Source organism: Psychrobacter immobilis (assembly GCF_904846065.1).
Taxonomy (GTDB): Bacteria; Pseudomonadota; Gammaproteobacteria; order Pseudomonadales; family Moraxellaceae; genus Psychrobacter; species Psychrobacter immobilis_H.
The window spans coordinates 749,730-1,672,475 of the sequence record NZ_CAJGZV010000001.1 but is presented as its reverse complement, the minus strand read 5'-3'; the positions used below and the strand labels follow the sequence as shown (position 1 = coordinate 1,672,475).

Annotated in this window: 744 protein-coding genes, 12 tRNA genes, 3 rRNA genes, 2 other RNA genes and 6 pseudogenes (2 of these 767 running past the window's edge); 304 read left to right on the top strand and 463 right to left on the bottom strand. The window is 43.0% G+C overall.

The annotated features are described in order from the left end of the window. From JMW64_RS06970 to ffs, 9 genes are all read right to left on the bottom strand, one after another. Positions 1–355 carry the 5' portion of an ABC transporter permease gene (locus JMW64_RS06970; RefSeq protein WP_201555062.1) on the bottom strand. 677 nt of this gene lie to the left of the window's left edge, so 355 of the gene's 1,032 nt are visible here — the first part of the coding sequence; the start codon lies at positions 353–355; its stop codon lies beyond the left edge, outside the window. 50 nt (positions 356–405) lie between these two features. Then, positions 406–1,473, bottom strand: coding sequence for a microcin C ABC transporter permease YejB (locus JMW64_RS06965; RefSeq protein ID WP_201539648.1), 1,068 nt, complete (start codon positions 1,471–1,473; stop codon positions 406–408). A gap of 90 nt (positions 1,474–1,563) precedes the next feature. After that, positions 1,564–2,343: a hydroxyacylglutathione hydrolase gene (gene gloB / locus JMW64_RS06960; protein ID WP_201553807.1), complete on the bottom strand. Its 780-nt coding sequence runs from the start codon at positions 2,341–2,343 to the stop codon at positions 1,564–1,566. 105 nt (positions 2,344–2,448) lie between these two features. After that, the gene (locus JMW64_RS06955) at positions 2,449–4,281 is read right to left on the bottom strand and encodes an extracellular solute-binding protein (protein ID WP_201555061.1); all 1,833 of its coding nucleotides are present in this window, start codon (positions 4,279–4,281) and stop codon (positions 2,449–2,451) included. A gap of 292 nt (positions 4,282–4,573) precedes the next feature. Continuing rightward, positions 4,574–5,683, bottom strand: a complete 1,110-nt coding sequence (gene serC, locus JMW64_RS06950) for a 3-phosphoserine/phosphohydroxythreonine transaminase (RefSeq protein WP_201553806.1) — start codon at positions 5,681–5,683, stop codon at positions 4,574–4,576. A 107-nt stretch (positions 5,684–5,790) separates the two neighbouring features. Next, positions 5,791–6,663, bottom strand: a complete 873-nt coding sequence (locus JMW64_RS06945) for a hypothetical protein (protein WP_201553805.1) — start codon at positions 6,661–6,663, stop codon at positions 5,791–5,793. Between the two features lie 147 nt (positions 6,664–6,810). After that, on the bottom strand, positions 6,811–9,894 hold the full coding sequence (locus tag JMW64_RS06940) for a M48 family metalloprotease (protein ID WP_193836981.1): 3,084 nt from the start codon (positions 9,892–9,894) through the stop codon (positions 6,811–6,813). A 58-nt stretch (positions 9,895–9,952) separates the two neighbouring features. Further along, positions 9,953–10,549 carry a LemA family protein gene (locus tag JMW64_RS06935; protein WP_083475715.1) on the bottom strand — a complete coding sequence of 199 codons (597 nt, stop codon included), beginning with the start codon at positions 10,547–10,549 and terminating at the stop codon, positions 9,953–9,955. 197 nt (positions 10,550–10,746) lie between these two features. Beyond that, positions 10,747–10,843: signal recognition particle sRNA small type (gene ffs, locus JMW64_RS06930), an RNA gene on the bottom strand. Positions 10,844–11,171: 328 nt separating this feature from the next. Here ffs and JMW64_RS06925 point away from each other — a divergent pair. Continuing rightward, positions 11,172–11,825 (top strand): SIMPL domain-containing protein, encoded by a 654-nt coding sequence (locus JMW64_RS06925; RefSeq protein WP_406947502.1) that lies wholly within the window; start codon positions 11,172–11,174, stop codon positions 11,823–11,825. 160 nt (positions 11,826–11,985) lie between these two features. On the opposite strand, the gene JMW64_RS06920 is transcribed toward JMW64_RS06925, so the two are convergent. Next, entirely contained in the window at positions 11,986–12,783 is a 798-nt protein-coding gene (locus JMW64_RS06920) for a DUF4124 domain-containing protein (RefSeq protein ID WP_201553804.1), read from the bottom strand. 193 nt (positions 12,784–12,976) lie between these two features. After that, positions 12,977–14,386 carry a type I glutamate--ammonia ligase gene (gene glnA / locus JMW64_RS06915; protein ID WP_055124883.1) on the bottom strand — a complete coding sequence of 470 codons (1,410 nt, stop codon included), beginning with the start codon at positions 14,384–14,386 and terminating at the stop codon, positions 12,977–12,979. A 704-nt stretch (positions 14,387–15,090) separates the two neighbouring features. On the opposite strand from glnA, the gene JMW64_RS06910 reads away from it, so the two are divergent. The 5 genes from JMW64_RS06910 to JMW64_RS06890 all read left to right on the top strand — a co-directional run bounded on the left by JMW64_RS06910 (position 15,091) and on the right by JMW64_RS06890 (position 19,483). Then, complete coding sequence (locus JMW64_RS06910) at positions 15,091–15,714, top strand: anthranilate synthase component II (protein ID WP_201553803.1); 624 nt, start codon at positions 15,091–15,093, stop codon at positions 15,712–15,714. 108 nt (positions 15,715–15,822) lie between these two features. Further along, positions 15,823–16,944, top strand: a complete 1,122-nt coding sequence (gene trpD, locus JMW64_RS06905) for an anthranilate phosphoribosyltransferase (protein ID WP_201553802.1) — start codon at positions 15,823–15,825, stop codon at positions 16,942–16,944. 70 nt (positions 16,945–17,014) lie between these two features. Next, positions 17,015–17,893, top strand: a complete 879-nt coding sequence (gene trpC, locus JMW64_RS06900; protein ID WP_201553801.1) for an indole-3-glycerol phosphate synthase TrpC — start codon at positions 17,015–17,017, stop codon at positions 17,891–17,893. A gap of 68 nt (positions 17,894–17,961) precedes the next feature. After that, positions 17,962–18,693: a Smr/MutS family protein gene (locus tag JMW64_RS06895; RefSeq protein ID WP_055124887.1), complete on the top strand. Its 732-nt coding sequence runs from the start codon at positions 17,962–17,964 to the stop codon at positions 18,691–18,693. Positions 18,694–18,850: 157 nt separating this feature from the next. Next, positions 18,851–19,483, top strand: coding sequence for a DNA-3-methyladenine glycosylase family protein (locus JMW64_RS06890; RefSeq protein ID WP_201553800.1), 633 nt, complete (start codon positions 18,851–18,853; stop codon positions 19,481–19,483). A 158-nt stretch (positions 19,484–19,641) separates the two neighbouring features. Here the strand turns inward: JMW64_RS06890 and JMW64_RS06885 are convergent, their stop codons facing one another. After that, complete coding sequence (locus tag JMW64_RS06885) at positions 19,642–21,642, bottom strand: mechanosensitive ion channel family protein (RefSeq protein ID WP_227694109.1); 2,001 nt, start codon at positions 21,640–21,642, stop codon at positions 19,642–19,644. A 421-nt stretch (positions 21,643–22,063) separates the two neighbouring features. On the opposite strand from JMW64_RS06885, the gene JMW64_RS06880 reads away from it, so the two are divergent. The 8 genes from JMW64_RS06880 to JMW64_RS06845 all read left to right on the top strand — a co-directional run bounded on the left by JMW64_RS06880 (position 22,064) and on the right by JMW64_RS06845 (position 36,645). After that, positions 22,064–24,010, top strand: a complete 1,947-nt coding sequence (locus JMW64_RS06880; RefSeq protein WP_201553799.1) for a TonB-dependent receptor domain-containing protein — start codon at positions 22,064–22,066, stop codon at positions 24,008–24,010. A 351-nt stretch (positions 24,011–24,361) separates the two neighbouring features. Next, positions 24,362–25,786, top strand: coding sequence for an adenosylhomocysteinase (gene ahcY, locus JMW64_RS06875; RefSeq protein ID WP_201553798.1), 1,425 nt, complete (start codon positions 24,362–24,364; stop codon positions 25,784–25,786). Between the two features lie 13 nt (positions 25,787–25,799). Next, positions 25,800–26,645 carry a methylenetetrahydrofolate reductase gene (locus JMW64_RS06870; protein ID WP_201553797.1) on the top strand — a complete coding sequence of 282 codons (846 nt, stop codon included), beginning with the start codon at positions 25,800–25,802 and terminating at the stop codon, positions 26,643–26,645. 179 nt (positions 26,646–26,824) lie between these two features. Beyond that, positions 26,825–27,718 (top strand): 16S rRNA (uracil(1498)-N(3))-methyltransferase, encoded by an 894-nt coding sequence (locus tag JMW64_RS06865; RefSeq protein WP_201553796.1) that lies wholly within the window; start codon positions 26,825–26,827, stop codon positions 27,716–27,718. A gap of 54 nt (positions 27,719–27,772) precedes the next feature. Next, positions 27,773–29,485 (top strand): putative bifunctional diguanylate cyclase/phosphodiesterase, encoded by a 1,713-nt coding sequence (locus JMW64_RS06860; RefSeq protein ID WP_201553795.1) that lies wholly within the window; start codon positions 27,773–27,775, stop codon positions 29,483–29,485. A gap of 393 nt (positions 29,486–29,878) precedes the next feature. Beyond that, the gene (locus JMW64_RS06855) at positions 29,879–31,672 is read left to right on the top strand and encodes an acyl-CoA dehydrogenase C-terminal domain-containing protein (protein WP_201553794.1); all 1,794 of its coding nucleotides are present in this window, start codon (positions 29,879–29,881) and stop codon (positions 31,670–31,672) included. A 302-nt stretch (positions 31,673–31,974) separates the two neighbouring features. Then, complete coding sequence (locus tag JMW64_RS06850) at positions 31,975–33,759, top strand: acyl-CoA dehydrogenase C-terminal domain-containing protein (RefSeq protein ID WP_201553793.1); 1,785 nt, start codon at positions 31,975–31,977, stop codon at positions 33,757–33,759. 405 nt (positions 33,760–34,164) lie between these two features. Further along, positions 34,165–36,645, top strand: a complete 2,481-nt coding sequence (locus JMW64_RS06845; protein ID WP_201553792.1) for a site-specific recombinase — start codon at positions 34,165–34,167, stop codon at positions 36,643–36,645. 102 nt (positions 36,646–36,747) lie between these two features. Here JMW64_RS06845 and JMW64_RS06840 read toward each other — a convergent pair whose 3' ends face one another. The 5 genes from JMW64_RS06840 to pdxA all read right to left on the bottom strand — a co-directional run bounded on the left by JMW64_RS06840 (position 36,748) and on the right by pdxA (position 41,170). Beyond that, positions 36,748–37,590: a symmetrical bis(5'-nucleosyl)-tetraphosphatase gene (locus JMW64_RS06840; RefSeq protein ID WP_201553791.1), complete on the bottom strand. Its 843-nt coding sequence runs from the start codon at positions 37,588–37,590 to the stop codon at positions 36,748–36,750. 96 nt (positions 37,591–37,686) lie between these two features. After that, entirely contained in the window at positions 37,687–38,550 is an 864-nt protein-coding gene (gene rsmA / locus JMW64_RS06835) for a 16S rRNA (adenine(1518)-N(6)/adenine(1519)-N(6))-dimethyltransferase RsmA (protein ID WP_201553790.1), read from the bottom strand. A gap of 344 nt (positions 38,551–38,894) precedes the next feature. Further along, positions 38,895–39,113, bottom strand: coding sequence for a DUF4926 domain-containing protein (locus tag JMW64_RS06830; RefSeq protein WP_201553789.1), 219 nt, complete (start codon positions 39,111–39,113; stop codon positions 38,895–38,897). 112 nt (positions 39,114–39,225) lie between these two features. Next, the gene (locus JMW64_RS06825) at positions 39,226–39,834 is read right to left on the bottom strand and encodes a hypothetical protein (RefSeq protein ID WP_201553788.1); all 609 of its coding nucleotides are present in this window, start codon (positions 39,832–39,834) and stop codon (positions 39,226–39,228) included. 244 nt (positions 39,835–40,078) lie between these two features. Beyond that, complete coding sequence (gene pdxA / locus JMW64_RS06820; protein WP_201555059.1) at positions 40,079–41,170, bottom strand: 4-hydroxythreonine-4-phosphate dehydrogenase PdxA; 1,092 nt, start codon at positions 41,168–41,170, stop codon at positions 40,079–40,081. A gap of 347 nt (positions 41,171–41,517) precedes the next feature. Here pdxA and dnaB point away from each other — a divergent pair, with 347 nt between their 5' ends. The 3 genes from dnaB (at position 41,518) to argF (ending at position 45,299) form a co-directional block, all read left to right on the top strand. Then, on the top strand, positions 41,518–42,921 hold the full coding sequence (dnaB, locus tag JMW64_RS06815) for a replicative DNA helicase (RefSeq protein ID WP_087815967.1): 1,404 nt from the start codon (positions 41,518–41,520) through the stop codon (positions 42,919–42,921). A 164-nt stretch (positions 42,922–43,085) separates the two neighbouring features. Beyond that, entirely contained in the window at positions 43,086–44,192 is a 1,107-nt protein-coding gene (alr, locus tag JMW64_RS06810) for an alanine racemase (protein ID WP_201553787.1), read from the top strand. 189 nt (positions 44,193–44,381) lie between these two features. Further along, positions 44,382–45,299, top strand: coding sequence for an ornithine carbamoyltransferase (gene argF / locus JMW64_RS06805; protein ID WP_055124903.1), 918 nt, complete (start codon positions 44,382–44,384; stop codon positions 45,297–45,299). 132 nt (positions 45,300–45,431) lie between these two features. Here the strand turns inward: argF and rpiA are convergent, their stop codons facing one another. The 5 genes from rpiA to JMW64_RS06780 all read right to left on the bottom strand — a co-directional run bounded on the left by rpiA (position 45,432) and on the right by JMW64_RS06780 (position 49,263). Further along, the gene (rpiA, locus tag JMW64_RS06800; RefSeq protein ID WP_060491162.1) at positions 45,432–46,091 is read right to left on the bottom strand and encodes a ribose-5-phosphate isomerase RpiA; all 660 of its coding nucleotides are present in this window, start codon (positions 46,089–46,091) and stop codon (positions 45,432–45,434) included. A 139-nt stretch (positions 46,092–46,230) separates the two neighbouring features. Then, complete coding sequence (locus tag JMW64_RS06795; RefSeq protein WP_201553786.1) at positions 46,231–47,541, bottom strand: arsenic transporter; 1,311 nt, start codon at positions 47,539–47,541, stop codon at positions 46,231–46,233. A gap of 81 nt (positions 47,542–47,622) precedes the next feature. After that, entirely contained in the window at positions 47,623–48,369 is a 747-nt protein-coding gene (gene arsH / locus JMW64_RS06790) for an arsenical resistance protein ArsH (RefSeq protein WP_201553785.1), read from the bottom strand. Then, positions 48,359–48,763 (bottom strand): arsenate reductase (glutaredoxin), encoded by a 405-nt coding sequence (gene arsC, locus JMW64_RS06785; RefSeq protein ID WP_201553784.1) that lies wholly within the window; start codon positions 48,761–48,763, stop codon positions 48,359–48,361. The genes arsH and arsC overlap by 11 nt, the downstream gene beginning before the upstream one ends. 125 nt (positions 48,764–48,888) lie before the next feature. Then, positions 48,889–49,263 (bottom strand): ArsR/SmtB family transcription factor, encoded by a 375-nt coding sequence (locus JMW64_RS06780; RefSeq protein ID WP_201553783.1) that lies wholly within the window; start codon positions 49,261–49,263, stop codon positions 48,889–48,891. 194 nt (positions 49,264–49,457) lie between these two features. Here JMW64_RS06780 and ilvA point away from each other — a divergent pair, with 194 nt between their 5' ends. From ilvA to JMW64_RS06735, 9 genes and pseudogenes are all read left to right on the top strand, one after another. Beyond that, positions 49,458–51,011 (top strand): threonine ammonia-lyase, biosynthetic, encoded by a 1,554-nt coding sequence (gene ilvA, locus JMW64_RS06775; protein ID WP_201553782.1) that lies wholly within the window; start codon positions 49,458–49,460, stop codon positions 51,009–51,011. A gap of 347 nt (positions 51,012–51,358) precedes the next feature. Next, positions 51,359–51,520 (top strand): annotated as a pseudogene (locus JMW64_RS14140) (excalibur calcium-binding domain-containing protein); the annotation flags it as partial. 29 nt (positions 51,521–51,549) lie between these two features. Continuing rightward, positions 51,550–52,284 carry an FMN-binding negative transcriptional regulator gene (locus JMW64_RS06765; protein WP_201553780.1) on the top strand — a complete coding sequence of 245 codons (735 nt, stop codon included), beginning with the start codon at positions 51,550–51,552 and terminating at the stop codon, positions 52,282–52,284. A 125-nt stretch (positions 52,285–52,409) separates the two neighbouring features. Continuing rightward, positions 52,410–52,850, top strand: coding sequence for an RNA-binding S4 domain-containing protein (locus tag JMW64_RS06760; RefSeq protein WP_201501170.1), 441 nt, complete (start codon positions 52,410–52,412; stop codon positions 52,848–52,850). A gap of 206 nt (positions 52,851–53,056) precedes the next feature. Beyond that, positions 53,057–53,554 (top strand): low molecular weight protein-tyrosine-phosphatase, encoded by a 498-nt coding sequence (locus JMW64_RS06755; protein WP_201553779.1) that lies wholly within the window; start codon positions 53,057–53,059, stop codon positions 53,552–53,554. 134 nt (positions 53,555–53,688) lie between these two features. Further along, positions 53,689–54,795, top strand: coding sequence for a UDP-N-acetylmuramate dehydrogenase (gene murB, locus JMW64_RS06750; protein ID WP_201555058.1), 1,107 nt, complete (start codon positions 53,689–53,691; stop codon positions 54,793–54,795). Further along, positions 54,785–55,558: a YdcF family protein gene (locus JMW64_RS06745; protein WP_201553778.1), complete on the top strand. Its 774-nt coding sequence runs from the start codon at positions 54,785–54,787 to the stop codon at positions 55,556–55,558. Before murB ends, JMW64_RS06745 begins: the two co-directional genes overlap by 11 nt. 125 nt (positions 55,559–55,683) lie before the next feature. After that, on the top strand, positions 55,684–55,980 hold the full coding sequence (gene ccoS, locus JMW64_RS06740; protein WP_201553777.1) for a cbb3-type cytochrome oxidase assembly protein CcoS: 297 nt from the start codon (positions 55,684–55,686) through the stop codon (positions 55,978–55,980). A 207-nt stretch (positions 55,981–56,187) separates the two neighbouring features. Then, complete coding sequence (locus JMW64_RS06735) at positions 56,188–57,090, top strand: sulfite exporter TauE/SafE family protein (protein WP_201553776.1); 903 nt, start codon at positions 56,188–56,190, stop codon at positions 57,088–57,090. 149 nt (positions 57,091–57,239) lie between these two features. Here JMW64_RS06735 and JMW64_RS06730 read toward each other — a convergent pair whose 3' ends face one another. Beyond that, on the bottom strand, positions 57,240–58,394 hold the full coding sequence (locus tag JMW64_RS06730) for a DEAD/DEAH box helicase (RefSeq protein WP_201553775.1): 1,155 nt from the start codon (positions 58,392–58,394) through the stop codon (positions 57,240–57,242). 292 nt (positions 58,395–58,686) lie between these two features. Beyond that, positions 58,687–58,902, bottom strand: coding sequence for a cold-shock protein (locus tag JMW64_RS06725; RefSeq protein WP_011513806.1), 216 nt, complete (start codon positions 58,900–58,902; stop codon positions 58,687–58,689). Between the two features lie 477 nt (positions 58,903–59,379). On the opposite strand from JMW64_RS06725, the gene aroQ reads away from it, so the two are divergent. Further along, positions 59,380–59,916 (top strand): type II 3-dehydroquinate dehydratase, encoded by a 537-nt coding sequence (gene aroQ, locus JMW64_RS06720; protein ID WP_201553774.1) that lies wholly within the window; start codon positions 59,380–59,382, stop codon positions 59,914–59,916. 134 nt (positions 59,917–60,050) lie between these two features. After that, positions 60,051–61,352 (top strand): ABC1 kinase family protein, encoded by a 1,302-nt coding sequence (locus JMW64_RS06715; RefSeq protein ID WP_201553773.1) that lies wholly within the window; start codon positions 60,051–60,053, stop codon positions 61,350–61,352. A 48-nt stretch (positions 61,353–61,400) separates the two neighbouring features. Here the strand turns inward: JMW64_RS06715 and JMW64_RS06710 are convergent, their stop codons facing one another. Further along, positions 61,401–62,231 carry an ion transporter gene (locus tag JMW64_RS06710; protein WP_045446426.1) on the bottom strand — a complete coding sequence of 277 codons (831 nt, stop codon included), beginning with the start codon at positions 62,229–62,231 and terminating at the stop codon, positions 61,401–61,403. Between the two features lie 401 nt (positions 62,232–62,632). Between JMW64_RS06710 and JMW64_RS06705 the strand changes: the two genes are divergently transcribed. Then, positions 62,633–63,382: a YebC/PmpR family DNA-binding transcriptional regulator gene (locus tag JMW64_RS06705; protein WP_060491175.1), complete on the top strand. Its 750-nt coding sequence runs from the start codon at positions 62,633–62,635 to the stop codon at positions 63,380–63,382. A 101-nt stretch (positions 63,383–63,483) separates the two neighbouring features. Here the strand turns inward: JMW64_RS06705 and JMW64_RS06700 are convergent, their stop codons facing one another. Beyond that, positions 63,484–64,056 carry a methylated-DNA--[protein]-cysteine S-methyltransferase gene (locus JMW64_RS06700; protein WP_201553772.1) on the bottom strand — a complete coding sequence of 191 codons (573 nt, stop codon included), beginning with the start codon at positions 64,054–64,056 and terminating at the stop codon, positions 63,484–63,486. Positions 64,057–64,134: 78 nt separating this feature from the next. After that, entirely contained in the window at positions 64,135–65,046 is a 912-nt protein-coding gene (ftsY, locus tag JMW64_RS14260; RefSeq protein ID WP_226914676.1) for a signal recognition particle-docking protein FtsY, read from the bottom strand. A gap of 866 nt (positions 65,047–65,912) precedes the next feature. On the opposite strand from ftsY, the gene JMW64_RS06690 reads away from it, so the two are divergent. The 3 genes from JMW64_RS06690 (at position 65,913) to JMW64_RS06680 (ending at position 69,296) form a co-directional block, all read left to right on the top strand. Continuing rightward, positions 65,913–66,077 carry a hypothetical protein gene (locus JMW64_RS06690; RefSeq protein WP_157908393.1) on the top strand — a complete coding sequence of 55 codons (165 nt, stop codon included), beginning with the start codon at positions 65,913–65,915 and terminating at the stop codon, positions 66,075–66,077. Positions 66,078–66,161: 84 nt separating this feature from the next. Further along, on the top strand, positions 66,162–67,673 hold the full coding sequence (locus JMW64_RS06685; protein ID WP_201553771.1) for a M16 family metallopeptidase: 1,512 nt from the start codon (positions 66,162–66,164) through the stop codon (positions 67,671–67,673). A gap of 69 nt (positions 67,674–67,742) precedes the next feature. Further along, complete coding sequence (locus JMW64_RS06680) at positions 67,743–69,296, top strand: M16 family metallopeptidase (RefSeq protein ID WP_201553770.1); 1,554 nt, start codon at positions 67,743–67,745, stop codon at positions 69,294–69,296. A 169-nt stretch (positions 69,297–69,465) separates the two neighbouring features. Here the strand turns inward: JMW64_RS06680 and JMW64_RS06675 are convergent. From JMW64_RS06675 to JMW64_RS06665, 3 genes and pseudogenes are all read right to left on the bottom strand, one after another. Continuing rightward, positions 69,466–69,783: pseudogene (locus JMW64_RS06675) on the bottom strand (IS1595 family transposase); the annotation flags it as partial. Positions 69,784–69,948: 165 nt separating this feature from the next. Next, on the bottom strand, positions 69,949–70,446 hold the full coding sequence (locus JMW64_RS06670; RefSeq protein ID WP_201553769.1) for a hypothetical protein: 498 nt from the start codon (positions 70,444–70,446) through the stop codon (positions 69,949–69,951). A gap of 394 nt (positions 70,447–70,840) precedes the next feature. Beyond that, positions 70,841–71,491, bottom strand: a complete 651-nt coding sequence (locus JMW64_RS06665; protein WP_201553768.1) for a glutathione S-transferase — start codon at positions 71,489–71,491, stop codon at positions 70,841–70,843. A gap of 186 nt (positions 71,492–71,677) precedes the next feature. Between JMW64_RS06665 and JMW64_RS06660 the strand changes: the two genes are divergently transcribed. Beyond that, the gene (locus tag JMW64_RS06660) at positions 71,678–72,028 is read left to right on the top strand and encodes a DUF3817 domain-containing protein (RefSeq protein ID WP_060491008.1); all 351 of its coding nucleotides are present in this window, start codon (positions 71,678–71,680) and stop codon (positions 72,026–72,028) included. Positions 72,029–72,182: 154 nt separating this feature from the next. On the opposite strand, the gene fhuB is transcribed toward JMW64_RS06660, so the two are convergent. The 7 genes from fhuB to hppD all read right to left on the bottom strand — a co-directional run bounded on the left by fhuB (position 72,183) and on the right by hppD (position 81,128). Beyond that, positions 72,183–74,351, bottom strand: a complete 2,169-nt coding sequence (gene fhuB, locus JMW64_RS06655) for a Fe(3+)-hydroxamate ABC transporter permease FhuB (protein ID WP_227694103.1) — start codon at positions 74,349–74,351, stop codon at positions 72,183–72,185. After that, complete coding sequence (locus JMW64_RS06650) at positions 74,348–75,259, bottom strand: ABC transporter substrate-binding protein (RefSeq protein WP_227694101.1); 912 nt, start codon at positions 75,257–75,259, stop codon at positions 74,348–74,350. The genes fhuB and JMW64_RS06650 overlap by 4 nt, the downstream gene beginning before the upstream one ends. 259 nt (positions 75,260–75,518) lie before the next feature. Then, complete coding sequence (locus JMW64_RS06645) at positions 75,519–76,283, bottom strand: ABC transporter ATP-binding protein (protein ID WP_201553766.1); 765 nt, start codon at positions 76,281–76,283, stop codon at positions 75,519–75,521. 633 nt (positions 76,284–76,916) lie between these two features. After that, positions 76,917–78,305, bottom strand: a complete 1,389-nt coding sequence (locus tag JMW64_RS06640; protein WP_201553765.1) for a Na+/H+ antiporter NhaC family protein — start codon at positions 78,303–78,305, stop codon at positions 76,917–76,919. Between the two features lie 97 nt (positions 78,306–78,402). Then, positions 78,403–78,744, bottom strand: coding sequence for a 4a-hydroxytetrahydrobiopterin dehydratase (locus tag JMW64_RS06635; RefSeq protein WP_201553764.1), 342 nt, complete (start codon positions 78,742–78,744; stop codon positions 78,403–78,405). 126 nt (positions 78,745–78,870) lie between these two features. After that, positions 78,871–79,827: a phenylalanine 4-monooxygenase gene (gene phhA, locus JMW64_RS06630; RefSeq protein ID WP_227694099.1), complete on the bottom strand. Its 957-nt coding sequence runs from the start codon at positions 79,825–79,827 to the stop codon at positions 78,871–78,873. Between the two features lie 200 nt (positions 79,828–80,027). Further along, positions 80,028–81,128 carry a 4-hydroxyphenylpyruvate dioxygenase gene (gene hppD, locus JMW64_RS06625; RefSeq protein WP_045447873.1) on the bottom strand — a complete coding sequence of 367 codons (1,101 nt, stop codon included), beginning with the start codon at positions 81,126–81,128 and terminating at the stop codon, positions 80,028–80,030. 144 nt (positions 81,129–81,272) lie between these two features. On the opposite strand from hppD, the gene JMW64_RS06620 reads away from it, so the two are divergent. The 5 genes from JMW64_RS06620 to JMW64_RS06600 all read left to right on the top strand — a co-directional run bounded on the left by JMW64_RS06620 (position 81,273) and on the right by JMW64_RS06600 (position 87,007). After that, the gene (locus JMW64_RS06620) at positions 81,273–82,202 is read left to right on the top strand and encodes a LysR family transcriptional regulator (RefSeq protein ID WP_201553763.1); all 930 of its coding nucleotides are present in this window, start codon (positions 81,273–81,275) and stop codon (positions 82,200–82,202) included. Positions 82,203–82,367: 165 nt separating this feature from the next. Then, positions 82,368–83,564 carry an amino acid aminotransferase gene (locus JMW64_RS06615; RefSeq protein WP_201553762.1) on the top strand — a complete coding sequence of 399 codons (1,197 nt, stop codon included), beginning with the start codon at positions 82,368–82,370 and terminating at the stop codon, positions 83,562–83,564. A gap of 253 nt (positions 83,565–83,817) precedes the next feature. Further along, positions 83,818–85,119: a fumarylacetoacetase gene (gene fahA / locus JMW64_RS06610; protein WP_406947487.1), complete on the top strand. Its 1,302-nt coding sequence runs from the start codon at positions 83,818–83,820 to the stop codon at positions 85,117–85,119. Positions 85,120–85,232: 113 nt separating this feature from the next. Further along, the gene (locus tag JMW64_RS06605) at positions 85,233–85,808 is read left to right on the top strand and encodes a VOC family protein (protein ID WP_060491002.1); all 576 of its coding nucleotides are present in this window, start codon (positions 85,233–85,235) and stop codon (positions 85,806–85,808) included. 146 nt (positions 85,809–85,954) lie between these two features. Continuing rightward, positions 85,955–87,007: a TRAP transporter substrate-binding protein gene (locus tag JMW64_RS06600; protein ID WP_201553761.1), complete on the top strand. Its 1,053-nt coding sequence runs from the start codon at positions 85,955–85,957 to the stop codon at positions 87,005–87,007. An 81-nt stretch (positions 87,008–87,088) separates the two neighbouring features. On the opposite strand, the gene JMW64_RS06595 is transcribed toward JMW64_RS06600, so the two are convergent. Continuing rightward, positions 87,089–87,976 (bottom strand): IclR family transcriptional regulator, encoded by an 888-nt coding sequence (locus JMW64_RS06595; RefSeq protein ID WP_227694097.1) that lies wholly within the window; start codon positions 87,974–87,976, stop codon positions 87,089–87,091. Positions 87,977–88,118: 142 nt separating this feature from the next. Here JMW64_RS06595 and maiA point away from each other — a divergent pair, with 142 nt between their 5' ends. Beyond that, positions 88,119–88,766 carry a maleylacetoacetate isomerase gene (maiA, locus tag JMW64_RS06590; protein ID WP_201553760.1) on the top strand — a complete coding sequence of 216 codons (648 nt, stop codon included), beginning with the start codon at positions 88,119–88,121 and terminating at the stop codon, positions 88,764–88,766. A 369-nt stretch (positions 88,767–89,135) separates the two neighbouring features. Beyond that, the gene (locus tag JMW64_RS06585; RefSeq protein WP_201553759.1) at positions 89,136–90,317 is read left to right on the top strand and encodes an acyl-CoA dehydrogenase family protein; all 1,182 of its coding nucleotides are present in this window, start codon (positions 89,136–89,138) and stop codon (positions 90,315–90,317) included. Between the two features lie 249 nt (positions 90,318–90,566). Here the strand turns inward: JMW64_RS06585 and JMW64_RS06580 are convergent, their stop codons facing one another. The 3 genes from JMW64_RS06580 to JMW64_RS06570 form a co-directional block, all read right to left on the bottom strand. Continuing rightward, positions 90,567–96,635, bottom strand: a complete 6,069-nt coding sequence (locus tag JMW64_RS06580; protein WP_201553758.1) for a YadA-like family protein — start codon at positions 96,633–96,635, stop codon at positions 90,567–90,569. Between the two features lie 417 nt (positions 96,636–97,052). Beyond that, positions 97,053–98,744, bottom strand: a complete 1,692-nt coding sequence (locus JMW64_RS06575) for a sensor histidine kinase (RefSeq protein ID WP_227694095.1) — start codon at positions 98,742–98,744, stop codon at positions 97,053–97,055. A 14-nt stretch (positions 98,745–98,758) separates the two neighbouring features. Continuing rightward, the gene (locus JMW64_RS06570; RefSeq protein ID WP_201553756.1) at positions 98,759–99,457 is read right to left on the bottom strand and encodes a response regulator transcription factor; all 699 of its coding nucleotides are present in this window, start codon (positions 99,455–99,457) and stop codon (positions 98,759–98,761) included. A gap of 267 nt (positions 99,458–99,724) precedes the next feature. Between JMW64_RS06570 and JMW64_RS06565 the strand changes: the two genes are divergently transcribed. Further along, positions 99,725–100,246 (top strand): Spy/CpxP family protein refolding chaperone, encoded by a 522-nt coding sequence (locus JMW64_RS06565; protein WP_201553755.1) that lies wholly within the window; start codon positions 99,725–99,727, stop codon positions 100,244–100,246. Positions 100,247–100,382: 136 nt separating this feature from the next. Here JMW64_RS06565 and JMW64_RS06560 read toward each other — a convergent pair whose 3' ends face one another. The 3 genes from JMW64_RS06560 to JMW64_RS06550 are packed head-to-tail and all read right to left on the bottom strand — an operon-like array spanning position 100,383 to position 104,994. Continuing rightward, complete coding sequence (locus JMW64_RS06560; RefSeq protein WP_201553754.1) at positions 100,383–101,267, bottom strand: exonuclease domain-containing protein; 885 nt, start codon at positions 101,265–101,267, stop codon at positions 100,383–100,385. A gap of 44 nt (positions 101,268–101,311) precedes the next feature. Further along, positions 101,312–102,961 carry a hypothetical protein gene (locus JMW64_RS06555; protein ID WP_201553753.1) on the bottom strand — a complete coding sequence of 550 codons (1,650 nt, stop codon included), beginning with the start codon at positions 102,959–102,961 and terminating at the stop codon, positions 101,312–101,314. 44 nt (positions 102,962–103,005) lie between these two features. After that, positions 103,006–104,994: a hypothetical protein gene (locus JMW64_RS06550; protein WP_201553752.1), complete on the bottom strand. Its 1,989-nt coding sequence runs from the start codon at positions 104,992–104,994 to the stop codon at positions 103,006–103,008. A 180-nt stretch (positions 104,995–105,174) separates the two neighbouring features. Here JMW64_RS06550 and ggt point away from each other — a divergent pair, with 180 nt between their 5' ends. After that, positions 105,175–107,121 (top strand): gamma-glutamyltransferase, encoded by a 1,947-nt coding sequence (gene ggt / locus JMW64_RS06545; RefSeq protein WP_227694093.1) that lies wholly within the window; start codon positions 105,175–105,177, stop codon positions 107,119–107,121. 94 nt (positions 107,122–107,215) lie between these two features. Here the strand turns inward: ggt and JMW64_RS06540 are convergent, their stop codons facing one another. After that, positions 107,216–108,346: a restriction endonuclease gene (locus tag JMW64_RS06540; RefSeq protein ID WP_201553751.1), complete on the bottom strand. Its 1,131-nt coding sequence runs from the start codon at positions 108,344–108,346 to the stop codon at positions 107,216–107,218. A gap of 353 nt (positions 108,347–108,699) precedes the next feature. Here JMW64_RS06540 and dnaE point away from each other — a divergent pair, with 353 nt between their 5' ends. From dnaE to cysE, 5 genes are all read left to right on the top strand, one after another. Further along, positions 108,700–112,410 carry a DNA polymerase III subunit alpha gene (gene dnaE, locus JMW64_RS06535; RefSeq protein ID WP_201553750.1) on the top strand — a complete coding sequence of 1,237 codons (3,711 nt, stop codon included), beginning with the start codon at positions 108,700–108,702 and terminating at the stop codon, positions 112,408–112,410. Positions 112,411–112,653: 243 nt separating this feature from the next. Beyond that, on the top strand, positions 112,654–113,031 hold the full coding sequence (locus tag JMW64_RS06530; protein WP_201553749.1) for an Hpt domain-containing protein: 378 nt from the start codon (positions 112,654–112,656) through the stop codon (positions 113,029–113,031). Then, positions 113,031–113,924 (top strand): RNA methyltransferase, encoded by an 894-nt coding sequence (locus JMW64_RS06525; RefSeq protein WP_201553748.1) that lies wholly within the window; start codon positions 113,031–113,033, stop codon positions 113,922–113,924. The genes JMW64_RS06530 and JMW64_RS06525 overlap by 1 nt, the downstream gene beginning before the upstream one ends. A gap of 112 nt (positions 113,925–114,036) precedes the next feature. Then, complete coding sequence (locus JMW64_RS06520) at positions 114,037–114,483, top strand: YtoQ family protein (RefSeq protein ID WP_265089801.1); 447 nt, start codon at positions 114,037–114,039, stop codon at positions 114,481–114,483. Between the two features lie 188 nt (positions 114,484–114,671). Then, a complete protein-coding gene (cysE, locus tag JMW64_RS06515; RefSeq protein WP_406947501.1) occupies positions 114,672–115,619 on the top strand; it encodes a serine O-acetyltransferase in 948 nt (315 codons plus the stop codon). A 109-nt stretch (positions 115,620–115,728) separates the two neighbouring features. On the opposite strand, the gene JMW64_RS06510 is transcribed toward cysE, so the two are convergent. Further along, positions 115,729–116,274 (bottom strand): DUF924 family protein, encoded by a 546-nt coding sequence (locus tag JMW64_RS06510; protein WP_201553746.1) that lies wholly within the window; start codon positions 116,272–116,274, stop codon positions 115,729–115,731. 162 nt (positions 116,275–116,436) lie between these two features. Between JMW64_RS06510 and JMW64_RS06505 the strand changes: the two genes are divergently transcribed. Next, positions 116,437–117,171, top strand: coding sequence for a glucose 1-dehydrogenase (locus JMW64_RS06505; protein ID WP_201553745.1), 735 nt, complete (start codon positions 116,437–116,439; stop codon positions 117,169–117,171). A 138-nt stretch (positions 117,172–117,309) separates the two neighbouring features. Here the strand turns inward: JMW64_RS06505 and JMW64_RS06500 are convergent, their stop codons facing one another. The 6 genes from JMW64_RS06500 to pheA all read right to left on the bottom strand — a co-directional run bounded on the left by JMW64_RS06500 (position 117,310) and on the right by pheA (position 124,562). Beyond that, the gene (locus JMW64_RS06500) at positions 117,310–117,876 is read right to left on the bottom strand and encodes a 2-amino-4-hydroxy-6-hydroxymethyldihydropteridine diphosphokinase (RefSeq protein WP_227694091.1); all 567 of its coding nucleotides are present in this window, start codon (positions 117,874–117,876) and stop codon (positions 117,310–117,312) included. Further along, complete coding sequence (gene folB, locus JMW64_RS06495) at positions 117,866–118,276, bottom strand: dihydroneopterin aldolase (protein WP_055124101.1); 411 nt, start codon at positions 118,274–118,276, stop codon at positions 117,866–117,868. The genes JMW64_RS06500 and folB overlap by 11 nt, the downstream gene beginning before the upstream one ends. Positions 118,277–118,326: 50 nt before the next feature. Next, a complete protein-coding gene (rarD, locus tag JMW64_RS06490; protein ID WP_055124102.1) occupies positions 118,327–119,289 on the bottom strand; it encodes an EamA family transporter RarD in 963 nt (320 codons plus the stop codon). 307 nt (positions 119,290–119,596) lie between these two features. Further along, complete coding sequence (locus JMW64_RS06485; RefSeq protein WP_406947500.1) at positions 119,597–121,918, bottom strand: bifunctional prephenate dehydrogenase/3-phosphoshikimate 1-carboxyvinyltransferase; 2,322 nt, start codon at positions 121,916–121,918, stop codon at positions 119,597–119,599. A 156-nt stretch (positions 121,919–122,074) separates the two neighbouring features. Beyond that, the gene (gene hisC / locus JMW64_RS06480; protein ID WP_201553744.1) at positions 122,075–123,217 is read right to left on the bottom strand and encodes a histidinol-phosphate transaminase; all 1,143 of its coding nucleotides are present in this window, start codon (positions 123,215–123,217) and stop codon (positions 122,075–122,077) included. Between the two features lie 163 nt (positions 123,218–123,380). Continuing rightward, positions 123,381–124,562, bottom strand: coding sequence for a prephenate dehydratase (pheA, locus tag JMW64_RS06475; protein WP_045455471.1), 1,182 nt, complete (start codon positions 124,560–124,562; stop codon positions 123,381–123,383). A 520-nt stretch (positions 124,563–125,082) separates the two neighbouring features. On the opposite strand from pheA, the gene JMW64_RS06470 reads away from it, so the two are divergent. Both JMW64_RS06470 and JMW64_RS06465 read left to right on the top strand, forming a co-directional pair. Beyond that, positions 125,083–126,024 (top strand): transaldolase, encoded by a 942-nt coding sequence (locus JMW64_RS06470; RefSeq protein WP_201553743.1) that lies wholly within the window; start codon positions 125,083–125,085, stop codon positions 126,022–126,024. A 142-nt stretch (positions 126,025–126,166) separates the two neighbouring features. After that, on the top strand, positions 126,167–126,643 hold the full coding sequence (locus tag JMW64_RS06465; RefSeq protein ID WP_055124106.1) for a hypothetical protein: 477 nt from the start codon (positions 126,167–126,169) through the stop codon (positions 126,641–126,643). 98 nt (positions 126,644–126,741) lie between these two features. Here JMW64_RS06465 and JMW64_RS06460 read toward each other — a convergent pair whose 3' ends face one another. Next, the gene (locus tag JMW64_RS06460) at positions 126,742–127,311 is read right to left on the bottom strand and encodes an adenine phosphoribosyltransferase (RefSeq protein WP_055124107.1); all 570 of its coding nucleotides are present in this window, start codon (positions 127,309–127,311) and stop codon (positions 126,742–126,744) included. A gap of 355 nt (positions 127,312–127,666) precedes the next feature. Between JMW64_RS06460 and JMW64_RS06455 the strand changes: the two genes are divergently transcribed. Both JMW64_RS06455 and JMW64_RS06450 read left to right on the top strand, forming a co-directional pair. Next, on the top strand, positions 127,667–127,831 hold the full coding sequence (locus JMW64_RS06455; protein ID WP_011280463.1) for a rubredoxin: 165 nt from the start codon (positions 127,667–127,669) through the stop codon (positions 127,829–127,831). 27 nt (positions 127,832–127,858) lie between these two features. Next, complete coding sequence (locus JMW64_RS06450) at positions 127,859–128,887, top strand: alpha/beta fold hydrolase (RefSeq protein WP_201553742.1); 1,029 nt, start codon at positions 127,859–127,861, stop codon at positions 128,885–128,887. A 124-nt stretch (positions 128,888–129,011) separates the two neighbouring features. Here JMW64_RS06450 and JMW64_RS06445 read toward each other — a convergent pair whose 3' ends face one another. Continuing rightward, positions 129,012–130,013 carry a WG repeat-containing protein gene (locus JMW64_RS06445; RefSeq protein WP_201553741.1) on the bottom strand — a complete coding sequence of 334 codons (1,002 nt, stop codon included), beginning with the start codon at positions 130,011–130,013 and terminating at the stop codon, positions 129,012–129,014. Between the two features lie 404 nt (positions 130,014–130,417). On the opposite strand from JMW64_RS06445, the gene JMW64_RS06440 reads away from it, so the two are divergent. Further along, positions 130,418–131,350 (top strand): DMT family transporter, encoded by a 933-nt coding sequence (locus JMW64_RS06440; protein WP_055124111.1) that lies wholly within the window; start codon positions 130,418–130,420, stop codon positions 131,348–131,350. A 133-nt stretch (positions 131,351–131,483) separates the two neighbouring features. Here the strand turns inward: JMW64_RS06440 and JMW64_RS06435 are convergent, their stop codons facing one another. Beyond that, positions 131,484–132,917 (bottom strand): solute carrier family 23 protein, encoded by a 1,434-nt coding sequence (locus tag JMW64_RS06435; RefSeq protein ID WP_227694089.1) that lies wholly within the window; start codon positions 132,915–132,917, stop codon positions 131,484–131,486. A 539-nt stretch (positions 132,918–133,456) separates the two neighbouring features. Here JMW64_RS06435 and JMW64_RS06430 point away from each other — a divergent pair. Further along, the gene (locus tag JMW64_RS06430; protein ID WP_087815291.1) at positions 133,457–134,890 is read left to right on the top strand and encodes an L-serine ammonia-lyase; all 1,434 of its coding nucleotides are present in this window, start codon (positions 133,457–133,459) and stop codon (positions 134,888–134,890) included. Between the two features lie 141 nt (positions 134,891–135,031). Here the strand turns inward: JMW64_RS06430 and JMW64_RS06425 are convergent, their stop codons facing one another. The 3 genes from JMW64_RS06425 to xthA all read right to left on the bottom strand — a co-directional run bounded on the left by JMW64_RS06425 (position 135,032) and on the right by xthA (position 138,049). Next, positions 135,032–135,430 carry a DUF4377 domain-containing protein gene (locus JMW64_RS06425; protein ID WP_055124114.1) on the bottom strand — a complete coding sequence of 133 codons (399 nt, stop codon included), beginning with the start codon at positions 135,428–135,430 and terminating at the stop codon, positions 135,032–135,034. A 445-nt stretch (positions 135,431–135,875) separates the two neighbouring features. Then, positions 135,876–137,099 (bottom strand): bifunctional glutamate N-acetyltransferase/amino-acid acetyltransferase ArgJ, encoded by a 1,224-nt coding sequence (gene argJ, locus JMW64_RS06420; protein WP_201553740.1) that lies wholly within the window; start codon positions 137,097–137,099, stop codon positions 135,876–135,878. 125 nt (positions 137,100–137,224) lie between these two features. Continuing rightward, the gene (gene xthA, locus JMW64_RS06415) at positions 137,225–138,049 is read right to left on the bottom strand and encodes an exodeoxyribonuclease III (protein WP_201553739.1); all 825 of its coding nucleotides are present in this window, start codon (positions 138,047–138,049) and stop codon (positions 137,225–137,227) included. 221 nt (positions 138,050–138,270) lie between these two features. On the opposite strand from xthA, the gene JMW64_RS06410 reads away from it, so the two are divergent. The 5 genes and pseudogenes from JMW64_RS06410 to JMW64_RS06390 all read left to right on the top strand — a co-directional run bounded on the left by JMW64_RS06410 (position 138,271) and on the right by JMW64_RS06390 (position 145,353). Continuing rightward, positions 138,271–138,861 (top strand): hotdog family protein, encoded by a 591-nt coding sequence (locus JMW64_RS06410; RefSeq protein WP_201539207.1) that lies wholly within the window; start codon positions 138,271–138,273, stop codon positions 138,859–138,861. 72 nt (positions 138,862–138,933) lie between these two features. Next, the gene (locus JMW64_RS06405) at positions 138,934–139,812 is read left to right on the top strand and encodes an ABC transporter ATP-binding protein (RefSeq protein WP_201553738.1); all 879 of its coding nucleotides are present in this window, start codon (positions 138,934–138,936) and stop codon (positions 139,810–139,812) included. Positions 139,813–139,912: 100 nt separating this feature from the next. Continuing rightward, positions 139,913–140,704 (top strand): ABC transporter permease, encoded by a 792-nt coding sequence (locus JMW64_RS06400; RefSeq protein ID WP_201553737.1) that lies wholly within the window; start codon positions 139,913–139,915, stop codon positions 140,702–140,704. Positions 140,705–141,257: 553 nt separating this feature from the next. Further along, a pseudogene (locus JMW64_RS06395) lies at positions 141,258–143,016 on the top strand (AMP-binding protein). 636 nt (positions 143,017–143,652) lie between these two features. Further along, positions 143,653–145,353, top strand: a complete 1,701-nt coding sequence (locus tag JMW64_RS06390) for an AMP-binding protein (protein ID WP_087815274.1) — start codon at positions 143,653–143,655, stop codon at positions 145,351–145,353. Between the two features lie 126 nt (positions 145,354–145,479). Here the strand turns inward: JMW64_RS06390 and JMW64_RS06385 are convergent, their stop codons facing one another. From JMW64_RS06385 to sohB, 5 genes are all read right to left on the bottom strand, one after another. Continuing rightward, a complete protein-coding gene (locus JMW64_RS06385) occupies positions 145,480–146,349 on the bottom strand; it encodes an SDR family oxidoreductase (protein ID WP_087815272.1) in 870 nt (289 codons plus the stop codon). A gap of 198 nt (positions 146,350–146,547) precedes the next feature. Next, on the bottom strand, positions 146,548–147,309 hold the full coding sequence (locus tag JMW64_RS06380; protein WP_087815269.1) for a histidine phosphatase family protein: 762 nt from the start codon (positions 147,307–147,309) through the stop codon (positions 146,548–146,550). 68 nt (positions 147,310–147,377) lie between these two features. Next, positions 147,378–148,661, bottom strand: a complete 1,284-nt coding sequence (locus tag JMW64_RS06375; protein ID WP_201553736.1) for a phosphotransferase family protein — start codon at positions 148,659–148,661, stop codon at positions 147,378–147,380. Between the two features lie 153 nt (positions 148,662–148,814). Further along, on the bottom strand, positions 148,815–150,065 hold the full coding sequence (locus tag JMW64_RS06370) for an acyl-CoA dehydrogenase family protein (RefSeq protein ID WP_198330334.1): 1,251 nt from the start codon (positions 150,063–150,065) through the stop codon (positions 148,815–148,817). Positions 150,066–150,310: 245 nt separating this feature from the next. Next, a complete protein-coding gene (sohB, locus tag JMW64_RS06365; RefSeq protein WP_193008979.1) occupies positions 150,311–151,291 on the bottom strand; it encodes a protease SohB in 981 nt (326 codons plus the stop codon). Positions 151,292–151,659: 368 nt separating this feature from the next. Here sohB and aspS point away from each other — a divergent pair, with 368 nt between their 5' ends. The 5 genes and pseudogenes from aspS to JMW64_RS06340 all read left to right on the top strand — a co-directional run bounded on the left by aspS (position 151,660) and on the right by JMW64_RS06340 (position 157,184). After that, positions 151,660–153,486 carry an aspartate--tRNA ligase gene (aspS, locus tag JMW64_RS06360; RefSeq protein WP_193009000.1) on the top strand — a complete coding sequence of 609 codons (1,827 nt, stop codon included), beginning with the start codon at positions 151,660–151,662 and terminating at the stop codon, positions 153,484–153,486. A gap of 67 nt (positions 153,487–153,553) precedes the next feature. Continuing rightward, entirely contained in the window at positions 153,554–154,513 is a 960-nt protein-coding gene (locus tag JMW64_RS06355; protein WP_193008978.1) for a lysophospholipid acyltransferase family protein, read from the top strand. 380 nt (positions 154,514–154,893) lie between these two features. After that, complete coding sequence (locus tag JMW64_RS06350) at positions 154,894–155,610, top strand: glycosyltransferase (protein ID WP_406947499.1); 717 nt, start codon at positions 154,894–154,896, stop codon at positions 155,608–155,610. Between the two features lie 2 nt (positions 155,611–155,612). Then, entirely contained in the window at positions 155,613–156,482 is an 870-nt protein-coding gene (locus JMW64_RS06345) for a WlaTC/HtrL family glycosyltransferase (RefSeq protein ID WP_193008976.1), read from the top strand. Between the two features lie 46 nt (positions 156,483–156,528). Continuing rightward, positions 156,529–157,184: pseudogene (locus tag JMW64_RS06340) on the top strand (IS1595 family transposase). On the opposite strand, the gene JMW64_RS06335 reads toward JMW64_RS06340, so the two are convergent. From JMW64_RS06335 to glnE, 5 genes are all read right to left on the bottom strand, one after another. Further along, positions 157,181–158,185, bottom strand: coding sequence for a capsular polysaccharide synthesis protein (locus JMW64_RS06335; RefSeq protein WP_193008974.1), 1,005 nt, complete (start codon positions 158,183–158,185; stop codon positions 157,181–157,183). The pseudogene JMW64_RS06340 and the gene JMW64_RS06335 sit on opposite strands and share 4 nt — an antisense overlap. Before the next feature lie 3 nt (positions 158,186–158,188). After that, positions 158,189–159,151: a glycosyltransferase family 2 protein gene (locus JMW64_RS06330; RefSeq protein WP_201553735.1), complete on the bottom strand. Its 963-nt coding sequence runs from the start codon at positions 159,149–159,151 to the stop codon at positions 158,189–158,191. A 27-nt stretch (positions 159,152–159,178) separates the two neighbouring features. Further along, positions 159,179–160,267: a glycosyltransferase family 4 protein gene (locus JMW64_RS06325; RefSeq protein WP_201553734.1), complete on the bottom strand. Its 1,089-nt coding sequence runs from the start codon at positions 160,265–160,267 to the stop codon at positions 159,179–159,181. Between the two features lie 309 nt (positions 160,268–160,576). After that, positions 160,577–161,506 (bottom strand): branched-chain amino acid transaminase, encoded by a 930-nt coding sequence (locus JMW64_RS06320; RefSeq protein WP_055124135.1) that lies wholly within the window; start codon positions 161,504–161,506, stop codon positions 160,577–160,579. Between the two features lie 283 nt (positions 161,507–161,789). Next, on the bottom strand, positions 161,790–164,669 hold the full coding sequence (glnE, locus tag JMW64_RS06315; protein ID WP_201553733.1) for a bifunctional [glutamate--ammonia ligase]-adenylyl-L-tyrosine phosphorylase/[glutamate--ammonia-ligase] adenylyltransferase: 2,880 nt from the start codon (positions 164,667–164,669) through the stop codon (positions 161,790–161,792). 216 nt (positions 164,670–164,885) lie between these two features. Here glnE and tusD point away from each other — a divergent pair, with 216 nt between their 5' ends. The 4 genes from tusD to JMW64_RS06295 all read left to right on the top strand — a co-directional run bounded on the left by tusD (position 164,886) and on the right by JMW64_RS06295 (position 166,569). Then, complete coding sequence (tusD, locus tag JMW64_RS06310; protein ID WP_201501367.1) at positions 164,886–165,317, top strand: sulfurtransferase complex subunit TusD; 432 nt, start codon at positions 164,886–164,888, stop codon at positions 165,315–165,317. A gap of 71 nt (positions 165,318–165,388) precedes the next feature. Beyond that, entirely contained in the window at positions 165,389–165,712 is a 324-nt protein-coding gene (locus tag JMW64_RS06305; protein ID WP_201553732.1) for a hypothetical protein, read from the top strand. Between the two features lie 114 nt (positions 165,713–165,826). After that, on the top strand, positions 165,827–166,201 hold the full coding sequence (locus JMW64_RS06300; protein ID WP_227690009.1) for a hypothetical protein: 375 nt from the start codon (positions 165,827–165,829) through the stop codon (positions 166,199–166,201). Further along, complete coding sequence (locus JMW64_RS06295; RefSeq protein WP_374190031.1) at positions 166,198–166,569, top strand: TusE/DsrC/DsvC family sulfur relay protein; 372 nt, start codon at positions 166,198–166,200, stop codon at positions 166,567–166,569. The genes JMW64_RS06300 and JMW64_RS06295 overlap by 4 nt, the downstream gene beginning before the upstream one ends. Positions 166,570–166,661: 92 nt before the next feature. Here JMW64_RS06295 and JMW64_RS06290 read toward each other — a convergent pair whose 3' ends face one another. Then, positions 166,662–167,234, bottom strand: a complete 573-nt coding sequence (locus tag JMW64_RS06290) for a tRNA (cytidine(34)-2'-O)-methyltransferase (protein ID WP_201553731.1) — start codon at positions 167,232–167,234, stop codon at positions 166,662–166,664. Positions 167,235–167,536: 302 nt separating this feature from the next. On the opposite strand from JMW64_RS06290, the gene JMW64_RS06285 reads away from it, so the two are divergent. Continuing rightward, the gene (locus JMW64_RS06285) at positions 167,537–167,677 is read left to right on the top strand and encodes an entericidin A/B family lipoprotein (RefSeq protein ID WP_045447789.1); all 141 of its coding nucleotides are present in this window, start codon (positions 167,537–167,539) and stop codon (positions 167,675–167,677) included. A gap of 112 nt (positions 167,678–167,789) precedes the next feature. On the opposite strand, the gene hemW is transcribed toward JMW64_RS06285, so the two are convergent. Beyond that, complete coding sequence (gene hemW, locus JMW64_RS06280) at positions 167,790–169,088, bottom strand: radical SAM family heme chaperone HemW (protein ID WP_201553730.1); 1,299 nt, start codon at positions 169,086–169,088, stop codon at positions 167,790–167,792. A 276-nt stretch (positions 169,089–169,364) separates the two neighbouring features. On the opposite strand from hemW, the gene JMW64_RS06275 reads away from it, so the two are divergent. The 5 genes from JMW64_RS06275 (at position 169,365) to accC (ending at position 175,072) form a co-directional block, all read left to right on the top strand. Beyond that, complete coding sequence (locus JMW64_RS06275; RefSeq protein ID WP_087815241.1) at positions 169,365–169,859, top strand: EVE domain-containing protein; 495 nt, start codon at positions 169,365–169,367, stop codon at positions 169,857–169,859. Positions 169,860–170,007: 148 nt separating this feature from the next. Next, positions 170,008–171,048, top strand: a complete 1,041-nt coding sequence (locus tag JMW64_RS06270; protein ID WP_087815240.1) for a hypothetical protein — start codon at positions 170,008–170,010, stop codon at positions 171,046–171,048. A gap of 461 nt (positions 171,049–171,509) precedes the next feature. Continuing rightward, on the top strand, positions 171,510–172,877 hold the full coding sequence (locus JMW64_RS06265) for an MATE family efflux transporter (RefSeq protein WP_055124142.1): 1,368 nt from the start codon (positions 171,510–171,512) through the stop codon (positions 172,875–172,877). A gap of 250 nt (positions 172,878–173,127) precedes the next feature. Then, a complete protein-coding gene (accB, locus tag JMW64_RS06260; protein ID WP_045447773.1) occupies positions 173,128–173,556 on the top strand; it encodes an acetyl-CoA carboxylase biotin carboxyl carrier protein in 429 nt (142 codons plus the stop codon). 154 nt (positions 173,557–173,710) lie between these two features. Continuing rightward, a complete protein-coding gene (gene accC / locus JMW64_RS06255) occupies positions 173,711–175,072 on the top strand; it encodes an acetyl-CoA carboxylase biotin carboxylase subunit (protein WP_060490945.1) in 1,362 nt (453 codons plus the stop codon). Positions 175,073–175,184: 112 nt separating this feature from the next. Here the strand turns inward: accC and JMW64_RS06250 are convergent, their stop codons facing one another. Next, positions 175,185–175,805 carry a hypothetical protein gene (locus tag JMW64_RS06250; protein ID WP_087815239.1) on the bottom strand — a complete coding sequence of 207 codons (621 nt, stop codon included), beginning with the start codon at positions 175,803–175,805 and terminating at the stop codon, positions 175,185–175,187. Between the two features lie 259 nt (positions 175,806–176,064). Next, positions 176,065–177,849 carry a 2-isopropylmalate synthase gene (gene leuA / locus JMW64_RS06245; protein ID WP_087815238.1) on the bottom strand — a complete coding sequence of 595 codons (1,785 nt, stop codon included), beginning with the start codon at positions 177,847–177,849 and terminating at the stop codon, positions 176,065–176,067. Between the two features lie 217 nt (positions 177,850–178,066). Here leuA and JMW64_RS06240 point away from each other — a divergent pair, with 217 nt between their 5' ends. Then, positions 178,067–178,555, top strand: coding sequence for an Lrp/AsnC family transcriptional regulator (locus JMW64_RS06240; protein WP_087815237.1), 489 nt, complete (start codon positions 178,067–178,069; stop codon positions 178,553–178,555). Here the strand turns inward: JMW64_RS06240 and JMW64_RS06235 are convergent. The 5 genes from JMW64_RS06235 to JMW64_RS06215 all read right to left on the bottom strand — a co-directional run bounded on the left by JMW64_RS06235 (position 178,552) and on the right by JMW64_RS06215 (position 184,946). After that, positions 178,552–179,808: a YbfB/YjiJ family MFS transporter gene (locus tag JMW64_RS06235; protein ID WP_087815236.1), complete on the bottom strand. Its 1,257-nt coding sequence runs from the start codon at positions 179,806–179,808 to the stop codon at positions 178,552–178,554. The two genes, JMW64_RS06240 and JMW64_RS06235, sit on opposite strands and share 4 nt — an antisense overlap. Before the next feature lie 94 nt (positions 179,809–179,902). Then, a complete protein-coding gene (locus JMW64_RS06230) occupies positions 179,903–181,255 on the bottom strand; it encodes an ABC1 kinase family protein (protein ID WP_087815235.1) in 1,353 nt (450 codons plus the stop codon). Positions 181,256–181,341: 86 nt separating this feature from the next. Further along, positions 181,342–182,136, bottom strand: a complete 795-nt coding sequence (locus tag JMW64_RS06225) for a HesA/MoeB/ThiF family protein (RefSeq protein ID WP_087815234.1) — start codon at positions 182,134–182,136, stop codon at positions 181,342–181,344. Positions 182,137–182,171: 35 nt separating this feature from the next. Continuing rightward, positions 182,172–183,083, bottom strand: a complete 912-nt coding sequence (prmC, locus tag JMW64_RS06220) for a peptide chain release factor N(5)-glutamine methyltransferase (protein WP_087815233.1) — start codon at positions 183,081–183,083, stop codon at positions 182,172–182,174. Positions 183,084–183,110: 27 nt separating this feature from the next. Beyond that, entirely contained in the window at positions 183,111–184,946 is a 1,836-nt protein-coding gene (locus JMW64_RS06215) for an AmpG family muropeptide MFS transporter (RefSeq protein ID WP_201553729.1), read from the bottom strand. 739 nt (positions 184,947–185,685) lie between these two features. Here JMW64_RS06215 and katG point away from each other — a divergent pair. The 4 genes from katG to JMW64_RS06195 all read left to right on the top strand — a co-directional run bounded on the left by katG (position 185,686) and on the right by JMW64_RS06195 (position 190,604). Beyond that, complete coding sequence (katG, locus tag JMW64_RS06210) at positions 185,686–187,863, top strand: catalase/peroxidase HPI (RefSeq protein ID WP_201555040.1); 2,178 nt, start codon at positions 185,686–185,688, stop codon at positions 187,861–187,863. Between the two features lie 249 nt (positions 187,864–188,112). Next, a complete protein-coding gene (locus tag JMW64_RS06205; protein WP_201553728.1) occupies positions 188,113–189,042 on the top strand; it encodes a LysR substrate-binding domain-containing protein in 930 nt (309 codons plus the stop codon). 341 nt (positions 189,043–189,383) lie between these two features. Beyond that, a complete protein-coding gene (locus JMW64_RS06200; RefSeq protein WP_201553727.1) occupies positions 189,384–190,385 on the top strand; it encodes an LLM class flavin-dependent oxidoreductase in 1,002 nt (333 codons plus the stop codon). Between the two features lie 48 nt (positions 190,386–190,433). Continuing rightward, positions 190,434–190,604: a hypothetical protein gene (locus JMW64_RS06195; protein WP_157908376.1), complete on the top strand. Its 171-nt coding sequence runs from the start codon at positions 190,434–190,436 to the stop codon at positions 190,602–190,604. A gap of 148 nt (positions 190,605–190,752) precedes the next feature. Here the strand turns inward: JMW64_RS06195 and JMW64_RS06190 are convergent, their stop codons facing one another. The 6 genes from JMW64_RS06190 to ispF form a co-directional block, all read right to left on the bottom strand. Next, positions 190,753–191,784 carry an ornithine cyclodeaminase family protein gene (locus tag JMW64_RS06190; protein ID WP_087815227.1) on the bottom strand — a complete coding sequence of 344 codons (1,032 nt, stop codon included), beginning with the start codon at positions 191,782–191,784 and terminating at the stop codon, positions 190,753–190,755. Between the two features lie 61 nt (positions 191,785–191,845). Continuing rightward, positions 191,846–192,805: an AEC family transporter gene (locus JMW64_RS06185; RefSeq protein WP_087815225.1), complete on the bottom strand. Its 960-nt coding sequence runs from the start codon at positions 192,803–192,805 to the stop codon at positions 191,846–191,848. A 216-nt stretch (positions 192,806–193,021) separates the two neighbouring features. Beyond that, positions 193,022–194,917, bottom strand: a complete 1,896-nt coding sequence (gene mnmG, locus JMW64_RS06180; protein WP_087815223.1) for a tRNA uridine-5-carboxymethylaminomethyl(34) synthesis enzyme MnmG — start codon at positions 194,915–194,917, stop codon at positions 193,022–193,024. A gap of 264 nt (positions 194,918–195,181) precedes the next feature. Beyond that, on the bottom strand, positions 195,182–195,712 hold the full coding sequence (locus tag JMW64_RS06175; protein WP_087815221.1) for a hypothetical protein: 531 nt from the start codon (positions 195,710–195,712) through the stop codon (positions 195,182–195,184). A 171-nt stretch (positions 195,713–195,883) separates the two neighbouring features. Continuing rightward, positions 195,884–196,234, bottom strand: a complete 351-nt coding sequence (grxD, locus tag JMW64_RS06170) for a Grx4 family monothiol glutaredoxin (protein WP_045446215.1) — start codon at positions 196,232–196,234, stop codon at positions 195,884–195,886. Positions 196,235–196,450: 216 nt separating this feature from the next. Then, complete coding sequence (gene ispF / locus JMW64_RS06165) at positions 196,451–196,954, bottom strand: 2-C-methyl-D-erythritol 2,4-cyclodiphosphate synthase (RefSeq protein WP_045446213.1); 504 nt, start codon at positions 196,952–196,954, stop codon at positions 196,451–196,453. 260 nt (positions 196,955–197,214) lie between these two features. On the opposite strand from ispF, the gene mnmA reads away from it, so the two are divergent. The 3 genes from mnmA to purB all read left to right on the top strand — a co-directional run bounded on the left by mnmA (position 197,215) and on the right by purB (position 201,889). After that, the gene (mnmA, locus tag JMW64_RS06160; protein ID WP_087815219.1) at positions 197,215–198,441 is read left to right on the top strand and encodes a tRNA 2-thiouridine(34) synthase MnmA; all 1,227 of its coding nucleotides are present in this window, start codon (positions 197,215–197,217) and stop codon (positions 198,439–198,441) included. Positions 198,442–198,494: 53 nt separating this feature from the next. Then, positions 198,495–200,348: a hypothetical protein gene (locus JMW64_RS06155; protein WP_087815217.1), complete on the top strand. Its 1,854-nt coding sequence runs from the start codon at positions 198,495–198,497 to the stop codon at positions 200,346–200,348. Between the two features lie 149 nt (positions 200,349–200,497). Next, complete coding sequence (gene purB / locus JMW64_RS06150) at positions 200,498–201,889, top strand: adenylosuccinate lyase (protein WP_201553726.1); 1,392 nt, start codon at positions 200,498–200,500, stop codon at positions 201,887–201,889. A 124-nt stretch (positions 201,890–202,013) separates the two neighbouring features. Here the strand turns inward: purB and JMW64_RS06145 are convergent, their stop codons facing one another. Next, on the bottom strand, positions 202,014–202,208 hold the full coding sequence (locus JMW64_RS06145; protein ID WP_087815212.1) for an NF038104 family lipoprotein: 195 nt from the start codon (positions 202,206–202,208) through the stop codon (positions 202,014–202,016). A gap of 156 nt (positions 202,209–202,364) precedes the next feature. On the opposite strand from JMW64_RS06145, the gene JMW64_RS06140 reads away from it, so the two are divergent. Continuing rightward, complete coding sequence (locus tag JMW64_RS06140; RefSeq protein ID WP_201553725.1) at positions 202,365–203,537, top strand: cupin domain-containing protein; 1,173 nt, start codon at positions 202,365–202,367, stop codon at positions 203,535–203,537. Positions 203,538–203,712: 175 nt separating this feature from the next. Here JMW64_RS06140 and JMW64_RS06135 read toward each other — a convergent pair whose 3' ends face one another. The 3 genes from JMW64_RS06135 to JMW64_RS06125 all read right to left on the bottom strand — a co-directional run bounded on the left by JMW64_RS06135 (position 203,713) and on the right by JMW64_RS06125 (position 209,689). After that, on the bottom strand, positions 203,713–204,405 hold the full coding sequence (locus JMW64_RS06135; RefSeq protein WP_045446201.1) for a 1-pyrroline-5-carboxylate dehydrogenase: 693 nt from the start codon (positions 204,403–204,405) through the stop codon (positions 203,713–203,715). A gap of 11 nt (positions 204,406–204,416) precedes the next feature. Further along, the gene (gene putA / locus JMW64_RS06130; protein WP_201553724.1) at positions 204,417–207,671 is read right to left on the bottom strand and encodes a bifunctional proline dehydrogenase/L-glutamate gamma-semialdehyde dehydrogenase PutA; all 3,255 of its coding nucleotides are present in this window, start codon (positions 207,669–207,671) and stop codon (positions 204,417–204,419) included. Positions 207,672–208,393: 722 nt separating this feature from the next. After that, positions 208,394–209,689 carry an NCS2 family permease gene (locus JMW64_RS06125; RefSeq protein ID WP_055124161.1) on the bottom strand — a complete coding sequence of 432 codons (1,296 nt, stop codon included), beginning with the start codon at positions 209,687–209,689 and terminating at the stop codon, positions 208,394–208,396. A 445-nt stretch (positions 209,690–210,134) separates the two neighbouring features. On the opposite strand from JMW64_RS06125, the gene tolQ reads away from it, so the two are divergent. The 5 genes from tolQ to JMW64_RS06100 all read left to right on the top strand — a co-directional run bounded on the left by tolQ (position 210,135) and on the right by JMW64_RS06100 (position 214,220). Next, positions 210,135–210,875 (top strand): protein TolQ, encoded by a 741-nt coding sequence (gene tolQ, locus JMW64_RS06120; RefSeq protein WP_045452254.1) that lies wholly within the window; start codon positions 210,135–210,137, stop codon positions 210,873–210,875. 4 nt (positions 210,876–210,879) lie between these two features. Next, positions 210,880–211,338, top strand: a complete 459-nt coding sequence (gene tolR / locus JMW64_RS06115; RefSeq protein ID WP_045452251.1) for a protein TolR — start codon at positions 210,880–210,882, stop codon at positions 211,336–211,338. Positions 211,339–211,413: 75 nt separating this feature from the next. Then, positions 211,414–212,322: a cell envelope integrity protein TolA gene (locus JMW64_RS06110; protein ID WP_087815202.1), complete on the top strand. Its 909-nt coding sequence runs from the start codon at positions 211,414–211,416 to the stop codon at positions 212,320–212,322. 61 nt (positions 212,323–212,383) lie between these two features. Next, positions 212,384–212,827 carry a cell envelope integrity protein TolA gene (locus JMW64_RS06105; RefSeq protein ID WP_087815200.1) on the top strand — a complete coding sequence of 148 codons (444 nt, stop codon included), beginning with the start codon at positions 212,384–212,386 and terminating at the stop codon, positions 212,825–212,827. A gap of 91 nt (positions 212,828–212,918) precedes the next feature. Beyond that, positions 212,919–214,220, top strand: a complete 1,302-nt coding sequence (locus JMW64_RS06100) for a PD40 domain-containing protein (protein ID WP_176393080.1) — start codon at positions 212,919–212,921, stop codon at positions 214,218–214,220. 155 nt (positions 214,221–214,375) lie between these two features. On the opposite strand, the gene JMW64_RS06095 is transcribed toward JMW64_RS06100, so the two are convergent. From JMW64_RS06095 to JMW64_RS06070, 6 genes are all read right to left on the bottom strand, one after another. Further along, entirely contained in the window at positions 214,376–215,008 is a 633-nt protein-coding gene (locus tag JMW64_RS06095) for a c-type cytochrome (protein ID WP_201555039.1), read from the bottom strand. Positions 215,009–215,112: 104 nt separating this feature from the next. After that, positions 215,113–216,714, bottom strand: coding sequence for a flavin monoamine oxidase family protein (locus JMW64_RS06090; RefSeq protein WP_087815198.1), 1,602 nt, complete (start codon positions 216,712–216,714; stop codon positions 215,113–215,115). 165 nt (positions 216,715–216,879) lie between these two features. Further along, a complete protein-coding gene (locus JMW64_RS06085; RefSeq protein WP_201553723.1) occupies positions 216,880–218,364 on the bottom strand; it encodes a cytochrome c in 1,485 nt (494 codons plus the stop codon). A 942-nt stretch (positions 218,365–219,306) separates the two neighbouring features. Beyond that, positions 219,307–219,909 (bottom strand): flavodoxin family protein, encoded by a 603-nt coding sequence (locus JMW64_RS06080; RefSeq protein WP_087815192.1) that lies wholly within the window; start codon positions 219,907–219,909, stop codon positions 219,307–219,309. A gap of 86 nt (positions 219,910–219,995) precedes the next feature. Next, a complete protein-coding gene (locus JMW64_RS06075) occupies positions 219,996–220,958 on the bottom strand; it encodes a polyphenol oxidase family protein (RefSeq protein WP_201553722.1) in 963 nt (320 codons plus the stop codon). A 106-nt stretch (positions 220,959–221,064) separates the two neighbouring features. Then, the gene (locus JMW64_RS06070; RefSeq protein ID WP_201553721.1) at positions 221,065–222,318 is read right to left on the bottom strand and encodes an RluA family pseudouridine synthase; all 1,254 of its coding nucleotides are present in this window, start codon (positions 222,316–222,318) and stop codon (positions 221,065–221,067) included. A gap of 780 nt (positions 222,319–223,098) precedes the next feature. Here JMW64_RS06070 and JMW64_RS06065 point away from each other — a divergent pair. The 17 genes from JMW64_RS06065 (at position 223,099) to yfaE (ending at position 240,486) form a co-directional block, all read left to right on the top strand. Next, positions 223,099–224,298 (top strand): outer membrane protein assembly factor BamD, encoded by a 1,200-nt coding sequence (locus JMW64_RS06065; RefSeq protein WP_087815188.1) that lies wholly within the window; start codon positions 223,099–223,101, stop codon positions 224,296–224,298. Positions 224,299–224,506: 208 nt separating this feature from the next. After that, positions 224,507–226,669 (top strand): DNA primase, encoded by a 2,163-nt coding sequence (locus JMW64_RS06060; RefSeq protein ID WP_201553720.1) that lies wholly within the window; start codon positions 224,507–224,509, stop codon positions 226,667–226,669. Between the two features lie 532 nt (positions 226,670–227,201). Then, a complete protein-coding gene (gene rpoD, locus JMW64_RS06055) occupies positions 227,202–229,118 on the top strand; it encodes an RNA polymerase sigma factor RpoD (RefSeq protein ID WP_045452235.1) in 1,917 nt (638 codons plus the stop codon). A gap of 178 nt (positions 229,119–229,296) precedes the next feature. Then, positions 229,297–229,503 carry a ParD-like family protein gene (locus tag JMW64_RS06050; protein ID WP_045446174.1) on the top strand — a complete coding sequence of 69 codons (207 nt, stop codon included), beginning with the start codon at positions 229,297–229,299 and terminating at the stop codon, positions 229,501–229,503. Beyond that, positions 229,496–230,269 (top strand): type I methionyl aminopeptidase, encoded by a 774-nt coding sequence (gene map, locus JMW64_RS06045; RefSeq protein ID WP_087815184.1) that lies wholly within the window; start codon positions 229,496–229,498, stop codon positions 230,267–230,269. Before JMW64_RS06050 ends, map begins: the two co-directional genes overlap by 8 nt. A gap of 178 nt (positions 230,270–230,447) precedes the next feature. Beyond that, positions 230,448–231,374, top strand: coding sequence for a bestrophin family protein (locus tag JMW64_RS06040; protein WP_087815182.1), 927 nt, complete (start codon positions 230,448–230,450; stop codon positions 231,372–231,374). Positions 231,375–232,004: 630 nt separating this feature from the next. Continuing rightward, complete coding sequence (tenA, locus tag JMW64_RS06035; protein ID WP_087815180.1) at positions 232,005–232,652, top strand: thiaminase II; 648 nt, start codon at positions 232,005–232,007, stop codon at positions 232,650–232,652. 112 nt (positions 232,653–232,764) lie between these two features. Further along, a complete protein-coding gene (locus JMW64_RS06030) occupies positions 232,765–233,463 on the top strand; it encodes a class I SAM-dependent DNA methyltransferase (RefSeq protein WP_087815611.1) in 699 nt (232 codons plus the stop codon). Positions 233,464–233,719: 256 nt separating this feature from the next. Then, entirely contained in the window at positions 233,720–234,040 is a 321-nt protein-coding gene (locus tag JMW64_RS06025; RefSeq protein WP_045446256.1) for a YbeD family protein, read from the top strand. A 537-nt stretch (positions 234,041–234,577) separates the two neighbouring features. Continuing rightward, a complete protein-coding gene (nrdA, locus tag JMW64_RS06020; RefSeq protein ID WP_087815613.1) occupies positions 234,578–236,854 on the top strand; it encodes a class 1a ribonucleoside-diphosphate reductase subunit alpha in 2,277 nt (758 codons plus the stop codon). Between the two features lie 111 nt (positions 236,855–236,965). After that, entirely contained in the window at positions 236,966–237,433 is a 468-nt protein-coding gene (locus tag JMW64_RS06015) for a hypothetical protein (RefSeq protein WP_087815615.1), read from the top strand. Beyond that, positions 237,424–237,792 carry a hypothetical protein gene (locus JMW64_RS06010; RefSeq protein WP_087815617.1) on the top strand — a complete coding sequence of 123 codons (369 nt, stop codon included), beginning with the start codon at positions 237,424–237,426 and terminating at the stop codon, positions 237,790–237,792. Before JMW64_RS06015 ends, JMW64_RS06010 begins: the two co-directional genes overlap by 10 nt. A gap of 178 nt (positions 237,793–237,970) precedes the next feature. Continuing rightward, entirely contained in the window at positions 237,971–238,222 is a 252-nt protein-coding gene (locus JMW64_RS06005) for a type II toxin-antitoxin system Phd/YefM family antitoxin (protein ID WP_087815619.1), read from the top strand. Then, positions 238,212–238,499, top strand: a complete 288-nt coding sequence (locus JMW64_RS06000; protein WP_087815621.1) for a type II toxin-antitoxin system RelE family toxin — start codon at positions 238,212–238,214, stop codon at positions 238,497–238,499. The genes JMW64_RS06005 and JMW64_RS06000 overlap by 11 nt, the downstream gene beginning before the upstream one ends. 39 nt (positions 238,500–238,538) lie before the next feature. Beyond that, entirely contained in the window at positions 238,539–238,922 is a 384-nt protein-coding gene (locus JMW64_RS05995; protein ID WP_087815623.1) for a hypothetical protein, read from the top strand. 77 nt (positions 238,923–238,999) lie between these two features. Continuing rightward, positions 239,000–240,133, top strand: a complete 1,134-nt coding sequence (gene nrdB, locus JMW64_RS05990; RefSeq protein WP_045446160.1) for a class Ia ribonucleoside-diphosphate reductase subunit beta — start codon at positions 239,000–239,002, stop codon at positions 240,131–240,133. An 86-nt stretch (positions 240,134–240,219) separates the two neighbouring features. After that, a complete protein-coding gene (gene yfaE, locus JMW64_RS05985; RefSeq protein WP_045446158.1) occupies positions 240,220–240,486 on the top strand; it encodes a class I ribonucleotide reductase maintenance protein YfaE in 267 nt (88 codons plus the stop codon). Between the two features lie 141 nt (positions 240,487–240,627). On the opposite strand, the gene JMW64_RS05980 is transcribed toward yfaE, so the two are convergent. Next, a complete protein-coding gene (locus JMW64_RS05980; RefSeq protein ID WP_087815625.1) occupies positions 240,628–241,956 on the bottom strand; it encodes a S1C family serine protease in 1,329 nt (442 codons plus the stop codon). Positions 241,957–242,271: 315 nt separating this feature from the next. On the opposite strand from JMW64_RS05980, the gene JMW64_RS05975 reads away from it, so the two are divergent. Both JMW64_RS05975 and JMW64_RS05970 read left to right on the top strand, forming a co-directional pair. After that, on the top strand, positions 242,272–243,105 hold the full coding sequence (locus tag JMW64_RS05975; RefSeq protein WP_087815627.1) for a Nif3-like dinuclear metal center hexameric protein: 834 nt from the start codon (positions 242,272–242,274) through the stop codon (positions 243,103–243,105). A gap of 1,054 nt (positions 243,106–244,159) precedes the next feature. Beyond that, complete coding sequence (locus JMW64_RS05970) at positions 244,160–245,368, top strand: transglycosylase SLT domain-containing protein (RefSeq protein ID WP_087815630.1); 1,209 nt, start codon at positions 244,160–244,162, stop codon at positions 245,366–245,368. Positions 245,369–245,507: 139 nt separating this feature from the next. On the opposite strand, the gene JMW64_RS05965 is transcribed toward JMW64_RS05970, so the two are convergent. From JMW64_RS05965 to JMW64_RS05955, 3 genes are all read right to left on the bottom strand, one after another. Further along, positions 245,508–248,507: a LysM peptidoglycan-binding domain-containing protein gene (locus JMW64_RS05965; RefSeq protein WP_087815633.1), complete on the bottom strand. Its 3,000-nt coding sequence runs from the start codon at positions 248,505–248,507 to the stop codon at positions 245,508–245,510. A gap of 350 nt (positions 248,508–248,857) precedes the next feature. Then, entirely contained in the window at positions 248,858–249,355 is a 498-nt protein-coding gene (locus tag JMW64_RS05960; RefSeq protein WP_227678933.1) for a nuclear transport factor 2 family protein, read from the bottom strand. A gap of 442 nt (positions 249,356–249,797) precedes the next feature. Further along, positions 249,798–251,081 carry a CNNM domain-containing protein gene (locus JMW64_RS05955; protein WP_087815657.1) on the bottom strand — a complete coding sequence of 428 codons (1,284 nt, stop codon included), beginning with the start codon at positions 251,079–251,081 and terminating at the stop codon, positions 249,798–249,800. Between the two features lie 539 nt (positions 251,082–251,620). Here JMW64_RS05955 and yajC point away from each other — a divergent pair. The 6 genes from yajC (at position 251,621) to JMW64_RS05925 (ending at position 258,641) form a co-directional block, all read left to right on the top strand. Then, a complete protein-coding gene (gene yajC / locus JMW64_RS05950) occupies positions 251,621–251,950 on the top strand; it encodes a preprotein translocase subunit YajC (protein ID WP_045446152.1) in 330 nt (109 codons plus the stop codon). Positions 251,951–252,534: 584 nt separating this feature from the next. Beyond that, positions 252,535–254,412: a protein translocase subunit SecD gene (secD, locus tag JMW64_RS05945; protein ID WP_055124186.1), complete on the top strand. Its 1,878-nt coding sequence runs from the start codon at positions 252,535–252,537 to the stop codon at positions 254,410–254,412. Positions 254,413–254,421: 9 nt separating this feature from the next. Continuing rightward, positions 254,422–255,684 (top strand): protein translocase subunit SecF, encoded by a 1,263-nt coding sequence (gene secF, locus JMW64_RS05940; protein ID WP_201553719.1) that lies wholly within the window; start codon positions 254,422–254,424, stop codon positions 255,682–255,684. A gap of 313 nt (positions 255,685–255,997) precedes the next feature. Continuing rightward, on the top strand, positions 255,998–257,413 hold the full coding sequence (locus JMW64_RS05935; RefSeq protein ID WP_406947486.1) for an MATE family efflux transporter: 1,416 nt from the start codon (positions 255,998–256,000) through the stop codon (positions 257,411–257,413). 141 nt (positions 257,414–257,554) lie between these two features. Next, entirely contained in the window at positions 257,555–258,286 is a 732-nt protein-coding gene (locus JMW64_RS05930) for an AzlC family ABC transporter permease (protein WP_227675918.1), read from the top strand. Continuing rightward, positions 258,276–258,641, top strand: a complete 366-nt coding sequence (locus JMW64_RS05925) for an AzlD domain-containing protein (protein WP_087815638.1) — start codon at positions 258,276–258,278, stop codon at positions 258,639–258,641. Before JMW64_RS05930 ends, JMW64_RS05925 begins: the two co-directional genes overlap by 11 nt. Before the next feature lie 169 nt (positions 258,642–258,810). On the opposite strand, the gene purF is transcribed toward JMW64_RS05925, so the two are convergent. From purF to JMW64_RS05870, 11 genes are all read right to left on the bottom strand, one after another. Then, positions 258,811–260,346 carry an amidophosphoribosyltransferase gene (gene purF, locus JMW64_RS05920; protein WP_055124190.1) on the bottom strand — a complete coding sequence of 512 codons (1,536 nt, stop codon included), beginning with the start codon at positions 260,344–260,346 and terminating at the stop codon, positions 258,811–258,813. A 317-nt stretch (positions 260,347–260,663) separates the two neighbouring features. Then, the gene (locus tag JMW64_RS05915; protein ID WP_045446136.1) at positions 260,664–261,161 is read right to left on the bottom strand and encodes a CvpA family protein; all 498 of its coding nucleotides are present in this window, start codon (positions 261,159–261,161) and stop codon (positions 260,664–260,666) included. 136 nt (positions 261,162–261,297) lie between these two features. Further along, the gene (locus JMW64_RS05910) at positions 261,298–262,332 is read right to left on the bottom strand and encodes a quinone-dependent dihydroorotate dehydrogenase (protein WP_060490895.1); all 1,035 of its coding nucleotides are present in this window, start codon (positions 262,330–262,332) and stop codon (positions 261,298–261,300) included. A 182-nt stretch (positions 262,333–262,514) separates the two neighbouring features. Further along, a complete protein-coding gene (locus JMW64_RS05905; RefSeq protein ID WP_227694087.1) occupies positions 262,515–263,060 on the bottom strand; it encodes a DUF4870 family protein in 546 nt (181 codons plus the stop codon). Between the two features lie 165 nt (positions 263,061–263,225). Then, positions 263,226–263,801, bottom strand: a complete 576-nt coding sequence (gspM, locus tag JMW64_RS05900; protein WP_087815640.1) for a type II secretion system protein GspM — start codon at positions 263,799–263,801, stop codon at positions 263,226–263,228. Between the two features lie 65 nt (positions 263,802–263,866). Further along, complete coding sequence (gspL, locus tag JMW64_RS05895; RefSeq protein WP_087815642.1) at positions 263,867–265,123, bottom strand: type II secretion system protein GspL; 1,257 nt, start codon at positions 265,121–265,123, stop codon at positions 263,867–263,869. A 230-nt stretch (positions 265,124–265,353) separates the two neighbouring features. Then, the gene (locus tag JMW64_RS05890; protein WP_087815644.1) at positions 265,354–265,812 is read right to left on the bottom strand and encodes a SixA phosphatase family protein; all 459 of its coding nucleotides are present in this window, start codon (positions 265,810–265,812) and stop codon (positions 265,354–265,356) included. Positions 265,813–265,896: 84 nt separating this feature from the next. Beyond that, a complete protein-coding gene (locus JMW64_RS05885) occupies positions 265,897–267,192 on the bottom strand; it encodes an NAD(P)H-dependent glycerol-3-phosphate dehydrogenase (RefSeq protein WP_201553718.1) in 1,296 nt (431 codons plus the stop codon). A 177-nt stretch (positions 267,193–267,369) separates the two neighbouring features. Beyond that, positions 267,370–268,014, bottom strand: coding sequence for a nitroreductase family protein (locus tag JMW64_RS05880; protein WP_087815646.1), 645 nt, complete (start codon positions 268,012–268,014; stop codon positions 267,370–267,372). 189 nt (positions 268,015–268,203) lie between these two features. Further along, complete coding sequence (zapE, locus tag JMW64_RS05875; RefSeq protein ID WP_087815649.1) at positions 268,204–269,304, bottom strand: cell division protein ZapE; 1,101 nt, start codon at positions 269,302–269,304, stop codon at positions 268,204–268,206. Between the two features lie 128 nt (positions 269,305–269,432). Then, positions 269,433–270,092 carry an alpha/beta hydrolase gene (locus JMW64_RS05870; RefSeq protein ID WP_087815651.1) on the bottom strand — a complete coding sequence of 220 codons (660 nt, stop codon included), beginning with the start codon at positions 270,090–270,092 and terminating at the stop codon, positions 269,433–269,435. 314 nt (positions 270,093–270,406) lie between these two features. Here JMW64_RS05870 and JMW64_RS05865 point away from each other — a divergent pair, with 314 nt between their 5' ends. From JMW64_RS05865 to xseB, 3 genes are all read left to right on the top strand, one after another. Beyond that, complete coding sequence (locus JMW64_RS05865) at positions 270,407–270,775, top strand: hypothetical protein (protein WP_045446124.1); 369 nt, start codon at positions 270,407–270,409, stop codon at positions 270,773–270,775. Positions 270,776–271,008: 233 nt separating this feature from the next. After that, a complete protein-coding gene (xseA, locus tag JMW64_RS05860; protein ID WP_201553717.1) occupies positions 271,009–272,523 on the top strand; it encodes an exodeoxyribonuclease VII large subunit in 1,515 nt (504 codons plus the stop codon). A gap of 62 nt (positions 272,524–272,585) precedes the next feature. Beyond that, positions 272,586–272,834 (top strand): exodeoxyribonuclease VII small subunit, encoded by a 249-nt coding sequence (gene xseB / locus JMW64_RS05855; RefSeq protein WP_045446121.1) that lies wholly within the window; start codon positions 272,586–272,588, stop codon positions 272,832–272,834. 12 nt (positions 272,835–272,846) lie between these two features. Here the strand turns inward: xseB and pncB are convergent, their stop codons facing one another. From pncB to JMW64_RS05825, 6 genes and pseudogenes are all read right to left on the bottom strand, one after another. Continuing rightward, positions 272,847–274,088 (bottom strand): nicotinate phosphoribosyltransferase, encoded by a 1,242-nt coding sequence (gene pncB / locus JMW64_RS05850; RefSeq protein WP_087815655.1) that lies wholly within the window; start codon positions 274,086–274,088, stop codon positions 272,847–272,849. 87 nt (positions 274,089–274,175) lie between these two features. Then, positions 274,176–275,272, bottom strand: a pseudogene (locus JMW64_RS05845) (RNA-guided endonuclease InsQ/TnpB family protein). A 327-nt stretch (positions 275,273–275,599) separates the two neighbouring features. After that, the gene (msrAB, locus tag JMW64_RS05840) at positions 275,600–277,414 is read right to left on the bottom strand and encodes a bifunctional peptide-methionine (S)-S-oxide reductase MsrA/peptide-methionine (R)-S-oxide reductase MsrB (RefSeq protein ID WP_087814394.1); all 1,815 of its coding nucleotides are present in this window, start codon (positions 277,412–277,414) and stop codon (positions 275,600–275,602) included. A gap of 289 nt (positions 277,415–277,703) precedes the next feature. Then, positions 277,704–278,612, bottom strand: a complete 909-nt coding sequence (locus tag JMW64_RS05835) for an ATP-binding cassette domain-containing protein (RefSeq protein WP_087814393.1) — start codon at positions 278,610–278,612, stop codon at positions 277,704–277,706. Between the two features lie 75 nt (positions 278,613–278,687). Beyond that, positions 278,688–280,619, bottom strand: coding sequence for a glycine betaine ABC transporter substrate-binding protein (locus JMW64_RS05830; protein ID WP_176393037.1), 1,932 nt, complete (start codon positions 280,617–280,619; stop codon positions 278,688–278,690). Between the two features lie 349 nt (positions 280,620–280,968). Further along, positions 280,969–282,453: a coniferyl aldehyde dehydrogenase gene (locus JMW64_RS05825; protein ID WP_176393036.1), complete on the bottom strand. Its 1,485-nt coding sequence runs from the start codon at positions 282,451–282,453 to the stop codon at positions 280,969–280,971. A 602-nt stretch (positions 282,454–283,055) separates the two neighbouring features. On the opposite strand from JMW64_RS05825, the gene lipB reads away from it, so the two are divergent. From lipB to JMW64_RS05805, 4 genes are all read left to right on the top strand, one after another. Continuing rightward, positions 283,056–283,838: a lipoyl(octanoyl) transferase LipB gene (gene lipB, locus JMW64_RS05820; protein WP_087814392.1), complete on the top strand. Its 783-nt coding sequence runs from the start codon at positions 283,056–283,058 to the stop codon at positions 283,836–283,838. Between the two features lie 208 nt (positions 283,839–284,046). Further along, entirely contained in the window at positions 284,047–284,577 is a 531-nt protein-coding gene (locus JMW64_RS05815; RefSeq protein WP_010198287.1) for an inorganic diphosphatase, read from the top strand. A gap of 161 nt (positions 284,578–284,738) precedes the next feature. After that, positions 284,739–285,206 carry a hypothetical protein gene (locus tag JMW64_RS05810; RefSeq protein WP_087814391.1) on the top strand — a complete coding sequence of 156 codons (468 nt, stop codon included), beginning with the start codon at positions 284,739–284,741 and terminating at the stop codon, positions 285,204–285,206. Between the two features lie 175 nt (positions 285,207–285,381). Beyond that, on the top strand, positions 285,382–285,708 hold the full coding sequence (locus tag JMW64_RS05805) for a ribonuclease E inhibitor RraB (RefSeq protein WP_087814390.1): 327 nt from the start codon (positions 285,382–285,384) through the stop codon (positions 285,706–285,708). 369 nt (positions 285,709–286,077) lie between these two features. Here the strand turns inward: JMW64_RS05805 and cueR are convergent, their stop codons facing one another. Then, positions 286,078–286,470 carry a Cu(I)-responsive transcriptional regulator gene (cueR, locus tag JMW64_RS05800; RefSeq protein WP_087814389.1) on the bottom strand — a complete coding sequence of 131 codons (393 nt, stop codon included), beginning with the start codon at positions 286,468–286,470 and terminating at the stop codon, positions 286,078–286,080. A gap of 64 nt (positions 286,471–286,534) precedes the next feature. Further along, positions 286,535–289,012 carry a heavy metal translocating P-type ATPase gene (locus JMW64_RS05795; protein WP_109590098.1) on the bottom strand — a complete coding sequence of 826 codons (2,478 nt, stop codon included), beginning with the start codon at positions 289,010–289,012 and terminating at the stop codon, positions 286,535–286,537. A 150-nt stretch (positions 289,013–289,162) separates the two neighbouring features. On the opposite strand from JMW64_RS05795, the gene JMW64_RS05790 reads away from it, so the two are divergent. Continuing rightward, positions 289,163–289,357 carry a heavy-metal-associated domain-containing protein gene (locus JMW64_RS05790; protein WP_109590099.1) on the top strand — a complete coding sequence of 65 codons (195 nt, stop codon included), beginning with the start codon at positions 289,163–289,165 and terminating at the stop codon, positions 289,355–289,357. 141 nt (positions 289,358–289,498) lie between these two features. On the opposite strand, the gene cadR is transcribed toward JMW64_RS05790, so the two are convergent. Continuing rightward, on the bottom strand, positions 289,499–289,909 hold the full coding sequence (cadR, locus tag JMW64_RS05785) for a Cd(II)/Pb(II)-responsive transcriptional regulator (protein ID WP_045452168.1): 411 nt from the start codon (positions 289,907–289,909) through the stop codon (positions 289,499–289,501). Between the two features lie 152 nt (positions 289,910–290,061). Between cadR and JMW64_RS05780 the strand changes: the two genes are divergently transcribed. Beyond that, positions 290,062–292,215: a heavy metal translocating P-type ATPase gene (locus tag JMW64_RS05780; protein WP_109590101.1), complete on the top strand. Its 2,154-nt coding sequence runs from the start codon at positions 290,062–290,064 to the stop codon at positions 292,213–292,215. Between the two features lie 115 nt (positions 292,216–292,330). On the opposite strand, the gene JMW64_RS05775 is transcribed toward JMW64_RS05780, so the two are convergent. Then, complete coding sequence (locus tag JMW64_RS05775) at positions 292,331–293,311, bottom strand: GlxA family transcriptional regulator (RefSeq protein ID WP_109590103.1); 981 nt, start codon at positions 293,309–293,311, stop codon at positions 292,331–292,333. A gap of 108 nt (positions 293,312–293,419) precedes the next feature. On the opposite strand from JMW64_RS05775, the gene JMW64_RS05770 reads away from it, so the two are divergent. From JMW64_RS05770 to JMW64_RS05755, 5 genes are all read left to right on the top strand, one after another. Continuing rightward, positions 293,420–293,965: a cysteine hydrolase family protein gene (locus tag JMW64_RS05770; RefSeq protein ID WP_087814383.1), complete on the top strand. Its 546-nt coding sequence runs from the start codon at positions 293,420–293,422 to the stop codon at positions 293,963–293,965. A gap of 93 nt (positions 293,966–294,058) precedes the next feature. Continuing rightward, positions 294,059–294,580, top strand: coding sequence for an MBL fold metallo-hydrolase (locus tag JMW64_RS14080; RefSeq protein WP_227694085.1), 522 nt, complete (start codon positions 294,059–294,061; stop codon positions 294,578–294,580). Then, a complete protein-coding gene (locus JMW64_RS14075; RefSeq protein WP_227694083.1) occupies positions 294,581–294,973 on the top strand; it encodes an MBL fold metallo-hydrolase in 393 nt (130 codons plus the stop codon). 92 nt (positions 294,974–295,065) lie between these two features. Further along, a complete protein-coding gene (locus JMW64_RS05760; RefSeq protein ID WP_087814381.1) occupies positions 295,066–296,133 on the top strand; it encodes an LLM class flavin-dependent oxidoreductase in 1,068 nt (355 codons plus the stop codon). A gap of 262 nt (positions 296,134–296,395) precedes the next feature. Beyond that, a complete protein-coding gene (locus tag JMW64_RS05755; RefSeq protein ID WP_045446094.1) occupies positions 296,396–296,674 on the top strand; it encodes a peptidylprolyl isomerase in 279 nt (92 codons plus the stop codon). Positions 296,675–297,044: 370 nt separating this feature from the next. On the opposite strand, the gene JMW64_RS05750 is transcribed toward JMW64_RS05755, so the two are convergent. Further along, the gene (locus tag JMW64_RS05750; protein ID WP_087814380.1) at positions 297,045–297,932 is read right to left on the bottom strand and encodes an SDR family NAD(P)-dependent oxidoreductase; all 888 of its coding nucleotides are present in this window, start codon (positions 297,930–297,932) and stop codon (positions 297,045–297,047) included. Positions 297,933–298,121: 189 nt separating this feature from the next. Between JMW64_RS05750 and JMW64_RS05745 the strand changes: the two genes are divergently transcribed. Next, positions 298,122–298,511, top strand: coding sequence for a DUF1622 domain-containing protein (locus JMW64_RS05745; RefSeq protein WP_087814379.1), 390 nt, complete (start codon positions 298,122–298,124; stop codon positions 298,509–298,511). 50 nt (positions 298,512–298,561) lie between these two features. On the opposite strand, the gene dusB is transcribed toward JMW64_RS05745, so the two are convergent. The 3 genes from dusB to JMW64_RS05730 form a co-directional block, all read right to left on the bottom strand. Beyond that, positions 298,562–299,593, bottom strand: coding sequence for a tRNA dihydrouridine synthase DusB (dusB, locus tag JMW64_RS05740; RefSeq protein ID WP_087814378.1), 1,032 nt, complete (start codon positions 299,591–299,593; stop codon positions 298,562–298,564). Positions 299,594–299,725: 132 nt separating this feature from the next. Then, entirely contained in the window at positions 299,726–301,771 is a 2,046-nt protein-coding gene (locus tag JMW64_RS05735; protein ID WP_045452155.1) for a BCCT family transporter, read from the bottom strand. Between the two features lie 319 nt (positions 301,772–302,090). Further along, a complete protein-coding gene (locus tag JMW64_RS05730) occupies positions 302,091–302,531 on the bottom strand; it encodes an HIT family protein (RefSeq protein ID WP_087814376.1) in 441 nt (146 codons plus the stop codon). A gap of 258 nt (positions 302,532–302,789) precedes the next feature. On the opposite strand from JMW64_RS05730, the gene JMW64_RS05725 reads away from it, so the two are divergent. The 3 genes from JMW64_RS05725 (at position 302,790) to JMW64_RS05715 (ending at position 307,100) form a co-directional block, all read left to right on the top strand. Then, the gene (locus JMW64_RS05725) at positions 302,790–303,551 is read left to right on the top strand and encodes a hypothetical protein (protein ID WP_227694081.1); all 762 of its coding nucleotides are present in this window, start codon (positions 302,790–302,792) and stop codon (positions 303,549–303,551) included. Positions 303,552–303,756: 205 nt separating this feature from the next. Next, complete coding sequence (ilvD, locus tag JMW64_RS05720; RefSeq protein WP_201553714.1) at positions 303,757–305,643, top strand: dihydroxy-acid dehydratase; 1,887 nt, start codon at positions 303,757–303,759, stop codon at positions 305,641–305,643. Positions 305,644–305,852: 209 nt separating this feature from the next. Continuing rightward, a complete protein-coding gene (locus JMW64_RS05715; protein ID WP_201553713.1) occupies positions 305,853–307,100 on the top strand; it encodes a cation:proton antiporter in 1,248 nt (415 codons plus the stop codon). Positions 307,101–307,118: 18 nt separating this feature from the next. On the opposite strand, the gene JMW64_RS05710 is transcribed toward JMW64_RS05715, so the two are convergent. The 4 genes from JMW64_RS05710 to JMW64_RS05695 form a co-directional block, all read right to left on the bottom strand. Next, the gene (locus JMW64_RS05710) at positions 307,119–308,534 is read right to left on the bottom strand and encodes a serine hydrolase domain-containing protein (protein ID WP_201553712.1); all 1,416 of its coding nucleotides are present in this window, start codon (positions 308,532–308,534) and stop codon (positions 307,119–307,121) included. Between the two features lie 261 nt (positions 308,535–308,795). Next, on the bottom strand, positions 308,796–309,338 hold the full coding sequence (locus JMW64_RS05705) for a beta-lactamase hydrolase domain-containing protein (protein WP_201553711.1): 543 nt from the start codon (positions 309,336–309,338) through the stop codon (positions 308,796–308,798). A gap of 176 nt (positions 309,339–309,514) precedes the next feature. Next, positions 309,515–310,432, bottom strand: coding sequence for a MaoC family dehydratase (locus JMW64_RS05700; RefSeq protein WP_201553710.1), 918 nt, complete (start codon positions 310,430–310,432; stop codon positions 309,515–309,517). A 360-nt stretch (positions 310,433–310,792) separates the two neighbouring features. Next, positions 310,793–312,193 (bottom strand): 3-oxoacyl-ACP reductase, encoded by a 1,401-nt coding sequence (locus tag JMW64_RS05695; protein WP_201501441.1) that lies wholly within the window; start codon positions 312,191–312,193, stop codon positions 310,793–310,795. Positions 312,194–312,770: 577 nt separating this feature from the next. Between JMW64_RS05695 and JMW64_RS05690 the strand changes: the two genes are divergently transcribed. Together JMW64_RS05690 and ppk2 are read left to right on the top strand one after the other, a co-directional pair. Continuing rightward, complete coding sequence (locus JMW64_RS05690) at positions 312,771–314,312, top strand: acetyl-CoA C-acetyltransferase (protein WP_201553709.1); 1,542 nt, start codon at positions 312,771–312,773, stop codon at positions 314,310–314,312. Positions 314,313–314,560: 248 nt separating this feature from the next. Next, the gene (ppk2, locus tag JMW64_RS05685; protein ID WP_228139068.1) at positions 314,561–315,574 is read left to right on the top strand and encodes a polyphosphate kinase 2; all 1,014 of its coding nucleotides are present in this window, start codon (positions 314,561–314,563) and stop codon (positions 315,572–315,574) included. Positions 315,575–315,875: 301 nt separating this feature from the next. On the opposite strand, the gene JMW64_RS05680 is transcribed toward ppk2, so the two are convergent. The 10 genes from JMW64_RS05680 to rsmG form a co-directional block, all read right to left on the bottom strand. Beyond that, positions 315,876–316,223, bottom strand: a complete 348-nt coding sequence (locus JMW64_RS05680; RefSeq protein WP_201553708.1) for a PilZ domain-containing protein — start codon at positions 316,221–316,223, stop codon at positions 315,876–315,878. 55 nt (positions 316,224–316,278) lie between these two features. Further along, positions 316,279–317,415 carry a DNA polymerase III subunit delta' gene (locus tag JMW64_RS05675; RefSeq protein ID WP_201553707.1) on the bottom strand — a complete coding sequence of 379 codons (1,137 nt, stop codon included), beginning with the start codon at positions 317,413–317,415 and terminating at the stop codon, positions 316,279–316,281. 84 nt (positions 317,416–317,499) lie between these two features. Beyond that, positions 317,500–318,312 (bottom strand): 3-deoxy-manno-octulosonate cytidylyltransferase, encoded by an 813-nt coding sequence (kdsB, locus tag JMW64_RS05670; RefSeq protein ID WP_201553706.1) that lies wholly within the window; start codon positions 318,310–318,312, stop codon positions 317,500–317,502. A 37-nt stretch (positions 318,313–318,349) separates the two neighbouring features. Then, positions 318,350–319,483, bottom strand: coding sequence for a tetraacyldisaccharide 4'-kinase (gene lpxK, locus JMW64_RS05665; RefSeq protein ID WP_201553705.1), 1,134 nt, complete (start codon positions 319,481–319,483; stop codon positions 318,350–318,352). An 85-nt stretch (positions 319,484–319,568) separates the two neighbouring features. Beyond that, on the bottom strand, positions 319,569–321,356 hold the full coding sequence (gene msbA, locus JMW64_RS05660) for a lipid A export permease/ATP-binding protein MsbA (protein WP_227694079.1): 1,788 nt from the start codon (positions 321,354–321,356) through the stop codon (positions 319,569–319,571). Between the two features lie 109 nt (positions 321,357–321,465). After that, positions 321,466–321,882, bottom strand: coding sequence for an ExbD/TolR family protein (locus tag JMW64_RS05655; protein ID WP_201553704.1), 417 nt, complete (start codon positions 321,880–321,882; stop codon positions 321,466–321,468). Between the two features lie 86 nt (positions 321,883–321,968). Then, on the bottom strand, positions 321,969–322,703 hold the full coding sequence (locus JMW64_RS05650) for a MotA/TolQ/ExbB proton channel family protein (RefSeq protein WP_201553703.1): 735 nt from the start codon (positions 322,701–322,703) through the stop codon (positions 321,969–321,971). Between the two features lie 85 nt (positions 322,704–322,788). Then, positions 322,789–323,934, bottom strand: coding sequence for a ParB/RepB/Spo0J family partition protein (locus tag JMW64_RS05645; RefSeq protein WP_201553702.1), 1,146 nt, complete (start codon positions 323,932–323,934; stop codon positions 322,789–322,791). A 153-nt stretch (positions 323,935–324,087) separates the two neighbouring features. Continuing rightward, positions 324,088–324,867, bottom strand: a complete 780-nt coding sequence (locus JMW64_RS05640; protein ID WP_201553701.1) for a ParA family protein — start codon at positions 324,865–324,867, stop codon at positions 324,088–324,090. A 219-nt stretch (positions 324,868–325,086) separates the two neighbouring features. After that, positions 325,087–325,803: a 16S rRNA (guanine(527)-N(7))-methyltransferase RsmG gene (gene rsmG, locus JMW64_RS05635; protein ID WP_193836959.1), complete on the bottom strand. Its 717-nt coding sequence runs from the start codon at positions 325,801–325,803 to the stop codon at positions 325,087–325,089. A gap of 372 nt (positions 325,804–326,175) precedes the next feature. Between rsmG and JMW64_RS05630 the strand changes: the two genes are divergently transcribed. The 3 genes from JMW64_RS05630 to JMW64_RS05620 all read left to right on the top strand — a co-directional run bounded on the left by JMW64_RS05630 (position 326,176) and on the right by JMW64_RS05620 (position 331,060). After that, positions 326,176–329,022, top strand: a complete 2,847-nt coding sequence (locus JMW64_RS05630; protein ID WP_201553700.1) for an ATP-binding protein — start codon at positions 326,176–326,178, stop codon at positions 329,020–329,022. A gap of 165 nt (positions 329,023–329,187) precedes the next feature. Then, the gene (locus JMW64_RS05625) at positions 329,188–330,324 is read left to right on the top strand and encodes a helix-turn-helix transcriptional regulator (RefSeq protein ID WP_201553699.1); all 1,137 of its coding nucleotides are present in this window, start codon (positions 329,188–329,190) and stop codon (positions 330,322–330,324) included. 88 nt (positions 330,325–330,412) lie between these two features. After that, a complete protein-coding gene (locus JMW64_RS05620; RefSeq protein WP_201553698.1) occupies positions 330,413–331,060 on the top strand; it encodes a TerD family protein in 648 nt (215 codons plus the stop codon). A 113-nt stretch (positions 331,061–331,173) separates the two neighbouring features. Here the strand turns inward: JMW64_RS05620 and JMW64_RS05615 are convergent, their stop codons facing one another. Further along, positions 331,174–332,157 (bottom strand): ion transporter, encoded by a 984-nt coding sequence (locus JMW64_RS05615; RefSeq protein ID WP_087814355.1) that lies wholly within the window; start codon positions 332,155–332,157, stop codon positions 331,174–331,176. Between the two features lie 842 nt (positions 332,158–332,999). Here JMW64_RS05615 and JMW64_RS05610 point away from each other — a divergent pair. Further along, a complete protein-coding gene (locus JMW64_RS05610; protein WP_109590148.1) occupies positions 333,000–333,641 on the top strand; it encodes an OmpW/AlkL family protein in 642 nt (213 codons plus the stop codon). Positions 333,642–333,755: 114 nt separating this feature from the next. Here the strand turns inward: JMW64_RS05610 and JMW64_RS05605 are convergent, their stop codons facing one another. The 3 genes from JMW64_RS05605 to aceE form a co-directional block, all read right to left on the bottom strand. After that, the gene (locus tag JMW64_RS05605; RefSeq protein WP_201553697.1) at positions 333,756–334,412 is read right to left on the bottom strand and encodes an IS1595 family transposase; all 657 of its coding nucleotides are present in this window, start codon (positions 334,410–334,412) and stop codon (positions 333,756–333,758) included. Positions 334,413–334,592: 180 nt separating this feature from the next. Further along, the gene (locus JMW64_RS05600) at positions 334,593–336,326 is read right to left on the bottom strand and encodes a 2-oxo acid dehydrogenase subunit E2 (RefSeq protein ID WP_201553696.1); all 1,734 of its coding nucleotides are present in this window, start codon (positions 336,324–336,326) and stop codon (positions 334,593–334,595) included. A 25-nt stretch (positions 336,327–336,351) separates the two neighbouring features. Then, the gene (aceE, locus tag JMW64_RS05595) at positions 336,352–339,165 is read right to left on the bottom strand and encodes a pyruvate dehydrogenase (acetyl-transferring), homodimeric type (RefSeq protein ID WP_201553695.1); all 2,814 of its coding nucleotides are present in this window, start codon (positions 339,163–339,165) and stop codon (positions 336,352–336,354) included. A 630-nt stretch (positions 339,166–339,795) separates the two neighbouring features. On the opposite strand from aceE, the gene JMW64_RS05590 reads away from it, so the two are divergent. The 5 genes from JMW64_RS05590 to JMW64_RS05570 all read left to right on the top strand — a co-directional run bounded on the left by JMW64_RS05590 (position 339,796) and on the right by JMW64_RS05570 (position 351,255). Further along, on the top strand, positions 339,796–341,880 hold the full coding sequence (locus tag JMW64_RS05590) for a hypothetical protein (RefSeq protein WP_201553694.1): 2,085 nt from the start codon (positions 339,796–339,798) through the stop codon (positions 341,878–341,880). Between the two features lie 273 nt (positions 341,881–342,153). Further along, positions 342,154–342,618: a hypothetical protein gene (locus JMW64_RS05585; protein ID WP_201538970.1), complete on the top strand. Its 465-nt coding sequence runs from the start codon at positions 342,154–342,156 to the stop codon at positions 342,616–342,618. 51 nt (positions 342,619–342,669) lie between these two features. Next, the gene (locus JMW64_RS05580; RefSeq protein ID WP_201553693.1) at positions 342,670–344,817 is read left to right on the top strand and encodes a hypothetical protein; all 2,148 of its coding nucleotides are present in this window, start codon (positions 342,670–342,672) and stop codon (positions 344,815–344,817) included. Positions 344,818–344,981: 164 nt separating this feature from the next. Then, a complete protein-coding gene (locus JMW64_RS05575; protein WP_201553692.1) occupies positions 344,982–350,315 on the top strand; it encodes an SdrD B-like domain-containing protein in 5,334 nt (1,777 codons plus the stop codon). A 166-nt stretch (positions 350,316–350,481) separates the two neighbouring features. Further along, positions 350,482–351,255, top strand: a complete 774-nt coding sequence (locus JMW64_RS05570) for a hypothetical protein (RefSeq protein ID WP_201553691.1) — start codon at positions 350,482–350,484, stop codon at positions 351,253–351,255. Positions 351,256–351,396: 141 nt separating this feature from the next. Here JMW64_RS05570 and JMW64_RS05565 read toward each other — a convergent pair whose 3' ends face one another. The 4 genes from JMW64_RS05565 to glpK all read right to left on the bottom strand — a co-directional run bounded on the left by JMW64_RS05565 (position 351,397) and on the right by glpK (position 355,977). Further along, complete coding sequence (locus tag JMW64_RS05565; protein ID WP_055124242.1) at positions 351,397–352,089, bottom strand: TetR/AcrR family transcriptional regulator; 693 nt, start codon at positions 352,087–352,089, stop codon at positions 351,397–351,399. 238 nt (positions 352,090–352,327) lie between these two features. Continuing rightward, a complete protein-coding gene (locus JMW64_RS05560; RefSeq protein WP_201553690.1) occupies positions 352,328–353,356 on the bottom strand; it encodes an endonuclease/exonuclease/phosphatase family protein in 1,029 nt (342 codons plus the stop codon). Positions 353,357–353,604: 248 nt separating this feature from the next. Continuing rightward, the gene (locus JMW64_RS05555; protein WP_045446919.1) at positions 353,605–354,117 is read right to left on the bottom strand and encodes a hypothetical protein; all 513 of its coding nucleotides are present in this window, start codon (positions 354,115–354,117) and stop codon (positions 353,605–353,607) included. Between the two features lie 267 nt (positions 354,118–354,384). Further along, complete coding sequence (gene glpK, locus JMW64_RS05550; protein WP_201553689.1) at positions 354,385–355,977, bottom strand: glycerol kinase GlpK; 1,593 nt, start codon at positions 355,975–355,977, stop codon at positions 354,385–354,387. 613 nt (positions 355,978–356,590) lie between these two features. On the opposite strand from glpK, the gene JMW64_RS05545 reads away from it, so the two are divergent. From JMW64_RS05545 to JMW64_RS05525, 5 genes are all read left to right on the top strand, one after another. Continuing rightward, on the top strand, positions 356,591–358,300 hold the full coding sequence (locus JMW64_RS05545) for a TolC family protein (RefSeq protein ID WP_201553688.1): 1,710 nt from the start codon (positions 356,591–356,593) through the stop codon (positions 358,298–358,300). 210 nt (positions 358,301–358,510) lie between these two features. Further along, a complete protein-coding gene (locus JMW64_RS05540) occupies positions 358,511–359,377 on the top strand; it encodes a YihY/virulence factor BrkB family protein (protein ID WP_201538962.1) in 867 nt (288 codons plus the stop codon). A gap of 48 nt (positions 359,378–359,425) precedes the next feature. Further along, the gene (locus JMW64_RS05535) at positions 359,426–360,610 is read left to right on the top strand and encodes an HlyD family secretion protein (RefSeq protein WP_109590170.1); all 1,185 of its coding nucleotides are present in this window, start codon (positions 359,426–359,428) and stop codon (positions 360,608–360,610) included. A gap of 3 nt (positions 360,611–360,613) precedes the next feature. Then, positions 360,614–361,951, top strand: a complete 1,338-nt coding sequence (locus tag JMW64_RS05530) for an ABC transporter permease (RefSeq protein WP_201553687.1) — start codon at positions 360,614–360,616, stop codon at positions 361,949–361,951. Continuing rightward, a complete protein-coding gene (locus tag JMW64_RS05525) occupies positions 361,951–363,153 on the top strand; it encodes an ABC transporter permease (RefSeq protein WP_201553686.1) in 1,203 nt (400 codons plus the stop codon). The genes JMW64_RS05530 and JMW64_RS05525 overlap by 1 nt, the downstream gene beginning before the upstream one ends. A 130-nt stretch (positions 363,154–363,283) precedes the next feature. Here the strand turns inward: JMW64_RS05525 and sthA are convergent, their stop codons facing one another. The 3 genes from sthA to ppsR form a co-directional block, all read right to left on the bottom strand. Next, entirely contained in the window at positions 363,284–364,933 is a 1,650-nt protein-coding gene (gene sthA / locus JMW64_RS05520; RefSeq protein WP_045452107.1) for a Si-specific NAD(P)(+) transhydrogenase, read from the bottom strand. An 81-nt stretch (positions 364,934–365,014) separates the two neighbouring features. Beyond that, positions 365,015–365,419, bottom strand: coding sequence for a DUF4377 domain-containing protein (locus tag JMW64_RS05515; RefSeq protein ID WP_045446913.1), 405 nt, complete (start codon positions 365,417–365,419; stop codon positions 365,015–365,017). A 161-nt stretch (positions 365,420–365,580) separates the two neighbouring features. Further along, positions 365,581–366,477, bottom strand: a complete 897-nt coding sequence (gene ppsR, locus JMW64_RS05510; protein WP_045446910.1) for a posphoenolpyruvate synthetase regulatory kinase/phosphorylase PpsR — start codon at positions 366,475–366,477, stop codon at positions 365,581–365,583. Positions 366,478–367,071: 594 nt separating this feature from the next. Here ppsR and ppsA point away from each other — a divergent pair. The 6 genes from ppsA to JMW64_RS05480 all read left to right on the top strand — a co-directional run bounded on the left by ppsA (position 367,072) and on the right by JMW64_RS05480 (position 372,568). Then, positions 367,072–369,456 (top strand): phosphoenolpyruvate synthase, encoded by a 2,385-nt coding sequence (ppsA, locus tag JMW64_RS05505; protein ID WP_045452104.1) that lies wholly within the window; start codon positions 367,072–367,074, stop codon positions 369,454–369,456. 129 nt (positions 369,457–369,585) lie between these two features. Then, positions 369,586–370,581 carry an RDD family protein gene (locus JMW64_RS05500; RefSeq protein WP_201553685.1) on the top strand — a complete coding sequence of 332 codons (996 nt, stop codon included), beginning with the start codon at positions 369,586–369,588 and terminating at the stop codon, positions 370,579–370,581. 280 nt (positions 370,582–370,861) lie between these two features. Then, complete coding sequence (gene rpsF / locus JMW64_RS05495; RefSeq protein ID WP_045446907.1) at positions 370,862–371,266, top strand: 30S ribosomal protein S6; 405 nt, start codon at positions 370,862–370,864, stop codon at positions 371,264–371,266. Between the two features lie 16 nt (positions 371,267–371,282). Beyond that, a complete protein-coding gene (gene rpsR, locus JMW64_RS05490) occupies positions 371,283–371,513 on the top strand; it encodes a 30S ribosomal protein S18 (protein ID WP_010198808.1) in 231 nt (76 codons plus the stop codon). Positions 371,514–371,539: 26 nt separating this feature from the next. Then, positions 371,540–372,049, top strand: a complete 510-nt coding sequence (gene rplI / locus JMW64_RS05485) for a 50S ribosomal protein L9 (RefSeq protein ID WP_201553684.1) — start codon at positions 371,540–371,542, stop codon at positions 372,047–372,049. Positions 372,050–372,319: 270 nt separating this feature from the next. Further along, entirely contained in the window at positions 372,320–372,568 is a 249-nt protein-coding gene (locus JMW64_RS05480; protein ID WP_201553683.1) for a hypothetical protein, read from the top strand. Positions 372,569–372,645: 77 nt separating this feature from the next. On the opposite strand, the gene JMW64_RS05475 is transcribed toward JMW64_RS05480, so the two are convergent. The 3 genes from JMW64_RS05475 to cobT are packed head-to-tail and all read right to left on the bottom strand — an operon-like array spanning position 372,646 to position 375,141. Continuing rightward, a complete protein-coding gene (locus tag JMW64_RS05475; RefSeq protein WP_201553682.1) occupies positions 372,646–373,197 on the bottom strand; it encodes a histidine phosphatase family protein in 552 nt (183 codons plus the stop codon). Positions 373,198–373,228: 31 nt separating this feature from the next. Next, positions 373,229–374,089, bottom strand: coding sequence for an adenosylcobinamide-GDP ribazoletransferase (cobS, locus tag JMW64_RS05470; protein ID WP_201553681.1), 861 nt, complete (start codon positions 374,087–374,089; stop codon positions 373,229–373,231). Then, positions 374,089–375,141 (bottom strand): nicotinate-nucleotide--dimethylbenzimidazole phosphoribosyltransferase, encoded by a 1,053-nt coding sequence (gene cobT / locus JMW64_RS05465; RefSeq protein ID WP_227694076.1) that lies wholly within the window; start codon positions 375,139–375,141, stop codon positions 374,089–374,091. The genes cobS and cobT overlap by 1 nt, the downstream gene beginning before the upstream one ends. 226 nt (positions 375,142–375,367) lie before the next feature. Between cobT and JMW64_RS05460 the strand changes: the two genes are divergently transcribed. Both JMW64_RS05460 and JMW64_RS05455 read left to right on the top strand, forming a co-directional pair. Beyond that, positions 375,368–376,726, top strand: coding sequence for a GntP family permease (locus tag JMW64_RS05460; RefSeq protein WP_201553679.1), 1,359 nt, complete (start codon positions 375,368–375,370; stop codon positions 376,724–376,726). 20 nt (positions 376,727–376,746) lie between these two features. Next, positions 376,747–377,883, top strand: coding sequence for a glycerate kinase (locus JMW64_RS05455; protein WP_201553678.1), 1,137 nt, complete (start codon positions 376,747–376,749; stop codon positions 377,881–377,883). Between the two features lie 88 nt (positions 377,884–377,971). On the opposite strand, the gene JMW64_RS05450 is transcribed toward JMW64_RS05455, so the two are convergent. Beyond that, entirely contained in the window at positions 377,972–378,841 is an 870-nt protein-coding gene (locus JMW64_RS05450) for a LysR family transcriptional regulator (RefSeq protein ID WP_201553677.1), read from the bottom strand. Positions 378,842–378,948: 107 nt separating this feature from the next. On the opposite strand from JMW64_RS05450, the gene JMW64_RS05445 reads away from it, so the two are divergent. Beyond that, positions 378,949–379,449, top strand: coding sequence for a lactoylglutathione lyase family protein (locus tag JMW64_RS05445; RefSeq protein ID WP_201553676.1), 501 nt, complete (start codon positions 378,949–378,951; stop codon positions 379,447–379,449). Positions 379,450–379,651: 202 nt separating this feature from the next. Then, positions 379,652–380,464 carry an enoyl-CoA hydratase gene (locus tag JMW64_RS05440; protein ID WP_201553675.1) on the top strand — a complete coding sequence of 271 codons (813 nt, stop codon included), beginning with the start codon at positions 379,652–379,654 and terminating at the stop codon, positions 380,462–380,464. 623 nt (positions 380,465–381,087) lie between these two features. On the opposite strand, the gene JMW64_RS05435 is transcribed toward JMW64_RS05440, so the two are convergent. Next, positions 381,088–381,426, bottom strand: a complete 339-nt coding sequence (locus tag JMW64_RS05435) for a RidA family protein (RefSeq protein WP_055124581.1) — start codon at positions 381,424–381,426, stop codon at positions 381,088–381,090. Positions 381,427–381,485: 59 nt separating this feature from the next. Continuing rightward, the gene (locus JMW64_RS05430; protein WP_201553674.1) at positions 381,486–382,733 is read right to left on the bottom strand and encodes an NAD(P)/FAD-dependent oxidoreductase; all 1,248 of its coding nucleotides are present in this window, start codon (positions 382,731–382,733) and stop codon (positions 381,486–381,488) included. 391 nt (positions 382,734–383,124) lie between these two features. Here JMW64_RS05430 and JMW64_RS05425 point away from each other — a divergent pair, with 391 nt between their 5' ends. Then, positions 383,125–387,798, top strand: a complete 4,674-nt coding sequence (locus JMW64_RS05425; RefSeq protein ID WP_201553673.1) for an AAA domain-containing protein — start codon at positions 383,125–383,127, stop codon at positions 387,796–387,798. Between the two features lie 49 nt (positions 387,799–387,847). Here the strand turns inward: JMW64_RS05425 and JMW64_RS05420 are convergent, their stop codons facing one another. Further along, on the bottom strand, positions 387,848–390,040 hold the full coding sequence (locus JMW64_RS05420; protein ID WP_201553672.1) for an ATP-dependent helicase: 2,193 nt from the start codon (positions 390,038–390,040) through the stop codon (positions 387,848–387,850). A 362-nt stretch (positions 390,041–390,402) separates the two neighbouring features. Here JMW64_RS05420 and ychF point away from each other — a divergent pair, with 362 nt between their 5' ends. The 4 genes from ychF to JMW64_RS05400 all read left to right on the top strand — a co-directional run bounded on the left by ychF (position 390,403) and on the right by JMW64_RS05400 (position 394,485). Further along, positions 390,403–391,494, top strand: coding sequence for a redox-regulated ATPase YchF (gene ychF, locus JMW64_RS05415; protein WP_201553671.1), 1,092 nt, complete (start codon positions 390,403–390,405; stop codon positions 391,492–391,494). Positions 391,495–391,679: 185 nt separating this feature from the next. After that, positions 391,680–392,198, top strand: a complete 519-nt coding sequence (locus tag JMW64_RS05410; protein ID WP_201553670.1) for a hypothetical protein — start codon at positions 391,680–391,682, stop codon at positions 392,196–392,198. Positions 392,199–392,278: 80 nt separating this feature from the next. After that, positions 392,279–393,700 carry a deoxyguanosinetriphosphate triphosphohydrolase gene (locus JMW64_RS05405; RefSeq protein WP_201553669.1) on the top strand — a complete coding sequence of 474 codons (1,422 nt, stop codon included), beginning with the start codon at positions 392,279–392,281 and terminating at the stop codon, positions 393,698–393,700. 104 nt (positions 393,701–393,804) lie between these two features. Beyond that, on the top strand, positions 393,805–394,485 hold the full coding sequence (locus JMW64_RS05400; protein WP_045446867.1) for a TetR family transcriptional regulator: 681 nt from the start codon (positions 393,805–393,807) through the stop codon (positions 394,483–394,485). Positions 394,486–394,545: 60 nt separating this feature from the next. Here the strand turns inward: JMW64_RS05400 and gspK are convergent, their stop codons facing one another. The 8 genes from gspK to tsaA form a co-directional block, all read right to left on the bottom strand. Then, complete coding sequence (gene gspK, locus JMW64_RS05395) at positions 394,546–395,598, bottom strand: type II secretion system minor pseudopilin GspK (protein WP_201553668.1); 1,053 nt, start codon at positions 395,596–395,598, stop codon at positions 394,546–394,548. Between the two features lie 39 nt (positions 395,599–395,637). Beyond that, complete coding sequence (gene gspJ / locus JMW64_RS05390; RefSeq protein ID WP_201553667.1) at positions 395,638–396,504, bottom strand: type II secretion system minor pseudopilin GspJ; 867 nt, start codon at positions 396,502–396,504, stop codon at positions 395,638–395,640. Continuing rightward, entirely contained in the window at positions 396,501–396,995 is a 495-nt protein-coding gene (gene gspI, locus JMW64_RS05385) for a type II secretion system minor pseudopilin GspI (protein ID WP_201553666.1), read from the bottom strand. Before gspI ends, gspJ begins: the two co-directional genes overlap by 4 nt. Positions 396,996–396,998: 3 nt before the next feature. Beyond that, entirely contained in the window at positions 396,999–397,826 is an 828-nt protein-coding gene (locus JMW64_RS05380; RefSeq protein ID WP_227694074.1) for a prepilin-type N-terminal cleavage/methylation domain-containing protein, read from the bottom strand. A gap of 174 nt (positions 397,827–398,000) precedes the next feature. After that, entirely contained in the window at positions 398,001–398,684 is a 684-nt protein-coding gene (locus JMW64_RS05375) for a TetR/AcrR family transcriptional regulator (RefSeq protein WP_045446854.1), read from the bottom strand. Positions 398,685–398,917: 233 nt separating this feature from the next. Then, the gene (locus JMW64_RS05370) at positions 398,918–399,706 is read right to left on the bottom strand and encodes a TatD family hydrolase (protein ID WP_201553665.1); all 789 of its coding nucleotides are present in this window, start codon (positions 399,704–399,706) and stop codon (positions 398,918–398,920) included. Between the two features lie 318 nt (positions 399,707–400,024). Beyond that, positions 400,025–401,812: a GspE/PulE family protein gene (locus JMW64_RS05365; protein WP_201553664.1), complete on the bottom strand. Its 1,788-nt coding sequence runs from the start codon at positions 401,810–401,812 to the stop codon at positions 400,025–400,027. Between the two features lie 100 nt (positions 401,813–401,912). Beyond that, positions 401,913–402,815, bottom strand: a complete 903-nt coding sequence (tsaA, locus tag JMW64_RS05360; RefSeq protein WP_201555031.1) for a tRNA (N6-threonylcarbamoyladenosine(37)-N6)-methyltransferase TrmO — start codon at positions 402,813–402,815, stop codon at positions 401,913–401,915. 509 nt (positions 402,816–403,324) lie between these two features. On the opposite strand from tsaA, the gene JMW64_RS05355 reads away from it, so the two are divergent. After that, positions 403,325–404,098 carry a ferredoxin--NADP reductase gene (locus tag JMW64_RS05355; RefSeq protein WP_201553663.1) on the top strand — a complete coding sequence of 258 codons (774 nt, stop codon included), beginning with the start codon at positions 403,325–403,327 and terminating at the stop codon, positions 404,096–404,098. Positions 404,099–404,240: 142 nt separating this feature from the next. Continuing rightward, positions 404,241–404,327 (top strand) — tRNA-Leu (locus tag JMW64_RS05350). A gap of 65 nt (positions 404,328–404,392) precedes the next feature. Here the strand turns inward: JMW64_RS05350 and JMW64_RS05345 are convergent. Beyond that, positions 404,393–404,641, bottom strand: a complete 249-nt coding sequence (locus tag JMW64_RS05345) for a hypothetical protein (RefSeq protein ID WP_227694072.1) — start codon at positions 404,639–404,641, stop codon at positions 404,393–404,395. Between the two features lie 505 nt (positions 404,642–405,146). Here JMW64_RS05345 and dinB point away from each other — a divergent pair. The 7 genes from dinB to infA all read left to right on the top strand — a co-directional run bounded on the left by dinB (position 405,147) and on the right by infA (position 413,687). Next, complete coding sequence (gene dinB, locus JMW64_RS05340; protein WP_201553662.1) at positions 405,147–406,232, top strand: DNA polymerase IV; 1,086 nt, start codon at positions 405,147–405,149, stop codon at positions 406,230–406,232. Positions 406,233–406,398: 166 nt separating this feature from the next. Next, on the top strand, positions 406,399–407,619 hold the full coding sequence (queA, locus tag JMW64_RS05335) for a tRNA preQ1(34) S-adenosylmethionine ribosyltransferase-isomerase QueA (RefSeq protein WP_201553661.1): 1,221 nt from the start codon (positions 406,399–406,401) through the stop codon (positions 407,617–407,619). Positions 407,620–407,730: 111 nt separating this feature from the next. Beyond that, on the top strand, positions 407,731–409,485 hold the full coding sequence (locus JMW64_RS05330; RefSeq protein ID WP_201553660.1) for a type IV pilus assembly protein FimV: 1,755 nt from the start codon (positions 407,731–407,733) through the stop codon (positions 409,483–409,485). A gap of 51 nt (positions 409,486–409,536) precedes the next feature. Then, on the top strand, positions 409,537–411,168 hold the full coding sequence (locus JMW64_RS05325) for a FimV/HubP family polar landmark protein (RefSeq protein ID WP_201553659.1): 1,632 nt from the start codon (positions 409,537–409,539) through the stop codon (positions 411,166–411,168). Positions 411,169–411,345: 177 nt separating this feature from the next. Next, complete coding sequence (locus JMW64_RS05320; protein ID WP_201555030.1) at positions 411,346–412,431, top strand: asparaginase; 1,086 nt, start codon at positions 411,346–411,348, stop codon at positions 412,429–412,431. 73 nt (positions 412,432–412,504) lie between these two features. After that, positions 412,505–413,344: a tRNA pseudouridine(38-40) synthase TruA gene (truA, locus tag JMW64_RS05315; RefSeq protein ID WP_193009377.1), complete on the top strand. Its 840-nt coding sequence runs from the start codon at positions 412,505–412,507 to the stop codon at positions 413,342–413,344. Between the two features lie 121 nt (positions 413,345–413,465). Further along, entirely contained in the window at positions 413,466–413,687 is a 222-nt protein-coding gene (gene infA, locus JMW64_RS05310; protein ID WP_045446828.1) for a translation initiation factor IF-1, read from the top strand. 320 nt (positions 413,688–414,007) lie between these two features. Here infA and JMW64_RS05305 read toward each other — a convergent pair whose 3' ends face one another. The 6 genes from JMW64_RS05305 to leuC all read right to left on the bottom strand — a co-directional run bounded on the left by JMW64_RS05305 (position 414,008) and on the right by leuC (position 420,525). After that, entirely contained in the window at positions 414,008–415,177 is a 1,170-nt protein-coding gene (locus JMW64_RS05305; RefSeq protein ID WP_193009378.1) for a L,D-transpeptidase family protein, read from the bottom strand. A 433-nt stretch (positions 415,178–415,610) separates the two neighbouring features. Then, positions 415,611–416,714 (bottom strand): 3-isopropylmalate dehydrogenase, encoded by a 1,104-nt coding sequence (gene leuB, locus JMW64_RS05300; protein ID WP_193009379.1) that lies wholly within the window; start codon positions 416,712–416,714, stop codon positions 415,611–415,613. A 301-nt stretch (positions 416,715–417,015) separates the two neighbouring features. Next, entirely contained in the window at positions 417,016–417,777 is a 762-nt protein-coding gene (locus JMW64_RS05295; protein WP_193009380.1) for a hypothetical protein, read from the bottom strand. Positions 417,778–417,918: 141 nt separating this feature from the next. After that, a complete protein-coding gene (gene leuD, locus JMW64_RS05290) occupies positions 417,919–418,569 on the bottom strand; it encodes a 3-isopropylmalate dehydratase small subunit (protein ID WP_193009381.1) in 651 nt (216 codons plus the stop codon). A 47-nt stretch (positions 418,570–418,616) separates the two neighbouring features. Next, positions 418,617–419,081 carry a hypothetical protein gene (locus tag JMW64_RS05285; protein ID WP_060490801.1) on the bottom strand — a complete coding sequence of 155 codons (465 nt, stop codon included), beginning with the start codon at positions 419,079–419,081 and terminating at the stop codon, positions 418,617–418,619. Between the two features lie 25 nt (positions 419,082–419,106). Beyond that, positions 419,107–420,525, bottom strand: coding sequence for a 3-isopropylmalate dehydratase large subunit (leuC, locus tag JMW64_RS05280; RefSeq protein WP_201553658.1), 1,419 nt, complete (start codon positions 420,523–420,525; stop codon positions 419,107–419,109). A gap of 490 nt (positions 420,526–421,015) precedes the next feature. On the opposite strand from leuC, the gene JMW64_RS05275 reads away from it, so the two are divergent. After that, complete coding sequence (locus JMW64_RS05275; protein WP_045446822.1) at positions 421,016–421,888, top strand: LysR family transcriptional regulator; 873 nt, start codon at positions 421,016–421,018, stop codon at positions 421,886–421,888. A gap of 477 nt (positions 421,889–422,365) precedes the next feature. Next, the gene (gene putP / locus JMW64_RS05270; protein ID WP_201553657.1) at positions 422,366–423,865 is read left to right on the top strand and encodes a sodium/proline symporter PutP; all 1,500 of its coding nucleotides are present in this window, start codon (positions 422,366–422,368) and stop codon (positions 423,863–423,865) included. A 694-nt stretch (positions 423,866–424,559) separates the two neighbouring features. Here the strand turns inward: putP and JMW64_RS05265 are convergent. The 3 genes from JMW64_RS05265 to JMW64_RS05255 form a co-directional block, all read right to left on the bottom strand. Continuing rightward, the gene (locus JMW64_RS05265; protein ID WP_193009383.1) at positions 424,560–425,966 is read right to left on the bottom strand and encodes a hypothetical protein; all 1,407 of its coding nucleotides are present in this window, start codon (positions 425,964–425,966) and stop codon (positions 424,560–424,562) included. Between the two features lie 405 nt (positions 425,967–426,371). After that, entirely contained in the window at positions 426,372–427,766 is a 1,395-nt protein-coding gene (locus JMW64_RS05260; RefSeq protein WP_193009384.1) for an outer membrane protein transport protein, read from the bottom strand. Positions 427,767–427,981: 215 nt separating this feature from the next. After that, positions 427,982–428,254: a SlyX family protein gene (locus JMW64_RS05255; RefSeq protein ID WP_193009385.1), complete on the bottom strand. Its 273-nt coding sequence runs from the start codon at positions 428,252–428,254 to the stop codon at positions 427,982–427,984. A gap of 241 nt (positions 428,255–428,495) precedes the next feature. Between JMW64_RS05255 and JMW64_RS05250 the strand changes: the two genes are divergently transcribed. The 6 genes from JMW64_RS05250 to JMW64_RS05225 all read left to right on the top strand — a co-directional run bounded on the left by JMW64_RS05250 (position 428,496) and on the right by JMW64_RS05225 (position 434,941). Next, a complete protein-coding gene (locus JMW64_RS05250) occupies positions 428,496–430,439 on the top strand; it encodes an ATP-binding cassette domain-containing protein (RefSeq protein WP_201553656.1) in 1,944 nt (647 codons plus the stop codon). A 471-nt stretch (positions 430,440–430,910) separates the two neighbouring features. Further along, the gene (gene petA / locus JMW64_RS05245; protein ID WP_045446807.1) at positions 430,911–431,495 is read left to right on the top strand and encodes a ubiquinol-cytochrome c reductase iron-sulfur subunit; all 585 of its coding nucleotides are present in this window, start codon (positions 430,911–430,913) and stop codon (positions 431,493–431,495) included. Positions 431,496–431,517: 22 nt separating this feature from the next. Beyond that, positions 431,518–432,723 carry a cytochrome b gene (locus JMW64_RS05240; RefSeq protein ID WP_173936707.1) on the top strand — a complete coding sequence of 402 codons (1,206 nt, stop codon included), beginning with the start codon at positions 431,518–431,520 and terminating at the stop codon, positions 432,721–432,723. Continuing rightward, entirely contained in the window at positions 432,723–433,439 is a 717-nt protein-coding gene (locus JMW64_RS05235; protein WP_045446804.1) for a cytochrome c1, read from the top strand. Before JMW64_RS05240 ends, JMW64_RS05235 begins: the two co-directional genes overlap by 1 nt. Positions 433,440–433,634: 195 nt before the next feature. Further along, positions 433,635–434,249, top strand: a complete 615-nt coding sequence (locus JMW64_RS05230; protein ID WP_193009387.1) for a glutathione S-transferase N-terminal domain-containing protein — start codon at positions 433,635–433,637, stop codon at positions 434,247–434,249. A gap of 254 nt (positions 434,250–434,503) precedes the next feature. Continuing rightward, on the top strand, positions 434,504–434,941 hold the full coding sequence (locus tag JMW64_RS05225) for a ClpXP protease specificity-enhancing factor (protein ID WP_193009388.1): 438 nt from the start codon (positions 434,504–434,506) through the stop codon (positions 434,939–434,941). A 107-nt stretch (positions 434,942–435,048) separates the two neighbouring features. Here the strand turns inward: JMW64_RS05225 and dcd are convergent, their stop codons facing one another. From dcd to JMW64_RS05190, 7 genes are all read right to left on the bottom strand, one after another. Beyond that, positions 435,049–435,624: a dCTP deaminase gene (gene dcd, locus JMW64_RS05220; protein ID WP_045455197.1), complete on the bottom strand. Its 576-nt coding sequence runs from the start codon at positions 435,622–435,624 to the stop codon at positions 435,049–435,051. Positions 435,625–435,760: 136 nt separating this feature from the next. After that, the gene (locus tag JMW64_RS05215; RefSeq protein ID WP_193009389.1) at positions 435,761–436,903 is read right to left on the bottom strand and encodes a DUF2804 domain-containing protein; all 1,143 of its coding nucleotides are present in this window, start codon (positions 436,901–436,903) and stop codon (positions 435,761–435,763) included. Positions 436,904–437,305: 402 nt separating this feature from the next. Next, complete coding sequence (gene apbC / locus JMW64_RS05210) at positions 437,306–438,526, bottom strand: iron-sulfur cluster carrier protein ApbC (RefSeq protein WP_193009390.1); 1,221 nt, start codon at positions 438,524–438,526, stop codon at positions 437,306–437,308. 182 nt (positions 438,527–438,708) lie between these two features. Continuing rightward, positions 438,709–440,061, bottom strand: a complete 1,353-nt coding sequence (gene mgtE, locus JMW64_RS05205; RefSeq protein ID WP_193009391.1) for a magnesium transporter — start codon at positions 440,059–440,061, stop codon at positions 438,709–438,711. 171 nt (positions 440,062–440,232) lie between these two features. Further along, a complete protein-coding gene (locus JMW64_RS05200; protein WP_193009392.1) occupies positions 440,233–441,033 on the bottom strand; it encodes a 3-hydroxybutyrate dehydrogenase in 801 nt (266 codons plus the stop codon). Between the two features lie 60 nt (positions 441,034–441,093). Next, positions 441,094–441,723: a CoA transferase subunit B gene (locus JMW64_RS05195; RefSeq protein ID WP_193009393.1), complete on the bottom strand. Its 630-nt coding sequence runs from the start codon at positions 441,721–441,723 to the stop codon at positions 441,094–441,096. A gap of 176 nt (positions 441,724–441,899) precedes the next feature. Next, complete coding sequence (locus tag JMW64_RS05190) at positions 441,900–442,613, bottom strand: CoA transferase subunit A (protein ID WP_201553655.1); 714 nt, start codon at positions 442,611–442,613, stop codon at positions 441,900–441,902. Positions 442,614–442,960: 347 nt separating this feature from the next. Between JMW64_RS05190 and JMW64_RS05185 the strand changes: the two genes are divergently transcribed. From JMW64_RS05185 to JMW64_RS05160, 6 genes are all read left to right on the top strand, one after another. Beyond that, positions 442,961–444,376, top strand: coding sequence for a GntP family permease (locus JMW64_RS05185; protein WP_087815040.1), 1,416 nt, complete (start codon positions 442,961–442,963; stop codon positions 444,374–444,376). Positions 444,377–444,774: 398 nt separating this feature from the next. Further along, positions 444,775–446,886 carry a methionine--tRNA ligase gene (gene metG / locus JMW64_RS05180; protein ID WP_201553654.1) on the top strand — a complete coding sequence of 704 codons (2,112 nt, stop codon included), beginning with the start codon at positions 444,775–444,777 and terminating at the stop codon, positions 446,884–446,886. A gap of 313 nt (positions 446,887–447,199) precedes the next feature. Continuing rightward, positions 447,200–448,252: an ABC transporter substrate-binding protein gene (locus JMW64_RS05175; RefSeq protein ID WP_193009397.1), complete on the top strand. Its 1,053-nt coding sequence runs from the start codon at positions 447,200–447,202 to the stop codon at positions 448,250–448,252. 160 nt (positions 448,253–448,412) lie between these two features. Next, complete coding sequence (locus JMW64_RS05170; RefSeq protein WP_087815043.1) at positions 448,413–449,453, top strand: ABC transporter substrate-binding protein; 1,041 nt, start codon at positions 448,413–448,415, stop codon at positions 449,451–449,453. Between the two features lie 430 nt (positions 449,454–449,883). Further along, positions 449,884–450,783, top strand: coding sequence for an ABC transporter permease (locus JMW64_RS05165; RefSeq protein WP_045446789.1), 900 nt, complete (start codon positions 449,884–449,886; stop codon positions 450,781–450,783). A 31-nt stretch (positions 450,784–450,814) separates the two neighbouring features. Beyond that, positions 450,815–451,609 (top strand): ABC transporter ATP-binding protein, encoded by a 795-nt coding sequence (locus JMW64_RS05160; RefSeq protein ID WP_045446787.1) that lies wholly within the window; start codon positions 450,815–450,817, stop codon positions 451,607–451,609. A 100-nt stretch (positions 451,610–451,709) separates the two neighbouring features. Here the strand turns inward: JMW64_RS05160 and JMW64_RS05155 are convergent, their stop codons facing one another. Together JMW64_RS05155 and JMW64_RS05150 are read right to left on the bottom strand one after the other, a co-directional pair. Next, on the bottom strand, positions 451,710–452,387 hold the full coding sequence (locus JMW64_RS05155; RefSeq protein ID WP_176393072.1) for a response regulator transcription factor: 678 nt from the start codon (positions 452,385–452,387) through the stop codon (positions 451,710–451,712). Between the two features lie 36 nt (positions 452,388–452,423). Continuing rightward, positions 452,424–454,529 (bottom strand): PhnD/SsuA/transferrin family substrate-binding protein, encoded by a 2,106-nt coding sequence (locus JMW64_RS05150; RefSeq protein WP_087815045.1) that lies wholly within the window; start codon positions 454,527–454,529, stop codon positions 452,424–452,426. Between the two features lie 254 nt (positions 454,530–454,783). On the opposite strand from JMW64_RS05150, the gene JMW64_RS05145 reads away from it, so the two are divergent. From JMW64_RS05145 to JMW64_RS05115, 7 genes are all read left to right on the top strand, one after another. After that, positions 454,784–456,160, top strand: coding sequence for a cytochrome c (locus JMW64_RS05145; RefSeq protein WP_227675911.1), 1,377 nt, complete (start codon positions 454,784–454,786; stop codon positions 456,158–456,160). Beyond that, complete coding sequence (locus tag JMW64_RS05140) at positions 456,160–457,128, top strand: c-type cytochrome (protein ID WP_226950204.1); 969 nt, start codon at positions 456,160–456,162, stop codon at positions 457,126–457,128. The genes JMW64_RS05145 and JMW64_RS05140 overlap by 1 nt, the downstream gene beginning before the upstream one ends. A 287-nt stretch (positions 457,129–457,415) precedes the next feature. Beyond that, positions 457,416–458,723 carry an RNA-guided endonuclease InsQ/TnpB family protein gene (locus tag JMW64_RS05135; RefSeq protein WP_087815047.1) on the top strand — a complete coding sequence of 436 codons (1,308 nt, stop codon included), beginning with the start codon at positions 457,416–457,418 and terminating at the stop codon, positions 458,721–458,723. Positions 458,724–458,869: 146 nt separating this feature from the next. Continuing rightward, positions 458,870–461,242: an FdhF/YdeP family oxidoreductase gene (locus JMW64_RS05130; RefSeq protein ID WP_201553653.1), complete on the top strand. Its 2,373-nt coding sequence runs from the start codon at positions 458,870–458,872 to the stop codon at positions 461,240–461,242. A gap of 85 nt (positions 461,243–461,327) precedes the next feature. Next, positions 461,328–462,425 (top strand): formate dehydrogenase accessory sulfurtransferase FdhD, encoded by a 1,098-nt coding sequence (locus JMW64_RS05125; protein ID WP_193009401.1) that lies wholly within the window; start codon positions 461,328–461,330, stop codon positions 462,423–462,425. A 396-nt stretch (positions 462,426–462,821) separates the two neighbouring features. Next, positions 462,822–462,895, top strand: a tRNA-Cys gene (locus tag JMW64_RS05120). 123 nt (positions 462,896–463,018) lie between these two features. After that, a tRNA-Leu gene (locus JMW64_RS05115) sits at positions 463,019–463,105 on the top strand. Positions 463,106–463,283: 178 nt separating this feature from the next. Here the strand turns inward: JMW64_RS05115 and JMW64_RS05110 are convergent. The 26 genes from JMW64_RS05110 to JMW64_RS04985 all read right to left on the bottom strand — a co-directional run bounded on the left by JMW64_RS05110 (position 463,284) and on the right by JMW64_RS04985 (position 494,152). After that, positions 463,284–464,585, bottom strand: coding sequence for a hypothetical protein (locus tag JMW64_RS05110; protein ID WP_201553652.1), 1,302 nt, complete (start codon positions 464,583–464,585; stop codon positions 463,284–463,286). 51 nt (positions 464,586–464,636) lie between these two features. Next, positions 464,637–465,695 carry a hypothetical protein gene (locus tag JMW64_RS05105; RefSeq protein WP_201553651.1) on the bottom strand — a complete coding sequence of 353 codons (1,059 nt, stop codon included), beginning with the start codon at positions 465,693–465,695 and terminating at the stop codon, positions 464,637–464,639. 39 nt (positions 465,696–465,734) lie between these two features. Next, positions 465,735–466,322, bottom strand: a complete 588-nt coding sequence (locus tag JMW64_RS05100; RefSeq protein ID WP_201553650.1) for a hypothetical protein — start codon at positions 466,320–466,322, stop codon at positions 465,735–465,737. A gap of 111 nt (positions 466,323–466,433) precedes the next feature. Continuing rightward, positions 466,434–467,495, bottom strand: a complete 1,062-nt coding sequence (locus tag JMW64_RS05095; RefSeq protein WP_201553649.1) for a DUF6708 domain-containing protein — start codon at positions 467,493–467,495, stop codon at positions 466,434–466,436. A gap of 16 nt (positions 467,496–467,511) precedes the next feature. Next, a complete protein-coding gene (locus JMW64_RS05090) occupies positions 467,512–468,978 on the bottom strand; it encodes a hypothetical protein (RefSeq protein WP_201553648.1) in 1,467 nt (488 codons plus the stop codon). Between the two features lie 50 nt (positions 468,979–469,028). Beyond that, on the bottom strand, positions 469,029–470,090 hold the full coding sequence (locus tag JMW64_RS05085; RefSeq protein WP_201553647.1) for a hypothetical protein: 1,062 nt from the start codon (positions 470,088–470,090) through the stop codon (positions 469,029–469,031). A 30-nt stretch (positions 470,091–470,120) separates the two neighbouring features. Further along, positions 470,121–471,182: a hypothetical protein gene (locus JMW64_RS05080; protein WP_201553646.1), complete on the bottom strand. Its 1,062-nt coding sequence runs from the start codon at positions 471,180–471,182 to the stop codon at positions 470,121–470,123. Positions 471,183–471,249: 67 nt separating this feature from the next. Next, a complete protein-coding gene (locus JMW64_RS05075) occupies positions 471,250–472,452 on the bottom strand; it encodes a DUF6708 domain-containing protein (protein ID WP_201553645.1) in 1,203 nt (400 codons plus the stop codon). A 56-nt stretch (positions 472,453–472,508) separates the two neighbouring features. After that, complete coding sequence (locus JMW64_RS05070; RefSeq protein WP_201553644.1) at positions 472,509–473,066, bottom strand: hypothetical protein; 558 nt, start codon at positions 473,064–473,066, stop codon at positions 472,509–472,511. A 47-nt stretch (positions 473,067–473,113) separates the two neighbouring features. Next, the gene (locus tag JMW64_RS05065) at positions 473,114–474,037 is read right to left on the bottom strand and encodes a hypothetical protein (protein ID WP_201553643.1); all 924 of its coding nucleotides are present in this window, start codon (positions 474,035–474,037) and stop codon (positions 473,114–473,116) included. Between the two features lie 7 nt (positions 474,038–474,044). Continuing rightward, entirely contained in the window at positions 474,045–475,532 is a 1,488-nt protein-coding gene (locus tag JMW64_RS05060) for a hypothetical protein (protein WP_201553642.1), read from the bottom strand. 14 nt (positions 475,533–475,546) lie between these two features. Continuing rightward, on the bottom strand, positions 475,547–477,217 hold the full coding sequence (locus tag JMW64_RS05055) for a DUF2345 domain-containing protein (protein WP_201553641.1): 1,671 nt from the start codon (positions 477,215–477,217) through the stop codon (positions 475,547–475,549). A 1-nt stretch (position 477,218) separates the two neighbouring features. Beyond that, positions 477,219–477,542 carry a hypothetical protein gene (locus JMW64_RS05050; RefSeq protein WP_201553640.1) on the bottom strand — a complete coding sequence of 108 codons (324 nt, stop codon included), beginning with the start codon at positions 477,540–477,542 and terminating at the stop codon, positions 477,219–477,221. Between the two features lie 33 nt (positions 477,543–477,575). Next, positions 477,576–478,031: a hypothetical protein gene (locus JMW64_RS05045; protein ID WP_201553639.1), complete on the bottom strand. Its 456-nt coding sequence runs from the start codon at positions 478,029–478,031 to the stop codon at positions 477,576–477,578. 3 nt (positions 478,032–478,034) lie between these two features. Beyond that, positions 478,035–479,486 carry a hypothetical protein gene (locus tag JMW64_RS05040; RefSeq protein WP_201553638.1) on the bottom strand — a complete coding sequence of 484 codons (1,452 nt, stop codon included), beginning with the start codon at positions 479,484–479,486 and terminating at the stop codon, positions 478,035–478,037. 2 nt (positions 479,487–479,488) lie between these two features. Further along, positions 479,489–482,404 (bottom strand): type VI secretion system Vgr family protein, encoded by a 2,916-nt coding sequence (locus JMW64_RS05035; protein WP_201553637.1) that lies wholly within the window; start codon positions 482,402–482,404, stop codon positions 479,489–479,491. A gap of 106 nt (positions 482,405–482,510) precedes the next feature. Next, positions 482,511–483,659, bottom strand: a complete 1,149-nt coding sequence (gene tssA, locus JMW64_RS05030) for a type VI secretion system protein TssA (RefSeq protein WP_193009437.1) — start codon at positions 483,657–483,659, stop codon at positions 482,511–482,513. Beyond that, complete coding sequence (tssH, locus tag JMW64_RS05025; RefSeq protein ID WP_193009438.1) at positions 483,659–486,604, bottom strand: type VI secretion system ATPase TssH; 2,946 nt, start codon at positions 486,602–486,604, stop codon at positions 483,659–483,661. The genes tssA and tssH overlap by 1 nt, the downstream gene beginning before the upstream one ends. Before the next feature lie 221 nt (positions 486,605–486,825). Further along, on the bottom strand, positions 486,826–487,866 hold the full coding sequence (tssG, locus tag JMW64_RS05020) for a type VI secretion system baseplate subunit TssG (RefSeq protein ID WP_201553636.1): 1,041 nt from the start codon (positions 487,864–487,866) through the stop codon (positions 486,826–486,828). Continuing rightward, positions 487,830–489,653 (bottom strand): type VI secretion system baseplate subunit TssF, encoded by a 1,824-nt coding sequence (tssF, locus tag JMW64_RS05015; RefSeq protein WP_045448197.1) that lies wholly within the window; start codon positions 489,651–489,653, stop codon positions 487,830–487,832. The genes tssG and tssF overlap by 37 nt, the downstream gene beginning before the upstream one ends. A gap of 77 nt (positions 489,654–489,730) precedes the next feature. Then, on the bottom strand, positions 489,731–490,222 hold the full coding sequence (gene tssE / locus JMW64_RS05010) for a type VI secretion system baseplate subunit TssE (RefSeq protein ID WP_193009440.1): 492 nt from the start codon (positions 490,220–490,222) through the stop codon (positions 489,731–489,733). Between the two features lie 100 nt (positions 490,223–490,322). Then, entirely contained in the window at positions 490,323–490,826 is a 504-nt protein-coding gene (locus tag JMW64_RS05005; RefSeq protein WP_025651832.1) for an Hcp family type VI secretion system effector, read from the bottom strand. A gap of 52 nt (positions 490,827–490,878) precedes the next feature. Then, positions 490,879–492,369 (bottom strand): type VI secretion system contractile sheath large subunit, encoded by a 1,491-nt coding sequence (gene tssC / locus JMW64_RS05000; RefSeq protein WP_201553635.1) that lies wholly within the window; start codon positions 492,367–492,369, stop codon positions 490,879–490,881. 3 nt (positions 492,370–492,372) lie between these two features. Beyond that, entirely contained in the window at positions 492,373–492,885 is a 513-nt protein-coding gene (gene tssB / locus JMW64_RS04995; protein ID WP_045448203.1) for a type VI secretion system contractile sheath small subunit, read from the bottom strand. A gap of 21 nt (positions 492,886–492,906) precedes the next feature. Continuing rightward, entirely contained in the window at positions 492,907–493,644 is a 738-nt protein-coding gene (locus JMW64_RS04990; RefSeq protein WP_201553634.1) for a tetratricopeptide repeat protein, read from the bottom strand. Between the two features lie 61 nt (positions 493,645–493,705). Beyond that, positions 493,706–494,152, bottom strand: coding sequence for a hypothetical protein (locus tag JMW64_RS04985; protein WP_201553633.1), 447 nt, complete (start codon positions 494,150–494,152; stop codon positions 493,706–493,708). A gap of 215 nt (positions 494,153–494,367) precedes the next feature. On the opposite strand from JMW64_RS04985, the gene JMW64_RS04980 reads away from it, so the two are divergent. From JMW64_RS04980 to JMW64_RS04960, 5 genes are all read left to right on the top strand, one after another. Continuing rightward, on the top strand, positions 494,368–497,898 hold the full coding sequence (locus JMW64_RS04980; protein WP_201553632.1) for a contractile injection system protein, VgrG/Pvc8 family: 3,531 nt from the start codon (positions 494,368–494,370) through the stop codon (positions 497,896–497,898). Next, the gene (locus tag JMW64_RS04975; protein ID WP_201553631.1) at positions 497,899–498,642 is read left to right on the top strand and encodes a hypothetical protein; all 744 of its coding nucleotides are present in this window, start codon (positions 497,899–497,901) and stop codon (positions 498,640–498,642) included. A gap of 90 nt (positions 498,643–498,732) precedes the next feature. Next, positions 498,733–501,009: a DUF5675 family protein gene (locus JMW64_RS04970; RefSeq protein ID WP_201553630.1), complete on the top strand. Its 2,277-nt coding sequence runs from the start codon at positions 498,733–498,735 to the stop codon at positions 501,007–501,009. Beyond that, entirely contained in the window at positions 501,010–502,248 is a 1,239-nt protein-coding gene (locus JMW64_RS04965; protein WP_201553629.1) for an SH3 domain-containing protein, read from the top strand. A gap of 34 nt (positions 502,249–502,282) precedes the next feature. After that, positions 502,283–503,704, top strand: coding sequence for a GW dipeptide domain-containing protein (locus JMW64_RS04960; RefSeq protein WP_201553628.1), 1,422 nt, complete (start codon positions 502,283–502,285; stop codon positions 503,702–503,704). A gap of 325 nt (positions 503,705–504,029) precedes the next feature. Here JMW64_RS04960 and JMW64_RS04955 read toward each other — a convergent pair whose 3' ends face one another. Further along, positions 504,030–504,419: a hypothetical protein gene (locus tag JMW64_RS04955; RefSeq protein ID WP_201553627.1), complete on the bottom strand. Its 390-nt coding sequence runs from the start codon at positions 504,417–504,419 to the stop codon at positions 504,030–504,032. 372 nt (positions 504,420–504,791) lie between these two features. Here JMW64_RS04955 and JMW64_RS04950 point away from each other — a divergent pair, with 372 nt between their 5' ends. Beyond that, the gene (locus tag JMW64_RS04950; RefSeq protein ID WP_201553626.1) at positions 504,792–505,778 is read left to right on the top strand and encodes a GerMN domain-containing protein; all 987 of its coding nucleotides are present in this window, start codon (positions 504,792–504,794) and stop codon (positions 505,776–505,778) included. A 1,432-nt stretch (positions 505,779–507,210) separates the two neighbouring features. Here JMW64_RS04950 and JMW64_RS04945 read toward each other — a convergent pair. From JMW64_RS04945 to JMW64_RS04890, 12 genes are all read right to left on the bottom strand, one after another. Next, positions 507,211–507,510 (bottom strand): addiction module antidote protein, encoded by a 300-nt coding sequence (locus tag JMW64_RS04945; RefSeq protein ID WP_201553625.1) that lies wholly within the window; start codon positions 507,508–507,510, stop codon positions 507,211–507,213. Continuing rightward, a complete protein-coding gene (locus tag JMW64_RS04940; protein WP_201553624.1) occupies positions 507,503–507,829 on the bottom strand; it encodes a type II toxin-antitoxin system RelE/ParE family toxin in 327 nt (108 codons plus the stop codon). Before JMW64_RS04940 ends, JMW64_RS04945 begins: the two co-directional genes overlap by 8 nt. 385 nt (positions 507,830–508,214) lie before the next feature. Next, on the bottom strand, positions 508,215–510,338 hold the full coding sequence (locus tag JMW64_RS04935; protein WP_201553623.1) for a DUF3987 domain-containing protein: 2,124 nt from the start codon (positions 510,336–510,338) through the stop codon (positions 508,215–508,217). A gap of 111 nt (positions 510,339–510,449) precedes the next feature. Next, positions 510,450–511,031 carry a hypothetical protein gene (locus JMW64_RS04930; protein ID WP_201553622.1) on the bottom strand — a complete coding sequence of 194 codons (582 nt, stop codon included), beginning with the start codon at positions 511,029–511,031 and terminating at the stop codon, positions 510,450–510,452. Beyond that, complete coding sequence (locus JMW64_RS04925; RefSeq protein WP_201553621.1) at positions 511,024–511,554, bottom strand: hypothetical protein; 531 nt, start codon at positions 511,552–511,554, stop codon at positions 511,024–511,026. Before JMW64_RS04925 ends, JMW64_RS04930 begins: the two co-directional genes overlap by 8 nt. Further along, entirely contained in the window at positions 511,547–511,807 is a 261-nt protein-coding gene (locus tag JMW64_RS04920; protein WP_201553620.1) for a hypothetical protein, read from the bottom strand. The genes JMW64_RS04925 and JMW64_RS04920 overlap by 8 nt, the downstream gene beginning before the upstream one ends. Further along, complete coding sequence (locus JMW64_RS04915) at positions 511,804–512,058, bottom strand: helix-turn-helix domain-containing protein (protein WP_201553619.1); 255 nt, start codon at positions 512,056–512,058, stop codon at positions 511,804–511,806. The genes JMW64_RS04920 and JMW64_RS04915 overlap by 4 nt, the downstream gene beginning before the upstream one ends. Before the next feature lie 3 nt (positions 512,059–512,061). Then, positions 512,062–512,358 (bottom strand): helix-turn-helix transcriptional regulator, encoded by a 297-nt coding sequence (locus JMW64_RS04910; RefSeq protein ID WP_227694068.1) that lies wholly within the window; start codon positions 512,356–512,358, stop codon positions 512,062–512,064. Between the two features lie 146 nt (positions 512,359–512,504). Further along, on the bottom strand, positions 512,505–513,341 hold the full coding sequence (locus JMW64_RS04905) for a hypothetical protein (protein ID WP_201553618.1): 837 nt from the start codon (positions 513,339–513,341) through the stop codon (positions 512,505–512,507). A 118-nt stretch (positions 513,342–513,459) separates the two neighbouring features. After that, positions 513,460–514,701 carry a tyrosine-type recombinase/integrase gene (locus tag JMW64_RS04900; RefSeq protein ID WP_201553617.1) on the bottom strand — a complete coding sequence of 414 codons (1,242 nt, stop codon included), beginning with the start codon at positions 514,699–514,701 and terminating at the stop codon, positions 513,460–513,462. Positions 514,702–514,864: 163 nt separating this feature from the next. Next, positions 514,865–515,242: a transfer-messenger RNA gene (gene ssrA / locus JMW64_RS04895) on the bottom strand. A 90-nt stretch (positions 515,243–515,332) separates the two neighbouring features. Beyond that, positions 515,333–516,004, bottom strand: a complete 672-nt coding sequence (locus JMW64_RS04890; protein WP_201553616.1) for an alpha/beta hydrolase — start codon at positions 516,002–516,004, stop codon at positions 515,333–515,335. A gap of 361 nt (positions 516,005–516,365) precedes the next feature. On the opposite strand from JMW64_RS04890, the gene JMW64_RS04885 reads away from it, so the two are divergent. The 3 genes from JMW64_RS04885 (at position 516,366) to JMW64_RS04875 (ending at position 519,404) form a co-directional block, all read left to right on the top strand. Further along, complete coding sequence (locus JMW64_RS04885; protein ID WP_055124388.1) at positions 516,366–517,160, top strand: response regulator; 795 nt, start codon at positions 516,366–516,368, stop codon at positions 517,158–517,160. 69 nt (positions 517,161–517,229) lie between these two features. Beyond that, on the top strand, positions 517,230–519,041 hold the full coding sequence (creC, locus tag JMW64_RS04880; protein ID WP_201553615.1) for a two-component system sensor histidine kinase CreC: 1,812 nt from the start codon (positions 517,230–517,232) through the stop codon (positions 519,039–519,041). 162 nt (positions 519,042–519,203) lie between these two features. Further along, a complete protein-coding gene (locus JMW64_RS04875) occupies positions 519,204–519,404 on the top strand; it encodes a hypothetical protein (RefSeq protein ID WP_193009458.1) in 201 nt (66 codons plus the stop codon). Between the two features lie 152 nt (positions 519,405–519,556). Here JMW64_RS04875 and aroC read toward each other — a convergent pair whose 3' ends face one another. Then, the gene (gene aroC / locus JMW64_RS04870) at positions 519,557–520,660 is read right to left on the bottom strand and encodes a chorismate synthase (RefSeq protein WP_201501569.1); all 1,104 of its coding nucleotides are present in this window, start codon (positions 520,658–520,660) and stop codon (positions 519,557–519,559) included. 164 nt (positions 520,661–520,824) lie between these two features. Next, the gene (gene prmB / locus JMW64_RS04865; RefSeq protein ID WP_045451878.1) at positions 520,825–521,991 is read right to left on the bottom strand and encodes a 50S ribosomal protein L3 N(5)-glutamine methyltransferase; all 1,167 of its coding nucleotides are present in this window, start codon (positions 521,989–521,991) and stop codon (positions 520,825–520,827) included. Positions 521,992–522,281: 290 nt separating this feature from the next. On the opposite strand from prmB, the gene JMW64_RS04860 reads away from it, so the two are divergent. Then, the gene (locus JMW64_RS04860) at positions 522,282–523,721 is read left to right on the top strand and encodes a L,D-transpeptidase family protein (protein WP_060490730.1); all 1,440 of its coding nucleotides are present in this window, start codon (positions 522,282–522,284) and stop codon (positions 523,719–523,721) included. Between the two features lie 115 nt (positions 523,722–523,836). Here the strand turns inward: JMW64_RS04860 and JMW64_RS04855 are convergent, their stop codons facing one another. Further along, on the bottom strand, positions 523,837–524,049 hold the full coding sequence (locus JMW64_RS04855) for a hypothetical protein (protein ID WP_087814154.1): 213 nt from the start codon (positions 524,047–524,049) through the stop codon (positions 523,837–523,839). A gap of 290 nt (positions 524,050–524,339) precedes the next feature. Between JMW64_RS04855 and JMW64_RS04850 the strand changes: the two genes are divergently transcribed. From JMW64_RS04850 to JMW64_RS04830, 5 genes and pseudogenes are all read left to right on the top strand, one after another. Further along, on the top strand, positions 524,340–526,115 hold the full coding sequence (locus JMW64_RS04850) for a DUF389 domain-containing protein (protein WP_201553614.1): 1,776 nt from the start codon (positions 524,340–524,342) through the stop codon (positions 526,113–526,115). Positions 526,116–526,277: 162 nt separating this feature from the next. Then, positions 526,278–528,950, top strand: a complete 2,673-nt coding sequence (gene alaS / locus JMW64_RS04845) for an alanine--tRNA ligase (protein ID WP_201553613.1) — start codon at positions 526,278–526,280, stop codon at positions 528,948–528,950. Positions 528,951–529,275: 325 nt separating this feature from the next. Then, a complete protein-coding gene (locus tag JMW64_RS04840; RefSeq protein WP_055124395.1) occupies positions 529,276–530,562 on the top strand; it encodes an aspartate kinase in 1,287 nt (428 codons plus the stop codon). Positions 530,563–530,931: 369 nt separating this feature from the next. Beyond that, positions 530,932–531,099 (top strand): annotated as a pseudogene (gene csrA / locus JMW64_RS04835) (carbon storage regulator CsrA); the annotation flags it as partial. A gap of 122 nt (positions 531,100–531,221) precedes the next feature. Continuing rightward, complete coding sequence (locus tag JMW64_RS04830) at positions 531,222–531,596, top strand: HopJ type III effector protein (RefSeq protein ID WP_045445094.1); 375 nt, start codon at positions 531,222–531,224, stop codon at positions 531,594–531,596. An 86-nt stretch (positions 531,597–531,682) separates the two neighbouring features. On the opposite strand, the gene JMW64_RS04825 is transcribed toward JMW64_RS04830, so the two are convergent. Together JMW64_RS04825 and JMW64_RS04820 are read right to left on the bottom strand one after the other, a co-directional pair. Beyond that, positions 531,683–531,994, bottom strand: a complete 312-nt coding sequence (locus JMW64_RS04825; RefSeq protein WP_045451872.1) for a YeaC family protein — start codon at positions 531,992–531,994, stop codon at positions 531,683–531,685. A gap of 67 nt (positions 531,995–532,061) precedes the next feature. After that, positions 532,062–533,066 (bottom strand): NAD(+) kinase, encoded by a 1,005-nt coding sequence (locus JMW64_RS04820; RefSeq protein ID WP_226950210.1) that lies wholly within the window; start codon positions 533,064–533,066, stop codon positions 532,062–532,064. A 299-nt stretch (positions 533,067–533,365) separates the two neighbouring features. On the opposite strand from JMW64_RS04820, the gene JMW64_RS04815 reads away from it, so the two are divergent. Continuing rightward, on the top strand, positions 533,366–534,088 hold the full coding sequence (locus JMW64_RS04815; protein ID WP_045445091.1) for a Bax inhibitor-1/YccA family protein: 723 nt from the start codon (positions 533,366–533,368) through the stop codon (positions 534,086–534,088). Positions 534,089–534,292: 204 nt separating this feature from the next. Here the strand turns inward: JMW64_RS04815 and JMW64_RS04810 are convergent, their stop codons facing one another. After that, positions 534,293–537,073, bottom strand: coding sequence for a heavy metal translocating P-type ATPase (locus JMW64_RS04810; protein WP_193009462.1), 2,781 nt, complete (start codon positions 537,071–537,073; stop codon positions 534,293–534,295). A gap of 477 nt (positions 537,074–537,550) precedes the next feature. Between JMW64_RS04810 and mrcB the strand changes: the two genes are divergently transcribed. The 6 genes from mrcB to purH all read left to right on the top strand — a co-directional run bounded on the left by mrcB (position 537,551) and on the right by purH (position 545,780). Next, the gene (mrcB, locus tag JMW64_RS04805) at positions 537,551–540,028 is read left to right on the top strand and encodes a penicillin-binding protein 1B (protein WP_201553612.1); all 2,478 of its coding nucleotides are present in this window, start codon (positions 537,551–537,553) and stop codon (positions 540,026–540,028) included. Positions 540,029–540,063: 35 nt separating this feature from the next. After that, positions 540,064–540,873 carry a tetratricopeptide repeat protein gene (locus JMW64_RS04800; protein WP_193009463.1) on the top strand — a complete coding sequence of 270 codons (810 nt, stop codon included), beginning with the start codon at positions 540,064–540,066 and terminating at the stop codon, positions 540,871–540,873. Between the two features lie 122 nt (positions 540,874–540,995). Continuing rightward, positions 540,996–541,922, top strand: a complete 927-nt coding sequence (prmA, locus tag JMW64_RS04795) for a 50S ribosomal protein L11 methyltransferase (RefSeq protein WP_193009464.1) — start codon at positions 540,996–540,998, stop codon at positions 541,920–541,922. Between the two features lie 196 nt (positions 541,923–542,118). Further along, positions 542,119–543,411, top strand: coding sequence for a DUF3426 domain-containing protein (locus tag JMW64_RS04790; RefSeq protein WP_193009465.1), 1,293 nt, complete (start codon positions 542,119–542,121; stop codon positions 543,409–543,411). Between the two features lie 275 nt (positions 543,412–543,686). Then, positions 543,687–544,046: a DNA-binding transcriptional regulator Fis gene (gene fis, locus JMW64_RS04785; protein ID WP_193009466.1), complete on the top strand. Its 360-nt coding sequence runs from the start codon at positions 543,687–543,689 to the stop codon at positions 544,044–544,046. A gap of 153 nt (positions 544,047–544,199) precedes the next feature. Further along, positions 544,200–545,780 (top strand): bifunctional phosphoribosylaminoimidazolecarboxamide formyltransferase/IMP cyclohydrolase, encoded by a 1,581-nt coding sequence (gene purH / locus JMW64_RS04780; RefSeq protein WP_201553611.1) that lies wholly within the window; start codon positions 544,200–544,202, stop codon positions 545,778–545,780. Positions 545,781–545,982: 202 nt separating this feature from the next. On the opposite strand, the gene JMW64_RS04775 is transcribed toward purH, so the two are convergent. Beyond that, a complete protein-coding gene (locus JMW64_RS04775) occupies positions 545,983–547,857 on the bottom strand; it encodes a SurA N-terminal domain-containing protein (RefSeq protein WP_201553610.1) in 1,875 nt (624 codons plus the stop codon). Between the two features lie 383 nt (positions 547,858–548,240). Next, the gene (locus JMW64_RS04770) at positions 548,241–548,513 is read right to left on the bottom strand and encodes an HU family DNA-binding protein (protein ID WP_045445077.1); all 273 of its coding nucleotides are present in this window, start codon (positions 548,511–548,513) and stop codon (positions 548,241–548,243) included. A gap of 519 nt (positions 548,514–549,032) precedes the next feature. On the opposite strand from JMW64_RS04770, the gene JMW64_RS04765 reads away from it, so the two are divergent. From JMW64_RS04765 to fdx, 8 genes are all read left to right on the top strand, one after another. Next, positions 549,033–549,677: a hypothetical protein gene (locus tag JMW64_RS04765; RefSeq protein ID WP_087816159.1), complete on the top strand. Its 645-nt coding sequence runs from the start codon at positions 549,033–549,035 to the stop codon at positions 549,675–549,677. A gap of 546 nt (positions 549,678–550,223) precedes the next feature. Next, positions 550,224–550,733 carry an Rrf2 family transcriptional regulator gene (locus JMW64_RS04760; protein WP_198332834.1) on the top strand — a complete coding sequence of 170 codons (510 nt, stop codon included), beginning with the start codon at positions 550,224–550,226 and terminating at the stop codon, positions 550,731–550,733. Beyond that, entirely contained in the window at positions 550,730–551,956 is a 1,227-nt protein-coding gene (locus tag JMW64_RS04755) for an IscS subfamily cysteine desulfurase (RefSeq protein ID WP_045451862.1), read from the top strand. The genes JMW64_RS04760 and JMW64_RS04755 overlap by 4 nt, the downstream gene beginning before the upstream one ends. Positions 551,957–552,154: 198 nt before the next feature. Continuing rightward, positions 552,155–552,565: a Fe-S cluster assembly scaffold IscU gene (gene iscU / locus JMW64_RS04750; protein WP_055124404.1), complete on the top strand. Its 411-nt coding sequence runs from the start codon at positions 552,155–552,157 to the stop codon at positions 552,563–552,565. A 247-nt stretch (positions 552,566–552,812) separates the two neighbouring features. Next, the gene (gene iscA / locus JMW64_RS04745; protein ID WP_045445072.1) at positions 552,813–553,133 is read left to right on the top strand and encodes an iron-sulfur cluster assembly protein IscA; all 321 of its coding nucleotides are present in this window, start codon (positions 552,813–552,815) and stop codon (positions 553,131–553,133) included. 119 nt (positions 553,134–553,252) lie between these two features. Beyond that, positions 553,253–553,834, top strand: a complete 582-nt coding sequence (hscB, locus tag JMW64_RS04740) for a Fe-S protein assembly co-chaperone HscB (protein ID WP_193009472.1) — start codon at positions 553,253–553,255, stop codon at positions 553,832–553,834. Between the two features lie 274 nt (positions 553,835–554,108). After that, positions 554,109–555,989, top strand: a complete 1,881-nt coding sequence (hscA, locus tag JMW64_RS04735) for a Fe-S protein assembly chaperone HscA (RefSeq protein ID WP_201553609.1) — start codon at positions 554,109–554,111, stop codon at positions 555,987–555,989. Between the two features lie 91 nt (positions 555,990–556,080). Next, positions 556,081–556,419: an ISC system 2Fe-2S type ferredoxin gene (gene fdx / locus JMW64_RS04730; protein ID WP_201553608.1), complete on the top strand. Its 339-nt coding sequence runs from the start codon at positions 556,081–556,083 to the stop codon at positions 556,417–556,419. A gap of 128 nt (positions 556,420–556,547) precedes the next feature. Here the strand turns inward: fdx and JMW64_RS04725 are convergent, their stop codons facing one another. The 5 genes from JMW64_RS04725 to JMW64_RS04705 all read right to left on the bottom strand — a co-directional run bounded on the left by JMW64_RS04725 (position 556,548) and on the right by JMW64_RS04705 (position 564,480). After that, positions 556,548–557,963 carry an adenylate/guanylate cyclase domain-containing protein gene (locus JMW64_RS04725; protein WP_201553607.1) on the bottom strand — a complete coding sequence of 472 codons (1,416 nt, stop codon included), beginning with the start codon at positions 557,961–557,963 and terminating at the stop codon, positions 556,548–556,550. Between the two features lie 521 nt (positions 557,964–558,484). Further along, complete coding sequence (locus JMW64_RS04720; protein ID WP_045445060.1) at positions 558,485–558,916, bottom strand: HIT domain-containing protein; 432 nt, start codon at positions 558,914–558,916, stop codon at positions 558,485–558,487. A gap of 249 nt (positions 558,917–559,165) precedes the next feature. Continuing rightward, positions 559,166–562,921 carry a transcription-repair coupling factor gene (mfd, locus tag JMW64_RS04715; RefSeq protein WP_201553606.1) on the bottom strand — a complete coding sequence of 1,252 codons (3,756 nt, stop codon included), beginning with the start codon at positions 562,919–562,921 and terminating at the stop codon, positions 559,166–559,168. Between the two features lie 220 nt (positions 562,922–563,141). Beyond that, entirely contained in the window at positions 563,142–563,675 is a 534-nt protein-coding gene (gene rraA / locus JMW64_RS04710; RefSeq protein WP_201555029.1) for a ribonuclease E activity regulator RraA, read from the bottom strand. A 103-nt stretch (positions 563,676–563,778) separates the two neighbouring features. After that, positions 563,779–564,480 carry an NAD-dependent epimerase/dehydratase family protein gene (locus JMW64_RS04705; RefSeq protein WP_201553605.1) on the bottom strand — a complete coding sequence of 234 codons (702 nt, stop codon included), beginning with the start codon at positions 564,478–564,480 and terminating at the stop codon, positions 563,779–563,781. Positions 564,481–565,211: 731 nt separating this feature from the next. On the opposite strand from JMW64_RS04705, the gene rpsT reads away from it, so the two are divergent. Next, positions 565,212–565,478 (top strand): 30S ribosomal protein S20, encoded by a 267-nt coding sequence (gene rpsT, locus JMW64_RS04700; RefSeq protein ID WP_010200097.1) that lies wholly within the window; start codon positions 565,212–565,214, stop codon positions 565,476–565,478. 145 nt (positions 565,479–565,623) lie between these two features. Here the strand turns inward: rpsT and JMW64_RS04695 are convergent, their stop codons facing one another. The 19 genes from JMW64_RS04695 to JMW64_RS04605 all read right to left on the bottom strand — a co-directional run bounded on the left by JMW64_RS04695 (position 565,624) and on the right by JMW64_RS04605 (position 588,754). After that, positions 565,624–566,460 (bottom strand): histidine phosphatase family protein, encoded by an 837-nt coding sequence (locus JMW64_RS04695; RefSeq protein WP_201553604.1) that lies wholly within the window; start codon positions 566,458–566,460, stop codon positions 565,624–565,626. A 184-nt stretch (positions 566,461–566,644) separates the two neighbouring features. Further along, positions 566,645–567,442 (bottom strand): metallophosphoesterase, encoded by a 798-nt coding sequence (locus tag JMW64_RS04690; protein WP_227694065.1) that lies wholly within the window; start codon positions 567,440–567,442, stop codon positions 566,645–566,647. A gap of 155 nt (positions 567,443–567,597) precedes the next feature. Then, a complete protein-coding gene (gene pyrF, locus JMW64_RS04685; RefSeq protein WP_087816145.1) occupies positions 567,598–568,296 on the bottom strand; it encodes an orotidine-5'-phosphate decarboxylase in 699 nt (232 codons plus the stop codon). Positions 568,297–568,370: 74 nt separating this feature from the next. After that, the gene (locus tag JMW64_RS04680; RefSeq protein ID WP_201553602.1) at positions 568,371–568,784 is read right to left on the bottom strand and encodes a lipopolysaccharide assembly protein LapA domain-containing protein; all 414 of its coding nucleotides are present in this window, start codon (positions 568,782–568,784) and stop codon (positions 568,371–568,373) included. A gap of 172 nt (positions 568,785–568,956) precedes the next feature. After that, the gene (locus JMW64_RS04675; RefSeq protein WP_045445047.1) at positions 568,957–569,262 is read right to left on the bottom strand and encodes an integration host factor subunit beta; all 306 of its coding nucleotides are present in this window, start codon (positions 569,260–569,262) and stop codon (positions 568,957–568,959) included. Positions 569,263–569,588: 326 nt separating this feature from the next. Then, positions 569,589–571,280 carry a 30S ribosomal protein S1 gene (gene rpsA, locus JMW64_RS04670; RefSeq protein WP_055124414.1) on the bottom strand — a complete coding sequence of 564 codons (1,692 nt, stop codon included), beginning with the start codon at positions 571,278–571,280 and terminating at the stop codon, positions 569,589–569,591. Positions 571,281–571,590: 310 nt separating this feature from the next. Then, a complete protein-coding gene (cmk, locus tag JMW64_RS04665) occupies positions 571,591–572,373 on the bottom strand; it encodes a (d)CMP kinase (RefSeq protein ID WP_201553601.1) in 783 nt (260 codons plus the stop codon). 171 nt (positions 572,374–572,544) lie between these two features. Beyond that, positions 572,545–573,120, bottom strand: coding sequence for a tRNA adenosine(34) deaminase TadA (gene tadA, locus JMW64_RS04660; RefSeq protein WP_201553600.1), 576 nt, complete (start codon positions 573,118–573,120; stop codon positions 572,545–572,547). A gap of 12 nt (positions 573,121–573,132) precedes the next feature. Beyond that, positions 573,133–573,870 (bottom strand): uracil-DNA glycosylase, encoded by a 738-nt coding sequence (locus JMW64_RS04655; RefSeq protein WP_201553599.1) that lies wholly within the window; start codon positions 573,868–573,870, stop codon positions 573,133–573,135. Positions 573,871–574,045: 175 nt separating this feature from the next. After that, the gene (locus tag JMW64_RS04650) at positions 574,046–576,619 is read right to left on the bottom strand and encodes an AAA family ATPase (protein WP_201553598.1); all 2,574 of its coding nucleotides are present in this window, start codon (positions 576,617–576,619) and stop codon (positions 574,046–574,048) included. Between the two features lie 722 nt (positions 576,620–577,341). Beyond that, positions 577,342–577,749: an ATP-dependent Clp protease adaptor ClpS gene (locus tag JMW64_RS04645; RefSeq protein ID WP_087814601.1), complete on the bottom strand. Its 408-nt coding sequence runs from the start codon at positions 577,747–577,749 to the stop codon at positions 577,342–577,344. Positions 577,750–577,851: 102 nt separating this feature from the next. Beyond that, a complete protein-coding gene (locus tag JMW64_RS04640) occupies positions 577,852–578,718 on the bottom strand; it encodes a hypothetical protein (protein WP_201553597.1) in 867 nt (288 codons plus the stop codon). Between the two features lie 101 nt (positions 578,719–578,819). Further along, positions 578,820–579,887, bottom strand: a complete 1,068-nt coding sequence (gene argC, locus JMW64_RS04635; protein ID WP_201553596.1) for an N-acetyl-gamma-glutamyl-phosphate reductase — start codon at positions 579,885–579,887, stop codon at positions 578,820–578,822. Positions 579,888–579,997: 110 nt separating this feature from the next. Next, on the bottom strand, positions 579,998–581,134 hold the full coding sequence (gene hemE / locus JMW64_RS04630; RefSeq protein WP_201553595.1) for a uroporphyrinogen decarboxylase: 1,137 nt from the start codon (positions 581,132–581,134) through the stop codon (positions 579,998–580,000). A 293-nt stretch (positions 581,135–581,427) separates the two neighbouring features. Continuing rightward, positions 581,428–582,600, bottom strand: a complete 1,173-nt coding sequence (gene proB, locus JMW64_RS04625; RefSeq protein ID WP_045445028.1) for a glutamate 5-kinase — start codon at positions 582,598–582,600, stop codon at positions 581,428–581,430. 79 nt (positions 582,601–582,679) lie between these two features. Beyond that, positions 582,680–583,897 (bottom strand): Obg family GTPase CgtA, encoded by a 1,218-nt coding sequence (cgtA, locus tag JMW64_RS04620; RefSeq protein ID WP_055124422.1) that lies wholly within the window; start codon positions 583,895–583,897, stop codon positions 582,680–582,682. A 285-nt stretch (positions 583,898–584,182) separates the two neighbouring features. Next, a complete protein-coding gene (locus JMW64_RS04615; protein WP_201553594.1) occupies positions 584,183–585,628 on the bottom strand; it encodes a glyceraldehyde-3-phosphate dehydrogenase in 1,446 nt (481 codons plus the stop codon). A gap of 339 nt (positions 585,629–585,967) precedes the next feature. Then, on the bottom strand, positions 585,968–587,212 hold the full coding sequence (locus tag JMW64_RS04610) for a lipocalin family protein (protein ID WP_201553593.1): 1,245 nt from the start codon (positions 587,210–587,212) through the stop codon (positions 585,968–585,970). 438 nt (positions 587,213–587,650) lie between these two features. Then, on the bottom strand, positions 587,651–588,754 hold the full coding sequence (locus JMW64_RS04605; protein WP_201553592.1) for an NUDIX domain-containing protein: 1,104 nt from the start codon (positions 588,752–588,754) through the stop codon (positions 587,651–587,653). 296 nt (positions 588,755–589,050) lie between these two features. Here JMW64_RS04605 and hemP point away from each other — a divergent pair, with 296 nt between their 5' ends. Then, positions 589,051–589,209, top strand: coding sequence for a hemin uptake protein HemP (gene hemP / locus JMW64_RS04600; protein WP_227672156.1), 159 nt, complete (start codon positions 589,051–589,053; stop codon positions 589,207–589,209). 247 nt (positions 589,210–589,456) lie between these two features. Here the strand turns inward: hemP and JMW64_RS04595 are convergent, their stop codons facing one another. Beyond that, a complete protein-coding gene (locus JMW64_RS04595; protein ID WP_201553591.1) occupies positions 589,457–594,451 on the bottom strand; it encodes a translocation/assembly module TamB domain-containing protein in 4,995 nt (1,664 codons plus the stop codon). 165 nt (positions 594,452–594,616) lie between these two features. Then, the gene (locus JMW64_RS04590) at positions 594,617–598,165 is read right to left on the bottom strand and encodes an autotransporter assembly complex protein TamA (RefSeq protein ID WP_201553590.1); all 3,549 of its coding nucleotides are present in this window, start codon (positions 598,163–598,165) and stop codon (positions 594,617–594,619) included. 464 nt (positions 598,166–598,629) lie between these two features. On the opposite strand from JMW64_RS04590, the gene JMW64_RS04585 reads away from it, so the two are divergent. The 7 genes from JMW64_RS04585 (at position 598,630) to JMW64_RS14255 (ending at position 608,257) form a co-directional block, all read left to right on the top strand. Further along, the gene (locus JMW64_RS04585) at positions 598,630–599,961 is read left to right on the top strand and encodes an MFS transporter (protein WP_055124429.1); all 1,332 of its coding nucleotides are present in this window, start codon (positions 598,630–598,632) and stop codon (positions 599,959–599,961) included. A 198-nt stretch (positions 599,962–600,159) separates the two neighbouring features. Further along, complete coding sequence (gene coq7 / locus JMW64_RS04580) at positions 600,160–600,798, top strand: 2-polyprenyl-3-methyl-6-methoxy-1,4-benzoquinone monooxygenase (protein ID WP_201555028.1); 639 nt, start codon at positions 600,160–600,162, stop codon at positions 600,796–600,798. A gap of 279 nt (positions 600,799–601,077) precedes the next feature. After that, on the top strand, positions 601,078–602,238 hold the full coding sequence (locus JMW64_RS04575; protein ID WP_201553589.1) for a tetratricopeptide repeat protein: 1,161 nt from the start codon (positions 601,078–601,080) through the stop codon (positions 602,236–602,238). Positions 602,239–602,558: 320 nt separating this feature from the next. Further along, entirely contained in the window at positions 602,559–605,033 is a 2,475-nt protein-coding gene (locus JMW64_RS04570) for an esterase/lipase family protein (protein WP_201553588.1), read from the top strand. 503 nt (positions 605,034–605,536) lie between these two features. After that, a complete protein-coding gene (locus JMW64_RS04565) occupies positions 605,537–607,033 on the top strand; it encodes a cytochrome ubiquinol oxidase subunit I (protein WP_087814611.1) in 1,497 nt (498 codons plus the stop codon). Continuing rightward, positions 607,033–608,049 (top strand): cytochrome d ubiquinol oxidase subunit II, encoded by a 1,017-nt coding sequence (gene cydB / locus JMW64_RS04560; RefSeq protein ID WP_045445007.1) that lies wholly within the window; start codon positions 607,033–607,035, stop codon positions 608,047–608,049. The genes JMW64_RS04565 and cydB overlap by 1 nt, the downstream gene beginning before the upstream one ends. Before the next feature lie 91 nt (positions 608,050–608,140). Continuing rightward, positions 608,141–608,257 carry a DUF2474 domain-containing protein gene (locus JMW64_RS14255; protein ID WP_372815413.1) on the top strand — a complete coding sequence of 39 codons (117 nt, stop codon included), beginning with the start codon at positions 608,141–608,143 and terminating at the stop codon, positions 608,255–608,257. A 119-nt stretch (positions 608,258–608,376) separates the two neighbouring features. Here JMW64_RS14255 and murU read toward each other — a convergent pair whose 3' ends face one another. After that, the gene (murU, locus tag JMW64_RS04555) at positions 608,377–609,120 is read right to left on the bottom strand and encodes an N-acetylmuramate alpha-1-phosphate uridylyltransferase MurU (RefSeq protein WP_320158180.1); all 744 of its coding nucleotides are present in this window, start codon (positions 609,118–609,120) and stop codon (positions 608,377–608,379) included. Between the two features lie 115 nt (positions 609,121–609,235). Continuing rightward, positions 609,236–610,348: an aminoglycoside phosphotransferase family protein gene (locus tag JMW64_RS04550; protein ID WP_227694061.1), complete on the bottom strand. Its 1,113-nt coding sequence runs from the start codon at positions 610,346–610,348 to the stop codon at positions 609,236–609,238. 387 nt (positions 610,349–610,735) lie between these two features. Between JMW64_RS04550 and JMW64_RS04545 the strand changes: the two genes are divergently transcribed. Together JMW64_RS04545 and JMW64_RS04540 are read left to right on the top strand one after the other, a co-directional pair. Continuing rightward, the gene (locus tag JMW64_RS04545; RefSeq protein ID WP_201553586.1) at positions 610,736–613,885 is read left to right on the top strand and encodes an LPS-assembly protein LptD; all 3,150 of its coding nucleotides are present in this window, start codon (positions 610,736–610,738) and stop codon (positions 613,883–613,885) included. 150 nt (positions 613,886–614,035) lie between these two features. Then, a complete protein-coding gene (locus JMW64_RS04540; protein ID WP_201553585.1) occupies positions 614,036–615,439 on the top strand; it encodes a peptidylprolyl isomerase in 1,404 nt (467 codons plus the stop codon). 495 nt (positions 615,440–615,934) lie between these two features. On the opposite strand, the gene JMW64_RS04535 is transcribed toward JMW64_RS04540, so the two are convergent. Beyond that, positions 615,935–617,059 (bottom strand): endonuclease/exonuclease/phosphatase family protein, encoded by a 1,125-nt coding sequence (locus JMW64_RS04535; protein ID WP_201553584.1) that lies wholly within the window; start codon positions 617,057–617,059, stop codon positions 615,935–615,937. Positions 617,060–617,446: 387 nt separating this feature from the next. Here JMW64_RS04535 and asd point away from each other — a divergent pair, with 387 nt between their 5' ends. Next, a complete protein-coding gene (gene asd, locus JMW64_RS04530; protein ID WP_201553583.1) occupies positions 617,447–618,580 on the top strand; it encodes an aspartate-semialdehyde dehydrogenase in 1,134 nt (377 codons plus the stop codon). Between the two features lie 163 nt (positions 618,581–618,743). Here asd and JMW64_RS04525 read toward each other — a convergent pair whose 3' ends face one another. Then, positions 618,744–619,394, bottom strand: coding sequence for an SOUL family heme-binding protein (locus JMW64_RS04525; protein WP_201553582.1), 651 nt, complete (start codon positions 619,392–619,394; stop codon positions 618,744–618,746). A gap of 236 nt (positions 619,395–619,630) precedes the next feature. Between JMW64_RS04525 and tgt the strand changes: the two genes are divergently transcribed. After that, positions 619,631–620,782, top strand: a complete 1,152-nt coding sequence (tgt, locus tag JMW64_RS04520) for a tRNA guanosine(34) transglycosylase Tgt (protein ID WP_193009500.1) — start codon at positions 619,631–619,633, stop codon at positions 620,780–620,782. A gap of 96 nt (positions 620,783–620,878) precedes the next feature. Here the strand turns inward: tgt and JMW64_RS04515 are convergent, their stop codons facing one another. The 12 genes from JMW64_RS04515 to rimO form a co-directional block, all read right to left on the bottom strand. Beyond that, positions 620,879–622,231, bottom strand: coding sequence for a sodium-dependent transporter (locus tag JMW64_RS04515; protein ID WP_201553581.1), 1,353 nt, complete (start codon positions 622,229–622,231; stop codon positions 620,879–620,881). 310 nt (positions 622,232–622,541) lie between these two features. Beyond that, a complete protein-coding gene (gene lpxA / locus JMW64_RS04510) occupies positions 622,542–623,321 on the bottom strand; it encodes an acyl-ACP--UDP-N-acetylglucosamine O-acyltransferase (RefSeq protein WP_060490688.1) in 780 nt (259 codons plus the stop codon). A gap of 202 nt (positions 623,322–623,523) precedes the next feature. After that, positions 623,524–623,994, bottom strand: a complete 471-nt coding sequence (gene fabZ / locus JMW64_RS04505; RefSeq protein WP_198329829.1) for a 3-hydroxyacyl-ACP dehydratase FabZ — start codon at positions 623,992–623,994, stop codon at positions 623,524–623,526. A gap of 96 nt (positions 623,995–624,090) precedes the next feature. Beyond that, positions 624,091–625,107, bottom strand: coding sequence for a UDP-3-O-(3-hydroxymyristoyl)glucosamine N-acyltransferase (gene lpxD, locus JMW64_RS04500; RefSeq protein ID WP_201553580.1), 1,017 nt, complete (start codon positions 625,105–625,107; stop codon positions 624,091–624,093). Between the two features lie 146 nt (positions 625,108–625,253). After that, positions 625,254–627,677: an outer membrane protein assembly factor BamA gene (gene bamA / locus JMW64_RS04495; RefSeq protein ID WP_055124445.1), complete on the bottom strand. Its 2,424-nt coding sequence runs from the start codon at positions 627,675–627,677 to the stop codon at positions 625,254–625,256. Positions 627,678–627,939: 262 nt separating this feature from the next. Next, on the bottom strand, positions 627,940–629,316 hold the full coding sequence (gene rseP / locus JMW64_RS04490) for an RIP metalloprotease RseP (RefSeq protein WP_201553579.1): 1,377 nt from the start codon (positions 629,314–629,316) through the stop codon (positions 627,940–627,942). Positions 629,317–629,401: 85 nt separating this feature from the next. Then, the gene (ispC, locus tag JMW64_RS04485) at positions 629,402–630,610 is read right to left on the bottom strand and encodes a 1-deoxy-D-xylulose-5-phosphate reductoisomerase (protein ID WP_201553578.1); all 1,209 of its coding nucleotides are present in this window, start codon (positions 630,608–630,610) and stop codon (positions 629,402–629,404) included. Between the two features lie 153 nt (positions 630,611–630,763). Next, entirely contained in the window at positions 630,764–631,573 is an 810-nt protein-coding gene (locus JMW64_RS04480) for a phosphatidate cytidylyltransferase (RefSeq protein WP_201553577.1), read from the bottom strand. A 201-nt stretch (positions 631,574–631,774) separates the two neighbouring features. Further along, positions 631,775–632,533, bottom strand: coding sequence for a polyprenyl diphosphate synthase (gene uppS / locus JMW64_RS04475; protein ID WP_201553576.1), 759 nt, complete (start codon positions 632,531–632,533; stop codon positions 631,775–631,777). Between the two features lie 312 nt (positions 632,534–632,845). After that, positions 632,846–633,400 carry a ribosome recycling factor gene (gene frr / locus JMW64_RS04470; protein WP_045451790.1) on the bottom strand — a complete coding sequence of 185 codons (555 nt, stop codon included), beginning with the start codon at positions 633,398–633,400 and terminating at the stop codon, positions 632,846–632,848. A 172-nt stretch (positions 633,401–633,572) separates the two neighbouring features. After that, positions 633,573–634,298 (bottom strand): UMP kinase, encoded by a 726-nt coding sequence (gene pyrH, locus JMW64_RS04465; RefSeq protein ID WP_045444979.1) that lies wholly within the window; start codon positions 634,296–634,298, stop codon positions 633,573–633,575. Between the two features lie 228 nt (positions 634,299–634,526). Beyond that, the gene (gene rimO, locus JMW64_RS04460; protein ID WP_201553575.1) at positions 634,527–636,134 is read right to left on the bottom strand and encodes a 30S ribosomal protein S12 methylthiotransferase RimO; all 1,608 of its coding nucleotides are present in this window, start codon (positions 636,132–636,134) and stop codon (positions 634,527–634,529) included. A gap of 135 nt (positions 636,135–636,269) precedes the next feature. On the opposite strand from rimO, the gene JMW64_RS04455 reads away from it, so the two are divergent. The 6 genes from JMW64_RS04455 to JMW64_RS04430 all read left to right on the top strand — a co-directional run bounded on the left by JMW64_RS04455 (position 636,270) and on the right by JMW64_RS04430 (position 641,575). Next, complete coding sequence (locus tag JMW64_RS04455; RefSeq protein WP_201553574.1) at positions 636,270–637,685, top strand: two-component system sensor histidine kinase NtrB; 1,416 nt, start codon at positions 636,270–636,272, stop codon at positions 637,683–637,685. Positions 637,686–637,747: 62 nt separating this feature from the next. Then, positions 637,748–639,586 (top strand): sigma 54-interacting transcriptional regulator, encoded by a 1,839-nt coding sequence (locus JMW64_RS04450; RefSeq protein WP_201553573.1) that lies wholly within the window; start codon positions 637,748–637,750, stop codon positions 639,584–639,586. 214 nt (positions 639,587–639,800) lie between these two features. Continuing rightward, a tRNA-Leu gene (locus tag JMW64_RS04445) sits at positions 639,801–639,885 on the top strand. Positions 639,886–640,215: 330 nt separating this feature from the next. After that, entirely contained in the window at positions 640,216–640,611 is a 396-nt protein-coding gene (locus JMW64_RS04440) for an outer membrane protein assembly factor BamE (RefSeq protein WP_201539591.1), read from the top strand. Between the two features lie 11 nt (positions 640,612–640,622). Further along, entirely contained in the window at positions 640,623–641,153 is a 531-nt protein-coding gene (locus JMW64_RS04435; protein ID WP_060490679.1) for a hypothetical protein, read from the top strand. Then, a complete protein-coding gene (locus tag JMW64_RS04430; protein ID WP_060490678.1) occupies positions 641,150–641,575 on the top strand; it encodes a hypothetical protein in 426 nt (141 codons plus the stop codon). Before JMW64_RS04435 ends, JMW64_RS04430 begins: the two co-directional genes overlap by 4 nt. Positions 641,576–641,661: 86 nt before the next feature. Here the strand turns inward: JMW64_RS04430 and JMW64_RS04425 are convergent, their stop codons facing one another. Continuing rightward, positions 641,662–642,684: a serine/threonine-protein kinase gene (locus JMW64_RS04425; RefSeq protein ID WP_201553572.1), complete on the bottom strand. Its 1,023-nt coding sequence runs from the start codon at positions 642,682–642,684 to the stop codon at positions 641,662–641,664. A gap of 69 nt (positions 642,685–642,753) precedes the next feature. On the opposite strand from JMW64_RS04425, the gene JMW64_RS04420 reads away from it, so the two are divergent. Then, positions 642,754–643,716, top strand: a complete 963-nt coding sequence (locus JMW64_RS04420; protein ID WP_201553571.1) for an ATP-binding protein — start codon at positions 642,754–642,756, stop codon at positions 643,714–643,716. Positions 643,717–643,755: 39 nt separating this feature from the next. Here the strand turns inward: JMW64_RS04420 and JMW64_RS04415 are convergent, their stop codons facing one another. From JMW64_RS04415 to JMW64_RS04380, 8 genes are all read right to left on the bottom strand, one after another. Continuing rightward, a complete protein-coding gene (locus JMW64_RS04415; RefSeq protein WP_201553570.1) occupies positions 643,756–644,883 on the bottom strand; it encodes a ribonuclease Z in 1,128 nt (375 codons plus the stop codon). A gap of 32 nt (positions 644,884–644,915) precedes the next feature. Next, positions 644,916–645,185 carry a hypothetical protein gene (locus tag JMW64_RS04410; protein ID WP_045451779.1) on the bottom strand — a complete coding sequence of 90 codons (270 nt, stop codon included), beginning with the start codon at positions 645,183–645,185 and terminating at the stop codon, positions 644,916–644,918. Between the two features lie 93 nt (positions 645,186–645,278). Next, positions 645,279–645,947 (bottom strand): glutathione S-transferase, encoded by a 669-nt coding sequence (locus tag JMW64_RS04405; RefSeq protein ID WP_201553569.1) that lies wholly within the window; start codon positions 645,945–645,947, stop codon positions 645,279–645,281. A 215-nt stretch (positions 645,948–646,162) separates the two neighbouring features. After that, positions 646,163–647,233 carry an EamA family transporter RarD gene (gene rarD, locus JMW64_RS04400; RefSeq protein WP_201553568.1) on the bottom strand — a complete coding sequence of 357 codons (1,071 nt, stop codon included), beginning with the start codon at positions 647,231–647,233 and terminating at the stop codon, positions 646,163–646,165. 241 nt (positions 647,234–647,474) lie between these two features. Next, positions 647,475–648,545, bottom strand: a complete 1,071-nt coding sequence (gene rarD, locus JMW64_RS04395) for an EamA family transporter RarD (protein WP_201553567.1) — start codon at positions 648,543–648,545, stop codon at positions 647,475–647,477. A 187-nt stretch (positions 648,546–648,732) separates the two neighbouring features. Next, the gene (gene gyrA, locus JMW64_RS04390; RefSeq protein WP_201553566.1) at positions 648,733–651,552 is read right to left on the bottom strand and encodes a DNA gyrase subunit A; all 2,820 of its coding nucleotides are present in this window, start codon (positions 651,550–651,552) and stop codon (positions 648,733–648,735) included. Between the two features lie 305 nt (positions 651,553–651,857). Then, positions 651,858–652,037, bottom strand: coding sequence for a YdcA family protein (locus tag JMW64_RS04385; protein ID WP_201553565.1), 180 nt, complete (start codon positions 652,035–652,037; stop codon positions 651,858–651,860). A gap of 105 nt (positions 652,038–652,142) precedes the next feature. Further along, a complete protein-coding gene (locus JMW64_RS04380; RefSeq protein WP_201553564.1) occupies positions 652,143–653,834 on the bottom strand; it encodes an alpha/beta hydrolase family protein in 1,692 nt (563 codons plus the stop codon). Positions 653,835–654,156: 322 nt separating this feature from the next. Between JMW64_RS04380 and JMW64_RS04375 the strand changes: the two genes are divergently transcribed. Continuing rightward, positions 654,157–655,029, top strand: a complete 873-nt coding sequence (locus JMW64_RS04375) for a methyltransferase domain-containing protein (protein ID WP_201553563.1) — start codon at positions 654,157–654,159, stop codon at positions 655,027–655,029. Positions 655,030–655,186: 157 nt separating this feature from the next. Here JMW64_RS04375 and JMW64_RS04370 read toward each other — a convergent pair whose 3' ends face one another. The 7 genes from JMW64_RS04370 to JMW64_RS04340 form a co-directional block, all read right to left on the bottom strand. Further along, positions 655,187–656,539 carry an ABC transporter ATP-binding protein gene (locus JMW64_RS04370; RefSeq protein WP_201553562.1) on the bottom strand — a complete coding sequence of 451 codons (1,353 nt, stop codon included), beginning with the start codon at positions 656,537–656,539 and terminating at the stop codon, positions 655,187–655,189. 106 nt (positions 656,540–656,645) lie between these two features. Next, positions 656,646–658,352, bottom strand: a complete 1,707-nt coding sequence (locus tag JMW64_RS04365) for an ABC transporter permease (protein WP_201503112.1) — start codon at positions 658,350–658,352, stop codon at positions 656,646–656,648. 173 nt (positions 658,353–658,525) lie between these two features. Beyond that, on the bottom strand, positions 658,526–659,650 hold the full coding sequence (locus JMW64_RS04360; protein ID WP_201553561.1) for an extracellular solute-binding protein: 1,125 nt from the start codon (positions 659,648–659,650) through the stop codon (positions 658,526–658,528). Positions 659,651–659,941: 291 nt separating this feature from the next. Beyond that, positions 659,942–660,667 (bottom strand): 16S rRNA (uracil(1498)-N(3))-methyltransferase, encoded by a 726-nt coding sequence (locus JMW64_RS04355; RefSeq protein ID WP_201553560.1) that lies wholly within the window; start codon positions 660,665–660,667, stop codon positions 659,942–659,944. Continuing rightward, positions 660,664–662,250 (bottom strand): 3-deoxy-D-manno-octulosonic acid transferase, encoded by a 1,587-nt coding sequence (locus JMW64_RS04350; RefSeq protein ID WP_201553559.1) that lies wholly within the window; start codon positions 662,248–662,250, stop codon positions 660,664–660,666. The genes JMW64_RS04355 and JMW64_RS04350 overlap by 4 nt, the downstream gene beginning before the upstream one ends. Positions 662,251–662,472: 222 nt before the next feature. Beyond that, positions 662,473–663,930 (bottom strand): tetratricopeptide repeat protein, encoded by a 1,458-nt coding sequence (locus JMW64_RS04345; protein WP_201553558.1) that lies wholly within the window; start codon positions 663,928–663,930, stop codon positions 662,473–662,475. A gap of 104 nt (positions 663,931–664,034) precedes the next feature. Then, a complete protein-coding gene (locus tag JMW64_RS04340; RefSeq protein ID WP_201553557.1) occupies positions 664,035–665,672 on the bottom strand; it encodes a cardiolipin synthase in 1,638 nt (545 codons plus the stop codon). A 296-nt stretch (positions 665,673–665,968) separates the two neighbouring features. Here JMW64_RS04340 and JMW64_RS04335 point away from each other — a divergent pair. From JMW64_RS04335 to JMW64_RS04320, 4 genes are all read left to right on the top strand, one after another. After that, a tRNA-Val gene (locus JMW64_RS04335) sits at positions 665,969–666,044 on the top strand. 65 nt (positions 666,045–666,109) lie between these two features. Then, a tRNA-Asp gene (locus JMW64_RS04330) sits at positions 666,110–666,186 on the top strand. 592 nt (positions 666,187–666,778) lie between these two features. Beyond that, positions 666,779–667,582, top strand: a complete 804-nt coding sequence (locus tag JMW64_RS04325; RefSeq protein WP_227676300.1) for a DUF5020 family protein — start codon at positions 666,779–666,781, stop codon at positions 667,580–667,582. 317 nt (positions 667,583–667,899) lie between these two features. Continuing rightward, a complete protein-coding gene (locus JMW64_RS04320) occupies positions 667,900–668,904 on the top strand; it encodes a D-cysteine desulfhydrase family protein (RefSeq protein WP_201553556.1) in 1,005 nt (334 codons plus the stop codon). Positions 668,905–668,950: 46 nt separating this feature from the next. Here the strand turns inward: JMW64_RS04320 and modB are convergent, their stop codons facing one another. The 4 genes from modB to surE all read right to left on the bottom strand — a co-directional run bounded on the left by modB (position 668,951) and on the right by surE (position 673,339). Continuing rightward, positions 668,951–669,652 carry a molybdate ABC transporter permease subunit gene (modB, locus tag JMW64_RS04315; RefSeq protein ID WP_201553555.1) on the bottom strand — a complete coding sequence of 234 codons (702 nt, stop codon included), beginning with the start codon at positions 669,650–669,652 and terminating at the stop codon, positions 668,951–668,953. A gap of 386 nt (positions 669,653–670,038) precedes the next feature. Continuing rightward, positions 670,039–671,343, bottom strand: coding sequence for a lytic murein transglycosylase (locus JMW64_RS04310; protein WP_201553554.1), 1,305 nt, complete (start codon positions 671,341–671,343; stop codon positions 670,039–670,041). 139 nt (positions 671,344–671,482) lie between these two features. After that, positions 671,483–672,277: a M23 family metallopeptidase gene (locus tag JMW64_RS04305; protein WP_201553553.1), complete on the bottom strand. Its 795-nt coding sequence runs from the start codon at positions 672,275–672,277 to the stop codon at positions 671,483–671,485. Positions 672,278–672,526: 249 nt separating this feature from the next. Then, a complete protein-coding gene (gene surE, locus JMW64_RS04300; RefSeq protein WP_201553552.1) occupies positions 672,527–673,339 on the bottom strand; it encodes a 5'/3'-nucleotidase SurE in 813 nt (270 codons plus the stop codon). 628 nt (positions 673,340–673,967) lie between these two features. On the opposite strand from surE, the gene JMW64_RS04295 reads away from it, so the two are divergent. Beyond that, entirely contained in the window at positions 673,968–674,405 is a 438-nt protein-coding gene (locus JMW64_RS04295) for an MCR_0457 family protein (RefSeq protein ID WP_045444876.1), read from the top strand. Between the two features lie 576 nt (positions 674,406–674,981). After that, complete coding sequence (locus JMW64_RS04290) at positions 674,982–676,148, top strand: D-alanyl-D-alanine carboxypeptidase family protein (protein WP_045444873.1); 1,167 nt, start codon at positions 674,982–674,984, stop codon at positions 676,146–676,148. A gap of 318 nt (positions 676,149–676,466) precedes the next feature. Here JMW64_RS04290 and JMW64_RS04285 read toward each other — a convergent pair whose 3' ends face one another. From JMW64_RS04285 to JMW64_RS04225, 13 genes are all read right to left on the bottom strand, one after another. Then, positions 676,467–678,404: a sensor histidine kinase gene (locus JMW64_RS04285; RefSeq protein ID WP_201553551.1), complete on the bottom strand. Its 1,938-nt coding sequence runs from the start codon at positions 678,402–678,404 to the stop codon at positions 676,467–676,469. Between the two features lie 220 nt (positions 678,405–678,624). Further along, positions 678,625–680,067 carry a ribosome biogenesis GTPase Der gene (der, locus tag JMW64_RS04280; RefSeq protein WP_055124475.1) on the bottom strand — a complete coding sequence of 481 codons (1,443 nt, stop codon included), beginning with the start codon at positions 680,065–680,067 and terminating at the stop codon, positions 678,625–678,627. A gap of 381 nt (positions 680,068–680,448) precedes the next feature. Then, positions 680,449–681,657 carry an outer membrane protein assembly factor BamB gene (gene bamB / locus JMW64_RS04275; RefSeq protein WP_045451756.1) on the bottom strand — a complete coding sequence of 403 codons (1,209 nt, stop codon included), beginning with the start codon at positions 681,655–681,657 and terminating at the stop codon, positions 680,449–680,451. Positions 681,658–681,900: 243 nt separating this feature from the next. Further along, positions 681,901–682,686 carry a YfgM family protein gene (locus JMW64_RS04270; RefSeq protein WP_201553550.1) on the bottom strand — a complete coding sequence of 262 codons (786 nt, stop codon included), beginning with the start codon at positions 682,684–682,686 and terminating at the stop codon, positions 681,901–681,903. A 55-nt stretch (positions 682,687–682,741) separates the two neighbouring features. Beyond that, positions 682,742–684,031 carry a histidine--tRNA ligase gene (hisS, locus tag JMW64_RS04265; protein ID WP_201553549.1) on the bottom strand — a complete coding sequence of 430 codons (1,290 nt, stop codon included), beginning with the start codon at positions 684,029–684,031 and terminating at the stop codon, positions 682,742–682,744. Positions 684,032–684,095: 64 nt separating this feature from the next. Further along, positions 684,096–685,211, bottom strand: a complete 1,116-nt coding sequence (gene ispG / locus JMW64_RS04260) for a flavodoxin-dependent (E)-4-hydroxy-3-methylbut-2-enyl-diphosphate synthase (RefSeq protein WP_201553548.1) — start codon at positions 685,209–685,211, stop codon at positions 684,096–684,098. A 133-nt stretch (positions 685,212–685,344) separates the two neighbouring features. Beyond that, the gene (locus JMW64_RS04255) at positions 685,345–686,157 is read right to left on the bottom strand and encodes a helix-turn-helix domain-containing protein (protein WP_201553547.1); all 813 of its coding nucleotides are present in this window, start codon (positions 686,155–686,157) and stop codon (positions 685,345–685,347) included. Beyond that, entirely contained in the window at positions 686,154–687,104 is a 951-nt protein-coding gene (gene pilW, locus JMW64_RS04250; RefSeq protein ID WP_227694057.1) for a type IV pilus biogenesis/stability protein PilW, read from the bottom strand. Before pilW ends, JMW64_RS04255 begins: the two co-directional genes overlap by 4 nt. Positions 687,105–687,317: 213 nt before the next feature. Then, positions 687,318–688,559 (bottom strand): 23S rRNA (adenine(2503)-C(2))-methyltransferase RlmN, encoded by a 1,242-nt coding sequence (gene rlmN, locus JMW64_RS04245; RefSeq protein ID WP_201553546.1) that lies wholly within the window; start codon positions 688,557–688,559, stop codon positions 687,318–687,320. A 420-nt stretch (positions 688,560–688,979) separates the two neighbouring features. After that, positions 688,980–689,411 (bottom strand): nucleoside-diphosphate kinase, encoded by a 432-nt coding sequence (ndk, locus tag JMW64_RS04240; RefSeq protein ID WP_055124481.1) that lies wholly within the window; start codon positions 689,409–689,411, stop codon positions 688,980–688,982. 438 nt (positions 689,412–689,849) lie between these two features. Further along, on the bottom strand, positions 689,850–690,266 hold the full coding sequence (locus JMW64_RS04235) for a lysozyme inhibitor LprI family protein (RefSeq protein ID WP_060490620.1): 417 nt from the start codon (positions 690,264–690,266) through the stop codon (positions 689,850–689,852). Between the two features lie 321 nt (positions 690,267–690,587). After that, positions 690,588–691,877, bottom strand: a complete 1,290-nt coding sequence (locus JMW64_RS04230; protein WP_045444847.1) for an adenylosuccinate synthase — start codon at positions 691,875–691,877, stop codon at positions 690,588–690,590. Between the two features lie 125 nt (positions 691,878–692,002). Continuing rightward, the gene (locus JMW64_RS04225; RefSeq protein WP_201553545.1) at positions 692,003–693,310 is read right to left on the bottom strand and encodes an ATP phosphoribosyltransferase regulatory subunit; all 1,308 of its coding nucleotides are present in this window, start codon (positions 693,308–693,310) and stop codon (positions 692,003–692,005) included. 479 nt (positions 693,311–693,789) lie between these two features. Between JMW64_RS04225 and JMW64_RS04220 the strand changes: the two genes are divergently transcribed. The 4 genes from JMW64_RS04220 (at position 693,790) to JMW64_RS04205 (ending at position 699,170) form a co-directional block, all read left to right on the top strand. Further along, the gene (locus JMW64_RS04220; protein ID WP_045451983.1) at positions 693,790–694,179 is read left to right on the top strand and encodes a DUF2237 family protein; all 390 of its coding nucleotides are present in this window, start codon (positions 693,790–693,792) and stop codon (positions 694,177–694,179) included. A 74-nt stretch (positions 694,180–694,253) separates the two neighbouring features. Continuing rightward, a complete protein-coding gene (gene corA / locus JMW64_RS04215; protein ID WP_055124484.1) occupies positions 694,254–695,468 on the top strand; it encodes a magnesium/cobalt transporter CorA in 1,215 nt (404 codons plus the stop codon). A 291-nt stretch (positions 695,469–695,759) separates the two neighbouring features. Continuing rightward, positions 695,760–697,469, top strand: coding sequence for an RCC1 domain-containing protein (locus JMW64_RS04210; protein ID WP_201553544.1), 1,710 nt, complete (start codon positions 695,760–695,762; stop codon positions 697,467–697,469). 234 nt (positions 697,470–697,703) lie between these two features. Continuing rightward, on the top strand, positions 697,704–699,170 hold the full coding sequence (locus tag JMW64_RS04205; RefSeq protein WP_201553543.1) for a di-heme oxidoredictase family protein: 1,467 nt from the start codon (positions 697,704–697,706) through the stop codon (positions 699,168–699,170). Between the two features lie 82 nt (positions 699,171–699,252). Here JMW64_RS04205 and JMW64_RS04200 read toward each other — a convergent pair whose 3' ends face one another. The 17 genes from JMW64_RS04200 to JMW64_RS04120 form a co-directional block, all read right to left on the bottom strand. Next, a complete protein-coding gene (locus JMW64_RS04200; protein ID WP_045451736.1) occupies positions 699,253–699,771 on the bottom strand; it encodes a phosphate-starvation-inducible protein PsiE in 519 nt (172 codons plus the stop codon). A gap of 99 nt (positions 699,772–699,870) precedes the next feature. Continuing rightward, positions 699,871–700,749 carry a bifunctional methylenetetrahydrofolate dehydrogenase/methenyltetrahydrofolate cyclohydrolase FolD gene (folD, locus tag JMW64_RS04195; RefSeq protein WP_201553542.1) on the bottom strand — a complete coding sequence of 293 codons (879 nt, stop codon included), beginning with the start codon at positions 700,747–700,749 and terminating at the stop codon, positions 699,871–699,873. A gap of 310 nt (positions 700,750–701,059) precedes the next feature. Then, positions 701,060–702,259 carry a DegT/DnrJ/EryC1/StrS family aminotransferase gene (locus JMW64_RS04190; RefSeq protein ID WP_201553541.1) on the bottom strand — a complete coding sequence of 400 codons (1,200 nt, stop codon included), beginning with the start codon at positions 702,257–702,259 and terminating at the stop codon, positions 701,060–701,062. A 10-nt stretch (positions 702,260–702,269) separates the two neighbouring features. Then, the gene (locus JMW64_RS04185; RefSeq protein WP_201553540.1) at positions 702,270–702,881 is read right to left on the bottom strand and encodes a sugar transferase; all 612 of its coding nucleotides are present in this window, start codon (positions 702,879–702,881) and stop codon (positions 702,270–702,272) included. Continuing rightward, on the bottom strand, positions 702,878–704,047 hold the full coding sequence (locus tag JMW64_RS04180) for a glycosyltransferase (protein ID WP_201553539.1): 1,170 nt from the start codon (positions 704,045–704,047) through the stop codon (positions 702,878–702,880). The genes JMW64_RS04185 and JMW64_RS04180 overlap by 4 nt, the downstream gene beginning before the upstream one ends. Before the next feature lie 57 nt (positions 704,048–704,104). After that, positions 704,105–704,968, bottom strand: a complete 864-nt coding sequence (locus JMW64_RS04175; RefSeq protein ID WP_201553538.1) for a glycosyltransferase family 2 protein — start codon at positions 704,966–704,968, stop codon at positions 704,105–704,107. After that, entirely contained in the window at positions 704,968–706,008 is a 1,041-nt protein-coding gene (locus JMW64_RS04170) for an EpsG family protein (RefSeq protein ID WP_201553537.1), read from the bottom strand. Before JMW64_RS04170 ends, JMW64_RS04175 begins: the two co-directional genes overlap by 1 nt. Before the next feature lie 160 nt (positions 706,009–706,168). Continuing rightward, complete coding sequence (locus JMW64_RS04165) at positions 706,169–707,263, bottom strand: glycosyltransferase (RefSeq protein WP_227694055.1); 1,095 nt, start codon at positions 707,261–707,263, stop codon at positions 706,169–706,171. 46 nt (positions 707,264–707,309) lie between these two features. Beyond that, complete coding sequence (locus JMW64_RS04160; protein ID WP_201553536.1) at positions 707,310–708,323, bottom strand: glycosyltransferase family 2 protein; 1,014 nt, start codon at positions 708,321–708,323, stop codon at positions 707,310–707,312. Next, the gene (locus tag JMW64_RS04155; RefSeq protein ID WP_201553535.1) at positions 708,320–709,402 is read right to left on the bottom strand and encodes a polysaccharide pyruvyl transferase family protein; all 1,083 of its coding nucleotides are present in this window, start codon (positions 709,400–709,402) and stop codon (positions 708,320–708,322) included. Before JMW64_RS04155 ends, JMW64_RS04160 begins: the two co-directional genes overlap by 4 nt. Before the next feature lie 13 nt (positions 709,403–709,415). Continuing rightward, positions 709,416–710,606 (bottom strand): hypothetical protein, encoded by a 1,191-nt coding sequence (locus JMW64_RS04150; RefSeq protein WP_201553534.1) that lies wholly within the window; start codon positions 710,604–710,606, stop codon positions 709,416–709,418. Continuing rightward, a complete protein-coding gene (locus JMW64_RS04145) occupies positions 710,599–711,615 on the bottom strand; it encodes a glycosyltransferase family 2 protein (RefSeq protein ID WP_201553533.1) in 1,017 nt (338 codons plus the stop codon). The genes JMW64_RS04150 and JMW64_RS04145 overlap by 8 nt, the downstream gene beginning before the upstream one ends. 69 nt (positions 711,616–711,684) lie before the next feature. Continuing rightward, a complete protein-coding gene (locus tag JMW64_RS04140; RefSeq protein WP_201553532.1) occupies positions 711,685–713,001 on the bottom strand; it encodes an oligosaccharide flippase family protein in 1,317 nt (438 codons plus the stop codon). Between the two features lie 66 nt (positions 713,002–713,067). Then, positions 713,068–715,071 carry a nucleoside-diphosphate sugar epimerase/dehydratase gene (locus JMW64_RS04135; protein ID WP_201553531.1) on the bottom strand — a complete coding sequence of 668 codons (2,004 nt, stop codon included), beginning with the start codon at positions 715,069–715,071 and terminating at the stop codon, positions 713,068–713,070. A 49-nt stretch (positions 715,072–715,120) separates the two neighbouring features. Further along, positions 715,121–717,382 (bottom strand): polysaccharide biosynthesis tyrosine autokinase, encoded by a 2,262-nt coding sequence (locus JMW64_RS04130; protein ID WP_227694053.1) that lies wholly within the window; start codon positions 717,380–717,382, stop codon positions 715,121–715,123. Positions 717,383–717,413: 31 nt separating this feature from the next. Then, a complete protein-coding gene (locus JMW64_RS04125; RefSeq protein ID WP_201553529.1) occupies positions 717,414–717,890 on the bottom strand; it encodes a low molecular weight protein-tyrosine-phosphatase in 477 nt (158 codons plus the stop codon). Between the two features lie 9 nt (positions 717,891–717,899). Further along, on the bottom strand, positions 717,900–718,991 hold the full coding sequence (locus tag JMW64_RS04120) for a polysaccharide biosynthesis/export family protein (RefSeq protein ID WP_201553528.1): 1,092 nt from the start codon (positions 718,989–718,991) through the stop codon (positions 717,900–717,902). A gap of 588 nt (positions 718,992–719,579) precedes the next feature. Here JMW64_RS04120 and rluB point away from each other — a divergent pair. Continuing rightward, on the top strand, positions 719,580–720,509 hold the full coding sequence (gene rluB / locus JMW64_RS04115; protein WP_201553527.1) for a 23S rRNA pseudouridine(2605) synthase RluB: 930 nt from the start codon (positions 719,580–719,582) through the stop codon (positions 720,507–720,509). A gap of 137 nt (positions 720,510–720,646) precedes the next feature. Here the strand turns inward: rluB and JMW64_RS04110 are convergent, their stop codons facing one another. The 3 genes from JMW64_RS04110 to JMW64_RS04100 form a co-directional block, all read right to left on the bottom strand. Then, entirely contained in the window at positions 720,647–721,204 is a 558-nt protein-coding gene (locus tag JMW64_RS04110; protein ID WP_201553526.1) for a hypothetical protein, read from the bottom strand. A 40-nt stretch (positions 721,205–721,244) separates the two neighbouring features. Continuing rightward, the gene (locus tag JMW64_RS04105) at positions 721,245–721,928 is read right to left on the bottom strand and encodes a hypothetical protein (protein ID WP_201553525.1); all 684 of its coding nucleotides are present in this window, start codon (positions 721,926–721,928) and stop codon (positions 721,245–721,247) included. Positions 721,929–722,153: 225 nt separating this feature from the next. Next, positions 722,154–722,894, bottom strand: coding sequence for a hypothetical protein (locus JMW64_RS04100; protein ID WP_201553524.1), 741 nt, complete (start codon positions 722,892–722,894; stop codon positions 722,154–722,156). 167 nt (positions 722,895–723,061) lie between these two features. Between JMW64_RS04100 and JMW64_RS04095 the strand changes: the two genes are divergently transcribed. Beyond that, positions 723,062–723,664 (top strand): LysE/ArgO family amino acid transporter, encoded by a 603-nt coding sequence (locus tag JMW64_RS04095; RefSeq protein ID WP_201539543.1) that lies wholly within the window; start codon positions 723,062–723,064, stop codon positions 723,662–723,664. A gap of 133 nt (positions 723,665–723,797) precedes the next feature. On the opposite strand, the gene JMW64_RS04090 is transcribed toward JMW64_RS04095, so the two are convergent. From JMW64_RS04090 to JMW64_RS14070, 4 genes are all read right to left on the bottom strand, one after another. Then, the gene (locus tag JMW64_RS04090) at positions 723,798–725,180 is read right to left on the bottom strand and encodes an NAD(P)-binding domain-containing protein (RefSeq protein WP_201553523.1); all 1,383 of its coding nucleotides are present in this window, start codon (positions 725,178–725,180) and stop codon (positions 723,798–723,800) included. Between the two features lie 293 nt (positions 725,181–725,473). Further along, positions 725,474–726,115 (bottom strand): MarC family protein, encoded by a 642-nt coding sequence (locus JMW64_RS04085; protein WP_083475671.1) that lies wholly within the window; start codon positions 726,113–726,115, stop codon positions 725,474–725,476. A 277-nt stretch (positions 726,116–726,392) separates the two neighbouring features. Further along, positions 726,393–727,253, bottom strand: coding sequence for a carboxylating nicotinate-nucleotide diphosphorylase (gene nadC / locus JMW64_RS04080; protein ID WP_045451696.1), 861 nt, complete (start codon positions 727,251–727,253; stop codon positions 726,393–726,395). Positions 727,254–727,423: 170 nt separating this feature from the next. Further along, positions 727,424–728,512 carry an NUDIX hydrolase gene (locus JMW64_RS14070; RefSeq protein ID WP_227694051.1) on the bottom strand — a complete coding sequence of 363 codons (1,089 nt, stop codon included), beginning with the start codon at positions 728,510–728,512 and terminating at the stop codon, positions 727,424–727,426. A gap of 270 nt (positions 728,513–728,782) precedes the next feature. Here JMW64_RS14070 and nadA point away from each other — a divergent pair, with 270 nt between their 5' ends. The 3 genes from nadA (at position 728,783) to JMW64_RS04060 (ending at position 732,797) form a co-directional block, all read left to right on the top strand. Further along, complete coding sequence (gene nadA / locus JMW64_RS04070; RefSeq protein WP_201553522.1) at positions 728,783–729,922, top strand: quinolinate synthase NadA; 1,140 nt, start codon at positions 728,783–728,785, stop codon at positions 729,920–729,922. 1 nt (position 729,923) lies between these two features. After that, positions 729,924–731,831, top strand: a complete 1,908-nt coding sequence (gene nadB, locus JMW64_RS04065) for an L-aspartate oxidase (protein ID WP_201555023.1) — start codon at positions 729,924–729,926, stop codon at positions 731,829–731,831. A 72-nt stretch (positions 731,832–731,903) separates the two neighbouring features. Next, the gene (locus JMW64_RS04060; RefSeq protein WP_201553521.1) at positions 731,904–732,797 is read left to right on the top strand and encodes a phosphatidate cytidylyltransferase; all 894 of its coding nucleotides are present in this window, start codon (positions 731,904–731,906) and stop codon (positions 732,795–732,797) included. 7 nt (positions 732,798–732,804) lie between these two features. Here the strand turns inward: JMW64_RS04060 and JMW64_RS04055 are convergent, their stop codons facing one another. Genes JMW64_RS04055 through JMW64_RS04045 form a run of 3 tightly spaced genes read right to left on the bottom strand, consistent with a single transcriptional unit; the run spans position 732,805 to position 737,604 of the window. After that, positions 732,805–733,620 carry an SDR family NAD(P)-dependent oxidoreductase gene (locus tag JMW64_RS04055; protein WP_201553520.1) on the bottom strand — a complete coding sequence of 272 codons (816 nt, stop codon included), beginning with the start codon at positions 733,618–733,620 and terminating at the stop codon, positions 732,805–732,807. Between the two features lie 8 nt (positions 733,621–733,628). After that, positions 733,629–734,834, bottom strand: coding sequence for a patatin-like phospholipase family protein (locus tag JMW64_RS04050; RefSeq protein ID WP_201553519.1), 1,206 nt, complete (start codon positions 734,832–734,834; stop codon positions 733,629–733,631). Further along, positions 734,827–737,604, bottom strand: a complete 2,778-nt coding sequence (locus tag JMW64_RS04045) for an alpha/beta fold hydrolase (RefSeq protein ID WP_201553518.1) — start codon at positions 737,602–737,604, stop codon at positions 734,827–734,829. Before JMW64_RS04045 ends, JMW64_RS04050 begins: the two co-directional genes overlap by 8 nt. 269 nt (positions 737,605–737,873) lie before the next feature. Between JMW64_RS04045 and JMW64_RS04040 the strand changes: the two genes are divergently transcribed. Then, complete coding sequence (locus JMW64_RS04040; RefSeq protein WP_201553517.1) at positions 737,874–738,785, top strand: lysine exporter LysO family protein; 912 nt, start codon at positions 737,874–737,876, stop codon at positions 738,783–738,785. Positions 738,786–739,058: 273 nt separating this feature from the next. Here JMW64_RS04040 and JMW64_RS04035 read toward each other — a convergent pair whose 3' ends face one another. From JMW64_RS04035 to JMW64_RS04015, 5 genes are all read right to left on the bottom strand, one after another. Then, on the bottom strand, positions 739,059–739,529 hold the full coding sequence (locus JMW64_RS04035) for a hypothetical protein (protein WP_201553516.1): 471 nt from the start codon (positions 739,527–739,529) through the stop codon (positions 739,059–739,061). Between the two features lie 70 nt (positions 739,530–739,599). After that, entirely contained in the window at positions 739,600–740,799 is a 1,200-nt protein-coding gene (locus tag JMW64_RS04030) for a hypothetical protein (protein ID WP_201553515.1), read from the bottom strand. A 60-nt stretch (positions 740,800–740,859) separates the two neighbouring features. Next, entirely contained in the window at positions 740,860–741,495 is a 636-nt protein-coding gene (locus JMW64_RS04025) for an OmpA family protein (RefSeq protein ID WP_045451675.1), read from the bottom strand. A gap of 30 nt (positions 741,496–741,525) precedes the next feature. Then, on the bottom strand, positions 741,526–742,794 hold the full coding sequence (locus JMW64_RS04020) for an FAD-dependent monooxygenase (protein WP_201553514.1): 1,269 nt from the start codon (positions 742,792–742,794) through the stop codon (positions 741,526–741,528). A gap of 73 nt (positions 742,795–742,867) precedes the next feature. Further along, complete coding sequence (locus JMW64_RS04015) at positions 742,868–744,175, bottom strand: FAD-dependent monooxygenase (protein ID WP_227694048.1); 1,308 nt, start codon at positions 744,173–744,175, stop codon at positions 742,868–742,870. A 633-nt stretch (positions 744,176–744,808) separates the two neighbouring features. Between JMW64_RS04015 and JMW64_RS04010 the strand changes: the two genes are divergently transcribed. Further along, positions 744,809–745,903, top strand: coding sequence for a PhoH family protein (locus tag JMW64_RS04010; protein WP_045451672.1), 1,095 nt, complete (start codon positions 744,809–744,811; stop codon positions 745,901–745,903). Positions 745,904–746,055: 152 nt separating this feature from the next. After that, positions 746,056–746,670: an rRNA maturation RNase YbeY gene (ybeY, locus tag JMW64_RS04005; RefSeq protein WP_201553513.1), complete on the top strand. Its 615-nt coding sequence runs from the start codon at positions 746,056–746,058 to the stop codon at positions 746,668–746,670. Positions 746,671–746,687: 17 nt separating this feature from the next. Here ybeY and JMW64_RS04000 read toward each other — a convergent pair whose 3' ends face one another. Then, the gene (locus tag JMW64_RS04000) at positions 746,688–747,563 is read right to left on the bottom strand and encodes a mechanosensitive ion channel family protein (RefSeq protein WP_201553503.1); all 876 of its coding nucleotides are present in this window, start codon (positions 747,561–747,563) and stop codon (positions 746,688–746,690) included. A gap of 108 nt (positions 747,564–747,671) precedes the next feature. Continuing rightward, positions 747,672–748,559, bottom strand: coding sequence for an energy transducer TonB (locus tag JMW64_RS03995; RefSeq protein WP_201553494.1), 888 nt, complete (start codon positions 748,557–748,559; stop codon positions 747,672–747,674). 524 nt (positions 748,560–749,083) lie between these two features. On the opposite strand from JMW64_RS03995, the gene JMW64_RS03990 reads away from it, so the two are divergent. Continuing rightward, positions 749,084–749,863 carry a hypothetical protein gene (locus JMW64_RS03990; RefSeq protein ID WP_045451664.1) on the top strand — a complete coding sequence of 260 codons (780 nt, stop codon included), beginning with the start codon at positions 749,084–749,086 and terminating at the stop codon, positions 749,861–749,863. A 141-nt stretch (positions 749,864–750,004) separates the two neighbouring features. Here JMW64_RS03990 and JMW64_RS03985 read toward each other — a convergent pair whose 3' ends face one another. The 14 genes from JMW64_RS03985 to ndhC all read right to left on the bottom strand — a co-directional run bounded on the left by JMW64_RS03985 (position 750,005) and on the right by ndhC (position 767,448). Continuing rightward, positions 750,005–750,838: a ferredoxin--NADP reductase gene (locus JMW64_RS03985; protein WP_201553492.1), complete on the bottom strand. Its 834-nt coding sequence runs from the start codon at positions 750,836–750,838 to the stop codon at positions 750,005–750,007. A 167-nt stretch (positions 750,839–751,005) separates the two neighbouring features. Then, on the bottom strand, positions 751,006–752,484 hold the full coding sequence (gene nuoN / locus JMW64_RS03980; protein WP_201553490.1) for an NADH-quinone oxidoreductase subunit NuoN: 1,479 nt from the start codon (positions 752,482–752,484) through the stop codon (positions 751,006–751,008). 3 nt (positions 752,485–752,487) lie between these two features. Continuing rightward, positions 752,488–754,113 carry an NADH-quinone oxidoreductase subunit M gene (gene nuoM / locus JMW64_RS03975; protein WP_201553488.1) on the bottom strand — a complete coding sequence of 542 codons (1,626 nt, stop codon included), beginning with the start codon at positions 754,111–754,113 and terminating at the stop codon, positions 752,488–752,490. Position 754,114: 1 nt separating this feature from the next. Beyond that, positions 754,115–755,989, bottom strand: a complete 1,875-nt coding sequence (nuoL, locus tag JMW64_RS03970) for an NADH-quinone oxidoreductase subunit L (protein ID WP_201553486.1) — start codon at positions 755,987–755,989, stop codon at positions 754,115–754,117. A gap of 4 nt (positions 755,990–755,993) precedes the next feature. Beyond that, the gene (gene nuoK / locus JMW64_RS03965; RefSeq protein ID WP_045445153.1) at positions 755,994–756,302 is read right to left on the bottom strand and encodes an NADH-quinone oxidoreductase subunit NuoK; all 309 of its coding nucleotides are present in this window, start codon (positions 756,300–756,302) and stop codon (positions 755,994–755,996) included. A 98-nt stretch (positions 756,303–756,400) separates the two neighbouring features. After that, on the bottom strand, positions 756,401–757,147 hold the full coding sequence (nuoJ, locus tag JMW64_RS03960) for an NADH-quinone oxidoreductase subunit J (protein ID WP_201553484.1): 747 nt from the start codon (positions 757,145–757,147) through the stop codon (positions 756,401–756,403). Continuing rightward, entirely contained in the window at positions 757,144–757,692 is a 549-nt protein-coding gene (nuoI, locus tag JMW64_RS03955; protein WP_045444743.1) for an NADH-quinone oxidoreductase subunit NuoI, read from the bottom strand. Before nuoI ends, nuoJ begins: the two co-directional genes overlap by 4 nt. 68 nt (positions 757,693–757,760) lie before the next feature. Continuing rightward, positions 757,761–758,753 carry an NADH-quinone oxidoreductase subunit NuoH gene (gene nuoH / locus JMW64_RS03950; RefSeq protein ID WP_045445151.1) on the bottom strand — a complete coding sequence of 331 codons (993 nt, stop codon included), beginning with the start codon at positions 758,751–758,753 and terminating at the stop codon, positions 757,761–757,763. 52 nt (positions 758,754–758,805) lie between these two features. Further along, the gene (gene nuoG, locus JMW64_RS03945) at positions 758,806–761,886 is read right to left on the bottom strand and encodes an NADH-quinone oxidoreductase subunit NuoG (protein WP_201553482.1); all 3,081 of its coding nucleotides are present in this window, start codon (positions 761,884–761,886) and stop codon (positions 758,806–758,808) included. 10 nt (positions 761,887–761,896) lie between these two features. Continuing rightward, entirely contained in the window at positions 761,897–763,321 is a 1,425-nt protein-coding gene (gene nuoF / locus JMW64_RS03940) for an NADH-quinone oxidoreductase subunit NuoF (protein WP_201553480.1), read from the bottom strand. Next, positions 763,318–763,827 carry an NADH-quinone oxidoreductase subunit NuoE gene (gene nuoE / locus JMW64_RS03935; RefSeq protein ID WP_045444735.1) on the bottom strand — a complete coding sequence of 170 codons (510 nt, stop codon included), beginning with the start codon at positions 763,825–763,827 and terminating at the stop codon, positions 763,318–763,320. The genes nuoF and nuoE overlap by 4 nt, the downstream gene beginning before the upstream one ends. A gap of 187 nt (positions 763,828–764,014) precedes the next feature. Further along, positions 764,015–765,790 carry an NADH-quinone oxidoreductase subunit C/D gene (nuoC, locus tag JMW64_RS03930; protein WP_201553478.1) on the bottom strand — a complete coding sequence of 592 codons (1,776 nt, stop codon included), beginning with the start codon at positions 765,788–765,790 and terminating at the stop codon, positions 764,015–764,017. A gap of 245 nt (positions 765,791–766,035) precedes the next feature. Beyond that, a complete protein-coding gene (locus tag JMW64_RS03925; RefSeq protein ID WP_025653094.1) occupies positions 766,036–766,704 on the bottom strand; it encodes a NuoB/complex I 20 kDa subunit family protein in 669 nt (222 codons plus the stop codon). A 120-nt stretch (positions 766,705–766,824) separates the two neighbouring features. Then, the gene (gene ndhC / locus JMW64_RS03920) at positions 766,825–767,448 is read right to left on the bottom strand and encodes an NADH-quinone oxidoreductase subunit A (protein WP_055124534.1); all 624 of its coding nucleotides are present in this window, start codon (positions 767,446–767,448) and stop codon (positions 766,825–766,827) included. A gap of 901 nt (positions 767,449–768,349) precedes the next feature. Between ndhC and JMW64_RS03915 the strand changes: the two genes are divergently transcribed. The 6 genes from JMW64_RS03915 to JMW64_RS03890 all read left to right on the top strand — a co-directional run bounded on the left by JMW64_RS03915 (position 768,350) and on the right by JMW64_RS03890 (position 775,602). After that, positions 768,350–770,383 (top strand): UvrD-helicase domain-containing protein, encoded by a 2,034-nt coding sequence (locus JMW64_RS03915; protein WP_060490569.1) that lies wholly within the window; start codon positions 768,350–768,352, stop codon positions 770,381–770,383. A 112-nt stretch (positions 770,384–770,495) separates the two neighbouring features. Beyond that, complete coding sequence (gene mgtE / locus JMW64_RS03910; protein WP_083475673.1) at positions 770,496–771,899, top strand: magnesium transporter; 1,404 nt, start codon at positions 770,496–770,498, stop codon at positions 771,897–771,899. Positions 771,900–772,025: 126 nt separating this feature from the next. Then, positions 772,026–772,490, top strand: coding sequence for a dUTP diphosphatase (gene dut / locus JMW64_RS03905; RefSeq protein WP_045444733.1), 465 nt, complete (start codon positions 772,026–772,028; stop codon positions 772,488–772,490). Positions 772,491–772,580: 90 nt separating this feature from the next. Continuing rightward, positions 772,581–774,359, top strand: coding sequence for a phosphomannomutase/phosphoglucomutase (locus tag JMW64_RS03900; protein WP_201553476.1), 1,779 nt, complete (start codon positions 772,581–772,583; stop codon positions 774,357–774,359). An 82-nt stretch (positions 774,360–774,441) separates the two neighbouring features. Continuing rightward, positions 774,442–775,356 carry an acetylglutamate kinase gene (argB, locus tag JMW64_RS03895; RefSeq protein ID WP_055124537.1) on the top strand — a complete coding sequence of 305 codons (915 nt, stop codon included), beginning with the start codon at positions 774,442–774,444 and terminating at the stop codon, positions 775,354–775,356. A 12-nt stretch (positions 775,357–775,368) separates the two neighbouring features. Next, a complete protein-coding gene (locus tag JMW64_RS03890) occupies positions 775,369–775,602 on the top strand; it encodes a hypothetical protein (RefSeq protein WP_087815830.1) in 234 nt (77 codons plus the stop codon). A 31-nt stretch (positions 775,603–775,633) separates the two neighbouring features. Here the strand turns inward: JMW64_RS03890 and JMW64_RS03885 are convergent, their stop codons facing one another. Together JMW64_RS03885 and JMW64_RS03880 are read right to left on the bottom strand one after the other, a co-directional pair. Next, positions 775,634–776,005 carry a Spx/MgsR family RNA polymerase-binding regulatory protein gene (locus tag JMW64_RS03885; protein ID WP_201553474.1) on the bottom strand — a complete coding sequence of 124 codons (372 nt, stop codon included), beginning with the start codon at positions 776,003–776,005 and terminating at the stop codon, positions 775,634–775,636. A 38-nt stretch (positions 776,006–776,043) separates the two neighbouring features. After that, the gene (locus JMW64_RS03880; RefSeq protein WP_201553463.1) at positions 776,044–776,655 is read right to left on the bottom strand and encodes a hypothetical protein; all 612 of its coding nucleotides are present in this window, start codon (positions 776,653–776,655) and stop codon (positions 776,044–776,046) included. A 143-nt stretch (positions 776,656–776,798) separates the two neighbouring features. On the opposite strand from JMW64_RS03880, the gene leuS reads away from it, so the two are divergent. From leuS to holA, 3 genes are all read left to right on the top strand, one after another. Then, positions 776,799–779,486, top strand: coding sequence for a leucine--tRNA ligase (gene leuS, locus JMW64_RS03875; RefSeq protein ID WP_201553461.1), 2,688 nt, complete (start codon positions 776,799–776,801; stop codon positions 779,484–779,486). Between the two features lie 73 nt (positions 779,487–779,559). Continuing rightward, a complete protein-coding gene (locus JMW64_RS03870; RefSeq protein ID WP_227694046.1) occupies positions 779,560–780,279 on the top strand; it encodes an LPS-assembly lipoprotein LptE in 720 nt (239 codons plus the stop codon). 58 nt (positions 780,280–780,337) lie between these two features. Beyond that, positions 780,338–781,411 (top strand): DNA polymerase III subunit delta, encoded by a 1,074-nt coding sequence (gene holA, locus JMW64_RS03865; RefSeq protein WP_201553453.1) that lies wholly within the window; start codon positions 780,338–780,340, stop codon positions 781,409–781,411. Here holA and JMW64_RS03860 read toward each other — a convergent pair. After that, on the bottom strand, positions 781,385–781,858 hold the full coding sequence (locus JMW64_RS03860) for an Imm63 family immunity protein (RefSeq protein ID WP_201553451.1): 474 nt from the start codon (positions 781,856–781,858) through the stop codon (positions 781,385–781,387). The two genes, holA and JMW64_RS03860, sit on opposite strands and share 27 nt — an antisense overlap. Positions 781,859–782,025: 167 nt before the next feature. Between JMW64_RS03860 and JMW64_RS03855 the strand changes: the two genes are divergently transcribed. The 4 genes from JMW64_RS03855 (at position 782,026) to JMW64_RS03840 (ending at position 786,229) form a co-directional block, all read left to right on the top strand. Then, positions 782,026–783,369, top strand: coding sequence for an efflux RND transporter periplasmic adaptor subunit (locus JMW64_RS03855; RefSeq protein ID WP_201553449.1), 1,344 nt, complete (start codon positions 782,026–782,028; stop codon positions 783,367–783,369). Between the two features lie 198 nt (positions 783,370–783,567). Further along, entirely contained in the window at positions 783,568–785,517 is a 1,950-nt protein-coding gene (locus tag JMW64_RS03850) for a MacB family efflux pump subunit (protein WP_227675939.1), read from the top strand. Positions 785,518–785,918: 401 nt separating this feature from the next. Then, positions 785,919–785,994 (top strand) — tRNA-Lys (locus tag JMW64_RS03845). 159 nt (positions 785,995–786,153) lie between these two features. Then, positions 786,154–786,229, top strand: a tRNA-Lys gene (locus JMW64_RS03840). A 63-nt stretch (positions 786,230–786,292) separates the two neighbouring features. Here the strand turns inward: JMW64_RS03840 and JMW64_RS03835 are convergent. From JMW64_RS03835 to JMW64_RS03825, 3 genes are all read right to left on the bottom strand, one after another. Further along, positions 786,293–787,081, bottom strand: coding sequence for an MBL fold metallo-hydrolase (locus JMW64_RS03835; RefSeq protein WP_201553445.1), 789 nt, complete (start codon positions 787,079–787,081; stop codon positions 786,293–786,295). Positions 787,082–787,365: 284 nt separating this feature from the next. Then, a complete protein-coding gene (locus tag JMW64_RS03830; protein WP_201553436.1) occupies positions 787,366–788,589 on the bottom strand; it encodes a hypothetical protein in 1,224 nt (407 codons plus the stop codon). Between the two features lie 193 nt (positions 788,590–788,782). Continuing rightward, positions 788,783–790,870: a catalase gene (locus tag JMW64_RS03825; protein WP_201553435.1), complete on the bottom strand. Its 2,088-nt coding sequence runs from the start codon at positions 790,868–790,870 to the stop codon at positions 788,783–788,785. Between the two features lie 312 nt (positions 790,871–791,182). Here JMW64_RS03825 and JMW64_RS03820 point away from each other — a divergent pair, with 312 nt between their 5' ends. Continuing rightward, the gene (locus JMW64_RS03820; protein WP_201553433.1) at positions 791,183–791,974 is read left to right on the top strand and encodes a dienelactone hydrolase family protein; all 792 of its coding nucleotides are present in this window, start codon (positions 791,183–791,185) and stop codon (positions 791,972–791,974) included. Between the two features lie 94 nt (positions 791,975–792,068). Then, the gene (gene ppc, locus JMW64_RS03815; RefSeq protein ID WP_201553431.1) at positions 792,069–794,858 is read left to right on the top strand and encodes a phosphoenolpyruvate carboxylase; all 2,790 of its coding nucleotides are present in this window, start codon (positions 792,069–792,071) and stop codon (positions 794,856–794,858) included. Positions 794,859–794,952: 94 nt separating this feature from the next. Here ppc and JMW64_RS03810 read toward each other — a convergent pair whose 3' ends face one another. The 12 genes from JMW64_RS03810 to JMW64_RS03755 form a co-directional block, all read right to left on the bottom strand. Continuing rightward, positions 794,953–795,606, bottom strand: coding sequence for a DUF938 domain-containing protein (locus tag JMW64_RS03810; protein WP_201553429.1), 654 nt, complete (start codon positions 795,604–795,606; stop codon positions 794,953–794,955). A gap of 74 nt (positions 795,607–795,680) precedes the next feature. Beyond that, complete coding sequence (locus tag JMW64_RS03805; RefSeq protein WP_201553427.1) at positions 795,681–796,145, bottom strand: flavodoxin family protein; 465 nt, start codon at positions 796,143–796,145, stop codon at positions 795,681–795,683. A gap of 84 nt (positions 796,146–796,229) precedes the next feature. Further along, positions 796,230–796,640 carry an OsmC family protein gene (locus tag JMW64_RS03800; protein ID WP_201553425.1) on the bottom strand — a complete coding sequence of 137 codons (411 nt, stop codon included), beginning with the start codon at positions 796,638–796,640 and terminating at the stop codon, positions 796,230–796,232. 55 nt (positions 796,641–796,695) lie between these two features. Next, positions 796,696–797,805 (bottom strand): LPO_1073/Vpar_1526 family protein, encoded by a 1,110-nt coding sequence (locus JMW64_RS03795; RefSeq protein WP_201553423.1) that lies wholly within the window; start codon positions 797,803–797,805, stop codon positions 796,696–796,698. After that, positions 797,795–797,980 (bottom strand): hypothetical protein, encoded by a 186-nt coding sequence (locus JMW64_RS03790; RefSeq protein ID WP_201553421.1) that lies wholly within the window; start codon positions 797,978–797,980, stop codon positions 797,795–797,797. The genes JMW64_RS03795 and JMW64_RS03790 overlap by 11 nt, the downstream gene beginning before the upstream one ends. 165 nt (positions 797,981–798,145) lie before the next feature. After that, a 5S ribosomal RNA gene (gene rrf, locus JMW64_RS03785) occupies positions 798,146–798,260 on the bottom strand. A gap of 187 nt (positions 798,261–798,447) precedes the next feature. After that, positions 798,448–801,309 (bottom strand): 23S ribosomal RNA (locus JMW64_RS03780). Positions 801,310–801,653: 344 nt separating this feature from the next. Continuing rightward, positions 801,654–801,729: transfer RNA gene (locus JMW64_RS03775), tRNA-Ala, on the bottom strand. A 9-nt stretch (positions 801,730–801,738) separates the two neighbouring features. Beyond that, positions 801,739–801,815 (bottom strand) — tRNA-Ile (locus JMW64_RS03770). A 75-nt stretch (positions 801,816–801,890) separates the two neighbouring features. Beyond that, positions 801,891–803,429, bottom strand: a 16S ribosomal RNA gene (locus JMW64_RS03765). The 16S, 23S and 5S rRNA genes sit together here with 2 tRNA genes alongside, the layout of an rRNA operon. 794 nt (positions 803,430–804,223) lie before the next feature. Then, positions 804,224–805,126, bottom strand: coding sequence for a CDP-diacylglycerol--serine O-phosphatidyltransferase (pssA, locus tag JMW64_RS03760; RefSeq protein WP_227676798.1), 903 nt, complete (start codon positions 805,124–805,126; stop codon positions 804,224–804,226). A gap of 42 nt (positions 805,127–805,168) precedes the next feature. Next, positions 805,169–806,044, bottom strand: coding sequence for a 23S rRNA (adenine(2030)-N(6))-methyltransferase RlmJ (locus JMW64_RS03755; protein ID WP_045446718.1), 876 nt, complete (start codon positions 806,042–806,044; stop codon positions 805,169–805,171). Positions 806,045–806,173: 129 nt separating this feature from the next. Between JMW64_RS03755 and JMW64_RS03750 the strand changes: the two genes are divergently transcribed. Together JMW64_RS03750 and dapE are read left to right on the top strand one after the other, a co-directional pair. Further along, positions 806,174–806,929: a 2OG-Fe(II) oxygenase gene (locus JMW64_RS03750; protein ID WP_193007369.1), complete on the top strand. Its 756-nt coding sequence runs from the start codon at positions 806,174–806,176 to the stop codon at positions 806,927–806,929. Between the two features lie 98 nt (positions 806,930–807,027). After that, positions 807,028–808,242: a succinyl-diaminopimelate desuccinylase gene (gene dapE, locus JMW64_RS03745; RefSeq protein WP_201540911.1), complete on the top strand. Its 1,215-nt coding sequence runs from the start codon at positions 807,028–807,030 to the stop codon at positions 808,240–808,242. A 90-nt stretch (positions 808,243–808,332) separates the two neighbouring features. Here the strand turns inward: dapE and JMW64_RS03740 are convergent, their stop codons facing one another. From JMW64_RS03740 to JMW64_RS03715, 6 genes are all read right to left on the bottom strand, one after another. Next, on the bottom strand, positions 808,333–808,833 hold the full coding sequence (locus JMW64_RS03740; protein ID WP_201540912.1) for a GyrI-like domain-containing protein: 501 nt from the start codon (positions 808,831–808,833) through the stop codon (positions 808,333–808,335). A 74-nt stretch (positions 808,834–808,907) separates the two neighbouring features. After that, on the bottom strand, positions 808,908–809,117 hold the full coding sequence (gene iscX / locus JMW64_RS03735; protein WP_021812734.1) for a Fe-S cluster assembly protein IscX: 210 nt from the start codon (positions 809,115–809,117) through the stop codon (positions 808,908–808,910). Positions 809,118–809,247: 130 nt separating this feature from the next. Then, entirely contained in the window at positions 809,248–809,811 is a 564-nt protein-coding gene (locus JMW64_RS03730; protein ID WP_201553419.1) for an acyl-CoA thioesterase, read from the bottom strand. 174 nt (positions 809,812–809,985) lie between these two features. Continuing rightward, entirely contained in the window at positions 809,986–811,365 is a 1,380-nt protein-coding gene (locus JMW64_RS03725) for an NAD(P)(+) transhydrogenase (Re/Si-specific) subunit beta (RefSeq protein ID WP_173240432.1), read from the bottom strand. 14 nt (positions 811,366–811,379) lie between these two features. Continuing rightward, positions 811,380–811,760 carry a proton-translocating transhydrogenase family protein gene (locus JMW64_RS03720; RefSeq protein ID WP_025652231.1) on the bottom strand — a complete coding sequence of 127 codons (381 nt, stop codon included), beginning with the start codon at positions 811,758–811,760 and terminating at the stop codon, positions 811,380–811,382. 74 nt (positions 811,761–811,834) lie between these two features. Continuing rightward, on the bottom strand, positions 811,835–812,992 hold the full coding sequence (locus tag JMW64_RS03715; protein ID WP_201553417.1) for a Re/Si-specific NAD(P)(+) transhydrogenase subunit alpha: 1,158 nt from the start codon (positions 812,990–812,992) through the stop codon (positions 811,835–811,837). A 466-nt stretch (positions 812,993–813,458) separates the two neighbouring features. Here JMW64_RS03715 and yaaA point away from each other — a divergent pair, with 466 nt between their 5' ends. Next, positions 813,459–814,259: a peroxide stress protein YaaA gene (gene yaaA, locus JMW64_RS03710; protein WP_201553406.1), complete on the top strand. Its 801-nt coding sequence runs from the start codon at positions 813,459–813,461 to the stop codon at positions 814,257–814,259. Positions 814,260–814,363: 104 nt separating this feature from the next. Here the strand turns inward: yaaA and JMW64_RS03705 are convergent, their stop codons facing one another. From JMW64_RS03705 to JMW64_RS03695, 3 genes are all read right to left on the bottom strand, one after another. Further along, entirely contained in the window at positions 814,364–815,977 is a 1,614-nt protein-coding gene (locus JMW64_RS03705; RefSeq protein WP_201553404.1) for a glucosamine inositolphosphorylceramide transferase family protein, read from the bottom strand. A gap of 583 nt (positions 815,978–816,560) precedes the next feature. Next, positions 816,561–818,210, bottom strand: a complete 1,650-nt coding sequence (gene groL, locus JMW64_RS03700; RefSeq protein ID WP_109591437.1) for a chaperonin GroEL — start codon at positions 818,208–818,210, stop codon at positions 816,561–816,563. Between the two features lie 105 nt (positions 818,211–818,315). Continuing rightward, complete coding sequence (locus tag JMW64_RS03695; RefSeq protein WP_041757514.1) at positions 818,316–818,609, bottom strand: co-chaperone GroES; 294 nt, start codon at positions 818,607–818,609, stop codon at positions 818,316–818,318. Positions 818,610–819,158: 549 nt separating this feature from the next. Between JMW64_RS03695 and JMW64_RS03690 the strand changes: the two genes are divergently transcribed. Further along, positions 819,159–819,929 (top strand): DUF3108 domain-containing protein, encoded by a 771-nt coding sequence (locus JMW64_RS03690; protein WP_045446684.1) that lies wholly within the window; start codon positions 819,159–819,161, stop codon positions 819,927–819,929. A gap of 90 nt (positions 819,930–820,019) precedes the next feature. Here the strand turns inward: JMW64_RS03690 and JMW64_RS03685 are convergent, their stop codons facing one another. Both JMW64_RS03685 and wrbA read right to left on the bottom strand, forming a co-directional pair. Beyond that, on the bottom strand, positions 820,020–820,496 hold the full coding sequence (locus tag JMW64_RS03685; protein WP_201553402.1) for a hypothetical protein: 477 nt from the start codon (positions 820,494–820,496) through the stop codon (positions 820,020–820,022). 62 nt (positions 820,497–820,558) lie between these two features. Then, positions 820,559–821,176, bottom strand: a complete 618-nt coding sequence (gene wrbA, locus JMW64_RS03680; protein WP_060490546.1) for an NAD(P)H:quinone oxidoreductase — start codon at positions 821,174–821,176, stop codon at positions 820,559–820,561. 418 nt (positions 821,177–821,594) lie between these two features. Here wrbA and JMW64_RS03675 point away from each other — a divergent pair, with 418 nt between their 5' ends. The 4 genes from JMW64_RS03675 (at position 821,595) to JMW64_RS03660 (ending at position 829,433) form a co-directional block, all read left to right on the top strand. Further along, a complete protein-coding gene (locus tag JMW64_RS03675) occupies positions 821,595–823,136 on the top strand; it encodes a YihY family inner membrane protein (protein ID WP_201553401.1) in 1,542 nt (513 codons plus the stop codon). Between the two features lie 209 nt (positions 823,137–823,345). Next, a complete protein-coding gene (locus tag JMW64_RS03670) occupies positions 823,346–826,228 on the top strand; it encodes a M66 family metalloprotease (protein ID WP_201555019.1) in 2,883 nt (960 codons plus the stop codon). 185 nt (positions 826,229–826,413) lie between these two features. Then, complete coding sequence (locus tag JMW64_RS03665) at positions 826,414–828,027, top strand: DUF2254 domain-containing protein (protein WP_227676001.1); 1,614 nt, start codon at positions 826,414–826,416, stop codon at positions 828,025–828,027. Between the two features lie 131 nt (positions 828,028–828,158). Then, positions 828,159–829,433, top strand: a complete 1,275-nt coding sequence (locus JMW64_RS03660; protein ID WP_201553391.1) for a cation:proton antiporter — start codon at positions 828,159–828,161, stop codon at positions 829,431–829,433. Positions 829,434–829,550: 117 nt separating this feature from the next. Here the strand turns inward: JMW64_RS03660 and JMW64_RS03655 are convergent, their stop codons facing one another. The 3 genes from JMW64_RS03655 to JMW64_RS03645 form a co-directional block, all read right to left on the bottom strand. Beyond that, the gene (locus JMW64_RS03655) at positions 829,551–830,099 is read right to left on the bottom strand and encodes a DUF2127 domain-containing protein (RefSeq protein ID WP_227676002.1); all 549 of its coding nucleotides are present in this window, start codon (positions 830,097–830,099) and stop codon (positions 829,551–829,553) included. After that, complete coding sequence (locus JMW64_RS03650; RefSeq protein ID WP_227676005.1) at positions 830,092–831,186, bottom strand: dihydroorotase; 1,095 nt, start codon at positions 831,184–831,186, stop codon at positions 830,092–830,094. Before JMW64_RS03650 ends, JMW64_RS03655 begins: the two co-directional genes overlap by 8 nt. Positions 831,187–831,363: 177 nt before the next feature. Beyond that, positions 831,364–832,437, bottom strand: coding sequence for an aspartate carbamoyltransferase catalytic subunit (locus JMW64_RS03645; protein WP_201553379.1), 1,074 nt, complete (start codon positions 832,435–832,437; stop codon positions 831,364–831,366). 416 nt (positions 832,438–832,853) lie between these two features. On the opposite strand from JMW64_RS03645, the gene JMW64_RS03640 reads away from it, so the two are divergent. Together JMW64_RS03640 and JMW64_RS03635 are read left to right on the top strand one after the other, a co-directional pair. Further along, positions 832,854–833,837, top strand: a complete 984-nt coding sequence (locus JMW64_RS03640) for a class 1 fructose-bisphosphatase (RefSeq protein ID WP_045454425.1) — start codon at positions 832,854–832,856, stop codon at positions 833,835–833,837. A 104-nt stretch (positions 833,838–833,941) separates the two neighbouring features. After that, positions 833,942–834,736, top strand: a complete 795-nt coding sequence (locus JMW64_RS03635; protein WP_201553377.1) for a TrmH family RNA methyltransferase — start codon at positions 833,942–833,944, stop codon at positions 834,734–834,736. Positions 834,737–834,832: 96 nt separating this feature from the next. On the opposite strand, the gene JMW64_RS03630 is transcribed toward JMW64_RS03635, so the two are convergent. From JMW64_RS03630 to JMW64_RS03595, 8 genes are all read right to left on the bottom strand, one after another. After that, positions 834,833–835,765, bottom strand: a complete 933-nt coding sequence (locus JMW64_RS03630; RefSeq protein WP_045446673.1) for an electron transfer flavoprotein subunit alpha/FixB family protein — start codon at positions 835,763–835,765, stop codon at positions 834,833–834,835. A gap of 151 nt (positions 835,766–835,916) precedes the next feature. Beyond that, positions 835,917–836,666 (bottom strand): electron transfer flavoprotein subunit beta/FixA family protein, encoded by a 750-nt coding sequence (locus JMW64_RS03625; protein WP_201553375.1) that lies wholly within the window; start codon positions 836,664–836,666, stop codon positions 835,917–835,919. Between the two features lie 453 nt (positions 836,667–837,119). After that, complete coding sequence (locus JMW64_RS03620) at positions 837,120–837,683, bottom strand: DUF421 domain-containing protein (protein ID WP_201553372.1); 564 nt, start codon at positions 837,681–837,683, stop codon at positions 837,120–837,122. 253 nt (positions 837,684–837,936) lie between these two features. Next, on the bottom strand, positions 837,937–838,149 hold the full coding sequence (locus tag JMW64_RS03615; protein WP_010196799.1) for a cold-shock protein: 213 nt from the start codon (positions 838,147–838,149) through the stop codon (positions 837,937–837,939). A gap of 380 nt (positions 838,150–838,529) precedes the next feature. Further along, positions 838,530–838,955 (bottom strand): hypothetical protein, encoded by a 426-nt coding sequence (locus JMW64_RS03610; RefSeq protein ID WP_045454429.1) that lies wholly within the window; start codon positions 838,953–838,955, stop codon positions 838,530–838,532. Between the two features lie 271 nt (positions 838,956–839,226). Further along, positions 839,227–840,243: a ketol-acid reductoisomerase gene (ilvC, locus tag JMW64_RS03605; protein WP_045446660.1), complete on the bottom strand. Its 1,017-nt coding sequence runs from the start codon at positions 840,241–840,243 to the stop codon at positions 839,227–839,229. Positions 840,244–840,390: 147 nt separating this feature from the next. After that, positions 840,391–840,888 carry an acetolactate synthase small subunit gene (gene ilvN / locus JMW64_RS03600; protein WP_045454430.1) on the bottom strand — a complete coding sequence of 166 codons (498 nt, stop codon included), beginning with the start codon at positions 840,886–840,888 and terminating at the stop codon, positions 840,391–840,393. Beyond that, positions 840,888–842,600: an acetolactate synthase 3 large subunit gene (locus tag JMW64_RS03595; protein WP_201555017.1), complete on the bottom strand. Its 1,713-nt coding sequence runs from the start codon at positions 842,598–842,600 to the stop codon at positions 840,888–840,890. Before JMW64_RS03595 ends, ilvN begins: the two co-directional genes overlap by 1 nt. 982 nt (positions 842,601–843,582) lie before the next feature. Here JMW64_RS03595 and JMW64_RS03590 point away from each other — a divergent pair. Further along, entirely contained in the window at positions 843,583–844,080 is a 498-nt protein-coding gene (locus JMW64_RS03590) for a DUF4124 domain-containing protein (protein WP_045446657.1), read from the top strand. Between the two features lie 8 nt (positions 844,081–844,088). Here JMW64_RS03590 and JMW64_RS03585 read toward each other — a convergent pair whose 3' ends face one another. Next, the gene (locus tag JMW64_RS03585; RefSeq protein ID WP_201553364.1) at positions 844,089–845,828 is read right to left on the bottom strand and encodes an NAD(P)H-hydrate dehydratase; all 1,740 of its coding nucleotides are present in this window, start codon (positions 845,826–845,828) and stop codon (positions 844,089–844,091) included. A 192-nt stretch (positions 845,829–846,020) separates the two neighbouring features. Between JMW64_RS03585 and queG the strand changes: the two genes are divergently transcribed. Next, entirely contained in the window at positions 846,021–847,253 is a 1,233-nt protein-coding gene (gene queG / locus JMW64_RS03580) for a tRNA epoxyqueuosine(34) reductase QueG (RefSeq protein WP_201553361.1), read from the top strand. Positions 847,254–847,354: 101 nt separating this feature from the next. Here queG and lysM read toward each other — a convergent pair whose 3' ends face one another. From lysM to JMW64_RS03550, 6 genes are all read right to left on the bottom strand, one after another. Continuing rightward, the gene (gene lysM / locus JMW64_RS03575; protein ID WP_055125278.1) at positions 847,355–847,864 is read right to left on the bottom strand and encodes a peptidoglycan-binding protein LysM; all 510 of its coding nucleotides are present in this window, start codon (positions 847,862–847,864) and stop codon (positions 847,355–847,357) included. A gap of 302 nt (positions 847,865–848,166) precedes the next feature. Continuing rightward, positions 848,167–848,403, bottom strand: a complete 237-nt coding sequence (gene acpP, locus JMW64_RS03570) for an acyl carrier protein (protein WP_025652201.1) — start codon at positions 848,401–848,403, stop codon at positions 848,167–848,169. A gap of 281 nt (positions 848,404–848,684) precedes the next feature. Next, the gene (gene fabG, locus JMW64_RS03565; RefSeq protein ID WP_045454442.1) at positions 848,685–849,413 is read right to left on the bottom strand and encodes a 3-oxoacyl-ACP reductase FabG; all 729 of its coding nucleotides are present in this window, start codon (positions 849,411–849,413) and stop codon (positions 848,685–848,687) included. Further along, positions 849,410–850,378 (bottom strand): ACP S-malonyltransferase, encoded by a 969-nt coding sequence (gene fabD, locus JMW64_RS03560; protein WP_201553358.1) that lies wholly within the window; start codon positions 850,376–850,378, stop codon positions 849,410–849,412. The genes fabG and fabD overlap by 4 nt, the downstream gene beginning before the upstream one ends. A 437-nt stretch (positions 850,379–850,815) precedes the next feature. Then, a complete protein-coding gene (gene rpmF / locus JMW64_RS03555) occupies positions 850,816–850,998 on the bottom strand; it encodes a 50S ribosomal protein L32 (protein WP_011512869.1) in 183 nt (60 codons plus the stop codon). 337 nt (positions 850,999–851,335) lie between these two features. After that, entirely contained in the window at positions 851,336–851,929 is a 594-nt protein-coding gene (locus JMW64_RS03550) for a YceD family protein (RefSeq protein WP_201553341.1), read from the bottom strand. A 185-nt stretch (positions 851,930–852,114) separates the two neighbouring features. On the opposite strand from JMW64_RS03550, the gene JMW64_RS03545 reads away from it, so the two are divergent. After that, the gene (locus tag JMW64_RS03545) at positions 852,115–852,846 is read left to right on the top strand and encodes an elongation factor P hydroxylase (protein ID WP_201553337.1); all 732 of its coding nucleotides are present in this window, start codon (positions 852,115–852,117) and stop codon (positions 852,844–852,846) included. A gap of 218 nt (positions 852,847–853,064) precedes the next feature. Further along, positions 853,065–853,685 (top strand): L-threonylcarbamoyladenylate synthase, encoded by a 621-nt coding sequence (locus JMW64_RS03540; RefSeq protein WP_201553310.1) that lies wholly within the window; start codon positions 853,065–853,067, stop codon positions 853,683–853,685. Positions 853,686–853,763: 78 nt separating this feature from the next. Here JMW64_RS03540 and rplQ read toward each other — a convergent pair whose 3' ends face one another. The 33 genes from rplQ to JMW64_RS03375 form a co-directional block, all read right to left on the bottom strand. Further along, the gene (gene rplQ, locus JMW64_RS03535) at positions 853,764–854,123 is read right to left on the bottom strand and encodes a 50S ribosomal protein L17 (protein ID WP_021813387.1); all 360 of its coding nucleotides are present in this window, start codon (positions 854,121–854,123) and stop codon (positions 853,764–853,766) included. 19 nt (positions 854,124–854,142) lie between these two features. Then, complete coding sequence (locus JMW64_RS03530) at positions 854,143–855,150, bottom strand: DNA-directed RNA polymerase subunit alpha (RefSeq protein ID WP_045446643.1); 1,008 nt, start codon at positions 855,148–855,150, stop codon at positions 854,143–854,145. A gap of 80 nt (positions 855,151–855,230) precedes the next feature. Then, positions 855,231–855,872: a 30S ribosomal protein S4 gene (gene rpsD, locus JMW64_RS03525; RefSeq protein WP_010196731.1), complete on the bottom strand. Its 642-nt coding sequence runs from the start codon at positions 855,870–855,872 to the stop codon at positions 855,231–855,233. A 48-nt stretch (positions 855,873–855,920) separates the two neighbouring features. Continuing rightward, the gene (gene rpsK / locus JMW64_RS03520; RefSeq protein ID WP_045454458.1) at positions 855,921–856,310 is read right to left on the bottom strand and encodes a 30S ribosomal protein S11; all 390 of its coding nucleotides are present in this window, start codon (positions 856,308–856,310) and stop codon (positions 855,921–855,923) included. Between the two features lie 20 nt (positions 856,311–856,330). Beyond that, entirely contained in the window at positions 856,331–856,687 is a 357-nt protein-coding gene (gene rpsM, locus JMW64_RS03515; RefSeq protein WP_021813384.1) for a 30S ribosomal protein S13, read from the bottom strand. Positions 856,688–856,940: 253 nt separating this feature from the next. Further along, positions 856,941–857,057: a 50S ribosomal protein L36 gene (rpmJ, locus tag JMW64_RS03510; RefSeq protein WP_010196721.1), complete on the bottom strand. Its 117-nt coding sequence runs from the start codon at positions 857,055–857,057 to the stop codon at positions 856,941–856,943. Positions 857,058–857,089: 32 nt separating this feature from the next. Further along, complete coding sequence (gene secY, locus JMW64_RS03505; RefSeq protein ID WP_173936727.1) at positions 857,090–858,421, bottom strand: preprotein translocase subunit SecY; 1,332 nt, start codon at positions 858,419–858,421, stop codon at positions 857,090–857,092. A 19-nt stretch (positions 858,422–858,440) separates the two neighbouring features. Continuing rightward, positions 858,441–858,881, bottom strand: a complete 441-nt coding sequence (rplO, locus tag JMW64_RS03500; RefSeq protein WP_045446637.1) for a 50S ribosomal protein L15 — start codon at positions 858,879–858,881, stop codon at positions 858,441–858,443. Then, positions 858,881–859,060, bottom strand: a complete 180-nt coding sequence (gene rpmD / locus JMW64_RS03495) for a 50S ribosomal protein L30 (RefSeq protein WP_010196714.1) — start codon at positions 859,058–859,060, stop codon at positions 858,881–858,883. The genes rplO and rpmD overlap by 1 nt, the downstream gene beginning before the upstream one ends. A 20-nt stretch (positions 859,061–859,080) precedes the next feature. Next, entirely contained in the window at positions 859,081–859,596 is a 516-nt protein-coding gene (gene rpsE, locus JMW64_RS03490) for a 30S ribosomal protein S5 (RefSeq protein ID WP_010196711.1), read from the bottom strand. A gap of 2 nt (positions 859,597–859,598) precedes the next feature. Beyond that, on the bottom strand, positions 859,599–859,949 hold the full coding sequence (rplR, locus tag JMW64_RS03485; protein ID WP_021813381.1) for a 50S ribosomal protein L18: 351 nt from the start codon (positions 859,947–859,949) through the stop codon (positions 859,599–859,601). 11 nt (positions 859,950–859,960) lie between these two features. After that, on the bottom strand, positions 859,961–860,494 hold the full coding sequence (gene rplF, locus JMW64_RS03480) for a 50S ribosomal protein L6 (protein WP_045446634.1): 534 nt from the start codon (positions 860,492–860,494) through the stop codon (positions 859,961–859,963). A 175-nt stretch (positions 860,495–860,669) separates the two neighbouring features. After that, positions 860,670–861,068, bottom strand: a complete 399-nt coding sequence (rpsH, locus tag JMW64_RS03475; RefSeq protein WP_045446631.1) for a 30S ribosomal protein S8 — start codon at positions 861,066–861,068, stop codon at positions 860,670–860,672. Between the two features lie 11 nt (positions 861,069–861,079). Next, entirely contained in the window at positions 861,080–861,385 is a 306-nt protein-coding gene (rpsN, locus tag JMW64_RS03470) for a 30S ribosomal protein S14 (RefSeq protein WP_021813378.1), read from the bottom strand. Between the two features lie 12 nt (positions 861,386–861,397). Continuing rightward, the gene (gene rplE, locus JMW64_RS03465) at positions 861,398–861,934 is read right to left on the bottom strand and encodes a 50S ribosomal protein L5 (RefSeq protein WP_011512858.1); all 537 of its coding nucleotides are present in this window, start codon (positions 861,932–861,934) and stop codon (positions 861,398–861,400) included. A gap of 21 nt (positions 861,935–861,955) precedes the next feature. Further along, positions 861,956–862,273, bottom strand: coding sequence for a 50S ribosomal protein L24 (gene rplX, locus JMW64_RS03460; RefSeq protein WP_045446626.1), 318 nt, complete (start codon positions 862,271–862,273; stop codon positions 861,956–861,958). An 8-nt stretch (positions 862,274–862,281) separates the two neighbouring features. Beyond that, entirely contained in the window at positions 862,282–862,650 is a 369-nt protein-coding gene (rplN, locus tag JMW64_RS03455; RefSeq protein WP_010196702.1) for a 50S ribosomal protein L14, read from the bottom strand. A gap of 181 nt (positions 862,651–862,831) precedes the next feature. Next, positions 862,832–863,104 (bottom strand): 30S ribosomal protein S17, encoded by a 273-nt coding sequence (gene rpsQ, locus JMW64_RS03450; protein WP_045446623.1) that lies wholly within the window; start codon positions 863,102–863,104, stop codon positions 862,832–862,834. Continuing rightward, the gene (rpmC, locus tag JMW64_RS03445) at positions 863,101–863,298 is read right to left on the bottom strand and encodes a 50S ribosomal protein L29 (RefSeq protein WP_011279794.1); all 198 of its coding nucleotides are present in this window, start codon (positions 863,296–863,298) and stop codon (positions 863,101–863,103) included. The genes rpsQ and rpmC overlap by 4 nt, the downstream gene beginning before the upstream one ends. Then, entirely contained in the window at positions 863,298–863,711 is a 414-nt protein-coding gene (rplP, locus tag JMW64_RS03440) for a 50S ribosomal protein L16 (RefSeq protein ID WP_055125273.1), read from the bottom strand. Before rplP ends, rpmC begins: the two co-directional genes overlap by 1 nt. A gap of 3 nt (positions 863,712–863,714) precedes the next feature. Then, on the bottom strand, positions 863,715–864,443 hold the full coding sequence (rpsC, locus tag JMW64_RS03435; RefSeq protein WP_045446618.1) for a 30S ribosomal protein S3: 729 nt from the start codon (positions 864,441–864,443) through the stop codon (positions 863,715–863,717). Between the two features lie 3 nt (positions 864,444–864,446). After that, complete coding sequence (gene rplV / locus JMW64_RS03430) at positions 864,447–864,776, bottom strand: 50S ribosomal protein L22 (RefSeq protein WP_045446615.1); 330 nt, start codon at positions 864,774–864,776, stop codon at positions 864,447–864,449. A 10-nt stretch (positions 864,777–864,786) separates the two neighbouring features. Beyond that, on the bottom strand, positions 864,787–865,062 hold the full coding sequence (gene rpsS / locus JMW64_RS03425; RefSeq protein ID WP_010196682.1) for a 30S ribosomal protein S19: 276 nt from the start codon (positions 865,060–865,062) through the stop codon (positions 864,787–864,789). A gap of 12 nt (positions 865,063–865,074) precedes the next feature. After that, positions 865,075–865,902, bottom strand: coding sequence for a 50S ribosomal protein L2 (gene rplB / locus JMW64_RS03420; protein WP_055125272.1), 828 nt, complete (start codon positions 865,900–865,902; stop codon positions 865,075–865,077). Positions 865,903–865,913: 11 nt separating this feature from the next. Beyond that, the gene (rplW, locus tag JMW64_RS03415; protein WP_010196677.1) at positions 865,914–866,264 is read right to left on the bottom strand and encodes a 50S ribosomal protein L23; all 351 of its coding nucleotides are present in this window, start codon (positions 866,262–866,264) and stop codon (positions 865,914–865,916) included. Continuing rightward, positions 866,261–866,863 carry a 50S ribosomal protein L4 gene (gene rplD / locus JMW64_RS03410; RefSeq protein ID WP_045446611.1) on the bottom strand — a complete coding sequence of 201 codons (603 nt, stop codon included), beginning with the start codon at positions 866,861–866,863 and terminating at the stop codon, positions 866,261–866,263. The genes rplW and rplD overlap by 4 nt, the downstream gene beginning before the upstream one ends. Before the next feature lie 14 nt (positions 866,864–866,877). Then, the gene (gene rplC / locus JMW64_RS03405; protein WP_055125271.1) at positions 866,878–867,516 is read right to left on the bottom strand and encodes a 50S ribosomal protein L3; all 639 of its coding nucleotides are present in this window, start codon (positions 867,514–867,516) and stop codon (positions 866,878–866,880) included. Positions 867,517–867,564: 48 nt separating this feature from the next. Next, positions 867,565–867,876 carry a 30S ribosomal protein S10 gene (gene rpsJ / locus JMW64_RS03400; RefSeq protein WP_010196670.1) on the bottom strand — a complete coding sequence of 104 codons (312 nt, stop codon included), beginning with the start codon at positions 867,874–867,876 and terminating at the stop codon, positions 867,565–867,567. Between the two features lie 441 nt (positions 867,877–868,317). After that, positions 868,318–869,928, bottom strand: coding sequence for an Rne/Rng family ribonuclease (locus tag JMW64_RS03395; RefSeq protein WP_201553294.1), 1,611 nt, complete (start codon positions 869,926–869,928; stop codon positions 868,318–868,320). A gap of 178 nt (positions 869,929–870,106) precedes the next feature. Then, positions 870,107–870,772, bottom strand: coding sequence for a Maf family protein (locus JMW64_RS03390; RefSeq protein ID WP_201553290.1), 666 nt, complete (start codon positions 870,770–870,772; stop codon positions 870,107–870,109). Between the two features lie 131 nt (positions 870,773–870,903). Next, entirely contained in the window at positions 870,904–871,389 is a 486-nt protein-coding gene (mreD, locus tag JMW64_RS03385) for a rod shape-determining protein MreD (protein ID WP_045446600.1), read from the bottom strand. Between the two features lie 161 nt (positions 871,390–871,550). Next, on the bottom strand, positions 871,551–872,411 hold the full coding sequence (mreC, locus tag JMW64_RS03380) for a rod shape-determining protein MreC (protein WP_087814671.1): 861 nt from the start codon (positions 872,409–872,411) through the stop codon (positions 871,551–871,553). Positions 872,412–872,600: 189 nt separating this feature from the next. Beyond that, complete coding sequence (locus JMW64_RS03375) at positions 872,601–873,638, bottom strand: rod shape-determining protein (protein WP_055125266.1); 1,038 nt, start codon at positions 873,636–873,638, stop codon at positions 872,601–872,603. A 633-nt stretch (positions 873,639–874,271) separates the two neighbouring features. Between JMW64_RS03375 and gatC the strand changes: the two genes are divergently transcribed. The 4 genes from gatC to JMW64_RS03355 all read left to right on the top strand — a co-directional run bounded on the left by gatC (position 874,272) and on the right by JMW64_RS03355 (position 877,881). Further along, a complete protein-coding gene (gatC, locus tag JMW64_RS03370; RefSeq protein WP_201553288.1) occupies positions 874,272–874,586 on the top strand; it encodes an Asp-tRNA(Asn)/Glu-tRNA(Gln) amidotransferase subunit GatC in 315 nt (104 codons plus the stop codon). Positions 874,587–874,654: 68 nt separating this feature from the next. Beyond that, positions 874,655–876,151, top strand: coding sequence for an Asp-tRNA(Asn)/Glu-tRNA(Gln) amidotransferase subunit GatA (gatA, locus tag JMW64_RS03365; RefSeq protein ID WP_201553285.1), 1,497 nt, complete (start codon positions 874,655–874,657; stop codon positions 876,149–876,151). Beyond that, complete coding sequence (gene gatB / locus JMW64_RS03360; protein WP_201553282.1) at positions 876,151–877,677, top strand: Asp-tRNA(Asn)/Glu-tRNA(Gln) amidotransferase subunit GatB; 1,527 nt, start codon at positions 876,151–876,153, stop codon at positions 877,675–877,677. The genes gatA and gatB overlap by 1 nt, the downstream gene beginning before the upstream one ends. Positions 877,678–877,804: 127 nt before the next feature. Next, a tRNA-Pro gene (locus JMW64_RS03355) sits at positions 877,805–877,881 on the top strand. Positions 877,882–878,016: 135 nt separating this feature from the next. Here the strand turns inward: JMW64_RS03355 and JMW64_RS03350 are convergent. After that, positions 878,017–878,490, bottom strand: coding sequence for a hypothetical protein (locus tag JMW64_RS03350; protein WP_201540385.1), 474 nt, complete (start codon positions 878,488–878,490; stop codon positions 878,017–878,019). 635 nt (positions 878,491–879,125) lie between these two features. Between JMW64_RS03350 and JMW64_RS03345 the strand changes: the two genes are divergently transcribed. Next, positions 879,126–880,088: a DUF1853 family protein gene (locus JMW64_RS03345; protein WP_201553279.1), complete on the top strand. Its 963-nt coding sequence runs from the start codon at positions 879,126–879,128 to the stop codon at positions 880,086–880,088. A gap of 67 nt (positions 880,089–880,155) precedes the next feature. Here JMW64_RS03345 and JMW64_RS03340 read toward each other — a convergent pair whose 3' ends face one another. The 10 genes from JMW64_RS03340 to JMW64_RS03295 form a co-directional block, all read right to left on the bottom strand. Then, entirely contained in the window at positions 880,156–881,418 is a 1,263-nt protein-coding gene (locus tag JMW64_RS03340) for a DUF5723 family protein (RefSeq protein ID WP_157908401.1), read from the bottom strand. Positions 881,419–881,535: 117 nt separating this feature from the next. Next, complete coding sequence (locus tag JMW64_RS03335) at positions 881,536–882,993, bottom strand: hypothetical protein (RefSeq protein ID WP_201553276.1); 1,458 nt, start codon at positions 882,991–882,993, stop codon at positions 881,536–881,538. A 243-nt stretch (positions 882,994–883,236) separates the two neighbouring features. After that, positions 883,237–883,767, bottom strand: a complete 531-nt coding sequence (locus JMW64_RS03330; RefSeq protein ID WP_201553272.1) for a DUF2726 domain-containing protein — start codon at positions 883,765–883,767, stop codon at positions 883,237–883,239. A 298-nt stretch (positions 883,768–884,065) separates the two neighbouring features. Beyond that, entirely contained in the window at positions 884,066–885,262 is a 1,197-nt protein-coding gene (locus JMW64_RS03325) for an SPOR and LysM peptidoglycan-binding domain-containing protein (protein WP_201553269.1), read from the bottom strand. 258 nt (positions 885,263–885,520) lie between these two features. Next, the gene (folC, locus tag JMW64_RS03320; protein ID WP_201553267.1) at positions 885,521–886,924 is read right to left on the bottom strand and encodes a bifunctional tetrahydrofolate synthase/dihydrofolate synthase; all 1,404 of its coding nucleotides are present in this window, start codon (positions 886,922–886,924) and stop codon (positions 885,521–885,523) included. 234 nt (positions 886,925–887,158) lie between these two features. Beyond that, positions 887,159–888,121 (bottom strand): acetyl-CoA carboxylase, carboxyltransferase subunit beta, encoded by a 963-nt coding sequence (accD, locus tag JMW64_RS03315; protein ID WP_201555016.1) that lies wholly within the window; start codon positions 888,119–888,121, stop codon positions 887,159–887,161. A 269-nt stretch (positions 888,122–888,390) separates the two neighbouring features. Continuing rightward, positions 888,391–889,215 (bottom strand): tryptophan synthase subunit alpha, encoded by an 825-nt coding sequence (trpA, locus tag JMW64_RS03310; RefSeq protein ID WP_201553263.1) that lies wholly within the window; start codon positions 889,213–889,215, stop codon positions 888,391–888,393. A 67-nt stretch (positions 889,216–889,282) separates the two neighbouring features. Further along, positions 889,283–889,993: a hypothetical protein gene (locus JMW64_RS03305; RefSeq protein ID WP_201553260.1), complete on the bottom strand. Its 711-nt coding sequence runs from the start codon at positions 889,991–889,993 to the stop codon at positions 889,283–889,285. A gap of 84 nt (positions 889,994–890,077) precedes the next feature. After that, on the bottom strand, positions 890,078–891,352 hold the full coding sequence (gene trpB / locus JMW64_RS03300; RefSeq protein ID WP_227676003.1) for a tryptophan synthase subunit beta: 1,275 nt from the start codon (positions 891,350–891,352) through the stop codon (positions 890,078–890,080). Between the two features lie 137 nt (positions 891,353–891,489). Further along, complete coding sequence (locus JMW64_RS03295; RefSeq protein WP_201553257.1) at positions 891,490–892,173, bottom strand: phosphoribosylanthranilate isomerase; 684 nt, start codon at positions 892,171–892,173, stop codon at positions 891,490–891,492. A 190-nt stretch (positions 892,174–892,363) separates the two neighbouring features. Here JMW64_RS03295 and JMW64_RS03290 point away from each other — a divergent pair, with 190 nt between their 5' ends. Continuing rightward, a complete protein-coding gene (locus JMW64_RS03290) occupies positions 892,364–894,055 on the top strand; it encodes a cryptochrome/photolyase family protein (RefSeq protein ID WP_201553254.1) in 1,692 nt (563 codons plus the stop codon). A gap of 96 nt (positions 894,056–894,151) precedes the next feature. On the opposite strand, the gene JMW64_RS03285 is transcribed toward JMW64_RS03290, so the two are convergent. Together JMW64_RS03285 and JMW64_RS03280 are read right to left on the bottom strand one after the other, a co-directional pair. Next, complete coding sequence (locus JMW64_RS03285) at positions 894,152–894,313, bottom strand: hypothetical protein (RefSeq protein WP_201553238.1); 162 nt, start codon at positions 894,311–894,313, stop codon at positions 894,152–894,154. A 168-nt stretch (positions 894,314–894,481) separates the two neighbouring features. Further along, positions 894,482–895,219 (bottom strand): DUF4230 domain-containing protein, encoded by a 738-nt coding sequence (locus tag JMW64_RS03280; RefSeq protein ID WP_109591506.1) that lies wholly within the window; start codon positions 895,217–895,219, stop codon positions 894,482–894,484. 569 nt (positions 895,220–895,788) lie between these two features. Here JMW64_RS03280 and JMW64_RS03275 point away from each other — a divergent pair. Further along, entirely contained in the window at positions 895,789–897,507 is a 1,719-nt protein-coding gene (locus JMW64_RS03275; protein WP_201553235.1) for a proline--tRNA ligase, read from the top strand. A 78-nt stretch (positions 897,508–897,585) separates the two neighbouring features. On the opposite strand, the gene JMW64_RS03270 is transcribed toward JMW64_RS03275, so the two are convergent. From JMW64_RS03270 to JMW64_RS03235, 8 genes are all read right to left on the bottom strand, one after another. After that, the gene (locus JMW64_RS03270) at positions 897,586–897,987 is read right to left on the bottom strand and encodes a lysozyme inhibitor LprI family protein (RefSeq protein ID WP_201553232.1); all 402 of its coding nucleotides are present in this window, start codon (positions 897,985–897,987) and stop codon (positions 897,586–897,588) included. 106 nt (positions 897,988–898,093) lie between these two features. Next, entirely contained in the window at positions 898,094–898,978 is an 885-nt protein-coding gene (gene queF, locus JMW64_RS03265) for an NADPH-dependent 7-cyano-7-deazaguanine reductase QueF (protein ID WP_201553221.1), read from the bottom strand. Between the two features lie 63 nt (positions 898,979–899,041). After that, positions 899,042–899,872, bottom strand: coding sequence for a hypothetical protein (locus tag JMW64_RS03260; protein WP_201553208.1), 831 nt, complete (start codon positions 899,870–899,872; stop codon positions 899,042–899,044). Positions 899,873–899,899: 27 nt separating this feature from the next. After that, positions 899,900–900,766, bottom strand: a complete 867-nt coding sequence (locus JMW64_RS03255) for a hypothetical protein (protein WP_201553205.1) — start codon at positions 900,764–900,766, stop codon at positions 899,900–899,902. Then, on the bottom strand, positions 900,767–901,624 hold the full coding sequence (locus JMW64_RS03250; RefSeq protein ID WP_201553202.1) for a hypothetical protein: 858 nt from the start codon (positions 901,622–901,624) through the stop codon (positions 900,767–900,769). Between the two features lie 63 nt (positions 901,625–901,687). Further along, the gene (locus tag JMW64_RS03245) at positions 901,688–902,461 is read right to left on the bottom strand and encodes an ABC transporter permease (protein WP_045446727.1); all 774 of its coding nucleotides are present in this window, start codon (positions 902,459–902,461) and stop codon (positions 901,688–901,690) included. A 29-nt stretch (positions 902,462–902,490) separates the two neighbouring features. Further along, a complete protein-coding gene (locus JMW64_RS03240; protein ID WP_201540399.1) occupies positions 902,491–903,453 on the bottom strand; it encodes an ABC transporter ATP-binding protein in 963 nt (320 codons plus the stop codon). Between the two features lie 232 nt (positions 903,454–903,685). Next, entirely contained in the window at positions 903,686–904,318 is a 633-nt protein-coding gene (locus tag JMW64_RS03235) for a c-type cytochrome (protein ID WP_201540400.1), read from the bottom strand. Positions 904,319–904,676: 358 nt separating this feature from the next. Between JMW64_RS03235 and JMW64_RS03230 the strand changes: the two genes are divergently transcribed. Next, positions 904,677–904,753: transfer RNA gene (locus JMW64_RS03230), tRNA-Arg, on the top strand. 162 nt (positions 904,754–904,915) lie between these two features. Here the strand turns inward: JMW64_RS03230 and JMW64_RS03225 are convergent. Continuing rightward, positions 904,916–905,284 (bottom strand): hypothetical protein, encoded by a 369-nt coding sequence (locus tag JMW64_RS03225; protein ID WP_045454568.1) that lies wholly within the window; start codon positions 905,282–905,284, stop codon positions 904,916–904,918. A 35-nt stretch (positions 905,285–905,319) separates the two neighbouring features. Here JMW64_RS03225 and JMW64_RS03220 point away from each other — a divergent pair, with 35 nt between their 5' ends. Then, on the top strand, positions 905,320–906,120 hold the full coding sequence (locus JMW64_RS03220; protein ID WP_201553199.1) for an NAD-dependent deacylase: 801 nt from the start codon (positions 905,320–905,322) through the stop codon (positions 906,118–906,120). Positions 906,121–906,248: 128 nt separating this feature from the next. Here the strand turns inward: JMW64_RS03220 and JMW64_RS03215 are convergent, their stop codons facing one another. The 4 genes from JMW64_RS03215 to JMW64_RS03200 all read right to left on the bottom strand — a co-directional run bounded on the left by JMW64_RS03215 (position 906,249) and on the right by JMW64_RS03200 (position 910,142). Next, a complete protein-coding gene (locus tag JMW64_RS03215) occupies positions 906,249–907,247 on the bottom strand; it encodes an adenosine deaminase (RefSeq protein WP_201553196.1) in 999 nt (332 codons plus the stop codon). A 237-nt stretch (positions 907,248–907,484) separates the two neighbouring features. Next, positions 907,485–908,009 (bottom strand): TPM domain-containing protein, encoded by a 525-nt coding sequence (locus tag JMW64_RS03210; RefSeq protein ID WP_045456157.1) that lies wholly within the window; start codon positions 908,007–908,009, stop codon positions 907,485–907,487. A 74-nt stretch (positions 908,010–908,083) separates the two neighbouring features. After that, on the bottom strand, positions 908,084–909,247 hold the full coding sequence (locus JMW64_RS03205; RefSeq protein ID WP_201553193.1) for a TPM domain-containing protein: 1,164 nt from the start codon (positions 909,245–909,247) through the stop codon (positions 908,084–908,086). 262 nt (positions 909,248–909,509) lie between these two features. Continuing rightward, a complete protein-coding gene (locus JMW64_RS03200) occupies positions 909,510–910,142 on the bottom strand; it encodes a LemA family protein (RefSeq protein WP_045456163.1) in 633 nt (210 codons plus the stop codon). Between the two features lie 1,199 nt (positions 910,143–911,341). Here JMW64_RS03200 and JMW64_RS03195 point away from each other — a divergent pair. Then, on the top strand, positions 911,342–912,889 hold the full coding sequence (locus tag JMW64_RS03195) for an alanine/glycine:cation symporter family protein (protein WP_055125213.1): 1,548 nt from the start codon (positions 911,342–911,344) through the stop codon (positions 912,887–912,889). Between the two features lie 357 nt (positions 912,890–913,246). Here the strand turns inward: JMW64_RS03195 and JMW64_RS03190 are convergent, their stop codons facing one another. The 3 genes from JMW64_RS03190 to JMW64_RS03180 form a co-directional block, all read right to left on the bottom strand. After that, complete coding sequence (locus JMW64_RS03190; RefSeq protein WP_055125212.1) at positions 913,247–913,852, bottom strand: fasciclin domain-containing protein; 606 nt, start codon at positions 913,850–913,852, stop codon at positions 913,247–913,249. A gap of 183 nt (positions 913,853–914,035) precedes the next feature. Beyond that, positions 914,036–914,986 carry a fasciclin domain-containing protein gene (locus JMW64_RS03185; RefSeq protein ID WP_201553174.1) on the bottom strand — a complete coding sequence of 317 codons (951 nt, stop codon included), beginning with the start codon at positions 914,984–914,986 and terminating at the stop codon, positions 914,036–914,038. Positions 914,987–915,342: 356 nt separating this feature from the next. Then, positions 915,343–915,897, bottom strand: coding sequence for a fasciclin domain-containing protein (locus JMW64_RS03180; protein ID WP_201553171.1), 555 nt, complete (start codon positions 915,895–915,897; stop codon positions 915,343–915,345). Positions 915,898–916,464: 567 nt separating this feature from the next. Between JMW64_RS03180 and metH the strand changes: the two genes are divergently transcribed. After that, entirely contained in the window at positions 916,465–920,253 is a 3,789-nt protein-coding gene (metH, locus tag JMW64_RS03175; RefSeq protein ID WP_201553154.1) for a methionine synthase, read from the top strand. A gap of 96 nt (positions 920,254–920,349) precedes the next feature. On the opposite strand, the gene JMW64_RS03170 is transcribed toward metH, so the two are convergent. Then, positions 920,350–920,919, bottom strand: a complete 570-nt coding sequence (locus JMW64_RS03170) for a hypothetical protein (RefSeq protein ID WP_201553135.1) — start codon at positions 920,917–920,919, stop codon at positions 920,350–920,352. Positions 920,920–921,025: 106 nt separating this feature from the next. Between JMW64_RS03170 and JMW64_RS14065 the strand changes: the two genes are divergently transcribed. After that, positions 921,026–921,379, top strand: coding sequence for an IS630 transposase-related protein (locus JMW64_RS14065; RefSeq protein WP_045456530.1), 354 nt, complete (start codon positions 921,026–921,028; stop codon positions 921,377–921,379). Next, positions 921,351–921,872 (top strand): IS630 family transposase, encoded by a 522-nt coding sequence (locus tag JMW64_RS14060; protein WP_406947496.1) that lies wholly within the window; start codon positions 921,351–921,353, stop codon positions 921,870–921,872. The genes JMW64_RS14065 and JMW64_RS14060 overlap by 29 nt, the downstream gene beginning before the upstream one ends. Here JMW64_RS14060 and JMW64_RS03160 read toward each other — a convergent pair whose 3' ends face one another. Both JMW64_RS03160 and JMW64_RS03155 read right to left on the bottom strand, forming a co-directional pair. Beyond that, positions 921,873–922,589 (bottom strand): UvrD-helicase domain-containing protein, encoded by a 717-nt coding sequence (locus tag JMW64_RS03160; RefSeq protein WP_201553132.1) that lies wholly within the window; start codon positions 922,587–922,589, stop codon positions 921,873–921,875. It abuts the gene before it with no gap. A gap of 20 nt (positions 922,590–922,609) precedes the next feature. Further along, positions 922,610–922,746, bottom strand: partial view of a UvrD-helicase domain-containing protein gene (locus tag JMW64_RS03155; RefSeq protein ID WP_201553129.1) — the 3' end only. It continues 475 nt past the right edge of the window; only the last 137 of its 612 coding nucleotides appear in the window; its start codon lies off the right edge, out of view; the stop codon is at positions 922,610–922,612.

Genomic DNA, 922,746 nt, shown 5'->3' with positions numbered 1-922,746 from the left:
CTGCTGGATATGGAATACCCAGCTCAACGTTTGGTGTCTGATCGGCAAATGGAATCGGCGGCATAATGTAAAAACCCTGCTCATCAATCAGCGTCTGTACCGCAGGGTCTTTATAATTGGCTTCAGTCTCAAACACCCCACCAAAAGCCGTTTCAGGATAAGCTTTTAGGACAGGAAAGTAATAATCGCCTTGATACTGCACCAGTAGCGGCTTGTCATTGGCAATCACATTGGCTGCCATACAAATGACGAATATCAGCGCAAAAATGAATAATGATACGACGCCAAGACGATTTTGGCGAAAACGGTTTAGGCGTGCCTGCCAGATAGGATTTAGGCGACGTTTTTTTGGCATAGAGACAGGAGATGCAGATGAAGGCGTTGAAGGTAATGGATAACTTGACATTAGCGCCCCTCAAAATCAATACGAGGATCAATTAAGTGATAACTCAAATCACTGATTAACTGTAATAACAGTCCGACCAAGGTAAAAATAAACAATGTACCGAATATCACAGGATAATCGCGCTGTTGAATGGCTTCGAAGCCTAAGAGACCCAAACCATCAAGTTTAAAAATAATCTCGATTAAGAAGTTTCCGGCAAAGAAAATGCCAACGATAGCCGCTGGAATACCTGCAATAATAATCAGCATGGCATTACGAAACACATGCCCGTAAAGGACCTGACGCTCACCCAGCCCTTTAGCACGAGCAGTAAGTACATATTGCTTACCCAGCTCTTCTAAAAAGCTAAACTTGGTCAGATAGGTCAAACCCGCAAAACCGCCAATCGTACTTGCCAGCAGTGGTAGCGCCAAATGCCAAAAGTAATCTTTGATTTTACCCAGCGCGCTTAATTGATCGAAGTTCTCAGAGGTCAAGCCTTGCAGTGGAAAGATATTCCAGTAGCTACCACCGGCAAAGAACACCAGTAATATAACGGCAAATACGAAAACGGGTATTGCATGCCCGATAGCCAGTAGCATGGCAGTAACTTTATCAATCCCCGAGCCATGATGCATGGCTTTATAGATACCTAGTGGAATCGCTATCATATAAATCAGCAACGTGCTCCAGAGCCCAAGCGAGATAGAAACGGGTAATTTCTCGATAATCAAATCCGTTACCGACTGTCCTTTAAAAAAAGACTCGCCAAAATCTAGCTGAGCGTAATTCTTTAACATGAGCCAAAAGCGCTCAGGTGCCGATTTATCAAAGCCGTATTGGGCATTAATCGCTGCAACCATTTCCTCAGATAAGCCACGCGTACCTTGATAGGTACTGTTATTTCCCGCACTACCCGCGCCAATATTACCGCCAAGCGCATTGTCTTTTGCACCTTGCTCGATAAGCGCCAGCTGCTGCTCGACAGGACCACCAGGCGCTGCTTGTACAATCACAAAATTCGCCAATAATATCAAAAAAAGCGTCGGTAATATCAGCAGTAACCTTTTTAAGATATAACGACCCATAACGACGGCTTCCTAAGATAATAAACATAACAACAGAGAAAATCAGCAGCTAATAACTATCAAAACGTCAGTCGAAGCGCCCGTTATGGTTTAAAAGTTATTTTTAAGCTCACGTAGCGCAGCAAATACAGCCAAAGATTTATCATCATCGATGGTTGCTTTAGACTTCACCCCTGCTATCACACTCGGCTCTTGCGTCCGTAAAAACACATTGACTGCGCGCTCATGTTCTAGAGAGACTGGCAACGTCGGAATACCTTGGGTGGTTTTTTCTTCTGCTTGAACCAGAGTTTGCTGCATTGCTTCATTAGTAGGTTCAATAGATAGTCCAAAGCGCAGATTACTGGCAGTGTATTCATGCGCAGGATATAGTAGCGTCTCAGCTGGCAAACCATTTAAACGCTTAAAGCTGTTGTGTAATTGCTCAATCGTCCCCGTAAATACCCGTCCGCATCCAGCACTAAATAAAGTATCGCCACAAAAGCAATGTTTAAGCCCGTCAATATCCAAAATATAAGCCACGTGGCTAGCAGTATGACCGGACACATCCCATACTTGTGCTGCACAGCCCCACGCACTGACGGTACTACCATCTTTGATGGTTTGATCTTCATCGACATTATGCTCAGTATGCGCAACCAGATGCGTCATCGGATAAGACTCTTGCAGTTCTGCGACACCGCCGATATGGTCATGATGATGATGAGTCGTCCAGATAGACGTCAGCTCTAATTTATTTTCTTCCAAATAACTCATGACAGGCTCAGCTTGACCAGGATCAATAACGATCGCCTGTTTATTATTTTCATTAATCAATGTCCAAATATAATTATCATTGAACGCTTTGATTGGGTGAATGCGGATAGTCATATTAAATCCTTACCAGTAGTTATCTTTATTGCTGATGTCTTTTATGGTTTTTTTTAAACCAAATAAAATTTTAAGATGCAGCGTTATTTCCTTTATTGTTCTAAATTATTGCTTCAAGTATTTGTTAACACGTGCTTCTGCTTCTTTGTCCGTCCACCAGTAGTCAATACCGATGGCATTAGAGGGCAGTTTTTCAGTATGACGATATTGATCCCAATAGGCGACATTGGTCGCTGATTTGCCGTATAAGGGCACTAAATAATGACCAGCACGTAGTAGGCGATCGAGCACCTGAGTATATAATATAGTATCGTCGCGAGTTTTAGCATTACCAAGCTGCTCTATCACCGCGTCAATCTCTGGGTTTTTGATGCCGATAGTATTTCTATTGCCCGCTTGGTCAGCGGCTGAGCTACCCCAAAAACCAACTTGTTCCGCACCAGGTGATAAACTCTGAGCAAATTTATCAACTATCATGTCGTAGTCAAAACGGCGTACCCGCTCATAATATTGTGGTCCGTCGACTTGACGTAACGTGGCATCAAATCCTAAGCGCTGTAGATTTCGAATATATGGCAGAAGCACCCGACCCATAGTATCGCCCATCATTAAAACCTCAATCTGAGCAAGTTGTCCATTGGGCTGATATAGCTTCATATCGTTATAATAAAATCCAGCATCTAGCAACAGCTGCCGCGCTTCTAGTAACTCTTTACGGTTAAAGCCACTACCGTCACTGGTCGGCAATTGCCACTCCATTAATACGGCTTGACGTTGCAGCGGTTCAAGCTTAGGTAATAAAGGCGTAAGCACCTGCATCTCTTCAGCAGATGGCACTCCTGTTGCGGCAAGCTCGGAGCCATGAAAGAAACTTTGCAAACGTTCATACTGCCCATGAAACAAGGTCTTATTCATCCACTCAAAGTCGTAAGCCTTGCTTAGTGCTTGACGGACACGAATATCTTGAAAGATAGGACGGCGCATATTCATGACCAGACCTTGCATCGGTACTGGGTTTTCGCTGCTTATGGTTTCTTTATTGATAAGACCTGCTTTGACAGCTGGGAAGTTATAACCCGTTGCCCAGTTCGATGCTTTATTCTCAGGGCGAAAACGATATTGACCAGACTTAAAACCTTCGAAAGCAATCTCATCGCTTTGATAATAGACAAACTTAATCATATCGAAGTTATAACGACCACGATTGACCATCAAATCACGACCCCAATAATTGGGATCACGCACATAGCTGACCGAGCGCCCTGCATCGACACGTCCTAACTTATAAGGTCCACTGCCCATCAATGGCGTCAACGTTATTTTCTCAAAGTACGTATCGATAGAGGACTTAGCAAAAATAGGAAACTGTCCGACAGTTAGTAAGATTTCTTTATTATCATCAGAAGCAAAGATAAACTTCACTTGTTGCTTATTAATAATCTGAATGTCTTTAATATCACCCAAATAACTACGGATATACATCGGACCTTTATTTAACAGCGTATCATAAGTGGCTTTGACGTCACTACTGGTAACCGGTGTCCCGTCCCAAAAGCGCGCAGCAGGATTAATATGATAGATAATCCAACTGGTTTCATCAGGATCATAAGTTACTTTGGTTGCCAGCTGCGGATACATGGTAAAAGCTTCATTTAATGAGCCAGTCATCAAGGTGTCATATAGATAATCGGTGCCAACCATCGCCACACCTGTGGTCATCCATTTATTGGCCGCATTAAAGGTGCCGCGTGCATCCAGTGAAAGCGTACCACCTTTGGGCGCCTTTGGGTTGGCATAAGGCATAAAGGGCACATCGATATACTCAGTGGTACTATTATGACCAAGCGCAGTAGTGGTGATTGGCACCGCAATACTGGCTGGTATCCAGCTAATAGTAATGGCAAGCAAGACGGCTTTTAGCATGGTATTTTTTAGCATCATAAAGTTATAACAAACCCCTTTGCCAGACCGAATGAATATATTGAACATTTAACCAGTGACTAAAGGCTAATGACCGCTTATGAAATAAAATCTAAAAAAATATGTCGTATCTGACGTATCGTAAGTGCTGCAGAATTCTATCATAACAAACTTAGGTTTTTTAACCTAATGATTTGCAGCGTTAGAGTTGCTACATGATGCATCATTTATCTTAAAAGAATACTAACGCGTATAAAAAAAGACGCAGCTTATAAAAGTTGCGTCTTTTATTTTAAAGTCTATACATAATTTATGCGTGTTTTTTTTCAAACGCAATCATAAAGTCAACCAACTGCTGCACCCAATCTAATGACACTGCATTGTAAATGCTGGCACGCATACCGCCTACATCGCGGTGACCTTTTAGATTCATGAGGCCTGCCGCTTCCGACTCTTCTAAGAATACTTTATCAAGGCAGCTGTCGGCTAAGGTAAACGGCACGTTCATGATAGAGCGATATTTGGGTTCAACTGGATTGCTATAAAAACTGCTATCATCGATTGTTTTATACAGCAAATCGGCTTTTTGTTGGTTGATTTTGCCGATAGCAGCGACGCCGCCCTGCTCTTCTAACCAATCAAATACCAACCCTGCTAAATACCAAGAATACGTCGCTGGTGTGTTTGACATGGATTCTTTTTCAGCTTGGTGCTCATAGTTCATCAGCAGTGGGCACCATTCACTCGCTTGACCTAATAAGTCTTCACGGATAATCACGATAATCAGACCTGCTGGCCCGATGTTTTTTTGCGCGCCCGCGTAAATCATGCCAAATTTAGAGACGTCAATTGGCTGTGACAAAATGCAAGAAGACATATCGACGACAATCGGCGCATCGACTTGTGGCGGCTCAAATATTTGCAAACCATGAATGGTTTCGTTGGCACAGTAATGGAAATAGGCGGCATCTTTGCTAATAGTCCACTCGCTCTCGGCTGGTACATCAGTAAAGCTGCTACCTTTGCCTGTTGCAACTTCGTTAACTTCACCAAGACCTAGTTTGGCATAGCGCTGGGCTTCTTTGACCGCTTTACCAGACCATGCACCCGTCGTTAGATAGTCTGCGCGCCCATCATTTAACAGGTTTAATGGAATCGCTGAAAACTGTAAGCTGGCACCGCCTTGTAAAAACAGCACTTTATAGTTATCTGGAATGTCCATGAGCGAGCGCAATTTGGCTTCAGCTTTTTCGGTAATGGCGATGTATTCTTTACTACGGTGACTCACTTCCATGACCGACATGCCGCGTCCCTGCCAATCAAGCAACTCTTCTTGAGCGCGTGATAATACGGCCGTTGGTATAGTAGCAGGTCCCGCTGAAAAGTTGGGTACACGGTTAGGAGCGGCTTTAGTGGTCATAATTATTATCCTAAATATGATGAAATCATCGTGGTTATTAAAGGTTGAATGTTGAATGTGAATTTTATCGTTATTTTTTAATCTCTATCATAGTAAGTGGTAAACCTTTAACTCTGACTCGATAACTGCTCCCAAAGCTGACGTTTGAGATTACTATCAGTAAGCATTTCATCCAACGTGGGTGCAGTCGTCAGGTTAGGATGTTCCAAACCTTCAGGAAGTGCGGTCAATGTCACTACCTGTATCTCTTCGCTACGGCCAATTTTAAAGACGTATCCAGCAAGACTGGCATTGGCAAGCTCAGCCGTATCCATACCTTCACAGATAGGGAACGATGTCGTCTCACAACTGATGGATAACGCTTGGGTGATATTTTGCCACAGTTTTTGGCTGTCATGATTAAGTGCTTGGATATCCACCAAAATCACCCAATCACCATAACGACCACCTTGTAAATCAAAGGGTGCTACCTTTTTAAAGCTTTCCTCTTGAAAGCCCTCTTCTTTAAAACTGCCATTTTCAAAGCTCGAAGCTTTATTTATATCAGTAATAGAAGCTTGCTGTACAACAGTATCTACAAAGGAGGTAACGGCTGGCTTAGAGATATTAAGGGCATTAGGAGTAGTCGAGTCAAAACTATAAGTAACAGGGCTTTGCTGGTCAGAATAGCTTAAATCTGTATCATTAGCGTCATTATAATAATGGTTGATAGACTCATCATCTACCATATCTGATATGGCATTAATATTTGGGGATTCAATATTAGAAGATTCAATACTTGGCTGTTCAGTGGTAATCGCAGAAGAAATACTAGGATTAGCTAAAATTGGATTAGCTGTAGTCTGCTCGAGCAGAGCAGGCGCAGAAATACCTGCGATACTCAATGTCTTAGAGCTCGGCTGCACCCACTGATTGATACCCATCATCGCTAAAATCTGGCGCTGCTGCAATACAATTAGCGGGTCTTGGATATCACTCATGCTTATTTACTATCCTACTTATCTAAAATGGATTTACTGACTTTTAATGGCAAGGAACAATATTAGAGAACGATGTTAAAAAAAAGGATTAAAAATATAGTCCATTCAATTTAAAAAAGAATACTTAAATGCCGTCAATGATATTGTTCAAAAAAGCTGCCGAACGCCTAACCAATGATTGGCTAACATGGACAAGCAATCATATTCATCTTGACTGACTATCGTATCGTGTAACATCACCGTATGCAATGTGCTCAGCCATTGCTGGTAAGTATGATAAGCATAAGAATGGCGCAGACTATCATTGCCCGCCTTATCTACACTATCTGCATTGCCGTCTTGTCTATGAGCATTATAATCTATTTGATCGCTGCCCTGTTGCCTCTGTCGATAATTATCATTACGTTTGGCTTCTGATGCAGACGACTGACTGGCAGGCGCTATAAAAATAGGCACCGCTTCTATCACTGCCAATAACTGGATACTATTTATATTTTGCGCAGTCAATAGTAGCCATTGCAAATTTGCGTCACTAACAGCGGCTAAGTCAATATCAATCAAACGTGCATGACGCCGCAAATCCACAAGATAGTGAGCAACACTGTCATTATTATAGCCGAGTACTGAAGTAGGTGCTGAAATGTGTACTGAGCTATCTAGTGCTGATACGACCTGACCCTTGACATCTTTTGATAGGCGATAAGCCAATAAAATAAGCATTGCTTTCGCGGCAACATCGAGACCATCAAATACCTGTCCTGAAGGGTCAAGCTGGTCATAAATATCATCTCTACCCGCTTGCAATGTTTGCTGCCATAACCATAATAGCTGAGGCTGAGCATGCACGTGTTCCTCGTTCAATACAGTAGACAATATAGGTAATAATTGCTGCAACTGTAGCGCTTGCCATAATGATAAAATCGGTGGCAACCGAGAGTCGATTTTTCCTGAGTGCGTTGATACTGGCTTAATTTTATCCATAGCACCATCTTCACTGGCTATGTTATCAGCGAAATGTTGACTTAAATCCGCCGTTAGGTAGTGTTCAAATAGCTCAATGATACCCTGTTGATAGCGCATCAGCATTGTACGACACTTTTTTTGCTGCACATAATGTTGATGATCTTGATTGCTATGACTCGCTTCATATCTTAAGCGTGATTCATTGATAGCAGTTTCTGACAGGTTATGCTGACTCAATTGCTTTATTGCCAATGCAATCAATGCGTTGTCTAAACGCCTATCAAGATGTGCCACTGCTGCTAATAATCTATGATCTATCGTATGCGCTAAAAATTGGGGGTGGCTGCTAATATTAGCGCTAGCGTTATTATTGATTTCAGCAGCAGACGCTTTATCGTTAGCAATTCCAAGCCAGATATCAGTCAAGTCATAACTCTCAGTCGTTGCTAATATACGACCTTGATGGCACAACATAACTGCTTCAATCAAAGCTTGCGCCCCGAGCGGGTGATAACTGTGATTGAGTATATACTGCGGCAGTGAAACTTTTTGTCTATCGTCGATACCAATCAATGTATCCGATGGCAAATCGCTATCAGGTTTTGCTTGCCATGGCTTGAGCAACTGATGAATACCGGTATTTTGCGCTTGAACCTGTAAACGTCCTGCAACAACGACATCTTTCTCGATAACAAACTCTAGCCCCTTATCTTCGTCCAACTCATTCTTTATTTCATTTGCAGGAAAAGCAGTAGTTTCTTTGTCTATAACATCATTGCTGTTATTAGTAAGGCTTTTATCGTTATTGCTTTTATTGTTATCTAATCCTGATTGAGTTTCAAATATTGATGATTGGCTATTTTTTTCTTGTTTATTTTTGCTTAGGCTATTTGCTTTTATGACGCCCCAATCCCCTAATCGCCGCTGCTCATATATCTCTTTTATTTTCTGTTGATTTATGCGCTTTTCTTTAGCTACTTTTACCGCAAAATCATGATAAGCGTTGGCATTAATGGCACTCATTCGCTCAGCCAAGCTCGGATGGGTGGCAAACCAAGAGACGTCACCCAAATCAGCACCACTACTGGCAAAGAAGAAGTGACTAAGACCATTGATATCGGCGATACTGGTTAAGCGCGAACCAAGCGAATCTTGATGAATGGCTTGTAAGGTTTCCATAATAGCCGGCGAGCGTGTCAGCTGCACGCTGGTCGCATCGGCAAGCAATTCACGCTGGCGATTAAAGCTGTGTTTAATCAGTTGCGCACTGGCCATACTCGAAAAACTCAATCCATGTATTAACAACGTCCCAATATTGCGCGGTGCTTGACTATCGAACTTATTATTATTTTGTAGCCATCGTGACTGGCTCTTAGCTGACGACTGCTGGCTTTGTGATTGACTTTGCCAATAGCTTACCCATTCACTATGGGTGGTAAAGTTGGCGGTTTGAGCTTCAGTGCTACGCGCATGGCTATCGACGACTCTTTGTGACAGTCGATTGACCGCATCATCAAAATAATTGTGATGGCTATTCTGATGACTGCGTTGATTACCAGCGCCAAAATTATTAATAGAATCACTCCAGTCATAGAGTAATTGCAAGCCTGCCAGCACCACCATCAGTTGCAAATTAAACGTCGCATCGCCATGCAAGATATGACCATATTCATGCCCTATCAGCCCATACAGCCCCTCATCGGACAGCTTATCAAGCGCGCCTTGAGTGACGACCAATACCATATCTTGACTATGACGACCCGCAACGAAGCCATTAATACCTTGCTCATCAGGCAGTACATAGAGAATCGGCATACGTACACCCGAAGCAATAGCTAGCTGCTGGGCAATCTCGTAGTAACGACGGTAGACAGGCGGGAAGTCTCGCTCATCACGCACGGCGATATGGTGGGCGCTGAAACGAACCTTTGGTATAGCCTCATGCTGATGGGCAACCCCTTGACTATGCTCCCACGCGTCTTGGCTGTGGTCGATAAACAGCCGAACCCCGCCCACACGCTGAGCAATAGCGCGACCACCCGCTTCTAAACGTCTGTACTCTAAAAAACTACCGATCACAAAGCTACCGACTGTCCAGATAGCAACCAGTATCAATACCCAATGATAAATACCACCAGTAAATATCGTTAGCAGCAGCGCCATGATACCTAGCGCTACTGCCAGATGAGCAAAAACAATGAGAAAAAATAGCCCATAGAGCAACAGACTTCGCTGGGTACGGGTGCGTTGTTCACCAAAAAAATCCATCTATATGCCTGACTTAAAAATAGCTAAACGCATCTGAACATATGCATATAATTCAATATCAGCCCATATTGACGACAGGTGCTTGAGCGATCACTTTTCTATCTTCAAATACTAGCGGGCTTAACGGGCGAAAGCCAAAAGTCGTACTAATAAGATTGTTGGGAAATACCTCGCGGTCATTGTTGTAGAACATCACGCTGTCATTATAGTGCTGACGGGCGAAGCCAATGCGGTTCTCAGTATTGGTCAGCTCATCCATCAACTCTTTAATCATGCTGTCCGCCTTTAGCTCAGGGTAAGCTTCTACAACCGCTGAAAACTGCCCTAACGCTTTAGACAGCATACTCTCAGCTTTGGCAAATAGCGCCATATGCTCAAGCGAGTCTGGCTGATGTGTATTGGAGTCTTGCAAGCTCTGGGCATGATTACGTGCACTAATCACACGGGTCAGCGTCTCTTCTTCATGCGTTAGATAGCGTTTAGCAGTTTCAACCAAATTTGGAATCAAATCATGACGGCGCTTCAGTTGTACATCTATTTGGGCAAAACCATTTTTCGCTTGGTTGCGAGCGCGTACCAACTTATTAAATATAGATACGCCAAACACAATCACTAGTAGCACGAAGGCAATGAACAACCAAACAAACATCTTCATAAGAAAACCCTAAAGTGTCCAGAATGTTAATAAAAGTTAATACATTGTATTTTAACCCATCTTAATCAATCAAAGGTCAAAATCGGACAAAAAAAGGTCGAAAAAAAAGCCCTTTACAATGAAGGGCTTAATAGATCAAACGAGCATTTCTGATTAAATATCAAAACAGGTATCAAATTTTAGGCAAAAAAAAGCGACTCCAAAAGCAAATCCTCGGCACACACTGTGACTATTACCGTTGCTACCTTCCGGTCCTGGCGGGGTTCATAGAACAATGTTGCGAGGCTACCAATGGAGCCACCAGTTGCAAATTATACAAGAATTTTTAAATATTACAACCCCTATCGTAAAACTCTTTCTATTACCTCCAAACGCCCTGTAACTTAGGTGACAAAATTCTCACAGCAAGCCTGTTAAATTTTGCTATTTTAGTTGAGGAAGCTGAGCATACTCGGTATCAACTAATAACTAAAATGGACAGCTTCTCATATCAAGGCGAGTCTTACCTATTGTATGGCTCACCTAGATACTATTGATATAACTCACTCAGGAGATCATTGTGAAAACCACTTTACTTAATAAAGCCGCTCTAACGACTGGTACTGCATTTCTACTCACAGCCATGATGGGTAGCGCACATGCAGAACCAACAGGCTACGATCAGCTTACTTTTCAGACAGAAGTAAAAGAAGAAATCCAGAATGATGAAGTACGAGCCAGCTTATATAAAAAAGCGCAGGCAACGGATTCTAAAACTCTAGCGACAACGCTCAACACCTCAATTAATAATGCCATGAAAATTGCTAAGCGCTATCCAACGGTCACCGTGAGCACCGGACAACAGCGCACCTACCCTCGCTATGATAAAAATGACAAAATCATTGGCTGGACAGGACAAGCAAACATCGATTTAAAAAGTACCGACTTTGCAGCCACCAGCCAACTCATCGCTGACCTACAAGAAACGTTGGTGATGGACAATCTGAACTTTGGTGTCTCAGATACCAAAAAGGATGCGCTTGAGCAAAAGCTGATGACCAATGCGTCTCGTGCTTTTCAGCAACAAGCTAAAAACCTAACACGCGCTTGGGATGCTCGTGGCTATCGTGTCGTCAATGTGAATCTAAATACAGGTAGCAACTACCCACGTCCGATGTATAGTGCTATGAGTATGAAAGCAGGCGCAGCAGACGAATCAGTACCTAGCCAAAATTTTGAATCTGGCAATAGCACTATCTCAGTGACTGCTAATGGTACGATTGAATTGACTAAATAAGCTGTAAATACATAGAATTAATAAATATCCTTATAAACATAAAGGCAAGCGCTGCAATCAGCGCTTGCCTTTATGTTTATACAGAAGAAATTAACTTATAAAGTTACTCTACTTTGTATGGGTTCTTATACTTATCCATGATTGACACATTAACTACAAGTCAATTTGTCACTGGTTGCTCAAGCGTCATAGGTTTATCCACTATAGGCTTAGTAAATGATTGCATATTCGGTTGTTTGCCCTCTTGACGCATTTTTAACAGTACTTTTTGATACCAAGGTAGATTTTGATAAGCTAAAAGCTGTTGCGCGATTTTCTTATTATTTTGCAATGTTGTATTGTTTTGAATCACATACACCGTACGCTCTACTTGTTTGAGTGTTTGACCTTTCTCATTTTTTAACACGGCTTTTATCTTATGCGATCCTGGTAAAACATCTACCGTTGCAATCGAGGCGCTAAGACCTTGCGCGACTTCATTGCCATCCAAATAGATACTAACACTATCACCTGCTTGTAACTCCGGCTTCACTTGCACATTGACATCAATGCTTTGGGCTGGGCGACGATATGCACGTTCTGCGCTTGGTTCAGTAATATTAAGCTGATAATTGACGACTGGTTTGGCGTCAGGGCTATTTTTAGCAGCCGTATTTTGCGTAGTCGTATTAACATTACTAGAAGGAGGTGGACTACTCATGTTATCACTGTTACTTGAGCTGATGCGACTTTCTTTCGTCGTGACACCCGTTTGGCTGATTTTTTTACCCGCCTGCTGCTCATAATTTTGCGGGCGATCGGTAAAGGTGACTTGACCTGTTTTTTCGTCAATAACTTTATAAATAGGCGCAGCATTTGCCAAAGGGGCATAGAGAGTTGCCATACTAATCATCGTAGCAGCAATCAGTACCAACCCTAACTTACTGTTTGAAAAAACCGGTTTTGATAATGAAGTCATAGTCAGTCAACCTAATGAGTACCTAATATTATGAATATCTATTATGCGATACTTTGGGTGTTAAATCAGTAATAATTTCAAAGAGGACAGATCCGTTGATTTAGCAAATTATTATTGAGACGTAAAAAAAACCAGCTAAGAATAACTTAGCTGGTTTTTATCACTCAAAATAACTGAGTGTTTTAGCTATAAATTAGCAGCTGTAGTATAAGTCAAACTCAACTGGATGCACGGTTACATTGACACGTTGCACTTCTTCTTCTTTCAAAGCGATGAACGCCTCTAGCATGTCTTCAGTGAATACATCACCTTTTAATAAGAACTCATGATCATCACGCAAGGCTTGTAATGCAACTTCTAAGCTCTCCGCAACGGTTGGGATGAGTGCTTCTTCTTCTGGTGGTAAGTCATACAAGTTTTTGTCAGCAGCTTCACCCGGATGTATTTTATTTTGAATACCATCAAGACCTGCCATTAGTAACGCTGCAAACGTTAAATATGGGTTGGCCGCTGGATCAGGGAAACGTGCTTCAACACGTACCGCTTTTGGGCTGCTAACATGTGGAATACGGATAGATGCTGAGCGGTTAGATGCTGAGTACGCAAGTTTGATAGGCGCTTCATAATGCGGTACTAGGCGCTTATAGCTATTAGTCGATGGGTTGGTAATCGCATTCAACGCACGCGCATGCTTGATAATACCACCGATGAAATACAGTGCAGATTCAGAAAGACCCGCATATTCATCACCTGAGAAAGTATTGACACCATCTTTGGAGATTGACATATGCACGTGCATGCCTGAACCATTGTCACCAACGATTGGTTTTGGCATAAAGGTAGCCGTTTTACCAAACTGATGCGCAACATTATGCACAACATACTTTAGCTGCTGTACTTCATCAGCTTTTTTGACTAACGTATTGAAAGCGACACCAATTTCTGACTGGCAAGGCGCAACTTCATGGTGATGAACTTCGACACAGCCTTCACCGATGATTTCTTCTAAACGCTCACACATAACAGAGCGCATGTCTTGCGAGCTATCGATTGGTGGTACTGGGAAGTAAGCGCCTTTAACACGTGGACGATGTCCCATGTTGCCCCACTCATAGTCATTGTTAGTCGACCATGCCGCTTCTTCGGCTGTGATCTTGTGGCTAACGCCAGACATATCAATTGACCATTTCACATCATCAAATATAAAGAACTCAGGCTCAGGACCAAAATAAGCAGTATCACCAATGCCCGTTGACTTTAAGTACTCTTCGGCGCGGCGCGCAATAGAACGTGGGTCACGATCATAACCTTGTAGCGTTGATGGCTCGATAATATCGCAAGTAACAACTACGGTAAGTGAATCAAAGAACGGGTCAAGAAAAGCCGTCTCTGGATCAGGACGCAAGATCATATCTGACGCTTCGATACCTTTCCAACCAGCAATAGATGAGCCATCAAACATCTTGCCATCTTCCATCACTTCTTCGTCAACGCTATGCGCTGGAAAGCTGATATGTTGCTCTTTACCGCGTGTATCAGTGAAGCGAAAATCGACCCATTTAGCATTAGAGGATTGGATAAGATCTAGTAGTTTGTTCGACATAAATAGTCTCCGTTGTGTTGATTAGGTTATTGCGATTTGAAATTATAAGTACAATCTGTTGGTTAAAAATCTCTGGTTTGATAACAGTCAGTGCTTCGTTTATAGCTAAATATCCTGTTTAATATTATGCTTATTCTCAGCACTGTCAATATTATTAGTCAAGATAGTCATCTGAGTTATGCGCTTAATAAGACCCGCCAGTGTTTTGGTTCGATATTATTCTAACAACATATCACTCATTATGCTGAACTCTTCAGGCACTTGTTAATAATAATTATTGAACCACTTTATCACCAAAGATAATCATAACAGTAATACTGCAAAGGCTATGCCAGTTTTTTATAATAATAAAAATACAGAAGATGAAAATATTCTTTTTATAACAATTACAGTGATTTATAATGCCTTTGAAACTATTTCAGCCGTAGATTTATCGTCAGTGGTGTCATACAAATTATTTATCTAGAGTGATTAATAACGCATTAGCGCACTAAATTAGTGCATACTAAATGTATAAATAAAAATTGTGTACTTTTTTAGTGCGTTTGAGATATTAACGAATGTCATCCAATAAGCAAAATAGATTGTTATTCACCACTTATTTGGGTCGCCTGCACCCTACATTTGATAGTCTACAAAATAGTGGTAAGATAACGGCGTTATATAACCATCTCCATAAGTAGAACTCAATAAGTAGAACGCTAATGATTCTGATGATCGATAATTACGACAGCTTTACGTACAATATTGTACAGTACTTCGGTGAATTACAGCAGGACATCACCGTCTGGCGTAACGATCAAACCACTATTGAAAATATTAGAACCCTTGCGCCAGATGCGATCGTCATTGGCCCCGGTCCCTGCGATCCTGATCAGGCTGGTATCTCTCTAGAAGCTATCAAGACTTTTCAGGGCGTGATACCGATACTAGGTATTTGCCTAGGACATCAGGCAATTGGACAAGCATTTGGTGGACAAGTGGTCAAGGCTGGTGAAGTCATGCATGGCCGCTTATCCGCCGTTTATCATACTAACCAAGGTGTCTTTGAAGGCTTGCCTAATCCCGTACAAGTCACGCGCTATCATTCGCTTGTCATTGATAAAACCAGCCTGCCCGATTGTCTTGAGCTGACCGCATGGACACAAAACAGTGATAGCAGTATTGAAGAAATCATGGGTATCCGGCATAAAACATTTGCGATAGAAGGGGTACAATTCCATCCTGAGTCTATCTTAAGCGAAGCAGGTTATCAGCTGCTCAACAATTTCTTGCAAACGCATCATTTGTCAGCACTAACCTCAGATGAACTACCACAAGTCGGCTAACAATTTATTAAAGCATGTCCTAAAAAAGCCGTTAATAACAAAATTAAAATAAAACCTATTCTATTGATAATTTAAAATTAACGTATAAAAATATTAAGAGAGATCATAATGAGTACAACAAAAACAAATGAAAGCCCTACCCCAGCTAACATTGCTCAACTGTCTGATGAAGAGACACATACGCTACTGACGACAGCTTTGGGGCGAATTTTTCAGCACATTGATTTAACCTTTGATGAGATGTATCAGGTGATGCTGATTATCATGCAAGGCAGATGTAGCGACGCCATGATGGGTGCTATTTTGACTGGTCTGCGTATGAAAGGTGAGTCCATCGATGAGATTACTGCCTCTGCCAGTGCGATGCGTGCATTAGCAGCCAATATCGAACCACGGGGCTGTGATTACTTAGTCGATATCGTCGGAACTGGCGGTGATGGTGCCAATTTATTCAACGTTTCTACTGCATCAGCATTGGTTGCTGCCGCCGCTGGTGCTCAAGTGGCAAAACATGGTAATCGCGGCGTCTCCACCAACTCTGGCAGCTCAGATTTGCTTGAACAAGCAGGTATCAGTCTGGCACTTACCCCTGAGCAATCTAAAGAATGTATCGAAAACCAAGGTATCGGCTTTTTGTTTGCGCCCAATCATCACAGTGCGATGCGTTATGCCAATCCAGTACGCCGCGAGCTCAAAGCGCGCACTATCTTTAATATTTTAGGACCATTAACCAACCCTGCTGGCACACCCAATCTGGTAATCGGTGTCTTTACCGCTCAGCTGTGCGAGCCTATCGCTAAAGTCATGAAGAACTTAGGCGCACGTCATGTCATGGTTGTGGGCGCAAAAGACGGTTTGGATGAAATCAGTCTCGCTACCTCAACCACTGTCGCTGAATTAAAAGACGGTGAGATATCTGTTTATGAGATGATGCCAGAAGATGCAGGTATTGAGTCACAAACCCTTATCGGTCTCGATGTAGATTCCCCAGCGCAAAGTCTTGAGCTTATTCGCGCGGCTCTATCAGGAGAAAACTCTCAAGATCGTGCTGTACTTAAAGCACGTGATATGATTGCACTAAATGCAGGCGCGGCCATATATACCGCAGGACTTGCCAGCAACTACTCTAATGGTGTGAGCCGGGCACAAAAAGTCATTCAGAATGGTGATGCTCTACTCAAGCTTGAGTCTCTCGCCACATACACGCAGCAACTAGTGACTCCTGCTTAACGGCTAAGCACCATTACTGCGCACTCTAGCTATTTTGTCTATTTACATTTAACGATATTCGGATACCAGCATGACTCATACAGAAACCAAGACAGATGTTCCTTCCGTATTGCAACGCATTGTCGCCACTAAAGTGGAAGAAATAAATGCCGCACGCGAGGCATTATCTCTTGAAGATTTACAAGCGCAAGTCGCGGCGGATAACAAACCACGTCGTGGCTTCGCGGCGGCGCTGCGAGCGGCTAGCACTAAAGAGCATGGTATTGGTATCATCGCTGAGATTAAAAAAGCCTCTCCTTCTAAGGGCGTTATCAATCACAACTTCGCGCCTGCCCTATTTGCCAAGCAGTACGAGCAAGCGGGCGCCAGCTGTCTGTCTGTATTGACTGATCGCGATTATTTCCAAGGTGATGATAGCTATCTTATTCAAGCAGCTAATGCGGTAAGCCTACCGATACTGCGTAAAGATTTTATGATAGATGTGTACCAGATCTATCAATCTTATCTGATGGGAGCTGACTGTATTTTACTCATTATGGCCTGCCTTGACGACACCCAAGTACAAGAGCTGCATGCGCTAAGTATCGAATTGGGTATGGATGTATTGATAGAAGTCCATACTAAAGCCGAACTTGAACGTGCACTACAGCTACCGCGCTCAGCGCATAATATTTACGGTATTAATAATCGTGATTTGAATACTTTCGATGTCGACTTGCAAACCACGCTGGATCTAAAAAATATTTTAATCGACGCACTGGCGGCTGATGTGGATAGCACGCTTAAACCGCTTATCGTCACTGAAAGTGGCATTCATAATAGCGCTGATATTCGTTTGATGTTAGATAGTGACATTCAGCACTTTTTAATCGGTGAACAATTCATGAAGACTGATCATCCTGGACAAGCGTTACAATCCTTACTTGCGAGCGTCGCAGCAGACGGGTAAAGTGGCTTAAGTCTACTGAACAGTTTAAATCAAAAAATCATTCATCAACCAACGATACGTTAACTTCTATGTCAAACTCTCTATTTTCAAAAGAAATGCAAGACCAGCTCAAAGAGCTAAAAGGCCAACTTAGCAAAGGTCGCGATACCAATTCGCCTGAAGATGAAAACCAAAAGCCTACTGAGCCTGTATCATTGCCCACGCAAAAGCAAGTAAACAAGACCGTCAAGCAAATGGCTAGCGAGCATATTGACGATGACAAAGTGCTGTTTATGCAAGCAATGCATGGCGTCAATCAGCTTGAAGACAAAAACGTACGCTCACCTGCCAATGCTAGCAAAGCGGGCAAACCTGATGCGACCACCTTGTCTAAACGTGCTGCCGCGCAAGGTAGTGAAGCGAGTGATTTGGGAGCTGGCTTGTCAGATATGCAAGCACTACTCAACCCTGTCGCTGCTGAAGCCTATTTATCTTACAAACAGCCGACTTTGCAGAATAAAATCTTTGATCAGCTTAAAAAAGGCAAGCTACGTTGGTATGACGCCGTAGATATTCATGGTTGTACCATCGAAGAGGCGCGCGTGGCAATGACTCAACTCCTAAGCCAAGCAAAACAGAAAAATGAGACCATGGTAAAAATCGTCCATGGTAAAGGCAGTGAAGCCATTTTAAAAACCTGCGTCAACGGTTGGCTACGTCAATTACCAGAAGTATTGGCATTTTGCTCTGCGCCGCCAAAAGATGGTGGTAATGGCGCGGTATTGGTACTGCTCAAAAAATCTAAAGCTGATGGTGAATAGTTTTTAGTGTTAGAGTTAGTATGAAGAATCAAAAGGACTGCTTATTGGCAGTCCTTTTTGTTATGCTCATAAAATCATTATTTAATCTTTATCGACTATAGCCCCTACATTTAACATCGAGCGATAGCGATATTTGCATAAATCAGGATAAGCATTTATGAGCATACAGACCATTGAGAACACACAACAGCTACATGAACATATCATGGCTTTGATTGTTATCGAGCCAAGATTTTTGTCTATCTATGAACAAGTCGGTATGCCCAGTCTACGGCATAATGTCGGTGGGTTTGAGCAGTTGATGCGAGCAATGGTTGGTCAACAGCTGTCTGTGGCAGCAGCAGCCAGTATTTGGCAACGATTACTTGATGCCGCCTTGACGAATCCACAGGCAATTATCAAAGCAACAGATGAGGACTTAAGAGCGCAAGGGTTATCTAAACAAAAAACCCGTTACATTCGCTCATTAGTCGATCATGATATAGACTTTGCTGCGTTAGAAATTATGCTTGATGAAGAAGCAATAGAAGTGCTGACAGCCGTTACTGGTATTGGTCGCTGGACGGCTGAGATGTATTTATTATTCTCTCTAAAACGTGCAGACGTACTTGCGGTCGATGATCTAGCGATTAAAGTAGCGGCAATGGCGTTATTAGGCTTAACGGAACGCCCAACGCCGAAACAGTTAAAGAATCTAATACAAGATTGGTCACCACATCGCAGCGCTGCCAGTCTGTTGCTATGGTCATACTACGGCTTATTGCGTAATCAAACCGCTGTTCCTTTATAATGCCAAACATCAAAGTACGATTCACTGTGTCAAACTCGCGTAGCGTAGCTTAGTCTAGCACTCGTTTTCTTTGCTGCTCTAACTTTTGTGGATGGTATAAGATAAACGCTTGATACTTACCTCAAGTGCTTATCTTATACAGCTTTTAATCCATAATTTTATGGCTGATTCCATATAGAAAAGCCAGATTTTCTTTTTGCGTACTTGAACTTGATTTTCTTTATCATACGGCTTTTATTTCTCAATGCCTTTAACGCATTGTCTTTTTTACTCTCGACTGATTTAGAGGTTCGCTGACTGCCTTTTTCATCTGTCTTGACCTTATCTTTACCTTTACTCAAGTCCACGGCATGCTTATCATCGTTGCTGTTATCCTTATTGTCGCTAGCATCATCATCAGCATGGTCATCATTTGACATGTCTTTTGTCGTTTCGGCGACGTTACCTTCCTTATTGTTATCTTCAATTTCGTTTTCTATGTGATGCTCAAGCTCAGTTTGATTGACAATAAGCTGCTGCGTTGGCAAAGCATGCTCGACATCATATTTCGCCACTTGGTTCAATAAATCAACAAACAAAACGTTCTGTTTGTCATAGAACTCAGTCACGCCATTAGCATTAACATACGCCTGTAATTGAATGATATAGCAGTCTTGACGTAGCTCTAAAATATTGACCTGATTCCATTCTTGGTTGGTCAAATAATGCTCATCTATAAACTCATCCAAGTCCTTGACCATCTTAAAGACCACATCAATATCAGCAGTGCGTTTAATATATAACTGATGGAAGAAGCGAAACATATCGCGGGATGTAAAGTTTTCAATCTGCATCGATGAAAAATCACCATTTGGTACAGTCACAACAGTGCGCGTCAAGGTGCGCACACGCGATGAGCGAATACCAATATCAATGACTGTGCCTTCATAAGTGCCAAACTTACAATAATCACCAATACGTACGGGCGAATCCGCCACGACCACGACACTACCAACAAGGTTTTCGATGGTTTTTTGCGCACCCAGTGCTAATGCCAAACCACCCACACCCAAGGCGGCAATACCCGTGGTCAAATCAAAACCCAAATTGCCGAAGATAACAATCACGGCAAAGATCAGCAGCAACGCTTTGACCACTTTGCGTAGCAGCCCCAAGATAGAGACACGTTCAGTATAATTTTTCTTATAACTTAAATTTACCGCACGAGTGAATATGGCATCGATGACTCGTAACAGCAACCAAGTCAATGCAAGCCAAGATGCAATCTCGGTAAAACGATTGATCGGTTCACGTAGCGTCACCGACACGCCTGCATACACCATCACTTCTGACAATATCAGCGCCATAATGACCACTGCCAGTGGCAATACGACCTTATCAGGTAATGGCAATGGTACGCCGCGCACACGAGGATAAACGATTCGTAATAGATGGTACAGCAGCCATACCATGATATAAGTAAATACAAAGCTGCCGACAGTCATCATTAACGCTGCAGCTAAATCCGCCACTTGATAACCAAACAGCTTTTTGCCTTCTAAGGAATCAAAAGTATAGCGAGACACTAACGTTGGTTCGGTATTTTCTATGACTTCTGGTACTGAGCTGAGCGTATCCGTAGAAAACTGCCAGTACTGCTCTCCTTGCTTAGACACCACTCTTTCAAGTATCAGTGGCACACTTTTTTCACCCACATTAATCGCACCGACGTTTTCTTGGCTTGGCGGTAGCTGATCAGTTAGGTTGCCCTCAGGCGTATTATTAATCTGCAAATCAGGCTGAAAACGCCCGCCTGCATCCAGCGCTTGCTTGAATTGACGAACGATTGTGGTTGGATTGTCAGACTTTGATAAGTTTAAATAATTACTCGCCAGCAGATAGTCATTTTCACCTAACGCACTGATAAAGCCCTGTACAGTATGGCGCGGTGTATCGCGTCCGAATGAATCTGGTATCGGCGTACTCGCCGACTCCTCACTGGTACTGCTACCCATCCCCAATGCGCTGGCTTCAGCAGCAAATGCATTATTGGGCAACAACGCACTCAACAGCATCACAAGCAAAAACAAAATTGCCATTAGTGGCATTTTGATGATTGAGTATGGTGAAGACAACTCGGGACTGGGAATTATAGGAATCAGGCGATACTTAATAGACAAAACAAACCTCTTAGCATTATGAATGGTACAACGAAGAACAAATGAGTGCTTCCCTATAATAGCAATTATTTATAACAGCAGTGCTTTTGATTACACGTTTTTATGGTCATCTATGTGAATTATCTACTCTCACCTTTGCTTATGGCTTCTGATTTTTTATCACCTTTCACGACACTCCTTATCAATGTCTACTATGAATAAGAGTGATAATCATTAAATGAGTAAACCGCAATCTATCATGAAAACTCCTCAGCTTACCGTGAATAAACATTAGGTTAAAGTGGTTTATAAAGCAGTCTGTTTTGTAGATAATGAACGCAGTTTTGCTTGTCCACTGTTTTTTGTAATTTTTAGCCATATTAACGTCAGTATGGTTACTTTTTTCCCTGCATTTTTTAATATGATTATTTTGGAATTGACTATGTCTTTATCACGTTCATCTTCACGTACCTACCTTCGTTTGAGTATCTTAAGCGCACTAGGTTTACTTGCGGTTAACACAGCAATGGCAGTGACACCTGACGTTGCTACTATTAACGATAGCGAGCTACCACAAGTTGAGCTTGATGAAATCATCGTAACAGCAACTCGTACTCCCACTAAAACCAGCAATGTAATTGCGCAAACTCGGGTTGTAGATAAAGAAGATTTAGAACGCTTTCAAGGTCAGACGGTTTTAGAAGTACTTAGACGGCAGCCAGGATTTAGCATTAAACAAGATGGTGGTATGGGTCAAAGCAGTAATTTCTATCTTCGCGGCTATGATAGTAAGCGTGTATTAGTGCTAATAGATGGTGTTCGTTATGGCTCAATGTCAACAGGTCAGCCCGCTTTAGCCTTATTACCGACCGATCAAATTGATCGTATTGAAATTTTATACGGTGCTTCAGGCTCTAGTATTTATGGTTCAGATGCTATGGGCGGCGTCATTCAAATATTTACTAAAGGCAGTAACGTCAATCAAACTAACTTTTCTGTGACCGCAGGTGTTGGCTCACATGACCACTATGTTTATGGTGCGACAGCGCAGTTTGCAAATGCTCAAGGCGCAAAACTTAGTCTTTCCGCTAGTCGGAATCAAACCAAAGGTATCAGCGCGCTTGACAACCGAACAGGCAATGATAAAGATGATGATGGCTTTGAGAGCAATAACTTTGCCTTAAATGCTAGTATGCCTATTACTCAAAATATAAGCGTTGGCGCAACTGGACTTTTTTCTAAGTCAACGACAGAGTTTGATAACTTTAGTTTTGGACCAGGTCCCAATGCAGAGATTGATCAAGAGAATGGTGCCGTATCAGCATTTTCACAGTACGAAAACGATAAGCTGACAGTACGACTATCAGCAGGTCAGAGCTTGGATAAGATTGATAACAAAGTGGGCGATGCCTTTGAAACCAAACAGAAACAGGCGAATTTGATAAGCACTTATGAATTACCTGTAGGACAATTTCAAGCAGGTGCCGAATGGTTGCAGCAGGAAGTAGACCTTACAGATAACACTCCTAGTGCCGGCGGTAAAGACAGCTATAAAATAAATGACCGTGATATTAAGAGTGGCTTTGCTGGTTATCAAGTAAATGAGGATGCTTACGATTTTCAAGCCAATGTTCGTTTCGACGATAACTCACAATTTGGTCATGAAACTACATTTGGTCTTGGTTATGCTGTAAAGCTAGCGCCTAGCCTACGCCTAGGTACTAGCTTCGCTACTGGCTATAGAGCGCCTACTCTGAATGATTTATACATTGAGAGCGCTTACTATGTTCCAAATGAAGATTTAAAAGTCGAAAAGAGTAAAAACCTAGAAGTATTTATTGAATCTACCAATACGATACAAACTACTCGTTTGACTGGTTTTAATAGTGATGTCGACAATCTTATTGATAACAGATACGATGGTAGTATTGATAAATATCAAGCACTGAACATTGATGAAGCAAGCTTGTCAGGTTATAGCTTTACCTCAGACTGGCAGCTCAGTAATATTTTATTTGGTGGTCAATACACTCGCACCAATGCTGAAGAGGACTCCGGAGCTAACAAAGGCAAACAATTAGTGTATCGCCCTGAAAATACTGGCCTGGTATATATAGGTTACCAAGCTGCAGAGTTCGATATTCGTACTGAAGCAGAATATGTGGGTAAAACCTATAATGTTGCAGATAATAGCACTTTCATAGATGACTATACGTTATTCAATATCAGTGGTAATTATTACTTGAGTCCAAATCTGACATGGACAAGTCGTATTAACAACTTGACCAACGTAGATTACTCAACCAATGAGAGTTTTGGTCAATATGCTTCGCGTTACAATCAAGACGGCACCAACTTCTTCACATCTTTAACCTATAACTGGCTCTAATTTCTCTTAGTACTATTTGGACTGCCTGAACTGAGAATAAAAAAGGTCATCCATCGATGGCCTTTTTTATTGCTACATATTACTGCTCGCCTTCTTAGTGTCTATACCGTCAGCTATTTATGTTATCCAACAGGTGACAATTCATGACTCATCAATTACAATAACGACCTCCGAGAGGTGTTGCGCCATAATATCTGATAGTGCATTTAGGCTTTAAAGCCCTGCTAATCAGTCATCATGTTAGGCTCGGTAACTGTTAAACAATCATCTCATTGGTTGTTGACAGCGCAAATAACGACACCTGCGTTTTTATTCTTTTTATCATACCTTAACCACTGATAGGAGCATATTATGGACGCAGTGTCTAACACCCCATCTGCCCATACGATCGATCCCTCTTTTACTGACTATAAAGTCGCCGACATCAGCCTTGCTGACTACGGTCGCCGTGAAATCACCCTTGCCGAAGCTGAAATGCCTGCCCTAATGGGTTTGCGTCGTCGCTACGAAGCCGATCAGCCGCTTAAAGGCGCAAAAATCGCTGGCTGTATCCACATGACCATCCAGACTGCCGTTCTTATCGAGACACTCGTCGCGCTAGGTGCTGAAGTACGTTGGACCTCATGTAATATCTTCTCAACTCAAGACCACGCTGCTGCTGCGATTGCTGCTGCTGGTATCTCTGTTTATGCTTGGAAAGGTGAAACAGAAGAAGAGTACGAGTGGTGCTTGCGTCAACAAATTCACGTTGGCGGTGAAGCGTCAGGTCAGCTTTGGGATGCTAACTTAATCTTGGATGACGGCGGTGATTTAACTGCATTAATTCATAATGATTATGCAGAGCTGCTTGATAGCATCCATGGTATCTCAGAAGAGACTACTACTGGCGTCCATCGTTTAGTTGAAATGCTCAATAAAGGCACCCTAAAAGTACCAGCGATCAACGTCAACGATGCGGTTACCAAATCTAAAAACGACAATAAATACGGCTGCCGTCATAGCTTAAATGACGCCATCAAACGTGCTACCGATATGTTCCTTGCTGGTCGTCGTGCCTTAGTTATCGGTTATGGCGATGTAGGTAAAGGCTCTACGCAAAGCTTACGTCAAGAAGGCATGATTGTCCGTGTCTCAGAAGTTGACCCTATCTGTGCCATGCAGGCATGTATGGACGGCTTTGAAGTATTGTCACCGTACATCAATGGCGATAATACGGGCGGCGCAGACAACATCAACACTCGTCTGCTTGAAGACACTGACATGATCGTTACCACCACTGGTAACTACCATGTTTGTGATCGTCATATGCTAGCAGCCCTGAAACCTGGTGCGGTTGTTTGTAACATCGGTCACTTTGATACCGAAATCGACACTCAGTTTATGCGTGATAACTGGCGCTGGGTTGAGATTAAGCCACAAGTCCATCAAATCTTCCGCTCAGATGATGAAAATGATTACTTAATTTTGCTTGCTGAAGGTCGTTTGGTAAACTTGGGTAATGCGACTGGTCACCCATCACGCGTGATGGACGGCTCATTTGCTAACCAAGTATTGGCTCAAATGTACCTGTTCGAAGAAAAATTCGCTAACTTGCCAGCCGACGCACGTACTGACAGCTTATACGTCAAAGTATTGCCTAAGAAATTAGACGAAGAAGTGGCCGCTGCGATGGTTGCTGGCTTTAACGGTACGCTAACGAAGCTAACTGAAAAACAAGCAGAGTATTTGGGTGTGCCTGTCGAAGGTCCATTTAAGCCTGACGCTTACAAATACTAAAAGGAGCCAGACTGTGACTAAGCCTGCTTTCTCCTTTGAGTTTTTCCCTGCCAAAACCGAGCTAGGTCATGAAAAACTACTCAGTACTTATGATGAGCTGAATAAGCTATCACCTGCGTATTTTTCAGTGACCTACGGTGCTGGTGGTTCAACCCGAAATCGCACTTTAGATATCGTCCAAGCACTATGCGCACGCGGTGAGACTGACATTGCGCCGCATATATCTTGTATCGGTGATGATAAGGCGGAAATCGCTGAATTGCTCGATCTGTATAAAGGTTTGGGCATCAAGCGCTTAGTCGCTCTGCGTGGTGATTTACCATCAGGTCAAGTCGGTATGGGCGAGCTGCCGTTTGCGTTAGACTTGGTGAAGTTTATCCGTGAATATTCAGGCGATCATTTCCATATCGAGGTCGCAGCGTATCCTGAAATGCATCCACAAGCGCGTAGCTTTGCGTTTGATGTTGACAACTTGGTCAATAAATACCAAGCGGGTGCTAATGCATCGATTACTCAGTTTTTCTATAACGCTGATAGTTACTTATATTTGCGTGATACCTTAGAGAAGCGTGGTATCGATACGGTTGCTCAGCCTTTAATCGCTGGTATCATGCCAATTACTAACTCAAGTAATTTGGTACGCTTTGCCGATAGCTGTGGCGCTGATATTCCGCGTTATGTACGTAAGCAATTGTCTGACTTTGGCGATGACCGCAAAGCCATTCGTGAATTTGGTTTTGATGTCGTCTATCGTTTATGTGAGCGCTTAATTGCTGAGGACGTACCTGCCATGCATTTTTATAGCATGAATAAGGTCGAGCCAAACAAGCGCTTGGTTGAAGCACTCGGCTTAGCTTAATTGCTCATCGTATTTATTAAATGTATTTTTTAAAGACTGGCGTTCCTAGGAGCGCCAGTCTTTTTGGTATAAGAATTGCACTAATGCAAATTCTACTAAAGATAATCCCTTTACCCTCTCAAACGATATTCTGCTAAGATATTTGAAATATATTATTCAAACAATAGGACTAAGCAACTGTGCGACGTTTTTTTTATGACACCAGCAATGATATCAGTGATGAAAGAAGCTCACTCCATCCTCAACTTAGCACCTTGGCTATTGGGGATAGTGCCGAATTAACAGAGAGTATCGTTCATCATTGGTGCCGTGTATTGCGTGCCAATATTGGCGATCAAGGCATATTATTCGATGGCTTTGGCGGCGAGTATCAGGTGCAGCTCGATACCATCAGCAAAAAACACGCCACTGTGACATTATTAGCACATGTAGATACTGACCGAAGTGCCGCTGTCTTCACTAAAATCGGTCTAGTGATGAGCCGCGGTGAACGCATGGACTATGCGATTCAAAAATCCACCGAGCTTGGTGTCACTGCCATTCAATTGCTAAGTAGCCATCATGGCGAGGTCAATCTAAAGCCTGCCCAAGTAGAAAAAAAACTGATACATTGGCAGCAAGTTGCCATTGCCGCGTGTGAACAATGCGGTCTTAACCGTCCACCGCTTATTATTGCGCCTGTGTCCATAAATGACTGGTTACAAAAGTTAGTGACTCACTCTGCCGATGCGCAAATGGACGTTTGCCCTCCTACTACCAGCACTATTGTCACAACCCTTAGCCAAGACCCTTATTATCAAATATTACAACAACCAGCAGATTTGCGTCTGCAACTGAGCGTACCAGCGGCAGGACAGCCAGCAATGCCTAGGTCGCTACCAACAGTCTTAACGCAACAGTCTCCTTATATTGAGCTGCTAATAGGCCCTGAAGGTGGTCTGAGCGTTGATGAATGCCAGCAAGCAGCGAAGGCTGGTTTTGAACCTTGGCAAATTGGCTCAAGAGTCTTACGCACCGAGACCGCACCCGTGGTGGCGTTGGCGACTCTGCATGCTTTGAGCTATTATGAGTAAATACCATATGCGTAATCCTAATTGCTGTTCCATTTCGACGTGATGAGTCCAACTATGACGGCTTTCGCCCCTATTTCCATCGCAGACAAGCAGCAACTGCTGGCCGAGTTATGCGAGCAGCTTGATGATGCCATATTCATCTTAGATGCCAATTTACGCTATCTATCGGTCAATGCCAGTTATGAGATTATCATTGGCTACAGTGAGTCATTTTTGCTTGGCAGACCACTTGGTGTTTATGCAGCAGAATTTTTATCAGATGAAGAAAGGGCTGTCTTAGCAGATATCACTGACCATCTAGACTGCAATGGTTTTTATGAAAACGACTTTTCGATGCTGAACCGTTATGGACAAATACTTGACTGTCACATGACTTATCGCAAAATCTGTGTCAATCATAGAACTTACTATATCGGTATGGTGCGTGATATGTCCGCGGTCGTCAAAGATCAAAAGCAAGTGGCGCATTTGCTCAATTATGATCAATTGACTGGGTTACCAAACCGTAAGGTTTTCTTGAGTCAGACAAGCGACCTATTATTGGACAGCTATCAAGAAGTCGTGATTGTGCGCTTTAATATTGACCGTTATCGCAATCTAGCAAGCTTGCTTGGCCCTGACGGCATCAACACTTTGGTAAAAAACTTTGTCACACGCCTGAAGAACCTCAAGCTCGATAATTTAAATTGTTTTTCCCATTTTGGCGGCGATGATTTTGCGTTATTATTCGAATTTAATGACGCTAATATGGTACGTCATCAGCTAGATAGCTTGATGCAAATGTGTGAACGCCCCTTCTCCTTAGATGAAAACACTGCAACAGACGCCAAGATTTATTGTCATATTTCCGTCGGGGTCAGTTACTTTCCCACTAACGACGACGAAGTGACAGGATTATTGACCAAAGCTGAAAAAGCACTGCATTATGTCAAGCAGCAAGGCGGTGATGACATTTGCTGGTATGATACGGCCATTGACGAAGCCACTGCGGGTAGCTTGCAGTTAGAGGCGGAACTTAGAGCCGCTACCACTGAAAATCAGTTTGTTCCTTATTATCAACCAAAGTTTGAGCTGGCTACTGGCATCATTATTGGTTTTGAAGCGCTGGTACGTTGGCAACACCCGACTCGCGGACTGCTAAAGCCGATACATTTTATCAATGCCATTATCACTCATAAACTGTCGTTTGAGCTGTTCTCGCACATGGCGGTTCAAATTGCTAAGCAATTATCGACTTGGCAACAGCAAGGGTTTTGTCAACATATCTGTATCAATGCAGATGCCGCCGAATTTAGCCACCCTGAGTTTTCTGAGATGGTGAGCAGTTTACTGGTGCAACACCGTATTTCTGCGCATCAGCTACATATTGAAGTCACTGAATCATCGTTAATTCAGCGTCATGCAAATGTCAAAAAACAGCTTACTCTGCTCAAAGAGCTGGGAATTTGTCTGGCGTTGGATGACTTTGGCACCGGTTATGCTTCTTTGAGTTACTTACAAGAATATCCGTTTGATTTTATTAAAATTGACAAAAGTTTTATATCCAACATCGACACCGATCGTACCCAACATGCCATTGTAAAAGCTATTTTAGACTTGGCAATGGCACTTGATATGCAGGTAGTCGCCGAAGGTATCGAAACCGAACAACAGCGCGATGTGTTGCTAAAAATGGGCTGTCAACAAGGTCAAGGCTATTGGTTTGGCAAACCAGTGCCAGCAGAGGCTGCGACTGAGATGTTGATTCAGCAGTACGCCGCCAAATAAACCCCATTTAACGAATGTTTATTTATCCAGTATCATTAGTATTTTCATATGCTTATTCGCGTTTCCTCTTAACGCCTAACGTCGATTGTATAACCGATGCAAGATAGGTTCATGACTTATCAGTGCTGTCACCAAACTTGTATAATCCCCTCTGAAAGCCTATCTTTTATAGTGAATTTGTTAGAGCTTATTAAATTTCAAGCTTACTCTGACCATCGCCATTCTTTTCAATACTATTTTATATAGCCGACAACATCGTCAATCTGCATTATTGCCTAGCATTTATTTGGGCTCGTTAGATTAATATGGGCTGGACTTGTGCACTAAATAACAGTGCAGTCATGTGCCTACCCTTGATGATGATTGGTTATATTCTCAAAAGGACAGGAAGTTATGCAATACAAAGCGCCCTTACGTGACATTCAATTCGTGATGCATGAGTTACTCGACAGCGAAAGCCATTATAAAACCCTGCCAGCATTCCAAGAAGCGGATCGCGAGCTAATGGACAGCCTGTTTGAAATGGCGGCAAGCTTTGCTGAAAATGAGCTATCACCATTGAATCAAAGTGGTGACGCTGAAGGCTGCCAGTTTAACAATGGTCAAGTCACCACGCCAAAAGGCTTTAAAGAAGCATACAAAGCGTATTGTGAGCTTGGTTTCCCAGCCTTGTCTGCTGAAGAAGATTTTGGCGGTCAAAATATGCCGTTCTCATTATCGACCGTCATTAATGAAATGGTTGGTACGGCTAACTGGTCATTCTCTATGTACCCTGGTTTATCGCATGGTGCCATTCAAACCATCGAGCATCACGGTACGGACGAGCAAAAACAAACCTACCTAGAAAAAATGGTCAGCGGCGAATGGTCAGGCACCATGTGCTTGACTGAAGCACATGCAGGTTCTGATCTGGGTATTATCCGCACCAAAGCCGAGCCTAAAGAAGATGGTAGCTATAGCATCACTGGTCAAAAAATCTTCATTTCAGCTGGTGAGCATGACTTAACGGACAACATCATTCACATTGTATTGGCTCGTCTACCAGGCGCGCCTGCTGGTACAAAAGGCATCTCACTGTTTATCGTTCCTAAAGTAACGGTCAACGAAGATGGTAGCCTAGGTGAAAACAACAACGTCGTTTGTGGCTCTATCGAGCACAAAATGGGTATCAAAGCCTCAGCCACTTGCGTGATGAACTTTGATGGCGCAACAGGTTATCTAATTGGCCCAGAAAACCGTGGTCTACAGTGCATGTTTACCTTTATGAACGTGGCGCGTATTGGTACCGCAGTGCAAGGTTTAACAGCAGCAGAATATGCGTTCCAAGGCTCATTGACTTATGCCAAAGATCGTCTAGCAATGCGTTCATTATCTGGTGTTAAAGCGCCTGAAAAAGTCGCTGACCCTATCATTGTACATCCAGCGGTTCGTAACATGCTGTTGACTGAAAAAGCCTTTGCTGAAGGTGGTCGTGCTTTGGTTTATTACCTCTCACATTTTGCCGATACTGTTGCAAAAGGCGAAGGCGATGCGCTTAAATTTGCTGATCAAATGTTGTCACTATTGACACCGATCGCTAAAGCGTTCTTGACTGAAACTGGTCTAGAAGCGGCTAACCATGGCGTACAGGTTTATGGTGGTCATGGCTTTATCAGCGAATGGGGCATGGAGCAAAACGTGCGTGATACGCGCATTGCTTGCTTATACGAAGGTACCACTGAAATCCAAGCACTCGATCTACTAGGTCGTAAAGTATTGGGCTCACAAGGCAAACTGCTTGCAAACTTTGTAAAAATCATCCAGACATTCTGTGAAGAAAACAAAGAAAATGACGAGATGGGTCAATTTATTCGCCCACTTGCCAAACATCTAAAAGAATGGGGTGATTTGACTGCACGCATCGGCATGCAAGCCACTGAAAACCCAGATGCGGTTGGCGGCGCTGCGGTTGATTACATGTATTTCAGCGGTTATGTAACACTAGCCTACTTATGGGCACGCATGGCATTAGTAGCACAAACTGAACTTGCTAACGGTACTAGCGAACAAGCCTTCTACGACGCGAAAGTAAAAACCGCGCAGTTCTACTTTGCTAAGCTATTGCCACGTACCACCACTCACGTACAGCGTATCAGCACTGGTGTTGAACCATACATGAGCATGGACGTTGATCAGTTCGCTTTTTAATTAGACGTTAAATACTGCTAATACTGTATTTTTATCGGCAACATACTCAGGTGTGTTGCCGATTTTCTTAGCGCTATTAAAATTAATAACGAGTAGAGTCAACACTTTCAAGAAATCTATTCTTATTTTTATAAAGGCTATCTTTTATCAATACTTTTGGTGTACGCACAATTCACGAAGAAACACACCCGTGCGCAAGCTTATTTGCTAAACTTTGATTATTAACCGCTAAGGTTAGACCAAAAGAACAATTGATATCTTTAACAACTTTACTTTTATTTATTTGAACCAAAGGAATGTTTATGGCTGTTTATAATGCCCCTCTCAATGACATGCGCTTTATCTTAAATGATGTATTTAACGCGCCTAAATTTTGGCAAAACAACGAAAACTTAGCTCATGTCGATATGGAAACGGTCGATATGATTTTGGAAGAAATGGCAAAACTGACAAAAAACGTTTTGTTACCTATCAACCGTAGCGGTGATGAAGAAGGCGCAACCTTCCAAGGTGATGGCGTCGTTACGACTCCAACTGGCTTTAAAGAAGCTTATAAGCAGTATGCTGAATCTGGCTGGGTCGGCTTAAGTGGTAATTCTGAATACGGTGGTCAAGGTTTCCCAAAAATGGTGACCATGCTGACTGAAGAGATGGTATTCACTGCTAACCAATCATTTGCCCTCTACCCTAACCTAACCGTTGGCGCAACACTGTGCCTAAACGCAGCGGCTTCTGAAGAACAAAAGCAAACCTACCTAGAAAAAATGTACAACGGCGAGTGGGCGGGCACCATGTGCTTGACAGAGCCACATGCTGGTACTGACTTAGGTATCATCAAAACAAAAGCTATCCCTAATGATGACGGTAGCTATGATATCTCTGGTACCAAAATCTTTATTACTGGCGGTGAGCATGACCTGACTGACAATATCATTCATTTGGTATTGGCAAAAACCCCCAACGCGCCAGAAGGCTCAAAAGGGATCTCGCTATTTGTCGTACCAAAATTTTTGGTCAATGCAGATGGCAGCTTAGGCGAGCGTAACACTTTAGCAGTAGGCTCTATTGAGCACAAAATGGGTATCAAAGCCTCAGCCACATGTGTCATGAACTTTGACAGCGCTAAAGGCTGGATGGTTGGTGCCGAAAATACGGGTCTGTCATCAATGTTTATTATGATGAACTATGAGCGTGTCACCATGGGTCTGCAAGGCCTTGGTGGTTCTGAGCTTGCTTACCAAAACGCAGCGCTATACGCCAATGATCGTGGTCAAGGTCGTAGCGATACCCAACTGCAAAGCCCAGAAAAACCAGCAGATGCCATCATTCATCATGCCGATGTACGCCGTATGCTATTAAATGCCAAAGCCAATACTGAAGCGTCACGTTGCTTTGCGATGTACGTTGCCAAAAATCTTGATCAGGAGAAGTTTAGTACCGATCCAGAGGCCGCTCAAGCTGCTGCCGCGCGTGTTGCCCTATTGACGCCTGTTGCTAAAGCGTTCTTGACTGACAAAGCGTTAGAAGCCACCATTGATTGCCAGCAAGTATTTGGTGGTCACGGCTATATCCGCGAATGGGGTATGGAGCAAATCGTTCGTGATACCCGTATTGCCCAGATTTATGAAGGCACCAATGGTATTCAAGCGCTTGACCTACTAGGTCGTAAAGTGGCGAAAAATAACGGCAAATACGTCACTCATTTCTTAGGTGAAATTCGTGATTTTGTCAATAACATGCAAGCAGATCATGGTATCAAGCAAGCAACGCTAGATGCTGCTGACACGATTGAAGCATTGACTAACACTGTGCTTAGCAACATTGGCGAGCGTAAAAACGAAGTCAATGGCTGTGCCGTTGACTACATGCATGCCTTTGGTTACCTCGCTTATTCGTACATGTTTGCGTTGATGGTAGAAGCCGCTAACGGTAAAGAAGGTGAGTTTTATACCAATAAAGCCAAGCTTGCCGATTATTTCGTCGGGCGTATTTTGCCACGCATTGATGCTCATGCACAAATGGTTCAAGCTGGTAGTGATCCAATGATGAACTTTGATCTTAGCTACTTTGATGTACCTGCTAGCTAATTTCTTACTTTTATAATAAAGTAAGCCATACCGCACTACGATAAGGGGACAGTCACGCTACTGTCCCTTTTTTTGCCAAAAATATCATCACAGTGATGGTTTCCACAATCGATATAATGAGCGCCACAAAATAACTGCTAACAAAATAATTAACCGCTCAGGCATTGTTACGATTAAAATAACGCAAAGTCACAACATTAAGATTGGTACAAATATCTTTAACGCCGAAACCAATAAGCTCTGAACCAATAATTTCCAAATTAGTGAGCTGTAAATTAAAAACCTAACAATCAATCGTGGTAGATATCGCGACATTGATAGCCAATATAGCCATTCAAAGCACTTATATCTTTGCTCATACTCAATAATAACAATGATTGAAATAACCACCACAAGGGATGCAATGTGTCAGAAATAAAACACATTTTACAACAGATTACAGCCTTAAGTGATGTGCCAGATCCTGCGGTACTCAAGCGCCTAATCGATGAGCTACGAGTGAGTGATAAAGAGCCCACATTAGCCAATCAAAACATTCAAGAGCTGATTGATATTTTACGTCAACATCCAGAATATGCAGATGGACTGTCAAGTTTCGTCTTAAAACTGATTATTGAATATCGCCAAATTGCTTTATATACCGATACCGGCATCATGTCGGATCAGGGCTTTTTTAATAGTCTACGTCGCCTTATCGGGCACCGTTTTTTACCGCTACTGCCACAAGAAGATTCTGTCGTAGAATTGGTCGGTTATTTATTTGATAAACGCTATGATGAGCGCTGGCTTGCCAATATTAAAAAAGACAAATGGGATGAACTGGTTGAGCTACTCAAAGTCGATGAGCAGCATTTAAACTTAGTTGCGACAGCAAAAAACAGTATTTTGAACGCGATTATCATTTTGTCATACCGTATCAGCGGTATTGGCTTGCATCCAGATTTGATGGAATTTTATCCGCAAATGCTGAATTATTCAGCGTCATTTGTGGCACAAAATCAAGAGGCGGTCTTATACGTCAATCAGTACCGAGAAGCGCATGAGCTTGATACTTTAACGGATATTACGCCCGAAAAAGCGGTAGATCCTGCGCCGTTATTGGTCATGATTGAACAATGCGAAGATATCGTTGCCACGATACGCAAGCGCATTTATAAAACAGGAATCTCTATTCGCCTGACCAACATGATGCTGCGTTTAGACCAAAGCTTGCAACGTATGCGCATCCTAACTGAACTGGTAGCAGATAATTATGATAAGCGTGATCAGGCGCTCATTGAGTTGATTCAAGCGCTGATTACCACTGCGAGCCGCCGTTATAGTATCGGATACTTAATTGATAATAATACCAAGCTGCTGTCGCGCAAAGTCACTGAAAATGCCAGCCGCGTGGGTGAACATTATATTAGTACCGATAAATCGGGCTACCAAAAAATGTTCAAGAAAGCCTCTATCGGTGGTTTTATTATTGCGTTTATGGCAACGCTTAAGATATTAGCCTATAACCTAGCCCTCGCACCGATGGGACGCGCCTTTGTCAATAGTATGATTTATGGATTGGGTTTTGTTTTTATCCATATCGTTCATGGTACGGTTGCTACCAAACAGCCTGCTATGACGGCGGCGGCAATCGCCTCTACTATCTCGGACGGTTCTGGCAAAAAGTCACACCAGTTAAATAAATTATCAGAATTGGTGGTCGATATTTTACGTACCCAGTTTGTGGCGATTATGGGTAATATTATGCTAGCGATACCAGTCGCTCTGATTATCTCTTTTGCATGGCTACAATATACTGGTGCGCCGATGATCAATACCGACAAGGCTGCACACTTACTGCATGATCTTGACCCCTTTCACTCACTGGCATTGCCCCACGCGGCCATTGCTGGCGTCTATTTATTTTTATCGGGTCTTATTGCTGGTTACTACGATAACTTGGCAGTCTACAACCAAATCGGTGCCCGTATTCAGCGCCACAAACTACTTCAATACCTACTACCAAAAACTTGGTTACAGCGTTTAGGCGGTTTTATAGAAGCCAACCTTGGCGCCATTATGGGCAATTTCTTGTTCGGGGTGTTCTTAGGTAGTACTGCAACAATTGGCTATTTATTTGGCTTACCGATTGATATTCGCCACATTGCGTTTGCCTCGGCAAATTTGGCGCATGGACTGTTTAATATATCTGCCAACCAGTGGGATTGGCAGATTGTGTTTATTTCTATTTTAGGCGTTGCCCTTATCGGCATGGTGAACCTCATGGTCAGCTTCTCGCTCGCCTTATTTGTGGCACTGCGCTCTAAAGAAGTCAAATTCATGGAGTGGAGTCGTTTAACCAAGCAGCTTTTCAGCCATATGCTTACCCATCCTTCAGACTTTTTCTGGCCACGTGATAAGCCAATGAAGTATGCTCGTATCGACAGCCAAGGACATATGATTTTTGACGATACCAGCGCTCATAAAGGAGGACAAACTATTCCCAATAATTATGTAGTGCGCCGTTTGTCTGATGTAAAAATCCTACCTAAATCCAAGCAAAAAAGCATGCAAAATGAACAGGCTATCACAGACATAGATTACGATAATAACATCTCAAATGCTGACACTGACGCTGCGCTAAAAAGCCGGGAAACACACAGCACCACCAATCATATCAGTACCAAAAAAACCATTGAACTCGATGATGGGCTGATAGATGAGGAGCTCAATAGCGTCCCTTATAGTAGTGATATTCAATATGATAAAGCGCATAACGCCTTTACTGAGGGTAATGAGGCGATTGCCCATCCTGAAAGCGATAACAGCAACCCTGAAAACAAGGCTGCGAGCGATACTAAAACCTCACTACCTAAACCCAAAAAACCACCAAACCTACCCAGCTAATGGGAAGGTTTTGGTGGTTTAATAAATCGTTTGGATAAGCCAAATAGTTGCGACATGACCTCATTTTAAAAGCAGAGATAGAAATGAGTCCATGCCTTAATATTATGTATCTGGCTGTAAGCAATGCGCACTTGACCTGATGATTTTTCCATCACTTAAGCGATAAGCCAATAGATCATTTCCCCAAACGCAGCCGCCGTCAAGTGCACGCGCATACGGTAAGTCTACCTCACCTTTCAGCGCTGCCCAGTGCCCAAATAGTACCTTGCGAGTCCGCGGCACTTGCCATTCAAACCAAGGCAAAAAACCCTCTGGCATAGACGCTTCTAACCCTGCTGCAAAGCTAAATTCTAACGTGCCATCTTTTTTACACAGCCGCATACGAGTGAAATAATTGGCAATTGCGCGCATTTTGGTAAAGCCGCTAATATCTGGATGCCAGTCATCAGCAGTCTTACTATATAAATTCGGCAATAAACGATCCAGCTGCTTTAAACTGCTTTGCAATTGTGACTCTAACTGCTGCGCGTGATTTGCGGCCGCCTCAACCGTCCAATGCGGTGGAATGCCAGCATGAACCAATACCGTCTGCTCATCAGGAAAAGCCAATACTGGCTGATGACGTAGCCATTCAAGCAGTTCATCGCAATCATCGGCAGCAAAAATAGGCGCTGTCTGATCCTTTTTTTTAATCTTTGTCGCACCGCGCCAGACAGCGATCAAATTGATATCATGATTGCCGAGTACTGTCGCGGCTGCGCCTTGCTCGCAAAGTGCTTTGACATGACGCAAGGTACTTAGCGAGTCTTCACCACGTGCCACCAAGTCCCCTGCAAACCATAGCTTGTCTTGTGCAGGATTAAAATCCAATATTTCAAGTAAATGAAGGTACGCCGCATAGCAACCTTGCAGGTCACCGATGACATACTGATGGCGAAAGCTCATAAATCCTCAGTATTTTTACGTGATAGTTTTATGTGAAAATTTTATATCGTCATTTCCATATAAATGTCTTTGACGACGAATCGGCAGTAGCTCAATTTAAACCTCTACTTTACGCGCTTGATTACTCAAATTCACAAAATCCTTCACACTTAAGACTTCAGGACGTGCTTGTGGGTCGATGCTACACGCTGCAAAATCTTCTTCGCTCAATGTCGGTAGCAACGTTGATTTTTTAAAGATGGCACGTAGCGTCTTACGACGATGGTTAAAGGTTTCACGTACCACTAGCGCGAAATACTCTTCGTCCTCTGCGACGACTGGCTTAATGATATGCGGCGTCAAACGAAAAACCGCACTGGTTACTTTTGGTGGCGGATTAAAAGCACCACGTGGTACGGTCAGTAGATAATCGGTATGGCAGTGATACTGCATAATGACAGATAGGCGACCATAAGTTTTGCTACCAACGTCAGCTGTGATACGCTCGACCACTTCTTTTTGCAGCATAAAGTGCATGTCTTGAATCACATCGGCATAGCTGAGCAGATGAAATAAGATAGGCGTAGAAATATTATACGGCAGATTACCAACCACACGGAGCTTGCCATGCTCATCGCTATACAGCTCGCGATAGTCGACATGCATGGCATTGTCTTTGATGATCGTAAAGTTTGGATGGCTGTTGGCACCGATACGAATACGCAGACTGTCTGCCAAATCTCGATCCAGCTCGACCACAGTCATCGCATCCACCTCTGCCAATAATGGCTCAGTCAGTGCGCCCATCCCTGGTCCAATCTCAATCAAATTGTCATCGCGCTCTAAGCGAATGCTCTCAACAATCTCACGGATGACACTGCGATCATGTAAGAAGTTTTGACCAAAGCGCTTACGCGGTTGGTGTTTGGCAGCGCGTAGGCTGTTGGTAATAGACTGAGCATCAAACGAAATTTTGGACATAAAAAGGTCTTAATCGATAAAAGATAAATGGGCTATAGCGCTATGGCAGCAATATACTGGTTTTATAGGCGCTTTTATTGGCTCGTTTTGTAATACGAAATTATACCACAGCTCGTAAATTTGCTGTATTTTTGAGACATTTTATCGATAAACAGCTCATACCTTAGCGCAATCGACATAGTGCCTTATTTTTTTCTAAAATCGTTTATTATAAGAGTATTATGAGAGTAAGCATGGTTCCCAGTGAGGACTTGAATCTTAGGTTGTAGCTCAATTGATTTCAACATATATGGGATTTTAGATTGAATCAGTGTACATCTGAATGTACTTAATGATTGGGTTAACTAATTAAAATATTTTTTAGTGCTGGCAACCCAATAAAGGCTCATGTCTTCTTCTTTTAGAGATGCCATTTCAGTTGTACGGCCTTCATCATCTACAAACTCAATTAAGTACACAGGGGGATTTTGATCAAAAATATGTACTACAGTACCCAAATGACCTGCTCTGATATCGTCTTGAATATTTTTTGATACCTTAATAACATCGTTTATATTCAACATACTGCTAAGCCTTATATTTAATAACGTCTGTTATGGGAATGTGTTCGGTGCGCTATACAGGCATCGAACTATCGGCTATGAATAAGTTGTAGCAGATTCAAAGGATCATTGTCTATCTGGATTCATAATTTCTAGGAAAGTAGTTATTGATCTTGTCATTGTCAAGCACTCTATCTTTAGTAAAATCTAATGTATCTGAAACGGCAATACCGTACCATAGCTCTTTTGGGAAGTCATTAATAGAACCATATACTGTTGGCATAAGATGACGAAAATAATCTCCTATTTTAGTCTGACCTTCATATCCCACAGGATAATCTTCTCCTTCATTACTTCCTTCAACTGCTTCATAAATAAAGTAACCTTTAAAGGAAGGAACAGTCCAATCAGATATTTCATTTTCATCACGTAATCCGTGTTGAATGAAGTTTTCAACCTCTTTTTTAGACTTGTAGTCTCTGTACATTAGACTAGAATATAGATCTAAAGTAGCTTTACCATCCTTACGAACAGGATATTCAGAAAATTTCTGAGACTCTTCATAAGTAAATTCATTTAGATCATCTAATGATAACTCAGCGCCATTAATTCCTAGAATAGATTTTGGTATATCTCCCCACGAGTTGTTAAACATCATAGCAATTAAACCATTTTTATCCATTGCAAACCATGTATATACAATTCCAAAGTTTGGTTTCCATTTTTCATTTAAATAGCTCATTATTTTTCACCTGCAATGCCAGTATATTAGGAAACTGTATCTTTAGGGTGCGTTGAATATGTATTTTAGGCATACCTCTAGCAGAACCAGCTATTTCAGCTCTCTAAACCTATTAATAGACCACTTATAACAGACTGCTATGGTGGAACCAATTATATTAAACCCTATTTGATAATTCATAAATAGCCATTACTCACACTAAAGTTACCCAATACTGCGTGATAAATGTCGCTAAGGCACCGACTTATGCAAGAAGTCTATTAATAAGCGATTTGTCTGCCATTTCATTAGCCATATTCAACGCTTGATATAAGCTAGTCGCACTTGCGCCACCGCGTCCCGCTAAATCAAGCGCCGTACCGTGATCAACTGAGGTGCGAATATAAGGCAAACCTAAAGTCAGATTAACCGTATCACCAAAACCATGTGATTTAAGCACTGGCAAGCCTTGGTCGTGATACATAGCAATCACCGCATCACAGTTGGCTAGATGTCTGGGTGTAAATAAGGTATCCGCTGGCATCGCCTCTGATATATCGACGCCTGCTTTGATAAATTCTTGCAAGACTGGATTGATAATTTCAATCTCTTCTATACCTAAATGCCCACCCTCGCCTGCATGTGGATTGAGACCGCAGACCAATATACGTGGTTGCGTTAAGCCAAATTTTGCTTTCATCTCATCGACGACAATTTGTACGGTTTGGCGTACATTGTCAGACGTAATTGCAGCAGGGATATCTTTTAGTGGTAAATGAGTGGTGACAAGCGCGACTTTCATGGCTTGATTGGCGAGCATCATAACCACTTTATCACAGCCACTTTGCTGCATAAAAAACTCTGTATGACCACTAAACATCGTGCCATCTAATAGCTTAATACCGGCTTCTATCAATGCAGACTTTTGCAATGGTCCAGTGACGATAGCCGCCACTGTTTTATTGGTTGCCAACTGATGGGCAACGTCTAACTGCTTAGCAACCATTGCTGAATTGTGCGTGTTAATTTTCCCGCAGACAACTGGCTCAGCACAAGATATATTAAGCAGAATAAAAGAACTATCCACGTCAGTATCTGGCTGCAACATCTGCTCTACAACGTTAAAATTAAAGTCATCGGCATCGATATCAATAATTTGCCAGATTGGAGGGTTTTTCAATACATCAGCTGCAACCAACTCATCTGCGCGCTTTGTCATAGCAGTGCTATCGGCGGTGACCCAAATTGGGCGTTCAAAATCTTGCAATTTACCCTCAGCCGCTAATAGCAGCACGATATCCATCCCAATACCAGCAGGCTCACCAGTTGTGATTAATAATGGCAATTTTTTTTGTATATCTTGCATCGTAACTACGCCTTTATATTTATATTAAGTCGTGAATTTTATTGTATTTTTTATGGGAAAAATAAGTACTGACACTTATATTGTATAGATGATTTTTTACTTATTACAACCGTCATCTAGAATAGATAGTTGTCTATCGGTGACGAAAAAAGCCTATTATGTGTTAAACTTTCGCTTTTCATTATAGCATTTACCAGTCAACACCGAGCTCAGGTTTTGGTACTTCAATTATAGTGGCACGTGGCGTTTTATTTGCTGTATCAGCACCCAATGAAACTCTGATATCACATACCCATTTATACCCTCTTTTATATCGACTTTTGACACATTAGGCAATCATGGCAGACAACGAAAAAACCGACGACTTACTCAATCAGACACCGCCGCACAATATCGATATTGAAAAGGCATTGCTCGCGTCCTTAATGAGTATCGAAGAGGCGTACGACAAGATTGCTGATATCGTTACCAAAGATGATTTTTATGCAGGGCGACATCAGTATATTTTTGATGCTATTGCTCATTTAGCGGCAGTCAACGAACCCTATGATACGGTCATGGTACACGACTGGCTAGAAGCACAAAAACTCCTTAAAAGTGCAGGCGGCGATAGCTACTTGGCAGATATTTTGAGTCAAAGCCCTGCGACTTTGTTTAACCTGACCGCCTATGCTCAGCGCGTCCGTGAACTATCTACTCTACGCCAACTGATTACGACTGGCAATGAGATGCTCACGCTCGCCTATAATCCTAAAGACCAGAGCGTCAGTGATATTTTAGACAGTGTTGAGGGTAAGATATTTAGCATCAATGAGCAGCATAACAAACGCGCTGAACAGCGTGGACCTGTGGGCATTACTGCTGTTTTGACCAACGTTATTGATAAGATTCAAGAGCTAAAATCCAATCCCGATGGCATGATTGGTTTACAGACGCCGTTTGCTGAGTTGAATAATAAAACCCAAGGCTTGCAGGCAGGTGACTTAATCATCGTGGCTGCCCGTCCTTCTATGGGTAAAACCACCTTTGCCATGAACTTGGCAGAAGGGATTTTATTTAACGAAGATCTGCCTGTTGTGGTGTTTTCGATGGAGATGCCTGCTGAGTCTATCGTCATGCGTTTGCTGTCCTCATGGGGCGCGATTAATCAGACGCATCTGCGTTCTGGGCAAATGAATGAAGATGAATGGGCAAAAATGATGAACGCCATTCAACACTTGCAATCTAAACATCTCTATATTGATGATAGTACTGCTTTGCCACCGTCTGAGATGCGTTCACGCTGCCGCCGTATCGCCAAAAATCATGATGGCAAGCTTGGCGCTATCGTCGTCGATTATCTCCAGTTGATGAAAGTGCCAAACCTAGATGGCAACCGTGTTGGGGAAATCTCTGAGATTTCACGGAGTCTCAAGGCGCTAGCACGTGAGCTTGAATGCCCTGTTATCGCTTTGTCGCAGCTTAACCGTAGTCTAGAAAACCGCCCTAACAAGCGCCCTATCATGTCAGATTTGCGTGAATCGGGTGCGATTGAGCAGGATGCCGATTTGATTATGTTCATCTATCGTGATGAGGTTTATAATGAGAATACAGACCACAAAGGCGTGGCTGAAATCATTATTGGTAAGCAGCGTAACGGCCCTATCGGCACCATACGTTTGGGCTTTGAAGGGCAATTTACCCGCTTTATTAACCTAACGCCAGAATACTATCAAAACGTCAGTTTCGAAAACGACGAATGATTAATCTTATAAAACTTAAGCCTAATAAAAATCATCCTGATAAAGACTGAAGCTTAATCATAAGCGAACAAATAGTTTTTAATAAAATAGCCAGTGCTGCATCAGCCCAATTGATGCAGTACTGGCTTTATAATTTCATAATTCTACTTATAAAGAAGCCAATTATGCGTACTATCACAATCAAACCACAAGCCATTACTCACAACTTAAACCAAGTTAAGAAAATGGCAGCAAACTCTAAAGTCCTAGCCATGGTCAAGTCCAATGCTTACGGACATGGTGTGGCAGCGGTATTGCCTGCATTGCAACAAGCAGACGGTGTTGGTGTTGCAACCTTGACTGAGGCGCTAGAAGCTCGGCAGTTAGGCTGGGACAAAACGATTGGTTTGATTGAAGGGGCATTTACCGCTGATGAGTGGCAGCAAGCCATTGAGCATGATATTAGCTGCGTGATTCACCATGTGCCGCAATTGCAGTGGGCACTCGACAATATCCCACCAGCCAATAGTGCGACCAGAGTGGTTTGGCTTAAATATAATACTGGTATGAACCGTCTAGGCTTCAACGCTGAAGATATTATGGCAGCGGCTAAGCGCCTGCATGAAGCGGGATATCAGCTGATACTAGCCACGCATTTTGCTAATGCCGATGACAGCACTCATCCATTAAATGCGATGCAGATACAGCGTTTTTCAGATGTATTAAGCACTTTGCAAGAGACTGTTAGCAACGATATCAAAGGCTCATTATGCAATTCAGCCGGTATCGTTAATTTTCCAGAGCATCATTATGACTGGGTACGTCCCGGCATTATTTTATATGGTAGCGCCCCTGTCATTGATAAAAGCGCGCATGAGTTAGACTTACAGCCAGCGATGGATTTCAGCGCACAAATTATCGCCCTGCAAACAGTTCAGGCAGACAATGCTATTGGCTATGGCAGTCGTTGGACAGCGCAGAAAGACACTAGAACAGCGCTGGTGAGTGTCGGCTACGGTGATGGTTACCCTCGTGTCATCAGCGATGAAGCCTATGTCACTGTTATAGATACTACCAACCATCAAAGCTACCGATGCGCGGTCATTGGACGCGTGGCAATGGATATGATTGTCATTGATGTCAGTACCGCACCAGAAGACATTGCGGTAGACAGCAAAGTAATACTGTGGGGCGATGCTCCGCACGTTGATGAAGTCGCCGCACATGCAGGTACGATTAGCTATGAGCTACTATGCCGCCTAAGCATTCGCCCAAATCGCATACAAGTATAATTATACTGACCTCATCACTATTCATGTCATGTCTGTTTGCCAGACTTATAAATCACGGCAAATTGGACATTTACATTAAGCCTAATTGCGCTATACTAAAAGTTTGTTGTCACCCCAGTATACGCACTGACGCGATGCTATTAAAGACTGATGACGTTTCACTGACTGCGATCGACTGCTAGGATTACTATGAGTTTGCGCCATTTTTTGACCTTATCTGATTTAACCAAACAAGAACTAGAAAACCTTATAAAACGCGCTAGCGAATTGCGCAAGATGCAACACGCAGGCGAGATATATCAGCCGTTTGTTGGTCGTACGCTTGGCATGATATTTGAAAAATCCTCAACCCGTACGCGCATCTCATTTGAGACGGGTATGGGTCAGTTTGGTGGTAGTGCTATCTTTTTGTCGCCAAATGATACCCAGCTTGGGCGTGGTGAGCCGCTAGAAGACTCAGCACGTGTGATCTCTAGCATGGTTGATATCATCATGATTCGTACCTTTGGTCACGAAAAAGTTGAGACCTTTGCTGAATACTCAAGCGTGCCTATTATCAATGCTTTAACTGACGAATTTCATCCTTGCCAGCTACTGGCTGATATGCAAACCTATTATGAGCATCGCGGTAGTATCGAAAATAAAATTGTCACTTGGGTTGGTGATGGCAATAATATGTGTGCATCCTATATGCAAGCAGCCCATCAGTTTGGCTTTGAGCTACGCGTCGCTGCGCCTTATGGGTTTGAGCCTGACCCTGAGCTGATGAAACGCTTCTCGCATTGCGTCAGTATTGTCGAAAACGTACAAGAAGCCGCGAAAGATTCAAACTTAATTGTCACCGATGTATGGGCAAGCATGGGACAAGAGTCTGAACAAAACACTCGTGCGCGCCGTTTTGCCGCTTATCAAGTAACGCCATCGCTATTGGACAAAGCCGATCCTGAAGTGGTATTTATGCACTGTCTGCCCGCGCATCGTGGTGAGGAGATCTCTCATGATATGCTTGACGACCCACGCTCAGTGGTATGGGATGAAGCAGAAAATCGCTTACATGCGCAAAAAGCCTTGATGGAATTTTTGCTAAAAGATAAAATTAAACTTTAAACAATGTAGCCATAATCTATTTATGGAAGAGTAAGTACGAAAAAGGCAGACCACATTTAGTGTGATCTGCCTTTTTATTTTATGATGAACGATAAGCCACTGCTTAACCGATTTTTAACGAGTAAGCATTTTTTAACGAATAAGTGTCGTCACACCATTACTACCTGCTTTCAGCAATACATCAGCTTGATTGGCCGCAAAAATACCATTACACACGACACCCACAATATTATTCAGCTCTTTTTCAAGCGCTATCGGATTACTAACATCCAAATCATAAGTATCTAAGATGACGTTGCCATAATCAGTCACAAAATCTTCGCGGTAAACTGGCTCACCGCCCATACGGGCTAATTGCCGTGCGACATAAGAACGTGCTTGCGGCAGTACCTCAATAGGAACAGGAAACTCGCGACCTAGCACCTCAACGCTTTTGCTTTCATCAACCATACATATAAATTTGTTAGAAGCCGCTGCCACGATTTTCTCACGAGTGAGCGCGCCGCCGCCGCCTTTTATCAATTGCAAATGCTCATTGACCTCATCTGCCCCATCGATATAAATATCAAGCGTACCAGCAAAGTTCAAATCGACTATTTCAATACCAAGGGCACGAAGTTTGTCTTCAGTGACCTGTGAGCTAGCCACCGCGCCAGCAAGCTTTACAGTTGGCAATAATTCAATCAAACAGTTGACCGTACTGCCTGTGCCTACTCCAAGTATCATGTCATCTTCGATATAACTTAGAGCCGCTTTGGCTGCGGCTTGCTTTTGTGCTTGCTGATCACTCATCATAAATCCTTGGAAAAATAAACGTATCGCTTTAAAAAAAGTAAAGGGTAAAAAGGTAAAATACGCCGCCATTATACCCGATGAGCTTAATGGATGTCAGCGTAATAGCCACGCTAATCGCAAGACATTCACTCAAATTTTAAAATGAAGACAGATAAGGCAACCAAACAACCAAAGCCAGTAGCGTGACCAATAGTACGGGCGGGGTAATAAGCAGTCCAATCTTCATATACTGCCCCCAACTGATTTTATAGTCTTTTTCTGCCAATACATGGAGCCACAATAAAGTTGCAAGGCTACCTATAGGTGTGAATTTCGGCCCCAAATCATTACCAATCACGTTAGCATAAATCATCAGCTCTCGAGTGGCATCAGGTACTTGCGCACTATCAATCGCCAGTGCACCTACTAAAGTAGACGGCATATTATTCATGACAGAGGCTACAATAGCAGAGAGGAATCCCGTTCCTACTGTTGCGATGACCGTACCCTGCTGCCCTAGCCAATTCAAAACTTGAGCACCATAGGCAGTCAATCCTGCATTGCCCAAGCCATAAACCACCAAGTACATACCGATGGAAAATAATACTATTTGCCAAGGCGCTTGACGCAGGATATCAGATACAGAAACAACAGCATCACGCCCTCCTCGCCACCAGCGACCTGCAATTGCCATTAATATTAACGCCGCCACTCCTGTCACCAAGGAGATAGCAATGCCCAATGACTCAGTCGTAAAGTAGGCAATAAGTAGCAACGCGAGCAACGGAAAGGCCGCTTTAAAGACCAGCGGATCTTCAATCGCAGACTCGGGTGCACTCAAATCAGCAATGGAGTAGTGTTTTGGAATGTGCCGCGCATAGACTACCCATAATACGGCGAGCGTCGCCAATACAGAGACAATATTGACCGGTATCATCACTGCTGCATAACGACCAAACCCAATGTCAAAATAATTAGCACTAACAATATTGACCAGATTAGAAGTGACTAACGGTAGACTTGCGGTATCAGCAATGAAACCTGTTGCGATAATGAAAGCCAAAGCAGATGGTGGTGAGAATTTAAGACGTAGTAAGATAGCGATAACAATTGGGGTCAATAGCAATGCTGCCCCATCATTGGCAAACAATGCCGAGATAAACGCACCTAAAATCACAATCATAGGAAATAGCAAACGTCCTTGCCCATTGCCAAGCCTAGCCACATGCAGTGCTGCCCAGCCAAAAAATCCTGCTTTATCTAAGATAAGCGAGATGATGATAAGCGCCACAAAGGTAAAAGTCGCATCCCAAACGATGTCCCACACAATGCCAATATCGGAGAGCTGTACCACGCCAAAAGCCAAGGCGACCAATGCGCCGCCCATTGCACTCCAGCCAATACCCAGTCCTTTGGGCTGCCATATCACTAAAACCAAAGTCACGATAAATATCATCAATGCGATCATTGAGTAACCTTTTTAGGCTTAATTATTATAAGAACAATTATGTAAGAGCAAGTATTAGAAAATGAAGTATTAGAAAATAAATTAGAGTGATTTTTGATTGACGCGCTGCGACAGCTCCTCTGCGCTTTCTACTCGTTCAGAGTAACGGTCAGTCAGATAGGCTGAGCGTCCACGAGTCAGCCAAGTGAATTTTACCAACTCCTCACAAACATCCACGAGACGCAAATATAAAGGAGACTTATCCATACGATCATCGTCGTTAAATTCCAAAAAGGCTTTAGGAATAGAGGACTGATTGGGTATGGTAATCATCCGCATCCAACGCCCAAGAATGCGCAACTGGTTAACCGTATTGAAGCTTTGGCTGCCACCGCTGACTTGCATCACTGCCAAAGTTTTGCCTTGGGTTGGACGCACACCACCTAATGACAATGGAATCCAGTCAATTTGTGCTTTCATAATACTGGTCATACTGCCATGACGCTCTGGGCTCACCCAAAGCATACCTTCTGACCACAGCGCCAACTCTCGCAGCTCTTGTACTTTTGGATGATTGGCATCAACAGCATCAGGCAATGGTAAACCCGTCGGATCAAAGGTTCGAACCTCACAACCATACCAACGCAATAGACGGCTCGCTTCTTCACTGGCCAGTTTAGAGAATGAGCGCTGGCGTAGAGAGCCATATAGCACCAATATTCTTGGCGCATGGCGCGGGTCATGTGTACCAATTAAAGACTCAATATCGATAGGCTGTATACTGTCTACATCAATATTGGGCAAATCACCCAAATCGACTACATCTAAATCTGCTGTTTTATTTGCCATGATAAATCATTTCCCCATCTTCTTTAGTAAAGCTGCTCACGGGATTCTCTAATAATTCAAATACGCGTTCTGAGGGGCGGCATAATGCCGCGCCTTTATTGGTGACCACGATAGGGCGATTGATTAAAATGGGATGGGCAATCATCGCATCAATGATTTGATCGTCAGACAGTTCAGAACTGTCTAATCCTAGCTCATCATTGACAGGCTCTTTGCTTCGTAACAGCTCTCTTGGTGAAAGGTTTATCTTTGCCAACAGCTCAACTAAATAATCACGGCTTGGTGGGGTTTTAAGGTATTCAATCACTTCTGGATTTTCGCCTGATGCTTTCATGATGGCCAATGTATTGCGAGAAGTACCGCATTTTGGATTGTGAAAAATTATTGATGTCATAGTAATTTTACCTATATTTATGAATATGCTTAGGGTATGTCCCAAATCTTAAAAAAATTGGCTAAATGAGCTAAAAATGATGATACGCCCTAGTATTAAAGAGATTTATTGAACCCGTTATTGGCTTACTGATGGTTTGAAAGACTGTCTGCATCAGCAGGTTTAGCACGCTCACATCCGCTCAAACTGTCCATCAGAGACGCACATAATTCTGGATGTCCTGCACAACAATCTTGCAATAGAAACTGAATAACCTCCTCCATATGTGACAGTGAGGCGCGATAAATTATCTGCCGACTGTGCCGTTGAGACACCACCCACCCTGCACGAGCCAGCACCGATAAATGCGCTGACATCGTGTTATGTGGCACAGACAGTTGACGAGCAATTTCACCTGCTGGCAGACCAACGGGCTCTTGGCTGACAAGCAACCTAAAGGCCTTGAGACGAGTATCTTGAGAGAGCGCAGCAAAGCTTGCGATAGCATTTATTATTTCCATATGTCCAATAATACAGACATATGGAAATAATTCAATATTTTATTTAAAAAATATTGAGATAAAACCAACCCTATCTTTCATCAAAAATTGAAATCGCTGCAAAAACTGCAATAGGGTCTTGCAAGACCGTTAAAATCAGCATAGGCTAATCTATTTAATTTTCTATTCATCCACACTTTTTATTAGGGGACATTATGCTGTCACATTGGGTACGAGCCATCTTGCAAGCCACCGTCTATGACGTGGCAATTCAAACACCACTTGAAGCGGCACCCAAGCTGACCCAACGTTTTGCTAATGACATTCGTTTTAAACGCGAAGACTTGCAACCGGTCAAATCCTTTAAATTGCGTGGTGCCTATAATCGAATTAGTCAATTAAGTGATGAGCAAAAAGCCCACGGCGTCATTTGTGCCTCAGCAGGTAATCATGCCCAAGGGGTTGCTTATTCTGCGCGTAAACTTGTCCTAAACAATATCATCGTGATGCCGACCACCACCCCTGACATCAAAGTAGATGCCGTTAAAGCACTAGGCGGCAATGTCGATTTGTATGGTGATAGCTTCGATGAAGCCAACCGTTATGCAATCAATCGCGCTGAAACAGAAGGTCTGACCTTTATCCCACCTTACGATGATGAATTGGTCATTGCCGGGCAAGGCACCATTGGTCTTGAGCTCACCCAGCAATGGCGCAACATGGATTATGTGTTTGTTGCGGTTGGTGGTGGTGGTCTCATCTCAGGTGTCGCGGCATTTTTGGGCGAAGTTGCCCCGCATGTCAAAGTGATTGCGGTGGAAGCAGAGCAATCAGCTTCTCTTAAAGCGGCGCTTGAAGCCAATGAGCGCGTTAAGCTTGAGCAAGTTGGACTGTTCGTCGACGGCGTGGCAGTTGCTCAAATCGGCGAATTGCCATTTGAAATTATCCGTATGCAAAAGAGTGATAAATCAGGTCCTTTAGTCGAGCCTGAAGTGGTGACTTGTACCAATGACGAAGTATGTGCAGCGGTTAAAGACATCTTTGAAGAAAATCGCAGTATCGTTGAGCCTGCGGGTGCGTTACCCGTTGCTGGTATGAAAAAATATATCGAAGCCCATAATTTACAAGGTAAAAACTGCGTCGGTATTATTTGCGGTGCCAATATGAACTTTGACCGCCTACGCTATATCGCTGAGCGTACTGAGATTGGTGAGAAAAAAGAAGCCATCTTTGGTGTGACGATTCCTGAGCAGACAGGCGCTTTCTTAAATTTCTGTCGTAGCTTACATGGACGCAATATTACTGAGTTTAATTATCGCGCCGATAGTAAAAAATCACCTGACTCTATGGAACCTGCATCAATATTTGTCGGTATCGCGCTAAAAGAAGGCGACAAAGAGCGTAAAACCATTCGTACCCAATTGGCAGCTGATGGCTATACAGCTCATGATTTGACCGATGATGATATTGCCAAATCGCATATCCGCCATTTGATTGGTGGTCATGCGCATGTCGCAAACGAGCAATTATTAAGTGTGGTTTTCCCTGAACGTCCAGGGGCATTGCTGAAGTTTCTAGAAAAACTGGGTGATGACTTTAATATCACTTTGTTTCATTATCGCAATCATGGTGCCGCCGAAGGTCGCGTACTGGTCGGTTTGCAAGCGTCTGAAGGTAACTCTCGTCAATTACAAGACGCGTTACTCGATATCGGCTATGACTGCACCATGCTCAATGACAATATTGGTTATCAATTATTTTTGAAATAAAAATAAACTATTAATCCATCAATGGCTGTTTGTTAATTATCAAAAATCCGCCATTGATAAATGAACAGTGATTATGCATTGGTAGCTTTTATTAATTCATAGCGACCATGATGAGGTGGTAAACCGTGACTCAAAAGATATTGATCTTTGTATTATTACTGGTTTTAGCACTTTTGGGTTATAAGGTGCTGCAACCTAAAAACACGACCAGTAACCCTATCGCTGACGTTGCGACTGATACTCCAGTTGACGCTGCTTTTACCTCAACTGATCTGGATGATATACCGCCAACGTACGTCGACTCAGATGCAACGTCAACATCAGTCTCGGTAGTAAAACCAGTACTCACGTCGTCAGCATCAGCATCAAGCTTTACCTGTGATGGCAGGAAGCATTGCTCTCAGATGACGTCATGCGCAGAAGCCACTTACTTTGTACAACACTGCCCGAATACCAAAATGGATGGTAATAATGATGGTATCCCATGTGAGCAGCAATGGTGTCACTGATTTTATATCAAATATAAACTGAGAACAGCATGCATACTCCTGCTATTTTTGCCGAAGAAAACCTAGAAAACATTATTGGATTTATCGCAGCCAACCCCTTAGCGACCTTGGTTGCTCAAACCAAAGATGGCATCGAAGCCTGCCATATACCGCTCTTCTGGCATAACGATAACTTTATGCCTGATGCTAGTGTTGGTGTTGGTGTTGGTGTTGGTGTTGGTGTTGGTGTTGGTGTTGGTGTTGGTGTTGGTTCTGATATTAACTCTAATGCTCAGCACGGCTATCTTTACGGTCATTTCGGTCGTAAAAATCCTATTTATCAGAACACCTTACCAGATACTGCGTGGTTAATTATTTTTCAAGATTCTGGACACTATATCAGCCCCAACTGGTATCCTAGCAAAGCGAAAACCCATAAAGAAGTGCCCACTTGGAACTATCAAAGTGTCCATATTCAATCTAAAATTGAGCTGCTTGAAGACGCCGATACGCTGAAATGGATATTAGCAACCATGACTGCACGGCAAGAGGTGCTATCCGACCATCCTTGGTCATTAGATGAGGCACCTGCTACTTATATCGATGCTATGTGCCAAGGGATTATTGGCTTTAAGCTGCCCATCGATTCTATACAAGCCCAATTTAAATTAAGCCAAAATAAAACCGTAGAAAATATCACAGGTGTGATTAATGGTTTAGCGCAGTTAAAGACAAATGATGCGGCAGAAATGGCGATGAAAGTTGCCAATCAGAATAATGGCTAAGACGAGACTTTCTCTCTTTACCATAAAAATCTATTTTTAAACATTTTGATAGCGCAAGGCTCTTTCAATTTGCAAAAAAGCCACCATTATTATTATCTTACTTTATGGATATCGATGAGGTTTTGATGAGTAAACACAACAAAAACCACAATCAGCCTAACCATAGCCAACCTGATGTCGTGCGTATGCGTCTCGATAAGTGGTTGTGGGCAGCACGATTTTATCGCACTCGCAACCTTGCTAAAGAAGCCATCGAAAGCGGACGGGTACATTATGCGGGTAGCCGCGTAAAGACCAGTAAAGAGATTATGATTGGCGATGAACTACAGATTCGTCAAGGCTCAGCCACTGCCATGACTGAAAAGACCGTCGTCGTTGAAGCACTAACGGCGCAACGTGGTAATGCGCTCGCCGCTGAAGTCTTGTATTCAGAGACTGAAGAAAGCGAAGAGCGCCGCGCTTATCATGCTGAGCAGCGCAAACTTGCCAATCTTGCACGGCCTGATAATAAGCCCAACAAAAAAGAGCGCCGTGACCTTCAACGCTTTAAGCACAAACAAGAATAAGCTGGTCAAAGTACGACCTTAGATTATAAATAATATCATCGAAAATTCGTGAACAGATGACCGTATTGTTTAGCTTCTACTCTTGCCATTCAAGGCATTAAACGTTACGCTGACAGCCGATTTACTTAATTAATTGCATGCTAATAAAAGCCGCACCAACATGCCGGTCTCTTATAGCATGTTTTTTTGTTATACAAGGTCATATTATGCTGATGAAAACCTGTACCCCATCTTCTGTATTATTGGTTTGTTTGGGAAATATTTGCCGATCGCCAACGGCTGAAGAAGTCTTTCGTCAGCAAGCAGCGATTGCTGGATTGTCAATCAAAGTAGATTCAGCGGGAACGAGTGACTCGCATATTGGTCATGCGCCCGACACTCGCTCGCAACGCCATGCAAAAGCGCATGGTTATAAAATCAATAAACTGGTCGCACGCCAAGTCAGTGCCGATGACTTTCGTGATTTTGATTTAATTCTAGCGATGGATACACAGAATTTAGCTGATTTACAAGCCATCAAAGACAGCTTGATAGAGACAGAAGACAATTTGGCCAAGTTGGCTTTATTTAGTGAAGAAGATCCTACTTATGGCGGCGACGATGTGCCAGATCCTTATAAAGGCGATGGTGATGACTTTGAAGAAGTGATCGAGCGTATTGAGTCAAGCGCACAAGCGTGGATTGAAAGCTGGAAAGCTTGCTAACGATAAAGCTAACTTTCTGCCACCTTTTTATCTTTCATCCTTTATAATAAACACTGTGTAATCCATTATCTATCTGCCACATGGGCTATGTTATGACCTCAGTTTCACGCTTGGATTCTAGTACTCAATTTGCCATGACCACTGATTTGCCAGCAGGCTTATTGACCCGTGAATTAGTCGATTTGTCACATGGTAATACCATGGCCTTAGCATGTGTTGCGGATACTGTCGTGACACTGACGGCTGAAGCACAGCTTGACGATTTTATGGCAAATTATACAAAAGACATAGCGCAAAATAAGCCATTATTTGTGTTGTCTGGCGGTAGCAATGTATTATTACCAGCGCATCTGAATGCTATCGTATTGCAGCCCGAAATGCGCGGTATCAGCCTAACCGCTCAGACAGATAGCCACGTCGATATCGCAGTAATGGCAGGTGAAAACTGGCATGACTTGGTGGTATATACGGTCAGTCAAGGTTGGTATGGGCTAGAAAATCTGGCACTAATCCCGGGGCTAACTGGCGCAGCACCCGTACAAAATATCGGTGCCTATGGTGTCCAACTAGAAGACTGCTTACAGTATGTACGAGCCTATCACTTACCCACTCAAACTTGGCATCATCTCACAGCCGCCGACTGCAAGTTTGGCTATCGTGACAGCATTTTTAAACGTGCACCTAACACTTGGTTAATCAGCTGTGTTGGATTCAGATTACATACCGATGCAACCAAAATCCTAGCCAGCTATGGTGATGTGCAAACCGTTTCACAACGCTATGCCGAGCAAGACTATCGTACGCAGCCAGTGCCTGCGGATATCATGCAAGCGATTATCGATATTCGTCAACAAAAACTCCCTAATCCCAAGCAGCTGCCAAATTGTGGTAGCTTTTTTCAAAACCCCATTATTTCTCAATCGCACTTTACTGCTTTACAATCGACCTACCCTACTATCGTCGGCTACGCTATGCCTGATGCCATGGTAAAGGTTGCGGCAGGCTGGTTGATTGAACAGACAGGCTTGAAAGGTGGTGGTATTGCACCGATTGTCACCCATCAGCATCAAGCCTTGGTGCTGACCAATCATGCCCCTTATCACGCCACTCAAGATGATGTAGCAGATGCCCAACGACATATCGTCGATACGGTTTATGAAAAATTTGCAATTCAGTTAGCGCGTGAGCCAGTTTGGGTAAATACTGACGGCTCTATTGGGTATGATGAGCATGTGGTCTAAGCGGCTATTATCTAAGCGACTATGGCGTTATTACCTGCGTTCAGCTGAGCGTATGATAAAACTATTTCGCATTATTAATATTACCTTTTTACTTGGTTCAACGACTGTTATTTTAGTACTCATCAGTCTATTCACGCCGCTGTTCTCCCAAGCGATTGTTTATCTATTTACGCTTTTGCCATTGCCCAGCCTACCCTCTACTGCCTTGAGTTCACCGCCTACCGCTTATGTGGTGTTAGGCGGCGGACTAACCAATGATCATGACAATCAAATTATTCTTAATAGCTACAGCCTCAACCGTGCCCGTACCGCTGCCAGCGCTTATCACGACTTACCCCTACCTATTGTACTAAGCGGTGCTGAAGCGCCGTGGCTCGGTCAATGGCTCATTGAGCATGGTATTGATGGGCTGATAAGCGAAAATGCCAGTATGAATACCTGCGAAAATGCGCGTTTTACCGCCAAACGTATTCCATTGCGTCATGTGTATCTCATTACTGACAGCTACCATATGGCACGTGCTCGTAGACAGTTTGCCTTAAACGGTATCAATAGCACACCACTTAGCGCCCCTTTACCAGTGAGCCGTGACTGGATGAAACCTGCGCAAAACTTAAGTCATTCTCGACGCGCTGTTTATGAGGTTGCCGCTTATTTACGCGATGTGATACGTCCTCAAATGAATTGTCGTCATGCCAACGACGTGACCTCACAGCAGCTGTTAACCCCTAGAGGTAACGCAGCAAAAAAACCTGACGAATAAAGTTAAATACAAGCAGGTAGCCAGTTCAATATCTTCTGAGAACTAACCCTAATCTCTACCGGTCATCCACTATACTTATGATGAGTGTATAATAATAAAAGAAAATGCTATTTAAGAGAGTTACCATGCTCAGTATATTTTTGTTAATTCCATTGAGTCTCATGCTATTTGTGGTTGCCATCTGGGCGGTACGCTATGCGGTCAAATCAAACCAGTTTGAAGATTTGGACAATGCATCACAGCGCATCATATTGGATGATCGCCAAGAGCGACGGCAAACCATACAGGCTCATGATTACTCAGCGCCTATTTCACAGAATGACGATACCACAGCGACTGATATAGTCGCTGATGATAAGGTGAGCCATCCTGATATAGAGTCAATTGATCATGCTGACCTTGATAAACAGCCAAAAATCTAGCATTGAGCCACCTTATCTATAGTAGAAGATATTGAAAGTGTGAATATATGGCAACCGATCGCAAATAGTACGACTTAGTACATTGAACGAGGTGGATGCCATAACCACTTATCAAGGCTTGGACTATCTGCGCAGCCTACTGTTAAGTGTTGGTTAAATGCCGATTATATGCGTAGGTTTGCTTTTCATTTTTTAGGAGAATCGCCCATGACCACCGCTTTACTTATTGCGGCACTACTAATGGGATTTTTTGGTTCACCGCATTGCTTAGGCATGTGTGGCGGTCTGGTGACAGCATTTGGGCTATCGATGAAAGACGTCAGCCCGACCAAACGCCGTGCTCTTGTGGCAACTTACCATTTAGGTCGTTTGACCAGTTACGCATTTTTAGGTTTGATGGCAGGATTGATTGGCACCACTGTGCTAGAACCCTTAATGAAAGGTAACAGTACGCCACGTATCTTGCTAGGCTTGGTGTTAGTATTCGTTGGCGTGACCATGCTTGGCGCACCATTTTTAAAAAATCTTGAGCGTTTTGGTATGCGATTTTGGCAATATCTCAGCCCACTTCGTCAAAAAGTATTTCCACTCAATACCTTTCCGCGAGCATTAACGGCTGGACTGCTTTGGGGATTTTTGCCTTGCGGATTGGTTTACGGTGCATTATTGATTGCAGTAGTCGCTCACAATCCACTAAGCGGTGCAGCACTCATGTTTGTGTTTGGCTTAGGAACCGTACCGATGCTAGTCGCCACGCACGAAACCGTTGGCTGGTTACGTGACAAGATTGGACGTTTTCGCTTGAGACAGCTTAATGGCGCTGTCATGGTATTATCTGGCTTAGCCGTTGTGTTTGTCCCTATAGCAATGTCTAGCATGCATGGTGGGCATGATATGTCCAATATGCAAGGCGATCATATGCAAATGAGCGATTCAGAAATGACGGATATGCCGATGGATACAAATATGGATCACAGCAGCCATCATATGATGCCAACTGATAACAGCACAACTCCCCAAGATATGGATCATAGTATGCATGATATGAGTGATGGCGCGATCAACATGAACCACGATGAACATTCTGAAATGATGCAACAAGCTCAATAGAATCATCGACAATAGATATTGTTAAAATATAAAATCATTTAACATCAAAATCCATCATATAAAAAAGCCCTCAACATCATGATTGATGTTAAGGGCTTTTATGATTCCGATAGCTGTACACTATCGTAGAACTGACGGCTTATAAATCACTATTCTTGCCACTGCTCAAGGGTAAACTTAGTATCTAAATGCTTCTCTAGCGCTGGTATATTAAAAGCATCATCTTCACTCACAAAACTAATGCTGATGCCTGTTTGTCCAGCACGACCCGTACGACCAATACGATGCACGTAATCATCTGGCTGATCAGGCAAGGTATAATTAACCACGTGGCTAACATCATCGACATGGATACCGCGTCCTGCGACATCAGTTGCCACCAAGACAGAAGCATGACCATCTTTAAAACGCTGTAAATACTTTTCGCGTTTTTGTTGAATGACATCGCCTGACAACATCACAATTTTATGCGCTTGACGCAGCTTATGATAGAGACGCTTGACTTGGTCTTTACGATTGGCAAAGACAATCACTTTATCCACTGCCGTATCACTGATGATACGCTGCAACGCTTCTAATTTTTGATCTTCTGTCAGTAAGTAAAAGTGCTGATCGACTAACTCACTGGTTTTATGTTCTGGCTCGATTTCAACAAACTGCGGCTCATGCAACCAGCGATAGGCTAGATTCATCACATCTTGGTTAAAGGTGGCAGAAAACAGTAAGCTTTGACGGTCTGTATTGGCTGGCATCCGACCGACCAAACGCTTGATGTCAGGGATAAAACCCATATCTAGCATTCGATCTGCTTCATCTAACACCAGTACTTCCACTCGATCTAAATAGACCATGCCTTTATTGGCAAGATCAATCAAACGACCAGGTGTCGCGACCAAAATATCAACGTATTGACGCTCAAGCTCATGCTGCTGAGTCTCATAATTGGTGCCACCCATAATACAAACACTGTGTAGCGAAGTATATTTGGTCAAAGCGATACAATCATCAAATATTTGCTGAGCAAGCTCGCGAGTGGGCGCCATAACAACGGCACGTGGCTCACCCAAATAACGCTCTTCATCATTGCTGAAAGGACGTTTAAGCAAGGCTTCCATAATAGTCAATAGAAAGGTTGCCGTCTTACCAGTACCCGTCTGCGCCTGTCCAATAGCATCTTGATTTGCCAACGTATGCGGTAATATTTGTGCTTGTATGGGCGTTAATGCCGTAAAACCTAGATCGCTTACGGCACGTAAGGTCGGTGCTGAAAGTGGCAAATCAGTAAACGTGGTAAAATTACTCAAAAAAATATCCTTTTAAATTAATCACTTGTTCATTACTAATAATAAGTAGACTCATGATAAATAAGCTCATGATAACCCGTTATATTGCTGTCTAAATTAAGCAGCAACAATAATATGAAATCTATATATAGCTGACTGAGATACGGGCATAAAAAAAGCCAAGCCTAACGCTTAATCCCACCAAACATGCTGATTTTGACTCAACATGGGTAAGATAAAACGGGCTTGACTCAGTAGTATATCAGTAGTGTCTACAGACATTATAGCTAAACCGCTCTAATGACTGGATAGATTACTCTTCTACTTTTCTGACTTCTTCAGCTTGAAGGCCTTTATCACCTTCTACTACGCTGAATTCGACTTTTTCGCCATCTTTTAGAGAACGATAGCCATCACCTTGAATCGCGCGGAAATGGACAAAAATATCTTCTCCGCTGTCACGTTGAATGAAGCCAAAGCCTTTTGAGTCATTAAACCACTTAACGATACCTTGCTCACGAGCTGACATAATATTGCTTCCTAAAAAAGTCCGCTTAGCCCCAAATTCCTTTGCAACATTGCATATAAACGGGATCTAAGATGATGAAATCAAAAACTTAAGAGTACTATCCTCACTACTGTTATCTACATATCGCACCTATAGCAAATAACGGTATGTACCAACACAGTGAGTATTTACAAACATAACGACTGCCTTACTGATTGCTCTACTTCGGCAGTAGCAACAAACTTGCAATAATTATTGCATAAAAAATATCATAGCACGGGTTTTTAGCAACATAAAGACTTTTAACATGATTTTTTGGCTTTAGCTTTATTTTTCATGTAATTTTTTTATAACCTCGTCATCAAGCTGTTATCATAAAGAGAAAGGTTTGATTAAACTGTGCAATTTTACGCTTATGCCATTTCATGCTTATACAGTATCTAAACCTTATAACAAATAATAAATCCTCAACCTCGTTTCATCGTTATAGAGACCATTATGACCTCTCCTTCTCAGTCTATACCAACCGTCACGCCTTCAAAGCAAAATGCCGATAAAACACTCACTCATAAGTTATTGCTCGTTAATGGGGTCAATTTGAATTTATTGGGTAAGCGCGAACCTGAGATTTATGGTCATACGACACTAGCAGATATCGAGGAACGTCTGATCGCACGTGCAGCTCAGTACGGTATTGAATTGATATGTATACAATCCAATCATGAAGGTAATCTGATAGATGACATTCAATATCATGGACTTTTAGCGGATACCACGCTGCAAGTAGATGCCATTATCATTAACCCAGCCGCCTTTACTCATACCTCGGTTGCGTTACGTGATGCGCTCTTGGCCACACAAAAACCGTTTATCGAGGTACACTTATCCAATGTGCATGCGCGCGAGCCTTTTCGCCATCATTCTTATCTAAGCGATGTCGCCGTCGGTGTTATTTGTGGTTTGGGGCATCTGGGTTATCAAATGGCATTGTCCTACTGGCTTGATAGCCTCTACTCTGTCACAATCAGCGATTAATGCTTAATCCTGATTACCGAAAATCATGAATTGTATAACTATACTTTATCAATAGCACACGAGTTAAACAGCAATTGTTTGACTAAAATACTAAAATTATGACTGAGCAAACAATCCACTACATGGTGATATGAATGGCAAAATCGTCTGGAAAGCGCTTTATGAAATTGGCTGGCATGACAGCAAGCATTGCCGGCAAAGCAGCTAAAAACTCATTTAAGCACCTCTCAAGTGACGAAGAAAAACGTTTGCAAGCACGCTCAGAGCTGATGCAAGATGTGGGCATTCAGATAGCCGAAACGTTGGGTGAAATGAAAGGCGCGGTGATGAAAGTCGGACAAATTGCCTCGCAATATAAAGACGTGTTCCCACCAGAAGTGGCGACAGCATTAGAAAAGCTGCAAAAAGATGCGCCGCCCATGCCCTATGCGCAGATACGTGCACAAATCGAGCGCGAGCTTAAAGCGCCTGTTGCAGAATTATTTAGCGAATTTGAAGAAACACCGTTTGCGGCGGCTTCCATCGGTCAAGTGCATAAAGCCGTTTTGCCATCTGGTCAAAAAGTGGTGGTTAAAGTTCAATATCCTGATGTCGATGAAAACTGTGATAGTGATCTCAAACAAGTACGCATGGCACTGAAAATCGCGGGTGTGCTCAATATGAGCAAACAGTTGCAAGAGCAACTATTCAACGAGATTCGCCAAAGTTTACATGATGAATTGGACTATATTAAAGAAGCGCATAACTTACGAGTGTTTGGCGCATTTCATGCAGAAGACAAAGGTCTTATCATTCCTAAAGTCATTAGTAGCCACTCTTCTAAACGGATTTTAACCCTAACAGAAGAGATGGGAGAAACCCTAACCGTCGCGGCGACTTGGGACAATGATATCAAACAACACATAGCCAAGCGCCTGTTCCACTTTACCGCAGGACAACTATTTGGCTTATACCGTATGCACTGTGACCCACATCCTGGCAACTTTGCCTTTCGCAAAGATGGCAGTGTGGTGGCTTATGATTTTGGCGGTATTCGTAGCTATAGTGACAGCGAAGTTCAATTGTTCCGCCGTTTTGCTAAGCATGCCATTAAAGGAGATGTGACTGCCCTTGAGCAGGACCTCATCGCTCTTGATATTCGCCGTGTTGACGATAAAAATATCCCCGGAGAGTTTTATGAGAAATGGCTATCCATTGGGCTAAAGCCTCTGTCTATTCAACCTTATCAACAAGGCGCTTTTGATTTTGGTCAAAGTCAAGTTCATCACGAAGTCATTGCTCAAATGCGGACGTCGTTGAAGTACTTTGGTCAATTCCAACCTTCTGCAACCACCATGATGCTAGATCGCACAGTGTCAGGACAATACTGGAACTTAGTCAACCTCGGTGTTGAAATTGACTTATCACCGCTCGTTAGTGAATACATTGATGTATAACGATATAAAATATAAATATTTACGAAAGCAGACAACGCACAAACACTACTAAATATGCAAAGCGTGTCCACAACGATCACAGAATTCTGCTGCAATGGCATGACCGAACTTGCCACAATTAGGACAGGTGACGGGATTGAGTTGCGGACGCATATTACGTGCCAGCTCAGAAGTAAAAATCCCCGTTGGCACTGCAATAATCGAATAACCCGTAATCATGACCATGCTCGCAATCGCTTGACCTAACGGCGTTTTGGGTGACATATCACCGTAACCGACCGTGGTCATGGTGACGACTGCCCAGTAGATAGACAGCGGAATACTGGTAAAGCCATTTTCAGGGCCTTCTACCACGTAAATAATCGAGCCGAAAATCGTGACCAATAATACCAGCGACAAAAAGAATACCGTGATTTTTTGCTGACTGGTTTTAAGCGCCGAGGCCAAAAATCCCGCTTGTTGCATATAAGCTTTGAGCTTGAGTACGCGAAACACACGTAAAATACGCAAAACCCGTATCACTAATAGATACTGTACCCCCACAAACATAAGGCTTAGGTAACTTGGTAGCACAGACAATAAATCGACTACCCCAAAAAAACTAAAGACGTAACGCACCCGGTTAGGCGCTGAAAACAACCTGAGCGCATACTCTATCGTGAATAAAATGGTAAAAAACCATTCAGCATAGAAGAATATAGTGCCATATTGCAGGCGCATGTATAGCACACTGTCAAGCATGACCACAGCCACACTGGTCAAAATCGCAATCAATAATACAATATCAAAAAGTTTACCCAAACGGGTATCTGTGCCTTCAATAATAATATGAATGCGGTTGCGCAGGTGGGTAATGGCTTCAGCCGTCGGTTGCTTCATATAGTCAGTAGTATCGAGTCAGTAGCGATATAAAATTAATGGCTTGATGGCAACCAATGATTTAAAATACGCTGGATAAGGCCAAGTTAGTCAAAATAGATAAAATTGGTTTATAATATTGCTCACAGGTCACATGTGAATACAATCACTAAGTTGCCACAGTGTAGCAAAAAAGCACTCTCAACAAAATACAAATCGTTAACGTGTCGGTAGCTCTGTTACTTTAAAGAGATAGTGCAAGCTATATCATAGAAACAGGTGATCTGAGGTGTGTCATCATGCAGATTGAAAAATCTTAAAATGTATAAATACTCTTATTCATGACACACTCATAGTAAAAGATTGTTATTAAACACTTGTTTTAAGCACAATAAATAATACGCAAAACTTAAGGATGTTATATGGCAGGCCATTCAAAATGGGCAAATATTAAACACCGTAAAGCCCGTCAGGATGCGGTAAAAGGTAAAGTATTCACTAAAATTATTCGTGAAATTGTCTCTGCTGCCAAGCAAGGTGATCCTGACCCTAACAAGAATCCGCGCCTACGTGCTGTCATTGAAAAAGCCCTATCTGTCAATATGACACGAGACACCATCAACCGTGCAGTAGCTCGTGGTACAGGCGGTGATGACAATGACAATATGGACGAAGTAAGCTATGAAGGCTATGGTATCGGCGGCGTCGCAGTACTTGTCGAAACCTTGACTGACAATCTTAACCGAACAGTCAGTGAAGTACGCCACGCCTTTACCAAAAATGAAGGCAATCTGGGTACTACTGGCTCGGTCGCTTATCTATTTAATAAGCGTGGTGAAATCATCTTTAATGATACAAGCCTAGAAGATGAAGTCATGCTAGTGGCATTAGATGCAGGCGCGCTTGATATCGAGAATGATGGTGACAGCTTGCTCGTCATCACTGAATGGGAAAATTTCGGTCATGTTAAAGATGCGCTTAATGCTGCAGGTTTGGTCTCTGACAATGCTGAAGTGACCATGGCACCGTCTACCAGTGCTGAAATAGACAATGTCGATGATGCACTAAAAGTCATGAAAATGATTGATATGTTAGAAGATATCGATGATGTGCAAGAGGTTTATAGCAATGTGAACTTTTCTGCTGACGTAATGACCCAGCTCGAGCAATAGTTTTATCCAGCAAGCCTTTATGTCTCACACATCAAAAAGCCAAACGTTTAAAACGTTTGGCTTTTTTTGTTTAGCAATATGTGACGAACGCTTCGCTCCTACTAGGTTTTGCAAGTGACACCTTCGAGAGCTAGCAAGTATGTTTTCTTATCTAGTCCGCCTGTATAGCCACCAAGCTTACCATCGCTAGCAATGACACGATGACACGGAACGATAATGCTAAAAGGGTTTTTACTATTAGCATTAGCAACCGCGCGAAACCCTTTGGGACTAGCGACATTTTGTGCCAGTGTCGCGTAGCTTATTGTTTCGCCATAGCCAATATCTTGTAACGCTTCCCAAACTCGTTGCTGAAACTTGGTTCCTAAGCTTATATCTAATGGCAAATCGAATGCCTGACGATCACCTTTAAAATACGATTTTAATTGCGCTATAGTCTCTATGAGTAGCGCTTGGGCAGTTTCATTTTCGCTTAGGCTGTCCTCATTGATGAACGTAAAGCTCTGATCGACAAGCCCATAATGCTTTTTAAGTTTAGGAATAGATTTTGAACTGTGCCAAGAGTCACCCGCTTGCAGCCAGTTGACTTCAACCAGCTGAGGACGACTATGCTCATTGACACTCGCAATTAACGTTAGCTGGTGTGCCCCAAAAGCGGCTGTGGTGACTATCATGATACTTCCTTTCAAATGATGATATTTTCAAAAATCGTTAATCGACTAAAATGATCTATTAAAATGACCTATCGAGCGCTACTCTTTATCATCGGTCTCAAATAAGGCGGCGACAAATTGTTTTGGACTAAAGGCACGTAAATCATCGATCGATTCACCAACACCAATATAGCGAATCGGCACATCCGTGGTTTCAGCAATATTAAAGACCACACCACCTTTCGCAGTGCCATCTAGTTTGGTAATGGTGATACCCGTTAATGGTACGACTTTGTTAAAGAGTTCTACTTGATTAATCGCATTTTGACCCGTGCCAGCATCAAGCACAATCATACCTTCGTGCGGTGCGCTTGGATCAGCTTTACGCATGACGCGTACCACTTTTTCAAGCTCTGCCATCAGGTGGGTTTTATTCTGCAAGCGTCCAGCAGTATCAGCGATTAATACATCGATATTTTTTGCTTTGGCAGACTGCATGGCATCAAAGATAACAGAGGCGCTGTCAGAGCCATGACCTTGGGCGACGACTGGAATGTTATTACGCTCACCCCAAATTTGTAGCTGTTCAGTCGCGGCAGCGCGGAACGTATCACCAGCCGCCAACATGACGGATTTGCCTTCGCCTTGTAAGCGCTTGGCAAGTTTACCAATCGTCGTGGTTTTACCCACACCATTAACGCCTACGACCAAGATAACAAAAGGTTTTTTGCTGGTATCAATAATGAGTGGTGCGACTTTTGGGGTTAAAATATCAACCAATTCAGTTTGCAACGCTTTATATAATGAATGTGCATAAATCAAATCACCACGGTCTGTCTGCTCGGTCAGACTTTTGATAATACGATTGGTCGCGTTGACACCGATATCGGCGACCAGCAGTTGATCTTCAACTTCTTCCAATAGCTCATCATCAATCTCTTTGCCACCGATCAAAATACTGACCATACCTTCGGCAAGATTTTTACGCGACTTACTTAGCCCTGTTTTCATGCGGTTAAACCAGCTGCCTTTTTTCTTGTTTTCTTGCAGCTCTGTAGATTCGATTTCTGGCTGAGTGGTCGCTTGTATCGCACTACTTGCAGGACTGACGTTTGGGCTATCCCCAAGTTGCTCTTGTAATGGCATGGTTGGGGCAGTAGAAATAGTGCTAAGCTTAGTATCAATATTTTTATTATTATCGTTATCAGTTGAGGAAGCGCTTATAAAGCTTTCAGAGGCGTTTTTAGACGTGCTTTGCTCTTCTGTCCTCACAATTGGCGCACCCAAAGCAATGTTTTGTGCCGCATCAGCACTTGAGACATCTTTGTTTATTTTGCTGTCTTGTTGCTGACCTTCGATGCTTTTATCATTGGGCGCTTGGATAGAGCCTGCATCTTCTTTCTCATCGATAATAGGCACAGATTGCGAAGGCAGACTGGGTAAGGTAATATCATCGTCATCTAAGTCATCAAGATTGCCATCGAGATTAATGATTACACGACTGCTATTATTGGAGTTATTCATAAGCTTGCCCTAAAAGTTATCACGGTCAGTTATTTGATTATTTTAAATGGGTTGGTATGTCGTCATGTTTTTGTCATGGATCATGACCCACGACAGTCAATTTTTAGCCTAGTTTATCATAATTCGAGTTGTGCTCAGACCTTACCATCATAGCCTATCGTCAATTTTTGCAAATCTGGCAAGTCACACCATCTCTTTAGAAAGTTTCGCTTAAGATTTGGCAACAAAAATCTGACCTTACACATGCTAAACTTCGCCTACTCTACCAGAGTTTATTGTAGAACAAGCCTTATTCTAAAACTTAACAATTACTTCACTATCGCTCACTCAATCCTCATTTTTAGGAATTATCTATGCCATCACTATCTAACACTGACAAAACGTACGGTAAAAAAGCAATCAGCATCAGCGCAGCTTTATTAGTAGCGACACTGGTGCTATCTGCGACAGGATGCAATACCACCCAAGAATTTAAGCCAACAGCCAGTGTGATGGTTGGGGCACATAAATCTTTATAAAACCTGCTATCTATCGCTAGTATTTAGAGTGATCTAACCACTGATCAATTTACAAGTTGCCATTTTATATAAGTAGAATATACCATGCCACTGCCTTTATCACCGTCGCCCTTACCTACCGCCTCTCTACGTCTTGCCTGTGCCTTAGCAATAGCAACGACTCTTGCTGCTTGCCAAACCAGCACTATCAACGCCAACACATTGTCGACTGCTCAGAAGCCAGTCATTGAAAATACCTTGGGTAAAGATGAGCTAAACACAGCTAAATCAGGTCAAAACATTCAGCCCTCATCAGCATTGACCATGGATATGTCAGGTCGACACGAATATCAATTAGAAAACGGTCTAAAGGTAGTGGTAAAAGAAGACCATCGCGCACCTGTGGTAATGACTCAAATCTGGTATCGAGTTGGGTCAGCAGATGAGCCACTGGATAAAGGGGGCATCTCGCATTTGCTTGAGCATATGATGTTTAAAGGCACTACTAACGTTTCGAGCGACGACTATGAGCGCTTGATTGCTAAATTTGGCGGCGTCAATAATGCGTTTACCAGCTACGACTATACGGGCTATTACGAGCTATTCCCTGCCAACCGTTTTCCTTTGGCATTAGAGCTAGAAGCGGATCGTATGAAAAACCTACTTTTTAATGAGCAGGAATTTACCAAAGAGCACCAAGTGGTCATGGAGGAGCGCCGCCAACGCACTGATGATAATCCACTTGCTAAGGCTTATGAGTCATTTCGCTTATTGGCACTCCCGAATAGTCCAAAAGGCGAATCCGTTATTGGTCCGATGGATGAGCTTGAATCCATTACCCTTACAGATTTAAAAGACTGGTATAAAACATGGTACGCACCAAACAATGCAACGTTAGTCATCGTTGGCGACGTTAAGCCGCAAGAAGTGTTGGCTCAAGTCAAACGTTACTTTGGTGAGCTAACACCAAGCGATCTACCTAAACGTCCTGCCGTCAGTCAAAAAGGCTTCCGTGGCTATCAGAAAGTCGACTCCGAGCAAGCCGTACAAGTGCCAGTATTGTTAATGGGTTATAACGTACCCAGTCTCGTCACTGCTGGTGCAGCTAATGAAAAACAAGCTTATGCGCTCTCACTGGCTCAAGATGTATTAGACGGTGGTCTCTCTGCCCGCCTTGAGAGTCGACTGATACGCGAGCAAGGTCTACTTACCACGGTGGGCACTTCATATGACTTACTAGATCGTGGCGATGGACTGTTTTTAATACAAGCGACTCCACGTGAAGGTGTCAGCTTAGAGCAAGCACAACAAGCCATTATGGCTGAAATAGAAAAGCTCAAAACCGATCCCATCGCTGCCGATGAAATCGAGCGTGCCAAAACCAATACGGTCACAGGGCTCGTCTATGCGCAAGACAGTATGGAAGGTCAGGCGCAGATGATTGGCTCATTACAGTCTATCGGTCTCGACGATACGCTGCTTGCTGAATTGCCAACCAAACTCGATAACGTGACGATTGCTGACATACAAGCTGCTAGCAAAAAATATTTGGTAAAGGACAATTTAACAGTGATGCATGTCATCCCACCTAAAGACCAAGCAGCGACAGAGAAATAATCGTGCCGTGTTAGCTCTTTATTCGATACAAGCGCCAATCATAAAGACCTTATTTATAAGAAGAAAACCATGACTCAAAATAGTGATTTGTTGCAAAATAGAAAAAAAGTGTGCAGCTCAATACCCTCAGCAACCGCCACCATGCAAAAACTGTCGCATCTTAGTGTTGGCATCTTGCTAGGTCTAACAACGTTGACGATGACAGCACAAGCAAACACAACAGGTGCTGAAGAATATCGTGGCTCTGCGGCAGTGGATACCAGCGCACCGATTGCTGCATTATCAAAGCTAACCAGCCTTGACGATGATAAACCGTTAACCGTTACCATCCCAACGATTCAGCAGTTCAAAACCAAGGCAGGCGTTCCCGTACGTTTTGTACAAACAACAGCCTTACCGATTGTCGATATCGACTTGCGTTTTAACGCTGGTAGCGCCCGTGATGGCAGTATTAGTAACACAGGTTTTGGTATTGCTAATATGACTGCCACTATGTTGACGCAAGGCTCTAAACGCTTAGACGAAAATGAATTTACTCGTGCTGTCGAAACCTTGGGCATCAATCTAAACAGTAGTGCTTATAAAGACATGTTTATTGTCTCGCTACGTAGCTTATCTGATGATAAGCATTTACTTCCAGCCGTTGATTTAATGACTCAGATGCTCAGCGAACCCGCTTTTGACGACAGCATCCTAGCACGTAATAAAGCACGATTATTGGTTGGTTTGCAGCAGCAAAAACAAGATCCCAACAGCCTTGCTAGCATCGCATTTAGCGAAGCATTGTATGGCGAGCATCCTTACGCCCATCCATCAGCGGGTACACTTGAAAGCGTTCCTACTATCGAAAAGCAACAGCTAATAGATTTCAAAAACCGCTATTTGGTCGCAGCAAATGCCTCTGTTGCCATCACTGGTAATCTAACCTTAGAGCAAGCAAAAAAACTGGCTGAAGATATCACTAGCAAATTACCGAAGGGTCAGCCTGCAACTGAGCTGCCTGAACCAAAACCACTGAGCCAAGCAAAGCACATTCATATCCCCTTTCCAAGTACTCAAACCACCGTACTCATGGGACAATTGGGAGATAAGCGTGCCACCGATCCCCAGTCTCAGCAGAAGCAAACCAATTTTGCGGTTGGTAATGAGGTACTTGCGGGCGGTGATTTTAATGCGCGACTCATGACTGAGATTAGACAAAACTTGGGCTACACTTATGGCATATCAGGCTCTATGAATCCCATGCTGGCACGAGGACCATACCAAATCGGTTTTTCAACGCGCAATGATAAGGCGCGCGCGGCCATTGATGCCAGCTTAGACGTTATCAATGACACTTTAGAAAAAGGTATCACCAGCACTGAGATGCGCTTAACGACGGACAATCTTAAAAATAGCTTTCCGATGGGTTTTGCGAGCAATGCAGGAATTAATGGCTTACTTGGGATGATGAATTTTTATCAATTACCAAACAGCTATCTGACTGATTATGTCAAACGTGTTGATCAAGTAAAGCTATCAGAAGTCAATCAAACCATGCGTGATACCCTTAAACCTGATGATTTCCTGATTGTCACCGTTGGACAAGAGAATCCTTGGAAAGATAAAAAGACCAATAAATAGCCGCACAAAGAAATGCTGGGCAACACTATTTAGTATTGCCCAGCATTTCTTTATAGGTTGGCACTCTTTATGAGTCTTAATAAATTATGAGTAGCACTGTTTATGAGTGGTACTAAAAGTAGATAGTGGGTTGTCCATACAAAAAATAAGGGGCTGTAATAGATAAGGATTAAATATCACACCATATTCTTAGTATCTTAAGCTGATTAGACGGTGCGCCATAGTTAGCCCTAAACTCGCACTCTTTCAAAAATAAATGGAAATGCTTCTTATCGATCCCATTATGTTTTCTGAGTGTTCGTTTAGACTGATTCCAAAAGTTCTCAATGCCATTGATGTGATTGCTTTTACCGCAAGTAAACTCTTTAAAGTGATTGACTCTGAGGTGTTTAAACTCGCTCACATCCAATGCATGGTAAATTCGATAACTATCAGTATAAACAAAGCTGTCAGGCTTGATTTTACGCTTGATAACGGGCATTAGGGTAATCTGATTCTTGTAATACTTACAATACAGCTATTTCATATGATATGTCATATGAATAAGTCGCAAGTTAGAAAGCTAAAAACCCTTTATACTATTTTTCGCATAGCATAAAGGGTTTTTAGCTTTCTTAGATGACGTTGCCAATGTTCAACACGCCCTAATTTATTAGCTAGCGAGCTGAAGCTTTTTTACGTTACCCATAAGTGCGCTAAGATTTTTCTCAAGCTTACTTTTTTCTAGCTTCATTCTAACGACAACCTTAATAATCTCATCAGCTATCTCTTTATTGCCTTCAGCCACTGCCTGCTGCAATGCTAGACTTTCACGCATAATAGCAACCCTTAAAGGCTCGATCTTATAAATAATACGATTGATAGATTTATGCAGATCCGACTGTCTATAGCACTCTTTTACCTTAGATGATTTATATAAGAGACTGTTTTTATCACTTTTTGCGCGGGCTAACGTCTCGATATAATCAGCCGCTATCTTGTCAGCATAATCGTCTTGAATGCCGATCTCTAAAATATTTTTTACTAATATGATATCGATTTTTTCTAATTCAGTCTCTTTAATGGCACTTTTTAACATTTCAAACAGTCCTTCGTAAATGTTGGGATTAGGGGGAATTAAGTGGTTATCGCGTATAAAAAGCAAAGCCATCGGCGTCACTATAATTAGCACGTGGATTCGTTGTTTGCGCACTCTTATATTCACACTCGTATAAAAGTTACTTTCACAACCATGCCAATCAATTCGTAATTGAGGTCACTCAAGAATATTTATATAATGATATACTTATGTTCATTCTAACCTAAGAGTACAAGTGTACACAATAGACATTCAACCCTTTTGATACAAAGGTTATGAAAAGCAGCTATCAAACCGCCATAGATTGATATTTATTTTGAGAATAGTACTGTTGAGATCTATCAAAATGATGAGGGTAGACAACTCCCTCATTATTAGGGATTGTTTAATGATGCGTGGATTCTTGCTAGACATATCTAAAATAGATTGATGGAATATTTACAAAGAAATGAATGAGCTACTTTTACTAAGAAGGGAAAATCACTGGCTCATCGCCATCTTGCCAAGGTTGAAACTTGGTCATGGCTTGTATAAATAATGGATGCGCTAGCCAGTTTTTTAGCCATATTTGCAGTTTAGGATAAGGCAAACTGTAAAAAACGTCGCGATCTACATGAGCAAATTGGCGGACAAATGGCATAATGCCAATATCGGCAATGGTCACACTGTCTTCTAGCAAATAAGTATTTTTAGTAAGCAACTCTTCTAAAATCTGTAGAAATGCTTCTCCTTTTTGCCGATATTCTGTTTGGGTCATTTCAAGATGACGGTCAGCATATTTATAGCGATCTAGCCAATACTTAAACTCCTGATCGTTTTGCTCAATTAACGTATTACCTTGATGCAAAGTCTTAGGGTTCATCAGCTCTTGTGGATCTTGCTGTTCAAGCGCCCACTCCATTATTTCCCGACTCTCTTCAATCACAACACCATCAGCGAGCTGTAAAACTGGCACGGTGCCTTTTGGGCTAATCGCTAGCATGTGCACAGGCTTGTTTTTTAAGGTGATCTCCCGTAGCTCTACTGGCAACTCGGCAAACAACAGACCGAGACGCGCGCGCATGGCATAAGGACAGCGACGAAAAGAGTAAAGACAAGAAAGGGAGTAAGCAGTCATATATTTTTTCACAGTTAAAATGAGATCAGTAGCCTTAGAGTTACTGACATCAAGAGTCATTTAGTTTCGTTACTGATCTCTATTAAGGGTTGGTGAAATTAATACTTCAAAGCATTGAACAAAGCCAGTATCATAGCGGCATTGGAAAACCCTTACCTTATTTATTATAAACAAAAGGAAGATATAGTGTCGCAGGCTCAGACAACTATCACAGAAACACCTAATCTCACAAAAGATCAGAACTCTGTATTAAAGATTCTTACGATCATGGGTTACTTGGAAGGCACGTCCTTCTTATTATTACTTTGCATCGCCATGCCACTAAAGTACATGATGGGTATTGCAGAAGCGGTCACCTACATAGGGATGGCTCATGGCGGATTGTTCATCGCGTATATTTTAATGCTGTTGATAGCCACCACCAAAATCAAAATGCCGCTTTGGGCGATGCCAGCAGGGGTACTCGGATCTTTTTTACCCCTTGGTCCGTTTATATTCGATCATTTATTAAAAAAGAGCTTGAATAAAAAAGCTTAAAGCCCCTTAAAAGTAATGTCAAATAACTTACTGAACATGACGAACATTGGTGATTTTAAGGTATAGCGCTATTTAAGCGCTGGAAGGTATGTATTAATGACTGATCATGATGGCTGATTATAGTTATTCGTCAGTCATTAATTTCCCATAAAAACTATCCACTTACTGCGACTGGCACTTTACGAATCAGCCATAAAAAGTACGCCCCGCCAATGATAGCCGCAATCGTACCCGCAGGCAGCTCATAAGGGAAAATAACATAACGCCCAATCCAGTCTGCTATTACCATCACCCCTGCGCCTAACAAAGCCGCTAATGGCAATTGGCGCTCAAGCCTTACCGCACCAAGTGACGTCGCCAAATGTGGCACCATTAGACCAATGAAACTCAATGGCCCAACCGCAAGCGTACTGGCAGTACTTAGCGCCGCCACCAACGCCAATAACGCGAGTGTCACTGGTGTCACTGCCACCCCTAAATTACGAGCGACCCCTGTACCCAAACCAAGCACTCTTAAGGGTTTGATAAGCAATAAGCTGAGGGCAAATAAAATGAGGGCAATGCCGATAAGATACCACACGGTGCTAGGCTGAGCGCTATAAGTCGTTCCCGATAGCCAGCTAAGCATCGCTTCTAGGCGTGGATCGCCAGACAGCTTGACCATGTGCATCACCCCATCCATCATCGCGGCAATACCGATACCGACCAGTAGCAAATAGCCAGAACTTACCTTACGCGCTAGCCAAATCACCAGCAATAACACAGCCATCGCTCCTGATAGTCCTGAGATTAATAAAGTACCAGCTCCCGCAGATAGCCCTAAGCTTGGTAGCAGTATAAACCCTAAGATAACCCCAAGCGCCGCGCCCGAGCTTACACCCAATACTTCTGGACTTGCCATCGGGTTGCGGGTGAGCGTTTGCAATAATACACCAGCGATGGCCAACATCAGACCCGTTGCCGCAGCGCTCAAACTGCGCGGTAGCCGATACTGCTGGGTGATCGCCCAATCGGTACTTAGTCCCCAACCACTGACGTCTTGGACAAAAACACAGGCAACTATAATTATCATTACCACGCCAAGACCCCAGCGCCACCATGACACAGGTGCATGCTTGCCTGTTAGCATCGGGGTTACTGTTTCTATCCGCTCACGGCGCTGACGCAAAATCAGCCAAATAATCAGTGGTGCACCAAGAATACCCGTCATCGCCCCTGCTGGAATTTGCATATTTAGTATGGGTTCGAGCAATAAAGCAACATTGCTAGTCAGCCATAAAAGCAGCGCCCCTAAGACAAAGGCTGCAAGCAGACGTTTGCTAATAGAAGCAACTCCCAACGCATTGACCAGACTGGCAGCGCCAAGACCGATAAAACCGATTAGACCAACTTCGCTAACCACTAAAGCGGTAACGACCGCCACAATAAGCACTACCAATGCACGAATACCGTTAATCGGCACGCCCAAGCGCTTGGCTTGTGAGTCATCGAGACTCATCAAGGTTAATGGTTTTAACAAGGGTAGACAGACAACCGCCATCACGACGGCCGTTATCGCTAGCATCGTACTGGTATGCCAGCTATTCTGTGCCAAAAATCCCGCCGCCCACGACAGCATACCATTACTACGTTCAGCAAAAAACAATACCAAGACATTGGCCACGGCGGCAAGTAGAATGTTTACCACCAAGCCTGCCAATATTAAAATGAGCGGATTAAAACGACTGGGTGCTGACAATACAAAGACCAGTCCCATACTAATAAGCGCGCCGACAAAGGCCACATAAAGTCCGCCATAAATCGCTAAGCTTGGCAAAAACAAGGTCACAATGAGCATGGCCAATTGCGCACCAACACCGACGCCCAATGTGGTGTCTGACGCCAATGGGTTTTTGACCAATTGCTGTAGCAAAATACTGACAACCCCAAGCAGACCACCTGCCAATAGCGCCACTATGCTGGTCGCCACTATATGCAGCTGCGTCGCAAGACTGATAACATCCAATTGCGAGCTTGGAATAAACAAATCACTGATTGGGCGTGTCCACTCCTGAGCGATTAATGCCCACGTGCTCCATACTGACAACACCACCAGGATAATCATTACTGCCCAGATGCGCCATGTATCTGCAAATACCGAAGGTGGTTGCCGAGGTAATTTTGGTGCTGGATTGGGAGGTTTTTGCATGAGCTTGGAGTGTTGCTCTGATGGTGTTTTCAATGTGGGCGACTGAGACGCTGCAAGTGAAGTCATAGGCTTGACATAATCAGTAGTATTATTGGTATGAGAATGATGAGTCTGTGCGGCAGTATTAATAGTCATGATGCTGCCCCACCTTTTAATGTCACTATTGATAAATTATTTGCCAAACCGACCAGTGACGACATGCCACCATAAATCCATATGGGCGGCAGCTCACCCACGCAGCGCTCATCGCCATAGCCTAGACGCTGCCAAACCAAACTGTCTTTAATCTCAGCTCGGGTTATCGGACTCAGCGGGTCTATGATTAATAGGCAGGTCTCATTATCCAATTGAGCCAAGTCTCCCATTCGAATGGGGACAAACCCCCATTGATTGCCTTTGCCTAATACATCCAGCTTTTTGCCCATCTGACTTAGCACGGGCTGAAACAAACTATTTTTGACATACATGCGCATGTTATTAGCATCAGCAAACTGTACAACGGCAAATCTCTTTACTTTTGGATAGCGCTGCTGCAGACGCTCACTTGCCAGTTTGATGTCTTTCTGACTTTTTTTAATATAGCTTTCAGCCAAGGCTAGTTCATCAATTAGCTGTCCCAACTGACGAGTCGGCTCAGTATAATCTGCCCAAGTTGCGGTATCGCCTTTAGCGGCGAACATGACCGACTCAGAGGGCACATCTCCATAGAGATTGCGGGCATGCTCATAAAAAAAGTTATCGACGACCAAATCGACAGGCAATTGGGCAACCAATTCCGCATTAGGCTGATAGCGAATGCCCAAATCAATGATTGAGGTTGGCAATTCAGGCGTACCTACCCATCTGTCCCACACCCTCACATCACCCGTCGCTATCGGGGGGTAACCCATAGCGGTCAAGGTTGCCGCATTGCCCCAATCAGGTGAGACTATATTGATGTTAGCGTTATCTGCATTGCCCACTTGAGCGTCTTTTTGTGACGTTATTGGTTGGTGACAGGCCGTCAGCACGGTGGTCAGTGTTAAGCTTGCTATAAGCGGCAAACACTTATATTTACTAATAGTGAGATTTGAGCCAGCTTTTATGAAAGGTTTTATGAAAGATTTTATGGCTATTAAAGAGAACAGATATTTATAAAGAGCAGGAAACATAGCGGCCTATCTTTTGCGCGAATAAGAGAAAATAAGAAATGAAAAAGATGAGGCAAATACTAGGGCATGCCCTCATTTTAAAAACGGTTATAAAAATTTAACCATTTTTAGCCTACTTATTCATTTTCGTTCAGATTGATGATATGCCCTACTAGGCAACGGCGACTGGCTGCCCCGTTATAGGATGACTAAGCAGCTGCATATCGACGTTAAAAATCTTGTGCAATACTGTCGGTTGCATGGTGCTGCCGATATCACCATTATGGCAAATACGGCCGTTTTTTAAGGCGATAACTCGATCGGCATACTGCGCGGCCAAATTAATATCATGCAAAATAATAACCACACTCAAACCCTGCTCATCCACCAAACGACGTATAAGCTGGATAACTTCAAGCTGATAGTGCATATCAAGCGCGGCTAATGGCTCATCAAGTAATAAATATCTGGTGTCTTGTGCCAGACACATAGCAAGCCAAACGCGAGCACGCTCGCCACCTGAAAGCGTGGCCGTAATGCGGTCAGCGAACGCCTCTGTTTGGGTGATGCGCATGGCTTCTATTACTTTATCTTTATCAATTTGGTTGGGCTTTTGCAGCCATTTTTGGTGCGGATAACGTCCTAGCATGACCAACTCACGTACTGAAAACCCAGCGGCTTCTGGTAGTTGTTGTGGCAAATATGCCATTTGTCGCGCCAGCGCTTTGCTACTGTAATCACTGATACGGCGCTCATCCAAGCTGATACTACCGCCACTACTCATCATCTCGCCTGCCAACGCTTTGATTAAAGTCGATTTTCCTGAACCATTATGTCCAACCAAAGCGACCAATTGGTTGCTATCAATCTCACAGCTTACATTGTCTAGTAAGGTATTTCCTTGGCGACTGATGGTCAATTGGTTTACACGTAACATATCGGTACTCATCATTAATTTAAATCGTTGTGTTTATATTGGACAGCCAATAAAAACCGATTTTACTCGTAAACGATAATAAAAACAATTATCATTAACTTAAAATACCATTCTTTTTATTCCCGTTCGCCGTTGCTTGGAAGTATATATACGACCCATTTTTTTTATCTGTGACAAGTAACCCTTAAATACAAGCATAATTCTTTATCCCCTTTATCATTTTTGAACTCGCACAAACCATTACTCATACCAATCAAGAACACTTCGATGAGTTGAGATAAGCTGATTGGGTTTTTATTTGTTTTTATTCGTTTTTATTTCTTTAATCACCGAAGAGCTGTCGAATACTAACGTCAGTAACGGCTATCTATGCCGAAGCGAAGTCTGTACAAGTATTATTAAAAGACACAAAAAAACGTCTGCTCACTCTCTTGAACAAACGTTTTTAATCCCCTTTACAGCACCTACTACTCAACTTAGCAAGCTGCAAATCTGGTATATCATGCTCCACATCCATCAGCTTGTCTCAAATGATTACAAGGGTATAAATAAAAACTAGGGCTTGTTGTGTTGTCTTAGAAGACACAAGCCCTAGCGTTTTAATGCAGAATTTAGAGACAAAAGTTTTTCGGGTCACTGACTCTTGAGTCGGCTGATGGTAATTCCCGTAAAACCAAACAATATCGTCAGTAACAGCGATAAATAACAGAAGAACGCATAAGGCAGATAATCAAGCACGGGCACGCCTAATGCTTGGCTGATAAACACGCCGCACACACTCCAAGGCACTAGAGGATTGATGACCGTACCTGCATCTTCAATGGTACGAGACAGATTCTTAGGATGTAAATTCAAACGCTCAAACGTCGGACGAAAGGCAGTACCAGATAATAAAATACTCAAATACTGCTCGCCAATAAGCACGTTAATACTCAGAGCAGACATGGCAGCGGCAAATATGGCGCGCCCTGATGTGGTTAATGTGTCTTTAATCCCTGATAACAGTGCTGGCAAAATACCCAATGCTGTGAGCAAGCCACCCAGACTGAGTGCCAATATCACAATCGCTTGAGTGAAGAACATACTCTGCACACCGCCGCGCGATAGCATACCACCGACTTCACCCAGCTCTAACGATTCAGCTGGTGCATAGCCTGCAAATAAATAGCCGCCTAATTGTCCAAAACTCGGCGAGCTGTGCAAATAAGTAATAATCAATGCTGCCACAATGGTACAGATAATCGTATAGATGGCATTGACACGAAAAACCGCCAACCCAACCAGTACCACAAATGGCAATACCGCATAACCATGTACCAAGCCACTTTCAATCAACTGACCTTGCAATATGGTTACTTGACTCAAGTCAGAGCCTGCGGTCTGCCCAGAGAAAAACCAAAAAATAATGACCGTGAGTATCCACGCTGGTACCGTGGTATACATCATATTGCGAATATGCTCAAACAAATCAATACCCACCACCGATGAAGCAATGGTACAGGTGTCTGATAACGGCGACATTTTATCACCGAAAAACGCCCCTGAAACCACAGCACCAGCCGCAATCGCCACGTTGGCATCAAAGGCATTACTCATACCAATAAAAGCCACGCCCAATGTCGCCGCGGTGGTCAAACTACTGCCCAAGGCAATACCAATAATAGAGGTCAATACAAAGGCTGAAATGTAATAATACTCTGGTGAAATCAACTGAAAACCAAAATACATCAGCGTTGGAATAGCACCAGACATCATTAAAGCGGCGACCATCAAACCAATAAAGAAGAATAGATAGATCGCACCGATACCACGCATGACACCCGATGCCATTTGCGCTTGCATGTCATCAAAGGTCAAGCCTTTAAACAGACCAATGCCCAGCAAGACACAAATAGCGAGTATCAATGATAAATGCGGTACCCAGCCAAAACCTATCATGGTAACGCCCATAATAGCGATGACAATGGCAGAAATCATAAATGCCAGTTGAGGTGAAATTTGGGTTAATATTTTTGGAGGCATCACACATCCTTAGCTTGCCAGTCAAATCTGGCGTTAGGGTTGGGTTGGCTTTGAGTCGGACAAGTTTAATGAGTTGCAATAGCGATTGCTACCCTCATTATTGATCCAGCAGACTATCGGTCTTAGCTGCCATGACAAAATCATTGCGATGCAGACCTTTAATGCTGTGTGACCACCACGTAACCGTCACCTTGCCCCACTCTACCAATATGCCAGGATGATGCCCTTCTACTTCGGCGATGTCTGCTAATTGGTTGGCAAACTCCATCGCCTTGACGAAGTTTTTGAATTTATATTGACGTTGTAATTGCTTGATGCCATCAACCTCGATCAGTGACCAATCTGGAATTTGCTGTAATAGCTCTTGTGCTTCGATGTCGCTGACCGTTGGCGCGCCAATGCGGCAGGCGTCACAGCTGGCTTGTGATAATGTCGTCATTATAATGTCCTTTTATGTTAACTATTCATTTTTTTAATACTGTTATTATTAATACAGTTACGTCCATGTTGACGCTGTCATTTACGGCTACATCATTCAAATGATGCCGTGTTTCTCAACCATACGTTAGGAGTTTTTCGCCGCATAACTAGGCTCAAATAGACCTAGTGACATGGCTTGTTTGACCATTCCCATGATATCGCTATTGACGATATCAAATAATGTATCCAAATCATCAATGACATAATAAATCGGCTGGATATGATCGATACGATAAGGGGTACGTAACACATCAAGCAAGTCAAACGCTCGGTGCTCTGGTTGATTTTGCGGTTGATGCTGAGGTTCTGCTTGCTGCTCAGCACCAGCATTGAGCGCATAAACCGTCTCAGACGGTGAGCTTAAAATACCACCGCCATAGATACGGCGACTGCTCTGATTTTGTCCCACCAAACCAAACTCGATGGTAAACCAATAGAGCCGTGCCAAAAACCACCGTTCTTCTTTAGTGGCATTAAGACCTAACTTGCCATAAGTTTCATTGAACATCGCAAAGGCAGGATGGGTCAAAAGCGGACAATGTCCAACGATTTCATGAAAAATATCAGGCTCTTCGATATAGTCCATATCATCAAATCGACGGATAAAAGTTGCCACTGGAAAGGATTTATTGGCAAGCAATTTAAAAAACTTACCAAAACTGATTAATGCAGGGACAGCGGCAGTTTGCCAGCCAGTGGTGGCTTGCAATACCTCATCAATATCTTGCAGCTGCGGAATACGCGTAGCGGGCAAATTCAGCTTTTTTAAACCATCTAGATAGGCTGGGCAGGCACGGTTAGGTATTTGCTCGGCTTGACGCTCAAGCAATGCCTGCCACATACCATTTTCATCATCACTATAGTGAATATGACCATGGCTATCTGGCTGATGTGACACGTAAGGTTGTTTTTTAGGCATAGAATCCTGCTTTTTATGAGCAGAATCATCGTGACTGGCAGCATCAGTGCCTAGCGTTTTGCAAGCAACGCTGTTGGCACCGATAGCTTTATTAACAGAATTCGTATGTGGTAGGCGTTCCATGCCTGTATTCCTTTTATTGCCATTGGCACTCTAAATGGCACTCTGAATTTTTGCTAGTCGTTTGCAATCATGACTGAACCATAGCTCATTCATCGCATTGAACACATGGTATTACAGAGCGCAGTGGTTATTAGGGACAAGACAAACTCCTTTTGCCCTGCCCGTTTATTTTATGGATTTTCCCCTAAAGGTAGAGGCGCTTACGGTGTTTCAGTTTCTGGCTGACCAACCGTGCCACGACGGACTTGATCGCGCTCGATGGATTCAAATAGGGCTTTGAAATTACCTTCGCCAAAGCCATCTTCGTAATCACCTTTACGCTGGATAAACTCGAAGAAGACCGGGCTACCTAAGATAGTTTCAGAGAAAATTTGTAGCAGCAGACGCGGTGTGCCGCCTTCAGTGGTGCCATCTAACAAGATACCGCGCATCTGTAGCTCAGAGACATTTTCGCCATGATTTGGTAGACGCTCACTCAGCATTTCATAGTAAGTCGCGGTTGGAGCGGTCATAAGCGGGATACCCGCTGCTTTTAATTTATCGATGCTGGCAAACAAATCATCGCTGGCCAAAGCAATATGCTGAATACCTTCACCGTTGAAATGCATCAAGTATTCTTCAATTTGACCGCCGCCCTGCTTTGACTCTTCGTTCAATGGAATACGAATTTTGCCATCAGGCGCTGTCATGGCTTTACTGGTCAAACCCGTATATTCACCTTTGATGTCAAAAAAGCGGATTTCGCGGAAGTTAAAGATGCGCTCATAAAAGTTTGCCCAATAAGCCATACGACCACGGTAAACGTTATGCGTTAAATGGTCGATAACTTTGAAACCATGCCCGACAGGACGACGGTCTACATCAGCAAAAAACTCGAAATCGACGTCATAAATAGACTCACCATCTTTATAACGATCGATGAGATAAATCAGTGAGCCACCGATACCCTTGATAGCAGGCAGGCGCAGCTCCATCACACCAGTGGGTACGTCTACTGGCTGCGCGCCCATTTCGATGGCACGCTCATAAGCTTTTTTGGAATTCTGCACACGAAAGCCCATGCTACAAGCGCCAGCACCATGCTCTTCAACGAAATAGCTGGCTTCGCTTTTTGGTTCACGATTTAGAATCAGATTGATGTCACCTTGACGGTATAGCGCCACATCTTTTGAGCGATGGTTAGCGACATGAGCAAAGCCAAGCTGTTTGAACAATGCGTCGACCGCATCTGGTTGAGGTGAGGCGAATTCAACAAAATCAAACCCATTCAGGCTCATTGGGTTGTCAAATAAATCTGCCATTGTAATCATCCTTAATTTCAATTGGTGGTAAAAATGCGATAAAAAAGTCTTCAATCAATAATTCTTATTGACGATGTATTTATATTAGATTAGGTTTATTTATAAGACTAATTGTTTTTTATGATTTATTTATCAGGTTTACTTATGAATATTAGCATTCGCCAATTAACCGCTTTCATTCAAGTCGCTGACAATGGCAGTTTTACCCGTGCCAGCGATCAGATGCATTTGACCCAATCTGCCGTTAGCGGCTTGATTAAAGAATTGGAGTCCAGCCTTGGTATTGTGCTGTTCGACCGTACTACCCGCCAGCTGTCTTTATCAGCAGTAGGACGGCATTTATTGCCGCAAGCACGGCGCATTTTGAATGAGATGCAGCTGTTTGAAAATGAAGCGAGCAGCTTAACAAGCTTGGCGCAAGGTCAAGTACGGCTCGCCGTTTCGCAATTTGCAGCCTCTTCTATGCCAGCGGTCATCGCCCAATTTGCCAAACAATACCCCGATATTGGCGTGTCGCTATTAGATTGTTCGGCAGAAAACTTACTCAGACATATTCAGGACATTGAAGTAGATTTGGGTGTCGGTACTGAGCTTGGATTTATGGAGGCTGAGGACGACATCAATGCTGATTTGTTATATCAGCTGCCATTTTGTGTGGTGATGCCTGACAACCATGCGCTGGCACAAAAGCATGAAATAACGTGGCAGGATTTATTAGACATTCCGCTCATCACGCTGCAAGGCCCTTTCATTGAACAAGTAACAGCCGAGTTGGATGACCGGATCGCCAGCCATATCCAACAGGCACGTTACAAGGTCAATTTTATGTCCACCGCGCTTGAGATGACCCGTCAAGGTTTCGGCATTACCTTATGTTTGCCCTATATGCCCGAAGTCATCGACTGGGTTAGCGCCAATGGCTTACAAATGAGGCCGCTGGCACAACCCGTTAAAATGCGGCAGTTTTTTATCTATCAACGTTCTTCTCGTGCGTTATCGCCTGCTACCATTGCTTTCAAAGACTTTTTGCAGAGCTATTTTTCCAGTCATTTTAATAACTTACAGCATACTTAAGTGTCGCTGATACAGACATGCTCGGTGCTTAAAAAGCCTTGAAACACAATGGTCTCAATCAACTATTTTATTAATTATGCAAGATAATTGAATCTCATATTGAGTTAACCGTCAATTTGCTCTATGATTTTTGGCGGCTTGATTTATATTTTATAAGGAAACAACATGTTTGAACGTATCGACTATTACGCTGGTGATCCAATTTTAGGGCTGATGGAAAAATATACAGCAGATAACAATCCTAAAAAGGTCAATTTAGGCATTGGTATTTATTATGATGAAAGTGGTGTATTGCCTGTACTTGACTGTGTAAAAACAGCCGAAGAACGCATTGCCGATCCTATTGCGCCGCGTCCATATCTGCCGATGGCAGGCTTGCCAGGACATCGTAAAGGCTGTCAGGAATTACTGTTCGGTAAAGACGCGCAGATTTTAAAAGATGGTTTGGTCGCCACTATCGCTACGATCGGCGGTTCTGGCGCGTTAAAAGTTGGCGCTGAGTTCATCCATGAATGGTTCCCACAATCTAAATGCTATGTGAGTGACCCAACATGGGGCAACCACATTGCCATTTTTGAAGGCTCTGATGTCGAAGTGGGTAAATACCCGTACTACGACAAAGCCAACAGCAGCATCAAGTTCGATGAAATGATTGCGTTTTTTGAGACGTTGAACAAAAATGATGTGATCTTGCTGCATCCTTGTTGCCACAATCCAACAGGTCTAGATTTGACCCGTGAGCAATGGGATACCGTGCTGAACGTCATTCAAGCGCGCGAACTGATTCCATTTATGGATATTGCCTACCAAGGCTTTGGCGAAGACATGGACATCGATGCTTATGCGATTCGTAAAGCTGTCGATATGGGCTTGCCATTGTTTGTCAGCAACTCATTCTCTAAAAACTTATCGCTATATGGCGAGCGTGTTGGCGGTCTATCAGTTGTTTGTCCAACGGTTGACGAGACAGAGCGCGTCTTCGGTCAGCTAAATGCTACCGTACGCCGTATTTACTCAAGCCCGCCATCACATGGTGGTCGTGTGGTCGATATCGTTATGAACGACGAAGCACTACATAAGCAATGGGTTGGCGAAGTTTATGCGATGCGCGACCGCATCAAAGCCATGCGTTTACAGCTAAAATCAGTATTAGAAGCCAAAATCCCGAACCGCAACTTTGACTATATTACTCGTCAAAACGGCATGTTTAGCTTTACTGGTCTGACGCCTGAGCAAGTCGAACGCTTACAAAGCGAGTTTGGCATTTACATGGTTTCCAACTCACGTATGTGTGTGGCTGGACTGAACACCAGCAACATCGACTATGTGGCCAATGCCATGGCAGACGTCTTAAAAGACTGAGTGAGCACGCATTAAAACGGTGCGGTAGTCAGTAATAGCGATTCACAAAAAGGTTGAGCGAGTGCTCAGCCTTTTTTTATGTCCTGCGTTTTTCCTATTTGTTTTACCAAATAACATCAACGTCCCTACTATCACGTCTATTTTAAGAAAACACTGCACAAAAACCCTTGCAATCTCCACTTTGATAAATTACATTATGAGTAAGTAGTTAATTATAACGTAATTCATTATATGCTTTAGCAAGGAGCACCCTATGTCAAAGATTGACAATACCCTCACATCCTTTATCGATATCGCCGCTGATTCTGACTTCTCCATTCATAACCTACCTTATGGTATTTTTAGTGATGCCAAAGACGCTGTTGGTAATAACAAACGCCGCGCTGGTGTGGCTATCGGTGAGTACGTATTGGATTTGGCTGTGCTCGAAGCAGAAGGTTTACTGAGCTTAGAGGGCGGTCCATATTTTGATCAAGCAACGCTAAACGCTTTTATTGACTCAGGTCGAGACAATTGGACTCAAGCACGAAAAACCATCCAAACTCTCCTATCTAGTGCTAGCGACGCCTTGCGTGATAATCAAGACTTGCAGAAAAAAGCGCTATTTAATCAAGCAGACGTCACCATGCATCTGCCTGTTCACGTCCCAGGTTTTACCGATTTCTATTCGTCTAAAGAGCACGCTACCAACGTCGGCACTATGTTCCGTGATCCAAACAACGCCCTACTACCTAACTGGACTGAAATGCCAGTCGGCTATAACGGACGCGCCAGCACCGTCATCGTCAGTGGCACTGATGTGATACGCCCCTCTGGTCAATTAAAGCCAAACGCTGACGACCGCCCTATTTTCTCAGCCTGCAAGCGTTTAGATTTTGAGCTTGAGACTGCTTTTGTAGTTGGTAAAGGTAATAGCATTGGTCAACCAATTGCAGTAGACAATGCCTCTGAGCATATTTTTGGCATGGTTTTGCTCAACGACTGGTCAGCCCGTGACATTCAAAAATGGGAATACGTGCCTTTAGGTCCATTTAATGCTAAGACCTTTGCTTCTGAAGTCTCGCCTTGGATTGTGACTATGGATGCGTTGGCACCTTTTAAAACGGCATGCCCGATTCAAGAGCCAAAACCATTGGCATATCTAAACGAAAAAGACAGCAATAATAGCTATGACATCCATCTATCAGTTGAGTTATTGCCTGAAAACTCAGATAGCGCCACTGTGGTTTGTGAGACCAACTTCAAACATATGTATTGGTCAATGGCGCAGCAGCTCACGCATCACACCATCACTGGCTGTAAAGTGGAAGTTGGCGATATGATGGGCTCAGGGACGATTTCAGGACCAACGCCAGATTCTTATGGCTCAATGTTAGAGATTGCTTGGAATGCGACCAAACCTGTCACTTTAAAAGGCGGCGAGACCCGCAGTTTTATTGAAGATGGCGACACAGTGATCATGAAAGGCTATAGCGAAAAAGACGGCATTCGTGTCGGGTTTGGTGAAGTACGCGGCAAAGTACTGCCCGCGCTTAACTTTGATTTTGACAAATAGTCTAGAAAAAATGTGAGCACAGTTGTTTTGAGCTGCCAAGCAACCATCGACCTATATTCAATTGGTACTGGCAACCTATTACTCACTGCATTCCCTATCAAAAGGAGTTTGATATGAGCTTTAAAATTGAAAAAATCCATCATGTGGCTTATCGCTGCAAAGACGCTAAAGAAACCGTTGAATGGTATCAAAAATACCTAAACATGGATTTCATCCTTGCATTCGCTGAAGACCACGTGCCTTCGACCAAAGCCTTTGATCCTTATATGCATGTATTTTTAGATGCTGGTAATGGCAACGTATTGGCGTTTTTTGAAGTGCCCAATCAGCCTGAGATGGGTTTTGATCCGAATACCCCGAATTGGGTGCAACACTTAGCCATGAAAGTAAAAGACCGTGATGCCTTAATGGCAGCAAAAAAGCATTTAGAAGAAAATGGTATTGATGTGGTCGGCGTGACCAATCACGGTATCTTCCATTCTATCTATTTCTTTGATCCTAATGGCCATCGTATGGAACTCACCTACGATGATATTACCTCAGAAGAAAAAGTCTCGATGATTACTGAAGCCATGAAGTATGAGATGTTAGAAGAATGGTCACTTACCAAACGCGCACCAGCTCATACCCAGTTTTTACATGCAGAGGAACTGGCTGAAGCAAGAGAAGTCGCGCCTGTCGGTGAGTGATTGACCTGTTATTGTGTTCGTTATCTCTTTTTATATGACTAATTAGGGCGTGCCATCATTTTAAGACCACTAAATGCATCAATATACTAATTGATGACACGCCCTAGGTAGCGAACAATATCTAACCATCATGAAAGGATTCAATGATGAAAATAAAAACCCCTTTAGGAATACTCTTCGCTGCCTCGATTGCGATGACTGGCTGCTCCAATAACGATCAAGCGGTCAGCGCTGATGTAGATACAGGCGATGTAACTACTCTAAGATTCTCACACTTTATGACTGCCAATGACAACATAAACACCGAAGCATTGCAGCCATGGGCAAAGAAAATCGAAGAAGAATCAAAAGGCCGCTTAAAGATTGAGATCTACCCTTCGGCTACTCTTAGCAAACCGGGCGCTACCTATGATGCTACCGCGAAAGGTATTGTTGATATTGGTATGCAAGCGCAAGGATATACAGCAGGGCGATTTCCTTTAACTCAAATTGTAGAGCTGCCAGGTATCACCAATACTGCACAGCAGCAGAGCTGCATACTTCATAAACTGTATGACGAGGGTGTCATTAAAAATGAGTACGAAGATACTCACCTGCTAGCGCTGATAGGCACTGGACAAGGTGCGCTGCATACCGTAGATAAGCCTATTCGCACGCCAGCTGATATGAAAGGTTTGCGTATTCGCCAACCTTCTGCGGTTGCCAGTCATATTATCGAAGCGACTGGCGCTGCACCCGTTGGCATGCCTGCCAGTGATACTTATACTTCCCTTCAACGCGGTGTCATTGATGGACTTAGCTTTACTTGGCAGCCCATTCAAGCATTTCGTCTTGATGAGTTAATCAATACGCACACCAACATTCCTTTTTATAACTCTACTTTTGTTATCAGCATGAATAAAGAGAAATACGACAATTTGCCCGATGATCTCAAAAAAGTGATTGATGACAATTCAGGGCCGGAGATGGCAGCACGTGTCTCCAAAGTATTTGACGTCAGTAACGCCAAAGCAATGGCTGCCGCTAAAGAAAAAGGCGATATCATGATCGATATCCCTGACCCACTCAATGACCCAGACTGGAAAGGTCCATTAATGGAAGGCTCGCAGCACTATCTAGATGAAGTCAATGCCACTGGTCTAGATGCTAATAATGTATACGAAAAAGCAAAAGCTGCCAGTAGCGCCTGTCTCGTTTAAAGAAGTAAAATAATTACGCAGTGGTTTTCTACCAAAAAACAGTCGGTTTATATGGTGGAAATTATGTAGCAAAAGCACCAGTTACGCAATTTGATAACGCTGCGCGATTGCTAGAATTTGCTCAACCACGTTGTGTTGCTCACTCATGGGCAATTGCTCTGTCGTCCCAATGATAGTGATGGCGTATTCTAGTGGTAGTCCTTTGCTAGCAGTTTTGCCACTAACAGCAGATAGATTAACAGCGCTATTAGCAAGCTGCGGCAATATGACAGGAATCGTAATGGCATTAATACCCATGAGCATATCACCCGTCACTGTCGCATAGCCTTGGTTACGAATCTTGGCTTGCAAGTGACTGAAATTCTGCCATTTTTCTGTGATTATTGCTTCATTGTCTGTCTGCCATTCAGCTGTGACCAATGGCTGAATGACGGCATCTGGCTGATAACTGGCAAATAATTGCCCCGTCGCCGATGTCGTCAGCGGCATACGTGAACCGATACGAGTGATAATACTAATCGGGCTATCTGGTTCAACGGACTGAATAATAATAGGACCTTCGCTAAACCATTTGGCAATCTGCACACCGCAATTCAGGGTGTCTTTGATTTCATTAGCGATGTGCGTCAGCCGCTCTAAAATATTGTTTTGACTAAATCCAGAGTGCCCCAATGCTGCCAATGTATTAACCCTATCACCTAGCCCGTAGCGACCATCATCAAGCTTACGCGCATAGTTTTTACGAATAAGACTGACCAAATAGCGGTGACACTTTGCTGGATGCATTTGCATCACTTGCGCAATATCTTTTAGCATCATCGGCTCGTTATGATCGATAAGAACGTCTAATACCGACAAGCCAATCTCCAGTGACTGGACGCCACTTTGACTTTTATTGGTTGTCACAGGATTGTCTAAAGGGCTTTCAGCTGCTGGCATGTTTTGCTCAATGAGTAATTTACTTGGCATATTAATCTAATATATTCATAAAAAACTGAAATAAAGAGGTAACGTCATAAGAGTTTTTTAATTGTATAAGATACCTTTGGTATCACTAATTATAACCGCTTATCTCATTCACAACCTACCATAATAAAAGGAATTCACAATAATGACACTTTATGGCTACTTTCGCAGCAGCACCTCATATCGTACTCGTATCGCGATGAATCTCAAAGGCTTAGATTATGACTATATTTCGGTCAATTTAGCAAAAGATGAGCAGTTAGCAGATGCCTTTAAATCACTCAATCCACAAGGATTGGTGCCTGTTTTACAGACCGATGATTTATTACTATATCAAAGCCCAGCCATTTTAGAATGGTTAGAAGAGGTTCATCCTAAAAACCCGCTATTGCCTAAAGACGCGGCTGGACGTATGCAAGTACGAGCCATTAGCGCTATGATTGGTTGTGATATTCATCCTATTAATAACCGCCGTATCTTACAATACCTACGCAATGAGCTGGCAGTAGACGAAGAAAAAGTCATGGCGTGGTGCAACCGTTGGATGAGTGAGGGCTTTGCGGCGTTAGAGAAAATACTAGCAAAAGACAAAAGCCGTGGAAAATTTTGCTACGGTGACAGCCCTACTTTTGCAGATTGCTATTTGATTCCTCAGGTCTCTTCGGCGCGACGTTTTAACGTGGATTTAAGTGCTTATCCCAATATCGTCGAAATTGACACGCATTGCCGTATGCTCAAGGCCTTTGCCAACGCTGAGCCTAGCATGCAGCCTGATGCGCCCAAGTCTCAATAAACAATCAAACAGAGTGCTTTCAGTGAGGGTATTTTGCTATTAAATGATTAGAAAATTAAATGATTAGAGAATTTAATAACAAAACGCCCTTATAATTGCTGGGCTCAGAGCTCAGACAAAGCAATCAAAGCGAATGACTGCCTGAGAATAGACAAAGCATCGATACTCTTAAGCCAAATACAGCATTCAATATTTCATCGAATCATCACTTCCACTTTTTATCTCAATATAATATTTAATATATTCAAATTATTGGTTGTATAGCAGTCAACTGTTGGCTATTCTTGGTATAGGCGTTGTTATATCTAAAATTTAGAATTAATTTTAGATAAACATACTGTTTTATACATTAAAATAAGGTTGGATATTATGAGTTATACACCTTTATCAAATAACAAAGACGCTCTACCATCCCATGCCGCTCAAAATATTTATGATTTAGCCCTATCGGCTAGAGAAGAAATAGAAACCTGTAGAAAAATTGCACCGACAGTGGTCAAAAAACTGTCAGAGTTGTCGTTATTTAGGATGGGACTGCCAAAATCGTTGGGAGGATGGCAAGGCAATCCTGTGGAAACGTTAAAGGTTTATGAGACGCTAGCCAGTGCTGAAGCCTCAGTTGCTTGGATCGTTTGGAACAATCATTTGGCCTGCACATTTGGACGATTTTTAGACGAGCCTAGCATGAAGGAGATATACAGTGACCCCTCTCATGTCTATGCCAACTCAGCACGCCCTGAAGGGATTGCTAAACAAACCGCTGAAGGATATACGGTCTCAGGTCAATGGACATTAGTATCAGGTTGTGAATTGGCAGACTGGTTTGTGCTGCGCTGCTTGGTAATATCCGAAGGCTCGCCTACTACCCTTGGACCGGGTGCAAACTTAAAGCTGTTCTTTATTCCAAAAGAAGATGTGGAAGTGATTGATACTTGGCATGTTGGTGGACTAAATGGTACAGGCAGTCATGACATCGTCATCAAAGACGCGTTTGTGCAGGAACGTTATGCGGTCAATTTTGATAGCCCTGTCGCCATCGATAATGCGTATAGTCGCCTACCAATCGGCTGTATTAATGCCGCTGGCTGTGCAGCGATGGCACTGGGTGTCTTAAAAGCAGCGACAGATGAGTTAATCCAAATTTGCCTTGAGAAAGTAACACCCGGCAAAAGCCCAGATTTGCGTGATCGTGCAGCAGTACAAGCGACTATCGCTAGGAGCAAAACGCTCTTAGCCTCTAGGCGCGCACAACTACACAATAGTGTCGAGGTATTATGGAACGAAGCACAGCAACAGAATGCCTTTACCGATATACAGCTGGCTGATGTGTGGGCAGCAGCCTGTGAGGCAGCGAGAGAAGCCAGAGCCATGGTATCGGAGATTTATGCGGTCGCTGGTACGGTCTCGCTATATAAAAAACATAGAATAGAAAGAGCGCATCGAGACATTCATGCTATTTTACAACATGGTATCGTGCAACCACATTGGATGGAGCAAGCTGGCATGGCTTATGTCGGATTGATCCCAAATGCAGCCATGTTCAGAATATAGAATTGCTTTTGTAAAAATAAATAGGCCTTCATTGAATGAGGGCTTTTTATCGCTTGGCTATTGAGCCAAAGAAAGATAAATCATTATTAAAAATCATATAGTGATTACCAAATAGTGATTACCAAATCATCACGCTGAAAACGTCTTCATGCTCATGTCGCAAAAAAGCAAGGCATCCAATGCCTTGCTTTTTTATGACTAATTTTTATAACTAACAAATCACTTTACTTGATAGTAGGCTTGATTGCTTTAATCAAAATGGAAGCCTGCACCAATCGAGCCGCCAGCATTACCTTGGGTATCAGCGGTGCCGTTTACCTTCATGACCCAACGACCATCATTGGATAACTTCGAGAAGCCAATAGCAACTGCACTTTCCCCATTGTACGTTCCTATACCGCCACCGATTAAGGATTTACCAGCGATGTAAGCTTGCGGTAGTGAAGACATTGCCATGGCGGCTGAAATACCAGCATTTGCATCGTCTTCGACTTCACCAATTTTATAACCTAGCTCATTCATGTTGTTGCCAAGTCTTTGACTAACAGCATCCAATTGACCCATATTCACAGCGTCTCTGGGTGCCATGCCATCAGCCACATCAGTGATCTTGTTGCCAGCGGCGTTGATACCGCTTGCAGTCATACTAGGACCACCGACAATGCTGACACCATTATTATTGATTGTCGTATTGCCAGTTTTGACGCTATCGATATTAATATTACCGTTTAGATCAAACTTAATACTACTGCCTGCTGCTGTTGTTGTGATGTTATTACCACCTGTGAAGGTGAGGACACTGCCATCGCCTACTGGTTTGTTGATGGTAGCACCGCTATCAGCACCAAAATTGAGACCCGCATCTATTTTATCCTTGTTCACTTTGATATTGGTCGTATTGGTGTCGATGTTTGTTTTATTCGTGGCAATATTCGTGGTATTGGTTTGGATATTGGTAGTGTTGGCTTGGATGTTTTCATTGATAACGACTTCTCCTTGCTTAATAGAAGCAATCGCACCGTCGATACTATTTTGACCAGTACCACCAATATTATTATTGGTAAAGGTACCATCTACAGGATTGTAGACTGTCTCACCGCCAATGATACTACTAATGCCACTACCTTGTGCATAGAGCTGACCACCATTGATGGCATCTTTGCTACCTTCAGAGACATCGCCGTTCACAACGTTTGTAATCTTAGTGTCAGCAGCATTGATACCCGCTTTGGTGACACTAGGTCCACCTGTAATAGTCAGTCCATTATTATTCATAATGGTATCACCCGTCGTTACGCTATCTAAATTCAGGTCTGGATTTAAATCGAAGCTAATGTCATTGGCGCCTGCCAATGGTGCAGCAGCACGTAGGTCAGGGCTAACATTATTGTCCGCTGATCTAGACACTTTAATATTACCATCTGTACTGTTCAAATCGATGGCGCTGCCTTGTTTGATCATAGTGGCAACATCACCCTGAGCAGTTAGTCCCCAACCTTGATCAAGGGCAAACGTCGTGGCATTCAACTGTCCGACAGTCGCCGCATCTGTATCTGCAATACCAGCAGCTACATTGGTGATTCTGTTAAAACCATTGTCAAGACCACTACTGCTCAGTCTAACCGTTCTACCCGGACCATTATCGGTAAAGGTAAAGCCATTACTATTCATAATGCTATTACCAATCTGCATGCTACCCTCATTGCCTAAATTCAACTGGTTATTCAGTTTCACCTGAACACCCGTTGCTGAGGCCATCGTCGTAATGTTGCTATCACCAGTGACGTTGATGGTATCACCTAAAGCAAACTGCTGGTCGTTGGCACTATTGCCATCACCGATTTTGATGCCTTTGGCCACGAGACTATTGGTTTCTGACAATTGGTCGAAGTTTACCGCATCCTTACCTGTGGTCGCTTCTGCAACGTTAGTAATTTTATTGCCACCATTGTTCAGACCATTGGCTGAGATGCTGACACCGCTACCAAAGTTTGCGCTGTTAAGACCAGTTAAATCTTTCGCAAGTTTCACGGTCAATGTGCTGGTACCGTCAGCAACGACGCCAATGTTGTTGCCATTTGACAAGTCACTTGCCACGGTCGCGCCACCTTTGATTGTCAGCTTGTCACCAAGCTGACGATTAACGGTAGTACCCGTGTCACCATCGAAATCAAAACCTTTATCGATGGTCGTAGTCGTGGCTTGTAGTTGACCAAAGTTTACGGCATCGCTGGCTATTGTACCGTTAGCGACATTGGTAATTTGATTGCCACCATTGTCTAGCCCACTATTACTGATTCTGACCGTTTGATTAGTCCCACCCGTGAATGTGACACCATCAGCGTTGACGACTGTAGTTCCTGTGGTCAAGCTGGTTGAGACTAAATCGGCAGCAGTAGCAACTTTGATACCACCATTGTCAGCGGTCAAGACAATATTCTCACCAGTAATAAAGTTGGCTGTATTATTGTCTTTATCCAGAGTTTTGACTTCAGCACCATTGATTTGTGTCACTACCGTTTGCATCGCACTATCAGCTTTTACCAAGCTTGCCTTACTACCTTCGCTTAGATCAACTTGATAGTCGGTGATATTGGTATCAGGATCTTTGACACTAGTGCTAACTGTTAGTGCATTAGCATCTGCAGTAGAAACACTGGTGCCATTGGCATTGACAGTATAGACATCCTGTCCAGTATCGCTATCGGTTGAAAAGTCAACACTGGCAACATTCGTACCTTTAACTACTTTGGTTCTCGCTCCTGCGGCTGCCATCTGTACATCACCGATGTTTGCTGCATTGGTTACTGTATTACCACCGCTTTTTACTCCCTTGATCTGGGTGTCGTTGGCATTGATACCAGTAGATGAGATACTAACACCACCAAAATCTGCACTAGTGAGGCCCGTTAAAGTTGGAGACAGACCGAGAGCAATTCCATCGCCCGTTGATAAGCCAGTGGTGGTTAAATTGCTGTCTGTATCAAACTTAATTTCTTCACCCAAGGCGAAGGTTTTTTTGAGGGTACCACCGCTACTTGCATCATTCACGTTAAACTTGATGCCTTTAGCAATATTATCAGTGTTGGTGTCAATATTGGTGGTATTGGTCGTGACATTAGTATTAGTCGTTTCTAGCTGACTAAAATTCACCGCATCTTTTGCGTTAACCCCATCATCAACGTTAATAACTCTCTTATTACCCGCATTGACCCCGCTTTTGGTGATGCTTGGACCATTTAAAATGGTCAGACCATTGCTGGTTAACGTGGCATTGGTAGGGTTAAATATGCTGCCACCCGTTACCGTGACACCTGTACCACTAACGGTAGTGACGCCAGTAAGCACGCCGCCCGTGACAATACCTAAACCATTGACAGTCGTGCCGTTTAATAAGTTACCTGTGCTAACGCTGCCTGTTGTACCTAGGTTCAAATTGTCATTGAGCTCAACTTCGATTTTGCCATTTTTTACTCGGGTATCGATGTTGCTGTTAGAGCCAACCACTTCAACGGCTTGTCCCAATGGTTTCTGTACTGTATTACCATCAGCAGCTTTTAATGCAAAGCCTGAGGTGGATACACCAGTAATGGCACTATTCAAATCACCAATATTCGCCGCATTGGTTTCCGTTGTGCCACCGCTAGCCACGCCTGAGATGACTTTATCACCTGCGTTGATACCAGTAGATGAGATACTAACGCCGCTATTAAAGCTTGCGCTATCCAGACCTGTTAAGTTGTTGGCTAAGCCAAGTTTGATTCCATCACCCGTTGATAAGCCGGTAGTGGTTAAATTGCTATCCGTATCAAACTTAATTTCTTCACCCAAGGCAAAGGTTTTTTTAAGAGTGCCCCCGCTGCTTGCATCATTCACATTAAAATTGATGCCTTTAGCAATATTGTCAGTGTTGGTGCCAATATTGGTAGTATTGGTTGAGATGTTGCTAGTATTGGTCGTGACTTGTTGGTTGGTATTAAATAACTGACCACCATTGATGGCGTCTTTGCTATTTAGACTGACCGTACCATTAGAAACATTGACGACCTTCTTATTACCCGCATTGACCCCGCTTTTGGTGATGCTTGGACCATTTAAAATGGTCAGACCATTGCTGGTTAACGTGGCATTGGTAGGGTTAAATATGCTTCCACCCGTTACCGTGACACCTGTACCACTAACGGTAGTGACGCCAGTGAGCACGCCGCCAGTGACAATACCTAGACCATTAACAGTCGTGCCGTTTAGCAAGTTGCCTGTGCTAACGCTGCCTGTTGTACCTAGGTTTAAGTTGTCATTGAGCTCAACTTCGATTTTGCCATTTTTTACTCGGGTGTCGATGTTGCTGTTAGAGCCAACCACCTCAACGGCTTGTCCCAATGGTTTCTGTACTGTATTACCATCAGCAGCTTTTAATGCAAAGCCTTTGTTAATAGTTGTGGTATTATTTCCGACCGCTTCATTGGTCGCATATAATTGACTACCATTCACTGCATCTGTACTAGCCGCAGTGACAGCTCCACCAGCGACGTTTTTGATCTGACGTTCAGATCCTACTACGCCCACGGATACTTGCGCACCCTCTCGTAGCATACCCTTATCATCAATGACATTACCGGCGATATCATATACCACGCCACCAACTGTCATCGTCTTTTCAGAGCTTGCACTTGTTGCTGTTGTAGAGCCTGCACCTAAAGAAACTGAACCATCTTTGCTCGCTGATGCGCCAACACCGAACGCTGAAGAAGCCGTTCCCGAGGTATTGGAATGAACACCAACGGCTGTAGACAGATCACCTTTAGACAGCGATTTTGCACCAATGGCTATCGACGCAGCACCTCCAGCTTCGGTATTAACATCGTACTGATTGGTTTCTACCAAATCTTTACCTACGTAGGATTTGAAAACATCGTTAACTGTGCCACTATTTAATGGTGACAACGGACTACCATCGATATTAGTTTTCGATGCAAAATCTAGATCATCACCGCCTATTGCGATAGACGATGCCCCTCTAGACACGACATTAGCACCGATAGCAATCGATTGCTCACCACTTGCCATCGTCTGTTGCCCAAATTCTGAGCTGCCAATCGCAATAGTTTGGCTGCCTGTGGCTTTTGCATTTCCGCCCAGCGCCATGGCGTTATAACCTGTCGCTCCGTCGTTATTAGCATTACCGATAGCGGTTGAGTCTACGCTATAATACTTGGTTTTATTATTAGCGACAGTATTCGACAGCCCTGTTAGCTGAGACACATTGACAGCATCACTGTCACTGCTACCTGCTGCGACGTTTACAATCTGACGGTTGCCACCCGCTGCTCCTGTTCCTACAGAGACCGCGCCAAGTGTAACGCTATCCGTTGCTTGGATGACTGAGCTATCTGCTCCTACTGGCACAAAACCACTGGCACCACCAGCACGATTTGCAATAGAGTTTGAACCTAATGCGATGCCATTTACTGCGTTAGATCGAGAGCCGACACCAAAAGCAAGACTGTTATCAGCAGTCGCTTTTGCATTACTACCAAAGGCAATCGTATCACTGCCAACTGCTTGAGTTTGTCCATTCGCTCTATAACCTACATTTGCTTGATCAGCCACTGTACCTGCATTTTCAAAATCAGTTGAACCAATCGCAATGCCACGTTTGCCTGAGGCAAGTGCTGAATGACCAACAGCAAGAGAGCCTTGACCCGTTGCTGAGGAGACATTGCCAATAGCCTGAGCAAAGTCAGCAGTCGCTGCCGATTGACGTCCAAGCGCTAACGAGGTATTTCCATTAGAATACGCTGCCGCCCCAATTGCCACAGATGACCGACCAATAGCTTTTGCTTGAGTGCCTAGAGCAGTAGCGACGTCACCGGCTTCTGTCCCAGTGCCAATGGCGGTACTACCAGAATTGTTTTGTGAACCACCCGTCCAAGTAAATGACGGATTGCCTCTATCGACCAGATTGAAGTTTTGCCCAGCGTCCGCTTCACAGCCAATGGCAACCGAATAGCTACCTTCAGCATTCGCTTCAGTACTGTTTGTATTACAAGAAGAAATTGCCGTACCAGATCCCGTACCACCGCCGACATTCACTTGTGCAAAAGCTTGCGGTGACATTGTAAATCCAGCCGCCAGCATCCCTATGGCGATCGTGGATAGTCGGAAAAATTGGGTAGAAGAAAGATTAGAAGTCGTATTGATGGTCGCGTTTGCGCTCACGCTAGATTTGGAAGATTTGCCGCGCCCCTTTGCATATTCACCAACTGCGGTAAAACAGCTCAAGGCTTCATTCCATATTACTTTATAGATGCGGTTCATAGTGTGCACTCCCTTACAGACTGGTCAGATTTAAAAATCAGAGATAATATCCATCTTGCAGAGAGTCGATATCACAAAATAAAACACGTTATCGGCTGGCAATGAGTAAATGTTTTTTGTTCGTCATTTATCTTGTTAACCAACAACTAACACTTTTTATCTTGAAAAGCCCTAATCGCTCTCTCTATATATTAGTATTACCGAATATATAGAGAGAGACAATGCCGCTCATCGGGCATTTATTACCGTTCATCCAATTATATAACAAAAAATGAATATATAGATGTTTTTTGCTCCTTGCTTATATTGAATGCTCCCACTTTTTTGAAATAATCCGCTTTGAAACTTAATAAAACACACGCTTATACACACACTTTAGAGATGTTTTAAGCGCGTGTTCGCCACTTTATACTGCTCTTAGTCCCCTTCAGAGTTAACAGGCAATGTTATTTGCATCACCAGCCCTTGGATATCATCTTGGCGATTATAGACATGAATCTGACCCTTGTGTGCCATTACCACGGCATGAACGATTGCCAGCCCCAAACCATAGCCCCCCGTTTCACGATGGCGAGCCGAGTCAAGCCGTACAAAGGGCTGAAAAATACGCGCCAAGTCCTTATCCGCGATGCCGCCACCCTCGTCTGTGATGCTGATTTGAAGTGCAGGCTTATTGCCCTCCATCTCCACTTCCTTAATGTCAGCAATGACCGTCGAATCAGAGGCAGTATGCATAAAAGCATTACGAATGACATTTTCAAGCGCGCTATGCAGCTGTTCTTGATTGCCAAGCACTGTCCAAGGGGTTGTTGAATCAGTGGTAGATGAAGCGTCTGCCACCAATGCATGACTCGGCTGCCATTGCCAACGCACATTTTTATGCTGAAACTCAAAGCAAACGTCTTGTCCAATTTCACTAATGATGTCAGAAATATTAACCACTTCGTTTTCTATATTGTCGATCGTATATTGCTGCATTTGTAGAGATTGAATATGAATGATTTGCTCAATCAACTCATTCATCCGCGCCGACTCTTTATCGATACGGTCGAGATAACGACTGGCATTCGGTGCAAAGTCGCGGGTCAGCTCAGTCGCAACGTCTAGACGCGCCAGTGGCGATCGTAGCTCGTGCGAGATATCACTGAGCATCTGTTTGCGTGCCAGCTCACTCTCAGCCAACCGTTTTGATAGTTTAGCCACGTCTTTTGCGAGTAAACCAAGCTCATCATCTCCCATTTTTGATAGGTCTGGATGGGTCTGATAATCGCCATCAATCATACGGTGTACGGTATTTTGTACACGGCGGATACGCTGAGTCATTGTACGGCTCAGCCAAATACAAACCAAGACGCTAAAAACGAGAATAAATAGCAAACGTATGGGGAAATTGCCACGTTGCAGCGCCATAACATCAGCAAAACGCAAATGCGGACGTAATTGTATAATGACAGACTGCTCATCTGGTAAGACGACCGTCACATCAGCCAGCTCAGGGCGACTGTCGAAATCAGCTAGCGTAGCGCTATTTGGCATCATCGGTTGCAGAATATGGTTTAAGAATGACGACTTATCATTCGACATTTTATTATTATCATCGTGACTATTAACCCTGTTATTGTCCACGTTGGGCTGAGCTGCCATTGGTTGCATTGATGATTGCATTGATGATTGCATTGATGATTGCATTGATGATTGCATTGATGGTTGCCCTACTTCACGCCGACTACCCTGCATACCTTTTTGCCTACGCTCATCTCTATTGCGATAACGCGGAAATATAATCGCCCCTTCTTCATCGTAAACACTTATCTGATTCATGAGTTGACGGTCCTGACGATACATCTGCTTAACTGTACTTAAATCACCCGCTTTTAATGCCTCAACCATTTCTTGACGCTTAATCAATAAACTATCAATTTGTACGTTCATGCGAGCCGTTAGTGCTTTTTCGACCAGCCAGCGCTCAACCAAAACAGATAAGATGGAGGTGATGATAATCGTCAATAGCAGACTTAGAAACAAACGCCAAAATAGTGTGATTCGCACTTTAAACGTTGGTGTTTGCTTAAGCGTTTTATGGTTAATAGCTTTCTTGGAAGCGTTCATCGATGAGTCCATCATTACAATACCAGCTGATAGCCTTTACCACGAACCGCTTTGATCGGCTCATCATGAAAAGGTTGAAGTTTTTTGCGGAGTCGCGAGACATGCACATCAAGGCTACGGTCGAACGGCTGTAATTCACGTTGTAAGACATGCTCTGACAGCCATGCTTTGCTTACCACCTCACCTTTTTGTTTCAGTAGCGCAACCAACAAATCAAATTCTGTCCCCGTCACTTGTAGTTCTATGCCATCTATCTGACAGAGCCGCTGGTTTTGATCCAGATGCAAACGGCTCTCTGGTAGCGGCGTATGCTCTGATTTCGCTGCGCTGGTGCGTTTGATGACGGCATTGATACGTGCCAGCAGCTCTCTAGGATTGCAGGGTTTGGTAATATAATCATCAGCACCAAGTTCAAGCCCAATGATACGATCAATCTCCTCCCCTTTTGCGGTCAGCATGATGACAGGGATATCACTGATATTGGGTAATTGACGCAAGACACTCAATCCATCGATTTTTGGCATCATAATATCTAGCACCAGCAAATCATAAGCAGCAGCGCCATTAAGCACATTATTGCTCGCGGTTTTGAGTTTCTGTATGACAGCCTCACCATCGTGAACGCAGTCGCATGTCACCCCATGATTGTGCAAGTATTCTTGTAATAACTGGGTCAATTCTTCGTCATCATCGCCTAGTAGTATGTGTGGCACATCTTTCTCCTTAAGCGTTAAATCGCTTTATGAGCCATATTATCAGTCAATTGCTTATCGATTCGCTATAAACGTTACCTTTCTTAATACTTCATAAATGTTCGTAACCTCTAACTGTCGTAATATAGCGTCTATCAGCGACAAATACTGATAACAAGCTGTGATGGATAGTGGCTATCCGGGGCACTTACTGTTCATAAGCTGATCAGATAAAAACTGACTTTTTCGCAACCAATAACGTATGCACCATAAATTAAGGTAACGATGATGAAAAAATTATTAATGGGCTCAGTATTAGCAATGTCTAGCATTTTCACCGTAACAGCTTGTACTAGTGTTAATGCAACCACTGATACCACACCAACCACCAGCAAAATGCAGCATAAAGATGGCATGAAAAAAGGCGGCATGAGAGGTCCAATGTCGCAGCTAGATCTAACAGCAACGCAACAAGCGCAAATCAAAGCCATCATGCAAGCACAACACGGCGATCGTAAAGCTGACCGTACAAAAAACAAATTGGAACGGGCGCAAATGCAGCAACAGATGCAAGCATTGACTAATAGTAGCACTCTAAATACAGCGGCAGTCAATCGCTTAGCTGATCAGCAAGCGGCTAAAACCAAGCAGCGCTTCATTGAGCGAGTACAGACTCAACATGCTATCTCTCAAGTATTGACTGCTGAGCAACGCGCAAAACTTGCTACATTAAAAGCTGAAAAAATGGCGAAAGATCATAAAGGCTCAGAGCACGGCAAAATGCATGGCAAACAGCGCCAAGGCATGTAGTAAGTTAAAGCATATAAGCTTTTATCAATACAGAGACTTGTATTAATATTTAATGTCTTATAAGAGTTAATATGACAATATAAAAAAGCGCATCGTATAAACGGTGCGCTTTTTAGTTTTAATGTTGGAGCTCACATTACTTTGATATGTTAATTAACTGTAAAAAGGCGCGCTCTTCAAGAATTTTGATATCTAAACCATTCTGAATCAGCTCTTCTACTTTTCGATGCTTACTGCTTTTTTCATGACCAGCAAGCAACGTTAAATCTTGAACACCAACTACAAGATAATCTAATGTCTTCGAAGCACCTGCTTTGACATTAAAACCATTTTTGGCTGCTATCTCAGCAATATCTGTTCGACTGATACTAAGGTTGCCTGTAAAGCAAATATTGAGTCCGGCATATCGCCCCGACTCATCTCCAACTTTTGTGATATTACTGGGGTAGTTTCTACTATTTGCACGTTGTTGCTGAGGATAATTGCGACTGTATTTACTATCTTCTACCCAATCATGAATTGATAAACCATTTTCTCTAAGAATGGTTACAACTATAAAGCCACATGCTTTGGCATCTTCTAGCGCGTCATGATGGTCAAACTGATAACTCCATTCTCTACAGACATTCGCCAGATTATAACCTTTGACCGCAAAACGCTGACACGTCTTACGTACCAACACTGTAGCATCGACCCACTGTAGCTCTGGTATTGATAATTTGTGAAGCTCTAGACTTTTTGTCAACGCCCTTTGATCAAAGTCAGTATAGCTAACGACAACATTTTCACCGACAAATTTTAATATTTGCCCATAAATGTCATACATAGACGGCGCATCTTTTACCATATTACTGGTAATACCATGCACTTCTATATTTTGACGACTAAAAGAAGTCTGAGGACATACTAACGTACAGTAGGTATCAATTAACTTACCGTTCAAATATTTAGCCAAGCCTATTTGACAAATAGACCCTACGTCGCTGTTTGCAGTTTCAACATCAATGGTCACAAAATTCATTATCTCGTCCTCAATGTCGTAGATTTAGTCTGATTTAATTTTATTTAATCAATCGCCCCAAACTTCTCTTTAGCCATCGGCATGACACTAAACATCATCTTACCCATCGCAGTACCATTGCCATCACGATAATACTGCATCAACTCGCTGCCATACTCGCGCATATCAATACTATTACTGGCATTAGGCACTTGCACATCACTTGGTAAATTGGGAAATGCCATGTCTTTAGTGCTGATAGCGGAATACTGCTGCAAAACATCTATGACCATGTTCTTACCATCGGCGGTTTCGCTCGGAAGCTCACTGCGCAAATGCTGCCATTTGAGCTGACCACGCTTATCAAATCCATACAACTCTTGCGTCTCTGCATTTGATAGCATTGCACTTTCTGCCGTCTTTTCTTTTGCCTCTGCCATTGTTTCCTCTATTGTCTCACTGCCACTATCCACATCACTATCCATGTCACTTTTTATCATTGCTAGCATCTGCTGCACTAACGCTTTACTGGTAAATTTATCAGCATCTGTGTTGCCTACCTCGTAAGCCGCGCTTTCTTTCACCAGTTCTGGATATCGCTGACTCATCCGCTCGTAAATGATGCGCATATAATCTTGATAAAACTGCTCATAACTCTCAGCACTTTGTACACGGCGAATAACTTGTTTACTTGCTAGCATTGCTGGTAGCTGATGCGAGGGTAACTTGGGAGAGAGCGATGCTAGCGTATTAGGGGCGACATAATCAAACTGGCTAATAGGTGCAGCATCAAATGTGGCATCTAACGCGGCAAAGTGGCTTTTTATCAACTCACTACCAAAGCCTTTGGGTAAGGTGCCATCATCAATGGCTAGCTTTAACCACTTGTTGCGCCACTTTGTGCCGAGCTTGTCATCTAATAGCTCTGAATTAAACATCGCAAAATTATCTGCCCATAGATAAATATTACCGTTTTTCAAATCCAAATAAATCGGCTGATTCATGCTGCTTTGATGATTACGTGCTTGATACTGCACGCTCGCCAGCATCGTCGCCTTGCCAGCCATTGGCTGATAAACGCCTTGCGCATTGATAGACAGCGGCTTTAGCACATAAGCATCTAGCAACTTTGCTTTTTTGATATCTTGCGCTGTCGCTCGGTCGTCGTAATTGTCAAATAACTGTTGGTAAGATGCTGGCACAGTGATTTCACTATCATATTTACTCTCTACCCATGCCTCATAGGCATCCGTACACTCAAGATAAGTGTCTTTTAGCACCGTTCGCTGAGCATCATAATCTGCCGCCAAAATGTCTTTATTTTGCGCTTCTGCTTGGGTAATTAAGGCGGCATACGCTTGATCGTGTGTGTCTTCGCAGTATTCATCAATATAGCCTGAGGCGACTGGCGCTTTAGCATCTATTTTAGTATCAATATCGCTAAACTGCTGCTCGTTACTAACCTCAAGATTGCTATGATAGCTAAAAGACTGGCGGCGCTGTTTCTGTAACGCAGTCGCCAATGCTGTCTTTGCTGCTACTGGCGTTTGCTTAGCAGTCATAGCATTAAATTGGTCAAGACTGGTAGATTGGCAGCCCGTTAATAATAGTGCTCCTGTTACCAATGCACCAGCAAATAGGCGATTGCCATTAAGAACTGACGCAAGGCTCGCTGACGAAAGACGACTTGCAATGATTTGATGTGCTTTTTTCATTTTTTATCCTTAATAAATATGGGCTTGAACATGACAAGATAGCGTTATTGATCATCTACCCTGTTGTCAGCATCGTCTTCGATATCAGTATCATCTTGACTATCAGCACTGTCATATTCTGCTGCATCATAGCCGCTATCACCATCTGCATAATCGCTACCATAGTCATCATCATTGTAATCATCACTGCTCCCACTATAGTCATAGCGTGCATCACGTGCCGTTTGCAGTCTGTCTTTTTGTTGGCGTCGCTCTGCCATCCATGCATTGCCATCGATAGCGGCTTTAGCATTTGCGCCAAAAGACTCGGTCAATAAAGGCGTTAGTGCATGTTTACTAAAACTGCTTTTATCATAGCGTACTTGATTCAGCACGCTGGTTGTAGAACCCATCAAGTCACCACCGATATTTACCCGCTGCTGCTTAGCAAGCAGGCGATCGGCGCTATCTAAATAATAGTAATTTATCTGATTAAAAGAGATTGGACCTATGGCTTCAATTAGCTGCAAAAGCGAACCTACATCCACACTTTGGTAGCCTTTATTGTATAGCTGCACTTTCGCAAGCGCAGTTTTTAGCATAGCGCCATCAGGATATTTCTGTGGATTGGCATCGACATAATCCTGTAGCGACTTTGTCATGTATTTTAGGGTTTTGCCGATCATCTCACCGCTTTGCTTGCTGCCAAAATAGACTTTTACCGCTTGGCTCGCACCAACTTCTTTGGCAAAGGCATCACTGCGAATATCTACCGCACTAAAGTGTTCGGGCGCTAGCTCTGCCATGCTGCTCTGTATGGCAGCAATGGCGGCATCGTAAAGCACTGCTGGCGGCAGCTGCGCGGTAATACTCTCAGGCAACCCAAAACTAACGGTATGTGAGGTCATTTGGTTAGGTAAAGGGGTGTTTTCAGGATTAACCAATGCTACGATAGGCATGATTGCTGATGGGTCTACCGTAACTGTACTATGGTTAAAATCGAACGCTAGCGGTATCTGTATAGATGAGCTAATCGTTGGTGTCACATAATCATAGCTATAGACGCTCTGCAGTTGTCGTTGTTTGGGTTTGTACTGACTGACACTATTGAACGTTAAATTTTGATATTGATAAACATTTGACGCAGCTATCTGTTCAGGCGTGCGATGGAACATACTCAGCATTTGACCAATGACACCCGTAGATGTTACTGATTGGCTACCTTGTTCTACATCCTCTGGTTGTTGTTTTGCCATTTGTACGGCTTCATACTGCTCTATCATGCTTTTTGGGTTTAATTTTGATAACTTTGAAAAAGCACTGTCTGATTCATAATCATCGGTGTCATAGTTCCCTTCGCCGTAACTCTCTGATTGATAGTCACTGCGACTATAACCGTTTTCGTCATAGTTAACATCCTCTACAACACAGACTTCATAAGCGTCATCGTCCTCATTGTCATTGCATTTATTCGACTCTGCACTTACCGCTGCTAACTCTGCCATAGCCTCAGTTTGCCTGTCCTCATAATCACTTTCATCATAACTAACGTCAGGCTCATAAGCATAGGCTTCTATAATCGTTCTAAGTAAGCTACTAGAACCCGCATCAATGCTGTCTGGAGCAATAAAAGGAACGGCTTGATAATTGGCTTGCGAGACTGCTACGTGTTCTGTTGCCAAATGCTGACGAATAGCCGCCAGTAAATGTGACTTTGCTTGATTGTCAGTATTGGGGTATTTTTCTTGGTCAAATAATTGCTGATAACGCTCAGATTTGGCTGTGAGGCTGGCATTAAATGCGCGTCCTTGTGCTTGGCTCTGCGCGCTATCAGCGGTACTAAAATCAATCATATTTTTTGACACCACAGTCGATGATACCGCTGGGCTTGATTGACAGCCCAAAAGAGCCAAAGACGTAGTGCCAACCAGCAAGGCGATAGACGTCAATTTACCTACCTGATATACATGGTCGTTATTATTGATAGACGAATGATGACTCGTCATCTCAGAGTAGCGCTGTCGATTATGGTTATTAATATGATTTGATGACATAGTAATCTCTTTGTATAAATAGCCAGTCTATAATTAGTGTACATTAGTACCGTTATTTATATCACAATGCGTTACAATTTAGTAATATTAGAACCTATTTATTAAGAAAATACTTAGATTTTTTTATACAAAACAACTTTCTCACTACTGCTTTCTCGCCCAAGTAAAAAGGACTTTACAATGCCAACCTCGATATCAAAAAACAACATACGCACTGCTAACAATAATCCTCAAGGTAGAGCAAATATTAAAGCGGCTATTTTGTTAGTCAGTAGCACATTTTTAGTATCACTATCGGCTCATGCGCTTGAGCCGACAACCAATCAATCAAGTACTATCAACCAAACATCGATTAACACTAGCGCCATCAATCTCGCGATTACGGCTGATAATCCTACTGTAATATCTGAAACTCAGCGTGTGACAAGAGCCAAAATCAATGCCCTCACTTCCACGATTAACAATGCCAAGACCGATCAAGCCATCTATTCTGAAGATGCGATTCACCACCCTGTTTGGGCAAAGAACGGCATGGTCGCCACCCAAGAAGCCCTCGCCTCTGATATTGGACTCAAGATTTTAAAAGACGGTGGTAATGCGGTTGATGCTGGCGTCGCCGTTGGCTTTGCCTTAGCAGTGACCTTACCCCGCGCTGGGAATATCGGTGGTGGTGGATTTATGATGATTTATGATGCCAAGCAAGGCAAAACGGTGGCACTCGATTACCGTGAAAAAGCACCGAGTAGCGCCTCGCGTGATATGTATCTCGATGAGGATGGCAATGCGGTCAGCGACTTGTCTCGTTATCACGGTCTAGCAGTTGGCGTACCGGGAACAGTCGCAGGATTACTTAAAGCATTAGAAGATCATGGCACTATGAGCCGCGGACAAGTGATGGCACCAGCGATTGCACTGGCTGAGGACGGTATAGAAGTCACAGCAGGTCTGTCTGAGTCACTCACAGCATTAAGCGATCGCATGCAAAAATGGCCAAGCACCAAAAAGATATTTTTTAAACCTGATGGCAGCGCCTATCAACTCGGTGAGCGTTTAAAACAGCCTGAGCTTGCCCATTCGCTAAAACTCATTGCCGCAAAAGGGGCGGATGGATTCTATAAAGGGGAAACCGCAAGTAAGTTAGTCAAAGCGGTCAATGATGCGGGTGGTAATATGAGCTTGCAGGATTTGGCCAGCTATGAAGCCATCGCTCGCGTGCCCGTCAAAGGCGATTATCGTGGTTATGAGATTGTCTCCATGCCACCACCGTCTTCTGGTGGTATACATATCGTGCAAATCTTAAATATCTTAGAAGGTTATCCGCTAAAAGATTATGGTCAAAACAGTGCGCAAACCATTCATTTAATGGCTGAGGCGATGCAGTTAGCTTATGCAGATCGCGCAGAGTATTTGGGTGATTCTGACTTTATCGATGTGCCTGCCAGCGGTTTAGCTTCTCAGGCTTATGCGGATAAACTACGTACCTTAATCAATCCAGACAAAGCCACACCAGCGTCTACTATCAAAGCCAACAACCCTCTACCCTATGAGAGTGATCAGACCACGCATTTCTCCATTGTAGATAAAAATGGCAATGCGATAGCCAATACTTATACGCTAAACTTCTCTTACGGTACGGGTCTTGTCGCTGAAGGTACGGGTATTTTATTAAATAATGAGATGGATGATTTTTCTGCCAAACCGGGTGTGCCAAATGGTTATGGCTTATTAGGCGGTGAAGCAAATGCCGTTGAAGCCAATAAACGTCCATTATCGTCTATGAGTCCGACACTGGTATTTAAAGACAGTAAACCATATATCGTCACGGGTAGCCCTGGTGGTAGCCGCATCATTACCACTGTCACCCAAATAATCTCGAACGTCATTGATCATGATATGAATATTGCTGAGGCCACTCACGCACCGCGTATTCATGACCAATGGCTGCCTGATGAGATTCGGGTCGAAAAAGCACTGAATATTGATACCGTCAAAAAGCTTGAATCAATGGGTCATACGGTCAGTCCAAAATCTGCCATGGGTTCGACTCAGTCGATTATGATTACGCCAAATGGTGTCTACGGCTCGTCTGATCCACGTATCGTTGACGCAGCTGTGGTTGGTTATTGATTTAACTTTTACTTGATATGTATAAATAAAAAACGCTCTCTATCATAATAAAGAGCGTTTTTTTAATAGATATGAAAAGTATTGAAAGATACTATCAATACAACTTGATCTTGTTAAAAAAATCATTGTCTAATAATAATTTCGGTCTGGCATTGACCTCTTTTAAACCCACCTTATGTTGCATCATAAGCTCTATGAGATTCATTTGATCGATGAGTATCAGACTGTGCGAATCCGTTGCATTGGCATATTCCTGCGCAGGCTTGGTAAAGCTTGTTGTGGTAATAAACAAGCCATGATGATTGGTTTTTTGTGGTGGATAAGCCCCTATGAAGTTTCTCAAATCGCCATTAGATATATTATTACCGGCACTATATAATTTGGCTTGAATATAATAGTTATGCACCTCACCATCTGGGAAATCCTGAATAATCAGCCCATCAATGCCATTGTCATTCGAGCGTCCAGTATGACGCGAGGTCAAATTACTCTCAGGACTTTCAATCTCTAAAGATCGTTCAATCATTTTTAGACAAAACCACTCAAACTGCAAAGGTGACAAGCTTTCAAGCTGTGCCATAATCATATCAGGCGTTACTTTGACAAAATCATTGCCCACAGTAGCATCTGCATAATTGTTCATAAACATAGACGTTCGGCGCTGAGTTTCTTCTATCAAATGATTAATAAGTGCATCGCCATTTTTACCATAAGCCGCAATATTGACTTTTTGCAGATCAGCAAAGGCTTTATTATCAAAACGGGTCAAGTTAGCAATATAATCACTATTTGGAATGCCTTCGTTAATGTATTGAGTAAAATTGCTTCCTGCTAACCAAAAATAGACTTTGCCAAACGGGTCTAAACGTATGATATTTTTAGGCGTTACTTTTTCATCAAAAGTAATAAAATTAGCGAAATTCTGATTTAAATTGGGTACTAAGCTGAACTTGTCTTCTTTGACCAGCCCCATTGCGGACAAGCACAATAAAATTAGATCAACGATGTCATCATAACAAGGTGAGCCGTTATGACACTCATGGCGTATATCATAATTACTCATGTAATTGATTTCTTTATGATCATTGACAATTTGTGCCAACTTTTCAAACTCTCTATAAAATACCGTGCGACCAACGGTATTCCGCGTACTCAAATTTTTTATGGTTTGTATACCCGCATTTAACATGTCACCAAATGCGGGCAGCTTCGTAATGTTACTCATAATATTATCGTCTTTGTTTGATTACATGAACATTATTGTGTGAAATAAGGCGTCAAATAGGCTTTGTTTCGCAATAATTTAAGGACAAATGTTTATGCTACCAACTATTGAGACAAAACACAGCAAAATTTCACCTTTATAACTAAGAAAAACAAATCCTCTCACTCAGATTAAACCCTTTGAATCAGTGGCTGTCTACGGTAAATAATGCTATTATTGACGACCCCATTTGAAACGTATCAACATGGCTATCGAGGTCTTATTTACCTTTGAACATCCATATAAATAACGGATACACATCCTTTGTTTTATCGATAGCTTATTGCTTTTGATCGTACTAGTAAGAGTCTTCTATGGCATTTGTACACCTTGGCATCCACAGTGAATATTCAATTATTGATTCTATCGTGCGTATCAAGCCGCTAGTGAAAGCTGCGGCGGCTGACCATCAGCGCGCGCTGGCATTGACCGATTTGTCCAATTTGTATGCCACAGTGAAGTTTTATCGTGCCTGCCTAGGTGCGGGTATCAAGCCCATTATCGGCAGTGAAGTCATCATGGAAAATGAAGACACACGGCTCACCCTACTTGCGATGGACAACGAGGGCTATCAAAACATCACTCGTATCGTATCACTTGGCTTTACCGAAGGGCGCGCCGACGATGCCAATCATGGTGTACCAGTCGTCAAGCGCAGTCATATTTTAGCGCATGCGGCAGGCGTGATTGTCTTATTTACTGAAAAATCAGATGTCGGTCAGGCACTGGTCGGCTCGATGCCAGAAAAAGCCGATGAGCTGCTAATAGAATGGCAGGCGCAATTTGCTGATCGCTTATATTTTGCGATTAAGCGTACCAATCGCTCAGGTGAAGACGCCTTTATTAAAGCGGCTATTCACTCTGGCGCTAAACACAATATCCCCATCATTGCGCATAATGACGTGCGGTTTTTAGAGCAGGATGATTTCGATGCTCACGAAGCACGGGTTTGTATCGCTGGCTCTTACGTACTTGCCGACCAAAATCGCCCGCAAACTTATTCCGATGCACAATACCTTAAAACCCAAGCGCAAATGCAGCAGTTATTTGCTGATATTCCGCAGGTTATTGACAATACTTTGCGCTTAGCAAGCCGCTGTAATGTGACGTTGACGCTTGGTATCAACGTATTACCTGACTTTCCTGTGCCTGAAGGTGAGACGATTGAATCGTTTTTCCGTGCAGAATCAATCCGTGGGCTTAATAATCGACTAGATAAACTATTCCCCATCGAGAAACGTAGCGATAATTGGAGCGACTTTCGCCAAAGATATGATGACCGCTTAGAGTATGAACTAAAGGTCATTCTTTCAATGGGCTTTCCTGGTTACTTCCTCATCGTCATGGACTTTATCCGTTGGGCAAAAGCCAATGGCGTACCAGTCGGTCCTGGTCGTGGTTCTGGTGCAGGCTCACTCGTTGCTTATTCGCTCAATATTACCGACCTCGACCCTATTCATTACGACTTATTATTTGAGCGCTTTTTAAACCCTGAGCGTGTGTCCATGCCCGATTTCGATATTGACTTCTGTATCGAAGGTCGCGACCGCGTTATTGATTATGTAGCGCAAACCTATGGTCGTGAAGCGGTCTCGCAAATCATTACCTTTGGTACGATGGCAGCAAAAGCGGTAGTTCGAGATGTGGCACGTGCGCAAAGTAAATCGTACTTCCTTGCCAGCAAAATGTCGAAACTGATACCTAAAACACCGGGTATCACCCTCAGTCAAGCGCTTGAGCAAGAGCCGCAGCTCAAAGACTTAATCTCCAATCCTGATAATATGGATTATGAAGATGCCACTGAAGTGTGGGAAATGGCGATTAAGCTTGAAGGCATTTGCCGGAACGTGGGTAAACATGCTGGTGGTGTATTGATTGCGCCGCACAGAATCACAGATTTTAGCGCGATTTATTGTGATGATGAAGGTCACCGTGTCAGCCAATTTGATAAGGATGACGTTGAAGCCGTTGGGCTAGTAAAATTTGACTTTTTGGGTCTACGTAACTTGACGGTGATTGATGCTGCGGTCAGAAATATCAACCTGCGCCGTGCAAAAGAAGGCAAAGATGCGTTGGTGTTAGAAGACCTACCGTTAGATGATAAAAAAGCCTACAAGCTCTTACAAGATGCTAAGACCACTGCCGTTTTTCAGCTAGAAAGTATGGGCATGAAAAAGTATCTGGCGAAATTGCAACCGACCAACATCGAAGATGTGATCGCCATGTGTGCGCTTTATCGCCCAGGCCCACTGGACGCTGGCATGGTAGAGATGTATATCGACCGCAAACATGGTCGTGAGGAAGTCATCTATGACCATCCCAATCTTGAGCCGATTTTAGAAAATACCAATGGCGTTATTGTCTATCAAGAACAGGTCATGCAAATCTCGCAGGTCATGGCGGGCTATAGCTTGGGCGGCGCGGATATGTTACGCCGAGCCATGGGTAAAAAGAAACCTGAAGAAATGGCAAAACAGCGTGATATTTTCATTACTGGTGCAACTTCACAAGGTATTGATGAAGCGACGTCAGGTGGTGTGTTTGACTTGATGGAGAAGTTCGCCGGTTACGGCTTTAACCGCTCGCATTCTGCCGCATATGGCGTGCTCGCCTATCAGACCGCATATCTAAAACAATACTACCCTGCTGAGTTTATGGCAGCGGTATTGACCTCTGATATGAACAATACTGACAACGTCGTATTCTTTATCAATGATTGCCGTGAAAACTTTGATTTAACCGTCGTTAATCCATCGGTAAATCGCAGTGAGTGGCATTTTGTTGCCGATACCCCGACCAATATTATTTATGGTTTGGGTGCGATTAAAGGCGTTGGTGAAGGTGCGGTTGAGTCTATCGTTGATGCACGCCGCCGTGAAGGTCCATTTAAAGATCTATATGATTTTTGCCGCCGCGTTGATATCAAAAAGGTTAATAAACGCACTTTAGAGGGACTGATAAACGCCGGATGTTTTGATGACTTTGCAGCCACCTTGCGACCAGATTTACCAGCCGATCAAGCGTACGAGATTCGTGGCGCATTAATGAGCCAGCTGCCAAGTGCCGTACAAGCTGCTGAACAAGATCGTCAAAACCGCGAAATCGGCATGATGGATTTGTTTGGTGAAATGGATGGTGTCGTCGCCGCGCCGCCACTGGTCATGACACCAGAGCTGATTTGGGGTGATAAACATCGTTTAAAAGCAGAAAAGAACACTTTGGGATTGTATTTGACGGGTCATCCAATCAATGAATACTTGGATGAGTTAAAACGCTATACCTCAGGCGCTCGTCTCGACAAACTGACTGACACGGGCTATAACGGTAGCTGTTATTTCGCCGGATTGATTATTGATATTGCCAACTTTGGTAATCGCAATGTCATTATCTTAGATGACGGCACTTCAAGGCTGGAAGTAAGCTGCTATGCCGAGCGTTTCAATCGTGTCAAAGAACAGTTGAAAATTGATGAAGTCGTCATCATCAAAGGCAGCATTCGTGAGCGTGATGGGCGTTTATTTGCCCGTCTTGATAGTGCCATGAGCATGGTCGATGCGCGCCTAAGATGGATGAAAAAAATCAGTATTAAAATTCATGGCAGCGATATCAATCTGCTGACACGACTGCAACCATTACTCAAGTCTGCACAAGCCAGCATTATTCCGGCACCAAAAATGTCTCATGACAACGAGCAAGACGAGCAAAGTGGCAGCTTTAATGGCAATAGTGGCTACGATGCTGCGATGGGCGGAAGTCTGTATGATGAAAATGGTAATGATTTATTGGCACTAGAAAATGACATGAATCAAAATAGTGCTAGTCAAAGTTATGCCAATAATGCTTTGAGCAATATCGACACCTCCATTAATGATAATTGTCTGCCACTGGGACTGAGCATTTATGAGGAATTTGGCATCGCTAACGTAGGGCTATCTGAGCACTGGCGCATCTACCCCAACGATGACAACTTGCAGCAATTAAAAAATATGGTTAGTGAAGACAATTTACACTTCCATTATAGCTAGGGCGTGTCCTCATTTTAAAAATGGTGATAAAAATGAGATAAATTGCCGTCAAACAAGGAAGATAGCGACGTTAATATCGAGATATTGATAAGCTATTTGACGATGTTTAACAAAATTTAGCCATTTTTAGCCCATTTAGAGAGTAATTGATTGAATTGAGGACACGCCCTAATACTTAAAGAACATTGACGTATTTATAACAAACCCTTTACCGTTTTAACTTTTAGAATTGGACATAAAACCATGGATGAAACCCCAAATAAAAATATGGCTCACCAAGCTGAAGAAATCATTAATCATGAGCAATTTGAAGACATGCGTGATTTGTTAGAAGAAGACTTTGCTGATTTGATACAAGTGTATATCACTGACAGTCAGCAGCGAGTAAGTGCGCTGCGAGTCGCTCAGCAAGAAAATGACAATGCCAATGGTTTTGAGGTTGCTCATGCGCTAAAAGGGGCCAGCGCCAACTTGGGCACGACCCAATTAATGAACTTGAGCAGCCAGTTACAAGAGCGCTGCCGCGAGCGTCTTATCAGCGAGCAAGCGGCACTGATTGAAAATATCGCCGCCGCATTGCAACGCGCAGAACAAGAAATCAATCTAAGATTGGGGTTATAATGAGTAATGATTCTACCCCTATATTAGCAGCATCTACTGCCAATCATACAGTGAGCGACTACTTGTCTTGTGTGCAAATCGTCATGGTTAATACCACTTTGCCTGCCAATATTGGCTCAGCAGCGCGCGCCATGCACACAATGGGTTTGTCTCGTTTGACGGTTGTCGATCCTAAGCTACCAATTGATGAAACCAGTGTGTCTCATGCAGCAGGTGGCAGCGAGCTGCTATCATCAGCCATCATTGCACCTACTTTAGAATCTGCTATTGCGGATTGCCAGCTGGTATTTGCTGCCAGCAGTCGCAGTCGTCATTTGCCTCGACCTGTCGTGACACCCACGCAAGCTGCTAAGATTATGTTTGATTTTATCGATAAACAGTCGGCATTGAGCACAGACGATAGTAACGCTGATACCCGAGCGGCTGCTACTACTAATAAACCAAATATCGCTATCTTGTTTGGACGTGAAGATCGCGGATTGACCAATGAAGAATTGGCTTATGCAGATTATCATATCCAAATTGATGCCAACCCTGCTTATCCTGTACTCAATGTCGCGTCAGCCGTGCAAGTAATCGCTAGCTTTATTTTTGCTTACGCGCAATCACACACTCAGACAGCGGATAGTGTAGATACTGCTTTGAGTACTACTACTCAGCCAATGCTCGATGTACATTTACGTCAGCAATGGGATGAACCCGCCATTACCCAGCAGCAATTGCAACATCTGACTCATCGCACCACTGAACTGATGGTTCAACGAGGTTTAGCCGATAGCGAAAACTTGAAGTCATTACCATCGCGGCTGTCACGACTGGGATCACGCCTACAGCTTGATCAAAAAGAGTATCAGCTACTAAGTGCTTTGATTGCCAAACTTGCAAAAGACTAAAGCTTTTAATATGCAAATTTTCAGGCGTTGAGTTGCTATTGCATTAGCAGCCGTAGCATTTACAAATGCTATGATTTTAAAAATGATAGGATTCAATAATAAAAAGGAATTGATGATGAATTGGAACGTTTATTTGTCCGGAGAAATACACACCGACTGGCGACAAAAAATCATGCAAGGCGCGAAAGACAAAGGTTTAGATATTACCTTTACCTCCGCAGTGACTGAACATGAAGCCAGCGATGCAGCTGGTGATGTGCTTGGTAAAGAAGATATTGGGTTCTGGCGCGACCATAAATCATCAAAAGTTAATGCGATTCGCACCAAAAACATGATTCAAAAATGCGATATTGCTATCATTCGTTTTGGTGATAAATATAAGCAGTGGAACGCTGCATTCGATGCTGGCTACTGCGCGGCTTTAGGCAAGCCGTACATTACCCTTCATGCTGAAGATATTATCCATCCGCTAAAAGAAGTCGATGCGGCGGCAATGGGATGGGCGCAAACGCCAGAGCAAGTTGTTGAGCTGCTAAAATATGTTGTCAGTGATAGCTAAATCATAAATAATTGCCTATAGATAAATTGTCAATGACTGGTATTTCATCTGTCAGTCGTCTGTTTTTATTTATCGCTCATCGCTATATTTTGTGCTGCAAAGCTGCTATAACTAAATTGATTGTAATCAAAAATACGATAGGACAATTTATGTCATTGCCAACTGCCTTATTCAAATCACTTTCACGCATCAAAAAAGACCTAACAGAAGATATCGATGCGGTGTTTAACCGTGATCCAGCAGCACGTAATAGTCTGGAAGTCATCCTGACCTACCCTGGTATTCATGCACTTATTTTGCATCGCGGTGCACATTGTCTGTGGCAAAACGAGCAAAAACTGGCGGCGCGCGTTATCTCATATGGTTCACGCATCATTACTGGTATCGAGATTCACCCTGCTGCCAAAATCGGTCGACGATTTTTTATTGATCATGGTATGGGTATCGTTATTGGCGAAACGGCAGAGATTGGCAATGATGTGACGCTTTATCACGGGGTCACGCTTGGCGGCGTCTCTTGGAATAATGGCAAGCGCCACCCTACTTTGGAAGATGGGGTTATCGTTGGTGCTGGTGCTAAAGTATTGGGGCCATTTACTGTCGGTAAAGGCGCTAAAATTGGCTCAAATGCCGTCGTGGTAAAGGCAGTGCCAGCAGGTGCGACTATGGTCGGGAGTGCTGCGCGAATGATATCAGACCATCACGACGAAAAAGGCAATCCGATTGTTAAAAAGGTCGATGATGCCAAGCAACAAGAAAAAGTGGCGCAAGCTGCTTCTACGGATAATGGCATAGTTAAAAAGGCAGTAGATAAAAAGGCAGTAGATAAAAAATCAATAGATGAAAAATCAATAGATGAAAAATCAATAGATGAAAAATCCACCAATCATTCAGCACGCGAAACCGCGTTTCAAGCTTATGGCATCGATCCTATGTCACAAGACCCTGTCGCCGAAGCCTTTGCTAAAATGCTCGAACATATTCAGCAATCAGAAAATCGCTTAGATCAATTACAAGCAGCGATGTGCAAAATCGATCCTGACTTTTGTAAAAAAGAATATGATAAATTATGCTTAGAGGATATCGATGTGATTGGCCGTGCCGATATAGATGAGATAGGCGCTGAGCAGAAGTAATCTTCTAGCTATCGTCGATGATGAATACAAAAGAGGCTAAACAGCCTCTGTTTCTATTTTAACCAATTGATAAATAATATTTATCGACTAGCCATTTGACAAACAATATTTATAAAAAAGATGAGTCAGGCTGCGTCAAAAACGCTATTTTTGCGCTACTCGAGATTCGTCCCAAAATATCATTACGATGCGGATAACGACCAAAACGATCGATAATCACTTTATGTTTAAGCTCAGCATCCACGGTATCTGCATTGGTATACTGCTTAAATAGCTTTTCTGCTTGTTGATGAATCAGTTTTGATTCGCTGTGCATATAAGGCATCAAGAAAAACTTACGCTCATCCATCGTTTCAAGCGCCTCTAATGCACCGGCAGCAACCGCTTCTTGCGCGAGCGCGAGACTCATCGCATCTTGGGCAAAAGCCGCTGGCGTATCACGGTAAATATTGCGTGAAAATTGATCCAATATAATAATTTCTGCTAAACGCCCTTTTATGCTGCTTCGCCATGTATAAAATTCTACGGCGGCGGCTTGCTCAAGTATACCGCTGTATCGCTCTATTAATAATTGATCAAACGCTATGTCTTTCTCAAAAAACTTCTCACTACCCACCTCATCAAAACAGAAATCCAATATGTCGTTGTACATCATTTCCTCACTCCATTATTTAATAAAACCATCCAAAAACATTATTTGAAGCTATCATTTAAAAACATAAAGTATTCACTTTTGGTTTCATAATCACTAAGGAGTATTTAGCGATTGTGTCCTATACTCTTTCATTATTCATAACTAAAAAAAATAGGAAAACTCATGGCTCGTTTACAAGATAAAGTTATCATTATTACTGGTGCCGCTCAAGGCATGGGCGAGACTCATGCACGTTTGTGTATGCAAGAAGGCGCTAAGGTAGTCTTGACCGATATCAATAGTGAAAAAGGCGATGCATTAGCAAAAGAGCTTGGCGATAGCGCTCTATTTATTAAGCATGATGTCACTAGTGAAGAAGATTGGACGCAAGTCGCTAAAGAAACACAGGAAAAATTTGGTCGAATTGATGTACTGGTTAATAATGCAGGTATCACTACGCACAAATCTATTTTAGATACGTCAGTAGAAGCGTATCGCAAGATTCTAGAGATTAATCAGGTGTCGGTCTTTTTAGGTATGAAAGCAGTCATTCCAACGATGAAAGCCGCCAAACAAGGTTCTATCATCAATATCTCATCAATTAATGGCTTGGTTGGCGGCGCTATAGGCTATACCGATTCTAAGTTTGCGGTACGCGGTATGACCAAAGCGGCAGCATTAGAGTGTGCCCCTCATGGCATTCGCGTGAACTCCATTCACCCCGGCGTTATTGCTACACCGATGATTATGCAAGGCGATACCAAAGATGCGGTTGAAGCATTTGCCAAAACTATTCCGATGAGACGTGTGGCACAGCCCGAAGAAGTCAGCAGCATGGTGTTGTTCTTAGCGTCTGATGATTCAAGCTACTCGACAGGTTCAGAGTTTGTCGTTGATGGTGGTTTGACCGCACAGTAGGCGTAATAGTTAAACTTTTTAAATGTGATATAGGCTGGGCATTTTGCTCAGCTTTTATTTTGAGAGGTTTTAAGAAAAACACTAAGGCGTGTCCTCAATAACTTTTACTTATTTAGAATAGCATCTGGGCTGCTTCATTTAACCTTTTAAAAAATGACCTTTAATCAACTCCTCTATCCCTGCTCTTTCATGCGCTTTGAATGGGTAACGATCTGCCATTACAATCCAATTAGACTCTTCAAATTCCTTATTGCTGCTTAGGCTATTTTTATCAGAAACAACTTCTATTAATAGCGTTTCTATCAATAGAATATCGATATCCATCGTAACTTTTTTTATTGGCGTCTGAGCTTCTGTTAGACGCTGTCTATGACAGTCACCCTCAAGATCTTTAAAAACCTGCTGTAACTGTTGCAGTGTCATTGGCTCTCCCAAACGCAAATAAACGCACTGATTGGTATAATCGGGCTTTGGTTGCGCTTCGGTCGATGTAAAGTCAGGATTTTCAAATGCAGTAGATAACTGTATTCCCCCTAGCGCCGCTAGATCCTTTCGGACAAGCGGCAGATAATGTTCAGCTTGATAATTACTGCCTAAAGCCAATAATACTGCCGTCACAGATTGTGTTTTCAACAGTTCAGGCGTCTGCTTTTTTAGCGTTTCAAGACTCAAATCAGCCAAATTTTTATGCATATTATGCATCATCGTCCTTGCTTACAACTGGCTTATCTTCAATGGCCGTTGCATAACGCGTGATCTGTACCCCAACCGCATCGGCCTGCTTGATAGCAGTGGGCTTAGCAATGCTTAAAGTGATTTTATGACAGCTATATTTGGCCAGCAACTTATCAGCGATTTGCCCCGCTAAATGCTCTAGCAACTGCGCTTTAATGGCTTGGCACCACGCGCTCACATCATCGCAAACCGCTTTATAATTCAGCGCATCATTGACATCATCTGAGATAGCCGCACGGCTGATATCTGTTTCAAGTGCTATATCAATCAGCAGCGGCTGCGTGATTGCGCGCTCCCACGCGTAAACACCGATGACTGCTTCTACTGTCAAGCCTTTAACGAATACTACATCAGATTCGGTATGAAACATGCTCTCATCCTTGTTTGCTAAATTTTAATTAGATTTTGAACTCAGGTTTTTTAATTGGTTTTCTGCAACGCCTCTTCACGCAAACGCGCGGCTTTTAGCGCTTTACTAGGACGATGACGCCATAAGTCAATGCTGAATAATAACAGACCAAACCAAATCAGACCAAATACTGCAAGACGCTGTAAATCAAATGGCTCGTTATAATAGAACACCGCTAAAAAGAAAATAAAGGTCGGCGTCAGATAATTCATAAAACTTAAAATGCTATAAGCAACGAGCTTGGTAGATTTATTAAACAATAACAGCGGTATCAAGGTAATCGGCCCTGCGATCATTAGTAGCCAAATATTGGGACTAAACCAAAAACTCAATTGACTACTGACCACATCTGCTTGCCAGAACCACCATAAGCAAATCGGCACCAACATCGTTGTTTCGACAAACATGGCATCGACAGCCGTCAAAGGCGTCTGCCGTTGAATGGTACCGTAAGTACTAAAACTAAAGGCTAAAATCAGTGATATCCATGGCAAGCTACCAATCATAACTACTTGAATGACTACGGATAATAAGGCGAAACCGATGGCAACCCATTGCAGCGTACGTAAGCGCTCTTTGAATAAAATCATCGATAGCGCAACGCCCACCAATGGTCCGATAAAATACCCCAAACTGGCTTCGAGAATGCGGTCGTGATTGACGGCCCATACATAAGTGAGCCAGTTGGTGGCAATAATCAAACCCGATATAAATGAAAACGCGATCCATCTCGGATTTTTCTTTAAGGTATCGATCCATTGCCAGCGCTTGGTGACTACCAACACGATAAGCAAGCAAGCAAACGTCCAAATAATACGGTGACCGATAATCTCGGTCGCATCGTAGGCGGCCAATTGTTTAAAATATAATGGAAACCCACCCCAGATAAAAAAGGCAATGAGTGCGGTGATGATGCCACGTCTGGTTGTTTTAATGGGCGTAACTGGTTTTTTGATGACGTTTTGGGTGGTCATAGTACAGTACAACTTTTTAGAGCAAAGCGCACTCTTGCCCCATATTAATTTTTATATCAATTCAATGGCAAAAGCGCAGGGTCACTACAGATAGGATACAAGTTAAAAAGCAATGCGCTCATGCCAATATAGGCATCAACACATTGCTAACGATAACAACTTTAAAAACAACATTTACATCAAGGCTAATAAGCAACTTTTTAGACTTTATTGAATGCTGTAGCCAGCATTTTACAAGTCAGCACTTTAAAGCTCAGTGTTGCAAAAGCCAATAATACTATTCAGCAAGTTAATATAGTTTGTGGTATTAAACCGCAACATTATCAACTTTAATAGACATTCCAATGTGATTGGCAAGCTCTGCAAATCCTGGGAAACTGGTATTAACGGTTTCAACACCTTCAATAGTAATTTGCTTGGATGCACGTAAGCTGGCAATTGCAAAACTCATGGCAATGCGATGATCATGGTGCGAGGTAATGTGACCGCCACCAAAGACAGGCTGGCTATTATTGATATTGCTATTTTGAGCCTCAATACCTTCGCCTTCAATGCCTTTACCTTCGATGATTAGCCCATCTTCCGTCACTGTACAATCAATACCCAGTGTTTGTAATCCTTCTGCCATGACTGCAATACGATCAGACTCTTTTACGCGCAGCTCTTTGGCACCAGTCAACACCGTACGACCTTGCGCACAGCTGGCAGCAATGAACAATACTGGGAATTCATCAATCGCTAATGGCACTAAATGCTCTGGGATTTCAATACCTTTTAGGCTTGAGCTACGAATAGTGATATCTGCGACTGGTTCGCCGCCCACATGTGTCTCATTACTTAGGCTAATATTTGCTTGCATTAATTTTAAGATATCGATAATGCCTGTGCGTGTCGGATTAATACCTACTTGCGTCAAAGTCAGCTCACTATTTTGGCTGATCGCAGCAGCGACCATAAAAAATGCCGCAGACGAGATGTCAGCAGGGACAGCGATATCACCACCTGTGAGTTGCCCGCCACCGGTTACACTGATACGGTTGCCATCGACTGTTACTGGATAACCAAAAGCTGAAAGCATACGCTCGGTATGGTCACGACTGACTTCTGGTTGGGTAACGGTTGTGGTGCCTTCTGCCCAAAGACCAGCCAGCAACAAGCAGGATTTAATCTGCGCAGAAGCCACAGGCATCTCATAATCGATGCCTTGTAATGGCTTACCGATAGTCGCTCGACCAGTGATACTAAGTGGTGCCGTACCACTATGACCCGTACTTTGAATGACTGCACCCATCTCGCGTAAAGGTGCGGCCACACGCTCCATTGGGCGTTTATTTAGGCTGGTATCACCAGTTAATACACTATCAAATGATTGCGCCGCTAAAATACCAGCCAGCAGGCGCATGCTAGTACCTGAGTTGCCCATATACAATGGTGTCTTGCTTGGCTTTAGCCCATTCATACCAACACCATGAATGGTCAATTTTCCGTTATCAGGCCCTTCAATGGTCACGCCCATATCACGGAATGCTTGCAAGGTGGCAAGCGCATCTTCCCCTTCCAAAAATCCAGTGACATTGGTCACGCCTGTCGCAAGGCTGCCCAGCATAATGCTGCGATGCGAGATAGACTTGTCACCAGGAATGGCAATAGTGCCCAATACAGTATTGCTAGGAGTAATATTATAAGAAGCTGACATGGCAGAAGTATCCGTATAAGGGGTGCTGGCTAACATATGGCCAAAATGTCGCCGTGCGGCTTGCGCGCGGCCCAAAAGTCCCATCAGGGCGGTTGAATCTTTATCGATGATAAGCTGACGCATGGTCTGTAGGTAAACGCCATACTCATCAAGGGCGCTAACAATCGCGCTTTCGTTGGCAAAAAATATATCATGCCACATTTTAGGGTCACTGGCAGCGATACGGCTAAAGTCACGAAAGCCGCCCGCTGCATAGCGGAACATATCTAAATTGTCATCATGGCTCGCCAATTGCTCAACCAAATTAAAGGCAAGCAGATGTGGCAAATGACTGGTGTGCGCCAATATGCGATCATGGTGTTCCGCATCCATTGACATAACGTTTGCACCCACCGCTTCCCATAACTGCCGCAGCTTGGTAATCGCTACATTGCTTGTAGTAGGTAGCTCACAAATAATGACACTATGATTCACAAACAATGTGGCGCGTCTGGCATGATATCCTGAATTCTCAGCACCCGCAATTGGATGTGCAGGCACCAATCCTGTCGGTAGCGAGCCGAACACCGCTTGAGCCGCATCAATGATATTGACCTTGGTGCTACAAACATCAGTAATGATGCAATCAGTAGCAAGTTGTCCATTATCCATCGCTGCTTTGATATCAATAAATACGGCTTGCACCGCTTGTACTGGTACGGCGATAACAATCAAATCACTACCAAACACTACCTTACTTAAGACAGCACTACCAGCGTCTAATAAGCCGTGCTGAATGGCTTCGTCGATGCTTGGTGTATGTCTATCAACCGCCACCAAACGCTCACTCAAACCATTGTCTTTAATGGCTTGGGCAAGGCTCGCACCGATAAGCCCTAGACCAATCACACAAATCTGTTTAAATAACGGCGGCTGAGTATTCATAGACTGCATATTATTGTTTTGATTGCTTATATTGTTTTGCTGGCGACTCACGGCTTTTCTCGTTAAACAAACTAGCGTCAGAATGACTAAAACAAGCCGACACTAGTGTCATAAAAATGATTAATAAATTATTTACTTATCCAAAACGACCTAACATACTTATTATCAATTATCAGTCAAGATTGAGCGCAGTGTATCAATCAGGCGCATATTTTCTTCTGCTACCCCTACTGTGATACGCAGCCAATGAGGTAAGCCATAGCTCTCTAATGGACGGACGATAACACCCTGCTCTAGCAATGCTTGATGAATAGAAGCAGCGGTGATGTCTTCCATCTCAACGGCTATTTCTACCATAATAAAGTTGGCATGCGACTTAATGAAACCCAACCCTAATGCGTCAAACTGCTTTTCTAACCAGCGCATTTGCTCATCATTCATCAGACGAGTTTTTTCGATAAAGTCTGAGTCAGCAAGTGCCGCCGCCGCCGCCGCTAAAGCCACCCTACTCACGTTAAATGGCTGACGGATTCGGTTGAGTAAGTCCGCGACAGCCACTGAGCTAAGCGCATAACCGACACGTAAACCCGCCAGTCCATAAGCTTTGGAAAAAGTGCGCACGATGACGACATTATCAAATTCATCTAACAACGCCCTATTATTACTTTCAGGGCTATATTCGATATACGCTTCATCTAATACCACCAATACCGAGCTTGGTATACTAGCCATAAATGCTCGTAACTCTTGAGGCTCAAGCTGCGTGCCAGTTGGATTATTAGGATTGGCGATAAAGACTATTTTAGTATTGGGGTTGTCTTGAACCGCTTGACTCATTGCTTTTAGATCATGCCCAAAGCGATGGGCAGGCACTTCTATACCTGTGGCCCCTTGTATTTTAGCCAACATCGCATAAACGATAAAGGCATATTGACTGTAAACGATAGCATCGTCAGCACCAGCAAAACTACGCGCTAAAATATCAAGCAAATCGTCAGAGCCATTACCCAAAGTAATCTGCTCCACACTGACATCATTGAAGTCAGCCAGCGCTTGTTTTAGATAGTAACCGTTGCCATCAGGATAACGTGCCAACTGACCCAATTGCTCAGTAATCGCTAGCGTGACGTGCGGTGAGCAGCCTCTTGGGTTTTCATTACTGGCAAGTTTTACCACATCTGAGACGCCATACTCACGCGTTAACTCTTCAATCGGCTTGCCCGTTTGATAAGGCACTAGCTCTAAAATACTATCGTAGGCAGGTACAAGCGGTGATAAATTTGACTCTACTGAATGAGATGACGGCATGATTTATCCTTAGATATGATTTTGGCAAGTGATGTGAGCCATTCGGCGCTATATCGTTGGTTCAATTTCAAAGCGAGTCAAGGGCAACCAAGGCAACCGAGTGCAGATGATTATGTGATACTTCACGCAAGGTAAACGCCATGACTCTTTTACAGTAGAGGGACTATAGCACTGCTTTTGGATAAGAACCTAGAACACGCACATCTTTTACCAATGGACGGATATCAGCGATAGCAGCGCTGACGTTTGGCTCGTCAATATGACCATTCATGTCGATGAAGAATACGTATGCCCACTTATTCGGACGCTCAGGACGGGTTTCGATACTGGTCATCGACACGCCATGATAAGACAAAGGCTTCAAAATCTCGATCAATGCGCCCGCTTTGTCATGTGCTGATACGACGATAGACGTTTTATCCTGACCTGATGGCGCAATCGCTTCATGACCGATGATAAGGAATCGCGTGGTATTGCTCGGGTTGTCTTCGATATTTGAATATAGCTTATGTAAGCCATATTCTGCAGCAGCCACATCACCGGCGATTGCCGCTGAATGCCATTCATTTTTCAAGCGGCGGGCAGCTTCGCCGTTGCTCGATACCGCCACGCGCTCGACATTAGGATAATTGACATCGAGCCAATGACGACACTGCGCTAGTGACTGCTGATGCGAGTAAATACGGCTTAAACCATCAAGTTTGGTATGTTCTGCGACCAAGAAATTCTGATGAATCGGCAGCTCAACTTCTCCAATTATCTTTAAGGTAGAAGAAAGAAAACCATCTAACGTATGGTTAACCACACCCTCAGACGAGTTTTCGACTGGCACCACACCATACATCGCTGTGCCTGCTTCAACTTCACGGAATACATCAGTGATGGTGGTCATTGGCACGGTATCAGCGGCTTTACCGAAATGCTTGAGCGCAGCAGCATGAGTAAAAGTGCCTACTGGTCCCAAGAAAGCAATGCGCTGCGGTGCTTCTAAGTCGAGACAGACCGACATGATTTCACGGAACAACCGCGCCATTTTGTCATCAGCGATCGGACCTGTGTTGCGTTCCATCACCGCTTTTAGCACTTGCGCTTCACGCTCAGGGCGATAAAAAATAGGATTGCTATTGTCGGCAGTCGGGTTATTGACAATGTGCTGTTTCTTTACTGCGGCCACTTGCTGAGCCAACTTGGCACGGTTATTAATCAGTGTCTGGATTTCGCAGTCTACTGTATCAATACTTTGGCGAATATCGTCCAAAAATGCTTTTTCAGTTGCAGTATCGTTAGCCCCTGCGATGGCTTGATTTAGCTTATCCATGTTTTGCTCTGATGACTGCTCACTCATTACCGCCTATCCTTTTTCTAAAATTATTACTGAGTTTTTTACTAGTTAGGTACTGCTTTTTTAACTTTGAAGGCTTCAAGTATTTCTAATTATCGACAACCAATCATTTCATTATTGAATCAGCACTCAATGACGGTCAAAGGTATCAAGCATACTAGCAATGATATTCGATAGAAATCACACTAAATAGCAGGCAGCCTCTCAAAAGCACCCTGCACGGCGAGCGCTATCGTCTACTATTGCCGTATGTTAGTCACACACACCAGCATGCAAATGTAGCAGCCAGATCGCTGACCCGCTCTACTATAACAAAAACTATCGACAGTGCCCATGTGTAAATGCGCGTAAATTCGTCAATATTGGCAAACAGAGGCAATATGGCAGCGACGTACGGTAAAACTATGGGGGAACATCCACTCAAAACTATGTTACAGTCTAAAACTGATAGCAAATAGCACTATAAACAAGAAAATTACCACGTAACTGAACACAATCTGTTTTTGATCAAAAAGGATATATGATGAGCGCATTACAACAGCTTCGTACCATGACCACCATTGTCGCTGATACTGGCGACCTTGCCGCCATTGCGCGCTTAAAACCTATCGATGCGACCACCAATCCAAGCCTCATTACTAAAGCACTCCTCCATCCTGACAACCAAGGCATGCTGTCAGAAACCATGAGTCGTCATAGTGGCAATATAGATGCAGTGATTGACGCGCTGACCATTCAGGTTGGCTGTGATATTTTAGAGCTTATCCAAGGCCGCGTCTCTACCGAAGTGGATGCTCGTTTGTCTTATGACACTCAAGCAACGATTGATAAAGCATTAGCGTTTATGGAAGCTTACCAAAAAGCAGGGGTTAACTCAGAGCGCGTATTAATTAAGATGGCCGCGACATGGCAGGGTATTGAGGCAGCACGCTATCTTGAAACTCAAAATATTCACTGCAATTTAACGTTGTTATTTGGACAACATCAAGCGATTGCCTGTGCGGATGCTGGCGTGACATTGATATCGCCTTTCGTTGGTCGTATTTTAGACTGGCAAAAACGCCAACAAAATCGTCAAAACGTGCCCGATTCTGATGATATGGGCGTGCAGTCTGTGAAGCGCATTTATCAATACTACAAGCAGCATAACTATAATACGCAAGTGATGGGCGCAAGCTTCCGCTCGACTGAACAGATATTGGCGCTAGCAGGGTGTGATCTATTGACCATTGCGCCTGACCTTATCGACGCGCTGGCAGCGATGGATACTGAGGTGATACAGCAACTGTCACCTAGCATGTCATTAGATGTGGCTGACATGAAACGCGTGAGTCTAACGCGAGAGGAATATAGTAGCGCCTATCAACAAGACACGGTTACACAAGATTTATTACCAAAAGGTATCGATGGCTTTATTGGTGCTCGTGATGAGCTTGCTCAGATGTTAGCAGCGATGCGTCATTGATATGAGCGTCGAGCGTTATAAACAGTGATGAGTATGATCAACACTTTACAAACCTCAGTCGCAGGTCATAAAAGAAATTTGCCTGCTAATAGTAAGTTGGCTATCATGGCTCACTTCTCACAACAAGAAGCAAGGCTTGATTATGAAACGGCTATCAGTGTTATTAGTGGGTGGTGTTCTAGCAGTCAGCACGCATGCAGTGAACTGGTCAAAAATATCAGAAAGTCCTACTGGATCAATTTTTAGCTTAGACTTAGACTCTATTGAAAGCTCCGACATCAATATCATAGACGAAAAAAGTGTCGAAAACATCACCGTATCTATCCGCAGAACATACCCTGCACAAAAAGATGAAACAAAAGTAGATAAGGAAGGTAAAGAAAAAGCGATTCATCATAGCGATCAGCAATTGCTCATCTCTTGTAAAGACGCCAGTTACTATAGACGCGCTTACGTTAACTATGATGCCAATAACAAGGTATTAGAATCTTGGCAATCAGAAAAACCCATATTAACCACCAAAGATTTTAAGATAACCAAGCCAAAAACGATTAGTCGCATGCTAATAGAACAGGCGTGTAAAACTTACCTTACCAGCAAGACAAGCAACGTACGTTAAGACAAACCAAATACAGGCAATCAAAAAAGCGCGCTAAACTCATTCAGCGCGCTTTTTTGATTGCTTCATTTCACGCTATTCACTAAGCGTTGCCAGTTTTAAGCCTTTAAGACCGTATAGACAGGCACTGGAAATTCGCCATGCAAATCAACCAAATCTAGCAATACTAACGCCCCCACTACAGTATGATCTGCCGATTTACACAACTCATAAGCGGTGGTTAAAGTACCGCCTGTGGCTAAAATATCATCGACCAATAGCACGCGCTCAGGCGGTAGATTGTTTTGCATCTCAAGCGTGTCTTTACCATATTCTAGAGCATACGCTTTATTGGCAACGGGCGGTGGCAGCTTACCGGGTTTACGTAGCAAAATCATCCCTTTGCCCAATCGACCTGCAAGCAAACTTGCAAAGACAAAACCACGCGCTTCAACTGCCCCTAGACAATCTACCTCATCCATCACGCCTTCAGGCAGTGCGGCGAGCAATGCATCTATCACCTCATTAATATGACTGCGCAGTAACGGCGTAATATCATAAAAATCAATGCCGACTTTCGGGAAGTCTGGTACTGTGCGAATCACTTGCCAAAAGGGATGATCCGTATTGAGCTTATTAGACGACTCATTTTCGACATTTTTAGATGTAGCGGCAGCATTAATGCTCATGGTAACCCTTAGCTTATATGACTTAGATAATGTAATTTAGATAATAATATATCAACGATAAATGATGGCGAATACTGTGAATTTAGCGGCGCTTATTATAACATAATTGATAGAAATATCGCAGTTGCGCACGTAAGCGTACAGGTGCTTACTGACAGACAGAAGACCTAAACCCCTTGATAAAAACCAATCAATCTCAATATACAAGTGTAAACTTAACGACGAAAATCACGGTTATATGCTAAACTATGTGCGCTTTTACAGTCTCATCTAACGGCTATGATTGTAAATATGAACGTCAAAAACACCCTGTAACACGGATTATAAACACTGATAATGCTCGATAGGACTATTTATGAAACGTTATGAATGTATCGTCTGCGGCTGGATATATGATGAAGCACTCGGCTGTCCCGAAGAAGGGATTGCCCCAGGCACCAAATGGGATGACATCCCTGATGATTGGACCTGCCCAGAGTGCGGTGTGGGCAAGCTTGATTTTGAGATGCTTGAGCTGTAATAGACGACCCTCTAATTAGGACACTTCATGACAACATCGAATGACATCAAACCATCGGCAACCCTACCAGAAGACTTAGGTGGCTACCCTACTCCTGAGTGGCAAAAGTTTGGCGCGCACCAATGGCGAGACTCTGACCTTAGCAAGCATCTGTATCAATCAATGATTGATATCGGCGATGGCATTGAGCTGTGTGTTGAGGCAGGTGGCAATCCTAATAATCCACCACTGCTCATGATTATGGGACTTGGCTCACAGATGATATTTTGGCCAGATAATTTTATCAAGCGCCTTATTGATGCCGGGTTTTTTGTCATTCGTTTTGATAATCGTGATATTGGTCTGTCTTCTAAAGTGCAGATTGATGGACTACCGCGTATCAGTCAGCTAAAAATGATGATGCGCCTGCAAACCGGGTTGTCCAATAAAGGTACGCAAGTTGCTTATAATTTAACGGATATGGCAGAAGATACCGCTCGTTTGATTAAAGCATTGCAGTTGGGCAAAACCCATCTGATTGGCGCTTCGATGGGCGGCATGATTGCGCAAATCGTAGCGGCACGTTATCCAAGTCTAGTGCAGCGTATGGCGTTGATGTTTACCACGACCAACCGTGCATTTTTAAAACCACCAAAACCTAAGCAGCTATATACCCTGATCAACCGCCCTGAAAGTCATTCTGAGCGCGATATCGTGCGTCATAGTGTGTGGTTTATGAAGACAGTCGGTACGCCTGGGCATGTCAACGTACGTATGGTGCGTGAAATTGCCAAATTGCGTTATCAGCGCAACTTTCATCCGCTCGGCACGGTACAACAGCTCAATGCTATCTTGGCGTCAGGCTCTATTAGCCGGTTTAGCAAGCAAGTCAAAGCACCGACTATCGTACTGCATGGTAGCGCAGATGGACTACTGCCCGCCTCACAAGGTCGCGTGGTTGCCAAGACCATTCCGAATGCCAAGTTTCATTTAATCGAAGGCATGGCGCATGATATTCCTGAATACTATCAACCTTATATGGTTGATTTAATCAGCAATCATTTATTAGACGAATAGTTTTAGTTGTCACACAATCCATAAAAAAGAGCGTAAATCCTACTATTGATTCATAGGGTTTACGCTCTTTTTTATGCTGGTATTTTACCTAGATCATGTAAGTCTTTAGATTTGGACGCGCCGCTTAATCACAGCCTACTCCTGTGCCCTCCTTATCGATACACATTTTATTGCCGTTTTTTAGATTACCAATCCACGCTTTACCACCAGTAAAGGTAAAGGCGGGTTTGCCTTGATAAAGATCACCAGCCGACACACCGCTATTGGCAAAGCGAAAAGGAATCACCAACTCGCCACCAAGATTAACAAAGCCCCAGTTTTCATCGATACGTACGCCCGCCAAGCTTTCGGCAAAGGGACGCACCTCGTCAAAAGAATAGGTAATCATGGTCACATTATTATCATCGATAAACCCCCATTTGCCATCTTGCTGACGCGGTTGTAGCATCGTAAAGCGATTGGGAAGTGTCTGGTTGGATGAGGATGCATTGCCATTAGCGCTGGCAGGTGCTCGTGGCGTCGTGGATTGCTCGTTGTTATTACCACTTGGGTCACTGGTCGTTTTGCCGTTTTCATCAATCCAACTGATCGCTTGATTTTTACGTACACGGGCGATACCATTTTGGTAATCATCAATATCACTAATCGCGGACGAAAACGGCACGATGGTTTTATTACTAGTAGTAATGACCCCATATTTACCATCCTGCTTTACCACGATACGCCCATTAGAGACGGGACGCGCCCAACCCTGTCCTTCTTTAAGCACATCATACATCGCAGGCACTACTTCACGACCTTGCATATTAAGATAACCGACATGACCATTGCGCAGTACAGGCAGTAAACCTGCCGATATCTTACTGGCATCGACTTTTTGATAACGTGATAAATCAACGACGCTTTTGCCCTTACTATTAATCAGAGCAACTGGCGCGCCGAAATCTTTTGTTGCCAAAAAATAGCCGCTATTTGCCGTACAAGCCACGTTTTTATAATAACTTTTTGGAATTTTGCAACTGGCCGCTTGTACGTTTGGCGCCATAAATAGCGTACTAGCAAAGATGGCGATAGCAAAACCAGATATCAATGGTCGTTGTTGTAGGGATAATGAACGTCGCAACATAGATGAACCTAGGCTAATGGGATTTAAGTACTTGAGGTAAAGACTAATAAGAAACTATCCTGTTTTATTGTGCCACTACAGTGATTATAAACCACTAGATTAGCAAATAGTGATATCCACGCCAACATCGTTCCTGTAAGGATGTCTCCACCATATATTCGTATTGTTATAGAGATTTTCTTATATGAGTGAAGCTTAAGGTCATCATTGATTTTATACCTAGCATATACAGAGATAAAACCTGATACAGCAATAATAAATCAAACAATAAGCATAAATGATGGTTTGACCATTTCATTTTAGCGTCAAAACCTAGACAATACGGCTTGTATTAGCGTCAGTATTCATTGGCGTCATCGTTGATACAGTAAGATAAAATAATAATACGGATATAAGGACATTGTATGGCGATTGCTTCTTCACGCTCTGCCTCTACTGGGTTGGTCATTGGTTGTATTATCTTTGGTTTAGGTAGTTTGATTGTCGCTCACGTTGATATTGGCGGTTGGGCAATGGCATTTTGGCGCTTGGCTATTTCAGGTGTCGTATTCGCTGTATTGGCCAAAATCATGGGACAGCGTCTACCCCGCTCAAGGCGCGCTATTTTTTATGGTTTATTATCAGGTGTCTTTTTAGGCTTAGATCTGGCGCTCTGGCACGAGAGTATTTATGCGGTTGGTCCTGGCATCTCAACGTTACTGAATAGCCTACAGATTTTCTTTTTAGCCGCCATTGGGTTCTTATATTTTAACGAACGCCAATCTATATTGCAGCTTATCAGTTTATTTTTAGCCATGTTTGGTGTGGCCATGATAGGCAGTCCTGAGTTTGCGCATAACAGCGCCGCCACTTGGGGGTTCATCACTGGTATCGTCTCAGGGGCAATGCTAGCGGCATCGATGACCTTTATCCGTAAGACCCATGATACTGAACCCACACCCATATTTATGCTGATGCAGCTGATTAGTATCGGTGGTGTATTGGCGATGATTATTCCTATGTTTGTGTTTGATATGGGTCATATTTTGCCAAACACTTGGTCTGAAATTGGCTGGGTGCTTATCTACGGCACAGTGATGCAATGCTTGGCGTGGGGTTTAATTGCTTATTCCATTCCTAAGCTGTCTTTGGCGTTAACTGGGTTATTATTATTATCAGAACCGATTGCCGCATTGGTCATTGATTATAGCTGGCTGGACAAACCGATTAATAGCTTACAGTGGAGTGGTGCTCTGTTGACCATGTTTGCAATCTATTTGGGTTCACTGAAACCTAAGCCGCGCGCCCTACGACGTTATCGGTTTTTCTCAAAATTTTACAAGCGAGACTACAAGTAGCTTTTATTCTGCACTTGTTGCCACTCCATAAAAAGCGCCCATGCTATCGGTAGCATGGGCGCTTTTTATGGAATGAATATGCTGTTACCATCATTATCTGATAGGTATAAAACCTCAGCAGCATAAAAGCGGGTTACTTAGCCAATGATTGATGAGCGGCCTTCGCTTCAGATCCTTGATTAAATAACGCATTTAAGACAATCGCTGCCAAAGTCGCCGTACCGATACCGCCCAAATCAAAGCCGCCTAAATGCAAACTAAAGTTACCCGTACCCATAATAACGGTCACGGCTGCGATAATTAGGTTACTGTTTTTACTAAAGTCGATACGACTGTCTATCCAAATTTTGACCCCTGCAATAGCAATCAAACCAAACACCACGATGGACGCACCGCCCAATAAAGCGGCTGGTATCGTCTGAATTATGGCACCAAATTTTGGTGATAGCCCCAATAAAATAGCTACCACACCTGCCACGACAAATATTGTTGTGCTATATACCTTAGTCACCGCCATCACACCGATGTTTTCAGCATAAGTCGTCACACCAGTGCCACCAAATCCTGCTGAAAAAGTGGTTGCCAAACCATCAGCAAAAAATGCTCGACCCATATAAGGCGTGACACGAGCTTTGGTCATACCTTCAACAGCCTTAAAATGCCCTAAGTTTTCAGCCACCAAAATAAAGGCCACAGGCGCAATCAGAATAATAGCACTCATCTCAAAGCGAGGCGTATGGATACTAGGTAAGCCAAACCACGAAGCAGCTGCCACGCTACTAAAGTCAATCGCTGCGCCAAAACCCATGACGTTGGTCATGATAAAATAGGCAAAATAGGATAATATTAAACCAACCAATAATAACAGACGACGCAGCATACCGCGTGTAAAAACAGCCACACCACTGATGAGTAATACGGTCAAGGTAGCCATCCAAGCATCAAACTGATTGGCAGACACCCCTTGAATGGTCACTGGCGCTAAGTTGAGACCAATAATCATCACGATAGCACCAGTAACGATAGGCGGCATCAAACGCTCAATCCAGCCAGTACCCGTTTTCATCACCAGCAGCCCAATTAACGCATAAATGATACCGCAAGCCATGATGCCGCCCAAAGCGACATTCAAATTACCATTGAACCCTGCGCCTGCATAAGCTGTCACAGCGATAACGGGACCAATGAAAGCAAAACTTGAGCCCAAATAGCTCGGCATGCGCCCACCAGTGATCATAAAGAACATCACCGTACAGATACCTGACATCAAAATGGCCAAGTTGGGATCAAAGCCCATTAACAGCGGCGCAAGCACGGTCGCACCAAACATCGCAAAAGTATGCTGTACACCTAATAGCACGCTTTTTGACGGTGGCAGATATTCATTGATACCGACTGGATCACGATCTAAATCGCCTTGATATGGACGCCATGTCGGAAACCAGCGTCCATTTTCAAAGTCTGGATTATACGGAGGACTGATCGCCGCAGCCTCTAATCCAGGTTCAGCAGATGGTGCTTGAGCGCTGTTTTCTAAAGGCGAGGAAGGGTCTTTTTGAGAGGGCATACACGCTTGTCCTATGTAAACTGGGCTAAAATAATAGACAACAGTAAATGAAAAATAAAAATTGAGTTAAATCAGGGCATCAATCGGCAAGAATATGTGGCTAGAAATTACGATAACGAGTAAAATCCGCATCTTTTCATTTATAATATGTCGCCCTGATTCATTCATTTATGTTGCAATATGGCAAACCAAAAGTATTATTTGGTATGATGACCATGTTTTGGTAGATGTATGTGGTCGGATATGTTTAACTAAAAAATGGTTATGGTCGCTTATGACTCAGTGTATTCTGCAGCGACAATAAACTTACAGGATGTTACATAGCCATTAGCTCCGAGCATGATAGCGGAGTTTCAAAACAAATAAAAGTTATTATTCAATCACCATTTTTCCTCTTTTGCGTTAATACTTCCATGGGCGGTGCTTCCTCTACACCTTTGTCGGTGCTATAAGCGAGAGCTGCCTGTTATATTCTCAATGAAAGTGCCTAAAGCAGCTATATAACATGTTAGTGCACTTAAAAAACTTGGTAAGTTATTATGATTAGTGTTTTTGATTTATTTAAAATTGGTATTGGCCCATCAAGCTCACACACGGTAGGACCCATGGTCGCCGCCAATCTTTTTTTGGGCTCATTAACCAAGCAAACAGAGCTGACGGCTATTACAGGCGTTGAAATTGAGCTTTATGGCTCTTTGGCAGCCACAGGCAAAGGGCATGCAACCGATACTGCTATATTGTTAGGGCTGCTTGGGCATGCTCCTAGTACGATCGATACCCGTTTGACCAGTCAATATTTGTCGCCGATTTTTTCAGACAAACAGCTCAATATAGCAGGCACGCATGTTATTGCCTTTGAGACAGAGCGCGATATTCACTGGTATGACGAAACCGTTTTGCCCTACCATCCTAATGCCTTGACTATCCGTGCATTATTGACCGACGGCAGTCATTATCAACAAACCTATTATTCGGTAGGTGGCGGCTTTGTTATCAATGAAGAAGATGCCACCAATCCGGATGAAGATAACGCCACACCGACCATTGACGCCATTCCTTACCCCTTTAATAGCGCCGCAGAATTGCTGGAGCAATGTCGTCAACACCACTTAAGCGTTAGTGAATTGGTATTAGCAAATGAATGTCATTACCGCAATCAATCAGAAGTTTTTGCTTATTTAGACTCTATTTGGGAGTCAATGCAGGACTGCGTGACGCGAGGCTGTCAAAACAGTGGCATATTGCCTGGAGGCTTGGATGTAAAGCGCCGTGCCCAAGCATTACATCTACAGCTGTGCGCCGAGAAAAACCAACCCATTACCAAAAATGACAAACTCGCTGCCATGGATTGGATTGATTTATATGCCTTAGCGGTCAATGAAGAAAATGCCAATGGCGGAAATGTCGTCACTGCCCCCACCAACGGTGCAGCAGGTATTATTCCTGCGGTGATGCATTACTATCGTGACTTTTTATCAAGCTATAGCCAAGATGGTGCACGCAAGTTTTTGTTAAATGCGACTGCTATTGGCAGTTTAATCAAACAAAATGCCTCCATCTCTGGCGCTGAAGTTGGTTGCCAAGGTGAAGTTGGTTCTGCTTGTGCCATGGCAGCTTCTGCCTTGGCAGAAATTTTAGGCGGTGATCCAGCTAAATGCCTTAATGCGGCCGAAATTGGTATCGAACATAACTTAGGTCTGACATGCGACCCTGTAGGCGGTCTAGTGCAAGTGCCTTGTATCGAGCGCAATGCCATGGGCGCCGTCAAAGCTGTCAATGCGGCGCGACTTGCTTGCCGTGGTAATGGACAGCACTTTGTCTCTTTAGATAAAGTGATTGAAACCATGAAAGTCACTGGTGCGGATATGCTAGATAAATACAAAGAAACCTCACGAGGCGGTCTTGCCGTTTATGCAGACAATCGCATCCCTACTGCCACTCATGGCGTCAGTGTAAAATATAGTCAGTGCTAACATAACGATTGTTTAATATAGCTTATCCTGACATCACATTCCCAAGTATTTGCTGAAATAAAAAAGACCCCTAATACAGAATTAGAGGTCTTTTTTATTTTGGTTAAATATGCTCGTTAACTAGACATACTCAATGATTCATTACTCAGCTGTTTTTGAAACCACTTCGTTTAGAATCCAAACTGGCTTAGCCATGTTAGTATTTTCATCCATCATTACTTCTTGGCGAACGTCTAGAACATAACGATAGTTTGGCTCATAAGTGAAGCCCTGAATATTGCCGTTTAAAGGTGTGTAGTTTTTCTGATAAGTCTGGCGATACTGTAGGCATTCTGCTTCAACCTTAGTACCCTCAGCTGTTGACAGCTCACAGACAGCTTTCAGTGGTGCTACTTCTATTTCAAAACTTGGAATGTTAACCACTTTAACATTCATAGGTTGCCCATCGACAACCATCGTACGTTCGTTATCCATACCCATGGTAGAGCAACCTGACAGGGCAAAGGCGGTCATTACTGCTGCAAGTACTAATTTTTTCATTATTAAATCCTCAGTTAATTGTTATAAATACATTATTGATGGTTTGAGATTATTATTTTGGACACATCATGCTGGTAAATATATTTTAAAAATATCAGTCAATTTTTGCGATGGGTGTAATACTACTGTCAATATTGAGCCGAGCAAGAATATTCGCTTCGTTTAGCTTTTTCACTTCATTTAGCTTTAGCGAATAAACCTATTACGTCTCAATAATGTCGTCTATTGTTCGTTTACTGAGACCAGTATAGAGCGCAACTCGTCTTCTGCTCTATAACTGCTTTGTAAAGTAACGTCAGCTTTTGCAACTGTTGTTAATCGCGCGTATTGAATAGTAGAGTAAATTGATACTGAGAAAAATTTACACATCAAAAAGCCAGAGTGATAGTCACTCTGGCTCAGTTATTCATTAAAAAGTATTTTACTTAGCTGACAGTGATAACCCTTAACTACGATAATCCGCATTAATTTTGACGTAGTCATAGGACAAATCACAAGTATAAACCGTATCGCTAGCATCGCCGCGAGCAAGATCGATATGAATGGTAATCTCAGGGCGACTCATGACGGTCTTACCTGCCGCTTCCGTATAACTAGGGGCGACACCACCATTCTGGCAAATCATGACTTCATCTAGATAAACATCCACTTGTTCCGTATCCAAGTCTTCGATACCAGCATAACCCACTGCCGCTAAGATACGACCCCAATTGGCATCGCTAGCGAAAAATGCGGTTTTGACCAACGGTGAATGCGCGACCGCATATGCCACATCGCAGCACTCTTGCGTTGTTTTGCCACCAGTGACGTTGACGGTCATAAACTTGGTAGCACCCTCGCCATCACGTACGATTAATTGCGCCAGACGGACAAACACCTCGGTCAAAGCCGAAAATATAGCCTGATAATGCGGATGTTCTGGACTATCAATGATATCTGAGCTGGCAGCACCCGTGGCGATCAACACACAGCAATCATTGGTTGAAGTGTCGCCATCGACAGTGATGCGGTTAAAAGACTGCTCATTAATGGCACTTAGCATCTCTTGTAATAGGTCAGCAGCGATATTGGCATCAGTTGCCACATAACCCAGCATGGTTGCCATATTAGGGCGTATCATGCCTGAGCCTTTCGACATACCCGTTATATGATAGCTAACACCCGCCACGTCGATTTTTTGGCTAGCGAGCTTCGGAATCGTATCTGTGGTGCGAATACCATTCGCCGCGGCAAGCCAATTATCAGCCCCCAAATTGGCAAGTGCATTATCTAAGCCCGCGATGACCGCATCGCTATTTAATGGCTCGCCAATGACACCAGTCGAGAATGGCAATATTGCATTACTATCCACGCCAGCCTTACTCGCCAGAGCGGCACAGATATCAACGGCGCGACGTTTGCCATCAGCACCCGTCCCAGCATTAGCATTACCTGTGTTAGTGACCAAATAACGCGGACTCATCTTGGCAAAATGCTCACGCAACACCCGTACAGGCGCAGCACAAAAGGTGTTTTTGGTGGTCACAACCGCAGTGGTCGCGGTATCAGCGATCTCAATCACTACTAAATCATCTCGGTCTTTATAGCGTACGCCTGCGGCAGTGGCGCTTAGCTTGATTCCTTCGATAGGATAAATAATATCAGGTACTGCAACATTTCCGACTGCCATGGTTTAATCCTTATTGTAAAATTTTATCATTATTTATAACAGATGATGCGGTAAATACTAAGATGCGTTGAGCGTTCACCATGACGCTACTGCTGGTGAAGTATCAAACGCGACCTATATAAATATTACCGTTTTTTTAAATCAAATGCCGACCAAATTGGCGCATGATCAGACGGTTTTTCCATCGCCCGTAGCTCATAACTAATCCCAGCATCAACACAGGCCTCAACAAGATCCGAGCTGCACAAAATATGATCGATACGCAAGCCACGTTTCGGCTCATCATTGAACCCACGGCTGCGATAATCAAACCAGCTATATAGCTCTGTGCTCTCTGGATAATGTAAGCGATAGGTATCTGTCAGCTCGCGTGACATCAGCGCCGCATACCACTCGCGTTCTTCTGGTAAAAACGAGGTCTTTCTATTTTTCAACCAGCGCTTAGCATTGACGTCGCCAATGCCAATATCAGTATCTTCTGGAGCAATATTCATATCACCCATGATTATGAGCGAGCGACCTTCTGCTTTTAGGGTATCGATATACGCCATTAAATCTGCATAATAAGCCCGCTTCATCGGAAATTTAGTCGGATGGTCTTGGCTCTCTCCTTGTGGAAAATAGCCATTAAGCACATCAATTTCACGACCGTCAAATTCATATCGTGCATGAATAAAACGCTTCTGTGCCTCGACCTCTTCACCAGGAAAACCCTTTTGCACAAATATAGGTGCAACCTTGGATAGTAGCGCCACACCATAATGGGCTTTTTGCCCAAAGTACTCTACGTGATAGCCCAGACTCTCTATGTTTTCTAGGGGGAATTGCTCATCATGTACTTTGGTTTCCTGTAGACCCATCACATCAGGATCGATCACTTCTCGCACGGCCTCAAGCTGATGTTGACGAGCGCGAATACCATTGATATTAAAACTGACAAAACGGGTCATAAATTATCCTATACTAATTGATGAAAATACGGTGCTAATATAAAGAAATGGGCCATGAAAATGCATAATCCACTATCATAACAGACGTCGACCGACCTAACTGTTGCGCGCCCTGATATCTTAAGCTAGAGTAGTTGTGGTTAATATGGCTACTATCAAATTTTGGCCATCGAATCATGAACATCGAACAATATTTATTAAAACAATGACCGAGCATCTTTATGATAAAAAATAACAGCAAAAATACAAACACAGTGGCAAGTGTAGACGGCGAATATACGCCATTGTTTACCAAAAATTATAATGTCTATATTAACCATACTGATGCAGGCGGTATAGTCTACCATGCCAATCATTTGGTGTTTTTTGAAAACTGCCGCCGTGATTGGTTTGGGGAACTGAATTTAAACGGGTATTTTTTGCAGACTGACGATGGAGAAATCCAGCATTTTGTTGTCAGTCAAGCAGACTTGCAATACAAAAGAGCTATTTTGTTAGATGAAGTCATCAGTGTGCGCATCGATAAAGTCGAGTTAAAACCTGCCAGCATTATCTTTTACCAGAGTATTTATCGTAACAGCCCAGACAGCCTTTCTTCTGATTATGCTAATAGCAATGCTAATGCTAGCAGCTTATTAAGTAGTGGCAAAATTGTCATTGCTTGTGTGCAAAACCAAGTCAAAACCAAACCGCTATCCAATAGTAAGGCAGATACTGCGGTTGCTAGTGCCACGCCCATGCGCCCTATTCGTGTTCCAAAGCATTTACGCGATGCCATTGAGCAAGCGATCCACGAGCAGTTGAATGCTTAGTGGTTGGATAATTAGTAGTTAGATACTTAATGATTGGATACTTAGTGGCTGAATAATTAGCGATAATGACTTATGCATCTCCATAATAACAAACCGATACTGATATTAGAGAATATTCAGGTACACAGTAAACGTACAGCCAGCATACCTGCCTATAATGAGAATAAGGTTGGCGATAAAAATATTAATGACAAAAATATGGAGGCCACAGAAGCCACAACATCTGCGCTATCTACCATTTGTCAAAGATGGATCGGCAAACTAAGACCAAACCCTGTCTCTCAGCCAATCATACCTGCACATCAACGATTATTAATCGATGGCGCCACAGGCAAGCTGTTAGCAGGTCAAGTAACCGTGTTGACAGGCGCTTCTGGCAGTGGTAAATCGGTATTATTACGGGTATTGGCTGGACTATTGCCCATGAGCGGTGGCAATGTTCGTTTGCGCTCTGATGACCAATCAACCAGTAGTGCTTATTATAGTATCCATGATACTGCACCGATACAGTGGCGCACGCACGTTGCCCTACTCGCCCAGCACCCACAATTATTAGAAGGCAGTGTGCTTGAGAACTTGCAAATGCCTTATCAGCTACAAGCGCATCAGCATCGCAGGTTTGATATCGACTGGCATATCGCACAGCTTGAGCAATTGCAACGCAGCGCTGACTTTTTGCAGCAAGAAATCTATCATCTATCGGGCGGCGAGCGGCAACTGGTCAACACGTTACGCCTCTTACAATTGAACCCACGGGTGTTATTACTAGATGAGCCTACCGCTGCCCTAGACAGTGACACATCAGCCCAGCTCGTCAATCTACTCATGAACTGGTTAGAGGCAGATAGTCAGCGTACACTACTGTGGGTAACTCACGATACAAAAGACATCATGCCATTAGCCGATCAGCATTGGCAGATGCAAGCAGGGGTATTAACTGAGATATTCTAACGTTGAGCTAAGCCTGTCATGTCACTCTTTAAAATGACTTTTTTTAACAAATTCGTATTAACGTCTATCTTATATTCGTCATTTTATATAGTGAGCCACTATGAGCGGTACAGATGACATACAAGTATTTTTAACTTACGGTGATATTGCGCTTGCCAGCAGCTTAATTATCATCGTTCTTATTATCTCTTGGCGGCTACGCTTACAGCTGACCAAAACGCTGTTAATCGCAGCTATCCGCACGGTACTCCAGCTTAGTTTTATTGGTTTGATATTGGCATGGATTTTTGCTCGTGAACAGTGGTATGAAGTCCTGTTAATTTTGACCATCATGACCTTGATTGCAGGCGCTGCTGCCAAAAATCGCGTCAAACGTAGCTATAAAGGTTTGTTAACTGACACTTTGCTGGCAGTAAGCGCTTCGGCTATATTAGTCACTGCGATAGCCATCATGATTATTTTAAAGGTACAGCCTTGGTACACACCGCAATTCGTTATTCCTATATTGGGGCTAATATTGGGCAATTCGCTCACCGCTATCTCATTGACCAGCAACCAGTTGATTGAATCCTTTCATGAGCAGCAAGGACGTATAGAGATGATGCTCAGCCTATCTGCTCGCCCATTTGAAGCAGTGCATGAACCAATACGCGCCGCCATTGTCAATGGCATGACTCCAACGCTGAACTCTATGCTAGTCGTCGGTATCGTTAGCTTGCCCGGAATGATGACGGGTCAAATATTGGCTGGCGCTGACCCCACTCAAGCGATTCGCTATCAGATACTCACTATGTTTTTGATATGTGTGAGCAGTACGCTCGGCTGTACGATCAGCGCTTTACTCATTTATCGACGCTTTTTTAATAAAAACAAGCAGCTGATATTACCTTAATAATTGAGCATAACTACATTCAGTTGGAGTGCTGACAAATCTCTAGTTGATATATTGATGTTGGCTATGATATTTTTTTTGCTTAACTCATTCATTTCTATACTTATTAAGCGGCGAATAGCGTATCTTAAGTGACAAACAGCGCATCTATCTAATCACGTGATGTTCCATAAAAATCATATTTTTCAGCTTTATTTATGCACTGCTCAGTATTTCATACTAGTATAGTATTTGATGATATTCATGCTACTGTATTGCTTAAATGTATCGTTATTTTCTGATACCTTAGTGTTAGATAACAGGTAGAGCTAATTTAAGAGCAAAAATGCTTTTACAATTAAGCGATCTGTTCGTTCAATTGACGTCATTATCCTTTAATAATGATTAAGTCGTTTTGTACGATAGTAATAAAACCTAGCAGCCAGTCAATAGATAAGGATATTATCACGCTCAGCGGCAAACGGTTTACGTCAGCGCTGATGTGTTTTATTGACACGGATATGACTGCTTTACGACAGAATTCACCCTATTTTAAACTTCAAGGACGCTGACTATGACGCCGAATAAACCTTGGCTTGCCCATTATCCTAATGGTGTACCAAAAACTATCAACCCCGATAGATATAGCAGCATCATGGAGCTGTACGAAGAATGTTTTGAGCGCTTTCGTCTGCACCCTATGAGTATCTGTATGGGCGTGACCCATACCTACGATGATGTTGATAAAGCTTCACTTGCTGTTGCTGCATGGTTGCAGGCGCAGGGGCTGCCTCAAGGCAGTGTAGTCGCACTCATGATGCCAAACGTGCCGCAATATCTGCCAACGATGATTGGTATTTTGCGAGCGGGCTACGTTTGTACTCCTGTTAACCCACTGTATACTGGTCGTGAATTACGCCATCAATTAAATGATTCTGGCGCTCAGGTTATTTTTGTGGTTGATAACTTTGCTCAAGCACTCGAACAAGTCATTGATGAGACCAATATTAAGCGTATTGTCCTATCAAAAATGGGCGACATGATGGGCTTAAAAGGTATCTTAGTGAATACCATCATTCGTCAGGTCAAACGCTTAGTGCCTAAGTACAAGTTAAATGACCCTAAGCACGAAGTGACCAAGTTTCCTGATGTACTGAAGAAAGGCAAAAGCCTTCCTTTCCATAAACCAAAAATGCAATTAGATCAAAAAGCATTTTTACAGTATACAGGTGGCACAACAGGACTATCTAAAGGGGCTATCTTAACGCAGCGTAATATCGTCGCCGCGGCGATGCAATCAGAAGCATGGACCAAACCGATTACGTCAGAGATTAATGAGGTCTATATCAATATGGTGATGGCGTTACCGCTCTATCATATTTTTGCCTTTATGCTCAGTCTACTCGGCATGCGCTCAGGCTACACCTTTATCTTGATACCTAATCCACGTGATATACCAGGATTTATTAAAACCTTATCAAAACAGCCGTTCCATATATTGCCAGCGGTTAATACCTTATTTAAAGGCCTACTTGATCATCCAAACTTTAAAGAGTTAGATTTTAGCTCACTACGTATCTCGCAAGCGGGTGGTATGGCAGCAACTGAGCAGACAGCTGCTCGCTGGTTAGAAGTCACTGGTTGCGCTATGATTGAGGGTTGGGGTATGACAGAAGGTGTCGCTGTAGGTACCGCTAACGTCATCACTGATCGCAAGTTTAACGGTACGAACAGAAGGTGTCGCTGTAGGTACCGCTAACGTCATCACTGATCGCAAGTTTAACGGTACGATTGGCGTCCCTGTTCCTAGTGTCGATGTCATTGTCATCGATGATGAAGGCAATCGCGTTGGTGTAAACGAAGCTGGTGAGATGTGTGTAAAAGGTCCTAACGTAACCTCAGGCTATCTTAACAGAGACAGTAGTGATGACTTTACGGCAGATGGCTACTTTCGCACTGGCGATATCGTCAGCATGGATGAAAAAGGATACTTTAGATTATTAGACCGTAAAAAAGACATGATTTTGGTTTCCGGCTTCAATGTCTTCCCAAATGAGGTTGAATCAGTGATGCTAGATTGTGATGGTATTATTGATTGTGCGGTGATCGGCATTCCCGATGAGCATCAAGGTGAAGCGGTCAAAATTTATATCGTTCCTGCCGATAACAATGTCACCAAGGACGTCATTAAAGAATTTGCATTGGACAATATGACTGGCTATAAATGCCCGCGTCATATCGAATTTGTCAGTGAGTTGCCAAAGAGTAATGTGGGTAAAGTACTACGTCAAAAACTGCGTGAAAAGCATATGTCTGACAACCCACAATTGTAAATAAAGAAATCATTATCAAAAGCGTTTTACATCATATGTAGAGCGCTTTTTTTATGTGAATCTATCATTCTTATACAGAAAGTCATTGATTTGTAACTATAATGTTAATGCTTTTACATAACAACTTTTTCTACAAACTAGATGATTCGTATAATGATTCACAAATTTCCGAGGAAAGTGCCGTTCGCACCTTTCTAATAACCGCTTATCCTCTATACGGTTACAACATATATTTTTTGCTTTATCAAACTTAATTATAAACTATCAAGTTCTTGTATAAAAATAACAATATCAATTGTAGTTATGTTAATGTGTTGCCAAAATAAGTCACGCTATTTTTTATTAATGTGAGCCGATAGTCGTTCAATTCAGATCAGTTTATGAGCAAGTGGTGCTTTTCTTAGTAAGGATAATAGTAACCAGCTGTTTACTGTATTTAGACCACTGCTTTTTATAGTGAAATGAGCTTGTAGTTAAATAATTTATATAGAGGTCACCGTATTTTAGCAGTCTGTGAATCGATAGGATAGCACGCGACAATCCATTGCTCTCAAGGCGATGATTTATATTGTTGACAAGGATGTGACTACTCTTTTATAGAACCTTAACGTATCACAACATTTAAGGACGCTAAGTATGACAGTAGATAAGCCTTGGCTGGCGCAATATCCAGAAAACGTACCCAAGACCATTAATCCTGATCAATATGAGAGCCTCATAGAGCTGTATGAGGAATGTTTCAATCGTTTTCGTATGCATCCTATGACTATTTGTATGGGTGTCACTCATACTTATGGTGATGTGGATAAAGCCTCACTTGCCGTTGCTGCATGGTTACAAGCGCAAGGCATTCCTAAAGGCAGTGTCGTTGCACTCATGATGCCCAACGTGCCACAATATCTGCCAACGATGATTGGTATTTTGCGGGCGGGCTACGTTTGTACCCCAGTTAACCCACTGTATACCGGTCGTGAGCTGCGCCATCAGTTGAACGACTCGGGTGCTCAAGTTATTTTTGTGGTTGATAACTTTGCTCAAGCACTCGAACAAGTCATTGAAGAAACCGACATCAAACGTATTGTCCTCTCGAAAATGGGCGATATGATGGGGCTAAAGGGTATTTTGGTTAATACGGTTATCCGTCAGGTCAAACGCTTAGTGCCTAAATATAACCTGAATGACCCTAAATACGATGTGACCAAGTTTCCTGATGTGCTGAAAAAAGGCAAAAACTTGCCTATCCAAGCACCAAAAACCACACTGCAACAAAAAGCAATTTTGCAATATACCGGTGGAACGACTGGTTTGTCGAAAGGCGCTGTTTTGACTCAGCGTAACGTCGTCGCCGCTGCGATGCAGTCAGAAGCTTGGTACCGCCCTATCACCTCAGATATTAATGAGGTCTATATCAATATGGTCATGGCGTTACCGCTGTATCATATTTTTGCCTTTATGCTGACCCTGTTAGGCATGCGCTCAGGTTACACCTTTATCTTGATTCCTAACCCACGCGATATGCCAGGCTTTGTTAAAACGCTGTCAAAACAGCCGTTCCATATATTGCCAGCGGTGAATACTTTGTTTAAAGGCTTACTTGATCAACCAACCTTTAAAGACTTGGACTTTAGCTCACTGCGCATCTCACAAGCAGGTGGTATGGCAGCAACTGAACAAACAGCTGCTCGCTGGTTAGAAGTCACTGGTTGCCCAATGGTCGAAGGTTGGGGTATGACTGAAGGGGTTGCAGCTGGTACCGCTAACGTCATCACTGATCGCAAGTTTAACGGTACGATTGGTATACCAGTCCCTAGCGTAGATATCATTGTCGTTGATGATGAAGGTAATCGTGTCGGCTTACATCAAGCTGGCGAGATGTGCATTAAAGGCCCAAACATCACTTCAGGCTATTTTAATAAAGACAATAGCAATGACTTTACCAGCGATGGTTACTTCCGTACTGGCGATATCATCAGTATGGATGAACGGGGCTATATCACTTTACTTGATCGCAAAAAAGATATGATTTTGGTTTCAGGCTTTAACGTTTTCCCAAATGAAATCGAGTCAGTCATGCTAGATTATAAAGGCATCATTGATTGTGCGGTGATCGGTATTCCTGATGACCACCAAGGCGAAGCAGTCAAAATTTATATCGTCCCTGCTGATAACAATGTTACCAAGAGTGATATTAAAGAATTTGCTTTGGACAATTTGACTGGCTATAAATGCCCACGTCATATCGAATTCGTCAGTGAGTTGCCAAAGAGTAATGTGGGTAAAATATTGCGTCAAAAGCTACGTGAAAAGCATATGTCGGATAATCCTCAAACCCTGTAGTGCATAGATTTTATATTTTTAAAAAGAAGACAATAAAAAACCCTCAACTTTAATGCTGAGGGTTTTTTATTGTCTTCTTTTTGACTTCATTGCTGTTGATACCAAAGCAATGAAGTCAAATAGTTACTAATTGACTTTATTGACCACTTGCAATGGCAAATGCTTCATTGCTTGACCGACAATAGACCACGGTAGACTTGGTACACAAGCTTCATCGACTCCAGCCTCAATCGCTGCAACGATGGATTTGGTGCCCGTATCTGCATCCACTTCAAACGGTAGTGGTTTGGCATTTTCATTAATTTCAGTACGGATATAACCCGGATAAATGGTCGAGACTTTAATAGGCAATTTGGTTAATAACATATCAGCACGAATGCCTTCTGCCAGATGAGCCAGACCTGCCTTACTTGCGCCATAAGCGGTCAAATGCTTAGGCAGTCCACGCATTGCTGACATGCTTGATATCACCACCAGATGACCGCTGTTTTGTGCGCGGAATATATTCATCGCCGCTTCACATTGCGCGAGCGCAGAGACAAAGTTAATTTCAACGGTGCGGCGGTTGGTATCGAAGCGCCCTTTACCAATACGGCGACTATCCCCGACGCCCGCATTGACCACCACACGATCGATATGACCAAAGTCAGTTGCGAACGCACCAAATACATCGAATATGGCATCATAGTCGCTGACATCTAATGCTCGATATTCAACACGAATATCAGGATACGCTGCCATTAACTCTGATTGTAGACTTTCTAGACGATCGGTACGACGCGCGCAAATCGCCAAATTATAGCCAAGCTTAGCAAATAATCTTGCCATACCTTCGCCCAGTCCTGAGCTGGCACCCGTGATTAATACTGTTTTACCACGACCAATCTGCTGTTTATTTAAACCTTTTAGGTATCGTGCGGGCACAATCGCGCTAAATAGCTGATTTTTACTTTGTTTAGCGCTTTTGGTGACTAAATTGATCAATTTATTTTGCATAGAACGTCCTGTTTACATCCATATTATATGAAGTTGACAGTCTATAATATCGCAAATTGATAAGTGCGGCTTGTCTGTTATAAAAATACACAAAAAGTACTCAACAATTATCATAGCCGATTTTAATAACATAAAAATCGGCTACGTGTTTAGAGTAGCCATTTTATCCTGATGTCCCACCAGCCATCACATGCTATGTTATCGCCACGTCACGAAGCGTTTGCCATCAGCAAATAAGTGACTGTATTCATTTAAAGACAATAGCCGTGTACTCTGCGCTTTTAAAGTAATAGACGTTACGCCCGTATTAACCAAGCTTTTATTAATTTGATACGCAGTCTGACTGCCTTGCTGCAATAACTGCGCGGTAATAGCCGCAATAATGCCGCCCGAAGTAAACACCAGCACCGTACTATCACGCTCTAAATTCAGATTAGCCACTTGCAAACGCACTTGCTCAAGCGCTTGTTTTGCCCGCTCATTAAATTGTGACCAGCTCTCAATATAATCACCGTCATTCTCACCTGCATGCCAGCGCTGCATTGCGGCATCAAACAACTCCGCTAAACGCATAGACGGCACTTCTGCTTGCGCAATCTCAGCCGCAATAGCACCTTTACTCATAAAAGCAGGATTAGACTTTATCAACACGTCCTTATGATTAAATTCATCAAATTGTGGCAGTACATAGCTATCCGGTGCTGCACTCATATCGATCGCAGGCTTACTAGAGATATTACTATCGCTATCAAAAAATGACTGATAACGCTGCCAAAAATGATGTGCAGAGTCTTGCTGCCTAACCAAACTACCAGTAAAAATCGCATCAATTCGACGCTGAGTCGTCGCGTAATGCTGACCTAGCATCTGCGCTTGCTTGCCACCCAGCTCTGAGAGTTGATCGTAATTCTCTTGTCCAAATGACGCTTGACCATGACGGGCCAAAAGTATGGTTGTCATAAAATATTGCCTTATTAATCGCACTCTTATAATTTTTAAAAGCCCTAGATTTTCAATTTTTAATTTGCTTACTCTTCAGCTTTAGGTGCGCTTTGTCCAAAATAGCTCTTTGGCAAAATACCTTTAATAACAGCCTGTATAGGACTTGGCAACTGCTCAATCGTCGCAGCATCAACACCTATATCTTGCAAATGCGGCTGTACTCGGCTAGTAAACAAAATCTCACCTTCATATTGAGCAATTAGTTTAAGACATTTGGCATGTAATACGTGCACAATAATCCAGAAATTTTTAAAGGCGGGATTGGTCGTTTGTTTATGATAGTAGCGATAATAAATTTGCTGAACGATACCCGCTAGACGGAACAGACCAAACACTTCATAAAATGTCCAGTTGTCTATCTTTAGACCTGTCTGCTCAAGATAATAAGCAACCACCTCATCGCGAGTCATCATGCCTTTTAAATGGGTGGGCTGACGGCGTGACTGCTGCATAATGATGTTGTCATCTTCTTCAATCCAATACGCCAATGCGCTGCCCAAATCCATCAAAGGATCGCCCAAGGTCGCCATTTCCCAATCAAGTACGCCGATCACCTTGGTCGGATCTGCTGCATCCAAAATCACATTATCAAAGCGCCAATCGTTATGAATGAGGCAAGTCTTACTGTCAGCAGGCGTATGTTTACCAAGCCATTGTCTTACCAAGGCAAAGCTTGGCACATTGGGCGTTTTGGCTTTGACATAACGCTTGTCCCAACCTGTCACTTGGCGCTCACAGTAACCTTCACCGCGTCCAAGATTGACCAAATCAGGATGCGCTTTATAATCGACTTGATGCAATTCAATCAAAGCGTCGATGACATTGGTACATAATGCACGCGTTTGCTCTTCATTTAAATCGATGCCTTTTGGCAAATTGGCACGAGGAATGATACCTTCCATACGCTCCATGACATAAAAGTCTGCACCGATGACGGACTCATCCGTACATAACGCGACCATTTTAGGTACATAAGGATAAGCATCTTTTAAGGATTTTTGAACCGTATATTCGCGCACCATGTCGTGTGCTGATTTGGCTTTAGTGCCTTTTGGTGGACGGCGTAAAATTAAATCTTGGCTTTTACTTTTACCTTCGCCTTCATATTGCAAACGATAGGTCCAGTTTGATGCACCACCTGAAAATTGAGTAACGGTAGGCTCGCCTTCTATATCGACGCCTTGAGCACGTAGCCATGAGCTGACCGCTTTGGCATCAAGCTCTTCACCCTCACGAACCTCACCGCCTTTATCTAAGATTTTATTAGCTACTTCTTCAATGGTAGTTTTGCTTTGATTAGCAGTTGCCATATGACATTCCTTATCCTGTGGTCAATTATGTTTTATCAGTGAGTATAGGGCTGAAAATTCACTATTAACGGTGTAATAGTGAATTTCAATGAGAAATTAAGTTAAACAGATGGTTATTTAAATCAGTTTCTATAAATTTATGAATAACTAAACTTAGGATTTACCAGGTTTAGAAGGGCGAATAAAACCCTGACGCTTTAATTCTAACTTAGCAATCATCGTTTTATGCACTTCATCAGGACCATCGGCTAAGCGCAGCGCTCGTGCTTGCGCAAAGAATGCAGGTAGCATCGTATCTTGGCAAACGCCCATGCCACCATGAATCTGAATCGCCATATCGACCACTTCTTGTAGCACGGTTGGCGCAACCACTTTAATAGCAGAGATTTCAGTCAATGCCGCTTTTGTGCCTTGCGCGTCCATTTTTTGCGCTGCATATAATGTCAATAAACGCGCTTGGTCAATCTTAATACGCGCCTCAGCGATACGCTCAAAATTACCACCCAGTTGTAATAACGGCTTACCAAAAGCCGTACGCTCCATGCCGCGCTTAACAGCCAGCTCTAGCGACTTTTCGGCAGCGCCAATACAGCGCATGCAATGGTGAATACGACCTGGTCCTAGGCGACCTTGTGCAATCTCAAAGCCCATACCTGCACCACCGATAAAGTGACTGACGGGCACACGTACTTTATCAAAGCTGACTTCACCATGGCCATGCGGCGCATCATAATCGCCAAAGACTTTGAGCATGCGCTCGATGTTGACACCCGCTGTCTTTGCTGGGACCAATACCATCGAATGTTGATGATGACGGTCTTTATTCTCATCAGGCGTGTACGCCATCACAATCAAAATGTCGACCGCAGGGTCACCCAGACCCGATGACCACCATTTACTGCCATTGATAATAATCTCATCGCCATCAACCACAGCTGTCGCTTGCATATTGGTCGCATCACTGGAGGCGACATCAGGCTCAGTCATACAAAATACCGAACGCGTTCTACCTTCTAAGATTGGTGTGAGCCATTTGTCTTGCTGCTCCTCTGAACCATAGCGCCATAATAGCTCCATGTTGCCACTATCGGGGGCATTACAGTTAAACACATAAGGCGCTAATAAACTACGTCCAGTGAGCTCGGCAATCGGTGCATAATCGGTCACCGACAGCCCTGCCCCTAGCGTGTCATCTGGCAAAAATAAATTCCATAGACCGGCTTCGCGTGCTTGTTTACGCAAACTCTCATATTTTTCTGGCCATTGCCAGTTTTTCCAATTACCGTCTGGGTTTTGCGCATGACAATCCGCCCAAAACTGTGCTTCTATTGGTTCAATATGAGTTTCGATAAATGCTTTGACTTTGGCATACATGGCTTGACCATGTTCGGTGGCGGTAAACATCAATGTATTTTCAGACATAGCTGGCATCCTTTTCCTTGCTGATGGTTAATGATTTTCATCACGTTCACATAAAGCTTTTATAAAAAGCCCAATACTAATCTTATAGTGTACGTGCGTATACTCTGTTCTGTATGCCACATTTATAACACAGCATTTATGAATAAACAGCAAAAAGGCGCGACCCGCTAGGACACGCCTTTTACAAAATACAAACAATGCTTCTATTTAGAGTGGAAAACTGAAAACTACTTTAGGATATTTAAACGGCTATTAAAATCAAAGCGTGCTAGCGCATCTGGCAGCTTATCAATCGCAATATTCACCGTTGCTTCGGCAGCTTGTGACAATCCCAACTTCTCGGCGAGCGTTGGCTTTTGACGTGAATGCAGTGCATAGACTTCATTGTCGTCCATACGCTCTAAAATATAGCTGTCTGAGGTTTGTAGGCTGTCAATTAAATTCAATTTTAGTGCGTCTTCACCATACCAATGCTCGCCTGTTGCTACTTTTGCGACATCCAATGCTGGACGATAGGTGTTAACGAAATGTTTGAATAACTCATGCGTTTGCTCAAGCTCTTCTTGGTACTTGGCACGGTCGTCAGCATCATTTTCACCAAACATAGTAACGGTACGTTTATAGTCACCAGCGGTAAACATCTCATAATCGACGTCATGATTTTTTAGCCATTTATGAAAGTTTGGCAACTGTGATACCACACCGATTGAGCCAATAATAGCAAAGGGCGCAGCCACTACGTTATCTGCCACACAAGCCATCATATAACCGCCACTGGCCGCGACTTTATCGACACAGACTGTCAATTTTAAACCAGCCTCTTTTAGACGTGCCAATTGCGCTGCTGCCAAACCATAACCATGAACCAACCCGCCGCCTGATTCAAGACGTACCACGACTTCATCGCCTTTATTTGCACTGCTGATTAATGTGCTGATTTCTTCGCGTAAATGCTTGACTGCCGTGGCTTTGATATCACCGTCAAAGTCGAGAACGAACACTTGTGATTTATTATCACTGTTTTTTTTCTTATTTTTGCTTTTTGCCTTCAATGCTTGCTTGGCTTTTTTAGCCATTACTTTTTTGAATTGCTTAAGCGCGGCTTTACCTTGAGTTGCCTCCATTAAGTCTTCACGGCGTTGTTCTTGGCTTTTATTTAGATGAACAACTTGTAGCTCAACAGGGTTCTTAGCAGGGTGAAAAAGCATGAGTAGCATTCCTTACATGATTAGAATAATTTTAATAAGATTTTATAAGTGAGCCTGATATGTGCACAGTGGCTGATATTTTCAAGCAAAATGACAATATTTAACCCGATGCAAATGTTACTGAATAAATACGCCCATTACTGATACTTTCCTACGCTTTGATTGGACGCCACTGGTTGTATAACAAGGGCAGATTAGGCATAATATGCGTTTACACCAAATTTTCTGTAGCCAACGTGATGACCATTTGTCTTAATCGCGTTATTTGTGCGTTTTTAGCGGATAGCTTGAATCGTACAGCAATGGCTGCATTATTGTATTTCGAATTGGGCTGACAACTGGATAATTATATTATGACGCAAAGCACTATGACGCATAGCGAATATCGAGACGAATATTGCGGAGCCGTAACCGAAAGCTTCATCGATCAAACCATCAGTATCGTAGGCTGGGTACATCGTCGTCGCGATCACGGTGGCGTGATTTTTTTAGACATGCGTGACCGCGCTGGTATCTTGCAGGTCGTCGTTGACCCTGATACGCCAGAAGCCTTTGCAATGGCTGATGCGGTACGTCCTGAATATGTGCTAAAAATCACTGGTCGCGTACGTCAACGCTACGCGGGTACTGAAAACAATAATATGACCAGTGGTCAGATTGAGCTGCTGGGCAAAGAAATTGAAGTATTGGCAAAATCTGAAACACCGCCTTTCCCATTAAATGATGAGAAAACCACGGTATCAGAAGACTTGCGTTTGAAATACCGCTATCTTGATATGCGTCGTCCGCAAATGCAAGAGCGTATGGTTTTCCGTGCTAAAGCCACGTCCGCCATTCGTCGTTACTTAGATGACCATGGTTTCTTAGACGTTGAGACCCCTATCTTGACTCGTGCGACACCAGAAGGCGCGCGCGATTATCTTGTGCCATCACGCACACGCCCAGGTAACTTTTTCGCCTTGCCACAATCACCACAACTATTTAAACAGTTGCTGATGGTGTCAGGTTTTGATCGTTATTATCAAATCGCTAAATGTTTCCGTGATGAAGACTTACGTGCTGACCGTCAGCCTGAATTTACCCAAGTCGATATTGAAACTTCTTTCTTAAATGAAGAAGAAATCATGAACATCAACGAAGGTTTGATTAAGCATTTATTTAAAACCATGATGGATGTTGAGTTTGAGCAATTCCCACGCATGACTTACGCTGAAGCAATGCGTGACTATGCCTCAGACAAGCCTGACTTACGTATTCCATTAAAACTCATCGACGTTGCTGATTTAATGAAAGACGTTGATTTTAAAGTATTTGCCGGTCCTGCTAACGATCCTAAAGGTCGTGTTGCTGCCCTACGCATCCCTGGTGGCGCGTCATTAAGCCGTAAGCAAATCGATGCTTATACCAAATTCGTTAGCATTTATGGTGCACGTGGTTTGGCTTATATCAAAGTCAATGATGCGAGCAACATCAACAACGGCGTTGACCAAGAATCTGGTCTTCAGTCTCCTATCATCAAAAATATGACTGATGACGTCTTGGTAAGCTTGATTGAGCGTACTGGTGCAGAAAGCAACGATATTATTTTCTTTGGTGCGGATAAAGCCAGTGTCGTCAATGACGCAATCGGCGCACTACGTCAAAAAATTGGTCTAGACCTTGAAATGACTACTTGTCTGTGGGCACCACTTTGGGTCACCGATTTCCCAATGTTTGAGCAAACGGACGATGGTCGTTGGACGTCAATGCATCACCCGTTTACTAAACCTAAAGGTTCTGTTGATGAATTGAAAAACAACCCAGAATCTGCCCTTTCTATCGCTTATGATATGGTACTAAATGGTACAGAAGTTGGTGGTGGTAGCTTACGTATCAATACCTATGATATGCAGCAAGCCGTACTTGAAGCGTTAGGTATCGGCGAGCAAGAAGCTCAAGATAAGTTTGGCTTCTTACTTGACGCCTTAAAATTCGGTGCGCCGCCGCATGGTGGCTTGGCCTTTGGTTTAGATCGCTTAATTATGCTCATGGTAGGCGCAGACTCTATCCGTGATGTTATCGCTTTCCCGAAAACCAAAACTGCTGAGTGCCCACTAACTCAAGCACCTGCTGAAGTTGATAGCAAGCAGCTACGTGATCTTGGTATCCGTGTGCGCGAAAAAGCACAGGCTGACACCAACAAACCTGCGCAATAAATGGTCTAACGATGTCCGGATATTTTTTTCAGTACTTATTACGTGATTCATCACCGTGTGAATGGTTATGAATCCGTATCACATTTTTAAAATCGTGCCATTGTCTGTCTTGCAGATACTGGCACGTTTTGTTGCGTGGGTGATTATCAAGATACCCAATTTTAGTATCATGCGTACAGTCAGTATCAATTTGGCGTTAATTGCGCCTAAGCTGACTGATGTGCAAAAACAAGTGTTAACCAAAGAGATTATTTATCACCAGTGTTTGACCAGTATTGAATCGATTAAAAGCTGGGCCATGCCACCTGAGTGGAGTATCGCTCAGATTCGCGACGTTCATAATAAAGACATTTTATTAGAAGGACTTGCGAGTGCCAACGGCATGCTCGCTATCGTGCCGCATCTCGGTACATGGGAGATGATGAACGCTTGGCTCAATCAATTTGGTTCCCCAACCATTATGTACAAACCTGTCAAAGGTGACATTACCAACAACTTTGTGCTGCAAGGGCGTTCAAGGCTTAATGCGACCTTAGTACCAACCGATGGTAGCGGTGTCAAAGCCATATTTAAAACCCTCAAACAAGGTGGCTTTAGTATCGTCTTACCCGATCATGTTCCTGATCCTTCGGGCGGCGTGGTTGTGCCCTTTTTTGGTATTAAAACGCTAACCAGTACTCTTGCTTCTAAACTTGCTAGTAAAACCAGATGTGCCTTGGTCGGCTTATCTTGTATTCGCCGTGACGATGGTCGTGGATTTGACATTTATTGTTATAAGCTCGATGATCCAGCACTTTATGATCGTCATGCCGAGACCGCCGCTTATGCACTTAACCAAGCCATGCAACAGATGATTGAAGAAAAATGCAGTCACTATATGTGGGGCTATCGACGTTTCAAACACATTCCCACATTAGGGAATCCTTACAACGTTGATGAAAAAACTTTGGCCAAATTCATTCGTGATAACAAGCGGGCTGATCAAAACGTTCATGATACAATCACGCGCGCTGGCCATGAACAATGAACAATGACCTTACAATTAGCCAAACGTTTAGAGATATCGTGAATCATAGCTGTGATAATATCGGCTTACTTTTGTACCTTTGAACGTTACTAGGGCGTGTCCTCAGTTCAATCGATCGTCTTATAAATGGATTAGAGATGACTAAATTTTGCCAAATAGCGTCAAATAGTCCGTCAATAACTCAATATTGTCTGCGCTACTTTCTTGTTTGGCGACAATTTATCTCATTTTTATCACCATGTTAAAAATGAGAACACGCCCTAAATATTTTTTATTTATATTAATATGAGTGCATTATGGCAACTGACGTAACCAATACCTCATCGAAAGACCACACGCACGCACGCAGCAGCACTGCTGAGCAGCGTTATGTTATCTGTATGAAATGGGGTAACAAATACGGCGCTGAGTACGTCAACCGTCTTTATAATATGGTCAGTCGCCATTTGACCTTAGACTTTCAAATGATCTGCCTCACTGATGATAGCAGCGGTATCGACCCTGCTGTGACTTGCCATCCTATTCCAAAGATGGATTTGCCTGCTGGACCTGAGCGTGGTTGGAAAAAACTCACGACTTTCAAACCTGAACTATATGGTCTTAAAGGTGTGGCTTTATTTTTAGATATCGACATTGTTATTGTTGATAACATAGACGCCTTTTTTACCTATCAAGCTCAGCACAAGGACAGCGTGGTGATTATCCGTGATTGGAAAAAACCGTGGCGAATGATTGGTAATAGCTCTGTTTATCGTTTCAACATTGGCATGAACACCTATCCTGATTTGCTCGCAAACTTTGAGCGTAACTTTGCTACCATTCGTACCCAAGTGCGCCATGAGCAGGCTTATCTGTCTAACTATTTACGTGAGCATCATCATTTAGAGTATTGGGATAAAACATGGTGTGTCAGCTTCAAGTACCAATGCATCGCCCCTATTCCCTTTAACTTTGTGCGCGCACCTACTCTGCTGGATGGTGCAAAGATTGTCATCTTTCATGGTGAGATTAATCCGCCAGATGCCATCAATGGTAGCGGAGGCAAGTGGTATCGTCATGTTAAGCCAAGCCCTTGGCTAAAAGATTATTGGCGGTAGTAATGGATAATTCAATATCAACAACTGAAAAGTCAATCACAATTGTTACTGCCTATTTTGATATTGGTAGAGGTGATTGGTCCACTGAAAAAGGACACCCTTCTCATCTACTTAGGGATAATCAAACATACCTATCATATTTTGAGAACTTAGCAAAACTCGATAATGAAATGGTTGTATTTACCTTTGAGGAAATGAAGCCTTATATCAGAAAATTAAGAGGTAACAAACCAACCAAGATCATCATTATTGATTTAGAAAAAAAGTTTAGAAACTTACTAGATGAAATTAAATCGATAATTAACAGCAATAATTTCAAGAGTAAAATACCCGATAAACACAAGCTCAACCCTGAGTATTGGTCTGAAAAGTATGTCCTAGTAACTAATCTAAAAACTTACTTTGTAAACAAAGCTATTGAAGATTTTAACTTGTCTAATGATCTGGTTGCTTGGGTAGACTTCGGATATTGTAGAGATAATACTACTCTGCTAGGTATTAATAATTGGTACTACCCTTTTGATGACTTACATGTTCATTTTTTCACATTAACAAAAGACAAGTTTTTTTTATTTTTTAACAATCCCAACTTCCCTCATACAAAAAACAAAGTTTTATCTGCTATTTTAAATAATAGAGCAGTTATCATAGGTGGCGTAACAGTAGCTAATCAAAATATTTGGAGAGAGTTCTTTAATGTTGTAAAAAATTGTCAAGAAGAATTATTTCAAAAAAACATTGTGGACGATGATCAAGGTGTTTATTTAATGTGTCATCTTAAGCAATCCAATCTATTTAAATTTCACTATCTTGGTAAAAATAGCAATGGTGAGCAAAATTGGTTTGGAACCATGCAAAAATTTCATGCTTAATTTATTTAGAGGCTGTAGTAGATAAGCACTATGCTAGACTACTTTTATAAAGATAACCCGTTGTAAACTAAGTAAAAAAGTACAGCGAAGGCTCTTAGAGTTTTCACGGCTGAAGTGACTGCAAGAACAGCCGCAGATTTGCTCGACATTCAACCTAACACTGCTGCACTTTTTTATCATAAAATAAGACTTGTGATAGATTACCATCTCTCATTAGAAGCTGATGAGCTCTTTTAGGTGTAAGTCAAATTAGATGAAAGTTACTTTGGCGGCGTACGTAAAGGCAAAAGAGGTCGCGGGGCTGCTGGTAAGACAGCTGTATTTGGTATACTAAAACGAAATGGTAAGGTTTATACCATTGTCGTAGCAGACACCAAACAAAGCACATTAATGCCTGTCATCAAGCGTAAAATCAAGCCTGACAGCTTTGTTTATACTGATAGTTATCGAAGTTACAATGCGTTAGATGTGAGCGAGTTTAAACATTTCAGAGTCAATCACTCTAAAGAGTTTACTTGCGGTAAAAACAATCACATCAATGGCATTGAGAACTTTTGGAATCAGTCTAAAAGAACACTCAGAAAATATAATGGGATCGATAAGAAGAACTTCCATTTATTTTTAAAAGAGTGCGAGTTTAGATTCAACTATGGATCACCGTCTACTCAGCTTAAAACGCTGAGAAAATGGTGTGATATTTAATCCTTATCTACTACAGCCCCTTTATTTATATATATATATCTATTTTTTAGATAGCCATAATAGGTTTGTTTTTCGAAATACTCTTCCTTGAAAGCCTCATGAATAGTCAACTTATGAATACTAGCTTGTGAAACTATTTTTTTGTATTCGTCTTCATTAAATTGCTTTTTTATCTCAGATTGTAATAAATGTGGAAAAGTATCATCAATAACAGGAAATTCAAAATCTATAATTTTTGACTCCTTTAATTCATTAATCATTACTTGAAAGAAAAAGTAATACTCAATTTTACTTTCATTTTCCCAATAATAAAGCAGCAAGTCAACCAAGGTCTTTGTAATCATTGAGTTTGGCTTAGAAAACATAATACTACTAAGATGTTTTACTTTAAATTCATCTCTCCAATTAAAGTAAAAATGTGTATCATTTGTACCCCAATTTTTATTAAGAGAGTTAGGATCACGGCTATACATAAAAAAATTACAGTTTGCATATTCCTTGGGTAGCCTATCTGTTAATAAAACGGAAGCATCTAGCCAAACCCCACCATAGATTGACAACAATGCAACACGCAGCAAATCAGAAAAGAATACTGGTCTAAAAACTCCATTTTTACGTTTTTCATCAACAAACTCTGGAAGCTTTATATATTCATTTATGTTTTCATCAGTAATTCTGATAACCTGATAATCGTGAGCATGACTGTCTACTGAAGAAAAACATATTTCCACCATTTCCGGTAAATTTTCTAATCCCTGTCCCCAATATTGCCAAATAATTTTTTTGCCTACCAGTTCTTTTTTGATTGGTGGAGTATCATACTTTTCTATTTTTTTGTCAGCGTATTGATCAAGAACCATCCTCCAGTAAGAGGCTACTTTTTCTTGCTTAATTTTATCATCATACTGATAATTCCAGCGCTTCCTTACATTTCTAGGCACTAGGCCATTATAGAAAACCTTAAAGGGCTTATTACGGATAACGTTAAAGATCTTTTGCATGGTCTACATACCTTTCAGAATTTTGTCTAATTTGGAACGTTTAATATTCAGAGTTATTCTTTGATGTATTCGCAGCTCTTTATTAGCAACAAGATAAAGCTCTGAGAAGTACTTATTGTATTGAGCATAGGTGTCTTTTAACAAATCTTCCTGATGGTTTTTAGCGATTTTATTTAACAGCCCTATATAACGTTTATATACTTTATACAGCAAATAATGATAGCCATCTTTTTCACCATCTCTCTGATAGTTTTCAACGCGATAAGTGAAAGCATATAAATAATCATCTACGTATTTTTTGTCGATATTCTTTAAAATAGACCCTTCACGCTCACGATACTTTATTACAGGCTGTTTTAAATAGCTATATTGAAAACTCTTTAATGAGATATCAGTCATATACAAAATATCTTCAAAATTCAATCCTTCTTTAAACCTTATGTCTTGTATTATCTGTCTTCTAAAAACCTTATTCCAAACATGATTACTATTATTTTCAATAATATTATCTAAGAAGCTATTGCTCTTATTGATATAATTTTTATTAGACGTGCCTATAAACCCTTTTTTATTTACCTCTTTTTTTCCTCGTAATGATACATAATCGGCACATAGCACATCCGAGTTCAATTTTTCTATTTGAGACATGACAGCTTTATAAGCACCTTCGTACATAACATCATCAGAATCAATAAACCAGATATACTCTGTTTGGCCCATATCGAAAAGCGCATTGCGTGTGTCTGACAAACCTCTATTATAAGGCGCATCGAAGATTTGCACTTGAGGGTAATTTTCAAAACGCTTGATAATAGCTGCACTATTATCTGTCGAAGCATCGTTCATTATTAAAATAGATGCTCTAGTATCGATTTGAGTGAGTATTGATTCTATACACTCTTCTACATAATCCGCTACATTATAAACAGGTATTAAAATACCAATTGTTAGATCTTCTTTATTCATACAACACTCACATTAAAAACTTTATAATTAACAGCTTGTTAATAAATTCTGAAATAATTGATAATACGCTTGAGTGACCTGTTTTTTATCATAATGAACTAAAACTTTCTCTCTAGCTGCCGTTGCTAGTGCTTGGTAGTTTGATGGATTAGATAGTACAGTCGCGATGATATTCGCCAGCTCTGTTACTGCCCCGACTGAAAACAAGAAGCCATCCTTGTTGTCTTCAATCAACTCCTTTACTCCCATTGCAGTACTTCCCATAACGACACAGCCACTTGCCATCGCTTCTAGCACCGCTAGGTTCAGCCCTTCAAAACGGCTCGACATGATAAATACTTTATGTTGTAGCAATAGCTTTTCAACTTCGCTACTGTACTCTATAAAGGTCACTTGTTCATGCAGCTCATAGCGAGCAACCAAATCATGTACTTCTCTTTGGTAACGCTTGCGCCCACTACCAACTAAGGTAAGAGTGGGATTGATGCCTTTTTGCTTTAACTGATTCAGTGCTTCAATTAAAGTAACGTGATCCTTACTTTTAGCATATCTTCCCACCATAATCAGATCATGCGACCTTTCATTAACAGGTGCAAGATTCACACCGCCAAATCGAGTGGTATCAATACCATTTGGGATGGCTTGAATGGGTGCGTGAAGACCCTGCTCAGATAAGACTTGGGCTACGCCTTCAGAGACAGCCACAATTCTAGCAGTTGATTTACTTAGTTTACGCGTTTGGTATATCTTCCAAGGTGTATAGCGCTCTTTAGAGTTGTGTTCCACTTGTACCAAGCAAGGTACTTGTGCCAATAGCCCTGCCCGTCTTCCCAGTAAATGCTCAGGAAACCCATGCGCAACCAATATATCAGGTCGCCATTGCACACATAGTTTTTTTAATTCGTGAAGGGTCGCAAGATGGTTAGTACCTGTGACAACCTTGTAATCGATATCTTTACCTTCAAGTTCAGCAAGCTTTTCTGGTACGGTCGTTTTTTTGCGACGCAGTACTAACAGGTTTTCAGTCGATTCTATTTGATTGTGTGCCTCAACCAAATCAATAGCAACTTTCGTGGCTCCTGAAAAGCCACCAGTGACAAAATGTAAGACTCTCAACGGCTTCTCCATTAATCTATTCAAAGTAAAGCCAGACTTAGCTAAAAATAATGTTTTGTGACGCTCTCAATTTGAACGCACCTGCTTTAAGAATCGATATGCTAAGCAGCCGTGTTTGTAGATGGACACCATAGCTAGATATAGCTTGAAACTAAGCGACGTTATGATACCGCATCCATAAATTATGTGCGAGCGTATAGTTATAGTGTATGAACTTTACTTTAGAATACCGATTAATACCACTCAACAAAAAAGCTAAGACTTAAAACAGTCTTAGCTTTTTTATCTCATACAACATAATTCTAAATATTAATCAATAAAACTTAACCAATCCATATATTGCTCATTGCGACCATGTACTACATCAAAGTACAAGGTTTGTAGCTGCTCAGTCAAAGGTCCACGTCCACCATTGCCGATAGTACGGTCATCATATTCACGAATAGGTGTGACTTCAGCCGCCGTACCCGTCATGAATATCTCATCCGCCAAATAAAACTCATCACGAGTGATACGGCGTTCAACGACTTTGATGCCTAGATCATCGGCAAATTGAATGATAGTACGACGCGTGATTCCGTCAAGTGCACCACCTGCTAAGTCCGGTGTATGCAATACACCATCTTTTACTAAGAATAAGTTTTCGCCTGCACCTTGGCAAACGTAACCCTGCGGATCCATCAAGATAGCTTCGTCATAGCCATTACGAGTGACTTCTTGGTTTGCCATGATGGACACTGGATAGTTGCTCGAGGCTTTTGCCTTACACATGGTCACATTGGTCATATGATGAGTAAATGAAGAGGTTTTTACACGGATGCCGTTCTTGATACCCTCTTCACCCAGATAAGCGCCCCAATGCCAAGCAGCAACCATCGCATTGATACTATTATCACGTGACGATAAACCAAGCTTTTCTGCACCGACCCAAATGAGCGGACGAATATAGGCTTCTGCCAAGTTGTTTTGCTTGACCACATCTTTGTGCGCCTGCTCCAGAGTCGCTGCATCAAACGGTACATTCATTTGAAAGATTTTTGCAGAGCCTAACAGACGCTCTGTGTGTTCTTTCAGACGAAAAATAGCGGTGCGATTGTCAGCCGTCTGATACGCGCGCACACCTTCAAACACTGCCATGCCATAATGCAGGCTATGTGTGAGCACATGTACCTTGGCATCTGGCTGCTCAATCATTGTGCCATTCATCCAAAGCTTACCATCTTGTGTTGCCATATTCATTTTATAATCCTTATGTTAGCACTAACGGCTATTTTTTTAGGTATAGTCGACGCACGTATAAATGCTTCGACTAGAGGTTTTGTTTAATCGTATTTATCAACATCATATGATAACACCGCAGCGTCAAGTTTTATTGCTAAAATATAGTGTTATCCTTACTAAGAAATAACCAACAACTGACAGCTTTATCGTAATGTGTCGCCGATTATATCACTGGCGGTGCTAGCAAATGAAATCTTTTAGTTTGAGTATCACAGGCTATTATTTATAAGCAAAAACCTTCTTAAGAATTGGCCGAATCGTCATCTGCCAAATTAACACCCATCAAATGTTTCCATTGCGCTTGTACTAATGCTCGTGTTTCTTTCCACAGTGACTCATCTACCAATAGCGATTGCTCTGATAGTGCCAATTGATGAGTAGCAGCACGAATTCTGAGGTAGGCATCCGTTAAATCTTGGCAGACTTGCTCCTCCCAAATACCCAGTGATGCCACTTCTTCGAAAATACGAACGTTGTCGCTCCATTTGGTCAGGCTCGGATGCTCATGCGAATAAGCCAATACTGCAAATTGCGCTAAGAACTCAATGTCGATGATCCCGCCTGCATCTTGTTTAAGATGAAACTTACCTGCTTGTTGTTGCCATTGACTGGTGCCCAGATGTTTTTGCATCTTAATACGCATACTGGTGACTTCTGTACGCACCTGCTCTATCGTGCGCGGTAATGATAATACGTCTCGGCGAATATCACAAAAGCGTGCCGTCACTCGCTTGTCACCGCAAATCGCTCGCGCCCGTACCAAGGCTTGATGCTCCCACGACCATGCCTTTTCTAGCTGATAGGTTTCAAAAGCATGACAAGACACCACCATCATGCCAGCATTACCTGAAGGGCGCAGACGCATATCAATCTCATAAGCGCGGCCATCTCGAGTTTGGGTATTGAGATAGTTCATCAGCTTTTGTACCAAACGGGCAGCAAACTTCATACCGCTGACTGATTTTTCACCCGTAGTCATACCCTGCTCTTTTATCTTATGCAAAAACACCAAATCCAAATCTGAAGAATACGACAGCTCTAGCCCGCCAAGCTTGCCATAACCAATGATGGCAAAACCGCAGTCTGCCTCGGTCACTGGATCGCCATCTTGACCAATAGGATAGCCGTAGCGTTTGACAATTTCTGCAAAAGCCCGTTCTAATGCGGCTTCTAGTACCACCGCTGCGATATACGTAAGAGAATCCGACACCTTCATAATCGGACGCTCAGCCAATACATCACTAGCGGCAACCGCCAACACTTGGTTCTTCTTAAATAGTCTTAATACGCTGAGCAGCTCTTCTTCGTCATTAGGCTCTACGCGCAATAGCTGTTGACGCAAAATATCACGCAACTCTGGCTTGTCCGGCAAGTGGCGATAGCGCTGCTGTAAAAAAGTATCTAAGAGCACAGGATAATGTGCCAACTCTTTGGCAATCCAAGGACTGGCCGACAGCATGGGTATCAGCTCAATCGTTGCATTGGGGTTTTCTGCAATCATCACCAAATAGATAGAGCGACGACAAATCGCTTCGAGCAATGTAATGAGACGCGGCAAAGCGGTATTGGCCAATTGCTGCTGCTCTTGATGAGCGAGTAACGCATGGATAATCACAGGATAAGCGTCATCCAACCGCTCGCGAGCCTCATCGCTTAAGTTAGCGACCATCTTTGACTGCCAAAAATCTTGTAATAGCACTCGGTTTTCTGCCGTCAGCACATCATTCAATCGTGCAATCTGTTCATCAAGATGTTCGGGCTCAAGATCTGTGTCTTCATGATCCGGTACCTGACGTTCGGTCACCATACGCTCAAAGGGAACATTGACATTGTCTCGGTGGTGGTTAAGGGTATCTAACAGTGCATTCCAATCGTCAAACCCAAGGGTAACCGCCAAGTTATACTGCCACTGCGGATCATGTGGCAAACGCTGAGTCTGTTGATCATTAATCGCTTGAATGGCGTGTTCAAGCCGACGTAAAAAACGATACGCGGCTTGGAGCTCTTGATAAGTAGTCCTCTCTAGATACTCAAGCTTATGTAATACCTGCATTGCTTGTAAACAAGATTTCACCTGTAATTGAGGATGCCTGCCACCATAAATCAACTGAAAGGCCTGCACAATAAATTCAATGTCTCTGATACCACCAGCACCCAGCTTGATGTTATCCAAATCTTCCCGCTGAGCGACTTGGTTTTGAATAAGCGATTTCATCTCCCTGAGCGCTGAAAAAGCACTGTAATCCACGTAATAACGGAAAACAAAGGGCTTGATGAGCGCTTGTATCTCATCATAAAACGGCTGTTCTAGCTGCCCGACTACTCGCGCTTTTAGCCATGCAAAACGCTCCCATGCACGTCCATGTTGAGAGAAGTACTTCTGTAATGCAGATAGATGAATGGCCAAATCACTACCATCACCCCAAGGGCGCAGACGCATATCGACCCGAAAAACAAAGCCATCAGCCGTCTTTTGATCCAATAATTTAATAATACCTTGACCAAGCCTTGTCATAAACCGCTTATTATCTATGCTGCGCGTGCCTTTTGATTTATCACCGCTGGTTACACCACGAGCCTGATGGACAAAGATAAGGTCTATATCACTCGATAGATTCAGCTCATGAGCGCCAAGCTTACCCATCGCCATAATCGCCATGTCATCAATTTGCACGTTACCTTTGGCATTGACAAACGTTGGTTCGCCGTACTGTTTAATCAAATGCTGGTAGGTATAATCTTTGGCAAATGAGATACAGCCGTCTGCAAACTCAGACAGCTCGTCGGTCAATTGCTCAAGTGCTATCAGTTGTAAGGCATCTTGCCAAATCCAGCGCATCATCAGCAGTGTACGTAGATGACGCAGGCCACTCATTACCTTCACTTCATCAGCAAGTTGGTAATTATCATCTAACGTATAATCTTGAATCAAATCATCGATTTGCTGCCGAGTTAAGGTTCGATCTAACGGGTAGCTACGTAAAAACGTTTGGCATGAAACCGTTCGACTCTCCCAAATCTGATAAGCGAACTCGCTTGCCGTCTGCAATATTTGCAGCTGTTCGGTTGTATACTGACAATCTGTACCATGGGTCGCACGTGAAGGCATAGCGGATGACATAGGGAACATAACTCCTTGCATAGAGTGATAAGACTACGTGAACTTAGCGCATAAGTTTATCGTTTTTTCTTACGAAGTAGTCACAGCATCAACTAACGATACGCAATATGTCGGTATTTAATATAAAACTACGTTTAATGACAGTGACCCTATTTGCTTTTGAGCGCTTTATGGTAGCATAAACAACTTTAGCGCAGATGATTGAAAAGAGCTCTTATGACAACCATGACCCCATTGCTTCTGATTACTGCTGATCCTAGCCACCCACTTGCCCATTTAGCGCTACGTTATGCACGCGCTTATCTCAAAAATGCCGCCAATAGTAAAGATACCAATGACAATGCCACCTTAGATAATATCACCTTAAACGTATTTTTTTATGGCGATGCGGCTAATACTGCCAATGATCTACGCTGGCAGTCGGCGGATCAAATTAATTTGACCAAAGAGTGGCAAACGCTCGCTGAGCAGTTCCAGTTAGCGCTGCCTGTCTGTGTCAGTACTGCACTCAGTCGCGGCATTAGCGACACGGATAACAGCAAACGCCATCAACTTAATGGTGACAACCTTGCCACTGGCTTTTCACTGATCGGACTGAGTGAGCTGGCGATGATGATGCAAGGCGACTGTCGTTTGATGCAGTTTTGATGACTTGCCGTGCAGACAGATTACATCTTATGATAATAACTGTCAGCGACCAATTAGATTAGGAATTAACCATGAAATTATTAGTTCAGCTGCTCACGCCGACTGAAATGGCGAGTTATGAAGGCTGTGCGCTTGCATTAACGCTAGCGACCTTTGGTCATGAAGTACAGCTGTATTTGGATGCGCCTGTTTTTGGCTTGTTGATGCAGCCTGCGTCGCGTTTGCATGGCATGATTCAGTCGCTTGAGCTATATGACATGCCAGCCGCTTGGCTACCTGACGATGTTTTTAGCGGGTGGGTAACAGGTATGCTACCTATTGATTTGGCTTCACAATTGACATTGATACCTGAAGTGGTGAACGCTTCAGACTTTGAGCAAATACTACGCTTTTAGCCTCGCAATTTTATTTGTAATACTTTAAATACTAGGCCATGTCCTCATTTTAAAAATAGAGATGAGAATGAGGACACGCCTTATCCTAAATCTAGCAAAAAATCGGACACTGTTATGGCAACTTTATATCAAATACACAGCACAATGGATATGCTCAGGCGCAGTGTCGATGAGATGTCACGGACATGGCGCACCGGTGACAGTATTCTCTTGCTTGGTAGCACCGTGGCTTTTATCAGTTGGCTTGATGCGTATTTGAGTGACAATGAAATACAAGGCATCGCAAATATTTATGCCTTAGCCGATGATGTGGCGCAGCTGAGTACCAATACCAGTGCTAAGCTCAATCTAGAAGCCAAGTTGAGTGGGCTGTTAACCGATGAAGAATGGGTCAATCTAACTCAGAATACCAATGCTAGTAATACCAGTGCTAATAATACCGATGCTAATAATGCGGGGTTTGACAAAGTAGTGACCATCGCCCTATGAATAACGATAATACGATTAATCATGATATAACCAATCATGATATAACAGCGGCAATCAACGTTGAATTGGATCAAGACGGTCATTTATGTGACCATAATATCTGGACCCCTGATGTCGCTCAGCAATTGGCCGACACTCTAGAGGTGCATCTAGAAACTGAGCATTTACAAATTTTACAACAGGTACGGGCATTTTTTACTCAGTTTAATCACGCACCAGCCACGCGCCCACTGATTAAATGGTTACAGAAAACCTTGCCAGAGCATGATATCAGCAATCAGAAACTACAGCAGTTATTCAACACTGGCTTGGTTGCCCGCCATGTCAATCGCCTTGCCGGTCTGCCCAAACCACCCAACTGCTTATAAGATATATGGCATATATGATTGATAAGGTGTTATGAATGGCGATGAATACCTAAATGTTGGATCATCGCCTGCAATCAGTAAAAAATGCATGGCTATTTTGGATCATATACCGTTAAGGTTTCATAACCGATACTACGACCTTCATCACCAGTGAAGCCTTGCTGACGCCAGACCTCATACAGACATATCGCCACACTATTCGATAAGTTTAAACTGCGTGAATCAGCCAGCATTGGTAGCCTCAGCCAATTATCAGCACCTATATCTTCACGAATATCATCTGCCAAACCTGCTGTTTCAGAGCCAAATACTAAGGCGACATTAGGTATCTGCTCAGGCATCAAAGCACGATCAGATTCGGCAGCCATCTGTTGCCCACCAAAGTCATAGTCATAGAAAGGCTTGCTCAGTTTGGTGGTCAATGCTGTGACAATATGACAATCCGCTGCCTGTAGCGCCAGTTTTGCTGCTGCCCAATCATCATGTACTTGTAGGTGCGCGTATTCATGATAATCCAAACCTGCACGCCGTAGCTTTTTATCATCAAGCTCAAACCCTAATGGCCTGACCAAGTGTAGCTGCGCGCCCGTGTTGGCACATAAGCGGATAATATTGCCCGTGTTACTAGGCATTTTTGGCGCTACCAACACAATATGGGTGGTCATATCGACTCCTTAAGTCGTCAAATCTGCGTATTATCGTCGATCCGAGATAACGTGGACAGACTCTACTAAAATGATGTTTATTTGAATTTCTGAGCAAAAGGTAATTAAAAGTTACAGTTTACTGCCAATAATTACATTTTGATACTTTGCACAGTTTTTAACTTTCACTATGATGTCTCTAACGGATATCGAGATAGTATTTATCAATTATTATCTTATCCAATAACCCCTCAGTGAGGCTCAAGCCTAATGCTTAGCATCACTGTTATTATTTATAACGACCCATTTTTGAGGATTCTATTATGAAAAAATTAATCATCGCATCTTTAACTGCTATGTTTGTTCTAACTGGTTGCAACACTTTTAAAGGTTTGGGCCAAGACGTATCAAGCGCTGGCGAAGCTGTTACTGGCGGCGCACAAGACGTACAAAATAAAATCTAAGTATTGATTTTTTTGCGTATTTGAAAGGCTTATCATTTATGTGATAAGCCTTTTTTATGACTTTATTTTTCGATAGTAAAGACTGACATTAAAGAACAGTAAATATCTCTAATTATAAGAAAGCTCGCAATATCTGATTGAGATAACGTTGACCCAATAGCGTTGGCTGTAGCCGCTCGGTATTGTCTACTAGCAATCCCTGAGTAATCAATTGCGCCACTTGTACAGCAATATCATCGTAACTCAGCCCTGTCCTTGCAGTAAACATAGACCAAGCGACGCCATCATGTAGACGTAGCGCATTCAGCATAAACTCACTGACCAATTCATCACTGTCAATTTCCTGCCAACCCACCATTTTTGGTGAATTTCGTTTAACAGAAGAGTCAGTGTTATCTTGATAATCCACATAATCTTTAGGCAGTCGTGACTTACTAAAACGATAAATACCAGAGTCTGCTAGCAAGTCATTCTTTAAGCCATTCTCTGTTAATGCTGATACTTCATGAGCAATAGTTACTTTACCATGCGCACCCGCACCAATCGCTAGGTAGTCACCAAATTGCCAGTAATTAACATTGTGACGGCATGCCTTATCTGACGCGCCTGCCCACGCGGATACTTCGTAATTGCAGTAGCCCAATTGCTGCAACAACGCTTGACCTGCCTGCTCAATATCTGCCAAGTTATCCTCATCTGGTAAAATCGGCTGGCTACGGTAAAATACAGTATTAGGCTCAATCGTTAATTGATACCAAGAGATATGCGTCGCCCCAGCATCATGCGCCATCTGGATATCGTTCAGCGCCTCATTCATCGTTTGCTGCGGCAGCCCATGCATCAAATCGACATTGACTCGCTCAAACCCAGCCGCGCGCGCCGCACGAATCGCTGACAATGCTTGTGCAGGGTCATGTATACGACCAAGGGTTTTGAGCTTATCAGCAGCAAAGCTTTGTACACCTATCGACAAACGATTGATACCCACCTCTAAATATTGAGCAAAAGGCGCATGCTCAAGCGTGCCCGGATTGGCTTCCATCGTTACTTCAATGCCATCAGCAAACTTAAAAATGTTGCGTAAGCCAGTAAACAATCGCTGGTATTGCGCAATGGGTAGCAGTGAAGGCGTACCACCACCGATAAAAATAGAACTGATTTCACGCGCTTGGGTTAACGACTGCTGCATGGCGGCATCTGACAGCAGCGCATCCACATATTCGTCATACATAGATAGCTGCATATCCATCGGCAGCTCATGCGAATTAAAATCACAATAAGGGCATTTTTTGACACACCACGGGATATGAATATAAAGCGCCAGTGGAATGGCGCTTACCTGTATCCCACTCGCAGTATTATTAGAGATGCTGAGATTATCAGAAAAATGAGCAGGTGTAATATTTGACATAAACGAAGGTATCTATAAAAAAGGTTACATAAATGGATGACTGCTGTCACTAGCAGAAAGTAGCGCTAGGATAACGGCTAATGTAATTAAAAAAAAGGCTATCTTAAAGAAAAGCCGATCAATAACAAAACCAGTCACAAATATCCATATTAACCCAGTACTTTTATAGGCAAAATAGTGAAGAGTGATGGCATAAAATGACATTGTATTAAATGACATTGCATACAGTGATATTGCAAATAATGAATGGCTGATAATGATAAATAGGATAAAGATATGGCTTATTGGTTAATGAAGTCCAACCCCAAGTTTTTTGGTATTGATGATTTGCAACGCCTAGAGACAGACAGTTGGGATGGTGTGCGCAATTACCGCGCTCGTAACTTCATGCGTGATGAGATGCAGGTCGGCGACAAGGTATTCTTTTATCACTCTAGCGCTAAGCCGTCTGGCGTCGCTGGCATCATGATGGTAAGCAAAGCAGGCTACCCTGACCCTTGCCAGTTCCATCCTGAGCACCGTCATTACGATCCTATTGCCACCGAAGATGAGCCACGCTGGTATATGGTAGATGTCACTTTTGAGCAAGCATTTACTGATATTCTACCACTATCAGCCCTTAAATTTTTACCCGCACTTGAGGATTCACTATTAATGAGAAAAGGCTGTGAGCAACTTACCGTAATTCCACTAGACGCCAAACACTGGTACGCCATTATGGATATGGCAGAAACCCTTCATCTACTATCTGAGCAACCAGTGGTGAGATAGTAACGATTGAGTAAGGTTTTTAGTGTTATCAACGAACACTTATTGATGCGCTGCCTGCAAAAAATTTGCTATATTTGCGATTTATGCTCAACAATTCATTTCTCGACCTTCTTTATCACACCTTTATCTCCATTATCAGGACCCGCTTATGAGCGCACCCAAACTACTATTATCTGTATTAACCGTCAGTATATTAAGTCTGACCCTTAGCGCCTGTGGCAGTGACGGGGACAAGGTCAAAGAGGAATATGACCGAATAGAAGATCAGGTGAAAGATGAATATGATCGTGTGGAAGACAAGGTCAAAGAGAAGTATAAAGAAGTCGAAGATAAGCTGAGCGATGATGAAAAATCCATGGCCGAGATTCTGGAGTCAGTATTTTTACCAGAAGAATCACTCGATAATTTCTTGGACAAAATAACCCCAGAAGGCGGTCGCGGCGGTTTATATGTCGGACACTTTATTGAGATTGAAGATGGTGACAACGACGATATCGATATCGGTGCTGTTTACTTTGACATCAGCAAAGATGGCGCTGGCAGCGTCGATGGTAGCGTTAGTTATCAGCAGCAAGCCTGCCAAGAAAATAACACTTTGGGTATCAACTCAGCCATTAAGGTTGACAACTATATCGCGGGTAAAATAACAGGCAGTCTCGATACGTTAGCGTTTTTAGACATTAAATATGTCAATGATTTGGGCATAGAAACACCAAACTTATTAACCACCTTTGCGGGGAGCTTTGAGGAAAAAGAAGCAGGATCACCTTGGAGAGGTAGCTTTGAGTATCAGGATGGCCTCGGCGGTAAAAAGCTAACCAGTAGCGAAAAAAATTGCAGCGTCACTTACACCATCAGCGATCGCTCTAATTTTAAGACGTACCCACTTGATTATAGTCTGGGCAAAATGACTCTTGATGTCATCGGTAATGGCAGTCAAAAGACCGTCACTTGGCAAAATCCTGCCAATACCAAGTATTTACTGGTTAGCCAAATTGATGTCAACAAAGCCGAGTCTGGTGCCAACGGCTATGTGCAGAATGTGATATTAAGTAATCTTGAAACGCAGTTTACCCCTGTCATTCCAGCCATGTTCACCAATTACGTGATTGTCGTGCAAGCATTTGATGCCAATAATACCTTGATTGGCTATCAAGCGGTGGTGCAAGATTTGCCTGAGTCCCTATAAATGCCTGCTGATGTGCCTATAAGTTAGAATGGTTATCTTCAAGTGCTCACTCTCTTGAATCGATTACCTTTCACAGTCAGTTTTTAAGATCGATACAACGCTTTTAAAGCGTTGACATCATAGCGTGGCTTCTTTACCATTCTATTTATTTATGACCTGTCAATCCACTGCTTGGATTGACGGGTTATTTTTATTTTTGTGCCTGACTTTTTTTGCATACTCTGTCTATATAGGCTTGCTCATATTATTTATCGGAGTATTATCGTCGGCACGACTCCCCCTTTTACATCCAGCCAAAAAACTGGATTGGCTTGGTTAAACTTGCTTAGGGCGTGTCCTCATTCTCATTTGCTTTTCTGCTCAAATTTTTGGTTATGGTATGACCGTCTCGCTATTGTTTTGTTGATGGCAATATTTGCTCATCTATCATAATTACCGCAAAGAATAAAAAGTTGCTCACTATGGTTTTCCCATTATCTTTTAGAGATTTTAAAAGCTACAGCTTACGCTTAGGCGTGCTCGCGCTTCCTATTTTAATTACTCAGTTTTGCCAAGCAGCACTTGGTGTGGTCGATGCTATCATGGCAGGTCAAGTCTCCGCGCTTGATTTGGCTGCCGTCGCCGTTGGCTCTGGTATTTGGCTGCCGCTGTTTTTATTAGCCACTGGTATTTTAATCGCCACCACCCCTCTTATTGGTGAGGCGATTGGTCAAAATAAGCACCATCAAGTACCGCATATCACGCAGCAGTCTTTATGGACCGCCAGTGTCATTGGTATTATGGGCTTTATCATCGTTAATTTAGCACCCAATGTACTTGGGGTCATGGGTGTGCCTGAAAACATCCAACCGATAGCAACGCAGTATTTGCATGGCGTGTCGTTTGGTTTTCCCGCACTGGCTGTCTATGCGGTGCTACGCAGTTATTGCGAAGCACTTGGGCGACCTGAGCCGGTGACAGTGATTAGTATTATCGGGCTACTTGCCGATATTCCCCTTAACTATATATTTATCCACGGTCTGTTTGGCATGCCCGAAATGGGCGGCGCAGGCTGCGGGGTCGCAACAGCCATTGTGTTATGGATAAATGTTTTATTACTGGCGGCTTATACCAGCTTTACTAAGCGACAGCAGTTTGCCAGCACGCGCTTCTTTTATGCCTTTGCCAGTCCTAATCGTGCACAGATTAAAAAGCTCCTTAAACTTGGTATTCCGATTGGTATCTCTATCTTTTTTGAAGCCAGTTTGTTCAGCTTGGGCGCTCTTGTTATCAGTCCATTAGGTGAGCTAGCAACCGCATCGCATCAGGTGGCATTAGCGGTGACTTCCCAGCTGTTTATGATTCCGATATCGGTCGCTATGGCACTGACAATCATGGTATCCAATCGTTTTGGCGAAAAAAACCTCATGGCGTTACGTCAAGTGCAAGCCACTGGTCTTATCTGGACAGTATTGATTGCGCTCACTTGTATGATTGGTATTTGGCTATTTAGGCCGCAATTGGCAGCCGCATTCTCTGATAACCCAGCCGTTATCACGCAATCTATGCATTTACTTATTTTTGCCCTTGGTTATCAGCTGTTCGATGGCTGGCAAGTCAACGTCGCTGGTATATTGCGCGGCATGCAAGACACCACGATCCCAATGTGGGTCACGTTGTTCTGTTACTGGCTGGTGGCATTGCCACTCGGTGTTTATTTGGTTCGCTTCACCGATATAGGCGCACAAGGGTTTTGGATGGCATTAATCACAGGTTTATTCTTATCCTCTATTCTACTCACCCTACGCCTGCGCTACCAACAAAAGCGTCTGACGGCGATGTGGGGTTAATGCATCAGCTATACTGATGTAAATGCAGTATCTACTAACCATGACTAGCGCTACATGGTCACATAGACTATGATAAACCATTAAGCATTTCTTACTCGTAAGAAATGCTTACGTCATAATATGTAAAAAAACTCAGTTAACAACTGTACATCGATTGCTCATTGCCATGAATATAGGTATCATTAGCAATTACCTACACAATATTTAGTTACACTATTTCTTGAAATTAGTAGAAGGCAAAATTAAAACTATGGATATTGAAAAAATACGCACCCTAATCGCCCTCATGGAAGAAAGTGAACTGGTTAATTTAGAAATCAGCTCAGATGATGAACACATCAGCTTAACTCGTCACTATGATGCGCCTGCACCGACCATGATGGCCGCACCTGCTGCTGGCATTGCCCCTATCACTGCTGAAGCAAAGCCAGCGGTAAAAGCGGGTAGTGTTGAGACATCGCCGATGGTTGGTGTTTATTACTCAGCTCCTAGCCCTAATGATCCACCATTCGTAAAGGTCGGACAAAAGGTACAAGCTGGTGACACATTGGGCATCATCGAAGCCATGAAAATTATGAATCCTCTTGAGGCAACGCAAAGTGGTGTCGTTGACGAAATCTTAGTCGATAACTCCGAAGTGGTACAGTTTGGTCAACCCGTCATACGCTATAGAGCTTAACGACACTGTTTACCAACCTTTACCTCATTATGATAGAGATTTCGTTATCATTTGGCATTTTAGCTTGAGTTATTTTATCTTTATCGTAGCTCGATTTAATGGTGCCTAAAATAACGACTCTATCAATGACCGCCGCTTCGACAAGGATGACCCCATGATAAAAAAACTGCTCATCGCCAATAGAGGTGAGATTGCCCTACGTATCGTTCGAGCCTGCAAAGCCCTTGGCATAGAGACCGTCGGTGTCTACTCCACAGCTGATGCAAACTTGATGCACCTGCGCTTTGTTGATGAGGCAATCTGTATTGGCAAACCCAATGCCAATCAAAGCTATCTTGATATCAATACTATTTTAACCGCAGCTGAAATCACTGGTGCCGACGCTATCCATCCGGGTTATGGTTTTTTGGCTGAAAATGCTGAATTCGCTGAACGCGTCGAAGAAGCAGGTCTCACTTTCGTTGGTCCTAATGCTGACCATATTCGATTAATGGGCAATAAAGTCTCTGCCATTAATGCAATGAAAAAAGCGGGCGTACCGACCGTCCCTGGTTCAGTGGGCGCGGTAACGTTGCATAATGCTGAAGAGCAAGCACGCCATATCGGCTTTCCGTTATTGATTAAAGCCGCTTCTGGCGGCGGCGGTCGCGGTATGCGCGTGGTTGAGCGCTTCGAAGAAGTCATTGGTCAAGTACAGGCTGCTAAGCAAGAAGCTGAACTGTGGTTTGGTGATGATACCGTGTATATGGAACGCTACCTACAAAATCCGCGCCACGTAGAGATACAAGTGCTTGGCGATGGTAATGGTAATGCCATTCACTTATACGATCGAGATTGTTCATTGCAACGTCGCCACCAAAAAGTATTAGAAGAAGCCCCTGCGCCTGATATCCCTGATGATGTACGTCAGCCAATCTTAGACGCTTGCGTCAAAGCATGTGAGTTGGTGAAATATCGCGGTGCTGGTACTTTTGAGTTTTTATTTGAAAATAATGAATACTTTTTTATTGAGATGAATACTCGTGTGCAAGTTGAGCATCCGGTAACTGAGATGATTACTGGCATCGACGTGGTCGTCGAGCAGCTAAAAATCGCAGCAGGCTACGGTTTGTCTTATCGTCAAAGCGAGATTGAGATTCAAGGTCATGCCATTGAATGTCGTATCAATGCTGAAGATCCAGCCACCTTTATGCCTTGTCCTGGTACAGTCACTCAGTTATTTGCCCCCAGTGGTGCTGGTGTACGCTTTGACTCGCACCTCTACCCGGGCTACGAGATTCCAAGCTATTATGACTCATTGATTGGCAAGCTTATCTGCCATGGTCAAACGCGCCAGCAAGCCGTCTCTAAGACGCTGCATGCACTCGATGAATTGGTGATTGAAGGTATTAAAACCAATATCCCGCTGCATCGCGATGTCATTTTGGCAGATGACAATTTTATTCACGAAGCACAAAATATTCATTACCTTGAAAGAGAGCTTCTAACTGGCAATAAAAAGAAGGCGGATGTATAACCTACTTTGATTTATTGTTAAACATAAAAAAACCGCTATCTATTTAGATAGCGGTTTTTATGTTTTTATTGTAGAAAAAATGGTCTTAAGTCTTATGATTAACGATAAAGTGCTATGGCAACACTCTATTAAAATTCATAAAGCATTCATTACCATCAGGATCCGCACACCATTGCATTTGGTTGCCATCGTGGTTTAAAAACGCAATCAACGCTTCGTCAGTTTGGTCGATTTGGTTACCTGAACAATCTACCTCATTGTTGTCATAGACTGTTTTTAGCGCAATAATGGGCAGCCCTTCTTCGCGGTGCGTGATTAGGTAACGACCATATGTCCACTCTTTGCCACTCACTGCCCACATCTCATTATCGGCCGCAAAATTGTATAGCTCTCGGCACTGGTTTGCTTTTTTGGCAGAAGCCGTTAACTGGTTGTTGGTATTGGGCTTAATATTAAGGACGCGCTTTTCACTTTGCACAAGGACACCGCCTTCTGTGCCAGCAGTCACTTCTGGCTCATCACTTTTTGTCTGTTTCAGCTCTTTTGCTACAGCTTGTCTGGCTTTGGCTTCTTTGGTCATCGTGATACTACTGTCTAAGTCGATTTCCCATTGTCCCGCGATAGCTGGGCTGATATGAGTGGTAATAGTCGGTTTAGTGACCACTTCGCCATTTACTGGCAATGACGCCAAAATAGCAGCCAATGAAAATGAAGCAAGTGAGATAGGTTCCATAATTAACCTTTTGTTTATAATAATATAATAATATGAGTTATGTACATTAGCGTAAGTCTTAGACATCAAAAACACAAGTAACATTATGCTATTAGTCGCGATGCTTTAGCCAACTGCAAGATAGGCGATAGTCATAAATGTCTACTTTCTGCATATAGACTGTCGTTTTTCATGCAAAAAATAACGCCATCGCTTTACTTGCCAAAGACAAGAAGCGACAGCGTTATAGCTACAAGTTATTAAGACGATCATAAAAAAATTAAGCAGTGGCAGTAATAACTGCTTGAGCAAACGCTGACAATGCGCCTTTAAGCATCGCTGATACAGTACTGCTGCAAGTGCCAATGCCAGAATAAACCTCACCATCTACATTTAGTTGGATATAAGCCGCCGCATTCGCATTAGTTTTGTTGTCATTATTGGTATCATCATCGATGCCATCACCGCTATTGTGCTGCGGATTAATCGCATGCTCAGCGTAGTTGATGACATGTATCGATTTACCAGTGTGCTGGGCAAGGCCGTCAATAAACGATGATAATGGACCATTACCAGTGCCATCAATATTAATGATGTCCCCATTCATTTGTACTTGACCAGTAAAGTAGACTTCACCGCCTTTATTATTGACCGTATAATCTAATAGCTCAAAACTGCCTTGCTGTAGATACGTGTCTTCAAAGGTTTGTAAGATTTCATCATTCTGCAATTCGCGAGCAGCTGATTCAGCTTGCTTCTGTACCACGCGGCTGAAGTCAATTTGCATCCAGCGCGGCAAATTAAAGCCATAGTTGCGCTGCAAGATATAAGCCACACCGCCTTTTCCAGACTGGCTATTGATACGTACCACATCCTGATAACTACGACCGATATGTGCCGGATCAATTGGCAAGTAAGCCACATCCCAAACGTTATCCGTCTCGTTTTGATGCTTTTCGTTATAATCGAGAGATTTTTTGATGGCATCTTGATGTGAGCCGCTAAAGGCCGTAAAGACCAATTCGCCGACATATGGATGACGCGGATGTAAGGGCAAATTGTTACATTCGCTGACCACTTGTACAATTTCGCTCATATTACTAAAATCAAGCTCTGGATCGATACCTTGACTAAACAAGTTCATCGCCATGACCATGATATCCATATTACCCGTACGCTCACCATTACCCAATAGCGTACCTTCGATACGATCGGCACCCGCTAATACCCCAAGCTCTGCTGCTGCAACCGCGCAGCCACGGTCATTATGCGTATGCAAGCTGATAATGACATGCTCACGCTGGGCAAGATGACGGCAGAAATACTCGACTTGGTCGGCAAAAACATTGGGCATAGACGCTTCAACCGTCGCTGGCAAGTTTAAAATAACTTCCTGCCCATTTTGTGGCTGCCATACTTCACAGACCGCATCACAGACTTCTACGGCATATTCAGTTTCTGTTTGACTAAAGCTCTCTGGTGAATACTGGAATACCCACTCTGTTTCTGGGTATTTAGCCGCATATTCAACCAATAATTTAGCACCAGTAACAGCAATTTCTTTAATCTCAGCTTTGTCTTTACCGTAGACCTTTTCACGTTGGATACGGCAGGTTGAATTATAAACATGGACAATCGCACGCTTCGCGCCTTTCAATGACTCAAACGTACGGGCGATCAAATGCTCACGAGCCTGCACCAATACCTGCAAAGTCACATCATCCGGGACGTGATTTTCTTCGATAAGTTTACGAGCAAAATCAAACTCAACCTGCGCCGCTGATGGAAAACCAATTTCAATCTCTTTAAAACCAACCTCAACCAACGTTTTAAAAAAACGCATTTTTTGTTCGATCGTCATCGGATCAATCAGTGCTTGGTTGCCATCACGCAGATCTACACTTGTCCAGATTGGTGACTTTTCAATCGTTTTGCTCGGCCAAGTACGATCTGACAGCGATGGCGCAAAAGCAAATGGACGATACTTTTTATAATCAAAAGCGGCATTTTTGGGTGTAATCTTTGCAGTCGTTGAGGCTACAGTGCGTTTGGCTTGGTCAGACATAATCAATCCTTAGATGATATGGGAATTTATGTTTTAGCTGGACGGCTGGTGATTAGATTCATGTTTATCATACGAGATAACCAATGTTTATACCATAATAATATCAGAGTTTATGCAATAGAAATCAGCTTTCTTTGATAATATATGACACTATTTTAGTGAAAAAATACAATTTACTCAGTATAATTAGCTGAATTCACTAATAAAGCAACAGGTCATGCCAAACAGTCATCTGGATAGTCCACATTTAGCCGATATTGATGAGATCGATCGACAGCTCTTGCGCGTATTGCAAACTCAGGCACGTATGAGTATCACCGAGCTTGCCGAACGCGTCAACCTGTCAGCCACGCCTTGTGCACGCCGTATTAAACGCTTAGAAGATGCTGGTATTATCACGGGTTATCACACCAAAACAGATGCGCAAAAACTTGGCTACCCGCTCGCCGTCTTTATCGCGATTAGCATGGATCGCCATACGGCTGAGCGCTTTGAACAATTTGAGCATAAGATTCAGAGCTTTGATGAAGTCATTAGCTGTAGCATTGTCACGGGTCGTACAGAAGACTACCTTATCAAGGTAAGGGTACGCGATATGGCACATTATGAGGAGTTTTTATTACATAGGCTCAATCGTATCGAAGGTGTCGCTCAAGTACATACCAGTTTTGAGTTGCGAGAAATATTTAATCGTAGTGTGGTTTAAATAGTAGTCGGTGGCTGTCGACGAAACAATAGCAATAGCACCAGTCCAACCATCAATCCAGCGGCGGCAACGAGTAACCCTGCATTGAAATTGTCGTCCTGCCCTGCCAATGCTACCGTCACCAATGGTCCCAAAAACTGACCCAATGCATAAGCCAAAGTTGCCAATCCTATCAGCAAATTTGAGTAATCAGGATTGATGTTTTTAATCAAAGTGAGCGTCATCGACACCATCCCCACAAAGGTCAAACCTAAAATAGCAGCATTGCCGTACAAACCAATAGCGCCGTCGAACCATATGGGCAGGCACATCCCAAATGCTTGTAATATCGTTAAGCCTATTAACGTTTTAATTTCACCAATTCGCTTGGCAAGTGCGCCCCACAGTGGATTTGATAACATCGCAAACACACCAACGACTAGCCAAATGAGCAATCCAGCATACGTCTGCGTCGTGAGGCGCTGTGCTGCCATGACTGGCAAAAAAGTCGCAGAGGTAATATAACCAAAGCCCGCCAGTACATAGCTCGCTGACAGCAAAGCAATAGCCTTACGATGACCAGCAATGGCCTCATACAAAGCGCGCTTAAAGCTCAAATAGGTTTGATGCACTGACACGTGCTGTGTAGGATCAGTCCGCAGCAAGTCGGAACCGTGTGCTTGTCTTGGTTTTACCGCATAGAGTAGCCATACCAGAGGTAAGCTTGTAAAGCCTGCTACCAACCAAATGACATCAAAATGATAGCCTAATACTAACAACCACCACGTCAGTATGGCAGAGGCACTGATGCCCACACCAATACCTGCGTAGTGTACTGCCGACAGTACAGAACGGCGTTCAGGACTTAAGCTTTGAATCACAAACGATGAGCTTAAAATCATCGCTACCCCGCTTGCAATACCTGCGATTAGACGAATGAGATACCATACAGTTAATGACATATCAGGTACGACAAGTAGCATCGTTGTGACGACACTTATCATTGCCCACAGTGTCAGCGCTTGCCACGTCGAGCGCTGAGGCACAAACATGGCGATGAGGGCACCGATAAAATAACCGATGTAATTGATAGAGGCAAGCCAGCCTGCAATCGTCGTTGAAATCGACAGTTGCACCATAATATCGGGCAAGGTGGCAGTAAACAAAAAACGCCCATAGCCCATGACGACTGCCATGCAGTACATACCGATACAGGCAATGGCAGCTTCATTAGTAATATGAGGAAAAGCACGGCTTTTGAGAGCAGTCATCATGACAGAGCCATTTTTGCGGCAATTAGCACACAATCCTTTGTGTTAGAGCATTCAAGAGCAGCGGCGGATTAATAATCAAACATACAAGCGAAAACTACGATACGTTTACTGTTGGCGGCATGGTCACATTTGTTTCTGTGTGTCCTAGCATTTGTACGCGTTGATCACTAAACATATCCATATCAGGCGCAAGTGTACGCATAAAGCGGTCAAAATATAGCATCTGTTTGGTCAATAAAGCAAAGTCACGTGGGAAATGAATACCATGACGCTTACCGACTTCTACAATCTCAAGCATCATTTTATTTAACTCATCGGCTTGCTCTTTACTATTAAAAGGCACACCACTGGTAAAGGATTTGTCCTCCGCCATAATAGTCTTCATCATACGCTGCAAATCATTACCCAACGCCACTACATCGACTTTATTGCCACCATGGGTCATTTCCATATCAATCATATGGCGCGCCATCGCTTGATAGTCACTGTCCTGCATGGCTTGCATCATACCCATGCATGCACGCCAACTCTCAGCTTTTAGCTTACCGACAATACCAAAATCCAAGAAGCCAATACGACCATCGGTTAATAGCATCAAATTGCCCGCATGCAGGTCAGCATGAAAACTGTTGCACAGCATGAGACTGGCAAACCACGTATTTAAGGTATCCGCCATGACTTGCGCAGGATCAGCACAATACTGACGCATGAGCGACTCATCGACCATAGATACGCCGTACAAGCGGCTCATGGTTAGTACACGCTTGGTAGTCAGCTCTTCATATACGTTGGGTGCTACCACGCGCGTATTACCTGATACGGCTAAGAACTGCTGAAAATCGCGGATGTTTTGTGCCTCAGCGATAAAGTCTGTCTCGGCAAGCATGCGCAGGCGAATCTCATCGATAATCGGCGCAATACTGGCAAACTTCATCGACGGCATCAGAATCTCAAGTAACTTAGTCACCCCATGCAATACGCCCAAATCCGTTTGCATAATGGTCTCGACGTCAGGCTTTTGCACCTTTAATACGACTTCATCGCCATTATGCAACCGTGCCGCATGCACTTGCGCAATAGAAGCTGATGCTAGTGGCTTTGAGTCGATATGGGCGAACTTATCATCAAGCGTCATGCCATCAACGGCCAACTCTTCTTTCAATACCTGCTCAATATAAGCATAAGATAATGGCGTGGTTTGATCCAAACAGCTCTGAAAAGCTTTTACATATTCACGTGGAAACAGTGACGGCGTACTGGCGATAAACTGACCAATCTTGATATAAGTCGTGCCCAATTGCTCAAACGTTTCTTTTAATAATGTGGCATCAGGCTTTTCACCTTTTGCCACTCTCAGCGCAGATAAACCTGCCACGCTGGCTGTTTGGCGAACACGGTTCATGACATTGAAGGTATGCTTTAATAAATGCGGACGATGAATTTTCATAAAAAACAACTATGGTCATAAGGAAGGTTTTTGAGAATAGGCGATCATAAATAATAACAAGCAACACAACCACTAATGAACAATCACTAATGACTACTACAGACAGGACACGCGGCATCTTGGCGATAGCCCATCAGCCGTTGCTGCATCTGGCTACCATCCCATACTAATAGCTTATTTGTCAGTGGATTTTTGGTTAATCCCAAATACTGCAGGGCAGCATTCGCTTGCAAATTACCCATGATAGCAGTGGTACTCGCTAGCACACCTGAGTTGGCACACGTACGCTCATCAGCCGCTGCATCAAGTACTACCGAACCAAACACGCAATGATAACAACCAGTGTTTAGTTGCGGCTCATATAAGGCTAACTGACCTTGCATCGCAATCGCTGAGGCAGATAATAGCGGGATTTTATAGTGCACGCTAATACGATTGATGACATCACGCGTAGCAAAATTATCGGTGCAATCTAAAAGCAAATCAGGCTTGCCTGTCGCCATATCGAGCAATTCATAAGCATTATCTTCACTCAATCTTGCAACTGTACCGCGAGCGGTAATGAAAGGGTTAATACGCTCTAACATGTGCGCCGCTGTTAGCGCCTTAGTTTGACCGATATCCTCAGGTAAAAACAGCGTTTGGCGCTGCAAGTTGCTGGCTTCAATAATGTCATCATCTATCAGATGAATTTGCCCAAGTCCTGCACGCACCAGCGTCTCAGAAGCAGGACAACCAAGCCCGCCTGCCCCTATCATAACCACCCGAGCTGATTTTAAGCGTAGTTGAGCGTCAATATCCCAACCGTCTAATAATATCTGCCTTGCATAACGCAGCAGCTCTTCATCCAACAACTGCCCTTCATCTGATGTGTGCGCCATATTTATTACCAATAACCTATTATTAAAAAAGTCTACTAACAAAAATCTGATGACTTAATTTGACCCAGCGTAACACGATCATTACCACCATAATCTTGTACTGTACGCACAGATTCGAAGTCACTGTCTACAAACAACTTGCGAACGGCATCACCTTGGTCAAAACCATGTTCGATAGCCAGTAGCCCACCGACACGCAAGTATTTCGGTGACTGTCCTACGATATGCTCTATATCGGCAAGCCCATGATTGGAAGCACTTAAGGCACTAATAGGTTCGGCTACAAGGCGTGCTAAATGCTCATCTTCCTCATCGATATAAGGAGGATTGGACACAATCACATCAAATAATAGCTCGCCATGACTGGGCAGCTCGTCATACCAACTGCTTTGTATAAACTCAATATCAGCAACATCATTGATAACTGCATTGTGCTGAGCAACCTTGAGCGCTTCTGGCGACATATCCACCGCAACGACTTGCCAACTTTCTGCCTCACTGTCTGAACGCTGCGTATTTAACTCATGTGCAAGACTAATCGCAATACAACCTGAACCCGTCCCTAAATCCAATAACCGTTTTGGGCTGCTGACACTGTTTGGCTGATATTTTATCCAAGTTAATACTTGCTCAATCAGTATCTCAGTATCAGGTCGCGGAATTAAAGTGTGCTCATTAACAGTAAATATCAGCGACCAGAACTCTTGCTGACCAGTCAAATACGCAAGTGGCATTCCTTGCTGCATCTTTTTTACACCTGCATTGAATTGCTCAAATTCACTATCAGTTAATTGGTAATCTTCATCCGTTATTAAAAATATCGCAGGCTTCTCGACGACATACAACAGCCAATCTGTTAGCCAAAATGACGGTAGCTTGCTATTTGCAGTCTCATTCGTCAATTGCTGAATGTGCTGCTTTATTTGACGAATACTTGATGCTGTCATATATAGTTCATCACCTATTAAAATTGATTACTCAAGTTTGGTAGAAAGTTCAACTGGATCGTCATTGCTACCAATAACCACATGCTTGTCTACCAAATAAATAAGTATCAAGACAGGTATCCCAATCAAGAATGTGATTAAGAAAAAGTTGGCAAATCCAATGTTGTCTGAAATGCCACCTGAATACCCACCCAGTACTTTTGGAAACAAAGTCATGAGTGATGAAAATATAGCGTACTGTACAGCGGTAAACTTAACTGAAGTAAGCGCTGATAAAAATGCAATAAAAACAGCAGTCGCAAAACCTGCTGCCAAATTATCAACAACCACTGCTAGGTACATATAATTCATATCACCAGGATGATAGGTCAATAGAATAAATAGAAGATTGGTTGTACTCGATGCTATAGCACCAATCAACATGACATGCATCATCTTCATTTTTTGAGCAACAAGGCCACCTAAAAATCCACCTGCAATCGTCATAAACAATCCCAGAAATTTGACCGCGTCAGCAATCTGAATTTTAGTAAAACCCATCTTAGCGTAGAAAACGTTTGATAGATTGCCTGCGACAATATCTGACACACGATAAAAACCTATCAACAATAGCAACAGTATTGCCTGCTTACCATAGCGACGGAAAAAATCAGCAATAGGCTCTACCCACAATCTTTTTGCCACCTCTTTTTTTGCCAGCCCGACTGATATAAGCGCATATCCCACAACCATAGCCACAGCCACACTACCCAACAATCTCACTACTTCTATCAAAAACTTTAGAAAAACACTGTCATCAGGAGCTTGGAATATTTTACCTATAAATACAAAAGCGCCTATAAACGCAAAAACTGACAAGATAAATAAGAATAATATTCTAATATTGTCATCACGAGACTGTACAACTGAGTCAATTTTGTTCACTATTTTGGGTTGATTTAAAATAAAAAATATCATTAAGAAAGGTGCGCATGCCATTACCATCAAGAAATACATATTAATCGCTGGCAAGTACTCAATAGGTATTAACGTTAAAGGCCTACTCAATACTCTGGTTGCAAAGGTGCTGACGAATACTGGCAATCCATAAATCACACCAGGGATAAGGAGAAAAGCCGCGTATATGGAAAATATTTTTAAATTTCTTTTTTGTTTATATATTTCTAATGACTGTGCTGCTGGCTCATAAATAGCAAACGTCGTTAATAAACCGACTGACATGACACCCATCATCGTATAGTAAGTATTGCGCCATGCTTCATAATTATAAAGCTCTTCAGAAGAGCCAAAATAACTTGCTAAATAAAGTGCGCCTGCGCCTGCGACAATCATGCCAATACGATAACCAGCGACATATACTGAAGACAACGTAGGTTGCAATTCAAACCCTGCCAACTCAATACGATAAGAATCAACAACGATATCCTGAGTAGCTGATGAAAAACCAAGCAAAACAGCACCAAGCGCCATAACCCAAAGGACGTTTTCAGCAACAGGGTTAACACTAGCCATCGTAAAAATAGCAACCAGTATCATCAGTTGTGACATAAACATCCATGCCCGACGCCTACCTAGCCATTTAGTTAAGAAAGGAAGTGGCATTGAGTCAATCAACGGCGCCCAAATAAACTTAAACGAATAACCAAGACCTGCCCAACCAAACATTGTTATCACACCGGTTTCTAAACCCGCTTCACTAAGCCATAGTGATAGACTTGAAAAAACCAACAGAATAGGTACACCTGCTGAAAATCCAAGAAATAACATAATCATCACACGAATATCTGAAAAAGATTTCAATGCATCAGACCATGATTTTTTGACAGCTGATTGATTGGGTGGCACAGATTTGACAGCAGACATAATCGCTCACTAGCACTTAAGAAAAAGAACACAACCGCGCACAATTTTTATCAATCATTAGTATCATCTATCGGTAACTGATACTGATAAATAGCACTGATAAACGGGATCGATAAAAATTGCTTAACGTTGCACAAATACAGCCATTACAACAAAATTGAATTATGGTACTTGAGAACGCTGACCTTGACTAGACATTCTAACGATATTTTTGCATTAACCTTTCTTTCTACTAGTGAATAAAACCTAACTTATAGACTAGGGTTTACTTTCATATTAAGAATGGGTATAAAAATAAGGAAAATATCGCATTTTGCATCACAACCCTTTTATATAAACCCCTTTCTCTTGTGATTAGCCAATCATTATCCTGATAAGTTATTAATAATTCATGCTTTAATAACCAGAAATTCTTGCTACATTCTTACTTTTATATATTCATAAATTAAAACATTATTTGATATACCATTTATTTTATAAAACAATATGTTTGTATAAATTAGTTCCCTGAATCAATCATTCTTCTATATGCTAGAGATGACAAATGATTTTTGCAAACAATAGTAAATAACACACTCGATTGCCATTTATCTGATTACTGCCTAGGAGCCACATGATGACTAACTCAAACTCAACATCAGATGCTGCAAGTAACACCACTTATGATAAAGGAGATGGTCATGGACCAACCATTCATAGTGAAAATGTAGATACTTCGCACGAGCCACAACGTCCAAGCATGGGTGGCTGTCCTGTCATGCACCAAGCGCATACTACGAACGCCTCGGCAGCAACCGACTGGTGGCCGAATAGCTTAAATTTAGATATCTTGCATCAGCAGGATCACAAAACCAATCCAATGGATCCTGACTTTGATTATGCAGAAGCCTTTAAGCAATTAGATTTAGAAGCCGTCAAGCAAGATTTAAAAAATCTAATGACTGAGTCACAACCATGGTGGCCAGCAGATTGGGGTCATTATGGTGGGTTGATGATTCGTATGGCTTGGCATTCTGCTGGTACTTATCGACGCTCTGACGGCCGCGGTGGTTCTAACACTGGTAATCAACGCTTTGCGCCATTAAGCAGTTGGCCAGACAATGTCAACTTGGACAAAGCACGTCGTCTATTATGGCCAATCAAGAAAAAGTATGGTAACAAACTTTCTTGGGCAGATTTGATGATACTAGCGGGTAATATGGCTTATGAATCTATGGGCTTTAAGACGTTAGGTTTCGCTGGTGGACGTACCGATATTTGGCATCCAGAAAAGGATATCTATTGGGGTTCCGAGCGTGAATGGCTGGCGGCTACCAAAAATCGTTATGAAGATGATAATCAGCGTGAATCACTAGAAAACCCTTTAGCAGCGGTACAGATGGGCTTGATTTATGTCAACCCTGAAGGCGTCGACGGCAACCCCGATCCTATTAAAACGGCACAAGATATTCGTACAACTTTTGCTCGTATGTCAATGAATGATGAAGAAACGGTCGCCTTGACTGCTGGCGGTCACACGGTTGGTAAATGTCATGGTAATGGTGACGCTACCTTATTAGAAGATGAGCCAGAAGCGGCTGACATCAAAGAGCAAGGTCTAGGTTGGCGCAACCCTAAAGGTACAGGCAATGCTGGCGACACCGTCTCAAGTGGTATCGAAGGTGCATGGACGACGCATCCAACCCAATGGGATTATGAGTATTTTGAGTTATTGCTAAATCATGAGTGGGCACTGACTAAGAGTCCTGCTGGTGCTTGGCAGTGGGAGCCTATCGATATCAAGGAAGAGGATCGGCCTTTAGATGCACATGATCCAAGTGTACGCCGCAACCCAATCATGACCGATGCTGATATGGCAATGATTAAAGACCCTGCTTATCGTAAAATTTCAGAGAACTTTCATCAAAATCCAGAATATTTCGATGAAGTATTTGCAAAAGCTTGGTTTAAGCTTACCCATCGTGATTTGGGGCCAAAATCTCGCTATTTAGGGGCGGATGTGCCAAGCGAGGACTTCACTTGGCAGGATCCAATTCCACAAGGCAATGTTAATCTGAGCGCTGATGATATTGCAATCTTAAAAGCACAGATACTAGGCAGTGGTATCGACCATCGCGAATTTATTATTACCGCTTGGGATAGCGCTCGTACATTCCGCGCCTCAGACTATCGCGGCGGCGCCAATGGTGCACGCATTCGTTTAGCCCCGCAAAAAGACTGGCTAGGTAATGAGCCTGAGCAATTGGCTCGCGTACTTGAGGCGCTCACTGCCATTCAAACGAACTTTGATAAAGACGTCAGCATCGCAGATTTAGTGGTACTCGCTGGTAACACCGCCATTGAAAAAGCAGCAGCTAATGCAGATGTTCAAATTGAAGTGCCATTCGATGCGGGTCGTGGCGATGCGAGCGATGAGATGACTGAAACAGAGAGCTTCTCTGATTTAGAGCCACGACATGATGGCTACCGTAACTGGATCAAAGGCAGCTATGCCATATCACCTGAAGAGATGCTATTAGATCGTACTCAGCTGATGGGCTTGACTGCACCTGAAATGGTCGTTTTAATCGGTGGTATGCGTGTCTTGGATACCAACTACGCTCAGAGCCAACAAGGGGTCTTTACTGAGCGTGCTGGAACACTTAGCAATGACTTCTTTGTGAACTTGACAGACATGAGCTATTCTTGGCATCCCGTTAAGACAGACAATAATAACGCCTCTGCTCTCTATGAAGTACGTGAACGTGCTACTGGCAATCTGAAATGGCAAGCCAGCCGTGTAGACCTCGTGTTTGGGTCTAACTCTATCCTACGCGCTTATGCTGAGCTCTACGCACAAGATGACAACTTAGAGAAATTCGTTAAAGACTTTGTGAATGCTTGGAATAAAGTCATGAATGCGGATCGTTTTCGCTAAAACCCACTGAAATAGATACGCCTTTATCTTAAAAAAGCCCTCTTTAATCGAGGGTTTTTTTATTGTAATGGTTTACTTCTAGCAACGGACAAACGACTTATTCTATATTCCAAATAAACATAAATAGATAACCATTAAGTATATACAAGAATAAACACTTTGTTTTACACTACCTGCTTACTGCATATTTGTACATTTTCACTTTTGTATACAGACAGGGTTTGTATATTTATACAATAGGATTTAGTTATGGCAATCGACGTAGTGGTCAATCAGCGGCATTTACAGATTCAGCTCAAGCAGTTGGAGACAGTATGGCATACGGTGATTAATGGCTATAACTTAAGTCAGGCGGCGACCGTACTGCACACCAGCCAATCTAGCCTATCAAAACATATTGCGGCACTTGAAAATCAGCTCAAAACGGAAGTATTCGTCCGTCAAGGCAAACGCCTAACGGGTCTTACGACCATGGGTACAGCACTAATGCCGCATATCGAATCTATCTTCGCCGAGATCCGTACGATTGAAAACCTAAGTCTCGATTTTAATAATCCGAATATTGGCACGTTGACGATTGCCACCACTCACACGCAAGCGCGATATGTATTGCCGCAAGTCGTCAAAGAGTTTAAAGAGCGCTTCCCCAAAGTCAACCTAATACTACAACAAGCGGATCCAGAGACCATCGCGCAGATGGTCATTCGCGGGCAGGCAGATATTGGCATTGCAACCGAGTCTTTACTTCATAACAATTATTTACGCTGCTATCGCTATTATGACTGGACGCATCGCGTCATTGTGCCAAGCGATCACGAACTGGCCAATCACGAGTCTGTGGATTTGCCGACCCTCGCCAGCTATCCGATTGTGACCTATCACGGTGGCTTTACGGGGCGCGGTGCAATTGACAAAACTTTTGAAGAAGCAGGATTGGAACCAGATATCGTGCTAGCAGCACTCGATGCTGATGTAATCAGTACTTACGTAGGTCTGGGCTTGGGTATCGGCATTATCGCAGAGATGGCGTTTGAACCAAGTCACTATCAGAACTTGACCGCCATTCCAGTGGATCATTTCGGCCGCTTTACCAGTTGGATGGCAGTACGTGATGATGCAGAGATTCGTCAGTATGGTCGCGCCTTTATGGAATTGTGCCAAAAGCAGTTTAACCATTAGAATAAAGACGCTATCGTTCTCACTTATCCATAATTAGCAAAACAGTTAAAACGTCAAATTTAGTCGCTTTGTATTATTAGCATTACCACTTTATCCCTAGCCAATCAAAAAGCAGGTAACTTAGGTTGCCTGCTTTTTTTAGTACAGTAATATTGCTTGTGCTGTATTCATCATAGGCACGACTTTATATCTATAAACGCACACTGATAATTGTTAAGTGGATTTAAATACAGAGTTAGCTGACTTTGTTATCATTCATTAACGGTGTTTACAACTACTTGAAACTGGCAATGACCATAAGCATATCAGTGGAAAGTAATTCACACACTACTGGATAATTTATGAGTAACAAAATTCCTTTATCTTTTTTAGATCTTGCACCTGTTCCCGAAGGCAAAACCATCTCTGAAGGCATTGCTCAAACGGTTGAGACAGCACAGCAAGCAGAAAAAGTCGGTTTAAACCGTTATTGGATGGCAGAGCATCACAATATGCCGGGCATCGCCAGTGCAGCGACGTCAGTACTACTAGCGCATATCGGTAGCCAAACCAAGCATATACGTATTGGTGCTGGTGGTGTGATGCTTCCGAACCATGCACCGCTCGTCATCGCTGAGCAATTCGGTACTTTGCAGGCATTATATGGTGATCGCGTAGATTTAGGGCTGGGTCGTGCGCCGGGTACTGATGGCGCAACCTTTCAGGCACTACGCCGTCAGATGCAAGATGCTGATCGCTTTCCGCAAGATGTCCAAGAATTGATGTACTTTTTAGGGAACGGTACAGATAATAGCCCAGTACAGGCATTTCCTGGGGCAAAATCAAACGTTCCTATCTGGATATTAGGCTCTTCTCTTTTTGGGGCTACGTTAGCGGCGCATCTAGGACTTCCTTATGTGTTTGCCTCACACTTTGCACCGCAAATGCTTGGGCAAGCGATTACAGCTTATCGAGAACAGTTCAGACCATCAGCCTATTTAGATAAGCCTTATGTCATGCTGGCAGCCAATTTATTACTCGCCGATGACGATGCTACTGCACAGTATCATTTTACCTCTGCGCAGCAAAGCTTCATACGCTTGCGCCGTGGTGAGACAGGTCAAATGCCGAAACCTACTCACGATATGGACAGCATCTGGAGCCCTGCTGAAAAAATGATGGTGGATAGCGCATTGTCAGTGTCATTCATAGGTTCTGTGGAAACTGTCAAGCCGAGACTGGCAGCATTCCTTGCTCAGTATGAGCCAGACGAGCTGATTGTGACGGCTAACGTTTACGATCAGGCAGCGCGCATGCGTTCACTGGAACTTACACCTGAGTTAAATTTATTTACTTTACAATGAAATCAGACACTTGCATAATTATTGATAAACCTTAGCTGGATGTTTGACATGGATGCAACTCCTATTATCGGTGCCTCACTGCTTATTGGCTCATCAATATTTATGTACATTGTTGCCTTTCTGGCGGTGATGGCTGTTGGTGGTTATTTGACCTACCGCACCAGCCCAAAACGTAAGCAGCGGCGCGAAGACAAACGCAATAAAGACAATCCAAATTAATAACCGCTCTCGAAACATGCTGGGTCGTATTAATTTAACGTTTAAAGCAATGTAAAAAGCCCTCTTTTCTTATTTAGAAAGAGGGCTTTTTTTGGCTTGCTACATAATAAAAATACAGCAATCTTTACGTACTGTTATTCAGACGGCCTTACCATTCAATTGACGAGCCAAGATTTTTTTGTGCGGCTTGTTGTGCGACATATAGAGCGACTGCTGCATCAAAACTGGCTGCACCAACCGATTTAAATAACGTAACACCATGATTAGACTTAGCGGTTTTTTCTTGTAGCGCCCCTGTGACTAGCGCTTGTAAGTCACCACTGAGGTCGTCCCATGTCCATGCACAATCGACACTATCGTGAGCTTGGATTAAATCGCCCGCTTCATGACGACTGCCAACCAAATCATCGACAACGACCATGCGACTGTTTGCAATGACATCATTGCTTATCTCTTTCATTGAAGGCTGATAGGCGCCGACTGCGTTGATGTGTGCATCAGATTTAATATGGTTGAGATCAAACAAACCTTCTGTTGCACGGGTTGCGACATTGATAACATCTGCATCACGGATAGCATCATTGATATTTTCGCAAACCGTTATAGTAACGTCCCATTGCGGATACTCACGAGTAAATTTCACTTTGAAAATCTCAGCGCCTTCCCTGCTTCTATTCCATAAATATACTGTTTTAATCTCAGGACGTACCGTCAAAACCGCATGTAATTGCTCATAAGCCATGCCACCACAACCGACCACCGCCACACTTTGACAGTCAGCGCTTGCCATATATTTGGTCGCAATGCCTGACAATGCCGCCGTACGCACTTGAGTAATATAAATCCCATCCATAATTGCCAATATCTCACCAGTATCATTGTTTGACACGGTAATAATCGCCGTTGTGGTTGGTAAATTTCGGCTCGGATTATCAGGACAAATGGTGACCAATTTTACCGCGGTATACTCATTCTTACCATCATAAATCGTCGCGGGCATTGATAAATGCGAACCTGAGCGATGAGTGTCATCTTCACTAAAAGTTTCAATGACCAAACGTTCAGGCGCTTTGATCCAGTTGGGGTGCGCTGCCTGTTGATGTAACAATGCTTCTATCGCCCCAATGGCAGATTGCATATTGAGATGTTCGGTCACGATTGCTTTGTTTAGTAATTGCAATTTGAGTACTCCTATTTATAGATTTATTATTAGAACATGTTTTATCACGCCAAAACGGCTACTACATTAATCCCAACCCGCGTAATATTGCCGCACCAATCGCCATTCCAAACATACCTACGACGGTGGTAAAAGCCAAAATATTAGCAGCTAACACATCATTGCCACCCATGGCTTTTGCCATTACATAGCTGGCGGCGGCTGTTGGTGAGGCTGCCATCAAAAACAACACACCCATATGCACACCTGATAGACCAAATCCCAATCCAATAGCGATGGCAATCAATGGCGCAACAATAATACGTCCGATACTCGCCTGCATGGACAGCCCTGAAGGGTGCAACATCGACTTCAAATCAATACTGGCACCGGCGCAAATCAATGCTAAGGGCAATGCCACCGCGGCCAGTAAATCGCCAGTCGTATGAATCACACCTGTAATAGGCGGCAGCGGTGACGCCTTATAAGCAAATGCTGCTACCAATGCGATAATCAGTGGGTTGGTAAATAGTTTTTTGATAATCATGGTACTGCGACTGAGCCAAGTATCATCCACACTTTTGGAAACACGGCTGAGAGTGATAACCGCTAAGATATTAAACAGTATCGTCACCACACCCATATAGACAGCACCGATGCTTAAGCCACGTTCTCCGTAGGCATTAGCAACCGTTGCCAGTCCAATAATAGCCATGTTACTCCGAAATATCCCTTGTACAAACACCCCTTGATCAGCCGGTTTGCTCACAAAATATTTGGCGTAAATCTCTGCACCTATAAACAAGATGAATGTCACCAGAATACCAGCCACTATCAGCGTGATTTGTTTGCTGTAATCGACATCACTATCAACGACGCTAAAAAAAAGCAAACAGGGTAAACAGTAATTAAAGACAAAGCTCGATGCTTGGTCAATAAAAGTCTGGCTCGCCTCACCGCGTCTCTGCATAAAAAAACCCAACCACATTAAGGCAAGGTTGGGCAAGACAATGGTAATAGCAAAGACAATAGCATCAATCATAAATAGGCTCAGTTCGTTGACAAGCCCATCATGATATGGACATCAGCGAGATAAATTAACAAGTAATCATTAAGTTTTATAACCTAGTATAGAGACAAAATAGCAAGTAAGACAAGCGCCTGCTCTATTTTCTTTTAACAGCGGCTGTATTTTTAACAAACAAAAGCCCATAACGATATATCGCTATGGGCTTTTGTTATACTAGTTATACTACTATTACGAATCTAGCGCGGCCTTCGCTTTTTTATGTTTCTTCACTGTCATAGCTAATAATTGAACGGCTGCAGGCGTCACACCGCTCACGCGTCCTGCTTGAGCAAGCGTCGCAGGACGTATTTGCGTCAATTTCTGTACAATTTCATTCGATAATCCCGATACCACGCTATAATCAAAGTCCAGTGGTAGCGCTGTATTTTCTAGGCGTTTCATCTGATCAATGTCTTCTTGCTGACGATCAATATAGCCTGCGTATTTGACAGAAATCTCTATCTGCTCGCCTACTTGTGTATCGACCTGCGAATCAGTGATGGCAGCGATATCAGCAAAATGAATCTGCGGACGCTTGAGCAAATCAAAAGCAGTTGATTCTTTTGACAGCACCTCGCCCGTTTGCTCTGTGACTTTTTTGCCCAACGTATTAGCAGGGGTTGCCCACATATCTTTGAGACGTGAGGTCTCCGTTGTGATCGCCTCCATTTTTTCTTGATACGCTTGCCAGCGCACATCATCTACTAGACCAAGCTTGCGACCCGTCTCAGTTAGGCGTTGATCTGCATTGTCTTCACGTAATAGTAGACGATATTCTGCGCGGCTCGTAAACATACGATATGGCTCAGTCGTACCATGGGTAATCAAATCATCAACGAGCACGCCAAGATAGGCTTCATCACGGCGCGGTGTCCACGTTTCAAACTCACTATTATTAGTAGTAACCAATGCCGCATTGGTACCTGCTAGCAAACCCTGTACACCAGCTTCTTCGTAGCCAGTCGTACCATTGATTTGCCCAGCGAAGTAAAGACGATCGATAGATTTGGTCTCAAGCGTTGGTTTCAAATTTTGCGGATCAAAATAATCATACTCAATCGCGTAGCCTGGACGGGTGATATGCGCGTTTTCTAAGCCTTTCATACTATGAATAAACTCTAACTGCACATCAAACGGCAAACTTGTTGATATACCATTTGGATATAGCTCATGTGTCGTCAAACCTTCTGGCTCGATAAATATCTGATGGCTGTCTTTATCTGCAAAGCGATGAATCTTGTCTTCAATTGACGGACAATAACGTGGACCCACACCTTCGATTTTGCCAGAGAACATCGGCGAACGGTCTAAATTTTCACGGATGATGTCATGGGTGCGCGCATTGGTATGGGTGATGTAGCAATTGACCTGCTCTGGATGCATCGACACATCACCCATATAACTCATGACTGGCAGTGGCGTATCGCCCGGCTGTACGGTCATCACACTAAAATCAACGCTACGTGCATCAATACGTGCTGGCGTACCTGTCTTTAGACGACCGACTGGCAGCTTAAGCTCACGTAAACGATCAGCCAACTTGATAGAAGGTTGATCCCCTGCACGACCACCTTTTGAGCTTTCGAGACCAATATGAATCACCCCGCCCAAGAACGTTCCTGAAGTCAGTACCACCGTTTGCGTATTAAAGATAATACCCGTTGCAGTAACCACTGCCGTCGCACGACCATTTTCAACTAAGATATCATCAGCTGCTTGCTGGAATATATCAAGATTTGGCTGATTTTCAAGCGTATGGCGAATGGCGGCTTTATATAAAATACGATCTGCTTGCGCACGCGTAGCACGAACGGCAGCACCTTTACGACTGTTAAGCACACGAAACTGAATGCCTGACTTATCCGTTGCCAATGCCATTGCACCGCCAAGCGCATCAATCTCACGTACCAGATGGGATTTGCCGATACCACCAATTGCAGGGTTACAACTCATCTGCCCGAGCGTCTCAATATTATGTGTCAACAGCAAGGTCTGCGCGCCCATACGTGCGGCTGCCAAAGCAGCTTCTGTGCCAGCATGACCACCACCGATCACTACCACGTCGTAATTTTTTGGGTATTGCATATACGCCTCACTTGACTCATAACGCTGCTTTTAGCCAAAAACTATCATTACCAGAATTTTATGGCTAAATAGCATGGTCATCAGCAAATAAACGTCAGTCGGATTTAAAAAGTTAACGACTTGGAAAAGCCGCTAGATATTGGATTGCTAACCCATCATTATAACAATTTTTTGATGCTTAAAAAACGCCGCAGTAGAAACTATTTACATTAAGTGTTAAGCATCATTTTTAAACTTAGTAACTAGTAACTTAATAATTAGCGCCTAGTTACCAGGGCTCAGCGGTACGATTTGATCTGATTGACCACTGCTCAGCATATGCTGACTGCCATAACCTTCTGGATTGATCTGCAAATAAGCATTCATCAAGCCAATAGCATCGCCATCATTACTCGCCAAAATTTGCTCTTTAATCATGTCCACTGGCGGTAGCAGCAAGTTTTTTAGCAATGCCAAACGCTGCTGGTTATTACCTTTATTAACGACCATCTCGATAAGTTGACGCGCATCGATAGGTAAATCTGGCGTATTCTGTGCCAATAATGCCAAATGATAAGCGCCCGCAGAATCTTGATCCGCAACGATACGCTGCTCAATCGCAATATAAGTGGCTTCTGTTGCGCCGCCTGCCACGCTAAGCTGATGAATACATTTCAGGGCTGAATGTGGCTCATTGCCAGCAATTTCAATGATGCGCGTGGATTCATTTTTTAAATGCTCACGGCGTTTCTCTATGGTCGCTTGCTCAGCAGATACCGGTTCAGGTGTTTGTTGTTCTATTAGTTGATTGCTCATAATACTCTCTCATTATTTATGTTTTTATAATGCTTGCTGTTGAGCCATATATGGGGTCAATACTGACAAAAACAATAAAAGCCCGAGCGCCCATCTAAGGACTGGCTCGAGCTTTTATTGTTAAAACTTATCAGCTTGATAATAAAAAAGCTTAGATAAGTGTTTTCAGCATTATGCAGCAGGGCTGTTTGCTTCAACCAATGGCTTAAGCTCGCCTGATTGATACATTTGCAAAATAATGTCTGATCCGCCCATCAATTCGCCGTCAATCCACAACTGTGGAAAAGTCGGCCAATTAGCCACTTTAGGTAACGTCGCACGGATTTCTGGGTTTTCTAAAATATTTACAAACGCAAATGGACGACCGATTTGAGTAAGAACTTCAATCGATTTAGCAGAAAAACCGCACTGCGGAAATTGCGGCGTGCCTTTCATATAAATAATAACTTTATTGTCACGGATTTGATCACGGATCAATTGTTCAACGTCGTTTGCAGCAGTATTTGGGGTTTGTTCACTCATAAAAGCTCCTATTGATAAAGCGGTTCATTGAAAACAGTGATTGATATTACAAAATGATTGAGAAAAGAGATGGCTGATACATGGGGCAAGCGCCACGGTATTACAAGTACAACTCTATAGACTATATATATAAAATCTACATAGATAAAATCTGCGCGCAACTGACCCAGTCAATATGACTCGGAGTGCTCAAACAGCGATGACACCCGATCCAAGCTATCTAGATTCGACAACATTAGGCACTAATAATACCACGGCATTGGCCATAATGCCCTCTTGCCGACCTGTAAAGCCTAACTTTTCAGTGGTGGTGGCTTTAACGCTGATATTATTGACCGCAGTCTGCAAATCACTGGCAATATTATCACGCATGGCTTGGCTGTGCGGTGCCAGCTTTGGACGCTCACACATCACAGTGATATCAGCGTTGCCTAGACTATAACCAGCCTCTTGCACTTTACTGTAGACATAACGTAGCAGCACCCGCGAGTCCAACCCTGCATGGGCAGCATCTGTATCAGGGAAATGCTGACCGATATCGCCAAGCGCCAATGCACCAAGCAGTGCATCAGCAAGCGCATGCAGCACCACATCTCCATCAGAGTGTGCAAGCAAGCTGTGCGTGTGTTCAATAGGCACACCTGCTAGCACCACATATTGCTGCTGCTGACCATTATTGTGAAAAGCGTGAACGTCGATACCTTGACCAATTTTTATCATTATTATTCCAAGATGAGTGAAACGTGATTAAAATAATTCAAAACCACTATCTAAATTTCTAAAGCGATTTTACCAATGCCTAGACACCATCGGTCGCCACCAGTTTCAATTAACTGGTATAATATGACGTTTATTTTATCATAATACCAGATCCAAAAGATAAGCTGACGTCGTTCTGCTGAGACTACCTATTGTAGCAATGGCATAATTTTTGGCGTCAATATCTATTTTGGAGAACGTACAAATAGTTGAGCCGCTTTATGTCAGCCATACAAGATACCTCAAGCATAGCCGTTTCCGAGTCTTTTACGACTCATCGTCCATTAACACTTGCCGATATCGAAAATCCTAGCGCCAAGCACGTGATTGTCGGTATGTCAGGTGGCGTTGATTCTTCTGTATCAGCCGTTTTACTTCAACAAGCAGGCTTTAAAGTCGAAGGTCTGTTTATGAAGAACTGGGAAGAAGATGACGGCACCGAATACTGTACGGCAATGGACGACCTAGCGGACGCACAAGCGGTATGTGACAAAATCGGTATGAAGCTACACACAGCCAATTTTGCCATGGAATATTGGGATCGGGTTTTTGAGCATTTTTTGGCCGAATACAAAGCGGGTCGTACGCCCAACCCAGATATTTTGTGCAACAAAGAAATCAAGTTCAAAGCATTTTTAGACTATGCTTTGACGTTGGGCGCAGATTATATCGCCACCGGTCACTACACGCGCCGTAGTATGAACTATACGAATGCTAATGGCACTGAGGTTGCGCAGCTATTACGCGGGCTTGATAACAATAAAGACCAAAGTTACTTTTTACATGCGGTTGGCGGCGATAAAATCGCTAAGACACTGTTCCCAGTCGGTGAGCTTGAAAAACCAGTGGTTCGTCAAATCGCTGAAGAACATGATCTTATTACTGCCAATAAAAAGGATTCAACGGGTATTTGCTTTATTGGTGAGCGCCGCTTTAAAGACTTTTTACAACAGTACTTGCCGGCACAAAAAGGCGATATCGTCACTGACGATGGTCACATTATCGGTCAACACGATGGTTTAATGTATTATACGTTAGGTCAGCGCGGTGGTATTGGCATTGGCGGTGTCAAAGATCGCCCAGAAGAGCCTTGGTTCGTATTGGCAAAAGACTTGGACAACAACCGTTTGATCGTTGGACAAGGTCATGAGCATCCCATGATGCTGAGTAATGAGCTGCAAGCTTATAAGCTCGATTGGGTCGATGGTTTACCGCCTGCAGATATATTTACCGATGAAGGTTTACGTTGTATGGCAAAATCGCGCTACCGTCAGCCAGACCAAGCGTGCCGAGTGTTTTCTGTTGATGATAAAGGTTTAGAAGTACGAGTGATATTTGATGCGCCGCAACGGGCAGTGACGCCAGGTCAATCAGCAGTATTTTATATCGATGAGGTTTGTTTGGGCGGCGGTGTCATTGCCTCTATTGACGCGCCTTGCGGGATTTGACATCTCATTTAACATTAATTAATACAATGATTTGTCTTTTTTTAGGATACTGAATGACCGCTCGCCTTTTCGCCTTGCTGAATATCTCATTTTCTTGTTCGATATGGGTAAAGAGAGGTCTTACGCTTACTTTCATTGCTGCGTCATTTAGTGCACAGTCAGCACCATCAGAGCTGGGTAGTATTACGGTTACCAGCTCTAATGCTTCGACTGGTACTGCTTCTGGCACCTATATCGCAGCAGGTTCTGGTGCTACTGGTCGTTTTACTTTAGTGCGCAATGAAAATATTGGTTATAACAGTAATGCTGAGATAACACCGTCTAGTGGTACGCGTACCAATGGTATTGAGATCAGGAATGATTCTAATACTAGTATTGATAGAGATAAATTTGAGTACACTTTCACTATTACGCCTAATGATAACGCCTCTATACATACCATAAAAATTGGTCAAGCCAGCTATTCAATGGGTGGTAACTCAGAAATTGCACGTCAAACGTTAAGTTTTACCCAAAATAGTCAAATTAGTCTACCTGTGCAAGCCACTATCAAAAACAACCCAGATGTCCCCTATTACTATAATGCAATGGGTGATTATTTTATGGGGACCAAACTTAATGCGACTCAATTGAATTCACAAAATGCTGTGTTCAACCCGCAGCTGCGTACCGATAGCTCAAATGTGAATGGTAGTGGTTTATATTATTATAATATTACTAATCTAGCGGGTGCTACTGGTAGCCAAAATCCATATAGCCCTACTTTAACTAACAATCTAGTCGCCCTTAGCTCAAATAACGGGGTTTTACCACCGACGCCAACTTTTGAAAATATTATTAAAAGTATCAATAATGGCAGCACGTATTCTGCACTCTCATCTAATACGGCTATTTCCAATGGTGGTACTTATGTCAGTTATGGCATTGAAAATAGTCAAAGCAATTACGTTGTCGCGGTAAGAAATGCGAACGCTGTGACTTTGACCTATGAAGGTATTATGAATGGTAATATCGGCATTGCGCGTAACGTAGTCGGTGAAACTTTTAATGAATGGATCAGCTTTGGGGTAGAAAGTGAACCATTGAATTACGTCTTTTCAGGCACTGTATTCAATGATAATGGCGGTATAAACGATAGCGACATCAATGTCAAAAAAGATAACGCTACGATAGACAGCGGTATATATAACAATACCAACTTCTTCAATGGTACTTTTGACTCTGCTGAAAGTGGTATTGCAGGTAGCACAGTCAAGCTGGTTGACTGTACAACCAATGCTCCTTTTGAAACTATCAATATTCCTACTAATATTGTCGGTAAATATGAGATTAAAATACCTATCGCTTCTCTAACTGGCAAAAGTACTGTCTGCCTGATTGAAGAAAATAGTGGTAGCACTTATCCCATTCGTACTACTAATGAAAAAACTGTTATTTCCTTAACTACTAACAAGTATAACTATGAAAATAATAACTTTGGCAGAGTGATTGATAAGAACACAGCTTTAGTCCTTGAAAAAGAACAAGCACTTAACGATTGCAAAATCTCCTCATTGTTACCAAATCTAGAAAACAAGCTTGCCTATAGTCAAGCCGCCCTATCTGAAGTAACTCCAGGACAATGTATTGCTTACAAAATCACTGCGACCAATCGAGCCAACCTTAGTATCAATCACTTTGTTCTACAAGATGTCTTGCAAGAAAAAAATGTGAATCGCGCGATAGTGACATCAAAACTTGCGAATCCAATTCATCAAGCAAGCGAATATGCCGCAGACAGTGTCGTTATCGGCAATAACGGTACTGTTAAAACGGTAACCTCAATTTTAGATCCAAGGACAAAACGTAGTTTTTACTTTAATACTAAGTATGGCACGACATACTCTAATACACCCGATGCCCCTTAATAATGGCGTTATATGCATATTTTGATTTTATCAACGGCTACATTTGCTACACTACCCGTATTTTTTTGACCACAGTCTTATATGATGTGTTCATTTGTGTGATTTCACAGTTTTCATCACTTTTACTTTTTTAATTTAAAGGCATTATTATGAACTTACTTACCGCACTCTCCCCAATCGATGGTCGTTACGCCTCCAAAGCTGACAGCTTGCGTCCTTATTTATCTGAATTTGGTCTCATTAAGGCCCGCGTCACTGTCGAGATTCGCTGGTTACAGTCATTGGCTGATAACAGCGCTATTGGTGAATTGGCAGCATTTGATACCGATACCAATGCCTTTTTAAACAGTATCGTTGATGACTTTAGTGAAGCAGATGCCCAAGCTATCAAAGACATCGAAGCGACGACCAATCATGATGTAAAAGCCGTTGAGTACTTTATCAAAGACAAGTTCCGTGGTCAGGCAGCACTTGAAGATTCATTAGAATTTATTCATTTTGCGTGTACTAGTGAAGATATCAACAACTTGTCTTATGCATTAATGCTAAAAGACAGCCGCGAGATTGTGGTTGCTAAAATGCAAGAAGTGACTGATAGCATCGTTGATTTAGCGATTACCCATGCTGACCAACCCATGCTATCACGTACTCATGGTCAAACCGCTAGCCCAACGACGCTAGGCAAAGAAATGGCAAACGTCGCTTATCGCTTAGCCCGTCAAATCAAACAAGTCGGTCAAGTAGAGCTATTAGGTAAAATCAATGGCGCGGTTGGTAACTATAACGCTCATTACGCCTCATACCCTGACGTCGATTGGCAAGCACATGCAGAACGTTTCATCGATGAAAGTCTTGAGCTGACTTTTAACCCTTATACCACGCAAATTGAGCCGCATGATTATATCGCCGAGCTATTTGATGCTGTCAAACGTTTTAATACCATCCTAATCGATTTTAACCGTGATATTTGGCAATATATTAGCTTAGGCTATTTTAAACAGCGCCTAAAAGATGGTGAAGTTGGTTCTTCTACCATGCCGCACAAAGTGAACCCGATTGATTTTGAAAACTCAGAAGGTAACTTGGGCGTTGCTAATGCCATGCTGGCTCATTTGGGTGAAAAACTGCCAATTTCACGTATGCAGCGTGATTTATCAGACTCTACCGTACTTCGTAATATCGGTGTTGGTCTGGCACAAAGCATGATTGCTTATGATGCTTGTTTAAAAGGTGTCAGCAAACTTGAATTGAATGCCCAGCGCTTAAACGACGATTTGGATAATGCACAAGAAGTATTGGCAGAGCCGATTCAAACGGTTATGCGTCGCTACCGTGTTGAAAACCCATATGAGAAGCTTAAAGCTCTGACTCGTGGTAATGCGATGACTCGCGAAGCCATGCTGACATTCGTTGAAAGTGATGAGCTATCTGCGGTGAGCGATGCGGATAAAGCGCGCCTACGTGAGATGACGCCAGCCACTTATATCGGTAATGCGGCGGAGCAAGCGCGCACGATTAAAGAGTGGATTGCTAAGATTTAACTGGCAACAAACTTATCTTTATAAAATGTAAAAAAGATATAAATGAGCTCATTTATATCTTTTTTCAAAAAACCTTACTCTAAACACTATGATTTTTTTAAATACATAGTTAATGGGTGAGGTTTTATTCTTTATCGTCTTCATCTTTTTTATCACTGCTATCACCCGGTATGATGGCTTTGGTCACAGCAACAGTACCTTTGACGACGCCTTTAGTAGTTTTGTAGGCGACTTTTACAGGTACAGTGACGATTTTATGCACACAAGCTTGCAGCATAAATATACTGGCGATGATGACGATAAATTGTAATTTTTTCATAAATTTCCTACGGATAATGAGAGGCATTGATGGCTATAATTTCACCATCAGCTAGACGCTAATCATAAACCAATACATGTCAGCTATAAAGCACTGTTCTAGTTTTATATTCTGTCTACCTTGATATCCTTTCTACTTAAACACACGGATCTACCCATGACTTCTATACCGCTTTGTTTACCCGACTCTATCACGCCTGAGCAATTTTTAAGCGAATACTGGCAAAAAAAGCCACTCTTAATTAAACAAGGCTTACCACAGCTAATTGGCATGTTTGAACCTGACGACATGCTTGGTCTAGCACTAGAAGAAGATGCCGCAGTGCGCCTGCTGACTCAAGCAGCAAGTAAAAAAGAAGGTCAGGCGCAGTGGCAACTCAAAAAAAGCCCATTGACTGAAACTGATTTCGATAACTTACCTGAGCAATGGACTGTACTGGTGCAGAATATGGAACAGTGGTCGCCTGAGCTTGGTCAATTGTGGCAAGCCTTTGACTTTATTCCACAATGGCAACGTGATGACATCATGGTTTCTTATGCGCCAAAAGGTGGTTCAGTCGGCAAACACTATGATGATTATGATGTGTTTTTAGCGCAAGGGTTTGGGTCTAGACGTTGGCAACTGGGCAAATTCTGTGATAAAAATACCGAGTTTGTCGCTGATGAGCCGATTCGCCTCTTTGATGATATGGGTGAGATTATTTTTGATGAGATATTAGAAGCGGGTGACGTGCTTTACGTACCGCCGAAGCTGTCACATTTTGGTGTGGCACAAGACGATTGCTTAACCTTTTCATTTGGCTGCCGTCGTCCTAACTTGATGCAAATCATCGACAGCTTGGCTGATATCGCCACCAACGATAGCGATTTATTTATCCCAATGCTGCTGCCACAAGCGCTGCAAGCGTCAGGTGAATTGCAAGCGAGCAGCATCAATGCGATCAAAGATCAGCTATTACAAATGCTACAGTCTGAGCGTGGTAGTGATATCATTCGTCAAGCAGTTTCTGAAGTCGTCAGCAAACGCCAGTATGATGCGCTGATGCCAGAGGATACATTAGATACAGATGAGCTCATGCAAGCTCTAGCAGAAGGTGCTACCTTGCAAGCGGATTATAGCAATCGTTTGTTATACACCCAGGCGGATAATGACATCGTTTTATATGCCAATGGGCAACGCATTGACGGGCTTGACGAGACCGCAGTAGCGGTATTGGTGCGTTTGGCTAATGGCGAACACCTAAATAGTCAAGATGTCGCCGATGTTGACTCAGACGATTTGAGCGAATGGCTAGAGAACGGCTGGGTGTGGATTGATATTGCTGAATAATATCTATTAATCAGACATTAATCAAATAACGTAAATAAAAAAAACCGCTATCCGACAATTACTCAGATAGCGGTTTTTTCTTATAAATCGTATTCGGTATTTATAGCTATACCAAACACTGCTTCGCACTTATCAAAACGGATATAAGAGCGAAGTGGGTTTGTAATTAATACGGTTATTCTGTACCAAGTTCAAGCAAGCTAGCATTACCACCGATCGCTGTGGTATTGATTGTTTTGACGCGCTCAGTGACAAAACGATGCAAATAATCAGGCGTTAGCATCTCTGACAAGCCTTCCATATCAGTGACGCTGATGACTTGCGTTAAGATACCGTCTGTATTGGCAAGCTCTTGACTGATAGTCTGTACTTCGCTTCGATTGCCAGAGACTGCAACCTGTGCCAGACGATCGATATATAAAAGCGTGACGGTTTGCGAGTCATTCGCCACACTCAATACATCTTCGCTGATACCTGTATCATATAGTATCTTGGCAGCTTCATTGCACATCTCATCTTGGCTTGGGCAATGCAGGATGACTTCATTACCTGTCAATAGTGCGGCTACCAGCTGTCCTAATACTGCCATGGCTCTAGCAGATTCACCACCAATAACCATGGTCTTACCACGACCAGTGACATATAGATCGTTGGACTCACCAGTTGCACCAGTCATGCGATGCACCTCATCCAAGCTAGGCGCGGCGCTCAATAGATGATTGAACAAACGCTTTGCTTTATTGGCGTCACCAGTCAGCAGCGCCAACTTTGGAATAGCCGCTTGTAGATATGTTGCGCGATTCACTGCGCCAAGTAATCGCCAAGATTCACAAACCTGGGCATGATTTTTTTTGAATTCAGTCGCCATGTTGCTACTCCTTATGCGAGTTCTGTTTGAGTGGTGGTTTGGGTAGTGGTATTAGCAGTTGTTTGGTTACTGCTATTTGACTCTGAGCTAAGCTGCATCAAACGTGCGACATAATGCGGGCCACCAGCTTTAGGACCCGTGCCAGACAGACCACAACCACCGAATGGTTGTACGTTTACGACGGCACCGATTTGGTTGCGGTTGATATAAGTATTACCTACAAACGCACGGCGCTCGATGTGCTCAACGGTATTTTCGATACGACTATGAATACCTAGGGTCAAACCAAAGCCTGTCGCGTTGATGGCATCAATCAGCTTATTCAGATCACGTGCTTGATAACGCAGTACGTGCAAAATCGGACCAAAATGCTCGCCACCGATCACGTCGATACTTTTCACTTCGATCGCTGTTGGCAATACAAAGGTAGACTGTTCTTGACTGACAACTGAGCTTGAGCTCATTGGTGTCTGTGCCAAGATAGTCGCTGTTGGCTCAGCGTCCATACGCTCGATATGCGCTTCAAGACTACGTTTGGCATCCGCATCAATCACTGGGCCCACATCTGTAGCAGCATATAAAGGATTGCCGACCGATAGCTCAGCCATATTACCTTGTAATAGCTCAATTAAATTATCAGCCATTTCTTCTTGCACGCACAATATACGACAAGCTGAGCAACGCTGACCTGCTGAACCAAATGCAGATAAGACAGCGTCTCTAACCACTTGTTCTGGCAATGCCGTTGAATCGACAATCATAGCATTCTGACCACCAGTTTCAGCGATAAAGACAGGTAGCTCACCACTGGCTTGTGCATGATCATTTAGGCTTTGGTTAATACGTTGAGCCGTTTGGGTTGAACCCGTAAATATCACACCTGCTATATTGTCAGCCGCTGTCAATGCACCACCAACATCGCCAGCACCGATCACTAACTGTAAGGCTTGTGTTGGTACGCCTGCTTGGTACATTAGCTGAGCACCAAAATGGGCAATCAAGCTGGTTTGTTCGGCAGGTTTCGCCACAACCGTATTGCCTGCTGCTAGTGCCGCTACGATTTGACCAGTGTAGATAGCCAATGGAAAGTTCCATGGGCTAATACAGACAAAGGTGCCACGTGCTTTATAAACTTGACGAGATTGCTTGCCAGCCAAATCGGTGAATTCATGCACGACGTCGTTTAAACGCTCTGCTTCATCGGCATAAAAACGGCAGAAATCAACCGCTTCTTTGATTTCATCAATACCGTCTTGAAGGGTTTTTCCCGCTTCGATTTGGCATAGCGCCATTAGCTCAGCGTAGTTTTCTTCATAGAGATCCGCTATCTTACGCAATATTTCAGCACGCTTATCAGCTGATACTGCTTGCCAGACACGTTGCCCTGCCACTGCCGCATCGATTGCTTGATCAGCTATTTCAGCATTGGCATAAGTGACTTCACCAGCACTTACTTCGTGGTTCCAAGGTGCACGTACGGTTTGAGTCTCAAGCTTGTGCGTTACGCCCTCTACTTCATATTCATCAACTGCTTTGCCATTGACGATGGACGTCGCTGACCAAGTTTTATGCAAATGGCTATCGATAGCAGATTTAAAGGGCAGCCATTGTGACTCTACGAATATATTAGGACCAAAACTGGCACGGCGCGCACCATAAATCTCTAACGGCAACGGAATCTCTGGATTGTGTAACGTCGCATTGGCCAGCAGCTTGTCATAGGGATGTACTGTCAGCTTCTCAATCGGATAAGACTTGTCTAGCAGCTGATGGACAAACGAGCTGTTGGCGCCGTTTTCGAGCAAGCGACGTACCAAATACGGCAGCAAGTCTTTATGCGCGCCAACTGGGGCATAAATACGTACCGGAATTTGATACGCTTGTAAGATATGATCATAAAGAGCATCGCCCATACCGTGCAAACGCTGAAACTCAAACTCTCTATGCTTACTCATGGTCATAATTGACGCTAGGGTGTGCGCATTGTGTGTCGCAAACTGTGGCCAAATCAAGCCGCGCAGATGATCTGACAATAAGAAACGCGCACAGGCAAGGTAAGCAGTATCCGTGCCTTCTTTGCGTGTCCAGACAGGATAGCCTGACAGACCTTTTTGCTGGGCAAGCTTGATCTCAGTATCCCAGTAGGCACCCTTTACCAGACGTACTGGAATACGATCTCCCACCTCAGTCGATAGACGAGCCAGCCACACTAAAATAGCAATGGCGCGCTTAGAGTAACCTTGCACGACCAAGCCAAGACCATCCCAGTCAGCCGTCAAATTGTCACGGTACAAAGACTCAAACAGTTTTAAAGAAATTTCAAGGCGGTCGGCTTCTTCGGCATCGATACTAAGATCCACATTGACTTCACGTGCCGCTTCGATGAGCAGCAAGCAGCGTTGACGTAATAAACCCATGACTTGGGCTTCTTGCGTGGCTTCATAGCGAGGGTGCAATGCTGACAACTTGATAGATACTGATGGCTTAGGCATGCCTTCTTTGACTTTGATACTGGCAGTGGCTCTGATCGCATGCAGGTAGTCATTGAAGTATTTTTCAGCGTCTTTATGCGCAATAGCCGCTTCACCGAGCATATCAAACGAATAGGTATAGCCTTTATTACGATAAGGTTGGCTATTTTTATTGGCGTCCTCGATGGTCTCGCCCAATACAAACTGATGACCCATGATACGCATGGCTTTTTGCATGGCACTACGAATAACAGGCTCGCCCATCTTTTTAGTCATGCGATCCAAAAAGCCTGATGCTGTGGTGCTACTATCAATACTGACGACACGACCTGTCATCATCATGCCCCATGTTGAGGCATTGACCATAAAACCGTTGTCATTTTTGATGTGCTTTTTCCAATCAGCCACACTCATTTTGTCATGAATCAAGGCATCAGCAGTATAATTGTCTGGCACTCGAATCAAGGCTTCTGCCAAGCTCATCAGCAAGATACCTTCTTGGGTGTCAAGACTATACTCAAGCAGTAACGAGTCGACCATCTTGACCGCTTTGCCATCATTACGTACATGCTCAACCAGCTGGCGCGTTTGCTCAGCAGCGGCGTCACGTTCTTCTGTGCTGGGTTTAGCAAGTGGCAATAATTTGGACAACCAGCGCTCTTCATCAACGCTATACAACGGCGAAATACGGGCGTGCAGAGTTTCTGCCGACTGGGCAATGTAATCTGGCGATAGCAAATCGACAGGATTAAACAAAATCGGCTCTTGCGGGGTAAACTGGTCTACTGGGTTCATAACAACTCCATAACTATCGTTTAAAAACCATCATAAATAGTGCTTTAGGAAGTCTGATCGTCTGGTATAACTAGCCATCACCATCATTCATTTAGATGATGGCTATCGATAGATACTTATAACAATAATCAAAAGTCCAAACGGCGCCATCACAAAACGAGAAAATCCAGCGTAGGCTGGAAGCGGTTAAGTAGGTCGTTCGACTGTTAAACGGGCTACGTTAACAATACAAAGGCAACAACGAACAGCTAAGCGGCATTAGTGCCTTCTTCTTGTTTGTAGTGAAAGGAGTGTGATGATCAGATATCGCTATTAAAACGAAAAAATCGCTTTAGCAAAAAAATCTGCCATCTTGAGTGCTGCTAATTCACTGTAAGAAAAACCTCTACGGCGTTGATTGAGGTGATGCGCTTAACTCGGCTATAATATCATGAAAAAAATTTTCAAACTAACGATATTGCTTATTTACACAAATTAATATATTTCTAAAAAACAATTAGTTAACAGCACTTTATCCCTTATGACGCACTGGTTATACTTTTCTATTTACTATTGGCGATTAATTGTTTTTTTAAATCAAACACTTGAATAAATTTAGGGAAATTTGAGCCATTTTAAATCAAAAAAAACCCCTTTATCGTTTCCGAATAAAGAGGAATTTAACGTAACAAAACTCGAAAGCAGTAAAGTAATATCGAACGCTCACTGCATCCTAGTAAAACTTATAAAACCACCAATTTGGTCAGCAAAATAACGGTCAATACCCAAACTGGGATCGTAATTTCAGAGAATTTACCAGTCATCAGTTTTACCGCGGTAAAGGTGATGAAACCAAGCGCAATACCATCAGCGATAGAGTACGTCAGCGGGGTCAATAACAGAACAACCGCTACAGGAGCCGCTTCTGTCAAATCTTCCCAATTGATTTCTTTTAGGGTAAATAACATCAGTACCGACACATAAAAAATCGCGCCAGCTGTGGCGTAAGCAGGAATCATACCAGCCAATGGTGCAAAGAAAATACTCAGTACAAACAATACGCCAACCGTCACTGCCATCAGACCTGTACGACCACCTGATGCCACTCCAGAAGCACTCTCAATATAACTGGTGGTCGATGACGTACCCAACATTGCACCAGCGACCGTAGCAGTAGAATCGGCCAGTAGCGCTTTGTCCATATTAGGAATATTGCCGTCTTTATCAATCAAACCCGCTTTATTGGCAATACCAACCAAACTACCTGTCGTATCAAATAAATCGACGAATAAGAAGGCAAAAATAACGCTGATCATACCAACGTCAAACGCACCCGCAATATCAAGCTCCATCAATGTTGGTGTGATAGATGGCGGCGCAGACATGATGCCAGCAAACTGTGTATGGCCTGTCAACAAGCTAATCACGGTGATAACCAAGATACCAATCGTCACGGCACCTGGGACTTTTTTATAGACCAAACCAATAATAATAAAGAAACCCAAAGCAGCCATCATAGGTGCAAATGAGGTCATATCACCCAGCATCACCAATGTCGCATCACGACCGACAATGATACCTGAGCTCTGTAGCGCAATAAATGCTAAGAAAGCACCGATACCTGCCACAATACCCTGCTTAAGGCTGTTTGGAATGGCATTGATAACCCATTCGCGAATCTTAAACAAACTCAAAATGATAAACAAGCAACCCGATAAGAAAACAGCACCTAGCGCAGTTTGCCAAGCGTAGCCCATACCCAATACAACGCCGTAAGTAAAAAAAGCGTTCAAACCCATACCTGGTGCGAGTGCCACCGGCAGTCTGGCATAGATACCCATAATAAAGCAGCCTATTGCCGCTGCTAAACAGGTGGCAACAAATACCGCCCCTTTATCCATACCAGCTTCCGCCAATACGTTGGGGTTGACAAAGATGATATAAGCCATGGTCAAAAAGGTGGTTATACCGGCAAGGATTTCCGTTTTGACTGTGGTGTTTTCACCATTAATCCCAAAATAGCGTTCAATTGCATTCATAAGTGTCGCGCCCAGCTTGCTAGTGAAAGAACAAATTTATTGATGCCTAAAATAAATATGACGTCAGCCAATGGATGGCGACGTCATTATCAAAAGACAGCGGTAACAAGGTGCAACATTTTAGAGAAGTTGCGGTACAAATTCAATCATTACCAGTGCCTTATGGGTACAAACCCACCTTTTCAGTCGATTGAGACATAACAGCCAGACAATATTTCAGATATCCACATATAAATTAACCTTATACTATGGATTGTACAAACAGCTGTTAATTATTTGGTATTTAACACTTTAACAAATGACCTTTTCGACATTTAGCAGTACACTAGGCGGCTGATAGCAATATGCATCATGACTGTCATATTATATTTTCGTTATTAAAGATCCTATCTGGTCTGCGTGTCGCGCCATACCAGCTATTATTAATTACCCATGAGTCCCATACATGCCTGAATCATTAAATATTATCGACCTTATTACCCAAGCCAGTCTCTTGGTGCAGATTGTGATGGCATTATTGTTATTGGCGTCTTTAGTCAGTTGGGTAATTATCTTTCGTATGAGCGCGCGGCTTGGTACGGCCAAAAATTTCGATCAACAGTTTGAAACTTGGTTTTGGTCAGGTGAAGATTTAGCCAAGCTTTACCAAGGCGTACAAGGCTCGCCTGAACGCCAAGGACTTGAACAAATATTTTATGTGGGATTTTCTGAATACTTAAGAATGCATAAAAAGCGCCAACCCAAAGATGACATCATCGATGGTGTTGAGCGCAAGCTACGAGTCGGTTTAGGACGTCAGCAGCAACTATTAGAATCAGGACTGACTACGCTAGCGAGTATTGGCTCAGTCGCGCCTTATGTTGGATTGTTCGGTACAGTTTGGGGCATCATGAACGCCTTTTTAGGGTTGTCACAAACGGAGCAAGCAACCCTAGCGTCTGTCGCACCTGGTATTGCCGAAGCATTAATCGCAACCGCTATGGGCTTGTTTGCAGCGATTCCTGCCGTACTGGCGTATAACCACTTTACCGCCAAATCTAGTCGCTTGTACGATTCACGTGCTTTATTTTGCGATGAAATGACGGGCATGCTCCAGCGCGAGACCAGTGCAGAAAGCACTGTTGGTAGAGACAATATCGCTACGAGAGAAACGCAATCTACGGCCAATCAGGCACAAGGACTATGAAATCATGAAACAGAGTCCCTATCGCCGTGAAAAAAAAGCGCTAAATGCGGAGATGAATGTCGTTCCTTATATCGATGTGATGTTGGTGCTGCTTGTCATATTTATGGTCACAGCGCCCATGCTGATTACGGGCGTCGATGTTGATTTGCCAAAAGAGCAAACCAATACCATGAGCCAAAGCCAACTACCCGTCATTGTGTCCTTGACCGATAGTGGCGATATTTTTATCAGTTATGAAGACAATGTTGACCTGCCGATTAGTGAACCAGAGCTGATTGATACCCTATCTAACTTACAAAATCAAAGTAGCGATGCTGGGGCGCAGCCTTTACAAGTCATGATTAATGCCGATCAAAACAATCAATATGGCGCTATCATGACACTCATGGCCACCTTACAACAAGCAGGCATTCAAAAGGTGGGATTATTAACAGGCGCACCCTTGCCCACACCATCATTGTAATAAATCCTATTCCTCGCTCAGCTTGCTATAATAAAGTAGATAATTTGATGAACCTCGTCCTTGAGTATCTTTACCATGCATAATGCTCCTGTCGTTTATGTACCGACCCAACCTGAAGGCAATGGGCTAACATTGCCTACGCTACTTAGCGTGCTGGCACATGGTCTCGTGATTGGGATACTCGTTTATACTTATCAACATACTAAAACCGACACTGTGGAAAGTATTGAGACGGTCATGGTCTCCCCTGAGCAATTGGCTGAAATGCAAGGTCAAATCCTTGCCAATCGTGCAGCGGCAGCTAGCGCGATGCAAGCTGCAAATAGCACAAGCAGTGCATCGAGCACCTCATCATCAGAAAGCTTTAGCGATAGCGCCAGTCAGCCAATGCTGATGAGCGAGGAACAAAATCAGCGTCTGCTTGAGCAAAATCAAGAATACGAGCGCAATATGGCTGAGTTTGCAGCACAATTGGATGAGTCGGTGACAGAAGAGCATAGTCAGGTGGAGCAAAACAAAAATGAAAAGCTGATAGAAGAACAAAATCAGCTGGGCGATTTCCGTAATAAACAAAATAACCCGCCAAAGATTACACGCCCGACTGCGACTGATAAAAATTTAAAGATTAATACAGGTGATTCTGGTAGCGCAGGTCAGAGATATGATCTAGAAGCAGACGGCAACTCAACAACATCTAATGGTGGTAGTGGCAGTACCTCTCGTTCTACTGGTGAGTTCAAAAGTGCTATATTAAGTAAAATACAAAGCAAACTTGATACCCCAATCGAAACACAGGGTCTAACCACGTCATTGTCGCTCAAATTAGATACCAGAGGCAACGTGAAATCTGCAAAGGCTAGTGGTCCAAATGCTGTCGTCAACCAAGCAGTTGAACAAGCTGCACGCGCTGCTAGCCCATTGCCAATTGATTTAGACAATCCTGAAAGTTTTGCAAATTTGACAATCAACGTTACTATTAATTGATTTTGTATAGCCTCTAATCCTATATCATTAATGGTTTTCTACTATCTTAAGGTTCTTGTTTATGAGTTTAAGCAAGTGTCATATATTACGTAATACCTCAACTTTACTGCTATTGCTGTCTTTTTTTCTATTATCTAGCTACTCTGTCGCTGGCACATTACCAGAAAGCCATAATGTCAAAAATGAGTTTATGGATCAAAAAGCCTTGTTTGCCGCTATTACTACTAGAAAAAATGATTTAAGTAATGAGAGTCATGTAACAACAGCTATATTAGAAAAAATTAAACGTAATATTACTCTACCCACTGCTACCCCAGAATCAACAACTACTTTATACTTTAAGTTGGATGAAAAAGGTAATGTGTTATCTGTTAAAGCTCAAGGTACAAATCCTGCTGTAAATCAAGTAGTAAAAAGAGCAGCCTTATCTGCTAGTCCATTACCCATTGGCTTAAATAAACCTGAAAACTTTAAAGACTTGATAATTAAAATTAACGTTCAATAAAAAACACCTAACGTTGTACAGTTAATCTCACTATAAATAATAATTAAGCCTGTATGATGAACCAATTATTTCTATTTTAGGATATTACTTCATGAAGCTATCTACACATTCTATCCTTCGTGCCACTTCAAGCCTGTTGTTAATCACTCCCTTGTTATCAGTGCCTGCTTATGCCGCTGAATCAATGGTGCTTGATATGACTGTTACTGCGCCAAGACAACAAAACCAAGTCGCGTTTGTACCCTTTGCTGGTGATTCTGTGTTGTCACCCATTATCGTCAACGACTTAAGCAAAGAAGGTCTAAAAATTACTAGCCAAAACCTACCGCAGCAGCCACGCAGTAGTAGCGAGCTGGCGGGTACTTTGCCAGTATGGCAAAATTTAGGTATTCCGTACTTAGTAATCGGTAGCACGCGTACCAACCGAGGTAAAATTATCACAGATTATGAAGTGATTGATGTCAAATCGGGGCGAATTCTTGAGGGTAAGCAAACCTCGACAACAAATAAAGATCCTGACAGTATGCGTCGTGCTGGACACGTCATTGCCAATAAAATCTACGCATTGATTACTGGTACGCCAGGTGACTTTTCAGGGCGTATTGCTTATATTGAAGAGACTGGTGCTGGTAAAGAAAAAGTCTCACGTTTAAAAGTGATGGATGCCGATGGCGAAAATGCCAAAACCATTACTGAAGTAACTGGTTCTATCTTTTCACCAACATGGTCGCCAGATGGCAATCGCATTGCTTATTCCTTACAACGCGATAAATCTTATCCCGTTATTTATGTACAAAGTGTGAGCGGTGGCGGTGCAACCCCGTTAACGCCCTTCCCTGGCAGCAATCTCAGTCCATCATTCTCTCCTGATGGCAGCAAGATATTATTCTCTAGCAGCTTTGAAGGTAGCGCAGATATTTATGAGATGAATGCCAGTGGTGGTCAACCTAGAAGGCTTATCAATTGGCCAAGCAGCGAAGTGCAACCAAGTTATGCGCCTGATGGCAAATCCTTTGTTTTTGTATCAGACAAAACTGGATTTAACAAACCACAGATTTATCGTTATGAGTTTGGTTCAGGACGTACGACTAAGGTATCAAGTAGCGGTTATGCCACTAGTCCGCAATTTAGTAACGATGGCTCACAAATTGCCTTTTTAAGTGGTCGCTCAGCGGCGATCATGAATAGCGGCGGCGCTGTTACTACTAACTTGGGCAATACCGGTATCGATGAAGCGCCAAGCTTTTCACCCAGTGGCAGAAATGTAATTTATGCTTCAAAACAAGGCGGCAAAGGTAAATTAACAATTAAATCTTTGAGTAGTGGTCAATCGTTTGACATACCTGTACAAGGCATTGCTCGCTCACCAATTTGGTCATCTAGCCCTAAATAAACCATATTTATCATTATCTTTCTTAATTCATAAAGTCTTGCTCATAAAAAAGCGCCTAATAAATAATTAGGCGCTTTTTTATATTGCGAAGCACGGTTAAATAATTTTGCCACTAGCATGTATTGGACAATTATTGACTAAAGTAGTGAATACTATTAATCATCACTCGGATCACCTGCTGATGGATTGGGATGCCGCAGTTTTGCCACATCTTCAGCAGTCACGGTATCGGTAAAACCATTTAGGTCACTGACCACATATTGAGTAACCGCCGCTATCTGCGCATCGTTCATCATTCCATGGAATGAGGGCATGCCACGAAAGCCATTAATCAAGATATCGATGATGTAATACTTTGATTGCATCTTACTGTTATTCGCCAGTGGCGGATAATAGCCTGCACCGTAAGCACCCTCGCCTTTGTGCATATGACAAGCCGCACAAGAGTCGTGATACAGCTTTTTGCCATCTGTCGTTACAAAGCCATTTGTGCCTTCAAACTTTGCGTCCCATTCAGTAATAATTGGGTCGTCTTCCATATTGGGCAATGAGCTGTCGTCTACAATATTGATAGCAGGTGCAGTAAGCTCCTCACGGCTCATATAAACGCCGCCCCACGCATCCGTATTTCGGCTTGCTTGATAGTCATTGGTTGTTAGGGAATCCTGATCTTGTACACTGGAAACCGTCACTTCATCATCTGACTGTTGACTACAGCCCAACAGTGCTGTACTGCTGATCCCACTCAGCAGCACTACCGTCAGCAGTTTGAGTGTCATGTTTTTCATGACTTTTTTCTTCAAGATTGCTTTCTCCACGATTGCCTTCTTCACAATTGCATTGTCCATGATAGCCTCTGAATCTTATAGTTATTTATATAACCCAAGCGTTATTAAACCAGCATTTTTGCTTTTTTATGTAGGCGCTTTGCGGCATCCATACCAGATAAAATAGCGCCTTCTTGCCATGCTGGAATGTGTGAGCAATGCTCGCCTGTCAGCACAATACGATTATCAATACTGCACAAGGTGTCGTAATGCTGACGACGGGTCGACTCATTCCAAATACCGTAACAGCCGAGCGTCCATGGGATGCGGTGCCAGACAACTGATGTCCCTGCGCGGAATTCTTTTGGATACTGAGGATGGATGTATTTACCATAAGCAAGCGCAACATTAATACGTTCTTGCGGCGTTAAGCTATTAAACTTATAAGACGTCGGACCATAACCATACGCACCGAGTAGCACGCCCGTACCATCTTTAAACATATTTTGTGACGGGTAGGCAATCTGAGCAATGGGCATGTCGGTATAAGTCAGACCACCAAATATCCATTCATCTTCTTCCCAAAAGCGGCGGTTGAACTCTAGACCGACTTTATAAGAGGTCTCATAAGGCACGGCGGCCATCGCCTGCTTCATTGGTTTGGAGACATTGATATCCATCTGCGTTAATACAGTTAATGGAATATTGCACACGCACCAGTCTGCACGAATGGTCTTGGTGGCACCATCTGGGCTGTTGCTGTCTACATAATCGACAGTGACGCCACTGTCATCTTGATGAATTTTAATAACCTTTGCATTAAACTCAATCATATCGCGGCATTCACGGGTGAACGCATCACCAATTTTCCCCATACCACCTACTGGCTGAAACATCGTCGGTTGATGACCATAAGTCATATGGTTGCCATAAATATCTGCCCACATACCTGAATCTAGTATCTCACTAATCGGCAAAGGTTTTGATGGCGTCGCATCAGGCATCAAGCCACCACCTGGAAACACACTAAAGCCGCGATGTTTACTGGTCTCATTACTGGCGCGGTAACGATAATCTTTATCCAGCACCCCCCAGCCTTTTAAACCTTCTAATAGCTTTTCTTTGTCCTCAGTATTGACCGAGCGATCAAGACCACCGACGTTAACTGATTTCGATAGCAGCTCGGCGACATGACCTTGGATATCGTTTTTCACATCACCCAAACGCTGCGGCACGCCGTCGAAATGAGTACTGCGATGCAAATAAGCACGATCATTGGTTTGAATAAAGGGCTGCATTTCAACGCCAAACTGTTTGCAATAATGGAAGACGGCATAATGATGGCTTGGCAGACGCCACGGTCCACCATTAAAATAATTGCCCTCTTCAAAATCACAAGTGACTTCTTCGCCGCCAAGCTCGGTATATTTGTCCCCACTGTTCAATGTCCAGCTACGACCGCCGCCACGATTTTGATATTCGAGCACTTTGACATCGTAACCCGCTTTACGTAACTCATAAGCTGCAGTCAGCCCGCCAAGACCCGCACCAAGAATGACGACACTAGCGCCAGGAGGTGCACCTTTAAGATCCATGGTCTCTTTAAAACTCGACTCTGACGCAAATCCTAATGTCGTCATCGCCTGATACATCGCAGTCGCGCCCGCTGTTTTACCAATCATCGAGAGCAGTTGGCGCCGCGTTGGTGATTGAAGTATGTCTTTCATAATAATGTCCTTAAAGTAGACGTTCCTGCAAGACGGTAGGCATATGTATTATTAATCAGCTCGACTTAGTTCTACGTCTGTTTTTCGAGCTGTTGTGCCTTACCATGTTGCCTGTAGATCTTGTCCTATAATAAATATGTGAATCGTCTTTATAGAATCAATGAATTAACGACGGCGCCTAGACCGCAAGATGGCTCGTATAATAAACACAATGATAATAATGGCCACGATGATACCGATTACTGCCAGTAAGCCCGCGTATTTGATTAAGAAGGGCTTGTCAGTACCTGTCGTTGCGATACGGTCAACATCACTAGCACTCACCTCACTACTGTTGAGACCACCAAAATTCACACGCACATAATTGGTAATACCAGCGATTTGCTCGCTATTTAGCTCATCTGAGAACCCTGGCATGATAGGTGATGTGTTAGTCGCACCTTCTACCCCATGAAGGATCATATTGACCAGCGCATCAGGTTTCTCACGGCGAATACTGCTGAGTCCAACGATAGGGGCGTAACGCGCATCAGGCTGACCATAACCATCAACGCCGTGACAGCTACCACAGGCTGCCAAATATAGCGATTCTGGTGAATTGCTGCCATTACTCACCTGTGCTTTGGCTTGGGCTAAATAATCTTTTTGCGCCAGTAAATCATGAGTGATAGATTCGCTAATGGGTGTTGGTAAACGCGAGACATCAACGGCTGCGACCTTATCATCTGTTTGGATAGCAGGCACCGCTTTTAGATAAGAAGCAATGGCATTCAAATCTTCATTTTTTAAGTAGCGCGTACTATGTGCAACCGCCTCGCCCATAGGACCACCCGCATAGGCACGCTGGTCAAGCTCACCAGTACGCAGATAAGTGACGATATCTTGTTCACTCCAACTACCGATACCGCTCGAATCGTCAGGCGTGATATTTGGTGCATGCCAATGACCAAGCTGAGCACCTGATAGATACATTTTTTTATCGAAACCCATAGTACTATTACGCGGGGTATGGCAAGTACCACAGTGCTCTAAGTTATTGACAATATATTCACCACGTTGCTGCGTCTCAGTGAGACCATCACGGTTTTCAGTAGACGGGACATTAAGAAAATTCCAGCCAATCATTAAGCTGCGAATGTTAAAGGGAAACGGCAGGTCAGTTTTATATTTTGGTGCTTCATCGACAGCAGGTACGGTTTGCAGATAAGCAAACAACGCACTGATATCTTCTTCTTTCATGCCACTATAAGAAGGATATGGCATGGCAGGGTAAAGCATATGGCTTGGCGTACGACCTTTTTGCAACGCGTTCTTTAGGTCCGCTTCGGTATAATCACCGATACCATAACGTTTAGACGGGGTAATATTGGTTGAATAGATATCTCCCATCGGCGTTTCGATCGCTGTACCGCCAGTATAATCTTCGCCATGACATGCCATGCAATCGGCTGCACGGGCAATGTAAGCACCGCGATTGACAAGCTCACTATTGGCTGGACTAATATTAGGTAAACTGGCATTAGGCAAGCTAGCATTAGGCAAGCTAGCATTCGCTAGGCTGGTATTGACGACGCTTGCGCCTTCAGCCATCGCAGCGCTGGAGGTCATACCAATGACGAGCATCGATAACATCACAGAAAGTGGCTTCATAATATCCTCATATAGCTGGCACCTAGGGTGTTGTAATTATTATTAGGATGAATGATTGAGATGAAACATTTAGTATTGAGCAAGCCTTAATGAGTGACGACTTGTTATACTCAATTGATAGTCCATTAAATGAGGTAGCAAATCATCCAGTAAATGCTTAATACAGTAGCGTGGTAAAAGTAATTTCATAAGCGTAGTTACTAAGCATAGTTACTAAATGATGTCTACTCACTCTACTAATGTAAGACTATTTCGCTACTATTACTTAATGAGTAACGTATTGGTCTCAAATTTTTACAAAACGTAAAGAACCGCATTGTCATTATCAGTTTTTGATAACGTAATATGTTTTTTTATATTGTAATAATAGGTCATTTAAATAATACCTTTAAAATCAGTAACTAAAGTTCTATTTTTTTGGTGCATATCTTTTATAAAAAACCTATCATTGTAGATAGCTGTCAAAAATTTGCTTCATTTTTTGTCATCATCGATTTTAGTTGTACATAATAGATACATAGACTTAAGTTAGCACTCGCTTTTTTATCAGTCATATTTTTATAATGCTATGAAACAAGCTATTGCAACGCACCATATTTTGTTTATGATAGGCGCTATTTCCACATTGCCGATCGCCGCCTGAGACACCACTATGAAGTTACCGATTCTTGCTTATATACTTACATCAGCCCTGTTAATGACAGGCTGCCAATCATTTCAATTTGTCGACAGCCCTATCCCTGTGAATACCACCCCTACCAATAATATCTTGGTCAAAAATACGCTTGCTACCACTGTGCAGGTTCAAAATAATACCAGTACAAAAAATCAAAAATAGTGCCATCACACTCATAAAATAAGCAAAAAAAAAGGCAGATATCGGTTTGATATCTGCCTTTAATGTTTAATAAATTACCTTAAATGATTCAATAGCCATTCATTTCAAGGGCGTGCCGCTGGCTGATGTTTGACAATTGTCTTGGCCAAATGATCGCCGAACCAAATAGCTGTATCAATATCTCCCCGTCCTGGCGTTTCCTCAGGGGGACCATCAAGCGACTGGGTCATCAAGCCCAAAAAGCTAGATAAACGGTTTAAATCGTGAGCCTCATGACCTGTCGGCATCAGCGGTAATCCAATCCAGTTCATACCATGCTGCATCGCATACAAAGAAATCTGCTGCAATACCGCCAGCTTATCACCACTCAGCCCACCAGAGTTGGCAAAAGCGGCTGCCCACTTGCCTTCCCATTTACGATGATACCAGCGCTTTGAGGTTTCATCCATAAAAGTCTTAAATTCAGCAGTGACACTACCCATATATACGGCACTACCGAAAACCAGCAAATCCGCCTGATCCAAATAATCCCAGTCAACCTTGTGGACATCAACGGCTTTGGCCTGTGCTGCTGGCAATTGCTGATGCGCCCCTTTAACGATCGCTTCAGCGACGCGCTTGGTATGACCGTAGTTGCTATGATAAATAACAGCAATAGATACAGTCGGTATGCTATCAGTAGTGGACGATTTGGCAGGTGTATTCATACAAACTCTAATAATGGCTATAAATGGTTAAATAAAAACAATATAAGTTCAACAGTTAATTGCGCGCAACAGCAAATAGCGTAATCCTACGCAGCGCCACGTACAATGACCAGCGCCATTCGACCTGTAGCAGGCTGTTGCAAATGCGTTTGACGCCGATAAGAATAATAGTGGTCATCAGTATAACTACAGCTGCTAGATAAGGTGTCATCTACTATAACGCCCGCCGCACTAAGCTGATCCGCTGCCAACTTTGGTAAGTTTATCTTGATTTTTCTCGTGTCAACTGTGTTACAGCTTGACAGCTTATCAACCGTATCCTGTACATGTTGATTATTGCTATCGCCTTTAATAGTAGCCACAGAATCTATGACATATAACGAATCAAAATGTTCAATACTGGCTGTGTTCAATAACTTATTTTCTGTGCAACCTTTCAATAATTGATTGCGAACTTGAGCGCCAACTTCATAGCTGTCTTGACTGATACAAACACCAATCCAAGCTTTGATTTGTCCCGATTGCGTAAAGCATTGCACAGTCGCTTGAATAATCCCGCAAGCCAGACCTTGCCAACCCGCGTGAATCGCTGCTATTTGACCACTAGCTGGCTGATATAAGACTATCGGTACGCAGTCAGCCGTCATTATCGCAAGCCCAAGCCCTTGTTGCCGACTGACCATCGCGTCAGCAGACATTGGCGTCATACCTAGCGCCGTGCCATCAACATCATGAATTTGCTTACCATGAACTTGGTTAACCCAGTGTAAGCGTTTGATGGGTACGTGTTGGCATGTCGACGATAAGGGTGCAAGCTGCTCATTGATGGCAGATAATAAACGCATGCGATTGCTCAGTACTTTTGCAGCATCATCATTGACATGCAAACCTAAATTTAGCTCACCATAATTCGCTTGATGTTGCTGTCGTACCAGCTGTTCTGTAGGCTGGTCTTGTGATTCAACATCATCGCTTGAAAAGGCAGCCGTTTGAAAAACAGCCACATCATCAATCTGTGCAAGCAATGTCATAGGAAACTGACGAGTCATGGCTGATTTACCGTCTTAATGAGTCATTTTTATGTCACGGATCGCTATTTACTACTAGGCTCTGTTTTTTACAAGCGACTTTACGCTCTCGCCTACAAGGAGCGGTCTACTCGTCATCATAGCCATCACTTAGCACAGCCATTAACTGCTGCATATCTTCAGGCAGTGGTGTGGTGACTTCGATATCTTCACCAGTCGTTGGATGCACGAAACCCAGTGTGTAGGCATGCAAGGCTTGACGTGGAAAATTATTAATCGCTTGACGCTGGGCTTCTGTCAGTCCTGCCCGCAATTGACGACGACCACCATAGACACGATCACCCACTATCGGATAAGTAACATGACTTAAATGCACACGAATTTGGTGCGTACGTCCCGTTTCAAGACCTACATCCAACAAGCAATAATTGCCGTTAAGCGCGGTCACATTCAGTAAATGTGTCACAGCTTCACGTCCTGCCGTCATTACCGTCATTTTAGTACGCTGATTACGGTGACGACCGATTGGGGCGTCAATACGGCGATGGCGCGATAGACTCGCTGCATCCCCTGCTACCACACATTGATAGTGACGATAGACCGACTTGTCCTTTAGTTGCTCCATCAGCGCAAGCTGTGCTGGCTTGGTTTTACCAATCAACAATAGCCCTGAGGTATCTTTATCAATACGGTGCACCAGACCTGCACGCGGCAGATGGTGCTGCTGCGGATAGTGATACAGCAGTGCATTGACCAAGGTGCCGGTTTGGTTACCCGCACCAGGATGCACTACCATGCCAACAGGTTTATTGATGACCAATACGTCATCATCTTCATAGACCACATCGATGTCTATATTTTCTGGTTGATCTTCACTATGCTGCTCTAATGTGGTGGTTAACTGCAGCACATCACCCGCTCTGACACGAATTTTCGGTTTTTGCACGCCATCGTTATACAGCAGGCTGCCATCACTGATCCAACCTTGTAATTGAACACGTGAGAAATCGGTAAATATTTTTGAAGCCAATTTATCAATACGTAAACCAGCTTCGTCTTCTATAACCGTATGCGTCATATTAATAATTACTGGCACCACTTGACCGGCGGCTGACGCTTCATCATCGTCGCTATCATCAATGTCGTCAGCATCTTCATCGCTGCTATCTATCATATCGTCGTCAAGCTCATCACTATCTTTTAACATAGCTTCTTCTGACACAGCGTCTTCTAAAACATGATCGCTATGGCTTTGCTCATCAAGCATCGACTGATTATCGTCAGGTAATTCACTATTATTTAAAACGTCATTTGGCATCGGTGACTCTTGTGCTGATGAATCAGTCTGTCGTGATTGATTCGGTGGTAAATGGGTAGTCATAGCATTATTATTCATAGCAGATTTATATATGGCAAAGCGCCTGACATGGTTTTGAAAGGTAGCTTTTGAGAAATTTCTAATAAAGTGTTAAGCGTAACGCTATAAAAAACAAAAGGCCATTCGCTATCAATCGCTTATCATAAAAGCGATCGTCGTCGAAAAAAGCGGAGGCAATACCATGCTAGTGTAGCATGCCAAGCGCCTAAGCCCTATAGAAGCTGTGTGTTATCTGTCATTTTTTGATTATACCGCAGCGAGCGTCAGCGCCGTACTTAACTCTCTAAAATATGACATTGCTGTAATTTACTGTATATTTATCAGTGTCAGCGACATTCGATATCGCTCGTGACAGCAGCTCATGTTAAAATGTCAAACTGACATGCGTTGGTGTACAGCTCATTGCGAGCAGCAGCATATCGCACCTGTGTTGCAGTAGACTAATAACTGTACGATACTGACTCAAATTCGATGAGCACGATTGGATTAAGTACAATATAGATGGCGAAAAAATAGACGAAGCAAACGTTATTCTATAAAGTATAGCCATATTTTGCTGTATGCTATGCCACTGTACGCTTATCGAATTTTTATTAAAAGCATTTGGTTTGATATAAACCCTATGCCATCAAGCGTTTTTTAATAACGATAACTGGTATGTCCGATGATTGACATAGTAGATGACAGACCACTATTGATGCCTACGCATCGTTTTTTATCATTAACCTAATATCTAGTATGATAGCGTCGCTGCTATTATACGTCTTGTGTCGGAGAAGAAGTATGCAAGCTGTTGGCAATACGTTTATCAAACTGTCCTCAATAACCCTACTTGCGCTAAGCGTAAACTTAGTGGGCTGTCAGACTTTCAAAAACCTGACTGGCGGTAAAGACGTCGATGCAGTAGAAACTGCCGAAAAATCAGAGCAGAACTATTATAACGACGCCATTACCCAGATTGATAAAGGCCGCTATACACAAGCCATCGAAGATTTGACCAATCTGCGCACTTTTTATCCTACTGGACAATACGCTGAGCAAGCATTACTCGACATGATGTACGCACAATATGCCAGTGGTAAGTATGAAATGGCAGCTGCCAGCGCTGAGCAATTCATTAACCTATATCCTTCTAATCCGCAAGTCAGCTACGCTTACTATGTGCGCGGCGTCGCCAATATGCAAGGCTCATCAGAAGGCCTGAAACTGTTTAAGCTCAATCAAGCTGAGCGTGATACCGCCTATTTACGTATTGCCTTCGCTAACTTTCAAGAGCTTATTAACAAGTACCCTAACAGCCCTTACGCGCCAGATGCCGCTCAGCGCATGACTTTCATTTACAATCAGTTTGCTGAAAGTGAGATGAGTGCAGCCAACTGGTATATCGAGCGCGAAGCTTATGTCGCTGCTGTTAACCGTGCCAAATGGGTGTTTCAATACTATCCACTTAGTGAATCCATCCCAGACGCAATCGCGGTCTTAGCTTATAGCTATGATAAATTGGGTATGTCTGATTTGGCAGCAGAATACAAAACTCTATTGCAGATTAATTATCCCAACATGTTAAGTGCCGATGGACGCGTTAAACTCGACACCAAACGTGAGCGTTCTTTCATCAACAAATTGACTTTTGGACAGTTAAGTCGTTTTAACAAAGATACTTCATCAGTTGCGACAGGCGACTATAACGGCGCGACCAAAACTCAGGTTATTCGTAACGCCAGTCAATTAAGACTGCCAAGCGATAATGCAGCAGCCAGTGCAGCGCAAGGTACTTCACCTGTGCGCGCTAATACTGGCATCAATGTCGGCTTAGGTCTGCCTGAAGCATCCGCTGAGCGCATTACTAGCCAATCGAGCACTGGCTCTACGGCAAGAGAAGCCAATGTCGATCCGCAAAACACCAATCCTGTACGCCGTACGACATTGCCTGTTCAAGGGATTGATATCCTGCCAGCAGATGTCGATATGAATGATGAATAAATGCGCTAAATTTGAGGCAACGTCTCTCTTTTAATTAAGAGAACGTCTCTTCTTTTTAGTACATCAACGCACATCATGAAAAAAATAAGGTCAACAACAGAGTTGGCCTTATTTTTTCTGTTTCTGTTTCATTATCTATGCCCAATATTGTTTGTGCCCAATATTGCCTATGCTTAAGATAATACACCTATGGTAAACTGTTTTTTGCATGAGTATTCCAAATCACATTCTCGACCAATTAAATAGCCAAGCTGACTTAATCAGTATCATTGGGCGTCATACGACGCTTAAACGTGCTGGTAGTGAGTTTAAAGGCTGCTGTCCATTTCATGGCGAAAAGTCGCCCTCTTTTTATGTCAATCCACAAAAAAACATCTATCACTGCTTTGGCTGTAGCGTCGGCGGTAATGCCATCAGTTTTTTACGCGATTATGAAAACTTAACTTTTATTGAAGCGGTTAATGAGCTATCAAAGCAGACGGGTATCGAAGTTCCAAAAGAAGAACAACAAAACGTCAGCTATCAGCGCCGTGCACCAAAACCGATTGCACCACCGTCAATACCTAGTCCGACTATCGACGCTAAAAGTCCTGCTCAAACAATTGATGTACCTTCTATTAACGCTACTTCGGCTATTCAGCAACAAAACCAGTACGGCGATACCGATCAACCCGTTTATCACGATAGTAGCAACGGCTACGATGAGTATCCACCGCTAAATGCTTACGACTCAGCGTCTTATCCAGAAGATTCTTATGGCACAGACTACCAAGATGATAATAGCTATCCGCCAGCATGGTTGACAGGTGGCGATACTGACGCTGCGGCATTGTACGATGATCATAGCGTTTCCGATAAAGACGGTAACCTGTATGAGCTGTTAGAGCAAATCCAGCAGTTTTATCAGCATAATCTCACCATTCATCCGCATGCTAAGCACTATTTTTTATCGCGTGGTATTACAGAAGACATCTTTGAGACCTTTGGCTTAGGCTATGCGCCCTTTGGGTGGCAGCATCTTGAGCATCAGTTTCCACAAGATATTGAAGGCTTAAAGGCGCTTGGTTTGGTGCGCCAATCAGAGTCAGGGCGCGATTATGATCTACTCCGTGATCGGGTCATTTTCCCGATTCGAGACAATCAAGGACGCACCATTGGTTTTGGTGGGCGGGCGCTCGATGATGAAGTCAAACCTAAATATATCAACTCATCTGACTCGCCCGTTTTTCATAAACAGCATGTGCTGTATGGCTATTACGAATCACGCCAACAACGTGCCGACAGCTGGCTAGTGGTCGAAGGCTATATGGATGTGATTGCCCTCTATCAAGCGGGTATTTATGGTGCTATCGCTTCGATGGGTACGGCGATCAATGAAAGCCAAATCTCGCGGCTATTGACACTCAATCCAACGCTAACTTTAAGCTTTGATGGCGATAGCGCAGGACAAAAAGCGGCTTGGCGTACCCTTGAAGTGGCTTTGCCAGTACTGGCCGATGATAAAGAACTGCGGTTTTTAACCTTACCTAATAATCATGATCCTGATACTTTTATTAAAAGTCAGGGCGGCGATGCCATGCGTGAGCAAATCGCGAATGCCATGCCATTGTCACAGTATATTTTTGCCTATTTAAGCGAGCGTTACGATTTAACCTTGGCAGAAGGCAAAGCCAAGCTCATGTCGCAAGTGCGCGCTCTGACCACTGCCTTGCCTAAAGGCAGTAGCTTTCGCTATTTGCTGAACAATGACGTCTATCAGAAGCTGGGTGGTAAACGTAGCCAAAATATCGAAGCCAAAGATGCGCTGCTAGATTTTGATGGTGACATGACCATCAGTCAGCAATTGCAACTTTGTTTTTTGTTTCAGCCACGCGCCTTAATTGAAGACCCTATCGAAGCCATTTGGCAGCAGGCAGGTATTAATGATTTACAGCTGCCAGCACACATCAAGCAAAAGGCCGCGCCTGACATCTTGCGTCCGCTTGCTTGGGAAGATTTGCAAGATATCGCCTTGCTGGATATCGTTAGCACCATCAAACGCTGCCTGAATCATTTACCCACAGATGCCAACGCCGCCGCACACTTTATATTGTCTAATGTCAAACCAATCACCCAAGAAACACTTAGCCGTAGCTGGGGCGGATTTTATAAGACATTAATTGGCAGAAATATTTTGAGCTTGGATGAGTTGATCGAAAACTTGGTGATGCAGTTGCTCAAGTTACATCTGCAAAAAAAGATGCAAGAGCTCATCAAAAATCCTGATCATATCAAGCTGGCGATTGTCCGTAAGCAGTCGCAATTATTAAATGATTGGTTACGCGCGCAGCAAGCTGAGCAGTCAGCGCAGATGGTTACCGTCAAATCTTAATGTTTGCCATTATTTTTGCTAAAAAATCTCCAACCCTTTAAAAGTATAGCGGCTGCCCCCACTACTAATGATTATGCCCAATAGCATGTATTGCTATTTAATCATTCAACTGACAGCAAATAATCAGTAAAAAACGGTCGGTAGATATCACTACCTCGTGCTTGATTACGCTGGTGTGTGTTAAACTATGTCGCTATATATTTATAGCCCGACTTAATAGATGGCGATAAATCCGCCTCATTAAGCACAAATTTTAGATATTATTTTGAAGTATCCGTTTTTAGGTACCGTTATTTTTATATATTATTTTTTAGATAATGTTATCTTGAAGACTTTTTAGCGTTACTAATTTCTAGCAGTTTTTTAGCATTGTAATTGTAGTATTTTGAGCCTTTATTCATATCAACTCATTTTTGATATTATTGACAACCTCTACGCCATATTTTGATGAATCGATTGATTATATCAACGCACTGAGCGAGCGATAGCGCGTCACAATATAAAAATGTCCGATGCAAGTAAGCGAGTATTTATGAACGATAAGTCAGTTTCTAAGTCCACATCTCAACTGGCCACCTTAATCCAAATGGGTAAAGAGCAAGGGTATCTCACCTATGCTGAGGTGAATGACCAACTGCCCGACTCTATTACCGAAAGCGATCAGATCGAAGATATTGTGCAAATGCTGACCGACGTTGGTATCAAAATCTTTGAATCTGCGCCTGATGCCGATGATATCTTGATGAACGACGATTCAAGCGATGATGACATGGCAGCGGATGAGGCAGCGGCGGTATTGGCCTCTGTTGAGACTGAGCCGGGTCGCACCACTGACCCTGTGCGTATGTATATGCGTGAAATGGGTACGGTTGATCTATTGACCCGTGAAGGTGAGATCGCCATTGCCAAACGTATCGAAGAAGGTATTCGTGACGTACAGCATGCGATGTCTTACTGGCCGGGTACCGTACAGTTCGTCCTTGATGAGTATCAAAAAGTACAAGATGGCGAAAAAAAGCTTTCTGACGTCATTACTGGCTTTTTAGATCCTGAGACCGAAGCAGACAAAATCGCTGCCCAAGAAGCAAAAGAGGCAGCAAAAGAAGAACGTGAACGCATCAAAGAAGAAAAAGAAAATCCACCTGTGATCAAAGCAAAAGCCAAAGCAGCGGCGCTTGATGATGAGGACGAGGATGAAGACGACGTTGAAGAGGAAGCTGAAGAAGAAACCAGCGGTATCGATCCTGAAGAAGTACGTCTGCGTCTAGAAGAAATCGAACACTTATTTATTAAAGCCAAGCAAGCCTTGCTAGATTATGGCCGTGGTAGCACAGAAGCAGATACTGCTTATGCTCTACTTGCCGAACGCTTTATGATGCTAAAGCTGAACAATCGCTTGTCAGACCAAGTGATGGCTATCATGCATGACGTCTATGACGACGTGCGTAAGCAAGAGCGTCAAATCATGCGTTTGGTCATTCGCCGTGGTCGTATGCCGCGCGAAGAATTCCGTAAGACTTTCCCTAGCAACGAGACCAATGTTGATTGGTTGATTGAACGTATTAAAGGTAAGCCTGCGTTTGCTGGTACGCTAGAAAAAGTCACTGATGATGTTATTTTATTGCAACGTCGCATTCGTGACTACGAGCAACAGCTCGACATGAAAATCCACGATATGAAAGACGTGGCACGCCGTATGGCAGTCGGTGAAGCAAAAGCTCGCCGCGCCAAAAAAGAAATGGTCGAAGCTAACCTGCGTTTGGTTATTTCTATCGCGAAGAAATATACCAACCGTGGTTTACAGTTCTTGGATCTAATCCAAGAAGGTAACATCGGTCTGATGAAAGCGGTTGATAAATTTGAATACCGCCGTGGTTATAAGTTCTCGACCTATGCAACATGGTGGATTCGTCAGGCAATTACCCGCTCTATCGCTGACCAAGCGCGTACCATTCGTATTCCTGTACACATGATCGAGACGATTAATAAAATAAACCGTGTCTCACGTCAGTTGCTACAAGAAATGGGACGCGAGCCAACGCCTGAGGAGTTAGGTGAACGCTTAGAGATGGACGAAGTTAAAGTCCGTAAAGTACTGAAAATCGCCAAAGAGCCTATCTCTATGGAAACGCCAATCGGTGATGATGAAGACTCACATCTAGGTGATTTCATCGAAGATGGTACTATCTCAAGCCCTGTTGATGATGCGACCGCAGCTGGTCTGCGTGAAGCGACTCGTGATGTATTGGGCAATCTGACTGAGCGTGAAGCACGCGTACTAAAAATGCGCTTTGGTATCGACATGCCAACTGACCATACCTTGGAAGAAGTAGGTAAGCAGTTTGACGTAACACGTGAGCGTATTCGTCAGATTGAGGCAAAAGCACTGCGTAAATTGCGTCATCCGTCACGCTCTGAGCATCTGCGTTCGTTCTTAGAGAATGATTAATCATAAAGCAAACTAAGCACCAATAAAAAAGCCGAGTTTATCTCGGCTTTTTTGGGTCATCGATTTGATGGCTCGAGTGCTATAACTACATGTCTTCATCAAGGAATACAAGAACGAGCTTGCAATGGCACTATACAATATATATGATTCGTATACATTTCATATACTAGGTAAAATAATGGGTATTGTTAAGATTGATGATGCGCTACACGAAGAGCTTCGTAAAGCCAGTGCGGTAATGGTACGTTCGATTAACGCGCAGGCAGAGTATTGGATAAAGATAGGTATGTTGGCCGAGGCCAATCCTCACGCATCTTATACCGATATCATCAGCGAGCAGTTAAAACGAGCAGATGTTAATATAGGAAATCTTATCGATGGCTAAAATCGCGCTAAAAACACCTGAAGAATTGGCCATCATGCGCGAGTCTGGACGCTTATTGGCATCGGTTTTTGCTTACCTAGATACGCACATGGTCGCTGGCATCTCCACAATGACTGTCAATGATTTAGTCGAGCGCTATATTGTGGATGTTTTGCAGGCGCGACCTGCCAGCAAAGGTCAATACGGCTACCAATACGTGCTCAATACTTCTGTCAATCAAGTGGTTTGTCATGGTGTACCCTCAAGCAATCAAGTCCTAAAATCAGGCGACATCATCAATGTAGACATTACTTTAGAAAAAGGCAGCTTTATTGCCGATTCTAGCAAAATGTATATGATTGGCGATGTGATGCCCTTAACAAAACGCCTCGTCGATAACACTTATGAGGCCATGTGGGCAGGTATCCGTGTGGTCAAGCCGGGCGCAACGCTCGGCGATGTTGGGCATGCCATTCAAAGCCATGCCGAACAGCACGGTTACTCTGTCGTTAGAGAATACTGCGGGCATGGTATCGGTCGCGAAATGCACGAACAGCCTGAAGTTTTACATTATGGTCGCGCTGGTGCAGGCTTGGTTCTAGAACAAGGCATGACCTTTACTATTGAGCCAATGATTAATCAAGGCAAAGCCAAAGTAAAAATGAAAAAAGACGGCTGGACGGTGGTGACTGCAGACAAAAAGCTTTCTGCCCAATGGGAGCATACCATCGCGGTGACTGCCGATGGTTATGAAGTGCTGACGCTGCGTGAAGAAGAGACCCTTTAAAGCGTGCTTACCGTTCCCCTTGCTGCTGCGCAATACAAAAGTGATTTGAGTATTTAAGTATCATCTTATTATTGCCATATTGGTAACTACTGATATGATAGGTCGCGATGATTTGAGTATACGCTGATTGATACCTCTGTCATCGCTTTTTTATACATGCCATCGATAGGAAACCGACATGATTGTCCGGCAAACCCCAAACGCCCTCAAGATACTTTTTACCCTGCACGGCTCTGTCATTCCAAAAATTTATCCGCAAATTTTGCTGATCGCGCTTCTCAGCACACTTATAACAATTATTCAGCACTGGCTTCCTGACTCTTTTCCTTATTATGGTATGGCTCCTTTTACCTTGCTAGGAATCGCGTTGTCGCTATTTCTTGGATTTCGCAACAATGCCAGTTATCAACGCTGGTGGGAAGCTCGAGGGCTTTGGGGTCAGTTGGTATATGATGCGCGTAGCTTAACCCGTCAAGTGCTTTCTTTTATAGATACTGATACCGAGAATGGGCACGAGACTGGGCGAACGATGGTTTACCTGACCATTGCTTTTGCGCATGCTGTGCGCCATCGCCTGCGCGGCTCGTCACCTTGGCATGATGTCGAGCCTTTTGTCGCATCGAAACACCATGATAGTATGCGCCAAGCGCGCAACCTACCTGATTACATCATGCGCCTCATGGGTAAGCAGCTCGGCGACATTCGGCGTCAAGGACTGGTGTCAGAGCAAGTCATACAGAACATGGACGAGCGCCTGACGTCTATGACCATTGTATTGGCGGCCTGCGAGCGCATTCATAATACACCGCTGCCGTTTGCTTATATGCTGCTGGTCCATCGCACGACCTATCTGTATTGCATCATGTTGCCTTTTGGCTTGGTGGCCTCGCTCGGTTGGGTGACCCCACTGATTTGTGCCGTGATCGCTTATACCTTTTTTGGTTTGGATGCCCTCAGTGAAGAGCTAGAAGAGCCTTTCGGCTTAGCCGCCAACAAACTACCCCTGACTGCATTGTCGCGTACTATCGAGATTAATCTGCGAGAAGCACTAGAAGAGGCAGATATTCCGCCTGAGATCACTCCTATCAATGGCTATTTGCCATAGCCTCTTAGCTGAATGATTATAAAGCATAAATTAATCAATGCTAAATGAGACAGTGTCCCATAAACATGTTGCCTTAATTTATAAGATATTTTTTAATATCCTACCGTCGGGTAGCTAAATAATATAGGCAATCGTAGAGCGTTTATGAATAAAAAATACATTTGAAAATAGTGATTTCTTTCACCATTCTCGTGGTACTTGATCAGCTTAATAAAAGGTAAAAACTTGCCTATTTACGCTTGTAAGACAACCTTTATTCATGGTTTTTTGCGCATCACTTGCTAATGATAACTGAATTCGTCTACCATAGAGCCGATTGCTTAAGTACGAGCAGTTTAAACTTATATAAACTTTATATTTATTTCTGAAAAATAAACCTTGTCGGGGTGCTTTGATTTTTGATGCTTTAACTACAATTCAAAATCATGGCTGAGAGTTACCCGCGAACCTGATGCAGTTAGCACTGACGTAGGAAACAAGCGTGACATTTTATAGCACACCTCTTAAGCATACATTGCTAAGCAAGCCTTGCCAGTTTATTCATATAATCTGGTAAGGTTTTTTTGTGCCTGCTCACTGATCACCTCCTACTCTTTGCTTACTCGCATTTTATAACAGTAAGTGAACACTATGAACTACCAAACATTACGCCACCATTGCCCCACATGGGATGACTACATTCAGCATGATTTTGTCAAACAGCTAACAGCAGGTACGCTCGCCCCTGACAGCTTTCGTCACTATCTTGTGCAAGACTATTTATATCTTATTCACTATACCCGTGTGATGGCGTTGAGCGTGTATAGGAGTGATACGCTGGCACAAATGCGAGTCGGTCAAGCAGGCATCAATGCCATGCTAGATATGGAAATTGGCATGTATCTCGATTTATGTCATGAGTGGGACATCCCACTTAAAGAAGTAGAAAGCGCTTCTGAATCTGCCGTGACTATTGCCTATAGCCGCTACCTATTGGACGCTGCCATGTCAGGCTCATTAGCTGAGCTTTATGCGGCAATTGCTCCTTGTTTGATGGGCTATGGCGAAATTGGCAAACGCATTAAAGAACAAGGTTTTGTCGCGGACAATCCTTACCAGCCATGGATTGATGTCTTTGCCAGTGACGAATTTCAAGCGATTACCGCGCAGAATGAAGCGCAGATTAATACGCTACTAGCACAGGCTAACCCCGCTCAGGCAGACAAATTCCAACAGTTATTTAATACTGCTTCACGTATGGAAGTGAATTTTTGGCAACAAGCGCTTGATCTGTCCTAGCCCTATGCAAAGTGCTAGCTTTATGGCAAATACTTTTATATACCATATTTATTATAAATAAAATTTAACTTAACCCTAAACATAATAATGGACACACTCAAGGAGAAACATCATGGCAGCATTTGATGAACATGCAAGCGCGTATGACAGCTGGTTTTTTGACAACCAAAACTTACTGACCAGTGAGCTAAAGCTGGTCGCGCATTTCTTAGATAAGGATAGTGAGATATTGTCTATCGGCTGCGGTAGTGGACTGTTTGAGTCACTATTGGCGCAGGATTATGATATCCATATCAGGCACGGCATTGAGCCTTCTAAAGACATGGCTGAAATCGCTAAAAAGCGCGGCTTACAAGTGGATATTAGTCCTGCCGAGACTTGCGATATTGAGCCAAATAAGTTTGATATCATCATGTTTAACGGCAGTGTCAGCTACATCAACGATTTGGATATCTGTATTAAAAAGGCATTTGATGCCTTAAAAACCGGCGGCAAATTGATTGTTATCGATGTGCCAAAAGAAAGCGGTTTTGCCAGCTTATATAATTTGGCCAGCTCATTAAATACTTGGGAGCATCCGCTACTTGCGCATATCTCTCCTGCTGATCCCTATCCTATTGAGCTGGTTAAATCAGCAAATTGGCGCACCTCTGATGAAAAAATCGCGCTGATGCAAGCCAATGGTTTCGTCGATTTTGAGTATGCGCAGACCTTACTGACCCATCCTATGTATGCCAATGACAAGGTGCAAGAAGTCATCGAAGGCTATGACCGTGGGGATTATGTCGCTGTTTGTGCTTATAAAAAATGAGCTGATATGTGTATTAACATTTGATTATCATGGATGACTGAGCAAAATTTATGACAGATCACAGTGATCCATAGCATACTGTCATTGCCATTTTAGCACTTGAATTATAAGTTTAGTGCCACTATAAATGGTGAATAAAGCTCTTATGCTAATAGCTAACATTTAATAAAGCGAGGCACACATCATGACTGACGATCCAAAAGACAGCACCAATCAAAACAACAACCAAGCACCAGCAAATGAAAAATCAGTAAAAATGACCAACCTAACGCCCAATCAAGGTGTGATCACAGGCAAAAGGACGGATATTCAAAATCCTGAGCTCTGGGACTTTCCAATGAACTATCCACTTAGCATCATTGGTCATGAAGGCGAGCGTGAGAACTTACTCAATGAAGTGAAGCTTATTTTGGGCAGTCAGTTCCCTGATTTCGATTTGGCCTCGATAGAAGTGAAACCGTCTAAAACGGGTCGCTTCCATTCAGCACGGGTCAATCTATATCTTACAGCAGCCGATCAGGTCAATGTACTGTATGCCTCACTCGACGCTGCCAAAACAGTCCGTTTGGTCGTATAAACAGATAATTGTCGTTTAAAAAAAGCCAGCTGCTTTTCCGTCGAAATCGTCACTCGCTATTAATCACATACGGGTGGCGATTTTTTGTGGTTTGCTGTACAATCTGCGCCCTCATGATTATTGTTCTATATCCCCTTATTGGTGGGTCATTTACTCGCGAATGAAAAGCAAATGATCCTACGATTTTTACAAAAAACTTATTATTTGAGTCAATCGCGTCTAACCCTTACCCCATCGTCCTTTGCTAAAATTCGGACACAGCACAACCTCACAGCAACATAGTTTGATGCTAAAATCAATATAGTATTTTCAAAATTTTCCCGCTATATTGTGCCTACCTACTAACAAACACGCTATATGTAGTACTCAGTGAATTTAATTGTCACTATGAGTAGCGGTAGATTTTTGCCTAAAAAAACACCTATCGCGGCGCAAGCATCGTAGCATTATAAAGAATGCCTGCCGTTTACTGACTGTGCAGCATCACTATAAGCAACATTATAAATAATTACCAAGTTATCAACTTAAGAGGGCAACATGACACACATCGACAAAATCAAAGTGACCAAACGTGACGGACGATTAGAGCTTATTGATTTGGATAAAATTCATAAGGTAATCGAGTGGGCAGCTCACAATTTGGATAATGTGTCTGTGTCGCAAGTTGAGCTAAAGTCGCACATTCAGTTTTATGAAGGTATCAAGACTCGCGATATTCACGAGACCATCATCAAGTCAGCAGCAGATCTTATCTCTGAAGATACGCCTGATTATCAGTATTTGGCTGCGCGTTTGGCGATTTTCCATCTGCGTAAAATTGCTTACAATAAATTCACCCCGCCGCACCTTTATGATCATGTCAAAAAACTGACCGACGCTGGTAAATACGATCAGCATATCCTAGCTGATTATAGCCGTGCTGAGTTTGATGAATTAGAAGCATATCTTGATCACTGGCGCGATATGAACCTTGCTTATGCCGCTGTTGAGCAAATGGCAGGTAAATACCTCGTCCAAGACCGTGTCAACAAGACCGTCTTTGAAAGCCCGCAGTTCTTGTACATGCTGGTTGGTATGTGTTTGTTTAGCCGTTATGACAAATCAGATCGTTTGGACTACGTAAAGCGTTTTTACGATGCGACGTCGCAATTCAAAATCTCGCTACCAACACCTATTATGGCAGGAGTGCGTACCCCATCGCGTCAGTTTAGCTCATGCGTATTGATCGAATGTGGTGATAGCCTAGATTCTATCAACGCGACCACCAGCGCCATCGTACGCTATGTGTCACAGCGTGCTGGTATCGGCATCAACGCGGGTCGCATCCGCGCCCTTGGTAGCCCTATTCGTGGCGGCGAAGCACAGCATACCGGTTGTATCCCATTCTATAAACTGTTTCAGACAGCTGTTAAATGCTGCTCACAAGGCGGCGTCCGTGGCGGTGCAGCGACGTTGTTTTACCCATTGTGGCATTTAGAAGTTGAGTCATTATTGGTACTTAAAAACAACCGCGGCGTGGAAGACAACCGTGTGCGTCATATGGATTACGGCGTACAGCTAAATAAAACGATGTACACGCGCCTCATCAAAGGTCAAGACATCTCGCTATTCTCACCAGGTGACACGCCGGGCTTGTATGATGCGTTCTTTGAAGATCAAGACAAATTCGAAGAGCTATACACCAAGTACGAAAATGACCCAAGCATTCGTAGCCGTCAAATCCCAGCCGCTGATTTGTTCAGCCTAATGATGCAAGAACGTGCGAGCACGGGTCGTATCTACATCCAAAACGTCGATCATTGCAATACGCATAGCCCATTTGACCCAACGGTTGCGCCGATTCGTCAGTCAAACCTATGTATGGAAATTGCCCTACCGACCAAGCCACTTGATAATATCAATGACGAAGAAGGCGAAATCGCGCTTTGTACGCTATCAGCGGTCAACTTGGGTAAAGTCGACAACGTCAGCGACATCGAAGAACCAGCTGAGCTAATCGTCCGTGCGCTTGATGCCCTGCTTGATTATCAAGACTATCCAGTTAAAGCGGCTCAAAATGGCAGCATGCGTCGTCGTACACTCGGTGTGGGCGTTATTAACTATGCGTATTACCTTGCTAAGAATGGCGTGCGCTATTCAGACGACTCAGCATTGGGTCTCACCCATCAAACATTTGAAGCGTTGCAATTTTATCTCTTGAAAGCGTCAAACAAATTGGCAAAAGAGCAAGGCGCTTGCCCTGCGTTCAATGAGACGACGTACTCGCAAGGTATCTTGCCGATTGATACGTACAAAAAAGATTTGGATAAAATCTGCCAAGAGCCGCTACATCTCGATTGGGAAACCCTACGTACTGAAATCACCACTCACGGTCTGCGCAACTCTACCCTAACCGCCTTGATGCCGTCTGAGACCTCTAGTCAGATCGCCAACGCGACCAACGGTATCGAGCCACCACGTGGTTTGGTGTCTATCAAAGCGTCAAAGGACGGCATCCTAAAGCAAGTCGTGCCTGAGATTGATAAGCTAAAAAATCAGTATGAGCTACTATGGCAAATGCCAAACAATGACGGTTACCTACGGCTGGTCGCTGTCATGCAGAAATTCGTCGATCAAAGTATCTCTGCCAATACCAACTACGATCCCGTTCGTTATGAAGGCGGTCGTGTACCAATGAAGATATTGCTTAAGGATTTACTAAACGCGTATAAGCTTGGCGTGAAGACGTTGTATTATCACAACACCCGTGATGGTGCGAACGATGCCCAAGCGGATATGGAAGATGATTGTGCTGGCGGTGCATGTAAGATTTAGGCTAGAAATATTGGAAATACTATCCTGTTACTTTTAAAAACTATAGGTGACAGGATATTTACTATACCGATCTTAGCTTTTTAGCCAGTTTTAATAGTATGGAGTATTATTTTGGACATTCGGATCATTCCGAGCAACTATGTAGCTCTAGCTTCAGATATCTCCGTAATTATGTCTTTTATTAGCTTAGCTATTTCTATATTCTTATTTCTTGAAGCTAGGAAGATATATAAACTATTTATCGGAAAGGCTAGGATTCCAGAAATCAATAAATCTTTAAAAAAGATCTATCCAGACGTATCAGAAAAAATGAATGATTTTGAAAACAACAAAGAATATATATTTACAGAGTTTTTAAATGCTAAAAGCCTTGTTGAGAGTCTGGAAAAAAAGCTCACTGAGGATTCACACAAAAAAAAGTGTAGAAATTTTGTACTTATGTTTACTACTAAAAAATATTTTTTCTATTATCGCAAAAAAATAGAATTTACAGACAAAGAATCTTGGTTGTTGTTGAGAGAACTATCTGCCCTAGTTGTTACTCTTTCAGAATTAGAGAAAGATTTAAAATGGAAATGAATACTATGGATACTGTATCTAAATTTGAAAATCTAATTAATATTTTAATACAACAAACTAACTCTAATACAATTAGATGGAATATAGGAATACCCCCTAAAAATTTATCTTATGGCACAGATGATTTCTTCCCATTATTTCTTTATACAGAATACCAATCTCAATCCCTAGGCTTATATTTAAGAAGATATAGATACTATCATGATGAATCTGAATATAGCTGGTGTGAAGATACAGTGTTTTGTATCATTAAAGATGATTACATTGTATACAAATATGAAAAGAACTCTCCAGCACTATTAGATTTATTCGATAAAGCAAGTCAGCAAGTATCTGGTATTGACAATTTGTTTAAATAAATATGCTTGTTTAAACATTATTTATATTTTTTGTAGGATATTCCCAGCGCAGTGATAGCATGGAAATTACGTTTGGCGCACCCTACAAAATACGCGTAAATAGATTAACAATTAAGACCTAATTTTCGTGCTAATATTGTCTCTATATTTAGAGCTTAATATTAGCGGAGAATGAATCATGCAACCAATATTTGCGACACAGACAGCCAGTATCTCAGAGCTGAAAAACAACCCTTCGGCACTGATTAAACAGTCAGACGGTGAGTCTATTGCTATCTTAAACCACAATAAACCAGTGGCTTATTTAGTCTCAACAGACGTCTTTGAACGCATGATGGAAGCAATGGACGACATGGCATTAAGCCAAACTATTAGCTCACGGATGAATGACGGGCAAAAACCTGTAAAGGTAACGTTGGATGACCTATAATCTTGAGTTTCACCCTTTAGCGTTAAAAGAATGGAAAAAGTTAGCACCCAGTATTCAGCAGCAGTTTAAGAAAAAGTTACAGCAGCGCTTATTAAATCCTCGTGTTCCTGCTTCACAGTTATCAGGTCATAATGATACTTATAAAATCAAACTACGCACCATAGGCTATCGTTTGGTGTATACCGTTAAAGATGATGTGGTCGTGGTTTATGTATTAGCAGTAGGCAAAAGAGAGAATAACAAAGTATATGATGCGCTTGCGACACGCCACCCCTAATTAAAACACAGACAGAATAAAAATAACGGAGGTCATAGAGTGCAATATACCGCAATCATCAAAGACGGTGGTTTGTTTATCCCTAACGTATTTTCAGACCTAAACGATGGTGACTCGCATATCGTACAAGTGGAAGTCGACATCGCAGACGTCCGTGAGCAATTAGGCGAAGGCACAGCAGCAAAACCAGAAGCATTAAAGAAAGTCACCACAAAAGTATTGAAAAAACCAATAAAGAGAACGACTAAAAAAGACGTACAGAAAGAAATGCATCAACTATCAGATGATGATGGCTTGAGTGCGCTGCGTAAGAGTGCGATCGATGAATTGGAAGGTTTGGACGATAGTGAGCTAAGTGAGATATTTAAAGCGTATATGAATGATGGACAGACGCCAGAACAGATATCTTTAGAGCACTTGTAATACAATCCCATCCAATCAAACCAAATCTAGTCAAAACCCTATAACTTAATAACCATATCAATGATAAAGGCAGTCTCATGACTTATTCGATTTTTTCCCAAACGCCAAACAATGCGCTAACAGAGCCGATGTTTTTTGGTAATCCGGTCAACGTGGCGCGTTACGACCAACAAAAGCACCCTATCTTTGAGCAATTGATTGAAAAGCAACTGTCGTTCTTTTGGCGTCCAGAAGAAGTCGATGTATCACGTGATCGTATGGACTATGGCAATTTGTCCTCACACGAACAGCATATTTTTATCAGTAACCTAAAGTATCAAACGCTACTCGACTCTATCCAAGGTCGCAGCCCAAACGTCGTACTACTGCCATTGGTATCGATTCCTGAGCTTGAGACGTGGATTGAGACGTGGACGTTTTCTGAGACCATTCACTCGCGCAGCTATACCCATATCATTCGCAATATTATCAATGACCCTGCTATCGTCTTTGATGACATCATGCAAAACGATCATATCCTAGAGCGCGCCGCAGACATCGCCAAGTACTACGATGACTTATATTATAACTCATCGCTATATAACCTATACGGTGCAGGCACGCACACGATCAATGGTAAGCAAATTACTGTCGATTTAAAATCGCTGAAAAAGCAGCTTTACTTGTGCTTGATGGCAGTCAACGTCTTAGAAGCCATTCGCTTTTATGTGTCATTCGCTTGCTCATTTGCCTTTGCTGAGCGTAAGCTAATGGAAGGTAATGCCAAGATTATTAAATTGATTGCTCGTGATGAGGCGCTACATTTAACGGGCACTCAGCATATTCTTAACCTCATGCGCATCGGTCGTGATGATCCTGAGATGGTCGACATTGCCAAAGAGTGCTATGAAGAAAGCATCGAGATATTCCGTAAAGCGGCTGAGCAAGAAAAAGAATGGGCAGGCTATCTATTCAAAGACGGCTCAATGATTGGTCTCAATAAAGACATTCTTTGCCAATATATTGAATACATCACCAATTTACGTATGGAAGCGGTTGGCTTGCCAGTCGCATTCCCGAATTCTAAATCAAACCCAATCCCGTGGATTAACACATGGTTGTCATCTGACAACGTACAAGTTGCCCCGCAAGAGACGGAAATCAGCTCATACTTGGTTGGTCAAATTGATTCAGATTTATCAGACAGTGATTTTGATGATTTTGAACTTTAGAGCTTATGTGTTCATTTAAAAAATAGTTTTTGAAAGATTATTGTTTAGAAAGTACAGAATGATAGGGAAACAAACAGGATAAGACTATGACTTGGGTAATGACGAGTAAAAAGCAATTTTACTTGCATGATGACGAAAGCTTGCTTGATGGATTGCTACGCACCGGACATGATATCAATTATCAATGTAAGGAAGGCTATTGTGGCAGTTGCCGCATCAAGCGTATCGCCAGCTCACACGTCATTGACTATCCGTTTGCGCCCCTTGCCATGATTGATGAAGACGAGATCCTACCCTGCTGTTGTCGTGTGCAGGGGGTGATTTACATTAATCACGAGCCTACTATAGAGTAATATTAACCAAAATAGTGCTAAAAAAGTCGAAACAAAAAGCGCGTTATCTTCAAGATAACGCGCTTTTTTACTGTCTATAAATTGTTCAAGCCATTTTGATTAAGCTTATTTTGCTTAAGTTTTAGGTGATGAAGAGTGACCTTATAAGGGTGCACCATCTCTTTCAAACAGCTGCAACAGCTCTTCACGCATACGGTCACGCTCGGCTTCTGACATCATCGGTACGTCTTGTCTCTCACCTTGTAGATTTGGATCTTCTATACCACCAACATTTTCATCAAGAATCACAACCGGACGTTCCATCGGCTCTTGTGCTGGACGCTCTTCTAACAGTATTTTGACTTGCGCATTTTTACCACGGCGTAATATTTGCGCATTCAGCGTGGTATTCGGTGCTTTACGAGCGACATACTGAATCAAGGTATTGGCATCCGTCATCTCAACGCCGTCAATCGTCAAAATAATATCGCCGATACGCAGACCACTCTTAGCAGCAGGACTCTTAGGAACGACATTAAGCACTTCTACCCCAGTCGAGGTTTCAAGCTGCGTTGGGTCACGTAGCTGTGACTGTATCTCAATCCCCAACCAACCACGGCTCACCTTACCATCTTTGATAATGGCGTTCATCACTTGCTCAACGATAGCGGTAGGAATAGCAAAACCGATACCCATAGAGCCGCCAGAGCGTGAGTAAATGGCCGTATTAATACCAATTAATTCACCAAAAGCGTCAACGAGTGCGCCGCCCGAATTACCTGGGTTAATCGCTGCATCGGTCTGAATAAAGTCTTCAAACTTGTTGACCCCAAGCCCAGTACGTCCTGTCGCCGAGATAATCCCTTGCGTTACCGTTTGACCGACACCGAAAGGATTACCAATCGCTAATGCGACATCGCCAACTCGGATAGGTTCTTTACGGAAACCAAGTGGTGCCAAACCGGTCATATCTACTTTAATCACTGCCAAATCACTGTCTGGATCTGTACCAACGATTCTAGCGCGGCTCTTACGACCATCATTAAAGGCGACCGTAATTTCATCAGCTTTTTCGATCACATGGGCATTGGTCACGATATAGCCATCTTCTGAGACAATCACCCCAGAGCCTAAATTGGTATTGCCCTGCTCTTCTGACGGTGCACCATGGAACTCAAAAAAGCGGCGCAACACAGGATCATTCATATAAGGATGCTCTGCCATCGTTTGCGTGGTGTAGATATTCACGACTGATTGTGAGGCGCGAGCAACCGCATTATGATAAGAAGAAATCGCTGCGGGTGTATCAGAAACAGGTGCTGACGCTTGCTGCTCAGCAGGTGTGGTTCTGGGCGGCTCCCATGCTTGCTCTGATGCCGTCTTCATACTCGCAAACAACCAAATAAATGCGGCAATCACGACTAGCAATAAAACCCAAGGTAACCATTTTAATACAGACGCCTTGCTGCTGGTGTTCCGAGATGACGACATATAAAACCTCTATAAATTTGATACAAACAGACGAAGATAAATAAGGTAAGAAGCATGGTGTATATTAGGATGCATTGAGCGGCATTTATCAAACGTTCACAGCCCACTAGATGGTTGTTTTTTTGCACTATCTATACGGCAAGCTTACATGTATAAATTATAACCGCCAATACTACCCAGTTGTAACGTATCGTGTACCATTTCAGTGAGTAGGATTGTCTATCCTACTGTAGCTACATGTTAAAATACTCATTATCAAAAGCCACATGTTAGCCATAAATGCTTGCCCCACTGAATCAATTATAAGGGAATACCATGACCACACACAATATCTCAAGCGAGCCCTCAAACACCGCCATTACCGTTCAAGCGCTGACCACATTCTGTGATGACTATTTATTAGCAGATGCTTTTAAAGATTATGCCCCTAATGGTTTACAAGTAGATGGGGGTCGACCTATCAAACGAATCATCACTGGTGTGACGGCTTGTGAGGCGTTGATTGATGCGGCGATTGCTGACAATGCAGACGCCATTATGGTGCATCATGGTTATTTTTGGAAAGGCGAACCTGCCCCCATCACTGGTATGAAAGGTCAGCGTATCCGTAAACTTATGCAGCATGGTATCTCTTTGATTGGTTATCATCTGCCGCTCGATGCCCATCCTGTCATTGGTAATAATGCCAAGTTGGCTGACGCATTAAACATGACCGTTATCGGCGCTTTATACCCTAGTGAGTCGCATCCAGTGGGTAATATCGCCACTTGTACCCCGCAGAATGCTCAAAGCCTCATTGCTCACATTACTCAGACACTAGGACGATTGCCATTGCATATCTCTGCCAATTATAGCGCACCGAATAGTACAAGCGCTCATATCGATAATAACAGAATTATCGAACACGTGGGCATTTGTACGGGCGGCGCACAGGATATGATCGAGCAAGCTGCATTGATGGGCTGTGACGCCTTTATCTCTGGCGAAATATCAGAACGTACCACCCATATTGCCCGTGAGCTGGGCATTGATTATTTCGCTTGTGGACATCACGCGACAGAACGCGGCGGTATTCAAGCACTCGGTCACATAGTTTCTCAAGCATTTAGTATACCCGTGACCTTTGTAGATATTGATAATCCTGCTTAAACTGTGTCCTCAACTCTACTCATAGCTATCTAAATTTAGAATAATTTTCGGAAAACAAGGCTAATAACAATCAGTATTGTCGTCCAGTATGCACAATTTTTGCTGCTGCAATTTTCAATAGTGTATCAATAACAATGGCCTTTTTAACCGTCTATAGCCCAATTGTTAAGTTTTATCGCTAATTTCTTAACCACACTTGAATAATCCAAGGAATATCCGCATATTAATATCCGAAGAAAGAATGTCTTGTCATGAGGCTTCCCATTTATTACAGCTTCCGGTTATGGTACTTAAATGAGTATAACCGCCTAAAATCTTACTATGTTGTATAGCTATTGAGGTCATATAGATAGCGAGGTTTTGGACGGTTTACTAATAGACACACTGTGCGTGATATATTTTCAGCAGCATGGTATGTCTTGATTTAAGTGTCGCGATACTGGGTTAGCAACCGCTGATTGGTAGTAAATTTTCTATCATTTTTTTATTAGTAATGAAAATAGCGACTTGCTTACCCTTATTGCTGGACAAAAAATTAATCACTGTTGACTCTATTACAAATGATTTAAAGAGGACATGGTCATTAATATCAGCATAGAAAAGCTGAGTGCATAAGCACCCCGCTCATTTTATGTTTTGTCTCAATAACTTAGTTCATGACCTTACCTATGTTTAATATATAGTTGTTTTATTCTTAGCCCTATCTATGCATCGATGAAGGAATCATCCGATTTATATCCTTCGCGGTGTTGTGCGTTCATCATTTTGTATTGATACTTTATATCGATGTTTTATATTGATATTTTGAGAGATTTTTTAGCCCTCTTACCTGATACACTGAATACGCCAGTAGATAACCAGCTAATTAAAAACTGCACCGCTACATCTGATAAAAATTCATTAGCGGCACTATTATTAAACAAGATGACGACGCACTTATCTTATTAAGAAGTGCGTGGTTGTCTAAAATGCAACATCGATGTATGACTACTTTATAAGCATACATTCATAAGCGTTTTACGGTAAGCAGGATGGCTAAAATCAGGAGACATCCATGCAGCGTATTACTTATCGTGTGAAAGTATCTGCGCAAGGGGCTAGACGCCGTATTTCTTATTTACTGCGTCCATCTAAACGCCTACCGAACACTAAAAGTAACATCGTTTCATCCGTTACCCCGACGACATCGAGTCGTTTTTCTAGAACCAAAAAGCTTGCGCAAGTTTCTAGTATCGCCCTTCTCTCTTTACCTGCTGAGAGTCTGACGACGATGCGTGCGCCAGTGCCAGCCTATGATAACGTTATGCTAGAAAGCACGTTAACTATCGCTGCCGTCCCCGGTGACAGCACTTATTTTGCGACTGACGGTTTTCAACATGGCTTTGGTTTTGATTTGGTGCGTACTTATGCTGACGAGCTTGGCGTTGATATCGACCTAAAAGCGTATGCCAATGAAGAAACTGCCCTAAAGGCGCTGAGATCGGGCGAGGTAGACATGGCATTAACAACGGCCAGTACACAGTTAAAGAGCAAGTTTAACTTATCGTCTATCAACATCAGTTGCGGCTATGACGCCAGCTTAACAAAGAATGGTTTACATCCAAAAGTCAGTTGGACGTTCAATTCATCCAATGACCCATTATCACAAAAAGCCAGTTACTTTTTATGTGACAGCATTAAGCTGAAAAACACACAAAAACTTGCTGCCTTTTACAATCAAAACTTGCTAAAAGACGCCTATAGCCAAGATCATTTCCAAAAAACGTTGACCGAAAAACTGCCTGATTATCAATCGTCTTTTGAAGAGCAAGCACGCAATTATAATCATGATTGGGAATTATTAGTGGCCATGGGTTATCAAGAATCACACCTTGATGCCAATGCCGTATCGCCAACGGGCGTGCGTGGGCTTATGATGTTGACCAATAATACAGCCAAAGCAATGGGGGTCTCAGATCGCGTCGATCCCTACCAAAGTATCGGCGGCGGCGCACGTTATTTAGAGCAAATGAAAGATGACTTTGCTGATGTGCCAAAGACAGATCGTATTTGGTTTGCGCTTGCCGGCTACAACATGGGACCAAATGCAGTAAAGAGTATTCAGCGTAAACTGCGAGATCAGGGTATTGATGATAAAAGCTGGGCGAACGTTTATGCGTACTTAGGTGACAATAAAGCTACCAATAGTCGTTATGGCCAAGCCATGCATTATGTTAGCAATATTAGAAGTTATCTTGAGACTATCAAAACTCAAACTGTCTAGTTGATAAGTGCTATTAGATATTTTGAGAATTGAATTTTATAGATAAAAAAAGCTGCTCTTATAAAGAGCAGCTTTTTTGTGCAGAATGATCTGTCTTAATCGTATTTACTTGGCTATTATTCCACTAAGCCGCTTACTCTTAACGATTAGGTACGGTCAGGCGCTGACCACGCTGTAGCATCGTATCCGCCGCGATATTATTCATTTCAGCCAATTCTTGCGTAGAGACGCCATATTTACGTGCTAAGCCAATCAAACTGTCTCCTGACCCAACGGTGTAGCTCACTGTGAGCTTTGGTACTTTAAGCGTTTGTCCACGCTGTAATTGGGCATTGGTCGCGAGATCGTTGGTCGCAGCCAAGTCGTCTATCGAAACACCAAATTGACGTGCTAAAGCAATCAAACCATCACCTGATTTAACTTTATAGCTCTCGGTGTTGCCCAATTTTTTGCCACTACTCGCTGTGCTAGTCGCGGCAGTGCTGCTAGCCGTACTACTGCTTTGGGTATTGCTACTAGAGGTCGCTACAACGCTGCCACTGGCAGGAATCGTAATCGTACGACCGAGTATCAAATTAGAGTTGGTTTTCAGGTTGTTCGCTGTTGCCAAGTCACTAAGACCGATATTATAACGTTGAGCCACGCCTGTTAACGTATCGCCTGATTTTACTTTATAACTGACAGTTTTATCATTTAGCTGACGATCAACCAATCCTTTAGACACGGGTACTTTGATGGTTTGACCACGTTGTAAGCGTGCTTTTGCATCAAAGTTGCTATTCACCGCCGCAAGCTCAGCTGGACTGATACCTACGCTATTGGCAATGCCGATCAAAGTATCGCCAGATTTTACTTTATAGTTGGTGGTTGCCACCGAACTTGAGCTGCTGTTACGGCTACTAGAGCTTGAGGTGTTTGCTGCATCGAAATCGACACTTGCAGGTACTTTTAGAGTTTGACCAACATATAGTGAGCTTGTAGTGCTCATATTATTGAGGCTGGCAAGTGTATCAGTTGATACATCGAACTGACGTGCGAGAGCAATCAAGCCATCGCCCGATTTTATTTTATAGTTCTTAGTAGCCGTGCTTGATTTACTTGGTTTGGTCGAGGGAGCAGCAGGCGTGGTCACTGGCGCAGTCACCTTACCTGGTATCAGCCATAGCTTTTGACCGCGTAGTAAATCCGCTCTACTACTCAAATTATTGTAGGTTGCCAACTGAGTCACCGATAGACCAAAGCGGTTAGCAGTACCAATCAGCGTATCGCCGCTTTGTACTACATAGCTCTCTGGTTGGCTTGCCGCGGTATTGTTAGCTGTGCTCAACGGTTCGATAGTTTTTGCATTGTATAAGTACAAGGTACTGCCTGATAGCAACTTAGAGCTGGCATCTATTTGATTCCATTCAGCGATATCGCGCCAACTGACACCCGCACGGCTGGCGATATTAGATAAGGTATCACCACGCTTGACGGTATAAGTGGTACGTGCACCTTGGGGTTTTGGCTTGCTTACTGATGTTTTTGCAAAGCTAAGCTTTTTCTCTTCGCCACTGGCTTCTAGAATAGACTGCTGCGTCTGTACTGCGGATAAATTAATATTACCATCAGCATTGATTACATTGGTTTCAGGCGTGTTACTACGAATTTGATTGGCAATAAAATCACGCTCTTCTTTGCTCAGTGGTGGTTCTTGAACAATCGTATTATTCTGTGTAATTTGAGCAGAGGTGGTCGGTAAACTGTTGCTGCTTTTTAGCTCAGCATTGATCTTGTTGGTTTCTGCCGTACTCAATGGTGGCTCAGTACGCACCGAGGCATTATTACTGTAGACAGAGCTGCTAGTAGGTGTGGCTGACGGTGATATATAACTGGTCGTTTGCTGCGGCACACTAGCGCTTGCAGCATAATCAGCCAAGGCGCTACCTGTCGATGGTAGTGAAGAGCCAGTATAGGGCTTATTATTATAGCTCGGCGTCGTGGTCGTGCTACTTGGTGTGCTTGTATTACTCGATGCCAGTATATTGCCCGTACCATTGCCTCTCAATGAGCTCAATTTAACGTCGGTATTAAGACTCACATCATTAGGAATAATAATACGTTGGGGACCAGAAGAATCAACACGCCCTGACGTTAAGGCCGTATTTAACCTTTCTAATTCGTCGTAACTAACGCCTGTCATTTGTGCGACTTCAGCTAAGCTAACACCGTAATTCACTGGCACACTACGGAAATGCTGACGGTTGGCAATAGCAGGCAAGTAGACACCATATTGCTCAGGCTTGGCAACAATTTCCGCTACCGCCAAGAAACGCGGCACGTAGTTCATCGTTTCAGTAGGCAATCTCAGAGACCAATAATCTGTCGGTAAACCCTGAGCTCTATTAGCATCAATGGCCTTTTGCACGCGACCAGGACCCGCATTATAAGCGGCTAATGCTAACTCCCAACTGCCAAACTGGTTATGTAGTGCGGTCAAGAAGTCATAAGCGGCGCGAGTTGATTCGATGACATCACGGCGACCATCATAGGTACTGCTTTGATTCAAACCATAAATACGACCCGTGCTTGGAATGAACTGCCATAAGCCTGCTGCTGCCGCACTACTGGTACCGCTTGGATCGTAAGAGCTCTCAATAACAGGTAACAAAGCCAGCTCTGTCGGGATATTACGACGCTCAGCTTCTCGTACGGTGTGATAGATATAGCGACTAGCACGTGCAGTCAAACGGTTTAAATAGTCTTGTCGACTGGTAAACCAGCTTTTTTGCCCTTCGATACGCTGATTATAAGTCGGCTGACCGCCATTCATACGATAGCCAGCACGTAAGCGACTCCATAAATCACCATACTGCTGAATAGCAAGTTTGTTGCCTTCCACCATAGTCATGTCAGTGGCTTCGAGTAAATCGGCTAACTCATCCAAGCTATCTGCATCTAAATATGCCGTTGAATAGTCCGTACTGCTGCTTGCTGCAGGCGCTTTAGTAGCTGGGCGTTTAGTAATAACAGATGAGCTATTGGTCGCACCCTTTTTTACCGCTGACGTATTGCTACAAGCACTGATAAGTAAAGTTGATACCGCAAGCGTCAATGGCAACGCAATAAATGAGCGAGATTTTGATAGCACAGTAGACATGATATTGGAAGTTTCCTAACGACAGAAAGTGATAAGATAAAGTTGCTTGCTAGTATAGTATGCAATGTGAAGCAAAGACCAGTCTAATATAAAAAGATAATCATCATAAGTTGAGTCAATTTTTAGACCTCTCACGAAATGCAATCAACCATTTAGTTGTTCAACCCTGTGAATTTGTATGGCTATTTATGATGGAATGCTTAGCTTTCGAAGAGCCTGATTAATGCACTATTGTCTTTGATTATCCACTGATAAAGACGTTTCTTAATCAATGCTTATCCATTAATACCTAATTGTTGATAATGTCTAATTGCTGACTAGCCAGTACTGAGTTATTAGTCGAGTAACGATTAATTAATCGTTACTTGTGATACGGCACGTAGCAGCACCGCATTACCAGTCGATAACGTCAGCGTCACTCTTGAGGTAGTGACAAATGAGACATTTTTACCATCTTTTACCCAGCTCTCATTGGTCGTGACATTGGCTTTGGCCTGATCGCCCGTAATAACGATGTTATCCACAGAAATATCATAACGGTAATTAGAGGTGTTATTCCAACTATTTTGCAACAACTTTAAATAAGCATCTTTATCTAAACTGGTAGACTTACCTTTTCTAGATAATGAAATCAGTGCATCGTCAGAGACAAGACGCGCGACCTGATTGACATTTTGGCTATTCGCTGATGACTTCATTGCTGCTATATAGTTCTGCACCAAAGCTTCGGTCATGGCTGCCGCTTGTGCACTGATACTCACAGTACTTACAACGGTCACTACCGCCGCCACGCTGGCACTTTTTAGCAATAATGCCAAAAGCCCTTTTCCCCATAATCGTTTCATCATAATCCTTAGCAATGCTGTTATCGTTGTTACCATCTTTTGATGACTAACGTTTTTTATTGATTAAATATAGTAGTCGTTTATTACTCATTAACATCATGATAAATGAAGCGAGCACTGGCTAGCGTGTGCCCTCTTCATTCTACTTGTGAAAAATATCTGTTTAATCATCACCTACTTATTAATGATGACAGCGTACTTTTACCATAGAGTGAGACTATCATTCAATTCTCACAGCTATGTGACACCCTGTGTAATTATTGCGAATACTAAAATACCAACCATATGGCACAATTATTTCTGGAAATATGAGTCACTGCCCATCGTTATCATAAATACTAGATATATTAACTGAACCACTTACGCAGTACACAGCTCAGTTTTCGCTCTAATTTTAGGTCGCTTTCTGTCAATCCAATCTCAATTTAATAAGCCAAATGGAAGCTTACTTAGCGTCCGTACTATTATCTTCGTATTGTTGTTCATCATCACTAAGCTTCATGCCCAATCGCTCTACTCGTCTGTCCATCATTTGTCGAGCCAGTGCTTGCATGTCTTCGACGCGGTCTATTTCATCCACAATCTCAAGTCCCAATAGCGTCTCAAACACATCTTCTAAAGTAACCAAACCTTTGACTTCACCATACTCACCGACTGTAATCGCAATATGTATACGGTTTTTTAGCATCAGCTCTAACAAATCAAACAGTTTCATTTTTGAAAAAACAAAAGTAATGTCACGTTTAAACTGAGTCAACGGCTTGTGCATCGCATGGTTTACTTTTGCTAATAACATGTCTGTTTTTAATACAAAACCTGTGATGTTATCCAAGTCACCATCATAAATTGGCAGTCGTGAAAACGTCAATTTTGGGCGATCAACCAATAATTCAGCGACTGTTTTGTTTTCTTCAAACGCCAACATCACCGAACGCGGGGTCATGATATCTTCGACTTTGATCGCACCAAATGCTAGTAAATTGCGAATAATGCGCGATTCTAATGGGTCAATCTGTCCTGACTCTTCACCGATACTGGCAAGTGCCGCAAATTCACGACGACTGAATGCTTGGGGTTCTTTGCCACGTACTAGCAATTTGGTTAACTTTTCTGAGATCCAAATAAGTGGATACAACAGCAGGATAATGCCTCGCACGAAGTAAGCGACCATACCGCTTAGTTGACGCCAGTATAGTGTCCCAAGCGTTTTTGGAATAATTTCAGATAAAAACAAAATCGCCAAGGTCATAATGGCAGAAAACAGTCCAAACCAAGCACTACCAAACACAATCGTGGCTTGGGCACCAGCACCGATAGAACCTAATGTATGAGCCACTGTATTCAAAGTCAAAATAGCCGCCAATGACTGATCGATATTATCAACCTTTAAGCGTCTTAGCATATTTGCTTTTTTCGGATTGCTTTCTTGAACATCAGCGATATAAGACGGCGTCATGCTCAGTAATGCAGACTCAGCCAATGAACAGACAAACGAGATACCGATAGCGACAACCACAAAAAGTATGAGTAATAGCACACTGATCGCGGTCGGCTCTGCTAAAGCATCAGCGGCAAAAGCTGGATATGGCAATAGCAGCATCGCCGTCAGTGCTGATAATCCAGCAATTGAATTGGTACGACTAAGACGCTTTGAATAGCGTGATGTCGGAGGAGGTTTAGCAGACGCTTCTTTACAAGCGCGCGGACGACACAAACGAGGTACAAACATAAAAGTGGTAAACAAGTTAGGTAACCTAAACAGAAAAAAGTAAAAGGGATAATAATATAATGAGCAAACGATACTAAATCATTAAAAACAAACATGATTAATTAGCTATTAGTTATCTGCTAAAACGATGGTAACTCGCTGCTCAAAACTGATTTAGCAGCAGATAATAGGATATATTATATACTAATAAACTGTGCGCTAAATGCAGGGAATTATTGCCATTTGATAGTAGCATTGATGATGTCATTTCACAATAAGACGCTATTGTTAAGTCTTTGTTTTTTGGTATCCTTGATCATACCTTTTGCTACGCTACTACTACCTAGCATCCATTCGCTGCTTGAATTTTGTTATACTCTCAGCGCTTTGGCGTCACTTATATGAGGTGGCAAAAATATTGCCGCAAAAAGTAATGACCGCTAGCATGCCATTACCTTAAGAAAAACATACTCAGCCTATGATTAACAGTTACCAAGTCTGGGATTTTTTGTTACTATGCGTTTAATTTTATTATTATCTATGACTTACTGAGAGAAATTATGTTGTTATTTATCCAAGCTGCCCATGCTGCACCAGAAGCTGCTGGTGCGATGTCACTATTTAGTCAAATACTATTGCCTGTTGCTTTTTTTGCGATTTTTTACTTCTTAGTCATTCGTCCACAGTCTAAGCGTACCAAAGAACATCGTGCCATGGTCAATGCATTGACTGTCGGTAGCGAAATCATTTTTGCTGGTGGTTTGATGGGTCGTATCAAAGCCATTGAAGGTGACTATGCAGTGGTCAGCCTAAACAATAATACTGATGTCAAAGTACAACGTGCTTCTGTTATTTCAGTGTTACCTGCTGGCACAATCGAAAGCGTTTAATGATTGATTGAAATATTAGTCGCGTTTTATTAATGATTACTAGGGCGTGTCCTCATTTTAAAAATAGGGGTAAAAATGAAATAAATTGCCGTCAAACAAGGAAAGTAGCGCAAATAATATCGAGATATTAATAAGCTATTTGACGATGTTTGGCAAAATTTAGCCATTTTTAGCCCATTTAGAGGATAATCGATTGAATTGAGGACACGCCCTCATCTGTCATTAATAAATATAGTGATTAATACAGTGCCTAAGAATGACCGTACCTTATTTACGGTCATTTTTCGCTATAGAGCAATGATGTAAAAACAGTCTCATAGAGTATAGACAATTTATGTTTATGCTTTTGACCATGCTGTCTTTATTGATTTTATCAGTGATATTTTGCTGACTATATATTTTTGATGACTATATAAAGATACGTCTGTATTATTTGCTCTACTGTTTTACTATCATCGCGGATGATCGCAATGGTGCATGATGACGACTGCTAGATACAGCACTCAACCATTGCTATCGCTAACTTCCCATCTGCTAACTTGTGGCCTACGTCGCCAGTCGTTTATCAACCTAAAGAAGTGATTATGCAATATCCCGCTTGGAAATACTTACTTATTGCCGTCGTGCTAATCATTGCCGGTCTATATGCTGCTCCTAACCTCTATCCTGATGAACCTGCCGTGCAGATTACAAGCGCCGCTGCAGGTACACAGCTGTCTGAAGGTATCTTGACTGAGTCTCAAAGCTTGCTTGAAGAGGCTGGCATCAATAACCACGATGGAACCTTTGAGGGCAACAGTGCACTGGTACGTCTTGACAATCCAGTCGATCAGCTCAAAGCTCAGGAAGTGCTGCGTCAAAACTTGGGCGAAGACTATGTCGTCGCGCTTAACTTGGCGCAAACGACGCCGCAGTGGCTACGTGATATCGGTGCAAAACCGATGAAGCTCGGCCTTGATTTACGTGGCGGTGTGCGTTTTGTACTAGAAGTCGATATGGACAAGGCGCTTGAACAGCGTTTGACCAGTGCCAGTCGTGACATGCGTCGCGAGCTACGTGCTGAGCGAATTGCGATCAAAGGCATTAAGACCGAAGATCGAAGTGTGGTATTACATTTCGCTGATACAGATGCTCGTAACCGTGCACAGAATGTTTTGCAAGGCTCAATGGGCAATACGTTTAGCTTGCAATCCTCTATTGATGAGCAAGGTCCTGCACTGATTTTAGCGTACAACGATGCAACGCTTGATGAAATCAATAGCTATGCGGTTAATCAAAACTTGACCACCCTTCGCAATCGTATTGCTGAGCTTGGTGTGACTGAAGCTTTAGTACAGTCTCAAGGTGCTAGCCGTATCGTCGTCGAGCTTCCTGGCGTACAAGATACTGCTGAGGCAAAACGTGTCTTAGGGCGCACCGCAAACCTTGAGTTCCGTATGGTTGCTGAAGACAGCGAAAACTATACGGGCGGCATCCCTCCAGCGGGTACCGAAGCTTTCCCGTTTGAGACACTTGATGGTCCGCCGGTACTGCTTGAACGTCAAGCGATTGTCACGGGTGATAAAGTCACCAATGCTCAAACTGGTGTGGATGAAAGCGGCTCTCCTGAAGTGAGCATTACTTTAGATAGTGCTGGTGGTAAGCTCATGCAAAATGCCACTCGTACCGCCGTTGGCAAACAGATGGCCGTGTTGTTCATAGAAAACAAGCAAAGAATCACTTACGAAGAAGATCCAGAAACTGGCGAAACTGTCGAAGTTAGAACGCCTTATGCTGAGACCAAAGTCATTAACCGTGCCAATATTCAAGCGGTCCTTGGCTCCTCTTTCCGTATTACTGGGCTAGATAGTAGCGCGGAAGCTGCCGAGCTTGCACTACTGCTACGCTCAGGCGCACTTGCCGCACCGATGTACTTTGTAGAAGAACGCACTATTGGCCCATCATTAGGTCAAGACAATATTGATAAAGGTCTATTCTCTACGCAAGTCGGTTATCTATTAGTGTTTGCGTTTATGATTATCTTCTATCGTCTATTTGGCGTGATTGCCAACGTGGCGCTGGCCGTGAACGTTATTATCATCATTGCTATTATGTCAATCTTAGGCTCTTCACTTACCTTGCCTGGTATTGCTGGTATCGTTTTGACCATCGGTATGGCCGTCGATGCCAATGTACTGATCTTTGAGCGAATACGTGAAGAGCTAGCAAACGGGGTACGACCCAAATCCGCCATCGTGGCAGGTTTTGATCGAGCCTTTAGTAGTATTTTCGATGCCAACATCACCACCCTATTGATTGCTTTTATTCTATTTGCAATTGGCACGGGTCCGATTAAAGGCTTTGCGGTTACATTGGCTATTGGTATTGTCAGCTCACTATTTACCGCTATTATGGTGACACGTGCGCTGGTACAGATTGCTTATGGTAAGCGTAAATCTATCAAACGTTTGAGCATCGGTTAGGAGAACATTATGACGATTGATAAGAACAATCCTTTAGAACAGCAGAATAATCCAGATCGAGATGGTTCAAGTGGCTCAAATGTTGAGGCAAGCACACACCGCCGTAAAAAACCACGCCGTGATGGGAAAGGTAGTAATACCAAAGCCAATAACCCAACTACCGCTAAATCAAAAAAAGGCAAAGCTCTGAGCGGTAGTAAGGATGCGGGTAAAGACAGTCAAGCACTGACCACCCAAGCAGCCAATCCTGAGATAGAATCAGGTGATGCCGCTGATGATGCGGCTGCAATCGCTGAAGGCGGTATCAAAGCCGTTGGCAACCAACGTATTATTCCGTTTATGAAGATAGAAAAGCCAATGGCACTTTTATCTCTATTGATGGTTATTGGTAGTATCATTGCAATTGCAGTAAACGGTCTAAACTTAGGACTTGATTTTACGGGTGGTGTGTCCGCAGATGTGCGTTACGAGCAGCCTGTTGAGCAAGTTGAAGTCGTACAAGCATTGGCCGATAATGGCTTTGATGATGCCGTGGTACAGTATCTTGGTACGCGAGAAGAACTCCTCGTACGCTTGCCACCACAGTCTGATAACGTAGACGGCCTAAATAGTAGCCTGACTAAAGCATTAACCCTGCCTAATAATAATGTTGAAATCAGTAACGTTAATATTATTGGCAGCCAAGTTGGTAATGAAATTTATCTAAACTCAGTCATGTCACTGGTATTAGCATTGGTCTGTATGTTGGGCTATGTTGCCTTACGTTTCCAATTTAAACTCGCTCTTGGTGCGGTATTATCGCTGTTTCATGATGCTATCGTGACCATTGGTGTTTTTGCGTTATTTGGCTTTCCTTTCGACTTAACCGTCTTGGCGGCCGTCTTGGCACTGGTTGGTTATTCTATCAATGATACAATTGTTGTGTATGACCGTATTCGTGAGAATTTTCGTCGTGTCCGTGGTATCACACCTCGCCAGACCGTTGACCTGTCTTTGACCGAAACGTTGCGCCGTACCATTATGACCATTTCCACTGTTTTACTGGTTGTACTTGCCATGCTATTCTTAGGCGGCGATGGACTGTTCTGGTTCTCAGTAGCGCTCTTCATTGGTCTGCTTGCTGGTACTTACTCATCAACGTATATTGCAAGCTCGATTCCATTACGTATGGGTCTATCACGCGATGACTTTATTGTGAAAGTAAAGCCTGAGTTTGAAGAAGAAATTGTCACTTTCAATGATCCAAAAATGTTTGAACAAGACAATGCTTAATAAATTTTATACTTTCTAAAGCTAATCGCTAGCTAAGATAGTATTTAAGCAAGCATCAAAAAAAGCACCTGACTCGTGAATAATGAGTCTAGGTGCTTTTGTCTTTGTAGCTATTTTTGCCTTGAATATCACACCTACTAGAGCTAACTCCATTTAAAACGGAGTCAAGGCAACAAAGTACAAATATATAAGTCATACTTCAAGTAAGGTTAATGCCGTAATGCTTTTATAGTGAATTGACTATACGGTAATGTCATAGCGTTAATGACATTAACTCTGTCCTTCTTGTTTTTCATCGATAAACGAGCCAAAAATGTCAATGACCACCTCGCCACCTAGTGCTATGCCACCGATTGATACTCGCTATACACGTATCATTGCTATTGCGTTGCCCGTGTTATTAGCCAACCTAGCAATGCCACTACAAAGCGTCATCGATACCGCGATTGTGGGTAATATGAATGACACGGCTAAACTTGCCGGGATGGGCTTGGCGATACAATTATTGTCTTTATTGCTCGTGAGTTTTAACTTTTTGCAATATGCGTCTTCTGGGCTATCGGCTCAAGCGCTCGGACAATCGGTCAATCATGTTGATAATTCTACTCATACCACAAAATCGTCAACCCCATCACCCCTACTATCAATCTTGCAACGTGCCTTGTTATTAGCGTTTGCTATCGGTAGCATTCTGTTACTGGCAAAGCCTTGGTTGATAGATTTTGGCTTGCAAGCCCTATCGGCTAACCCTGAAAGTGGGCAAGCGGCAAAGACTTATTTGGATGTACGCTTTTGGGGCGTCATCGCTGAGCTAATGAACTTTGCCTTTATTGGCTGGTTTGCTGGTCAAGGTAAGACTCGCTACATGCTTTACCAGCAAGGCTTTATCGCTATGCTAAATATCATTCTAACCTTGTTTTTTGTCTACGGCATGCAGATGGGCTTGGTTGGGGTGGCGTTAGGAACCACTATTGCCTTTTGGCTAGGCGTGATACTAGCATTGTGGCTCAGCCGTCAGCATTTGCAAATATCTTGGCAAGCCTTATTCACTGCCGACAAGCAACATTTTTCTAAAGAAAAAATGCTTAGGCTATTTTCATTAAATAAAGATATTTTTATCCGTACTCTAATCTTGACGTTGAGTTTCGCTTGGATTACCCGCTTGTCGGCTCAAAGTGGTGACGTCATCCTAGCCGCCAATGCTATTTTGCTTCAAGTATTAAGTATCTCAGCCTTTGCTCTTGATGGCGTGGCAGTATCGGCTGAGACGTTAAGCGGTCAAGCAGCAGGACGACGGGATTGGCCACGTTTTCGTATTATCGTCAAGCGCACCGGTATCGTCAGTTATGGTCTAGCGATAACGTTGAGTGCAATATGGTGGCTGGCAATGCCAACATATTTGCAATTTATGACCAATATCGAGTCCGTTTTTACGTTGGCATATGAGTACCATCTTTATGCGGTATTACTACCTCTCGTTGGCGTTGGTGCCTATTGGCTAGATGGTATATTTTTTGGCTTAACTGCCGGTAATGTGATTCGTAACGCAGCATTGATACTCGCCGCTATCTTTTTTCCACTTAGCTGGGTGCTCTACCAACAGTGGGATATGACTGGTATTTGGCTAAGCGTGTGGTGTTTGTTATTACTTCGGCTGATTATTTTGGGTGGCTTCTTGTACCGGGCTCATCAAACAGCCAGCTATGAAAAGCTCCAGCCGTCTGTGTAATGTTCTTCGATTAAGTGTATTTTTTCTAGGGTGTTTTTGCCATTGCTCGCACTAGGCTTCATTTTAAAACCAGTTTTCTAACATTAATCTTTCAGTAAAATATTAATAATAACCAAAAAACAGCAAAAATTAGGATGTCATGTGACTACTCATTCAAAAGAATTACATCAACAGCATGAGACCAGCTACGACTGGGCGGCGGGGTTCAAAAAAAGCCTACCTGTGGCGATGGGCTATTTACCTGCGGGTATCGCCTTTGGTGTGCTGGCACAAGTTGCCGGTATCCCTGTGTGGGCAACGATTATGTTGAGTGTTGTACTGTATGCGGGCGCCGCTCAATATGCTTGTTTGCCGATGCTGAGCGCTGGTTTACCGATTGGTAGCATCGCAACCAATATTGCCGCTATTAATCTACGTCATGTATTTTATGGTATGCCATTATTGCAATACCTACCAGAACATAAGCTTGCCAAAACCTATTGCCTATTTGCCCTGACTGATGAAACTTTCTCTGTTATGACCAGTTTACCTAATGAGTCAAGACAAGCGTTGATACTACCATTGAGCTTATTTAATCAAAGCTGGTGGGTACTGGCGAGCACGGTTGGTGTCATGATCGGCAGTACTCTGAGCGATTTGGTACCACATTTGGATTTTGCCTTAGTCTGTCTGTTTGCAATCTTAGCTTATGAGCAGTTCCAAAGTATCAAACGTTATTTCCCCATTGCTATTGCTATCATTTCTTTAGCGGTGGCCTCCTTATTTACTAGCAATTGGTTGTTATTGGTAGCTATCACCATTTGTATGCTATTGATTTTAGCTCGTGGGTTTTGGACGCAGCGCAATATGACAGGAGCCAACAATGACCAGTAGTTACCTTATTTTCGCAACCTTTGCGATGGCCGCCGTGACCTTTATTACCCGTGCGCTACCCGCCTTAATACCCAGAAAGTTGTTAGACACACCTTGGCTGCATCGGCTCAATGAGAGCTTGCCGCTATCAGTCATGGTATTACTTATTTTGACCAGCCTTTCTTATCAAAATTTATCAGCAACGACTGGGCTAGATAGTGCTGAACTGCATTTATTGATGGCGCAAATTGGTGCCCTTATTTTGGTGTTGTTCGTTTATCATATCAGCCGTCAGCTGTTGGTCAGTATGGTCGTTGGCATCGCCGCCATTAATGGCTTACTATGGGTATTTACTAATTTTTTAAGTGGCTACTAGAAAATTGATAAACACGTGAATGGATAACAGCTTATAGTTCATATGAATAATTTTAAACCCTGTAATTGAACTATATTTAAAATAAAAAAAGGCTGGATTCTTATGAGAATCCAGCCTTTTACTTTCTAAAAGTGCTGCAAAAAACTGATACTTTTAAGAAATTGATAGCTTAAAGCTCTTCGACGCCCATCATATCAACTGGGGTATCAGCCACTATCTGTACGCCTTTTTTGCCCGTCTTGGCAGTGTCATTGCGCTGCTCTTGTAGATGCTCAAGATACGCTTCATTGATCTGCCCAGTGATGTAGCAACCATTAAATACGGCACAATCAAAACCTTCAACTTTGCTGTACTTGGTATCTTTTACCGCATCAATCAAGTCGTCCAAATCTTGGAAAATCAATCTATCCGCACCGATGATATCGCGTACTTCTTCTACCGTATGACCTGAGGCAATAAGCTCACTGCGTACTGGCATATCGATACCATAGACGTTTGGATATTTAACCGGTGGCGCGGCACTAGCAAAAAACACTTTATTCGCACCAGCATCGCGTGCCATTTGGATGATTTCATGGCAAGTGGTACCACGAACGATAGAATCATCAACCAACAGGACGTTTTTACCTTTGAACTCAAGTGGTACGGCGCTGAGTTTTTGACGAACTGATTTTTTACGTTGTTGTTGACCTGGCATAATAAAGGTACGACCGATATAGCGGTTTTTCATAAACCCTTCACGGTACTTAATATTCATTTTTAGTGCCAGCTCCATCGCTGACGTACGCGAGGTATCTGGAATAGGAATCACCACATCGATATCGTGATCTTCACCCCATTCAGCAAGGATTTTATCAGCCAGCTTTTCACCCATACGTAAGCGTGCTTTGTAAACTGAGATGTTGTCCATGATAGAATCTGGACGGGCAAAATACACATATTCAAAGATACAAGGCGTGTATTCTTGCTGCTCAACACACTGATGGGTATGTAATTTATGATCTAAATCAATGAATATGGCTTCGCCAGGTTTGACATCACGGATAATACTAAATCCTGATCCTGTCAGTGCAACTGACTCTGAGGCAACCATGTACTCGGTGCCGCCATTCGGTGCCATGCGCTTACCGAAAATAAGCGGACGAATACCGTTTGGATCACGAAATGCGAGCAAACCATGACCAGTAATCAGAGCGACCACGCCATAAGCGCCTTCGACGCGACCATATACAGCCGTGACTGCTTCAAAGATATCAGCAGGCGTTGCTTTGGTTTTACCCAAGTTTTGCATTTCATGGGCAAGTACGTTTAGCAATACTTCTGAATCTGAATCGGTATTAAGATGTCGGCGATCTTCGATGTATAAAGACTTGGCTAAGCTCTCAGCATTGGTCAAGTTACCATTGTGTGCAAGGGTAATACCATAAGGTGAGTTGACATAAAATGGTTGCGCTTCGGCACTGCTTGACGTGCCTGCTGTTGGGTAGCGGACGTGACCGATACCAAACTTACCAACCAGTTTCATCATATGACGATTCATAAATACGTCACGTACCATGCCATTTTCTTTACGTAGATAGAGTCGTCCATCTTGCAAAGTGACAATACCCGCTGCATCTTGCCCACGATGCTGTAGCATCGTCAAACCGTCATAAAGAATCTGATTGACTGGTTCGTGAGCTGCAACTCCAATGACTCCACACATAATAGCTATATCCTATTTTGACTCATTAATTAGTACTACAATAGTGGCAAGACTGCTAACAGTAGATTATAAAAAATGCGTACTGTCACTCACCGACGACATGATGATTGTTGTTCAGAATTTAACGAATATTTATCTTTTGACTATTAGCAAAATGCACTATTTGTTGGCATTTGTGGTCTCTAAATGCGATTAAATAATTTTTTATCAAGGATGACTTACACAGAGGATATGATAGAAGCGATAACCTCTAGCACCATAAATCCAAGCTATCAGCATCGAAGCGTTGAGACATTAAAGGCTAACCGTAAAAATACTTACGACTGATTGACTTGATCCCAAGCCATACCTAATACATCTGAGACCAACGCTTTACCCATCGGGGCATAAGGCAATAGCTCAGGCGCGAGCACTGACGTTTGCCATTGTGGCATTTGCACCAGTAACGGCGCGCTGACGCTAAGCACAACTAAAACCATCAGTACATTTTTAGCAGCACCAAGAACACCACCTGCCATTTTGTCAACGACACCCAAGCGTAAGGTTTTAAGCACGCCTGAGAATACAAATGCCACTAAGTGCATGATGGCCAATATGATTATCACCACCAATAAAAATGCCATTGCCATTTGTAAAACAGGGTTTTGTACCATGCCTGATAGTTGCGGCGAAACCACTCCTGCCAAACGTGTGGCAGCAATCAGGGCAATAAACCAACCGACTAGACCAACGGCTGTTTTAATCAATCCGACTTGAAAGCCGCGCCATAAGCCGATCAAAACAACAATAGCAATCACGATATCCAGACCACTCATGTTCTACGCCTCATACCTTATCGATTTTTATCAGATGTTTACTTTCTTTTTTGTGACACATTAATCTTTGATGACTCAGCTCAAAATACAGTCATCTTGTGCATATGATAGGTAATGAGCTAAGGATATTGATCCGCTATAGCTCCATCGCGTCGTAATAGCCACCGATTGCTTGAATACAAGACTGTACCAGCCCAGGACCACGATAAATGAGCCCCGTATAGAGCTGCACCATATCTGCACCCGCTTCGATTTTTTTGACGGCTTTTGCACCACTGTCAATACCGCCGACGCCTATTAAAGCGACTTTACCATCTAGCTGATCGGAGAACTGTTGTAAAATTTGGGTACTAATGTGGCTGACTGGGCGACCGGATAGACCACCTGCTTGCTCACCATCAGGTAAATCTTCAACACCAACACGGCTCAACGTTGTATTGGTCGCAATCAACCCATCTATCTCAAAATCGAGCAATTGCTGCGAGATATAATCCACTTGTAGCGGCTCTAGATCAGGCGCAACTTTCAATACCAGTGGCACATAAAAACCATATTCAGTGGCTAATTGGCTGTGACGATTTTTAATCGTATCCAAAAGCTGAGTCAAGGCCTCGCCACTTTGTAAATCACGCAGATTCTTAGTATTTGGTGAGGAGATATTAACGGTGATATAGGAGGCATGCGGATAAGCACGCTCTAAACAATAGACATAATCATCGGCGGCTTGCTCTACTGGCGTATCGGCATTTTTGCCAATATTAATCCCAATATTGCCTTTATATTGACAGCGCTTGACGTTTTCGATCAAATAATCGATACCTTGGTTATTGAAACCCATTCGATTGATGATAGCATCCGCTTGCTTGATTCTAAACAACCTTGGCTTATCATTGCCTATTTGCGGTCTTGGCGTGACCGTGCCCACTTCTATAAAACCAAAGCCCAGCTCAGCCAACGCATCGATATAATCACCATTTTTATCCAGTCCTGCCGCTAGGCCGACCGGATTGGTGAATTGCAAGCCCATACAGTCTGTTGGCTGCATTGACTGACCGTATACCAAACCTAAAACACGTGCTTTATGAGCTTTATCTAATAAAGATAAGGTCATCTCGTGGGCGTGCTCTGGATCCATCTTAAACAAAAAAGGGCGAAGTAAGGCATAAGACATAGTAATGGCAGACCCTGCTCGAAAGAAATAGTGAGTGAATAGTGCGAATAAAATCAAGCGCTGCGATTATATCAGCTTAACAGAAATAAGAGCAAAGTTTCATGCGCTAAATTTCTGTATTAGAGTACTAATAGCTATACCTACATATTGGCTAAGGAGCTGACAGATGTATTCTAAAGTCCCTAAGGTACAGGACGACCATCCGTCAGGGCTATCCAACCACGGACGATACGATAAAGATGCCATATGAAGGTAAAAATCATGATTAGCAGGCCAAATACCGCTAATAATACCGAACCAATGGCAATATTATTGCTATCAGCCAGCATACTGATGCCAAAACCCCCTAATGCAAAGGTAATGATAATGATGCCTAAGAAGAAAAACACGATGCTATACCAAAAGGTCTTAATCTGCCAATCGAAATGCGTGGACAACCACGAACCCTCTGCGTCATGGCGCTTCGCATAGTTCATCACAATTGGTACAACCCACAGTAATCCAGCGGTAAAATAGCTGATTACGTATAAAAAATAAGTAATATGATTATAAGTGATTAAAGAACGGCGCTTACCAGTGCTCATATTGTCACTCGCCCCATAGCTCTGCCTTTGCTGAGTCATTTCATGATCAAATGCAGCTTCAACTGACGCATTACTCTGGTGTTCAGCAGTTCTGGTCTGCTGATGGCTACGTGTGGCAGGTTTGCGATCAGAAGATTGATTCATCTTAAATATCCATCTCTGGCTGTGTGATAGTTAATCAATTGTGTCAAACGTGCAATTTTTCAATGATGCTAATGATAAATGGCTATTTTAGAAATTGATGATTAGTTAATTTGGGGCAATAGTAGATAAAGAGTAAAATATTTCCAGTTTCCACAGCATATCGATTTATGAGGTGACAGTCGCTTGTACTTGAATGGCTTTGGTAACCAAGTCTTGCTGTATCGATAGCTGACTGAACTGCCAGCCTTGCTGTTCCAGCTTTCCAAGTGCTGTGCTGACCACCGCTTGACTGGCATGATTGAAGCTCAGTTGCACAGCATCACCCGTCGCAACGACTTGAGCGTTGGCAATACCTGAGTTGTTTAACAATGCACTGATACTATTGGCAGGTGGCATGGCGGCTTCACCATCCGCCGTGTTTGCCGCATTGATCGCATTACTATCGATATTGCCAGCTTGGGCACGCAACCAAAAGTAATCAGCCACTTGCTCTTGATAGTCGCGCTTACTATCGTTTGCCGCTTGATGAATACTATAACCACCATAGCCCCCAATGAACAATAATAAGAACATAGACAATACGGCCAATGCCAACTGATCACGTGGCGAAAGTGCCTGCCAACGTAACGATAGCATCTGTTGAAAATTATTTACACGCGTTGACAGCACATTGGTTCCAATACTGTTACTGGTCTCTGGCGTGATGTTATTACGTTTAGTGCGGCGCTGCAATCGTTTCATTTTCCAACCTTTTTGACTTTTATTACCACTGCCTATTTATTACCGTTGCCTAGTTGGCAAATAAATTATGATGCCGCTACATTGGTTTGCGTAGTGTCATTATTTTCTACGACATTCACCGTAACTTGACCACTAAACTGCCCTTGCTCATTACTGTTTACCTGTGCAAGCTTGGCATTTAAACCCTGCGCAACAAGTGTGCTCGTAAACTTATCAAGACTATTACGATCAGGGGCAATCAAGGTAAAGCTGAGTGCTGATGGCTGCATCACTAATGCTTGCGCCCGCAGTGAAGACTGTTTGATTAACGGGGATATACGAGTCAATGCTGCCATATGAGAGGCTGGTGCTTGGCTGTCACTGCGCAGCTTTGGTTGCAATTGCACTTGCAGTTTGGTGCGCGAGCTTAATGGCTCATTTGGAAACCAAGCTTGATACTGCGCCGCAATCTCAGCTTTGGTCGCTACCGTCGCCTTACTATACTGATACCACTGCAGGCCATCGGTCGCCATCTGTAATACCAGTGCCGATAACGCGACCATCGCTGCCACACGCAAATACGGTGAGAGCTTTGAGTCCGTTGATTTAATAAAGAAGTTAAGCGCGTGACGCTCAGGGCTGTCAACAGGCTTGGGCGGCGTGGTCAATGTGGTTAATAATAACTGATGATCTGCAACAAGCGCGGCCGTTTGTGCCATAAAGCTCGTGGGCATTGCCGAATTTGTTGGCTTTGAAAGATCATCTAAAGCCGTTATGGGCGGTAATATATTCACTTCACTTAAATGCGGGAAACGTTCAAAGATCAAGGGCAAATAACTGACAGCCATACCTTGTCGCAATGACTGACGCAGTAGCATGGTTTGCTCATCTTGATACAGTGTTACTTGCTGACCTGCCCCTTCATCTGGCGTTGGCAGCAATAAAAAATCAGGCAGTAACGCCGTTATGCTCATGCCAGCGAGCTTAGCACTCTGCTGCCATGACTCGATATCGCTTTGCGCCAGTGCATACAGTTGGTGATTATCAGCTTCACTGATTTGCCGAATCGCCAATTGCTCAACAGGGGTCAAGGATGTCTCTTCAAACAAGTATTGCTTGCCGCTATTGCCCAGCTGTTTAAGCTGAGTCGCATTCAGCTCAGTATCTACCTGCAATATATGGCTTGATGGAAAGTATAGACACAAAGTCTTCTGTGCATTGGTTTTATAATTACCATAGATTGCTTGTAGCTGTTGCCAACCATCGACCGTTTGCCATTGCTGAATATCTTCATGCCAGACAGCTAGCGGGCTATGCTGCGCTCGTAACCAAACATGTAACACTAAGCGTGTCCTTAATTATTAAAGCTGCTTTAAATGTAGGATAAGATAGGATTCAGACAATCTCATGCTGATGCAGGTTGGTTTGTTATCATCATTGTTCTCCTGTAATAGCTAAAACCTGATGCATTGGCGACTGAAATTTTAGTAGCCAACCCTTACTTAGCCAGTTTAACACCACTAAGCATCAATAGACTAAGTGTCAACAATATCACTGACGATTCGACCTAATCTCAATACGGCTGCTCAGGCACAAAACGATCAATCTCTTTTGCCATACCTGCCATTACAAATTCCATCTCAAACACCCTTGCTTCTGCAAGAGAAAATGATTCAGGATAATCACCGGTTAATAAACCAGCGATATAAGCAACGATAGACATATGACACACCACTACCAGACACTCAGCGTCAATATTCGCAATATCTATTAAGGCTTGACGCGCATCATCAGAAGGCGTGATATTTTGCTGTACGATTACTGGAACCTTGGGCGCGCGCGTCTGAAATGCTGCTAGCGTCTGCTGTGCTCTATCATAGGGACTGACGACAAAATAATCAGGATGATAGTGAGTCATCACATACTCTGCCGTCTGCATTGCTTGCTGTTGACCAAAGTCAGTTAACTGGCGCGCGCTGTCTGGGCGCGACTCATCTTCTGCTTGACCATGACGTACTAGTATAATTTTCATAACCTTCCTTTATGCATTGTCATGATGACGTTGTTTGCAGAATAATCATTCTTAGAACAACGTCATCATTTAACATTGGGGTTTTTACTTACTGTCAGTATCGCCACTTTCATCATCAGTGCTATCGCTTGACGTCTTCATCTGCGCAGTTAGCGCCGCATTACTATGATCATGTGCCATTACAAATTCAACATCACTACGGAAGCCCGCTTCCATGAGATGTAACGCCACACCTAATGCTGCTTTATCTTCATAAATGACCGCATACAATGCATGGGTAATAGGCATGTAGATGCCTTCTTTGGTAGCTTTCTCATGCACTTGCTGAATGGTATTGACCCCTTCAGCTGTTTGACCGAGTTTTTTCACCGCGGCCTCAATACTCATACCGCGACCGAGCATGTTGCCGATACGATAGTTACGACTGAGCTCTGAGCTACAAGTGGCGTATAAATCACCCACACCAGACAATCCTAAGAAGGTAAGCGGATTCGCACCCGCCTCAACCCCAAAGCGGCTCATCTCTGCCAAAGCACGAGTCAATATCATTGCCTTGGTATTTTCACCGACATCATAGGCCGCCGCCATTCCCATGGCAATCGCATAGATATTCTTTAGCGCACCGCCAAGCTCCACACCTTTGACATCATCACTGGCAAACACTCGAAAAAACGCACTATGTAATGCGGCTTGTACGGCATGGCGCAAGGGCTCAGACTCACTGGCGATAACGGTCGCCGATGGCATGTTTTTCATGATCTCTATCGCAAGGTTTGGCCCCGACATGACACCAAAATTCACTTCAGGTAGCTCATCTTTAATAATGTCGCTCATCATGGCAAAAGTATCTTTCTCCATACCTTTGGTCAATGACACAATAGACTGACCACTGATAAATGGTGCAATATTCTTTAGGGTCTCACGAAAAGCTAAGCCAGGCACAGCGATGAAAACGATATCTTTGTCTTTGACGGCTGCTGCCAAGTCATGGCTGTACTTAAGGCTGTCATCAAGCTTATAACCTGGTAAATATTTTTTATTGGTCTGCGTTTTTATCATCGCTTTTACCGTACGCTTGTTACGTACCCATAGCGTGGTATCACAGCCATTGCGTGCAGCCAAGTTTGCCATTGCTGTACCAAAACTACCACCGCCTAGAAACGCCAAACGTAGCTTGGTAGGATTGCTGTGAATATCCGCCATGTTTTTTGCCACTGCTGATTCTACCGCGCTAGGATTGAGTTTTTTACGACCAATACCCGATTTGGTAGCACGTTCGATGATACCTGCCAGCAGACTGTTTTGCTTTTCAGGGGCATTCGTATTCACCTCAGTATTATCGCTACTTATGTCTTTATTGCTCTCATTAGGGCTGGTCATTTGCTGTTATCCGTATTGGCTGATTTATTATTAATAGAATTTATCATGGGTTATTTATCATGACTTATGACGCTTTGGAGTATTGAGGCTATCTATCTTTTTGCTACACGACCGACTGTCTTCTTAGAGAGCGGTATTCGTCAAGAGAAAAGCGCCACTAAACAGCGCTTAGATATATTATGACTCAAATCGCACTAAAGACTCGATATCAATCGGTTTACGGGCGGGTTCATTTTTGGGACTGGTGCCAGTATAAACAAAAGCCGTCACATAATCATCTGGACCAACGTCAAAATATAATTTAACAGCAGCTTCATTACATAGCAGTCCCGTACGCCACACTGTACTAAAACCTTGGGCTTTTAGCGCCAAAATCAGGTTTTGTACAGCTGCACCCGCACTTAGCATTTGTTCAAAAGGAGGAACTTTTTTGTGCGCTTGTATTTTTGTGACAACTGTGATGATGACGGGCGCTCTTAATGGCATGGCCTGAGTTTTTACGATGTCCTTTTCGGACAGCGTTTCGCCCTCTTGCACCGCTTTAGCTTGAGCCGCTGCGACCAAGGCATTGCCCAATTCATGACGGGCGTCCCCCTGTGTCACTATAAAACGCCATGGGCGCAGTTTTTTATGATCTGGCGCTGTCGCCGCACACTCAATCGCTGTTTCGATTTGGGCATGTGTGGGTGCTGGCGTATCCAAATTGCCCATACTGCGCCTTGAATTGATCCAGCCAATCATTTCTTCACTGCTAATCGGCATACTGTTAGTGGTGATGTCTTTGGTCGACAGTTTTTTATCATTTTCGTCGGATGTAGTCATTACCGCTCCTTATTTATTATTATCTTTTTATGCAAAAAACCAATGCTTTGGTTGGCTCTCAATACTGTCAAAAAACACGTTATGTCAAACGAATATATATCAATATTGAGTGTGAATGACTTGAATGGAAAACCATGAGTGTTTTAATCGACAACTTGTAGATTATCATCGGCTATGAAGAGGCTTTAATTATGCCGCATCATCGACCCGATGCTCCATGCGCAGATAATCCTCTGACTGCATCTCAAGTAAGCGCGAGCGTGTCCGTTCAATCTCAAACGCCAATTTCTCTCCTTGATATAGGTCCAAAATCGACTGCTGCGCTCTAACCAGCAATTTAACACGGCGATCATAAAACTCATCAACCAGATAAATAAACCGACGGGTCGGATCACGTAAGTCATCATCTAAGGCAGGCACGGCATTGACCAATACTGTGCTGAACTGCTTGGCGATTTCGATGAAATCAGATGCTGATCGTGGCTCCATACATAAATGACGGAAATCACAGAATAAAATATCCTCAGTGCGAGCATTAATTCTAATTTCGCGACCATTAATCGTAATTGGCTCATTACTGATTTTTTGGTTATTGGATAAACTGGCAAAACGGTTGGCTAACCAATGATGATTCGCTTTCGTCATAGGCGACTCATATAGCTCTGCCTGCTGCAATACGCGCAAACGATAGTCGATACCAGAATCGATATTCATCACCGTAGTATGACGCTCTACTTCAGCGATAGCGGGCATAAAACGGTCACGATGTAAGCCGTCTTTATACAATCCTGATGGCTCAATATTTGAGGTGGCGACCAATGTAATACCACGATTGAACAGCATGGTAAATAAATCACCCAAAATCATGGCATCAGAAACGTTAGAAACAAAGAACTCATCGAAACAGATAATAACCGCTTCTGCATAAATGATGTCGGCGACTTTTTCTAATGGGTCACTCTCACCTTGCAGCTTGTTTAGCTCTTGATGAACGCGCTGCATGAAATGATGAAAATGCAGACGCATCTTGCGATCAATGGTCAATGAATCATAAAACATGTCCATCATCCATGTTTTACCACGACCTACCCCGCCCCACATATACAACCCCGTTGGTGCTGTCGGCTTGGACTTTAAAAAGCCAAAAAAGCTTTTCTTCTGTGGCGCACTATTGATGAGCTGATGATGTATCTCATCAAGATAGCTCATGGCCTTAAATTGCTGCTCATCTCGAGTAAACTCATCTGTACTGACGGCTTGCTCGTAACGTTGCAATGGAGATAAACTCATAATACGACTCATCATTAGACAAAATAAATAGTAAGGTAATGGTTGATTCTGCATGAACTCGTCAAAGTAAAGCGATCAGAGCTCATGACTTGATAGCGGTTCTCTATCCTAATATTACTAGGTAACAACTAAGCGTCGCTACCAAAGGTATGCTTTTCTAATAAGCCTTTCAACTCTGACAGACGTCCATGAAAAAAGTGCCCTGCGCCCTCTACAACGCTGACAGCAATTCCTAATCGCTCCGCAAATGCTTGCATATTATCAGGGTCAATCACTTCATCAGCATTGCCATAAATCTCAAAAGTTTTATCGGCTGGCAAGCTTATATCACTGCTGTTATTTTTTTCAACGGATGGAGCAATAAGGGCGATTTTAGTAATCTCAAAATCGCCTAGCCCCCAAATATGAGGGGCTTCAAGTACCTGCTCAGCCACCCGTGCTGTCACATAACCGCCAAAAGAAAAACCACCCAACCATAACTTGCGCGCATTGGTTTGCTCTGCAATCCATTGTAGCACGGTCATTGCATCTACGACTTCACCATCCGCATAATCGTGCTCGCCAGTCGACTGCCCGACACCGCGAAAGTTAAAGCGTACCACGTGCATACCATTATCACGAGCAAAGCGATACATCGTCGTTACCACTTTATTATTCATCGTGCCGTCGAATAACGGATTGGGATGACACAGTAACGCCACTGTATCGGTATTTGGATTGTTAGGATTATCTTGTTGCCAAAGCGCGTCGACTTCGAGCACGCCAGCAGGAGCAGGAATTAATGGCATAAAATTACTTATTGATTAAAAATGAATAGGTCAATTATCCTAGATATGGTTTATATTTCAAGTGATTTGCTGTGTCATAGTACCGCTTATTTTCATTTTCGCTCATCATAAGTAAACGTCGCCTATGAATATATGATGAATATGTGCGGTCTCTGCAATACCGCACACAATAACCGACTAGACACCCCAGAGCCGAATAGGGTAGATTCATCATAGTTGTTGAGCCACCTATGGACGGATACGTGCATGGCGTATCCTCAACTTTGCTGTGATATTCAACTTTATATATGACTGACAGACATTAGGAATCGTTTATGAATACTATTAATAAAACCGCTGCACTGACTGCTACTTTGGCGGCAGCACTCGCCCTAAGTGCTTGCCAAACTACGCCTTCATCACCAGTTATCCAGCGTGCAAACTCTATTTATGAGACGACTGGCATCGCCGATAGCAAAGTAAAAGCACAGCAAAATGCGATAGACAGCGCACAAAAGACTTGCAGAGGTAAGCAAGTTATTATCGTCGATGACAAAGTCACTTATAACGGTATTTTAGATGAAAATACCGGTCGGATGATTGGGCAAGCCAGTGCCGTCCTCGGTACGATCCTTGGTACGGGCTCGCCGAACTTATCACGTGATGACGATTACGAGTATAAAATCAACTTTCGTTGCCAATAAAATAATTATTATTTCATAAAGCACTTATTTGGCGGCTCGTTATTTAATAAAGTATCTTGTTATTTAACAAAGTATTTAGCGAACCAATCAGCGATAAGAATATATTAGTCGCTGACTGGTTGGCTTCTCTTTTTGTGTGCTCGCTTTTGGGGTAAACTATCCTTTCTGATTTTTTATGACTCTTATTCTATAAACAGCTCGTTTTTAAGCTCCCTCACTTTTGGTCTATTATTATGCGCAAACCCAACCTGTCAAATATGAAACCAGCTAAGGTATTAGCGCCTGCTAAAGATTTAGCGACCTTGGAAGCCGAGTTAGCTGAGCAAGAAAACAATATAGAAGTCAATTTAGAAGATACCGTTCTGCGGTTGAGTGACTATTTATCAGCCGTTGATATGGTTATCAAACAGACCTTTAACCACCGTGTATGGGTAAAAGCAGAGATTCGCAATCTATCTAGTAAAGGCGGGCATTATTACTTTGAATTGGCAGAAAAAGATGATGACGGTAAGGTCATTGCTAGTTGCCGCGGCAATCTTTGGCGCTTTAAAGCAGCACGCGTCTTAGCAAAATTTGAGCGCGCAACTGGCATGCCCCTTGATCGTGATTTGACAGTATTGCTCAAAGTATCCGCAGGCTTCCATGCGCAATATGGCTTCTCTCTCACTATTGAAGATATTGACCCTAGCTACACGTTAGGCGACTTGGCGCGGCAGTATGCAGAGATGGTCGACCGCTTGACGGGAGAAGGCTTATTAAACCTGAATCAACAGCTGCCTGTTCCATTTGATATTGAGCATGTGCTGGTCATTGCCCCTGAAAAAGCCGCTGGATTAGGCGATTTTCAAGCCGACGCTGATCGCTTAGCGCGCACAGGTGCCTGTCATTTCCATTATCATAATGCGACCTTTCAGGGTAATCATGCGCCAAGCGAGATCCGCCAAGCAATCGTTAACGCCCAGCAGCAGTTTTTTGATACTTATAAGCACCTGCCAGACTTATTAGTCATTATTCGTGGCGGCGGTGCGGTCGGTGATTTAGCCTATCTAAATGATTATGAATTGGCAGCATTGGTTGCCGAGCAGCCTATCCCTGTCTGGGTTGGCATTGGTCACGAGCGTGATAAAGTGATCTTAGATGAAGTCGCGCATACTAGCTTTGATACCCCATCAAAGGTGATTGCCGCTATCATGACGCATTTAGCCCAGCTCGTCACTCAAACGCTGCAATACCAAGCGCAAATAAAACAAGCTGCTCAGCGTCAATTAAGCACCGCTGCACAACAAACGACACGCCAGTTGAGCCAAATACAATCACAAACAATTGGTCAATTAACCGCTCTGCAAAAAGACAGTGATTATGCGTGGCGTAGTATTCAGCAAAGCGCTCAGCGCCAAGTCAAGCAAGCCGCCAGACTCACCAGCGAGCTACGCACACAGACTCAAGCGGCTGCCTATCAGCAGTTAACAGTGGCTGCTAGCGCCAGTCAAAATAACCAAAAAACGATTATGCATTCCGCACAGCAGCAGTTAATACAAGCACAGCGTGATAGCGAACATCTGCGTGATATTGTGCTCCTGCACCGTCCTTCTCGGGTGCTCAAGCAAGGCTATACCATGCTTACTGATGCAAAAGACAAGCAAATACTGACCAGCGGTACGCAGCTCCATCCAGAACAAACGGTGCACATTCTCTTAAAAGACGGTAAAGCAAAAGCACAGATTATTGACGTAAATATTAATAAATAAGAAGTACAACCTACCGTCGATTCAACTTAATCAAAGACTTTATTTTAAAATTAGGAAACCTTATGACAACCCCTACTCGCAAACGCAAAAAAGCCGCCCCAAAAACCTTTAAAGCGGCTTATGATATTCTAAAAACCAATGCCGCTGAATTACAGCAACAAGATGAGCCAGATATTGATAATCTGATGACGACTGTTGAAGAGTCGATTGCTGCTTATCGCGTTTGCGAAACCCGTATCAATGCGGTACAGCAAGCACTAGATGCCGCTTTTGCTGAAGAAGAAGATAAAACAGAGAATAGCGACAGTTAAGTTAAGTCAATTCTATTCAGGCTCGTCGACTTCAAATACTTGGCGCAAATAGGCAAGATACGTGTCGTTATTAATCATGGTCTTGCCTGGACTGTCTGACAGTTTAGCGACTGGCTGCCCATTGCATTCCACCAATTTTAAGACAATATTTATCGGGGTGATACCCATATCATTGGTGAGGTTGGTACCAATACCAAAGCTGGTCTTTATTTGACCTTTAAAATACTGATGTAAATCCCAAGCTTTATCCAAATCTAAGCCATCACTAAAGGTTAAAATCTTGGTTCTTGGGTCTATTTTAAGATTTTTATAATGAGCAATCGCCTTATCACCCCAGATATACGGGTCACCGCTATCGTGACGTAAACCATCAAACAGCTTAGCGAAATACAAATCAAAGTCACGTAAAAACGCATCCATCCCAACGACATCGGTCAGCGCAATACCCAAATCGCCTCGATACTCATGCACCCACGCTTCAAGCGCCGCTTTTTGTGAATCACGTAAACGCACATCCAAAGCCTGAAATGCCTGCATAAATTCATGTGCCATCGTACCGATTGGCGTCATTCCCAGCTTTTTTGCTAAATACACGTTGGAAGTACCGCTCACTATTTTTGGTTCCGCTTTATGCAAAGTCTCAACCACATGGGCTTGCCAAGCTTTGCTAAAACGTCTACGAGTACCAAAATCAGCGATAATTAATGGCGGGGTATTAGCATCACATTTTGCCTGCTCTGTCGCATATTGATGCAACAATGTGACTTTTTCATCCAATCTGCGCTGCCCTTCTTCAATCACACTGGCATTCGATAGCGCATCAAAATACAGCTCATTAACGATGGCGAGTACAAACACTTCAAAGAACATCGCTTGAATCATCGGTCCTTCGATATCGATAAATAAGCGACCTTTATCATCCGTACTGACGGTAATAAAACGACGTTTCAACTTAAACAATTCTAGATAGTCAACGAAGTCTGAGCGCATAAAGCGCAAACCACGTAAGTACTCTAGTTCATCCTCTAAAAATCGTAATTCACATAAATTGTCTAACTGCTGCTCTAGATCATCTTTAATATCAGCCAATGGATACAGCGTGTCTTTATTATTACGGCAGCGAAAGCGATACACACCATGTGTCTGTGGAAACTGATGCAGCATGGCTTGCAGCATCGTAAATTTATATAAATCATTATCGAGTAAAGAGGTAATAATAGGTTCGAAAGGTTTAGAGGTATGAGTAACGGTCATGTTACAGCCTTAAATACAAAAATGAAAAGCCGCCAAACAAATCCAGCGACGAAATAGGTATACATAACTTTGACTTCCTCCCCGCCCTCAAAGGAGGGGGATTCCTACTAAAGACGGCCAAGCCCGACCGCGAGAATGTTTTTTGCTCCATTAACATCTCTGTTATGGGTCGTTTTACAAGAACGACAAAACCATACTCTTATACCAAGCGCTGATCTACCTTTCGGACTGTCTTGGCGAGAGCCGCAACACGAGCAGGTTTGGGTGGTGTACGCTTCATTCACTTCGATATAGTGGCAACCTGCGTTCGCGCATTTATAATCCAGTTGCCGCTTAATTTCAAACCAACCTGCGTCATAGACGGATTTGGCAAGTTTGCCCTTAGTGAATGATGTTGATTTTATTTTACCAACAACAATTAGGCTGTTGGCTTTGACAAGCTTTGATGTGAATTTATGAATAAGGTCTTGACGGGTATTTTTAATCTTGGCGTGAATGGCCTTGACCCGCTTTTTATTCTTAGCTCTTTGAGCAATGGCCAGTTTTTCAGCATATTGATGAGTGACTTTGGTTTGTAGTTTGTCGCCATCACTACTGACTGCTGAATCTTTGCAACCTAAATCAATACCGACTTGACCAGTGCCACACGCTGTTTTTGGAAATTCTTTAACCGTCACACAGACGTACCAGTGACCGCGATGGTCCTGTACCAATTCGCAAGTATTGATGGTGTAGAGCGCTAAGTTATAGCTGTCCCATAGGTCAATAGTGAGTTTTTTACCTTTAGCTAAGCTGAATTGCAGGGTGCTTTTTAGACACTTTTTACCACTTTGGCGGGTGCTGATATGCTTAATAGCGGTCTTTTTAAACGGAATCCAACCAAGAGAACTACGTTTGGCTTTAAGATTATTGGTGCGCCAGTTGAGTTTGGCTTTTTTAAACTGTTTACGAGCCTTGGCATGGGTTTCGGTCACTGCTTGTAAGGTTTGGCTGTGTAGGTTTAGATATTCACCCGCACCTTTGGTGTAAGTAGCCAAATCATAAGCCGAAAAGAATTGACCAGTACGCTTGAGGTGTTTAAAACTTAGCTCATTGACGTAATTCCAGACAAAGTTAACCGACCCCGCTAAGATATTTAGCTGAGTGGCATGTTTGTCTTTGATGCGTAGTTTGAGCGTTTTCATGGGGTAATTATGATCTCAATGTATTTGGTTATCAAGGTATGTTCAATCCTAGGTGACAACGGTTGACGCCTGATATCCATGCCCTAGAAGGACGTGGTTTTACGGCGCTAGATGATAAAAGTATTAATAATAGAAAACGCTCAGCTTTTGAGTATAACGAAGTTTGGTTGGTTTTTCATAATTCAACGGCTATAACAGCAAAAATACAACGATAATAAAACGAACCATCATGCTGTGATAGTAATTATGCTCAAGGCATCAATCATAAAAAAGACGCTAAGAATTATCTTAACGTCTCTATATAAAGTCGATTATCAGTATTAATAATTAAGGTTTTGCAGGCTTAACCAACTTCACTAATGGCGCATAGCCTGACTGCGGCATCACATCGACTGGAATAAACTGTAGCGCCCCGCCATTGATACAATAGCGCAGCCCGCCACGATCTTTTGGCCCATCAGGGAATACATGACCCAGATGTGAGTCTGCTACTCGCGAGCGAACTTCAGTGCGTACCATATTAAAAGCGGTGTCTTCATGCTGGGTAATGACTTGCATGTCAATCGGCTTGGTAAAGCTTGGCCAACCACAGCCAGATTGGTATTTATCAGTTGATAAAAATAAAGGCTCACCGCTCACCACATCGACATAGATACCCGGCGCAAATAAATTATCATATTCATGGCTAAAGGCGCGCTCAGTACCGGCATCTTGCGTGATATTGTATTGTGCTTTGGTCAAGGTGTTTTTGAGCGCGCCTTTATCAAATCCTGCGTAACGCTTAGGATTTAAAGTCTCAGCAACGGTACTTACAGGTGCAAGCTTGGTACGCGCAGTACCTTCTGGTTTATCATCGGCAAGGCTTAAATCAACATGACAATAGCCGTTTGGATTTTTTGCCAGATAATCCTGATGGTACATTTCAGCTAAGTAGAAATTGTCTAGCGGCTCATTTTCTACTACAATTTTTTGTTTATACTGGCTTTGCACACGTTGGAGGGCAGCATCAATCACTGCTTTATCTTCTTTATCGGTGTAATAAACGCCTGAGCGGTACTGCACACCGTGATCATTGCCTTGTTTGTTGAGGCTGGTTGGATCTATCACGCGGAAGTAGTATTTTAAGATAGTATCAAGGTCTGTTTTATCCGCATCGTAAGTGACTTTGACGGCTTCGGCATGACCTGAACCACGAATCACTTGCTCGTAACTTGGATTGGCGGTATCACCGTTGGCATAGCCTGATACAGCGTCGACCACACCCTCGACGCGCTCCATGTAAGCTTCTACGCCCCAAAAGCAGCCGCCCGCCAAGTAGATTGAGCGCGTATTAATCGCTTTGCCTTTATCGTTATAATAAACGCCCTCTTTTTGTTTGATGGTTTCAATCTTGCTGTTGTTGTCTAAGGTTTGCGCGTTTGCTGGTTTAGCACTCCCTGCTTTAAGCTCAGCAAAATCATTATTGGCATTTTCAGCAAGGGCATAGGCTTGCTCTGCCGATATATTGCCTTTCACCAAATGCACCAAGTTGCCGCTTTTATCGAGTATCGCCCAGCTTGGATAAACTTGCACACCAAGTTTATTAATCAGCTCGCCTGAAGCGTCAGACAATACTGGTAGCTTTGGATAGTCTGCTTGGACGCCTGCATACCAAGTGCTAAAGTCGCTATCGGCTTTTTCGTTTAGATGACCGGGACTGACAACAGTCACGACATTTAAATCAGCGAACTTGGGATCGGTGCGCCATTCTTCGGTTTCTGCCAACGTACCCAAACATAATGGGCACCAGCTTGCCCAAAATTTAATCAATGTCGGTTTATTAGGGTCAATGACTGCTGTGCCCGTGTCACCTAAGCCTTTTGTCAATTGCGGCAGCGCTCGCATTTGTCCAAGCATATCGGAAGGCAGCATGTCACGTGAGCTAGTCACTCCACTGTTTTGCTTGGCTGATTTAGTCGTGCTACTTGCATTGCTCTCCGCACTACTCATTTGTCCACAAGCGACCAATATGCCAGCACTCAGTACTGTCGTGACACCAACGGCACTAATGTTTTTTAGCCAACGTGATGAATCACATGGTGAGTCTGTCGCTAACTTATTAGTATGACTATGATCATTATGGCGAATTTTCTTATGCGGCATGCGAGGTCCTTTTTACGAAGTCTTACGATCATAAACTGAGTTTTTATGCTCGCTCATGATCTTCTTACGTAATCAATGAGAGTGGATAAATCAAGATTTTAGCAAAGCTAATACACTATTAGAGTATCTTAATAGTATACATCGATGATGGAGTTTACTTTAATAGTAACTAAGGGGTTGCTACACTTTTTTAACACCAGTGTAAGAATAATGATATAGACAGAAATCTATCATTTTGCAGGTGTAATTTATAAAACAGCATTTAAAAAAACGTCGTATTATTTTTAAATTAAATTTTGGCACGCATAAATTGCGCCACATACTCATCAGCTGGGTTGTGGCGTAATTCACTGGGTGTATCCGTTTGTACCAAACGCCCGCCATTTAAAATACTAATCCGCTGACCGACCTTAATCGCTTCATCGATATCATGAGTGATAAAGACGATGGTTTTGTTTAGCCGTGCTTGTAGCTCAAGTAGTTGGTCTTGTAATTGGGCACGAATAAGGGGATCAAGGGCAGAGAAAGCCTCGTCCATCAGCAATATTTGATTGTCGGTTGCTAAGGCACGCGCAAGCCCTACTCGCTGCTGCATCCCTCCTGACAGCTCATCAGGGTAACTTTTCTCCAAATTTGCTAGCCCAACTTCATTAAGCCAATGCCGAGCAACCTCGTGGCGTTCTTTGATACTCATTTTTCGCACTCGCAAGCCGTAAGCGACGTTTTGCAGCACCGTCATATGTGGCACCAAACCAAAATGCTGAAAAACCATACTGAGTGTCTGCTGGCGATAATGCTGTAGCGCTTTATCATTTAGCTCTAAAATATTAATAGCAGACGATGATCTTCCATTTTCTAATACATCAGCAGAGGGTTTGGCATTAGTGGAGGGCTTAGCAATAGTAGACGGCTTAGCATTAATAGAAGTATCAACCCATATTTTACCGCTGGTTGGGTCAATCAAACGATTGATATGGCGTATCAAGGTTGATTTTCCTGAACCTGACAAGCCCATAATACAATGCAGCTCACCTGCTTTAACGCTTAAATTGATGTCATAAAGCCCGACCGAATAGCCTGTTTGTTCCTTTACCTGAATACTATCCATACCTTCTGCTAGTAATGCCAATGCAGACTTTGCTTGCGAGCTATTGGCATTATAAATCTTGCTGATATTTTCCAATTGAATATGATTCATGATGGCTCTCATTTTTATTTTTCTAGTTATCATTATGATTAGGGCGTGTTGAACATTCGACCAGGGCACTGATAATTAACCAATGGGATGCCTGCCAGCATCGATGGTTTTTTGCCGAGCACGCTTGCCTTGACCGAACGCTTGGGTGATACGGTCAATGATAATGGCAACGATGACAATCGCCGTACCTGCTTGCAAGCCCTGACCGATATTAAGCGTTTGAATCGATTGCAACACATCTTCACCAAGCCCCGGTGCGCCAATCATAGACGCGAGCACCACCATAGAGAGCGACATCATCACCGCTTGATTCACGCCCGCCATAATACTGGGTAATGCTTGCGGCAATTTAATCCAAATGAGCAGCTGCAAGTGTGTGCTACCGAACGAGCGCCCTGCTTCGACCATCTCATGATTGACTTGGGTAATCCCCAATGTCGTCAGCCGAATCAGTGGTGGCAAGGCATAAATAATAGTGGCAAATAACGCAGGCACTTTGCCAATCCCAAATAACATTAATACGGGTATCAAATAGACAAAACTTGGCATGGTCTGCATCACATCCAGTATTGGCGTCACAACCTTGCGAAGAATTTTACTGCCCGACATAGCAATGCCTATAGGAATACCAATCACGACGGTCACCAACACTGATACGATGAGCAGTGCCAAGGTATCAATCAATGCGCCCCATAGTCCAAATGCACCAATGAGAAAAAGTCCTGCGCCGCATGCCAGTGCAAACCAGATTTTACGGACACCAAACCATGCCAATACGCTCACAAGCGCAATGATAAGCCAAGGCGGCATAGTGGTTAATAGACGCTCAATCGGTAGCAATAGATAGGTTAACGCCATGGTACTGACAGTACGAAACACATCGCCATAATTTTGGACAACGCTTGCTAATGTATTATTAAGCGGCGTCTCAAGTGACCAAGAAGGAAAGCTCGATAATGAGGTCGCTCGATTAGTGCTAGAGACGGTTGCATCTGAAGTGATAGCCTCGCCCGTTAAGCTGATGCCTAGCTTAGCCGCAAGGTTACTGGCTGCTTCATCAGACAACCATGCTTGCCAGACGCTCGGATATTTACGCAAAAATGCTAGTGCTTGCTCATCGCCACTGCGTTTATTTTCACTCATCTCCAAGATAGCACCATTGAGCTCATCGGAGCTAAACTGAACTTTTTTAAAGACATCAGCAAGCTCTGGATTGGATTCAATAAAGGGGGTAGATACTGCGATACCTAAAGGTGAGACAGGGAAGCCAGACACACAATCGGCGGTGCCATCCGCTCGTAACAAATCTTGCCAACAAGCGTCATCATGGGCAGGGAACTCTAATGGCGCAAAGTCATATTTTGCCATCAAGCCCGTAGGCTGCCAGTAATAAAACAGTAGTGGCTTATGTTGCTCAAAAGCAGAGGCAATCTCAGCGTCGAGCGCTGCCCCAGTGCCGGGATGGGCATTATTAAAGATACTGTCCAAACCTGTATTCTTCAGCAAGCGAGTATTGAAAATCTCACACGTCCAACCAGACGGACAATTCATAAAGCGTGATTTGCTAGGGTCTTCAGGATCTTTAAACAGCTCAGCATATTTAGGCAAATCTTGATAACTGCGTAGACCTGGGTTTTCTTCTAATACATATTTGGGTACATACCAACCTTGAGTTGCGCCGCCTTTGAGCGTATCACCGATGACTGCCACTTTATTCTGCTCGATGGCTTGTTCCATAATTGGCGAGCGTCCAACCCACTGCTCCCCAATCACTTGAATGTCGTTTTGTGACAATGCCGTTTCGAGTGCAGGACCAGCACCCGGCACCTCTTCAATTGTACAATCATAGCCATCTTCAGCGATGTACTTAAGCACCCCAGAGATAAACTGACCGCTCTCCCATGTCAGAGCGCCAAATTTGATTGGTGAGTCGCAGGCTGCTGATGCCGATACTGGCAGTAACAGCACGCTCATGCATAGTAAACTTAACGCAATCCATTGGCGCATAAGATGTCCTATTTATAATTTTTATTATGGAAATGAACGCCCAAGTCAATAACATTATTGCTTTACGCCAAGCGTGTATTGCTTTTGACTCATTCAGTCGTTGAAGACTAGACAACGTCTTCATCTAAAACTAATACTACTATCGTTTAGGCTCACTACAAAGTGTAGCGATTTATAGACAAGATGACAAATGCTCATTAATTTTTTATCGCTTACTTTTATACAAAAAAATAGCACCTATTGAGATAGATGCTGTTTTTTAAAGTTGCTTATATGATTGCTCACAATGATTAGGTATTTTTGTTTACTTGAACGAAAGTTATGTCAACTTTGCTCACTTTAGCATTTGTTATTTTAAAAACATTGCCATGGCTTTTTTAAACAACCCGCCATAAGGTGGCAACAACAAATTCAACCCATTTAACTTGGATTGTACAAATACTGGTTTCATATGGCTAAGACGCTCGAATCCCGCTTTACCATGGTAAGCCCCCGTTCCTGAATCGCCAACCCCGCCAAACGGTAAGTCATGCTGGGCAACATGTATCAGCACTTCATTAATACATAGGCCACCAGAGACCGTATTGTTACGTACTTTCTCTAGGGCGTTATAGTTATCACCAAAAACGTATAACGCCAGTGGGCGTGGTCGCTCGTTGACAAAATGAATGGCATCATCAAGCGTATCGTAATGCATCAATGGCAAAATCGGCGCAAAAATCTCTTCCTGCATCACATCACTATCGGGGGCAGGCTCACTCACGATGACAGGCGGCATTAGACGCGTTTCGATATTAGACTCAGCATCAGTGAGCTTATGGATCCCATCGCTCGATAATGCATCTAGATAGCCTTTGACACGCTTAAATTGCTCGCCATTGATAATACGTGAGTAATCTGGATTGCTCTCAATATTTGGATAGTGCTTTTCCATCCACTCTTTTGCTAAACGGATAAACTCTTCATGATATTGGCGCTGAATCAGTACATAATCAGGGGCAATACAGGTCTGACCCGCATTTAGTGTTTTGCCCATCATCACACGATTGACGGCGTTTTCTAAGTTTGCGCCCTCTAACACGACGACCGGTGATTTACCGCCCAGCTCGAGCGTGACGGGTGTTAAGTTAGGAGCCGCCGCCGCCATGACTTTTTTGCCCACAGCCGTAGAGCCCGTATAAAGCAGATGATCAAAAGGCAGCTCACTAAAAGCAACCGCAATGTCTACCTCACCCAGTACTACACAAATCATGTCTGGTGAAAAATAACGAGCAATCGCACTGGCAAATGCTTGGGCAAATTGCGGTGCCGCTTCACTCATCTTGATCATAACTCTGTTGCCAGCAGTGAGTGCATCAATCATCGGTCCTACTGCTAAAAATAACGGATAGTTCCAAGGCACCATGATACCAACCACGCCCAATGGCTGAGGCTGGATTTCATTATGAGCTGGCATATACAGCGCTGAAATAGAAGCCCGCTGAACTTTCATCCATTTTTTACCGTGCTTTTTGGCATGACTGATACCAGTAAAGCTAGGAAACAACTCGGCAAACTGGGTCTCTGATTCGCTACGATAACCAAAGTCGGCACTGATCGCTTTGGCGAAACTGGCTTGGTTATCGCTAAGCATGACTTCTAGACTGTCTAGTTGGGTTTCACGAGTGGCCCAGTCATTGATTGGCTGCGTGCGACTGAGTGTTTGTAAGCGTAAAAATTGCGCTCGCATCTCATCAACCGTATTAGCAATACTAGGCGATTTTGGCGCAGGTTGCTGCAACATATCCGTGTCGATTGAGGTCTGCTCATTCATGTTTTGATTATTATCTGTCATTTATCTTCCTTGTCATCTGCGTTGGAGTCAATATACTCTATTGGGTTAGAGACTCTGTATTTCTAGGGCTTATCCTCATTTTAAAAATGGTGATAAACATGAGATAAATTGCCGTCAAACAAGGAAAGTAGCGCAAATAATATCGAGATATTAAGAAGCTATTTGACGATGTTTGGCAAAATTTAGCCATTTTCAGCCCATTTAGAAAGTAATCTATTGAATTAAGGACACGCCCTAATCAGCGGGTTGCATTGATGGCAACCCCTGAACATAAGTAATGCGATTCCATTCATTGCACTTTAATGTAGCGCATCAACGAATCAATGAACAGCACATTAAGTTGACTCCTGCGTCTGTATGAAATAAGTGTCTATAAACACGCATCACAATGCTAGAAATTTCATATTAAGCACTGAGAACTTTTGCTTATTATGGCTACTCCGTTAGGGCATTTATCAGTGTTTTGATTGTTGAGTTTTACAGCGTGACCAGAGATAATCTTGGGTACCAATCGCAAAAACTGCTACACTCACTATCGATATCACGACTAAATATCAGTGATACACCTCTTCGAACCAGACCACAATAAGACTGCGACTCTCATGCAAAACACCACGCAACAGCTTAATGACACACTGATCAGCAAATCTCTAACAACAGCCGATTACGTTCCCACTCTCGATGCGATGCTAGCACGTACACTTGCACGTATTGACTTAAAAAAACAGCAAGGACTGCGCACACCTGACGAATTATGGATTGTCGATCACAATGATGTGTATACTTTAGGGCAAGCAGGTAAAGAAGAGCACATCTTGCAACGTACCAATACGCCTATTATAAAAACGGATCGCGGCGGTCAAGTGACATGGCATGGTCACGGGCAGCTGGTTATTTATTGGTTGTTCGATTTGAATAGCTTGGGCTGGAGTGTGCGCAACTTGGTCTCGCATGCCGAGCAAGCAATCGAAGACGTCATCAATGACTGTTTGCAAAATCCTGCTTCATCAGACACAACAGCCATCAGCGCCCATGCGCGCCGTGACGCACCCGGTGTTTATCTATATGCTGATACATCTGTAGCGGATGATAAAATGATGCTTGGAAAAATGGCATCGTTAGGCTTCAAAATTAAACATGGATTTAGCTATCACGGTATCGCGCTTAATTTAAATTGTGACTTATCCGCATTTAATGCGATTAATCCGTGCGGCTATGCGGGGATGCAAATGTTACGGTTATCCGACTTTACGGCTATGCAAAAAGAGTCAGATGAACAAACTGGTGAAGCCTTAAGCTATGAACAAGTGACCCAAAAACTTATTGATAACATTGCTAAGCGTCATGCTGGACTCATTGAGCTACGCGCACTCGCACCCAAGTGAGGTCTTTAGGTCCGTTTTTGCATAATCTTTTTTTGCATAATATCGTGCACGCTTAGACTTAAGCATTGTGAGAAAATTTGAGTCAAACTTGTTATAATCGCAGGCGGCACATATTGGGCACAGTGATAATATCGCAGTGCCGCAACGTTATTCTTTTATCATCACTTATTATTCAAGCACTTAAAACAAAAGCAAATTGGAGTACTTTATGGCAGATTTTAACAAAATTTTGGACGCAGGCGATGTAGACGGCGGCATTATCAACGTAGTAGTAGAAATCCCAGCTGGTAGCAGCCATAAAATTGAGTGGAATCGTGAACTGGCGGTATTTGAGCTTGATCGTATTGATCCACAGATTTTTGCCAAGCCTTGTAACTATGGTTTTATACCGCAAACGCTTGACGAAGATGGTGATGAGCTTGACGTGTTATTGCTGACTGAGCAGCCGCTACCAACTGGTATTTTCTTAAAAGCCAAAGTCATTGGTGTGATGAAGTTCGTTGATGATGGCGAAGTCGATGACAAGATCGTCGTCGTACCTGCTGACGACCGTGATACAGGCAACGCTTATAACAGCCTAGCGGATCTACCAAAGCAGCTAATCAACCAGTTAGAGTTCCATTTCAGCCACTATAAAGATCTGAAAAAACCAGGCACTACGGTCGTTGAATCTTGGGGCGACGTTGCAGAAGCAAAAGAAGTCATCAAAGAGTCTATCCAACGCTGGAAAGACCTATAGGCTATCAAAAATTGGCAGAAATGCTAATAAAGGATAGCTATTAAAATGCCGCAGTCATTATCGTGATTGCGGTATTTTTTTGATTGAATATTACTGCTATAAAATGGTTATAATAATCAACACTATCGATGCCTATTTTTCATATCGCCATAAGGACAGTCATGTTTAACCCCGACCCTAGCTCAAAACCAGTCAACCCAAAGCTGCCAAGAGACGTCATCATGATGATCGAAAAAAACAATTTAGTGATGGCGATCAAAACTTTGGCGGCAGATGAAGACATTAGTATGGATGACGCCAAGAATAGGATTGATGCCTATGAGACACAACTAAAGGTGAAGCAGCAGCAAAAACTCAACACTATCGCCAGCAAGCAAGGCATTCCTAACCATGCTATTAGCTTTGATAGAGAGCAAGGTGCTGAGGATGAAGCTGGACATCTGATAAAAAATCGCGTCAAAACGACTAAGCAAAGTCGAGGATTCAAGAGTCTACAAAATGGTGTGGACAGCCAGCTTAATGATTTAGGCTATAAAAAACCGCTGATACCCTATTGGCTGAAACGGCTATTGGTGATTGCCATCATTATGGCTGGATTATTTTGGATATTATGGCGAGTATTTGGTTAAATAGGACAGGATATCGTCGTGTTAATTTTTTTATAGTCTGTTATAAGTGGTTCTGTTATATCAGTCTGTTTTAAGTAGTCTACTAATACGCATGAGGGCTGAAATAACTGGTTTCTTTGAGGTATAGCCTTTTCTAATATCTCTATTACTTTAAATATGAACAAAGGACATCAAGATGAATAAGGAACTACCGAATGATAATACTGGAAATGCATTGCAAAGATTAAAAGATGATGGAACAGATTTGACAAAAATGATCGAAATAGATTTTTTTATCTCAGTACCATCTGAGAGTTTTGGAATCTTAGTAGTAGAAAAAATTAAGGAAGCTTTACCAAATACTACTTTCAGCATTGAAGAGGAAGAAGATGATTTTACATGCTATTGTAAAATATCCATGATTCCTAACTATTATGATGTAGTAGAAACTGAATCATTACTGAATGCTATAGCAGAGCCGTATGGTGGTTATATAGATGGTTTTGGATCTTTTGGTAATTAAATCAAAAACCAACCTTTGAGTTATATTGAACAAACTGTAGAGATAAACCTTATAGATTTTAATCAAACAGCTCAGTAGTCATAACCTATACTGTAAATTTCATAGTCATGAAAGTCATATCTAAAACTAGTAGTTCGACTCCTGTATAGCGCACCGATCACAGATAGAATATATATGGTAAGTACACCATGAAGTATACTGCGACTATTTCAGTGGGCAAAACCATTGATACTATTAGCTTACAGCCGAGTGTTCAAGTCCTCACTAGGAAACCATAGCCTTAATTTTTTCTGAAAGTATTCTTTTAGACACATGTTTTTTTAGACTGAAATATGCATAAAAAACAGATGAGATTACATGTAATTTACTTTATTTATTCTGTTCAAGATCTTTTAGTATGGCACAATCGGCGTTTGCATCACCTGAGCAATGATCAGCTGAAATCTGTAGTGAGCTCACCATATCTTGCAATTGAGCTATTTTTTGGTTCAAAGTTGCGATATGTTGCAGTGTCAATTGTTTAACATCAGCACTCTGCCGATCTGTATTTTTCCGCAAATCAAGCAACTCTTTCATCTGTTTGGACGAAAAACCTAAATCACGAGCCTGTCTTAAAAAGCATAAGTCTTTTATATCTTGTTTAGAATAGATTCGATATCCTGAATTTGAGCGTTTTGCGGCATCAAGTAACCCAATCTGTTCATAATAGCGGATCATTTTGGGAGAGATTCCTGATTGCTCTGACGCTTGACCGATATTCATAACTTTCCTCCTGATATAAAAAGGGTTAAAGCCAAACGGGTACTTTAACCCTATATTAACAGTTCTACGCTTTAATCACGGGCACCTGAAAGTACTTTAAGCGTAAGGCATTACCTAGTACAAAAACAGAGGATAGCGCCATTGCGCCTGCTGCAAAAATAGGTGACAACAAAATTCCAAATGCTGGATATAAAACCCCTGCGGCAATTGGAATTAAAGCAATGTTATAGAAAAATGCCCAAAATAGATTTTGTCGAATATTTTTGATGGTAGCCTGACTTAAAGCAATCGCATTAGGAACCCCTTGTAAACTACCTGACATTAACACTACATCTGCGGCTTCAATTGCCACATCTGTCCCTGTGCCAATTGCCAGTCCGACATCAGCTTGAGCAAGAGCGGGTGCATCATTAATACCATCACCAACAAAAGCCACTCGTCCATATTGTTGTTGCAGTTGACGTATTGCATCTACTTTTCCATCAGGCAACACTTCTGCGATCACTTGATCAATATGTAATTTTGCTGCAATAGCTTGCGCAGTATGCCGATTGTCCCCTGTAATCATTGCTACTTTTAAGCCCAGTTGATGTAAACCTGCAATCGCGGCATAAGTGGTGTCTTTAATGGGATCTGCAACGGCAATAATAGCAACCAATTTCTGATCAATCGCGACATATATGGGGGTTTTAGCTTCTTGTCCTAAGTGCGCGGCTTCGTCTTTAAAGGGAGTAACATCAAGTCCTAATTGCTGCATATAACGATCAGCACCAATATGAACGGCTTGACCTTCAACTCCTGCTTTGATTCCAAATCCCGTCACAGAGTCAAAAGTGGTAATCGGCAATAAGCTAATATTCTGTTGCTCTGCGGCCTGAACAATGGCTAAGGCAATGGGATGTTCAGATTTTGCTTCAACCGATGCCACAATACGCAAGACTTGCTCACGTTCGAACCCTGGTTGGACATAAAAATCTGTTAAGGTTGGTTTGCCTTCAGTCAATGTGCCAGTTTTATCGACAGCAATGACTTTTACTTCCTGTAAAGCTTGTAACGCTTCACCTTTGCGGAATAAGACGCCCATTTCTGCGCCGCGACCTGTACCAACCATTATGGATGTAGGGGTTGCCAATCCCATTGCACAGGGACAAGCAATGATTAGGACGGCAACGGCGTTGACGAGACTAAACGTCAACGCAGGGTCAGGACCAAAGATAAACCAGACTATAAAAGTGAGCATTGCTAAGAGCATGACCATGGGGACAAACCACATAGTGACTTTATCAACCAATGCCTGAATCGGTAATTTAGACCCTTGAGCCTGTTCAACCATGCGAATGATTTGTGCCAATACCGACGATTCTCCGATAGCAGTCACCCGAAAATTTAAGGTTCCATTCTGATTGACTGTTCCTCCGACCACTTGATCACCGACTTGTTTTTTGACAGGAACGGGTTCACCTGTAATCATGGATTCATCAATATAACTTTGACCTTCAATTACTTCACCATCGACTGGAACACGCTCACCGGGACGAATCTCAACAATCGTTTCTGTGGTCACCTCTGCAATCGGTACTTCAGTCACTTGCCCATTGTGGTGAACACGTGCTGTTTTTGCTTGCATACCCACTAGATGTTGAATGGCTTGAGAGGTACGCCCTTTGGCTTTTGCCTCGAAATAACGCCCTAATAAAATTAAGCTCACAATCACAGCCGCCGCTTCGTAATACACATTCACAGTACCCTCAGGTAGAACTTGTGGAATAAATGTTGCGACTAGCGAAAAACTATAAGCCGCCAGTGTTCCAACAGCCACCAATGAATTCATATCTGGAGCCAAGCGCCATAATGCTGGAATACCTTTTTGATAAAAACGTCGGCCTGGAAAGATGAGTACCAGCGTGGTCAAAACAAATTGAATCAGCCAGCTTTGTTGCGTGCCGATATTGTCCATGACCCACATATGAAAAGCTGGAATCATATGTGACCCCATTTCTAGAATAAAAACAGGCACGGCTAGAATTAAAGAGATCATCAAATCTCGTTTCAGCTGTTGCTGCTCCGTGGCTTTTTTATCCTGTCGAACACGTGCATTCTGCTCAATCTGCTTAGCCGTGTACCCCGCTTTTTTAACGGCTTGAATCAAATCGCTGCTCTGTACTTGAGCGTTGCCTTGTACCCATGCGCGTTCAGTAGCAAGGTTGACGTTTGCTTGTTGTACGCCTTCAACTTTTTTTAAGGCTTTTTCTACCCGTCCAACGCAGGAAGCACAAGTCATACCTTCTATCGACAGCTCAATCGGCTGAGAGGCCAAGACCTTATAACCGGCTCGTTCTACGGCTTTGGTTGCTGCGATAAGATCTAAAGGTTGAGACGAGGAAATCATGGCGTTTTCAGTCGCAAGATTCACCTCAGCATTTTCAACACCTTCAACTTTTTTTAATGCTTTTTCCACCCGCCCCACACAGGAAGCACAGGTCATACCTTCAATGGGTAATGTTTCATTGTAAAGATAAGACTTACTATTTTCTGAGTTCATAACATCCTCTATCATGTTCAATCTGTTATCAACAGCATAGAGGTTGACATGATGGTAAGGTCAAGCGTGTTTTTTTAAAATATGTTTGACATTACCATCAAGACAAGGCTTAAGCTTAGTGATGAAATAAAACTTATTTGGAGAAAGGCTATGAAACTATGGATTGGAAACATGAAATATGGCGGCTGTGCTCGTGGTGTGACAGCAATTATTCACGATATCGACTCAAACGCCAAGGTTGACATGGATTTAGCAGCCAAAGTGGTCAGTATTGAAACCATCGCAAGTGTTGAGCAGATGACGGCTGCTTTAGCAAAGGCTGGCTTCCCTGCACAAGTGCAATGAGTCAGTCTGATAGACGCGCAGTCTATACGATTAACAGAAAGGATTATGGGCTGAATCATTTTGAATTTATTGACCACGCGCGTTTGGTGATAGGTCTACTTTTACGTATGAAAAGTGGATAATGTTACCAAAATGAATACTTTATTTATGACAGGAGTTATCGGCAAGCGCATGCAATATTCCGCAGGATTCAGCCAGCGCTTCACTTGCGCATTTTTGCCGCAACGCTAGTAGATGTTGCTTTAACTGAACCAATTCTTCCATACGTGTTTCTACCGCATCGATATGCTCATCCAATAGCACATTGACCTCACCGCAGTTTTCCTCAGGTTTATCTCTATACTGAAGCAGGGTTCGTACTTCATCCAAAGTCATATCGAGCGTACGGCAGTGCAGGATAAATTGTAGACGCTCAAAATGCGCCTCATTGTACAAACGATAGTTGCCTTGGCTACGCGCAGGCTCTGGTAATAACATCTCTTTCTCATAATAACGAATGGTTTCGACCGTCGCACCGGTGCGCGTGGCAAGCTCGCCAATTTTGATAAGCATGTGTATCTCCTTAAATAGTATTTTCTATTATCTAAAACAATAAAGTAACTATAAGGTTTGCTGATAAAAAATCAAACCCCTTTATCGTTAAAAGCCTTGACCCTGAAGCTACTATAGGGTTCATAATATCTTCAATAAGAGGATAAATAACTATGCAATATCATATTGAAGGTATGGACTGTGCCAGTTGTGTTGGCAAAATTGAGCGGGCGCTCATACGTATGCCAGGCGTCTCTGGTGTTCAGTTAAACTTTGCGACCCAAAAGCTAGAGCTAATCTTGGCGTCTGATGCAGCGACTGATGTTAAAGATATCGAAAAAACCATTAAGCGTCTCGGGTTCGGTATATCAGCGTTAAATGGTCAACAAGAGAAGAGTAGCACTGATGAAAGTCAATCAGCGATAGAGAATCAGCGCTGGTGGCAAACCATAAAGGGTAAGCAGGTTATTGGTACTGGGATTTTGATGAGTGCCGCATATATGTTGTCCTTAATTTTCCCTGAATATGGCGCATGGGTTTTTATTGCCGCTGTGGCTATCGGAGTCCTACCATTTGCTCGTAAAGCTTTTGCACTGGCGTTAGTAGGTTCGCCTTTTTCAATTGAAATGCTCATGTCTGTTGCGGCTATCGGCGCCCTTATCATTGGAGAGGCAGAAGAAGCTGCCGCCGTGGTATTTTTATTCTCAGTTGGTGAGCTGCTAGAAAGTGTCGCAGCTGATCGTGCGCGCGCTGGCATCAGAGCGTTATCATCGCTAGTGCCAAAGACAGCTATCTTGTTAGACACGCAAGGACAACAACGTCAGGTGGCAGCGACTGCATTACAGATTAACGATAAGGTGCTTGTGCGTCCCGGTGATAGAGTTTCTGCTGATGGGGTGATTATTCAAGGAATATCTAGCCTTGATGAGTCACCTGTGACAGGAGAATCTGTTCCTGTTGCCAAAACCATAGGTGCTGAGGTCTTTGCTGGATCTATCAACGTTGATGGGGTACTACAAATACGCGTAGAAAAGACAGCAGCAGATAATACGATTGCGCGTATTATTGAACTTGTGGAGCAGGCGCAATCGTCCAAAGCACCGACTGCACGCTTTATTGAAACCTTTAGCCGTTACTATACGCCTATCGTGATGGCGATTGCAGCGCTGGTCATTATTATCCCACCTCTACTGATGGGAGCAGAATGGGGAATATGGTTATATCGCGGTTTGGCGCTATTACTGATAGCTTGTCCTTGTGCTCTTGTGCTGTCAACACCTGCCGCTATTGCCTCAGGTTTGGCGGTCGGCACGCGCCATGGACTGCTTATCAAAGGCGGTAATGTCATGGAGTTGGTTGGTCAGGTCAGCACCGTCGCTTTTGATAAAACGGGTACTTTGACTGAAGGAAAACCACGGGTAACCGATGTCATTGATTTTAAAACAGTACATGGCGATGCTGAGGGTCACGATAAACTACTGTCACTGTTTGCGAGTGTCGACTCCGTCTCTAGTCATCCGCTTGCTATCGCTATTGTGGATCATGCCAAAGCCGCTAAGGTAGTCATACCTAGATCCTCCAACGCCTTTGCGACTGCCGGTAAAGCCGTTCATGCAACGGTTGCTGGACGCTCTTTGGCCATCGGCTCACCAGTCTACGTCGCTGAGAAAGTGAGGTTGCCAGCTGAGCAGCAGATTCAAATTGAGATGCTACAAAATGATGGTAAAACGGTTTCTATTTTGTTTGATGAGCACACGAGGGAGGCGCTCGGATTGGTCGCTCTACGTGATGAGTTACGAGAAGATGCACAGCAAGCCATTGCCCAGCTCAATAAAATGAACGTGCGCTCTGTCATGCTCACAGGTGACAATAGCCGTACGGCAAAAGCACTTGCTAGTCAATTAGATATAGAGTGGCAGGCTGAGCTGTTACCTGAAGACAAGCTACGTCTACTCAGCGAGATGCAAAGCAATAGTAAAATAGCGATGATTGGTGATGGTATCAATGATGCACCCGCTTTGGCAGCGGCAGATATTGGCATTGCGATGGGCAGTGGCACGGATGTGGCTATCGAAACGGCTGATATTGCCCTATTAAAAAGCCGCGTGATGGACGTTGCTAACCTTATTGCCTTATCCCGCGCCACCATGAGAAATATCCATCAAAATGTCATATTTGCACTTGGGTTAAAAGGCATATTTCTGATAACCACTGTGCTCGGCGTGACAGGACTTTGGATTGCTGTGCTAGCGGATACTGGTGCTACGGTACTGGTGACGCTGAATGCATTGCGTTTACTGCGTTTTAAAGGAATGTCTTCCCGTTAATGACAGTTAAAGAATAAAACGGTTATGGCTACATCAGTGGCCGTTTTATTACATCCACCTCTTACCTAGAAGCAGTCAATGAGCCTACCTTTAAAAAAATCATTACCTAAACCTATCACACCTTATTCGAATTAAATCTACGTCGATACTCACTTGGTGTCAACCCAACAATGCGCTTAAATATTTTACGAAATGCACTGGCATCACTATAACCAACTTTCCACGCTATTTGCTCAACAGGAGATGACGAGAACTGTAAAAAGTCTTTTGCCTCTCCGATGCGTAATCGCTGACAATATTCTGTGGATGTCATGCCCGTCGCCTTATGAAAACGACGCAGAAAAGTACGCTCTTCTAACTGTGCGCAATCGGCTAAGGTAGATAAATCGATATCTTGTGCATTGGTTCTTTGTAGCCAATGCTGCACTTTTAATATGGCTGTGTCTCCATGGGTGAGGTTGGGTGAGAAAGCACTGTAATAACATTGTTCACGCCTTGAAGGGTCAATTAATAACATACGAGCGGTCTCATTCATCACCTGAGAACCAAGAAAGCGATCCACCATTCTCAATCCCAAATCCGTCCAAGCCATCGCGCCACCAGCGGTCACAATATCACCGTCTTCGATAATAATGCGATCGACATCGAGCTCCACATCAGGGAAACGCTGCTTAAAATCCTCTGCATAACCCCAATGCGTGGTTGCCTTTCGCTTGGAGAGTAGTCCTGTTTCGCCCAATAAAAAAGCACCGGCGCAGACGGACGACAGTATCACCCCTGTCGAATGCTGCTCTTTTAGCCATTCTAGCCAAGGTTCTGCCGCTTGCTTTGCAATCGGTGCTTCTAACGTGGGTGGAATGATGACGGCTGTTAATCTTCCTACGCTATCAGGATTGCTCGAAAAAGTGCGCTTAGGCTGCTGCTTAACGCCGCAAATCTCCCAGTGACTGACCTGTAAAGGCAGATCGGTTGTATCTTGACGTTTAGCGGCGAGTTTACTGGCCACCACGAATAAATCAGTCAGTCCAAGGACAGCCGCCGTTTGTGCTTTCTCATAAACGATCAAGCCAATTTCAATAGCATGTTTTTGATTCATATATCGTTATTAACCTCTTATGTGTCGATGTAGCCACTCGTTAGTGTAGCACAGTGCTTGTAAAATATACGCCTATACAGTCACTTCCATAAACAAAGAGGCATTATCATGAACACACAAGCATTGATCGTTGTCGACATTCAAAATGAGTATTTCCCACAAGGTAACTTATCACTTGTAGGTATTAACGAAGCCGCTGATAATGCAGCTTTGGTGATTGCGTCTGCGAGAGAAAAAGGTCATACCGTCATTCATATCCGTCATGAAATGCCTGCTGACGCACCGATCTTTACGCCTGGTACCGATGGTGTAGCAATCAATGAAAAGGTAAAACCAATAGAGAATGAAGCCGTCATCACTAAGCATTACCCCAATTCGTTCCGTGAGACCAATCTGAAAGAGCTATTAGATAAAGAAGGTATCAAAGAAGTGACTGTGATTGGCGCCATGAGCCACATGTGTGTGGATGCCACAGTTCGTGCTGCAGTGGACTTTGGTTATACAACCACTACGGTTCATGATGCCTGTGCCACGCTTGATCTTGAATTTAATGGTACGAAAGTACCTGCTGTTCAGGCTCATGCCACCATCATGGCAGCGATTGAGTTTCTATATGGCGAAGTGATTGATACCCAAACTTGGATTGCCCGTTAATCCAGAGTTGTTAGCCAAACCATGATTTAGTCATGAAATAGACTCTTAAACCCTAGTCCCATTAAGAAGAATTTCCTCAATAAGGTAACTATTATGAATATCGCAAAATCACTGACCGGCACCACACTGTTAAGTGGCGTCATGTTGTTAACGGCATGTACCACCTTTGCCAGTCCAGCAGCAAATTCTAACGCGGTAAAACAGACAGCTACCAATACCGTTCAATTTCAGCAAATCCGTAATGCCACGATCAAGCTTGATTATGCTGGCACCACGTTTTTAGTGGATCCGATGCTAGCAGCTAAAAACGCTTATCCAGGGTTTGATGGCACAGTAAATAGCCAAATACGCTATCCAATGGTGGATTTGCCGATGACTGTTGCCGAAGTGCTTAGGGCTGATGCCATTATCTTGACGCATCTTCATGCTGACCATTGGGATGATGCCGCACGCAACCTCGTGCCGCGTGACATGCCAATTTTTACCCAAGATGAAGCGGATACGGCAATCGTACGTAAAGATGGTTTTACCAATGTTATAGCATTAACAGAGCAAGGCTTTGTGTTTAAAGGCGTTACAATTCATAAAACCATCGGACAGCATGGTACTGATTAGATGTACAAAGTGGCACCATTAGCTGAACTACTGGGCAAAACGATGGGGATTGTATTCCAGAAACCAAACTACAAGACCGTTTATGTCGCAGGGGATACCGTTTGGAATAAGGAAGTGGAAGATGCATTCACTCGCTATAAGCCTGATGCGGTCATCCTTAATACAGGCTATGCGAAGTTAACTACCTTTGTTGATGACTCTATCATTATGGGTAAAGAGGATGTATACCGTGCGTATAAATTCTCTCCTAATGCTCAGATCGTGAGCGTGCACATGGATACGGTCAATCATGCCACCCTCACCAAGGCAGAGCTGCGCCGCTTTATCGAAGAAAAGCACTTAGACAAGCAGCGTGCGCTTGTCCCTAATGATGGTCAAACCTATAAATTCTAGTGCTTGATGGTTGGGTCTTTAAATCTTCCCTGTGTGGCAATACCCAAAGTGTGTTGCTATGCATCGTTAATACGGTAAAAATGAGATCGTTTATGAATATGCCAAATCATTCAGGTAGCGCCCCTTTCGTTCTTTCGGTGCTCGACAATGCCTTCACCGGCGTTAGTCACACGGCAGAGGACACCTTTCAAGAGATGATTGCGCTTGCGAAATTGGCTGACAAAAGAGGCTTTCAGCGGTTTTGGATGTCTGAACATCATGCCATGCCTGGTGCTTCGGTGCCTTCACCGCAGATGATGGTGGCTCGGCTTACTGGGGAAACTGAGCGAATTAGGCTTGGTGCAGGCGGCATCATGCTACCGAATCATGTGCCTTTGGTCATTGCTGAACAATTTGGCATGCTCGATGCGATGGCGCCAGGACGAATTGATCTTGGTTTGGGACGGGCACTGGGTACGGATGGTGCAACGGCTTCCGCTTTGCGTCGGCATAAGGCAGCAAACGATGAATTTCCTCAGCAAGTCGCAGAGTTGTTGGGCTTTTTAGAAAACAGTTTTCCAAAAGACCATCCTTATCATGCGGTTCATGCGGTGCCAGGCCCATGGCAAGCCGAGCAAAACCGAGTACCCCCATCGAAGACCGCTGCTGATGTTTGGATCTTAGGGTCATCGACTTACTCCGCGCATCTGGCAGCAAAGCTGGGTAGACCTTATGCATTTGCTCTACAGTTTGGCAATGCTGATGTCTTAAGTGCCATGCGCATTTACCGAGAGAATTTCCGTCCTTCAAAAATTCTAGCCAAGCCATACTGCTTAGTCAGCATTGGCGCGATTGCGGACGAAGATCCTGTAGAGGCACGTCGCCAGTCAACATCGTCTGCCATGGCAATGTTGAGAATGTTTCAGCGCAAGCCTTTTGCTTTACTGCCTCCTGATGAAGTAGCCGCTTTTCAAGGCAATATGCAAGAGCGCCAGATTATTGAACAGTATACCGATCAAACCCTGCATGGCACTGCTGCCGAGGTCGCAAAAGGTTTAGAGGATCTTCAGGAGCAGACAGGTGTCGATGAGGTAATGATGGTGGTTCAGGGCTATTCGCGCCGCGCCCAATCGCGCACTGTTGAGCTAATCGCAGATCATTATGGTATGCCAAATCACTAGATCCTGTTGGGAATAACGATATTAAAAAGTTAGCAAAGCGCTTAATGCCTAACCATTAGGCTTGATTGGGCTCGTAAGCTACCCAAATGCATTGCACCGATGTAATGACAGCGACACTCAAAAGACACTGATTCTCATCCAAATAGTAGTCCCTGTGTAGATAATGGCTTTTGAAGAAGTAGCGCATACAAGTGAAGTTAGCAACCAAGATAAGCCGTGATATAATGCCCCGATAATTGATATTTTATGAAAGGTTTACATTATGGCTCGTACAGCTAGCGCATTACACATTTTAGTAAAACACAAAGAGCAGGCTGAAGACATTATTGCCAAGCTTCAAAAAGGCGCTAAGTTCGATGTGCTGGCGAAACGACATTCAACCTGCCCATCAGGTAAAAAAGGCGGCAGCTTAGGTGAGTTTCAACAAGGCGACATGGTACCGCCATTTGACAAAATCTGCTTCAGCGGCAAACTCTTCACCCCACATTTGGTAAAAACCAAATTTGGCTGGCATGTGGTCAAAGTACTCTACAGGACATAAGCATTAGGAGCGGAGCTTTAATTATAAGCCGACTGACATATGCCTTAAACATTATCCTGACTCATACAGGATCTAACATCATGGCAATCACGATTTGAGCTGCCATGATTGACTCATTTATGACCCAAAACGACTTATGATCTAATGTCCGTGTCATATCTAAATTTGAGTTGAAGACACTTTAGTTCCCATAAAAGTGATGATGATAGACATTTATAAATAGGTTTTGATCATAATAAAGCGTTAAGAACAAAAGGCTGCTACTGCCCTCTCTCCTATTTTATATCAACAATAATAATTTTTAAGGCATTAAAAAAGGACACCGCAGCGTCCTTTTTTATTCTAAATCAAGGCTCATATACAGCCTATTCTAATGATGCTCACCAGGCAGTATTCTGGCAAAAGCACGCTGAGCAAGGTTTGGCTTCTTATCGGTAGTCAGTCCAGCGCGGGTGCTTGGAAAAATACGATAACCCATCGACTGAATACCAACGTTGATTGCTGGTGCCAGTGAATAAGTAGCTGACGCAAATTTACCCATGTTGCTGGCAATACTGTTTGGTTTATGGACAATCGCTTTGGCAACCATCATCGCGGCTTCATCAGGCATTAATGCAGGCATGTAACGGTATAACTTAGTAGGCTCAATCATAGGCGTACGCACCAATGGCATAAAAATATTGGTAATCGTCACATTATCGCCCTTCACTTCAGCAGCTAAGCAGCGGCTAAAAGCGTCCAATGCCGATTTTGAGGCAACATAAGCGGCAAAACGCGGACTGTTTGCCAATACGCCAATCGATGAGATATTCACAATTTGACCAGTCTGACGTTCAATCATCCTCGGCAAAAACCCAAGAACTATTTTAACCGCGCCAAAGTAATTGATATCCATAGTACGCTCAAAATCATGGAAACGATCAATAGACTCGTGAACCGAACGCCGAATTGAACGACCAGCGTTATTGACCAAGACATCAACATGTCCGAAATCTGCCAAAATTTGCGTGCTAACTTTTTCGATATCATCCATATTGGTCAAATCACAAGGGTAATAACTGGCATTGCCACCAAGCTCCTCGATACTTTCTTTAACGGCTTTTAGTTTGTCTTCGGTACGTGCTAATAAGATAACATGCGCACCGCATTCACTAAGTAAATATGCTGTACGCTCACCAATACCGCTTGATGCCCCTGTGATAATGATATGCTTATCTTTGACCGCTTTGTTGATTGCTTTTTTTGAGGGATTGGCCATAAAAAATCCTTTTTGTTGTTTCTATGCCTATGAATGTTCGATTACAGCATAGCAAAAAATTATGGCTTAAAGTGAACAAAACCGCCGTCTCAGCCAGATAATTTGCCGATCATAAGGATCGATAAACGTATAATCGCAGTATTTTTCAGACTTACGCTTTTCACCGAGCATCGATAAGGAGTATCTATTTTGATTGCAACTCTAGCTCATTACATTGATTTAATTGCTAAGATAGTCGAGGTCATTGGCGTACTTATTATGTTTTTTGGACTGTTTTTTGCTTTTTATCGAGGGATTCGCCTAACCAGTGGGTTTAACCATGAGACCTATATCGAAGTCAGACAAACCGTCGGTAAATCTATTTTGTTAGGATTAGAAGTCCTCATCGCCGCTGATATTATGGCGACTGTCGTCACAGAACCGACGTTACGCAGCGTCCTAGTACTAGGTTTTATCGTACTCATTCGGACTTTTTTGAGCTTGTCACTACAAGTAGAATTAGAAGGCAAATTCCCTTGGCAAAAAGAAAATACCGCACTCAAAAAAGAACCAAGTACCGCTAAAGTGGACGAGCCTTAAAGCTTTTTTATTATTTAACAAACGCTTAGCATGAACCCTCTGCTCACTTACTATCCGTGCGCCTGCAAAAAATCTTCGACCACGCGAAACTGTCCAGCGGTACTTTCTTCACCATACATTGCTTGGCGAAAAGCATTAGAATTAGGAATGCCTGTGGTATACCAAGCAATGTGCTTGCGAGCGATACGGCAGCCAGAGTACTCACCATAAAAGTCATATAGCTCTTGCAAATGCGCCAATACGATCTCTTTTATCTCACTGACGCTCGGTGCATCAAGACTCTCACCAGTGCGTAAGAAGTGCTCGATATCACGGAATATCCATGGTTGTCCTTGGGCAGCACGCCCAATCATCACAGCATCACAACCTGTCAACTCATAGACACGCTGGGCTTTTTGCGCGCTATCGATATCGCCATTGGCAATGACGGGAATGTTGATGCTTTCTTTAACTTCGCGTATCAGCTCATAACGCGCCTCGCCAGTGTACATATCCTCGCGCGTGCGCCCATGAATGGCAATCGCCGCAATACCTGCTTGCTCAGCACGCTTCGCCACACGCAAGATATTCTCACGACCGTTTTCATAACCCAATCGCGTTTTTAAGGTCACGGGGGCATTTACGCTATTTACCGCCGCATCTAACAAGCGCGCAACCAAATCTTCGTCTTGCAACAGTGCAGAACCTGCCAGCCTACGGCAAACTTTTTTGGCAGGGCAGCCCATATTGATATCAATAATTTGCGCGCCATTATCAATCTGATAACGTGCCGCTTCTGCCAATTTATCAGGCTCAGCCCCTGCAATTTGCGCTGATATAGGCGCAATTTCATTGTCAAAATTGGCACGATACAAGGACTTTTTGCGCGCGTAAAGCGCCGTGTCAGCGATAATCATTTCACTCACCGCATGACCGGCACCAAATGATTTACACAATCGCCGAAAAGGATTGTCTGTCACGCCCGCCATAGGAGCAACCATGAGGCGGTTTTCAATCGTCAAGCCACCAATATTCAATGGTTGCAATAATGGATGGTCAGATACTGGCAAAGACGACGGTAAAGCAGGAGAATCAGTAGACATAAAAAACGGCTTGCCATTAATTAAAATAAGATAATAAAAACAAGCCGTTATTCTAAGGAATCGTACACATAATGCAAGCTATTAACGTGAATAACTTGCATTAAGAAACACTACGCTTTCAACAGTGCACCCTTACTTATCAAACACACTGCCCTGCTCTAGTGTGATGTCCTCATCATGCTCCTGCATACGCCACGGCAAACTATCTGGCGACACATTTAAGAAGTGTAGGTATTTTTCGAACTGATCAATAATATCGTTAATCACTGACTCTGATTGATAGCCATATAAATCATAGGTTTGACCACCACGGCGCAAATACACCTCAGCACGATGATGGTGCTCTTGTGGTAATTCATTGGCCATATCTTCCGTATAATAGTCAGGAATTTCATGCTCTGACAAACGAACTTCATACCAGAACTCTACATTGTCACCGCGTCTTAATTCCAATACAGCACGGTTATTGACCTCATCATAATTTACATCAGGCAACCAGCCTGTTTCGGCAAACTTCTCTGCCACCTCATGCATCGATGATAAAACCGTACCTTTGATATAACCCAGCACTTTATCTCGCGTTGGTTGATTGGTGATATAGTCAATACGATCACGCCATGCGTCAAGCTTAAGTAGATGCGGCGGCAAATGATTGTCATTGGCTAGGCTTTGATTGCGATGTCCTTCAATACGTAGTGCGCGCCACATACCAAATGTCGAAATCAATATAATGATCGCAAACGGTAAAGCACTAACGATAGCCGCTGTTTGTAGTGCACTTAGACCGCCTGCGATAAGTAGAACCGCTGCGACCGCCCCTTCAGTTACCACCCAAAACGAGCGCTGCCACCAAGGCGTATCACTGCGTCCACCCGCAGCGAGCGAGTCAATCACTAATGACCCTGAATCCGATGACGTCACAAAAAAAGTAATAATTAACAGTACTGTCAATGATGAGACAATCTGTGTAAATGGTAAATTCTCTAGCAATTTAAATAACGCAATTGCTTGGTTGTTTTGCACCTCGCTAATCAGCGCGTCGTAGCCATCAACCATAATCATATGCAGTGCTGTATCACCAAACACCGAAAACCAAAAGAAGGTAAATAACGTTGGCACTAACATGACGCCCAATACAAACTCACGAATGGTGCGACCGCGACTGATTTTGGCAATGAACAGACCCACAAAAGGCGCCCAAGCAATCGTCCATGCGAAAATAAATAGTGTCCAACTACCGATCCAATCACTCGATTGGTATGCTTGCAAGCTAAAAGTACGCTCAACGATATTGCCCAGATAGCTGCCCGTGTTTTCCATAAAAGCATTGAGAATAAAGATCGACGGACCAACGATAAAGACAAATAACATGAGTGCCGTTGCCAATACCATGTTTAAGATAGACAAGCGCTTGACGCCTTTGTCCATACCTGCCAGCACGGATACCAAGGCAGCTGCTGTTACTAAAGCAATGATAATAACCTGCACCGTCGTATTAACTGGCACCATCTCTGGTAGCAAATAATTTAGACCCGCGTTAATTTGCGCCACCGATAGACCCAAGCTGGTGGCGATACCAAACATCGTGCCCACGATCGCAAACACATCAACGGTATGTCCAATAGGGCCATAGATTTTGTCACCGATTAATGGATATAGCGTTGAGCGTACCGACAATGGCAAGCCATGACGAAAAGAGAAATACGCCAGCGACAAACCTACTACGCCATAAATCGCCCAAATATGAAAACCCCAATGAAAATAGGCAATTTGCATAGCTTCTTTGGCAGCTTCAATCGTCTGCGGCGTGGAAAGTGGCGGACTGGCAAAATGCAATACTGGCTCTGCTACGCCATAAAACAGCAAGGCTATGCCATAGCCTGCGGAAAAAAGCATGGCAAACCATTCCAGAAACTTATACTCAGCCTCCGCATGGTCAGGGCCCAATTTAATACTGCCATAAGGCGAAAATGCCAAGGCGATAATAAACATCAAAAATATGGCGACTGCCAACATATAAAACCAGCCGAAAGTGTCGGTGGTAAATGCCAGCACTTTGCTGAACAGCTCGCCAGCAGCGTCAGGGTTGATGGCTGTGCCAATCACCAATAACAGCATAATCGCTGCTGCCGGTACAAAAACCGGCAACAAAATAGTGGAGCGAGGTAATTTACTCATAGAAAGTGATATCCCCAAAAAGTAGCAATGAAAAATAATCTTCGATATCAAGATTAATAATCAGAAGGAGCAGTGCCTTTTTTATAAAAAGTGACTCACAAAGGCGAAAATGCATCAGTTATTATTAAACAAATACAATTTTTATCACACTATGCTCAAAAACCCCAGACAAGCGCCCAACTTGTAACATGACTTTAACGATTGTTACATGACTATTACCAAGTAATAAAAAAGGCCGCTTGTTAGCGACTTTTTTATTTTATTCTGGAACAATTTACGTTTTGCTTGTTAATTCGACAGCTATCTCGTTTTTTTATTACTAAACAGTAATGGTAGCAGCAAGTTGCTTAGCCGTTTCAGCCAGTTCTGTGTGATCAGCTTGGGTCACTGCATGTCGACCGAGCTGATGAATACTCGATGGAATGAGATGCACGTGATAATGAAAAACGGTTTGACCCGCCTCGCTACCATTTAATTGCATCTGAATAATGCCTTCACGCGCAAACACTTGACGCTGTGCTTGCATGACTTTTTTAGCGGTCATTAACACCGCTGCGGCATACTCTGGTTCAAGATCCGCCAAATCAACGGCTTTTTGCTTAGGAATCACCAGCACATGCCCCTCTGCTTGTGGCATGATATCCATAAAAGCAAGGGTTTTATCATCTTCATAAACTTTGTGATAGGGAATGTCACCGTTTAGCATTTTGGCAAAGATATTGTTATCGTCATACGCGGCTTGCTCATTGGCTTGGGTCATTATTTTTTCCTTTACTTGTTTGATTATTGGTTGCTCAACAGCTTTTAGAGGGGGTGGGACAACCTGTAATATAGTGGACGAAATGTCGTTTAAGCACAAGTTGCGATAGCACTCGTTATTAAAAATTCGCAATACGTAAGCTAATCGCGGTAGCTCACTAATTTGGTTGGCGAGTCAGGCGCTTTAAATGTTATATTAACCCTCTACTTTAACAACACTACGTTTATGGATTCGTCTACTTTGCCGACTCAATCAAATATGAGTAACATTTACACAGAACCTGCTCAAGCAGCGCAAACGTCTGTCACAGCTGGCTCTGTATTCAATAATGGAAAACAACCAAGCAGCGCTGAGACTGAAAATGAGACTCAAGCCCCCACTCAAAGCATTGAGCCTAACGCGCTCATTCTGGCCGAAGCACTGAGCGACAAGACGATTGGTTGGAAGATACACAATTGCAAAATCACTAAAAAGACGGTCACACAGGATTTACCACTACCGTTCTTATATCATTACGACAGTTTAAATGATGCGATTAAGCAAGCGAATCCGCTCACACCCGCCCTCCTGTCACAGTTCAATACGCCCATGAGCGCTCATGAAGCAGCCAAGCTGATTGGTATTAGCGAAGCACTAATAAGCAGCCCTTGGCATGTCAAAATCATCGGGTCATTGGTGATTTTTAGCGAAGCGCTGCAGTTAGCCGTACGCTTGCATTGGACCAATACGGGCAAAGACACCCAACAACTTTATACCCAGAATGAAGCAGATGCTATTACAGCCGCTTTTAAAGATTGGCAGTTTTTTGGTCGTATCGATGTACTCTACAAAAATAATAAGCAAACCTTAATCAGTATAGATGAACAAGCTGAAGGCAATGAGCAACTACTTCGTATTGAAGCAAACGCTGATTATCAATGCTTGCCAGCGACTCATGCGTTAGTGGTTATCGCTAAATTGGAAGCGGACAAAACAGAGCTACCTTGGTTTGAGGCGGCGATAGTAGAGCGCGTCGAATAACACCTTATCTTCCAAATACTTACGATGTTATGACTACTATTGACTTGGCATTATCAATGAATAGTTTTCAGTGATTCATATCTAATGGTATGGTAACGACCTAGTATTATTCACTAGTCCTCGCATTTTATAAAAAGCACACTATCAATATTAAAATTGAGGGTGCACATTTTCACAAACCTCGCCTATTTGTAAGGAATATCACATGGATTATCGCTCAAAAACCTCTACTGGCGGCCGTAATATGGCAGGCGCGCGCGCATTATGGCGTGCGACTGGCATGACTGATGGCGACTTTGGTAAACCAATCATTGCGATTGCCAACTCGTTTACCCAGTTCGTACCCGGCCATGTTCATCTAAAAGACTTGGGGCAACTGGTCGCACGTGAGATTGAACAAGCAGGCGGCGTGGCTAAAGAGTTCAATACCATTGCGGTCGATGATGGTATTGCGATGGGTCATAGCGGTATGTTGTACTCGCTACCCAGCCGCGACCTAATTGCTGACTCTGTAGAATACATGGTCAATGCTCACTGTGCGGATGCACTAGTGTGTATCTCCAACTGCGATAAAATAACGCCGGGTATGTTGATGGCAGCCATGCGCCTCAATATTCCAGTAGTGTTTATTTCAGGTGGCCCAATGGAAGCGGGCAAGATTTTAGCCAGTACCGTTGGTAAAAGCCATAATACCGATGGTAGTGACAGTAGTGCGATTCGTAAGCTTGATCTTGTCGATGCGATGATGGATGCCGCTGATGACAGCATTAGTGATGAAGATGTAGCCACTATTGAAGCCTCTGCCTGCCCAACTTGTGGTTCGTGCTCCGGTATGTTTACGGCCAACTCAATGAACTGCTTAACTGAAGCATTGGGCTTGGCATTACCGGGTAATGGCTCGCTACTCGCCACCCATTCGCTACGCCGCGAGTTGTTTTTAGAAGCAGGACGCACCATTGTCTCGCTTGCCAAACGTCGCTATGAGCAAGATGATGATTCAGTATTGCCACGCTCCATCGCTAGCAAAGCGGCTTTTGAAAACGCAATGACCTTAGATATCGCGATGGGTGGCTCAACCAATACTATTTTGCATCTGTTAGCGGCTGCTAACGAAGCAGAAGTCGATTTCAAAATGTCAGATATCGATCGTCTAAGTCGCGGTGTACCTTGCCTTGCAAAAGTCGCCCCTGCCTCACAAAAATACCATATGGAAGATGTGCATCGTGCTGGCGGTGTCTTTGCCTTATTGGCCGAGCTTGATCGTGCAGGCTTACTCAAAACTGACGTACCGACCATCCATAGTCCAACGATGAAAGCCGCGATTGATAAGTGGGATATCATGAATCCTGATAATCAAGAGGCTCGCGCACGCTTCCTTGCAGCACCGGGTGGCATACGTACCACTGAGGCATTTTCACAATCAAAAGAATGGTCAAACCTTGACGTCAACCGTGAGTCAGGTTGCATCCGTAGTGCCCTACATGCCTATTCTACAGATGGTGGTTTGGCCGTATTGTATGGCAATATCGCCGAGCGTGGCTGTGTGGTCAAAACCGCAGGTGTGGATGACAGCATCCTAGTATTTACTGGTCGTGCTCGTCTATTTGAGTCACAAGATGATGCTGTCGCGGCAGTATTAGCTGACAATATCGTCGCAGGTGATGTGGTTATCATCCGCTACGAAGGCCCTAAAGGCGGCCCTGGTATGCAAGAGATGCTATATCCGACCACTTACCTTAAGTCTAAAGGCTTGGGTAAAGAATGCGCCTTACTAACTGACGGTCGTTTCTCTGGTGGAACATCAGGTTTATCCATTGGTCATGCCAGCCCAGAAGCAGCGGAAGGTGGCGCCATTGGTCTGGTTGAAGAAGGCGATACCATCCATATCGACATTCCTAATCGTACGATTAACATGCAAGTCAGTGATGCCGATTTGTCCACTCGCCGCGAAGCGATGGAAGCTCGTGGCCGCGATGCGTGGAAGCCTGTAAGCCGTGACCGTCATGTGACCCCTGCGCTACGTGCCTATGCTGCCATGACTACCAGTGCCGATACCGGTGCGGTACGTGACGTGAGTCAAGTTGAGCGCTGAGCCTTAAACTATTAATTGTTAAAGTATATTGGTAAAAATCTATTAAGCCTGCGCTATGCAGGCTTTTTTTTCACCAAAAAACAACGCATATGTCGTTTTGATAACGATTTTTTGCGGTAATCATTATTTTTTAGCGTCATTATAATGGACTAGTAAATATGGCCTTATTCTAACTTTTTAAGATAAACATAACAGCGTGCACCTACCTTATGATTGAAAACTACAATTTATTTTTATTGGTCTGCGGTATCGCTTTTTTACTGGGGGCGTTATTCCCCATTATATTTAAGCGCACGCCTATCTCTTTGCCTATGTTGCAGGTCAGCTTTGGGCTGCTGATGGGCTACTGGTGGACGACCTTATCATTTTTAGACCCTATGAATAACGGCTTAATTATCGAAAAATTAACCGAAATTGTGGTGCTCGTATCCTTGGTTGGTGCTGGTATTAAAATTGATACGAAGCTGTCTTGGCAATTGTGGCGACCGACCGTGCGTCTGTTGCTTATTACCATGCCGATTGGCATCTTTGCGATGGCGGTACTGGGCTACTATGCATTTGGTCTCAGTCTGGGAGCCGCTATATTGCTGGGCGCAGTACTAGCTCCAACCGATCCCGTCTTAGCTTCTAGTATTCAAGTAGGGCCACCCAACACAGGTCGCGAAGATACACCGCGCTTTACTTTGACCTCAGAAGCAGGATTGAATGACGGACTGGCTTTCCCATTTGTTTATTTGGCCATAAAAATAGCGGAAGCCTTTAGCCAAGGCAATTCCTTTACCCTCGAGATGCTCTGGTCATGGTTCACTCATGATGTCTTATGGAAAATTGGTGCTGGGCTGGTGGTGGGGATTGTCGTTGGTAAAATTATGGCCAAGCTGGTATTTTCAAAATACAGCCAAAACACCACTATTTCTCAAGGCTATGTGGTCATTGCACTAACGTTAGTGGCTTATGGACTTGCCGAATTTGTACATAGTTATGGCTTTATCGCCGTGTTTATCGCGGCATTTGCCTTTCGCCGCTCAGAGCATGAGCATAGCTATCACCACAAGCTCCATGATTTTGCAGAACAATCAGAAGGCTTACTCATGTCTCTAGTGCTGGTCACTTTCGGCATGTTTCTTGGTCAAGGATTGCAGTCGGGTGTTGAGCTGACATGGCGTGTTTACATCGTCAGCTTCACTTTCCTCTTGTTGATACGTCCCATTGGTGGGTTTATTGCTTTATCAGGACTAAACATGCCACACACTGAAAAGTATGCCATTTCTGCTTTGGGCATCCGTGGCATTGGTACGCTATATTATTTATCTTATGCGCTCAACCAAGGTTTTTTCGGTGATGAAGATGCGCTTAAGCTATGGGTCGTCTGTTCAATTGTCATTTTGGCGTCAATCTTTATTCATGGTCTTAGCGCCACAAAATTGCTTAAAATGACGCCGAATAAATCACATTAACCTTATCGATAGAGCTATCTAGCGCTTTGAAAGCTCTGAATCGACTAAGTTAAGTACCGCTTCCGTTAGTGCAAATTGACGGACATCATTCAGCATCGTGGTGTCAAAATTATGGATAAAGGCAAATGACAACTGACGCTCTGTGTCACACCAAGCCACTGAACCGTTATAGCCCATATGCCCAAATCCTTGCTTGTTTGCATCAAATTTTTCACTGTCTATATGCTGACAAAGACTAAATAACCGATGATAACCCAAGCGCCAATCCATGTTTGCTGGCATGACGGCATCTAGCCCTGTGACTTGCGGTTTGGATAGTTGCTCAAAAGTGGCGCTATTAATAAACGTGTGTCCTTGCCATGTTCCGCCGTTGGCTAACATCGCATAGATGGTGGCCAATGCCTGAGCTGAAGCGACACCATTTGCTGCTGGAATAATCGCCTGTAATGTCTCACGACTGTGATAATCGATTGCTTGTTTGCCAGCAGGTATGAGTGCCGCCTTATAATTTTTTAGATTAAGCTGACTGGTATTGAAGTACAAACGATTAATATGAGCCGTGTCTAGTATCGGTAAAGTATTTTGCTCATCATCTGAACTTAGGTCTGCCGCTTGTATATCAACTAAGGCGAGCTGCTGCCAACAAGTGTAGCTAGGCAGACTAGCATAAGTACGTAAAGTACTTTGTGAGTCAGCTTTTAGCGTTGGTTTATGACGTTTATGACGCAGTTGTGAGCCAGCCTCATTTGATGCTTCGAAGTCTTTGGCGAGTCTTGCTACTTGGTTGACTTTATTCTCTGGTACACCAAAATAGCAACTATCAGCAATACCTAAAGGCTCAGTAAGATAATGGCGCAATGCCTCAGCTAAAGACATTTCCGTAACGGCTTCTATCAGACCGCCCAACACCCAACCATAGACCAGAGCACTATAAGCGCTGTCATATAGCTCGCCATGGTCTGATGCTGTGATTGGCATGGCAGCAACTTTATTGAGCATTTGATCCCAATCAAGCAAAGTTTCGCTATCCGCATCGATACTCTGAATTGAGAATAAGTTGGCTTGATGCGACATCACGCTACGTAGCGTAATATTCCCTTTATTCTGTGCAGAAAATGCACGCCAATAATGGGCAATAGGCTGGTCATAATCAAGCATCTGCTGCGAAACCAATATATGTACGAGCGTCGCCAATACACCTTTACCCGTCGAAAAGTTAATCGCCAAAGTATCAGGCTGCCACGACATCTCTGGACGTGCCATCCCCACACTCGCCTGTGCAATGCATTCTCCTGCCTGATAGACAACCACGGCACCCCCTGCTGGTGCATCATCAAGCTGTAAATCGGTGAGTATTTGCTGCAAACGTTGTTGCAACGTTATATTTATCTGATGATCAAAAATCTGCGTGGTTTTATTATTATTGTCGATCATGGCTACCCTGCTCCATTTCTATAAAACAGCTAAACGGTAAAAAACTATTTAGCCCTTAATATTAAGTGTTCATATGATAAAAAATACATTATTTGCTAAGGCGTAACTGTTCAGTATCTCAATACTAACTCGTTATTTTTTCGTTTGCTTAGGGCGTGTCCTCATTTTTAAAATAACAACGCGCCTTAATAAAAAAGGCAACCTAGTGGTCGCCTCTCAGTCATACAATGCTGCTCAATAATACGTTGTCATCTTTATGTCTTAACGCGGTACCAACAGACGATTATGAACTTCTTGCTCAAGCTTCGTTAAACCATGACTGCGCCCACGTTCCATAGCGGTGTCCATTTTACGTCCACGTAGCCATCCTGCGCGTAGCGCCATTGCGGCACCCACTCTATTGCCTGAGCCACAATGCACTGCCGTTTTTTTGCCATGATGTTGGCGCAATATATTATCAAATGCCAATATATTAAGCTGCTTTAAGTCTGCAGCACCGTTAATAGGCAGATGCTCATAGTGCATGCCAGCTCGCTCGACCGCTGCGGCTTCATCAAAGCTCAATTCATCATCTGGCTGTAAGTTAATCACTAACTCAACCCCAGCTTTCGCTAAGGCAACCACTTTTTCGTCATTGAGTGCACCGCATACAATGGTAGTGTCATCAGGACGAAAATAAGGCTCAAGAATAGTACTAAGATCAACATCATTGTCTAAAACGCTATTGCCAGCATTCGATACTGTGTCAATAGCTACTGAATGATTCAGTTGATCTGGGTCTGGTACGGCGGTATGTGAAGTCATAATTATAAATTTGTTCATTATATTTACTATGATCAATTCCAGTTAAAATAAGTACAAAGCAACCGCGTGTCGATGTATAAGCAATACTTCAAGCGAGGTTAACGCTATCACTTTTCTATCAAGAATCGACCATATTGAGATATTTTTTAGTTAAATGACAGTCGTTCTACTGGCTTTTACTCATGGCCACTCTGTAATTTAACCGTACCTGCCAAATGCGGCTTGTCATTTTTAGAGCTAAATAAGCCAAACTCACAGGTATCGTCTGTGTCTTTAAGTGCAGCTACCGGATCAGCGATCAGCTCTACTTCGGCTGGCAAAAAGATAGGCAGTTTAAATGACACATCAACCGTACACGCATCTGGCAACTCGTCCATCATAGCAAGGCATTTGGCCTTTGACCACATGCCGTGAGCAATCGCTTTAGGAAAGCCAAACGCACGCGCAGATAATGGATGGAGATGAATAAGGTTAAAGTCACCTGAAACAAAAGCATAACGACGACCGATATCTTCTGGCACTTCAAAGATACTATGCACGCCTTCTGGGTTGACTGATGGCTTGACCGTTATTGGACGTGGAGTGCTTTTTTTGTCTTTGCTGCTGATTGGTTTTTTGCTACGTGATAGATACGTCGAAGTACCTTCCCAAATCACCTTATCTTCTGACTTGACCGTCGTCACAAAATCAAACTGCTGACCCTGAGCATGGTCACGCAAATTATCAAAGGTGACTGACATAGCAACCGTTTCACGCTCACCGATAGGACGATACTGAGTCACACTATTATCGACGTGCACTAGACCCAACATAGCAAATGGAAATGGCTCTTTGACCATCATATTCATTTGCAGCGTTTGAGACAGCACTGAAAAGTAAGTAATAGGTACTTTGCCATTATCTGCAAAACCACAAATTTTACGATAATCGTTTAAGTTACTTTGGTCAATGTGCAAATCGTCCACATAGTAAGTCGCTTGCGGCAATTGGTCTTTACTGATTTTGCCATTATTACCAATAGGCAATAAACTTTTAACGATATTGGCATAGGTCGTATGCGCTTTCGGCAACGCATCATAATGTTTGTCTGACATAATAAATCCTAAGTGGGGCTTGAGCAAATTTTCTTGGTGTATCTAAAGATGCTATGACATTATTGGTTACAGCCTATCATTGAGCAATGCCACCAGTATTATGCCTAAATTAGGCACAATTCATAGGCGTGGTTTTAGACAATGTAAGCAACTCTCACAGCAAAAAACAATTTGGCTACTGGTTCTCTGTGTTTTTATCATAAAAAAGCCACCCTTGGGCAGCTTTATTACGATTCATGAGCAATTTTTTCGTAAGCATATGTGAGGAAAATTAAAAATACTGATTAATATCATGTATTTACCATCATCTAAATCATCATTTATACTTACTTATAATTGACACTTACTTATAAAGTGATATTAAGCACCCAATAAGCTTTGACCACAAACGCGAACGATGTTGCCATTTAAGCCACCAGAAGCAGGTGATGCAAACCATGCGATGGTCTCAGCCACGTCTACTGGCAAGCCGCCTTGGCTCATAGAGTTCATACGGCGACCCGCTTCACGAATAGCAAATGGAATGGCTTCTGTCATTTGCGTTTCAATAAACCCTGGAGCAACGGCGTTGATTGTCATGCCTTTGGCGTTGTCTTCTAACTGCTTGGCAGTGGCATTCACCAAACCAATCACCCCTGCTTTAGAGGTGGCATAGTTGGTTTGACCCAAGTTGCCAGCGATACCTGAAATCGATGACACACAAACGATACGTGCATTGTCTTTTAATACGTCGTTGTCTAGTAAATAGCGGTTCAGCCTAGCAATACTACCTAGGTTGATATTAATAACCATGTCCCACTTTTTCTCGTCCATGTTTGCCAATGTCTTATCACGAGTCACGCCAGCATTATGGATGATTGAGTCTAATCCACCACGCTTTTGTGCAGCTTCGGCGATTTGTTTGCCAGCGTCATCACTGGTGATGTCGACGGTCAATACTGAGCCACTAATTTCGCTAGCGACTTTTTGTAGGTCTGCTTGTTGCTGCGGTACATCGAGGCAGATAACGTGAGCGCCTTCTCGAGCCAATACACGAGCAATTGCTTCACCAATACCGCGACTTGCGCCGGTTACCAGCATGGTTTTACCGCCAAGAGGCTGTGTCCAATCCACATCAACATTACTGCCTTTACTAACGCGTACGACTTGTCCTGAGACATAAGCTGAACGAGCTGAGGTGAAAAAGCGTAAAGTCGAATCTAGATTTTGCTCTGCGCCGTCTTCCACATAAATAAGCTGTGCCGTAATACCGCGTTTGAACTCTTTACCGACAGACTTCACAAATCCTTCAAGCGCACGCTGAGCCAAAGCTGTATCAATGTCAGTGATATTTTCTGGTGGGCGACCAATAATAATGACGCGACCAGATTTTTCTACACGACGAGCGACAGTATGGAAGAACTCATACACTTCTTTTAATTGATCGGCATTGCTAATATTGCTGGCATCAAACAACAAAACTTTAAATTTATCATCGCCGCCCGTATTGGCTTTTGCTTCCACGCCTGCATCAGCAAGGGCATCTTTGATATCATCACTGCTGTTTACATAAACATCAGCATGTACGTCTGACAAAATTCGCGCAACAGACTCACTGACGCTTTTATCATCGCCATTAGCACGACCAACCAATACGCTACCACGTACTAAAGGCTCACCGCTTTCGAAGCGATCAAGAGTAACAGGTAACGGTAAACCCAAATTTTTGGCCACTTTTTTGCCAATAGAAGACTGAACAAAATCACCATAACGGTCTGACATAATATAATCCCTATAACGAACGGTTAGAATAATAGTAATAAATGTAATGTGCCTATTATATAGACTCAATAACCTCATAATCATTGATATTTAGTAAATGAGTCTAAAGCTGGCCTAACTATACACTGCCATCTTAAACAAGTCCAAAAACCGATAATGTCTACAACAATCTGTAAACAAGTCAGTATACAAGACGGTCACTTTTTCTGGATTTAAAAATCACCACATTGTGCTAAAATCAGACCTATAAGTTATAGCAAATGCAATTATCGATAACAATATATTATCAAATCTATCGTTATGCAATGCCAATAATCGATACTAGCCAGTCTACGAAAGTCATATTGATGTCTTTCAAAGCTGATACCGACCTTAGATAAGCGTCACATAGTTTGCCAAAGATATACAGTAAGGTCGTAAAAACGTCTTATCATAAACAGTTATGCTGCGTAATAAGTGATAATATTTGCTTCTTGTTTATTTTCGATTATTGAATTTTTTAATGTAATCATTTTTATTATTAGCTTTACTATTGTTACCCTCTTTTCTTCTGCCCATATTTTTTAAGGATAATATTATGAGTAATAAAAACAATCACTCTGATAGCCCTGTTGTTGAAAGCACAGTGGTAAAAGCCAGTGCGTCAAAATCTACTGATAATAAATCAGACAGTGCCAAAACAGAAACGGCTGTTAAAAAAGCTAAAAGCACGACAGCTACAGACACGTCTAATAAAGAGTCTTCTAGCAACACAGAAGCAAATGATAAATCACCAGCTTCTACTACGAAAAAGCCAGCATCTGCTGCTAAAAAAACCAGCAAAACCAAAGCCGTTGCTGGTCAAAATCGTGTGGCTATCTTAGGTGGCAACCGTATTCCGTTTGCACGCTCGAACGGTTCATACGCTGACGTTAGCAACACCGACATGTTGACAGCTGCATTAGATGGCTTGATTGAACGCTATAATCTACAAGACGAAGTGTTGGGTGAAGTGGTGTCTGGTGCCGTCATGAAACTAAGCCGTGACATCAACCTAACTCGCGAAGCCACGCTTAACACAGCGCTCAACCCACATACGCCAACTTACGATATCTCACAAGCTTGCGGTACTGGCTTGCAAGCGACTTTTGCTTCTGCCAATAAAATCGCACTGGGTATTATCGATTCAGCAATTACTGGCGGCGTAGACACGACCTCTGATGCACCGATCGCGATTGGTGATGGTCTACGTAAAGTACTGATCAAACTGGGTGCGGCTAAAGACAACAAACAACGCCTAAAAGCGCTAATGGGTCTAAATCCAAAAGACTTAATCGATTCGCCACAAAACGGTGAACCACGCACTGGTCTATCAATGGGCGACCATCAAGCCATCACCACACTTGAGTGGAATATCAGCCGCGAAGCACAAGATGAGCTTGCTTTTAACAGTCATCAAAACCTAGCGCGCGCTTATGATGAAGGATTCTTTGACGACCTAATCACTCCATACAAAGGTCTGACGCGCGATAACAACTTGCGCCCTGATACCACTTTGGAAAAACTGGCTAAATTAAAGCCTGTGTTTGGTAAAAAGAACGCCAAGCCAACGATGACAGCAGCCAACTCTACACCGTTAACGGATGGTGCCTCTTGTGTCCTATTAGGAACCGATGAGTGGGCAAAAGAGCGTGGTCTTAAGCCATTGGCTTATATCGTTCATCAAGAAACGGCCGCCGTTGATTTCATTGGTAAATCTGGCACCACAGAAGGCCTATTAATGGCACCTGCTTATGCCGTACCGCGTATGCTTGAGCGTGCAGGTCTAACACTACAAGATTTCGATTTTTATGAAATCCATGAAGCCTTTGCATCACAAGTGTTATCAACACTAGCTGCTTGGGAAGATGAAAAATTCTGTGCAGAGCGTCTAGGACTAGATGCACCACTAGGCTCTATCGATCGTAGCAAGCTAAACGTGAATGGCTCGTCGTTAGCTGCGGGTCATCCTTTTGCCGCAACGGGCGGTCGTATCCTAGCCACTGCAGCGAAGCTATTGGATCAAAAAGGCTCAGGTCGTGCACTAATCTCTATCTGTGCAGCTGGTGGTCAGGGCGTGACTTGTATCTTAGAGAAATAACTCTTTGACTGCTGTTATTTGATTGCTATTATCAGTCAATAGTTGGCATTAATACTTTAAAGCACTCTTTAATCGATGGATTAGAGGGTGCTTTTTTATGCCCATTCACTACTCAACACTGGATGATAGTCAAGGTTTTGCTAACAACACAATAATGAAACGTAGCCAACGCATAGCTCTATCGATAGTTATGCTAAAGTAAGAGGATAACCAATAAAAATCATAACAACACTGATTAGGAGTTTTTTATGGGTAAGATACCTTCGTCCATCAATCCCAAATCCCTCACGCCACAAGAGCGTCAGGAACTTAGCTCACCTGAGCAACACAGTTTTATCGAGCGTATGGATAAGGAGGTTTTTAATGATCAGTTGCGTCGTAAGATGCACGAAGACCTCATCGATACTTATGATGAAGAGTTAGAAAACGAGATAGATGATTATGTGCGTGACTTTCGTTTTGATGGGCGCGAAATGAGTGAGCAAGAAAGACTTGATCGTCGTATGTACTTTCAAGAGTTGGTAAGGCTACAGCGCGAGCTTATTAAGTTGCAAGACTGGGTCGTTGATCGCGGTGAGCGTATCGTCGTCATATTTGAGGGTCGTGACTCGGCGGGTAAAGGTGGCGCTATCAAGCGTATCACGCAGCGCTTAAACCCTCGTGTGTGTCGAGTGGCAGCCCTACCTGCACCGACGGAACGTGAGCAATCACAATGGTATTTTCAGCGTTATGTCGCCCATTTGCCTGCTGCTGGTGAGATTGTTCTGTTTGACCGCAGTTGGTATAATCGTGTGGGGGTTGAGCGTGTGATGGGTTTTTGTACCGATGCACAGTATGAAGAATTTTTTCAGTCGGTGCCTGAGTTTGAACGTATGCTAGTACGCTCAGGTATTCGCCTGGTGAAGTACTGGTTTTCGATCACTGATGATGAGCAGCATTCACGCTTTATGAGCCGTATTCATGACCCGCTCAAGCAATGGAAGCTCTCAGCCATGGACTTACAGTCACGCCGCCGTTGGGAAGACTATACCAAGGCTAAAGAGACCATGTTTGAGCGAACGCATATCCCTGAAGCACCTTGGTGGGTGGTTGAAGGTAACAATAAAAAACGCGCAAGGCTAAACTGTATTGCTCATCTACTCGAACAAATTCCTTATAAAGAAGTGCCACGTGATGAGGTAGAATTACCCGATCGTAAACGTGATGACGAATACTACCGTGAGCCTATTCCAGATGATATGTATGTGCCACCGCGTTATTAAAAGATATGCTGGTTTTACATAGGCTGTGTCCTCAATTCAATCGATTGTCCTCTAAAGTGGCTAAAAATGGCTACATTTTGCCAAGGATAGTCAAATAGCTTATTGATATTTCGATATTATTGGCATTGCCTTTATTGTTTGACGGCAATTTTTATCACCATTTTTAAAATGAAGACACGCCCTAGTCTTATACTCATAAAAAAAAGCCGCCTTATCGATATATAAGGTGGCTTTTTTTATACTATTTATTTAATAATAGTCGTCTAACACTTATCAAAACCATTATAAGTACAATAAATAATTACATGGTATACGTGGACTGCAAACTATCTATTTTACCCGCCAATAATCGCTCAACTTCGTTTTTAATTCTTTGACCTGCAATATCAGTTCCAATCTGTACCGCAAAACCTGCCGGTCGACCACCTTGCGTTTTGGCGTTAATCCAAACCACTTTGCCATTCATAGGCAAACGTTCGCTAGAATTGGGTAAAGTGATGGCGATAAATACTTCGTTACCTAGCTGCTGAGCGTCATTGGATGGCACAAATAATGCGCCATTACTGACAAAGGACAAGTAGCTGGCATATAACATTTCGATATTTTCAATGTGGCAGGTTAATATCCCGCCGCGTCCTGGCATGGCCATAGTCAGCTTCCTTCATTAAGTTTGGTATTTTTATTTGCTATCGAGGCAGATTTTCTTATAAACAAGCCAATTCTTGCATTAGCTTATCATAGGCAAATTTTTCTTGCACATTTTGTTGCAGAGCGATTTTTGTCTGCTGTAAGCTATTAGAAAAAAGTGCTAGGCCATTATTATCAGGTGGAAACTTTTCTAAGGCAGCGGATAGATTGACGTCTTTTTGAAGCTCATTAAGCCCTAAGCAAACACGGCGCATATCAAGTAGCATCAGCTCAGACAGCTGAATAAATTCTGTGATACTCAGTTGGTTTTGCCAATAGTCACTGGCTGCCACACTACTACGTTTACCGCTCCGCAATGCCTGCCACGTCGTCAACCATAGCGCACGTTTGCTATACCATGGCGCTTGTGCCATGGCTATCGCGGCCAAAGGTGCGCCATTTGCCAATTGAATAAGCTGCTCAATCGCAGCCGTTCCGACCGCTTCACGATTGACCATAGAGCCAAGTGCCTGTGTCACATAGTCAACGGCGATCACAGGCTGAATGGTCTGTAATGGCAACTGCTGCACCCGACTTTTAATAGTGGGCAGTAGTTGTGCTGGAGTATCGCTGATCAAAAATAAATGGACTTTAGCTTGTGGTTCTTCTAAGGTTTTGAGTAGCGCGTTGGCCGCGGCAATCGTCATTTGCTCTGCATGGTCTAACACACAGATACGCATCCCTTGACCACCTTGGTAGATAAAAGGCTGCAAGTTGCGGATATCATCCACTTTAATCTTAAGAGCACTGTTATTGGCTGTTTTGGATGATTTTTTATCCTTTGCAGCGTTACTTAATTTCTCTTTATTATCAACATTGTCTGCACTGATTGGCATACTGATCAGTGGCAATACCTGTAAGCTTGGATGCGTGCCAGATCTTAGCCATTGGCAACTTTCACACACGCCGCAAGCCCCTGTGGGATGACTATCACGCTCACGGCATAATAGCCAAGCAACCAAACGCCATACAAAAGCTCGCTTGCCCATACCCTGCATACCAGCAGCTAATAGTGCATGTGGCAAAGATTGCTGTGATGTCAAAACTCGCTTGGTCAATTGCGACCACAGATTTTGCTGCCATGGCAATAACGCGGCGAAATAAATGTGGTCTGTAGTATCCATTGTGCCTGTATTTTGCGTCTTATCACTCATAGCTAACGTCCTATAACTTCGCTTGATTATTCAGGATATAGCGTGTTCATGACGCTTTAGATGAAATATTTTTGCTTAGGCTATTTATCCAATGGGGTTCTGAAATTCAGTCAAACTCATGGCATTTAAGCGGTCTAAATCTTCTTGGGTATCGACCCCTGCAGGTAGCTGACAAGCGGCAACTGCAATAGCAATCTGCGCTCCATTTTCTAAAACGCGTAACTGCTCTAGGCTTTCAAGTGTCTCAAGTGGCGTTTGCGGCCAACGCACAAATTGCTGTAATAAACGGACGCGATAAGCATATAACCCTAAATGACGATAAGCATTTTTTGGTGGGTTTCTATGACCATCATTGGACAATACGACATCACGATCACAAGGAATGGGTGCTCGGCTAAAATAAAGCGCACGTTGCAAGTCATTAGCGTGTTGACTGACAACCTTGACCACTGATGGACGCATAAAGGTCTCATAGTCGTCGATAGGCTCGCACAAAGTCGCCATCACGCTATCACTGTCTGCGACCAAAAGCGCCTTTACCTGCTCCAATAATAACGGTGGCACTAACGGTTCATCGCCTTGCATGTTGACCACGATATCATGGTCAGCCCACCCTTTGATGGCGGCAACTTCTGCCAAACGGTCAGTGCCTGAAGCATGCTCGCTACTGGTCATCACCACATCAAACCCTGCATCTATGCATATCTTGGCAATATCGTCATCATCCGTGGCAATACACATATCATCAGCGAAGTGCGCTGTTTGCGCCTTTTCAGCAACCCAAAGAATCATCGGCTTACCATGTATCTCTAGTAATGGCTTGCCGGGCAGCCGCGTGCTCTTAAAACGAGCAGGGATAACAATGTGAGTTTTGGCGGGTATAATTACTGACGACATGGGGTTTCCTATAGCAATTTTTATACGGTTTAAAGCATCATCTATTATTTGCTTTGGTACTGTTATTGTCATTGTTTGCGATATCAATACCTAGCTTTTTTAGCTGCTGCTGCAGATTATCATAACAGCTGTTAGAGAGTTCGGCAGTTACTGACAGTACCCATAGTCTGTTTATCAGCGTTTGATATTCATTATTCAGCGCTTTATCAGTAGTGGCTTTCGATAGCAACGCTCTTATTTTTACCGCATCTTTACTGGTGACTACGATTGGATATTCGGTATACTGCAATAATTCCGCCAACTCAAAATCATAATGATCAGGATAAGCATGTCCAACGACATCGAAGCCAAGCGAATTTAAAGTATCAAAAAACCGCTGCGGATAACCAATACCGCTCACCGCATGCACTCTACAACCCTTTGTAGGCGCATCAATTTGAGAATAAGATAAAGTAGGTTGCCATAAGAGTTGCAGAGCATCCGCTTCTAAGTGCATTGTCAAACGATGGGCTCGGTACAGATTGCTATTATCTTTTTTATTGTCCACTGCATCTGTTGTTAGTGGCTCATGGTAGATGACAGTTGCACCCTGCAATCGCGACATGGGTTCACGTAAAAACCCTGTTGGCAGCAGTTGCTGATTACCAAAGCCCCGTGCTGAATCGACCACAATCCATTCAATGTCACGTTGCAGTGCATAATGCTGCAAGCCATCGTCGGCAATAATGAATTGCAAGTCAGGATGGGCAGCTAACAAGGTTATAATCGCTTGCTTACGATCAGGACATACTGCCATGGGTGCCTTTGTCATATTTACAATTAAACAGGGCTCATCCCCTACCACGTTAGGCAAACTGGCGGCATCGACCAAAGCGGGCATTTGACTGATATCGCCACCGTAACCACGGCTGATAACCCCTACCTTTATTCCGCGTTCTTGTAGATAATCAACCAAAGCAATAATCAATGGCGTTTTGCCACTACCGCCCACGCTAATATTGCCGATCACCATAACGGGAACAGGCGCACGATAACTTGCTAACAGCCCAGCTTTATAAGCTTGACGACGCAGCGTGGTGATAAGTCCGTACAACCAACTAATAGGTAGCAATAGCCATAGCCAAGCGGCTTGACGTTGCCAGGCACGCGTCACTGTCGTTTCAATACTCATGATAATTGACCACTTACCTATTCAGCTAAACTTTAACTTAGCACGATTTGAACGTCAAAGCTGCTCAAAGAATAGTCCAATAATTTTATTCAAAGTCACGTTCATACATTTGCGCATAATGACCTTGCAATTGTATAAGCTCATCGTGCGTGCCTAACTCGACGATTTGACCGCTGTCTAACACGGCGATACGATCGGCTGATTCAATGGTGGTCAGTCGATGTGCAATGACTAATGTGGTACGATCTTTCATCACATTATCAAGCGCTTGCTGAATGTAATACTCTGATTCATTGTCTAACGCACTGGTTGCTTCATCTAAAATTAAAATCGGCGCATCTTTTAATAGCGCACGAGCAATCGATAAGCGCTGACGCTGCCCGCCAGACAGCTGCAAACCTTCAGCACCGATTTCACTTTGATAGCCGTTTGGCATTTTCATAATAAAATCATGAGCAAAGGCATCTTTTGCGGCGCGCTCAACCTCAGCTTGGGTTTTATTGGCTAAGCCACCATAAGCAATATTGTTAAATACCGTGGTATTGAACAGGACGACTTGTTGATTGACCATCGCAATCTGCGCCCGTAAGCTCTCAAGCTTAATGTCTTCAATCGGTATACCATCCAAGGTAATTTGCCCAGAAGAGGTCGATAAGGTGCGCGTCAGTAAATTTACTAAAGATGACTTACCAGCACCACTTCGCCCTACCAATGCAACCGTCTCACCCGCTCTTACCTCTAACGTAAAGTCACGCAAAGCGACCGTTGAGTCAGGATAAACCAGACTGACATTGTCCAGCTTGATTTCGCCCGTCAGAGCAGGGCTAAGCACACCAGTGTCTTTTTCTTCTGGCTCATCTAACAAGGCAAAAATAGACTCACCTGCCGCGATACCTTTTTGCAGTTTTTGATTGATATCAGTCAATGAGCGTACCGGCTTGCTGAGCAAGCCTGCAGCGGCGATATATGAGATAAACTCACCCGCTGAGATATTGTCTATCACCGATGGGCGTAGTGCGAGCCACACCACAACTGACATGGCGACAGCCATTAGCAGCTGTACTGCTGGCGTATTGATACTGTTGGTCACCACGACCTTCATGCCTTGGCGTAAGTTCTTTTTTGATGTTTTATCGAAGCGTGCGGCTTCGTATGCTTGACCGCCATAGTTTTTGACAACCTGATAGCCACCAATCACTTCATTGGTAATATGGCTGACATCACCCATCGTCTCTTGAATACCCTTAGACAACTTTAGATAACGCTTTGAGGCGATGCGAATAAGCCACAATATTGGCGGTAGTACAACGAATAAAATCAACGTCAAACGCCAATTGCTATAAAGCAAGAAACCTATCAAAGCGACGACTGTCAGACCATCACGCAATAGCGTCTTCATAGAGTCTGTACTAGCTGCGGTGACTTGCTCAACATCAAATATCAGCTTGGATGAAATGGTACCAGCAGGATTGGCTAGGTAAAAAGAGCTTGGCAGACGAAGCAATTTATTAAAGACTTCCACTCGCAGCTCATATACCAAATTACGTGAGACCAGAGCAGAATAGTAATTACCCAAAAAGCTACCAACACCGCGGACAAAAAACAGACCAATGATCAATAATGGAAATAAATCCTGTTTGCTTTGATCGTTCTGATTAATGGCATCGGTGATATATTGAAGTAATTTGGCAATCCAAATCTCTGTCGCCGCATTAATCGCAAAGCCCAACACAGTAAGCATTAATGCCCACCAGTATGGTTTTAGATAACTCAGCAAACGCAGCAAGGTCTTATGCTTAGGTATGTTTGACGGCTCTGCTGATAGTTTTTTAGCAGCAGTTTTTGCAGAGTCCGGTTGATGTGCTTGGCTCATAAAAGCCTCAATTTGGGGATCATAATATGAATGGACTGCGTTAAAATCACAGTTTTATAAGAGCATCTATCAATGTTACTTAAGTAGCTATAGGCTACTGCGGTAACGGCTAACCAAGTGGCACGACCGTACTGATATTAAGATTCAAAAATCCCAGTTTACCCGCAATGTCCATCACTCGCACAACCGATTGGTGGGTGGCATTGGCATCCGCAGCAATAACAAATAGCATGTCACGATTACTACCAGCTTCTTGTTGTAGCATACTTGTCAACTCTGCCTCATTGCTACTAGCAAGCGTAATACCGTTCACCAGATAACTGCCATCTTCTTGTACCGCCACTTCGATACTGTTTTTCTCTTCTGTCAGCGCGACACCTTCAGCTTCAGGAAGAATAATATTTAAACGACTAAAATGATTAAACGACGTTGCTAATAGTAAAAACACAATCAAAAACAATAAACAGTCAATCATCGGGGTCAAGTTAATTTCGAGCGGCTCAACAGTCGGTTTTCTAAAGCGCATATCACTCTCTTTAATTTACTGAATACTCATGTGCTTGATGGATTATTATAGCGTGCTGAACAGTCACAGATACTAAGAAATAAATACTAAGAAGTGACGGCAACACCATTATTTGAGCTTAACCCATCCACTGCATCCTCATTATCTACAACGTCAGCCGATGGCGCACGATGTGCAGGCACATTCAAGCCAGCAGTAGACGTATTTTCCAGCAAATGATAATCATACAACTCTTGAATCATGAGCCCCGCTTGCGTCTCAAACTGGGCATTAATATCGATAATACGGCGCTGAAAATAACGATAGGCAACCAGTGCTGGGATAGCCACGATCATACCAGCAGCAGTCGTAATCAACGCTTGTGACACACCAGCAGCAAGCATCGTTGGGTCTTGCATCGCCCCATCGGTAATCGCCAAAAACGACGAAATAATGCCTAACACCGTGCCTAACAAACCGAGTAGTGGCGTAATCGCCCCTATGGTCCCAAGCATATTGATGTTTTTTTCTAACTGATGCACTTGTACGCTAGCGCGGTTTTGCATATGCATCGTCATCGAGTCTAAGCCATATTGACGATACAGCAGCCCTGTCGCTAAAATATCTCCCAAAGGTGTTTTTTCTTTGACATTCATCAACTGTGTACGACCAATATCCCCATTCTCACGTAAGCGCGTGATTAGCTGTTCGCGCAATCTACTCGGAGCAACTTTATTAAACTGTAAAGTATGACTACGCTCGATGATGATAACCAATGCCAATATTGAGCACACCACGATAGGTGTCATCAACCAACCACCCGCTTTTACCAACTCCCACATATTGACTCTCTTTTATATTTTTATAAAAATAGCGGTTATCAAAATATCTCAAGTTCAAAGCATCATGACAAACTCATTAGCGATATCAAGCCTGTGCTTCTATGTGCTTAATTAAAGCTGCTAATTGATCTTGGTTATGGAAAAATATCTCAACACTACCTTGACCATCTTTTTTGTGTTTGAGTTTGACTTCAGCCCCTAACATATCTGTCAGTCTTTGCGTCAAGCGCTCAACCTCACGAGATTGCGTTTGCTCAGCACGATTGGCTTTCGGTGCAGGCTGCAAGATCGATTTAACCAACTTTTCAGCGTCGCGTACCGTCATACCGCCGTCGATAATTTTTTGCGCGATAATCGGCTGCTGCTCAGAGGATAATGCCAAAAGCGTGCGCGCATGACCCATATCTAGGGCGCTATTTGCCAAATGATCTTTGACGGTATCATGCAGCTGATTGAGACGCAGCAGGTTCGATACGGTGGTGCGCGCCTTGCCAACGACTTCGGCAATCATCGCATGACTCATACCAAATTCAGTATGAAAGCGTTGTAATGCAGCGGCCTGCTCAATCACAGACAAGTCCTCACGCTGGATATTTTCAATCAAGGCCAGTGCGATGGCAAGCTCATCAGATAAAGCACGTTCAATCGCTGGAATAACGGCTTTACCTGCCATTTTTGCCGCACGCCAGCGGCGCTCACCAGCAATGATCTCATGGGTAACGAATGCTTCACTCTTGTCTTCATTGGCCAACAACGGACGGATAACAATCGGTTGCATAACGCCATGCTGTTCAATCGAAGACGCCAGCTCTGCAAGCGCCGTTTCACTCATATCACGGCGTGGCTGATACTTACCCGCTTGCAAACGCGTGACATCTATTTGCACCAAGCTTATCTGGTCTTCAGAGGCACTAGTATCTGTTCCATTAACACGACTCTTATTAGCCGTACCTTTATTTATCGTGCGCGGCGACCGTGTGGTTCGACTGCTGGCAGTGGTGTCAGAGGCAATAGCTTTGGTCGTTGGTTTTTCACTGGTCTCATTACTATCAGATTGAGCAGTCTTGCTAATATTTAATCTATCAGCGTTTAGCGTTTCAGCTGGCAAAGTACTCTCACGCGCCGCCATATCGTCTTGCAAGGCAGAGGCGGTGATTTGCTTTTCTTTTTTGATTGACCCCAATAAGGCATCTAAGCCTCGATTGGCAGCCAACCCTCTTTTCTTCGCCATGATTACCTATCCTCTAACGCTAAAATAAAAGCCAAATAATTATTAATACAGCTTACTCATTACTCATAAATACGACATTCAATGTTCAATATCTGTTTAGTCGCTTGTGCTGACATTCTATCACTGGTGCTAAAAAACATGCATACATGCGTATTAATCACTTTGTTTCATGACTTCAGCCGCCAATTTTTGATAAGCGCGCGCACCTTTTGACCATCTCTCATAAGCGATGACTGGCAAACCATGTGCTGGCGCTTCTGCCAAGCGAATATTTCTTGGAATATGGGTCTTATACATAATATCGCCAAAGTGAGCTTCCAGCTCGGCAGACACGTCGCGAGCCAGTGTATTGCGTGCATCAAATAATGTTCTCACCACGCCGCGGATATATAGCTTTGGATTCAATTCCGTCAAGCGCTCAATCGTCTGCGACAAATCAGCCAAGCCTTCTAGTGCATAGTATTCACACTGCATCGGAATAATAACGCTATCTGTAGCAACTAACGCATTAATCGTCAACAAATTCAAACTGGGTGCACAGTCTATAACCACATAATCGTAAGCAGGTTTTTTAGCAGCTATCTGATCATTGACCAATGCCACCATTGCTGTTTTAAGCAGCTCATGACTATTGGTTTTATTCATTAGGGTGATATCCATGCCAGCCAAATCACGATTGGCACCGATCACATCAAACCCTGCTGGACTGGTAATAATAGCATCAGATAGCGATATTCCATCAAGCAACACATCTGCTATCGTCAGGGCTAGCTCGTTTTTGTCCACACCTGTACCACTTGTCGCATTACCCTGTGGGTCTAAGTCAATCAGCAGTACATGCTTGCGCTTCGCAGCCAAGCTGGCGGTCAAATTTACTGCCGTCGTGGTTTTGCCCACGCCGCCTTTTTGATTCGCAATTGCTATGATTTCCATACACTCACTCAATTTAATTAGGGTCTATTACTGTTATTTTACTTTTGGCTTACACAATCAATTTTTCGCTAAACTTTGCATAGCATCATACTCATAAACAATATGAGTATCTCTATATAATTAGCACGATTTATATCACCATATTTTGAATATCTTGCCATTCAAATATCAACAAAATCATGTGATACCGACATGTATCACTTAAAAGGTGTTCATAGCTTAGACATTTTTATAGGACAATTCAATTAAATGACGACTATCATGTAAACGAGGCACTTTAAGCTTAATCGTCTTAATATGCCAGTCATTGTCTAGTGCTTGTAGCTCTTCATCGCTTGGCGCTTTGCCTTTCATCGCGCATAGGTAACCGTTATCTGCTAAGCGCGGCTGAGCCACTTCAACAAAATCAATCAAACTGGCAAAGGCTCTAGAAGTCACAACGTCATAGCTGGCTTCATGCGCCTCGATACGAGAAGCAATTGGCTGCATATTATTCAAGCCAAGCTCGCTGCTGATTTGCTTAATAAAGCGAATTTTTTTCTGATTACTATCAAGTGCGGTGCATTGACGCTCTGGCTGACAAATCGCAATAATAACCGCTGGCATCCCTGCTCCTGTGCCAATATCTAACAGTGACCCTGACGGTAAATGCGTTATAATAGCCAAACAATCAATTATATGTTTGATCAAAGCCTCTTCTGGATCAGTGATGGCGGTCAGATTATACGCTTTATTCCACAACAAAAGCTGGTCTAAGTACAATAATAATGTGCGCTGCTGTGTTTCACTCAAGGATAACTTGAGCTCATTGACCGCTTGTGCCAAGGTATTCGCCAGCGCTGGCAGCTGTGCGCCAAGCTTTACAAAGCCAGTCGGATCAATACGGATATTGCCCGTGTTAGCAGAGGATGAAGATGTTTTAGTAAAGTCTGACATACAACGAGTTATCCAGTTTTGACATGTGAACCGTCTATTTTATCATGCAGTCTGCCCATTGAATAGTTGCAGATTGCGCCAATGTGAGACATCTTATACTATCTGAGCCTATATTGAGGCGTTATTGTTCTTTAATCGCCTTAAATGGATGATGAATGATTGCTTATATATGCGTTTTTAACAGAGCCTGCTAATGATACAAAACTGCTTTTAATGATTTATTTAAAACACCGTTTTATCTTGTAAGATGTTTTTATGAACGATGCAAATTAACTGGAAAAAGCCAAGTATTAGCACTCATTAGTAAACTTAATAACACTTAATAACACTTAATAACTACGCCACTTTCTACAAACGATATAATTTATACCTATGACCAAACAGCCACACATCCCTACCTCTCAATTATCAAGAGATGCTAATAAAAAAGACGCTAATAATATGGCAACACCCATCATTGAATTAAAAAGCACCAAATCAGCAACAGCGGATGCACCGCATCCATGCTTTATTGATATCAAGCAGCGCTGCCTTGTCACCGCTGAGCAATTAAAACGCTATAGCGACCCTGATGAATTACCCTCGGATACCCGTACGGCACCAGATCTAGACGTGGGCTTTGGTCAGCAGCGTGCCCTAAAAGCCTTACAAACAGCTTTGGATATCAAAGCCAGTGGCTATCATGTGTTTGCTGCTGGTGAAAATGGCTTGGGCAAACGCACCGTCATCAGCCGCTTGCTAACGCGTATTGCCGCCGATGCACCCACACCTGACGACTGGGTATATGTGCATAATTTCACCGATCCACGCACCCCTTTAGCGCTGCGACTACCTGCGGGGCAAGCCTCTTTATTGCAGCAGCAAGTCAATCAATTATGGCAACAAGCCAAAAAACGATTGAGCCAACGCTTTCGTAGTGACCAATATCAAAGCAAAATCGAAGCCATCAAAAATGACACGCATCAAAAAGAAAGTCAGGCTTATGATGTGCTCAATGCGGAAGGCAAACAATATGATTTGGCGTTGACGTTTCGCTCCTTTGATAATAAAGCGGTGTTTGTCCATCCCAGTCAACTCGCGATAGAAACTAGTGGTGGTGATGATAAATTATCTGCTAGCCATAAAAATAAATCCGTGAGCGATAATAGTAGCAAAGCGAGCATTTCTAGCACCGAGTATAACGATCCTATTAATGCAGAGCGGAATGAAAACAATACTGAATACGGCAATAGTGAATACGGCAATAGTGAATACGAAGCGGAGTTAAATAACTTTGTCCAAAAAAACCATATGCAAAAACGCTTAAGTCAGTTGACCATCGCGTTAGAGCAGTTAGAGGACGAAGCCAATGATGCGATAGAAGCCCTGCATCGCAATATTGCACGTCGTGCATTACAACCGTTATTTGCCCCTGTTTATGAGCAATTTGCCAGTCACCCACTGGTCGTTGATTATCTCAAGACCGTATTTGCCGACATGGTTACGCATGTCGAGCGCATCGTCAATGGCGATGACGAAGAATTTGTGACAGCAGTTTTGGCCACGACCCCAAGTCGCTATGCGGTCAACGTCATTGTCAATCACACCCCAGAAGATGGCGCACCTGTCATCTTTGAGGACTTACCGACGCACTTGAACTTGTTGGGTCATGTCGAGCAAATCACCCAATTGGGCACGGTCACCACTGATGTCAGTATGATTAGAGCAGGTGCTCTACACCGTGCCAATGGTGGTTATTTACTATTAGAAGCGAGTCACTTACTTGAGCATCCGTATGCTTGGCAGGGTCTCAAGCGCGCACTACAATCACGCAAAATCAAACTCTCAAGCCTTGAACAAATGCTGACCCTAACAGGCAGCTTATCGTTAGCACCTGCCCCCATTGACCTTGATGTTAAAGTGATTTTGCTTGGTGAAGCAGACTTATATTATGAGCTGTTAGAGCTTGAGCCTGAGTTTGATGCGGTATTTAAAGTACGTGCAGATTTTCACGATGATGTGCCTCGCAGCAGTGAGCACGAATTGGCGTTAGTCGCGAAAATGGCTGACATCATTGACTATGCCAATCTCTATCCGTTTGATCGTAGCGCGCAAGCTGCCCTACTTGAGCATTTAAGCTTACAAGCAGAAGACCAAGACCGCTTAAGCTTGCACAGTGATTTATTAATCAAGCTGTTGCATGAGTCTAACCGCCACGCGCATTTAAGCGGAAAAAACATTGTTAATGCATATCATGTCACACAAGCCATCGATGATATGGACGAGCGTTCAGGATACCTGCGTGACCTCTATTGGGATGAGCTCAAAAATGGTCAGCAGCTTATTCAAACCCAAGGTAGCGCTGTCGGACAAGTCAATGCGCTGACAGTGGTCAGCTATGCCGATAGCGAGTTTGGCATGCCCGCCCGCTTGACTGCCGTCATTCAACCAAATATCGGTACGGGTGAAATTCTCGATATCGAGCGTGATGTAGATTTGGGCGGTAGTTTACACGCCAAAGGCATGCTGATTATGACCAGCTATTTGCGCGCCTTATTCAGCCAACATCATGCGCTCAACTTTAGCGCCTCGCTCGCTTTTGAACAAAGCTACGCCCATATCGATGGCGATAGTGCCACCGTCAGCGAAGGCTGTGCGCTGCTATCTGCCTTGGCAAACGTTCCAATCGATCAATCATTTGCCATTACTGGCTCTATGAACCAATTGGGTGAAGTGCAAGCGGTTGGTGGCATCAATTCTAAAATCGCTGGATTCTTTGATGCATGCCGCGAGCAAGAATTGACTGGGCAGCAAGGCGTGGTCATTCCAATGGCCAATGTCAAACAGCTCATGCTGCGTGACGACATCATTGCTGCCGTCAAAGCGAACGAATTTCATATTTATGGTGTCTATACACTGAGCGAAGCATTGACGCTGATGACTGGTTTGCCTATCGATACCATGAACAAAAAAGGTCGCTATCGTAAAGACACGTTGTTTGGTAAAGTCTTAAGTCGTCTGATGTTATGGGATGAAAATCAAGATAACAATGACGATGGTATTGATGATAAAAAGTCCAAAAAGAAGCAGAAAACAAAACGTCAAAAAAAACGGGACAAGAGAAAAAAAGAAAAACACAAAGACAAGGCGGAGCACAACGAAGTCGTTATAAATGATGATCAAGGCATCAATCAGGGTATTGATAACAATGCCACTAAAACACCCATCGACGCCATATAAGCTGATTTATAGTGAAATTTAGCTGTACCAAAACCAATCAATAAATCAATGTAGTAATTGAAGAGATATCCTAGACGCTACGATGCTTTTCTGCGATGATGAATGGTTAATACTCCGCTAAGCTATACAAAAGCCAACTCGTAATTTCATAAAGGTTATTGCTTAATGACTGTACATTCGACTGACGCCGACCACTCCCATGCTCAAATAAACTCTGTTGAGCAAGCTAATACTGTAGCGGCAGCGGACAGTCATGTCTCAGGAGATAGCCACGTCTCAGGAGATAATAACGATAATCGCCATGGCGCGGCGACGACGGCGCGCCAGTGGCAAGTACTATCGCAACTACAGCGCAACCGCTGGGTGGGCACAACCCATATCTACGAGCAGCTGATGATGGCAGGCTTTGACATCAGCTTGCGTACTGTTCAACGCGACTTAAATGCGCTGGCAAAACGCTTTCCCATAGAAAAAAATAACGCCAACCCACAAGGCTGGCGCTGGCGTGATGACGCGCCACTCCAAAGCTTACCGCACATGAATCTATCGCAAGCAGTCGCCTTTAATATGGTTGAAGCCAATCTAACTCAGCTACTACCACCCGTTATTTTAGATGAATTATTTCCATGGTTTGACTTGGCAAGGCGGCAGCTAAAAAACAGTAAAGTCACCCATTCATGGATCGACAGAGTGCGTATTGAGCCTGCCACTCAGCCACTAATCGCGCCGCATATTGACTTGGATAGCAAAGACAATATTTACCATGCGCTATTTTATCAATTACAAATCAAAGCCTGCTATACCCGCAGCAATAAATCACAGGCCAGTGAATACCTTTTGAATCCCATCGCTATTATCCAGCGCGGTGTGATTATTTATCTGCTGGCAACTCGTACTGATGATCCAAACTTTACCATTCGTACCTTTGCCCTACATCGATTTGCTAGCGTTGATATTCTCGAAAGCGCCGCACAAACACCTGAGAGTTTCCAACTCGATACTTATTTGGATGCTGGTGGTATGGGCTTTAGCCACCCCTTATTCGGTGAGCTGCCTAATCATGGAAAAAACACCGCTATTGAGCTACAATTCACCAAACAAGCGGGCAAAAGCCTGACTGAAAGCAAGCTCAGTGACGATCAAACTGTTACGTTGGATGATGACACGCTGACCATTCAAGCCACCGTTAACCTAACTTCACAACTGGTTTGGTGGTTACGTGGTTTTGGCAATGGTTTATTGAATGCCAAACCAGCATTGTTACATCAAGCCGTATTGGATAAGTTTTTTGATCATAAATAACAACTGCGGGTAATGATGCTCAAATTTAACCGTATTCAGACGATTACCACTATTTAAAAATAAAGAACGAAAATAGATAAGGAATGTTATGCCGACCACTGCCTCATTGCCATTACTGTCAAACAGTTTAAGAGGACTGGGCTTAGACGCGGGAACCTTATTTTTTGCGCTAAACTATGAATTTACCAAGATTGAGCCAAAAGGCATGTTTAAGCGCTTTAAAAAAAACCAGAGCGCTATTGATATTGATTTGGCTTGCGTACTATATGACGACAATTGCACCATCAGTGATATCGTTTGGTTCAAACAATTGCGCGATAAAGTGGAATCAGTGAAACATCAAGGCGACAGTCTCAATGGCAAAGATCGCGGCGAACAAGCGATGTATTTGGCGCCTCTTGACCAAGAGCAAATCAGGCTTTACTTAGATAAAATCCCAGCACATATCACCCACATTGCTATGATAGCCAACTCTTACCACGGTCATCCGTTTTCAAGAGTCAAAAAAGGCGAGATTCATCTAAGCGATGATGAAGGCAATCGATGCTTTGAAGTCAATCTAAAGCAACTGCCACGTGATTGCACGACGCTGTGGGTGGCACATTTACGCCGAGAAGTGGATGATTGGCATCTCACACTGCAAAACTTACCCCTTTCTGCCGAAGATTTAGCAACGACGGCGCAGCAAGTCGCCCATGAATTGGCACGTGCGCTACCCATTCCACAAGCTATCTAAATACCATAAAATATCCGTTTATTGCTAATAAAAAGGGTGCAACGTTCTGATAACGTTGCACCCTTTTCTTACATATCCATTTTTTGAAACCTAAAGTAACCACTATATAAGACTTACAGTGGCTCACCGCAATGTGGGCAAAAGTTCTTTTGTCTTTCTTCCACTTCTCTTTCGCGGCGCTCAAGCTCTTGTTCGCGTAATACCTGCAATACGATATTTTGCGCCTGCTCTTTATCCAGTCCCAGCTCACGGCGAATCTTATCGATCATCATCTGATTTTTTACCAAATCAAAATCGCTATCAATCAACTGTGCTCGAAAGTCCTGTTCAAGCTCTTCACGGCGCTGAGCAAGCTCATTTGCCAAACCAGTCGCTAAAATACCTGCAGGTAATGCCGCCAGACCCACACCTAATATGGTAATAACCGCACCCAATATTTTACCCGCATTGGTAATCGGCGTAACATCGCCATAGCCCACCGTCGTTAGCGTCACCACCGCCCACCACATCGCTTTAGGTATCGACTCAAATTCTTCTGGCTGGGCGTGGTTTTCAACCAAGTAAATGCCGCTAGATGCCGTCACAATCATAATTATTAAAATAAAAATAACCGCTTGGAACGAGCCTTTTTCTTTGCTAATGACCACCAATAAGATGCGTAACGAAGCAAAATAGCGTGTCAGTTTGAGAATTCGGAATAAACGTAAAATACGTAAGAAGCGTAAATCAATCGTAACAAAGAAATTCAAGAAAGCTGGCGCAATGGCGACTAAATCAATCAACGCAGAAGGACTTTTCAACCACTCCCAACGCTGACGCCAAGTGGTGTCATCTGGTTTTTCCTCGGCCACACTCCACAAACGCAGCAAATACTCAATAGAAAACACTACGATAGAGAAATTTTCAAACCAAGTAAAATACTCCTGATAAGGGTAATACCAACTGTCAACCGACTCAGCAATGACCGCTGCTACATTGGTCATGATTAAAAATATTAAAAAGTAGTCAACGCAACGGCTAAACAGCGTATCGTGCTCATCATTTTGCAAAATATCGTAAACGAAAAGACGCAAGCGCCGTATAGATTGGAATAGCATGCCGTCCCTATGCGGTGAAACACCGGTCTTATATTAGTATAATAAAGCAATCATCACAGAATATGACATTAATGCTCGGTCACCATCAGTATTTCATACTCATCACTACTTAGCGATATAGTGCTCTTAGAGTATTACTAGTGATAGGACTGTCTTATTTAGTATGAATCATGATCGATGATTATACTAAATTTAAATAATACATGTAGGCAAACAAAATTAGTACCAGCACAATGGCGATGATAGCGAAGCGTAAGAATCGTTCATCAGCACGTAATTGCTCACTGATATCTTGAGCAGGCAGCAAAAATAAGTTGCATTCAGGACAGCAAGAGTCCATCCGATCCAATATCGTTACAGAACGTGCGTTTGTGCAGCGTAGAGGAGAATTACTACAATAGCCAAGCATAATATATTACCCCTCTTTTCCCACTCTCGTTATTCATTCGAAAAGTAATGAGACCATCATTACCGACTCTAAGCTTTTGACATTTTAACATTCTAAAAATATCAGCGAGAGTTTAACATCATTGACTATCGACCAAATTCTAGCGCAATATCTCCGTATAACATCGGTATGACAGAATCTAAGTCCTGCCTCACAAACACTAACTGTCCTAAGTAATTTTTAATTACCTCGACAAATATACCTTTTACGGTAAATTTATGCCATAAAAGCCATTAATATGCGTTTAAAACCTTACAGTAAATATGGTTTTGTATTATAATGGCGTTGTAATGTTACAGGTTAGTCAACAATCATAACATTGTGTATCGGTACCTAATGTCATCCCTCGTTAGATAGCCACCGATAATCTTCTATCACGTTAAGGAATCAAATGATGAAACTACAATCCCTAGTTTTAGCCACTGCTGCTGCACTTACTATGACCACAGCATTTGCTGTACCAGCTGGTACTTGGTCTGTCGCTGCTGGTGCTCACATGGTTGACCCAAAGAGCGATAACGGTACTCTGGCAGATGGCACTATTGGTGTCGACGTAGACAGTGATGTCCAACCAACCATTAGCGGCGAATATTTCGTTGCCAATAACATTGGTATTGAATTACTAGCGGCTACACCATTCCATCACGACATTACCTTAACTGCTGGCGATGCTACTATCGATGCTAAAACTCAGCATTTACCACCGACTCTATCGGTACAGTATCACTTTGATGGCTACAACATGCCTATGAATGTGAAGCCATTTGTTGGTGTTGGTGTGAACTATACGACTTTCTTTAAAGAAAAAATCTATAGCGATGCTTTCGAAAAATTAGAACTTGATGACAGCGTTGGCGTTGCTGGTCACATCGGTCTTGACATACCTTTTGCCCCAACTGAATACTTCCGTATTGATGCTCGCTATATGGACATCAAAACAGACGCCAGCGTAAAAGCTAATGGTGAGACCATTGAACTTGGTGAAGTTGACATCAGCCCTTGGGTATATGGCGTTGCTTTTGTTAAAACTTTCTAATATAACATAAAGTAATGTGAATAAAAAAAGCTGGCTTAATCGCCGGCTTTTTTGTGCTTAAAGTTTAAGCGGCAATGATTATAGATAAAAAGATGGGGCTGTAGTAGATAAGGATTAAACATCACACCATATTCTCAGAGTTTTAAGCTGAGTAGACGGTGATCCATAGTTGAATCTAAACTCACACTCTTTTAAAAATAAATGGAAGTTCTTCTTATCGATCCCATTATATTTTCTGAGTATTCGTTTAGACTGGTTCCAAAAGTTCTCAATGCCATTGATGTGATTGTTTTTACCGCAAGTAAACTCTTTAGAGTGATTGACTCTGAGGTGTTTAAACTCGCTCACATCTAACGCATTGTAACTTCGATAACTATCAGTATAAACAAAGCTGTCAGGCTTGATTTTACGTTTGATGACAGGCATTAGAGTCGTCTGTTTGGTGTCTGCTACGACAATGGTATAAACCTTACCATTTCGTTTTAGAATACCAAATACAGCTGTCTTACCAGCAGCCCCGCGACCTCTTTTGCCTTTGCGTACGCCGCCAAAGTAACTTTCATCTAATTCGACTTCACCATCAAAGAGCTCATCAGCTTCTAATGAGAGATGGTCGTCTATTACAAGTCTAATTTTATGATAAAAAAGTGCCGCAGTGTTAGGTTGAATGTCGAGCAAATCTGCGGCTGTTCTAGCGGTTACTTCAGCTGCAAAAAACTCTAACAGTCTTCGCTGTACTTTTTTACTTAGTTTACAACGGGTTATCTTCATAAAAGTAGTCTAGCATAGTGCTTATCTACTACAGCCCCAAAAAGATTATAGATAGAAACGATTGTGCTAAAGTCATTAACCGCTAAAAATCTGGCAACCATGGATTAACAAATTTTAAGCATAAAAAAAAGACCATCCTAAGACAGTCTTTTTTTCAGATCCTTTTAGTACAAACGATTCTTACAGCAAAATACGGCGCGGATCAGCCAGCAATGTTGCGATATAGCGGGTAAATACGGCAGCATCCGCGCCATTAATCACACGGTGATCATAAGACAGTGACAATGGCAACATGAGGCGCGGCTCAAAGCTTTGCTTTTTAGCATCCCAACGTGGCTGCATGCTTGCCTCAGACACGCCTAAAATACCCACTTGAGGCCAATTTACTAATGGCGTAAAGGCAGTGCCACCCAAGTTGCCTTGGCTTGATATGGTAAAGCTTGCGCCTTGCAAATCTTTAGTAGTGAGTTTTTTGTCACGCGCTTTTACCGCAAGCTCACCAATTTCAATGGCGATTTGCTTCAAGCCTTTATCCTGCACATTCTTGATAACAGGTACGATGAGACCATCATCCGTTGCCACCGCGATGCCCATATTTACGCTTTTACGTAAGATAACTTGGGTATTGTCGTCGCTTAAATGACTGTTAAAGCGTGGATGCTGCGTTAAGGCATAGGCCGTCGCTTTGACCACGAACGCTAAAATCGTGAAGCCGATACCTTCTGCTTTCATGCTACCTTTTAGCTCGCCACGCAGTTTTTCTGTCTCAGTGATATCAGACAAATCAAACTGGGTCACTTGTGGCAACAAGGTATTGTAGTTGAGCTGCGGTATTGAGACTTTTTGTAGACGGCTAAGGTCTTGGGTTGTTGTTTCACCCCAAATCTCAACGTTACTCATGTCAGGTAAGCTTGGCAGGCTAGCGCTGGCTACATTGCCACTGGCAGGTGCCGCTTTTTGAGTGCTTAGGCTTTCTTTAACATGCGCAAACAAGTCTTCTTTTAGAATGCGATCATTTAGTGCCGAACCATTCACTTGGGTGATATCGACACCTAACTGACGCGCCAGCTTACGTACGGCTGGACCTGCATATACGTCAACCAACTTTTCATTGACCTGTGCTTCAGTCAGCTTATCAGCTTGCTTACTAGCGACCGCATTAGGCGTTGTAGATTTTTCTGCCTGTTTTGGCTCACCCGTTGTTTTAGCAGCAGCTTTCTCTTCTGATTTGGCTGGTGCTGAAGGCTTTGGCTCAGCGCTATCTGATGTAGACTCACTTGTATCAGCAGCATCTGCACCACTACTCATGATAACGATAAAGTCTTGACCATTGGCAACCATATCACCAGTCTGAACTAAGATTTTTTCAATCTTACCAGCGACTGGTGCGGGTACTTCTACCGATGCTTTGTCAGATTCAATCAATAGGATTGATTGTTCCGCAGTCACGATGTCACCAACACTGACCATGATTTCAGAAACTTGCGCTTCATCAACACCTAAATCTGGCAATGCATGAGTGGTCGATTTACCAGCGTTAGACGCAGGCTCGTCACTAGGCTCTAATGGCTTTGATTCAGTTGCAGCAGGCTCGACTTTTGCTTCTGCCTTAGCAGCAGCGGCTTCTGTATCACTCGCTTGTTGGTTGTCATCAGCAGCGCTACCGTCATCACTTTCCGTACTGTCTCCTGCACTTTCAAGCTCGATAAGCACCATACCTTCACTGACCTGATCACCAACAGCAACGCTGATTTTGGTGACTTTGCCAGCAGCAGAACTTGGTACTTCAACCGAGGCTTTGTCAGATTCTAATAGAATGATGTTGTCATCTTTTGCGATGACATCACCCACTTCTACCATAATTTCGCTGACTTCGGCGCTATCAACACCCAAATCGGGGGCTTTAATATCCATGATTTATCTCCTAGTCTTATAATTATTATTCTTTGACATCACCGTTATTAAGTAAAGTCGCATCCGCTTGATCTTCAGCCCGACCCTCATTGCTGATTTCATCATCATCTTCAGCGACAAATTCAGGGACAGGATTGGGATTGACATTACCAGGTGCTGGTGCATCGGGAGAATGATCATAATAAGGCTGTTGTTGCCAAGCAGGTGGCTGATCCACATCGATGCCTAAACTTGAGATAGCATCTTTCACCAAACGCATCTCGACTTCACCCTCATCCGCTAGGCGTTTGAGCGTCGCAACCACGATATGAGCCGCATCAACGTTAAAGAAGCTACGCAAATTTTCACGAGTATCAGAACGACCATAGCCATCTGTTCCTAAAGTCGTATAAGGACGATTATCTGGTAACCAAGCACGGATTTGCTCTGAATAATTGCGCATATAATCTGTCGCGGCGACGACGATACCTTCATGCGGCGCTAACTGCTCAGTGACCCAAGGCACTCTCTCTTCATCCATTGGATGCAAGCGGTTGTAATCATCACAAACCATGCCGTCACGAGTCAACTCGTTAAAGCTGGTCACACTCCAGACGTTGGAGGTGATATTGAACTCATCTTTTAGAATCTGCGCCGCTTTTTGTACTTCACGTAAAATAACGCCCGAGCCTAATAGTTGCACTTGAGTTGAACCATTGTCTTCGAGCAAATACATACCACGCTTGATGCCTTCTTCCGCGCCTTCTGGCATCGCAGGTTGCTCGTAATTCTCATTCATTAGCGTTAGATAATAATAAACACGCTCGCCTTCACCATACATACGGCGTAGGCCATCATGCATAACTACTGCTAACTCATAACCAAAGCATGGATCATATGTCACACAGTTAGGCACGACATTGAACAAGATTTGTGAATGTCCATCTTGATGCTGCAAGCCTTCACCGTTCAAGGTAGTACGACCAGCTGTTGCACCGAGTAAGAAACCCTGTGCTTGACAGTCGCCTGCCGCCCAAGCCAAATCACCCACACGTTGGAAACCAAACATTGAGTAGTAGATATACATCGGAATCATCGGTAATGCGTTGACAGAATAACTGGTTGCAAGCGCAATCCACGTACTCATTGCGCCCGCTTCGTTGATACCTTCTTCTAACATGTGACCGTCGATGGCTTCTTTGTAGCCCATCAAAGCCTCACTATCTTCTGGCGTATATTTTTGACCAACTGCAGAGTAGATACCCAACTGACGGAACATACCTTCTAAACCAAAAGTACGCGCTTCATCAGGTACAATCGGCACGACGCGATCTTGGATGTCTTTATTTTTTAGCATGGCTGACAATAAGCGTACGAACACCATCGTTGTCGATTGCTCTTTACCATTGCTGCCTTTTAGCACTCGATCAAACATTGACAGTTCAGGGATATTCAATGGAATATGTCCACTGCGGCGATTTGGCAAATGACCACCTAGCGCTTCGCGGCGACCTTTAAGGTACTTCATCTCCGCTGAACCTTCTTCAGCGCGATAGAATGGTAGCGTCTCTAGCTGCTCGTCAGTAAATGGCAAATCAAAGCGATCACGGAAATACATCAACGCTTCTTGATCGAGTTTCTTAATCTGATGTGATTTATTGACCGCTTGTGTTTGAGCCGATAAGCCATAGCCTTTAACGGTTTTAACTAAAATAACGGTTGGCTGACCTTTGGTTTTCATCGCTTCACTGAATGCAGCATACACTTTCATTGGATCATGACCACCACGATTCAAGCGCGAGATATCCTCATCAGATAGCGCATCAGCCATCTCTTCTAACTCAGGATATTTACCAAAGAACTCTTTGCGAGTGAACTCAGCTGTACGGGCTTCGTATAGCTGATACTCACCATCGACCACTTCTTCCATACGATGTTTGAGCACGCCCGTTTTATCATTGGCAAGCAAGCTGTCCCATTTACCACCCCAGATAACTTTAATCACCCGCCAGCCAGCGCCGCGGAATACAGACTCTAGCTCTTGGATAATTTTACCGTTACCACGGACTGGACCATCAAGACGCTGTAAATTACAGTTGACGACCCAGATTAGGTTATCTAGCTTTTCACGACCAGCGAGAGAAATAGCCCCCAAGCTTTCTGGCTCATCCGTTTCACCATCACCCAAGAATGTCCAAATCTTACGACCTTCTTTCTCTAGCAGACCGCGGTTTTCCATATAGCGATGTACATGGGCATGGTAAATCGACATGATCGGACCAAGTCCCATCGATACGGTTGGGAACTGCCAATAATCTGGCATGAGATATGGATGCGGATAGCTTGATAAGCCTTTGCCGCCGACTTCACGACGGAAATTATCCAGCTGATCTTCGGTCAATCGACCTTCTAAATAAGAACGTGCATAAATACCAGGCGCTGAGTGACCTTGATAATAAATCATGTCACCACCGAAATGATCGCTGGCAGCACGGAAAAAATGGTTAAAACCTGTCTCATATAGCGTGGCACTAGAAGCGAATGTTGCTAAGTGACCACCCAAATCGTCGTCATTTTTGTTCGCGCGCATGACCATGGCCAATGCGTTATAGCGAATCAAAGCACGGATTTTTCGCTCAATGGTTAGGTCGCCAGGGTACATCGGTTCATCTTCAACGGCGATGGTATTGATATAAGCGGTATCAAGACGATTGAACGGCAAATCTTCTTGAACTGCCATATTGTATAAAGCTTTTAGCAGAAACTGAGCACGATCTTTGTCTGCATGTTTGATAACAGATTCAAACGCTTCCAGCCACTCTTGGGTTTCGGTGCTATCAGCATCCTTATAATAATTCATCACTATTGTCCTTTTTTATCAGTCAGTCCTGCCCGAAGACAGGATATTATTAAATCAAAGTGTTACTTCAATATTGTCGTGCGGGAATAATTTTCTCAATGACTTCCTTGTTAATTTTAAGAAGCGAGATTTATAGTAGGGTGCGGTTATGCAGCAGTATTTGACCGACTCATCATCTGGAGCAGCCTCACATAGCCAAAATAAAAACAGCGCTACTATCCATCGCATATGAACTGAGTATTTAAAAGTGGTTAAATAATAAAATACTAACCCAACTTTTATAGTCAATTATCAAATGATAATAACTCTTTATTATAGGCTTTTATGCTGCAGTTGTTTATAGCTGTAAAGAAATGGTGATATGACAAGTATTTTTGAAATAAATAATCATTAGTTTTTTTAGAAATGTTTCAAAGAAATATAAGGATTGTTTGCTAACAAGCTAACATCTATAACCAGATACTGTAGCTGGTCATGAAATATCTGCCATTCATCCATTTCGTAGGACTTTTACGAAATTATTGCTTAATATGTTAAGTTACGTAATATATACATTAGTTTAGTTAGTGAAATAATTGAGAACTAGTTAAACGCTTATAGCAAGTTTTAGCTTCTTATAGGAATAATCATATGCATAAAATGCCATACGTTCTAAATTCAATAATTTCACAACTATTCAGTGAACATATATATCGGGTGCTGACATTGATAGCCGCGATTATTATGCTTTTAATAAATAGTTCAGCCTTAGCTGCAGTTGAGTGTCCTGTTGGTTATATTTCTGATAATTTTGATAGCAAGGATTATAATAGCTTAGCTCCAGTTGCCTCATCCCCAAATCCTAAAATAGATCAAGATATAGTTGGTATAGGCAATGAGAGTTACCTGATCGCTTCTAATGTTCTAACTACCGCTGGGATCTTAGATGCGGGAGGAGTAAATACATATCAATCAACATTCATTGCAGCTACTACCACTAGTACAGCGGCTCAAGTTTTTAGGTTTTATCAAGATTTTGCTAATAAAACAACAACAAGAACTGTCTCATATACCTTTAAGAATAAGTTTGATAAAAAGCCCCAAGCGCTTAGTAATGTGAGCTTAAGTATATTTGATATAGATACAAACTATGTAGGGTTTACATCAAGCCCTACACGTAAAGATTACTTTGAATTTTTTGATCAAGTAATTATTGAAGGTGTTACTAGCTCAAATCAAGTAGTCGAGCCAACTATACAGTCTAAAGGCACAGGAATATCTAGCTCATCACCTTATCGCCAAACCAACACTACTAGTAGCATTAGTTGTGGTGGTCTAGATAACAATTGTAAAGTGTCAGTGTTGTTTAGTCAGCCTATTGTCAGAGTAGATGTAACATACGGCAACAATACAGACTTGAATTATTATGATCAGAGCGATGATGATAAGGATGATGTCTTTTTTGATGATCCTGGCGATCAACTAGTTGATATTAGATTTGATAGTTATTGCTATCAGCCACAGCCGCGCTTAACATATTCAAAAGTGCTTTCGACTTATCGTAAAACGAATACTGATCAATTCACTGTGCAAATCAAAGATAATGCCGATAGCTCAGTCGTCACTAATGGCATCGCTTCAACTACAACAAGGGGTTCAGGTAATACTGTCACTACTGGTACGGGCACTACAGGGACTTTTAAAGTTAACCCTACTAAAACTTACACATTAACAGAAGCGTTAGCTGGAACGACTAACTTAGCAGACTATGCTGCTTCATATGTATGTAAAAATTCAGGTAATAATGAAGTCGTAACCATTTTAGACCCAAAGAACATAAAAATGACTTACGGAGATAACTGGACTTGCACAATCACGAACGGCAGGCCTAATTACGTATTCTCAGGCATTGTGTTTAACGACAATGGTAAAATCACAAACCCCACTAAAGATGATGTATCCGATAAATATTTAAATAACAATCTTTACTTCAACGGTAAATACGATTCACCAACTGAATCTGGTATTCCTTTTACTATAGGTCATACTATCACCCTAAACAAATGCGCAGGTGATACGGGCACGTTTACATCTCAAACTATGAACATCAATCCTGATGGAACCTATAGTTTCACTCTGACACCTGCACAGCTTGGAAGCAATACGAGGCTCTGTGCTACTCAGAATGAACCTAATAATTACACATACTCTGTGGACACTACGAGCAATGTGCGACAAATAAACATTACAAATAATACATTTAATTATCCTGATAACAACTTCGGTGATGTTATTCAAGATAATGCAGCTCTAGTACTGTTCAAGAGTCAATATGTCCATAATTGCAGCTTGACTGACCTGACGACCATTAGTGTTAATTATACGGGTAGCGCCAGTACTGTTTATAGTACAAACCCAATATCTAACATCATACCAGGCCAGTGTATCGCTTATAGGATTGAAGCTGTTAACCGTGGTAATGTGCCTTTGACAGATATCATTATTAGAGACCCCTTACAGAAAAAAGGAGAAAATGGTGCTCTTGTAACGTCTACTTTAGCCACGCCTACACCTATCGGAGAAAACAGCGGTGTACCTTCTTTTTCTAATAGTTCAGTATCGATTGGTAATAATGGTCAAGTGCTAACTAATGGCTTCCCGCTAGGAATTACTAGCTCCGATCGCCGTCGAGCTATTCGCTTCAACACCAAATACGGCACTACTGTGAATCCTTAGTAACTATTCCCCCTTGCTATATTATCAACTCTAAAAAATATTTTTTACTGACAAAAGCCCTATCTCTATAGATAGGGCTTTTACCGTTTGTGTACTCCAAAATACCATTTGTCGTTTTTGTGGTGAATATTTGTATTGTTTGCGTGACAATCACATTAAGGAACAATTCTAACTTTATCAGCATCTCTTATTCATAGTTGATTGCAGTTTTTACATTGCATGGGACGAAGTCAAGATTGACTTGATAATAATGGTTTAAGCAAGGAATACGATATGAAAGGTTTTAATTTTTTACGCAGTGCCATATTAGCAAGCTTAGCGTCGGTAATAGCACTAAGTGCTGCTCACGCCAATGATGCCTTAAAAATGGATTTAACAGCCAATCAAGTCACCAAAAACGCCGAAGGTAAGATCTCTTATCTACCAGTTCGTAATGCTCCAGCGGGTACGGTCATTCAGTACAAAGCAACCTATAGCAATATTATTAACAAAGATATCCAAGATCTGGCGGTCGTATTGCCTATCCCTGCCAATATGGCTTTCACTGGTGAAGCTAATCCTACCAGTGCTCAAGCCAGTATCGATGGCAAGAACTATGCCGATATGCCACTGATGCGTAAAGTCAATGGCAAAATGGTCAAAATTCCGTTTTCTGAATACCGTACCCTGCGCTGGAATATCAAGTTATTACCAGCACAGAAGTCTGCCGCCGTGGCACTTAATACAATCGTCAACTAGACCTCTCCTTCAACTCACAAAATCTTGCTCTTCTAATTTTAGGATATCTATATGAAATCAAATAATTTTAATTATAGCCTGTTAGCCGTTGGTGTTGCTGCGGTAATGGGTATCTCTACTGGGGCTATGGCAAAAACCACACAGTCTCTTGGCGGTGAAGCAACTATCAATAACGTAGCAAGCGCAACATACAAAGTAGGCGAAATTGATCAAAAAGAAGTAAAATCTAATCAAGTTACTATAACAGTAACAGAAACAGCTGCTTTTTCTCTTGTAGCTACTATTAAAGATGCTGCCTTAGCAACCGGAGCAGTGAATGATGATGATAAAAACGAAGGCTTAAAAGTAACGCCTAATGGCTTTGTAGCTTTCAACCATACTTTGACTAACTCAGGTAACTTTACAGATAAATATACTATGACCTTAGCTCAAAATGGGGCTACAGGAGATATTCCAGCTACACCTACTGACGATAAAAATTATGACTTTAGTAAAACAACAGTAAGTTACAAGATATTCAATACGGGTGGTGGCACAGCTGTTACAACAGTAACAGACCAACCTTTTTCAACCTTTAACGCTAACAAGATTGAGCTACAAGCTGGTCAGTATGCGGAAATCGTCGTTAATGCTAAAACGAAAGATAACAAAGGCGCAGATAAGCAAAACTTAACATTAACTGCTGTTAGTGATTACTTAGCTACTGCTGCTCCAACTAAGAAATCTTTAACCAACTTTGACTATTCTAATACCGTATTACCAGTCTTTAGCATTGTAAAGTCAGTAACAGGTACGATTAATAAGCAAGACAATACTTCTAAAGCCACTTATAAAATCGTTGTTACTAACAGTCAAACAGCCTATTCTGCGGCTGCAACTAATGCAACTATCATTGATAACCTACCTTTAGGTCTTAAACTTGTACCAGGCACAGTTAAATCAGATGTTGGCACAGTAGTAGAGAATACTCAAGGCGCTGGTACAGTAGGGTCTGGTGTTCTAGATGGCTTTGTGGTCACTGGTGTGAACTTAGCAGTTAATGCCAAAGTTACTATTACATTTGAGGTACAACAAGATACTACTGAGACTCTAGCTAAAAGTACCGTTAACCATGCGAGTGTTAAAGATGACTTAGATGAAGATGCAAGTACTATTGATGATATCGTAACTGATAGTACAGACTCTGAAGTTGGTGCACAGAACACTGGTACTTTCTATCCTACAGCAGGTGATTCTGAAGTTCAGGATGGCAGTACTCCAGCTACAGCTGGCGGCGATTCAACAGCACCGTTGACATCTAACGAGCGTGGGCTAACCTTAACTGGAGCAACGACTAAAGAAGTCCCAAACACTACGTCTGCTAGTCCAACTAATACGCAAGCCAAGCATGAAACTATCATTACCAACACTGGTAAAGAGACTGAAGGTGATACTGCTGGCGAAGTGAAATTTAAAATTGTGGACAATGCTGGTAGTGCTGCTGTAAACCTTACAACACCTGTCACTATAACTTACAAACCAAAAAATGGTACCGCTCAGGATTTTACATTCCCTAACGCTCCTGCAGATGGCATATATGATCTTAAGAATGCTGTAAATGGAACTACTCCGTTCCCAGGTATGGCTTCTGAAAGTACTGTAACTATAAAATATGAAGTTTCATCAACAAATGCGCCAAGTGCTTCAAATGAAGCTAATTCTCCAGCAGCTGCGAGCGAAACTACTACAGTAACCTTGATTCCAGGTGGTACTGATGCGCCTACAACAGGTGGTTTCGTAATTACTGATACAACCAACGTTAAAGGCTTAAAGCTACTAAAACAGCAAGCCATAGATACAAACTGTAATGGTACTCTAGATGGTAGTGAATCAATGGGTATTGCTACTCTGTTAGCTACCCCTAATCAATGTGTTATCTATCGTATAACAGCTGAAAACACTTTCTCAGCTAAACCAGTAGGTTTTGATATCACAGATGTTACCATTTCAGATTTGTTATCTAGATTCTCAAATAGTGCTGACTACAAAAATGACGGTACCATTTCGGTTTCTAGTACAAACTCTACAGCAGGCAGCGTAACTAACACTGGTACTGCTATCGAAGCTGGAGTAACTAAACTTGCCCCTACTGACACTGCAACCCTGCAATTCTCAGTTAAAATCAAGGCTAATGCTACAACAGTAACGCCAAAACCTTAAAAGTTAATGAGGAAAGTAAAGATACTACTTTACCTATATTCAAAACTTACAAGCAGCAAAAGTTGCTTATAGATCCCCTCTAGCTTGACCTAATTCTTTTATATTAGCCAAGCTAGAGAATCTCTACCCTTACCCTCACTAATATTTTATTGGATAAGCGACATATGACTCTATCTACCATGACACCGTCTAATCGTACTGCATTGTGTTCAGCGAAGATCTCTGCGCTGTCATTGGCAATGTTGCTTATGCAATCAAATATCGCGATTGCAGCTGATGCAGCAAACCCTAATCTGCAAATCATTAACAATATTGCAAACGCTAGCTATAACCTTGGCAATCAAAATGAGGTCGCAATATCTAGCACCTCAAACCAAGTACAAGTCAAAGCTTCAGACCTTCCTGAATACGGTATTGAACTCACTCAACAGCCGTTACTTACCGTTATGCCTAACGCCTTGGTCAACTGGGTAAATGTCCTCAGCAATACCAGCTATAGCAACCAGACTGTTGAGCTAACATTAGCTGTATCGCCAACGCTCTCAAACTTAAAAGTCTATCAAGATCTAAATAAAAACGGCGTCGTTGATAGTGGTGATACTGAAGTTATTTTCGATAATTTAAGCGCACAAATCAAACTTGGACACAGTGAAAGTATCCAGTTTATCGTGCAAGCTTTATCAGATGTTAACGGCAAAAGTGGCGATACTGCAGATATTAAAATTGGCGCTGTCGTTCTAGAAGACCCATCCGTATCGAGTGTCAACGCGATTGATAGACTGATCATCGTTGAGCCTGAAATCAAATTTACAACGCCTAAGTTTGATGAAAACAAAACCACCTCGCAAATCGAGGAAAACATCTATATCGATGCCAGCTATGCGCAGTGTAACGTTCAGCTAGATAAGCCAGATCAAGTATGGGTCACGATTACCTCTTTGTTGACGGGTGACAAATACGCATTGAAAGCGATTGAGACGGGCAATAGTACTGGTAAATATCAGCTATCAGCACCAACACAAAACAATGCCAACGCTATCAACGACAAATTTATTCAGACTCTAGCAAATGATACGTTGACTGCAAGTCTAGATGCCTGTATCGCGCCTTCTGTCGGCACTGGCGCTGAGCAGCTACCAAGCGAAGGTGACTTCACCGTACGTATCGATGACTTAGATACACAAATCAATATCGTCGATGATACCCCAAGCTTAGTCGTCACCAAAGAAAGCGATGTTAAAAGCGCTGAATTTGGTGATTATGTTAGCTACACCATCAATATCACCAATAGTGGCAACTCTACCGCTTATGATGTGCAACTAAAAGATGCCCTACCACGTGGTTTTGCTTATGTAGATGGTAGTGTACGTATCAACCAAACTGCTGATATCAGTATCGACCAAGCGCAAACCACTGAGTTTAAAGCTGATGGTAAATATCAGGTGCTAAGTTTAGGTAATATGGCAAATGGCGAAAGTAAAAAAATTACTTACCGTGTCTTAATCGGTGCCTCATCATTAGGCGGTGATGGCATCAACCGCGCGACTGCCGTTGCTAGCAATGAACAAGGTAAAAGCTTAGTTTCAAGAGAAGCACAGTGGAAGATTGAAGTAGAGCGCGGCGTCATGAATACTGATGGCATCATCATCGGCAAGGTCTACCACGATATCAACCGTGATGGCATTCAACAAAAAGAAGATGGCGAACTTGGCGTTGCAGGCGTGCGTATCTACATGGAAAATGGTAACTTTGTCGTGACTGATCCTGAAGGTAAGTATAACTTCTATGGTGTCAGTGCCAAAACTCACGTCTTAAAAGTTGACCGCACCACCATCCCTCACTCAACCGAGATGGTCACTCAAAGTAATCGCAATGCGGGCGATGCTGGCAGCCGTTTCGTTGACTTAAAATATGGCGAATTACATCGTGCCGATTTCGGTATCGTGGTCGGTATGGGCGATAGCACTGAGCGTTTGAATACAGAGCTTGTCGCTCGTAGCAAATCAGTAAGCGCTAAGAATGATAGCCTTGAGCAAGCAGTAAAAACCGAGCTAACCCTAGATCCTGACTACAATCGTGACTACGATGATAATGTAGACGCCAGTGGCTGCAACATCAATGGCGACTTAGATCTGGGCAGCAACTGTGACTCTGCTATCGTCAATGAGATGATCAATCCAGCCGCCAATCGTGTTGATATGACCGTCACTACGGTAGCACCGCCAGTAGAAAAAGAGCTGGAAGAATATCTCAAAGAAGTGGCTAACAATGACGTGGCTTTTATCAATTTAAACGAAGGTCAACAGCTCAGCACTTATAAACAAATGGTACAAGTGCAAGCGCCACTAGGTTCAATATTTACACTATATGCTAATGGAAAAGCAGTATCAGAACAACAAATCGGCAAAACTGCTGAGCAAGAAAAACAGAATGTGACTGCCTTTGATTACTATGCCGTCGACTTAAATCGCGGTAACAATATCTTGCGCGGTGTCGCTACTGACGTGAATGGCAAAATTATCTCTGAGCAAACCATTAAAGTATCAACGCCAGACAGTTTACAAGCCATTGACTACCGTACTCAAGCGCTGCTAGTACCGGCAGATGGTGTTAGCGATTATCAAGTCGTTATTAGCCTAAAAGACCGTGATGGCCGTCCTTATATCGCCTCAACACCTATCACTATCGATACCAATATCGGCCGTATCAATCTTAATGACAGCAGTAAAGATCAAGCTGGTACGCAAGTTATTGTCTCAGGTGGTGAGCTACTCATACCCGTGACTGCACCAAGTGTGCCGGGTAAAGGTGAGTTGGTCATCGACACTGGTAGCAGTAAACAGATTATCCCGTTACAATTTACCGCGCAATTACGTCCTCTCATTGCCGTCGGCATCGTCGAAGGCGCAATCTCACTTAAAGACTTTGATGGCAGCAGCATTACTGACGCCCAAGGCGCTTTTGAGCAAGAGCTCAATGATTTCGCTGGTAACGATGACTATACCGCTTCTGGTCGCGCCGCGATGTTCCTTAAAGGCAAAGTACGTGGCGATTATTTGCTCACTTTGGCTTATGACAGCGACAAAAAAGGCGAGCGTCTGTTCCGTGATATCGAGCCTGGCGAATACTATCCTGTCTATGGTGATTCATCAGCCAAAGGCTTTGATGCGCAATCTACCAGCAAACTCTATGTGCGCTTGGACAAGGGCCGCTCATTTGCTATGTATGGCGACTTAAAAACTCAAATCGATAACGATGAAGGTATTAAATTAGGTCAATATAACCGTACGTTGACTGGCCTAAAAGCCCAGTATGAAGATAGCAATACTCGTATTACCGCCTTTGTCGCGGAGACCAGTACCAGCCAGCGCGTCAATGAGACTCGTGGTCTTGGTATCTCAGGCCCTTATCCATTGGCTGAAAACTTTGACGCCGTATTAGAAAACTCAGAAACTGTCGAAGTGATCACTCGTGATGCCAACAATCCAGGCTTGATCATTAGCCGTGAGACCCTTACCCGCTTTGCCGATTATGAAATTGACCCTATCAGCCGCAGCTTATTTTTAAAAGCCCCTATCGCTAGCCAAGACATCGATGGCAACCCTATTTATCTACGAGTCACTGTAGAAGTAGACGAAGGCGGCGAAAAATACTTGGTCGGTGGCATTGCTGCCAAGCAGCAGTTGACTGATAAAGTCGCCATCGGTGGTAGCTATGTCAACAGTGATGACCCTCTTAACAAAGAAGAGCTGGCTAGCGTCAACAGCGTTATCAAGTTTAACGATAAGCTAAAACTGGTCGCTGAATACGCTATGAATAAAGCTGAGAATCCAAATTTTCAGCCAAGCAATCAAATCAATGCGACAGAATTAGACGGTCAGGACGCAGAAGGTAATGCCTTGCGTATCGAGCTTGACTTTGATAACAAGAAAAACACTCGTGCCAAAGCTTATTATAACGATACTGACGAAGGTTTCGTGACTGGTGCCTCGCCGCAGACTGCTGGGCGCGCTGAATCGGGCGTCGAAGTCACTCATTTAATTAATGACAAAAAGACCGCGCTAAAACTAGAAGGCGTACGTACTAAAGATCATACCACTGATGCTAGCCGCCAAGGTGTCTTAGCCAGTATTGAACAGCGTTTGAGCACCAACATCGTTGGCGAGATTGGCTTACGTTATTATAAGCAAGATGCGACGGCAGCTTCACGCAATATCCAAGCGGTAACAGACGTCGTAGATGTGACTGATAACACTCTCTTTAATGACGATATTATCAATCAATCAGCGCTAAATAATGTCAGTGATTCTGAAAAAGATATTGAAGGTACTACCGCCCGCGCTCGTATCACGGCACGGTTGCCCAAGCTCAATGACTCTTTAGTATTTGCAGAATATGAGCAAGATATCGAGAACAGTAATCGTAATGCCACCTCCATCGGAGGCGAGACGCTGCTAGGTGGTTTAGGTCGCCTATACGCCCGTCATGACTTGATCAACAGTCTATCTGGTAGCTATGGTCTTGATGATACTGAAGAACGCCAGCGTACCGTATTTGGTTTTGACGCCAACTACATGAAAGACGGCAAAGTCTATAGCGAATACCGCATGCGCGATGCTATCAGTGCCCGCGAAGCGGAAGCGGCCATTGGTCTAAAAAACAAGTGGTATGTTCAAGAAGGTCTGACTTTAAACACCTTATTTGAGCGTGTTGAATCATTAGAGGGCGATACCGAAAACACCGCAACGGCAGCTGGCATTGGTGTAGAGTATCTTGCGAAAGAAAATTATAAAGCCTCGGCGCGTTTTGAGAAGCGTTGGGGTGAGACCAGTGACACATTGCTAGGTAGCGCTGGTATTGCTTATCGCTATACTGATGATGTGACTCTGTTGGCCAAAGACATCTATTCACGCGTCGATTATGACGATGGCAATCGCACGATTAATCGTTTCCAGCTAGGAGCTGCTTATCGTGATTATGATAGCAATCAGTTAGACATGTTAGCCAAACTTGAGTATCGCTTAGATGATAACAGTACTGGCGATGACGCCTATCAAAAAGACGCCGTTATCTGGTCATTGAGTGGTAACTATCATCCAACGCGTCCGTTGACGTTATCAGGCCGTTACGCAGGTAAATATACTCAGTTTGATGCTGATAATATCAGTAGCGACAATACAGCCCATGCGCTTTATGCTCGTGGTCTATATGACATCAGTGAGCGCTGGGATGTAGGCTTGCAAGCAGGCACTTATTGGAACAAACAAGCAGATGATATGTCTTATATGCTCGGTGCGGAAGTAGGCTATAGCCCGATGACCAATCTTTGGTTGTCACTAGGTTATAACTTCATGGGCTTTGAGGATGAAGACATCGCTTATGACGATAGCACTATGGAAGGCGCTTACTTTAGATTACGTTTCAAGTTTGACGAAGACCTATTCAAACGTGATGATCCACGTAAGAACCAGCGTTTGACGACTCACTCTACATTGTAATTTATCCCCATTGTCGTGTTATCATCTGACGACAATGCGGGCGTTATCGCGCTGTTCATCATATTATATGACAGATATATTTTAATAAGCGATGAGATCAGCGCCGAAAACCGCAAGTACCAATACCAATATTGATACTGATCCGCTTAATATGAGGTTTTGCATCATGCCTAATCCTGCCAACAAAGCAGCCTATTATAAACAGCCTATAAAGGCTTTATTATCAGCCGTTTTTTTCCTGACAATGACCTCGGTTGCATCGGCGAGCCATCATACTCCTGAAGTGGCAGTAACCCATGACGCTACTCACTGTGCCAATGATGTTCAAACTCAGTCTCACCACCCAAAATACCAAAGTACGCGCCAACGTGCTATGAACTGTATGTTGACAGAGTTACAAGCATATCAACAAGAAAATATGAGCGCGCGTCAGCAGTACTTTGCCTATAAAGCTCAGGCTTGGCTTAACTATGCCCTCCATCAAGACAGCATGAATAGTCGTTCACCTGCTGGGCAGCAAGCCGCACAGGCAGCAGAGACGATTTTGACCACCTTAAAAAATGGCAAGGAACAAGATCTCAACCTTATTCAAGACATACCATCAAACTCTGCTCTCATGCGCCCCGATCTATGGGCAACCTTAAGCGCGCTAAAAGATAGTGGTGGTATCGAGTCAGCACCACGAGAGATAGCTTTCAGCGAGGTCGCTTTAATTTGGGCAGCTACGAACCAATGCGAGCGCGGCTGGCGGGAATCAGGCATCCATTTCCGCATGGCAGATCGTTGGCTTGAACAAGCCCGCGAAGCATACGTCAATACCCATGATTCACAGACCAATGTCGCTTTAGAAGAGCTGATCGTCAGCTATTATAAGCAATATGAGACATTAGATGCGAGTACTGATAGTTGCCGTGGGCAAGTATTGACGCCTATCCGTTAAGTTCATTATTACCACTACTCATCAAGGCAGTAAATACAAAAAAGCCGACATCATATGTCGGCTTTTTTGTATTTACTTAGCAGATATTAGAGCATGTTAATTACACTCTAATGTCTATACATCATCTAAATAGCGAAAAAACTAGCGATTCTTACGCGGTAGCTTTTCTGGTAAATAGCAACGCAAATAAGCGATAAACGCAGTGTTTGCTTCTTGAATATATTCATTGGTAATGCTTTGATGACGGCGATAAGACAATGTAAATATCGCATTAATAATGCTATAAGCAATCAATAGCGTGTCTTGAATATCGTGGAAACTCGGCATCTCATAGCGCTCTGATAAACGCTTATAAACCAAATCGACGATTTGATGATCGATATCTTCACCAAAACTATCACCTTCAAAATCAGGCGTGTTCGTGTCATAAATGAGCTTGGCTTTGGTTTCGTCGTTATGGAATATCGTCACACAATTATCAATAAGCGCCGTCAAATAGCCCTGCCATCTGTCATAATTACCAATATCGACTGTTTCTACTATTTCTAATATTTCGATAGCATTCAAAAAACGCAATGCTAAAAATATCGCTTCTATGTTAGGAAAAAAGTGATAAGCAGAAGCTCTTGGAATGCCTGCTTCTTCACATACAGCCGCCAAAGTAATGTCATTGATAGGTTGTGTTTCACTTAACTTCTTGGCACCAGCCAAAAGTTTTTGACGGCGCGCGCGGCCTTGTTGGCTGGTAAACTTAAACTTATTCGGGACCAGTTTTTTTGCCAGTTCCGAATCTACCAACACATCTTCAATCTTTTCGTCTTTATTTTCGCTCATCATAAGTCTCTTAATGTTACACCCTATTTTATAAATATAATCTTCAATAGATAGTATTCGCCCTAAATTGAAGAATTACATCCTATTAGCTAATAATGTAGCACTGATATTAGCACTACTATGTCTAATGGAGAGGCATCATAAACGCTTGTACACTATCAAGCAAGGGAGATAAATGGGTTAAAAAATAATGTATAGGTCAACCATTTAATAGCGTTAACCACGTAATGTAAAAAATTTAATCATTGAGTTTAATTTTCGCTCTTATAATACCATGATCGATGACTCTATCTGCATAGTCCCACTTTAAATGGTCATTGAAATAGTCTACTCTTTCAACCTGACCCAGTGAAAACTTACTCTCAGGAAGAAACTCTTCTGAAACAAATAATTGATCAATCACTTCTGGCATACCTTGATATATATGGGTATATGCCACATCTTTCATCCAACCATAGCGTGCTTGGATACGCGCAGCATCGAATAATGCAACATCGCGCATGCCTTTATCGTAATTAACTTCACCAGTCTCAGCCATCAATTGGGTGGTGACGCTACCGGTGACATCATTCATATCGCCTAACAAAATCAATGGCTCACGAGTATGACGTAAGCGCTCTATAATAGACATGCGAATAGAGGCTGCTTCTGCGGCGCGCATACATAAGCTACGGAGCTTGGCACGGACTCGAATATTTGGATCGTCCATGTCTTCTAACAAATTGCCACTTTCATCACGCAAGAAAAATGCCCGTTTGCTTTTTAGATGCGCCGTAATAATCGTTAACGGTTGACCAAAGGCATTGACCCGCACTACCAATGGTGGACGATTAAAGCGCTGGTAAGGACCAATATCAGGGATATCAATCACCGCTTTTGGTGCAATATCTGCAAGCAAGCGGCTTTCTAATTGCTCAAAGCGACTAATGATACCAACGGCAGGAGTATTTTGTGCCCCTTTGCCATGGGTATAAGGGTTTGAGCGGTCGTTACTTGCCAACGGAACAACAACATGCTCGGGCTTAAATCCCAACGACACCGCCAACGCTTCAAGCGCATTACTATCCCAGACTTCTTGCACCGCAATAATATCAGCATGAGCTTTTGCTAATAAATCGGTGATGCCGCTTAGCTTGTGCTCGTATTCGTCTTTACTGTAAGCTGGCGCATTGTCATAATAAATTCGGTTAGGGTTGGCAAAATTGAGCAAGTTGGCAGTGGCGATATAGAATTGTCTGGCGCTTTTAGCTTCCGCATTATTGTTCATAGATTACCTATTATTTTTATTCTAGAATATTGCTTCCAAAGATGATTGGCTGTTTAATATATTCATACTTAGTAATATACAGCAAAAAAGCCTCCAAAGAAATCTTTGAAGACTTTAAAATAGCATAAATTGAAAGTATTTAGTCTATCAGCAGACCCAAGTCTACAATCAGACTAAGCCCAGTGATAAGGTAGTAAGCTTATATACTGTCTACTTACTTAAATCAAATGTGCTGTTAGTTTCGCTTATTACGATACACGATTCCATGCGTCATACGATGCTTTGCGTGCTTCTTCCCACTCCATGCGTGATTCACCTTTTACTTCATGCCATGAGCGCTCTAATTCAGCTTCATGGTCTTCAAAACGTGCATCCGCAGGATAACGAGCACGGTTGGCGTACCCTACTGCATAAGCTGGATGTAGATCACGGTCGAAGTCATAACCTTCTTTGTAATAATCAACATTTGCATATTCTGCACGCCAGTAAGCTTCTTCACGTGTTGGATCAATCGCTTCTGCTGCTGCATGTCCTGCACCGCCACCAACGATAGCACCAATCGCACCACCAATGAGTGTGCCAAGTGGTCCTGCCATTGTACCGATTGCTGCACCCGCTGCTGCGCCGCCAAGACCACCAATAGCTGTACCTACTGGATGCGAACCTGGCTCACCTGTGATGATATCAGCATTCAGATCCTGCTTAGCTTCTTTTGACATATGCTTTACTTCACTGCGATCAATACCGTCATAGTTACTCATAATTTTATCCTTAAATTAATTTGTTATATTTTAGATTTATTAAGTGCTAAAAATTAGCGGTCTTACTCGAATCATGTGTTACTTGAGTCGCCTAAAGTATAGAAATTTATGGATAACAACAGATAGATAGGTTGTGTAAATTGTGTCCAGATTGCGATTGCCTTACGTTACAGCCTGTATCTTTATAATGATTTTGTAGGACAGTGAAGCTGTTTTAAGTAATTTTTCATTGAGTTGTTACAATATTTTAATGTGTCTGTTCAATACTTATAAGGATGTCAGTGCTCTATCGATGGCTCGTTGCCACTTATTAAGATGTTGCTCACGGATATCACTGGACATCTGGGGTTCAAAAACACGATCGACTTGCCATGATGCTTGCATCGTCCCTTCATCATATAGCCCTGTTTTTAAACCTGCGAGTAATGCTGCACCTTTGGCAGTGATTTCTGTATCTCTCGGACGCAGGACAGGCACATCGAGTAAATCAGCTTGAAACTGCATCAATAAGTCATTATTAGCCGCGCCGCCATCTACTCTTAGCTCAGTTAATGGATGAGGGCTGTCTTTTTGCATGGCAATGAGCACATCATAAGTTTGATAGGCAACCGCCTCTAACGCAGCACGAGCAATATGGGCTTTAGTCGTGCCGCGGCTCATACCAGTAATACTGGCGCTGATATCGGAGCGCCAATAGGGTGCTCCTAGCCCTGTGAATGCAGGCAGTAACACCACCTCTTCACTACTATCAACTTGGCGAGCTAAATCTTCGACTTCACTGCTCTGTTGAATCATACCCAGATTGTCCCGTAACCATTGGACAATAGCACCTGCCATAAACACACTACCCTCCAAGGCATAAGTGACTTCCTTTCTGGGTGGCTGCAACATGCGTTTGCCTGACTGTACAATTTGATCGAAAGATAAATTGTCTGGGCGAGTCGGTGTGGATTTTCGTTGCCAAGCGATTGTCGTTAGTAATTTATGCTCGCTCAGTTTGGGTTTTTGACCAATATTCATCAGCATAAAACACCCAGTGCCATAAGTGTTTTTAGCCATGCCAGCATCGAGGCAGCCTTGTCCAAAAAGTGCCGCTTGCTGATCGCCCAATACCGCTTGAATAGGAATTTGTTTGGCAAATAGTCCTTTTTTGGTTTTGCCAAAGTCACTATCAGATGGTAGGACTTTAGGCAAAATATTCATAGGTATCGAAAAACGGGCGCACAGCTCTTCTGACCACTCAAGCTTGTGGATATCATATAATAAAGTACGGGAAGCGTTGGTCACATCAATGACATGCTCGCCACCGGTTAGCTTATATATGAGCCAACTGTCTATAGTACCAACCGCTATTTCTCCTCTGCTGGCTCGTACGCTCAATTTCGGATTGTGCTCTAGTAACCAAGCGATTTTGCTGGCACTGAAATATGGATCTAAACGTAGGCCTGTAATACGTTGCACTTCGCTTGTCACATCATCATGGCTGCCATTCATCATGCTACTGGTACTCTCAGCTGCGAGTGTTTTACAGTAGTTCGCCGTACGGCGATCTTGCCAAATGATGGCAGGGGCTAAAGGTTTACCCGTTTGCTTATCCCACATGACAATAGATTCACGCTGATTGGTGATCGCGATACTGGTGACGTCGGTAGCAAGCAGCCCTGCTTGATTAATTACATCATGGGCACAGCTAATCTGCGTTTGCCAAATTTGTTGCGCGTCTTGCTCGACAAAGCCCGCTTTTGGGGTTTGTAAAGTGGTTGGCTGCTGTGCCATTTTTATCGGACGCGCACGATCATCGTACAATATCGCTCGACTCGATGTCGTCCCTTGATCCAAAGCCAAAATATATCCTGCCATTACTCACATCCTATTTTGTCGCATTCATTTTTTACATTTATATTTTATAGCCGAGTCTTTATTGATAGCACGTACTTTTTTCGAGTAACGCCTATCGCAATAGCCAGTTTTATTTACATTAGCACTGCGCCAATGAGCAATTGCCGACGGTTAAAATAAATGCCGTTCATTTTAATCTTGCTCAACGCTATAAGGTGCTGAAATATAGCACACACCACTATTATGTATAGTTTATAAGCTGCTTTGTAATACAACAATCATCACTAACCATCATTTTCGCTAAAAGCTTTTAAAAGTGATCTAAAATCGATTTAAGTGCTAATGACTTGATAAACCTTTTATTATTAATTAACAAATGATGTTATTATTTGTCTTAACATCCGACCTCTAACATAAAATCATGGCTTATTCAACGCACAGTAAGCAAATACTGAGCATTGACCCGTCACTATTGTGCCACTACAGTGTAGCGCTTGTTATCCATAACAAAATATTGGCTTCTGTTAATGGTTGACCATATTGAACTGTTTGGACAGGGTTTGACCACAACAGTTGATACTTTTTTGCCTGACTCTAAAATACTTTGCATTCTAATTAATGGCTTATGTGACTTATGAAATTTGCTTTATCGACTCTGTCTACTGCGGTGATGACGATTACGTTCATGGGTTTAGCGGCGCCTGTTTTTGCAAGCGCTACTGATCATAATATCGAATCACCGAATGAGGTCACAGCCGTTGCAGTGACGCAAATTGTCGACGCTGACACTCACTACAGTACTCAAAGCAGCATTCAAGACATCGCTCAAAACAACGCTCATAAAAATGAGATTAAAAACAAAAGGTCAACAACAGATACAGACATGGGTCAAGCTGAGCAAAAAACTGGCTTAACAACGCTTATCGATCCCATTACCCATAAAAGTATTGATAATAGTTATCCATTAGCAGTATCTAGCCTGTTAAGCCTTGAGCAAGCTCAAAATATTTTATTACAAGTGTCACCGAAACTGGCCGCCAATCAAGCGGCGATTGCAGCTAGTGAATATCAAACGGATGCGCTCAAAACCTTGGACAATCCATTGGTGTTTGCCCAATTATCAGCCAACGCTTACAACTTAGACGCGGATCTTGACTTATCATCATTGAAAAACGGTATTGTTAATGACGTTAATAATGGTATCGATAATGTGATTCCGCCTATTCCACCGCTACCAGATTTGCCAAATTTTGGTGAATTGGTCGGTGAGCGTATCCCAGACTCTTATGAGTTAAAGCGCTCAGGCTCAACGGCTGGTGCAGGTCTGGGCGTGGTTTGGCCCATCTATACTGCTGGACGTACCAACGCTTTGACAGGTGCTTCCAATGCCCGTACCCAAGAAGCCGTCGCAGACAGTCTATTGGATAAAAACGAGCTTTATAACACCCTGATTGAGCGTTACTTTAAGGCACAGCTGGCCATCATTGCCGCTTATTTACGCGAAGATGCTTATGATACCTTGCAGCAGACTGACCATATGGCGCAGCGGCTTTTTGAAGAAGGTTTTATCTCGCGTGTTGATCGCTTAGAAGCACAATCTGCGCTTGCCGATGCAAAAAGTGAGTCCGTCAATGCCAATAACGATGCTCGTCTTGCGATGATGGCTTTACAGCGGCTATTGCGCACCGACTATCGTATCAAACCCACGACACCGTTATTTGTCTCTAGCCGTCCTTTACCCGATGTAAACTATTTTCAAAATTTATCACTCACCAATCACCCAGGTCTACAAAAAGTCGCCGCCAAACGCGCACAAGCTGAGCAGCTACATGCGCTATCAGATACTGGTCACAAGCCTACCGTTATGCTCTATGGCTACGGGCAAATTGAAAAAGACCCCAGTTGGGTAGCCGGTATATCAGCCAGCTGGAAGCTGTGGGGTGGTCTTGATAAAAATGCATCACTCGCATCGAGCAATGCCAAAATACGCCAAGCAGATCTGTCTGAAATCGAAGTCAGTGACAATTTATTATTACTGGTCGAAAAAAACTGGCACGATGTTAATAATGCCCAATCTCGTTATCAGGCATTACAAAGCAATGTAGATCTGGCCGCAGAAGTATTGCGTTTGCGCCAGTTGGGGCTACAAGAAGGTGTAAATACACCGATTGAGGTAGTCCAAGCACAAACGCAGTCGCTCAAAGCACGTACTGAACAAGCGCAAGCGGCGAACAGCTATGTACAATCGCTGGCCGCACTCATGCAAAGCTGTGGTACGCCTCTTGCCTTTAATGCCTATCTTAATGCTGCTGATATTCGATTACCGACTTTGTATACTGAGTAATGATTTAATTTGAAAAATATAGATAGTGTGGATAAGCGTTTATATAGTTGATTCGATTTGAAAGTATGACAAGGCAGCTGAGCGAAGATATATATTTGATACCTCAAGCGAGGTTAACGCCGCAATACTATTACAGTAGCCTGACCATACTAACTATCATGAAGCTGCCATTAACCATACTATTGCTAACTCTATTGTGAATACTGTTTTATGAAAAACCCGACTTCTAAATTAATAAGTAACTGGCTGCAGCCTTCATTAAAGACGTGGCGTATTGCGAACAACTCTAATGTTTGGGCACACTGCGCGAGCGTGGGATTTTTTGGTTTCTTATCAATTTTTCCAGTAATGGCGGTGTTTGTGCTGCTTTATGGTCTCGCGTTTTCACCAGCTGAGATGCAAGAGCAAATCTCGATTTTGCGTCCGTTTATACCTGATACGGTGTATGAAGTCCTCAATTCACGCCTAAGCGCATTGGTCTCTAATACCACATCCGCACTCACGTTCAGTCTTGTCTTATCGACCTTACTCGCCCTTTATGCTGGCTCTAAAGGTGTTAAATCTTTAATTATTCTTATCAATCTTGCCTTTCATATCACTCAAGAGCGTAACTTCATACAAGGTAATATTTTAGCAGTCAGCTTAACCTTTGGCGCGGTAGTAATCTTGATTATAGCGGTCTCTTCTATTGCTATTATTCCTGTAGGGGCAGCCTATTTCCCCTTCCCGCAAATAGCTAAAACGATTGCGCTTTGGAGCAGGTGGCCTATATTGGCTGGTATCATATTTTTGAGCTTTTTAAGCCTCTATCGCCTAGCCCCAAACCGTGACGCCGTCGCGCTAAAAAAACTGGTGCCAGGAGCAGCTCTGGCGACCATTCTTTGGATTGTATTGTCTGTGCTATTTTCGATTTATGTGCAAAACTTTAATAACTATAGCGCTGAGTTTGGCGCGCTTTCAGCTGCCGTGGTCATTATGCTTTGGCTTTATTATTCAGCATTTATCGTCGCCTTTGGTGCGATTTTTAATTCTGAAGCCTTAGAAAGCGCCAAACCTTATGCTGTACGAATGTACTAATAACATACCCTTTATCCTCAATTTTGCTGCTTTAGGAATCTCACTGTCATGACTGAATCTACCAACGAATCAGACGACTCGCGCAAGTTAAACGACTCAGAGCAATCTACTGACTCAGTCAATAACCATAACGATCAAGCAACTGATGCTGAAAATGAGCAAGCAGTGCCTACTTATAAGCGCCATGCAGAAAAAGCGGATAAATCTGCCATGATAAAAAAGGCACTTCTGGCGCTATTGATTCTGATTGTATTAGGCGTTATTGCCTATGGTCTATATAAAAGCAATCAGCATAGCGAACCTGAAATCGTGACTTTGCAAGGGCAGATGCAGATGCAGCAAACCTCCATCGCTGCAAAAGTGCCGGGACGTATTGCCAAAATTCTGGTCACAGAAGGTGATGCAGTGACAGTCGGGCAACAGCTGATTGAAATGGACTCGCCTGAGATTAACGCAAAGATCAATCAGGCGCTGGCTGGCAAGCAAATGGCACAAAGTCAGTTAGATAAAGCCGAAAATGGCGCCCGTCCACAAGAGATCGCTCAAGCAAAAGCGGCATGGCAAGCCAACAAAGCTGCTTCTGATTTGGCAGAGAACACTTACCAGCGTGTCAACCGCCTTTATGAAGAAGGTCTTATGGCACGGCAAAAACGCGATGAGGCGTATGCGCAATATCTGGCTACTCAAGATCAAACTGAAGCGGCGCGCTTGCAATACGATTTGGCAAAAGAAGGCGCACGCAGTGAAGATAAATCAGCGGCGACAGCGCAAGTAGCACAAGTCGATGCGCAACTAGAAGAAGCACTGGTGGCAAAAGAAGAAGCCAATTTAAAAAGCCCTATTGCAGGTATTGTGGACAATGTCATTGTCAGCGCGGGTGAAGTCATCGGACAAGGCGTGCCTATCTTGACTTTGGTCAATACCGATGAGCAATGGGTCGTACTTAATGTCACCGAATCCTACTTAAACCAGTTTGCGATTGGTCAGCAATTTACTGGTACGATTCCTGCGCTGTCATCAGCAAATAAGCCTTATACCAAACAGTTCACCGTTTATGCTACGTCAACATTGTCTGACTTTGCCACTTGGCGCCCGACTAATAATGATGATGGATTCGATGTACGTACCTTTGAAGTAAAGGCACGTCCGACGACTCCCGATGCACGTATTCGCTCAGGTATGAGCGTTATTGTACGCGTCAATCCAGCACTTACTAATGCAAGCCAAGAGTAAGCCATGCACCTGATGAAGTTAAGTAAGGCTTTTTTACGTAGTGCTGCCTATGAACGACGGTTTTTGACCAAAAATCCGTGGGACTTTAGTATGGTGGTCTGGATACCACTGGCAACCGTTTTACTGATTTGGTGGATATTTTCACAAACACAGATTACGGATTTGCCCATTGGGGTGATAGACCAAGACAATAGCCCGATTGCCAATACCGCGGTACGCTATTTGGAAGCCAGCCCTACTCTAACGGTTAGACAGCTTTATTACTCAGAGGCTGAGGCAAAAGCGGCTATTTTGCAGCGTGATATTTACGCTATTGTCATTATCCCTGAAGATTTTTCTCGGCATATTTTATCTGGTAAGCCCGCTCCATTGATTTTACAAGTAAATGCTCAGTACGGCACACATTCGGGTATTATCCAAACCAGCGTTCAAGCGGTCGCTGGGACGTTATCGGCAGGCGTTGAGATACAGCGTTTAGTCAAACAAGGCATGGCACCGTCGCAAGCTGCGATTGCTTACTCACCGATTGGTATACAGCGCATCAGCCTATTTAACGCAGCCACCGATTATCAGCAGTTTTTGGCTTCAACCGTCATACCCGCACTGCTGCATATTTTAGCAATGGTGATCGGTGCAACGACGATTGGTCGTGAGCTGCGTGATAAACGACTCGGCCACTGGTATCGCTTTATCAGTACAGGTCATCCTGATTTGACTCTAACCACACAAAACGAGTCAACATCAGGGCAAGTATTAAATGCCGTAGAAAATAACCAATACTTGAGCAAAAACGATCAAATCTCCGTCTCTAGCCATGCGAATGAAGATATGACGGAAAGGGTAAACGTTTTAGTCTTATTGTTTGGTCTGTTAGGCAAATACTTTTGGCCGACATTGGCCTTTAGCATTTGGGCGATGTTGGCTCTATGGCTTGCCACGCCGCAAGAATCCGTTGCCATGAGCTCAGTGCTTGCAACTTATGCTGGTTTGATATTATTAATAATGCTATCGTTTTGGCTGGGTGCTATCTTTACCTTAGGCTCATTTTCATTACGCATGGGCTTGTCTGCTACTGGTTTTATTTCAGCACCTTCTTATGCCTTTGCTGGTGTGACCTTCCCTTATATTGCTATCAGTGACAGTGCTCGGCATTGGTCAGATGCACTGCCACTCACTCACTATCTAAAACTGCACATTGCACAATTACAGATGCAAGCGCCTGTTGCTGTGTCATTGCCGATCGTCTATGGTCTGGCTATTGCCACGACGATTGCGATGACCTTGACTACTTTATTAACCAAACGCGCGCTGGCGCATCCTGAACGTTGGGGGGCGCGCTAATGTCATTACCACCAAAAGACCATTTATCTTCGACAACGTCAGATTCAACCAAGCAGTCCTCAACACCTAGTTTCTTAGGTAGTTTTTTACAGACCATTAAGGACATCTTTTCTGATAAAGGTGTGCTATTACTCTTACTGATTGCCCCGATTATTTATGGCTTCTTTTATCCTTGGCCGTATTCGACAGAAGTGGTCAACCATGTACCTGTTGGTATCATTGATAACGACAATAGTAATCTATCACGAACCATCGTTCGCTATGCCAGTGCCAGTCCGCAGTTAGACACACAGCTTTTTCTCAACGAGCAGCAGGCTAAAGAGGCCATGTGGTCAGATGAAATCGCTGGGTACATGGTCATTCCAAGTGGGCTTGAGCAGCAAGTACTATCGGGAAAAGCGGCGAGCGTCAGCGTATTGGGTAATGGCGGCTACTTTCTATTAAATAAAAACGTGCAGATGGGCTTTTTAAAAGCAGTCAGTACGGTATCAGCAGGGATTGAAGTCAAAAAAAATGTGGCACAAGGTGCTTATTCAGCAACAGCGGCTGCTAATACTCAAGCAGTACCATTAGTGATTGTCCCTCTATACAATCAAACAGAAGGTTATGGCGCTTACGTAGTGCCAGCGGTCTCTATTCTGATTTTGCAACAAACCTTATTAATCGCCACAGCGATGCTGATTGGTACGTGGTATGAGCAGCGGCGACATGCGACGAGTATCCGTGGTTGGCTTGGGCGAATTGCTGCGCTCAGTATGTTTAGCTTCATTATTGGCTGCTTTTATTATGGTTGGACATTTGAGCTACACCACTATCCGCGTGGGCAAAACATGCTTGGCAGTTTACTGTTCCTTCTGTTATTTTGTCCAACCGTAGCGACACTTGGCTGTGTGCTTGGACTCTGGTTTCGCCAGCGCGAACGTAGTATGCAAATCCTAATTTTTAGCTCACTACCGATGTTTTTTGTCAGTGGTTATCCGTGGCCAGCAGATCAGCTGCCCACAGTTTTACAAATCATACGTTGGTTCATACCCACGACACCGGGTATCAACACCTCCGTTCAGCTTAATCAAATGGGAGCTAGTATCTCCCAAGTTTCTACTGGATTTTATGCACTAGCCGCCTTATGGGTATTTTACTTTGCGCTACTTATGTGGGTGCGCTGGCATGATACGAATAAAGCACTTAAAACAGTGTCCTAAAGCAAAAGACGATTGCATGTCATTAGCGCCTACTATCAATAAAAGCCAAATCAATAATCCTGAATCAAAAAAAAGCGCCTGCTAACATAGCAGACGCTTTTTTATTTATAACGTTTCAATATTCTATCACTTAAAAAACACGATTAAGACCATTTAGTGCCGCCACGCGATACGCTTCTGCCATCGTTGGATAGTTAAAAGTAGTATTCACAAAGTACTCAAGTGTATTATTGCTCTTACACTTCATCACGGCTTGTCCAATATGGATAATCTCTGATGCATGGTTACCGTAGCAATGGATGCCTAAAATCTCTAACGTATCACGATGGAACAAAATCTTTAGTACGCCTGAGCGTTCACCAATGATTTGTGCACGTGCCAAATGCTTGAAGAATGCTTGACCCACTTCGTATGGGACTTTTTCGTCGGTTAGCTCTTGCTCAGTTTTACCGATACAAGAAATTTCAGGAATCGTATAGATACCAGTTGGCACGCTTGACACTGGTTCCGCATCGCTATCACCAACCATAAAGGCCGCCGCACAGCGTCCTTGGTCATAAGCGGCAGAAGCCAAAGATGGCCAGCCAATCACATCGCCTGCGGCATAGATATTTTCGATTTCAGTACAATAGGTATCATCAACTTTTAATTGACCACGGCTGTTTGCTTTTAGACCAATCGCTTCTAAGTTTAAACCTTCCGTATTACCTGAGCGACCATTTGACCAAAGAATGGCATCAGATTTGATGCGCTTACCACTCTTTAGATGCAAGACGACATAATCGTCATGCGTTTCAAGATGATCAATCTCTTCGTTACTACGAATCAGTACGCCAAATTGTCTAAAGTCATGCGCGATAGCATCGCTAATCTCGCTATCGAGATAACTGAGCAATTGATTTTGGTTATTAATCAAATCAACCTTATAACCAAGACCCGTAAAGATAGAGGCATATTCACAACCGATCACGCCCGCACCATAGATGATAATTTTTTTGACCACATAATCCATTTGCAAAATTTTATCAGAATCAAAAACGCGCGGATGGTTAAAGTCTAAAATTTCAGGGCGATAAGGACGACTACCAACCGTTACGATGGCTTTATTAAAGGTAATGGTTTCAAAGACATTGTCATCGGTTTCAACACGCAAAGTATGAGCATCAATGAAACTTGCCCAACCTTGAATCACTTCAATGCGATTGCGTTCATAGAATCGTGTGTGCGTACTAACCTGATTGCGAATGACTTTTCGGGCATTGGCAAGCACTCTATTTAGAGGAACTTGCTTGTACTCCATCGCCTTGGTAAACATAGGATCACGGCGAAAGTTAATGAGGTTAAATACCGATTGGCGCAGTGCTTTACTTGGAATCGTACCCACATGGGTAGAGTTACCACCTACCTGATCACGTGGATCAATAACCACCACTTTTTTGCCAGATTTAGTCAGCTTCATAGCTGCCGCTTCGCCAGCAGGACCTGCTCCTAAAACGACCGCATCATACTCATACTCGTGGTTATCGCCTTTTAAGCGACGTGAATCTTTCGTATAACCAGACTTGATATCGATTCGCGTATCATCGAGCGGATTAATAAGATCAGGATGGTGCATGACATCATCAGTGACCTGCTCATGGGTTTGTTCAATATTTTGTTTTTTATTTTTGCCTTCAGTATGTTCAGGATTCGGCACGCGACCGCTTTCTTTATTCGATACTTCGGTATGAATGTCTTTACCAATATCATTGGTCGCGTCGCTTGGTTTTTTAGTTCCCATCGTGTCCTCTTTACATTTACTTATTTATTTGATTTTTAGACTGTGTATGAATCAACAATTGCTTGAGTCAAAACCACACGACTAAGGCGTGCCCACCATACGTTGTGACACAATATTTTGCAGTGTCCAATGCCCAGTCGCGCTTTTCTGTCCCTCATCAATCTGCGGACGCGCACTAATCACATATTCTGTGCCAAGGCTTGGTTTAAAGTCATCAATCCAATCATAAGGTACCTGAAACACGCTGCCATCTTTACTTGATTTGGCCAGTAAACACTGCATCGGTAATGCCGAGGCACAGGCCACACGATTGGGCATAATTGTTAGCGTTTGCGCTTCACCCAATACAATGGTTGGGATATAACGTGGCTCAGGCACTGGCTCACGTGAAAAAGGTGACGTTTGGCAAGCACTCAGTAAACTGACCGCACTCAGCAAGCTGGCCAATAACAAAGGGGTCTTGCTAGACTTATAAGATGAACTCATAATATTCTCTATGTGATAATGAGATGGTATTAAATGATGGTTATTAATAATGATGCTTTAAATACTGGTTCTTTTTTGAGCAATCGTTATTGCTAAACCGTTATTACTAAATAATTAATTGATTGATTGATTCAAGCAATTAATTGATAGCTTATATTTTATTAGCCGATACGGCGTTTGAGACCCGTCATCTGCAAGATGCGCGTAGCGATTTCTTCAACGGACATCTCAGAGACATCAAGGCTTGGAATACCATGCGTGATGTAAATCCCCTGTATCGCCCGCTGCTCTTGCTGACATTGCTGATAGCTCGAATAACGACTGCCCGCACGGCGCTCTTGACGGATTTTCACCAAGCGATCAGTATCGATCAATAGACCGAACAGCTTGTCTTTGTGCTCGCGCAATGCTTTTGGTAATTGATTATCGTACAAGTCATCTTCGGTCAAAGGATAATTTGCTGCTCGAATACCGAACTGTAAGGCTAAGTATAAAGAAGTCGGTGTTTTTCCTGAACGCGATACGCCCACCAAAATAATATCCGCCGCATCGTAATGACGCGTACGCGCACCATCATCATTGTCTAAAGCGAAATGCACCGCGTCGATACGTTCTTTATAAGTCTCAGAATCCACATCGTCGTGTGCATGACCCGAATGTCCGTCTGGCTCCACACCCGTTTCTTCAGCGACGCGACCTATCAAACCCTCATACATATCCAAGTTACAGCTTTGGGCAGAATTAATCTTTTCACGAATATCAGGGTTAACAATCGTATCAAAGACTAATGGCAACAAACCATCTCGTTGATACGCCATGTTGATTTGCTCAACAGCGTCTTCTGCACGCTCTAAGCTATCGACATATGGCAACACTCGTGTTTCAAAAGGTACTGAAGCAAACTGACTCAAGATAGCGCGGCCAAGCGTCTCCGCCGTAATCGCTGTGCCATCTGAGATAAAAAACGCGGTTCGAACGGCTTGAGAGCTGTCTAAGTTTAATGCGTTGCGATTTTGAATAGTGGGATTCAGTTGTTCAGCTGGATTACTTGAGTACATAACGTTGGCACCTCGATTGAAAACACAATGGTAATTTTCATTTGGCTTTTATTTTTGATCGGCTTTAGACTTGATTTTCAGACGTAATTTTCGTTTTGTATAAGCGCTAATATTGCACATTTATATCAGGATAAACTGCTACTATTTATGCTCTACATTATACGCATAATAGCGGCCTAATAGAAATCAATGTTACAGGCGTACACTTAGAAAGCCACAGTGCCCTTAATCTTATCATACCGATTAATAACCATTATTGTGCTGACTGGTTACTCATACTAGCGCAGCATTACCTGATATATATAAAGGCAAATATTATAAGAATATCCTAAAGCTCTTCTGTTATTTATTTTAAACCCTCTATTTATCAATCAATTTATAAACATATCTTGATAATTAGAGTGGTCTTTACTCGCATTTTTACGTCATCTCAAAAATAGAAAAATGAATAACCTTCTACTAATTATGTAGCAAAGCCCACAATTTGTATCTTTTTGACAAAAATATTGGTTCAACCCCTCGAAATTCTCCAAATATAGCGGTATAATTCACCGTTATAATCTTTACTAAATAACCTTATTTTCTGGAGTTATCATGGCAGCGCAATCTACAGCACTTGTAATCAATCTTGATCAGCTAGGAAAAGACGACATTGAAATGGTCGGCGGCAAGAACGCCTCATTAGGTGAAATGATCAGCCATTTGTCTGATTTGGGTGTTAGTGTACCAGGCGGCTTTGCCACCACGTCAAATGCATTTAACCGTTTTTTGAATGAAACTGGCCTGCTTGACAAAATCAACAGCGAACTAAAAACATTAGATGTTGATGACGTCAAAAAACTTGCAGAAACGGGTAAAAAGATTCGTACTTGGATTATTGAGCAAGAGCTGCCAAGTGATCTTGAGCAAGAAGTGCGTCAATCGTTTGAAACGATGAGCGGCGGCGAAGACATCGCTGTTGCTGTGCGTTCTTCTGCGACTGCCGAAGATTTGCCAGATGCCTCGTTTGCTGGTCAGCAAGAGACTTTCTTGAACATTCGCGGCATTGATAACGTCCTAATTGCAATTAAAGAAGTATTTGCATCTCTTTATAACGACCGTGCCATCTCTTATCGTGTCCATAAAGGTTTTGAGCATGAAGGCGTTGCCTTATCTGCTGCTGTACAGCGTATGGTTCGCTCAGAAACTGGCGCGGCGGGTGTGATGTTCACGCTAGATACCGAAAGCGGTTTTGATCAAGTGGTATTCATCACGTCAAGCTATGGTCTAGGTGAAATGGTTGTACAGGGCGCGGTTAACCCAGATGAATTCTATATTTCTAAGCAATTGCTAGCCAATGGCAAACCATCGGTAATTCGCCGTAACCTAGGCAGCAAGCATAAGAAAATGATTTACGGTGATGAAGGTAGCACCACTAAATCAGTAAAAACTGTCGATGTTGAAAAACAAGATCGTATGCAGTTCTCATTATCAACTGAAGAGCTAACCTCTCTTGCCAAGCAAGCCGTGACGATCGAAAAGCATTACGGTCAAGCAATGGACATCGAATGGGCAAAAGACGGCGATACCAATGAAATCTTTATCGTTCAGGCGCGTCCTGAAACGGTTAAGAGCCGCCAAGACAGCAATGTCATGGAACGCTATATCATCGACACTACTAACGCTAAAGTATTGTGTGAAGGTCGTTCAATCGGTCAGCGTATCGGTTCAGGTAAAGTCCGTATCGTTAGCAATTTAAACGAGATGGACAAAGTACAAGAAGGTGATGTACTGGTATCAGACATGACGGATCCGGATTGGGAACCAGTCATGAAGCGTGCTTCTGCTATCATCACTAACCGTGGTGGTCGTACTTGTCACGCAGCGATTATTGCTCGTGAGCTAGGCGTCCCTGCTATCGTTGGTTGTGGTAATGCGACTGAGCTATTGGTTGATGGTCAAGACGTAACTGCTTCTTGTGCCGAAGGTGATACTGGCTTCATTTATGAAAGCCAAATCGACTTTGAAGTACAGACCAACTCTGTTGAGTCTATGCCAGAGCTTGCATTCAAAGTAATGATGAACGTTGGTAATCCAGATCGTGCCTTCTCATTCACGCAAATGCCAAACGAAGGTATTGGTCTTGCGCGTTTAGAATTCATCATCAACCGTATGATTGGTGTGCATCCAAAAGCACTACTGAATATGAACAGCTTGCCACGCGAAATTGCACAAGCCATCCAAGAGCGTATCGCTGGTTATGCCTCACCGGTAGATTTCTACGTGGATAAGTTGGTCGAAGGTATCTCAACCCTAGCCGTTGCCTTTATGGATCAGCCAGTTATCGTTCGTATGTCAGATTTTAAATCGAACGAATATGCTAACTTGCTTGGTGGTAAATTATACGAGCCATCAGAAGAAAACCCAATGCTTGGTTTCCGCGGTGCCAGTCGTTATGTATCTGACAACTTCCGTGACTGCTTTGAGCTTGAGTGTAAAGCACTAAAACGCGTACGTGATGAGATGGGCTTGACCAACGTCGAGATTATGATTCCATTCGTTCGCACCGTTGGCGAAGCCAAAGAAGTCATCGAATTACTTGAGAAAAACGGTCTAAAACGTGGTGAAAACGGTTTGCGCGTTATCATGATGTGTGAGCTACCAACCAACGCCCTATTGGCAGATGAATTCCTAGAGCACTTCGATGGTTTTTCAATCGGCTCTAACGACTTGACTCAGTTGACACTTGGTCTTGACCGTGACTCAGGTATCGTCTCACATCTATTTGATGAGCGTGATCCTGCGGTTAAGAAACTATTGACCATGGCGATTGATGCGTGCCGTAAAGCAAACAAATATGTCGGCATCTGTGGTCAGGGTCCATCAGACCATCCAGATCTCGCGTTCTGGCTCATGGAACAAGGTATCAGCTCAGTGTCATTGAACCCTGATTCTGTACTAGATACTTGGTTCTTCTTAGCTGGTGAAGAAGCGAAGTAAGCCCTAACGTTCAGTCACAGCAATAATTCACACAGTCATTAAAGAAACAATTATTAGGGTCTATTTGAAAAATGTTAAATAGACCCTAATATTATGTATCATATATAGTGACTTAAGATATGACTAACTATGCAGGCAATTATGCAGATTTTCCTTGCTCGAAATAACGTACAAGCTGGTCCTTACAATTTGGAGCAGCTGAATATCATGTTGGCATCTGGTGAAGTACTGCTGGATGATTTGATGTGGCATGAAGGCTTAGACCAATGGCAGCGTGTCGGTAACTTGACCAATAATCAAACGGTTTATCGACCTACAAACCTTAGCAAGCCTGAGGTTAATGACTCTATTATCAATAATGTAACTGTTTTTCCTGAAGATAACGCTAGCAATAGCTCGGATAGCAAATCAGTTTCATTAGATAGATTGTATGGCAAGCCTGAACGTCCAAAAGACACGGATAAAAATGTGAAAGCTGACATGACCACCAATCGTCAGCAAACACCGCACAATAATGTGTCGCTAAACAAGTCTAATAGCAATAAGGCTGCGTCTAGCAAAGACAAAGTCGTCGGCAATGTGGTACTTGCACCGATTATGTCGCGAGTATTAGCAACAGCCATCAATGGACTACTCTATCTACTCGCTATCTTTCCGCTAGTGATGGCATTGACAAAAATGGATGTGGATTATACCAAATTCCAAAATATCCAAGACATGGATGCGGCTTATCAGTATTCAATGACACTGATGGAGAGTCTTCCTAGTAGCACATTGATGATGTCGCAAGTGATGGTATTTGGCTTATTTGCGCTGCAATTGGTATTTATCACACTGCGTGGTCAGTCACTCGGTAAGCTGATTACGGGTATTCGCGTGGTGGATCAAACCACGCACCGTCTGCCCTCTTTTACCAAGCTTATTGGTGTGCGTACTTTGTTATTGTTTATAATCTATAACTTATTGTTCTCGTTTACCAGCTTCTTAGGGTTCGTGATTATTGCTATTCACTATTACATGGCATCAAAAAGCCCTGAAAATATCGGCTGGCATGACAAATTGGCCAAAACTTTGGTGGTAAAAGCAGATAGCAGTCAGCTAGTGAAAGAACCAAAAATAAAATAGCTTTTTTATTAACAATCCATCTTATTGTTTTGATAAAAAAGCAGCGTGATATCGCTGCTTTTTTATTAGCCGAGCATTTCTAATTATTGTTATAACTTATTAACGGTGGCTTAGTGATTAACCTTTGTGTTAGTTGCTAACTACTGTTATAATACGGCGCTTTATAAACTAAGCTTATTTCTTATTATTTTTCATAATAATAGCTAGAAATCGGGCTTACCTTATAAATCTCCTTGCTATTAACATAGGGTTAATAGCTACTAATCCGTAAGGAGTCATAATGCGACATTACGAACTGGTGTTACTTGTACACCCAGACCAAAGCGACCAAGTGGTCGGCATGGTTGAGCGCTACATCAAGTTAGTTCAAGACAACAACGGTGTTATCCATCGTTTAGAAGATTGGGGCCGCCGTCAATTGGCATATCCAATCAACAAGATTCACAAAGCTCATTACGTTCTTTTCAACATTGAAACTGACGGTGAAACTTTAGCTGAACTTGAAGAATTATTCCGTTATAACGACGCGATCATTCGTAGTCTAGTTATGCGCCGTGACGACGCTGTCACTGAAGAGTCGCAGTTAGCCAAGAATGCCGATGAAAAACGCGCACGCAAAGCAACTACTCGTCGTCCAGACAGTCGTGAAAACGATAATGACGACAACGACAACAGTGAAGACTAATTAAAGGAGAATACTCATGGCACGTTTCTATCGCCGTCGCAAATTCTGCCGTTTCACTGCTGAAGGCATCACTCACATCGATTATAAAGATGTTGAATTGCTAAAACAGTACATCAGTGATAATGGTAAAATCGTACCAAGCCGCATTACCGGTACATCTACTAAGTATCAGCGTCAACTAGCTACTGCTATCAAGCAAGCTCGTTATTTATCGCTACTCCCATACACTGATAACCATCAGGGTTAACCGTTAACTTTAACTAGGAATGACTCATGCAAATTATTTTGTTACAGCGTATCGTCAACCTTGGTAAACTCGGTGAAACTGTCGATGTGAAACCAGGTTACGGACGTAACTTTCTTATCCCTTTGGGTAAAGCACTACCTGCTACTGCAGCTAACATTGAAAAGTTCGAAGCACGTCGTGCCGAGCTTGAAGCTGAAGAAGCGAAAGAAGTAGCTGTTGCTCAAGAACGTGCTGATGCGCTAACTGACGTTAATGTCATCATGCGTGCTAAATCAGGCGACGAAGGCAAGCTATTCGGTTCTATCGGTACTCGCGATATTGCTGAAGCATTGACTAACTCAGGTCTAGAAGTAGACCGTGCTGAAATCAAGCTTCCTGAAGGCACTTTACGTCAAGTTGGCGAATACAATGTTGATATTCAGCTACATCATGACGTTACCGCTACTATTCTAGTTACCATTCTTTCTGAAGATGGCGACAATGAAGAGTCAGCAACAGAAGTTGAAGACGATAACGAAGATTATTCAGAAGAGTAATTTTTTGAATATCTAGATCTAGTCTAAAAAAGCCAGTAACGTCATGTTGCTGGCTTTTTTGCGTTTTGCTGTCGCGTTTAATTTATGATTTTATCAGGTATCTTGTGCAGTGATATATTCTAGCAACTATTTGTAATAAATAGCTTGGAAAGCCTATACTTAACAATAAGATACTACCTATAAAGTCATCTTTATTATTGTCACCTGAGTTGATATGCTCGTCGTATTTAATTGATAGATTTTATTTAGATAACGATAGGCTGCAATGACATGATAAATACTGACGACAAATTACGCTGCACCCAAGGCAATCACTTTTATAGCGAAGGTGAAATTTATAAGGTGGGTAGAATCGTTAATAATAAATACTTTCAAATCCTAACCGATAATGATGCAGACCATTGGTACGCAACACTGGATGATAAAGGCATTTATGTGAGCTTTGATTCTAACCTAGGATTAGCAGAAAACGAGAGAGCCTATTTTGAAAAAATGGATGAGCTACAAGCTGAAAGCTAGCAGCCTCCTGAATTATTCAAAAGCACTCAAAAGCATTCAAAATTTAAAAACGGTCAATATAATGGCCGTTTTTTTAATTAAATATCAATACGATTACAGGACAGATATGCGACAGAGCGCGGCCACTCAGCGGCTGTTTTCGGCACTTCTTGGTCAGCAGCCATTATCTTGGCCGCATTTATCCAGCCTGCATGACCGATGACTAATACTGGGCTATCTTTTTGTTCAGCTGAAACTTTAACCAACCAACCTCCAACACGCTCAAATAGCTGCTGCAAGCTCTCTCCATGACTGGGCGCAAAATGGGCAAAATTATGACACCACTCATCAATCTCTTGCTTGGTGATTTGCTCCCACCGACATCCATCCCATTCGCCAAAATGAATCTCAGCCAATTCAGGCGCGACGCGACACTCAAAACCACGTTGTGCTAATATTTGCCCGACTTTTAGTGAACGTTGTAAGGGGCTGACCCAAATTATTTTTGGTAATTGATGCAAACGCACAAAGCGCTCGATTTTATTGGCAAGACGTTTCAACTTACGTTTATCGACGCCGATATCAGTTTGTCCAATACAAATTCCTTCAGTATTCATCGGTTTGGGATGACGCCAAATATAGAGAATCATGAATAAGTATGGTCCTTGGTGAAGATTTAATTTAAATGAAGGGTATAGAAGCAGCCAGTCCGATATAAATAGCAATTTCACTAAGCTGCTGCGTCGCGCCGAGCCCATCGCCCGTGTAACCATCCAAGCGCCTGCGCAATAAACGTCGCATGTAATCAGTGGCTATCAGCGCCAATATAAATGCTAACAACCATCGACCAAGCCCAATCTGCTGCATCGTATTGGGAAATATAAGGGCGACTAAAATAATAGCCAATATTAGCCAGCCACTGCTATATAGCCCTTGTATTGGCGTCAACTGCTGCGCCATCGGTTTGGCTTTTGCGTGTTCTATCTCTCCACCATAAGGCAGTAAAGACAGCAGGCTAATGCAAAGTAAACGCGACGCGGTATGTCCTATGATAAGCGCGATGACAGCTATCGGTATGGGCATCGAGGCAAGTAAGCTAATTTTGAGTAATAGCGCCGACACCAAACCTAATACACCATAAGTACCTAGGCGCGAGTCTTTCATAATAGTCAGTGTGCGCTCGCGAGTCAGACCACCGCCGAGACCGTCACAGCTATCCGCAAGACCATCTTCATGAAAAGCCCCAGTGAGCTTAATTCCAAAAGCTGTGCTCAGCACTGCTGCAACTAGCGGCGTAAATAACAGACTGCCCAGCCAAAACACGCCAGCACAGAGTAAGCCCACCAGTAAACCGACTGCGGGAAAATGGCGACTGCTCTGATGCAACCATTGCGGATCATAATGCTTAAATGATGGTACAGGTATTCGGGTTAAAAATTGAACGGCGACCAGTAACAATATCCATTCATGCTTTATAAATTGAGTAAGATTTCGTCTAGGCAAGGATGGCTGATTTGATGGTTTGTTTAATGATTGTGACATCAGTTGTTTTGCTCACTGATACCGGCGTCACTAAAGCTTGCCATCTCATTGATAATGGCGCAAGCGGATTGCAACAATGGATACGCGAGCGCAGCCCCGCTACCCTCGCCTAAGCGCATGCCCATATTAAGTAAAGGCTCAGCATTTAGTGATTTCAATAAATGCGTGTGTCCCGGCTCAACAGAATGATGAGCAAAGACCGCGTATTGGGCAACACCGGGTGCTAGGCGTTCAGCCACCAATAATGCGCTACTGGCAATAAAACCATCAATCAGGAGAATACGCCGTTCACTAGCAGCCTGAATCAGTGCACCCGCCATCATGGCAATTTCAAGCCCGCCCAATGCAGCGAGTACATCAAACGGTGCTTGTGCCTGTTGATGACGCTCTAATACTTGCGTCAAAATATCCGTCTTATGCTCTAATCCTGCATCATCAAGTCCTGTACCGCGACCAATACAATCAGCAATAGACAAGTCTCCCAGTCTCGCGAGCAAAAGACTCGCTGCTGAAGTATTGCCTATGCCCATTTCACCAACAATCAACAGATTACCCGCTAGATTCTTGACGACTTTCATGCCGTTTTCTAGCGCTGCTAAACACTCTGTTTCTGTCATTGCAGGCTCTGTTAGCGCGTCTCGGCTACCATGGCGAACCTTGTAATCTAGCAATTTTGGATGAGGAGCAAAGTCGGCATCCACCCCAGCGTCAACAACCTTTAACTCAATATTATGCTGGCGTGCCAGTACGTTGATGGCGGCACCGCCTTGCAAAAAGTTATGAACCATTTGCGCAGTGACAGCACTAGGAAACGCTGATGTACCATGCTTAGTTAAACCATGGTCTGCCGCAAACACTCGTATTTGCGCTTGCTCAATATGCGGTGTGATCGTTCCTTGAATCATACCCAACTGCACAGCGAGTGCCTCTATTCGCCCAAGCGCGCCCAGCGGCTTGGTTTTTAGGTCTATAATCTGCTGTAGCTGCTGACGTAATTCATCATTTTCTATATTGGCTATAGTAGGCGCAGTAAATATGGTCAAGGTAGGCATCCTGATAATGGTACGTGTGAAGCAAAAAGCACATACTAGCAGAGTATCTAAGCTTTACCATGAATAAAATCAAATATGAGCCGAATAGATTCCCTAGCAGCTTGGATTTACTATAGAATATGCCCCTTTAAAAATCCATATACCTATTGATGCTGCTATTAATGAAATAATAGCTCAGTAGCAGCATCCACAATTATCGCTATCAACCCTACATGTAGAGACAGTAATGATCGTATTTTGGCTTGTGCTGACCATTCTTTTTATTATTTTTGCCACAGCAAAGTTAAAGTGGCATCCTTTTTTAGTATTGATATTATCAGCCTTTTTAGTAGCGCTATTTTACCAAGTGCCGCTTAATACCGTTGCTAAAACCATCTCTGATGGCTTTGGCGGTATTTTAGGTTACATTGGCCTTGTGATTGTATTTGGTACTATTATTGGCTTGATACTGGAAAAAACTGGGGCTGCTATCGTGATGGCAGAATCAGTCATCAAAGTATTGGGCCCTCGCTTCCCTACTTTGACCATGTCTATCGTCGGTGCGGTGGTATCAATACCCGTATTTTGTGACTCAGGCTATATCATCCTAAACTCTCTTAAAGAGTCGTTGGCTGAGCGTTTAAATGTCTCTAGCGTGGCAATGAGTATCGCTCTAGCGACTGGTCTGTATGCCACTCATACCTTTGTACCGCCGACGCCAGGTCCGATTGCCGCCGCAGGCAATTTAGGACTAGAGTCAAATCTAGGTCTGGTCATCATGGTCGGTGTGGTGGTGACTGCTGTGGCAGTATTGGCTGGCTGGTGGTGGTCTAATCGTTTCCTCAATGCGACTCCTGACAATATAAATGCAGCAGACGCACCGGCAGCAGCAATGCCTGAAGGCATGAAAACTCGCGACGAGTATAGCCATTTGCCGTCAGCGACCATGGCATTTTTACCTATCATTGTGCCTATCATATTAATCTGCCTGTCCTCTGTTGCCAATTTCCCAAGCGCGCCGTTTGGCAGTGGAACATTGACAGATATTCTTGTATTTATCGGTAATCCGCTCACCGCATTACTTATTGGTCTATTTTTGTCTTTCTTACTGATTAACAGCGAGCAAAAAACCCAGCAAATCAGCGATAGTATCTCACAAGGCTTAGTAGTTGCGGCCCCTATTCTACTGATTACGGGTGCAGGTGGTGCGTTTGGTGCGATGTTAAAAGTCACACCGATTGGCGACTATTTGGGTACGACTTTATCCGCACTAGGACTGGGTATTTTTATGCCATTTATCGTTTCTGCTGCATTAAAGACAGCTCAAGGCTCGACCACAGTTGCACTGGTCACCACTTCTGCAATGGTAGCGCCTCTACTTGATCAAATTGGTCTAGACAGTGAGCTGGGCCGTGTATTCTGTGTCATGGCAATCGGTGCGGGCGCAATGACAATCTCTCATGCTAATGACAGCTTCTTTTGGATTGTCAGTCAGTTCAGCCGTATGAGTGTGGCACAAGCGTACAAAGCTCATTCGATGGCCACTGGTATTCAAGGTGTGACCAGTATTGTATTTATCTGGTTATTGACGTTGGTATTTATTTAAAGAGATTCAAAGAGACATTCATGAAAATTTTAATTGCTCCCGACTCATTTAAAGAAAGCTTAGACGCACTGGATGTTTGCCGCGCCATTCAATCTGGCTTCAGCCAAGTGTTTCCAGAGGCTGATTATAAGCTACTGCCGATGGCTGATGGCGGCGAAGGCACGTCTGCGGTACTGTCTTATGTATTGGGTGGACGCTGGAAAGAAGTGGTGGTCAATGATCCACTGATGAGACCGATAACGGCAAAGTATTTGTTATTGCCCGACGCTACGGCCGTCATCGAAGTTGCTCAAGCTTGCGGGTTACATCTATTGACAAGCGGTGAACGCAATCCTGTGATTGCTAGCAGTTACGGTGTCGGCGAGCTGATTGCTGATGCGTTAGAAGAAAGGGCTAAACGTATCGTGATTGGTCTAGGTGGTAGTGCAACCAATGATGCAGGTCTTGGCATGCTAATGGCATTAGGCATCACATTTCACGATATCGATGACACTCTACTCACTCATGGTGGTGGCGCACTTGCCAGCCTACATAGGCTTGATAATATAAATCTTCATGCAAAGGTATTAGACACAGTATTTGAAGTCGCTTGTGATGTGACCAATCCATTATGTGGTCTTTTGGGTGCGAGCGCAGTATTTGGTCCACAAAAAGGCGCTTGTGCAGAGCAAGTAAAAGCTTTAGATAAAGCACTCAGTCACTTTGCCACCATGTGCGGTCATCACGGTTATGAGGACTGCCAACATGTCGAAGGCGCTGGAGCAGCTGGTGGTCTTGGCTACGCGATGATGACGTTCTTTCAAGCTCAGCTAAAATCAGGCTTTGACACAGTTGCTGAGGTGGCTCACCTGCCACAGCATATCGCAGAGGCTGATCTCGTCATCACTGGTGAAGGTAAGCTCGATGCGCAAACAGCCATGGGTAAAGTGGCAGGTGGCATCAGTCAGCTTGCCAAAGCCAGCCATACGCCAGTCATTGCTATTTGCGGTAGTGTTGACGGACTCAAACCTGCGCAAACTAGCCAGTTCGAGGTCATCATGCCCAGTATTCAAAAAGTAGATACCATCGAAAACGTACTGAGTCAGGCTTATGACAATATTGAAACAACTGCTGTCAATATCGCTGCAAGTATCAAACTTGGGCAAAACTTGAAATAACGATAGTTTATTAAATAAGCGACTTCTATTAAATGCACAGCTATTTAACCTTTGATAGCTTTGCATTTATCATTTATTCTCAAAATATCTATAGCCATTTCGTTACTTCATCAATGACAGTATGCATTCTATTAGAGAGTGCATGCTGTCGTCTTACCGCAAGATATAGCGTCTCGCTAACGGCAACAGGCAGATGATGGCTTTTAATCAGCTCAGGCTTTGGATAAGCAGCCACTGCATGTGCAGGTAATACGGTAAAGCCTATTCCTCTGCTGACTGGCTCTAAGATTAAACCTATCTGATTAGAAAAGCCTTTTTTCTCAAAATCATTGATGTGTTGAAATTGCTCATAATTGGCAGTCAGTAGCATGCCTGCATGATGGGCACCATTTGGATGATCAATAAAGCCAAGCTCGGTGAGATGCTCCCAGCTCGGCTCTACCGTAGTTGCAGGTGTCACTAATATTAGCGCTTCTTGCGCCATAGGTTTGCAACTAACCGTTTCATCATCTGAGACATCCGTCATAAAACCAATGTCAATCTCGTGATTAGCCAGTGCCCGCTCAATATCAGAATTTGGGGCAAAGCGATAATCAATCACTAGCTTTGGGTGCTGCTGTTGTAAGGTCAAAAGCTGCGGATATAGCTTGAGTCCCACACTACCAGGCGACATCAAACGCACCAATCCTTCATAAGGAGGATCTTCACCGATGCGCTGCTCCAGATTTGATAAGCGCTGCAATATCTCGCCTGCTTCTTTATAGAGCCGCTCACCTGCATTGGTCAGTGAGAACTGTTTTCCTTGACGAATCAGTAAGTCTGTATCCAACTGATCTTCTAGCTTACGTATGTGCTGACTCACGCCTGATTGCGTCATGTGTAAGCGCTCAGCGGTACGAGTAAAGTGCCCGAACTCGGCAAGCGCACAAAAAGTGCGCAACCATGTGATATTTATCATTACGATACATAATTATTTATATAATATTTGATAATTTTACATAATAATCGTATGTTTGTATACTGGCCTCACGTTAAATAAGAGTACAACTAACAGGAGCAAAAGCTATGAACAACGTTTATCCAAGGAGTTTTTCGCACATCGGCCTTTCAGTTCCCGACCTAGAAGCCGCCGTAAAATTTTATACTGAAGTAATGGGTTGGTACACCATCATGGAGCCAACAGAGATTGTTGAAGATAATAGCCCGATTGGTGAAATGTGTACTGAAGTATTCGGTGCTGGTTGGGGCAGCTTCCGTATCGCTCACCTATCGACTGGTGACCGTATCGGTGTTGAGATTTTTGAATTTAAAAATCAAGAAAACCCTGAAAATAACTTTGAATATTGGAAAACAGGTATCTTTCACTTTTGTGTTCAAGATCCAAATGTTGAAGAACTGGCTGAGCGTATGGTTGCAGCAGGCGGTAAAAAGCGTATGGCAAAACCACGTTACTACTACCCTGGCGAAAAACCTTACCGCATGATTTATATGGAAGACCCGTTCGGCAACATCGTTGAAATATACAGCCACAGCTACGAGCTTATCTATAGCGAAGGCGCATACTAAATTCAGTGTAAATACAGCTTAATCCAGCCTTGACTTGTATCTAACTGATAAACAAGTAGCGACCTCAGAATATGAGATCGCTATTTTTATTTGTCTGCTTTCTACATGAGCAACCTATTATATAAGAGGTAAGCCATGCTACTATTTAGGTAGCTATACATAGCATCTACCAAACGAAACAACCCATTATCAAGGATGATAAATGACAAACTCTGACGTTGCCTTAAACATGGACGACTTTCTCGTTATTAGAAAAGACGATAGAAAAAGTGGCGTGGTCACTCTCACCTTAAACCGACCAAAGCAATTCAATGCCTTATCCGTTGAGCTACTCTCTGCGCTACAAGCGGAGCTGGACAGTATCGCTCAAGATGACAATATCCGTGTAGTCGTCATTGCAGCAAATGGTAAAGCGTTTTGTGCCGGTCACAATCTAAAAGAGATGCGCGCACATTTAGATGAAGCCTTTCAGCGCGCCCTATTCCAACAATGCAGTCACATGATGCTAACTATTAATCGTATACCGCAAGTCGTCATTGCAAAGGTGCAAGGCATTGCGACAGCAGCAGGATGCCAACTGGTCGCAGCTTGTGATTTGGCCGTTGCCGCTGATAAAGCCAAATTTGCCACTTCAGGGATAAACGTTGGGCTTTTTTGCTCTACGCCTGCCGTTGCAGTCAGTCGCAATCTACCTCGTAAGCAAGCGTTTGAGATGCTGATTACTGGTGAGTTTATCGATGCACATACTGCCTTGCAATATAAATTGATCAATCGAGTAGCCCCAGCAGAGCAATTAGAACAAGTCTTGCAATCGTTGATAACGGCAATCACCGCCAAATCTCCAGTAGCGGTCAGAACTGGCAAAGATATGTTTTATAAGCAATTGAATATGAGCGTCGAAGATGCTTATGACTATGCCAGTGAAGTGATGACTTGTAATATGATGGCAGACGATGTGAGTGAAGGTATTGACGCCTTTGTTGAAAAGCGTCAAGCCGTATGGAAAGGATGTTAACTGTTTGACGAAAATACTCTGACTAAAGAAAGATGGCGTTGCTATTATTATGAAGCCATCAAAGCGCCCACAATCATAAATGCAACGGCTATGAGTGATCTCAAAAATGGTGAACTGCACTCTGCCCAGCGAGTGATAATAAAGTATAAATTGGCAAATGGAAGAAATAGATATAACAGTCCCCAGAGTACCGACTCTTGGAAGGCTATAATAATTAACTTAATGCTATAAATAATGCACATGATGCTTGCGATGACAAGTAAAATAACACCTATGAATTCCACGTGAATTTCCTCAAAATGTTTAATAAGAAACAAACTATTATTAATTTAAAAAGACATTGAAAATATAACTACCAGCAGTTTGCTTAGCCATCAATGCTAAAAAATGATGGTTTTGAGAGGCTGTTTATTATCTCAGAACTGTTGCTGGTGTATAATAACAGGTAACGTGAGAAACACATAATATTATAAAACATAAGTTGAATAAATATGACTTAATCTACTTTGATCGCTTATAAAAATATACTCACAACCAATCTATGAGAAAATAGAAAAACAAAAAAAGGCCATGATAGCGATATCATGGCCTTTTTTAAACAACTACTACAATTAATCTGTTACTTACTCAGCGGCGATGGCAATCATCTCAACCAACAGCTCAGGACGTGCCAATGCAGACTCGCCACAAGCACGAGCTGGCGGCTGAATGCCTTCAAACCACTGGTCATAGACTTCATTCATAGCAGCAAAGTCTGCCATGTCTTTTATCCAAACCGTGACTGACAGTAGTTTTGATTTATCGCTACCCACTTCTTCTAACAACGTTTGAATTTTTTCCAAACAAGTCAATGTTTGCGCTTTGATATCGTCTTCTGCATTACCTACCTGACCACACAAATAGATAGTCTGGTTATGGATTACAGTTTTGCTCATACGTTGATTGCTATGTAGCTTCTTAATCATGTTATATACCTTCAATTTATTAATTTAAGTCTGTGCTAAATCTGGCAAATGCGCTGTTAATTAGAAAAACGCTGAGCACTGAATGGCGCAACATCTACTAATAATGGCTTGTCATGAATCATTTCTTCAACCAGACGCCCTGTCATAGGCCCTAACGTGAAACCTTGATGGCTATGACCAAATGCGAACCATAATTTTTCATGTTTGTCTGCAGGACCAATAACTGGCTTCATATCAGGCATACAAGGACGTGATCCTGCCCATGCTTCGCTCTCAACCGCATCTTCTAATGGTAAGATTTTTCTTGCCAGCTTCAGGACTGTTTTTAATTGGCCAAAGTTCTTTGGTGCATCCATCGTAGTCATCTCAGCACCAGTCGTGATACGGATACCCTGCTGCATTGGACCCATCACAAAGCCTTTGTCCATATCAAACATACTGTGGTTGATGGTGTTTTTTTCCGTCACTTTGAAATGCTGATGGTAGCCACGCATTGGGAACAATGGCAGATTATAGCCAAGTGGCTTGATCAAATCATTAGACCATGGACCTGCTGCGATAACCAACTTATCACTATAATAAGTGTCATTATCAGTAATGATTTTCCAACCTTCACTATCTTGTACGATTTCTTTTACATCGCTCTCTTTAATTGTACCGCCCATCTCTTGGAAATTTTTCGCATAGGCTTTTACGAGGGAGCTTGGGTTTGACACTTGCCAAGAGTTTTTCCAATGAATCGCACCAACGAAACCTTCAAAATTAGCGCTAGGCTCCATGGCTTTTAGCGCTTCAAGGTTCAATACGTTATGCTCAACGCCTTGATTGCGCGCATCAATGGCTGATGCTTGTGCTTCTTTGAACGTTTCTTCCGAACGATGCAATTGCAACCAACCATCACGAGTAATTAGCTCGTCAGCACCAGAGGCTGAAATCATTGTCTGATGCTCACTGGTACAATGCGCGATCAGTGTCTGCCATTCTGATTCTATTTTTTTGACCGAAGCTGGCGTAGAGTATTTCCAGTACTGTAGCAGCGCTTGGTGATAACGCAAAATTGCTGGAATACGATAGCGAATATCCGTCCCTTGGTTCGGTAATACTCTGATCATCTCAGTCAATTGACGAGGAAAAGGATGGGTATGAATGGCTTCGCGCTGAATCAATCCTGCATTGCCATACGAGGTTTCTGAGCCTGGCAACTTCTTGTCTAACATTAGTACTTTTGAATTATTTTTTTGTAAATGCCACGCGACTGACGTGCCAACCATACCTGCACCGATAACGATCACTTCATAGCGCATAACCTATCCTTTTCTTATGGTGTTAATACAAAGTATCAAATATGAGGGTCTAACGGAATAAGGTGGTAATAGTAACGCATTGAGCTGAATATTAAACCCCAATCTCATAAATATTTTTGCTATTAAATACTTTTGGTTATGGGATTTTTAAAAAGGTATTTTTGATAGGAATAATGAGAATTTGGTTGATAAAATAGTAATGATTAGCCATCATTTTTAAAAATACTAGATGCGACTTAGTGCTATCAATTTCTGTGCTATAGTTTGGTCTTTTTTTAATTTATAAATGATCAGCCACCTAAGCATTTTAATTATAAAATCTGATAAACAGTATTTATGATGTTCCAGTAAGGTCAGGGCTAATATTTTGATGATTTGGAAGGTTTAACAAATGAGTATTTACGCACAAAGACTGGCCTCTCAAATTGAGTTCATCAAGCAGTGTGCTTTGATGAAAAAAGCGCCTACTCAAGATTTTGCTAAACACAGTGATTTCACTTGTACTGAGGAGCAATTATTAGGCTTGCCGGGTATCAACCTTAACAGCGCCGATGATACCTCAGAGGACGTTTGGCTTCGTTTAGAGCGATTGCGTGAAAACTCAGCACCTAAATCCAACAGCGCACTGTTAGCACATTGGTTAAAGTTTCCAGTTAATTTTAACGAACCACCGTCATTAAAAGAAAAAACATCTGTGCAATCATTCATAGATGATGGTCTGTTGTCCTCGGGCGCTACAGAGGTATTCACTCCGTTTGAAGTTGAAAATAATTATACAAATGAATCATTAGAGGTAGAGGAGCCATTACAAGCAGAGGTTTACTTAAAAGACTTTCTTGCAAAAGACACTGTACGAGATGAATTCAATACATACCTCAAAGACGTTTGGAAACCTTGGCTAACGGAAGAGAAACTCGTTCGCCAAAGCATTGCTTTGTATTCCAGTCTATTCATGCTGAATCAACAGCTTCAGGGCAATCTCGCTGATGCACAGTTAGAGTTGGTGTGGGGTGTGGGTATTGCCACACGAAAAAGCACGGACGATGAGCAGAGTAGCAAGCAGATAAAGTATCCACTATTGACGCAATCTGTTGAAATCACCTTAGATCAAAAGACAATGGCATTACTCATCAAGCCTACCCTATCTGCTCCCACGCTTGAAACGGAGCCTTTTTCTATAGAAGAAAATCAGGGTTTAGCGAAGTTATTAAAGAACAGCAAAGATTTTTATGATTCAGAAGATGCGTCCTTAAGTCCTTTTTTACCGAGTAGCTATGAGCCTATCTTAAAATCAGCTGTTACTTTGCTTGACTCCTCTGGCGTTTATCAACCAGATCATACCATTGCAGATGATCGAAAAATCCCTAAAGCGCAAAACAACCTGATTGTTACTGACACATGGGTCATTATGGCGCGTCCTAGAAGTAACAATATCTTTTTGCAAGACTTAAACAACTTATCCATTCAGCTAGAATCGGTCACTGGCATTGATTTACCGAGCGCCCTTAAGGCAATGCTGACAGAGCCTGCTACAGAAAACAAAGAAACCATACTGCCTGCTTATCGTGGTTTGTCTATGGTGAGTGGCAGTGATAGCTATATCGGCACGCCAGCCGAGCTATACTTCCCCAAAGCATTTAATGATGAACAGGTGCAAATCATACAACAGCTAGATGTCCATGAAGGAGTCGTCGTTCAAGGCCCGCCCGGCACAGGAAAAACCCACACTATTGCCAATGTCATTTGTCATTACTTAGCACTTGGCAAGCGGGTACTGGTCACGTCGATGAAAGACCCTGCGTTAAAGGTGCTGCAAGGACAACTACCTGAATCTATTCGCCCGCTCGCCGTTAGTCTACTGACCAGTGAAAACGAGGGTCTAAAGCAGTTTGAACATACCATCAAAAAAATATCGAGCGAAGTGTCTAGTATCAATCGCGAGGCCTACAAAAAAGACATTATCATGTTTGACAATCAAATTGATACCATCCATGCACAGTTGGCCAGCACTGATCATAAAATTACGGCTTGGGCACGGTTGAACCTTGATGATATCACCATCGATAATGAAACTATCAAGCCCATAGATGCCGCGACTGAGGTTGCTCAAAACAGGCAGCTTATCGAAAGCTTTCACGATAAATTGGGCATAGAAGAGATATTTAAGCCTCGATTTACTCATGCTGATATCACAGCACTAAAAGACGCAAGAGTAAATCTCGGCAATGATTTGAGTTATCTTAATAAAAAAATTCCTGCCGTTGCAGACATGCCTCCTACCAACGCTATCAAGCAACTTCATAAGGATTTGAGCTATCTCAATGAGTCGCGAGCAGCTGAGCAGCAAGGAGAATTGCCAAGCTTAATCAATGACAGTGCTACTACAATAAATATTGCTCAGGAAATCACTGCTAATACATATCGTCTAACTGACCTACTACAAAAAATTGTCGCGGCTGGGCAGCGCTGGACGACGGATATTCAGCAGCATCTATCTAATGAGACTAAACAAGACATCATCGGCCATCTCACTATACTAAACGATGAGATCAAAGCCATTTTTGACGAGAGAACCGTTTATTTAACCAGACCTATTACGATGACTGATGATTTTGATAAAAATCTAGAGCTCGTTGATGCGGTTAAGAATTTATCTGAAGGCAGAAAGCCATTTGGTCTCGCTGGGATTTTTGGTAAATCTACTGAAAAGAAAAGCCTTGAGTCTATTACGATAGTCTCGTCAGCGCCATCAAGTACGGCAGACTGGCAGTATATATCCAGCTTTATAACGTTTAGAAAAAAATCTCAAGCGCTTATCATTCGCTGGAATGCTTTATCAAATGAGCTGTCCTTACCGATATTTGAGGTATCGCCCAATAATCTGTCTGCGTTACATGCAGCCGTTCATCTATACGATGAAATCGTTGCTAGTAAACACTTGCAGCACAGTATTAAGCAGGCGTTAAGCGCTATCTTTGTAGATTGGGATGTTATCTCTACAGCACCTTATGACAAAGATATTTTGATTGAAATTGAGAGTGTTCTTAAACAACATTTAAAAAGACATAATCTGGCTGAAAGTCTCACGTTAAAAGAAACATTACTTACTAATTTAGCTGACTGTAAAGGCGCTATTAGTGAAAAAATGACAGCCTTTGTCACTCAAAATATTGGTGATCCGAGTTTATCTGATGAACAATTACAAACAGACTATCAAGAACTGTTGAGTGAGCTGCAACGAGTAAATAACCTTGCAACAGACTTACAGACAGTCGCTGACGTTACCCAACTCATTGAAAATAACGGTGCACCACTTTGGGCGAAGAAATTGCGTTATGAACCTCATAATAATTCTCAAGACACCTTGGCATCAGATAACTGGCAGCAGATTTGGCGAATTGCTAGATTGACCAGCTTTATAGACAGCATCGATGGTCGCAAGGAATTGGTTCAACTGGCCAAAACCCGTGGCAATTTAGAAGTAAACTTAGCCAGACTCTATCAAGAAGCCATCACCAAAAGAGCCTGGCTAAAGGTCGCAGAAAATGCGACACCAAACGTGAGAGCCTCTTTAGAAAAATACCGCTCTGCCATTATGCGTATTGGTAAAGGAACAGGCAAAGGTGCGCACTATTATCGCCGTGAAGCGAGAGAAGCCTCTGCGGGAGCAAGTGCTGCTATCCCGTGTTGGATTATGCCGCATTATCGCATTTCTGAATCCTTGCCAGCAGAGTTCGGCAGTTTTGACTTGGTTATCATCGATGAAGCCTCTCAATCTGATTTAACGGCATTGCCAGCCATCATGAGAGCCAAAAAAGTGTTAATCGTTGGTGACGATAAGCAAGTGTCACCAGAAGGCGTCGGTCTCGATATCGAGAAAATCCGTAACCTGATGGCACAGTATTTGAGCAATCAAATCCCTGTCTATCGCTCACAAATGTCGCCTGATCGTTCAATCTATGATTTATTCAAAGTCGTTTTTGCAGATAGCAGTGTGATGCTAAAAGAACATTTTCGTAGTGTGGCACCTATTATTGAGTTCTCAAAACGTGAGTTTTACAATCATGAGCTGATACCTTTGCGTAAAGCAAAACCCTCAGAGCGCTTAGACCCTCCATTGATTGATATTTATGTCACCGATGGCTATCGGATTAAAGGCTCTGATATTAACCCATCAGAAGTCAGATTTATTGTCGATGAAATCAAAACCCTCGTTTCTGATCCAGCTTACAAAGGTAAAACCATCGGTGTTGTCTCATTGCTAGGCAATAAGCAAGCACATAATATTATGGAGATACTCAACAAAGAACTAGATGAAACGGTAATGACTGCTTTTGACATTGCTTGCGGTGATGCCCGAACCTTCCAAGGTAAAGAGCGCGATATCATGTTTTTGTCATTGGTAGTGGTACCTGGAGCTGCCCATGCACAAACAAGAGATACCTTCGCCCAGCGGATGAATGTCGCGGCCTCAAGAGCGCGCGATAGAATGTATTTAGTACGTAGTATTGAGCTAGACGAGCTTAGCCAAGCTGATTACTACCGAGCAGAGCTTATTAAACACTTTCAAGCACCATTCATGCAAGATGAGGAAGAAGTCTCTGATTTGCGTCAAAAATGTGAGTCTCCCTTTGAAACAGAAGTCTTTGACCTTCTGGTTGAGAGAGGCTATCGAGTGGTTCCGCAGGTTAAGGCTGGTGCCTACCGAATCGATATGGTTGTCGAAGGTGAAAACGATAACAGTCTAGCCATTGAATGTGATGGCGATAGATATCATGGGCCTGACAAATGGGACAGCGATATGCAACGTCAGCGTATTTTAGAGCGTGCGGGCTGGAAATTTTGGCGCTGCTTTGCCTCTACTTTTGTCACTCGTAAAAAAGAAGTCATCCAAGATTTATTGGCGGAATTGGAACGCTTAGAGATTTATCCAATCACTACCGACACAGCACATAGCAGCTCGTATGTTGAATCTAGAATCGTCAATACTGTTGAAGAACCCATACTCGATATTGAAACTGACATTGATACCAACATAGATAGCGAAACGGAGACTGACGCTTAAATATATAAGAGTCAGTCAATGCCAGTGCGGTGGTAATATACTCACAATATCACCACCACACTGGATCATCACTCTCCTCTCTCACCTGTTTAGAAGCTTCGACAGTGACCTCATTCGCAGACAGCTCAGCGATAAACCGCGATGGCTTGTCAAAATACCCTGAATAACTGGCGAAGTAATCAGGTGCCGTTAGATACAGTCTGGTCTTGGCTCGACTACAAGCAACATAGAATAATTTTCGTTCTTCTTCTAGCTCTTCAAAGTCATCCAAAGAGCGATAGTGCGGCGTGATACCATCAACCAATGAGTTAACAAACACCACTGGCCACTCCAGCCCCTTCGCACTGTGAATGGTCGAAATCGTCACTTTATCTGTGTCATTATCTTCTGGTTTCTCCATGGCTGCGACCGAATCATTAGGCGGATCGAGTGCCAAATTTTCTAAGAAGTTATCAAGGCTACTGTGTTCTATTGCCAAATTTTTGAGCACACGAAAGTCCTCCTTGCGCTCTCGCCAATTTTCCTCAATCGTTTTTAGGACAGGAATATAGAACTCTAAAATCAGCTCAATGACCGTCTCGACGGATTCAGCTTGATTTGCTTTAGTGAGCGTATTGTATAAAGGTTCAAGCTGTATACTTTTTTTAGCAAACTTCGCCGTAAGTAATGGCTCAAAGGAGTTGTTATCGGCATTAATCGCTTGGGTCAAACGCGTCGCGGTGACTGTTCCCACGCCTTGGAATAAGGTTAAAATACGATGCCATGCAATCGTATCATTCGGGTTATAGAGGACTTTAACAAAGGCCAAAACGTCTTTGATATGTCGCCTTTCAATGAACTTGATACCGCCCACCACAATGAATGGAATATGACGCTCCATAAACTCTAGCTGGACATAGTTAGATTGAAAGGATGTGCGACACAGTACCGCAAAATCATCATAATCATGATCTGACTTTAGCTCGATGATTTTATCGGCGATATACTTGGCTTCTTTTGTCTCATTACTTAGGCGGCTAAACACTGGCTTATGCCCACTTATCGATGCACCAGAGTACAATTGTTTTTGATAACCTAGCGTGATTTGCACGGACAAAGCATTGATATAATCTAAAACAGCAGGCGTACTGCGATAGTTTTGCTCAAGTTTAATCAGGCTTGCTTCTGGATAGGTCTCACCGAAGAGCAAGATGTTCTCATAATTAGCACCGCGAAACGCATAGATACTTTGATTATCATCGCCAACGACCATCAGCGAGACCGACGCAGGTACGCAAATCAGATCGATAAGCTGCTTTTGCGGAATATTGGTGTCTTGATATTCATCGACCATGATGTAGCGATATTGGTTTTGTAGCATTTGGCGAAAGGTATCATTGGTTTTTAAATGCCGTACGACCTGACTGATAATATCGTCAAAGTCGTAAAGGTGATTGGCACGCTTATACTCATGAAAATCGACTGCCAATTGTTCGATAATCGGAATATGTACGGCGATATCAGGATAACTGCTTTCGATTAAATCGCGGATGTGAATACGTCTATTCCGAGAGCTAGAGATGATATTTTGCAGTGTCTTTTTGCGCGGGAATGCTTGGCTCTTATTTTGCGCGGGATACTTTTTTTCTTTGTGAATTAAGTCGATGGCATCTTCGCTATCGCCCGTGTCTAAAATCGTAAATCGCGGATTAATGCCCAATAAACCTGAATACTGACGCAGCAGCATATTGCAGAATGAGTGAAAAGTACCACTGGTGATATCGTTGAGCCGTTTATCCGTTGGCAGCTTATCCTTTACCAAGTCTTCATCAGACTGTTTATCAAACAAGGTATTCGCAAGTAAGGTTTTGGCGCGGCTTTTTATTTCATTTGCAGCTTTACGCGTAAAGGTCAGTAGCAAGATACTTTTGGGCGTGACCCCACTCTCTAATAAATAACTGGTACGGTACGTGAGCGTTTTGGTCTTGCCGGAGCCCGCACCCGCAATCACCAACACTTTGCCGTCGATAGTTGTGGCTGCTAATAATTGGTCGGGATTTAGTTCCCGAGCGTAGTCTACTTTGAATCCTAATGCACCATTCAGCCTTTCATTTAACAGCTTAATATTTGCAGCATTATTAGCATCGATTAAATTTGCCTCTAGCTTTTTAATTGCCTGCTCAAGTCGTGCCAGCTTAGGCTTAATCTCGATGAAATTCTGGGGATAATTGTAGTGGCGCGTATCAAAAATCGTGTTAGTCATTATAGGGTTTTGCCTTTCGTTTTATTTTAGCGGCCTTTATCAATACGGCGCATTTATACATAGTGTTTTGCAGATTTGACTGAGAGCGCTTGGTGTTCATAATGAAGATTACTCGTACAGTGTAACGAGTCGTAGGCGCTTACCTGTCATACGCCTACAAGCCAAACTATCCTTTTATAGCACAGCTTACCATAATCGATAAAACAGCAAAATTACCAGTCATGACCAAACGCAAAATCTCAGTATACAACACAACAACCTCACCCCTATTCAGGTAAATTTGCTACAATGTGCCCAATTTTGATTTATCATTTAACCAATCTTTATACCAACTGATTTTATTACTATATTGAGAGAATGTTATGGGTTTTAATTGCGGCATCGTCGGCCTACCAAACGTGGGTAAATCCACCTTGTTTAATGCGTTGACCAAAGCGGGAATCGCCGCTGAAAACTTTCCGTTTTGTACCAAAGATCCCAACACAGGTATCGTACCAGTACCTGACCCACGCCTTAAAAAACTGGCTGATATCGTTAAGCCTGAGCGCGTATTGCCAACGACGATGGAGTTTGTGGATATCGCAGGTTTGGTCGCTGGCGCGTCAAAAGGCGAAGGCATGGGCAACCAGTTCCTAGCCAACATTCGTGAGACTGATGCGATTGCGCACGTCGTACGCTGTTTTGATGATGACAACGTCGTCCACGTTGATGGTCGCGTCAGCCCGATTGATGATATCGAAACCATTAATACTGAATTGGCATTGGCAGATTTAGAGGCCGTTGAGCGTGCCATTCACAACCAAACCAAGAAGGCTAAAGGTGGCGACAAAGACGCGCAAGCATTGCTTGATATCTTTAAAAAAGTTGAGCCTTTATTAGCAGAAGGTCAGGCAGCACGCGCCGCTAATCTTGATGCAGATGAGAAAAAGCTCATCAGAAGTTATGGTTTAATCACCCTAAAACCAACCATGTATATCGCTAACGTCAGTGAAGATGGCTTTGAAAACAACCCTTACCTTGATGCGGTACGCAACTATGCGACTGGCGAAGATTCTATCGTTATCGCTCTATGTAACCAAATCGAATCTGAAATCGCTCAGCTTGATGAAGACGACAAAAAAGACTTCCTAGCTGAGATGGATATGGAAGAAGCTGGTCTTGATCAAGTGATTCGCGGTGGTTATGACTTGCTAGATATGCAGACTTACTTTACTGCTGGTGTTAAAGAAGTGCGTGCTTGGACGGTTGCAGTTGGCGCAACGGCTCCACAAGCTGCTGGCGTGATTCATACTGATTTTGAGCGCGGCTTCATTCGTGCCGAAGTTATTGCGTATGATGACTTTATCGAGTATGGCGGTGAAAAAGGCGCCGCTGCCGCTGGCAAATCACGTTTAGAAGGCAAAACCTATATCGTACAAGATGGCGATATCATGCACTTTAGATTTAACGTGTAGTTTTAAGCAGTACATCCTGTCTGATAGTTAATAAGCCGATGTTGGAAATTCTCCATCATCGGCTTTATTTTATCTTAACATTGTTATATTATAACATATCTTTACTTTATTATTTGAGGACTTATACTGTGACTGACTATTTCTCTTTTTCTAGATTTGCCAGTGTTGCGCTTGTAGGAAGTATCATGACAGGCTCTCTATTGGGCTGTCAGCCTAATACAGAAGGTGATACGGTAGTATCCGAAGAAGTAACGCCCGTAGACGATCACGCTGAACATGCTCATGAAGAGCACGAAGAGCACGAAGGGCACGATGCTATGGAACAAGGTCATGAAGGACACAATCATGAAAGTCATAGCCACGAAGAAAGCGCGCATGAAGGACACGATCATGCAGAACATGCCAGCAACAGCACACCATTCTCTTGTGAGCCTACTGCTACTATCGGCGTGTCCTACCATGATGATGCTCCATTGCAGACAGTGCACCTACTCATCGATGGTATCGAATACGATTTGACCGCTACCTCTGATAGCGACGCCAGTACTGAAAAAACCATCTATACCAGTGATATCGGATTGGATAATACCCATGGCATTATATGGCAAGTAAATGGTGACAAGGCAACGTTGCGAAATAAAACATTGGGCAGCAATGTGGCTATCGAAAAGGAAGAAGTGCTTTTTAACTGCCAAAAATCTTAATGTAGTTCTCTGACTATATATCTGTACCAAGGGCGCTATTTTGCTATGCTAGAGGCTCCCTTGGTTTCGGATGTTTCAATATGCTAAGTACACCAACCTCTTTGCCGTCTCCTACCACGCAATGGTCTCACCTTCTCAACTCACAGCGCCTTGGTGCTTCCAAGAAGTTCAACGCTAATAAGAGCACTCGCTCTCAGTTTCATAAAGACTATGACAGACTGGTGTTTTCGCACTCCTTTCGACAGCTCAATCAAAAAACCCAAGTCCATCCATTGACCAATCAGCTTGGCATCCATACTCGCTTAACTCATTCGCTTGAGGTCTCCTGTATTGGACGCTCTTTGGCAATGATGGCAGCAGAAAAGCTTCATGATAAATTAGCCAGCGGTCTACCAGCAGGCGTATCGCCAGCCGATGTCGGTGTCATTGTACAAGCAGCGTGCCTCGCTCACGATATTGGCAATCCGCCTTTTGGTCATGCGGGAGAGTACGCCATTCGAGATTGGTTTAGGCAGCCTGAACCTCAAGCGATATTACAAAAGTTAAGTAGCAACGAGCGCTTGGACTTGCTGGCCTACGAAGGTAATGCACAAGGGTTTCGACTGTTGGCGCGTAATGAGCACCATCCCGATAAAGGTGGTATGCGTCTCACTTGTGCAACGCTAGGCGCTTTTATGAAGTATCCGTGGCTTGCCTCTCACAGCAACGATGTCAATGATAAACACCACCATCAAAATGTACAAAAATTTGGCTGCTTTTATAGTGAGTCAGCACAATTAGAAGAGCTGTCAGCTTGCTTAAATTTGCCGCGCTCAGAGCAACACGAAGGTTTTGCGCGTCATCCGCTGGCTTATTTACTAGAAGCGGCAGATGATATTTGCTATGCCTTGATCGATTTAGAAGATGGTATCAATCTCAATATGCTGACCTATAGTGAGGTTGCCGCCATATTTTATGAGCTGATTGGTGAGCGCCCTAGCAGTATCAATCTGCCCATACACATGTCTGTGAGGCAGAGCTTAGCGTCATTGCGAGCACGTGCGATGATGCGTTTGGTAAACACGGTGACCGATGCCTTTGTTGCCAACAGTGATGCATTGCTGGCTGGTACACTACAAGGCAGTTTATTTGACCACTGTGATATCAGTGTGCAAAGTGGCATCTTGCAGGCCAAGCAGTTGGCACGTGAGAAAATATTCAATCACCCAAGTAAAGTACGTATGGAATTGATGGCCAATCAATGCCTGCATCGTTTATTAGATGCTTTTATGCCATTGGCTTGGACAAGTAGTAGAGCAACATCTGATCCTGAATCCATCTCCTTTGAGCAGCAGCGCCTACTAATGTTGTTACAGCCACATCTCGATGAGCATCGGCGGCTATTATCAGATAATGTCTATCACAATATCTTAAATATATTGGACTTTATCACTGGGATGAATGATCATGAGGCGTATCGATTGGCACAAGAGTTACAAGGCCATTGGGGTACAATGGTTTAAAAGACCCGTGCCGGTCTAGTAAATTAATACAAGTTGCGTATTTCAGTCGTATTTTTACGCTGAAATGAGTATGATAAACCCTTATCGGACAATTTTGAAATATTATGAGCAGTCGCGAACAAAAGAAACTTCAAACTCGGCACGCCTTTTTTAACGCCGTGCTTGATTTATGTATGACAGGGCAGTCTTTTAGCTCAATTAGCCTCCGGCAAGTAACGCGTGAGGTTGGTGTGGTGCCGACCGCATTTTATCGGCATTTTGATGACATGGAATCGCTTGGTCGAGCATTGGTGGTGGAAGAGCTAGGCGGTACGCTGGCAATCCTAAGCGATAGCTTACAGATTGGGCGTAAACGTAGCTTTGATCGCCAAATTGCTAAGAGCATTCAGCTGTTCTTGTATATGGTCAGTGATCAGCCTTATTACTGGCAATTTTTAGTCAGTGAGCGCTACGGTGGCTCAGAAGCGGTTCGAAAAGCCATTAATGAACTTGTCAAAAAACATGCTCAAAGCTTGGCTGATGATTTAGCGCTACAGCCTGCTTTTACTCATATCAATGCCTATGACCGTCGCCTACTGGCTGAAGCTGGGGTAAATATGTTCTTTTCTTGGATTATCGATTGGTTGGAGCTGACTTATACTGAAGACCATGATGATGAAATCGATTTGAATGAGATTGAAGAAAATAAACAGCTGATGCTCCATAATTGCACTCGCCAAGCACAGATGCTGTTCTATGGGGCTTATAACTGGAAATCTACGGAAGAGACGCACTTAGGAGATTAGGTGACGTCAGCTATTCTACTACCTCGGTATTAAGCAAGACTCTTTTTAGGTGGCTCAACGTTAGAAACTGGGTCTAAATGCCCATAAACGCTGTGTCACCACTTTAATTTCTTTGGCTTTTTTATTATTGCCATTATTATTGTTAGGCGTGCTGTTATTCGCATTACTCCCTGCTGCCGCGCTAGCGTCAGTCGCAACCTTGCTAATCAATACGGTTGCAAACCGTTGTCTTTGTTGACCAAGGCTTGCACTATCCGTTGCGGTAATAAGCGCCATAAAGGCTTGGCTATCGACTGCGAGCAGTGGTTTTAACGCCTTTCGCTGATCATCATTCAAGCTGCTCAACATCGGCAATTTCCACACATCATCGATAGAGGCTAACGCCTGCTTTGCCCGCATATCGACCAACCCCTGCATCTGTTGGCTGGTTGCGCCATCTATCAGTGCAGCCAGCAAAACTGGACTGGCCGTATTGACATTAATAGGCACATAATAAGGAACCGCCGTAATATAAGGACGTAGTGCCGCTAGTACTTCAGCATTTACCCCTCGAATCTCTTGCAACTGATCGACACTGACCAATGCTTGATTGGGCAAAGTCTTACTCGCTGAGCCACTTGATTGCTGAGAATAAACCACATTCTCATCACCACCATCTTGATAAACGTCGCTATCCGTATCTTGATAATCAAGAACAGCAATGGCAATATCAGGTTCCAAATTTAATTGTGTCAACAGTCTTTGAAATATGGCTACAGCGGCGCTATCAACCGCGCCATTCTGATATAAATTATTAATATTAAAACGACTGGCTTCATCGCGCACTTCAATACTGATGCTATGATTGGCTAAAAGATAAGGCGGTAGTGGCTGCGCCCAAATGTCTTGCTCACTATCTGTGTCATTCAGCTTATCGTCAGCACGAATCATCGTGATGGCCAATTGCTGACCAGCATTGATATCTTGTGACAGCTGATTTTGATCAAACAATAAGCCGCTACGCCTAATAGCAATCTTTTGACTGGCAAGCATCGCCCCCGCCACCACGGTAATACTGACCACCAATAGTAAGATAGTGAGCAGCGCTACTCCGCGCTGAGAGTTTGCTGTCATTGACTTAAGCCGCCTTTATTATTGACCCAGTGGTACATTTTAAATATTACTTCCTGCATTGTTATTTACATTGTTATTTACATTGCTATTCGGATTGTCATTATTAGTCTTATCACTACTATCGTTATTGCTACCATTGCCATTATTAGCAGCATTGTTATTGCTTTTGTTGGTATTGTTAATTGGTATTGGTTGGGGAGCAAGCGCCCACTGCCAAGTGATGGGCATATCCTGATAAGTAAAATTGACAGCAATGCCTTTGGGCAATAAAACCACTGCTGGCTTGGCGCTTACGGCATTGGCTGTTTGCCCAGAGGTTGTATTTGTACTGCTATTGCCGTTATTACTGCTGTCTGCATTAGGAAATTTGGTGCTCAGTTCAGGTAAATATGCTTGCCAACGCCCTGCGGTGACGCCTTCTAGCAATACACTGTCTAGGCTGATGCTATCGCGCCCACCATCGATGCTGGTATATTGGCGGCGAATTAAACGCTCATCGGCAAAAATGTATTCGATATGTTGGACACTCATGCTACTTTGATAACGTGGATCGGGGTCGGCAAAACGAACAAAGCTGACATGCTCACCATCCAAGCTCATGAAAGGCTCAGGCACTGTTTCATTGGCTTGGGCGCTATTATTTGTGCTATCACTGGCATTTGTACTGTTATTTGTCACACTGTTATTTTGAGTATTTGGTATTTGATAAGGGATAATTTGACCCATGTCTTGCTGTAGCTGCAAATAAGCATATTGCAAAACAGCTAAGTTATCAGCATGAAATTGTGCACGTTCTCGGGCGCGGTTGACGCTATCAAACACCTGCCAGCCAGCCACCGCCAGCATCGCAAATATTGCCATGGCAACCATCAATTCAAGTAGCGTAAATCCACGCTGCGACCTCACGGATTGCCTCCAGACTGCCCTGCAATATCAGCGCCCAAACTGCTTAAGTCCAAACTACCAATGTCTTGCTCCGCATTGCTCAATATTACGTTGATATCAGTCACGGCGGTGCGCGTCTGTCCATCTATAATAGGTGCGACAGCGATATTCACCTCTTTTAAAGCAGGCGTAATGGCATCACTGACCGTCATCACTACTTGCCAATCACGCCCTTGAGCATTGATTGTTTGTGTGCGATTGGCCGTCAGCCATGTCTCTTGAATACGCAAATCAGCGGCTGCATTCTGTGCAATAAAATGTGCGAGTGTACGTGTGCGTAAGACATCCACTGAGCTGAGATAGGCACTACTGGCACGGCTAGCAGCCACAGCAACAACCGCTAAAATCGCTAACGCCACCATTACCTCAATCAGAGTAAAGCCGCTTTCATGCTTTGATAGCATTGGCTTTTTGTTTATATCAGCAGATAGAATGCCATCCTTATCTATCATCAGCTACAGTCCTTGTCCGATCGTCATACTACCATCAGGCATAATGGTAATGACCTCGCCCACCAGACGCGAATTGTGCAGCACCTCAATGGTGACAGGCGTTGCTTGCCCTGTACCAAACCATAATATTTGTGGGACTGCTTGATTGGCAAACCAAGGCTGCAATGTTTGTCCCTGTTCAGGCATTGATAGATTGCCAGCCTCCAAGCTTTGCACCCTTAAACTAACCCCAGCAGGTAACTCTGGCAAACTGACTTCTGGCTCAATCTCCCAGCTAGGTACTGGCTGTTGCTTTCTCATCGCCCCCGACATATTTGTCAGGTCAGCAGACAATTCCATCGAATTTTTAGGCGTGCTGTCCATGCTATTTGACGGGGTATCATTGGTCTGATAGGCAATATAAGGATTTGATAAAGTAACAATCACAGGAGCTACTTGACCTTGTTTATCTGCTTGCAAGCTTAAACCCATCGGCTGCATACGCTCAGCAGACAACAACCTTACATAGCTCAGCGAATCCGTTAAATGCTCATAAAACGCACGGTTTTTACGCGATTCACTACTGCCCACCGACAAGCTCATCATGCCAGCAAAGATAGATAGAATAACGACCACCACTACAATTTCGACAAGGGTAAAGCCCTGCTGTGCCTGAGCAAGGTTTGAGGATTTATAAGGGGAAACGTAAGCGTTTTGTAATGGAAAGGATTTATGCTGATAAACAAGAGGTAAGAGATATCTATCCGTGTTTTTATACTGCAAATATTGATGACTTAAGTATGAATAGCAAGTGACCGCTGAGCTGGACGGAGTCTTGGCAGTGACCGGCATATTGCACCTATGAACCTATAAGTAGGTTGTGGTATAAAGAATAAAACTATGATTGGGCGGTAAAGCTGATAACCATGTATCCATTTTTAGCATGGATACACCGTGCTGCGATAACGAATATAGCAACACGAATTTAAAAAATTGGGTTAAAAGACCATAAGTTAAACAAAGATATTAATAACTGGTATTACGGTGCTCTTCTGACTCAGTATCGATTTGCTCGACCAACTCCTGCATATCTTCATCCATCACCTCATCGTCAGCCGCAGGATAATGACTCGGCAACTCAAGCATTTGCTGAACGAAGGCATAACGTAGGGTATCACGGCGACCCAAATACCGCTGGTAAAAGCTTGAATTTAATAGTCCAGCACCGCCCTGACCCATCGCCCAAATCGAGGACAAATAGTCGCGCGTGCTCAAACTACTGTGCTGCTCTTGTAAATACGCACTGATAATGTCAATCAAGCGTTTCATACGCTGACGGCGAATATCATATAGCTCACCAAATAAACGATTAAGACCCGTCACTGATGCAGCCAAACGCTCTTCGATTTGATTGAGCAACATAGCTTTTTGTGGATTAAATAACTGCTGAAAGATCATACGAGCAACGCCTGCTGATGGACAATCATCAATACGATTAATCTCAAACAGTTGTTCTTCATAGCGGATAATAATACGCAAATAGAGTTCATCTTTACTGGAGAAATGCTTATACAGTGTACCTTTAGCCAGATCAAGCTGGTCTGCCAAACTGTCTAAAGTAATATCACCATCGCCTGACTCAAGTAGCAATTGCTCTGCCATCGCTAAGATATTTTCTTCTCGTGCCTTGAACTGATGCTGACGACTCATAATCTCTCCTAAAACCTGACAAGATTAAGCATATGACCATCGTGTGGATGAATGCATCGGCGACAAGCGTATAACGTCATACAAAGTCTGCTCGAAAACCACCAAAGGAGATATGCTTATGTTTGCTAAATAGTCATTGATAATCATAGGCTTACGCTCCACATTATAAGTACAAATAACGTAAAGCAACAGGACTGTATCATAAATGACTGAGTGGTCATAGCATAACCATTTTAGTGATACTGTGCCAGTAAATTCTCAAAGTTTTTTGCAGTTAATGCCCCAACATCATCGCTACTACAGCCATACATCTCTGCCAGACAACTGGCGACATACGGTACGTAGGCAGGCTCATTCGGTCTACCACGCTTGGGCACCGGTGCTAGATAAGGACTGTCAGTTTCGATAAGCAGTCTGTCTCTAGGCATGTTTTTTGCTGCATCTTGAATCATTTGAGCACTCTTAAAGCTAACAATGCCCGAAAATGAAATATAAAACCCTAAGTCAAGTGCACGTTTGGCCGTCTCCCAATCTTCGGTAAAGCAATGAATAATACCGTGTTCAGCGCCTTCTGATTTTAGGATATCAATCGTATCCTCTTTGGCATCACGCATATGAATGACGAGTGGTTTCTTCAGGCTTTGACTGGCATGAATATGGCGAGCAAGACTGGCTTGCTGCTCTTTTTTATTTTCCGTTGACCAGTAATAATCTAATCCTGTCTCCCCAATCGCCCATACATGGTCGGCATCAGCCGTTTCGATCAAACGCTCAACTGTCGCTGATTGCAAGACACTGATATCTTCACAAGGATGAATACCGACGCTCATGCCAAGACTTAGCGCCTCATCGCTATAGGTGCTGACAATATGAGCAATCTCATCATATTCGGCAAAATCACACATAATCGCCATTGCCCGAGTGACATTGGCAGCTTTCATCGCGTCAATCGCGCCAGACAATTTACCATCATACTTGGTTAAATCTAAGCGATTAAGATGGCAATGGCTATCAGTAAACATAAGTAATCTCGTTAATAAACATAAATGAATAAAAAATATTAGGGCGTATCCTCATTTTGAAAATAGCGATAAAAATGCGATAAACGGTAGGTAAAATAATGAAAATAATACAGATAATATCAGGATATTGACCCGCTATTTGACGCAGCTTGGCAAAATTTAGCCATTTTTAACCCATTTAGTTGTTTCCGTTCAGAGTGAGGACACACTTTAGTAATAAGTCTTTAAACAGCTAACCCTATTGATTGCCCCAAAGGCAGCTGTTTTCAAGTAGCGCAAATGTGACCATCTTGAAGGCTGGGTCATAAATGCCTAAAATTAATGAAGCGGCACCACTCGCATTACTTCTTCTATGGTCGTCACCCCTTCACTAATACGCTTTGCGCCCGATAATCGCAGCGGCTGCACACCTTCGCGATACGCTTGCTGCTTAAGCACATCTAAATTGGCATCGGCGGCGACCAGTTTTTTTAGCTCATTTGACAACGGCATGATCTCGTACAGACCAACGCGACCTTGATAGCCCGTATGGCGACAATGCTCGCAGCCTTGCGCCGTATAAATTTGCGCTGGAGCGGGCGCACGCCAAGGCTGAACCAGTTCCTGCCACTGCACAGCAATTTCACTGTCTGGAATTACGTCTAGGGCTTTTTTGCAATGCGGACATAACGTGCGTAGCAAACGCTGCGCCATGACGCCTAATATCGTTGCTGAGGTCAAAAACGGCTGAATGCCCAAATCATGCAAGCGAGTAAGTGAGCTTGGTGCATCATTGGTATGCAACGTCGAGAGTACCAAATGTCCAGTGAGCGATGCTTGTACTGCCATATTGGCGGTTTCGGCATCGCGAATCTCACCGACCATAATGATATCTGGGTCTTGACGCATCAAAGAGCGAATACCATCTGCAAAATGCAAATCAACGCCTGGATTGACCTGCATTTGGTTAAAAGCTGGTTCAATCATCTCGATGGGATCTTCAATCGTACAAACGTTAACTTGCTCGGTGGCGAGCTCCTTAAGCGTACTGTACAACGTCGTAGTCTTACCTGAGCCAGTCGGACCCGTAACCAAGATAATGCCATTTGGATGCGCGGTCAGCTCATGCCAAGTATCGAGCTGCTTACCTGACAAACCAAGCTGAGCAAACGAGCGCACCAGCACTTCAGGATCAAATACCCGCATCACCAGCTTTTCGCCAAAGGCTGTCGGCATCGTCGATAAGCGCAGCTCAGTTTCCAGACCCTTTGGCGTACGGGTTTTCAACCTGCCATCTTGTGGTTTGCGTTTTTCTGCCACATTCAGTCGTCCTAATATTTTAATCCGTGCCGTCACCGCGACAATGATTGCCAAAGGCATCTCGTAGACAGTATGTAGCACACCATCGATACGGAAACGGACTTTACCCGTCTCACGGCGAGGCTCTAAATGGATATCACTGGCTCGCTGCTCAAAAGCATATTGCAACAGCCAGTCAACGACTCTGACAATATGTTGATCGTTGGCATCAGGGTTGGTATTGTCGCCCAGTTGCAATAATGCCTCAACATTGGTGACATCAGCCGCCGCCCGCTTATGGACACTATTTGCTCCTGCAATCGCTTGGGTGACTTGGTAAAACTCTTGACGGTAGCGATTGATTTGCTCAGGATTGATATAAACCGTACGATAGCTTTTAGACTTGATTAATTTTTCGATACTTGTCTGCCACTCAGTACAAAACGGCTGGTCTGTACCGATGACGACTTCATCATTCGTCACTTCAATGGGCAAAATATGCTGTGAGCGGGCATATTCAAAGGACATCAACTGAGTGACGGCTGGGACATCGACTTTTAACGGGTCAATACGGACAAGTGCCATGCCTGCTTTGGCCGCCAACCATTGATTCAACCATACCAAAGTCAATTTATGCTCAACATTTTTATCCAGTGCATGACCGTTTGGCAGACCAAATTCACTGATGGTCAGGAGTGGATGCTGCGCTTTATCACGGCGGCTCGTCATCACTAAATTGTAGCCACGCTGATCAATCACTTTATCTGCCAATAGTTCATCTAAGCACCAACGTAAATCAATCACGATTGAATATTCCTGAGCAGACATATTTTTCTTCTTTTATTATTGATGCGTTATTTATTGAGGAGTGATTTATTGAGGAGTGATTTATGGATAATTCATGCGGCAGTAATGGCGTCACTGGGCATTACAAGCTCACTTTGACAACAGCCGTTATCTGCAATTGCCCTGATTCTATCAACTGGAAGCTCACATCGACAGACTTATAACGCATGACAAACGGCGTATTGATCTCCGCGCGACGATAAGCTGGACGCGGGTCTTGCGCAATTAATGCTTTAATAATCTCGATATCGGCAATAAGCAATTGCTCTTGCGTTTGTTGAATAAGCGTCTCTACACTATTATTTTTTGCATGAATAGCTTTCTCATTATTTTTATTTTCAGTCTCAGTCCCATTGTCATTGTCATTGTCATTGTCATTGTCATTTTTATCGCATCGTCCAGCGTCAACCAACGTCATAAATTGCTCGTAAGCAGACTCCGTAATAATTATCTCTAATAAGTCTGGCGCAGTTGGCGCAAACCCGCTTTTTGCATTACTGAGCGCATCGCTATAAGCGACATAGGGCTTAATATCGATAATCGGCGTACCATCTATCATATCTGCACCGCTAATAATAAGTAACACGCGCCCTTCTACAACCTCGATACTTTCAAGCTTAACGACAGATAACCCAAGCGCTGAGGGTCGATACATACTGCGACTGGCGAATACCCCTATTTTTTGATTGCCACCGAGCCTTGGTGGGCGGACTTGCGCACGAAAGCCAGTGCCGCCTTTGCCAATATGAGTGTCTTTATTGGTATAGTTATGATGAAACTGCCAACTGATCCAGATATGGCTGAACGCGTCTAAACCGGCAAATGCTGCTGGCGAGTCATAAGGCGCTATCATCTCAATGATACTGGTGAGCGCAACCAAATTCGGCTGGCGTGGCGCACCAAATTTCTGTGATAGCGGCGCACGATGGTAGCCAATCATTGGCGCATGGTGGTAACCCGCCAAAGAGATATTATCATCGGACATCATGTTTCTCCAAAAAGCCGTTCAATAGTAAGCATCTGCTTTTATGAGAACGTTTAGCGCATATTATCCAGTGATACAAAATTACTCACTAACGATATTCCATTTTATCATGCCGCATCGCCGCTGCTAGACGGATTTTTATTTTAAATTTTGGTATTATGAGCCATAAATTCGATGAGAGCCTTTATTTTTCAAACCTTATAAGCCATCTACAGCAACAGCCATTGTCGTGGTTTGACAGGAGACAGATTAAATCATATCTATCCTTAGACTTTATCAGTCCCTCTCCTGATTTTAAATGCTTAATAAGATGTTAGAATATTGCCCCACAACATTGATTAAAACATCGGCTATGCTACTTATTTTGCGTGACAGAGGTTTTAAACGATTGACTGTTCCAATAGTGATTGAAAATTTACTACCCTTCTATACCCTTTTTCATTGAAAATTTTAATTTAACACTCATTTAAACTTAATAAAACCGATAGCAACTTATTAACGAGGACTTTATGTCAAAACTTCGCACCGAAACGGTCACAGAGGTTCATCACTGGAATGACGCTCTATTTAGCATCAAGACAACTCGCGACGATGGCCTGCGCTTTCGTAATGGCGAATTTGCGATGATCGGAATCGTTGTCGATGGCAGACCGCTATTGCGTGCTTATTCGATTGCTAGCCCGAACTACGAAGATCACTTAGAATTCTTTTCTATCAAGGTTCAAGATGGTCCATTAACCTCGCGCTTGCAGCATATTAAAGTTGGTGACGAGCTGTTGGTGAGCAAAAAACCAACGGGCACTTTGGTACTAGATGATTTACTGCCTGGCAAAAACCTTTATATGCTCTCTACAGGCACTGGACTGGCACCATTTTTATCGTTGGCACGTGATCCTGAAGTCTATGAACGCTTTGAAAAAATCATCTTAGTACATGGTGTGCGCCATGTCGATGATTTGGCGTATCGTGATATGTTTGAAAACGAGTTACCTAACGACGAGATCTTTGGTGAATGGTACCGTGAAAAATTCATCTACTACCCAACAGTGACTCGTGAGGATTTCAAAAATCAAGGTCGCGTGACTGACTTAATGACCTCAGGAAAGCTCTTTGAAGACATTGGCTTACCACCGATAAATAAAGAAGACGACCGTGTCATGATCTGCGGTAGCATGCCATTTAATGCTGAAGTTTCAGCGATTTTGGACGATTTTGGTTTGACCGTTTCACCACGCATGGGTGTCCAAGCAGATTATGCCGTTGAACGTGCTTTTGTAGGCTAAACCATTTTTTTGATTTAATTGAAAATTATATCAAATAATTCTTGACGGATAAAAATAGGCTGCTATAATACGCAGCCTATACAGAGTTAACCCTGTAGCCCAATTCGATAATCTCTATCTAATAGACCTTATCTTCTAACATGCCAGTGTGATGGAATTGGTAGACATGACGGATTCAAAATCCGTTGCCTTTATAAGCGTGTCGGTTCGAGTCCGACCACTGGTACCAATATTAGTAACAAATCAGCCTCCTCATTAGGAGGTTTTTTTGTGCCGGTAATATTATTGCTATACTTACTTCTCTATTTCAGATTGCAGCACCGCAATTATCTTAATGGGCACGGCAAACTCCCAAGGCATGCCAGCATTGCAATAAAAATGTCCGTCACGAAATGACACGATATAAGCCGTAAAATCATTACCACAATGATCCATCATTGCTTGCTCATCACTATCATCACAAACCGCACACCATACTTTTTTATCGCCGCGTGCTAGCATCGCCCTTGTTAAATCGCTCCCTTTTAGTTCATTATTCATCATCAGCTCCTTAGTCATTCTAAACTCTCTAACATCAAGCTCTTAAAGAGTTAATTTTACCAAAACTCCATTTTCGATCTTGGCATGAGCGATAAGCAATGTCTTTTTTAAATGGTCATAGAGGCGCACAAGGCATTACTTATTGTTTTACAGTCATCCATTAGCGCGGATACTATATTGTAAAACACCAGAATCAAAACTGTAACATCTAAATATGAGATTTATGACAAACGGTGAGGTGGATACGACAGATGGTGCAAGAGTACAAATGAGTTTGATTTACAGTAGACCTAGATCATTCAAGAGCAAAAATATGTTTGCTAAATACGATTTTTTTGAATTAACATCACTGTTTATCATTAACTAACTCTATGATATATAAGATTTATGACATATAAAATTATTCATATATCATTGCTAGCGTCCTGCTAACCTAGCAAAGCTGTCTATCGATAAATCCAAATTTTGATACTCAATCAAAGCGCTTGAATCAGGTAAAATAGTGAGTATGACAACTTCTATAAATGCTAGCCCTCGTAAAATCATTCATATAGACATGGATGCTTTTTATACCAGTGTGGAGCAGCGTGACTTTCCTGAACTGCGCGGTAAGCCATTGGTGGTTGGTGGCGATCCAAGTGGTCGCGGTGTGGTCGCGGCAGCCAGCTATGAGGTACGTAAATTTGGTGTACGCTCTGCCATGTCTTGTTATGAGGCGCGTAAACGTTGCCCAGAAGTCATTTTTGTAAGGCCACGTTTTGAGGTTTATCGCGCAGTTAGTAGCGATATTCGTCAGATTATGTACCGCTTAACGCCACATGTTGAACCATTGTCTCTAGATGAGGCGTATCTCGATGTTACAGGGCTACAAGTCCATAAAGGCTCAGCGACCTTGATGGCGAACTGGCTAAGGGCACAAATACTAGCGCATACTGGATTAACGGCCTCAGCAGGTGTGTCGTTTAACAAGATGCTGGCTAAAATTGCCTCTGATATCAATAAGCCCAATGGTACGGCTATCATCACGCCAGCGGACGCTGATGCCTTTATCAGTACGCTACCTATCGAGCGCTTTCATGGTATTGGTAAAGCCACTGCCAAGCGCCTACATGCGATGGGTGTAAGTACTGGCGCGGATCTCAAGCGAATGCAAGCGGCTGTATTGGTGCAGGAGTTCGGCAAGCGTGGGCAGTTTTATCACGATATCGCCCATGGGCGTGATGAGCGTGCTGTCAAATCTGAGCGCGCGCATAAATCTGTGGGTTCTGAGACCACGTTCAAAGACAATCTAAGTGATAACCATGAATTACGTATACAAATTTATGAACAGAATGCCGATGCCTTTCATCAACTGCAACAAAAACAGCTGGTCGCCTATACCATTACTCTAAAAGTTAAATACGCAGACTTCACTCAAATCACCCGCTCACACACGCTATCGACTGCCTTTAACAGTGCTGATTCTGCCCATTATTGGTTAGACAAACTGTTTTTAGACATTCCTCGTGAGCTACCTATCCGCTTAGTCGGTGTTACTTTCTCTTCATTGGCACCTGCCGCCCAATTGTTTCCGCAGTTAAATTTATTTGACTAACATACTGACGCTCATTGCTTTTGTTGATGATTCATTCTAACAATTAATGCTTAGGCTATTTAATATACAAGCCGTTTTGTGCGCATGAGTCCTTACTAAACTGTCCTTTCATAACATCGTTTCTGCTACAATTACGCCAAAATTTACATTCATTTAAAGATTGATTATGACCGATTTTCACACTATAGACTCTACTACTGCCGCCTCAATTGATGCCGGAAAAAACAACAATGATTTGAATTATTTGAGCATTGATGACTATGATTATGAGCTGCCAGATAGCCTGATTGCACGCTATCCTCTCTCACAGCGTTCTGCCTCAAAACTTTTATATTTGCCCGCCAATAATCAAAAAGACTCTACGCTTGTAGAAGATCGCTTATTCACTGAGTTACCTGAGTTATTAAATGAAGGTGATTTGATTGTATTTAATGATACAAAGGTGATGAAAGCACGCCTCTTCGGACAAAAGGATACTGGTGGTAAGCTTGAAGTATTGATTGAACGTTTGGTTGATATCTCAGATTTAGAGACAGCGACTTTATATGTAGAGGCTGAAAAATCTGTAGAAGCTGCAAATAACAAACCCGTGAATCAAGAACATATTGCACTTTGCCATGTTAAAGCCAGTAAAGCGCTCAAACTTGGACAACACTTGCAGCTTGCTGACGGTCATATGAAGGCGGTGATGATTGGTCGTCAAGACAACTTATTTATTTTAGCGTTTGATGCGCCGATCTTGCCGCATTTAGAGCTTTATGGTGAGCTGCCTATTCCCCCCTACTTTGAACGCCATGCGGATGAGACAGACAATACTCGTTATCAAACGGTCTTTCATGATCCAACCAAGCTTGCAAGTGTGGCTGCACCGACTGCAAGCTTACACTTTGATGAATCGGTACTGAGCAAACTTGCGGCAAAAGGTATTCGTACTGCTTTTGTGACTTTGCACGTTGGCGCTGGTACATTTGCGCCAGTAAAAACGGACAACTTGCTCAATCACACCATGCATAGTGAATATGCACATTTACCACAAGCAACAGCCGAACTCATCAACCAAACCCATGCGAATGGTAAACAAGTCATCGCTATTGGCACCACGGTCACACGCGTGCTCGAAACGGCTTATCAAAAAATAGCCGTTAACGGGCAGCCTCTCTCCAGCTGGTCAGGTGATACCGATATATTCATTTACCCAGGGTTTAAGTTTGGTGTGATAGATCGACTATTGACCAATTTCCATTTACCCAAATCAACGTTGTTAATGCTGGTGTCGGCATTTTCGGGTAAAGATGCCATTGAGCATGCTTATCAACATGCGATTAAAGAACACTATCGCTTCTTTAGTTATGGCGATGCAATGCTGCTCGACAGAAAGCGAGATTAAACAATACTTAAACATTTTTTGCATTGTCCACAACAGTTGTGAAATAAACTGGTAAACTAAATGGTATTTTGTTATAACAGCACAGATAACTTATATCTTAAAGGTCTGCACATGTCTTGTCATTTATCTCATCGGTTGACTACGGTACATCGCGCGGTCTCGATGGCACTACTTTGTTCCGTAGGCTATGCGGCTCTCGTATCGAGTGCACAAGCTGCAACGATTGGCAAGACTGTTGTGACCTCTGCCCAGCATGAGCCGCTAGCTGCGAGCATTGTGGTCAGTGATATTCGAGCCGCTGACTTTTCAGCAAGTTTGGCAAACTCTACTATTTATCAGCAAATGGGCTTAGCCCAAACTGATTCGATGACCGTACGCTTTAAACCTACCTCAGCGACCAGCGGTCAAGTATTTATTACTACCTCAAAACCTGTATCTACACCTTTTGCTGATGTGGTTTTAAACATAAATGATAAGGGTCAACGCAACGTCATTCCCAAGACATTGTTGATGCCGCTCAATAGCCGTTTGCCCATTGACACGCCTAAAAACATCGTTACTGGCGCAAAAAAACCGAATCTACCCAGCGTGTCCTCTAATACGGCTAAACCATTGACTGTTAGAGAAGGTGCACCGCCGCCATTAACATTATCGCCCATACTAGCGACTACTCACTCGTCAACGAGCGAGTTGGTGGCGTCTAAATTGCCAGCACCTAATATCCAAGCACCTACAACGACTCCTACCTCGCAAGGCAACAATCTTGCTTATGCGCCTAGCCGGCTAGATAATGGTCGTTTAAACAACGTTAACAATACTCTTAACGCTAACGACAATGATCGTAATCCAACCAGTCGATTAGACAATGGTCGCTTGAGTGCAAATGGCAACGTTACCACAATGGGTAACAGCAATATCGACCTCAATTCTGCTAAGAATGTAGCGAATGATACAGCCCTAGTCAATAACAAGACCATGCCAATAGATAATAGTATATCAGCTACAGCTGTCACTGATAAACAGCTCGATATTTTGAATATCCAAGTCACTCGCCAGATACAGCCGAGTAGCAAATCAGAAGCTGGCATGATGACTGCTTCTCCTATTATGCCAACGCCGAGTGACAACAAAGCGAGTACACCAAAAGCCAGTCTTGACACTAGCAATACAGCTGTCGCCACTGTCCCATCTAGTGTTACCAACAACGCCTCTATCAGTACGGCAGCCAGCACTACTACTGCGTCTCAATATCAAGTACAGCGCAACGACAGTCTATGGGTTATTGCACAGCAAATTGCGCAAGAAAATGACTTAGACATTCAAACAGTAATGAAGCAGATTCAGACACAAAACCCTGATGCCTTTATTAATAAAGACGCGGGTCAACTCAAAGCGGATGCCAAGCTTAGCTTGCCCAGTTACGATGTTGTACCATCACAACAAAAACTAGAAACGGCTATTAAAGCGCAAAGACAATATAGCCGCAGAGCAAACACACCTGTGGTAAAAAAGGCCGCCAAAGCACCCTCTAAAAAACCGTCTGAAACAAATCAAGTCGCTAAACAGCGTAAAAAACCCATGATTACTAAAACACAAACGCTGCCAAAAGCACAATTTTCAGTGCTCGCACCTGGTCGTAATGGCAACGCAGATGGCACCCAAGCAACATCAGCAACGACAACAGGTAATGGTCTCAGCACAGATATATTAGCCACGCTCAAGGCCTCAAGACAAAGTACGGCAGCTCAAGCTCAGCAACTGTCAAAAACCAGCAGTGCACTTGATAGCTATACAAGAAAAATTCAATTACAAAACCAAAAACTGGCTGAGCTCCAAGCTCGTCTCAAAAAACTACGCAATCAATAATTGCCTAACTGATCAACGCAGTGTGCTGTGATCATAGGCGTGGGAGTAACTATGGACAATATGCTATATATCATCGCCGGAGTGGTACTTATTCTAATAGTAGCCGGTTTACTATTGTACAAAAAGAAAGCGCAAAAGCCCTCAGCGCAGCCGGGAATGAGTACCACTACGCCAGCTCCGATGCCAAAAACGGATCACAAAACTCCTGCCCAAAGCCACAAAGATGATGACAATAAGTTTGATCATATTACGATTGCCCAGCGCTTCATGGATCAGCAGCGTTATGACAAAGCCATTGAAACCCTCAGTCGCGGCCTAAGCGAAAAACCGAATGATGGTCAATTGTCTGTTAAATTACTCAGTATATACGCGACTATTAATCAGCCAGAGAACTTTAACAAAGTTTATGATGCCATCAAGACGCAAAGCGACCCAAAAAGTCTTGCGCTAGCTGATGAGTTAAAAACTTTATTTTCAGAAGAGCAGAATCAAGTCGCAGCAAAAGAGGCACCCGTAGAAGATAATAGCCATTTTGAAAGCATAGATTTTGACTTACCGATTAATCAAATCGATAGTAAGAACGCGCTATCTGATCAGCCAGCAACCTCTGAAGATAACCGTAGTACGCTGATAGATGACAGCATGTCTAATTCGGCAGTAACAAACACATCTTATGAGTCCAGTCTTACTAGCGACAATGTAGAGGATAACTTTGATCTTACGCTGAGTGATTTAGAGAGTAATATTAGCGCATCTGAGGCGACTGATACGACGGCACCAGTCACGTCATCATTAGAGATGACAGATGATGAAATCTTGAACACTGCCAATATCGACATAACTGATAATGATGTCGCGGTGTCCGCAGAAGATAATGATCTCAATGATCTTAGTGATTTTGACTTCAGCTTTGATTCATCTGAAGAAACTGATGCGCAGGCAACGGATTCTGTCATTCCAGACCGCCCTGATAATATCAACGATGAAATGACGCTAGAAGATGACGCGTTCATTTTAGACTTTGATCATCTAGCAACTGATGTCGATAAAGATATTGACGAGACTGTTGAAGCATTGTCTATCAACACTGTCCAGAATGACGAAGAAAATGATTTCACTTTGTCTTTAGACAGTCTCGATGCGCCAAACGATATAGAAACATTAACAGAAAGCGAAGCGCCTGTACTTGAAGAAAATAGTGATACTGATAACTTCATTATTGAAGAAGATCGTTTCGAAACTGAGAGCTTTGAAACTGAAAGCTTTGAAAATATTAATCTCGAAGCACAATCGCTTGATAATAATGATTCAGAATATGCTCTTGCTGAAGAATCTAGTGTCACACCGACAGCCCCGTTGCTGTTCGATGATAATTCTTTATTAGACAATGAATTCGATACTCACTCTTCAACAGCACTCAGCCCAGTTGCTCCAATTGAGGACGAGTCTACCCTTACCGCCGAAGATGCTGCTGAAACAGCAGAAGACTTTTCCTCACGCTTTGCGGCCGACTTTGACTTTGTCAAATCATTAGATAGCACTCAAGTTACGCTAGATTTGGCAGGCCAATATTTACAATTAGGTGAATACGACAGTGCCAAACGCTTATTGAATGAGGTATTAATTCAGGGCACTAGTGAGCAACAGAACCAAGCAAAAGTATTACTAGATCGTACTGCGTAAAAGCCCCATCGTTCTTTTGTCAGCAAGTATTCTATAACACTAAGAATACTTGCTGATTTTTTTTGCATTTAACCTTTATACTATTTATTATTACTGAGCGCTATTAGCATCCAACCTTAAACTCTCTTTTTTATCACATACTTCTTTATTACGGCTCATACTATGCCATTTTCTGCTATGACAAATACATTATCCAATCCTGTCCAACTCATTTATGCTGGCGGTACTTTTGGTAGCTATGGACGACCCTTAGCACCGTTATCAGCAGAAATATTCTTACCAACTTTACAAAAGCTATTGACTGACCAAGATAACGCTAACCACTTGCCTCAAATCTCATGGCTGGATAATGCCTTAATTAAAGACAGTAGCCAACTTACCCCTAACGACTTTGTACATTTTTATCAGCTTTTGCTAGCAGCCTATGCACAAGGCGACAGGCGTTTTGTGCTCATCACTGGTACAGATACTTTGAGTTATTTGGGTGCGTTTTTAGCAGAAGCATTTGCTGGCAGTGATATTTGTATAGTCGTCACTGGTAGTATGCGCCCATTGTTAGACAGCGAGGTGATACATTCCTATGATATCGATGACCATAGCGACGCATGGGATAACCTCAGCGATTCATTAAAACTGGCTGCTGCTGGTGAGTCGGGTGTGAAGATTGCTTTTGGCGGTGAGTCTTGGCCTGCGCAAACGGTACAAAAAATTCATAGCCATGATCTGATGGCATTTACGGGTCACTTCAGAGCCGCCTACCCTGCCAATAGTTATATCAAAAACTTACCGGATACCCGCCGCCAGCATTGGCTCGATGATCAGCAAGCAATGATTGACCATATCGAATCTCGGGCTGAGCAAGCACGCATTCATGCTTTATATTGCTTGCCAAACGACACTGAGGTAATGACTAGCCAGCTACAGGCATTATTATCACAGCCGCCATGTGGCATTATCCTGTTAGGATTTGGCGCAGGTAATGTTCCTTATTCGCAAGCGCTAGCAGAGGCACTAGAGCTTGCTTATAAAAACGGCCACATGGTGATATGCGCTAGCCAGTCTCCATTTGGCGGTGTCAGTGACAGCTATGCGGCTGGTAGTTGGCAATATGAGTATCATGTTATTGCTGGCGGACGCTTAACGATTCCCGCTATCTATGCACGATTATTATGGCTATTGCTGCGTTATGACAATCCCACTCGGCGCAGACAACGTTGGTTGAACAATGTCAATCAGGCGGGCACCACTATCAAAAAACGTTAGACTATCGTTAAATATATTTACTTTATAAGCGCCAATACGAAAATGTCCAATACCAACCATGTCCGAGATTAACATGTCCGAGATTAACAGCATCAACGCTGAAATGCCCCCAACCTATACATTAGCCATTGCAATTGAGTTCTTGGGCACGCGCTATCATGGCTGGCAGCGACAACGAGAAGTATTAGGCGTACAAGAAGCATTAGAAACCGCTATCGGTAAAGTCGCAAATGAGACGGTAGAGGTCGTCGCGGCTGGTCGTACCGATGCAAGCGTTCATGCCAGCAATATGATTGCCCACTTTACGACACGTGCCTATCGTCCTACTCATAACTGGCTGCGCGGGGTAAACAGTCTATTGCCTGATGATATCGCCTTGCGCTGGATTCAACCAATGCCTGACGACTTTCATGCGCGTTTTGGTGCCATTGCCCGTCGCTATCGCTACATCACGCTGAATCAAGCACAGCGCCCTGCTATTTTGAATCACCAAGTTACTCACATCTATGAACCGCTCGATTTAGCAGCGATGCAACTGGTGGCGGCTGAGATCGTCGGTACTCACGATTTTAGTAGCTACCGCGCCGCTGCTTGCCAGTCTAATCAGCCGGTACGCTCAGTCAGTCATGCAAGACTCTTTGCTCATGGTCAGTTTATTGTTTTTGATATTCAAGCAGATGGATTTTTGCATCATATGGTTCGTAACTTAATGGGTACCTTGTATGCCATCGGTCGACACGAATTGCAGCCAGAAGCCTTTTTAGATATTTTAGCCAAAAAAGATCGTACTATCGCACCGCCTACTGCCTCTGGTGATGGTCTATACTTTATCAATGCTTACTATCCTGAGCATTTTCAACAACGACTGCCAAATGCTCCTTTAACCCCTATTTGGCTAAATTTACCTGACTGAATAAATAGAAGTTGGCATACATAACGGTTACAGGCTGTCAAGTAAAAACCTAGTGCTGTATTGCTTTAATCCGCTAACTTACGTATAATATGGGCTTATTTTTAATTGATTGATACCAACTATGGCAAAAGACGATATTATTGAATTTGAAGGCGAAGTCATTGACACCCTTCCAAATACCCTGTTTAGAGTTCGTTTAGAAAACGGACACGAAATCATTGCTCATATCTCAGGTAAGATGCGTAAGCATTATATCCGTATCTTGACAGGTGATAAAGTTAAGGTCGAAATGACACCTTATGACCTATCAAAAGGTCGTATTACTTATCGTGGCAAAAACTAATTTCTTATACACTAAAATGGTTATAAAAGCATTTATATATATACAGCTGGTTGCTAAATGGCTTCTTTTCGCTGATAGCTGATATAGACGCTTGGGTGGTTTAACTGATAATAATAATGAAAATGCTAACCTGCTCATTATTGCCTATCAATATTTTAGTTATTCAGTCTTAGTTATTTGTTTTTATCATAAAAAATACCGCTAAATTTCAGCGGTATTTTTTTGTCTAAATTTTATGAGTTGACTTCCTTTCAAACTTTTAAATCATGATTAATAAGTAGCATGGTTAAGAATTAGCATGATTAAGAAGTAGTGAGGCACTATTTAAACTCGACCGTCGCACCATTTTGAATCACCCCTAGCAAAGCAAGTGCATCCCAATTTGTCAGGCGTATACAACCCGCTGAGGCTTGACGACTAATACGATCAGGATCTGGTGAGCCATGAATACCATAAGAAGGCTTACTAAGCCCAATCCATACTGAGCCCACTGGATTATTGGGGCCAGGTGGAAGAATAGACTTGCTACCGTCTTTAGCAGTATAAGTATAATTAGGCTCATGTACCTTCACCTCTACCGTATGTGTCCCTGTTGGTGACGGTGTTGCCGTACTACCTACTGTGGTCGGATAGCTGGCAACTAAGTTGTCTTTATCATCATAGGCATATAGCGTTTCAGTGGCTTTATCAGCAACGACTCGACTAACAGGCTTGATATTTGGATTGCCAGGATTATAAACTGTGATGGTTTCGCCTGCCGTAAAGCTAGCCTTAGGGTTTAACGCTTTGAGATAGCTTTCACTGATATGGAATTTTTCTGCTAGCCCTTCTATGATGCTCTCGTAATACAATCCCTCAAGTTTGGATTTGGCTTCAGCACCAGCTGGTATTTCTGTCGTCTTAATATTAACATCCGCATCAGTTATCTGATAACTGACTAGCACTGGCTGCACCGTGAGTTTTTCATTCTTTGTCAGCGCTTGCCATGTTTCGTTGTTTAGCGTGTCAGTAACTGCCAAACCATTTGCTTGTTGAAACGCTTGCATGGCCTTGCGGGTATTTTTGCCCCAATAACCATCAACAGGGCCTACACCATTGTGATGCCAATTTAATAAGGCTTGCAATTTAGTACCGATGATACGGTCGATACTCATCCCCTCTTTCCAAGTAGCATTATTCACCTTTTGCGCAGCAACTGATAAATTGTCTGTCGTATACTTGATAGTAGGTAAAAATTTGTTCGAAGCATTTGCGGTTTTGCTATCACGTGCTAGCTTTTGGCTAACGCCATTGGTCACAGGGCTGACCTCTTCAGCAGCATTCGCTTTATTAGCATTATTTTTGCTAATACTGGCTTCATCGTTATTGGTCGGTGCTTGATTGTTAGCATTTACACTATCCAGTGGTGCTGCAATGCTCTGCCCCATGAAAACTGCCGTAGAAAAACCAATCATCGCTACTGCTGTGCTGATTTTTTTTAATTGATACACCTCATGCTCCTAATTTTTTATAAAAATAATAAGTTTTATTTTGTTATGTTGTCATCAAGGCTTGTTATTTTGAGTTGTAACGCCTTCATAACCAACTTTACTCAAACGCCTTTTTATCAGCTCTCTTCTAACGTGAAAGTCTGAGATTCTAGTGGTTTGTAAGCTGTTAATAGTGTCATATTACCTTGTGAGCATATAACAGCTTTATGTTAATAAAGCCCTTGTCCTGCGGTGTCTGTGTTAAAACAAGTACTTTTTTACAACTATCTGGTTTAGTGTGTTACCGCTAGAAAGCGATTAATAATAAACATAAAAAAACCCATAATTTGCTGAGCAAACTATGGGTTTAGAACGACGATAAACGATAAAGATGAGAATTTTTCCCTATCAAAATAAAACAGGGGAAAATTCAATCTATATCACTATAGTGGGACTAGAGTAATTTAGCCAATACTGCTTGACCCATCTCTTGGCACCCTACTTGCTTCAATCCAGCTTCACTACTGTCTAAGATATCAAGCGTACGCAAACCGTCATCAAGGACATCACTCACTGCTTGCTCAATCGCTTGTGCCGCTGCTTCTTGCTTAAAGGTATAACGCAGCATCATCGCAACCGATAAAATAGTCGCCAATGGGTTGGCTTTGTCCTGCCCAGCAATATCAGGCGCTGAACCATGACACGGCTCATACATCCCTTTGCCTGCTTCATCAAGACTGGCTGATGGCAGCATACCGATAGATCCAGTGAGCATAGCAGCCTCATCAGACAAGATATCACCGAACATATTGCCTGTCACCATGACATCAAACTGCTTAGGATTCTTGATCAATTGCATACAAGCATTGTCAGCATACATGTGCGATAACGCCACGTCGCTATAATCTGCTTGCTGCATTTGGGTCATCGTTTGCTTCCACAGCTCGGTGACTTCTAATACGTTTGCCTTGTCCACTGAGCAAACTTTAGCTGCTGTGTCTGCTGCTTGCGCACGCGTTTTTGCCAATTCAAAAGCAACTTTGCCGATACGCTGAATCTCGCTTGTGCTATAGACCATGGTGTTGTAGCCTTGCTGTTCACCATTCTCTAGTGTGCGGATTCCACGTGGCTCACCAAAATAGATACCACCAGTCAACTCACGAACGATAAGCAAATCCAAGCCTGAAATAATCTCAGGTTTGATACTAGACGCATTGACCAACTGCGGGTAAAGCTTTGCCACACGTAGATTAGCGAACAAACCAAGCTCACCACGTATTTTAAGTAAACCACGTTCAGGGCGCTTGCTGCGTTCAATACCATCCCATTTAGGGCCACCGACCGCTCCTAACAATACCGCATCTGCTGCACGAGCACGGTCTAGCGTCTCATCTGGCAAAGGCTCACCCGTTGCATCAATGGCCACCCCGCCAATCAATCCAGATTCAAGTGTCAAATCTAACGCAAATTTCTTATTGACCGCATTCAGTACGTCAATGGCTTGAGTCATGATTTCGGGACCGATACCATCGCCCGCTAATGTTAAAATCGTTGCCATACTAATCCTTGTGGGTAGGTAGTTTTTTATTTATGTTAGGGCGTGTCCTCATTTTAAAAATGGTGATAAAAATTGCCGTCAAACAAGGAAAGTAGCGCAAATAATATCGAGATATTGATAAGCTATTTAACGATGTTTGGCAAAATTTAGCCATTTTTAACTCATTTAGAGGATAATCGATTGAATTGAGGACACGCCCTAATACTATAAATTTACGATATTTTCCTAAAAACGATTTTTAGTGCCTTCAATAGCACAAAAAATCGTGGTCAATTTACTATTTTTGAAACTCAAATAGGCTTTAAGCTTTGGCTTTTACTTTCGATGATGCAGGCAATGCTTTCACGATACGAGTTTCTACAAACTCTCCTTGATGCTCAGCAGACAGCTCTTTACAAAAGCGGCGCTGTACGGTGTTGCCTTGATACAGATCAACACATAGCGGCTGTGGTGAAGCGGTGTCTAATAAACTGCCAGAATTATCGTTAGATTTTTTCTGATAAGCCCGTAATTGATAAGTATCAGCGTCAATAAAATCGTGAATTAAAGTAAAACGCTCAACATAGCCCAGATTGTTTTCTGGATAGAAATTCACCTGTACTTCGCGTTTTGCAGGTTTTACCCGCGCATAATAATTGGTTAGACCCTGCATGCCTGAGGCAGACAAAGGTACAATTTTAATCTCATTTTTATGAGCGAGTGGTGTCATATCTATGTTTGCATGCATTAATGTTTGTGCATGCTTATTGTTGGTATGACTGCTGGTATGACTTTTGCCCTTTGCACTCATATCTTTCATCGCGACCAGCATGGCAGGATTGATAGGCTCATGCGTATCAGCCCCTATCACTCGTGTCTTATCTATCCTTGCAATTTCACAATGATAAGTTCCTATACAGGCAATATTAACTTCACCCGCAATCGGTTGAATCTTACCTGCCCATGCTTTGGCGTTTTCTGCCTCATCTATTTTCTGATACCCAGTCAATAGCTGACAGCCTGACAACAATAAGCTTGCGGCAACAACCGTACTTGTCCATAAAGCATAACGTTTTTTATTCATAATGGCGGCTACTATTTATGAGAGAAATAATAAAATATCGTAAAAAAACTACCCTTCATTTTAGCCAGTTCACCGCCATAACTCAACGTTACATTATTACTGTTCAGCAGTTTTATAAGTAATGGCTTGCAGATTCATTATTTATGCTCGTACATCGTTAAATATCCATGGTGTTTTTTGCATTATATTATGCTCATAATCTTTAATGGCATCGCTTTGCTGCAAGGTTAAACCAATATCATCAAGGCCATTTAACAAGCAATGTTTGCGAAAAGCATCCACGTCAAATGCATATTCTTTACCTGTTGAGGTGATGACGACTTGGCGTTCAAGATCTGCGGTTAGCTCATAGCCTTCATTAGCAAGCGTGTCTTTCATTAATGTATCTACAATTGCCTCGTCCAAGACAATTGGTAGCATGCCATTTTTAAAGCAATTGTTATAAAAAATATCGGCAAAGCTTGGTGCAATCACCGTACGAAAACCATATTCAGACAACGCCCATGGCGCATGCTCACGACTAGAACCACAACCAAAGTTGCGGCGTGCCAGCAAAATCGTCGCGCCTTGATAACGTGGCTTATTTAGCACAAATTCTGGATTGATAACGCGTGTGCTATTGTCTTGACCAGGATACCCTTCGTCAAGATAACGCCAATCATCAAACAAATTGACGCCAAAACCTGTGCGTTTAATAGACTTTAAAAACTGTTTTGCAATAATTTGATCGGTATCGACGTTTGCGCGATCTAATGGGCAAACGATACCCGTTTGAGTGTTATAAGCTTGCATGAGTTTTCCTTAAAATATCGATTACTAACGTAAATTTTTTTGACGGTCTAATGAATCTTAAAAGAGCGTGCCATTTGTTTAACAATACTTGTCATTTTAGTTTTTTCACTTTCAGGATAATTCAGATGTAATACTGCTTCCTGACCATCCTTAACTTTAATAACATGATAAAAAACTTGACCGTCTTTTCTATAGCCGCTTGCTGTATAGGTTTTATCTTTTAACAGCTCGTAAGTAACTGTCATGCCTGTTTTATATCGATGCTGCTTCTCTTTTAGATAATCACTATCTGTATAAAAGAAAACAGTTGGTGTATTACTCCCAAAGACCAAAATAGTGGCATTAGAATTGGGTAACTTAAAATGACGACCATCACCATTATCTGCCTCAGGCAACCATGCCAATTGATTTGGCACATCGACACAATAGGCAAATCTTCCATTACAGTAATCACGAGCCATTGCTAGCTGAGAGCTACCCAATAAGCAAAATAAAACAAACAGCATTTTCATTTTTATGCTCTATAGAAATGCAAAGTTAAAACGTCCGCACATCGACAAAGTGACCCGCCAATGCGGCGGCAGCGGCCATTGCTGGGCTTACCAAATGGGTACGACCACCATTGCCCTGACGACCTTCAAAGTTACGGTTAGACGTTGAAGCGCAGTGTTCTTGTGGCTCAAGCTTATCCGCATTCATGGCAAGACACATCGAACAACCCGGCTCACGCCACTCAAAACCCGCCGCAGTAAACAAGGCATCTAAGCCTTCTGCTTCAGCCTGCAACTTCACTTGCCCAGAACCTGCCACAACGATGGCTTCTTTGATATTGTCCGCGACTTTACGACCTTTAATGACTGCGGCGGCATCACGCAAATCTTCGATACGCGAATTGGTACATGAACCAATAAAAATGCGATCAAGCTGGATATCGGTAATCTTTTGCCCAGCGTCTAAACCCATATAGGTATAAGCACGTAACCAGCCTTCTTCTTGTGCTTCATCTGCCGCTTGATCAGGTGTTGGTACAGATTGAGTGATATCGACAACCATTTCAGGAGAGGTTCCCCAAGAGACTTGTGGCGCTATTTGGCTACCATCCAACTCAACCACGGTATCAAATACCGCGTCATCATCTGAATATAAGGTACGCCAGTAAGCTTCCGCTTGTGCCCATTGCTCAGAGGTTGGCGCATAAGGACGACCTTTGACATACTCGATGGTTGTGTCATCGACCGCAACCATACCCACGCGAGCACCCGCTTCGATTGCCATGTTACAGACGGTCATGCGACCTTCCAAGCTCATCTCTTCAAATACTTGCCCAGCAAATTCGATAGCATGACCTGTCCCGCCAGCCGTGCCAATTTTGGCAATGATAGCCAATACCACGTCTTTTGAGGTCACGCCAGCACCAAGCTTACCAGTGACACGAATTTGCATATTTTTTGATTTCTTTTGAATCAAGCACTGCGTTGCCAATACATGCTCAACCTCTGATGTGCCGATACCGTGCGCTAAGCAGCCCAGCGCGCCATGAGTAGCGGTATGAGAATCACCACAAACAACCGTCATACCCGGTAACACCAAACCCTGCTCAGGGCCAACGACGTGTAAAATACCTTGACGAGCATCATTAATCATAAACTCAGCGATATCGAATTTGGCGCAATTTTCATCCAATGTCACTACCTGCAAGCGTGATACCTTGTCCTTGATACCAGGCACGCCTTCTAAACGCTCTTTAGTGACTGTGGGTACGTTATGGTCAGGACTGGCGATATTAGCCGACAGGCGCCACGGTGCTCTATTGGTTAACTCCAAACCTTCAAATGCTTGCGGACTGGTCACTTCATGCAACAGATGGCGGTCGATATAAATCAGGCTCGAACCATCGTCACGCTTGGTGACTTCGTGAGCATTCCAAAGTTTGTCATATAACGTTTGACCGGCCATGTTGCTATCCTTTATTGGTTGCTAATTACTGTTTTTTTACTTGCTTATAGTCATTCCACTATAAAAGTATTACATACAGCGTTAACCTCGCTTGAAGTATTAAATATACATCTACACTCGGTTGCCTTGTACTACTTTTAAATTGACTCGACTATAGCCTATGGTAAAAATTTTCTTTGAATTTTATACGTCACGATACTTTATCATCAGCGGCATCGTCAGCGGCGCTTGTATCAAAATCGATATTTTTATATTGGCGATTTTACATTGATGACCATTATCAGCGCTTAAAACGTGCGATGAGCTGCAAATAGTCAATTTAATAGAATAAATATGTCACAATACGCCTTGATGTCTTGTGATTATAGCAGGCTAATCCTATAATAATAATTGATGATTTTTGCCCAGACGCAAACTTTTATTTCTAATACATTGTGATTGGGTCAGCCAACTTTTATTTATAGCTCGCAAAGTAGCTAAGGACATCCGTTTGAACACCACAAACTTGACGACATTCGTTACCGTTATGCACACTGGCAGCATCTCAGGTGCCGCAGAAAAACTGTTTATCACACAGCCTGCCGTCAGTAAACGCATCAAAAATTTGGAAGATGAATTCAACATTACTTTGTTTGATACGGTGGGACGCGGCATTGTACCGACCCAAGCAGCCAATGAAATGCTACCGCATGCCAAGCGGTGGCTAGAAGATTATGAGAATTTTAAGATTAATCTGCAACACTCTCAGCATATCGTATCTGGTAAATTAGTGATCGGCACCAGTCATCATATTGGCTTGCACCATTTAGCGCCTGTACTTAAGCATTTTATCCAAGCTTATCCTGCCGTACAACTAGAAGTACATTTCGTCGATTCAGAAAAAGCGCACAAAGCCGTACTCGATGGCGATTTATCATTAGCATTTTTAACACTGCCGCCCGTTTATGATAAGCGCTTGACCTATCATACGCTATGGTCAGACCCTCTTTACTTTATGACAGGTACGCTATCGCCTTTAGCGACCAAATCTAATGTGACACTAGAGCAATTGGCACGCTATCCTGCTATTTTACCGTCTGCCAACACCTTTACCAGTCAAATTACCTTGGCTGAATTCGCCAAGCACAATCTGAAACCTTATGCCACGATGAGCACCAATCCTCTTGAGTCTATCCGCATGCTGGTTTCTGTTGGTCTGGGATGGTCTGTATTACCGCAAACCATGATTAGTCAGGATTTAGAACGTATCGATATGGCAGACAATATAGAGTTACAACGCTATTTGGGTGTGGTTATCAATCCGAAATTGACGCAATCTAGCAGCGTTACAGCTTTGTTAGACTTGTTAGCGCCTATTGAATAAGACTCCCGCTAAATGAGGATTAGAGCGTGCTATGGAATCTAAAAAGCACGCTATTCGCATTTATGACCCTCATGCGTTATAATACGCTTGACGTTGTTTTTATAACAAAAATTTACTATAAGAACACTGATAGTCATATATTGAACACTTCGAGTAATATATGATGGTTAACAGTAGGTTTAATGGTTTTAAATGATTGGTTATATAGGTGGCCGATACTGATAAATGAGTCGCAAATGCGAGCAGTCGATATTATTTAATATGACATTCTTATTGATCTCTAAGCACTGCGAATTCATATTAGCCCTAGAACAGCATCAATCATATAAAACTAACAGCAGATATTGAATAAAAGCCATTATGTCCTACTTAATGGCTTTTTTCGTCTTTAGATATTGTTTGGGACATCGTCTTATAACACTTAATCTTTATAGTTAAAATAATTACCGCCAACCATGTTGGTTAAGGACAATTTATATGAACGGAGTTTCTAGTGGCGTGCTGGTATCACTTGGCGCCTATTTTTTAGTGATGATTGGTATTGGCATTTACGCTTACTTTAAGCAAGCCAATAATACTGAAGGCTATATGTTAGGAGGACGCAGTTTAGGTCCAGCAGTTACTGCACTATCGGCAGGTGCATCAGATATGTCAGGTTGGTTACTACTTGGCTTGCCCGGCTATATGTATGCTGACGGTGTCGTAAGTATATGGATCGCACTTGGTTTGACACTTGGTGCATTTTTAAACTACCTTATCGTGGCACCGCGCCTTCGCGTTTATACCGAAGTGGCTGACAATGCCATCACTCTACCCGATTATTTCGCCAACCGCTTCGAAGATAAGTCGCACATGCTGCGTGTTATCTCAGCCGTGGTTATCATTTTATTCTTCACGGTTTATACTGCTGCAAGCCTAGTAGGCGGTGGTAAACTCTTCGAAAGCTCGCTCAATCTTTCTTATAGCACTGGTCTATGGGTCACCGCTGGCGTTGTCGTTGCTTATACGTTATTCGGTGGTTTCTTAGCCGTTTCAATGACTGACTTTGTACAGGGTATCATCATGCTATTTGCGATGGTCATTGTTCCTGTCGTCGCTTTCACTGATTTGGGTGGTATTTCAGCCACCACTCAAGCGGTTAGAAATATCGATCCGAGCTTGCTTAACATTACTAATGGTATGAGTATCCTTGGTATTGTGTCATTGATGGCATGGGGTTTAGGTTATTTTGGTCAGCCACACATCATTGTACGTTTTATGGCCATTCGCTCAGTCAAAGATGTCCCTACTGCTCGTAACATCGGTATGAGCTGGATGATTGTCAGCCTTATCGGGGCACTGATGACAGGTTTTGCTGGTCGTGCTTATGTGCAAAAGACAGCGATGACTTTAGATGATCCTGAAACCATCTTTTTAGTATTTACGCAGTTTTTATTCCATCCATTGGTTTCAGGCTTCTTATTAGCGGCAATTTTAGCTGCGATTATGAGTACCATCTCATCACAGCTATTGGTAGTATCAAGCTCATTGACTAAAGATGTCTATAAGTTATTTTTTGATCAAGATGCACCTGAGGCGCGTCAAGTATTGGTCGGCCGCATTTCCGTAATCATTGTCGCCGTTGTTGCCATTTTACTGGCGTCTAATCCAGAAAGCTCAGTATTGAATTTGGTTTCTAACGCTTGGGCAGGGTTTGGTGCCGCATTTGGACCGTTGGTTATTTTCAGCCTAATCTGGCGCGGTATGAACCGTAATGGTGCAGTTGCTGGTATGGTCGTTGGTGCATTGACGGTTATTCTATGGATTTATGGTCCTTTCCAGATGAATGGCATGGCACTCAATAGCTGGTTATATGCTATCGTTCCAGGCTTTATCTTAAGTACAATCGCCATTTTTGCGGTAAGTATCATGACAGGCGGTCCAAAAGCCTCTGTTACTGCGAAATTTAAAGAAATGGAACTTAATTTAAATAAATAAGCTTATCGATATAATTATCACTATAAAAAAACCTCGCCATTATTGGCGAGGTTTTTTATTGATGACTATTAAATATAATACCTAGGACATTGGTACATAAGTAAGCTATGGTTATTTCTATTAGAGATCTCATACTTAGCTAATAGCGCTATAACATTTCATAATTCAGGTGTTAACTTTTCACTCAATCATCACGCTTGTAGCCACTTATGCTATGTCATTAATCATCTAACTTGTTAGTGTAAGATATACTACTGAATAAATTTATAATGCACCTCAAATATCAAAGATAAATGGATAAGCAGAACTACCTCAGCGAGGCTAAAAAGTTAGAGATATGGCAGTTATGATATCTATTAGCGCTGAGAGGTCAATGAGTCTTGGATTTAAGTGTGTTTCAAGAAGCGTATATTTCAGCTGAAATATACTTATGATCATCATAACTCAATGATGTTGTGGCTTATGTTTGAGGCAAATATCGTTTCATTGCAGGCAAGAAACCAATCACCGCCTTCTTAGACATCGCCTAAAAAAGGCTGTCAAATAAATTTATTATTTTGCTAAAAACCTTTATGCACACTTTAAAGTCGTTGATTTAATGTTCTTTTATATCAATTTCTATTTCGAACACCGATAAAAAAGCGACCCATCACGGATCGCTTTTTTTATGTATTGATACTGCTAAATATACGTATTATTTAGTGTCTTGGTAAGACAATTTTACACCGAATATGTATCCATCATTGTCTTGAAAATCACCAACAATTTTGTCACTTGGCAACACACCTTGGGCATCGCCAAACCATAGGTATTTGCCACCTGCTGATACTGCCCAGTTTTCTGTCACGTTATACTTTGCACCCAAACCAGCGCTGTAATAGCCTTCGATAGGACCTAACGACGTGACAGGGTTACCAGCACCACTATCCCAACCAACGGTACCACTAATTGCAAGTGCTGGCGCAACACGCTTGGCTAGACCAAGCTCTACTTGCCATTGATCCTCTTCGTACTCAACCAAGTTTAAACCATCAGGTCCATAAGATCTTTTACTAACCTCATTATATAGTGGCGGCGTAATCTTAAAGTCACCCCAAGGTACCCAGCGCACTTTTGCAGTTGCTAACGTCGTTGGGTTAATACCGGTTTGAAAATCAAAGTTTACGGATTTAGGAGTAGTAATTTCCATATTACTGGTGCGATTGGCTGCAGCTGGATCACCAGCTAAAGCACCTGCAATCGGGTAATTTTCAGCAATCTTCATGTTGTGGTCGATTTCAGAGCGATAGGTCAGCGCTGCTTTTAAGGCAATTTCAGGTTTGCTATAGGCAATACCAGCTATATAACCATAATCCATATCAGGGCTGTTACGTGAGGTATAGCCAGTAGCAGGACCATAAGCCAAACCTCGTAATTTCACTTCAGACTCAATACGCTGAGCGACTGGACCACCGTATACTTGAAACTCTTTATTGGCACCAAATTTTGCCCCAAGAATAGCTGTCAGGCTGTTACTACGTACTTCAACATTAGTACCTTCCCCTGCATTAGCTGCTTCAGCATTTGCGATACCTACTGCTCCACGCAAACCATCTAACTGCGCTTGCTGTTCATCTGTCAAGACTCCAGCCGTTTCTCCTGGCGTGAGCGCACCTATTCCAGCCAAAGCTGCGGCATAAGTGGGAGCTTGATTGTTAGTAATGGCAGCGACAGAAGCATCAAGATCGCCTTTCGACACAAAATTGTTGTCGCCAGTGTATTGCGCTGCTGCGCCAAAGGGCTCATCATATAAGATACCAACACTAAAGGTTTCATTGATATCTGTTTTTACACCATAACGAAAAAAGTCATAATACTCAGCGATATCGCCAGTCTTATCACCTCTAACATAGGTATTGTTGCTAGGAACGTTATTGGCACTATCATAACCACTAACGTCAGCATCGATATAGGTGTAAACAGCTTCAGCATAGGTGCCATCTTGGAGGAAGGCTGTGACATCCTGACCTGAACGGTCAAGACCAGCAGCATTGGTTACGCTAGCTACAGAAAAAGCGGCAATCGCTACTGCAAGAGTTTTTAAATGAAAAGTATTGCGCATTGTGTATCTCCAAACGTCCTTGTTGTTTTACTACTTAAATAATCAATATGTAGCATTGCTGCGCATAACTTTATGATTATAAAAGTCGTGTCCTGAGATGAATACTAATGCCTTTTTGACACTAAAACAACAATTAAAGTGCTTTATTTCCCGAATATGACTGGACAGTACAAATAAGATACAGGTACAAAACTAATATCTAGTTTTTCATTCTGATATTTTTTAAATTGCTCTCAGTATTTTTTAGAGATAGCAGGCAGATACTTATCTGTTATAACTTAATAATTCTAAAATACTCCAATCCTTTATTAAACTTAAATACACTGGCATAAAAAAGCGACCCAATCAGGATCGCTTTTTATTATTTAGACTATGGATTTATAAGTTAGCAAATTACAACTTATATTAGTTTGCTTGGTAAGAAAGCTTCACGCCAAGTGCAAAACCATCGTTGTCTTCAAAGTTACTAACCACGGCTTTAGTCGGAATTTGGCCTTTAGCATCACCGAACCATAGATATTTACCACCAGCTGATACTGCCCAGTTTTCAGTCACATTGTACTTGGCACCCAAACCAGCACTGTAGTAGCCTTCGATAGGACCTAGCGAGGTTACAGGGTTACCAGCACCACTATCCCAACCGACAGTACCTGTCACTGCTAATGCTGGCGTCATGCGCTTAGCGAGACCTAGCTCAATTTGCCATTGATCTTCATCGTAACTAACTAATGCCAAGCCTTCATCATCTTTTGTCGATACTTTACTGACATCATTGTATAGTGACGGTACGATAGCAAAATCACTCCAAGGCACCCAACGGACTTTCGCAGTAGCTAGCATGGTAGGATTGATACCCGTCTGGAAATCAAAGTTGACTGATTCTGGCGTGTTGATTTCAATATCAGAATGTCTGGTAGTCGGCAACGCTAGGCCAGCGGTAGCACCTGCAGCCGTAGCAATTGGAAAAGTCTCAAAAGCTTTTGCATTGTGCTTGATTTCAGAGCGATACGTCAAAGCAGCTTTAAGTGCAATTTCAGGCTTGCTATAAGCCATACCAGCGATCCAGCCATAGTCTTGGTCATTACTGATGTGAGTGGTATAACCCTTGGCTGAACTGTATGCATCACCGCGCAATTTTACATCTGCCTTTACGCGCTGAGCAACTGGACCACCATAAGCTTGAAACTCTTTGTTAGCACCAAATTTAGCACCAAGAATACCAGTAATACTCTCAGTACGTACTTCTACTTGCGTCGCTTCGCCCGCTACTGCTGCTAGACCTTTAGCGGCTTCAAGACCAATAAGCTGACCTTGAGCGGCTTGTAATTCTTCAGCAGTTAGACCACCTGGATTACCTGGAGCAAGCGCCCCTTGCAATTGTGGTATTAATACGTTATCGACATAAGCTTCGGTAATATTAGGGTTTTTTGTAAAGTCTTGAATGATAGCGTCACGATCACTGTCGGTAACGAAATCGTTTTGACCGTTATAATCCGCAGCTGCACCAAAAGGCTCATCATATAAAATACCGATGCTAAACGTGTCGTTAATATCTGCTTTTACACCATAACGGAAAAAATCATAAGACTCTGCGATATCATTGAGCTTATTGCCTGACAAGTCGTTACCACTCACATCGGCATCGATATAAGTATAAACAGATTCGGCGTAGGTGCCATCTTGTAAGAATGCAGTGATATCTTGACCTGAACGATCAAGACCAGCAGCACTAGCAACGCTAGCAATAGAAAGAGCAGCAACAGCTACTGTGAGAGTTTTCAAATGAAAATTTGCGCGCATTATGTATCTCCAAACGTCCGCATTGTTTTACTACTTTACTTAATTTTAATAAGCAAGCAGCATCCGAGGTGGAGGATAGTAATGATTTTCGAACATTAAAACAACTGCAAAAACACATTATTTCCCGATTATGACTGAACAGTATCTGTATTTCATAATGCGGATATAGTGGATATTATAGTCATAAATTTTCAACCATTTAGTTTTTGCAGATATTAATAATGAGGGGGTCTTTCTGCCATTACATCAAAAGGTGCAATGCCGCCTTCAGGATCCTGACTTTCCACTTGTTTATAAATCAGCTGCAACTGTCGTTGTAATGTCTGAATATCTTTATCTTGCCGCGCAATCACCTCATCGAGTCGCTCTACTGTCATCTCTAGATGCGCCATACTCATCTGTAAATCAATGACTTGTTGCGTTTGTAAGTCAACATGCATAGCTAAAGCCTCGTTCTGAGCTTTATCTTGAGAATTAAATTGATTCATATTTTTCTCTGAATTATCATAAACATAAGACTGGTAGGATTCATTAATGAAATGGCTCGATGACCGATAAAAAGTAGCAATTAGACGACGATGCTCTTTATAAAATAGCAGCCTTGAACAAAAGTCATAAATAGTGCGGATAAAATCATTTACGCTCACTACAGTCACGTGATGGCATGTTATACTGCTCGCAATTTTGCAGCAACCCCTACCTCACTATTATATAAGCTTAAGATATTCTATGGCTCTGATACATTTAAAAGATATCCACCTCGCTTTTGGCGTCGCTCCTGTTCTTGATGGCATTGATTTTGCTATTGAAGCAGGTGAACGTGTCTGTTTAATTGGCCGTAATGGCGAAGGCAAATCCACCTTATTTAAGCTAATTAACGGCACCTTACAACCTGATAGCGGCGAAGTCATTATCAATAGCAGCGTGCGCGTGGCGATGCTAGAACAAGATGTTCCCGAGACAAGCGGACGTATCCTAGACATCGTTATGGGTGGTAGCAGCCGCACGGCTGAGCTGCTTATCAACTACAATGCCCAAACAGATTTATGTGCCAATGGCGACATGGATGCTTGTGAGCGTATGGCAGACTTGCAGCATGATATCGATGCGGTACACGGTTGGGATTTAGAACGAGAAGCCACCCGCCTGATCAAAACCATGGGGCTGGATCCAGATGATGATTTATCTTCATTATCAGGTGGTCGTAAGCGCCGTGTACTACTAGCACGCTCATTGGTCACCAAACCTGATGTACTGCTGCTCGATGAACCAACCAACCATTTAGACGTTGATAGTATTGAGTGGCTAGAGCGCTTCTTATTGGATTGGCAAGGCCTGACATTATTATTTGTCACCCATGATAGAGCATTCGTTAACAAACTATCGACGCGCATCATTGAGCTAGATCGTGGTCAATTAACCAGCTATGACGTCACTCAAGGCGAAGGTGGCTATGCACGCTATCAAGAGCTAAAAGAACTACAGTTACTCGCTGAAGAAAAAAATAACGCCAACTTTGATAAAAAACTGGCGCAAGAAGAAGTATGGATTCGCCAAGGTATCAAAGCCCGTCGTACCCGTAACGAAGGCCGTGTCCGCGAGCTAAAAGCATTGCGTGAAGAGCGTAGCGATCGCCGTGAGCAAGTCGGTAATGTGAACATTACGATGGGTCAAGGTGAGAAAAGCGGTAAGCTGGTCTGTAAAGTTAAAAACTTACATCTTGAATATGATGGCAACGTATTGGTTGATAATTTTACAACCACTATTATGCGCGGTGATAAAATCGGCATTGTCGGACCCAACGGTGCGGGTAAAACCACACTGATTAAAGCCCTACTCGATATGTCTGATGATGAAGTCACAAAGACTGGTAGTGTTGAATTAGGCACTAACTTAAAAATCGCTTTCTTTGACCAGTTGCGCGATCAGTTAGACCTTGAAGCCAGTGTGGCGCAAAACGTCTCTGAAGGCTCAGACTTTGTAGAAGTGGGTGGTCGTAAGACACACATCATGAGCTATCTACAAGATTTCTTATTTGCCCCAGAGCGTGCGCGTACCCCTGTCAAAGCACTATCAGGTGGTGAGCGTAACCGCGTGCTACTTGCAAAACAGCTATTAAAGCCTGCCAACATTCTGGTACTTGATGAGCCAACCAACGACTTGGATATGGCGACACTTGAGCTACTAGAAGAGTCCGTCGCCAGCTTTGGCGGTACGATTTTGCTAATCAGCCATGACCGCTCATTTATGGACAATGTCGTTACCTCTACTTGGGTATTTGACCAAGATGAAGACGGCAAAGGTATCGTCAAAGAGTATGTCGGTGGTTATCAAGAATACTTGGTACAGAAAAACCGTGAGCAAGCCGCACACGCGGCTAGAGCACCAGCCAATAATGCAAATACTGCCAGTAAAGTTACCAATAAGACAACTGCAGCAAAACCTAACAAATCTGCTAAAAAGCTCAATTTCAATGAACAGCGTGAACTGGATAATTTGCCAAAAGAAATCGCTGCATTAGAAGCTGAACAAGCGCAATTGCAAGAGAAACTAGCAGATGGCTCATGGTTCACCACTGACGTTAATGCAGCGACTGCCGCAAGTGAGCGCCTACTGACGATTGAAGATGAGATGATGAATAAGCTTGAGCGTTGGAGTGCGCTTGAGAGCTAACGTTAGCGACTGAAGCGATGTTTTATAAAACTTCGAGTTTTATAAGATATGAAAAATAATGAAATAATCACCGTTTTGTTCTTATAAAGCGGTGATTATTGGTTTACGACTACTTACATAGTAGTTAGGTACTGAAAGTTAGTGAACATTACCTTAATTTCGAGTATCATTCGCTATTGCAAAATATCCTTATTAATTATAAGGTCATCACGCTTATAATCCTTGCCAAAAAATCTATGTGAGACATTGATAATGCAGCTATTTTGCATCAATTCTCCTATTCAACCTTAGAGTATGTTCTATCAAGGTTGCTTTATTTTTAACGCAATAATTTATTTTATCACCGAAATAGCTTAGAATAGCAACAATTAGCAAAATTAGGCACAGCCAAAGTGGCTTGATATTGTACATTTTCTAAGCCACAAACCCAGTGTGGGATAATCCCATTTCATTCACCTGGAGGAAGTATTAATGAGCCAAGCCGAAGGCGTTAACGTACAACGCCGTAGAGTTCTTATTGCCTCGACTGCCGCGATTGGTGCAGCTGGGGTAGCTGCTGTGGCAACACCTTTTGTCCGTTCTTGGTACCCAAGCGCTAAAGCTGAGGCTGCAGGGGCTGCAGTGACCCAAGATATTGGTTCTATCGAAGCAGGACAGATGATCGTTGTCAAATATCGTGGTAAACCCATTTTTGTGGTCAAACGCACAGAAGATATGCTAGCGACTTTAGCGTCAGTAAAACCTTTACTGTCTGACCCTGAATCTGATGCATCATTACAACCTGAATACTGTAAAAATCCAGAACGCTCTATCTCGCCAGAAGTCTTGGTAGTAGAAGGCGTCTGTACACATTTAGGTTGTGCACCAAACTACCGTCCTGATGTTGGCGCGGCTGACTTGGGTGGTAATGATTGGTATGGCGGATTTTTCTGCCCATGCCACGGGTCTAAATATGACTTGGCGGGTCGCGTTTATAGTGGCGTTCCTGCACCGCTTAACTTACCTGTCCCAGATTACAACATGGATGGTACCATCTTGACGATTGGGGAGGCTTAATATGAGCATGGGTAAAAAGTTAATGCATTGGGTGGACGCACGCTTTCCAGCGACCGAAACCTATGAATACCATATGTCAAAGTACTATGCACCAAAAAACTTTAACTTTTGGTACTTTTTTGGCGTGTTATCAATGGTGGTATTGGTTAACCAATTGGTAACAGGTATTTGGCTGACCATGATGTACAACCCAAGTGCCGAAGGGGCATTTGCATCTGTTGAATACATCATGCGCGATGTCAAAGGTGGTTGGCTTATCCGTTACATGCACTCAACTGGCGCATCTGCGTTCTTTGTGGTCGTATATCTGCATATGTTCAGAGCACTGCTATATGGTTCATACCAGAAACCACGTGAGCTTATTTGGCTCATCGGTATGGGTATTTACTTAGCATTGATGGCAGAAGGTTTCTTCGGTTACCTACTTCCTTGGGGCAATATGTCATTTTGGGGTGCACAGGTTATCTTGAACCTTCCTGCTGCTCTACCTGTGATTGGTGATGGGCTTGCAGAATGGGTACGTGGTGATTATATTATCTCAGGTATCACCCTAAACCGCTTCTTTGCTCTACATGTGGTTGCTATCCCGCTTGTACTTGTGGGCTTAGTATTCATGCATATTGTAGCGCTACACCATGTGGGTTCGAACAACCCTGATGGTATTGATATCAAGAAGCTAAAAGATAAAAATGGTGTGCCGTTAGATGGTATTGAATTCCATCCGTACTACACAGTGCATGATATGATTGGTATCGTGGTCTTCTTTATCTTGTTCTTTGCAGTGGTATTCTTCTTCCCAGAAGGCGGCGGATTCTTCCTTGAGCCACCAAACTTTGAGACAGCGAATTCATTGAAAACGCCAGCACACATTGCACCAGTATGGTATTACACGCCATTCTATGCCATTTTACGTGCGGTTCCTGACAAGTTGGGTGGTGTGATTGCGATGGGTGGTGCGATTGCCGTACTATTCTTGATTCCATGGCTAGACAGATCGCCTGTACGCTCTATACGTTATAAAGGCATTTTATCTAAAATTGCTTTAACCGTGTTTGCGATTAGTTTCTTAGTTTTAGGTTACTTAGGCGCGACGCCAACGACACCAACAGCAACATTGATGGCTCGTATCTTCACTGTCTTGTATTTCTTGTTTTTCTTACTGATGCCAATTTATACCTCTATTGAGAAGTGTAAACAGCCACCAGAACGCGTTACCGGAGGTCACTAATGAACACGCTAATTAAATCCCTAGCGGGTCTAGGCTTAGGCGCGGCATTAACCTTGACGGCTGGTACTGCACTGGCAGCTGGTGGCGGTGGATGTGGTACATTCACCAATGCTGAGGGTGTTGAAGAACACTTAGCTTGTAGTACTGCTCCTATTGATTTTACCAATAAGGGCTCGCTACAAAACGGTGCGAAAATCTTTATGAACTACTGTGCTGGTTGTCACTCTGCACAGTATGTTCGTCACTCGCGCATTGCTAAAGATTTAGAGATACCACCTGAGTTGGTCGAAAAGTATTTGATGGTCACCACCGATCAAATCGGTGATCATATTAATGCTGAAATTGATCCTGAAGTACAAGCATCATGGTTTGGCGCAGCGCCTCCTGATCTATCACTTGAAACCAGACTACGTGGCGATGACTGGGTATATACTTACCTGTTATCGTTTTATGAAGACCCAAGCCGTCCTTGGGGTGCCAATAACTTAGTACTTGCCAATGCGGCGATGCCTCATGTATTGCATAATATGCAAGAAGAGCTAAGTGCTGAAGAGTTTGAATCCGAAGTGGGTGATTTGGTTAACTTTATGGCGTGGATGGCAGAGCCTAACCGTCATGACCGTCAAGTGATTGGCTTCTTTGTGATTTTATTCTTATTAGTATTACTCATTCCAGTTTACTTATTGAACAAAGAATTCTGGAAAGATGTAAAGTAATTGAGTATTAAAAAATATATTTTTATCGAAAAAAAGGCACTACTCTGGTAGTGCCTTTTTTTGTCTCTTAAAAGACCATAAAACACTGAACCATAATTTAAAACAAGGCTCACCCGCAATGTTTACGTACCTTGCCTTGATAATCAGGGCAACTTTGTTTACGATGATAGGCTTTACTATTAACATTAGGCTTTCATGATTGATGCGAACGACATTCCAAGTAGTCAGCTGATTTTATACGCTGATGACGGCTACGACAGTCATGTAGTGCGCCTATTACTTGAGGAAAAAAAGCTTGCCTATTATCTATCACGCTTGCACTCTGAACGGCCTGAAGATTTAACCGAGCTGAATCCCTATCACACCTTACCTGTTCTGCAACAACGTGAAATCGCACTGTATGAGATCAACGTTATCTTTGAGTATCTTGAAGAACGTTACCATACAAACAAGCTACTACCAGATACCCCGCAAGAGCGTGCCCAATTTCGCCAACTGGCTTGGCGTATTCAGCATGATTGGCTGGTACTCGGTAAGCGTCTACTCATGCACCCTAATAGCTTTAATAAAACACAAGCTGCTATTGCGAAAAAACAGTTAAGCGATTCTTTGATTACTCTATCACCACTGTTTGCTCATAAACCTTATTTTATGGCAGACGATTTTGGCTGGTGTGATGTATTGTTAGCACCTTTGTTATGGCGACTTGAAGAAATGGGAATTGAGCTGCCACGCGCAATTAGTCGCCCCTTATTTGATTATCAACAGCGGGTCTTTGAGCGTACTAGCTTTCAAAAAAGTGTGCGTTAATTAGGGTGTATCCTCAATCTGAGCATTAAACCTTAAATGGGTCAAAAATGACTAAATCTTTGTCAAACTGTGTCAAATAGCTTGCTTATATTTCGATATTATCAGTACTATTTTATTTGTTTGGCTGCAATTTTTATTACCATTTGCAAGAGCAGGACACACCCTAGACAATGCTTAACCGCTGTCTTAAAATAGAAAACAACAAAATACCTTTAAGTTATTATCTTCAAATTATCAGTATAGGAAACCCTTAGATGAGCGAAACCACCTCTATTACCCCAACACGTCCTTATATGGTGCGCGCGCTTTATCAGTGGATAGAAGACAATCAACTAACGCCTTACCTGATGGTTGATGCCACTGCCGAAAACGTACAGATTCCAAGGGAACACGTGCAAGATGGTCGTATCGTATTGAATATCGCCAGCCGTGCGACTGGTAATATGAGTATGGAAAATGATTATATTCATTTTAGTGCGCGTTTTGGCGGCGTGTCACAAGAGATTTGGGTACCAATGACGTCGGTGTTAGGTATTTATGCGAAAGAAAACTCGCAAGGGATGTTTTTTGACCCCAATGAATATGACAACTATCAACCTGAAGATGATGCGATAGTAAGCTCACAGAAGAGCCCTACTGCGGCACCTAAAGCCAAACGTGATAATAAAGCAGGTTTAAAAGTGTTGAAATAGTCAATTTTTCGGTATAAAAAAGGCTGGTCGTATTATATACGGTCAGCCTTTTTGTGATTAATCTAAAAGATTTATCATTGTGCACTTTCAGTTAGCATATAAGATTACTAGGTTCTTGGCAATGTCACGCCGCGTTGACCTTGATACTTACCGCCGCGATCTTTATAGCTGGTTTCACATACGTCATCAGCATCGCTTTGGAAAAATAGCATTTGTGCCACTCCTTCGCCTGCATAAATACGCGCTGGTAGATTGGTGGTGTTGCTAAATTCCAAAGTGACATGCCCTTCCCATTCAGGCTCCAGCGGCGTCACATTGACGATAATTCCGCAACGGGCATACGTTGATTTACCAAGACAGATCGTCAATACATCGCGTGGAATACGGAAATATTCCATGGTGCGTGCTAGCGCAAACGAGTTTGGTGGAATAATGCACTCGTCACCGATGACATCAATAAAGCTTTTTTCATCAAAGTTTTTTGGATCTACAATCACTGAATGAACATTGGTAAAAACTTTAAATTCAGGCGCGCAGCGTACATCATAACCATAGCTTGACGTACCGTAGCTAACCAAACGCTCGCCTGTATCATTAAAACGTACTTGACCCGCTTCAAACGGCTCAATCATGCCGTGTTCTTCAGCCATTTTACGAATCCAGCGGTCAGACTTGATAGACATTGTTGTTCCTTAGCAGCTATAAAATAAAATTTACGATATGAACGGTATTTTGATAGCGACGATTATACGGAATTGAGCGCTCAATTTATAGGCTTGCCTGCGTTTAATATAAATCTACAATCAATACGACAACCGCCTACCATTTTGCGAAATGATCTTCTGCTAAGCCCATTATCTTATCGATTTCAATCACGTCATCTTTTAGACGAATCTCACCACTATAAAAGCCAAGCCATTGCTCAAATATACTGGCAAGCACACCAAAGTTATCTGTCTTTTTATAAACGGTTATCGGCGTGAAAGTTAAGTCAATATCAACATTGCTCCAGCCTAGGTTTTGATGATAGATGCGCCAAGGCTGTCGCGTATTATCTATGGTTTTAGCATTATCATCCTGCTCATTAGCTGGCAACTTTAAACCATCACGGACAAACATCACAGGCGGTAAATAATAAATCTGCCCATCCAGCCAGCACGCATTTTCGCTAACCCCTGTTTCATTGACGCCCATCGCTAGATTTAGGGCAAAATGACGACCGTCTGGCAAATAACTATTGATACAACTCCAAAACCAATTGGTCTTGTGACGCATATAGCCAAGCGTCCAATCGAGATTGGCGATAGTCGTTTCGGAAAAGTGGATTTGTTTGGCTTGAGCATCAGTGTTAAATTTTGAATGGGCTTTAATAAGCAAATGACCAGCTAGAGCAGTTAACGGTTCTTTTTGAGTAAAGGTCCAGCCACGCCTGCCCGTTGGTGTGCAGACTGCTAATGGCGCTGCTTGCCGCTGTAGCGTCGCATCAAGCGTAATGTGTTTACTGTCCAATGCTACTGCGATTTTTGATGGCGTAAAATCCAATGTTAATGTGAGATTACTATGGGTAAATGCCATTTGCCCTTGATAGCAATCGCCTTCTAACTGTGTGTGATGCATCAACGGCTGCAATGCTTCACAAACCTCTAACTGCTTAGTCTCATCATTATAAAGATAAACAAAGGCACTGGTTGCCAACTTAATCGTTGCCAATGCCAAACAAATCCGATAAGGCGGCTGGATAATTTGAATAAAGCAGAATTGATTGGCTTTTAACTCTTTGCGCCAGTTTGGCAGCGCCTTTTGCGAAATAAGATGACTGTGATAGTCCAAATAATTGATATTTTTAACGTGAGCAAAAACACCAAAAATAGGCTGACCATTTTGAATAAGCTCGTTAAGAACAGCTGGCTTAATGCTGGTAGATAAGTGTTGCTGATCTTGCTCATTACGATTTTGATTCATGATTGAGGCATCCTAGCCAAATTTTTCTAAAGGTACTATTTTTCCTTGATAACTCACGGCAGTATGTACAGTTTTTCTTTTTGCCTTCGCAGAACCCACAAAAAACGCTGCCGTTATCACCTTAACTTCAATGCTGGTCAATCCATCTGCCAACCTTTCCGTCACATTTGCTGATGGCGTTTGCTACTCCCGTCTTTAGAGTAGCAAACGGCCATCAGTTGATTGTTTGAGAGCTCAATCGCATATATCGGCGAACGGAATAATTTCAGTCACCTATACTGTTTGGGAATATTATCTAAATGTCGTTGATAAATTGATAAGCTCGCAATATTCCCTGTTTAAAAATATAAGTTCTTTAACGATTTTCTACTTAAGCTGTTCTACTATCACTAAGAACTACTATTAAAAAATACGTTTATCATCGACAGGCTTGGCGAATTTATTAATATTGGCTTCGATATTTTTGGCAATGCTAAGATAGTACGGCGCAAACTCATCATCGGCTAATACGCTCGGCTCACCTTTATCCACTTGTGCACGAATACCTCTGGCCAATGGCAACTGACCTAACAGCGGCACCTGATATTGCTCAGCGATTTTTTCGCCGCCGCCTGTGCCAAAGATAGCTTCTGTATGATTACAGTTACTACAGGTATGCAGCGCCATGTTTTCGACTACGCCAAGTACTGGGATGTTGGTTTTGTTAAACATCTCAATGCCTTTTTGCGCATCAAGCAAGGCAATATGCTGCGGCGTCGTGACAATCACCGCGCCCGTTACGGGAATACGCTGCGCTAGTGTTAACTGAATATCGCCCGTACCCGGTGGCATATCAATGACTAAGTAATCTAGCTGCGGCCAGTTGGTTTGGTTATACAGCTGCATCAGCGCACCAGTGGCTTTTGGTCCACGCCATGCGACAGGCGTATTGTCACCATCGAGCAAGCTACCAATCGATAACATCGCCATGCCATGCGCATTGATAGGAACGAACTGCTCATTTTCTAGCTCAGGTCTGACATTATTGACGCCCAGCATGGTTGGCATACTAGGGCCGTAGATATCGGCATCGAGCACGCCAACACGGTTGCCGAGCTTTTGTAATGCCAAGGCGATATTGACAGTAGTGGTTGATTTACCAACACCGCCTTTACCTGACGCCACCACGATAATATGACGAATGCGCGGATGCGCTGTCAATGATGCTTGTGTCGGTGCGGCTTTGGTAATCGGCGGTTCGGCATCAGTTGTCTTATTATTAACTGAAGACTGACTTTGGCTGTCCATTGCATTGGTGGTCTTGGGCATTGCCTTCGGTAAGCTTGATCCTGTCCCTTTCGCTGGCGCTGGTAGACGGACATTCATGTGAATCGCTTTGATACCGTGCGGATGTAGCAGCTGCCCAAGCTCTTGTTGGATGATTTCAGGGTTACTATTTACGGGAAGACGCAAATCTAAGGTAAGCTGATCGCCATCGCGCTCAAGTCCTGTGACCATGGTGGCAATGCTAATGGTACCTACTTCGTAACCAAGCAGCACCTTGTCCACAGCACTATCGCGCTCTGCCCGCTGCTCTGGTGTTTCTGGTTTTTTGGTGGAGGTTTTCTTCATAAAGTTAAACATAGCGACCGTTACTGCCTATACAAGTGGGTAGGTATGGTAAAACAACTCAATTGATACTGTCGTAAATAGCGTAAATAACATAGCCCATAAGCTTTTTAGCCAAACCTTTTACAGTGATAGTGTAGCTGAATTGGATAAATAAAAAAACCACAACGCTAGTGGGACTAGGCTTTATAGCAGCGTTAACCGATAGACAAAAACTGTGAAGCAATAAACAAATAAATAAGTACACCCGAGGCATCACAGACAGAGGTAATCAAAGGCGCACTGGCAGTGGCAGGGTCAAAACCCAATTTATTAAGCACAAAAGGTAAGCTCATACCAATCACACAACCAATCATTACCACCGACATCATACTCAGTGCCAGCACTAACGACACCACTGCATCACCACGTACATAACCGATGATTGAGATAGCCACCGCCATCGTCGCCCCAAGCATCAACGCAACCACTGCCTCTCGACCCAATAATGAAAACCAGTCACGCATGACCACATCGCCAGTCGCCAAAGCTCGCACCATCAAGGTCGCTGACTGCGAGCCAGCGTTACCGCCACTGTCGACCAATAAAGGTAAAAAGAACACCAATACCAAATTGGCGGCAATCACATCTTCAAAACTGGAAATACTAAAGCCTGAGAGCAAGTTGCCAAATACCAAAAACACTAGCCAGAATACGCGCTTACGGTATAACACTCGAACGCTGACGTCTTTTAATTTGCCAACCATGGTCGAGACACCGCCCGACTTATGGAAATCATCGGTTGCCTCATCACTCGCCACATCCATCGCATCATCGTGGGTAACAATACCGACCAAGGCACCACTATCATCGGTAATAGGCAGCGCAATTAAATCATAGCGAGCCACGACTTTCGCAACGTCTTTTTGATCATCATTGACATTACAAGACACTACTGTGCTCATCATAATGTCATTAATCAGCTGCTCAGGAGCCGCTAAAATAAGTACTCGTAAAGAGACAACGCCTAATAACTTACGCTCATCATCAATCACATAAGCATGATAAATAGTCTCGGCATCAGGTGCTTCTAGGCGCAGTGCTGCCAATGCCTCAGAGACAGTCATATGAGCAGCTAAAGTCGCATAATCAGACGTCATCAACGCACCAGCAGTGCGCTCCTCATAGGCAGATAACTTACGAATATCTTCACGTTGTGCCTGTGCCAAGGCGGGTAACAAAGCATCCCGCTGCTCCTGATTGAGGTGCTTATATAAGTCGGTACGCTCATCCGCAGGCATCTCGCCTACTATTTTCGCTAACACAGCCCGAGGAAATACATAGGCAAGTGCAACCTGAATATCCGTTTCTAAATAGGAGAACACGGTAGAACGATTGGGCAGATGCTCAAGTAGCTGCCATGCAAGATTTGGCTCCATGAGTGCTAGAACATCGGCAATATCAATCGGGCGCAAATTTTGAAGTTGATTGATTGATTGCTCAAACTGCTGTTGCTCGATAGCACGGCTTAATTTTGCTGCAAGCGTTTTTGCAAAATTCTTATCATTCATTATACTTACTCCGTGCAACCCGAAACGCTATTCAAGCGCTCATAAAAAAGAGCCAATCTAATTGGCTCAAATTAATATAAAACTAGATGCTAATGGATTGGTCTTTTATTAGCAAGCCCATGATTCTTAAACCAATCAAACAGCCCGCAAACCCATTAATTCACCACTCAGTTAATTCATAAACCACCCATGACTGGCAACGATAGACTGACCTGTGAAGACATTGCTCGGGAATGCTGCTAAAAATAGCGCTAACTGAGCAATATCATCGACGGTCGTGAATTCTTTATCTACCGTATTCACCAGCATAATATCATTGACTACAGATTCTTCACTGATACCTTTTTCGGCCGCTTGTTGCGGAATTTGCTTTTCGACCAATGGCGTTTTGACAAATCCTGGGCAAATTACATGCGTGCGTACATTATGCTCAGCGCCTTCTTTAGCCAATACACGGCACAGCCCAAGTAACCCATGTTTCGCTGTGACGTAAGGCGCCTTAAACATGGATGCTTCATGCGAATGGACTGAACCCATACAGATGACCGTACCGCCTTTGTCATCTTTATACATGTGCTGTATCGCCGCTTTAGTGGTCAAAAACGCCCCATCTAAATGAATGGCAAGCATTTTTTTCCAATCCTCAAACGCCATTTTATGGATCGGATCGATGATCTGAATACCAGCATTGGAGACGAGAATATCAATAGCACCAAAGGTATCGACAAGCTGCTGCACACCAGCGTTTACCGCCTCCTCTGAAGTCACATCCATGGCAATGGCCAGTGCGCGTCCGCCTGCCGCTTCAATAGCATCAACGGTTTTCTGAGCGGCTTCAAGATTAATATCAGCAATACCAACCGCTGCGCCTGCCTTCGCATAAGTCTCAGCGATATCACGTCCGATACCGCTGGCAGCGCCGGTGACCAATGCCACCTTGCCAGTCAAATCTTGTTGTAATGTGGTCGCCATATTTTATAGTCCATTATAAATAGGTTTTTTAGAGGTTTGTGCCAAATATATCTAACAAGCTTATTGAGCAATGCTCACTGGCGTTTTTTCTTGTAGCTCATCAAAGCTAACACCTTCTGCCAGCTCAACTAGCTTTAGACCGTTGTCAGTAACATCTAGTACAGCAAGTTCGGTAATAATCCGATCAACCACCCCTTTGCCCGTCAATGGTAGCTCGCAACTGGCAAGGATTTTTGGCTCGCCGTGTTTATTGACTTGTTCCATCAAGACAATCACGCGCTGCACGCCAGCGACTAAATCCATCGCACCGCCCATGCCTTTAACCATTTTTTTGGGAATCATCCAGTTGGCCAAATCACCTTTTTCTGACACTTCCATCGCACCCAATATCGCAAGATTAACATGACCACCGCGAATCATCGCAAACGACTCTGAGCTACTAAAATAACTGGCACCCGCTTCGGCAGTGACGGTTTGTTTACCCGCATTAATCAAATCTGCATCGACATTTTCTGCCGTTGGAAACTCGCCGATACCTAATAGACCATTTTCAGACTGTAGCCAAACATCGACATCTTTAGGGATATAATTGGCGACTAGGGTTGGTAGTCCAATGCCTAAGTTGACATAATAGCCGTCTTGTAGCTCTTGTGCGGCACGCTGTGCCATCTGCTCTCTTGTCCATGCCATGATAACTTCCTTATTTTTATAACGACCCCAAAAAATATGATGAGCGGTGTCAAACTCACTTAGTCTACTAGATGTAGCACTTTCACTCGTTTTCCTTGCCACTCAAATCTTTAGGAATAGTATGACAATATTCTATTATTAATTTAACATTTTAAAAAAATCTATAAAGCCTTTAACTAAGGGCCTTCAACGGCCTTAGTCGTGGTTTTTTCAATACGCTTTTCAGGATTGCTATTCAAGACGATACGCTGCACAAAGATACCCGGTAGGTGCACGTCATCAGGATCAAAGGTGCCCGTCTCTACGATTTCTTCGACTTCAACAATGGTGATTTTTCCTGCCATAGCGCAATCTGGATTAAAGTTACGCGCCGTTTTATTGAATATTAAATTACCTGCTTTGTCCGCTTTTTGCGCTTTGATTAATGACACATCAGCGCGCAATGAATGCTCAAGTATATAAGTACGACCGTCAAAATCACGGGTTTCTTTGCCTTCAGCGACCAGTGTGCCAACGCCAGTGGCGGTGTAAAACGCAGGAATACCAGCACCGCCCGAACGTAGTTTTTCCGCTAACGTCCCTTGCGGCGTTAATTCAACTTCTAACTCGCCTGCCAAGTATTGACGCTCAAATTCTTTATTTTCACCGACATAGGATGAAATCATTTTTTTAATCTGGCGCGTTTGTAATAGCAACCCTAAGCCAAAATCATCGACGCCTGCGTTATTACTGATGCAAGTTAACCCTTTAACACCACTATCACGTAACGCTTCGATGAGCGCTTCAGGAATACCGCACAGACCAAAACCACCAATAGCGAGGGTTTGTCCATCGCTGACGATACCTTTTAGCGCTTCTTCGGCACTGCTATATACTTTTGATTGACTCATGCTTATCTCCTTGCAAGTCTATTTTTTGTTATTAACTTCTATCATCAATGATTATGAGTGGGTGACATCACTCAATATTTCCATATTTATATTAATACAGTTTCTATCGATATATCATAATTAAAAATCTTGTGCTAACTTACCATATTATTCTCGTAGCGAGAAGAGAATAACCATAGGAATATACAAGCCAGCGCAGTAGCGGTATATATGATGGGGCAATATCTCATTAAGACAGAATTTATGTTTAATAAAATATCAAATATTGCCTATTTTAAATAATTTTATTGACCGATATCACTATGCTCTGCATACTCGCTGATTGAACTTTGCCAAGGAGGGCGATCATGTTTAGTACCTTTGCTATTGTCATTACTTTATTATTACTGATGTTTTTTGCTTATCGCGGTTATTCAGTGTTGATATTAGCACCGATTATGGCGACATTAGCCGTACTATTATCAGGTGATTTTTTAAGCACGATTCCTGCTTATACCGATGTGTTTATGGGCGCATTGAGTGGATTTTTACTTAAGTTTTTCCCTATATTCTTGCTGGGTGCACTATTTGGGCGTTTGATGGCAGACTCTGGTGCGGCGACCGCGATTGCCAAAACCGTGGTCGAAAAGCTTGGTGCCAGCAAAGCCATCTTAGCAGTTATCTTAGTTTGTGCCATTTTAACCTATGGTGGCGTTTCGTTATTTGTGGTGGCATTTGCTATTTACCCAATCGCCAAAGACTTGTTTAAAGCCGCTGATATTCCTAAGCGCTTGATTCCGGCAGCGATTGCCTTAGGCTCATTCACCTTTACGATGACGGCATTGCCAGGTACGCCTGCCATTCAAAACGCCATTCCGATTCCTTACTATAATACCAACGTTTTTGCCGCGCCTATCTTGGGTATTATCGGCGGCACCATCATGTTTATTTGCGGTTGGTTATGGCTACAATCACGCGCCAGAAAAGCCAATGCAGCAGGCGAAGGCTATGGTCAGCATGACGAAGAGGATGTGGGCGGCGTTGGCGCAGCCAAAAAAGAAACTGAGGTATTAAATACGCATCACACCTCATTTACTATTGCTATGATTCCACTGGTGTTGGTCATTGGCTTGAATGCTCTATTAACTTACACTGTCTTTCCATCAGTGGATTTTAGCGGCTTACAAGCTCAGTTTCCTGATCTAAATATCGCAGGCTCACTGGGTTTATGGTCAATAATCATCTCGTTAGTCGTGGCCTGTGCGGTGTTAATTTTGCTACGTATCGGTCATTGGAATAATCTGCAAAAAACCATCAACCGTGGTACTTATGATTCGATGCTGCCGATTTTTAATACTGCCTCAGAAGTTGGCTACGGCGCGGTTATCGCCTCGCTAGCAGGCTTCCTCATCATTCGTGATAGTATTTTAAATCTAACACCTGACAATCCTTTAATCTCAGAAGCGGTGGCGATGACTACGCTGGCTGGTATTACTGGCTCATCGTCTGGTGGTTTGAGTATCGCGTTATCGACGTTGGGTGAAGACTATTTAAGAATGGCGGTCGCAGCGGGTATTGACCCAGAATTGATGCACCGTGTTGCTGTGATGGCAGCAGGTGGTTTGGATACGCTACCGCATAGTGGTGCGGTCATCACCTTACTTGCGATTTGTGGTTTGACCCATAAGCAGTCCTATCTAAACGTCGCCATGGTAACGATGGTGATTCCACTTATTGCTGTGGTCGCCGTTATCATTTTAGGGACGATATTTGGCTCGTTCTAATATCCTAGAATGAGGCATTTATTAAACCTTAAAGATAATTAAATTTAACGATTATTGCTTGATACCAAAGAGCCCACTGAGCGATTGCTTGGTGGGTTTTTTATGCATGCTTTCTCATTACTACCTCTAAATACAACCGACTATTTATCTCTCATAATTGATTGACACTCTATATACCGTATAGAGTTAATCGCTTTATTAGCGACTATATTAATTACTCAGGTAATGTCACAAATTTGGCCGAATTACGGTATCATAGGCACACTTTTTTAAATTTTTATTTGCTTAATACGTTTTAGCATTGATAGTTTGATATTAATAGTATCGCGTCTAATAGCTCAAAACCGCTTAAGACGTTTGATAACCAACCCGTTTATATAAAAATATAGGTGATAAAAGTGCGTGAGATTCTAGTAACCAGTGCGCTGCCCTACGCCAATGGCCATATCCATTTGGGGCATCTTGTAGAATATATTCAGACCGACATTTGGGCACGTGCCATGAAAGCGCAAGGCCATCAGGTCACTTATGTCTGCGCAGACGATGCACACGGTACGGCAATCATGCTCAAAGCAGAAGCCAATGGCGTCACACCGGAGGAACAAATTGCCGCGGTGAAAGCGTCGCATGAAGCAGATTTTGCCAAATTTTTGATTAACTTTGACAATTATCACTCCACGCACTCAGAAGAAAACAAGCATTTTTCTGAGCTGATTTATCGTCGCTTGAATGATGCTGGGCATATCAGTACAAAAGATGTCGAACAATTATTTGACCCTGAAAAACAGCTATTTTTAGCCGATCGTTTTGTCAAGGGTACTTGCCCTGAATGCGCAGCGGCAGACCAATACGGCGATAACTGTGAAGTTTGCGGTACGACCTATGATGCAACGGATCTTAAAGACCCGCATTCAACGTTATCAGATGCCACGCCTATTCTAAAAACCTCCAAGCACTACTTCTTTAATTTGCCTGAATTTGAGCAATTCTTAAAAGATTGGACGCGTAGTGACAATCGCTTGCAAACATCGGTCGCCAATAAACTACAAGAATGGTTTGAAGCAGGTCTGGCAACGTGGGACATTTCCCGTGATGCGCCCTACTTTGGTTTTCAGATTCCAAATACCCCAAGCGATGAGCCAGACAAATATTTTTATGTATGGCTAGATGCGCCAGTCGGTTACATGGCGAGTTTCAAAAACCTATGCGATAAGCGCGCAGGTACAGACGAGGCGCTTGATTTCGACCGTTATTGGATGCAAGAAAACGAGCATAAAACCGAGGTGTATCACTTCATCGGTAAAGACATCGTTTATTTCCATGCGCTATTTTGGCCTGCTATGCTTGCTGGTAGTGAGTTCCGTACACCAACGGGTGTTTTTGCTCATGGCTTCTTGATGGTCAATGGCGAAAAAATGAGTAAGTCACGCGGTACTTTTATTAAAGCCGAAACGTATGCTGATCACTTACATCCTGAATACCTGCGTTATTATTTTGCTAGTAAATTGTCTGATAAAGTCGAAGATATCAACCTTGATTTAGAAGATTTCATGCAAAAGGTTAACTCTGACTTGGTTGGTAAAGTGGTCAATATCGCTAGCCGCAGTGCTGGATTCTTGGTCAAAAAGTACGACGGCATGCTCACAGAAGTCTGCGCTGAGCCAAGTTTATTAGAAGATATTACCAAAACGGGCGATGAGATTGCTGCCGCTTACGAGAACCGTGAGTTTTCGCGTGCCATGCGTTTGATTATGCAATGTGCTGATAAAGCCAATGAATATATCGATGAGAAAAAACCATGGGCACTTGCTAAGGTTGAAGGCGCAGAGCAAGAAGTTCAAGATGTTTGCTCGGTCGCGATTAATATCTTCCGTCAATTGATGGTCTACCTTGCGCCAGTATTGCCTGAGCTAACCGCCAATGCCAAAGCGTTTTTGAACATTGACGACTTAAGCTTTGCCAGCCGTAATGAGTGGCTACTGGGGCACAAGATCAATAAGTTCAAGCCTTTGATGCAGCGTATAGAAGAAAAAGACGTTGCCGCGATGGTTGAGGCCTCAAAAGAATCTTTGGCTCAAGCTGCTGCTCCTGTGGCTAGCAAAGCCGTTGCTAAAAAAGATAATAAGCCAGCAAAAGAAGCTGCTACTGATATAGATGCTGAGACAAATACTGAGCAAACTGACTATATCGGCATCGAAGACTTTGCCAAAGTTGAGATGAAAGTCGCTCACGTTCTAGCCTGCAATCATGTCGAAGGCGCAGATAAGCTTTTACAATTTACCTTGGACGTTGGCGAAGACAAACCGCGCAATGTGTTTAGCGGCATCCGTAAGTTCTATGAGCCTGAGCAATTGCTAGATAAAAAGGTCATTTGCGTGACCAATCTTGCCCCGCGTAAGATGAAGTTTGGTGTCTCAGAAGGTATGGTGCTATCAACTGGCAATCCAAAAACTCAGCTGACAGTGGTTACTTTACCTGACAACTGCGTGATTGGCGATGTGCTTGCTTAATAGTTAGGCTTACTCAACAAACAAAAAAGATGTCCAGCTGGGCATCTTTTTTATTGTCCCAAAACTATCGCTGGTCAATCGCCAAAATCAGTGCTTATATAGAAGATAATATCGATGAATATTGATTCAGTACGTTCTTTACAGAGGTAATGACAAACGCGTTTTAATTTCTTATTGCCATAAGTTACATTACTGTCATAATATGGACGTAATGATCAATGGATTGATTACTTTGATGTTAGCCCGTTATCTCAGCATGCACATAACATTGACTCGGGTAACCTGCACTCTCTAACCTATGAGCCCCAATAAAATGACCTTTGCTACTACTTTACGCTTCAGCCTATTCGGTGCTGCTATGAGCGCCGCGCTTGGATTAATTGGCTGCTCAAACACGACCGACACTGCTGCAACGACAGATACAAGTGCCGCCGCAGATTCTGACAAGCCTGCCAAGACATTAGCCATCACTCAAATCGTCGAACATCCTTCGTTAGATGCGATGCGTCGCGGCATTATTGATGAGTTGGCAGATAATGGCTATGTTGAAGGCCAAAATCTAACCATTAATTTTCAAAGTGCTCAAGGCAATACAGCGACAGCAGGTCAGATTGCGAAGCAGTTTGCAGGAGACAATCCAGATGCCATCGTGGCAATCTCGACGCCATCAGCTCAGTCTATCGTTGCGTCAACTAAGACGATTCCGGTTATTTATACGGCTATTTCAGACCCTGTCGCGGCAAAGCTCATTAATGAGAACAATACGCCTATCCAATCTAATGTGACAGGACTGTCTAGTGAGCTACCTATCGAGCCGCAACTGGACAATATTCAAAAAATTGCGCCTAATGCAAAAACCATTGGCTATGTTTATAGTCCAGGTGAGGTCAATTCGGTGGTGGTACTCAATCAACTAAAAAAAGCTGCGCCTGCGCGTGGGCTTAAGATATTAGACGTAACCGCCAATCGCCCAACGGATGTGGCGATGGCGACTCGTAGCCTTGCTGGTCGTGTTGATGTGATTTATACCTCACTAGATAATAATGTGGTATCCGCCTTTGAAGCGATGGCAGGTGCTGCCAATGAGCTTGATATTCCTGTCATTGCCTCAGACGAGTTCAGTGTGCGACGTGGTGCAACTGCGGCACTTGGTGTCAATGATTATGACTTTGGTCGTACCACAGGCAAAATGGTGTATCGTGTTTTAAATGGCGAAGCAGTTAGTAGCGTTAAGCCTGAAGTGATGAATACTTTAACCTTATATGCAAGCCCGAAACATGCGGCTGAGCAAGGCTTCAGCCTGACTGATGAGCTGCTAAAAAATGCCATTAATATCGACAAACAAGCGCAGAGTGCGGATAAATAATACGGATAAATAATACGGATAAATAGTTTTGACAAGTAGCACTGAAAAATAACATTTAGCCTTCTATATAGATGGCTCGCTTTACCCTTTATCCATCTATACCTTTTATCTATAAATTAAATAATGTACGGACACATTATTATTTTCAGGAGTGAGACCCATGTTGTATCAAAATCGTTTTGGTCATTTTAACTTTAGTAAAGCACTATTATTAGGTGGCGTTTGTACTGCCATCTTGACTGGCTGTAATCAATCAGCACAAGATACCAGCACCACTGATACAGCTGCGACTGGCGATGCAGCCACGGCTATGAAGACTGTCGCAATCACAGCTATCGTCGAACATCCAGCGCTTGATGACGTCCGTAAGGGCGTTATCGACGAGCTTAATGAAGCAGGCTTTAAGGATGGTGAAAATTTAAAGGTTAATTTCCAAAGCGCACAGGGTAACACTGCCACTGCTGGACAGATTGCTAAGCAATTCGTCGCAGACAATTCAGACGTTATCGTTGCGATTGGTACTCCATCAGCGCAGTCAGTAGCTGCTGCTACTAGCAGTATCCCTTTAGTATTCTCAGCAGTCACTGACCCAGTTGCCGCCAAACTAGTGACCAAACTAGATGGCTCTGGCACCAATGTCACTGGCGGCTCTGATGCCCTGCCTTATGAGCCACAAATTGAATTGATGCGTCAAATCATCCCGAGCCTGAAGAATGTCGGCTATGTTTATAGCCCAGGCGAAGTCAACTCAACGATTATCTTGAAAAACTTAAAAGAAAAACTGACACCACTAGGTATCAATGTACTCGAAGCGCCTGCCCAGCGTAGTACTGATATTGCGATGGCAGCACGTAGCCTCGAAGGTAAGGTCGATATGATCTATACCTCAACCGATAATAACGTCGTATCGGCTTACGAATCACTATATCAAGTCGCTAAAGAGAGCAAAATCCCACTGATTGCGTCTGACACTAGCTCAGTTGAGCGTGGTGCCGTTGCTGCATTGGGCGTGAATTACTACGAGCTTGGTCGCGAAACAGGCAAAATCGTGGTACGTATTTTAAATGGTGAAAAAGCAGGCGCTATTCCTGTCTACACCCCGCAAATGTTGGATCTATACGTTAGTCCAAAGCATGCCAAAGAAGAAGGCATTACTTTGTCACAAGCGGTTATCGATAAAGCAAAAGAAGTGGTAGAATAACGCACTTTTATAGCTAGCTCATTACAGCTATCATAAGGTAGATATCGAGTTTGATGGATTTGGTGTCAGCCGTCATCTACCTTTATGCGATGAGGCTAAATGTTTAACATCAGAAACCCAGCTATGAATCAGTAGGCTGGGCTTCTTATTTAAACCACATTGATTAAATATAAAGTATTTGCGTCATTTCTAAATTTGCCCTTTTTTTAATCAAAGCTTTGAACCTAGGTAGCTTATGATAGCTGTTGATCGTGACATGTTTTGGTTTACCCTAACCGCAGATTGTTTAATCTGTTAAATTCACCGCTTAGTCGTTTAGCTAAAATTGACGTATAGATGAGACAGCGCTGATCTATATCACGCACTCATTCTATGAATCGATATTAGAACGTTAGTTGCTAAACGCTTGGTTATGACTTACTGATCTCTTATGTCTTTAATTGCTTTTTTTGGTGCACTTGAAAGCGGTCTGATTTATGGCCTAGTAGCACTTGGTGTGCTGATCTCATTTCGCACCCTCGACTTCCCCGACTTGACCGCTGACGGTAGTTTTCCACTAGGTGGCGCTGTCGCTGGTATTTCTATCATCGCTGGTGTCAACCCATGGCTTGCCTGTGCTTTTGGTATGTTGGCAGGTTCAGTCGCTGGTATTGTTACGGCATGGCTACACGTCAAACTTGGCATCCTGCAACTACTTGCCAGTATCTTGGTGATGGTCGCACTATATTCTATCAATTTACGGATTATGGGTGCGCCGAACTTGCCATTATTGGGTGAAACCACGGTCTTTAGCACCTTGGTCACTGATGGCAACGGTTATTGGATGCGCTGTCTAATTATTGGTGTCGTGGTGATAGCTGCCATGTTATTTTTAAACTGGTTCTATAGTACCGAAACGGGTCTTTCGATGCGGGCGACGGGTTCCAACCTCCGCATGGCACAGGCGCAAGGCATCAATACCTCATGGATGACCATCATTGGTATGGCGATTTCTAATGGTTTGATTGCTCTAGCAGGTGCATTGTTTGTGCAGACTCAAGGTGGCGCAGATATCTCGATCGGTATTGGTACCATTGTCATCGGTTTGGCAGCGGTCATCATCGGTGAAACCATCATTCCTGCCAAGCGAATTTGGCTGATTACCTTTGCCGTGGTCGTCGGTGCGGTGCTGTACAAGCTATTTATTCAGGTGGCGCTATCGAGCGATACGCTCCGTAGTATTGGTTTTGGTCCGCAAGATTTAAACTTGATTACAGCGCTACTCGTCGTATTTGCCTTGGTATTGCCAAAAGCTAAAAATAAATTTTTAAGTCGTAAAGTTCGGGCTTAATGTCAATGTGCAACCATAAGGAATAATTATTATGATGCAAGCTACAGATTTGCGGTTGACCTTTAATCCTGGAACGCCCATTGAAAACCCTGCCCTACGCGGTATCAATCTCAACATCGCTGATGGTGAATTTGTCACTGTCATCGGTACCAATGGCGCGGGTAAATCAACCTTTTTAAATGCGGTCAGTGGTACCACGCGCGTCGATAGCGGTTCAATCTTATTAAATGGTATCGATGTCACCAAAAAGACCGCGCACCAACGCGCCCATTGGGTGGCTCGTGTCTTCCAAGACCCGATGGCGGGGACTTGTGAAGCATTAACCATCGAAGAAAACATGGCGCTGGCTTATAAGCGCGGCGGCAAACGTGGTTTGAGCTTTGCACTCAACCAAAATAACCGTGATTTATTTCGCGAAAAATTATCAGTATTAAAATTGGGGCTAGAAAATCGTCTGACCGACCGTATGGGTCTGTTATCCGGTGGTCAACGTCAAGCTGTTAGCCTATTGATGGCTTCATTGCAACCTTCCAAAATTTTATTGCTTGATGAGCATACTGCTGCCCTCGACCCTAAGACTGCTGCTTTCGTTTTAGAATTGACCGATAAAATTGTAACGGACAATCAGCTTACAACGATGATGGTTACCCACTCGATGCAGCAGGCATTGGCGCATGGCACCAGAACAGTGATGTTACATCAAGGACAAGTGGTATTAGATGTGGCTGGCGATAAACGTCAAGGCATGACTGTACATGACTTACTTGATATGTTTGAGCAAACTCGCGGCGAAAAAGTCGAAGATGATAGCTTGATATTGAGTTAAATAACTTAGCAAAATTCTTCAACTCTTGAAAAAATAGAACGTCTGTTTAATATCAGGCGTTTTTTTATGACTGCTTTAATTGATACGACTGTCTTAATTTTTAAGCATCAAGCAATACTAACTTTTGAATCAACTCACTGACATGTTGTGACTGCATTTTTTTCATCACTTGTGAGCGATGCACCTCTACCGTGCGGACCGATATATCTAAATGGTTGGCGATATTTTTATTCAGATTGCCTTGCAGTAACTCATTGGCGACCTGCTTTTCTTTATCGGTCAGCTGCGCATAAAGATTTTTAATATCATAAAGCGTGGCGCGTTTTAGAGTGAGGTCTTGCGCACGCGCAAGCGCTTCTTGTAGCCGGCGGCTATTAATCGGTTTTTCCAGATAGTCAGCCGCACCTTGCTTCAGCATATTGACAGCATCAGCAATCTCGCCATTTCCCGTTAGCGCTATCAATGCCATAGGGCTGTCCTGTTGACTAAGGTGCACTTGTAGCGCTTGACCACTCATCTCTGGCATCATCAAATCACTCACAATCACTGCTGGACGATAGATATTGACTTGCTGTAAAAATATCAGAGCACTTGCCCACACTTGGGTCGATAGCCCTAAGCTGCTAATCAAAAAATCACAGGACATGCGCACACTTTCTTCGTCGTCAATGATATGAATGATAAGCGATTCTGGCGTAATGCCTGATAAATCGTCAGACAGATGACTGCTTTCATCTTGCCAGCACGTAGGCTCATTTGAGAGTTGATTAGACGTCATATGTGACCTTATGGCTAAATACATTATTGATATTCATTAGAGTTTTTCGTCATTATTCGCTAAAGATAATGACAGATAAAAAGATATTTGTGCGCCCACCGTGTTTGACAGCTGATAGTTAGCATTGGTTTGTAGCAGTTGGATTTTACCGTTTAAGCTACGTTTAAAGCGGTGCTGCTCGCTGCTCATTACTTGGTAAACTTGCTCAATTTCATGCTCGACATCAATATTGTTTAGCTGCATCATACCGCCCAGCGACTTGCATAAGCGCTGACATATCATCAGTCCTAATCCTAGACCGTCTGTTTTCGTAGACTGGGTAGCATATTGACTGGGTAGGCTCTCTGGTAGGTGCTGCCTATTCAGCTGAGTTTGATCAAAGCCGCCAGCGTCATCGCTTAGATGCAATACCAACCATTGCTTATTATTATACCTCTCTGCCTGACAGCGTAGCATGATATTGGTCGCCCCTTGCTGTGCAGCATTGGTCATGCTATTTATCAGTAACTGATCTAATAATAAATTTGGCAAGGTTAAATGCTGATAATCACTTGCCAGCCAAAAATTGACACCTACTGCTTGCTCACCCAATAATAAGATGCACTGTTGATAGATAGCTGCGATATCGACACGAGTTTCATTCGCTTGCGACCGTCCAGCCCAGCGGCGGATATTAGTCACCACAGCAGCGACGCGTTCTGTTTCATTGACAATCTGCTGTAGAGCATTCTCTGTTGCCGCATTGTCAAGTGGCGTTATGTCGATAGCATTTTTAGACAACCTTGCATGTTGACTGCGTATCAATAATCCTTGCGCATAATTTTGAATGGTTGCCAGCGGCTGATTGATTTCATGAGCGATAGCACCGCTCATCTCACCGATGACCGCAAAGCGCTCTGATTGGTGTAACTGCTGATCATAATCACGGATTAGTCTATTTTGCCGCACTATCTTTTTTTGCCGCCGCCATGCCAGCCAGCTCATCCAAGCATAATTTACTGTCGATATCAGGACAACCAAAATAATCACAGCCATCCATAATCGATGCGCCTTTATCCAGTCGATCATATGCGCGCTCAGCTGCTTTTGGGCGGGATGGCGATTCATCTCATAAAGGATGCGCTCAGCATCGCTACTTGATTCTGCTGGTAACCAGCGCTGCTCTAATTGACGCTTGCCAAATAGATGTTGATTGATCTGGCGCACCAAAGCATCTGGCGCTTGCTCGGTCGCTGCCAGTGTCCAATTTGGATATATTTTCGTTGAAGAGTGGCAGCTGGATACAGTGGCGACTGGATGAATGAGACGGTATTGCTTGTCATTGATTTGACCGCGCCTTGCCATATCCTCCATCAAACAAAGCGGCGTAATGGCAGCGTCTACTTTGCCACTAGCCAAGGCATGCAAAGTGCGCTCTATCGGATAACCGACAAACTGTGTTTGATAGTGATTTGGCGTAATGCCATTTTTCTGTAATAAATGTGCGCCCAATAAATAACCGCCAAATGCGTCAGTGTCGACGGCAGCAATATGACGTTGCTCCAAATCCTGCAAACGATAAATATCACTGTCGGCAGCGACCCATAAAGCACTGGCGACCTCTTCCATCGCACTCGGCTGTTTTAATGGCGTATATTCATTTAGCTTATTAAATTCATTGGCGAGGGTGACTGTCGTCGATAGCTGATTTTGCGATTGTTGCCCATTAATACCCTCAGCATCAAATCCTTGATTGCTAAAAATTTTATCACGAGAACTTTTATCACGAGCGTTTTGCGCATTGCTATTTAATTGAGCCGTCTCTGTTTGTAAGGTAGCCAGCCAGCGCCATCTGATAGTATTCATTTTTATAAACTGCACTTGCGGGCCAAGCACTAGCGCAAACTGCTGTGCTTCTATTTGCTGTTGCCAATTTTCCAGCGCCAAAGGTACCAATATCACGGTGTCATCTGATAACTGATCATTAAGCTCGTCAAGCCACGGCTGCCAGCGATTTTGTGCGGCTGTCTCGCCTTGCGGTGCCAGCACACCCAAATAGTAAGTCTGGGCGGTGGCATTAGATAGCGGCAACCAAGCAGCCCATGCTACCACGGTAATAAAACAAGCCTTTAAGATAGTCCAAATTTTAGACTTTTTATGCATACACCTAGCCTTATATTTGACCTACCAAACGTACATTATAATTAAAAACCTTAATCATAATGTGGTTTTCCACAATATCACAATATTACCCGCTACCCTATACTAGATGACAGTCGTGTAACTTTTAATTCGCTGAGCTTAAGTCACAAATATTCGATTTCAATTTTGATTTCAATAAGAATGATTAATACACCTCATGAAATATGGGTGATGAATTATAAGCTTGGTAAAAATATCTTATGGAGGGCGGGCTTATGAAAAAATGGCCACTGATTATAATAATAGCAGCCATCATCGGGCTGGTGGTTGCCTTTATTATTGGGAAATTACTGCCAAATATGCGCACCAGCAGTAACGATATCGAGGTCAATATCACTGATCCTGCTCTCATCAAGCAGGGCGAATATATCGCTCGCACTGCTGACTGTATTGCGTGTCATACCACGCTCGATGGCGAGACTTATGCAGGCGGTCTGCCTATGCTAACGCCACTTGGGGCAATTTACTCGACCAATATCACACCCGATCAAGAAACTGGCATCGGCAACTACAGTTTCGCCGACTTTAAAAATGCCGTTAAGCATGGGGTACGCAGTGATAATAAAGCCTTATATCCTGCTATGCCGTATCCCTCTTACCAGCTCATGCCAGAAGAAGACTTAGCCGCGATGTACGCCTTCTTTATGTCCGATGTCACAGCCGTCAAGCAAGCCAATCTAAAAAGCGAGCTACCTCCGATAGCAAACTGGCGCTGGCCCTTGGCATACTGGCAGGTCTTATTTGATCGCAAGCGTGACTTTGTCCCTGAGACAGACGACGCACTATTGACTCGTGGTCAATACTTAGTCGAAGGTCCTGGGCACTGCGGCTCTTGTCATACTGGGCGCGGTATTGGCTTTCAAGAAATCGCTCTAAGTAATGCAGATTCTAACAAGTATTTGAGCGGTGCCATCATCGATGGTTGGCGCGCCAAAAGTATCCGCGGTGAGCATCGCGGACTTGGCACTTGGACGGTTGCAGAATTAAATGACTTCTTCAAAACTGGTCGTACTGATACCACTGCTGCCTTTGGTGCCATGGCCGAAGTGGTTGAGCATAGCACCCAGTATATGACCGACTACGACATCAACGCCATGTCATCTTATCTAAAAACATTAACGCCAGCACCAAACAAAGAAGCCACACTGCCTGCGAAAAAAGACATCACTACGCAAAAATTACTAGATGGTGACTATGATTCGCGCGGTTCGATTTTGTACGCCGAATATTGCCAAATTTGTCACCGTGTCGATGGTAAAGGAGTCGCGCGTATTTTCCCAGCGCTTGATGGCAATAGTGCGGTTTATTCTAACAATGCCGATTCGGTCTTACAGATTACCTTGAGCGGTGGTCGTATGCCTGAAACTCCACATGACCGTATGGCATTTACTATGCCTGAATTCAGCAATCTTAGCGATGCAGATGTGGCAGAAGTGGTCAATTATGTCCGCAATAGCTGGACCAACCAAGCGCCTGAAATCGATGTCAATGACGTGGTAAAAATGCGGGCTTTCCTCGCCAAAAAACCAAAAACCAGTACGGATATTGCTCCAGACTTAAGTATTGACGCGCAAACAAAAGGAGCAAAATAATGAAAAAATCTCCACTCAACTTGCCTACTATTGCTCGCGTTATCTCTCAAAAAATGACCATAGGCAACTTAACCACCGCTATCCTTACTGCTTCAGCGCTTAGTATCGCCGCTATCAGTAGTGGTTGCTCGCAGCCCGAGCCTATCGAGCAGAATGCACCTGAGTACGGCTTAGTCACCACTGATGATGCCAACGAAGATATCGGCACTTATGTGCTGCCGCAAGATACGGCTATCTTGGATGAACCAAATGCTGATGAGATATTTTATGGTAAACGCTTATTAAACGAAACTAAGCGCTTACTGCCAGAGCATGTGGGCGCGCAAATGAACTGTAACAGCTGCCATATTTCACAAGGTAAAATTCCACTGGGTGATCCGTACATCAATAGTTATAACTTCTATCCGCGCGTGATGCCACGATCTGGTAAGGAAGTTGATTTAACCAAACGTATTAATGGCTGCTTCCAGCGCTCAATGAATGGCAAACCGTTGAAACCTGAATCCCCTGAAATGCTGGCAATGTTGGCTTATATGAAGTGGCTATCGCAAAACACCCCAAAAGAGCAAAAAGTCGATATCCAAAATACGGGTAAAGTGGATGAATCATTAACCCCAGACCCTGTCCGCGGCGAACAAATTTATAAAGCTCAATGTGCAACTTGTCATGGTGATAATGGCGAAGGCATCAAAGACAGTCGCGGCGATATCGTGTTCCCGCCACTGTGGGGCGATGAATCCTTTAATATCGGTGCTGGTATGGCACGTACTTACAAGGCGGCAGCCTTTGTAAAATACAACATGCCCATGGGTATTCAGACCAAAGGCTTATGGGGTCACGGAAATGTGCTGAGCGATCAAGATGCCGTCGATGTGGCGCACTTCTTTACTCATCAGCCGCGCCCTGACTTTGCTGGTAAGGTCAATGATTGGCCAAATGGTAAAAAACCTAAAGACGCGCGTTACTAATATCTTAAGAAGACGGTATTTATAAAGACTTTACTTAAGAGGACTTCACTTAGCAGACATCATTCTATGCTCGCTTGTGAGTGAGCATTGACACGATAAACCTTTAAGAAAATGCATTTTTCTTAAAGGTTTTTTTGTTATCTATCAAACCCGCGAAAGAGGACGCCATCCGACATTAGGGTGGCGGTGAATTTCGCATCATTTTCAATGTTTAAATTACATAATATGCGCCTGAATCCAGTATAATAATTAATTATTGTAATACTTATAACTCACCACGAGCATTTATGAAAATCAACAAAGCGTATAAATTTAGGCTTGAGCCTAATACGGAGCAAGAGGTTATTTTAAATAATCTTGTCGGCTCTGCACGTTTTGTTTGGAATCAAATGCTGGCAATCTCATTTGAGATGTTTGCTAAAGATGAGTTTATTAATGCCACCAATCTGGTTAATAAAATTATAGATTTAAAAAGTAATCCTGATTTTAACTTCCTAAAAAGCAGCTCAAACGCTGTGTCTTTACAACAAAAAGTACGCGATCTGGCATCGGCTTGGTCGCGGTTCTTTGATCCTAAAGTACATGCCAGATTAAAAGACAATAAAAAGAAACCTCGCAAACCCAAGTTCTTTAAACTGGCTGACGGCACAGAAATCCAGCTACGCTCGTTGATGCCAAGATTTAAGCGCAAATCCGATGGCTGCGACTCAATTCGCTTGGTTCAGTTTGATAAATATTGCCGTGTTGAAGGTAATCGAGTAAAACTGCCTAATGGCATTGGCCTGGTGAAGTTTAGGAAGTCGCAAGACATCATTGGTACAATTAAAAATGTCACCATCAGCAAGAAATCAGGGCACTGGTACGTGTCTTTTGGTACGGAGCGAGAACTGGATGAGAACCCTCGTCACCCTGCCACAAGCGCCATTGGCTTGGACATGGGTATCAGCAAACTACTCACCACTTCAAACGGTCAGTACATCAAACCGAAAAACAGTTTTAAAACCAATCAACTCAAACTTGCCAAATTGCAACGAGGGTTAGCAAAGAAAGTAAAATTCAGTGAAAACTGGAAAAAGCAAAACCGCAAGATTCAAAAGCTACACAGCCACATTGCTAATATTCGCCATGACTACTTGCATAAAGTCACCACCCGCATCAGCAAAAACCACGCCATGATTGCTTGTGAGGATTTAAAGGTCGCTAATATGTCGAAATCAGCCAGCGGGTCGGTGGAGAACAAAGGTCGTCATGTTAAAGCCAAGTCGGGATTAAACAAATCAATCCTAGATCAAGGCTGGGGCATGATGGTTAATATGCTTGAGTACAAACAGCAATGGCGCGGTGGGTTACTGATCAAGGTAAACCCACACTACACCAGTCAAACCTGTTCTCAATGTCAGCATATTGCTAAAGAGAATAGACAAACTCAGTCTAAATTTGAGTGCGTCAAATGTAGGTATGTTGCGAACGCTGATTTTAATGCGGCTCGTAATATATTAGCGGCAGGACATGCCGTTTTGTCTGCGGAGGGAGGATGCAGTAAGGGTCGCCCGTTGAAACAGAAAACAAGCGACCTTCGTGAGAAAGTCGCCTAAGAGCATCTGCTTTTAGAATCCCCCACTTGAGCTTGGCGAAAGTGGTGGGAGTATGTCAAAGTTAATGCTTCTACAAACTTCTCGCTCGTCACTATATAGTTGCTGTATATCAAAGTTCGCTACCGCCATTTACTATGAGGTCTGTCATGCGCAAAATTCCTGTCTACTCCCACCCTGCTGCCGGTTGGCCTGCGCTGATTTCCTCTACTCGTAAGCTGATGGATTATCAGACTTTTTTACGGGGTAGCGTAAGTGTGCTAAAAAGCAACCAACCTAAAGGCGGATTCGACTGTCCGGGCTGCGCTTGGCCTGACCACAAATCACATAAAGCCATCGACGTCTGTGAAAATGGTATCAAAGTCATTGCTAGTGAGACCATGACAAAAAAAGCCGATGCGCAGTTTTTTGCGCGACATAGCGTCACTGAATTACAAGGCTGGTCGGGCTATGAGCTTGAGCATAGTGGTCGTTTATCAGAGCCTGTATATTATGATGCCGCGCAAGACCGCTACTTACCAATCTCTTGGGAAGCTGCTTATCAATGTATCGCTGAGCAGTTAGGACAGCTTGATTCGCCAGATGAGGCGCTATTTTATACCTCAGGCCGTGTGACCAACGAGCCCGCCTTTATGTATCAGCTGTTTGTGCGCTGTTTTGGCACCAATAATTTACCAGATTGCTCCAATATGTGTCACGAACCAACGTCGGTAATGCTCGGTAGACAGTTGGGTATTGGCAAAGCGACCGTGAAATTGGAAGACTTTGAGCAAGCCAAACTGATATTGATGTTTGGACAAAATCCTGCGACCAATCATCCACGCATGCTTGAAATGCTTGCTCATGCTCACGAGCAAGGCTGTCGAATCCTCTCAATCAACCCTATGCGCGAACAAGGCTTACGTAAATTTAGAAATCCGCAAAAGCCCACGCATATGGCAGCTGGTCAAAGTGATGAGATGGTCGATGAGGTCATTCAAATTCAGATCGGCGGCGATGCAGCACTCTTGACCGGTATCGCTAAGTGGCTGACTAAAAACAATAAAATCGATCAAAGCTTTATCGATGAGCATACGTCAGGATATGAGGCACTCGACGCATGGCTGCGCCAACAATCATGGCCTGATGTGGAACGCGGGTCTGGTATCAGTAAAGAGGAAATCATTATTATAGCAAAACTGGTAGCGGCGAGTCCTGCGACCATTTGCACCTGGGGCATGGGCATCACTCAGCACGTCCAAGGCGATGACAATGTAGCGATGATTACCAACCTATTATTATTAATGGGTATGATTGGTATTGATGGCGCAGGCGCGTCTCCCGTCCGTGGTCACTCTAACGTACAGGGCGACCGTACCATGGGCATCCATGAGCGCCCTGCACAAAAGCTACTAGACAGCCTTGAGCGTGTGTTTGAACGTCCGATGCCGCAAGAAAATGGCTTTGATGTGGTCTCTGGTGCAAAAGCATTGATTGCCGGTAAGCTAAAAGTATTTATGAGTATGGGCGGTAATTATGCCGTGGCAGCACCTGATACCAGTGCAATTCAGCAAGCTTTAACCACCACTCAGCTCAATATTTTTGTCGGTACTAAACTTAATGAAACTATGCTGTATCCGGGCGCGAACAATCTTATTCTGCCTTGCTTAGGTCGTACCGAACGTATTATTACTGCCAAAGGTGAGCAATTTGCCACTATCGAAGATTCCATGTGTCAGATTGTACCCACTCGAGGCAACCTGAAACCCGTCAGCGATACGTTGAAATCTGAAGCACAAATTGTGGCAGATATCGCCACTCATTTGCTTGGTGCTGATTCGTCCATTCCTTGGCAAGCAATGAGTGAAGACTTTGACATCGTTCGTGATTATATCGCCCAAGCGATTGACGGTTTTGAAGACTTTAATCAGCGTATTCGCGAAACCGAGCGTGGCTTTCATTTGTACCATTCTGCGCGGCATCGTGTGTGGAATACTGACAGTGGCAAAGCGCAATTTGAAGTACCACAATACCCTATCACCTACGTCGCAGCACAAATGGCAGAGACCTCTTTAGCCTTTCACCATGACAAAAAACCCAATGATAATACTAATAGTGCGCCAAACAATGAACAAAAAATTTGGCAATTGACCAGTGTCCGTAGCCATGACCAATTTAATACCATGATTTTCGGATTTGAAGATCGCTATCGCCAAACCACTCGCCGTGATGTGTTGTTTATGCACCCAGATGAAATGACTCGTTTGGGTTGGCAAGCAGGTGACCGAGTAATGGTATCTCGCCATGCCAGCTCAAATGGTTCAAATAACACAGACGGTACCGCTCAGCCACGCACGCTAGGGCCGTTAGTATTGACTGAGATGGATATCGCCGCTAACGCTGTCGCAACTTATTATCCTGAATGTAATGATTTATTTGATTTAGACACGCATGCACCAGACTCTCACATACCAGCGTATAAATCGACGACCGTTGTTTTGCAACGCGTTGAGGCAAATGCTGTTACGACCGATCATGCATAGTCAGCAACGGGCGAATCATTGAATGATGCATATATTTAAAGGAGATGATAATTTTGGTAATGACCATACGATATAACGAGGTATTATGATTGCCCAAAGTGATACTGAAACTGACGCAAAATATAGCGATAATTTTTCGGTAAACACCCTAACAGATAAGACGTCAGAAACTATAGAGTCATCTGCAACGCCGCTTGCACGTAATCATTGGGCGCAAAAGCATCATTATCCGACAGATAAGTATAACTCTAACAACATTATTGAGACCCGTGTTGCTAAGACTAATATTGCACAGACCCATATGCAGCAAATCAGTATCGACTGCCAATCAGCGAGCTTAGCAGTGGAAGCTGCGGTTGCTATCGTTATCAATGGTATTCACTATGCGGTACTGATGGCAAGCCCTCACCAGCTAGAGTATTTAGCCGTCGGCTTTTTGTCTAGCGAAGGCTTAATTCAGCATAGTCATGAGCTGCTTGATTGGGAAGTTACCCAACTGAATGATATTGCAGATTATCAAAATCTCACGCAAGATTCATTTATAAAGGAACGATTTATAAGAGATGCTACGGATGAAAGTTTAGAATCTGCAGCATTTGAACAAAGCTTATCGTCACTGCAAGATTATGACATTTATGTGGTGGAGCTAGTACTAAACCAGCGTTGTCATCAGCGTATCCAAGCGCAAAAACGTCAGCTAGCAGGGCGTACAGGTTGTGGTATATGCGGCATCACAGGGCTAACACAAGCACTGCCTGACTTGAGTATCTATCGTCAAAACAGACAAAAGGCAGATACACCAAGTCTTGACTGTCTATTAGCAATACGCCAGCAAGTCGATGCGATGCAGCATACTCACCAATTGACTGGTGCCGTACACGCCGCTGCGACGATGTATAATCAGCAGCTATACCTATTCGAAGATGTAGGACGCCATAATGCGCTTGATAAGCTGATCGGTTGGCAACTGCGCAATAAAATAGAGATTAGCTGCGTCCTTATGACCTCGCGCCTATCGATTGAACTGATACAAAAATCGATTCGTGGGCGCATCCCTTGGCTAGTCGGTATGTCTGCACCTACCAGTACCGCAGTGCGTGTCGCTGAGCGTTATGGCTTAGGATTAGCGGGTTTTTTGCGTGATAACAGAGTCACTTACTATTCAAATTATTCAGACCTATAAAGTTTTATGCTCGACTCTCTCATTAAGCGCACTTATTCATAAACTCTCATTTGCAGCGCTTTAATGACAGACATATAACGCTGATTTTTCGATAATAAACGGTCTCCTTTTTAGCTCAAACAAGACCTTTTTAAAACACTATCTATTCCCTATCTCGTTTTATCAAACACACAACGAAATAATAAAGATATTATTTCGTTGTGTGTTTGATAATTATGATGTTTTTTGACGAACCATTCCTAATTTTAAGCTTGATAATAGCTTAATTTGACCTCTTAATACTTTGAATAGCCATTAATTTATGGTCAAATAAGGAGAATTGAGTAGATAATTCGCATTTAGCTAAAAAATAACTTGTAATTTAAATTATATTTGCTAATATAGGCGTCCTTGATTGGCTGGGTGGCAGAGTGGTCATGCAGCGGACTGCAACTCCGTTAACGCCGGTTCGATTCCGACCTCAGCCTCCAATTATTTAGGTTAAAATTTTATTCATATTATATTAATTTTAGCTTGCTTTATTAATATAAATGCTTATAATAGCGACCACTATCTAACAAGTAGAAAGCTTACTTTTAGATAATACAAGTTTTGCCCGGGTGGTGAAATTGGTAGACACAAGGGATTTAAAATCCCTCGCTAGTAATAGCGTGCCGGTTCAAGTCCGGCTCCGGGTACCATTATATTAAAAGGCTTCCAAGCAATTGGAAGCCTTTTTCTTATTGTGCATTTTCTCTTATTAAACTAATTTTTTTCCACTATTTAGACAATTTGCTAGTAATCAACTGCTAGCTTTACTGTTAAACGTCCTTCTCACGTTTAGGGTAATAAGCTATATCAATTGTATATAATCAATAGTTAGCCACATCCTATTATCCCATTCTGAAAAGGCAAACCTTGTGTCGTAATAAAAAATAGATAGAACGATCCTAACATGATAAAAAAAGCAGCCACTTTCATAGTACTTAACGGCCTATTGGTGACACTAGCCAGCGCAAGCATTAATTTGGAATCCGTGAGCATAAATAAACACAGTGCCTGCATAAAGATAGCCTTTAATAATTGCTCATAGATTAAAGGACCGCGAGTTTGTTCAACAAACAGCAGAATCGATATATCTACGATGATCATAGTGAAAAAGGCATGTTTAACAGAGCTATTTAAATACGCATTTCCATTGTGTCGTTGGTAAACTTTGGGTCGCCTAGCTCTTTTCCTTTTTATATAACTCGTGGTAGGTTGAATAGTCATCGGGTTGGTTGCGTTAAAATACCAAATGGTTTCCCACCTTCCTTTAGTCATGTCTGGCATGATGTCTTCTGCTTGAAAATGTTGCAACTCCTGACTGGCAGGTGACCACCAATATCCTGTCTGCGGACAAGGCTGATTTGCCTCACAACGTGAAGATTCCAGTACTACACTACTGCCACCACCACTATCCGCGATACGCTCAACGAGCATCCAAGTAACAGGAGCTCTACCGACAGCGTGTGTCGTATCAGGGTCATAACCGACATTAGCTTCATTTGCTAACATGCCATCCAATAGCACTTGAGCACTGGCATCTGCTCGATTTGGTACATAAATGCCAGCGACAGGGACGACTTCATCTACCTTAACGCTATATTGTTGGTTGAGACTATAGATAGGCCATGATTCAGGCGCATTGAGCGCTCCTCTTGATTCAATGCTATAATTTTCTATTAAGTCGTATAAACACCAACCAAAATAACTGGTTATTCCCATGTTAAAAGCGCATAAGCTTGCCTCTCTTTCCCATTTCTCATAATTCAGCTGTTGCTGCTCTGGCATCCAGTCGGTATCATAATCCATACTGATAGCGCGAAAATCACTCTCAACATTACCACCATATCTTATTGCTATTAAATCGCCATTTAACAGCTCTTGATAGCCAACATTTAAGCTGTCTAGAGTATCACGCAGGTTTGGCAATACCCGCTCGCCCCAGACGATATCAGGTTGTCTGTTAATAGGACGCGTTCGGTAATCAAAGGGCAAATCATTGACGAACAGTTCTAATGCGTATTCAGCAGCTTCTAACATATTCGCAAAGGCATCGCGCATCTCTTTAAAGTAAGCAGGTGAGCTATAGCGCTCTAATAAGTAAATCTCTTGCGGTCTTATGATGTAGTTATTCATTTTTTATTGATTCTCGTACTGTCTAATCGACGTTGGCTAATCAGTTTTCATCTAAGCAATCACCAGCATCACATACAATATAGAGCCAATAAACCAAGTCGCATTAATAGCCATTCCTGAATACCATTTCCGCTTAACGGCTTGATTTTGGTTTGCAAAAGCTGCTTGGCGCTCTGCGGTGACAGGCAGAATATTATATGGGTTGTTTTGCCCATCCCACATGAGCCGACGTTGCACTTCCGGATGTAGAGCAGGATTAGCGCTCGACTGGTATATATTACCCTCGGCTAAATCTAAGTAGCTAACCGTACAAGCGCGCAACCAACCCATAAAAGTCACCTCGTGGCGTAGTCCTGTTAAGCCTTTGTTTTTCTTCTCTTGAGCAATATCAGCACAGGCAAAGAGTGAGGTACTGATGTCTGTCGGACAAGCATGAGCATATCGGGGATCAAGCGGTAGCTCTTCAGCGGGACGTTCCATATAGGTGCGAATAAACGCCCACTGGTCGTAAGGGTTTAGTTGCATGTCTTCAAAGTTAATAGATAAGCTTGGTTCTCTTGTTGACTCATCGATGACATGCAGATTCAGTACTTCATACACCAAACCTTCATTGCGTCTTACGGAGGCTGTGATGTCTTTATAATTAATCAGATGAAAGATAGGGGCTTGCTTACGGTTATGCTCGTAGTAAGCAATCTGCTGGGTATTTTTTAGTAGTAAGATTTTGTGGTATCGAGATTTTTTAGTTTTAAGTTGTTTTAAAGTTAGAAAAGGAGCAGTGAAAAAACTAATGAGGATAAATATTAGACATATAATCGCATAAAGATAGTAGATTAATACTCCTTCCTTTATTACTGAATTGAACATAGCGTAAATTAAGAAAAAAAACTGTCCAAGCAACCATAGTGAGGCATAAGATGCCAATAAAACTAAGTTTTGAATAGAGTTAATAATAGGATGAAATAGCAGATAGTCTGGATTCACATCATGAATAAGTGTACTTATTCTATCAATACTGGCTTTTTTTTCTTGGAAATTACCAATCTCTCCTTCATAAGGGCGACTGAGTATTTTACCGACAGGAGGTATAGGAGGAACAGGTAAGATCATAGTAGCATTCAACTCAAATGTATTGTTTCATCAGATTTTTTAATATTTATTATTATCTAGATAGCTTACGTTTTTTAAGGGGTATGACGGATTGCGGCTACTATCAGGCGTATAAGTAACGATCACTTTTGCCTTGCTAATATTATGGGGTTCAAACTTTAGTAACTGCGTATCAATGATAAAGTGAGTTTCCGACTCTTTTTCAGTCACTTTTTTTGTCACTATCGGTATTAATTTCTCAATGGCTAATGACGTAATATTACTAGCAACGGGTTCATCGCTGGTAGAGTTATAGAATGTCGCTTTATATAGGTTTTGTGCTCTGCCGTTTTTATCAGCGACGACTTCTATCGTCAACTGGCTTGCTTTGTCCCAATTGCCAATGTGAACCTGACTTTCAAATAAGGTCAGATGCTCTCGCACACTGCCGAATACTGGCGGTAGCCTTATTTCACTGGTTGAGTCAACTTTATGCTCTACAGGCATTCTACCTTGAAAGGTTTGCAAACGATTATTGGCTAAGAATAAGGTGCTCGCAGTGATAAAGCCACTAATGTCATCTGCTAAACTGTTAAAAGCGGGCTGTGTCTGAAACGGGTTTATCAGGTAGTAGTCTTGTCCTCGCATAGCTTTATGACCAAACACGCTGTTGTCTAGCCAATACTCTATTAATACGTTTCGTTTATTATCATACTTATAAGCTAAACGCTGAAAGCTATAGATTATTAGTCAATCATCCTAAGCAATCACCAGCATTACATACAGTATTGACCCAATAAACCATGTCGCATTCACGGCGATACCTGAATACCATTTCCGCTTAACGGCTTGATTTTGGTTTGCAAAAGCTGCTTGGCGCTCTGCTGTGACAGGCAAGATGTTATATGGGTTGTTTTGACCATCCCACATAAGCCGACGCTGAACTTCCGGATGTAGTGCAGGATTAGCGCTCGACTGGTATATATTACCCTCAGCGAGATCTAAGTAGCTAACGGTACAGGCTCGTAACCAACCCATAAAAGTCACTTCATGACGCAGCCCTGTTAAGCCCTTGTTTTTCTTCTCTTGGGCGATATCAGCACAAGCAAGGAGCGAAGTACTGATATCGGTGGGACAGGCGTGGGCATATCTTGGGTCAAGCGGTAGCTCATCTGCTGGACGTTCCATATAGGTACGGATAAACGTCCACTGGTCGTAAGGGCTGAGTTGCATGTCTTCAAGGTTGATATTTTGAATGGCTTGGTTAGTGTTAGGGTCAATCACATGCAGGTTTAGGGCTTCAAAGACAACACCCTTGTTACGTCTGACTGAGGCGACAATATCCTTGTAATTAATCAGATGAAAGATAGGGTCTTGTTTGCGATTGTGCTCATAATAAGCAATTTGTTGGGTCTGTTTTAATAATACGACTTTGTTTGAATAAGACTTTTTATTTTTAAATTGCTTGTATGCTATGTACGGTAATAATCCAAACATTAAAAAGTTTAAAATAATAATAAAAAAAGCTAAGAAATAATAAAATATAGACCCATCTTTAATAACTGCCATAACCATAGCTGTCATCAAAAAGAACGACTGCCCAAACAACCAACTAAAACAATAGGCCATTAAAAAGCCAACCAATTGATATGAGTTAATAATGGGATGGAACAGTAGATAATCTGGATTTACCTCATGCACATCACGGCTCAGCTTTTCTATACTCGCTACTTTTTCTCGATACGCAGGTATGCTTTCTTCCCAAGGTCGACTCAGGAGCTTTTCGATAGGATGAGTATTGTTTGGAGGATTATAAATCATTATTTTCTCGTAATCTTTAATACTTGTTGTTATCTAGATAGCCAACGTCTTTTAAAGGATATGGCAGATTGCTGCTAGTATCAGGCGTATAAGTCACAATCACTTTTGCATTATTGATACTATGCGGTTCAAACTTTAATAACTGCGTTCTAATAACAAACTGATCGTCTAACTTCTCTTTTGTCACTATAGGTAGCAATTTCTCAATAGCTAATGACGTAATATTACTAGCAACTGGCTCATCGCTGGTAGAGTTATAGAATGTCGCTTTATATAGGTTTTGTTCTATGCCGTTTTTGTCAGCGATGACTTCTATCGTCAACTGGCTTGCTTTGTCCCAATTGCCAATATGAACCTGACTTTCAAATAAGGTCAAATGCTCTTTTACAATCTCAAGGATTGGCGGAAGTCTTATCTCACTGTTTGTGCTTATTTCGTGCTCCACAGGTACATTACCTTGAAAGGTTTGCAAACGATTATTAGCTAAGAAAAAGGTACAAGCCGTGATAAAGCCACTAATGTCTTGCTCCAAACTATTGAAAGGCGACTTTGACTGAAACGGATTAATTAAATAATAATCTTGTCCTCGCATAGCTTTATGACCAAACACGCTGTTGTCTAACCAGTATTCTATCAATGTATTGTTTTTATCATCAAACTTATAGGCTAGGCGCTGAAAAGTATAGCTTAGAGTCATACCGACAAACATAATCGCTAATAGTGGTAGCGCAGGTAATGCGGCGGCTGGCGATGCTATCGCTAATAAGCCTAGATTAAATCCGGCATAAGCTGAAGCACCTATCGAGACGGCTGAACCTATTGTTAACGCTGAAGATGTTAAATTCCCATCATTAAATTTACGATAGCCATAAATTGCTAAGCTTCCTACCTCAAACGTCGCGCCAACCACACCTAGCCACCCTGCGCGATAGACAAGCCTGTTTGCAAAGCTGGTTCTGCCAAGCACGCTAGCTCCCGATGCTGCCACATCCATACTCGCCGTGACTAATGCAAGTCCAGAGCTGATAGTACCTAATTGCTCTTGCGTTAGCCGTAGCGGGTCGCCTGCGTATTTTAATCTGGCGATCGCTGGTACACTGGCGATCACTGCATTTAACTGGAAATATGCGATAAAAACAGACACGACACCCATACTTCCATTCGCTATTTTTTGGGCACTATTGTGCCATTCAATGCCTTTAGCTGCTAAGTCGCCATTTAACAGCTCTTGATAGCCAATATTAAGACTATCTAAAGTATCACGTAAGTTCGGTAATACGCGCTCGCCCCAAACGATATCAGGTTGTTGGTTTAAGGAGCGCGTACGGTAATCAAAGGGTAAATCGTTGACGAATAGTTCTAGAGCGTATTCAGCAGCGTCTAGCATATTCGCAAAAGCATCGCGCATCTCTTTAAAATAAACGGGTGAACTGTAACGTTCTAATAAATAGATTGCTTGAGGTCTGATGATGTAGTTGTTCATTTTTAGCGGTTCTCGTACTGTTTAATAGAGGTTGGCTGATAAGTTTTTATCTAAGCAATTACCAACATCACATACAATATCGAGCCAATAAACCATGTCGCATTCACGGCGATACCTGAATACCATTTCCGCTTTACCGCTTGGTTTTGGTTTGCAAAAGCGGCTTGACGCTCTGCTGTGACAGGCAGAATGTTATACGGATTGTTTTGCCCATCCCACATAAGCCGTCGCTGAACTTCTGGATGTAGTGCAGGATTGGCACTCGATTGATAGATATTGCCTTCGGCCAAGTCTAAGTAACTGACGGTACAAGCGCGCAACCAACCCATAAAGGTCACTTCATGTTGTAGTCCAGTCAGACCCTTGTCTTTTTTCTCTTGAGCAATATCGGCACAGGCGAGTAGCGATGTGCTGATATCTGTTGGACACGCGTGGGCATATCGTGGGTCAAGCGGTAGCTCTTCAGCGGGACGTTCCATATAGGTGCGAATAAACGCCCACTGATCATAAGGGTTTAGTTGCATGTCTTCACAGTTAATAGATAAGCTTGGTTCTCCTGTTGATTCATCGATGATGTGCAGATTCAGTACTTCATACACCAAACCTTCATTACGCCTTATGGAGGCTGTGATATCTTTATAATTAATCAGATGAAAGATAGGGGCTTGCTTACCGTTATGTTCGTAGTAAGCAATCTGCTGGGTATTTTTTAGTAGTAGAATTTTATGGTATCGAGATTGCTTTCTTTTTAGTTGCTTTAGAGTTAAATATGGTGAAAAGCCAAGCATTGTTAGGAATATTATAAGCATAATAATTGGAAATAAAACTATTAGCTCAAACTCTTCAATAAAAAAATATTTAAGAACTACATATAAAAATAAAAATAAAAACTGTCCAAACAACCATGCACCACAATATGACGCTAAAAGCCATACATTTTGAATAGAGTTAATGATAGGATGAAATAGCAGATAGTCTGGATTCACATCATGAATAAGTGTACTTATTCTATCAATACTGGCTTTTTTTTCTTGGAAATTACCAATCTCTCCTTCATAAGGGCGACTGAGTATTTTACCGACAGGAGGTATAGGAGGAACAGGTAAGATCATAGTTATACAATATGTAGTTAGCAATTTTTGCTAGCTATTATAAGCCACCACTGCCCATACAAATAAGCCAACGTTGATGAGTATGATACATACCCATCTGACATTAACCTCCCAATTTCTACCTTCAAACGCTAGTTTGGCTTCATAAGTTATGGGCTGTATTGGATACGGGTTATCTTGACCGTCCCATGTGAGTAGCTTTTGCACGTCGGGATGCAAGATGGCGCGTTTGGTACATTGGTAATGATTAGCCTGAAATAGATTACCTAAGGCTATTATTGAGCCTATTATAAAGACCATGATTTGACCACCGCCAGAATGATCACTAGGCAGTATGCTGTTTTTACGATAGATAATATCAGCACAAGCAAACAGTGATTTACTAGTGTCAGCTGGGTAAGCTTCGCAGAACTCAGGATTTATCGGTAAGTCATCGGCTTCATTTTCCATATAGGTACGGATAAATGCCCATTGTACACGCGGGTTGACTCTATAATCTTCTAGCTTTAGATGATGGGTGATATCGCCTGTCTCAGGATCAGCGACATACAGATTAAGCGGTGTGTAGGCTCGATTATATGGGTCTTGATGTAAGTCTGGATGCACATCTTTATAGTCGACTATCTTAAGCGCATAAGGCTGTCTAAAATTCCATAATGGACGGTAATAATAAGCTATTTTCTGTTCTTTTTTTAAAAAGTAGTACTGGGTACGAATGAAGCGCTTTCTGATGAGTTGATAGAGAAATAAAATTAGTGGCGTACCAAATACAACAATCCATAAGAAGCTGAATACTATATCAAAAATACTAAATTCACCATCTATAAAGACAACCTCTCCAATATCTTGAAGAAAATAATTACCTAACCAAAATGAAGAAAAATAAACCCAGCCAACAGCAAAATAAAACACCCAGAAGTATGCGGGTAGGAAGGTTAAGTAATCAGGATTAACATCATGAATTTCTTTGTTAAGATGTTCAATCTCTTCAGTGCTCTTTAATAAGCTTTTGTCTATACTGGCGGTATAAGGACGGTCAATAGGATTGTGAAGCTTACTAAGGTGGGTAGCGAAATCATCGCGTAGTTGCATGTTATTATCCCTAATTACTTTTATCTAAGCAATCACATACAGTAATAAAAAGGTAGCCAATGATTTATTAAGACAACCACCCCAAACCAATCACATACCAGAGTTTATCGACCATGCTCGGATAGTCACCATGTGGTCTTGCCGCGCCTATCATGTCTATAATAAATGCACCGATAAACAGCATGATAATAGTAGCAATAATAATACCTACACTGTAAACAATGGTCTTCCAAATAGGCTGGTTATTCTGTTCAAGGTTGCCCTCTGGTAAATGTTTGTTTAAATCATAAGGGTCATTGGGATCAATCTGACATTCCGCTTCAATAGCTTTGCTAAACTGATGGCGGTAGCTGGTCAGCATTGAGATCACACGGCCAACATAACGCAGAGCTAATAAAGGTAGAATAACTATTGTCACTGGGTAAAACCTAAAAGTTCGTTCAGGGTACTCCATGTTTTCGTGAGAGTAATGTACTACGTTCAATATCAAACGCTTAAATGACATCAGCGGGGTTTCACGTTTCTTATGTATGGGATAGATGTAACGTATGGCCTCTTTGACTTCTTTTAGTTGCTGATCGTCACCTTCCATATAACGACGGATAAACTCAAAATAACTGATTAAACTTTTATCAAAGACATTGTTTTGAAAGGCAAGTGCAAACATACCCGTAATGGTTTCGCCGTTTTTATCAAAGGTCACGGCTCTGATGTCTCTATCTTCATTGATATAGGCAATAAAAAAAGTTAAGTCATCCCAGTTATATACTTCTACTTTACGATTGTATTGACGGACATAGACCTTACGGGTTTTACGATTAAAACGGATGGGATAATGCCATGTGGTAAATAGTTCGGTTGAGAGCACATTGATTAATGGAGCGAAGAATAGAATCATAGAAAAAGCGAGAATAAGACCAATACTAAGAAATACGATGTCAAAATCTATTGTGGATTTTACAATCAGATAGAGGATACCATTACTCACAGATAGCCCCACAAACCCTAAACATAATCCCCATCCTACCGCATCACCACGTCGTCTTTCATTGCGCCCTGTAGTCTCAAGATAAGTCGAGTTAAACTGTACCACCGTTTGTTGAGGGTGCAATGGCACATCATAGTTTTTATATTTATCCAAAGGCACTGTCTCATGGATGCCTTTAACGTCTACAAGCTTCTGCCCTACCGCTTGATAACCTGGGGTCAAAAATGGCGGTTTCTTTGTCAGTCGAAACCGCCCTTCCATGTCTACAACGAATCCACTCATTTTTAGTTGTCCTTAATGTCGTGGCAGTTTGAGCAGACTCTTATCAAGTACAAACCTCATTCCTGATCATTAATTGTGCTAAGCATCTTAAAAAGATTATGAGTGGCGTTAGCTTTTAAATTATTGTAATTCACAAGAACCAATTCATCCAAATCCTCTGTCGTTGGCTCACTATCTACATTTATCAAACCTTGTATGCCAACATTAACTGACACATCGCTATGCTCTGATACAAACTGTATAAGTTGCTGTCTAAGCTGTTCTTGACGCTCGTTTCTGGTGATAATAAGTAGCTCACCACCTGAAATTTCTAATATAAGCTCATCACCTTCAACTCTTAAATCGCCAAAGTATCGATCTGTCCCTCCTTCATACTCACTGATCGGAATGTCATCAGGATTGGTTGCAAAGTTTTCAAAATATAGCTTGTTCTGCTCTTCTTCAAGCGCTTCGAGATACTCTAATCTCAACTCTTCTGCGGTCTTGGACGTATTATCAGCATAAGAAGTGTCAGCTGCCATAGCAAGTTGCGACTGACTAACTCCTATCGTAAATAGTAGGGACACACACAGCCACATTTTAAATAAGGTCTTTGGAATTGAATGATTTACCATATGTAAAACTCATTTATTATAAGTTGATTGATAAAATATTGATTAACTTAATCGTCTAACTGATTGGTCTCGTTGAAATACCAGATAGTTTGCCATTCAAGTCGCTTCATCTTTGGCATGATGTCGCCTGCTTTGAAGTGTTTGACATCTTTACTTGATGGTGACCACCAGTAGCCTGTGAATGGACAAGGTTTACCCGACTCACAACGTAAACGTTTTGGCTCGACATTATGGTTACCGCCGCCAGTATCCGCGATACGCTCAACCAACATCCAAGTGACTGGTGCATCACCAACCGCTTGCATGGTTTCAGGATCATAACCGACGTAAGCTTCATTTGCTAACATGCCATCCAATAACACTTGAGCACTGGCATCTGCTCTACTAGGTACATAAATACCTGCGACAGGGACGACTTCATCTAACTCAACGCTATATTTTGGATTAAGACGATAAATAGGCCACGATTCGGGTGGGTTAAGTGGTCCTCGCGATTCAGTAGTATAGCGTTCAATTAAACTACCAATTTTCCAGCCAAAATAACTGGTTATTTCTAAGTTAAAAGCGCGCGTGCTTGCCTCTCTCCGCCATTTTTCATAATCAAGTTGTTGCTGCTCAGGCATCCAATCGATATCATAATCCATACTGATAGCCCGAAAATCACTCTCAACATTACCGCCATATCTTATTGCCGCTAGATCCCCTTTTAACAGCTCTTGATAACCAACATTTAAGCTGTCTAGAGTATCACGCAGGTTTGGCAATACCCGTTCGCCCCAGACGATATCAGGCTGTCTATTGATAGGACGTGTACGGTAATCAAACGGTAAATCATTGACAAACAGCTCAAGCGCCTGCTCAGCAGCTTCTAACATAGTTGCAAAGGCATCGCGCATCTCTTTAAAATAAGCGGGTGAGCTGTAGCGTTCTAATAAATAGATTTCTTGAGGTCTTATTATATAGTTTTCCATTGTTTGCTCACTTATACCAGTTTTGTTTGAGGGTTGGCACGCCAACCATATCTGTATTTTCTAAACCCTTTAGATCACTACCATAGCCCCATCCTGTTTTTCTGCGTGGTTTTACTCTGCTTTTAATTAATTGTGCTGGATCAAGTACAATTTGTTTGCCACCACCCTCTAACACATACATAGCACCGCGTCCATTAGCCGTTTGGATTTGACCTTTACTATTTTCAAGTATTTGACTGGCGGCTTTACCTTCCCAAACTTTCATACCACCTTTAGGAACAATGTAATGGACGACTTCTCCATTACTATTCCAGCTTGCCCATACTGCAAAACGTCTGCGCCAATCTTCTCGTTTTTTAAGTTTCAAATACTCCGAAGCTCGCATCCAACATATACTATTATCATTACTAGTAGGGTCAACAACGCGATATAAACTCGTCCCCTGTTTTAGTTCTACTGCCTTCATATCATGAAATGTGTTAAACTTTTTCCATAATGGTCCTTTACCTTTATCAGAAATATTGGGATAACCTTTAGGTATTTTGGGACATTCTTCTACTTTAGGATATTTAATTCTTCTGGTCACATCTACCCATTTAGGCGAACTGATTTTTATAAGTTGCACCTCACCATCAGTATGGACTTTTCTAAAATTCGCAACGTTTGTCAAGTTGGTTACTGCTTTATAGCCTCCTTCAGCATCTAAACGTATTGCTAGCCGCTCTAAAAAGTCTTGCACAGGCGCTAAAAATTCACCAAGACGTCTGTTAGCACGATTTCGTATGTCTACTACTACTTTAAGTATATCAGCTGCTTTTTTACCTATACCTGAGCTGCCATACTTTTGTACAAATTCAACAGTCTCCTTTAGATAGCCAATATGCTCGTCAAATACTGTTAAAATCTGCGTCTTATTGACTTTAGCTTTTAAACTCCTTAGTTGCTTAGCTGACCACCTGTATACGTTCCCAGAGGCTTCTTTGCGTATTAGCTTTTTTACGGCAGGACGTCCTAAAAACTTATTAAGCTCTTTTATACCTTGCTCAATAGCTGGTTCAACTGCTTTATATATCAGGCTACCTGAAAATTTGCCAGCTTTAGATAAAGGTCTCATCATGAAGCGTCTAATAGGGGCAAGTAGTACTTTAAATATTCCTTTAAATAGCGATCCTAAAACTGGAAACAGACCGATCAAGGTCAAAATTAGACCCACCCATGCCCAAGGATTACTGTCATCTTCATTTATTTTTTTACAGTTAGCGCAGATATCTCGAACATCACAAATCTGGTCTACCAACGGAATCATAGAAACGACAGTACCAGTAACGACTTGAGCAGTAGATGGTTCCGTTGCAAAATCACCTTGTATGACTACCCAAAGCCAATCGGCAATATCATTTGCTGTTTCTTTACCCTTTTGCACAGCGCCATTAACAGGTACCATAAACCATGCAAGCGCATTTGAAAGTTCTTCTTTTTTCGGTAAAAAGCTCATAGTTGCACCTTCTATTATTTAATAAAGCTTTTAGCAGCTTCTAAAACTTTAAGAAATGAATCAGGAGTAGCGTCTTCAAAATCTTTTTCTTCATATTCAACACGGTTAGCCTGCTCAGGCACATTTTCATGATGTGCTTCACCTTTTCTATCGAGTCTTCCTTTAATAACTTGTCCGCTATCAAAAAATATCTTGTAGCCAACATCAGGTATACCTTCACCATCAACTCCTAAAAGCTTAAGACCAATCCAATTTTTCATTTCTGCCGACGGCAAGAAGGGTAATTCAGTTTTAACTCCACCCCCACTGCCCCAATCCACCTTACTTGCCTTATAGCCCACCTGACTTGGCGTGATAAACGTCACATTACCACCCGATATCTCAATGCCACTACCTGCGGCTTTCAGCGTTAGCGTATCAGGCGCGATAATCTCAATACTATCTCGGCTATGGAGTCGCAGTACTTGCTCGCTATCTAAACGCATCTCGTTCTGATGTGCTTGTATGGTCACATCGCCATGAGCAGCGGTATGGGTTTGGGCTTTATTACTGTAGTAATGGATATCGCCCGCTACTAGCTGATTCATTTGCGTTTGACTGTGATGATGAGTATTGTCTGTCGCGTGGCTATGCGTGCTTTGGGTACTGGTATGCTGGCTGTGTTGTCCACTTAGCATCGCGAGATGACGCTGAGAGTCGATCAGTAGATTAGGTTGTTGCCATTGTCCTGACTCGCTTAAACTTGAGTCATTGGTATCTTCGCTAAATTGGGCAAAAGGTGTTTGCGCATCTTCTTTACTACTGCTTTGCTTGTTATTGCTGCTGCTTTCTAATCCCACGGGCTGATGGATGTCAGCTAGCTGAGCGTAAGCTTGTTGATGTTGGTCAGCAGTTTGCAGTTTGCTATGACTGTCATGACTCATGTGGCTATTCGATGCACTGTTAATATTGTGGCTACTGATATGAATACCTGTACTGCCTTGCACATTGGCGGCGGCTTGGGTCTCGATGCTGATGCCTTTGCCCCGTGCTTGACCGCGAGTATGGTCGGTATGCTGGTATAGATGACCAATGGTTAGGCTAGACTGGAAGCTGCTGCTATAAACATTAATCTGTGGGCTGTCAGGATGGGCGTCAAACATTAGCTGGTTATAGCCGTTGATAAGGCTGTCTTTGGTCGCCTCGCCTGTTCGACTGCTATCGATACTTTGAGTCTTGATACCGTCTATGGGATAAGCATGGCTTTGGTTGATAAACCAAGCTGGACTGGTGGCATCAATGCTACCTGAGTCACTGACGATACTGTTGTGCTGAGCATCAGAATTGCCTTGGCCATTATGGGTGCTACCAATGATGATGGGATGAGTGATGTCGCCACCGATAAAGTCGATAAGCACGTGTTGCCCATGGCGTAGCGGATGGGTTTGTCCCATGTGATCAGCGACTAAGTGGCTGGCAATGGGTATCCAATGCGCGCTGTCGCCGCCTTCGCTTTGCCAGTGGTATCTAATATGGGCACGGTGGTTACGGTCATGAGTGATAGCGCTGCTGTCTGTGTCTATGATGCTGGCGCTCATAAGTCCTGTTAGACTCGGATGCGGTTGCCCAAGTGTAGCAAGCTGCTCTCCATAAGGAATATGGTGATGGTGCGGAAATGGCAGGTAGCAGGCGCTGATGTGATGCACGTTATTGTCGTTGATCTCCCAATATGGTTTGATAGCTATTTGAAATCAACACTGATATAGCAGTTGCTGTATCTTGAGATAACTTATTGCCGCTTAATTGGCCAAACAACTTGCCGTATTTACTTTCGTTCTTTCCAATGAACTCTGATAGCACAGTGAACGAAGCTTGTATATCTCCTTTCAATGAGTCATAAAGTCTGTCAGTGTTGACGCTCTTTTGTTCTTGTTGTTTGATTAAAGAGATTAGGTCAGGCTGCAAATTACATAGGGTATTAATAATCCAGTCACCCACCTGTATATCAGTATTGGTACTGTTATTACCCATTCCACAAGCTCAATACTATTCTATCGATACATCTCAAATAAAGAAGAAACTACTGAATAATAAAATAGTTATCAATAATTGAATAGTTAGAATAATGAGTAAAATCCTTTTCCTATCTATAATTTCATTGACTAGCTCTATGTGTCTTATATCTGTTTTTCTATATTCTTTTTTTAAAATTTTTTTTCTCATCTGAATACCAGCGTAAGCTCCCAAATTATAGAGAAGCAGAAAAGATATGCGCAGATAATCGTTCATTTTAAAAACTTTAGTAGTGCTACTTGTAAAGTTGTTGAAAAACTCCTTATCTTTAATAACTTCGTATTGTAAAGCTAGGCTTAGTAAAGGAGCTACTGCGAACATTAGATATACAACCGGTACTGCATAAATCTCACTATCTGATTTGCTATCAATAAAAAATAACCAGTAAACAAATAGAAATGTGAAGAATACAAATGATAATAAGTGTAGGATTGATTTTTTTTTCACAATTTAATTCCTAGTATTTTCATAAACAATATTACCTGCTATCTCTCCTAAACTGCCCCCAAGTAACCCACCCCCAAAACCCCCAATCACTGCACTGAGACCTACAATGACGACACCTCCTATACCTCCTGTTCCTACAGTAAAACCTACAATTATAGCGCCAACTACCGCACCTTGTGCAGCTCCATATTCAGCGCCTATTACAGATCCTGATAGCTTTAATGGCTCAATGGCTACAGCTTTATGAAGTTTATCTGAGTTTTTAGATTTGTATGCGTCATGAATCTCTTTACTACCTTTAAATGCGTTGTATCCAACAACTAGATTACCACCAAGTTTCAAAGTCTTTGTTACTTTTCCATTTTTCTCCATATTATTTACGTAAGCATCCAAGCCTCCATTAAATGATGTCGATCTTTTCATTTCGGACTTGATCGACTTACTCAATTTATCAGTTCTTACCCCTTGATCCCATTTTAAAAACCGTAATGATAATTTATTGTTCAAAGCTTTATATATTTTTGCGTTGTCCGTTCTAAATTGAGAGAAATGTTTTGAATTACCAGATTTCGTACCTTGTGCTTCATTATAGTTACTCACTAGTGTTCCAAAATTCTTTAATGTATCTTTATTAGTTTGACTTGAGAATGTTATTACAGCACTAGAACCATCTGCAAAATAGTCAAGAAGGGTTTTATCACTATCCTTATTATCATTTGTTATTTCAGTTGGCACAGGGTTTGAAGATACGCCAACAAAATCAGCATCAGATAAAGTACTTGTGGTCAAATCTGACAAATAAACAAAAAGCTCTGGATTAAAACCTTTCTCTCTCTTCATTTTTTCAATTTTATTTTTGGCATCTTTTGCATATTTTTTCATCTTTTGAAGTTCAGTATTACTGCTATGAGATGAGTTGGATAAAATCACAACGTCACCAGGTTGTAAAGTAAGAACAGGCGTACCGATTAAATGTGGATTATTAGCTCGAAAGATGTTCTCTTCTAATTTGGTTGGTGTGTATTTATAAGCTCTTGTTAAAAAACTTTCAATAGATTCTTGTTTTTTAACTAAATACCAAGCAACTTCAGTATTATCTACACCTACTATTTTATTATTCTTCGGGTCTCTTTTGAGTGATGCTGGCGTTGTTTTGAGCTTATATCTACTAGCTCGCCCTTCCTTAGATAGTGGATTTGCCGTAATATCTTTTATAGGCTTACCTTTTATATCTTTGATGTAATATCTGACTTCTTCGACACCACGGTTAGAGAGATTATGTTTTTCAGATAGACCATTGTTACTGAACCTTCTATTTTTACCTAATGAATGTGGCTTACTACTTGTGGGTTTTGCCGAAAGACTCTTATAAGTGACTGTAACATCATATCTAATTAAGCTAATATCGACCATGTCTGATACTTCTAATTTAAGTTTTGTATAATATTTAGCCATATCTAGTCTTCTCCCTCTACATCCACTTCATCATCCTCTACTGCTTCCTCCACTTCATGAACAATCACATGCAACTCATAGTCCTTCGATTCTTCATCAACTAATAGTTTTAACTTACCTTCATAGTCAGTAATATGAATTTCTGTCGAACCATCAGGTTTAATAAGCATACATTTGGTAAAAGCAAGCGGGTTATCATCTTGGTCATGTACTATATAGCGTAGATAATAGTCTAAGTTTTCAGGTAGTTTGGCTGTCGGTAAGTGTACAGCAGGAGATCCTGCTCCACCCCCACTACCCCAATCCACTTTACTGGCCTTATAGCCCACCTGACTTGGTGTGATAAACGTCACATTACCACCCGATATCTCGATGCCACTGCCCGCCGCTTTTAGGGTTAGCGTATCAGGCGCGATAATCTCAATACTGTCTCGACTATGAATACGTAGGACTTGCTCACTATCAAGTCGCATTTGCGCTTGGTGCGCTTGTATAGTCACATCACCATGAGCGGCGGTATGGGTTTGGGCTTTGTTTGAATAGTAGTGAATGTCTCCTGCCACCAGCTGATTCATTTGCGTCTGGCTGTGATGATGAGTATTGTCTGTCGCGTGGCTATGTGTATTCTTGGTGCTGGTATGCTGACTGTGTTGTCCGCTTAGCATCGCGAGATGACGCTGAGAGTCGATCAGTAGATTAGGTTGTTGCCATTGTCCTGACTCGCTTAAACTTGAGTCATTGGTATCTTCGCTAAATTGGGCAAAAGGTGTTTGCGCATCTTCTTTACTACTGCTTTGCTTGTTATTGCTGCTGCTTTCTAATCCCACGGGCTGATGGATGTCAGCTAGCTGAGCGTAAGCTTTTTGGTGCTGGTCAGCAGTTTGCAGTTTGCTATGACTGTCATGACCCATGTGGCTATTCGATGCATTATTCATATTGTGACTGCTAATATGAATACCGCTGCTGCCTTGTATAGTACTAGCTGCTTGGGTTTCGATGCTAATACCGCGTCCTCTAGCTTTACCACGTGTATGGTCGGTTTGCTGATACAGATGTCCAATGGTCAGGCTAGACTGGAAGCTGCTGCTATAGACATTAATTTGCGGACTGTCAGGATGGGCATCAAACATTAGCTGATTGTAGCCATTAATGAGGCTGTCTTTGGTCGCCTCTCCGCTGCGACTGCTATCGATGCTTTGAGTTTTGATACCGTCTATAGGATGAGCATGGCTTTGATTGATAAACCATGCGGGGCTAGTGGCGTCTATGTGGTCAGAATCGCTAGTCAGACTATTGTGCTGAGCATCAGAATTACCCTGGCCGTTATGGGTGCTACCGATGATGATAGGATGAGTAATGTCGCCACCGATGAAGTCGATAAGGACGTGCTGTCCATGACGCAAAGGATGGGTCTGTCCCATGTGGTCAGCGACGAGGTGACTGGCGATGGGTATCCAATGCGCGCTGTCACTATTGTTATCCTGCCCATCTTCTTCTTGCTGCCAGTGATATCTAATATGGGCACGATGGTTACGGTCATGAGTAATGGCGCTGCTGTCTGTATCAATAATACTGGCACTCATCAGACCTGTCAGGCTCGGATGCGGTTGTCCAAGTTTGTCCAGCTGTTCCCCATAGGGAATATGGTGATGGTGCGGAAATGGCAGGTAGCAGGCGCTGATATGATGGACGTTATTATCATTGTCGTCATCATTATCATGGTTCGTATTGGACTGCAAGGTAATAGGATCAAAGGGTGCTGCCCCCAACCAATCCGTAGGAATATGATTATTAATGTGCTGATGAATAGACACTAAACTGATGGGATCGGTTAAATAAGGGTTGCCATCGATATAGTGGCTACTTGGCAAACTCAGATGACGGATATTACCAGTGAGGCTGCCTAGATTGGCACGCTGCTGCTGGTTCTGCTGGTAGCGGGTGGCGAGCTTATCGAGACTGTCATCATCAAAACGGCTATGACTGTGCATAAAGCGCTGATGCGTGCTGTTTGATGAGTCGATAGGTTGCTCGCTACTGCTACTGCCAGTATAGATACTCATCAAGCGACTGTCATAACGATGTAAGTCGCTTTGCTGAGTATGCTGCGCAATACGGGGACGAATGGCAGTGATGCGGTCTTGTCTATCAGCAAGGTTGGCAGGGTTTTGACTGAGGATGCTTTGGATATCATTGACATCAGGACGCAATTCTTCTCCATCACTAGGTAGTAAGATTAGAGTGTGCTTGTCGATGTCGTGACGGTAATAGCCTGTGATGCCATAGAGAGCAAGGTATTGGGTTAGATAAGCAAGATCGGTTTGGTTGTATTGGACGCTGTGCTGAATATGATAGTTGCTGTCATCACTGAGGCGCTCGTCAATCTCAACGTTCATATCGTATGGACTGATAATATCGGTAATTAGCTCACTGAGACTGAGATGATGATGACGGCGATTATGACTGTTCAGGCGTAATTGACCTAAGTTAGGTTCACAGATGATGCGGTAGGCGGCCATACCACTGTTACTACCGAGAGCAACGACTTCGGTGATGATACCGTGACGGGTTTGGCTTGGCAGTAGCGTGTCGCCCGTATGCCAATGTATCGAGAGACTTTGCCCTAGCCATTGCTTTATATCCAGTCCTGCCCGTGGATGCAGTAGAGTAATGCTAATACGGTAGCCGCAATAGAGGGCGAGCTGGCGCTGCTGATAAGACTGCTGTCGTTGATCTTGATGATAAGGGCTTGGGTAGGAAGTAGGCACTGGCATAAGCGCGGGCTTACTCCAAACGCTGTCGGGCAAAGGCATGCCAAGTAAGCTTTCAATCAAGTCAGCCTGTTGAATGAGACTGGTAGCAATATCAAGATGGGCACTACTCAGTTGCACATGCCGCTTTGTTTGAGTCCATACCATGGTAAGCCCTTTTTTATCAGTCCAAAGGTGGAAAGTTTAATATTGCAAGATTATAATTTGTGCACAGATTGCCCGTTAACTAAGTATTCATTTGTCGTTGATTCAATTAATAGCCATCGTCAGATGAATCACGTTTGGGTTTGATTCCAATCATGTCAGAGAGTATCGCTAACTGATCTTCGTTTTTGATGATATGAGTGAGCCATTGGTCGAGCGGCATATCCGCCCAATCAATCGCCCGACCGAGTAAAAACGTCACCGGGCTGTGCGGCTCATTGGTCGAAAAATAATCTTGAATTTGACCTAATAGTTTAAGCGCTTGCTGACGATTGCTTTGATGATCTCGGTTACTAGGATTAAAACTGGTTGAGCTAATATTTTTTGTGCTAGCAGCTTGTCCACTACTATCAGACATTGCACTTTCACCAATACTGTCCATAGTATCGGCTACGCTTTCTTGAGCAGAAACACTACTAGTATCAGAATATTCTGGTATCAACGGTCGCAAATGTTGGGTCAGGGCAACCAATAAATCCGTGACTGGTGCGAAGACTGGCGCATCCATGCCCATCAAATCATTTAACTGATCAGTCAGGGCCTGCCACTGCTCAGTAACTTTTTTAAGATTACTCATCAGTGCTTGTTGCCAAGTCTCACTACTGGTCTTGATGGCGTGGTTATAGTCACTTAGCGTTAATTGATTGGACGTTTCGCTATCGGGATTTTGCTGACGCTGCTTATCATGATCACGCGCGGTTAGATAGTAATTGTAGTTATATTTTTCTGTCTTTGTATCAGAAAGTGATAGCTGCTTAATATCATCGGATAGCGCTTTGACGAACCATGACAACAGCCCTGCTCTGATGTCCATACTGTCTTCTTCACCATCTAGCGGCGGATACATAGTGAGCCAATACTCGTCATTGAGTGTCTGTAGCAGACTTAACCCCTGACTAATACCTGCTAAATGGTCGGTGTGACTCAACGCATCGACATACCAAAGTGCCAGCTTCATATCTTTACTAGTATGGCTGAGCAAATCGGCACATTGGTTTTTGACAAAATCCCAGTCAGCCACTTTTAGTTCAGTGACCCAATTGCCTTGTGCCAGTAATGGGTCATCTTCTTGACGAGCAGCAACGATGGCATTAATACGTGGATCGAATATTAAGTCTTCACCGACCCCATGACGACTGCCTTCAATCGGCGCAATAAGAGTGTCAATATTATTTACTAAAGAGTTATCGTTACTCATTATAATGACTCCTCTTTAATAGCCTTTTTAGTAGGTTTTTTGCTGGCGACTTTTTTCACTGTCGGCTTTTTAGCTGAAAGGGGTTTTCTTGGTGGTTCTTTAACTTGATCCTCAACTTGATATTCAGTTTCATCTTCGCTGTGTTGCGCCATTTGATTGAGCGCCACAACGGCATCAGTATCCAGACGGTAGGCAAAATTATCGTCCGCATCGACGAATACGGTAATTTTCTTTAACACACTTTGACTGTCATCATGAGCCAGTAGCTGACCCGCCATCTGCGGCAGCAAGGTATGACTGATAATCGCATCGGCGTTACGTGCACCAGAATCGACCTCATGACAACGCGATAAAATCAGCTCAATCACCTCATCATCAATGACACAAGGCACATCATAATTGTTATGAATACGGCCAGTGATTTTGTCCAGCTTAAGGCGAATAATTTCTGCGAGCGCATCATCCGTTAATGGATAATAAGGAATGACCGTTAAACGACCCAAAAACGCGGGCTTAAAGGCTTTATACAAATGCGGATTAATGACTTGTTTTAGGCTATCACTGTCTGGCAGGCTAAAGTCAGTAACACTCGGATCTGTATTGATACATGCCTGCATAATCGCAGACGAACCAACATTACTTGTCAATAAAATAAGCGTGTTTTTGAAATCAATTAAACGCCCTTCGCTGTCTTCCATCACCCCTTTATCAAAGACCTGATAAAACAAATCCAATACGTCTGGATGGGCTTTTTCTACTTCATCAAGTAAGAGTACGCTATAAGGACGACGGCGAATCGCTTCGGTTAATACACCACCTTCACCATAGCCAACATAACCTGGAGGCGAGCCTTTTAACGAAGCAACGCTATGGGCTTCTTGATACTCTGACAGGTTAATCGTAATAAGGTTACGCTCACCGCCGTACAGCACCTCTGATAGCGCCAGCGCGGTTTCGGTCTTGCCTACACCACTTGGCCCGACGAGCATAAACACACCTTGCGGACGATTGGGATCATCTAAGCGGGCTTTTGCGGTATGAATCCGCTTGACGATAGCGGCCACCGAATGATCTTGGCCGATGACCCGGGCTTGCAAGGTATCAGCCAAACCCAAGATATGGTCTTTTTCATTACCTGCCATATCATTCAGCGGTATTCCAGTCCAATCTGAGATGATCTGCTTGATGACCTGACGATCCAATACGGGATGAATAAGGCGCTGCGTCTCTTGTACTTGTTTTAACGATTGCTCGATACTTTGATATTCAGCTTGTTTGTCTAAGCGCTCTTTTGCACTAAGCGCATCAGAACCATCTGTCTTGTCATTCAACTGCTGATTCAAGGAATCAAGCTGATCATTAAGCTCGCGCTGTTCGTGCCAACGACTGGTCATATCAGCAATGCTTTGCTGATTGGTTTGGCGCTGCTCATCTAATACGGCAATTTTTTGGCTGACTTTTTCTTTTTCGTCCACACCGCCGATACGCTCGAGCTGCTGACTGAGATTATTGATATGCTGCTCTAACTGCACCCCTTTGGCGTTTAATCTGTCAAGTTGATTGGGTATGGCGGTCTTGGATAAGCTCACCCGTGCCGCCGCCGTGTCTAATACACTGACCGCTTTATCAGGCAGCTGCCTATCGCTGATATAACGTGCGGATAACTCAACCGCCGCTTGTAGCGCATCGTCATCGATTAATATACCAAAATGATTCTGCATCTTGGCACTTAGACCACGAATCATCGCTACTGCTGTCTCTATATCAGGCTCATCGACTTTGACGACTTGGAAGCGACGTGACAATGCTGCGTCTTTTTCGAAGTACTTTTTATATTCTGACCATGTCGTCGCCGCAATGGTTCTGAGCTCACCACGAGCCAGCGCAGGCTTCAGTAAGTTCGCCGCGTCATTTTGACCCGCTTGCCCACCAGCACCAATCAAAGTATGCGCTTCATCAATGAATAATATAATAGGCTGTAGCGAGGCTTGTACTTCTTCAATGACTTGCTTGAGACGGTTCTCAAACTCCCCTTTGACGCTTGCCCCTGCTTGCAGCAAGCCCATGTCAAGACTACGTATCGTCACATCTTTGAGCTGATCAGGCACTTGACCGGCGACTATCTTTTGCGCCAATCCTTCTACCACTGCTGTTTTACCTACCCCTGCCTCACCCGTCAAAATAGGGTTATTTTGGCGGCGACGAATCAAAATATCGATCAACTGATGAATTTCAAACTCACGGCCAATGACAGGGTCTATTTGCTCTGAACTGGCTTTAGCAGTCAAGTCATAAGTATATTTATCCAACGCAGGGGTTGGCTTAGCTTCAGTTTTCTTAGTGTCTAAAGATTCTTGATTGTTAGCATCATTGTCTGCACTATTCGCACCATCATCAGCACCCTTATTGACGCCTTTACTATTGGTAATTTTATTACTGCTTGATCCACTGCCCTCAGTACTACCGAGACATTGACGCTCATAATCATCTTTTAGGGTAAAGCGGTCGATATACTGTAGTGGCTCAGGAAGAGTTTTGAGTAGCGACTGATAACGCTCATACGCCAATAGCACGAGCAATATATGACCAGAGCGAATTTCTAGCGGGCTATTTTTATCAGCACTTTGATTATATTGGCTACTGGCTAGCTCCCACGCATCTTCTAGTAACGCCATCAAACCTTGACTAAATACTGGCGTTGAGCCTGTTGCCTGACCAAAGGTGTTTAGCAAATCAGTTATATCTGCTAGTAATGACTGCTGATGAATCTTATTAAATTTAAGTATTTGAGCCACATCATTGTGCGGCGTGGCAATCAGTTCATGCAATAGATGGACAGTATCGACTTCACGATGCCCATTATTAATACAAAGCCTAGCTGCCTGCTGCAAACACTGTCGACAGCTTGGGCTTAAGCGGGTAATCACAGCTTTTAACTGGCTCATAATCTTTTCCTTTAACATTCTTATTAGACTTAATACCAAACCCAAAAAGTAAGATTAGCTGTGTCAAACTCGCTTAGCCTACAAGACGTAGTACTTTCACTCGTTTTCCTTGCCACTCTAATTTCTGTGAATGGTATAAAATTATTTTTATTAAACAGCAATATAAAATTGATGCATGGCTCTTCATAATAGGTAAAATCTGTCTATTAACCATGAAATACTTACTGAATCGGCAGCGCATAGCGAGTGTCATCATGATGCTGCGTCGCAGGCTGCGATATCAAAAACCCACCCTGACCCAAACCACCAAAACTGCTCTCTGATAATGACAACGGGGTGATGTATTGCTTGTCTAACTCGAGTTGCATCTCGACCGCCAAGCAAACACCGCACCATTTACGGATAAAATCAATAATGACTTGATACATATCCCCTGCTGGTAACAGTCTTAAATAGCGTTTGGCATCCAACTGATGAAACACAATTCTAATCTTGCTATCAAACTGTACGACGCGCGCACCGCAAAATGCGGACAACCCAAGGGCAGCATGCTGACCACCAAGTGCTGTCTGTTCACTGGCTGGTAGATCAAACCACTCCGGTACGAATTGCTCGACACTGACGGTGCTATCTAAAAAATGCGACAGTACATGTGACAACTGATCGGCTGTCAGGCGTCCTGGGGCGATCATGCCAGCATAAGCAATCAAGCTATCGATGGCGGTTAGCTTCTTCGGCTGACGCGCCAATGCCCGCAAGCTCAGTAGATAGTTGTCTTTTTTATTATTTATCTCATACTGTAATGGCAAGTTATAAAACCAACTCGCTTGCACGTACAAATCCGTCAATCGATGGTTAAATAAATCTAAAAATGCTGGTGCCGCTTTATCTTTTGCATGATTGACTCGCGAGGCTAGATGGTCGGTATACATCGCTGGCAAGGCTGACAACGGGCCAGTTAATCCAATAATTGCGGGGCAAACCTCTATCCGTCTGATTTTTAATGAACTAGCCTTTACTTGACCATCCTTTAATGAGCTGCCACTGTCTTCCATATTATCCTGAGCAATGAGCGCCATCGACTCAATTTCAGCTTGCGGATAGGCCAATGACAACGAGGCACGGTAACGTACCTCAATAGGTGTATACCCCATACTGACTTCATGCCGAACCAAACGTAGTGCTTGTAATAACTCATAAGATTGCGGCGCCGCCATTAAAGCCGTTAAATAAGAGGACTGAGACCGCTGCGTGGCTGACATCTGTATATCTCCTCTTTGGTTACGGCATCACTGATGGCCAACTCGACGAAGCTATTTAAGCTAGCGTGATAGCCAAACACATGCGCCAATAAATGGGCAAACTGGCGGATACTCACTCCAGCAAAATTCTTTTGGTTGATTTGAATATTGATCAGTGTACCGCGCACAAAACCAGGCTGTGGCAAGCGCTGAATACGTCGAGCTTCGATACTGGTTTCGACAGACACAATACCTTCGACCAACAGTTTGTTAGAAGCAGACTGGGTAATGTCGTATAGCGATAAATACTCTTTCATCAGCTCCGCATCTTGGGCGGCAAGCGATAAAAAATTCAGACTAATCAGCGATATCAAGCGCCAACGTTCCTCACCTGTATAGTCGAAGCGTGCCGTTCTGGTCGGCTGCTTTAGCAACGATAAGCTGCTAAAGCCAGTCATCCCTTCGCTAAACAAATCGCCACGGCTTTGACCGAATACCACTTGAGCCGGCAAATCTCTATTGGTACACAATAAAGACGCACTCATGCTCACCGCACCTGATAAATCTTCGCGATTTTTTTCTACAAACATAATCTGATATTCAAAACCCTGTTTGAACTCAGCCATATCCTTATCACGTTTGATATGGTAATAACGACCATCATCTTGCTGCTCATAATGATTGAGCGCATAAAATGGATGATATTCACGTTGTATCAAACGATTGTCACTTTGCTTGGACTCTATGACTTTATTAACCTCATAGATTTCATGTTGAAACAGCGCACGAGTATCGGGCACTAAATCGTAATAGATCGAACGATGGGTCACTTGAATAGGCTTGGCAGCCGCCTTGAATAAATTGACAACGGGCGTACAAAACAGCTTGATACTGCTGGCACTGAGCTGCTGCAAGTTTTTTAGGCGGATGGTATTTTTTTTATCAAATCTAAAGTAACAGCGAATCTCAAAGCCATTGCTATCGATCTTTAAATTTGGACAAACCTTACCAAGATTAAGGCGCAAGAAATTGAATTTTTCAGGGAAATAGAAGTATTCCTTTAATAAGGCAGAGGCAGCATTACTCACTCGATGACTCGGAAGAATTTGCTGCTCAGGATCGAAGCCTATAATCTCAAACGGACTACCCGTAATCTTATTGACCTGCCTACCATGCAGATGCGTTTGCTTGACATCACACCCTAGTAAATCCCATAGACTAGTACCCTGACTGGCGTCCTCGTCTATATACAAATCTAACGAGTGGTTTAATAAGGCTTGATAGTCAAAGCTTGAATTAAGCCCCTTAAATTTGATACTGATACAGCCATTCAGCAGTCCATGCTGATTGTCATACACCTCTTGACGAGTTTCAAAGTCGACGCTATCTATCTGTAGCGGCAGCAAGGTCACATCTTGGGTTGACTGAAACTGGCAAGGCGTGCCATTTATTTTTTGGCTGGCGAAAGGGCTGTTTTTAGGGACTAAGACTGCCTCGCTCATCGCATTGCCCTGTACGCCTAGATTAAACTGTGCAATAGAGACCGATGGAAAAGGTTTGAGATAATCGGGATAAACGACTTCTAATAGAGATTCGGTAAAATCAGCGTATGAATCGTCCAATTTTTTATTGATGCGCGCACTGATGAGCGAAAAAGCCTGTATCAACCGCTCTATATGCGGATCATCGACGGTATCGTGCCCCATCAACAACCGATTGGCTATTTTGGGATATTTTTTGGCAAATTCTTTTGACTGTTTATTAAACAGGCTAAGCTCATGCTCAAAGTAAGGAAGTAAACTGTCCATGACGCCTCAATATATTGATCGCTGCTAACTGTATAAATTGAGCGGTAGTAGTAGTTATTTCATTAATGGGATAATGATTATTTTATTAAGTAACGCTGAGAGCTTGGCTCAAAGAACGCATCGAAGCTGACCAGCTCTTGTGCTGGATAAACCTTTAATAATGCTTCAATAGAAAAACACAGTTGATTGACATCAACAGCGCCAATATCTAGCGATACGCGAACGTTTTTTAGCCGGGTATCTTGTTGCTCGACTGTTTGGGCTATTTGGCGACAGATATAATCACAGTCAGTAGGATTGGCACTGCTGAGTCCCACAAAATCTAATATGCCAAAATTCAATATCGATGAGCGCACGTGTTGATAGGCCTGAAGCTTACTTGACACCACACAACGCGTATTTAATAAAGCTTCAAGGTCTCGTGCGACCGAAGACTTTAGCTCATCGATATTAAGACGACGAACCACGAGCTCATGCGACAAATGACGGGGCTGATCATCAAATAACTGCTCGAACAAATTTGGACGAAAGCCAATTTCTTTGTTAGAGGCGTTAGTGGCGTAATTCATTGATATAATCATTCCTATTTAACAAACAAAAAAGAAAGGCCTAGATATAAACCTTTCTTTTTCGGTACGACACAATAGATGACACCTGATACAACCTAAATTAGGCGGTATAAGTAGCAGTGTTGTTGGCTAGTGACCATTTTTTAGTCACAGCGCCTTTAGCAGTACCATCGATATCTTGCTGGGTGTAAGTCCACTCAACAGCAGCATATTTGATACCGACTTTTTCGATTGGTACGCCTTCAGAACGTACCGTTGGCTCGACACTTGCGATCAGCGCATGCTTAAGTTTTACTTCAAGATATTTAACGCGTTTGTCACCGTTGGCACGATAAAAATCAATTTGAATCTCATCAAAAGTATAACCAGCAGAACACGCTTCCCATAGTTTAGGACTGGTTGAGTCCAAATCTTTCATAAACGTCATGTCAGCATGCTCACAACGCTCAGAAGTATGGCCACCAACGCTACTTGCTGTCGCTGATTTTGGCTGACGGATCAAGTGATCCCAAGTATTTACTTCAAGCCAACCTTTATGCTCGCTATCACGAGACTCGCCATCAATTTTATATTTACCGCGGAACTGAATATAAATATCTTTCATATCACATACCTTTTTTTAAAATTTAAATTTCACGTTAGTTTTTAATAAACGATTAGCTGTTGCTAGATTGCGGCAGTTGAGTGACCAGACGCAAAGAAACAGACAATTCGTCAAGTTGAAAGTGTGGTCTCAAAAAGACCACGGACTTGTAGACACCAGGCTTACCCGGCACTTCTACAACTTGTACAGAAGCTTCGCGCAGTGGGTACTGGGCTTTTGCTTCTTGTGAGGCGCCGTCATCTAGCAAGACATAACGAGAAATCCAGTCATTTAAAAACGACTCAACATTACCAGGTGCTAAGAAGCTACCTACCTTATCGCGCATCATTGCTTTTAGGTAATGGGCAATACGTGACACCGCCATAATGTATTGGATCTGCGTCGATAGCGCAGCATTGGCATTGGCATCATCGTTTTGATAAGTTTTGGCTTTTTGCACGGATTGCGCGCCAAAAAAAGCAGCGTAATTGGTATTTTTGCAATGGACTAACGGGATAAATCCTAAGTCGCTCAACTCTTTTTCTCGGCGATCGGTGATAGAGATTTCCGTTGGACATTTAAGCGCCAAATCCCCTTCATCAGTCTTAAAAGTATGAACAGGCAACCCTTCAACCAAGCCACCACCCTCAACGCCACGAATGGCAGCACACCAACGATAGTCAGAGAAAGCAGCCGTCAAGCGTGAAGCGAACGCATAAGCCGCGTTCACCCATAGATAATCGTCATGATTATTACCAGAAACTTCTTCCGTAAAGTTAAACCCTTCGACTACTGTGCCATCTTTAGGATCGTAAGGCAGACGACCTAAAAAGCTGGGCACGGTTAACGCAACATATCGCGCATCTTCTGACTGTCTGAACGCGCGCCAGCGTATATATTCAGCGGTTTCAAATATCTTTGATAAATCTCGCGGGCGACCAATATCGGTAAAGGAGTCGAGACCAAACATTTCAGCGGAAGCAGCCGACACAAAAGGTGCATGAGAAGCGGCCGCAACATGAGACAATTGCTCAAGCAGATACATGTCTGAGTTTTGGCGAGTAAATTCAAAGTCACCAACGATAGCGGCATAAGGCTCACCACCGAAGCTACCGAACTCTTCTTCATATATTTTCTTAAACAGCGTGCTTTGATCAAAATCAATTGACGATTGAAAATCTTTAGTCAGTTCGCGCTTCGTAGTATTCATCATACGAATCTTTAGCATGGATTCCGACGGAGTCTGGCTACATAAATAATGCAAGCCACGCCAGCTGGACTCTAGCTTTTGAAACTCGGGCGCGTGCATGACGGTGGTCAGCTGCTTGGAGATCAACGCGTCAATTTGGGCAATACGCGCGTCAATCGATGCGGCCAAATTATCTGACAACGTTACGGTGCCTTGCATGACTTCATTGGCAAGCTCTGCAATTTGCGACTTGGCACGATTTTTTTCGTCATCAGACTTGGCAACGTTACTTTTATTGACGATTTCTTCGAGTAAGTCGTAACTGTCATTATTTAACGCATCAGGTGCTAGATTTTGCTGGGCTTCGGCACTCATCGTTTAATCCTCACCGTCGGTTTGATTTTGTTCCGCCATTTTTTTGACTTGCTCAGTGTTCTTAAGCACGTCATCTAATAGGTCTTCAAGTTTTTCGTTGGCCGATATTTTGTTGCGTAAATCTGCTAAGCGATCTCGTGCTTGTACCAATTGCTTTAGTGGCTCAATCTGATCAGCAACCGCTTCAGGACGAAAATCGTTGATACTATTGAATGCCAAATCAACCGCGAATTCGCCGCCTTTATCACTCAAGTCATTGCTTACTCGAAAGGTCGCACGCGGTGCTAGACCTGACATCACCTCATCAAAGGTATCTAAATCTACTTCGACAAACTTTTTGTCTTTAAAGCGTGGTTGTTCAAGGGTTGAATCTCCTGAAAACTCTCCCAAAACGCCAACGACAAAAGGAATTTCTTTGGTTTCGATCGCATCGCCTACTTCAACGTCATAAGTCAGATGCACCCGAGGCGCACGTACTTTTGCGAGTTTCTTTTGTACACTGTCTTGCTTTGCCATAATAAGTTACCTCAGCAATGTCTAGTTTGAACGCAATATACTGAATGGATCAGTCGATTTGGCGTTACTTTTTTTGGTAGGTGAAGGTTTAGTAACAGGCTTAACTTTTGGTGGTCGTGGCGGTTTTTTTACGGCTGGTTTTTTCATAGACTTCGATGCTTTTTTTACAGACACCTGGGGCTGAGGTTTTGATTTAGTGCCTGATTTACCGCTTCTAGGCTTGACGACTGGCGCTGGTGGTTTCGGCAAAGACTCATCGTAATTGAAAACATAGATATCACCATATATTTTACTTAAAGCGTACTGATACTCCTTCAAAAACGCTGCGTCCACTTCATCAGTGAGATAATCTGACTGCAGTTGGCTTTGGGAGACGATAGCGCTGCTATTGAGTAGTATCTTTTTTAGCTTAGCAGTGCTTTGACCCAGATCAATGGCTTCACTGGCTGCATAAACAGCATAAGCATGATAGCCATTGTTAGAATAAATCTGCGCCAAAATCTCCCATGCTAGCGAGTCATTAGGATTGCGAGATACTCTTTGATTCAAATCCGTAACCAGTTGATGCAGTTGCGGTGATTTTGCATCAGCATTTTTGAGTGCCGAAAATTGATTTATGATGCTAGAACCGGGGTCTTTCTCTTGTATGACAAGCTCACTATGAGCGGTAGTCATTGCTGAACCCATGATGAACAGACCTGCCAAAAACGCTTTGGATAGCGTAAAACTGACTCTAATATTGCTTCTGATACTGGTCATTGTAAGTCGGTGCTCGCCATTATTGGTGTGAGATAAATACATGTGCCTGCTCAAAATTATTTTAATTAGACGCGTTAACTAAAGTGGTGATATTGGTGAGCGCTTCATTCAGTGTTGCCTTATCACCACTATTCATCAAACTATTATCGTGATAAGCATCAATATTACTTTCCATTACTTTAACTGCTGAGAGCATGGCAAGCTGACGTGCATCAAGCCTTTCATTATCAACGCTTAGAGCTTCATTAGCTGCTCTCAATGCCCGTGCATAGCGTTTTTTTTCATAGTTATTTTTGGCAATAGTCATCCACGCTTCACTGCTAAGTTTATTGCCGTTTGACAAATAGGCAAGCGAAGGTTCACTCAACTGCTTCACTATTGGTTTGCTGACCGTGGTTTGTACATTTTTCTGAGCAGTGGTGCCACAACCCGCTGTCAATAAAGACGCGCTAAGTAAGACTGATAGCAGACCTGCGGTGGCAAGTTTAGTACGATAAATAGGATTCATAACAACAGTATCATCACTAAAAATATAAAAGGATAGATTTTTAAAAGAAATAAATATAACTAAAGTTCATTAATTATAAAAAATCAATGAGGTTGATTATACATATACTTGACAATATTTCAATAAACTCTATACTTTTCTTAATAAATAATTTAGTAAGTCACCCATTCAAGCCATTTTCTTGGTATAAAATAAGCAGTAACGGTACCCTTCTTATGCCTTCTAAGACCAATCGTCTACATAATATTACCGTTCATACTGATAATTCAACGATAAACACCTTTTACCCTGTTGCGTTTTGCGGTGCAAGTAGTATTAATCGAACCGATATTATTGACATACTAGTGTTTGGTTATAATTTTATCGAATCGAACGCTTGTTTATCATTAATCAATACTCCGATATGCTTAACCACGTTTTCCGCTGATCGTACCGCTAGCTGTCGTACTGGGCTGATACGAAGCATCCGTTATCAGCAATCTGATGGCGCGATGCACTTTTATACTTTAGAAGTTGTTAGCCCCGATTGGCAGTTGGCACAGTCGATACATACCCGCAGCTTTATCAATCAATCGACGCTCGATATTATTACCACCATCCTTAGTGATTACGATTTAAATTGGCAAATATCTGCGTCTCTTTTGTCATCAGATGATGAATCGTCAGCGCGTTTATCGGCACCTTTATCCATGCGCACCCAGTCGGACGTCAGCGACTATGAATTCATCACTGGACTGCTCGCTGATATTGGTATATCGACTTTATGGGTGTCAGGGAATTCCGTCGATGAGCTTGGCACGTGGTGGTTGGTTGATGGTTTAGATACAGGCGAGCTCATACCGCTGACCTATAGTTATGCCCAATCATCCGTACAATCAGGTCAAGATAGTGTCCATACGCTACAAATGAGGTCGCAGCAACTTGGTAGTGATAGGGTAATAGTACGAGCAGATGGGTTGGCGGCAGATACTATTTATGAAGGTCAAGCAGTAGATGAGTCACTGCTTGCGATAGATGACACGACGGTATTAATTGGTGCGCCGTCTCGCGTGCACAGCAATGATGCCGCTGCTCATCTTGCACAGCAATGGATATCTGCGAATCGCTGTCAGCGCGAAACTTATCAAGCGACGGGTGCCCTGCGTGGTCTGAGCGTCAGTAGTCCAGTGAGTATCAATAACCTACCCTCTATTGGCAGCTTATCGACGCATTGTATCGCGGTTACCTTAATCGGTATTGAGCCTGACAACGATAGCGTTTCATACCATCATCAAATATTTATCAAACAGTGGTTACAGCGCACTGCTCAGCATATGCGCTGTCATGCAATGAATCACAATCACTTTTCAATACCCGATCATGGTTTTGACATCGCCCGCGATACTGGGGTTTGGTTATCAGCGACGTTACTTGACGCTGCTATTCCTTATTGCCCTTATCCCAGTTCTTTATCATTTGCCAGTAGCACTTACACGGGTCTCGCCCAAGCTCGTACTGGTGACACAGGTTTATCAGCTTCCCCCAGCTATGACTCAAGTGTCAGCACTGACAATCTACAGCAAACTATTACTACGCCTGTCTACTCAGGTATCAGCCCTCACGATGACGGCACTACCCCGCCACTGCGCTCATTGCAGCTGTCATCGGGTAGCACTCATGGTTGGCAGTTTGCGCCAAGGCTGGGACAGTCGGTACTGCTTAACCATTGGTACGGTGATATAGACAGTCCTGTGATTAGTAGATCGTTTTATGACGGTATCGGTATGGGCGATGTCGATGACAAAGACATCACCACTCGTGATGCAGGCTTATCTAATCGACATAACTTACAAGGCGGCGCGTCCCCTAGATGGCATGGTGGTGGTTTGGGTCATTCGCAAATTAGTGAAGATGATACTCACAGTGGTTGGATCTCTGGTATTGCTCAATATGGGCTGACGTCTGATTCTGAAGTGACCCTAAGCTTTGATGATACGCCCAACCAGATAGGAATGCAGTGGTCGGTGAATACAGGATCACGTGCCAATGCTGAGACACCAACCATCACTTCTAGCGCCACCTTTGCCCCTGATGAGCACGTGCTTGAGCTTGGCGTACTGCGTCATCGTTATAGTAATCATCAATCATCAACCAGTGGTCAAGGGATTAATCTGGCAAGCGATCATGGCTTGCAAATCACTGGTGATACCGGTGTACTGCTATCCACCTTTGATATCAGACATAGTCAAAGCGAGCACGAGTCTGCTTGGGTCAATGATGCAGGACAGCGGCAATTAGGCTTAGGAGCTGAGCTGAGTGAGACCTTTCAAGAGACCAAGCAGGCACATTTGCAATCCACGACAGCCATGCAGACCGCCAATCAATCGATAAAAGCGTTTAAAACCAGCGCACAAATCATCGATGAGACGCTAAATACGGAAGTATTGGGCGCTGCTGATGTGATGCTGGTCAGTAAAGACAGTATCTTAGCGTCAGCAAGTAATACCCTATGGACGGCGAAAACAATCGTCAGACAATCAGGCAGCACCCAGTCGGATGTGGTGGCATGCAATTATACGCTGACGGCAAATACGATTGACTCGCTCTCTGGGGTTGGTGGTCAAGTTGATCTATCAGGCTTACATATCAGCGCCAATAGAGAGCCACTGGCGGTACAGGCACAAGGCGGTGAGTTGCAATTGCACTCTCAGCAAGGTATGACGATTGGTAGCGCGTCAGGACAGGTGAATGTGTCGAGTCCTAAGCGGATCAAGCTGCAAACGTCAGCAGGAGCGTCGATTACGATCGATGACAGCGGGATTAAGCTGGTGTGTCCGGGGACGATTAAGATCAAAGCGGTGAAGAAGGGTTTGGTGGGTGGGGCAAGAGCTAATTATTCATTACCGATGATGCCTGAAACTGTTCCACTGTTTAGTAATAAGCTAGATGTTTATGATTTGTTTTATCAGCACAATTTTGAAGATATCGAGTTCCAGATGCTACGACCTGATGGGCAACTGATAGAAGGTGCATTAGATGAGCATGGACGTACCGCACCAGTTATTAGTGATAAAGAAGAAGAGGTTGAAGCCTATGTGGGCTTTAGAGATACCGACTGGGGCGTATCGTATATTTCTGAAGAGGAAGATGTGAATGATTTAGCTTTAGAGCAGGCTGACGACCTAGACTTAAACAAAGTCTTTGAAGCAATTGTAAAAGAGGAAGGCTTCTACAATCACATGTATCTTGATAGCGCCGAACCTAAAAGCCTTGTAACCGTAGGCTATGGCAAAATGCTGTCGTCTGCGGATGAAGCGACAAAATATCCTTTTTATATCGGAAATGTATCAGCAACCGATGTTCAAATAAAACAAGCGTGGCGTATAGTTTACAATTCGGTTCACGGTAGAAACAATAGTCGAGCATCTTATTTTGAATCTTTGACAACAATTCGTATGACAGAAGAAGATGCAAAAGCAATAACACTCGCTCATATTCAGGGTAATCTCGATTCTGCTCGAGAAGCATTTTCAGAGTTTGATAATTATCCAGTCCCAGCTCAAGAAGCTATTTTAGATATGGCTTATAACTTAGGGATATCTAGCACAGGTATTTCGAAATTTCCTAGTTTTAATAGACATCTTAAGAATAAAGATTTCGCATCTGCTGCTACTGAATCAAATAGACCACAACTTCGTAATTCTAGAAATGTGCACGTAAGAGAGCTTTTATTGCTAGCCGATCAACAACAGAAATTGAGACAGTAAATGAAACCTTTTTTAATTTTGGTTGCCTCATCGTTTGTACTAGCTTTTGGATCAGGATGTATGAAAATACTACCTGATAGTATTGAGCCTATTCCTAATACTTTTACAAGCATAGAAGATTCTTTATCTTCAAATTTAGATAGTGGCAATTCAATCGAAAATACTTCTATTTATAATATTAATGAACTTACGGCAGGATTCATAAAACCAATAAAAAAAGATAATCAATTAACTTTTATTGACAAGTTCATTGATGGCGAATTCAAAGATATTGATTATTTAGACCGAAAGATTGAAATCAGCAATTGTAACGATCTAATAACCTATGATCTAAGAGAGACATCAAACATTGCAAATAGTGATCGAAATATATTATTAACAAGAAAAAGAGCTTGTATTCTAATCAAAGATATCACTAATGACTCAAATATTATTGCATTGAATGACAAATATAAAAATAGCAAATTTATACCTATAGCAGATAAGCATTTAAAAAAAATAGTAGATAGTATTCCTTCTAGAATTTCTGAAAATCGAAACGTCGACTGTTCTATTGATCAGTACGACAATGTTGCTTGTGTGGACGAATACGAGCCTAAAGAGTATTCCATGTATATTAATCAAGTAGCTATTCATAATAATAAAAACTACTACTTCATCACGGTCAATACCTCAGTACCAACTTACTATTACTTGACAACCATTGACGGTGATAAAGTAGATAGTCAGTGGATTTACTATTAATAATCTGATAGTAGTGCTACTGATTTAAAAAATTTATCCACTATAGATTTACTAATTAATTTTCTATAAAAAATCGCAGGAGTCTAATGCGTGAGTAATACTAAAATTATAAAATTCAGAATAAAGTTTGTAGATTTGTATAAAATGCCACTGGAAGGCTTGTACCATATAGTAACGATAAATGGACGAACCGCTTGTTCAGGAACGTCTATAGCTGGAGGATATACGGTATGGATAACCAGACCAGCAGGTACACTCGTTAATATATCTATAAAAGATCCTCGTAATGGTTCAATGGTAAGTATCATAAAAGACCTTATCGTACCTATTAGGGAAATGACATTCGAAGCGCAAGCTCCTTTTGCAAAGCACAAATTTAAACTTAAAATGTTCGAAGGGTCTGCAGGAGACTATTTAAGAAAAACTCACGAAGTTGAAGCTGAAGAAACTTTATCCTCTATTGCCAAAATATATGGAGTAAAGTGGCAGCAAATAGCCCAACTTAATAATTTAAAAGAGCCTTACAAAATACGACCAAAGGACTTTTTAAAATTACCACCCACAAAAGCAAGGCAAAAAACCTCCACAGATTCAAGTCCCCAAAATAGTTCTAAAGATGGTGACTTATCACTAAAAAATGAACATACCGTAGGAAAAAATGAAACCCTTTCAGGTATATCAGCAAGAAGTGGAGTATCGGTTGCAGATTTAAAACGACTCAATGGCATAACAGACCCTAAGAAACTAAAATCTGGGCAGACGATTAAGCTGCGTGATATTAGTTCAGCCCGCCCTTCTACTGCTGAACCGACAGCGAAGCCCTCGACTCCTCCAAATTCATCTAGTAACTCTAATTCTAATAGCCCTAATAATGAAGAAAAAGGACTGATCGATAGAGGGCAAGAAGCCCTTAAAGAAGCAGCTGACAGTCTTAAAGAAGGGTTTGAAGATTTCAATGATGCCGTTAGTGGTACTAAAGAGGGAGAATCAGCAGATAGTCCTCGTTCTTTTCCAAGTAAGCCAACCCAAAGAAAGAACAATGAAGAATCAGATAACTCTGACTCTGCTAATTCATCACAATCTAAGCAACCATCAAATCCTATTAAAACACAAGCAAGTGAAGATAGAGGTCAGACTGGAACGCCGAAGTTTGATGTGACCACGGATGGTTGCCCAAGATGTCAAACACTGACTCTTGATGAGCTGCATTTTATATTTTCACAGGACCCTGATACAGCGAAAAAATTAAAGATATGTATTGATGCCTTTAATAGTGTAAATTCAAATTTTCTGATGGATAACTGTTTAAATAAAGCTTTTTTCTTTGCTCACATAATGGAAGAAGTCGGAAATAAATTTAATATAAAAAATGGAGAAAGTTTAAATTATAGTTGGGAAAATCTGTATAGAACTGCAACTATTACGAGTAATGGCAAAAAACTTTTGAAAAGCCCATTTAAAGCTTTTAGGGGTAATGAATCTTTATCTAAAATTTATGGAAGATATAATGGAAAACCTGCAAACCAAGAGATGATAGCAAATATCGCGTATGCAAACCGCTTAGGTAATGGGAATGTAGAGTCTGGTGATGGATGGAAGTATAGAGGTAGAGGAATTATACAGATTACTGGAAGAGACAAATATGATCCAATAAATGTAGCTATTAGAGAAAGAGTTCCAGACTTTAATAGAGAAATTACTGCTATCAATATAAATGATATTGAAGAGGGAACAGTGGCTTCTATGGCTTACTGGTATAACAATAAAATTTATAAGATTGCTAATAAAGGCCCGACAGTATCAAATTTTGAAGAGACGGTTGATATTGTTAATGAAAATACTCCATCTCGAAAAGATAGAATAGATCACTTTAAAAAATGCTTAAAGGTGTTCCGAGTTAATGAATGTCAAAAAATACAACCTCCTACTTCATCATTAGAGGGCTCTACGGTTGAGATAATTATTAATAGAACTAGTCAAAACTCCCAATCAACAGTAGGCACCCTTTCCATTCCAAATTATAACTTCGACGGCTTTGTACTAGAAAGACCAGGTCCTGATACTACTACTAGGAATATGCGCAAAAGAGTTCCTACAGGAGTTTATAAAGTGAAATGGCATGAAACAAAGCTAAATCGTTCTTTGGGGAAAGCTTTTGTTCTTTTCAATGATGATGTTCCTGCTGACAGGTATATATTAATACATATTGGAAATTACCCAAAGGATACCGACGGCTGTATTTTACTAGGAAGCTCAAAGGGTAAAGACTTTGTGGGTAATAGCACCAATACTGTATTTGCTTTTTATAAACTATTCGAGAATTCTAACCTTACTAAAATCCGAGTTAAGATAACTGAGAGCTATTAAATGAAAGCATTTACATCTGTATTATTAGTAACTACCCTCGCCTTAGTATCCTGTGACAGTACGGGTAATACAAATAAACCTGAGACTAAGGATGCAGACGGTAGCATTACTACACCAAAACAGTCAGTATCTGATATCCCATTACATTTTAAAGACGCTCATGAATTTAGGCTATTTCTTGATACCAATCAGTATGGTGATGAAGAAAAAATAGACATGATTAATAATTTTTTCGATAGTATTTCTGATTACTCTACTAGTGAGTTAACTCACTCGTTTGCAAGCATAGGCGCTAATATTGAATGGGACGTTGATTTAATTTCTCAGTTCAAACACAACATGCAAAAAACAATCATTAATAATCCTAACTTATTGATAATTATTAGTGACAATCTGAATAATGATGAACTTAAACGCTTTGCAAAATTTTACTTTGGTAACGTTATTTGGAACGATGAATTTCCCAGCGAGCTATATTACCTCAAGACAAATAACTCACAGTCTTTTGAAGTATTTATTGAAACTTTTTATGGGCTCTATCAAGCAATGTCGCCTCGCATACTTAATACAAGCTATATCGTAGCAGATAAAGATGGCAATACTAATATTAGAGAATTACCTAGCTCTAATTCTAAACGTGTAGGTAAGTTTAATAATGGTAGTAAAGCTACTGCTTTATGGATAGAAGGCGATTGGCTTTTTGTTCATAACAAGTCCAATGTTGGTTACGTTCATGTAAGTAATTTAAATGCAGTTGATTCAGCCATAGACAAGTTACAATCTAGTGATAACCCTACTAATGTCATTTTAGAAAAAGAAGCTGACTTAGATATGGACGGTGATAGCGATGTCATAAGCGTTGCAAAGCCTAAAGAACAAGACGATAGAAACTTTGATCTTGAAATTTCCGTATATCGAACGGTCAACGGGAAAAGTCATTTGTGGCAACAAAACACGTTAATGTTCAAGGATCCAATCAATGGCTGCATGATGGACGGTTTGGAAGATATCAGTACAAGCTCAGGTAAGTTTACTATTGAATATATGTCTTGCTACGATAACAAGTATGGTAAAAGGTTTGTGAGCTTTTCCTATGACATTCAGTCAGATGATTTTAAGGTGATTAAAAATATAATAAGCTTTTTTAACTCTGAATCGAATGAGATGAACCAAACGTTTAATTGCAAAGATAATGGATATTTGTTTTCATCTTACAATGATGATTGTGAGTGGTTGTAGCAATTTTTTTGAATTTCTAGTAAGAGCAAATTAAATGAAAAATACGCTGAAAACACTTCTTTTGCTAATAGCCCCAATCTCTATCGTTGCTTGTAATGCACAATCAACTTCTTCAGAACATCAACCAAGCAATGAAGGAACGATAACCACGGCTAAAGTGGCTAACGTTAACAGCGACATTAACGCTAAGAGAAATATCGTTCTGTATATGGAAGCTCATGATTTATCCGGTCTTGAACAATCCTCTAAGTCAGACGCGCATTATTATCGAGTTCTCATTAAGAAATTATCTAATAATCGTTATTTAGTGCAGGATTTCTTTATCTTGGGAGATAAGTTTACAGATCCGTATATATTGACAGAGGGAAAGCTTGATTATACCGATAACGAGGACGTAGCCCATCCCAATAATTATTATCCAAGGGAAGGAATAAGAACCGTATTGTTTGAGTCTGGTAGTAAAAAAATACAATCCTATTATAAAAATAATTTGCCAACAGGGACTTGGATTGAGTATTTTGAAAATGGACAAAAAAAGAGTGAAGATACTTACAAAGATGGGGTTTTGCATGGTATATCTAAGAAATGGAATGAGCAAGGTGACCTAACAGGTGAATGCACTTATGACCATGGTGTCAAAAATGGTCGCTGTTATTCAAAATTCACGTTATATCCTAATATCTATCACTCTGACAGTAAATATAAGAATGGTAAAAGATTTGGTATTTCTAAATCATGGAATATAGATGGTACCATTGAAGAATTCATATTTAATGGGCCACTATCTCTGCAGGAAATCGAAAAGGATTTGACAAAAAATCAGTTTAAAATATTTACTCTTGATGTTACTGCAGATGGCATAGATGATTTAGTGATTAGTCGTATCAATGATAATGCTAATCTATATCAAGGTGACGAACTTTATGTTCTTATTGGAGACAAAGGTGGTAAATACAAATTGAGCTTGAGTACGTCAAATTATGCCAGCGATGGAGGTTACTTTTTATACGATATATTACCTCGACCGAACTATAATGGTTTTATTCTTGGCACATATTTTTCAAGTAAAGGTCAACCAAACATTAATTACTATTTTACCTTTAAAAATAAAGATTGGTATGTTTCAACCACTACGATGGGAGGGTCTATGCCTAGTGGAGAATATTATTATTGTATTGATAATAATCAAAAACACATAAAAGAATATACTAATAGTATGCCGCCTGCTGATGATACTAAGCCCTGTACCCCACCACCCACCAAGTACGTCGTCACGTCAGATAAGGCAGAAATATTGTCTGACACCTTTGAATCTAGATCACCACCAAATTACTATATCCAAAAAGATACTATTGAAGCTATTGATCAAAATGAAGACTGGGTACAAGTATCTTATAAAAATGGTACTAAATTTGGTTGGATCGATAAGCGTGATTTGACGCCTATACCAAACTAACTCGAGGCAAAGACATTCATTACAAGCTTTACCGATGATAGTAGCTAGAAAAGCTAATAAAAAAACCAAAAAAATCCGACTGCATTAAGCGATCGGATTTTTAATATTTGGTGGAGAGGTAATCATCCCAACCATAAGACACTTATCAAATAGAATTAAGCTGTATGGTTTAGTTTCTGTATTGGCGTAAAGCCACCATTGCCCATGCTCGGGCGCTCATAATTGCATTTGATCTTTAATAGTTCGATGTCATAGTGGCACGCCTTTCTGGCCCTTGTATTGATAGGTCATTGCTACGCTGTGGACTTTATTATCTTACAATTACTTATGGTAGGTTGTAGTGCTTAACTGTGGATAGTCGCTCAATCCTCTTTTCTGGTTTTACCCTAGCTGATTCTGCATTGGACTCTGCCCAAGCTGCGTATGCTTTAGCCCTAGCTATTTTCTCTTCTGCCCTAACTGCTTTTTCTGCTGCCCTAGCAGATTCTACTTTTGCAATGGCTGCGTTCGCTTTTGCAATGGCTACGTCTGCTTTCGCAATGGCTTCTGCCCTAGCTACTTTTTCTGCTGCGTGTGCTTTTGTGTATGCTTCTACACTAGGTTGTTTGGCTGCAGCCATGGCATATTCATTATGGGCATTTGCTACTCCAAAAGTAAAAACAGTCAAAGTTATTACACCTGATAGAAATGTAAATAATTGGTTTAATGCTTTCATTGTATTGTTTACTCTCAGTTTTATTCAAATGTACCTACAATACACGATGTCTAAATCATTAGGCAAGCTTGCTTCCTCCTACTTCATCAAACGTTAAAAAGTCCTTAAAGTTGAATAAAATACTTCTCCTTTATAGCCTATATTTTATAGGGTATTAATAAAGGCGTTTTGACTGTATAGCTTACGTGTTAAAGTATTAAAGAAAACGTAATGATCGAAAAATCCTAGCGCCTTGATTTGCTCTAAGATCACCATTACTTACTGGTGGCTTTAATGAAAAAATACTTACCAAATTCTCCTTCTGGAAACAAACCCACACCTTATCATAATAGTAAGCTTATACTTGATCCAAGATTTCCTGAGGGATGAGAAATGAAAAAAAATATTTATAGGATTTTACTGACAATATTATCTATTACATTAGCAGGTTGCAGTAATGCGGAGAATAAAAATCAATCAGTGCTACCTCAGACTAATAAAGAAGATATTTTTTTAGATAAACCAAAAATGCAATCATCAAAAACATCCGAACCTCAATTAAAATGCGCACAGTTTAATCTAGATAATACTGTATGTACCTACTGGAAAAACTCTGAGAAATTTAAGGAAGAGATAAAAATCCAAGAATATGAAATTTACCCTTCGCTTATAGAAGTCCATGAATTATCTCCGACTGAATATAATTTTTTTACAACTACAAATATGTATTATAAAAACAAGAGTTATGAGGCTAATATTTTTCCAAATTCTAGAGTCCAACTATCAAATGGAAATGAAGTTATCAACTTAATCTGTAATAAAGATAGTTGTTCTAAGCCATTTTTATGGGGTTTTGCTACAGAGTCAACTATAAGAGATAATCCTAAATTAGCTGATGCGATGATGACTAAGATATCATTTATATATACCAAAAACTATAAAAGCTATCTTAATAAAATTAGCAAGCAGTCAATTAAAGACAAATTAGCTGTGAAAGTTTATTTTGAAAACCCAAATCTAGATGACTCAGACTATGTCATTAGATTTGTGAATAAAGAATCGCCACTTAAGAATGCGATTCAAGAATACTTAAACGGTCTAACACCAGAGGAGAAAAAGCTAGGGTTTGAGTCTAGTAATTTCGGCAATGAAAATTTTACAGTGAAAATTGAGAACCACATCGCTAAGATTCATTTTACTGCTAATGACTTAACTAAAGATTTGAGATCGCCACAGCAAGTGATCGATTTTACAATGGCTATCACTTTAACAGCCGAGCAATTTGATGCTGTTAATGATGCACAGATTTGCGTCAATAATACTTATAATTACGAAATAACTTTTTTTGCTAATGAAGAATCAGTTGATTGTCCCTTTTAACTTTTATTTCAACTATCTACATTTAAAATTAAACCAAAAAAAAATCCGACCACATTAAGTGATCGGATTTTTAATATTTGGTGGAGATGGCGGAAACTAAACTATAGATATAAGTCATTGATAATAAACATTATTAATAATTTTAAAATAGACGATACCAACCATAATACCAACAATCGTTTTTTATTTTGCTGTTATTCAATACTTACTCTATCGGCTAAAGATTATTTTGTAATTATTAACACTGCTTGCCAGCTCAACATGATGTGAGATATTTACTACTAGGTTTATTCTATATATTCGTTTATCCAGTTATTACTTAATCAATACTATTATGATCTTGCTACTTTCTTACATGGGGTTGAATTGCTAATCACTGCACGCGCTCAGTAATGGCGCTTAAATGCGTGCGTTTTTCGTGCGTTTCTATGCGTTTAGCTCGCATCAATTCGCATTGCCTCGCGATACCTGTCCGAAAAGTCCCTTATGCTGCCTCGCGAAACTACCCAGCATGGGCAAAATGTGCCCCGTGCGCGTACTGTTCCATAAACTACCCCTAACGTGTCCAACAATTCATTTTTAACCGCTGCTTAAGATGTCCGAAAAGTCCCTTACGATACCTGTGCATAAAGTCCCTTTTATGGACTCGCAAAATTACCCTCTACGATGTCCAAAAACCTGCTCAAGTCCTTTTAAGACAGTCCGAAAAACTACCCCTTTATGGACTCCGAAAACTCCTTTTTTATATTGCTCAAAAACCCCTGTCATTGGTGCTTGCCTCGCGTGCGCGCGCGATACTTGTCCATTAATTAGCTAAGCCCTTATGCTGCATAGCTTTGTGATATTGGCAATGATGATTGATTGCCTTGCAAAATGTTAGCATTTGTTAACATGGGGCGGCGTGTGATTTGGTTTTGAATGTAAGGTTTTGTCAGGTTTTGAATAACAAGTTTTGACAAGTCGGCGGCTGTATTAATCGGTTTTGAATGTACGGTTTTATACGGTTCTAACCTTGTGGTAATCATGGGGTGGTAGGTGCTGCCAGTAATGAAATGAATGTGAGGTTCTAACGTGTCCGAAAACTAGCCGTAATCTTGCCGTTGTTCCCATGCTCGTACTTGTTAAGAAATTACCCTTTGCATGAGATAGGCGCAAAACTGCTCACATCTAAAACCTTATGGAAACCTTAGTTTCTTTACACTATAAAAAGGGCTTGATCTGTCCATTGAGTACCACTCATTTAGTTTTAAACCTTAACATAACTTAACATGCTGGCAGTCGGCAAACTGTTTTGAATGTCAACAAAAGGCAACATGCTGCCCATGATTTGCAAGTGAGTATTGAGCGCCTAACCTCATGGTTTCCTCAGGTTTTTGCAGTCCATAAAAAAGGCAGACGATAAACGGCTGCCCTTGGTGTCAATAATAAACATTTAAGCTTCTAGTTCTGCCTTAGGGGTTAGGGTAACTTGCAAGCCCATACCGTCAATAATCTTTAACATGGTGTCAAAACGTGGCTTCTCTGATCGCAATGTCTTATAAAGACTTTCACGTCTTATGCCTGTCTTTTCTGCCAACTCATTCATACCCTTTGCTTTTGCAACATCATTCAATGCTTCTATAAATTCATTAGGTGCGCCATCGGTCAATACTTCGTTCAAGTAAGCATTGATAAGGGTTTCATCTGTCAGGTATTCCGCTACATCAAATCGGCTAGTTTTAATATTAGTCATTGGGGTGTTCCTTTTCTTGATCCTTAACTTGCTGCCATAAGGTGCAAGCCTTAGAAATATCGTTTGTTTGGCTGTCTTTACTGCCACCTATCAACAATAGATAGAGGGTATCGCCTTGCTGGGCATAATAGACACGGTAACCATTGCCTTTGAATATTCGCATCTCATAGATACCGTTCGTATTGGCTAATGGCTTATGGTCACCAAAGTTACCGCCTTGCGCTCGCTTAATACGTGTCAATATGCCTACTTTGCCTAACGGGTCTTTTAGCTTATGCAACCAACGTTCAAACTGTTCTGTTTGGTCAATATTAATCATAGGGATAGATTATTAGTAAACTTATAATTTATTGTAAACTTTTGGATAATATATAACAAGCTATGACTGTGCTTGCTGTGTTGTTTATTGTTGATCCATAAAAAAAGGCAGACGATAAGCGCCTGCCAATTTCACTTTATACCTAAGAAAACGTGCCTAAACTGCCTAAATAGCTTGTAAGCCTTACCGCGCATAGCATTAAGTTAGTAATGTCCCCGTCCTAAGCGTGCCTAAATTGCCTTTATTGTGCCTAAATGGGCATGTTTTTAGTATGATTTAGGCAAAAAAGGCACGGTTAGGCAAACGGCTTTACTAAGTAAAAGCCCCTAGCTGTATGGGCTAAGGGCTGTTTAGGCAAAAAAGGCACGTTTTCAGGTACGCACGCTTATATAAATAACTTAGGGTTAATATAAATCACTTTCTTTTTACCGTCCTCCATCTGTCTTATGTGCCCCATACTTTCTAAATTATCTAATTCATTTTGCAGCACTTTGTTATTTTTCCGCATTGGCTTAGGTGCGCCATTGTAAGCATCGGTACGGTTTAGCATTGGCGGATTTTTACCCCTTACTTTATCCACTAGCCAGCTGCTTAACTTCTCACTGTCGTTCTGCTCACCTGTGGGGGTTGCATCAAGGTAGCGCAAGCGTTCGGCTGTGGAATACTCTACCAACATAAAAGCCCGTTTAATATCATCAGTAGTGATTGCCTTGCGCCCATCAAAGAATGCCATTAATGAAGCTATGCGGCTGGCGTTTTCTGCCATTCGTGAGGCATACGCTTTTAGATACTCTAATGGCTGCCCGTGTGCTTGTCTGTCCTCTATTGCTTGTCTAAAATCACTAAAGACTTGCTTCGTCTGTTGGTCTGCCCATTGCATCTTAATGCGCTGGGGTGCGCCTGTGCTGTCATTGGGTAGATTGGCTGGTAATGGGTCAAGTAAGGCGTGACAGCGTACCCAGTAGTCTATTAAATGCGGATTATCATACGGGCTATCATTATTGCGCTGTTCATCGTTCCATACTCTTTGACCGCGCAAGTCCTCTGGGCAAGCAATCAATGCCCTTGCTAAAAACCCTTGCCCATTCATCACGGGGTCGGCTAGTGCTGGCTCTAAGATAACGCGCTGCCCTTGTAGTAATAGCGTCATACGCACGTTGTAAGCGTCCGTATGGGGTGTGGCATAGGCAGACTTTTGCGAGCGTAAACGGGACACTTCACCATCACTGTATAGCGTTGTTAATGATGATAGGGCATTGCCAGCGGTATCACCTTTCATGGTATGCCCGTTAAAGAATTGGGCGGCTTCGTCTGTTGTCCATGATGCGTTACCAATGCTGCCATCAATAAACTTATCGAGTATCGGCTCAATGGTCGCTTCTTTAAACATGGTCTTAGGATTTTGGGGCTTTGGACTGGCTTCTAAGAAGTCGGCTAACTCCTTACCCTTTAGGCTTACCCTGTCATTCTCCCATGATGACAGCTCAATAAGATAATCAGCATATAGCTGCTTTTCATACTCACGTATTTTGAAGTGAGTTAAGCCCATTGCTTGTGACTTGCCGCTACCGCTTTCCCCCTCTGTGATTAATATTAGGCTCGCTGGCATGTGCCCGTTTCCCATCGGCGCATCTATGAAGCGTTGCCCCATGTGTGCCAGTGCCCCTAAAACACATTGACCTGCGATTGCAGTCGGTGCTTGCGTGTAGTGTGCCACTGCCTTAACAACATGTTTTAACAAGCCTGTAAACGCATCTATAGGGTATGGCGTGGGCTGATTTGGGTTGTTGGCTAATGGTTCAGGTTCTCCCCATATTTCAGCTTGTAGGTCAATGATGCTTGTATCGTCATCGGCTAGAATATCGGCATAGGTAGAATGGTTGTCTAACTGTAGCAGTACATCAAAAACAGTAATAACCGCCTTGACGTTTGCACCTGCCAGCGGCTTACAAACTTTGTCTTTTTTGTCTATGGTGGTAAAGATAGTTACGGGGTAGGCTTCGGCAAAGTGCTTTACCATGCCATTGAATAGCAGACTATCAAGGCTTACCAGTACCGTAACATTGTCATTTATTAAGCATTGAGCAAGCATTACAGCGTTTTCAAGCGTGTCATCAATCGCTATTAGCTCATTACCACTGTCTAGGCTGCCTATGATTAAGGCAGACGGCTGCATACGATCAATGATTAACGGCTTTTGACTGCCATTAGGGGTTATGCTGGCAAGGGTTACGGGTTCATCTTGGTTATTGCTCTTTACTAGCCCTATCGTGCCAGCGGTGGGCGCTATATCGCTTTTATCACTGCCTGTCATTATGGTAATATCACTATCAATGCTCAATAGCTTGCGCTGTATGCCTAACTGCTCACATAGGTCATATAAAATTAGTAGGGTATTGTCATCTGCTAGCCCTTGCCGTGTGGCTGCATCAAAACTATTCAATAACTCTAAAAAGCCTGTGCTAAATGCACGGGCTTTTTCATGGGTGGCTGTTTGTGTGGTGGTCATCTAGTCCCCCTTACTTGCGACTGGTTCGGCTTGCGCTGCTCTCTATACTTTTTGTAGTAGCTTTTGCGCTTGGCGTGCTTACGGCTTTGCTTTGGTTGCGGATAGCTCTTATTAGTAGGCACAAGCATCTACCTTACCAAAGCCAGTTTGGGCTAAGGGTTCGTTGATAGTGTCCAGTTGGCTATAAAGCAGATTAATCCAAGTATCGGCGGCATCTTGTGACAGACGCGCTAATGCTATGGCTGCATGGGGTTCTATTTGACGGGTAGCGATAAGATGGAATAACTGCCCCATGTCATGCAAGGTAGTAGCGGCGGCATTAATATCACATGCAATATCGGATAGCATGATAGACGGCATTAAGATCACTTCGTCATCATCGGCGGCGGTGCAATCTATTATCTTGATTTGGTGTTTGCTGCCATACAGGGCGTTAATGGCTTGGCGGTTTGCTGGCATGTCATGGAATAATGACGGGGCGGCATCATCGCGGCTTACCTTGCCGTCATTGCGGTAATGGTATGTTTTACCGTTGGTGGTAAAGCCTAAACAATTATATTCTTTATCATTGAATAGCTGATAAATGCTATTGCCTACAGATGGGCATAGCACGCTGTCACCTGCCTTGAATGTGGCTAGTGTGCTGTTGGTAGTGGTTTGAGTGTTTGAGGTCGTACGGATTGATTTAGGCATGATAGCCTCCTAACGTTTTTTGAGTTAATGCCACGCTATACGGTAAAAGTATAGGGTGACGGGTCTTACTCTCGGTAACGTTAGTAACCGCCCTGCATATTCGCCTTACGGCTCTTTTATTTTGCAGCGTCAACCCGTCATAGTCGGTTAGCAAGTGACTTGCTATAGATATGATGGTTTGCCCCCTTGATGCGCTTAAATGCGCTTGTGGGGCTATGCTTGAATAGATAGTGACAGCTTGAGAGGCTGCGCTATTATCAGGCACAAAAAAAGCCAATGAGTAACGGCTGGCTTGTCCGCTAACGTTTTTTGAGAGGTCTATATAGTAACCATTGTTGGTATTGGTTGCAATCTGTTTTGCATCGACTGGCTGGCACGCGATTAATGATAGTGCTAAGCCAATACCAGCAACCCATGCCATGAATATGATAAAGCTAAGTAGTAAGCCTCGTTTATGTGGCTCATTGCGATTGTGTGCCCCGTCACGGGCTTTTAGATTGGTTTTGGTATGTTTATCACTCATAGCGCGTTACCTCCATTTCAGGCATTGATAGAACGCTGTCCATCTGTTCGCTTGCATCAGTGGCAAACAATGAGTCCCTAAACAATGCAGCAATGACGGCTTGAATAACGCCTTTAGATATTGGGTCGTCTGTCTGCACGGCTTGCAATGCCATTGCGTAATGTTCGGTGTCAATCGCTAATAAGACTAGCTGCTCGTTGATATGCTCGAGCATGTCCGCTATCTGTAATAGCCTGTCGTTTGATTGGCTCATAATTGCACCCCTGTAGCGTCATGGTTGCCATCGGCTGGCGTGTCTATCCAATATTGTTTAAACGTCTTACCGTTGCGTTTTACGGTCTTATCTTGAATTACTACGCCTTGCGCTCTTAGCTCACTGATCCGCTGTAAAAAGCATGTGATTTGCCATAGATCAAAGGCTTCATAAGTGGATAGGCTATTACCTGCCAGTAGGTGATTATGGATAATCTGCTTATAGCTCTTTTTTGGTTGCCGTGTATTCATGGGTTACACCTCGCTAGTGGTTGAGGTGTGAGAATTAAGCCATTCGTGAATGTCTGCATAGCTCCACGCTGTCATAGTAGGTGATAGCTTTCTGCCAGCTGGAAACCTCCCGTCCTTACTCCATTCAAACAAAGTGGTCTTGCTAAAAGGTAGAAACGGCAAAATATCCTTTGCTCTGCCCATGCCTGTAGTAGGCAGTTGCATAGCTGGACTATTTGCGGTGGTTGGTTCGGTGTCGTTTGAGGTGTCACCAGTAAAGGGAATAACTGGCGTGTTTTGGGTGGCTTGTTGCTTGTCCATGTGTGTAGCTCCACTAAATGACGCTACGGTATGTAACGTCCAGTGGTTGCTACTTTACGGGCTGGGTAATTGACAGGGAATATCTATACAGCGTAAACGGTAATGGCTGCGATGCAAATAGTAGTGTATGCAATGCAAACTACATTTTAATTGTTAGTAAACTCTCCTTTACGTGCTTTGCTAAGGTGATCTCTAATAGTTTCATACTCTAAATTGTTCTGATTATGATGCTCATATATCCATGTTGCTACAGACTTAATAGTTAGTTTTTTACCTAAATCACTTTGGCGCTGTTTATCCAACTCTAAATATTTTCGCCTTTGCTGCTCTACATGACCTTGCCACCTTGCTTCATTGGCTTTTTGTACTCGTTTACTAATATCAATTTCAATCAAGCTCTGTGCTTGCTGTTCTGTCACTGGCGCACTAAATTGTATTTCTGCACCATAAAAATATGAAGCATTCATCAAGCTACTAAGAGCATCATCTTCCCTTTCAGCTAAGGTATAAAGCTGGGCTAATATCGAGGTGTATAAGGCTTTGAATATAATAACAGGGTGAAAGTTAGTGTTTTTATTTTCGGCTAAAACTGCTAAAAAACCCTTATCTTGATTGATAAAATATAGCTGTTCACCTAGTGAAACCCTATCCATTGTTTTGTAGTTCTCTATAAAAAACCTTGTGACAAACAATCTTGCTTCACTAAAACCTAACAATCGTGGTTGAGAGTATGTGAACCCGTAATCATGCGCTATACAAGTATAAAATATCGCTGCTTCTACCTGTAACGCTTTTGCTAATAAGGTGGCTATTTCATTTGGATAGCCTGTAGATATTTGGGATATTCCCATAATATTAATTTTAGTACTAACCTCAAGTGCTCTTAAATAGAAATCTAATCTTTCATCTACACTCAAAATATTATGAGTGTTTTTTTCAGCGTATTGTATTACTTTGCTAAATTCTGCATCTAATAAGTCCATAACACACACCCCTACACCCTTAAATCAAAGTAGGTGCAAGGCAGTGACAGCATAAGGGTGTGAATAGCTGTCGTTCGGGTAATTAGTCCTAGCCTTGCATAGTCGTTACAGCATGATGTTAGCCATGCTTTTGTTTTTGTTGTCTAAAGTTGGTATGTATGACGTTATCCAATTTGCCAGCATAAGCATCATCAATGAAGTTTGCCCATTGGTGCATCATGTCTATTCTATATGGTAAGTGCTGCGCCCCGTTATAAGCTGCACTGATCTTGTTTTCTCTATCATGTGCCAGCTGTAGCTCTATAGCTTCGTGCATAAACTCTTTTTCATGCAGTGTGGTACTGGCAAGCCCTCTAAACCCGTGCCCTGTCATCTTGCCTTTATAACCCATATTCCATAGGGCATTAATAAATGCGCTTTGACTGTACGGCTTACGGGTTGAGGTATTAAAGAAAACATACTGATCCGAAAAGCCTAGCTCTTTGATCTGCTTTAATATCGCTACTGCTTGCGGTGCTAGTGGCACGATATGCAAACGCCTAGCTTTCATCTTTTCAGCTGGGACAGTCCATAAGCCGCGATTAAAATCTATGTCCTGCCATTCCATAAATCTAATCTCATTAGTGCGTACAAACGTATAGCATAAAAACCATAAGCCTAGTTTCACCAATACATCACCTTGATAAGCATCAATGTCTTTTAATAACTTGGGTAATTGCTGGCTAGTGATACGGCTATGATTGACGGTTTTGTGTGGCTTGATCGCTTCGGCTAGGTCGGTGGCTGGGTTGTGTGTGGCTAGTCCATTGCGTATGGCGTGTTTGAATATCTGCCCTACTTCTCTAATGGTACGCCTTGCCATTTCATTAGCGCCGCGACTCTCTACTGCTTTACCAATAGCCAATATGTCAGGTGCGGTAATGTCGTTTATGTTCTTTTGACCAATAGAGGGCTTAACATCGCGCATATAAGCGGAATAGTTACGGGAAAAGGTGCTTTCTGCTAGGTAGGTTTTACGCTCGCTATACCATGACTGGGCTATGTTATCGAAAACATTTAAACCATCTTGGCTGGCTTGCTGCTCTCTCCTATGGTCTTTGGGGTTCACACCATCAGCTATTAAGCGTTTGATCTCAATATTGCGCTGGCGTGCATTTTGTAGGCTCATTACTGGATAAGTGCCAATAGTGAGGGTTTGCTGTTTGCCTTGCCATCTGTAGGCGCTGATCCATGACTTAACGCCCGTGTAACGCACCCATAATTGCAGCCCGTTACCATCGCTATGTTTGTCAGGTCGCTTTGTATCAATCGAGGTGCTACTGGGCTGTAGCTTATTGATAACGGTATGAGTTAAGGGCATTGGACTATCCTTTGTTGGTATTGAGCGCGTGTATAAACTCTAATACCAACAATAATACCAACATTCTATATGGTTCGCCATACCCCTATATAACACTCAATCCTTGAAAAACGCCCAAAATAAAGGGCTAACAGTCTATGACGGTCAGCCCTATATCGTTGTTTGGTGGAGATGGCGGGAGTTGAACCCGCGTCCGCCAGCATTACGCTCATGAATCTACATGTTTAGTTTCTGTCTTTAGATTTAATCCGCACCGATCCGACAGTCAGGATGGATTGGACGATTCTCTACTTTTGAACCCAAGCGATTGAGACAATCACTTGTGGCGAGCCTACATGCGGACGCTTCAACTTAGTTGACCAACTGTAGGTGATCAGCAACTAAGTAAACAGGTTTAAACCATGTAAACAGGGTTTAAGCTGCTAGAGCGTAATTTTCGTCGTTTGCGACTATAACAATATATGTTTGATTAACGAGAGGACATATACTCTCGACATGCATCATTGAGTTTCATTACCAGCGTCGAAGCCAGAACATCCCCAATAAGGTCATCAATTATATAGGACTTATAGGTCGACTTTCAACATATATAATATCTATATTACATTACGTTACGTTACAGCTGCGCGCTCTAAGCCAGTACTTTATTGAACCACTTACCAATATTTTGAATCTGCGGCATGCAAACTTGATGTGCCATCGGATAAGTATGATAAGCAACATTATAGCCTTTAGCGGATAATAACTGCTGCGCCTGCTCGCCCAAAATTACAGGAACAACTGGATCATGCGTACCATGCTCAATCAATATTGGCATATCTTTATTAGCAGCGCTATAGCTAATATTATCATTAGTCGCTAGATAAGTAGAGAGTGTCATCAAGCCAGCTAAACGCTGCGGGTAGCCAAGTGCCACATGATATGCCACTGCCCCACCTTGCGAAAATCCTGCGATCACAATGTGTTCAGGCTTAACGCCACCCTCTATCTCACGGCTGATCAAATCACGGATTTGCTGCGCAGACTCTTCAATCTGAGCGACATCGACTTTACGCTCTAGGCTCATCTCTAAGATGTCGTACCATGCTGGCATTACCATACCACCATTCACCGTCACTGGGCGCTTTGGTGCATGCGGGAAAATAAAACGCACTGCCATATTATCCGCTAAACCTAGCTGTGGTACCACTGGCTCAAAATCATGACCACTCGCGCCCAAACCATGTAGCCAAATAACGGCTCTATCTATCTTTTTTTGCGTTGGATTATGCTCAACGATGACCGCATCTAAATAGTCACTCATATTTTTAAATTCCTTTAAATAAAAATGGTAGGTACATCAAACTTATTTTTAGTAAAACTGATATTCGCACTATATTTCAATATTTTTTATAATAATACTGATTATTTTACAGCCTTTCATCAAAACCGCCAGTCAAAAAAGTCTTCGCTAATAATGCCAATTTCCATCAACTTTTCACATCTTTTAAGGCCTGATAGCAAAAGCGAGTGCGACTTTTGTGCTACGATAAATTTATTAACATAGCTACTGACTCTAGCTACTGTATGATGCCCTACACTCATTTTTCAATGTTCCTATCTCATTAGATATTAATAACCCCTTTATCTTAAACAGTTTTTCTTTATATAGCGATATAGAGCTTATGACCCATATTTTATTGGTAGAAGACGATCCTGCTATCGCGATGTCACTGAAAGTCACTTGCAAGCGTGAAGGCTGGCAAATCACTTGGCTTGATAACGCCAGTAGCGTGTTGCCTTTTCTGCGCAATTTACATAATAGTGCTGAAGCGCAAGATCTATCGGCAATTATTTTGGATGTTGGGCTGCCAGATGGTGATGGTCTCAGTCTCTGTCAACAAATACGCCACACCCCTGATATTGCTGGCTTAAAGGACATTCCTATCATCTTCTTGACGGCTCGTAGCGATGAGGTCGATCGTATTTTGGGTTTGGAAATGGGCGGCGATGACTATTGTGCCAAGCCATTTAGCCCGCGCGAGTTGGTTGCTCGCCTAAAAGCCATTTGGCGACGTGAGCAATTATTGTCCCAGCAGTCTACTAATCATACAACAGCAGCAGATAATACCGTTAATGACAATTCTTCTAGCAATATGTCGGGGCAAGCCTTAACGTTTGAATGTCAGTCTGGCATCTGGCACTACCAACCACTTAATTATTCGTTAATGTGGCAAGAGCAGAAGCTTGAGCTGAGTAACACCGAACGCAAAATCTTATTGACCCTGTTAAAAGCGCCCAATCAAGTCTTTAGCCGTGAGCAACTGCTGAGCGCGGTGAGCGATTACCCTGATCATCGCTTGGCGAGAACTATAGACAGTCATATCAAGTCCATTCGTAAGCAACTAGCGACCGTCGATGCCAGCATTGATGTTATCCATACCCATCGCGGCTTGGGTTACGCCTTGTGTCCCGCCTAGCTGCACTACCCATAGCCATATTTTGATTAAAACCGACCTTCTATAACGTCAAATAATACACCTAAAAATATGAATCATAAAACCAACGATAGTGCTAACAGCCATCCTAATACTCATATTAATAAGGCTGATAACAGCGCGCATGCCAGCCAAAGCAATTGGTATGCAAAACTGCATCCTATCGGCACCGCGCAGCAAACGACTAAACCAAAACGACTGCTGAATTTAAGTATATTTTTTAGGATTTGGCTCGCGTTGGCGTTAGTGCTGATTATCTGCGGTGTGGTCGCATTTACTCAGCTGTTTGGTTATGTCAAACCGACGGCGCAGCAAGTGATCGAAGATACGTTGTTAGATACCAGCAAATTGCTGGCAGCAAGTTTGCAGATGCCGCTATCTTCAGGACAGCTATACGATGAGCAGTATCAAACGAAACTCGATGCGGCATTTATCGGCACGCCCACGATAAGTAAAACAACAGATCCAGAATATAAAAATAAAAGCCCTAGCAGCTTTCGGATATATGTCACCGATGATAAAGGCGTTGTCATATACGACTCACTACCCGAACCTGACAATGATGAAGGACAAGATTACAGCCGCTGGAATGATGTCTATCTAACGTTAAATGGTCAATATGGCGCGAGAAGTACAACGCTAGATCATAATCAGCGAGATGGTACGGTGATGTATGTGGCACAGCCGATAAAGGATGAAACTGGCAACTTGATTGGTATCATCAGCGTTGGCAAACCTGTCGCTAGCGTGTTGCCTTATTTGGACGATACGCGCAATCGCATGCTTATCACAGCACTGCTCATGAGTATTGCTGCCCTTATATTAGCAGGACTGGTCGCATGGTGGCTCAAGCAAAGCATCAGTTTGGTGACCCAATATACCAGTGCACTGGCAGAAGACACCAAAAAGCCCTATTTTTACTTAGGTCATGAACTTAATAGCCTAACGGATACCATTGAGTCTATGAAACATCGATTGGAAAATCGCGCCTATGTTACTGACTATGTTCATACCCTGACCCATGAGCTCAAAAGTCCGTTAACCGCCATTCGTGCCAGTAGTGAGTTGCTAGAAGACGACGGGCTTGATAAAGAAGATCAACAGATGCTCATCCAGTCCATTGGTGAACAAAGTATCAAAATGCAGCAATTGATTGATCGGCTGCTATTACTTGCCAAAGTTGAGCAACCGACTTTTAAGCTGAATCGCCAGCTGACCCCTCTACTACCGTTGTTGCAAACCCTTGCAAAAAACAATAGCGCTAAATTGCAACAGCAGCACCTAGCGCCTATCGACATCTATCTTAATGATAAATGGGTGACTGAAACAGCGACTTTATCACCAAATGCCTTGGCAAATACCAGCGTTTTCGCTGACCAGTTTTGGTTGGTACAAGTGCTGCAAAATGTATTGGACAATGCCATTCATTTTGCCGATAGCATTGTCAGTATTCATATTCATAACACAGCGCAAACTGTCACTATTGATATCTTTAATAATGGTAAATTACTCCCTGAGTATGCCGTTGATAAAGCGTTTGACCGTTATTTTAGCTTATCGCATCAGAGTCAAGCTGCTGAAAAAACCTCAGAGCATCTATCAGACTTTTCAGTAGAGAATCACTCAACATTCGATACTACGCAGATACAGCCTAGCATGGCTAGCAATACCCTAAAAAAAGGCACTGGCCTTGGCTTAACTCTTGTGAAGCAAGTTATTGAGCATCATGGCGGTCATGTTGCCATTACTAATATTCAAGAAAATAGCGATGACAGTAATCAAAATAGTAATGAAAAAAACGCTGCTATTAAGCGATATTCAGGCGTGATGGTTAGTATTACCTTGCCTTTGACTAAAGAATAGAGGCTTAGATAAAATAGACAGTTACTCAAATTCATTAAATTATTTTCGATTGGCAATAATGCCAGTTCATGGATTTTCCATCATTCCTACACAGGTTTTCTATCTGCTTGTTTTACGATAGCGTTATTCAAATTCGTAACCCCTATTAAGGATAGAAAGACCATGAAAGACGCTATTGAACAAAACCAAATTATAGAAAACTGTTTAGGCGGTAGTCGCCATTTTTGCCTACAAGCGCTGTCAGATGAAGGGATTGATAGTATCGCTTTTGGGCATTGGTTAGCCATTCCCAGTCAACAACTACTATTGGTATTTCGCCACCAGCAATGTGTGGCAGTTGACCACTATCAAGTAGCAGCTTAAGAATTCATTCAATTTAATGATTAAATCTTATTAACTGAATTGCTGGCTTGTTAATTATTTATAAAAAATCAGTCAAAAAAAAACCTCTATCATATCTAGTTAGAAACGCTAGTTAGAAATGATAGAGGGTTTATAATTTTACGGTAAACAATCTAAGTAATAGATGCTACTGGCGGCTTCACATCCGCATTTTGGCCGCGATGGCGCAAATAGTGATCGAGTAAAACAATGGCCAGCATGGCTTCTGCGATAGGCGTGGCACGTACCCCTACACAAGGATCATGACGACCTTTAGTCAACATATCAACCGACTCGCCTTGTGTATTGATACTCTTGCCAGCCGTCGTAATACTAGAGGTTGGCTTCAGGGCAATACTGACACGGATGTCTTGCCCTGAAGAGATACCGCCCAAAATACCACCAGCATGATTGGCAGTAAAACCGTCTGGTGTCAGCTCATCACGAGAGCTATGACCGAACTGTCCTGCCACTGCCATGCCGTCGCCGACCTCAACGCCTTTAACAGCATTGATGCTCATCATCGCATGGGCAATATCTGCATCCAAACGATCAAATACTGGCTCGCCAAGTCCGACTGGCACACCGCTAGCGATAATCTCTAGGCGTGCCCCGCAGCTAGTGCCTTCACGGCGTAAACTATCTATCAAGGTCTCAAAACGACTGACAGCATCGGCATCGGCGCAAAAAAACGGATTGCTATTCACAAAGTCCCAATCAATTTGGCTTGAGTCTAGGACATTGCTGTACTCACTGCCAATTTGGGTGACATGACCACGGACTTGCACACCTAAGCGCTCTTGTAGATATTTTTTAGCGATAGCACCTGCCGCCACGCGCATCGCAGTCTCGCGCGCTGAGGAACGCCCGCCGCCACGATAATCACGAAAGCCATATTTCATGCTATAGGTATAGTCGGCATGACCGGGGCGAAACGTGTCTTTAATCTCGCCATAGTCTTTGGACTTTTGATTGGTATTACGAATCAGCAGGCCAATAGAGGTGCCGGTCGTCTTACCCTCAAACACACCAGAAATAATCTCAACTTCATCGGACTCACGGCGCTGGGTAGAGTATTTAGACGTGCCCGGTTTGCGGCGATCTAAATCGATTTGCAAATCATCTGCGGATAAGGCTAAGCCAGGCGGCACGCCATCGACGATTGCCATAAGACCTGCACCATGCGACTCACCACAAGTCGTGACTGTAAAAACCTGTCCAATGCTATTGCCTGCCATATTTATCCTTAAACAAATGAAGTCGATTTTTAAGTAATGAAGTCGATTTTTAAGTAATGAAGTCGATTTTTAAGTAATGAAGTCGATTTTTAAGTATCGCGTAAATCTCGATGGTTTTATTGCTCAATAGTTCTCTTGCTTGATAGCTTTGTTACTTTATAGCTCTATTGAATGCTATCTAACAGTTGTACGTAAGCATTGAACAGCTCACGATGTGCCATAAGCTCATCATAAGTAATCGCAAAGACACCGTGACCACCGTGGGCAAATTTCAACCAATCAAACTGAATTTCAGGATAGGCTTGCTTTAATGCCCACTCACTATCACCTACTTCACAAACTAACAAGCCTTCAGGGCTCAGATAATCTGGCGCTTCAAACAAAATACGATGCACCAAATCCAGCCCATCTTGACCCGCGGCTAGCGCATGCTCTGGCTCATATAAAAATTCAGGTGGCAGCTCTGCCATAATAGCCGCATCAACATACGGCGGATTGGTGACTATCAACTCATACTGGTGTTCAGCAGGAATCTTAGCAAACAGATCGGACTCAATCACATTAACCTGATGCCCAAGATCATGATGATCGACGTTAACCATGGCTACTTCAAGCGCACTTTTATCGATATCAACAGCATCAACCAGCGCATCAACAAAACGCGTCGCAAGTGCAATAGCAATACAACCAGAGCCAGTGCATAAATCTAAAATACGCTCAGGCTGCGACAGCTGCTTGACCTCTAAACCGTGATCATAAAATGCAGCAGCCTGCTCGTTGACGCTCTTACCAAGTGGTTTGGCAAGCTCATTGACATCAAAATATGGATGGAACTGCTGACGAATCAATTCTGCGATAGGCGATCTTGGAATTAGCACCCGCTCATCGACATAAAAAGGCAAATCACAGAAGTATGATAAGTTGATCAAATAGCTTAATGGTTTACGCTCAGCGATACGCTCTTCTAACAAACTCAGTACCAACTGCTTCTCTGATGTGGTCAAGCGACAATCGAGAATCTGCTCATTGGCTGACCAGTCTAAAGCCAGAGAATGCAAAACAATGGCGGATGCTTCAGCAAACTCATCGGTGGTGCCTTGTGCAACGACCACATCATAATTACGAAGCTGGGTGACCGAAAAGCGAATAAAATCACGAATACTGACCAGTTGCTCGCGAGCCTCTTCTAATTCTGCAGGCAAATTGGCAAATTGATCGTCTTCACCCAGAATCCCACTCTCTAAATCAAACACCATTTCACTCTCTAGACCATCGTCATTGAAGTATTGATTTTGAAACTCTTCTGCGCTCATTGTTTGGTCTTCTGACATATCGCACCTTGCTGATTACATGTTCACTGACTACATGCGGATGGGTTAAAACGCCTTTTATTAAAAGCCGATCTATTAAATAAAAATTTATTCACCATTATAGACATAAACGCTAAGTTGCGCCAATTTTTGCAGTTTTATATTCATAAAAATGGTTCTAAAAACAACGTGAATAATGAGGATTGTAAGTAATAATAGCGCGTCATCTTATGCATACCCTCGCTCAGTTATTGCCCAACTGTAGTGAATACGTCAACGGTTGACGTTTGGCAAGACTTTAATGAAAAAAGATGTGTCAAAAGTTTGCGAAGCATTCAAATTATGCGCATAATAGCCCCATTAGTTATAACCATAAGTATCCCAATATGATGAAAATGAAGCCTCTTATTACCGCTATATCAATTGCTATCGTTACTGCCAGTGTCAGCGCCGTTGCCGCACCTGCTGATAATACGCGCACCTTGCCAGTACGAACCGCTGACTCAATGCCTAGCATTGCCAAAAAAGTTAGCCTTGATGTACAAGAGAATCGCAGTAGCTCAATCGATGGTCGTGCTCCTGTCGTAGCCACGCCTGCTTTAAAGCCTAATACGCCTGACCGTATGACTCAGCTGATTGACGAAAAGCAGGAAGTCGATGTAGAGACAGCGCAACAAGCAGTCAGTGCTGATAATATGACGGTAGAAGAGCTGGCTCGTAAAGATGTGCAGTCTGATAGCACTGACGATATTAGTGAAGGTCAAGCCGTCGCTGCCCCTACCGCAGCCATATCTGATGCTAGCCCAGCAGATACTTCTATCAAAAGCATCGAAGATGTTAATGGTAAAAAACATACCACGCTGAATTTGTCGAATTACGCCAAACAGGTAAACGGTGCCACATGGACACCGAATATGAAAGTTAACTCAGCAATGACGATCAAAATGCAGGCACTGCTTGATTGGAACCATGCTTCTCCTGGTGCCATCGATGGCGGCTGGGGCATGAACAGTAAAAAAGCGCTGATCAACTTCCAAACCATGAAAGGCTTGCCAGCCACAGGTAAAATGGATCAAAAAACGTGGGATGCGTTAAATAAAAATATCCCAGCGAATAAACCAGTGCTCGTGACTTACACCATCACTGAAGATGATATTAAGACCAACTTTGCCAGCACACCTGCAGGTTCAGAAGCTAAGTCAAAAATGAAAGGCTTATACTATCAAGACATTAAAGAGATGTTTGGTGAGCGCTTCCATATGGATGTACGTTATTTAGATAAGCTTAATAAAAATAAGCAGTATAAAGCGGGCGAAACCATCACTGTTTTAAATACCCGTGCACCACTTAAGCAGCGCATTAACCGTGTGGTTGCCAATAAAGCCGATAAGACATTATATGCTTATAACGGCGATAAACTGGTGGCTACTTACCCAACGACAATCGGTAGCGATGCCACACCATCGCCACAAGGTTCGTTTAAAATTATTAACAAGGTGAAAATGCCTTGGTATAAAGCAACCGTTGGTAAAGGCGCAGACAAACAAATACATATGCTACCACCAGGACCAAATAGCCCTGTTGGCGTCGTATGGATGGGCTTGTCTAAACCTTCATATGGTATTCATGGTTCACCAAAGCCTGAAGGCATCAGTCGCCAAGCCTCTGCAGGTTGTGTGCGTTTGACCAACTGGGATGTATTAGAGGTTTATGCCAATATTGAAAATGGCGCAACCGTTGAGCTTAAGTAAATTTGGCTTAACTAATAAGTCATAAACGATGAATAAAAAAAGACCTTGCTATCAAGGTCTTTTTTTATGGCTGATAATCGGATTTATTCATTTAAATTGACAACATTATTCGCTTTTATGCTTTATAGCCTTCTTCATTACCAGTGATGCTACCAACTTTTTTGGTAAAAAACATGCCTGCAGGGATAGACACCAAAACGCCTAATGCTACTGCTATTTGGATATGAGGTATTTCATTAAAACCTGTGACTAAAGCGCCAATCATAAAAACGCCAATGGTAACGGTTGCTGCGATTGAATAGATAACAGAGAATAATGGCCAGTTCATAACTTATTCCTCATTTTTATTGTGGATATAGTACCTTTATACACTAAACCCACAAAGAAAGTAAGTATTTCCTATAAACCTGCGAGCCAGCTATAGTAGGTGACTAAGCATGAAAACCCTGTTAGAGTTAAGGTTTTTATTGTTATTAGTTAATGATGCATAATTTTACTATTTTAAGTATTACTATTTAATGACACTGCGCTCTATTTAGTCGTAAAAAAACCATACGTTGTCCTGTTTTTATCATTACAATAATGTCTTTCTTTTACTTTTTAAGAAAGCCATCCGCCATGACCTCATCTGAAAACGAACTCTCTAATGATTCTTCAGTTATAAAAGATGCTTCAAGCACAGCCAATCATCCAGACAAAAAAGCGGCGCTAACTGACGCAGATGGTAGCTCTGTACTAGATAGCACTGTCGAACATACTGAGCCTTCAAAAAGCTCAGAGACTCATGATGACAATGACTGTGGCGAGGATATGGCTTGTGCACAGCCTCCTGAAACAACGATAGCGATAAAGTCCATTGGTGCTGACGAGGTAGTAGCAACGTTAGAAACCGCCAAGCCCAACAATGAGTCTGAAATAACTAAACGTGAAATCACTGGGCTTGAGACACCACTATTCAATGAATCGTTGAGATTGACAACAGCGCCCAATCATCAAAATCTAGAAAATGCATCAGCAGAACATGCTCAAGCAAAAGAAGATAACGCTTACGAGCAAACGTCTCAAAAAGATGCTGACGCTGAGGTAACGGTAGAGGCAGAGGGTATTGCCCCAGCTGATGCACAGGGCACTTATCCTATCTCTGATAACCCTCAGCAAGAAAGCAAAGCAAATAGTGACAACACAAAACCGTCCTCAATTGATAAACAGCCAGACACACCGAAAAATAATGACACTATCGTAAAAAATACTGTGAAAGATAAAGTCGATAATCAGGAAGAGCTAGAAGACGAGATTAAAGAAAAAAAAGAAGCCAAGCTCGAATCTTATAAGCAATTTGTTGCCGAGCAATTTAGCAATCAAAAGGTAGACTATCCAGAGGTACGGGTCAGAATCGAGGCCAACGCTCTGCCTAGCAAAATGTATTTCATTATGAATATACTTTCTGCCATCATCGCCAGTTATGGGTTAGTGACCAATTCAGCTGCCGTCGTCATTGGCGCCATGTTGGTTGCCATGATGTTAGGTCCCATTACTGGCATAGCGTTAGCGATTATTGATCATCGTATGCCATTACTACGTAAATCACTGATTACGGTTATCGTCGGCGTATCATTGGTGGTATTGGTTGGTTTTATCGTCGGCTGGTTACACAAAGACCAGCCACTGACCGCAGAGATATTATCGCGCACTCAGCCAACCTCGATGGATTTAATGATTGCTCTAGCGGGTGGTACTGCTGGTGCTTATGCGATGGTTTCACCGCACCTATCAGTGGCAGTGGTCGGCGTGGCGGTAGCCACTGCATTGGTGCCACCTCTTGCCGCGAGTGGGATATTATTTGCCAATGGCGAGACGCAGCTTGGACTTGGGGCACTGCTACTGGCGCTAACCAATATTATTGCTATCCAGTTTACCAATGCTTTAGTACTCTGGTTATTAGGCTTTCGCCGTTTGGTCGATGACGATTATAAATCAAGCACCTATTTGACTTTTTTACGCCGTAATGCGGTGACGTTATTATTGTTAGGTGGATTGGGGACGTATTTGACCATCAACCTACAGACCAATGCCAAACAACAGGTTTTTGAGAGTAGCGTCAAAGAAGCCATCAATAGCTACTTTATCGACAAAGGCAACGTGCTGACCAATACTCAGTTTGATACCTCAGAAGAAAATAAAGTCGTACGTGCGGTCATTCGCGGAGAGACGACGCCTACTTCATACGATGTACGGCAAATCGAAACCGTCATTGCTCAAGATATGGCAGAGAATTTCCCTGAGTATCTACCCATTAAGCTACAGCTACGCTACTTGCCAGTACAAGTCATTGAGTCCAATCCATTGAGTCAAGATAAACTGGACGAGACTGATGCGGCGATTTTAACCAATTAGTTTTTTTGACCAACTGGCTTTGATGCGCTACAAATCCATCGAGCATCTGCATGCGCAGAATAACCTAGCCGTTGTAACTCTTGTACCAAGAGCTTGGGCGTTTGTGCTAAAATCGTTTGCAAAATTATTTTACTCAATTCTATTCGCCAGTAAGGAGCCGCTGTGAGCCAGCCATTTCGCTCAGCCGATATTCGTCAAGCTTTTATCGATTTTTTCATAAGCAAGCAGCACACCCCCGTCGCCTCATCGAGTTTGATTCCACACAATGACCCGACATTGCTATTTACCAATGCCGGTATGAATCAGTTTAAAGAAACGTTTTTGGGTATGGAGCCACGTGATTATACCCGTGCGGTGACCTCGCAGAAGTGCGTACGTGCTGGCGGCAAGCATAATGATTTGGATAATGTCGGTTATACGGCGCGCCATCATACGTTCTTTGAAATGCTTGGCAACTTCTCGTTTGGCGATTATTTTAAGCAAGCCGGTATTGGCTATATTTGGGAGTTTTTAACCTCGGACGAATGGCTTGCGATTGATAAAAATCGCTTGTATGTGACCATTTATGAGACCGATGACGAAGCCTTTGATATTTGGCATAAAGACATCGGTATTCCTAGCGAGCGCATTATTCGTATTGGCGATAATAAAGGCGCGCCTTACGCCTCAGACAACTTTTGGACGATGGGCGATACCGGTCCTTGTGGTCCTTGTACTGAAGTCTTTTATGATCATGGTGCCGATATCGAAGGCGGTCTACCGGGCACACCTGAAGAAGATGGCGACCGTTATATCGAGATTTGGAACTGCGTCTTTATGCAGTTTAATCGTCAAAAAGACGGCTCTATGCTACCGCTACCAGCGCCAAGCGTAGATACTGGCATGGGACTTGAGCGTATCAGCGCCATCATGCAAGGCGTCCATGGCAACTACGAGATAGATTTATTTGTACATTTGATGGATGCGGCGGCTGAGATTTTAGAGATTGAAAACCAGCAACAATCGTCATTAAAAGTCATCGCTGACCATATTCGCGCTGTTTCATTTTTGATTGCTGATGGCGTGACACCAAGCAACGAAGGTCGTGGTTATGTACTGCGCCGTATCATTCGTCGTGCGGTACGTCATGGCAATAAACTTGGTGCTGACAGTGAGTTTTTCTATAAAATGGTCGCGCCTTTGGTTGCTGAAATGGGTACGGCGTATCCTGAGCTAAAAGATAAGCAAAGCGTCATTGAAAATGCCATTCAAAAGGAAGAAGCACAGTTTGCCAAAACTTTGGCACAAGGCTTACGTCTACTTGCCAGCGAGCTGGAAGGTCTAAAAGATGGCGACACGTTATCTGGGGAAGCCGCATTTAAACTGTACGATACTTATGGTTTCCCGGTCGATTTGACTGCGGATATCACTCGTGAGCGCGGTATTGTTATTGATGAAGCTGAATTTGATGAGCATATGCAAGCGCAACGTGAGCGTGCTCGTGATGCTGGCAAATTCGACGTTGATTATAGCAGTGTCATTCAAGTAGAAAACCCAACCACCTTTATCGGTTATGAGCAGCTTGCAGAAGATGGCGTGACGATTGATGCGCTGTATCAAGATGGCAATCCAGCAGATAGCTTAGCTGAGGGCATGGAAGGCGTCGTGGTACTTGACCGTACACCGTTTTATGCTGAAGGTGGTGGTCAAGTTGGTGAGCTTGGCGAAATCCGCACTGCAACTGGCGTTTTTGAAGTGCAAGATACCAAAAAATCTGGTCAAGCCATCATCCATTACGGTGTCGTGACCATGGGTGACATTAACACCAAACAAACAGCCGATGCGCAAGTCTTGTCCAGCATCCGTGCGGCTAGTGCCAAAAACCACTCTGCCACGCATTTATTGCATGCCGCATTAAGAGAAGTATTGGGTGATGAAGTCACACAGAAAGGCTCATTAGTATCAAGCGAAGTCTTACGTTTTGATTTCTCGTATGACAAGCCTGTCAGCACTGCTGAAATTACGCGTATCGAACGCTTAGTCAATGAGCAAATTCAAGCCAACACCCCTGCTCGCATCGAGAATATGTCTATTGACGAAGCGATGAAACAAGGCGCTATGGCATTGTTTGGTGAAAAATATGGCAGTGACGTTCGTGTCTTAACCATGGGCACTGACAGTATCGTCGATGGTCAGCGCAAGCCCTTCTCTATTGAGCTTTGTGGTGGTTTGCACGTTAAACGTACTGGTGATATCGGTGTGCTAAAAATTACCAGCGAATCAGGTATTGCTGCTGGCATCCGCCGTATTGAAGCTGTCACTGGCATGAATGCGATTAAAAACATTCAGCAAAGTGAGCAGCAGCTGAGCGAGCTTGCCAGTCAGCTAAAAGTGAAACGTCCTGAAGTGGCACAGCGCGTACGTACCATGGCGGATAAGCAGCGCGAACTTGAGAAACAACTGGAGCGCTTAGAGCAAAAAATTGCCAGCGCCCAAGCAGCCAATTTACTCGATGAAGTGCAGACCATCGCAGGCACGCCGGTGCTTATCAGTACCTTAAGCGGTATCGACGGCAAATCTATCCGCACCCTGATGGACGATATTAAATCTAAACTTCCTGATGGCGTGATTGTATTGATTGGTGATAAAGACGAACAGTTAGCCCTAGCTGCAAGCGTGGCAAAATCAGTCACCGCTAAAGTAAAAGCTGGTGATATCATTCGTCATTTGGCAGGTGAGCTGGGCGGTAAAGGTGGTGGTAAGCCAGATTACGCACAAGGCGGCGCGCCAAAGTCTGGCAACAGTACCGCGGTTATCAACGCCCTACCTGCTTGGATTGAAACTCAGCTTAGCTAGTCCTGAAAAAAACATGAATACAGCGCATCACTTGGGTCTACTACGCATAAGATACGCGATTGGTTATAACGGTTATAACCAATCGCCATGTATCTAAGCGCTACGGGCACTTAACGTTGTGACGTAGATATGATATAAAGGTCAACGTTTATATGCATCGTGCGTGCATTACCTAGTCAGCACTACTGAATACATAAACGAAAAGCATGGGCGCAATTCTTATAATACGGCTTTATCTATACAAGCATTGATTGAGCGTCACATCCGCATATTGGCTCTCATTGATGATAATAAAAGGCCATTAATGAATAATAGGTAGATTTTTATGGCGTTAATAGTACAGAAATACGGCGGCACCTCGATGGGCAGTATCGACCGCATCAAAAACGTCGCCAAACGAGTCAAACGCTGGCATGACAACGGTCATCAAATAGTTGTTGTCGTCTCTGCTATGAGCGGCGAAACCAACCGTTTGATTGATCTAGCACGCCAAATTAGCACTCAGCCTGATCCCCGTGAATACGACCAAATGGTCTCAACCGGTGAGCAAGTATCGATTTCATTGCTTGCTATGGCGATTAAAGAGCTTGGTGTAGGCGCTCGTTCATTTACTGGTCGTCAAGTCGCGATTAAAACGGACAATGCCCACAATAAAGCCCGTATCGAAAGCATCGATGACAAAAATATCCGTGAGCAACTTGATGCAGGCAATGTCGTCATCGTCGCAGGCTTTCAAGGTATTGATGACGAAGGCAACGCGACCACATTAGGGCGCGGCGGCTCTGATACCACAGGTGTCGCTATTGCTGCTGCCTTGGGTGCTGATGAATGTCAGATTTATACCGATGTTGATGGCGTTTATACCACTGACCCTCGTGTAACCTCAAAAGCCAAAAAACTTGAAAAAATTACCTTTGAAGAAATGCTGGAGATGGCAAGTCTTGGCTCTAAGATTTTACAGATTCGTTCGGTAGAATTCGCGGGTAAATATGGTGTACCACTGCGCGTATTATCTAGCTTTGATGAAAACAACGATGGTAGCTTCGACCAAGAATTTCAAGACAATGTCGGCACCTTAATTACGATAGACGAAGGAGACAATATGGAACAGGCAATCATCTCAGGTATCGCTTTTAATCGAGACGAAGCAAAAATAGTCGTGCGCGGTGTACCTGATCATCCTGGTATTGCCTCTGCTATCCTAAGCCCGATTGGTCGTGCCAATATTGAAATTGATATGATAGTGCAAAACCTCTCTACCAATGGCACCACCGACTTTACTTTTACTGTCAACCGTACTGACATGGACAAAACCATGAAAGTACTGGAAAATGAAGTCAAAGATGAGATCGGTGCTAAAGAGATATTGGCTAATGATGAAGTCGTTAAAGTCTCTTTAGTCGGCGTCGGCATGCGCTCTCATGCTGGTGTTGCGAGCCTCATGTTCCAAACGCTTGCTGAAAACAATATCAATATTCAAATGATATCAACCAGCGAAATCAAAGTGTCTGTCCTTATCCAAGAACAGTATTTAGAAAAAGCCGTTAAATCACTACATACCGCATTTGGTCTGGATCGTGAAGATGGCGAAAGTAAAATCGCTGGGCTATAACTTATTTTAAAACGCTTAGAATAATCGATTTAGCATTAACAGTTATGCATTAAGTCAGTATCAATTACTTTCAACAATGTATTAATTTAAATAGGGTCTTTTTAGATCCTATTTTTATTTTTTATTATTGCTAGGGTGAGTATTTACCCAATAGTTTTGTGAAAACCCGTGACAGTCTCTGTTATGCCCCCTATAATGGGGCTTTCATTTGGGCTAAATGAATCTACCTATCATTACCGCTATTGGCACAATAGTAAGCATTGTGGTTGTCATTGATACATTGTCTTTCTAGTGCTGCGGTAATGTCCTGCAATTGAGAAGTAATCTGATGAGTAATAATTTGTTGATGCGACATAAGGAGTGTGACGCATGTTAATTTTGACACGCCGCGTGGGCGAAACGCTAATGATTGGTGATGAGGTCAGTGTGACGGTCCTAGGTGTCAAAGGCAATCAAGTACGTATCGGTGTCAATGCACCGAAAGATATTGCCGTACACCGCGAAGAGATTTACCAACGTATTCAGCATGAGCGTTCTGTACAGTCGCAAATGCAACATCTTGAGCAGGGCAATTTTGCGCCTTCATTTGATGACGAAGACTATTTCAATCGCTAAGTTACATACTTTCACTTTTTAATCTGCTCTGAGGTCATTTATTTATGAGTATCCGCCAATCAGATGTATCGGCTCTACTTAATGGTTTGGATAAAAAAGCCATTGGATTCAATGATGTCATCAGTTTTATTGATGATTTTTATCGCTACGCACCTGCCCCGTTTGTGAACGGTATGGTACACAATGCAGCTGGTGAAAATGAAGGTAGTGCGAAAATTTTTGGCTTTGCCAAGCACCATGGTCTGAATCAATTGGACACGCTAAAACTGTTTGGCGAGCATTATGCCAAAGTTCAAGCAACTCCTAACGGTACTGACCATGCCAATATCCGCAATTTTTTACATTGGGGCTGGCAAGGGTTTTTGATGCAAAAAAACCCATTAACGGTTCGCCCTAGTGTTGATACGACGGCGCTTTAAAAAATTATTAAATAAGAAAAGGCCACGCTGATTAGCGTGGCCTTTTTTATGTGCTTCATTTTTTATTAGAAAATTTAGCCATCAGTCTATTTATCACGAAACTTGACGGGTTGGACTGCGCCTTTCGGATTAGGCATGTTTGGATAATGATGCTCATGCTCGACATCACATTCTGCCCCGACGATAGAACCATCGTCTTTGACTGGCTTATGAATATAGCCTGTGCGCTCAGCAGGTGGTAGATGCTCGTGCTCCCACACCATCACCGCTTGCATACAGGTCTCGCGCTGCTCAGCGGTCAGCTTGCGACCATCAGGCCACTTACCCAACTCAATCGCCATGCGGAATTTATCCACCACTTCTGGCGTTAAACTTGCTAATATCGTTTGCTTATCCATCCTGCCTATTCTCCACTACTATTTTTTATAACATATTTTTTATAACGTTTTTATATAAAAGAGACACTTATTCGTCGTCCATAATATCATCATCCACGTCAAGACTGAATTCCTCAGCATGGACGTTCCAGTGCAATTTAGTGCGACAAGCTTCATAAAAATCAAACCCTGGCGGGTGCAATAAAGTAAGCTTATCTGGATGCTTACGAATATAGAGCCGTTGCTCCTGCTCAAGTGGCACGCTTGGCTTGCCGTCGGCACTGACCATCGGCTGAGTGCGATTGTCTTCATGAATGCGAATGCATACTTCGCTATTACCGCTCACCACAATCGGTCTGCTAGACAGCGTATGGGGATGCATGGGCACCAAACAGATAGCATCCATACTCGGATGAATAATGGGACCGCCGCCAGAGAGTGCATAGGCCGTTGAACCGGTAGGCGTTGCTGCAATCAAACCATCACTATGCTGACGATAGACATCTTGACCATCGATTTTCATCTGAAAATCAATCATATGAACCGATTTTCCCGCATGCAATACGATATCATTGAGCGCCATGTCTTCATGAATGATAGTACGCCCTTCTCGTATCTCCATCGTTAATAGAAAACGATGATCCAACTGATAATCACCCATCAGGACTTGGCGCAATTTAAACGCCGCTTCATCAGGTTTTACATCCGCCAAAAAACCAAGCCGACCACGGTTGACGCCAAATACAGGCACACGGTAGCGTGCCAACGCTTCAGCCGCGTGCAATATCGAGCCATCACCGCCAACAACGATGACCAAATCACAAATCTCACCAATCAAACTACGCTTAACGATTTTGACCTTTTCAATCTCAGTAAGGTTCAAAGTGGGCAAGTTCGCCGTTTGCACATCCATAATCAATGTGAGATTCATCTCATTGATAGTCTGGGCAATTTGTACCAAACTTTGAGTGACACTACGTTTACCAGCGCGGCCCATAAGCCCAATACGCCTAAAAGCAGGGTTTTTGATAGCGTGGAACAGCTCTGATTCATGTAAGTGCGGCAATCTTGCGGATTGCGCTGAGTTTTCCATAAAACGACTCGGCATAACGGTAAATTACTCGCCAATGATAGCGATAAACGAGCGTTTAGACTAGCATGTTTATGAATTATCGTTGTTAACTGTCGTAATCAACCCCATATAAAAGCCATCGCACGTTACTCTTAAACGTGTTTGTTTAGCTAGGCAATACGCCAAAATACATCAACTAATAATAGCTCTATAAGGTCGTGAAGCCTTGATGGCTGTCACGTAAACACAGTTGACAATAATGGCGGTTTTGCTAAAGTAGCTAGCATCATTATTATTTATATTTTATTAAGGACAACTTTATGGCCAATCCTATTGTCAGTCGCGCAGAACTTGCGATCGGCGGTAAGCCAATGACGGTCAAGGGCGTGATTCAAAAGACCAGTCTATTACTTGGATTATCTGCGATCACTGGTGTGGGCTTTTTCTTTTATGCCCTTATGGCAGGTTTGTCGCAAGGCTTTATCACGATGGCTGCCTTCGGCAGTATGTTTGCTGCTTTTGGTCTCGCGCTTTTTATCACTTTTAAACCTCATAAGGCCAAAACCTTTGCGGTGCCTTATGCACTGTTAGAAGGCATATTTTTAGGCGGCATCTCGCTGTTCTTTATGCGGATGTATCCGAGTGTACCAGTGACCGCTATGTGTGCCACTTTTGTGACGGCAGCCGTTATGCTAGGGCTATATCGCTCAGGTCTGGTCAAGGTGACTGAAAAGTTCCGCTCAATTGTGACTTCAGCATTGATTGCAATTATGCTGGTTTATGTGGCGCAATGGGTACTTTCTTTAGCGTTTGGTTCAAGCTTACCGTTCTTATTTGAAGGTGGTGCTATCGCTATCGGCTTTAGCTTATTTGTGATTATCATCGCTTCTTTCACGCTGTTATTAGACTTCGATAATATCGATCGCGGTGTGGCAATGGGTGTCTCTGAAGACTACGAATGGTTATTCAGTATTGGTATTCTTGCCACGCTCGTATGGATGTACATTGAATTTATGCGTTTGCTAAGCTACTTGCAAGACTAATCTAAATATTATTTAACAGTCATTTAAATAAAAAAACCGCCTTGGCTATTCATATAGTTAAAGGCGGTTTTTTTATGGGTAAAGTTAAATACTTATGATAGACATACTGTTTGGAAAAATGTGAGCAGCAAGGAAGATGAGTCTCAGTACTACATTAGTAGGCTAAGTAAGTATGGCGCAGCTAATCGTTTTTTTGAATAGGTATTAAGCACGCTTTAAGCGCAGCGCATTTAAGACCACAAACAATGAACTTAATGACATACCAATAGCAGCCAGCCAAGGTGGCACATAGCCTAACGCTGCTGGTATTAGCACACTGCCATTATAAATCAGTGCCCAGCGGAAGTTTTGTTTGATAATACGTTCCGTTTTATCAGAGATACGCTTAGCCGCAGTAATAGCGTCGATTTGACCATTTAAGATAATACTGTCACTCGATACTTGTGCCAAATCTGCCGCCCCCGCAATAGAAGTCGAGACATCTGCTGCGGCTAGCACTGGCGCATCATTAATACCGTCTCCCACCATCAACACTACGCCACCTTCCGCCTGTAGTTTTTGAATGTGAGTAACCTTGTCTGTTGGCGATAGACCATTGTAAGCAGAATGCATCCCTAAGCTTTCAGCCAATACCAGCGCTTGCGGGCTTGGGTCACCAGTCAACATAACTGTCTCAATACCCAACTCTTTAAGCGTATCGAGCATGGCTTTGGCACTATCACGCACCTTATCATTGAAATAGAAGCATGCCAGCGCTTGCCAAGTGACCGAGTCATTTTGTTGACAAGATAAAACCACTGCTGAGCTGGCGCGCTGTGATACTAAATCAATGACCATATCATTATCAGCATCGTTTAACGCAAAATCCACATGACCAATTCGATATAATACGCCATCAATCATTGCCTCGACACCGCCTGCTGGATAATGCTGTAAGGCCTGCGTCGATGGCAAATGCAACTGATAGGCAGCGGTAAGCAGCGCGTGTGCAATAGGATGACGGCTCCCTACTTCTAGAGCCGCAGCGATGGCTAATACCGTATCTTTTTGCTCATCTGTAGCCGTTGCAATATCATTATCTTTAAGCAGCTCAATATTTAATAAATTCGGCTTACCATAAGTTAAAGTGCCTGTTTTATCAAAGGCGACATGAGTGATTTCCGCTAAAGTTTGTAGCGTATGTCCACGCGTCGTCAAAAAGCCATAGCTTGCCAGTCGATTGGTCGCGACCGTCAGCGCAATCGGTGTCGCTAAAGACAGCGCACAAGGGCAAGTCGCGACCAATACCGCGACCGTAGCCCAAATCGCTTGACTTGGGTCAACGATATACCAACCAATGAATACCAAGACAGACAATACCAAAATACGCGCCACAAACCATCGTGCCAGCTTGTCTGCTTGCTGTGCCAGTTTGGGCTTTTCACTCATGGCACGGTTCATCAGCCGATCAATTAAGCCAATTTGGCTGTCTGCTGGCAATGCTGTGACCAGCATCTCAAACGGTTGGCTATCGTTTTGTGCACCGCCGACGATATAGTCACCTTGGCTCTTGATAATCAAGTCGCCCTCACCCGTCAATAGGCTTTGCGACACGGTAGCAGTCTGGCTCAGCAAAATACCATCGCTGATGATTTCAGAGCCAGCCTCAACTAAAATGATATCACCCACTTGCAAACTATGGGCGGTGACCATTTGTTTTTCTTTTGCCTCATCTGCTGTTGTTGATATGGCTGATTTTTGAGTACGCGTGCGTTGCCAGTCTTGTGCAATTTTTGATGTGAGCTGATGAACATTGGCATCCATGCTTTGCATAAAATTAGGCGTTGGATTAGCTGATGTGCTCGCCTCATTTGTATCCAAATTACTGACTTGATTGCTCACGTCTTCATTTATAGCTGTTTTCTTGAGCTCATTTTTCTTTAACTGCTGTAATATAAGCTCGGCGGCTTCTTTATCTTCCGCAATTTTTTGTACCAGTACTGGCTCAACCACAACCAAGTCATTGGCCATGGTGGCGGCTTTTAGGCGGGCATTATGCTCAATGTAACGCCCTGCCAGTAAAAAGAAAATAAACATACTGACCGAATCGTAATAGGTTTCCCCTTGACCAGTGATGGTGGCATATAGGCTCGCGAAAAAAGTCACAATCAGCGCGATGCTGACGGGCACGTCCATATTGACTTGACGGGCACGAATTGCCGACCACGCTGAGGTAAAGAACGGGACACCCGCATAGAAGAAAACGGGCGTACTGACAAATAAAGACACCCAGCGCAAAAAATCACGCTGAAATATTAGCATATCGCTGTATTCACCAAAATAGATGGCAACGGCATACATCATCGCTTGCATCGAGCCCAACGCGGCAATGCCAAGACGTATCAGCATTTGGTTGTTATGACGCGCCAGCATCGCCTCATGCGTATCTTGACGATAAGGCTTGGCTTCATAGCCGATTTCATTAATGGTGGCAAGAATACGGCTGATCGGCAGCTTATCCTCGTTCCAAATCACACGCATACGCTGATTGGTCAAATTCACCTGACATTTACTGATACCCTCTAACTCATCGAGACGCGACTCAATTAGCCAAGTACATGCCGCGCAGCGTAGGTTATTGACGGACAGCTCTGCAACCGACAGTCCGTCTTGAGCATAGACGAATTGTGATTTGATCTCGTCATGGTCATACGCCTCAAGGCGAGTCAACTGCGTCGGTAGACTTGCCGTACGATTAATCTCTGAGCGGTCCAAGTAATACTGCTCAAGCCCTGCCTCTACGATGCTTTGAGAGGCTAACTGACAGCCCATACAGCACATCTCACGCGGCTTACCCAATATCTTGGCATGGAACGGCGGCTGCGGTACAGGATCACCGCAGTGGAAACAGTGACCTGCGAGTGGCAGTACTAAACCTTCGATGATAGAGTTATCTTCATAATGCTGGCTGGTGGTCGATGCCATTGATGATGGGACATTGGACATAATCGCGCTTACTTCCTTTAGACAGGTTTGCTCGAACCTTATTCGCTTTAAGTAAACTTACTATCACTAACGAGACTCAACGCCTATGCAGAAGACTTATCTAAAACAGCTATTTTAAATAACTTTCAGCACGGCTCACAAAAAATAAAACAATAACAGTAGCGGTTAATTCATAAAAAACACATCGTTGGCGCGTCTCTAAACTGCTATCGTGCATGGCTATGTGACATGGTTACATGGTGACATGAAGCTAATATGACACTTATATAACAATGATACTGCCAATCTAAAGCTTTTAATGCTTTGTTAGCAATGACCGTGTTTTAACAGAGATTATACTATAAGCAAGTGCTGTGAAGAGCATAACGACTCACAGCTTAAAATCAATGAATGCCTGCGTTGACGATGATAGATTGAAAAATTTGTCAATTTGCGTCATTATGAGGCAGTTTTTTATACCAAAATGGTGCGACATCAGTGCAAACATCCAATTCCAAGTTACCAAATACCAAGTTAACACAGTCCTCTAAATCTGTTAACCACACGCTCCCTTCACAGCAGCGTGGGTTGGTATTTAGTAGTCTTATCTTAATTGTCATTATTGCTGGCATGGTGCTCTTGGCGCTATATTTAATCAAACTTGATCGCACCATTACTCATAAGTTTGAGGGTAAGCGCTGGGATATTCCTGCTAAAGTGTATTCGCAGCCGCTTGAATTGTATCAAGGCGCGAGTGTCGACAAAGATACGATGAAGACATGGCTGGAGTTGCTGAACTATCAAAGCAACAAAGCTTATGATCGCACAGGAACCTATCATAGATCAGGTAATACCTACTTTATTCATACTCGCGGTTTTACTTATAGCGCCAACGATGTGGATAAAGAGCAAGTCATAAAAATGACCATTGCTGGTAACAAGATTGAGTCCGTACAAAGCACTTTGCCTGCCAAAAGCGGCATCATTCGCTTAGAGCCGGTGAGTATCGGTGGTATTTATCCTGACAGTAATGAAGATCGTTTGGTCGTCTCGTTAGATGAAGTACCACAACCACTCATTGATGCGTTAATAGCCACGGAAGACCGTGCGTTTTATGAGCACAAAGGCGTCTCTATACGAGGCATTGCACGTGCCGTACTGAACAACTTCTCTGGTGGCTCTAGACAAGGCGGCTCGACCATCACTCAGCAGCTGATTAAAAACTTCTATCTCAATTCAGACCGTACGCTGAAGCGCAAAGCCAACGAAGCGTTAATGGCAGTATTGCTCGAGCTACATTATAGCAAAGATGAAATTCTACAAACGTACCTCAACGAGATTTATTTGGGTCAAAACGGCAACCGCTCTATTAATGGTTTTGGCTTGGCATCACAGTTTTACTTTGATAAACCACTGAATGAGCTGCGCTTGGATCAGCAAGCCCTGCTAGTCGGTATGGCAAAAGGCCCGAGTATCTACAACCCACGTCGCCATCCAAACGACTCAAAAGCGCGCCGTGACGTCGTGCTGGGCAACATGCTGGCCGTTGGCTCACTCAGTCAAGAAGACTATGAAAAAGCGCTAAAGCAGCCACTTGGTGTTGTGGACAAACCTGTCGAAGGCAAAAGTCAATTCCCTGACTTTTTGGATATCGTCAAGCGCGAGCTGAATACCGTGTACTATTCTGATGACCTCAAAAATGAAGGTCTTATCATTATCAGTACTTTAGACCCTATTGCACAATTAGCCGCAGACAAAGCGGTTGATAGAAAATTGGGTGAGCTGCGTCGTAATAGTAGCAAAACCAAAGACTTGCAAGGTGCCTTAGTGAGTGCCAATCCTGAGACTGGTGAGCTGGTATCTGTAGTGGGCAGTGGCAGTGAATTTACCGGCTTTAACCGTGCGGTCGATGCCAAGCGCCAAGTGGGTTCGTTATTGAAGCCTATTATTTATATGACAGCGCTTGAAAGTGGGCGCTATAATCTTGCAAGCTCAGTCGATGACTCACCGATTACCGTCAATCTAAGCGATGGTACTAAATGGAACCCCAAGAACTATGACAATCGTGACCATGGTTATGTGACATTTACCACTGCTTTATCAAAGTCTTATAACCAAGCAACGGTACGCTTAGGTATGGAGTTTGGGGTCGATACCTTTGCCAAGCAGTTACAGCGCATGGGAATCAAAGAAAAAATACCACCTTATCCATCAGCATTGTTAGGTTCTGTTAATCTTAGCCCAATGGACATGCTTGGTGTCTATCAAGTCTTTGCAACTGGTGGCTTCCGTACGCCTATCCATAGTATTCGCACCGTCATTGATGACCGTGGTCGTATTTTACAACGTACTGGACTCAACACTCAGCGTAGTATTCCGCCTGAGACCAATTTCTTAATTAACTATGCTTTACAAGATGTGGTCAAAAACGGTACTGCCAAACGCGTGCAATCACTTGGTAGCAATCTAAATCTTGCTGGCAAAACAGGTACCACAAATGATTACCGCGACGCTTGGTTTGCAGGCTACAGTGGCAACTATGTCAGTGTGGTTTGGGTTGGCCGTGATGATAACAAGCCAATTGGTTTAAGCGGCGGTACTGGCGCATTGCCAGTTTGGGTTGACTATATGAATCGCTTGAAACTGACGCCTGTGGCACTACCAGAGCCTGAAGGTATTGAATGGTTGTGGTTAGAGAACAACTCAGGCAAGTTGTCTAATGAGCGCTGTGCAGATGCACGCTATCTGCCTGTCCTGTCGGCATATTTACCAGAAGAAGCCAGCAGTTGCGCTGTCGGCTTATATCAACAAGATCGTGCTCGTGAACAAAACCAGCAGCGCCGTAGTGAAGGTTTAGAGATTCCAAATGGCGAAGCTGTTGATAGCGACAACCAGGAAAACAGTGATGGGTCAAATGGTAATGATGCAGAAAGTCGTGCCGATACTTGGTATGATCGTGCCGTTGAATGGTTCTAAAGTTATTTGTGAAACTTAAAAAAGGTCTCAATCTAATGTTATTTCTCAAGCGAACTGTATCAGCTAGGTCAGCCGTCATAACGTGGTCTATCAAAATCAAGCCAGCCAATAAGATGCTGGCAGTCAGCGCTCTAGCTGGCATGTTGAGTTTGAGCGCTTGCCAGACTGCGCCGACTGCATCTACCGCGATCAAAACGGTACCGACTCAAACGCTGCCATCATCGCAAACAGCTAAAGCCCCCATAGCGACTGTGACGCAAGCGCCCATTGTCAGAACAGAGGACGAGGACGACTACCCCATTGAGCCTTATAACTCCTATGAACCAGCCGAATCAACCAATCCATTGACTCAAGAGACGCCTGTATTTACACCATCTAATCCTGTGTTGACCCAACCTGATCCAGTTATTATCATCCCTTCGCGTGATGACTACATCATCTCTGAGCCGTCAGCACCGTCACACAACGAATTGCTAGAACAGGCAAGAAAAAACTCGCAGCAACGAACACAGCAAGCTACCACCAACAATAGCAACCTGCCAGCATTTCGCAATTTGATGCAAGCAGGTATCAGTCAACTAAAAGCTGGCAAACTGACCAATGCTGAAAACAGCTTTACCCGTGCACAGCGCCTAGCACCTAAATCTTCTGCGGTATATTTCTATTTGGCGCAAGTAGCATTAAAAAAGAACCAGCCGCGCAAGGCAGAAGCCATGGCACGCCGTGGTCTGAGTGTTTCTCAAGATACCAGTCGTCGTCGCGCGCTGTGGCAAATTATTTTGCAATCAGGACAAGCCCAAGGCAACGCTCGCGTCATCAGTGAAGCGAAGCAAGCCTTACGCTAATATCAAGACATACCGAAGTGAATAGATACCAAGTTTATCACTTGGTATCTATTCACTTTTTATATTCTGTACCCGCATCATTTATCCAAAATAGACATTCATTTTTAATTAAGGTTATCGTTATGGCATGGCAACAACTGCATTTACAATGTGAAAAAGCAAACGTCGATTTGGCTGAGGCACTGCTCCTAGAAGCAGGTGCATTATCCATCGCCTTAGACGACGCAGGTGACCAACCTCTATTTGAGCCCTTACCTGGTGAATCACCGCTATGGGATGAAGTTATTTTGACAGGGCTATTTGATGCGACCACCGATGCTGGCAGTCGTCAGGCAGTCGAGCAGCTCAGTCATGAAATCGCAGCACAAGTGCAAGCCACTCGTATCTGGCTCACGGCTGTCGATGATAAAGATTGGGAGCGCGAATGGATGAGCAATTACCATCCTATCGAATGTGCTAATAATTTATGGATTGTGCCCAACTGGCTGACGCCGCCCAATCCTGAGGCGACTAATATTATTATGGATCCTGGCCTAGCTTTTGGTACAGGCTATCATGCCACTACCCGCTTATGTCTTGACTGGTTAACAGAACAAGATCTAAAAGACAAAGTGGTGATTGATTATGGTTGCGGTTCAGGTATTTTAGGCATTGCTGCTTTGTTATTAGGTGCACGCCACGTGTATGCCGTCGATATCGACCCACAAGCAGTGCTGGCAACCAATCAAAATGCCGCACGCAATCACGTTGGGGATCGCCTGCAAGCGTTTTTACCAGAAGACTTCACTGACTACTGCGCACAAAATAATGTGTTACCTGTAGACGTAATCGTTGCAAACATTCTAGCCAAGCCGCTTATTGGCTTAGCGCCTTACTTCGCCACCTTAATCGCACCAAAAGGTCGCATTGTATTAGCCGGTCTAATAGAGTCACAAACCGAACAGGTAACGGCGGCTTATCAACCTTATTTTGCGCTTGATGCAAAGCATGCTTTTACAGCGCAAGAAGACCAACATTGGCAGCGTTTATCTGGTACATTTACAGGCTAGCAACATTTAATTACATCTGTTACGATAGAGGGCAGTCAAATGTCATGCATTTGACGCCACTCTGTCCTTACTCATCATTTATGGACATTTACAGCTAATATTTAAAGCTGATACAAAAGGCAGTATTAGCACTATAGGCAACTATTAGCGAGTGGCTAAGCGGTATTGATAACCATAATTTTTTGGATTCGACCCTATGACCACGCCCATAAAAACTCAGTGCCCTCATTGCCAATCTTGCTTTAAAATACAGCAAACACAGTTGAATAAAGTAAACGCCACTGTTAGCTGTGATCAATGCCAACAGAGTTTTTTGGTCAATAAACATCTTATCCTCACTGCCGATGCTGTCAGTACTTCCGCGATTCAAGAAAATACAACGACTGACACCAATACGCTAGCCGATTCAAATGGACATCCTGCACAAACCGCTGACAATCATAATAAAAATCAACATGCAGTAGGTGCTGCTAAGTCACCACTCACTCCTCCATACTCAAAAAATGCTTCATCTGATACTTTAATTGAGGATGATTTGATTCATGACGGCTTAATCTATGATGATATGGATAGCGATGAACCAGAAGAAAGCGTTTTGGAGTATGATTCTCTAGATAGTATGGATGCTTGGCTGACTCAAGCAAGTAATATGAACAATAGCAGTTATACTTCTACAGCAGACAACCAACCACCAAGTAACCTCTCTAAAAAAACAGATAAAAACAACGCGTCATCAGCGAAAGTATCATCTGATGCTACAACAGAAAATTCCTCATCAGCACAAATGGCGCTCAGTTCAGCAGCCGCTAATGATATTCATGCCAATGTGGATGATACTGCGGACAATTCTTGGCTCGAAAAACTCCTAAAAGAACAAAATAAAAGCGAAGAGGTTCGACAAGACGATACCGATTTATCACAACTATTGCTCGATATGGGTGTACCACTGAAAGATGAAGCGCCAACCTCCGAAGAGCGTGTGAGAAAAGCACAAGCAAAGTTTACACCTACGCCGCAGAGACGTTCTATCGCATCCTTACTATGGACACTAGGATGCTTAGTATTAGCACTGCTGCTTTTTGCTCAATACGTCATTTTTAACCTAGAAACTTTGATGAAAAACCCAGTGCATGCAGAGCGCTTACAATCAGTATGTGCAGTCGCTGCCTGTAGTTTACCTAGTGCCGATCTAACAGCATTCACGATTACCAACCTTAATCATAAATCGAGTAAGATTAAGATGGATGGAAAGTCGAGCGATGTCAGTGCCACATTAAACAATCAAAGTGCCAAAGCACAGCTGTATCCGAATGTTAAAGTCAGCGTATACGGCGCACATGATATGATTGGAGAATTCATCGCCACGCCAGCTGATTATCTATTAAGCAAGCAAAGCCAATTAGCGGCGAACAGTAGTCGAAACATATTATTTACCATCCCTGTTGCTAATAGACAAATTCGAGAAGTGACTATAAGTCCTTTGTATTGAATGGATAATTACCAACAAAATACTGTCTATCTATAAACAACCTCGTCTCTTAAAACTTCAGCCGTCAGAAAAACGTAGGCAGGTCGCAAGTTCAGTAGTGATGCAAGTGCGACACAGCCAGTTATATTTTGTGGCAATGTTATAATAGTAAGCATATACCCTAGTCATACTGCTGCCAATATAAGGTTAATCTGTCAGCGCTAAACGATATTAATTTGATATAATACCCTGATATCTTATGGTTTGACTCTTTCCAATCCCAAGGACATTATCTTATGGCACCTCATGCACAGCATAATGCCAGTCATTTTGCCACAAGCTCTGAGCATCCTGCCGATTATAGTACAGCTAACCATCATTCAAATCGTCATGTTGACTCCTCATTAGACAGCGATGCAAGCCACCGGCATGAACCACTGCGCGTACATGTGGAGCGTGTGGTACGACAGTACTTCGCGATGCTAGGTGATGAGACGCCGACCGACTTGTATGAGCTTATTTTAAAACAAGTTGAAGAGCCGCTATTGTCGGTTGTCCTTGAAAAAACGCGAGGCAATCAAACCAAGTGTGCACAAATCTTAGGTCTGAATCGTGGCACTTTACGCAAAAAACTCAAAACTTATGACTTAATGTAGCATCTGCTATATGCATTTCTCTGTCTTTATTACCAATCATTATGTATGGCAATTTAACGTTATTGATGCTATCCACCATGATATTGTCTGCAAAAATTGTCATTGTCACCTTGCCAGACGTTTACGTCAGGCTTTTTTTATGGAACTTTTCTTATGAGTACAACCCCACTTGCTCTATTGTCAGTCTCTGATAAATCTAATATCGTTGAATTTGCGCAAGGCCTTATTAAGTCAGGCTTTGGCTTACTATCTACTGGCGGTACTTATCGTTTACTCACAGAAAACAATGTCGCTGTGACCGAAGTATCCGATTACACAGGTTTTCCTGAAATGATGGATGGCCGTGTCAAAACACTACATCCTAAAATTCATGGTGGCATCCTGGGACGCCGTGGTACAGACGATGCCGTCATGAGTGAGCACGCGATTGAGCGTATTGATTTGGTTGTCGTGAATTTATATCCGTTTGCTGAAACCATTGCTCGTGCGGATGTCACCATGAACGATGCTATCGAAAACATCGACATCGGTGGTCCTACGATGGTGCGTTCTGCGGCGAAAAACCACGCTCATGTGGGTATCGTGACTGATCCAGCAGATTATGAGCGCATACTTGCCGCTTTAGGTGATGGCACCAAGCTGATACCTGCTTTGCGCTATGACTTAGCGGTTAAGGCTTTTGAGCATACTGCACAGTACGACGGAATGATTGCCAATTTCTTAGGTAGCCGTGTCAATGAAAACCAGCAACCTGAGAATTTCTCACGTACTTTTAATGTGCAGCTCGAAAAAGCACAGGATCTACGCTACGGCGAAAACCCACATCAAAACGCTGCTTTTTATACAGAAAACCATCCGCTAAAAAGCCAACAAGCCTCTATAGCGACTGCTAAGCAACTACAAGGTAAGGCACTGTCTTATAACAATATCGCCGATACTGACGCTGCCCTTGAGTGCGTCAAAGCCTTTAGTGCACCTGCTTGCGTTATCGTTAAGCATGCCAATCCTTGCGGTGTCGCTGTGGATAACGATCAGGTAACCGCTTATAACACTGCCTTCAGTACTGATCCTGAGTCTTCTTTTGGCGGCATCATTGCTTTTAACCGCCCATTGACGTTGGCAGCTGCTAAAGCCATTATCGACAACCAGTTTGTAGAAGTTATTATTGCACCAAGCATCGAAGATGGTGTGCTTGAAGCGACAGCTGCTAAGAAAAATGTCCGTGTCTTGGTGTGCGGCGAACTGCCAGCGCCAGATCAACGCGATAGTCAGCTTGACTACAAGCGCGTCAACGGTGGCCTGCTAGTACAAGAGCAAGATCTTGGTTTGATTACAGCCAATGACTTAAAGATTGTCACTGATGTACAACCAATGGAAGCGCAAATCGCCGATCTATTATTCAGCTGGAATGTAGCAAAATACGTCAAATCCAATGCGATTGTTTATGCCAAAGGTCAGCGTACTATCGGTGTTGGTGCTGGTCAGATGAGCCGTGTCAACTCAGCGCGTATCGCTGCTATCAAAGCTGAGCACGCTGGATTGGCTACTGAAGGTGCTGTTATGGCGTCAGATGCCTTCTTCCCGTTCCGTGATGGCATCGATAACGCTGCCCAAGTCGGTATTGCTGCTATTATCCAGCCAGGTGGGTCTATGCGTGATGATGAAACCATCGCTGCGGCAAATGAGCATGGCATCGCGATGGTATTCACTGGTATGCGTCATTTCCGCCATTAAATTGTTCCGTATTACTTTGAATAGTAGCATTGATAGCAGTATTAAATTTTGTATCGCTATTAATGCTAAATCTTTATGATAAAAGTAATGCTCATTAAAAAAGCCACTGTAGACAGTGGCTTTTTTATGCTTCAAACTTGAGAAGATTATTTAGAACGAATGACTAAGTAAGTATCTCACGTTTTCCTTAATAGCTTTATTTCTAACGCCCTTGCGCGTTTGCTATATTGGCGTCATTAACTTCAACTTTATATACCAAGCGGAGATAATCCAAGTAATCTTGTAGCTGATCTTGCCCCAAGTTATCACGAATGATGGCAGCCGTTTGTGCTCTTTGCACATCAGATAATGGCGACTGCTCCTCCGTTTTAATACGATCACCGACCAACAAAGTCGCGCCCATCTCAGTCTCACTGGCAATAGCAACGACGCCATTATTAGCTGCTTGCTGACTAAAGGCCAGTCCGCGTTCTTTCTCTGTCAATAGAGTGGTTTGGCGATTCACTTCACCTAATGATTGAAAACGTACTGGCTGTTTATTGATATCAGCAGGCGTTTTAATACCAGCGGCTAGTTTCTTCGCCTCTTTTAACGCCAATGCCGTGGCCCTTTCTTGACGTAATATCTGAGAGATTTTTGGTGTAGCAGCAGCTAAGCTAAGCGTTTTCGTAGGACGATAGTTGCTTGGTTGCACCCATACTGTCCCGTTACCAACTTCGATACCTGCGGTTACTGCCTGATCTTGAATGGTAAATTCATCAAAAGCCTGCTTAATCACTGCTGGTTGTGATAACTCCGATTTGTTGTTTTCTTTACGATAATCCTTGATACGTTTTAGCGTTACGTTCTCTTGCTGAGCGATGTCTTCGATACTAAAGCCATCTGCTGCCAAGTCATTAATCGCTGTCACTTTATCTGCATAGATTTCTTGACGCTTATATTCTTTGGCTTTTGCTGTCAACTCTGCACGCATGCTTTCTAGGCTTGGGATTTTACTACCGTTATCTTCGGTTACAGTAAATATCTGATAGCCAAAGCTGGTCTTAATAGGTGCTGTTACATCACCCACGCTTAAGCCCTCTAAAGCTTGCTCAACCGCTGCAGCATCATTACCAAATACAGAGGGATTAAAGGTACCAATATCGCCGCCTGTTGCTCCTGATGGATCATCTGACTCGGTTTTAGCCAATGCCGCAAAAGACTCACCTTTATCCAAGCGGGCTTTGATTTTAGTCGCTCTGGTCTTCGCGTCTTTACCCGTTAATAGGATTTGACTGATTTTACGTTCATCGACGACCGCTAGCCCTTGCTTATAAGCTTCATATTGCTGCTGCAAATCTTCTTCCGTAACCTCATTCACTTGAATTGTTTTAGGACTTAATTGCAAATATGCCAAATCTACCATCGCCGCACTTTTTAGCGTGTCTTTATTGGCATCATAATAGGCTTGTATATCGCCTTTGCTTAACTTGACCTGATCTGCATAGTCTTGCCAATTAAATCGATGCAGCCAGATATTGCGCGACTCAAGTTGTAAGTCAATCAATTGACTTACCGCTTGCATCGGATATACTGCCGTGCCAACAATACTGGCATTGAGTTGGTCGAGGCTTAACTGGTTACGAAACTCAGCAAATAGCTGATCTTTAGTCATGCCGCGCTGGCGCAAGAAGTTTGAGAATTGGTCGTTAGAAAAATTACCTTCTGCGTCCTTAAAAATTTCTTCTTCACGCAACAAACGATTAATCGTGTCATCAGAGACTGTCATACCAAGCTTGCCCGCTTGCTGCTCCAATAGCGTACGATCAATGAGACCTTTGAGCACCTGCTCGTGCAACACATCTTCATTTAATAGACTGGCATCATCAACTTGTTCTAGTATTTCAGTACGACGGTTATTTACGGCAGTCTGATACTCGGACAACCCTACGCTTGCTTCACCCACCTGAGCGACTTGGTTGGGATCGACCCCGCCTCCAAAATAGCTTTCGACACCCAATAGAGCGAGCGGCGATAGGCATAAAATCAATAAAATGCGACCTGGCCAGCTTTTTAAGAAATCGCGCAATTTATCCATAGTTATCTCTGCTTTATAAACCTATATTGATGAAAAACCATTGTAATATTACTATTAATATCAATGCTATCTAAGCAGGCAATGGTAAGAATAAGAACGTGTGAATTTGATATAGAACAACAAGACTGAGTAAAACGGCCTTATTTAAACAACGCATCTATCGCGCGCCCTATGATACGTGATTTTTGATGCAGACTCAAAATATTCACGTGGTATGATACAAACTATAGCGATAAAAAAAGCACCTAATATCTAGGTGCTTTTTTATGATTCATATTATGACTTTTCAGCCATGCTATAAACCATATAGTGCTTTACTAAGTAAATGCTGTGTTGATTCGTATATCACGTCGTTATACAGCATCCATTTTTAATAAAACGGCTTAGTTTAAACGCTCTTTTAAGTTTTTACCCGCTTTAAAGCTTGGTACTTTACTTGCTGGAATGCTAAGCTCTTCACCCGTCTTAGGGTTACGGCCAGTACGTGCTTTACGGTCTTTTACGCTGAAAGTACCAAAACCAACCAATGAGATGCTATCGCCAGCTTCTAGCGCTTCACCAACACTTTCCATAACAGCATTCAATGCATCGCCAGCTTGGGTTTTGTTTAGGCCACTTTTGTCTGCGATGCTATCAATTAATTCTGACTTATTCATAAAATTTCCTTCAAGTTTAAGGGGGATAATAAACGCTCACGCCAAGCATTGTAACGCTCTCATAGCATTTAAGCAATAAAAACTGCCTGACTGGCGTATTAACAGGTTTCGCTTTGTTATCGTCTTTATATCAAGGCAGCATAAGGAGCGCAAGCGATTTTACATATTTTTGCCTACTGTACTACGTATTTGACACTCAATGTTACGCAAAGCCTCTGCAATGGTCATAACCGCTAGTGACCTTGGCTTTTCCTAACTTCGACTTAGCGAGTCAACCTCTATACTGCCTTATCGTTCAAAGAGATGTTATCTCGTACTGAGGCATCGCCAGTCATAAATATCTGTGTCCTTGTTGATTACCAAATTGTAAAGTAATAATTTCCCAACTGACAGAAACTAGCGTTACTTTTTATTATAAAGGCGTTACTATAAGCAAAATATCACTGCACCTTTTGGGTCAATTTTGACTCTTGTTTGTCTTTTGCCTCTAATTTGCCAAATATAAAACGGATTATTTACATGAAGCGTTCTACGTTGTCTCACTCTTTTCTTAATATCATTCTGGTGTTCATCGAGTCGGCGCTGACACTATTGTTACGTTTAGATCCCGAACTACGTAAAGCCGCTTACCCACTTGCCAAGCAAGGTACTGTCGTGGCGCTACGCTTGTATCTACCGCATGTTGAGGTTTTTGCCACTTTTAGCACCAAAGGCGTATTATTAGACGCAGAGTTACCTATTGACCGCAGCGAACCTGACGTCATTATTAATGCTTATAGCATCCAAGTGATCAATGCGATCACCACTCATGACAGCGAAACCACCGAAAAACTACAAATGCGCGGCGAGTCTGTTCAAGTACAGTTGGTCAAGCAGTTTATTATGCAGCTCGGTCTTGGCAGCTTAATTCAAGGTCTTATTAAAAAGATAAAAGGTGGCAAAGGTAAGACCAAGCCTACTGAAGCTGAAATGGCTGACAAAAAAGACAGCTATAAATTACGCATCAAAGAGCAACAAACCCAAATAAACACCTTAACTATTAAAAACCGTGAGCTTGAAATCACGGTTAAAGAGTTACAGAGCAAACAAAAAACCCTGATAATCGTCACCGTGGCTGCTCTCGTCATTATGATCGCAGCCATTATCACGCTATTGATGAATTAATGTCGCCAACAACGACTTACCAATGTCAGCTTAATAATGAAAGGCTGCTTGCTTTACCAAACGCGTTTGATGCCGATTAAGGCATATTAAGCGCTTAATATACTAAGCGCTTAGATGACTGGGGCGTATTGAACATTCAGCACGCCCTAATATAATTGATAGTCGTTAAAGAAAAAACTTAGAACTCAAACCTCAAGACTGTATTTTAGTATTTCAAAATTTTAGTATTTCAAAAATGCTAGGAATCAATGTTCTCAATCTTATAGTCCCTCCTTTTAATACCATTGTTTTTATCAATCATAGTGATAAGCTCGATTAACCATTCAACCACACTTTAATCTTGACTAAATTACTCAGGATTAAGTATAATTGGCTTAATCGTTGCACACATCGGGTTCATCATCTGCTGTTTAATAACGATAAGACACAACTTAGCGGTTATGTGATTCCATCAGTAGCTTTCATATTGCGCTACAAGCTGCCACCACTATCATTTTGCTAAGGTCGTTGTTAAATAAAAATGACTTAAAAGTTTGGAGATAACACATGCGTTTGACTACTCGAGGCAGATATGCCGTTACTGCGTTACTGGATTTGGCACTACAAACCAGCCAACAAGACACTGCAGTCTCCTTATCTGATATCGCCAAGCGGCAATCGATTTCTATCTCTTACCTTGAACAACTGTTTTCCAAACTTCGTAAACGTGGTCTGGTCACTAGCATCCGAGGTGCAGCAGGTGGCTATCACCTAGCCAAACCATTGCATGAGATAGATGTCATGAGCATCATATCTGCCGTCGATGAGTCGGTCAATGCGATGCAGTGCGAAGGACGTGGCGACTGTCAAGGTGGTACAATGTGCTTAACCCATGATTTATGGTGTGCACTGTCCAATCATATCGAACAGTACTTGAAAAATATAACATTAGCGCAATTATTAGACATGGAAAATGTGCAGTCAGTGTCAGAGCGTCAGCACAACTCTACCAAAGAGATTTCCATAAAAGATATCAACACTATTACCCTATCGAACAGCGAGGCAAACCCAGCATGAGCCAACATAACAACCTTATATACTTAGATTATGCCGCCACCACACCAGTTGCAAAATCAGTAGCTGCTAAGATGAGTGAGTATCTGACAGTAGATGGCATCTTTGGTAACCCAGCCTCGCGCTCGCATGGCTATGGCTGGCAAGCAGAAGAAGCGGTAGAAACAGCGCGTCAACAAGTGGCTGAAGTCATTAATGCTGATCCACGCGAAATCGTCTTTACCTCTGGTGCAACAGAATCAGACAACCTAGCGATTAAAGGTGCAGCGCATTTTTATCAGTCTCGTGGTAAGCACATCATTACCAGCAAAATCGAACATAAAGCGGTCTTAGATACGTGCCGTGAGCTTGAGCAAGAAGGTTTTGAGATTACTTATCTTGAGCCACAGCCAAGCACTGGGCTAATCTTACCAGAGCAAGTTAAAGAAGCATTACGTGACGATACTATCTTAGTATCACTCATGATGGTAAATAATGAGCTTGGTACGATTACTGATGTCGCTGCCATTGGTGAAATCACTCGTGAAGCAGGTGTGGTCTTCCACGTCGATGGCGCACAATCTGTTGGTAAAGTATTGATTGACCTTGAAACCACGAAGATCGATTTGATGAGCTTCTCAGGTCACAAAGCCTACGGTCCTAAAGGTATTGGTGCATTATTTGTTCGCCGTAAGCCACGTATCCGCTTGAAAGCAGAGCAGCATGGTGGTGGTCATGAGCGCGGTATGCGTTCAGGTACATTACCGACGCATCAAATCGTTGGTCTTGGGGCAGCATTTGCTTTAGCCAATGAGCGTTATGAAGAAGACCATGCACATGCAGCCAAGCTACGCCAAAAACTGTGGGACGGTCTACAAGATATCGAAGAGATTTACCTAAATGGTGATCTTGAGCACAGCGTACCTAACATTGTAAACATCAGCTTCAACTTCGTTGAGGGCGAATCTCTCATGATGTCGCTCAAAGATTTAGCTGTATCATCAGGTTCAGCCTGTACATCAGCGACGCTTGAGCCATCATATGTATTACGCGCTATTGGTCGCCCAGATGAATTAGCACACAGCTCCATTCGTTTCAGCTTCGGTCGTTATACCACTGAAGCAGACATCGATACTGTCATCAAACAAATGCATGAAGCGGTCGATAAATTACGTGCCTTATCACCACTTTGGGATATGTACCAAGAAGGTGTTGATTTAGATTCAGTCGAATGGGCTGAGCACTAAAATTACCGAAAGCAACGATATAGTTATCAAACAGAACCATTAAACGATTGATCAGACACTTATAAATCCAGTTTTTATAAATACCGTTTTTATAAATACCGTTTCTATTAACTAAATGTTTGACCCCAATTATCGATGAGTAGTTAGACATTTAAAGTCAGTAATTAACTACTCATCATCTAACTAGGAGAAAACCCCATGGCCTATAGTGACCAAGTTATTGATCATTACGAAAATCCACGCAACGTCGGCAATCTTGATAAAAATGCCAAAAACGTTGGTACTGGTATGGTTGGTGCCCCAGCTTGTGGCGATGTAATGCGCCTACAGATTCAAGTTGATGATAACGGCATCATTGAAGATGCACGCTTTAAAACTTATGGCTGTGGTTCGGCAATCGCTTCAAGCTCGCTCGTTACTGAGTGGCTAAAAGGCAAAAGCTTGGATCAAGCGGGCGAAATCAAAAACAACGATATCGCGAAAGAGTTGGCCTTACCACCAGTAAAAGTGCATTGCTCTGTACTTGCTGAAGACGCCATTAAAGCCGCTATTAGCGACTATAAAGGTAAGCATAGCGCAGCAGTAGAAACAGAAGAAGCGGCTAGCTAAACCTATTAGCGTAAGTATTGTACTTCTAAGTACACGGTCTTAATGACCGTACTTTAGTAGTCGATGTATTGAACAGCTACTAACGCTAAAAAGGTGACAATAACGCTAATGTAATTGTCACCTTTTATTTTCTAGTGATTCTTAACTGGTCGTTATTAAGATTTTTTGGCAAGTGCGCTATTTTCATTGCCAGTTTATACAGATTTTTTTGATTGATATTTATCATTGATAGTCAATGGGAGTTGGCATGATTGAAATGACAGAACGCGCCGCTCAGCATGTTCGAGACTTTTTGGACAATCGCGGCAAAGGTGAAGGTATTCGAGTGGGTATCCGTACCGCGGGTTGCTCAGGCTTAGCTTACGTTTTAGAGTTTGTAGATACCCCTGATGAAAATGACACGCGTTACGAAAGCCGCGGCGTTAACATCTTTATTGATCCTAAAAGTTTGGTCTATTTAGATGGTTTGTTGATGGACTACGAAAAAGAAGGCCTTAACGAAGGCTTTAAGTTCACCAATCCCAATCAAAAAGGCGAATGTGGTTGCGGCGAGTCTTTTACCGTTTAATGAGCCAAAGGTTAAAAAACCCTTGAGCTTAGAGTTTCCTGACTCTATATTTAAGACATAATAAATATGTTCTCAGCTAAAGAAAACTTTCAAAATAAACAACAAGCAAGGCGTATGATATGACAGACATTACTGCAGAAGCCCAGTTTGATAATTTCTTTGCCCTATTTGAGCAGCCTGTACAGTTTGAAGTCAATCAAGAGAGTCTCGATCAGCATCTACGTCTGCTACAAAAACGCTATCATCCTGATAATGTCACCAAGAATCTGGCCAATACTACGCAAGCGCAACAGCAGTCTGAGCAGGCCTCAGCGTTAATCAACCAAGCCTACCAAGCGCTAAGTGCGCCTGATAGTCGTGCTAGCTATCTACTAGACATGGCAGATCAAGCACAGAATCTAGAGCATTCAATTGCAGACTTGGACTTTTTAGAAGATGCGATGCAGATGCGCATGGATTTAGATGACGCTATCGAGGGTAAGGATCGTGCGACATTGCAACAACTACACCCTCAAATCACCGAACGACTGGCAAAACAGTCTAAGCGTTTTAATGATGCTTACCAAAGCCAAGATTGGCAAACGGCGATTGATGCGACACAAAAACTAAAATTCTTAGTCAAATTAAATGCTGACGTGACTACTGGTATCGATGAGTTAGCAACTGCTGAGCATTCAGATGATGATGATTTATACGTCTAACTAACTGACGTATAAGCTTGTTAATTTATTTTATATGCCAAATTTATTTATAAATACTATTCGCTTATAACGCTTATTTGAAAACTATATTATAAGCGATGGTTAAAATAGTCATAGCGATGCCGTATAATCCCTTATTTTAAGCACTTTTAATCGCTAAGTATCTTCGTTTTCACGTGCATACAAAGCAGTTAAACTACAATAGTGCGCTTATCATATTTGTTTCATTTCACTTATTAATTTTATCTCTTTCATTTTATCTTTGAGTTATCTTATGTCTTTATTGCAAATTGCCGAACCCAATCAAAGCGCCCAACCCCATCAGCATCGTTTTGGCCTAGGAATTGATCTTGGTACTACGCGCTCATTGGTCGCGGTAGTACGCTCAGGCAAGGCGCAAGTCTTAGAGGCAAGCGCAGCTACCGATACCTTATTACCTTCTGTGGTCTATTATCCAAGTATAGGTAAGCCGTTGGTTGGCTCTGATGCATTAGCCCACTTAGCGGATGATCCAAAAAATACGATCGTCTCGGCTAAACGTTTTATGGGTCGTAGTCAAGCTGATATCAAATTCTCTCATCCTTATGAGTTAAGCGGCAGCAAAGATGACATGCCAGCATTTGTGACGGCTCAGGGTGAAGTATCACCTGTTGAAGTATCAGCACGTATTTTAGCAGCGCTTGAGCTACGGGCAGCGAGCGCATTGCCTGCAGACAGTATCGAGGGTGCGGTCATTACTGTCCCTGCTTATTTTGATGAAGCACAGCGTCAAGCGACCAAAGATGCAGCCCAAGCGGCTGGTATTAATGTGTTACGTCTGCTAAATGAGCCTACTGCTGCTGCCGTCGCCTATGGTCTCGACCAGTCAACGCAAAACGGCGATAAAGAAAGTTATTATTTAATTTACGATCTGGGTGGTGGTACTTTTGACGTTTCTATCTTAAAGCTGACTGATGGCGTCTTTGAAGTATTGGCAACTGGCGGTAATAGTGCATTAGGCGGTGATGACATCGATCGTCTAATGACCAATTGGCTTATCAAACAATTAGCTATCGATCCTAAAGATGTGAGTCGTCATGATAAATCGATACTCGCCCAACAAGCCAAGGCTTATAAACAAGCCCTGACGGATGCTGAACAAGTTGATATCGATATCACGGTGAATGAGCAATCTTATCAAGGTGTGCTTCGCCGTACAGATTTGCTGGCTATTGCAGAGCCAGTGAGCCGCCGTACATTGAGCGTATGCGAACAAGTCCTGCGTGATGCCAAGCTTTTGAGTGCTGATCTAGACGAAGTAATTTTGGTCGGTGGCTCTACTCGTATGCCTGCTATACAACAAGTCGTGACAGAGTTTTTTGCCAAGCAACCACTTTGTCGTCTAAATCCCGATGAAGTCGTGGCTTTGGGTGCTGCCCAAACGGCGCATCAATTGGTCAATGGCGATAGTAATAACAACCTATTATTGTTAGACGTAACGCCGCTATCGCTTGGTCTTGAGACCATGGGCGGCTTAGTTGAAGTACTGATTCCACGTAATACGCCTATTCCAGTCAAAAAACGCCAAGTGTTTACCACCTATCAAGATGGTCAAACAGGCATGGTGATTCATGTGGTACAGGGCGAGCGCGAGACAGTAGATAACTGCCGTTCATTGGGTCGTTTTGAGCTATATGGTATCCCGCCGATGAAAGCTGGATTTGCTCGTATTGAAGTGACCTTTAGTATCGATGCGAATGGACAGCTAACCGTCAGCGCCCAAGAAACCACAACCAAGACAGAAAGTAAGATTGAGATTGTGCCTTCTTATGGGTTATCAGATGAGCAAAAAGAGCAGTTGCTCGTTGCAGGATTCAAGCATGCAGAAGAAGATAAAAATACACGTTCTTTAATCGAGACCAAAGTAGAAGCGGAGCGTGAAGTATTAGCGCTACAATCTGCCCTTAAAGAATTTGCAGCCTTATTGTCTTCTGAGGAGCAGCACTCATTGGCTGAGCAAATACAAGTGTTGCAAACAACGCTCAGTACTGATGATTTGGCACTTATCGAGGCACAGCAAGCAAAGCTCAAGCCTCACAGTGATGCCTTTGCTGCCCGTATTATGAATCAAAGCGTCAAAGCCAGCATGGCAGGCACGAATGCCCAAGATTGGTAGCAGATACATTTAAAATGTGACTTAGTCACCATACTAAGCTCATTTCTTATATTTTTATTCTTTTAATTGATTAGCACTGGAAAGACGATTTATGCCAAAAATTACCGTACTACCGCATCATGAAATTTGCCCTGAAGGCGCCGAAGTCGAGCTAGAAGCTGGCAGCAACTTATGTAAAGCGCTATTGGAAAAAGGCATTAAAATTGAACATGCATGTGAGATGTCAAAAGCCTGCACCACATGCCATGTGGTCATCCGTAAAGGTTTTAATAGTTTAGATGAAATGGATGATATTGAAGCCGATTTATTAGATCGTGCTTGGGGATTAGAGCCTGACTCACGCCTATCTTGTCAGGTCATGCTCGATGATGAAGATTTAACCATCGAGATTCCTAAGTATACGCTCAACCATGCAAAAGAAAACCACTAAACGCTAGAACACGTCCTAATATTAAAGTTTACTTCATTAGATAAAAAAGCCAGCTATCATAATAATAGCTGGCTTTTTTGCGCTTGATTTTATAAACATTATTTTTGGATGATTATTTATGACGATTGTCATTGATTGTCATTACGTTTGCTTGCTGCCGCTATGTCAGTTGCCACTTTTTCTTGCTCCTGCTCGACACGTTCAAGGGCAAAATTTAAGCGTGCTCTGATATCTTGATAATCATTATCCTTCATATCTTTAAAATTTAGATGCAAATTGAAACCTGGTAGTGTGTGATCAACCCACTTTGATAAATGACCTTTATACGTATCTGGATCCAGAACTTGCCATGCATTTACCTTGCTATCAAAACCCTTTAACTTGAACGCACCCGCATGCTGACAGTCATAATTATGACAGATATAATCGTAGGTACTCTCACTGACCAGTATCTCATCTTTACCAGCGCTCGACTCAAGTCTTGCCGCGAGATTGGCCTCTTTACCAATAAGAGTATAGCTTAGACGGTTATTACTACCAAAATTACCAACATGGCAATAACCTGTGCTGATGCCGATACGGATGTACAACCCCTCAAAGCCCATCAAGCGCCATTTCTGCCTCAAAGTTCGCATCTCGCGACGCATATCTATTGCCATTGCAATACAGTCTAAAGCATCTTGGCGCGCACCGCGACTATTTGGCTCACCGAAAAAACACACCATGCCGTCACCAATAAATTTATCCAGTACGGCGCCATGCTTGTTTGCTATCAATGTCATACAATGCATATAAGTATTTAAGATATCAGCCAAATTGTCAGCGCTCAAACTATCTGACAACTCCGTAAAGCCAACGATATCTGAGAACATAATCGTCAGCTTAGCGCGCTTATTAGCAACGGTAACTGGGCTATCAGATTTTACGATAGGCTCCCAGACTTGTGGAGGTATGAAGCGCGTCAACTTATTAATGACGGAGACCATCGTGCTTAAGCGCCCAACGGCCTGATGAGCACGAGTTTCATAACCAACATACTCTTGGTACACATGCCAAAACTGATACAGTATGACGATCATACTGGCTAATAATATTATTGGTGTGGTCCAGCCTTCGTGGCAATCTATGTCAGCATTGCTTAGGGTAACGCTAACATAATAGAAGACAATGACGGTTATTACAGAGACGGCAATCAGTTTTAAATGATTTTCAGGGCTACTAATAATAATTCTGAGTGCTATGAGCGCGGCTAAGCTAAGCGAAATAACCGTGCAAAACTGTATCGACCCAATAACTACCGATAGTAAAATGATAACAATGTTAGATGTCCAAAAGCTTTTTTGGCGGCGATAGTTATAAATCAAAATCATTAAACTTGGCAGACAAACAATAACGAGCAGTGCCATTGAAGTAGGTCTAAAATCAAAATGTACAGCAAGGAGTATTACGGTAAGCATTAAAACGAAGACTTCTGGATAGTCAAATCGATAAATCCCTTCATTTTTTGAAGAGTGATTTGGTCTCAGCGTGTCTAAAAAAGGCATATGAAGTATTCGCTTACGTAAAACAGGCTATGTAAAAAACTAAAAGGCTTGAGGATAGCACACGCGTACTACCTACCTCTATGCCAAGTTATGTATAAAATTGATCAATGATTACATTATACTTTTTAAATGCAACAAAACCCATGTCACTGATAGCCAAAAGCCTACCACTCATCACTCATCTTGTCTTAATATGCTACTAAATCGGGATTATAAGACATATCGTTTGAGCAAAACACAAAAAATCCAGATAATATTTATCTGGATTTCAAATACTTAAAACCTATTAATATATAAAAATTAGGGGCTGTAATAACTGAGCATAACGTTGGCACATAACCGTAAAACGACTAAGACACCAAAATAAGGCTTAACTTTAAACGTTTGGCCATTTTTCCAGTTATTTTGATGGGTCAATCGATGCCTAGTTAATCGATACCTAGTTAATCGATACCTCGCCAATAAAGTATCATTATCAATTTGCCAATCAAATTACCGACCTATTACTACTCAGGTATTTATTACATTTGCCAATCAAATGGCATTTGATGATGACCACGTAGCGCCATCATTAACGTTTGCTGCATCTGAGCCAACACTTCTTTAGTATAAGGAATAGCAGGGACGCCCCATACTGGATTTGGCCATTGCATGTCATTTTGATAGCGAACGATATGATGAAAATGAAGTTGCGGTACTTGATTACCGAGTGCAGCTACATTCATTTTATCAGCTTGAAAGGTCTTGGCTAGCTGACTCGACAACCAGCTTGACTCACGTAAAAACTGTGTTTGATCGGCTTCAGATAACTCATATAACTCTTTGATACCTGATACGCGCGGCACTAATATTAACCAAGGAAACTGGCAATCATTGATTAAACGACAAGTCGATAATGGGAAGTCACCCACTAAAAAGCTATCGGCAGCAAGTTTATGATGAAGTTGGAACATAATGACGGTTCTCTTGTTATGACACTCAGATAAAAGGAATATAAATCTAGAAAAGCAAAATTTAATTTACTAAAAAACAATAGGCTAAATATAGGATGTCGCTATTTTATCAGTTATCCGACCGATAAAATAGCGCTATGACTCATTGTCTTGACGTCCTACTTGAGCACTGGCTAGCTGACTTATTGAGCTGATTGAATCTACCGAAAATTATTGCCAAGCTCTCAAAATGCCGAAATGCCAAAACAACTACGCTGACTCTGCCACCATATGCTCGCTAAAATAGCGTAATAACTCTTGTATCGCGGTGACGCGCTGTTGCGGCGTTGCCAGCTTATCAGCATCTTGATAACGAATACCAGAAGCACCGTTCATACGATAACGCTGACCATTGCTCTGAATCAACTTAATAATTGCCAAGGCATCGACTGGCGTATCAGGTGCAAACTCTAATGTCATGCTATTACTATTGGCATCAATCTTATTAATCTTGAGCGGCTCAGCTTGTATACGCAGTCCGTGGATGGCGAATAACTGCTTAGTTTGCTCTGGTAATGTACCAAAACGGTCAATCATTTCAGTACGAATATCAATCAATGCTTCTTTATCATCGGCATTACTGATGCGTTTATAAAATAACAAACGCTGATGGACATCATGCAGATATTCTTCTGGTATCAATGCTGAGCTATGCAGATTAATCTCACTAGTCAGCGACAACGGTGTGCTTAAATCAGGCTCTTTACCCGCTTTAATCGCCTTAGTTGCTCGCTCTAGCATGTCCATATATAAGCTAAAACCAATCGCCTGCATATTACCACTTTGCTGCTTACCAAGTATTTCGCCAGCACCGCGAATTTCTAAGTCTTCGCTAGCCAGCATAAAACCTGCACCCAGCGTATTGGCGCGTTCAATCGCATGCAACCGGCGTTTAGCATCGCCTTTTAGACCTTTGATAGAAGGCACAAGTAGATAACAGTACGCTTGATGATGACTACGACCGACACGACCACGCAGCTGATGTAATTGTGCCAAGCCAAACTTATCGGCGCGCTCAATGATAATGGTATTAGCATTTGGTACATCAATACCAGTCTCGATAATGGTGGAGCATATCAGTACGTTGAATTTTTTATGATAAAACTGCTGCATCACTTGCTCAAGTTGGCGCTCTTGCATTTGCCCGTGAGCAACCCCTACTCTCGCCTCAGGCACCAATTCACGTATGGTTTCTGCCATACGCTCAATGCTCGCCACATCATTATGTAATAAATAAACCTGCCCACCGCGCAATAACTCACGCAAGATGGCCTCTTTCATTAGAGCATCCGTTTTTTGCATGACAAAGGTTTTAATCGCCAAACGACGTGCTGGAGGTGTCGCGATAATTGACATGTCACGCATACCTGAGAGCGCCATATTGAGCGTTCTAGGGATGGGGGTTGCTGTCATCGACATACTATCCACATCAGTCTGAATCGCCTTGATACGCTCTTTATGGCGCACCCCGAAGCGATGTTCTTCGTCGACAATCATCAAACCTAAATTAGAGAATTTCACATCAGGTTGTAACAGTTTATGGGTGCCGATGACAATATCGACTTTACCTGCTGCTAAATCTGTCAACACCGTTTCTTGATGCTTTTTGCCGCCAAAGCGTGAGAGCGTCTCGATACGCACTGGCCAATCAGCAAAACGGTCGCGGAAATTGTCTTCATGCTGACCGGCCAGCAAGGTCGTCGGCACTAGCACCGCTACCTGATAACCGGCGCTGACAGCAATGAATGCTGCCCGCATAGCCACTTCTGTTTTACCAAAACCCACATCACCGCAGATGAGCCGATCCATTGGTTGGTTTTGTCGCATGTCTTCCATCACCGCATGAATGGCATTGGCTTGATCCGGCGTTTCTTCAAAGGCAAATTGACTGGCAAAGAGCTCATACTGTGACGCATCTATTTTAAAATGAATACCGACTTTAGCTTCACGACGCGCTTGCATATTAAGCAGCTCGGCCGCTACGTCATGGATTTGCTCAAGCGCTTTTTGCTTGGCTTTATCCCATTTTCCGCTACCGATTTTGTGCAATGGCGCAAGCGCTGGATCACCGCCACTATAACGGTTAATCATTTGCAAATTAGCAACGGGCACATAAATACTGGCATCATCGGCATATTTTAAGTGAATAAACTCTTGCTCGCCATCACCCACATCTAACGTAATCAGCCCATTGTAACGCCCAATACCATGCTCGATATGAACAACTGGGCTACCTTCGGTTATTTCAGTAACACTCTTAACCAAGAACTCTTCAGACACGCCACTTTGACGACGACGGCGTGTTTGCAATACTTGGCGACCAAATAATTGCGTCTCACTAATCAGCACCAAACGCTCAGGAACATATACCCCACGTTCAATGGGCGCAACGGTTAAACCAACCTGCGGCAGCTTATTACCTTCAACATTGTTGGTCTTGTCCGCTGCTAAAAACGCCTCAAAGCTGTCATAAGCCTTAATGTCAATCTTGCCTTTAAACAACTCGATGAGAATTTCGCGGCGACCCGCTGTTTCAGCAACGATCAATATTGGCGTCGCTGTTTGCGCTTGTAACGCTAAAAATTCTAATAGCTGGGTAAGAGGCTCAGCCTTTTGGTGGTTAACGGTCAATTGTGGCGGCTCTTGCGCACTGAGCGTCACCAAGCCTTGTTGCTTACTCGGCGCAAGCGGCAGTTGTGGCTGTGAATCTGACTGCTCTTCAACTTCCAGCAATGAACCATCTGCTAACAATGAGTCATCGCTGTCAATCGCAGCAACATCCGTCATGCTAGCCAGCTCATTGCGTGCACTGAGAATCACCCGTGGATAATGATTAAGATGTTCGTTAAGAGTATTTGACAATAAATACAGCAACTCAGGCGCGACAATAGGTTTATCGATATCATGACGGCGCTCTTCATAACGGCGCTGAATTTGTGACCAGTAATCTACCTGTTTTTCATTAATCAATTCATCAGTGATAAACAGCGCATCGCTTGGTAAGTAAGCAAACAAGCTACTCTCTGCTGTCCACGCTTTTAAATCAAAAAATAGCGGCTGATAATATTCAAGTCCGCTACTAGCGATACCTGCCATTACGTCTTTATGTAGCTCAAACTTACGACTGCTCGCATTAGGGAACATTGTGGCGAAGTTGGTACGAAACATCTCACGCCCTTCATCAAGCGGAAATTCTTTGGCGGGTAGTATTTGGAATTGTTCGATAGGTTTTGAGATATCTGGCAACTTGTGTAGCAGTGATAGTGACTCTTTGCCCATGCTACTATCGTTGCCACTCATCATGGTTTTGAGGTCATCAACGGTCAATGTCCGCTGGGTTTGCGGATTAAAAAAACGAATGGTCTCAATCTCATCATCAAACAAATCTAAACGTAGTGGAAACGGCTGACCCATGGCAAAGATATCAATGATACTGCCACGTACCGCGAATTCACCCGGCTCAAATACATTCTCAACGGCGCGGTAGCCTGCCTTTGCCAGCAATCCGCGCTGGGTATTGATATCAAATCGATCACCAACGCTCAAATCAAAATGCTGCCCTATCAGCCAGCTTGGCGGTGCGACACGATGCATCAATGCCTGAACCGAGATGAGCAGCACGCCTGACGTTGGCATATCGGTTAATAGATTGATACGCTCACTAACAATGTCTTGATGCGGTGACAGCTCATCATAGGTCAACGTCTCCCAATCGGGGAACACATAAGCATCGACGCCGCAAAATGCCAATTCCGTCTCTATTTGATTGAGCTGGTTTTGGTCACGCGTCACCACAACTTTTAATCGGTCGGCAACATTCCATAGCGGTGTTTGCACCAGACTTGCTAGCCACAAACTGCTGACTGCACCATGCACAGGTGCCAGCCAACGCCGCTCGGCATTCTGGATAGGAAACAACTGCTGGTTAATTGGTTCAAAGGCGTCAGTCAAAGCAGTGATAGGCATAAAGAGTAGGATCAATGTTAAGAGTCAGAGAGCTATTATACGAATATTTCAGCAATTACCAAAATTTATGCCGTAACGGTTTGTCACTTAGCATTTTTATTAAAAAACCAATAGCCAAATAGTTGATAAAGATTATATTCGTATATAAAGACAGGATGATTAAATGTAAAAACCTCAACGGCTAAGCTGAGGTTTTTGAGTGCTATTTATTAAGCTGGTGTTAAATTAATGGCTTGTCGCTAGCGATAATACCGTTATTGTCTGCGTAGACAAACATACCAGAATTTAGTGTTAAATCACCAAAGCTAATTTCAATATCCGTTTGACCTTCATCGCGGCGATTGGATTTACGCGGAATGCAACCAAGTGCCATCACACCGATGTCCATTGCTGCCATATCATCAACATCACGGACGCAGCCGTATACGATAACCCCCGCCCAATCATTATCAATCGCTGACTGCGCAATCATGTCGCCTAGCAGCGCACAACGCATTGAACCACCACCGTCAACCACCAACACCTTACCGTTACCATCCTTGTCTTTACCATCGCTATTTAGTAATGATTTGACGCGACTATTGTCTTCGAAGCATTTCACCGTCACAATTTCACCGCAGAACTTGTCCTTGCCACCAAAGCTATGAAAAGACTTACCTTCGATATTAGGCAAACACACCTGCGACTCAGGATTGGCATCCAATAAATCACAGGTCACAAAGTTCTCTTTATCCATCGTTATTGATTCTGGCATGCCTGACATAGTGACGCTCCTTGTTATGTATGATTGGTTATTCATGACTGATTATTTATGACTGGGGCTTAATTTTAATCGTTCCCTTAACTTAATACTTAGGCTATTTTTTAACTTTAGTCATCGCTAGCATTTGCTTATTTTCGATGATATCAGTGGTTTGGATAGCAGGTTCAGTACGGTATTTATTACGCTGATAAACATCATGCGCACTCATCGCCATGGCAATGGCAACGCGTTTGGCGGAAATGGGATGCAGTGACAATGATTCTGAAACTAAGGGCGATATCAGCTGAAAGGCTTTTTGACCAATACTTTCAAGCGGACGACCTTTATGCTTGCCAAGTAACAAGGACGGACGGAAAATGACTAGCTGCGTAAAACCTAGCGCCATAATAGACTGCTCAGTTTCCGCCTTGACCCGATTGTATAAAAACCGACTATGAATATCAGCATTCATGGATGATAACAAAAAGAAGTTTTCAACACCTTTGTCTTGGCACAGTTTGGCAAAATTGACATTATAATCATGATCAACCTTTCGAAAGGCCTCATCGCTACCAGCCTGCTTCTTAGTCGTACCAAGACAGCTAAAAGCGTCCGTCTTTCGATCAACGCCAACGCTGGCAAATATTTCAGCCAAATTATCAAAATCATTAACCTGATAAAAACGCATGCTGGTATTGATATAGCGTGGCGGACGCCTTGCAATCACAATTAACGTGTCATAAAGCTCACTAAGCTGTTTGACAAGATGCTGTCCGACCAATCCTGTCGCGCCAATTACAATTGCTTTTCGCTGCATAGCCTATCCATTTATAGTGTGTTGAAAAATAGATGATAATGAAAAATCTGATTTTAAAGCCTATCACCAAAGCTTTTCATCTTAGGGCGTATCCTCATTTTAAAAATGGTGATAAAAATAAGATAAATTGCCACCAAACAAAGAAAATAGCGTAGATGCTATCGGAATAGTAAATAGTATCGGAATATTAACCAGCTATTTGACATTTCTTTTAACATTGTTTGGGAAGATTCAGCCCATTTAGATGTCCATCGATTGAATTGAGGACATGCCCTAGTATCATACCTAAATTAACGCACAACTGAGGGTATTCTATAGAATTTATTGTAAGAGATTTTATCGGCTAAGCGATTTATTCACTCATAAGCGGTTTTTAGTGCAACAATATTGATAAATATTTCAAGAAACAGTTGAGCGGAGACACAAAAAACTGTCGTATATATGATCACACAACTTCTTTAAGCATTAATCATCAAATATATTGTTCTAAGGGCGATAATTTGCTAAGATAACCGGCTTTACACGTTAACGCTGTTTAATTATTCCAAACAGTTTTGGCGCTTGCGATGCTCTATTGCTCATTTAGGTGCCTTTAATAATAGATAGGTACTTTAATGTTAGACATCGACATCATGTTTGGCGAGACGGCTGCTCGTTACCGATGATGGTTAAACCCTTTTTTATTGTAATCCACATTCATATTTTTATCTGTCTTTATCAAGGAGATTCGCGTGGCTAATACTGCACAAGCTCGTAAACGCGCCCGTCAAAACACCAAACGTCGTCAGAACTCTGCGTCACAACGCTCTATGGTTCGTACTTACTTAAAACGTGTTGATGCGGCTATCGCAGCTAAAGATTATGACGCGGCTACCGAAGCTTACAAAAAAGCGGTACCAGTTCTTGATCGTATGGCTGACAAAGGTATTATTCATAAGAATAAAGCTGCTCGTCGTAAGAGCCGCCTAAACAAAACCATCAAAGGCCTACAAGCTTAAGATTGGTTACGTTTAGACCACATCTTGCCTTTATAGCGTGATGACTAAAACCTTGTTACTGGTTCTAATACTGGGGCAAGGTTTTTTTATGTCTGATCGAAAAATGAGTAATAATTTTTTAAACAGTATTTAGATTAAATAGTATTTAGATCCATTTCACTTCTGGTGGTAAGAGCAATGTATTAGGATGAAAGCCGGCAGCACGGTAGTCTTCTAATAAAGTATGAATCGGGCGCACATACAATTCACCGCGCCAAACGAAGTGTGCTCTGGCTTGTTCAAACGGCTTATCATCAAACCACAAAAACACGCCTTCCATCATCTTTGGCCAATCATTCCAATCAATCTCGACCACATCAAACATCACTGCTAAAAAAGCAGACAACAAAGTATCATGACTAACAGCAAGCATGAGATGCCCTTGCTGCGGCTGATGCTGATAAAACAACGATAAAATATCGAGACCGCCTTGGTAAGCGTTTTTAGTCCCCTCTAAATTACCTTGCAAAAATCGATTGATAAAGTTGAGCACGCCAATTTCTTTAAATACTGGATTTGCTATTTCAGGCTCAGTCACTAGGCTACCAGGCTCGACCAACAATGACTGATGCGTAATATCACGTTGTAGTCCCGCACCTGCTTGCATCAGCTGCGCCGTGTCAATACAGCGTCCAATCGGACTTGAGATACTGTCTACATCGAGCGAGTACGGTAAATGCCCTGCCAACCAACGCCCCCAAGACTTTGCTAGTACTCGACCTTTAGGTGTTAGGGGTAATTGATAACTGGCAAAACCATTGCCATCAGAGCGTTCACGTAAGGAATGTCTGGTAAATAAAATCAGCCGTTTATCTTCAGGCAATAAGCTGACTGAGGAAATCATACTATCAGGCAAGTGCGAAGGCGCCGGAGCACTTGGAGTATGACTCGCAAGCTTTTCAGCAGACAGTTTTGAGGGAGTGTTATTGAGATATTTGCTCATGGTAGCAAGCGTAGCAGATTTTTTGATATGAATGAACAAAATATCAGTTCGATTGTAATATTGCTTACGAGTCTAGGCGGTTAGACTTCAAAATAAGCACTATTTTATATTCACTATTTTAAAAAATACGAATCAAGGTGACAAATAACTAAAAAGATATTTACTTTCAAGAGGCTAAAATTACTTAGCCGATATCAATGACTTTGTCCCACGCAAACGCTAATGCAGTGCTGCTCACTTCGTTTGGATACGCACGTGGATTGACAATGATTCGTGTATTACCAATACGGTAATCAAATGCTTCGTGTGTATGTCCATGTACCCATAGTATTGGCGCCCAATCTTCATGCATCCAGCCAGACAAATCACTGACAAAGGCGGCATTACTCGGTAGGTTGGCAAATTTTTCAGACACCGATAATGGGCTAATACTATGATGACTCATGACCACCGTTTTTTTACCCAATGCTTGCGCCATTATCAGTGCTTGCTGTAGCCACTGACGATGCTCAGTATGGATTTGCATCGATACTTCAGGTGAAAAAAGCTCTCCTCCAGCATAGATTTTTTTATAGTCACGCATAAAGCGCATAGCAGCAGCTATAGTGTCTTCATTGGCCTGATATTGGTAATCTGTCCATAAGGTACAACCTAGGATACGTATGTCACCAATATCAATATGTTGACACTGTAGAAAACGGACGCCTTGCTGCGACTGGGCATTATAATTGTCCCAAGTCGCCAGCTTTTTATCAAAATGTAGCACATCTTCATTAAAGTATTCATGATTACCAGCTATCGTAATTACAGGCACTTGCAAACGTGCTGCCTGCTCTTGTAGCCATGGCATACCACTATCGCTGTTGGCAGTATCGCCCGCAACTAATACCACGTCTGCATCAGTTTTGGGAATATGCCCTAGCGGATGTGACTGACGCGCATAACTGTCAATATGTAAGTCACTTAAAATCTGTAATTTCATAAGTTCTAATATCATTAAATAAACGTAAATAGTTTAGCACTTTTTGATATACCCGCAAAAATTAAAAAAAGACAGCGGATTAGGCTGTCTTTTTTATCATGCTGACACTATAAAATGCTAAACACTTTGTAAATATCCAAATATTTTATAAGTATCTAAATACCTCGGAGTATCTTTTGTAATTTAGCCGCAGGATCTGCTGCCTGAGTAATTGAACGACCAATCACCAAATAATCAGAACCATCGTCTAACGCCTGTTTTGGCGTGCAAATACGTTTTTGATCATCTGCATTGTCGTCTAGCAAGCGAATACCAGGGGTAATCAATTTAAAATCTTGACCACATAGTGTCTTGAGCGTTTTAGCTTCTTGCGCTGAACAGACCACGCCATCAAGACCTGCTTGCTTGGTTAATTGTGCCAATCGACTCACTTGCGCATCTAGACCATCGGTAATACCTGTTTGCATCAATGCTTGATTATCCATAGAGGTCAGCACGGTGACGGCTATCAGCAAGGTATCAAAATTACCGTCTAACAAGCGCTGTTTAGCCAATGACATCGCCTCTAAGCCCGCGCTGGCATGCACATTCACCATCCATACGCCAAGCTCAGCTGCCGCTAGTACCGCTTGAGCGGTAGTATTAGGAATATCATGGAATTTCAAGTCTAGAAATACGTCAAAATTACGCTGATGTAGCGCCTTAACTATCTCAGGACCACAGCGAGTAAATAGCTCTTTACCCACTTTTAAGCGGCATGATGTTGGATCTAACTGATCAGCTAATGCTATCGATGCCTCCATCGTCATATTATCTAAGGCAACGATGACTGGGGAGTTCATTGTATTATTCATGGTTTTACCATATCTATATCAGAATTATCAAAACACTATATATGGACTGCTCATAGATCAGTACAAAATATAATTTATTCTCGCTTTTGTTTGGTAAGTGTCGCGCCTTCATCTACAGTAAGTACTTCTGCGTCTTGCACTTGCACATTGGTTGCTGTCGAACCATAAACAGCTTCTTCCACCGTTGGCGCACTTGCTTGGCGATCAATGACAGCATTGGCTTGTGTCAGTTGCGCTTGCAAGTTCACATTCGCTTTTTGCAAACGCGAGATTTCCCACTTATTCTGTAAGACACGGAAGATAAGCAGTGCCAACAAGATGCCAATAACAATACCAAGCATAAGGCATAAAATCAGCAGCAATCCTAGATTCATCGTCGGTGCTTGCGAGAATAATAAATTTACGCCAACTTCGGTATTATTTGCCAACACCAAACCAAGTGAATAAGCAAAGCTCAAAAACAGCAATACAAATAGTAAAAAGCGCATGAGACGTCTACCTCGATTTGGAATGTCGTTAGTGTTTTAAAAATAGCACTCTAAAACCTTCATCAACCCACACATTTATATGCTTATAAACTCACTAGTGATAAGTTCTAGCAAAAATGGCTGGCAAGCACTCTTGTTGGCAATTTTACCCAATAAATACTTTATAACACACTTAACTATTTGCTACTGTATCATTGACTGCTTCACGTAATGCTTTACCTGGTTTAAAGTGCGGTATCGCTTTGGCAGGTACAGGTACGCTTTCTCCTGTTTTAGGATTTCGACCCATACGGGCACGACGATGGTGCAGACAAAAACTGCCAAAACCACGAACTTCTACGCGTCCATCATTGGCTAACGTATCGGTCATCAAGTTTAATATTTCACGTACTGCATCATCGACTACAGTATCAGTCATATTGTCACAGTTCGCACTTAAATTACTAATAAATTCGGACTTGTTAATCGCTTGCTGCATTATTACGCTTGCCTTGTTGATTAATGGATAAGATGACTGTGAATTGAACCATCATTTTCGATAGTTGGTTACTTTTAAGACAAGCTATACATCAAGATCATAAGGATAAATAGCCATTCACTAAAACAATATCAGTGTCTTAAATAAGTAATAATTCACATCTCGTTACTCAATGTTGCAAATGATAGCGGATATTACGGTAAATGGAAATAAGAGTTTGCCTGTTTGAGCAAAAACCTCATTGATTAATAGTACACTTAAAATTTAAGCAAAAAAAAAGCGACCATAGTCGCTTCTTTTATAATCTTATATCATTAACGTGCAGCTTACTGCATTTGCTCTTTGATCAAGTCACCAATTGTTTTTGGCTGTGCATCAGAACTGGCAGTAGTACTAGTCGTGCTAGTGCTGCTTAGCTCTTTAATCGCTTGACGCTCTTCAGCTTCGTCTTTCGCTTTGATAGACAAGTTGATGTTGCGAGTTTTACGATCAACACTGATGATTTTCGCTTCAACGTCATCACCAACGCTCAAATGCTTAGTCGCATCTTCAACGCGATCACGTTGAATTTCAGAGGCACGTAGATACGCTTCAACTTCGTCAGCAAGCTCGATAGTAGCGCCTTTAGCATCTACTTCTTTTACTTTACCATTAACGATAGCACCGCGGTCATTGTTGACTAGGTATTCGTTGAATGGATCAGAGCTTAACTGCTTCACGCCTAGACTGATACGGTTTGCTTCTGCATCTACTGACAATACCATTGCTTCAACGGTGTCGCCTTTATTGTAGTTACGGATAGCGTCTTCGCCTGTTTCGTTCCAAGAGATATCAGATAGATGAACAAGACCATCAATACCACCGTCTAGACCGATAAAGATACCGAAGTCAGTGATTGATTTGATCGTACCAGTGATTTTATCACCGCGCTCATGTTTCTTATCAAACTCATCCCATGGGTTAGCAAGAGTTTGTTTGATACCTAAGCTGATACGACGACGTTCTTCATCGATATCAAGAATCATTACTTCAACTTCATCACCCACTTGAACAACTTTTGATGGGTGGATGTTTTTGTTGGTATGATCCATTTCTGACACGTGTACTAGACCTTCAATACCTTCAGAAATCTCAGCGAAACAACCATAATCAGTTAAGTTGGTTACGCGTGCTTTAACCACACTACCTACTGGGTATGTGCCGCCAACGTTATCCCAAGGATCAGTACCAAGTTGTTTTAGACCTAGGCTAACGCGATTGCGCTCACGGTCAAACTTCAATACTTTAACTTTTAGGTCTTGACCAACTTCAACAACTTCAGATGGATGCTTGATACGGCGCCATGCCATGTCAGTGATGTGCAATAGACCATCGATACCACCTAGATCAACGAATGCGCCGTAATCAGTAAGGTTCTTAACGATACCTTCGATCTCGATGCCTTCTTCAAGCTTGTTCAATAGCTCTTCGCGCTCAGCTGAATTTTCAGCTTCCATAACTGCACGACGGCTAACAACAACGTTGTTGCGTTTTTGATCAAGTTTGATAACTTTGAATTCTAGCTCTTTACCTTCAAGATGCGTGGTGTCACGGATAGGACGTACATCTACCAATGAACCTGGTAGGAACGCGCGTACTGAACCGATATCTACAGTGAAACCGCCTTTCACTTTGCTTGAGATGATACCTTTTACGATTTCATCATTGTCAGCGATTTTTTCAAGGAAGTTCCAAGTTTCAACACGTTTGGCTTTTTCACGTGAAAGCAAGGTTTGACCCATGCCGTTATCAACCGCTTCAACCACGACATCAACGCTATCGCCAACTTCAACTTCAAGTTCGCCTTCTTCGCTTAAAAACTCTTCACGAGCGACGATACCTTCAGATTTCAGACCAGTATCAACAGTGATCCAGTCGTTATCAATGGCCACAACAGTACCAGTGATAACCGAGCCACGCTCGATATCCAGACCTGTTTCTTCGATGCTCGCTTCAAATAGTTCAGCAAATGATTCCATTATGTCTACCTTTGTATAGCCGTATCCTGTCCAGCACAGTACGGATCAAATTTATGATTGCATAAAACGAGAATACTGGTTTTATATCTCATACAATCATATATAAAAACGTTTGTTGTTAGTAAGCACATAACTTATTAAACTTACTAGCAACAACTGTCTTATATTGCAATGCCTTATACTTTTAAATCTCTATGATTTAGAAAGAATATTTTTATCACTCTCTAGAGATTATTAGCGTCTACTACTGTGATTTTATACTAAAATCAAGCGTATAGGAAACTTTTTCATACTTACTAACTTGTTTTTATTAACTATTAAAGAAAATACCTTTATCCTGACAATGTCTTTTCACTTGTGCATAAACTTCATCAGCATCTAAGTTAGAGCTATCTAGTAGTAGAGCATCTTCTGCAGGCTTTGATGGTGCAGTCGACCGATTCTCATCACGATCATCACGAGCTTTAATTGTCGCTAAAATCGCGTCAAAATCTGCCGTCTGACCAGCATTTATTAACTGTGTTACGCGGCGCTCGGCACGCGCTTCAGCACTGGCAGTCAAATATACTTTTACATCCGCATCTGGGAACACCACCGTTCCCATATCGCGACCATCAGCGACCAATCCAGAACGAGTTGCCATATCTTGTTGCAACTTTAGTAATGCTTGACGAACTTTTGGAAATACTGCTATTTGTGATGCATAGCCGCCCACGGTCTCATTACGAACCTGCTCACCAACCGCTTCACCATTCACTAAAATATCAACACGTCCTGATGCATTGTTAGGTACAAAAGCAATCTCTAGGCGCTGCGTTAATGCTAATACAGCCATCTCGTCAATGGCATGGCTTCCGTCTGCCGCAACTAATCCCGCTTCAAATGCTTTGAGTCCAACGATACGATACAAAGCACCTGAATCCAGCAGTTGATAATTCAATGCTTGGGCTAAACGCCACGTGACCGTACCTTTACCTGCCCCACTTGGTCCATCAATGCAGATAACTGGATAACGCAACACTGGCGCTTGGTTATCATTACTACCAGAACTAAAGTTATCAAGTATAGCGTTAGCAGCTGTAGAAACGGTCATAATACTCACTTAATAGTAGACGATACTGATACGGCTTAGTACATGCTAGCTGCAGAACAATATTTACTTATTTATCAAACGCTTGACAATTAATTTATCATTTCGTCATCAAATAGGGCGATATTATAGCAAAGAAACCTACCCATCACTAGCAGCAAGTCCGTTATCTTGTTAACAGCTTATATTGTCTTTCCTTTTTGCCGCTTTTCGTCGTTCACGGAAAAAGGTCTTAAGCATCTGGCTGCTATGCTCACGACATAAGCCATTATGTACTTCGATAGCATGATTATAAAAAGGCTGTATCGGTAAATTTATCTGACTACCAACCATACCCGCTCGTGGCTCGCTTGCTGCATAAACCAATCTATCGACCCGCGCATGAATGAGCGCTCCGATACACATCGTACAAGGCTCTAAGGTAACATATAACGTTGTCTGTAATGGTAAACGATAGTTTTTTAAGCGCGCACACGCTTCTCTTAATGCGACAATCTCGGCATGAGCGGTCGCATCGTAACGCCCAATTGGTTCATTAAATCCTTGACCAATAATCTGCTGGTCGTGTACCAGTATCGCTCCTACCGGCACTTCTCCACGCTCAGCACCTTGCCTAGCAAGTTTAAGAGCTATGTTCATCCAGCTCATATCTTGAAGTGACCAAAATGTGCTGGCTTGCATATCTTCAATAACTAACTGGCTATTTGCGGTTGGATATGGCTTCAAGCTTATATTTTGTTTATGTTTCATTTATTTTGACAACTATTGCGGTAATTGCCAATCGATAGGCGTTTGCCCATACTGTACCAGATAATCATTGGTCTTAGAAAACGGCTTGGAACCAAAGAATCCACCACGATTGGCAGCAAGTGGTGATGGGTGCACAGCGGTGAGAATAAGATGCTTATCAGTATTGATATATTTGCCTTTTTTCTGTGCTTTACTGCCCCACAATATAAATACGGTATGTTCTGTTTGTTCATTAACCACATCAATCACCGCATCGGTAAACTGCTCCCAACCTTTATTTTGATGGCTATTTGGCTCACTTTCTCGCACGGTCAGAGAGCTATTTAATAGCAAAACTCCTTGCTGCGCCCAGTAAGTCAGGTCGCCATGTTTTGAGGGTGCGATACCAACGTCACTTGCCATCTCTTTTAACAAATTATTGAGTGAGGGTGGCTTTGGAATGGCTTTGGGCACTGAAAACGATAAGCCCATTGCCTGCCCTGGTCCATGATAAGGATCTTGACCTAGTATCACGACTTTAACCTGTGATAAAGGGGTCAGGTTTAACGCGTTAAATATTAAAGGTGCTGGCGGATAGATACTGTTTTCTGATTGATAGGCTTCTTTTAAAAACGCACGCAAGTCGTCCATATTATTAGAAGTTAACTCGTTTGCTAACGCCTTTTTCCAATCTTCTGGCAAGCGTACATTATCTAAAATCGCCTGCTTTTGCGCTGGCGTTTTTGGCGTTTGTTCATCGAATAATTCCATAGTATGTCCTGTTATATTTGTTATCGATTAGATAAATATTGAATGGGGGGCGTGAACCAATCTCGCACATGAGAGCTCGTGATTTCATACGTTGGTTTTGTTATGAATTATAGCAATAAAAAAACGGCTACCACAGTAACATGGTAACCGTTGTTATTACATTAGTAGCAAAAACTTAGCTGGCGAGTGACTCAGAGTCTGGATGTGGCTCATGAGTCTCAACGACCGTCAAGATAATACGACTATCTGCTGATCCTTTATCTGTAGACTTATAATCCGTCTTACCACTGTACTTATCAAGCTTAACAGAATCACCATCTTGCTCATCATTAGCTTCAGGCTCTAAGGTAAGATGTACTACCCCACCATTGACCAAATCACCAAACAAAATCATACTTGCCAATGACTTTTTGATCTCATCTTGAATCAGACGCTGCATTGGGCGTGCACCCATTAGGCGATCATAGCCTTTGTTAGCCAAGTAATCGCGTACTTCGTCATCAATCTCTAAGGTGACTTGTTTATCATCAAGCTGAACTTGTAGCTCAACCAAAAATTTATCAACCACAGATACCACCACGGAGGTATCTAATGGGTTAAATTGGATGATGGCATCTAAACGGTTACGGAACTCTGGCGTAAAGACACGTTTGAGCGACTCCGTATTATCACGGCTATGGTCTTGCTGAGTAAAGCCCATTGAAGAGCGGCTAATACTATCAGCACCGACGTTGGTCGTCATAATCACAATGACTTGCTTAAAGATAGCCACACGACCATTGTTATCAGTCAACGTACCATGATCCATGACTTGCAGTAACAAGTTGAAGACATCAGGGTGCGCTTTTTCAATCTCATCAAGCAATAAAACACAATGTGGATGTTGATTGATTTTTTCAGTCAACAAACCACCTTGATCATAACCGACATAGCCAGGAGGCGCACCAATCAAACGCGATGCGGTATGGGCTTCCATATATTCTGACATATCAAAACGAACTAACTCGACACCCAATAAGTTTGCTAGCTGACGCGAGACCTCTGTTTTACCAACCCCGGTAGGACCGGCAAACATGAAGGAACCAATTGGCTTATCTGGTGCTTTGAGACCGGCACGTGATAGCTTAATGGCGTCGGCTAATGTTTCAATGGCCTCATCTTGACCAAACACTAAGTGTTTAAGATCACGATCTAAGTGCTGAAGAATACTCTTATCATCACTTGATACTGACTTGGGGGGAATACGTGCAAGCTTGGCAACAATCGCCTCAATATCCGCCACATCGATTTTCATCGGTGGTTTTTTCTTAGCTTTGGCACTTTTTGACTCACTGAACGATTTGGCACGATCATTGACTTTTGCAGTTTCCGCTTCATCCTGCATTTCGCTATCGCTATACGTATCGCCATCGAGACCCTCAACATCGGCATCAATCTGAGCATCAAAGTCTTGCTCTATATCCGCAATGAAGCTTTCTTCTGCATCAATATCATCAGCATCAGGAATTACGCCTAAACGCTTATAGGCACCTGCTTCGTCAATCACATCAATCGCTTTATCTGGTAAGAAACGCTCGTGAATATGCTTAGCAGATAATTGAACGGCGGTGACCAACGCTTCATCGGTATATTCGACGTTATGAAATTCCTCATAACGAGGCTTCAGACCGCGTAAAATATCAATTGTATCGTCAACACTCGGCTCTTTGACATCAATCTTCTGGAAACGACGTGACAGTGCATGGTCTTTTTCAAACACTTGACGGTATTCGGTAAAGGTAGTTGAGCCGATACAGCGCAGCTCACCATTAGCAAGTGCTGGCTTAATCAAGTTTGATACGTCCATATTGCTACTCATTGACGACCCTGCGCCAATAATCATATGAATCTCATCAATAAATAAGATTGCATTGGGCTTTTTCTTTAGCGCATCAAGCAGTGACTTCATGCGTTTTTCAAAATCACCGCGATATTTAGTACCAGCAATTAATGAGCCAATATCAAGGCTATAAATCACACAGCCGTTCAATGGTTTCGGTGCTTTATCATTAATAATCAACCACGCCAAGCCTTCAGCAATCGAGGTTTTACCAACGCCTGGCTCGCCCACCAATAACGGGTTATTTTTACGGCGGCGGCATAGCACTTGAGCGGCGCGCTCAATTTCAGGGCCACGTCCAATCAATGGATCAGTCTTACCTTCGGCAGCCCGCTGGTTTAGGTTGGTCGCAAACTCAACCAAGGGATCCTTACTGGTTTTTTCTGAGGCACTACGGCGTTCACCCGTCATAGAAGCACGTGGCTCGGATGGCTCGTCTTTATCTTGACCATGTGATAAGTACTGGGTCAGCTCAAGACGACTAATACCCTGCTTTTTGAGCAAATAAACGGCATAAGTATCGTGCTCTGAAAACATAGACACTAAAATATCTGAGCCTTCAACAAGGCGACCACCACCAATAGATTGTACATGGAAAATAGCACGCTGTAGAATACGATCAAAGCTTTGGGTCGGCTGCGGTGACTGCTCGGTGTCTGCGTCTACCGTTGGTGTATGCTTATTGATATAAGCTTCTAACTCGGTACGCAACGTTGAAACATTGGCATTACAGGCAGTTAATGTATTGGCAGCGTGAGTATTCTCTAATAACGCCAATAACAGATGCTCAACAGTGAGGTACTCATGCGATTTTTGGCGCGCAAGTGTCATTGCTAAACGCAAAGAAACTTCAAGATGACGACTTAACATAACGACTTCCTACGGTTATACCTATCTTTATGATTGATAGCTTTATGAATGAGTTAGTAAGTAAATCAGGGCGACAGATGGATTGTTCAAGGGCTAAATCTGTATTATCAAAAGACAGCGCTAAATGATATTGACCATGTATTACTCAAGTAGCAGTGCTATCTACTTATCACCAATTAAGCGTTTTGATCACTCATACTTGCTTTTCTTTATCTCAACACGATACTTAAGAAGAGTCAATCTATTAACACAGACTAAAATGTATCAAGGCGTACTGCGCATCAATATTTATAGTAACGAAATAGTATGAAAGCTTCAAAAGCTGAGCAAATAAAGGAGAAATCGGTAATAGAATAATAAATGAGAGAATGAAAGATACAAATGACTTTTTTAAGCCATCAGCTGATTAAATTATAGAAAAATTCAAGTTAATAGGATGACTAGAAAATGATACGAGTGCAGCAATAATTTCTATAAAATTTAGACAGCTGTTTGATGTGATGACTTAATATAGATAAGGGTATATTAAAGAAAAATCAAGGTTAGGAAATTTTTATAATAAGGAATTTATGAGTGACTGCTTGGATACAGAGTACCTATCAAGCTCAAAATGAGCGGTTTTTAGAGCTTGACAGGGTTTCTAAACGATAAGACCATTGGAAATAATAAGATAAAAACACGAAAAGAAGATAAAACTTTAAATTCATATTTACGCTATTTTCTTATTCACCTTGATGTGGCTCAATCTGGGTCAATAATGGATAGCCTTCACGATGTGCCAGACTGTTTACTTTTTTGGCTTTGGTCTCAGCGATATCTTTAGGATAGATACCAGCAATACCTTTGCTACTGTTATGAATCGTCAGCATAACTTCGACTGCCGAATCCATACTATGACGAAATTCAGACTGTAAAATATAAACAACGAACTCCATCGGCGTATAATTATCATTATACATAACGACGGCATACATAGGCGGCTTAGCCACTTCTGGCTCTGCTACCAGTACATCTGCTTGTGGCGAGGTCTCGCCGTCCGTATCGCCATCTTGTGCACGATGAGCAGGTATGGTTGGAAAGTGCCAATCAGCAACAGTTGGCAACGCTTGCAATAGGGTTTGTTTTATCATAATTGGCATACAAATTAATGGTTATATTTATAACAGAATAAAGAGCGCTAACAGAGGTTGGCAAATGCAATGCTTATTATAGCGCTCTTAAATATGAATAGATTAAGGCTTAATCGGGCTTTCGTCGACTTCGGGTAAATCTAAAAGTGATAGCGGCATATTATCCACTCGGTCGCCAAGCTTCCAATCATAGAGCTGCTCCACTTGTTGCCCGCCAGCTTGTAAGCTGAGTTTGACTTGTAACGGTTTAAAGCCTGATGGCATCATGAAACGACCACGAATACGAACGATACCTTCAATAGTATAAACTGGAGGATCTAGCGGCACCTCTACAAAATCATCGTCATTGAACAACGTCAACGTTGGCTTTAGGCGTTTGGCTTTGCCATCGCTAGCAAGCATGCCTATATCGAAACCATATTCGAAGGCATTTTCAGGTAATGGCTCAATCTTTGCCGCTATTACCTGTAGAGGCATGCCGCCTTTGTCACGAAGGACATCAGCATATAATTCATTCAGTTGAGAGACTTGTCTATTCTCAACCGTTAATTCTTGCTGGTTTTCACGCAACTCTTTGATGTTTGCCAAGCTAATCGCCAGCTCCTGCTTAGCAGTAGCGGCTTGATTGGCCGCTATTTTATGACTAAGACGTAAATCTTCCAGCGCTTCTGTTGCCTCAGTGCTATTGATTATCGCTTGCTTGGTTTCAGTTTGCATAGAATGAAAGCCACGCTGATATCCTAATTTATGACCGAATATCAATCCAACAATGGCAGTCACCAATATGACAACGACAAAGAGAGCCAACACCAATGTGGATGCCCCTTGTTGGGTACCACCTACCTTAGTTACTGAACTAGCATTGGTTTTAAGAGAATGCGGACTACGCTCTAAATGATAAAAATCAGAGTCTTTGCACGATGAAGGTGCGGGCTGTGAGCAAAAGCGTCGTACAAGCTTGACACGCATTTAGACAATATCTCTTAACAGTAATGGCAATATTATAGCGGAATTTATAATCAATACCTAGCACCATAAATGTGAATGATTTGACCACAGCTAAACATCTGCTACGGAACAATAGGTGCAAAGTTTAGACCCATTGTTTCATCGAATCCGAACATGACATTCATGTTTTGTATCGCTTGTCCTGCAGCGCCTTTTACCAAATTGTCTTGTACGACAATCACTGTTAATTCAGCCCGTTCATTGTCTTGATGCACAGCAATGCGTAAACGGTTGCTGGCGCGGACACTACGGGTATCTGGATAAATACCTTTTGGCATGACATCAATAAACGCTTCTGATTCATAGCATGTTTCAAATATCTGCTGCCAATCAATAGCAGCACCCGCATCCGTCAGCTCAAGATGAATAGAGCTCAGCATGCCACGTATCATCGGCACAAGATGCGGTAAAAAACGAATGCGATGGGTGAACTGGCTGTCTAATAACTGCGCCACGCCTTGCTCAATCTCGGGCAGGTGACGATGTCCTTCAACGCTATAAGCTTTAAAGTTATCAGTAGTTTCAGCATAATTAAGCGCAAGTGAAGCTTGGCGGCCAGCACCAGAAACACCAGACTTTGCATCGATAACGATGCGTGATTCCACCAGTCTTTCTGCTTGCTTATTTTGCATATCAATTATTGGTTTCAAACCCAAAATAGCAGTGGTCGGATAACAACCCGGATTACCGACGACTAAAGCAGTGGCAAGTTTATCGCGATTCACTTCAGGTAAACCATAAACAGCTGTCTTTAGCAGCTCAGGACAAGCATGCGACTGTTGATACCAGTGCTCAAAATCGGACAGCGACTGCAAACGAAAATCAGCAGCCAAATCAATGACTTTCACACCAGCTTGCGTTAGCGCCTCTGCTTGCTTCATCGCTACGCCATGTGGGGTAGCAAAAAAGACCACATCACACTTTTGCAGCGTTGCAAGCGTTTCATCGCCCAAGTCACTAAAAACAATATCTGATATACCGCGTAAGCTTGGAAATATCTCATCAGCTCGTGTACCAGCTTCGCTACGCGAGGTTAGTAAATCAATAGATACTTCAGGATGCGCAGATAACAAGCGAATCAGCTCAATACCCGTATAACCTGTACCACCAACAATCGCTGCTGAAATCATAAGATATTCCTTTTTATTTTACTTGGTAAATATCAGTGTTTGTTAAACAAATCTTAGATAGAAAGCTCGCTTATATACCTGAACTTTGTCATTTTTAGATTCTAGCAGCTTTAGATTTTATAATCGTGCACCGCATCGATAAATACTTTGGCATTGTCAGGATTGACCCACTGCGTAATACCATGACCTAAGTTTGCTATATAACCCGTTTTTTCGCCGCTTGCATAAGCACTATCAAGCATTGCATTTACTTCAGCACGAATCGTCGCAGGTGAACCATACAATGTTGCTGGATCCAAGTTGCCTTGAATGGCTTTACTACTCTGTAGTTTTTTATGCTGTTTGGTCAATTGACGCTGACTTTCAGCCAATACTTGGCGTGCACGATCAATGGGCATCGTCCAATCTAACCCTAAAACATCAGCTTGACTATCTGCTTGCACATCCAACCATAACCCACCGCCTTTGGTAAATAATACCACTGGTATCTGCGGATGGCGTACTTTTAATTCAGCAACAATACGCTTATTATAAGCATGAGAAAAATCGATAAACTGACGATGGCCAAGCGCCCCGCCCCAACTATCAAAAATCTGTAGGATTTGAGCGCCAGCGACCACCTGTGCATCTAGATAATCAATGACAGAAGTGGCTAATTTATCTAATAATTGATGCAAAAAATCAGGGTTGCTATACAAAAAGCCTTTAGTATAACGATAGTCTTTTGAGCTGCCGCCTTCAATCATGTAGGTGGCCAATGTCCATGGACTACCAGAGAAACCAAATAACGGCACTTGACCATTTAATGCTTTGCGGATGCTCGTCACCGCACGCATGACATAATCAAGAGAATCATTGGGTTCAAGTACTGGCAATCTATCTAAGTCTGCTTGCGTACGAATAGGATATTTAAACTTAGGACCTTCGCCCGCCTCAAAGTATAAGCCTAGACCCATAGCGTCAGGTATGGTCAAAATATCACTAAATAAGATAGCAGCATCTAAATCATAGCGGCGTAGTGGCTGTAAAGTGACTTCAGTGGCACGGTCCGTATCTTTGCACAGACTCATAAAGTCGCCCGCCTCTGCACGAGTGGCCTTATATTCTGGTAAATAACGACCAGCTTGACGCATCATCCAGACTGGCGTGGTGTCTATTGATTCAAAGCGTAATGCCCGTAACAATCTGTCGTTCTTTAAAGGCGCAAATTCTTGCTGAATCGAGTTACTATTGTCTGAAGCACTCATGTACAAATCTCCAAAACAACACCGCATTCATGATCATCAATGAATACGGTGCTGGATAAAATAAGTTGAATAAAAGAATATTAAAACGTTTAGATAGCGACAATCTATTCTAAAAAACCACAAATAATGAGATATTCGCTAATAACAATTTATTGGTTAATATCTCTCGTGTTAACAATCATAAAAACAATAATCATTAAAAGTATTTGTGTTTTTTAGAGCGTCATTTGCCGTTAATTTTTAATCAATAATATCGTGCTCATATTTGAAATTGGATGAATACCATAAATGGTCTACATGGTCAGCGCTAAATTATCACGGTGTACCATGACCACACGCTCTTCATTATTACCAAGAATCCTATCAAACTGCTCAGTACGCTCACGAGCCACTCGGCAAGCATCCCGAGATGAGAAGTTCACTTGTCCAACCGCTAAACGCTCGCCCGTATCTTGATGCACCACCTCAACCACGTCACCTTCATCGAAATCACCGCGTACTTCCACAACGCCGACCGGTAGCAAGCTCTTGTGATGCTCAACTACAGCTTTTGCTGCGCCTGCATCGACTATTAGAGTGCCTGACATACGCAAATGTGCGGCAAGCCATTGTTTACGTGCAATGATTTTGTCTTGATCATTGGTGGTCAACAAAGTACCGACCGCTTCGCCTGACACCACACGAGTGATAACATCATCGATAGCACCGCTCACGATAACGGTTGGACAGCCACCCATTGCAGCGAGACGACCAGCACGAATTTTGGTCAGCATACCGCCGCGACCAAGCTTGCCACCATCTCCTGCAATATCAAATAAGTAATCCGCCATCGCACGCTCTTGGCGAATCATTTTTGCATTAGGATTGTCACGTGGGTTGTCCGTAAACACCCCATCTTGATCAGTTAAAATGATATATAAATCGGCATTGACCATCGCCGCCGCCATCGCGCCCAAAGTATCATTATCACCAAATTTAATTTCATCAATGGTAATAGTGTCGTTTTCATTGATGACTGGTAGCACGCGCCACTCTAGTAATTGTGTCAACGCGCCCGTCGTATTGAGATAACGGCTACGATTAGACAAATCATCATGCGTCAGTAGCAGCTGCGAGCTTTGAATACCATGTTGGATTAATGCTGACCACCACGTTTCAATCAAACCCATTTGACCAATAGAAGCACAGGCCTGTAGTGCTGCTAATTTCTTCGGTCGCTCCTCAAGGTTCATTCGTACCACACCTTCAGCAACAGCACCTGACGATACCAATAGCACTTCGACGCCCTGCTTATGCAGCTTGGCAATCTGTTTGGCCCACTCGTATATGGCAGTTCGATCCAGCCCTCGACCGTTATTGGTTAACAACGATGAGCCAATCTTGACAATAACGCGCTGAATATCAAAGTTGCGAGTTTGTTTAATAAACCTTGCTTCTTCGGTCGTGTTTTCTATGTCACCTGCCATATAAACTCCTGTCTCTCATGTGAATTGATTACGGGGATTGATCTAAAAAATTCAAGTATATCAGCTCAAGCCTGTTAGCTTAAGGAACATAAATGACCTCAACACCATCTTCGTCGTCATCGTCAAAATCAGCATCGTCGTCGCTTAAATCTACACCTTCGCGAGCCGCTTTACGAGCCGCACGATAGGCTTCACGCTGCGCCTCAGTGTTTAGACGCACTTCTACTTCTAAGCGCTCAAAACGGGTTCTTTGTGCTTCAGCGAAGATAGGATCTTCTAGTTCACGCTCACGCTCTAGTTCAATCTCATTCATTAAATGATATTTAACTGCATCAGTCCCTTCACCCATTAAGGTTGACGTGCGAAATACATCGCCTGTCCAATCAAGCTCAGCGACAATATGAGTACAAAGCTCATCTAACTCTTCGTCAGGCACCTGATCAATTTTGTTTAATATCAAAATCTGGGGCAAGTTGGATAACTCAGGCGAAAAACGCTCAAGTTCATTCAAGATAACACGAGCGTTGGCTACCGGATCGCTGCCATCAATTGGTTTTACATCAACCACATGTAACAGACGACGAGTACGAGCCACATGTTTTAAGAAACGAATGCCAAGTCCAGCACCTTCTGAAGCACCTTCGATCAAACCTGGAATATCTGCCATCACAAATGAGCGATGACGACCGATATCAACCACACCTAGATTCGGAACGAGGGTGGTAAACGGATAGTCAGCAACTTTTGGTCTAGCAGCAGAGACTTGACGAATAAAGGTAGATTTGCCAGCATTAGGCAAACCAATCAAGCCAACATCAGCCACAACTTTTAGCTCAAATTTAAGAACTTTTAACTCACCTTCAAAACCAGACGTCGATTTACGTGGTGCTTGGTTGGTAGAGCTCTTAAAATGGGTATTGCCCAAACCACCATCACCACCTTTGGCAATCAGTAACGTCTGACCAAGTTCAATCAAGTCACCCAACACTTCGTCAGTTTCGGTATCAACTACCGTGGTACCGATAGGTACTGGTAAAAACAAATCATCAGAGCCCTTGCCTGAACAGTTTCTACTGTGGCCATTCTCTGCTCGCATAGCATCGTGACGACGGGTATAACGATAGTCCACTAGGGTGTTGGTGTTATCCTCTGCAATGACGTAAATATCTCCGCCCTTGCCACCATCTCCACCATCAGGTCCACCACGTGGGACATACTTTTCTCGGCGAAAACTGGCGATTCCGTTACCACCGTCACCTGCTTTTACCGTTACGACGGCTTCATCAATAAATCGCATCTTACGTTCCTTTATTTACACTCTAGTTTATAGACTCAATAGCAGTCATATACTGCTTCTTTTGCCTATAGGTATCTTTTAAAAAATAGGAGACTTACGTCTATGTTGCTATATATCATTGCTTTATTTATGACAATAACACCCGATAACCAATTGGACTATCGGGTGCGGTATATATTAACTTAAAAAATCACATCTATTTGTCCATGCTAAAAGTGACTATTGAAATACTTTCTTATAAAGAGTACCTCAATATTAAAAACTCACTACTGCTGTACAAATGTATTAAGCTGGAATCTGTGTATAACTGATGCCTGCCATTTGTGTGGCTAAACGTAATACTTGCGTACTATAGCCAACTTCATTGTCATACCAGATATAAACAATGGCATGATTGTCGGTCAAAATAGTCGCTTGGGCATCAACGATACCTACATGGGTATCACCAACAAAATCCGTCGATACCGCTTCGGTAGAATCTGTATAAGCAATCTGTGTTTGCCACTGACTGCTATTAGATACTTTACGCATAAACTCGTTTAATGCATCAGCATTTTCTGGTGCTGTTTTAAGATTCAAGTTTAAAATCGCTAAGCTGACGTTTGGCGTTGGTACACGGATGGCATTACCCGTTAGTTTACCACTAAGCTCTGGCAGTGCTTTACCAACCGCTTTAGCAGCACCCGTACTGGTAATAACCATATTTAATACAGCACTACGACCACGGCGATCCGCTTTATGATAATTATCAATCAAGTTTTGATCGTTAGTGAATGAGTGAATCGTTTCAACGTGACCGTTTTCGATACCGTATTCATCGTTCAATACTTTTAACGTTGGGGTGATTGCGTTGGTGGTACAGCTCGCCGCACTGACGATGGTATCTTCACCGACTGTATCGTTATTTACACCATAAACAACGTTTTTAATCTCACCGCCAGCTGGGGCTGTTAATAGGACTTTTTTCACACCAGTCGATTGCAAATGCTTACCAAGACCCGCTTCATCTTTCCAAATGCCCGTATTGTCAATCACTAACGCATCATTAATACCGTAAGTCGTATAATCAATCTCGCTTGGATCTTTAGCGTAGATGACCTGAACAAAGCGACCATTGATAATCAAGCCATTGTTTTCATCATCAACCACCACGCCACCAGCAAAGCTACCATGAATCGAATCACGCTCTAGCAATGATGCGCGCTTGGCCAAATCGCCCGCTGCCGCAGGACGGACGACGATGGCTTTTAACTGCATACCTTTAGCGCTTGACGCTTGTGATAATAGCAGGCGAGTTAAGATACGACCGATACGACCAAAACCGTATAGCACGACATCAGTCGCCGGATTAACAGTAGTGTCATCACTATTAACGGCTTGAAGTGCTGCTTGCAAATCACTGTCATTAGCGATTAATTGACCAACATCAACCTGTGCAGACTGAAGCTTATCATTAGCCGCTAGCGCTTTAACCATGGCTAAAGTGTCAGCGATATCAATAGATTTAGCCTCTTGGTTACGCAAGGCTACTTTTTGATGCAATGCCAATATTTGACCAACTGACGTCGTATTTAACGTGTCACCGAACAAGGTTACTTGTACGTCTTGCTCATTATAGAGCTTATTCAATAGCCCCATCAGCTCAATCGCTTGTTGCTCTTGATTGTTGTAGTTGCTTAAGTGGTCTTGATGTAATTGGCGTAAGGTATCAGCGTTGCTCACGAGAAACATCCTTATGGTCAGTAATGTGTGATCAGTAAATGATAGAGAATACAGATTAGATAGATTATGTGTGGTCTACGCAATCACTCTAGTATGGCAACCGCACGATATCGGTGTCAGTTATTGATATAGAGTATTGAGATCGCCTAGATTTTAGCCTAAAACGGCCTATTTTGCCAGTGATAACCGATCTGCTAGCGCTTATAAAGCATTTTATTGAGTTATGCAGGTTATTATGAAAATAAAGGCAGCCAATTATGCTGCCTTATTGTTCATTATTGCCAATATCGAATAGTGGATGATAAAGTACCACTACCATTTAACCCAGTATCTAGTAAGTGATGCTTGTTATGGAACGAGGCTAACCGTTTGATTGGTCTGCGAGGTTAACTTAAATTCTTTTAAGTCATAGCCTTGCTGTTGAGCGATTTGACGATATTTGGCATAGGTTTCTTGAGTGACGTTTGGCGAACGCGCCAATAACCATAAATATTTTTTATCAGGCGTTCCTACTAAGGCAGTCTTGTAATCAGCATCACGTGCTAGTACCCAATAGTCGGCACGACCAACTGGCAACCAACGAATCCACGATGGCAAAAAGGTGACCTTTAACTTACTGCCTGACTCATCAACAGGCTTAGCGATACCCTCAGAAGTAATGCCAGAACCGTCTTTCTGTACGCATTTATTAGTGACTATGATACCTGAACCATCGGTTTTTTCCGTATAATTGGCGGTGACATCACTGGCACAATTGCGCTGAAAATACATGGGCAAACGACCTATCTCATACCATGTTCCTGTATACTTTTTTAGATCAACGCTATCCACTGTGGTCGGTGTACTTGCAGACTTATGAATGATGGCGCTTGGCTTAATTGACAACGTCTCTGTGGTGGTTCTATCCGTAGTGGCGTTAGCAGTTATATCAGCTGTAGCATTGACCGGTGGCGTCGCCGCATACGCTGAAAATGCGGCTAATGGTATGATAATAGCTAGGGCTATACCCGTATGCTTGATAAGTCCATTCATAAATATACGCTCCGGTATTTCTTTGTATGATGAGTAAGTAGAGGTTGATGATGAATCAGTATTTTGCGTTGAATGGCGGTTCTGTCCAGATTCTTTTTGCACAGGAGAATTTATTGAACCATTTATCTTATCCCCTAAAAAATCTGATATTAACGGTTCTTTTTCGCTCAACTCTTGTGACCATTTATAATCGTTAGTGCAGTGACCACTATCCTTGGTACAGTAATCACTAACGAAATTACTGCTTTCGCTATATTTTGAATCGCCGTCTTTGTTATTATTGCTGTTAGTCATAGTAGACTCTTTTGCCCGTAGTGGGCTCTTATCAGCGCTTTTATATCCAAAATAGTGATCTTTCGAAGACGTTTTTTTTGCCAAATGGGTAGAATATCGGTCATTTAGATTATCATGGTTGTAGCTAGCATCGTTGCTGGCGTGACCTGTCTGCCGTGTACTATCCTCATTCAGATGATAGTGGCGCGACTGGGTAGTCTGCTTAGATTGAGAACCAGCTTCCTTTGTATCAGACCATGCTGATTGAGGTAACTTATTGGTTTTCATAGAGGTACCATTATTGATAGTGACTGTTAACTATTCTTCTTATATGCCCTATATGTACTCTCATCTTCTGTGCGTCTTCAACTTTTAAAAATATAGAATGTAAAAGCTGGCGCTGCAAGAACTAAATATTATGAGAGCAGTTAAGAGATATGTTGATAAGCAATTCGCTTATAAGAATATAGAGTAAGTACTCTTTGTTTAGGTGATATATATTAATGGCAGCTCAGCTATTAAAACAGTGTCGCAATGTAGGAAAAAGCAACGGTTTGTAAGTAACTATGCGTTTATGCAGCAGAATAAATACCGAGTAAACACATAGTTACTGATTGGATAAATATATTAAAAATCAATTATTTGCACTGATAGATGCCAATTAATGGCAATTCTGGTTCAGAACTGATCAGCATTGGTGCCAACACTCCCTCTATTAGTTTTTTACTATTCAAAGAACTGTCGAATACCAGCAACACTGATACCACCATGCTCTGATACTTGATGTATTATCACAGGTGATAAACCACCCAAACCGATAATCGGCATATCAGCCAATTGTGCCAATGCTGACCATGATTCCCAACCAAGTGGCACAGTGTCAGGATGTGTATGGGTGACTAGTACAGGAGACAAAAAGGCGCCAATGACGGGCGGTAATTGCTGCTGTAACCGAGCATGAGCCAGTTTATTAGCAGCATCAATACTGGCAGCATCATGACAACTGACTATTAACGGATAATTTTTAGACAGCACTCTATCTTGTGTATCCTCCGACCATTGCAACAATGCGGTATGAGACAGCTGATTGGCAACGATTGAATTGGCAGTGGTTGTATCTTTCATTGCTAGCAGCGCTTCAGTGGTTAGGGTCTGCCCATTGACATCACAAGGGACAATCGCCTTAATATCTGGACGCATATGCATCAACTGCGCTGCTATACTTTCTGAGCCAGCTGCCTTTATTCGAATATATACCCAAGCATTGGCTGTTAGCTTGTTTTGATGAAAAGTCAGCCATGCGGCCATTGGATCAGGTGAGGCATCAAAATGCGTCAATGGATAGGTAATTGCTATCGTTGTTGGCACACTGAGCCATTCGAGGATCGTCTGGTTAGCAGCCGGTAAATGATACTTTCCTGCTAATAAATCTGCCTTATTTACCCACGTTAGCGCCTGACCTTCTAGCCCATATTGGCGATGCTTATGCTGCTCATACTGCTGCGCAGTCAGCTCAACCTTATAAATCTGTAAACTGATCTGTTTATCACCATAATCATGATGCAGACGTCCAAGCTTGACCATCGTATTGTCACAAATTTCAATGCCTGTCTCTTCAGCAACTTCCCGAATTAACGCCTGCTCGGCGTTTTCATTGGCTTCTATTTTGCCACCTACAAATTCATAGCGATTGCCTTGATGCTGGGCGGCGTTTCTAAATCCAAGTAAATATTGGGCTTTATGATGAATGACCGCAACTGCCACGTTTACGATAAGTACTTTTTCGCTGTTAAATGAGCTATCAACGTGGTTGTCTGCTTCATTTGGCATCGGCGTCTCCTTTATTACTGTTTTTTTAAAGTGCTATTTGATTAGTTTATACCTTCAAAAAACCAAGTCGATCTAAAACCAACCTATTGATTTATAACAATAATTAGCTAATTTTTATTTATTTAAATCTCATTTTCGGAAATTGTTTTAGATAAGTTTACACAATGACTGCATTTTATTTTATCAATTACCTTGCAAAATCTTCCAATGTAAATGATAATTATTATCGTTAAAGATAGTTACTGTATCGCCATTACTATTCAGCCATTTTTTATCAAAAGGAATTTACTATGAGCATGGTTATCTCTCGTTACTTGAATTGCCGTGAAAACCGTTTACCAACTTTGCAATCACAACACTTATTTGCACTCACTAAAGAAGTGCGTATTGAGCATGAGGGTGAAGAGTATCGACTACGTTTGACACGTAATAATCGCTTAATCCTGACCAAATAGATTAATATCATTCATCATCAATATTAAGGCATGTCCTCATTCTAAAAATGAGATAAATTGCAATCAAACAAGGAAAATAGCGCCGATAATATCGAGATATTAGTCAGATATTTGATGCCGTTTGGCAAGATTTAGCCATTTTCAACCCATTTAGATGACTATCGATTGAATTGAGGACACGCCCTGGCCTACCTATAAAAAAACGCCTTCATTCAAAGGCGTTTTTTATTGCATAAAACAATGCGATTTAGAACTGCCAGCTGTAAACCACATCCACCGCGTTTTCTGCCGCTGAGGTTGCCTCTACATAAATACGTCGAGTTAACTGATAACGAATGGATAAGCTATTTTGAGCATTAAACACCCCTACTCCGTAGCGTATATACAAGTCAGGCGTCACATAACCGGTGACGTTGACGTTGGTGTCTTCACTACTGCCTGAGGCATCAACGGTCAAACTCTGAAAACCAAAAATCTGACCGATCTGATTGGTTAGATTGCGCGTGCCACTCAGTCCAAAGCTTAAGCCCGCGGCGGCTAGGTTATTCGTCACTTGCGATTTAAAGCCTTGCTCACTGATTTGGGTGGCGCCCTTGTTATTAATTCGACCTGTCACCAAAGCATTCATCGCCTGCTGCTGGGTCAAGCCTGCATTATTAAAGACAATAATATTGGGACTTTCTGTATTGCCTTTGACACGTACACCTACCGTTTTGCCACTGATCGTTTTAACCGCCTCAATACTGAGGTTAGGTTTCATCACATCACCGTTGAAGCGCACTTGTCCGTAGTTAAGCTCTAGATTCTGACCAAAAGCGTTGATATTGGTACGACGTGATACTTGCACCACCCCTTTCGCACGCATGACACCCGTGCCATTTTGAGTGATATTAATCGCACCAGCTAAAGGAATAACGGCACCAAAACCACGGAAGTTGATATCATCACCCAAGTCGACACCGATATCCGCATTGATTGACCAAGGTTTCGATATTGCCAATACCTCGTCAATATTACCAATGAGACGACGATCAAGAACCACAGCATCCTCGGTTTGAGTAATGATATCTTCGCTGGCTTCTGGCGGCCGAATGGTCGCTGACGGTACGCTGACCGCCCCTTTAATATCGACATAACGATCGCTTGGACGCACGATGATATCAATATCAGGATTGATTTCTGCCACTAACAATGGTGGCTGAGTAATCACCAAACGCTCGCCGCTGACGCTAAGCTTGGCTTGGAGTTTTTGTTGCCAATTAACGGTACCAGTCAAAACCCCTTTACCCGTACCACTGCTAAAGGTTCCATCAATAGTCGCTTGAGTACCACGAATTTTGGCGTCAGTATTTACATTGGTTAAATTAATGGGCAAATCAAGCATCGCAATACGGCCATTAGCAAGTTTCACATCGCCATAGAATTGCGGCTTATCCAATGTACCGCCCAATCCTCCTGCCATCGTGACATTGCCCTCTAGCACTCGCATACCTGGGAAGAAAGGCTTGAATATCGCAAGGTTGAGCTCATTCAATACCAAAGCGCCCGAAATTGGCTTAGGCGTCTTATAAGGATCAACGACCACTTCAGCATAGCCACGCGCACCGCCACCAGTATTAATATCGGTACGTAGTTTGATGCCCTCAGGGACGGACAGTGCAATCAATGAGACCCGCTTATAAGGCAGAGTGACGGGTAAACTATCACCATCTTGAATCAAGCCGATTTTGCCGTTGTCTGAATACAGTGTGGTATTAATAGTCGGTGGACGACCACGTTGCCAGCCAACAATCGCCTTACCATTAATTTTGCCATGCCAGTCAATATCTTTGGGTAAAAAGACCGATAGTAATGACGTATCTAGATTTTGTAAGGCAATATTCACCTCACCTTTATCAGGTGACGCGATTAAGTTTTCACGTAAGCATACCTTGCCCGTTTGATCGGTGGCTTGCCAGCAATGCGCTGCCAACTGTACTTTTAAATCGTTATTATTGCCATTTTGATTGTTGGGTAAATCAACAATTAACTGCGCTGGCTGTAACTGATTTAAGGTCGCATATTTAGATTGAACACGGCCCTTACCGATGACGCCAGACCAGCTCAGTTTATCCCGATTGAAGCCGCCTTTAAGCCTTGCGCCAATCGTAAGCTGCTCATTGGCAACGTCAAGATTGACCACATGCGCCTGCTCAGTACCATTAAATGTTGCTTTAACGCTTTTAAAACTCTGTCCAGCTGCATCTAAACCTTCAGCGGTGATAATCAGCTGACTTGGGCTGTTTGCCAAATTTACCAGCTTACCGCGCACGCGACCTTGGCGCAAAATAAAGCCTGGCAGCGCAATTCGCTCACCAACCAAATCGATATAAATAGTTGGCAGCGCTTGTCCTACTGGCTGTGATAAGGTCGCACCGCCAGTGACTTTGCCAGCCAATTTATCTGACAACTGATCCAGACTGGTGATATTAATTTTGGTTTGTAATTGCTTAGCATTGCCATTAGCAGTGACATAGTTATCACCCCAACGTAGCACTAAATTATCCGCGTTTAAGCTGTCTATCAAGGCATTTACTTGCTTATATTGCGCCTGTGCATCTTGCGTTTGTAGACGCTTGAAATAGCTTGCCAAATCTTTTGGCAGACGCATCTTCGCTGCTAAGCTACCTTTGGCACTAAGCGGTTGACCCTTTAGCATACCTCTTAAATCAATTTTTTTGATATTAATGATTTGCTGCGAGTCACTCCAGCGCCCATCCGTATCGATAGTGCCGGTGATGAGGCTTGGAGTATCTTTGAGGAAATAACCAATATTAAAACGATCCATCACTGCGTCAATATCCCACGCAATGCCTTGACGTACATCAACCGTCCCTTTGGCATCAATACTGCCTGCCGCGCCCACATGACGGAAACGCTTGATACGAATCAGCTGGTCATCGCCACTGGCATCAATGGTTAGCTTGCCCGCTGGCAGTTGCTCAGCATCTAGCACTCCATCGAAATTCACCGCAAAACGTTGCAGTTTGCCTGCGGCATTTTTACTATTCTTAGGCGCAGTTTGCCACTCGCCACTGGTTTTTAGATCACCTGTGATAATCGCTGGATTATTGGGCAAGAAATAACCCAAATTAAACTTATCGAAGCGACCATCTATCGTCCAGCCGATATTTTTACGCAAATCGATGACGCCCTTGGCATTCACTGCGCCCGCTTCACCATTGTAATTGAGCTTACGAATACTGATAAACTTTGGCGTGCCAGCCGCATCAATAGATAGGCGTCCTTTTGGTACATCTGCAGTATCGACTTGACCATTGAAGCGCGCATCGAACATAGATAGCTCGCCACCAACGATATCGATTTTGGCATCACCCGCACCCGTTATGCCAATAGCACGGCCATCTTGAGTCGCATCAAGTTGCGCCTGCAAGTCGGTCTTGTTTAAGGTAATAATATGACGCTGACCACTAACGCCACCTTTAGTAATAGTCAATAAACGACCACGCGCGCTGACACTACCTGTTAGGCGCTCAAGCGGCAAATCACTGCGATACTGTTTGGGTAATAATCCATTGGTACGCGCATCTATCTGCCATGTGAGCGGACGCTTTTTATTTGCCAATTGAATCTGCCCAGTACCTGATAAGTCGCCCACGACCCCTTTATAGTTCAGGCGATTGATGTCGATGACATCCCCAGCTTTGCGCACGCTCACGTCATAGTTGCCTTTAGGAGCGGCATTCAATTCATTAATGACCGCATTGGCATCTACTGATAACCGTGAGCCACGAATGATGACATCCGCCTGTCCACGCGGACTATCAATATTACCGATATTAGGTACATCGCGGCGGATTAGGTTTTGCCATTTGGCATCGATATACCAAGGCGCTACCTGTGTCGACTTCGCTGACGTTTTGCCTTGGACGATATTAGCATTCACATGCTCGCCATCACGTTGACGCAAATCTGCATCAAGCGCTATGCTACCAGCGCTGTTTTGCTGCTGATAATGTAGTGACAATCGACCATTCAGCTTTTGCGGTGCATATGCTTTGAAATCAGCATAGTCATTAGGAATAACGCGGCGAATATCAAAATTGCTACCTGTCGCTCGTACTTTTGCATCAAAACTGTCTTGCCAATCTAAAATACCTTGCAGAATTAAATTTCCAGCTGGCACCTGAGCATCTAAGCGATCAATACGCATCTGACTGTTTGCAATAACGGCGCGACCTTGATAGTGACCAGACGGAATGTCTTTAGCCGTCAGCTCAGTATTGATACGCAGACGTATTTCAGAGATAACCCCTGTCGCGGTAGCAGTACCACTTTTTAAACGAATTTTTTGGCTTTCAGCATAAGGGATCAAAATATCATCCCATTGCAATTTTGCCTGAAATGGCGAATCCTGATCCAATCCTTGGACAACAAAATCACCGCTCACATCGCTGTCATTGTAGCGACTACGAACCTTACCAACCGTACGTTTTAGCGTCCCTGTTGCCGTGATATTCAATGGGTCAACATAGGCTTTTTCTAGCGCACTGACTTCTGCAATCGCGCTTAAATCTAGCGGATAGTCGCCTTGTAAATCAATTTCACCTTGTAAGGCACTGATTTTGACGATATCAGCATATTGTAAATCGCCGCGACCAACCGTTACCGTGCTACCGACCCATGTTAAATCACGGGCAACAATATCCTGCACAACAATGGGCTCTTTGGTCACTTGTTTATAAGTAATATTTTTTATTTTAGCGTGATCAAAGCGTAAGTTCACTGGTAGCTGTAACGTTTTATAATCGAACGGCTCACCCGTTGGTGGCTTGTTATTGATAATCTCAATGGTTTGTATGTCTGCATCACGCAGATGCACTTCTTTGGCAAATATGGCACGCCAGCCTATCTTGACGTAAGCTTTATCAACCAATACTTCAAGGTCTTCAGTCGCCTTGATATCGATATCAGTGACCCAGATTCCATCACGTAAATTACCGCGACCATATTTAAAATCAATGCCCGTCTCAGCACTGACTTTCTCTAATATAAACTTCGTACCCGACTCTGTACCCATTGCGTAAAAAAACACAGCAAACATGATGGCCAGCACAATTAAAATAAGCACCAGTAATTTGAGCAAAAATGACAGCGGATACCAACGTCTGACGGCACGAGCATCGCGCTGTGCTGGATCTTCATCTGGGGAATTATTAGGCGGGGTATTTTTTGTCAGCATGACACTCAACTACGTTAAAGAATGGTCACCGGCAATCGGCACGATAAATAAGGAATACAACGGATATTGCTAATAGCGCGTGTTGAACCTGTCTCAACTTCACTAACTGAGACGACTTAATAATGTTAAATACGCGCTAAATGATGTCACTACTGGATTACATGGCTATAAAGGCGAGCCAATAAAGAAATGCAGCCTAACGGGTATGCTTTCTTCTGTTACGCCAGCCGCCACATCAACTCGTACCACACCGACTGGCGATGCCCAGCGGATACCAACACCGACGCCGACCTTTGTCTCAGTCTCGAAGTTTTTGTCGTAAGCATTACCCACATCAGTGAAGAATGCCCCGCGGAATCCTGGTTTAAATTCATAATTATACTCTGCACTACCAACCGCAAGCACTTGCCCACCAGTCAAATAGCCCTTGTCGAGCGGTGACAAGCTCTCATAGTCATAACCACGAATACTTTGGTCACCACCCGCAAAGAAGCGTAATTTATAAGGCACATCATAAAAATCATCTGCCCAGATGTAGCCTGTATTCAGACTGCCCAGCACTTGATGCTTTTGCTCATCGCCAAAACTATAAATGCCGCTGACACCCGCGCGAATGATTGCCATATTAGTGTCGCTAAGGGCTTTATCAGCCCCTGCTTCAAGCGAGTAATACTGACGCATACCGCGAGTCGGATTGGTCACGCTGTCTACGTCGGTTTTGTTCATACCATAACCAAATAGCAGCGCTTGCTGCTTAGGCTTAGAGGAAGTAAAGCGAATAGGTAGATCGTCCAACTCTGTTTCATCGACCCCAGTCTCTAGCTCATCTAAACGGTAATTCACAGAGTAGCTGCGATTCCAGCCACTGTCACGGCGAATATTACGCGCCAATGCTGCTTTTAGCGTCGTAGTAGATAAGTCGAAGTTGCCTTCACCTTGGTCGATGACCTCTTCTTCATAGGTAAGACGCGCATCTAATTTATCGTTAAGTGGATGTTTCCAAGGTCGACTGGCATAAACAGCGACGTTTTTAGTAATTCTGGAAACTTCGGTCTCTGCACCAGCTTGATAGCCTTTACGATTGAGCAAATTATAGTCTATTTTTGCCGTCGCTCGCACACCCGTATCTGTGCCGTAACCAAGACCTACTTGGGCATCGCGCGGCTTACTTGAAGAGACAAAAACATACAACGGTACTTTTTTACTTTCTGCCACTTGTCGCGGCGTTTTTCGACCAGCCAGCGTTGGTGGTACAAAGTTTTCATCAGTGATTAAGCTTTCTTCATCAGGGAATATTTTTTGCGCAATATTACTGATGCCGTCGCTTATTTTACCCAAAATATTGTCCGCTTCTTGGTCTTTTTCATCCAATACACGGTCATTTGGTAAGCGGCTCAAGCGCTCTGCTTTTTGTTTGATAGCTTGTAGCTTATCAAGTGTTGCTGCATCAGCTTCAAAATCGATCGCCGCAATGTCGGCGGGATTGACTGTTTCACCGCTATTGGCAGTCGTATTGCCCTCACTCTCTGCGTTATTTTCATCACCATCATCAGCGTTATTGTCTTTATTAACACGGCTACTATTAGAAGCAGCTGAACTTTCAGCACCATTATTGCCCGCAATGTCTAAGGCGCCATCACTATTAATATCGTCGTCGAGTGTGCCGCTATTATTGGTAGGTGTGTTATCAAAAGCCAAAGTACTGGCTTCACTGCGTTCATCTGGCGGCAATATCGACTCAACGTTAACCGTATTAAAATAACGAGTCGCTGATAAGTCATTGCTAAACTCGGTCACCGCTGGTCGATAAAAAGGATCACCGGGCTTAAAGTCAAACAACTGTTGTAATAGTGACAACTCAACAGGTAGCTTGTCAGGATCTTGGGTTAAGGTATTGGTTTCTTCATCGTATGTAAAAAACACAACGTCATCAAACTCATAACGATCACCAGTGTTGTAGACCAGCGACACATCTGCTGTATTATCTGGCAAGATAATATCAACGGATTTGTTGAGCCAATATTGATCAAAATAGCCATAAGTATTACTCAGCGACTCAAGGGCCGCCTTGCTATCTTTATAAACACGGTGATTGAAGATATCATCCACTTGTGGCGGCAAGTCTTTTTCAAGTGCTATATATTCTGGTTGTTCACTGCCTTCACCGCGAATCTCAACAATACGGCTGTCCACACGTACCGGCTCGCCCAGCTCTTCGATAATGACATCGATCGTGTCAGCATTGCGCTGACGTAGGCGTAACGTAATATCATAGTAACCCACTGCTTGGGCTGCCTCTAATGCTGTTTGGCGTAGGCGTGGCAAGGCGGCCGTAAAGTCGGTAACTGACTGAACCGTCGTATCATCAAGGGCAGCCTTGATGTTTTTCATGGGCTGAACGTCATTATCCGCTTTGGTGAGCTTTGGCTTACCATCGACAGCACCTTCAGCGGTCGCCTGCCGTAGATAAATTGTAGTATCTACATGTGGTAATGCCATCACACCTGCATTGAATAAACGATTATAAAGGCGTTTCACGATATTGCCTTTATTACGTGCCATTGGCTTGGGCTTACTGGCTTGTTCGATACTCTGGTTTATTCCCTGAGAGTCTGCTTGATAGTCTGGCAAGTAGTCATCAGGATTGATGATATCTGACGTTGTACCATCTTCATTGGTCTCATCACTGGCATTGGCGACAATCTCATTATCGAAAGTACCGGTTCCATCCACGCGCCCACTACTGACAGAGTCGCTAACATCGATCGGACGCGACATAACTTCAGCCGTCTGTGCGCGTTCAGCGGCGCTCTCATTCCTACCCAATGTCTCAAGGTTGTTAGGAGTTGGCAGATTGGTTGCATCCAAATCCACATCTAAACCAATAGGCGGAGTTGCATCATCTAATGTAGCAATTGGCGCATCAAAATCGCGATCGTTATTGCTGATATCATTATTATTGTTATTGTTATTAACGTTGGTACTATTATTGATGTCATCAATATCTTGGGTATTCTGCATGTCCATCGCAGCTAGCTCACGATCAATCTCCTCGGGCGTCATCATCTGATAACCCTGCTGCTGTATCGCTGCGGCTTGTTGCAACAAGTCATCATTGGCGTTATTGGAAAGATCGAGCTGAGCATCATTTGCGCCAGCCATATTATCCATGGCATTTGCCTGAGCATTAGCCGTACTCTGAGGCTGAGCAGCTGGTTTTTTAGCGCTTTTATCTTGAGCATCAGACTTCTTAATGCCTAGGCTTTGTTCGCTGTACTCATCCAATACTGACTGATCGATAATGCCCTGCTCTACTGCCTTTTTTAGGCGCAATGCATCCAAAGCGATATCGAGCTGAGTATCATCATCTGACAGTGTGGTCGATTGAGTATTGGTTGGTTGATTGTTTGATTGATCGACAGCTATTTGATTGCTCGTAGGTGGTTTAGGAGAACTGACATTATTTGTGGTATCAGCCAATGCAGCAGGTGCCATACCGAAACCCACTAGGCTGGTCGCTAGCGCAGTGAAAAGTGCTGAACGCGTAAAATAAATGCGCGGCGCATTGCCATGAGTTGTCACAGCTGCTGAACGACGTGTTTTTTGAAAACGGTTACTCTGAAAATCTTGAATTTTAATATCCTCTCGAACATTATCCGTATCACACTGCATCATCGATACATTGCGCGCGAGCGTTGAAGGCTGGTGTTTCATGTGTATTTCCTATCACCTCACGCGGCACAATATTATGAACGATAACAATCGCCTAGTCTTACCGGTGAATAAACTTATAGCAGTTGGCTGAATTATGGTTTACTGTCTTGCTTTGGATAATGACCGTTTATAACGCAAACCTTGGTGTCAGATTAGCACCATGTTTTTATCAAAAAATAGACATGCGTGAGTGGTAGCAAGCCTTTGCCATCACTCACACCTCGCGACGCAACCATGCAAAATTTACAAATCATAACTTAGATAATTATGAAATCATAGCGTCGAGCGCATGTATTTTTACCAAAGCCTTGCTATTATACGGCTTAATATTGATAAAACCTATGCTATATTTCGATAAGTTTTTGATACTGTTAATAATTATATCGATAATTACTTTCACTTTAAAAGCGGTATTCAACGCTTTTCTTTGATCTAGCAACCGCGACCCGTCTGTAGGAATTTTCATGGCCAATCAGTTTCAATTATTTAAGCACCGCCGTTTTAGTGCCATGTTTTTTACCCAGTTTTTGGGCGCGTTTAATGACAATATTTTTAAGCAAGCACTCATACTGGTTTTGACTTACACCGCTGCGAGTCAGTTGGGTATGGAAGTCAGTATTTTGAATAACTTGGCCGCGATGTTGTTTATTTTGCCTTATTTTTTGTTTTCTGCACTGGCAGGACAAATCGCGGATAAATTCGAAAAATCAAAACTCACAAGATTGATTAAGCTGCTTGAGTTCGTAATTATGGTAATTGCGGCAGTAGGGTTCGTGTTTGAGTGGTACGCATTGTTATTTGTTGCGTTGTTTCTCATGGGCACTCAATCTACTTTTTTCGGGCCTATTAAATACGCCTACTTACCACAAGCAATGAAAGAAGATGAATTGGTTGGTGCTAATGGTTTGTTTCAAATGGGGACGTCGTTAGCGATCTTGCTCGGTATGATTATCGCGGGTGTTTTAACCCAGATAGCGCAGCCGCTCTATTGGATAAGTGTGACCGTATTGGTCATCGCCGTCTTGGGTTATTTTGTCGCACGATTGATACCCCACATGCCAGCGATGCAGCCAAACCTAAAAATCAACTGGAACATTGTGACCACTAGTGTGGCGACGGTGCGCTACTTATATTCATTGCCTTTTTTGTTCTTTGTCATCCTTGGTAATAGCTGGTTTTGGTTTTATGGCGCGACGTTTTTGACCCAAACGCCAGAATTCAGCAAGGTCATCTTACATGGTGATGAATCAGTGGTTATTTTCCTATTAACCTTGTTTTCTGTTGGTGTGTCGATTGGCTCATTATTATGCAAATCACTAACCAAAAACCAAGTCAGCTTACGTCTTTTGCCCTTTGGTATCGCCGGCTTAAGTATTTTTGCGATTGATTTGTATTTTTCACTGTCAAGTCTCAACATCAATGTGAATAATGCAACTCTGTTTGGCATCAGTGAGCTATTTGCGGTGAGTGGCAGCTGGCGCGTGTTTGCTGATTTATTCTTTTTGGGCTTTAGCGGCGGTTTATACATCGTACCATTATATGCCTCTATGCAAGCCTATGCACCCAAGAGCCACCGCGCGCGCGTCGTTGGTGCCAACAATATCTTTAACGCGATATTTATGGTCACCTCAGCGATTTTCTCTATCGTTATCTTGAACGCTTTGGGATTCAATTTACCTCAGCTATTTTTAGTGACAGGACTCATAAACATTGCCTTCGGTGCCTTTTTATACAGTAAACTCAATAAACATATTAAAAATGCGGTCATCCAAACGCACGATGAAGTGGCTCCATAAGTAAGATTGACATGCTGCTATAGCAATCGGTGTGTTATCAAATGGATAATATTGGTGCTGATAATTTAGATTGTTTGCTATAGTAATACCTATGCGTTAATCACTATCATTATTTTAGAAAAACAGATGATGTTTTTAGAAGAACAGATAAGTTTAATTTTATGATCGTATTTAAGCCATCAGGAGTGAATCATGGCCCTGCGTCCCTTATCCAAAGTCGACCAATTGTTACTTGGGGTCGATAAGGCATTACGAGCTGTCGTACCACATTCAAACCCTAGCACTCGTCCACTACCAGTCAGCAGTGACGAGATTCCTGAGCTCACTATCACCGAGGCGCGACATGTCGCCGGATTGATGCGTATCAATCATACTGGTGAAGTATGCGCGCAAGGTCTGTATCATGGTCAAGCATTTGCCGCCAAAGACAGTGGCGTCAAGCAAGCCATGCAGCAATCAGCCGAAGAAGAGGTCGATCATCTGGTCTGGTGCGAGACGCGATTAGACGAGCTTGGCAGTCATGCCAGTGTCTTTACGCCATTATGGTATGGCATGTCTTTCGGTCTTGGCGCAGTCGCGGGTGCCATCTCTAATGAATTTAGCTTGGGATTCGTCGCAGAGACAGAAGCTCAAGTCAGCGAACATTTACAAGAGCATATCACCCAATTACCAGAGCACGATAAACGCTCAAAAGAGATACTGGCACAAATGGATATTGAAGAGTTGCATCATCGTGAGCTGGCATTAGCAAGTGGCGGCGCAGCGTTATCACCGCCTGTACGTCATACTATGCGCTGGATGGCCAATCGCATGAAAGCCACGGCATATCACTTGTAATTGCCATCTGTGATAGCAGATTTTGAGCAATAGGTTGTGATGGTAAATGCGTTGTGATGATAAGAGCAGTGCGCTTTATTATTGATATTGCGCTCATTTACCCTGCTGTCGCTGGCATAACGTACACGCTATCGCGTTACTATTAACAATCCTACTACTGATAGCGCTCAGTTGAATTTGTTAGGGTATTAAAAATTTGTATGATTTTGCCGCAAAGACATGAGCTAATAACCATTCAATTGCTAAATAACAACTAAATAAATTAAGGTAACGATTTTTATGAAAGCCATCAACCAATCGACTCTCTCTGCCCGTTCGTCTAGCAAGTCGCCTAAACTGGCAACTCTGACAGCACTGGCAACAGCTTGTGCCATGCTATTATCAGCGCCTGTCAATGCGGCAGAAACCAATGCGGCAACAGATGCTGCAAAGACCGATACTACTGCCACATCGGTGCCTAGCGCTATGGATTCTAGCAAACGTGTGATTCGTCTTGCTCGACCGACTGCGGCTAGTACAGCACAAGAGGGTACTTTACCGACTGCGGCGGTGACAGCCAATACTCAACCAACTGACCTTCAAAGCAATAGCGTTCCACAAAGCGCTCCTTTGCCAAATAATGCTCAGCCGTATCGTGCGCCAATGAGTACATTGCAACCACAAGATGTTGTACCAGCACCAAAAATACCTGAGTTCACTGGCACCACTCGAGTTTATGAGCCTGGTCCATTGACCGCTACTGGTGTCGACCTGCGTAGTGGTCAGCTTGCCAATATACCAACGCCGCAAGTGCAATTGTCGGACGTAAGCTTTGTACCGACTGTGTTGATTCCTCAGCAAAACGGTAATAACAACGATCAGCTAGACGTGAGCTTGCTTGATGATTTCATCGAAGACGTCTCACCTAATGCCCGTCATTACCCACCAAACTTCCCTAACCGCTCACAGCGCCATTATACGCGTGAAAAAATCAAAGTATTGGCTGAATGGATACAGCCTTATGCTGAATCACCAAATGCCTCTTATGATGTATTGATTCGTGCCGCTAAACTCAATGGCATGGGACGTAACTTAGATTTGGGATCAGACTATACGATACGTGGTGGAAAATATGTTGACCGTGCCATTAAACTGCAACCTGATAGCGGCGAAGCCAACTTCTTATATGGCATGATGTTGTCAGAAGGCGGCGGCTTCAAAGAAGGTCAAAAATACCTAGACCGCGCAGTGTCTCTTGGCTATACCGAAGCAGAGCAAAGCTTGGCACAGTCAGACTTGTTAAGTGATCGCCGCGATAATGCACTAGAGCGCTTGCGTCGTCTTGAACAGAAAAACCCTAACAATGACATCATTCGTCAGCAAATCAAACTTATTGAAGAGGGTAAATTCTACATTTGGGATATACCTGCGCCTGACATCAATGTTAAGCCTAGTGCTTAACATCGATTGGGTGTTTCAATGTCATTAAGTGAATTTACCAAATACTATGATTGCTCCATAAGCTAGATTGACTCGACTAAGCCCCTGACTTTATATAGAAATTACTTCAATATAGAGTCAGGGGCTTTTTTATGTCTAGCAAAACTCCATTGAATCCAACTTGCTGTCTACCTTATTTAAATGCGTGTTCGATTCAATTATCGAAGTTTAAATCGTGTTTTTGAAATTTAAATAAAATAGTTTAATGCGAAAAGTTACGCTACACTTCTTATTATAAATTACTGACTCAATCATGCTTTTACGACTAACTGGACTCACCTATGACTTTCGCTAACCCTATCAAAAATATGGTGACGCATGCTAAGAAAACCCCATTTTCGATCACATCAGTCGCCTTGATAGCCGCGGTAGCATTACTACCTGCGTGCAGTACGGTATCAGTGAATAAGCAAGCGTCAGCGAAGACGATTACTGCGCAGCGCGGTAATATCGTCACCACCAAGAAACTAAGCAGTGATACGGCATCAGCGCTCTTATCGGCAGGGCTCAATGAGCAAGCCTGTATGCAGCAGTTTGATTTATGCCTCACTCAGCTGACTGACAGTATTTTGAATGAACACTACCGTCCTGCTTTGGCAGTTTTTGCAGAGTTACACTACGCAAAAGCGCGACAGCTTTCTGCCTCTCAAGACTGCCGCAATGCGCTGGCTCGCCCGCCACTTGATCCTTATTATGCCAATGCACCTTTAGAAGATACAGAAGCTAAAGTCCAGCAAGAAAACACCAATCGCTGTCTAACAGGTTATCAAGAGCGATTATTCGATGCTATCAAATCCAGTTATACCTATTTATTTTATGACAGTTTGACGCATGATTTTGAGGGCGCAGATCAAGACAAAAGCCCCTCTCAGGCACAGAACCGTATTCCAAATGACACCGATATTCAGACCCAAGACATCTATAATGCCGCCAGTAATGATGTGATAACCCAGCTTTATAGATCAACCAACGGCTCAAATAAGTTGATGGGCGGCACCAAAGTAGATTATTTGCCCACATCCGCTAGCACTCTTAATGACAGTAGCCAAGCCGCGATTGCCAATTACTCACCGCTCAAGGGCAAACCGACTGATCAAGTCAACGTCATGAAAATACAAATTGATGATTATGATCTTGGTGTTTATTTGCCTAATGAAAATAACTATTTGCAAAATGCACATAAGCAGACCTCTGCACTAGCAGACTTGGTTTCCACTTACGAATTACGCCTCTCTGGGCTTAACTCAATCAGCAAACGCCCAGGCTTAGGTATTAGCTTGGTGGCCTCACTGGATGACCGCTATACCACCACGATTCGCCAATTATTAGTGTCATCATTGTCAGGTCGATTGACCAATGAGAAAGATGGAGACACAGATGAGAGCAAGCCAAGTTCGCGTATCTATCCTACTGGACATTTGCTGCTAACAGGATTGATTGAACCAAGCGGCGATAGCGTATTGGATGTACTAAGCAGTCGCAAACTCGATATTCATTTATACAACCCATACCAAAGCGAAAGCGTTAACATCCTTAATAGTGACTATCCACTGGCGGCTAACTTTTCTGCAGGTTATGGCTTATGGCTGTCTGAGAACCAGCTAGATGGCGTCGGTTATCTCAATTTGATCACTCGCCAGCCAGAGGCCAGACTGCCCAAATTATTCATGCTTGAGCCTTATGATCCCAATAAGCGCGTCCTGATTATGCTGCATGGTTTGGCTTCTAGCCCTGCCACTTGGGTCAATTTAACCAACGATATTCTCAACGACGATAAGTTGCGTGATAACTATCAAGTGTGGCAGATATTCTATCCAACCAATTTGCCTATTTTAGAAAATCGTTATCAAATACAACAGTTAATCAACAGCACCTATGAGCAAACTGATCCTAAAGGACAAAATCGCGCCAGCAAAAACAGCGTGATTATCAGTCATAGTATGGGTGCCATTATCGCTCGCATGATGCTATCTGATGAAAACTTGGTCGATGACCTAGATCGACTAGACGATCAAAATGTGCTGTCTGATAGTGAAAAACGTAAGATTCGTGACGCACTTAAAGCATCATTTGGCGAAGATCAGCTAAAAGAACGCTTTGAGCTAAACGCCTTACCACAAGTAGATACGGCTGTCTTTTTATCAGCGCCTTTTCGTGGAACTGACTATGCAGATCGCTGGTTCACTCGGGCACTGCGCCGTATTGTCTATTTGCCAGTTGGTTTGGTAAAAACTGTCACGGACAACTTAGCCACCATTGCCACGCAAGGTGATTTGGCACAAAATCCTTTGGGTGCGTTATATTTACAAAATGGCGCAAGTCAGCTGAGCGACAAATCCTCTTTTATACAGCTGACGAAAGACATCACCATCAATGATCGTGTGACCTATCACTCTATCATTGCCAATAATGATGCCGATATTACTAAAGGACTGGCGCAAATGCAGCCAGCTGGTGCAAAGGTTGATTTGTCGCAAGCAGTAGAAGAAGACACCAAAGATGAGACAGTCGGTACCAGTAGCTCTTCTGATAACTCAAAGCTCTCTGCCCAACCACTGGTTGCAGCCGTCACCGTCAATGAAGATATCAGCCAAGCGCTAACTGAACGTCTCTCAGATGGTATTGTTCCTTATACTAGCGCTCATCTTGATGGCGCGGCCTCTGAGACGATTATCAGCGGTGGTCATAGCATTCAAACTAACCCGCAAACTATTTTGACATTGCGCCAGATTTTACACAAACAATTGCAGGAATGATGATTGCTTGTATCATATAGCACTGCACTGGTCTTTGCACTTTAAAATTAAGAGTAAAGCAGATGGCTTTGCACCTTTGTACTCTGTTGGATATTTGTGCCTATACTAGGACAAAAATAAAACATTACTGTTATTAAGGTAAACTTGATAACACCTTGTTTTCCCAAGCGATTAGTCTGATATATCTGGGTTTATCTCAGCAGTTTTTAATGACTATCAGGTATGCGACCAATCTGTTGCGCAGCTTGCGTGTGTATCGAGGGAAGCGCATAATATATTGACAGCACCTGACAGTAATGTATTAATTTATAGGGATATAAATTACTTAATTCAGCTAAACAGTCGTTAGCTTAGCCGCACTCTATCCCTAAGATTGCTCGCTAATCAACACTGAGCCATTGCCCGTACTACTTTTTACCTTAATCTATAGACGATTGCGGGCAGTTACTTGAGCGTTTTATGGAAGCCAGCGCTATTCAGCTAACAGATAAGGGTAACCGTTTATGTTCGCTACGTTTATGATTGACCAGCTCGATGCGCTGATGCTCGCGCGTATCCAATTCGCTTTTGTTATCTCGTTTCATATTGTTTTTCCCGCCTTTTCTATCGGACTTGCCAGCTGGTTAACGGTGCTTGAATTCCGTTGGCTCAAAACAGGCGAGCCTATCTATGCTGAAGTCTACAAGCATTGGGTCAAAATATTTGCCGTGGTATTCGGTATGGGCGTGGTATCCGGTGTAGTAATGTCCTACCAGTTCGGTACTAATTGGGCGGTCTTTTCTGACAAAGCCGGTAACGTCTTGGGCCCCCTACTCGCCTACGAAGTATTGACCGCGTTTTTCTTAGAAGCGTCTTTTTTAGGTATTATGCTGTTTGGTTGGGGGCGCGTGAGCAAACGTATGCACTTTGCTTCCACTGCCATTGTCGCCATTGGTACACTGATTTCAGGCTTTTGGATTTTAGCCGCCAACAGCTTTATGCAGACGCCGCAAGGCTTTATGATGGGCGCAGATGGTCTTTTATATCCTACCAATTGGCTTGAGATCATCTTTAGCCCTTCATTCCCTTACCGCTATGCTCATATGATGACAGCGGCATTCTTGACGACAGCCTTTGTCATTGGCGGGGTTGGTGCTTATTATATTCAATCTAAAAAGCATACCGAACACCGTCAACATGGTCGTGTCATGCTAGGTATGGCCATGATTATGGCTATATTTGTCGCACCTGCTCAAGTATTGATTGGCGATGAGCATGGTCTAAATACTTTAGAGCATCAGCCAGCCAAAGTCGCAGCGATGGAAGGTATTTGGGAGGATGAGCGCGGCGCAGCGTTACGCCTATTTGCTATTCCTGACCAAGAAAACCAAACCAATAAATATGAAATAAGCATCCCCTATGTTTCAGGTTTGATTCTTACCCATTCGTTAGATGGGGAAGTAAAAGGTCTAAAAAACTGGGCACCTGAAGACCAACCACCGGTGATGATTGTATTCTGGGCATTTCGTATCATGGTTGGTATTGGCATGTTAATGGTGCTAGTCGGCTTATTTAGTCTCTATAAATACTTTAAAAAACAGCAATATAATCCCGAAAGTGTCTGGTTCCACCGTGCTTGGATGATGATGACGCCACTTGGCTTTATCGCATTATTGGCGGGCTGGTTTGTGACCGAGACAGGACGTCAACCATGGACCGTATACGGTGTGATACGCACCGCAGAAAGTATGTCACCGCTCGCAGCACAGCAAGTGGCAACCACGTTGATTGGTTTTATTGTCCTCTATATATTTGTCTTCGGTGCAGGCAGTTTTTATATTCTACGCTTGATCGCTCAAGGGCCAAAACCGTACGAAGACCCTGCCGATGATAATTTCTATGAGCACTCAGTGACCGAAAGCCAAGGTCGTGCGCTCAGTGGCGATAGCAATCCTGCTAAGAGCACTGAAGAAGATATAGATACTCCTGCAAACGACGTCGATGATGGAGGGTTACGCTAATGTTTAACTACGGTGATGTATTAGACTTACCTTTAATTTGGGGCGGACTGATCGCTCTATCCGTCTTTATATATGTATTGCTTGATGGCTTTGATTTGGGCTGCGGCATCTTGTTTCCCTTTGCTGGCTCAGACAAAAACCGTAGCCGCATTATGAACTCTATAGCCCCGTTTTGGGATGGTAACGAGACTTGGCTAGTATTGGGCGGTGGCGGCTTGTTCGCTGCTTTCCCAGTGGCTTATGGCATCATTATGACGGGGCTTTATCTGCCTGTTACTTTTATGCTATTCGGTCTAATAATGCGCGGTGTGGCATTTGAATTTCGCTTCAAAGCATCGTCACGTCGTCACGTATGGGACACTTTCTTTTTTGTTGGTTCAGTCGTTGCTACATTCTCTCAAGGTATTATGCTTGGGGCGCTTGTACAAGGTCTTGAGGCAAGCAACCGTCTCTATACTGGTGGGCCATTTGATTGGTTAACACCTTTCTCGATTGTGTGCGGCTTTGCCATGATTATCGGTTACGCCTTGCTTGGCTCTACATGGCTCATTATCAAAACTGAGCATACCCTACAAGTCTGGGCACGCAAAGTGTCTGGCTGGATGCTGTCTGCTTTAGTAGTGGCAATGATCGTCGTCACAGCGTTTATGTATTTTTCAGACATTAATGCCCTCGAAGGCTGGTTTGGCTTTCCAGGTCTATTATATCTAGCACCTATGCCAATTATAGTTTTACTATTATTTTTCTTGATGCGTAAAGACTTAAGTGGCGAGCGCGAATATCGTCCTTTCTTATTGACTGTGGCACTGTTTTTGATGGGCTATATCGGGGTTTGTTTCGCCATGTTCCCATATATCGTGCCGTATCAGATGACGATTTATGAGGCAGCCGCAGCTGACACCTCACTATCCTTTATGTTAGTTGGTGCCGTCATAATGCTACCGATTATCCTGAGTTATACCGCTTTTGCCTACTACACCTTTAAAGGTAAAACTGGACATGAGCATATGTACTAAGGGTAAACAAAGGATATAAAAATGTGGCTACTGCAAATATGAGCAGTGGCTACACTTTTTAAAGCGTATTAACACGTAGTAGGAGGCGAGCATGAAGAAGCTCAGTAAGAAACAGTCACAATGGGCATGGTTCATTGGGCTATATATAGCAGGGTTTGCAGTTATTTTTACGATTGCTCAATTGATCAAGTTGGCTATGGGCATCTAGCAATCATTTGCAGCCCACTTAGCCATGGCTATATCACATAAAAAAGCAGCGCCGATTCATCGACGCTGTTTTTTTATGTGATTACTTATATAAGATTAATAAGAATTAGGCATCTTAATCTAAGCGCCTTGATGGTGATCAACACCGTTACTTTTGATAAATTCATTTACCTGCGCCAAGCGTTCAGGCGTGCCCACATCTATCCAATTATCAGAAATGATTTCAGCCGTGATTTGGAACTTTATCATCGCTTGCTTGAGCAATGGTGCCAACGCCGCTGACTGACCTGATACCAACCCATCGACCAATCGTGGTGACATCACACTAATGCCAGCAAAGGTGTATTTGTCTGCATCACCAATTGGCTGCTCGCTGGCTAAACCATTATTGATCGCAAAATCACCGCCGTTATTATGCTCTGGATTGTCAATCAATAACAGATGTGCGCGCTGATCTGCGCCAAGCTTATAATCTCGCAACTGCGCAAAATCATAAGTCGTCCATACATCTGAGTTCACTAAGATAAATGGCTCATCGCGCAGCTTGCCAGTTTGTAACGCTTGAAAAATACCACCTGCGGTCTCTAGAGGCTCATCATCCTCTACTGACCAATGTAATTTAACACCGTATTGACTGCCATCACCCAGTGTATCCATCAGCTTATCAGCCAGCCATGACGCATTAATGGTGATATCAGTGATACCAGCTGCTTGTAGCGCTTTAATGTGCCAGACGATAAGCGGTTGCCCACCCACCTCGACCAGAGGCTTGGGTGTATCAAGTGTCAATGGACGCAGACGCGTGCCCTTACCAGCAGCCAAAATCATTGCTTGGGTAATCATTGCTCGGTCAATCTCAGACATGTGCGCTCCTTTTCTTATTTTATTGGATTATACATTCAGATTAAAACTTGCTAATGTTTTAACGTAACTTATCAAATGAGCATTCGCGTCAAATGAAACTCGCAAGTGGTTCACCCTAAATATATTGCTGTACAAACTTAATCTGATAAGCTGGCAGTATATTATCCCTGAAACTCTCATTAAACGGCGCTACTGCTCGTTGCATATGCGGTCTACCGTGCGCCTCTAACCATTCTAACTCGAACATTAAATCACGCATCACCTTAGGAATATCCGCCAAATAGCGGTCTTTGCCATCTCGCTCAGACAAGCGAATAAAAATTCCCAACACTTTTAAATGTCGCTGTACACCCATGACATTCATATCGTTTTCGAGCTGCTCTATGCTATCTGCCGTAGTCAAGCCTGCCTGCTTTTGCAACTGCCAAAAATCATTAATCCATGCAGAGACTTGGCTCTCTGGCCATTCTACATAAGCATCTCGCAGCAATGACACCAAATCATAAGTATAAGAGCCGATGACGGCGTCTTGAAAGTCAATCACGCCTAAGCGCGAGCGATCCGCTTGGTCCTGCATCAAATTGCGACTGTGATAATCACGATGGACGATGACTTGTGGTTGCTGCAAAATCTCTTTTATTAAGGCTTCTTTTAAAGTATTCCATAATGCTTTATCAAACTCGACACCGATATAAGGCATAAACCAATCGCTAAATAAATCCATCTCACGATCTAATAACTCGGTATCATAATCTGGCAATTGATGTTGCGACTTGGCTGTTTCAACTGGCACGGTCTGTAGCGCGACCAACGTCTGCATTGCCAACTGATAATGCTCATCTATCTGCGCAGGCGTCGCATCAACAAGCAGATGGGCGAACTCTATCGCACCAAAATCCTGTAACACCAAAAAGCCTTTCGTCACGTCTTGCGCAATGAGCGTCGGCACATTGATCGCCGGTGCCATCAGCTTAGTCACATTGATAAACTGGCGCATGGCGTCTTGTTCGTCCGCTGAATCCATGACAATATAATGTGCGACTGTCGTGCCATTACTGTCTGACAGCTGGATTCTATGGTATTGGCGAGCACTTGCGTCACCGGGTAGACTATCGAGTTGGAACGTTTGACCAGCAAATACTTGCTGCAACCAGCTCTCTAATTGTTGTAGACGGCTATTGAGTTTGGTATCGATCATATTAGGCTCTAAAAGTATTTTATCAGTCATAATGGGCATCGCAGGTTAAATATAAGTCATAAACAATTAAAGTAGTGATAAGTCAGGCAAAACCTTGTTAAAATAGCAACGTCTTGAGCCAAAAAAACTGCGATAGCAGGCGTATTGGGATATCATTCGACATCTAGCGCTGAGCATAACCTCAGCAACCATTCAAAAAACAGCTTGGCTATATTATAAATTTTGGTAAATAGTGTAGCTGATTTGGTTTTTTTTGACTATGATTAGTCGTCATTATATGTAAAACAGCCAAATTCTTAAGATAGCATTATCAATCAGTGATTTTTTAGTCGTTTATTAACCGCCATACATGATTAATAATATGGTTACTAAATTCAGTATCGCAATCCAATAGGCTCTGCAATCATAGGTGTGCCCTTGTTATATTCTCCGCTTTACCAAAGCATCCGTTTGATCTTATTTGGTGCCTTAGGCTTGTCCAGCCTAACCGTTAGTGCTGCGCCCAGCAATGCTGACACACAGCAAACTGAGTCGCTAATCACTGACAGTAGCACCCGTTATGTCTCTGATGTTACACCTGATGCCAATCGCAGTAGTGTCCAAAAAGACAGCGACTATAATGATATCCGCTATCAAAATAGCAATAATCAAAAGACTGACTTTCAGCGTAATACGTCTCAAAAGGCTGCTACTGATAACAATGCGTCAGATAGTAGTTTTGACAATACTTTTAATGAAAGCACCTTTAGTGAAAGCACCTTCAACGACAGCATCTCTAATGAGAATACTATTAATGAAAGTCCCTTAGACAACCGCCCTCTAGAAATTACCGCCATTAACGAGAGTGATGATCAAGGTTTTGTACCAGCAGCAGATACGATTGCGACCACTCAAAACAATAGCACTGCTCAGCTTACTGAAACCACTGCACCTAAAGCCGCACAGAAGACTGGTAAAGTTGATGTGAGTGATGAAAGTATTCAAGATAGTCTGCTGCGCTTAGCAGAGTTTTATGAGCTGACACCCGATACAGACGCCTCAACGTTAAACAATAGCGATAATGCTAACCAAGATGTCATTCAAAACGAGCTAACACCTACCCCGCAAACCATTCCAAAAGTGGGTAAAAACTTACAGTTATTACCGAATGCTGTAGATAGCGCCCAACGCTGCGAAGGTCAATGGGTTTATCCAAAGAGCAACCCCAACTATCAACGCGCGGTCAATGAGGCGGGAGCAACCCATGGACAGCCTGCGCCAAACTTAAATGGTCTCCCGAATAATCAAGCGCCGCTGTTTTCAGAATCAGATTATGGTTATTACGACAATGTCGACTATGCAGAGCTGTCGGGCAATGTCATCATCAATCAGGGTACCCAGCAGATAGAAGCAGAAAAAGTCTTGTTAGATTTGAGCAATGGCATTGCCGCCGCTCAAGGTAAAGTCATGTTTACTGACCAAGCGACAGGTCAGCAAGTATCACCTAGCAACGCACTAGATAGCAATGCGCCAAACCGCTCATCGAATAACCCCCAAGCCAATTTCACTGAAAAAGCATCAAAAGGTGGTCTTATTGGGGTCGCCGATAGTTTGAACTATAATACTGAAACTGGGCAGTCGACAGCTAATGATGTGGCTTTTGCTAGTGTAGAACTGCAAGCTCATGGTTATGCCAAGCGCTTGAACAGACCGAATGACAGTCAATATGAGCTAGATGATGTCATGTTTAGTACCTGTCCACCAACCAATCGTAAATGGCAGTTTGATGCCAAAAGCATTGATTTAGATACCGATACAGGTCGCGGCGAAGCTTATAATACTACTTTCCGTATCGCTGACGTGCCTGTGTTCTATTTGCCTTACTTCAACTTCCCGATTGATAATCGTCGCACCAGTGGTTTTTTATTGCCGAATGCCAGTATCAGTAGTGAAAGCGGTCTTGAGATTGATATACCCTACTATTTCAATTTGGCACCCAATTATGATGCCACGCTCAATACCCATATTTATACCGATCGTAATCCTATGGTGTCAGGCGAGTTTCGCTATCTGACCGAAAGTTATGGCGAAGGTATTTTTAATGGTTCATATTTACCTAATGACAAAGAGTACAATGACGAAGACCGCTCTAGCTTCTTTTATGATCATTATTGGTCATCTAAGAGCATTCCACGCTTAAGCGGTGATGCAAAATACAGCTATGTGTCAGATTCAGACTACCTCAATGATTTTGACACGCTGGGTCTATCAGACAGCACCATAAACTTACCACGCCGTGCACGTGTCAATTATTATAATAACTATGTTGATGGTGAATTGAAGGTAGAAACCTTTCAAACTCTAGACGCTTTTACCAGTAATGGTAAACCCTTAGAAGACAAAGATAAACCTTATTCAAGATTGCCGCAGCTCAAGCTCGATTATCGACTGCCTTGGGCGAAGAGCTTCGATATCACTGGTGTACACGATTCTGCTTATTTCAAAAAATCCATCGACGATGGCTCTGAGAATGAAAAAAGTGGCGGGCGAATTTATAATAAACTCAGCGCCGTTTATCCAATGGAAAAATCTTGGGGTTATATCAAGCCAAAACTGAGCTTACAACATCTCTATACTTCTTATGACGAGGACAGCTTAGCCGACAACCAGTTGAGTGATAAAGACGGTAGCCAGTCGGTATTTGTACCGCAAGCCAGTATCGATGCAGGTCTGAATTTCTATCAAGCAGGCTCGCCTTTTGGCGCATTCGACGATACCATGGGTGGCTATCGCTTGCTTAGCCCGCGATTGAAATACACCTACTCGCCATATGAAGACCAAAACGATATTCCGAACTTTAATACGCGTATTGCCTCTATTAACTATGAACAGCTGTTTTCTGACAGTTGGTTCTTAGGGCATGATCGCTTGCAAGATTTGCATTCGATTACTCCTGGTATCAATTATCGTTACATCGACGCAACGGGTGTGACACGTTTTGATGGTAGCATTGCAGAGCAGTTTTATATCGATAATGGACGTGTTACGCTTGATGATCAGCAACCTGTCTTCACCTCTTCATCTTCAGGGATGGTTTGGGATACCAGCACGCAGCCTTACAACAACTTTTGGGTTGATGTTAGTGGCGCACTGACCAATGATTATGATTTAAATTATATTACGACTGAGCTGCGTTATCAGCCGTCTGACAACAGCTTGTTTAATGTTGGATTTGTCAAACGTCAACGTGATGAAAACACCGATCAGCTACCGCTCTCTGCTTTTACCGCATCGGCTGTCTTTCCAATCAATAACAGCTGGCGAATCTTGGCTCAAGGTCAATACGATTACAATCGTGATAAAGTTCTTGATTCGTTAGTCGGCGTTGATTACGAAGATTGCTGCTTTGGTTTTGCAGTTTATGGTCGTCGTTACTATAATGACTTAAATGTCAAAGACAAACCAACGCAAGCCATTATGGCAGAGATTAGATTGAATGGTTTGGGTAGTGGTAGCAGCCGCCTGACTCGCTTACTCTCTGATAAAATCTTGGGCTTTGAACCTGTCCAGACTGCTTGGAAAGATTAAGACCGTGCTTGTATAAATATTTTTACTATATATTTCATAACCCAGTTTGTAACCCTATTATGGTCAACCCTGTCTAATATTTGACTGTTAAAAGTATTAAACAGCGTTGACCAACTACCATCCGATGCGATGACATTGATGAGGAGCATCATGAGATTTTTTTCTTTACGTCAAACCAGCCGTGCTGTATTGCTAGCTATGAGTGCCAGCCTTGCGCTTACATTGAGCGCCCAAGCTGCCACCGTTAAACCTGCAAAATCACAAGCGCCTCAAGCAAATGCCGTGACCGCGCAGAATAACGTCAATCGTTTGACGCCAGCCAATAGCACCGACGGTATTATTGCTTTAGTCAATGAAAATGCTATCTTAAAGAGTGATTTGATCGATGCTATCACTCAAGCACAAGCACGTGCACAAGCAGCAGGTGAACCAATAGCAAACTCAGCACAGCTACAGTCTGAGGTGTTAAATGCGCTCATATTGCGTGAGTTACAACTATCAATGGTCAAGCGCGTCGGTTTAAACCCTGATGAAGCGGCTATTAATCAACGCCTTAGTCAAATTGCGCAAGCAGAAGGGCTGACGAGCATCTCAGCTTTGCAACAGCGTTTGGACGCAGCAAAACCTGGTAGCTATGCGGCGCTACGTGCGCAATTAATCGAAGACGCAGCCATTCAAGCCTTGCAACAGCGCCAAATCGGTAACCGCGTGCGCATTAGCGAACAGGATATTGATGCATTTTTGGCCTCGCCTGAAGCCAAGCGTTTAAACCAGAGTGAGTATCAAACGATTCATGTACGAGTGCCCTACATGGATGACTACAGCCGACTCTCAGAAGCCCAACGCAATGAGGCGTTAAAGGTAGCAGAAGCTCTGCGTACTCGCCTGCTTGCACCAAACGTTGATGTCGCTGAAGCGGTCGCTGCTAGCCAAGGCAACTATCCTATTCCGCTACAAGGTGGCGATATGGGCTTTCATAAAGCCGCGTCTCTACCTACAGAGCTATCAAGTGAAATTACCAAACTTGAGGTTGGTGCGGTCAGCGCACCATTAATAACACCTGAAGGTATCGATATCATCAAACTTGCTGACAAAAAAGCCAGCGACACTATGCTGATACCGCAGTGGCGTACTCGTCACATATTGGTAAAAGTTGATGAGCTACAGACAGATGCGCTTGCTGAGCAAAAGATTAATGATTTGTATGAACAGCTACGCAGCGGCGCTGATTTTGCTGGTTTAGCATCGACCTATTCAGATGATCCCGGTTCCGCTGGGCGCGGTGGCGATCTTGATTGGGTGAGCGAAGAAGACATGATTGGTCCATTCGAAGCCATGATGAAAAACACAGCGGTTGGCGACTATTCTGCTCCTTTCAAAACCCAGTTTGGCTGGCATATATTGAAAATAGAAGGCAAACGCCAACAAGATGTTAGCGATCAATATCGTCGCAACATGGCACGTCAAGCGCTTTATCAGCGCTTAGCACCACAAGCCAAAGAAGACTGGCTACAAGAGCTACGCGCAGGTGCTTACATCCAAGTACTTGGCTAACTGATATAGGCATCGATAAGTCAAATCTAATAATGCTTTGTCAAAAAGGGTATATGCTAATGCATGTACCCTTTTTTTATTAACGTTCATTTATGCGCTAAAAATAATCAGAAGGTCATCTCAAATATATTGCAGCATATCCAAATACAAAAACATCAAATAAAATAAATGTAAGCATTACGCACACAAAGAAAAGCCCCGAACCTAGGGCGATTGGTTCGGGGCTATGGCGCTTCATATTGTTGTTATTATTTCTTCCATGCTGACTCATCCTAAGTCATAAACAGTATCCTATAAGACAGCGGGCTGACCTGTGCTTTTATTGATACTGTCTCAACACTGCATCCATGCGTATCCTTGTGTTGATGCAGGTATTGTAGGGTAATCAGTTTAATGCGACTAGAGGCTAAAGACCTTATTTAACGTAAGCATATGCTTACAGCCTCTTTTAACATTGCATCATACGATGGCTATAGTAATGGCAGGCTATCAACCCTAACTTCTCTGCTCTTCTGCATGTTCCTTTGAGACTTTTTCACCTTCTTTTTTACCTTCTACTATTTTATTATCAGTCTCTTTGATATCTTCCGCTTCTGCAGTAGGGGCATTTTGCGCTTGATTGCTCTCCTCTTCTGGTTCGTATTGTAAAGTCGTCATAACAGGAAAGTGATCCGAACCTATCGACGGCATACGCCGAATATCTACCACCGTAAAGCAAGCACTATGGAAAATATGATCCAGCGCCCAACGTAAAAATGGATAGCTGACATGAAACGTATTGATAAAATGTCGACCAATACGCGGATCCAACAATCCTGAGATACGTTGAAAGCGTCGCGTGGTCTTTGACCATGCTACATCATTGAGGTCGCCTGCCAATATCGCCGTTTGCTTGTTTTCTTTGATGTGCTTGCCAACCATCAATAGCTCAGCATCGCGGGTGGTAGATTTATCCGCTTCCGTCGGACTCGGCGGCATGGGATGCAAGCAATACAACCAAATCACGCGACCACTTTGCAGGCGCAGTTGGGCATGAATAGAAGGTATGTCATCAATCATCAAGTATTTAACTTCAGGATCAATCAACTCAAGCTTAGAATAAAGATGCATCCCATACAGATTGTCTAGTGGCACTTTTACGGTGTAAGGATAATCAGCCTCGATTTGATGCAGCGCTTTTTCCCATTTTTCATCACTCTCTAGCGCAATTAAAATATCAGGCTGTCTTTGCTTCACCAAATCCACCAATTTTTGGGTGTCATCATTGGGCGTTAGTACGTTTGATACCATTATTTTTAGTTGATGCACCTGCCCTTCTGGCTTGTCTTTTGCCTTTTGAACTTCTTTTTTCCATAGCTTGGTATAAGGCAATACCATCCTAAGCTGAAAGGCTAATGTAATGCTTAAGACGGTAAATAACAGCCACTGTCCCAGCTGCCACTCTGACCAAAAAATCAGCATACCAATCCAAGCGATGACACCCAACACCATGATCTGAATACGCGGAAATTCAACACCGCGCACCCACCAATTATCCAGTGGTATCCAGCCCCAAATCGTCACAAATGCGATGAACCCTGCTAACCACTGTATGCTGTAATATAATAGTGAGAGATCCATAGTATGTATTAGCCGTCTATTAAATGATGAATATCGCCATGGTTTTAACTGAACTGACGTTAGCTGTTTACTTTAGCATTTCAGAAGGTTATCGCCTACTAATGAGCATGGATTATTCGTTAACCGCTATAAAACATTACACTTTCAATTCGCCCACCATAACGAGTACTACGGACAAACTTCATTTTTAGGACTATCTACCTACTTGTGGCGAGTGAGGCATCGCCACTATCGCCATTAGGTTAATAACTTAAAGTTATACTGAACATCATTAATAGTGTATGAAAAACCACTAAAAACGGCCAAAACGCCTTGCTTTTTATGGCTATTCACGGCATTGTTATCGGCTGGCAATGCAACAATTTATGGTAAAAAGGATTGAGTTTCATGAGTAATTTAACAGTAGGCTTGGTAGGCTGGCGCGGCATGGTCGGTTCAGTATTAATACAACGTATGACTGAGGAAAAAGATTTTGACGGTATTACACCCGTGTTTTTCTCAACCAGCAACGCAGGTGGTGATGCCCCAAGCCTTGATGGTATTCATACCGGCCAATTAAAAGATGCTCATGATATTGACGCGCTAGCAGCTTGTGATGTCATCATTACCTGCCAAGGCGGCGACTATACCTCGCAAGTCCATCAACCGCTACGTGATAGTGGCTGGAATGGCTACTGGATTGATGCGGCAAGCACCTTGCGAATGGAAGATGACAGCATCATCATTCTCGATCCAGTCAATCGCGCTGTTATTGATAGCGCCTTAGCCAGTGGTAAAAAAGACTTTATCGGTGGTAACTGTACCGTGTCATTGATGCTCATGGCGATTGGCGAGCTGTTTAATAAAGGTTGGGTTGAATGGGTCAGCGCCATGACTTATCAAGCCGCTAGTGGCTCTGGTGCAAACAACATGCGCGAGCTAATCAGTGGTATGGGTGTATTGCATGATGCGGTCAAAGATGAATTGGCTGATCCTGCTAGCGCTATTCTTGAAATTGATAAAAAAATCGCGCAAACCCAACGCTCGAACTACTTCCCTACCCAGTACTTTGGTGTACCACTAGCTGGTAGCTTGATTCCATATATTGATGTTCAACTAGAGAACAAGCAGTCAAAAGAAGAATGGAAAGGTGGTGTTGAAACCAACAAAATCCTTGGTAATTCTGAAGCTGATAAGATTGCTATCGACGGTATGTGTGTCCGCGTTGGCGCGATGCGCTGTCATGCGCAAGGCCTTACCATCAAGCTCAAAAAAGACATTCCACTAGAAGAAATCGAAGCGGCGCTAAAAAATAGCGGCAACGAGTGGTTGGACTTGGTAGAAGACGACAAAGAAGCCACCATGAACCGCTTAACGCCAGTAGCCGTGACTGGTACATTAACAGTTGCACTAGGTCGCTTGCGTAAGCTCAATATGGGCCCTGAGTATCTAGGCGCATTTACCGTTGGTGATCAACTATTATGGGGCGCAGCCGAGCCGCTACGTCGTATGCTGAATATCATCCGTGAGCAAAAAGACTAAGTTTATTTTCTTAAAAGTCAGTACAAAAAAGACAGCAAATGCTGTCTTTTTTTATGGGCGTACCACTTCCAAAAATTTGAATAGCACGGCAAACAGATGCAAACACTACTTATAATAAGCTCAGCAAATGTGACAACGCTCATCTTATATTTTGAGCCTAGTATTACTTTGACTTGTAAGCAATCATCACTTCATTACGGCGCAAAAAAGGCAGCGTCCAAGGCGGATTATAACGTGCCAGTTCAGGCTCGCCCGTTATAGTCAAATTTTGGATTTGCATCCAAGATTGTAGCTCTTCCGTTTTAGTCGCTACTTTTTTACTGCCTGCTAACCCTGAGAACTTAATCACACCATACGTCTGTGCTGGCACCTCGGTAATCGTGATGTTTGGATTATTGGGCTTTGGCAGTGTTTGCATCTTGTATTTACTAGGCATAGTAAATTGTACACGCCACTTACCATCGTCTTGCTGCATACTTACTGGTGCTGTCATCGCAATTTTCTGTGATTCGCTATCACTCTTTTTGTTATTGGGCTGCATCGTAACAGGCGCAGTCATGCTAATTTTACTACTACCGCCAGTTGGCGCTGTATTATTGCCAAATATATAGTCGGCTAACACTTTAAACCCTTCGCGACTGGCGGAGTCTTGGTCACCACTTACCAACGTTTGCGCTACTAGCTGCTTATCGTAACGACGAAGCTCAAAGTCATCCATTTGCGACAACACTGTATAATTCGGCTCTTCGGTCGCCATAGCTGCTCCTGAGGTTAATAATGAACCACTTAATAATAAGTAGGTTGCCTTTTTCATAGTATGTCTCCAGCAGTTAAAACATCGCTTAGCAATGGTTACTGTCTCACCATTATGATTTCTACTTTACCAACTACTCATAAGTACTGTCTGTGTCTTTTGGTTATGACAAAAGACTATTAATCAAAAGACGTATTTGTCAGATATATCAATACCTCATAAACATCCATGTCCAAAAAAACCGCTAACAATGCTATAATTAGCACCATTTTCATAGCGTAAATAGCGATAATCATATGCAATTTGTCTTACATAAAACGGCCAGCGGTGACACGCGTGCGCGCCGTGGTACGGTTCATCTCAATCATGGCGACGTACAAACGCCAGCGTTTATGCCTGTTGGCACTTATGGTACAGTCAAGGGCATGCTGCCACGTGATATTGAAGCCATTGGTGCTGATATCATTTTAGGCAATACCTTTCATCTATGGTTACGTCCAGGTACCGAGGTGATCGATAAGTTTGGCGGTTTGCATAAATTTATGCATTGGGATAAGCCTATCTTGACTGATTCAGGTGGTTTCCAAGTATTCAGTCTGGGTGCCATGCGTAAAATCACCGAAGAAGGGGTCGATTTTAAATCTCCTATCGATGGTGCGAAAGTTTTTCTGTCTCCAGAAAAATCGATGCAGATTCAGTACAGCTTGAACTCAGACATCGTCATGCAATTTGATGAGTGTACGCCCTATCCTGCAACTCATGACGAAGCAAAAAAATCGTTAGAGTTGTCCTTACGTTGGGGACAGCGCTGTGTTGATGAGCACAACAGACTGGGCAGCACCAACGCATTATTTGGCATTATTCAAGGCAGTATGTATCCTGATTTGCGTCAGCAATCACTTGAAGGCCTGCTCGATATCGGCTTTGATGGTTATGCCATCGGTGGTCTGTCGGTTGGTGAACCAAAAGATGAAATGATAGATGTCCTAGACTACCTCCCTGATGATATGCCAGCAGATAAGCCACGCTATCTGATGGGCGTTGGTAAGCCTGAGGATTTAGTTGAAGGTGTACGTCGCGGTGTCGATATGTTCGACTGTGTGATGCCGACGCGTAACGCGCGTAATGGTCACTACTTCGTGACAGGCGATGCAGACAATGCTGGTGTGGTACGTATCCGTAACAGCCAGTATCGCAATGACGAAGGTCCACTAGATCCTGAGTGCGACTGCTATACTTGCCAAAATTTTAGCCGTGCTTATCTCTACCATCTTAATAAGTGTAAAGAGATGCTGGGTGCTCAATTAGCGACTATCCATAACTTGCGCTATTATCAGCGTTTGATGCAAGGTATTCGTGATGCCATTGAACAAGACAAATTTGATGAGTTTGTCAGCGAATTTTATAACAAACGTGGACAAACAGTACCTGAGTTAAATCTACGCTAATCATATTTTTGCAATTGTCATACCTATAAAAAGGGCTTAAGAATTATCTTAAGCCCTTTTTAGTGTATCGCTTGTATTATTTCTAGTTAATCAGTACTAGCCCATTAACGAGGTTACAAATACCACGATCACGGCAATTGGTGCTACAAACTTAGCAACGATTTGCCATAATTGCCATGCACCATTAGACAGACCAAGCTCTTGCTGAATACTGCGTTGATCCATTTGCCAACCAACGAAAATAATTGCAGCAAGACCCGTTAGCGGGAGAAGGAATTTACTGGTAATTTTATCCAATGCATCAAAGATGCCATTACCCATGATAGTAAAGTCAGACCATAGGTTAAATGATAGTAGTGCTGCAACGCCTAATAGCCAAATCACCGTACTGGCAACGATGGTTGATACCGTACGACTCATCGGTGTACGTTCTTCTAAAAACTCAACGGTTGGCTCAAGCAATGAGATTGATGAGGTAATAGCAGCAAAAGTAATAAGTAAGAAGAACAATGTACCAATGATCGTTCCTGCGCCCATGCTACCAAAAGCGATCGGTAAGCTGACAAAGATAAGACCAGGACCTGAAGCAGGGTCTAGACCATTACTAAAGATGATTGGGAAGATTGCTAGACCAGCAGCCAAAGCAATAACCGTATCTAAAATCACAACAGTACGGGCAGTTTTTAGTAAGTTCACTTCACGACCCAAATATGAGCCATAAGCAATCATAATACCCATACCAATAGATAGAGTGAAGAAGGCATGACCCAATGCTGCAAGCATCACATCGCCAGTCAACTTGCTAAGATCTGGTGTAAATAGATAAGCCACTGCTTCGCCAAAACCACCATTAATCATGTTATAACCAACGATGACGAACAAAATCACGCCGAGTAGTGGCATTAAAACTTTAGCCGTAGTTTCGATACCTTTGGTCACACCAATACCGACAATCAAAGCAGTAATAGCCATAAACACGGTATGCCAAATCGTCAACGTCCCTGCTGAAGCCAACATAGCATCAAAGGTCGCAGCAATAGAATCACTGTCTTGACCAATAAAACTGCCTGTACCTGCTTTAGTAATATAGTTGAGTGCCCAACCGCCAATCACACTATAAAACGATAGAATTAAGAAACCACCTAAAATACCTGACGCGCCAATGACGCCCCAACTGCGCGACTTACCTTCACTTGCTGCAACATCCGCAAAAGTGTTGACTGGGTTCTTTTGCCCACGGCGACCAATTAGCCATTCAGCGACTAGAATTGGAAAACCTACCAGCGCGATACAGAATAAATAAGCGATAACGAAAGCTGAACCACCGCTTTCACCGACCATATAAGGAAACTTCCATATGTTTCCCAAACCAACTGCTGAACCAACCGCTGCCAATACGAAGCCAAAACTTGAGCTCCACTGTGCATGTTCTTGTTTATTAATAGCCATTTTTTCCGTCCTCGTGCTTCAATTAATATCACTGATAATCTTCCTTGATTATCATAAATAGCCATGAAAAATATCAAGCTATTCAATAAACACCTCAATGTGAGGCGTCCAGCAACATTAAGAAAGAATTGTTTACAATATCGTAAAGGCTCAGTTTCTGCTAAGCCACCAAAAAAGTCAAGCGCTCATAAACATAAAAAGCCATAACAATTGGTTATGGCTTCTGGTAATTTTATCTATAACTGACAAGAGTTTGGCTAATTAAAAAAGGCATACTATATATGATTTTCAGCAAAAGCCAATCGCCGTTCTAACGCACCACACCACGACGGCTTTTTTGTAGTGAATCAATGAGCAACTGGATTTTCGGCTCTTTTGGTAGCAGCTCATTATTCAAAACCTCAAGCGCTTGCACGGTCGTCAGACCAGATCTAAAAATCATACGATAAGCTTGACGCAATACCTCAATTGTCTCTTTTGACCATCCTTTACGACGCATGCCTTCCACATTGAGACCATGAGTCGTTGCTGGATTACCAGATACCATGGTAAAGGCGGCTACATCTTTTAGAATCAGACTTGCGCCCCCAATCAAGCTATAGTCATCAACCGTACAAAACTGATGAATACCTGAATTACCGCCAATGATCGTGTGATTACCAATAGTCACATGCCCTGCAACGCCAACATTGTTAGCCAATACATTATGATCGCCAATCACACAATCATGAGCCACATGAGTGTTCACCATCAGTAGATTATGGCTGCCTATCTTAGTTAGCTCACTATCTTGTGCGGTACCGCGGTGTAAACTACAGGCTTCTCGAATGGTATTATGATCGCCAATCTCAAGCCAAGTACGCTCACCAGCATACTTCAAATCCTGAGGATCTTCGCCAATGCTCGCAAATTGATAAAACTCATTGTGTTGACCAATACGAGTCAATTTGGTAACAACTACATGGCGATGCAGAACCGTGTGAGCGCCAATAGTGACCTCATCACCGACGATACAATACGGACCAATGATAGCAGTCTCATCAATTTGGGCGGACGGTGAGATGAGTGCTGTTGGATGGATCTGACTCATAATGTGGGCCTTTGTATGATCTGATGCGAGTAAATAGTAAAACAAATACAGCCAATTTAGTTTTATGAAAAAACCTAAGCATGGCTCTGCTGTTAAATGCGAGTGTCAATTATAATGCTTATGACCCGCTTTGACCTAATTCTTTAGACGCTTTGTTTAAAGAATTAGGTCGGCTACGAGGCACAATGACTATTGGTAAACGTTATTGTTCTTGGCGAGCAATCATTATTTGCGCACTGGCAGCTAACTCATCGTCAACATGTACAGTACAGTCAAATTTATAAATACCGCGCTTCTGCATCACTGTTTTAGCACGAATAGTCAGCTGATCACCAGGAATCACTCGACGCTTAAAACGGACTTTATCAACACCTGCAAACAGATATAAATAACCATCTTCTGCGGTTAGACCAGCACTGATAAATCCGAGCACGCCTGAGACCTGAGCCATGCACTCAACCATGAGTACCCCTGGCATAATCGGCTCATCAGGAAAATGACCATTGAAAAACTCTTCATTGATAGTCACATTCTTAATACCCGTAATGCACTCACCAGGTGTGCAATCAATAATCTTATCTACTAAAAGAAAAGGATAACGGTGTGGCAAATAATGCTTTAACGTATGATAAGTTAATGGCAGCGTAAGACCTTGCTCAGCTAAGCTTTTCATTTCTTTATCATTCAAAATATCGATATCGGTGCTGCTCATAATGGTGCTTCCTTGCTATGATTTTACTGTGTTTGTATATATGCATTGATATTTTCGCTAATCACGCCCAAGCTGACGGAAGCGTACAGCTGCCCGTCGCCAGTTAGCTGTCGGCATAGCAGCCGTTCCAGAGGAGTATGAACCAGCGGTTTTGATAGATTTGGTTACCATGGTCATCCCAGATAAAGTGACATCATCTGTAATCTCGATATGACCTGTGATACCGACCGCACCGCCAATAATACAGCGCTTGCCGATACTAGTACTGCCCGCGATACCCGTTTGAGCCGCGATGGCTGTGCCATCACCGATACGCACGTTATGAGCAACTTGTACCAAATTATCAATAATAACGTGATTGCCAATGACCGTATCATCAATGGCACCTCGGTCAATGCAAGTTTGACTACCAATTCGTACATGGTTGCCAATTACGACCCGTCCTAACTGAGCGATACGCTCCCAGCCACTGGTACTAGGATCTTTGGTTGGTGCAAAACCAAAACCTTCTGCACCCACACTGACACCCGCGTGTAACCTCACATGATCACCAATGACACAATCATGCCCGATCACCACTTGTGATTTAATAACGCCATCAGTACCAATAGTCGTATTTTCTTCGATCACCACATGCGCCGCAAGTGAGGTACGCGCACCAATTTGCACATAATCGGCTATCACACAAAAAGGTCCGATATTCACCTGCTCACCAATGACCGCACTATCAGCAATCACAGCGCTAGGATGAATACCACCAGACAGTGACTCACGAGCAAACAACTGGCTAGCACCAGCATAAGCTAAGTATGGGCTTGCAACGACTAACGCTATCGCTGTGGCGGGCACTTGGTCGCGATATTCTGCAGTAACCAATACAGCTCCTGCCTCGCTAATAGCCAGACTAGAAATATAATGAGGATCGGCCAAAAAGCTTAACTGATTATGACCAGCCGTGGTCAAACTACCAATACTGCTGAATTTTTGACGTAACTGTTCAGCGCTGATTTCAGCCTTATTAGTGATGGGCTGACGCTGCTCAATCCGAGTGATAAGTTGCTCAATCGTTATCATAGTGACTATTAATATAAATATTATTATGAATAAGACAATCGCCAAGCTGAACAATCACCTTGGCGATCTACTAATATCTAACAGATGCTGCGTTCATTCAAGTAACTGCTATGGTTAACGACATGAACGCAAACAATCATGCTACGTTAGAACGTATTACCAATCTGGAACTGAACTTTTTCAGTTTCATCGCCTTCTTTATCACCAATAGGTACAGCATAACTTAATGAAATTGGACCAATTGGCGTATACCAGGTTATACCTGCACCCGCACTAAAACGCATACTATTGTCTTGCGTCAACAGTGGTACGCCCGTATCAGTACCGTCATTAGGATTGATAAAAGTGCGATCTTCCTTATCAGTCGTATCAAATACTTGACCACCTTCAGCGAACAATACCGGACGCACTTGATCTGCCCAATCGCCCTTAAACGGCATTGGCAAAATTAGCTCACTACCGAAGCTGACTAGCGCATTACCACCGATGTCTTCGTCTTTGTAACGCACATCATCATTTATGGCATCATAATAAGTTTGTGATTTTGGCCCAAGGGTTGAGGCTTCATAACCACGTACAGAGCCATAGCCCCCAGCATAAAAGTTTTCATAAAATGGTAAATCATTACCATAGCCAAGCTTAGTATAACCGCGTGCTACCCAGTCTTTGTAGAAGGGATAATAGATGTTGCCGCTATAAACAAGTTTTTGATAGTTGGTATCACCCAAGCCAATGGTAGCATCGACCGTATGGCTCATACCTTTGGTCGGGAACACTGGACGATCTAAGGTGCTATAGTCCCAGCCGAATAGTAGGTTATAAGTATTGTAGTCATTTTTAAAGCCTGTGCGTCCAGAATCCTCATTGTCATCATTGACAAAGTTCTCAAACGTACCGCCATCATCAATAATTTGCTGAACGTTTGATACACCTAAGAAGCGACCACCACGTACTGACGTATTATCAACGTTCAAACCGGCACTAACGCGTTTGGTTTCATCAACAGGATAACTGTAGTTCAGCGTCGCACCATAAGAGTCGGTGACATAGTTACTGACGTTTCTATCATCGTATTTCGTTTCTCGATAATAGGCACTAAGACCTTGTGAGACGCCGTTTTCGGTAAAGTACGGATCGGTATAACCCAAGCTATAAGAATCACGGGTTTCTGAGCGTGATAGTGCCGCTTTCACACGGTTACCTGTACCCATAAAGTTGTTTTGTGTTAGATCTAACTGGAAAGTCACACCGCCGCTTTGCGAGTAACCTGCGGCAATCGTTGAGCTACCAGAAGGCTGCTCTTCAACCGTATAATTGATGTCTACTTGGTCTGGTTGGTTCGGTACTGGTTTCACATCAACGTTGACAGCTTTAAAGAAGCCTGTACGCATCAGACGTGTCCGTGACAACTGGATTTTGTCACTAGTTGCCAACGCGCCTTCTAATTGACGCATTTCACGGCGCAGTACTTCGTCTTGAGTTTTGATGTTACCAGTAAAGTTAATACGACGAACGTAAATAGGACGTGCAGGGTCGATGAAATAATCGATATCCACTACTTTGGTCTCGTCATTGATACGTGGTACTGGTCTCACCTGCGCCAAATAATAGCCTTCATTACCGTAACGACTCTTAAGTGCCGCGGTGGTTTCATCGAGCTTGGCTTGCGAGTATTTTTCATTGGGTGCAAAAGTCACCAACTCTGTTAGTTCATTGTTCTCAAAAGTCGGCTTACCTAAGAAATTTACTTCACCAAACTGATATTGCTCGCCTTCGCTTAGACTCACTTCGATAAACACGCTGCTCTTATCTTCACTGATGTTGAGCACCGCATTATCTACTGCAAAACGCACATAACCATCGTTTTGGTAAAGCGCTTTTAAATTCTCTAAACTGGCAGCCAGTTTTTCTTTGGCATAACGATCAGACTTTGACAGCAGACGTGTCCACGAAGACTCTTTTACCGCAAAAACGTCTTTGATTTCTTCATCACTAAAGTGTTTATTGCCAATGATATTGATATCGACCACTTTGGCAGGTTTGCCTTCGACAAAACGCACGTCGAGCTTGACGCGATTGCCATCAAGTAACGTTTGATCAACCTCGATATTGCTGTTGTAATAGCCTTGGCTGATATATTGCTGCTGTAGCTCGTTGGCGACGCCTTGTAGTGTGGCTTGTTTCAGCACATTACCGGCAGACAGACCAGCATTGTCTAGCCCTTGCTCTAGCCCTTCTTTTGGAATGAGCTTATTGCCCTCAAAATTGACTTCAGCAATCGTTGGGCGCTCAACGACATCAAACCGTAGCTGTCCACCTTCGATACGGCTTTGAATATCAGCAAAATTTTCGGTCGCATAAAGCGCCTTAATACTGGCTGCTAAACTACTGTCATTTACCGTATCCCCTACCGAAATAGGTAGAACCGGATAGAGGCTATCGGGGGTTAAACGTTGCAAACCATTGAAACCGATGTCAGTGACTACAAATTCTGCAGCCTGTACTGGCATACTCATCATCGCTACAACTAACGGCAACCCTGCCGCGCTCATAAATAAAGGCGTACGCATAAACACTATCCGTCAATAAAAAACTTGCTTAAGTTAAGTTAAAAAGCCCATATTGTCTAGCGCATTTCGCATGAAATTTAAGCGTATACGCAGCAGACTCAGAACACTTTATATAAAATGCATCACAAAATAAACTAAAAATTACGATTAGTACAGAGGCCATGATACAAAGCATGCTACCTATCATGGTCATAATCATCCCATAATAGGCGTAAAACCATTAGTATCTCGTGCCTTATCGATCATATTAGCGATTCGCTGGTCAAAACAGCCGACTAATATCATTACCAATTGCTAACACCATGAAACCTGCCAGCAAGAGTAAGCCGATATTTAGTCCAATCATTTGCACCCCTTCCGAGAGTGGCTTACCGCGAATCAATTCAATAAGATAATACACAATATGACCGCCATCCAATACAGGAATGGGTAAAAGATTGAGTACAGCAAGGCTCAAACTAATCAAAGCCGCCGTCGATAACACCATCTGCCAACTGATATCAAAACTCTGTTTGGCCACTTTAGCGATGGTAATCGGCCCTGACAAATTGTCCAAACCAATCATGCCAGACAGCATCTTGCCCATCGAGCTAACCGTCATCACTGCGAGCTGTTCAGTTTTCTCAAATGATTTCACCAATGACTCACCGGGACCATAGACTACGGTGGTCTTGTAAGCGTCAGGAATAACAATTTCGGACTGCGCTACCATAGCACCAATTTGCCCATAATCGTTACCCAAATTGTCTTTTTTGCCTTGCGGCATAATCTGAAGCTGTACGGATTTACCATCACGCAATACTGTGAAGTTAAGCAAAGTTTCAGGACTGTCGCGGATGATACGAGTGGCACTGAGCCAATCTTTAATTGGTTGATCATTGATAGCAACAATACGATCGCCTACTTTTAGTCCTTGGCGACTGGCGGCACCATCAGCGGTCAAATCACCTACTATCGGTGCAATATCTGGTTGCCATGGCAGCATGCCAAAGCTGGTCAACGCATCTTTACCTTGCGCGCTGCCTTGCATAAACTGAGTTACGGGCGCTTGATAAGTTTTGATTGCATTATCAGCTTGTGTCTCTGATTGCAGAGTAATACTGACATTATCTGTCTCGCCCATCCGTCCAGCAAGCCGATAGTTGATGCCTTCCCACGTTTGTACCTCATGCCCATCAATCGCAACGATTTTATCACCAACTGGCAACTGTGCCATAGCAGCAGGCGTATCAGGTAGTACCTGCCCAATCTTGGTCGCCAGCTGCTCTGATGGTGTCATAAACAACACCCAAAATAGCGCAATAGCAATGATAAAGTTCATAATAGGACCAGCCGCAACAATCGCAATCTTTTTTAGTGGATGCTGACGATTAAACGCCAAATGTTGCTCAGCTTTTGCTACCTCACCTTCGCGCTCATCGAGCATTTTGACATAACCACCAAGTGGCAAAGCAGAAATGCGATAATCAATACCGCTTTTTTTGCTCGTCCAGCCAAAGAGTTTGGGACCAAAACCAATAGAATAGGTCAATACTTTAACGCCGCAAAGACGAGCGACGATATAGTGTCCCCACTCATGTAAGGCAATAAGCGGACCTAAGACAAATATTGCCGCAAGGAGCGTTAATAAAAACGTCATGATCTTTTCTCAGTATGATTGCTCAGCATTCTTTCTTTGCATCTTTTATTAACATCATTTTTTAACGACGCAGTTATTGATACATTTATACCAACTTTGCCACAAGTTTTTCTGTAAGGTGACGTGCTATTTTATCAATTGCTAGTATATCTTCTATGTCAGCCGTTTCATTTAACGGTGGCAGCTGTATGTCATTCAAAGCCTGCTCATTGATATCAGCAATGTCGGTCAGGCGAATTTTTCCAGCCAAAAACGCAGCCACCGCAATTTCATTCGCTGCATTTAAGACAATCGTCGCTTGCGTGCCCGCTTGCATGGCTTGGCGTGCCAAACGTAAACACGCAAATTTTTGCAAGTCAGGCTCAATAAACTCTAAGCCGCTGAGCGCAAATAAGTCTAACGGCTGCGAGCCACTATCGATACGATCAGGGTAACTGAGCGCATGGGCAATGGGCGTTTTCATATCGGGACTGCCGAGCTGCGCCAAAAAGCTACCATCGCTATATTCTACCATTGAGTGAATGATACTTTGTGGATGAATCACCACATTTATCTTATTTTCAGGCAAATCAAACAAATGGCAGGCTTCAATCAACTCAAGCCCTTTATTCATCATCGTAGCTGAGTCGACAGATATCTTTTGACCCATTGACCAATTTGGATGTTTGACCGCTTCAGCGACGCTCGCGTGCTGCATCTGCGCAAACGATTTTTGCAAAAATGGTCCACCAGAGGCCGTTAACCATAGCTTGCGCACGCCGTGATTTGGCTGATGAATTTGGGTATTGTCCTGCTGAATAGCCAGTGGTAAACACTGAAAAATAGCGTTGTGCTCAGAGTCAAGCGGTAGCAAAGTAGCGTTATGCGTTTTGACGGCAGTAATCATCACTTGCCCTGCCATCACCAGCGCTTCTTTATTCGCCAGTAAAATACGCTTACCTGCACGAGCAGCGGCTAAAGTAGAAGGCAGACCAGCTGCGCCTACGATCGCAGCGACAACGGTATCCGTCTGCGAATCAGTGGCAATGTCGACCAGCCCTGCTTCGCCGCCTACCACATCGATGTCAAGACCTGCCGCACGGAGTCGCTGGGCAAAATCATCGACTGCGGCGGTCGGTACGCTAACGCGCTTTGGCAAAAACTGCTGGCAAAGTGCAAACAGTTTCTCTAAACGGTGATAGCCTGACAGAGCATAGACTGTGTAAAGCTGTGGTTGCGCCGCTAATATTGCTAACGTGCTATCGCCAATCGAACCTGTCGCGCCTAGTACGGCGATGCGTTGCGTCATAACCATCAGTGCCTGTAAATGATAATCTAAAAAATTAAATAAGAAATCGATAAAACGTCTGATAAATAAGAGATGGACGATATCCAATGTATTGACTAGTCACTCATCTTAACTACTATAATTAGGGCGTATCATCGTCTATGAATTATTTTTTCAGTCCTAAACCACTATCAAACCTAACTGCTGTATCACCCAAAAACCAAGCGCAAATATCGGTGTGGCAGAGAGCAGTGAGTCGATACGGTCAAGCACGCCGCCATGCCCCGGTAAAATCGTTCCTGAATCTTTGACATCAGCGCGGCGCTTAAGCATCGACTCAAATAAATCACCAAGTACCGAGGCTAAAATTGTTATTGCCGACAATGACACAAAGGCAATGAGCGCAGCGCCCGTCAATTGTAACTTAAATACACTGATGGCAATGACCACGAGCAGACCGGTGACCAAGCCACCAGCCAGCCCTTCCATACTTTTATTGGGTGAGACGTTCGGTGCCATTTTGCGGCGACCGAGCTTACGCCCCACAAAATAAGCGCCACTATCTGCACACCAGACCAAGAGAAACACATAGAGCAACCACCATGCTGACAATTGCCACAAATAAAACATCGCCGTAATCGATGCGGTCAATATCACCGCACCCATCAATGCCAGTTTTTTGCCATACCAATTGGTATGAGTTGGGAACACTCGCACCCAAGACAGCGCCATTAGCCATATAGCCAATGAAGCCACCCACCAAAACAGCCATGTCACTTTAAACATGAGTGATATTAGGGTCAACACCAAAACCAATAGCACAAACAGCGCAGGATGACGCCACTTGGGCATCAGCTTAGTCCATTCGTGAGCGGCGATAATGACGCCAATCGCTAACAGCGGTGCAAATAAAATAGGAGTTTGGCTCGCAAACATTGCAATACCAACGATAATAACGAGAACAACTGCCGTCTTAATTCGTTGCCACATACTTATTGAGCCTTATAATAATGAAAAACGCATGGTCAAAACGTGCATTATAGCAGCTAATCTACAATAGCCCACTAATAGCAGTTGACGCTTATTGACGCGGTTTATTATTTCACAAACAAGCAATATTAACTACTTATACGATAGCGGCTTTGTAAGAGCTTTTTCCTTTACAAAATAACAGGCAAATGCTTAACACCATTAACGACTTGCTTGCTCTATCACTATCTGCTCACTGGTTTTGCCAAAACGGCGCTGCCGCTGAGCGAACTCTTTTACCATTGCTGACAGCTCATCGGCTGCAAAATTTGGCCATAATGTCTGGGTAAAGAATAGCTCAGCATAGGCTGACTGCCACAATAAAAAGTTAGAAATTCGGTATTCACCGCCCGTGCGTATCAGCATATCTACTGCTGGTGCATCTGCTAATTGCACATAGTTACCGAGCAATTCTTTGTTAATATCATTAGCACGTAACTGACCAGCCTCTACTTGCTGCGCCAGCTGTTTTGCCGCATGGGCAATATCCCATTGCCCACCATAACTGATAGCAATGACTAGAGTCATGGCTTCAAAGTTTGCTGTTTTCGCTTCAGCATCCGCCATTAATGCTTGCAAATCATCACTCAGCTGACTGCGGTCACCAATAAAACGCAGACGAATACGATACTCATTCATGCGTGGTATTTGCTCATGAATAGTCGAAGCTAACAGTTGCATAAGTAGTGCCACCTCACTGGGCGGGCGTTGCCAATTCTCACTAGAAAATGCAAATACCGTTAATACCTCGATACCCGTATTGACGCAATACTCGACGATAGGATCGAGTGCATCTTTGCCAGCCACATGCCCTTGGCCTTTGCCCAAATCATTGGCTTTACCATAACGATTATTGCCATCCATGATGATAGCGATGTGGCGTGGAAGAAGATCAGGAGCCAAAACGGCTGAAGTGGACATAGGCGAAAGTGCTTATTGTTAAGGTAAAATAATAATAACGGCTGCGATAACGATTAGAAAGCGTCATAACCATAATTCACAAACTTATCATAAACCCGTCTATGGGCGTGATTTAGTTTGCAAAATAGCGCTTATAAAATACAGTTTACAAATCTGAGAAAGCCTATTGCCGTATCCGATTGATATAACATTGACGCTATTATCGGTACCGTCTACACAATAATAAGCAGCCAATAGTACTGACAGATTGGCTGCTTATTATAAGGATATGACATAACGAATTTTTTCTAAAATGATCGAAAAACCAGTGCTTTATACGTCCATCAAGTCAGTTTCTTTTTTGCTCAAACGTTTATCGATGGTTTCGATATACTTGTCAGTGATTTTTTGAATATCATCACTCGCGCGGCGCTCGTCGTCTTCTGAGATCTCTTTTTCTTTGGCCAATTCTTTGATGTCATTCATCATGTCACGGCGAATATTACGGATAGAAACACGGCTACTTTCTGCTTCTCCACGCGCAAGCTTTTGCATGTCGCGGCGTGTCTCTTCTGTCAATGCTGGCATTGGCACACGAATCACATCGGCGGTCACTGGGTTGAGACCCAAATCTGCTTCGCGAATGGCCTTGTCAATTGCTTGTACCATGGTACGGTCAAACGGCTGAACCATGAGCGTACGTGAGTCTTCAACGTTGACACTCGCCACTTGATTCAAAGGTGTAGGCGACCCGTAGTAGCTAACCATCACGCCTGACAACATACCCGGATGTGCGCGCCCTGTACGGACTTTGCTAAAAGTGCTCTCAAGCGCTTCCAAGGTTTTTTGCATACGCGCTTCGCCGTCTTGCTTAATCTCTTTGATCATTAGATATCCTTATTTATCGCTATCGATAAATCATTCATTTGTTAGTAAATATACGGGTGTTCACTATTAATTATTAGCGACTGGTAGTTATTAGCGACCAATCTAATTTTAATAACTGGTATTCTCGTATTAATATTTAGGGCGTTCAGAGCGTTTAGAGTATTCAGGCAAATCAGTGATAAACGCGCGTGCCTTCATTTTCGCCCATAATGACGTTTAATAACGCATTAGGCTTGGTCATATCAAACACTTGTAGCGGCACGTTGTGCTCGCGGCATAAGGCAATGGCAGTTAAATCCATCACGCCAAGCTTTTGCTCTAACACTTCATCAAAGGTCAAGCCATCATATTTAACTGCATCGTCATGTAAGCTTGGGTCTTTGTCATAAACGCCATCTACTTTGGTGGCTTTTAAAATCAAGCCAGCTTCAATTTCAATACCACGTAAGCAAGCGGCTGTATCAGTGGTAAAGAAAGGGTTGCCCGTACCAGCAACAAAGATACATACTTCACCATTTTTGAGATAGCGAATGGCATTACGGCTGCTATAGCTTTCGGTCACTTCACCGATTGGCAAGGCTGACATCAGGCGGGTTTTAATATTGCGGCGCTCAAGCGCATCACGCATCGCCAGACCGTTCATAACGGTTGCTAACATACCCATTTGATCACCAGTCACACGGCCGACTAAGCCTTCTTGTTGCAATTGCGCGCCGCGATATAAGTTACCGCCGCCGACCACGATACCGACTTGAACACCAAGACCACGCAAATGGGCGATAGACAAGCTCATCTTATCGAGCACTTCGCTATCAATTCCCATCTCTTTGCCACCAGCTAAGGCTTCACCAGAGAGTTTCAGCAAGATACGAGAGTAACGCGGGTTTTTGTCAGACATGAGGTCACCTTGTTAGCATTAAATTATAATTAAAATGAGCGGTAAAACACAAATAGAGTTTGCCTTCGAATTTACTCGAAGTGTCATCACCGAGGTACTATATAGGAAGCACCGCAACTGATGACAAACGTGTAAAAAGGCTAAATTGTGCTAATTGTAGCAAAAACTGCCCGCGATTGGGCAATTTTCACTCGTATATTGTAGTGACTAATCAGCTACAGTGACTGCTTAGCCTTTGTAACTGGCAAACAAATCATATTCGCTAGCGTCATCAATCGTAACTGTTAGGAATTGTCCGACCTTAACTTGCGCGGTAATCTCATCAACGTAGACGTGACCGTCAATCTCTGGTGCGTCAGCATAGCTACGACAAATAGCAATGCCCTCTTCACTATCAATTTCATCGACCAATACCATCAAGGTTTTACCGACTTTCTCTTGTAGCTTTTGCGCTGAGATGTCTTGTTGCAGCGTCATCAAACGCTCATAGCGTTCTTGCTTAATCTCTTCTGGCACATGATTTGGCAGGTCATTAGCCACTGCGCCTTCGACTTCTGAGTAAGTAAACGCACCAACGCGATCAAGGCGAGCTTCTACTAACCAATCAAGCAAGCATTGGAAATCTTCTTCTGTCTCGCCAGGGAAGCCCACAACGAAGGTTGAGCGAATGACGATATCTGGACAAATCTCACGCCATGCATGGATACGTGCCAAGGTATTTTCGCTATGAGCTGGGCGTTTCATCGCTTTTAGGATGCTGTGGCTGGCATGTTGAAACGGAATGTCGAGATAAGGCAGTAGCTTTTTCTCGCCCATTAGCTCAACCACTTTATCGACATGCGGATACGGATAGACGTAATGCAGGCGCACCCAAATGCCTAAGTCATTTAAGGCTTGGCACAAGTCATAAAACTTCGACTTCAGCGGCATACCATTCCAAAAGCTGGTCTTATATTTCAAATCCAGTCCATAAGCAGAGGTATCTTGCGAAATAATAAGCAATTCTTTCACGCCAGCATTTTTCAGCGCCAACGCTTCATTCATCACACTGTCAATCGGACGTGAAACCAAGTCTCCACGTAAGCTTGGAATGATGCAGAAAGTACAACGATGGTTACAGCCTTCCGATATTTTTAGATAAGCATAATGGCTTGGCGTCAATTTGATACCCGCTTCATTAATCAAATCTATCTTTGGATCATAACTAGCGTCCTGACTGCGGTCAGGCTTGGGCACATGCAGCGAAACGGCTCTAATGACCTCATCATAAGCATGAGCGCCAGTTACTGCCAAGACAGCGGGATGCATTTCACGGATTTTATCCGCCTCTTTACCCAAGCAACCTGTGACGATGACTTTACCGTTTTTGCTAATCGCTTCGCCGATGGCATCAAGCGACTCTTGTACTGCGGACTCAATAAAACCGCAAGTATTCACGACAACCAAATCTGCACCTTCGTAATCACTCGCCACTTGATAACCATCACGGCTAAGCTCAGTGATAATGCGCTCACTATCGACTAAAGCTTTTGGGCAACCTAGTGACACAAATCCAATCTTTGGCACTGCATTCACTGGCGCATTTTCAGTCGATAAAGCACCTGAAGTCACATCGCTGCTTTGCTCAATGCTACGGTTTTGATTGTGGTTGGCTTTATGATGGTAAGGTTGGTTAGTGTTTGCTTGACTAACATCTGCCTGATTGTCTTGTGCTATCTTTGGTTTGGCAGGATTAAAAACGGTGGCAGTGTCTTTTAACATAGAATCTGTTGGCGTAGAAGTTGACGGTGAGGTAGTAACAGTCGTATTAACCGACTCGGTAGAAGTGTTGGGCATGGCTGACCTTGCTAGAGATAAATTGGCTGTGCGCATTGTACGTTTTTTTTGCAAAAATCGCCAGTTTTGCCGTTCTATAGTGTTGATTTATGGTTAAATATTATATCGCGTCTTCTTTTATTCTAGGCAATAGCCATGACAACCCTTTTGACAACCGTAAAACCGACACCTGACTTAGCATTTATGTCACAGCATTTGTTCACCGCTATTTTATGGATCAATGATGACTTATCGATCACTTGGCTAAATGCCCAAGCCGAACAACTACTCGCTATTAGTAGTGGGCGCTTACTGGGTCAGTCTATACTGACACTGCTTGCATCCGAAACATCCAAAGCATTGAAATCAGCCGATAGCAATCATGACATTGACAACCATGTAACTGTCGATAAAAGTAGTGGTGAAGATACTCATGAACAAACTTGCTCTTTAAAAGAACGATTTCAGCAAGCAAAGCAGTATCAACAACCCTTTATCGATCATGATCACCTTATCAGCACACCGCTAAATGGTAATTTATCATTCTCGGTTGATTATAGCGTGACCCCTGTCATTTATGAGCAGCAACCTTATTTTATTATTGAGATGTGGGGCAAGGATCGCCAAAGTCGCATATCAGAGGAGCAACGCCAGCAGCAACAATATAATGTTGCCCGTCATATGCTGCGCTCGGTCGCTCATGAAATCAAAAATCCGCTTGCCGGTATTCGCGGGGCGGCGCAATTATTACAGCGGCAATTCATCAAATTCAGTGACACCTCGCCTCTTAATAGTGCTCCTCCTGCTATTCTTGGCACAAACTCTATGGTAAACCCGAATAGCCACCTGCAAAAAACGGCTGAAAAACTGCGTAATTATACTGATATCATCATCTCAGAGACGGACCGTCTAACCCACCTTATTGGCAAGTTTCTTGGCTCCAATCAATTACCAAATTGGCAAACGCTAAATATCCATGAGCCACTGGAGCATGTTTTATCTTTGGTCGTCAATCAATATCCGCAAGTGACGCTACAGCGCGATTATGATTTGTCATTGCCTGAGTTATGCGCTGATAAAGATCAGCTAATACAGGTGTTTTTAAATCTGATTAATAATGCCTGTGAATCGATGACTGAGTTTGAGCAAACGCTGCAGCAAAGAGAGTTTTCCGAGCCTAAGGTGCAACAACCTGTCACCTCACAAATGAGCAATCACGACAGCGCCAGTTATAAGCCAACGCTGCACATTCAAACCCGCATTGCCTTTCAACATACCATTGCTGGGCAACAGCACAAGCAAGTGCTACAAATCAATATTGCCGATAACGGTTCAGGCATTGATCCGGCATTGATCGGACAGATATTTTTCCCAATGGTGACCAGCCGTGCCGCAGGAACGGGGCTAGGATTATCTATCGTGCAAGATATCATCAGTCATCACCATGGTATGATTGACGTGAGCTCCCAACAATCAAAAAACCTTAACGACAGTGTTAAAAATGACTACAACCACCAACAAACCAGTTTTACGCTGTACTTGCCTTTCAATCAGCCAGTGCACCATGCTTAAAACAGCCAGTACCTAACCTATGAAACAATCACCCTGAATCACTTGCTTATTAGGCCTGATAAATGACTGCATATAATGACAACGCCACATCTAACAGCGACAATCAAGGCTCTGCCCAAACATCAGACAATCAAGAGTCTAGTAACCGAGAGTCTGATAAACGAGAACCTGATAACCAAGCTACGAAAGTAACGGTCAATAATGCACCTGATGCTAATCCTGCAACGTTATGGCTGATCGATGACGATGCGGCCCTGCGTTTGGTATTGGCAGATACTTTTGAAGATGCCGGATTGACGGTTATCAGCTTTACTCAAGCACAAGCGGCATGGACACGCCTCAACGATATTTTGCAACAGCAGGAATCAGCCTCTCAGTTGCCCGATGTGATATTGACCGATATTCGTATGCCCATGATGGATGGTTTGTCTTTTAGTGATTGGGTACATGAGCACTTCCCTAAGCTGCCCATTGTCATTATGACGGCGCATTCTGACCTCACCTCTGCTATTAATAGCTATCAAACAGGTGCTTTTGAATATCTGCCAAAACCTTTTGATTTAGATGATGCAGTCGTCACGATTTATAAAGCCATTAATTATCAGCCTAATATGCTGGCAGCGGCGGCAGCAAACTCTACAGCTGAACCTGCTCCGAAGACCATTACCAAAAATTCATCAGATACTTTACCAAATATCAAGATAAAACCTGATACCAGACCCAAGCTTGCTAACAAGGCTACTCTGGTCAGCAAAACCAATAAAACATCCAGCCCTAAAATCAAAGTTAAACCTGCCATCAGCGTTAATGACAATCCAAGTGGCATCATTGGGCAATCACAAGCGATGCAGACGGTGTTTCGTGCCATTGGGCGCTTAGCGCACTCACCCATTACTGTCCTGATTACTGGTGAATCAGGTACGGGTAAAGAGTTGGTCGCCAGTGCGTTGCACCAGCATTCACCGCGTCACCAGCAGCCTTTTATTGCCCTCAATATGGCCGCCATTCCACATGATTTGATTGAATCTGAATTATTCGGTCACGAAAAAGGGGCGTTTACTGGTGCGACGACGACGCGACAAGGGCGTTTTGAGCAAGCGGATGGTGGGACATTATTTTTAGATGAAATTGGCGATATGCCTTATAGCACCCAAACTCGGCTGCTACGAGTACTGGCCAATGGTGAGTTTTTTCGCGTCGGTGGACAGCAGCCGGTCAAAGTGAATGTACGCATCATTGCCGCTACTCATCAAAACTTAGAAGAACTGGTCAAACAAGGCAAATTCCGTGAAGATCTGTTTTATCGCCTCAATGTAATTCGCTTGCCGTTGCCGCCATTACGGACACGACCTGAAGACATTCCAGCATTAGCCCATTACTTTATGCAGCGGGCTGCTGAACAGATGAACAGTGCAGAGAAACAGCTGCATCCGACAGCGCTACACATCATGCAGGCTTTTGAGTGGCGTGGCAATGTCCGCCAACTTGAGAATGTCTGCCTTTGGTTGACGGTGATGGCCACAGGCGACACCGTGATGGTGGATGATTTGCCACCAGAGCTGCTTGAAAATATCTCGTCTGATTTAGAAGCGTATCAAGAGCAAAGTCAGCCTACACAAGCTATGACTCACAATGAGCAAATACGCCCTCATTCCCACAGTTCAAGTTGGCAACAAGCATTGGCTGCTTGGGCTGAGCAATCGCTACAAACAGGAGAAACCGATATTTTGCAGACGGCAACCCCTGAGTTTGAACGCGTTTTATTGACGGCAGCGCTCAACCATAGTGGTGGCAAAAAGATCGCTGCTGCCAATCTACTCGGTTGGGGGCGCAATACCCTGACACGCAAATTACAGCAATTAGATATTTCTTCAGCAGAAGGACAAAATAATCGTTATTAAAGGCGCAAATTCATAAATATGAATACCATTAATATCAATAACTTATAAAATAAGTGAAAATAAATGATAAATATTTAAAAATAATTGCAAATAGGGGTTGCCAAACGTTTCAAACTCTATATAATAGCCAACCACTGAGACGCACTACCGAATCAGTTAACTGTCTATATTGTGTTTGAGTTTAAACACTAATAATGATAGAGTAACGGAAAATGGGGCTGTGGCGGAATTGGTAGACGCACCAGATTTAGGTTCTGGCGCCGCAAGGTGTGAGAGTTCGAGTCTCTCCAGCCCCACCATTTTCGGATAGTAAATCTTAGACCAAATATCAAAACCTGCTTTTTAGCAGGTTTTTTTGTGTCTGTATTTTGTCGGAAAACAAACACTCACTTCAAATCTCCTTCGCTTTTCTTTAATACCACATTAGTATTTTGAAATATAAACCCACACCTATCTAATAATTACAATAAAACAATATTTATAATTAATTAGTAATACTAACGACTAATTGTTTACATTATTTAACTTTTTGTTTACATTACCTTTGACAGGCTTAGGTATGAGATATTCTATAAACATCATACTTAAATAATAGAGTTAAGTTTATTGATAGTCCAAAAGGAAAGATAATGAAAACTATAGTTGCCTTGTTGGCTGCCCTATCATTGGTTGGTTGTGTTTCAGCATCTGAGCATGCTGCCCAAGTCCAAAACAATGGAAACATCTCTGTAGGGGTTGTTCAAAAACAGATTAAAGTTGGAATGAGTGGTGCAGATGTGTTGCAGGCGCTTGGCTCACCAAATATGGTTTCTACTGACGACAAAAGAAGAGAAGTTTGGGTTTACGATAAGGTAGCAACAGATACCGTGCAGTCATCAAGTACAGGCTGGGTATTTGCTGTTTTAGCTGGTGGCCAGACTAGCTCAGGAGCATCGTCTAGATCACAAAGAACGCTGACTATCATAATAAAATTTGATGAGCAAAACTTGGTAAGAGACTTTGCATACCATTCCTCAAAATTCTAAAGGCCAGCTAAATGAAAAAACTGAAATATATATTTGTTGCTTGTGCCTTAGGAATAACAGGCTGTGCAACCACTCCACCAGAAAACTTATTTCAAGTAGCAGAGACTTCATTACAAGATCGACAAATGCAATCGAGATTTTTTGAAACAAGCAACGAGGTAGAGCTTCTTTCGGCTGGGGTAGCTGTGTTACAAGACATGGGATATTCAATAGATGAAACAGAGACAAAATCAGGTGTTGTGACCGCATCTAAAACTGTAGATGCTACTAACAATGCGCAGATAGCGGGTGCTGTATTACTAGCGGTACTTGGTGGCGGAAACATGTCGATTGATAGCCAGCAACAGATAAAAGTTAGTTTCGTAACATTACCGTCTAAAAACAATAAAAATGGTTATTTAGCTAGAGCTACTTTTCAACGCATTGTGACGAATACACAAGGACAGGTAACCAAAGCCGAAACAATGAAAACAGAAGAGCTATATGCTGAATTCTTTAACAAACTATCTAAATCAGTATTCTTAGAGGCTCAAAAAATATGAATACATTAAAAATAGCTTTATTCGCAGCTTGTCTAACTTTGATTACTGGTTGCGCTACAACTCATGATGCCAGAATTTTAGGCGCTGACAATCAAGTAGAATTACGTAGTATGCAAACTAGATCTTTTGATACTAGTGATAAAACTGTAGTTGTTAGAAATGTCATATCAACGTTACAGGATTTGAGCTTTGTAATTGATAAGGCTGATACCGACCTTGGTACTGTTTCAGCGACGAGATTGTATAATGGCAACAAGGTCAGAATGACTGTAACCGCGAGACCGTCTTCTTCTAGCAAGTCTGTAATCGTTAGAGCTAACGCTCAGTACAACCTAAAGCCAATTGAGAATCCTAAAATATATCAAGATTTCTTCTCATCTTTATCGAAGTCGCTTTTCTTATCAGATAATGCTGTAGAGTAAAACATAATATCCTAACCATTAAAAATAAAAAAAACTCACTAAATAGTGGGTTTTTTATTTAACTCCTTCCACATAAAACTGTACTCTTAGTAAATTCGTAATTGCTCTAAACTCTTCAACACCTCTTCCATACTCTTATACCGCCTCTCTACTCGTTTCGCTAATGCCTTATTAATAATTCCTTGATAGCTCTGATACTCTAGCGGCAAGGTTGGAATAGGCTGTTGGCAATGCTGAATCGCCCATGCTTTTAATTTGTCATTGCTGTTAGCACTTACCTGAAACGGTCGCTTGCCTGTTAGTATTTCAACCATCATGATGCCAAACGCATAGATATCACTTTGCACTGTCGCACTCTGACTTTGCCAGCGTTCAGGGGCAAGATACGCAGGTGTACCAGCAGAACTTGCCAAAGTTGGGGCGTTAAGACATTCTGCTAAGGCAAAATCGGTTAACAATAAATCAGCCTTGATACAGCTATCATCCGCATGATTTGGCAAAAAATCATCTAGCAAAATATTACTGGGCTTAATATCATTATGTAGCCAGCCAGCGCTATGTAGAGTGGCGATAAGGTGCGCAGATTGCACAATAAAATGATGCTTTCTTTGAGAATTTAATAACGAATGATTTCGAACATTAAGCTGAGTTGCTAAGCTACCACTGGGATAATATGGCATGGTAAGTATCGTAAGCTGCGAAAACTGATCTAGTACCTGTACCCTTAGAGTTTCATAAGCGAGCATTGGCGGAGCAATAGCAAAAAGACTGTCTTGAAATCTCTTTTGATTGACTGATAAATTATTGATAGATTTTCGAACACCGATTTCATGGGTTAAGCCCGCCAAATTTTGATTGATAGCAGCCGTTAACTGCCATTTAATCATCACTCGACCAAACTGTAGGTGCTGGGCACGCGTCAAGCCTTGGTAGTCATTCTCGTTATTATTATTGTTACTTTGCTGGCTGATGCGCTGATGTGATACCTCGCTATAATTCAAGCTTAAGAATAACGCAGTCAATGTTGGCAACATTTGCTGTGCTTGCATTTGTAATGCTTGTTTTGCACACGCTTTTGCATTAGAGGAATTACTGGCACTATTTTTCATGGTAAAGTGAAGCCTTTATACGTCTAGTATGCCGAACGTCATTTTAATCTTTATGAGCGACTGAGTATTATGCCCCAATCCACTAAGCCTGTTACGAATTACGCCCTACCCGACCATTTATTGGATTTACTCGGACAGTATCTACAAGAGCAAGTTACGCCCACTATCGAGATTGATCCTGCACAGCTGGCCTATCGCTGGGTCGGTGGTCATAATGGACATTTGGAGCCATTGGCAGTTAACTTATTTTTAAGTTTAGACGACCTACATGGTATCGATATCCAAAAAGCAAAACTGGTACAAAACACACGGCAATTTCTAAAGGGCTATCCTGCCAATCATGTCTTAATGACAGGGACACGTGGTGCTGGTAAATCATCACTGATTAGGGCATTGCTACAAGCCTATCATAGTGAAGGACTACGCATTATTGAAATTGCCCGTGATGACCTGCGCGTGCTTGATAAGATACGCGCCGCCATTAATGCACTGCCGACCGAGTGTGGTTGTCACTATGTGGTGTACTGTGATGACTTGGCGTTTAACGGTCAAGACGAGAGTTATCGGACATTAAAAAGCGTGTTGGACGGCTCGCTAGATTCGGAGCAAGACAAGTTATTGGTTTATGCGACCAGTAATCGCCGTCATCTATTGCCTCAGCTAATGAAAGACAATGTCAATATTTATAATGGTCAAACCGATGAGGTCAATCCTTATGAAACCATTGATGAGACGGTATCGCTGTCTGATCGCTTTGGGCTTTGGTTGTCCTTTCATCCAATGGATCAAAACACCTATTTGCACATCGTGCGCCATTATTTATCACTTTCGCCAAACCGCAATCTAGATAATGCGAATGACGTTAAAGAAAGTAATAATGAAGAAAAAAATAAGACGCTACCTGATAACATCAGAGCAGCAGCGCTACGTTGGGCATCAGAGCGCGGTGGACGTTCAGGACGAGTGGCGTATCAGTTTAGCCGCTACTGGATAGGACAGACACGATTAGCAGCTGAAGACAGTCCATCGTAAAGCTTCATTAAAAGTTATTTTTATGATGACGCTCAGTGCTTAATGACCGCGTACAGAACCCAAATATTGTACGCGGTTATTTTCGTTAATATCTGCCACATCAACCGCACCATCGACCATATATTGGTCAAAATCTGCGGCTAACCATAGATTACCTTTGTAAACGCTCTCAGCATCTAAACGAATGTATGCCATATTTGGTGTCTTGCTATTAGGATTATCAAAACCCTGATAACGCGCACTGAAGTGGGTCAAAATTAGATTACTTACACCACTTTTTTTCACAAAATCAGCCACCGATTGTGCACTACTATGCATTGGATCAAACTCTGGATTTTTGCCTTGAATCTTAGTCAATACCTCATGCGTATACGTCGCTTCATGCACCAATAAATCCGTATCAACCAACGCCGCAGTGAGACACGCTGGCGTATCGTTATCACCAGCCACCACTACTCGCGTTCGTGATAGTTCATCATTGACATAATCACCTGCACATAATTGCTGCCCCTCTTCAGTGATGACATCGTGACCTTGCTGCAATTTACCCCATAGTGCGCTTGCAGGAATACCTTGCGCCAGTAGTTTATCCGTATCAAGCGTGCGATGATGGATGGTTTGCGTGATACCAAATGCATGAGAAGCAACCCGATGTGATAGCAGCGTGATATCAATATCAAGCTGATGCTGGTCGCTTAAGCGAATATTTATCTTGCTTGTATCACTTTGCTCAGATAGCACCTCTTCAATCGCTACAAAATTTAGAGCAAAGGGTAAATACAATTCCGTGGTTAAGGTAATGGCTTCGAGCAATGTCGCGATGGCTTTTGGAGCAATAAGCGTCAGCGGCTCACGGCGTCCTGACATCGCGGCACTCGCCAATAGTCCTGGCAGACCATAGCAATGATCGCCATGCACATGGGTGATACAGATAGCGGCTAGTTGATGCAAAGACAGTTTGGTATGCAATAGCTGCTGCTGCGTGCCTTCACCGCAATCAATCAGTAGCCATGGACGCGATTTTTTATTTTGATTGACATTCTGTGGTTGATTGACTTGCTGGGCGCCAGATAAATAAGGATTCAGACATTCAATCGCCAGTGCAGTCACATTACGCTGCTTAGTTGGCACACCAGCAGAGGTACCCAAAAAAGTCAGCTTCAACATAGATTACCTCTCTTACACATGATACTTATCTGCTATGACAATTGGCACATCATGGTTTTTTGCGCTGCAACCATCTGCCCACCATTGGCCGTACATTCACTGACCATATTGGACTCATAAGATTTCCAGCCGCCATAAAAGCTGGCAATACATAGAATCACTACGAGCAATTTTTGTGACCATGCTTTAATAGATACCTGCTGATGGTTCACATTGTCAGCAGTAGTATCAAGCGCGGGCTTAGCAGCAATGCCAGTATCGACATCAGTATGCTTGTTATGCGATTTATTTAAGTCTGTCATTTCTTATCCTAAAAAAGGTTTTGTCTATGAATAAACAAAACCCTTCGTTTTAATATTAAATCAGTCATTTATGAACGATTAAATCCGCCGCGTTTAGAACTGCAAACGACCACCCTTTTCTTCTGCACGCTTAAAGGCATCGCGCTCTTCACAACGTTTTAGCCAGATTAAGATATTGGCATATTTACTGCTATCTAATCCTGTACCAGCATTAGCACCTACAACCGCAAGATGCATTTGGATATCAGCGGCACTAAATTCAGCCCCTGCAAACCAATGATTGTCTTGCAAATGCTGCTCCATCATGGCCAATATAGCATCTAGACTTTTGCTTATCATATTTTTTTCGACTTGGTTGCGGATGCTTTTGCTCACAGGCTTGATGAGCATAGGCGACTGCTCAACCACTTTGGTAAATACCAAACGCATGACCAATGGCGGCATCACGGATGCTTCAGCGAAATGTAACCAAAACGTGTAAGCCTCCCACGCCGCTTCATTATCATCCGCAGGCTTGAACTGTTTCTCGCTATCATAATGCTTCAACAAGTATTCGATTATAAACCCTGATTCGATGAGTACACGGTCATTTACTTCTAACATGGGTGCATGACCGAGCGGATGTATTTTTTTTAAACTGTCAGGCGCGCGGTATGCTTTATTGCGCTTATAGCAAGTCAATTGATAATCGACGCCAAGCTCCTCTAACAGCCAAATAATACGAAATGAGCGCGAATTTGCTAAATGATGAAGGTGTAACATAAACCATCCTAGTTATAATGTGAATAAGTTATCGTATGAATAAGTCATAATATGTATAGTTGGTGCCACGCATTCTATTAGTAAACGTTGTTAAGCGTGGCAGCAATGCTATCGATAATAGCGTAATTAATGCCTCTTTAACACAGAAACTGTGTAGAGTAATGACGAAAAACATTGCCCGCTAAGTCAGGTCTATATCGACTTGCTGGCAGGTGCTACTTTGAATGCAGCTCTTCAATTTTGCGTGTCATCTTATGTATTTTTTGCTGATACTTTCTAATTTTACGGAAACGATGCGCGGTTAATACACCTTTAATACGGCGGTTTTTCAGACGGCGACGTGGTGGGAAGCTACCCACTTGTGGCTCATTATAACCATGCAAACGGTCATCACGCTTACGCGCCAAGTAACCAAGCGCACTATCCACAATCATCATCAACAACGCGACAAAAATCATGCCGTACATAAATAAAGAGCCGCCCTCATCGATACTTTGATGCAAAATCGTGATGGAAAATATAAATAAAAATATCGGCTCAAGGTAGCATAAGGTGCCAAATAATGAGACGGGCAGCTTTTGGCTGGCAACCATGGTCAATGACATCGCAGCCGTACTGATAATGCCTAATAGTGGCAACAGATACCAAAACTTATCGGTAGATATCGCCAGCGCAAACCCGCCATTGAGATATAAAGCAATCAACACCACCGGCGTCAATAAAACAAGGTCAGAGATAAGCCCTGTAATCGGCGGCACTGCCAATTTACGACGCAGTAGATAATAGGGCGGATAACCCAAGCAAACAAATAAAGTCGCCCAAGAAATACTGCCGTACTGAAAGACATCATAGGCAATACCTGCGCCTGCGCAAATGGTGGCAATCCATTGTAACAAGCTCATGTCTTCGTTATAAAAAAACCGACCAACCATAATCATAATCATTGGATATAAAAAGTAACCCAGTGTCACCTCAAGCCCCAAATCATTGACAGGTGCCCACATAAATATCCAGATTTGCGCGCCCAATATTGGTGTGGGTATGATAAATAAAAACCATTCTTTGGGCGACTTTAGGGTTTTGAGATAATCAAAAATATGCTGCCACTGCTTAAGCACACTAATCAGCAGCACCAGACTCAATAGCATCATCAGTACGCGCCAAGAAGCGACTTGCGTCCCTGACAACGGCTGCATCAATAGACCAAATAAGAATAGCAATGAATATAAAAAATTTGCTGCCACTGCAGCGATGGTACCTTGCGACGTTTGATTCGTGGTAAGCATAACGACAACCTTGAAAAATGAGCGCACGTCCTTGGCAATTTTAGAAAAAAACAAAAGCCTCCGACGCGGACGTCGAAGGCTTTTTGATCTATAAACTCTGTTATCTACAACATAATCATATAATATTGAGATAAATACTTGGAATATATCGTGTTTATCTTGTGGTCGGTATTATGTCAAAGTCAGAATAGATAAGCAATACACCTGCTTCACTAAAGCGTTCACCTATCCATTCAGCATCTTACTTTGCACTCAACTGCTCGATTTTTTGCTGTATTCTATCCATCTTTTTTTGATAGCGCCGAATCTTGCGAAAACGATGCGCGGTTAAAACCCCATCAATACGCTGATCTATGAAACGACGACGCGGCGGAAACCCGCCCACTTGTGGCTCTCGATAGCCATGCAAATGATTGTCACGGCGGCGCTTAAGATAACCTTTTATACTATCAGCAATCATCACCAGTAACGCCAAACTTACCATACCATACATAAATAGCGAGCCGCCCTCATCGAGACTTTGACTTAGAACAGTGATGGATAAAACAAACAGCAGCATAGGCTCGACATAGCTTAGCGCCCCAAATAATGACACGGGTAATTTGCTACTGGCAATCATGGTTAAGGACATCGCCAGCGCACTAAAGGCTCCTAGCAGTGGTAATAAATACCAGAACTTGATGTCCTGGGCTGCCGTATTAAAGCCACCGCTAAAATACAACATAATGAGCACCACTGGCGTTAACAAAGCCAAGTCAGACAACAGTCCTGTGATAGGCGGCACAGCCAGTTTACGCCGCAGCAGATAATAAGGTGGATAGCCCAAGCACACAAACAACGTTACCCAAGATACTGAGCCATATTGAAAGATATCATAGCCAATACCTAAGGCTGCACATAGCGCGGCCACCCACTGTAACGCACTCATATGCTCGTGATAAAAGAAACGACCAAGCACTATCATCACCAGCGGTAATAAAAAATAGCCCAAGGTGACATCCAGACCAAAGCCATTGACTGGTGCCCACATAAATAGCCAAATTTGACCACCCAAAATCGGTGTGGGCAAAATAAATATCAGCCACTCTTTCGGAGTTTTTAAGGTTTTCAAATAATCAAAAACGTGTTGCCATTGCTTGGTAAAACTGACCAACAATAGCAAACTTAGCAGCATCATGAGCACGCGCCATGAGGCTACCTGCGTACCTGTCAAAGGCAGCATAAATAGCCCAAACACAAACATCATCGAAAATAAAAAGCTCGATGATATCGAAGCAAGGGTTCCTTGAAAAGTTTGATTGGTCGAGAGCATAACAACAGCCTTAAAAAATAGAACTTTATGGGCATTATTTATAAAAAATTAGAGCAGCGGAAACTTAGAGGCAGACTCTAACAATAGATGACATACAGAAAAAAACAAAAGCCTCCGACGATAACGTCAGAGGCTTTTTATAGAACAATCATATAAGACTAGATCAAAAAGCTAACTACTGAGACATTTATTCGTCGTCTGCGTTTTCACCGTCTGTACTGTGAACATCTAATTCATTGTCAGTAGCAATATCCATAACGTCATTCGTTGCTGTGTTGCCAGTCGCCGCATCAATATCTATCTGCTCTCGACCTGCCACATCAAATGTACCGTCTTCTCTCATGGCATCAACCAGCTCATCGTCACCTTCTTCATGCTCAACACGCGCCATAGCGACCAGCTTCTCGTCTTTTGATAAACGAATCAGCGTCACACCTTGCGTATTACGACCAGAGCTAGCGACATGCTCAACGGGCGTACGAACCAACGTACCTTTGTCAGAGATTAAAATAATATCGTCTGTAGAGTCAACCTTGGTGGCTCTTACTAGCGCACCATTACGCTCACTGGTTTTGATAGCAATTACACCGCCGCCGCCACGATTTTGGGTATTGAACTCATCGATAAAGGTACGTTTACCAAAGCCGTTTTCACAAGCAATAAGGATTTCGCGGACATCATCTTCGATCACAACCAATGATTTTATCGACTCATTAGCCGCCAAACGCATACCACGGACACCTTTAGCCGTACGACCCATCACGCGAGCATCATTTTCATCAAAACGAATGGCTTTACCACTGGATGCAAACAACATCACTTCTTGGCTACCATTAGTGATACGAGCACTGACCAGCTTATCGCCCTCTTCTAGTCCAACCGCAATCAAGCCGTTCGAGCGAATATTGGCAAACTGCTTAAGCTCTACCCGCTTCACCGTACCATTGGCAGTTGCAAAGAACACAAAAGGTGGCTCTGCTTGCGTGCTGTCGTCTAATAGATCATCATCCCCATCTATTAGAGCATCTGTTGACGCCTCACCTTTTACCGATAGCTCTTCCACTATTTTTGGAATTGGCAGTATCGTAGTGACCGTTTCATCAGGATTTAAGCCAATTAAATTCACTAATGGACGACCGCGAGCACCGCGACTGGCAATCGGCACTTCAAAACCACGTAAGCTAAAGACACGACCGCTATCCGTGAAGCACAATACGGTAGCATGCGTTGAGGTCACAACCAAATGATCAATCACATCATCTTCTTTCATTGCGGTTGCAGACTTACCTTTACCACCACGTTTTTGTGCGACATAATCGTCAATCGGCTGAGTTTTTGCATAACCTGTACGCGAGACCGTCATGACAACCGTCTGTTCAGGAATCAGATCTTCACGGTTAAAATCAGTACGTGAGTCAATAATATCGGTACGGCGCTCATCACCAAAGTTATCACGAATCTCAATCATCTCATTGGAGATAATGGTCATTAGCTTATCAAAATCACCAAGAATAGACTCTAAATGAGCAATTTCACGTAGCAAATCCTGATATTCTTCGGTCAATTTGTCTTGCTCAAGACCCGTTAGACGATGCAACTGCATATCTAAAATCGCGTTGACCTGCTCAAGTGATAAGCGATAACGTTCTTCGCCCTCAATCAAGCCAAATGGTGCTTTAGGATCTTCGCCTTCGATATAGTCAGGACGCACAGATTGACTACCAGCAGCAGTAAGCATCGCCACCACGCTACCTGAACCCCACGTGTTATTTAATAAGCTTTCACGTGCCAAACCGCGGTTAGCAGAGGCTTTAATCGTTGCAATAATCTCGTCGATATTGGCTAATGCAACGGTCAAACCTTCGAGCAAATGACCACGTACGCGCGCTTTGTTTAACTCATAAATCGTACGGCGTGTCACCACTTCTTGGCGATGACGTACAAAGGCGGCAATCAGCTGACGCAAAGTTAGTAGCTTAGGCTGACCATTATCGAGCGCCACCATATTGATACTAAAACTTGATTCGAGCGGCGTTTGCAAGAACAAGTTATTAACGATAACTTCAGCTGTCTCACCACGACGCAAATCAATGGCGATACGCATACCATCTTTGTCAGATTCATCACGAATCTCGCTAATACCTTCAATCTTTTTATCACGTACGAGTTCTGCGATACGCTCAATCATTTTGGCTTTATTAGATTGATAAGGTACTTCGGTAAAGACAATACGCTCACGATCGCGGTTGACACCCGTATCACTCATGGCTTCAATATGATAGCGACCACGTATGTGCAAACGACCTTTACCCGTGCGATAAGCATCTAAAATACCAGCGCGACCATAAATGATACCGCCTGTAGGAAAATCAGGACCTGAGATGTGTGACATCAACTCTTCAGCTGATACTTGTGGGTTTTCGGCATAAGCCAAACAAGCATTAATCACTTCTGTCAGGTTGTGCGGCGCCATATTAGTCGCCATACCAACAGCAATACCAGTCGCACCATTGATTAGTAAGTTTGGAACACGCGCTGGCATGACGCTAGGCATACGCTCAGAACCATCGTAGTTGTCTTCCCAATCAACCGTGTCTTTGTCTAAATCAGCAAGCATCTGATGCGTCAGCTTGGTCATACGTACTTCGGTATAACGCATGGCAGCCGGAGGATCATCATCGATCGATCCAAAGTTACCTTGACCGTCAACCATCGGATAACGCAAACTAAAATCCTGCGCCATCCGCACAATGGCATCATAGACCGCACTATCGCCATGTGGGTGATATTTACCAATGACATCGCCGACGACACGTGCAGACTTCTTATATGGCTTATTATAGTCGTTAGATAGCACGTGCATGGCGTACATCACACGGCGGTGTACAGGTTTGAACCCATCACGCACATCAGGCAGCGCACGCGAGACAATCACGCTCATCGCATAATCCAGATAGGATTGCTTTAGTTCCTCTACGATGCCAATAGGACTGACCGATTCGCTCATATACACTCCTTCACTCACATTGTTTTTCTAATGTTGACACGTTTGTTCAAGATACTCATGGGTTATACAAAAATATAGCTGCATCAATGCGCAGCTACTATCAGAATAGTGACCCTAAAAAAGCACTGTCAAAGGTGCAAAACAATAGGAAAATAGTGATACGGTTTTTGTTAAAAATAATGTTCAATTAAAGAAGCTATTTTAGCACAAATTTGCTGATTTAGGGGCGTCTGGCTGTTATTAAAATTAAGCAAAACAGCTGATTAGCGGTTTTTTTCACTCTAATAACAAGGGTAAAAACAACTTTAACGACATACTTGTTTTGATTGACTGATTTTGCCGTTTTTGCAAACAAATTTACCATCTTTTGAGCAGTGAGATACGCCGCCCATTTTGCCCGAACAAGGTGTATTCTTAACCTGTGCTTGACTGATCGGAGCTATCATAAAGACACAGGTAACCAGTGATAACATCATTGACTTCATATTTTTCTCCTATTAATTATTAAATGGTATTCATGAAAAAACTGCATCCAGTGGACACAGTTTTTTCGATAGCAAAGCTATTTTTTACGGTTAAGCTGACCTCTATTAAGCAGGTTTAAATTCCTGATTAAAGAACTCACGTGTGGCTTGCGTACAAGCCGTACTGACCAGACCGCCGTGATAGTTGCCCAATACAGCAACGCTTGCAGGTATGCCTTGCTGTGCTCCTGCATCTACTACGCGTTGAAGATTTTGAACAAAGTTACTTTGAACACTTGCTACTACAGAATTAATATTCCATTGGTTCATGGACGCCTGTCCAATAAGTTGAACATTAGAATTATCAGGACGATCATTAGCTGTCGTCGCATCAACATCTAATACTGTCACGTTAACGGTAAGGGCTGGATTTTGTGCGACACTCCCTTGAATAATAGCAGCCATTGAACTGGTATTTAGGTCATAAAAAACCGTTGGATCTTGATTGCCACCACATAGCAGAGTTGGCATTTTTGGTACATACCCACGTAGATCATTGGCTTTTAAGGCTTTTCGTAAGTTGTTTTGTGGATTGGCTGCTGGTAATGCTCCTGTCATCGCGATTAGACTATCAGGGTTCTGTAATGCATCTGCGACATAAGCGGTACGAAAGTCTGTTTTGATCAGATAATTATCATCCGCGAAGCCAATAGAGGCAAAGGGAACGGTAGGCGCTGGTAGAAGATCAAGCGTGGGATTGTTTTCAGGATCTTTTTCAAACAGCGCATTATCAGGCAGTTTATTAGCAGCGACCAACTCACCAAAGCTCAATAAGCTTGGTAATTGTGTGTTTGCATAGTTGGCAGTGAATATATCAGCAGTATTGTTATAGACATTGCCATACGCATTTTGGAGACCAGATGCTAGTAGCGGTGCAAAACGCGATGCGCCGATATTGACGTTACCCGAAAATATTGCATCACCAAACGCTGCCAGTGCATAAGGCCCTGATAAAGGTGCAATGGCAGTGACAGGCTCATCATTTTTCTCGAACATTCTTGCAGTTGCCATCGCCACATGCCCGCCCTGTGAGTAACCACTGATAAATAACTTACCAGAGTCATCAAGGTTGGTGTAATCAGGATCATTAGCGCGCTGTTGTCTTGCAATGATGGTACGGGCACTGTCTAATGCATCAGCCATGTCAGTGGCTTGTTGTTCAGCCACAAGGTATGGATGGTAATCAAGAGCAGACTCATCATAACCAGCATAGTTTGGTGCAACGACGATGTAGCCTTGAGCCGCAAAGTTGGCAGCGATTAATGTCGACTCACCAGCGGCTGGATTTTGAGGATTAGCGACTTGACTAAAATCGTAGCCTTTGTCCGTAGTTGTGCCATGGGCATACAGCAAGATAGGTCGATCGCCTTGACAGTCAGCACTGTCACCACTTGGTAGCATCAAAGCTGCTGTCGCGTTGGTACGCTCACCCGCTGCCCCTACTGTCGGATAGCTGACTTTTTCGATTTTGATATCGCATTTGGCATCAGGGGTTGCCGTACCATCAAGACCGAACTGGGTATTTATTTGCGCGGTGTTAAATGAGCTGATTGATTTAACTGACGTCGCAGAGTCAAAGCCTATGACAGTATCAAAGTCATTGTCATCGCCACAACCGACGAGCAGCAAGCTACTGGCAATGGCGACGGATAATAGGCAGCGCAGCATCACAGGCTTGCCCGTCGTAATGGATACTGATTGATGGGTACTGCTAGATGATTTGTTATTTATAGCGGTAGTAGATTTAGATACGATCATGGTTGCTGTCCTTAGCGGTGGTAGATCAGACGTTTGCTGAGAGTCCTTGACAATAAAAAATTTCAGTATGGCAGACTCTTTTTATTAAATGGTTTTCATTGAATACATTGGAGTAGAAAATATTTTCAATAAAACTTACTCAATAATTGTTTCTTAAACCTTACTACTTATACCGTAAAATATTGTGAAAAGCTACTGGAAAACAGGTATTTAATGGCATCTTTAACGCTATGGTAAAGCTAGTATTAGCGTCAAGCCTAGCTTAGATTTTATCTTTGTTGTACGATGTTCCAAAATACCACCCTAATACAGATAGCGCTTTATGCAAACCAATAGTGAAAGTACAAAAGAACATGACAACCAATCGCTTAATCTGACACAACAAATCGACACATCAGGAGATATACGTGCCGATCGTAGCTTCGATGCGATTGCGGATCATTTTGAAAAAAAGGTCTACGGTGGCTTAAAAGGCGATATTCGATTGGCGGTGCTACGCCGTGATATCTTTGAATATAGCGCGCGAATGAGTGAAAGCCTTGGGCGACCTTTACGTATTTTGGATGTGGGTGCAGGGCTGGCACAGATTGCAATAGAGCTGGCAGCTCAAGGTCATACATTGGTCATCAATGATATCTCAGGCAACATGCTAGAAAAAGCGAAAGCGAGTGCCGCGCAGATAGACGAAAATCTCGATATCACATGGTATGTTTGCCCCTATCAGGAGCTGCCAGAAAAGTTAAGCACAGAAAATAGTGAAAAGTTTGATTTAATCATGTGTCATGCGCTGCTTGAATGGTTGGCAGAGCCCGCTGCGGTAATGGACTTTTTTGATCAGCAATTAGCGGATAATGGTGCGCTATCTTTATGCTTTTATAACCCAGCAAGCTTTGATTATCGCAACCTAATCATGGGTAATTTTAACTTACTTGATAATACAGAATATAAGGCTGATAACAAAAAAAGCCTCACGCCCAACCATCCTGTCGCCAAAGAAGAAGTTGAATCTTGGTTGACTGCGCATCATTATCAGACCATACGCACCAGCGGTCTGCGCGTATTCCATGATTATGCCCCGCTTAAGCGTGGTGGACACAATGACCCAGATGCCGTGATACGCATGGAGCTGCGCTACTCGCAATTAGAGCCGTATAAATGGTTGGGACGTTATTTGCACATATTGGCAACGCGATAAGCGTAAGTGCAAGCACCTGTTTTTTGGAGGGAGTTTTAATCAATATAGTCACCGCAGTTTAAAACAGGTATAAAGTAGATACAAGGCAGCCAAGCGTAAATAGCATGCTGTGTGCATGTCGCGAGGTTAATTTCCTAATCATTTATAAATGCTGCGACTATTCTGTCTCATCAACTCTCTCTGACCTATCATACTCTGACCAAGTCGTCGCATTGATGTCTTTTTCATCAAATACCACGACGTGCTCTAAGATAGGTAAAATACCAATCTGCGATCCAATCTCATGATTATGGTGGCTGGCAACTAAAGACAATACCGTTTGCCCGTCATCAAGTTGCAAGCGATATAAATAGTTGGCACCGCGAAATACGCGTCCAACGACTAAAGCGGTTTGGTTGCTCTCATCGTCATGAATGATATCATCAGGGCGCACCAACACCTTAATCGGTGTGCCATTAGGATAATCGTACTCGCAATACTGTGGGTACCCTGATTCATCGTACACTTCCATACGCCGATAGATATCGCCTAATGCCGTCTCAACATGGCCTTCTTTGATGATGCCATCTATCATCGCGCCTTCGCCGACAAACTCAGCGACAAAAGGACTGATTGGCTCATGATATAGCTCGCTTGGGGTTGCCCACTGTACCAGTTTACCTTTATGCATCACCCCCACTTTATCAGCCAGTGCAAAAGCTTCGTTTTGATCATGAGTGACCAGTATTGCCGTGGTATTGGTGCGTTTAAGAATATCACGAACATTCATTGCCAATGATTCACGTAGCACCACATCTAGATTAGAAAACGGCTCATCAAGCAGTAATAGTTTTGGCTTAGGCGCTAATGCACGGGCTAATGCCACCCGCTGCTGTTGGCCACCTGACAGCTCATTTGGACGTTTGTCAGCATGCTCAGACAATTCAACCAGCTCTAGCATCTCAGCGACACGGGCTTTTTTGTCAGCGGCCGACCATTTATTCAGACCAAAAGCGATGTTTTTTGCCACGCTCAAATGTCCAAATAACGCATAGTCCTGAAACACCATGCCCATACCGCGTTTGGCAGGTGCTACTGCATATGAGTTGCGGTCAGTTTTATCAGTAAGACATTGATTGTTTAAGAGAACCGTACCATCACGGCTTTGTTCCAGCCCTGCAATCGCTCTTAGTGCCGTGGTCTTGCCGCAGCCGCTATAACCTAAAAAGCAACCAATCTCGCCTTGCTTCAATTCCAATGACAAACCATTGACGATAATCGTATCGTCATAACCGACGATTAAATCTTGCACACTAAAATAAGGACTAGTAGCCGTAGCTGCCTCAGTATTTGTCTCAACATCTTGGCTAAAAGCACTACTTTTTTCTAAAGACTTACTAGGCTGGGCGGGCGACGTCTTAACTTGAGCAACTGGTAATTTTTTTATATGCTCCAGTCTTGCCTTGGCCTTTATTGACTTGGCATTGATTGATTTAGAGTCTGCTGAGGCTTTCATTGAATCAGTGTACATAGACGGTACCAGTTAGCTATTAGTAAATAAAACCCATAGATAAAACAGTGAAAAAAATCATAAAATGGAGCGCTATCGGATAATGCAGATTCACTCTAAAAACACCTTAACCTTGCTTATCGCTTTGACGCAATAATATCCAAACAGGCAGCAGCCCAACCAGCACAATCAATAAACTGGGCAACGCAGCTCGTCCCCACATGCCTTCACTGGTCATCTCAAACACCCGCACCGCCAGCGTATCCCAGCCTTGGCGACGCGTCATTAAGGTAATCGGCATCTCTTTCATGACTTCAACAAACCCCATCAACAGTCCAGTCAATATTCCCGGACTAATAACAGGCAACATCACTTGCCGCCAGCGCTGGTAAGGACTGTCACTCAGTAATTTAGCAGCGGCTTCTTGATTGACCGTTAGTCGCTGTAGCTGTCGATCAACTGGCTGAAAACTCACCGTCATAAAACGCGTCGATAATGCCAATAGCATCACAATCACACTGCCTGATAGCACTTGCTGCGTGGTAATCCCAAAGGCAATCATTTGATTATCTAGCCAAGCAATTGGAATAAATATGCCCACTGCCAATACGGTACCCGGCACCACATAACCCAAATTTGCCAAAGTAGTCATGAGCTTGGTCAATTTATCAGGATACTGCCGCTTAATCCACGCAATGATAATCGCCAAAAAGGCAATAAAAATCGTGGTCATGCTAGCAATCATGAGGCTGTTGGTCACAAAATCAATATAGCGCGCATCAAAATCTTGGCGAAAATTCAATGCCGTCCAGTAGATAAGCTGCAAAAATGGGATTAAAAAAGCGCCAGCAAACACCAAGGTACACAGTAATGTCATACCCAATTTTGCAGGCGTGGTGGCATCAAAACGTTGACTGCTGCCTTGAGTCACGTTATTGCCGCGCTTGGTTTGCCAATACTGCTCAAACAATACCACAATAAAGATTACACCGATGAGCAAAGCCGCCAATTGTGCCGCAGTGGTCAAACTAAAGAAACCAAACCATGCTTTGTAAATAGCCGTGGTAAAGGTATCAACATTAAAGACTGATACGGCACCAAAGTCTGCCAAGGTTTCCATACTGGCAAGCAGTAGTCCGCCAATAATCCACGGCAAGGCTTGTGGTAATGCCAACCGAAAAAACACGCGGCTACGGCTTAAGCCCAGCATTTGTCCCGCTTCAATCGCTCGCCTGCCTTGCGATAAGAACGCTTGACGTGCCAGCAAATAGACATAGGGATAAAATGCTAGGGACAATACCAAACCTGCTCCCCAGACATTACGGATCGAAGGAATCGCTGCATCAAAGCCTAGGTCGCGCAAACCTGTCTGTAATGGTCCACTAAAATCAACAATACCAATGGTGACAAATGCTAATACATAAGCAGGTATCGCCAGTGGTAACATCAGCGCCCACGAAAAAAACCGCTGTCCAGGGAAGCGGTACATACTGGTTACCCAAGCAAGCGCGGTGCCAATAGTGCCAGACACGACCGTTACCATCAGCAATAAAATCGCGGTATTTTTAAGCACTTGCGGCAGCACATAATCTGCCATGTGCGTCCAGATATCGGCAATTGGCTGCGTCCAAGATAGCAACACAATCAAAATTGGCAAAAGCATAAACGACGAAATCAGTCCTAAGACTGATTTTGAGATAATACGTTTACGGACGGCGTGGTCTTGGCTGACAGTCTGCTTTCCATCAATATTATGATTATCCATATTGTTGACATTAGCACTATCATTGACTGTATCGTTTTGACGTACAGACGCGTCTGGCGTTTTGATCATATCATTATTACCGTGTCATACGCATAAAGACCTTATAACATTATACCAAACTCAAAAATACGGTTAAAAACACTGTCTGCTTTGAACATAAACACTATCATTTAGCCTATCAAGCTTGATACTCGTGCTTGATAGGCATTGTCATTTTTGAGAATGGTATGACTGTCAATACCTTATTTATAGCCTGCTTTGTCCATCAACTGAATGGCTTGGGTTTGTAGCTCACCAAACTTTTGCACATTGATATCGTCTTTTTTGAACTCACCCCATGATCTGAGCATTTCTGACTCATCAATCCCTACTTTTACTGGAAATTCTTTGTCTGAGCTGGCATAAAGACCTTGCGCCTCATCAGAAGACAACCATTCTATCAGTTTAAGCGTCCCATCTGGATTGTCTGAACCTGCGACCACACCAGCACCTGAAATATTTACGTGTGTACCAGTCGTGCCTTGGTTTGCCCAAAATATTTTCACAGGGAAGTTAGGTTTTTCATCGAGCAGACGACCGTAGTAGTAACTGTTGGCAATGCCCACTTCACACTGACCAGCAGCGATGGCTTCTAGCATACTGGTGTCATCGCTGAACACGTCAGTCGCTAAGTTAGCGACCCAACCACGGACGATTTCTTCCGTTTTTTCTTCGCCCAAATGCTCCATCATACTGGCCACAAGTGACTGGTTATAGACCTTTTTAGAGGTACGTAGGCATAACTTGCCTTTCCACTTCGGATCAGCTAAATCTGCATAAGTAGACAATTGGTCGGCACTGACTTTACTTGGGTCATAAAAGATCGTACGAGCACGCAATGATAGCCCTGTCCACTGACCTTTTGGATCACGATATTTGGCAGGGACATTTTCTTCTAACACAGTAGATGATACTGGTTGTAACAAGCCTTGCTGAGCGGCTTGCCATAAGTTACCCGCATCAACCGTGAGCAGCATGTCGGCTGGCGTGTTCTGACCTTCAGCTTGCAAACGCGCCATGAGCGGACCTGTACTATCTGTGACCAGCTCAATCTTCACACCTGTCTGTTCGGTATAACGGTCTAGCAATGGCTTAATCAGCTGCTCATTTCGCGAAGAATAAATGGTAATCGTTTGACCACCTTCACTCGTAGCACCATCAGTAGCAGCTGGTTGCTCAGTAGCCGCCGCTGATGTCTCCACCTCTACGCTCTCTTCTGTTGTAGATGAATTGCTACAACCAGCCAGTCCCAACATCATGCCAAATACGGCAACAGGCAAGATAAGCTTAGTAGAAGATAGGTTAGCGCTAATGGCATTCAATGACATGGTTTTCCCCATAATGATGCTACGAAAAGGTGAGATAAATAGACGAGATGACAATAAGATAAGACGGCGCTAAAGACCTCTAATAATAAGGTTCAATCATGCGATAATCTCTGAAACAACATACTAATAGAAATGAGATTAATTATCAATACATTTGTTTAACTCAGAAATGCACCGATAATTTGGCTCAACTTTCACTTTCTAAGTGATAAATTTATAGATCTTCATGGAGCAATCTATAGATTTTCTAAGTGATGACACGTCTTAATTATCTTTCAATTATCTGCTGATTCACGACAGCAACCATTGACCTAAAATCACATTGACGGCGGCTTCTGTACGCAGGATACGCGAGCCTATAGTAACTGCCGCGCAACCTTGAGTGGCAAGCAGTGCTATTTCATAATCAATCCAGCCGCCCTCGCTACCGATACAAACCAGACTTGGCAATCCTAACGATGGCGGCTGTTGTAGATACTGTGTAAAGGATAGCTCACTATACGGGTGCGCCACGATGGCTCGATTGGTTACCAAACCTGCCAGCTCATCTTCCACGAATGGCTTAAAACGTTTTTGTAAAGTGATACGAGGCGCTATGGTATCAACTCCTTGTTGCAGCCCTTCTAATACAAACTCATCAAGGCGCTCAAGCATCGGACTTTGCCAATAGCTTTTTTGCGTGCGATAGCTGTTGATTAAGATGATATCGCGTACCCCAAGCGCGGTCATATCCATGATTAAGCGGCGTAGCACTTTAGGACGCGGTAGTGCCAACACAACGGTCAAATCTAGCTTTAGTGGCGGCGCAGTGGTGAGCTGAATATCACGCAACTGAATAGCATCAGAGCGGATGCTCTCAATCACAGCAGTGCCCAAATGACCGCCCATTTGACCGATTTTCAGCGTATCACCAACTTTTGCTGTTAGTACTTTATTGACGTGATTTATTTGTGATAATTCATCAATATATGCCGCATCCGAAGAGAAGTTTTCAATGGGTAATAATAAACAATTCATAGCAGCTCTTGGCTTGGTTGTTGAATAGCATGCTGCTCGACAACCTCTTTAATCATGGTAAATTGCCGGGTCAATACGGCTTGCTGTTGTCTCGTCATTCGCGCGCCAGCTTGCCCTGCTTGTGCCGCTACCTCAAGATCACTGAGCCAAGACACTAGTTGCTGATAAATGAGCGCTACCTCCTCTTTAGCGGCAGGCTTCTTACGAGAGGATTGTTGACTCGTATCATCATTAGTAGTAGCCGTATTAACAGTAACGGGACGATAGAAAACATTGTTTGGCTGATATAACGCGCCGACCTCCGCCAATTTATCTACCACGCTTTGACAAGACTGCGTATAGCGCCCCATGAGTACAGGCGTTGCCACACTCGCTGGCTCAACGGGATTGTGCCCACCGACATCTACTAACGAGCCGCCGACCAGTGCCACATCTGCCAACTTATACCACGTCATCAGCTCACCCATGCTATCAGCCAGATAGACTTGTGTGTCTACATGAATGCTATCTTCTGCACTACGCCGTGCCATTGTTAATTCAGACGCTTGAATGAGCGCTGCTACTTCATCAAAACGTTCAGGATGTCTAGGTACAATGATAAGCAGCGCATCAGCGAGCGCGGGATGAGACAATAGCTGTTGATGCAATGACAGTGCCGTCTCTTCTTCGCCACTATGGGTACTTGCGGCAATCCAAATCGGTCGACCAGCGATATTCATCTCTTTTGCTAATGTAGACTCTTGGACCGATTCAGAATATTGGTTTGGTACGCTAGGATTTTCTGTATAATTAGCTTCTATATCAGCCGCTTTATCTTCAATTTGAGGCGTATTAATCACCCATTTTAGTGAACCTGCGACACGAATTTGCGCGCTATTCGCACCCAATTGTCGAAAGCGTTTCGCTGAGTCGCTGTCTTGAGCGATAATCAAAGTCAGGTTTTTCATCATACTGGCACTGACCGCAGCAATTTTTTGATAACTTTTAAAAGAAGACGCTGACAGCCGACCGTTGACCAAGATACTGGGAATATGGTGTTCGGATAATTTGGTTAGGATATTTGCCCACAGTTCTGTTTCGACAAACAGAGCAGCGATGGGCTTGACATGACCCAAAAAAGCCTCAATCACAGTTGGGCTGTCGACAGGTACGTAGCTATGGCTCATCCGACCTTGAACAATATCATCGGTGAAACGGCTGGCACCGCGAGCAAAACCTGTCTGCGTGGTATTAGTTAACCATATTTGATAGCCATCAGCCAATAATGCATCTAATAAGGGCGCGACGGTATTGGTCTCTCCCAATGACACCGCATGACACCAAATAACGCCTTTATCAGTTTGCGCATTAGTCAGTTTAGCCACTGGTCGCGGTGGATATTGCTTACCAAAACGCTGCGCCACTTCTTGTTGATAGTTGTCGCGGTTGTGTGAGCGTTGCCAAACTTGCAGTCGATATAGCGGCTTAAGTAAGCCAATGGCGCACTGATAATACAAAGGCGCAGTATAAACAGTGCGGCTGGGCAACGATACTGGGTCAGTCGCTTCCAAAGCACAATCAGAGGATATAGGAGAAGATGGCATAAAGTTGCCCAGATTAGTAATGGCTTAAATAATATAGTCAATTCACTATAAAAGAGTGACGGCATTAACCTCGTTTGCAGTATTACCTATACATCTGCACTCGGTTGCCTTTTACCTCTTTAAATTAAATCGACTATAGTAAGGTGACGGTAAAAAATGCGCCAATTCTACCTGAATTTAGCGATTAACAATACGCTTTACAGCGTGTTGCCATAAAATATTTTAGACAATAATTAGGATCAATATTGCCACTACGAGTAGGGCGGCGAATAACAACTGATAACGCTTCATGCTATGTTGCTCTTGTTTTTGTGTCGTTATCAGCGCTTGCGCCTGTTGCCATTGCCCTACTACGCTCGCCGCTTCCGCATGTCCATTCTTTGCTGCTTGCTCTAGCCAATATTTACCAGTGTCTATATCTTGCGCCACGCCGACCCCTTGGTAATACATCTTGCTTAGTAGGCGCTGCGCACGACTGTCATTTTTGCTAGCTGCCTGCTTAACCCATTCAATCCCTGACGCTGTAGCAGCACGCTTATCAACCGCTAATCCTTCACCAAGTAACTCATACATTGCCAAATGTAGCATGGCAGCACTATTACCCGCCTGCGCCGCCTCTTGTAGTGTTAATAGCGCTTGCTTTTTTGTCGTTAAATGACTCTCTGAAAAGCGCATTTGCGTGCGTGGCTGACTTTGTTTGGCAATGTGTTGCTCAAACTGCTCAAGCACTTTATGGGCTTGCTGATACTCAATATTTCCAGCCGTTTGAACGACTTCTATGTTATCCAGCTCTACGAGCAATTGAGTAAAAATCGCGGGCGTTGGTAATTCTTGAATAGAAGGCACTAACGATGGTAGTGGCTGCTCTAATACCGTATTTTCTGAGGTTGTATGAGGTTGTACTGTTTCTGATTTAGACAGCACAGGCTTAGTGTGGCTCTCTTGCTGAGACAGGTTCTGAGATTTTGGCGCATCATATGGCGTATGACTCAACCTTTGTTTTTCTAACGGTTTCTGACTATCAATCATTTTAATGCGCTCTACACTAGCACTTGTATTTGGTGTGCTGATATTAATGGCTGGTATGATCGAATTAGCCACGTGATTGTCGTACGCATGTGGCAACCTTGCGCTAACCGCTTGATAAAGACCACTCGCCACTTGACCGCCTTGTACCGCCTCAAACGGCCGATCAATATGACCAAATAACCGTAATCCTATCGGCTCTAGGGCAAAAAACAATGACGTAACGCTATTAGCATCAGCCGACTGACAATAGACAACCGCCAGATGTTGATAAAAATCATCGGTTGTAAGAGCCAGTTCAGGATAGCGCTTATGTAGCTCAAACTGTCCATACCAATGCGGCGTACTTTGCCATTGCTGTGCCAATACTCGCCCTGCATAAAACGCCAAAAATACCATAAAGTTACGATAGCGTTCATCGAGCAATAATGTCTCTTCATGCCATCGACCAGTTTTAACCATCTCACGGCGTATGTGCGACAGCAGCGTATCGACTCGCTGTAAGCTGGCCAATGACTCATCTAATATACAATCGCGAAGCTCGCTTTCGTAAGCAATGCCACCAGCGATAGGACGATCCGCTAAAAAGTCTTGCCAATAGCCTGCTGCAATATAGTCAAAGGGCGTTAGAGGTGATGCAGACGATGCATACATAGACAAGCGCATCCTTTATCGGGATAAATTAATAGTAATAAAAATAAGGTCATCATGGCACTAAACTGACATCAGTCGTTTACCTTACCCTAAAATCGAAAATGCTACAATAAAGGACTAAATAAGCGTACCACATTGTCAAACAAACGCTCTGCACCATGGCGCTGTTGCCACTGCTCTAAACTCAAAAAACGGCAACTTTGTAAGTAGACTTCTTGACAATCAGCCACTTGAGCGACCATCTCTGGTGTATAAATGGCCAAGCTCACTTCCATATTTAGATAAAAACTGCGCATATCGATGTTTACAGTGCCAAATAAACAGTAATCATCATCGATAACCACTGTTTTGGTATGCAAAAGACCACCCTTAAACAAAGCAATCGTCACACCCGCCTCGAGCAACTCTTGATAATAGGCTTGTGACGCATGCTGTACAAGAAACGAATCCACCTTTTCCGGGACAATCAGCGTCACCTCAACCCCGCGTTTGGCAGCGATCGTTAATGCTCCCGAGAGCGCCTCGTCAGGTACAAAATACGGTGTGGTAATGCGAATGCGTTTATTGGCGCGATGAATAACGGTCACCAATGTATTGTAAATAACATGGGCTGTCACTTGCGGTGCGGAGGGTATCAGCTGCGCCAGCACTCCTTCTACCATCGGCATCTTCGGTATCACAATCGATGTTGAGCCAATATTTGGTTGCTTATAATAGTCGATCTCACCAGCCAATACCTTTACCCGACTGTTTAAATCATTAATGGTTGGGTTCATCACATATAGTTTACGAGTATAGCCATTGACGCGCTGATTGAGCGCGTCTAAATTGTCGTTATTTTCCGCACCAATATCCGTGGCCACCACGATCGCCATGGCTGTCGTAATACTAATAGAGTGTTGACTGGTCGTGCGTATCGCCACATCGATCCACTGTCCAACGTTTTTATTTTGTTTAAAAAATCTTGGATCGACCAAGTTAAAGCTACCGATATAGCCAATGTGCTCATCAATCACGATAATCTTACGATGGTTACGCAAGTCAGAGCGCTTAAATAGCGTTTTAAACAAACCCACTGGTAGTGACTGATGGACAAAGACACCTGCTTTTTCTAATGTACGATGCGCGCTACTATTAAAGAAACTAAAGCTGCCCACGCTATCGGCCAAGATATGACACTCAATACCACGCTGCGCTGCCGCTGACAGCGCCTCTATCAGCTCTAGCACTTGTCCTTTAGGATAAACAATATAAAACTCCATCAGGATAATACTCTGAGCGGCATTGATATCTTCGATTAATCTCTGAAAAATAGTATGAGGATCCGTCAATAGCTGCATATTGTGATTAGGAAACACGCCCAGCCCCGTCCAACGCGTGCCTATTTGACTGACACCGCGGTAGTTAGCTGGCAGCAGCTCTTGTCCCTGATCAAAAACCAAATTCTCACGCCGTGCCATATCATCCATCAATAAGCTTGCTTGGTCTACTCGTTGACGATAGCGCCGCCCTATCATCGGCTCACCCAATAGTATATAAGCGATGAAACCAAAAAGAGGCAAGGTATAGAGCACAGCAATCCAAGCGATAGATACACCAATATTGCGCTGTACCGATACAACACGTAGCGTCATTACTATCATGAGAACAATATGCAATACCAGACCCAAGCCTGCAAAGTCTCCCCAAGACCAGGTCGTAAAAGTTTGTTCAATAGTGGAATTTTCTATGCCCGCCTCCAACAATCAACATAAAATAAAGCATGAGTCGTCAAACACCCTCAATAGTATAGTAGTTTTTGACCATCAAACAATGACTAACCATAATAAGTTTTTAAGCAGCAACCTTAGTAAACACGTGCCTCAGACTACTATTAATAATAGCTTTCAGACAGTATTTTCAATTATTTTTCAAAATAGTTAAAAAACTGTTTGACAGCCATGTGTAAATCTATATAATACACACCCACAGCAGCAGAGCTTAGTGACAAACTTAGAGCTCAGTTGATGTTGAATAAATTGCATAGCAATTGTTCGAAGGGTGATTAGCTCAGTTGGTAGAGCGTCTGCCTTACACGCAGAATGTCGGCGGTTCGAATCCGTCATCACCCACCACTATTTAGTATAGCGTTACTTTTAAGTAGTAGGCTAAGTGGTTAAATAAACTAAGTACGACCTAAGCAGCGGTAGTTCAGTTGGTTAGAATACCGGCCTGTCACGCCGGGGGTCGCGGGTTCGAGTCCCGTCCGCTGCGCCATATTTAAAACGAATTTAGACTTTCGAGTTTAAGCAAGTTTCGCCTCAAACATTAGATTGTTTGAGGTTTTTTTGTGTTTATTAATTCTGCCATACCTCTATTCACTTGCCTCTCATATCATTTGTCCTCAACCACCCTACCAGCTCTTCTCACTACTCTGAATCGTAATAATTATTGCTAGTGGTTTAGCCGACCAACTACTTCGACACATCTCCTTGTTTACAAAAATAATAAAGCTGACCATTTAGTCAGTTAATTTAATAAAATCATAAACTTAGGTAATATCAAATACTTAGAAGGCTTGATAGACCGTTATTCTTAGCCAGCTTATGGTTGTCACTCACTATAAAACATGCTTAACTGTTTCAAAGTGTTAAGAATTATTGCAGATAACATAGCCAACAGAGCATTTTTTATACTTTTGACAATACTTATATTGATAACATTTATCTTCATTACTTTAGATTGCTACCGAAACCTGACCGCGCTTTATCCTTAGCAGTATTGACCCGTTTTGACAGGAAGTTAAAACGCGCTTCTGTCATATACCCAGCCTGCTAGGATGACCCACTCTATATAAAGGAATATTACTGTGCGTTATCACTTATTTGCAAACCTGCCACTGGCTAGCCAATTATGTAGAACCAATATTCAGAAAAAACTGTTTTTTAGTAGCTCATTAACCACCGCTTTAGCCGCGATCGTTGCCTTGGGTACGATGAGCAGCAGCCATGCAAAGGTGCTTTTCACCGATACCAGTCTTTCTGTACTGTATGGTAATGACTATGAGCTGGTAGAAGACGGAGAATTGACGACCATCACTCTGGAGCACGCATCTACCCATAGTTGGGGCGGCGTATTTTTCTTCGTCGATCGTCATCAAGGCGCAAATGATATTGAAAACAATAGATTTAAAGAAACCTATGGTGAGTTTGCGCCCAAGCTTAAGCTCACAACTTTCGATGATAGCTTTATCAAACAGCTCAATCTAGCGGGGCAATATGAGTTTGGCTCGAACAGCAAAGGCTTTAGCCAAGACAACTATATGATAGGACTAGGGGCAGATTTGAATGTCCCTATTTCAGGTATGAAGTACGCCTCTGCTTCCTTGTACCATGTCTTCAATGATAATACTGATGATGACCAGCAAATCACCTTAACTTACGGTTGGGAGAAAAACAATTTTGTGGTCGATGGTTATGTAGACTACTCTTTTAACAATGATGACTTAAAAAACCAACTACATATCAATCCGCAAATAAAGTATAACTTACAACCACTATTAGGCATTGATAATCGCTTAGAGGTCGGTATGGAATATAGTTACTGGAAAAATAAGTATGGCAGTGATACAACTCAAAACGTGCCTAGCGCTCTAGTGAAGTTTCATTTTTAACCGTCTAACTGGTTTGACGAATAGTTCTAAAACAGCTCTCAACTCTTTCTCACTAAAATAAACAGTTTGTTAATAAAATAAAGAGTCCTCATGCAAAATTGACAGCTTGCATGAGGATTTTCATTGTATATTTGATAAATTAACCCTTAGGATTCCACTGATTCTCAAGCTGGATACGCATTCATACGTTTTATAAGGCTGTTACGACGTATAATTATTGGCTATTTATATCCACTAAATAATCATCTTTAACTGACTTTATCAATGGCTATATTTCAAACTTATTCAGCATTTCTTTATTATAAAAGGGACAAAATATGGAATATAACCACATACCCAGACAATCATTGGGCTTCTTCCCCACTCCATTGATAGCGCTCAGCAGATTGAGTAAAGCGCTTGATGGCCCTACTATTTTTATGAAACGAGATGACAATACAGGACTGGCATTGGGTGGCAATAAAACCCGTAAGCTTGAATTTATCATAGGTGATGCCCTTGCTCAAGGTGCTGATTGCGTGATTACGGCAGGTGCCGCACAATCAAACCATTGTCGCCAAACTGCTGCCGCAGCAGCAAGCTTGGGACTTGAATGCCATTTAGTATTGGGTGGAGAAGAACCCGAACAAACAAGTGGCAATCTTTTATTAGACAAAATTTTTGGATCGCATATTCACTGGGCAGGCGCCCATCGCAAAGGAGAAGACATTCCTAAAATCGTTGAGCAATTAACAAAACAAGGCAAAAAACCATATGTCATACCCTATGGCGGCTCCAATGAGCTGGGTGCTTTAGCGTTTGTAGAAGCTTTTAAAGAGTTGGAATCGCAACGTGAAAGCATGGACCTATCATTTACTCATATCGTTTTTGCTTCTAGCTCTGGGGCAACACAAGCTGGTTTGATGCTTGGCAAAAAAATACTCAACTCGCCCGCCCAAATCGTAGGTATCAATATCGATAAAGGCGAAACAGACAAAGTGCCTTTTGATCAGTATACCGTCGCGCTTGCCAATAGCACGGCCTCCCTTATCGGTGCCGATCATCAGTTTTCAGAAAGCGATTTAACACTCAACTCTGATTATGTGGGCGAAGGTTATGGCGTGGTTGGTACATTAGAAAATGAAGCCATTGCAATGACAGCTCAAACAGAGGGTATACTTTTAGATCCTGTCTATACGGGTCGTGCGATGGGCGGACTCATAGATATGATTCGGTCTGGCAAAATCAAGAAAACCGATCGTGTCTTATTTTGGCATACGGGCGGTGCACCAGCTTTATTTGCCTACTCAAGTGACTTAGATATGATGAAAAGAAATGGATAAATAAATTTTGACGCATTAACTCAAGCTATAGGTATTAACTACAATCTTATAAGCGTTGATTAAGCCGGCTCACACTAGCAATCAGCGCCACCATAACCACTCCCATAATGATGAGAATCCCAGACATCATGTGCGCTGCCTCGTAATTCAGCGCCTCTACTTGCTCATATATCGCAATCGAGACCACTTTAGTCTCATCGGATATACTACCCCCTATCATCAAAACCACGCCAAACTCACCAATAGTATGGGCAAAACTTATTAAGCTACCAAGCACAATACCGACACGCGCTTGTGGCAGAGCGACTCTGAGAAACCGCTTGAAACGGCTTGGCTCCAATAAATGTGCCACTTCCATCACGCTTTGTGGAATACGTAAAAATTGGGCGTAGACAGGCTGAATATAAAAAGGCAAGGAGTAAATAATCGAACCAATGACAAGACCTTCAAAAGTAAATATCAAGGGGCTGATATTATGTTCGCTAAGCCATTTACCAATACCGACACTAGGGCTTAACAGTAATAAAAGATAAAAGCCGATGACGGTAGGTGGCAAAACCAATGGCATGGCAATGATGCCCATAAGCAAGACTTTAAGACGTGACACAACTTGCCTACGACTGGGCTTAGCAAGCCAATAAGCCACAGGCGTTGCGAACAGTAATAAACAAATGGTAGTGACACCAGCAAGCTTAATACTGACCCAAAACGGACTAAGCATATCGGACATAAGAGACTGGTCTATCATAATGTCACTGCTCGTTGCCATTCGTTATGAGGATAAAGGATCTATTGTATCTAATATTAAAAGATTGAACAGACAAATATAATGTCAGCTCTTATAAATAGCGCGTTGATAAGTAAAGCACATTGATAAACAAACAGTGTAGCGTTTATCAGTCACAGTATCAGCCTTCTTGTGTCCATATTATTTATTAAAACCTGACAAGATTAAAGTCTGTTGAAAAACAATCATAGCGTAAAATAAAAAAGCACCCTAATAAGGTGCTTTTTTATTTTATTCACTAAGCTCATCGTATTAACTATTACCGTCAAAAATGATGGTTAAAAAATTTCTTTTAACACGCTAATATGAGAATCAATACGAGTCACAAACAGTGCAATCAACCTGCTTCACCACGAAGCTAACGATGACGCACTACGCTGAGTAATAAAGCCGTCTGGAGTCTGACCATTGTCTGCTTGCCAGCGCTGGAACGCCAACCGAGTATTGGTACCCACGATACCGTCAGCGCCTTTGGTATCATAGCCTGAGTTGGTCAAACGCTGCTGTAAATTTCGTACTTGAGCTGTGGATAATGGACGCTCATAACGCGGCCATGATTTCTGTAATCCGCCTTGTCCAGCAAGCGCTTTACCCAACAAGCTGACACCTAGCGCATAGCTCGATGAGTTATTATAGACCTTGATCACATCAAAGTTTGGGCTGAGTAGCAGTACTGGACCATCCTTGCCAGCTGGTAGCCACAGCTCCATTTCGGTATTGGCATCCAAATAAACATCAGCTATCGTATCAACACCCATCGCCGCCCATCTCGCGGCAGGCTGCTTACTACCAACCATGGAGTAATCGAATGAAGCAGGAATGGTCGCTTCGTAAAATGGCGCTAGACCTCTAACCCAACCTGAGTTGCTCAAATAATTAGCGGTGGACGCCAGTGCATCGCCCGTTGCCCACGGATTACGGTGACCATTACCATCGCCATCCACTCCGTGCTTCAGCCAAGTATCAGGGATAAACTGCGTCTGTCCCATGCCGCCTGCCCAAGAACCATCGAGCTGCGACCAAGACACATCACCGCGCTGCAATAACGTCGCTAATGACAACAACTGAGTTTCGGCAAATTCTTGGCGACGACCATCATAAGCCAGACTCGCAAGTGAGCTTGGTATGCTGCTATTACCCGTCACCACGCCGTATGACGACTCCATGCCCCAAATGGCAGCGATTATTTCTGCATTGACACCGTACTGCGATTCTAATTGCGACAAAAATGCCCGTTGCTCGGCAAACTTACGCTTACCAGTACTCACACGCCCATCAGATACGGCAGAATCGACATATTCCCATGGCATCTTAGAAAACTCTGGCTGTCCTGAGTCAAGTGAGATGACTTGCTGATTTAAATAAGCGGTATCAAGTAGACGACGCACCGTCGCTGCATCATGGCCTGATGAAATCGCCCGCATAGAAAAATCCGACTTCCAATCAGAGAAGCTGTTATAGCTTGGCTTTGCCACTGGCTGCGGCTTGATGACAGGCTTCGGTGCTGGCTTCACTTGAATGGTTTGAGTTTGGGTAATCTGAACGCTGCCTTGACGCACGGGTTTGCTAGGTTTTTGCATCGCCTGTTGGCTGGTACACCCAACCATCACTAACGCAGGAAACAGAGCAAGATATTGTTTTTTTAACATCATAAAATTCTCAAGTATGAATAAGTAAAGCGACTCAAATAAACCGATTTAGTTAAAGTGGCTTTATTCAAACACTCTGAAATTCAAGCGCTCTGAATAAAGCCACTAAACTTGCCAAATCAGTCACTACTTGGCATCACGTTTAACGCCCCAGTACCGCACGTGGATCAATAGGATTGCCATTTAAGCGCACTTGGAACTCTAAGCCGACCTGATTGGTTTGGCCACTGTTACCCATGTTTGCAATGCGCTGACCGCGCTGTACAGCATCGCCTTCTTTGACCAGTAGCTGACTATTATGCGCATAAGCGGTGATGTAATTATCACTATGACGAATCATAATAAGATTGCCATACTCTGGCAGACCATCGCCCGAATACAGTACCGTGCCAGATTGGCTAGCAAGTACGGGATCACCGATATTACCAGCAAACCACATACCCATCGTGCCCGCTGCCGCATCAAAGTTACGAGTCACTTGATTGCGACTTGGATATTCATAGCCTGACGTTGCGTTAGCCGTCACTTCGTATACAGGGCTTTGTGAGCTATTATTAGGCACGCTCGTTACAGGTGGTGTGTACGTTGGCTGTGTCGTTGTAGGCGCGTTATAACGATTGTTATCGGTTGGCGTACCTTGCCACAGCTTGAGCCATTGACCACTATAAATTGTATACTTGCTGTCTAAACCATTGAGCGAACCGATTTGACGGTAACTGAGACGATAGCGCTCAGCAATCTGGCTGACCGTATCGCCACGCTGTACACGATGGTAGTTAGGAACGCCTTGTGCATTGGTAATAATCTTAGGTCCCGCTTGGTTGGCTGATTGGTAAGTAGGCTTGGTTGCACAGCCCACCATCGTTAACGTTGCTGCTGTTAAAGTACCTATCAATGCCACTGTTGCAAAGCGCGATCCAGCAATAAGCTTCTTCATACAAGATTTCCTATTCTTTATGTTACTCACAAACTCCTTGTGTTACTCACAAGCATTTTGCTAACTTTTATACCGTTTAGTATTTGGCAAATACCATTATCAATCACTCGATAGTAAACCATTTTCTAAGGCGTGTCCTCATTTTGAAAATGGTGATAAAAATGAGATAAATGGCAGCCAAATAAGAAAAATAGTGCAGATAATATCAGGATATTGACCAGCTGTTTGACGCATTTTGGCAGCGTAAATTTATAGCATTAACGCCGACAGCGTTTTAAGCGTGTCTGCTGGCGTATGATGCAGGCGCACTGGTGATAAACTGATATAACCCGCCGCTACCGCTTGATCATCCGTCATATCTGTTGCAGAGGACTGCAAATCTTCAGTTCCTAATGGCAACTCATGTGGGCGTTTACGTAGCGACAACCAATAAGCATCACGCCCACGTGGATCGACCACATGATGTACAGGACGCGCAATCTGACGGTGCCCTAACGCCGTTATTTTCCGACCTTTGATATCATCAGCACTATCTACATCAGGAATATTAACGTTTAATACATGATAGGGCAAATTTTTGCAAGCATCTAATATCGGTGTTTCTATCAATAATTTAACAATTTCAGCTGCCGCCATTTGATGATGACTGGTCTGCTCTTGCCCTTCTCCTTTGACGCCGCCGCCCACTAGGGAAGTCGCAATGGCAGGTATTCCAAAGAGCTGTGCGGTTAATGCAGCACCAAAGGTACCCGAAAATAAAACGTCTTGACCAAGATTAGCACCAGAATTGATACCAGTAATCACACAATCAAAACGCGTATCAGGATACAATTCATGCAGTGCCAAATGTACACAGTCCGCGGGCGAACCATTTACCGCTATAAAACCAGAATCCAATTGATGAGTATATAATGGCATCGATAGGCTCAAAGCACTCGCGCAGCCACTTTGCTCACTGTTTGGCGCAACCACTACCACCTCTGCAATAGCAGACAGGGCTTGATATAATGCCAATAACCCTGGTGCATAAACCCCATCATCATTACTAATTAAAAATTTCATTTTCACTCAATATACTCATTAATGACCGCCTGTCCACTTATGAACTTTAGCCGCATAAAATTGCTATAATCAGACCCGAAAATGGTGGTTAGATTGTGTGATCATACTGTTGACGCTGACATCCACATTGGCTTTTTCTGCATAAATAGTATTTATACACAGCATTTAACGAGCGTCAAATGATAGCTGAATTTACTATCAAAGTTAAAAAAGCCATACCGCTATCAAATAAAATAACACTGTGTTTATATCACAGCATGGATATGAACAAATTGATAGAGCAAAACGCGGATGCCACCATAATTTTGGGCGATTATACCCTAATAATACGCTGACACGAACCCAGTCTTTGCGCAGAATCTATTCAATTTATAATTTTATCACGATGATATCTGCATCAATAACAGCAAAAAAACTTGGCGTGACGTTACAATAGGCAACACCTTACAACAATACAAACTTATATTTTTATGCTGACGTAACTTATGAGTCTATGCTGCTGATATGTTGCTCAAAAAGAGCTTTGGCTCACAAGATATCTACACATAAATCAATATTTTATGTGACTTTTGTTTTTTTACCCATTAACATATCACCATTAATTAAAGATAAGCGAGTGTAATACTGCATGAAAAATCAATCGATATTATCTATAGCTTCTGTGATAGCAAAGACGGCGTCCAAAATTAGTCTTGCAGGACTGGTAACGTCTGTTGCCATGCTGTCTCAAGCATCCTTTGCGGCGAATAATTCTGCTACAACCATACCTCTAGATATGTCTGGCATCAATGTTACCAAACATGAAATTGCGGTCATGCAAGTGCTATCAGAGATATGTCCACCGATGCTCAATGGCAAACAAAAACAGCGCTTTTATAAATCTTATAACGTGCAGCTTCACGAGTTGATGCCGTCTTTAGAAGATCCAAAAGCAGCGATTCAATATCTATCCACTCAGCAAGATTATCGCCAGATATTACAAGGCATTCGTAGCTGGACAATGGGCTTCTCTAAACAAGACAACAAAGCTCTATGCGAAGATTTGGCGAACGCTGAATACCAGTAGTGGAATATCATAACTAAGCTCAACAATTACAACATTATAATTGGCTTACTTATCATACATCCTATCGTCTCCCCTACAATAGCTATGCCCTAGCATTGATCCCAAATTGATAAAGTCAGCTATAATTAATGACAATAAATCATGGCATTATCTGTTTTGGAACGTTGAATATGGGCTATTTAGCGACAGCTTGTAAGCTTGTTCATCAGGCTTATAAGTAACAAGAAAGCTTACGTTAATTCTGTTTATACCAACAGGATGACCGTAAGCTTTTTTATGACAGTCGAATTATTTCTATTCGAGGCACTGTGGCAGTATTAGTCTGAGCAAACGTTTACTTCTTACCACTCTTTCTTTTTAATCGGGTCTTTTTTTGCATTTATCGATTCCCCATCGGTTGGCATTTTGCTAAGATAAGGCGTTAATTTTATGTCTGTCGCTCAGCCATCACCACTCTTATTAATACATTGTTTTTAAACAGAATGTTTAAGACAGGCTACTTAAAATGATGCATAAGATTTAGTGCAAGGTACAAGCGGTAGATACATTTGGTTTCATGATGCGGTGTAACGATATATGACAGTAAAGCGTGTAAAAAATCAGCTGGTGCAGCTGGTAGTCGGTGTGAGTATCTCTATGAGTGCAGTGATGGCAAACGCAGCCATCCAGCCGCCTGAGATGGATAATACCGCCTATGTATTGATGGATTATAATACTGGTGAGATTTTGGCACAAAAGAACGCCAATGAGTCGCTACCGCCAGCGTCTTTGACAAAAATGATGACCAGCTACATCATTGAGCAGCGCTTAGCATCAGGCGACCTCAAAGAAGATGACCAAGTCATAATGAGTCCAAATGCTTGGTGTCGTGGTAGTAGCAGCCAGTCTTGCATGTATGTGCCGGTAAATAAATCTGCGAGTGTTATCGACATGCTACGCGGTATTATTATTCAATCAGGTAATGACGCCTCAAAAGCTATGGCTGAGCATATCGCTGGTAGCGAAGCCTCATTTGCTATCTTGATGAATGAGCAAGCAGAAAAGCTTGGTATGAAAAACACCCATTTCGTCAACTCTACTGGTATGCCTGACGAAGGGCATGAGGCATCAGCACTAGATTTAGCCAAATTGTCACGTGCTATTATCAAGAATAGCGGTGACTATTATGGTATTTATGCAGAAAAAGAGTTCACCTATAACGGTATTACTCAAGGTAACCGTAATGCTCTACTTGCAACCGACCCAACCGTCGATGGTTTAAAAACTGGCCACACTGATGCTGCAGGCTATTGCTTAGCGGCTTCAAGCAATCGTGATGGCATGCGCTTGATTTCTGTGATTATGGGAACAGAGAGCCAGCAAGCACGTGCCGATCAATCACGTGAGCTGCTCAACTGGGGCTTTGGCCACTTCACTACTGTCACCAAAGCACCTGCCGGACAATTCGTCAGCAAAGTTCCAGTCTGGTTCGGTGAAGCTGATGAAGTCGAGCTAGTCACTGCGGATAATTTGCAAATTCTAACCAGCAAAACGCAAAAAAACAAAATCACGACTGTGGTAGATATTCCTGAAAGCTTAGAAGCACCCATCAAAAAAGGTCAAGAAATTGGCAAAATGATGGCCGTTATTGATGGTAAAGCGGTGGCTTCAGTGCCTATTATAGCGACCAGTGATATCGAGCAATCAGGCTTTATGAGCCGCACTTGGCAGCGTGTCGTACGTTGGGCACAAAATCTGTTTTAGAGAATATTAGTAGAAGCTATTTCTCAAGAACATTACTGACAAAAAAGACGCCTCAAAACGGGGCGTCTTTTTTATGTCTTCATTCACCGCACAGATTTTATTATTGCTATTAAGTAGTGTCATCATAAAACTGTGATAAACACTGATTTGCTAGAATTAGCAGGTTTGCCCTCGTTCATCATATTTTTCAGATTAAAAGCAAGCACTCTTGTCGAAAATACGATGTTCGAAACTATTTACAGTAAATGAGTAAATGAAAGGCAATCGAGTACATTAAACGAGGTTAGTACAGTAAGCGTGACAAATCCTTTAGTCCTCTTACGTCCATACCAACCAGCGCTTAAGCAAGTCGCTTAATGCTTTATCTTTATAAGTGGCGCTATAACAGTAATCGACACCAGCTGCTTTTAAACCATGCTCAAAGCTATCTAACTGCTTCGCTCGATGTGGTGGATACCAATATACCAATAAAGCCCGATGTTCACTTTCAAATTGACGAATACGCTTGGCTAACGACTCAGCTTTACTTGGAAAAATATCTTCCGCAAACATCACCATATTCACCTGTCTTATACTCATCTCCTCTATAACCAGTGCTTCATGCTGACGATAAATGACCGTCGCGCCTAAACGCTCTAACTCTTTCGCTAAAAACCCAACTTCATGATAATAATAGTAAATAATAGTCAATCCAGCCAATAAATGCTGCTGCCGAGACTGCTGTTTATTGGTCATCGATATGGTCAGCATGAATTGGGTACCTGACCCTAACGTGCTATCTACCTCTATAGTAGCGCCCATCAGCTGAGCCATTTGCTTGACGACTGGCAAACCAACACCTGAGCCTTCATATTGACGAGTTTGTGATGAATCTACTTGGAAAAAAGGATTAAAAATATCATCGATATGAGTACTATCGATACCAATACCTGTGTCTTTCACGCTAATTTGCCAGCGATTGCTTTTATCAAAATGAGTCAATTGCGACGTAATAGTCACCTGCCCCGCTGGAGTAAACTTAATCGCATTACTCAGTAATATCGATAATATTTGTTTTATTTTTTCCGCATCCCCTTCCAGACCATAGTCTATATGATGAATACGGTTAATCAACTCTAGCCTTTTTTGCCGAGCAATAGGCTCATATTCTGCCAACAGATCGGCGATTAACTGCAGTGGATTGAACGCAATACAACTAATACTCATCTGACCTTTTTGTATTTGATTCAATTGGATAATATGATCAAGCGACGACACCAATTTATCACTGCCGTCACTGATAATTTCAACCGCATCTTTTTGTTCTCTATTGAGGGTATCGTAATCTAACAGCTGTAAACCGCCTACGATAGCATTTAGCGAAGTTTTCAGCTCATGGGTGATCATGCTTTGAAAGTTATGCAGCTGCACATCGAGAGATACATCTTTGTTGTGTAATTGCTGCTCAAAAATAGCAAGCGCCTCATAATCTTGTTGGACTTTCTGTAAACGATCAAACAATACAGACAAAGTTTGCTTGATTTGTACCAGTTCCTGAAATTCAAAAAGCTGTGGAATCACTGGTAACTGCTCAAGCTCTGGGTTTTTCACAACGATGTGACAGACTTCTTTCAAAGCTTCAATATCTCTGATTGGCCATTTGAGTTTGCGCAGAATGTACAATACCCAAAGTACCGTCAATATCGTGGTGATAAGCCATAGCAATATATTGCTTCGAAACCAATGTGAACGTAGGGTGTTCACATCTAAAGTGAGATTAATATATCCAACTAACGCGCTATTTTTATTGGCCTCACTAGACGCTGACGATTCTTGCTCACCATTTGATAAAGTCGTGGACGATTGCTGACTGCTGTTTAACGTATTTAGCGCGCTATCATCACCGATATCGTCACTGGTAACGGGATAATTGAAGCTGACAGTATCTGCAAATAAGGCATTCTTCCAATCATCTCTGGATTGATTAACTTCATCAATAGGTTTGGGTGTTGAATAAAATAAAATACTTCTAATGCTGGGTTCACTTTCTAACAAGAATCTCACTTGCTCAGCCACGATATCAGCACCATCGGCTGTCGATGCGCTGGTGGTCAACATGGTAGCCAATTGCTGGATATGCTGACGCTTCTCTTTATAGTGGTATAACAAACCATAAACGATAGACATCAAGAAGCCTGCCAACACAGCCAAAATAATGGCTTGTACGACAGAACGCCAAATAAGCGTAGAGATGGTTTGAGAGGGACGGTTGTTCATATTACTTAACTGAGTTAAGAAAACTTTTGATTATAGTACAGGTATTTTGTAGGAGTAGTGAGGGAAATATCACATGTTAATAAAACTTAACAACGTATTAATGTATCATGATGACCGATATAATCATCATGATATAGCACATTACAGAGAAGCATCAACAATAGAATAAAACAGTCTTTATTTACTACAACAATATAAAGACCTTCATCATTTTGCTAAATTAACGCTTTTTATCTTTATTGGTGAATTTCTGCTTATCTTTGGTAGTAAATTTTTGTGCCCGATTACGCTCGCGTTGGCGCAGCTGTTGCGTCTTCGCTTTGGTTGGCGTATCGCTCTTGTTGGCATATGGGTTGTCATTTTGTTTAAGAACAACGTTGAGCGGCGTGCCTTCGAGCTTAAATACTTGACGGAATTGGTTCTCCAGATAACGCTGATAGCTCTTAGGTAGCGCGCTGGTTTGGTTACCATGAATGACAATCACGGGCGGATTGTGACCACCGATGTGAGCAAAGCGCAGTTTAATACGGCGACCAGCAACCGTTGGTGGAGGATTGGCTGTCACCGCATCTTGCAGAATCTGAGTCAAACGATTGGTTGACACTTCAAACATCGAAGATTTATAAGCACGCAAGATAGACGGGTATAGATTACCCACACCCGTACCATGTAGTGCTGAGATTAGATGCACTTTTACATAAGGGATAAAGTTAAAGCGGCGATCCATCTCAATCTTGATATAATTTTTCTGATCAGCAGTCAGACCATCCCACTTATTAATCGCAACAACTAAAGCACGACCCGCATCAAGCGCATAGCCAATCATATGCAAGTCTTGATCAACGATACCTTCATGCGCATCAATAACAATAACGGTTACGTTAGAATCCTCGATTGCTTGCAGGGTTTTAATGACCGAGAACTTCTCTACTTTTTCATCAATTCTGCCGCGGCGGCGCACACCGGCGGTATCGATTAAGACGTAGTCTTTACCTTCGCGTGTATAAGGAATATAAATACTGTCACGCGTGGTACCGGGCATATCAAAAACCACTACTCGGTCTTCACCCAATAGACGATTGACTAGCGTAGATTTACCAACGTTTGGACGACCTATGATCGCTAACTTCAAACCTTTTGGCTCTACAACATTCTCTTGCTCAGGCATATCAGCTGTCAATATTTCAAGCAAATTACCGACACCGCGACCATGACTTGCCGCCATCGGATATGGCTCACCCAATCCTAATGCATAAAACTCGGCAGGTGCAGCGTCGTGAGCACCATCGACTTTATTGGCAACCACATAGACTGGTTTGCCAAGGGTGTGCAAAAACTTACCAATCTCAGCATCTGCGCCGATCATACCAGCACGAGCATCTACCACAAATACGATGATGTCTGCTTCATGAATCGCTGTATGCGATTGCTCAGACATATAGTCATCAATGTTGCCGCTACCATCATCCGCCTCACCAATACCACCAGTGTCTACAACGATAAAAGATTTGTCTTCATAGGTCGCATCACCGTACTGACGGTCACGAGTCAGTCCTGACAAATCAGCAACCAATGCCTGCCGACTTTTTGTGAACTGATTAAATAAGGTGGATTTACCGACGTTTGGACGACCAATTAAGGCGACCACAGGCTTGATACTCATGGGTTACTCTCAGTGAAAGGCACAATGGCGGGCAGTACAGTTATTCTTATAACCAGTGATATAACAGTAGTCATGAATAAGCTGCTCTTGACCGCAAATTAAAATGAATGATAAAACAATAGTAAAAATAATAGTCAGCTATTTTACAATTAGCGAGTGGTACATAAGATGACTAAATGATAAATAAATAATATATATGGATAGCACCTACGGCGCATCGGTCGCATAGAGTACGCGAAAGCCTGTATTTAAACAAGCAATTTACACAAGGCACTAAACGCTGACGAAGCAGCGTTTGTGTTCTCTAAAATTGCAATCAACCAGTTGGCTTAACGATAATATCAAACATACTATCTAAGTAAGCATTAACCGATAAAAAGCTTAGCGGGCTAATTGCCAAATAGCAACCTGTCCTGATGTGCTCTGCGTCATTAAGCGGCTGCCTTGTACTTGCAAGCTACTCAAAGCGCCCTTAGTTTGTACACGGCTAACGATTTTACCGCTAGCTGGATCGAATAAGTGTACCATGCCGTCAAAATCACCCACGGCAATATAATTGCCAATCATTACAGGATTGGTTAAATGACGATAAGCCAGCTCTTCACTTTCCCAAAGAACCTCACCATTACTGCGATTATAGGCAACCACTTTGCCCTCTAAGCTGGTACCAATCACTTGCTGATTATTTACAGCAAGTGACTTTAAGCTGGCAAGCTCGTTGACAAACATGACTTGACGCGAAGCCAAATCAATACCTAATAACTGACCACTATAACTGATGGCAAATAGCTGGTTTTTATCGACGATCGGCGTACCATCGACATCACTCATGCGCTCAACTTCACTACTACCAGTGCCAACGCCAACACGTCTTGACCACTGCGGTAAACCACTATCAGTCGTCACCGCATGTAAACGACCATCAGCAGTCGCCAATAATGCCGTTTTGCTATCTAATAACGTTGGCGCCGCACTACCGCGCACACTGATGGCTGGAACTTGTGTGGCAAACTGCCAGACAGACTGACCTGTCTGTAGTGACAAGCCATGTAAAAAGCCATCGTTCGCTGATAGAATGACACGGTTATTGGTAATTAAAGCGGGTGTCAATACTGATCCTGATAACTGCTTCTGCCAGCGTTTTGCGCCAGTCACACTATCAAATGCCATCACTTGACCACCGCGTGTGCTAATAATCGCTGTTTGGCTTAAAGCATCTAAAGCAACGCCGCCCGTGATTTGATCGCCAACGTTGATCGACCATAAACGTTCGCCTGCACTGTTAAAGCCGGTCAAGTCCCCACCGCGCGATGCAGTGACGATTTGTCCATTGACATAACCTACTTGCAAGTCTAATGGATCTTTTTTACTGGCTTTTTTATTGCCAATATCCGTGCTAAAAACCGGTTGCAACACACTGATAGGCTCAGCAATCTGTACCAGCTTGACTGGATCATTGACGACGGGTTTAATACCGCGATTACACCCAATCACCGCAGTGCTCATCACTGCCAATACTGCCACATGCATCACCGTCGATTTGATGGTTTTAGCTTTTGATATCTTGCTAGAGCGAATAGATTGAGTCATTATGAGTTCTCACTACAAATAAATTATTATTAATTAGTAAATTGGTTATCAGTAAATATCAGATCGGCGCTTAGTATTCACCAAGCACATTCAATGAGTGCTGGCTGTCCATGCGACGCGATTGTTTTACTGCACCACTTAGCTTGTAGAACGGTTATAGATACGCGCTATTGACTAGCAATTATCAGGCATTAGGTAGAACGCAAACGCTATTATTGGTTAACAGCGCTTGTCACTGTACAATTATTGCGCAACCTCGGCAGCAGCATTTTCTTCCACTAAGGGCTGTGCAGCACTACTTGACTCTTGAATCAGACTGACTGGTTCGTCGATAGGCTCAGGTACGATGCCCAGACTCTCCATCTTTAATGCCAATACTGCACGCGTCTCTTGACGGTTGCGTAACAACTCCCAAGCATTATTATAAGACTTGATCGCTGAGTCTTTATTATCTTGTGCCAAATAAATATCCCCTAACAACTCTTGTTGGCTGGCTTCAAATGAGCTTGGCATATCATTGTTGGCTTCTGCTAATGCAGCATCCGCATCGCCTGCCGCTAGTAACGTTGTCGCATAGCGCAAACGAGTAATTGCCTGTAAGCCTGCATCACCTAAATCAATGGCCAATGCTTTTTTGAGGGTTTCACTTGCCTCGGCAAATTCATTATTATCTACTTGCTGACGCGCTTTAATCATCAGTGCCTGCCAAGCGTAAACCGACTCACCATGCTTGCTAACTAGCGCATCAATATCTTTATTTAGCTGGGTGCGACTTTGGGCAAGTGCTGCTTGTGCTTCTGCTTCCAAATCAGGGTTTTGTGAGGCCAAACTGACTTCTTCATTCAACCGCTGAATGTCTGCATAATGATCTGCTGCAACGGTGTCTACGCGCGCATGGTTGTCCTGCCAATATGTCCAACCAAAATAAGCGGCCAGTGCCAACAAAATCGCAGTGACAATATAGCTGCCATACTGCTTTAACGCTTGCATTGAGTTGTCTGCATTCGGCGAATTGGGTGTCAGAGCCATATGTGTTTACCTGATAAAAGTGTTATTAAATTGCTAATGCTAAAACCGCAATTGATTACTGACGGATAAAATTTTCTTTACTCGACAGCCAATCTGTCGCAACCGTCTGTTGTTCGCCCGTCTGCATGTCTTTAACGCTGAGGGTATTATCATCCAGCTCTTGCTGCGCAATAATAACGGTCAATGCAGCACCTGACTTATCGGCTTTCTTCATTTGCGCTTTTAGGCTCGTCGCACTCGCCATTTTCACTCGAATGTCTGGGCGACTATAGCGTAGGCGTTGAGCATAGCCAATACCAGCACTATAAACTTCTGGATGCGCAACCACGAAAACATCGCAAGCGGGAACATCAGCAATCGGCGCAACCGCTTCCATTAATAGTAATAAACGCTCAAGCCCCATGGCAAATCCAACAGCAGGCCCAGATTTTACTGGCTTATTGCCATCAGTACCGATGGATTTTAGTTGCCCGATCAAACCATCATAACGGCCGCCTGCACAAACAGTCGCTTGGCTACCAAGCTTGTCAGTCACCCACTCAAAAACCGTTTTGTTATAATAATCAAGACCGCGTACTAGGTGCGGATTGATCTCAAAATTGATACCAAGCTCAGTCAGATACGTTTGCACTTGTTCAAAGTGTGCCACGCTCTCTTCACCTAAAAAGTCAGCCAGCTTCGGCGCATCTACCAACACGGCTTGTGTACTGGCTTCTTTGCTGTCTAAAATACGTAGCGGATTGGTGGTCAAGCGGCGCTTGCTGTCTTCATCCAGCTGATCTTTTTTATCGGTTAAATAAGCAACCAATGCTTCGCGATAAGCATGACGCTCATCAATTTCGCCCAGACTGTTTAGCTCTAAACGCATCTCATCTTTTAGACCCAGCTCTTGCCACATCAGATGAGTCATGGCGATCAGCTCAGCGTCAGCGTCTGGTAAGGCACTACCAAAGCTTTCAACACCTATTTGATGAAACTGACGATAACGACCTTTTTGTGGACGCTCATAGCGAAACATTGGACCGATATACCATAATTTAGGCGTATCACCGCGCAGCAAGTTGTGCTCAATCACAGCACGTACTGCACCTGCTGTACCTTCGGGGCGTAGAGCCAACGGCGTTGGTGGCTCAGATTTATCGGTAAAGCTATACATCTCTTTTTCGACAATATCAGTCGCACCGCCAATGGCACGCGCAAACAAATCGGTTTGCTCAACGATTGGCAAGCGAATATGCTCAAAGCCGTATCTGCCCAGTACTTCAGCCAATATCGCTTCTAAATGCAGCCATTTTGCGGACTGATCAGGCAAAATATCATTGAACCCTTTGATAGCTTTAATCATGGTACGCTCGTATCCTTAAAAATTTTAACAAGTGTTTCTTTTATTTTTTGCTCATAATAGTGTTTTATTTTACGCGGATAATCTCATTCTCGCGTTTTTTAGCCAAATCTTCGGCATGTGCACGTACCATACCTTCTATTTCATCGACCAAATTGTCGGTATCGATAAGATGGCTTTTTTCACCCATACGATATACCAAGGATCTTGGTGCGGCACCAACAATGCCAATATCGGCCTCTTTCGCTTCACCAGGACCATTTACCTTACAGCCGATCACAGACAGATTCATCGGTTCACGAATGTCTTCTAAGCGCGACTCTAAAGCGGTCATGACTCTAATCACATCAAACTCTTGGCGCGAGCAGCTTGGGCACGCAATAAAGTTGACACCATTAGAACGTATATTGAGCGATTTTAAAATATCAAAGCCGATTTTAATTTCTTCTTCAGGCTCTGCCGCCAGTGAGATACGGATGGTATCACCGATGCCATCTAATAATAAACCGCCAAGTGCAATCGCAGATTTAACCGCGCCCGTACGATAAACGCCTGCCTCGGTGACGCCTAAATGCAGCGGATTATCAATTTGGGCAGAAATCAGACGATACGCATCCAAGGTCAAAAACACATTACTGGCTTTAACCGACACTTTATATTGATCAAAATTTAGACGATCTAATATATCAATATGGCGCATGGCTGATTCAAGCATCGCCTCGCCAGTTGGCTCGGTATATTTGCGCTGAATGTCTTTTTCGAGCGAGCCTGCATTGACACCGATACGAATAGGGATGTTGTAATATTTGGCACAGGCGACCACTTCACGTACTTTGGCATCGCTACCAATGTTACCTGGATTAATACGCAGACAGTCAGCCCCTGCTTCGGCAACTGCTAACGCAATTTTGTGGTCGAAATGCACATCTGCAATCAAAGGCACACTGACCAGCTTACGAATTTCGCCAAAAGCTTTGACCGTATCCATCGTTGGCGTCGACACCCGCATCAAATCCGCACCAGCTTCAACGCAACGTTCGATTTGAGCGACAGTGGCTGCCACATCACAAGTATCTGTATTGGTCATACTCTGCACACTAATCAGCGCATCACCACCAATCGCGACATCACCGACATATATTTTTTTGGTAAGGCGACGGTTAATAGGCGCTGACGTTGACATAGACAAACCCTTCAGTTAGAGCGAAAAAACGCAGAAAAAACACACTTATAATAGCTTGCAGATAGCAACTTTTAAAAATAAATCTTGTACAGCAGTCGATAAGACTAGCATTCAAAATTAGCCGCTTTAAAAATTAAGGCGCTAACTCAAAATTGGCTTGCTTATCTGTTGCATAAGTATTTAGCGCAACTGCTTCTTGGTTAAGCATTATGCTGACATTATCAACATTATCAATTTGTACATTAAACGGCGGCGTACCTGACAGTTTATAATCCCCAGATGTCTGCGAGCCACTCATTAAACTACTACCAGAGGCATCAGTAATACTCACGACGGCGGTATCCGTCAGTTTGACATCTAAAGACGCTGGACTTGCATCGCCGCCCAAGTTTAGAGCAGAGCCAGAGGCACCAACGCCCATCTCATCAGTATTGATTGCCGCACCTTGCGCTTGCTCTATCGCTGAGACGTCTTCGACCGTCGATACTGGCTGCTCGGTATTCTCTTTACTGGCATTACTCACCATGCGAAATAAGAAAATCGCTAAAATAATGACACCAATGACGGCGATGATCAGTAGTGGGTTAAAACGAATACGATTGTGCGTATCACGTTGCAACGTGCCCATTGGACGCAGTGGCGTATCCGTGTTATTCACTGACTTTGCTTTCAGCTCCGTAGGATAAGCGGCATCAAAGCTGGTTGCTATTTTTACAGGATCTAAACCCAAAAACTTAGCATAATTGATGGCAAACCCACGGGCAAAAGCAGCTTGCGGCATCTCCGAAAAATTTTCATTTTCAAGCGCTTTCAAATGACGCTTTAAAATAAATAACTCGGCAGCTACCTCGTCTAAGCTGATTTGCTTATTTTTACGGGCTTGCTGCAACACGGCACCAAATGATCCCTGAGCGTTAGATTGAGTATTTAATGATGGGGTGGTCATTTCCATGGTGCCTCTGGATTGTTAAGCCAAGTCTTAAGTTGTTTTGCTTCATCACTTAAAGGATAAGCGGATAAAAGCTGCTGTGCCAATTGCTGGCGCGTCGTTATGTTGTTTTGTGCAGCGGCCAATTTGATACCTTGTAATAGCAAGCGCGGGCTAATGCCCTGCCCTTGCACCAGTATCAAGGTTTCATCATAAAGCCTTTGAGCCTGTGGAACACGTTGCTGCTCAAGCAATAAATCGACCAACTCGATATGGGCAATAATACTATTGCGATTGCCATCAAGTGCCCGTAAAAATGCTTTAGCAGCCGCACTGCGATCACCTAGCTGTAAGTAAGTGCGTCCTAGATTCTCTAGCGCACCAATACGACCTTCGTAACCTAATGCTGAACCTGCAATCTCAAACTGCTCTGCCGCTTCACGATAGCGCTTCATTTGTGACAAATAAACGCCATAGTTATTGTGGGCTTGCTCAAAATCTTTATCAAGCGCGATCGCTTTTTTAAAATATTGATCGGCTTTTTCGAGATTGAGTCGACTGCCCTCTTGCTGCAGCAAAACGCCCATCATATCATAGGCTGGCGCGTAACGGCTATCGGCAGCAAAGGCTTTTTCGAGTTGGCGCTGAGCGGTATCAAGCTCATTTTTGCGGATATATTGCGCGGCAAGTGAAGTGCGCACGCGAGCAATTTCTTGTTGATCTAAGTTACGATTGTCATTGGGTCGCGTAGACGTTTGATAAGCCGCGATATTTGTCAAATCATTGGTCGGCGTGCTTTGACAACCAGTGAGCATCAACCCTATCAATGCCGTCACTAATACCGTACGCTTCGACATCGCTATTGGGTCAATAGCCACTTGTCCATTCGCTGTACTCAATCGCTTATAAGTCTGAGAAAATATTTTTTGATAATTGAACTGACAAGAATTTCTAGAAGTCATCATAGCCGCCATCATAAAACTGTGATTCAATGCGTTCGATCCTCGAGGCATCAGTTTAATAGATTTAGCCTGCATAAGTACAATTTAGTTGTCATTAATTGCTGTGCACATCCAAACTAATCGTTATTGCTACATTTTTATTACCATTGCGACAGATAAAAGACAAATACGATGCTACATCGAAAATGTCTATTCACCATTTATATGACCATCATACTAAACACTTTCACGATCCTTGATGCTTTGCTGCCACGCGGCTGAACGACGGGTTCTGTCAGCCACTTGCCCAACCAATTGACCACATGCCGCATCAATATCATCACCGCGTGTTTGACGTATGGTACAAACAAAACCTGCTTCACTTAATATGTTGCTGAAGGCATGAATACGATTATTACTCGACTTATCATAATTTGCATGAGGGAACGGGTTAAATGGTATCAAGTTAATCTTACTTGGTAAATCGCCCAATAATGCGACCAATTGCTCAGCATGCTCATTACTATCATTGACACCATCTAGCATCACATATTCAATAGTCACGTGTTTTTTGTGGCGCGGATTGACTTCAAAAACGTAATTTCTCGCTGCCGCCATGAGCTGCTCTAATGGATATTTTTTATTGATCGGCACTAATTCATTACGCAGCTCGTCATTTGGTGCATGCAATGAAATCGCTAAAGCCACGTCAAGCTCCTGTGCCAACTCGTACATTTTTGGCACCACACCTGAAGTCGACAAAGTAACGCGGCGTTTTGATAAACCATAAGCATGGTCACTGAGCATCAATTCCATTGAGCTGACAACGGGACGATAGTTTAATAACGGCTCGCCCATACCCATCATGACGACGTTGGTTACGTTGTTTTCCCATAAACTATGGTCAACATTTTCTAAACTATCATTTTCATCGGTCATATAAGAGGCATTTGCCACCCATAATTGTCCAAGAATCTCAGCCGCCGTCAAATCGCGCTCAAAGCCCTGCTTACCCGTACTACAAAAGCTACAGTCGAGCGCACAGCCCACTTGCGAAGAGACACACAAGGTTTTACGACCGTTTAATTTACTATCATCTGCGGGAATCAATACGGTCTCGACCAACGAGCCACCCGTGACTTCAAATACCCATTTACGCGTACCATCATCGCTGTATTGACGATGAATCACTTTTGGCGGAATGACGCAGGCATTGGCTGATAATTTATCACGCAAAGATTTACTCAGATTGGTCATTTGCTCAAAATCAGTGACACCCTGCTGATATATCCACTTGATGACTTGCGTCGAGCGAAACGGCTTTTCGCCAATACTCTTAAAGTATTCCGCTAGCTGCGCTTGTGTCATACCTAGTAGATTGGTTTTCGCCTGCGCCTCGTCTACTAATTTTATACTCTTAGTAGTCTTAGCAGAGACGTGTTGGACGTCAGTTTGAATAGGAGTTTGAGCAGTTGACATAATAAATAACCTTTTTGCATCTACTGGTATGAGCGATGCAATTGTTGAGATGGGTGTTGCTAGACATACTCAATATATGAGTGCATAAGCAATCCGTTATGAGCGCATTTTTTACCAAAAACCGAAAGTAATATGCTGATAAAGGATTGATAACGCTATATAAAACCAATAATGAGGGAGAAAAGTTAAAATTTCAACACTAAAATTTCAATGTATAGTCAGACTATTATAATAGCTAAAACGGCTTATACCAAAAGATATAAGCCGTCTTGCCACACTAATAATTTATAGTCAATTTTATAAGCTATTAGTGCATAGTGAATCAAATATAGAGCTGTTACAAGGAAGACAAGCGCCAATTGTACATTGAGTACATTAAGCGAGTCTGACAACGTAACAGACTATATTTGGTTTACTATATTAACGCGTACGTGCACACACTTCTTCTTCATTGAAGAAGTAGCTGATTTCACGTGCTGCTGATTCAGCTGAATCTGAACCATGAACCGCGTTTTCATCGATGCTGCTAGCAAAGTCAGCACGAATAGTGCCTTCAGCGGCGTCTTTTGGGTTAGTAGCGCCCATGATATCACGATGCTTAGCGATCGCATTTTCGCCTTCTAATACAGATACCAATACTGGACCTGAAGTCATAAATGATACTAGATCGTTGTAGAATGGACGCTCAGCGTGCTCAGCGTAAAAACCGCCCGCTTTTTTATCATCAAGTTGCATCATTTTAGCGGCAACAATTTTTAGACCTGATTTTTCAAAGCGATCGTAGATAGCGCCGATGTTGTTGCCAGCTACTGCGTCAGGTTTGATGATAGATAAAGTACGTTCGTTAGCCATGAAAAGCTCCTAATAAATAATGAATTCGATAAAAATGAGATGGTAAATACTTTGTTTTATCTTTGGCCGCAATGTTGACTTAGGCATATTTAAATAACTCATGGTCTATCAATGCGATAATATGAGCGCCAACACAGGATTGCTGCCTATTATAATGATTAGCGCTATAAATGATAGGGTTAATTTATGACCGCACCTTGCATAAAAGTAAATTTATGACCGCAGCGTATCTTAAGACAAAGTGAGCATTCATCAATAGCAGATTCTTACCCTACGTATCTCATCACTAACTATCTTTGTCATTAATGAGCATAAAACTAACTTGGCGAAAACTCTATGTAAGTGTTACCAACAAAAATCCCTCAGCATATAATGCTAAGGGATTTTATTAATACGCAGCTATGAAGGTCACTGCTTTCAAGCAATACTAAAAAACAACTACTCGCCTAAGCGGCTGTCGCGGCAACTGCCAGCGCTACATTCACGCACACGATCATTTAAGAAGTTCACTCGCTCAGTTGTCACCCGAGTCGCACAGCCCATATTGACAAAAAATCCTTCATCATTATTATAACTACATTGGTCATTACGCTCGCGTATCCACGCCAGTTGTCCGCGCTTTAATTTGGATTTTTGCTGGCTATTTAACTGCTTAGCCAATTTTGCATAAGAATTATTCAGCTCTTTATCCGCTTCTAAATATACTTTCGTTAAGCAATATAAATCATCAAAATCATTGTTGGGTTTATCACAGTTTTGCGCGCCCCATGACAGCATAGGAAACATAAAAGCCGCAGACGTTAGCAGCGCTAAAGCTGTTTTGCCTATAGAGTGCTTGATAATAGTCGCTTTCATCACGTTTTCCTTTTTATATATTGATAAAATTACATTCATTTATGACATAATATACCAATTAAACCAGAATAATGTTAGCAATTCTCTCTTTTATACTATTTTTTCTTATCTCAATTTATTCAATTGCCAGATATCTTGATTTTTTATCGTTAGAAATTAATAGTGATTAACACTTTTTATCACTTGCCATTAATAATAGTTAGCATAATAAAAAATGATGAGAATTTACCTATAAGACATTACTCATAAAAAAATCCCAATGCTCAGCACTGGGATTTTTTATTAATACTAAAAGCGATTTAAGCAACTTTCTAGTAAAGACTAAGCATCATACGGGTCGCGTAATACGATAGTCTCTTCGCGGTCAGGACCGGTTGAGATAATATCAACTGGGCAACCAATCAATGCTTCGATACGTTTGATATATTTTTTCGCATTTTCTGGAAGTTCATCATAGTTAGTGATACCAACGGTTGACTCACTCCACCCTTGCATCGTCTCATACTTAGGCGTGACTGACTCATAGAATTCAGCATCATGTGCACCTGCACATTCAGTTTCAGGCAAGTTATAACCCACACCAATTAGTAACTCTTCAAGACCGTCTAATACGTCAAGCTTAGTTAAGCAGATACCTGACATAGAGTTCAGTACCACGGCACGGCGTAATGCTTCAGCATCGAACCAACCACAGCGACGCGCACGACCAGTGGTCGCACCAAACTCATGACCGACTTTAGCCAAATGCGCACCAACATCATCAAATAGCTCAGTTGGGAATGGACCACTACCGACACGGGTAGTATAAGCTTTAGTGATACCAAGTACGTAATCTAAGTACAATGGACCGATACCTGTACCAGTCGATACGCCGCCAGCGGTTACGCTTGAGCTAGTAACAAACGGATAAGTACCATGGTCGATATCAAGCAATGTACCTTGCGCACCTTCAAACATCAGATTCTTGCCAGCCAGACGCAATTGATTAAGGTCTTCGGTTACATCAGTAACCATACCTTTAATCTCCTCTTTCCACTCTTGGCAAAGCTTAAGTGTCTCATCAAAATCAATCGCTTCAACTTTATAATATTGAGTCAATTGGAAGTTATGATATTCGATTAAGTTGCGGAGTTTTTCTTCTAAATCATCACGGAACAAGTCAGCAAGCTTGATAGCACGGCGCGCTACTTTATCTTCATAAGCAGGACCGATGCCGCGACCCGTCGTACCGATTTTACCAGTACCGCGTTTTGCTTCGCGTGCTTGGTCAAGTGCCACATGATACGGCATGATAAGTGGGCAGTTTGGAGAGATACGCAGACGCTCACGTACTGGTACGTTGTTGTCTTCTAGCTCTTTCATCTCTTTTAATAATGCGTCAGGTGCTAACACCACGCCGTTACCGATAAAGCAGGTAACGCCTTCACGTAAAATACCTGATGGGATTAAATGTAGGATGGTGGTTTTGCCATCGACAACTAACGTGTGACCAGCGTTATGTCCGCCTTGAAAACGTGCAACTGCTGAAGCTTTTTCGGTTAGTAAATCGACGATTTTACCTTTACCTTCATCGCCCCATTGGCTACCCAAAACTACGACATTCTTACCCATGATCAATCCTTACCTTTATGTATTGAGGTGTGTGCAATAACGGTTTAAAACCTGTGATAACTTTCGTTATCTTGATTTTAAAGACGTTAAAAAATGGTAATACTACTAATATTAAAAACTAATGCTTAAATACTCTGTAACTGCCAATGATTATCTCTAAAGCTCAAAAGATGCGTCATATCAGAGGGACGATCTTCTGCATTCAATGGCATGGTGACGCGATAGCCTTGCTCACGTAAACTCTCAACCTGCTGTAGCAGTATCTGTCTCTGTTCTTGGTTCGCACTGCTCAATGCTTCATAGTCGACCAATACGATGATTGGTGTCTCAAGCTGCGTGTGTGCAAGCAAACGACTGACATCCATACTAAAGCCCGTGGCTTCACGTGGCTGATTGATTGCTAACTGATTGCCACTTTGCATACCATCGAAACGACCGCCACGTACCAGAGGTTGCGTCTCACTATTGATATAGCCGTTGAACACAATACCCGTGTGGTAATGATAGCCTGATAATTCCGTCACATCGATACTCACAGGGCATTGCCACTGGTCTTGTAGATGTGTTTTTAGACGTTGTAATTCATTGATAGCAGTCGCGACTTGCGTGTCCTGCTGTGCAGTCTCTGACAATCTCGCCAATAGATTGGTAATATCATGACCAAAACGTGCCAAAGCATAAAAATCATCACCCATTGACAATAACTGGCAGACACGCTTTAGCTCTGGTAGATTTTTATTGGCATATAAATGCATGAGTTGTTCAGTGTCATTATCAGACAACGCTGCCAACTCAGCCAAGCGTTTGAATATCGCCACATGACCCAAGTCTATATGCAGCGTCGCACTCATATTTAGCTTATTTATCATGCCAAACAACACATCTATCAGCTCAATATCTGCGGCAAGTGAAGCACAGCCAAATATTTCAGCACCGAGCTGCAAAGGCGTACGTGAGCCAAACAGCCCTGATGGCAAGGTATGAATCACATCACCTGCATAGCAATAACGCGCAATACCTGTGCCGCCCCAATGCGCATCAATACGCAAAATCTGCGGGGTAATATCCGCACGCAGACCCATCAAGCGACCCGTTAGCTGATCGATAATCTTGAAAGTTTGACGCTTTAAATCTTCTGAGGCGCCACTCAACAATGACTCTGTAAATTCAATCATTGGTGGATTGACCAACTGATAACCATGAGCAATAAGCTGCTGAGTCAGCTGATACCTAAGCACTTCTTGCTTACGCGCATCTTCGAACAGCACATCCACCACCCCATCAGGCAACAACCAGCTATTGGCAACGTCGCTGGCAAAGTTGTTTAAATATGGCATGCTAGTAGAGGTAGCAGTGTTTTCAGCAGGCTGAGCCGCCGCTTCATTAGTCGTATTTAACTGGGCAAGTTTTGCAGAATCAGAACTGACAGACACAATAAATCCTTGTTTGGCGTATCGCTTACCAAAAACGCGGTACTGATGCGGTACTTAAAGGTTATATTTACAATTGCATTGACGCCATGCATTTTTATTTTTAACGCGCAACATCATTGACCCAATTATTTATAAACAAACTAGGTAGCCGCAAAAGGGTGAGTAATAAGTATAATTTAGAATGATAAGACGAGTATCTTTATGCGCTAATAAACGGCGTTAAATAATCAAGGCACTTTATGCTTTAGTTTAGCATAGCAGCCAAGGTTCGCCTAGTGACAATTAGCCACAATTACTATCTAATTACGTCTTATCAGCACTTAATCTATGAAGGTTATCTATAGACTATATAAGTAATCGTTGACTCAAAAATGGTTACCATCATTTTATATGATAAAGAAAATAATGAGCAAAGTGAGAACAACGCCTTCGATACCGACTCATGGTACACTAAGCCATATTTTTATCTCGGAAGCCTTATGTCATCTGATTACCACCCAAACCCTGCCAACAATCAAGCCAACGTTTTAGGTACGGCACTTGCCAGCTGCTGCTTTGACCCTATTACCGGTTATTACCGCAATGGCTTTTGCCATACTGGCAACCATGACGTCGGTCAGCACACCGTATGCGCCAAGATGACTAGCGAGTTTTTGAACTTTTCTGCCAGTCGCGGCAATGATTTGATTACGCCGCTACCTGAGTATGGATTTTCTGGTCTTAAGCCTGGTGATTATTGGTGCATTTGTGCGTTACGCTGGGTTGAAGCTTTGGACTTTGATATTGCCCCGCAAATCAAACTAGAAGCTTGCCACGAAAGCTTATTGAGCTTGGTCGATATTGATACTTTGAAAAGTTACGCCCTTTAATAACGATCATTATTAACAACAATCATTATAAGTTCTGATTGTGACACGTTTTTTACTTTATAAAGGGAGGGTGTATGGAAAACAATAACGACCAGTTGATCAAAAAAACCGCGCGTATTGCACCTAACTCTAATATCAATCGTATTTACGCCGATATGAATGATGAACATCTCTATCTAGACAATGATGACAGCTATATCTATGGCGATGCTGATACCACCACTGAGGACACCATCGAGACCATGACGGTCTACGATCCTGACTCTGAACGCTATGAAGATATTGACTTGTCGAGTGCCGATGAAGTCGTCAATTGCTATGCTTATTCACGTAAGACCGGTGAAAACCTCGATAAATTAGCGCTAAACGATGTTAGTCGTGCCTTAAATAATAATGGTCAGTTTATTTGGCTTGGTCTCTATGATCCAAGCCTAGAAACCATGGTCAAAGTCAAAGAAGCCTTTGGGCTACATGAGTTGGCGATTGAGGATGCATTTGCCGATCACCAGCGTGCCAAAGTTGAGAACTACGACAATGACATGGTGTTTGTGGTATTGCGTACCGCTAAGCTTGAGGACAATGTCATTCGCTATGGTACCACCGCGATATTTATGGGCAAAAACTACCTGATTACCATCCGTAATGGTCCATCAAACTCCTACGCACCTGTCCGTGAGCATTGTCATCGTCGCCCTGAAAAGCTGCGTATGGGGCCGATATTTGTACTGCATGCTATTCTCGATTTTATCGTGGATAATTATATGCCGATTACCGATCGTTTAGGTCGCTATTTGCGTGAGCAAGAACGTTATGTGTTTACCTATGAGTTTGATAAAGGTACATTAAAAAACCTTTATGAGCTCAAATCGCAACTCGTACACATGCGGGCGATTATTTTACCGGTACAGGATATCTGTAGTTTTTTTATCAATCATAAAAAAAGCGAGATGGTCTCTGGGTTTTCTCAGGCAGCTAAGCCCTACTTCCGCGACGTCAATGACCATTTGCTGCACTCATTAGACGCTATTAATGGTCTAAATGAGATGCTGAGTGTGGTCATGAATACCTATATGGCCATGGTTAATATGGGACAGAACGAGGTGGTGCGTAAGCTTGCTGCTTGGGCAGGTATTTTAGCTGTACCGACGGCCATTGCAGGTATCTATGGTATGAACTTTGATTTTATGCCCGAGCTGCATTGGCAATATTCCTACTTTGTCATCATGCTCATCATTGGGTCATTATGTGGCTATTTATATTACAATTTTAAAAGACTTAAATGGTTATAACCAAAATTTATAGTTGATGTTTCATTGATAGTCAGCGTTCAGCTTTTAAAAACAGCATCCTTCATGGTGCTGTTTTTCCACTTTATTATTGATAATAATTCTTATTTGTAATACTATTCACATTTATTATTGCTAAACTCTTGCCGCCATTTCTATTATTCCAATGCCATCATATACGATTGACTCAGTCAATAGCACAAACCCTACAACCGTCGGATTTGTATGGGACGGTTTTGTTATTTTACGGCTGGCGTACTGACATATTGTCAATTTGCATCTATCGAGGTTTTTATGCGTTTATCCCGTCTTACTCAAGCTGTCGCGGTCGTTACCGCAGCCTTGATTCTTACTGCTTGTGGCAGTGATTCCGACACAGCCACTGCTATCATAGATGGAACACCGCCACTACTAACCACTGATAGCAACTTTACTGATGGCTATAGCGCGGTTGCCGCGGTATTTGTCTCAGGACAAGTACAAGATAGCAGCGGCGTTAAATCATTGACCTATATGCATAATAACGAATCAGCCCAGGCGCTAACGCTAGATACTGATGGTTATTTTGATGATCGTATTTTATTAACGCTAGGTAGCAATACCATTGTCTTAGAAGCCACAGACAATGCTGGTAATATCATGCGCTCAACCAAAACCATCTACGTAGGCGATACCATAGCGGCAGGTGGTTCGCATACCGCTGCCCTGCGTGATGGTCAGCTATATGGTTGGGGTCGCAACAATTATGGTCAAACAGGACTCGGTCTGACCACAAAAATCAGCGATATTATGGGACACCCAGACACGCCGATGCTAATGAACAGCGCACCAAAAGATTTGTTATCTATTGGTTTTAATCAAAATCATTCACTCGCTATTGCTCAAAATGGTCAAGTTTATAGTTGGGGCGAAGACAAATACGGGCAGCTGGGTCGCGATGATGGGGGTCGTAATGACTGTAGCAAGACTGCAGACTGTCGTTTGGATATCAGCGCGATCGAAGGTATCGAAAATGCCGTCATGGTCGCACCCGGCTATAGCCATAACTTGGTATTGACCGAAGAGGGTACGGTTTGGGCCTTTGGTGCCAATGGGTACGGTCAGCTTGGTAATAATACCAGCACGGATAGCAGCACCCCTGTCAAAGTTGACTTTACAGCAGCCACAGAGGCAGGACATATCGTGCAGGTAGTTGTCAGTGGGAATAGCTCTTATGCCTTAGATGACAAAGGTCAGGTTTGGGGTTGGGGTAGCGATGCTTACGCCAACCTTGGCAAAGGCAAAGTCTGTAACACTACAACCAACTGTATCAACGTCAATGCAACCCCTGTACGTATTCATGTCATTAATGAAACGATTAATAACGCCATTAATGCTAAGACAGATGACGCCACTCAAAAAACTGACGACCAACCCGCTATAGATGTAGAAAAAGTGACCCAATTGACGGCTGGCAAAGACCATATCTTAGCATTGACCAATAAAGACGCAGTGTATGGTTGGGGGTTAAATGCCACTAGTCAATTGGGCTACAATGGTGAGACATTTAATGGCAGCGAAAAGGCATGGGCAGATATCATTACCTCACCGACCAAACTGCCTTGGTTTACAGATAAAGAAGTTCGCCGCGTCTATGCCAATGGCAATGCCAGCTATGCGTTACTGGACAATGTCGCCACTAATAATGGCTCATCAACAACGGATGGTATTCTCTATGCATGGGGCATGTTTGGGGAGACAAATGGCGCAGGCAAGACCATTTACAACGACCTAGATGAACCAACCAATAAGCTGCCGAATCTAAAGAATATCGATAATATGGCCATGGGTGCCATGCATCTGATTGCTCATGAAAAATCGTTTGACCAAGATAATAATACCCTGAAAGCTGGTCATTTATTTACGTGGGGCTGGAGCTTTGAAGGCTCACTCGGCAACAAAGACACCACTCATATTTGGATGTATAACAACCCTATCCCAGTTGCTTTACCTAGTCAGCTATAAGTGTTTTAAGTATGACGAAGCGAACAGTGCATAGTTGGTTGAATTTCCTGTCATAAAATTCTCAAACAAGCAGCCTCGTTTGTGCTGCTTGTTTGAGTCAATACGCCTAACTATTGCGCGGTACCTTATCGCATAATCCTCAGGATATCCTCAATTAAATCGACAGCCCTCTAAATAAGCTGACGATGAAGATACATCCTAGCCCATTATATTTTAGCCATTTCAGGTCAGCCCATGTTTTTACGATCAAACTCGTCAACCATATCAAATTCTTCATTGTATACATCACCTCCTATCATACGTAACACACTACTCAGTGTAAGTATCGCGCTGCTGCTCACTGCTTGTGGTGGCTCAGATGATTCAAATAATTCCAGTAATGATGGCAATACTAATGCACCCAACCCACCCACTACTCCTGACACTCCAGAAATCGATACCAACTGGCAGCCAGCAGGTGGCAGTGCTACGATTGCCGCCAATGGATCACAGCCTTTTTTGCAAATCATGCCCAATCTACCGAGTAGCGCTTTAGGCGGGGTATCGCCTGGACGTGAGTTATTTATCACAGAGTGGACACCAGCAAATGAGGGTCGCGTACTATTCGATGGTGTGGGGCCACTGTTAAATGCCAATGCCTGTACCCAATGCCATAGCGCTGAAGGTCGCAAACCTATTTATGCAGCCAATGGTCAGCTAAGTGATGCGATTTTATTCCGGTTGGGTAATAAGCAAGGCCTGCCACATGCTTATTATGGTGAACAAATGCAGCATCAAAGTATTGCCACAAGTATCAATCCCGAAGGGAGCATGCGCTACGCAGCGATGCCCAGTCAAAATGATAAACCTGCTGGCATACAGTTTAGCTTTACTCCAACTGACCCTAATCAACTCTTAGGAAATACAGCGATTAGCGGACGTATCTCACCGCAATTGGTCGGCATGGGCTTGCTCGACCTGATTCCTGAAGCGAATATCATTGCGGCAGCTGACCCTGATGATAACAATCAAGACGGTATCAGTGGCCGCGTACATTGGGTACAAGATGGCAAACAGCAGCGCATTGGCCGCTTTGGATGGAAGGCGATTAACTCAAGCCTGCGTACCCAAAACGCCAATGCCATGTCGCAAGATATGGGTTTGACCACCTCGGTATTTATGGATCCTAACTGTACGGTAAATCAGCCTATTTGTTGGACAGCAGCGAATGGCGGCTCTCCAGAAGTTTCAGACAGCAGTCTAGACGCCGTGACCGATTTTATGACCGCCCTTGCCGTACCTGAAAGGCGAATAGACGATTTATCAGATTTTAATAAAGGAGCGCAACTATTTGCACAAGTCGGCTGTGCTGGCTGTCACACACCCAAGCAAAAAACAGGCAATAGTGATCGCTTCCCCCTCCTATCACAGCAAAACATTTATCCTTATACTGATTTATTACTGCATGACATGGGTGCTGGACTAGATGATAGCGTGAAAGAGAAAAATGCAGAAAGCTTTGAGTGGCGTACACCGCCATTGTGGGGAATTGGCATTGTGGCACGTGATCCAGAAGCGCGGTTTTTGCATGATGGTCGTGCCAGCAGCTTAACTGAAGCGATACTCTGGCATGGTGGTGAAGCAGAAAGTACAAAGACGCGTTTTACACAGTTATCCGCCACGCAAAAACAAACATTAATGACCTTCTTAAAGGGCATTTAACGCTCAAACAATAAAATGTGAGATTTAAGAAGGCAAAAAAGGGCGACCAGTGGTAACCCTTTTTTATGCTGCTATTTAATAGTTATTCACGGCGATGCTTGGTATGACTATCAGGCGCTTGAGCATTATCAGGTAATAGCGCTTTAATCGTTAAGTTTGCATGCTGTTTATCAAGATTGTCCTCTGGACGGCCAAACGTTTTTGCTGTCCAAGTCAATACTACGATAGAACCGCTCAATAGCATAATGGCCACAGAAATTGTCGCCAGCAGCCATAAATGGAAATAGTCTGAGACCGCCTGTACATCAACCACCAAATGTCGGGACAAAGCAGTAATCGCGATAAATATCAAAAACTGTACCGGCAGACGGTGTGTTTTAAAATAAATACCTATCATCGCCAGCAGCTCAAGGTAAATAAACAACATCAATATGTCTTTTAAATCCGCTGAGCCTTTTTGAACAATACCAACGAACTCTTTGCCAGCGGTCCAAACAACAACCACACTGATTAGAAATAAAATAACGTAATGACAGACATCGACAAACTCTCTACCGATACCTTGTAGTCGCTCATGAACACCTACGTTTTTTTTAGCCATGTTTAGGTCCTATCAACTGAGATGTGGTTGATTTAGCCTGAGTATATATTACCTCAGGCCCCTTATTTATCGGCAATCAGTATTCGTATGACTCTCTTTTTAGCCGATATTCAAACCGGCAGATTTTTCAGCAGCATCAACCGTTTGGCGAATAAGGGTATTAATGGTCATTGGACCCACGCCGCCCGGTACAGGCGTATAAGCACTGGCGATGTTTTCAACACCTTGCAACTCAATATCACCGACGCCGCCATTATCCGTTGGATGAAAGCCTGCATCGATAACCACAGCGCCCGCTTTGATCCAATTAGCTTTGATCAGTTCAGGCACGCCCACTGCCCCAACCACGATATCCGCACGCTTAATATGAGACTCTAAATCTTGTGTTCTTGAATGGCAAATCGTTACGGTGCAGTTGGCATTCAATAGCATCATCGCCATTGGTTTACCCAAGATGGCACTGCGACCTACAACTACGGCTTCCTTACCAGCAAGCTCGATATTATGATGCTCTAATAAGTGCATGATGCCTTGCGGGGTACATGAACCATAAGCAGATTGCTGCATCGCCATACGACCAAAGCCAAGACAGGTCACACCATCGACGTCTTTTGCCAAGTCAATCTGCTCAAAGCAAGCACGCTCATCGATATGTGCAGGCACTGGATGTTGTAGCAAGATACCATGGACGTCTGGATTGCTATTGAGTTCATCTATTTTCGCCATCAGCTCTTCAGTGGTCGTCGCACTTGGCATCTCAACGCGTATAGAATCCATGCTGACACGTTTACAAGCATTACCTTTCATACGTACATAAGTCGCAGAAGCGGGATCGTCGCCGACCAATATCGTCGCTAAGCTTGGGGTGCGTCCTGTTTTATTCTTGATAGCGTCTACACGCGTACTCAGTTGCTGTTCTATTTGTTTAGCAAGTGCTTTACCGTCCAAAACGGTAGCAGATCCTTGGGCAGTTGACATAGTAACTCCAATAGAGGGTGCGATAAAAAAAGAAAGACAGCGCCCGCAACTATTTGCATGCCTGTCTTATGCTTGATCAATGTATGATTAAGACTGATATTGTACCTGTCTGGGCTAAAAAATCCTAGCGTGAGATAAGACTTGGATACTTATAAGTTTCTATCACTCGCCAATCCAGCAATATCATGTCATTACCGATGCAACCTTGACAACCTTTACCGTTTTATAAGAAAGTCCAATCAAAAATAAAAGCCAATAGCTGCAACTATTTATAAATAATCAACACGCCTTAATAAGCGATATTCTCATATTACTGAATCATTGAAGCAAACACGCGATCGATTGCATCTATCGTTTGCGCGATTTCGGCAGTGGTTAAGGTAGGATGAACCAAAAACATTAAGCTAGTCTCTCCCAATTGTTTTGCTATTGGCAGTCTGTTTTCTGGACGCAAGCCTGTATCATCGAATGCTTTTTCTAAATATACCTCTGAGGCAGACCCTGAATAGCAAGGCACGCCTAGCGCATTTATTTCTTCAATGATGCGATCACGTGTCCAGCCCTCAGCTAGGTTATTTGGTTGCACATAAACATACAATTTATAATAGGCATGGGTAGAGTTTGGAAACTGATAATCTTGCTCTAATGTCGGCACCGATAGATAGCCTTTTTCTTCCCATTTAGCACATGCCTCTAATATCACTTGAGCATTAGCACTGCGCTTCGCTATCCAGTCACTCATATGTGCCAATTGAATACGCCCAATCACGCCTTGAATCTCGGTCATGCGCCAATTGGTGCCAAAGCTCTCATGTAGCCAATTATAGCCGGGCTGCTGCTCGGTCTCATAGACCGCCGCATAGCTTTTGCCATGGTCTTTATACGCCCACATTTTTCGCCATAGTTGCTCGTCATCAGTGGTGACCATACCGCCCTCGCCGCCTGTGGTCATGATCTTATCTTGGCAAAAACTCCACGCGCCAATATGACCGATACTGCCAACGCTACGACCTTTGTAGCGTGCACCATGAGCTTGTGCGCAGTCTTCAATGACATATAAGTTATGCCGATCTGCCAGTGCCATGATGCCATCCATATCACAGGGCCAACCTGCCAAATGCACACAGACGATGCCTTTGGTTTTGTCCGTCAATACCGCCGCTATCGACTCTGGAGTGATATTCCCTGTGGACTCATCAACATCCGCAAAAATGGGCGTCGCGCCTGCATTAACCACTGAGGAGATACTGGCAATAAAAGTACGCGGCGTCACAATAACTTCATCACCCACACCTATACCAAGTGCCTGTAATGCCGCGTCCAATGCCAAAGTTCCGTTGCCCAATGCAATTGCGTATTTGCTACCCGCCCAATCAGCGAACTCCTCTTCAAACTGACGGCATTCTTGCCCTGTCCAATAATTGACCTTGTTGGATAGCAATACTTGACTGACCGCATCCGCTTCTTGCTGAGTAAAACTAGGCCAAGGTGAAAAAGGAGTATTTAGCATGCGTTCCTCATCAAAGCGTGTTTTTATCGACGCTATTACCTGTGAATTTACTCATGGTCGCTTCACCATCAGCACTAATGCCATCTTTGATAATGACTTTTTTTACTGTTTTAACCAAGATCATAATGTCTAACCATAATGACTGATGATCGACATACCATGTGTCGAGCGTAAATTTTTCATGCCAACCAATCGCATTGCGACCATTAACTTGTGCGTATCCCGTAATACCCGGACGTACACGGTGGCGACGCGCTTGCTCATCATTATATAGGGGCAGATATTCCATTAATAGTGGTCGCGGTCCCACCAAACTCATATCACCTTTAATCACATTCCATAGTTCAGGCAGCTCATCGAGACTGCTATTACGCAAGGTCTTACCAAATGCCGTCAAACGCTCATCATCCTCTAAAGGATTACCCTCTGTATCGATAGTATCTTTCATCGAGCGAAACTTAATCATCTCAAACGGCTTGCCATTTAGACCAGGGCGAGTTTGTTTAAATATCACTGGTGATCCTAAGTTTTTTTTAACTTTATAAGCCGTAATAGCATAAACAGGAGATAGTATTACCAAGGCAGCCGTAGCAGCCGTAATGTCAAATAGTCGCTTTATCATTTTTCAGCCCGCCTTTTGTCGTTTACGCGGTCATCCCTATTACGTAAATAAAAACTTAAATAACTTTGCCACAATTGCTTGCGTTCAAAATTTGCAATGGCCCAGTCTCTTGCATCAGGATATCTCTTTTCAAATTCCTTATCAGTAGCAGCAGCACTGATCGCTTCGGCGACAGACGACATATCCTTAAAATTAAATTTTCGACCGCTGATACCTTCTTTGACACTATCTTTTACACCAACGACATCATAGGCAAAGGTTGGAACGGCGCAACTTGCTGCTTCAATAGCGACACTGCCAAACCCTTCACGATAGCTCAAAAATAAATGTAGATCAGCACACTGAAAAACCTCGTGTACATTTGGATTGGCTGGTATATATACACCTCTATTATCTTTGACAACTTTTTCAACGACTACTTTTCCTACGTCGTCTTCACAGTCTCCTATGAACATAAAGTAGACGTTTTCTTCTCTTAGTTTTTCGGATATATACTCAATATCTTTGAAGCCTTTATCATCACAAACTCGCCCTACCACGCAAATCACAAAGGTATTGTCAGGTATCTTGTACTTCTTTCTTAATGCCTCTTTTTCTAGCTGAGCCATAGGTTGCAGCAAATCAGTATCGATGCCGTTAAATGAGCCATTATCAACGACAGTTGCTTTGCTTTTTTTGAGGATATTTTCTGCTAGGCATACGCTGAGCAAAGATTCAGAAACAAATAAAACCTCGTGAGACAAGCCAAAACTTAATATATCCAGACCCTGAAACACCCTCTTTTTTAAACCTGAAAAATTCTCATAGGCTCTACCCACGCTAAAAGCAATTCGTCTCTTTTGAAATGTAACAGCACTTGCGATACTCCCTAACAACAAGGCTTTAGGCGTTAAATAAATCACCACATCAAAACGATTCGATAGCATATAACGGGTTAAAAGCGCGAGTGACTGAGCATCTTTAAACAAAGAAGGCTTACGCTGAAAATTTAAATTAATCACCTTGCCTATTTTGCGCTCACGTAAAATATCTAACTGCTGTTTATTTCCACCGCAGATTAAGGTGATATCAATATCCGCATGGTCTCTAATATATTCAAGCTGATCGCGATATAGCACATTAAATGACACCGCATCTGTCATTAGAAAGCATATCTTTAATGTCATTTCAGCACCTCAGTATTTTTTATATATTATTTTATCAGTGACGTTTTATAAACAATATCATTTAGCACAAATACTATTTACCACTGACTGATGATTATTTCTTAGCGTGTCAGATATTGTTAATTTATTTCTTTTATTGGCTATCTTTTGTAATAATCCTATCGAATCTAAAAAAGTGACTGTTGTCAGTTTTGCTGATAATTTCAAAGAACCTAAATAACTGTTTCCCTTATATTCACAGTACGTTTTAAAACTGTCTTTATATGATCTGGTTATTTTAGATAACGATAAATTCCCTTCTTCTCTATAATAGTATAATAAATCAGGCAATACCGCTAAATTTAAATCTTGATTTGAGATAGCTCTACACCACAAATCGTAATCTTCAGACCTTGGATAGTTTTCATTATATTTATTTCGTTCGTACCAACTCTTTTTTGCCAAAACAGCAGCATGCACAATAGGATACGCAGCGGCTATTTCTTTAAATTCCGTGTAAATTTGATCGACATGACGACAACCATAAACTTTATTAAAATTATCAATAGACACGACACCTGTAGAAACCAAATCATAATTTGGATTTTTTTCTAAAAAACTTAATTGAATTGCCAGTCTATCTGGATGTATTAGATCATCGGCATCCATGCGCGCTATATAATCATAGTTCGCTTCTTCAATAAGCTGATTTAATCGAGCAGGCAGTTTTTTGTTTATGCCATCAGCAATGACCTTTATTCTATGATCAGCCTCTTCAAAACGCTTAGCGATGGCCAATGACGCATCAGTAGAGCCATCATCAATTAATATAAGCTCCCATAACTCATGCGTTTGAGCCAATATGGATTTGATAGCATCTTCCAAGTACGCTTCAGCATTATAAATGGGAATACCAATGGATATATATGTCTGATTTTTCATTAGAAAACCTCAAATATCGGATTGATAATATATGGACTCAAGTTACTAAATCTCGATGTCGTCAAGACAAAATACATGAGAAAAATAATGATACTCGCTATATATAAATAAATATTATTAATTCTTTTTAAAATCATAGGCAGTATCAAAACCAATGTCCATGTAAAATACGCAAGCAGCCTTTGAGGACCTGAAGGACTGGTGCCTAACATCGCTAACGGTATGATAAAAACCACGCCTGATGCATAAAACGTTATTAGTTTTTGAAAATCTTTGTCTTTAATTTTATACAGATAACTGATCAAGATGATTAAAATCATGATAGCTGTATAAAAACCAAGCGTTAAAAACCCGCCTGCTTCATCGGATGCTTTCGCATAACCCTCGTATCTATCGTTAGTAGAAGAAATATAAGCGACCAATACCCCACTCACTAATAGCGACCCTAAAAATGTTGCCAAAATTTTATATAAGGGCTTTATTCTTAAATTGACGATAAAATAAAATGGAATCATAAATAATGCGGTTACATGGAACAATGAAGCAATTGCACAAATCAGCAGGTATGGAACAAATCGTTTTTCTAACAGATAAGGAATGGTCAAGGTAAAGATCGCCATTGCCAATCCTTGACGCAGTCCATTAAAAGAAAAAGTATAAACGCCTAATGTAATGAATAAAAATACGGAAAACCAATAATTTACGCTGTATTTTTTAATCACTCTAAGATAGCAATAGACAATAATTAAACTGGTAATGACAAGCAGCCAAAAATAATGAGTGGTCATACGTAACAACGCATACTCTAATAACTGATAACCGAACTCAATGTCTTCGTTGAACCTAAAGTATTCGGCATTCAATTGGCTGTTGAAATTTCTCGTATAGTTTCCTGTATCCGTACCGACTCGGTAGCTACGAAGACCTGCAAACACTGTCAATATAATTAGCGGCAGCCAAAAAGACGTACGATTGAGAGATTTTTTCTCCAGTACGATCCAAAAAATAACAAGGCTAAGAACCAGCAGGTATGGAAGCATTTAACCCTCTATAAAAGTAGATGTCGTCAATCTTATATAAATCGGATGCGGTGGCAGGTTTACACCGTCTAGTATCTATAGCCTTCCTATTCACCTCGATTTTTTTCTTATTCCGTCCAAACTACCTTGGAACAACTATAGATAAGAAGCAACCACTCCGTCACATACTCAAGTACTTTTGCATTAGTATTTGCGCGTTGGTAGCAGCACTAAATCCATATAAATTCAGCGCTGTGGTTATGTCTTTTTCATTGGGCTTTGGCTGTTTAGGCGCTAATAAGCAATCAACCCAATCCTTGGCTGAGTGAATCGGTAAAAACTGTACTAATCCAAGTCCTAAATCTACTTCAGGCGATACTTGGTCAGAAACCAACGCCTTTAACCCAACTGTTTGGCTCTCGACCAAGACGACAGGGAAACCCTCGTGCAACGAAGGCATAATCATATAGTCGGCGCTGGCCATTAATTCTGTGATATCCGTACGCATCCCCAAAAACTTGACTGTATCTAGGAGTGACTTATCTGCTACTTGTTGCCTGAGCCTCATATCCAATGAACCTTGTCCAACAATGTATAAGGTAAAAGCGATTTGACGTTTTTTTAACTGCTCAGCGATCTCTAAAGAAAACTGATGGTTTTTAACCTCATTTAGACGACCAACTTGGATGATTTTTAGCCCCTCATCGCCAAATTCTTTACCGAGATACTGTCTTGATTGGTTAGCGACTGTCATCATCTGCTGTATGTCAACAGCATTGGGCAATAGCCACACGTCTTTTATGCTGCCAAATAGGTAATTTGCCGCTTGTCCACCGCAACTCATTTTATCCGTGGCCAATTTACGATTGGTAATGAATGCCCACTGTTCATATATTTTTTTAACAATATTGGTTTTACCATTACTGGTGCTATGAGAATGTGAAATGCGATGCGGCACGCCAGCACCTTTAGCAGCCAGCAGATGAAAAGCATTGTTTAATAGCATATGAGCATGAACGATTTGATAGTCAGGGTGTTGTTTAAGGAAGTTTTTAAGCTGCCACATACGCGCTAATGAATGATCCGCTAAAATCGGTATAATCCTACCGCCTAGCGCTATTATTTCAGCATCATAGTCACCGACCTCGTCGGTAAAAGTGATAAAATCAAACTGAATCTGGCTATGATCTATATGGCGATATAGATTCATGAGCATGGTCTCTGCCCCAGCCCGATCCATTTTTCCCACGATGTGCAGCACTCTCTGAATAGTCATCTCTTTACCTATTAAGAAGCCATAAAACCAAACGTATTTTTCAAAACTATTCTGAATCTGCTTGCTCTTGACCTTTAACCCTTGCTCTTTTGTCTAGCGCTTGACGAAGCACCTGTAACATCAGCAAGGCAACTTGCGTCGGCATACGTACGATATTACTAATCATCATATTTCTTACGGTCAAATCGCTCTTATAACCCTTTAGTCGTAACGTTTTATCTGCTTTTTTAGCTTGTGCTACTGCAGCTGATAAATAGTCATTATCTATACGAGTAAGGATAATCCAATGACTTTGTTTAATTTTATTGGCGAGCGTTTTTTTAACCTCATCCGCTTGATAGTCCTCTACTAAACTGATGACTTCTGCATGGATAACGAAAAGGTCTAATAGCTTTTTATCTGTTGACCCTGTGATCGACGTGCCACGCTGTCTGTATAGATAAAAATCAATGGGCAGGTGATACTTAATATTAGTAGCTAAGCCAAGATGCCAATGAAAAGGCCAATCTTCGTAGTACAGACCCACTGGGAACTGTAACGAGGCCGACCGCACTGCGCTAGATTTAATAAATTTGAGCCATGCAAAATGCGGTAAGCTAAAATATGAGCCGTCTATTTTGGTTGCCTCAAATGCTAAATTGCTAGCGGGATACGGCAGATCTGTCTCTGTGATGCCATCTTTGAATGGTGTAAAGCCATACGTCACGCCCTCTGCGTGCGTGGTGAGCGCACAATCCACACACGCTGCCACCAATCGAGAGTCTATAATGTCATCAGAATCAACGAACATCATATATTCGCCTATCGCAGACTTGATACCAGTATTACGTGCCGCAGAAAGACCGCTGTTTTTATGATGCTGAATGACTTTTATACGCTCATCTATGAGATGTGACGCGAGTGCTTGGTTTGAATCATCAGTGGAGCAATCTTCTACAACGATAATTTCAATATTCTGATAAGTCTGCTGCTTAATGGATGCCAAGCAAGCATCGATATATGACGCAACGTTATACACTGGTACGATGACACTCACTAATGGCGTTTCGATAGTCGTCATATCGCTACCAGCGCTTTTTTTAGGTCATCATACTCAGCTATATCAACTGGAGACTCATCCATCGTACCGTGAGGCAGGGACAGGAGGCTATCGATGAATGTTGCAATATCAGCAATCTCTTCCAATTCTAAAAACACCAGCCTTGGATGACCGCCTAACCAGTCCAACTGCGTCTGTCTTATCTTATGATTGGCGTTCGGGAGTACCAAGCACGGCGTACCCGATAGCAAACATAAAATCATGCCATGCAGCCGGTCAGTCACGACCAATTTTGCAGCACGGAATTGACTAAGCTTGTCCGTCAGTAATTTTGTGCAATGTGCCTCATCGAGTTGCGAACCACCAGCGTGTGTATCGGTCTTTTCAATCTGATAGCCAGTATCTGCTAAGGCTTTGTCTATCATGGCGTATTGCTCAGCTGATAATGCGGCTTCTTTGTCATCTCGTAAGCAGCGCAAAATACCTGAAGGCGCTAAGCAATCTGTCGTACCCAGCACTGTGGCATTAGCGCTCATCACAATATCTGGTACGAGACCAATATGCACATTACTGTACTCAGCAAAAAGCTCGATGAGTTTTGCCGCTGTTATCGACTCTCTGGCAAAAACATGTATATCTGGATGCTTGGCGTAGACTTTTACAATACGCTGCAAGGCACGTTTAGATTGAATAGAATCATTCCAATCTAGTGTCTGAGGAAAACAAACGATACGATTGGCAGGAAATGACTTGATGACTAATTGGCGCAGCTCCTCAATATCAGGATACGTGCCACCCATATTACCGCCGCCGATGATAGTAACGATATCCGTCTCTTTTATTTGCTGTTTAATGGCATTGAGCACAAATCTGGTTTGACTGATAGCCACACTAACAACATCATAATCCGTCAGCACACGTTGCAAATACTGCTTTTGCGCGTGAGAAATAGCAATATCACCAATATTGCCATAGTCGGCGGCAAGAAAAATAAAGCACCGTTTACCAGTTGGTAACGGTAAACTTCTCGCTCCCATATAGGCGGCTAAGTGTTTTTTTAATCTGAGCGGAATGAGCTTTTTTATAGCAGCAATATTCATTTTTAATGCTCCCTTATTCGTTTCTCATTAACAGCTTTTTCACCCACATACGACGCCTTGAGCCAACAGGAAACAATTTATTCAAGTTAGGAGGCGGTTTACGTTTGAGTGCTTTTTCAATGTATGGCAGCCATTCAAGACCTCTACCCGTTTTAATCATCTCATGACGAATTAACTTCCAATCTATGCTGACAGCCCTGCCCTTTAGAGCCATTGATTTAAAAAGTGATGAGTCCATGGGCTCGCTAAAACATTGAGGGTTATCTATACCTGCAACCAAAAAATTGAGACGCGTCCTAACACATTTTTCACAGCGACCACAGTTGCTATCATTTTGATCACCCGCCCAACAGACACGTAAATTCTCTATACCCAATGGCCATTCTGCAAGCGCTTGAAGCTTCTCTGAACGACTAAAGCCTGCACCATCATGAATGAGTCTAAAGTCGCCAGAACTTAGCAGCGGGTCAGTGATGGGGTGTGAGCCCCAAGGACTAATTAATACATCATAAGAATCGCCGCTACCAATGAGCCCAATTCCTACATATCGTTTCAAGCCGCATAATACTGAGGCAATAGCAGCAGCATGATAGTCTTCCCAGTTGATAGACCAAAGCGTGCGAATATTTGTCTCAACTGGCAATAGCTCGATATTGATATCTGCGAGTGTGTTTGCCGCTATTTTTGCTGCACTGGCAAAGCCTTCTGTATCATCTAGAGGTATATCAAAGCCATGCACAAAAACCCCTGCTTTAATATTTCGTGTGGCGTATCCTGCTCTGCCTGTCGCATGACGATAAGCGGTAAACTGAGCATCAACGCCACCAGAAAATGCAGCAATCGCACCATCTACTTGTACGTCGCTCTCTCTAATACGATCAACTTGTATATCAATCAAAAAATAACGCTCTGGCAACCACTTATTCCAAACATACTGTAGCTCTGTCAGGTTGGCTAATAGCTCATGCGACACGCTACCATGCACATGAATGGCTGCTCGCATCTGCATCGCGGGCAACAATGTGGCCAGTAAATAAGCATCACAATCATCGTCTTCTGGCATTGGCAAGTTCGCTGGATATAAAAACCACAATGCCTTCTCAGTCATTTGCCCGCTAGCTGTTGTCTGTTGCAGTAAACAACAGCGCTTTTGACCCTTCTCGTCACTGCGTAAAGGCTGAGGCAACAAATCAATATTAAGCATATTTTTTCACCTTTGCTTTAGACCAAGACAGTTGAAGAAAAACCAGCGTCATAACATACCAACGCCGTGAAAAACATGAAATCAAGATACGAATGCCACGTGCAGGATGTCGTTGATAATAATGCGGCAAACAGTTCTGATAGACGAAAGACTGGCGTATTTTAACCAGCTCTGCACGACGCTTTTTCATATCGATATGCGCCAAATTATTAAGTAAATATGGCAGAATATGCTCGACATAACTACGAGCAAAGTCCGATAATAGCACTTGCTTCTCAGTAGCACTGATCGACCAATCATGTATCCTGACTCTGGCTGTATAGTCCGCTTCAATGGACTCCAGAAGCCCTGATTTATATTGTGAGCTTGTTATAGAGGTCGCATTTTCATAGTAGTTGTATGGACAGTCTGGCAGCACCGATAAACGATTCGCTTTGCTTAGACATGCGATATTAAAAATACCATCCTCACCAAATTTGACGTCGCTATCGAAACGCAGCTCTGCAATTAAATTTTTGCTATACACCTTGGTGCAGGCGTACCAATATATATGTCTATTCTCTGTCACTCTCAGTTGTAGCATTTCGATATCTTGCCGTGAGTATTCTGCCTCACTATTAGGACGCTCAATAACAGAGCCATCCAGCATCATGCGTTTATGACCAAATGCCAACATCTCGACATCTCGATCTACAGCTTGTTCAAAGACAAAATCAAAATACCAATCATCAATGGTGTCATCCGCGTCTATAAAAACGATGTAATTGCCGGTTGCGATATCGAGCCCAGTATTACGAGCCTCTGCCACGCCTGCATTTTTTTGATATTTCACCGTAATCCATGACCTAGCACTCGCCCAGCTATGCAATAGGCTAGCAGTATGATCTTTAGAACCATCGTCAATGACTATCAGTTCAATGTCGTGATTCTTTTTCGCAACGTCAATACTATTAATACAACGATCAATAGTAGCAGCGGCATTAAATGCAGCGATAATGACTGAAATCATAGTGAGCCTCTCAAGTTGAGACTTCTCATACATATCCTTTATGACATTCAAAGCAGTCAAAAAACATACCTACTGCTCCACTTCATCGATATGAACAAGACGCCGAAAAGCAACATAAATGATAGATAAACTGAGCAAAACCCCAACAAATGAGAAAAGGGCAATGGCTATCATATCTGACTCAAAAACGTCAAAACCTACATACAGCGCTGCAGCACGAAATACCACTGCAAACACTTCTCTAATCAAAAGAAATCGCTGTAAACGCAATGCTGGCAATGCCGCAGTACTCGCACCAGACACTAAACTGGTCAAAAGCCAAATAGACAGCCACTGCGAATAACTACCTGCCAATGCCCACTCTACACCGAACACTAAAGAAAAAAGATAATCACCAAAAACGAACACCGTACCGAATGGCACAATACCAACCACCAATAAAATCAACGTCACTTTTAATAAAAATTGATAAGCCTCAGGTGAATTTGCTGTGATGGCACGCGTAATTTTAGGATAGAAAACCTCTCCAACCGCCTGACCTAACAGCATCGCGGGTGCACCAAGCACAAGGACAGCCAACGAATACTGCCCTGCAGAAGAGGCACTAAATAGTGATGCTAACAAGATAGTTGGCAACCCCACTGAAGCCGCATTCAGGATACTTTGTGGCATACGATATATCGCAAAATCACGCTGCGATATGGCGGCATGTCGAACACCCTTAGTACCAAACCAATGACGCACATTTAACACACCTACTCTAGGTACACGAAGCATCTGCATGATAAAGTTTGTGAGCTGCCCTGCTATCGTCAATAAAATAAGCAACATCCCTGAAGGTGCTAGCATACCGCCTATCAGCTTACTACTATCTGTCACAAGCTTGCTTTCCACATAAGCCCGAGCTTTCGCTTTAAATAAGCCCACTCTAATAGCAGACTGATCAGCGACAGAAAGAAAAGCACCGACTAATAGCGTTAATGGTATGAGATATAGCATGTTTGGCGTGCTTTCCATACCCATCCAACTTGCCAAATAAAACTTGCCGACATAGACAACAATGAATGAGAGGACAGCTATAACCACACTGAGCAATATGGACAATCGGGCAATGGCCGCAGCATCCTCATCACTGTCAGGCATCACGATTGCATTGGCATAGCCCATAGTGGCAATCGGCGTAATAATGCTGACGATAGCAGTAAAGGCAGCAGCGATACCGAAATCCTCAGGTCTATATAGTCTGGTAAGAAATGGCATAAAAATCATGGCGATGGCCTGTCCAGCAGCAATCCCGCCACCGACCATGACCACATCTCGCACAAAGTGACTGGTTTTCAACCTGTTTATTGTGCTCTGTATCGATGAAAATACTCCAGAGCTCATGACATATTGTCCAATTTAGTGACTCACAGAACTTGTAAGGAATTTATGACAGCGCGCCTCTCTCTATTAACCCATTTCATCTGTCAGTGTGGTATCTACTTTCTCTACCTCGCCATCTTTATCAGACCCTTCTCGGTAACCTTCGACAAAAAACTTAAACTGTGTTTTTAGCCAGACCACATCCTGCTGCTTTGCTTTTTCTGCAAATTCAAATAAAATATTTTCGATATCTTGCAAAGGAAAGCTGTGCTCCATTGCTTGCATAATCAATGGATGAAAAGTAGGTTCGATATTGTCTTCACCAATGATTAACTCCTCGTAGAGCTTTTCACCCGGTCTCAAGCCAGTAAATACGATTTCGATATCGCCATTGGGATTGCTATCATCTTTTAGCTCACAACCTGTCAAACGAATCATACGTTTTGCCAGATCAACAATTTTGACGGGCGCGCCCATATCAAGCACAAACACTTCACCACCGAATGCCATCGCACCTGCCTGAATAACCAAACTGGCCGCTTCTGGAATCGTCATAAAATAGCGTGTGATGTCTGGATGAGTGATGGTGATCGGACCTCCTTGCTCAATCTGTTTGGTAAATAACGGCACCACAGAGCCTGATGACCCTAAAACATTGCCAAAACGCACCATGCTAAAACAAGTCTGACTGTTACTTTGGCTCAATCCTTGGCAGACCAACTCAGCCAAGCGTTTGGACGCTCCCATGACATTGGTAGGTCGCACGGCTTTGTCAGTAGAAATCAGCACAAAAGTCTCAACGCGAGCCTGTATCGCAGCACGGGCACAATGGTAGGTGCCTTTGGTATTATTGATGGTGCCCTCAAAGGGATTGGACTCAACAATAGGCACATGCTTATAGGCTGCAGCGTGATAAATCGTTTTTATATGGTTTTTTTCGAATATATTGATTAATTTTTTTTCGTTACTGACACTGCCGATAATGCTAATAATCTCAATATTTTGATAATCAGCATTCGCTGTTTTTAGATTACCAAGTTCTTGATCTATAGTGTATAAAGCATACTCAGACTGTTCATATAGCACCAAGCATTTAGGCTTATTTTTGATGATTTGCCGACACAGCTCACTACCGATTGAACCACCTGCCCCGGTAACGAGAACATTTTTGCCCGTGATATTTTTTTGTAGCAACTCCGCAACAGGTTCGACCGTTTCTCGTTCGAGCACATCTAGTATGTCAACGGGTCGTATATGACTGACGGTTACTATCTCATCAGCAAGCTCACGTAAGCTTGGCAAGTCTTTTATCTTAACGGAGATACCTGACAGACTGTCCATAATCTGTTTTTTACGAGCACGGCTCATAGAGGGCATGGCTAAAATCACCTGCGCCACATTGAGTTTTTCTATCAACCACGGAAGCGCGTGAGCCGCATATATTTGTTTGCCATGTAAATAAGCCCCAGTAAGCTGCGGATCATCATCGATATATGCCACCACATTGTACTGATAAGAATGCCTCAAACTTTCTAGCAACTCTCGACCAGCTTCTCCTGCACCATAGATAATCACGTTGTCACAACAGGCATCTGGACGACGGCTTTGACCTGCACCCTGTAGACGTTTCAGTAACGCGCGGATCATGAGCCTACTATTCCACAGCCAAATAAAAAATAGAAATAAAAATATAACGGGGGCTGAGCGCGGTATTGTCGCTGATGGGCTCAAATAAATGATGACTTGATAAACAATAATAAGTAAAAAAAACAGTTGCAGCACACGACCCATCACTGCATCAAAAAACCCTCGAGAGGCGCTGCGATAAAAACCAATAAGATATAAGCTAGCAACCGGCACGAATGCATAAAAAGCCAATGCTGCAAGACTGATATGAGAGGCCATATACCCTTGTCGTAGCATCAATGCCAATAATAGGCAAAAGATCGACATGGCAAAATCTATACTAAATAAGAGGGTACTTTTAGTCAGGCGTGGTAATGACAATAAATACAGAGCCATACGCTTCGACCATTGATTAAAACCACTGGACGATTGATAAGCATTGTTTGACTCTGTTTTTATAAACATAATATCCACCCAATTAAGTTGGTTTGCTTATGAGCGACAACCACGCAAACTAGCGGTTATCTCCATAGGCATAATGATAATGGTAGCTATATTTATCCATAAGACCCTGCTGTACATCATTGAGAATAATGCCATCTACTTGTACATTGGCTTTATTCATTTGCTTGATCGCATAAACCAGCTGCCCTTCTATTGAATGATTAAACTTCGTAACGATGAGTACTTTGTCTGCATGTTGCGCAAGTACCATAGCATCTGACGCCGCCAATATCGGGGGTGAGTCGATGACAATATAATCGTATTGAGTTTTTAATTCTGCCATCAAATGATTGAATTTTTCGCCCATCAATAAGGAGGTGGGATTATGCGGTTGCCGTCCGCGCGGTATGAAATCAATCAACTCCATACCAGTGGGGTGAATAAAGCTTTCGACCCCTAAGCTAGGAACCTCACTGTCTGATCGAGTACCATCAATCGGAGAAAAATGCTTTTTATCCTGCAACAAATAATCGGCAAGACCATCATGTTGGCTCATATTAAACATTTTATGCAGCTCACCTAAGCGCATGTCACCATCTATGACCAAGACTTTTTTGTTGAGCTGGGCAAATACCTCTGATAAATTGGCAGCGATAAACGACTTGCCCACACCAGGGCTCTCCCCAGTAATCAATATGACTTGCGCGGGCTGCCCGACCGCTGTCCCCATTGGCATACCAAACATCAAATTGGTTCTTAAGCTTTTGATCGCCTCATAACTCAAACTACTGTGATCAACATGAGCGAGCATGCGAGGGGTGGTATTCTTCTTTTTACTCAACCTCGACAGTAAGGGTGAGCGTGGAATCGTTGCGATGACAGGAATGCCCGTTGTGACCTCTAAATGCTCTGGATCTTTTACGACATTTCTAACAAGGTTCTTCAAGAGCACCAGCATTACCCCAAACATCATGCCTATCAATGTGGTCAGCATCAGGATTTGTAGTTTATTTGGTGCAATGGCATTAAAGGTACTGGTCGGTGAATCGATAATACGGGCATAGCCGATTTGACCAGCCTTGACGATTTTAAGTTGCTCATAATTTTTGAGCAGCGTTAGATAGATTTCTCGATTGATTGCCGTATCTTCTGATAGCTTTAGAAACTCTCGCTGTATTTCAGGTAGACCTGCAATAGTATTATCTATCTCTCTTGTTCTATTATTGAGCACTTTGAGCTGTTCATTAATTTGAATGACCAGTGGATGTTCTTCGGTGTAATAAGTGGTTAGGTCTGCTTTTTTGAGTTTAAGCTCATTGAGCTGCTCATCGATGCGGGATTTCTCATTCAATAACAACTCGGCTTCTTTACCCACATCAATCGTGCCATATTTTTTACGAAAGTCATTAAACAGTGCTTCAGAAGTCTCTAGTTTTTCTTTTAATAGGGGGATCTGCGTTTCCATAAAGGCAAGTGTTTTGGTCGTTTCTTCAGAACCGCGAGATTGGTTTTGATCGACGTAAGATCGGACGATCTGATTGAGTATAGTCGTGATTTGCTCTTGGTTGGGACCCGTCATCGACAGCTGAATAATCCCCGTTTTTTGACCTTTTTCTTCAACGGATAAGGCGCTGTTGATAGCGTCAGTCGCAGCCTTTATCGTCTGCTTACTAATATTAATTGGGTAACCATCAGCAGGTAACTCTGTGACAGTAATATTAATTTGACCGTCCAACCCTTTGAACTGATGCGCCTGACCAAGCTGACCTTTAAATTCATCAAACCCATTGCTCAAAACAAACCCTGTAGCAGATTTTGTTAGTGTAAAAGATTGGTTTAAGTACGCTGGTGATACATCAAATTGGCGGACTTTTACTATGCCATTTTCGGTATCAAGAGACACATCATCCGGTGTGTTTAATTGCGTGTAAGTACGATTGCTTTTTATTCTATCAAGATGACCAATATTGGGATCTGTTAGTTTAATGCGCAGGTGCAATAGCTCAACCACTGGCTCCAATATCATACGTGATCGTATCAGCTCTGCTTCTGTCTCCGCTTTGCTGACTTCTGCACCAACCAACTCTGAGATACTCTCGCCAAGCGCCTCTATTCCTTGAGTATTTTCTTCAATCTGTATCAGCGCATCTGATTTATAGATGGGATTCACATAGCGGGTATACAAAAGCCCTAGTAAAAGCCCCAATATCGCCATGAGAGCAATGATTTTCCAACCACGTAACAATACTAAAACCAGCGCCATTAAATCGATGTCGTCATTGTTTTTTTCGCCCGTAGACGTTGATAGGTCTTTTGAATCCATATTATTCATAACCATATACTCATCGCTCAATGTTGATCGTTTAATAGCATTCGCTGAACTTCAACGCTCTAATCGATGTCGCGTCGCTAATCTTGTCAGTCCATTGTTCAAGACTATCGATAATATCTTGTCTACTCTTCTCAAATGCTGAGTCATCCTGCTGATAAGGGTCAGCAATATCTTTATCAAGCCAATGCCCTATTCGAAAGGTTTTTCCGCGACAGTGCGGCCACTGACTTTCAATCCATTTGGTTTGGCTGGTTGTCATCGTCAAAATTAAATCTGACTGACTGACTAATGCTTCATCAATTTGCTTAGCGATATGAGCACTGATGTCTATATTATGAGTGGCCATCAATGCAACCGCTTTGGCATCAGCTGCGTGACCTACGAGCGCTGACAAACCAGCAGAGTCAATGTGCTTTTCTGGGTAATATGCCGTTAATATGGCAGCGGCCATCGGGCTGCGGCATATATTGCCAACACAAACAACCAAGATCTGATCAAACGCTCCCATGACTGACTCCTATATCCCTGAAATCACATTGATTGCTGATGTTGAAGGCAGTATGGCGCTGATAATACGATTCCAGCGCGCCAAGCCAGTTGGATCAACATAAAGGATGTCATTGGCTTGCATGTCAAAACGACTGGCCAAGGTAAAACTTGTGATGCTTTGCATGTCGACATAATAAATATTTGTGTATTGATACTTTGGATTATCCCGAACGATATATACTTTGGCCGCATTGGCTGTATTAGAATTCAACCCATTTGACTCACCTAATACATGCGCTAGGCTCAGCCCTTGCTCAGGAATAGCAATGGGCTCAATTTTGCCAAACTCTCCTAATACATAGACCTTATTGCGGCTTTGGCTATTGACATGAATAGCATCACCGTCTTGTAAGTATATTTGATTGGCAGACAGCCCCACTTGATTTAATGATTGGATACCGAGCTTGTAATTTTTGCCTTGACGGTTTAATACGATATGGTTTGAATCACCCGTATCAGTCGTACCACCCGCCATAGAAATAGCGCCATATACTGAGATGGGCACATCTGCGATAGCAAACTCACCAGACTGCTTGACCTCACCATCCACAAAAAACTTACTACCACGGTAGTTGATGATTTTGACCTGAGGATCTGAGTATTTGAGATAGCGTTGAAGCTTGCTTTGCAAAGTGGCAGTGAACTGCGGCACACTGAGACCGCTGGCTTTGACTCTCCCTATTAAGGGGAATTGTATAAACCCTTGCTGGTCAACGGTCAGACTAGACGTTGAGGCGTTAATATCTGGATAATTGGTCAGGATAATATTGAGAACATCCCCTTTAGCAATGCCATAGCTGACACGCCCAGATGTTTTTACTAAATGATATAAATCTCGATCAAGGATGACGGCTTCTTTAGCTGGTAGATTAGCCAAACTCAAAGGTTGAATATAGAATTGTAGACCATTTTCTGCAATGAATGTCCCTGACTCGGGTAATTTTCCAGACTGAAGTCCTGAATTTATTGTGCAACTGCTGAGCAATACTGTCAGCAATAAGCAAGACGCACTTGCTATTAAGGAGCGCTTTTGTACAGAAATGAAATATTTATAAACCATAACAGTTACTCATATTTATATTCGTGAATCAAAAATAAGTGCCTTGCTGCTATCAATATATTCATAAAAAAGGATGTATTTATTGAATATACACCTAAACTATACATAACGCAATATTTATAAACATTGATGTAAGAACATTTTTTTAGTTAATTTATTTTAGGTAAACCCTTTTCAAAAAAGGTGTATAGCGCATATCGATAAAAACAAAAAGACAGAAAAATCTAAATCGGCAGACATATTCAACGGAGTTAGCAGTATTTTTTAGGGTTCATGCTGTCAAAAATATAAATTTGGTATTGGTTATACTGCTTAATTGATCTTAATAATATTCGAAGAAATCACTGTTTTATTAAAAAATAAATATAAGCATTTGTGTGCAAATACCTTACTTTTATAACACCCTAATCAACTTTTATTTTAGAAATCTCTTTTAATTTAGCAAACTTTCTTTTATTAATATAAAACGATAAATTGATACCGTTTGTAGATACTGGTTTGCGTGCTAAAGTCATCAAAATAGCGTAGAATAGTCAATCCAATTTTTTACATTGAGAAATGTAAACCCACCGACTCAAGGACATGATTATGAAAGATGAAAAATTACAGAAAGCCCTCGCCCGTATGGGTCTTGGCTCACGCCGTCAAATGGAAGAAGTCATAAAATCAGGGCGTGTTACTGTTAATAACGGACCTGCGACCATTGGTGATCGCGTCGAGCAAGGCGATGAGATTCGTGTTGACGGTCGTCAGATTAAATACACCTCTGAAAACGAAAAGCGTCGCCGTGTTATCGCTTACTACAAACCTGAAGGCGAAGTCTGCTCTGCTAAAGATCCAGAAGGTCGTCCAACCGTTTTTGAGCGTTTACCAAAACTGACTCATGATCGCTGGGTGATGGTTGGTCGCTTGGACATCAATTCAACTGGGCTATTATTGTTTACCAATGATGGTGAGATGGCGCATCGCTTGATGCATCCGTCTGGCGAAGTCACTCGCGAGTACGCAGTACGTGTATTGGGTGAAGTGACTCCTGAAATTGCACGTGCATTAACGGCTGGCGTTATGCTAGAAGATGGCATTGCAAAGTTTGAAGATATCAAAGAAGGCGGTGGTGAAGGCGTCAACAAGTGGTATCACGTCCAACTAAAAGAAGGTCGTAATCGCGAAGTACGTCGTTTGTTTGAATCACAAGGCCTGAAAGTAAGCCGTCTACTACGCACGCGTTACGGTACGATTGCTCTACCAAAAGAGCTACGTACTGGTCGTTTCTTAGAACTCGACAGAAAAGATATCAATACGTTGACCGATCTAGTGAGCTTACGTCCTCGTTATGGTACGGGTCTGCATGGCGCAGCGAAAGAGAAGCAAGAGCGTATCAGAAGCAAGCCGCTTAAAGCGCGTCGCGCTACTGACAGTCGTAGCGACACTCGCAATAGCAGCGCGAAGCCTAAAAGCAGTGCTAGCCCTGCCAGCCGTGGTACGCGCAATACTCGTGACCGCAACGACAAACGCTAATTGTATCAATCTATCCTGATTTTAAATCTTTAATTGATTTAAAGTAGACCACAAAAAAGCAGCCAATGATTATTCATCATTGGCTGCTTTTTTATATAAGTTTTACAAAAAGTCGTTGTCAACCTGACGACTTATATTTAGCTATCGTGGCTATTAATATAATTCCTCATGACTCGTAGCTCTTGCAACTGCTGACTTTCCATTTGTTCTAATAATCTATCTAGACGCTGCTCAATATTATTAAATACCTGCTGTAATAACTGATTGGCTTCTGCCTTTTTTTCATTATCTGCATTGTCCGCGCTTATATTAACATTCGCTAGATGATGATGACTGGCAAGCATTTCAGGCAGCCTAGTGTGTAACATCTTATTCAATAAAAACTGTTGCTCGGTTACGGCAGGCGTTTTATGCTGAGCTTGTAGTGACTTTGGATACGCTTGATAGCGGGTTACTTTTTCATCGATACGTTTTAATTGGCGCAGCTGTGGCTCTGACAAATTTTTCAGGTGTTTTTTATGTAAATTTAGTTGCTGCCAACTAAGTTTGGACAATGACAACGGTGCATCATAATCCTGATAAGTGAGTACACCTGGCGAAATACCGACCGCTTTGTGTAGCGCATGCCAGCCTTTTTTACCCAAATAAAAGGTGGTGACGGTCGTTACAATGCCAATGCCTATTAAGATGCTCATATACCCTTACTCTTCATCGTTTAATCACACCACTTTGCCTTTACAGTTTAATATTCTCAGCACTCACATTCTTACCAGTTGCGCCAGTTGGATTTTCAATCGCTTTAATTTCTATATTAGCACTATTGACACTACTAACATTGCTATCGAGCTTTTGCATATCTGTCGTAGCAGCAGGATTATTAAAGCGTTTTTGTAGATAGCGGTTGGTCGCCAGCAGCTTTTGACCATCTTGATGATAAGAGGCATTCAGTAAATCATCAAACTGAGTATTAATGGTACGTAATACATCTAATAGCGCTTCTTTTCCAGTCACATTAGAGTGCTTGATTTTGGTCGTGTCAGCGCGTGCGCCATCCCCCACATCTAAGTCGTGCAAGCGGCGATAGTCAGTTACAGCAAGTGGCACATGTCTGTCCATTAAATTTTGAATCATAATGTAGGTTTCATTGACCGTGTCTTTATCGTCTATCTTGCCATCATTATTGGTATCGCCATAAATGACCCGCAGCTTTTCCCCTTTTTCATTGATTTGGTCGAGTGCTGTTTTGACTTCAACAGGCAAGCTTTTTTCTGGGATATAACCCAATTGCGGCATCGCTTTGTACTCAAGCATTTTAGGCGCAGTCATTTTTTTGACACCACGATACCCCAGATATAACCCAGCTACTGGTAACACTCCATATAAAATGAACATGACAAACATCGCAGTAACTTGAGTCATTAGAGTATCCTAATTGTTGAATAAAATGGCTTGGCTAAATAGCTTGGTAAATTTCTTATTATTCTAAATAAGATAGATAGTTATTATTAAACAAAAAAATAAGGCTCTATTAAAGCCCTATATTGTTATGCATTGCGTCGCTTGTGTGAAAACCATGTTAGGACGTGTCCCCAATTTAATCACAGCTCTGAATTATGTTAATTTTATAATGACAATCAACAGCCATTAACTTTTTGTCCGGCTTTTGACATAACGGTGCGTTGAAGCCAAACGATTCATCACCGTTTGATGCAGCTCATCTAACAATTCATCAAGCTCATAATCAATTTCTAAAAACAAATCCGTCAGCATGTCACCTGCCGTCATTTTTCCTTGCACCATATTGTTTTTGGTGCGGTGCGGACTAAAACGCTGTAATTGCTCATAATGATGGAGGGCTTCTGGAATGCTCTCTGACACCAGCTTATCGATGACAAATTGGCGTTCATTATGTTGCTGTTGCTCCTCGTTCAGCTCACTGCTCCACTCACGATAGCGTTTTAACTTACCATTGATACGGTCTAGTATCGCAACGGCCTCGATGGGCATGGCGTTTAGGGTGGCTTCATCGACCACATCAACAAGCTCAGTCATAATCGGGCAGCGTCCATGTTTGAGATACCACAAGGTATCGGGGTCAAAAGGCGGTCTATTGGTCGGGCGCATCTGAGCGCGATTGGACAGGTAGCGATCAGTCAATGGTGTCGGCGTTCTGATATCACTCACTTGCGCCAAAGCATCACAAATACGTTCGCTGCGTTCAGGCGGCGTCAGTACGGAACGCTGACTGACAGCTTGATCATTTTTATCATTGTTTTTACTATTGTTATCAGTCACCTCTATATCTTGACTGATAGCCATCTCCTGAGCATTTTTGGCTGCTAGCGTTGGCAGGTCATCTTGAGCTTGCCCAAATGACTTTAGCATTCTTGTCAGACTTACCACCATGACCTACCTTACCCCTCGTCCCGTGCACGCTTATTGCGCTCGTATTGCATAGATTTATCCAATAGCGTATCTTAACAGCTTTTTACCACGCTGCCAGTAAGCAAAATGTCAACACCTCTCATCCGCCCCATGCTAAGCACACTATTATGAATGCGACCGACTACACCTCTGGATTCTTACTTGGGCTATCGCTCATCATCGCGATTGGCTCACAAAACGCCTTTGTACTCAAACAAGGACTCAAACGCGAGCACATATTTTTTGTCTGCTTATTTTGCGCGGTCAGTGATGCGCTGTTAATCTCTGCTGGCGTTGGCGGTTTTGGCGCGGTTACGGCGCAATATCCGCAAGTGGTCAATATCGCAAAATTCGCTGGCGTCATATTCTTGCTAGGATATGGATTGCAGAGCTTATATGCCAGTGTGCGCGTCACACATGCACTCACCGTCGAGGGACAAGTCGTCACCAGCTTAAAAAAAGCCCTGTTATTATGTTTTGGCTTTACTTGGCTCAACCCACACGTCTACTTAGATACATTGGTACTCGTTGGCATGGTTTCAACGGGTGCTAGTAGTAAGCTGGCATTTGCAGTCGGTGCAGTCAGCGCCTCATTCTTTTTCTTTTTTGCGTTGGGTTATGGGGCGCGATTACTCAAACCATTATTTGCCAAACCAAAAGCGTGGAATATACTCGATGCTTTGGTAGGGATACTCATGTTGTATTTGGCGTGGCATCTGTACCGAAGTTAAAAATAGCGATAAAGGCAAAATAGGTGATAGGCTAAACCATTAACACAGCCCCTACATATTAATATAAGAATAAAAAAAGCCAAACACATTGTATAAACGCGTTTGGCTTTTTGGAATCTGACACTTTTACTATTTACGATACTTTTTTACGCTTTTTAGGCTTAACGAAGGTTAAGTTCAAAAAATGCTCAAGCGAGTCATCAAGGACGTCCAACCAAGGCTCTGGTAACTCAGGCGATAGCGTGCCTGTTAACGTAGAGCGATACGCCTTTTCTCTAAAGGTCATGATATTATCGGCTTTATCTTTTTGCCATTCTTTTAAGATTTCACCCTGTTTTTCAACTGCAAATTCTGGATAATCGGTCGCATTGGTTAAATCACGAATATAAGCGGCTTGAAAGTCGATTGAATCGCTGACCGTCACGCACTTCGCATAAGTTGCCAACCACTTTTTCTCATCTGCTTCACGGTGTACCAATTCAGGCAATTCGATATCGCCCATCATCACATCGCGTGCATACCATGCTTGAGCGTCAAACATATTAAAGGTGAAATACTGATCCTGCATACCTAAATAAATGAGCTTTGGGTTTGGCTGCCAGAAAATCCCTTTGTACAAGTTGGCTGGATATAAGCAGTTATGCGTTTGCAGACGTAATTCATCGGGCATAAAGGGGAAATGAAACAGGTAACCAGTACACATAATAATGGCATCAAATTTTTGACTAGTACCATCGGCGAAGTGCGCCACATCTTCTTCAAAATGGGTGACCAAAGGCACTTCTTTGATGCCCTCTGGCCAATCATAGCCGAGTGCTTGCGAGCGATAGCTGATAGTGACTGATTTGGTACCATACTTATAGCACTGCGTGCCAAGGTCTTCAGCTGAATAACTACTGCCGATGAGCAAAATATCTTCGTCTTTGAACTCTAAGGCGTCACGAAAATCATGCGCGTGCAGAATGCGACCGGGGAAAGCTTCTAACCCTTCAAAGTAAGGCATGTTTGGCGTGGAAAAATGACCCGTCGCTACCACGACATAATCAAATTCTTCCACTTCTTGCTCATTGGTTTTATGATTCATCACCGTCACGGTGAATTTTTGCGTGTCATCATCGAATGACACCCAACGTACTGGGCATTCAAAGCGAATGTATTTTTGGATATCTTGTTTATCGATACGCCCCATAATGTAGTCTTTTAGGACTTCACGCGGTGGGTATGAAGGGATCGCTTCACCAAAATGCTCGTCAAACGAATAATCAGCAAATTCTAAGCACTCTTTGGGACCATTAGACCACAAATAACGGTACATACTACCGTGAACAGGCTCACCATTTCTGTCTAACCCTGTGCGCCAACTATAGTTCCACATGCCACCAATAGCGTTTTGCTTTTCATAACAAACTATCTCAGGTAAGTTTTTTGCGCCAGCCAAACGAGCTGCTTCAAAAGCGCGTAATTGTGCTAAACCACTTGGACCTGCACCTAAAATAGCAATTCTTTTATTACTCAAGACTAACTCCTATGATAATAGTTGTCTGTCCACTGTAACATATTTTTATGAATGGTGTTTTTTCGAATACTTTTGGTGATTAATTAGCCATAGCTTAAGACATGACTATTCTCCAAAAAGGGCTTCTAACCGAATCTTTGGTTTTTAAATTTGATATGAGTTGGCACATGCTTTTCATTAGGGCGTATTAAACATGCATAAATCGGCACTGTCAGTGCTAGGGTTGAATACTCAACACGTCCTTTGAGGAATAAATCAAAAAGTTGACGGACAAACATAAGGTAGCAGAGTCATTACACTAAATCAGGAAATAAAGTGCGTAAGCCATTAACGATAATTTCGATAGAAACTGCCGCCAATAACATCCCCATAATTCGGCTCATGATGTTCAATCCAGTATCACCCAGCAAGCGACTGATACGACCTGCCGCCATCAATGCTAGATAGCAAAACAGACTGATAAATAAACCAGCAATCAATATGGCAGATACTTGCAAAATACCAGAGACTTGTGAAGAATAAATAATCACCGTCGAGATACCACCCGGTCCAATCATCATTGGAATAGCGATTGGCACAACTGCTGCTGCCATAGTGGGCGGTGCGTCTTGTACATGGTCAACATCGAAGTTTTCTTGATCGGGCTTCACGGGATTACCGTCGCCATTCATCATATTAAGAGCAATCAAAAACACCAAGATACCACCTGCCAGCTGAAACGAGCCGATAGAAATACCAAGTGCTTTTAATAATGTCTCGCCTGCTACCGTAAAGAAACTAATAGTGATAAAAATCGTCAAACAAGCAACACGCGCCACTTTGCGTCGATTATTCATCGAATAACCACGGGTCAAATCCAAAAATAACGTCAAAGCGCTAAAGGGATTAATCAGTACCATAAAGGCTAAGATTATCTTGATGATTTCAGTATTCACTGAGCGCTCGCTTGTCTATTAGTCAAATCGGGCAAAAAGATAAGGTCATCGTGCAAGTGCAACGATGACCCAATAGGTGGTTAACAATAACTTTGTAGCTTATATTGTATCATAGGCAGATAAGCTAATTAAATCATTAACTTTGCTTACCTTTCTGGCAGCAGACTATCAACGAAAATAGAGGCTAAACATTGACCTATCAGCCACCATTTGCGGGTAAATAACCTCATAAAGCTTAATCGCTAAAACAGGTATGTAAAGACAGCCATATTGAAAATTATGCGCTAAAATCAAGACCGATATCTAATGCTGTGGTACTGTGCGTCAAATAACCCATGGCAATAAAATCAACACCCGTTTTTGCTGATGCTTGTACCGTTTCAGGAGTAATACCACCTGAAGCTTCTGTTCTCGCGCGACCTTTACACATCGTTACTGCCTGCGCTAGTATTTCAGGGGACATATTATCTAATAGCACCAAGCTCACGCCAGCGTCTAGTGCCTGCGCTAATTGCGCTAAAGTATCGACTTCTACTTCGATGGGAATTAAATGCCCAGCAAAATCTTGGGCTTGTTTAATCGCAGTCTTTATATCACCAGCGATGGCAATATGATTGTCTTTGATTAAAATAGCATCATCCAGTCCCAAACGATGGTTGCGTCCGCCGCCGCAGCGTACCGCGTACTTTTGTACAATGCGCAAGCCTGGAATGGTCTTACGTGTACAAGTAATTTGCGCAGGATACTCTGCCACACTATCTACAATTTTTCTGGTATCTGTCGCAATACCACTCAAGTGGGTCATAAAATTGAGCGCGGTACGTTCTGCTGTCAGTAAATGGCGCGCATTACCACCCACACTAGCCAAGACTGTACCCGCGTCGACCCATTCACCATCAGCAACTTGAGCCACAAACTCAATCTGAGGATCAACCATCGCAAACGATAAACGTGCCAAATCCATACCACATATCACGCCTGCTTGCCGCGCTTTAATCTCTAGCTTTGCTTGCATATCAGCTGGAATGGTGGCTTGTGATGTGACATCTCCGCGTCTGCCCAAATCCTCAGTTAGCGCAGCTTCAACCAAAGGTCTAAGCAATACATCATCCAATGCTGGTTCTTTTTTAACTATCATCTTTAACCCTTAAATAAACGTGGCGTTCATATATGCTGATGCAATTAAACTCAAAATGAGCATAAATATATCGTAAAGTTAACAGCCTCGCAAGGAACCGTCATCATTTTGTGCAGCCGACAGGGTTTTATAATCATCAAAATAAAGATAGCAAGGTAGTCTATCGACTCCTATTTACGCTTAGGCAACTTACTATCCATCAATAAGCTTTGTAGTTCAATATCATGACGAAATCGATAAAGCTTGGCAGGGCGACCACGTTGGGCGCTACTACTCTGTCCTGTTTCCATCACAAGTTTTTGTGAATCTAGCAAACGACGAAAATTTTGCTTGTGCAAGCGCACTCCTGAGAGCGCTTCTACGCTTTGTTGTAATTGTGACAAGGTAAATACATCTGGCATCAAGCCAAAAATAAGCGGTCGGTATTCAATTTTGGCACGCAGCCGTGAAATAGCCGTTGCAATCACTCGGCGATGATCATAATACATTGGCACCCCAATGAGCTGTGACCAGTTTTCAGGTAGCTTATTTTGATGGCTCGGTTGGTGAGCACTTTGATGAACGCTTTGATGATTCATTGAATAGCTGGGTGGATAGTTTGGTGCTTCCGGTATCAGTCCCGCTTCATACAGCATCTCATAGCGCAGTAACACATGCTCAGCGACCCACTCTCTATTTTCATAATGATCGTATGCTGTGTATTCATTATCCGCATTTTCACTTGTGGGCATATCACCCACTAAGAGCGCTTCACTTACACCCCAACATAAACCAATACGCTGACGGCGGCGCTGCTGAATGCCTGAATCTTTAGCGCTATCTGCCCAGCTCAATAATGCTGGCACAATATTATTCATAATGATGCTAGGTATGCCATCCAAATGATTTTCCCAAGGAAAGTAATCATACCAATCACGCCACAATGCTTGGCTTTGTAGCTGCGGCGTTTGTGTCTCTTGCACCAGTCCCAAATAGCTCACGTAGACCAATGCGTGACCATCAACATTGCGCCTATTGGTATCGACAAAGGTATAGAGCTGCTCCAAATAACCAAGTGGTTGCTGTGTTTGCTCCTCAACCCATTGGCGCACACCCGCTTGCAATGAGCGATGCAACGGCATCAATGGACCATTGGGTAACAGCTTTCCTTGATCAACGGTTAAGACCCGAGCGGTATGCTCAGTAATGGCGACTAGCACGGCCACGACTTCTGTGGTGCCACTACCTTGCTGATGCGCGTGTGAATAAGACAACGTCATGACTTTAGTGATTACCTTTTATTTTAATTATTAAATAAAGCTCAACTTCTAAGCTGTTGACCATTTGCTCAGTATAGCTTGAATCAACGATTATCATAGCTTGTGGTTGTAATTATATAAAATGAGTCTGTATAAATCATAAATATATAAAAAGTACTTGTATTTATGCTCAAAATGAGCATAATTAAAACATCTGACTAGCCAGCGATATTAATTGACTTATTTTTAGCGGCATATTGCTTGTCGTTACTGCCTAAAAGGTTTGCATCTATGAAAACTTATCCTTACGACGCGCCCATCATGAGTAATGACAATCGCATTGCAATACAAATGAATATTGAATATGCCAAAGCTAAAATGCCAGCAGACTTGCCGCGTACTGAACGTCTCATGGTCGAGGAAAACATCAAACGGCTATTAAAAGCGCATGATGCGGTATTGGTCGCCCATTATTATGTCGACCCCTTTATTCAGGATTTGGCATTAGCAACGGGTGGTTGTGTGGGTGATTCGCTGGAGATGGCACGCTTTGGGCAAGCGCATAGCGCCCAGACCTTAGTGGTCGCTGGTGTCCGCTTCATGGGTGAGTCGGCGAAAATCTTAAGTATGGAAAAAACAGTACTGATGCCAGACCTAGAAGCCGAGTGTTCGCTTGATTTGGGCTGCCCTGCTGACGAGTTCTCCGCATTTTGTGATGCTCACCCTGAGCGTACAGTTGTCGTTTATGCCAATACTAGCGCCGCCGTCAAAGCCCGTGCCGATTGGGTGGTGACGTCATCGGTTGGCATCGACATCATTCGCCATTTGCATGCGAATGGTGAAAAAATTATTTGGGGGCCTGATCGCCATTTAGGTAAATATATTGCTGCTGAGACTGGCGCAGATATGCTGCTTTGGCAAGGCTCGTGCCTCGTACATAATGAGTTCAAATCGACCGAGCTAATGCAATTAAAAGAGAATCATCCAAACGCCAAAGTATTGGTGCATCCTGAATCCCCTGATAGCGTGGTGGCGCTCGCCGATGTGGTCGGCTCGACCAGTAAGCTGTTGCAATCGACTTATGAGATGGATGCCGATACCTTTATCGTCGCCACCGATTTGGGTATTTTGCACGAAATGCAAAAACGCTCACCATATAAGCGCTTCTTAGCTGCACCTACTGCAGGTGAAAGCGCCAGTTGTAAGAGTTGCGCGTTTTGCCCATGGATGGCGATGAATGGTCTACAAGGTATCGAGCAATGCCTGATCAATAATAGCGGTGAAGTATTAATGACACCTGAGCTGGCAGTCGCGGCTAGAAAACCCTTGCAACGCATGCTTGATTTTGCCGAAACGCAGAAGCAACGTGTGGCAACGAGCGGCGATATTGTCAAAGACCGTGAGTTATTTGCCAATGTCGGGGCTGCCTAATATGAGCGCGGCATTGACAGCGGAATCATTAGGTCTCGATAGCCCTGCTGCTATAGTACAAACGGACGTGCTTATCATTGGCGCGGGATTAGCAGGCTTAAGCACGGCTCTAGCATTACCAAAATCGCTGAATATTACTGTATTGAGCAAAGCCGCCTTAGAGATTTGCTCCAGTCATTATGCCCAAGGTGGCATCGCGGCAAGCTTGGATAAAGACGACTCTGTGGTTGATCATATCGCCGATACCCTAATCGCTGGCGCAGGGTTATGCGATGCTAATAATACCAGCAGCATTTTAAGTGCCGGGCAACAGGCAGTGCAATGGCTGTGTGAGCAAGGTGTGCCTTTTACGCAGATACCGCAAGAAGATAATGCAAAACCTTTCACCAAACTACAGACCGAACTACAAACTGCTGACTTACATTTAACCAAAGAAGGCGGGCATGGTTGCAGGCGGGTCGCACATGCGGATGATGCGACTGGTCGACACATTATGGAAGCCTTGACTATAAAGGCGCAAAACGCTGCTAATATCACTATTTTGCCTTATCATGAAGCGCTGAGCCTCTTAACAAACAGTTATAACCAGTGCCAAGGGGCGCAAGTTTTTGATCATAATAATCAACGACAACTGACTTTTTATAGTCGCGCAGTCGTACTGGCTAGTGGTGGCATGGGTCAATTATTTAAGCGTGCCAGTGCACCAAATGTCTGTGTCGGCGATGGGGTTATGATGGCATGGCAAGCCGGCTGTCGCTTAGCAAATTTAGAATTTATCCAATTTCATCCGACGGGCTTAGCAGTGGCAGACAGTAGTTTTTTAATATCGGAAGCACTACGCGGCGAAGGTGGACGGCTGACCTGTCCGCAATCTGGCAAGCGCTTTATGTTGGAAATTGATGAGCGGGCAGAATTGGCACCACGCGATATAGTCGCTCGCGCCATCGCTAAGCAGATCAGTAATAACGGACTTGGCTACGTACATTTAGATGTCAGTCATTTACCAGAACAGTTTTTACGGGAGCATTTCCCACAGATTTATCAAACATTATTCAACCTCGGCATTGATATGACTAGGGAACCTATCCCCGTTGCCCCGACTGCGCATTATAGTTGCGGTGGCGTGGTTACTGACGCCAATGGTTTGACCGATGTGATAGGTTTATATGCCGCAGGTGAAGTCGCCTATACTGGCCTGCATGGTGCGAATCGCTTGGCGAGTAATTCACTTTTAGAATGTGTGGTGGTTGGGCGCAATATTGCCGCTAATTTACCACGATATTTAAAAGCATTAGAAAATCTAGATCCGGTTGCCAGTTATGATCACTCGAACTTATTAGCAACTGCCATTTGGACAGCACCAACGCTCAAAGATATTCAAGCTATTAAGCTTCCTTCTTCTCCTACCATTCTATTTAATTTATCTCATTGTGATGACACTGATATCGTTCCCCATGATTATGCTGGCAAAATAGTCACAGAATTGAAAGTTTTAATGACCTCCTATATGGGTATCGCTCGAAATGCCGAATCATTAGAGCAAATACTGATACAGATACAGCAATGGCAACAGTGGCTTGAAAAAACTAGGTTAAATCAGTCCAGTATGACTACTTTAGATGGCACTATCACTGCTGATGAGCTGATACTATTTCAATTAGCACGACAATTACAATTAGCCACGTTGGTTATTCAATCAGCTTATCAGCGTTATGAGAGTCGCGGTGGTCACTATCGTCAAGATTATCCGCATTTGGCGACCACACCTCGAACCAGCGTGATTGCGCCCTTATCGAAGTTAAAAGATGATGACAGAACAGGTAGCAAAGAGGGTGGCATTGATTGGCTGCTTCAGCCTATAATCGATGACACAGAGACTAGAGTGGTAAATACAGTTGCTAATATTTAACAGCAATTGGGAGCTGCCACTTTAGCCATGAAAACGGTAACTTGCCGTTTTCATGGCTAAAGTGCTAAAAACATGGCTCCTGATTCATGGTTTGTGATTATTCTAATGTTAGTCGTCAGTTCAGTTTGGGCGATACTTGCCCTACCTCGCTTACGTCAGCGCTTACCGAAAATCTATTTGATCGCCCGCTCATGGTGGCTCATGTTAGCGGCGCTTTGCGCGTGTTATGTTATCGCTAAGATAACGGATAATAACCAACCCATGCAGCCTCCTACCTACCCCTATCGGTGGCTGCTCATCGCTTTTTTCGTTTTAATTGGTCTGCGTGGCGGGTATGAGATCAAACGCTTATGGTGTCTGCGTAACAAAGCTGTGCTGATTGAGAAACTGCAAGCGCGCGGTTTACAACCCAAGATATTGCCTTTTAGCCAAACCTCTTCCCATTCTACTCCAGCTTATACGCGTCTAAATTGGTTAGACCTAATCTTTAGCTCTGCTTTTATCACACTGATTGTCAGTCTCATTGCTTTACAACAATTAATCTGGCAGCGCGAGCAGTATGGCGTTTTATTTTTTGTGTTATTCGCCAGTCAATTTAATGATATTGCCCAGTATTTATGCGGACGATTGCTTGGTCACAAGTTGTTTACGCGTGGTCTTGCCCCAACTATTAGCCCGAATAAAAGTATCGAAGGCGCTCTTTTCGGCAGTATGCTAGCGGCGATATTGGCAACGCTATTAGGCATTTGGCTCATGCCTTTTAATTGGTGGATTTGCTTATTAGCCGCTTACGGCTTAGCGGTCAGTGGTATCGCTGGAGATTTATTAGAATCCGCCTTTAAACGTCAGCATGGGGTGAAAGACACGGGTACGATGCTCGCCGGACATGGCGGCGTATTAGACAGAGTAGATAGCTTGCTCATTGGCGTGCCGCTATTTACCTTGTTTTATTGGCTGCTTGGGTAACTTATTATCAAGTCGTTTTATCCAATTTACTGCGTAATATCCAGCTAATCACAGGCTTAGGCAAATGATTGAGCGCCCGAGTAATATAGCGCATGGAGCGTGGAAATATGGCCAGCTCAATATCACCATCAATCGCTTGCATAACATGCTTCACCGCCGTTTGCGTACTGATGACGAATGGCTTATGACTGGCATCGCCGTCATTCAAATCGCGTAATGCTTGAGTATTTATATAGCCTGAGGCGATGCAGTTGACTTGGATATGGTACGGCACAAGTGCCGCTCGATAAGCGCTGGCAGTCGCAATCATGGCGCGTTTGCTTTTGGCATAAAGACTGGCATAAGGGTAATTCATAGTACCGGCGATAGAAGCGATACAAATCAGGCTGAGTTTGTTGCTTTTATTAAAATCCAATGAATAACTTTGCTGTTTTAATTGCTCACTTGCCCACCTAAAAACTTGCTCGAACGCTTGCAGATTAATCGCTAGCATTTTATCGCTGTCAGCTTGACTCAGATGATGAATACGCTCATTGGTGTAACTACCCGCGCTATAAATTACTCTTTGAAAACTAATATCTGACAAGTTATCTACCAACGTTTGTGTTTGCGCACTATCGGTTAAATCACAGCAGTGAGTAACAATGTCAGGATGCTGACTATTGATATGGGATATCTTCTCTACGCTATGACCAACCACGCTCACTTGCCAGCCAAGCGCCTGATGATGCAAGGCTAATGCTAAGCCAAGACCGCTCGTACCGCCAAAAACGATAAGATGTGATGGCTTATGAGCTGAAGTCGACTGTGTAATATTTTTCATTTTAGAGTTCATAGCTCATGCTGCTGTATATAGTCAGCCGTACGCTGATACCCATACTGCCATTGCACCTGCATCTGCTGTACAAAGCCATCATAGTCACTGTGAATGAGTTCAACCGTCATTTGATTTATATTAAAACGCTTTTGTACATGCTGTCCTGCCAACTGCTGACCATTATCTGCAAAGGGTAACCAATGCAATTGATGGCTATTTCTTTCTGACTTCATAAGTGATGACGTTTCCATTGGCTGATAACCATGCACCTGTGCCAAACGCTCATTGGGGTCAAAACCAAAAACGCGCTGAATCGCTGGTGCCGCCAGCCATGAATCATAACCTGCCTTGGTCTCTGCAAATACCGTCTGTCCCAGTTGACATGCTAGCTCAATCGGCGTGAGATTAATCACCCCGCCTAAGCACCAGCCGAGCGTTGCAATATGCATGGGCGGTAGATAATACATATCTGCCATAGAAGCACGAACCGCTGAACTAAATTCCCACTGCTTTACGACATTTACTGACTGATGAATACGCCCATTAGCAAACGTATGCACAGGTGAGTTAAGCATTTGCTCAAAGTGCTCTGATGCTGCCAAACGCGGTGGCGAAAATAATAACTCTTGTAGTTTAAACTCGTTGTAAACAGAGTTATCAGCAGTAGGCATTTGATTGCTGGGTTGATTGGGCGCTTGATACAGTCGGCTAGCGATAATGGCTATCTCTGGCGCGGCGGTATTAAACGAATTATTATTCTGATTGGGAGAAAAACTAGACAATTCATCAAGCCATTGCCGCTCGCCATCAATTCGAAACATCGCCAGATGCTGCAACTCACTTAATAGTCGCTCGTAGCTATCTGCTTGCTGCTGTTTTTGGCGGTTAGAAACCTGCCGTGACAAGCGCCAACGTTTAAGCGCCTGCGTCATATAACGTATTTTTAGTCGCTTATTGGCTTCGGCTGGCGCAACATGTCTGATTGCCGTAATGACACGATACAACTCACGACTGCACATGAGCGCCTGCAAATCCTTAGGATCAGGCGCTAGATTGACCAAATAAGCCGACAGACTGCCACCGCAAGTGCCGACGATGACATCTGGCTTCAAATCATGAGCAACCAATGCCGCATAGCTGCCCAAATAATAGGCGAAACGTGAACCGCCCCCTGAAAAAATTTGCACACGCTCATAGGGCTTGGCATGCGTATTATTCATGATTGGTTGAGGCGGCTTTAATTGCCAATGACACGGTAAAGATACCAAAGCGATCGATACGCATGGCTACTTTTTTAAAGCCAGCATTCTCAACCAATTGATCCATTTCCGCTTGCGAGCGACAGCGCATCACCCAACTGCTGCCGCGATGATTGTTTAAGGTTTTGCTAATGAATTCCTGTTCAGGATGCCACGGCTGATTGGTATAAAGTAAATAACCCCCAGATTTTAAACTCTCATAAATGCCTGCCAATGCCGTCGCGGGTAGCGTATTATCAGAAAACAACTCAAAAACACCAGAGCCAATAGCGATATCAAATTTTGTTTCATCGGTACTGCCAGTCTCTTTCTGCTCATCAACATAACTGGCGGGGTCAAATGCATCTTTTTGACAAGTAAGGACACGATCAGCAATCTCTAACTGCTCCGCCTTTGCCTGTAACGCTTGGATATTATGCATCTCGTAATCACGTAGCTCAGCGTGCAACTTGGTAAACTCTGTCAGTAAATCAAAGGCGTAAAAGCCATGTCCACTAGCGATATCGAGTAGTTTTGGTTGGTATGGTTTAGTACTGCTCTGGTTTTTGTCTTCAATATCTGCCAGAGCCTCGCGTGCGAGTTCTAATATATGCTCGCGGCGAATACGAATCCCCTGCCAGCCTATATTGCTCAAGTAAAACTTATCGACCGCCTGACCAAATTTATTTTGACCACTAGGCTGATTACAATAAACGTGATCGAGCGAATGCCCCGAATCAAAGCCATGCTCCAGTCCTGTAGCAATCGCATCGCTGACATGACCAAATTTTTGCATGGCAAATCGAGTAATGGCAAAGCTCGGATTAAAAGGCTTAATCGCTAAACGGTCAACCTTATCTTTACTGGCACTATTCATATGCGCCAAGCTCAAATCAGGCGCTTCAGTGTCCTTACTGAATACCTGCTCAGCGAACTCGATACAATCAGCGAAGACATCTGCTTTATTGGTCTCATGAAAGATCGCATGATAACTGTCTGGATATAGTTGCCAGCGTTTATCGGTAGCATTAATCGCCTCATAAAAATCGCGCTCTGCCTGCTTATCGACCACGTAATCTTTACCTGCACATAATATAAACGTCGGTACGGTGATAGCACCCGCATCATCGAGCAAGCGTTGACCGGTTGCATGAGTATCGATAAGCAGATCAGTTGAAATACTATTAGAAATCAGTGGATCGGCATTATAAGCTTGCTGCGCGTTTTTATCATGAGTCAATACTTGCGCTTTGACGTAGCTGCTCACGCGTGACAGCAGTCCAAGCGCGCGCGCCACCTTTAGCGACGGTATCGCAAATGGCATGTATAAGCGAATACTCAACGCTGGTGTACCCAATATCATGCCACGAATATTTGGGGCGTAATCATGTACCCATGCTGCGGCGAGTACCGCACCGATACTACTGGCGACGATTAACGTATCCTCAATGGCGATGCCCGTTTGCCCAATAATCAATTGCACAAAGCCGTCTAGATCGCGCTCAAGCTCGGTAACGCTTTCGGCATGATCCTTGATACCACCCGAGCGCCCATTACCACGCGCATCCCAAGCAAATACTTGATAACCTGCCATAGCAAACCGCTCTCCAAGTTCTGCTAAGCGTCCAGAATGCTCGTGACCACGATGTAACAGAATGACTTGACGCAGAGGCTGACTGGCTTGTTTGATACCCTCTAAAGGCATCGTCAGCCAATAGCGGTAATAAATCGCCGTGCCATCGTAAGCATTGTAGCAACTTTCACCGCTTATCAATTTGGAAGACGATAAATTGAGCGTATCGCTAACCTGCTCCACTTTTTCATGACTATCGAGAGGGGTGGTCGGCATTGTCTTAGGCTCCAAAAAGGAAGTTTTAATAGCAGAATTTGATAGAGGGGCATTTAATGAAGAAAAATTTGATAGAGGATAGCTTAATAAAGAATAATTTGATGAAAAGGTATTGGGAGACAGCGTAGCAGGTTGACCAATAATCGTTTGGCAATCGATAGATGAAATAGGTTGATACGATGATTCTGCTATTGACTCAATACTGTCTAAGCGGTTTGAGCTTAGCACAGGTGGTTTACGCATCAAGTATAAATCTGCCATATAACGCAGCCGATTCAAGCAGGTTTTTAGTAGCAGCGCCTCTGTCAGTATCAATAGTGGACCCACTTTGATATGCGATAGCTCGGTCGGCGCTTTAGTCACCATAATAGTGCCAAGCAAACCCAGTAAAAAAGCACGATCGCTTTTGCCTAGAGGTCCTTGGTTTGCTCTAATGTCTAACATCGTATTACTGGTGATACCTAGTAACTCGGTGCTTATACTAAGCGCAATCAGACCGACAATATGACGCTGATGGATTGATATATGGTTTGGTAATTTGACTGCCGACGTTTGTAAGTTACCATTAGCAACATGTGGAGCTAAACTTGCGATAAGCGCCGTATCAGCCACGATATCACCCACTTCATTAAGCACTGCACCAAGCCTTGAAGCTTGCCCATGTTCACGCGCCATCATGCCATCGATAGCATTGAGCGCCATACGCACAAACAATGATGAAGGTAACAGCAACCATAATGCCTGCTGCTCAGTTGCGGGTTTGGCAATCATATAGGCCGTACCAAGGCTCAATAATACGGCTGACACCGTCACTTGATTGGCAGTCACCTTTTGCTCGACCAACGCATCACTTATTGGGCGCAGCTGATCTTGAAACTGAGACTTGAGCTGATATAGCGACATGAGGCAAGCCAAATATAGTAAGTCTATTAATGTAGCAACAAAAGTTGGTCAGGTAAATACTTAAGCGTTGTTAGCAGTCAAATTATCATGAATGAAATCCTGACTTACGGCTTAGTGATTCACGATTTTATCTTAACGCTCAATAGTTGGTCGTTAAACAGTCGGCTTTTACAAGGAATCTTAGCCGCTCATGTCAGCATTGATCGTTTCATGTGATACAATTTCCAGCTTCTTAAAAACGCCTTTGAAAATGCCGCGAGCCAATCACCATGCAAAGCCTAGTTACCCTTGTTCTGGTATTAATGCCAATGTTTATTGGCTTTGCCATTCCTTCTCATCCAACCATGACAAAGCTTGCAGATAAAGGCTTATCTTATCTGGTATTTATCATCTTAGCGCTGATTGGTATCGAGCTGTCACAAGTTGAAGGACTTGGCAGTCAGATAGGCGAAATTGCGCTGTATGTGACCATACTATCGATTTTGACAATTGGCAGTGGTTTATTTGCCCTGATGTTATTTGACCGACTGCGTCCATGGCATGCCAAAAAATCCAGCGTAAAATCTAAAGAACATCGCGTGAGTATCCGTGGTAGCCTCGCTCAAGTTATTTGTGTGGTCATTGGTATGGTGATTGGTTATTTCTTACCAGACAATTATATGCCGCCTGAAAATACGATGACGGTGATGCTGATGATATTAATTTTGTTGGTCGGCATTGGTTTAAAAGGCTCAGGTATTACGTTAAAAGAAGTGCTGCTGAACAAGCGCGGCGTTGAGATGAGTGTCATCTTTACACTAGCTGTATTGATTGGTGGCTTGATATTTGCGCTGATGTTCAGTGAGGTATCGTGGACCAAAGGCTTGGCACTGGCGTCAGGGTTTGGTTGGTACTCGCTATCAGCAATCGTCATGACCGATGCTTATGGCGCGGTTTGGGGCAGTGTCGCGCTATTTAATGACTTGGTGCGTGAGTTCTTTGCATTGATATTTATTCCCGTGTTTATGCGTAAATATCCATCAGCAGCAGTCGGGCTTGGCGGCGCGACGAGCTTAGATTTTACCTTACCAATTATTCAGCAATCTGGCGGTCTTAAAGTTGTGCCATTGGCGATTAGTTTTGGCTTTATTATTAATATTGTCTCGCCAGTGCTGATGGTGGTGTTTTCGGCGTTGGGGTAAGAATGATTTTTAACGGTTGAAGAAAATCAGTCGTTATTATTCGAACAGTTCACAGTGCTTGGAATATTCACCATATTTTTGCATATCAGAATCATATTCAAGATTCATCAAATCATGAACTTCACTACTGGCCATTAAAGTTGCGCGGCGTTGTTTTTCCTCAATATTTTTAAGATTGAGCTTTTCAAAACTTGGATCTATAAACGCTGTATCTGTAACTATAATCTTATTTGAGCACTCATAAGTACGAATACGCTCAGCATCGATATTATATTACAACACTAAATTATTCTTAATAATTAGCGCGCGATTGCGTGATAAAGAATCGAAACCAAAAGTCGCTAAAGCATCTTTATCTATTTCACTTGTCGCTGCATGACCGAAAATAAAAACATTGGCTTTTGAGTGATTATTAAGACTTTCTGCTATTTTCACAAATACTGCATCATAGATATCAGATAGCTGACTGCTCATTTGCGAGAAAAACCCATTGAACTCCATTTCAAGTGCCTCGCCTCCCTCAATTATTATTTCACAGCCTTTAGCATCGATTACTACATTGGGTCGCGTTTCAGGGCATTCGTCTATAGCATCAAGCACACCATCGCCATCTGAATCAATCTCTGCTTGCATCGTCCTGATATTTTCATCTTTAGGTAGCTTTTTAGACGGCGCAGTTGTATTAGTTTGACAACCAGCTAAAGCAATAGATGCTATTAATAATAAAACGCTATAAAGTCCCATCAGTAGCCTTCCTCTATACAATTAAATACTACTTTAGCATTCGTAAAAAATTAATTAAGAAAAGTATAACCTAAGCCATCTCTAGATTTTTTTCCACCTGACACGCCTTATCATGCCACTGGATAAACTCATCAATATGAGAAGGTGCTCCACTGCCACTTTCCCTAGCAACCTCTTTACCAACCATACTTTCGACATAATGGCATGCTCGATAGTTTTTGGCATACTTATCATAATCAGCCACCCATTGTTTGCGCGCTTTTAACTCATCTTGACGTTGCTCAATGCTACTATCTATATCTGTGTTCTCGGAGCCAAACCAAAAGTCCTTAGCAGGGATATCTTTAGCCAACTTCTTATTTTCAACTTCACTCATACGCCACGGCTTGGCAGTAATCCGCGCTCGAAAGCACTGTTGCACCTGACACAGACAGACATAATTGGTATCCGCATGGAAATATGCAAACCAATCTTCTACCACGTTATCACTTGGCGATACAACATCGTGAGTCGCAATAATACGAAAGCCTGCAGGTGTTTGATATAAACGAAAGCATTCGGTAGGATGATTAACAATACGTTTTTTGATCAAATCCGTCATATAGGGCAGTAACGAGGCGGCGTCATCGGCATATTTTTGCGCTCGGGTCTTGTCTCTGGCACTGGCTTGTTGCCACAAATAAGCAGTGGCAACAAACATAACTACTAACAGCCATAACCATGACAACCCCAACCAAGCGATAACACTGGCGATGAGTATAAAAACAACAACAAAAAACCAAATTTTAATTTTGCTGGCGGGATTGCTTTGATTAACGAGAAAGGCAGGCATAAAGCCATGATGGTTATAATCATCAGGATAGATATGACGCAATAAATCATCATTATCGACATCGATAATGGCAATATTATCGACGTTAGCCACTTGGGCACCGTAGCTGTTGCGCGTGACAATGAGCTTCGTTACTGCTGCACTATTATTAGATAATTCATTTTCTGGAAAATCATGCTCATAAATAATCTTTTCACGAATAGGAATGCTATTGCCTTCGTTATACTCTTCCTTGCGCTCACGACGTAAGATATCTTCACCTGCCAGCCATCGCTCATGGGCGTCATCTACTCGCGCTTTAGCATGGGATAGCGCTTCCATTTGGCTGACATCCGACCAACCGTAACGTTTGATAGTGGCTTGCTTGGAAGGGTTACTAGACGTTTCTAGCGATTCAAAGCGCTGTTTGTGTTGCGCCCAGTATTTAGGGATAAGCATGAGGTTTGCCTTTGGAGTATTTGGATTGAACGAATGGTCAATAGTTGATAAAAATTTGATTTAAAATTTAACGCAGATGCCGTTTTTTAAATTGATAGGATACTCATTATCAGGTTCAGTTAATAAACCATAGACCCGACGATTAAAAGACCTCCCCTCATCCATATCATTGGGTGCGATAGGCGCTCTAGCCTCACAATTTAAGGCCATTAATCGACTAGAGGCTATGCCATGCTTTAATAAAAGATAGTTTTTGATCATCAGCGCTCTATTTTTAGGTAATGAGCTTAATTCTTTATTGATTTCATCCTCTGAAGCATGCGCTTCTATTTTAAAGATAGCGGTATCATACTCTTTCATTCTTGCCGCTACTTTATCCAGTTCAACTTTATATTTAGGTATTAGTTCACTACTACCTTTAGCAAAAAAGGCGCGATATTCCATTTTTAAATTCATATCGGGTCCCATAATGAGGTGACAGCCCCTGTCATCCACTACTACATTACCTTTCATTTTTGTATTTGGACATTGATCTAACTCATCAGGCACACCATAGCCGTCGCTATCCAAATTAACCACAACCGTTGGCATATTGATAGTTTGACTTGTTTGCTTAGAAAAATCATCTGTTTGACAACCTGTCAGAGCTAACACACCTATCATGATTGGCACTATTGTCCATAATTTAGCATTCATATTTTAAGCTTCCGTAAGTTAAAGCTATCCTTAAACCCCACTCGCCTGCTTAGCAAACAGTCTCATTAGTGGCTTAATTTTGCCAACGCGATACATACCGTTATTGCGAAGTTGTTGAATAGGACGCGATTGTGCAAGCGACCCTGCGAATAGCCAATTAAGCGCGGAAAAGCTATGCATCATTATACTATTATGCGGACGACGCAAACGCTCGTAGCTACGCAACGTTTGATTGCTGCCCCAACTGGTTCCACCACTACGTTCAAAATCATGTGCCAATTGCTCGCTTAAGGCCTGCACATCGAGCATGCCTAAATTCAACCCTTGACCCGCCAGTGGATGGACGCCATGCGCTGCATCACCGATCAAGACTAAGTTATCCGCGACGTAGCTTTTCGCTTGTTGCGCGGTCAGTGGAAAGCTAGCAATTGACTCAATCTGAGTGATAGCACCTAGCTCATAGTTACTGGCAGCAGCCAATTTATCAGCAATGACGCGCGCGTCCTCCTCTATCAACGCCAATGCTTGATTGCGCGGCAATGTCCACACGATCGACTGCCAATGTTGTGGGTTGGCTTTATCTGCATCAGTAATATCAGCGAGCGGCAATAGTGCCAGCGTACCTGTGGGCAGCATCGCTTGGCGCGCAGTCGCTTGATGCGGTTTTTCGGTGTAAATCGCACAGCAAATAGCGGTTTGCTTATAATCAAGTGTATCTAGCCCAATCGCCGCTTGCTGGCGCACAAATGAGCCACGACCATCGGCACCAACCAGCAGCATCGCATCGATAGCAGTATGATCGTCTAAAGTCACACGGTAGCCTTGCTCTGCACCTAGCCAATCCATGTTTGTGACTTTTTGTCCCGCGATAATGGTTAGATAGTCACTGACATCATCTTCATACAGGCATTGCCATAACGCATGCTCAATGACGGCAGGCTCGACCATGCTACCGAGCATTTGCGGTAAATGACTGTTAGGATGATTATCAACACTGTCACCAAACAATAGCTCACCCATACCGTTTAGTTGCCACACCTGCATTTGCGAATAATCGGCTTTGCGCTCTGATGCTGCTATCTTTTGCCATACGCCCACGTCTTTAAGTAAATTAATACTGGCAAGACTCAAGGCATAAACGCGCGCATCCCGCTTGCCAAGCATCTGTTGCCATTCTGAGTCATCACGTGCAGGGCGAGCATCAATTAACGTCACGGGCATTTTTGCTTGCGCCAACTTTAAAGCAAGCGTTGCCCCAACAATACCGCTACCGATAATCAGCGTATGATTATTCTTCATAAGTTATTCCTACAGTTAAGTGCAATCGTATAGAACATTGGTCTAAACCGTTAATATACCGTGATATGGCAAACTAGGACTTTAACCCCATCGCGTAGTTAGCGACTAGTGGCTTAATATTTGGCAGTTTATCAAAGGCAACCAACGCCACATTCCTTGCCAGCTTGATGGCTGGGTTAGGATGGGTAAAACCATGTACCACGGCATCACAGAAGCGAATGACGCGTTTTTGATCGCTTAGCCGTGCTTTTTCATAGCGTTTTAACAGTTGCGTATCGCCGATGTCTTCGCCCTTTAGCACTTGCGCGCTCATCATTTGTGCCAGCACATGGGCATCGCGCATACAAAGGTTAAAACCTTGTCCTGCAACAGGATGCAAAGTGTGGGCGGCATTGCCCATAATGACACAGCGACCCTCTACTTGCTTGTCTGCCAGCACGCGTGTCAGTGGATAAGCGCCGCGGCGACCAGCAGCGACAAACGTGCCAGCTCGCTCACCAAAGGCTTGCTGCAATGTCGCCAAGAAATGCGCATCATCTGCTAAGTATTTATGTTCTTCCCCTTTTTGGCAGACCCAAACCACCGAGCGTCTATGGCCATTTTGATAGTCATCATTGCCATCGCCGTCTGGATCGGTCAGTGGCAACACCGCCAGTGGCCCTGCTGGACTAAAACGCTCAATCGCTACATGCGCGTGTGGCTTGTCAGTTTCTACCACACCGACGATAGCCGTTTGCTGATAATCATAAGTCGTCGTGCCAATATTTAATAATTGGCGTACCGTCGAATCGCGACCATCACAAGCGACTAAAACACTGGCCTGCAATTGCTGCTCATGTTCCTCTTCACCATAATAGTTAAAGCTGAGCGTCACCCCATCCGCTTGTTGGGTCACGGCGATGACATTGGCATTATCGATCAAAGTGATTAATGGCTCTTGCTGCGCGGCTAATAAAAGCTTACGTCCGAGCCACGCATTTTCCATCACTTGTCCAAATGACTCGACCCGCTCTTCAGCTTTATTTAATTGTGCACGCCCAAAGCTGCCCTGCTCACTAATCTGCACCGCATCGATACGACAAGCATGACTTTGCAACTCACCCCATAACCCAATCTCTTGATAAATCTGTACCGTACGACGTGACAGTGCTGTATTGCGGCTGTCTAAATAATGGCTGCGATTGCTGTCATCATTTGGACTGATGGTTGGATAGCTATTTTTTTCTAATAACGTGCTAGCAATACCATGATGCGCTAGCAACAGTGCAAATGACAATCCCACATGACCACCACCAGCGATGAGGACTTGCTGCTCAGTAGCTGCCTTTTTATGTTCAAACTTTTTTTTAGCATTCGATAAATTCACATCAGTATTTTGCATTATTATTCCTAATTTTCATGTCTATTTTACGCTGTTGGGCGCACGCACTATAAGCGATGAATAATCGCTAGAATTATCTCAATTTTTTAGGGCGTATTGAACATTCATACATAGGTGGAGCCTTAGTCGAATGCGTAATACACCCTAACCTTCGTCAGCTTTCATCAGCCTTTATCATTTTATTCATCTTTTAAACCTCGCGATAAAGCACTACGACATCATCCATAGATTACCACAAATCGTCTCCAACTCTGTCGCCTTAACAGTAGCCAAAACGTATACCTGAAACGCTTGATTTAATAACGCTCTAAACGTTATTTGCAATGTCATAACCCGCTCAAAAATGGACATAAAAATATCAAGGTCGAAAAGCGGTTGCAATCGTCGTACAAAAACAGTGTCATCTGTTCGACGTATGGCTTGAAATTTAAAATCTATCGACCATAATAAAGGCAAGACCGTTACTTATCACCACTCCTAAAACGAATAATAATTCTACCGTCATTTCTATCTCTATAACGTAAAGCCAAGACCATAACGACCGACCATTTTATCTCTTAAACCCGCAATGCCATCAAAACCAAATCATAGCGTTGGGGTACATAATAAAAGGATAATCGCTTGACTGATTCCATGAGCCGCCGTATAAAGTTTGAATCATTGACACCAGCACAGCTCAAAACCGTGCTTGGTGAATACAACAACCACATGAAATATATCCAACAACGCCTCGATATCAAAATCATGCAGCGTCAAGGTGACTTCTGTTTGAGTGGCGACATATCGAATGTCGAGCGCGGTGAACGTATTATTTATAAACTGGTAGACGAGGCACAGAATACCAAGGACATTAGTGCAGCGGAGCTACATCTTATTATCCAATCGAGCATTTCTCGTGATGAAGATATGGAAGCGGATGAGCAAGAAGCCAAGGATAATGCAGACGCTGAGGCGGACTTAGAATCAGCTCACGAGTTTACGCCAGTTAGCTTACGCACGCGTAAAGGTCGTATCATTCCTCGCGGTGGCAATCAGCAGACCTACGTCCAAAACGTACTGAACTCTGATGTCTCATTCGGTATTGGTCCTGCTGGTACGGGTAAGACCTATTTAGCCGTGGCTTGCGCCGTGGATATGCTTGAGCGTAATGAGATTGAGCGGATTTTATTGGTGCGTCCGGCGGTAGAAGCGGGCGAAAAGCTCGGCTTTTTGCCCGGTGATTTGACCCAAAAAATCGATCCCTACTTGCGTCCATTATATGATGCGCTATATGAGATGATCGGCGTTGAAAAAGTGGGCAAGCTGATTGAAAAACAAGTCATCGAAATCGCACCCCTTGCCTATATGCGCGGTCGTACATTAAACAACTCGTTTGTCATCTTAGATGAAGCGCAAAACACCACGCCTGAACAGATGAAAATGTTTTTGACCCGTTTGGGTTTCGGTTCACGAGCAGTAATTACAGGTGATATTACACAGGTCGATTTGCCACGTGGTCATAAGTCAGGCTTAGCGCAAGCAATGGAAATTTTAAGTGGTATTGAAGAAATTCATATCACCAAGTTTGATTCAAAAGATGTGGTACGTCATCAATTGGTACAGAAAATTGTAGAAGCCTACGATGTTTATGATGAAGAACAAGTAGCGTTAGAAGAAAAGCGTAAGTTTGAGCGCAGAAAAGAGCAAGAGCGTAAACAAGTTATTGCTAATGCTGCAGCCAAGCTATAAACGGTCTAGCCTGCTACTTAATGTTATAAAAATGCAAAGCCGGATTACTGTCAGTAATCCGGCTTTTTACGACGAGAGCTTTTTAGCTTTAGTCATAGGTTATATCAGATGATAAAGCACACCATCTTACAATAAAGTAAAAGGATAATGGCATGAGCCAAGAGAAGGGTAACAACAGCTTTGACAACCATGATGCAAATGAGCGTGCTGGCGATGATGCCAGTTTGGCAGCACTTGATATCAGTGCCACCAGTAGTATCGATGATGACATACTAGACACTTTTTATGATCGTAAGCACTTACAGTCTGTGATGATGGCAGCGTTGGATTATATCGATGGGCGCATTAAAGAAGGTCTAACGCTACCCTATTTTGTAGATATCGACCCTGAGCTGTGGCAAGAAAAATCTAAAGTATTAGACATATACATTACCGATGAAATTGAGGGTCAGGCATTAAATTTGGAAGCTCGCGGTAAGGATTATGCGACCAATATTTTATCTTATCCAAGTGATCTGCCAGCCGCAATTATTGAGCTGATGCCAACGCTACCTCTCGGTGAGCTGGTCATCTGTCATGGTGTCATAGTACGTGAGGCTACAGAGCAAGAAAAGACAACTGCACAGCACATTAGCCATTTACTGATACATGGTGTGCTGCACTTATTGGGTTTTGATCATGAGCTTGGACAAGCCGAGCAAGATGAGATGGAACGGTTTGAAATTGAGATTTTAGCAGGTCTCAGCCTGCCAAACCCTTATACTTAATTCATATTTTTTAGCGACTAGTCTTTGGTCATCGGTAGCTTTTGTGCTTGACTCATCTGATTAATCATCTGATCCAATCCTTTGACATGGACATTACGCTGCGGGAATGGAATGTCGATTTTTTCATCATCTAAGGCGTATTTGAATTGCTCCAGCAAATCACACTGCATTGTCCACCAGTCAGCATTGGTTGTCCAAATATTTAGCGTCAAGTCTACTGAGTTATCACCCAAATTGGTGACACGTACGATAGGTTCAGGGTCAGTAAAGGCCAACGGATTATTTTTTGCCAAATTCAGCATCACGTTTTTGGCAGTTTTGATATCGGCATCATAGCCAATACCGACCGTGATATCGACACGGCGGTTGGGTAGCGCCGTATAGTTCGTCACGGCTGAAGTCGTAATATCACTATTTGGGATAATGATATCGTGATTGTTTATCGTCGTTAGGTGGGTATTGACCAAAGTGATTTCTGTTACGGTTCCTGTGTAGCTGCTGATTTGCACATAATCGCCGCGCACAAAGGGACGAAAGGTCACAATCATGATGCCAGCGGCAAAGTTAGACAACTGATCTTTTAGTGACAGACCAATGGCTACTGCAGCACCGCCCAATATAGCGACGACTGAGGTGGTCTGTACGCCAACCTTGCTCAAGGCAGCTAATGCAACCACGACCAGTAACACTCCGTAGATTAGACGACCTAAAAAGTTCGCAACGGTGTCATCTAAGCGACTACGCAACATCATTTTGTGAGCAACGGTGACTGCCTTTTTGGCAAGCCAGCGACCTACGACGAATATTAATATCGCTAGCGCAACTTTAATGACCAAGCTTAATGCGTTACTGGTTAAGCTGGCAACATCTATTGTAAAACCTAAAAATTCCATACTGACTCTTTATTTTATAGCGGTGTGTGGTATTCGTTTGTTATAAATATTGGTATCTTATATGTTTGCAGCGTAGCTAACGCTCATCATCTATATATTCAACACGCCCTAATAAGTAACATCCACTTTATCGCTGTAACGATAGGTACGTATCAAACGCAGCTCAACGATATCTTCCATGTCTTTGGTGAATTTACCAAAGGGCGCTGCTTGGCGTACCGATTGTTTTGCTGCTTCATCTAATAATGTGGAGTTGGAGCTTTCAAGCAGACGTATGGCTTCAATATTACCATCACTACTGATGATGACCATAAGGCGCACTTCGCCCGTAATACCTTGAGCCCGTGCCTGCATGGGATAATGCAAATTCCCAATGCGTTCGACATGCTCACGGAAAGTATTAATATAATCAGCCGCGGCACCACGCGTCGTCGAGTTGCTATCGACCGTCACGACTTTTGATTTGGTTGCATAAACTTGCTGACGTTGAGACAGCTGTGTCTCTAAAGTAGCAATTTGTTTACGCAGACGCTCTTCTTGCGCCATCATATCATCTTGTGCTTGCTTACTATCATTATCAGACTCCACGCTCGCTTGACGCCAGCTTAAGGTGGTACGCAGATAGCTTTCTTGGTAATGCTGCTGGCGGACTTGACGCTGCAGGCTAATCACATCTTGCGTCTCACTTATTTGCTCAGCAGACAATGGGCTGATTTGGTCGTTCTCTTGTCTTAATTGCTCCTCCACTGTGCCGCCACCTTCTTGGGAAGCATTAGCAATAAAGTGAGCGTCTTCATTTGGCTGCATATTGTCAGTTAGCGCTTTTGCCACATCTTGCATCATTGCTGCAGGATCTTTGCCCATCGAAAAGCCAATACCAAAAATAATAATGGCGTGTACGGCCACAGCGATAACGATGGCCACTGGTAAACTAACATCCCGCTTAGGTGCTTGCGCGGAAAAATGATAGCTTTGTGAATCTTTGATATAGGCCACAATGGGTCTCAGCTTATGAATATGAGCTTATAAATACAAGACAGCAAGTAATAAGCGTTATGATAATGGGCAGGATTTATGCTGGCGCTATCATAACATGACATAGAATTCTGTCGCTAGCACAACCGTTGCCGACTCATTTTAATCCACTCACACATTATTTATCTCCTTTGGTCAATTTATTGACGAGCGGAACCAGCAAAAATGATATAAAACCAATGCGGCTATGTCATCGCTAGACCGTATTTTGAACATATAAGCATTGCCAATTAAATGATTTGCGACAAAACCCATGTGTCCATTTTGAAGCCATCATATTTGTTATATACTGTTTTATAATTTTTGTGTCATTAGGGCGGGTTAAATAGGCGTAAATAGACAGAGCTGATTATTGCTGATTAAGCAAAAACGCATGTAATGATCACTCGCCAGCTTTCATTACAGAACAGTCTGTCATTTTTTAATCAGTCGCTCTTTATGCCATTGAGTCAGCTACCTCCCCTATAATTATAAGGATAATAAGTTTGAGTGATTTTGATAACAGGGATAATTCAGACAATTTTGATGAATTCTTTGAAAATATGGGCTATCGTTTCGACGAATCATTTAGCGATGGTTGGGAGCGCCTTACCCAATCAATCAAACAGATATATCATAGAACGACTGATAAATTCGAAGATGAGTTGTCGCTACCAGTGGCGCAGATTTATGTCAATGATGCGCTACAGAAGTTCGTCACTGATAATGTAAAAGCCATCTTAGAGCTGCGTGTTGAGATGCATGATGACTGGTTTCGCTTATACTGTACGGTCGATGCTGGTGGCATTTATGCAGAGGTGGCGAGTAATTTTAGTTTGATTCATGTACAGCTCGATCGTAACGTCCAGCGATTTGTCTTTGGTCAACAGACTTATACTGATGTGCTAAATCTACGTTGTGAGTCGTTTATTAAGCGCCAAGGTATCAAACTGTTTATTTGGTTTTATCACACTATTCTGAAAAAAGACCCTTTAGGCTTTATTCTCTCCTATATCAATATCGCCCGTGCAAAGGACGAGGTTATCTACCTTGATATCAATCGCTGGTTAAAAAAGAACAAAAAAATCATGAGCACTTTGCATAAAGTTCAAGTCAACTATGGCGAACTTGAAGAAGAGCAAATGATTTTGAAAACTCAAATCAATTATCGTGATTTATTGGCTGCCAGCAGTAACGAAGATATCATCGGCGATGATGATGAGCCTGAGCTGATGCAAGGCCCTATTAACCCAATAGATGATGCGACCGAACCGAGTCAGGTATAAATCCCTCAGTATAAAAATGACGTTTTTTAGTTAGCAAAAAAGCGCTGACACTTAGAGACTATTGTTGTCTTTTAGCGTCAGCGCTTTTTTATCAAGCAAATTTTCAATGGCTTCTAAAGCGTGCCGTCATCAATCATGCAACTACCAGTAATTTTCTACCGCAATATTGCCCTCGCCGCGACGATTCATCACCAAACCTAAAGTCTTGAGCGCTTCTTTGGTGTCTTCCACCATGTCTGGATTGCCACATAACATGACGTGCGTGCTATCAATATCTAAGGCAATCCCTGCGCGCTCTTGTAGCGTGCCATCCAGCAGCAGCTTGGGCAAACGCTCTGTCATTGCGCCTTCGACAGGTTCACGGGTAACGATGGGAATAAAGATTAGTTTTGCAGGATTGTCAACCAGAGAACCAAAGTCTTCTTGCAAGCTTTCAATCTTGTCGATATAGGCAAGCTCTTCTATCGAGCGCGCACTATAAGCCAAGATGATGTGCTCGTAATCTTCCCACGTCTGCAAATCTTGTAACATTGACAAAAATGGTGCCAAGCCCGTTCCAGTCGCGAGCAGCCATAAATCTTTTGGTAAAGGCTTTTGATAACGTGCTAACGTCAAAAAACCAAACGGCATAGTATTAAGCAGCAGCTCATCGCCCACTTCTAAATGCTGCAACTGCGACGTAAATGCACCATCGGGGATGACAATAGAGAAAAATTCTAATACTTCATCAAAAGGTGAAGAGACGATGGAATAAGCCCGAAAGATGTCTTCATTCAATGCAGCATCAGGTACATCGTTAACGGTGTCGCCTTGTTGCTGCTGGTAATATTTTAATTGACTGGGATTGACGCCCAAACGCACAAATTGACCCGCAGTAAACTTAAAGCTATCAGGACGGCTGACAGTGAAGCTAAATAGGTTTGGCGTCCACGTAGTCTTACTAAGCACGGTTACTGTCTGAATATTATCACTCATAAGAATTATCGACTCACTTTTTAGTAATCATTATTTTTATCAAGACTTTGAACGACACAAAATAAAAGATGCGCCAAGCTTATCATAAAGCTGGCGCATCTTGGGTTTCTGACCGTAATAACAGATAAGCAGCGGTATCAGCATACCCCTACTTACCCTTTTGCTATTTACCAAATACGTGCCAGACTTGCCCATTCAATCATGCTGTTTGGCAAGATACCAAAGAAGATAATCATCGCGGTCACCGCAATAACCATGATCCCGCCAGTACGCATCGCCCATTGGCTAGAAACGTCAAACTCAATGAACTGTTTCGGACGTTTAAAGAGGGTGAGCATCACACGTAAATAATAGAATAAGCCGATCGCACTACCCAAGATGATCATCGCTGCCAAGAACCAATTAGTTCCTTGTACCGCTGCCAATATCGCAAATAGCTTGGTAATAAAGCCAGCCGTCAAAGGAATACCCGCCAATGACAACATCATAATAGTCATAACCGCAGTCAATACGGGACGACGCCAGAATAGACCTTGATAATGGGTTAGCTCATCAGCTTCACCAGACAAGCGATAAGGGCTCGACATCAAGGTTACGACGCCAAAGGCACCGATAGAGGTCAAGGCATAAACCGCCATATACATACTAGAGATACTATCCGCTGCCGCGCCGATACTGACGATGACAATCAACACGTAACCCATATGAGCAATGGATGAATAACCCAATAGGCGTTTTAGGCTGGTTTGACGTACTGCCAATAAGTTACCGACTAAGATAGATAGAGTTGCCATGACCATGAGCAGCATCTGTACCGAGGGTAAGGCCAATAAAGACGTATCGATTAAGAAACGAACCGCTAAGCCCATCATAGCTACTTTTGATACCGATGCTAAAAAGGTAGCAATTGGTGCTGGAGCGCCTTCGTAAACATCTGGTGTCCACATATGAAACGGCGCAGCAGAGAGTTTGAAGGCGATACCGAACATCATCATCGCCGCACCAAGTATCAGAAGTGGCGACTCAAAAACATCACCCAATACCATACTGATTGGCTTAAAGGCGAGCGAGCCTACTTCGGCATAGATAAATGCCATACCCATGAGCAATGTCGCCGATGCCGTCGCTGACAGCACCAAGTATTTCAGCCCAGACTCTAGCGAGCGGTTGCGCATATAGGTATATGACAGCATACCGTATAGCGGTATAGACAGCATCTCTAAGCTCATAAAGAATGACGCTAAATGCTGAGCACTGACCATCAGTAAAGCACCAATCGTCGATAGCAACATGAGCAAATACAGCTCTTCTTTATTATCCTTGAGATTTGCCAAATACGCATAAGAGAGCGTACAACAAGCCAATGCACAGATAAAAATAATCACCATATTAAACTGAGCAAAGTTATCAATAACGAATAACTGCTCAGCGTTTGGTATGAGAGTACCGCTATTCACAATCCCTGTCATTTGCCCAATGAGGGTAAACAGACCAATATTTAAGCCGACGACCGTCATCGTACCAGTCACCATATGTGAGCGTTTAATTGCGATGGCAATCATGACCACCAATACCGTAATAACGACGGCAATGATTGGCGCATAAGGCAATAACCCCATCAAATCATTCATCGTAATATCATTCATGACTTAACGTGCCTCCATTGCATCAAGCAGTTGCGACGCATCTACTTGTGTGACTTGACTGTATATATAAGCGTTATTGATCCACTGCATCGCATGACTTGAGGTATCAAGGAACGGCTGTGGATATAGACCAAGCCATACCAAGCCTGCAGCGAGCATCAATAACAATGACAACTCACGCTTACCCAAATCTTTTAATGGACGCGTAGGCAAACCATGTGCTTTGGTTTCTTGCATGGCGACTGCTTCGATGTTGTTTTTGCCAAATAATGCACGGTGAATCAAAATAAGCGAGTATAGCCCTGCTAGTACCAGACTGAATGTTGCAAAGACCACAAATACTGGATACTGAGCAAAAGCACCAAATAAAATCATGAACTCGCCGATGAAGTTACCTGTCCCCGGAATACCGAGCAACGCGGCACAGAAGAACATCAGTATCGGTGCGTAGTAACGGAACTGACCCCACATACCACCCATCAAGGTCAAATCACGCGTATGTAGACGCTCATATAACTGCCCTGCCATGATGAATAGCGCTGCTGAGCTTAAGCCATGTGCGAGCATCTGAATCATCAGACCTTGCAAGCTTAATAAAGTGCCTGCATAAATCGCCAATACCACAAAGCCCATATGCGAGATACTGGTATAAGCCAGCAAACGCTTCATATCGGTCTGCATAAAGGCGAGCCATGCACCATAGAAGATACCAATCGTACCCAAGGTCATCGCAATCGGCGCAAAATCTTGTGATGCTGCTGGAAATAATGGCAACACGAAACGAATCAAGCCATAAGCTGCGGTTTTAATCAAAACCCCTGCCAAATCCACCGAACCTGCCGTTGGTGCTTGCGCATGCGCATCTGGCAACCAGCCATGGAACGGAATAATCGGCAACTTAACCGCAAAGCCAATAAAGAAGCACAGCATGATCGGATATTCCCAGCCGCCAAGTGACGTACCGAGCAAATCATTATAATTAAAGCTCACCACCCCTTTTTGAGCGTAGCTGATAATGACCAATATCAAAATGCCGACCAGCATAATAAGCCCAGATGCCTGGGTATAAATAAAGAACTTAGTCGCTGCGTATTCCTTAGTTTTACCAACCACATCATGACCCCAAATAGCGATCAAGAAGTAGATAGGAACCAGCATCATCTCCCAAAAGAAGAAGAACAAGAAGAGGTCAATGGCTAAGAAAACACCAATGACGCCGCCCAAACTCCACAAAAGGTTGAGATGGAAAAAGCCGACTCGACGCTGAATCTCATTCCACGAACAAGCCACTGCGGCAATACCGAGCAATCCTGTCAACGCCACCATCATCAGTGACAAGCCATCCATCGCTAAATGGAAGCTAATACCAAAGCTCGGTATCCATGGCACACTAAATTCAGCGACCCAAGGCACAGCAGCGTCTGGCGCAATGACTTGCTTACTCATGCCACTAAAGTCGCCGTATTGCCACAGCACTAGCGACAATACAAAGGTCAACGTCATACCGATTAGAGCAATCCAGCGCGGCAGACGTTTATTAAAGCGCTCGACCAACCAACATAACAACCCGGCAATAAAGGGAATTGCAATTAATGCTGGTAGCATCCACGTTTGTTGTAACTCAATCATCTTATACCACCGTCATCATTACCAGCACTAGTAATACAGCCATGCCCAAGCCAAAGCTTGCAGCGTAACCTCGAAGTGACCCTGTTTGCGTCGCAGACAATACCTTATTACCAGCAGATGCCAGCTTAGGCAAGACGAGCCACGCTTTATCGATAGGGTCGGCTTTAAATAAGCGGCCGATGAACAAAAAGGGTTTTACAAAAATTACATCGTATAGCGCATCAAAACCTAGACCATGATAACACCAGTGATATAGCGCCCCACCAACACGTGAGCGCTTAAAGCGGGTGAGCACGCGACCTTTATCCACCACATATAATAGCGCCGCTATTATTAGACCAGCCAGCATCGCACCCATGGCGATAAACTCAGCCGTATGCTTACCATGCGCTTGACCAGCGACTTCCAATAAATGCCCAACACTCTCTGGCAAGACGCCTTGTAATGGCGGAGTGATAAATGCACCCACTGCCGTTGATAATACGAGCAACACACTAAGTGGCAGCCAATATGACACACCAGATAATTTATGAGCATGGGTCTTTTCTTCACCAAAGAAGATAATCCAAATCATACGGAAGGTATAAAGCGCGGTTAAGAAAGCACCGAATACACCCATATAGAATAAGACCATATGACCGGTTGCATAACTCTCCCAAAGAATCGCTTCTTTAGAATAAAAGCCAACGGTGACCCAAGGTATTGCCGCAAGTGCACCGCCACCAACGATATAGCACCAAAATACCAACGGTATCTTTTTACGTAGACCGCCCATCTTAAAGATGTTTTGCTCATGGTGTACCGCAAGAATGACTGCACCTGATGATAAGAATAACAGGGCTTTAAAGAAAGCATGAGTCATCAAATGGAAGATTGCGCCCTGCCACGCGCCAACGCCGAGTGCTAAGAACATATAGCCAATTTGGCTCATGGTTGAGTAAGCAAGAATACGTTTGATGTCGGTCTGTGCCAGTGCACAGAATCCAGCAACGACCAACGTCAACGCCCCTACACCACCGACCCAATATAATAAAATACCAGGCGTCAGCTCAAACAATGGATGTAGACGAGCGATTAAATAAACACCTGCCGTGACCATCGTTGCCGCATGAATAAGCGCTGATACTGGCGTCGGACCTGCCATCGCATCAGCCAGCCATGTATGTAATGGCAGTTGCGCCGATTTACCCATCGCGCCGCCAACTAACATCATGGTTGTCAACATCATCGTTGGATTGTTGATATCGAATACTTCTGGCGCACGGGTAATAATCTCTTGAATATTAAGCGTACCGAATTCGCGGAATAATAAAAACAGACCGAAGGCTAAGAATACATCACCTACGCGCGTCACCGTAAAGGCTTTCATCGCTGCAAGACCATTGGCGCGGTCATGGTAATAAAAACCGATCAGTAAGTACGAACAGATACCAACGCCTTCCCAGCCAAGATAAAGCAAGAACAAGTTATCTGCTAATACTAGCAATAGCATGCTGGCGACAAACAAATTCATATAGCTAAAGAAGCGGGCAAAGCCAGTGTCACCTTTCATATACCAAGCGGCAAAGAGATGGATTAAAAAGCCAATCCCAGTGATGACACCCGTCATCGTCAGTGCCAAACCATCAAAGCTCAGACCGAAACTTGGGGCAAAATCTCCGACTTGGAACCATGTCCAAAGCGGAATCTCTATGACTGTTCCTGCTGGATTATTGGTTAAAAAAGTATAACTAACGATTAACGTGCATAGTGCTGATAACAGCATACTACCGACACCGACAATCGCTGCCACCTGCTCTGTTAGCTTGTCGCGCATAAAGGCTAAAATCAAAAAGCCAACGAGCGGGAATATAAAGGTTAATGGTAATAAACTCATGACATCATCCTTTCATCTCATTGGCGCTATCGACATCGAGATGCCCACGCTGATGATAAAACCGCAATAATATTGCCAAACCAATGGCGGCCTCTGCTGCTGCCAAGGTCAAAATAAAGATAAACATAATCTGTCCATCTGGATCGACCCAACGACTACCTGCCACCACAAATGCTAATGCTGTTGCATTCATCATGATCTCAAGGCTCATTAGCATAAATAGGAAATTACGTCGTACCATGACGCCGCACAGACCAATGGCAAATAAGATACCTGCCAAAATCAGTCCATGGCTCATGGGTATCATGCCCAGTACATTCTGCGCCTCAGCAACTGGCTGTACTAAGCCTGCTACCTCGTGGGCAAACGGCACGTTTGACACATCTTGTGCCACGCTCGCTGCTAGTACCATTAGTCTGACTCCTTGCGCGTGACTTTATTCACACCCAGCTGCGTACCTGCATTCATACTTACATAGTCATGCGGGTCAACATCTTTATATTCGTAAGGTTCTGCCATTTTCGCCGCGTCAGCATCTATAGGCATGCCGTGATCATCGTAGTGTTTGATACTCGCGACATTAGCATTAGATACTTGACTATCATTACTGTGGTTTACATTAACAGTAACCTCATCAGCGATAGACTCTTTACCCAAATGATAAGCGGCGACCAAGGCTGCCAACAGTAGCAATGCCGCCACTTCTATCAACATCACATATTTAGTAAATAGCACCGTACCGACTGCTTTGGCAGATATTGTCGAGCCACCAATCATTGCCGCTTCGTCATGACCCATACCAATCATCGCATACAGCACAACCGCGATAATAATCGTTAACCCTGTCGGTAGCGCCCAAGTGCCCGCATCAAGCCAGCGCTCTTCACGCTCATCATTGCTCATGCCTAAATTAAGCATCATAATAACAAAGACAAATAGCACCATAATGGCGCCGGCATAGACGACAATCTCTAACGCACCAGCAAATGGCGCGCCTAGGACGAAAAATATCCCTGCGATTGCCAGTAATGACACAATCATCGATAAGATAGCATGCACTGGATTGGCCTGAGTCACGACGCGCAGACTGGCAAATATGGCCACTGCTGCAAGCGAATAAAACCCCGCCAGTTCAGGATGGTTCAAAATATTCATCATGGTAGCAAGCTCCTTAGATCAATCGGTGCAGCTTCGTTTTGTGCTGCGCCTTTTGGTTTGTCCGCTACCGCCATACCCGTCACACGATAATAGTTATAATCAGGATATTTACCCGGCCCTGAAATGAGCAAATGCTCTTTTTCGTAGACCAAGTCTTGGCGCTTATATTCACCCAACTCAAAGTCAGGCGTCATTTGAATGGCTGTCGTTGGACACGCCTCTTCACACAAGCCACAAAAAATACAGCGCGAAAAGTTAATTCGAAAAAACTCTGGATACCAACGACCGTCTTCACGTTCCGCTTTTTGTAAGGAGATACACCCTACCGGGCATGCCACCGCACACAAGTTACAAGCCACACAGCGCTCGTCTCCATCAGGGTCACGCGTTAGAACAATACGTCCACGAAAACGCGGCGGCACAGGTACCGGCACCTCAGGATAAAGGATGGTGTCACGCGGTCTGAGCGCATGACTATTGACCATCCACATGCTGCGGACAATGGTAAATAGTCCAATGACGGTCTTTTTTATGGTAGTAAACATGGGATTATTATCCTTATCAGCTTTACCCTAGTTCATCAATGATGGCTAGTGATGGCTACTAGTAATGATTACAACGTTGGGGAAAAGATCAAAATGACCGCAGCAGTAACCAACAGATTAATCAGCGTTACTGGCAGACAAACTTTCCAGCCAAAGTTCATCACTTGATCATAACGCGGACGCATGAGTGAGCCTCGAGCCAAAATAAACATGGTCATAAAGAACAGCGTTTTAATCATGAACCAAAAAGCTGGTGGAATAAATGGAATATCTAAATTAAAAGGTGCAAGCCAACCACCAAAGAATAAGCACGTCATCAAGGCAGAAATCAGTACAACGTTGACATATTCGCCAATAAAGAACATACCGAACTTCATGCCAGAATATTCGACATGATAGCCTTCAGCCAGCTCTTGCTCTGCTTCTGGCTGATCAAATGGATGTCTATGGGTAACGGCAACACCAGCAACGACAAAGGTCAAAAAGCCAAAAAACTGCGGAATGATATACCAGCCGTCGATTTGCGCCTCAACAATGGCGCGCAAGTTAAATGAGCCTGTCAATGCGACTACGCCCATCAGTGATAAGCCCAAGAAGACTTCATAACTGATCGTTTGTGCAGCAGAGCGCAAACCACCCAGTAGCGAGAATTTATTGGCAGACGCCCAACCACCGAACATCACTGCATAAACGGCAATACCTGCCATCGCAAAGAAGAACAGAATACCGATATCCCAGTCAGCAACACCAAGCGTTGGCGAAATAGGAATAATGGCAAATGAGGCCAGTGCAGTGAACATCGCGACCGCAGGTGCCAACGTAAACATAAACTTATCGGTAAAGTTTGGCGTCCAATCTTCTTTAAAGAAGATTTTGAGCATATCCGCGACTAGCTGCAACGAACCAAAGGGTCCGACGCGGTTTGGACCGTAACGATCCTGCCATAAAGCTAGCATGCGGCGCTCATAGACAATCATCATAGCGGCAACCATAACCACGACCAAGAAGATGACTAGTGATTGCCCGACCATAAATAAAATGGACCAAGCATCAAAGCTCATGCTACCAGCCAAGAAGCTTGGCACATCAGGGATAATACGGGTAACTTGCATATTACACCTCCTGTGTGGTGGTCGGTGCTGTGTTCATTTGCGCAGCATCGTTATTGTTCATCATATCGTTAGCCATGCTACCCATCATCGTCACTGGTGCATCCACTTTGCGAACCGACGCTGGCATTGATGGATGAATGATACTCACCTGCCCAACTGGGTAACCGATACAGCCTTCTGCTAAATAACCGACAATCTGTACTGGCAAGGTGATTTGTTGCTTATCGATTTCAATCGCTAAGTAATCGCCATTAGCGATGTTCCAGTCCTTAGCATCATCCATCCCGATACGCCATGCAGCAACAGGCAGTTGCTCCGCAACCACTGGGCTACGTGACGCCATCATAGAGCTGGCATAGATATTATGGATAGGCACCAGTTTGGCTTGTCCTTCCTGCATATCCGTTGTCGTCGCAGACATGGCATCTGGTGCAACATATTGACGTGTTTCTAAACGTGCTAGCTGATCGAACATGCGCACACCTGGGTCGCCATTTTTTAGATGACCACCGACCTTGTCTTGGTATTTATTCCACGCTTGTGGTGAGTTCCAACCTGCCGCATTGGCAAAAGGAATCATCGAGCTTGGGGTTTCTTTACCACTATAACCTTCCATTGAGAAAGTCAAACCGGTGTCTAAATCTTTTGGTTGCATCGGCTCATGTACGGATATCGGCGCACGCATGGCGGTACGGCCTGAATAACGACGCGGCTGACGAGCAATTTTAAGACCCGTCATACGGTAATCGGCATCAGGTGCAGCGCCTTTAATCCCAGCAAGCTTAGGGTGCGTTACGATCAATGCATTGATGACGTCATCTAGCTGCGTCCAATCAACATCACGACCTTCGATGCTGCTATGCACTGCATGTAACCAGCGCCAGCCTTCTTTAATACTGCTCATCGGATGATAGTATTCGTTGTCGTAAACTTGGAAGAAGCGCTGTGCACGACCTTCAGCCGATATCAGCGTACCGTCTGCTTCTGCAAAACTAGCCGCAGGTAATACAATATCGACATCTTTGTGCCAATCAAGTAGCTGATGATCCAGTGCAATGACAGTTTTATCAGATAATAGCTGCGTCAATTTATTGGCATCGATGGCATCAGTCAGCTGATTTTCAGCGACGATGACCACATCAAAATCAGTCGCCAGTAATTCTTCGACTGATTGACCGCCAAGCATGCAAACACCCATGCTATTGGCATCGGTAACTGTTAAGTAGATACCTGCTTGTGCCTGATATTTACTGTTTACTTCTTTCAGCTCAAGTTTTTTAGCAGGAGCGCGTTCTACATTGTCTTGCGTTTCTGTATCAACACCGGTTTCAGGTTTGTTTGGTTTAGCGGATAGCTCTTTATCTTCTATTTGCGCTTGCTCATCACGGACTTGAGCATTATACGTGTCCACTTGCTGCTGTTCAGTCGCTTTAATGGCTGAGCGTTTTTGGGTCAATGCTTGAGTAATCTGCGCCGCTGCTTCAATCAAAGCCGTAGAGGATAAACTGCTACCCGAGATAACCAATGGCTTATCCGCTTGAATCAAGTCATAAGCGATTTGCTTCGCTAATGCTTGCATACCGTCAGTCTCAGTACTGGCATTAGTACTAGTAGCAGTATCGACATCTTGATCAGCCGCTTGTGGGTCTGTTATTTCTGCTAAATCATCAGCGAAGTTAGCAATCTCATCAGCGACTTTAAAGCCAAGCTTAGTGATGTCTTCAGGCGTTGCTACCACACTGACTTTACTGATGTCTTCTAGCTTAGTTTGCACCACGTCGATGACATAAACTGGGCTTAACGCATCTTGAGCAATACGTTTAACCGGTTCTGCAAGCCAAGACTGCGTTTGCAATGCCGCTGCCATTTTCAGGCCTTCATTTTTTGCCGCTTGGCGTACTGACAGCGCGACACGTGATGAGGTTTGAGTGATATCTTCACCCAATACCAATACCGCATCATAGCTTTCGATATCAGTCATGCTTGGGTTATAAATGCCATCAGTACTCAATACTTCGATGCATTTATTAACCAATGCTTGCTGCTGATGATTGAGACCTGTTGAAAACTTATCAAAGCCAACCAGATTTTTTAGTGCAAAGTTGGTTTCTAAACTGGCACGAGGTGAGCCAATACCAATGACTTTTTTGTCTTTGAGTCGTTTGATGGTTTCATCAAGTGCATAGTCAATATTGATTTTGACATGCTTATCGTTGATACGCTCAAGCGCTTGGGTTGGACGATCGTCACGATTGACATAGCCGTAACCAAAGCGACCACGGTCACATAAGAAATAGCGGTTCACTTCACCGTTGTAGCGGTTTTCGATACGGCGCAATTCACCATAACGCTCACCCGGTGAGATATTACAACCTGCTGAGCAACCATGGCAAATGCTTGGTGCATACTGCATGTCCCACTTACGGTTGTAGCGCTCTGAATGCGTTTTATCGGTAAATACACCCGTTGGGCATACTTCCGTTAAGTTACCTGAGAATTCGCTTTCGAACTGACCATCTTTGTCACGACCAAAGTAAACGCGGTTGTTTGAGCCGTAAACACCCAAATCTTCGCCGCCCGCATAGTCTTTATAAAAACGGACACAGCGATAGCAAGCGATACAGCGGTTCATCTCATGCGCGATGAATGGGCCAAGCTCTTGGTTATGATGGGTGCGTTTGGTAAAGCGATAACGACGACGGCTATGACCTGACATATACGTCATGTCTTGCAGATGGCAATGTCCGCCCTCTTCACAAGTTGGACAGTCATGTGGATGGTTGGTCATCAGTAGCTCAACCATCGACTTGCGGAATGCTTTGGCTTCATCGTCAGTGACAGAGATATACATGTCATCGCCCGGAGCGACCATACATGACATCACAAGACGGCCGCGACCTGCTTCCATGTCTTCTTTATTTTGGAATTGCTTGACCGCGCACTGACGGCACGACCCTACTGAGCCAAGGGCTGGGTGATAACAAAAATACGGCACATCAATGCCGAGTGATAAGCAGGCTTGTAGCAAGTTATCTGCGCTATCTACTTCGACAGTGGTTCCATCAATATGTATGACTGCCATGCCGCTCTCCTTATTTCACTTCTGGCTGTTGATTGGCTGCCGCATCAATGACATCGACACCAACCGCCTGCGCGATTTTTTGATCAAACTCTGGACGGAAATATTTAATCGCACTCATCAGTGGTTCCATCGCACCTGGCGCATGTGCACAGAAAGTTTTACCAATCCATAAGTCACGCGTGAGGCCTTCTAGTTTTTCGACATCGCCGACTTGCCCTTCACCATCATTGATAGCGGTAAGCAATTTGACACCCCAAGGCAGACCGTCACGGCATGGCGTACACCAACCGCAGGATTCGCGTTGGAAGAAAATCTCGAGATTACGAACGAGTGGCACCATATCTTGTGCTTCATCAACGACCATAATTAGCCCAGTACCCATACGGCTACCTGCTTTTTGAATGGTGTCAAAATCCACCACCACATCTAAATGCTCAGTGGTTAAAAAGTCAGTAGAGGCACCGCCCGGTAGCCAAGCTTTGAGGGTTTTACCATCTTGCATACCACCCGCTAAATCTTCAATGATTTCGCGTGCCGTATAACCAAACGGTAACTCCCACAGACCTGGGTCATTGACTAAACCTGAGCAGCCAAACAGTTTGGTACCCGGTGTCTGGCTCTTGCCTTTGATGTTAGATAATGACTGATACCATTCAACACCATGGTTTAGGATGGCTGGCATGTTACACAAGGTTTCAACGTTGTTGACGACGGTTGGACGACCCCATGCACCAGAAATTTGCGGGAAAGGTGGCTTGGTACGTGGATTAGCACGGCGACCTTCTAAGCAATTAATCAATGCGGTTTCTTCACCGCAAATATAACGTCCAGCGCCAGTATGCACATGCAGATTAAAACTAAAATCTGAGCCTAGAATGTTCTTGCCCATGAGATTGTTAGCCAAGCATTCTTCGATGGCAGTGACCAGACGCTGGGCGGCTAAGATATATTCACCACGGATAAAGATATAACCGTCAGTCGCACCAATCGCATGTGCGGTAATCAACATACCTTCAATCAGCTGAAACGGTAGACGCTCCATCAATAGACGATCTTTAAAGGTACCCGGCTCCATTTCATCAGCATTACAGATGAGATAACGAGGTAAACCATCTGGTGGTGACATGAATGTCCACTTCAAACCAGCATTAAAACCTGCACCGCCGCGACCTCTGACGTTGGCAGCTTTGATCATATTCCCGACTTCTTTAGGCGATTGACTCAAAGCTTGCTTTAAGCCATCAAAGCCTTTTAACGACTCATAGGTGGTCAAATCTAGTACGGCATCATGATGTGCTAGACGCCATGTTAACGGTTTGGTTTCGCTAGTCGCTGTGGCTTTATCACCATAAATTGGAATGCTCTGCTCATTGAGCTGGCTAGGTGCTTTGCCTTGACTACGTTGAGCAATCTGCTCTGAAAGCGTTAATCTCATGCGTATAGCTCCAATAATTGCGTGACTTCTTCGGGCTGTACTGGACCATAGGTGTCTTCGTCAATCAACACAGCAGGGCCTTTGTCACAGTTACCTAAGCAGCAAATTGGCAATAGCGTAAAGCGACCATCAGCCGTCGTCTGACCATACTCAATACCCAGCTGCGATCTGATCTCAGCAGACAAGGCTTCATAGCCTGTCAAGAAACAAGCCACTGAATCACAAATAAGGATGACGTGGCGACCGACAGGCTGACGATAAATACGGTTAAAGAAAGTGGCGACTCCGTCCATATCTGACATCGGAATGTCTAGAATATTGGCAATGGCATTCACTTGTGCGTCATCGACCCAGCCGTTGCGCTTTTGCACAATCTTTAGCGCATCGAGCGAAGCAGCACGCGCTTGTGGGTAATGGTGCATAAACTCATGAATAGCCGCAATTTCCTCGCTAGTGAGGATGCTTGCCACATCTACTTTTGGCATTTTGTCGGAAACAATTTTCATAGTCTTCTATCTGTCCTCACTCATCACGCTTTATCAGCTAATAACGACAGTCTTATGAGTGTCGCTACATGGCAAGATATCAGCATTTTGGTGTGCCATTTGGCAATGATATATTGATAAACGTATTTCTTTAATAACGATAATTTTCTGATCAAAGCATTAGACTAAAGTATTAGCGATCACGGTACTAACGATCACAGTCGGCCATTACGATATCAATCGATGCCAAATACATGATGGCATCAGAAACGAGCGAACCATTAATCACCGATGGCATCTGCTGTAAATGTGCAAACGTCGGCGTACGGATACGGGTACGATAGCTCATCGTCGCCTTATCTGAGGTGATGTAATAGCTGTTCAAACCTTTGGTCGCTTCTACAATTGTCGTACACTCGCCCGCTGGCATCACAGGACCCCAAGATACTGAGATAAAGTGATTAATCAAGGTTTCAATATCGTTTAAGGTACGGTCTTTTGGCGGTGGTACAGCGAGTGGATGATCGGCTTTATAAGGGCCTTGTGGCATATTGTCCATACACTGGCGAATGATACGTAACGACTGACGCATCTCTTCGACCTTGACCATACAGCGATCATAAGCGTCACCGTTGTAACCCACTGGCACTTCAAAATCGTAATTCTCATAGCCCATGTATGGACGCGCTTTACGCAGATCAAAATCAACGCCTGTCGCTCGCAGACCAGCGCCCGTCACGCCCCAAGCAAGTGCTTGCTTAGCATTATACTGCGCAACACCTTGGGTACGACCTTTGAGCACGCTATTTTGCAATGCCGCTTTGACATATTCGTCCAAGCGTTTTGGCATCCAATCCAAGAATTCGCGAACCAGACGCTGCCAGCCACGTGGCAGATCAGCAGCCGTACCGCCGATACGGAACCAAGCAGGATGCATACGATAGCCAGTCACGGCTTCGATGACGTCATAGGCTTTTTGGCGATCGGTAAACATATAGAATACCGGGGTCATGCCGCCCGCATCCTGAATAAACGTACCAACAAACAGTAAGTTATTGGTAATACGAAAAAACTCGCTCATCATCACGCGAATGGTTTCAGCGCGCGGTGGAATCGTAATTCCAGCAAGCTTTTCAACCGACATGATGTACGGCAGCTCATTCATCACGCCACCGAGGTAATCGATACGGTCGGTATAAGGAATAAATGAATGCCAAGTTTGACGCTCAGCCATCTTCTCTGCGCCGCGATGGTGATAGCCGATATCAGGGATACAATCGACGACTTCTTCACCATCAAGCTGTAGTACTAAACGGAATGCACCGTGAGCAGAAGGATGGTTAGGACCGATGTTCAAGAACATAAAGTCTTCATCACGACCTGAACGCTTCATGCCCCACTCTTCTGGGACAAAACGCAAGTTTTCTTGCTCGTATTGCTGCTTGGCAGTGTTCAAGAAGTACGGGGTAAATTCCGTTGCACGCGCATGATACTCTTTACGCAGTGGATGACCTTCCCAGTATTTTGGTAATAGAATACGGGTCAAATGCGGATGACCGGTAAAGACAATACCGAACATGTCCCACACTTCACGCTCGTACCAGTTGGCATTTGGCCAAATCTGCGTAGCGCTCGGTACATTGACATCGTCTTCACTCAGCGCGACTTTAATACGCACATCACTATTACGCTCAAGCGACATTAGGTGATAAAACACTGTAAAGTCACTGTCAGGCAACCCTTGGCGATGCTGACGCAGACGCTCATCTATCGCTGACAAGTCAAATAGCATGACGTATGGCTGGGGTAATTTACGCAGGTATAGAAGAATATCCAGCAAATCAGCACGTGCCACCCAAACCGTTGGAATCTCATCCACAGTGTGCTGCACGACAAACTTACCGGCATACTTCTGCTCCAGCTCGGTGATAACCGCTGGAACAGGCTTAATGTTAGGATCTATGTTTTCGACTACCGTGACCATGAATGATGTATTCCTTCATTAATCATCATTGAGCTATGTTGAGCCTAACCGAGCTACATTAATCATAACTGAACCATGTTAATCATAACTGAACTACGCTAAACATAAGCGAACTACGATGAATATATGCGTACTGAGCACTTTTACGGATTGTGTATGATTGAGCCAAACTAAAACATGATATAGCCAAATAATTTATGCCTAAATGCTGTTTATCACATGCAGTTTGGCTACAGGCTCGCTGATTAAATACTGTCTGGGCTACGCAAGTTTTTCACAGCGATACGATCTGCTTGCTTACGGTCACGCTCAGGCGTCATTTGTGGCTGATAAATACCCTGATCATTGACATGAATACCTAGCGGGCGACGCTCTTTAGTAATCGACTCTTGCAGCAACATCAAGCCTTGGATCAACGCTTCTGGACGCGGCGGACAACCGGGCACATAGACATCAACAGGGATAATTTTATCCACGCCTTGCACGACCGAATAGATATCATACATACCGCCAGAGTTGGCACAGGCGCCCATCGAGATAACCCATTTTGGCTCAAGCATTTGCTCATACAGGCGCTGAATAACCGGTGCCATTTTGACAAAACAAGTACCAGCAACGATCATCACATCCGCCTGACGGGGCGACGCGCGAATGACTTCGGCACCAAAACGTGACAAATCATGAACGGCGGTTAGGGTGGTGGCATATTCGACATAACAGCAAGAGGTACCAAAGTTAAATGGCCAAAGTGAGTGCTTGCGCCCCCAGTTTGCTGTTGAATGGACGAGGTCTTCGAGACGACCCATAAAGACGTTTTTATTCACTTCGTCTTCGATTGGATCATTGACCGTTTGACTGGTCTGTGCAGGATAGACATCTGCATCAGGGTTGGCTTTTGTTAATGTGTATTTCATAACATACAACCTTTATATTAGGCGAAGCGCAGCAATCATCTTGCTTTCACTATCGCCTTAACTTCTATTATTAATAAGCGACCATTTTGCAGTAATGTGCCACAAGACCGTCAAAAGCAATTAGCGTTTGACTTTGTCTTGTTGCGCAGATGTAGCAAAATCCATGGAAGTCACATTACCAGTAGTATTAATATGATCGATATTTTGCAAGTGACGACGGTTGGTCTCGATATTGTTCGAGACATTAATCTGCCCTGAAGACTGGGCTGGTATCTTGCCAGTTGGATCGACCATCAGCTCATCGACGCCATCAAACTGCGTAATATCTGCCAAATTAAAACCTGCTGGAGCTGCATATAGACGTGGTTGCTTGCGGCGCTTGTCCGATGGTGCCCAATTCATCGCACCCAGACTGAGCTCGTATACCAAGCCTATAATCAAGATGGTAATGAATATCGCGGCAGCGGCAAAGCCCAGCCAGCCTGCTTCACGTACTGAAACAGCATAAGCGTACAAATATAGTGCTTCTAAATCAAAGATAACGAAGAAGATTGCCACCAAATAGAATTTGGCAGACAAACGAATACGGGCGTTGCCAGCTCCGACAACACCCGCTTCAAATACTTCTTCTTTTTGTGAGCCCTGAGAGCGACCGCCAAGCAAACGCGGCACAACCAGCATAAAGACCACTAGCCCAATGGCGGCTAAGATAAAAGCAATGGCTGACCAATTAAAAGCAGACATGATAATACGTGCTCCTCACCCAATCGAGTGTCAAGCGCAGCGCGCATACTCACAAACTATAGAGTGGTAATAGCGACTGGCATAACGCAGACGAAAACACAAAGTAACTGCCATTGGGTCTTAATAACTCAATGGCTCATATAGATACTGTGCTGGTAATAACCAATTATCAAGCTTATTGACGACGATGTCAGACATGACCAACTATAGATACTCCGATGTATAACGGAGAAAGGCTGGTCGCCTAACGCATCTTCTAACAACGTAAGATCAACGTATTAAATCAATATCATATTCGATAGTTTATTTAATTGATTTAATAGCTCATTACACGTGGTCAACAATGACGAGACAACTGGCATAAATTATTTACGTACTATACGCATATCAGTGCCTAAAAGCTAGTTTTTAACTGTATTGAACGGTCACTTTATAGGTGAAAGAAACATGTTTTTTTTGCCATGAATTATGATATAGACGTTACCTTATATTAAGCCCAAATCCACATTTTTGAATGGACGCTAGTATATATAGTATAAGTCACGAAAAATTAACGCTTTTTTACTGGGTGCCGATCCTTGAACTCCTCCCCAATGTGACAGTTTTTGCTTTATAATAACCCGCCTAATTGCATGGTAGTATCAGCGGCTGTTTTAACGATGGCTCTCTTGATTAATTGTCACAAAATATTAATGGTCATGAGCGTGATTAGCGGATAGGTTGATTAACCTTATCGACGCTATGTTTTGATATTGAGATGATGCAACCAACTATAATGCTATGTTGCCATTTTGCGCTATCGATCTGCCTCATACGTGCTGTTTTTATCTCACTGAGCAACGCTTGATATCAACACTCGCCTTTTTTGCTTTCTTTTTGCTTTTGTCTTACAGGTCACCTTATGAGTCAACTTAATCCCAAACAACAAGAAGCGATGCTCTACGTATCCGGTCCATTGCTTGTGCTAGCAGGTGCCGGCTCCGGTAAGACATCGGTGATTACCCGCAAGATTGCCTATCTAATCGAAGAATGCAACATGCCAGCCGAGCGTATCACCGCGGTGACCTTTACCAATAAAGCGGCGCGCGAGATGAAAGCCCGTGTCAGTAAATTGCTGCCGAGTGAAAAAACTCGCGGGCTGACGGTGTCTACCTTTCACCAATTTGGGCTACAGTTTTTGCGCTATGAGCTGATTCATACACCACTCAAGGGTAACTTCTCCATCATGGACAGTGACGACAGTAAGCGTTTGCTGATGGAGCTGATGATGCGTGATAATTTAAGCGGCGCTGAAAGTCGTGAATTGGTCGGCAAAGCCATTAAAATGATTTCTGACTGGAAAAACGATCTGATTGAACCGGATAAGGCGATGGAAACCTTAGACGATCCAGAAGACATGATTTTTGCGACCCTCTATGCCTTATATGAGCGCAATTTGCGTGCTTATAACGCCGTTGATTTCGATGATTTGATTGTCCTGCCGACCAAGATATTACGTGAAAACAGAGAGCTGCGCGATAAATGGCAAAACCGTATTCGTTACTTACTCGTCGATGAATATCAAGATACCAACACCGCCCAGTATGAGATGATTAAATACTTAGTCGGACCGCAAGGGCGTTTTACCGTCGTTGGCGATGACGATCAATCTATCTATGCGTGGCGCGGTGCAAAACCGGAAAACATGGCGCTACTCAAAGAAGATTTCCCAAAACTCAAAATCGTCATGCTTGAGCAAAACTATCGCTCGACCACGCGTATTTTGACCTCTGCCAACGCTGTTATTACCAATAACGAGCATTTATTTGAAAAGAAACTCTGGTCAGATAAAGGTCAAGGCGAAAAAATTCGCATTATTAACTGTCGTAATGATGATGATGAGTCTGAGCGTGTGGCAAAAGAGATTGTCACTCATAAACTGCGTTTCGGTAATGAGTGGGAGCAATATGCCGTTCTTTATCGCAGTAACTTTCAGGCGCGCATGCTAGAGGCGCAGTTGCGTCAACTGCAAGTGCCCTATAAGTTGTCGGGTGGTCAGTCGTTCTTTGCGCGTAGTGAAATCAAAGACATCATGGGCTATCTACGTTTGATTCTGAACCCTGAAGACGACAGTGCGTTTTTACGTATTATCAATACGCCTAAGCGTGGAATGGGGCCAGCAACGCTAGAGAAGTTAGGCTTATTTTCACAAGAGCATAGCATCTCGCTACTCGCTTCTTGTACGCATGCAGGGCTCGCGCATGTTTTACCGTCGAAGGCTTATGGTACGATAAAGGAGTTCGGTGAGTTTATTGAACATTATACGCGTGAGCTCGATCAGCATCCTGACCCTGTGCCTATCGTCCGCCAAATGATTGATGAAACGGGTTATATCGACTTTGTGCGTAGCGACGCCAAAACGCCGCAACAAGAAAAAAACCGTATCGATAATATTGATATGCTCTACACTAGTATTCAATCGCTGATTAATCGCGCCGAAGAAGACGAAGATCGCACCATTGATACTATCATTCGTAAGCTGGTGTTGCTGGATATGCTCGAGCAACAGCAAGAAGAAGAAAACACCAACAAGGTTAACTTGATGACCTTGCATGCAGCAAAAGGTTTGGAATTTGATTTTGTGTATATCATGGGGCTTGAGGAAGAAATGCTACCGCACCGCAATTCTATCCTAAGCGAGACGGTCGAAGAAGAACGGCGCTTGATGTATGTCGGCATTACTCGTGCGCGTCGAGAGCTGACATTGACACTAGCGACTCAGCGCCGTGCGGGCGGTCAGATGCGTGTCACTTCTGAATCGCGCTTTTTAGATGAGTTACCAGAAGAGCATATCGACTGGCCAGCCAAGGCGAAAAAGAAAAAAGCGACTAAAGACCCAGAAGCTGTTGCTGATGAATACTTGGCTAATATTCGCGCTTTATTGGGTAATCGTTAGCGTTAGGCTCAACGCTTGAGAGCATCACCAGTTAGCGACATGAGAAATTAGCACTTATTCGACATTTTAGTGTTTGTTATTATTTATACTTTCTAAAAACTTTGGAACCTTTATGCCTACCCCTATGCCTGATCAGGAAAGACCATCTACGCTACAGGGAGATTATAATCCGGCAGAGTATAGCGGCGAATATAAGCTTTTATACCTGCAAAGTTTGGTTGCTGACAAGGCATACGAGGCGATTACTGAGTTTTTAGAAAAGCAGTCCAAATATGAGATTGCGAGCCTATTAGAATCGTTCCCTAGCCAAAATCGCTTATTGATTTGGGCACAAGTACCAGAAAACATCAAAGGCGAAGTACTTGCCGAGTTAGAGTTTGATACACGCCAGCCGCTGTTAGAAAACGTTTCATCGAAAGATATTTCCTTATTTACCCAAGACCTTGATGCGCAAGACATCTCTGAGATTTTAGACACCGTCACCGAAAGTGTGCGTACCTCAGTGATGGCAACCTTGGATGAAGACATCCGAGTGCAGGTCAATAAGCTCGATACCTATGCTGACTGGGAAGTCGGGCGTTACATGGATCCTGACCTCATTCAGATCAGGGATGATATCACCCTTGCAGAAGTACAGAACTGGCTACGAGAAAATGACGATTTGCTCGATGATGAAAGCCAAGAGCTGCTGGTCGTCGATCAAAGCCAACAATTACTCGGGCTGCTCAGTCTGGTCGATTTGATTAAACATGATCAAACTACCTTAGTCTCAGAATTGATTGATAACGCCATCACCATTAATGATCGCTTAGACATCCAAGATGCCGCAGCGATTTTCCGCTCAGAGGACATTCGTTTTGCCCCCGTTATTAATAGCCATGGTGAGTTGGTCGGTCAGTTAAATGGCGAGGACATCATGGAAATTATCCAAGATGATGTTGATAGCACCATGAAAAACCTCGCGGGTGTCAGCCAAGATGAAGAGCTGTTTGCGCCTATTTTAACCAGTGCTAAAAGCCGCAGTATTTGGCTAGGTATTAACCTGTGTACCGCCTTATTGGCTGCCGCTGTGATTGGTCAGTTCGAGGCGGTACTGGCAAAAGTGGTGGCGCTAGCGATACTCATGCCTGTGGTCGCGAGTATGGGCGGTATTGCTGGGTCACAAACTCTGACAGTGGTTATTCGTGGTATGGCGATGGGTCAAATCGGTGGTTCCAACCGTTTGTGGTTATTAAATAAAGAGCTGTGGGTTGGTGCGATAAACGGTATCATATGGGCGATAATCATGGCGATTATTGCCCAATTATGGTTTCATGACATTAAAATTAGCGCCGTCATTGGTTTTGCCATTGCCATTAATATGACTGCTGCTAACGTTTCGGGCATTAGTATTCCACTGCTCCTAAAACGCATGAATATTGACCCTGCCCTATCCGCCTCGGTTATTTTAACCACCGTGACAGATATCGTCGGCTTTATGTCATTCTTGGGTTTGGCAAGTGTGTTGATACTATAATCACATAGCCAACGTTCAAACAATATTATTTAGAAGCAATATTATTTAGAAGCAATATTATTTAGAAATTATCTTATTTAGAAACAATATTATTTAGAAACTATCCAACCGTTAAGTGAGTGCGTTATGCAAGCTGTACAAGTTAAAGTATTAAACCCCAAAATTACTGAAGATAAAGCGTTCTCGTTACCGACACGCGCCACTGATGGCAGCGCTGGTATCGACTTGCGCGCTTGTATTGATGAGCCATTGACGATTAAAGCAGGTGCCACGCATTTAATTGGTACTGGTTTGGCGGTTTATATCCAAGATCCTAACTTTGCAGGAATGATTTTACCGCGCTCAGGTCTCGGTCATAAGCACGGTATCGTCTTGGGTAATTTGGTTGGCTTGATTGATGCCGATTATCAAGGTGAGCTGATGGTCAGTATTTGGAATCGTAGTAATGAAGACTTTGTGTTGAATCCTGCGGAACGTATGGCACAATATGTCGTCGTACCCGTTGCCCGCCCTGAGTTTGAAGTGGTATCAGAGTTTAGTGATACCAGTGCACGTGGTGCAGGCGGCTTTGGACATTCAGGCCGCCAGTAATTAGTTATCATTACTGATTTGCCATTTTAATTGTACTTTAGTCATCACAAAATCACCATCACGTGAATCACGCCATAAGGAGAGTAAGCGATGCCGTCTTTTGCTGCGCAGCAATGCTTATTTCGTGCTTATGATATTCGTGGTTCACGCCAGCATTTTACCACTGACTTTATTCAAGCATTGGGCAAGGCATTTGCTCAGCTTTATAGTGCCGCAGATTGCAACTCAACCGCAGCTCCTGTCAAGGTCTGCCTACCAAAACCAAGTATCGACCGCAAAAGAACCGTCATTGTGCTTGGTTATGATGTGCGTCTCGGTAGTAATATTATCGCTCAGAGATTGGCTAATATACTGACTGAATATGGCTTACAAGTTATCCAGCTGGGGTTAATTACTACCCCCATGATGGTTTTTTGGGCAGAGCAATATTCTGGTCATGGCATCATCGTTACCGCCAGTCATTCTGCTAAAGACATTTTAGGTATTAAATGGTTGGTCAACCATCAATCTCCGAGCCATGCAGAGATTCAGTTGCTTTGGCAAAAAACACGGTCTACCTATGCTTGCCACCTCAATCACGCTCAAGCACAGGTTGATGCTCAAAATACGCTGAAAAATACAACTGCTAAATCTATTTGTAATCAACCTTTCAATTTATCTGATGCACAAGTCGCGACGACTTATATTGAGGCTATCGCTCAAGTCTTTAAGCAAATCCATCCCTGTAATAAACCACTTCTCAAAGATAACCAACAACCATCTGGCACCCTTGATGTGGTGGTGGTCATAGACTGCATGCATGGCGCGACCAGTAATATCGCCCAGCGTTTATTTGAGCATTTTTGCCAGCAGGTCATCATGATTAATGACACCGCAGATGGCAGTTTTCCCTCTGGCAATCCTGATCCCACTGAACCACACCGTCTTAAACAATTACAGCGAAGTGTGCGTCAACATCAAGCAGATATAGGTATCGCTTTTGATGGCGATGGCGATCGCTTAATGATCGTCGATAATAGCGGTAAAGTTGTCACGCCCGATCACTTGCTATATTTATTAGCGCAAGTAGCACTGACCGAACACCCCGAATCGCTGTGTTCTAAAGGCCGAGGCCATTCACAACTGCCCTCTCAAATCCTTTTTGATATTAAATGCTCCCATCATCTACCGAAACTCTTGTCTGAGCTTGGCGCAACACCTGTGCTCAGTAAAACGGGCAGCAGCTTTATGCGCCGACAGATGCAGCAGTCTGCTGGTCAAATCGTCTTTGCAGGTGAATTGTCAGGGCATTTCATATTTAACGATAGCCGCTTTATTATTTATGATGACGCCATGTACGCGGCCTTGCGATTGCTGCATTGGCTAGCGGCTTACGATGCTCACGGTAAAAAATCTCTGACTGATATTACAGAGCAATTGCCTGCTATGGTCAGTACGGCGGATCATTATTTGCCGATGCCTAAAACCCTTAGAAAAGACGATGCTCTCGTCGTACAGCTGACCAAATTTTGTCAGTATTTACGCCAGCTCGTGGAAGCGACCGTGGCAGAAGATTCTGGTGATCATTGGATAGCTACTAGCCAGCCATCGCTTTGCCGTTGTTCGATGAGTCGGCAATATATGACGTCCAAGCAAGCCAAATGCTTATTGCCAGTGGGGACGAAGCTGAGCTGTATTGATGGCGTGCGTTTGGATTTCGACCATGGTTTTGGGGTGCTCCGCCAATCAAACACCAGTCACAATCTTACCGCACGCTTTGCTGGTGATAGCATAGAAGACTTACGCGACATCCAAGCAAAATTTGCCGCTTTATGTCGCCCATTTGATAAAAAACTAGCGGAACAAATTGTCGCTATTCCTGCCGAATAGTTTTGATCAAAACAGTTACCGTCAAAGTAGTTGCTGTCACATAAAAATATGATTTTTTAATACCATAACTTAGGAGTTTATAATGACGCTTAATTTAGATGATGCCAAAAACACTGCTGAAGTATTGACCACAGCGCTGCCTTATATCCAGCGCTTTGTCGATAAGCTTATCGTGGTCAAATACGGCGGCAATGCGATGACGGATCCTGCGCTTGAAAGCTCATTTGCCCGCGACATCGTCTTGTTAAAAACCGTTGGCATTCATCCCGTGGTCGTGCATGGCGGTGGTCCACAAGTGGATAATTTGTTAAAAGAGTTGGGGCGTCAGTCAGACCGTATCGATGGGATGCGCGTCACCGATAAAAGCACCATGGATATTGTCGAGATGGTTTTGGGTGGTAGTGTCAACAAATCTATTGTTAGCTTAATCAACAAGCACGGTGGCCGCGCTATCGGTTTGACGGGTAAAGATGCCAATTTAATCCTAGCCAAAAAACTGATGATGGAAAAAATTGGCGCAGATGGGATTGCTGTGCCCGTAGATTTAGGGTTTGTCGGTGATGTGGTCAGTGTCAATAAAGACGTGATTAACATGCTCATTGCCTCTGACTTTATTCCCGTCATCGCGCCACTTGGGGTCGATAGCGAAGGCAATACGTACAATATCAATGCCGACTTGGTTGCAGGTAAAGTAGCCGAATTCTTACAAGCTGAAAAGCTCATGCTTCTAACCAATATCAAAGGTGTGCTGGGTCGTGACGGCGAAGTCGTGACTGGACTCACACCAAAGAAAGTCGACAGCCTCATTGAAGACGGCACTATCTCAGGCGGCATGATTCCCAAAATCCAATGTGCACTTGATGCGGTACGTAGCGGTGTAAAAAGCGCGGTGATCGTCGATGGTCGCGTGCCTCATGCCACACTGTTAGAGATTTTTACCAATGAAGGGGTTGGTACATTAATCAGTCGTGATTTAGGTTCATCATTGGCCGAGTAGCAGGAGTAAATCATGGCATTATGGCTTTGGTGTCTGCTTTTTATCTTAGAAAGCCTATATTGCTGGTGGATTATTGGCTATGGTGGCGCAAAATGGATAGAAGGGTGGAAGTCATTTTTCCTCATTAATTGGTTTGCACTAGATTGGAATGCTGAACAAATTCGCTTTTACGTCTTGCTTATATGGCTCGCAAGTGTGATTTGGTTTATTTTAGGTGTTATAAAGCCCGAGCTAAGAGGTTCTTAGCTCGGGCTTTATTGATGGTAGCCGTATTCTTTTACGAAAAAACTTTATCAAACTCAGCTTCATCATAACCGCATAGTAGTATAATCCTATTTTTATCAGTCAGCTCACCTTCAACTATCGGACGCTTAATCATACTGGTATTTTCTACGAGCAAATCAATGGCGTTATCTAGACTAGCATCAGCCGCTTGCTTTTGAGCATCTTCTAGCTTACGCCATGTCGTACCGCGTTTATTAAGCACTTTATCGATGCCTAATTTAGCTACCCAACGCTGAACGCTATCTTTATCGATACCTTGTTTTTTATAATCATGAAATTCATAGCTGACACCGAGCTCGTCTAGTTTGGTAAAGGCTTTTTTCATGGTGCTGCACGATTTGATACCGTAAATAGTGATGGTCATAGAGACTCCTCAACGTCAAATATAAATTAAATGCTTATTTACTGAAAAAAATAAACGAGCGATAACAGTATAAAAATAATTAATAATAGCCATTTGGTTTTTTTAGTAATCAGCTTTATTCTTTCCATTTCAATCGACTGATAATGTATGGCAGGCTTTCCTTCAAAAGCGAGTTTAACAATATGATAAATCTCCATCTCATTGAGTAGCGTATCTTTGTACCTCATAGTTTTTAACGGATACTGTATGACCTTACCTTGTTTTGGTTGAATAACCAATGCCCAAGTCTCTGTTCTACCATAAACCTGATAACTTATATCTATACACTCAACATCACGCCACAACACAGATTTTTGTTTTGACTTGCGTAGAACTTGCAAAATGGTTAGTCCATTCGTACTGATCTGTAAGGCAGGTTTACCGCTAAGTAAAGCCAGTAATGACACTATTACTCCTAAAACGATAAGTATTATAAGTAACAACAAGATTATGACGGCAACCCAACCGCCCTCCTCTTGCATTATAGGTACGCAGTAATAATACAGCGGAAAAATCAACAACCCCAAAGCCAAAATTAATAATATGTGTTTGTTTGATAAATACAAATCAATAGGATATGTTAATACTTGCCCTTTTTTTAGTTTTTGCATGCCTAGCCTTACTGTAAGTCCATAAGTGTTTATATAGTATTTAATACTGCTCTATTATTGCGCTGCCCCATCGCATTTTTTGCCGATTTGCGCTATTCTAGCGTATCTAATTTCTTATCAAAATATTCAATCTCGAGCCAACTATGAGCAATACTGTGACATCTGACCAAGCTGAAAATAATCATTATAACCCACAAGCGATAGAAGCGGCGCAGCAAGCCAAATGGGCAACTGATAAACGCTTTGAAGTGAGCAATGAGCCAAGCGATAAGCCAAGTCGCTATATGCTGTCGATGTTCCCTTACCCAAGCGGTAAGCTGCATATGGGTCACGTGCGTAACTATACCATCTCTGATGTACTGAGCCGTTACTATCGCCTCAAGGGCTATGAGGTCATGCAGCCTATGGGCTGGGATGGTTTTGGCTTGCCAGCAGAAAACGCGGCGATTGCCAATCAGACGCCACCTGCCAAATGGACGTTTGCCAATATTGACAGCATGCGCGCGCAGCTTAAACTGCTTGGTTTATCAATCGACTGGTCACGTGAATTTGCCACTTGTAGCCCTGAGTATTATCAGTGGGAACAATGGTTGTTTTTACAGCTATACAAAAAAGGCTTAGTCTACAAAAAACTGTCGACAGTCAACTGGGATCCTGTTGACAATACCGTCTTAGCCAACGAGCAAGTCATCGATGGTAAAGGCTGGCGTAGTGGCGCTGCGGTCGAAAAGCGCGACATTCCGATGTATTACTTCAATATCACCGATTATGCAGACGAATTGCTCGATGATTTGGATCAGCTAGAAGGTCACTGGCCATCAGAAGTATTGACCATGCAGCGCAACTGGATTGGTCGTAGCGCAGGCATGGAAGTACACTTCCCTTATGAGCTTGCTGGCGAGACCAATACCTTAGATGTGTTCACTACTCGCCCTGATACTTTAATGGGTGTGACTTATGTGGCGGTCGCCGCCGAACATCCGCTAGCGCAGTATGCGGCTGAGCATGATGAAGCGATTGCGCAATTCTGTGCGCTTTGCAAGAAAGGCTCAGTTGCAGAAGCAGACCTAGCTAAAGCTGAAAAAATCGGCATGGCTACTGGTCTTACGGTCACGCACCCACTCACTGGCGAAGAAGTGCCAGTATGGGTTGCCAACTATGTGCTTATGAGCTACGGCTCAGGCGCGGTGATGGCTGTCCCTGCTCATGATGAGCGTGATTATGAATTTGCGATTAAATACAGCTTACCCATTAAACAAGTCATCGATATCCCTGTCGGCTATTTCGATGCGTTGGAAGCAGATGCAAAGGCGAACGATACTGAGATTAATCGTGCTTATACCGAACGCAATACTTTGGTCAATTCAGGTGAATTTGATGGTTTAGACTTTGAGCAAGCATTTGAAGCGATGCTGACCAAACTAGAACCACAAGAGCTTGCAAAGAAAAAAATCCAATACCGTCTCCGTGATTGGGGTGTTTCTCGCCAGCGTTATTGGGGCTGTCCTATCCCAATGGTAAACTGTGAGCATTGCGGCACCGTACCTGTCGAAGAGCAAGATTTGCCCGTTGTCTTGCCGACTGATGTCGTTCCTGATGGTCGCGGAAATCCGTTAAAAAACATTCCAGAGTTTGTCAATACGACATGTCCTAAATGCGGTAATCCTGCTGAGCGCGAAACCGATACCTTTGATACCTTTGTGGAGTCAAGCTGGTACTATGCACGCTTTGCAAGCCCAAATGATGCGCAAAGCATGGTCAATAAATCTGCCGCCAATAAGTGGCTGCCTGTCGATCAATACATCGGCGGTGTTGAGCATGCGGTAATGCATCTACTTTATGCACGCTTCTTCCATAAACTGATGCGTGATGAAGACTTGGTGTCAGGAAATGAACCGTTTGCTAATTTGATGACGCAAGGCATGGTATTGGCAGGGACATTCTATCGCCTAAATGCGGATGGCAGTACCACCTACTATTTTGCAGAAGACATTGATATCGACTATGACGAACGTGGTCAACCGATTAAAGCCATCTTAAAATCTGATGGGCAGCCCGTCACCATTGGCAAAATCGAAAAAATGTCTAAGTCAAAAAACAACGGTGTCGATCCGCAAATTACCATCGATAAATACGGCGCTGATACCGTTCGTCTCTATACGCTCTTCACCGCGCCTGCGGATCAAACGCTAGAATGGTCGGATGATGCGCTCAAAGGCCCTTATAACTTCGTCAAAAAAGTATGGCGTATTGCTACTGAACACATGCAAGCGCTTACTGCCGCGAACCTAAGTATCGAGACGCTGAACAATGAAGCTTTGAACACTGATGGCTTAAGCAAAGAAGCCAAAAACTTACGCCGTAAAACCCATGAAACCATTGCTAAAATCGATAGTGATTTGGGTGATCGTTTGGCATTAAACACGCCTGTGTCAAGTTTGATGGAGCTTGCCAACGAGCTGACTGGCTTTAAGGCCAATAGCAAGCAAGACCTACAGGTACAGCATGAGGCATTGACGGATCTGCTGATTATGCTATCCGTATATGCGCCGCACATTGGTGAACATTTACTTGAGCAATTGGGTTTAGATACCGTTACCTTGAATTATCCAGAAGTTGATAAAAATGCTCTGGTACAAGATATGATCACGATGGTGGTACAGGTCAATGGTAAAATGCGCGGTAAAATGGACGTAGCCCCAAATAGCGATCCAGAACAGCTAAAAGCACAAGCACGTTCAATGGAAAGTGTGGCAAAATTCTTGACTGGCGACATCAAAAAAGAAATCGTCGTCCCTAATAAGCTGGTAAACATCGTGGTGGTAGGCTAGATTTTTTAGGCTCAGTACTTTTTATTAGTTTAATGATTAGTCTGAGCCTTTTTATAATATTAGGATAGCGATTATGTCGTATAAATATCGAGCAGGTCAGTCCCCCAAAGCCAGCTTAAGCAAAAAAGACGCTTTTGCCAAAAAATCAAACGGACAAAAACTGGCGGCGGCTTTTCTGACTGCCCTGCCAATGTTTACGCTACTAGGTGCAACGGCAGCTATTAGTGGCTGCGGCTTTCAATTACGTGGCTATGACGCACCAATGCTGCTTGATGTCGCCAAAACAGCCGTGATTCTCGAAGACAATCGCACCTCATTTCCGCTTAAGCTGCCATTGACAAGACGCCTAAAAACTTTAGGTGTGGATGTCATTGACAACATGACAGCAGCTGATGTTGCGAGCAATAACAAACAAGCAAGTGCTGAACCCATTGCCGCTATCACCATCAATAACGTGCGTTTTAAGCGTTATGAGCTGGTCGGTGTCTTGACAGAGATACGCTTGGTACTTTCAGCAGATGTCAGCTATCAGACCATGGAAAATGGCAAACCAATTACGCTAAGCAACCCCATCCAAGTCGAGCGTAGCTATCAATATAATGAAGCGTCGGTGAGCACTGATGATCAGCAAGGCGATCAAATTCGTGACTGGCTCTATGACAGTTTAGCACGCCGAATTACTGATCAATATGTCGCCATCTCCCTACCAAAGGTCAGCTCTTCTGGAGTCAGACAATCTGTGCAAAGCGGTAATGGCTCAACGTCGATCGCGGTGGTAGTGCCAAACCCATAATGTAGAATGCACGACACATTCCACGTTTATTTTCATCAATCTGTGTACTTATTACCCTATGCAAGATACCTTTATACAAGCCTACCCAAAGCTACTACAGCCTTCCGTTGCAGTCGCGGGCTTGTGGCTGGCGCATGGTGATGAGCCACTACTCAGTCAATGGCTCATCGATGCCCTGCGACCACATTGGCGCGCGCAGAATTACGCGATCAAGCGTATTGAGCTGATATCAGTCAAGAGCTGGCAAGAAGTATTGTCAGAGCTTGGTAGCCAGTCTTTATTTGATGATGCCAGTGCACTCATCGTGACGGGTAACCATAAGCCTGACAAGGCGGTCATCACTGAGCTTGAGCGCTTTGCCGTTGAAGCTCAAACAGGGACGCACAGTCATAGTTTATTATGGCTCACGCCCAAACAAGACAAGCGAGCGCAGAGCAGCAAGTGGTTTACGCCATTTGCTCAATATGGTCATGTCATTGATTGCAATTTATATAATGAGCAGCAACGACAGCAGCTACTGCAAATACAAGCTCAGCAGTTTGGTTTACGGCTATCGCAAGAAGCCTGGCAGCTGCTTATGTCGCATACTGAGCACCATCTGCTAAGCGCTTATCAGACCTTATGGCGGCTCTCCTATTTATTTGCGCCGCAGCTAGTCGCTAAGAATATTAAAGCTAGTCAACAGACTGACCATTCTACACAACTTCCAAACAATGTTGCCTTAGACATTAAGGATTTACAAGCCGCGTTGGTCAGTGATGCACAGTTTAGCGTCTTTGATTTATCGGATGCCATGCTTGCCGGTAACAGCACTCAAGTCGCCAAAATCATGTTTCAGCTGAAAGCCACCGACGAGCCAACCACCTTGGTATTATGGGCGGTTAGTAAAGACATGCGGCAAATTATGCAATTGATGGATGGGCAAGATCCGCAAGCGCTTGGTATTTGGCGTAGCAAACAAGGGTTGTACCAACAAGCTTGCCGTCGCCAGTCAAAAACTCAAACGGCTGAATGGCCTGCCCTGCTTTATAAATGTGACCAAGCCATCAAAGGACTCGTGCGTCAGCCAGCGTGGGAGTTATTATTGCAGGCAGCGCTTGAGTTGTCAGGTAAGCGGCTGTTTGCCGTTTGATTGGTTGAAAAAATTCAATAACTTATTTAGCCAAGTAATTTTGTTAACTGAATAAGGAGCGTTCTGTAAAATTTCTGATATATCAACCTCTTTTCTTTTACCCCACTCATAGCTTAATTTAGTCATAAGTTCGATTTGTTTACGAAAGCAAATTATTCTTTGATCCTCACCGATGACAGTGTTTTGCTGTTGATACTCACTCGCTATCATAGAAGTTGTCGTCTCAAAAAACCTATAGATAAAATCATCTACGTCCCTAGAAGACTTTCTAGTGAGTTCGCTACCTCGTTCACATACTACATAATGGTAATAGTCATCACTTATCTCTAAATGTGGTTCCCCGAATCCAGATGGCTTTTTTCTTAAGATCACATCATTGGTACTCAACCCTATTTTTCTACCATAATCATTAACTATATCTTGAACTTGCTGATGATTTAACATCATAAAACCCCTGTTTCAATATGAAGAATTTTACTATCCTAACCTACGTTCAGATTATTATATTTTTTAAAAAAACCACCTTAACCTTTCTTAAACTAATTACCATTCCCTTTTGGACTTCAAGCCTCTACTATATGTACACTTGATTTCATTGTGACTGGATTGTTGTTATGCGCAAAATAAGCAAAAAGTCTGCTATCAAATGGGGTGTCATCGCCTTAATCATCGTAGCATTAGGGGCTTTGGCCTATACTTTTTTAAAACCAGAGGAAGAAAAACCCAGTTATTTAACCGCACCTGTTGAGGTTGGTGATATCGAAAACAATGTCATGGCATCAGGTAAAGTTAAAGCACTTAATACCGTCGATGTCGGTGCACAGGTTTCTGGTGAGGTCACAAACCTCTATGTAGAAGTGGGTGACGAGGTGAAACAAGGCGATTTGATTGCACAGATTGATCAAGTGACTCAGAAGAACAGCCTGAGCAATGAACAAGCCAGTCTTGAGCAAAGTGAAGCCGCGCTACAAAGTGCGCAAGCAGAATCGTTAAGCAAACAAGCGAGTCTAAAAAGTGCCTATGCCGATCTTGCCAGCCGTCAGTCTGAGCTCAAACAAGCACAGTCTGACTTTGCGCGCTTGCAAGGCTTACTGGCTATCGATGCGATATCGCAGCAGGATTATGATACGCAAGCGACAAAGGTTGCTACCGCTCAGGCATCAGTAGCCAATGCCCGCGCTGCTATTGATACAGCACAAGCCGCCATTGCAACAGCCACTGCAAACATCAATAGCCAACAAGCAGCATTACGAAAGTCTCAAACCAATGTCGCAACGGCTCAAGAAGACCTTAGCTATACAACGATTCGCGCGCCAATATCAGGTACTGTCGTCTCAGTGACCACAGAGCAAGGCACGACGGTCAATGCCAATCAAACAGCCCCGACCATCGTAACTTTAGCAGATTTGTCTACTGTTAGAATCAACGCACAAATCTCCGAAGCCGATGTTATCAATGTCAATGCTGGTATGCCCGCCTACTTTAATATCATCGGTAATCCAGACAAGCAGTATGATGCGACACTGACAGCTATTGAGCCGGCACCCGAGGAAATTAGCAAGACCAGCTCAACCGATTCTGCAATCTACTATGTTGGCTACGTAGAAGTAGCTAACCCTGAGCGATTATTTCGTATTGATATGACCGCCCAGATTTATATCATCATCGATCAAGCCAAAGATACCCTACTTGTACCATCAGCAGCCATACAAGAAAGACCCGCGAGAAATCAAACTGAAGGTCAAGCAAAAACCAGCAAGGTTGTACGCGTACTAAATGATGACGGCACAGTAGAACCTCGCACAGTAGAAGTGGGCATTGATAACCGAGTAAATGCGCAAATTTTAAGCGGATTGGAAGAAGGTGAGCAAGTCATCATCGGCGAAGCTAGTGCCAAAGCTCCAGGTAACCGTGGTGGTGGTGGTGGTACTCGTATACCTGGTACTCCAAGGATGTAATTAATTCTTTGACTATGTTAACGATAAAAGGGCTTGAGCAACTTAGCCCTTTTCTCACGACACTCACTATCTTTGATTAAAGACATTGCTATGACTATATCTCAATCTACTAAACAGCCGACTGACAGCACTAGTGCTTCGATAGAAACCAAATCACCGAATAATATCAATACTGCAGCTACCGCTGACAAGCCAATTATGGAGCTGTCGGGTATTATTCGAGAGTTTGCTGCCGGAGAGCAAACCATTCGCGTATTGCACGAGGTTAATTTAACGATTAATCAAGGTGAAATGGTCGCGATTATCGGGCAATCTGGCTCTGGTAAGTCTACACTAATGAATATCTTGGGTTGCTTAGATCAGGCGACAGCAGGTGACTATAAGATTTATGGCCAATCAGCAAACAAGCTAGAGGCAGATGAATTGGCTGAGTTACGCCGAGAGCATTTTGGCTTTATCTTTCAGCGCTACCACCTGCTTGGTGACATTAGCGCTAAAGATAACGTTGCCGTCCCTGCCGTATATGCTGGTATGAACACTGAGGCACGAATCAATCGCGCAGAAAAGCTCTTGACTGATCTAGGTCTTGGTGAAAAAGTAAATAATCGTCCTAGCCAGCTCTCAGGCGGCCAACAGCAGCGTGTTTCTGTTGCTCGTGCCCTGATGAATGGTGGCGATGTTATCTTAGCAGATGAGCCAACTGGTGCACTAGATAGCAAATCTGGCGAAGACGTGATGGCGATCTTACATGATCTAAATGCTAAAGGTCATACCATTATCATGGTCACTCATGATCCCAAACTTGCTGCCCAAGCCGAACGAGTTATTGAGTTAAAAGATGGTTACGTCATTGCAGATTACAAAACTGAGCATTATAAACCGACAACTCAACACCCAGAATCTATCCTCGGTGGACATCGTAAAAGTGCCTTTGGCAGTTTTGTGGATCGTTTGCTCGAAGCTTTTAAAATGTCCTTACTTGCCATGCGTGCACACAAGATGCGCACCTTGCTGACCATGTTAGGCATTATCATCGGTATCGCTGCGGTTGTGTCTATCGTTGGTCTTGGTCAAGGCTCTCAGCAGCAAATTCTCGCAAATATTAGCTCGCTAGGAACCAATACCATCACCGTCAATGACGGCTACCCTAGAGGCGACCCGCGACGTAAATATAATGACGACAACCTCACACCAGAAGATGCAGAAGCGGTCAGCAGTCAACCGTATGTTATCAATGTGAGCCCTCAAGTCAATACCAGCTCTAGTGTACGCTATCGCAGCGTGCAGGAAGACTCGACCATCAATGGTGTTGGTGAGTATTATCTAGAGGTCACTGGTGAGACGCTGGCATTAGGTCAAGGTTTCGATTCGCAAAGTATCGACCTTCGCAGTCAAGATATTATTATCGATGACAATGCCAAGAGTGCTTTTTTTGCAGATATAGATAACCCTATCGGAGAAGTCATACTCATCGGTAGTGTGCCTGGACGCGTGGTTGGCGTCCTTGAGGCAAGCGACGGTGGCTTTGGACCAAGTAGCACGACACCTGTCATATATATGCCTTATACCACTGTGATGTCACGTATAACTGGTAGTGCAAATATTGATAGTTTTATAGCACTGTTAGATGATAGTGTCTCATCTAGTGTAGCTGAGTCAGCTATTTCCGACATAATAGAAGGTCGCCATGGTAAAGATGATTTTAATATTATTAACTCAGATTCTATTCGTCAGACCATTGAATCAACGACAGGTACTATGACACTGCTCATCTCATCGGTTGCTGTTATCTCATTGATCGTTGGTGGTATTGGTGTGATGAATATTATGCTAGTATCGGTCACGGAACGCACTAATGAAATTGGTGTACGTATGGCAGTTGGGGCTCGTCAAAACGATATCATGCAGCAGTTTTTGATAGAAGCCGTACTCGTCTGTATTTTGGGCGGCTTATTAGGTATTGGACTGGCCTTTGCTATTGGTGAAATCATTAATAATTTTGCTGGTGATAGCTTTAAAGTGATTTACTCACCAACCTCTATCATTGCTGCATTTATATGTTCAACACTGATTGGTGTCGTATTTGGATTCTTGCCAGCGCGTAATGCTGCTAAATTAGATCCTGTTGAAGCACTGTCTAGGGACTAAAACGTCGCGACTGACGTTTTAAATAGGCATTTACTGCCATGAAACAGCCACCAATAAGCCAAATTATATAAAAAAACGCATTTTTTCGCATTAATTGCACTTTTTTTATATTACGGGGTTGTAATTGTCCTGATAGTGTATATAATGTGCTCTCACGTTTAGGGATAGAAATTCTTTAAACGTTGAAACAAACTTAATGCCTCTTTTAATGTTGATTAACCTAATATTAAAAATTAAGTTTAAAGACATTTTTTAGATGTCTAGTTTTAATAAGTTTGCCTTCAAGGAAATTTATCTTGTAGTAGATATAAACCTAGTAAAGGTATAGAGTTTTTAGAATTTACGAAAATGTAAATTCTCTTGCACTCAGATGAAGTACTACTTCATTTTATCTTCGCTCAGGGCCGATAGCTCAGTTGGTAGAGCAGTTGACTTTTAATCAATTGGTCCCGCGTTCGAGTCGCGGTCGGCCCACCATATTTAGTATTATGCTTGTTATGTACATTGCCCTATCAGGTATTGGCATAATAAGTAACAAAGTTTAAGAAGCTTTCTTTTAGAAAACTTCACCGAATTTACGAAGTTGTAAATTCACTTGCAGAGTTAAAAAAGCCATGCTTTTTTATATACTCTTCAGGGCCGATAGCTCAGTTGGTAGAGCAGTTGACTTTTAATCAATTGGTCCCGCGTTCGAGTCGCGGTCGGCCCACCATATTTAGAAAACCCAGTCATTATGTTAATAGTGACTGGGCTTTTTTTTGTTTAAAATTTCACTTTATTTTTTACGGTTTCGTTTAAAAATAGTGAAGTCAGCGTCTTTTCGCCACAGTAGCTTATGCTTAATCGTGTCTTTAATCGTCCGTGGATGCTTGGGTGCTTGCGTAATCAGCATATCAAACGTTTCTGCGTCGATTGCCAGCTCACATCCATGTGCCATCATGACCATAGAAGGTTTTAACGCCTTTATTCTTTGTAGTGACTGAATATAGACTTTAGGATCATAAATAGGAAAAGGCGCCACGAACTTATGACGCAGTTTGATAATTAAATCTGCCGTATAGACTTGCCGACTTGGTATATGAAATAGAGATAAATCACGATCTGTATGACCGGGTGTTTCCAGTACTCGCCATTCATCAAATTTTGGCACGCTATCCCCATCTTTAACGATAATATCAGGCGTAAGATGGGCAGGATAATACAGATTTTTAAGGGAGCGACCTTGACGTCTGGCCACATAATGCGCAAGATTTATATCCACAAAATGCATGGCATGCCCACCGATACCGCGATACCATTGATGCTTTTTTTCTGCCGAAACAATGATACAGCCCGTCTCTTTTCTAAATTGATGAGCGCCGCCTGCATGATCAGGATGCATATGGGTCACCACGACGACTTTTAGATCGCTGATTGGTCGCTGTAACGTCGTTCTAATATAATCTAATACCATCGCTACATCAGGGCGGCAACCACCGTCCAGCAGCATGATTTTATCTGGATATACCGCAAGATAAGTACTTTGGATATATCCTTCTAAACGTATAATTTCACATAAACTCATTTGCATTCCCTGCTACATGATTGCTCACTGTTATAGTATCCCTACTATAGGAGGCGCTTTTAATGCGCCTTAATAGGATTTAGTATAGCGCCCACCATTCAACTTGTAATGACTTTGAGTGAACGCTTGTGACTATTTTTCTTGAGATGGGCTTTATCTGAAATAGGTTTGCTTCTTAGCTCTTTTTTTGGCTTAATCATCATTGGCTAAAAAGCAAAAACCTAACATTAATGTTAGGTTTTTATTTGAGTTTTTACTGCCTATTAATTCATGCTGTTTTTAAATTAGAATGGTAAAACCAATGCCTCTTTATCGTCACTGGTGATTTCCATATACTGATAAATTCCTTTTCTATCATAAATCTGGGTTTCTAAAGAGTAGCCAAACCCTGGTTGATATGCTCGGCCCATTTGAGCAACTCCATCACTACCCAATGCAATTGCCATCAGATACTGCTGCTCACTGGTATTTTTAGAGGCCTCTAATGACATATCAGTGGGGTTATTTAGATAAATTACTTTTTTCCCAGCTACTGTTTTGACGCCTTCTTCTAGTATTTGAGGTGAAACATTATAATTGATGGCATAAGTACAAACTGGTTGTATATTATACAAAGTAGCACCAAGAATGTCTTTGTTAAAGACCAGTCCACTGTTACTCAATTTAAGCGCACAAACCAAATCTTCAATTTTTGAGTGAGCGTCACGATACGCTTTTAATGTTGAATACTTGTTGGCATCTCCTGATTGATTATTTCCTGAGAAAAAATCCACATCTTCAAGCGTTATTACCTCACCTTGCGTTAAAATAAAGTCGATATTGTATCTTTTAGCCCCGCCCGGAAGACCTACCGCTTTAATAATAACGTCATATTTTGAGCTGCCTTTATCAAAAATCAGCTTACCCGCGCCTACCTTAAAATCACTTCTATAATCAGGAAACGTAAGTTCGTCGCGGCTGCCCCATTTGCCATTGTAGCTTAGAGTATCTCCAGTAAAGTATCTATTATAAAAAAAGTCTTCCGTAATACCATCACTGACTGAGAGCCATTGCTTTAATGCAGGCTCATACATCCAATGGCGTTCAACAATTTTATTTAAACTTTCGTCCAGCTTGTACTGTTTAACAAAAGTACAATATGTTCGATTCTTGTCCGTACAGCTATAACCCTGCGGGTTATTATCCTCGTAGCGACCAATGTCAATATCAAATATTCCTGTTTTAAGGTCATTCAATCCGTCATTATTAGCTTCAATATCTAATGGCTTATTATTGAGAGGTAATGAAGGTAGGGTCAAAGTATCTTTTAGCTCTACTGCTTCAGGTTTCGGTATTTCAGGTCTGGGTTTTGAATTTTCTGGCTTGGGTTTTTCGGGTTTCGGTTTTTCAGTATTTATCTGTTCGTTAGAAGCAGCATTATCGCTGCCACTTGATCCGCCACAACCTACTAGACTGCCTGTCAGTAGAATCAACAAACTAAGTGATAAATTCTTATTAAGTGTTTTCACGATAAAAATTCCGGACGAATAGTATTGTTAGATAATTTAAACTTTATTTAACAAAAAAACAACTAAAATACACATTGAGTTTTTATTCTATTTTCAAATATTTGGGCGCTACCAAGCACTCTGAAATTAGCTTTAAAAATTCAATAAAAAACCCAGCGCTAAGGCTGAGTTCTTTATTAGAGGTCTAAAAAAACTACGCCAAATCACGAACCTTTGGCTCACGTTCCCACAGACGAGATTTGGCATTCTCAATAAAAGTATCCAATTCAGCTAGTGGCGTGACAAAGGCATCTTTTTCGATAGGTAGCTTACTTAAGATAAACTCATCGGTCGCGCCGCAATAAGCAATGGCTTTGCAATGACCATACGCATCGTTGAACCAATCTAATGCTGAGCTGTCTTTGGCTAGCTTCTTAGCTTGCTCTGGCATAATGATACTCACGACTGCGTCAAACATCACTGATGGACCGCCAGCGAGACGCTCATCAGCCTGTATGCGCGTCTCATCATCTAAGACAACTTCCTTATTGGGTGCAACGATTTTCACGCTAGCACCCTGCGCTTTTGCCGCCTCTTCGAACTTTTTGATTTCACTATGCTTTGAGCCTTCAGCGACCAAGATACCAATCAAACGGCCTTTTAAACTCTTAGGCGTTAGACCAATCGTTTGTACTGCTTTCGATGTCGCCATATCCTGTACAGGAGCAGCGGCATCAGCAGGCTCTGGCAGTTCCATACCTAGCGCTTTTGCCACACGATTTGCCAAGTCTTCATCGATATGCGGTAGATGACTCAGCATACGCGTACGTACATGCGCCGTATCTACTTTACCTAGCTCAAAGGCATAAGCAGAAGCAATGTGCGCTTGCTCAGCTGGTGTTTGGCTACGATAGAACATGCGCGGTTGACTATAATGATCGGCAAAGCTCTCTGCGCGCACGCGACCTTTCACACCATCATCCAACTGCTCATGGAATGATTCAAAGCCACGCTTGGCGCTTTCACGTGGTCTGGTTGGGTCTAAACTTTGTGGTTCATAGAGTACACGAGTCTTAGGTACTTGCATCTGCATATGACCATCTTGCTGATTATTGGCAAACGGACATTTCGGCGCGTTGATTGGAATTTGGGCAAAATTAGGCGAACCTAAACGTGATAATTGCGTGTCTAGATAACTGAACAAACGACCTTGTAATAATGGATCGTTACTGAAGTCGATACCTGGTGGCAGATGCGATGGACAGAACGCCACTTGCTCCGTTTCTGCAAAGAAATTATCGGGATAACGGTTCAGCACCATTTTACCCACGACTTTCACTGGCACCATCTCTTCTGGAATCAGCTTGGTGGCATCTAGATGATCAAACGGGAATTTATCAGCCTCTTCTTCAGTAAATAACTGGACGCCAAACTCCCATTCAGGATAGTCGCCATTATTAATGGCTTCAAACAAATCACGGCGATGATAATCAGGGTCAGCGCCTGAGATTTTTACCGCCTCATCCCACGTGGTTGACTGTACACCGAGTACAGGTTTCCAATGGAAACGGACAAAGGTACTCTTGCCTTCTTTGTTGATTAAACGATAGCTGTGAATACCAAAGCCTTCCATCATGCGTAAACTGCGTGGTAGTGCACGATCACTCATCAGCCAAATTAAATTATGCATGGTCTCAGGACTTAATGACACAAAGTCCCAAAAGGTGTCATGCGCCGAAGCAGCTTGCGGAAATCCACGATCCGGCTCTGGTTTGACCGCATGAATGAGGTCTGGAAACTTCATCGCATCTTGAATAAAGAAAATTGGCATGTTGTTACCCACGATGTCCCAATTACCTTCTTCGGTATAAATCTTCACAGCAAAACCACGCACATCACGTGGCGTATCTTTTGAGCCTTTGTTACCTGCAACCGTAGAAAAACGGGTAAATAAAGGCGTCTGTTTACCTGTTTCAGTCAAAATTTTCGCCGTGGTGTATTTTTCGAGCGACTCAGTGAGTTCAAAATAACCGTGAGCAGCACTACCACGCGCATGAACAATACGCTCAGGAATACGCTCATGGTCAAAATGATGGATTTTTTCTCGTAACACAAAGTCCTCTAATAAGGTTGGCCCACGTGCGCCTGCTTTTAGAGAGTTTTGATTGTCAGAGATGATGACACCTTGTTGGGTCGTCAATACTTTGGTGTCATCCCCTGCGCGCTGGTGAGTCTCACCGCCATTGCCACGTTCCGTATTCATATCTTTAGCGGGGTCAGTATGATCAATATTATTTTTCATTATGCATCCTAGCTAGTAATTAAAAGTAGGCTCTATTTCTTTAGAACTTTTGTATAGAGCTGTCTTTAATATTAGCCAAAAAATATGACTAATTCATGGCACTCCTTGTTGATATTTGGTTAAAGTTTGCAGCCGTGATAAAGCCGTAATTTCAGCGTATTTAAACAGAGCCTCAACGTTGACGATAGATTCTTGTCATGTAGTGATTTTTTAAGGTATGCTCTTAGGAAGCATTAAAACAGTTGATAAATAAAATGGGCATGGTTTTAGCCAACTATTTATCTTTTTTATACGATTATAAGGCGACATACCATGTTATCAACTTCAAAGACTACGTCCAAAAAACCTTATCACTCATTGCTAATGGGTGCGTCAATCGGACTAATGGCACTGACTTTCAGCCAAACAGCTGCCGCCATTACAACCAAAAATATTACCTATACCGTGGATGATCAAGCATACGAAGGCTATTACGCCAAAGCCGACAAAGCTAATGCGCCTTTTATCCTACTCATTCATGATTGGGATGGATTGACAGACTATGAGCGCAAACGTGCTGACATGTTAGCCACGGAGGGCTACAACGTATTGGCGGCAGACATGTTCGGGCAAGGCGTTCGTCCTACTTCTATTGAAGAAAACAAACGCTTAACTGGGGAATTATACGATAATCGCAATAAAATGCGCCGCATACTTCAAGGTGCGTTGAATGCTGGAAGACTACAAGGTAATGATGTGCGTAAAGGCACTACCATGGGATATTGTTTTGGCGGTACCGTTGCTCTGGAGCTGGCGCGCTCAGGATTTGAGCAAAAAGCATTTGTACCCTTCCATGGTGCCTTCGATATTCCAACAGGTCAAAGTTATGACAAGACAACTGGAGAAATCTTAGTATTCCATGGCTCTGCTGATGAATCTGTCTCTCTAGAGAGCTTCGCAACTTTGGGTAAGACATTAGAAGCAGCAAAAGTACCGCATGAGATGGTGACATATAGTGGTGCACCACATGCCTTTAGCGTGTTCGGCAGTGATAGATATGATGCACGTGCCGATGAGCGCTCGTGGAAACGCTATTTGGATTTTTTAGCAAATGAATATAAATAACTTTAATTCATATCCTATAAGAACAGCGACCCTTAATTATTAACCAGCCTATCTCATTGATAAATGAGTCGATTAAAAGCCAAGGAAGCCAATTATGTTATTGAAGAACGACGTATTGCGTGCGCGTGTTAGATTGTTAGGCGCATTTTTAGGTGAGGCCATTTCTCGCCAATCTGGGGAGGATACCCTACGTACTATCGAAACATTGCGCAAGGGCTTTATTCAGGAGCGCCGCGAGCATAATCCAGCACACAAACAGCAGCTGATCGATCTTATTGCCTCATTAGACAATCAAACCTTAAAAAACGTCATTCGCGCATTCTCTATTTACTTTTTCCTTGCCAATTTAACTGAAGAAAACTATCTGCGTGAGCAACGCCGTACTATGCGTGCTCAGTCCAATCAAAGCTGGGAAGGATCCTTTCGCCGCACCTTGTTAGAATGCCGTGAGCGGCAAATCGAACCTGCGCAAATCAAAGAGCTTATTGATCACCTTAAATTTATTCCTGTTTTTACGGCTCATCCTACCGAAGCCCGTAGACGCACCACCATGAATATCTTGCAAACCCTCTATGAGCATACCGATGCCATGAGCGACTATCCCGAAGGCAGCCTAGCCTTTATGCAAGCTAAGCAAAAGACAGCAGAAACCATTGACTTGCTGTGGTCGTCAGACGAAGTTCGCAGCCGAAAACCTTTGGTTTATGATGAAATAAACAACGGCTTACACTATTTTGATGCCAGCTTATTCACTGCCATTCCCAAAGTATATCGTAATATAAAAGACGCTATCGTCGATATCTATCCTGAGTTAATCAACTACCCTTTACCCGCCTTTGTCAGTTTTGGCTCTTGGATTGGCGGCGATAGAGATGGCAATCCATTCGTCACCCATGAAACCACTGAAATGGCGGTATTGATGCATGCTAATACCGTGCTACGCCATTACCAAGTGTTGATCAGAAAATTGCGTCGTGAGCTGATTCATAGCGATACTATCGTCGATATCGCGCCAGAGATTTATACCCGTATCAAAGACTACAACACACTCGATCAAAAAGTCTTTTGCTACAATCCTGATGATTACAATAATGAGCCGTACCGAAGACTGCTGTCCATTATTCTGGCTAAAATAAAAGCGACCAACCAGCATATCCAAAGCCAAGGCACAGATGAGGAGGCTGCAAAAGAGGCTTACTCAACACCGACGGCCTTGCTAGATGATTTACGCCTTATTCGCAAAAGTGTCAATACTCATGACAAAGCGCATGGCGAAGGCTTACTGCTTGATACCATTCGCCTAGTCAAAACCTGTGGATTCCATTTAGCCTCGCTAGATATTCGCCAAGATTCAGGTTATCACGGCGAAGTCATTGCAGATATTTTTGCTAGCGCCTCGAATCTGCCCGACTATCACACTCTCAGCGAAACAGAGCGGCAAGAATGGCTAACGCGTTTGCTAGAAAAGCCAGGTGCACCGCTGATTTATACCGACAACTTAAGCGCGCAAACACACGAACAGCTTGCTCTGATGAATTCTGTCGCTAAACTGCGTAAACTGGTCGGCGACGATACTTTTGGTAGCTATGTAATTTCGATGACCAATAACGCCAGTCAGCTATTAGAAGTGCTGCTACTGATGCGTTTTGCAGGTTTATCGGGTATTGATAAGAACGGGCATTTATTTTCTGCCCTACCAGTTGCGCCACTGTTTGAAACCATCGAAGATTTAAAAAATATCGATAAAATTATGCCAATGGTGTTGGACAATCGGCTATATCGTGATTTACTTGAGCACTCAGGAAACATTCAAGAGATTATGCTTGGCTACTCAGATTCCTCTAAAGATGGCGGCATTATTACCTCCGCTTGGCAGTTATATAGTGCCCAGCAAACCATCACCGATATCGCCAATCAATATGGTATCACCACCCGCCTGTTCCATGGTCGTGGTGGTTCCGTCAGTCGTGGTGGTGGCTCAACCCATCAAGCCATCGCTGCTCAGCCTGCTGGCACTTTACATGGACAGATCAAGTTCACTGAACAAGGCGAAGTACTTTACGCCAAGTATGCCAATCCAGATACTGCCGTGTTTGAATTAACCATGGGAATCACGGGAGCGCTAAAAGCCAGCTCGTCACGATTTGTCGAACAACCCAAACAGCTAGATAGCTATGAAGCGTTGTTTGCTGATTTGGCAGATGCAGGCGAACAGCAATATCGAGAGCTGACGGATAATACAGAGGGCTTCTATCAGTTTTATTCTGAGGCCACACCAGTACAAGAGATTTCATTGCTCAATATTGGCTCGCGTCCTGCTCACCGTAAAAAAGGACTGCCGAGCAAATCGACGATTCGGGCGATACCATGGGTATTTGGCTGGTCATTGGCGCGCTTTACCCTTCCCGCTTGGTATGGCGTGGGCAGTGCTTTAGATAGCGTCAAAAAAGACGAAGCGTTAATGAAGGAGATGAATAAAAACTGGCCATTTTTCAATGTCTTTATCAGTAATATTGAAATGGCTTTTACCAAATCCGAGATGAATATCGCCCGTGCATACAGTCAACTGTGTAAAGACGAAAGCTTACGTGAGCAAGTCATGCAGGCAGTGATTGATGAGCATGAACTGACGCACGCAGGTCTCAACTCCTTGCTAGAGCAGGCGTCTTTACTCTCAAACCAACAAGACTTGGCTCATTCATTGGAATGGCGTAACGCCTATTTAGATCCCATTAACTACATCCAGATTGAGCTACTCAAGCGTATGCGCCAATCCGATAACACTGACAATGACAATCTGGAAAATGACGATAGACCTGCTGTCGAAGATGCATTAATTCGTAGTATCAACGCTTTGGCAGCAGGGCTACGCAATACAGGTTAGTATTTATAAATAGGTTGATCTTTACTGATTGGAACTTACATAAAGCTGAGTTGATTCATAGTGTTATCACAGTGAACCAACTCAGCTTTTTACGTTAATAGAGTTTTTCAAATACTAATATTTGATTGTTAGATGGCATCTCATAACGCTTATTTAACGTTAAATGATGTGTATTTGCCAAATCTATAACGTCTTCTAAATGACGGATGCCGCTGTTAGCATCGCGCTGGCGCAAGCTATGGTCAAACTGACGATTGCTTGCGCTGCTATAACTGCCATTTTCGTTAAAGGGTCCATAAATGATGAACTTACCATTTAAGGGTAGCATATCACCGACCAATTGGAATAATTTAGCCACTAAAGACCACGACATGATATGCAAGGTATTGGCGGTAAATACCGCATCATACGGTATATCGACCGCATTTTTCATTGGCACTGAATCACACGATACATCAAAAGTAAGCGGTGTATATAAATTAGGGGCAGGATAGGCAGCATGCCAAGCATTGATGGTGGCGTGATTAGCCAACATATCACTGGTCTGCCATGTTAAATGAGTCAATCTAGGGGCAAAATACACACTATGCTGACCCGTACCTGACCCAACCTCTAACACATGAATAGAACCTTGCAACTCTTGCTGTAAAAATTCTAGAATCGGCTGCTTATTATTTTCACACGCTTGAGAAAATGCTATTCCAGTAGGAGCAATCGATTGGCTATTATCTAAATCATCATTCAACACTGCTAATATCCTTATATATCTTCATTACTGTAGCTTTGATATTAATAATGGCGACAAGCAAAGCGTCGAAAAAACTAATAAATACCCGCTTCTACCCCAGCTGCCAGTGTCATCGCTAGCTCTTCGACTTGATCAGTAAAGATTTCTTGCCAATCACCTTGTAAAATCAGCGCCTCTTGCACCCATGACCAGCGCAGTCCTGTGGTAATGGTTTTGAGCGCAAGCTTAGTACCTGTCCCATCATGCCCAGCTCGAATATATACCGCAAACGGCATGCCCTGCTTCTTCTCTAACGCCCGATAATAACAGCGATCAAAAAAGTCTTTGGTCAGTCCTGCCATATAAGCCAAGTTCTCAGTCGTCCCTAATAATAGCGCGTCAGCTGCCAATACATCTTCAGGCTGGGTATCTTGGGGAGATTTGATTATGACATTGATATCTATATCAGGATGATTGGCACCATCATAAGCCGCTTGCGCCAACTTCTTAGTATTAGGTGATGGCGCATGCGCAACAATAAGTAAGGTTTTGCTAGCCATCTCAACCATCCTTATAAAGGTCACTGGTTTTTGGAATTAACAATTCTTGGAATCAGTAGTTCTTAGAATTAAAAGCTCTTAGAATTAATGGCTTCTGGAATGAATAGTCACTTTTTGAATGATATCAGGATGGATACTTTTCGCAACTGGACAAGTAAGCGCGGTGTTATAGAATATCTTTTGCGTTTTATCATCTAATGGTTGATTAAAAGTAATAACAACATGTACTTCACTGACTCGTCTTGGATCAGCAGCCATTATTTTGGTCACTTCAGCTGTAGTGCCTGCAATATCGATATCCATATCACGAGCTTTGATACCGATAATCGTCAACATACAACTGGCTAAGCTAGTCGCCAATAAATCAGTCGGCGAAAATGCTTCGCCTTTGCCGTGATTATCAGTCGGTGCATCAGTAATGATTTCATTATTTGACTGCAAATGAATGGCGGTGGTACGCAAATCGCCTTGGTAGGTCACTTTTGATGTCGTCATAGCTTGTCCTTTATAAACTATAAAACAGTGTGAATGTTACTGTTTAAAATATATTTTAATCAAGAGATGGAAGGTTTTTATCGCATCTTTGTGCATTGGAATGAGCTAGTACTCTTCCTACAGAAGTAACTTCAGCACCTATATTTATACTATTCCACCACTTCTTAAGAGTATTTAAATTAGCTCTTTCATCCCAGTGTTCTATAAATAATCGAGTATTTTCATTCTTAATATTTATATCTTGCGAATAAAGATCATATATCGTATTGATTGCTTTTTTCTGACTATCTGATAAAGCTATAGACTTAGGAATAAAAAACCCTTGCTGAAAAAGCTGTTTTGTTAAGACAAGAGATTCAATATGCTGTCTATTTGAAATAGGTACTCTTACAAATTCAGGGTTCAGAGCATGCTCAATTATAATATCTTTAGGTAATTTATTTGCTTCAATAATACTCATTGCTCTATCAAAATTTTCAGAGTTTTTCTTTATCCCTACATCTACATATCCATATAATTGCTCAGGGTAATAATCCTCTATTTTCTTTAAGGTACCAATTGGACTCAAACGCACAGCGTCTAATATATCTAAATGATCTAGCCAATCTCTACCCAAAGGTAAACTTCCATATAAAACTTTCCCGAATAGTTCATTTAAAACATCTAACCCTTGAAATATATCTCCTGTTAGTGGTAAGAAACTATTTATGCTATGGAACACCGTTAATCCAAGTAAGGCATCATCGTCTATTTCATCTACAATTTTTACAGCACGGCTGATTCCTGCACGTGCTACTCTATTTTTTCTCTTTTGGAATCTATGTACTAACAATTCGGAAAGAAGTTCATAGTCAACGGGTCTTTCGGTAGCAGCAGCTGTTTTTTGAGCTTCGACAAGTAATAATTGAAAGCTTGGATCTGCAAATACTTCTAAAGCACCTTCTAAATCTTCCATCTTAGGCATCAGTCTATTCTCAAACTCATCAATTCTAATTTGAGCGATTTTCATTGCCTCTTCAGAGTACTTATCTTTCAACTGTAAATTCATTTCTTGAAAAACCTCACGAGCTCGCTTTTCATCTATACCTAGTATATTAACAGTCATTTCTTTGGATTGAAGGTTATTAGAGTTATCACCTGCTTGTTGGTTCTGCCTATTCATCATTTTTTTTATTTCCTATATTTAAACTTCCTCCAACTTGTATATTTGTTGAATTATCACCGCCTTTTTGAACCTGTTTATTTTTTCGATTAAAGAAAAACCACCCTATTACCGAGAGAGGTAAAGCGACAGCCGCTCCACTAAATAACCAATCTTTGTTTGCAATAACCCAGTTCATAATTAAATACTCTAATAGTTCACAACATCTTGATAAAATTATATTAATTTAACTACAATATCATAAACACATATTAACATTTTATGTTCCAATAAAAATTAATCTCCCACGCAAAGAAAAACCCCCTCCGACATAAGTCAAAGGGGGTTTTACTTTAGAATAGAGAGCTGACGATGACCTACTCTCACATGGGCGAACCCACACTACCATTGGCGCAATGATGTTTCACTTCTGAGTTCGGGAAGGGATCAGGTGGTGCCATCATGCTATTGTCGTCAGCAAAGGGGGTTAGATATGAGTCTGTTATTTTTATTGTTTGACGTCAAGTATTAGCTTGTTGTCGATCAACTTGTAACCTAACTGAATCAAGGTTAAAGGTGATATCGAAATATTCTCTCGTTTCTATAAGCTTTCGCTTATACAAGATAGATTAATTAGAGCTTTCATACAAACCACTTGGGTGTTGTATGGTCAAGCCAAACGAGCAATTAGTACAGGTTAGCTACATGCATCGCTGCACTTCCACACCCTGCCTATCAACGTCGTAGTCTTCAACGGCTCTTTAGGGAAATCTAATCTTGAGGTGGGCTTCCCGCTTAGATGCTTTCAGCGGTTATCCCATCCGAACGTAGCTACCGGGCAATGCCACTGGCGTGACAACCCGAACACCAGAGGTTCGTCCACTCTGGTCCTCTCGTACTAGGAGCAGATCCTCTCAAATTTCCAACGCCCACGGTAGATAGGGACCGAACTGTCTCACGACGTTCTAAACCCAGCTCGCGTACCTCTTTAAATGGCGAACAGCCATACCCTTAGGACCTGCTTCAGCCCTAGGATGAGATGAGCCGACATCGAGGTGCCAAACACCGCCGTCGATATGAACTCTTGGGCGGTATCAGCCTGTTATCCCCAGAGTACCTTTTATCCGTTGAGCGATGGCCCTTCCATACAGAACCACCGGATCACTAAGACCTACTTTCGTACCTGCTCGACTTGTGGGTCTCGCAGTTAAGCGCGCTTTTGCCTTTATACTCTACGACCGATTTCCGACCGGTCTGAGCGCACCTTCGTACTCCTCCGTTACTCTTTAGGAGGAGACCGCCCCAGTCAAACTACCCACCATACATTGTCCTCGGTATTGTTATACCTGAGTTAGAACCCCAACATGACCAGGGTGGTATTTCAAGATTGGCTCCACCGAGACTAGCGTCTCGGCTTCAAAGCCTCCCACCTATCCTGCACAAGTCAGGTCAAAGTTCAATGTAAAGCTGTAGTAAAGGTTCACGGGGTCTTTCCGTCTAGCCGCGGGTACACAGCATCTTCACTGCGATTTCGATTTCACTGAGTCTCTGCTGGAGACAGCGCTGCCATCATTATGTCATTCGTGCAGGTCGGAACTTACCCGACAAGGAATTTCGCTACCTTAGGACCGTTATAGTTACGGCCGCCGTTTACTGGGGCTTCGATCAAGAGCTTCGCTTACGCTAACCCCATCAATTAACCTTCCAGCACCGGGCAGACATCACACCCTATACGTCCACTTTCGTGTTTGCAGAGTGCTGTGTTTTTAATAAACAGTTGCAGCAGCCTGGTATCTGCGACTGCCAACAGCTCAAGGAGCGTGTCCTATCACCATCAGCAGCGTACCTTCTCCCGAAGTTACGGTACCATTTTGCCTAGTTCCTTCAGCAGAGTTCTCTCAAGCGCCTTGGTATTCTCTACCTGATCACCTGTGTCGGTTTAGGGTACGATTCGTTTATAACTATTGCTTAGAAGCTTTTCCTGGAAGCATGGTATTTGCCACTTCACTGTACAAGTACAGCTTGCTATCAGATCTCAGCCATGTAGTAGCCCGGATTTACCTAAGCCACAAGCCTACATCCTTTCACCTGGACAACCAACGCCAGGCTGACATAACCTTCTCCGTCCCTCCATCGCATTATAAACAAGTATCGGAATATTAACCGATTTCCCATCGACTACGCCTTTCGGCCTCGCCTTAGGGGTCGACTCACCCAGCCCCGATTAACGTTGGACTGGAACCCTTGATCTTCCGGCGTGCGAGCTTTTCACTCGCATTATCGTTACTCACGTCAGCATTCGCTCTTGTGATACCTCCAGCATGCCTTACGACACACCTTCACAGGCTTACACAACGCTCCCCTACCACTTGAAAACAAATTCAAATCCGCAGCTTCGGCTCCTAGTTTGAGCCCCGTTACATCTTCCGCGCGGGCCGACTCGACTAGTGAGCTATTACGCTTTCTTTAAAGGATGGCTGCTTCTAAGCCAACCTCCTAGCTGTCTATGCCTTCCCACCTCGTTTCCCACTTAACTAGGAATTTGGGGCCTTAGCTGGCGGTCTGGGTTGTTTCCCTCTCCACAATGGACGTTAGCACCCACTGTGTGTCTCCCGGATATCACTCATCGGTATTCGGAGTTTGCATCGGTTTGGTAAGTCGGTATGACCCCCTAGCCGAAACAGTGCTCTACCCCCAATGGTGTTCGTCCGAGGCGCTACCTAAATAGCTTTCGGGGAGAACCAGCTATCACCGAGTTTGATTAGCCTTTCACCCCTATCCACAAGTCATCCCCTGGCTTTTCAACGACAGTGGGTTCGGTCCTCCGGTGCCTGTTACGGCACTTTCAACCTGCTCATGGATAGATCACTCGGTTTCGGGTCTATACCCTGCAACTAAACGCCCTATTAAGACTCGGTTTCCCTACGGCTCCCCTAAACGGTTAACCTTGCTACAGAATATAAGTCGCTGACCCATTATACAAAAGGTACGCGGTCACCCTAATAAATTAAGGCTCCCACTGCTTGTACGCACACGGTTTCAGGTTCTATTTCACTCCCCTCACAGGGGTTCTTTTCGCCTTTCCCTCACGGTACTGGTTCACTATCGGTCAGTCAGGAGTATTTAGCCTTGGAGGATGGTCCCCCCATCTTCAAACAGGATTTCTCGTGCCCCGCTCTACTTAATATGTTAACGCTAATGTTTCGAATACAGGACTATCACCTACTACGGTCAGCTTTCCCACGCTGTTCTTCTACATTAGCATTAATCGGCTTCTCCCCGTTCGCTCGCCGCTACTAGGGGAATCTCATTTGATGTCTATTCCTAAGGGTACTGAGATGTTTCACTTCCCCTCGTTCGCTTCTTGTACAAGTACAAGATACCTACCTTATGGTAGGTGGGTTTCCCCATTCAGAAATCTCCGGATCACAGGATATTGCCGCCTCCCCGAAGCTTATCGCAGGCTGTCACGTCTTTCATCGCCTCTGACTGCCAAGGCATCCACCATGTGCGCTTCATTACTTGACCATACAACCCCAAGTAGTCTTTCGACTGCTAAGTGTTATAAAGTCTAATTATGATAACGATATCACCTATGTTTATACGCTTGATTCAGTTCTCTTATTACTTTTTTAATCACTCACCCCTGGGATAACAACTGATGTCGTTAAGAGGTGAGTGATTAAGGTTAGGAACAACGCGTGAACACGTGTTCCTAACCCAGACTCATATCTATGTTTTTAAATAGTCTCTATGCTCTCGTCGAGTCACAGATTCTGTATAAAACAGAAAGAAGTAATCGTGTCTTTATTCAAAGATAAATCACTTGTTTCTATTTATACTATTAGCACTTAAAGCTTATTCGTCTATAGTGGTGGAGCCAAACGGAGTCGAACCGTTGACCTCCTGCGTGCAAGGCAGGCGCTCTACCAACTGAGCTATGGCCCCATTATAAAATGGTGGGTCTAAGTGGACTTGAACCACTGACCCCCGCGTTATCAACACGGTGCTCTAACCAGCTGAGCTACAGACCCAATTACGCTTGTTAAAACGTAAGCTTAAACTAAAGAACAACTTGTTGTGAATTCTTGCTGACCGAATGCCATCTATAAGGAGGTGATCCAGCCGCAGGTTCCCCTACGGCTACCTTGTTACGACTTCACCCCAGTCATCAACCACACCGTGGTGAACGCTCCCCCGAAGGTTAAGCTATCCACTTCTGGTGCAATCAACTCCCATGGTGTGACGGGCGGTGTGTACAAGGCCCGGGAACGTATTCACCGCGGCATTCTGATCCGCGATTACTAGCGATTCCTACTTCATGGAGTCGAGTTGCAGACTCCAATCTGGACTACGATAGGCTTTTTGAGATTCGCATCACATCGCTGTGTAGCTGCCCTCTGTACCTACCATTGTAGCACGTGTGTAGCCCTGGTCGTAAGGGCCATGATGACTTGACGTCGTCCCCGCCTTCCTCCAGTTTGTCACTGGCAGTATCCTTAGAGTTCCCGGCTTAACCCGCTGGTAACTAAGGACAAGGGTTGCGCTCGTTGCGGGACTTAACCCAACATCTCACGACACGAGCTGACGACAGCCATGCAGCACCTGTATTCTAATTCCCGAAGGCACTCCCGCATCTCTGCAGGATTCTAGATATGTCAAGACCAGGTAAGGTTCTTCGCGTTGCATCGAATTAAACCACATGCTCCACCGCTTGTGCGGGCCCCCGTCAATTCATTTGAGTTTTAACCTTGCGGCCGTACTCCCCAGGCGGTCTACTTATTGCGTTAGCTGCGTCACTAAGTCCTCAAGGGACCCAACGACTAGTAGACATCGTTTACGGCGTGGACTACCAGGGTATCTAATCCTGTTTGCTACCCACGCTTTCGAGCCTCAGTGTCAGTATTATGCCAGAAGGCTGCCTTCGCCATCGGTATTCCTCCAGATCTCTACGCATTTCACCGCTACACCTGGAATTCTACCTTCCTCTCACATACTCTAGCTCTACAGTTTCAGATGCAGTTCCCAGGTTAAGCCCGGGGATTTCACATCTGACTTATAGAGCCACCTACGCTCCCTTTACGCCCAGTAATTCCGATTAACGCTTGCACCCTCTGTATTACCGCGGCTGCTGGCACAGAGTTAGCCGGTGCTTATTCTGCAGCTAATGTCATCGTCCATGGGTATTAACCATGGAGTCTTCTTCACTGCTTAAAGTGCTTTACAACCAAAAGGCCTTCTTCACACACGCGGCATGGCTGGATCAGGGTTTCCCCCATTGTCCAATATTCCCCACTGCTGCCTCCCGTAGGAGTCCGGGCCGTGTCTCAGTCCCGGTGTGGCTGATCATCCTCTCAGACCAGCTACAGATCGTCGCCATGGTAGGCCTTTACCCCACCATCTAGCTAATCCGACTTAGGCTCATCTAATAGCGAGAGCAGTAAACTGCCCCCTTTCTCCCGTAGGTCGTATGCGGTATTAATACGAGTTTCCCCGTGCTATCCCCCACTACTAGGTAGATTCCTAAGTATTACTCACCCGTCCGCCGCTCGTCAGCGAGAAGCAAGCTTCTCCTGTTACCGCTCGACTTGCATGTGTTAAGCCTGCCGCCAGCGTTCAATCTGAGCCATGATCAAACTCTTCAGTTTAATCTTGCTATGAAGCTCTTTAAAGAAGCTTCTAAACTTGGCTCATCTAATCTGGCAAAATCGCTAAAAATTATGTTCGTAATGAATTAACTTTGAGTTTTTCTGCTGTCTTAAATGATAATTTTTATAGTTAGAATGAACTCCGAAAAGGAGTTAAAACCAACTTTATTTTTTAGCATTCTGAATCAGCAAAAATCCACACAAGTTGTTCTTTAGTTATGCTTTTAAATAGTGCTCAATCACTGTCGTCCAGTAACTGATATATAGGGTATCTCTCTTGCTGTTTAGTCTCAATCCCTTTCAGGTCAAGCTATCTAGCGAGCCGACTATCTTATCATAATGATTTGAATTGTCAAGCTTTTTTATGTTTTGTTTCTTCAAGTTAATTGGGTTATTTATATGTAATCTACATATAAATGCTCCAGCTCGTCTTGATGAGGGCGTATTATAGAGGGTTTGAATGTTTAGTCAAGAGCTATTTTAGCTTAATTTAAATAAACTTGGTGATTAAACTAAATTAGCAGGATGGCGACACTACTTTTGCTTTAACTGAATGGCAGTCTACGGGGTTTTGCGTTGGGCTGAGGTAAGCTCGTAAATAAGCATGCTTATTTCATCTCAATCATGTGGGTTTCTTTAACAAGTCGTTATCAATGATCATTATCTAAAAAATGAGCTGGTCTTTCTTTATCTTATCGTGATGAATACACTGATAGCCGGTTTGATATATAAAGCGTATAAAAAAAGGAACTTACCCTACGGTAAATTCCTTAATATGACACGAACAATCAATTCTAAAAATTTGCTTTTGCTTTAATCGTCGTAACAATACCCGATAACGCATAAATAATACCAATCGCCAAGATACCAACAGGTATATCATAGAGCACAATACTCATAACCAACACACCAATTATTAGAACTACAAAAGGTACTTTCTTTTTATCAAACTCTTTAAAGCTATAGTATTTGACATTACTAACCATCAGTAAACCACAAATCACCACCCAAGCAGCAAATAAGAATATGACTGCCGTATCGTACTGCCCAACCCATTCATTATGGTCAACAGCGACCATAACGGCTGCCGTTACTAATATAGCAGCAAGTGGACTGGCCAAACCGACAAAGTATTTTTTATCAACAATACCGACCTGAACGTTAAAACGTGCGAGACGGAAGGCGGCACAGGCGGTAAAGACAAACGCACAGCCCAAGCCAATGCGACCTAACGGCTGTAGCGCAAAACTATAAACTAAGATCGCTGGTGCAACACCAAAAGCCAGCATATCGGCAAGCGAATCATATTGCTCGCCAAAGGGGCTTTGCGCATTAAGCATACGCGCCACTCGCCCATCAGCACCGTCGAGAATAGCGGACAAAAAGATGGCTAAAGAAGCTTTGTAGAACTCGCCTTGCGTACTGGCTAAAATCGAATAAAAGCCAGATAGCAGTGACAAGGTTGTAATTAGGTTTGGCGCTAAATAGACACCGCGACTGACTACTCGCTGCCCTTCAGCAACTTCTGCTTCAATCACTTCAAAGGTCAAGCCATCATAACTCTCATTATCCGCTAAGCGAATATTGAAATCATGCTCATCGACAAAGGGCGGCTGGGCGGCTGCGCTGTCTTGTAACAATCCATCATTTAGAGGCGGATGATTTGATTCGTCTTTAGGTGATTGCACGTTAGTCATCTCAATATCCTTATTTGCCGGCATAGTTATTCACTAACATGGTTATTCGCCGACTAGCCAGCGTACATTGGTTGCGCTATCAGGCGTTAAGTCTGGAGCATCAGCCACTTTTAATGCAGGCTGTAAGAAGCGTAATATCTCACGTGCATGATTATCAAATTGCCAAGGTGGATTGATGACCAGTAAACCTGTACCGTTAAGACCAACCGCCACATCATTTGGATAAATATTCAGCTCACAAACCAACTGGCGGCGCATTTCAGTACGCTTCAGTTTTTTGTAAAACAATTCAACGGCTTCAACGTTCTTAATAGGGAACCAAAGCGCATAAGTGCCTTGTGGCCATTTATTATAAGCAGCAACGAGTAAATTTATAAGGCGTGTAAAATCTTTGTGCTCTTGCTCATAAGGCGGATCAAGAAAAATCAGACCACGCTTTTCTTTTGGCGGAATAACGGCGGTAATACCTTCAAAGGCATCACGATGCTGTATACCAATGGGTAACTTGTGCAACTGATAATTTAGCGCATCATATTCGCTAGCTTTGGCTTCAAAAGCTTCACCGCGCACGCCTGCATCTGGATTTTTCTCGATATGATGGGCAACCCACCAAGGAGAACCAGGATAGACTTTATTGTCATAAGTGAAACGCGCTTGCTTAATGCCTTCCATATAATCTTTGACAGCAGCGGGTGCCTTGTCGGTATTGGCATTTAGTAACGCTTGGATACCACCTTTGGCCTCACCTGTCTTGCGCGCTTCTTCACTGCTCAGTGAATACAGTCCGCGACCACCATAAGCATCAAGCACATAAAAAGGTTTGTTTTTTTGCCCCAATTGATTAAGGAGTTGTACCAATAAAATGTGTTTAACCACATCAGCAAAGTTACCAGCGTGGTAGGCGTGTTTATAGTTCATAATCTCAAAAGTTTAAATAAGAAAAATTACATCTATGGTAGCATAGGCAGAGTAAAAGATAACGATGGTTTTGGTAAAAAGGCATTGATTGGCTATGTATTGCTAGCTAACTGACCATAGTGAGACGAAATGACAGAGATTATTAGCAATCTTGATGTGACAAAGTTGGTGATTGATCATCCGATAGGAGAAGATAATCCACCATTATTATTTCCTCATAGCGACGACCCAAGCCAAAAACCACTGACTCAGCGCGTATTACAACAGTCTGATTTCGATATCAGTTGGCAAGATAAGCTGACTGATACACAACTGGATACATTCGTTGATGATGGTTGGATCATTATTGATGAGATCTTTGAAACGAAAGCGCTGTTAGCCTTGCAAGCAGAGAGTGGTTTTATTGACTATCGTGATGCAGAACTGACGGCTGGGATTCGTGTCAGTGATATTCGCGGTGATCGCATCCGCTGGATTACGGAAAACTTCTTTGCTGGGTTTTATTATTTGCAAAGTATCAATGCGCTTGCTAGCTTATTTAATCGCAGTTTATTTGCCGGTATTCGCCACAGTGAAGCGCATTATGCTTGCTATCCGGTGGGGTTTGGCTATCAATGGCATAGTGACAATCCAGCTGGGCGTGATGAACGCGTTATCTCTGCGGTGTTTTATCTCAATGATGAATGGGAACCAACTGACGGCGGCGCACTAGAAATCATTGATAAACATGGCGTTCATCATAACGTCATGCCTGTCGCCAATAGATTGGTGATATTTGACAGTGACCTACAACATCAAGTACAAATTGCCCATCGGCAGCGTTATTCTATCGCTACGTGGATGCGCCGTGATGGTTTGGTGCCTTTTGTTGAAGACAATATTTAAAACGCATTAGCAAATAACGAGCAACGACTGATTGTATTGTATCGTGGCTGCCAATCTTAAAAATTTATCATTTTAATTTATAATAAAAAGGTTTATTCATGTCGGACTTTAATAAACAAACCATCCATCAACAACAAAACCATCAGCAGCAAACGCTAGATTTAAGTATTGCGCTACTTGAACGCCCTTCAGTGACACCAGATGATGATGGCTGTCAAGATATCTTGTCAGAACGATTATCACAAGCTGGGTTTGACTGCGAATTTATGTATTTTGGCGATAGAGATCAAAGCGGCGAACATGCTGAAGTCAAAAATCTATGGGCGCGCCGTGGTACCACTGATCCAGTTATTTGTTTTGCTGGTCATACCGACGTTGTGCCTACGGGTGATGAAAGCAATTGGACGTATCCGCCATTTACGCCAACCATCGCTGATGGTTACCTATGGGCTCGCGGTGCAGCTGACATGAAAACGGGGATTGCGGCTTTTACCGTCGCTGCCGAGCGTTTCGTCGCTAATTATCCTAAGCACAATGGTTCTATTGCTTTTTTAATCACCTCAGATGAAGAAGGCCCGTCTATTAATGGCACGGTCAAAGTCATAGAGACCTTAGAAGCCCGCAATGAAAAAATCACTTATTGTCTTGTTGGCGAACCATCGAGCACGGATACGCTCGGCGATATCATTAAAAACGGTCGCCGCGGCTCATTGGGTGCGGAACTTACGGTCACTGGCAAACAAGGTCATGTTGCATATCCACATTTAGCTTGCAACCCTATTCATGCAACGATGGCAGCTTTGGCAGAACTGACTGCCGCTACTTGGGATAGTGGCAATGACTACTTCCCTGCGACTTCACTGCAAATCTCTAATATCAATGGCGGTACAGGCGCCACCAACGTCATTCCTGAGACGTTAAGAGTTATCTTCAACTTCCGCTTTTCAACGGAAACCACTGAAGATGAGCTAAAAGCAAAAACGCATGCTATCTTTGACAAATACTTTACTAATAGTAAGGCCAGTTATGATATCCATTGGAAATTATCTGGTCAGCCGTTTTTGACCCCTGAAGGTAAATTGGTTTCTGCCTGTCAAAAAGCGATCAAAAAGGTAACTGATACTGACACGACACTATCTACATCAGGCGGTACATCTGATGGACGCTTTATTGCACCAACGGGTGCACAAGTCGTTGAGCTTGGTGTAAGAAATGCGACGATTCACCAAGTTGATGAAAAGGTAGAAGTCGATGACTTAGGCAAGCTTGCGCAGATTTATGAAGGGATTTTAGAGAACCTGCTACTAAATTAATCATTCGTTGAAGTAAGCAAAGAAAGCGCCAAGTCTGATAGCAGACTTGGCGCTTTTTTATTATTTTGACTGATTTATTCAATACTAATTTTACTCAATACCAATATAGAGATCAACTTGACCATACTCTAGATTACCACCGATATAATGCTCAAAATCGACATCAAAAGTTCGGGTATGTTCACAGCTGCGATCATTAAAATAGGTCCAAGCCTTTTCCCAAGCATTCATCACCGTGTATGGCATTCTACCCTGCTCAGAGAATACCAAATACTTTCCTGCAGGAATATCTACTGTTACTAGGTTTGCAGCCTTAGACATATCTTCACTGTCTGATGGCTCTTGCTCACTGGCTACTTTCCAACTGGCAACCACGTCAAAAGCGCCGACCAAATCATCGCTCTCATAGTTATGATAGACACCATAAATGTCTTCGCCTTTAGGCAGATCACTGGCATGATTTTGGTAAAACTTTTGCCATAAACGACCCAGTTTCGCCGTGTCTTCGCTAATCTCAGCGTTATTGGTCGTACGAACGCTAATACCTTTACAAGTTATTGCTTCAGGTAACTCTTTAATTTGTGAAGTCATGATCTGTAAGTCCTATATATTTATTCAGTTTTCTATTTGAGATAGTATTAAAAATAGCGCTTCAGGGTATAAATCTAATCTGCTTCATCAATCCAATTCATCTGAATCGCTTCTAAGATACCTTCGTTTGATTTTTGTGGATCATCATCAAAACCTTCAAGCTCAGTCACCCAGCGATGTAAATCAGTAAAACGGATGTACTGCGGGTCGGTCTCTGGAAACTTCTCATACAGCTCAATAGCGATATCTAAGCTGTCTGTCCATTTTAATTTTTGCGGGGTCATGATAGCTCCTTAACTTTTAATCATTTTTATACACCTCATCAAATCAGCAGTCAATTTGACTGGTGATTTGATTGGCAACTTAATAACCGCTATCCTACCAAAATTCGCCCATTGATTGTAGACAAGTTCGTTATGCCGCACTTGTTGTTTTACTCGTTTCAGCAGACTTGGCAGATTTAATCGCCACTTGATGCTGATTCCAAGAATCAATGACCTCATTCAACCGCTCACCTATCATATCCAATATCTCTGGCGCACATTTGCCTTTTTTATTGGTCAATATAAACTTAGTCATACCAACGCCCATCAACTGGTTTTTTACAAAAAAGCGCGTTTCAAAATAAACGTATTTTTTATCCCAGCCCGTAAGAGTGCTACTCACCGTCATTTTATCTAAAAATTTAATTTCTTTTAAATAAACCATTTCTTGCATGGCGATAACCCAATTTAATGGCTTAATACCTTTTTGATGACAGCACGTCATCAGCCAGCGAGTAATGTTTAGCTCAATAAAAGACAAATAACGATAATTAGGCAAGTGGTCGCGAAAGCCCATGTCATGCGGTAATACTCGATAGTGACGAACCGTCGGTGCAATCAAGAGCTCAATACTCAGCCGCTCACTCACTGATTGCTGCTTGAGTTGCTGTTTTAGCAAACTGACCATAATAAAAAAGCGTATCAACATATTCATAAATAACCCTCTTAACTTTTATTTTGTACAAACCTATTTTGTATAAATGTACTTGGTATAAACAATGATTGAGTATAAATGCTGCCTACCTTAACGCAAAAAAAGCCACCTCAGTGACTTTTTTATTTGAAATCTTATATTTGAAAGCTCGTATTCAAAAACCGATTCTAGCGATTAATGAGCACCATTGATACTACGTACCATCTCTTCTACCATTTTCTTGGCATCACCAAAGATCATCATAGTTTTGTCCATGTAGAACAAGCTGTTATCAAGCCCTGCATAACCCGTGCTCATCGAACGTTTGATAACCATCACTGTTTGAGCTTTGGTCACTTCCAAGATGGGCATACCAAAGATTGGCGACGTTGGATCCTCTTTTGCAGAAGGGTTGACCACGTCATTGGCACCGATGACCAAGACCACATCCGTACTGGCGAAGTCTGAGTTGATCTCATCCATCTCAAGGATGTCATCGTACGGCACATCCGCTTCAGCCAATAGCACGTTCATGTGTCCTGGCATACGACCAGCGACCGGATGAATCGCAAAGCGAACATTGACACCTTCTTCTTTTAATAGCTCATATAGCTCTTTTACCGCATTCTGTGCACGGCCTTGCGCCATACCATAACCCGGTACGATCACCACGTTGCTGGCATTGGCCATCAAGAAGCCAGCATCTTCTGCTGAACCAGCTTTATAATTCTTTGGTGCACCATCATCGCCACCTGCTGCCACAGCTGCCGTACCCATTCCACCGAACAATACGTTAAGTAATGAGCGGTTCATGGCTTTACACATGATATAAGACAAGATTGCACCTGACGAACCAACGAGCGAACCGGCGATAATGAGCATCGAGTTGCCGAGGGTAAAACCAATACCGGCCGCCGCCCAACCAGAGAACGAGTTCAGTAAAGACACAACGACTGGCATGTCGCCGCCGCCGATTGGGGCAATCCACATCCAACCGAATACCACCGCCAGTACTGCCATCGCGTAGAAAGCAGGCAATGAATCAGTCATAAAGTAGACGATACCAAAGCCAATCATCGCAATGAACAAGATAGCTTGCACGGGTTTGACCCAGCCGCCGACCAATGTTTTGGCCCAACTCTTCGCTGCCAATTTACCAAAGGCGAAGACAGACGCTGAGAAAGTAATCGCACCAATAAAGCAACCGATGAACAATTCTAAACGGGCAACCGTACCATGTTGTTGTTCAGTATGAAGTACCGTTGCTAGAGCAATGGCAACAGCTGCCAAACCAACGAATGAATGCATTAAAGCAACCGTTTCTGGCATCTGAGTCATTGCGACCGTTTTTGCCTTCCACATACCGACGATAGCACCTAACACCATGGCACCAACAATCAACCAAAGCACAGGGCCTTCCGCTAAGAAGAATGTCGTTGCAACGGCAATCGCCATGGCCACCATACCAAAACGGTTACCACGAATGGCGGTTTTTGGGCTAGATAGACCACGTAAGGTCAAGACAAAAAGAATGGCACCGATTAGATAAAACCAGTCAGCATTGGCTGCAATCATACTTGTTAAATCACTCATGCGTCGCCTCCGCTTTCAGTCGTTACCACTGGGGCTTTTTTTGCTTTGGGTTTAAACATTGCAAGCATACGCTCAGTCACGGCAAAACCACCAAATATGTTAATGCTGGCTAAAAATACGGCAAACGCACCTAGCAAACTGGTTGGGGTAAACATAGCGCCGTCAATATTGACAGTCTGTAGCATCGCACCAACGATGACAATACTAGATAAAGCATTGGTCACTGCCATTAATGGCGTGTGCAATGCAGGCGTGACGCCCCAAACGACGTAATATCCGACAAAAATAGCGAGCACAAATACGGTAAAAATCGCTACAAATGGTGTGCTACTCATGGCCGCACCGGCTGGCGCTGCAGCTAAAACAGTGGCAATCATCTAATCCTCCTAAAAATTTATTCGTGTCTGGCAAATGTATGGTGACAAATAGTGAAGTGACAGGCGGTTAAAACCTAGCGCTTAGCGAGGCGTACCTGACTCTCATGCGTCACTGCCAGTGCGCCCTGAATCTCATCTTCCATATCTAAGTTCAGTGCCAGTTTAGTTGCTGGAGCGTCATCTGTAGCGGCAGGAGCAATTAAGGTTGTGATAAAGTTAACAAGGTTATTGGCATATAAATCTGAAGACTGTGCTGCCAGTTGCGATGGGATGTTGGCCGCCCCAACAATACGCACGCCATTGGCCGTGGTGATGGTTTCATCAGGCACACTGCCTTCGACGTTGCCGCCCGTGCCAGCTGCCATATCGATCAGCACTGAACCGGCTTTCATTTTGGCAAGCGTGGCTCCGTGCACCAAGCGTGGTGCGTTACGACCAGGAATTTGCGCAGTCGTGATGACAATATCAGCATTGCTTAATGCTTTGTCAACCACTGCTGCTTGGTCTTTGACATATTGCTCCGATGGTGTCCAAGCATAACCACCTGTGGACTTAGCTGTCTCAGCTTCTTCTGCACTCATCGGCACATCAAGCCACTTACCACCTAATGACTCTACTTGCTCACGAGCAGTCGGACGTAAATCACTGGCTTCAACGACGGCGCCTAAACGCTTCGCCGTTGCAATGGCTTGCAAACCTGCAACACCGACACCTAAAATGACGACTTTGGCAGGTTTAACCGTACCGGCTGAGGTCATAAACATCGGGAACGGACGCGAATATTCGTTGGCAGCTAGTAGTACTGCTTTATAACCAGCAAGGTTGGCTTGTGAAGACAATACATCCATATTTTGTGCGCGCGACAAGGTGCGTGGTAATAGCTCCATGGCAAAGGCAGTAACGCCTTTAGCCGCATAAGTATCTAGCTGGCTATTACGATAGGGGTCGAGCATACCAACGACGATCTGACCCGTTGTTAGGCTCTCTGTCACCGCAGCAGGCAAGTCATTCACCGTGGTAATAATCTGAGACTGGGTGACTACCTCGGCGCTGCTATTGGCAATATCGGCACCAGCAGCCTGATACAACTCATCAGCATAATACGCTGCTTGACCTGCACCTGACTGTATGACGACTTCAAACCCAAGCTTACGCAATTTTTTGACCGCGTCTGGGGTTAGCGCTACGCGACTCTCGCTCGCGATATCTGCACTGATTACACCGATTTTCATACCGTCTCCTTACTTACGTCTTAATGACTACCTTTAATACCCTCAACGCACGTTTAAAAAGCACAGGGGACAAAAAAACCTTTGGTCACTATTGGTTTAACATTAACCACCAAAGATTATCAATTTAATAAATGATAGCGAATTTGCCATCATGCCTTTTTATTATAGAGATAACGTCCGCTAACTTTCATTGCCTAATGATGACCCACAAGTAAAATAAAAAGTTAGGCATTTACACCATCTGCATAACTTTTATTGTTATATTAAAAATTTTTCCTTTTCAATTAAACGCTAGACTTAACAAGCTATCGGCTTATATCACTCAAATATCTGTCCTTTTTAAGGGTAACGTTAAAAAACACGAAATAACGACGGGTAGGTCAAGATACAATGCTGCATATCGTATAATAAGAAAACTTGATACATAAATAGAATACCCATTGACTCACTATAATAAGGAATGACGATGTATTTTTTACTTTCCCCTGCCAAATCTTTAAATGAGAAAGATGCGGTGCCAGTGAACTTAGACAAATATTATAGTCAACCAGAGCTCATCGAACATGCACAAGCATTGATGAAAAACTTAAAATCGAAAGAACCGATTGATTTACAAGAACTGATGGGCATCTCTGATGATTTGGCACAGCTCAATGCCAAGCGCAATCAAGAGTGGCGTTGGAGCAACGATAAGCCCTTTACTTTAGGCAATGCCAAACCTGCAGGTTATCTATTCGATGGCGATGTTTATACTGGACTTGATATGTATCATATGGATAAAGACACCGCCATTTACGTCAATAAGCATCTGGGTATCTTGTCTGGATTATATGGCGTACTGAAACCGCTCGATTTAATTCAGCCCTATCGTTTAGAGATGGGTACCAAACTGAAAAATGAACGTGGCGATAACCTTTATGAGTTTTGGGGCGAGGAAGTAACTGCCATTATTAATGCACGTATGGCAGATAGTGATGATAAGATTTTGATTAATCTGGCGTCAAATGAATATTTCAAAGTGGTCAAGAAGAAAGCGCTGAATGCGGAAGTTATCACGCCACGATTTGAAGATGAAAAGAATGGTCAATACAAAGTGATTAGCTTCTATGCCAAAAAAGCACGCGGACTGATGGTGAAGTATGCTGCTGATAATAAGCTAACCAATGCTGAGCAGCTAAAGCAGTTTGATTTGGCGGGATATTATTACTGTGAAGCCGCTTCTGATGATAAAACGTGGACGTTTAGACGGGATGCAGCCAGTCAGTAGTTTTAAAAAAATATCTAATTTGTATAAATAAACCCCGATAAGCTCAGCCTATCAGGGTTTTTCGACAGAATATTATCACCAGTTGCCGTAAAACCTCTCAATGATTATACGGTAAAGCGCAACTTATCTCTTGAGACATCAAGTACGACAGTTTGATCATATACGTTATAGGTATGAAGACGATCGATCTCGTTTTCCCAATTGGGTTCGATATAATGCACAAAGGTTTCTTTGTAAGATGTCGGTGTCAACTCTTCTACCAGATACAAAGCCACTCTACGCCCATACCTAATAGTGCCATCTTGAGCCGTACGAAACAGCTGACCATCTCTCTTAAATAATGCACCTGCTAATCGTGACCCACGCACGTCAATTTTTAAAGGCGCCGAGGGATGAATGGTCCAGTTATCTGACTCCAACTTATCAGACGTATAAATATGCAATTCCAAATCCATTGTAAGGACTGAAATTGAACCATGCGTGGTAAAAAGATACCATATGCCATTGTGCTCAATAACGGCACTATCTGCTGCCTGAACCCCAGACACCAATTCATGAACTTTTTCCCACTTCTGCGGAAAATCCGTCGCTTTTAATAGGTTGATACAATTGGTCTTGGCGGCTTCTGGAATCATATATACAGCGTCTTCATGCTCGAATACATTAGGAAAGCTTAAATGAGAGCTAATACCTAAATCGACTGGTCCAGAATTGATAACTTGATGGTGCTCATCCAGTTCCACCCACTCTATACGGCCGATACCTTCTTTATAATTTAAGCTCTCAAAAAATATATAACGCCTTGAATCTCGCTCAATATAAAAAGGGTCAGCCCAAAAACATCCTTTTTCAGGCAATAGCTCAGTATATGTTTGCATCGACTGATCAATAGAACCAATCAAAATACTCCAGTTATTGTGATAAAGACTCTTATAGAAAGTCTTTATCGTATAGTTTTTAAAAAAACTCATCAAATGCCGTATGGCAGTCAGTTGCTGGGGTTCTTCATAAATTGCATCGTCAAGCATTAAATTCGTCGAATTTCCATTTTTAACGCCAATTTTATTTTTATGGAAATACCAATACAATATAGATGCTGCGACACCATTTAATTTATGCTCGGTTAAATTATAGTCCCAGTAAAATAAAGAGCCATACCCTCTCCCAACGACTTTATCACCATTAAGACGCTCATTTAACAGATGTAGCGTGACTACACTATTCTCCCATTGTTCGGCAAACTGCCAATACAATGCTGATCCGCGTCTTTGTTTGGTTTCATCGCCGTAACGAAATAAGAGAATACCTTTTTTTGAAACACTCAGAATTCTCCCTGCTAAGGTTCGAAAACCAAATTTGACCAGATAATCTAGATTGGCGGCTTCAAGTTTCTCAATCACTGAATCCTCAATCTCATCATAAATTTTATCCTGATTTACTACTGATATTACGATGGGCATCGTACCATTAGCCACCAAGTCATGAATAGAATAACGCTTGGTATTACTCTTATTTCGAGAAAGAAAAGAAAATAACTTTTGATTAATGGAAGGAATAACTTTGGACAGACGAGACATGTGAGATGCTTGTTTTTTATCCCGTTGGACAGCAATACAAACCTCAACCTTGCCTTCATCGACGAGAGATTTTAATGGTTTGAACTTATACCATGCCAATGTTTCCTCTTCTACAAGAATCCCAAGCCTAATTTTTTTCATCATCATCACCTTGAATTGCACAAGAGTTTGTGGCTAAGCAGCCATAACACGTGCTCAATTGTCCTTTGATAAAGTATCAGTCCATTAAATACATTTAAATAATAACATATATAAAAAAACTTTATATATTCAATACTTTTGATAATGTCAGGTCGATTTTGTCGATCTAATTGGTATTTTATTTATTGAAGTTTTTAGAAATGCATCAAAGACCATGAGTAAATAGCAGGTAAAGTTTCACCACTAAGTCTAAGAAACAGCAACGCCCTCACTATGTCTGTCAATTGACAACCTTCCCAAGCATAAAACACTTATCCAACACTATAGAATGAATCTATATAAAACCGTAATTACCTCATATACCAATGAGTAGCCCTATAAAAATTAGGCAAAAAAAAGCCCTGCTATCTTCTGATAACAGAGCTTCTAATGATCAAATAAACGTTATGACAAAATCATACTTCTAGCGAAAAGCGATTTATGGATTGACTAAAGCAGTACGACTAGGCGACCAAGTGAAGATTGTACTAATAGTACATCGAGCGAGGTTAACAACGTCGTACAAGTTTAGTCGAGGCATAAATTACATCATGCCGCCCATTCCACCCATACCGCCCATTCCACCAGCACCGCCCATGCCAGCCATACCGTCATCACCTTGTGGCAAATCAGTAATCATGACTTCGGTCGTTAGCATTAGGCCTGCAACAGATGCTGCATTTTCTAGCGCTGAACGAGCTACTTTAGCTGGATCAAGAATACCCATCTCTAGCATATCACCGTATTCGCTAGAAGCTGCGTTGTAACCGTAGTTACCGCTGCCACTCTTCACTTCGTTCACTACTACTGATGCTTCTTCGCCAGCGTTGGTTACGATTTGACGTAATGGTGCTTCCATTGCGCGACGTAAGATATTGATACCAGCATTTTGGTCATCGTTATCGCCACGTAGCTCAGACAATGCATTCATTGCACGAACTAGGGCAACACCACCACCAGGTACAACGCCTTCTTCAACCGCGGCACGAGTCGCATGGAGCGCATCGTCAACACGATCTTTCTTCTCTTTCATTTCAGTTTCAGTCGCAGCGCCAACTTTGATAACGGCAACGCCGCCAGCCAGTTTAGCCATACGCTCTTGAAGCTTTTCTTTGTCGTAGTCAGACGTTGATTCTTCAACTTGACGTTTGATAGATTCAACACGGTTTTCGATGTCAGCAGAGTTACCAGCGCCATCAACGATCACGGTGTTTTCTTTACCGACAGTGACTTTTTTCGCCGTACCAAGTTGCTCAAGAGTAGCAGTCTCTAAACTTAGACCAATCTCTTCAGAAATCACAGTACCGCCCGTTAGCGTTGCGATATCTTCAAGCATGGCTTTACGACGATCGCCGAAACCTGGTGCTTTAACTGCACAAGTTTTCAAGCCGCCACGCATGTTGTTGACAACCAATGTCGCCAAAGCTTCGTTTTCTACGTCTTCAGCAATGATTAGCAATGGCTTGCTCTGCTGCATCACTTGCTCAAGTAATGGCACGATTTCACGAATATTGCTGATTTTTTTATCAACCAACAAGATATATGGGTTTTCAAATTCAGCGGTTAAGCTGTCTTGCTTGTTCGCAAAGTACGGGCTGATATACCCACGGTCAAACTGCATACCTTCGACAACTTCTAAGGTATCTTCGAAGCTTGAACCTTCTTCAACGGTGATAACGCCTTGCTTACCGACTTTTTCCATCGCTTGAGCAATTAGCTCACCGATTTTGGTGTCTGAGTTGGCAGAGATAGAACCAACTTGGGCAATCGCTTTTGAATCGTCAGCTGGTGTAGCTAGCAAATGAATCTGCTCAACAGCTGCACGAACCGCTTTATCGATACCGCGCTTTAGATCCATTGGGTTCATGCCAGCAGCAACAGACTTCATGCCTTCTTGCAAGATAGATTGCGCCAATACGGTCGCAGTCGTCGTACCATCACCAGCAACATCATTTGTGCGGCTAGCCACTTCACGGACTAATTGAGCGCCCATGTTTTCGAATTTGTTTTCAAGCTCGATTTCTTTGGCAACTGAAACACCATCTTTAGTGATGGTAGGCGCGCCAAATGATTTATCGATAACCACGTTACGACCTTTAGGACCTAGGGTTACGCGTACTGCATTTGCTAGGATGTTTACGCCATCCATCATTTGTTTACGGGCATCAATGCCGAATTTTACGTCTTTTGCCATGTTAAATTACTCCACTATTATAAGTATGAGAATGCAATTAAATGTTTCAATAATTTTTAAATAATGTTGTCAAAATGCGCTGAGTATAAAAATACTCAAAAAGGACTAGCCTTCTAACACACCCAATACATCAGATTCTTTCATAATCAATAGTTCTTCGCCGTCAACTTTCACGGTTTGACCAGCATATTGACCGAACAAGACTTTGTCGCCAGTTTTTACATCTAACGCGCGAGTTTCGCCGTTGTCACGAATCTGACCGTTACCAGTTGCTAGCACTTCACCTTGTGAAGGTTTTTCTTGAGCAGAACCAGGAAGCAAGATACCACCAGCCGTTTTTGTTTCTTCTTCTATGCGGCGGACAACGATGCGATCATGTAAAGGACGAATATTCATCAATATGTCTCCAATAATTTGGTTATTTGCAATAAGGGTTTATTTGAATTAATGGTCTCAATACCAATATCTATAGGCACTACTGCTTAAAACAGCATTCTAAAGATAAGCTTTGAGCTTGTATCAAAAAGTGGGGGCAAAGTGAGTTAGCTTCAAGTGTAAAGCCCAAAAATTTACAAGAATTTTGCATATCGTGGATTATTTAGTTGGTAATGACGTTTATGAACAGTCATTTGATTGAATTGCACCGTATTAAAGGCCTTAGCAAGATTTTAAAAGCAGCCATATGAGTGCTAAATTTCAATACTGAATTGGATTAGTTAAGCTACCCCATATCATTTACAACTGACCGATTAACTTACTCCTGCTTACTCAAGTTACAGTAAGTGACGCCTGATGATATCGCGCTCGATGCCAGCAACCTTGACTACACTAGCAACACCACAGGGACAGCTGGCACTCTTGAAAAGATAGCAGGACATGACCATTATAGTTCTTAAGAAAACAACAATAGTTATAAGCAATGCCATAAATAGCAATTAAGGAATGTCCATGAGTTTTTTATCAAACGATCAAAAGTCATTAACAACCGATACTAATAATACCAAACGCAGCAAGTCTAAGTTTTTAACCGCCCTAACCACTGGGGCCAGTATTGCTACGATTGGAGCGATAAGTATGACTGCACCTACCCTTGCCAGCGCAAAGAATATCGAACCTTCAAGCGCTAACTACAGCTTTACTGTTGAAGACAAATATAAAGGCACGGCTACTCGCACGCTTAACAAATCAGGTAATACTTGGAAATATAATGTCAATGCTCGGGTGGCAGGTGTCGCAAGCGCTTCGCAAAACAGCACTTTTACCATCAACGGTAATAATGTCATTCCGACTCAAGCCAGCACCACTTATAAGCTATTAGGCGTTGGTCGTACGCACAAATTAGACTTTAATCCAAGCAGTAAAAAGGTGGTGAGTAACTATAAAGGCAAATCAACGACCATGAACATGGCACAACAAGCTTTTGATGATTTAAGTTTGGAAGTGCAAATTCGCCAAGATTTACTGAACGGTAAATTCTCTGGTAACTATTACATGGCGAAAAAAGACAAAATAGAGAAAACCCCTTTTAAAAAATCTGGTAACACCAAGATTACCGTTCCAGCTGGCACATTTGATACCGTACGTGTCGACCGTATCCACGATGACAATAGTCGTTCTACCAGTTTTTGGCTGGCACCAAGCTTAGACTACCTACCAGTAAAAGTTAGCCAAATTAATGATGGCAAAAAGATGGATTTAGAATTAACCAAAGTAAATTAAGCTTTTTATTAAATAAGCAGAAATAGCATAAAAAAAGCGGCGCTCTAAATAGAGCGCCGCTTTTTTATGCCTTACACTTCGCTAAATCAACTAACGTGGCTGCTTAACGACGTTGTTCATTGAAGGAAGACGCTTTAGTAGAATAAATAACCAAATATTGATTGCCAGTAATAAGACGAAATCAAGCAAATAAACCACTATCTCTGCCCAGCTGCTGCCGTAAACGCGGGTAAACAGCACCACACCACTCGCCCCCAAATAAACCAAGGTAAGCATACTGCCTATCAATAGCACATATGGCGAACGACCACGTAGTATCGCGGGCGTCAAAATAAATGCTGGCACTAGCCATAATGCTTGCCAGGCGATACCGCCAATGACATCAGGACTACTGGGATTAAAAACATTGATAAAAATAGGTAACCCAAGCAGTCTATAAACCAACCAAATCAGCCAAGTCACCATCAAGTGCTGACGAATGGGCGTAATTGGCTTTTTAAGCTTAGCAGCTTTGGCAGATTTTTTGGCTGGTGCGCTTATCTCACTATCGGAGCGGTTAGTGACCATTAGATATATTTACTTCCTAATTAATAGCGTTATATAAGACCTTGCATGCTATAAAAATCCGCTTAGCGAGTCCAGTTAGCTTGCGCCAATGCAGTAGCACTAATCGCCAAGCGGCGACCTTGGGCGATAGCCAACTCGCGCTCATCAGCTGAGACGGGTTGATCATGCAACGCCCCACTCACGTGGCTGGCACCATAAGGCGAGCCACCACGATGAGTACGATTAAGCGCAGGCTCAGCATAAGGCACACCAACAAGGATCATGCCGTGATGCATCAACGGCAACATCATGGTCAGCAATGTCGTCTCTTGACCGCCGTGCATCGAGCCGGTCGCAGTAAATACAGCAGCAGGTTTGTTCTGTAAATTACCTGCCAGCCAAATAGTGACCGTATTGTCCCAAAAATATTTCATGGGAGCAGCCATATTACCGAAGTGCGTCGGGCTACCAAGCGCCAAACCCATACAGTCTTTTAGATCGTCCATAGTGCAATATAAGTCACCTTCATCAGGTATTGCAGGCTTGCTCGACGTGGTCTCGGGTGCAACCGTTGGTACAGTACGGATACGGGCTGTCATACCAGCATCCTCAATACCTTGAGCGATAGCATAAGCCAATGTCTTAGTCGTACCGTAATTTGAATAATAGAGCACCAAAACATAAGGGGCGGTCTGACTCATTAGCAATACTTCCTCATAAAACCATTAATGTTATTGTTGATTCTAATCATCTACAACCGCTTCTATGCAGTCTATTTCTTTAGCATAAAACCTTACTTATTATGTAGCTATAGTTGATTCAATTTAAAAATAGTACAACGCAACCGAGTGTAGATGTATATTAAATACTTCAATCGAGGTTAACGCTGTAATAATTTTATAGTGGAATGACTATATACATAATCTGTGACAGATACCGCAATATAGGCATATATTATGCCCCAGTCATTCACCGACATGCAAACAGCCTTGGTACAAATTGTCGCTAATAACCTGCTAGAGAGGTTGCTGCCGTGCATTTTGACACAATTAAACCGCAGATGGTAACAGCATATTTTTGTTACACTACTGTCACTCAAACACCTGCTAAATGGTCGATATGGAAAATTTATCAAAAAAAATCCCGTTTTTACATCAACGCTGGTTTCAATTTTTACGATTCTTGACTCGGCACTTTTTTGAAGACAATTGCCAGCAAAAAGCGGCATCGCTGACCTACACGACTATGTTGTCAATTGTACCCGTCCTAACCGTCTTATTGATGATCCTATCTTCTGTACCAGCACTTGCATCCGTTAGAGCACAGATATATGAAGTGATTTATAGTAACTTGCTACCACAATCAAGCATGCAGGTCAGTGAGTACATCAATAGCTTTGCTGAAAAATCCTCAAATCTAACCATCATTGGGGCGATGGTGTTATTTTTTACGACCATTATGACGTTAACAACCATCGAGCGCGCATTTAACCAAATCTGGCGGGTAGAAAATCGCTCTGGCGGTATGAAAAGTATGCTGCGCTACTGGACCATCGTCACGTTAGGACCGTTAGTACTGGGTACGGCATTTCTTGCTTCAAGCGCGGTACAAAGCTTGAGTTTTTTAAATCGACAAATTGCTGGTTATGGCATTGACTGGTCTTTTTGGGTACAAGCCGTATCCATTGGTATCACTGTCGCAGGCTTTATTGGTATGTACTGGTTCATTCCAAAAGCCCGCGTACCCGCAAAAAATGCAGCCATTGCTGGTCTCTTCGTCGCTATCGTATTCGAGCTGATGAAGCACCTGTTTGGTACAGTAATGGCAAACTTCACCAGTTATGAAGCGATTTACGGGGCTTTTGCGGCACTGCCCATCTTCTTATTATGGATATATTTGTCTTGGAATTTAATTCTATTAGGTGTTGAGATTAGCTATACCTTGACGATTTTTGAGACTGAAGAGGTCTATCCACGCCACCCTCTGCTAAGTTTGCTTGATATGCTAAACCTCGTTTATACCCATCATTTAAAAGGGGAAGCGGTAAGCGAACAAGCGCTACGTAATGTGCTAGGACGCAAAGAGCTACCAAAATGGTATACCTATATTAATTATCTGCAAGACAGCAATTTAATCACCATGACTGAAGATAATGATTATGTGCTCAAGAGAGATTTGAGCAAAATGACATTATGGGATTTTTATCGCACGCTACCTTATCCCTTGCCTATCAAAGATGAGCTAGATGAGATGGGGCCAGAGGATCAAAAACCTTGGCTTAGCTTGCTAGTCAATCGTTTTGAGAATACGGAAGCTTATGCCAAGCAACAGTTAGATCTACCGTTAAATGCTATTTTTGCCAATAGTGAGCCACGTAAAAAAGCTGATTCTAATGGAAAAGGCATCAAAGGCGGTCAATCAAATTTATTTAGAAAAACCTCGGCAACCACTGCAGCATTAGACAAGAATGAGCCGAACAAAGACACCCCACACTTTGACCCAATAGCTTATGATAAAGACAGTGATATTGAATGCGATGAGCGGGACAATGAGATTCTTATTCCTAAAGATTTGAATGACTCTCAAACTAAAACCAATGGTAATCTCTTTAATCATAAAGGCGATATCATTACTGAATCAGATAACCCAAAAACGAATTAAGAAAAGCGTTAGTAATGAGTGAGGTATATTGAATAATAAAAATTAGTTTTCACTAGAGGTTATAATAGAACTTATTATTATCTATCGAACAAAAGTCGTACGAGATGCTAACACAGCTGTTATATTGCCTTAAACTTTATTAGGGCAATAACTTGAAAAATACAATAGCATTCCCAGTAACAGCGCTAAGCATTTGTGTCGTATCCATTATGCTTTCTGCTTGTGGTGAAGGTGATGGCAGCACATCATCACTTGTACCACCAACCATTAATCTACCAGTAGAAACGCCGCCTGTTAAACCACCCGTCACTACGCCTGTTAAGCCGCCAGCAACGAGTATTCCTGCTACGCCACTTGAACCAAGTACGCCTATTAAGCCACCGGTAACGAGTATTCCTGCTACGCCACTTGAACCAAGTACGCCTATTAAATATCCAGAACCAAAAAAGGATATTGCTGATTTTTATTTATTAGGGTTTTTTGACCACGATGGTAGAGCGGGAGAAATTCGTGCTATTCGTCCAGACTTGGTTGGCGACTTTCAAGCGATGATACAGTTTGGGCAGAATCATACCGTTGATCCACAGGGTAACGAAGCAAAAAACATGCCGCGCCTGACGGCAGAAAAAGAGGCGCTGTTATTAGTGACGCCTACGCTTGAAATGGGTGACATTAATAAATTAGCGGCTGAAATTTACAAAGACGGGGTTTTATTACGAACTGTCAATTTAGCCGATCCGACTCAAATCCCAGACACGGATCAGACTAACACTGATCAGCGCGCACGCGTTGCTTACAGTAAGCGTGCTTGGTCAACCAAACTCAACTGGGATGAGGTACAAGGTGGTCTCAAAATTCGCATTGTGGATGACCAAAATCGTAGCGGTGAATTGTCAGAAGATAACATAGATTTTGCCGCCCCTGGTGAGTTGGTATTGACCAATATCCGTCTGGGCATGTTAACGGATGCACCTCAATCTTGGGGTCATTATATGCTACGCGATCCAGAAAGAGCGGGTTCAGACTACTTCCAAACCATTCCAGCAGCACAAATGACCGTTGCTAGCTATGATGACATGAAGCTCGAACGAGTAATGGTCGCCAATGGCACTATTTATGATTCAATCAGTGACTCAAATGATGCTGGCGTTTATGCTGGTGATATGCGCGAAAACACCGCGAAATCAACCTTTGGTGTTGGCATTAATTTAGCCAATTGGGGCGTCACCAGTGCTTCAATGCAAAGTCAAGAGCAACCGCAATTGACCCAAAACGTCAATGCGCATCACGCTCGCGGTAAATATAAGAATGGTGAATATAACCACGGCTTAAGCGGCGGTAATGGTATGTTGACCCTAATCGACTCTCAAGGTAATGAGTTCAGCCACGAAATCGGTCATCATTATGGCTTGAGTCATTATCCTGGTGAACAGAACGGCGATTTCTTTTGGGCCGAGCATCATGCTAATAGTGGCTGGGGCTATAATGGCGTCAGAAACAAAATGCGCAGCAACTTAGACTGGCCACGACAGGTCGAGGGTGATGGTCTCACTGGTAAACCTCTTTTCTTAGCCACCTATGGCTATGGTCGCGATGCGATGTCTGGTGGATCACAGAGTGGCGCTTATTCAAACTATACTCACTATACGGGTTATAGTACAAAAATTAAGATACAGCCAGCATTTGATAAAGCAGTATTTGACGCTGACTCACCAACTGGCTATAAGAAATGGAATGCTGAGCTTAGAAAGATGGAAGTCATCCAGCCTAAAGTGTGGAAAGAATCCAAAAACGTTTGGTACAACAGTGCCAACGGTAATTACTTAAAACCACGCTTACAAGGCGTGCCAGTATTTACCATTTTAGGCGGTTATGACCCTGTCGCGCAAAAAGGCATCATTTATCCAGAAGCACGTGGTAACTGGGGCAACGTCTTTGAGTTACCGACACCGAATAACTCACTTGAATCAGCAAGCTGCTGGTTAAGCGTTACTTATAGTAATAACACGATTAATGATATTGCGTTGGCTCCTAATCGAATGAATGGTAATGCCAATAAATTCCATATCAATTTAGCCATCGCTGAAGATCCGAAAAAAGTAGATTTGTACTGTAAAAAGGTCAATGAAGCACAAGTACAGCTCTCAACCATTGATATTCGTCAATATAGTGATGCGATTAAACCCGCGGTTACCTTTGGTAAAGAACAGGGCTATACGGCACTAAGAAAGGTAGAATTGCCAACCTTAGAGCAGAAACTTCTTGCTCAAGCAGAAAATTCGACTATTAGTTTAGACGCCAACGGTCAGTTATTATATGATTCTTATAAAGAGTATCGTGATGAGCTTAGCCCTTTAGCACTCCAAACATTAGAGCGTTATGAGAAGCAGCAAGAAACTCTAAATCGTCTAAACCGTTGGGTCAATGTCTATCGTACGGATTTAATCAAAAAAGAGCCTGAAGCACTTACCGAATTTCAAAAGTTTGTTGTAGATTTAGAGCTACAAGATGACAAACCTTTAGATAATATGACTACTATCCGTAATGGCAACAACTGCCTTAAAGTTGAAACTCTAGAAGGTGGTAAGTTAAATAGCTTTATTAGCGGCCCAAGTGGCTGTACTGGTGATGACTCTGAACAGTGGATTTACGATCTTAAAGGTAAAATTCACAGCAAAATGGCATTAGATCAGTGTTTAACGGAACAAGGTTCTTGGGTCGTTTTAGGCACTTGTAGCTTGGACTCGCCAGCGCAAGTTTGGGAGATGAACGGTACTGACCAAATCAAACAAGGTGGCAAATGCTTTGATTTGCGTACTGGTAATTTAGTAGATAATCGCGGAAGCTTAATTACTTACAATTGTAGTGGTGGCTGGAATCAGAAATGGACAACGTTAACCAAAAACCCAAGCTTTATCTTAGCAACCGCTGGTAATAATCTACCGTTAATCGTAGATAGTCTGCAAAAACAGCCAGTATCGACGGATGATATGCAAACGCGTTCATTAAGTATGGACAGTAAAGAAGAGCCATCAGTGCTAGCAAAAGTAAGCACTGCGATAAGCAATTGGATTGACAATCTAGTCAATTAACAAAACAATCCATTATGCTAAAAATAAGCCCCTATGATAGGGGCTTATTTTTTACTAAATTTTTAAACGATCCTATTTATATGGTAAGGTAATTCTCTTTAAGTCTCTTTATTCAGTGGTGCAACAGCACAGCTTTTATCAATAAAACTTGCTTGATTTTTAGGTCGTTTTTGGAGCACATTATATTGGATAAACACCCTAAAAGTGGCTGGCTTAAGTCGCTATTGCTCACCATCATGCATAGGTTAAAGCAATTTGCCCAGCTCTGGTCGCTACAGACGCTACTGGATTTACCCGATCGACTAAGAAACCTATGGCAGCAGCTTATTGGCTCTTATTGGTTTATCCCAACGGCGTGCGTCATCGTTGGAATATTGCTTGCGCCTTTATTGGTCACTATCGATCAACACTTTGACCGCGAAACAGTTAGAGAGATTACCTTTGCTTTTACCGGTGACGACGATGCGGCGCGCGCTATCATGACAGCGATTGCAGGCGCAGTATTAGGCGTAGCAGGCACGACCTTTTCCATTACAATCGCCGTGCTATCGATGGCCTCTTCGCAATTTGGCCCACGGCTATTGCGCAATTTTTTGACCGATACGCCAAATCAATTTGTATTGGGGGCGTTCATTGGCACCTTTAGTTATAGTTTATTGGTGTTAAAATCCATCCATAAATATGACGTAGCTTTTGGTGTGCCACAGCTCGCAGTGACTTTTGCGATTATCATGGCAATTATATGTGCGCTGTTGCTGGTGTACTTTGTACAGCATATGGTACATGCCATTCAAGCCTCACATGTGATTCAAAACGCCAGCAATGATGCGATTAATAATATTCACTATTGGTATCGTGATCATTGCGATATCCAGCATCAACGCGATATAGAACATCATGACATTGAACAGTTTCATCATTGGTCAGCGATGCCCATTTATCCACCAAGCTCAGGTTATGTCCAACAATTCTATCTTGAATCACTGATTACACTGACACAAGACTATGGCGGCGTGGTGCAAATGCGTATTAATCTTGGTGATTATGTCACTGACAAAAACGTCATCGGTTACTTTTACCAGCGTCCAGCAGGTCATCCAAACAATCGACAAAAAACAGCGACGCCATCTTTAGCTGTTGTACCGCGTGCCCCTGACGGGCTTTTTTGGCAACGCTTTGCAGGCTGTATACGTATCGAACAACGACTGGCTCATTCTAACGATATTGCTTATAGCTTGGGACAAATGACTGAAATCGCCGTCCGCGCCTTATCGCCTGGTATCAATGATCCAAAAACAGCGGTCAACTGCGTACAATCACTGACCAGTTGCTTAAGTATTATGATGCGTCGCCAGCCGCCCAGTCCCTATCATTTTTATACACCGGCACAAAACGATGATTCATCGAAAGCCGAAGTTAGACAGCAACGCTTGGCGATATTAGCCATAGTTACTCATACTCCCAAAATATCTGATTTTATCAATACCTCGCTTGGCGAGATACGTCGGTATGCAGCAGCAGATTTGATGGTCTTAAAAGCGCTATGTCAGGCGATGGTCAATCTAAGTTATGCTCGCGTAAATAACGCACAGCAGCAAACCCTATTGCATGAGATAAAACTGATTAAGCGTGCTGGAGAAGAAAACCTAAGCTATCAAGAGCTGATAGATGACTTGAGCGCGATGTGCCAACAAGCCCAACAATTTATACTTAGTAACGATGCTCATCATCAGTATTTTGACTATGTTAGCGCGTTTGACGCCCATATTCGCCAAGCATTACAAACGCAATCAAGATAGTTTTTTCCTACTTATAATATGGTACATACCGCTGAGGTAAGAATAAAAAACAACCAAAATAGAAATAGAAACTTTCTAATCCTTATAAGCACTAAGCTTAAGACCATTCATCATTACTTGAGAATTTTTTCATGGCCCCTACCAGTAGCCTAACCATACTTGAAATCAGCGCGATATTCTTATCAATCACAGCCCTATTAACTTACGTTAACCATCGCTTTATTGGTCTACCGACCACGATTGGCGTGATGGTAATCTCCATTTTATTATCTATTGGCGCCATATTTTTGGGATTTTTGGGATTTGATCAGCTGATTGATTATGAAGTAAGCTTATTAGAGCAGCTTGATTTTACCGAAGTCTTATTAGATGGCATGCTCTCTATGCTGTTATTTGCAGGGGCGCTGCACGTCAATATCAGCGATTTAAAACGTTATAAACTGCCTATTGGTATCCTTGCTTGCGTCGGTACCATCGTCTCTGCGATGCTTATCGCCACGGCGCTTTATTTTATGCTGCCGCTGCTTGGTTTCGGTTTGCCGTTTCTTTGGTGTTTGCTATTCGGTGCTCTAATATCACCGACCGACCCCATTGCCGTAATGGGTATTTTGGCATCGGCTGGCGCGCCAAAAAGTATAGAAACGGTCATCGCGGGTGAATCATTATTTAACGATGGTATCGGCGTCGTCATCTTTGTATTGCTGCTAGGGATTTTATCCAGTGGTGATATACCGACGGTCAATTATGTGGCGCATACTCTAGCGGTTGAAGCTGGTGGCGGCATTATTTTTGGCTTAGTACTTGGGGCGATTCTGTATTACATGCTGAAAAGTATCGATAGCTATCAAGAAGAAGTGTTATTAACGCTTGCTGGTGTGATAGGTGGTTATGCACTCGCCAGCCATTGGCATTTATCAGGACCACTCGCCATGGTGATGATGGGATTAATGGTTGGTAATCGCGGACGAGCATTGGCGATGAGCGATAAAACGCGGCATTATATTGATTTATTTTGGGAATTAATCGATGAAATTCTCAATGCTATTTTATTCGTACTCATCGGTTTAGAAGTAGTGATGATTGCTTATTCGGGTAATTTATTTATCGCCGCTGGTTTGACGATTGTCATTGCCCTAGTTGCGCGTTTTATCGTTGTAGGTATGACGACCAAAACCTTTCATCGTCAGCTCGATTTACCGAATGGTGCATGGAAAGTGCTGACATGGGGCGGATTACGTGGGGGTATTTCGGTAGCTTTAGTATTGCAGCTGCCGCTGGGAACCGAACGCGATATCTTGTTGGCGCTCACTTATGCAGTGGTGATATTCTCTATCTTGGTGCAAGGTTTGAGTATTGGCAAAGTCGCCAAAAGCATTCGCGCTGATAAGAGTACAGCAAAGCCATAATTTATAACCAGTTTTAAGCCAATCATTTTAGCAAAAGAAAGCCAGCATAAGAGAGTATCTTATGCTGGCTTTTTCATACACATTCAGTTTTTTTGATAGCCGCTATATACGCACTTTTTATATTAAACCTTTACGCTTCATATTACGATAGACCACGACCACAATAAGAAGGTTTGAGACTAATATTCCAAGTTTAAACCAATCAAATGGGCTAACGATTAGATAGTAAAGCTCAATAGGAATAAACACCCCATAACCCAGCACACCAAACCAATACGCCCACGTTTTATCTTGCCATAAGCCATAAGCCTCAAGGAAACGCAAACTGGCGTAAGCAAAGATTAATAACAAGAATAATGGCCAGTTTTTACTTGCCTGCTGGGCAATCCGTACTGCACTGTCAACTTGCGGTGCCAGTAGCTGTCCAAAAGTCTGTTGCCAAGAAGCAGTCGCCGTCGTTAGCCAATGGTCAAGGTCAGTATGCCATGACCATAAAGCCCCTGCCCCTAATAGTGCACCGACCCCTTTAACCACCTCATAGATTGCCACCGCTTTGATAGATTCACTAGCAGTACTGTGCGACTTGATGGTTTGGTTGTGCAAGTGATGATCGCTATCCTTCGAGGATGGTTGCAGACTATCATCCTGCCTAGGCAAATTAGCCAAAGAAAGTCTCCACAACGCGGCCTTGCAACTGCTGATTAAAGAATGGCGTGTTTTTACCATTGGACAGCATGGATTGTGCGGTAACTTGCCATTCCAAATTAGGATCCACCAGTACTGCCCCGCCGATTTTTTCATATTGCTCACTAATACCAGCGATTTTCGCCGGATTGAGACAGATTTTATCGACAAGTTGCTCTAAGGTTAATACCTCATCATTTACTAGCTGACAAGCCAGCGCCATAAAGGTATCAAAATTTGAGATGCCTGGTGTACTCTCAGCAAATGGGGCTTTCTTGGCGGTACTGTTCAAGGGTTCATGATGGCTACATATCGCATCAATGGTGCCATCTTTCAAACCACGGCGGATGGCTTGCTGATCGGTATTACTACGCAGGGGCGGTAATACGTAGGCTTGGGCGTTAAAACCCTCTAAATTATCATCGGTCAAATACAACTGATGCATCGCCACATCACAAGTCACGGGCAAGCCTTTATCTTTTGCCCAGCGCATCAATTCGATTGAAGATTTACACGACAGTTGACTAAAGTGAGCGGCGATGCCCGTTTCTTCAACCATTAGCAACTGCGTTGATAAGGCAACCGTTTCAGCGATCCAAGGAATCCCTTGCAAGCCGTGATATGACGCGATATAACCTTCATGCGCCACGCCATCACCAGATAGACTTGGCTCATCAGGATAAAAGAATACTTTCATATTAAAAGTCGCGGCGTATTCCAGTGTACGCAGCAATACTAAGTCATTGCGAAAAGGGCGGCGCGCATTAGAAACGGCTATACAACCGCCTTTTTTAAGCCCAGCGATATTTGATGGACGCTCGCCTTCTAAACCAGCAGTCAATGCACCCAAAATATGCAAATATATGCCGCCATCACCAAGCGCGCGCTCACGTAAGCCCTTTAATAATGAACCGTTCTCTAAGATAGGATTGGTATCAGGCGGAATGACCACATGCAAAAAACCATTGGCGCGAGCAGCGCGCCCTTCTGACTCCAAAGTGCCATGTTGTTGTTGACCCGGCTCACGTAGGCGGGCGCACAAATCAACCAAAGGCGGCAGTACCCACATTTCACGCCCAGCTTCGAGTGAAGCCAACTTATCTGTCGCAGCACTTGATAGTGAGTCTTTAAATGATTGAGAAAGATGGTTAATTATCGGTGCATCTATATTTAACATAGTTGTCATGAGCGTTATTACCGTATCAATAAAATGGGATAAATAAATATAAAACAGCGAGGCAGAGGATTATTTATTCGCGGCTTGGTGAGCGCGCTGACCTTCCATAGCTAGCGACAGTACTGCCATACGAATAGCAATGCCGTTATTCACCTGTTTTAAAATCACTGACTGGTCGCCATCGGCAACGCTTGATGCAATCTCAACACCGCGGTTCATCGGCCCTGGATGCATGACCAACGCATCGGGCTTAGCCAACGCCATGCGCTCTGGTGTAATACCATAGTGTTTATAATATTCACTCGATGATGCCAGCAGCGGCGAGCCGATACGCTCGTTTTGTATTCTTAATCCCATAATGACATCACAGTCGGTGACACATTCATTCATATCTTCATAGACTTGTACCCCAAAGCGCTCAATGCCTTTCGGTAATAAGGTACGCGGCGCACAGACGCGAATGTCTTTAACGCCCAAGGTTTGTAGCGCACTGATATCTGAGCGCGCCACTCGCGAATGCTTGATATCGCCAACGATAGCCACTGACAGCTCCTCAAATGGACGCGGTGCTTCACGATGAATGGTGAGCATGTCGAGCATCCCTTGCGTTGGATGCGCATGCCAGCCGTCGCCGCCATTAATAATAGCAATATCTGGTGTTACTTCGGTTGCCATAAAATGGGCAGCACCTGACGCTGAATGCCGTACCACAAAAATATCTGCCGTCATGGCTTGTAGATTCCACAGCGTATCGCGCAAGCTTTCACCTTTTTTGGTACTAGAGCGCTCGATATCGATATTGAGCACATTGGCACCGAGACGCTTTTCGGCTACTTCAAAGGTCGTACGGGTACGCGTTGACGGTTCAAAAAACAAATTCATCACCGTATAGCCTTCGAGCTCAGGACGGTTAATGAGCTGTCCGTTATCATCAAAAAACGTCTCTGCTTTGGCAATAATCGCTTGCAACTGCGCTTTATTAAGACCTTCTACCCCCAAAAAATGGCGAATGCTACCATCAGCATTCAGCTGCGGACGACTCAACGACGCATCAAGTTTCTCATGAATGGTATCAGGATCAAATTTAGCATAATCCGTTGGCGAGACTGTCTGAGTTGAGCGGCTATCGATAGAATTTGGCATAATGGCAGGTCTTTATTGTTGGTTTATATGATTTAATAATCATTATTTATGCGTTTTTTGGCGATTTATAGTCGACGATAAGCACAGAGACAAGGACATTTTGGCACTTATTTGCTACAATTTACCCCAGTGGCAGTGAGAGACATAGCGCCGTAAAAAACAGCCATTGTTATTCTCTTGGGCAGTAGCCATAGACCTGTCAAAACCATCATCAAAAATCCGCTTAGCCAAACGATAAATAAATAATAATAGTGATAGTGTAGCTGATTTTGTGGTCAGGACAAAGATGCCGTGCGAGGTATTTAAAAATTTGCCAGATTTAGGTCTGTAAAGTGCCACCTAACCAATTTTTCAATCCCTTATTTAATCCTTAGTTTCAGTAGCCTTTATTTTAACAGCATTTATTAGGAAGCCTTATGACAACCCTTACAGACTATCTCAATGATTATTCACCCAATCCTGCACTGAGTGACGTTATTACGACTGTCACTGACGTGGGTAAAACCATCTCACAATTATTGAGAAAAGGGGCACTAGCAGACATTCTAGGCGAAGCTGGTAACCAAAACGTCCAAGGTGAAGACCAAAAGAAACTGGACGTACTGGCCAATGACTTATTATTAGATGCTTTGGCGAAAAATACCCATTGTGCAGGCGTTGCCTCAGAAGAGCTTGACGATGCTACCCCTGCCAATGCAGATGGCAGTTTGTTGGTATTGTTCGATCCGCTTGATGGTTCATCAAACATCGATATTAATATGGCCGTTGGCACTATCTTTTCTATTTTACCGTACCAGCGCCAAGGTCAAGTCAGTGAAAATAGCGACTTCTTGCAAGCAGGTAATCAACAGCTAGCAGCAGGCTATTTATTATATGGCACCTCTACCGTACTAGCGCTAACTATCGCCGATCATGTCGTGATGTTTAGCCTAGATCCTGACACTAACGATTATGTACTCATACAAGAAAACGTGCAAATCGATGCCGATACCAGCGAATATGCCATCAATGCTTCAAACTACCGCTACTGGCGCGCACCCATGCAGCAGTATATCGATGAGTTAATTGCTGGCGAAACGGGTGTCCGTGGTCGCGATTTTAATACGCGCTGGGTGGCTGCTATGGTCGGTGATGTGCATCGTATTTTATGTCGCGGTGGTCTCTTCACTTATCCGTTCGATACCAAATATGCCAATAAAGCGGGCAAATTACGCTTGATGTATGAAGCCAATCCAATGAGCTTATTGATTGAGCGTGCGGGTGGCGCTGCTACTGATGCAGTCAATCGCATTTTAGACATAGAGCCAACCGATATTCACCAACGCGTCCCAGTGGTACTAGGCAGCAAAAATGAAGTCGATTATGTTAAAAATCTGCATGTAACTTACGCTGATAAATAAGCCCTTTAACGTTACTTTGATAATAATCAGTATAAAGCCAGAGCATTTGTAGTACTTTATACTGATTGTTTAATTTTTCTATATTTTTTTCTAAGCGATCTACTATGGTAGCAAATCCCACCGAGCTTATTACCTCAGATAAAAATACGACCGTTAAACTTGTCAAATCCTTGTTAACGCAAGCGCGGCAGCGGAAGAAGCAAGGTCAAACGGTGATTGAGGGCGTGCATCTCATCGATGCTGCGCTGCGTAGCGACTACCCGTTTGTCCAAATCCTACTCGCAGAGTCTGCGCACAACCATCCTGAGGTTCAGCAAATTTTGACGCGCTTGCCTACTTATACGCCTATTTTAACGTTATCAAATTCGCTGTATGAGAGCATTCGTAGCTTAGGTACTGGTATCGATATCATGGCAATCATTAAAGTACCAACGCCTCGTTTATCGATGATTGATAATGACTGCTTGATTTTAAATGATGTGCAAGACAGCGGCAATGTGGGCACCCTATTACGCACCGCAGCAGCGGTTGGCATCAAGAACATACTCTGTACCAGCGCTACGGCACAAGCGTGGTCCCCTAAGACATTACGAGCAGGCATGGGCGCTCAGTTTGCTCTGACTATTTATGAAGGTCTAAGTGCGCAAGATATTTTAGACCATGTACAAACACCGCTATTTGCGACCAGCTCACACACAGATACTATCATTTACGATCACGATTTATCTGCGCCTGTGGCTTGGATTATGGGACATGAAGGACAAGGCGTTTGTGATGAGCTGATGCAGTGTGCTACCCCTATCGCTCTACCACAGCCTAATGGTCAAGAAAGTCTGAATGTCGCCATTGCAGGCTCATTATGCTTGTATGAAACACTACGTCAAAGAAATTATAACTAATGTTGTTTGACTGAATCAAAAACATACCTCTCAAACACGAAAAACCCGCTATAAATAATAGCGGGTTTTTATACTTAACTAATCACTAAATAACGATTAAACCTTGCTAGTAAGCTCAGGCAATGCTGTAAATAAATCCGCTTCTAAGAAGTAATCAGCAACGCTAGCGATAGGCGCTTCTGGGTCATTGTTGATAGCAACAATAACTTTAGAATCTTTCATACCTGCTAAATGCTGAATCGCGCCTGAAATGCCCGCTGCGATATATAAGTCTGGTGCAACGATTTTACCCGTTTGACCGACCTGCATATCGTTTGGTACGTAACCTGCGTCAACAGCGGCACGTGATGCGCCAACAGCAGCGCCAAGTTTATCAGCCAATGGCTCGATATATTTGGTGAAGTTTTCGCCATTTGCTAAGGCACGACCACCAGAAACCACAATGCCTGCTGAAGTCAATTCAGGACGGTCAGATTTCGCCATCTCTTCATTAACGAAGCTTGCTTTGCCAGTTTCTTGCACGTTGTCGATTGTCTCAACAGTAGCTGATCCACCTTCGCTTGCTACTGGGTCAAAAGCCGTGGTACGTACTGTCATGACAACTTTATCTTCTGTGGTCTTAACAGTTGCTGTTGCGTTACCAGCATAGATAGGACGCTCAAACGTTTGCGCATCTACGACGGCAGATATTTCTGATAGCATGCTTACGTCAAGTAAAGCGGCAACGCGTGGCATAAAGTTCTTACCAGTAGTGGTTGCTGGTGCAAGAATATGACTGTAATCACCAGCGATATCAGCAACCAATAGTGCGACGTTACCCGCCAATTGATGCTCATAGGCAGCGTTGTCTGCTAATAATACCTTAGTCACGCCTTCTGCTTTAGCTGCTTGGTCAGCGACAGCTTGAGCACCACTACCTGCAACCAACACATGGATATCATCACCCATTTGCTTAGCAGCAGCGATGGTATTCAAAGTTGCCTTTTTTAGACTGGCATTGTCATGTTCTGCATATACCAAAATTGCCATGATTTTAATCCTTTTTTATTCGTATCATCTATTCATGCGGTTGTTTGTGTACAAAGCTGTTTGAGTAACTATTATTTAATATGAAATAAATCAGTTAAATCTATAGCCCTCTACAGGATATGCCGTAGCGAAGTATCCAATCATTGAAACATTAAATGACTTTTGCTTCGTTTCTTAGCTTATCGACCAACTCATCCACTGAACCCACTTTGATGCCAGCTTTACGTTCAGCAGGTGGCACAACTTTAATGATCTCTTGCTTAGAGGCCATATCAACACCAAAATCAGCAGGCGTTTTTTCGTCAAGTGGCTTTTTCTTCGCTTTCATGATGTTAGGCAATTTAGCATAACGAGGCTCATTCAAGCGCAAGTCAGTGGTAATAACTGCTGGCAAATCAAGTGCTAGCGTCTGTAAACCACCGTCGATTTCGCGAGTGACGTTTACTTTATCGCCTTCAACCTTCACTTCTGATGCAAACGTACCCTGACCGATACCCATCAATGCCGCTAGCATCTGACCAGTCTGGTTGTTATCATCATCAATGGCTTGCTTACCCAATAGTATAATATCAGTGCCTTCACTCTCGGCGATATTTTTGAGGATCTTAGCAATTTGTAATGGATACGGCTTGTCGTCAGTCACTACCAACACACCACGATCAGCGCCCAATGCTAGTGCTGCGCGGATCTGTTCTTGTGATTCTTTTGGACCGATTGATGCCACGATGATTTCATCAATCACGCCTGCTTCTTTTAGACGTACTGCTTCTTCTACGGCAATCTCATCAAAAGGATTGATTGACATCTTAGTGTTTGATAAATCAACGCCAGAGTTGTCAGCTTTTACACGAACTTTTACGTTGTAATCAATGACACGCTTGACCGCTACTAATGCTTTCATACGTTCCTCGTTTATTAATGTTATGAATTAAAAATTGTCAGTTAAGAACCAAAGGTTCATTTTTTTAAACTGTCGTTCAAAATACTACTTAGGGTTATTACTGCGTCAACAGATAGTAGTTAATTAAGCAAGAAGAAACAATACCGAAAATGGTATTAGTATCACACTACTCATTGATAAAATCTGCTAAAGCTAAGCCAACCATTATTATCAGACCCCTGTATCTTGCGTGACCACAGGCATAAGGTCAAGACAACGCCGTGAATAATGCGTCATAAATTTGTCACCATTCTATAATAAATAGTTTATAAGTGCACAATTTTACAGTCTTCTTTAACCTACATTCTCAATATTTCACCTGTTTTTAGCACTGTCAACACGATAGTTACTTAATGGATTGTTGTGATCTATCTCGTTGGCATCCATCGAGCACAACAATCAAAAACTCAAAATCTACGACTTGCTGTTTTTACTGGAACCAATCAGCAACTCACTGTCGCGTATATCATCGAATAATGACCAGTCAGGCGTAACCGCATTATTTTTGATGACACTCATATCCCCTGTGGTTTCCATAATGACAGCAAATACTTCCGTTTTAGACTTGATTCCATTCTTGCGCAAAACCTGTTGAACATCACTGGTACTGAGATTGGCCTCTTTTAAATTTCCACTAAAATACTCGCCATGGGCCATTAATATAATGGCTCGATTGTCTATCAGAGATTTTAACGGTTTGAATTTACGCCTGATAAATGAGATAACCCCTTGAATCACAAACAATACTGCGACAGCAAACAGCCCTTGCATTAATGACGGTGTGTTTGATAGCACCGTTGAAGCGAGTATACTGCCAATACCGACAGTCATCGCAAAATCATGGCTTGAGAGCTTGGAGAAACTCCGCAACCCCATCAATCTTGTAAACAACATTAACCCTAAATAAAAACCGATTGCAGATAGAGAAATACCCAGCACTTGCTGCCAATCGATTGAAAACCATGCCTCCCACTTCATAAAACAACCTTATTTTGTTAGATCTTTTTTGAGTCAGTGCTGATGACTGACAGCTAATATCAGTATACTTTTGATGATTTTACGTTTATAGCGAGAAAAATGGCATAAAAAAAGCAACCTGATAAGAGGTTGCTTTTTTTTAGAGTTGAAACAGTATTTTTATTGTTTTAACAAACAAAGGCATCAATGCATATTGATAATCTTACTGTCATCAAGCTTACTGACTAATCAGCTTACCAGATGTCAAATGAGATTAGATAGCTTCGATTTGCTCGGCTTGTGGGCCTTTTTTGCCATCACCTAAGATGAAAGACACTTTTTGGCCTTCGGCTAGAGTTTTGAAACCACCACCTTGGATAGCGCTGTAGTGAGCGAATACGTCTTGTCCGCCATTGTCTTGAGCGATAAAACCAAAACCTTTAGCTTCATTAAACCACTTTACAGTGCCTTCAACTTTATCTGACATAAATTTTCCTAACTCTTTAACTGTTGGCGAGACGTGTGTCGTCACCGATTAATTGATATATACCCAAACTATTTTCTGCTAAATGCAACAGTCAATACGATCAAAATATCGTTAGATAGCTTGAAATTACGACCTAAAATCTTTTGAGTACAGCCTGATTATAGCAGCTTTTTATAATCGCAACAGGTTAAATTGATGATTTTTGTAAATAACGATAATCCGTTTTGAAAAGTCACGAAAGCCAATTAAATACTATCTAATACATTGATAAGAAAGATATTTTATATCATTTACTATCTATCATTCTAACGTAAAGGTGTCATTTAAGTTGGTGACAGCATTATCTCAAATAATAAATAGGTAATAAGTCAGCATATACTTCATTGAGATATCGGTAGCCACGGTGAACTTAATACTAACAAACAAAGCGCAAAAAATATCAGTGAAAATGACTGACTATAGGCGATGTATTTAGCAGGTATCACCAAGTCTTTAGGAGAATCAGGAATACCTTTACGCTTTAGTAAACGCGTCCCGTATATCCATCCAAAGGTAGTATAGATGCCATAAGCAGCAGGTACCGTAATGGCTAGTGGCGTCAAGTCAATCACATATAATATGACAACGGAAATAAAGAACCACAAAGTATCCAAGAGTGAGCTGATTTGAAAAAACTTAGACTTAGGCAATTTGCCATCGGTTTTTTTGAGCATCTCCCCTTCTATCCATATTAAAACAGCTACCACAGCGCTAAGAGTAATATATACGAATTGCGGCGTTAGCCAGTCTGGATAAGATATTTGCACAACACACAACCTATAATCTATAAAAAAGTAAGAACGCGCAACTCAATCGTTTTGATAATTAACCAGCAATTGGTTGCACTAAGAATATTCAAAAAAGTCAATGAAGGCTAAATATATGAGGCATCGATTGGTAGTTTTCAACCAACACCAAAGCGATTGTGGTTAAAATTTCATTAAAGTAGTGCAAACTAAAAAAGCTCACACTATTAAGTAATAGCATGAGCTCTTAGTTCTATATCAGCGACTAATTTCTTAATAGCCTAATACTGAATTAGTTTTTTTCTTTATCGATGATTTTGTTACCACCGATCCAAGGCATCATGCCACGTAGCTTAGCGCCAGTGATTTCGATTTGATGCTCTGCATTGTTACGACGACGAGCCGTCATTGATGGATAGTTGGTTGCGCCTTCAGAGATAAACATCTTCGCGTACTCACCAGACTGAATGCGTTTTAGGGCATTACGCATGGCTTCACGTGATTGCTCATTGATGACTTCAGGGCCAGTTACGTATTCGCCATATTCAGCGTTGTTACTGATTGAATAGTTCATGTCAGCGATACCGCCTTCATACATGAGGTCTACAATAAGCTTTAACTCATGCAAACACTCAAAGTAAGCCATTTCTGGGGCATAGCCAGCTTCAGTTAGGGTTTCAAAGCCCATTTTAACCAGCTCTACTGCACCGCCGCAAAGTACCGCTTGCTCACCAAATAGATCCGTTTCAGTCTCATCTTTGAACGTCGTTTCGATGATACCTGAACGACCACCACCAACACCAGCAGCATAAGACAAGGCTAATTGCTTGGCTTGACCTGATGCATCTTGGTAGATAGCGATCAAATCTGGAATACCGCCGCCTTTTGCAAACTCTGAACGTACCGTATGACCTGGTGCTTTTGGCGCAACCATGATGACATCAAGATCACCACGTGGTACGACTTGGTTATAATGAATCGCAAAACCATGAGCAAACGCTAGGGTTGCACCTTCTTTGATGTTTGGTTCGATTACATCATTATATAGCTCTTTTTGAAACTCATCAGGCGTCAAAATCATGATGACATCAGCGGCTTTTACCGCTTCTTCTACTTCAGCTACTTTTAGACCTGCGTTTTCTGCTTTTTTCCATGAGCCAGAGTTAGCACGTAGACCAACGGTCACATCAACATCTGAATCTTGTAGGTTAAGCGCGTGTGCATGGCCTTGTGAACCATAACCAATGATGGCAACTTTTTTGCCTTGGATGATTGATAGATCACAATCTTTATCATAATAAACGTTCATAAACAGAGTCCTTTTCCTAAATCATGGCTTGCCATGGATAAATAAACACTTAAATTATAATCACCTTATCGAAGTGATGGGTGAGATAAGCGCTATGTTAATGTTTGAATAAATAATTTGACCTACAATAAGTACAGTAAGCACCCATTATAAACTGAGCGTTTTTTCGCCGCGTGCAATACCAATCACACCCGAACGCACCACTTCCATAATACGTTCACGACCAATCACATCAATAAAGCCATCAAGTTTGGCTTTGTCACCAACGATTTGAATGGTATATAGATTGGCGTTTACATCAACGATTTGTGCACGGAAAATATCGGCACTGCGTTTAATCTCTTCACGTACGCCGCCCGTTGCCCGCACTTTTATGAGCATCAACTCGCGTTCGACGTGTACGGTATCTGATAGATTAAGCACTTTAACCACTTCAATCAATTTATGCAATTGCTTGGTGATTTGTTCTATTTTTTCAGGTGAGGTAATAGTGGTCAATGTTAAGCGAGAAATACTCGAATCGTCTGTTGGCGCAACGTTCAAAGTTTCAATGTTGTAGCCACGTTGAGAGAACAAACCGACCACTCGCGACAACGAACCCGCTTCGTTTTCCATCAATACCGAAATCAGATGTTGTTGTTGCATTAGGTACGCTCCCCTTTTGTTAACCACATATCACGCATCGCTTGCCCAGCAATTTGCATCGGATATACATGCTCGTTACGATCGACATAAACGTCAATAAATACCAATCTATCTGTTATTGCCATGGCTTCCGCCAACTGTGCTTCCATGGTCGCAGGATCAGTAATCTTGATACCGACGTGACCATAGCTTTCAGCGAGCTTGACAAAGTCTGGTAGTGAATTCATATAAGAATGGGCATGACGACCTTCATACAGCATGTCTTGCCACTGCTTCACCATGCCTAATTGGGCGTTATTTAGATTTAAGATTTTAACTGGCAAATTATATTGTAAGCAGGTTGAGAGCTCTTGAATATTCATCTGAATAGAGCCTTCACCCGTGATACAAACCACGTCGCGATCTGGACAAGCTAATTTGGCGGCCATCGCATACGGCAAGCCAACACCCATCGTCCCTAAACCACCTGAGTTTAGCCATTGACGCGGCTCATTATAGGTATAGTAAAGGGCAGCAAACATCTGATGCTGACCGACGTCACTGGTGATAATAGCGTTACTATTAGTCACTTTATCTAAGGCTTGCACGACCGCTTGTGGCTTAATACCATTATCAGTGCTGGTGTCATAACGCAGGCCATGACGCTTACGCCACTCATTAATCTGTGACCACCAATCCAACAATGCTGGTTGGTCTAGCTCTTTATCATCACCAACAATTTCTATGATATCGGTCAGGACAGATTTGACATCGCCCACGATCGGAATATGCGCATTAATCGTTTTTGAAATAGAGGTAGGATCAATATCAATATGAATAATCGTCGCATTCGGACAGAATTTTTTGACATTATTAGTGACACGGTCATCAAAACGTGCACCAACTGCCAAGATGACGTCGGCATGATGCATGGTCATATTGGCTTCATAAGTGCCATGCATACCGAGCATACCCAAGAACTGACTATCAGAACCAGGGAACGCACCCAAGCCCATTAAGGTATTGGTTACTGGTAAATTTAAACGGTGCGCAAGATTAGTAAGCTCTTTATGCGCATTGCCTAAAACAACACCGCCACCAGAGTAAATAATCGGACGCTTTGCAGCAAGCAGTGTTTCAACCGCTTTTTTAATCTGACCACTATGGCCTTTTAATGACGGCTGATACGAACGTATAAACACTTCTTCTGGATAAGCATAAGCAAATTTTTCACTTGGCGCGGTCATATCTTTTGGTACATCAATCACTACAGGACCTGGGCGTCCAGACTGAGCAATATAAAAGGCTTTTTTGACAATCATTGGGATTTCGCTAGCGTGGCGCACTTGAAAGCTATGCTTCACGATAGGACGTGATACACCGACCATATCTGTTTCTTGGAAGGCATCTTCCCCAATTAGGCTGCTAGGTACCTGACCTGCGATGACCACCATCGGCACAGAATCCATAAACGCTGTTGCGATAGCCGTTACGGTATTAGTAGCACCCGGACCTGACGTCGCTAATACTACACCTGTCTGCCCTGTGACTCGCGAATAAGCATCTGCCATGTGACCGGCTGCTTGCTCATGACGTACTAAGATATGCTCGATATTTTCTTGTTGAAACAAAGCATCATAGATATGAAGAACCGCACCACCTGGATAGCCAAAAATATATTTGACGCCCTCATCAGTCAGTGATTGCACCAACATCTCAGCACCAGATAGCATGATAGGTTGCTCACTACCCTCAGCGAGGCGTTGTTGCTTTTCTTCAAAATTTTTGGCGGCATTCCCCGTTTGGGTATGTCCCGTCATATTCGGACTTTGCGTGGTTTGCGTCACTGTCATCACCTTTTTTTTGTCAAGAATTGGCGTTCATTTATAAGAGAAAACCATGCTATTTACACAAGATGGTTCATCTTATAGAAATGGCTGCAAATCCTTATCCATATCAAGAATGTGTGCCCACTATCTCTAAGTAACGCTGTTTTATAAGACAGCAGGCTACTCAAACACAGCAATATATGTAGGGTCAGTTTTATGGCAGGAGTCTATCGATGTACAGTGACAAGATGCGCGTGCATCTATAAAAGAAGCTTATTATTGATAAATAGCAGACAGCATTTACAACAGATTGATTTATACAGAGGCATCGATATTCACAATTTAAATCACTCTCACAGCCAATACTAATTTGTAAAATGGTTAGATTTTACGACAGGCTTATTAAAAAGATTGAATTGCTGAATATTTTTCCATGTTTAATACAACCGCTAGAGTCACGCTTAGCGCATTTCAAATAATAAGTTTATCTTAGTCATTGTAGACAGATAAGTCCGGAGACAATACATAAAGTTATCGATAACAATCGTTATGATTACTATCTTTGCAATATCATTGTCACAAAGAAACGAAAACTGCGTAAGCCACTGATAAGTAACCTATCGTCCTCATTTTCAAGTGCCACGGCAATATCATAAAAGCCGCTCACTGACCAATCAACTGCTATTATATTCGATGGTTTGTGAGCTATTGTCAAGAAAAACTTCTAAAGCCCATCCCTAACTATTAGTTATTAAATAACATACATTCATAAGGATTATTTGTTAGAATCGAAAGCTGGTACATTTTTAGTACCATTCCAACACTTAAATGTTATATTGACACATATATACACATCTGTTTTTTACCCCTTGAGAGGATTGCTACTATGGCATATGCGTCTAAAATAAATACTGCTACCAAACTGCTTATGAGTACTGCGTATGTGCTAATGCTGTCGATGAATGCCAGTCATGCTATTCAAGTTTATAAATCTGTCGGTGCACATGGTGAAGTCAAATACAGCCAACATGCGCCGCAAAATGGTAAAAACATTGAGCTGATTGAATTTCGTAGTGATGGCAGACAAAGCAATGCAGGACAATTGGCTGGCAAAACAGATGCCAATCAAAGTACTAATACTCAAAGCGTAGAAGAGCAAAGAGTTGCAGCGCTTGAAGCACGGATTAAAGAACAAGAAGCACAAGCCAATGCACAGCGTTGCCAGTCACTCCGCAATAATTTGACCAACTTGAATGTCGGCGGACGTATTTATGAGATGGATGCAAATGGCAAGCGTCAATATTTAGACGGTCGTGAAATTGAGCTCAAACGTGAACGCGTACAGCAGGCAATTGATCAGTATTGTGGCAACTCAACTACCTAGGCTTAATGCTAATTATAGACGTTAATCAATAGCTGCATCACATGACGAATGGCTGCTGGCATATCCTGAGCTTGTAGTCCTCGTTGTCCAACCAATAACGTATTATTACTTTGATTGACCAGCGTATCCCCTGCTAATCCATGTATAACAACCGCTTGATGCAAGCTTTGCATTCCTGACGATAAATCTTGTTGTGCTAGCAGACCAGCAATGACACCGGATAACACATCACCCATGCCAGCCGTCGCCATACCGGCATTACCGACAGCACAAACATAAACGTGGTGCTCATCTAAGCCCTGCTCTAATATCAAAGAACCTGCGCCTTTTAGCACCCATTCACCACCATAAGTTGTAGCGCACTGTTTTATCGCTTGTAGTCTATTGCTTTCCACTTCACTGATTCTCTTATTCAGTAATCTAGCAGTTTCGCCACTGTGCGGTGTCAAACAAACTTGATGATTAACGCTATATTCTCGCAGCTGACTGACCAATTCATGATGCTCTAATTGCAATGATGCCAAATGATAAAGTCCATCAGCATCAATCACTATTGCCTTTTTAGCTGTCATCGCAGCTTGTAGATACTTTATAAATAACACTTTTGCTTTTTCATCACGACCAAGCCCCATACCAATCGCAATCACAGTAGCTGACTTAATTAACTCCTGCACTCCATCCACATCATGCAAATTAATCGTCATTGCATCTGGTAGCGAAGTTAATAGGGCGCTATGAAAAGCCTCATGGCAAGCAACTGTAATTTTACCCGCTCCTGCCGCCATCGAGCTCGAAGCAGACAGTATCGCAGCGCCGCCCATACCTTGTGAGCCATCGATACGATTACCGCCAATAATCAGTACATGACCATAGCTACCTTTGTAGCTATTTTGACGGCGAGGACTTAGACCATATGCAGTAGTAATCAGTGTTGCTACTGGCATGAACCTTTTATCATTTATTGGATAAGGTATCAGCGGTATATCAATTACCTTGCCGCTACAATCCATACCATCTTTGGTATGCAAACCGAATTTCCGTGCAATTAAACATAGCGTTATATCAGCCTGTATAGCCACCTGCTCAAACACCTCGCCAGTCGAAGCCACCAAACCACTTGGAATATCAACCGCAATGGCCAAGGTGTTATTTCCTTTAGATAACTCATTAAAAGTGCTAATGGCCGTTTTATAAATACCTGTAGGTGCACGATCCAGACCAATACCAAACAGCGCATCAATATAGACATCGGCTTGCAGATTACCATCTACTCCTTCTTCTGGCTCACAAGCACCATTTTCAAAGCGTCGATAAGGGCAATTGGCCCATAGCGCCTCTTTTAGGGTTTTTTGTGCGTCAGAAAATGCTGTTGTGTCACTGGTATCAAAATCATCACTCTCAAAACCAACTGTTACCACTTGTACCTGCCAACCCATTTGCTGTAAATAATAAGCAATGAGCCAACCGTCGCCACCATTATTACCCTTTCCAACCCAAATGCTCACTCGATGCTGACGCATATGACGACGAGGCACATAAGTAGTGGCTGATGGATATATGTTTAATTGTTTTTGTTCATATAATTGCTCTATGTGTTGCGCCATTTGCCAGGCTGCTTGTTTCATCAACCCAAAACTATCATGCCCCTCTACAAACCATGCTTGCTCCATCACATAGAGTTGTTCACTGCTATATAACGGGATAGGTTTTGTATTTTTTATAGGTGATAAATTGGTCTGATTTTTCATAGCTAGTCCTTGAGTATTTTTTGCTGATTTTCTATTTTATTGAGATATGATTACTATCATTTAGCATCAGCTTAGCAAACGCTTACATCAACGTATGTATCAATATGAATGTGAAATTATTTGCTTTTATACTTGCGCTCTTAGCTCACTGGCTTATTATATCGGTATTCACTCTATCGCCTACTGTCACACATGAATAATCCTCCTAAAGTAAACTTGCCTATCTCTTCAACCCAGCAGAAATCAGCTAAGCAAATCTCTGCTGAACCTAAGCCTGCGTCCGAAAAAAAGATTAATGTGAATAATAGCCCAACATTTACCACCACAGCAGATGTCAAACAATGGATTAAAGACCAAGCACAGGCTTTAGGGTTTGCCGACTGCGGTTTTTTATCGGTGCATCATCCTTTATTTGCTAAGCAGATTGTACAATTGCAACAATGGCTCGATAAAGGCTATGAGGGGCAACTGCAGTTTATGCATAACAATCATGAACTGCGGGCAAATCCTGACCAACTGGTAGAAGGGGCAAAAACCATCATCAGTGTCCGTATGGATTACCTGACTCAAGCACCAACCCCACGTAAGATCACTGACAATGACTACCCCAATCAAGGCATCATCGCTCGTTATGCCAGAGGACGCGACTATCATAAAACGATGCGCAGTCGTTTGAAGCAATTGGCACTAAAGATAGAAGCCATGCTTCCTGAGTGGCAACACCTCAATATAGGTTCAGAGCAAGATTTTATTTTTAGGCCTTTTAGCGACTCTGCTCCTATTTTCGAGCGACCCATTGCCGATGCTGCTGGTCTTGGCTGGACAGGAAAGCACACCTTATTAATCAACAAGCAAGCGGGTTCATTTTTTGTATTGGGTGAGCTATTTATTAGTCTCCAGTTACCTGATGACAAACCGGTCAAAGAGCATTGCGGCAGTTGTAGCGCTTGTATCGATATCTGTCCCACTCAAGCGATTGTCGCGCCCTATGAGCTCAATGCTGCAGCTTGTATCTCCTACCTCACTATCGAGCACGACGGTATTATTGATATAAAATACCGCCGCGCAATTGGTAATCGCATCTTTGGCTGTGACGACTGTCAACTTATCTGTCCTTGGAATCGCTACGCCAATCTTACACCTGTAGAGGATTTCGCACCACGGCATAACCTTGATAGCAGCAGTTTGCTTGAGCTGTGGCAATGGCAAGAAGCTGAATTTATGAAAAAAACTGAAGGCAGCCCGCTTAGACGCACAGGCTATGTGAACTTTTTGCGTAATATCGCGATTGGTCTTGGAAATGCTAATGGTAATGAAGAAACCATTACTCAGTTACAATCAAAGTTGGGCGTACATAACGAAATGCTCGATGTACATATCAATTGGGCCATAGCTGAACAGTACGAGAAGTTAAAAAATCTCTAAATCTTAAGTTTATATTTCTATATGCCAAAAAAATGCCTCTTATTATAGTAAGAGGCATTCTTTATTTTTTTCGCACATATCTCTGACAGTTCAAAAGCCTATTATGGCTTAGGAATACGCAGTACTTGACCAGGATAAATCTTATCAGGGCTAGATAGCATCGGCTTATTGGCTTCAAAGATTTTCATATAATCATCCGCTGAACCATAAACCTCTTTTGCGATCTTAGACAAGCTATCACCAGATTTCACTGTATACATCGTTGACTCAGGCGCATCTTCTTCGATATCAATATTATCGATTACCTTGGCCACGTTTTGTACATTACCAATGGCGATAATCGCTTTTTCGCGGTCTGCTTGCGTTTTAGCTTTACCGCTGATTTCTGCAGTATCTGTTGAGCCGTTATACTTGATTTTCAAATCGCTAATATTAAGATTCTGCTGTTGAATACGACGAAGTAAAATATTGGCAACTGATTGCGCAGAAGGTTCGCTACTCTGTACTGGCGTATTGGCGTCTGCTTTAGTTTCTGACTTGGCATCGTGTTTGGCGTCATCACGATTGAAAATTTTATCACCGATATCTTTTGCAAAACTGAACATACCCATTTACATACTCCCTTAAATATTGTTATTTATTATTGATCATTATTTTTTTAATGGCATATACATTCGTATATAACCACACTTTATATATAACTACACTTTGTTACTGCTTACCATTGTGAGTATAGACAAAGATAGGTGAGGTAGATAGTAATAGTATGTTGAGTAATGTTGATTTGGCGTAGCTTATGTTAACGTATTGATTAGTCACATAACTACCTGTCGCCATGGCAAATTAAGAACATAAAAAAACCGCCTATCTCTACAGATAGGCGGCTAAAATAACTCGCTAAGCCACTAGCTAATTATAGCTGCGCTTGTACATAATCAATCGCTTTTTGAACAGTCGTTAATTCTGCTGAATCTTCATCAGGAATGGTAATGCCAAAGTCACTTTCAAATGACATAACCAATTCGACTAGGTCTAACGAATCTGCACCTAAGTCTTCCATAAATGATGCATCATTGTTGATATCTTCAACATTCATACCCAATTGCTCAGCTACTGCAGCTTTAACTCTTAGCTCGGTATCATTACTCATGTAGATTTCTCCTTTTTGATCTATTATTTTGGCAAGTCACCATAGTCCTATCATTAGGCTCTACAGCATTGTATATAAAATCATATCTTCAGATTAGCACAGCTATCTGAGTACTTTGTAACTTATTTATAGCTGGTTATACGTTTTGACGGATGTCTAGTAAAGCCCTGCTATAATACAGGGCTTTGACATAAAAGTATCCGTCATTATAACACCCTTTATTATAGTTTACACTCGTGCACAGAGTTTTTTATTATAACTGTGTAACACTTATTTATCACCTACATATACATACCACCATTGACAGGAATAACAGCGCCTGTGATATAACTGGCCTCATCGCTGGCTAAGAAATGTACGGCGGCGGCAATGTCTTCTGGCTGTCCAAGGCGACTGATAGGTACAGCGTCTAGCATAGAGTTCAATAGGCGCTCATCAAGCTCGTCCGTCATATCCGTTTCGATCAAACCAGGGGCTACGCAATTGATCGTCACTTGTCGTGAGCCAATTTCACGCGCGAGCGTACGGCTGAACCCTTCAACGCCTGCTTTGGTCGCCGCATAGTTAGACTGACCTGCATTACCCATTTGCGCAACGACAGAGGTTATATTGATGATGCGACCACGGCGTGCTTTCATCATACCGCGCACAGCACGTTTACTCATACGGTATACCGACGTCAAATTGGTATCGATAACATTTTCCCAGTCGTCATCTTTCATACGCATCAGCAGACCATCTTGGGTGATACCTGCATTATTGACCAAGACTTGTACTGCGCCGTAGACGCTCTCAATCTCTTCAAACAGCTTATCAATTTGTGCGGTATCACGCACGTCTAAAACACGTCCAATACCGCCACTATCGTGGAGATAACCATCAATCAGCTCAGCACCTTTTTCCGTAGTGGCTGTACCAATAACAAAATGTCCTTCTTTGGCGAAACGTTTGGCAACGGCTTTACCAATACCACGGCTAGCACCTGTCACTAGAGTAATCGTACGACTCATGATAACACCTCCATTAATTTATCAAGACGAGCGGGCTTGTCAGTAGGATAGCTCGTAATTGGCTGTGCTTGGCGCTTCGCCAAGTTGCTCAATACATTACCACTGCCACATTCGATTAAAATATTAATTTGCTTGTCAGCCAGCTCTTGCATGGTTTTTGACCATAATACTGGTTGGCTTAATTGCTCCGTTAATGCCTGCTTGATACCGACCGCACTGCTCTCGACACGCGCATGTCGATTTTGGATAACAGGAATCGTCGCTTGATCAAATTTTATTTCTGCCAGAATCTCAGCCAATGCACTACTGGCTGGCTCCATAAGCGCGCAATGTGATGGTACGCTGACCTTTAGCGGGATAGATTTTTTGCCAGTGTTTTGCACTTTATCAATAACGGCATTCACACCAGCAGCATTACCCGATATCACCACTTGTCCTGGACTATTAAAGTTGGCTGCACCTACAATGGCACCTTCGACATGTTCAGTCGCTTGCTCACACAAGTTTTCTACTCGATTGTCCTCAAGCCCTAACACTGCTGCCATGGCAGTATCGACACCTACAACGGCTTCTTGCATCAACTGACCGCGCTTATGTACCAATTTAACCGCATCAGCAAGCGATATGACTTCAGCCGCACAAAGCGCACTGTACTCACCTAGAGAATGACCCGCTAAATAACAAGGCGCTGTATTTATTTTTTGTTTTAAGATACGCCAAATGGCAATGCTCGCCGTCAGTAATGCTGGCTGAGTATACTGTGTTTGGTTGAGTTTTTCTTCATTTTGACAGATTGCCCATAAGTCTTCACCAAGCGCGGCGCTAGCTTCAGTAAAGGTATCGAGAATCTCTGGATAGATTTCAGCAAGCTCACTAGTCATCCCGACTACTTGCGATCCTTGACCAGGAAAAATTACCGCAATACGTGTCGGCGGCTTTTTTACCATATCGGGTACAGAGGCCATAACCAATATTCCTTATTTAATTGGAAATATCCCTAAAAACAATTGGGGTTTATTATATTATTAGAGGCGATATAAAGCCGTTGCTTTAGTATTTGTCTAAAAAAACGGATTATCGATAAACTATACACTGACGCACACTATTATCATAGTGGATGCTACTGAAACACGTATAGTAAAAGATACCATTCAAATTAAAATGGTAGAGTATATCGGTTCATTTTCATATTTTCTAAAGGCACATGGTAAAAGGTTGTTCAAATACCTACCATAAAAGCCAATAGCAAAAAGCCAAGTTATCTAGCCACATAATATATGATAGCGAAATAACTTGGCTTTCTTCAGCTCAAAGCATATTACCTAATAACAGCGTTGCAAAAATAATGACAGTCACCAGTACTATCATTATTTTTACAATCAGCTATTGAATAGCCAATAATTTAAGCGTCTTGACTAACTTTAAACAACTGGCGACCACGGTAGAAACCATCTTTAGTCATGTGATGACGACGATGTTTTTCACCAGTGGTAGCATCTACGCTTATCTCAGCGATTTCCATACGATGATGTGAACGGCGCATGTCACGACGAGAACGACTTTTACGACTTTTTTGAACGGCCATGATATAGCTCCTATACTTAAAAGGGGATAAGCTTGAAATTCAGCTTTAATCGACACTGACAGAGGCTATATAATCACAACAACCTAAGTCTTACGCATCATTAGTTAAATAGATTGCCACGTATTAAAGTGTTGATTACGTCTAAAATCTATAGTTAGTCTGCAAGATCAGCATCTATCTGCCAGTAGCAGATTGCTAGAATGCAATAAACGGGACATTATACGCATGTTTAGCGGATTAATAAAGCCCTGCTTCTCACTCTTTGGTAGAAAGCTGATGAAAGGTATCATAAATTTATTAAGTAGTACATTGATATATGACTTGTCTCTTAATAAGATTACAACTTGCCTTTTAGCGAGGCTAAAGCAGCAAAAGGATTTTCGCTTTCTTCCTCTTCTGGGATCTCACCAAATTGCTCTACCGTCATTTCACAGTCGTCATGTTTTGGCGACATCGGCGTCTTCAGTAATATCTCATCTTCTACCAATTTTTTGAATGGCAATAAAAGCTCTGGTGCAGGCTCAGTAATAATTTCATCAAGTAATAAATAGTCTTGTTCATCATTGATTGAACGTGCTTGGCTCTCATCTTCTAGTAGCGCAATATTATAATCATCAGACAAATCGATAGCCACTGGCTGTAGGCAACGTTGACAGGTTAACCAAACTTCACCCGTCAGTGTGAATGCCAAATGTAAGACATTATTGCGTCGATACAGATTGGCATTAAGCGAGATGTCTGCTTGTTCATGTTCGGTGGCTAAGGTAGCAGCAAGACGTTTGAAAGCGCTTGGCTCTACCTCTCCTGTCCATTCATAACCAGTATCTGCCCATTTATCCAAAGAAATAGATTCAGGCATACTAGTAGATAAAGGCGCTTTTTTATTATCAGCATAACCTGCTGACGGTTTACTTTTTGGAGTGCTTGACATGCGCGACCTCATTCATCAAAACGGTGTATAATATTGCCTGCCATACTAACGGAAAGCATTGAGCGACGCTAGCGCTAGTATGTTAAATTTATTTGATATAAGCTCTATTTTCATCTCTTTATTTCTCCTATTTATATTCAAAGATAGTTCTTCTTTTCATCTTTTATTTGACCAGTGTTTTACCTATGAATGTGTTTAATGATAAACCTGACTTCTCGAACCTACTTTCTGCACTTGAAGCAAAAATACTATTGCAACGTCTCACTACGTTAACCAATAATGTGAATGCCTCTTCCACTGACTCGTGGAACCTTAACAACAATCAGTGCTTAGAGGATGTAAAAAGTGAATGGCAAAGGTTAGCTGCTATCAAAGGCTTAGATAGCACTCCATCATTGGTTAATAAATACGAGCAAGCGGCTACTGATTGGCTCATCCAATTATTCAATAATTTATTCACTCATCAAAACGTTACATTGGTTCGTGGACAAGGAGAACCAGAGTACTTTCCGGCACAAAATAACGAACCCGCAAAAATTGAATTCGCTCATGGATTTTTTGCTAGCGCATTGCATGAGCTGAGCCATTGGTGTGTGGCTGGAGAGGCTCGTAGACGTTTACCTGACTTTGGCTACTGGTACGCACCAGATGGGCGTACCGCCGCTCAGCAGCAAGCATTTGAGCGCGTAGAGATTAAACCACAAGCGTTAGAGTGTTTATTTACTCTCGCTTGTGAACGATCATTTGAGGTGTCACAAGATAATTTGTTTGCTGACTTTGATACGAGCAATAGTACATTCGCAAATGACGTCTACCGACAAGTGCAACAATACATCGCTAAGCCGAATATATTGCCACCTGATGCTAAAACTTTATTACACGCCTTACTCAGTGTCTCTATAGCTGATCTAGAGTAACAGCAGCATATCAGCGTAAAGGTGCGGTATTTTTATGTTAACGATTGTCTACGCATAGTAACGGCTTGCAATCAAACTTATATTGGCTTTGCGCTATACTAGGAAGGCAGTGATGCTTTTTTAGTAAACTGAGTGAAAGAAGCATGCGCGCCACCGATATTCTACTTAGTCAAAAACCTCACATTTAAAAACCCATAATTATAAAATAAGGAACTGCTATGCAAGTATTTTATATTCATCCAGAAAATCCACAGCCACGTCTGATTGAGCAAGTGGCGGATCTGTTACGTAAAGACCAGCTCATTATCTACCCTACCGATACCAGCTATGCTTTTGGTTGTCGCTTAGGAGCAAAGGATGCACTCGATAAGCTCAAACAAATTCGTGAACTTGATGATAAACACCAGTTTACTTTACTGTGCCGTGACTTAAGCGAAATTGCCAACTATGCTGCAGTGGACAATATACAATTTAAACAGCTCAAAGCGCTTACTCCTGCGCCCATCACCTTTATCCTCAATGCCACAAAAGACGTACCAAAAAAATTGGCACATGCGAAGAAAAAAACCATCGGTATTCGAGTACCTAGCAACCCTATTGCGCAAGCGCTTTTAGAGGCCATGGATGAACCTATCTTAACCAGTTCATTAATACTGCCTAACCGTGATGACATACTAGATGATCCCTTTGAGATTGAGGATTTATTAGGCAATCAAATCGACGGTTTGATAAATGCAGGTGTAAAGACCACTAAACTAACTACGATTGTTGATATGACTGGTAGCCAGCCTGAAATTATCAGACAAGGTGCCGCGGATGTAGATTCACTACTACGGTAATAAACTAAAGCATCAAACACAAAAAAAGCTCCAATTGAATTGGAGCTTTTTTATATACATCTTTTGCTTATTGTAAAATTAGTCGCGATCAACCAATTCTACATATGCCATTGGCGCATTGTCACCATCACGGTAACCACATTTTACGATACGCAAATATCCACCTGGACGGGTCTGGTAACGAGGACCTAACGTGCCAAATAGTTTACCTACCATAGCTTTGCTACGCATACGGCTAAATGCCAAACGACGGTTAGCAACGCTGTCTTCTTTAGCCATAGTGATTAATGGCTCGGCAACGCGACGTAACTCTTTTGCTTTTGGTAAAGTTGTTTTGATCAGTTCATGCTCAAATAATGAGTTAGTCATGTTCTGAAACATTGCCTTACGATGACTGCCGGTACGACCCAGCTTGACTCCACTCTTACGATGGCGCATAGTCAAAAATCCTTAAAGTTTAACGGCTACGATAAGAAAAGCGATCATCAACACGAAGGTCAGCTGGTGGCCAGTTATCTAGGCGCATACCGAGCTCTAAATCTTTAGACGCTAGTACGTCTTTGATTTCCGTTAATGATTTCTTACCAAGATTTGGGGTTTTTAGAAGTTCAGTCTCTGAACGTTGTACCAAATCACCGATATAGTAAATGTTTTCAGCTTTCAAGCAGTTGGCTGAGCGAACCGTTAGTTCAAGATCGTCCACAGGGCGTAATAGCACCGGATCAACCTCTTCTTTCTCTTTCACAGGCTCAGGCGCTTCTTCAGCTTCTAGGTCAACAAAGATAGAAATCTGTTGTTGTAAAATAGTGGCTGCTTTACGAATTGCTTCTTCTGGATCTATAGTGCCATTAGTTTCAAGCTCAATGATAAGACGATCAAGATCAGTACGCTGCTCTACACGAGCGTTCTCAACCTGATAAGCAACACGAAGCACAGGACTAAAACTTGCATCAAGCTTTAAACGTCCGATTGCTTTAGTATCACCATCTTCACGGCGCTGGTTTGCTGGCTCATATCCACGACCCATTACTACACGCAAACGCATCTTAAGATGACCACGATCACTCAATGTACCCAACACCAATTCTGGATTGACGATGTCTACATTATGCGGTAACGCGATGTCTGCAGCAGTAATAGTGCCTGGACCTTGTTTATCCAAGGTCAAAAATACTTCATTTTGGTCATGAAGCGTAATAGCCAAGCCTTTTAGATTCAAAAGCAAGTCAAGTACATCTTCTTGTAGCCCTTCAAGCGTTGAGTATTCATGGTCAACACCATCAATCTCAGCTTCAATGACTGCAGCACCAGGTAATGAAGATAACAAGATGCGACGTAAGGCATTACCAAGGGTATGCCCAAAGCCGCGTTCTAACGGTTCGAGCGTGACTTTCGCAATCGTTTCATTAACCGTATCCACATTAATGGCATTCGGCGTTAGAAACTCAGTTGCATTTAGCATCATGATGTCACCTCGATTTATTAAACTGGTTTAATTAACGTTAATTGCTCAATGCCGTTTTCACGACATCGAGCAGTACGTCATTACTTAGAGTATAGCTCAACGATCAAGCTTTCGTTGATTTCAGCAGGTAGATCAATACGATCAGGCGCTTGTTTAAACGTGCCTTGTAATTTGCTGTGGTCAACATCTAGCCATTCTGGAATACCACGTTGGGTAGCCAGCTCAATTGCGTTTTTAATACGTAATTGCTCGCGAGACTTCTCTTGGATAGCGATGACATCACCATCTTGCAACTGAATTGATGGAATGTTCACACGAACAAACTCATCACGACCAGCTTTTTTTACCATAACAGTACGATGACTGACTAGCTGACGTGCTTCAGCGCGAGTTGAGCCAAAGCCCATGCGATAAACAACGTTATCTAGACGGCTCTCAAGCATGGCTAACAGGTTTTCACCAGTAGCACCGCGCTTACGAGCAGCTTCTTTATAGTAATTAGCAAACTGACGCTCTAGTACACCATAAATACGCTTAACTTTCTGCTTTTCACGCAGCTGTAAAGCATATTCTGAGGTCTTGTTACGGCTTACACCGTGTTGACCTGGTGGACGACCAGCTTTTTTCGTTTTTACGTCGTATGGTTTAACGCCAGACTTAAGACCTAAGTCCGTGCCTTCACGACGTGATAATTTGAGTTTTGGTCCAATATAGCGGGCCATTGTTATGTCTCCTATAAGCTTTTGGGATAAAAAGCTTCGTCTTTAATATTAGACGCGGCGCTTTTTAGGCGCACGGCAACCATTGTGTGGGATTGGGGTTACATCAGAGATGCTGTTAACTTTATAACCCAATGCACCTAGTGCTCTTACCGCAGACTCACGACCCGGTCCTGGTCCTTTGACCAAAACGTCGATATTCTTAACACCATATTCTTGAGCCGCTTTACCAGCGACCTCAGCTGCAACCTGAGCTGCAAATGGTGTAGATTTACGTGAACCACGGAAGCCTTGTCCACCTGAAGTGGCCCAAGCCAGTGCATTACCTTGACGATCGGTAATCGTAACAATGGTGTTATTAAAAGACGCATGGATATGGGCAATGCCCTCCGATACTGAACGACGAGTCACTTTCTTGCGACTACGAGTGTCTTTAGCCATCTTTTAGCTTCCTAAGTTAATTATCTTTTGAGAGGGCGTGTCGGACCCTTACGAGTACGAGCGTTGTTCTTAGTATTCTGACCTCTAACTGGTAGGTTACGACGATGGCGGATGCCACGGTAACAACCAAGATCAACTAAACGCTTAATATTCATTGACACTTCACGACGAAGATCACCTTCAGTCATGTAATTTGCAACTTGTGCACGGATAGCATCTAACTGTGTATCATCTAACTGACTAACTTTAGTAGTAGGGGCAATGCCAACTGCTTCTAAGATTTTCTGAGCAGTGGTACGACCTACACCAAAGATGTAAGTTAGTGAAATAACAGCATGCTTATTATCCGGAATGTTTACGCCGGCAATACGAGCCATTGATTTCTCTCCATTAAAGAAAAATAAGCGTTATTTATCAATAAGGCTTTATTTTTCAGATTTGTTGCTGTCAATACTAAAGCTTTTATAATTATTATCGCTGCTTTGACTTGATTACAAGCCTATTCATTGACGGTCTTATAAAAGTTTTTGCATAAACTACGGCAAGTGGCGGATGATATCCCATCCGCCGTCATTTTTCAAGTATTAATTGAGATAGTAACAAAAGTCTGAGACTTTATAATACTAAATATTAACCTTGACGTTGCTTGTGGCGAGGTTCTGCTGTACAGATGATATGTACACGGCCTTTACGGCGTACAACTTTACAGCTACCACAAATCTTTTTAACTGATGCTTGAACTTTCATAGCATGCTCCTTTGAGATATCGTACCGCTCATTTAAGGTTGAGTGGGCGATTGAATTAACGTCTGATCATGATATTGATGGGTCATCAAATGCGCTTGGATTTGCGAAATGAAGTCCATTACCACAACCACCATAATCAGTAAAGACGTACCACCGAGTTGAAACGGCACACCAAACGATGACTGGACGACCATTGGCATTAAACAAATAACCGTCATATACATCGCGCCAATAAAGGTCAGTCGGTTTAATACATGATCTAGGTAACGCTGAGTTTGTTGTCCGGGGCGAATACCTGGGATATACGCACCACTACGTTTAAGGTTTTCAGCTACTTCACGTGGACTAAATACCAATGCCGTATAGAAGTAACAGAAGAAAATAATCATCGCGCCAAACAGAACCAAATATAGCGGCTGTCCTGGAGACAACACCAATGCCATATTCTGTAGTATCTTTTGTGTAAGGGTAGGATCAGTTGATTGACCGACCCACTGCCCTAAACTTGCTGGAAACAACAACAACGAGCTGGCAAAAATGGCTGGGATAACCCCTGCCATATTAAGCTTCAGCGGCAAATGTGACTGCTGCTGAGCATATATTTTGCGACCTTGTTGCTGCTTCTGTGCATAGTTTACTGGAACACGGCGCTGAGCACGTTCAATATAAACGATACCAGCAGTAACCGCGATGCCTAGTAGCACAAAAATAAACAGTACAATCAAGTTCATTTGTCCTTGATTGACCTGTTCAATAGACTGCGAAATCATACCTGGCGTACCAGCCACAATACTCGCAAAAATGAGCATTGAAATACCATTACCTACGCCGCGCTCTGTAATCTGCTCACCAAGCCACATCAAGAACATAGCACCCGCTACCAATGAGGTAACCGCTGGAATATAAAAGGTCAGACCAGAAGATAAAGTAAGATTTTGACTGATTAAGCCAGCACACATTCCTAATGACTGTACTAGGGCTAAAGCAAGTGTCCCTTGACGGGTATACTTGTTCAACTTACGTCGTCCCGCTTCGCCTTCTTTTTTGAGGGCTTCAAGCGATGGCAATACTGCAGACATCATCTGTACAATAATCGATGCTGAAATATACGGCATAATGCCGAGCGCCATAATGGACATACGCTCTAGTGCACCACCTGAGAACATGTTAAACATGCTCAAAATGGTGTTTTCGTTGCGCGAAAACAGATCAGCCAAGTTGACCGGATTGATACCCGGTACTGGAATATGTGACCCTAAACGATAAACAACCAATGCGCCGATTAAGAATAATAAACGCGTCCATAATTCATCATACTTGCGTATGAATGCAAATGGATTGAGCGGTATACCAGTCGATGACATTGATTGTTTTGACACGTTACTACTCCTCGATGCTACCACCAGCAGCTTCGATTGCTAGCTTAGCGCCTTTAGTCACTTTGATACCTTTAAAGGTATAAGCCTTAGTGACTTCGCCTGACAACATAATACGGGCACGCTTCATGTCGTGACGGATTAGGTTAGCAGCTTTAAGTGTTTCAAGGCTAACCACATCGCCATCAATTTTATTCAGTTCAGAAAGACGTACTTCAGCCGTCTTCATTGCCATTTTACTGGTAAAACCAAATTTCGGTAGACGACGATATAAAGGCATTTGACCACCTTCAAATCCTGAGCGTATGCTAGAACCTGAACGAGATTTCTGACCTTTTACACCACGACCACCAGTCTTACCAAGACCTGAACCGATACCACGACCACGACGTTGGGCAGTTTTCTTTGCGCCAACACCTGGTGATAATTCATTTAATCTAAGACCCATTACGCTTCCTCCACTTTTACCATGTAGTTAACGCGATTGACCATACCACGGGTTGAAGGTGTATCTTCTACTTCAACAGTATGATTAATACGGCGTAAACCCAATCCTTTCAAGCTCGCTTTGTGGCTCTTTAGGCGATGGGCACCCGATTTAAATTGAGTGACTTTCATTTTTTTCATCGTAACTCACCTAGTCTAAGTTAACCCAAGATTTCGTCTACAGATTTACCACGTTTTGCTGCCATCTTCTCTGGAGTTGACATATCACGTAAACCGTTAAACGTTGCGCGAACAACGTTAGCAGTATTGGTAGAACCATAACATTTAGTCAAAACATCTTTGACACCAGCAACTTCTAATACAGCACGCATTGCGCCACCAGCGATTACGCCAGTACCTTCAGATGCAGGTTGCATATAAACTTTACTAGCACCATGACGTGCTTTGATCGGATGATACAAAGTTGCATCATTAAGCTCAACAGTAATCATATTACGTTTGGCAGCTTCTAGTGCTTTTTGGATAGCCGCTGGCACTTCACGTGCTTTACCGCGACCAAAACCAACACGACCATTGCCATCGCCCACTACAGTCAATGCAGTGAAAGAGAAAATACGACCACCTTTAACAACTTTTGCAACGCGATCAACGGTAACTAAGCGTTCTACTAGACCGTCAGTCTGTTCATTTTTATCATTTTTATCATTTCTAGCCATGATTAAAACTCCAATCCGTTTTCGCGAGCTGCTTCTGCTAAAGCTTTAACTCGACCATGATATTTAAAACCACTACGGTCAAAGGCAACTTTAGTGATACCAGCTGCTTTTGCGCGTTCTGCGATCATTTGGCCCACAGACGTTGCTGCATCAGCATTGCCAGTCGCGCCTGAGCGCAAGCTGCCGTCTAAGGTAGATGCCTGAGCAATCACTTCACCACCGGTAGGAGAGATAATCTGGGCATAAATATGTTTTGGCGTGCGAGTAACCGTTAAGCGATGAACGCCTAAGAAACGGATATGCGCGCGGGTTTTCTTAGCTCGACGCAGACGAGCTGCTTTTTTATCAAACATTTCAACTCACCTTATTTTTTCTTGGCTTCTTTGCGAATCACATGCTCGTCACTATAACGAATACCTTTACCTTTATAAGGCTCAGGTGGGCGGAAACCGCGGATATTAGCCGCTGCTTGACCAAGCTGCTGTTTATTGTTTGATTTCAAAACAATTTCAGTTTGCGTTGGGGTTTCAGCTGACACACCTTCAGGCAACGTATATTCTACTGGATGAGAGTAACCAACGTTCAAAGTTACCTTGTTACCAGCAACTTGTGCGCGATAACCAACACCAATTAACTGAAGACGCTTTTCAAAGCCTTCATTCACGCCTTTAACATAGTTGTTAACAAGAGCGCGCATGGTGCCAGTGTGCATCATGGCTTCTTTTGAATCGACTGTAGGTGAGAAAATGATCGCATCATCTTCCTGTTTCAGCTCGACCAATTCATGCAGGCGTAAAGACAAAATGCCGTTCTTGCCTTTCACTTCGACCTGCCGATCGTTCAAAGTAACACTTACGCCGTTTGGCAGTGTCACTGGGGCTTTAGCCACACGAGACATAGGAATATTCCTTAAAAAATTAACTTCTTTATATTAGCGAAAAAACTAACAGGCTAAAAAGCGTGTTAGTTTAGCATAGTTGACTGCGTTAGACACCTATCAATTTGAAATAATTCATTATTACTCAATCAATAGAAGTCTAACAACCATCAAATAGACTTTATCGTCGTGTAGCTTACGCTACAAATGCGACGATTTCACCACCGATACCAGCAGCGCGTGCAGCACGATCACTCATGATACCTTGGCTAGTTGATACGATAGCAACACCCATACCTTGCTTAACAGTAGGGATAGCGTCTTTACCGCGGAACTGGCGCAAACCAGGACGGCTAAAACGTTGAATCGTTTCGATGACAGCGCGGCCTTCGAAGTATTTCAATTCGATAGATAGGGTTGCTTTATTGTTTGCTTCTTCAGTAACAACAGCGCTCGCCACATAACCTTCGCTAACTAGCAAATCAGCTATTGATTTACGTAATTTAGAGCTCGGCATTGCTACCGATACTTTGTTAGCCATTTGTGCGTTACGAATACGGGTTAGCATATCCCCAACGGTATCTTGCATACTCATATAGTTACCCCTTACCAGCTTGCTTTACGAACACCAGGCACATCGCCTTGCATGACACGCTCACGCAGCATATTGCGTGATAAGCCAAACTTGCGGAAGTAACCGTGAGGACGACCGGTGATAGCACAACGATTGCGCAGACGTACTGGCGATGAATTGCGTGGAAGAGCTTGTAGCTCTAGCATCGCTTCCATACGAGTTTCGTCACTTGCAGTCATATCACTGATAGTTTCTTTTAGCTTGATACGCTTATCAGCGTACTTAGCAACCATTTTTTCGCGCTTTAATTCGCGGTTAATCATGCTCTTCTTTGCCATAACGTCTTTACCTTATTTAAATGGGAAGCCGAATGCTTTAAGCAACGCGCGACCTTCTTCATCAGATTGAGCTGACGTGGTGATTGTCACATCCATACCGCGGATACGATCAATCTTGTCAAAATCTACTTCTGGGAATACGATCTGTTCTTTGATACCCAATGAGTAGTTACCACGTCCGTCAAAGGCTTTAGGTGAAAAACCGCGGAAATCACGAATACGAGGAATTGCAATGGCAATGAGACGATCTAAAAATTCGTACATTTGCTCACCGCGTAGCGTTACTTTGCAGCCAATTGGCCATTCTTCACGAATTTTAAAGCCAGCAACTGATTTACGCGCTTTGGTGACGACAGGTTTTTGACCAGCGATAGCGGTCATGTCAGCTACTGCACCTTCAAGCAATTTCTTGTCTTGAGACGCGCCGCCTACACCCATGTTAAGTGTGATTTTAGTGATTTTAGGCACTTGCATCACATTAGCCAAACCAAGCTCTTCTTTGATTTGCTGCTTTAATTCTTCGTTATATAAAGATTTTAATCTTGCCATTACCATTACACCCTTAGTGTCTTACGCAGTCGCCACTACTTCACCGTTCGAACGATAGACGCGTTGTTTCTTGCCGTCTTCGCCGAACTGATAAGTAATACGATCAGCTTTTTGGGTTTGCGCATTTAATATTGCGACATTTGAGATATGTAGAAAAGCTTCTTTCTTAAGAATGCCACCTTCAACGCCAGTTGCCTGATTCGGCTTCTGATGTTTAGTGACAATATTAATGCCTTCAACTTTAATACGATCATTTTTTACAGCTTGTACAGTACCTTGCTTGCCTTTGTCTTTCCCAGCAATCACGATAACTGTATCGCCTTTACGTAATTTTGACATGGATTACCTCACAATACTTCTGGTGCTAGTGATACAATTTTCATAAACTGATCACCACGTAGTTCACGAGTTACCGGTCCAAAAATACGAGTTGCAATCGGTGCTTTATTTTGGTTCAACAATACCGCAGCATTGTCGTCAAAACGCAGAACAGAACCATCAGGACGACGAACGCCTTTTTTGGTGCGTACAACTACAGCATTCATCACGTCGCCTTTTTTAACACGACCGCGAGGAATGGCTTCTTTAACCGTTACTTTAATAATGTCGCCAACTGATGCATAACGACGATGAGAGCCACCCAGTACTTTAATGCACTGAACTCGTCTTGCACCGCTATTATCTGCAACTTCCAGCATCGATTCAACCTGAATCATAGCGTTACTCCACACGTATGAGCAATAAAAACCAGTTGCTGCCGCTAGCACAGTATGAGTAGTCGGCATTTTAATAATAATAACCGCTGCTACTCTTAATGTGAGTGATATACGCTCGGCGCAATCAGCATCCTTAAAAAGGCGGCTATTTTAACAGCTTCTGGCTTTTAATGCAATTTACTTAGATTTTTTCTACTTTTTCAACCACTTCAACCAAAGTCCAAGACTTGGTTTTAGAGATTGGACGCGTTTCTTTGATGCGGACAAGGTCGCCTTGTTGGCAAACATTATTCTCATCATGGGCTTTGATTTTTGTAGAACGACGAAGCTGCTTGCCATACAAAGGATGACGAACCAGACGCTCAATCAAAACTGTGATGGACTTGTCCATCTTGTCACTGACAACTCGTCCTGTCAATACGCTAGCATTAGCTGTTTGATTGTTATCGCTCATGAGTCGCCTCGTTGTTTCTCGTTAATCAAAGTCTGAAGCTGAGCAATCGCACGACGATTAACACGTACTTCATGGGTATTACCCAACTGACCAGTTGCTTTAGCCATACGAATACGGAAAGCATCAAGTTGCTTTTCATCAAGTAACTGAGTCAGTTCTTCTAATGATTTATCACGTAATTCACTGATCTTCATTACATTATCGTCCGCTTAACAATGGTAGTTTTAAAGGGCAGTTTTGCTGCAGCAAGCGTGAACGCTTCGCGAGCAAGTTCTTCTGAAACCCCTTCGAGTTCATATAGCACTTTACCAGGTTTGATTTCGCATACCCAATATTCTACAGGACCTTTACCTTTACCCATACGTACTTCTAGTGGTTTATTGGTAATTGGTTTGTCTGGGAATACACGAATCCAAATCTTACCACCACGCTTAATTTTACGAGTGATGGTACGACGTGCTGCTTCAATTTGACGGGCAGTCATACGACCACGAGTCAACGATTTTAGACCAATTTGTCCGAATGCAACGGTGCTTCCACGATGAGCTAGCCCAGTGTTACGACCTTTGTGCATTTTACGAAACTTGGTACGTTTTGGCTGTAACATAGTTTAACCTCTGTCTGTGTTTCGACGGTTTCCGTTTCCACGACCACGGCGTTTTGGCGCACGAGTCTGCTCTTCTTTAACGGGATTGTATACACTGTTCATACCGTCAAGGATTTCGCCACGGAAGATCCAAACTTTTACACCGATGGTGCCGTAAGTAGTTTCCGCACGTACTGACGAATAGTCGATATCAGCGCGTAGTGTATGCAATGGCACACGACCTTCACGGTACCATTCAGTACGAGCAATCTCAGCACCGCCAAGACGGCCAGACAGCTCAACTTTAATACCTTTAGCACCAGAACGCATGCTGTTCTGTACGGCGCGCTTCATAGCACGGCGGAACATAACACGACGCTCAAGCTGACTTGCGATACCTTCCGCTACTAGATGAGCATCAAGATCAGGCGAGGTGATTTCTTCAATGTTGACCTGAGCAGGTACGCCCATAATTTTGGTCAATTCTTTTTGAAGTCTTTCGATGTCTTCGCCTTTCTTACCGATAACGATACCAGGACGCGCAGTGGCGATGGTAATCTTAGCAGCACCGGTAGGACGCTCAATCATGATTTTGCTAATCATAGCACTATCAAGCTTTTTGCGCAGATATTCACGAACTTGAATGTCGTTGATTAGGTATTCTGAGTATTGTTTAGGGTTAGCATACCAGTTTGCGTTATGCTTCTTTACAACACCAAGACGAATTCCGATTGGATGTACTTTTTGACCCATAACTTATTCTCCTACCTTTATAGTGATGTGACAGGTACGCTTACTGATACGATCAGCGCGACCTTTAGCACGTGGTAGGATACGTTTTAGCGTAATGCCTTCATCAACGTAGATGGTTGATACTTTAAGGGTATCAATATCTAGACCGTTGTTGTGTTCGGCATTGGCGATGGCTGAGTTAAGACATTTCTTAACAAATACAGCGCCTTTTTTATTACTATACGTTAGGATATCCAAAGCACGCTCGATAGATTTGCCACGAACTTCATCGGCAACGAGTCTAACTTTTTGTGCCGATATGGCGGCACCGCGTAATTTTGCAGTTACTTCCATGGTAAGCACCTTATCTCTTAGCTTTTTTGTCAATGCCATGACCACGATACGTACGAGTCGGGGCAAATTCACCTAGTTTATGACCAACCATCTGTTCACTCACGATAACCGGTACATGAGTACGGCCATTGTGAACAGACAAGGTTAAGCCAACCATTTGTGGTAGGATCATCGAGCGGCGCGACCAAGTCTTAATTGGCTTGCGTGAGTTGGTGTCTAATGCATTCTCAACTTTGGCAAACAAATGCGCGTCTATGAATGGACCTTTTTTCAATGAACGAGGCATGAAATTCTTCCTTTATTTCTTCTTGGCGCGACGGCGGATGATCATATTGTCAGTACGCTTATTACTACGCGTTTTAAGTCCTTTAGACTTCTGACCCCAAGGGCTGGTTGGATGGCGACCTTTATTACGACCTTCACCACCACCATGTGGGTGATCAACCGGGTTCATAGCAACACCACGAACAGAAGGACGAACACCACGCCAACGTGAAGCACCGGCTTTACCAAGTGATTTCAAGTTGTTTTCAGTGTTAGAAACTTCACCAATAACGGCACGGCAGTTCACGTGTACACGGCGAGTTTCGCCAGAGCGCATACGTAGAATAGCATAAATACCTTCACGACCTAACAACTGAACGCTAGCACCCGCAGAACGAGCCATCTGTGCGCCTTTACCGATTTTAAGTTCGATATTATGGATCACAGTACCCAATGGGATGTTTTTTAGCGGTAAACAGTTACCTGGACGAATTGGTGATAGCTCACCTGACATTACTGTATCGCCAACTGCTTGTTTTTTAGCAGCAATGATATAGCGACGTTCGCCATCAGCGTACTTAAGTAAAGCAATGTGCGCAGTACGGTTAGGATCGTATTCAATACGCTCTACCGTGGCTGGGATATTGTCTTTAGTACGTTTGAAATCGATAATACGATAATGCTGCTTATGACCACCGCCAATATGACGAGTCGTTATGCGACCATTATTGTTACGACCACCAGTTTTACTTTTTGATTCGAGAAGCGCTGCAAACGGACGACCTTTATAAAGGTGTGGATGCACCACTTTTTCAACAAAACGACGGCCTGGTGATGTTGGCTTTGCTTTTACGATAGGCATGAGTGTAATCCTTATTCGTTGTTCGCTGTTTCACTAGTAGAAGCAGTCGTATTCGCGACCTCTTCACCAGCATCAGCCATTTGTACATCTTGACCAGCTTTTAAGGTAACGTAGGCTTTTTTGTAGTCATTACGACGGCCGATACTTTTACCAAAACGCTTTGTCTTACCTTTAACATTCAAAGTGTTTACTTTTAAAACTTCAACACCTTCAAACATCATCTCAACCGCTTTTTTGACTTCAAGCTTAGTAGCGTTAGAGTCAATTTTAAATACCTGCACACCAAGTGAGTCGCCAAGCATTTGAGATTTCTCTGAGAATACAGGTCCTCTTAGGATCTGATAAAGTCTTGCGTTATTCATGCTAGTGCTTCCTCAAATTGTTTCGCAGCTTCGACTGTCATGATCACTTTATCAAAAGCGATCAAGCTCACTGGATCCACTTCACTTGTATCAAGTACATTGACATGTGGGATGTTGCGAGCAGCTAAGTATAAGTTTTCGTCAACTTCTTTAGTGACGATTAATGCACGTGATGCATTTAACTCACCTAACTTTGCAATCAACTCTTTAGTCTTAGGTCCAGAAACGCTTAGTTCTTCGACCAAAATCAAACGCTCTTGGCGAATCAATTCGGCTAAGATACACTGCATAGCACCGCGATACATTTTACGGTTGACTTTCTGTGACCAATCTTGTGGTTTAGCCGCGAATGCACGACCACCCCCACGCCAGATTGGGCTACGAATAGAACCTGCACGAGCGCGACCAGTACCTTTTTGGCGCCATGGCTTAATGCCACCACCAGAAACTTCGGCACGGGTTTTTTGAGCGCGTGTACCTTGACGAGCACCAGCAAGATATGCGGTGACGACTTGATGCACTAGTGCTTCGTTGAATTCACGACCGAAAGCCGTATCAGAAAGCTCAACTGCCGCCCCTGTAACTGTTTTTAAATCCACGTTAATCCCCTTGCTTAGGCTTTGACTGACGGACGTACGATGACATCGCCACCGGTGGCACCTGGGATAGCACCCTTGATGACAAGTAACCCTTTTTCAACATCAACCGATATCACTTCTAGGCCCTGAACGGTAACGCGTTTGTTACCCATCTGACCTGGCATTTTTTTGCCTTTGAAGACTTTACCTGGTGACTGGTTTTGACCAGTTGAACCAATGGCACGGTGAGATACTGAGTTACCATGAGTGGCATCTTGCATGCTGAAGTTGTGACGCTTCACGCCGCCTTGAAAGCCTTTACCTTTACTGTTACCTGTGACATCAACCATCTGACCTTGTTCGAACAAGTCAGCTAGGATCTCACCACCAATTTCACGACCTTCAAGATCGCTATCATTGGCACGAAATTCCCAAACACCACGACCAGCGGCAACGCCAGCTTTAGCGAAGTGACCTTTTTGAGCTGCTGCTACGCGGCTGTCACGACGGGTACCTGTGGTAACTTGGATGGCTTGATAGCCATCTACATCAGTATTTTTTACTTGAGTAATGCGATTAGCACTGATCTCAACCACTGTTACAGGGATAGATGCGCCTGCTTCAGTGAAGACACGGGTCATGCCGCATTTTTTACCGACTAAACCGATCGCCATTTTAGACCTCTTTATATCTTATATTAATGGGTTGGGTGTTTATGTGCATTAACCCAAAGCAATTTGAACGTCAACACCCGCCGCCAAGTCAAGCTTCATTAGCGCATCCACAGTTTTGTCGGTAGGTTGAACGATGTCAACCATACGCTTATGAGTACGGATTTCGTACTGATCACGAGCGTCTTTGTTTACGTGTGGTGAAGTTAGAACGTTGAAGCGCTCAATGCGAGTCGGCAACGGTACAGGACCACAAACTTGCGCACCGGTGCGCTTTGCAGTATCAACAATCTCTTGTGCAGATTGATCAATCAGACGATGATCAAAAGACTTAAGACGGATACGGATTCTCTGGTTAGCCATGCCAGCAAGCTCCTAATATGTGCTTTTGTCATTTTTGCTTTGCAAAGATATGATCAAAAGCCGTTTGGTTAAATATTCACTTAAAGCGGCCTTCTGTTCTTAACCAGAATGAGTTCTTTATCCGAACTTGTAGCGTGCCAAAAGCAAAATAGTTTAAAGCCCCGCCGACCCTTCCATTATAGGATGTCAGCAAAGGCATAATGAAATAGTGCTAGAAACGATGCTCTAGCTGTCATAGCGCCCGCTGTTTGATTGGCGGCGCATATATAATTCAGTGGTGTATATTATACATAGTATTTCAGTCATTGCAAGGGTAATATCTGTAGCGACTTATGATATTACCCTTTATAAACAGTAATATGTAAACAACCGTATCTGTGCTTAATAATCACGCTTATATGAATTGGTAACTATGCACTGTTAATCTAAAACTATGAAACATCAATCCAAAACAATGTCATATTGCTCTTGAGTATAGAGATTTTCGACATCAAAGGTAATCACTCTACCAAGTAAATACTCTAAATCTGCCACCGTGTCTGACTCTGAAGTGAGAAGTAAATCAATCACTGCAGCATGGGCAACGACCGTAAATTTCTTGGGAGAGTTATAAGTACGAGCACAACGCATGATTTCACGGAATATCTCAAAGCACACTGTCTCAGCCGTTTTAACAAAGCCGCGTCCTTGACAGGTCGAGCATGGCTCACATAGCTGCTGTCCGAGCGACTCACGCGTACGTTTACGCGTCATCTCTACTAACCCAAGCTCACTGACCTGAGTAATCTTAGTTTTGGCATAGTCTTGTACTAGCTGTGATTGCAGACTCTCTAACACATCATCTTTATGCTGCTGTTCAAGCATGTCAATAAAGTCTAGGATGATAATACCGCCTAGATTACGCAAACGCAGCTGACGGGCGATTGCATGAGTTGCCTCAAGATTGGTTTTATAAACCGTATCTTCTAACGAACGCCCGCCTACGAATGATCCTGTATTGACATCGATTGTGGTCATCGCTTCTGTTTGGTCGATAATGAGATAGCCACCTGATTTTAAATCTACGCGGCGTTTTAAAGCATCACGCAAATCATCTTCGACACGATGGACATCAAACAAGGATGGCTCAGCGGTATAATGGACAATGCGGTCATAGACAAAAGGTACAAACTCTTTGGCAAAGGATCTGACTTGTTCGTAAATTTGTGCATTATCAATGATGACTTTCTCGGTATCCGCGTGTACCAAATCACGGATAGAACGCAGCGGTAATGATAGCTCTTGATAAATAAGCTCAGAACTTTGATGTTGTTTCATCTCTTGGCGACGCGCGCAGATGGTACGCCACAGTTGCAATAGATAATAAATGTCTTCTTCAAGCTTATCGACAGGGACACGTTCAGCAGCGGTACGAGCGATGAGACCGCCTTTTAGATTGACCGTTTGCATCAGGCTACTAAGCTCAGTCTTCAAACGAGTGCGCTCTTCTTCGCCATCAATGCGCTGAGAGATACCAATGTGTTCGCTTGAGGGCAGATACACCAAATAGCGAGATGGCAAGGATATATTGGTGGTCAAGCGAGCGCCTTTACTGCCCAACTGATCTTTGGTCACTTGCACTAAAATACGTTGGCTTTCATGCAAGCGATGTTGAATCAACGTTTTAGAAACAGGGATGACTTCGGTATTTTGTATACTAATCACCGGTGGCGTGACAGCCAAGTTATCAGTACCATTTTCTACCACAGCATCTTCTATATTGCTATCCGAGTTTTTATCGCTATTGTCAGCCGCTTTACTTTTATTTTCTGCTACTGGACGCGGCTCACGCTGCATATCATTGACATGTAAAAATGCTGTCCGCGACTGCCCGATATCAACGAATGCTGCCTGCATACCAGGTAAAACGCGTACGACTGTACCCAGATAGATATTGCCGACCAGACCCAATTTATGATGACGTTCAATATAAATTTCGCCCAAGATGCCATTGTCTAAGACTGCGACACGGGATTCCATTGGACTAATATTAATCAGCAGCTCTTCGGACATAATGTTTTTCTCTTATCTCTCAGCTTTCTTGTTAGACGTTCATCGTCTATTATCTTTATAGTGTAACAAATGCAGCTGGCTCTCGCCCATTACTCTCGCGTGTTATTATGTGCAGCAGGTTAGAGTGACAACCAATCTCTGAGAGACAAATAATCTCCATCAGGGTCTGTCTCGTATTTTACTTGACACTAATATCTGTGACGTTTTTAATTAACGCCAGCGTTTGTGGAAGTGGTAAACCCACGACATTGGTATAGCTACCATTGATACGGCTGACCCAAATAGCACCCAAACCTTGTATACCATAACCACCCGCTTTATCAGCAGGCTCACCACTTTCCCAATAGTTACTCATCATCTCCGCAGTGAGCGCTATAAAGGTCACTTCGGTACGCTCAGTGATTCGTTGCTGATTAATGATTTGAAATACTGGCTCATGAGTTGAGCTGTTAGCCACTTTAGAAGATAATGATATATAAGTTGCTTGAACCGCTGTCCATACTTCATGGACATTATCAGACATCCGTTGCCACATGCTATAAGCGTGCTCACGATCGACTGGCTTGACCAGCACTGTTTGACCATCTGCCAGCACACCGATGGTATCAGACGTTAAAATGATAAGTGAGTCAGAAAAACAGCTTTTATCCGTTTTCAAGCGTGATGCTAGTTGCTGTATGGCAGCCTCAGCTTTAGTGGCGACCATGCGCTCGATATAGTCTGTGGGTGACTCATCATCATGCTTTGTTTCATCAACATCTACACTCAATGTGCTAAATTCTAGTTGTGCTCTTTCTAACAGCTCACGACGGCGCGGCGAACCAGAAGCTAAAATAATATCCATCGCTACTCTCTTTATATCTGAATTTATCTGCCTACTACCGAAAACTGCTGCCTTTTAGTGCATTAACATTAGTTAGTCAGGATTAATAAACACCAGCGCTAAAATCTTATTGGTTGTCAGCAGAATTTTTCTTATGACGCAAATTTACGCAAAGCCAGTAGTACCAATGGCCAGCTGATGATACTCATCAACAGTGATAAGGCAGATTGTGCGACAAAGACATTCTGGATAAACATCTGCAATATCCATAAACATAATTGAAAAACAACCAATCCTAAGCTCGCTAATAACCATGCACTGATGGTATTTAGTTGCCTAATATAAATACTGGTTATTTTTATGAAGAAGGCGACTGCCACGGCGGCAAACGCTTGCTGTCCCAAATGGGTATCCATGAGTAAGTCAGCAATGAGACCGATGGTAAATGCTGTAAAAATACCAACATAGCGTGGCTGAAATAACAACCAAAAAATCAGCACCATGATCATGACCATAGGGCGTAAGGTAGCCATACTAGGACTTAACGGATATACATTGAGCGATGACGCAATAACAAAACTTAGAATGATGGTAGCAATCAGTAGTACCGTTGCATTCTCAGAATCAGGATACGACATGGGTACTTACCTTAACGAATGTATTGATGGCTGCTGTTAAAGCATGAGTGGGTATTGATGGGATAAAAACCATGGCTAAAAATGTATCGACAAAAAGACCAGTTAATAAATAGATGCCAGCCATTATCTTATTGGTACTTACGTATTGAGCACCTAACTTCTTAACGGTCATTGAGAGTCATATTATTTTTATTCACCAGCTTATCTTGCAGGACTAATACATACGCATTATCGATAAAGTTCGCCGCTGGGGTCACTTCTATACTTCTAAAGTTATCGGCTTGAGTATCTTTAATATGGGCGATACGCCCGACACGATACCCTGCTGGAATACGCCCACCCAATCCTGATGACACCAGCTCATCACCCACACGCACGTCTGAGGTTTTGAATACATAGTCAAGGCTTAATGAGGTTGGTATACCTTGCCCTGTCACGATAGCGCGTTGACCTGTACGCTTGACTGTAACTGCAACCGATTGCTGTTCATCAGTAATCAATAGTAGGCGACTGGTATTGGGATAGACATTAATAATCTGCCCTAAAATACCGTCTTCATCAATCACTGTCTGTCCAACTTGAACCCCGTCTTGAACGCCTTTATTGAGCACCACGATTTGTCTGAGTAAGTTGGTGTCTGTACCAATTACCTGTGCCAAATTAAGATCAAATTGTTCAGGCTTGGTTGTTGATAAAATACCTTGCAGGCGCGCATTTTGTGCCAAAATATAATCTTGCTGCTGTAACTTGGCTTGCGCATGGATAAGCTGAGACTTCAATTGCATGTTTTCGCGGCGCAGCGCTTCTTTAGACTGTAAGCTGCCACCTGCCCAATGCTTGGCATAACTCGGTAACAGTGACAGCTCATAAATAGGCTGCATAGCGGCATGACTGGTACTACGTACTGGATTAAACCATTCTGAATTTTTGCTATCGAACCACATCAGTATTAGAGCTGCTATTAATACAATGGCAGTCTTACGAAGTGCTAACGGCTGGCGCGCAAAAATACTTGGGGTCATAAGTCGTCTAACTCAGGAGTTATAAAATAAGCAGTAGCCAGTACTGGGTTCTAGTTAATGAATGCAATTAAAGGCAGCGCAACTGGCTACCTTTAATTTTATACTGTTTTAACCCACTATTTTTACGCAAGCTATCATCAAGCACGACGAAGATGATTTATCAATACCGCAGTGCTTAACTAAAGCAATCTAAACAAAAATCATGTTCAAGCTTTTGTTATTGATAAAGTCAAGCGCAATACCACCGCCGCGGCTAACACAAGTCAATGGATCTTCAGCAACGGTCACAGGTAGACCTGTCTCTCTTGAAATTAATTTGTCCAAATCACGTAACAGCGCACCGCCGCCCGTCAAAACAATACCACGCTCTGCGATGTCTGATGACAGCTCAGGTGGCGTCTGCTCAAGTGCCGCTTTTACCGCGCTAACGATACCGCTCAGCGGATCACTCAGGGCTTTTTGTACTTCTTCTGAATTAACAGTAAAGGTTTTTGGCACGCCTTCTGCCATGCTACGACCGCGAACTTCGACTTCTAGCTGACTGTCTTCATTCAAAGCAGAGCCAACTTCGTGCTTAATACGCTCAGCTGTCGTCTCACCAATCACACAACCATGGGTACGGCGCACGTGGGTGATAATCGCGTCATCAAACATATCGCCACCGATACGAATCGACTCAGCATAAACGCAACCAGATAACGCGATAACGGCAATCTCCGTCGTGCCGCCACCAATATCAACCACCATCGAACCGCTGGCCTCATGAACTGGCAAGCCAGCACCGATGGCAGCTGCCATTGGCTCTTCTAACAATAGTACTTTACTCGCACCTGCCGAAGATACCGCTTCACGAATCGCTTTACGCTCAACCAGAGTAGACTTACAAGGCACACAAACCACCACGTTAGGCTGCGCCATAAAACGCTTGGCTTTTACCTTCGTGATGAAATGCTTGAGCATTTTTTGCGTCACTTCAAAGTCAGCAATCACGCCGTCTTTTAATGGGCGAATCGCTGTAATGTTAGCAGGTGTACGACCAAGCATCTGCTTGGCATCAATACCAACAGCCGCAACGGTAGGGTTTTGGGTACGATTACTTCGTAACGCAACCACCGTAGGCTCGTCAAGTACGACGCCTTTATTAGGAATAAAAATGAGAGTGTTCGCAGTACCGAGGTCGATAGCGATATTATTTGATAAAAATCCAAACAGGTTCATGACTAATATTTCCAGCGTATTACAAATGAGGCGAATGAGGCGAATGAGATTGACTGAGGCGTTACTCGTCAGCGTTGAGCAGGTCGTCGTTAGACATTACTTATGGCGAAATTTGAACCTCGCAACAAGTCAAACCTAAGCAATAATGATGCAATGGAAAAACTGAGCTAAATTATACCGATTTGGCTCAAAAAAAACACAGATATTTGCATCAGTAAGTCAGGATTTCGGTCTTAAACGCTAAAAGTTGTTACAAAGTTTAAAATAGCAGTAAATACCATTCGACTTAATGAAACATCATTTAATTCAATAACTAACAAGGCTCTACAGGCAAATGATAATTTTGCTTAGCAGCACAGGTGCATACTGTAACGTATTTCAGAACGTAATGGGTAAGCAATTGAGAATCAATCGTGAATTATACGGTCAATTTTGCAAATCACGCCATCTTGGTTGATATTGTGCATCAATCAAGCGTCATGCTCTGTAAACTTAAGCCAGATGCTTTATAATAAAGCCACTATATATACATCTTAAGATAAACCCCTTGTTTTAGTTTGTGTTAATAATTATCTATATCTAATGCTTGCCTATTTTAGCCGCATTCTACTCTAACAAAAACTGTCCTTCACTGGAGAAACTATGTCACAGCAACCAGCAACGTCTGACAGCAACGTCAGCCGTGAAGAAATCCTAGAAGTTGCCAACCTTGCACGTTTGGGTGTCGATGAAAGCACAGCCGATAGCTATGCCGGCGATATTAGTAAAGTATTAAAACTGATGAATACGTTATCTAACGTGGATACCACAGGCATCAAACCCTTAGCGAATATCCATGAAGCTTGCCAAGAATTGCGGGCTGATGTGGCCAAACACGATATCAACCGCGCGCGCAATCAGTCAGTCGCCCCAGCTGTTGAAAATGGCTTATATTTGGTTCCACAAGTGATTGAATAAGCAGCGCGCTGCTTTAATCGCTACCCTATTTTACTTTATGCTATTCACATTTTGACGGACGACACCTTATGTCAGAACTTCATTTATTAAGTACCCAGCAGCTTATTACGGGCTTGCAAGACAAACAATTTAGCAGCCTTGAGCTGACAGAACACTACATCAAGCGTATAGATGCGCTAGACAATAAGATTAACAGCTTTATCACTCATACTTCTGAGACAGCACGCGCGCAAGCAAAGGCAGCAGACGAGATGCGCGCGCAAGGCGATCAGCGTCCATTACTTGGCGTACCGATGGCGCACAAAGACATCTTTTGTACCCAAGGTGTACTGACGACTTGTGGCTCTAAGATGCTGCATAACTTTGTCTCGCCTTATGACGCTACCATCGTTTCTAATATCGACAAAGCAGGCATGATTAGCTTGGGCAAGCTCAATATGGATGAGTTTGCGATGGGCTCAGACAATAGCAGCTCATACTACGGCACGGTACAGAATCCTTGGAACCTAGAGCGCGTCCCCGGTGGTTCATCAGGTGGTAGTGCTGCCGCCGTTGCCGCAGGTTTTGTCCCAGTCGCAACGGGCAGTGATACTGGTGGCTCTATTCGCCAGCCTGCCTCATTTTGTGGTTTAACCGGTATCAAGCCCACTTATGGTCGCGTCTCTCGCTTTGGGATGATTGCCTATGCCTCAAGTCTGGATCAAGCGGGTAGCATGGGGCGCAGCGCTAAAGATTGTGCCTATCTGCTACAGCCAATGATTGGTCACGATCCACGCGATGCAACGTCCATCAAGTATGATATGCCTGACTACGTACAAGATATCAGCGATGCAGAAGCTGCGGCTGGCGATAAGCCATTTAACGGTCTACGTATTGGTGTTGCCAAAGAATACTTTAGTGCGGGACTAGACGCTGAAGTAGAAACGGCCGTACGTGCTGCTCTGAACAAGTATGAAGAGCTAGGTGCGACGATTGTGGAGGTGAATATCACTGACCCTGAGATTACCCTTGCCACTTACTACATGCTCGCCCCTGCCGAAGCCTCATCAAACCTGTCACGCTTCGATGGCGTACGCTTTGGCTATCGCTGTGAGAATCCAACCGATCTGCTCGATCTATACACGCGTTCACGCTCTGAAGGCTTTGGTCCTGAAGTACAACGCCGTATCTTGACCGGCACTTATGCACTTTCGGCAGGTTACTTTGATGCGTACTATACCAAAGCACAAAAAATCCGCCGCTTAATCGTCAAAGACTTCGATGAAGCCTTTGCTAGCTGTGATGTGATTGCTAGCCCAACAGCACCAACCGCTGCTTACAAGCTTACTGACAACCTTGATCCTGCGACCATGTACTTGGGTGACGTTTATACCATCGCGGTCAACTTAGCGGGTCTACCTGCGCTTAGCCAGCCAGTTGGTCTAACCTCAGAAGGTTTGCCTATTGGCTTACAATTAATCGGTAAGCATTGGCAAGAGAGCCAATTGCTCACGACTGCTCATTTATTCCAGCAGCATACAGACCATAATCTACAACACTCTGCCATCGCAAAGGAGACGGTATAATGAGTACAGCTACTACTGATAACAATGCCGTGCGCGAGCATGCCGTGCGTAAAGAGCTTTTCGTCGATGGTTATGAAGTGGTCATCGGCATTGAGATTCACTGTCAACTCAATACGGAAAGTAAAATATTCTCAAGTGCGCCGACTGACTTTGGTCATGAGCCAAACAGCCAAGCTAGCATCGTAGACTTAGGTCTGCCTGGCGTATTGCCAGTGCTAAATGCTGGTGTGGTCGATCGTGCCCTAAAATTCGGTATCGGTGTCAACGCTGAGTTAGGTCTATTTAATACGTTTGACCGTAAAAACTACTTCTATCCAGATTTGCCTAAAGGCTATCAAATCACTCAGATGGCAAACCCTATCGTTGGCGAAGGCTATATCGATGTGGTGGTCAATGAAGGGGATAAGAACGAATATCCAAAACGTATGGGTATCACCCGCGCACATTTAGAAGAAGATGCGGGTAAATCAGTTCACGATGCCGTCGATGGTATGACTGGTGTGGATTTGAACCGTGCTGGTACGCCATTAATCGAAATCGTCTCTGAGCCAGACATGCGCTCAGCTCACGAAGCCCTTGCCTATATCAAAGCCATTCATCAGCTGGTCACGTGGCTTGGTATTTCAGACGCAGTGATGGCGGAAGGCTCATTCCGTTGTGATTGTAACGTCTCTATTCGTAAGCCTGGTGCTGAATTGGGTACGCGTACTGAGCTAAAAAACCTCAACTCGTTCCGCTTTATCGAACGCGCCATCAATCGTGAAATCGAGCGTCAAATCGACATCATTGAGGACGGTGGAAAAGTCGTGCAGGCAACGATGCTGTATGATCCAGAGCGCGACGAAACTCGTGTGATGCGTACCAAAGAAGACGCTAACGATTATCGTTACTTCCCTGACCCTGACTTGCTACCTGTGCGTATCGAACAGCATACGGTTGATAGCATTCGTGCAGCAATGCCGGAGCTACCCGTTGCTCGTCGTGCCCGTTTTGAAGAAGCGCTTGGTCTATCAGAATATGATGCTCGCATCCTAACGGGTAGTCGTCAAATTGCTGATTATTTCGAAGCAGTCGTCGAAGAAATTGGGCGAGCAGATGCCAAAATGGCTGGCAACTGGGTGATGGGTGACCTACTCGGTGCGCTAAATAAAGATGATAAAGAAATTACTGACTCCCCTATCAGCGCCAAGCAATTGGCTGGTATGCTAGCCCGAATCAAAGATGACACGCTATCTGGCAAATTGGCGAAGAAAGTCTTTAGCGCTCTATACGAGCGTGAAGGCGGTGATGCTGATGATGCCGCTGACAAAATCATCGAAGAAAAAGGGCTTAAGCAAGAAACCGATACGGGCGCTATTAAAGCCATCGTTGAAGAAGTCATCGCTAAAAATGCAGCCATGGTTGAAGAGTATCGCGGCGGTAAAGAAAAAGCCTTTAACGGTCTGGTCGGTCAAGTCATGAAAGCAAGTCGTGGTAGTGCCAACCCGCAGCAAGTCAACCAAATCCTCAAAGAGCTACTAGGTTAAGGATAATTGCTGATTGGTTTTGCCCATTGGTTATGCTGACTGTGATACGTAAATTAAGGTTATAGAGTTTGACTAAAATAAATAGCCCTTGCAATATGCATAATTTTGCGTAAAATAGTCAGTCATTCGGGGCGTAGCGCAGTCTGGTAGCGCACTACACTGGGGGTGTAGTGGTCGCAGGTTCAAATCCTGCCGTTCCGACCAAACATAGTAGTAAAGAAAAAAGCCAATCATTGTTTTCAATGGTTGGCTTTTTTTTGATTAAAATTTGGGCAATGCCTTACAGTTGTTACTTTTAGTAGGTGTAGGTATGACATTTAAATTACTTTGATGACAAATCTACAGATTACTAGCCCCTGCACAGACATCTTTGTTCAAAACCACTGTTTCTACCAAATTATCCTGATTGTCATAACTAGATAGCTTAACCACAACATTATTAGCAGCTTGGTATTTTGCGCCATAAAAATCATTACAAAGCTCAGTCATACCCGACTCTTGGAAACTAGGCTCCATGTTCTTAAAAGCGAGTGAGCTTGAGTATAGGTCGACATGCCAGCTCATCAAGTGATTTTTACCACCCAATTTAAAATCAGGTTGCTCATTTTTAATCTTTTTATTAAACATATGATCCATTAAGTCAAAAAAAGTAGACGCGGCTTCTAAGTCTACGTAACGGTAGTTTTCATCTACGACCTCAAACTCTTTAAAATACTTATCCATAGCATCAAAAGCACTGGCACTGGCATTGGCATTGGCATTGGTAGCGAATGTAACACCCATCAGAACAGCAGTAACTAGCCATGCTTTCATAATATATTACCTCTCATAACGATCATCTTTATCTATTCAAACAATTCAAACTGTTGCTTGATTTTATTATACATATAATTACTTTTTTCATCAGAACTTGATTTTCCATTACTCTCATTACCAATATGGCCTAGTTTCACAATTTATTTCCTCAATTTTATACTTGATAGCAGCAATACAGTATTTGTCTTCACTCACATACTCCCTACTCTCATAATTACAAGTTTCTTTTTTATTAAATAGAGTGCACCTTCGAACCTTGTCATAGTTTAAGCTGTCATTAACCACCATAACATGATTAATTGCTTACTGAATATCTTGTGAAATATGCTCTTAGGGCAAAGTAGGTTTCTGTGCCATAGTCAAAGTTGCGCCCATAGACGCACAGGCAGTGGACTTATCATGCATGAAATATTTTACAGATGCTTATTTATCATAGATTATCATCTTAGTATTAATAGTAAGGCATTATCGAGCAACAATATTTGGCTTGATACAAGTTATGGATAGAATATCTTGTTATTTTCAGGCATTAGCCGACAAGTGGTCACAACATTAACATAATACGATTGACCATAGACTTTTATAGAGCGAGCCGTTAGGGTAAATGCTACACCTTTACACTGGTTTATCCTATGTCAGAGCCTATCGCTCAGCCCACCTCTACCCGCCCTATAGATGATGCCCCTTGGGAGCGTTACAAGCGACCTTATGTGCGTGATTTGGCTTATGCACTTGCTTGTCCTAACGTATTAACGCAGTGGATAGACTTTGCACCGCAGGAGAACACACATGCGATTTCAGTACATAGCGCCAGATTTTGGCAGGTACAATTTGAAGCGTATAAGCAACGATTAACAGAACTAGATACTACTACTGATTATCAAGAATTGACCCGTTATTTACTCAAGCGTCCAAGTCCCAATCGATTGGGGTTTCATTTTGAAGGGTTAATTTCTTTTTGGTTAGAAGATGGGTTTGCGCGTAAGTTGCATCTATACGAGACAATCGCTAATAACATACAGTTATTTAACGGCAAGCAGACGACTGGTGAGCTGGATTTAATCTTATATAATCATGGAGAAAATCTGGTCGAGCATTGGGAGCTGGCGATTAAGTTTTTTATGGGATCAGCGCCTTTTGCTCCTGAGAACTGGGTTGGCATCAACTCCAATGACAATTTACAGCGTAAAATGACCCATATGCAAACCAAGCAGTTTCGTACCGTATGGGTAGATACCGAAAAGCATGGACAAGTTAAAATTGATAAGCGTTATGGGATAATTAAAGGACGCTTCTTTTTGCCAATCAATACCTGTAATTTTACTTATCCGCCTTGGTTAGCGCCAAGCTTTCCTATACATAAATGGTGCGATAACACCGATATGACTAATCTTGCGACGCTTGATATAAGGGCATTACGAGCTGCCCATTATATCGAATGGTTTACTAGGCGCGACTGCTATGATGGACGACAGCCGCAGGTAGCTTGGTCAAACGACGCAATGCCTATGCCTACGACAGGACTATACTTCGAAGGTCATAGTCCGATCGTCATTTATCCTGAACAGCGCGACAAAACGCATGATAAATTTTAGTAACGTCCACCGCATTATATGCACATCGACGCTTTAGCCATCTGCTTTATTAATGCAATGAATCAAGCTACCAAGCATAGCGTCCATACAAGCTAATCTCACTGCGTTTGGCTTTTTCTGAATCGAGACTGTCGGTCAGCAATTTGATGCCAGCATAACGACTGTCTACAGCAAGACCCAATGCTTGCGTTTGCGGCTCTATCAAGCCCGTCACCGTAATGGGGAAAGCATCGTTGGACGTTTGGTAGCCTGCGGATAATTGATATAAGTCTTGAATGTCATTCACTTGACCATGTAGACCGAGCTGCCATTGACTGTCTAGCTGATGCTGAAGGCTACCTTCCACTCGCCATGGCAATGTCTGTGTGACATCATCAGTGCTAAGCTGCCCTTCAATCGTATAGAGAGGTCTGCCGTTGACGTCATAATCCAATGCATAACGAGTGCTTGGCATGTCTTTCCAGTGCATACGTCCAAGGATATCGTAGCCACTCAGAGACAACTGCGTACTATCAGACAACTGACCTGTGAGCTGCAAATCGAGCGAATAACCATATCCCGAAGGTTTCGCGGGGTTCCAGTCTAGATTTTCCTCCCCTAAAGCCGGTTCATCATAGTAATAATCGATGTAAGCGTTGGTTTTATCCAAACTGTCTCGTATGTCTGTCACCTCATTATTTGGCAACACTCTGGTGCTTAAATCGCCAACTATCTTACCTTCTAATGCATGCAGTCCTTGCCAGAGATTGGCACGAGTAGTCAATTGCCAGTTAGGCATGAGCTGCTGCGTCAGACCAATATTAGCACCGAATCTTTCATTGTGCTTGGCTTCCAAAAATAACGGATAATCTTGACTGGTACTTGAGGGCTGTTTATTTTCATACTGCCAATAAACTTCGGCAGTCTCTTTGCTAAACGTCATTAAATAATCATAACGCCAACCTAGACCGTAGCTAATCGCACTGCCCGCAGGACGAATCTCAAGCGACGTCCGACCTTGGGCATAAGCATGATCACCCGAGTCCAAAGGGGCACTCCAATCGTCTAAAAATGCTGAGATAGGCTGTGTTGGGCTATGAGCCGTTGCCATCACACTCCACTCTATCTGTGCGTCTGATTGTTTGGTCTGACTGTCTAGCAACCCTGTCGCTTGGGGGTAGAAGTAAAAATTCGTATCAGCAGCTGGTATATCTGCACTATCAGCAACCGCAGCGCTGGATATCATCATAGCGGCAATCGCTGGCGTAGTGATTAACTTGGTACGGCTGTATAAATGCGATGCTAAGCTTTTAGGTAAAAAACCATAGAGAATTGAAACGTTATATGGCATAAATTTCTCACGTTTATTAGAGAGCATAAAAAAGAGACAGTAATCTGTCTCTTTTTTTGTTGCTATACCTCAATCGCTACTAACAACGGTTGAGAGTCGATGTGACACATGATTTGATTATAGAATAATTAAACTGTCATCAGTAAATTTGGCAGTAACTTTGCCATCATTATCCATCAAATCACCGTAGTCTTTACCGTTAACCATGATATCGCCAAGCTTACCCATTTTATCTTTGATAAAATCACCATTGGCATCGACATTTAACTTGATCGATGCTTTATTTTGCTCAACGGTAAACTGGGTGCTAACCACATCATAGTTATTATCTAAGCTTGACTTACCTGTTACAAATAGCTTCTTACCCTCTACGCTAGCAGTCAGACCTTGTAGCTCAATAACATTACGAGCAGTACGTTTAAGATTGGCTTGGAAATCAAGTGGAATCGTCGTTGTGCTCTCTTTCGTTACCTTGCCCTTAATCGCCAATACTATTTCCATACCTACGTATTTATTGGCGGCTTCTTCGATATCACCGACTTCATCGATTATGATAAATTTCTTTATATCAGCGTCATTGGCAGTCGCGTTCAGTGTAATCTCTACATCAGTCATCGGTTTTTGCTTGGTCATCTTGCCCGTTATAGCAAACTTATAAGGGATAGTTCTAACCACCAGACTGTTATCTGCTAGCTTTCTGCTGACATCCAGTGCGGCAAATTCAAAATCTTTTGCTTCAATCACGCTATCATTAGCCGTCAACTTCAGGCTGCTTAATTTGATGACCGCCTTTTCTAGTGTGATGCCTTCTCTATTTGCATCATTGATATCAAACTCATCATTGACCACGACTTTATCACTGAATTGACCACTGACTGTTGCGCCTTTAGTATTTGAGCTGAGGGCAACGATATCAGTGCCAGTGCCAATTTTAATACTCTTGAAACCCAAGCTGCCGTTAAAGTTATCTGTACTGGTGTTTGAGCTTAACGCATCTTCAAAGCCATCAAATGCTACCTTAAAACTGTCTTGATTGACGACAACAGATCCGTACAAACCTGTTTGTGGGTTATACACATAATCGTATTCTTCAACATCTACTTTGGTTGTACCATTCAAGGTAAACTTACCGTCAGTACTTAGCGTTGCGACAAAACCATTTTCGGGCGTTAAAGTGATATTGCCTAATGCGACCTCAAATTTTGCATCATTGGCTAATGCTAAGATATCAGCTGCCGTGAGCTGTGACACATCATTCTCTTCCATATAGTATTTTAGATCACTTGGGATATCGAAGGTATAACCAAGTCGCGTATCTTGCTTTTCTGTAAGGATATCACTTACATCTTCGTAAGCATCTGTAACCGCTTTATTGTCACTGACAAATAACTTGGCGGTACGAATCATCTCTTTCGCTTGCTCGATCTCAGACAAACTATTATCGACAGGCGGCTTAACTGGCACATCAGGCGTATTAGTACCATTACCGGAAGAGCTATTATTATTGTCATCACCACAGCCTGCTAACGCTAACGTGCTGGCTAACGCTAATGCGCTCAATTTAAAAAATTTCATAACACAGTCCTTTATAAAGTAATTTTAAAAACTAGAAGCACCAAAATCTTTATCTAATTAAGCAAATAATGCCTTAATTCACAAAAGCGCCTCTTAATTTAGAAAACTTAAGTTTGCTTTAAAATAATAATACTCTTATTTAAGTAACTTATCTATAAAGTAAACGGATATAACAGCAATGTTACACAAAAAAATAAATGCCGTTGTTGCGACTAATCTTGACTGCCTGCTAAAGATACTTTATCAATAATTTTCAATCACTTGCATCAGCTCGTACCTGAGCATATCTGCGCTTGGCATGCGCTCAGCGTGAAAGCGCACAATAGCAATACCGGCACTAGCAAGGGCTTTGTCTTTTTTGTCATCCGCCTTTTGACGCGCTTTACTCGTGTGTGTCCAATCATCAAGCTCGATAGCAACCAGCGTGGTCTGCGCATCAATATCCACAATCACATAATCGACGCTTTGACGACAGATACGATTGAACCAAAAGCTACGCTCGGACGCCTCACTGCTATTGCCTTCGATAATGCGTGACAGTTGAACTTGAACGAAAATATGATACTCCGGCAACGCACTTTTTAGCTTATTAAAGAAAATGACTTCCGTATCCGTCATAATCGGCATCGGCGCAAACGGCCAAATAGCCAACTCATCACCGCGTACTGGCTTTGGATCAGGCTCAACAACTGGAGGGCTTTTCAACAGCTTTGGTACGGTAATCAGCCCTAAAAACCCAACGGCCAATATTAAAAATATAACACCAAATGACATGGTTTTACCTTATACATGATTAAGGCAGCCAAATATGTATGACGACTTCCATAAAGTGACATACATACTCAACTGCGACAGGGCAGCCCTTATAGGCTGACCCGTTATACAGAAAAAATCAGGGGCAATCGGCGCACATCGTAGCTAAGCTTACGCCAATCAGCAAACACTAAAACAAAAAACACGACAATAAATGTCGTGTTTGAATAAAACTCAGATAAAACAATAAAATCTAACAAAGACTCTGCTGTTTATTTAGCAATAACAGTCATCCGATTATCGTGATTTTAATGCTATTTTAGCGCCAGTATAAAACCCAAGCACTGGTCGTATTGACCTTGGGATCGCTATTAATTTTATCTTTTAACGCTAACGCTGCCACTTTGCCTCGCTCAGGACCGACGATGACGCGAACCCCGCGGCTGGTAGGGCTGGTCTTAACTTGGTAGCCTGCAGATTTAAATTTCTTTGCCAGCTCATCTGCTTTGGCTTGATCGTTTGCCAATGCTACTTGCACCCCAAAGCTGCCTTTGGCGTCGGTTTCTTTGACTTCTTTACGGGCTTCACTGAGTTTCTGCTGTGCTTCACGCTTAGCATCCGCTGATTTTTTGGCTAAAGCCTCTTCTTTCTGACGCTTGTCTTCACGTGCCTGCTCAGCCGCTGCCGCTTCACGTGCTAATCGCTCCACTTGCTTACGTGATGGAATGGTGATGTTTTGACCCAGTTGCAGCGATGTCGACGGTGACAGATCGTTCGCTTGTGCCAATACTTCTACTGGCATATTGTACTGCCGTGCCAGTTTAATCAGCCCATCTCCTCTTTTGACTTGATAATCAGAAGGCGATTTTGGTGGCTCATTTTTAGCCGCTGCTGCTGCCGCTTGTTTTTTCTCAGCCGCAGCTTGCGCTTGTTTCTTAGCATCCGCTTGTCTTTTTGCTTCCGCTTCTTTTTTACTGTCTGCTAGTTTCTTTGCGGCAGCCTGCTCTTTAATCGCCGCTTGCCTTTGAGCTTCTTGTTGCGCTTGGGCAGCTTTTTGCTGGTTGCCAGTGTTTGTCTCACTTTCAGCTGACGCAGCAGCGCTAGTCTTTTTTATTGGCATTGTAGTGGCATCTTTTTCCGCATCGGATTTGGATTTATCACTCTCTTCAGCAGCTGCTGCACTACTGGCCATGTACTGCTGACTTTCTGCACGGGCTTTTGCCAATGCTTCCGCCTCAGCGGCTTCTTGTTCAGTTAAGAACTGCTGGGCACGTTTTTCTTGTTCAGCAACACGAGCAGCGCGCTCTTTTTGTTTTTCTGCCAAGATACGTTTTTCAGTCTCGATATCCGTCGTCAGCGGCTGAGGAGACTCTTGCTCAGGGCTTGGCTTATCTACTATTGCTGACGCTGGTTGTGGTTCATTACTATCACCAATCTGTTGCACCATGGCGTATAGCATTACGCTACCGCCGATAATCATCCCAATGCCCAATAAGGCTTGTCTCGAAAAGTTCATCCGTTTACGTCTCTTAGTTGGTAATAAGGTTGATTGAGCGGCGCAACTGCCGTCTCAAAACTGTGTTTAGATAGTTTTAATAGCCTTGAGAGGTGTCATTGCCACCAGTTGCGTCCATCCGTTTTTAAATGTTATGCCAAGCGTTTAATGCCATTATAGAGCAACTTGCCAAATCACTTTGATTATAAAGCATATTTTTCATACTGTCTGCCATCATGCTACTGCTAAGATTAACATTAAATAAGCACCATTTTAATGTTAATTATCAACCGCCAGTGCGGCCAGTGCCTCGCCGATCGTATGAAAGGAGCCACATACTACGATAAGGTCTTGCGGCTGACTGGCATTGATAGCTGCATCGGTCGCTTCTGATAAACGTTTAAATTCGTGTATTTGAGCATTGTCGACATAGCTTGATAGGATACCTTGCAAGTGCTCAGTGCTCGCAGCACGTGGATAATCAATCTCAGCGACAAACCAATCGCTAATCGGTAAGCCCGCTATCGTCAAATGCTGCACGACTTTATTGATATCTTTATCACCCAACATAGAAAACAGCATTTTAATGCTGGCAGGTTTTCCTGTAGTTTGATTTTTTCGGCTACTATTTGGATTACTGCTGTGATTGAGAGCCTCAGAGCTATTTTGATTGGCTAAATGCTGTTGCCAAAGCGGTAATAGTTGCGCCAATAAAAACTCAACGCCTTGCTCGTTATGCGCGACATCAAACAGCCAATGGCGATTGTGGGTCTCACGATAATCAAAGCGACCAGCGAGCCTAACCGTTTGCAGCGCCTGCTCGATAGCAGTGCTATCGACATTTAACGAACTTGCGAGCACTGCTGATAACGCAGTGGCAGTATTGGTCAATGATAGAGCTGGGCGCGGTAATTGCATGGTGACAGCAGCATTGCTATATTGCCAAGCGCTTGCATCCACTTCACGATAATCAAAGTCTTGCCCAACTTGATAACAAGTTGCTTGATGCTTATCAATCGCTTGCTGCACACTGACTGGCATCGCGGTAGCACCATAAACCACGCTAATACCATCACGTAAGATACCTGCTTTCTCACGGCCAATATCTTCGACATTGTCACCCAGCCAATCGACATGATCGATAGCGATATTGGTAATCACTGCCATATCAGGATCAATGATATTGACCACATCTAAGCGCCCACCCAGCCCTACTTCTAACACCCAAACATCGCAGTCCGCTTCGGCAAATATTAATAATGCGGCAAGTGTGGTCATCTCAAAAAATGACAAGGTCAGCTCACACGCTAATCGCGCTGCTTCTACCTTGCTAAAGGCATCAATTAATGTCTCGTCACTGACCATCTCGCCATTAATACGCACGCGCTCATTAAATACACTTAGATGCGGTGATTGATACAGAGCCGTTTTATAACCTGCTGCTTGGCACATCTGCGCGATGACAGCCGTCGTTGAGCCTTTACCATTGGTGCCTGCCACCGTGAATACATAAGCATCATCTTTGGCTGACTGTACCACGCCTAACGCCTCGGCAACTGGCAGAACTCGCGACAACCCCATATCTATTGCCGATACATGAATCTGCTGCATATAATCGAGCCATTCGGTCAAGCTAGAATGCTTGTTGGGAGTGTTAGGGTTAAAAAGTAGAGAGTCGGACATGGACACAGCCTATATTGAAATATTTGAATAAAAAATGGTCAATGAGAAAGCATTCATTAAGAAAGTAGAGACAGTATATAACTACCTGCCCAAAAAGCAAAAATAGCATTTACCGCTGTTGACGATAAATGCTATTGATTGATCTTACTTAGTCAGCAAAATTTAGCATGCTACTAAGCATAAGTCATGCGGAATATTAAACTCAGTTATCCATTAGTCAAGCCGATGAGCAAGTTAGGCATCAACATTAGGCATGCGGCTTAACTTTGCCAGCAGACGATAAATGGTATCAATCATTTGATGACGATGCACCACTTCATCGACCACACCGTGCTCTAACAAGAACTCGGCACGCTGGAACGGCTCTTCTAGCGTCTCACGAACCGTTTGCTCAATCACGCGCTTGCCTGCAAAGCCGATCATGGCTTTTGGTTCTGCTAAATGAATATCACCTAACATAGCGAGCGACGCAGTCACACCGCCATAAACAGGATTGGTCAAGATCACGATATACGGCACGCCAGCAATTCTTAAGCGCTCAATCGCTGCGGCAGTACGAGCCATTTGCATCAAAGACAGCAAGCCTTCTTGCATACGTGCACCGCCAGAGGCAGCAAAGCAAACTAAAGGCACTTTGTCTGCCAGTGCTTTCTCAGCTGCTTGGACAAAACGATCGCCAACCACTGACCCCATAGAACCGCCCATAAAGCGGAAATCAAAGGCACAAGTCACCACATCAAGATTGCGCAATTTACCGTACATCACAATCAGCGCCTCAGACTCGCCGGTTTTGTCCTGTGCTTCCGTCATGCGCTGCGGATACGGCTTACTATCCACAAAGCTCAATGGATCTTTGGCAGTGAACTGCTGTCCTAGCTCACCTTCTACTTGATCGAGCAACCAGTTTAAGCGCTCGCGGGCACTCATCGGCAAATGATGATCGCAATGCGGGCAAACATAGCAATTAAAAATCAGCGCCGTGTTGGTAATCATCGAATGACAATTATTGCACTTGGTTGACGGTTCCGTCTCTACTGCTGTCAAAGCTGCCGTCAGTTGCTGCTTAATACCCGGTATCGGGCGATTAAACCACGATTGCCCAGCAGTATTACCGTTCGGCTCAGCGTTGCTTTTTTCAGTATGGTTCAGAGTCATCATATCAGGTTTTGTTATCGTATCATTCATATTATTCGCCATTATCAAAGGCTTATCGACAAGCTGGCTCATGCGCTTGTCCCTAAGAATCGATTTATAAGGATCAGTTTAATCGTCACATATTCTCATAACTTTCGCAGTTATAAAGCGCAGTTATAAGGCACGCTTACGTGAAACTGTAACAATTTATATGTGATGTTAGTTTACACACGTAAACTAACTTTAGCAAAGTCATTTAACCCTGTCTTTATAAACATTGTTATTCATATTGCCATGACGATTTAAGTGACGATAATTTAACTTTATTTAACTCAGGCTCTCAAACTATCAAGTGCACCACGTAGCTCATCCATTTTTGCCATGATTTTTTGCTGAGCGGCGGCAACCGCAGTGCTATCATTGGCATCTATATCAGCAAAATTCTGCACCAAGGCACTACCGACAATAATACCATCCGCATGCGCTCCAATCGCTTTAGCAGACGTTGCATCACGAATACCAAAACCCACACATACTGGCAAATCAGTCGCTGCTTTAATCGCTTGCACTTGAGTCGCAACATCATCAGTATCAAGCGTTGCCGAACCCGTCACGCCTTTTAATGACACATAATAAATATAACCACCGCAATGGGTCAATACTTGCTCACGGCGCTCAGGTAAAGTGGTTGGTGACAATAAGAAAATTTCATTCATCGCATGGTCAGTCAAATGCTGGGTAAAACTGCCCGCCTCGCTTGGTGGTAAATCAACCATCAAAATACCATCGACACCTGACTGCTCACATAGCGCGACAAAGTTATCATAGCCGATGATTTCAACAGGATTGAGGTAACCCATGAGGATAATCGGCGTCTGCGTGTCTTGCTGACGGAACTCTGCCACCATTTTTAGCGCATCACGTGTACTCGTACCTGCGGCTAATGCACGCTCACCTGCTAAAGCGACGACTGGGCCATCTGCCATCGGGTCGGAGAACGGCAAGCCTACTTCAATCATATCAGCACCGTGCTTAACCAAGTCATGTAGCAAGCCAACGAAGTTACTTGGATTAGGATCACCTGCCATGACATAAGGAATCAAGGCTTTTTTGTTTTGTACTTTTAAGGTTTCAAAGGTGCTTTCAATTCGGGTCATATTGGTCTCTTATAATTTTAAAATTAATTTATTGTCATTGAATCGTATAAGGCACATATTCCCTCTACTAATGACCTTGCCAGTCGATATCTAGCTGTTCGGTACGGTTATAGAGTATATGAGTTAATAATAAAGCTACTTGCATTCTATGAATCTGATAATGATTGTCTGAATTATCGTTTAAAACATAACTTCCAAGCGTTGACTTTAATAGTACAAATTCTGATAACCCATTTCCATCAAGTGAGTCAGGAATAATATTTTCCTCGAATCTTTCACTGCCATTAGGCTTGTAGAGTATTGAAATACCACTATCATCTTTTTCAATGTTATAAACAATTTCATCTATATTATCAAAACATATCACTCTCTCTTTACAACGACTATTTGAGAGGATTCTTAGTTCATCAGAAGTAATAGACAGGATAGGTTCTAAATGCCAATCAATATTTTTTGCCATATGTTTACTAGGTAGGTTTTGGCCTTTTTCTTTACAAAATGCTAAGTAATGAGAAAATATGTACCATAACATGAACATACTACATATAACAAAAATGGATTTAACCTTTAATAGATCATTACTACCTAAAAACCTTTCTGCTAGATATAAAAGAAAGCCGATCACTACCGAGAGCAAAGCTAGTTGCATACTATCAACAAACTTTTCACTTTGAAAAAACTTTAGTTCTTTTTTAGGCAGTAGCGAATTAATGTTCAAGGGCAGGCTAAGTGTTAGCTTATCTGGAAAACTATTTAGCTCAAATAAATTATGACTCACCGTACCCTCAATATTAGATAACTCTCAAGTTAATAATAGATCTAAAGTAGATTCGAATGATAGGAACTCTAAAATTGTAGTAATTTAAAGCTCAATCCCTTCCGCCTTCATCACTGAATGCAAATCTTTATCGCCACGACCTGACATATTTACAATGATGGTTTGATCAGGGGTCATAGTTTTAGCTAGCTTTAGGGCATAAGCAACGGCATGAGCAGATTCAAGCGCAGGGATGATACCTTCTTTACGCGTCACTTCATGGAAACCTTCTAGTGATTCTTTATCGGTACAGCCGACATACTCAACACGTTTCATGTCTTTTAAGAAGCTGTGCTCAGGACCAACGCCAGGATAATCAAGACCTGCTGAAATAGAATGCGTTTCTTGAATTTGACCTTCATCATCGGCCATCAAATAGGTACGGTTACCATGCAGTACACCGATACGACCAGCAGCTAGTGGCGCTGAATGACGACCCGTTTCAATACCATCTCCTGTCGCTTCAACGCCATACATTTTAACTTCCGTGTCGTTTAAAAAGTCAAAGAATAGACCGATGGCGTTCGAACCACCACCCACACAAGCCACGAGCGCATCTGGTAATTTACCCGTCATTTGTAAATGCTGAACACGCGCTTCTTTACCAATAATCGCTTGGAAATCGCGTACCAATAACGGATAAGGATGCGGACCGGCAACTGTACCGATAATATAATAAGTCGTGTCTACGTTAGTCACCCAGTCACGCATCGCTTCGTTCATCGCGTCTTTCAGCGTACGTGAGCCAGACGTCACTGGCACAACTGTCGTACCAAGTAAGCGCATACGATAAACGTTCATCTTTTGGCGCTCGACATCGTCAGCACCCATATAAACGATACACTCTAAGCCCAAACGCGCAGCTATCGTCGCCGTCGCAACGCCATGTTGCCCTGCTCCAGTCTCTGCGATGATGCGTTTTTTACCACTCATTTTGGCCAGTAGTGCTTGCCCAATGGTGTTATTCACTTTATGCGCGCCAGTATGGTTTAAATCTTCGCGTTTAAAGTAAATTTGCGCGCCGCCAATCTCATCACTCAAACGCTTGGCGTGATACAAAGGCGTTGGGCGACCGACATAATTGACTAAATCATTATGATACTCTTCCCAAAACGCTGGATCGGCTTTAACTTTGGTATACAGCGCTTCTAGATCCTCAAGGGCTGCCATCAAGGTTTCGGAGACAAAGCGTCCACCGTGGACACCAAAATGTCCACGGGAATCTGGATACTGGTTAAAATCTTGCACACTTTCTGGATTGGTAAAAGTATTGATAGCTTGTGCGGTGGTAGATAACTCTTTATTAGCGACATGACTCATGGTAATTCCTACTGTAATAAGTGGTATTTTTAGGATTGGTGTTTTTTTAAAGTAACTATAGGGGAAATTTTTTACGTCATTAGCTTTGGCAGTTTAAAACTGTAAATTTTGAAATTATGAAGTTTGAAACTATAAAGCTAGCCATTTACATCCGAAGGTTCGCTAAGCGTCGCGTTTTGCCATCGGTCGCGTTTGACCGCTTTCATAAAGGCACGCATTTTAGCAGGGTCTTTTTTACCTTTATCAATCTCAATACCACCGCTGACATCGACCGCATAGATAGGCAAATCTAAAGTGGCAGCGACATTATCGGCATCCAGTCCGCCCGCTAAAATAATAGGTAGCGAGCTGTCTTTCGGTAGCAGACTCCAATCAAAACGTGCCCCTGTGCCGCCATATTTATGGGGATGGTAAGCATCCAATAAGATGCTGTTCGCGCCAGCGGCGGCAAACTCATTAATCTCGGCGCTCACGCTAGCAGCGGTGTGTTGGTCAGCATTGATACGCAGCGCTTTTATCCAGCGTTTATTGACCGCACTGGCCAGCTGCGCACATTGCTCCGGTGTTTCATCACCATGGAATTGAATAATATCAAAAGAGACCTGATTCGCTAATTCTATCAGCTCTGCGCGCGGCATATTCACCACTAAAGCCACTATACTTATAAAAGCTGGCAAAGAAGCACTTAACGATTGCGCTTGTTCAATTGTTACCGCACGCGGGCTTGGTGGATAAAACACCAAGCCAACCGCATCAACACCCAACTGGGCGGCAATTTTAATATCATTAGGCTGGGTAAAACCGCAAAACTTAACGTGCATGATGCAACCTTAAATATTACCTTAACAATAGACAAGGATTGATTATAAATTATAATTAGCTGTTAATCATAGTAAATGGTGATAATTTGTTACTTAAGCGGCAAATCAATTGCAACCAAAAACTTATCCTAGCATACTTTTATTCATAGTTTTGTTTATGATTGCGATTGATTAATATAGGGATACTTGAATGTCTAAAACGGCGGCGGAAACGTCTCATAACACCGATAGCACAGATAGCACCGAAACAAGCAACGTCAACAATAGCGACGATGCCATTAGCGTAAACCCAGCGCATTATTTAATGTGGTTTCGCCGTGACCTGCGAGTACATGATAACACCGCTCTAGCTGCACTTTGTGAGCGCGCAAATGCAGAAAACGCTCAGGTCAGTGCTATCTTTTTTATGACTCCTGAGCAGTGGCACACGCATGATATGTCATTGGTTCAACTTGACCATATCGCTCGCACCTTGCCTATCTTAGCCAAATCCCTGCAAATGCAATTAAATATCCACTTAACAGTACAAGTCAGCTCAAGCTTTTCTGACTGTATTGAGGCGATGCTAGATATCTGTAGCGCGAACCAGATCAGTACTGTTATGGGCAATCACGAGTACGAAGGCAATGAGATTAAGCGTGATGAGCAATTAACCAAACAGCTTGCAAACAACGATATAGAATTTATCCGCTGGCATGACCAATGTATCTTGCCACCGCAAAGTATCACCACCAATGACGAAAGCATGTATCAAGTGTTTACCCCGTTTTATAAAAAATGGCGACAAACCTTGGATATCAGTACCATACAAATGCATGAGGCATCCGCCATAAATGGCAACACTAAAGCCAAACTAGAAGTCTCGAAAGCCAGTGCTACTATCGAAGATATAGAAAGAGTAAGTAAAGAAGTAGTCGAAAATTATCAAAAGGCACTGCAAAATGCTGGTTTATTAGAGCCCATGGATATAGACGTACAGCTTGAGCACGCTCGGGCAGCCTACCCTGCTGGCGAAGCGGCGGCTTGCCAGCGTTTAGAGGACTTCATCGCTGAGGATATTGATAACTACGATGTGAGCCGTGATGTACCCAGTTTAAATGCCACCAGTCAGCTATCTGCCTACCTGACTATTGGCGCAATCAGCCCCAGACTTTGCTACTTACAAGCTACCCTACAATTAAGCAAAGCACTGGGAGAATTACATGGGAATGACGGAGACACCTTAGATAGCGGGGATAGCTTTGACAACACTGATAATAATGACATTAACCGCTGGATAAGTGAGCTGGCTTGGCGTGACTTTTATCGTCATGTTTTAGACTATAAGCCCGAGCTGATTCGCCATCAAGCGTATAAACATGAGACTGATGTCAAAATTAACTGGTCATATAATCAAGATGATTTTGCGGCATGGTGCATAGGTAAAACTGGCGTGCCGTTAGTCGATGCGGCAATGCGCTGCCTGAATACAACGGGCTTTATGCACAATCGCTTGCGGATGGTCACGGCAATGTTTTTAACCAAGGATTTATTGATTGATTGGCGCTTAGGTGAGCGTTATTTTATGCAGCAGCTGATAGACGGCGACTTTGCCTCCAATAATGGGGGTTGGCAATGGAGCGCGTCGACTGGCACCGACTCTGCACCTTACTTTCGCATTATGAACCCTTTTAGCCAAGCCAAAACCCACGATACCGATGGCGAATTTATCAAGACGTGGCTGCCTGAGCTAAAAGCCATTCCTACCACCATCTTGCATAGCGAGGATAAAATGCGTCAAGCACTAGCAAAGGGCGGTAAATTTTCTGACATTGATTACCCATTACCGATGGTCGAACATAAAGCGGCTCGCCAATTAGCGATTGCTGAATTTAAAAAATAGCGACGCATTACATCAACACTAAAACCTCAATTTACTAAGAGTTTCAGCTATGGCATCTTACTCACGTTATCTACCCTTACTAGTATCAGCTAGAGTTTACAAGATACGAGTTTGGATAATGTATAAGGCATAGGCTAGTAGAGTGAAGCTTATGATTAACAGCACCCATGTCGCAAAAGAAAGCGATTCTTTCGCTTTAGGGCGCTTATTAAGCTGACGCTCAGAGTCAGAAGACGGTTTATTATTAAGAGTTGTCATATACGCCACCTTTTATATAGGGTTATATTACCAACGAAATTCATAAGTTGATTATGAATAATAGATAAGCTCTACTATACAATATAAATGGCGTTACTTTAAGTGTTTCCAATTAATAAGCTAACGTATGACTATCTAGTCTATGGCTCTAATAAAATTATGTATGCGTTATTTTACTGGCATCTGGCACGCGCCTGCGCCTTGAGTCGTTACCGTCACTACTGCACCAGTTAACGAAAATAACTGTTGCAGTTGGGTTTGCGCATTTTCTAGTGCCATATTCATGACATCACCACGACAAGCGCGTTCGAGTACTTCTTTTTTTGCCATACTTTGCGCTTGTTGCAATATTTTTGGATCGACTTGCATCATGCCAAAAGCACCAGTCTGCCAATCATAAATCTCGATATCGTCCAGATAAACCGAAAATATCTCTGATGGTGGGATGGTAATATTGATTTGCGGCATCACTGAGACTGGCGTATTGGCACCCGCTTCTTGTACCTCATCGACGTTAATTTCAGGCTGCACCACTTGTACCATTTCAGGGGTAAGTGCACTTAAATCAATCCCCGCCTCCACTCGTCCGCGCGCGATAAACAAACCCTTTTGTTCGTCTTGCCACAGCTTCATCCAACTGCCAGGGCGTTGACTGGTAATGACGGTATCGACACTAAATGCCACTGTTTCCAAACGATTCAATTTTTGAATTTGTGTGACCACGCCTTCACGAGTAATGGTTTCTATCGGCTCTTCCTTGGTTATATTCTGCACACTATAAATAGCAAAGACGATAGCTGCTAAACCGATGAGCAATATCATCCACGACATCATCGCAATAGGTTTTTTCGCTTGTGAGTTAGTCGCATCATTATTAACAGGAGATCGATTGTCAGGATTATTCATATAAACACCCTCAGAGTTTTATCATTTATTTTTATTAAACGTATAACAAATAACTGTCTAAATGATAAATGCTACTTTTGAGCAGCAACTTCAAGTAATAACTACCAATACGCTACATAATGACTAGCGCTACCATTTACTATAAATACCCTAAAAACTGGTAAATAATCGAGTTATAGTGACCTCATTTGCTCGTTTAAGTCACGTTTAAGTCACGTTCTGTCTGAAAAAACAAAAAGTCATTGCGTCTTAGGCTAACTTTACCTAACATAGTCAGATTGTATAAGCAAAATGTTGGCGTACATCTATTTTTCTGGTCTTTATGCGTAAAGTATGACGCTGCCAACATCAACATTTTAATACAAAATGAAAAGTTCCAGCCTTTTTGTAAGGCGTTTTATGAACGCACTTTCTATTCATGTACTGTTTGTCGCAGTACTTTTTAGCTAGGCATGTCCTAGACTATTACCAAGTGATACAAAGGTAAGCTTGCGTCGGCCATCAAAGCACACGCTCAATATCCTACTATTTCTTATTTATTTTATCGTTGATAAGGTTACGCTTTATTTATGAAAGCCAGTCAATTTTTATTTGCCACTCTAAAAGAAACCCCAAGTGATGCCGATATCGCCTCAAGCCAATTGATGGTGCGTGCCGGTCTTATTCGTAAAATTGCTTCTGGGTTATATATTTGGTTGCCCATGGGGCTACGCATCTTGCAAAAAGTCGAACGCATTGTTCGTGAAGAGATGCAAGAAGTTGGTGCACAAGAAGTGCTGATGCCAATGACCCAACCCGCCGAGCTTTGGCAAACGACCGGACGCTTTAACGATTACGGTCCTGAGCTGTTGCGCTTCAAAGACCGTCATGATCGCGACTTTGTATTGGGTCCGACACATGAAGAAGTCATCACCAATCTGGCGCAAGGCGAGCTGCGTAGTTATAAACAATTACCAATCACCTTTTTCCAAATTCAGAACAAATTCCGTGATGAGATTCGTCCACGTTTTGGTGTGATGCGCGCACGCGAATTTACCATGAAAGATGCTTATTCGTTCCACGTTGATCAAGCATCGTTGGCAAAAACTTACCATGACATGTATGACGCTTATACGCGTATCTTTACCCGTTTGGGCTTAGATTTCCGTGCAGTACAAGCGGATACTGGTTCTATTGGTGGTTTTGCTTCACACGAATTTCATGTATTGGCAGACAGCGGCGAAGATGATATTGCCTTCTCTGATTCTTCTGATTATGCGGCCAACGTTGAGCTTGCCGAATCAGTGAGCACCGCTGAGCGTCAGCCACCGAAAATGGAACGCGAAGACGTCCTGACGGAAAATATGACCAGCTGTAAAATGGTTGCTGAACATTTAGGCTTACCATTAGAAACGACGGTCAAAACGTTAATCGTCCATGGTCATACCGAAAATGATGAGCCACAGCTTATTGCTATCGTATTACGCGGTGATCATCAGCTAAATACGATCAAAGCCGAGAAAATCGAAGAGGCCAATGTGCCGCTGACAATGGCTTCTGATGAAGAACTGAAAGCTGCTGGTCTGCACAAAGGCTATATTGGCGTTAATTTGGATATGCCTGTCTTTGTTGATCGTTCGGCAGCAACTTTGTCAGACTTTGTATGCGGTGCCAATGAAGTCAATAAACACACCACTGGTATGAACTGGGCGCGTGATGCGAGCATTACACGTGTCGTTGATGTACGCAATGTGCAGGAAGGCGACCCTTCTCCTGATGGTAAAGGCAGCTTAAAAATCAAACGTGGTATCGAGGTCGGTCATATCTTCCAGTTGGGTGATAAGTACTCGCAAGCGTTAAATGCTACCGTATCTGGTGAAGATGGTAAGCCTGTGACCCTAATGATGGGTTGCTACGGTATTGGTGTGAGCCGTATCATTGCCGCTGCTATCGAACAGAACAACGACGAAAACGGTATCATGTGGCCACAGACGCCAACGGTTAATGATTCAATCGCTCCTTTTGAAGTCGCTATCATACCGATGAAGTCAAAAGAAGAGACCGTCATGCAGACAGCGACGGCACTGTACGAAGAGCTAAAGGCTCAAGGCATCAATGTGCTTCTTGATGATCGTAACGAGCGTCCAGGTGTTAAGTTTGCTGATCTGGAATTGATTGGTATTCCACATCGCATCGTGGTTTCTGACCGCAACTTGGCTGAAGGCCAGTACGAATACGTCAATCGCCGTGAAGCAGAAAAGCAAATGCTCAGCCGTGAAGAAGTCATTGCAAAAGTAAGCGGCAAATAGTTTTACTCGTTAAAACTGTGCCATAAAAAGCGCCTATCTCATGAAATGAGATAGGCGCTTTTTTATTGCTAACATAAACTACTTGATATTATACTTCTTACTCAGAGCCTTACTGCGTTTCTGTGTCTCATTAGCGGTGCAAACATTAGCGCTAATCTGGGCGTACACCACAGAATTATTCATTAGACCGTCATATTCAAAGTCACACTTATCGCTGCGATCCTTTAACCATATACGCTGTTCTTTATCCAACTGCTGCTGCTGCGCCTTATTCAAAGTACGATAAACGCTCATATAGATTTTATTAAGGCGATTTTTTTCGACTACAATCGCATCGTTACCACAATCATAAGCCACTTCCATATAAGCGTCTTCACAGTTATATTGATTTTCCACAAATGCAGCCTGTGCCAACTGCAAGGCAGAAAGAGACAAAATAGCAGTCCCTAGAGCGGTTAAAAATCCGGTTTTTAACTTCATAACTGCATCTCAATATTCATAAAATAAGGTTTATTGAGTATAAGAAAGAACGCTCATCTATGAAAGCTAAAAATCTTCATTATTAAACATGGTAGTGAACATTCATTTACTGGCGAATCAAACGACTTGGTTTAGGTAGCAAGGTTATATCACTCACACGGCAAGGGTTGATATCGATACCGCCTCGGCGTGTATACCAAGCGCGAACCATCAGCTCACTTGGCTCATAGTATTGACTCAAATCAGCAAATATTTGCTCCACACATTGCTCATGAAAACCATTATGCTGACGAAAACTTAAGATATAACGCAGCATTCCGGCCTCATCGACTGTTTTATTACTGGTCATCAAAACCGCCAACGTCCCCCAATCTGGCTGATTGGTCACCGGACAATTACTGCGTAGTAAATTAGAATAGAAAATATAAGGCTCAGTGCCAGTATTCTCTAAAATAGAGCTACTGTTTAAATCTTTATCACTACTTAGCAATGACGCGTCAGGATGCTCGCACAATGCGACTTTTTCGCTACTATTAGCAAGCGCGTCATCAATACAAACACCCTCAGGTTGAGCCACCAATAATCCTGATGCCTTATTATGCAGGTCGTCATTTAAGCCAAACAACTCAACTTGTACTTCTGCTTGAACGCATGCTGATAAATCTTTGGTAATTAGCGTTTGCACGGCATCCCAACTAGCAAACTCAGTAAAGTTGATACTGTTTAGATAGAGCTTAAGTGACTTTGACTCAACGATAAATGGCGAGCTGGCTGGAATACCAAAACGTGCTATCGCAACCTGCGAGATACCCTGTTGATTTAACCAAGACATCTCAAATGCCTGCCACCAATCGATGCCAACCATTAAATTATCGTCTTGCCAGCCAATGACATCGCGACCCATACTACGGGCGATAGGATACAAGGTCTCTGGACTATACTCGGTTGGATAGTCAGTGGTTTGCTCACCCAAGATACCGTGAATACTCATAAGTTACTTACCTTTCATGCTTAAATATAATGAAATAAAAACCAGTCATTTTACAGCAATGGGCTATTTTATGGGAATCATTTGCCAGTCCGATGAACTAGCATTTTTGACCAAGCTAAAACGTACTCGATAGCCGACATCATCTGTTTCATTGATAAGATAATAAAAATCGATTAAAACACTATTCTTACCTTGCCATTCAATATCAACATCTTCAAAATCATGTTTTTGTTCTCGATTTTGGTAAAATGCCAAATGCGCTTTTAATTCGCTGGGGTCACTCTCGTAAACAATCTGATAGTCGCCCTCCTTCTGCTTTTGCCAAATCGTAATATTTTCTTCATCTATATAACGCTCTACTGTAATAATACGTTCTTTGTTGGGTGACACACTTAAATCGATACCATCAAATTCTTGACTAAATCCAGTTTTGAGATTAATAAGTACAGTACTTTCTATTTCGGGAAAACTTCTCAACAAGTACAGCAGTTGTCTCTTTTCGTCATAATCATATAGTGAAAAATAAGAGTGAGATTGGCCGTCAGGAGCAAACATCTCATCACGAAAAACCAACGGTAAGCTTCGATTGGGTACTTTGATATATATCGTATCTTTTTCTCTCGAAACACGGTTGCCCAATCCCCACTTTTCGCTAAGCTTGTTATCATGTTTCTCTAAGCTTATCTCAAGGCATTTCCTATAAGAGACCAAACTGTCGTATTCACACTCATTATCAAAGTAATCTGATTTTCTGGCTGGGTCTAGTACTTTCCAAACATAGTCATCCGTCGTCGCTTGGGGCAGGTCTGCTTGTGCTGGCATTGACAGCATTAGCAGTATTGCACTCGTCATACAGATGCGAATTTCAGTGGCTACTGATAGAGTTATTTGCATATGAGAGCTAGACCTTTTTATTATTTTTTAATCGTTGGTATTAGCATCAGGTAAAACTCTCTGCCATTTACCTTCTTTATTGTCAGCCGCATAAATATAGCGCACGCGAAACGCTACCGTGTCAGTGGGATTAACTCTGTAATAAAAATTAACGTTAACTTTATTATTGCTTGTCCAACTGATATCTCTCGCTTCATATACCTCATGCTTTTTATCATCATAATCTTGTTCATATAATTCATTACTAGCAAATATCGTTGCATAGCATCCGTCATTATCAGCTTTTTGACGCTCCCATATCGTGATATCCTTGGTCATACCTTGCCTACCATTAAACCCTACCACTTGAGTCATATCGTCAGAAAACTTAAGATTGGTCGCATATAGCTCTTGCCAGCGCCCCGTGTTTAAATCGACAATGACAGTCGCTTGAGTCTCATACATCGTATGTAGTAACTGTAATAAATTATGCGATTTATCGTAGTACTGCAATTCATAGTGAGCGCTATGTTCCTCTTCAAACGGTTTAAGATAATCCTTAAATACTAATGGCTGCTTTTGATTCGGTATGCTGATATAAATAGTGTCTTTTTCTCGAACGACTCTGTCACTTAAGCCCCACTTTCGGCTTTGCGAATTATCAACTTGCCCTAACGATTTAAAGATACAGTTTTCATAATCTTTAAACGTTCGATATTCAGTATGATCGTATCGACAGCTGTCTTCATACCAGTCTATCGCTACAGGCGCAGGGACTTTTATCCATACCTCTTCATTTGTCGATGGCTCTAAAGCTAAAGGCGCTGCCTGTGCATCTAAGGATGCTATTGTGGTCAATATAAATAGTCCTGCGACAGTCAACACCGTCTTTATACAATGAGAGATAGCGATCATTTACCTACTACCTTCATACAGTTGCCACTTATCCGTTGAGGCATTTTTAATAAAGGTATATCGTACTCTAAAAGCCGCTGAATCCGCTTCATTCAACTTATAAAAAGAATCTGCATAAAACTTATCATCATTTACCCAAGTAAAGATTTCGCTATCATAAACCTGCTGTGCTTTATCTGCTTGATAAAACTTTTTATGATTGTCGTAGTTTTTTGAATCGTCACTACTGCTATAGACTTGTTTATAGTAGCCTTCATAGTAACCGCTATCTTGTCGCTCCAAAATATTGACGTGTTCCGTCGCTCCCATTTCACTTTCAAAACCGACTATATATCTCATATCAGGAGAGATACTTAGCTTTCTGAGACTAAAATCTTGCCAAAACCCAGTAATCAAATTAACTACCGTCAAGCTCTCTCCTTCATAAAATCTTTGATGTATTGTCAGTAATTTCCGTGATTTATTGTAGTCTTGTAGCGAATAATAAGGATTGAAATCCTCCTCATAAGGGCTCGAGTAGTCAACAAATACTAGTGGATTTTTCCGATTAGCGACTTTGATATAAATGGCATTTCTCTCTCTAAAGACTTTATCGCTGATATTCCATTGCTTACTAAGCGCATTATCTGCATCTTCCCTCAAGTTATACAGACAGTTTTGTAGCGCATCATAAGTTTCATATTTGTAGTCATTATGGCAATCATACTTATACGTTGCAGGATCTACAGGCGTCTCCATGACGACCCAATCATAATCATCCATTGCCGCAAGTGGCGCTGCGATGGCAATGCTCGTGATTGTACTCAATAAAGTGGCTGTAAAAGCCTTACTCATACTTCTGACAAAAAAAATTTTCATAAAAAAAGCCCAACAATGTTGGACTCTTATAATAAGGTGACAAGCTACATTTTACAAACTAATCTACAAGCGCACACGTGAGCCATTACTGAGTAAACGATAAGCGATGGTATAGAATACCGCACAGAAGACAAAAATAGCCGCCATTGAATACCAGACATTCACATCAGAATAACCAAGAATACCGTAACGGAATGAGTTCACCATATAAACGATAGGATTTAATAGTGAGATATTTTGCCAAAATGGTGACAAGTTTTCCATCGAGTAAAACACACCACCTAGATAAGTCAATGGCGTAAGCACAAAACTTGGAATGATAGAAATATCATCAAATGAGCGAGCAAACACGGCGTTGATAAAGCCACCAAGTGAAAATAAGATAGACGTACCCAGTACCGTAAATACCGTCACAAATAAATGTTCAATGCCAAGGTCGGTAAAAAATAGTGCGACTATCGAAACGATGATACCAATGGCCAGTCCACGAAAGATACCCCCACTAATATAGCCCATCAAAATCGCATGTTTGGATACGGGAGAGACCAATAGCTCCTCGATACTGGAGGTGAACTTAGCACTAAAGAAGCTTGATACCACATTGGAGTAACTGTTGGTAATAATCGACATCATAATGAGGCCAGGCACGATAAACTGCATGTATGGTACGCCGCCCATTTCACCGACACGCGAGCCAATCATCTTACCGAAGATGACAAAATAGAGACTCATCGTAATCACTGGTGGCAGCAAGGTCTGTGGCCAAATACGCAGAATTCGGCGAACCTCTTTTAACAAAATGGTGCGAAAAGCAATCCACTTTTTATTCCATGACATAGTTTTATTAGGATCTATCATTTCTTGACTCACAATCCTGCCTCCTTCATGCTGTCTGCACTTTGGATATTTTTGTCTACTAAGCGCATAAATAGCTCTTCTAGTCGATTGGCTTTATTACGCATACTGGCTACCGTGATACCTTGCTCAGATAACTGGTCAAAAACACCATTCAACGATTCGCCTTCAGTCAGTGTGACTTCAAGCGTCTGATCATCAGGCTGCGATGTGTCTGTCACTCCTGCCAAAACCAATTGACGCGTAAGCGGTGTCTCCAAATCAAACACAAAGGTCTCAACCGATAGCTGCGCTAGCAAGTCCTTCATCTCAGTATTAATACGAATCTCACCATGATCCAAAATCGCAATGCGTTTGCACAGCTGCTCCGCTTCTTCAAGATAATGAGTCGTCAGAATAATCGTGGTGTTTTCTTCGATATTAATCTGCTGCATAAACTCCCACATAGAGCGGCGTAACTCGATATCTACCCCAGCGGTTGGCTCATCCAAAATCAATAATTTTGGCTTATGAATCAGCGCCCTTGCAATCATCAACCGGCGCTTCATACCACCTGATAGCTCACGTGACTTGCTATTGCGCTTGTCCCATAGACCTAGCGCCATTAATAATCGTTTTGCCCGTGGGCGTGCTTCTTTGGCAGGAATGCCAAAGTAACCGGCCTGTGTAATCAAAATATCTTCGACTTTTTCGAACATATTAAAATTAAACTCTTGTGGGACGATACCAAGATACTGTTTAGCGACAGACGGATTCTCTAGTAAGTCGGTGCCAAAGATCTTTACGCTGCCAGTGGTTGGTTTAAAAAGCGAGCTAATAATACCAATCATGGTTGATTTACCAGCACCATTTGGCCCCAGCAACGCAAAAAAACCTCCTTGCGGGACGGTTAAACTGACATCTTTGAGTGCCGAAAACCCATTGCTATAGGTTTTGGATAAATTCTGGATAGCAAGTGCTGGTACCTCAGACATGAAAACCTCTTTATTGGTTATAAATTTATGTAAAAATGTTTTTAGAATATAAACAGACAGAAGATACTGTGTAGTGTCATAAAGTGAGGCTAGTGTCGATGAATTTCAACTGTAATGCCTTAGAAGTACCGTATTGATAATACTCATCATTAAAAAAGCGCCTATCTCATTTAATGAAATAGGCGCTCCACTGATATATAGGGTAAAAGGCTTAGCCAGATATTCAATACTATTAGCTTGCTTCACCAACCATATAATCGACAGCGTTTTGAACTTCTTCATCAGGGATATCAGCGCCACCTTTAGCAGGCATGGCGTTAAAACCATTGATAGCATGAGTATATAATGTTTCTTTACCTTTGGAGATACGTGGTCCCCATGCACCAGCGTCACCTAAGATTGGTGAGCCAAGTAGACCTGCCGCATGACAAGTCTGACATACAGCATTGTATACTGCTTTGCCATCACGAGGACCATCACCAGCTGATGGGCCAGCGGCACGTGCCGTCACATCACAAACTTCATCGTCTTCAAAGCACACTTTAGCAACTGGCTGAATGCGAGCAATTAAGTTAGGATACAAAGCAATCAGCTTTTGCACTTGCGGCGTATCTTGCGGAATAGGCTCTTCATCAACCGCAGGTGCGGCAGCGGCAGTTTCTGCGGCAGGTGCATCGCCATCAGTCGTATCTGCAGCAGCTTGGGTATCATCACCCAACTGCTCAGGCGCATTTGCTACCACTTCCTGCGCCGCTGCTACATCAGAAACAGTTACAGGAGTGTCTACAACACTTTCAGCTTGGCTCACCGCGATACTAGCGATTCCTAGAATGGCAGCTGCCGATAACATAACTACTTTTCTCATTCGTCACGTTCTCTTATTACATATACAAAGGCTCATACGGCTCAGACATTCTGCTTGTCCTCCTTTGACAACCAAATAGTTATCAATAGCAAACAGCCATCCCGCGTACTAGCACACTTGTAATCGGTGATTATAAATATGAATTCTCCCTGTCATTATAAGGGAAAAGGCAGGTAGATTGCCATGCCTGTTTAATGACTATCCTGTTTTTTCTTAAAAAACATCAATCACTGTCTTCATTCATTGGCTTTATGGATTTTATTTGTTAGACTAAGCGGTCTTTATTTTTCGACATCTTTACTGCTCATAACGCTCGTTTAGGCATGATGTTGATAATACCGTACGCCATTGTTATTATGCGCTCGTAGCTCAGTTGGATAGAGTATCGGTCTCCGAAGCCGAGGGTCGTGGGTTCGATTCCCGCCGAGCGCACCAATCATCGTATTTATAATATTTGTTTCATCCTTCCCTAGTAGCACCCTAAATCTCAAATATACATCAACCCCGCGCTCAAAATATTTGCGGATTTCGCCGTGCGTGCTCGTCTATTGATAAACAGTTCTCTTATATGATAGGCATTTTGCTTATAACACTCGCCTATTCTGCTTGCTGCAAATTAGCCGCTAGCTGGGCACGGTTAGGCACACGATGATAATTAATCACGGGCACGTTACCCAACAGGCGCTGACCTGAAGCAATTTTCTTATCCATCGTAATCATTGCAATTTTTTTATCTTGTTTACTGAGCAATAAATGATTGGTCTTGCGTGTGACTCGATAATCAGGAAAATACTGTTTGATCAGCACGGATGTTTTTTGCAAATCGTCATTAATAGGTTTTTTCACGCTTTTAGACGATTTATTATGAATTGTCTCACCCACTTTTACGCCGCGTGACTTTGCCAACAACCATAAAGCGGCAATAACAGCAAACAATATGACAAGCCACCAAATTCCATCTATCATTAGAAGAGATATCCATTATTAGCAAGGGTTGGCTCATGTTAGCAGAATTATCACCAGCGTTAATAGCAGAAGTAGAACTTGCTGCTAAATTATTGACATCCAAACAGCATATTTGCATCTTAACGGGTGCAGGGATTTCAGCAGAAAGTGGCATTCCAACTTTCCGAGATAAGCAAACAGGCTTGTGGGAAAACTATGGTGTGGAAGAATTGGCGACACCTGAGGCGTTCACTCGTGATCCAAAACTGGTGTGGTCATGGTATCAATGGCGCAGGCAATTGGTCGCAGATAAAAAACCGAATCCTGCACATTTTGCCCTAGCGCAGTGGCAATACCATACTCAGTCGTCCAATCAATCATTAACACTTATCACTCAAAATGTTGATGATTTACATGAGCAAGCTGGCAGTACGGTAACTCATTTGCATGGCAATCTGTGGCATAACCGCTGTAGTCAATGCGAAACAGTCTGCCAAAGTCAATCGAGGGGTTCGTATCATAGCGAGGATACAATCAATTTTGATGACACACTGATGACCTGTCGCCATTGCGATGGCTATATCAGACCAGATATCGTTTGGTTTGGCGAAGCATTACCAGTACAAGCATGGCAAACGGCAGAAGATGCGGCGGCGAACTGCGAGGTATTTATCAGTATTGGCACCTCCAGTCTCGTCTATCCTGCCGCTGGACTCGCACAGTTAGCGAAGCAAAATGGTGCCAAAATTATTGAGATAAATCCCAATCCAACGCCGAATACTATTGTGGATATCACCTTAGCAGAAAAAGCTGGTGTGATTATGCCGTTATTAATCCAGAAAATCACTGCGCTCTAGTCGCCTGAACCTAAGTTACTTGCACCTAAGTCGCTTGAACCTAAAAAGCATACCGTGTAAAAAAGAAAAGGCTTAACGATTGATATCAACCGTTAAGCCTCGGGTACTAAAATCTAATCATAGTTGATTTACTTTAGTACCAGATCAACTTTCGCCAAATATGCTGCTTTTAATTCATCACTAATAAATGAGGCATTAAAGGAGTTCTTTACCAAAGTAACAACATCATCTTCTGTTAGCGGTAAATTTTCGCATATATTTATAAAGTTCTGATTCATATAACCTTTGAAATAGGCTGGGTCGTCTGAGTTTATGGTGATATTTAGACCATAATCTAATAGCTCTTTGATATTGTGTTCTTTGTAATGATCAAAGACTTTCAGCTCAATATTTGAGTTCGGGCAAACGGTCAGCGGCATTTGCTCATCTTTCAGTCTTTGCATCAATTCTGGGCTTGTTATCGATTGCACACCATGATCAATTCTATTGATATTTAATAAGTCCAGTGCTTCGTAAATGTACGAAAAATCTGCCTCTTCACCAGCATGGGCGACCAGCTTAAAACCTGCTTCTTTAGCTTTTTTGAAGACATCTTTGAATTTCGATGGTGGATTGCCCAGCTCTGATGAATCAAGACCGACACCGATGATGTCATCTTTGAATACCAGTGCTTGCTCTAAGGTCTCAAACGCTTCTTCTTGTGATAAATGCCTTAGGAAACACATGATAATACAAGAGGTGATACCATATTTTTCTTTGGCATCTGCAAGCGCTTCTTTGATACCTGTTATCACCACTTCAAAAGGTATGCCTCGTTCAGTATGCGTCTGCGGGTCAAAAAATATCTCTGTGTGAATGACGTTGTCTTCAACACACTTAAGTATATATTCCCACGTTAAATCATAAAAATCATCTTTAGTGATCAGGACATTTGCGCCTGCATAGTAGATATCTAAAAAGGTTTGCAAGTTGGTGAAGTTGTAGGCGTTGCGCACATCTTCTATGTTTTTATAGGGAATCTCTATCTGGTTCTTTTTGGCCAATCTAAACATCAGCTCAGGTTCTAGTGAGCCTTCAATATGTAAATGCAGCTCAGCTTTTGGTAATTTCTTTATTAAATCAATCATAGGATTCCAGTGACGGCTTTTTGTAGTAGAGTACTTTTGAGAAGTGCTTTTGAGAAGTGCTTTTGAGAAGTGCTTTTGAGAAGTGCCTTTATAAATGCAAAGTCTGTATATACGCTTGAGCAATATATCAGTCACCCTCGATTTCTAGAGGCGCTATTATATTGTAATTGATGCCGAAACCCTATAAAAGAACATGATGCTAGCAAAATAACAAGCCATCAGACTGCCTCATCAACGTTACTTCAAAAACACCACAGTATCAGACAACTCGTTACCCGCTGGATCCTGCTCCAAATGATAATACTGACGCAGCACTTGCCCAACTTCATCTAACAATTCAGCCAGGCTTTCTTCGGTTTTTTGATTGGCAATACCTGACACAGCCTTATCACACATCGCCCGCCAAACGGTGGGGCTGACATGAGCACTGATACCACGATCAGCTACGATCTCTAACTGATGCTCGCAAATATTGACATACACCAAGACGCCCGTATTCTCTTCAGTATCCCAAACTCGATACTCACTAAACAGCTCAATCGCACGTTCGCGACAGCCAATATAGTACGCCTCTTGAATCGGCAGATGGTTTTCTACAATCAAAAACACCTCACCGCGATGCCCTCGCTCTGCACGGGTCACCTCGTCTGTCAAACGTGCTTTGGCTGCTGCTGTTAACCATTTACTATGCAATATAGGAATAAATAAGACTTGACGCCACCAGCGGGCAAAACTGGGATTTGACGCGTTGTTTTCTGACATTTTACTATTTCCTCAAATACGTCATTGCTGACGGTCGTTTAGTATCTGTTTTTACTTAAGCATCTACCAAGCGTCTACCACGAGCCACCAGCACCGCCGCCGCCAAAACCGCCGCCTCCACCACCGAAGCCGCCGCCGCCGAAACCACCACCTCCAGAGCCACCGCCACCGCCCATACCAGGTAGGAATATCATACCGCCGCCTCTACGACCGCCGCCAGATCCACCTTTACCACCACCGCCGCCACCTCGTGAAATCAAAAATAGCCATAAGAATATAGCCATAATAACGGTCATAAAAAAACCACCACCTAAGGCTAACGATCCCGCAAAAAACCCACCAGCAGTAATAATAGAACCAAATACACGACCAAAAATACTGGTAATAAAGCTTCCAAATATCATTGCCATAATGAATAAAAATATGGGCGATGGTAGCTCGTCTGAACTTTGTTGTGCACTACGCTCGGCTGCTTGCGCATCAGCACGAGCCAATACCTCAGGATCAGCAGTCAGCCGCGTTTTGAGTGCGTCAACGCCAGCTATTATTCCAGCGCCATAGTTATTTTGCTTAAATAACGGCGTGATATCTTCACGAATAATACGATTGACGGCAGCATCTGGTAAGACACCCTCTAGTCCATAACCCGTCAAAATGTACGTATCGCGGTCATTGACGGCGACTACCATGAGTAAGCCATCATCGATGTCTTTATTGCCCAGCTGCCACTTCTCAGCTACTTGTAGAGCATAGTCAAAGATAGGAACACCATTGGTCGTAGGAACGATAACCACCGCTGCTTGCGCAAGACCTTGCTGATAAATATTTCTAAGCTGCGCCTCTAGACGCTGTTTTTCTTGCGGATTTAGAATATTAGCCTGATCAACGACAGGATTATTTAATATGAGCTTATCGGCATCGACACTGGGTGCATTTGACTGTATAGGAGAAGGATTTTCGGCTGTTGACCCAACTGTTGCCTCATTATTAGCCGCATTAGGGTTGATCGCCTCATTACCTAAAATGGCATCATTGATTGCATCATTACCCAATACAGCGTCATTGAGCGCTTCATTAGACTCGCCCGCTTTGGCAATCGCTACCAAATCCTCAACACTACGACTTTGCATGTCTGAGGTGCTATCAATGGCTTCATTAGGCGCAGCATACAACACAGGCGCACTACTGACGCTGAGTGTGAACAGTAATACTGATAGGATTGCTTTTGAATTGTTCATCTAATCTATACCACCTCAAGTGACATCTGTACTGAGTGAATCTACGTGATACCATTCACAAAAATTAGCATAGCAAAGAAACCAAATTTGACACAGCTAATCGTACTTTTTGGATTTGGTATTAAGTTTAATAGGCATTCATATCCATCAATACCTTTAAAAATGTGGCTAAGCAAACTAGTGGCTAACTAAGCTAAACGATAAAAATGTAAACAAACAGAGCGGCAAATCCCGCTCTGTTTTCATCTCTATTTAATCATCACTACTCAGCTGTCGCTGACTTATCATCACCGAAGTCAACACTTGGTGCGGTTGAAATAGCGTCTTCATTCGCCACGCTAAAGTTCGGCTTGGCATTCATACCAAATACTTTTGCTGTAATGTTGGTTGGGAACTGGCGCACCGTCGTATTATAGCTTTGCACTTCTTGAATATAACGGTTACGAGCGACGGCAATACGGTTTTCAGTGCCTTCGAGCTGGGCTTGTAAGTCTTGGAACAAAGCATCTGACTTTAACTCAGGATAACGTTCAGAGACAGCCATCAAACGTGATAATGCACCTGTCATCTGTTCCTGCGCAGCTGCATAACGCTCCATCGCTTCTGGATCATTCAGTACCTCTGGCGTCACCGTAATGCTACCAGCACGAGAGCGTGCCTCAGCTACTTGAGTAAACACTTCTTGTTCTTGCTCAGCGTACTGCTGCACGACTTTGACTAAGTTTGGTACCAAATCAGCGCGGCGTTGATATTGGTTCACCACTTCTGACCACGATGCGGTAACTTGCTCATCTTGAGCCTGCAGGTTGTTGTAGCCACAACCGCTTAGACCAACGGTAGACGTCGCTAACACGGCTGCGAGCAATATGGGTTTTACAATTGATTGACGCGTCATCATTGTTTCTCCTAATAATGGTAAATAATAAATAGCCAGTAACACTTTTTTAATAATTTTTTAAAGCTTGTATTTTGAATCTGATACATGAGGTCATGCAAATGTATGTCTATTTATATTGAAGCCGTATATTTTTTATAATAAAGGCACATCACTTATATTAAAGCCACACTAAACATAAAAACAGCAATTAATGAGTACGATAGCAATCGTATACCGCCCTATGCTCTCGTCTTATCAGCGAAACAAAACTATAGGATAAGATATCTTACACAATGATGGCGCTATCTCAGTATTTTTACAATTAGCCGTTACCAAAACACAACCGCAAAACCACACTGCTATCCCATTACTATTGCTCGTTTTTATTACCTATTATTGATAATATCTACCTCACAAATATCATCGAACCACTGACGTTATCTTTAGTGCATACCTTGTCCAGTATAGAGGAGTGATAGATGAGCGCTGAATAACCGCTCTATTTTTGTGTAGTCGATGTGGCTTTATCTATTGATTCGACATCTAACAACGGTCAAAACATACGATATTTCATCGTTATTTGTAGTCATATCTGCCTGACTCAATATGAATATATATGCTTCTGTACAAAGAAAATTCTAGTAATTACGACAAAAATATGGCAAATTGCAGTTACGTAGCCGTACGGTTTGAATACATTTGGTAGTGGACTTATGGCTTGATTAGTATTAGCGAGTTGTTGATTTCTATGTAAAATATTACTCAATTATTAGAGATTCGCTTAATCGTTTCAATCAGCCACACCAAGCCTGTAGTCAATCGATACCGCTCACCAAAAGTTGAATGCTATCGGCATGATAAGTATTTAATATTATAACCGCCTGTTTTATCCACCGGTCTACTGAACATTCATCTCAGATATTAAGTGAAGTGATAAGATAAATGTCGCAGTAATTGAGACAGCTTACGCCTTGCAACTATGCTGATACGCATATCGTCGGTAATAAGCATAAGCAAACTGTCAATATTACTGATAAACCAAGCGGATAACTACAGACAACTACAGTCCATTCTTAGTGGCTAAGCGCGTATGAGACTTAACGGATATACATGAGTCGATGTAGATAATTTAACTGCTTAACTTAAATAAGTAAGTTAACCAGTTAGCTTACTCCTAGCATACAGAGCCACTTTGAGACAGTACTAGGAATATACATATGGAAGGTTTAGTTAACTTAGTAAACGGAATTATCTGGAGCCCCGCACTGATCTATCTGTGCTTGGGCGCGGGCCTATTTTATTCCATTATGACGCGCTTCGTACAAGTGCGGCTGTTCGGTGAAATGATCAAGTTACTTTTTACTGGTAAATCTAGTGATCAAGGTATTTCATCATTTCAGGCACTTGCCGTATCACTCGCAGGACGCGTGGGTATGGGTAACATCGCTGGGGTAGCTGCGGCTATCGGCTTCGGTGGCCCAGGTGCCGTATTTTGGATGTGGGTCGTGGCCTTCTTAGGCGCATCTACTGCTTATGTTGAGTCTACGCTCGCACAGATTTATAAAGAAAAAGATGTCATCACTGGCGAATATCGCGGTGGCCCAGCTTACTATTTTGAGCGCGCACTTGGCCAAAAATGGTATGGCATCCTCTTTGCAATCTCATCTATCCTCGCTTGTGGTATATTTTTACCAGGTGTACAGGCAAACGGCGTTATCAATGCTTTCGCACAGGTAATGGGCGAAGGGTCTGTTATGAGCATTGGCGCCTTAGAAGTTGGCTCAATGCGTCTAGTAGCCTTAGCCATTATCCTTGTGGTATTAGGTATTATCATTTTTGGTGGTATCAAGCGTATCGCAACGTTTACCGAGTATGCCGTTCCTTTTATGGCATTGGGCTATATCGTTCTTGCACTGATCATCATGTTTACTAACTTTGATATGATTCCACAAGTATTCGGTCTAATCGTTAGCGATGCATTTACTGCTCAAGCAGGTTTTGGTGCAGCGATTGGTTGGGGCGTAAAACGTGGTATTTACTCAAATGAAGCAGGTCAAGGTACAGGTCCTCATGCTGCTGCTGCTGCTGAAGTTGAGCATCCATCACAGCAGGGTTTGGTTCAGGCATTCTCAGTATATGTCGATACCCTATTAGTATGTTCTGCTACTGCCTTCATGATCCTAACCATGGGTACTTACAACATTCAAGGAACATTACCAGACGGTCAGTTCATCGTACAGAATGTCGCTGCTACCACTGAAATCAACGCCCCTGCATTCACGCAAATGGCGATGGAATCTGTTTATGGTGGTTTTGGTAACACCTTTATCGCTATTGCTGTCTTCTTCTTTGCCTTTACCACTATCTTGGCTTACTACTACATCGCCGAAGTGAACGTTGCTTATCTAACGCGCTTTGTCGGTCGCAGTGCCAACAAGACTGGTCTATTCTTAGTCAAAATCTTAATCATGGTGATGGTTGCTTACGGCGGCCTAAACTCAGCTGGCTACATTTGGGCTATTGGTGATATTGGTGTTGGGCTTATGGCTTGGTTGAACATCGTTGGTATTTTGGTCATCTTCATTGTGGCTCGTCCAACGCTTACTATGCTAAAAGACTATGAAGCACAGCGTAAAGCAGGTGTTGAGCGCTACAGTTTTGATCCTGCAAAATTCGGCATCAAAAACGCCCCTTATTGGGAAGAGCGTCATCTAAAAGAGCAACAAAGAATGGCAGCAGATCCACTACGTAAAGAGCATAAGTAATATTCTATAACGTAGCTATTATTCTTTAACATGATTATTATTCAAACCTCCAAAACAAAAGCCCGAAACAATGGTTTCGGGCTTTTTTGTTTCAAACCTTTGCATTCATAAGCCTTCAATAGATATCTTACATAAGTCATCATTACTCTTTAAACTTGCATTAGTGTGAACCAATGAGAGGCTGTTTATCTTACTCTCCACTACATTGAACCGTTTTCATGCAACTGACTTATATCAATGCTATGGTAAACATTAGGTATCCCCCAAATGCAAAAAGCCCAGCTCAATAGCTAGGCTTCTTCGACGTTATTATTTAAATAATTAATTAATCATAAATAAAGAGACTATAGAACCAACTTACTCAGGCATCAATACTGCATCGATAGTGTGAACCACACCGTTCGTTGCCATGATATCTGTACCAGTAATATTAGCCGTGTTACCAGTCGCATCAGTGATAACATTAGCATCACTAATATTGATAGTAGCACCATTTACAGTAGCAACATCAGTACCATAAGGAATGTCAGCTGCCATAACGACCATAGGTACTACGTGATACGGAAGTACTTTTTTCAGTAGATCTGTATCGGCTAATAGCTCTTCTTTAGTAACGCCTAGCTTCTCTAACACAGGAGCAAATGCATCATCAGTTGGTGCAAATACCGTATAAGTCCCAGCATCCATCATCATTGTATCTAAGCCAGCAGCTTGTAATGCAGCCGTTAGAATCGTTAGATTTTCGTTGCCAGCTGCGATTTCAGCAATGCTTTGCGTTGCAGCAGTATCGGCCATTGGATCAGCTTCAGTCATTGGCTCAACTTCGGCAACGGGCTCTACAACCACTTCTTCAGTAGTCACTTCAGGCTCAACAGGATCAGTAGCTGCTTCTTTATCATTACAAGCGGCTAACGACATGGCAGCTGTAACGACAGCAATAGAAAGTAAGTTTTTCTTCAACATAAGTATTTCCTTATAAAGGGATGGTCTGTTAAGTGACTTGTTTGACAAATAACTTAACCCAGTTAATGTATATAACAGCGAACCACTTATCTGTTGCAAATGATAGCAACTAAACAATAGTAATAATGTCGCCTCTGCTATACCAATAACTATAATTTTAACTGATTAATTTCGGATTAATGCTTACTTAGGTAGCAACACTGTATCGATCACGTGTACAACTCCATTGTTCGCTTGTATATTCGCGGTCACGATATTAGAGGTACGATTTCTCCCATCGGTAATTTGTTTTTTATCGTCAAATGTGATGCTGCTGCCTTCCAGCATCTCTTGACTGCCTGCCATAATTTCAGAGGCAAAGACGCGGTCGTCTTCAATCACATGATAGGTGAGCACTTTCGTCAACAGCGGCTTATCTTGTAATAGCTGTTCTTTACTTATATCAAGTTCAGCTAATAATTTAGCAAAAGCGGCATTGTTTGGTGCAAAGACGGTAAAGTCAGCGTCTTCATCAGCGAGGGCATCAGCCAATCCTGCTGCTACTACCGCTTCTTTGAGGATACTGAGATCCTCTGTGGCAACGGCTAGATCGACTATAGACTTATCAGTAGGTAGCAATACGTCGTCAATGAGGTGAATGACGCCATTAGTGGCCAATACATCTGTTTTGATAATTTCAGAGGTATCCCCACTTGCATCCATAATGACATTGGCATCACTAATAGAGAACGCTTGACCATTGACTGTTTCGATACTGTCGCCATAAGGAATGTCAGCAGCTTTGACTGTCATATTGGGAATAACATGATAAGTTAAGACCATGGTTAATAGCTCTTTGTCAGCCAATAACTCTTCTGATGTCACATCGAGCTCTTCCAATAATTCAGCAAATGCAGCATCAGTAGGTGCAAATACAGTAAATTCGTCCTCTGATGACATCAAAACTTTATCAAGTCCAGATGCCTTTAACGCAGCGTTAAGAATGGTTAAATCTTTATTTTCAGCAGCAATTTCTGCAATATTTTGTGTTGGCGCTTCTACAACAACTGAAAAATCATTGTCGTCGTCATTACAAGCGGCTAGCGGCAAAATGGTCATGGCAAGCGCCAGAGATAATAGGGTTCTTTTTAGCATGAGTATATCCTTATGTATGAGTCCAGATGAACCATCTACTTTGTCAGTAGCATCCGTCGAATGATTGAAGTCGAATGATTGAAATTGTTAAAGGATCAAAGCTTTCAACAAGAAACAAAGATGACTGTCGTTTATTGTCGTAGTGTTAAACAATAATGATGACACGCTTAAAAAATATCTCAAACATTCTAAATACCAGCAATTTCATTTAGAAAAGCTTCATCTAAAATAGTTGGCAATTAAAATAGCGTGTATTTAACAATCATGTCATCAAAGACGGTAGCTGGTACTCATACCAGCTTCATCATACAAAGTAATAGGGATATAATTCTTTAACTGAAATTTTGAGATCAATCTTATTTGGGCAGTAATACTCTATCAATAACATGTACTACGCCATTATTAGCAGCAATATCGGTTTTTATGATATTGGTAGTACGACCATTTTCATCCATCAATTTGCCCTGATTGGTGACCATCAGAGTATCTTTACTGAACATAGTAATATTGCCCGGTTTAACGTCTTTCGCATATACTGGCGCAGCACCGTTAATCACGTGATAGCCTAAAATCTTAGTCAATAGTGGCTTGTTGGTAAATAGTTGTGCTTTGCTCATGCCTGTTTCTTGCAGGACTTGTACAAATGCGGCATTGGTCGGCGCAAATATTGTATAGTTTGCATTCGGGTTAGACAAAGCACCCGCCAAATCTGCCGCTACGACGGCTTCGACCAGTAGCGAGAAGTCAGGATTACTTTGGGCAACTTGTACCACATTCATTTTTGCCATAGATTGACTGTGCATAGGTGCTTTCATGGCTGCGCTTTTGCTTGGCATCATATTATTACAAGCGCTTAAACCAGCGATTGAGAGTGCTAATGTACCGATGGTAGCAATTTTAGTAAACTTCATAACATTATCCTTAATGATTAAGTATTTATTGACTGTTCTATAACTGTCTTGCAGATTAGATCGTCTTCCCTTATAGCAAATACTGGCGCTAATAATAGTAATAAATGCCAAGTGTCATTGAATACAACTATTAACATTTACTAGTAAGTATTGCTTATGAAACGCCAATCCTTCTGAAATTAAATTAACGTATAACCAAGCTTTATCAATTCCTCTTTACGCAACTTTTTGTAGTACAGGTGTAAACTCTGTCTGACTTTTAAGCACAATCGTTGTGCTTTCATTTATAGAAACAAAGCTTTATGTAATCTTTAAGCGAAATGATATTCATTTGTTCCTAATCGCTTAATGGCCTAAACTTTGAACATCATGCTCACTCAATCAACAGGCAGATTTTTTGTCTAGCATATTGCCAAAGAGGAATAAGTACTGTCCCACGTGAGGTATGATTTTCATGCTAGAATAATGCGAATTTGCCCACGCCTTTTATGAATGTTGCACGCTATTTATTATTCTTATTCTTATTACTTCCCCTTTTATAACATTGACGATATAAGCAGCGCTCCTATGACTCAAACGATGACTTCTCAATCTGATCCTACTTCTAGTCCATCATCCGCTGATGACTTTATTCTAACGCCACCGGCTGTGTTCCCTTATAAAGAACAACAGCTGACGGCACGTGCCCGTATCACTGAACAGATGGCATCACGCATCTTGATGTTAGATGGGGCGATGGGTACACAGATTCAGACCTATAAATTAGAAGAAGCGGATTATCGTGGTGAGCGTTTTGCCGATATCAATCAAGACGTACGCGGTAACAATGATTTATTGGTACTGACACAGCCGCACATGATTAAAGACATTCATCACGATCATCTGCTAGCTGGTGCAGATATTATCGAGACCAATACCTTTAACGGTACGCGTCTGTCGATGGCTGACTACGATATGCAGTATCTAGTGCCTGAGCTGAATAAGACAGCAGCCAAGATTGCCCGTCAAGCGGCGGATGAATTTACGGCAAAAACGCCTGAGAAACCGCGTTTTGTCGCTGGTGTTGTAGGGCCAACTTCACGCACGTGCTCGCTATCACCGGACGTCAATGACCCAGCTTTTCGTAACATTACCTTTGACGAATTGGTACTAAATTACCGTGAAGCGACTTTATGCCTGATAGAAGGTGGTGTTGATCTCATCCTCATCGAAACAATATTTGATACGCTAAATGCCAAAGCCGCAATCTTTGCCATTACGGGCGTGTTTGATGACATTGGTTTTGAGCTACCAATTATGATTTCGGGCACCATTACCGATGCCTCAGGTCGAACGCTATCAGGTCAAACCGCCGAAGCCTTTTATAACTCAATTCGCCATGCCAAGCCATTATCGGTTGGCTTTAACTGCGCATTAGGCGCCGATGCGCTGCGTCCACACATTCAAACACTGTCGAACATTGCTAATACCTATGTGTCCGCGCATCCAAACGCAGGTCTGCCCAACGAGTTTGGTGAATATGATGAAACAGCCGAACAAACCGCCGCCCTACTCGAAGGCTTTGCCAAAGCGGGTATTTTAAACATCGTTGGTGGCTGTTGTGGTACGACGCCTGAGCATATCCGCCAAATCGCTAAAATGGTGGCAAATTATCCACCGCGCATCATTCCAGATATCCCACCTGCCTGCCGCTTATCGGGGCTTGAGCCATTTACTATTAATGCTGATAGCTTGTTTGTCAACGTCGGTGAACGTACCAACGTCACAGGCTCTAAAAAGTTTTTACGCTTGATTAAAACCGAAGCCTACACCGAAGCGCTCGATGTGGCACGCGATCAGGTAGAAGGCGGCGCGCAAATCGTCGATATCAACATGGATGAGGGTATGCTCGACTCCAAGCAAGCGATGATTCATTTCGTCAACTTGGTGTCTGGTGAACCTGATATCAGCCGTGTACCGCTGATGATTGACTCGTCTAAATGGGACATCATCGAAGAAGGTCTTAAGCGTATCCAAGGCAAGTCCGTCGTCAACTCTATCTCATTAAAAGAAGGTCATGCCGAATTCGTTGAGCGTGCCAAGCTTTGTATGCGCTACGGTGCCGCCGTTATCGTCATGGCATTTGATGAAGACGGTCAAGCCGATACTTACGAGCGTAAGATTCAGATTTGTCAACGCAGCTATGATGTGTTGGTCAACGAAGTTGGTTTCCCATCAGAAGACATTATTTTTGACCCGAACATTTTTGCCGTTGCCACTGGTATCACTGAGCACAACAACTACGGTGCCGACTTTATTAACGCGACCAAATGGATTACCGATAACTTGCCCAATGCGATGATATCCGGTGGTGTCTCTAACGTCTCGTTCAGTTTCCGTGGTAACCCAATTCGTGAAGCCATCAACTCCGTATTCCTTTATCATGCGATTCAAAACGGTCTGACGATGGGTATCGTCAACCCTGCCATGCTTGAGCTGTATGATGATATTCCAAAGGAAGCACGCGACGCCATCGAAGATGTGATGCTCAACCGCAACCAAGGTGAGAGCGGTCAAGATGCCACCGAACGTCTGATGACTGTGGCTGAAAACTACCAAAACGGTGGCAAGAAAAAAGACAGCACCGTTGATATGAGCTGGCGCGAAGGCACAGTAGAAGAACGCATCGCCCATGCACTGGTCAAAGGCATCACCACCTTTATCGAAGCCGATACCAAAGAAGCATGGGAGAAATACCCCAAGCCGCTAGAAGTCATCGAAGGGCCATTGATGGACGGGATGAATATCGTCGGTGACTTATTTGGTGCCGGTAAAATGTTCTTACCACAAGTGGTGAAATCTGCGCGAGTGATGAAACAATCCGTCGCGTGGCTAAACCCGTATATCGAAGCAGAAAAAGTCGAGGGTGAAAAGAAAGGCAAAATCCTCATGGCAACTGTCAAAGGCGATGTCCATGATATCGGTAAAAACATCGTCGGCGTGGTGCTAGGCTGTAACGGCTATGATATCGTTGATCTGGGCGTCATGGTACCGTGTGAAAAAATCCTCGATACCGCTATCGCAGAAGAAGTCGATATCATTGGCTTATCAGGTCTGATTACCCCAAGTCTCGATGAGATGGTCTATGTCGCCAAACAAATGCAAGAGCGCGGCATGACGCTACCCTTGATGATTGGCGGTGCAACGACCTCCAAAGCGCATACAGCAGTTAAAGTCGAGCCACAATACCAAAATGATGCCGTCATCTATGTATCAGATGCCTCACGCTCAGTCGGTGTAGTCACTAAACTGCTCTCCAAAGAACACCGTCAAGCGCTTATCGATCAAACCCGCGAAGAGTATGTCAAGGTACGGGAACGCCTTGCTAAGCGTCAACCAAAAGCGGCGAAGGTCACGTATGCCGAATCGGTCAAAATTGGCTTTCAGTATGATTGGGAAAACTATGTGCCACCAGTTCCCAATAAGCTGGGGCAAGTGATATTTGACGACTATCCAATCACTAATCTGCTGCCTTATATCGACTGGACACCATTCTTTATCTCTTGGGGACTGGTCGGTAAGTATCCGAAAATATTGCAAGACGATGTGGTGGGCGAAGCGGCACGTGACCTGTTTGAGAATGCCAATGAGCTGATGCAAAAAATGATTGATGAAAAATTAATCGTCGCCAAAGGGGTGTTTAAACTCATGCCTGCTCGCCGTACTGGTGCCGATACCGTTACTGTCTATGACCATGCTACTAAAGGCGGCGCAGCAGAATATCAATTCGAACACTTACGTCAGCAAAGCGATAAAGCCAGTGGCAAGCCTAACTTTAGCTTGGCGGACTTTATCTCGCCATCTAACACCCACACTGACCACTTGGGCGGCTTTACCGTCTCTATCGTCGGTACAGAAGCACTGGCTGAAAAGTACAAAGCGGCAGGTGATGACTATAATGCCATTATGGTGCAGGCACTGTCTGATCGCTTAGCAGAAGCGTTTGCCGAGCATTTGCACGAGCTAATCCGTAAAGAATACTGGGGCTATCAACCAACTGAATCACTCACCAATGACGAGATGATCAAAGAAAAATACGTCGGCATCCGCCCTGCGCCTGGCTACCCTGCTTGCCCTGAGCATACCGAAAAAGGCAAATTGTTTGATTGGCTGGGTACGGTAGATGCTATTGGTACGACCTTGACCGAGAGCTATGCAATGTGGCCTGCGTCATCAGTCAGCGGATTCTATTACTCGCATCCTGACAGTGAGTATTTCAACGTCGGCAAAATAAGCTGTGATCAGTTAGAGAGTTATGCTGAGCGTAAAGGCTGGGATATGAAGACTGCTGAGAAGTGGTTAAATCCGAATTTGTAGGAGTGTTTTATTAAACAACAGAAAAGCGGGCTTCTATTTGAAAGCCCGCTTTTTTAAATGATAGACTAGCAAAATAACAAATATGTATATCTAATTCTAGCTCTCGCTAAACATATTAATAATTTCCCAGTCGTTTCCAAGACTTTCTCTCAAATCATTTAATCTATCTTCATGAACAGCGAAACATAGCAAATCCATTGGGCGTGAAAAACCTACATACATCATTTTAGATGCCTCAACCTGCCTACTCTTACTTAAATCTATTTCTCCCCCAAGGAAAAAATTTTTAAGCTTTTTAGCTTCATAGCCGTGATAGTAAGACTCTAGATATAAAGTGGCACAATGGGTTTGTCCCTTTGCAGAATGCACACTTGTAATATCGATTTCAAATCCATCTTCATAATAACTATTCGATTGCGCTATAATTTCAATACCTTCAACCTCTCTAATATCTTCATCTGTAATGAATCGCTGACACTTATTAACCGAACATTCAAAAAACTCTAATAGCTCTGGGACAAAAGACTGTATGTTTACCAATACATCATCAATATCACCTTTGACCACGCCAACAGACCACTGGTAAAGCTTAAGCTTAAATTTAGCATAAAGCTCTTCGTTTTCATCTTTTATCTTGTTAAGTAATTTACGTTTTGTATAAAACATTGAGTTATTTGGACTATTATCTTTTATATTTTCTATTCTTAGTATAGTCAGTTCTTTTTAAATAAGATACAATCGTTTTAAAACAAGCGAAATGGCAGAATAACAAATGACCTATTCAGCAGATTTTCGAGCACAAGTGATTAAAAGTGTCAAAAACAAAGACATGAGTATCCGTCAGGCTTGTACTTTTTATAATATTAGCAAAACCGCATTACAGCGCTGGCTCAAAGATTCAAGTATCAAACAAACCCGGAATAAACCACCGACTAAAATACCGAATGAAGCACTCTTAAAAGACGTTGAACAACATCCAGATGACTATTTATATGAGCGAGCTAGGCGATTCAACTGTAGTAAGACCGGCATGCACAATGCTTTAAAACGCCTAGGTATCAGTCAAAAAAAAGACCTTAGAGCATCCAAAAGCCTGCCTGATAAAAAGAGCGTCGTATCAGAGTAAGCTTGATAGCTTTACACAGCAAGGCTATCCCATTGTGTATATGGATGAAAGCGGCTTTGAGGCTGAAACTATAAGACCTTACGGATACTCACCGATAGGCAAACCCTGTATCGACAGCTTCAACTGGCAAGCAAAAAAGCGCACTAATGTCATCGGTGCTTTGTATAAAAAGATGCTGTTTGCGCTTGATTACTTTGAACAAAATATCAACAGCCATATATTTTATGACTGGTGCAAGTTCACGCTAATTCCAAGTCTCAAGACTAAATGCGTGATCGTTATGGATAATGCCCGCTTTCATAAGAGCAAGCGTATTCAAAAACTACTGAACAGGCACGGTCATCGTATTCTATGGCTGCCACCCTACAGTCCTGATCTAAACCCCATTGAAAAGAAATGGGCTCAAGCTAAGTTTCTACGCCAAGGGTGGATGGAGAATAATCTGCCTAAGCTATTTCAGGATATGGGCTGTATTTATTTTATTGTGAACTGACTATATTTTGATAAAAGCGTTCAATATATTTTTTCTGATAGGTGCTAGAGTATTCGTATCTTTTAGATGATGGGTCAGATACTCTTTTAGGCACTTATAGTCAATTTTTGGACTATTCGTATTAACATCAAATGAAGTAAAATAATCTTCTAATCTTAACCTAGAAATATCATTCCGACTTGCTTCATCTTCTTTCCAATTGACACTCCATGCAATTGCCTTAATAGGCTTTCTACCAAAGTTGGGCAACTTTTCCTCGTTATAATATTGATGCACCAAACGTGAGAAAAAAGGAATAACCTTCTTTATAGTCTCATTATTAAAACATAGAATATGAGGCCTTAGGAGTGCACTGTGATTATTACCCTGAACCGCATAATCAACAGCGTTTACAGCTAAACGATTAACTATATTTGAAATATTTGGACTAAGTCTATGGCTGTTTGCTAAAGGTAACGTTGGTTCTCTTTGTTGCCATATAGAGTTAGCATCTGATTTTCCCAAATTGTATATAGCTTGATTTATGTCTCCAACTCTCTGTAAGATACAGTCACAATTATTTCGATGAAATAATTTCTCTATTAGCTCGTATTGGTGTTGTCCCATATCCTGCATTTCATCAACAAAGACGAAAGGAAAGCGCTTTTGGAGTATTTCTAATATTCCAGTCGACATAATTGCGTCTTCTGCAATTATGTAGGCATCATCAAAATGCAAACAGCCTGACCTAAGAATATCTATTTTAATATCTCTAAGGCACAGATAAGATTGGGAACTTTTTCATTCTTATTTTGTAGACATACATTTCCATGCAAACCTTCAACTAAATTTAAATCTTTATCAAACCTAAGATTTAAAAAATATTTCTCCGGAT

Excerpts from the sequence above, each read along its gene's own strand:
- JMW64_RS06965 (WP_201539648.1), bottom strand. The coding sequence starts at position 1,473 with ATGGGTCGTTATATCTTAAAAAGGTTACTGCTGATATTACCGACGCTT.
- gloB (WP_201553807.1), bottom strand. The coding sequence starts at position 2,343 with ATGACTATCCGCATTCACCCAATCAAAGCGTTCAATGATAATTATATT.
- JMW64_RS06955 (WP_201555061.1), bottom strand. The coding sequence starts at position 4,281 with ATGCTAAAAAATACCATGCTAAAAGCCGTCTTGCTTGCCATTACTATT.
- serC (WP_201553806.1), bottom strand. The coding sequence starts at position 5,683 with ATGACCACTAAAGCCGCTCCTAACCGTGTACCCAACTTTTCAGCGGGA.
- JMW64_RS06945 (WP_201553805.1), bottom strand. The coding sequence starts at position 6,663 with ATGAGTGATATCCAAGACCCGCTAATTGTATTGCAGCAGCGCCAGATT.
- JMW64_RS06940 (WP_193836981.1), bottom strand. The coding sequence starts at position 9,894 with ATGGATTTTTTTGGTGAACAACGCACCCGTACCCAGCGAAGTCTGTTG.
- JMW64_RS06935 (WP_083475715.1), bottom strand. The coding sequence starts at position 10,549 with ATGAAGATGTTTGTTTGGTTGTTCATTGCCTTCGTGCTACTAGTGATT.
- JMW64_RS06925 (WP_406947502.1), top strand. The coding sequence starts at position 11,172 with ATGATGGGTAGCGCACATGCAGAACCAACAGGCTACGATCAGCTTACT.
- JMW64_RS06920 (WP_201553804.1), bottom strand. The coding sequence starts at position 12,783 with ATGACTTCATTATCAAAACCGGTTTTTTCAAACAGTAAGTTAGGGTTG.
- glnA (WP_055124883.1), bottom strand. The coding sequence starts at position 14,386 with ATGTCGAACAAACTACTAGATCTTATCCAATCCTCTAATGCTAAATGG.
- JMW64_RS06910 (WP_201553803.1), top strand. The coding sequence starts at position 15,091 with ATGATTCTGATGATCGATAATTACGACAGCTTTACGTACAATATTGTA.
- trpD (WP_201553802.1), top strand. The coding sequence starts at position 15,823 with ATGAGTACAACAAAAACAAATGAAAGCCCTACCCCAGCTAACATTGCT.
- trpC (WP_201553801.1), top strand. The coding sequence starts at position 17,015 with ATGACTCATACAGAAACCAAGACAGATGTTCCTTCCGTATTGCAACGC.
- JMW64_RS06895 (WP_055124887.1), top strand. The coding sequence starts at position 17,962 with ATGTCAAACTCTCTATTTTCAAAAGAAATGCAAGACCAGCTCAAAGAG.
- JMW64_RS06890 (WP_201553800.1), top strand. The coding sequence starts at position 18,851 with ATGAGCATACAGACCATTGAGAACACACAACAGCTACATGAACATATC.
- JMW64_RS06880 (WP_201553799.1), top strand. The coding sequence starts at position 22,064 with ATGTCTTTATCACGTTCATCTTCACGTACCTACCTTCGTTTGAGTATC.
- ahcY (WP_201553798.1), top strand. The coding sequence starts at position 24,362 with ATGGACGCAGTGTCTAACACCCCATCTGCCCATACGATCGATCCCTCT.
- JMW64_RS06860 (WP_201553795.1), top strand. The coding sequence starts at position 27,773 with ATGACGGCTTTCGCCCCTATTTCCATCGCAGACAAGCAGCAACTGCTG.
- JMW64_RS06855 (WP_201553794.1), top strand. The coding sequence starts at position 29,879 with ATGCAATACAAAGCGCCCTTACGTGACATTCAATTCGTGATGCATGAG.
- JMW64_RS06850 (WP_201553793.1), top strand. The coding sequence starts at position 31,975 with ATGGCTGTTTATAATGCCCCTCTCAATGACATGCGCTTTATCTTAAAT.
- JMW64_RS06840 (WP_201553791.1), bottom strand. The coding sequence starts at position 37,590 with ATGAGCTTTCGCCATCAGTATGTCATCGGTGACCTGCAAGGTTGCTAT.
- rsmA (WP_201553790.1), bottom strand. The coding sequence starts at position 38,550 with ATGTCCAAAATTTCGTTTGATGCTCAGTCTATTACCAACAGCCTACGC.
- JMW64_RS06830 (WP_201553789.1), bottom strand. The coding sequence starts at position 39,113 with ATGTTGAATATAAACGATGTTATTAAGGTATCAAAAAATATTCAAGAC.
- JMW64_RS06825 (WP_201553788.1), bottom strand. The coding sequence starts at position 39,834 with ATGAGCTATTTAAATGAAAAATGGAAACCAAACTTTGGAATTGTATAT.
- dnaB (WP_087815967.1), top strand. The coding sequence starts at position 41,518 with ATGGCAGACAACGAAAAAACCGACGACTTACTCAATCAGACACCGCCG.
- alr (WP_201553787.1), top strand. The coding sequence starts at position 43,086 with ATGCGTACTATCACAATCAAACCACAAGCCATTACTCACAACTTAAAC.
- argF (WP_055124903.1), top strand. The coding sequence starts at position 44,382 with ATGAGTTTGCGCCATTTTTTGACCTTATCTGATTTAACCAAACAAGAA.
- rpiA (WP_060491162.1), bottom strand. The coding sequence starts at position 46,091 with ATGAGTGATCAGCAAGCACAAAAGCAAGCCGCAGCCAAAGCGGCTCTA.
- JMW64_RS06795 (WP_201553786.1), bottom strand. The coding sequence starts at position 47,541 with ATGATCGCATTGATGATATTTATCGTGACTTTGGTTTTAGTGATATGG.
- arsH (WP_201553785.1), bottom strand. The coding sequence starts at position 48,369 with ATGGCAAATAAAACAGCAGATTTAGATGTAGTCGATTTGGGTGATTTG.
- arsC (WP_201553784.1), bottom strand. The coding sequence starts at position 48,763 with ATGACATCAATAATTTTTCACAATCCAAAATGCGGTACTTCTCGCAAT.
- JMW64_RS06780 (WP_201553783.1), bottom strand. The coding sequence starts at position 49,263 with ATGGAAATAATAAATGCTATCGCAAGCTTTGCTGCGCTCTCTCAAGAT.
- ilvA (WP_201553782.1), top strand. The coding sequence starts at position 49,458 with ATGCTGTCACATTGGGTACGAGCCATCTTGCAAGCCACCGTCTATGAC.
- JMW64_RS06765 (WP_201553780.1), top strand. The coding sequence starts at position 51,550 with ATGCATACTCCTGCTATTTTTGCCGAAGAAAACCTAGAAAACATTATT.
- JMW64_RS06760 (WP_201501170.1), top strand. The coding sequence starts at position 52,410 with ATGAGTAAACACAACAAAAACCACAATCAGCCTAACCATAGCCAACCT.
- JMW64_RS06755 (WP_201553779.1), top strand. The coding sequence starts at position 53,057 with ATGCTGATGAAAACCTGTACCCCATCTTCTGTATTATTGGTTTGTTTG.
- murB (WP_201555058.1), top strand. The coding sequence starts at position 53,689 with ATGACCACTGATTTGCCAGCAGGCTTATTGACCCGTGAATTAGTCGAT.
- JMW64_RS06745 (WP_201553778.1), top strand. The coding sequence starts at position 54,785 with ATGTGGTCTAAGCGGCTATTATCTAAGCGACTATGGCGTTATTACCTG.
- ccoS (WP_201553777.1), top strand. The coding sequence starts at position 55,684 with ATGCTCAGTATATTTTTGTTAATTCCATTGAGTCTCATGCTATTTGTG.
- JMW64_RS06735 (WP_201553776.1), top strand. The coding sequence starts at position 56,188 with ATGACCACCGCTTTACTTATTGCGGCACTACTAATGGGATTTTTTGGT.
- JMW64_RS06725 (WP_011513806.1), bottom strand. The coding sequence starts at position 58,902 with ATGTCAGCTCGTGAGCAAGGTATCGTTAAGTGGTTTAATGACTCAAAA.
- aroQ (WP_201553774.1), top strand. The coding sequence starts at position 59,380 with ATGACCTCTCCTTCTCAGTCTATACCAACCGTCACGCCTTCAAAGCAA.
- JMW64_RS06715 (WP_201553773.1), top strand. The coding sequence starts at position 60,051 with ATGGCAAAATCGTCTGGAAAGCGCTTTATGAAATTGGCTGGCATGACA.
- JMW64_RS06710 (WP_045446426.1), bottom strand. The coding sequence starts at position 62,231 with ATGAAGCAACCGACGGCTGAAGCCATTACCCACCTGCGCAACCGCATT.
- JMW64_RS06705 (WP_060491175.1), top strand. The coding sequence starts at position 62,633 with ATGGCAGGCCATTCAAAATGGGCAAATATTAAACACCGTAAAGCCCGT.
- JMW64_RS06700 (WP_201553772.1), bottom strand. The coding sequence starts at position 64,056 with ATGATAGTCACCACAGCCGCTTTTGGGGCACACCAGCTAACGTTAATT.
- ftsY (WP_226914676.1), bottom strand. The coding sequence starts at position 65,046 with ATGAAAACAGGGCTAAGTAAGTCGCGTAAAAATCTTGCCGAAGGTATG.
- JMW64_RS06690 (WP_157908393.1), top strand. The coding sequence starts at position 65,913 with ATGCCATCACTATCTAACACTGACAAAACGTACGGTAAAAAAGCAATC.
- JMW64_RS06685 (WP_201553771.1), top strand. The coding sequence starts at position 66,162 with ATGCCACTGCCTTTATCACCGTCGCCCTTACCTACCGCCTCTCTACGT.
- JMW64_RS06680 (WP_201553770.1), top strand. The coding sequence starts at position 67,743 with ATGACTCAAAATAGTGATTTGTTGCAAAATAGAAAAAAAGTGTGCAGC.
- JMW64_RS06670 (WP_201553769.1), bottom strand. The coding sequence starts at position 70,446 with ATGGCTTTGCTTTTTATACGCGATAACCACTTAATTCCCCCTAATCCC.
- JMW64_RS06665 (WP_201553768.1), bottom strand. The coding sequence starts at position 71,491 with ATGACTGCTTACTCCCTTTCTTGTCTTTACTCTTTTCGTCGCTGTCCT.
- fhuB (WP_227694103.1), bottom strand. The coding sequence starts at position 74,351 with ATGACTATTAATACTGCCGCACAGACTCATCATTCTCATACCAATAAT.
- JMW64_RS06645 (WP_201553766.1), bottom strand. The coding sequence starts at position 76,283 with ATGTTACGTGTAAACCAATTGACCATCAGTCGCCAAGGAAATACCTTA.
- JMW64_RS06640 (WP_201553765.1), bottom strand. The coding sequence starts at position 78,305 with ATGCCTCCAAAAATATTAACCCAAATTTCACCTCAACTGGCATTTATG.
- JMW64_RS06635 (WP_201553764.1), bottom strand. The coding sequence starts at position 78,744 with ATGACGACATTATCACAAGCCAGCTGTGACGCCTGCCGCATTGGCGCG.
- phhA (WP_227694099.1), bottom strand. The coding sequence starts at position 79,827 with ATGGAACGCCTACCACATACGAATTCTGTTAATAAAGCTATCGGTGCC.
- hppD (WP_045447873.1), bottom strand. The coding sequence starts at position 81,128 with ATGGCAGATTTATTTGACAACCCAATGAGCCTGAATGGGTTTGATTTT.
- JMW64_RS06620 (WP_201553763.1), top strand. The coding sequence starts at position 81,273 with ATGAATATTAGCATTCGCCAATTAACCGCTTTCATTCAAGTCGCTGAC.
- JMW64_RS06615 (WP_201553762.1), top strand. The coding sequence starts at position 82,368 with ATGTTTGAACGTATCGACTATTACGCTGGTGATCCAATTTTAGGGCTG.
- fahA (WP_406947487.1), top strand. The coding sequence starts at position 83,818 with ATGTCAAAGATTGACAATACCCTCACATCCTTTATCGATATCGCCGCT.
- JMW64_RS06605 (WP_060491002.1), top strand. The coding sequence starts at position 85,233 with ATGAGCTTTAAAATTGAAAAAATCCATCATGTGGCTTATCGCTGCAAA.
- JMW64_RS06600 (WP_201553761.1), top strand. The coding sequence starts at position 85,955 with ATGAAAATAAAAACCCCTTTAGGAATACTCTTCGCTGCCTCGATTGCG.
- JMW64_RS06595 (WP_227694097.1), bottom strand. The coding sequence starts at position 87,976 with ATGCCAAGTAAATTACTCATTGAGCAAAACATGCCAGCAGCTGAAAGC.
- maiA (WP_201553760.1), top strand. The coding sequence starts at position 88,119 with ATGACACTTTATGGCTACTTTCGCAGCAGCACCTCATATCGTACTCGT.
- JMW64_RS06585 (WP_201553759.1), top strand. The coding sequence starts at position 89,136 with ATGAGTTATACACCTTTATCAAATAACAAAGACGCTCTACCATCCCAT.
- JMW64_RS06580 (WP_201553758.1), bottom strand. The coding sequence starts at position 96,635 with ATGAACCGCATCTATAAAGTAATATGGAATGAAGCCTTGAGCTGTTTT.
- JMW64_RS06575 (WP_227694095.1), bottom strand. The coding sequence starts at position 98,744 with ATGAACGCTTCCAAGAAAGCTATTAACCATAAAACGCTTAAGCAAACA.
- JMW64_RS06565 (WP_201553755.1), top strand. The coding sequence starts at position 99,725 with ATGAAAAAATTATTAATGGGCTCAGTATTAGCAATGTCTAGCATTTTC.
- JMW64_RS06560 (WP_201553754.1), bottom strand. The coding sequence starts at position 101,267 with ATGAATTTTGTGACCATTGATGTTGAAACTGCAAACAGCGACGTAGGG.
- JMW64_RS06555 (WP_201553753.1), bottom strand. The coding sequence starts at position 102,961 with ATGAAAAAAGCACATCAAATCATTGCAAGTCGTCTTTCGTCAGCGAGC.
- JMW64_RS06550 (WP_201553752.1), bottom strand. The coding sequence starts at position 104,994 with ATGTCATCAAATCATATTAATAACCATAATCGACAGCGCTACTCTGAG.
- ggt (WP_227694093.1), top strand. The coding sequence starts at position 105,175 with ATGCCAACCTCGATATCAAAAAACAACATACGCACTGCTAACAATAAT.
- JMW64_RS06540 (WP_201553751.1), bottom strand. The coding sequence starts at position 108,346 with ATGAGTAACATTACGAAGCTGCCCGCATTTGGTGACATGTTAAATGCG.
- dnaE (WP_201553750.1), top strand. The coding sequence starts at position 108,700 with ATGGCATTTGTACACCTTGGCATCCACAGTGAATATTCAATTATTGAT.
- JMW64_RS06530 (WP_201553749.1), top strand. The coding sequence starts at position 112,654 with ATGGATGAAACCCCAAATAAAAATATGGCTCACCAAGCTGAAGAAATC.
- JMW64_RS06525 (WP_201553748.1), top strand. The coding sequence starts at position 113,031 with ATGAGTAATGATTCTACCCCTATATTAGCAGCATCTACTGCCAATCAT.
- JMW64_RS06520 (WP_265089801.1), top strand. The coding sequence starts at position 114,037 with ATGATGAATTGGAACGTTTATTTGTCCGGAGAAATACACACCGACTGG.
- JMW64_RS06510 (WP_201553746.1), bottom strand. The coding sequence starts at position 116,274 with ATGATGTACAACGACATATTGGATTTCTGTTTTGATGAGGTGGGTAGT.
- JMW64_RS06505 (WP_201553745.1), top strand. The coding sequence starts at position 116,437 with ATGGCTCGTTTACAAGATAAAGTTATCATTATTACTGGTGCCGCTCAA.
- JMW64_RS06500 (WP_227694091.1), bottom strand. The coding sequence starts at position 117,876 with ATGATGCATAATATGCATAAAAATTTGGCTGATTTGAGTCTTGAAACG.
- folB (WP_055124101.1), bottom strand. The coding sequence starts at position 118,276 with ATGTTTCATACCGAATCTGATGTAGTATTCGTTAAAGGCTTGACAGTA.
- rarD (WP_055124102.1), bottom strand. The coding sequence starts at position 119,289 with ATGACCACCCAAAACGTCATCAAAAAACCAGTTACGCCCATTAAAACA.
- JMW64_RS06485 (WP_406947500.1), bottom strand. The coding sequence starts at position 121,918 with ATGCAGTCTATGAATACTCAGCCGCCGTTATTTAAACAGATTTGTGTG.
- hisC (WP_201553744.1), bottom strand. The coding sequence starts at position 123,217 with ATGCCGTCATCTCATTCAGTAGAGTCAAATTTATCACCGCTTGTACCT.
- pheA (WP_045455471.1), bottom strand. The coding sequence starts at position 124,562 with ATGAGTGAGCAGTCATCAGAGCAAAACATGGATAAGCTAAATCAAGCC.
- JMW64_RS06470 (WP_201553743.1), top strand. The coding sequence starts at position 125,083 with ATGAGCGCATTACAACAGCTTCGTACCATGACCACCATTGTCGCTGAT.
- JMW64_RS06465 (WP_055124106.1), top strand. The coding sequence starts at position 126,167 with ATGAAACGGCTATCAGTGTTATTAGTGGGTGGTGTTCTAGCAGTCAGC.
- JMW64_RS06460 (WP_055124107.1), bottom strand. The coding sequence starts at position 127,311 with ATGAGCATTAATGCTGCCGCTACATCTAAAAATGTCGAAAATGAGTCG.
- JMW64_RS06455 (WP_011280463.1), top strand. The coding sequence starts at position 127,667 with ATGAAACGTTATGAATGTATCGTCTGCGGCTGGATATATGATGAAGCA.
- JMW64_RS06450 (WP_201553742.1), top strand. The coding sequence starts at position 127,859 with ATGACAACATCGAATGACATCAAACCATCGGCAACCCTACCAGAAGAC.
- JMW64_RS06445 (WP_201553741.1), bottom strand. The coding sequence starts at position 130,013 with ATGTTGCGACGTTCATTATCCCTACAACAACGACCATTGATATCTGGT.
- JMW64_RS06440 (WP_055124111.1), top strand. The coding sequence starts at position 130,418 with ATGGCGATTGCTTCTTCACGCTCTGCCTCTACTGGGTTGGTCATTGGT.
- JMW64_RS06435 (WP_227694089.1), bottom strand. The coding sequence starts at position 132,917 with ATGCCCTCTCAAAAAGACCCTTCCTCGCCTTTAGAAAACAGCGCTCAA.
- JMW64_RS06430 (WP_087815291.1), top strand. The coding sequence starts at position 133,457 with ATGATTAGTGTTTTTGATTTATTTAAAATTGGTATTGGCCCATCAAGC.
- JMW64_RS06425 (WP_055124114.1), bottom strand. The coding sequence starts at position 135,430 with ATGAAAAAATTAGTACTTGCAGCAGTAATGACCGCCTTTGCCCTGTCA.
- argJ (WP_201553740.1), bottom strand. The coding sequence starts at position 137,099 with ATGGCAGTCGGAAATGTTGCAGTACCTGATATTATTTATCCTATCGAA.
- xthA (WP_201553739.1), bottom strand. The coding sequence starts at position 138,049 with ATGACCCGTTTTGTCAGTTTTAATATCAATGGTATTCGCGCTCGTCAA.
- JMW64_RS06410 (WP_201539207.1), top strand. The coding sequence starts at position 138,271 with ATGATAAAAAATAACAGCAAAAATACAAACACAGTGGCAAGTGTAGAC.
- JMW64_RS06405 (WP_201553738.1), top strand. The coding sequence starts at position 138,934 with ATGCATCTCCATAATAACAAACCGATACTGATATTAGAGAATATTCAG.
- JMW64_RS06400 (WP_201553737.1), top strand. The coding sequence starts at position 139,913 with ATGAGCGGTACAGATGACATACAAGTATTTTTAACTTACGGTGATATT.
- JMW64_RS06390 (WP_087815274.1), top strand. The coding sequence starts at position 143,653 with ATGACAGTAGATAAGCCTTGGCTGGCGCAATATCCAGAAAACGTACCC.
- JMW64_RS06385 (WP_087815272.1), bottom strand. The coding sequence starts at position 146,349 with ATGCAAAATAAATTGATCAATTTAGTCACCAAAAGCGCTAAACAAAGT.
- JMW64_RS06380 (WP_087815269.1), bottom strand. The coding sequence starts at position 147,309 with ATGACAACCATACTTTTGGCCCGTCATGGTCAAGCGTCATTTGGACAA.
- JMW64_RS06375 (WP_201553736.1), bottom strand. The coding sequence starts at position 148,661 with ATGGCAACTGCTAATCAAAGCAAAACTACCATTGAAGAAGTAGCTAAT.
- JMW64_RS06370 (WP_198330334.1), bottom strand. The coding sequence starts at position 150,065 with ATGTTTACCGCCACCGAACATGGTCAAGCCATGTATGCCAAAGTCAAA.
- sohB (WP_193008979.1), bottom strand. The coding sequence starts at position 151,291 with ATGCTTTTTCACCCTGCTAAGAACCCTGTTGAGCTACAAGTTGTTCAT.
- aspS (WP_193009000.1), top strand. The coding sequence starts at position 151,660 with ATGACGCATAGCGAATATCGAGACGAATATTGCGGAGCCGTAACCGAA.
- JMW64_RS06355 (WP_193008978.1), top strand. The coding sequence starts at position 153,554 with ATGAATCCGTATCACATTTTTAAAATCGTGCCATTGTCTGTCTTGCAG.
- JMW64_RS06350 (WP_406947499.1), top strand. The coding sequence starts at position 154,894 with ATGAAATGGGGTAACAAATACGGCGCTGAGTACGTCAACCGTCTTTAT.
- JMW64_RS06345 (WP_193008976.1), top strand. The coding sequence starts at position 155,613 with ATGGATAATTCAATATCAACAACTGAAAAGTCAATCACAATTGTTACT.
- JMW64_RS06335 (WP_193008974.1), bottom strand. The coding sequence starts at position 158,185 with ATGCAAAAGATCTTTAACGTTATCCGTAATAAGCCCTTTAAGGTTTTC.
- JMW64_RS06330 (WP_201553735.1), bottom strand. The coding sequence starts at position 159,151 with ATGAATAAAGAAGATCTAACAATTGGTATTTTAATACCTGTTTATAAT.
- JMW64_RS06320 (WP_055124135.1), bottom strand. The coding sequence starts at position 161,506 with ATGAATATGGCAACACAAGATGGTAAGCTTTGGATGAATGGCACAATG.
- glnE (WP_201553733.1), bottom strand. The coding sequence starts at position 164,669 with ATGTCATCCGCTATGCCTTCACGTGCGACCCATGGTACAGATTGTCAG.
- tusD (WP_201501367.1), top strand. The coding sequence starts at position 164,886 with ATGACAACCATGACCCCATTGCTTCTGATTACTGCTGATCCTAGCCAC.
- JMW64_RS06305 (WP_201553732.1), top strand. The coding sequence starts at position 165,389 with ATGAAATTATTAGTTCAGCTGCTCACGCCGACTGAAATGGCGAGTTAT.
- JMW64_RS06300 (WP_227690009.1), top strand. The coding sequence starts at position 165,827 with ATGGCAACTTTATATCAAATACACAGCACAATGGATATGCTCAGGCGC.
- JMW64_RS06295 (WP_374190031.1), top strand. The coding sequence starts at position 166,198 with ATGAATAACGATAATACGATTAATCATGATATAACCAATCATGATATA.
- JMW64_RS06290 (WP_201553731.1), bottom strand. The coding sequence starts at position 167,234 with ATGACCACCCATATTGTGTTGGTAGCGCCAAAAATGCCTAGTAACACG.
- JMW64_RS06285 (WP_045447789.1), top strand. The coding sequence starts at position 167,537 with ATGAAAAAATTAATCATCGCATCTTTAACTGCTATGTTTGTTCTAACT.
- hemW (WP_201553730.1), bottom strand. The coding sequence starts at position 169,088 with ATGTCAAATATTACACCTGCTCATTTTTCTGATAATCTCAGCATCTCT.
- JMW64_RS06275 (WP_087815241.1), top strand. The coding sequence starts at position 169,365 with ATGGCTTATTGGTTAATGAAGTCCAACCCCAAGTTTTTTGGTATTGAT.
- JMW64_RS06270 (WP_087815240.1), top strand. The coding sequence starts at position 170,008 with ATGAGCGCACCCAAACTACTATTATCTGTATTAACCGTCAGTATATTA.
- JMW64_RS06265 (WP_055124142.1), top strand. The coding sequence starts at position 171,510 with ATGGTTTTCCCATTATCTTTTAGAGATTTTAAAAGCTACAGCTTACGC.
- accB (WP_045447773.1), top strand. The coding sequence starts at position 173,128 with ATGGATATTGAAAAAATACGCACCCTAATCGCCCTCATGGAAGAAAGT.
- accC (WP_060490945.1), top strand. The coding sequence starts at position 173,711 with ATGATAAAAAAACTGCTCATCGCCAATAGAGGTGAGATTGCCCTACGT.
- JMW64_RS06250 (WP_087815239.1), bottom strand. The coding sequence starts at position 175,805 with ATGGAACCTATCTCACTTGCTTCATTTTCATTGGCTGCTATTTTGGCG.
- leuA (WP_087815238.1), bottom strand. The coding sequence starts at position 177,849 with ATGTCTGACCAAGCCAAACGCACTGTAGCCTCAACGACTGCAAAGATT.
- JMW64_RS06240 (WP_087815237.1), top strand. The coding sequence starts at position 178,067 with ATGCCAAACAGTCATCTGGATAGTCCACATTTAGCCGATATTGATGAG.
- JMW64_RS06235 (WP_087815236.1), bottom strand. The coding sequence starts at position 179,808 with ATGATGACTGCTCTCAAAAGCCGTGCTTTTCCTCATATTACTAATGAA.
- JMW64_RS06230 (WP_087815235.1), bottom strand. The coding sequence starts at position 181,255 with ATGAAAATTCATCGTCCGCATTTATTAAAGCATACCTTCAATGTCATG.
- JMW64_RS06225 (WP_087815234.1), bottom strand. The coding sequence starts at position 182,136 with ATGGCGCACACATCAGATGAAGGGCAGTTGTTGGATGAAGAGCTGCTG.
- prmC (WP_087815233.1), bottom strand. The coding sequence starts at position 183,083 with ATGACAGCATCAAGTATTCGTCAAATAAAGCAGCACATTCAGCAATTG.
- JMW64_RS06215 (WP_201553729.1), bottom strand. The coding sequence starts at position 184,946 with ATGTCTGCTGTCAAATCTGTGCCACCCAATCAATCAGCTGTCAAAAAA.
- katG (WP_201555040.1), top strand. The coding sequence starts at position 185,686 with ATGGGTGGCTGTCCTGTCATGCACCAAGCGCATACTACGAACGCCTCG.
- JMW64_RS06205 (WP_201553728.1), top strand. The coding sequence starts at position 188,113 with ATGGCAATCGACGTAGTGGTCAATCAGCGGCATTTACAGATTCAGCTC.
- JMW64_RS06200 (WP_201553727.1), top strand. The coding sequence starts at position 189,384 with ATGAGTAACAAAATTCCTTTATCTTTTTTAGATCTTGCACCTGTTCCC.
- JMW64_RS06195 (WP_157908376.1), top strand. The coding sequence starts at position 190,434 with ATGGATGCAACTCCTATTATCGGTGCCTCACTGCTTATTGGCTCATCA.
- JMW64_RS06185 (WP_087815225.1), bottom strand. The coding sequence starts at position 192,805 with ATGATTGATGCTATTGTCTTTGCTATTACCATTGTCTTGCCCAACCTT.
- mnmG (WP_087815223.1), bottom strand. The coding sequence starts at position 194,917 with ATGCAATACCCAAAAAATTACGACGTGGTAGTGATCGGTGGTGGTCAT.
- JMW64_RS06175 (WP_087815221.1), bottom strand. The coding sequence starts at position 195,712 with ATGAGCAATCAACTAATAGAACAACAAACACCTGAACCGGTATCTGCT.
- grxD (WP_045446215.1), bottom strand. The coding sequence starts at position 196,234 with ATGAGTGAACAAACCCCAAATACTGCTGCAAACGACGTTGAACAATTG.
- ispF (WP_045446213.1), bottom strand. The coding sequence starts at position 196,954 with ATGATAAAAATTGGTCAAGGTATCGACGTTCACGCTTTTCACAATAAT.
- mnmA (WP_087815219.1), top strand. The coding sequence starts at position 197,215 with ATGTCAGCCATACAAGATACCTCAAGCATAGCCGTTTCCGAGTCTTTT.
- JMW64_RS06155 (WP_087815217.1), top strand. The coding sequence starts at position 198,495 with ATGACCGCTCGCCTTTTCGCCTTGCTGAATATCTCATTTTCTTGTTCG.
- purB (WP_201553726.1), top strand. The coding sequence starts at position 200,498 with ATGAACTTACTTACCGCACTCTCCCCAATCGATGGTCGTTACGCCTCC.
- JMW64_RS06145 (WP_087815212.1), bottom strand. The coding sequence starts at position 202,208 with ATGAAAAAATTACAATTTATCGTCATCATCGCCAGTATATTTATGCTG.
- JMW64_RS06140 (WP_201553725.1), top strand. The coding sequence starts at position 202,365 with ATGACTTCTATACCGCTTTGTTTACCCGACTCTATCACGCCTGAGCAA.
- JMW64_RS06135 (WP_045446201.1), bottom strand. The coding sequence starts at position 204,405 with ATGGCGACTGAATTCAAAAAAAATCATGCCCAGGTTTGTGAATCTTGG.
- putA (WP_201553724.1), bottom strand. The coding sequence starts at position 207,671 with ATGAACCCAGTAGACCAGTTTACCCCGCAAGAGCCGATTTTGTTTAAT.
- JMW64_RS06125 (WP_055124161.1), bottom strand. The coding sequence starts at position 209,689 with ATGAATGCAATTGAACGCTATTTTGGGATTAATGGTGAAAACACCACA.
- tolQ (WP_045452254.1), top strand. The coding sequence starts at position 210,135 with ATGCCTGAATCATTAAATATTATCGACCTTATTACCCAAGCCAGTCTC.
- tolR (WP_045452251.1), top strand. The coding sequence starts at position 210,880 with ATGAAACAGAGTCCCTATCGCCGTGAAAAAAAAGCGCTAAATGCGGAG.
- JMW64_RS06110 (WP_087815202.1), top strand. The coding sequence starts at position 211,414 with ATGCATAATGCTCCTGTCGTTTATGTACCGACCCAACCTGAAGGCAAT.
- JMW64_RS06105 (WP_087815200.1), top strand. The coding sequence starts at position 212,384 with ATGAGTTTAAGCAAGTGTCATATATTACGTAATACCTCAACTTTACTG.
- JMW64_RS06100 (WP_176393080.1), top strand. The coding sequence starts at position 212,919 with ATGAAGCTATCTACACATTCTATCCTTCGTGCCACTTCAAGCCTGTTG.
- JMW64_RS06095 (WP_201555039.1), bottom strand. The coding sequence starts at position 215,008 with ATGAAAAACATGACACTCAAACTGCTGACGGTAGTGCTGCTGAGTGGG.
- JMW64_RS06090 (WP_087815198.1), bottom strand. The coding sequence starts at position 216,714 with ATGAAAGACATACTTCAATCACCAACGCGGCGCCAACTGCTCTCGATG.
- JMW64_RS06085 (WP_201553723.1), bottom strand. The coding sequence starts at position 218,364 with ATGAAGCCACTTTCTGTGATGTTATCGATGCTCGTCATTGGTATGACC.
- JMW64_RS06080 (WP_087815192.1), bottom strand. The coding sequence starts at position 219,909 with ATGAATACACCTGCCAAATCGTCCACTACTGATAGCATACCGACTGTA.
- JMW64_RS06075 (WP_201553722.1), bottom strand. The coding sequence starts at position 220,958 with ATGACTCGTCAGTTTCCTATGACATTGCTTGCACAGATTGATGATGTG.
- JMW64_RS06070 (WP_201553721.1), bottom strand. The coding sequence starts at position 222,318 with ATGACTACCCATTTACCACCGAATCAATCACGACAGACTGATTCATCA.
- JMW64_RS06065 (WP_087815188.1), top strand. The coding sequence starts at position 223,099 with ATGCAAGCTGTTGGCAATACGTTTATCAAACTGTCCTCAATAACCCTA.
- JMW64_RS06060 (WP_201553720.1), top strand. The coding sequence starts at position 224,507 with ATGAGTATTCCAAATCACATTCTCGACCAATTAAATAGCCAAGCTGAC.
- rpoD (WP_045452235.1), top strand. The coding sequence starts at position 227,202 with ATGAACGATAAGTCAGTTTCTAAGTCCACATCTCAACTGGCCACCTTA.
- JMW64_RS06050 (WP_045446174.1), top strand. The coding sequence starts at position 229,297 with ATGGGTATTGTTAAGATTGATGATGCGCTACACGAAGAGCTTCGTAAA.
- map (WP_087815184.1), top strand. The coding sequence starts at position 229,496 with ATGGCTAAAATCGCGCTAAAAACACCTGAAGAATTGGCCATCATGCGC.
- JMW64_RS06040 (WP_087815182.1), top strand. The coding sequence starts at position 230,448 with ATGATTGTCCGGCAAACCCCAAACGCCCTCAAGATACTTTTTACCCTG.
- tenA (WP_087815180.1), top strand. The coding sequence starts at position 232,005 with ATGAACTACCAAACATTACGCCACCATTGCCCCACATGGGATGACTAC.
- JMW64_RS06030 (WP_087815611.1), top strand. The coding sequence starts at position 232,765 with ATGGCAGCATTTGATGAACATGCAAGCGCGTATGACAGCTGGTTTTTT.
- JMW64_RS06025 (WP_045446256.1), top strand. The coding sequence starts at position 233,720 with ATGACCAACCTAACGCCCAATCAAGGTGTGATCACAGGCAAAAGGACG.
- nrdA (WP_087815613.1), top strand. The coding sequence starts at position 234,578 with ATGACACACATCGACAAAATCAAAGTGACCAAACGTGACGGACGATTA.
- JMW64_RS06010 (WP_087815617.1), top strand. The coding sequence starts at position 237,424 with ATGGAAATGAATACTATGGATACTGTATCTAAATTTGAAAATCTAATT.
- JMW64_RS06005 (WP_087815619.1), top strand. The coding sequence starts at position 237,971 with ATGCAACCAATATTTGCGACACAGACAGCCAGTATCTCAGAGCTGAAA.
- JMW64_RS06000 (WP_087815621.1), top strand. The coding sequence starts at position 238,212 with ATGACCTATAATCTTGAGTTTCACCCTTTAGCGTTAAAAGAATGGAAA.
- nrdB (WP_045446160.1), top strand. The coding sequence starts at position 239,000 with ATGACTTATTCGATTTTTTCCCAAACGCCAAACAATGCGCTAACAGAG.
- yfaE (WP_045446158.1), top strand. The coding sequence starts at position 240,220 with ATGACTTGGGTAATGACGAGTAAAAAGCAATTTTACTTGCATGATGAC.
- JMW64_RS05980 (WP_087815625.1), bottom strand. The coding sequence starts at position 241,956 with ATGTCGTCATCTCGGAACACCAGCAGCAAGGCGTCTGTATTAAAATGG.
- JMW64_RS05975 (WP_087815627.1), top strand. The coding sequence starts at position 242,272 with ATGACCACACACAATATCTCAAGCGAGCCCTCAAACACCGCCATTACC.
- JMW64_RS05970 (WP_087815630.1), top strand. The coding sequence starts at position 244,160 with ATGCAGCGTATTACTTATCGTGTGAAAGTATCTGCGCAAGGGGCTAGA.
- JMW64_RS05965 (WP_087815633.1), bottom strand. The coding sequence starts at position 248,507 with ATGTCTACTGTGCTATCAAAATCTCGCTCATTTATTGCGTTGCCATTG.
- JMW64_RS05960 (WP_227678933.1), bottom strand. The coding sequence starts at position 249,355 with ATGATGAAACGATTATGGGGAAAAGGGCTTTTGGCATTATTGCTAAAA.
- JMW64_RS05955 (WP_087815657.1), bottom strand. The coding sequence starts at position 251,081 with ATGTTTGTACCTCGTTTGTGTCGTCCGCGCGCTTGTAAAGAAGCGTCT.
- yajC (WP_045446152.1), top strand. The coding sequence starts at position 251,621 with ATGTTGTTATTTATCCAAGCTGCCCATGCTGCACCAGAAGCTGCTGGT.
- secD (WP_055124186.1), top strand. The coding sequence starts at position 252,535 with ATGCAATATCCCGCTTGGAAATACTTACTTATTGCCGTCGTGCTAATC.
- secF (WP_201553719.1), top strand. The coding sequence starts at position 254,422 with ATGACGATTGATAAGAACAATCCTTTAGAACAGCAGAATAATCCAGAT.
- JMW64_RS05935 (WP_406947486.1), top strand. The coding sequence starts at position 255,998 with ATGTCAATGACCACCTCGCCACCTAGTGCTATGCCACCGATTGATACT.
- JMW64_RS05925 (WP_087815638.1), top strand. The coding sequence starts at position 258,276 with ATGACCAGTAGTTACCTTATTTTCGCAACCTTTGCGATGGCCGCCGTG.
- purF (WP_055124190.1), bottom strand. The coding sequence starts at position 260,346 with ATGTGTGGAGTCATTGGAGTTGCAGCTCACGAACCAGTCAATCAGATT.
- JMW64_RS05915 (WP_045446136.1), bottom strand. The coding sequence starts at position 261,161 with ATGAGTGGTCTGGATATCGTGATTGCTATTGTTGTTTTGATCGGCTTA.
- JMW64_RS05910 (WP_060490895.1), bottom strand. The coding sequence starts at position 262,332 with ATGTCTTATGCCTTACTTCGCCCTTTTTTGTTTAAGATGGATCCAGAG.
- JMW64_RS05905 (WP_227694087.1), bottom strand. The coding sequence starts at position 263,060 with ATGAATCAATCTTCTGATCGCAAACCTGCCACACGTAGCCATCAGCAG.
- gspM (WP_087815640.1), bottom strand. The coding sequence starts at position 263,801 with ATGAAACGATTGCAGCGCCGCACTAAACGTAATAACATCACGCCAGAG.
- JMW64_RS05890 (WP_087815644.1), bottom strand. The coding sequence starts at position 265,812 with ATGAAAATTATACTAGTACGTCATGGTCAAGCAGAAGATGAGTCGCGC.
- JMW64_RS05885 (WP_201553718.1), bottom strand. The coding sequence starts at position 267,192 with ATGACCAGCCCTAATGAGAGCAATAAAGACATAAGTAGCGATAATACT.
- JMW64_RS05880 (WP_087815646.1), bottom strand. The coding sequence starts at position 268,014 with ATGACTACATCCGACGAAAATGATAAAAAACTGTCGACCAAAGACATC.
- zapE (WP_087815649.1), bottom strand. The coding sequence starts at position 269,304 with ATGAGTTTATCTCCATTGCAACGTTACGAGCAAGCCGTCAGTACAGAT.
- JMW64_RS05870 (WP_087815651.1), bottom strand. The coding sequence starts at position 270,092 with ATGCCATTAATTCCTGCTCCTGCTGGCGTGCTCGAAGTCGACGCGCTT.
- JMW64_RS05865 (WP_045446124.1), top strand. The coding sequence starts at position 270,407 with ATGAATACTATTAATAAAACCGCTGCACTGACTGCTACTTTGGCGGCA.
- xseA (WP_201553717.1), top strand. The coding sequence starts at position 271,009 with ATGCGCAAACCCAACCTGTCAAATATGAAACCAGCTAAGGTATTAGCG.
- xseB (WP_045446121.1), top strand. The coding sequence starts at position 272,586 with ATGACAACCCCTACTCGCAAACGCAAAAAAGCCGCCCCAAAAACCTTT.
- pncB (WP_087815655.1), bottom strand. The coding sequence starts at position 274,088 with ATGACCGTTACTCATACCTCTAAACCTTTCGAACCTATTATTACCTCT.
- msrAB (WP_087814394.1), bottom strand. The coding sequence starts at position 277,414 with ATGCCGCATAAGAAAATTCGCCATAATGATCATAGTCATACTAATAAG.
- JMW64_RS05835 (WP_087814393.1), bottom strand. The coding sequence starts at position 278,612 with ATGAATCATATTCAATTGGAAAATATCAGCAAGATTTATAATGCCAAT.
- JMW64_RS05830 (WP_176393037.1), bottom strand. The coding sequence starts at position 280,619 with ATGCGCCAATGGATTGCGTTAAGTTTACTATGCATGAGCGTGCTGTTA.
- JMW64_RS05825 (WP_176393036.1), bottom strand. The coding sequence starts at position 282,453 with ATGACAGATAATAATCAAAACATGAATGAGCAGACCTCAATCGACACG.
- lipB (WP_087814392.1), top strand. The coding sequence starts at position 283,056 with ATGCAAAACACCACGCAACAGCTTAATGACACACTGATCAGCAAATCT.
- JMW64_RS05815 (WP_010198287.1), top strand. The coding sequence starts at position 284,047 with ATGGCAGATTTTAACAAAATTTTGGACGCAGGCGATGTAGACGGCGGC.
- JMW64_RS05810 (WP_087814391.1), top strand. The coding sequence starts at position 284,739 with ATGTTTAACCCCGACCCTAGCTCAAAACCAGTCAACCCAAAGCTGCCA.
- JMW64_RS05805 (WP_087814390.1), top strand. The coding sequence starts at position 285,382 with ATGAATAAGGAACTACCGAATGATAATACTGGAAATGCATTGCAAAGA.
- cueR (WP_087814389.1), bottom strand. The coding sequence starts at position 286,470 with ATGAATATCGGTCAAGCGTCAGAGCAATCAGGAATCTCTCCCAAAATG.
- JMW64_RS05795 (WP_109590098.1), bottom strand. The coding sequence starts at position 289,012 with ATGAACTCAGAAAATAGTAAGTCTTATCTTTACAATGAAACATTACCC.
- JMW64_RS05790 (WP_109590099.1), top strand. The coding sequence starts at position 289,163 with ATGAAACTATGGATTGGAAACATGAAATATGGCGGCTGTGCTCGTGGT.
- cadR (WP_045452168.1), bottom strand. The coding sequence starts at position 289,909 with ATGCTTATCAAAATTGGCGAGCTTGCCACGCGCACCGGTGCGACGGTC.
- JMW64_RS05780 (WP_109590101.1), top strand. The coding sequence starts at position 290,062 with ATGCAATATCATATTGAAGGTATGGACTGTGCCAGTTGTGTTGGCAAA.
- JMW64_RS05775 (WP_109590103.1), bottom strand. The coding sequence starts at position 293,311 with ATGAATCAAAAACATGCTATTGAAATTGGCTTGATCGTTTATGAGAAA.
- JMW64_RS05770 (WP_087814383.1), top strand. The coding sequence starts at position 293,420 with ATGAACACACAAGCATTGATCGTTGTCGACATTCAAAATGAGTATTTC.
- JMW64_RS14080 (WP_227694085.1), top strand. The coding sequence starts at position 294,059 with ATGAATATCGCAAAATCACTGACCGGCACCACACTGTTAAGTGGCGTC.
- JMW64_RS14075 (WP_227694083.1), top strand. The coding sequence starts at position 294,581 with ATGTACAAAGTGGCACCATTAGCTGAACTACTGGGCAAAACGATGGGG.
- JMW64_RS05760 (WP_087814381.1), top strand. The coding sequence starts at position 295,066 with ATGAATATGCCAAATCATTCAGGTAGCGCCCCTTTCGTTCTTTCGGTG.
- JMW64_RS05755 (WP_045446094.1), top strand. The coding sequence starts at position 296,396 with ATGGCTCGTACAGCTAGCGCATTACACATTTTAGTAAAACACAAAGAG.
- JMW64_RS05750 (WP_087814380.1), bottom strand. The coding sequence starts at position 297,932 with ATGGCCAATCCCTCAAAAAAAGCAATCAACAAAGCGGTCAAAGATAAG.
- dusB (WP_087814378.1), bottom strand. The coding sequence starts at position 299,593 with ATGTCTACTGATTCTCCTGCTTTACCGTCGTCTTTGCCAGTATCTGAC.
- JMW64_RS05735 (WP_045452155.1), bottom strand. The coding sequence starts at position 301,771 with ATGAGTAAATTACCTCGCTCCACTATTTTGTTGCCGGTTTTTGTACCG.
- JMW64_RS05730 (WP_087814376.1), bottom strand. The coding sequence starts at position 302,531 with ATGACCCAAGCCAATGAGCAAGCCGCGTATGACGATAACAATATCTTT.
- JMW64_RS05725 (WP_227694081.1), top strand. The coding sequence starts at position 302,790 with ATGAGTAACATTTACACAGAACCTGCTCAAGCAGCGCAAACGTCTGTC.
- ilvD (WP_201553714.1), top strand. The coding sequence starts at position 303,757 with ATGGATTATCGCTCAAAAACCTCTACTGGCGGCCGTAATATGGCAGGC.
- JMW64_RS05715 (WP_201553713.1), top strand. The coding sequence starts at position 305,853 with ATGATTGAAAACTACAATTTATTTTTATTGGTCTGCGGTATCGCTTTT.
- JMW64_RS05710 (WP_201553712.1), bottom strand. The coding sequence starts at position 308,534 with ATGATCGACAATAATAATAAAACCACGCAGATTTTTGATCATCAGATA.
- JMW64_RS05705 (WP_201553711.1), bottom strand. The coding sequence starts at position 309,338 with ATGACTTCACATACCGCCGTACCAGACCCAGATCAACTGAATCATTCA.
- JMW64_RS05700 (WP_201553710.1), bottom strand. The coding sequence starts at position 310,432 with ATGTCAGACAAACATTATGATGCGTTGCCGAAAGCGCATACGACCTAT.
- JMW64_RS05695 (WP_201501441.1), bottom strand. The coding sequence starts at position 312,193 with ATGTCAGACCGTTATGGTGATTTTGTTCAGTCTTCTATTGGCAAAAAA.
- JMW64_RS05690 (WP_201553709.1), top strand. The coding sequence starts at position 312,771 with ATGAGTAATAAAAACAATCACTCTGATAGCCCTGTTGTTGAAAGCACA.
- ppk2 (WP_228139068.1), top strand. The coding sequence starts at position 314,561 with ATGGGTAAGATACCTTCGTCCATCAATCCCAAATCCCTCACGCCACAA.
- JMW64_RS05680 (WP_201553708.1), bottom strand. The coding sequence starts at position 316,223 with ATGGCCATGCCAGGACGCGGCGGGATATTAACCTGCCACATTGAAAAT.
- JMW64_RS05675 (WP_201553707.1), bottom strand. The coding sequence starts at position 317,415 with ATGAGTGATAAGACGCAAAATACAGGCACAATGGATACTACAGACCAC.
- kdsB (WP_201553706.1), bottom strand. The coding sequence starts at position 318,312 with ATGTCGTCAGTAATTATACCCGCCAAAACTCACATTGTTATCCCTGCT.
- lpxK (WP_201553705.1), bottom strand. The coding sequence starts at position 319,483 with ATGAGTATTGAAACGACAGTGACGCGTGCCTGGCAACGTCAAGCCGCT.
- msbA (WP_227694079.1), bottom strand. The coding sequence starts at position 321,356 with ATGAGCCAAGCACATCAACCGGACTCTGCAAAAACTGCTGCTAAAAAA.
- JMW64_RS05655 (WP_201553704.1), bottom strand. The coding sequence starts at position 321,882 with ATGCGCTTTAGAAAACCGACTGTTGAGCCGCTCGAAATTAACTTGACC.
- JMW64_RS05650 (WP_201553703.1), bottom strand. The coding sequence starts at position 322,703 with ATGTGGGAGTTGGTAAAAGCGGGTGGTTGGTTGATGACACCTATCGTG.
- JMW64_RS05645 (WP_201553702.1), bottom strand. The coding sequence starts at position 323,934 with ATGGCGAAGAAAAGAGGGTTGGCTGCCAATCGAGGCTTAGATGCCTTA.
- JMW64_RS05640 (WP_201553701.1), bottom strand. The coding sequence starts at position 324,867 with ATGGAAATCATAGCAATTGCGAATCAAAAAGGCGGCGTGGGCAAAACC.
- rsmG (WP_193836959.1), bottom strand. The coding sequence starts at position 325,803 with ATGTCAGACTTTACTAAAACATCTTCATCCTCTGCTAACACGGGCAAT.
- JMW64_RS05630 (WP_201553700.1), top strand. The coding sequence starts at position 326,176 with ATGACCAAACAGCCACACATCCCTACCTCTCAATTATCAAGAGATGCT.
- JMW64_RS05625 (WP_201553699.1), top strand. The coding sequence starts at position 329,188 with ATGACTGTACATTCGACTGACGCCGACCACTCCCATGCTCAAATAAAC.
- JMW64_RS05620 (WP_201553698.1), top strand. The coding sequence starts at position 330,413 with ATGCCGACCACTGCCTCATTGCCATTACTGTCAAACAGTTTAAGAGGA.
- JMW64_RS05615 (WP_087814355.1), bottom strand. The coding sequence starts at position 332,157 with ATGCTATTCCAATCTATACGGCGCTTGCGTCTTTTCGTTTACGATATT.
- JMW64_RS05610 (WP_109590148.1), top strand. The coding sequence starts at position 333,000 with ATGAAACTACAATCCCTAGTTTTAGCCACTGCTGCTGCACTTACTATG.
- JMW64_RS05605 (WP_201553697.1), bottom strand. The coding sequence starts at position 334,412 with ATGAAGATAACCCGTTGTAAACTAAGTAAAAAAGTACAGCGAAGACTG.
- JMW64_RS05600 (WP_201553696.1), bottom strand. The coding sequence starts at position 336,326 with ATGGATATTAAAGCCCCCGATTTGGGTGTTGATAGCGCCGAAGTCAGC.
- aceE (WP_201553695.1), bottom strand. The coding sequence starts at position 339,165 with ATGAATTATTATAAGGATGCTGATAGCACCGAAACCCAAGAGTGGCTG.
- JMW64_RS05590 (WP_201553694.1), top strand. The coding sequence starts at position 339,796 with ATGCATAAAATGCCATACGTTCTAAATTCAATAATTTCACAACTATTC.
- JMW64_RS05585 (WP_201538970.1), top strand. The coding sequence starts at position 342,154 with ATGAAAGGTTTTAATTTTTTACGCAGTGCCATATTAGCAAGCTTAGCG.
- JMW64_RS05580 (WP_201553693.1), top strand. The coding sequence starts at position 342,670 with ATGAAATCAAATAATTTTAATTATAGCCTGTTAGCCGTTGGTGTTGCT.
- JMW64_RS05575 (WP_201553692.1), top strand. The coding sequence starts at position 344,982 with ATGACTCTATCTACCATGACACCGTCTAATCGTACTGCATTGTGTTCA.
- JMW64_RS05570 (WP_201553691.1), top strand. The coding sequence starts at position 350,482 with ATGCCTAATCCTGCCAACAAAGCAGCCTATTATAAACAGCCTATAAAG.
- JMW64_RS05565 (WP_055124242.1), bottom strand. The coding sequence starts at position 352,089 with ATGAGCGAAAATAAAGACGAAAAGATTGAAGATGTGTTGGTAGATTCG.
- JMW64_RS05560 (WP_201553690.1), bottom strand. The coding sequence starts at position 353,356 with ATGAACAATAATGCGGAAGCTAAAAGCGCCAGACAATTCTATATCGCC.
- JMW64_RS05555 (WP_045446919.1), bottom strand. The coding sequence starts at position 354,117 with ATGAGTAACTATGACGGTATTGATCGCAGTGAAGTAAAGCATATGTCA.
- glpK (WP_201553689.1), bottom strand. The coding sequence starts at position 355,977 with ATGGCAGGATATATTTTGGCTTTGGATCAAGGGACGACATCGAGTCGA.
- JMW64_RS05545 (WP_201553688.1), top strand. The coding sequence starts at position 356,591 with ATGAAATTTGCTTTATCGACTCTGTCTACTGCGGTGATGACGATTACG.
- JMW64_RS05540 (WP_201538962.1), top strand. The coding sequence starts at position 358,511 with ATGAAAAACCCGACTTCTAAATTAATAAGTAACTGGCTGCAGCCTTCA.
- JMW64_RS05535 (WP_109590170.1), top strand. The coding sequence starts at position 359,426 with ATGACTGAATCTACCAACGAATCAGACGACTCGCGCAAGTTAAACGAC.
- JMW64_RS05530 (WP_201553687.1), top strand. The coding sequence starts at position 360,614 with ATGCACCTGATGAAGTTAAGTAAGGCTTTTTTACGTAGTGCTGCCTAT.
- JMW64_RS05525 (WP_201553686.1), top strand. The coding sequence starts at position 361,951 with ATGTCATTACCACCAAAAGACCATTTATCTTCGACAACGTCAGATTCA.
- sthA (WP_045452107.1), bottom strand. The coding sequence starts at position 364,933 with ATGGGAACTAAAAAACCAAGCGACGCGACCAATGATATTGGTAAAGAC.
- JMW64_RS05515 (WP_045446913.1), bottom strand. The coding sequence starts at position 365,419 with ATGAGTTCATCTTATAAGTCTAGCAAGACCCCTTTGTTATTGGCCAGC.
- ppsR (WP_045446910.1), bottom strand. The coding sequence starts at position 366,477 with ATGTACTCAAGTAATCCAGCTGAACAACTGAATCCCACTATTCAAAAT.
- ppsA (WP_045452104.1), top strand. The coding sequence starts at position 367,072 with ATGGCAGCGCAATCTACAGCACTTGTAATCAATCTTGATCAGCTAGGA.
- JMW64_RS05500 (WP_201553685.1), top strand. The coding sequence starts at position 369,586 with ATGCAGGCAATTATGCAGATTTTCCTTGCTCGAAATAACGTACAAGCT.
- rpsF (WP_045446907.1), top strand. The coding sequence starts at position 370,862 with ATGCGACATTACGAACTGGTGTTACTTGTACACCCAGACCAAAGCGAC.
- rpsR (WP_010198808.1), top strand. The coding sequence starts at position 371,283 with ATGGCACGTTTCTATCGCCGTCGCAAATTCTGCCGTTTCACTGCTGAA.
- rplI (WP_201553684.1), top strand. The coding sequence starts at position 371,540 with ATGCAAATTATTTTGTTACAGCGTATCGTCAACCTTGGTAAACTCGGT.
- JMW64_RS05480 (WP_201553683.1), top strand. The coding sequence starts at position 372,320 with ATGATAAATACTGACGACAAATTACGCTGCACCCAAGGCAATCACTTT.
- JMW64_RS05475 (WP_201553682.1), bottom strand. The coding sequence starts at position 373,197 with ATGATTCTCTATATTTGGCGTCATCCCAAACCGATGAATACTGAAGGA.
- cobS (WP_201553681.1), bottom strand. The coding sequence starts at position 374,089 with ATGTCACAATCATTAAACAAACCATCAAATCAGCCATCCTTGCCTAGA.
- cobT (WP_227694076.1), bottom strand. The coding sequence starts at position 375,141 with ATGCCTACCTTGACCATATTTACTGCGCCTACTATAGCCAATATAGAA.
- JMW64_RS05460 (WP_201553679.1), top strand. The coding sequence starts at position 375,368 with ATGATCGTATTTTGGCTTGTGCTGACCATTCTTTTTATTATTTTTGCC.
- JMW64_RS05455 (WP_201553678.1), top strand. The coding sequence starts at position 376,747 with ATGAAAATTTTAATTGCTCCCGACTCATTTAAAGAAAGCTTAGACGCA.
- JMW64_RS05450 (WP_201553677.1), bottom strand. The coding sequence starts at position 378,841 with ATGATAAATATCACATGGTTGCGCACTTTTTGTGCGCTTGCCGAGTTC.
- JMW64_RS05445 (WP_201553676.1), top strand. The coding sequence starts at position 378,949 with ATGAACAACGTTTATCCAAGGAGTTTTTCGCACATCGGCCTTTCAGTT.
- JMW64_RS05440 (WP_201553675.1), top strand. The coding sequence starts at position 379,652 with ATGACAAACTCTGACGTTGCCTTAAACATGGACGACTTTCTCGTTATT.
- JMW64_RS05430 (WP_201553674.1), bottom strand. The coding sequence starts at position 382,733 with ATGCGCTATGAAGTGATCGTTATCGGTGCAGGTATGGTTGGCACGTCA.
- JMW64_RS05425 (WP_201553673.1), top strand. The coding sequence starts at position 383,125 with ATGAGTATTTACGCACAAAGACTGGCCTCTCAAATTGAGTTCATCAAG.
- JMW64_RS05420 (WP_201553672.1), bottom strand. The coding sequence starts at position 390,040 with ATGACTAACACGATTTTTGATACGCGCCACTACAATTATCCCCAGAAT.
- ychF (WP_201553671.1), top strand. The coding sequence starts at position 390,403 with ATGGGTTTTAATTGCGGCATCGTCGGCCTACCAAACGTGGGTAAATCC.
- JMW64_RS05410 (WP_201553670.1), top strand. The coding sequence starts at position 391,680 with ATGACAGGCTCTCTATTGGGCTGTCAGCCTAATACAGAAGGTGATACG.
- JMW64_RS05405 (WP_201553669.1), top strand. The coding sequence starts at position 392,279 with ATGCTAAGTACACCAACCTCTTTGCCGTCTCCTACCACGCAATGGTCT.
- JMW64_RS05400 (WP_045446867.1), top strand. The coding sequence starts at position 393,805 with ATGAGCAGTCGCGAACAAAAGAAACTTCAAACTCGGCACGCCTTTTTT.
- gspK (WP_201553668.1), bottom strand. The coding sequence starts at position 395,598 with ATGACAGCAAACTCTCAGCGCGGAGTAGCGCTGCTCACTATCTTACTA.
- gspI (WP_201553666.1), bottom strand. The coding sequence starts at position 396,995 with ATGATAGATAAGGATGGCATTCTATCTGCTGATATAAACAAAAAGCCA.
- JMW64_RS05380 (WP_227694074.1), bottom strand. The coding sequence starts at position 397,826 with ATGCCGGTCACTGCCAAGACTCCGTCCAGCTCAGCGGTCACTTGCTAT.
- JMW64_RS05375 (WP_045446854.1), bottom strand. The coding sequence starts at position 398,684 with ATGAGTCGTCAGCATCAGTTCAAGGCACGAGAAGAAAATATCTTAGCG.
- JMW64_RS05370 (WP_201553665.1), bottom strand. The coding sequence starts at position 399,706 with ATGTTTACTGATAGCCATTGCCATCTTAATCGCTTAGATTTAACCAAG.
- JMW64_RS05365 (WP_201553664.1), bottom strand. The coding sequence starts at position 401,812 with ATGTCTGCTCAGGAATATTCAATCGTGATTGATTTACGTTGGTGCTTA.
- tsaA (WP_201555031.1), bottom strand. The coding sequence starts at position 402,815 with ATGTCCGATGATAATATCTCTTTGGCGGGTTACCACCATGCGCCAATG.
- JMW64_RS05355 (WP_201553663.1), top strand. The coding sequence starts at position 403,325 with ATGTCAAAACTTCGCACCGAAACGGTCACAGAGGTTCATCACTGGAAT.
- JMW64_RS05345 (WP_227694072.1), bottom strand. The coding sequence starts at position 404,641 with ATGATGAATAATGAACTAAAAGGGAGCGATTTAACAAGGGCGATGCTA.
- dinB (WP_201553662.1), top strand. The coding sequence starts at position 405,147 with ATGACAACTTCTATAAATGCTAGCCCTCGTAAAATCATTCATATAGAC.
- queA (WP_201553661.1), top strand. The coding sequence starts at position 406,399 with ATGACCGATTTTCACACTATAGACTCTACTACTGCCGCCTCAATTGAT.
- JMW64_RS05330 (WP_201553660.1), top strand. The coding sequence starts at position 407,731 with ATGTCTTGTCATTTATCTCATCGGTTGACTACGGTACATCGCGCGGTC.
- JMW64_RS05325 (WP_201553659.1), top strand. The coding sequence starts at position 409,537 with ATGGACAATATGCTATATATCATCGCCGGAGTGGTACTTATTCTAATA.
- JMW64_RS05320 (WP_201555030.1), top strand. The coding sequence starts at position 411,346 with ATGACAAATACATTATCCAATCCTGTCCAACTCATTTATGCTGGCGGT.
- truA (WP_193009377.1), top strand. The coding sequence starts at position 412,505 with ATGTCCGAGATTAACAGCATCAACGCTGAAATGCCCCCAACCTATACA.
- infA (WP_045446828.1), top strand. The coding sequence starts at position 413,466 with ATGGCAAAAGACGATATTATTGAATTTGAAGGCGAAGTCATTGACACC.
- leuB (WP_193009379.1), bottom strand. The coding sequence starts at position 416,714 with ATGGCAACGATTTTAACATTAGCGGGCGATGGTATCGGTCCCGAAATC.
- JMW64_RS05295 (WP_193009380.1), bottom strand. The coding sequence starts at position 417,777 with ATGAATAAAAAACGTTATGCTTTATGGACAAGTACGGTTGTTGCCGCA.
- leuD (WP_193009381.1), bottom strand. The coding sequence starts at position 418,569 with ATGCAAGCTTATAACACTCAAACGGGTATCGTTTGCCCATTAGATCGC.
- JMW64_RS05285 (WP_060490801.1), bottom strand. The coding sequence starts at position 419,081 with ATGAAAATGCTGTTTGTTTTATTTTGCTTATTGGGTAGCTCTCAGCTA.
- leuC (WP_201553658.1), bottom strand. The coding sequence starts at position 420,525 with ATGGCCGGTCAAACGTTATATGACAAACTTTGGAATGCTCACGAAGTC.
- putP (WP_201553657.1), top strand. The coding sequence starts at position 422,366 with ATGAACGGAGTTTCTAGTGGCGTGCTGGTATCACTTGGCGCCTATTTT.
- JMW64_RS05265 (WP_193009383.1), bottom strand. The coding sequence starts at position 425,966 with ATGCGCAATACTTTTCATTTAAAAACTCTTGCAGTAGCGATTGCCGCT.
- JMW64_RS05260 (WP_193009384.1), bottom strand. The coding sequence starts at position 427,766 with ATGCGCGCAAATTTTCATTTGAAAACTCTCACAGTAGCTGTTGCTGCT.
- JMW64_RS05255 (WP_193009385.1), bottom strand. The coding sequence starts at position 428,254 with ATGAATCAATTTAATTCTCAAGATAAAGCTCAGAACGAGGCTTTAGCT.
- JMW64_RS05250 (WP_201553656.1), top strand. The coding sequence starts at position 428,496 with ATGGCTCTGATACATTTAAAAGATATCCACCTCGCTTTTGGCGTCGCT.
- petA (WP_045446807.1), top strand. The coding sequence starts at position 430,911 with ATGAGCCAAGCCGAAGGCGTTAACGTACAACGCCGTAGAGTTCTTATT.
- JMW64_RS05240 (WP_173936707.1), top strand. The coding sequence starts at position 431,518 with ATGCATTGGGTGGACGCACGCTTTCCAGCGACCGAAACCTATGAATAC.
- JMW64_RS05235 (WP_045446804.1), top strand. The coding sequence starts at position 432,723 with ATGAACACGCTAATTAAATCCCTAGCGGGTCTAGGCTTAGGCGCGGCA.
- JMW64_RS05230 (WP_193009387.1), top strand. The coding sequence starts at position 433,635 with ATGATTGATGCGAACGACATTCCAAGTAGTCAGCTGATTTTATACGCT.
- JMW64_RS05225 (WP_193009388.1), top strand. The coding sequence starts at position 434,504 with ATGAGCGAAACCACCTCTATTACCCCAACACGTCCTTATATGGTGCGC.
- dcd (WP_045455197.1), bottom strand. The coding sequence starts at position 435,624 with ATGTCTATCAAGTCTGACCGCTGGATTCGTAAAATGGCTGAAGAACAC.
- JMW64_RS05215 (WP_193009389.1), bottom strand. The coding sequence starts at position 436,903 with ATGAATCAAAATCGTAATGAGCAAGATCAGCAACACTTATCTACCAGC.
- apbC (WP_193009390.1), bottom strand. The coding sequence starts at position 438,526 with ATGTTTAACTTTATGAAGAAAACCTCCACCAAAAAACCAGAAACACCA.
- mgtE (WP_193009391.1), bottom strand. The coding sequence starts at position 440,061 with ATGAATGATAAGAATTTTGCAAAAACGCTTGCAGCAAAATTAAGCCGT.
- JMW64_RS05200 (WP_193009392.1), bottom strand. The coding sequence starts at position 441,033 with ATGGCGACCACATTACAACAAGATTTGACTGGCAAGGTGGCATTGGTC.
- JMW64_RS05195 (WP_193009393.1), bottom strand. The coding sequence starts at position 441,723 with ATGGCATGGACAAGAGAGCAGATGGCACAGCGTGCCGCACAAGAGCTA.
- JMW64_RS05190 (WP_201553655.1), bottom strand. The coding sequence starts at position 442,613 with ATGAGTCAATCAAAAGTATATAGCAGTGCCGAAGAAGCGCTAAAAGGT.
- JMW64_RS05185 (WP_087815040.1), top strand. The coding sequence starts at position 442,961 with ATGTTTAGTACCTTTGCTATTGTCATTACTTTATTATTACTGATGTTT.
- JMW64_RS05175 (WP_193009397.1), top strand. The coding sequence starts at position 447,200 with ATGACCTTTGCTACTACTTTACGCTTCAGCCTATTCGGTGCTGCTATG.
- JMW64_RS05170 (WP_087815043.1), top strand. The coding sequence starts at position 448,413 with ATGTTGTATCAAAATCGTTTTGGTCATTTTAACTTTAGTAAAGCACTA.
- JMW64_RS05165 (WP_045446789.1), top strand. The coding sequence starts at position 449,884 with ATGTCTTTAATTGCTTTTTTTGGTGCACTTGAAAGCGGTCTGATTTAT.
- JMW64_RS05160 (WP_045446787.1), top strand. The coding sequence starts at position 450,815 with ATGATGCAAGCTACAGATTTGCGGTTGACCTTTAATCCTGGAACGCCC.
- JMW64_RS05155 (WP_176393072.1), bottom strand. The coding sequence starts at position 452,387 with ATGACGTCTAATCAACTCTCAAATGAGCCTACGTGCTGGCAAGATGAA.
- JMW64_RS05150 (WP_087815045.1), bottom strand. The coding sequence starts at position 454,529 with ATGCATAAAAAGTCTAAAATTTGGACTATCTTAAAGGCTTGTTTTATT.
- JMW64_RS05145 (WP_227675911.1), top strand. The coding sequence starts at position 454,784 with ATGAAAAAATGGCCACTGATTATAATAATAGCAGCCATCATCGGGCTG.
- JMW64_RS05140 (WP_226950204.1), top strand. The coding sequence starts at position 456,160 with ATGAAAAAATCTCCACTCAACTTGCCTACTATTGCTCGCGTTATCTCT.
- JMW64_RS05135 (WP_087815047.1), top strand. The coding sequence starts at position 457,416 with ATGAAAATCAACAAAGCGTATAAATTTAGGCTTGAGCCTAATACGGAG.
- JMW64_RS05130 (WP_201553653.1), top strand. The coding sequence starts at position 458,870 with ATGCGCAAAATTCCTGTCTACTCCCACCCTGCTGCCGGTTGGCCTGCG.
- JMW64_RS05125 (WP_193009401.1), top strand. The coding sequence starts at position 461,328 with ATGATTGCCCAAAGTGATACTGAAACTGACGCAAAATATAGCGATAAT.
- JMW64_RS05110 (WP_201553652.1), bottom strand. The coding sequence starts at position 464,585 with ATGAATAACTACATCATAAGACCGCAAGAGATTTACTTATTAGAGCGC.
- JMW64_RS05105 (WP_201553651.1), bottom strand. The coding sequence starts at position 465,695 with ATGATCTTACCTGTTCCTCCTATACCTCCTGTCGGTAAAATACTCAGT.
- JMW64_RS05100 (WP_201553650.1), bottom strand. The coding sequence starts at position 466,322 with ATGCGAGGACAAGACTACTACCTGATAAACCCGTTTCAGACACAGCCC.
- JMW64_RS05095 (WP_201553649.1), bottom strand. The coding sequence starts at position 467,495 with ATGATTTATAATCCTCCAAACAATACTCATCCTATCGAAAAGCTCCTG.
- JMW64_RS05090 (WP_201553648.1), bottom strand. The coding sequence starts at position 468,978 with ATGAACAACTACATCATCAGACCTCAAGCAATCTATTTATTAGAACGT.
- JMW64_RS05085 (WP_201553647.1), bottom strand. The coding sequence starts at position 470,090 with ATGATCTTACCTGTTCCTCCTATACCTCCTGTCGGTAAAATACTCAGT.
- JMW64_RS05080 (WP_201553646.1), bottom strand. The coding sequence starts at position 471,182 with ATGCAACTACGCGATGATTTCGCTACCCACCTTAGTAAGCTTCACAAT.
- JMW64_RS05075 (WP_201553645.1), bottom strand. The coding sequence starts at position 472,452 with ATGAGTGGATTCGTTGTAGACATGGAAGGGCGGTTTCGACTGACAAAG.
- JMW64_RS05070 (WP_201553644.1), bottom strand. The coding sequence starts at position 473,066 with ATGGTAAATCATTCAATTCCAAAGACCTTATTTAAAATGTGGCTGTGT.
- JMW64_RS05065 (WP_201553643.1), bottom strand. The coding sequence starts at position 474,037 with ATGGAAAACTATATAATAAGACCTCAAGAAATCTATTTATTAGAACGC.
- JMW64_RS05060 (WP_201553642.1), bottom strand. The coding sequence starts at position 475,532 with ATGAGCTTTTTACCGAAAAAAGAAGAACTTTCAAATGCGCTTGCATGG.
- JMW64_RS05050 (WP_201553640.1), bottom strand. The coding sequence starts at position 477,542 with ATGGGTAATAACAGTACCAATACTGATATACAGGTGGGTGACTGGATT.
- JMW64_RS05040 (WP_201553638.1), bottom strand. The coding sequence starts at position 479,486 with ATGGCTAAATATTATACAAAACTTAAATTAGAAGTATCAGACATGGTC.
- JMW64_RS05035 (WP_201553637.1), bottom strand. The coding sequence starts at position 482,404 with ATGGTATGGACTCAAACAAAGCGGCATGTGCAACTGAGTAGTGCCCAT.
- tssA (WP_193009437.1), bottom strand. The coding sequence starts at position 483,659 with ATGAGTAACGATAACTCTTTAGTAAATAATATTGACACTCTTATTGCG.
- tssH (WP_193009438.1), bottom strand. The coding sequence starts at position 486,604 with ATGAGCCAGTTAAAAGCTGTGATTACCCGCTTAAGCCCAAGCTGTCGA.
- tssG (WP_201553636.1), bottom strand. The coding sequence starts at position 487,866 with ATGTCAGCCACGCAGCGGTCTCAGTCCTCTTATTTAACGGCTTTAATG.
- tssF (WP_045448197.1), bottom strand. The coding sequence starts at position 489,653 with ATGGACAGTTTACTTCCTTACTTTGAGCATGAGCTTAGCCTGTTTAAT.
- tssE (WP_193009440.1), bottom strand. The coding sequence starts at position 490,222 with ATGAATTACGCCACTAACGCCTCTAACAAAGAAATTGGCTTTCGTCCA.
- JMW64_RS05005 (WP_025651832.1), bottom strand. The coding sequence starts at position 490,826 with ATGAAAGATATTTATATTCAGTTCCGCGGTAAATATAAAATTGATGGC.
- tssC (WP_201553635.1), bottom strand. The coding sequence starts at position 492,369 with ATGAGTGCCGAAGCCCAGCAAAATCTAGCACCTGATGCGTTAAATAAT.
- tssB (WP_045448203.1), bottom strand. The coding sequence starts at position 492,885 with ATGGCAAAGCAAGACAGTGTACAAAAGAAACTCGCAAAAGTACGTGCG.
- JMW64_RS04990 (WP_201553634.1), bottom strand. The coding sequence starts at position 493,644 with ATGACCAGTATCAGAAGCAATATTAGAGTCAGTTTTACGCTATCCAAA.
- JMW64_RS04985 (WP_201553633.1), bottom strand. The coding sequence starts at position 494,152 with ATGAATCCTATTTATCGTACTAAACTTGCCACCGCAGGTCTGCTATCA.
- JMW64_RS04980 (WP_201553632.1), top strand. The coding sequence starts at position 494,368 with ATGCCTTCTAAGACCAATCGTCTACATAATATTACCGTTCATACTGAT.
- JMW64_RS04975 (WP_201553631.1), top strand. The coding sequence starts at position 497,899 with ATGAAACCTTTTTTAATTTTGGTTGCCTCATCGTTTGTACTAGCTTTT.
- JMW64_RS04965 (WP_201553629.1), top strand. The coding sequence starts at position 501,010 with ATGAAAGCATTTACATCTGTATTATTAGTAACTACCCTCGCCTTAGTA.
- JMW64_RS04960 (WP_201553628.1), top strand. The coding sequence starts at position 502,283 with ATGAAAAATACGCTGAAAACACTTCTTTTGCTAATAGCCCCAATCTCT.
- JMW64_RS04955 (WP_201553627.1), bottom strand. The coding sequence starts at position 504,419 with ATGAAAGCATTAAACCAATTATTTACATTTCTATCAGGTGTAATAACT.
- JMW64_RS04950 (WP_201553626.1), top strand. The coding sequence starts at position 504,792 with ATGAAAAAAAATATTTATAGGATTTTACTGACAATATTATCTATTACA.
- JMW64_RS04945 (WP_201553625.1), bottom strand. The coding sequence starts at position 507,510 with ATGACTAATATTAAAACTAGCCGATTTGATGTAGCGGAATACCTGACA.
- JMW64_RS04940 (WP_201553624.1), bottom strand. The coding sequence starts at position 507,829 with ATGATTAATATTGACCAAACAGAACAGTTTGAACGTTGGTTGCATAAG.
- JMW64_RS04935 (WP_201553623.1), bottom strand. The coding sequence starts at position 510,338 with ATGACCACCACACAAACAGCCACCCATGAAAAAGCCCGTGCATTTAGC.
- JMW64_RS04930 (WP_201553622.1), bottom strand. The coding sequence starts at position 511,031 with ATGCCTAAATCAATCCGTACGACCTCAAACACTCAAACCACTACCAAC.
- JMW64_RS04925 (WP_201553621.1), bottom strand. The coding sequence starts at position 511,554 with ATGAGTGATAAACATACCAAAACCAATCTAAAAGCCCGTGACGGGGCA.
- JMW64_RS04920 (WP_201553620.1), bottom strand. The coding sequence starts at position 511,807 with ATGAGCCAATCAAACGACAGGCTATTACAGATAGCGGACATGCTCGAG.
- JMW64_RS04915 (WP_201553619.1), bottom strand. The coding sequence starts at position 512,058 with ATGAATACACGGCAACCAAAAAAGAGCTATAAGCAGATTATCCATAAT.
- JMW64_RS04910 (WP_227694068.1), bottom strand. The coding sequence starts at position 512,358 with ATGGACAAGCAACAAGCCACCCAAAACACGCCAGTTATTCCCTTTACT.
- JMW64_RS04905 (WP_201553618.1), bottom strand. The coding sequence starts at position 513,341 with ATGGACTTATTAGATGCAGAATTTAGCAAAGTAATACAATACGCTGAA.
- JMW64_RS04900 (WP_201553617.1), bottom strand. The coding sequence starts at position 514,701 with ATGCCCTTAACTCATACCGTTATCAATAAGCTACAGCCCAGTAGCACC.
- JMW64_RS04890 (WP_201553616.1), bottom strand. The coding sequence starts at position 516,004 with ATGAGTGACTATTTAGATGCGGTCATCGTTGAGCATAATCCAACGCAA.
- JMW64_RS04885 (WP_055124388.1), top strand. The coding sequence starts at position 516,366 with ATGACCCATATTTTATTGGTAGAAGACGATCCTGCTATCGCGATGTCA.
- creC (WP_201553615.1), top strand. The coding sequence starts at position 517,230 with ATGAATCATAAAACCAACGATAGTGCTAACAGCCATCCTAATACTCAT.
- JMW64_RS04875 (WP_193009458.1), top strand. The coding sequence starts at position 519,204 with ATGAAAGACGCTATTGAACAAAACCAAATTATAGAAAACTGTTTAGGC.
- aroC (WP_201501569.1), bottom strand. The coding sequence starts at position 520,660 with ATGGCAGGCAATAGCATTGGACAGGTTTTTACAGTCACGACTTGTGGT.
- prmB (WP_045451878.1), bottom strand. The coding sequence starts at position 521,991 with ATGTCAGAAGACCAAACAATGAGCGCAGAAGAGTTTCAAAATCAATAC.
- JMW64_RS04860 (WP_060490730.1), top strand. The coding sequence starts at position 522,282 with ATGTGTCAAAAGTTTGCGAAGCATTCAAATTATGCGCATAATAGCCCC.
- JMW64_RS04855 (WP_087814154.1), bottom strand. The coding sequence starts at position 524,049 with ATGAACTGGCCATTATTCTCTGTTATCTATTCAATCGCAGCAACCGTT.
- JMW64_RS04850 (WP_201553614.1), top strand. The coding sequence starts at position 524,340 with ATGACCTCATCTGAAAACGAACTCTCTAATGATTCTTCAGTTATAAAA.
- JMW64_RS04840 (WP_055124395.1), top strand. The coding sequence starts at position 529,276 with ATGGCGTTAATAGTACAGAAATACGGCGGCACCTCGATGGGCAGTATC.
- JMW64_RS04830 (WP_045445094.1), top strand. The coding sequence starts at position 531,222 with ATGAGTATCCGCCAATCAGATGTATCGGCTCTACTTAATGGTTTGGAT.
- JMW64_RS04825 (WP_045451872.1), bottom strand. The coding sequence starts at position 531,994 with ATGGATAAGCAAACGATATTAGCAAGTTTAACGCCAGAAGTGGTGGAT.
- JMW64_RS04820 (WP_226950210.1), bottom strand. The coding sequence starts at position 533,066 with ATGGAAAACTCAGCGCAATCCGCAAGATTGCCGCACTTACATGAATCA.
- JMW64_RS04815 (WP_045445091.1), top strand. The coding sequence starts at position 533,366 with ATGGCCAATCCTATTGTCAGTCGCGCAGAACTTGCGATCGGCGGTAAG.
- JMW64_RS04810 (WP_193009462.1), bottom strand. The coding sequence starts at position 537,073 with ATGTCCAATGTCCCATCATCAATGGCATCGACCACCAGCCAGCATTAT.
- JMW64_RS04800 (WP_193009463.1), top strand. The coding sequence starts at position 540,064 with ATGTTATTTCTCAAGCGAACTGTATCAGCTAGGTCAGCCGTCATAACG.
- prmA (WP_193009464.1), top strand. The coding sequence starts at position 540,996 with ATGGCATGGCAACAACTGCATTTACAATGTGAAAAAGCAAACGTCGAT.
- JMW64_RS04790 (WP_193009465.1), top strand. The coding sequence starts at position 542,119 with ATGACCACGCCCATAAAAACTCAGTGCCCTCATTGCCAATCTTGCTTT.
- fis (WP_193009466.1), top strand. The coding sequence starts at position 543,687 with ATGGCACCTCATGCACAGCATAATGCCAGTCATTTTGCCACAAGCTCT.
- purH (WP_201553611.1), top strand. The coding sequence starts at position 544,200 with ATGAGTACAACCCCACTTGCTCTATTGTCAGTCTCTGATAAATCTAAT.
- JMW64_RS04775 (WP_201553610.1), bottom strand. The coding sequence starts at position 547,857 with ATGGATAAATTGCGCGATTTCTTAAAAAGCTGGCCAGGTCGCATTTTA.
- JMW64_RS04770 (WP_045445077.1), bottom strand. The coding sequence starts at position 548,513 with ATGAATAAGTCAGAATTAATTGATAGCATCGCAGACAAAAGTGGCCTA.
- JMW64_RS04765 (WP_087816159.1), top strand. The coding sequence starts at position 549,033 with ATGAAGCGTTCTACGTTGTCTCACTCTTTTCTTAATATCATTCTGGTG.
- JMW64_RS04760 (WP_198332834.1), top strand. The coding sequence starts at position 550,224 with ATGCGTTTGACTACTCGAGGCAGATATGCCGTTACTGCGTTACTGGAT.
- JMW64_RS04755 (WP_045451862.1), top strand. The coding sequence starts at position 550,730 with ATGAGCCAACATAACAACCTTATATACTTAGATTATGCCGCCACCACA.
- iscU (WP_055124404.1), top strand. The coding sequence starts at position 552,155 with ATGGCCTATAGTGACCAAGTTATTGATCATTACGAAAATCCACGCAAC.
- iscA (WP_045445072.1), top strand. The coding sequence starts at position 552,813 with ATGATTGAAATGACAGAACGCGCCGCTCAGCATGTTCGAGACTTTTTG.
- hscB (WP_193009472.1), top strand. The coding sequence starts at position 553,253 with ATGACAGACATTACTGCAGAAGCCCAGTTTGATAATTTCTTTGCCCTA.
- hscA (WP_201553609.1), top strand. The coding sequence starts at position 554,109 with ATGTCTTTATTGCAAATTGCCGAACCCAATCAAAGCGCCCAACCCCAT.
- fdx (WP_201553608.1), top strand. The coding sequence starts at position 556,081 with ATGCCAAAAATTACCGTACTACCGCATCATGAAATTTGCCCTGAAGGC.
- JMW64_RS04725 (WP_201553607.1), bottom strand. The coding sequence starts at position 557,963 with ATGCCTTTTTTAGACACGCTGAGACCAAATCACTCTTCAAAAAATGAA.
- JMW64_RS04720 (WP_045445060.1), bottom strand. The coding sequence starts at position 558,916 with ATGTTCCAACTTCATCATAAACTTGCTGCCGATAGCTTTTTAGTGGGT.
- mfd (WP_201553606.1), bottom strand. The coding sequence starts at position 562,921 with ATGCCTATCACTGCTTTGACTGACGCCTTTGAACCAATTAACCAGCAG.
- rraA (WP_201555029.1), bottom strand. The coding sequence starts at position 563,675 with ATGCCAGAATCAATAACGATGGATAAAGAGAACTTTGTGACCTGTGAT.
- JMW64_RS04705 (WP_201553605.1), bottom strand. The coding sequence starts at position 564,480 with ATGCAGCGAAAAGCAATTGTAATTGGCGCGACAGGATTGGTCGGACAG.
- JMW64_RS04695 (WP_201553604.1), bottom strand. The coding sequence starts at position 566,460 with ATGAGCAAATATCTCAATAACACTCCCTCAAAACTGTCTGCTGAAAAG.
- JMW64_RS04690 (WP_227694065.1), bottom strand. The coding sequence starts at position 567,442 with ATGAAATTACAGATTTTAAGTGACTTACATATTGACAGTTATGCGCGT.
- pyrF (WP_087816145.1), bottom strand. The coding sequence starts at position 568,296 with ATGAATAATACAATGAACTCCCCAGTCATCGTTGCCTTAGATAATATG.
- JMW64_RS04680 (WP_201553602.1), bottom strand. The coding sequence starts at position 568,784 with ATGCGCTTTTTACTATTTGTATTGCTGTTTTTGAGCTTTGCTTATTCA.
- JMW64_RS04675 (WP_045445047.1), bottom strand. The coding sequence starts at position 569,262 with ATGCAGCAAGCGATTAACAAGTCCGAATTTATTAGTAATTTAAGTGCG.
- rpsA (WP_055124414.1), bottom strand. The coding sequence starts at position 571,280 with ATGGAATCATTTGCTGAACTATTTGAAGCGAGCATCGAAGAAACAGGT.
- cmk (WP_201553601.1), bottom strand. The coding sequence starts at position 572,373 with ATGACCGTTTCTACAGCTGCTAACGCTATACTTGATAACTTTAGTTCT.
- tadA (WP_201553600.1), bottom strand. The coding sequence starts at position 573,120 with ATGAAACATAAACAAAATATAAGCTTGAAGCCATATCCAACCGCAAAT.
- JMW64_RS04655 (WP_201553599.1), bottom strand. The coding sequence starts at position 573,870 with ATGGAATTATTCGATGAACAAACGCCAAAAACGCCAGCGCAAAAGCAG.
- JMW64_RS04650 (WP_201553598.1), bottom strand. The coding sequence starts at position 576,619 with ATGTTAAGTCGTCATCTTGAAGTTTCTTTGCGTTTAGCAATGACACTT.
- JMW64_RS04645 (WP_087814601.1), bottom strand. The coding sequence starts at position 577,749 with ATGATAAAACAAACCCTATTGCAAGCGTTGCCAACTGTTGCTGATTGG.
- JMW64_RS04640 (WP_201553597.1), bottom strand. The coding sequence starts at position 578,718 with ATGCGTGTCAAGCTTGTACGACGCTTTTGCTCACAGCCCGCACCTTCA.
- argC (WP_201553596.1), bottom strand. The coding sequence starts at position 579,887 with ATGATTTCAGCAGCGATTGTTGGTGGTACAGGTTATACGGGTATTGAG.
- hemE (WP_201553595.1), bottom strand. The coding sequence starts at position 581,134 with ATGAGTGCTTCAGACAATAGTAACTCGATTCAGCAAGAATTTGCGCCT.
- proB (WP_045445028.1), bottom strand. The coding sequence starts at position 582,600 with ATGGCAGGTGACATAGAAAACACGACCGAAGAAGCAAGGTTTATTAAA.
- cgtA (WP_055124422.1), bottom strand. The coding sequence starts at position 583,897 with ATGCGATTTATTGATGAAGCCGTCGTAACGGTAAAAGCAGGTGACGGT.
- JMW64_RS04615 (WP_201553594.1), bottom strand. The coding sequence starts at position 585,628 with ATGTTTCTCGTGAGCAACGCTGATACCTTACGCCAATTACATCAAGAC.
- JMW64_RS04610 (WP_201553593.1), bottom strand. The coding sequence starts at position 587,212 with ATGAAAACCAATAAGTTACCTCAATCAGCATGGTCTGATACAAAGGAA.
- JMW64_RS04605 (WP_201553592.1), bottom strand. The coding sequence starts at position 588,754 with ATGCCAAATGAAGCAGACAACCACGTTGATAGCTCATTTAACAGCGAA.
- hemP (WP_227672156.1), top strand. The coding sequence starts at position 589,051 with ATGGTTATCTCTCGTTACTTGAATTGCCGTGAAAACCGTTTACCAACT.
- JMW64_RS04595 (WP_201553591.1), bottom strand. The coding sequence starts at position 594,451 with ATGCTGACAAAAAATACCCCGCCTAATAATTCCCCAGATGAAGATCCA.
- JMW64_RS04590 (WP_201553590.1), bottom strand. The coding sequence starts at position 598,165 with ATGAAACACCAGCCTTCAACGCTCGCGCGCAATGTATCGATGATGCAG.
- JMW64_RS04585 (WP_055124429.1), top strand. The coding sequence starts at position 598,630 with ATGGCCAATCAGTTTCAATTATTTAAGCACCGCCGTTTTAGTGCCATG.
- JMW64_RS04575 (WP_201553589.1), top strand. The coding sequence starts at position 601,078 with ATGAAAGCCATCAACCAATCGACTCTCTCTGCCCGTTCGTCTAGCAAG.
- JMW64_RS04570 (WP_201553588.1), top strand. The coding sequence starts at position 602,559 with ATGACTTTCGCTAACCCTATCAAAAATATGGTGACGCATGCTAAGAAA.
- JMW64_RS04565 (WP_087814611.1), top strand. The coding sequence starts at position 605,537 with ATGTTCGCTACGTTTATGATTGACCAGCTCGATGCGCTGATGCTCGCG.
- cydB (WP_045445007.1), top strand. The coding sequence starts at position 607,033 with ATGTTTAACTACGGTGATGTATTAGACTTACCTTTAATTTGGGGCGGA.
- JMW64_RS14255 (WP_372815413.1), top strand. The coding sequence starts at position 608,141 with ATGAAGAAGCTCAGTAAGAAACAGTCACAATGGGCATGGTTCATTGGG.
- murU (WP_320158180.1), bottom strand. The coding sequence starts at position 609,120 with ATGTCTGAGATTGACCGAGCAATGATTACCCAAGCAATGATTTTGGCT.
- JMW64_RS04550 (WP_227694061.1), bottom strand. The coding sequence starts at position 610,348 with ATGACTGATAAAATACTTTTAGAGCCTAATATGATCGATACCAAACTC.
- JMW64_RS04540 (WP_201553585.1), top strand. The coding sequence starts at position 614,036 with ATGAGATTTTTTTCTTTACGTCAAACCAGCCGTGCTGTATTGCTAGCT.
- JMW64_RS04535 (WP_201553584.1), bottom strand. The coding sequence starts at position 617,059 with ATGGATCTCTCACTATTATATTACAGCATACAGTGGTTAGCAGGGTTC.
- asd (WP_201553583.1), top strand. The coding sequence starts at position 617,447 with ATGAGTAATTTAACAGTAGGCTTGGTAGGCTGGCGCGGCATGGTCGGT.
- JMW64_RS04525 (WP_201553582.1), bottom strand. The coding sequence starts at position 619,394 with ATGAAAAAGGCAACCTACTTATTATTAAGTGGTTCATTATTAACCTCA.
- tgt (WP_193009500.1), top strand. The coding sequence starts at position 619,631 with ATGCAATTTGTCTTACATAAAACGGCCAGCGGTGACACGCGTGCGCGC.
- JMW64_RS04515 (WP_201553581.1), bottom strand. The coding sequence starts at position 622,231 with ATGGCTATTAATAAACAAGAACATGCACAGTGGAGCTCAAGTTTTGGC.
- lpxA (WP_060490688.1), bottom strand. The coding sequence starts at position 623,321 with ATGAGTCAGATCCATCCAACAGCACTCATCTCACCGTCCGCCCAAATT.
- fabZ (WP_198329829.1), bottom strand. The coding sequence starts at position 623,994 with ATGAAAAGCTTAGCTGAGCAAGGTCTTACGCTGCCATTAACTTATCAT.
- lpxD (WP_201553580.1), bottom strand. The coding sequence starts at position 625,107 with ATGATAACGATTGAGCAACTTATCACTCGGATTGAGCAGCGTCAGCCC.
- bamA (WP_055124445.1), bottom strand. The coding sequence starts at position 627,677 with ATGCGTACGCCTTTATTTATGAGCGCGGCAGGGTTGCCGTTAGTTGTA.
- rseP (WP_201553579.1), bottom strand. The coding sequence starts at position 629,316 with ATGACGTTTTTATTAACGCTCCTTGCGGCAATATTTGTCTTAGGTCCG.
- ispC (WP_201553578.1), bottom strand. The coding sequence starts at position 630,610 with ATGGTTATGACGCAACGCATCGCCGTACTAGGCGCGACAGGTTCGATT.
- JMW64_RS04480 (WP_201553577.1), bottom strand. The coding sequence starts at position 631,573 with ATGTGGCAACGAATTAAGACGGCAGTTGTTCTCGTTATTATCGTTGGT.
- uppS (WP_201553576.1), bottom strand. The coding sequence starts at position 632,533 with ATGTCCACTTCAGCCGTTTTGGCTCCTGATCTTCTTCCACGCCACATC.
- frr (WP_045451790.1), bottom strand. The coding sequence starts at position 633,400 with ATGATCAAAGAGATTAAGCAAGACGGCGAAGCGCGTATGCAAAAAACC.
- pyrH (WP_045444979.1), bottom strand. The coding sequence starts at position 634,298 with ATGTCTGACAAAAACCCGCGTTACTCTCGTATCTTGCTGAAACTCTCT.
- rimO (WP_201553575.1), bottom strand. The coding sequence starts at position 636,134 with ATGCCCAACACTTCTACCGAGTCGGTTAATACGACTGTTACTACCTCA.
- JMW64_RS04455 (WP_201553574.1), top strand. The coding sequence starts at position 636,270 with ATGACAACCCTTTTGACAACCGTAAAACCGACACCTGACTTAGCATTT.
- JMW64_RS04450 (WP_201553573.1), top strand. The coding sequence starts at position 637,748 with ATGACTGCATATAATGACAACGCCACATCTAACAGCGACAATCAAGGC.
- JMW64_RS04440 (WP_201539591.1), top strand. The coding sequence starts at position 640,216 with ATGAAAACTATAGTTGCCTTGTTGGCTGCCCTATCATTGGTTGGTTGT.
- JMW64_RS04435 (WP_060490679.1), top strand. The coding sequence starts at position 640,623 with ATGAAAAAACTGAAATATATATTTGTTGCTTGTGCCTTAGGAATAACA.
- JMW64_RS04430 (WP_060490678.1), top strand. The coding sequence starts at position 641,150 with ATGAATACATTAAAAATAGCTTTATTCGCAGCTTGTCTAACTTTGATT.
- JMW64_RS04425 (WP_201553572.1), bottom strand. The coding sequence starts at position 642,684 with ATGAAAAATAGTGCCAGTAATTCCTCTAATGCAAAAGCGTGTGCAAAA.
- JMW64_RS04420 (WP_201553571.1), top strand. The coding sequence starts at position 642,754 with ATGCCCCAATCCACTAAGCCTGTTACGAATTACGCCCTACCCGACCAT.
- JMW64_RS04415 (WP_201553570.1), bottom strand. The coding sequence starts at position 644,883 with ATGTTGAAGCTGACTTTTTTGGGTACCTCTGCTGGTGTGCCAACTAAG.
- JMW64_RS04410 (WP_045451779.1), bottom strand. The coding sequence starts at position 645,185 with ATGACAGACTTAAATAAATCGCATAACAAGCATACTGATGTCGATACT.
- JMW64_RS04405 (WP_201553569.1), bottom strand. The coding sequence starts at position 645,947 with ATGTTACACCTTCATCATTTAGCAAATTCGCGCTCATTTCGTATTATT.
- rarD (WP_201553568.1), bottom strand. The coding sequence starts at position 647,233 with ATGCTTACCACGAATCAAACGTCGCAAGGTACCATCGCTGCAGTGGCA.
- rarD (WP_201553567.1), bottom strand. The coding sequence starts at position 648,545 with ATGCTCTCGACCAATCAAACTTTTCAAGGAACCCTTGCTTCGATATCA.
- gyrA (WP_201553566.1), bottom strand. The coding sequence starts at position 651,552 with ATGAGCGAATCGGTCAGTCCTATTGGCATCGTAGAGGAACTAAAGCAA.
- JMW64_RS04385 (WP_201553565.1), bottom strand. The coding sequence starts at position 652,037 with ATGAAGTCAATGATGTTATCACTGGTTACCTGTGTCTTTATGATAGCT.
- JMW64_RS04380 (WP_201553564.1), bottom strand. The coding sequence starts at position 653,834 with ATGATCGTATCTAAATCTACTACCGCTATAAATAACAAATCATCTAGC.
- JMW64_RS04375 (WP_201553563.1), top strand. The coding sequence starts at position 654,157 with ATGCAAACCAATAGTGAAAGTACAAAAGAACATGACAACCAATCGCTT.
- JMW64_RS04370 (WP_201553562.1), bottom strand. The coding sequence starts at position 656,539 with ATGTACACTGATTCAATGAAAGCCTCAGCAGACTCTAAATCAATCAAT.
- JMW64_RS04365 (WP_201503112.1), bottom strand. The coding sequence starts at position 658,352 with ATGATCAAAACGCCAGACGCGTCTGTACGTCAAAACGATACAGTCAAT.
- JMW64_RS04360 (WP_201553561.1), bottom strand. The coding sequence starts at position 659,650 with ATGTCATTGAATGCCATTAGCGCTAACCTATCTTCTACTAAGCTTATC.
- JMW64_RS04355 (WP_201553560.1), bottom strand. The coding sequence starts at position 660,667 with ATGAATTGTTTATTATTACCCATTGAAAACTTCTCTTCGGATGCGGCA.
- JMW64_RS04350 (WP_201553559.1), bottom strand. The coding sequence starts at position 662,250 with ATGCCATCTTCTCCTATATCCTCTGATTGTGCTTTGGAAGCGACTGAC.
- JMW64_RS04345 (WP_201553558.1), bottom strand. The coding sequence starts at position 663,930 with ATGTATGCATCGTCTGCATCACCTCTAACGCCCTTTGACTATATTGCA.
- JMW64_RS04320 (WP_201553556.1), top strand. The coding sequence starts at position 667,900 with ATGGAATATAACCACATACCCAGACAATCATTGGGCTTCTTCCCCACT.
- modB (WP_201553555.1), bottom strand. The coding sequence starts at position 669,652 with ATGATAGACCAGTCTCTTATGTCCGATATGCTTAGTCCGTTTTGGGTC.
- JMW64_RS04310 (WP_201553554.1), bottom strand. The coding sequence starts at position 671,343 with ATGATGTTAAAAAAACAATATCTTGCTCTGTTTCCTGCGTTAGTGATG.
- JMW64_RS04305 (WP_201553553.1), bottom strand. The coding sequence starts at position 672,277 with ATGAAGAAGCTTATTGCTGGATCGCGCTTTGCAACAGTGGCATTGATA.
- surE (WP_201553552.1), bottom strand. The coding sequence starts at position 673,339 with ATGAAATTTTTAATTAGTAATGATGATGGGGTTTATGCACCAGGGTTA.
- JMW64_RS04295 (WP_045444876.1), top strand. The coding sequence starts at position 673,968 with ATGAAAAATCAATCGATATTATCTATAGCTTCTGTGATAGCAAAGACG.
- JMW64_RS04290 (WP_045444873.1), top strand. The coding sequence starts at position 674,982 with ATGACAGTAAAGCGTGTAAAAAATCAGCTGGTGCAGCTGGTAGTCGGT.
- JMW64_RS04285 (WP_201553551.1), bottom strand. The coding sequence starts at position 678,404 with ATGAACAACCGTCCCTCTCAAACCATCTCTACGCTTATTTGGCGTTCT.
- der (WP_055124475.1), bottom strand. The coding sequence starts at position 680,067 with ATGAGTATCAAGCCTGTGGTCGCCTTAATTGGTCGTCCAAACGTCGGT.
- bamB (WP_045451756.1), bottom strand. The coding sequence starts at position 681,657 with ATGACTCAATCTATTCGCTCTAGCAAGATATCAAAAGCTAAAACCATC.
- JMW64_RS04270 (WP_201553550.1), bottom strand. The coding sequence starts at position 682,686 with ATGGCTCTGACACCCAATTCGCCGAATGCAGACAACTCAATGCAAGCG.
- hisS (WP_201553549.1), bottom strand. The coding sequence starts at position 684,031 with ATGATTAAAGCTATCAAAGGGTTCAATGATATTTTGCCTGATCAGTCC.
- ispG (WP_201553548.1), bottom strand. The coding sequence starts at position 685,211 with ATGTCAACGTCAGCGCCTATTAACCGTCGCCTTACCAAAAAAATATAT.
- JMW64_RS04255 (WP_201553547.1), bottom strand. The coding sequence starts at position 686,157 with ATGACCACCCCATCATTAAATACTCAATCTAACGCTCAGGGATCATTT.
- pilW (WP_227694057.1), bottom strand. The coding sequence starts at position 687,104 with ATGATGACTTCTAGAAATTCTTGTCAGTTCAATTATCAAAAAATATTT.
- rlmN (WP_201553546.1), bottom strand. The coding sequence starts at position 688,559 with ATGTCAACTGCTCAAACTCCTATTCAAACTGACGTCCAACACGTCTCT.
- ndk (WP_055124481.1), bottom strand. The coding sequence starts at position 689,411 with ATGGCTAACGAACGTACTTTATCTATCATCAAACCTGACGCAGTAGCT.
- JMW64_RS04235 (WP_060490620.1), bottom strand. The coding sequence starts at position 690,266 with ATGAAAGCGACTATTATCAAGCACTCTATAGGCAAAACAGCTTTAGCG.
- JMW64_RS04230 (WP_045444847.1), bottom strand. The coding sequence starts at position 691,877 with ATGGGTAAGAATGTCGTAGTTTTGGGTAGCCAATGGGGCGATGAAGGT.
- JMW64_RS04220 (WP_045451983.1), top strand. The coding sequence starts at position 693,790 with ATGTCATCTGATTACCACCCAAACCCTGCCAACAATCAAGCCAACGTT.
- corA (WP_055124484.1), top strand. The coding sequence starts at position 694,254 with ATGGAAAACAATAACGACCAGTTGATCAAAAAAACCGCGCGTATTGCA.
- JMW64_RS04210 (WP_201553544.1), top strand. The coding sequence starts at position 695,760 with ATGCGTTTATCCCGTCTTACTCAAGCTGTCGCGGTCGTTACCGCAGCC.
- JMW64_RS04205 (WP_201553543.1), top strand. The coding sequence starts at position 697,704 with ATGTTTTTACGATCAAACTCGTCAACCATATCAAATTCTTCATTGTAT.
- JMW64_RS04200 (WP_045451736.1), bottom strand. The coding sequence starts at position 699,771 with ATGGCTAAAAAAAACGTAGGTGTTCATGAGCGACTACAAGGTATCGGT.
- folD (WP_201553542.1), bottom strand. The coding sequence starts at position 700,749 with ATGTCAACTGCCCAAGGATCTGCTACCGTTTTGGACGGTAAAGCACTT.
- JMW64_RS04190 (WP_201553541.1), bottom strand. The coding sequence starts at position 702,259 with ATGCTAAATACTCCTTTTTCACCTTGGCCTAGTTTTACTCAGCAAGAA.
- JMW64_RS04185 (WP_201553540.1), bottom strand. The coding sequence starts at position 702,881 with ATGATAAAGCGACTATTTGACATTACGGCTGCTACGGCTGCCTTGGTA.
- JMW64_RS04180 (WP_201553539.1), bottom strand. The coding sequence starts at position 704,047 with ATGACATTAAAGATATGCTTTCTAATGACAGATGCGGTGTCATTTAAT.
- JMW64_RS04175 (WP_201553538.1), bottom strand. The coding sequence starts at position 704,968 with ATGAAAAATCAGACATATATATCCATTGGTATTCCCATTTATAATGCT.
- JMW64_RS04170 (WP_201553537.1), bottom strand. The coding sequence starts at position 706,008 with ATGCTTCCATACCTGCTGGTTCTTAGCCTTGTTATTTTTTGGATCGTA.
- JMW64_RS04165 (WP_227694055.1), bottom strand. The coding sequence starts at position 707,263 with ATGACTATTCAGAGAGTGCTGCACATCGTGGGAAAAATGGATCGGGCT.
- JMW64_RS04160 (WP_201553536.1), bottom strand. The coding sequence starts at position 708,323 with ATGACGACTATCGAAACGCCATTAGTGAGTGTCATCGTACCAGTGTAT.
- JMW64_RS04155 (WP_201553535.1), bottom strand. The coding sequence starts at position 709,402 with ATGAATATTGCTGCTATAAAAAAGCTCATTCCGCTCAGATTAAAAAAA.
- JMW64_RS04150 (WP_201553534.1), bottom strand. The coding sequence starts at position 710,606 with ATGCTTAATATTGATTTGTTGCCTCAGCCTTTACGCAGTGACGAGAAG.
- JMW64_RS04145 (WP_201553533.1), bottom strand. The coding sequence starts at position 711,615 with ATGATTTCAGTCATTATCGCTGCATTTAATGCCGCTGCTACTATTGAT.
- JMW64_RS04140 (WP_201553532.1), bottom strand. The coding sequence starts at position 713,001 with ATGAGCTCTGGAGTATTTTCATCGATACAGAGCACAATAAACAGGTTG.
- JMW64_RS04135 (WP_201553531.1), bottom strand. The coding sequence starts at position 715,071 with ATGTTTATAAAAACAGAGTCAAACAATGCTTATCAATCGTCCAGTGGT.
- JMW64_RS04130 (WP_227694053.1), bottom strand. The coding sequence starts at position 717,382 with ATGAATAATATGGATTCAAAAGACCTATCAACGTCTACGGGCGAAAAA.
- JMW64_RS04125 (WP_201553529.1), bottom strand. The coding sequence starts at position 717,890 with ATGGGAGCGTTTGATCAGATCTTGGTTGTTTGTGTTGGCAATATATGC.
- JMW64_RS04120 (WP_201553528.1), bottom strand. The coding sequence starts at position 718,991 with ATGGTTTATAAATATTTCATTTCTGTACAAAAGCGCTCCTTAATAGCA.
- rluB (WP_201553527.1), top strand. The coding sequence starts at position 719,580 with ATGAAAGATGAAAAATTACAGAAAGCCCTCGCCCGTATGGGTCTTGGC.
- JMW64_RS04110 (WP_201553526.1), bottom strand. The coding sequence starts at position 721,204 with ATGAGCATCTTAATAGGCATTGGCATTGTAACGACCGTCACCACCTTT.
- JMW64_RS04105 (WP_201553525.1), bottom strand. The coding sequence starts at position 721,928 with ATGACTCAAGTTACTGCGATGTTTGTCATGTTCATTTTATATGGAGTG.
- JMW64_RS04100 (WP_201553524.1), bottom strand. The coding sequence starts at position 722,894 with ATGCTAAAGTCATTTGGGCAAGCTCAAGATGACCTGCCAACGCTAGCA.
- JMW64_RS04095 (WP_201539543.1), top strand. The coding sequence starts at position 723,062 with ATGAATGCGACCGACTACACCTCTGGATTCTTACTTGGGCTATCGCTC.
- nadC (WP_045451696.1), bottom strand. The coding sequence starts at position 727,253 with ATGATAGTTAAAAAAGAACCAGCATTGGATGATGTATTGCTTAGACCT.
- JMW64_RS14070 (WP_227694051.1), bottom strand. The coding sequence starts at position 728,512 with ATGACGTTGTCTTATTCACACGCGCATCAGCAAGGTAGTGGCACCACA.
- nadA (WP_201553522.1), top strand. The coding sequence starts at position 728,783 with ATGAAAACTTATCCTTACGACGCGCCCATCATGAGTAATGACAATCGC.
- nadB (WP_201555023.1), top strand. The coding sequence starts at position 729,924 with ATGAGCGCGGCATTGACAGCGGAATCATTAGGTCTCGATAGCCCTGCT.
- JMW64_RS04060 (WP_201553521.1), top strand. The coding sequence starts at position 731,904 with ATGGCTCCTGATTCATGGTTTGTGATTATTCTAATGTTAGTCGTCAGT.
- JMW64_RS04055 (WP_201553520.1), bottom strand. The coding sequence starts at position 733,620 with ATGAAAAATATTACACAGTCGACTTCAGCTCATAAGCCATCACATCTT.
- JMW64_RS04050 (WP_201553519.1), bottom strand. The coding sequence starts at position 734,834 with ATGAATAATACGCATGCCAAGCCCTATGAGCGTGTGCAAATTTTTTCA.
- JMW64_RS04045 (WP_201553518.1), bottom strand. The coding sequence starts at position 737,604 with ATGTCGCTATATCAGCTCAAGTCTCAGTTTCAAGATCAGCTGCGCCCA.
- JMW64_RS04040 (WP_201553517.1), top strand. The coding sequence starts at position 737,874 with ATGCAAAGCCTAGTTACCCTTGTTCTGGTATTAATGCCAATGTTTATT.
- JMW64_RS04035 (WP_201553516.1), bottom strand. The coding sequence starts at position 739,529 with ATGGGACTTTATAGCGTTTTATTATTAATAGCATCTATTGCTTTAGCT.
- JMW64_RS04030 (WP_201553515.1), bottom strand. The coding sequence starts at position 740,799 with ATGCTTATCCCTAAATACTGGGCGCAACACAAACAGCGCTTTGAATCG.
- JMW64_RS04025 (WP_045451675.1), bottom strand. The coding sequence starts at position 741,495 with ATGAATGCTAAATTATGGACAATAGTGCCAATCATGATAGGTGTGTTA.
- JMW64_RS04020 (WP_201553514.1), bottom strand. The coding sequence starts at position 742,794 with ATGAAGAATAATCATACGCTGATTATCGGTAGCGGTATTGTTGGGGCA.
- JMW64_RS04015 (WP_227694048.1), bottom strand. The coding sequence starts at position 744,175 with ATGCAAAATACTGATGTGAATTTATCGAATGCTAAAAAAAAGTTTGAA.
- JMW64_RS04010 (WP_045451672.1), top strand. The coding sequence starts at position 744,809 with ATGAGCCGCCGTATAAAGTTTGAATCATTGACACCAGCACAGCTCAAA.
- ybeY (WP_201553513.1), top strand. The coding sequence starts at position 746,056 with ATGAGCCAAGAGAAGGGTAACAACAGCTTTGACAACCATGATGCAAAT.
- JMW64_RS04000 (WP_201553503.1), bottom strand. The coding sequence starts at position 747,563 with ATGGAATTTTTAGGTTTTACAATAGATGTTGCCAGCTTAACCAGTAAC.
- JMW64_RS03985 (WP_201553492.1), bottom strand. The coding sequence starts at position 750,838 with ATGAGTGATAATATTCAGACAGTAACCGTGCTTAGTAAGACTACGTGG.
- nuoN (WP_201553490.1), bottom strand. The coding sequence starts at position 752,484 with ATGAATGATATTACGATGAATGATTTGATGGGGTTATTGCCTTATGCG.
- nuoM (WP_201553488.1), bottom strand. The coding sequence starts at position 754,113 with ATGATTGAGTTACAACAAACGTGGATGCTACCAGCATTAATTGCAATT.
- nuoL (WP_201553486.1), bottom strand. The coding sequence starts at position 755,989 with ATGAGTTTATTACCATTAACCTTTATATTCCCGCTCGTTGGCTTTTTG.
- nuoJ (WP_201553484.1), bottom strand. The coding sequence starts at position 757,147 with ATGATGAATATTTTGAACCATCCTGAACTGGCGGGGTTTTATTCGCTT.
- nuoI (WP_045444743.1), bottom strand. The coding sequence starts at position 757,692 with ATGTTTACTACCATAAAAAAGACCGTCATTGGACTATTTACCATTGTC.
- nuoH (WP_045445151.1), bottom strand. The coding sequence starts at position 758,753 with ATGAGCTTTGATGCTTGGTCCATTTTATTTATGGTCGGGCAATCACTA.
- nuoG (WP_201553482.1), bottom strand. The coding sequence starts at position 761,886 with ATGGCAGTCATACATATTGATGGAACCACTGTCGAAGTAGATAGCGCA.
- nuoF (WP_201553480.1), bottom strand. The coding sequence starts at position 763,321 with ATGAGATTAACGCTTTCAGAGCAGATTGCTCAACGTAGTCAAGGCAAA.
- nuoE (WP_045444735.1), bottom strand. The coding sequence starts at position 763,827 with ATGAAAATTGTTTCCGACAAAATGCCAAAAGTAGATGTGGCAAGCATC.
- nuoC (WP_201553478.1), bottom strand. The coding sequence starts at position 765,790 with ATGGTCACGGTAGTCGAAAACATAGATCCTAACATTAAGCCTGTTCCA.
- JMW64_RS03925 (WP_025653094.1), bottom strand. The coding sequence starts at position 766,704 with ATGAAATACACATTAACAAAAGCCAACCCTGATGCAGATGTCTATCCT.
- ndhC (WP_055124534.1), bottom strand. The coding sequence starts at position 767,448 with ATGTCTGCTTTTAATTGGTCAGCCATTGCTTTTATCTTAGCCGCCATT.
- JMW64_RS03915 (WP_060490569.1), top strand. The coding sequence starts at position 768,350 with ATGAGTCAACTTAATCCCAAACAACAAGAAGCGATGCTCTACGTATCC.
- mgtE (WP_083475673.1), top strand. The coding sequence starts at position 770,496 with ATGCCTACCCCTATGCCTGATCAGGAAAGACCATCTACGCTACAGGGA.
- dut (WP_045444733.1), top strand. The coding sequence starts at position 772,026 with ATGCAAGCTGTACAAGTTAAAGTATTAAACCCCAAAATTACTGAAGAT.
- JMW64_RS03900 (WP_201553476.1), top strand. The coding sequence starts at position 772,581 with ATGCCGTCTTTTGCTGCGCAGCAATGCTTATTTCGTGCTTATGATATT.
- argB (WP_055124537.1), top strand. The coding sequence starts at position 774,442 with ATGACGCTTAATTTAGATGATGCCAAAAACACTGCTGAAGTATTGACC.
- JMW64_RS03890 (WP_087815830.1), top strand. The coding sequence starts at position 775,369 with ATGGCATTATGGCTTTGGTGTCTGCTTTTTATCTTAGAAAGCCTATAT.
- JMW64_RS03885 (WP_201553474.1), bottom strand. The coding sequence starts at position 776,005 with ATGACCATCACTATTTACGGTATCAAATCGTGCAGCACCATGAAAAAA.
- JMW64_RS03880 (WP_201553463.1), bottom strand. The coding sequence starts at position 776,655 with ATGCAAAAACTAAAAAAAGGGCAAGTATTAACATATCCTATTGATTTG.
- leuS (WP_201553461.1), top strand. The coding sequence starts at position 776,799 with ATGAGCAATACTGTGACATCTGACCAAGCTGAAAATAATCATTATAAC.
- JMW64_RS03870 (WP_227694046.1), top strand. The coding sequence starts at position 779,560 with ATGTCGTATAAATATCGAGCAGGTCAGTCCCCCAAAGCCAGCTTAAGC.
- holA (WP_201553453.1), top strand. The coding sequence starts at position 780,338 with ATGCAAGATACCTTTATACAAGCCTACCCAAAGCTACTACAGCCTTCC.
- JMW64_RS03860 (WP_201553451.1), bottom strand. The coding sequence starts at position 781,858 with ATGATGTTAAATCATCAGCAAGTTCAAGATATAGTTAATGATTATGGT.
- JMW64_RS03855 (WP_201553449.1), top strand. The coding sequence starts at position 782,026 with ATGCGCAAAATAAGCAAAAAGTCTGCTATCAAATGGGGTGTCATCGCC.
- JMW64_RS03850 (WP_227675939.1), top strand. The coding sequence starts at position 783,568 with ATGGAGCTGTCGGGTATTATTCGAGAGTTTGCTGCCGGAGAGCAAACC.
- JMW64_RS03835 (WP_201553445.1), bottom strand. The coding sequence starts at position 787,081 with ATGAGTTTATGTGAAATTATACGTTTAGAAGGATATATCCAAAGTACT.
- JMW64_RS03825 (WP_201553435.1), bottom strand. The coding sequence starts at position 790,870 with ATGAAAAATAATATTGATCATACTGACCCCGCTAAAGATATGAATACG.
- JMW64_RS03820 (WP_201553433.1), top strand. The coding sequence starts at position 791,183 with ATGTTATCAACTTCAAAGACTACGTCCAAAAAACCTTATCACTCATTG.
- ppc (WP_201553431.1), top strand. The coding sequence starts at position 792,069 with ATGTTATTGAAGAACGACGTATTGCGTGCGCGTGTTAGATTGTTAGGC.
- JMW64_RS03805 (WP_201553427.1), bottom strand. The coding sequence starts at position 796,145 with ATGGCTAGCAAAACCTTACTTATTGTTGCGCATGCGCCATCACCTAAT.
- JMW64_RS03800 (WP_201553425.1), bottom strand. The coding sequence starts at position 796,640 with ATGACGACATCAAAAGTGACCTACCAAGGCGATTTGCGTACCACCGCC.
- JMW64_RS03795 (WP_201553423.1), bottom strand. The coding sequence starts at position 797,805 with ATGATGAATAGGCAGAACCAACAAGCAGGTGATAACTCTAATAACCTT.
- JMW64_RS03790 (WP_201553421.1), bottom strand. The coding sequence starts at position 797,980 with ATGAACTGGGTTATTGCAAACAAAGATTGGTTATTTAGTGGAGCGGCT.
- pssA (WP_227676798.1), bottom strand. The coding sequence starts at position 805,126 with ATGACTAACGTGCAATCACCTAAAGACGAATCAAATCATCCGCCTCTA.
- JMW64_RS03755 (WP_045446718.1), bottom strand. The coding sequence starts at position 806,044 with ATGAACTATAAACACGCCTACCACGCTGGTAACTTTGCTGATGTGGTT.
- JMW64_RS03750 (WP_193007369.1), top strand. The coding sequence starts at position 806,174 with ATGACAGAGATTATTAGCAATCTTGATGTGACAAAGTTGGTGATTGAT.
- dapE (WP_201540911.1), top strand. The coding sequence starts at position 807,028 with ATGTCGGACTTTAATAAACAAACCATCCATCAACAACAAAACCATCAG.
- JMW64_RS03740 (WP_201540912.1), bottom strand. The coding sequence starts at position 808,833 with ATGACTTCACAAATTAAAGAGTTACCTGAAGCAATAACTTGTAAAGGT.
- iscX (WP_021812734.1), bottom strand. The coding sequence starts at position 809,117 with ATGACCCCGCAAAAATTAAAATGGACAGACAGCTTAGATATCGCTATT.
- JMW64_RS03730 (WP_201553419.1), bottom strand. The coding sequence starts at position 809,811 with ATGAATATGTTGATACGCTTTTTTATTATGGTCAGTTTGCTAAAACAG.
- JMW64_RS03725 (WP_173240432.1), bottom strand. The coding sequence starts at position 811,365 with ATGATTGCAGCCAATGCTGACTGGTTTTATCTAATCGGTGCCATTCTT.
- JMW64_RS03720 (WP_025652231.1), bottom strand. The coding sequence starts at position 811,760 with ATGATTGCCACTGTTTTAGCTGCAGCGCCAGCCGGTGCGGCCATGAGT.
- JMW64_RS03715 (WP_201553417.1), bottom strand. The coding sequence starts at position 812,992 with ATGAAAATCGGTGTAATCAGTGCAGATATCGCGAGCGAGAGTCGCGTA.
- yaaA (WP_201553406.1), top strand. The coding sequence starts at position 813,459 with ATGTATTTTTTACTTTCCCCTGCCAAATCTTTAAATGAGAAAGATGCG.
- JMW64_RS03705 (WP_201553404.1), bottom strand. The coding sequence starts at position 815,977 with ATGAAAAAAATTAGGCTTGGGATTCTTGTAGAAGAGGAAACATTGGCA.
- groL (WP_109591437.1), bottom strand. The coding sequence starts at position 818,210 with ATGGCAAAAGACGTAAAATTCGGCATTGATGCCCGTAAACAAATGATG.
- JMW64_RS03690 (WP_045446684.1), top strand. The coding sequence starts at position 819,159 with ATGAGTTTTTTATCAAACGATCAAAAGTCATTAACAACCGATACTAAT.
- JMW64_RS03685 (WP_201553402.1), bottom strand. The coding sequence starts at position 820,496 with ATGGTCACTAACCGCTCCGATAGTGAGATAAGCGCACCAGCCAAAAAA.
- wrbA (WP_060490546.1), bottom strand. The coding sequence starts at position 821,176 with ATGAGTCAGACCGCCCCTTATGTTTTGGTGCTCTATTATTCAAATTAC.
- JMW64_RS03675 (WP_201553401.1), top strand. The coding sequence starts at position 821,595 with ATGGAAAATTTATCAAAAAAAATCCCGTTTTTACATCAACGCTGGTTT.
- JMW64_RS03670 (WP_201555019.1), top strand. The coding sequence starts at position 823,346 with ATGCTTTCTGCTTGTGGTGAAGGTGATGGCAGCACATCATCACTTGTA.
- JMW64_RS03660 (WP_201553391.1), top strand. The coding sequence starts at position 828,159 with ATGGCCCCTACCAGTAGCCTAACCATACTTGAAATCAGCGCGATATTC.
- JMW64_RS03650 (WP_227676005.1), bottom strand. The coding sequence starts at position 831,186 with ATGTGGGTACTGCCGCCTTTGGTTGATTTGTGCGCCCGCCTACGTGAG.
- JMW64_RS03645 (WP_201553379.1), bottom strand. The coding sequence starts at position 832,437 with ATGCCAAATTCTATCGATAGCCGCTCAACTCAGACAGTCTCGCCAACG.
- JMW64_RS03640 (WP_045454425.1), top strand. The coding sequence starts at position 832,854 with ATGACAACCCTTACAGACTATCTCAATGATTATTCACCCAATCCTGCA.
- JMW64_RS03635 (WP_201553377.1), top strand. The coding sequence starts at position 833,942 with ATGGTAGCAAATCCCACCGAGCTTATTACCTCAGATAAAAATACGACC.
- JMW64_RS03630 (WP_045446673.1), bottom strand. The coding sequence starts at position 835,765 with ATGGCAATTTTGGTATATGCAGAACATGACAATGCCAGTCTAAAAAAG.
- JMW64_RS03625 (WP_201553375.1), bottom strand. The coding sequence starts at position 836,666 with ATGAAAGCATTAGTAGCGGTCAAGCGTGTCATTGATTACAACGTAAAA.
- JMW64_RS03620 (WP_201553372.1), bottom strand. The coding sequence starts at position 837,683 with ATGAAGTGGGAGGCATGGTTTTCAATCGATTGGCAGCAAGTGCTGGGT.
- JMW64_RS03615 (WP_010196799.1), bottom strand. The coding sequence starts at position 838,149 with ATGTCAGATAAAGTTGAAGGCACTGTAAAGTGGTTTAATGAAGCTAAA.
- ilvC (WP_045446660.1), bottom strand. The coding sequence starts at position 840,243 with ATGAACGTTTATTATGATAAAGATTGTGATCTATCAATCATCCAAGGC.
- ilvN (WP_045454430.1), bottom strand. The coding sequence starts at position 840,888 with ATGCAACAACAACATCTGATTTCGGTATTGATGGAAAACGAAGCGGGT.
- JMW64_RS03595 (WP_201555017.1), bottom strand. The coding sequence starts at position 842,600 with ATGCTATCTGGTGCTGAGATGTTGGTGCAATCACTGACTGATGAGGGC.
- JMW64_RS03590 (WP_045446657.1), top strand. The coding sequence starts at position 843,583 with ATGGCATATGCGTCTAAAATAAATACTGCTACCAAACTGCTTATGAGT.
- JMW64_RS03585 (WP_201553364.1), bottom strand. The coding sequence starts at position 845,828 with ATGAAAAATCAGACCAATTTATCACCTATAAAAAATACAAAACCTATC.
- queG (WP_201553361.1), top strand. The coding sequence starts at position 846,021 with ATGAATAATCCTCCTAAAGTAAACTTGCCTATCTCTTCAACCCAGCAG.
- lysM (WP_055125278.1), bottom strand. The coding sequence starts at position 847,864 with ATGGGTATGTTCAGTTTTGCAAAAGATATCGGTGATAAAATTTTCAAT.
- acpP (WP_025652201.1), bottom strand. The coding sequence starts at position 848,403 with ATGAGTAATGATACCGAGCTAAGAGTTAAAGCTGCAGTAGCTGAGCAA.
- fabG (WP_045454442.1), bottom strand. The coding sequence starts at position 849,413 with ATGAGTCGTACGATTACTCTAGTGACAGGTGCTAGCCGTGGTATTGGT.
- fabD (WP_201553358.1), bottom strand. The coding sequence starts at position 850,378 with ATGGCCTCTGTACCCGATATGGTAAAAAAGCCGCCGACACGTATTGCG.
- rpmF (WP_011512869.1), bottom strand. The coding sequence starts at position 850,998 with ATGGCCGTTCAAAAAAGTCGTAAAAGTCGTTCTCGTCGTGACATGCGC.
- JMW64_RS03550 (WP_201553341.1), bottom strand. The coding sequence starts at position 851,929 with ATGTCAAGCACTCCAAAAAGTAAACCGTCAGCAGGTTATGCTGATAAT.
- JMW64_RS03545 (WP_201553337.1), top strand. The coding sequence starts at position 852,115 with ATGAATGTGTTTAATGATAAACCTGACTTCTCGAACCTACTTTCTGCA.
- JMW64_RS03540 (WP_201553310.1), top strand. The coding sequence starts at position 853,065 with ATGCAAGTATTTTATATTCATCCAGAAAATCCACAGCCACGTCTGATT.
- rplQ (WP_021813387.1), bottom strand. The coding sequence starts at position 854,123 with ATGCGCCATCGTAAGAGTGGAGTCAAGCTGGGTCGTACCGGCAGTCAT.
- JMW64_RS03530 (WP_045446643.1), bottom strand. The coding sequence starts at position 855,150 with ATGATGCTAAATGCAACTGAGTTTCTAACGCCGAATGCCATTAATGTG.
- rpsD (WP_010196731.1), bottom strand. The coding sequence starts at position 855,872 with ATGGCCCGCTATATTGGACCAAAACTCAAATTATCACGTCGTGAAGGC.
- rpsK (WP_045454458.1), bottom strand. The coding sequence starts at position 856,310 with ATGGCTAAAGACACTCGTAGTCGCAAGAAAGTGACTCGTCGTTCAGTA.
- rpsM (WP_021813384.1), bottom strand. The coding sequence starts at position 856,687 with ATGGCTCGTATTGCCGGCGTAAACATTCCGGATAATAAGCATGCTGTT.
- rpmJ (WP_010196721.1), bottom strand. The coding sequence starts at position 857,057 with ATGAAAGTTCAAGCATCAGTTAAAAAGATTTGTGGTAGCTGTAAAGTT.
- secY (WP_173936727.1), bottom strand. The coding sequence starts at position 858,421 with ATGTCATCGACTGGTATACCGCTCAATCCATTTGCATTCATACGCAAG.
- rplO (WP_045446637.1), bottom strand. The coding sequence starts at position 858,881 with ATGGGTCTTAGATTAAATGAATTATCACCAGGTGTTGGCGCAAAGAAA.
- rpmD (WP_010196714.1), bottom strand. The coding sequence starts at position 859,060 with ATGAAAAAAATGAAAGTCACTCAATTTAAATCGGGTGCCCATCGCCTA.
- rpsE (WP_010196711.1), bottom strand. The coding sequence starts at position 859,596 with ATGGCTAGAAATGATAAAAATGATAAAAATGAACAGACTGACGGTCTA.
- rplR (WP_021813381.1), bottom strand. The coding sequence starts at position 859,949 with ATGTTTGATAAAAAAGCAGCTCGTCTGCGTCGAGCTAAGAAAACCCGC.
- rplF (WP_045446634.1), bottom strand. The coding sequence starts at position 860,494 with ATGTCTCGTGTGGCTAAAGCCCCAGTGACACTGCCAAACGGCGTAAGT.
- rpsH (WP_045446631.1), bottom strand. The coding sequence starts at position 861,068 with ATGAGTATGCAAGATACCGTTGGGGATATGCTAACCCGTATTCGTAAC.
- rpsN (WP_021813378.1), bottom strand. The coding sequence starts at position 861,385 with ATGGCAAAGAAGAGCATGATTAACCGCGAATTAAAGCGCGAAAAAATG.
- rplE (WP_011512858.1), bottom strand. The coding sequence starts at position 861,934 with ATGGCAAGATTAAAATCTTTATATAACGAAGAATTAAAGCAGCAAATC.
- rplX (WP_045446626.1), bottom strand. The coding sequence starts at position 862,273 with ATGTCAAAATTACGTAAAGGCGATACAGTTATCGTGATTGCTGGGAAA.
- rplN (WP_010196702.1), bottom strand. The coding sequence starts at position 862,650 with ATGATTCAGGTTGAATCGATGCTGGAAGTTGCAGATAATAGCGGTGCA.
- rpsQ (WP_045446623.1), bottom strand. The coding sequence starts at position 863,104 with ATGAGCGATAACAATCAAACAGCTAATGCTAGCGTATTGACAGGACGA.
- rpmC (WP_011279794.1), bottom strand. The coding sequence starts at position 863,298 with ATGAAGATCAGTGAATTACGTGATAAATCATTAGAAGAACTGACTCAG.
- rplP (WP_055125273.1), bottom strand. The coding sequence starts at position 863,711 with ATGTTACAGCCAAAACGTACCAAGTTTCGTAAAATGCACAAAGGTCGT.
- rpsC (WP_045446618.1), bottom strand. The coding sequence starts at position 864,443 with ATGGGTCAAAAAGTACATCCAATCGGAATTCGTCTTGGTGTTGTAAAG.
- rplV (WP_045446615.1), bottom strand. The coding sequence starts at position 864,776 with ATGGAAGTAACTGCAAAATTACGCGGTGCCGCCATATCGGCACAAAAA.
- rpsS (WP_010196682.1), bottom strand. The coding sequence starts at position 865,062 with ATGCCTCGTTCATTGAAAAAAGGTCCATTCATAGACGCGCATTTGTTT.
- rplB (WP_055125272.1), bottom strand. The coding sequence starts at position 865,902 with ATGCCTATCGTAAAAGCAAAGCCAACATCACCAGGCCGTCGTTTTGTT.
- rplW (WP_010196677.1), bottom strand. The coding sequence starts at position 866,264 with ATGAATAACGCAAGACTTTATCAGATCCTAAGAGGACCTGTATTCTCA.
- rplC (WP_055125271.1), bottom strand. The coding sequence starts at position 867,516 with ATGGCGATCGGTTTAGTCGGTAAAAAATGCGGCATGACCCGTGTCTTC.
- rpsJ (WP_010196670.1), bottom strand. The coding sequence starts at position 867,876 with ATGGCTAACCAGAGAATCCGTATCCGTCTTAAGTCTTTTGATCATCGT.
- JMW64_RS03395 (WP_201553294.1), bottom strand. The coding sequence starts at position 869,928 with ATGTCCGAAGAGCTGCTGATTAATATTAGTCCAATGGAATCCCGTGTC.
- JMW64_RS03390 (WP_201553290.1), bottom strand. The coding sequence starts at position 870,772 with ATGGATATTATTTTAGCTTCTGGTTCGCCGCGCCGTCGTGAGCTGTTA.
- mreD (WP_045446600.1), bottom strand. The coding sequence starts at position 871,389 with ATGTCGTATCCTGATTCTGAGAATGCAACGGTACTACTGATTGCTACC.
- mreC (WP_087814671.1), bottom strand. The coding sequence starts at position 872,411 with ATGACCCCAAGTATTTTTGCGCGCCAGCCGTTAGCACTTCGTAAGACT.
- gatC (WP_201553288.1), top strand. The coding sequence starts at position 874,272 with ATGTCACAGCAACCAGCAACGTCTGACAGCAACGTCAGCCGTGAAGAA.
- gatA (WP_201553285.1), top strand. The coding sequence starts at position 874,655 with ATGTCAGAACTTCATTTATTAAGTACCCAGCAGCTTATTACGGGCTTG.
- gatB (WP_201553282.1), top strand. The coding sequence starts at position 876,151 with ATGAGTACAGCTACTACTGATAACAATGCCGTGCGCGAGCATGCCGTG.
- JMW64_RS03350 (WP_201540385.1), bottom strand. The coding sequence starts at position 878,490 with ATGAAAGCATGGCTAGTTACTGCTGTTCTGATGGGTGTTACATTCGCT.
- JMW64_RS03345 (WP_201553279.1), top strand. The coding sequence starts at position 879,126 with ATGTCAGAGCCTATCGCTCAGCCCACCTCTACCCGCCCTATAGATGAT.
- JMW64_RS03340 (WP_157908401.1), bottom strand. The coding sequence starts at position 881,418 with ATGCCATATAACGTTTCAATTCTCTATGGTTTTTTACCTAAAAGCTTA.
- JMW64_RS03335 (WP_201553276.1), bottom strand. The coding sequence starts at position 882,993 with ATGAAATTTTTTAAATTGAGCGCATTAGCGTTAGCCAGCACGTTAGCG.
- JMW64_RS03330 (WP_201553272.1), bottom strand. The coding sequence starts at position 883,767 with ATGTCATTTGGTGTTATATTTTTAATATTGGCCGTTGGGTTTTTAGGG.
- JMW64_RS03325 (WP_201553269.1), bottom strand. The coding sequence starts at position 885,262 with ATGAACTTTTCGAGACAAGCCTTATTGGGCATTGGGATGATTATCGGC.
- folC (WP_201553267.1), bottom strand. The coding sequence starts at position 886,924 with ATGTCCGACTCTCTACTTTTTAACCCTAACACTCCCAACAAGCATTCT.
- accD (WP_201555016.1), bottom strand. The coding sequence starts at position 888,121 with ATGGCGAATAATATGAATGATACGATAACAAAACCTGATATGATGACT.
- trpA (WP_201553263.1), bottom strand. The coding sequence starts at position 889,215 with ATGACCCGAATTGAAAGCACCTTTGAAACCTTAAAAGTACAAAACAAA.
- trpB (WP_227676003.1), bottom strand. The coding sequence starts at position 891,352 with ATGAGTCATGTCGCTAATAAAGAGTTATCTACCACCGCACAAGCTATC.
- JMW64_RS03295 (WP_201553257.1), bottom strand. The coding sequence starts at position 892,173 with ATGCACGTTAAGTTTTGCGGTTTTACCCAGCCTAATGATATTAAAATT.
- JMW64_RS03290 (WP_201553254.1), top strand. The coding sequence starts at position 892,364 with ATGTCTAAAACGGCGGCGGAAACGTCTCATAACACCGATAGCACAGAT.
- JMW64_RS03285 (WP_201553238.1), bottom strand. The coding sequence starts at position 894,313 with ATGACAACTCTTAATAATAAACCGTCTTCTGACTCTGAGCGTCAGCTT.
- JMW64_RS03280 (WP_109591506.1), bottom strand. The coding sequence starts at position 895,219 with ATGAATAATCCTGACAATCGATCTCCTGTTAATAATGATGCGACTAAC.
- JMW64_RS03275 (WP_201553235.1), top strand. The coding sequence starts at position 895,789 with ATGAAAGCCAGTCAATTTTTATTTGCCACTCTAAAAGAAACCCCAAGT.
- JMW64_RS03270 (WP_201553232.1), bottom strand. The coding sequence starts at position 897,987 with ATGAAGTTAAAAACCGGATTTTTAACCGCTCTAGGGACTGCTATTTTG.
- queF (WP_201553221.1), bottom strand. The coding sequence starts at position 898,978 with ATGAGTATTCACGGTATCTTGGGTGAGCAAACCACTGACTATCCAACC.
- JMW64_RS03260 (WP_201553208.1), bottom strand. The coding sequence starts at position 899,872 with ATGCAAATAACTCTATCAGTAGCCACTGAAATTCGCATCTGTATGACG.
- JMW64_RS03255 (WP_201553205.1), bottom strand. The coding sequence starts at position 900,766 with ATGATCGCTATCTCTCATTGTATAAAGACGGTGTTGACTGTCGCAGGA.
- JMW64_RS03250 (WP_201553202.1), bottom strand. The coding sequence starts at position 901,624 with ATGAAAATTTTTTTTGTCAGAAGTATGAGTAAGGCTTTTACAGCCACT.
- JMW64_RS03245 (WP_045446727.1), bottom strand. The coding sequence starts at position 902,461 with ATGTCATGGAATAAAAAGTGGATTGCTTTTCGCACCATTTTGTTAAAA.
- JMW64_RS03240 (WP_201540399.1), bottom strand. The coding sequence starts at position 903,453 with ATGTCTGAGGTACCAGCACTTGCTATCCAGAATTTATCCAAAACCTAT.
- JMW64_RS03235 (WP_201540400.1), bottom strand. The coding sequence starts at position 904,318 with ATGAGAAAAGTAGTTATGTTATCGGCAGCTGCCATTCTAGGAATCGCT.
- JMW64_RS03225 (WP_045454568.1), bottom strand. The coding sequence starts at position 905,284 with ATGATAGATGGAATTTGGTGGCTTGTCATATTGTTTGCTGTTATTGCC.
- JMW64_RS03220 (WP_201553199.1), top strand. The coding sequence starts at position 905,320 with ATGTTAGCAGAATTATCACCAGCGTTAATAGCAGAAGTAGAACTTGCT.
- JMW64_RS03215 (WP_201553196.1), bottom strand. The coding sequence starts at position 907,247 with ATGATTGATTTAATAAAGAAATTACCAAAAGCTGAGCTGCATTTACAT.
- JMW64_RS03210 (WP_045456157.1), bottom strand. The coding sequence starts at position 908,009 with ATGTCAGAAAACAACGCGTCAAATCCCAGTTTTGCCCGCTGGTGGCGT.
- JMW64_RS03205 (WP_201553193.1), bottom strand. The coding sequence starts at position 909,247 with ATGAACAATTCAAAAGCAATCCTATCAGTATTACTGTTCACACTCAGC.
- JMW64_RS03200 (WP_045456163.1), bottom strand. The coding sequence starts at position 910,142 with ATGACGCGTCAATCAATTGTAAAACCCATATTGCTCGCAGCCGTGTTA.
- JMW64_RS03195 (WP_055125213.1), top strand. The coding sequence starts at position 911,342 with ATGGAAGGTTTAGTTAACTTAGTAAACGGAATTATCTGGAGCCCCGCA.
- JMW64_RS03190 (WP_055125212.1), bottom strand. The coding sequence starts at position 913,852 with ATGTTGAAGAAAAACTTACTTTCTATTGCTGTCGTTACAGCTGCCATG.
- JMW64_RS03185 (WP_201553174.1), bottom strand. The coding sequence starts at position 914,986 with ATGCTAAAAAGAACCCTATTATCTCTGGCGCTTGCCATGACCATTTTG.
- JMW64_RS03180 (WP_201553171.1), bottom strand. The coding sequence starts at position 915,897 with ATGAAGTTTACTAAAATTGCTACCATCGGTACATTAGCACTCTCAATC.
- metH (WP_201553154.1), top strand. The coding sequence starts at position 916,465 with ATGACTCAAACGATGACTTCTCAATCTGATCCTACTTCTAGTCCATCA.
- JMW64_RS03170 (WP_201553135.1), bottom strand. The coding sequence starts at position 920,919 with ATGTTTTATACAAAACGTAAATTACTTAACAAGATAAAAGATGAAAAC.
- JMW64_RS14065 (WP_045456530.1), top strand. The coding sequence starts at position 921,026 with ATGACCTATTCAGCAGATTTTCGAGCACAAGTGATTAAAAGTGTCAAA.